Origin of the sequence: Actinoalloteichus fjordicus, assembly GCF_001941625.1 — a bacterium.
GTDB classification, from domain to species: Bacteria; Actinomycetota; Actinomycetes; order Mycobacteriales; family Pseudonocardiaceae; genus Actinoalloteichus_A; species Actinoalloteichus_A fjordicus.
In genome coordinates this window covers 4,090,807-5,013,552 of the sequence record NZ_CP016076.1, presented here as the reverse complement: position 1 = coordinate 5,013,552, position 922,746 = coordinate 4,090,807, and the positions used below count along the sequence as shown (strand labels likewise).

Sequence of the window (922,746 nt, the reverse complement as noted above, 5' to 3'; positions counted from 1 at the left end):
ACCACGGCGGTGATCCATCATGATCTTCGGCTGATCACCCAGGGTGTGGTGCGGCGCAGGCTTCGCGCCTTCGGCGCCGATGTCACCACCGCCGTGGAACTGGCGCACGGCTGTGTGTCGTGCACCCTGCGCGAGGACCTGCTGCCGCTGGTGCGCAGGCTGATCGACGGCGGCGGGCTCTCCCGCATCGTGCTGCACCTGGACCCCGCGCTGGAGCCGGAGGCGGTGTGCTGGGCGTTGCACCACGTCCTCGTCGACGACCGGCCGATCCTCGCCGATGTCGAGGTGGCGGGTGTCCTCACTGTTCTCGACGAACGGAGCTGGCTGGACGACGCGGGAGGCGACGAGCCGATCGCCGAGCGCGGCATGGCAGCGAGCGTCGATGACGAGCGGACCGTGGCTCAGGTGCTCGTCGGGCAGGTGGAGTTCGCCGACGCGCTCGTCCGGGCACACCAGGCCGAGGAGCCCTGGGCCGCCGCGCGGACCGCCGCAGTGCTCGACCGACTGGCTCCGACAGCGCCCCGAGCGGCGCTGTCCGGGCTCGACGTCGAGAGCCTGCTGGCCAGGGTGCCGTCGGGGGCCCGGCGCGGGATGGTCGACGACGCGCACGGCCCGCTGCTGCGCGGGCAGCCGCCGCTGGACTCCGACTGCGGAGTCGCGACGGTGCTCTTCCAGGACCGCAGGCCCTTTCACCCGGACCGGTTGCACGAGGCGATCGACGTCCTGCTCGACGGGGTGATTCGCACCAGGGGCAGGCTGTGGCTGGCGACGCGGCCGGGCGAGATGCTCTGGCTGGAGTCGGCGGGCGGCGGCCTGCGGGTGGCGCCCGCGGGCCCATGGCTGGCCGCCGTCGACGCTGAGGCCTGGGCGGCTGCCTCTGCCGAGCGACAGGCGGCGGCGGCACTGCGGTGGGACGCTGTCTACGGGGATCGGGTGCAGGAGTTCGTCGTCATCACCCATCGCGCGGACCCCGAGGAGATCTGCGCCGCGCTGCGCAACGCCCTGCTCACCGACGTGGAACTCGCCGAGGGCGCGGAGGCCTGGCAGCGCTACGAAGATCCGTTCGGAGCCTGGCACAGCGATCCGTGCGAGGACGACGACACCGGCCGCGACGGAATCGACGTCGTGGCCGTCGAGAGGAAGGACGAGAGGTGAAGAAGGATATTCATCCCGACTACCACCCGGTGGTCTTTCGGGACTCCTCCACGGGAGACGCGTTTCTCACCCGCTCCACGATCACCTCGGAGCGCACGGTGGAGTGGTCGGACGGCAACACCTACCCACTGGTGATCGTCGACGTCAGCTCCTCGTCGCATCCGTTCTGGACGGGAACGCAGCGGCTGGTCGACACGGCCGGTCGGGTCGAGAAGTTCCGTCGACGCTACGGCGAGCGGGCCAGGCCGAAGTCGGGGGACTCCTGATGGCGGTTCCGAAGCGGAAGACGTCCCGCAGCAACACCCGGCATCGCCGCTCGCAGTGGAAGGCGGCCGTGCCGGACCTGGTTCCCGTCGTGATCGAGGGAAAGCGGGTCCTGGTGCCGCGCAACCTGATGCGTCATCTCCACCGGCAGTCCTGAACTCCAGCGAGGACGCCGCCTGCGGGGTCCGGCCGAGACGGCCGGGCCCCGCAGACGTGTGACGGGGTCTGCCGTCGATCCCGTCGCCGGATCGCCGTCCGAACTCGTCTTCGGCCCTGCCGCTCTCGACCCTGCCTGCTCTCGAACCCCACCGCCGGTGACCCCAGCGTCGTCGTCGCCGCCGTGCCGGTCCGCAGGCCATCGGGGCTCGGAACTCGGCGGCACCGATGGATTCGGCGGTCGGTCCGACGTCGTCTGGCGTGGGACCGAGCCTGCTCGGCTCGGTCTCGCTCGGGAGACGAGGTCGGGGTGTTCCACCAGAATGGTAATGACTATCGTTGGCGCTAAAGCTTTCGTCGGGGCCAGGAGAGACGCAGGTGTCGAACATGAGCATGGGCGAGGTCTTCAGCGCCGGGCATGTCGAGTTCAGCCGCTGGTCGCCCCTGCTCTGGGAGCCGCTGGGCGAGCAGCTGGTGCGGGTGAGCGCGCCGCAGCCGGGCGAACACGTGCTCGACGCCTGCGCGGGTGCGGGCGCCTCGGCGATCCCGGCGGCCAGGGCCGTCGGCGAGCACGGCTCGATCGACGCGGTCGACCTCGCCGAGCGCCTGCTTGCCGAGGGGCGCGCTCGCGCGGCGGAGCTGGGGTTGTCGAACATCCGCTTCACGACCGCCGACGTGACCGCCTGGCCCGCTCCTGACGGCGGATACGACGTCGTGCAGTGCGCCTACGGGATCTTCTTCCTGCCGGACATGGACCGCGACGTGACGCGGCTCGTCGGCCTGCTCCGGCCCGGCGGCCGGATCGTCGTGAGCACCTGGGACGAGGGTGCGATCAGCCCGCTGCCCGAGGTGGCGATGGCGGCGGTGCGGCGGGAGCGGGACCTGTCCGCGCCCGTGACCTCGCCCGGGAATCCGGCGGGGCGGGTGAACAGCCCGGCGAAGCTGCGTGACTGGCTCACCGGGCTCGGCCTGCGGGACGTGGCCGTCGAACAGGTGCCCTTCCGGACCGCGTTGACGCCGGACCTCGCCTGGGCGATGGCCGCCGGATCGGCGCTGCGCGGCGTGTTCACGGGTCTCGACGAGGCCGCGCTGGCCAGGGTGAAGGCGGACTACCTCGCCGAGCTGGCCCGTCGGGAGCAGCACACCCTGTGCGGCGACTCGTTGATCGGAGTGGGCGTCCGAGGCTGAGCGGCCGCAGGTCCGCCCCTCGCGTGTCGTCGGCTCAGCTCCGGATCTTCGGCGGGAGCGGCGGAGCGGGTGGCGCGGCGTCCGGATCTGGCGTAGGTGCCGGTAGTCCGTCTCGGCGGCGCGAGAGCGCCACCCCGATCAGGCAGAGCGCGCCGCCGAGCAGCGCGAGGGGCGGCGGGACCTCGTCGAGCAGCAGCAGCCCGCCGAGGATCGTCAGCGGCGGCACCAGATAAGTCGTGACGCCGAGTCGCCCGGCGTTCATCCTGGCCAGGGCGTACGCCCAGGTGCTGAACGCCAGTGCGGTGGGCACCAGCCCCAGGTAGATCAGCCCGCCGATCTCGGCGGGTGTCCCGCCCGCCAACTCCCCGATCAGTCCGGGTGCGAAGGGCAGGCAGACCACGGCGCCGATCGTGCAGGCCAGCCACGTCACCTGGAGCGCGGGCAGCCTGCGCAGGACGGGCTTCTGGGCGAGCACCCCGATCGCATAGGTGATCGCGGCCACGACGCAGAGCAGCACCCCGCCGAGCTCGACCTCCCTGGCCCCGGCCGATCCGACGCCGATGATCACCGCCCCGCCCATCGCCACCGTCGCGCCGATCAGCAGCCACCGGGGGAAGCCCTCGCCGAGAATGCTGCCCGCCAGCAGCGCGATGAGGATCGGGCCTATGTTGACCAGCATCGAGGTGGTGCCTGCGTCCAGCGAACGTTCCGCCGCGTTCAGTGCGATGTTGTAGATCGCGAACCAGGACACGCCGCACAGCGCCAGCAACGTCCATTCCCGGCGGCTGGGCGTCACCCACGAGCGGCGGACGAGGAGGAGGACGCCGAGCGCCAAGGAGCCTGCGAGGAGCCTGCCCAGCGACAACGGGCCGGGAGAGAAGGTCTCGCCCACCCAGCGGATCGCCACGAAGGCCGAGGCCCAGGCGACGACGGTCACGGCTGCGGCGCCGAGCGCCCGTCCTGTCCGGTCGGGTCCGGCCGGGGATGCAGCGGAGGTCGTTGTGCTCACCGATGGACGGTAACGGCGTGAGACTTCGGGAACCGGCGAAATCCGGACGTGGTACCTGCCGCTACGGTGCTTCCCCGGAAGCGGTGCGGGGCCGATGGCACCGGGCCCGATGCGATCCCGCCAGGGCGTCTGATCCGAGGTGAACCCGGACGTGATCAGCGTTCCACGTGGTCCGCCCCGTCGAGCAGCCTGGCGACGGCCTCGGCGGTGGGGGCACTCTCCGCGTCGCCGGGAACGGTCACCGCGCAGGCGCCCGCCGCGTTGGCCGATTCGAGGCAGCGGCGCAGCGAACGGCCACCGAGCCTGCTGGCGAGGAAGCCCGCCGCGAAGGCGTCGCCCGCGCCGACCGGGTCGACCACGCGGACGCGATGTCCGTCGGCGAGCACCACGCCGCCCTCGTGCACCGCGTAGGCACCCGCCTCGGTGTGCACCACCACCACGGAGGCGCGGATCGTCGACCGGTACTCGGCGACGGCCTCCGGCACGCTCGACCCGGTGAGCACCTCGGCCTCGGCGTCGCTGAGGAACAGCACGTCGGCGCGGGCGGCCAGTGCGCCGAGCAGCTTCGAGGGATCGCGATCTCGCAGCAGCCGTCGACGGATGTTGACGTCGAAGGACAGCGGCACGCCCGCCTCCTCCGCCGCGTCGGCCATCGCCTCGACGGCGGCGGCCGAGGAGTCGGACAGGGCCACCGAGATGCCCGTGAGGTGCAGCAGCCGCGCGCGCCGGACCAGGTCCAGATCGACGTCCTCCGGCGTGAACCGGGAGCCCGCGCAGTCGTCGCGGTAGAACCGGACCGTCAGCTGCTCGGGTGCGCTCCACTCCTTGACGTACATTCCCGTGTTCGCGCCGGGGTCCCGGCGAAGCCCCGTGACGTCGACGCCCTCCCCGCGCAGAAACGACGACACCTGCTCGCCGAACTCGTCCTGACCGACCCGGCCGAGGAACCCGACTCGCAGGCCCAGCCTCGCCAGCCCGGTCGCCACGTTGACCTCGGCCCCGCCGACGCGCTTGGTGAAGGTGTGCACGTGACGCAGGGGCCCGGTATGGGCCGGGTCGAACACGATCAGGCCCTCGCCTGCGGTCACCACGTCGATCACGTGTGTCACGTCGTCGTCCTTCCGGTAGGCCGCTTCGTCGCCTTCATCGGGCGCGTGCGGACGGCCCGATCGACCACTTCCGTTCGAGTGATCATGATGTTAGCTCAGTTCCCACTGATCGGAAATATGTACCGACTATCGGTACATGAGGGGAGCGGTGGGGGTCATGAGGTCGATGGACGTCCGGTACGCCACCAACCCGGACGACGCACGGTCCTATGGAACAGCGGAGCTGCGGAGCCGATACCTGGTCGAGGACATGTTCGTTCCCGGCGAGCTGCGGCTCACCTACAGCCATCAGGATCGCGTAGTGCTCGGCGGGGCGATGCCCGCCGAACGGCCGCTTGCGCTGGGCGTCGACGACGCCGTGCGCACCGACTACTTCTGCGAGCGTCGGGAGCTCGCGGTGTTCTGCATCGCGGGCGAGGCGACGGTCACCGTCGACGGCGTCGTGCACGACCTGGCAGGCCGGGATCTGCTCTACATCGGCCGAGGCAGCAGGCAGATCTCGCTTGCCGCGCGGGCGGGCGGCGAGCCGCCGAGGCTCTATCTCTTCTCCACACCCGCGCACGAGACCCATCCGACCGTGCTGGTCCGTGCCGATCAGGTGACACCGGTCGACCTCGGCACCGCCGAGGAGGCCAACCGGCGACGCCTGCGCCGCTACGTCGACGGCACCCTCGTGACGAGCTGTCAGCTCATGATGGGCTTCACCGAGATCCTGCCCGGCAGCGTGTGGAACACCATGCCCTGCCACACCCACGTCCGCCGCACGGAGTGCTACCTCTACTTCGACCTGGACGAATCGGCCAGGATCGTGCACTTGATGGGCAGGCCGACGGAGACCCGACATCTCGTGGTCGCCAACGAGCAGGCCGTCATCTCGCCGTCCTGGTCCGTCCACTCGGGAGTCGGCACCGCGAGCTATTCGTTCGTCTGGGCCATGGCGGGGGAGAACTACCGCTTCGAGGACATGGATCACGTCGACATGGCAGAGCTGCGATGACGGCGGGCGAGCTGTTCTCGTTGCGCGGCCGGACCGCCCTGGTGACCGGGGCCCGCACCGGCCTCGGCCGCGCGATGGCGGTGGCACTCGCCGAGGCGGGCGCCGATCTGCTGCTGCTCGGACACGGCGGCGATCTGTCACCGGTCACCGACGAGGTGCGGGCCCTGGGCCGGACGGCAAACGTCGTCACCGTCGATTTGGCCGACCCGGACTCGGTCGTCCCGGCCGCCGAGGCACTGCTCGCCGATCATCGGATCGACGTCCTGGTGAACAACGCCGGCATCATCCGCCGGGCTCCCGCACTGGAACATCGGCGTCGCGACTGGGACGAGGTTTTGGCCGTCAACCTGGACTCGCTGTTCCTGCTCACCCAGGCGCTGGCGCGGCCGATGGTGTCCCGGCAGTCCGGGAAGATCGTCAACATCGCCTCGCTGCTGAGCTTCCAGGGCGGCATCACCGTGCCCGGCTACACGGCGAGCAAGCACGCGGTCGCGGGGCTGACCAAGGCACTCGCCAACGAGTGGGCGCCCTTCAACGTGCAGGTCAACGCGATCGCGCCGGGTTACTTCTCGACCGACAACACCGAGGCGCTGCGCGCCGACCCGCAGCGCCACGACGCGATCCTCGCCCGCATTCCCGCCGGTCGATGGGGCGAGGGCGCGGATCTCGCGGGCGCGGTGGTGTTCCTCGCCTCCGCCGCGTCGGACTACGTCACCGGGCAGGTGCTGGCGGTGGACGGTGGCTGGTTGGCCCGCTGAGGCGCCCTCGGCGCCGCCCGCCGCGCGGATGTCCCGCTCATCGGTACATTGTGGCCTTCCGGTTCGACGTCTCTGGGAGGACTCCATGCACGCGACGACGGGACAGCCGCGCAGGCCGGACCAGAGCGGGACCCTCGAACGGGGGCTCGCCGTGCTGGAACACGTCGGCGCCGCCGAGGAGATCTCCACCAACGCCATCGCGGCCCAGCTCGGGCTGAGCCGCAGTGCCGTGTACCGCATCGTCAACACCCTGAAGGAACTCGGCTACCTGGAGGCCGATCACGTCACCGGCCGGGTTCGGCTCGGCACCCGGCTCGTACAGCTCGGCGTGCAGGCGATGTCCTCGGTGGACCTGCATCAGAGCGCCCCGCAGTTCATGGCGCCGCTGGCGGAGGAGTCCACCGAGACCGTCTACCTCGCCGTGCCCGACGGCGACTCCATGGTCTACCTCGCCAAGGAACAGGGCGTCCGCGCCGTCACGCTGAACTGTCGGCTCGGCGGTCGTCGCGCTCAGCACGTCACCTCGTTGGGCAAGGCATGGCTGTCCGCCCTGCCCCCGGCGGAACGGGCCGAGCGGGTGGCGCGGATGGACCTGATCCGACTCACCCCGAACACCATCGTCGACCGGGATCGTCTCCTCGACGAGCTGGACCGGACCGCGCGTCGCGGCTGGGCGATCGACGACATCGAGAACGAACCGGAGGTCGGCTGCGTGGCGGCCCCCGTCCGGGATCGGACCGGGCGACCGGTGGCCGCGATCAGCATCGCGGGACCGGCGGATCGGGTGCTGCCCAGGGTCGAGGAGCTGGGTCGGGCGGTGGCACTGGCCGCCGCAGGCCTGTCTCGCAGGCTCGGCCATCACCTGCCCCCCGGAGCACGGTAGAGCCTGTCTTCGATCCTCCTTCTCTTCGGGATCGCCTGCCGCGCAGCGGTGCGAGGACAGGTCTCTAGGTGACGCCTCGGGGCACGCGACGAGTGCCTGTCCCGAGGGCGGCGACCCGCTGGCCGCCGCGACCTGCGAAGACGAAGGAGTTGACCGTGGGTTGGGTCCAAGACTACGAACCGGTCGGCGGGCTGTGGGTGTCCGCCCTGCTCGCAGCCGCACCGATCGTCGTGTTGTTGGCGGCATTGGGTGTGTTCCGCAGATCGGCGCACCTGTCCGCGGCGCTGGCGTTGCTGACCGCGCTGGGCATCGCCGTGTTCTCCTACGGGATGCCGGTCGGTCTGGCGGGCAACGCCGCGCTGTTAGGGCTGATCTTCGGCATCTGGCCCATCGCGTGGATCGCCTTCCATGCCGTGTTCTTCCACAACGTCACGGTGGCGACTGGGCGATTCGAGAGCATCAAGGCGGCGCTCGCGGGCTTCAGCCCGGACCGCCGCATCCAGGCCCTGCTGATCGCCTTCGGCTTCGGCGCCCTGTTGGAGGGCGTCGCGGGCGGCGGATCGCCGATCGCGATCACGGCGGCCATGATGGCAGCGCTGGGCTTCCCGCCGATCAAGGCCGTCGTGCTGGCACTGCTGGCCAACACCGCACCGGTCGCCTTCGGCGGGCTCGGTAATCCGATGATCGTGCTCGGCAGCGTCACGGCACCGCTGCTGGGCGTCGAGACGGAGGAGGCGACGCAGCTGTTCTCGGCGATGTCCGGCCGCCAGCTCCCGTTCCTCGCCCTGATCATCCCCGCGTTCATGGTGGTCGTGCTCGCAGGCTGGCGGCGGATGGTCGAGGTGTGGCCCGCGCTGCTGGTCACCGGCGGCAGCTTCGCCATCACCCAGTTCCTCATCTCCAACTACGTCAGCCCCAGCCTGGTCGACGTGGGCGCCGCGCTGGCCGCGATGGGTTCGCTGTGGGTGCTCACCCGATTCTGGCGGCCGAGGGAGGTCTGGCGCTTCGCCGCCGAAGACGCCGAGGCCGAGGGCGCCGACGCGGCCCGGCAGGCGGAGTCCACCGGCCCCGGCCCGCGAAGGACCCGCGCGGACGCGACGTCCGTGCCGGGCGCCACCGGAGCCGAGGCGGACGGCGGTTCGAAGGCCTCTGCTGCGGCGGCCTCGACGAGGTCGGGTTCGGTCGGCGGCGGACTCTACGCCTGGATGCCCTATCTGATCCTGATCGCGGTCATCGTCCTGTCTCGCATCGGGACGCTGTTCCCCGGCCTGCCCGGCTGGCTGGACGTCACGGCCCTCTTACAACGTGCCACGGTCGACATCCCGTGGCCCGGCCTGCACGAGGCGGTGGTCCGGGTGCCGCCCATCACTCCGGAGAACGCCGACTATCCGGCCGTGCTGACCCTGGACCTGCTCTTCTCGCCGGGCTCGGTGGCCCTGTTCGCCACGATCCTGGCCGGTCTGCTGATGGGCGCGCGGCCCGTCTCCCTGCTGCGGGTCTACGGGCAGACGATCGTGCAGATGCGCTGGGCGCTGGCGACGATCATGATGATCCTGTCGATCTCCTTCGTGATGAACTACTCCGGCGCGACGTCCACGCTCGGGCTGGCGTTCGCCACGACCGGGGTGCTCTTCCCGTTGTTCTCGGCGTTCATCGGCTGGCTCGGCGTCTTCCTCACCGGCTCCGACGCGTCCGCGAACAGTCTCTTCGGACCGATGCAGGTGATCTCGGCGCAGCAGCTCGGCATCGATCCCACGCTGGCGGGCGGCACCAACAGCTCCGGCGGCGTAATGGGCAAGATGATCTCGCCGCAGAACCTGGCCGTCGGCGCGACCGCGATCGGCCAGAGCGGCAAGGAGTCGCTCCTGTTGCGCAAGACCTTCCTCTGGTCCGTGCTGCTGACGCTCGCCGTCGGCGTGATCGCGCTGCTCCAGGCCACCGTCTTCACCGGCATGATTCCGCAGTGACGCCGGGAGCGTCCCGTTCGTCGAGCCGATCCGCAGGGCGCCCGGTTCTCGGTGGCGTCCGGCGGCCTGCCGACGGACGGGGCGCTCGCGAGCACCGGGGGTGATCCGTCGTGCGCCGGTCTCGGGTCGAGGCTTCGGCACGGCCTGCGCGGCCCCCGCTCACGCGGCTCGATGACGGCGGATGCTCGACCCGACCACGCCGGGGCCCACTCGATCAGCGATGTTCCGGGCGTTGCGCGTCGAGTTCGGCGGCCTCCTCCGGCGTCGGCGCCGAGCCGTCCAGATGGGCGGGCTGCCACCAGTTGTCCGTGGGGTCCGCCGGACGGTCGGGATAGGAGCGCTGCGCCGCGTCGAGCAGCGCGCTCAGCCGGGTGTGCAGGTCGGCGGTGACCTCCTCCGGCGAGTCCGCAGAGGAGGGGTGCATCGGCTCGCCGAGGCTGATCGAGACGGGCACGTGTCGTCGGGTGAGGGTGCGCGGCCTGCCCTTGGTCCACAGCCGCTGGGTCCCCCAGAGCGATACCGGGATCAGCGGGACACCCGCGGCGGCGGCCAGCCGGGCGGCGCCGGTCTTGAGGTCCTTCACCGTGAACGAACGGCTGATGGTCGCCTCCGGGAAGACGCCGACGACCTCTCCCGCTCGCAACGCCGTCAAGGCCTGGTCGTAGGACTCGGCCCCTGCCGCGCGATCCACCGCGATGTGCCGCATTCCGCGCATCAGCGGTCCGGCGATCCGATGGTCGAAGATGGCCTTCTTCGCCATGAACCGGACCAGCCTGCGCGACGGCTGTGCGCCGTAGCCGCAGAAGATGAAATCGAGATAGCTGACGTGGTTCGCCGCGAGCACGGCCCCGCCCGTCCTGGGCACGTGCTCGGCGCCGGTGACCGTCAGCCGCAGATCCAGGATGCGAAACATGGTCTTGCTGGCGAAGACGATCGGCGGATACACGAGTTCCGGCATGACCAGACAGTAACCCCCGCGCAGGACCCTTCTGACCAGCCATGGGGCTCGAACCTACGGTGGCGTAACCTGTTAGCCTGCGATCTGAGGCCTGCCCGAAATGCCTGACTTCGTCGGTAGTCGGCTCGCCGCCGCATCGGGCCGCCGAACACGGCTCCGCCGCTGCGACGTGATGTCGGGCAGGTCGTCGACGTCGAGTGATGCCGGCGGGATTGGCCAGAACCGGCCCCCACGAAGTCCTCGGATTCCATTCCCGGAGCCGCGTGTGCGGGTGTCGACGGGCGTGGCCCGTGCGATCTGCGTACGCCTGCCCGTTCGGGCAGAGATCACCTGCCTCGCGGGCATCATCGGCCCGTGTGGAACCCGCGCCGGGCCGTCGGATGGCACCGTCTGACGTCGGAGCCCGCCGAGGTGCCCTCCCGTGTCGCACGCGGGAGGGACCGGCGTGTCATGGCCGACATCGCCGACCGCTTCCGGACCCGGCCGCGACCATGCTCCGATGCAACGGCCTGCGAGAGGCGAGACTGTCGATGACAGAGGAGGCCGGTTGTCACGCCGACAGCGACTCAGGTCGAGCCGCGCAGCACCAGCTCCGTGGGCAGGATCAGCGGCGCGACCTTGCGGTCACCGCCCTCGATCATGGCGCGCAGCATTCGCGCCATCTCGCGGCCCATGAACTCCACGGGCTGGCGAACCGAGCTCAACGGCGGATCGGTGTGCCCGGCGACCTCGGAGTCGTCGAAGCCGATCACGGCCACGTCCTCCGGCACCCGGCGTCCCATCGCACGCAGGGCGATGAGCGCGCCTGCGGCCATGAGGTCGCTGGCCGCGAACACGGCGTCCAGGGCGGGCTCACGCTCCAGGAGCTGGCGCATCGCCCGCTCGCCGCTCTCCCGACCGAAGTCTCCGATGGCGTAGAGGTCTCTCGGCACGCCTCGGCGACCGCGCAGGGCCGAGCGGTAACCGGCCAGTCGGTCCACGCCGACCGACATGTCCTGCGGCCCGGTGATCGTCGCGATCCGGCGACGCCCCTGGTCGTAGAGGTAGTTGGTCGCGCTGCGCGCCCCGCCGACGTTGTCGGAGTCGACGTAGGGGATCTCGGGCGTGGTGACGTGCGGTCTGCCCGCCATCACGACGGGGATGCCGCCGGAGGAGAGCCTGGCGGGCAGCGGATCGTCGCCGTGCACCGAGACGAGCATCAGCCCGTCGACGTGCCCGTTGTGCACGTACTGCTCCACCTGAGCGTGCTCGCGGGCGGTCCAGGACATGACCAGGACGAGCTGGAGTCCGCTGTTGGACAGTTCGCGACTCGCGCCGCGCAGCAGGCTCGCGAAGAACGGTTCGCCGAAGACCCTCGTCTCCGGTTCGGAGACGACGAAGGCGACGGAGTCGGCCCGTCGGCTCGCGAGACTGCGGGCCGCGCGGTTCGGTACGTAGCCCAGCTCGTGCACCGCCTGGAGTACAGCGGCCCTGGCCGATTCGCTGACCTGGGGAGAGCCGTTCACCACCCGCGAGACGGTGCCGCGTGAGACGCCGGCGGCGGCGGCCACCTGCTCCAAGGTGGGCCTGCCCGCTCCGTTTCCGTGGTTGGCTTCGGCCACTGTCTGAACACCTCCGTACTGTGGCGAGGAGGGAGCTCGTGTCCGGACCTGGTCGAACCGCACACGATGCACACGCCTCCCCCAGTGTTGGGAGCGCTCCCGGCCCCTGATGGTAGGACATCGTCGGTTCTTTCCCCGCACTCGCGTCCAAAGTACCTGGTCGGGTTCCTGGTTTGACCGTCGGCGCTGTTCAGGGGGACGAGAAATCTCTGGGAGCGTTCCCATATGCGAGTGCGGGGCCGTCGTGGCGTGAGTCGGGCGTGCCGGGAGTTCGGCAACATGGCGACGGCATCGTCGCACCATCCTCGGAATCGAGTAAGTACAGGTCAGAAGCGAAAAATGCCCTCGATGTCCGCTGTGGGCCCCGATGTCTCAGGTAACACCATGGAAACGTCCCCTTGACTTCGCTACTGTGGCCTTCGACACTGTTGCCCAAGAATTTGGGAGCGCTCACAGGTTCTTTCGCTGTTCAGCGGGCTCGGTCCGAGCCCTTCCCGAGCCAGTACCACCGATGAGGAGTCGACGTGCGTCATCCGAGACGGAGAATGCTCGCCCTGCCGATAGGTCTCACCGCCGCCCTGACCCTGTCCGCCTGTGGTGGCGGCGGGGAGGACGGCGACATCGAGCTCGTGGTGGCGACGTTCAACGAGATGGGCTACGAGGAGCTGCTGGAGGAGTACGAGGAGGCCAATCCCGGCATCACCGTCACCCACCGCAAGACCGGCGCCGCCGAGTCCCACCATCAGAGCCTGTTCACCAGGATCAACGCGGGCTCCGGTCTGGCCGACGTCGAGGCCGTCGAAGAGGGCTACATGGCGCAGGCGATGGAGGCGTCCGGCCGGTTCAACGACCTGGCCGAGATCGGACCGGACGACGTGAGCCCGGACCGCTGGCTGGACTGGAAGTACGAGGCAGGCGTGACCCCCGATGGCAAGCTCATCGGCTACGGGACCGACATCGGTCCGCTGGCCATGTGCTACCGCGCCGACTTACTGGAGGACGCGGGCCTGCCCAGCGACCCCGCCGAGGTCGGCGAGCTGTTCGCGACGTGGGACTCCTACTTCGCCGCCGGTGACGAGTTCGTCGCGGCGAACCAGGACTCCGCCTGGTTCGACACCGGTGCCCAGGTCTTCAACGCCATGCACAACCAGTTGGAGACCGGCTACTACGACACCGACAGCAACGTGGTGATCGAGTCGAACACCGCTATCAAGGACAACTGGGATCAGGTCGTCGCGGCGGTCGAGGGGGGCCAGTCCGCGGGCCTGGAGGCCTTCAGCCCCGCGTGGGACACCAGTTTCGGCGACGACGCGTTCGCGACCAAGACCTGCCCGCCGTGGATGCTCGGCCAGATCGAGGGTCTCGCGGGCGAGGACAAGGTCTGGCGGGTCGCCGAGGGCTTCCCGGAGGGCGGCGGCAACTGGGGCGGCACCTGGCTGACCGTGCCCACCCAGAGCGATCACCCCGAGGAGGCCGCTGCGCTGGCCGCGTGGCTGACCGCGCCCGAGCAGCAGACCAGGGCCTTCGTCGCCTCCGGCCCCTTCCCGAGCCAGGTGGAGGCGTTGGAGTCCGATGAGCTGCTCGCGCTGACGAACGAGTACTTCGACGTCGAGACCGGCGCGTTGTACGCCGAGCAGGCGGCGGCCGTCGGACCCGCGCAGTTCAAGGGTCCGCGTGACGGTCAGATTCAGACCAACGTGCTCACGCCCGCGTTGACCTCGGTCGAGGAGGGCACCGCCAGTCCGGACGAGGCGTGGGACGCCGTCGTCAGCGGCGCGGAGAACCTCGCAGGCTGACCGAAGACGAACCCCATCAGGCCGGCCGCGGGCCTCGCCGAAGTGATCTTCGGCGAGCGTCCGCGGTCGTGCCGGAACCCCATGAAGGAGGGGGAGTGTCCAGCCTGACCGTCGGAACATCCGGGTCGACGGACTCGGAGGGCCGAGGTGCGGACGGCGACCCGGCAGCATCACCCGGTGGTGGCGGGCGGCAGAGCCTGCGGGATCGGCTCAACCGCTGGGACGTTCGCTACTCGCCGTACCTCTACATCGCGCCGTTCTTCGTCATCTTCGCCATCGTGGGCCTGTTCCCACTGCTCTACACGAGTTACGTCTCGCTGTTCGACTGGAGCCTGGTCGCCGACGACCCCGTCTTCATCGGGCTCGACAACTACGTCGCGTTGATGGGCGATGCCAGGTTCTGGCAGGCCATGGTCAACACGATCAGCATCTTCATCCTCTCCACCGCCCCGCAGCTGGCGATGGCCCTGCTGTTCGCCGTGCTGCTGGATGCGCACCTGCGGGCTCGAACCCTCTTCCGGGTCGGGCTCCTGCTGCCCTACGTGGCCAGCCTGGTGGCGCTCGGCATCATCTTCGGCAACCTGTTCAACAGCGAGTACGGCCTGATCAACGGGTTGCTGGGACTGGTCGGCATCGACCCGATCAACTGGCACTCCGACCGGTTCGCCAGTCACGTCGCCATTGCCAGCATGGTCAACTGGCGGTGGGCCGGATACAACGCGTTGATCATCCTCGCCGCGATGCAGGCCATTCCCCGCGACCTCTACGAGGCCGCCACGGTGGACGGGGCCGGTCGCTGGCGACGCTTCGTCAGCGTGACCCTGCCGATGCTGCGACCCACGATGATCTTCGTGGTGATCACCGCGACGGTCGGCGGTCTCCAGATCTTCACCGAGCCCAAGCTGTTCGCCGTCGTCCCCGGTTCCAACAACGGTGGTTCGACCGGCCAGTTCCAGACCGTCACGCTGTTCATGTATCAGCAGGGCTTCGAGAACTTCGATCTCGGCTACGCGTCGGCGACCGCCTGGGTGCTCTTCCTGGTGATCGTGATCTTCGCTTTGATCAACTTCTGGCTCACGCGCCGCATATCGAGTACGGAGGGTCCACGATGAGCGTCCTGAGTGCGCCGAAGCCGGCGCGCAGGCGACGAGGGCAGGACCCCGGGTCGATCATCGGCAAACCGGGATTCCTGACCTACGGGCTGCTCATCGCCTTCATCCTCGGCTCGGCCTTCCCGCTGTACTGGTCGTTCCTGGTGGCCAGCCGGGACAGCTCCTTCACCGCGGAGCAGCTCCCGCCGATGTGGCCGGGCGGGAACTTCTTCGCCAACGCGGCGCGGGTGTTCGACACCGCGCCGTTCTGGCTGGCGCTGGGCAACAGTTTCCTCGTGGGCGCCATCGTCACCGTGTCGGTCGTCTTCTTCGGCACGCTGGCGGGCTATGCGTTCGCCAAGCTGCAGTTCAGGGGCAACAACGCCCTGTTCGCCTTCGTCATCGCGACGCTGCTGGTGCCGACGCAGCTCGGCGTCATCCCGATGTTCATGGCGATGGCCGAACTCGAGATGGCCGGCGAACTGGTCGCGGTGATCCTGCCCAACCTGGTGACCGCGCTCGGCGTGTTCTGGATGCGGCAGTACCTGATCGCCGCCGTGCCGACCGAGCTGTTGGAGGCGGCCAGAGTGGACGGGTGCAGCATGATCCGCACCTTCTGGCACGTGGTGCTGCCCGCCGCCCGCCCTGCTGCGGCGATTCTGGCCCTGTTCACGTTCATGACCTCGTGGAACGACTTCCTCTGGCCGCTGGTGGTCCTCGACCCCTCGAACCCGACCATCCAGCTCGCCCTGGAACAGCTTCAGAGCGGCTACTCGGTCGACTACTCGCTGGTCCTGGCGGGTACCACGCTGGCGACTCTGCCGATCCTGTTCATCTTCATCGTTCTCGGGAAGCAGATCGTCTCCGGAATCATGCAGGGAGCTGTCAAGGGATGACGACATACGAGGTGAACGGGCAGGCCGAGGAGATCTCGGCGACACGGCAGCGGAGTTTTCCCGCCGACTTCCTGTGGGGCTCCTCCACGGCGGCCTTCCAGATCGAGGGCGCCACCACGGAGGACGGCCGCACCGACTCCATCTGGGACACGTTCAGTCGCACGCCCGGCCGGGTGCTCAACGGCGACACCGGAGACCCGGCCGTCGATCACTACCACCGGATGCCGCAGGACGTCGCGTTGATGCGGGACCTCGGCTTCAAGGCCTACCGGTTCTCGGTGGCCTGGCCTCGGGTCCGACCGGACGGCGGCGCGGTCAACGAGGCGGGCCTGGACTTCTACCGCAGGCTGGTCGACGAGCTGCTCGCCAACGACATCACGCCCTGGCTGACGCTCTATCACTGGGATCTGCCGCAGACCCTGGAGGACCGGGGCGGCTGGGCGGAGCGGTCGACGGCGTATCGGTTCGCCGAGTTCGCCGACACGGTGCACGCCGCACTCGGTGACCGGGTCGAGCACTGGACCACGCTCAACGAGCCGTACTGCACCTCGCTGCTGGGCTATTCGGCCGGGGTGCACGCGCCGGGCAGGCAGGAGCCCTCCGCTGCCGTGGCCGCCGTGCATCACCTGCTGCTGGGACACGGCCTCGCGGTCTCGGCGATCCGTGCCCGCGACCCCAAGGCTCAGCTGGGCATCACGCTGAACCTGTATCCGGTCGACCCGATCAATCCGGCCGACCCGGCCGACGTCGACGCGGCCCGCCGGGTGGACGGCCTCCAGAACCGCGTCTTCCTCGACCCGCTGCTGCGTGGTCAGTATCCGGACGACGTGGTGGCGGACCTGGCCCCGTTCGCGCTCGCCGAGCGGATTCAGGACGGCGACATGGCGACGATCGCGGCACCGTTGAACATGTTCGGGGTGAACTACTACACCCACCACCTGGTGGGGGCGGACACGGCGAACGCGGAGAACTCGGCGCCGCACACTCCTGCCGGTTCGGCCTGGGTCGGCGCGGGCGAGCTGCGCTTCGCCGACGCGGGCCTGCCGGTGACCGACATGGGCTGGGAGGTGATCCCGGACGGACTCACCAGGGTCCTGCGCAGGCTGCACGAGGAATACGCGGTCAGCGCGATCTATGTGAACGAGAACGGCGCGGCCTGCCCGGACGTGATCAACGACGCCGGTGAGATCGACGATCAGGATCGCATCGAATACCTGGACGGCCACCTGCGGGCGGCGCTGGCCGCCATCGACGCAGGCGTTGATCTACGGGGCTACTTCTGCTGGTCCCTGTTGGACAACTTCGAATGGGCGTGGGGTTATTCGAAGCGCTTCGGTCTGGTGCATGTGGATTACCAGACGCAGGTGCGAACGCCGAAGAACTCGGCCAAGTGGCTGTCCGCCGTGATGCAGGAGAACGCGGTGCCTGCCGTGCAGGCGACGGACGAGCAGTGAGTTCCCGGCCGCCGCTGCGGCGGCTCGCCTTCCGGCGCCTGCTCGAGCTCTGAGAGCCTGTCTTTGATCCTCCTCCGTCGCAACAGGAAAGTGGGGATTAAAGACAGGCTCTGAGAGGCGTCTGTGCAGTTCCGTGCCGGTGTGAGCGATCCGCTCACACCGGCACGCTCGTCGTCGGTCTGACGCGGGGATGGAACGACCTCCGGATGCACGGCCGCGCCGATACGGCAGGACCGCCGTGTGACGGGGAATGCGGGAGCGCTCCCATCGAGCTTTTCTCGGGAAATTTCAGGGCGGCGAATCATCGAATAGGATGGTCGAATTCGAGGGTCGAATGCGGCCTTCCCGTCGCGACTGGGCCGTTCGTCGGAGGTTTCTCGACGGCATTCGGTGGAATGGACACTGCTGAAGGTCGGGAAAAGCAGCCAAGTCTTTACTTTGTATTTCGCGCTGGCTACCCTTCATTTGGGAGCGCTCACAGGTAAGCGACATCACGTTGCGAGAACCGGTGAGAATCGACTCTGGTTCGTGCTTCGACGAGGAGGCAGCCGTGCGAGACGGCGTGTTACGAACCCCGACGTCACCGGCGGGTGTGCGGGTTACGACCGCCACCACCCTGGCGGGCGCGGCGGGTGGACAGGCGGGCGCCCGACCTGCACCCGCCCCCCGCCAGGCCCTCGGGAACGGCCCTGGGACGCCCTGGTGCGACGACCGGCCGTCTGAGACGGCGCTCCCCGTCGACGAGCGACTGAACCTGCGCAGACGCCCGGCGCCGTCCGACCGCGACTCGGCGACCAGGCAGGCGCGGCGCGACGGACCCCTGCTCCTCCTCGGCGGGCGGCGCCGAGTCGAGGCGACGCTCGGCCTGCTGATCGACGCCGAGATCGGCGTGGACGTCGGCGTCGACCTCGACGGTCTTCGTCGCCTCCGTCCCCGCCTGCTCGGTCTGCCCGGTGCCACCACCGGCAGACGACGGCTGGGGTCGACACCCGCCGACTGAACTCCTCGCTCGGCGAACCTCCCCTGCAAGACCCCGGTGCGGGACGCGACCGCGCTCCCAATGGCGTCCCGCACCGGCCCCTGCCGTGTCCACTCGAACGGAGGTGATGCCCCTTTTCAGCGAAGGAACACTGTCCGTCCCGGCTTCCAGACATGCGGACAGCGGCGGACCCGGTGAACGAGCCCCGGTTCGTTCACCGGGTCGCCTGCCGAACCCGATCGGTAGTGGGCGGACCACGGCTCGACCGCGGTGTCTCCCCACCAGGCCATGCGGAACTCTGTAGCGCAGAAACGAGGAGACCATGAGATCCGACAGGTTGACGCGGTGGTCGAAGAGACCACTGCCCGCGGCTGCGGCGGCGACGCTGCTGGCCGCCGTGATCGTGCCGATCACGGCGCCCGCCGGAGCCGCGCAGAACGTGCAGTGCAGCGTCGACTATCAGATCACCAACGAGTGGAACAGCGGCTTCGGCGCCGAGGTCTCGCTCACCAACGAGGGCAGCACCCCACTCAACGGCTGGTCGCTGACCTGGACCTACCCCGACGGCCAGCGGGTGACCCAGGGCTGGAACAGCCAGATCACCCAGTCCGGCGCGGTGGTGACCGCCCGCAACGTGTCCTGGAACGGCACCGTGGCGCCCGGCGCTTCGGCGACCTTCGGCTTCAACGCCTCGAAGGCGAGCACCAACACCGCGCCCGTCGACTTCGCCGTCAACGGCGCCACCTGTGGTGATCTCGGCGAGCCGCCCGTGGACGAGCGAACGATCGTCAGCAGCCGCTCCTCGCTGTCGGTCCGGCAGGGCGAGTCGGCGTCCTTCGCGCTGTCGCTGGCCGCAGCGCCGCAGAACAACGTGAACGTCCAGCTGACTCGGACCTCGGGCACGGCGAACCTGTCGCTGGGATCGTCCTCGCTGAGCTTCGGCCCCGGCAACTGGAACACCGGCAGGCCCGTCACCGTCACCTCGGCGGACTCCGACGCCGCCCCCGGCACCGCGACCTTCACCGCGACCGCCGACGGCTATGCCCCGGCCGTGATCGTCGTGCGCGAGATCGGCGCGGCACAGTCCGACTACGAGGCAGCCTTCCTTGAGCAGTACGAGAAGATCAAGGACCCGGCCAGCGGATACTTCCGCGACGTCGGCGGGCTGCTGGTGCCGTATCACTCGGTCGAGACGTTGATCGTCGAGGCTCCGGACCACGGGCATCAGACCACTTCGGAGGCCTACAGCTACTACCTGTGGCTGGAGGCGGCCTACGCGAGGATCACCGAGGACTGGGAGCCGTTCAATCGGGCCTGGGAGTCGTTGGAGACGTTCATCGTCCCCGGCTCCGAGGACCAGCCGACGAACGCGGCCTACGACCCGAGCTCCCCGGCGACCTACGCGGGCGAGTCGCCGACGCCCCGCGACTATCCCTCCCCGCTGGACGCGGACGTGCCCGTCGGCGAGGATCCGCTCGGTGCCGAGCTGACCTCCACCTACGGCGACTCCGACGTCTACGGGATGGCATGGCTGCTGGACGTCGACAACGTCTACGGCTTCGGCTTCTGTGGTGACGGCAGCAGTGACGAGCCGGTCTTCATGAACTCCTACCAGCGCGGCTCCAACGAGTCGGTCTGGGAGACGGTGCCGCACCCCTCCTGCGAGACGTTCGACTTCGGCGGGGAGAACGGCTACCTCGACCTGTTCACCGGCGACGAGCAGTACTCCGAGCAGTGGCGCTACACCGCCGCCCCGGACGCCGACGCCCGCGTGGTGCAGGTGGCCTACCTGGCGAAGTCCTGGGCCGAGGCGCAGGGCCAGGGCGACGCCGTCGCCGACACGGTCGCCGACGCGGTGAAGATGGGCGACTACCTCCGGTACTCGATGTACGACAAGTACTTCAAGGAGATCGGCGACTGCACCGACCCGATCACCTGCCCGGCGGGCAGCGGGAAGAACAGCTCCCACTACCTGCTGTCCTGGTACTACTCCTGGGGCGGCGCGCTGGCCAGTGCGGAGTACCCGTGGTCGTTCCGCATCGGCGGCTCCGGCGTGCACCAGGGCTACCAGAACCCCATGGCGGCCTGGGCGTTGTCCGAGGCCGACGGCATGGCCCCGCAGTCGCCGAGCGCTCAGCAGGACTGGGCCCAGAGCCTGGACCGGCAGCTGGAGTTCATCCAGTGGCTGCAGGCTCCCGAGGGCGGCATCGCGGGCGGCGCGACGAACAACTGGGAGGGCCGGTACGCCGAGCCGCCCGCGAACAGCGCCACCTTCTACGGGATGTACTACGACTGGCAGCCGGTCTGGAACGACCCGCCGAGCAACCGGTGGTTCGGCTTCCAGGCCTGGGGCATGGAGCGCATCGCCCAGCTCTACGACGTCACCGGTGACGAGCGCGCCGGTGAGATCGTCGCCAACTGGGTCGACTGGGCCATCGCGAACACCGAGGTGGGCACCGGCGGCGACTTCGCCGTCCCGTCCGATCTCGACTGGAGCGGTCAGCCCGACGACTGGAACCCCGACAACCCCGGCGACAACTCCGGGCTGAGCGTCGAGGTTCTCAACCACACCCAGGACGTCGGCGTCACCGCCTCCTACGTCAAGACCCTGCTGCACTACGCGGCGGAGTCCGGCGACGCCGAGGCACGGGCGACCGGCGAGGCACTGCTCGACGCGCTGCTGGCCAACGAGACCGACATCGGCATCTCGGTCCCGGAGACCCGCACCGACTACCAGCGTTTCGACGACGCCTACGACGCGGGCACCGACCAGGGCCTCTACGTCCCGGAGGGTTGGACGGGCGCCATGCCCAACGGCGACGTGATCGACTCGGACGCCACCTTCGGCTCGATCCGGTCCTTCTACGAGGACGACCCGGACTGGCCGCAGGTGCAGGCCTACCTGGACGGCGGCGACGCGCCGACCTTCACCTATCACCGATTCTGGGCGCAGGCCGAGATCGCCACGGCCTTCGCGCTGCACGCCGAGCTGTTCGGCGCCGCCGAATGAGGTGAGGTGAGCGACTTCGGTGCGGCCGACGGGTGACGGCCGAGCCGAGGGAAAGGACCGGCCCCGCACTCCGCGCCATGTGCGGGGCCGGTTTCCGTGCGCTGCGCGGTGTGGCCTGCTGTGCGGGGGCGGGCTCGTTCCACGCCCTCGCCTCGGTGCAGTCGAGGCCTGCCCGGCCGCGCCCTCCGCAGTCGGCCCGAGCCGCCGCTCCGCCGCTCAGCCTCGGCGCTCGGGTGCCCCGTCGGCCGGGTCCGGTGCGGTCTCCCCGGTGCGCCGCAGCGCCAACAGGGCGATGTCGTCGTCCTTGCCGGTGCCGAACTCCGTGATCAGATGTTCGCAGAGGTCGTCGAGGTCCTCGCTCTCGGCGGCGGAGGCGGCCGCCTCCGCCAACGCGGCCATCGCCTCGTCGAGATCGGTGACCCGGTCCTCGACCAGGCCGTCGGTCAGCAGGATCACCGTCGTGCCCACCGGGATGCGCACGCTCGTCGAGCCGGGGCGGTCCAGGGCGATTCCCAACAGCGGGCCGCTGACCGGCGCGAACCTGGCGCCGTCCGCGTCGACGAGCAGCGGCGGGATGTGTCCGGCGTTGGCGACCGCGGTCTCGCCGGTCTCCGTGTCGATGAGCAGCAGACACATGGTGACGCAGAAGTCGGGGTGGTACTTCAGCATCATCCGGTTGAGCAGCTCGAGGATCACATCCGGCGGATGACCCTCGACGGCGAAGGCCCGCAGGGCGTGGCGCACCTCGCCCATGATCGTGGCCGCCTTGATCGAGTGGCCGGTGACGTCGCCGATCGCGACGAGCAGCTCGGAGCCTCGCTCGGTGACCTCGTAGAAGTCGCCGCCGATCTCGGCGTTGCTGGTGGCGGGCACATAGCGCACCGCCATGTCGAAGTCAGGCCGCCGGGGCAGCAGCGTGGGCAGCAGACTGCGCTGCAGGGTCAGCGCGAGGCTGTGCTCCGCCGCGAAGGAGCGCAGCCCGCCGACGGCGAGGGCGAAGGTCCTGCCGAGCTGCCACAACAGCTCCTGCTCCTCGATGCCGTGACCCCGGACCGCCGTGATCGCCAGGCACACCGGGGGGCCGTCGGGCTGCCACTGGCAGAGCATCACCCGCGTGTCGTCCTCGGTGGGAGTGGAGGGCACCTCTGCCGACCACGTCGCGCCGTCCAGCACGACGGTCGCGATGTCCTCGGCAGCCTGCTCGGCGTGATCGCCGAGTCGTTCCAGGAGGTCCGACGGCACGATACGGGTGGTGACCGCGCCCCCGGCGCCGTCGACGACTGCCAGCCTGCACCAGCCGTCCGGCCGCAGCGCCAGTGCCGAGGCCCGACCGGGGAAGATCGCGGTCAGACCGAGCGCGGCCGCCGCCACCACGCCGTCGAAGTCGGTGGCCGAGTTGATCGCCGCCATCGCCTGGGTGAGGCCGCCGAGTCGGTCGACGCGCTCCTCGGCGAGGGCGAGTTCGCTGGAGTGTCGCCCTTCGGCGACGGCCATGGCGCCCGCCCGCCGCAGGGCCGCCTCCACGGTGGCGAGCAGCTCGTCGGGGTCGACGGGCTCGGCGAGATAGGCGTCTACGCCCCGGGTCATGCCCTGCGCGCGTTCGCCGCCGGTGGTGGCCTCCGAGGCCACGTGGATCACCACGGTGTCGCCGTGGGAGGGGTCGGTCTTGATCCGATTGAGGATGTCGGCGCTGTTCATGTCCGGCAGGTCGACGGCGAGGACGACCAGGCTGAAACGCCGCTGCTCCAACAGCCGCAGACAGTCCGCTCCGGTTCGTGCCTCGGCGACCCGGTGGCCCGCCTGCCCGAGTCTCCTCGCGATCGCCCGGTGCCTCGTCACCGACTCGCCGACCACCATGATCCCGGCCCGGGTGTCGTCCTCGACGGTCTGACGGGCCGCTGCGGCCATCGACGGGCCTTTCTCGGGACGCGGCGAGGCGGGTGGCAGCAGATCGGCCGATTCGCCGCGAATCGGATCGCCTTCGCGGGGGCGCGTGGCGAGCGGGGAGGGATTCTGTCGGCCCGGCCCGTCGGAGGTCATCCGTGTTCCTCCACGAGGGTCGAGTGCGCCGCGGCTGCCCGACGTGCAGGCTCGGTCCGTCGCGAACCGACACGATCAGGGCCTCCAAGCCTAGCAAGGGCGGCTCGACTCACCCACGCCCTGAAGTCTCGACGTCCTCGGTCTGCCTGCCGAGCCTGCCTGCGACCAGGGCCGGTGCGCAGAGATCCCGCTGAATCTCGACCGAGGTCGCCAGCTCCTCGGCGGTGACGTCGTCGACGAAGCACACCTCGCCGATCCCCAGCGGCAGCGGAAGCCGCTGTCTGCCGTCTCGATGGCGGACCGTGTCGGCCAGTGCGCGCACGAGGAGCTCCGAGTCGAGCAGCGGATGGAAGCAGGGCAGTTCCAGCGTCCGCATGATCGCGAGGACCCGGTCGCGCTCGGCGACGGTGACCAGGCCACGACGGCAGGCGAGCACCGTGGTCAGCGCCATGTCGACGCAGACGGCCTCGCCGTGCAGCAGGGCGGGCAGCGCACTCATCTCCAGGGTGGGACTGAACGTGTGGCCGTAGTCGACCCGACGTTCGAGGTCGTCCTCCCAAAGGTTCGGGGTGAGTTCCGCGAGCATGCCGTCGACGGCGCGGCGCAGCGCTGTTCGTGCGGCGTCGTCGCCTGCGGGAGTGAGTCCCTGGAACCTCTCGTCGAGCAGGGCCGCCCCGTGGCGCTCCAGCAGTTCGAACAGCGCGAGGTCCTTGATCAACGCGATCTTCAGGATCTCGCCGAGCCCGTTGCTGATCTGCCTGCGGTCGAGCGTGCCGAGGAAGGTCCGGTCGAGCAGCGTGAGGTCCGCCGGTGCATACGTGCCGAGCCGATTCTTGTGTCCGTTGAAGTTCACCCCGGTCTTGACGCCGATCCCGGCGTCCACCAGTCCGATGAGCGTCGTCGGCACCCGCAGGAACGGGGTGCCCCGCCGATAGAGGCTCGCGGCGAGCCCGGCGACGTCCAGCAGGACGCCGCCGCCGATGATGATCACCGGCTCCGAACGGCGCGCGATGGCGAAGGCGTCCAGTCGCTCCAGCACGCGGGCGGCGGTGTCGAACTCCTTGCTCGCCTCGCTCGCCGCGAGGACCGTCATCGCGTAGTCGACGCCGTGGTGATCGAGATAGCCGCGGATGCGTTCCCCGTGCACCCGGTCGACCTCGTCGTCCACCACGACGAAGCGGCGGGGACTGCCGCCGTCACCTCGGCCGCCCGCCTCCAGGACGTCGGTGTGGTCGAGGTCGAAGACCCGGTCTCGGATGCGCACCTCATAACGGACCGACCGGTGTGCGTGGACCAGCCACGAGTCGCGCTCGCCGTGCGCGACCGGCCCATCGGCCTCGATCCGGGGGAAGGGCACCGCGTCGTCGTGGTGGGTGCCGGTGGCGAGGCCCGGTCTGATGTGTTCGGGAGAGACGCTCATGGGGCTGTCGACCTCCAGTCGGAGCGAACGGGATGCCTGAGCCTCGGCCGGGGGCGCGGCCGCCGAGGCCGACTCGATGCGGTGGCGTGGACGTGCGGTGGCGGTGGACGGCGGCGGGGTGGACGCTCGGCAGCCGTGAACTCCGGCATCCCCGGCCCGCCGGGACCGTTCCGGTCGGTTGCGGTTCCCCACCACGCGGCAGCGAGGCGTCCGACGCCGGGTCCGCCGACGCGGGCATCGTGAGCGGCACGAGCCCCGCAGGCAGTGCCCGGCATCGCCGGGGAGAGTCGCGAGGCGATGTGGTCCGGGAGTCGATTCGACGAGGCCCAGGCCTGGCCCGCCTGCCCGTCCCGGCTCGAGCATCGGGCACCAGCCGGGCCGTTCATCGGACGGCGTCGGGCCCGAGATCGGCATCCGACCCCACGAGACGCCGGCCGACAGACCGGCCGCCGGTGCCGCGACGCGAGCCGAGGCGCACGCGCAGCAGCGCGCTGCCCGGCATCGGATCGACCCGCACGGCGCGCAGGTCGGGCACCCGATCCAGGCCTGCGGTCACCGGCGCGTCCAGCGCGCCGACCACGACCGTGCGGGCGCCTGCGGCGAGCGAGGCGGTGACACCCGCCTCGGCGTCCTCGAAGACGAGTGTCGAGTCTGCGGGCACCCCGAGCCGGTGCGCGCCGACGAGATACCCCTCCGGGCTGGGCTTTCCCGAGGCGACGTCCTCCGAGGTGATCACGATCGACGGCAGGCCGAGCCCGGCGGCGGCCATTCGGCGCTCGGCCAGCCGTCGGCCCGCCGAGGTCACCAGCGCCCAGCTCCCCTCGGGCAGCGAGGCGAGCAGTGCGCCCGCCCCCGGCACCTCGACGACATCCTCGGTGTCCTCCGTCTCCTCGATGTCGATCCACCGCGCCTCGGCCGCGACGTCGACGCCGTCGGGGGCGAACATCGCGACGGTCTCGATCGTGCGGCGGCCGTGGGAGACGGCGATGATCCGTTCGACGTCCAGGCCGTGTCGTTCGGCGAAGTCGCGCCAGGTCCGCTCCACGACGGCCGTCGAGTCGACCAGCGTCCCGTCCATGTCGATCAGGAGGGCGGACACGACATGGCCGAGGTCGGCGTCCGTCGCCGCCCGAGTCGTCGTCTCCTGCGGTTCTGACCGGTTCGTCATGTCGTCTCGATCGTGCTCGGGACGAACCAGGCTGCCCGCCGTCGCAGCTGATCGACCTCGCGGGCGAGACGGTCCGCGTCGCCGTCCCGGTAGTCGTTCTCCGACACCAGTACTCGGACGGGGACGTGCTGCTCCCGCAGGGCGACCAGCGTCTCGGTCACCATGGTCGAGTCGAGGTCCGCACCCGACGGGCCCGCATCGGGTGGGGGCTTGAGATGGACCTGGTCGGCGAGCAGCTCCGAGGTCGCACCGATCAGTTCGATCGGGTGCAGGCCCGCCGCGACGAGGTTCGCCGGGTCGAGCACCAGTCGCAGCGCGGGGGAGTCGACGGCCTCGGCGAGCCGCCGCGCCTGGTGCGCGCCGAGGACGTTCTCGCTGCCCAACAGGAGGCCCCGTTCCGCCGCCGCGCGCGCGGCCGCCCGCAGCACCGCCGCCGTGCGGGCGAAGGCCTCCGGACCGTCGATGACGCTGCGCCCGAAGCTCGGTGCGAAGGCCAGTGGCGCACCGAGGGCCTGTGCGGCGTCGAGCAGCCGTTCGAAGAACAGCCGTACTCGGGTGGCGTCGTGGCTGTCCGCCCGCGCGGTGAGCCCGATGTCGTTGAGGTGGTTTCCTGCCACGGCCAGCACCCGGACTCCCGTTGCCTCGACGGCATCCCGGACGGCATCGAGGCGCCCGGGGGCGTCCAGGCGCGGCCCGCGACCCGGCCCGCCGAGGTCGAGTTGCACGCCGTCGACCCCGACCTCGCCCGCGCGCCGCACCGCGTCGGGGCCGGCCTCCGGAAGCCGCCAGTCGACCAGGCCGACCGCGCAGCCGTCGCGGTGACGTCGCGCTGGACTCACGCCGAGACCGGCCTGCTCTGCGAGACCGGCAGCCGGTCGTAGGCCGACCACCAGTCGCCGTCGCCGTTCACCACGAGGCTGTCGCCGTGGTAGCCCGCGCCCGCGGTGACCGCGAGCTGCCGGGCCACGCCCGCGAAGTCCGAGGGCTGCATGTATCCGCTGTAGTCGAAGTCGGCAGGCCTGCGCCGTCGGATGCCGGGGCTGTCGACCATGCCCGCAGGCAGGACCTGCACGATGCGGACCCGCTCGGCGTCCTCCTCCCTGGCCACCGAGTCCAGCAGTGCCTTCGCCGCGGCCTTCGACGCGGTGTAACCGGAGCGGCCGGGGCCCGCGTTGAACACGACCTCGGAGGACACGCCCACGAAGAGCCCGGGGTCCGCCGCCCGCAGCGCAGGCAGGGTGGCCGCCAGCGTCAGCCACAACCCGGTGACGTTGACGTCGAGCTGCTCCCGCCATTCCCGTTCGCCGACGTCGCAGAACAGGGCACGGCGCTCGCCGTAGTAGATCGAGGAGAAGCACACCGCGTCGAGCGGACTCGCGCTCAGCGCGGCGAGGCGCTCGCGCGCGGCGCGGGTCTCGGTGAGATCGATCCGCTGCCAGGACAGCAGTTCCGATCCCGGCCCCATCGGTCGGGTGCGGCTGCCGACGATCACCTCGGCGCCTGCGGCGGCCCAGGCGTCGGCGATGCCGCGCCCGATGCCGGTGGAGCCGCCGATGACGACGGCACGCCGTCCGGCTAGCGGGTTCTCGTTCGGACTGATCATCTGGCTGTCCTTTCGTCTCACCGTGGGACGTCCGGATGACGTCCCGCTACCCGACCCGCCGTGAATCTGATGGCGAGCTTCACGAGCCGCCTGCCGTCGACGACGCGGTTCCGCGAGCGGGCCAGCAGCCGCAGCACGCCGACGGCGCCGTCGAGATCGGTCTCGTGCGTCACCAGCTCCCGATAGCGCTCCGGGTCGCGGGCGAGCTCTGCCGCGGCGTCGAGCAGGTGGCGGTTGGCGACGCCGCGATGTCCGAGGATGCGGACTCGTCGTCCCGCCGCGCTGGTCACCGACGCGATCGCGATCGGGTCCGGCAGGCCGCCGCAGTTGGCGGCCCGTAGCGCCACGAGGTCGACGCCGGGCAGCATGGCGCTCCGCGTGCCCGGCGGCAGACCGCCGACGACGTCGATGACGAGACCGCCGTCGAGCGGCATGGCGAGCACGGCGTCCAGCGCGCGGATCGTGGCATCGCGCGGGGTCGCCAACAGCACCGCGACGCCGCCTGGACCGGGCCGCAGATCGGTGAGCCGCCCGTGGTCGACCAGCACGTCGGCGCGATGCCTCCCCGCCTCGCTGAATCGCAGGCCCGCCGGTGTGTGGTGGACGAGCACCGTGCGCACCGCCGGGCCGAGCCTGCGGCGGGCCGCACGGACCGCGAGGTGGCCGACGGTCCCATCCCCGATGATCACCAGGGTGCGTACGTCGAACGGGGCGAACGCCTCCAACGCATAACCGGCCACCGCGAGCGGCTCGAGCAGGGGCGCCAGCCCGGGATCGGTGGTGGCGGGCAACGGCAGGACCAGCCCGCCGCGCACGGCCGTCGCGGGGACGAGGGTGCGTTCCTGCCACAGGCCGTCGATGTTGTGCCCGAGCAGGAAGGACGGCTCCGTCGGATGGGTGGGGTTGATCACGACCAGCGTTCCGGCGGTCAGTTCGGGATCCGTCCCGACGCCGACGGCCGCGATCCGGCCGATCCCCTCGTGGCCGATCACCGTCGCCGGGTCGGCACGGAGACCGCGAAGGAGCTGGATGTCGGTGCCGCACACGCCTGCCACCTCGGTCGCGATGCTGAGCTCGCCGGGGCCGGGGATGATCGTCGGTCGGTCGGCGACGGCGAGGGCGGTGGCGGTGGCGGTGCGGACGATCGCGCGATGGGTGCCCGTCCCGCTGATCGAGACGGCGGCGGGCTTCGTCGCGACGGGATCGATGCCTGCTGCCCGGTTCACGTCCGGACCATCTCGCCGTCTCGCAGCCGGTGCAGTGGTCGGCCCGACTCCGCTGCCAGCGCGGCGAGGCCCGCTCCGACGAGGCCGTCGGCCTCGGTCGGCAGGCAGACGTGGATGCGGTCGGCGATCCAGCGGGGGGCGCGTTCGCCGGTGATGTAGAGCCCTTCGGCGGCGAGATGGGCGAGCAACGCGGCCCGATAGTGCCTGCCGAGGCCCACCGCGACGCCGCCGGTGAAGGCCACCAGGTCGAGCTGCGGATCGAGGCACAGGGCGGTGCGCACCACGTCGGCGACGGGACGGGTGGCGGCCGCGAGCAGTTCCGAGGCGAGGGGGTCACCCGCGTCGAGTGCGGCTGACAGGGCGGTCTCGAATGCGGCTGCCTCCTGGTCCTGGGCTGGTGCGGTGTGGTCCGGTTCCGTGCGATCTGATCCGGTGGGGTTCGGTCCGCTGTGACCCGGACCCATGCGATCCGGCCCTCTGCGATCCGGCCGGGTGCGGGCGGCCTCGGCGAGTGGTGAGCCGGTGTGGTCCGCTGCCGCGAGGTGCGCCGCCGCCTCGACCGTCGCCGCGTCGAAGCCCGACGTCCCCTGAGCCGCTGTCGTGATCCCCGCCCGCCGGTCGCCGGTCGCCCAGGGGCCACCTGCGGCGAATCGTGCCGATCCGGGCACGAGATCCGCCCGGTGATCTCCTGGCGCCGCGACCACGCGCCCGGCCCTCGCCCCTCGGGTGTGCAGGAACTCCGCGAGCCTGCGCAGGCCGGGGCCGGAGGAGAAGGCTGCCAGGTGGCAGGCCACACCGCAGTCGCAGGTCAGCTCGACCGGCACGCCGTCGAGGAGCAGGGTCGAGGGCAGGTGCCCGATCTCGCCTTGAAGTCCGCAGCCGTCGACGGCGATCTCCCCGGTCCGCCGATCGAGGATGCGACAGGCGATCCCGGTGCTGACGGTCGTCAGCAGCACCTTGCGGCAGTCCCGGGCCGCCGGGCCCGAGGCGAGATGCAGCAGCGCGGCGGTGACGTCGTTCAGCACATGCCAGCGCACGTCCGGGCGCGCGGTGCGCAGCGCCGCCCGGAGGTCGAACGAGTCGGTGTGCGCACCCCACAACGGCGCCGAGGCGTAGACGGTGCCCGTGTGATGGTCCAGCGCCGCACCCAGGGAGACGCCTGCGACGCCGTCCGGCGGCACCTGATCGGCTATCGCCCGGATCAACCGTGTTCGAAGGTCGGCCGCTGCCACGCCGGGGTGCCGAGTACGGCTCGGCGACGGCGTCCGCCGGATCTCGGCCAGACCGTGCCGCTCGGTCCAGCTCGCCCGCCGCAGGTGCGTTCCGCCGACGTCGAAGACCGTGATCGGGCGTGCGGTCACGTTCGACACAGCAGGGACCCCCGTACGGTGACGATGTACACGCTCGATCACGCATGCTAATTCGGGTCGGCGGCTTCGGCAGGACCACGAAATGAGCCGACCGGGCACCGACGATCATTCCGCCGTCGTCGCCGAGAACGTGTCGGGATGCGGGCGTCTCCCGCGCCTCCGGTCAGGTCGACGGCGATGTTCCCGGTGGTGGCTGCGCGTTCGCGGCCGGTGGGATCGTGTCGATCCGTCGACTTCGGCCCTGGTCCGCGGCGGCGGAGGAACGGGAGAGCACAGCCCGGCGACTCCGCCGAGGGGATCGCCCGTCACGGCGAACGGAATCGCCGGATCGATATCCGTGGCGCGGCGAGACGCGGGATCGACGATCTTCGCGGGAAAGGGATCGCCCGCCGTCCGCCGTCGTTACTGGTCTGCGGCTCGATCGCCACCCGGCCCGGACGGGGCGCGTTCGCGGGAGCCGCCCGACGGCTGCCCGCGACCGCGCCGTGGTTCCGCCGCTGTCCGGCCCGGTCGCGAGTCTCCGCCGCCTGTGTCGCCGGGCTGCCGGGGGCCGCTCGGACTCTGGCGGAGAACCGACGACACGGGGACGGCGGCCGATGTGCCCGGGGGAGGTGATCGGCGTCGAGAGGCCGCTCGTGATCACCGGGACGGCGTCGCCGTCGTGGTCGCGGGGGCTCCGGTGTGGTCCCGGCGCGGCCTGCGCCGACGGGTCAGGCCGTCGCGCCGTCGAGGAGATCGCCCGCCGCATCGGCAAGGCCGGTGACCCCTCGGTAGTCCGCGACGAGTCTGCGCAGCGTGTAGTGGTCGAGCACCCGTTGCCGTGCGCTCTCGCCGAGCCGCACCCTCAGCTCCGGATCGGCGAGCAGCCGCAGCAGCGCCGCCGCGAAGGCCTGGTGATCGGTCGCGTCGACGAGCAGGCCGTCCCGCCCGTCGGTGATCTGCAGTCGTATCCCGCCGACCTCGGTGGCGAGCACCGCGCGGCCCTTGATCATCGCCTCGGTGACGGTGAGCCCGAAGCCCTCCGCCACACTCTTCTGCACCACCACGTCCGCCCGGCGTTGCAGGGCGTTGACCAGCAGCGCACTGACCTCGGCAGGCTGCTGCGCGATGCTGATCAGGTGGACCCTGGCGCGATCTTCCGGTGCCAGTCCGGCGAGGACGTCGAGCACCTCGGCCAGCACGGCGGCGCCCTCCGGGTCGTCCGGGATCTCCCGAGGGTCCGCCCCCGCCACCACGAGGTGCACATCCGGCGGCAGGCATTCGACGGCGCGCACCACGTCGGGGATGCCCTTCAGCGGGTCCCATCGCGAGACCTGGAGCACGACCCGTGCTTCGGCGGGCAGCACACCCTCCTGGACGATGTCGGCCCGTCCCCGGCGCCCCGACGGCGCGGTGAGCCCGATCCCGTCGAGCAGGCTGCTGATCTCGGCCTCGGTCAGTGCCCGGTTCTTCGGGGCGCTCGGGTCGATCGCGGGCGGGATGACGAATCGGTTCCCGGCGGGCACCGTCGGCGGGGCGAACGCGGGCAGGGTCGTCACCACCGCGTCGATCGCGGCGAGTTCGGGGGCCATCGCCTGCCAGACGGCGGCGGGGCCCCGTTCCGGGGGCACCTCCGCGCCGACGTGGCAGTGCCAGACGACTCGGGCGCCGGTGGCACGCAGCGCGGGAGCCAGGCCGAGCGTCTGCGGATCGTGCAGGACCACGACGTCGCCGATGCCGAGCGAACTCCGGAACCAGGCCGCCTGTGGAACCAGGACCTCCCGGTAGGTCCGCAGGGTCGCCGGATCGGCGATCCGGTTCGGGACGGCCCTGCCGTGCAGGAGATGATGCAAGTACTTGGTGATCGCGTAGAACTCGGCCGTGCCGCCGATCACCGCCCAACCGGCATTGATCCCCTCGCCGCGTTGCTCCTCGACGAGGCCCCGCAGCAGTTCCGCGACACCGCCGCCGGTCGCCGTCGCGTTGACGTGCAGCAGCCTCGGCGTATCGGCGCCGGGTCGGATCTCCCAGACTGGGGTCGGCATCGACTCTCCGATCTCCTGGCGGCCGGGGCCGCATGATGGCGTGGCCGACCGGCCCGCACCGCCCCAGGCCCACCCCGCCGCCGATCCGGCGCTTCGCGGGCGGCCGCGTCTGCGCCGGACGTGGCGAGTGTGCCCCGGCCGTCCGAGGCGAGTGCGTCGGTTCCGAATCCCAGGTCAGCCGCCCGCTGCCGATCCGGCGGCGCGCCGCGTCTGCGCCGGAGCCGTGGCCAATGCTGTGAGTGGTGGGAACGGACGTCAACCGGAGCCCCGGGCGACCACCCGAACGAACGAACTCGCAGGCCGCCCTCGTCGGGACACCACGGGGAGGCATGCAGACACGGTCGGTCGGATCTGACGTCTCGGCGTGCCCTGCTCACCCGGTGCGGCCGTCGGCTTCGTCGGCGGTGCGCAGGCAGGAGGCAGATCAGGAGCACGTGACCCGGCACCGCCCGTGGTTTGCGCTCGGGCGGCCGCGTCGCCGTGCTCGCAGGGGCTCCTCGGTCATCTGCCGGGGCCGCCTGTCGGGTGGGGAAGAGATCTCGCTGGTCAGGTGCTCGGACTCAGCTGCCGACGGAGGTCACCGTGATCTCCCCGCTGTCGGTCTCCACCGTGATCGAGTGCGGTCCGTTCGGGTCGGTCGGGACCTGGGTGGTCACGTTGCCGCTGCCCGTCGTGGTCGTGACCCGGTACGGGGCGAGGGGCACCACGATCGTCACCTCGCCGCTCTGTGCCGTCGTCGTCAGCTCCTCGGGTGCCTCGGCGAAGAACAGCTCGACCTCACCGCTCGCCGAGGTCACGTCCGCCTGGCTCGACCTGATTCCGGCGCCCCGCAGCTCGCCGCTCTCGGTCGACAGGGCGAGCGCCCCGCCGACGTCGTCGATGAGGATTCGGCCGCTGCTGGTGGTGATCGTCAGGTCTGTATCGAAGCCCGACGCGCTGACCTCCCCGCTGTCGCCCTCGATCGTCACGTTCACCCCACTGGGCACCCGGACCTCGTACCGGGCGTCACACCGGCCGATGACGAAGGGCGAGCAGTCGGTGGCCAGCGTGAGCCTGTCCTCGTCGAGTTCCCAGATCGCATCGGTGCTGCCCATGAACGACGATCCCGCGAACCAGCGCGTCACCTCGATCTCGTCGACGTCGGCGGACCGCACATCCAGGTGCTCGACGTCGGATACGGAGATGACGAGGTGCTCGGCGGCCGGGCCGAAGCCTCGGATCTCGGGGTCCGCCGCGTCCACGACGTCCGCGCAACCGGACAGGACGGTGATGCCCAGCAGCGCGCCGCCCGAGGCGAGCAGCGTGCGGAGCCTGCGGCGACGGGGCGTGATCACGAGGGTCCTCCGGGGCTGGGCGGGCCGGGTGTCGTCGGACGTGCAGCCGACCGGTTCGGCCGGGCGGACTCGGTCTTCGGTGACTCGGAGTCGCGGCGACGAGCCCGCCGCGCCGAGTCCCCGTCGAACAGGTGTCAGTCTAACGAGCGGAAAGATCGTCGAGGTTGATCGCCGACGGGCCCGGTGACCGGTCGACGACCGCGCCTCGGGTCCGAGCGGTGGGCCTTCGGAGCCGTCCGAATGGCGTCCGACATCCGGCATCGACGCCCCCGGCGTGGAGATCCGGCATCGAGGTCCGTGCACCCAAGGTGCTCGTGCGCCGAGGTGTTCGCACCTGGCCGGCCGGCAGGTCTGGCCTCTCGCCGCTGACCAGCCCCTGCCGCCCGGCCGTGACGCGGCCTGGTGGACCTGCTCCAGACATGACGACGGGCCCGCCCGCTGGTCGACGACTAGCAGACGGGCCCGGCTCGGCTCGGCTCAGTCCGCCGACGGGCTCGCCGCACTCTCGGCGGCGGTCCTGCTCCTGCGGGACCGGCCGCCGATCGCGGCCCTGGCCCGCTCGGTGAGCGAGTACAGCACCGGGACCAGCACCAGCGTCAGCAGCGTCGAGGAGAACAGACCACCGATGACGACGATCGCCAGCGGCTGCGAGATGAACACCCCGCCGCCGGTGATGCCCAGGGACATCGGCACCAGCGCGCAGATCGTCGCCAGCGCCGTCATCAGGATCGGCCGCAGTCGTTGCCGCGAGCCCTCGATGATCGACTCGGCGACGGATCGGCCCTGTTGACGGACCTGGTTGACCAGGTCGATCAACACGATGGCGTTGGTGACGACGATGCCGATCAGCATCAGCATCCCGATCAGCGCGGGGACGCCGAGCGGAGTGCCCGTGATCACCAGCAGGCCCAGCGCGCCGGTCGCGGCGAACGGGATGGACACCAGCAGCAGCAGCGGCTGGAGCAGGCTGCGGAACGTCGCGACCATCACCACGTAGACGATGGCGACGGCCAGCAGCAGCGCCAGGCCCAGATCGGCGAAGGCCTCGTCCTGATCGGCGCTCACACCACCGATCGCTACCTCGATGCCGGGTGGCACGTCGAGCTCGTCGATCCGGGTCTGCAACTCGGTGTTGACGCTGCCCAGGTCCTCCGCCGCGAGGCTCGCGGTCACCGTCGCACTCCGCTGTCCGTCCTGACGGGTGATGCTGGTGGCCTCGGAAACCTCCTCCACGGTGGCGATGTCGCCCAGCGTGATCGCTCCGGCGGGTCCGCCGCCCAGCGGGAACTCGCGCAGCGCCGCCACGTCGGCAGGCGCCGCCCCGCTGCGCACCACGATGTCCTGTCGGGTGCCGTCGAGTGTCAGGTTCCCCGCAGGCGTGCCGCGCATCGCGCCCGCCACCACCGGGCCCACCGTCGCCTCATCCATGCCGATGGCTGCGGCGGCCTCCCGGTCGACGGTCACCTCGACCGAGGGCGCCTCCACGGCGAGGTTGTTGCTGACGTCGGTGGCGCCGGGAGTGTCGGCGACCAGCTCCGTCACCCGGGTCGCGGTGTCGGCCAGGTCGGCCTCGTCGTCGCCGCTGACGATCACCGCCAGCCCGCTCGCTCCGCCGAAGCCCATGCCGCCCGCGTCGACGGTGATCTCGCCCGCGTCCGACAGCTCGGCCAGCCGCTCCCGCAGCTCGGACTGCACCGCCGCCTGATCGGCTTCGGAGTCGGTGGTCACGGAGAAGGTCGTGGTTCCCGAGGACCCGCCCATGCCGAAGGAGGCGGCCATGCCGCCCTGCGAGCCGATCGAGGCCTGATACCCCTCGACCGAGTCGGTGTCGGCCAGCACGTCCTCCACCTGCCGGGCCGCCGCGTCGGCGGTCTCCAGGCTCGCGCCGGGGGGCAGCTCCTGCCGGACCGACAGGGTGTTCTGACCGCTGTCGCCGAGGAAGTTGGTCTGGAGCTGCGGCACCAGGGCTAGCGTGCCACCGAGCAGTCCGACGGCGATGACGAGGGTGATGACCGGATGCGCCAGCGCACCACGCAGCACCGGTAGGTAGGTGCGCTGGAGCGGGCTGCGCTCCTCCTTCTCCCGGATGGCCGCCTCGTCGGGCTCGCCCTCGCCTGCCTCGCGGCGGTCCTTGAGGAACCAGTACGCCAGCACCGGCACGATCGTCAGCGAGACCAGCAGCGAGGCGAGCAGCGCGACGGACACGGTGACGGCGAAGGGCCGGAACAGCTCGCCGACCTGGCCGCCGACCACCGCGATCGGCAGGAACACCGCGACGGTGGCGATGGTCGACGCGGTGATGGCGCCTGCCACCTCACGGACTGCGGTGAGGATCGCCTGCCGTTTGGGCTCGCCGTAGCCGAGATGTCGTTTGATGTTCTCGATGACGACGATCGAGTCGTCCACCACCCGCCCGACGGCCGCCGTGAGCGCGCCGAGGGTGAGGATGTTCAGCGAGTAGTCGGTGACGTAGAGGCTGATCAGGGCGATGAGCACCGACATCGGGATGGACACCGCGGTGACCAGCGTCGAACGCAGGGAGAGCAGGAACAGCAGGATGATCACGATGGCGAAGACGAGGCCGAGGGCCCCTTCGACCGTGAGGTCATGGATCGACTGCTCGATGAACGGCGCCTGGTCGAAGACGACCGTGACCTGACCGGACTCGCCGAGCAGCCGCTCGATCTCGGGAAGCAGCTCGCGGACCTGCTCGGAGATCTCGACGGTGTTGCCCTCTGGCGTCTTGGTCACGCCGATGCCGATGCTGGGCAGCCCGTCGGTGCGCGAGTAGCCGGTGGCGTCCGCAGGGGCGCTGGTCACCTCGGCGATGTCGGCCAGCCGCGCGGAGCCGCCGTCCGTCAGCGGAAGTCGGATCTCCGGTAGATCGGCCACCGTGTCGACGGGTGCGCCCACGGACACCGAGAGGGTCTCGCCGTTCTGGGTGAGCGTCCCGGCGGGCACGCTCGCGCCCGCCGCCTGCAGGGCCTGGAGGACCGACGGCAGTGGGATGCCCTGTGCGGCCAGGGCGGCGGAGTCCACGTCGATGGTGACCACCTGATCGGCCACACCGGTGAGACTCACCTCGCGGACTCCGGCGACGCCCTCCAGCAGCGGGACGACCTCGTCGCGCAGCAGCGCGGCGGCGTCCTGCTCGTCGGCGGCCGAGGCGGCCGAGAGCTGGAGCACCGGCAGGTCGTCGACGCTGCCGGTCATGACGGTCGGCGTGACCGCGTCGGGAAGTCCGTTCGCGACCCGGTTCACCGCCTGCTGGAGATCGGTTTGGGCGCCGCTCAGGTCGGTGCCGAACTCCAGTTCGACGTTGACCACCGACATTCCGCCGCTGCTGGTCGCCGACGTGCCGACCACGCCTCGGACGCCGGTCGCCGCCGTCTCCAGCGGTTCGGTGACCTGGTCCTCCACCACCTGGGGTGCGGCGCCGGGGTACGGGGCGACCACGGCGGCGACCGGGATCTCCATCGAAGGGATGAGCTCTTGTCTGAGTGAGGTGGTCGCGAAGACGCCGAAGCCCAGGATGAGCACCGATGCCAGTGCGACCAGGGCTCGGTTGGCCAGGCTGAGGCGAGCAAGCCAGGTCACGGGTGGTTCCTCCGGTCGGGTGATGATCAGGAGGTGAACGGGTGAATAGTTAGCTTCACGCATAATATTTACCCGCACCCCGGAGTTCGTGGAGAACCGGGTCGATGGGGCAGGATCGCCCGGTGCGGATCGACGAGGAACGGCACCGGCTGATCGACGCCGTCGAACGGCATCACGACGACCTCATGCGGGGGGCCGTCCGAGTCAGATCGCATCCGCTGCTGGACAGCGGGATCACCATGCAGCAGTTTCGGGTGCTGCTCTGCCTGGCGATCGAGGGAGGCGTCGCCGGGCACGCCCTGGCGGATCAGCTCGGCGTCAGCCTGGCCACCGCGACGGGCATGATCGACCGGCTGCTCGACAGGGGACTGGTCAGCCGGGTCACCGACACTCGGGACCGACGGGTCCGACGTTTGTCACTCACACCGGCAGGTGTCACCCTTCTGGACGAGATCGCCACTGCGGGCCGTGACCATCGTCAGGTTCTCCTCGCCCAGCTCTCCGTCGAGGAACTCCGTGCCGTCGAGCGGGGCGCGGCCGCCCTGCTCGCCGCCGCGGGCCGGGTCCCGCCGGACGCCGACCTGCCTCGAACCGCCCCCGCGCACCGGGGTGGCGGTCTGATCCGAGGGCGGCCGGAGCCGAGTTCGCCTCGGCACGGCGCCGTCGGAGTCGGCGTGCCCGCCCCCGCCGACGGCGAGGTGCAGCTCTGGTGGGCGACGACCGCCGATGTCGGCGCCACGGCGACCGGTCTGCTCGACGTCGAGGAGACCGGCCGGTATCACGCCCTGCGAAGAGCGGAGGATCGGCGGCGCTATCTCCTGGGCCGGGCGCTGGTCCGGACGCTGCTCGCCGTGCACACCGGCCTGCCCGCCGGGGAACTGCGCTTCGCCCGACACTGCGGACACTGCGGCGGTCCGCACGGCAAGCCCCGCGCCGTCGGGCCCGGGAGCGGACTGGAGTTCTCGCTGGCCTATGCGGGGGAGTGGGCGGTGGTCGCCCTGTCGACCTCGGCTCCGATCGGGATCGACGCCGAGCCCCCGAGGAGCGGGCGGCAGTGGGGGCCGCTGATGGACTCGGCGCTGGCGCCCCGGGAACGGGCCAGGGTCGACGAGGCGAGTCCTGCGGAGCGGGCTGAGCTGGTCACCGGGTACTGGACCCGGAAGGAGGCCGTCCTCAAGGCGGTGGGTGTGGGGCTGACGATGCCGATGGACCAGGTCGTGGTGAGCGGCCCCGGCGCCCCGCCCGCCGTCCTGAGTCTGGGCCGGAGAACAGGCCCGCCGCACGCCGCCGCGCTCCCGACTCCGGAGTCCTTCACCGTGCTGGTCGCCGACGGGCCCGCCGGGATTCAGACGGCGGCAGCCTCCGCGACCGGGCAGCCCGCGACGCTGACCGTCCACTCGGCGGCCGCCCTGCTCGCGTCTCCCGCCTGCGGCTGACCGGCGCCGTCCCTCGGCCCGATCCCGTCGGCTCGGTGGAGGAGCCCGCCGTGTTCTGTGCGGATCGGCCTGCCGTGTCCTGCGGCGGCCTGCGGCCTGGCCGCCGGTGATCAGCCGGGATCACCGTCCACTCAGGACGTCAGCGCCTGGCCAGCGCCTGCCGGGCGAGACGTCCCAACGCCTGGGTGATCCGCTGCTGACTGATTCCCTGCTGGTGTCGTTGGTGTTGATAGACCTCGGGGGCGATCGGGGCGAGGAGGGAGTCCGTCGTGGCGTCCGGGTCTGCCGCGTCGGCGTCGACGAGCAGCCCGCGCACATGGGCCCGCCACGACTCGTAGGACCATGCCTCGAAGCGGGCCGTGCCCGCCTCCGCGCCCAACACCAGGTACAGATGACGTTCCAGGATGTCGATCATCGCCGCGTAGAAGGCGGCCAGCCGTTCGGCAGGCGGCGCACCCGGCCCCAACGGCGGCTCGCCGGTCGACAATCGGTCTCGTAGCGCCTGCTCGTGCTCGTCGAGCAGGGCGACCGCGATGGAGGCCGGATCGGGAAATCTGCGGTACAGCGTGGCGCGGCCGACACCCGCCTCCAACGCGATCTCGCCCATGGTCACGGGGTCGGCGCGGGAGGTCGAGAACAGTCGTTCGGCGGCGGCGAGCACCCGAGCACGGTTGCGTGCCGCGTCGGCTCGCTCGCGCGTCCGACGTCGTGGAGCCGGACGCCCCGCTTCACCCCGCCTCGTCTCGGCAAGGGAGTTCGCGGGAGTGGCATCGGGCCCGTCGAGGCCGTCCATGCCGTGCCCAGGGGTCGGTGTCGGCCGGGACATGCGCTTACCCTACGCCAGGTCTCGCTGCGGACCCGGTCTCGGCGATCGGAGGTCGCGACGGCTGCCGCCCCGCGCTCGTCCGCCGTCCATGGTGCGGGCGAGGCGGGCATCGAACGCAGGATCGAAGTCGTGACCAGCGAAGACGATCTCTCGGACCGCATCGACGGCGCGGATGCGACCCTGCTGCGACGGCGAGCGGGCCCGCGGGAACGAGCGGGTCCGGCCTGCCGTGTCGTGCGGGCAGCGGGCGGCGGGCGCGATCCACCGGACGTCGACGGACCCTCTTCTCCCGGTCGCGGTCGGGAGCCTCGGCGCACCCGAGACGGTCCGGAGGCGGCCGGGCCTCGGCGGCGTCGCGCGGTGGTCCGGGCCGCTTCGACGACCCGCCTGCGGCAGGCGACGCACTCTCCTGCCGCCCGCGACCTCGATCAGCGGGGCGGGTTTCGGGGCTGGGCGCCTGCGACTCCGGGACGCACTCGACCTCCGGTGCGCCGGCCCCCGGCGACGCGGGGAAGAGGCAGGGGAGAACGATTAATCCGTCGCGCGGTGCTGCCCGCCGTGGCACGATGCCCGCCATGCCAGGAGTCATGACGCCCGAGCAGCTTGCCGACCGCACGTCGAGGGCCGTCGCCGCCGCGGTCGCCGCAGGCCGGGACCTCGGACTCACGGTGACCGAACCGGTCGTGCTCCACGACATGTTCTCCGTCGTCGTGCACCTGGCGCCTGCTCCGGTGGTGGTCCGGGTGCCCGTCGTCCTGCCGCCCTCCGCCGATCTCGACATCCAGTCGGCGCGGCAGCAGATCGAACTCGACGTGGTGGCCTGGCTCGCGGAGCAGGGCACCCCGGTGATCCCGCCCAGCCCGCTCGTCCCGCGAGAGCCCGTGCGCCGGAACGGCTTCTCGATGACGTTCTGGCAGCTCGTCGCGATCGACGAGAGCGCAGTGCCCGACTATGTCGACAACGCGCGCCTGGTCCCCGACCTGCACGCGGCGCTGCGCGACTATCCGGGCGAGTTGCCCTTCCTGTCGGCGGCCGAACCGAGGATGGTGCGCGACGCGCTGACGGATCTGGCGACCCGGCCCGACCTCATCGACGCCGCCGATCTCGACCGCGCGCGGCGGGAGTGGGCGATCCTGGAACCACTGGTCAGCTCCCGTGCCGAGTTCGAGGCGGCCTTCCCCGGAATCGATCTTCAGCCGATCCACGGCGACGCACCCGCGTACAACATCGTCGCCACCACGGACGGCGTGCTGTACTCCGACTTCGAACTGGTCACCCTCGGGCCGGTCGAATGGGACCTGGCGGCCTTCGGGCCCGAGTCCGAGTCCGCGTACGACGAGGCCGCCCGGAGTCGGGGCCTGCGTCCGTTGGACGAGCGCATGCTGCGTTTCGTCAACGCCGTCGGCATGTCCAGGACGATCGCGTGCCTCGCGCTCTCGCCGGAGTTGCCCATGCTCGTCGATGCCGTGAAGGAGGGCGTTGACCAGTGGCGGGCCCTGCCGTTCGCAGGCGGCCTGACCGATCTGGTGGGCGAGGGCTGACCGTCCGCCGTCAGTGCGGCGCGACGACCTCGGGCGAGCTGCCTGGACTACAGCCGGACCCGCCGCCGTCGGCGCGGCGGCAGCCGGGCGAGCGTGACCGACGTCGAGTTCCGACAGACGGTACTCAGGATAATGCCCGCTTACCTGCGGGAATCGTGCGAGGTTGTGGGGCCTTCCCCGCCCGGTGGCGGGGAAGGGCTCCTCAAAGCGTGTTCAGCGAACAGCCCGGCCGCTCTTGAGCGTGTGTAGCAGCGCGTCGAAGGCCGCCTGGTGCACGACGAGTGTGCCGCCGTCGCGGTTCTTGGTGTCGCGGATGCCGACGAGGCCGGGAGCGTGGCCGATCTCGACGCACTGGCCGCCGTTGCCGCTGCGGCTGCTGGTTCGCCAGTGCTTCAAGCGTGCCAATGCCGTCTCCTTCCACTCTCAGCGGGATGCGTGTTCACCATGAATCGTAGTCACGAGCCGCAGTGAGTCCTGCGTCGGTAGAGCGAGACTCCGAAGCTCATCGAACATGATGTTCAGGGCCGCTACGTCGGCTGCCTCATCGATGACATGCCCGCCCAGCGGGTTGTCCGCGAAGCCGACGTCGGGGTCGGTCGGCTCAGCGAACGACAGCACGGTGAACCCGCCAGTCATGCTCGGATGGGTGCCTGCTTCATAGGTCAAGACCTGGACGATCACGTTCGGCAGCTTGCTCAGCGCGATCAGATGATCGAGCTGCTCCGCCATGACGTCGGCACTGCCGACGCGGCGGTGTAGTGCGGCCTCAGCGACGACGGCTCGGAGCTCTAGTGGCGGCTCCGCTGTCAGCCGTTGTTGTCGTGCCATCCGCGCCGCAACACGCTTGTCGATGTCGGCAGGGTCGGTGATGTGCCGACCGGTCGAGTGGATCTCCCGAGCGTAAGCCTCAGTTTGGAGCAGCCCTGGGACAAGTTCGATCTCGAAGTTCCGCACTTCTGACGCTGCCTGTTCGAGACCGACATAGGGCTTGAACCAATCAGGTAGGCGGTACGTCGACCACCATCCGCGCTTTGCGCCTTCGCGTCGGAGCTCTTCGAGCTGACCCCGGACATCCTCAGGCGCTCCGTAGTAGTCCAGTAGGGCGCTCAGCTCGACCTTCTTGATTCCGGAGCGGCCAGTCTCCCAGTTGCGGATCTTTCCTTCCGAACAGTCCAACTGGTCGGCAGCGTCTTGGACGCTGCGGTGCGCCGCAGTTCGCACCTCCGTGAGCAACGACCCGAGCCTTCGTCGGCGAGCTGTGGGACCAAGCGACATCTGCATCTCCTGCGCGGTTCCTGATGTGTCAGGTGACCCTATCGCCAACACCGACCACACAAGTCACCCAAAAGAGTCATCGTAAATCCTACATGTAACTTGTACGCTCACTTCCTACGGCTCGCGGAGGTTGGGTTGAGACTGGCACGCGGAAGACGGTGGAGATGCCCCTCGAACGATCACCACTCGGGCATCGCAGGGCACTGTTCCGCAGCCCGAGGCTCTGATGCATCTGCCACGGCTCTGCGGCGGTCGTCTAGGAAGCCACCGATCGTTGGCACTGGAGGCAAGCGGGAGTCATCACTGCCTGCGGCTCTTGGCGCGCGGTCGTAGTCAACACAACGAAAAGCACTGGGAGAAGAGGGAGCGCTGGGCCGACTGGCCGGTCGGCCCAGCCCCTCACAATGGAGAGGAGCGAAGGAATGGCCTTCGCATCACACTCCGTGGCGATCCTAGCCATGGAGTACCCGAGCAATCAGGGCAGCCAGGTCTTGCTCGTCCTGATGGGCGCCGGCTTGGCGCTTCTGGTAATCGCCGTGTGTGATATCGCCTCCCGGTGGCGTGTGCGGCATCCCCGGCGCCGCCCGCCGTCACGTCGAGATTGGGCGCGGATTCGCGAGGCGGAGTGCCGATCACGGGCTACCGGGTCGTGGACCGTGGACCGGTCGGTGCTGACCGGTGGGGTTCCGCAGCGCGCCGCCGCTGTCGCCTCCGAGGCGGTGGTCTTGTGACGGCGGTGGAGGCACCGGACTGGCCGGTGGACGAGTCGGAGCAGCCGGTTCCGACGGTTGTTCGGTGGGTGGGTCGGTTTCGGCGGATCGAGCATCGGCGTGATCCGGATTATCGGGATTCGGCGGTGTCGATATGCGGGTGTGCGGTCGAGCCCGCCGAGGAGTACAGCAGGTTCCCGTCGTGCCGCACGTGCTTCCCGACGGGAGCGGGGTCGTGAACGGGCTGGCGTGGTTCGTTCAGTCGGTGCGGATGGGGGATACCCACCTGGCCGATGCCGACTGGGACGGCGGTCGCGTCCGGCCGGTCTGTGCCCCTGCGGCGTTGTTCGTTCCGATGAACCGGAATCCGCTGGTCGACCTCTACTACGAGGATCAGCCGTGTACTGACTGTCTGGCGGATGTCGGCGTGCCTGGGCACCTCGCCCGCCCGCCGTTGGCGGTTGTCCGGTGAGCGGGTGGCCGTGGTTCACGCAGGACACCGTTCCGGAAGCGGGGTTGTGTCTGGATCGGCAGCTGATCGTCGGTCTGGTTCCGGTGTGCGGGGCGTGTCTGGGCGAGTCGCTGTCATCCGAGGAGATACCCGCACCAGGCGGTGCCGGTCTCTGAACTCCCGTCCCGCGCGGAGCACGCCGCGCGGGACGGGTGGCCCGATCCACTCCCGGCGCGGGATACCGCGTAGGTCGGGTCACGAGGTGGTGCGGGCGGTATACGACCGCCCGCACCACCGCCCCTCGGGTTCATCGAAGAAAGGAACGTTATGAGTGGTGTCGTCCGCATCGGTACGTTCAACTACGAGAACGGCGGGTTGCGGGAGGACGGCCGTATCGAGCTTGGTCCGTTGATCGAGACGATTGCTCGACATCCGGTGGATGTGTTGATGCTCGGGGAGTGTCCTCAGTACCGCCGTGACGGGGAGCGGCCTTTGTGGGAGGCGACCAACCGACTGTCGGAACTCCTCGGCGGCTCGGCTCGTTATCTGCCGTTCTATTCTCAGCGCGTCGGACGGAAGAACCACTCGATGCTGTTGGTGAGTTCGGATGTCGTGGAGCCCGTGCAGTGGCACGACCCGATGGTGGCCGACACCGGTTACTCGGTGGCCGGATTCCTCCGTGCTCGGGTGCTCGGCGTGCCGATGTGGTTGTCGTCGATCCACTGGCCCGGCGGCGCCGGCCGGGCCGAGTTCGACCGGCAGGCCGCGATCTTGACCGAGCGGTCGGTGAAGCCCACGATCATCGCCGGGGACTTCAACGCCACCAGCTCGTGGGAGAAGGACATCCGCCCGGCCGACTGGGGCGCCGCGCATCTCGAGCGCGGATCGTGGTGGAAGCCGCTGCAGAAGGGCCGTTACGACACCACGTCCGGGCGGTGGGTCGTCGACACCGCCCAGCTTGACTACTTGCGCCACGACCTGCAGTTCCGGGACTTCGGCGAGCTGGCCGACGATCCGACACCCACGACGCACGAGCAGAACTGTTCGATGCGCATCGACCGGATCATGGCCTCCTACGCCACTCCCGGCGCGCTCGTGCCCGGCTCGTATCAGGTGCACCGGCCGTCGGATGCCGAGGCCGTCTCCGACCACGACTACGTGACGGCGGCCTGGGACCTCGCCCCGACTCGCACCGCCCAACCCCGTACCGACGCCGATCAACTGACCGGCGCGGGCACCGGCTGATCCGACTCCCCGCAGACGGCACCGCGCGCGACACGGTGGTGTCTTCGGGGCGGCCGGTCGATCACCGACCCCCGACGGGATCGGCCGGTCATCAGGGGTGGCACGGGCGCGCGATACCAGCCCGCGCGTCCGTGCCACCTCGTACCGAACAGGTCCGTTTCACCATCGAGGAGTGACCATGGGCACGGCCAACCGACGACGCAGGCGGCAACGACGGTGGCGCACCACCGCCACCACCCCCCGAGGTGACGCCGAACGCCAGGTCAGGATCGCCCACGCCCTCACGCTGCCTGCGCAGCTCACCGGAACGACCCCCGCCCCGGTCGGTGCCAGCCCCACGAGCCTGACCCGACGACTCGATGACGCCACGAACTACCTCGATCGCCTGCTCGCCAGCACCAGGGCTGCGGCCGGTGAGCGGTGAACAGACTGACGGACGCCGATCGGATGTGGCGACTGCTGTTCCAACTCACCACCCTCCTCGAAGACGGCGTGGCGGCGACGCTGTCGGATGCCGACCTCTCCGTCACCGAGTACATGATCCTGTCCTCAGTGGACCGAGAGTTCGGCCGCTGCTCGCTGGGGCTCCTGCGCTTCTCCGTCCCCGTACCCGAGAACACCCTGACCGCCACAGTGCGCGCACTGCAGGACAAGGGCCTCCTCCTCACCGATCCCGACCACCAGGACTGCGCGCTCACCCTCAACGGCAGAGACCGCACCCGGTCCGTGCAACGCCCGATCCGCAGCTTCCTCGCCCAACGCATCGGACACCTTCCCGACGACGAACGCCGACTCTTCATCGCCCTCGCGACCCGCATCCGCGAGACACCGACCAGCAACCCCGGAGGACTCCCACCGTGACCCGCGTCGACCTCCCCTCTGCACTCCAGCACACTCAGAACACCGCCACCGCCACCGCCCGTGCCGCCGCCACCGAGATCATCAGCACACTGGCCCCCATCGCCGCCGGGATCGACGGACCGGTCTCCCTGGTCGGCACGCCGACGTTGCGCCGTTATGAACAGGCCACCGGAGCACTCGCAGTACTTCGCACGCTGTGCGGCGACGTCGCCACGGTCGGGGAGGTGCAGTAAAGAGAGAGGCAATCAAACCTGAGGAAACGGCGTTCCACCGAGAAACGGGGATCGCCGAATTGGCCACGCCTTTTTCTTTCAACTGCCTGATTCCTTGTCACTCGATTGGATAATTCTCCTGTCGGGTGTTCGCATGGCAAGGTGACCAGGGCGAGATTTCCCTTTCTCGCCTCGAATCTGATTTCGATCGACTGGAATGGAGAAATCATGTCACCCGATGTTCTTCCACTGGGCCTGGCGCGCGCGGCTTCGCCGAGTGGTGCGACTCCGGTGCTTCCTGTCCTCTCTTACGACCCGGTCCGGCAGATCAGCCTCACCGGGGAGGGGCTCGCGGCGATCGACGACCCGGCGGTCGTGCGCTCGTCCACCCCGTGCGACACCAAGCATGACAACCAGTGGTTCGTCGACCAGGACGACTGAGGATTCCGCCGAGATGCCTGACTCCGTACTCGTGATCACCAGGGTCGGCGACATCACCGCTGATCTTGTCATCCGACAGCTCGACGAACGGGGCGTTCCGGTACACCGCTTCGATCTCGCGGACCTGCGTGCGTGACCGCCGAGCTTGCCGGCACGGGCCGACGGTGGATCGGCAGTCTTCAGGATGGGCACCGCGATACCGATCTCTCTTCGGTGAGCGCGGCGTGGTGGCGCAAGCCGAGCGACTATGGCAGCCGCGACGGCACGGAGCAGGCATGGATGACCGCCGAGGCTGAATTCGGCCTCGGCGGTCTCCTCGCGGCGCTGCCTGACGTGAGGTGGATCAACCATCCACACCGCAACCGTCTGGCCGACGACAAGCCCCGCCAGTTGAGCCTTGCGGCTAAGGCCGGACTCGCCGTGCCCGCCGCGCTGATCACCAACGACCCTGTTGCGGCTCGAATCTTTGTTGCACGCCAGACGAACGGAGCCGTCTACAAGCCCTTGCGTGGAGGACCTCGCACTCCAGAAGGCGACCGCCTCCTGCTGCACACCGAACTCGTCACTGTGGACCAGATCAACGACGGGGTGCGGACGACCACCCACCTGTTCCAGGAACGGGTGCCCTGTGCCTTCTCGGTGCGGGTGACCTCCATCGGTGACCGCGTCTTCGCAGTGCGCATCGACACCCAGGATTCCGAGATCCTGGACTGGCGCGCTGACCACGATCGGCTGTCCTACTCGCCGATCGAGATACCCGCCGAGGCTGCCGCCGGCCTCGCGGCACTCAACCGCGAACTCGGCCTGGTCTACTCGGCTTCCGACTGGATCGTCACCCCCGACGGCACGTGGACGTTTCTGGAGAACAACCCCAACGGTCAGTGGGCCTGGCTCGAACAACACACCGGGTTGCCTCTCACGTCGGCACTGGTCGACGCACTCACCATTCGAAGGACGACTACGTGACCCACACCGATACCGACCTACGACAGAAACTCGTCGCCGATCTGACCGCCGCAGGGCACCTCATCGAGCCCGCGTGGCAGACCGCCTTCCGCAGCGTGCCACGCGATGCCTTCGTCACCGACTTCTCCGTGGCCCGTCCCGGCTCGGCCACCCTCACCCCGGTCGCGGCCGACGACCCCGACAGGCTTGCCCACATCTACAGCGACACCACACTGATCACCGAGTTCGACTCCGACGGCAGCCCGATCTCCAGCAGCACCGCCCCCGGACTGATGGCCCTCATGCTCCACGCTCTGGACATCCACGATGGCCACCGAGTCCTGGAGATCGGCACCGGAACCGGCTACAACGCCGCCCTCCTCAGCCACCGGCTCGGCGACCAACGGGTGTTCTCCGTCGACGTCGACCCCGGCCTGGTCGCCACGGCCCGACGTCGACTCGCCGCGCTCGGCCTCACCCCCGTGCTCGCCGCCGGAGACGGGGCTGCGGGCCTTCCCGACCATGCCCCATTCGACCGACTGATCACCACGTGCGGCCTCGACCACATCCCCACCGCCTGGCTGAACCAAGTCCGCCCCGGCGGGATGATCTTGATCAACCTCGGCTTCGTCCTGGCCCGCCTCACCGTGCACGCCGACGGCACCGCCGACGGACCGATCCTGCCGCAGCAGGCCGGGTTCATGTCCCGACGCCCGTCACCCGACGCGCCCGCCGTCCCGAAACAGAACGCCACCACGATCACCGCCGCGCCGACGTCGACGGCCACACTGCCGCCTGCCCTGGACCTCCCGGACGGACGGGCTCTGCTCTCCGTCTCGCGCCCAGGACTGCACCGCGCCTCACGGCGCGACCAGCAAGGACGCCTCGTCCACCTGCTCACCGACACCGCCGACGGAACGCAATGCCAGGCCGCCGAACGCGACGACGGCACGGTAGAGGTGACCGGCGATCAGGCGCTCTGGGCCGAGATCACCGCCTTCCTCGAACGCTGGGACTACCAAGGGCGCCCCGCACCGGAACGTCACCGAGTTCACGTGCGGTCTGACGGAACCCACTGCCTCCTCGAGCCCTCCTGACTCGGAGCAGACGCGACCACCGTGCCCCCGTGTTCTTCACGGGGCGCACCGATCTCTCCTGCGGCCAGCACCCTGACACCGGCGATACGGCACCATGGCGTCGAACACGAACAGTAAGGAGTCGAGCATTGTCGGTCGCCGAGGTGATCGCCCAACTCCGCCAGGCGTACGCCCTGATCACCGAAGCCCGCCAGGCCACCCGCCAGGCCGACGCCGCGATCACCGACGGCGCGGACGTGTTCGCCGCCGCCACCCTCGGCTCGACACAGCCCGAGGTCGAGCAGATCAACCACCTCGCCGCCCGGTCCGCCGAGGAGGTCCGCGCCGCACACGCTCTCCTCGGCGGCGCGCAGGAGATCGTCGACGGCTACTGCCACCACCTCGCCGGACACGGCATCGGCGAGGGCGGACCGCCGGTCTCGGTCTCACCGTCCACCGACGACACGACCACCCGACCGCCGCCGGCCACCGGACCACCGCCGACGGCCGACGAGCACACCGACCCGCAGATCCGCTACGCCGAGGAAATCGCCGAACTCCGACGGCGGGGGGCGGCGGTCAAGCCTCACGACGTCGTGCGAGCGGAACGCCTCGACGACGGACGGATCACCTGGATCGAAAGGGGTGACGAGGACGGCGGGCTAGACCACATCCTCTCGCCGAAACGTATCCGAGATTTCGAAGGGGTACGCATCCCGCGAGAGAAGATTCAGGACCTGCTCTTCGTCGCCATTCGGAACGGTACCGTGGTCGGGCACTGTGGAACGGACCGGCCGGTGTATGAGGTGGAGTACCTCGGCGAGCGACGCCGGGTGGCGGTCAGTACCACTTCAGAGTGGAAGATATACGGTGCGAACCCAGTCTCCCGTAAGCAAAAGATCCGCCGTGCTCTGCATCGAAAGTGAGCTGAGATGACCGTTGACGTCGCCATCCTCGTAGGATGGCAGGAAAATTACTTTTACTACGATAACGGGGACGAGGAGGACACGCTCAACCACACCACCGAAGATGCTACGGAATTTCTTGACCTCAACGCAGACCTGGTCCGGGACCTCGAAGCCTGGGATGCGGAGTACCAGGCGACCTATGACCCCGTGGAATATCATAATTCCGGTTTCGCCACCCCCGAGGCCAAGCGTGACTGGATCGAGCGGGGCAAGGAGTTGGCGGCGCGACTGAAGCGGGAGTCTCCGATGGTCGCCAGCGTGGACTACCTGGCAAACGGCAGCATCCCGGAGGGCACCTGTGTCTTCTAGAGCCATGTCCACGCGTGGACGGTTTCTAGGTCGTCCTGGTGCTCTCCGCCTTGGCACTGGCAGGATGCGCCCCGTCCTCGGCCGAAGGCTCGGGGATGCGGGTCAGCAGCACGCCCGACCTGGTGTCGACTGCGGTGATCGAGGGCGCCCGGCCCGAGCATTTGACGCGGACCGCCTACGCGGTGCTGCTCGCCTGCGGACGCGCCGAGCGACGCCTCACCGATCTCGCCGAGGAGGTCCGCAGCGACCCCGCCGACACCCTTGACGGCGCACTCGGCCTCGGAGCGCACGGTCTGATCACCCTCTCCCGATCGAGGCGACGACATGCGGCTGTCACTCCCACCGGCGATCGACTGCGCCGCGACTGCATCACCGCCATCGTCGCCACGATCTCCATCCCCTACGACATCCCGCCCTTCGCCCTGCCCGACGACCCCGCGAGCCCCTTCACCGGTCTCGACCGCGTGCTCACCGCGACGGCCCGGAACCCGCCGGAGAACCCGTGACGCCGCCGCTCACGACCCCCGTCCACGCCCAGGCCGCCGCCGGAGCACACGCCGCGCTCCGCACAGTGTGCGGCGACGTCGCCACGGTCAGGGAGGTCAACTAGTCACCTGGAACAGCGGTTCGATCCGGAATGTCGAATGTGTTCTGTCGTCTCCCGTATTCGAGTTCGTCAATGCTCGGTTGCCCTCACCTGAACAGACTCTTTGTGCGAATCGAGACCGTCCGCAATGATGGGGCGCTGACGACCCGGTATGGTCCTCGGTCTCGCCTACCTCGGAGGTAGCGCCATGCATTCCCTGATGGCCAGTCGATTTCTCAAGAATTACCGTCCTCGACGACCTGCCCGGCACGGACGATGAGGCCCCATGCAACAACGGATCGAGTGGCATGACATTCCCGCCGAGGTCCGGGCCGCGATCGAGGCTCGCACTGGGCCGATCACCTGCGTCCGCATCCCCTCCGGTGGCAGCAACTCCGCGATTGCCGCCCTGCTCGACAGCGACGGAGGGCGAGTCTTCGTCAAGGGCGTCCGCCACGCCCACCCCGGCATCACCGCTCACCGACGTGAAGCCGCCGTCACCCCGCACGTCGCGAAGGTCGCGCCCGCGCTGCGGTGGCGGCTGCCCGATACGGGAGGGTGGGACGTGCTGGGCCTGGACGCCCTCGACGCGCGGCACGCCGACTACCGACCGGACTCGACCGACCTGCCCGCCGTCGTGGAACTCCTTCAGACGGTCGGCGAGATCCCCTGCCCACCGCAGGAGACAGCCGTCACCGATGCCGTCCGGCGATGGGGGCCGTACCTCCCGGACGGTGCCGAGATCGCCCTGCTGGCCGGGGATGCGTTGCTGCACACCGACTACAACCCGGAGAACGTGCTGATCGGCGCGGACGGAACTGCACGGCTGATCGACTGGGCCTGGGCCGCGCGCGGGGCACCCTGGATCGACCCGTGCTGCCTGCTGCTCCGGATGATCACCACCGGTCACAGCCCCGCCTCGGCAGAACACTGGGTGGGCCGCGCTCCCGCCTGGCACACCGCCACACCACGTGACCTCGACGCCTTCGCCGTCGCCTCCACACGTCTGTGGCAGGAGATCGCCGACCAGGACCACCACCGGGCCTGGACGCGAGACATGGCCCGCGCTGCCCACACCTGGTCGCAAGCACGCACAGCACGCCGCCACGCCTGACAGCGTCCCGACGAACTGACGAGAACTCATTCGACCACGAGGCGCTGTTCCGTCACCATGGTCGAACACACACAGTGAGGAGTCGAGCATTGTCGGTCACCGAGGTGATCGCCCAGCTACGCCAGGCACACGCCCTGATCACCCAAGCACGCCAGGCCGCCCTCCAAGCTGACGCCGCGATCACCGACGGCGCGGACGTTTTCGCCGCCGCCACCCTCGGCTCGACACAGCCCGAGGTCGACCAGATCAACCATCTTGCAGCCCGGTCCGCCGAGGAGGTCCGCGCCGCACACGCTCTCCTCGGCGGAGCACAGGAGATCATCGACGGCTACTGCCACGACATCGCCGGACACGGGATCGGCGTCGCAGGCGGGCCGCTGCTGGCGGCACCGGCCACCGATGACACGGCTACTCGGCCGCCGCCGCCCACCGGACCGCCGACGACGGTCGACGAGCACACCGACCCACAGATCCGCTACGCCGACGAGATCGCCGAACTCCGACGACGGGGTGCAGCGGTCAAACCTCACGACGTCGTGCGAGCGGAACGCCTCGACGACGGACGGATCATCTGGATCGAGAACGGCGACGACGATAGCGGGCGAAATCACATCTTCTTGCCGGACCGTGTCCGGAACTTCGAAGAGGTGCACATCCCACGAGAGGAGATCGAGGGCTTGCTCTTTGCAGCCATCCGGAGCGGTACCGTGGTCGGGCACTGCGGAAGAGACCGGCCAGTGTATGAAGTGGAATACCTCGGCGAGCGACGCCGCGTCGCGATCAACACCACCGCAGAGGGGAAGATCTACGGTGCGAACCCCATCTCCCGTAGACGAAAGCTTCGCCGTGACCTGCATCGGAAGTGAGTTGAGATGACTGTGGACGTGACCATCCTCGTCGGATGGAAAGAGGACTACTTCTATTACCGAACCGGGTACGAGGGGGATACGCTCAGCCACGACATCGAGGAGGCCACGGAGTTCCTTGACCTCAATGCAGACCTCGTTCGGGACCTCGAAGCCTGGGACGCGGAATACCAGGCGACCTACAACCCCGTGAGATTCAATGAGTCTGGTTTCGCCACTCCCGACGCCAAGCGTGACTGGATCGAGCGAGGCAAGGAACTGTCGGCGCGGCTCAAGCGCGAGTCTCCGTTGGTTTCCAGCGTCAACTACCTCGCAAACGGCAGCATCCCGAGGGGCACGTGTGTGTTCTAGAGCCGTGTCCTCGCGTAGGCGATTACTGGTCGTCCTGGGGTTCTCCGCCTTGGCGCTGGCGGGATGCGCGCCGTCCTCGGCCGAAGGCTCGGGGATGCAGGTCAGCAGCACGCCCGACCTGGTGGCGACTGCGGCGCCGGAGGACCCGCCGGTGAGCGCGTGCTTCGTCTGGGGTCGTGGTCCTGAGGTGGTCGCGGTCGACGAGGCGTTGCAGTCGTGTGAGCCTGAGGTCGACGGGCGTGCCGGTCCGGTGGTGGATGCGGCCCTGCTGATGAGCGAGGTCGGCCAGGCGGTCACCGACCGAAAGATCCGTGATCTTCACCCGGACGTGGCCGAGATCGCGGACAGGTCCGCCGAGACGAGCGCAGCTCCATCGTGTACCCGAGGGCTGCGTCCTCGGGTACACGATGGACGTCGTGCTCCTCGGCAGGCGACCCCCGACGGGGTCGGAGGTCCTCATCGCTAGCGGCAACCAGGCGAGCAGTGTGGAACACCCCCACGGGCGCGGGTGGGGAGAACGGCCGAGCCAGCCGGCTCGCGCACACCTAGGTGGGTGAACCCCCACGAGTGTGGGGAGGCCCAGGGGTGACCGAGTTCCTCGGAGCCCGACGGCGGTGCACCCCCACGGGGATGTGAGGAGGACGCGGTCGGCCCTGCAACGAGCGCGTCAGCCCGGAGCACCTCCACTGTCGTGGGGAGAGCGGACTCGTCCGTATACCCCACGGGCGTGAGGCGGTGGCGACGGCGGCGACCTCGACCACCGCGATCGTCGCCGTCGAGTCTGGCAGAGCAGATCCTCGGCGTGTTCGGCCCCCCGCCGCACCACCGGATCCCTCTCGGCAGCCAGTCTCGGCAGCCCGGACGGCCTGCGTGTTCGGCGTGCGCAGCCCGGCGGTGATCAGCAGCAGACAGACCGATGCTGCCAGCGGATTCGGCGCCCGCAGCGCCCGTTCTCGTCCCGGGGGCGGCTCGATCAGCGGCACGACGCCGCTGCCCAGCGCGGTCCCGATTCGAACTCCACCAGCGCGCGCCGACAGGTGGGATGTCAGCGGGCGAGGGCCGCTTGGCGGTGCGGAACACAGTTACCTCGCCTGTCGCTCGCAGTCGCGCGCCTCGGCGGCACGCGGAGCCGGTCGAAGGCCGCAGGGATCAGGGTGTGGTGGGGAGCGGGCGTTCGGAGCTCACGGTGCTGATGCGCTGCCGGATTGCGACAAACAGTGCGGGAATCTGCCTGCGGGTGGAGTAATCGGTCCGGTCGTAGCGCAGTTTCCAGGGTGCCGGTGTGGTCCGGGCTCTTCATTCGCAGGATGCCCAGATTCGCAATGGCCTTTGCTGTCCAAGAATTTCGGTCCACAATACCGTGTGTCGGCCGTGTGCCCGGTGGGGGCCGGAAGGGCTGGGTTGATCGCATGGACGTCGTTCTCGTGCGTGTGCGCACAGATCTGGATTTTGACGCCGAGGAACTGGACTCGCTGACCCGCGAACTGCACACAGACCTGCTTGAACTGGACGAGGTAGTGGCAGTAGAGCAGTGGCTGCGTCGGAGTCGGCCGCAGGGGCAAAGGGGTTCGGGGGCATCGCCGGGATGCCGGCGGTGCGGGTGGCGGCCACCGCCGTGCTGCGCAAGCTGGTGGATGCCGTGCGCCGGTGGGCTGCCCGGGACACGGTGCGTTCGGTGGAAATCAGCTTCCGCGACCACGTTCTCCAGGTGTCGGGGATCTCAGCCGAACGGCAGGAGCAGCTGATCGATGTCTGGCTTCGACGCCACCATTCCGACTCCTGAACTGCCAAGCGGGCCACGCTCCGCACTGGTGGTGGGAACCACCGCCTACCAGGATCCCGCGCTGCCGCCGTTGCAGTCGCCGGCTGTCGACGTCCGGGAACTGACGTCGGTGCTGGCGGATCCGCGAATCGGCGGGTTCAGGGTGAAGAGTCTGGACGATCCCCCTGTGCAAGAACTGCGGGAGCGCCTCGAGAACTTTCTGCACGACCGTGAGCCTCAGGAGCTGGTACTGGTGTACCTGTCCGGCCACGGGGTGCGGGACCTGCGCGGGCGGCTGTTCTACGCCGCCAAGGACACGCGGAAGAACAGGCTGGCGTCAACCGGGGTCGAGGACGAGTGGTTGCGGCGCCTGCTCCAGGAGTGTCGATCCCGGCAGAAGGTGCTGATCTTGGACTGCTGCTTCTCCGGTGCCTTCATCAGTGGTGCGAAAGCAGGCGTGGACGAGTTACCGCTCGGGCTGGGAGCGGCGGACGCCGGGCGTGGGCTGGCGATCCTGACCGCCTCCCGGGCCGGGGAGTACGCCTTCGAAGGCGATTCCTCGGCGGCTGTCGACGACGGCAGCGCCTTGCCTTCGGTGTTCACCGCCGGGCTCGTCCACGGGCTGGCCACCGGGGCCGCCGACACCGATCACGACGGGCTGGTGTCGGTCGACGACGCCTACGAGCACGCCCGCGGCCATGTGCAGGACAGGAACGGGGAGCAGAACCCGCAGCGGTCGCTGATCAGCGGGGAGGGCCGCATCTGGCTGGCGCGCAACCCTTTCGGCGGCCGGGGCGCCTCCACGCTGCCACCGGAGCGGGCGCGGATCGGATTGCAGCCCTCGGGGCCCGGCACGTGGGTCCAGCCGCCTCCCGCCCCCGGGCCGGGTATCGCGGTGGCTGCTCGGGCCGATGGCCCGCAGTCACCGCTCGACCTGGCGGCCGATCGCCTGGCGGCGGCGATGTCACTACAGAGAACGAAGACCGCGACACAACGGTTGCTTTACTCTCCGGCGCCGATTCCGGTCCGGTGGCGCAGGTCGGTCGCCCGAGGGGTGGCCGTGCCGATCGCGGCGGCGCTCGGAGACGCCCGGCGGGCGACCCGATTCGAACCGCTGCCCGGCGTGACCGCGGCGGACGCCACCTCTTCCGCAGCGGGCGGCATACCCGAACTCTTCGCTGTCTACGCGGGGTTGCGATCGGGGCGGGTGATCGTCCTCGGCGGTCCGGGCAGGGGCAAGTCCGACACGGCGACCCTGACCGTGCTGGAAGCCCTGAAGCACCGGGCGGCACTCGACGTGGCCGACCGGGTCCGGGTTCCCGTGCCCGTGCTACTCAGCGTCGAAGGCTGGGACCCGGCGCGCCAGCGACTGAGCGACTGGCTGGCCGTCCGGCTCGCCGCAGACCACCGTTTCCTGCGGTCGAACGTCTACGGACGAGACGCCGCCGTCCGGCTGGTAGAGGAGGGGCGCATCGCCCTGTTCCTCGACGGCTTCGACGAGTTGACGCTCGGGTTACGCACCGCCGTCCTCCACCAGATCGACCAGTACGCCACCCACCGGGTAATGATCTTCTCCCGCACCGAGCACTACGAGGAGACGGTGCGTGCCTGCGGCCCCCTGAACGGGGCCGCCGCCCTGGAACTGCTGCCGGTGACCAGGGACGACGCGGCCGCGTTCCTCGCACACTGCCAGGTTGAACCAGCCCCCGAGCCCTGGCATCGGCTGATCGTTCACCTGGGTGCGGAGCCGGACGGGCCGCTCGCCAACGCCCTGGACTCACCGCTCACCCTGACGCTCGTCCGCGACGGCTTCCGGCAGGACCCCGCAGGCGTGCAAGAACTACTCGAACCGGGCCGATTCGCGACCCGCGATGAGATCGTTGCTCATCTCCTCGACCGGCTGGTGGACATCACCTATCGCGATGTCTCGGGGAAGGTACCGAGCACCGACCAGCCGGAGCCGGCCCGGCGGTGGCTGTGCTATCTGGCCGCCGGTCTCGACGATCGGCGCTCCTCCGCCCTGGACTGGCGGCTCCTGCACCAGTGGGCGCCTCGGCTACCCCGGATCGCCGCCTTCGGCGCCCTCGGCATGCTCGCCGCCGCCCTCTGCGGCGTGGCGCTCTTCAATCCTGCGGTCCACTACAGGGTGCATGGCCGGAACGATCTGGCCTTCGGGGTCCCCTACCTCGGCCTACTCGGCCTACTGTTCGGCCTCGCGGCGGGAGCCGTCAACGAGTTCCGCGCCTCCAGCGAGCGACGTTTCACGCCCTCCGGCGAGACACGGCCACGCCGGACCAACCCGACAATCGGACTCGTCGTCGGCCTCGCTGTCACCCCCACAGTCGCCAACCTGAGCAACTACTGGTTCGGCCTGCTCGCCGGGCTGGCGGCTGGTGGCACCGCCGCCGTCACTGCCGTCCCGGTCCGCGGGCTTCCGAACGGAACCGGCTGGTGGGCGTCCTTGCGGGTGCGGTTCGCGTTGGTCGCCGGTGGTGCCGCCGGGCTGCCCGTCGGACTGGCCTTCTGGTACGAGCGTTCCCTCGCCGACGGGCTGTGGGCGGGATGTGTGAGCACCCTCGCGATCGGGCTTCTAGTCGGCGCCACCCGTCCGTCGCCCCGCGCGAGAAGCCTCATCGACCCGGCGACGGCCTGGCGGGAGGACCTCCGGCGAGCGGCCGTCCTCGCAGTGGGGCCCGGCCTGTGCCTCGGACTGGCCTGGGGTTTCGACGGCAATCTGGACGGCCTGCGCCTTCCGGCGGTCGTCCTCGGCATCGCCCTGCTCGTCAGCCTTGCCTGCATGGCCGCCGTCTCCGACAGTTGTCGAACGACCCTGGTCTTCCTCCAGCTGAGCCGCCGCGGCCTGCTCCCGGCCCGAGGCATGCGCTTTCTCGCGAAGGCCTACCGCCACCGGCTTCTCCGGGCGGAAGGGCCCGTGTACCAGTTTCGTCATGCCCTGTTGCAGAAGAAGCTGGCACAGGAGTGGCGCGAATCCTTGCGGCTACTCCCACGTCAGTGAGGAGCCGGATGACCGCCGTCGAGGAGGCCAAGGCGCTGAGCCATCCGCTCCGGCTGCGCATCCTCCGGCTTGCGCTGGACACTCCGAAGACCAACCGGGAGCTGGCGGAGAGTCTGGACGTGAGTCCCGGCACCACCCTGCATCATGTCCGGCTGCTCACCGAACACGGCTTCCTGGAGTCCACCGGGGTTCGCCGAGGCACGCGCGGCTCGCGTGAGGTGCCCTATCTGTCGACGGGCAAGAGCTGGGTCCTCGATTTCAGCGACGGCGACGCGCACCTGCCGAGTCCGATGACGGCGGCCTCCTATGCCGAGTACCAGGAGGCCCCGGCGGCGGATCGGTTCGGCGAGGCGCGGCTCGCTCTCCGGCTGACCGAGCCCGACCTGGCCGAGATGCGCCTGCGCATCGCGGCGCTCGTGGACGAGTTTCGGACCCGGCGGGCCGGCCCGGAGGGTGCGCCGTACGCGTTGTCCTGGGCTGTCCATCGGCGGTCCGACTCCGGACCACCGACGCCCTGATCGCCCCGGGAACGGCGAGGGCGAGGGCGATCGTGGTGGGCCGCAGCCGGGGTCGTCGTCGGACGGGCCGAGCCCCGAGGACCGTCAGCCCGGCGGAGCCAGCGGACCGAGGCGAGCACACGCAACGGGACGTGGTCGGCGGACAGCGTTGCCGGGCCTCGGCCGGAGATCAGTTCGGCGGGAGACGGCAGCCCGCCACGGCAGGCGGACACCGGAGCCCTCGATCGGTTCGGCCGGGCCGTGACGCAGCGGTCACCTGCGGCGGCCTCGGTGCGCAGGGCGGTGGTCTGTCGGCCCGGCGGCCTGGGCAAACAGGGCGGGCTCAGGCCCGGTCCGGTGCCTCCGGCGGCCAGTCGATGCCGTCGGCTTCGTCGTGCTGGACGACGGGTGCTCGGCGCTGCCCGGTGTTCGGCGGCGGGCAGCCCGTGACCACGGTGTGCGGCCGCCAGCGGTGGACCACTTCGGTCAGCCTGCCGACATCGAAGGTCTCGGCGACCTCTTCCAGGGCGGCGCGGAACTCGTGCTCGAACAGGCTTCGGTCGTCGACCTCCAGCGCGGCCCAGACGGCGGGCCCTGTCCGAGGCCTGCGAGGTTGCCGGATGGTGGAGCGCGAAGTCATCGTGATGTCCGTTTCCTCGGCGGTGTGCCGGAACCCGAACCCGTGTCCGTCGTTCGGTGACCCGCCGATCGAGGTCGCGTCGGCTCCTCGGGCAGTCCGGTCGCCTGCACCGCGAGGACCGAAGTCGGATTCAGTGCATCTGCTCGTTCTTGACGGTGGTGAGGAAGGCGTGGAAGGCCGCCGTGCCCAGTACTAAGGTGCCGCCTCGGCGGTTCTTCGTGTCGCGGATCACGATGGCGTCGCACCCGTGTCGCACCTCGACGCAGTTGTGTTGGCCACTTCGCGTGGACGTGCGCCAGCTCGGTGAAACCTTGCTCACGGTGACCTCCTGATGATGTTCTGTCACGGAGGGTACTGATTGTGGTCCTTCCGGGCCAGTGCTCGTTCGGGGGAATGGCCTAGCCGGGTTTTCGTGACGCAGCGTCGATTGCGATGGGGGCGATCACGGGTGCGCCCCTCGCATTCGGTGCCGCGTGGCGGTGCGCCGGAAACCCGTGATCACCACGTCCGGAGAGCCCCGATTCGTTGTGTGTCCGGCGGTGATGTCCGGTTCTGTCGACGGCAGCCCGGTCAATCCGGCTCCTCGACCGGGTTAAGGGCGAACTTCGCCCGATGAGGGACGGTGGTGGCCGACTGCGCGCCGAGGCCGGTCGGCGAGCACCGGTGCCCGCGGCGAGACCCGTGCGGCGACGGCCGCCCGCGCTCGCGACCACCGCGAGGCAGGCCGCCGTGATCGACCGACGCTCGGCCGCCCTCGGCCGCGATCTCGTGAGGTGCGTCGGCGAAAGACGGCCCGGCTGCCCGGCGTCGTCGTGCCGACCGGCTCGGCGGGCGACGAACTCGTCGCCCGCCGAGCACCCTCACCGCCGTGAGGAGGGCAGTGTGGACGGATCCACGGTGCGCTCGGCGAGACCGGAGCACCCCCACGACAGTGGGGAGAGGGTCTGCGAGGAACGTCGAGGAGAGCCCCGACCCACCCTGGAACACCCCCACTGACGTGGGGAGGGCGACCGCCGTCCTGACGGTCTCGGCCTGCCGGGCGGAACCCGGCGTCGGCATGGCGCACCCGGCCCGGATCGGCCGGATGTGCGAGGAGGGTACTCGTCCTGGCTGCTCAGCGGGAATGCGCCTTCCCACCGAATGTCGAGCCGAGTCGGGCTGTGGAGCGGGATCGGCGCAGGCAGACCGGGACGAGGGCGACCCGGTGCCGGGAACCGATTCGGGTCGATCGCGGGCCCGGTGCGCGGCGCCGCGCAGTCGAGGACAGGCCCCGGCCTGGGAGACGCCCCAGCAGCGGGCCCGGTCCAGCGGCGCCAAGGAAGCGGACGTCGGCGGACTCGGGCACCGACCGTGCCAGGGTGTACGGCACGCACAGGCCTGCCGCCTCCGCAGCCGGTGCCTGCTCGCCGTGCCGTCAGCCCGGTCGCCCCGTAGTCAGCTCGCCGTCTCCTCGCCGGTCTCCACGTCGGCCGATTCGTGTGGTGCCGCCGCCTGCGTCCGATTCCCGGAGATCAGCGCGGTCAGCTCCGCAGCCGCCGCGCCGTCCAGCCCGTCGAGCAGGGCCAGCGTGTCCTGCCTCGCCGTCCAGCCGACGGGCGGGTCCGCCGTCTCGATCAGCGTGGCGAGACGACGCAGGACCTGGTTTCGGCTCGTGTCGTCGTTGGACGCGGCGAAGCCCGATGCGGCCACCACGAGATGACGGTGCGCGGCCGAGGGCTCGCCGAGTTCGGCGGCCGTCCGGCCGCAGCCGAATGCCGCCTCGGCCGCCCACAACGGGACGTCGAGTCGGGTCGACAATGCCTCGGCCTCCCGGAAGGCGTCATAGGCCTCGGAGAACTGCCCCGCGATCTCCAGCGTGTCGCCGAGCCGCATCAGGGAGACGGCCAGGGAGTTGTCCTGGGTCCCGTCGTCCGCCTCGCGGAAGTACTCGGTGACCTCGTGCAGGAGCCGGATCGCCTCGGGAAGCCGCTTGAGCCTGCGCAGGGCGAGTCCGAGGAAGGACGCGGTGATGTGCTCGCCGAGTCGATAGTTCACCTGGCGGAACAGGGCCATCGCGGACTCGAAGAACTCGACGGCCGCCATCGGCCGGTCGGCGGTGAGCCTGGTCCGCCCGCAGTACTGGAGCGACCAGGCCTCCTCCCGCTCGTCGCCGACGTCACGCGAGGCGCGTAACGCCTCCTGATGCACGGAGTAGGCCTGATTCTGCTTGCCGGGCACTCGATTGAGCGCCCAGCCCAGGTAGTTGAGCTGCACCGCCTCGTCCAGCCTGCTGCCCAGCGCACGGGCCGCCGTGACTCCTCGCGCGAACACCTCCTGCCACAGGCCGCTCTCCGAACGGACGTCGGAATACCAGTGCAGGGCGCGGCATAACGCCAGTACCTCGGCGTGCCTGCCCGTGTCGGTCGCGTGGCGGAGGGCGGCGAGCCAGTTGGGCTGTTCGGCGTCGAGCCAGTTCCGTGCCTGGTCCAGGCTGTGGATCACCGCCACCGGCTGCGGCGCCTTCGGGGCCGGATGGCCGTCGAAACCCTCCGGGACGAAGAATCCCCCCGCGAGCACCCCGCTGTGCAGGAACCAGCCGGTGACCAGCCCCGCCAGCCGTCCGACGGTGCCGGGCGCCTCCTCCTCGGCCAGCCGCTCGCCTGCGAAGAGCCGCAGCAGGTCGTGCAGCACGTAGCGGTCGCCGACCGGTGCCGTGCCGAGGAGGCTCGCGTCGACCAGTTCCTCCAGGACGACCTCGACGACATCCGGGTCGGTCTCGGCCACCACCGAGGCCTGATCGACGTCGAAGTCCGACCCCGACAGCAGGGACAGCCTGCGGAAGACCCGGCGAACCGAGTGATGACACTGCCGATAGGAGACCTCGAATGCCGCCCGCACCTGGAGATCCCCGGCCGTCAGCGCGGTCAGCCGCCGCCGTTGATCGGACAACGCCGACACCAGGTAGCCGACGCTCCATCGCGGCCTGCTGGCCAGTCGATTGCCCGCGATCCGCAGCGCCAGCGGCAGGCAGCCGCTCAGCTGCGCGACCCTGGTCGTCGCCGCGGGCTCCCGTGCGGCCCGCTCCGGTCCGATGATCGATTCGAGCAGTTCGACGGCGCCCGACGGCGAGAGGACGTCGAGGAGCAGCCGGTGCACCGACTCCAGCCCGGAGAGCACCCGACGGCTGGTGAGCAGCACCATGCAGCCGGGGCCGCTGGGCAGCAGCGGCCGGATCTGTGCCTCGTCGCCGACGTTGTCCAGCACGAGCAGCACTCGGCGGTCGTGCAGCAGAGATCGATAGAGACCCGCCCGATCGTCGGTGTCGTCGGGAATCCGGGCCTGCTCCACGCCGAGCGCCAGCAGAAGCCTGCCCAGTGCCTGCCCCGGCGTCAGCCGCTCGGCGTCCATGCCTCGCATGTTCACGAAGAAGCGGGCGTCGGGAAACTCCTCGGCCAGCTCGTGGCCCGCCCGCACGGCCAGGGTCGTCTTGCCCACGCCCGGTGCGCCGAACAGGACGACGATCGTGGCGCCCCGATGGGTCTCCGCGGCGGTGGCCGCCGCCAGCCGCCGCAGTCTGCGCAGTTCGGTGCCGCGTTCGGTCAGGTCGCCGACCTCGGGTGGCAGATCACAGCGGAACCTGCCTTCGGTCGTCTGCAGGGGGACTGTCGACTGCTGTCCCGCCGTGTCGTCCGCCGAGGCGCCGGACGTCCGGCGGGAACGCCCGGTCGGCGGAGCCGTCGTCGCCGGGCCCTCCGCACCTGCGGACACGGCGGCGCCTGCGGTCGCCGAGCCGGTGGTCGCGGCACCGGAGGACCGGTGTCTCCCGGCCTTGGCCGCCGCCTCCAACTCCCTGGCGGCCGCCGGATCGAGCTCGAGGGCGTCGGTCAGCGCCGCGACGGTGCGACGCTGCGGGCCCAGGGCCCGCCCGCGTTCCATGTCGCTGATCGCGCGGACACTCAGCCCCGAGCGTGCTGCCAGCTCCTCCTGGGTGAGCTGTGCGGCGCGGCGACGACTGATCAGCAGGTCGCCGAAGACGGCAGGACGACCTGCCGCGGACGCGCCCGCGTTCGGCATTCTTCGCTCACCATCCGGACGCCACGTACGGGCTGCTCGTGTCGGCTCGACTCTCGTGGACATCCCCGCGGACGGAGACTTCGGCGTTTTCCGACGCGAGGCCGCCGCCGATGATCCTGCCGGCAGCGGTGTCGGCAGCATGGTCGGTGTTCGGTCTCGCGCACTTCTGCGGCGTGGATCACCGGCAGAAGTGCCCTCGGAGTTCTGCCGGTCCTCCTTCCTGGTCATTCAGGGAGCCACCGAGTTGCATGGAACCCATTTTAGCGCCGCCATCGGGCTCATTCCGATGCGGCAGTCAGCGTAATGCGATGCAGTCACGTGATTGCGAGCGCAAGCAGACTTCGGCATTCGGCGGCCCTCGGCGTGCCGAGGGGTGAGTCCGAATGCACGGCGACGAGGGAGAGGAGAGCGGATGAAGCCGTCCTGGGGGGGACTCGGCCAGGCGATCGGCAGACAATCGCTGGTCGCATCGAGAACGGCGGGCGAACGGATGGTCGTCCTGTTGGGACGAACGTGGGTGGTGCAGGACGAGGTGTACTCGCCTGCCTGTTCACCGTCCACAGAGGTCAGTACGGCCGCGCTGCCGTATCCGACGGGCGGGACCCTGCTGGAGATCGGCAGCGGCTGCGGCATCACCGCCGTGCACGGACTGCTCCACGGCCTCGCCACCGCCGTCGCCGTCGACATCAGTCCGCAGGCCGTCGCCAACACGAGACTGAATGCCGAACTGCACGGGGTCACCGAGCAGCTGACGGTCCTGCGCGGCTCGGTCTTCGAGCCGCTGGGTGCCGACGATCGTTTCGACCTGGTGTTCTGGAACGCGCCCTTCATCGAGGTCGCCGACGACCATGTGCACGACGGCGCGCTCAGCGCGGCCTACTTCGACCCCGGCCTGCGGGGCGTGCGTGCCTTCGTCGGCGGGGTCCGCTCCCGGCTTGCCCAGGGCGGCCGGGCGTTCCTCGGGTTCGACGACATCGGCGGTCGGGCCGTGCTCGGCGATCTCGCCGCCGAACACGGCTGGCGCCTGCGGATCGCGGCGTCCGAGGCGGCACCGCGTCGCGCCCTGGTGAACGGCGCCGCGGTGGAGATCGAGGTCGACCATCTGCTGTTCGAACTTGTCTGCGACGCGCCTGCCGCGCTGGTGCGGCCGAAGTCGGGCTCGTGGGACGCCTGCCCGGCCGGGCTGGGCGGATCTCGGCTGAGCCACGACGAAGGGCGCGATCATGTGGGTTCCTGACCGACAGTCCGGCAGAACCGGCGGAAGTACACAGTTCCGCAGGTGGATCTTCATGGCCTGCGGGCGGTCGGGGCGGTTGGGTGGGGGGTGGGAGCCTCCGCCCCGCGACGGCGCGGAGACGGTGCCTTCGGACGGGAGCGAGGATGCGAGCGATTCACCTGGCAATCGGCTCGGCGTCGTCGCGGCGAGTCCGGTCAGTCGTCGAGGATCACGACGCTTCCGTTGACGTGCACCAGTTCGACACAGCCTGCTGCCTGCTCGCCGGAGGCGGGGGTGCCGGGCTGGTCGCACTCCACGCGTACCGCGATGTCGGCGCTCTCGGGGACGTCGATCGGCGTCACCCAGTGGTAGTCCTGATTGCGGAAGGTCTCCAGGGCGATCGTCGCGACCACCGTCTCGTCGAAAGTGATCGTCACGATCCCCTCGTCACCTTGGAAGTTCGACACCAGGACGTCGGTGACGCGGAACAATCGGTCCGCCGCGACGGTGTGGACGCCCGTCTCGACGTCGCCCTCGTCGGTCTCGACCTCGATCGTGACCGAGAGCTGTTCGCCCTCGCCGAGACCGGGCCCACGCCCGTCGTCGCCGTCCTCGGACCCGCCGGGCCGACCGTCGGTCTCCGACCCGCTGTCAGCCTCCGAGTCCGGATCGCCGCCCGTGCCAGGGCTCGATTCGTCACCCGCGTCGGGGCCGGGCGGCGCCTGCGGGATCTCGCCCGCCTCCGCCATCTCCTCGGTGCGTTCCCGGGCGGCTTCGCGAGCGGCCGACTGCACGGCGGGCCGGACCAGGCCGAACCACAGCAGCAGCAGGGCCAGGAGCGCGCCCAACAGCCACAACAGCCAGCGCGGCAGTACGGCGAGGTGCACGAACTGGCCGTCCATCGTGACCGACGTCGGTTGCGCATCGACCGGTTCAGCCGCGTCGGCGGTCTCGACGATCGTCTCGGCGGTGTCCGCTGCCTCCGTTGTGCTCGGGGGGTCCGATGCGGTCACCACGGCCTGAAACGGTCGGACGACCGGTCGGCCGAACCACCTCAGCCGCCGGGCCGAGACGCGCAGCGCGATCTCCGCGCTCGCTCCCGCGTCGAGGGTCGTCGGCGCCGACGTGGTGGCGAACCGGAGCTGTTCCTCGCCATCGACGAACCGCAGATCGTCCGGCGCGATCAGCAGCGGCGTGTTGCCCCGATTTCGGGCGACCACCAGGTGACGAGCGCGGCGACGGGCCCGCCGGACCTGCGGCACCAACTCGGCGGTCAGCTCCCGGAAGGCCCGGACGACCACCGTCGCCTCCGGGACGGCCCTCGTCTCCGGCCGCTCCGCCGGGGTCACCAGGACGGCGAGCGGAATCTCGCCGACCGGGACCTCCGAGGACCGGGGCGGACGCAGGACGATCCGCACGGTCTCCGACGTCCCCGGATAGAGCGACAGCCGGGCGGGCTCCACCGTCGTCCACGGCGCGCACGCTCCGACCACCTCGAACTCGTACGCCTCGACGATGTCGCCGCCGTTGCGCACGGTGAGCATCGCGGTCGCCTCCTCACCGGGGGTGACGACCACGATGAGTGGTTCGAACTCCGCTGAGGTGGTCACAGTGCCGACGCTAGGCCGCAGGTCGCGTGCTTGGCAGGGCAGATCGCGCTGCTTGCCGGGCATTCATGGTGCCCGTTCTGCCGCCCGGCCCTGCCCCCTGCGGCCGGGAAGGCCGCCTGCCGACGTCGATCAGCCCGGGCGACCCGTCGCGGCGCCGAAGGACCCTCATGAGGAGGAAGACCGATGAGCATCGAACGAGTCCCGGTGGCCCTGTACGCGGAGGACCCGATCTCCCAGGCGGGCGTGACCTCTCAGCTGCGGTCACGCCCCGAGGTGGAGGTGCTGCGACTGCCGGAGGAGGAGTCGCGGGCGGCGGTGTCCCTGGTGGTCGTCGACCGGTTGGACGACGGCGCCACCCGACTCCTGCGGCGGCTGCGGCAGTCCGGGACGAGCAGAACCGGCCTGGTGGTCGGTCAGGTCGAGCAGAACGCGTTGTCCCTGGCCATCGAGTGCGGAGTGGCGGGCGTGCTCCGGCGGGTCGACGCCAGCCAGGACCGACTGGTGGACATGATCACGGCGGCCTCCCGAGGCGAGGGTGTGCTGCCCGGCGACCTCCTCGGCAGGCTCCTCGAACAGATGGGTCAGCTGCAGCGCAAGGTCCTCGATCCGCGCGGACTGACCATGTCGGCGCTGACCGCTCGGGAGATCGACGTTCTGCAACTCATCTCGGAGGGTTTCGACACCGGCGAGATCGCCACCAAGCTCTGTTATTCGGAACGGACGGTCAAGAACGTCCTCTACGAGGTCACTACGCGACTCCAATTGCGCAATCGAACCCACGCCGTCGCCTATGTCATGCGGCACGGACTGATCTGATCTCGCGGTGCCCGAAAGTCTCGACATGACTACCCCGTGCCCTGCCTGCGGCGTCTCGGCGGCCGAGTGCCGCCGGGACGAGAATCGATCGTGACGAGAGCCTGCTCGAATCGGTAGAGGACGGCGACGGTGATCCGGAAATCCCGTGCACGCGACCGATCTCGCGGTCGAGTCGTGCCCGTGATCTGGCTGCTGCTGCTCGGCCTGGCCGTGGCCCCGCCGCAACGCCCGGCCCAGGCACAGCAACCGCCTGCGGACGACCTCGTCGACCGGATCGCATTCGCGGGCACCGACCACCGCAGCCTCGGCGCGGTCCTCGATCCGCAGCCCGGCGGCACAGCCGCCTCCGAACCTCTGTTCGGCCCCGGCCCGGCCCACTTCGATCAGGACCCGGCGGCGCGGGGCGAGTGGCTGGTGTTCACCAGCCGACGAGACGAGGCCCGGCCGCAGGTCTACCTGCGGGCACCGGACGGCGGCGTCCGGCGGCTGACCCAGGGTCGGGACGCCGCCGCGCCCGAGCTGTCGCCGGATCTCGGCCGGGTCGTCTTCGAGTCGGCCGAGCCGACCGGCGACGGGACGGGCGTCCAGCGTGACCTGTGGGTGGTCGGGACCGACGGCGGCGGCCTTCGTCGCCTCACCGACACGCCCGCCGACGAGACCGGCCCGACCTTCTCGCCGGACGGTGCGACGATCGCGTTCAGCGCCGACCTCGGGGACGGGCGCGGCCGGGAGATCCATCGCCTGCCCGCGACCGGCGGGGCGGTCCTGCCGGTCACCGACGAGCCGACCGGGGCCGCCGTCGAACCGAGCTGGCATCCCGTCGACGACGTGATCGCCTACACCCTGGACTCCCCGACCGAGGATCGAAGCGTCCGGCTCGTCGAGGTGACCCAGCGCGAGGTGATTCCGCTGCTGGGCGGCGACTACGCATCCTGGACGAGCCGGGAGCCCGCCTGGGACTCCGACGGCGGCGCCGTGCTGTTCGTCAGCCGCAACCGGGTGCCCGACACGCCGGGCGAACCGGAGCTCGACGACGTCGACCGCGTCTACCGGGTGCCCTTCGGCGGCTGCCTGCCCGTCTGCGAAGCGCCGGAGCTGCTGTTACAGGAGGACCGGGCCGCCGACTCGCCCGCCTGGCTCGGCGGGGCGGACGGACCCCGGCTGGTCGTCGCCCGCACCAGCGCCGTCGACCAGCACACCGCCACCCTCCAGGACGTCCGGCCGACCGGCGCCGACCCCCGTGACCTGGGCGTCGCCGTCCTGCGGGAGGACCCGGCGATCACCGAGGACGCTCGCCGCATGTGGTATCCCAACCCGGGCTTCGATCCGTGGACGCATCGGCAGGCCTACTCGCCGGACGGTCGACAGCTCGTCCTCACTCGATTCGAGGACGGCCCCGCCGGACGGGTCCAACGGTTCTGGCTCGTCGACGCCGAGGGCACGAACCTTCGGCCGCTCCCGGTGGCCGACCGCGCCGCGACGGACTGGGAGACCGACGCGACCTTCTCCCCGGACGGTCGGTTCGTCGCCTTCGCCCGGCGCAGCCCCGGCGGCCTCCGCCCCGATGCCGGACCTGCCAGGATCGTCGTCGTCGCGGTGGACACCGGCGCCGTGCGCTTCGTCGTGACACCGCCGCCGGAGCAGGCCGACCAGGACGACACCCAGCCGACGTGGTCCCCGGACGGCAGCACGCTAGCCTTCACCCGAGGCCTGGTGACGGGCGGTTTCGACGACGAGGAGCGGGACGGGCACATCTGGACCGCCTCGGTCGCCGATCCGGACGCACAGACCGATCTCTCGGCACTCGCCTGCGGATTCGACTGCGACGTCGCCGACGACAGCGCCGCGTTCTCGCCGGACGGCTCGCGGATCGTGTTCAACCGGGAGCATGACGCACTGCTCACCGTGGACGTCGACGGCACGGACTGCGCGGTGCTGCTGCCTGCGGCGGGCGCCACCTGTCAGACCGAGCTGGTCACCGGGCCGACGACCGGCCCCTTCCAGCCGAGGGACGCCTCCTTCTCGCCCGACGGCGGGGCGCTGGTGCTCACCAGCAGGCGGGACGGCGATCCGCAGACGCCGGAGGGCCTGCAGATCCTCAGCCTGACCACCGGCGAGCTGACCCCGCTCGCCTGGGATCTGCCGGGCAGACAGAAGGAGCCCGGCTGGCGGCGCAGCGTGAACCTCTCGACCAGTGCGCCGCCGCCGCCCGGACCCGTCGAGGCGGGCGGCGAGGTCGAGATCCTCGTCCCGGTGGTGAACGAGGGCCCGTCGCCGTCGCCGACGACCGAACTGATCGTGACGATCCCGCCCGGACTGCGCCCCGTCGGGCTGACCGCCCCGCGCGGGGAGTGCGTGCTCGTGACGGCTCGCTGCGATCTCGGGCTGCTCGGGCCGGGGGAGTCGGTGCCGGTCGTCGTCGAGGTGGCGGGGCTCGACGAGGGCACGCACCGCGTCGACTGGACGGTCGGCGGGAGCGTGCTCGACGCCGATCCCGCCGACGACACCGCAGGCGTCTGGGTCGTCGTCGAGCCGCCCGACACCTCGCCGCCGCCGGAGCCGCCTCCGGAGCCGCCGCCCGGCCCGCCGCCTGCACCGCCCCCTGGCCCGCCGTCGGGGCCGCCGTCGGGTGTCCCGCCGTCGGCGCCCGTGGCGGCCGGGCCTCGGGTGTCCGTCGCGATCGACCCCGATCCGTCCTATGTGGGCGGTACGGCCGTCGTCACCTACACCGTCGGCAACCGAGGTCCGATCCCCGCCACCGGGCTGCGGCTGGCGCTCGGCCTGCCCGCCTCGGTTCCGCTGGAGCGGGGCTGGCCCGGCTGCTCGGCTACGGAGTGCCTGCTCGGCGACCTGATGCCCGGCGTCACCATCATGGTCCGGGTGACCCTCGCGCCGACCGAGGCGATACGCACCCCCGTCGCGGCCGTGCTGACCACCACGGGCACCGACGACGACCCGACCGACAACCGAGACGACGCCCTGCTGCGAGTGCTGCAGCCGCGCATCGTCGCGGTGCCCGACGTCGGCGATCCCGGCTTCGTGACCTCGGTGCGCGGCGTCGACTTCCCACCGGGGACTCCGGTCGAGCTGACCTGGGACCCCGGACAGACCGCCCCTGCGGCGCCGACCGTCCCCGGCGGCGACGGCACGTTCGCCGCTCAGCTTCTCGTAGTGCCCAAGGACCTGCTCGGGCCGAGGGTCATCACCGCCGCCGGGGCGGGATTCGGCTCGGTGACCACGGACTTCCTGGTCGTGGCGAGCACGATGAGTCCGCCCGACCTCGGCAGGCGGCGGTGAGGAGTCCGATCACCGGGCGGCTGCCGGTCGGGCGCGGTGTGACCAGCTCGTCCGCCGACCTGCCCGGCGACTCGCCCGGCGGGGCGGGGTGGCGGGACCGAGGTGCCTGCCGGGCCGCGGTCGGGTCGGCGGCACTGCGAGTGCAGGCAGAACCGCCCGCCTCGCCGAGGGCAGGAGAGGCGCGACGGTGATCCACGAGGTCGACGAGGGACTGCGCAGGCTGCTGACCGCCGAGGTCTTCCCCGGTGGGGAGATCGACGTGGCCTTCGACGCGCCGACGCGGGACTGGGCGGCGCGCCGGACGTCGCCCACGATCAACGTCTTCCTCTACGACATCCGCGAAGACGCCACCCGCCGTCGATCGAACCCGACGGCGGAGTTCGCCGCCGACGGACTGACGATCACCCGCCGAGAACCGCCGCGCTGGTTCCAGCTCTCCTACCTGGTGAGCGCGTGGACCACCCGGCCGCAGGACGAGCACCGGCTGTTGTCGGCGGTGCTGGGCTGCCTGATCCGACACGACGTGCTCCCCGCCGCGCACCTCGGCGGGACGCTGGCCGAACTCGGGCTGGGAGTGTCGCTCGACGCGGCGGGACCGGTGGGGGAGAACCGATCGGCCGCCGACCTCTGGTCGGCACTGGGCGGTGAGCTCAAGGCCGCCGTCGACCTCCGCGTCCTGGCTCCGATGGCCGGGGAGCAGACCACGACGGCGCCGCCGGTGACCGACGGGCTGATCATCCGCACCCGCGACGTGCACGGCGACACCGACTCCGCGCGCATCCGCAGGCTGCGCTACCAGGACATGGCCGAACCCGACGTCGTCACGCCGGTCGAGCAGGGCGACGGCTTCGGGCCGACCCGACCCCGACCGGAAGGCTCCCGAAGCAGGCGACGCAGGGGCCGCCTCCGATGACCGTGCCGGAGATTCGCGGAGCCTGCACCGGGATCCCGCCCGGCGAGCCCGGCTGCCACGGCGATGCGGCCCGCAACCTGACCGGGCAGGCCCCGGACCGGACCGGGGCGGGCGGCGATCGGGCCTGCGCGTCCTGCTCGGCGGCGGCCCCGTGACCGGCCGGGGCGAGGCGGCTGGCCCGACGGTGCGGGCTCGCGAGCTGCCCGATGCGGCCGCGCCTGCGGTCGACGACGGAGCCTCGGCCGAGATCGGCCGCGACGCGGACGCGGGGACGCCGAGGTCCGCCGCCGCCGAGCCCGCACCGAACGACGGGGCAGGCTCGGCGGCGGCCGAGCAGCGGGGACTGCGCGACCTGCTGCGCAGACTCGCCGCCGTGGAGGAGCAGGTCCGAGGGCTGGTGGCAGCTCGACGCGCGGCCGACCCCGAGCCCGCCGACCCGTACCGAGGGCTGTATCTCTCGGAGGAGGCCGTGCTGCGCATCCTCGCCGACCGGCCTGCACCGCCCGCCGGGACGAACGGGGACGATCGGCCGTCGACTGTGGACGACGAACTTCCGGCGACGAGACTGGGAGTGCTGGCCCGGCGATTCGGCCTCTCCCGGCTCGACGTCGACCTGCTGCTGATCGCGCTCGCCCCCGATCTGGACGGTCGGTTCGAGCGGCTCTATGCCTACCTCAACGACGACGTCACCCGCAGGCGGGCCACCGTCGCGCTCGCGCTGGAGCTCGCCGACCTGCCGCAGGCGGGTCGCGGCCGGTTCCGGCTCGCCCCCGACGCGCCGTTGATCGCGGGCGGGCTGCTCCGTGTCGAGGAGACCGACCGGCCGATGCTCAGCCGATCGCTGCGGGTGCCGGACCGGGTGGTCGCCCACCTGCTCGGGCACGATGCCCTGGACGCCGACCTCGCCGGGCTGCTGCGGCTCGTCGCCACGGACTCGCGCCGGACCGGCGGCGGTGAACCCGATGCGCTGCCCGCCCGGCTGGCCGCCGTGCTCGCCACCGGAACGCGGCTGCTCTACCTGCATGCCCCCGACGGCGACGGTGCCGCATCGGCCGTCGCCACGCTCGCCGCAGCCCGCCGGGACGCGCTGGTGATCGATGCGACGCGATTGATCCAGGTCACCGAGTCCTCGGCGCTGCGAGACCTGCTGCTGCTCGTCGCCAGGGAGGCGCGGCTGCGGGGTGCGGGCCTGATCCTCGGCCCGGTCGAGACGCTGGACCCCGCCCGCCCGGAGCGCCGCCCGCTGCTGCCCGCGTTCGCCGCCCTCGCCGAGTGGATTCCGGTGCTGCTGCACGGTGTTCGAGGCTGGGACCCGCAGTGGACGGAGGATTCGCCGATCACCGTGGCCGTTCCGGTTCCGACCTCGGATGATCGGGCGGCACTGTGGCGCGACGCCGTCGCCGAGATCACGGGCGGCCGACTCACCGGAGCGGAGGTGCCCGGCGGCCTGCTCGCGGGTTACCGACTCGGCGCCGAGCAGGTGCGGCAGGCCGCGCGGACCGCCGCCGGGCTCGCCGTCGTCGACGGCGGCCCGCTGACCCCGGCGCACCTGCGGGCCGGGGTGCGCGCCCAGAACGCCGCCGGGCTGGAACGGCTGGCGCGGCGCATCACTCCCGACGTCGGCTGGGACGATCTGGTCCTGGCCGACTCGACCCGCAGCAGGCTGCACGAGCTGTCGCTGCGGGCCGCCCACCGCGAGACGGTGCTGGGTCGCTGGCGGATGCGCCCCGGCGGCGGGCGCGGGCGCGGCGTGCTCGCCCTGTTCGCGGGCGAGTCCGGCACCGGCAAGACGATGTCGGCGGAGGTGCTCGCCGCGCAGCTCGGCCTTGACCTCTACGTGGTGGACCTGGCGACGGTGGTGGACAAGTACGTGGGGGAGACCGAGAAGAACTTGGAGCGGATCTTCACCGAGGCGGCGGGGGTCAACGGCGTCCTGCTGTTCGACGAGGCCGACGCGATCTTCGGCAGGCGATCGGAGGTCAAGGACTCGCACGACAAGCACGCCAACATGGAATCGGCCTATCTGCTGCAACGCATGGAGTCCTTCGACGGCATCGCGGTGTTGACCACGAACCTGCGAGCGAACCTGGACGAGGCCTTCATCCGCAGACTCGACGTGGTCGCCGACTTCCCGATGCCCGCCGCGAGCGCCAGGCTCGCCCTGTGGGATCGCTGCCTCGGCACCCGACTGCCCAGGGCCGACGACATCGACCTGCCGTTCTGCGCGGAGTCCTTCGAACTGTCCGGCGGCTCGATTCGCGCCTGCGCGATCAGCGCCGCCTATCTGGCCGCCGAGGCCGACCGGCCGGTGCGCATGGCCGACCTGATCAACGCGGTCCGCCGGGAGTACCGCAAACTCGGCAGGCTGCTGCTGGACGCCGAGTTCGGGCCGTGGCTGTCGAGTTGAGGGCCGGTCCGTGATCCTGTTCCGTCGGGAGCGGGATCGGCGTGGCCGAACTGCACGGCGACCGGCGAGAGCCATGGCGGAGTGATGGTGACCGACGATGCCCCCGCAGATCGCCGCGCGGGCCCGCGCAACAGGAGGGCAGGGACCGAATCTCCGGGCCTGCGGACGAGCCGCCGTCGTGGATCAGTCCCGCCGCACGTCGGCTCCCGGCGCGGCGGGGCGGCCGGGAACCAGCGTGCGGGCGGCGGCGCGCACCACCGCGTCCGTCACGGCGGCCAGCGGCGGGGAGTCGAGCCGCCAGTGCTGCCAGTACAGGGCGACGTCCACCGGGTGTTCAGGCGCCAGCTCCACGAGCGCCGCAGGCCTGCGGAGTGCCGCGACCTGCATCGTCGGCAGCATCCCCCAGCCCATCCCGTTCACCACGGCCTGACAGAACACCGCCGACTCCGGGATCACGTGTCGCACCGGACCCCGCATCTCCTGTCCGGTGATCCTGCGCAGGAAACCGTCCTGGAGGTCGTCCTTCGTGTCGAACACGATCATCGGCGCTTCGGGGAGCACCTGCTCGAGCGGCCCGTGCGCCAGCCTGCGCGCGACGAACTCGGGGGACGCCATGGCCTGATACCGCATGTGCCCCAGCAGCCGGACCGTGCAGCCCTGTACGGGCCGGGCCGAGGAGGTGACCGCCGCCATCACCACCCCCTGCCGAAGCAGTTCGGCCGTGTGGTCCTGATCCTCGCGGCGGAGGTCGAACCGGATGCGCATCCCGGCGGGCTCGGGGTCGAGCGCGTCCAGGAACCAGGTGGCCAGCGAGTCGGCGTTGACCGCGACGGAGATCGTGGTCGGCTGACCGCTGCCCGCCGTGCCGAGACCGGCCAGTGCGTCGCCCGCGAGCAGCGTGAGCTGCCGGGCGTACCGGGCGACGATCGCGCCCGACTCGGTCAGCCGGACCGGCTTGGACCGGATGAGCAGGACTCGGCCGGTCTTCTGCTCCAGCAGCTTGATCCGCTGGCTGACCGCCGACGGCGTCAGATGCAGCACCCGCGCCGCCGCGTCGAAGGTGCCCTCGTCGACGGCCGTCACGAGCGTGTGCACCAGCTCGGCGGGCAGATCAGGCATCACGAACGCTGATGATACTGAAGAATCCTTAGCTGTACTGATGCGAGCCGTCGACCTAGCGTCGACCCATGCCCGTCGTGACTCCCGTCGTCGCCGGCCTGGGTGCCGGCCTGTCCCTCATCGTCGCCATCGGTGCGCAGAACGCCTTCGTGCTGCGCCAGGGCATTCTCCGCAGGCACGTCCTGCCGATCGTCGCGATCTGCATCGCCTCCGACCTCGTGCTCATCGCCCTCGGCGTGACCGGGGTGACCGCCGTGCTGGAACGGATCCCCGCCGCCGCGACCGTGGTCCGCTGGCTGGGCGCGGCCTTCCTCCTCGGCTACGGCCTGCTGGCCGCCCGCCGCGCCCTGCGCCCGGCGTCGCTCGATCCCGCGAACGCCGCCCCCGTCGAGTCCTGGCGGGTCGCGGTCCTGACCTGCCTCGCCGTGACCTGGCTGAACCCCCACACCTACCTGGACACGGTGCTGCTGCTCGGCACCGTCGGCAACAGCTGGCAGGACCAGCGCTGGTGGTTCGGCGCGGGCGCGATGGCGGGCAGCGTGCTGTGGTTCGTCGCCCTCGGCTTCGGTGCGGGCCTGCTGCGCGGCTTCTTCACCAGGCCTGCGTCGTGGCGGGTGCTCGACTCCCTGGTGGCGGCGACGATGCTGACGCTGGGCGTGCTGCTGATCGTGCGGGGCGGCTGAGCTGAATCCGGCGGCTCTCTGTTCGTCCGCTTGCGCGGTCGTGGGCGGACGACCGCGAGATCGATCTGCTGATCGCGGCCTAGACTGATCGCAAGTGAAGGAGAATTCAGTTACCGGCCAGTAGAATGCCTGGTCAGGAAGCGTCTGCCCCGCGTACGCGGGGGTGCTCCCTAGCACAGAGGGTGAGTAGATCCCAAACCTCAGTCTTCCCCGCGTACGCGGGGGTGCTCCCAGGCCGCCGTAGGCGATCTCCCTGCCGTCGTCGTCTTCCCCGCGTACGCGGGGGTGCTCCGTCGGCCTGGGTGGTCGAGGCGGTCAGCGTCTGGTCTTCCCCGCGTACGCGGGGGTGTTCCAGACACCAAGCTCTCGAACCTTGATCGAGGGCAGTCCTCCCCGCGTACGCGGGGCTGTTCCGGTTGTGCTGCTGCCGGGCTCGACAAAGCAGCGTCCGTGTTTTCGTTCTGTGCTGACTGCCCAGTCGATCCCGGCATGTTCCCGACCCGCTGACCTCGAGTCGCCGACGTCGAATTCGTGCCCCGGCCTCGCGCAGATGTCGGCGGGGACCGCGTCCGCGCGCCGTTCGGAGAACGTGTGGCAGGCCGTTCTCCCGAGAATCCCAGCCGGGAATCCCAGCCAGGCACCGCAAAGACCCCGCCAGCCTGTTCTGGGACTGCCACACCGTCGTCGATCCTCGCCCGGTCGCGTTCTGCCGAGAACGGACTCGGACGGGCACTGTGAATCCGGTGTATAACTCAGGTGTATAGTCAGCTCGACGCTAGTTCGGAACCGTCGGGGGCGGCGAAGGCATCCCCGGCGAAACACCGCGGTGGCCTGCGGTTCTCTCTGGCGGCCGAACGGCCGATGCCGTCCACGGTTCGATCACGGCGGCGGCATCGGCGAAAGATCGTCTTTCCGGCCTGTTCCTCGCGGTGTCATGCAACGTGCGATGTGAGACAGGCGTCTAGGTGAGCGATACCCATCCATGAATTTGGGGGCAGATGGTGCGCAAGCACAGCTTCTTCAGCGCTCTCGCGCTCGGAGTCGTGACGGTGACGGTGACGACGGCATGCTCGTCGTCCACACCGGACGCACAGAATCCCGATTTAGCCCAGCGCGGCACGATCATGACCACTGCGACGCCGAGTAGACAGGACCTCACCAGCCAGCTCAGCCTGAACGCTCAGGTCACGATGAATCCCGTCTTCGGTCTGGTCGCCCCCGTGGACGGCGAGGTGCGATTCTTCGATCTCGCCCCCGTGACGGGAACGCCCACCATCGCGACGCGGGTGGCCAACATCTGGAACGGCAACGGAGCCACGCCGGTCGACATCCCGGCGGGCGCGGCCTTCGCGGGCAGGCTCGTGGAGGAGAGCGCCGACGTCAGAGCGGACATGCCGATCGTGTCGGCGCGGCTGGGCGGCTACGGCATCGTCGCCGAGGTCACCGGTGAGCAGGCCTATCAGATCAGCGACGCGCTCGCCTCGGTGGAGGCACAGATCAAGAACGGCCCCGGCCCGTTTCCCTGCACGGTGCTGGGCACGATCGCCGCGCTGCCCGCCGGGACGATCCCGGAGCCGGAGTCGGACGACACCGGAGACACCGGAGACACCGGAGACGCCGGAGACGCCGAGGCGCCGGGGGACGACGCGGGTGCAGGTGCGGGAGCAGGCGCAGGTGCAGGCGCCCCGGAGCTGCGTCCCGGTCAGCAGCCGTCCGAGGCGACGCCGATGCAGGTCGTGTGCGCGGCCCCCGACGACGTGCAGCTGATCAACGGCGCCGCCGCGACGCTGGAGCTGATCAGCGAGCGAGTCACCGACGCCCTGGTGGTTCCGGTCGAGGCCGTCGCGGGTGCGCAGGGCCGGGGGCGCGTCGACGTGCTCGACGCGGACGGCGAACGACGGACCACCGACGTTGAGCTGGGGCTCAGCGACGGCGAGGTGATCGAGATCGTCTCCGGTCTCACCGGTGACGAGACGCTGGCCGTGCCCGGACCGAGCATCCCGCCCGGCGAGGACCTGCCCGGTGGCGAGGGTGCGAGCCCGGATGAGAGCGGGGCGCCGCAGCCGTGATCACGGACGACGTGACCCAGCAGCTGCCGCGAGTGGAACCGTTGACCGGGCAGCTCCACCCCCGACTGATCCACCTCGCCGGCCTCACGAAGACCTTGAAGGGGCAGGGCGAGCCGCGCAACATCCTCACGGACGTCGACCTCACGGTCCACGGCGGGGAGAGCGTGGCGATCCTCGGCCGCTCCGGCTCCGGCAAGAGCACGCTGCTCAGCCTCATCGGCCTGTTCGACCGGGCCGACGGCGGCACCTACCACCTGGGCGATCAGGACATCACCAGACTGCCCGAGCGAAGGGCCGCCGCGTTGCGCAGCGCCGAGTTCGGCTTCGTCTTCCAGCGCTTCTTCCTGCTCAAGCACCTGACTGCGGCCCAGAACGTCGCGATGGCGCTGGTCAACGGGCAGGGCTGGCTGCCGCGTCGCAAGCGGCGGGCGAAGGTGGAGGCCGCGCTCGAACAGGTCGGCATCGCGCATCTGGCCAAGCAGAAGCCGCCCCGGATGTCCGGCGGCGAGCAGCAGCGGGTGGCGATCGCGCGGGCCCTCGTGCGCGAGCCGAGGATCGTGCTGGCCGACGAACCGACCGGAGCCCTCGACACCGAGACGGGACGCATCGTCATCGACGCCCTGCTGGAGACGACCAACCGAGGCTGCGCCCTCGTCCTGGTCACCCACGACCACGCGCACGCCGCCCGGATGGGGCGCATCGTCCAGCTCGACTCGGGCAGGCTCGTCGAGTCGAGCGGGGAGGCCGTCGCGTGATCGGTACGTCGGGGCGGCTGCGGTCGTCGCTCATCATTGGCGGGCAGGGCATCCGGGCGCGCAAGCTGCGCACCTTCCTGTCCATGGTCAGCCTGTTCCTCGGCGTGCTCGCCGTCGTCGCCGTGCAGGCAGGCGCGGAGATCGCGCAGCGAGCCATGCTCGCCGACATCGAGTTGCTGGAGGGTGTGGACGGCACGACGCGGGTCTACCTGCCGCGGCACGAGAGCAGCACCGGGATCGCGCAGGACCTGCTGGCCGGGCGCGACGACGCCGTGGCCGTCAGCTCGGAGAGCGCGATCATCGGGGAGCCGGGCGTCGCGCCGATCAATCCGGGTGCCACCCCGCTCGACATGCCGGGTTCCTACGGCGGCATGACCTACTGCGACGCCTCCGGCTGTTACGACGAGCCCGATCCCAACGCAGGTCTGCCCACCGGCCAGGCCATCGAGCTGATGCTGACCTCGCTGTCCGGCGACCTCACCACGTTCCGGCCCTTCCGGCCGATCTCGGGCGACTGGCTGGACTTCGAGGGCGAGCCCTCCTTCGCGCCGCGCATCGTCCTCAACGAGCACGCCGCCGAGGGCTTCGAGATGCACGACATCCCCGGTGAGATGCGGGTGCCGAGCGCGACCGCCAACCTGACCCCGCAGATCGTCGGCGTCGTCGACGACGGCGGCTGGGGCCCCGCCGCCTACGTCCGGGCCGACGAGATGTTCAACTGGCAGCCGACCGGCGACGACGCGGCGGGCACCGAGCCCGGCAACGTCGAGGTGTACCTGTCGCCCGCGGCCGCCGACGTCGAGCAGCTGCTGCGCAGCAGGCTCTCGGCCGCCGGTGCGAACACCGACGAGATGGGCTCCTGGGTGATCACCTCGCGCGCCGACGCCGAGGATCAGCTGGCGATGATGCAGATGGTGTTCCTGGGACTCGCGGCGCTGGTCCTGCTCATCGGCATCGCAGGCATCCTCAACGTCGGACTGGCGACCGTCGGGGAGCGGATCGAGGAGTTCGCGCTCCGACGAGCAGTGGGCACCTCCCGCATGCTGCTTGCCGGGATCGTGCTCGCGGAGACCCTGTTGACCGGGCTCATCACCGCAGCTGCGGCGATCGGTGTGGGAGCCGTCGGCATCCAGGCCATCTCGATGATCATGGGCGGCAGCAATCCCGCGCTGGCCGATCTGGCCTTCCCCTGGCAGGCAGGAGTCTCCGGTGTCGTCGCGGGGCTGATCGCGGGCATTCTGGGCGGGCTGATCCCGGCGATCCGGGCCGCCCGCATCCCGATCGCCACGGTGATGCGCGCCTGACGGCAGCGCTCGTCGCACGATGCCCCGGCCGCCCTCGGCGCCGGGGCATCGTCCGCGTCTGAGCCGGTGTTCGCGGGTGCTGATGTCGAGGCGATGCCGGGATGCACCTGCCTCCGCGTCGACGAGCGCCGACGAGCAGGCCCGGGGCCGGGCGACGGCGAGTCGACGCCGTCTGGAGGCGGCCCGGGCCGGATCGGCGGCCGATGAGCGGGACCGCCGTCCACATCGGACACCGACCCGCTCGAACGCAGGACCGGACCACTCGTCCGGAGACCCGCCTCCGCCGCTTCCGGCTCGTCGATCGGGAGCGCCCGGTCTCGGCCCGCCTAGCCTGCTCGGTCCCGCCGTCGATCGGCGCCCGTGGCGTGGGCCGGGGATCGCCCGGAACACCGCCACAGCGACTCCCCGGCGCGGTTCGTCCCGCTCCCGGCGGCCGCTTGATGCCGACGCGATCACGGCGTCCGAGCCAGGCCCCGGCAGGGAGACGGCCACCGGTCGAGGAGCCGCGCCGGCACCCGACGTCGAGTCAGGTCCCGGCGCGATCCGATGTCGGCGCGAGGCCGATCACTCCTCGGCTTCGAGCGTCACCTCGATGCTCAGCTCGGCGCCCTCGGCCGGACCGATCTCCAGCACCCGCACCGTGCCCGCCGCCCGGACGTCGTCCTGGGCGGCGCGCAGCGCCGAGAGCGACAGCGCAGGTCCCTGCACCCGGACCAGCCGGACGGGCGTGCGCATGGACCGCTTCGCCGTGGACTTCGCCCGACGGATCGCGGTGATCACCGCGCTCGCCGAGGTGAGCAGTTCGTCGGCGGAGACCTCCTCGGCCGCGTCCGAGCCCTCCTGCCCGGCGGCGGGCGGGCCGAACCGGACGGCGGCGCCCGCCGCGTCCGCCGCAGGCCAGCCTGCGGCGTGGACCGAGTCGTCGTGCCACCACGACCAGGTCTCCTCCGCCGCATACGGCAGGAACGGCGCGAGCAGCCGCAGCAGCGTCGACAACGCCGTGCGCAGCGCAAGCCGGGCCGACTCCGCGCCGCCCGGCGCCCCGTCCTCCGCCAGATCGCCGTAGGCGCGCTGCTTGACCAGCTCCAGGTAGTCGTCGCAGAAGAACCAGAAGAAGCGCTCGGTCTTCTCCAGCGCCGTCGTGTACTCGAAGTCCTCCAGCGCCTCGGTGGCCGAGCGCACCACCTCGTCGAGCGCGGTGAGCATCGCCCGGTCCAACGGCCGGTCGACCACCGCGTCCGCCGCCGGGGCGGGGAAGCCGAGGATGAGCCTGCCCGCGTTGAGCAGCTTCATGGCGAGCCTGCGGCCGATCTTCATCTGGCCCTCGTCGAAGGCCGTGTCCGTCCCCGGCCTGCCGCTGGCCGCCCAGTACCGCACCGCGTCGGAGCCGAACTGCTCCAACAGTCCCATCGGCGTGACGACGTTGCCCTTGGACTTGCTCATCTTCTTGCGGTCCGGGTCGAGGATCCAGCCGGACAACGCGGTGTGCCGCCACGGCAGCGTGTGCGCGTCCAGCTCGGCGCGCAGCACGGTGGCGAACAGCCAGGTGCGGATGATGTCGTGACCCTGCGGCCGCAGGTCCATCGGGAACGTCTGGGCGTACAGCTCGGGATCGGACTCCCAGCCGCAGACCAGCTGCGGGCTCAGGGAGGACGTCGCCCAGGTGTCCATCACGTCGTTCTCGCCGACGAAGCCGCCGGGCACGCCGCGCTGGTCGGGGGTGTGGCCGGGCGGCGTGTCCGAGGAGGGGTCGACGGGCAGGGCGTTCTCGGCGGGCAGGATCGGCGCCGACAGGTCCGGCTCGCCGTGCTCGTCCAGCGGGTACCAGATCGGGAACGGCACGCCGAAGAAGCGCTGCCTGCTGATCAGCCAGTCGCTGGTGAGCCCGCGCACCCAGTCGTCGTACCTGGCCTTCATGTACGACGGGTGCCAGGTCAGCTCGGCGCCGCGTTCGAGCAGGCGCTCCTGGTGATCGACGGAGCGGATGAACCACTGCCTGCTGGAGACGATCTCCAGCGGCTTGTCGCCCTTCTCGTAGAACTTCACCGGCCGCACCGTGGGACGCGGCTCGCCGTCGAGATCGCCGCTGCCGCGCAGCATCGCGACGACCCGCTCCCGCGCGGTGTGCACGGTGGCGCCCGCCAGCTCGGCATAGGCCTTGCGGCCCTCGGGGTCGTCGAGACCTGCCGGCGGGTCCGGCAGGATGCGGCCGTCGCGGCCGACGACCGTGCGGGCGGACAGGTTCAGCTCCCGCCACCACAGGACGTCGGTGAGATCGCCGAAGGTGCAGCACATCGCGATGCCCGCGCCGCGATCCGGCTCAGCGGCCGGGTGGGCGAGCACCGGGACCGCCACCCCGAACACGGGCGTCGTCACGGTGCGGCCGAACAACGACTGGTACCGCTCGTCATCCGGGTGCGCGATCAGCGCGACACAGGCGGGCAGCAGCTCGGGCCGGGTGGTCTCGATGAACACCGGCTCGCCGTCCGGGCCCGTGAAGGCGATGCGATGCCAGGCGCCCGCGTGGTCCCGGTCCTCCAGCTCGGCCTGCGCCACCGCGGTGCGGAAACCGACGTCCCACAGCGTCGGCGCCTCCTTCTGGTACGCCTCGCCGTTCGTCAGCAGACGCAGGAAGGCGAGCTGCGAGATGCGCTGCGCGTCGCGGCCGATGGTCGTGTAGGTCATCGACCAGTCCACCGACAGACCCAGCCGTCGCCACAGCTGCTCGAAGACCTGCTCGTCCTCGGCGGTCAGCCGTTCGCACAGTTCGACGAAGTTGCGTCGCGAGACGTTCAGGATCGGCCGGGCGCCCTTCTTGACCACCGGTTCCGGCACCGGCAGCTCCGGGTCGTACGGCAGCGAGGGCTCACAGCGCACTCCGTAGTAGTTCTGCACGCGGCGTTCGGTGGGCAGGCCGTTGTCGTCCCAGCCCATCGGGTAGAAGACGTGCTTGCCGCGCATTCGCTGGAACCGCGCCACGATGTCGGTGTGGGTATAGGAGAAGACGTGGCCGACGTGCAGCGAGCCGCTGACCGTGGGCGGCGGGGTGTCGATCGAGAACACCGAGGCCCGATCGCCGGGCGCCTCGAACCGGTATACCCCGGTCTGCTCCCATCGGTCCGTCCACTTGGCCTCGAGACCGTCCAGAGACGGCCGTTCCGGCATGTTCGGCGTGTTCACAGGCACGCGGGTTGCACCTCGATCATTCGATGACTCTGGATGTGGCGACGGGCTCGACGTGACCGGCACGGCGGGCTGCCCGCTCGTCACTCGGCTGCCCAGGCGAGCACACATCGTACGCGCGGCGGGCTGCGGCGCCGGGACCACGCGAGGGCGGCCGTGGTGATCGTCGGCCGGGGACCGGGTCGGGGTGGGCGAGGCCTGCGCCGCCTGCCGTTCGGCCGATCGGCCACCCGTGCCGGGGTCGCCGGGGACCGACAGAACATCGACGCAGCCCGGAGTTTCGCCGGGCCGCGCGACGACGCGGCGGCCCCCGGCCTCGGCGAGGGCTTCCTCATCATCAGCACCAAGATGGCGGACGAGGTCACCTTCGACTTCTTCCCGTACCACGCGGCCGCCGTGGTGGGCGTGGACGGCAACGATCGCGTGACCCTCGAAGAGTGGGCGGCCACGGGTCTACACGGTCGGCAGCAGCACGGAGTCCTTCCACGCCACCTGGGGCGGTCCGGGCGCCGCGCTCAGCGACGTACAGCCGCTCACCATTCCTGCAGCCAGGCAGGCCGGAAGACCTCGTCGTGATGAAGACGGCGCGCAGGAGGAACCCGATGAATTGACCGACCGAGCCGGAGTCGCCGGGGCGGCGGCGGAACACGGCCGGCACCGGGCGGCGCGCTGCCCACTCGGGCACCCGTGCTGCCCCCGTGTCGGGTGTGTGCGGCCTGGCAGGGTCGGTCAGGCGAGAGAACGCTCATCAGTGATCACGCGGTCACGGACGGCGAAGGAGCGAGCATGCCGACGTACCTCTCCCCTGGCGTCTACGTCGAGGAGGTCCAGGGCGGATCTCGACCGATCGAGGGAGTGGGCACCGCCGTCGCCGCCTTCGTCGGTTTCGCCGAGAAGGGCGCCTTCCACACTCCCACGCTGGTGACCTCGTGGAACCAGTATGTTCAGCACTTCGGCGGCTTCGTCGACGGCGCCTATCTGGCGCACGCCGTCTACGGCTACTTCGCCAACGGCGGCGGCCTCGCCTACGTCGTGCGGGTCGGCGGGGTCCCGTCCAGGGACGCCGCACCGCCGCGCACCTCGGCCGCCGAGGTGGCGGGCCTGCGCATCGAGGCGTTGCCCGACGTGGCAGGCGACATCGAGGTCGAGATCGCCGACGCCGACGGGGAGAATCCGCCCGACGACCGGTTCAAGCTCGTGGTGCGCCAGGGCGGGCGCATCGCCGAGACCTTCGACGTCTCCACGAAGAAGAACACCAAGAACTACGTCGTCGCCCAGGTCAGGGAACGCTCCGCGTTGATCGGCGTCGTGGAGCCCGCCGGCACGCTGGCGCGTCCAGAGCGGACGAAGGCCGCACTGCTCCCGCCCGCCGAGGACCCGCCCACGACGGTGTCGCCGCAGGAGTACGTCGGAGACGCGGGCGATCGCACCGGCCTCGGCGGTCTGGAGGCGGTCGACGAGATCACCATGGTCGCCGTCCCCGACCTGATGAGCGCCTACCGCCGGGGCCTCGTCGACGCGGAGGGCGTGCGGACCGTGCAGCTCGCGGTGATCTCGCACTGCGAGCAGATGGGCGACCGGGTGGCCGTCCTGGACGCCCCGCCCGACCTGACCGCACAGCAGGTGCGGACCTGGCGACAGGACGAGGCGGGCTACGACTCCCGGCACGCCACGCTCTACCACCCGTGGATCCGGGTGTTCGATCCGGTGAGCGGGCGCAACATCCCCGTCCCGCCGGGCGGACACGTCGCCGGGGTGTGGGCTCGCAGCGACGTCGAGCGCGGCGTGCACAAGGCGCCCGCCAACGAGGTCGTCCGGGGTGCGGTGGATCTCCAGAACCCGCTGAGCAAGGGCGAGCAGGACCTGCTCAATCCGATCGGGGTGAACTGCATCCGCGCGTTCCCCGGCCGGGGCATCCGAATCTGGGGCGCCAGGACGTTGTCCTCCGACCCCGCCTGGCGTTATCTCAACGTGCGTCGGCTCTTCAACTACCTGGAGGAGTCGATCCTGCTCGGCACCCAGTGGGTGGTCTTCGAACCCAACGACGATCGGCTGTGGGCCAGCATCCGACGCAACGTCTCCGCCTTCCTCACCGAGGAGTGGCGGCGCGGCTCGCTGTTCGGCCGCACGGCGGAACAGGCCTTCTACGTCAAGTGCGACGCGGAGAACAACCCGCAGGAGTCCATCGACCTCGGCCAGGTGATCTGTGAGATCGGCGTGGCCCCGGTCAAGCCTGCCGAGTTCGTCGTCTTCCGGCTCGCCCAGTTCTCCGACAGCACCAGCGTGGTCGACGAATGACCGCCGCGACCCACCTCGGCGATGAGAAAGGCGGCTGAGTCCCGATGGCACAAGGCGATTCACTCTCCACCCACATCTTCGGCCTCGAGATGGGCGGCATCCAGGTCGAGTCGGTCCAGGAGGTCAGCGGGCTGTCCGTCGAAGAGGACGTCGTCGAGAGCAACTTCGTGACCACGCAGGGCATCCAGGTCATCCGCAAGCAGCCCGGCGCCCGCCGCAGCGGCGAGGTCGTCATCACGCGGGGCCTGGACAAGAGCGACGCCTTCACCAAGTGGATCGACCTCACCCTCAACGAGGGGCAGGTCGACGAGGCGCGCAAGGAGCTCACCATCGAGATCAAGGACACGAAGAAGGAGACGGTTCGCCGGATCAACCTCTTCGGCTGCTGGGCCAGCAAATGGGAGGGGCCCTCGTTCAAGGCGGGCGAGTCGGCGGCGGCCACCGAACGAGTGACCATCGTGTTCGAGGAGATCAAGGTCCAATGAGACGCCGAACCGTCGGCATCGGCGCCCTCGACGAGCTGATCGAGGACGCCGATCGACAACCGGAGCCCGCGCGGGCCGTCCCTCGGACCCCTGCGGGGGACGGCCTGCGCACCGAGTTCGAGTTCGAGCTGCCGCGCGGCTATCTCGACGGCGACGGCGTCCTGCACCGGCACGGCCGGATGCGGCTGGCCACCGCCCGCGACGAACTGCGCCCGCAGACCGACCTGCGGGTCAAGGAGAACCCCGCGTACCTCGGGGTGGTCCTGCTCAGCCTGGTGATCACCGAGCTGGGGACGGTCACCGACATCCACGCCGGGGTGGTGGAGCAGATGTACGCCACCGACGTCGCCTTCCTCCAGGACTTCTACCGCCGGATCAACAGCGAGGGACACACCAGGGCGGGCGTGACCTGTCCCGCCTGCTCGACGAGCTTCGAGGTCGACCTCGCGGGCGGCCGCCTGGGGGAATCGTGACGTACGCGGCCGACCGCCTGCATGAGGAGGTCGCGTACATCGCCTACCACTTCCACTGGTCGCGCGCTCAGATCCTCGATCTCGAACACCACGAGCGTCGGCGCTGGGTGCACGAGATCGCGCGGATCAACACCAGGATCAACGAGAGCGGGTGAGACCGGGTGGCGTGGTGGAGCAGGCTGCTGCGCAGCCGGGCGCGGGCCGACGGTGCCGGTCGGCGGTCGAGCGGGACCGCCGAGACCGGGGCGGCGTCGAACCGAACCTGGGAGCCCGCTCGGGGACTCGCGGCGGACGTCGGCTCCGTCGCCGATTCCGGCGCTGATTCGGGCGATCTCGCCTCGGCGGGCCCGGCCGGGGTGGAATCGGGTTCGGCGGCGGCCTGGGACGGCGGCTGGCGGGCGCTCGCCCCGTTGTCCGGCGTGATCCAGCGCTCCCCGGCGGGCGTCTCGGACGGGATTCGCTTCCGGACCGGTCTCGCGGCCTGGCAGAACCCCCGCCTCGGCGGCGAACTCGGTCATCTCGTCTCGCCTGCGGCGCCCGCCGGGCTGATCGGCGGACTGCTGCGTCCGGTGGACCGCGCCGAGGGCGGGGCCGAGCGAACCGCCGGGGGACCGCCGCTGGTGCGGCTTGCCACCGTGCCACGGGACGCGACCGAAGCCGCTCGCTCGGCGCCGCTCTTGTCGCGGGCGCCCACCTCGGGGGAGTCCGGTCCTTCGGCCGGGGCCGTCGTCCGGCGGCCGGCCGGGCCTGCGGTGTCCGACGCTGCGGTGTCCGACCCTGGGGTGTCCGGTCCTGCGGTGTCCGTAGGTTCACCGAGCGACGCTGCATCCGTTGCGCGGTACGACTCCGCGGTCGCGGCCGAACCGGTCCGGGCCCGGCCGGTCGGGCCGTCGTTGATCGTCGCGCGGGCGATCCGGCCCCTGCGCAGCCTGCCTGCCGTCGACGTCCCGGTCCGTTCGGCCTCGACCGCCGCGGCGGCTCGCGGGTCGGCGGAGCCGCCGGCGGTAGGCCGTCCCGACCGGGCGGCGGCCCCGACCCTCGGCCGCGATGGTGGTCCGAGGACCGCTGCCGACGCGAACGCCGGGTCGGCCCCCGTCCCACCGACCGACTCGGGCGGCGCCGGCGGTCGGCCCGATGACTCGGACCCGTTGCCCTCGACGCCTGTCGTGCGGGCGCGCTCGGCGAGCCCGGCGGACGGAACGCGCCGGGGGCTGGGTGCCCCGTTGTCGAATCCGCCGACGGCGGTGCAGCGTGCCGAGCGGACCTCGGGGCGCCTCGGACCGTCGGGGACGGCAGCGGACGCCGTGCGCGGGCGGTTCGCGGCTCCGTCGTCGCCTGCCCGTTCGCGGGTCGGTCTCGGGTCGCCGCTCACCGCGTTGCCGCCCTCGGCGCTGCCCGTCACGTCGAGCCCGACCTCGGCAGGCAGGCCGGCTGCCACGGCGGATCAGCGCGGGCCGCGACCGTCCGGAGTCGAGCACGCCGCCGAGCTGCCGCAGCCCGGCCGCACCGGTCCGACGTCATCGAGCGCCGGGCCGTCGGAACAGGCCGCCCCGCTCGGGTCGGGAGCCGACCGACGGCCGACCCGGCAGGAGACGTCGGGGACGGCTGCCCACGAGGCCGAGACCCAGGACTCGCCCCGGTCGCCTGCGCCGCGGATCGAGTCTGCCGCCGACGGGCCGACCGCAGCGCTGCTGGGCCGAGAGCCCGACCCACGACCGAGTGGCGAGGACCGGTCCGCCGCGAGCCCGCCGGACCGCGACGGCCCCGGCCCGATCGTGCAGCGTGCCGGGGCCGAGGCGGGCGGCTCGGCCTCGGACGGTGCTCGACACGGTCGAGGCCCGGCACGGGGCGCGCCGACCGGCAGCGAGGGTTCCGGGCTCGCGCCCGTCCCGGCCGACGGCGGATCATCGAAGGGCCCGACGCCGGAGCAGACTGCAGGCACGGATGCTTCCGCCCGGCTTGCGGGCTCCGATCCTCGGCGCTCGGACGGCCGCCGCGATGTGAGCGACCGTCTTCCCCTTGATCCGTCCACTGTCGACTCGGGATCCTCCGGAGCTTCGGGGGCCTTGCAGACAGACCGGTCGCTGCTCGGTGCCGACGTCGGCGCAGCGGGCGCCGGGCAGCCGATCGCCGAGCCTCTCGGCCGCGAGTCGGGAACCGAGCCCGCGTCGCTGCCGGTGGTCCAGCCCGTCCAGCGAAGCGAGATCGCCACCGGATCGGCCGTGCGCACCGCAGCAGGTCTGCCGCTCCACACCGCCGCAGGCCCCTCGACGTCGCACCCCGCGGCCGACCGCGCTGCGGGCGGGCAGGCGGGCGAGCCGAGGCCGACCGCCGTCAGCGAAGAATCGGGCGGTCGCCGCAGGCCCGGCGGGCCGAGTGCCGGCCAGGCCACGCTGCCGCCCGCGCCGCCCGACCACGGCGCGGCGCCGCCCTCCGCCGCCTCGGGAGAGGCTGCTCGACTCGGCAGGCCCGCCGTCTCCCGAACCCGGCGGGTCGGCCTCCTGGGCGATCGACCGTTGCGGCCCGCCGTTCCCTCGGCGGTGCAGCGCGCGGTGGCGGGCCCGACCGGCGACGGACGCGGGGACGAGACGGCGACGAGGCCGCCCGCCCCGGTGGTTCCGCTGCGGTGGACGCGATCGGCTCAGTCTGCGGTGCCTGCCGATCCGGTCGCGGACGCGACGGCAGACCCCGCACCCGCCCGCCCCTCGGGGCGTTCCTCGTCGTCAGCCGAGAGACGAAGGGCGGCTCGGCGCGGACGGGCCGGTGCTCGTGACCTCCGGCCCGGAGCGGAGGGCGCGGGGGCGACCACCGCGAGCGGTGCAGACTCTATTGCCGCGCGCGGAGCAGATGCGTTCGCCGCGAGCGGTGCAGACTCCAACGCCGCGAGCGGCGCAGGTTCTTCCACCGCAGGCGGTGCAGGTTTTTCCGCTGAGCGGGGCGCGAAACCGCCCGCCGTGAAGGGCACGAAGCCGCCCGACGCGAGCGGCGCTGCCGGGTCTGCGCGAGCAGGCACGCCGCCGCTCACTCGGCAGGCCCCGATCTCCCAGGCCCCGATCTCGCGGGTCTCGCCGGTCTCGCCGGGTCGACCGGGCTCGATCCTCCAGCGGCGTTCCGAGGCGTGGGCCCGGCCTTCGGCGCAGGCCGCCGCGACCGTCTCCGCCGCTCGCGCAGGCGCGGCGCCGCAGGCCCTCCGCACCGCACCGGTCGAGACTCGTGCCGTGGACGGCACGACCGTGTCTCGTCCTGCGGTGGTCCTCCCCGCCCCGCCTGCCGACCAGTCGGGCCCGGCGGCTCCGGTGGCGCGCGCCCGCGCCGTGCCTGCAGGCTTGCCGCCCCCGCAGCCAGTGCCGATCCCCGGCGTGCCGATCACCGTGTCGCGGAGCCCGCAGCTCGCGCGCCACGTCGGGCCCGACGTCGGGCCCGACGTCGCCGACGACCGGCGACCGGCGGCCCCGCCGGGCCTCGCGGGCACCGGAGCGGCGTCGGGCACCGGCGTGGCCTCGGGGCTCGGCATGGCCTCAGGTCCCGGTGGCGGCTCCGCCGCCCGCTCCGGCGCCGAACTCGACGACCTGGCGCGCCGACTGCTCGACCCGGTGAGCCGGCTGCTGCGTGCCGAACTCCGCCACGGCCGAGAACGCATCGGCCGCCTGCACGACCGCCGACGTTGACCACCCGCTGACCACCCGCCGACCGCCGACCCGCAGCCGCCGACCCGTGACGACCGCAACGCCCACCGCCGACCCCCACCACGGGCACCCCGACCTCGCCACCACCGACCTGCCACCACGGCACCCCGACCTCGCCACCGCCACCTCCGCCCCACGCCGACGGCGCCGCCCGCCCCGGCCACCGAGGCCGACATCGTCTCGGCCGCAGCCGAGCGCTCCGGCCGAGACGGTCGACACCGCAGAGAGGCATCCGATGACGGACCGCATCTTCGCCACCAGCGTCTTCTTCCGCCTCAGCATCGGCGGCAACGACCTCGGGGCCTTCCACACCTGCTCCGGGCTGGGCGCACAGGTCGAGGTGGAGCAGTTCGCCGAGGGCGGCAACAACGGCTACACCTGGCAGCTGCCGACCAGGATCACCTGGTCCAACATCACGCTGAGCAGGCCGGTCACCGCCGACACGACAAAGGTGACCCGCTGGATCACGGATCTGGTGCGCCGCGTGGTGCCCAAGAACGGCGAGATCGTCGCGCTGCGCCCGGATCGCACTCCCATCGCCCGCTGGCAGGTCCAGGGCGCGATCCCGGTCCGCTGGGCGGGGCCGTCGTTCGATCCGTCGACCTCGCAACCGGCCGTCGAGACCCTGGAGATCGCGCACCAGGGCCTGCTGGCGAGCTGATCGAGGGGAGGAGAGGACCCGCCATGTCGTCGACGCCAGGGGTGAACCTGGTGCACGCCGTCCTGCTGATCATGGAGCCGCCCGCCTCGGTGGGGGCCGGACCAGGCGGCACCATCGCCCGCGTTCCGTTCCAGTTCAACCCGAATCGGCTCTCGCTGACCAAGAGCACGGAATGGCGGCGGACGCCCTCGCGGATGGCGGGGGAGTCGGCGCTGCCCGAGTTCGTCGGCAGCGGCCCGCGCAGCCTCTCCGTGGCGGTGTTCATGGACGCCACCGCCACCCATGACAAGTCGGTGGAGGACCGGGTGGAGAAGCTGATGCTGGCCTGCGTCCCCACCCCCAAGAGCCTCGGCAGCAGGAAGCCCGCCAGCCCGTGGGTGCGCTTCGAGTGGGGCACCGCCCGCACCACCACCTTCGACGGGGTGCTCACCGGCTTCTCCGTCGAGTACTCGTTGTTCGACGTCGACGGCACTCCGCTGCGCGCCACCTGCTCGCTGAGCATCGAGGAGGCGGCAGGCGAGACTCCCGGCCAGAACCCCACCTCCGGCGGCGAGGCGGCCCGCCGGACCCACACCGTCGTCGCGGGCGACAGCCTTCCGCTGCTGGCCTGGCGCGAGTACGGCGACGCGACGATCTGGCGGGTCATCGCCGCCGCCAACGAGATCGACGATCCGATGGTCCTGCCGCCCGGCACCGAGCTGCTGCTGCCCGCCTACGACGAAGGCCCGCGCACGGGCGACGGGAGCGCGGCCTGATGGGGACGAGTGAGGAGACCTCCGGCCGCTCCTTCGCCGCCGACCCGATCATCGCGGCGCCCGACGAGCTGCCGCCCGCCTGGGCTGCTCAGCTGGTGCGCTGCGTGGTGGACGAGAGCGTCAATCTGCCCGACACCGCCGAACTGTCCTATCGCGACCCCGACCACGAACTGCTGGTCAAGACCGGCATCACCATCGGCACCCGGTTGACCGTCTCGGTCAGCACCGTGCGGGACCGGGGTCGCACGACCCTGTTCGCGGGCGAGGTCACCGCACTGGAACTGGACAGCGACGAGACGGGCTCGTTCACCGTCGTCCGCGCCACCAGCCGAGTGCACCGGCTGTTCCGAGGCCGCAAGGTCGTCGCCTTCCGCAACATGACCGCGAGCGACATCATCCGCAAGGTCGCCAGGGGCGCGGGCCTGCGAGTCGGCCGCATCCAGGCCGACTCGATCACCTATCCGCACCTCAGCCAGGCTGGCGTCTCCGACTGGGACTTCCTCCAGGATCTCGCGCGGGAGCACGGCGCGATGGTCACCATGGACGACGAGGAGCGGCTGGAGTTCGTCCGGCTCGATCCGGCTGCTCGCGCTCCGTCGCCCACCACGTCCTCGCTGCGGGACCCGCTGGTGCTGGAGTACGGCCGCAACCTCGTGGCGCTGCGTGCCGCCGTCACCAGCGCCGATCAGGTCACCGGGGTCGAGGTCCGAGGCTGGGACGTCAAGACCAAGACCGCGCTCGTCGGCCGTGCCGCCGCCGTCACCAGTGACACCGTCCTGCCGGGGCTGAGTCCGGCGACGGCGAGTGCGGCCTTCGGCGGGTCGCCCCGGCTGCTGGTCACCGACACCCCGTATCGCACCCAGGCCGAGACCGGCGCGGCGGCCCGCGCGCTGGCCGCCTCGGCGAGCGCGGGATTCGGCGAGCTGGAGGCGGTGGTGCTGGGCAACCCGAGGCTGCGCGCGGGCGTCCCGGTCGCCCTGGGCAACGTCGGCCCGGCGTTCTCCGGTCGGTTCACCGTCACCGCCGCTCAGCACGTCCTGGAACCCGGCGGGGGCTACCGCACCACCGTCGTCGTCAGCGCCTCCTCGGATCGCTCGCTCGCGGGCCTGGTCACCGGGGCCAACGCCCCGGCGCGCGGCGAGCGGATCAACGGCCTGGCCGTCGGCATCGTCACCGACACCAAGGAGCCCGGCGGCCGGGGGCGCGGCGAGGTCCGGCTGCGGCTTCCGTGGCTGTCCGACGACTACGTCACCGACTGGGTCCGCACCGCGCAGCTCGGCGGCGGCGGGGTGTGCAGTCCCGAGGTCGACGACGAGGTCCTGGTGGGCTTCGAGCAGGGCTGCCTGGACCGGCCCTACGTGCTGGGCACCCTCTACAACGGCGTCGACCTGCCCGCCCGCCACGACGTGCCCCTGGTCGACGGCACCCGAGGCACCGTCGATCGACGGTCCCTCGTGTCGCGCGGCGGCAACCGGCTGGAGCTGCTGGACAAGACCGGCGGCCCGCGCGGGGTCCGGCTGCGGACCGGCGACGGACGGCTGGAGGTGCATCTCGACCAGCAGCAGACCCAGATCACCGTGCACAGCAACGGAACGGTCAGCATCGAGGCCAAGGGCGAGGTCACCGTGTCCGGTCAGGGCATCACCCTCGACGCGGGCCGGGGCGACCTCGCCATGAAGGGACGCCGGGTCTCGATCGACGCCACCGCTGGCCTGCGGATGGACGGCGGCACCGAGGCCGTAATCAACGGACGGGTGGTGCGGCTCAATTGAGCGGATACGACCGGGAGTCCGAGGCGCCGTGTCGCCGGTCGGCCTCCACGCCGAGTCCTGCCGGGCGCCCCGTCGTCGCCGCGTTGCCCGGCCGTCTCCGACGGGGCGGTCGTCGCCGGGTCCGATCTCGCGTCGGCGGCCTGCTCAGCATCGGTCCCCTCGCCGCAGGCCCGGCGTCGCGTCCGGCCGTCCCCGCAGCAGCCCGCCACCGGCCTGCGGTCCGCCGTGCGCAGGCATCCGCCCACGTCCGCCCGTTCCGCCCGCCTCGACCCACCGGCCAAGGAGTCAGCGCGATGCCAGCAGCCGCTCGGATCGGCGATCCGACCTCGCATCTGCCCGTGCCGCCGTCGGTTCCCGGCGTGCCCGCGCCGCCCCCGGTGAAGACCGGGACGCTGGTGCCCGCGCCGAGGGCGGGCCTGCCGACGGTCCTGATCAACGGTCGACCCGCCGCCGTCGTGGGCAGCCTGAACGTCTGCACGACGCCGCCCCCGCACGCGGCGCTCGGGCCGGGCAACGTGGTGCTGCCCGCGCCGGGCGCGCTCCTCGGCCCGGTGCTGATCTCGGGAGTTCCCGCCGCGCGCGTCGGCGATCAGACGACCTGCAAGGCCTCGGTGGCGGGCGGCTCACCCGACGTCTTCTTCGGCGGTGCGCGATGAGTGACCGATTCATCGGACGGGGCTGGGGCTTCCCGCTGCGGATCGGGCCGACGGGCGGGATCGGCATGGTGGAGCGGGAACAGGAGATCGAGGAGGCCGTCCGGCTGATCCTGGGAACCGCGCCCGGCGAGCGGCCGATGCGCCCGGAGTTCGGCTGCGGCATCCACGACCACGTCTTCGCGCCCGCCGACGGTGCCACGGCGGGCCGGATCGCCTTCGACGTCCGCGCCGCGTTGGAGCGGTGGGAGCCGCGCATCGAGGTCGGCGAGGTCGTGGTGGCCTTCGACGCGGTGGAGGACGGCACCCTCTACATCGACATTCGCTATCGGATCCGGAGCACCAACGACCGCCGCAACCTGGTGTTCCCGTTCTACGTCATCCCCGCCGGGGAGGCGGGTGACGGCGACCCCGGCCGACTGACCGGCTCCGACCGAGCGGAAGGCGGCGACTGATGGCCCTGCCCGCACCGAACCTGGACGACCGGGGCTTCCAACAGCTCGTCGACGAGGCCAAGCGCTACGTCCAGCAGCGTTGTCCCGAGTGGACGGATCACAACGTCTCCGACCCCGGCGTGACCCTCATCGAGACCTTCGCCCACATGGTCGACCAGCTCGTCTACCGGCTCAACCGGGTGCCGGAGAAGAACTACCTGGCGTTCCTGGACCTGCTGGGCATCACGCTGTTCCCGCCCGCCGCGGCCCGCGCCGAGATCACCTTCTGGCTCTCGGCACCACAGCCGGACGTCGTCGCCTTGCGGGCGGGCACCGAGGTCGCCACCGTGCGCACCGAGACCGAGGAGGCGATGCTCTTCGCCACCGTCGCCGACCTCGCGATCGTGCCCTGCGTCCTGAACTGGTCACCCGCGCGATGGGGACGGAACCCGTCGACCACACCCCGGAGCTGACCGCCGGGCGGGACGTCCGCTGTTTCCAGCCCGCGCCTGCCGTCGGCGACACGATGCTGCTGGGGCTGTCCAACGCCGTGCCCGGCTGTGCGGTCGCGGTGGGTCTGGACAGCCGGGTGGAGGGCGTCGGCGTCGATCCCCGGCAGCCGCCGCTGATCTGGGAGGCGTGGGACGGCGCGGACTGGGCCGAGTGCGAGGTGGACCACGACACGACCGGCGGCCTGAACCGACCCGGCGAGGTGGTGCTGCACGTGCCGACGAGCCACCGCCGTTCGGTGGTGGCGGGCGTGCGGGCGGGGTGGCTGCGCTGTCGGGTCACCGAGCCCGCGCCGGGCCAGCCGTTCTACGCCGAGTCGCCCACGGTGCACTCGGCCGAGGCAGTCACCATCGGCGGCACCGGGACCGCCGAGCACGCCGACCTCGTCACCGACGTCCTCCTCGGTCGGTCGGAAGGCATTGCGGGCCAACGCTTCCGCCTCGATCAGGTGCCGGTACTGCTGGACGCTGATCCCGTGATCGTGCAGGTCCACGACGGTCAGGACTGGCAGGACTGGACGATCGTGGAGCACTTCGGCCGCTCCTCGCCGACGGACCGGCATGTCGTGCTCGACGCGACCACCGGCGAGTTCACCTTCCCGCCCGCCGTCCGGGAGCCCGATGGCAGCCTGCGTCAGTTCGGCGCCGTGCCGCTCAAGGGCGCTCCGATCCGGGTGCCGCGCTACCGCACGGGCGGCGGCCGGGCGGGCAACCTCGCGGCGGGCGCCTTGACGGTGCTGCGCAGCTCGGTGCCCTACATCGCCTCGGTGGTCAACCGGGCGGCCGCGGCGGGCGGCGTCGACGGTGAGACGGTCGCCGAGGCACGGCTGCGCGCCCCTGACCAGCTGCGCACCCAGGATCGGGCGGTGACCGCCGCCGACTTCGAGCAGATCGCCCGCCTCGCCGCCCCCACCGCGCGAGTGCGCTGCCTGTCCGCGAGCGATTCGGATCATGAGTCGGCGCCCGCGTCGGCCGCCGCCGACCTCGGCGGCGTTCGCGTCCTCGTGGTGCCCGACGCCGTCGCGGACGAGGACGACCGGCTGCGCTTCGAACAGCTCGTCCCCGCGCCCGCCCTGCTGGCCGTGATCACCCGGCGGCTCGACGAGCGCAGGCTGCTGGGCACCCGGCTGATCGTCGAACCGCCGAGGTACCAGGGTCTCACCGTCGTCGCCAGGCTGGTCAGCCTCGCCGAGGACGTCCAAGAGGTGAGTCGCGCCGCGCTGCGCGCCCTGCATCGGCATCTCGACCCGTTGCGCGGCGGCCCGGCCGGGACGGGCTGGCCCTTCGGCAGGCCGGTGCAGTTCGGGGAGGTCTTCTCGGTCCTGCAACGGGTGACCGGGGTGAACCTGGTGGAGGACGTGCGGCTGCTGCCCGCCGACCCGATCACCGGCCGTCGCGGCACGCCGGTGGACCGGATCGACCTCGACGAGGGTGCGCTGGTCTTCAGCTATGAGCATCAGGTCACGGTGGTCCATCGCAGTGGCGGTGCCCGGTGAGCCGCCGGGCCCTGCCCGGTCTCGCGTCCCGCCATCGACTCGGCGACCTGCTTCCCGCGATGTACGCCGACGACGATCTCGCGCAGCGACTCACGCAGGGGCTCGACTCGGTGCTCGCCCCGGTGCTCGCCGTGCTGGACAACCTGCCCGCCTACTTCGACCCCGAGCTGGCTCCGCCGGACTTCCTGGACTGGCTCGCCTCGTGGCTGGCGGTGGAGATCGAGCCGAGCTGGCCGGAGCCGCTGCGGCGTGCCGTGGTCGCCAGGGCGGTCGCGCTGCACGGCAGTCGCGGCACCGGTCGGGGACTGGCCGAGCGACTGTGGCTGCTGCTCGGCGTCCGCGCCGACATCGCCGACGGCGGCGGGGCCGCCTGGTCGACGACCACGGGCGCGGCACTGCCGGGTACCGGAGGACATCGCGTGCTGATCAGTGTGTGGCGGCCCGACGGGGGCGAGGTACCGGTGGACCGCGTGCGCTCGATGGTGGAGTCCGTCCGGCCCGCGCACCTGGTCTGCACCGTGCGGGTCGTTCCGCCGCCTACCGGTGGGGGCCCGGGCGGCGGGCCGAGTGATGGGCCGAGTGATGGTGCGGCCGTCGGGCCGGGCGGCGGTGCGGCCGTCGGGACGGTGCCCGCCGGTCCGGCCGGTGATCGAGGCGTCGAGCCGAGCGGGCGGCCGGGATCGCCGGATCGGGCAGGCCCGCCGGTCGGCGGACCGCGACCGGACGAGGGGTGATCGGGAGTGCGTGCCTGCCCGCAATGCGGGGTCCTCAACGGACCCGAGGAGACGTTCTGCGTCGCCTGCGGCGCCTACCTGGCCTGGGACACCCCGGCCGCAGCGGATCGGACCGCCGGGCAGCCCGAGCCCGGTGCCGCCTCGACGCCGACGGCGGCACCCGAGGTCCCGCCTTCCGATCCGGGGGCGGCGGGCTCGGCCCCAGCGGACCCGGCGCGACCCGGACTGTTCCGGCGGCTGGCGGCGGACCCGGCTCGATCCGATCGGCCGCCGTCCGTTTCCGGGCCGTCGGAGCCTGCACCGTCGGGGGCCGGGCTCGCCGACGTGCCGCCGTCCGATCCGACCGACACCACCGCCCGGCCCGGGACGCAGGCGCCGCCGATCGGAATGCCCGGCGGCGCACCGCCGGAACCCGGCGGGCCGGGGCCGGGGCCTGCTGTGCCGGACCCTGCTGTGCGGGAACGGGCTGTGCCGGAACGCGCCGCGCCGGAACGCGCCGCGCCGAAGTCCGGTGCAGCGAATCCCGCAGCACCGAATCCCATCGGGCAGGCCCCCGCAGCGCCGGGCCCGGTGGCGCCCGGCCTCCTGGCTCCGGACGCCACTGTCTCGGACGCCACGGCCTCGGACTCCACGGCGCCGAAGCCGACCAGGCGAGCGGCCGGGGCGTCCCGCCCGGCGCCGGAGTCGATCCAGCCCGCGCCGGTGCAGCCCGGCCGAGCGGTGCCGCGCCGACCGCTGCCCGCCGACACGCCACGAACGGAGGAGGAGTTCGACGGCGAGCCGTGCCCGCGCTGCGGCACGGCGAACCCGCCCACCAGAAGCTTCTGTCGGCGCTGCGCTCTGCCGCTGACCCCGGCGCCCGAGGCGCGGCGGGGCTCGCGGTGGTCCTGGCTGCGGCTGCCCTGGCGGGGCCGCCGTGCCGACGGCGCGCCGTTCGGCCGGATCGCCCTGTTGCTGCTGGTGGTCGCCGCCCTGATCATCGGCGGCGTCCTGCTGTATCCGCTCGGGCGGGCGGCGGTCGACGACGTCCGAGACCGGCTGGCCACCCCCTTCCCCGTGGTCGTGGTGAGCGTGGCCGGCTCGGCGGGGGCGGACGCCGAGCATCCCCCGTCCGCTGTCGCCGACGGGGTCAGCAACCAGTTCTGGTCGGCGCGGGTAGGCGACTCCGTCGAGCTGACGCTGGACGGTCCGGTCCGGCTGCTGGCCGTCATCGCGCACACCGGCTGCTCGGCCGAGCCTGCGGACTTCGCCTGCCAGGCCAGGGCGGCCGAACTGGAGATCACCGCGATCAGCTCGACCGGCGAGACCGAGACCGTCGACGTCACGCTCGCGGACCGGCCTGGTCCACAGGAGACCAGGACGGGGATCAGCGACGTCGAGCGCGTGCGCGTCACGGTGCGCGGCGCCCACGGCGCGACGGACGGTGACCCGGTCGCCCTCGGGGAGATCGAGCTGTTCGCCCGACGCTGATCGGCTCGGCTCGGCGGTGGCACGGGTTCGGGGTCGCCGAGGGTGTTCCCGGTTGTCTCGGGCCCGCTGCCTGCGGCGTTCGCCTCGTAGCCCAACGGCTCCGGCGCGGCAGGCCGTCGCGCGCTCGCGACGTCCCCCGCCGCGGTCGAGCGAGGCGAGTCCCCGACCGCCGGACGGCCCGGCCGTGATCGGCCCGAGGCCCGGACGATCCGCCCTGCCGTGCCTACCGGATCGGACCACCGAGCTCGAGCCGGATCGCCTGCGGCGCAGGGCATCGGTGATGCAGGCAACGGCGAACGGCCGTCCCGAACCCGCGCGACCGATGCCCCGCGCCGGTTGCGGCGACTGGCCGACGGCACGCGCCACGCCGGGGTCTCGTCGCGCCGGACGGCGTGTCGACGACCCGGCGAACGGTGGTGTCCGTCGGGCAGGGTGATCGTTACGGTACGTACCGGACTTGTCTCAAGTCGGACAACTTTCATTCCGGCCAAACAACCTTCTGGTCAAAGTGGGCGAAAGTCCATACAGTGACCTGAATTACATCGGCGTATCGGAGGGCAGCGTGGGGGACCAGTCGCCGTGCCTGTTGGAGATGAGAGGAATCTCGAAGAGCTTCGTCGGCGTCCCCGTGCTGACCGAAGTGGACCTGGAGCTCCGCGCGGGCGAGGTGCACGCCGTCGTCGGTGAGAACGGGGCGGGCAAGTCCACCCTGATGAAGGTGCTCGCCGGGGTGCACGAACCGGAGGCGGGCACCGTCCGCATCGACGGCGAACAGGTCTCCTTCGCCCACCCCGTCGAGGCGCAGGCCGCGGGCGTCGCCATCATCTACCAGGAGTTGACGCTCCTGGCGGATCGCACCGTCGCCGAGAACGTCTTCCTCGGCCGCGAACCGAGGCGCGGCGGCCTGCTCGGCAGGATCACGGGCGTCGTCGATCGCCGGGCGATGGCGGACCGGACCGCCGCGCTGCTCGCCGACATCGGCGAGATGTCCATCGACCCGCACACACCGGTGCGCAGGCTCTCCGTCGCCCAGCAGCAGGTCGTCGAGATCGTCAAGGCCCTGGCGGGTGACGCACGCATCGTGGTGATGGACGAGCCCACCGCCGCGCTGGCCGATCACGAGGTCGAACTGCTGTACTCGTTAGTTCGACGGTTGATCGAACGCGGCATCGGAATCCTCTACATCTCCCACCGGATGCGGGAGATCTTCGACCTCTCCGACCGCGTGACGGTGCTCAAGGACGGCCGACGAACCGCCTGCCGACCCACCGACGAGGTCACCGCCGACGACCTGATCCGGCTGATGGTCGGTCGCGAACTCGGCGACTACTACCCGGATCGGGCGGAGCCCGCCGACCTCGGCCCCGTGCGACTGCGACTGCGCGGCGCGGGCAACGCCCGGCTGCGCGACATCGACCTGGCGGTTCGTGCGGGCGAGATCGTCGGCGTCGCCGGACTGCAGGGCTCCGGCCGCAGCTCCCTGGCACACGCCGTCTTCGGGGCGGACCCCTTCACCAGGGGCGAGATGACCCTGGACGATGCGCCGCTGCGACCGGCCTCGCCACGCGCCGCGATCCGCGCGGGCATCGGCCTGGTCACCGAGGACCGCAAGGCCGAGGGCCTGGCCCTGCGCCAGTCCATTCGGGACAACGCGCTGCTGGTGGTGCGCGGAGTGTTCACCGGCCGCCGCCGGGCCGGGACCGTGGACGTCACCGAGCTGTTGGACGACCTGCGGATCGGCGCGCGCGGCAGCGGCCAGGAGGTCCGGCTGCTCTCCGGCGGGAACCAGCAGAAGGTGGTGCTCGCCAAGTGGCTCGCCGTCCGCCCGGGGGTCCTCGTGCTGGACGAGCCGACCCGAGGCGTGGACGTCGGCGCGAAGGCCGCCATTCACGAACTCGTCCGAGACCTGGCCCGACAGGGCATGGCGGTGTTGATGGTGTCCTCGGAACTGCCGGAACTCATCGGGATGAGCGATCGGATCGTGGTGCTCAGAGACGGCGCCGTCGCGGGCGAGCTGCCTCCGGGCGTCGGTGAGGAAGAGATCATGAGACTGAGCACCGGCGCGGAGAGCGCCGCATGACGCCCCTGAGCGGCACGACCGCTCCGCCGCCGTTATCGAGGGTCGCCCCGGCCAGATCGCGGGCGGGCCTCGCCGATCCGGTCGTGCTGGTCTACCTCGCACTCGTGGCGGTCTACCTGATCGGCTGGATCATCGTCGGCATGCGGGGCGGGGACTTCGTCACCGTCGCCAACACGGTGACCATCCTGCAGAACTCCGCCGCGCTGGGCCTGGTCGCGATCGGTCAGACCTACGCGATCCTCGCGGGTTCCCTCGATCTCTCGGTGGCCTACCTGATCAGCCTCGTCACCCTGATCACCGCGCAGGTGATGGAGGCGGCGGGCATCGTCGCGGGCGTCGCCGCCGCCCTGCTGCTGGCGGGCCTGGTCGGCCTGGGCAACGGGCTGATCGTCACGAAGCTCAAGGTCAACGCCTTCATCGCCACCCTGGGCGTGGCACTGATCCTGCGGGGCTATCTGGAGAACACCTACACCGGGCCCGCAGGCGACGTGCCCACCGAGTTCCAGCGGCTGGGCTACGACCGGATCGGGCCGCTGCCGGTGTCGGTCTTCCTCGTCGCCGCCGTCGCGACGCTCACCTGGTTCGTGCTGCGGCGTACCAGCCTCGGACATCACATCTACGCGGTCGGCGGCGACCGCGAGGTCGCCAGGCTCTCCGGCGTCCGCACCGATCGCACGGTGATCGCCGCGCACGTGCTGTGCTCCCTGTGCGCGGGCCTGGCCGGGGTCTTCCTGGCGAGCAGGCTCGGCGCGGGGGCGCCGCTGGCGGGCACCGACGGCCAGTACGACCTCGTGTCGATCGCCGCCGTGGTGCTCGGCGGCAGTCTGCTCGCGGGCGGGCGAGGCGGGGTGATCGGCACCATCGGCGGCGTCCTGATCCTCTCGGTCCTGGACAACGTCTTCGACCAGCTCGGCGTCGATCCCTTCTTCAAGAACGTCGTCCGGGGCGTGGTGATCATCGCTGCGGTGGCCCTCTACGCCAGGCAGAGCGTCGCCCGCCGCAGGCAGCAGGACCAACGGAGGTCGGGATGAGTGACACCGTCGCCCCCGAGGCGCGGCGGGCCGGACTCCGCCTGCCCGCCGCCCTGTCGGCGAGCACCCCGGTGTTCGTCCTGCTCGGCGTGCTGCTGATCGTGCTCGCCTTCGTCGACATCGGGTTCTACGAACCGGATCGACTGCTGGCCTTCATCCGCCGGGCCGCCCCGCTGATCATCCTGGCGGCCGGTCAGTACTTCGTCATGGTCTCCGGCGGCTTCGACCTCTCGGTGGGCTCGATCGTCACGGTGGGCGTGGTCGTCGCCGCCGAGCTGTTCAACATCGTCCCCGACATGCCGTGGCCGGTGGCGGTCCTGATCCTGCTCGTCGCGGGCATGGTCGTCGGACTCCTCAACGGCCTGGTGTCCACGGTGCTCGCGGTGCCCTCGTTCATCACCACGCTCGGGATGATGCTGATCCTCCAGGGCGCGGTGTTCTTCTGGACCCAGGGCGCCCCGCGCGGCTATCTGTCCGAGGGGTACCGCACCCTCGGCCGAGGGATGGTGCCCGGCCTGCCCTGGCTCCCGTGGGCGGTGGTCGTGCTGGTGGTCATCGCGGTGGCCGCCGTGCTGTTCATGCGCTCCGACACCGGCCGGACCCTGGTCGCCACCGGCGACAACGACGCCGCCGCCGCGCTGTCCGGCGTTCGGGTGCACCGGCTGCGGGTGTCGGCATTCGTCCTGTCCGGACTCGCGGCGGCGATGGCCGCCGTGCTCGTCGGCGGCTTCACCGGCATCTCGGCGCAGGCGGGCAACGGCATGGAGTTCGAGGCCATCACTGCCGTGGTCCTCGGCGGCGTCGCCCTCGGCGGCGGCCGAGGCTCCGTGGTGGCCGCGATGGCGGGGGCGCTGTCCCTCCAGACCCTCTTCACCCTGCTCACCATGCTCGGCGTCTCCGGTGCACTGGAGTCCACCGTGCAGGGCGTCATCGTCATCGCCGCCGTCGCCCTCGGGGCGGTCTCGTGGTCGCGGCGTCGACGCGTTCCCAACTCGACGAAGGAGAGGCGATGAGAGCCAGAATCCGGTCGACCCTGACGATCATGTCGGTGTCGACCCTGCTCGTGCTCGGCGCGTGCACCAGCGAGGTGCCCGCCGACACCGATCTGGGCACGGAGACCACGGGAGCCGACGCGGCCGGTGAGTCGGAGTTCTTCGTCCAGTCCGACTACGAGGCCCAGATGGCGCTGCGCGAGGCCACTCCCGAGGGCCCCGACGACCGGCCCTGGGAACAGATGATCGATCCGGAGATGATCGACACCAGCGAGTATCAGCAGGACGGCCCGCACAACCTGTGCTTCTCCAACGCCGGACTGTTCAACTCCTGGCGCGCGGTCGGCTGGCGCACCATGCAGGCCGAGGTCGCCCTGCACCCGGAGATCGAGAACTTCACCGCTCTCGACGGCCAGGGCCAGGATGACAAGCAGATCTCCGACATCGGCTCGCTGGCCGCCCAGGACTGCGACGCGCTCATCGTCTCGCCGAACACCACCGCCACGCTGACCCCTGCGGTGGAGGCCGCCTGCGGCGAGGTCCCGGTCATCGTCTTCGACCGGGGAGTGGAGACGGACTGCCCGGTCACCTTCATCAGCCCCATCGGCGGCTACGCCTACGGTGCGGCGGGCGCGGAGTTCCTGCGGGACGAGGTCGAGCCCGGCGGTTCGGTGCTGGCGTTGCGGATCGCACCCGGCGTGGACGTGCTGGAGCATCGGTGGGCCGCCGCCGAGCGCGTCTTCGAGGACAGCGACCTGGAGATCGTCGGCGTCCAGTTCACCGAGGACGACCCGGCCACGGCGAAGAACATCGTCTCCGACTACATCCAGCGCACGGGCGGCCTGGACGGGGTGTGGATGGACGCGGGCGCCACGTCGGTCGCCGTCACCGAGGCCTTCGAGGACGCCGGGATGGAGATCCCGCCGATCGTCGGCGAGGACCAGCAGGACTTCCTCCAGGCCTGGCAGGACAAGGACCTGACCGCGATCGCACCCGGCTACCCGACCTTCCAGTGGCGGACGCCCGTGATCGCCGCCCTGCGGATCTTGAACGGCGAGGAGGTTCCTCGGGAATGGCGGCTGCCGCAGCCGGTCGTGACCGAGGACAACCTGGACTCCTACCTGCAGGAGGGCATGCCGCCACAGCATTACGCCCTCTGCGGGTGCGAGGACCTGCCCGGCTTCCCCGAGGAGTGGGGAGGCTGACGTAGGGGCGCGGGAGCGGGAGTGGTCGCCCACCGCCGCCGTGGCGACCACTCCCGCTGTAGCGCCGACGCTCAGAGTCTGTTTTTGATCCCCCTGGCCCCGCGCAACAGGAAAGTGGGGATTAAAGACAGGCTCTCAGACCGCGTCGCCGGTTCGCCGATCGTCGTCACGCCGCCTGTGACCACGTGCGCACGCGAACCGCCCGAGTCCGACCGCTGTCGGCGTCGGCGGGCGACGCGCCGTGATCGCCGTCCTGGGGGTGAGGTGCTGCTGGGGGACGACCGCTGCCCGGACTGACCCGCTCGCTCGGGCCGATCCGGCGGCCGTCTTGGCCGTCGACGATCGCCGCTCGGCCGAGCAGGCCGGACCGGCTGAATTCCTTCGACCGACCAGCCGACCGCGGGCCTGCCCGGCCGGTGCGCTGCCGTAGGCGGTGCCCCGGCCCGGCTCCCGTGTGTCGGACCGCCGTGCGCCGATGAAAGGCCGGACGTGACCGCTGCCGCCATCACGTCCGGCCCGCTCGCCCCGAGGAAGACCATCCGCGGCCGTCCTGCCCGACCCCGTTCGTACCGCCCGCATCCCGCGCCCTCGTCGACGCCCGCGACAGCGGGTGGACGTCGCGGCGCCGAGGGCGGGCGCAGGGCTGCCGCGACCGACGTCGTGAGTGAAGGAGATCGATGTTCCCGATCGGAGTGAACACCTGGGTCTGGGAGTCGCCGCTGAGCGATGCGGCGCTCACGAGACTGGTGCCCCGGATCGCGGCCTGGGGATTCGACGCGGTGGAGCTGCCGGTCGAACAGCGTGACGACATCGACGTGGGTCGGACCGCCGAGCTGCTCGCCGAACACGGGCTGGCCGCAGCGAGCGTGTGCGTCGTGACCTCGGCGGGCCGCAACCTCGTCGCCGCGCCCGACGAGCAGATCGCCGCCACCCAGGACTATCTGCGGCACTGCGTCGACGTGGCGGTGCGGCTGGGCAGTCGGGTGGTGGGCGGGCCGATGTACGCCGAGGTCGGTCGCGCCTGGCGGATGGACTCCGCCGAGCGGGACTCGGTGTTCCGGCAGTTCCGCGAGAACCTCGCCCCCGTCGCCGACTATGCGGGCGAGCGCGGCGTGCGGCTGGCCGTGGAACCGCTCAACCGCTACGAGACCAGCGTGATCAACACCGTCGAGCAGGCCATGACCGCCGTGGACGGGCTGCCCTCGGCCTCGGTCGGGCTCATGCTGGACACCTACCACCTCAACATCGAGGAACACGACCTCGTCACGCCGATCCTGGCGGCGGGCGAACGCATCGCGCACGTCCAGGTGTGCGCGAACGACCGGGGCACGCCGGGGACCGATCACCTGGACTGGCAGGCCTTCCTCGGCGCGCTGCGGACGGCGGGATATCGCGGCACCCTGTGCATCGAGTCCTTCACCGCGCACAACGACGCCATCGCGGTGGCCGCCTCGGTCTGGCGTCCGCTGGCCGAGACACAGGACGCCATCGCCGTCGACGGGCTCGCCTTCCTGCGGTCGGCCCAGTCGAGCTGACCGGGGCCTGCCTGCCTCTCGGCGGCCTGCCTGCGTTCCCGGCGGACACCGAACCCGGTCCGCCGGGTCCGTCCGCCGCCGGACCGACTTCGCGGCAGGGCCGGGTCTCCGTCCCGGACGACCGGTCGTTGCCGCGGAACCGCGCAGACGCCGACGGCGGCCGCCTGGTGGCGACCGCCGTCGGCGGCGAGGCCTCTCGCGTCGCGCGTGCCGGATCGGTGCAGCGCGCGACCGCCGCCCTACGAGTGCGGACAGGTGTCCCGGTATTCCGAGATCTCCCGGTCGTCGGGTGCGGGGCAGAGGAACTGCTCGTAGCGGGTGTCGTCGTCGATGAAGCGCTTGAGCCACGAGATGCTGTACTTCGCGATCGTCGTGTTGGAGACGTTCGGGGCGAAGTGCGACGCGCCGTCCAACTCCAGGTAGGCCTTGTCCAATGAGGACGGCAGGCTCTCGTAGAACGGGATCGAGTGCGTCCGCACCGAGGCGACGGAGTCGTTCTCGGCGCCGACGATCAGCGTCGGCACCGTGACCCGCGACCAGTTCTTCGAGAGATGCCAGCCGGTCAGCGGGATGGCGGCCTGCAACGCGGGCCGGTTCTGCGCCGCAGAAAGACTTCCGCCGCCGCCCATCGAGTGGCCCATCACGCCGAGCCGGTTCGGGTCGATCCTGCTTCGGACGCTGCTGTCCTCGACGAGATAGTCCAGCGCGGCCAGGAGCTGTCTGCCCCGGCTGTCGGGCTGGTCGAGGGTCGTGATCGTGTCGATGGTGAAGACCACGAAGCCCTGCGAGGCGATCCTCGGGCCGAGCCAGGCCATCGTGGACTGCGTCCCGGTGTAGCCGGGCGAGATCGCGATGGCGCCGAAGGTGCCCTGGCTGGTGTCGGTCGGGTAGTAGATGGTGCCGCCGCCGAAGCCGGACACCAGCGAGGAAACGCGGGTGTCGGCGACCGCGAACGGGCCGCGCACCGCCTCGATGCTGCTCTCGGTGGGGGCGGGACCCCGCTCGTGCGGATTCTGCTGGGCCGAGGCGGCGGGCGCGACCGCCAGGCCGGTGGCGACCATGGTCAGCGCCGTGACCAGTCCGGCCAGCCGCGATCGGGTCGTGCGGCGGGCGGACCGGCCGCTGCGGGAGGTGATGCTCGATGACTGCACGTCGTTGTACTCCTGTTCATCGAAAGCGGAACCGCCGGGAGTGCGCACGGTCGACGTCGGCGTCCTGGTGAACGCCCGCGTCGAGAGGGGAGGGCCGGTGCACTCCGGCGATGCCATCGATCACGTTCCGCGGCCATCATCGCCGCGGCTCGGTACGCACCGCATCGGCGAAATCACCGGTCTCGGCGGCGGGGTTCTCGGGCCCCGTGCGCTGTAGGCGGCCGAGCGCTGGGCACCTGCCGACCCGGCTGCGGGGCCGAACGGATGACGGTGTCGGTCTCAGCGACGGTGACCGTCTGGACGGACCCGACCGCCCGCGCAGGACCGGTCGGCCTGCACCGGCACGAACAGACCTCGCGGTTCAGCGGCTCGGACCGCACCGACCGCACCGACCACGCCGTCTCGCCCAGGACTTCCGCTGTCGTCGTCGAGGTGGGCAGCCATCGACGTCCGCCACATCCCAGCGAACGTCGTCGGCGGTGGCGATCCGGGTCCGGCCCGTCGGTCACGACCCGGCTGCGACAAGACTCGGAAGGCGCCCGGACACGGGCTCGACACAGTCGGCGCCATGACGGAAGTTCAACCGATCAAGGCCGCCGAGTCGGCCACGGGACGCACGTCCCACGTGCCTGCCTTGGACGGCGTGCGGGGTGTCGCGATCCTGGGGGTACTGCTGTTCCACACCGGCCACCTGTCCGGCGGTTTCCTCGGCGTGGACCTGTTCTTCGCACTGTCCGGCTACCTCATCACCGACCTGCTGCTGCGGGAGATCGAGGCGACCGGCGCAGTGTCGCTGGTCCCGTTCTGGGGACGGCGGCTCCGGAGACTGCTGCCGGCGCTGGCCGTCATGCTCGCCTGTGTCACCGTGCTGGTCTGGGCGGCGGGGCCGCCGGACCTGCTCCGGACGACGCTCGCGGACGGCCCATGGGTGCTGCTGAACCTGGTCAACTGGCATCTGCTCGCCGAGTCGGCGAGCTACTGGGACCGATTCGGGGCGGCCCGGGTGTTCGAGCACCTGTGGAGCGTCGCGGTCGAGGAGCAGTTCTACCTCGTCTGGCCGATGTTCCTGCTGATCATCGCCAGGTGTACACGGCGGGCGGACCACCGGGTCGCGGTGGCCGCAGCGCTGGCCTCGCTCCTGTCACTGGTAGTGATGATCACACTGGTCGACCCGGCGGACCCGACGCGGGTCTACACCGGCACCGACACCCGGGCGTTCTCCCTGCTGCTCGGCGCCGTGGTCGCCGCGCGACCGGTACGGGCCCTGCTGACCAGGGTGGTCGGCCGATGGGGCGGTTTCCTCTCGGCATCGCTGGCGGTCGGGCTCGGCACGGCGTGGCTGCTGGTCGACGGGGTCGGCTCCTCGTGGCTGTTCACCGGCGGGCTCTTCGTGCATTCGGCGGCCTCCGCACTGCTGATCGTGCTGTGTGCGCAGACGCCGCGCTCCTGGGTGGCCACGGCGCTCGCCTGGCAGCCGCTCCGCTGGCTGGGACTGATCTCCTACAGCCTGTACCTGTGGCACTGGCCCGTCATCGTGCTGCTCTCCCCGGAGCGGACGGGACTTGACGGGTGGGCCGGGACTGCGGTGGTGTTCGCCGTGTCGATCGGCATGGCGGTGCTGTCGAAATACCTGGTCGAGGATCCGATTCGGTTCCACGCCAGGTGGGCGAAGGGACAAAGCGGGCTGCTCGCGCTCGTGGCGCTCGTGATCGGTATGACCGCCCTGTGGCTGGCGCTGCCCGCCCCGGCCCCGCCCGCCATCGACATCACGAAGCTGATCTGATCAGTTGATCAGCGGGCAGGTCCGCCGCTCAGCCGACTCCGGGGTCGGCTGGACGAAGCGGACCTGCACCTGGGTGGTCTTCGACCCGCCGCCCTGCACGTGGACGCCCAGCGCCGTGCACACGATCTGGTCGAGGCCCACCGGGGTGACATCGTCGATGGTGAACGGCACCGTGAGTTCGATCAGCTCCGTCGTGGTGGTCACCACGACGCGGGGTGTCGAGATCGGCGCGATCCCCGTGTACACCGCCGAATGTCCGGGCCCCAACAGCAGCAGGGACATCGCCTCGGCGATCGTCCCGAGGCGGCCCGTGTCCCGCTGCTGCGGCTGGAGCTCATCGTTCGCGTCGACGAAGTACAGCGTCACACCGGGTGCCAGGCCGGTCGGGGCCTCGACTCCATCGACCACCCCCGAAGGCTGGACTCCACAGCCCGCCAGTAGCAGAACCGCTGCCGCCGACCAGATCCGCTTCACGACGTCCCTTCGAATGCCTCGGCGGCGCCGTTCCCGGTTGCCTGGTGTTCTCGGTCGGCGCACGCTGGTCGCTCGGCTCGGTGCGCCCTGCGCCTGTCTTCGATGCGCGAATCCGCTCAGCTGGTCACGGTGTCCGCAGTGTTCGCGCTGGTTGGTTCGGCGACCCCGAGCGTGGTGCTGTGGGCTGGTTCGGCGCACAGGTGTCGTTCGGTGGTGTCGGTTCGCTGTGCAGGTGTCGTTCGGTGGTGTCGGTTCGCTGTGCAGGTGTCGCTCGGTGGTGTCGGTTCGCTCCGCAAGCGTCGCTCACGGCGCCGAAATGGAGACCGGCAGTCGCAGCACGAACCGCGCACCGCCACCGTCGATGTTGTCCGCAGTGAGCTCGCCGCCGTGCAGACGGGCGTTCTCCAGCGCGATCGCCAGCCCCAGTCCGCTGCCTGGAGTACGGGTGCGAGCGGCATCGGCCTTGTAGAAGCGGTCGAAGACATACGGCAGCACCCGCTGGGGTATGCCTGGCCCGCTGTCGGTGACCTCGATCCACACCTGCTCGTGGGAGGTCAGCACCCGCACCCGCACCGGTGGTGTGCCGTGCCGGAGCGCATTGCCGACGAGGTTCGCCACGATGACGTCCAGCCTGCGTCGATCGAGGCGGAGCCGGATCTCCTCCGGCGCCACCAGTTCGACCCGGTTCAGCCAGTCACGGACGCGCAGGCAGTCCCGAACGGCACCGACGACGTCGACCTCCTCGCTGTGCAGTCGGGCGCTGCCCGCGTCGAATCGCGAGACCTCCATCAGGTCCTCGACGAGCCGAACCAGCCGGTGCGTCTCGGTGATCGCCAGCTGCGCGGACTCCCTGGAATCCGCCGCCATCTCGTCGGCCGTGGCCGCCAGCACCTCCACCACCGCCGTCAGCGTGCTCAGGGGCGTGCGCAGCTCGTGCGAGACGTCGGCGGCGAACCTCCTGGCGTCGGCCTGCATTCGCTGCATCGCCGCCATCGACGTCTGCACCGACTCGGCCATCTCGTTGATAGTGACGGTCAGTTCCGCCAACTCGTCGGCGCCCCTGGGCGGCGACCGCGCGTCGAGGTCGCCTGCAGCCAGGCGCCGCGCGGTGTCCCGGACTTCGCGGACCGGGCGCAGCACGCTGCGCGCGGCCACCAGCGCCAGGAGCACCGCAGGCGGCAGTGCCAGCGCGGCGGTGCCTGCCGCGGATCTGGTGAAGCCCTCGATCTGCTGCTCGACATCGGTGAGGTCGTGCACGGCGTACACCTCGATGCCGGAAGGCGCACTGTCCCCGTCCGGCTGCGTGATCACGACCGGGGTGCCGACCAGCAGCCATGGCGTGCCCTCGGCGACGATCCGCTGTGTGACGAGTCGGTTCCCGCCGCGCACCTCGGTGCGCACTGCGTCGGTGATCAGCTCGGTGCCGTCGCCGCTCACCGATCGGAGGTTCTGATACGTCACCAGCGTGTTCGGTCCGACGGCCGCGCGCAGCCTGTCGAGCGACTCCTGGTCCGGTGGATAGGTGAGCTCCGGGGTGATCGCACCGATCTGGCCCGCGATGGTCTCGGCGAGCCGCGCCTGAGTCGAGGTGACCAGCGCCGTGCTCGCCGAGCCTGCGCTCGACCAGGCCGCCGCAGCGGCACCGAGCACCGTGACCAGTACGAAGGCGACCAGCAATCGCGCACGAAGCCCACGCGGCCACAGCGTCCGCCGCAGTTCCCTCGTTCGCTGCCTGCTCGGCACTGCCCGCGCCCTCTTCGTCATACCGGCCCGAACCGGTACCCGAACCCGCGCACGGTCTGGATGTACTCCGGGGCGGCCGGAACGTCCTCGATCTTCGCCCGCAGCCGCTGCACACAGTTGTCGACCAGGCGGGAGTCGCCGAGGTAGTCGTGCTCCCAGACCTCCTCCAGCAGCAGTTGTCTGCTGAACACCCGCCCAGGGGCGCGCGACAGGGTCAGCAGCAGTCGCAGCTCCGTCGGTGAGAGCGGCACCGGCCTGCCATGCAGCGACACCGTCAACGCCGTGGTGTCGATGTGCAGGTCGCGATGGACTCGCACGCCGTCGTGACCCGCGCTGCGGCGCAGCACGGCACGAATCCGCGCGTCGAGCACGGAGGGCTGGGCGGGCTTCACGACGTAGTCGTCCGCGCCTGCCGCCAGACCACCGACGACGTCGAAGTCGTCGCCCATCGCGGTCAGCATGATCACTGGTACATCACCGACGGCCCGGATACGGCGGCACACCTGGAATCCGTCGATGCCCGGCAGCATCAGGTCGAGCACCACGAGGTCCGGCCTGGCCGAGTGGAACTCTCGCAACCCTTCCTCGCCGGAGTCCGCCGTGCGGACGTCATGCCCGTGTCTGCTCAGCGCCAGCTGGAACCCGCGTCGGACCAGGGGATCATCCTCGATGAGCAGAAGCGTGGCCACCCGCCCAGTATCGACCCGGCAGCGACGGCCCCGCGCCTGCGACGGGTCCCCTGCGACGCAACTGGGACACAGCGGGGGCGGCGGCAGGACACGGCCTCGGCACAGTCGACGCCATGACCAAGACACCGAGCCTCGTCCTCGGCCTGAGCGGCCTGCTCCTGCTGGCTGCCGGCTGCTCCGGCGAGTCCACTGCGAATGACGCAACGGCGGCGACCGACGCAACGGCGGCGGACGCCGCCACCGAGCCCGGACTGTCCAAGGTGCTGTTCATCGGCGACTCCATCGCGGTCGGCGAGGCGCTGCCGTTGGCCGCCGCGTTCGAGGCCAGCGGCGTCGAGTTCGAATCCCTGGCCTCCGAGGGCGGCGGGAATGTCGTCGGGCCGTTCGCCGAGGAGCACTGGACGGAGCTTCCCGAGCAGATCGCCACTGCTGAGGCAGACGCGGTCGTCTACCAGATCACCACCTACGACTGGGGCACCCAGGCGGAGCAGGAGGCAGGCTACGACCGGTTGTCGACCACGGTCACCGAGGCAGGCGCGGAACTGGTCTTCGTCACCGTGCCGCCGATCAGGCCCGACGACTTCTACGAACCGCACATGGCAGATCTCGATCGCACCGCCGACGCCGCCAGGGCGGTCGCGGCGGAGTCGTCCGGTCAGGCAAGGGTGCTCGACGCGGGCGAAGTATGGGGCACCGCCTATACGGAGATCCGGGACGGCACGGCCGACCGCAACGCCGACGGCATCCATACCTGCCCGCAGGGCGCCGCTCGCTTCACCGCCTGGCTGCTTGCCGAACTGGCGGATCAGTTCCCCGGCTTCACACCGGCAGCCGCCGAGGACTGGGCCAACGCAGGCTGGTCCGCGGACGGGCACTTCGGGGCCTGTTGACCAGCTGCCTTGCCCGTCGGGTTGTGAAACGGGCGATGCCGACGCTGATCGACGGTGGAGTGCTGGACCGCCGTGGCGACGCCGACGGCGAGGTGCGCGCCGACCGGCCTCGCGTCTGAGCGCTCATGCCGACGGCCACTGTTTCGGGCCACCGGTCCCACGGCAACCACTCGACGTCGTCTGTGCACCACGAGAGCTGTCGATTCCGGGGCTGTCCTTCAGACGCCTCGGGGTCGACGGCCCGGTCTGCGCGGCCGCCGACCCCGAGGTCGTGATGGGTCCGAAGATCAACGGATCAACGGATCAATGCGTACTCACCCTCCCTCGATCGCGTCGATCACGGCCTGAATGTCGCGGTCCAGGGTGCTGCGGACGTCGCCTGCGGTGACGAGGCTGGTGTCGCCGACGAGGGTCTGGAGCGTCTGGAGTTCCGCGATGGTCGCGAAGTCGTCGCCTCCTGCCTCGGCCAGCCGCGCGGTGGTGAGTTGGGTGCGGAGTTGGGTGGTGGCGGTGAGGGAGAGTCGGTTGGTGGCGCGGAATCGGTCGATGAGCTGGCTGATGTCGCGGGTGGAGGTGGTGGTGGCGAAGGAGACCGACTGTTCGGTGGTGTTGCCCGCGCGGTCGGTGGCGGTCACCGACAGCTCCTGGATGCCCAGCGACAGCCGGTGCAGCGGCACGTATTCCCCGGAGGCCAGCTCCGTCGAGTTCAGCGTGCCCACCACGGAGTCGATCCCCGAGGTCGCGTCCTCCGCGTGCCAGCTCAGGACGAGGTCGGTGGCGTCGCCGTAGACCCGTCCGTCGGCCACCCCGGCCACCAGCAGCGTGGGTGCGGTGGGGTCGATGAGGATGGTGGCGGCCTTCTCGTCCTCCACGTTGCCCGCCACGTCGACGGTCCGGTAGAGGACCGAGTGCGGGCCCTCGCCGGTCACGGTGACCGGCTCGGTGTAGGCGGTCCAGTCGCCGCCGTCCAGGCTCCACTCCGTTCTCGCGACCCCGGAGCCCTCATCGGACGCGGTCAGCTCCACGGTCACCTCCCCGTCATGCCAACCCTGCCCCCCGCTCTCGGGCAGCACGACCTCGGTGGTGGGTGCGGTGGTGTCGAGGGCGATGTCGAGGGTCTGGGTGTCTTCGGTGTTGCCTGCGGTGTCGGTGGAGCGGTAGTCGACGGTGTGGGTGCCGTCGTCGGTGAGGGTGATCGGTTCTTCGTAGGTGGTCCAGTCGCCGTCGCCGATGCGGTATTCGGTGGTGGCGACGTCGCCGGCGTCGTCGGTGGCCTCGAGGGTGATCTGGACGGGGCTGGTGGTGTACCAGCCTTCCTGGCCGTCGGGCTCGCTCGGCGTGGTGCTCGCCGTGGTCACCGGAGCCGTCGTGTCCTCACCGCCGCCGGGCGGCGTGCTGAAGCCAGCACCCTCGAAGCGGACCGAGTCCAGATCCAGCGAGTTGTTCGCGGGCGAACGGAACACCAGATAGACGGTGTGGCTCCCCGCCAGTTCGACGTCGACGGACTCCGTCTGCTCGTAGTTCGACCAGCCGCCCGTGTTCTGCACCGACGTGGTCGCGACCAGCTCACCCTCCGGCGATCCCGCCCGCAGCTCGATGGAGGCGCCCTCGATGATCGAGGACACCCGGTAGCTCACCGAGTCGATGTTCTCCAGGCTGATCGGATCGAAGGCGATCCAGTCGCCGTCGCTGACGTCCCCGACCCTGGCGCCGCTCTCCGCGCCCGCGTCGTTGACGACCCGCACCCCGGAGGAGTCGGTGAAGTACTCCGCCTGCTTGTTCTTCGGCTGCAACACCCGGCGGTCGTAGCCGGTCAGCGAGCCGACACCCTCGCCGCCGCCGTCGGTGTAGCGCCCGTTGAGGACGTAGTAGAGGTTCGCGCCCTCCGGGTGTCCGCCGAGGTCGGCGGTGTCGACCGTCCCCGAACAGCCCGCGATGTCGCTCGTGTCGTGCTCGTGGTCGTCATGGCCCAGTGCGGGCCGCACGAGCACCTCGGCGCAGTCGACCTCGCCGTCCTCGGGATCGGTGACGGTCAGCTCGTAAGAGACGTCCTCGCCGAACTCGATCAGTCCGCCGTTGGGCGGGGCGTCGAACACCACGGTGGGCGCGGTGTTGCCCACGGTGATCTCGATGTTCGCGTACCCCGTCTGCTCCGCGACGTTGGTGACCCGCAGCTGAGCGGTGAAGACCCCCGGCTCGGTGTAGACGTGCGTCGGGTTCGCCTCGGTGGAGTCCACCGTGCCGTCGCCGTCGAAGTCCCAGCCCAGCGTGATGTCACCACCGGCGGGGTCGTTGCTGCCCTCACTGGAGAAGGTCACCTCCAGCGGCGTCGGCCCGTTGGTCGCGCTCGCGGTCGCCACGGCGACCGGTCGGCTCTGCCCCTGGTTGTAATCGATCCGGTAGAGGCCGGAGTTGCTGTTGCCGCCGCCGAACCCGCTGCCCCACTCCAGCAGGTAGAGCGAGCCGTCCGAGCCGAACTCCATGTCCATCGGCTTGTTGAACGTCTCGTTGGCGAGGAAGTCGTTGCTCTTGAGGAACTGGTTGTCCTCGTCGAGGTGGAACTCCTTGATGTAGTCCCTGGTCCACTCGTAGAAGAAGTGCACCCCGTCGAAGTACTCCGGGAACTTCGTCTCCGACTCGCTGTCGGGGTCGAAGCGGTAGACCGGCCCGCTCATCGGCCCGCTGCCGCCGGAACCCAGTTCCGGGAACTCCGGCGAGATGGCGTAGTCGTACCAGACCTGCGGCATCTCGGCGGGCGGCAGCTCGGTCAGGCCGGTGTTGTTCGGCGACTCGTTGACCAGGTTGTCGCAGTCGAACTTCTCGCCGACCTCGCCGGTGTCCGGGTTGTACGGCGCGTAAGGCTCGTTGTTTCCGTGACAGAACGGCCAGCCGGAGTTCACCGGCTCGGTCAGCACGTCGTATTCCACGAAGCCCTGTGGTCCCCGCTCGTCGGGCTGGCCGTGCCGGTCGGGCCCGTAGTCGGAGACGTGCAGGTGACCGGTCTCCGGGTCGACGCGGAATCGGAACGGGTTGCGGAAGCCCATGCCGTAGATCTCCGGTCGGGTCAGTTCGGTGCCCTCTTCGAAGAGGTTGCCCTCGGGGATGGCGTAGCCGCCTTCGTCCAGCGGGGTGATCCGCAGGATCTTGCCGCGCAGGTCGTTGGTGTTGCCCGAGGTGCGCGCCGCGTCCAGCATCTCCTGGCCGGGCCGCCAGTCGATCGGCGCATAGCCCTGCCAGTGCGACGACAGGTTCGGCGGGACGTCGTCGCCGACGCCGAGGAACAGGGAGCCGTCGATGCCGAAGTCCAGCGCGCCGCCGGTGTGGCCCGGCTCCGGGTAGGTCCGGCTGCGGTAGGCGGGCACGTCGAGCACGACCGACTCCGACGCGAGGTCGAGCGTGTCACCCTCGATGGTGAAGCGGGACAGTCTGTTGATGTCCTCGTCGGCATCGGCGGGGGAGTAGTACAGGTACACCCACCCGTTCTCGGCGAAGTCCGGGTCGAGCGTCATGCCGACCAGACCGTCTTCGCCGCCGGTGTAGACGTCCAGCGAGCCCGCGGTGACGGTGGTGTTGGTGTCCGGCTTGAAGACGGTCAGGTCGCCGCCCCGCTCGGCCACGAAGACCCGGCCGTCGTCGGCGACGTCGAGCTGCATCGGGTCGTCGGTGTCGCCGTCCAGGGTGATCTTCTCGAAGTTGTTCCACACGGTGCCGCCGCAGTCGCCCTCCGCGACGCCCGCCGCCCACTTCAGACCGCCGAGCACGTGCTGCTGGAACAGCGGCTCGTTGTCGTAGGAGTCGGGCTCGTGGCCCATCGCGGTGGCCCACACGCGCCCGCCCTCGGGCCGGTGACACCAGGAGATCGGGTGGTCCGGCCCCATCGCGTCGTTACCCGGGTTGTAGGTCCGCTCGTCGGCGGCGACCAAGACGTGGACGTTGCCCCTCGGGTTGGGGTCGAAGTTGTACCACTCCTCGGCCCGGTCCCACACCTGCGGCAGATGCTCGGTGGAGGGGTGCACCCGGTCCAGGGTCCACGCGGTGCCGTCCAGGGTCCCCGGCGAGTGCGTCGGCATGTGCGCCCCGCCGTTGATGGTGTCGTCCCACCAGGGGAAGTCGTTCTCGATGCCCATGTCCAGGGAGTTGTGCACGGCCGTGATGCCGCCGCCGTTGCGCAGGTAGGTCTGAATCGCCTCCCGCTCCTCCTCGGTCTCCCAGACCATGCCCGAGTTCTGGAGCATGATCACCGCGTCGAAGGTGGCGAGGTCCTCGTCATTGAAGACGCTGGAGTCGTCGGTCTCGACCAGCTCGAAGCCCTCTTCGGCGGCCTGCCGTTCGAACATCGCGATCCCGTTCGGGATCGAGTTGTGCACGTATCCGACGGCCTTGGTGAACAGCAGGGCACGGAACTCGGGCTGCTCGGACTCCTGGGCGAGGGCCTGGGGCACCGGCCCGGTCAGCAGAACGGCGAGAGCGGATGCGATCAGTAATCCCATCGCGCGTCTGATGCGATGCAATTTGTTGCTCCTTGTTCAGCGGGTGGCAAAATGCGTCGGTCGGCACACTGCGACCGGTTCTTTCGGCAGGCTCCTTCCCGCGTTCTCGCGAACACGATTCGAGGTGCTGGCAGGAACTCGTCAGGGCAGGGTCGATGGCCGGCCGCCGGATTTCCCGTCGGTCGGGCGTCAGGGGCCGACCGCCGGGACGGTCGGTTGCGGGATCGGTGCTCGACGACCGTCGCAGTCGCGATCCTCGGCCGTCTCCGCGAGCGACCTCACCCTGCCGGGCTAGAACGATTCAGGCAGGGGTGCTGGTCGATCGGTGCAGGTCAGGATTCGGATCGGCCGCGAAGGGTCCCAGCCGGAGGAGTCGGGGGACGAGCGGTCGTGGAAGGCGGTCAGCCTGCGTCGGGCCTGGTGGTCCGCTGCCTCGGGCTGCCGGATCGATGCACTGACAAATCGGCCAACCTCTCCCGATGATCAACCCGCGTCGAATCGAATGATTCGACGCCGACGGGCGTCATCGTGCTGTTGCGACGTGGTGCGTCGTCGGTCATTAATCAAACGACCGCTAACACCCAGGCGCCGCCTGCCCGGGAAGATGGCGGATAGCATAATCAGTTAAGTACAGCCGGTCCTTCATGTCAATACTGTGTGAACGTACACCGCACGCGGTCGGCGGACCTGGCCCGCGGTCGGCATTCGCCGCAGGCGGCGCCGTGGTCCGGACGCCCGAGGAGACCTGCCCACGGCGGACCGGTTGCCGGGGCTGAGGTGCCGGCGCTCTGCCTGATGGAACGATCCGAAAGACCGGCGGCCGGGCGACCAGAGTCGTCAGTGGACACCGAATCGACAGACGGGTGCGGACGGCCCGTGTGGTCGGGTGGAGGAGCGACTCATCCAGTCCGTTGACGTTCCGCGCTGGCAGTTGTGCGAGGGAACCGCGCGCGCTTCGCCCCATCGGGACGCGAGGGCCCGGTGGGCAGTGCTGGAGGTTTCGCGGCATCCGATGACAATGGGGGTGGACTGTTTCTTCAGCCAGGGAGATCATCGTGACGTCATCGGTGGTGCCGATCGTGCGGCGGTCGGCTCGTGCTGTGCTGATCGATCATGAAGGTCAGCTGGTGGCGATCAAGCGCACCAAGGCTGGGGTAGCTCCGTACTGGACGACGCCGGGCGGTGGTATCGAACCCGGGGATCCCAGCCGTGAGGCCGCGTTGGAGCGCGAGTTGCTCGAGGAACTCGGCGCGAAGGCAGTTATCGGGCAGCAGCTGACCCTAATCACTTCCGTTGCCGAGGGCGGGCAGAGCGTCCAGTACTTCTTCGCCGCCACCCTTGTCAGCCTTGATGAGTCGGCGCGGACCGGCGACGAGCACACCGACGTCAGCCGTGGCGGCTACGAGATGGAGCGGATCCCGCTGGAGCAGTTGGCCGAGTATGACCTCAAGCCCACCGTTCTGCGTGACTTCGTGCTGGAGAACCGCTCCGCGGTGCTGGCAGATCTTCCTCCGGTCGTTTAACGACTCGCCCAGATCCCTGCGGGGGCGGGATCTACCCGCCCGTGACGATGACGACTTCGAGCGTGCGGGGGCCGTGCACGCCCTCGACGCGGTTCAGCTCGATGTCGCTGGTCGCCGACGGGCCGCTCACGAAGGTCAGCGGTCTGGTGCCGTCGAGCCGGGCCAGCGCCTCGGGCAGCGAGACCGCCACCTGATCGGCCCGCACCACGCACAGGTGATAGTCGGGCAGCAGGGTGAGCACTCGCCTGCCCTGCGCCTCGCCCGCGTCCAGCACCAGCGTGCCGGTCTCGGCCACGGCCACCGCGCAGCCGGTGAGCACGCCGTCGATGCCGTCCAGCTCGTCGATGGTCAACGACTGATCCGTGTCGGGCCGCCAGGTCACCTCGGGTGCCAGCCAGCTCGTGGGCAGGTCGACGGGGGCGGCCATCCGGCGGGCGCCGCGTGCCGCCAACGACGTCGCGATCCGGCCGGGCAGTCCGGCGGCGTCGACCCGGTGCACCACCGCGCGGTAGTCCTCGATCCGCTCGGCGAGCAGCGCGAGCGGATCGGCCGCCTCGCGGGTGCGGTCGTAGTCCCTGGGCACCGTGACCGGGCCGGGCCGGTCGGCCAGTGCGGCCCGGATGCGGCCCAGCACGGCCTCGCGTGCCGAGCCCGCCTGCCCGGTCCCCGCGCGCTCGGCCGCCGCCTGCCCGGTCCCCGCGTGCCCTGTCGCCGCGCGCTCGGATTTAGCCACGGGTCCTCCTCCACCACGCGCGGAACGTCTCCTTGGGCGGCGCGGGCAGGTCCCGCGAGGAGGTCCACTTCGATCCCGGCCACGGCAGGCTGGTGATCCGCCCGCCCCGACTGAGCAGCCTGCCGATCCCGGCGGCCTTCTGGGCTGCGGCCCAGCGGCGGGCGTCGCCCATCGCCCAGGCGAGCGCGGCCATCGCCACCGCCTCCGGAGAGGTCTTGTTCTTGGCCTGAACCGCCTCGGCCCGCAGGTGCACCAGCACCTCGGGGATGTCGATCCGCACCGGACAGACCTCGAAGCACGCGCCGCACAGCGAGGAGGCATAGGGCAGCGACCTCGCCTGCTTGTCGACGTCCTCCCCGAGCAGCTGCGGGGTGAGGATCGCGCCGATCGGACCCGGATACACCGAGCCGTAGGCCGCGCCGCCGGTGCGCTCGTAGACCGGGCACACGTTCAGGCAGGCCGAACACCGGATGCAGCGCAGCGCCTGCCTGCCCACCGTGTCGGCCAGCGTGTCGGTGCGACCGTTGTCCAGCAGGATCAGGTGGAAGTTCTTCGGCCCGTCACCGGGCGTCACCCCGGTCCACACCGACGTGTAGGGGTTCATCCGCTCCGCAGTGGACGACCGGGGCAGGAGTTGGAGGAAGACCTCCAGATCGGACCACGTCGGCACCACCTTCTCGATGCCCATCACGGTGATCAGCGTCTCCGGCAGGGTGAGGCACATCCGACCGTTGCCCTCGGACTCGACCACCACCACCGATCCGCTGTCGGCCACCGCGAAGTTCGCCCCCGACACGGCCACCTTCGCCGTGAGGAACTTCTGCCGAAGGTGCCTGCGGGCCGCCTCGGCCAGCTCCCTGGGCTCGTCGGTGATGTCCTCGGGCACGTCGGGCATCTCCCGCCGGAAGATCTCCCGGATCTCCGAGCGGTTGCGGTGGATCGCGGGGACCAGGATGTGGGAGGGACGGTCCTCGCCCAGCTGCACGATCAGCTCCGCGAGGTCGGTCTCCACCGCCTGCACGCCGCCCTCGGCCAGCGCCTCGTTCAACCCGATCTCGGCGGTCGCCATCGACTTGATCTTGACGACCTCGTCGGCGCCCGCCTCGCGGGTGAGGCGCAGGACGATCTCGTTGGCCTCCACGGCGTCGCGGGCCCAGTGCACGACCCCGCCGCGCGCGGTGACCGCGGCCTCCAGTCGCTCCAGGTAGGTGCCGAGGTCGGCGAGCACCTCGTCCTTGATCGCCTCGCCTGCCAGCCGCAGCGGCTCCCAGTCGGGCAGCTCGGCCACGGCGCCTGCCCGCTTGCCTCGGATCGTGGTCGTCGCGTTGCGCAGATTGGTGCGCAGCTGAGTGTCCGCCAGGGCCGTGCGCGCCGCCTTGGGGAAGGTCGGCGTGCCCAGCCAGGTCACGCCACGGCCTGCCATGGCTCCTCCTCCGTGCTGCTCAGGATCTCCGCGAGGTGAACAGGACTGACGCCTGCCCGGAGCCGGGACAGCCCGCCGCCGATGTGCATCAGGCAGGAGTTGTCCCCGGCGGTGAGCACCTCGGCGCGGGTCTCGGTGATGCCCTTGATCTTGTCCGTCAGCATCGCGCTGGAGGTGTCGGCGTTCTTGATGGCGAAGGTGCCGCCGAAGCCGCAGCAGGACTCGGCCTCGGGCAGCTCCACCAGCTCCAGGCCCCGCACCGCGCGCAACAGCCGCATCGGTCGGTCGCCGACCTTCAGCATCCGCAGCGAGTGACAGGTGGGGTGATAGGTGACCCGATGGGGGAAGTAGGCGCCGACGTCGGTGACGCCCAGGACGTCCACCAGGAACTCCGACAGCTCATGGCTGCGGATGGCGGCCTGCGTCGAGTCGAGCAGCTTCGGGTAGATCTCCCGGACCATGCCGACGCACGAGCCCGACGGCGCCACCACCGCGTCGTACTCGGTGAAGATGCGCTCGTAGTCGGCGGCCAGCGCCGCCGCGTGCTTCGGATATCCCGTGTTGTAGTGCATCTGCCCGCAGCAGGTCTGGGCCGCCGGGAAGTCGACCTCGCAGCCGAGCCGCTCCAGCAGCCGCACCACGGCCTGCCCGGTGCGCGGGTACAACGTGTCGGTCACGCACGTCGCGAACAGCGCCACCCGCACTACCACCAGCCCCCTTGTTCCTCCGCCGCCATGCCGGTGCTTCCGAGCTTGTCAGACCGGGCGGGGCGATGCGTGCACCCCGAGCCGGAAATCGACGGCTGAAACCGGCCGGCAGGCCCGGCGGTGTCCTCGCCGACCAGCGCCGTGCCTGCTCCGGCGGCGTCGCCCGCGCCCGATTCCGCCGTTTCCGCGCTCGGCCGGTCTCGTCGCAATCAGGATCGTCTCAGCGCACCACGGGCCGTTCGTGGGCAGGCTCCCTCCCTCCCACGCCGAGCAGACCCGCGCGAGTCGAGCGAGTCGGATGGTGGCAGTGGGACGGGTGTGGGTGGCACGGCAGCGGGGCGAGGGCCGTTCGTGTCATGGTCTTGTCTGATCAGGGTTCGAAACGAGCCGTGGCAGCGGGAGGGGACCGGACATGCGTGCGTTGACGGTGACGCCGGGCGAGCAGGACTCGCTGCGAGTCGACGAGGTGGACGACCCGACACCCGGACCGGGCGAGCTGCTCGTGGACGGCCTCGCGGTGGGGGTGTGCGGAACGGACCGGGAGATCGTGGACGCCCAGTTCGGGGAGGCCGTGCCGGGCCGCAGGAGGCTGATCATCGGGCACGAGTCCCTCGGCCGGGTTCGGCAGGCGCCCGCGGACTCCGACTTCGCCGAAGGCGACCTCGTCGTGGGCGTCGTCAGAAGACCGGACCCCGAGCCCTGCGGCGCCTGTGCGCGCGGGTACTTCGACATGTGTCGCAACGGCCGCTACACCGAGCGCGGCATCAAGGGCCTGGACGGCTACGCGAGCGAGGCCTGGACGGTGGAGTCCGAGTACGCGGTCCGGCTCGACCCCCGGCTCTCCGACGTCGGCATGCTGCTGGAGCCGACCAGCGTGGTCGCCAAGGCCTGGGATCAGATCGAGCGGATCGGGCAGCGCTCCTGGTACGAGCCGAAGAGCGTCCTCATCACCGGCGCCGGGCCGATCGGCCTGCTCGCCGCGCTCATCGGCGTCCAACGCGGCCTCGACGTCCACGTGCTGGACCGGGTCGTCGACGGACCCAAGGTCGCCCTGGTCCGGGACCTCGGGGCCACCTATCACCACGACGGCGTGTCGGCATTCGGCACGCGACTGCGCCCGGACATCGTCATCGAGGCCACGGGCGTCGATCAGCTCGTGTGCGAGGCGATGGCGGTGACCGCCGCCTACGGGATCGTCTGTCTCACCGGCGTCTCCTCGCCGGGTCGGGTGCTGCCCACCGACCTCGGCAGCCTCAACCGGAGCATCGTCCTGGAGAACGACGCCGTCTTCGGCTCGGTCAACGCCAACCTGGGGCACTACACGCTTGCCGCCGACGCCCTGGCGGCGGCGAACCGGGACTGGCTCGCCCGACTGGTGACCAGGCGCGTCCCGCTGGCGCGATTCCACGAGGCCTTCGAACACCACGAGGACGACGTGAAGGTGATCATCGACCTGACGACCACCGGCGGCTGACCGCAGGCCCGTCGGCGGCCCGCTCGCCCGGCTCGTCGTGCCGAGGTCGCAGGCAGGCTCGGCCCGCGCTCCGTGCTGCGAGCCGATGCCGCCTGCTCAGCGCCTGTCCTCGGCCCTGCTCCGCCGTGAGCGGGGATCGGCGTGGACGAGTCGCACGGCGAGCGGAGGGCGCCTGCACGGAGTCATGGTGACCGACGCCGCCGCCTGCCCCGCGCAACTCCGACGGCAGGGAGCACCGACCGGCTCTCATAGCTGCCGAGAGTCGACGTTCGCCGCGACGACGCCCCAGAACGCGGACCGCACGTCGCGGCGGATCTGCTCCTGTTCCTGGAGGTCGATGCCGAGGGCCTGCTCGACATGGGCGCGCAGCCCCTGGTCCAACGCGTGCGGAATGCTGGGTCGACGAGCCAGCAGGTCGGCCAGTTCGGAGCTGGAGCTGTTGGCGAGCCAGCGCGCGGTGAACTCGGCCGAGGCGGCCCTCGGCGTCAGCATCGCCTGAATCGGGCTGGGCGTCGCCTGCTCACCGTCGGCGTCCTCCCCCGACTCGATCTGCACGGGAATCGGAAGCACCGTGGGCGGCGGCAACGGCGGCCGGAGGTCGAACACCGGGGTCAGCTCGTCCTTGGAGAGGCTGTGCAGCCGATCCGACTCGAACACCAGCTCCTCGGACTGGTTGTACTTGCCGCTCTCGGCCTCGATGCCCACCAGCACGACGCGCACGCCGTGATCCTGCGCCGTGCGCACGCCCTCCCGCAGATCCTCGTCCCCGCTCACCAGCAGCACGTCGCTCACCGCGCCCAACTGGGCCAGCATGATCATGTCGCGGTAGATGAGGGCGTCGACGCCCTTCTGCTGGCCGCTGCCGTTGAGCCTGCCCAGCCGCAGCTTCACGTCCGGCAGCACGGCGATGGCCCGCTGTTCGCTCGTCCGATGGCCGCCCCGCGCCGCGTCGTACCAGTAGGTCCGCAGTACCGGCATGCCGGTCAGCTCCTCGGCGACCGAGGTCATCAGGCTGAGGAACGGCTCGGGTTTGAGCAGCAGGGCCGAGCGCGACGTGGTCTGTCGGCAGAGTCTGCCCCCCTCCGCGTAGAGATAGCCTGCGTCGACGAAGATCGCACATCGATCCATCAGCAGCCCTCTCTACGGGAAAAGGGGCCGCCGGAAGAGAAGGCGACCCCCGGCCACTCAACGGAGCAGCCAACGCAACACTGCGCCCGTGGACGCGTCGTCATTATCGGTCATCCCCCCGACTTTCTCGTCGCCACCCCCGGTTTCTCGTCATTCCCGCCGCGATGCCAGGGATTTCACCCCGTCGACCGACCCCACCTACCCGATCGAAGGAGCCGCCGCGCCGCGTGGTCGGATCGACGCCGGGCGGCGTCGGCCGGGCCCGCCGCGCGCGGCCCGGGTCCCTGTCCGGCCCCGCCGGGCCGAGACCCCGGCTCACGGGACCGCCGTGATCGACCAGAGCACGCAGCCGTGCGCGGGCAGGGACACCGTGCGCGTCGTGCCGAACCGGGCAGGCTCGGCGACGGACCACAGGTCGACGACCAGTTCGTCGGGCTCGATGTCGAACTCGGCCGCCGTCACGCGGGACTCGGCGGCCTCGTCGCCCAGGTTGAACTGCGCGACATAGCGGAGCAGGCCGTCCGTGCTCTGCGCCGTCCAGACGACGAGGTCGCCGTCCTGTCGGTGCCTGCGGTTGCCGACGCTGTCTCTGGTGATGCGCAGGACGGCGTCGTTGGTGAGCAGGCCGAGCGTCCACTCGTCGGTGGAGGGCAGGTCGCCGCCGAACATCAGCGGCGAGCGGGCCATCGCCCAGAGCGTCATCAGGGTCCGCTGCTCGTCGCGGGTGAGCCGCGAGGCGCGGTCGTCGCCGCCGTGGGCCCGGATGCCGATCCGGCCCAGCGGCAGCATGTCGGCGTCGGGCCAGTGACCCGGGCCTGCGTGCGCGACCCAGCGCGCCGTGCGGTCGAACTGGGCGTGGACGTCGGGCCACCGATCCCACAGGTCGTCGGAGATCCGCCAGAGCCTGCTGTGCCGGGTGAGGTGATCGACGTGCTCCACGGCCAGGTCGGTGCCGGGGGAGAGACTGAGCGTCATCGGCCTGCCGCTGGCCTCGATCGCCCGAGAGAAGGCCTCGATCTCGGATCGGTGGTACGGGACGAGCATGTCGTCCGCCTTGACGTAGTCCACGCCCCACTCGGCGAAGCGGGCCAGCAGCGAGTCGTAGTAGGCCTGCGCGCCGGGATGCTCGTGGTTCAGCCCGAGGTTGTCGGGGTTCCACGGGCAGACGTTCTCGTGATCGGCGACGTCGGCGGCCGTCCACTCGGTGCCCAGGATCGGCAGCCGCAGCGCGACGGCCTGCCGGGGGATGCCGCGAAGGATGTGCAGACCGAAGCGCAGCCCCATCGCATGGATTCGTGCGCCCAGGGGTGCGAAGCCCGCACCGCCCGCCGAGGAGGGGAACCGGTTCGGGGAGGGCATCGGCCTGCCGTGCTCGTCGAGGTCCAGCATCGCGCCCTCGTGGTATCCGCTGGTGTCGGCGGTCGGCTCGTACCACTGGATGTCGACCACCACGTGGTCCCAGCCGTGCGGCAGCAGGTGATCGCGGAGGTACTCGGCGTTGGCGAGCACCTCGTGTTCCCGGACCGAGCCGCCGTAGCAGTCCCAGCTGTTCCAGCCCATCGGCGGGGTGCGGGCGAGTGCGGGCGGCGGCTGCCCGCCTGCCGCCTTGCCCGGAGATCCTGCCACTGGATCGGCCATGCCAAGCCCCTGCCCGCAGTCGTCGAGACGAAGATCGTCGAGTCCTCATCGAGTGGAGCGGACCGGGCCATGGGCAGGCAACCGCCGGGCGAGTGGCAAGGGGGCGAAAGACGGTGCGATCACACGGCCGGGGGAGAGCCGGTCCGGGCCCGAGGCGACCAGGGACCGACCGTTCGTGTGGCGGGACGGCCGACGGCGCGCTGGCCGCCTGCGGCCGTGGCCTTCGCACGTGATGCGGCCGGGCGCCGACGGAGCAGATGATCAACGGCCGTGGGTGCCCCGACCGAGGCAGACTCTCGCGGGATCTGCGGGTATGCGGAGATCCGGGGCGTGGCCGTCCGTCGGCGGCCACGCGTCGGCGAGGGAGCGGTGGAGCGGTCGGACGATCCTCGTCGATCGACCGACCGCCCCGGCCTGCGCGGCGAGGAGCTGCTCAGGCGGCGTCGGCCAGGATCTGCTCGGCCTCGGTCATGAAGCGGGCGGCCGTGTCGGCCACGGTGGCCCGGTCGTAGGCGACCTCCTCGTTGAGCCGCTGCATCAACCGCTCGACGCCTGCGCCGCCGGGCGGCGGCGGGGCGGGGGTCTCGCCCAGCAAGCCCTCCATGCTGTTCTCGTATTCCTCGATCCGGGCGTTCACGCCTTCGAATTCGGCGGTCTCCCGTTGGGTGGTGGTGGCGGGGAGACCCCGGTTGGCGCCGAAGATCCGCCCGGCGTCGGGATCGTTGATCATGAAGTCGATGAGCCGCGCCGACTCCTCAGGATGATCAGTGCGGGTCGTCACGCTCATCAGCATGGACGGCTTGGCGTAGAGGCCGAGTTCGTCGGTGTCGCTGGGAAAGGGCGCCAGGGCCAGTTCGCTGCCGTAGGTGTTCTCGGTGCTGGGCAGGAAGTTGTCCCAGGCGAACTCCGAGGCGGTGGCGCCGACGGCCAGCGACGTGTCGGCGATGGCCTGGTCCACGGCGGAGAGCGGGATGACGCTCTCCGCGTCGCGCCACCGCTCGTTGAGCTCCCAGAACTCGATCAGGTCAGCCTCGGTGAAGCCGAGCTCGCCGGAGTCCGTGTACACCTGGCCGCCGTTCTGCCGCAGCCACACGTCGAGCATGTGCAGATGCTCGCCGATGTCCATGCCGCCCCACGGGTCGCCCCCGTTGGCCTCGGTGACGGCGGCCGCCGCGGCGGCGTAGTCGTCCCAGGTCCAGCCCGTCTCGGGCCGGACGGCGCCTGCGGCGTCCCAGACGGCGGCGTCGTACTGGAAGGACATCATGTTGCTGCCGATGGGGATCGCGTAGTAGCCGTCGTCCACCCGGCCCGCCTCGCTCAGCCCGCCCACGAGGTCGTCGGTGTCGATCTGTTCGCCCACTAACGGGGCCAGATCCAGCAGGACGCCGCGATCGGCGTATTCGCGGAGGTACGTGTAGTCCATCTGCACGACGTCGGGCGGGTTGCCGCCCGCCGCCTCGGTCGCCAGCTTCTGCCAATAGCTCTCGAAGTCGGCGAACGTGATGTCCACGGTGATGTCCGGGTTCTTCTCCTCGAAGATCGCAATCGCCTCGGTGGTCAGGTCACCACGATCGGTGTTGCCCCAGAAGGTGTAGGTGAGATTCACCGGGCCGTCATCGCCCGCGGCGCCTCCGCAACCCGCCGCCACCAGCGCCACGCTCATCAGCCCGGCTGTCAGGCCTGCGGACCTCCGGCGTCTCGGTCCTTGCGAAGTCGACGTCACTGTCGTTCCTCCCCGTCGTGGATGTCGCCCGGCCCCCGACGACCGGCCTCGATGGTCGGTCTGCAGCCGGAAGCGTTCGCCCATTATTGAGAGACCCGGGTCACAGTCAAGATTCATCGACGTCGATCTGTGTCGGAATGGCTGATTCCGGCCCGTGACGTCCGATATGTCGGACGAATAGCTCCGAAGGGGTGATTCGGGTTCGATGAGGGAGTGCTGATCGGGGGCCTGTTCGCGGCTGTCTCCCGTCTTTCCATCGTGCGTGGCGGCGAATTGGATCTGATATGCCAGACGGCAAATGAGGCCGATCCGTTGTAGACGATCAAGGGCTGCCCGCCGTCGACCCGCTGGATCGGTGCGGGCGACCGACCGTCGTCTCGCCTCGAGTCACCCGCATGCCGAGGGGTGCCGAGCGTGGCGGCACCGCGCGGGTACTGAGGTCGACCCCGTCGCGGCGACTCGACGGCGACACGACTCCGCTCCGCCCGCACGGCGTCGAACGGGCAGGCTCGTGGGTCGGCCGCCGCGTGCGGTGGTGATCGACGATCTCTCCGCTTGGGACGGATCTCGTGATCGTCTACCCGCGATCGGGGGCCGTCTGATCGGGTGACCGACTCCCGGCGAGTCGTCCGGCCCTCGCATACGGTGCTGGAAAGCCGCTGGTCGGCGGCTGATCACAGCACCGTCGTGTCGATCTCGGCTGCGGTGGTGGGGGACCGAGGGAGTCGGGGATGAGTGGTGGTCGATCACGCTGGATTCGTCGGGCGGGCCTTGCGGTCTGCACCATGGTCGCGTTGCTGCTCGGCGGCGTGCCCGCCTTCGGCGCGGACGGGACGTTCCGCAATCCGCTGTACGCCCAGGACGGCGCCGACCCGTGGCTGACCTACCACGACGGCAACTACTACCTGACCGGCACCTATCACTCCTCCGAGATCGTGATGCGTCGATCCCCGACGCTGGCGGGCCTGGCTGAGGCCGAACCCGTGGTCGTGTGGCGTGGTGACGATCCCTCCCGATGCTGCTATTTCTGGGCGCCCGAGTTCCGGCTGCTGAACGGGCCGAACGGGCGCCGCTGGTACCTGCACTACAGCGCCGGGGTCAGCGGCTCGGCCGACCACCAGCGGATGCACGTCCTGGAGAGCGCGGGCACCGACCCGATGGGCCCCTACACCTACAAGGCGCAGCTCAACCCGCCCGGCGAAGACCAGTGGTCCATCGACGGGAGCTACCTGGAGATCCCCGGCCGAGGCCTGTACTTCCTCTGGTCGCAGTGGAGTGACGTCGCCCAGGAGAACTGGATCGCCCCGATGCGTGATCCCTGGACCATCAGCGGCGCCAAGCGGCTGCTGTCCACCCCGGAGCACCCCTGGGAGACGAGCGGCCTGCGGGTGAACGAGGCACCGGTGGCCCTGCAGCGCAACGGTCAGACCCACATCGTCTACTCGGCCAGCTACTGCGGCACGCCCGACTACAAGCTGGGCCTGCTGACCCTGCGCGGCAGCGACCCGATGCTGCCCGGCGCCTGGACCAAGCATCGGGACCCGGTGTTCGAGCGATCGGACTCCGCAGGCGTGTTCGGCCCCGGCCACAACGGCTTCTTCACCTCTCCCGACGGCAGGGAGGACTGGATCGTCTATCACGCTCAGGGTTCCGCGTCGGGCGGGTGCGGCCAGGGCCGTACGATCCGGGCTCAGCCCTTCGAGTGGAACCGGGACGGCACCCCCGACTTCGGCAGCCCCGTCGCCGCAGGCGTGGAGCTGCCCGCCCCGTCCGGCGAGGGACGGCGGCTGGCGAGCCCGGCCGACACGTCGACCACGCCGTGGATCACCTCGCCGGTGAAGGTCACCGTCGCGGGCCGGTCCCGCCGAGTGAGCGAGCCGGAGCGCGCCGACCATCTGGGGTGAGTCTGGGCGCAGCGGCCGCCCGCTGCGCGCTCTCGCCGCCGGGCGAGCCGATCGGCCTCCCCGGCCGACGTCACGGGTGCCGCCCGCCCGGCGGTGTCTCCTTCGATCACCTGCGCCTCGGCGGACTTGACCTTGACTGTTGTTGAGCTTCTAGCGTCCCGGTCATCGACGATGACGTCCCACCACGATGGGACAGACGAAGGAGCTCACGATGACTGCGCAGCATCCGATCCTCGTGATCGGCGCCACCGGCAAGGTCGGCAGGAACGTCGTCGCCCAGCTGTATCAGGAGGGCGTCGCCGTGCGGGCGATGACGCGGGCTCCCGAGGCGGCGGGACTGCCCGACGGCGTCGACGTCGTTCGTGGCGATCTCGCCGACCCGACGAGCCTCACGGCCGCGCTGGCCGGGGTGCGATCGGTGTTCCTGGTCTGGCCGCTTCTCACGGCCGAGCTGGCGCCCGCCGTGATCTCGTCGATCGACGCCGAGGCCGATCGAATCGTCTATCTCTCGTCGAGCGGTGTTCGCGAGGACGCCGAACGGCAGTCCGATCCCATCAACCAGTTCCACGCCGACGTCGAACAGGAGATCCAGCGCACCGATCTGGCGTGGACCTTCATCCGTGCGGGCGGCTTCGCAGGCAACGATCTCGAATGGGCGGCGGAGATCCGGGCGGACGGAGTCGTCCGGGCGCCCTTCGCCGAGGCCGCCGGGGCCATGCTCCACGAGGCCGACATCGCAGCGGTGGGAGTCCGGGCGCTCCTTGACGACGGACACGTGGGGACCAAGCCGGTCCTGACCGGTCCCGAGGTGCTCAGCAACGCGGAGCGGGTCGCGATCATCGGCGAGGTGCTCGGCAGGCCGACCCGGTTCGAGGAGCTTGCCGTTGCCCAGGCGCGCGAGCAGATGGTCGCGCAGGGCTGGCCGGTCGACGTCGTCGACGGAATCTTCGCCGCCCATGCCGAGACGATCACCTCGGTCGAGAAGATCGAGTCCACCGTGTCCGACATCGTCGGTCGTCCCGCGCGTACCTATCGCGAGTGGGTCGCCGATCACGTCGCCGACTTCCGCTGAGCCGAGGCGTCCGGCGTCGCCCAGGGGCCGGGAGACGGCTGGCGCCCCGTGTCGCAGGCAGGGGCGGGCTCTCCGCCGCCCGCAAGGGACGGCGCGAGCGCCACGGCGGGCAGGGACCTGCCGGTCTCGCGCGGGCTCCGCCGATCCGGTGCCGGGCGTCGAGTTCGCGCCGTAGAGTATTTTCGATCACAGTCTGCGAGGGCGAGCGGAGGCGGAGTCGGCGATGGGCGGAGCCTGGTCGGACCGATCGGGACGAGACCCTGCGGTCGGCAACCACGCGGCCGACGTGGGCGGCTCGGTGGTGCAGGTGGGCACCGTGCACGGCGACGTGACGTGGTTGCTTCCCACCGAGCAGCGCCCGGTGCCGCATCAGATCCCCGCCGGGCCGGGCCGGTTCGTCAATCGAGTCGCCGAGCTGTCCGCCGTGGACGAGCTGCTGCGCGATGCGGGCGCAGACTCGACATGGATCATCGTCCTGACCGGGCTGGCCGGTGTCGGCAAGAGCGCGCTGGCGCGTCGCTGGGCGCGCGATGCCGGGGACCGGTATCCCGGCGGGCAGCTCTACATCGACTACTCGACACGACGCACCGAGGCAGGCACCGCCGTCGGCGACGCGCTGGCCGAATGCCTGCGGGGACTGGGCGTGCACCGCGAGCACATCCCGGCGGAGCTGGCCGAGCGCACGGCCCTGTTCCGGACCCGGACCGCGACGCAGCCGGTGCTGGTGCTGCTCGACGACGTCACCGAGGCGGCTCACGTCGAACCGCTCGTGCCCAACAGTCCGGGCAGTGCCGTGGTCGTGACCAGCAACGCCAGGCTCACCGAGGCCGATTTCGAGACCGACGCCCGGATGGTGGTCCTCGATCCGCTCGACGACGCGGGCGGTGCGGAGCTGCTGACGCGCTTCTGCGGCGAGGAGCGCATCGGCCGGGAGCCCTCGGCCTCGACCGCGCTGGTCCGGCTGTGCGGCGGCCTGCCGATCGCGCTGCGGGTCGCCGCCGCTCGGCTGACGGCCCGGCCGCACGCCACCGTCGCCTCGCTGGTGGCGGAGCTGGCCGACGAGCGTCGTCGGCTGCGCGCCCTGTCGTCGAGAGGAGAGCGCACGGTGTCCACCGTGTTCGACCACGCCTACCGGAGCCTGCCCGCCGAGGCGGCCCTGGTGTATCGCAGGCTGGGGCTGCTGCCCGGCCCGGACGCCTCCGTCGACACCGCCGCCCTGGCCGCCGACGTCGACGAGTCGACGGCCCGATCGGCGCTGGCCGTCCTGGTCGACGCGAACCTGGTGACCGAGGAGCCCGGCGAGCGATACCGCCTCCACGACCTCGTCCGACTCCATGCCAGGGAGCGCGCGGCGGGGGAGGAGCCCGCCTCGGCGCGTGCGGAGCTGCTGGACAGGCTGGTCGGGCAGCGGCTCGGGCTGGTCGCGGCGGCCGACCGCGCCGTGATGGGCGCCAGGACCCGGATCGCGGATCACGAGGCACTGCTCACCGACGTCGACGACCCCTTCACCGGACCGCGCGGCGCCGCGCTCGCGCTGGACTGGCTGACCGGCGAACGCGCCTGCCTGCTCGCCCTGCTGCGTGCCGTCGCGGAACAGGGCTGGGATGAGCGAACGTGGCAGCTCGCCGAGGCGATGGTCCCGCTCTACCTGCACCGTCGCTACCTCGCGGACTGGATCGAGGCCAGTGATCTCGGCGCCACCGCCGCGCGGCGGGCCGGCCACCCCGCCGCCGAGGCGCGACTGCGCAGCCTGGTGTCTCGGGCCTACACCGAGCTCAGTGAGCACGACCGGGCGGGGGCAGAGCTGGACACGGCGTTGCGGCTGGCAGAGCAGGCGGGCCGACCGGCGCTGCTCGCCTCGGTCTGGGAATTCATCGGCCGACATCGCGACGTCGTCGACCCGCCCGGCGCGCTGACGGCCTACCGCCGCTCGATCGAGCTGAACGAGCAGGCAGGCGAGTCCCGAGGCGCCGCGCTGGGCGCCTACTTCCTCGGCTGCGCCCTCGCGGCGGCCGACCGGCCTGCCGACGCGCTCGCCGAGCTGCGTCGGGCCGCCGACCAGCTGGCTGCGCTGGGCGATCGGCGGATGGTCGGGCGGGTGCTCATCGCCCTCGGCTCGCTGCACCGCCTGCTCGGCGAGCACGACACGGCGGCCGAGGAGCTCGGCGAGGCGGTCGAGCTGTTCGAGGAGCGCGGCGCGATCCACTACGAGGCCCAGGCGCGGCGGGCGCTCGCGGACCTCGCCGAGACGCGCGGCGATCGGCAGGGTGCACGGGCTCAGCTGAGCCGGGTGCTGGCCGTCGAGGTCGAGACCGGCGGGCCTGCCGTGGCCGAGTTGCGGGAGCGGCTGGCGGCGCTCGAGGACTGATCGAGCCGATCCTCGGCAGGCGGGGCCTCGCCCGCGTCGCGCGATCGTCGGGCCGTCCTGCCGCCGCTGGGCCGGCCGGGCGGCCCGCCGCCGATCAGGCGGGCTCGACCAGCGTCATCGTGAGGACCCGTTCGGCCGCGCCGACGCGCACGAACAGCCTGCCTGCACCGAGAACGCCCGCGAGCAATGCGGCATAGGCGGCCGAGGCCGCGAGCATCGTGTCCGGCTTGCCACCGTCGTCGGCGGCGATCCGCAGGCGGCGTCCGTCGCGCAGCCCCAGCAGCGTGCCCCCGGCGACGGCCGTCGCGGCGAGTCGGGCGCCGGGATTGCGCCGCAGTGCCTCGGCGAGCCAGGCCGCCGCCGCCGCCTCGACCGCCGCCTCCGCCCCACCGCTCGGGTGCGCAGCCGTCGGCTCGGCCGCCTCGGGCGCCCGCGAGCGGGTCAGGACGGCCGCATCGCCGAAGAGCCGCAGGTTCGGCTCCTCCGCATCGACCAGCAGGTGTCGCGATCCGCTGTGGGGCACGTCGATTCGGCGACCCCGCACCGCTGCGGGGACGCGGTGCAGGACCACGGTGGACGGCGCGACGAAGGTCGAGGCCACTTCCAGGGAATGAACCGGGCGACGAGCGGGGAGCGGGTCCGGCGCCGCGTCCAGGACGGGTTCGGCTGCGGGTTCGGCCAGGGACAACAGCTCGTGACACAGCGTCCGCAGCAGGTCGACGGCGCGACCCGGCGCGGCGAAGGCGGCGTCGGCGAGCGGGCGGAACCGCAGCGGATCATGCACGGCCATCGCCTTGTCCACCTGTTCCCGCAGCCCCGTCGCGGGATCGAGCCGGTCTGCGGTCCGCCCGAACTCGGCGAGCGGAGTCCCCGGCACGACCTCGGTGCCGAAGGCCGCGAGCAGCACCGGCCTGCCCACGGTGGCGCCGTAGAGACTGACCGAGCCGTGATCGCCGATCAGCAGGTCGGCGGCCACCAGCGCGGCGTGCCAGCCGCGCGTCGGCGGCAGGAGCAGCAGCCCGGCCCGCATCGCGGAGTCCAGCCACTGGTCGAGCTGCCAGCCGCCATGCCAGGTCCAGGCGTTGGGATGCACGACGGCGGCCACCCGGTACTCGTCCACCGGCAGTTCGGCCAGCAGGCGATCGAGCAGCTCGGGGCGGGTGCCCAGCAACGACTGCTCGCCCCACGTCGACGACACCACCAGCAGCCGCCGCGCGGGCGACACGCCCAACAGCTCCCGATACCGGTCCCGCCGTCCCACACTGCCGAGGACCGCGTCATGGCTGGTGTCCCCGATCAGCGCCGTTCGCCCTACCGTCGCGGGCGAGGCCGCCGCCAACTGTTCGGCCTGGTCGGGGTGGGTGATCGCCAGCGTGACCCGACCGGAGTCCAGCAGGTCGGCAGGCACCAGACCCGACAGCCTGCTGGTCGGCGCGTCGACCTCGGGGACGTACTTGTGAAAGCCGATCCCGTGCGGCAGCACCAGGACCGGGGCGTCGCCGACCTGCGCCAGGTCGACCTTCTCGCTGGCCGTGATCACCAGGTCGCACCGCAGTTCGGGGACGGCGTCCCAGGGCACCACCGCAACCGGCAGCGCGCGGAGCAGCTCGGCGACCCCGGTGGAGAAGCGGGAGCCCGCGTGCACGGTGAAGACCACCTGGACGCGGGGGTCGCCGAGGAAGACGGTCGTGGCCTCCAACAGCCGGATGGCCGAGGTCAGCGTGCGGGCCACCGCGAGGACGGTGCGGCAGGGGCGATACGTCTGCCAGCGCGCGCCGTCCGCCGCCGCAGGGCCGTGCCGGGGATCAACGCGCGGCACGGTCCCGCCTGAGGCCGTGGGCGGGCGGTGCGGTGGTGGCGAGGCGGTCCGCCGGGCGCGGGACGTGCCTGCGCGCGGTCCTCGTGCCGGCAGGCGGGTCGGTTCGGGGCGGCACAACCCTGCCGAGTGCGTCGGAACCCGGCGAGCCGCACTCGCCGCGCCGAGACCCTGCGTCGCGGCGACCGGGCTGCCGCCGACCCGTCGCCCGCCGTCCTGCCTCGAGGTGATCGACTGCGGGGCGCAGGGGGCAGGCCGGGGGAGACTCCGCCGGTCGTCCCGATCTCGCCGAGCGCGGCGGTGGTGCGGTGCCGAGACCGATTCCGCCGATGGTCACCAGAATCACCGCCTCACCGGCTCGTGCGATCGACGTTTCGCACTCTAATCAAGGCGATCGACGCTCCTCCCGGCTGCGGCGGTTCCGCGACCGTGCGATCAACGCCCGTCGGCGGCCCGCACCGCGTCGAGCACGTCGAGATACCCGGCGCCCACCCGCCACAACGCGTCGGAGACCGGTTCGAGCTTTCCCGGCTTCCACCGCCGATCCGCATAGGCCTCGCTCCGATCCCGCAGGGCGCGCAGACTCAGCGCCAGCTCCGCGTCGAGCCGGGCGCGCACCGCCTCGGCGGACTCCGCCGCCGTACGCACCGACTCGCCCCGCCCCTCGCGCAGCGCGGCCAGGGTCTCCTCGGCGATTCCGTTCGCGGAGTCCCAGAGCAGCGCGGGCCGGTCGATGCGGTGATTCCACACCGGGGCGTGCACCGAGCGCCAGCGCGCCACGATCGGGCTCTTGGGCAGCCGCACGGCCCCGCCCCAGTGCTGGGAACCGGACGGCTCGTCCAGCCACGGCACCGCCTCGACGGGCAGGTCGACCGCCAGCGCGACGGAGACGTCGTCGAGATCCCGCTCCGCGCCGAGGACCTCCCCGAACACCCACAGCTGCTCGACCCGCAGCGGGAAGATCGACGCGGGGCGCGTCGCCATGTCGGCGCAGCTCTGGGCGAGGCTCTCGAGATGCCAGACGGCACGGGTCCACTTCACCGGGGCCATCCTGCCGGACGGGGGTGGCGGGGCGGCACCGTCGTCGGGGTCGGCCGGGGTCGGCGGCGGCGGATCGGGGGTCGGTGCTGATGCCGCAGGCCTCGATCGGAAGAGGCGTGCCTGGCGCCTGTGTGAGTGTGTCGTGGCGGGGGTCCGACTGCGCGGTGGTCACCCGAACTCCCCGGCCTCCGGCGTGGTGGTCGCCCGTCGGTGCCGGTGTCGGCGCAGGTGTGCGTCAGCATTCTCGGTGGCTGAACGAGCGCCTGATCAGGGTTTCGACTCCCCGTCCCCGTCGGCCTGCCTGGTGATCGTGGAGCCTGCGTCGCTCGGTTTCTCCGCGACGAGCAGCGTTCCCCAGATCCCGCCCCGTTCATCGGCCCCTGTCAGGGGACTCGTCGGGTACGTCTTCCAACCAGACGGCGTGCCTCCGTCCGTCGAGCCGCACCGAGGCGTCGAGGAACTCGACCGGTTCGACGGGCTGCACCGTCCTGGGGAACGACCTGCTGACTTCTTCGTGTGTGGGAAACACGGTGCTGGAGAACGAGGCCGCACCCTGAAATGTCGGGCTCAGGAACGAGACAGGTTTGTGGAACGAGGCGCCTGCGAACCCCGCACTGCCGGTGAATCGCGTTCGGACGAACTGAGTGTCGCCACGGAAGGATGCCGTGTCGAAGGAAGCGAAGCCGGCGAACACGACATCGGGAAAAGCCGCATCGCTGGTGAACTCGGCCTTGGTGAACCAGGCATCGCCGGTGAAGACGGCCCGGCCGAATCGGGCCTGCCCGAGGAACCGGGCCGTGGAGAAGTTCGCCCGGCCGAAGACGCAGCCTTCGAAGTCCAGATTGATCAGGTTCGCCCGACTGAGGTCGATGTCGAACTCTCCCGGCCAGTGCCGAGGATTTGCTGGCCCCGCGGCGTTTGAACGGTCGCGCCCGCGAAGCCGATCCGCCAGCAGCCGCTGGGCGGTGAGCCGGACCACGCGCTCCTGCGCCCGTTCCTGATCCTCGGCGATCTGTTCGGCGGTGGGGTCCGGCGGCAGCAGGCCCGGTTCGAGGAACGGCATCCGAAGGTAGGCACACAGCAGGTCGATGACGGTCTGGCGGTGTTCGGGACTGCCGTCGCCGAGCCGGTCGAGCGCATGCAGCCCGCCCAGCCGGACCGGCGCCTGGTCCGACCCCAGCTGTTCGACGGCCTTGAGCTGCAACTCGGTGACCCGGCGCTCGGCGGCGTCGTAGCGCGTCTCCTCGGCCGCCGCCTCGGTGGCGCGTTGCCGCCGGAACGCCAGCAGCAGGGCCAGCGCCGCCCCGACACCGCCCGCCGCCGTGAGTCCGGTGCGGACGGCCTCGTTCTGCGCGGCGACCCGATCATTGCCGGTCAACTGTGCCGCTCGCTGCCAGCCCCAGCCGCCCAGCCCGAACCCGGCCGCCAGCACCAGCGCGGCACAGCAGGCCACCACCCACCAGCGCAGCGGGCGTAGGTGGGTCTCAGCTGGGTGTTTCGGCGACGGCCGGGTCCGAGGTCGTCGACGCGGGGCGGCTTCCGATGTCACCACGTCATTGTTCCCGACCCAGTGCACTGATCGATGGGATCAGCGCCGCCGTCATCCGTCCCCGCGGGCGAGCAGCGAGCAGACGGTGGCGCCGGTGTGGCAGGCGACGGCGTCCGATCATGGTGCACGGTCGTCAGAACTCCCATTCCCAGCCGCCGTTTCCGACGATCAGACCCGCCGGGCGATAGGTGATGATCCCGGACTCATGGGCGGTGTCGAGCGCGATGCGGCCGTGGTACTGGGTGTCGGGGAGCAGCGGGCCGCTGGGGAACTGCTCGGCAGAGGTCAGGCAGCTGTACGCCGCGACCGTGCTCGGGCTGGGCGCCGCGACGCCGTCCGGGCTGATGACCCCGAAGTCATGCGTGCTGATCGCCCAGTAGTCGGAGGCGGTCAACTCCGCCGTCGTGGCGATCGTCATGTCCAGGATGACGAAGCGGCCGTGTTCCGCAGCGGTCGCCCACTCGTCGGTGCAGCCTGCGTCGACGGTGATCGCGTCGACGGTGATCGCGTCGACGGTGAAGGTCGCCTTGAGTCGGTCCGGCTCGCCGAAACCTGCTGCTTCGCCGATCTCTTTCACGCCCAGGCCCCGTTCGGAGACCGTGAGTTCCGAGGAGGAGTCGTCCTCGGCGGACCGGTCGTCCTCCTCCGTGTCTGACGTCGGTGCGGCGGTGGTGCCGGTCGTCGTCGGCGCCACCAGGTTGGCGGAGTGTGCGGCGGCGACGTCGGCTGCGCGGTCTTCGGCGGCACAGCCGGCGAGGAGAGCGGCGACGGCGAGCGCGCCGAGGAGTCGGGGACGGCGGGAGGTCATGGTGGGCCTTTCGGTGGAGGTGGGGCCGTCGCACGGATATCGGAACGGGGACCGTCGACGGCGGGCCGGGATGTTTCAACGAGCACGGCGGCTGCGCTCGCGTCGGTGTCTTGGCAGGCAGCAGAGGGCAGGCGGTTCGTCCGTCGTTGCCGACGGCGCGGCCGATTGCCGGGTCAACATGAAGTGCACGAGGCCCCGGCTCGGGGGCCGTACCGAGCGGCGGCCCCCGAGCCACGCCAAGCGAGTGAATCCCCATGACCTGGGAGCTGGTTCACATACTCGCCAGGCACTGCGAGCATCAAAACACATGTGAACCGGGTACACAACTACGATCCCGGAAGTGATACCGTTCCCGTCGTTGCTTACGGTCCGGTTGCGTAGCCCCGAACAACGTGATGAACCGCCCGTAGCCGACGATGCACACCGGGGAATCACGCACCACGGAACAACGCACAACCGGGGAACACGGAGAAGGGGGAGCTCGCGGTGTCGAGTTCGACGACGGACCAGCCGGTCCTCAACGCGCTGGTGTCGGTGCGAGGCCAGAAATGGGTGGTCAGCGCGATCGAGCCCGGCGGACGACACACGCTGACGACCTTGCAGAGCGTGGAGGACGGCCGCTTCGGCGACACGCTCGAGGTGATCTGGGAGATCGAGCCCGGCCGCCGCACCCTGCCCAGCGGGGTCTTGCCCGAGGTCGCCCGGCACGGCTTCGACGAACCCGGACGACTGGCCGCCTTCCTCGACGCCGTGCGCTGGTCGGCGATCACCTCGGCGGAGGTCAAGACCCTCCAGGCGCCCTTCCGGTCCGGGGTGGCGATCGAGGACTACCAGCTGGAGCCGGTCGCCAGGGCCATCGGGGCGCCGAGGGTGAACCTGCTGCTCGCCGACGACGTCGGCCTCGGCAAGACGGTCGAGGCCGGGCTGGTCGTTCAGGAACTCCTGTTGCGACACCGAGGACACCGCGTCCTCATCGTCTGCCCGGCGGGGCTGACGCTGAAATGGCAGGACGAGATGGCCGCCAAGTTCGGTCTCGACTTCACCATCATCGACTCGGAACGCTGTGCCGAGGTCCGCCGCACCTACGGCTCCTCGGCCAACCCCTTCGAGGTCTTCCCCAAGGCGATCGTCAGCCTGCCCTGGCTGCGCACCGCCAAGGCACAGCGGCTGCTCGACGAGATCCTGCCGCCGGACGGCCCCACCTACCCGAGGACCTTCGACCTGCTGATCCTGGACGAGGCGCACCACGTCGCCCCGGCCGCGCCCAAACAGGTCTACGCCGTGGACTCGCAGCAGACGAAGCTGATCCGGCGGCTCGCCCCGCACTTCACCCACCGGCTGTTCCTGTCGGCCACCCCGCACAACGGGTATCAGGCCTCGTTCACCGCGTTGTTGGAGATCCTGGACGACCAGCGCTTTCTTCGAGGGTTCGAGCCGGACCGGGCCGCGGTGAAGGACACGGTCATCCGCAGGCTCAAGCGGCAGATCCGCAATCCCGACGGGACTCCGCGATTCCCGGAGCGGCATACCGGGGCGATCCCGGTGCACTACCCGGACGACGAGCGGGAGATTCACGCGCTGCTCGTCGAGTTCGCCACGCTGCGGAAGAAGAAGCTGGTCACTCGGCGGGGGAAGCGCGCCACCGACCTGGTGACCCTGCTGCTGAAGAAGCGGCTCTTCTCCAGCCCGTCCGCCTTCGCCCACACCGTCGGCGTCTACCTGAACACCCTGCGCTCCCGATCGGCGCCCGTCGACGTCGACCTCGACCTCGACGAGCCGGAGTGGCTGGACGACTATGAGGACTCGATCGACGCCTACGACGACGAGCAGCTCGCCCAGGCCGAGGACGACATCCTGGACCGGACTCGCCCGCTCCAGCCCGACCCGAGTACGCAGGAGACAGACCTGCTGGAGCGGATGCACCGCTGGGCGCGGGAACACGAGGCCAGCCCCGATGCCAAGGCCCGCGAGCTCGTCAACTACCTGCGGTCGGTCTGCCGTCCGGACGAGCACTGGACGAACGAGCGGGTCGTGGTGTTCACCGAGTACCGCGACACCCAGCTCTGGCTGGCGGCACTGCTGCGGCAGGAGGGCCTGGGCGATGACCGCCTGGAACTGCTGCACGGCGGGATGGCCACCGCCGACCGCGAGCGGCTGCGCGAGGCGTTCCAGAAGGCGCCCACGGAGTACCCGGTGCGCATCCTGCTGGCCACCGACGCGGCCAGCGAAGGGATCGACCTGCATCGACACTGTCACCGGCTGGTCAACTACGACATCCCGTTCAACCCGAACAAACTGGAACAGCGGATCGGGCGCATCGACCGATACGGGCAGACCGAGACCCCCGACGTCCGGCACTTCGTCGGCACCGGCTTCGGCCGGGAGGTCGACGCCTTCGAGGCGGACCTGGAGTTCCTGTCCAGGGTGGCGACCAAGGTCTCGGCGATGCAGGCCGACCTCGGGACGGTCAACGCCGTACTCGCCGACGCCGTCCAGAACAAGATGCTGGGCAGGCACGTCGTGATCGACGTCGATCACGCCGGGGAGGGCACCGCCCGAGGTCAGGAGCGACTCTCGGCGACGGAGACCGACCTCGGGGAGCAGATCGCCCGGCTGCGGTCGAACCTGGACGCCACCGTCGAGTCGATGGGCATCACTCCGGCCTCGGTGCGTCGCGTGGTGGACACCGCGCTGGAACTGTCCCGCGAGCGCCCGCTTCGGCCCGTTCGCGACGAGCTGCACCACGCCGACGGCCTGTTCGAGGTGCCGGTGCTCGGCGGGTCGTGGTCGCGCGCGACCGCCGGACTGACCGAGCGGTTCCCTAAACCGGACAGTGAACCCCGGCAGCTGCCGATCACCTTCGACCAGGCGGTGGCCAAGGGCCGCGACGACGTGGTGCTCGCCCATCTGAATCATCCGCTGGTGTCGATGTCCACCGAACTGCTGCGGGCCGCAGTGTCCAATGAGGACATCGGGCTGAGTCGGGTCACCGCCGTGGTGAGCGACGACCCCGCGATGGAGGAGGTGCTGGTCGGTGCGTACTCCCGATTCGTCCTGGTCGGCGGCGACGGCGTCCGGCTGCACGAGGAGGTGCTGTTCGCGGGCGGTTGGCTGCCCGCAGGCGGCCGGTTCCGCCGCGTCGAGAGCCTCAGCAGGCTGCGCAACCACCTGAGCACCGCGCTCGACGGCGGGCGGCGGGCCTCCGGGGTGGTGGAGGACCGACTACGGCTTCGGTGGGATGCCAAGGCACGGGACGCGCTGCTGGCCTCGGTGGATGCCCGCGCCGCGACCCGACGCGAGTCGCTGGAACGCATCCTGGGCGAACGGCGGGAGGCCGAGCAGCGGCGGATCGTCACCAACCTCGATCAGTTCGCCCACTCCCTGCGTAAGGCGCTGTCCGCCGAGGATGAACCCGAGGACGGCACCTTGTTCAGCGAAGCCGACATCAAGAGCCCCGACGAGCTGGCCCAGTATCGGCGCGACCGACAGGCGGGAGAGGACCGCCTGCAGCGGCTCACCGACGAGCGCGACCGGGAGCTCGCACTCGTCGCACAGCGCTACCGTGACCCCCGTCCGCAGCTGTTCCCCGTCGCCGTCGTCTTCGTCGTGCCCAAGCGAGAGGCCACCCGATGAACACCCGATTCCGCGGCCCTCGCCCCGTCGACGGCGCCGCCCAGCACCGCGACTGGCTCAGCCTCGTCGAGGTCAACGGCCCCTTCCTGAGCCTGCCGGTGCTCATCGACACCTGGCCGACCCTGGACGCCCTGGACAAGACCGAGCTCCCCGTCCTGCGGCAGCGGCACACACGCTGGCAGGCCGACGGCGCGTCGGGCGCCGGGGACTGGATCGACTACGTACTGCGGGACCTGCTCGGCTGGGGCGACGCCCTGCACACCGAGGAACTCGACGCGCTGCGGATGGAGGTCGGCGAGCACGACACGACCCTGACCCCCGACTTCGTGCTCGCCGAACCCGGTGCCGAGCCGCGCGGCGAGCAGGTGCGGCTGATCGGGCTGCGATGCGCGCCCGGCCAGGTGCCGACCTCGCGGATCGCGGGCTCGCCGTGGGCCGCGACGCCGGTGGACCGGGTGTCGACGCTGTGCCGCAAGCACGGCGTCGAACTGGGCCTGGTCACCGACGGCCGCTGGTGGGCGCTGGTGTGGGCGCCGCGCGGTGGGGCCACCGGCACCGCCGTCTTCGACGCCGTGCCCTGGGCGGAGGCCGCCGAGCGCCAGGTGGTGCGGGCCTTCCGCTCGCTGCTGTGTCGACGCCGGTTCTTCGGCGTCCCCGACGGCGAGCAGCTGATCCCCCTGCTGGTGCGGAGCAAGGACAACCAGGAGGACATCACCGACCGGCTCGGCGTCCAGGTCCGCCAGGCCGTGGAACTGCTGGTGGCCGCCGTCGGCCGTGCCGAGCTGGAGGAACGCCGGACCGGCGAGGTCGAGCCGCGCTCGGCGCAGGAGGTCTATCGGGCCTCGGTGATGGTGATGATGCGGATCGTGTTCCTGCTCTTCGCCGAGGAGCGCGGCCTGCTGCCCGCCGACAACGACCTGTACATGAAGTCGTACTCGGCCGGGGGCCTGCGGGCCGAACTGGCCGAGCGGGCCAGGGACAGCGGCGAGAACGTCCTGGAGCACGGCTATGCGGCCTGGCATCGGCTGCTCGCGTTGTTCGAAGCCGTCTACTCCGGGGTGGAGCACCCCCGGCTGACGATGCACGCCCACGACGGCTCGATCTTCGACCCGGCGGGTTACGCCACCCTGCCGAGGCGCATCGACGACCGCACCGTGCTGCACATGCTCTCGGCGGTGCAGGAGGTGACGATCGGACGCGGGCGCAAGGCCGAGACCCGCTCGGTCAGCTTCCGCTCGCTCGACGTCGAGCAGATCGGCTACGTCTACGAGGGCCTGCTGTCCTTCGAGGGCCTGCGCGCCGACGAGGTCGTCATCGGCCTGATCGGCAAGGAGGGCATGGAGGAGGAGGTCGCCCTCACCGATCTGGAGGAGCTGGCCGCCCAGAGCGAGGACGTGCCTGCCTTGGCAGCCATGCTCGCCGAGCTGTTCAAGGCCTCCAAGATCGGCTCGGCGGCGGCGCTGGCGAAGAAGCTGGCGCCCGTGACCGGGGTGGCGCGAGAGGAACAACGCAAGCGGCTACTCGCGGTGAACGGCAAGGATCACGAACTCGCCGAGCGGCTGCTGCCTTTCGCCGAGCTGATCCGGCCCGACCTGCGGGGCCTGCCGACGGTGATCCTGCCCGGCGCGCTGTTCGTCACCGAGTCCTCGCTGCGCAAGAACACCGGCACCCACTACACCCCGCGGTTCCTCGCCGAGGAGGTCGTGGAGGGCGCGTTGCAGCCGTTGGTCTACACCCACGGGCCCTTGCAGACCGCCGACGAGAGCACCTGGCAGCCCAAGACCAGCGCGGAGCTGCTGCGCCTGCGGGTCGCCGACATCGCGATGGGCTCGGCGGCCTTCCTGGTCGCCGCCGCCCGCTACCTCGGCGACCGACTGGTGGAGGCCTGGACGCGCGAGGGCCACGAACTGGTGCGGGACTACCGCGCCGAGGACCACGTCACCGACCCGGACTCCGACCCGGTGCGCATCACGGCCCGGCGGCTGGTCATCGAGCACTGTCTCTACGGGGCGGACATCAACGAGATGGCCGTGGAGATGGCCAAGCTGTCGCTGTGGCTGGTCTCGATGGACGCCACCCGGCCGTTCACCTTCCTCGACGACCGGCTGGTGGCGGGCGATTCGCTGCTCGGCATCACCAGCCTGGACCAGCTGGAATACCTGCACCTGGACCCGGAGAAGGGCCGGGAGATCCACGAGGACGACGTCTTCGGCTGGACGGCGGGCGTGCGGGAACTGGTCGCCGAGATCGCGGCGGCCCGGCGCCGACTCACCGAGATCGAACTCGGCTCGGATCCGCTCGCCGCGCTGGCGGAGAAGCGGCGTTTACTGGCCGAGGCCGCCCGGCGGACCGAGCAGGTCCGGCTGTTCGCGGATCTGACGGTGGGTGCCGCGCTGTCGCGGGCGGGCAAGGGCGACCGGGCAGTGGCCGCCGCCTCGGTGGCGGCGGCCCAGCTGGCGGCGGGCGTCGCGGCGGGGGAGCCGGGCGCGCTGGAGAAGGCCGAGCAGCAGCGAACCGACTGGCTGGCGACGGATCAGGTTCCGGGGTCGTTTGATCGCGAGCCGATTCACTGGCCGCTGGTGTTTCCGGAGGTGTTCGAGGGGGGCGGGTTCGACGCGGTGGTGGGGAATCCGCCGTTTTTGGGTGGGAAGAAGGTTAGTGGTGCAACTGGCTCCTCCTATCGAGAGTACCTAACTTTGTTTATCGCGAAAGAAAGGAAAGGAAACGCCGACCTGGTTGCATTCTTCGTGCTGCGCTTTGGTGATTTGTCCGGTCCTGCTGGTCAATTTGGACTTGTCGCTACCAGCACTCTGGCGCAAGGCGATACGCGAGAGGTTGGACTAGATCAACTGATTGAGGGCGGAGCAATGATACGCCGTGCCGTCAAGAGTGCGCGGTGGCCATCGAGATCTGCGGCGTTGGAGTACTGTGCGGTGTGGGCCAGCTTCCAGAATCTTTCGGGGGCTGCTGAAAGGGTTCTTGATGGCGCCCTGGTTCAGGGCGTTACATCGTCACTTCTCGCTGAATCTCGGGCGATGGGAAACCCGAAGAGACTGGTCGCAAATTCCGGGTTGGCGTTTCAAGGCGCAGTCGTGCTGGGTCTTGGATTCACGCTGGATGTTGACCGCGTGGGAAAGTTGATTGATGGAGACCGTCGGAATCTCGATATCCTATTCCCTTACCTTAATGGCAAGGACATAAACTCTCGGTCGGATCTATCGGCGAGTCGCTGGGTGATCAATTTCCATGACTGGGATCAGGCTCGCGCTAGAGAGTACTCGGAATGTTTCGAGAAGGTGAATTCCGAGGTTAGGCCTGAGCGCGAAAAAAGCAATCGAAATGTTTATCGGGTCAAGTGGTGGCAGTTTGCCGAGAAGCAGTTTGCAATGCAGGACGCGATTGCGGGGCTCGATCGAGTTATTCTCATTGCGCTGGTAAGTAATACTGTTATGCCGGTAATGGTGAAGACAGGGCAGGTCTTCTCGCATGCACTCGAGGTGTTCGCCACTGATGATGCGGCCCTGCTGAGTCTCCTGAGCTGTGCGCCCCATTATTGGTGGGTGTTGGCGCGGGCATCGACTCTAGGGGTTGGCGCTGGGGTTCGTTACACGCCATCCGACGTCTTCGAGACTTTCCCCTTTCCCACCCTCACGCAAGAAATGCGTGACCTCGGCGACCGCCTCGACACCTTCCGGCGGGAGGTCATGCTCGGCAGGCAGCTCGGGCTCACCAAGCTGTACAACCAGGTCTTCAGCGCCGACTACGTCGACGACGACCTGACAGAGCTGCGACGCATCCACCGGGCCATCGACGAGGCCACCGTCCGCGCGTACGGCTGGGACGACCTGCTCGATCAGCTCGACCACGGCTTCCACCCGGCGGGCAAGGACACCCGCTACACCATCGGCCCGGCCGCGCAGCGGGAGATCCTGGATCGGTTGCTGGAGCTGAATCACGAGCGGTACGCCCAGGAAGTCGCCGAAGGGTTGCACGACAAGAAGTCGGCCAAGCAGAAGCAGACGGCCAAGGCGAAGAAGCAGGCACCGCCGCAGGAAGAGGGGCTGTTCTGATGCCCGACCAGGACGGCTTGTTCTCCGATCCGAACGGCGAGCAGCTCCGGCTGCCCGGCGGTGCGGCACAAGCGGGCGGGACCGCGAACACCCCCGACGCAGATCACCAGGCCGAATCGCCGATCCACCCGCTGGACATCCCCCAACAGTTCATCCCGGCCACCTCCTATGAGGTGCGGGACGAGCTGGAGCGGATCGTGCGGGACGACCTGCTCGGCCCGTGGGAGGGCGAGACGGAGCAGTTCCGGCCCGGCGCGGCGGGGCCCCGGGAGCGGTATCTGGTCGGGATGCTCGGCCCGACGCGCCTGCCTCGGTCGGTGGCCGCCGCCGCGAGCGAGCTGCCGGACACCGAGGCGGGCATCAACGACGGCGGTGACGGCGAGCTGCCCGAGGTGTCGACCCCCCAGAACCTCGGCCGGATCTGGGCCTCCTCGATGGGGCTGTCCTTCGCGGTGCCGCTCGACGTTGACGTCCTGGCCGTCACCGCCTGCTGGGGCGCCTACCGGCCTGCGGAGGTGGAGGCCGAGGACGGCCGGAAGCGCCGGGCCTGGACCAGGGAGCCCGCCCGACACCAACCCGAGATCCGGCTGGACGGCGGGCGCACCACCCGGCTGGTGCTGGCAGGCACCCCCGAGGCGGGGGTGCTGCTGGCCGTCGACGTCCGTGAGCGCGCCGGTCATCGGATCGTCGAACTGACGCTGATCAACGCCCAGCCGGAGCCCGCCAGCCAACGCGACACCGCCTGGCTGTTCCAGACCGCACTCGAGGTCACCGCCGCCGACGGCGCCGCCGAGGTCTTCCTGCCGATCGACGATCCGCTCGACGACCGCGAGGGCCGCGACCACGACGACGTGGAGGAACTGCACCTGCGGCTGCTCTACCGCAACGAACGCCGCTACGCCGCGGGCCGCAACGTGGCCGTGCACGCCGAGCGCCGCGAGGACAGCAGGCACGCCCACCGGCTGGCCACCACCTGGCTGCCCGTCCACGACGTGCCCGCCACCGTCGCTCCCGTCGGCGCGGGCACCCCGCTCGCCGAAGCGATGCTGGCCATGGACGCCCTCGCCGTCGCCGAGCCTGCGGAGCTGGCGGCCGGGTTGTCCCCGCTGGTCGAGGGATACGCCGCGTGGCTCGACGGTCGGGACGCCGAGGCCGCCGACCCGACGCTGGTACCCGAGTCGCTGCGGCCGATCGCCGAACATGCCCTGCACACCGCCCGCCGCGCCGCCGAGCGGCTGCGGTCAGGCATCGCGCTGCTGGCCGACTCGGCGAGCCCCGGCCATGACACCGCCCTGCGGGCCTTCCGGTTCGCCAACCGGGCCATGGCCCTCCAGCGCCGCAACACCACCGCCGCCGCGCTCCGCGAGGAGCACGGGCTCTCCGCCGCGCAGGCCGCCGACGCCGTGCGCGATCGTGGTGCCGCCGCCGCATCCTGGCGGCCGTTCCAACTGGCCTTCGTGCTGCTGAATCTGCCTGCGATCACCGACCCGCTGCACCCGGAACGGGCCGCCGACGACACCGCGACTGTCGACCTGCTGTTCTTCCCCACCGGCGGCGGCAAGACCGAGGCCTATCTCGGCCTGACCGCCTACACCTTCGCGATCCGCCGCCTCCAGGGCATCCTCGGCGACGGCGACCAGACCCGCAGCGGCGCGGGCGGCGTCGCCGTGTTGATGCGCTACACGCTCCGGCTGTTGACCGCGCAGCAGTTCCAACGCGCCGCCGCGCTGGTCTGCGCCGCCGAGGTGCTGCGGACCGAAGACGAGACCGTCTGGGGTCGGGAGCGGTTTCGCATCGGTCTCTGGGTGGGCAGCGGCGTGTCGCCGAACTGGTTCGAGGACGCCGACAAGCAGATCGGCGAGGCACGGGACAACGGCGACGGCACACGCACCAACGTCTTGCAGACGCTGAGCTGCCCGTGGTGCGGAGCGACACTGCGACCACAACGAGATCTGCGCTCCCGGGCGGCGGATCGGCGGGTGCTGTTGTTCTGCCCGGAGGGCGAAGGGCCGGACGCCTGCCCGTTCTCCGAGCGCCGGTGCGCCGAGGGGCTGCCGATCCACACCGTGGACGAGGAGATCTACCGGTACACGCCCAGCCTGGTCATCGCCACCGTCGACAAGCTCGCGCAACTGCCCTGGCGCGGCTTCGCCGGACTGCTGTTCGGCCGCACCACCCGCTGGTGTCCCCGGCACGGCTTCCGGCACCCCGACATGGACGCCAAGACGCAGTGCGCCGATCGACACAACGCCAAGGGCCCGCTGCCCGCCGCAGCCACCACGGTCGTCGGCAGGCTTCGGCCGCCGGACCTGATCATTCAGGACGAGCTGCACCTGATCTCCGGCGCACTGGGCACCACCGTCGGCGTCTTCGAGGCGGCCGTCGACGAGCTGTGCACCTGGCAGCCCGCCCTCGATCGCGACACCGGCCCCAAGATCGTCGCCTCCACCGCCACCACCAAGCGGGCCCGCCAGCAGGTGCTGGGGGTGTTCGGCAGGCGCCTCGAGGTGTTCCCGCCCCAGGTGGTCGACGTCGCCGACACGTTCTTCTCCCGGCAGGTGCCCGTGACACCGCAGACGCCGGGCAGGCGCTACCTCGGCGTGTGCGCGCACGGCACCCGGTTCAAGTCCGCCGAGATCCGGCTGGCCGAGATCCTCCTGATCGCCGCGCAGACCCTCCTGGACCGACACGGCGAAGCCGCCGATCCGTACCTCACCCTCGTCGGCTACTTCAACGCCACCCGCGAACTCGCCGGGATGCGGCGCTACCTGGACGACGACGTCGCCACCAGGGTCAAGCGCAACGGCAGGCTCAAGGGCCTGTCCGACCGGGTGCTGCGCAACGCACGGCTGCTGACCGTTCAGGAGCTGACCTCGCGCATCTCCTCCGGCGACATCAGCGAGGTCCTTAAGCGACTGGAGCTGGGCTTCGACCCCGAGATCGACACCTCGAGCAGGCACGACGCCGTCGGCAAGGACAACAAGGCGGCGGCCAAGGCCCGCGACGCCTCCCGATCGGGCAGGAAGCCGGGACATCCGCTGGCCGAGCGGGCGGCGGAGCGGGCGCGGCAGGGGCGGATGCCGGTGGACGCGGTGCTGGCGACCTCGATGCTTCAGGTCGGCGTCGACGTCTCCCGATTCGGGCTGATGGTGATGACCGGCCAGCCGAAGAACACCGCCGAGTACATCCAGGCCTCCTCCCGAGTCGGCCGCTCCGCCGATCGCCCAGGCCTGGTCGTCACCCTCTACAACTGGTCCCGGCCCCGCGACCTGGCCCATTTCGAGGACTTCGAGCACTACCACGCGACCTTCTATCGGCAGGTGGAGGCGCTCTCGGTCACGCCGTACGCGCGTCGATCGCTGGACCGTTCCACGGCCGCGATGTACGTGGCGGCCGTCCGACACGCCGTGGACGCCCACTCCCGCAACGTCGACGCCCACGACGTCGCCCTGGGCGGCGAGGCGGTGCGTCGGATCGACGAGCGGCTGCTGCGGCGGGCGGAGGCGATCGGCGGCGAGCGCGCCCGCGACTATCTGGCCGAACGCATCCGGCGACTCAAGGACGAGTGGGCCCGGCACACCACCGGCGCCGCGCGGCTGGCCTATGAGGAGAAGAAGGACCGCACCCAGAACCTGGTCGGCCTGTTGGAACGGCCGGGCAACGGGCGGTGGACCGATCGCACCGTCGGCATGTCCATGCGCGAGACGGAGCACGAGATCAACCTGCTGCTGCCCAGGGAGGACCGGCTCTTCCGCCAGTCCTTGGAGGAGCCCGCCTGGTCTTTCGCCCCGACGCAGGCAGGCGGCGAGGACCCCGATGACCTGGACGGCGCAGACAGCGGATCCGGCTTCGCCACGGGCGCGGAGTCCGCAGGCCGAGGCGGCGACCGATGACGGCGCCGACGAGCAGCACCGTGTCCACTGTCGACACCGCGTCGAGCCGAGCCGATGGCGACCCGCAAGCCGAGACGCCCTTCGCGCCCGCATCTCTCGTGACAATCAGATCGGCCGCAGCGCCGAGCCCGCTCCGATACCCGCCCCCACTGGAGAAGGTGACCGGATGAGTCAGTCGTATCGGCCGCGGGTGGGATCGGTGCGACCGAGCCACCTGATGTTCACCAGCGGTGTCGGCTCACTGGTCGACCTGCCCAACTTCTCCGTGCTCGTCAGCGGCCTCGACGACTGGGACCACCGGCAGGTGGTCGCCGACGACATCACCGAGCCTCGGCTGCTGCGGGCCGTCTCGACACTGTTGCGCGGGGTGGAGCGGCTGCGGCCTGCGCCGTGGCTGGCGGAGGACAACAGCGACCCCGGTGGGTTCGCCTCCACGGTCGGCGTACCCACCGCACCGTTTCCCAGCTGGCTGCGCTGCACCGCCTGTGACGAGCTTGCGTCGATCCACGGCGGCTCCGCCTTCGGCTTCGAGAACAACGCGGTCCGCAGGCCCCAGGACGCCCGGTTCTTCCACCGGGACTGCGGTGTCAAGAAGTCGGGCCGCAAACCGCTCGCGGTGGCCGCCCGCTTTGTGTTGTCCTGCACCAACGGTCACCTCGACGAGTTTCCGTACACGCTCTTCGTCCATCGCGGCGGACCGTGCCCCAAGGCCACCCATCCCCGACTTCAGATGCAGGATCGCGGCGGTAACCTCGGGGCGGACGTGCAGATCATCTGCCAGGTGTGTCGGGCTCGTCGCAACATCCGGGAGGCACAGGGCGAGCGGGGCGAACAGCTCCTGCCCGCCTGCCGGGGGCGGAACCCGCATCTGGGGACCTTCACCGCAGGCTGCGATCGACGGCACAAGCTGCTGGTGGTCGGCGCCTCCAATCAGTGGTTCGCCCAGACCCTCTCGGCGCTCCACATCCCGCCCGGCGCGGCCCGAGGCGAGCTGGACGAGAAGGTCGATCGGAACTGGGTCGTCCTGGAGAAGATCCCCGGCAAGGCGATGCTGGGTTTCACCCGCGAGGTCGCGCCGTCGCTCGCCGAGTTCGTGAGCTACTCCGACGACGTCCTCTGGGCCGCGATCGAACGGCACCGGACCGCTGAGACCGAGGTGGACGACGACGACGGCTACCCCGATCTCCGCACCCCGGAGTGGGAGGCGTTCTCGGCCGTCGAACTCCCCGAACCGAGTACCGACTTCACCCTGCGCCGCGACCCGGCGGGCGTGCCGCAGGCCCTGCGCGGCTGCTATTCCGACGTGGTGCAGGCGGAGCGGCTGCGCGAGGTGCGGGCGCTGATCGGCTTCACCAGACTCGACGCGCCCGATCCGGACGATCCAGATCTGGTCACCAGGGCTGCGCTGTCCCGCTCCGACCCCACCTGGGTGCCCGCCAGCGAGGTGCGCGGGGAGGGGATCTTCCTGCGGGTTCCCGAGGAGGCGCTCGTCGACTGGGAACGGCGGGTCGCCGGCTCGGCGGCGGTCGCCGAGCATCGCGAGGCCTACGGCCGGTTCCGGGAGAACCGTTACTCGGATCGGATCGCGGGACCGTTCGACCGGATGCAGAACTGGCCCGGCGTGCGATACCTCGCCCTGCACACGCTGTCGCACCTGCTGATCCGCACGATCGCGCTGGAATGCGGGTACAACTCGGCGAGCCTGTCGGAACGGATCTACGCCAGTTCGGGGGGTGACGACCCGCGTGCGGGCATCCTGATCTACACCGCCGTCCCCGACGCCGAGGGCACCCTCGGCGGGCTGTCCGCACTGGCCGAGCCGGATCAGCTCGTCCGGCTGACCCGGCGGGCGCTGGCCGAGGCCGTGCACTGCTCCTCCGATCCGTTGTGCGCGGAGCGGCTGCCGCACGCCCCGGCCGACTTCCTGCACGGCGCCGCCTGCCACGTCTGCCTGTTCGTCTCCGAGACGACGTGTGAGCGGGGCAATCGATTCCTCGACCGCCGCTTCGTCGTGCCGATCGACGATCCGAGGCTCGCGCTGTTCACCGAGCTGCCGTGACCGCCGAACGCTTCGAACGCGCCGTGGCCGCCGCCGCGAGCGAACTCGGCGCGGTCCGGCTGCGGTCGCTGGCGGCCGGAATTCGCGAGGGCGGCCCCCGGGCGGCGTTGCCGGGGCTCGTCCCGGTGCCGGGTTTCGCCGAGGCGGCCCGCGCGGTGCTGGCCGCGCAGACCGCCGACGCGGTGCCGGACGTCGAGGCCGCCGCCTATCTGCGTGGCGTGGCGGCAGGCTGTGTGCAGCAGGCTGATCTGATGCGAGTCGAGTCGGTGTGGAGCGGGCCCACCACGCACTCCGTCCCGGTCCGGGCCACCGCGCAGGCTCTCGTCGAGGTGATCGACGAGGCGGAGGCCGAACTCGTGCTGGTCACCTACTCGGCCAAGGCCTATCCGCCCGCGATCGCCGCGTTGACCGCAGCCGCCGGGCGCGGGGTGCGGATCGCCGTCGTCGTCGAGACTCTGCGGGGGGCGGGCGGCGCCCTCGGCGGGGACGAGCCTGCGGCGGCCTTCGCCGCCGTGCCCACCGCGCGACTCTGGCACTGGCCGAGCGGCCTGCGACCAGATCGACGGGCGAAGATGCACGCCAAGATCGTCATCGCCGATCGGCGGATACTGCTGCTCTCCAGTGCCAACCTCACCCACTCCGGGGCGGCCGGGAACATCGAAGCAGGTTTAGTCGTCCGGGGTGGCACCCCGCCGAGAAGGGCCGCAGAGCACATCGCCGAGTTGCAGGCCAACGGGGTCTTGACCCGGTTGGAGACCGGAGTGAGCACATGACCGAGGACATCTCGCCCAGGCGCCGACATCCGGCGGGCGACTCGTCGGAACCCGCTGTCGGGCCCGGCGATGCGGGGGCCCCGCCGCCGGAGGCCGCCACCGTCGCCGCAGGCGACATCGCCCGGCTGGCAGGGGTGGGCAAGGCTGCGGTGAGCAACTGGCGACGGCGGTTCGACGACTTCCCCGATGCGGTCGGCGGCAGCGCGGCGAGCCCGTTGTACGCGCTGGCCGACGTCGAGAACTGGTTGAGACGACACGGGAAGAACTTCGAGGTCCCGTTGCGGGAACAGCTCTGGCCTCGAGTGCGCGGCGCCGCCGACGATCTTCGGCTCGGGGCGTTCGTGGCCTCGCTCGGTGCCTTCCTGGTTTTTCACCAACGAGCCGGTCACACCTGGCGACCGACGGACGAAGTCGGTCTGCTCGACGCGGTGTTGGCCGATGCACCCGAGCTGTCGGAGACGGTGCGAGCGCTCTGGCAGGGACCGCAGGAGGATGTGCTGCGGACTCTCGTCGAACTGGTCGAGAGCGAAGGCCATGTCGCTGCCTTCGACTTCCTCTACGAACGACATCGCGACGCGCACGCCCGCCGTGCCGTCTACACCAGTCCCGAACTGGCAGAGCTGATGGTCCGAGTGGCCGGAATCGACGGCGGCACCGTGCTGGACCCCTCCTGCGGAACCGGCACCCTGTTGCTCACCGCGTATGACTGTGGGGCGCGTGAGATTCTCGGTCAGGAGCCGGACGACGTCGTGGCGACGCTCGCTCGCATCCGGCTTCTGCTGCGGGGCGCGGCACCAGACATCGTCGTCGGCGACGCACTTCGCGCCGACGCCCACGGTGACCGACGGGCGGACGCGGTGGTCGTCAACCCGCCGTTCAACGAACGCAGCTGGGGATACGACGAACTCGTCGGCGATCTGCGCTGGGAGTACGGTCAACCTCCCCGAGGTGAGTCGGAGCTCGCCTGGGTGCAGCACTGCCTCGCACACGTCGATTCAGCCGGGATCGTGGTCGCCGCCATGCCAGGCGCGGTGGCGGATCGTCGATCGGGCAGGCGGATTCGAGGAAACCTGCTTCGCGCCGGAGTGCTCCGCGCGGTGATCAGCTCTGCCGAACTCGGAATGTCGGCCGACGGAACTGCCACGGAACCGGACCTGTGGGTGTTCCGGAAGGGGACGGAGTCGACCACGCCGTCCCATGTGCTGATGGTCGGCCGGTCCCAGGACGCGGAACAGGCCTGGCAGGCCTTCGCCGAAGATCCGGCGGCGGATCTGCCGGAGTCCTGTCGGGCCGTCCGGATCATCGACCTGCTCGACGACGTGGTGGATCTGACCCCGACCCGGTGGCTGCCCGTCGAACCGGACACCGCCGTCGCCGCGAGCTTCACTCCGGTGGTCGCAGAGTTGCGCGCCGCCCTCGGCCGACTCACCGATGCTCTTCCCGATCTCGACGTCCACTCGGATACCGCGGAGCGCGCGATGACCACGGTCGGCGAGCTCGTGAGATCGGGGCTGATCACGATGTTCCAAGCCCCGACGAGAATGCCGACCGACACAGGCAGCCTGCCCGTCCTGACTCTCGACGACCTCAACAGGGGGACGGCACCGTCGGGGCACTGCGAACAGACGGGCGACACCGTCCTCATCCAGCCCGGCGACGTGATCGTCCCGATGATCCCCAGGGAACCGCTCGTTCGGCTGGCAGTCGAGGCCGGAGCCGCTCTCGGCCCGCGACTACTGCTGTTCCGGGCGAATCAGGATCGAATCGTTCCGGGTTTTCTCGCTGCCCACCTGCGGTTCGCTGCTAACACCGTAGGAGGCCGGGCCGGGACGACGGGAAGCAGGCCGGAGGTCCGGCGCACGCCGATTCCCCGGATATCGTTGCAGGAACAGCAACAGTATGGAAAAGCATTCGATCGGATGACGGCATTCGAGGATGCCTTGCGTCAGACTGCAAGGCTGGGCGAGTCATTGGTGCGACGGGGGTTCACCGGACTTGCCGACGGCACTCTCCGGTCCGCCCGGTGAGGCTCACGGACGACAGGAACAGGGGAGGCCGTGGCAGGGCGGCGAGTGATCGGCGACGGCCGATATGTGCTGGACCGGCACCCGATAGGCAAAGGGGGCATGGGGGAGGTCTATTTCGGGCGTGACACTCGACTGGAACGGGACGTCGCGGTCAAGTTCATCCGGTTCCCCGATGGGGAGCCGGACGAGGAGCTGATCCGGCGGTTCACCCGCGAGTCGCGGATGGCGGCTCGGCTGGAGCATCCGGGCGTCCCCGCCGTCTACGACGTGGGTACGGACGGTGCGCGTCCGTACCTGGTCATGCAGCGCGTGCGCGGCGTGACGGTGGCCGATCTGATCGTCGAACACGAGCCGCTTCCCATCGGCTGGGCCGCCGCCGTCGCAGCGCAGACCTGTGCGGTGTTGTCGGCCGCGCACCAGACCTCCTTGGTGCACCGCGATCTCAAGCCCGGCAATCTCATGCTCACCCCGGACGGGACCGTCCTGGTGCTCGACTTCGGACTCGCGGTGGCGATGGACCTACCCGAGCAGTCCAGGATCACTCGCACGGGCCAGCCGTTGGGCACCCCGGCGTACATGGCTCCCGAGCAGGTGCAGGACAACAAGAGCAGCCCGCGCAGCGATCTGTACTCCTTAGGCTGCACGCTGCACGAAATGCTCACCGGGCGGCAGGTCTTCGCGGGCGGCTCCAACTTCAGCGTGATGGAGCGACACCTGCGTGAGGAACCCATGCCCACCGGGGAACTCCGTGCCGATGTTCCCCCGGAACTCGATCAGCTGGTGCGTCATCTCCTGGCCAAGTCTCCCGCGGATCGGCCGCCGGATGCCGAGGCGGTCTTCGGTCGGCTCCTGCCGTTCGTCACCGATCTCACCGAGCTCCCCGGCATGGTGAATCCCCCGGTCCTGCCCAACCACGTCCGAATGTACGCCAGGGTTCTCAGCCGGGTTTTTCCGCCGAAGGAGTCGTCAGATTCCACTTCGGTGCACCGCGCCGAGAAGCAGGAGGACGCGTCAACGGCGTCGCCGGTCCGAAAAACCGATGTCGGGCGGGCGATGCGGGCGTCGGAGGTGTCGGACCCCTCGGGCACGCGCGGCCGGGACACGTCGGGTGCCTACCCGCGCTCCTGGATCGAGAACCCTCATCTTGCGGGGGATACCTCGTGGGGCTCGACGGAGAGCGACCCGCCGCGACCGGAGCGCCCGACGCCGGTCGTCGAATCGAGAGAGAATCTCGACGACAAGCTGGCCGCCGTCACCGAGTTGTTCGCGAGCAGCGACTATCGGGGAGCCGCTCCCGGATACCGCGAGCTGGCGGAGCAGTTCGATCGGGTGGGCGGCAGGCTCGACGACGCCCTGGAGTGTCTGCGCCGCGAGGCAGTCTGCCTCGGCCTCGTCGGCGAGTTGGACGCCGCGATGCATCGCCTGACGGAACTGCTCGTCCGAGAGAGAGCCGAACTCCAGCCGGACGACCCCCGGCCGCTGGATCTCCGCCGACAGCTCGGACTCCTCCAGCGCGGCGCGGGCCGGGAGGAGGCGGCACGGGCCACCTTCCGAACGCTGCTCTCCGACCTCGTCCGTATTCACGGGGCGGGTCACCCCGAGGTCGCGCGGGCCCGCAGGCTGCTGATGCCGCAGCCGGACGCCGACGACACCACCTCACGAAGGGACTCTTGATGGCACGGCTGGCCATCCACGCCGACTTCATGCAGGAATACGCCCGGTTGGAACGCTCGGTGCAGACCAAGGTGATCGAGGTCCTCGATCGGTTCCGGCAGGCGACGCACACCGGCAGGCATCTGGAGCGGGTGGGCAACGCTCGGGATCGTCGAATGCACACCATCAGGATCGACCTGTTCTGGCGCGGTGTGGTGCTCGCTCCGGAACGGGGTGACCTCTACACGTTGCTCCGGGTGCTCCCGCACGATGACGCGTACACGTGGGCCGTCCGGCACCGGGCGAGCGTCAACTCGGCGACCGGTTCGATCGAGCTGCGCGACGTCGCTGCCATCGACGCCACCTATCCCGAGTTGAGCAGGATGGCGGAGCGCCGTCCCGAGCGGCTCTTTGCCCAGGTCAACGACGCGGATCTCGGCAGGCTCGGCATCGACGACCAGACACTGGCCTTCGCCAGGACCCTCACCGACGTGCTGACTCTGGAGGCCTCGAAGGCCTTCCTGCCCGAGCGGCAGTGGGAGGTCCTCTACGGACTGGCCGCCGGGATGACGGTGGAGAGCGTCTGGACCGAACTCGGCGCCGTCGCGACGGCGGAGCCTTACGACACCGACGATGTCGTGGCTGCCGTGGAACGCGGCGGGGACCGGCTGGTCCTCGTCAACGGCCCCGATGAACTGATGAAGGTCTTCCAGGAGTCGCTCGCGCACTGGCGGATCTACCTGCACCCCACGCAGCATCGGATGGCCTACGGCTCTTTCAGCGGATCGGCGCGGGTGACCGGCGGGCCTGGCACCGGCAAGACCGTCGTCGCCCTGCACCGCGCTCACCACCTGGCCGCAGGCGGCGTCGGGCGCGTGCTGGTCACCACCTTCACCTCGACGCTGACCGACTCGCTTCAGGAGGGACTTCGGCAGCTGCCGGATCTGGGACCGCGCGAGAGTCACGTCGACGTGCAGACCATCGACAGCCTGGCCCATCGGATCTTCGCCGAGACCCATGGCAGGCCGACGATGATCGACGCGCAGGAGCAGCAGAACCTGTGGCGAGACGTGATCACCACGCTGTCGTTGCCGTTCTCCGAGGCCTTCCTCGCCGAGGAGTGGCGACAGGTCGTCCTGGGCCAACAGGTGCTCGACGCGCAGGGCTACCTCCGCGCCAAGCGAGACGGCAGGGGGCGCAAGCTGGGGAACATCCAGAAGGCGCTGGTCTGGCAGGCGATGCACGAGTTCACCGAGGAGCTCCGCCGCCGCCGGGTGCACACCTACGAGACGGTGTGCGCGGCGGCGGCCGCGATCCTCGCCGGGCGCGCCGACAAGCCCTACCGTCACGTGATCGTCGACGAGGCCCAAGACCTGAACCCGATGCAGTGGCGACTGCTGCGCGCGGCGGTGCCGGTCGCCTCGAACGACCTGTTCATCGCCGGTGACACCCATCAGCGGATCTATCAACACCGGGTCACCCTGCGCGAGCTCGGCGTGCAGATCACGGGACGCTCCACGCGGCTGACGGTGAACTACCGGACGACTGCCGAGATCCTCGCCTGGAGCCTGGGGATGCTGCGTGGCGAGCGCATCGACGACATGGACGACGGCCTGGAGACGATCGCAGGCTATCGCTCGCAGGTGCACGGCGCTATGCCGGTTCTCGCGGGCCACTCCTCTCGCACCGTCGAGCTGGCCGAGCTCTGCTCGGTCATCGAGGAGTGGCACGCGGCGGGTGTGAAACCCGAGGAGATCGGCATCGCCACCAGGTCGAAGCTTGCAGGCGAGGGCGTTCGTGACTCGCTCGCGACGGCGGGCGTCCCGGTCCGACTGCTCGACAGGAAGACACCGCCCGCCCCGGACGCGGTCTCCGTGGGAACGATGCACCGGATGAAGGGCCTGGAGTTTCGCTGCGTCGCGGTCGTCGGCGTTCGTGATCAACAGATGCCTCTCCAGCCCGCCGTCACTCCCGAGTCCGAAGACGAGGTCGCGCACCGGCATGACCTTCAGCGCGAACGATGCCTGTTGTTCGTGGCCTGTACCCGAGCACGCGAACAGCTTTACGTCTCCTGGACCGGGACACCCAGCCGATTCCTGACCGCAGTGCAGTGATGATGACTCGCAGAAAGAGGTCGTCGTGACCAAGCTCTCCACCCTGCTCGACCAGATCGACACGGGCGCGCTACTGCTCCCGGAGTTCCAGCGCGGCTATGTCTGGAACCGAGATCAGGTGCGGGGCTTGATGCTGTCGCTGTACCGGGGCTACCCCGTCGGCGGCTTGTTGGTCTGGGAGACCGAAGGCGAGGGCACCGATGTGCGTGGATCGACGGCAGGCGGCGGCGCCCGACTGTTGCTACTCGACGGCCAGCAACGCATCACCTCGCTCTACGGGGTCATCCGAGGCCGGGCCCCACAGTTCTTCGAGGGCAACGCACAGGCGTTCACCGACCTGTGTTTCCACGTCGAGGACGAGGTGTTCGAGTTCCATGCACCGAGCACGAAGGCAGGCGACCCCCTCTGGATTCGGGTGACCGAACTGTTCCAGAAGGGCCTTGTTCCCTACCTGCGTCGGTTCGCCGATGACCAGGCCGACGCCTATCTGGACCGGCTGAACCGGGTTCACCAGATCACCGGTCGGGAGTTCCACGAGGAGAAGATCACCGGGCGGGACAAGACCATCGATGTCGTGGTGGACATCTTCAACCGGGTGAACTCGGGTGGAACGGTGCTGTCCAAGGGCGACCTGGCGTTGGCGAAGATCTGTGCCCAGTGGCCTGCGGCTCGCCAGGTCATGCGGCAGAAGCTCGACCAGTGGGAGAAGGCAGGCTTCAAGTTCAGTCTCGACTGGATGCTGCGCAATGCCACGGCCGTCGCCTCGGGTCGTTCGGTGTTCACCGCCTTGGACAAGGTCGACCCGGACGTGTTTCGAGACGGCGTCGAGGCGGCGGGGAATCATGTGTCGACGTTCCTCGACGCGGTGTCCGCGCGGCTCGGTCTCGATCACGATCGAGTGTTGATGGGGCGCGGCGGTATTCCGGTGATCACTCGACTCCTCCACCTGATGGGTGGGAGCTTCGCCGACACGGCTCAACGAGACAAGGTTCTCTTCTGGTACGTGCACTGTGCGTTATGGGGACGTTTCGCCGGCTCGACGGAGACCGTCCTGCAACAGGATTACGAGGTCGTCGAACGAGCCGGGATCGACGGTCTCATCGCGAACCTGGAACGCTGGCGTGGCGGGCGGTTGGACGTCGCATCCCACGACTTCGAGGGAGCGACGACGGGATCTCGGTTCTATCCGTTGTTGTACCTGCTCACCAGGGCGAAGGGGGCCCGCGATCTGGGCAGCGGTCTGGAGCTGAAGTCAGAGATGCTGGGCAGGCTCACCTCGCTTCAAGTGCACCACATCTTCCCCAAGGCACTGTTGTACAAGGCTGGTCGTGATCGTGGGATCGTCAATGCCATCGCCAACTTCTGCTTCCTCACTCAGGAGACGAACCTGGCGATCGGTAAGCGACAGCCGTCGGACTACTTCGCCGAGGCGGAGCAACGTCATCCCGGTGTGCTCGCCTCTCAGTGGATTCCGGAGGATCCGGCCCTGTGGGAGGTCGACAGATACGAGGACTTCCTGGCCGCCCGGCGGGAGCTCCTCGCGGAATCGGCACAATCCTTCCTGACCGGCCTGCGGACGGGAGCTCGAGACGTCGAGCACGACCTTGCCCCGATCCAGGTCGTCGCAGCGGAGGAGAACGATCCCCGCGCGATCCAGGTTCGATCCTTGATCGACGAGCTTCTCACGGCGGGTTGCGTCGAGCCCGACCTCGACGCCGCGATCTCAGACCCGGACACCGGGCGAGAGCTGGCCGTCGCCGAGGCTTACTGGCCTGCGGGCCTGCAACCCGGTCAGGGCAGGCCGGTGGTCCTCGAACTGGACCACGAGGCGGCGGACATCCCCAGACTGGAAGAACTGGGCATGGAGGTGTTCACCTCCGTCGACGCCCTGCGTGGCTTCGTGACCCGTCGCAATGAGAGCGCATCGGGGGTGGATCACATCGTCTCCGGACCGGCGGATGCCGCCATGGACGGCGTCGAGGACGCCGCCGATTTCGACGCCGCGATCCGCAGGTTGTACGAACGCGCCCGCAGCGAAGCCGGCTACCACGCGTCCCATCTCCTGCGCATGATCTCGGAGTACGGGGGCGTCGCCACGGCGCGAAAGATCCTGCGGGCTCCCGCCGTCTCCGACGGTTTCGCCGCGATGTGGGAGCGCGGCAGGCTGGACCTGACGGTGGAGGCGTTGATCATCGAGCCGGGTCATCGCAGGTGGTTCCCCGACGTCGAGGTGGAGACGGCTCGACGTCGCCTGGAGCAGTTCGGCTATTTCTGACGAAAGAGGCGGTGCGGCCGATCGCCCTGCCCGGTCGGCCATCGCAATTCCACCGGAGACGTGCCCCCGCTTCCCCCAGTGGATCTCGGAAATTCACCATCCGCTTCTACACTCCCTCCGTTGAGGTTTCGCCGGTTCGGCGACGGCTGAACAACGGAGGTCGCCGGGCCACGGAGATCACGGAGGCGACGTGTCTTCTCATCCGGTATCAGCGGTCGGTCGGTTATCGGCGGCCGTGGCGACGAGGGCCCGGCGAACAGCCGGGCGGCGAACGGCGGGGCAGCGAGCGGCTGCCCTGACCACGGCGGCGGTGACGGCGGCGGCGCTGATGACGGGGGCCACTGCGGGTTCGGCGGTCGCCGAAGCCGATCCCGATGCGCCGCAGGCGTTCACGAGTTCGACGAGCGTCGGCCTGCACAATGCCTACGAGAAGGGCGGGTTCCCCTATCTCGCCGACGTGCTGGACTCCGGCGCGGGCCTGGTCGAACTCGACGTGTGGACGGACGAGCTGATCGGGCGGTGGCGGGTCAGCCACGACCTGTTCGGTGCGAGCAGCAACTGCGTGGGAGCGACCGACCCGGCGAACCTGCGCACCGGGAACCGTGATCAGGATCTTCTCGGGTGTCTCACCGACCTGCGGACCTGGCATGAGGTGAATCCCGGCCACCGGCCCATCGTGCTCAAGGTCGAGATGAAGGACGGCTTCTACGACCGGGGCGGCATGGGCCCCGCCGCCTTCGACGCGCTGGTGGCCGGTCGCCTGGGCGACGCCGTGTTCACGCCCTCGGACCTGCTCGCCCATGCGGGTGGTGCCGCCGACCTCGACGAGGCCGTCACCTCGGCGGGCTGGCCCAGCCGGGACGCGCTGGCGGGCCGAATCCTGATCGAACTCATTCCCGGCACCTTCGAGCAGGGCAATCCCTTCGACACCCTGTGGACCGACGAGGAGTACTCGCGGCACCTTCGCGACCTCGCCGCCGCCGGTGAGATCGCCGCCGCACAGGCCTTCCCGTCGGTGCTCGGCGCCGAGTCGGGCGACCCCCGCGACCGGTACGAGGACGAGAGCCTGCGTCCGTGGTTCGTCGTCTACGACGGCAGCGCCAACGCCTATGTGACGGGCGGCATCGACACGGACTGGTACCGCGAACGGAACTACCTGCTGATCATGACGGCGGCGCACGAGGTGGCCCCGGCCATCGACGCCGTGGCCCCGGACGAGCAGGCCGCGCTGGATCGGGTGGCGCAGCTCGCGGCGGCGAACGCGAGCATCGTCACCAGCGACTGGCGCTCATCGACGCTGCTGTCCACCGTGGTCTCCCGCTGATCTCGGACGTCTCCTGCCCGACGGCGTCTCCTTCCGGGACGTCTCCTGCCGGGGATCTCGGCGGATTTCCCGGAACCCTGGTCGGCCGCTCTTCACGCGATGTCGGGCACGGGGAGCGGAGGACATTCTCCGCTCCCCGCGTCGAACTCCGCAGTCACCGACGGTCGGGCAGTGCGCCCGGCTCGTCGGCGACGATCGCAGGCACCGTGATCGACGGCCGCGCCCGCAGGCCCGGCGACGGCAGCCCCCCGCCCTGATCGCCGATGCGGAATCCCGGCGGAGGCCGTCAGCTCAGCAGGCCTCCGCCCGCCCGCCACGCGCGAGTGACTCCGGTGGCGCCCGGAATCCGGACGCGCGCGGCGAGCAGACCTGCCCCTGCCTGCTGCCTCCGGTCAGGGCTTCTCGAAGTGCTGGTAGTCGAGCGGGGTCGTCCAGAAGCCGCCCCACTCCCAGCCGTTCTCGGTGAAGCTCTGCTCGACGAGGTCGCCCGCGTAAATCATGCCGGGAGCATCCTGATCCCGGTCCACATACGGTGCCCCGGTGGGCGGCAGTACGAGCCCGCTGGAGCTGACGTACGGGTTCTGCACCGGGTTGATGTCGATGGCCTTGCCGTAGGAGTGGTTCGACCAGCCGCCGCCGCCGGTGATCGGCCGACAGTTGAACGCCGAGGTGTTGTTCGCCGCCATCGACAGGTCGTCGTCCGCGTCGTACTTCTCGACGGTCTCGACTCGTTCGATCGGGAAGCCGCCTCGATACAGGTCGATGAAGATGCCAAGCACCTCTTCGGCGACGTCGGCGTGGACGATCAGCTCGCCCCGATGAGTCCGGTCGTCGAAGCCGAGGTGCGGGAACGAGACCAGCCGGAGATCCTCCGGGCCGACCGGACAGCCCTCGCGGTAGCTCGCCCCGAGGCGCTCCTCGGAGACGGGCTTGATGCTGACGACGACGGACTCGCCGACCCAGTTGGTCGTCTCGGCCGGCTCGGCAGCCGACGCGGGCAGAGCGGTGGCGGCTGCCATGCCGAGCGCCGCCAGGGCCAGGGTGACGCGATGCGTTGTCTTCTTCACATCAGGTAAAACGCCGTTGACACCCGATACGTTGTCTTTCCTTGACCATCCGGTGATGACGTGAAGATCATGTTGCCGGACCTGGGCGTCCTTGCTAAAGGCCTGCCATGGGCGGGCGTTCACACTGGTCACGCGATCGGATTCCCCGCGCGGCGTCGTCGTGATCTCTCGCCGGGTCCGGCGGCCACTCGGTCGAACGACCGGGTCGGATGACGTCCTCGTGACCGGGTCGGGTGACCGTCCCTCGGGGGCGAACAGCGGAGCCCGTCGGGCCGGAGTGACCCGCCGACCGGTTCTCGTCGGGAACCGGTCGGCGGGTCGCCGAGCCTGCGCGGTTGAGCGGCGGGACTACCGGTGCAAGGCAGCCCCGCCGCTTCGATGCGCCGGGTCAGTCCAGGACGATCTCGAAGGCCCGGATCATGGTCTGCTCCACGCTGTTGCCGTCCGCGTCCACGGCGGCGGCCCGGAGCGACACGAAGCCGTCTTCGGCCGGGTGGTCCAGCGCGACACGCCGCCCGCCGTCGACGTCGTCGACCGACACCGGCTCCCAGGTGGCCCCGTCGTCGTAGGACGCCTCGACGGACAACTCGCTGATCTCGGCCTCGTGAAGCCGGTCCACCCGAAGTTCCAACTCCTGCTCGATGCCTGCCTGCGTCCGGCCCAGCTCGTCGAACTCGCCGTCGAATCGGACGGCCAGGAGCGGCAGCGCCTCCTCGCCCCCCTGCGGGGTGTCGGTGGAGAAGGACCAGCTCGCGTCGACTCGACGGCCCAGCGTCGACCAGGGCACCTCTCGGGTCCCGGTGACCTCGAGGGTGTAATCGCCCTCCGCCTGCGGCACGTCGAACTGTGCGGACCCGACCTCCGGGGAGGTGCCGAGCACGGTGCCGTCGCGCGACAGCATCGTGCTGCCCGTGATCAGCGACGTGCTGAGGTGGACGTAGTCGGATTCCTCGTCGGCGGGCGCGAACGCCCCGATCTGGATGAAGATCATGTCGTCCACGCGAACCGCGCCCGGCAGCGCGGCCGACCCGATCGACACCCCCAACGGAGCACGATTCCAGCTCGTCTCGGACCGACCCGGCTCGTGACGGGTCGTCCGGATGTAGTCCTCGTCGGTGTCGATCCGGTCGCCGAGGTTCAGGTTCTCCCGCCACTCGACTCCGGCGGCGGTGAACAGCTCCAGGCGGGTGCCGGGCACCGCCAGCGGTCGCAAGATGCCTCCGGGCACGAGGTCGCTCGGCAGGATGCCCGTGGCCTCCTTGTACGCCGATGCCGCCACTCCCTGACCGCGATACTCGGCCCGAACCTGTGCCAGATCCGCATCGGACACGGGGAACACGAGCGAGTCCGGGATGCCCCGGTCGTGGTCGAACACGAGGTGGTAGCGGTAGTCCTCCTCGGTGCCCTCCGGGGCTCGAAGCGTCGGTTTGACCGCGAAGCCGAGGCCGTCGACCTCGCCGGTGGGCACTGCATACACTGCGGTCTCGGGGCCTGCGCCTGCGGACAACTCGAAGGTGTCGGTGGAGATCCGCATGATGGCCGAGTCGAAGACGGTCTCCCGCTCGGTCTGAGCCCGCAGCGGCTCGCCGAGGGTTCCGTCCAAGGTGATGTGGGCATCGGCGGTCACCAGTACGTCCGGTGCTGCGGCCGTGGTCAGGTTCTCGCTGGTGATCTCCCCGTCCTCGATCGTGTACTCCGACAGGTGGCTCAGGACGTGATAGCGCCCGACGGGAACCCGCGCGACGGCTGATCCGTCGGGGCCGGTGCTCGCCTGCACCGGCTCGCCGGTATCCTTGTTGATCACGAACACCAGCGGGTCGTCGTCGACGGTGCCTGAGTGCGTGACCGCCTCGATCGACAGGTCGTAGCTCTCCGGCTCGACGAACGCGCCGACGGCGGTGGTCACGGTGGTGTCGCCGTCGCCGTCGCCGTCGCCGTCGCCGATCGCGGTAGCGGTGATCGAGCCGCTGAGGAAGCCCGTCTGATCACCTGCCGAGGGGTCGATGGCGACCTCGACCCCGGCCGCACCGCCTGCGGGCACGGTGATCTGGTCGGCGTCCAGCGTGAACACGTCCGCAGGCAGCGGCTGTCCGGTCTCGTCGACCGCGTCCAGCACCAGGTCGAGAACCAGTTCCTGCTCGCCGTCGTTGCGATAGGTGAGGGTCTGAGCGACCGGGTCGGGCTCCGCTGGAAAGGCGAGCCTGCCCAGGTCGACCGAGGCAGGGTGCGCCCGCACCTGTGATCGCACGGCTGCGGCCACGTCGAGCCTGCCGCCGCCCTGCTCGGCGACGCTCAGGCCCGTGATCGTCTTTGCCGAGCCGAGGAGGGCCGAGGTCAGGTCTGCCTGCGTCCAGTCAGGATGCCGTGCGGCGAGCAGCGCGGCGGCGCCCGCGACGTGTGGCGCGGCCATCGAGGTGCCGCTCATCGTCGTGTAAGGCTCGCCCCCGTGCCCTGCACGGGCGCCGACGATGTCCGAGCCCGGCGCGGCGAGATCCGGCTTGATCGCCTGGTCACCGGCGCGGGGACCCCGGCTGGAGAAGTAGCTGAGCTCGTCGTCCTTCGTGACGCTCGCGACGGCGAGGGCGGCATCGGCGGCGGCGGGTGCGGACACCGTCTCGGGACCGCCGAAATTTCCCGCCGCCACCACGAACAGCGTGCCGGTGCTCTCGGTGAGACGGTTCACCGCTGTCGACAACGGATCGGTGCCGTCGGTCGGCTCGCTGCCCAGACTGAGGTTCACCACGGCCACGCCCTGCTCGGCCGCCCATTCCATTCCCGCGATGATCGCATCGTCCGGACAGGCTCCGGTGTCGTCGCAGACCTTCCCGGCGAGGATCTTCGCCGAGGGCGCGACACCGCGCTGTGCCCCGTCGGATGCAGCTCCGGAGCCTGCCACCGTGGACGCGACGTGGGTGCCGTGGCCGTTGACGTCCCGGACGCCGCCGGCGCTGTCGGTGAAGTCCTGCGCGCCCACCACGACCTCGGCTAGGTCCGGATGGTCGGGGTCATAGCCGGAGTCCAGCACCGCGACGGTGGCGCCCTCGCCGGTGAACCCGGCCGCCCAGGCAGTGGGAGCACCGATCTGGTCGTTGCTCTCGGCGTCGAGCATCCTGGCGCGGCCGTTGAGCCAGATCCGGTCCACCCCGGCGTCGAGCGTGGTGTTCGGGTTGGTCAGCGTCGACCAGAATTCGACGGCATCGTCCGGGGGCTCCACGACGACGCCGTTGACGCTGGGCAGCTCTCGGCCGATCTGTGCCGTCGAGGCAGGGAATGCCGCCTCGAGTGGGCGTTCGACGTCGTCCCGATAGGAGACGATCAGGGACGGCGGGCCCGCGTCGCCGAAGCCCTGCTCGATCAGGCCGGGAATGTCGAACAGACGCGCGTCCAATCGGCCCTGTCGGACCAGCGGCCACGCATCGGTCGGAATGACGGAGAGTTCGCCGTCGTCGGCGATCTGGTGAAACGACAGGTCCTCCCTGCCGGGAGCGGGCAGGACGGTGACGCCGGATCGGCCGTCCGGCGTCTCCTGCACCCGCACGCGATCCCCGGTGATCAGGGTGATCGTCGATGTGGCGCCGAAGTATCCTGCCGTCGGCGCGGCTGTCGCGGGCTCGGCGTGACCGGCCCCCCGACGGCGAGGCTTGCGCACAGGGTCATGCCCAGCGCGACCCCGACGGCCTTTCTTGTGCTTGTCTGCATCTTTCTCCCCACCGCGAGCGGGCGACCACGAGCGCGCGGGCTCGCCATTCGATGAATGCCGCCCGAGGTACGCGATAATGACGATCTGGCGTTTCTTTATCGCCGGTGAAGATAGTCGGATGATCGCGGTAAAAGACAATGGTCGTGATCCATGTCTCTATCCTGTAACGCTTTCCGGGGAACGTCACCGAAATACCGTGCTGCCGCAGTGGGTGAGAGCTTTCCAGGGATCGATTCACCGGGTCTTCGCTGCTCGATCCGGGGCCCCTGGTTCTCTGAGCAGCGGTTTCGCCGCCGTCGTCTCGATGAATCGGGGCGCCCGGCTCGAGCGCGGCCTTCCCGGCGGGCCTGCCGAGGCACGCCCGCCGGGATGGTGCGTCGAATGACCGGCACCGGGGCCGTCGAATTCGTGGCCTCGGCTCGGCTCTCGAATATCGCGGTAGTCCCACGATGCACCGCGAAAAAGCCGGATCGCCGGTGTCGTCGCCACCGCGACGCCCGGCGGCATCCTGGGGTGGGAACCGGCGGTCGCGAACAGGCCTTACCGGCGGCAGGGCCGTCGATGCCGTTCGACGGCAGACATCGGGCGACGCGGAGCGAGCGCGTCGGTCAGGGTGTTCGTGTTCGTGACTTCTCGCGGCAGGCCGCCTAACTCCCCAGCAGCGAAGGCAGCCAGGTCGACAGGCCGGGCAGCATGATCACCAGCGCGAGCAGGCCGAGCGTGGCGACCAGGAAGGGGGTGTTGGCGCGGAAGACGTCCCAGGCGTCGACCTTGCCGATCTTGCCCGCGACGACCAGGGACATCGCCACCGGCGGGGTCACCTGACCGATGACGACGGTCAGCACCGCGATGACGCCGAACTGGATCAGGTCGATCTCCGCGATCAGCAGGGTGGGCAGCAGGACCGGCATGATCACCGGGATCAGCGGGTCGAGGAGCATCCCGGCGATCAGACAGATCGCGGCGAGCATCAGCAGCACCACGATCTGCGAGCCGTCCGGCGCCATCGAGGTGATCAGCCGGCTCAGGGCCTGGGGGACTCCGGCGCGGGACAGCGCAGCGCCCAGTGCGACTGAGACGCCAACGATGAGCATCACCTCGCCGGTCAGGACCGCCGAGGACACCAGGGCTCGATAGAGCCTGCGCAGGCTCAGTGAGCGGTAGACGAACATCGCGACGACGACCGCGTAGATCACCGCGAAGGCCCCGGACTCGGTCGGCGTGAAGACGCCGAGGGTCAGCCCGCCCACGATGATCAGCGGCGTGCCGAAGGCGAGGATCGAGCCGCGCAGGGTGCGCAGCACCTCGCGGAGGCGGAAGTGCTGTACCGAACCCCAGCCGTGCCGCTTCGACTGGACGGCCACCAGGATCATCAGCACGACGGCCAGCAGCACGCCGGGAATGATCCCGGCCAGGAACAACGCGCCGAGCGAGGTCCCGGTGACCGCCGAGTAGAGGATCATCGGCGAGGACGGCGGCAGGAGCGGGCCGATGCCGGAGGACGAGGCGGTGACCGCCGCCGAGAAGCTCGCCGGATAGCCGTTGCGCTTCATCTGCGGGATGACCACCGAGCCGGTGCCTGCCAGATCCGCGACCGAGGTGCCCACCATGCCGCCGAAGAAGACGCTGGTCAGCACGTTGACCTGGGCGAGGCCGCCGGGCAGCGGGCCGACCAGTGCGCGGGCGAACTCGAAGATCCTGGTGGAGATCCCGCCCGAGTTCATCACCACCCCGGCGAGGATGAACAGCGGCATCGCCAACAGGATGAACCCGTCCATTCCGGCGATCACCTGCTGCGGATAGGACAGCATCCACTCGCCTTCGAGCGCGATGTAGACCGCGACGCTGCCCGCGACCGACACGATCAGCGGCACCCCGAGCGCCGCCAGCCCGAGCAGCAGCAGAATCACCATGAGGACCGTCATTCGGGGTCACCTGCCGATCCGGTGGATGACGCAGGGGGCGAGGTCTGCGGCGGGTCGGCCGCCTGCCGGGCGGTCGATCCCGCGCCGTCCGAAACCGGGTTCGGCGCAGGGCCGGCGGCCGGGTCGGAACGGGCGGCGGGACCTGCCGGGCTCGACGAGGCGCGCGCGTCGGGCTGTACCCCGTCGCCGGGGTCGGAGCCGCTCCCGGTTCCTGCGCGGCGGCCTGTCCTCCGGTCGATCCCGGCGCCGTCGCGCGGTTCCGATGCCGACTCGGAGGTCCATCGCTCGACGGCCTCGTGTGCCGAGCGGAGTTGCAGCAGCAGCACGATCGCGACCGCGAGCGCGCCGATCGGCAGCGCGGCGACGAAGAATCCCCTCGGCAGCCGCAGGTAGGCGCTGCGATCGGAGCCGAAGACCAGCAGGTACTGCCAGCCAACCCAGGCGAGATGGGTGAACACCACGGCGGACACCGTGTCCGCCGCGAGCTTCAGCCAGACCTGCACCGAGGTGCTGAAGCGACGCACGACCACGCGGACGATGATGAGATCGTTGCGGCGGGCGGCGATGACCAGGCCCAGCATGGTGAGCCACAGCAGCATCCCGGTGACGATCTCCTCCGCCCAGCCGATCGGGCTGTCGAACAGGTACCTGCTGGTGGCGTTCCAGAAGAGGATCAGGGTGATCACCACCAGGCAGGCCGCCGCGAGCGCCTCCACGGTGTGGTCGATGATCCGCACCGTGCGGAACCGGCTGGGCCGGGTGACCGCGTCCGCCTCGGTCTCGACGAGTTCGGGCGACCCGGCGCGGTCGCCGCTCACGGCGCGCCGTCCGCGCCGTGAGCGAGTCTGCCGTCGAACAGGCTGCCGTAGCCGGGTGCGGCCCCGTCGACGTCGACGAGTTCGAGACAGTGCCAGAACGACGCCTGCACGGCGCTGATCACCGGTTTGCCCAACTCCGCCTCCAGCGCGGCGATCACGCCGACGCTGTGCAGGTTCGTGCAGCTGATGAACACGGCGCTCGCCTCGGGGACGTCGACCTCCACGGCGAGTTCGAAGACCTGCTCCAAGGGGATCTCGGCGAGGGCGTGATCGTCGGTGACGCTCAGGCCTCGGCTGGCGAGCACCGGATGGCCGTTCTCGCCGAAGAAGCGCTCCGCGCGGGCGATGACCTCGGGCACGTACGGCGTGACCAGCGTGATCGGGCCCGCGCCGACGGCCTTGAGCGCCGCGAGGCTCGCCGTGGAGGTGGTGGTCGTTCGGCCGGGCAGCCCGCTCCACTCCGTCATCCGGTCCACCAGGGCGCGATCCCAGGCGGTGCCGTGCAGGAACGACGCGCTGGTGCCGCCGAAGACGAGTGCGTCCAGCGGAGCCTGTGCCACCAGTCGCGCGGCGGTCTCGAGTTCCGGCGATCGCATCATCGCGTCGATGCCCTCGACGGTGACGGCGGGCAGGGTCAGCCTGCTGGTGTGGATCGAGACGCCCCGCGCGGCCATGGCGTACATCTCGGGCTCCATCACCGTGCTCGACGCCATGTAGACGAGTCCGACCCGATGGTGCGCCGGGATCGCGTCCGGCGCGAAGACTGGTCTCACGCGTTCTCTCCTGACATCGATTGACGTGAAAGTGGCGGACGTGCTCACTCGGCGGCGTAGGCGTCGAGGACCCGGCCCGCGTAGTCGCCGGGAATGCCCGCCTGCAACTCGGTCCAGATCTCCTCGGCCGCTGATCGGAAGGCCGCCGTGTCGATCTCGTTGACCGTCATTCCCCCCGCCTCGAACTGCGTGATCAGTTCCGCGTCGGCCGCCTCGCCGAGGTCCCGGCTCTCCTGTGCGGCCTCGTCGGCGGCGGTCTGCACGACCGCGCGGACGTCCTCGGGCAGCGCGGTGAAGAGTTCGGCATTCATCGTCAGATAGGCGGGGCTGTAGATGTGTCCGGTCAGCGAGAGGTATTGCTGCTTCTCATCGAAGGAGAAGCCGTCGATGACCTTCAAGGGATTCTCCTGCCCGTCCAGCACCCCTTGATCGAGCGAGATGTAGATCTCATTGATGCTCATCGGGGTGGGCACCGCGCCCAGTCTCGTGAACGTGGTCACCCTGGCGGGCACCTCCGGCACCCGGAGTTTCAAGCCTGCCAGATCGGCGGGCGTCTCGATCGGACGCCGATTATTCGTGACGTGTCGGAATCCGTTCTCACCGAATGAGAGCACTCGGAGGCCGGTGCTCTCGGTGAGTGATTCACTCAGTTCGGTGCCGAACTCGCCGTCCAGGAATTCGCCGACGGTCGCCCGATCGGAGAACAGGAACGGGATCTCCATGATCTCGAAGGTCGGATCGAGGTTGCTGATGTCTGAACCGACCACGACGACGTCGAGAGTGCCTGCCCGCAGCGCCTCGAGGGTGGCCGTCTCGTTGCCGACCGCGCCGCCGAGATGCCGAGTGACCTCGACCTGGTCCCCGAGTTCCGCCTCCAGCTTGTCGGCGAAGAGGTTCAGCATGTCGGCCAGCGGATCGCCTGCGGTGGTCTCGACCGCCAGCACGATCTCCAGCGGACTCTCGGCGCTGACCTCCAGCGGTCCGCTCGGCGCTGCGGTCGCGCAGGCACTCAGGGCAAGCATTCCGACGCTCATGGGCACGACGGCGCGGATCAACCGGGCGGAGACGACAGTCACGTTCAACTCTCTTTCGTTCGGTCGGATCGCGGGTGATCCGGGCTCGCCGGGCGGCGACGGCACGGGTCAACCCGCTGTCCTCGGCGTATTCGACCGGCTACTTTCCGAATTTGATCGACGAATTCATTCGGCTGCGCGAGTGGTCGAGGCGTCGTGGTGTGTGTCCGGTATTGCCGGGCCGATCGCGGCTGGTGACTTCATCTTTTCCGGACCTGGTCGCGCCTGTCAAACAGAGATTTCCGGGCTAGTCCATCGCGATAGGCGATCCATGGGAAACATTGCCGTAATTCATTGTCCGGTCATTCTTGGAAACACGACGGAAACCCGTTTTCGGGTTGATTCGGATGGACTGTGTCGTCTGCCCTGCGTCCGCCGAGCCGCCCGTCGATCCCGGTCACGGGCGGCTCGGCGCCGGGCCGTGGACCATCGCGACGGCGGCCCGGCCCCGGACCGTCGTCCTGCTGCCCTACGGTCCCGGTCGCGCCTCAGCGGTCGCCCGGCACGCCATAGGAGGGTGCCGCACCGGGGTTCAACGCCCGCAGACGGTAGTCGTCCCGCTGGTGCCGCCACCGGTCCCACAGCGTCGTCAGGTTGGTCACGGGGTCGTCGGCGTAGTCCACCCGCAGGTCGGTGACCGGCCACGCCACGTCCGTGACCACGGCCAACCCGGCCGCGTGCACCGGGCCCTCCTCGCCGCCTGCGGCCATGGCGGCGCGCAGGCCCGACAACAGCCGGTCCTCGAGCCCGGCCCCCTCGGACTCCAGGTAGCCGTGCAGCAGTTCGGTGACGGTCGCCGGACTCGCCAGCATGTTTCCTGCGGCGACGGCACCCGGGCCGACGGCATGCTGGTGGCTGCCCAGCGATCGTGCCCCCGAGTAGGCCGCCGCGTGACCGGTCCGATCCAGGACGGTGAGCTGCCGATACTCGATGTCGACGCGTCCGGTGGTCACCGCGTCGATCGCCTCGGACGCGGAGCGTCCCGCCTCAAGCTGGTCCAGCAGCTCGCGGCCGAGCCGGGGATCGGTGACGTTCTGCGAGGCCGCCGCGCCCACCCCGACTCGAAGGTTCAGGCAGCGGGCGGCGACGGCGGGGGAGGACGAGCAGATCACCATGCCGAAGGCGCCGGTGTCGGCGTCGAACGCCGCGAGGGAGAAGGTCATGCGCGATCCTCTCTGGGGATGACGGCCGTGACGTCGAGTTCCACCAGCCACTCCGGCCGGGCCAGCGCGTGCACCACGATTCCGGTGGAGACCGGGAAGACGCCCGTCAGCCACCGTCCGACGGTGCGGTACACCGACTCCCGATAACGCACGTCCACGAGGTACACGGTGATCTTGACGATGTGGCTCAGTTCCGAGCCTGCCTCTCGCAGCAGCAGGTTGATGTTGTGCATCGCCTGCTCGGTCTGCGCGGTGACGTCGCCGATTCCGACGGTGGCCGAGGTGTCGAGGTCCTGGCCGATCTGGCCGCGCACGTAGACCGTGTCGCCCGCCACCACCGCCTGGCACAGATCGTTGTCGAGATCCTGCTCCGGATAGGTGTCGCGGGTGTTGAACGGGCGGATTCGTCGATGCACGCTCATCGGGCGGCCCCCGACCCCAGCACGTTGTCTGACAGCTCGGCGGCCTTCTTGACCAGGTCCAGCGGCCCGTCGAAGTCGAAGTTCCGGTAGACGGCCTGGTAGTGGGCGAAGGGCGGCGCCTGGGCGAAGAGCTGGAACGTCAGCCGATGTCCGGCGTAGTCGCTGTTCAGCAGGTCACGGGCGAAGGCGAGCAGACTGCGACGGTCGTCGGAGTTCCAGTCGTCGTTGATCGAGTAGTACTTGTCCAGCCACTCACCGGGACCCGGCTCGGCGAAGGACGCGGCGTCGGGGGTGATGCAGATCTGGCCGCCGCACAGCTCTCGGGCGTGGTGCATCATCTGCGGGAGCTGGGTCTGCGCCCAGACCCGACCGGCGTAGAGCAGCGACTGGTTGGGCATCAGCAGGCCGCCGGGGCTGTCCTCGGCGTTGGCGATCGCCGCCGTCAGGTGAGCGTTGATCCCCTCCCGGTAGCAGGCGAGCTGTGCGAGCTTCTCCTGCACGGCGGGGTTCCGCTCCAGTCCGGTCTGCCGCACGTTCCACAGCGCCGCGCCGATCATCAGATCGGCCATGCGGACGCTGCGCTGCACGTAGGGAAAGGCGCTGTAGCGGTGCAGGGTGCTGCGGATGAAGGTCGCGGCGGCGGTGTGCCGGTAGAACAGGATGTTCTCCCACGGCACCTCGACGTCGTCGAAGATCACCAGCGCCTCGACCTCGTCGACCCGGTTGGCCAGCGGGTAGTCGACGGCGGGTCGGCGGCCCGCGAATCCGGTCCGGCAGATGTACCGCAGGCCGGGCGAGTTCATGTCCATCACGAACCCGACGGCGTAGTCCGACAGCGCGCTGTCACCCCAGTTGGCGATGGTCGGCTTGGTGAAGGCCTGATTGGCATACGGCGCCGCCGTCTCGTACTTGGCCCCCCGCACCACGATGCCGTTGTCGGTCTCCCGGACCACGTGCAGCAGCATGTCCGGGTCCTGGTCCTGCGGTCGCTTGGAGCGGTCGCCCTTGGGATCGGTGTTCGCCGAGATGTGGAACGGGTCGTCGGTCACCGCGCGACGGATGTGCCTTCGGATGTTCTCCGAGAAGTCGGGGTTGACCTCGTTGAGGACGTCCTGTCCGTCGTAGAGCGACCACATCTCGCCGATGGTCTCGTCACCGACGCGTGTGATCACGCCGCGCGCCTCGTCGAGCACCCGGTCCACGGCCTGTCGCTTGTCCTGCCAGTCCTGCCGGGTGAACGGCAGCTTGTTGGCGATGCAGTTGCGGTCGCCGGTCTCGGGGTCGACATAGGACATGACGTCCTGCGTCGCCTCCTCGTGCGCCATGTCGTAGATGCGGGCGCGCAGGTCCACGATCGGCTTGAACGCGGGGTGCACGGTCACGTCGTCGACACGCTCCCCGTCCATCCAGATCTCGCGACCCTGCCGGATCGAGTCCCGGTATTCGTCGCCGGTGCGGATCATCGAAGTTCTCCTCATCAGGTGGGGCGGCAGGTCGGGTGGCCGACCTTGCTCGGTCGTGGGCCGGGGCGGCGGGGCGCGGGCGGGCCCTCTCGGGGCTGCGGTCGGCCCTGCCAGGGGTCAGTGCGACGTCGGCCCGGAGCGCGGCTCGCCGATCGCGGTGTCCAGTTCGGCGACTCGGTGATAGCCGCGCCGGAGGTAGACCAGCGGGTCGGCCTGAGCACGGGCGACGTCGACCACCTCGCCGAAGAAGACTCGGTGTGAGCCGATCTCCGTGACGCGGTGGACCGTGCAGTGCAGCGCGGACAGCGCGCCGACGAGCCGGGGGCCGCCCTGCGGACTCGACGCCCACTCGGCGCAGTCGAAGTCCCAGCGTCCCGCGCCCGCCCGGGGTCTGCCCGCGAAGCTGTCGGCGACGGCATCCTGGTCGTCGGCGAGCACGTTCACGCAGAAGGTGCCGTTGCGCAGGATCGCGTCGACGGCGGGGCTCCTGCGGTGCAGGCAGATCATCGCGATCGGCGGGGCCTCCGACACCTTGGTCATCGCACTGACGGTCTGGCCGAAGCGGCCTGCGGGTCCGTCGGTGGTCACGATCGTCACGGGCGTCGCGGAGCACCCCATCGCGCGGGAGAACGCCGCCGCGATCGTCTCCGCTGGTGCATCGGTCGTCAGCATCTCGGTCAACCGGCTCACTCCTCAGCTGGGACTGGCCCGCGATGGGCTGCTCGCGGTGTCGAAACGACTGTGTGCGGCCTCGCTGGATAAAGCAAAGAGGTCTTTCAGTATTGGTAGATCTGAAATTCAGATTCAATGGGTCGCGGGGGTTCGGCTCGGCGGGTGCTGTGCGTTGCCGCCCGCCGTGCCTGCCCCGGCCCGCGCCGCCGTGGGCGTCGGTGCGGATCACCGCATGCGCAGCACGACCTTGCCGACGCGATCCCGGCGCTCGAAGTGCTCGTGCGCGGCCCGGACGGCCGTCATCGGATACTCGGCGGCTACCACCGGGCGCACCTCGGCCGACGCCACCAGCGGGATCACCTCGTCTTCGACCCGTGCGCAGATGTCGGCGCGCTGCCGCGAGGAGAGCCTGCCGAGGCTGCTCGAGGAGACCTCGGCGCCTCGGGCCATCAGCGCACCGAGGTCGAGTTCGCCGATCCCGCCCCCTTGAACTCCGAGCACCACCAGCCTGCCGCCCGAGGCCAGCAGCTCCACATTGGTACGCAGCGTCGGTCCGCCGACGTTGTCCAGGATCACGTCCACCCCGCCACCCGGTGCCGCAGCCCTGATCTGGGCGGCCAGCTCGGGGTCTTCGGGGTCGAAGGCGGCCTGGGCGCCCAGCCGCAGACAGTGCGCACGTCGCGTCGCACCCCGCGCCGTCGCGAGGACGCGGGCTCCGACGGAGCAGGCCAGCGGCACGGCGAGGCTTGCCACGCCGCCCGCCGCACCGTGGATCAACACCGACTCGCCTGCCCGCAGCCGCCCCCGCGCGATCAGGTTCCACCAGGCTGCGGCGGCGGCCTCCGGCAGCGCCGAGGCGACCGTGTCCTCGAGGGACGCGGGCAGCCGCAGGCAGGCGCCCGAGGGGACGCTGACGAACTCGGCATAGGACCCGGACGCGGTCAGCGCGCCGACCCGGTCCCCGATCCGCAGCCGACCCTCGCGGGCCGCCTCGGCGCCGAGCGCCCGGACGACGCCCGCGCATTCCAACCCCGGCACGGCGTTCGGGCCCGTCAACGGCATGACGCCGGAGCGCTGCAGGATCTCCGCCCGATTGATCCCCGCCCCGATCACCTCGATCAGGGCGTCCGTCGGTCCGGGGGTGGGGCGGGGCAGTTCCCGGATCTCCAGGACCTCCGGGCCGCCCGCCCCGGTGGCCACGACCGCGCGCATCATGCTCATGAGACGCCCGCCGAGCCGTACGCGGCTCTCGCCTGCGCCGACCGTGGGACCTCGGGCCGAGTAGCGTCTCCCGGCTCCGCTCCCGTCCCTTGTCGACGGTCGGGCGCCGTGTCGCGGAGGGGTGCCGTGTCGCCGAGGGGCACCGCGTCGTCGGCAGCCGTCGGGTCCCCGACAGGCAGCGCCTCCCCCTGGGACGCCGGGTCGCCGTCGAAGGCCGACTCGGCCAGGAAGGGCAGGACCACGTCGGCGACCTCGGCGGGGAGCTGCTCCATCACCGAGACGGTGCCGCTCGGGAAGATCACCTCCCGTGCCTGGGGGAAGGCGGCCAGGATGCGGTCGTGCCGGGGGAAGGCCAACGGGTCGGCGGCCGAGGCCAGACACAGCACCGGGCCTCGGAAGCGGCCGAGAAGGTCCTCGGAGTGGTAGGCGGTGACGGCGTGATGCCCGACCTCGGCGCGGTCGCCGTGCTCGACCGCCTCGCGGACGTAGGCGGTCAGGATGTCCGGTCGGTCGGCGGGGGAGTAGGCGGCACGTCGGCGCCACATGTCGGCGAGGTGTCCCCCGTCCTCGCGGGGCGGCACGTAGTTCACCGCAGGCCTGCTCGCGCGTCGCTCGCGCTCCGGCGCGTCGAGGTAGGGCGTGGAGGACAGCACGAGACGGCGCACGCGATCCGGGTGCGTGCCCGCGAGGTGGTAGGCGACGAGTCCGCCGAGATGGTGTCCCAGCAGGTCGAATCGCTCGATTCCCAGGGAGTCGAGCACCCCGAGGACGCCTGCGGCATAGCGGGCGATCGAGTGCTCGCCTGCGGGAGCGGACTGGCCGAACCCGATCAGGTCCGGCGCGATCAGCGTGTGTCCGGTCAGTTCCGGGATGAGAAGGCCGAACTCCGTCCACGACCTCGGGGTCTGGTGGATGAGCACCAGCGGCGGACCCTCGCCGTAGGCGACGTGGTGCACCCGCCCGACCGGGGTCTGCGTATAGGCGGGGCGGAACGCTTCCGGGATCACGAGTGCGGGTGTCCTCTCTGCCGCAGCGGCGTGGCCGAGGGAATCGGCCCGGCGCGGGAATTCGGGGACGTCGTCGTCCCGGTGGTCGTCGGACCCGATCCGGCCGCCATTCCCGGCTGTTTTCGTGGGCGGGGTCGGCGAAGACGGCGGTTACGCGCCGGAGCGGCGCCGCCCACCGACCAACGCGATGTCGGCCTGCCGACCTGCATCGACGTCTCGGATCTCGGTGTCAGGGTCAAGGCGGTCTCGCGTCGATCGGCTGTCGGCTGGGTCCGGCGGCGGTGTTCTCTTCTCATCCTTGATTCAGCGAGGATTCGATGCAAGAACAGGAATGCGAATCATTGAATCTGCGAGCCAGATGCATTGTTCATCGCGATGTCACGTCTTGGCCGTGTTCGCCGAGCCAGCGCAGTCACGATGGTGGCCCGGCTCGATGAGCCTGCGGGACGCGGACGCGCTCCGGGGTCCTTCCGGCGCGGGCCTGCGCCACGACCTCGCCTGCCTGCCGGTCACCTCCCGTGGGGACGGGTGATCACCGGGTGGTGCCGTCGCGATCGGCCAGTGCGGCGACGACCGCGCGGGCGCGTTCGGCGAAGGCCGCCGCTCGCCGAGTCTGCCGAAGCGAGCCGAGGGAGGCGAGCACGATGTGCAGCGCGGGAACGTCGTCGGCCACCGGGACGCACAGCACCCGTTCGCCGTCGTAGGACAGGTCGGACTGTGGACGCTGATTGAGCAGGGCGAAGCCGTGCCGTCGAGCCACCAGCGCGCGCACCGTCTCGAAACTCTGCGAGCGGTAGCGGATCGTCGGGCTCAGACCGAGCGAGGAGAACATCGACAGGAAGTAGTCGCGGCTGTGCGGCAGGTCCAGCAGGACCATCGGCTCCTCGGCCAGATCCGCGAGGGCGACGCTCGCACCGGTCGCCAGCGGATGATCGATCGGCAGGGCGACATACGGGGCGATCGTCGTGAGCACCTCCTTCGCCACGTCGTCGCCCAGCGCCAGGTCGTAGGTGAAGGCGATCTCCACGGCACCGGACCGCAGCGACTCCTCCACCTTGTCGGCGACGATCTCGTGCACGCTGACGTCGAGCCGGGGGTAGGCGTCGCTCAGATCGCTGAGCAGCGAGGGAAGGTAGAACGGCGAGAGGGTGCTGAAGCAGGCCACGGCGAGCGGACCTGCCACGGCGGCCGCCTCCCCGCTGACCTCCTCGAACGCCTCGGCGAGCCCGCCGAGCAGCAGCCTGCTGTGTCGGAGCATCAGCGTGCCCGCGCGGGTCAGGATCAGTCCCTTCGCATGCTGGCGGATGAAGAGCTGGACACCGAGTTCTCGTTCGAGCGCGGCGACGGCGGTGGAGACGGCCGACTGCGCGACGATGAGGTCCTGGGCGGCGCGCGTCATGCTGCCCCGCTCGGCCGCCCGCACGAAGTATCGGAGCTGGGTCAGCGAGACGTCGGGGACGGCCCTCATACGGCTCCCTCCTCGTTGGGACCCCTCGGCCGCGATGGAGACGACGGCCCAGGCGCAGGTGGGAAGCCTACTGTTCGCGGTGGTCGCCGTCCGCAGCCGGCAGCGTCCGCCGCAGGCTGCGGGGTGGACGATCGGGGCGGCCGAAAGGATCGGACGCCGGGAGAGCCGCTACCGGGGAGCAGCCGCCGCAGGCGGATACGGCGGCCCTGCGTGCCGCCGAAGGCCGGTGATCGGCTTCACATGCCTGCGGACTTGACCTCCACAACGGTAGAGGTTCGAGGCTGAGAGGTGAATCGACACCACGAGACTGGAGCTTCTCCATGGCCCGCTACGTACTGCCCGAACTCGACTATGACTATGCGGCCCTCGAACCCGCCGTGGCGGGCGAGATCAACGAGCTGCACCACAGCAAGCACCACGCCGCCTATGTCACGGGCGCCAACGACACGATCGACAAGATCGCCGAGGCCAGGGACAAGGGCGACTTCAGCTCGATCGTCGGCCTGCAGACCACGCTGGCCTTCCACCTCGCGGGCCACTCGCTGCACCTGATCTGGTGGAAGGTGTTGGGCCCGGACGGCGGCGACAAGCCCACCGGCGAGCTGGCCGCCGCGATCGACGAGGACTTCGGCTCCTTCGACGGCCTGCGCGCCCAGCTCAGCGCCGTCTCCATCCAGGGCAACGGCTGGGGCGTGCTGGCCTGGGACCCGGTGGGCGAGCGGCTGATCACCCAGCAGCTCAAGGACCACCACTCCAACCTGGCGATCACCACCACACCGCTGCTGGTGTTCGACATCTGGGAGCACGCCTATTACCTGCAGTACCGCAACGTCAAGGCCGACTACATCGCCAAGCTGTGGAACGTCGTGAACTGGGCAGAGGTCGAGCGCCGGTTCGTCGACGCTCGTGCGGGCCGCAACGGCCTGCTGCTGCCCGCCTCCTGAGTCGTCGCGCCTGCGGCGGGCCGGTGCAAATTCTGGGGGTGCACCGGCCCGCAGCCCCGCTGCCACGTCCGCATCCGGCGCGGTGTTGCCGGGGCGTGTCGACGACTGTCCGATGTCGACTCGCCCGGCGGGCGACGATCAGAGTCGTCGAGCGGCGGCGATGCTCGCCTCGGCCTGCGCCGCGTTCTCGCGGACGCCGTAGGACGGGGTGCCCGGCTCGATCCGCCAGCTCTCCGCCAGCGTCCCGACGTCGACCACGTCGAAGCCGAGCCGGTCGATCAACTCGGTGACCTCGGCCTTGGCCGCCGCGTCGTCGCCCGCGATGGGGATCGCCCGGCGATTCGGCGTGCCTGTCGGACTCGCGTCGGTCGCGATCTCCGCCGCCGGAATCGCGTTGAAGGCCTTGACCACCCTGGCGGCGGGCCAGTGTCTGGCGTGCAGCTCGGAGCTGGTCAGCTCCCGCGCCTCCAGCTCGGCGATCCGGCCGTCGCGCTGCGGGTAGTAGTTGTTCGTCTCGATCACGATCCTGCCTGCCACGGCGGCGGGCGGCACCGCCACGTAGGCCTTCAGGGGAATGCTCACCACGACGATCGGTGCCTCCGCAGCCTCCGCCGTCGTGCCTGCCGTGGCCTGCTCGCCCAGTTCCGCGACGAGGTCGCGCAGTGTCTCGGGGCCCCGCGAGTTGCTGATCACCACGTCATAGCCCGTTGCCACCGCGCGTCGCGCCAGGCCGCCGCCGATGTGGCCCGCTCCGATGAAGCCGATGTCCGTCATGGGTACGGCAACCCCGAGGTCCCGTGCGGTATTCCGTTCGACGAGCCCCAGGCGGGTGAATCGGTGGACGACGTCGAACCGCGTTCCCGTGCGTCGGCTCGGCTGACGACGCGCCACCGCACCCGCGCACCGCTCCGCCCTCGCACGCGTTTCCCTGCCCGCGCTGTGCCCTTCCGCGCGGCGGCGGTGCGCACGTCGTCGCGATGTGCCACTCGGCGCCCCGGCTAGAAAGGTTAGGCTAGCCTCACTTCTTTAGTCTTGGTTCGGGAGGTCCGGTGTCCAGCCCTTCGAGGTTCGAGCGAATCCAGCACACCGTGCTCACCAAGGCGGTGTCGCTGGTGATGGCCCCGCCCAACGAGCGCCGCGAGTTCCACCAGTTCCCGATGACGGTCGACCGGGTGGTGGATCTCGCGCCGAACCTGCGTCGGATCACCTTCCATGCGCCCGGGTTCCACACCTTCGGCCTCACCGGCCCTGACGAGTACTTCGGCCTGCTGATCCCACCCCGGCACGGCGCCGCGCTCGCCATGCCCGACGCGGATCGGCTCAACGTGCGGCAGGCGATCCGAGGGATCTCGCCGGACGAACGCCCCGAACTTCGCTGGTACACGGTGCGAGCCCTGCGCGCCGACGTGGGCGAGATCGACGTGGACTTCGTGCTGCACGGGGACACCGGACCGGCGTCCCGCTGGGCGGGCGCCGCGCTGCCCGGCGCGGTCGCAGGCTTCCGGGCCGGTACGTCGACCTACCGGCCGAGGACCGGTGCGGGACTTCGACTGCTGGCCGCCGATGAGACGGCACTGCCCGCGCTGTCCTCGATCCTCGAATCCCTTCCGCATGATGACGTCGATGTCCGGGCCTTCGTCGAGCTGCCTGCTGCCGACTATCGGCAGCCCGTCGACTCGCCGATCCCGGTGACCTGGCTGTACCGGGGGAGCGACGCGCCGGGGTCCCGACTGCTCGACGCCGTGCGGGACATTCCGCTCGACGGCCTCGGCTACGCCTGGGCCTGTGGCGAGTCGGCACTGGCCACCGGACTGCGCCGACACCTCGTGAAGGAACGCGGGGTCGATCGCCGTCGGATCATGTTCTCCGGCTACTGGCGGCTCGGACGCAGCCGGGAATGAGCGAGACGACATTGCCGCCCGCCGCCGCTTCGTCGCCCGGCCCGTCGGGACGCGCCGCTTCTCGGGTGTTGCCGGTGGGACCCGTCCGCCGCCGGGACGCCACGGCCGCCGGGAACGAGAGCCTCCCCGTCCCGGCGGCGTAAGCGGTCTCGGATCGACGCAGGTCGCGCCGCCCTCACCGTTGCGCGCGACGGGCTTTCCCGGCCTCGTCGAACCCCGGCCGTCGACAGCTCGGCGTGGTACGCGAGTTCGCGTACCACGCCGAGCCTGGTGGGTGGGTCCGGACCGCCCGCGCCGTCGCCGCGCGGACGCGGTGACGAGCACGGGACGTCGGTCAGTCCCGACCGATCAGACCCTGAGCCAACGGGCGGCCGTGATCAGCTCGGCCGCCTGCCGCCGAGACACCTCACCGCACCGCGTAGGCGCGGATGATCGTCTCGGTCACGGCGTGGCCGCTCTCGTCCTCGGCCGCCACGCGGAGCGAGACATGCTCGCCCTCGGCTGCGGCCGGGATCTCCACCGTCCATGCCTCGCCCTCCTGCTGCGTCGCGGCCTCGTGCCAGGTGGCCCCGTCGTCGAGTGAGTAGGACAGTGCCAGCTCGGTGACCGGCGAGTCGCCCTCGGCAGCCCCGACCGTCACCGAACCGCCCACCGGTGTTCCGGCGGCGGCGGAGTTCGTCTGGTCCAGCTCGAGGCCGTAGCGGACGTCGAGCAGTCGAGGGGCCGCGATCGTGCCCGCCTCGGCCGGACTCGACTGGAAACGCCAGTCCGCCTGTACCTCGGTGGAGATCGGCCACCAGTCGGCGTCCCGGACGCCGGTCGCCGACAGCTCGAACCAGCCGTCCGAGGAGGCGGGCAGCCGGAAGGAGCCCCGGCCGGCCGAGTCGCTGCGACCGATCTCGGCGCCGTCCTGTTCGAGCACCGTGCTGCCGGTGTCGACCTCGTGCGGGTAGGCGATGTTGCGCGGCTCGCTGTCGCCGAACATCGGCACCTCGACGGTCAGCACGTCGTCCCGCCGGAACACCGGGGGCACCAGGCCCTCGGCCGAGTACCGGACGGTCGGCAGGGACGGGCCCAGCGGGCCGACCCAGATGCCGTGCGCCGGATTCGGCCCGGCGGGCCGGGCCTCGAAGACGGTCTCGAGCTCCGCATAGCCCTCGCCGGTCTCCTCGTCGTGACCGAGCGAGGTGACGGTGGCCCATTCGACGTCGGCGGAGAAGTAGTCGGTCCGCCGATGCGGCGTACGACGCGGCGACTCCACGGCGAACGAGATCCCGCCGTCGATGGTGTAAGCCACGGGCGTCCACTCCCGTCCGCTGCCCAGCGGATGGTTTTGGACGGATTCGACCTCGGCGAGTTCCGCCGGGTCGAACCGCCAGTCCGTCGCCTCGGCGCTCAGCCCGTCGAAGACCGAGTCGGCGAGGTGATAACCGACCGGACTTTGGGAGGTCAGCGTCACCGAGACGTCCCTCAGGCCGGTCTCCAGCCGGGACAGCAGGCGTTCGATGTCGTTGGGGTGGAAGACCTGCACCACGGGCAGCACCGAGAGGTCCTCGATGTAATTGTGGGACAGCACCAGCTCGGCGCCGTGTCGCTTCGACGACTCCACCAGCGCGGCATGGTGGGCATCGTCGAAGACGTACTCGGTGTCGGCGATGAGCGGGATCATCCCCGTCAGGTCGGGGAAGTCCTCCGGCGCCAGCTGGGTGACGTCGACCACGGTGCCCGTCGTGCTGAGGTCAAAGCCCTCGATGGACTGCTCCAGTGCCCAGCCGAGGGTGAACCCGTCGTCACCGAGGACGGTCGCCGAGGCCCACGGCACTCCCCAGAAGCCGGAGTAGTGGTATTCCAGGTCCGGCACCGCCCCCGACGGGATGACGAGGTTCTCCCGCACGGCATCCGCCTGGATTCCGGTGGCCAGCTCCGGGACCACTGTGGACTCCAGGATCACCGACCCCAGGTTCTGGGCGAGGTCGTCGGTTCCCTCGATGCCGATCTCGACGGGCTGGCCGTCCTGTCCGGAGAGCCGCAGCGCGGCACCCGGCTCCACGGTGAACGAGTCGAGGGCCATCGCGGTGGTCTCCGCCTCCTGCTCGCCGTCCTGGAAGCGGATTCCGAAGCCGATCACTCGGTACTCGCCCGCGTAGAGCCGGGCACTCGGACCATCGGAGGCATACACGATGTTCGAGGCGCCCGTTGCGCGGTCCTGCACGATGAGCAGACCGTCGCTGGGTTCGCCCGCGCTGTCGGTGACCTCGACCGAGACGTCATAGGCCGCCGGCTCGACGTGGACCGACAGCGGCGTGACCAGTCGGTCCTCACCCGCCTCGGCGATCACCCGTCCGGTGTACTCCCCGGTTACCTCGCTGCTCGGTGTGATCCGGACGTCGACGTCGGCGCTGCCGTGGGCGGGCACCACGACGGTCTCCGCCTCCAGCGCGACGATGTCGTGCGGTCCGTCGACCGCCACGGACAGCGTCAGTTCGACGTCGTCCTGCGTCGGATTGTGGTAGGTCACCGTTCGAATGGTCGGCTCGGCCGGGTCGTGCGGCCAGGCCAGCCTGCCGATGCCCAGCGCAGCGGGCTCGGCGCGGAGCTGCTGGGCTGCCGCGCGGGCGACGTCCAGCCTGCCCGCGCCCTGAGCGTGCACGCTGATGTCGGCCAACGGCTGCGCGCTGCCGACGAGCCGGGACTTCAGCTCCTCGCCTGCCGCCTCCGGGTGTGCCTGCGCGACGATGGCGGCGGCACCAGCGACGTGCGGGGCGGCCATCGAGGTGCCCGACATCGTCAGATAGTCGGAACCGGCGCCTGCGGCACCCGCCGCGGTGATGTCGGTGCCCGGTGCGGCGATCTCCGGCTTCAGCCCGAAGTCCCACGGGCGGGGACCCTGGCTGGAGAAGTCGCTGCGCTCGTCCTGTTTGGTGGTGCTGCCGACCGCGAGCGAGGCATCTGCGACGGCGGGGCTGCCCACCGACCCGCGCGCGCCGTAGTTGCCCGCCGCCGTGACGAACAGTGTCCCGTGCGTCTCGGACAGGCTGTTCAGCGTCACGACCATCGGATCGTCGTCACCGTAGGCGCCGCCGCCCAGGCTCATGTTGACCACCTGTGCGCCTTCTTCGGCGGCCCACTCCATGCCTGCGATGATCTCGCTCTCGAAACCGCCGCCGCCGTCGTCGAGGACCCTGCCGATCATCAGCTCCGCGTCGGGCGCGACGCCCCGGTAGCTCCCGTCGGACGCGGCACCCGTGCCTGCGATGGTGCCTGCCACGTGGGTGCCGTGGCCGTTACCGTCCTGGACCGGCAGGCCTTCGACGAAGCTCTCCTCGGCGACGACTCTGCCCGCCAGATCCGGGTGTTCGGCGTCATAGCCGGTGTCGAGCACCGCCACGCGAACCCCGGCGCCGGTGTAGCCCGCCTCCCAGGCCTCGGGGGCGCCGACCAGCGGCACGCTGACGTCCAGGCTGGCCTGCACACGCCCGTCCAGCCACAGCTTCTCCGCAGAGTCGGCGAACGTGGTGGGCTGGGCGGTCAGCTCCGACCAGAACTCTGGGGTGTCCGACCGAGGAACCGACACGCTTTGCATCCCGAGATCGGGCAGCGAGGTCTCGATCTCGGCCACCTCGGGCAGCGTGGCGGTGCCGAAGATCCCGACGCCCTCGGCGTCGTCGGCCCCGTCGGTGACGATCAGCCGGAGGTCGTCCTGCTCGTCGTCGGTGAGGCCCTGGTCCACCAGCGTCGTGATGTGGAAGAGCCGTTCGTCCAGCCTGCCCGCCGCCACCAGCGGCAGGGCGTCGGACGGCAGTACCGAGACGCCGGAGTCGTCCCAGGTGCGCATCCAGCTGATGCCGCGCCGCTCCACCGGCTGCTGCACCGAGACCACACTGACCTCGTCGCCGTCCTCGGTGAACAGCACCCGGTCCCCGGTGATCAGGGTGACCGAACGCACCGGCCCGGTCTGTCCCGGCGCGCCGCTCGGCCCGCCCGCCGGGGGCGGGCCGTCGGGCGGACCGGCTCCCAGCGCGGCGGCGGGCACCGCCACCGCGAACACGGCGGCCAGGGCGGCCGCCGACCGTAAGGCACGTAATCGCATTCAAGCCTCCATAGTCGACCGTCGGCCGTCACTGTCGGGCCGACGAAGTCGCTGCTGCCTGTACGCGGGAAGGCCGATTAAGGTTGCCTGAAGATCTACTCTGCTGGAGATCGGCTGTCTGAACGACCGTCATCGAGCCCGGTCCGGACGGAATCCGGCCTTGGCGGTGCGATCGCGGGTGCGGAGTTTTCGTTGGTGCACCGAGCCTGGTCGTCGAGGCTCGACCGGTGCCCGCCGCCCGGGTCTCCTCGGGGATCGACGGTCGCTGCGTTCCACGTCTGCGCACACATCAAGTGCGCCTACCGGCCGCATCCGGCGTGGCCCCCCGAGAAGGTGCACTTTTCGGCGACAAGGAGGACGACCAGACCGGTGCGACAGCGCACCTGGGCCGGGCGGACGAGGTGTCCCGCTGCGGTGCACGGGGAACGGAATCGCGTGCTAACCAGGCGGCGAGCCCGGCTCATCAGCCTGACGACTCGGCACGGCTCGCCGGGAGCCGACGGCCCAGGCACGATCGGGCCTGCCCGGCGTCAGGCGAAGAGTCCGCTGTAGGCGTTGAGCGCGGGCTGGCCGCCCAGATGCGCGTAGAGCACGGTGGCATCGGCGGGGATGTCGCCCTCCTGCACGAGGTCGATCAGTCCGGCCATCGACTTCCCCTCGTAGACGGGATCGATGATCATGCCCTCCAGGCTGCCGGTGAGTCGCATCGCCGCGAGCGTCGAGTCGACCGGGATGCCGTACTTCTCGCCCGCCCAGCCCGCCCGCACCTCGATCTCCTCGTCGCGCAGCTCGCGGCCGAGCCCGATCAGCTCTGCGGTGGCGCGGGCGATCTTCTCGACCTGGGCCCGCGTCGCGTCGATCTCGGCCGAGGCGTCGATGCCGATCACTCGACGTGGGCGGTCCTGCCCGGCGAACCCGGCGATCATGCCCGCCTGCGTCGAGCCGGTCACGCTGCACACGACGACGGTGTCGAAGAAGACCCCGAGTTCCCGCTCCTGCTGCTGCACCTCGGCGGCCCAGTTCGCGAAACCCAGCCCGCCGAGCCGGTGATCCGAGGCCCCGGCCGGGATCGCGTACGGCGTGCCGCCCTGGTCGCGGATGTCCGCCAGCGCCTGTTCCCAGCTCTCCTTGAACCCGATGCCGAACCCGGCGGTCACGAGTTCGACCTGGGCGCCCATCACCCGCGACAGCAGGATGTTGCCCACCTTGTCGTTCACCGGGTCCGGCCAGTCCACCCAGCTCTCCTGCACCAACCGCGCCTTGAGCCCGAGCCGCGCCGCGACCGCCGCGACCTGGCGGGTGTGGTTGGACTGGATGCCGCCGATCGAGACCAGTGTGTCCGCGCCCTGCGCCAGCGCGTCGGGCACCAGGTACTCGAGTTTGCGGGTCTTGTTGCCGCCGAAGGCCAGCCCGCTGTTGCAGTCCTCGCGCTTGGCCCAGATCCTCGGCCCGCCCAGCCGCTCGGTCAGTCGTTCCAGCGGGTGCACCGGGCTGGGGCCGAACAGCAGCGGATACCGGGGGAAGTCCTCGATGGACATGGCTGACGCTCCTCGGGTCGATGACGGTCTCGTGGGGAACGGGACGGGGACAGGGGAGGGTGCGAGCGGGCTGGCGGCGCCGGGGCTGTTCCCGATGGGAGTTCCTGCGGCGTCGAGGACGAGTGGCGGGTGCTGCCGCCGGACCGCCGTCCGATCGATCGCCGGAGCGGGCAGCAGGCGGCGGCCCGGCTGCGAAGGCGTCGGCTGCGGCGCATCGTGGGCGGCCAGGGCCGTCGTGCCGATCACGACATCGCCGCGTCCTCGCCGTCCTCGTGGGCCGCGAGCAGCGGTTCGAGGGTCTCCCAGTTGTGGCGGGTGGCGGCGGCCGCGCCCTCGACGTCGCCCGAGGCACACAGCTCGATGATCCTGGCGTGCTGGGCGACCGAGCCCCGGCCCGCCAACGAGGAGAACCGCACCCGCTCCACCCGGCGCAGTAGCGGGGTGACCTGGTCGAGCATCGAGCGCAGCGTCTCGTTGGCCGCCGCGATCACCGGGACGGCATGGAACTCGTCGTCGGCGGTCAGTGCGCCGTCGACGTCCTCGGCGCGCAGGGCGTCGGCGAGTCGCTGATTCGCCGCACGCATCAGCGACAGCTCGACGTCGGTCAGCGCGGCCGCCGACTCGCGGACGGCCAGTTCGTGCAGGGCCGCGGCGACCGACTGAGCCTCGCGGGTGGCCCGGACGTCCAGCGGGGCGACGATCGTGTAGCGGCCCGGCTTGGATCGCACGAGTCCGGCCTGCTCCAGCCGGGCCAGCGCCTCCCGGATGGGCGTGCGGCTCACCCCGAGCCAGTCGATCAGCTCGGTGTCCAGCAGACGCTCGCCGGGGGCGAGGGTGCCGTCGACGATCGCGTCGCGGATCGCCCGGTACGCCTCGTCGCGCAGCAGCGATCTCGCCATGACGTGGTGAACCTGGGGTACCGGCATGCGGTATATCGCACACTGCATTTAACTCGGCGTCAAGGAGCCGGGGTCGATGGGCTGCCCGGCGGATGCGCCGCCTGCGGGTGTCTCATCGCGCGTCTCGGGCGTCGGCGACAGACAGCAGGCGGCGCATGCGGTGAGCCCGACGGCATGGCTAGGCCGATCCGACGGCGGTCCGGCAGGGAGCTCCACCGGCGCCGACGGTGCCCGTGACCTCGCGGCAGGCCGCTCACCCGCCGAAGAGCGCCTCGACGGCGTTCAGGGCGATCAGGACCCCGGCGATCCCGACGATCCAGCTCATGGTCTCGTTCCCGTTCTTGGTCATCCAGGCGTTCATCCGTTGCAACAGCGGATCGATCCGCTCGTGGGCGAGGAGCCTGGCGACGACGAGCACGACGGCCGGAAGCACCATGACCAGGCAGTACACGGCGAGGCTGATCGTGATGCCGCCCCAGCCGATACCGGAGGTGACGATCAGCCCGATGGCCGCGAGGTAGGGCAGCATGGTCGCCAGTTCCATGCCTGCGGCGGCAAGGGCGAGCGAGATCAGCGACGGGGCGTGGCCTTCCTCGGTGAGCGCGCGCTCCCGCCAGCGGGTGATACGGCCGGGACCCTTCTCCTGACGGCGCTTGGAGGTCATGCGGAAGCTGAGGATCAGCAGGATGATGCCCGCCGCAAGCTGGACACTGCGCAGGACCGTCTGATCGATGCCCGCGAGGAGCGTGTCGAGCAGGGACAGGGCGGCATCGGCGCCCAGCATGATGAACAGCCCGGCGGCGAAGTAGAAGAGGACGACGGTCCCGAGATAGACGGCGAAGCGGCCGAGCCGGACCCGGCCGGGCGCGAGCAGCAGCCAGATGGGGATGAACAGCGTGCCGATACTGGTGCTGTCGACGAGGGCGAGGCCGATCAGCCCTAAGGCGAGTGCGGTGGTCATGGCGTGCGGGTTCCTTCGGAGAAGACGCGGTCGAGGTGGTTGGTGAGCAGCCGCTGGATGCGGTCGCGGTCGAAGTCGTCACCGGTGGCGAGGTGGTGCACGGCGAGGCCGTCGGTGAACGCCGCCAGCGCGGCGGCCTCGTCGTGCGGATCGCGTCGCTCGTCGAGTTCGCCGATCTCCTGGGCGTGGGCGAAGCCCGCGGCGAGCGCGTCGAGCAACTGCCTGCTGTTGGCCTGGTGGATACGGCGCATCTCGGGATCGATCAGCGTGGTCGGGAGGAAGGCGAGCCAGACCGCCAGCTCGTGCCTGCGGTCCTCGTCCAGCGGCAGCAGCGTGTCCATGACCGAGAGGAGCGTCTCGCGGACCGTCTGCCCGTGGGGCGTCTCTGCGATGCGTTCGAGGGCCCGCGTGCACATGTGCTCGATCCCGAAACGCAGCAGCTCGTCCTTGGACCGGAAGTAGCTCTGCACCAACCCGATCGACACTCCAGCCTCGGCGGCGACGCTCGCCAGCTTCGCCCCGGCGAGCCCGTCTCGGGCGATGACGCGCAGGAGGGCCTCGGCCACCTGCCTGCGTCGAGCTTCGGTGTCTGCGGTTCGTGCCATGGGGTAAAAATAACACGGTATTATTTTTTTGTGCTGGGCGGTTCCCCAGCGCGCGGGTCGTTCCTCCTGCTCATGGGGCGCAGGTCAGGAGGCGACCATGGGGCTGCGCACTGGAGGCGTCGGCAAGGTCCGTCAGATCGGCACTGCCGATCACCGACGGGCGGGTCGTCATGTCCGGCCGACCGGCGCGGCCGGTCTGATGAGACGAAGAGGGCGAAAGCGGCGGGTTAGAGCACGCCCGTTCGGCGGCGGGTCTCGCGCCATGCGCCGGTAGTCGTGATGGCAGACGTCGTCCGGTGCACCGCCCGGCGACCAACGCCGCGCACCCGGCCCCAGGAAACGCCGATGCCCCCGACCCAGCCGGGTCGGGGGCATCGGCACTTCGAAGTCCGCGTCAGCGAAACCGCTGGTCGGAGCTAAGAAGGAAGTTCTCAGACCGCGCGGACCGCGACAGCCTGCGGGCCCTTCGGGCCCTGGTTGATGTCGAACTCGACGCGCTGGTTCTCCTCGAGCGAGCGGTAGCCGTCACCGCTGATCTCCGAGTAGTGCACGAACACGTCAGGGCCGCTCTCCTGAGCGATGAAGCCGAAGCCCTTTTCCGAGTTGAACCATTTGACGGTTCCCTGTGCCATGTCTGCTCCTTCGCAGGGCCAGAACGGGTCCGCACCGTGCGGTTCCCGGGTCGGGTCTCAGACGGCGACTTCTCCAGCTTGGCCTGCAAGAACAGAGACGGCGCGCCCGCAACATCGTTTCCGCGAGCGTGGTGAAACACGAACACAAAGCTGACGACCACCCTGTCCAACCCGATCGACAGCCTATTAGTTCCCCACGACGCCGTAGAGTGTCGCACGTCACGATCATCTCGGCAGCGGCGCGGGCGAAGAACTCGTGAGCCAGCCCCGGCCGGATGCGGGGCGAGGGGGTGACGGCGCAGCTCAGCCGGGGTGTTCGGCCCGGGGCGGATCGATTCCCCTGATCGGGACGGCGACTTCTCCTCGAGCGTGTTCCCCCGGGTGCCTGCGCGGCCACGGCGGGCTCCGGGGTTTCTCGGCGGCAGGCCCTAGACGTCGCCTCGACGCCCAGGGCAGCGCGTCCGCAGGGGCGGTCCGTGCCCTCGGACCCGAGGCCGATCGCCGCGTCCGAACTCGGCGCCGGGCGGCTCGCTCCCTGCCCCCTGCCGCCGCGAACCTGCCGCCGCCCCGAGGCTCAGCCGCGCGCGTGCGGATGAGTCCACGGGTCTGCGGTCGGCTCGGCGCGCGGCTCGCCTACTCAGCTGCGCGCGTGCGGGTAGTCCGGCGACCGTCCTTGGAAGGACAGGATGCCGGGGTTGCGGATGACGCCGTCCCGGATCTCCACCGCCCGCCGCACGGTCTCGTCGGCCTCCCAGGCCGCAGGCCCGGCCAGGATCGTCCGCAGATAGGGCAGGACCGCGTCGCTGATCTCCCAGGTGGCGGAGTTCCACAGATACGAGGGACTGTGGTCCACGCCGTAGTACCGGATGCCGTCGCCCACGGTGAACATCGGCTCGGTGAAGCTCGTCGGCCGCGCGAAGTCGAAGCCCATCCCCTCGTCGCACGAGACGTCGACGATCAGACTCCCCGGCGCGAAGGCGCTCAGATCCTCCCCGACGAGGAAGGTCAGCGGCGAGTCGGTCTGCTGGAGCACGCAGTTGACGATGATGTCGTGCTCGGCCAGGAAGTCCGCCAGCGGCACCCGGACCCCGTCGGTCGCCGCCTGGCTGCCGCGCGGGTCGTCGCCGTCGTGCTCGACGTGCACGATCCGTGCCGAGTGGATCGGCGAGCCGACGGCGGTGACACCGCGATTGGTGAGGACGTCCACGTCGTGCACGCCGTGGGCGTTCAGGGCGGTCACCGCGCCCCTGGCGGTCGCCCCGAAGCCGATGACGACGGCCCGGAGCCTGCGACCGTAGTCGCCGGTGCTGCCGATGATCTCCAGCGCGTGCAGCACCGAGCAGTAGCCCGCCAGTTCGTTGTTCTTGTGGAACACGTGCAGGCCGAACCCGCCGTCGGCCTGCCAGTGGTGCATCGCCTCGAAGGCGATCAGGGTCAGTCCGCCGTCCACCGCGAGCTGCGTGATCTCCTCGTTCTGGACGCAGTGCGGCCAGCCCCAGAGCACCTGGCCGCGTCGCAGCTCGGCGAAGTCGGCGGGCAGCGGCTTGATCTGGAGGATGACGTCGCACTCCGCGAGCAGCTGATCACGGGGCCGAACTCCACCGATGTGCGCGGCCAGCTGCTCGTCGGACACGCCGAACCGGCTGCCGTAGCCCTGTTCCAGGAAGATCCGGTCCCGCAGGCCCGCCTCGATCCGGTCTACGTGCAGTGGATGGATCGGCAGTCTGCGCTCGTTCTCCTTGCGCGACCCCGACATGACTCCGAGACTGAGTTGACTCACGGTGCTCCCTGCTGGTCGATCCCTGGTCTGTGGGGCGGCAGGCCCGACGAACGGTCCGCTGCCTTCGCTCCGCCGCGAGGCGTTGGAAGTCGACGCCTGTCGGCGGGCGCGGGCACCGCTGTCGGCGCCCGTGGGCCCGCCGTGCGTCCCGCACGTCATCTCGGTCGGGATGCTCATCCGAACCGTTCGGTGCCGATCTGATTCCCGGCTCCGCGTGCGGGCGCGTCGAGGCCGGCCTGCCGTCAGGCCCGAAGACGACGGATCGTGCCGTCGAACGGCTCGCCGAGGCCCGCGTACTCGAGTGCATCGTTCGCTCGGCCGCGCTCGACTCGGCGCTCACACACCGGCCTTCCGGCCGTGTCGTGCGTGCTGATCGCGCGTCCGGCGCCTCTCCGACGGGAGGAGCGCCCGGCGGTGCAGGCATGGTGACCGATGGTGTCTCAGGCGCGGGCTCGACGGCCCCGCACACCCGACGGCGACGAGAGCGAGACCGTCTCCGGTGCCCCGTCGATCGATCCGTGATCGGTCTGACCGGCGGGCCGTGAGACGGCGTCGGACCGAATGCCGACGCACGAGATGTCTCGGTGCACTGACCCTACGTCATGCGGGCTGCGGGTTGCGGCCGCCGATGCCGTCGGGTCCGGCGGCGAACGTCCAGGATGCCGTCGCTGTCCGTGCGGACGGGGAGGAACGGGCCCTGCTTGACCGGTGCCGCGAAGCCGAACACGGATCTCAGCATGTCGGCCGAGGCCCGTCGGTCCGGGGCCCAGACGATGGTGTGGTCGAGCACGACGGTCCTGCGACCTTCCTCCATCGGAGATCGATCTCTGCTCGGCCGGACCGGATCGGCTCAACCAGTCCCTGAGGTCAACGGCCCGTCTCGTCCGACGCACGTGATGGAATCCGCGCATGAGTCGTGCCGTGGAGGAGTCCAACCGCCGGATGCTGCGGGTCCGCGACCGGATGGACCTCGCTTACGCACAGCCGTTGGACATCCCCGCGCTGGCTCGGATCGCACACGTCTCCGAGACCCACCTCATCCGCACCTTCCGGGCGACCTTCGGCGAGACGCCGCACCGCTATCTGCAACGCAGGCGGGTCGAGCGCGCCATGGCCCTGTTGCGGGAGAGCGACCGCAGCGTGACCGACGTCTGCCTCGACGTGGGCTTCACCAGTCTCGGCACCTTCAGCCGGACCTTTCGGGACATCGTCGGCGAGTCGCCCACCTTCTACCGGCGTCGGGTCGCCCTGCTCCCGGTGCCGACGTGCTTCGCGAGGTCCTGGCTGCGACCGAGTTCTTTCGGAGAAGCGACCGCCACGCCCGCTGATTAACGTCCTTCTCATGTTCACCGCGATCACTCAGTCCCAGATCTACGTCCTCGACCAGGACGAGGCCCGTACGTTCTACGTGGACGTCCTCGGCCTCGACCTGCACACCGACACCGACCTCGGCTTCATGCGCTGGCTCACCGTCACGGTGCCGAACGAGCCCGGCAGGCAGATCCTGCTGGAGAAGCCCGGTCCGCCGTCGATGGACGAGGCGACCGCCGAGCAGGTGCGGGAGCTGGTCGCCAAGGGCGCGATGGGCGGCTGGCTCATGTTCACCACCGACGACTGCCACGCGACCTACGAGAAGCTGCTCGCCAAGGGCGTCGAGTTCACCGACGAGCCGACCGAACGGCCCTACGGCATCGACTGCGGGCTACGGGACCCGTTCGGCAACCGCATCCGGTTCGGGCAGCTCTTCAGCCAGGGCGGGTGAGGTCCCGAGCGTGGCGGACGGATCAGGGCTGACAGCAGACTGATCCCGCCCTCGCCCGCCGCGCTCAGCCTGCGGAGATCGAGACCTCGGCCTGCATCGCGGTCGGGCGCAACGGCCAGTGGTCGGCCGTGGTGCGGACCTCCTTCGCCCGACCGCGAAGCTGCTCGGCCTCGGCGGGGTCCGCCTCCCGATCGGCCAGCCTGTCCAGATAGTCGGCGAAGCCGGTCGTCTGCGTCCGGTACCAGCCTGCCTGGCGGTCGTGCAGCTCGGCGAGGTCGACGGTGCCGACCTGCTCGGGATGACTCCTGGCGAGTCGCCACGCCAGCCGAGCACACGCCAGGGCGTCGCCGGTGGAGCTGTGGGCGTCCTCCAACCGCACCTGATGATGCTCGCAGAGGGCGCCCAACGTCCGCTTGCCCCTGCGGTAGCGGTCCAGGTGCTTGTCGATGCACATCGGATCGACGACCGGACCGGCGAGCACCAGATCCCGGCCGTGGTGGCGGCGCAGCTCGGCATGCAGCAGCGAGAGATCGAAGCTCGCGTTGAAGACACACAGCGGCGTGGTGGGAGACCAGGCACGGGCCAGGGTCTCGGCGACCTCGGCCACGACCGTCGCGGCGTCCCGACCGTGGGTGCGGGCGTGTTCGGTGCTGATCCCGTGAACCTCGGCGGCCGAGGCCGGGATCTCCACGCCGGGATCGGCCAGCCAGGTCGACACGACCGGTTCAGCGCCGGGAACGATGGCGACGACGGTGGCGGTCACGAGTCTGTCGGTCGCCGTGTCCACCCCCGTCGTCTCCAGATCGAAGGCCGTCAACGGACCGTCGGACCAGGACATGCCGGATCGGATCATGCACCGAAGGTAGCGGATCATCCCGACGGTCCACACAGGGCGGAGCGCAGGCAGTCGGGTGATTCTCGACGGTGTCGCAGCGTGATCAGCGGCTCGACGTGCCGGCGTCTCGATCCCCTGGGCCGGAATCCTCCGGTTCGGACGCGGGGCTGGAGTCGCCGCGCGAAAGGCGAACGGATTGGACTCCCGGCAGCTGCGATCCCGTCGGTGACCGGGCACCGGCGGCAGGGCGTTCGTCGGCGGGATCACCGCCGAGCCGATGGGTGTCCCGCCCGATCTCGCCGCGCAGGCCTGAATCGACGGCGGGGCGGCCGCCCGATCCCGAGGGCCGCGCTCGGCGCACCGGACGGCCACCGCCCGATCACCGTGTCGAGGTACCCGCCCCGCCCGCCGTGGGCTCCGTCGAACCGGGGATCAGGCAGGCGTCGCCCTCGCAGGCCATCGCATCGGAGTCGCCCAGCAGCCGCAGCGGCCCCGGCGCGGCTGAGATGGTCGTCAGGCCGGTCGGGGCCGTTTCGGCCGAGCCCGTGTCCTCCCGCGTCAACTCGACGTCCATGCCCTCACTCACCGCCCGCTCGCACCGTGCGCAGGACCTGGACGAAGGAGTCGGCCTCCTGTGCCCCGGAGACGCCGTACTTGCCGTCGATCACGAAGAACGGCACACCCTGGATGCCGTACTGCCGCGCCAGCTGCACGTCCCGCTCCACGGCGTCCTCGTAGTCGTCACCGGAGAGCACCGCCAGCACCCGATCGCGATCGAGGCCGACCTCGACGGCCAACTCGGCCAGCTCCTCGTCGCGTCCGACGTTGCGGCCCTGCTCGAAGTGGGCACGCAACAGCCGTTCCTTGAGCTCGGACTGTCGTCCCTCCGCCTTGGCATGGTGCAGGAGCCGGTGTGCCTTGCGGGTGTTCGAGTGCCGGACGGCCGCCATGTCCCAGGCGAGTCCCTCGGCTGCGGCGATGTCGGTCACCTGCTGCAACCGCTGCTCGACCTGCGCTGCGGACGTCCCCATCCTGCGCTGGAGGAACTCGACGGTGCTGCCGTCGAAGTCGACCGGGGTGTCCGGGGCGAGTTCGAAGCTGTGGTACTCGACCACCACGTTCTCGCCCGCCTTCGCCACGCCCGTCTCGAAGCGGCGCTTGCCGATGTAGCACCAGGGACAGGCGATGTCGGACCAGATGTCGACCTTGATGGGCTCACTCGGGGGGATGGGCTCACTCATGGACGGTGCGACTCCATTCACGGTGCGCGCGGCTGCGGTTCTGGCCGCGATCGGTCCCGGCGCTGGACCGATCGCGGGCACCCGGCGGGAAGAGCGAGCCTGCCGACGCCTGCATCGCCTCGGTGCACGGGGCGACGCGGCGACCGGCGCCGAACTCGTCGTTCCTCGGGCGGCGGACGCCTGTCACAACGCGGCCGGGCCCGGATTGCTTCCCCGCGCCGGTCGGCGGCCCGACGCGGGGACGGGCGGATCATTCGGCGGGCACGGTGCTCGCCCGACCTCGGCGGACCGGCCTCGAGACGGCGCGCCGTCCTGTCGTGCAGACGTCTCGAGTCCCGGGCTCTCGGCCAGGCCGGGCCGGCCCGCCGCGATCTCCTCCGATCCGGCGGCCCGACCAGCCCGGCCGAGCCGTTCGCGCCCGACGTTGCGACGGACCCGATTCAGCCGACGCGGCTGGTGAACTCCCAGTCGCCGTGATCGACGCGCAGCACCGCGTGGCCCGCCTCCATGCGGAGGAACTCGGCCTCGGGCGTGCTGACGACGTCATCGGCGGACTCGGCGGGCACGTGCACCTCGGCGACGGACCCGACCGGGACGCCGACGCTCAGGCGTAGCCCGGAGCCCGCCCGTTCCCAGGCCACGGCGGCCGTCCCGCGCACCGTGTCGAGCGAGACGCGCGCCCAGTCCACCCCGACTCGCGCGTCCGGCCGCACCACGAAGTCCCGATACCCCGCGTCGCCGGGTCGCAGCCCCGCGACGTTCTCGTAGAGCCACTGCGCCACGGTGCCCTGGAAGTAGTGGTCGCGGGATCGCGAGTCCGCCTCCCACATCTCCCACATCGTGTCGGCGCCGTTGTCGAACCAGTAGCCCCAGCTCGGATAGCTGCGCTGGGTGGCGAGGGCGTGGGCGAGGTCGGCATGCCCGTGCGCGCTGAGCACCGGCAGCAGCACGCTCGTCCCCAGACAGCCGGTGTTGAGGTGGTCGCCTCGGTCGCGGATGTCGGCCGCCAGCGAGGCGACCACCGACGCCTCGGACTCGGGCGGGACCAGCCCGAAGGCCAGCGGCACGGCATTGGAGGCCTGCCGGTATTCGGGGTCGCGGTCGGAGCGGTAGTGGCCCTCGGGGCCGAGGAACGTCGCGTTCAGCGCGGTCCGGCATCGCTCGGCCGTCGCTCGATACCGCGCGGCGGTCTCGTGGTGTCCGAGCAGCTCGCCCAGCTCGGCCGTGTTCAGCAGTGCTCGGCACAGGTACGCCGTCGCGGTCAGCCTGGTGTCCTCCGGCGGGATGCCCGCCTGGTATCCGGGCGGCAGCCAGTCGCCGAGCGCGGTGATCGCCAGGTCGTCGACCAGCCGACCGATCTCCCAGTCCAGGTACCGGACCAGCGGCGCCCAGTGCTGCGCGGCGAGCCGGTCGTCCGCGTACACCCGGTACATCTCCCGCAGCAGGAACGGATAGACCGTCGTCCACTCCGGCGTGGGCGCCAGGTCGGTGAAGCCCCAGCCGCTGCTGGGCACGATCACCGGCACCTGGCCCGCCGCGTCCTGGCTGTCGGCGATGTCGTCGATCCACTTGCCGAGAAAGCGGGACAGGTCGAAGGCGAACAGCATCGTCGGGGCGGCCACCTGGACGTCGCCGGTCCAGCCGTTCTTCTCGAACATGGGCGTGTCGGTGGGCAGGCCGTGGAAGTTGTTCAGCAGCGTTCGGCGCATCGCCCGGTCCAACTGTTCGTAGAACCCTTCGGAGCAGGCGAACCGACTGGTCTCGGGCACGGCACTGTGTACGAGCCTGCCGAGCACCTGCTCGGGGTGGGGCGCCTCGGGCAGCCCGGTCACCTCGACGTAGCGGAAGCCCTTGTAGGAGAACCTCGGCTCCCAGACCTCGGTGCCCGCACCCGCGCAGACGTACTCGTCGAACTGATGCCTGCCCGGCACGAGTCCGTTCGAGCCGATCACCCGCCCGGCATCGTCGAGCTGTTCGCCGTGTTCCAGCCCGATACGGGTGCCCTCGGGCGCGCGGACCGACAGCCGCGTCCAGCCTGCCATCGTGCGACCCATGTCCACGACGTGGACGCCGGGACTCGGCTCGGTGATCGCGGTGGGACGGATGGTCGCGAGCACCTCGATCGGCTCGTGCTGTTGGGCCGACAGCGTGCCCGCTGGTGCCGCCACCACCGCCGGGGCCTGCCAGTCGCCGTCGTCGAAGCCGGGTGACGACCAGTCCCGCTGCGCCAGCCTGGCGTCATAGGTCTCGCCCGCGAACTGGGAGTTCGACACCGTGGGGCCGTCGGTGATCCGCCAGTCGGCGTCGGAGACGACGGTGGTCTGCGTGCCGTCGGCGTGGTCGACGTCGATCCGCACGAGTAGTCGCGGCTCCCCGTGCCACGGCGGGTCGTTCCAGTTCCAGGCGTTGCCCGTGGTCATCCCGAAGAAGCCTCGGCCGAGGGTGACGCCGATGGCGTTGTCACCGGCCCGAAGCAGGTCGGTGACGTCGTGGACCGCGTAGAGCACGGTCTCGGCGTAGTCGGTGAAGCCGGGATCGAGCACCTGGGTGCCGACGCGGCGACCGTTGATCTCGGCCTCGTAGTAGGCGAGGCCGCTGAGGTAGAGCCGGGCGCGGGTGACCGGACTCGGCAGGGCGAACTCGCGGCGCAGCAGCGGCGCGGGCTGTTCGGGACCGCTGACGTCGACCCCGTTGCCCCACGGCCCCGCCCCGTACGCCGCGAGCACCGCCGCGTCGGTCCAGGTTCCGTCGTCGACGTCCGGATCGGGGAAGCCCTCGGGCTCGGTATCGGTGACCCGCCATCCCGGGCCGCTGGTCAGCTCGGCGGTCTGGCCGTCCGCCAGCTCCACCAGCAGCCGCAGCAGCAGGCCCGCCGGATTGACCGACGGCCCCGGCCGGTTGTGGGCGACGACGGCGAGCACCACGCGCCCGCCTGCGGCGCGGACCTCCGCCGTGCAGTCGGCGAGCTGCGCCCGCCGCCAGGTGTCCACCTCCTCCGGGGCGTGCAGCACCTGATCCCCGCTCAGATACAGGGTGAAGTCGTCGTCGGCGGTGGCGACGATCCGGGCGCGCGTGACCTCGGCATCGGCGGGCAGGCGCAGCTCGCCGTGGAACCAGCGTGATCCGGGGGGTGCGGTCTCCTGAGAGGCGTCGGCCGACCAGATCCACGAGGCGCCGTCGAGTTCCAGCGGAGCCTCCGGCGTCGCCGCCCCGACCCACTGCGCCTGCCAGTCCTCGCCGAGCATCGCGGTCTCCCACCAGCGCTCGGCGCTCCAGTCCGATCGGCGGCCCCGGCCGTCCCAGACCCGGACCCGCCAGTGGTACCTGGTGCGGGGGCGCAACGGCTCCCCGGCGTAGTCGACGCCGACCGAGCGATCGGATTCGACGCGGCCGGAGTCCCAGGCGTCGGCGCTCGCCCAGTTCGCCGGGTCGGTGGTGACCTGGACCTGGTAGGCGGACTGCCGCGCGCCGTGGCCGTCGGCTGCGGACACCCAGGACAGTCGTGGCGTCGTGACGTCGGTGCCCAGCAGGGTCTCGGCGTACTCGACGGTCGTGCGCTCGACCCGCAGGCTCCCCGGCCTGCCCCCGGCCGAGCGCCGCTCGTCGTCGTGGTGGCCGTCCTGCGCTTCGGCGGGCACCGAGGAGAGCGACAACGCCGCCACCCCCGCCCCGGTCCCCAGCGCGGACGTGTGCAGGAATCCCCGCCGATTCATGCCTTTGCCCATCGACTTCCTCCAAGATCGTCATTGATTGAGGAGAGAAGGAAGACGGGCCGCGATGACCCGGCTGGCCATGTCCCAGCGCGCCCGTCGATGCAGAGTCCATTTCGGACCGTAACCAGGTCGTCGCTGGATCGGGTGTTTCACGATGTCCGATTCCGGCCGGCCGGAGTCGGCGACTCGACTGGTCGGCGGGCTTCCGGCGTCAGCCTCGAGAGGGTCTGGCTGCGATCTGGGTCGCGGGCGACCGTGCTCTGGTCGGGGGTGGACCCTCGTCGCCCGAACCCGATCGAGATTCGGCGGACTCGAACGCGTGCGGACTCGCAGTCGTGCGGATCTCCGCTGCCGGGCGAGCCGACGCCGACCGCTCGATGCGGCCGCAGCCGCGCGACACCGGCACGCGGACCCACCGCACGGACGAGTGGGCGAGCGGAATCAGGTTGCGCCGAGCGCGGTCGGCCACGAAGATCGCCAGACCGCGACCGTGGACCGTCTCGCGGCGCGTCGGACGACGGGAGCCGCCGCCGGTCCCACGCGGTGCGGCGGGCGAGCAGAAGAGCGGGGTCGGCTCAGTGGACCAGGGTGCCGAGCGGCGCGAGGGCGCTGCGGAAGAACGGACCGAGATCGATCTCCCTCGACTGCGCGCCTGGGTCCGCGAGGACTTCGCCGTCGACCTCACGGTGATCGACCCCGTCACGGCAGGCGCGGACGCGGCTGCGCAGGTGTGGCACGCCGTGGCCTCGGACGGCGCACGGTATGCGGTCAAATGGAGCGGCGGCGGCAGCCCGGCGGGGTTGATCCTCTCGGCGCGGCTCGCGGAGCAGGGGATCGCCGGGGTGGTCGGGCCGGTGCCGACCCGCGCGGGGCGGTGGTGGAGTGACCGCGCGGGGCGCAGGCTGTCCCTGGTCCCGTGGATCTCCCACGAGCCTGCGCTCGGCGGGATGACCCGACGGCAGTGGGTCGTCTATGGGGAACTGCTCGGGCGGACCCACGCCATCGAGGTGGACGAGACCCTGACCGAGGTGCTGCGGCAGGAGGACCATCGGACCCATGAGCAGTATGCGGCCGTGACGCGGGCCGTCGGCCGCAGGCTGGGCGTCGTGGCGGGTGATCACGCGGAGCCGGTGGCGAGGACCGTCGAATCGCCTGCCGCGTCCGGCGGGCCTGATTCCGGCGAGCCTGCGGCCGAGTACGCGGACACCGACTCGGGTCGGGTCCGTCCCGTACCCGAGGCGGGCATCGCCGCCGACCACCGCCGAGACGACCCGCTCGTCCGCGCGCTGGCCGCAGGCTGGCGTGCCTCGGCCGGACTGATCTCGACCCTGCTCGACCAGGCCGACGCCCTGGCTGCGGAGCTGCGCACGCGGTCGACGCCCCGCGTCGTCTGTCACGGCGATCCGCATCTGGGCAACATGCTGGTGGCGGGCGAGGACGAGGTCTGGCTGCTCGACTGGGACGACGCGGTCCTGGCACCCCGCGAGCTGGACCTGCTCTTCGTGCTCGGCGGGGTGCTGCCCTTCGCACAGGTCACGCCGGAGGAGCAGTCCTGGTTCTTCGACGGGTACGGTCCGGTCGAGATCGACCCCGTCCGGCTGGCCTACCACCGCTGCACCAGAGCGCTGGAGGATCTCGCCGTCCCCGCCGCCGAGGTCCTCGACCCCGCCACCAAATTCGACGACGAGCAGCGAGCCGAGGCCGTGGACATCGCGCTGAGCGTGGTGTCGCCGACAGGCCTGGCGACCCTCACCTGTGCCGCGCTGCGCGAACTCGGCCGGGTTGGAGAGAAGGCCCCGGCGCAGGCACCCGACTGAAGCGGAGTGCCCGCCGCGATTCGACCCGGCGGACGGCGGTGATCGCGGAGGGTCTGCCGATGATCGGGGCGGGGGAGTACGGCATCGACGGCTGCGCCCACCGGGCCTACCGCTCGGCCGGAGGTGTCCGCCTCGGCTCGACGATGCCGATACCGGCAGCCCTCGCCCTTCCGGGTTTCCGAGCAGACCGTGACGACCCGGCCCGTCTGCCCGGCCGCCCCGAGCCCGACGACGCGGCGAGCGGCTCGGCTCGTCGCGCCGTGCGGAGGCTCGGCGCCCGCCGTCACAGCTCGTCGGCGGGCGCCGCCGTGGGCTTGAGGCCGGGGTCGGTGGTGGTCTTCGTCGAGAAGTGCGCGGTCTCGCCGGGGCCGAGCAGGACGCTCTCCGGTCCGCACACGCACCGGATCGCAGGCCTGCGCGGGCCGGGCGCGGTGCGGACCGTGACGGTACGGCCGCTCACTCGGATCAGGACCGGCTGATGGTGGTAGCGGATGGTCAGCTCCAGGACGCCCAGCTCGGCGGGCCAGTGCGGATCGAGCCGCAGCATCCCCTCCCGGACCTCGATCCCCGCGAAACACCGTTGCAGCAGGTCGACGCCGCCGACCATCCCCGCGAGGTGGATGCCCTCCTGCGTCGTCCCCTTCTGGGCGTCGTGCAGGTCCGACACGACGGCTCGGTCGAAGAACTCGACGGCCCGTGCCCGGTGACTGCGTGCCAGAACCCAGGCGTGGACCACGGAGCTGAGGGTGGAGCCGTGCGAAGTGCGACGAAGGTAGTAGTCGATGTTCTTCGGTATCTGCTCGCCGGTGAAGTCGTAGCCCAGATCCCCCAAGATGGTGGTCAGCTCCTCGGCCGACAGCAGGTAGAAGAGCATCAGCACGTCGGCCTGTTTGGACGCCTGGAAGTCGTTGGGATTCTTGCCCTCCGCCTCCAGGATTCGGTCCAGCCTGCGAATGTCGGGGTAGCGGCGGCGGTAGCCGTCCCAGTCCAGTTCGGCGAGGTGTTCGTAGCCTTCGAACTGGCTGATCACGCCGTCGTCGTGAAACGGCACGAACAGCTTGCGGGACATGGAGCGCCACTGGTCGATCTCCTGATGCCCCAGCCGCAGCGCCTCGGTCAGCTCCGTGCTGCGCTCGGCGGGCAGCGCAGCGGTGACGACCTCGACCGCGATGCGACACAGCCAGGCCGTCATGATGTTGGTGTAGGCGTGGTTGTCGATCCCCGGACGATCGGTGCCCGGATAGCCGGTGTGGTATTCGTCCGGTCCGACCACGCCGTGGATGACGTACCGGTCCCGTCCGTGGTCGTACTCGGCGAGCGCGGCGAAGAACCGGGTGATCTCCAGGATCATCTCCGCGCCGTAGGAACTGAGGAACTCCTCGTCGCCGGTCGCCTGGTAGTAGTGCCACACGTTGTAGGCGATCGCGATGCCGATGTGGCGTTGCAGATGGGTGTTGTCGCGCAGCCAGTGACCCGACTCCGGGTTCAGATGCACGAACTGGCTCTCCTCCCGGCCGTTGCTGCCGCTCTGCCAGGGATACATCGCGCCGGTCAGCCCGGCGTGCCGGGCGGCGAGGCGCGCCTGGGGAAGCCGTCGGTGGCGATAGAGCAGCAGCGAACGCGTCAGGTTGGGCGTGCGCAACGTGATCGTGGGCAGCACGAAGAGCTCGTCCCAGAAGACGTGTCCCCGGTAGGCCTCGCCGTGCAGTCCGCGTGCCGGGACGCCCACGTCGAGATCGGCGGTGTGCGTCGACAGCGTCTGCGCCAGGTGGAACAGGTTGAGGTTCACCGCCTGTCGGGCGTCGACGTCGGGCGACAGCCCGAAGCGGTAACGCGACCACACCTGATCCCAGGCCATGATGTGCGCGGTCAGCAGTTCCTCGAAGTCCGCGGCGTTCTCAAGGTCGCCGAGGGCCTCCTCCCTCGGTTCGGTGGCGGCGAGGTCGCGTGAGGTGTGCAGCGAGACGATCTTCTCCAGCCGCGTCTGGCCGCCCGGCGTGAGGTCGACGCCCACGTCCTGGGCGATCAGGTCGTCGTGCCGGACCAGCGAGCGCGTCGGTTCGAGGACGTCGCCGTCGCGCCACACGGTGGCGCGGCATGCCTCGGCGACGAGGATGCCGGACTGGCTGGTCCTGGCGTGCAGCAGCACCGTGTCGGGACGCACCTCCTCGGTGTGGTGCTCGACCAGGTGGCGGCCGTTCAACGCCTGATAGCGGGCCACGCCGGAGTTGGTGACCCGGCCGTCGATGCCGCTGCGGAAGGTCAGCCGTCCGGACCAGTCCTCGGCGACGATCGTCGTCTCCAGGGCGGCCAGATGTGGCGAGCCGAGGTGGGCGAAGCGGCGCTGGACCAGCCGGGTCGTCCGGTGCCGCGAGTCCCGGAAGCGGAGTCGGCGCAGCAGCAGGCCGCGTTCCATGTCCAGCTCCTGCTCGTGGTCCAGCAGGTCGACCGAGTCCAGGGCGAACCATGGCCCGTCGTCGATCCGGAAGGTCAGCATCAGCCAGTTCGGCAGGTTGACCATCGACTCGTTCTCGATGTCCCGGCCTTCGATCCGGCTGGTCACGCGGTTGAAACAGCCTGCGATGTAGGTTCCCGGATAGTGCACGTCGTCCGCGACGGCCTCCGGCGCCGCGCCGCGCGTCGCGAAGTACCCGTTCCCGACGACGCACAATGCCTCTCGCCTGCCCTCGTCGGCCGGGTCGAATCCCTCGAAGAGCAGTTCCCACGCCGTCATGGCCGCCGCCTGCCGGTCGCGCTGCCGAGACGGGCCCGGCCCGGGCCTGCCCCCGCCGCCGTCGCCGTCGATCCGTCGACGCCGGATCGGCCCGGTCGCTCTCGGCTGCCGAGGCCGCCCGGCGGCTGGGGCTCGGTGGGCCCGCCTTGCCGATCTTCGGGCCCGGATGCGGCCCGGTCGGCCGCTGGACAGCCGGTGACGGCGAGCCCGTCCAGGTCGGTCACGACGACGTGGGCGCCCGCCTCGCGAAGCCGGGAGCCGTCTCCGGTCCGGTCGACGCCCACCACCAGTGCGAACTCGCCGCGCCTTCCCGCGATCACACCGGTTTCGGCGTCTTCGAGCACGACGGCCCTGGCGGGTGCGACCCCGAGCAGTTCGGCGGCGGCGAGGAAGGTGGCGGGCGCCGGTTTGCCGGGCAGCCCGCGCCGCGCGGCCAGGACGCCGTCGACCCTGGTGTCGAAGAGCCCGCCGATCCCGGCCCTGGCGAGGACCGCCGCGCAGTTGCGACTCGCGGAGACGACGGCGGTGCGAAGACCGCAACCGCGCAGGGTCGTCAGCAGGCGACGGGCATCGGGATAGACGTGCACGCCCTGGGACAGTGCGGCCTGGAAGTGGGCGTCCTTGCGGCGGGCCAGGCCGCGCAGCGTCTCGGGCTCGTCGGCACGGCCGTCCTCGGTCGCACGGCTGCCTTCGCTCTCCGGGCGGTCTTCTGGCAGCCGAATCCCTCGGGACCGCAGGAAGGCCCGGGCCCCGTCCTCTCGCGGCCTGCCGTCCACCTCGCGGAGATAGTCCTGCGTGCTGAACGGCCGGTGGTCCTCACCGGGAGCAGCGGGACGGGCCGTGAGGAAGTCGTCGAACAGTCGTTGCCAGGCGGCGGCGTGCACCCGCGCGGTGTCGGTCACGACGCCGTCCAGGTCGAACAGCGCCGCGTCCACCCGCCGCACGTCGATGCCAGTCATCCGCCGACTCCCCCTCTGCCATGTGGCCGTCCGGCCGACGTCCGTGCCGACCGTCGGGCCGACGTCGGTGGCGGGACCCGGTCGGTTACCCGCCGGGAGAGGAGTTCCCCGTTCGACCTCGGGTAGTCCGACGAGGGCGATCGAGCCGACGGGAAGGCGCACTGTGCGTGCCAAGGTGCCGGGCGAGCAGGGTGAGCAGCGACATCGGCGCTGGTGGCGGCGGGTGGCGTGGTCGAGAGTCGTGACCCTGGGACAGCCCGGTGTGCCCACTCGGCAGGCGTCGGGCCGAGCAGGGAGAGGGCTCCCGAGGGCAGAGACCCTGCCGCGCGGGGCCGTGCCCGCGTCGCCACTGTCCGGTGCCCCGCCGGGCCCGGCGAGACCCGGCGGGGCGAGGGCTTCCCGTGCCGAGCTCGGGCCGCCGTCCGGCCGGGAAAGACCGGCATGGTCGCGGGCGACAATGTCTGATCGGCAGTTGCCGGAAATCGAAACACCTTTTCTGCCGGAAACTTGCTATCGAGATGTTCTCGGAATTCCTGCTCGAGTCCGTGCCGCGCTCGTCATCGGGCGGCAGCTGCCGGTTTCTCGGCGATCGTCGAGTCCGGTCGCGGCCTGCGATCTCGCCGTTCGCGACGCTGTGACCAGGCAGGAAGTGGCCCTGCTGATCGGGTTCCCCGGGCCTGTCTCTGTGTTACCTTCCCACCGCAAGATCATCAAAACTCCTGCGAACCACCGGGCGAGCGAATTCATGACGAACAGACCGGCGCGGTCCTCCACGGCGCTTCGGAGCGATCGAGGCTTCATTCTTCTCATGCTTTCCACTGCGATATCGGCATTGGGCTCTGGCATGTATCTTCCCGCGATCCAGCTTCTTGCCACCGAGATCGCGCAGCACGATCGGGTCGTCGCGGGCGTCCGGGTGGCGATGACTCTGCCTCCGGTGCTGTTCATCCTCCTGGCAGGCGTGGCGGCCGACCGGATGCGCCGTCGCAGGCTGATGATCCTTGCCGACGCGGTCCGGGCGGCGGCCGTCCTGGCCTTCGCCCTCGTGGTCGGCGCCGAGGTCCAGTCGATGTGGTTCGTCCTGCTCGTGGTGATCGTCCTGGGCTCCAGCCAGACCTTCTTCGATAGCTCGGCGCAGGCCCTGCTGCCGCAGCTGGTGCCCAAGGGCGCCCTCGTGCAGGCCAACGGCTGGCTGACGACGGCGCTGACCTTGGGATTCTCGTTCGTCGGGCCCGCGCTGGGCGGGGTGTTGTTCTCCTGGAACCACAGCCTGCCGTTCTTCGTCAACGCGCTGACCTTCGTCGTCTCCGGCTTGTTGATCCTCTGGATTCGATCCTCGACGACCCGGCTCGACGAGCCGCCGGACCGGCGGACACCCCGGTCCGGCGTCGTGGCCGACATTCGAGCAGGCCTCGCCTACACCGCCGGGCACCCGGTGCTGCGCTCGGTGACGCTGCTGGGCATCACCGTGTCGTTCTCGATCGGGATGGTCACCGGGATCTTCGTCCTCTTCGCGACCCGGCACCTGGCGCTCGGGCCGGTGGGCTACGGAGTGCTGCTGGTCAGCGAGTCCCTCGGTGCGCTGCTCGGGAGCCTGGTCGCCCTGCGGCTGCGGGATCGGGTGGGGCGGCGGTCGGTGTTCCGGATCCTGCCGGTCGTCATGGCGCTGACCTACCTGTTGGAGATCTCCACCCGCAGCGTGCCGTTCATCTTCCTCATCATCGTGGTGGGCAATGCGGCGTTCCTGGTCTGGGTGATCACGTCGACCTCCGTTCGTCAGGAGGTCGGGCCGCCGGAGCTGCTGGGCAGGATCACCAGCGTCTATCGGCTCGGCACGCTGGCGGCCACCGGACTGGGGGCGATCATCGGAGGCCTGATCTCGGAGTCCTTCGGTGTCCGGGCGCCGTTCCTGGCCGCCGCCATGCTGCTGCTCGCCATCCCCTGGTTCGTTCCGCTGCGCGTGCCCGCCGCGCCGCCGCCGGGGCCGGGGCCGTCGGAACAGCCGCTGCCGGAACAGTCGCCGGGGCAGCTGCTCTACCCAGGGCCGCCGCTGTCCGGGCCGCCGGTCCCCGAGCAGTCGTTCCCCGGGCAGCCGCCGTCGAAGCACGGTGCGGAGGCGAGCCGGGACATGCTGCCCGGCTGATCGACCCGGTCCGTCCGGTGGCCGACCGATGCGCCGGGTGGGTGGCCGCCGGTCACGCGGTCGCGGACGGGGCCGGTGCGACCGGCCAGGCGCGCAGGGCCACGTCCACGGCTCGATCCAGCTCCTCGCGGGTGGCGCCGCCGGTGGCCTGAACGGAGATGCCGTAGGAGATGATCGCGATGTAGCGGGCGAGGTCGGCGGCATCGATCTCCGCAGGCAACTCGCCGTCGGCCTTGGCTTGCTCGAACCGGGCCCGGAGGCTGAGTTCCCCTGCGCGGCGTCGGGAGATCAGCTCCAGCCGGGCGCTCTCGGAGTTCGCGCCGGTGGCCAGCGCGCCCTGCACGACCAGACAGCCTCGGCCGGGGATCGTGGTCGCGACCGTGGCGCCGCCGCGCAGCAGGCACTCCGCGGCAGCCAGCGCGGTGGGGGCCTCGACCGCGTCCCTGATGTGGCGGGCGGGTCCGTCGAGGTAGCGGTCCACCGCCTTGTGGAACAGCGACTCCTTGTTGCCGTACGCGGCGTACAGGCTCGGCCTGCTGATGCCCATCGCCTCGGTCAGGTCCGTGATCGCCGTGCCTTCGTAGCCCTGGTGCCAGAACACCTCGAGTGCGCGGTCCAGCCGCTCGTCCACGTCGAACTCGCGGGGGCGTCCGGTGGCCATGGCCGACCTCCTTACTTCTGTACTGCTCGATAGGCTACCGTCGCAGTTGTATACCGAGCGGTATTTAAGTCGAGAGGGAGAACTCATGACGACGCAGCAGGCAGCCAGGGTCGCGTTGGTGACCGGGGGCTCGCGCGGCATCGGGGCGGCCACCGCCCGTGCCTTGGCCGATGCGGGCCTGGATGTGGTGATCAGCTACGCCGCCTCGGCAGACAAGGCGCAGGAGGTCGTCCGCGACCTCCAGAGCAGGGGAGTCCGCGCCGCCGCGCACCGTGCGGACCAGTCCGACTCCCGTCAGGTCGCCGAGCTGGTCGACACCGTGGCGGCCACGTTCGGCAGGCTGGACGTCCTGGTCAACAACGCGGGAGTGGCGGTCAACGGCGCCGTCGACGATCCCGAGCCCGACACGGCCGCCTTCGATCGCCAGGTCGTCGTCAACCTCGGCGGGGTGGTCACCGCCATCCGCGCGGCGACCAGGGTGCTCGGTCGAGGCGGACGGATCATCACCGTCGGCTCGACGCTCGCCGCCCGCGCCGGGTTCCCGAACCTGGCCGACTATGCGGCCACCAAGGCGGCGGTCACCGGTTACAGCCGAGGCGCCGCACGAGATCTCGCCGCGCGCGAGATCACCGTCAACGTCGTGCAGGTCGGCCCGGTCGCCACCGACATGAACCCACCGCAGGGCGGGTGGGCCGACCAGCAGCGGGCCACCGTCGCGCTGGGACGGTTCGGCACCCCGGAGGAGATCGCGGCGGGCATCGTCTTCCTCGCGAGCCCCGGCGCCTCTTTTATTACCGGCAGCGTGCTCACCATCGACGGCGGCGTCCTGGCCTGACCGCCCGCGCGGCGGAGGGCAGGGCCGGGGCAGGGGAGACGTCCGCCGATCACACCGGTCGCTGAAAGCGCGACGAGGTTCGGGGGAGTCCGTCCCGGCGGTCGCGGCGCTCGGCGCTGCCCTGGGCGAGGCCGGTTCGAGTACGTCGGCTCCCGGTCACGCCGTCGACCTGTTCCCGCAGGATGTCGGCGTGACCGGCGTGCCGGGCGGCCTTCTCGATCATGTGCTCCGCGATGACCCGCAGCGGGTCGCACCGGTCCTTGCCGGAATGCCCGCCACCGCCGAGCACCCGATCTCCTCTGGTGGTCCGGCCCTGGTCGGCCTGCGGACGCGCATGCATCGGGCGAGCCCAGCTGCCCGCTCGCCCCGGCCGGAACGCCGAGCCGACGGCGTCCCGACCGGGAGCGTGCCCGAGAGTGCCCCGGTCACAACCCGCCGGAGCAGCCCGGTTCGTCTACACCGCCCTGAATCCACGGCAGGTTCACCTTGCGGAAGGCGATCGAGCGGTTCGAGGTCGAGTTGCTCCCGGTGTTCTCGTTCACCTCGATCAGCGCGCCGACGTGATAGTCGGCGGTCTTGGCGATGCTGGAGTAACCGCCCTCGCGGTAGGTGGAGCTCTCACCGGACAGTGGGGCGTCGGAGAACGGTCGGCTGTAGCTCCAGGTGCGTCCCTCGTCCTCGCTCATCCGGATGCGCATCCTGGTGCGCGTCTCGGTGCTGGCCGAGTTCACGAAGGCCAGCCGGGCGGGTGCATCGGAGTTGTAGCGCATGGTCGACGCCTCGTTGATCGGGTCCAGCAGGCAGCTCGCGGGGGCGAAGGGACTGAAACCGGACTCGATCGACCCGCGCGAGACCCAGCGGCGCTTCCCTCGCTCCGCAGTCGCCGTCGTCGGCCGGTCGTTGCGGTAGAGACTGCCGTCGGCCAGTTCCAGGATCGTGGACTCGCCGGTCTGCTCCATGGCGGCGCCGCCGGTGGTGCGCATGACCTCGACCTGCCAGGTCGCGCCGTGGTCGTCGCTGTAGATGTTGCGATGCTGGGCCGGGATGACGAGCCTGCCGGGATTGCGCACCGTGGTCTGGATGCCGACGCCGGGGCCGACGGCATCCCAGTTCCAGCTGGAGCCGTTGGCCCGCGTTCGGGGCTTCAGCGTGTCGGACATGTTCACGGGGGCGGTCCAGCTCACCCCGTCGTCGCTGCTGGAGGACACCCACACCTGTCGGTCGTCCCAGGAGTTCACGGTGCCGCTGCCCTCGGGCTGGTGGTTCATGAACAGCCAGATCCGATTGTTCGTACGGTCCACCACGGGCGTCGGGTTTCCCCAGGTGCCCTGTCCTCGGCCGACGACCTCGCTCAGTCCGGACCACGACGATCCGTTGTTCGTCGATCGCTTGTACAACAGATTGATGTTGCCGAAGTCGCGATTGTTCGCCGCGCGTCCTTCGGCGAAGGCGATCAGGGTGTTGCGATTCGTCCGGATCAGCGCCGGAATGCGGAACGAGTGGTAGGTGAGTCCGTTGAAGGACTCATTGCCGCCGTTGAAGAGGATTCGTGCGGACTGGGAGGGCGCGGCGGCGATCTCCGCCTCGGCGACGGCTGCCGCCTCTGCCACGATCGGCTGTGGGGGTACGTCGGCCGGGCCGTCGGCGGCGATGGCCGCGCCAGAGGTGGAGACGGCGGCGACCAGCGCGCCCGCCAATGCCAGCACGACCCCGCGTGAGTGTCGTCGTCGTCCCGTTCTGAACAGAAGTGTCCGTGCCACCGGGTTCTCCTTCGCGGCCGTTCTCTCTGCGGAGAAGAAATCTATTCGATCATTCGCGCGTCCGACCAGAGCCGAAGGTCAGTTCCTCGGCTGTTCACCCGATGATCACTCGGCCCGCGCGCGGCCGAACTTCGCCGACCAATAGGCCCTTACGCGGTGGACGGACCCGGCCTCCGGCACCTTCTCGACCGATCGGCCGAGGGCACCGGAGTCGGGCGGTCGTCGATCAGGATCGGCCGTCGTCCACGCCGAAGGCGGCGGCCAGCTCGTCCAGCATCTGCTCGGCGCCCTGAAGACTCACCGAGGTGACCCAGACCTCGTCGTCGACCGTGGTGATCTCGCCTTCCAGCCTGCCCCACAGCGGGTTCGACTCGAACTGCTCCTGCGGGTTCTCGGCCTCCGCTGCGGGATCGGTGTAGGTGGACACGAAGATGGTGTCCGCGTCCAGCTCGGTGATGTCCTCTTGGCTGAGGTTCACCATGATCTCGTCCTCGGAGTCCGCCTGGCCCGCAGGCCGGGCTAGTCCCGCGTCGGCCAGGATGATGCCGGGGAAGGACGCGCTGGTGTAGAGCCGGACCGTCGGCTCGCCCTCGACGAAGCGGGCCATCGTGACGGTGGCGTCCCGGCCCAACTCCTCGCGGATCGACTCGCCGATGCTCGCCGCCCGCTTCTCATAAGCGTTGATGCGCTCCTCGGCGAGCTCCTCACGCCCGGTGGCCTCGCCGAGGAGCCGGATGTTGTCCTTCCAGGTCGCCCCGGTGGTCTCGCTGAAGACAGTGGGCGCGACCTCGTTCAGCTCCGAGTAGATCTCCTCGTGCCGCACCCGCGCCGAGACGATCAGATCGGGCTCGACGTCCCACAACATCTCGACGTCGGGGGCGGTGATCTCGCCGATCACGGTAGCCGCCTCGGCCTGGGCCTGCTCGTCCTCCGACAGGTATCCGGGAAGCGCGCCGTCGGCGGTGTGGTAGTTGATCCGCGCCACCACGTCCAGGTCTAACGCCATCGCGGCGTCGATGTAACTGGTGTCGAGTGCCGCGACGCGCACCGGCTGGGTCTCCAGGGTCGTCTCGCCCATGGCATGGGTGACCGTCCGGGGAAACCCGTCCTGGCTCGCGCCCTCCGGCGCGGAACCGGCGGGCTCCTCCCCGCCCCCGCAGGCGCTGACCAACAGGCAGATCGCGAGTGGAACGGCGATGGCCGCCCCCCTGGAGCGATGACGTACGGTACTCGGCATCTCACTCGTCCTTTGTTCGGTTAGCCTTGCCTCAGCATGGTACGAGGCGGGCGGGACGGCGTCGGCGTCGCCTGTGGCGAGCGAGCGAAGCCGCCCTGGTCGCGCGACGCGGGCGGTGAACGGCGGTGACGGCTGATCGGCCGGGGCTCTGGGGCGGCAGGAGCCCGGCGAGCCTGCCGGAATCGGCACCGCGATCGACGGACCCGGCAGGAATGCGACGGCTGCGCCGAGGCATCGCGGTGCTGGCCTCGCCGCAGGAATCGGTAAGGCTAGCCTCAGAGCCTGTCTGTGATCCCTCTGGAGTCGTGAGCGGGGATCAGCGTGGCTGAGCTGTGAGGCGGAGGAAGGAGGCATAACGGAGTTGTGTCGACTGACGACAACGCCGCAGATCGCCGCTGCCTGCCCCGCGCAACAGGAAAGTGGGGATCAAAGACAGGCTCTAAGATCCCTCCGCGCGGGCGGACAGCCTGGGCGGCCGGGGGACGTCTGGGGGGACGGACCGGCGCGGCGGGGCAGGCCGGACCGGAGATGCCGAGTCGACCTCGCCCGCGGGCCGTGACACGAGACGATCATCGACGGTCCGCCTGCGATCGGACGATCCCGACGGATGTCGTGAGGAGACCAAGGTGACCGCGACCAGCAATGCCGTTCGGCGCCGTGCGCCCGACGGGTGGGCCCGCCGCAGGGCGGCGGGTTTGACGCTGCTCTGCGTCGCGCTGGTACTGGCCGTCGCCGCGAGCGTCTCGATCGGGTCGCGAACCATCCCGCTCGATCTGGTGTGGGCGGCACTGGTCGACCCGCAGGGCACCGAGTTCGACGACATCATCCGGTCGTTACGCCTCCCGCGCACCGTGCTCGGCCTGCTGGCCGGGGCAGGCCTCGGCGCGGCGGGTGCGCTGATGCAGGGTCACACCCGGAATCCGCTGGCCGACCCCGGCATCCTCGGCGTGACGCAGGGCGCCGCCTTCGCGACCGTGCTGGCCGTGGTCGTCTTCGGGATTCGTGACCTCCAGGGCTTCATCTGGTTCGGCTTCGCGGGCGCGTTGATCGCCAGCGTGGTCGTGTTCGTCCTCGGCTCGCTCGGCGGCTCCACGCCGGTGACGCTGGCGATGGCGGGCGCGGCCGTCACCGCGCTCCTCAGCGGCCTCGTCGCCGCCGTGGTGCTGGGCAGCCGGGCCGGGATGGAGATCTACCGCTTCTGGCAGGTCGGCTCGATCGCCGCCCGCGAGTACTCCGTCTCCGGGCAGGTCGCGCCCTTCCTGCTGGTCGGGATAGTGCTCGCCCTGCTCAACGCGCGGGGCCTGAACGTGCTCGCGCTGGGCGAGGACATGGCGCGGGCGTTGGGACAGAACATCCGGCTCACCCGGATTCTCGGCGTCACGGCGATCACGCTGCTCACGGGCGCGGTCGTCGCGGCCTGCGGCCCGATCGCCTTCCTCGGCCTGGTCGTGCCGCACCTGGCCCGGTTCATCACCGGTCCGGACTACCGCTGGATCGTGCCCGTCTCGGCGTTGACCGGCGCGGTCCTGCTGCTTGCCGCCGACGTGCTGTGTCGCGTCGTGTCCTCCGACAGCTTCGAGGTGGGCATCATGCTCGCCGTCCTCGGCGCGCCGGTCTTCATCTGGCTCGTCCGGCGGAAGGGACTGATCCGGCTGTGACCGTCCACGATCGACACCTCGACACGGCCGACAAGACCGCCGGGGCGGGCGAATCCGCTCAGCAGCCCGGGCAGCCTCAGCAGGCGCCCGGCGGCCCCGGCGCCCCCGACGGCGGCGCGGCGGGCAGCGAGCACTCGGCCGAGCCCGATCAGCCGATCATCCGCTCACTGCGCGTCGGACCGGTCTCGATGATCCTGCGGCCGCGCGTCGTCATCGTCACGGTCGTCGCACTCGCCCTGCTCGTCCTGGTCGCCGCGCTGAACATCGGCCGGGGCACCTCGCAGATCGAGGTGTTCGACGTGCTGCGCACTCTCGCGGGCGGCGGTGATCGTCGGGAGAACGGCATCATCTTCGGCCTGCGGATGCCCAGGACCCTCACCGGCATCCTCGTCGGCGCCGCCCTCGGCCTGTCCGGGGCGATCTTCCAGTCCCTGGCCCGCAATCCGCTCGCCAGTCCCGACATCCTCGGCGTCACCTGGGGAGCGGGCGTCGGCGCCGTCGCCGTCATCGTGCTCGGCGGGTCGCGCGGCACGATCAGCGGTGTCGCCGCCCTCGGCGTCCCCGCCGCCGGGCTCGTCGGAGGTCTCACCGCGGGCTTCCTGCTGTATCTGCTGTCCTGGCGGCAGGGCATCGACGGGTACCGGATGGTCCTGGTGGGCATCGGGCTGTCGGCGATCGGCGGCAACATCGTCTACTGGCTGCTCACCGTGGGAGACGTGGACGACGCGAGCCGGGCGACCGTCTGGCTGGTCGGCAGCCTCACCAACGCAGGCTGGGACGCCGTCGGACCGCTCGCGATCGCCGTCGCGATCCTGATCCCGGCCGCGCTGGTGTGCTCTCGGGTACTCGGCGGACTCCAGTTCGGCGACGACACCTCCCGGGCACTGGGCATCCGGGTCGACGCCGCGCGCGGCACGCTGTTGCTGCTCGCCGCCGCCCTGGCCGCCGTGGCCGCCGCGACGGCGGGCCCGATCTCCTTCGTCGCACTGGCGACTCCACAGATCGCGATGCGGCTCGTCGGGACCGCACAGCCTCCGCTGGTGGCGTCGATGGTGCTCGGCGCGCTGCTCACCGTGAGCGCCGACCTGGCCGTGCGGATCACCCCGGGCCTGTCCCACCTGCCGGTCGGGGTCCTCACCGCCATCCTCGGCGCGCCCTACCTGATCTACCTGTTCGTCAAGACCCGGCGTAGGCAGCAGACCTGAGCAGTCACCGAGATCCGATCCCACCAGCCGCCGCCGGATCGGGCCGGGTCCGCCAGGTGACGGACCCGGCCCGAGGCCGTGCGCTGCTGTTCGGACGCCGTCGCGGCGATCAGCCCGCCGAGCCGGGGTTCAGGATCACCGGCAGCTCGTGGTGTCCATTGGAGATGAACGAGGACATCGGCACCAGCTCGTCCGCAGGCACCGCGAGCCTCATGTTCGGGAACCGGGCGAACAGGGCGGGCAGGGCGGTCTTGACCTCCATGCGAGCCAGCGGCGCCCCCAGGCAGTAGTGCACGCCGTGGCCGAAGGCCAGGTGGTCCTTGGCCGCGCGGGTCAGGTCGAACTGGTCCGCGTCGGCCCCGTGCCGCTCCGGGTCCCGGCCGGTGGCCGCGTACGCGGCCAGGATCCGGTCCCCCTTGCGGATGAGGATGTCGCCGATCTGGATGTCCTCCACCGCGTACCGCAGCGGCAGGTTCGCCACCGGGGCCTGCCAGCGCATCGTCTCGTCGATCACGTCGTCCCAGGACCGTTCGCCGGATCGGACGAGTTCGAACTGGTCGGGATACGTGAGCAGCGCGGTGATCGCCTGGTCCAGCAGATTGACCGTCGTCTCGTGACCGGCGGACAGCACCAGGGCCAGGGTGTCGAGCAGTTCGATCTCGTCCAGCCGCGAACCGTCCTCGTCGCGCGCGTTGATCAGCGCGGAAGCGAGGTCGTCACCGGGATTCGCCCGCTTGTCGGCGACGAAGGCGCCCATGAGCTTGTAGAGGTCCTCTCCCAGCGCCATGGCCTCCTCCGGGGTCGCGGCGGTGTCGAACACGCCGTCGACCACCCGACGCAGCTCCGGCCGGTGCTCCTCCGGAACACCGAACAGCGCGCAGATGACCTCGATCGGCACCGGGAAGCAGAAGCCCTCGCGCAGATCGACCGGCGTGTCCTGGGGGCCGGCCGCCAGCTCGGCGATGAGTCGCTCGGTGATCGACTCGATCCACGGTTGGAGGGCGTTGACCCGCCGGGCGGTGAACGCCTTGGAGACCAGCGAGCGCAACCGCTTGTGATCGTCACCGTAGGCGTTGAACATGTTCTTGACGCCCACCCAGGTCGCCAGGACCGAGCTGAGCACCACCTTGCCCTCGGCGTAACCGGGCCAGTGCTGGTTGGGGTCCTTGGACACCCGAGGATCGGACAGCAGCTTCCGAAGGTGGTCGTGGCTGTTCACAGACCACGCCACCACCGGACCAGGGAGTTCAACCAGCGTCGCGGCTCCCCGCTCCCTGAGGAGCCGGGCCTCTCCTTGGATGTCGGCGCCTGCGGGGTCGATGACGTAGGGGCTGGACTGACGTTCCATCTGTTGTCTCCAGGGTTCTCGTCGGTCTGGGCGGAGGGACGAACTGCGGGAAAACGGACGGGCAGCGCGTTGAGCGCCCGGTGGAACGGCCCCGGCCGCCACGTCAGGTCATCGACGGGGACGGCGAGTTCCAGATCCGGCAGGCGGTCGAGAAGCGTCTCGACCGCCACCGCGGCGATGGTCATCGCCTGGGACTGGGCGGGGCAGACATGGGGGCCCGCGCTCCACGCCAGGTGCGCCCGGTTTCCCGAGGCACGGGCGGAGGACAGCGCGGGGTCGGCGTTCGCGGCGGCCAGGCTGATCAGGACGGGCCGATCACCGGGAATGCGCACGCCGCCAGCGAGGTAGACGTCGTGGATCGGGTGCGTGGTCGCGTAGTTGGCCATCGGCGGGTCGGTCCAGAGGATCTCCACCAGCGCGTCGTCGACCGAGACACTGCCCCCGGTCAGCCCGCCCGCGAACCGGTCGTCGGAGAGCAGCAGCCGCAGCACGTTCGCGATGAGGTTCTGCGTCGGCTCGATGCCCGCCGCCACGAGCAGCATGATCGTGCTGAGCAGCTCCTCCTGTGTCAGTTCGGCGGGATGGGCGATCAGCCAGGAGACGATGTCTCTGCCTGGCTCGGCACGACGCATCTCGACCAGCTCGACGGTGCAGAGCACGAGTTCGGTGTTGGCCTGCTCGGCGTCCGCCGCGACCCCCTCGAAGATCGTCCCCAGCGCCTTGGTCAGTCGTTCGCTGAGATGAGGAGGGGTGTTGAACATCTGGTCGAAGACCAGAATCGGCAGGAGCCTGCCGTACTGGGTGAGCAGGTCCGCCTCGCCGACCGGAGCGAACTCGTCGATCAGCGTGGCGGCACCGCGCTCGACATAGCCCCGCAGGGTCCCGGAGTCGACCCCGCTCAGACCGTCGTTCAGCGCGCTCCGCAGCCTGCGGTGCAGCTCGCCGTCGGTGAACAGACAGTTCTCCCGGTACATCAGCATCGGCAGCACCGGGGAGTCCGCCGGGATGGTCTGCTGCCAGCGTCGCGGGTCCTTCGGGAAGTTCCTCGGATCGCGCAGCACCTCCAACGCCGTGGCGTAGCTCGTCACGAGCGTGGCGGGCACGCCGGGGGCGATCTCGACCGGTGCGACGGGCCCTTGGGCCCGCAGCGACTCATAGACCGCGTTCGGATCGGCCGCGAACTCCGGCACGTACAACCGAGTCACGCCGTCGTGCGCCGGGCAGCCGGGTGGCGGCATCGGCTGCTGCCGACCTTCCGGCGGGTGTACGTGGTCCTGGCCGAGGGGATCGGTGGGAGTCACACGTTCTCCTGGAGCGTCGTCGGTGTGGGACGGGACGAGAATCAGGCGGGAAGTGTTCGTGTGCAGGCAGCGGGCCTGCCGACTCCGACGTCGGTGCCGGTCCGCCGGGTCGATCTGGTTCCGGTCGACCGGGCGTCGGGAGTCGGAAGGAGCCGAGACCGACGCGGCGGGTCGGCGGTCACTGGCCGCGCCACCACCGGACGAGCGCGCTCATCCAGCGCGGCCCGGTGGTGCGGGCGCGGCCGCCAGGCGCCCCCGCCTGCGGTGCGGTCGCCGTCGGCCTGCCCGACGGCGGGTCTGCCGCCTGCCTGCTGCTGCCGCCGACGGCGCGCGCCTCGATGGGCGCGGTGGGCACCGGTCCGCCCGGGTCCTCTGGAACCGCCACCGGGGGAAACCGCACGGGCAGCGCCGTCAGCGCTCGCTGGAAGGGACCGAGCCGCCACCGCAGGTCCTCCTCGGGCAGCGCCAGCTCCACGTCGGGGAGCCGGTCCAGCACCTTCTCGATCGCCAGCGAGGCGATGATCCGGGCCTGGGACTGACCGGGACAGGTGTGCGGGCCCGCACTCCAGGCGAGATGCGCCCGATTGCCGGTGCCTCGATCCCCAGCCAGATTCGGATCGATGTTGGCGGCGGCGTAGCTGACCACCACGGGCCTGCCCGCAGGCAGCACCGTCCCGTCCGGCAGCCGGACGTCCTCGGTGGGATAGGCGGGTCCGAAGTTGGCCAGCGGCGGGTCGGTCCAGAGGATCTCGACGAGTGCGTCGTCCACCGGCAGGCTGCCGCCGGAGAGGTCACCGGCGAACCGCGCGTCCGACAACAGCAGGCGCAGGGCGTTTGCGATGAGGTTCTGCACCGGCTCGATACCGCCCGCGAGCAGCATCGTGAGCTGGTCCATCAGCTCCTGGGTGTCGAGTCGGTGAGGATGGGAGATCAGCCAGGAGAGCAGGTCGTTGCCGGGATTCTGCTGTCGCAGGGTGATCAGCTCCAGCATGCAGCGGCCCAGTTCCTGATTGGCCTCGGCTGCCTCCGCACCCCCCTCGAAGATCGCCGCGAGACAGCGCACGAGGGAGGCGCTCAGGTGTGGCGGGCAGTCGAGCAGCTGGTTGAACACCAGGATCGGCAGCAGCCGCGCGTACTCGGCGAGTAGATCTGCCTCCCCCTTGTCGGCGAAGTCGTCGATGAGGGTGTCCGCACTGCGCTCCACATACTTGCGCAGCGTGGTCGGATCGATCCGGTCCAGGCTGTCGGTCACCGAGGACCGCAGCCTGCGGTGAACCTCACCGTCGTTGAACACCGCGCTCTGCCGGTGCTGCATCATCGGCAGCACAGGACAGTCCGGCGCCATCGTCTGCTGCCATCGGCGGGGATCCCTCGGGAAGTTCTCCGGATCACGCAGCACCGCCAAGGCGGCCTCATAGCCGATCACCAGACTCGCGGTGACCCCGGGACTCAGTTCGACGAGGCCTGCCGTGCCCTGTCTGCGCAGCTCGGTGTAGATCGCGGCGGGGTCCTCGGCGAACGCGGCCGAGTAGAGCGCGGTGGCTGCGACGGTGTCGGTCCGGATGCGCGCGGGCATCGCAATCGGCCCGGTGGGCGCGGACGGCGCGTGCGCCGGGCAGCCGGGCGGGGGACCGCCGTCGCGGCTCGCGGGATCGGTGGTGGTCACAGGGTGCTCCTATGGTGCTGTCGGGACAGGCCCTCGACGCCGAGACCTGCCGGGGTCATCGGTGGCGAGGGCATCTGGTCGTCGGACTCGTGACGGCGAAGGCAGGCCCGGCGGACCCGGTGCGCCGTCGGGTGAGACACGCCCGGCGCAGCTGAGTGCCTGCTCGGCCGACGATCGCGTGGCTGGGTCTCGACTGGGACGGCCCGGCGGTGTCCGCCCGGCGCTCGGGCCGACGGTGCACTACGAGACGGGCTCGACACCGCCGCCTGCGTCGACGAACGCCGAAGCGGCACCGGGACACGCCGACCCTGGCCGAGAGCGGGTTCCACCCCCGTCCCGCCAGCACTCAGCGCAGGGTCGAGCCCGAACCGTCGTCGTCCGAAGCAGGACAAGGGACGATCCGCGACCCCGGTGGAGAGAGATGACGTCACCGGGCGGAGATCCTCCGGCGGGCAGGTGACGGCGAGGCCGCTCGAGATCGCGGCAGACGGGGTGATTCCGGCTCCCGCCTCGGAGTGCAGGGTCACGCCGTGGCAGCCGCCGAGACCGTGCCGTCCGCCGCAGCGGTCGCCGTGCGGGCTCCGGGCTCCGCTGCCGACGTCGATTGGCCCCGGGGCCCCGCGTCGACGACGGGCGTCTCCCGGCGAGACACCCGGATCCGCGGTGGCGAGTCCGGGCCTGCCGCTGACTCGGGTGAGATCACGATTCGGTGCTCCTACTGCGTTGCATCCAGCCGGATGCCTGCGGTGTCCGACGAGGGTGGCCGCTGCCGTGGCGACGACACCGGATCACGGTGTCGTCGCCGCACGACCTGCCATGGCGGCGGCGGCGTTCTCGTGCACCGCAGACGCAGTCCCTGGTGGGGCGACCGGGCGGTCGCGCCAGGGTCTCTCTCGTCGCGCGCGGAAGCCGCGCGCGCAAACCTCCAAGTGCGGGTCGGATCAGCCCTTCGCGGCGACGAGCGTCGCGGGAAGGCCGAGGTGACCGTTGGAGACGAAGGACCGCACCGGCCTGAGCTCGTCAGGCCGGCCGGCCAGGGCGATGTCGGGGAACCGGTCGAACAGGGCGGGCAGCGCGATCCTGGCCTCGAGCCGGGCCAGGGGAGCGCCGAGGCAGTAGTGCACCCCGTGCCCGAAGGAGAGATGATCCTTGACGGCTCTGGTGGCATCGAACCGATCGGCGTCCTCGCCGTAGTGCGCCGGGTCCCGCCCGGCGCCTGCGAAGAACGCCAGGATCGCGTCACCCTTGCGGATCGTCACGCCCGCGATCTCGAGGTCCTCCACCGCGTAGCGCAGCGGAAGACTCGCGATCGGCGCGTTCCACCGCAAGGCCTCCTCGATGACGTCGTCCCAGGTGATCGCGCCGGAGCGCACCATGGCCAGCTGATCGGGATTGGTCAGCATCGCGGTCATGGCCTGGTCGAGGAGATTGGTGGTCGTCTCGTGGCCCGCCCCGAGCATCAGCAGCAGGGTGTCGACCAGCTCGTGCTCCTGGAGCCGGGTTCCGTCCTGCTCGTGAGCGTCGATCAGGGCGCTGGTCATGTCCTCGCCCGGCGTGCCCTGCTTCAGCTCGACCAGCTTGTTGAGCAGCGTGTAGAGCTGCATCTGGTTGGCCCGTGCCTCGTCGGGGCCCAGCGTGGTGTCGAAGATGCCGTCGACGATGTGATGCAGTTCGTCACGCCAGTCCGCAGGCACGCCGAACATGGTGCTGATCACCGCGATGGGCAGCGGGTAGGCGAGCCCGGCACGGAGGTCGACCGTGGCACCGTTCCCGCCCTCGGCGCCCAGGTCGTCGATCAGCCCGGAGACGAGCTTCTCGATGCTGGGCGCGAGCGCGGCCACCCGTCTAGGCGTGAACGCCTTGGAGATCAACGAGCGTAACCTGGTGTGATCGGCACCGTACGCGGAGATCATGTTCTGCACCGCGACGAACGTGTACAGATGCCAGTCCGGCGTGATCTCCCCGTCCGCCCACGCCTGCCAGTGCGCCCTGGCGTTGCGGGAGACCCGAGAGTCGGTGGTCAGATCCCGGATCTGCTCATGCCCCGCTACTGCCCACGCCACCACCCCACCAGGGAGTTCAACCAGCGAGGGCGCCCCGACCGCCCGGAGTGCTGCTGCTTCGGACTGGATGTCGGTTCCGGTGGGGTCGATGACGGTGGAACCGGCTTGTCGTTCCATCTGCTGTCTCCAGTGGTCTCGTCGGATCGGACGGGTACCGAGGGGAAGCGAAGCGGGAGCGCGGTCAGCGCTCGGAGGAACGGTCCCGGCCGCCACGCCAACTGATCGGCCGGGACGGCCAGTTCGAGGTCGGGCAGCCGGTCGAGCAGCTTCTCGATGGCCACCGAGGTGATCAGTCGCGCCGGGGACTGTGCCGGGCAGACGTGGGCGCCGCCGCCGAAGGCCAGATGGGCGCGGTTCCCGGAGCGTGTCTCGGAGGCCAGCGCCGGATCGGTGTTGGCCGCGGTGAGGCTGATCAGCACCGGCTTGTCCTGCTCCAGGACGATTCCGTTGAACTCGACGTTCCGGGTCGGGTAGGTCATGCAGAAGTTCGAGAACGGCGGGGTCGTCCACAGGACCTCGATCAGGGCGTCCTCCACCGGCATGCTGCCGCCCGCGAGGTCGCCCGCGAACCGATCGTCGGACAACAGCAGGAGCAGCGCGTTGGCGATCCAGTTCTGGGTGGGCTCGACGCCCGCACCCAGCAACAGGACCAGCTCATGGATCATCTCCTCGTCGGTGAGCTGTGCGCTGTGCTGCAACAGCCACGAGGTCACGTCCTGGCCGGGCTCCGCCCGCTTGGCGGCGATCAGCTCGAGGAGGATGCCCAGCAGTTCCTCATTGGACTTCTCCGGCTCGATGCCGTCGAAGACGTTGGTCATCGCGATGATCATCCTGCTGCCGGGCTCCTCGGGGACGCCCATGAGGAGCTGGATGACCATCAGCGGCAGGATCTTGGCGTACTGATTGAGCAGATCCGCCTCACCTTCGCCGGCGAAGGTGTCGATGAGCCGGTCGGCACTGCGCTCGATGTGGTTGCGCAGGGTGTTCGGCTCGATCCGGTCCAGGCTGTCGGTGATCGCGCCGCGCAGCCTGGCGTGGCGAGGCCCGTCCGCGTGATAGCAGTTGGGCCGGTACATCATCATGCCGATGATCGGGCTGTCCTGGGGCGCCGTCGCCTGCCACGTCCGGCCGTCCTTGCGGAACGTGTCGGAGTCGCGCAGCACTTCCAGCGCGATGCGGTAGTCGGTGACCAACGACGCCGACACGCCGGGAGCCAGCTCCACCTGCGAGATCGGCCCGCTGCGGCGCAGTGCTTCGAGGGTGCGCATGGGGTTCGCGGCGTAATCCGCGCCGTACAGCGGCATTCCCGGTTGAGTCCGGCCGTGTGCGGGGCAGCCCGGCGGCGGCTGGAGGTCGGTCGTGTCCGGTGTGGTCACTCTTGCTCCTGGGCAGTACTGGCGAGGAGATACTCGACGAGGGTGATCAGTGCTCTGGTGGAGGACGCCGGATCGCGGGCGTCGCACATGACGAGGGGAGTGGACGGCAGCAGGTCCAGCGCCTCACGCAGTTCCTCCTCCGAATGGGAGGACGCGTCGTCGAAGTGGTTGACGGCGACCGCGTAGCGCAGACCCTGCTCCTCCAGCAGGCCCATGACCTCGAAGGAGTGTTCGAGTCGGCGGGTGTCGACGAGGACGAGCGCGCCGAGCGCACCGGAGGCGAGGTCCTCCCACATCGGGGTGAAACGCTGCTGGCCGGGCGCGCCGAACAGGTACAACACAAGCTGTTCGTTGAGCGTCAGCCTGCCGAAGTCCATCGCGACCGTGGTGGTCTTCTTCTGCTGCACCCCGGCGAGGTCGTCGACCAGCGCGCCCGCCTGCGTCATCGTCTCCTCGGTCCGCAGCGGGCGGATCTCGGACAACGTGCCGACGAACGTCGTCTTGCCGACTGCGAAGTGGCCCACGATCAGCAGCTTGACCGCGGTCCGCACGGTCTCGCGCAGATAGACGCGATCAGAGGCGAGCGCGGAGTCCATCAAGCACCTCCTGAAGGAGCTTCATGCTGGGCAGATCGGTCGTCGGGACGGGCGCCGTCGTCTGGATGTGGCCGCTGTCGACCAGATCGCTGAGCAGGACCTTCGTGACGCTGACGGGGAGCTCGAGGTGACCGGCGATCTCGGCGACCGACAGCGAGCCGCCCCGACACAGCTCCATCAGGCGGCGCTTCTCGGGGCTGAGTCCGGTCAACTGGTCCCGAGCCGCGCTCACCAGCGTGATCAGTCCGAACGTGTTTCGAGTCGGGTGCGCTCGACCACCGGTCACCACATGGGGCCGGACCAGCGCCCGCTCGTTGCGGGGCGGGTTCACACCGGACTTCCTGAATCGGACCGCTGCGGGCTGGTCAACTCCTTGCCCAGCCGCTGCACCAGCTCCTGAAGGCGGAAGGACACCGTCTCCATGTCGACCTTCTCGGTGGTCGACACCGCGAGGTAGGCCCTCGGGCCCGCGGCGACGAGGAACACGTAGCCGTGTTGGAACTCGTTCACCGTCTGCTGCCACGGCGTGTTCGGGTCGCCGCAGAACTCCGCGGTGCTGCGGGCCAGCGCCTGCAGACCGGACATCCCGGCCGCGTGACGCTCGGCATCGTCGCGATCGATGCGCTCCGAGTGGGCCATGAGCAGGCCGTCCGCCGAGAGGAGGATCGCGTGACGGGTCTCCGGGACTCTCAGCGCATCGTCGAGCATCCAGCCCAGCTTGTTCTGCACGGGGTCGGTCATGCCTGGGGGTTCCCTTCACTGTCAGACGATTCGGTGTCACGGCCGGACCGGGTGCCGCGTTGCCACGCGCCCATGCCCGCCGCGGTCTCGCTCGCCGGGCGAGCCGACGGTGCGGACGGCGGCAGGGTCTGCTCGGTGGCGGGCGGACGGACGCCGGTGCGTGGTGCGTGCCGACGGCGCTTGGGCAGTCCGCCCGCGGTCGACGCGGGGGTGTGCGACGGGGTGGTGAGCGAGGGAGCCTGTGTCACGACGGGTGTCGGCGCAGGCTCCTGCCGTGCGGGAGCGGGCGGTGCGATCCGGGTGAGCAGCGCGGTGGGGAGGAAGACGACGGCGCGAACGCCGCCGAAGGGGGAGGTCGTGTCGACCGAGACGGTGAATCCGTACCGGGCGGCGAGTACGCCGATCACGGCGAAGCCGATCTGCGGCGGGTCGCCGAGTCGGTTGATGTCGGCCACCTCTCGGCCCGCCAGCAGGCCTGCGGCCCGCCGGATCTCCTCGGCGTTCATGCCGACGCCCGCGTCGTCGATCACGATCGCGGTGCCGTTGTGGGCGTGTCGGAAGTTGACCTCGACGGAGGTGTTGGGCTGCGAGTGTCGAGCGGCGTTGTCCAGGATCTCCGCCAGCGTGAGGACCACCGGCTCCACGGCGCGGCTGATGACCGCGTTGTCGATCTGGGCGTGCACGTCGACCCGGCGGTAGTCCCTGATCCGCGACGTCGCACCGCGCACGATGTCGGTCAGGGAGGACGCGGAGCGCTGCTGTCCCGGCCAGGAGCCGCACAGCACGGCGGTGGCCTGGACCCGGCGGCCCAGCTGGGAGTTCGCGTGGTCGATCCGCAGCAGGTCCTCGAGGACGTCGGGGTCGTCGTGGCGGTCCTGCATGGTGGAGATCGCGAGCTGCTGCTCGTTGGCCAGGCTCTGGACCGTGCGCATCATGGCCTTCAGCGTGGTCCTGGCCGACTGGTCGACCCGGCTCATCGCCTTCTCGACGGACTCGGTGACCAGGGCCACCACGAGCTGAAGGTTCTGTCCGTACGGCGTGTTCGCGAGGTGCGGGTGCAGGGGGCCCGGCACGTCGGCGGCCATGTGGCTCAGCGCGTCCACCAGCGCGGGCAGCCGAGCGGAGACGAGGTGTCGGGCCTCCTCGTCGCGCGCCCGCAGATCGTCCTCCAGAGCGGTGTTGCGTGCGCGCAGTTGCGTGGAGATCTGCTGCTGGCGGACCAGCAGGATCACCAGCGCGAGCGCGCCGACGACTAAGCACCACAACGCGATGGTCAACAGCACTTGTTGTTCCATGAGATCCTCGTGAACGGGGCGGATGGGAACGGACCGCGCCATCGAGCCCGCCGGATATTCACCCGGCTGCACGATTGCGCTTCGATCGATGACGACTTATGGGATTGGTGCGCCTCCCTGCGTCATGCCGGCGGCATCCGCGAGTTCTTGCTGGTCTTCTCCTGTTTCATGATCAGCTCCTCTGGGACCCTACACAGCCGCACATTGGTGTCAATGCCCAGGGGGTGCGCCCGTTGATTGTTGCACGTATCACAGGTCGGGCAAGGCTGCGGTGTGGCAGCACCTTCCGAGGCCGCTGATCGGAGCCCGTCGAATGTACGCCCGCGAGGTTTGCCACTCGTTGTGGCAGTCGACCGAGTCGTCGCCGCACTGAAGTGGAAGCGCCGAGACTCGGGGCCCGAGTATTCGATCGCTCCACCCCGGATATCGCTCCCGGGACGGGGCAGCCGGGACCGGTGCCGCAGACCGTGCGGAGTTCGCGCGTCGGCCGCGCGGGTCGCTGTGCCGTCGTCGCCGACTGCATCGACGCGCGGCCGGGCCGTTGTCCTGCGACGACGCCGAGATCGATCACTAGTTCCGCCGGTTGTAGGCGTCGGCGTGCGGCCTGATTCCGGCCGTCGTCCTCGGTCGGAGAATTGGCAGGCTCGGTGCCGTCGAGCTTCCGGGTCATCGGCCGTGTTCCATTCTCGGTCGAGTGTTCTCTCGGATCTCACCAGCATCACGGCGGCGGTCGATGCGAAGTGCCGCGCAGGTCGGGGGCGATAGGGAGCGGGCAGGATCGGCATTGCCGTGCCGCCGGTTCGGTCAATGATCGGCGGATCTCCCTCCCGCGTCGACAACGCCGCTCCTACCATGCTGACCAGCGGCGATCGCCCAGTGCCGTGCACTGCCCTCGGGTCAGCCGCGTCGAGCGCGCTTGATACTGCCACAGATATCTCCGACTGCCCACGGAGTGTTCGTCTTCGGTCCTCGACGTGTCCTCGGCGTCGATTTGATCACCGCCAGGCCGGGCTCGGATCGAAGTCCCGCGTCCGGTCGACGCTGTCGTATCGAGGTGAATGGCGTCGGAGGTGAGTCGATTCAGTACGCGCAGGCGATCGACGTCACATTCATGTGGTGCCACCGGGTGCGAGACGCCCGAGACTATTGCGGAGCGTGACAACCAACTTCACCCATTCGGCTGAATCGGATTGCGCGAGCCTCACGGGGCTTGCGCCGAACGGCGGTGTCGGGTCCAGTGCGTGGCGGCTGGCGACGGGTGGTCGATGTCGTCACCGTGCGTGTTCCGGCTGCGTGCGGATATCGGGGCCGGGTGGTCACTCGGGCTGGCGGCATAACCGATTCGGTCCCCGCCGAAAAAGTAGATACACGGCCCCGCTGGACCGGGGGTGATCCGGGGAAATAGCGGATCGGGCGACGGGAATGGAGATACCCGGTTCGGTGCTTGGGGAACGCGACGGAGGCGCCCGGTCACCGAAGGTCCGGTCACCGGAATTGCACGGTGCGTATGCATTTCCAGGGTGCAGGCGGAGTGGAGCGAAAGGTCGCTCCGACTGCCGACGGGAATCTCGGCGAGCCACTGTTCACTGTCGGTTCGCCGCGTCGATTTCGCGCCTCGGTCATTCGTGTCGTCGGCAGGCTCGAATCAACCCGGCGTCGTCGACGCGGACGCCCGCTGCCGGTCGTTCAGCCGTCGTCCTGCGATGCCTCGGCGGCGATACCAGGCGCCGGCGTGGCAGACGAAGGAGGAGGTGGGCCGAACCCGCCCGAGATCCGCGTCGGTGCCGTCCGCCTGCCAACTCGGCGGTGACGTGCTCAGGCGATCAGGCCGCCGCAGGTCTCGCCGCAGTGTGCTCGCCGCAGGCCGCCCTGCCGGGCCGCAACGACGGATGACGCTCCGGTCGGCGGTCCGGCCGACGGACGAGCGCGCGACTGCGATCCCCCGCCCAGGCGGGGTCTGCCCGCATCCCGGCCCGAGCGTCGCGACGGACGTCCGGGACGGATCGGCGCCTGCCCCGATCGGCCTGCCTCAGCCGCTGGTCTCCTCGTCCGGCGGCGGGTCCTGGCCGTCGTCGCCACCACCGTCGTCTCCGCCGCCTGGTGGGGTGTCGTCAGTCGGAGCGGGGGCCTCGGTGGGCGACGGGGTCGGGGCGGCGGGCGTGGTGGTCTCCGGCGGCTCGGTGGGCTCAGACGGGGGCGGCTCCGGGACGGTCGTGGCGTCACTCCCGTCGGGCCGGCCGTTCTGCGGCGGTGGGGCGGGCTGATACCCCGGATCAGCACCGCCCGGATCGGCGCCCTCGTCGATCGGGGTGCTGGACTCGGTGGTGTTGGTGGGTGTGTGCTGCTCCGTGGTCTGATCCGGATCTGAACCCGACGGCACCCGGGCATCGTCGGCGTCGTTCCCGGAGAGCAGCGTGCTGATGACGAGCACGACCGCCGCGACCGCGAGCACGCCGCCGCCTGCCAGCACGGCGGGCTTGCGCCAGAAGGGCTCCGGCGGCGGGGGCGGGGTACGCCTCGACGGCCGGGCCGCTCCCGGTCGGACCTCGCCGGGCTCTGCGTAGCCGGGGTGGGTGTGGCCGGGCGGAGACTGACCGGCGTGGGTGCGGGCGGGGCGGGCGTCGAGCCGTGTCGCGCCTGCCTGGGCACCTGCGGCGGACCCGGCGGCGATGGTGGTCGCCTGCGCTCCGGGCGGGGTGGTCGGCCCGGTGGGGGCCAAGACGGTGTGCCCACCGTCGCCGGAGTCGTGCAGCGGCGTCAGCCCGGTCGCGGTGCCGCCGCCCGCCACCTCGGCGAGGACACGCTGCGTCTCGGGCATGGTGATCCGCTGTTCGGGATCGGCCGCCAGCATGTGCATCAGCACCGGGGTCAGTTCGCCTGCCCGCTCCGGCGGCTTGAAGTCGCCCGCCGCGACGGCGTGCAGGATGGCCAGGCCGTTGTCACTGGTGCCGAAGGGCGGCAACCCCTCGATCGCCGCGTAGAGCGTGGAGCCGAGCGAGAAGACGTCGGAGGCGGGCAGCGACGGACGTCCCTTGGCCACTTCGGGCGCCAGATACGCGGGGGTGCCCGCGAGCATCCCCGTCTTGGTGACGGTGACGTCACCGGCCGCGCGCGAGATCCCGAAGTCGACGATCTTCACGATGCCGTCCTCGCCCAGCAGCACGTTCCCCGGCTTGACGTCCCGGTGCACGACGCCCGCGACGTGTGCGGCGTGCAGCGCCGAGGCGACCTGGGTGCCGATCCTGGCGACCTCCCGGATGTCCATCGGGCCTTCGGCGGCCATGGTGGCCGAGAGGTTGCGCGAGGCCATGTACTCCATGACGAGGCACGGCTGCTCGTCGTGCTCGACGACGTCGTAGACCGAGATCGCATGGGGATGCTGGAGCCGAGCGGCGATCCGCCCCTCGCGGAAGGCCCGTTCCCGAGCCTCCTCGGCAGCGGACTCCTCCAGGCCGGGCGACAGGAGAAGCTGCTTGACCGCCACGACGCGACCGAGCCGCTCGTCCTGTGCCTTCCAGACGACGCCCATCGCACCGCTGCCGATACGGTCCAGCAGGCGGTAGCGTCCCGCGACCAGCCGCCCTTCCTGATCCACCCGTTCCTCCGTACGTCGCTCCGTGACCACGAAAGCGCATTGGTTCTCGCCGTGTCCCGACTCGCACCCGAGGGGGTCGCCCTGGGTCGATCGGCTCGAAGAGTCTGACAGGAGGCGATCCGGCGTCGATCACTGGTGTGGCCTGTCCGTGATCTTCCGGCCGAGCCCCGTGCGTGCCCCGACCCCGTTGATCTCGACCGGTCGTCGGAGGAGCCGTGCCTGCGTCGGGCTGTCGTCGTCCTGGCCCGGCCGCAGTCCGCGTCGCACGTGCCGCCCTGGGCATTCCGGCGACTCGCGCGCCGGACGAGGACGGTCGCACCGCATCGTCGGCCCCGGTACTACGGTACGTGGCCGGCGGCGGCCTGCTGCCGCGCGAAGCCGTCGAGCATCGCCCGCAGTCCCGCCTCGTACTGTTCGTCTGGTCGGTAGCCCTCGGCCATCGCCTCGACGAGATGAGGATAGTCGGCCGGGCTGATCGCCTCGCGCGGTGCCCGGGTTGGCCCGCCCAGCGGCGCCCCCACCTCGGCGAGGACGAAGCCGATGGTGAACGCGCGGCAGGCGTGGGTGATCTCCATGGCGGACCTGGCGGTGAGGCCTTCCTCCCGCAGCCTGCCGACGGCCCGATCGGCGGGCCCGAGCACCGAGGCCGTGTAGGCGGGCCTTGTCGCGATCACCGCAACGGCATGGGGATGCCGCCGCAGCACCTCGCGCAGTCGTCGCAGGTAGACGGCCAGCATCTCGGGCCACGGGCCGGGGAGGGCGGCCGCGTCGACGTCGACCTCGGAGTACACCGCCTCCACGACGCCGTCGAAGAGGGCGGCCTTGTCCGGCAGGTGGTAGTAGACGGCCATCGCGTCGACGCCGAGTTCGGCGCCGAGCCTGCGCATGGACAGCGCGTCCAGTCCGTCTCGGTCGATCACGGCGAGGGCGGTGTGGATGATGCGCTCGCGGCTCAGCACGGGCCTGCGGGTGGCCATGGCCCGCCAGATTACCGACCAGAGTCCGGCCTGCTCCCGGTGCCCCGAGGAGGCAGCGCTGCCACGGCGTGGCGCAGCGCGCGGGCGAAGGAGTCGGGATGGGTGCGGAACGACGTGTGATGACCGGGGAAGTCGACGAACTCGACGCCGAGGAGTCCCGCCAGGACCTCGCCCGCGCGGTGGTAGTAGAAGGATCTGCTCTCCCGGCCGCCCGCGAACAGGATCGGCACGCCGCAGGCGCGGAGCGCGGCGACGTCGGGGACGTGGGAGACCAGCGGCGCGACCTCCCTGGCCATCAGGAACTCGACGTTGCCGAGCAGCCGTGCCCGATGCCTGCCCTCCGGCGTCTCGGCGGCGGGGGCGGACCGCCTGCGTGACCACCGGTCCGCGAGTCGAAGGGCGACGGGCAGCGCGGCGGCGGCCGTCCGACGTCCGGCCGGATGTCGGAGCAGCGTGGGCGGCCGGTGCCTGCCGATCGTCGAGCTGAACAACAGGAACGCGGGCAGGGCCCCCTCCTCGCGGGTCACGCGATCGATCTCGACGAAGAACGCCGCCTGTTCCTCGGCGTCCGGCAGCACGGTGATGATCGGCGGCTCGTGGGCCACGAGACCGCTGACCGACGCCGGATGCCGAAGCGCCAGTTCGAGGCCGATGGTCGCGCCGGAGCTGTTGCCGAACACCAGACCTGCGTCGGCGCCTGCGGCGGTCAGTGCGGCTCTGGCGTCGCCGCACTGCTGGGGCAGGCTCAGGGGCGCCCCGTCGTCCCGGTCGAGCCTGCTGCGGGAGTTGCCGCGCCGGTCGTAGGTCAGCACCGTGTGGGTCTCGGCGAGACGATCGCCGACCGCGGAGTAAGAGCCTGTCCTTGATCCCCACTGTCCTGTTGCGCGGGGCCAGCGCGGCGATCTGCGGCGTTGTCGTCAGTCGACATAACTCCGTTATGTCTTTTTCCTCCGCCTGGCAGCTCATCCACGCTGATCCCCGCTCACGACTCCAGGGGGATCAAAGACAGGCTCTAAGAGCCTGCGTCGCCGCCCCCGCCCGCGATCAGCGGCAGCGCGGGCCCGCTGCCGCGTCGTTCGACGTGAAGTACACCGCCGTCCACCTCGATGACGTCGATGTCCGGTCTGTTCGCCATGTCCGAGTCCCCTGCGCGTCCTGAGTTGCCATGCGGGCCCGCCGCCGTCGCGCTGTCGGAGCGGCGGGCCGCCTGCTCTCGGCCGGTCCGTCCTGCGGCGTCTGCCGTGTTCTACGATGTAGAAAATTACTCTACGGCGTAGAAATCAACGAGAGGGCTCGGATGGGGACGCGGGACAGGCCGGAACGATCCTCGGCGCACCGGGACGGAGGTGCCGGGGTGCGGGGCGCGCTGCGCCGCTGGATGTATCTGCCCTACGGCCTGTTGACGAGCGCGGTCGCCGTGGCCGTCTTCCTCCAGGCGGTGCTGGCCGGACAGTTCCTCTCCGGGACGTTCGGCTCCCTGCAACGACATCAGGACGGCGCTGCGCTGACCGACATGCTGCTGATCACCGCGATCCTGGTCGCGATCCCGCTGCGGTGGCCGGGACGTGGCCCCCGCTGGCCGATCTTCGCGCCGCTCGGTCTGCTCAGTCTCACCATCGCCCAGAACGTGGCGGGCTTCGAACGGGTGCTCACCGTGCACATCCCGCTCGGGGTGACGATCATCCTGCTCGCCGCGCTGCTGGCGGTGCGGTCCTGGCGGCTCGTCCCGCATCAGGGGCCTGCCCCGGAGACGGGCGCGTCTGCCGAGACCCCGGCCGACGCCGACCGGCCCCGTACCACGGCGCAGACCGCCCCGGCCCCGACCACGGCGAGGAGCAGCGCATGACCTCGCTGACCAGACGGAATCTGCTGCGCGGTCTGGGACTCGGGGCGGTCGGCGCGGCGATCGGCGTGCCGCTCGTCGCCGGGATCGCCGGGTCCGACTCGACGGGCCTGCTGCTGACCAGCCGCCTCCCGCTGCCCACGCCCTTCACCCTGCCCGCCGTGATCCCGCCCGTGCTCGCTCCGACTCGGGTCGACGCGGCGGCCGATCACTACGAGCTGACCCAGCGCGCCGCCCGGGTGGAGATCATTCCGGGCGTCTCGACCGAGATCTGGGGCTACGACGGCCGATTCCCCGGCCCCACGATCGTCTCCCGGCGGGGCAGGCGGACCGTGGTCCGGCATCGCAACGAGCTGCCGGTGCCCGCCGTGGTGCACCTGCACGGCGGCCACACCCCGCCGGAGCACGACGGTTACCCCACCGACCTGATCCTGCCGGTCGGGACGTCCGCCGAGCCGCATCGCGGCGGCGGCGTGCTCGCCGAGGGGGAACGGAGCTACGACTATCCGCTGGACCAGCGCGCCGCGACCCTCTGGTACCACGACCATCGGATGGACTTCACCGCGCCGAGCGTCTGGCGTGGCCTGGCGGGCTTCCACCTGGTGACCGACGACGAGGAGGACGCCCTCCCGCTGCCCCGTGGCGAGCGCGATCTGCCGTTGATGATCGCCGACCGGTCCTTCGCGGCCGACGGGACGCTGCACTATCCGAGCCTCGACCCGACGCTGTCCGGCCGGCCGGGCGTCCAGGAGCCCTATGCGGGCGGCGTGCTCGGGGACGTGATCCTGGTGAACGGCGTGCCGTGGCCGCTGGCGGAGGTGCGCGGGGCCCGGTATCGGCTCCGCCTGCTCAACGCCTCCAACGCCCGCCGCTATCGGCTGGCCCTGGACCCGCCCCCGCCGGGCGGCGGCGGCCTCGTCCAGATCGGCACCGATGCGGGCCTGCTCGCCGCGCCGGTCCGGCACGACGCCGTCGAGCTGGCCTCGGCCCAACGCTGCGACGTGATCGTCGACTTCGGACGGTATCGACCGGGCACCGAGGTGACGCTGATCAACGAGTTCGGCGCCGGGTCGACGGCGTCGGTGCTGCGGTTCCGCGTCGGCGAGCGCATTGCCGACGACACCGCGATTCCGGAGCGGCTCAGCGAGATCGTTCCATTGGACCCGGCCGAGGCGGTCGTCACCCGCACCCTGCGCTTCCAGTCGACGCGACTGCACGGGATGTCGGGCTGGACGGTCAACGGCAGGCCGTTCCACCCCGACGAGGTCCACGCCGAACCCCGGCTGGGCACTGTGGAGATCTGGCGGCTGATCTCCGACTTCCATCACCCCGTGCACCTGCACCTGAGCCCGTTCCAGGTGCTCTCACGCGGCACCGGCGGCCCCGGCCCGTACGACCACGGCTGGCAGGACACCATCGACGTGCGCCCGGCGGAGGAGGCCGCGATCATCGTGCGCTTCGAGCGGTATGCGGGGCGATACGTGTTCCACTGCCACAACCTGGAGCACGAGGACATGATGATGATGGCGAACCTGGTCACCGTGGAGTGAGCGTGCCGCTGCCGATGCCGTCCGGTCGGCGAGGTGCGGACGGCATCGGCAGCGGTGTTCTGGGCCGATCAATCGCGGCGGGTGCCTGCTCGACGTCCTCAGTCGCCGTTCTCGAAGGCCGCGCGATGCTCGCGGACCCACGCGGCGAAACTCAGCGCAGGCCGCCCCAGGACCCGCTGCACGTCGTCGGTCACGAAGTCGGCGTCTCCCCGGCGGAACTGATCCAGGCCGTACTCGGTCACCTTGACGATAGATTCGTCCATCCCGGCGGCGAGCATCTGCTGCCGAACGGTCGCCAGGTCGACCTCGACGACGGGCACCGGCCGGTCGAGTTCCGCCGCGAGCACCGCAGTCTGGTCGGGAACGCTCAGCGTCTCGGGGCCGGTGAGGGTGTAGACCGTGCCGTCGTGCTCGGGCGACAGCAGCGCCGCCGTCGCGACCTCGGCCACGTCGCGGGGATCGACCACCCCCTGGGCGCCGGTGCCCGACGTGTTCGGCACCGGCAGTCCCGCGCGAACGGACTCGGCCCACTGCAGGGCGTTGGAGGCGAAGCCCGCCGGGCGCAGCACCGTCCAGGCCAGCCCGCTGCCCCGCACCGCCTGCTCGCCGGGAAGATGCCAGTCGGCGGGGCGGGTCCCGGTGGGGTCCTCGCCGGTGCTGATCGCGGAGAGCTTGACGATGCGCTGCACCCCCGCCGTGGTCGCCGCCGCGACGAGGTTCTGCTCCTGTTCCGGCAGCCGAGGGCCGAAGGCGGTGAGCAGGAAGACCGTGTCCACGCCTGCCAGCGCCGCGGGCAGTGACTCGGGCTGGTCGAGATCGCCGCGCACGATCTGTTCGGCGGACAGGGCGGACGTCGCCGCGAGCCGCTCGGGGTCGCGGGTCATCGTACGGACCTCGGCGCCGTGCTGGCGGAGAGCGGACAGGACCAGGCTGCCGATGGTGCCGGTGGCACCGGTGATCAGGATCATGGCGACGAGCATGTCGGGCAGGAGCGAGGAACTATAGGAAGATTCGGCGGTCGGCTGCGGTGCCGCGTCCGGGCCGGGGCGGTTAACGTGCCGGTATGAGCGCGATGCCAGCGCCGCCGGTGGATGAGGCGGCTCCGGTGCAGGCGGGTCGCCGGGAGACACTGCCCGTGCACTCGGCGCTGCGCCCGTGGATCGAGTCGGTCAGCCTCGACGACGTCGGCGGCGTGACGGGCCCGCGACGCCGCACCCATCCGCCGGACCCGGCCACCGCCCTGGTGTGGCGCATCACGGCCGAAGGTGACAGCGACCTGCTCGTGCTGGGCCCGCGTACCCACGCGGCCTACCGCGCAGGGAAGGAGCTGCCGCTGTGCGTGCAGCTTCGCATTCGGCCCGGCCACGCTCAGACGCTCCTCGGCGTGGCCGTCGACGAGATCGCCGACCGCACCGTGCCGTTGCGCACGCTGTGGGGCAGGCAGGCCGCGCTGCTGGCCGAGGAGTTGACCGAACTCGGCGTCGACCCGCCCGGCGTGCTGCATCGACTGGAGACGACGCTGCTCGGCCGCCTGACGAGCCGGGCCGGGCCGGGGCTCGATCGGGCGGGTCTCCTGCGGGAGGCCACCGCCCGACTGGCAGGCGGGCTGCGCCGGACCCCTGAGCGACTCGGCGACGCCGCCCGCGATCTGGGACTCAGCGAGCGGCAGTTGCGCACCGTCTTCACCAGGGCCGTCGGCCTCTCCCCGCGTCGCTTCGCCCGCGTCACCCGGGTGCGGACGGTCCTGGCCGCCACCGGCGCGGGCGTGGGCTCCTGGTCCCGGCTGGCCGCCGACGCGGGCTACTACGACCAGTCGCACCTGACGGCGGAGTTCCGCGAGGTCATGCAGGTGACGCCGGGCCGCTTCGCGGCGGGCAGTCTGCCGGAGGCTGTGCCGTGCCGGAGCTGAGGACTTCGCTGCCTCGCCTCGGCGGGTTGCGGGCGGTCGTCTCGTCGTCGGTGTGACCGGCGGAGTGCGGTGCGGGGGCGGCAGGTCAACCCCGTGACGGACTTCGCCGCTCCGGCCGAGGGCGGGCTGGAGACCCTCCACTCTGGAGTGACCTGGATCACGTGGTCGAAAGCGGGGTTCCGACGCCCTAAACTCCCTGGTCAACAAGTATCGGCCCCGCGCATGCGGGGATGTCTCGTAGTCGACCGCAGCACCCATCGCCGCACCGACATCGGCCCGCGTACGTGGACCCGACTCGTTGGTCAGCGGCGTAGTCGGTTGAGGAGGGTGACGAGGATGGTGCGGTCTCGGGGTGCCAGTGCGGTGGCGGGAAGGCTGTCGGCCGTCGCGGTCCGGAGGGTGTCGATGACCTCTTCGAGGAAGGCGATGCCGGGGTCGGTGAGTGCCAGTCGTTTCTCGTTGCCTCGGCCGGTGACGGTGAGGTAGCCGCGGTCGGCGAGGCGGGTGACGCTGTGGTCGAGGCTGCGGGGTGGGAGGTCGAGTGCGGTGTTGGTGATGGCCTTGCGCATCGGTCGGGGTGCGCGGGCGAGCAGGCGCAGGAGTCGGTAGTCGTAGACGGTGATGCCGTGGTTGTTGCGCAGGGCGTCGGCGGGTTGCACGGTCCAGCGTTGGACGGCGGCGATCAGCGTCTCCCACATCACCCAGGGCTCGGCCGCCACGGTGCCCGCGCCGACGGCGACATCCAGGGGAACCGGCGGAACGGGCGGGCCTGCGGGCTTCGCCGTACCGGGCGCGATCGGCGGCGGCGAGGCTGCTCCCGCCCGCGTGATCGCCGCCGGTGTCGAGCGCGTCCCGTCGGATGTCGAGCCGTGGGCCGGAGGGCCGGACAGCACTGGAACATCGGTCGGCCTGGTGACGGACATTCGCCGTTCTCTCCTTCGGATAGCCGTGGTGGGTTCGGGTGTCGTGCCGTCCTCGGTCGCATCGGCGGAGCAGACAGCCGACCTGCCGAACGGGCTCGATGACGTGCGGAGCAGGCAGAGGGTGCAGGGAGCGCCGTCGCCGGGCCGGAGGTGGTCGACGGGGTCACCGACGTGGAACACCTGCCCGCACCGGGCGATGAGCGCGGCGGGCGGCTCGGCGGCGGGGCCGAGTTCGATGACGTGCACCGGGACGGTGCCGGGCCGGCGGACGTAGGCCCGCGCAACGGGTTCGGCGTCGTCCTCCGTCATCGGAGCGGTGTCGACGCCGATGATCACGGCCCGACAGTCGAGACAGTCGGCGGTGTGGGTGGCGGGGATGCCCAGCAGGACCTCGGCGGGCGGTGGCCCGATGACCACCAGCGCGCCGCAGAGGGCGGCGACCTGCTCGCCGTCGACCGGCATCGGATCGCCCGCCGGAACCGGGACCTGATGGCGGTCGAGGAACAGCCCCGCTGCGGGAAGGACGTCCTGCTCGACGAGCATCGGTTCGGCGGCGATCTCGCGCTCGCCGCTCATGTCCTGCCGCCGGTGATCACCAGGACATAAGGCCGAATTCTGGCTGCCTGCAACCGGTGTACGACCCGGACGACCTTGCGCGTGGTCAGGGTGTTCATCGCACGAGCACCAGGTGTCGCGGGCGTGGTGCGGCGGGGTCGAGCGCGTCGGCGAGGCAGCGCGGGCAGCGGTGTTCGTCGAAGTAGGGCACCGCGATCGGCTCCCGGTTGATCGCGGTGAACTCGGCGGTGGGCTCGCAGATCGGACGGATGCGAGCGCGCCCGTCGGCCGTCCAGTGCTCATGGTCGGCGCGGTGGGTGCCGCCGTCGTCGACGGTGCGGACGAACCACGGGCCGAGCCCGGTCATCGGCGGCCGCCGGGGATGACCTGGAGGGCGGCGGCGAGAGCGGAACTCCCGGCGCGAACGTCGGTACCGAGGTCGGCAGCGCTTCCGACGTCGTCGCGGCTGACCTCGGCGACCGAGCCGCCCATCGCGGTGTCGGTGGCCGCGCGGGCGGCGGCCAGCGCCCGGCGAAGTGCGTCGCCGAGCTCGGGGACGCGATCGGCATGCACGAGCCAGCGGCCCCGTGTCGAGGTGCGGCTGCGGATGGAGACTTCCACGCCGTCCGGCCGGGGACGGAACTGGAGCCGTCGAATGCCGGTGATGCCGTCGATCGCGGGCAGGTCGATCGCGCGCCCGGCCCAGAGCGCGTCGAGGACGTCGACCGCGTCGGTCGGGCTGATGGCGGCCCGGATCGGATCGTGACCGGGTCGGACGCCCTCGACGAGCACACCGTGCGCGCCCGAGGTGACGAACATGATGCCGCTCCTGACGTCGGTGTCGGGGTCGGTATGGGTATGGGTGTCGAGGAACAACGCGGCGAGAGTCGTCATGGCCGCACCGCCACGGCGTCGAGTCGTTCCTCGGCCAGCCGGGCCAGGATCGAGGAGAGCGCGACCGTGCGGAGGTGCGCGTGTTCGCGGGTCGGGGGAGTGCGGTAACCCCAGACGGTCAGCGGGAACCCGGTGGCCAACAGGAACATGCCGAGCGCGACGAGGCCGATCACACGACACCACCTCCCTGCGTTTGGCGGTGATGACCGAGTGCCCGCGTCCGGTCGAAAGCGGCCGCATGCTGCTTGTTCTCGCCGCAGCCCGTGACTGTCGCAATGTGGAGCCGAACCGGCGACCTCCCTGACGCGCTCTTCTCGCGCCGGGAGTCGGGCGTGGTCGCCCAGACCGCCACGAGGACAGCAGTGGGGGTCGGCAGATCGATGATCAGGGACTTAAGGGACATGAGTAGCCTCCCTAGCGGGAAGAAGGACTAGTGGTGCAAAGTTGTGCCGGTTGAGTATCAGCATGGCGCACCGTTCGGCACAATGCCCTGATCGGGTGGACACTCAGGCGTGCAGTCCCGGCTACCCTCTGGCACATGGTCGGTGCCACACCACGTGCAGCCGCGATTGGGCGAGAACTCCGCCGTGCCCGTGAAGATGCCGGGCTTACGGCCCGACAGCTTGCGCTTCGCCTCGGCAAAGCGCATACGACGGTCGGACGTTGGGAATCCGGCGAGCGTGCGCCGAAGCCCGTCGATCTAGCTGCTGCTTTGGCGATCCTCGATGTTGAGAGCGCACTGCGAGACGAACTAGTCGAACTAGCACGCGACACCGACGGCACGAAATGGGTCGCCGTCGGGCTGCCTGAGCAGACGAGGCAGATGGCCGCGATCTTGGAGACCGAGGAGCAGGCCACCCGAATCACGAGCCTGGCGCTCACCCTCATTCCTGGACTCATCCAGACGCGCGAGTATGCCCAGGCCATCATCGGTGGGGGTGGGCTTGGTGCCGACGAAGTTCGTGCCAGAGTTGCAACGAGGGTCAGCCGCCGAGACGTCCTCACGCGTCGCCGACATCCAGCCGCTTACCTCGCGCTCATTGACGAGAGTGCCCTACACAGAGGCATCGGGGACCGCGAGGTGATGGCTGACCAGCTACGGGTGATCCTCGACATGGCCAAGCGGCCCAACATTGAGATCCGCATCATTCCGCTCGGGTCTGGGTGGCACCCTGGGCTGGAGGGACCATTCGAGCTTTATGAACGTCCGGACGGGCAGGCCCTCATACACGTCGAGAACCGACGAAGCGGCCTGTTCTTCCACGAGGTTGATGACGTCGCGGCTTATCAAAACGCCGCAGACGTCGTCGCCGACGTGGCGATGAGCCCGGCCGAGTCCGTCACGCTCATCGCCGAGATCGCCACTGCACTGGAAAGGACGTCATGACGCGACCGCAGCAGCCAACCATTTGGCGGAAGTCGAGCCGATCGCAGAACACAACCAACTGCGTCGAGATCGGCCGCACCCCCGGCCGAGTCGGCATCCGCGACACTAAGAACCGCGACGGCGGCACCCTCATCGTCGGTCGCGCCGACTTCAGCAGCTTCCTCCGCGCGGTCAAGGCCGACAGGCTCGGCTGACCATCGTGCCCACGGGCGGTGTCGAGTGACCCCTTCGCTCGACACCGCCCGTTCGCTGCTTCGCGCAGAACATGCACCGCCCCGGCTGTCGGGGGCGTCGTGCGGTCCGACACCATAGGCAATGTCACCGATGGTGAGGAGTCGGATCGTGTCCGTGATCGAGGTCGTCGCGGAGCTGCGCCGTGCTTATGCCTTACTCGTCGATGCCCTCGCCGCCACCGCCCATGCCGAACAGGCGATCGACGACGGCTCCACCACCTTCGACGCCGCAACCACCGGCTCGGCTCAACCCGCAGTCGATTCGGCCCGACACTGTGCCCTCGCCGCAGCCGACGACATCCGCGCCGCGCGAGCAGCCCTCGTCGCCGCGCAAGACGTCATCGACGCCTACTGCCAAGAGATCGCCGGACACGGCATCATCGACGGCACGACGATCACCGGCCCAACCGGCACGAAACCCACACCGCCCCCCGCGACATCCCCGCCGAACCAGCCGAGCGCCCCCGCACCCCCGCAGAGCGCTACGTCGCCGAGATCGCCGAACTCCAACGCGGCGGCGTCAAGATCAGCCCCGACCGAGTCCTCCGAGTAGCCCGGCACCAACGCGGCCACCTGGTGTGGCTGGAACTCGGACACGAGGATTTTTCGGGACAAGCGCACATCTTGAAGCCAAGTCGAGTTGAGCAATTTGAGAAAGGTGGGATAAGTCGTGAAGATATCACCGATCTTGTCTTCAGCTGTCTCGAACGGGAAAAATGCGTCGGGCACCATAAGGATGCTGAAGTGTACGAGTTTGAACGCGATGGTGAAATTCGACGTATCGCCATCTTAGTGGGTAGTAATGGGTATCTTGTAACTGCCTACTTCTTCGGAAGAAAAAGGAAGCTGTCGCGTGAATTCTGAAAAAGTTGATCTGGAAATACTTGTGGGATACAGTCAAGATCCGCTCCTGTTCGATGCGCAGGATGATGACGTCTGGTACCATGCCCCGGAAGAAGCGGGGGATTTTTTCCACCTCAGCGAAGGCCTGGTTCGTGAACTTGAAGCATGGGACCGTGAATATCAGGGTACGCTGAATATCGACGACCCCAGGGAATCAGGGTTCCCCTCGGAAAATGCCTATCATACTTGGCTGAATAAGGGGAGAGAGCTCGCTTCGCGTATCAAGCGCGAATCCCCTAACGTCGGCCGTGTCGGCTACCAGGCCCGAGGCGAGTACCAGCGTGGCGAATGTGTCTTCTAATTCCCGAGCGGATCACCGTCTCCTGGTTGCCGACACGACCTCTCGTCGTCGGCTGATCAAAACATGCAGGTGCCGTCTTCGTAGTAGCCGTTGGCCTGGTAGCCGATGCTGACGGCGATCGTGGACTCCTGTTTGATGCGGGCGGCGAGTTTCTTGCCGCGTTCGATCCAGGCGTGTTCTTCATCCTTGTCGTCGAAGCCGGAGTTCTGGCCTTCGACGAGGTCGATTTGGGCCTGCCAGTGGTCGTCCCATGCGGTGAGGTCGCGGACGAGACCCTCGCTGAGCCCGAGGTATTCTCCCGTCTCCTCGATAGACCAGTTGTATCCCTCGCTGTCGTCGCGCTTGTAGTAAAAGGGTCCCTGGAACCATCCAGTGAGTATCCCGATTCTGATCGTCATGTTGTCTTCCTCTGGTGTTTGTGCGGGCGGATCTTGTTCTCATCGCCGCCGTCGTGTGGCAGCTAGAACACGCAGGTGCCGTCTTCGTAGTAGCCGTTGGCCTGGTAGTCCACGCTGGCGACAAGTGGTGATTCCTGTTTAATGCGGATGGCCAGGGCCTTGCCCCGTTCGATCCATTCGTGTTTCTCCTCATCGGTGTCGAAGCCGGAGTTCCGGCCGTCGGCGAGGTCGAGTGTGTTCTGCCATTCGTCGTCCCAGACGGTGAGGTCGCGAACGAGACCAGCGCTGAGTCCGAGATGCTCTCCCGCTGCCTCCGCCGACCAGTTCTCCATGGCACCCTCGTATGTGTAGAAGAAGGGGCCCTGTTCATAGCCTGCGAGAATCGCGATATCGAGCGTCATGGTGTCTGCCTCCGGTGCTTGTGTGAGCGGATCTTCCTCTGATCCTCGATACTGAGGGGATGGGCGGTGACGATGTAGCCATTGGAGGAGATCAAAACGCCGAACCGTCGCCGTTCACCGTCGAACTCCACCTCGTAGACCTCACGATCTACTCCGACGTAGCCGACGTGCTCACCGTGCTCGATGCCCGTGAAGATCAGGTCCACCACGCGATGCTGGGGCACACCCTTATCGGCGAACTGCCGCGCCCGTTTCGGCCGCAGAATGTGGGCGTTTCCGCGGGAGTCGATGTCGCCGGTTTCCAGCCATACCAGGTGGCCTTGCTAGTGGCGGCCCATGCGAATGACCTTCTCGGGGCTGATCTTCGTTCCCTTGCGGCGAAGCTCGGCGATCTCCTCGGCATAGCGGACTTCCGGTGCGGGTTGCCGGTCGGTGTCCGTCGGGGGACTGGTGGACGGCGGCCGAGTCGTCGTCTCCTCGGTGGAGGATGACACCGAGGGCAGTACGCCGGCGTCGCCGATGCCGTGTCCGGCGATTTCGTGGCAGTAGCCGTCGATGAGGTCCTGCGCCTGGCCGAACAGGGCGTGGGCCGCGCGGACCTCCTCACCGGACGCGCGGGCCAGGTGGTTGACCTGCTCGACCTCGGGTTGCGCCGAACCGAGGGTGGCGGTGGCGAAGACGGTCGCGCCGTCGGTGATCGCCGCGTCGGCTTCGGCCGTCGCCCGCCGGGCCTCGGTCAGCAGGGCATGGGCTTGACGCAGTTGCTCGACCACGTCCGTGACCGACACGGCTCGACTCCTCACTGCTGGTAACCGGTGATGGGTGTGATGATGCCGGACGCCCCCATGCCCCGGTCGCACGGGTGCGCGGCCGGGGCACGGGGGCGGAACGTCAGACTGCGGAAACGCCGATCCCACAACGGGTGAGATCGCGGTGGGTGATGGTCAGCGTGCAGCGCGGGTGCGCGGCGCCGAGGAGATCGGCCAGCAGCAGGACCACTGCGGGCGATCGGTGCCACCCGCCCGTGCACCCGACCGCGATGTGAACCGCCCGGCTGTCGCGCGCCTGCGCGGCCATGATCCGGGCGCCGAAGGCGAACCGCCGACCCGACTGGACGATGCCCGGCCCAGTGTAGAACTGGCAGTCACGACACCCCATGCTCACGGCGACCTTCTCTCGGACCCGGTGTTCACCGGCACCGGCATATCTCGCGGGTGGCTCGCCGTACCTGGCTGTGATCAACTAGCGTCAAGGAGTAGCGCGCCTACATAGCGCCTTGGAGGTGTCGACCAAGAAATCTGCCAGAAGAAGAGTGAAATCCAGCAGGCAGACGGTCTGCATCGCCCTCGTCAGACCCGGCACCACGCGAGGGAGACCCGTCTCACTCGCTGATCAGTGTCGACGCTCGCACCGGCACCCCGCTCCGCACCGGGCGGTTCCGCCGAAGGGGGCGGGTCGATCACCATCCCGGTCGGGGCGCATGTCGTAGTCCTGGTAGCGCTCACGCTGGCATCGGGGCCGTTGTACCTCGACGCCGCGCCGGTACGCCCGCAATTCTGCGCGGGCGCGATCACCGACTGGGCGAGCCGCCTGCTGCCGACCACGCTCGACGCGACCGCCCTCACTGCTACCCACAACGCCGGGTACCTCGTATGGGTCACCCTCGCCTGATCACAGTCTTCTCGTCGTCCAGGGGTGTCAGAACACGCATTCACCGTCGAGGATCGCGCCGTTGGCCTGGTAGTCCACGCTGGCAACGTTCGGGCACTCGCGCTTGAGCCGGGCGGCCAGGTTCTTACCGCGCTCGATCCATGCCTGCTTGGCCTCGGGGGTCGGGAATCCGGAGTCCTGCGGGACGGCAAGGTTCAAGGTCGCCTGGTATTCGTCGTCCCATGCGGTCAGCTCGCGGGCGAGGTCGGCGCTGAACCCGAGGTGCTCGGCGGCTTCCTCGATCGTCCAGTTCGTACCGCGTCCCTTCTGGACGTGGTAATAGAACGGGCCCTCATCGAATCCGGCAAGGATGCCCACCTGTACGGGTTTCATCGTGTGTCTCACTTCCTGCGGAGGTGCGGGCGGACGCGGCCGGGCTCGTCCCGGTTCATGGGGTGCGAGGTGACGATGTAGCCGTTGCTGCCGAACAGGACCGAGAATCGGCGCATCGACCCGTCGAACTCGACGTCGTAGACCTCTCGATCCCTGCCGGTATAGCCGATCAGGTCGCCGCGCTCGATACCGGCGAAGATCAGATCCGGCACGCGGTGTGGTGGCGTGCCGAGGTCTTCGAAGTTCCCCTTCCGGAAGGGCCGATTGATGTGGCCGAGGCCGGACCCCTCATCGCCCAGTTCCAACCAGACGATACGGCCGTCACGATGCCGGGTCATGCGCACGATACGTTCCACGCTGATCTTGACGCCGTTGCGGCGGAGTTCGGCGATCTGCTCGGCGTAGCGGACTTCGGGCGCGACCCGGTCGGGAGGCGGCGAGCTTGTCGACGGCGACCGAACCGTCTCGTCTGCGGACGGCGACACCACCACCGGTGGCCCGGCGTCGCCGACGCCGTGTCCGGCGATTTCGTGGCAGTAGCCGTCGATGAGGTCCTGCGCCTGGCCGAACAGGGCGTGGGCCGCGCGGACCTCCTCACCGGACGCGCGGGCCAGGTGGTTGACCTGCTCGACCTCGGGTTGCGCCGAACCGAGGGTGGCGGTGGCGAAGACGGTCGCGCCGTCGGTGATCGCCGCGTCGGCTTCGGCCGTCGCCCGCCGGGCCTCGGTCAGCAGGGCATGGGCTTGACGCAGTTGCTCGACCACGTCCGTGACCGACACGGCTCGACTCCTCACTATCGGTGATCGTCCGATCATGCCGGACACAGAGTTTCGCCGGTCGAGTGGGTGCGAGGCCAGAGCGCGACAGACGTCAGGACTCAGGACGCGGTCGGCGCCGCGTCCGCGTCCGCCACGCGCTCAGTCAGCCCGTCGTCACCGGGGCAGCGTTAATCCGTTCACCCGCGACCGGCCGGGCACGTACCCGCCGCGAGCCACTTCTCCTTCAGCTCGGCGGGGATGTTCAGCGTGGTGGGCTGCCCGTCGCACAGGACACGGGCGCTGCCACTGAGCAGCAGGCTGCCCGCCTTGTCCAGGACGGTCGTGGCGAGCCTGCTGCGGTCCTCCGCCCGTTCCAGGACACGCATCAACCGGGCTCCGGCGCGGACGGCACGGCGCCAGCCTCGGGAATGCGGCACGCCCATCCAGTCGGCCACGTGCGGATGAACCGTCTGGCGGACCATCGCCGCGACGACGCCGTCGAACACCTTGCCGGGCACCATCTTCTCGTAGAGGTCGAGCAGATTCCGCGTGAGCTCCACGCCTTCGGCCGATGGCGCGTACGAGGCTTCGACGAGCGTCGCGTTGAGTTCTTGTGCCTCGGCCAGGGTCTCCGGCATCGCATCGGCGGGAATTCCGAGTAAGGCGCCGGTCACCCGCCAGACGTAGTAGTAGTCCTCGGCTTCCTGCTCGGTCACGGAGACCCCGATCCGCCGCATGCCGTCGATCACCTGTACCGAGAAGATGAGCAGCGCGCCGAGCAGATCCTGCTGGCAGATGGGCACCCCGTCGGCCTCGACGTCCCAGGTACCGGAGCGAGTGATGAAGTACCGCACGGCGGCATGGATCAACCGGGTCTTCTGGATGGTGGGCATGAAGGCTCCACCGGCCCCGAACGGTGCAGGCCCCATCATGTTGAGCACGAACTGCGAAGTCTCCGACAGCCGTCGATGCGGTTGATTCAATCTGTGGGTCAGCGCCAGCACCCGGGACGGTCTCGGCTGCGCGTAGCAGTTGACCATCGCACCGAACGACAGGACCGAGGCGACGTGCACGCCGTCGTCGATGAAGAAGTCATACGCGCCCGCCACGCGATCGAGGTCGGTCCAGTCGGGCACGGTGTCGGTGGCGAGGAGATACGCCCGCACCGACGGCGGTAACTCCTCGGGGACGGGCTGGTCGTTGGCGCGGAACTGAGCGAGGACCTCGTTCACCGCGCCCACCTGGTCGGTGGCCACGAGGTCGGTGATCACGTCGTCCGCGAGCGGGTCGCCGTGGAATTTCAACGCCTCGATGCCGGCTTGGTCGATCACTGGGCTGCCACCTCTTGCCGCTGCGGTGCGCCTCTCGCGCCCGATCAGCTAAGGCCCTTCCGGGCGCGATGACCAGACCTGCCGACCTCGATCCCCCGATTTCCCCTTATCTACCGCCCGAACGGCCTAGAAGACTGCGCCGTGAGTTCGTCGCCATCCGGTGCCCAGGACGTCGCGCCGCCGGCCGATGTGTGCACATCGGCCGGACGGACGTCGGACGAGCCGGTTCGCCGACCGGGCGTCGGGCAGCATCGGACGGAGCAGCATCGATCCGCCCCGGAGCGACATCGAGCCCCGCCGTAACCGGCGGCGGCCCGCGCTGCCCAGCGTCCGGTCGCCCAGCCCGAAACTCGGGGCCGCCCTCAGCCGAAGAACCCCGCCCCCGGAATCGCGTCGAGCAGATTGCGCGTGTAGTCGGTCTCCGGGTTCTCGAAGACCCGATCGACGGTGTCCCGCTCGACGACCTGGCCCGCGCGCATCACCAGGACGTCGTCGGCGATGAGCCGCACCACGGCGAGGTCGTGGGTGATGAACAGGTAGGTCAGCCCCAGATCCCGCTGCAACCCGGCGAGCAGCCGCAATACCTGGTCCTGGACCAGGACGTCCAATGCGGACACCGCCTCGTCGCAGATGACCACCGAGGGCTCCAGCGCCAGCGCCCTGGCCAGCGCGACTCGCTGCCGCTGTCCGCCGGAGAGCTCGTTGGGGTGGCGCTGCGCGACGCTACGCGGCAGCGCGACGTGATCGAGCAGCTCGGCGACCCGCTTCCTGCGGCTTTGCCGGTCACCGGTGCGGAACACCCGCAGCGGCTCGTCCACGATGCGCTCGATGGTGAACATCGGGTTGAGCGAGCCGTAGGGGTCCTGGAACACCGGCTGCATCGCGCGGCGGATCGCCCGCCGCTCCGCGCCACGCGCGGTCTGCACCGTGCGGCCGTCGAGCCGCACCGTACCGGCCGTGGGCGTCTCCAGGCCCAGCACCATCTTGGCGATGGTGGACTTCCCGGAGCCGGACTCGCCGACGATCGCGGTGGTGGAGCCCCGACGCACGCCGAAGCTGACGTCGTCGACCGCGCGCAGCGTCCCCGAGAGCCGTCCCCGGAGGCGATAGTCCTTCACCAGCCCGTCGACGACGAGAACGTCATCGTCCTTCCGCGCAGCCGGGTCGGTCGGTGCGGCCGAGCGGTCCGCCGCGCCGAGTTCGGCCGGTGTCTCCCGCTCGGCGACGGTGGTCGCGGTCGACGTCGTGCCGCCGAGGAATCGCCGGGCGGTCACCACCGACGGCGCGGCGGCCACCAGCCGCCGGGTGTACTCGTGCTGCGGGTCCTCCAGCAGCCCGCGCGCCGAGCCGGACTCCACCACCCGGCCCTGCGACATGACGAACACCGTGTCCGCCCGGTCGGCGGCCAGGCCGAGATCGTGGGTGATGAACAGCAGCGAGGTGCCTAGGGACGACACGAGCGTCTCCAGGTGGTCCAGGATCTGCCGCTGCACGGTGACGTCGAGTGCGGAGGTCGGCTCGTCGGCGATGAGCAGCTGCGGCTGGCAGGCCAGCCCGATCGCGATGAGCACCCGCTGCCGCATCCCGCCGGAGAACTCGTGCGGATACTGCCGCGACCGCCGCGCCGCGTCCGGGATGCCCGCGTCGCCCATCAGCTCGATCGCCCGGCTGCGCGCCGCCGCGCCCGTGGCGAGTCCGTGGGCACGCAGCGTCTCGGCCACCTGATCCCCGACCCGGCGCACCGGGTTCAGGTTGGACATCGGATCCTGCGGCACCAGCCCGACCTCGCGGCCGCGCAGCCTGCGCAGCCGAGGCTCGCCCGCCGTGGTGATGTCCTCGCCTCGGAACAGGACGTTGCCCGAGGTGATCCGGCCCCGGCCCGCCAACAGGCCCAGGACCGCCATCGCGGCGGTGGACTTCCCGGAGCCGGACTCGCCGACGACGGCGACCCGCTCGCCAGGGCGCACCATGAGGTCGACCCCGCGCACGGCGGGCGTCGCGCCCGGTGCGGTGGAGAAGGACACCTCGAGGTCGCGTAGTTCGAGAAGCGGTGCGGCGGTGTCGGTCTCGGTCATCGTCCTCAAGCTCCTGGAGTCTTCTGGTGCGCCGTCTTCTGGGTCGACTGCCTTCTTGCATCGCGTTCCGCGGGGCGCCGCTGCCCGGTGGGCTGCCGTCGTGCGGGGCTCTCGGTGTTCGCGCCACGGCCTCGGTCTGCCGTAGTGCCGTCGGACCGGTGCGCGCGGGCGGAGCCCCTCGTCCGCCCGCGCGCCGTCGATCAGCGTCCGACGGCGTAGCCCTGCATGCCGCGGGGGTTCGCCGCTGCCGTCAGCACTCCGGTGGCCGGGTCTCTGGACACCGAGGACAGCCTGCCCAGCGCCCAGTCGCCGGCCCTGGTGACGAGATGCCCGAGGCGGGTCAGTTCCGCGATGACCTCCTCGCCGATGCGGTCCTCGACGACGATCTCGCCGGGGGTCCAGGTGCGCGGCCAGAAGGAGCCGGGCATCGAGGTGGTGTGGAAGGCCGGGGCGTCGATCGCCTGCTGCGGCGTGTACCCGCCGACGATGGTCCGCAGCAGGTAGAGCAGCTGCCACTGGTCCTGCTGGTCGCCGCCGGGCGAGCCGAGCGCGGTCACCGGCACGCCGTCGCGCAGCACGAGGGTCGGCGTCAGCGTGGTGCGCGGCCGCTGCCCCGGGCGCAGGCCTGAGGGCGAGTCCTCATCCAACCAGGTCATCTGCAGCCGCGTGCCCAGGCAGAAGCCGAGCTCGGGGATGGTGGGGGAGGACTGGAGCCAGCCGCCCGACGGCGTCACCGAGACCAGGTTGCCCCACTTGTCGACGACGTCGACATGACACGTGTCGCCCTTCGTCTCGCCCGCGCGGCTGACGGTCGGCTCGCCTGCGGCGGCGCCCGCGCCGGAGACGTCGTAGGTCACGCGCAGCGGCGGCTGGTAGGCCGTCCGACCGGGCAGTACGCCCGGTCGCAGCTCGGCCGAGGCGGTCTCGCCGATCAGCGCCCGACGCTCGGCGGCGTACTCCGCAGACAGCAGCGTCTCGGCAGGCGGGGCGAGCGCACCCTCGCCGTCGCCGTAGTAGGCGTCCCGGTCGGCGAGCGCCAGCTTCAACGCCTCGACGATCCGGTGGGCGCCCGCTGCGGTGCTCGGATCGATCTCGGCGTCGGTGAAGCCCTCCAGGATGGCCAGCGTCTGCAACAACGCAGGCCCCTGGCCCCAGAAGCCGGTCTTGGCGATCGTGTGACCTCGGAACTCCACCGTCACGGCGGGCTCGTAGCCCGCCGAGAACCCGGCGAAGTCCGCCGCCGTGATCACGCCTGCGTGGTCGGTGCCCGAGGCGTGCCGGTGGGGGGTGCGCACGAACTCCTCGACGGCCTCGGCGACGAAGCCCTCTCGCCATGCCGACCGGGCGGCCTCGATGCGCCCCACTCGATCCGTCGCGTCGGCACCGGCCTCGACCAGCCGTTGCAGCACGCGGGCATAGGCGGGCAGCCGCACCAGCTCACCGGGCTCGGGAGCCCGGCCCTCGGGCGCCCACAGCTCGGCGGAGGTCGGCCAGTGCTCGGCGAACAGCTCCGAGACCCCGGCGATCGTCGCGCACACCCGCGCCAGCACGGGGTGGCCGTCGCGGGCGTAGCCGATCGCGAACTCCAGGACGTCGGCGAGTTCCCACGTCCCGTGGTCGCGCAGCAGCACGAACCAGGCGTCGACGGCGGCGGGCACCGCAGCGCCCAACGCCCCGGCGCCGGGGACGAGATCGAGCCCCTCCGCGCGGTAGTGCTCGATCGTCGCGCCCTGCGGTGCAGGTCCCTGACCCACCAGCACCTGCGGACTCGGGTCCGCCGCCGTGGTGAACACCCCGGTGAGGTCGCCGCCGGGACCGTTGAGGTGCGGCTCCACCACGTGCAGGACGAAGCCTGCGGCCACGGCGGCGTCGAAGGCGTTGCCGCCCCGCTCCAGCACGGCCTGCGCGGTGGCGGAGGCGGTCCAGTGGGTCGTCGCCGCCATGCCGAACGTGCCCTGGAGAGTGGGGCGGCTGGTCATCGCGGGCGGGGGGACGAAGGTCACGAGTAGGTCCTCAGCGTCGAGTGGTCGGGTCGAGTGCGTCGCGCAGGGCGTCGCCGAACAGGTTGAAGCCAAGACAGATCAGCAGGATCACCAGGCCCGGGAAGATCGCCGCCGTGGGGGCGCGCACCAGGTACTGCTGGGCGTCGGCGAGCATCACGCCCAAGCTCGGGGTGGGCGGCTGGATGCCCAGGCCGAGGAAGGACAGCGTCGCCTCGCCGATGACCGCCACGGGCATGATCACGGTGGCCTGGACGATGATCGCCGAGGTCGCGTTGGGCAGGATGTGCTGGGCGAGGATGCGGGGCCCCGAGGCGTCCAGGCCTCGGGCCGCGAGCACGAAGTCCTTGCCCTTGAACCGCAGCGTCTCGGCCCGGACCACTCGGATCATGGTGGGGATCTGCGCGACGCCCAGCGCGATCGCCGCGTTGGTCAGGCTCGGGCCGTTGATGGCGGCCAGGCCGACGGCCAGCACGAGGAACGGGAAGGCCAGCATCAGGTCGGTCAGCCGCGACACGATCGCATCGAGCACGGGCCAGAAGCCCGCCAGCAGCCCCAGCGGGGTCCCGATCATGATTGCCAGCAGCACCGACAGCCCGCCGACCTGCAACGACGTCCGCGCCCCGTGCAGGAGCCTGGAGAGGATGTCGCGGCCGAGATCGTCGGTGCCCAGCGCGTAGCCGATCGTCAGCGGCTGCTGGAACGGTGCGTCGAAGTGCACCTCGGCGGGCGAGTAGGGCGCGATCCACGGGGCCAGCAGCGCCGCCGCGATCACCACGAGCAGCAGCACACCGCCGGTGACGCCCAGCGGGTTGCGCAGGATGTCGCGCAGCACGCGCCCTCGCACCTGGGCGAGGTCGACCTGCACGGGCTCGGGGACGGTGGACATCAGGCCTTGCCTCCCACTCGGATTCGCGGGTCGATCAGCGTGTAGAGGACGTCCACGGCGAGGTTGATCAGGATGTAGGCCGCCGTCACCACCAGGACCACGGCCTGGATCACCGGGTAGTCCCGGCTGAAGACGGAGTCCAGGGTGAGCTTGCCGAAGCCGGGCAGTCCGAAGATCCGCTCGGTGACCACGGCGCCCGAGATCAGCCCGCCGAGCTGAAGCCCGACGATCGTGACCACGGTGATGAGGCTGTTCCGCAGCGCATACCGCATCAGCACGGTGCCCCGGCCGAGGCCCTTGGCCCTGGCGGTGCGGACGTAGTCGGCGGTGAGCGTCTCCAGCATCGAGGCGCGGGTCTGCCGCATCACCACCCCCGCGATGCCGGTGCCCAGGATGATGGCGGGCAGCGTCAGGTGCAGCAGGCCGCGCAGCGGGTCCTCCCACGGCGAGACGTAGCCGGAGGCCGGGAACCAGCCCAGGCCCACCGCCAGGTACAGGATCGCGAGGATGCCCAGCCAGAAGTTCGGCACCGACAGCGAGACCAGGGCGAAGCCGTTGGCGGTCCACTCCGGCCAGCGACCACGGAACACCGCCGCGACGACCCCGGCGCCGATGCCGAACAGCATCGCCACGATGAGGGCGTAGACCGACAGCTCGATGGTCACCGGCAGGGTGGTGGCGATCAGCTCGGTGACGGGTGTACCGGTGCGGACCGACTCGCCGAGGTCGCCGCTCAGGGTGTTGGTGAGGAACCGCCAGTACTGCACGAGCAGCGAGTCGTCCAGCCCGAGGTTCGCCCGGATGGCGGCCAGCTGCTCGGGGTTCGCCTCCTCACCTGCCATGGCCAGCGCGGGGTCGCCGGGCAGGGCGCGGACGCCGAGGAAGACGACCATCGAGGCCAACAGCAGGGTGACCAGTGACTGCCAGGTTCTGGTGAGCAGATAGCGGCCCACGTCAGTCCTCCTCGGCTCGGAAGGCGGCGTGGCCCAGGCGGATGACGCCGTCGGCGTAGACCTCCACGCCGACGAGGTCTTCGCTGTGCGCAGTGAGGTTGCGTTCGCGATACAGGTAGACGATCGGGTTGTCCTGCTGGAGGATCGTCACGATCTCCCCGTACAGCTCGGCTCGGCGCTCCACGTCGTCGACCTCGGCCGCCTCGGCCAGCAACTCGTCGACCTCGGGCGTGCTGTAGCCGGCGTAGTTGCTGCCCGCGCCGGTCTCCATGAACGTCCTGATGTTGTTGTTCGGGTCGATCCGCCCGGACCAGCCGAGCTGGACGGCGTCGAAGGTGCCGTTGGCCTGGACGTCGAGCAGGGTGGAGTACTCCACCGGCACGATCTCGATCTCGAAGCCGCCCTCGCCGACCGAGGCCTGCAAGGCCTGGGAGAACCGCAGCGTGTCCGGGTTGTTGGCGGCCTGGAGTCTGATCCGGTACGGCGTCTCGACGCCCGCCTCGGCGAGCAGCCTGCGCGACTCCTCGGGATCGTGCTCCGGGCAGGCCTCGCTCGCCTCGCTGGTGAACGGGCTCGCCGGGGAGATCGGGGAGCAGGCGGGCTCGAACCAGTTGTTGAACACCGAGTTGACCAGCGCGTCCCGGTCGACGGCGTGGGAGAACGCCTGCCGCACCCGAGGGTCGGCGGCCAGTGGCGTGTCGATCTCGCCGGTCTCGGCGCCCACACCCGCGACGTTGCCGACGTTGAACGTGACGCCCTGATAGCCCAGCGAGCCGATCTGAAGCACGTCGATGCCGTCTTCCAGCGCGAGCGCATCCACCTCGGTGGTGGAGACCCGGTCGATCACCTGCACGTCGCCGGAGCGCAGGTTCGCCGCCCTGATCGAGGCGTCGGACATGATCCGGTAGGTGATCGTGTCGAGGTGGACCTGGTCGGCGTCGTAGTACAGCGGATCGCGTTCCACACTGATCGAGGTCTGCGGGATGCGGTCGACGAAGCGGAACGGGCCGACGCACACCGGGTGGGAGCCGAAGTCGTCAGGGTGCTCGGCGAGCGCGTCAGGAGAGAGGATCATGCCCGCCCGGTCGGCCAGGGCGCCGGTGATCGGCGCGAAGGGTTCGGCGTAGTGCAGCACCACCTGCTCCTCGTCGAGCACCTCGATGGACTCGATCGGCCCCAGCTCCGCGCGCCGGGCCGAGTCCTCCTTCTCCAGGTGGCGGAGCAGTGTCGTGCGGACCGCCTCGGCGTCGAAGGGTGCGCCGTCGGCGAAGACGGCGCCCGTGCGCAGCGGGATGGTGACGCTGAGTCCGTCGCCGGAGACCGTCGGCAGCTCGCTGGCCAGCTGGGGGACCAGTTCGCCCTCGGCGTCGAGGTCGTAGAGCTTCTCGCAGACGCTGCTCATGACATACCGGGTGTAGAGCGAGGTCGACGTCGTCGGGTCGAGCTGGTCCGGCTCGGCCGAGAGGCCCATCACCAGATCGCCGCCCTCGCGCACCGGGGTGTCGCCCACCGGCGACCCGGTGACGTCCGAACGCTCGCCTGCTGGCGGCGGCGGCTGAACCGGGACGCAGGCGCTCGCGACCAGGGTCGCCAGCGCCGCGCCGACCGCCGCGCAGACGCGGCCTCGACGCCGGGCACGCCTGCCGGCACGCCACGAAGGCGCGGCGGGGCGCAGATCCGGGTGGGTCATGTGGGACCTCGCTACAACATCAGGAATGTATACGATCCTAGACCTTAGGTGGACGATGTTTCCATGATGTTTCCGCAGGTGCAATGGGTTCGGTTGCACCATTTGGACGGCGACTTCCCGATTGAGTCATCTTTGTATACGATTCGTCGCGCTACGGGAGCGCCCGCTTCGTGCCGGTCTCGTCATCGCCTGGGCGGCGCGGCCGAGCGGGTGTCGTGGCAGACCGGTCGGTGCCGGGTTACGTCACAGCACGGCGACTCGCCTCGCCGGGTCGACCGCGTCGGGGTCAGCCGTGGCGGAGCAGGTATCCGTGCCGGGAGTTCTCGACATGACGGCGCATGAGGAGGGCCGCACCATCGACGTCGCCCGTCTCGATCGCCGAGGCGATCAGCCGATGCTCGATCCACGAGCTCTCCGCCCGCACCGCCACGTCGGCAGCGTAGATCCACTCGATCTTGCCCGCGAGTTGTCGCAGCATCCCCGTCAGGCTCGGATTCGCCGCGATCTCGGCGATGGCGAGGTGGAACGCCGTGTTCAGATCGGTCAGATCCTGCCGCCTGCCCGCCGCCAGCGCGGAGTCTCCCGCGTCGACGACGGCCATCAGTCGAGCCACGGCCGCCGAGTCGGCCCGGCCCGCCGCCCGGCGCGCCGTGCGCTCCTCGACCGTCGCGCGCACCGCGAAGAGGTCGTCGGCGTCCGCGGTGTCCAGGGCCGCGACGGTCGAGCCCGCATAGGGGCGGGACACGACGAACCCCTCGGTCTCCAGGACCCGGAACGCCTCTCGGATCGGGACCCGCGAGACGCCGTAGGCCTCGCTCAGCGCGGCCTCGGTGACCCGCGTTCCGGGCGCGAGGGTGCCCCGGATGATGTCGCGCCGGATTCGGCCTGCGACCCGCTCGCTGAGGCTGGTCACGGTGCGCTCCTGACCCTTGATGCGGCATTCCCCTACTACGGCGGCCGTCGGAAACGACAGCTCCCTCATGCGGGCAGACGCCTGGAACGGCGGACGTCCGGCACGGCAGACGACAAGCATATCCATGCCTCCCGCGACGTCGGGAGCAGACGAGAACAGGGACGACCGAGTTGACGAGTCGCACGCCTGACAGTCGGGCACGCACCCACCTGATGCTGATGCTGGTGCTCACCTTCTCCACCGGGGTGGTCGACGCCGTCGGATACCTCGGCCTCGACCGGGTCTTCGTCGGCAACATGACCGGCAACGTCGTGCTGCTCGGCATGGGCGTGGTCGACGGCGTCGCGGGGGAGGGCGGCGTCACCGTCGGCGGCGAACCGCTGCCCGTACTGCGGCCCGCGCTGGCGCTGGTCGGCTACCTCGTCGGCGCCGTCATCGCGGGCCGAGTGCTGCGCAGGGCCGCACCCGGCTGGACGACGCACACCACCGCCCTGCTCGGGGTCGTCGCGGGAGTCCTGCTGGTGCTCAGCGGCGCCCTGCTGTTCACGGGGGCCCACCCGGCAGACCCGCTCGGCGCCGTGATCACCACCGGCACGGCCGTGGTGATGGGCATCCAGGCCGCAGCGGCCCGACGCCTCGCCGTCAAGGACGTCACCACGGTCGTGGTGACCTCGACACTGACCGGCCTCGCGGCGGACTCCCGCCTCGCGGGCGGCGACGGGCGACTGTGGGCCCGCCGGGTGGGCGCCGTCGGCCTCATCCTGCTCGGTGCGCTGGTCGGCGCGGCCCTGCTGCTGTGGCACATCGCCGCCGCCCTGCTGCTGTCCGTCGTGGCCACCGTCGTGGTCGCGGTGATCGGCCACCGGACCCGCGAGGTCGTCGCGGAGCGGGAGCCCGTGGTGCGCACCGAGGCTTCGCTGGGCTGAGCCGCCCGGCCTCGGGCGCCTGCCCGTGCGCTCGTCCGTGCCTGCCGTCGTCGATCCGCCGTCGTCGGGCCGTGTTCGGTGCCCGACCGGCGCTGGGGCGTCCGGTCGGTCGTTCGGCCGCCTCGGTGGCGGGTCGTCGACATGTTCGATCGGTTCGTCGGGAACTAACCGGCTCCGTTCGACGACCTGTGCGGTGACGGTCTCCGCCGTTCGAGATCGAGTCCGCCCGGCGACGAGGGTCCGTGCGGTCTGACGACGGCGGTCGGCGTCGCGAAGTGGACGGAGCGTAGATGAGCACGAGTTCAGCGGGGATCGGGCGTGGCGGGTCTGCGTCGGAGGGCGGCGGGCCGGAGCGGGCCGCCGCCGATGTCGCGCCGCCGGGGGAACCGCCAGGGACACCCGATGCGGGCTCGGGCCCGCCGGCGGCGAGCGGCGGCGACTCCACGACGTCGGCCTGGTCGCACCTGCGGCCCCTGGTGCTGCGGCTGCACTTCTACGCGGGCGTCTTCGTCGCGCCGCTGCTGATCATCGCCTCGCTCACCGGGCTGCTCTATGTCTTCAGCCCGCAGATCGAGCAGGCCGTCTATGACCGAGAACTGCACGTGTCCCCCACCGGAACCGCGCAGCCGCTCGCGGACCAGGTCGAGGCCGCCCGCCTCGTCCGCCCCGACGACGAGATGAGATCCGTCCGGCCGGGCCCGACGGCGACCGACACTACGCAGGTGATCTTCCACGCCCCCGACCTGCCGGAGAGCTATCACCGCACGGTCTTCGTCGACCCCTACACGACCGAGGTCCGGGGCGTCCTGGAGACCTACGGCAGCGGGCAGGCCCTGCCGGTGCGCGGCTGGATCGACTGGCTGCACCGAGGACTGCACCTCGGCGACGTCGGCAGGCTCTACAGCGAACTCGCCGCGAGCTGGCTGTGGCTGATCGTCTCGGTGGGAGCCGTGCTGTGGGTGCTGCGCAGGCGGTCCGACCGGCGGGCCCGCGCCGTCCTCGCGCCCTCGGGTGGTCCGGCGGGCCGCCGCCGCACCATGTCCTGGCACGGCTCGGTGGGCATCTGGGCGGCGGGCGGGCTCGTCCTGCTCTCGGCCACCGGACTGACCTGGTCGACCTTCGCGGGCGAGAACGTCAATCAGCTCCGTGCGGCGCTGTCCTGGGACACGCCCGCCGTGTCGACCGAACTGCCCGCCTCGGGTGCCGACACGTCTGCCCCGCCGGGTGGCGGCGCCGACGTGGGCGTGGACCAGGTCTGGGCGGCCGTCGTCGCGGCGGGGCTCACCGGCCCCGTGGAGATCACCCCGCCCGAGGAGCCCGGCACGGCCTACCGAGTGGCGGAACAGGGCCGCGTCTGGCCCACCGAGCAGGACTCGGCCGCCGTCGACCCGGCGACCGGCGAGGTCCTCGAGGTGCTGCGCTTCGACGACTATCCGCTGGCGGCCAAACTGGCCCGCTGGGGGATCGACGCCCACATGGGCTTCCTCTTCGGCTGGGTGAACCAGGCCGTGCTGGTGCTGCTGGCCGGGTCGCTGCTCGGCGTGATCTTCTGGGGCTACCGGATGTGGTGGCTGCGCAGGCCGACGCGGGCCGCCGCTTCCTCCTTCGGCAGGCCGCCCGCCCGAGGCGCCTGGCGGCGGATTCCCGGCCGAGTGCTGGCGCCGGTGATCCTCCTCGGTGTCCTCATCGCCTATTTCCTGCCGCTGCTCGGCGCCTCGCTGCTGGTGTTCCTGCTGATCGACATCCTGCTCGGCCGCCGAGACCGCCGTCGCGCCGCGCCGATCGAGGCGCCGCCGGATCCTGACGACGGCACGGAGATCGGCGCGCTCTCGGATGCCGACGCGGCCTCGGCCGTGGTCGGAGCGCCGAGTGGGGGCGCCGCCGACCCCGCCACCACGGGGGCCGGCCGCACCGACACCGACACCGCCGGAGGTGCCTGATGGTCGACGGACCCCTGCTGCGCTGGCTGTTCACCATCGGGTTCGCCGTCGCGCTGCTCGGCTTCCTGCGGCAGCTCGTGGGACGCCCGGCGGACGGCCCGAGTCTGCCCGCGCGGATCTCGGCCCTGGCCCACGTGCTGATGTGCGCGGCGATGGTCGCCATGACCTGGCCGTGGGGGATGAGCATCCCTCTCACTCCACAGCTCGTCGTGTTCTCGCTCGCCACCGCGTGGTTCCTCGCGCTGACCGTGGGGCGGCTGCGGGCGGGCCGTGAGCAGGCCGCCGGGCCGTCGGCGCACGTCCATCACACGCTGATGGCGGCGGCGATGGTGTGGATGCTGGCGATCATGCCCGCCGCGATGACGGCACCCTCGAGCAGCGGCGGCCACGTGCACGCGCTCGCCGCCCTGGGTTCGCCCGCCGAGGGCATCACGACCCTCGGCGCGGTGTCGGTCGCCCCCGAGCGGCTGGGCCTGTCCGCCCTCGTCGCCGTGCTCACCGGACTGATCGGGCTGTACCTCATCCTGTCGTCGCTGCGCTGGATCGCCGGAGCGGTCGACGCCGCGCAGGGCGTCCTCGCCGTGGAATCCGGGACCCGGCCCGCCGCAGGGTGGGTCCGTGCCGAGTGGGCAGGCCGGGCGACGGCCGAGGTCGACGGCGGGAGCGGGACGACCGGGGCCGGTGCGGTCGGGCTCGCTGCGGCCGTCCGGGAGAAGTCCGGCGGTACGGGCGCGGCGGCAGGCTCGGCGAGTGCGCTGCGCGGCGAAGCCTTCGAAGCGGCCTGTCACGCGGTGATGAGCATCGGGATGGGGGCCATGCTGCTGGTGATGCTCTGATCGGTGCGGCGGTGCGGCGGTGCGGCGGTGCGGCGGTGCGGCGGTGCGGCGGTGCGGCGGCAGGTCGCCGGAGGTCGCGGTAGGTCGCGGTAGGTCGCCGTCAGGTCGTGGCAGCTCGTTGCCAGTCATGGTAGGTCGCTGCCAGGTCGTCTTCGGGCCGCTGTGAATCGTTGCGGGACGGGTAGTTCACCTCCAGATCGCGGCAGGGCGGCAGCGGCCGCGGGCCGGTCGTCGTCCGGTCGCCGAGGTGGCGGCCGGGCTGCCGCCTCGCCCGCGTCGGCCGCCTTCTCAGCCGAGATCCGGCGGCGGCCCGCTCCGACGGTGTGGGCGGGCCGGGCCGGCCCGCGGTGTCACGGCCCTGGCCCGCCCGGCGCCGATCTCCGTTGGCAGGCCTCAGGCCTCAGCGGACTCAGGCCCCACCAGCCCCACCAGCCCCACCAGCCTCAGCGGCCTCAGCGGCCTCAGCGATCCGCGAGCAGCGCCGCGAAGCCGTCCAACACCCGCTGAAGACCGAAGTCGTAGGCGTGGTCGGGATCGGCGGCGGCCTGATGTTCCTCACCCGCTGCGGTGCCGACCCGCGCCGCCGTCGGGAAGCGGCTCGGGTCGAGGACCTTCGCCAGCAGCGGCTCGTTGGCCGCCCACCACTGCTCGTCGTTCATGGCGGTGTCGCGGGCCGCGAGTTCTCGATCGATGGCCAGCCGCGCCACGTTGTGCACGAAGCCCAGCAGATAGGTCAGGGCGGCGTCCATCTCGACGTCGGTCAAACCGATGCCCTCGAAGGCCAGCAGCTCATGCTCGTACTTGGCCATCTGACCCGGCCCCAGCACCGGCCGGGTCGTGGAGGCGGCGGCGACCCAGGGATGCCGGGCGAGCAGGGCGCGATTGCCCTCGGCGACCGCCGTCACCCGCTCCCGCCACGGCCGGTCCACGTGGTCGGGCCTCGGCATCGCCAGGTAGACGGCGTCGAGCATCAGATCCAGCAGCTCGGCCTTGCTGCGGACATAGGTGTAGAGCGACATCGGCGCCACGCCGAGGGACTGGGCGACGCGGCGCATGGTCAGCGCGTCGAGCCCGGCGCCGTCGGCGAGGGTGATCCCGGTGTCGACCACGGCGTCGACGGTGAGCCCCTGCCGCGGTCCCCGCGCGGGCCGCCCGGTGCCGGGCTCCCGCCACAGCAGTGCCAGCGTCCGGGCCGGATCGGTCGTGCCGCTGCGATCTTCGGCCATGGCGCGATCCTCTCACGGCATACTCCGTACAAGGTATAGTGTACTTTGTACGTAGTCATGGTGCCACGCTGCTGAGGCTGCGGCGTCGCCCCTCGCGATCAGCGAACGACATCGGGAGCAGCCGTGCAGATCTCATCCACCGCCATCTCCTTCACCGTCGAGGACGTCGACGCGTCCCGCGACTTCTTCCGCCGCCACCTCGGGTTCACCGAGGCGATGGCCGCCGACGGCTTCGTGTCCCTGACCCGCGAGGACGCCGCCGTCAACCTGGTGTTCCTGCGCCGAGGCATCGAGGTGCTGCCCGCACATTTGCGGGCGCAGCGGGCCGCCGGGACGATCGTCGCCTTCGTCGTCGACGACCTCGCGGGCGAGCAGGACCGCCTGCGCGCCGAGGGCGTCGAGATCACCCTCCCGCTGCGGCAGGAGCCCTGGGGCGAGCGCCTCTTCATGATCACCGACCCCAACGGAGTCTCCGTCGAACTCGTCGAGTGGGCGACCGGGGACGAGGCGGGCTGAGCGCGCGTCGAGTCCGCACCCCGCGTGGCAGGCGAAGCACCCGAGCCGCCGAACCCTCGGCGACTCGGGGAGACCCTGGCCAATCCCATCCGAAAGACGGCAGCCGTTCGTCCGCAATGGACGTGATCAAGAACGCGGACTGGTCGTCGACCTCGGACGCGAGGGCGGCAGCGGCCGGCGGGCATCGGCGGAGCGGAGCCGGGGACGCGCGCTCGCGATGCGCTCTCGGCTGATCGGGGACCGGACCGGTCCGCCGGTCGCGAGCTGTCGGATTCCCGGTAGCGCGCGGCAGGCGACGTCGCCTAGCGAGCGGCGCCCCGGTCCTCGTCGGTGATGCGGGAGCGGAAGAACCTCCGGACGTCCTCGGCGAGCAGCTCCGGCACCTCCATTGCGGCGAAGTGGCCGCCGCGCTCGAACTCCGACCAGTGCCGGATGTCGTACAGCCGCTCGGCCAGCGGTCGCACCGACTGCGTGATGTCGTGCGCGAACACCGCGACGCCGAGCGGCACCGGGCACGGCTCGACCCGCCGAGGAGTCTCGCGGTGCAGCCGCGCCGAGGAGGCCGCCGTGGCCGTCAGCCAGTACAGCGAGACGTCGGTGAGCATCCGCTCGTCGTCGATCGGGGTGCGGGGATCCGTCCACTGGGCGAAGCGCTCGGCGATCCAGGCCAGCTGGCCGACCGGCGAGTCGGTTAGCGCGTAGCCGATGGTCTGCGGGGTGCGGGCCTGGAGCGCCTGGTACGGGGGACGGTTCGCCATCAGCTGCCGGACCTTGTCCAGCCGGGCCTCGTCCGTCTCGGACAGCGCGATGTCGGCGTCGGCGACCGGCCTGGTCGGCAGGTAGTTGACGTGCACCCCGACGACCTGCTCGGGGGCCACCGCGCCGAGCGCCGTGGAGATGCCCGAGCCGAAGTCGCCGCCCTGCGCGCCGTAGCGCTCATACCCGAGGCGGCGCATCAGCTCGGCCCAGGCCCGCGCGACGCGGACGGCGTCCCACCCGCGCTCGTGCGTAGGCCCGGAGAAGCCGAAGCCGGGGATGGACGGGATCACCAGGTGGAAGTCGCGGGACAGCGGCTCGATCACGTCGAGGAACTCCAGGAACGAGCCGGGCCAGCCGTGGGTGAGGATCAGCGCGAGCGCGTCCGGCCGCGCCGAGGAGACATGGACGAAGTGGACGTTCTGGCTGTCGATCTCGGTGGTGAAGTGCGGAAGCTCGTTGAGTTCCGCCTCGTGCTTCCGCCAGTCGTAGCCGGTGCGCCAGTACTCGGCCAGCTCCTTGAGTCGCGCCAGCGGGAAGCCGTAGTCCCAGCCTGCGTCGGCGATCTCGTTCGGCCAGCGGGTGCGGGAGAGCCGATCGGTCAGGTCGTCGAGGTCGGCCTGGGGGATGGCGATGCGGAACGGCGTGATCATGGTCTGCCCTCCGGGACTGATTCGGCGACTGAACGTTCGTCCGTCTAACGTTTATGCTCCAAACGATAGCAGAATCGTTAGTGGTCCCAACGGTTCGATAGGCTTCCCGCATGACGAGCCCGGCAGAGGAGCCGCCCGCCAGGTGGACGGGCCTGCCCAGTTGGCTGCTCACCCAGACCGCGGGCCACGCGCACCGCCTGGTGTCCGACGGGTTCTCCTCAGCGGGCGCTCGCGGCTACCACTACCGACTGCTGGCGACGCTGGACGAGTTCGGCCCGGCCAGTCAGGCCGCGCTGGGGCGGCGTAGCGGCATCCACCTCAGCGACATGGTCGCGACGATCAACGAGCTGGCCGACCGTGAGCAGGTCGAGCGCGCGCCGGACCCCGCCGATCGACGGCGCAACATCATCTCGCTGACCGCCGAGGGCGGCAGGCAGCTGCGGCGACTGGAGAAGCGGCTCGCCGAGACCCAGGACGAACTGTTGGAACCGCTGTCCGCCGAGGAGCGACGGCGGCTGACCGAGCTGCTGGCCAGGCTGCTGGACCACCACGATCGGCGCACCGGCGCCGCAGAAGCGGAGTGACGACTGCCGGGGGACCGGCTCGGGAACGCCTCGACGGATCACCGGGCACCGGGTTCCCATCGTCCTTCGGCGGGCCGAGGGGATGGCGCCCGCCGCCTGCGCGGGCGAGCCGCAGGCCCGCACACCCGCCGGGTCCCCGCGCCGGGACTCGGCGGGCGGCCCGGCAGGCGGTGCCGAGTCGCCCGGCTGCGGCGACGGGAGCGGGCCGGTGGGAGCGGCGCAGGCGAGCGGACGCGGCTTCGACGCCGGACACCTCGGCCCCGTCCGTCCTATCAGGATGACGGAGGTCGAGCCAGCCGGGCGGGGAGTCGTCCCGGCCCCCACCCGCGCGAATCCGCGTGGGTGGGGGCCGGCTCGGCGCGGCAGGCCCCGCCCGCGCCGAGCCGAACACCGGACCGGCGACCACCGAGGCGAGAGCGCGCTGACCTCGTCGGGTGTGGCGGGGTCGGAGGTGCGGGCATCCCGTCTCCCCGCACGACCTGTCCCGATGCCGACGGGTCACCGGGTCCTGCGTGCTCGGCGGTCCGCCCCGCCCCGCACGTGCGTGGCCCGGCTCAACACGGCGCGAGCAGACCTGCCCTCCCGCTGGCGTGTTCGTAGTGAGATCTGGGCTGTTCTGGGCGCAGTCTTCCATGATTTCGAGTGCGCAGTTTATGGTTTGGGTTGTTGCTCTGGTGAAGTTTGACAGGCTCGAACCATTGGGCCGTAGGTCGGACCGATCAGGTTCCCCGTGCTCGACTTTCGCGCCCTTGCGAGGGTGGCGTTCAGAGGTTGTCGAATACCGCCTCGGCGAGATGTCGGGCTGCCTCCTCCGCTTCCTGCTGCGGCATCGGCACTTCTTCGCCTGTCGAATTTCGGTCGTTCCCCCACACAGTCACCTTTACCGTGAGATTGTGCTGGCGAAACGACACGTGTGCCCCGGTCGGAACCTCTTCCTGATGCCAGTAATGCGCTTCGTCGCCCAACCCCGGGATGGGCAGCAAGGTCGCGCTGTTCGGTGCCCGATCTAGTGTTCTGAGGTACCTGTCTGTGGCTTCTTCTTCCGGGTCGCCGGTGCCCTGTTCTTCCGTGACGATGTTGTAGTCAAACCCGGCATGCCGTCCGATGGGAACTTCTGTGCTGTCGAAGTCTTCGGAGGTGAAACTGACACTGCAATTCATGAGTCCGAGAGACTGATTACCGACATCCTCTGAGGCGTCTTCTTCGCTGTCGAATCGCCGTTGGTCGTACAGTTCGCCTGCGAAATTTTTGAGGGCGTCCTCAAGGTGGTGGGAGCAGGTGTCAGGAAGCCTATCCTGATAGTCTGGATCGGCTGCAGGCGAAATCGTGGAGCAGGAAGCTGTCCAGAGTACTGCGGCCCCGAGGAATCCGCTAATCATTGCCCTTTTGATTTGATGGCGAGGTTGACTTGCCTGTGGGTTCATGCGGGGTTCACGTGCCAATTTCCTGGTTCCGATGCATTCGATGGTAGTGGGTCGGGAACATGCAGATCCGTGGCCTTTTCGCCGATCTGGCGTCCAGTGGTTGCATACCGTCGCATCACATCGATCGCATCTTGCAGCAACGTGATGACTGATTCTGCGAATGTGGAGAGTATCTCCAATATGGCACCGCAGACCGCGCCCCAGAGCGTGTACCAGCTCTGCGCCGCAGAGCCTGCGGCATCCAGAATTCCGGTCGCACATTCCTTAATGAAATCCAGCCCTCTGCTGTATGTCTCATCCACGGTACCTCGCAGCTCGTCTGTGAGGGTTGCCATATCCTGCATGATGCTATGAGTGTTGTTGATTGTGTCGATCAGGTGGTCCACGTAGGAACTGAAGGATTCGGCTGCCCTGCCTCCCCAGTATGCATTGAGATCGAGTCTGGCCGAGAATAGACCTTCCTTAGCATCGATGATGAGTTTCGCGGCCTCTGGGCTCCACTGGTGTGAACTCTCCGAGATTTTCGCCGAATCTCCGAGGCAGCGGCGAACCTGGTCGAGGGCTAGTGACACGGCCAGATTTCCGGCAAGGTGTGCCCAGTTGTTTACGACGGCGGCCGACTCGTAGGGGAAATCGCCTGTGTCGGCTCCTGCGGCGCTACCGTAGCCGGGTAATTTCGTCTCGATCAGGCTCATGCTCGGTCTCCTATCTGTCGATCTGATCGTTGATGTAGCCGAACTCGGCGTAGAACTCGGCATCTCGGCTCTCGTATTCGTCTGCGATCCCCCGGAGTGCGTCGGTGGCGTTGTTCAGAGATTCGAATCCGCTCTGTAGTCGCTCGAGGACGGCGTTGAGGGCATCGTTGTACAGCGAGACGATGTTCTCTTGATCGCCTAGGTACCCTAGATCACCTGTTGCCAGATGTCGGTCTTCGAGTTTGCTTTTGGCCCCCGCCCATGCCTCAGCGACTTCATGAAGTTCTCTGACGTTGGCGCGTAATGCCTCAGGGACTACGTGAAAATCAATCATCAGGCTTCTGTGCTCTCTCTGGCTCGTCGTTCGGCGCGTTGGACGGCGGTCTTCACCGCGTCGGCCAGGGCCGATTCGTTCGTGTAGCGGAGCGACCGGGTGTCGAGGTCGACCGCTCGCAGCTCGCCCTGTCCGCCGACGGTGACGGTGCCCAGTTCGGAGCCGATCGGTTCCGAGTAGGTGGCGTTCTGCCGCTCGACGGCTCGGGCCTGGGCGGCCGCCGTGGCCGCCTCGATCTCGGCGACCAGGGCGCGAATCTCGGCGCTCGCGGCCATCAGGATTCTCCTTCTGCGGGGAACATCGCGGGCATCAGATCGTGGAAGGCCTTCCGGTTCTCCTCCGAGGCTGCGGCGCGTGCCCGGCTGACGGCCTGCACGATCTCGCCCCCGAGTCGTCCGGGATGTGACGAGCGCAGTGCTCCCGGCTCGATCCGCAGATCCTGAAGCAGGCCTTCACCATCGACGACCGCGTGTACGCGGCGTGCGTCGGAAGTGCCCTCCAATCGTCGAGTCCGCAGCAGTTCGGTTCGGGAGCGGACCTCGGCGAGCTGGGCGTCGATCGTCTCCTGCATCCGGGTCAGGTCGCCGACGGTGTCTTCCAGGGAACGTCGGAGCCCGGCGATCGGGTCACCTGCGCGGAAGGGCGGAGAAGTCATGATCGGCAAGCTAACAGTGGGCTCACGCGGTGTCGCCTTCGCGTGACTCCTTGCGATCATGTTCACATTTCGGATCGCGAGGTATCTGACGCTGCGGTCGTGTCTCCGCGCGCGGGCGCGCGATTATGCCGGAGCGGCGAATCAACACGGCGGCGCGCTCGCAGTGCAGGCCTGCCCACGTCGTCGGCGCCGGACCGGGCCGCTCGCGATCCTGGTCCACTCCGACCGGCACACCACTCGCGACGAGCCCGCCCCGAGAGCGATGCGGCACGACTTTCCTGCGGCGTGACCGGTCGCCGCCGACCCCGCGTCCCTCGGTCAGACCTTTCGTCCCGCAAGCACACCCGCGTAGGGTCAACGAACCATTTTCGGTCCTGATCCCCCGACGATCTCTTCTCTGGTGGCGGCATGAGCGTGGTCCTCGGTCTGATCGTGCACGTCAAGCGGCGTGCCGTGTTCGAGCAGGCGACTCGGATGCTCACCGGCGTGTCCTGGGAATGGGTGATCTACGACGAGGAGGCCGAGATCCGCGGTCTGGTCGCCGCGTTGATCGCCACCCGGCACCTCGACGGCGTGCTGCTCGGGCCGGTGCCCTACGACGCCAGCCATGACGTGCTGCCCGAGTCGTTGCCCGTGGTCGTCATCCGGCCCTCGGCGCTGGATCTGGCCCTGGCGTTCTCCGCCGCCCGGTCCCGATTTCCCGGAATGGGCCGAGTCAGCGTCGACACGTTCGATCTCGATGCCGTGATCGAGGTGCGCACGGCGCTGGGCCTGACCGCCGACGACGTGACCGCGCTGTCCTACGCCCCCGGCCAGCGCACCTCGGACATCGTCGAGCACCACCGCCGCGTCCTCGACGACGACGCGAACGGGGTGGTCATCACCATGCGGATGGAGGTCCGGCGACGACTCGACGGCGAGATCAAGGTGCTGAGCAGTCAACCCGTCCCGTCGACGATTCGCGCGGAGCTGCACGAGCTGGCCCTGCGCATCCAGTCTCACCGGGCCAACGCCTCCCGGTTCGCCGCCGGGGTGTTCGTGGTGGCCGAACAGTCCAGGGAGGTCGACGTCGATCGGGCCAGGGTCGGCCTGATGAACCTGCTGCTCAACACCCCGGAGCTGGCGGAGGCCTGGGTGGAGAACCGGGGACGGCGCGGGCTGGTCGTCTTCGCGCACAAGGCTTTATTCGAACGGATCACGAACAACTGGATCGGCGTGCCGGTGCTGAGCCAGGCCGAGGAACTGCTGGGGGTCCGCGTCGCGGCGGGCTTCGGGATCGGCGGATCGGCGCGGACCAGCGTCTCCCTGGCCGAGCGGGCCGCCTCGCGCGCGGAGGCGGAGGGCAGGCCCTGCGGATACCTCATCGAGGACACCGGGGTGATCATCGGCCCGATGGGGCAGGAGGGCAGCCCGGTGGCCTTCACCTATCGCGATCACGGCGTGCACATCGAGCGGCTGGCGCGCAGCGTCGGGCTGAGCCCGGCGACGATCTCCCGGCTGGCCGCCGTGGAGCGGACGCTGCACGGACAGGCGGTCTCGCCGGGCGAGCTGGCCAACGTCCTGGGCATCACCGATCCGAGCGGCCGCAGGCTGATCCGTCGGCTCAGCGAGCGCGGACTGGTCACCGCCGACGGCACCGCGCAGACCCACCGCAAGGGCAGGCCGACCCGGCTCTATCGGCTGGGCATCGACGCGGCACTCGCCGCCGCGGCACACGGCGCGAATGCCGACATCGATGCCGAGGAGCCAGCGCCTGCCGAGACGTCCGAGACGTCCGACCAGCCCGGACCACCCGCCCCGGCCGAGGCGCTGCCGTCTGCGCCAGCGGCCCGGCCGAGCTGAAACGCCCGGCGACTCCGGGGCCCCGCCTGCTGCGGTCATCGAGGGCACGGCCGCGCTCACCGCGCCAGAGAGCGTCGCCTCGCCTCTGGCGGCCCGGGGCGTTGCGCAGGCATCGTCCATTCCCGAGGAACAGGCCGACAGCGGCGCGGGCAGCTCCGGCGTCGTCGATCCTCGCCACGACCTCGACTGAGGTCGACGAGGTCCGGCCCGCCCACGAGTGTGGGCGCCCGCAGCGAGCCCGGCACCCGTGCGCCAGCGGCGGTACGGACAGCCCGGGCGCTCCCGGACTCCCGCATACCGGATTCGCGACTCGTCATTGGCGGACGATACGAACCGGGTGACATAAATGCTCGATCCGCCCCGAATGGTCTAGTGAATGAACGGTCCGGTTGCCCGGGAGTGACCGTCCCGTTTCGGCTGAATCGTGGCAGCTCGCCCTGCCCCGACTTTATCGGACATATTCGCCCTGCCCCGTTGACTTGTCTCGAACCATCGGGCATCGTCACTCGCAACCCACAAACGGACCATTAACGAACCTCGGTCGTTATCGATGAGTCGGTCACCTCCCTCGGCCGGACTCTCGTAGGAGGAGCGGTGGCATGGACCGAAGAAGTCTGCTGAAAACAGCTGTTCTGGGGCTCGCGCTGCCCGCGATGGTGCCGCTGGCGGGCTGCGCGGGGCCGACCCGGCGCGGTGCCGTCCGATTCGAGGGCTGGGACTACGAGGCGCAGCTCGTGCAGCAGAACGTTGATCGATTCATCCGCTTGAACCCGGATGTCGAAGTGGACTATGCCCCCATCACCAGTGCCCAGTTCATTCAGAAGCTCACCGCCGAGTTCATGGGCGGCGGCGGTCCGGATGTGCTCTACATGTACGACGACTCGTTGGCCAGTTCGGTGGAAGCGCGATATCTCCAGCCATTAGACGAACTCGCCGGAATCGACGAGGTATATCAGGCGATCTACCCGTCGGTCGCCCAGGCCATGACGTATCAGGGCAGGCGGTACGGACTGCCCTACTACACCGACTCCCAGGCGTTGATCTACAACGCCGACATCCTCGCCGAGGCAGGCTACGACACCCCGCCCACCACGCTCGACGAGCTGGAGGAGCAGGCGCTGGCCGTCAAACGGGCCGGGCTGCTCGAACATCCGATCGGCCTGCCTGCGCAGCTCTCCGACACCGCGTTGATGTGGATCTGGGCGCTGGTCTACGCCAACGAGGCCGACCTGTTCGACGAGGACTTCCAGCCGGTGATGAACCTGCCCGGTTCGGCGACGACGGCGGTACTCGACTGGCTGCTGCGGGTGAGTGCCGACTCCCAGGTGCTCGACCCGGCCTCCGTGCAGACGCTCCCGGTGCCGATGGACAACGCGATGATGGCGGGCCAGTACGCCTTCACCATCCAGCCCCGGTACTCGCTGCGCAACTACAACGATCCGGCGGTGTCGAACACGGCCGGGGCGATGCGACTCGCCCCGATCCCCAGCATCGACGGCCGCACCGAGGGCACGGTCAGCAACTCCCGGATGTACTGCCTCAACCTGGAGACCGACGTCCAGGAGAAGGCGGAGCGCCTGCTGCACTACATGGGCGGGCTCGACGACGACGGATCGCCCTATACGGCGCGATTCTGGTTCCTGGAGCGCGGCCTCGGGTTCGCCTTCACCGATCTGGCCGACGATCCCGAGATCGTCGAGTCCCTGAGCACCTTCGCCGATCCCGAGATCTACGCCTACCTGGCGAGCGTCGCGCGGGCGCGCAGCGTCGTCGCGGTGCCCTGGTACGCGGAGTTCGAGGCGACGTTGCAGCGCACCGTGCAGCAGGTGTTCACCGGGGACCGCACCCCCGCCCAGGGCTCTGCCGAGCTGGAGCGAGCCGCCCGATCTCTCGCCCGCCGCTACGAGTAGGAGCCGATGATGGCCAGCCCCGCGCCACCGGCAGCGCCACCGGCCCCCGCAGACAGGCGACGACGCCGCCGATTCGGGAACGCCGCCAGCGACACGCTGCGTGCCTACGCGATGAACGGCCCCGCGCTGATCGTCCTGTTCTCCCTGGTCGCCTACCCGATCGGCTACTCGTTCTGGGTGAGCCTGCACCAGCAGAACCTCAAGCGGCCCGACGACACGAGGTTCATCGGGCTGGAGAACTACTTCGCGCTGTGGCGGGACCCGACGTTCCTGAGCTCCCTGCGCACCACCGGACTGTTCGTGGTGCTGGTGGTCTCGATGACCGTCGTCCTGGCGATGATCCTCGCGCTGGTGCTCAACGAGAGCTTCCTCGGGCGGGGTGTGCTGCGCAGTCTGGCGCTGCTGCCGTGGGCGATGCCGGGCGTGGTCAACGGCCTGATGTGGCGGACCATCTTCGATGCCAACACCGGGGCGCTCAACGGCCTGCTCACCGACCTCGGCCTGATCGACAGCTATCAGGCGTGGCTGTCCTCGCCGTCGGGGGCGTTCTTCCTGACCGCCTTCGCGCAGGTCTGGAACACGCTGCCGTTCGCGGTGATCCTGCTCCTCGCCGGGCTGTCCACCATCCCGTCGGATCTCTACGACGCGGCGAAGGTCGACCGCGCCGGGGTGTTCCAGCGCTTCCGCCAGATCACCCTGCCGTGGCTGCTGCATCCGCTGCTGATCGTCCTGATCCTGGAGACGATGAACGCCTTCCGGGCCTTCGACACGATCTACGTGCTCACCGGCGGCGGGCCGGGCGACGCCACCAGCATCATCGCCGTGCTCAACGTGCGCACCGCCCTCACCTACACCGACTTCGGCCTCGGCAGCGCCTACTCCTGGGTGATCACCGCCTTCACGCTGATCATCTCCGTGGGATACGTCGCGGCCCTCTATCGGAAGGGGAGCTTCGAGGTATGACCACGCCGAACGTGCCGCCGCCGGACGTGCGGCCGCCGCGCCCGCGGCCGTCCCGACCGCGCCGGGCCGTCCCGCTCCGATATCGGGTCCCCTGGAAGAAGATCGTCGTCTACACGCTGGCCGCGTTCTTAGTCCTGTATCTGGTGCTGCCGTTCTACTGGATCTTCGCGATGAGCTTCATGCGCGAGGTCGACGCGATCTCGGTGCCGCCGAACTGGATTCCGCCGCACCCCACTCTGGACAACTACCTGAGCTTCCTGCGACCGGACGAGAGTCAGGCGCTGGTCGGCGGTCGGGCCATCAGGGAGACGCCGTTCGCGCTGGGCAACAGCATGATCGTGGCCTCCGCGACGGCACTGCTCAACCTGGTGCTCGCGGTGCCCGCCGCCTACTCGTTCTCCCGGCTGCGCTTCACCGGCGGGCGGCTGCTGCTCATCGGCTACCTGATCACCAGGATGGTGCCGAGCATCGCGATCATCATCCCGTTCTACCTGATGATCCGCTCGATGGGCCTGCTGGACACCTACTGGGCCTTGATCCTGTCCTACCTGACGTTCTCGCTCCCGGTGACGATCTGGGTGCTCAAGGACTTCTTCCGGGCGGTGCCGCGTGAGCTGGAGGACGCCGCCAGGGTCGATCGCTGCGGCTGGTTCCGCACCATGTGGTCGGTGTTCCTCCCGGTGGCGGCGCCGGGGTTGGTCGCGGCGGCGGTGTTCTCGTTCATGACCGCCTGGAGCGAGTTCATGTTCGCCCTGTTCATGACGTCCACCGAGGCGGCCAAGACGATCCCGGTGGTCGCCGCCAACTTCGCCACGGACATGAACACCCAGTTCACCCTGATGGCGGCGGCGGGCGTGGTGGCCGTGGTGCCCCCGCTGATCCTGGTGCTGATCTTCCAGCGGCTGATCGTGCAGGGCATGGCGGCGGGCTCCGTCAAGGGATGACCGGCCAGGCGGCCTCCGGGCCCGCCGACGCGACGCCGACGAGACGAGGAGACGAGAGATGGCTCAGGTCCGATTGGAGAGCCTGCACAAGGCCTTCGGCGACAACGTCGTCGTCGACGACCTCGACCTGACGATCGAGGATCGGGAGTTCCTGACCCTGGTCGGCCCGTCGGGCTGCGGCAAGTCCACCACGCTGCGGATGATCTGCGGCCTGGAGAAGGTCGGCGCGGGCGAGGTCTACTTCGACGACGAGCCGGTGGGCTACCTGCCCGCCAACAAACGGGACGTCTCGATGGTCTTCCAGAGCTACGCGCTCTATCCGCACAAGACCGTCGAGCAGAACATCGGCTTCGCCCTGCAGATGATGCGGGTGCCCAGGGCCGAGATCGGCGAACGGGTCGCCCGCACCGCCGCCTCGCTGGGCATCTCCGAGCTGCTCGGCCGCAAGCCGAGGGAGTTGTCCGGCGGTCAACGACAACGGGTCGCGCTGGGCCGGGCCATCGTCCGCGACGCGGGCGCCTATCTCCTCGACGAGCCGCTGTCCAATCTGGACGCGCAACTGCGGGGCGACATGCGCGTCGAGTTGAAGCGCCTGCACGCCGATCTCTCGCGCACCTTCATCTACGTCACCCACGACCAGGTCGAGGCGATGACGATGTCGGACCGGATCGCCGTGATGAAGGGCGGGGTGCTCCAGCAGTGCGCCCCGCCGGAGGACATCTACGGCCGGCCGGCGAACATGTTCGTCGCCTCCTTCATGGGCTCGCCGCCGATGAACTTCGTCACCGGCGAGCTGCGCGACGTCGACGGGCACCGGGTCTTCCACAGCGCCGGAGCGGCCGTCGTCCTCACCGAGGAGGCGGCGCGGGCCGCGTCGGACTTCCCCGCCGGTCGGGTGGTGCTGGGCATCCGGCCGGAGGACGTGCTGCTTCGCCCCGCCTCGGCCGCCGAGAACGAACCGGAGGATGCGGGCCTGCGCGGCACGGTGTTCGTCGCCGAGCCGTTGGGCGCCGACGTGCTGGTCACCGTCGATCTCGGCGGTGAGCTGCTCAAGGCCCGGGTGCCCGCGCCGTTCCGCGTCGGCATCGACAACGCCGTCTCGGTGGTCCTGCGGTCCGAGCGGGCGCACTTCTTCGCAGCCGACACCGGCACCTCGCTGTACGCACCGCACGTGTCGGCGCCGATCCCCGCCTGCTGATCGACCCCACGAACCGCTCGACCCCACGAGGCGGCCGATCCGCGAACCGACCGCCACGCGTGCGGACCGACTACAGGAAGGCGATCCTGACCATGACTGGGAACAGCCGATCGAGAGGTCTCGAGGCGGCGAGTGTCGACGTGCCACGCCCCGCCGACTTCGAGGACTTCTGGACCGAGACGCTGCGCCTGCTCGACGACGTCCCGGCCCGACCGGCCTTGACGCACCTGCCGGAGCGCTCCACCGACCGCGTCGACGTCTACGAACTGCACTACACCGGCTTCCAGGACGTGCGCGTCGCGGCCTGGTGCACCATGCCCGTCGACGCGGCCCGAACCGGCCCGCTGCCCGCCGTCGTGCACATTCCCGGCTACATCTCCGAGCCCTCGATCCTCAAGTCGTGGTCCGAACGCGGCTACCTCACCCTCGGCCTGGCGCCCCGAGGCAAGCTGCGGTCGAACGAGGTCGTCAATCCCGGCTATCCGGGACTGCTGACCGCCGACATCACCGATCGATTCGCCTACGCCTACCGGGGCTTCTACCTCGACGTGGTGCGAGCCCTCGACGTGGTCGCCGCGCTTCCGCAGGTGGACACCGAGCGCATCGGCATCTGGGGGTCCAGCCAGGGCGGCGGCCTCGGCATCATCGCCGCCGCACTGCGGCCGGGAGTCGTCAAGGCCTTCGCCGCCGGTGCTCCCTACCTCTGCGGGATCATGGACGCCACCCGGTTGACGCACTCCTATCCCTACGAGGAGATCACCGAGTTCCTGCGCGTCCACCCCGACCTGACGGACGCCGTCACCGAGACGGTGGCCTACTACGACGGAATGAACTTCGCCCCCGCCGTGCAGGCGCCCTCGCTGGTGTATCTGGGGCTGGAAGACGACGTCTGCCCGCCGGAGACCGGCTTCGCGGTCTACCGCGCCCTCGGCGGCGTCAAGGAGCTGCACACCTTCCCGCGCTGCGGACACGACGCGGGACTGCGCTGGGTGATCCCCGAGGTGGAGAGGTTCCTCGACGGACACCTGAATCCGGCAGGCACGAGGGACGGAGCCCACGCGTGAGCGAGTTCGACACCTTCTGGACGGAACTGGACGCCGACCTCGCGGGCTTTCCCGCCCGACCAGTGCTCGACCCGGTCCCGGCGAGGTCCACCGAGCACTTCACCGGATACGAGATCCGGTTCAGCAGCCTGGACTCCCATCGGCTCTTCGGCTACCTCAGCGTGCCGACGGGACCGGGCCCGTTCCCGGGCCTGCTGGAACTGCCGCGTCATGGCAGCGTCAACCACGCCCCGCACTACAACGACCGACTGCGCTATGTGGTGCTCACCCCCATGCATCGGGGACAGCGCCGGGCCGACAGTCCCTTCCGCGCCCGGTATCCGGGGCTGTTCACCCTCGGCATCGAGGACCCGATCACGTTCGTCTACCGCGCGATCCTGGCCGACTGCCTGCGGGCCGCCGAGGTGCTCGCCGCCCGGCCGGAGGTCGATCCGGCGCGCATCGGCATCACCGGGGACGACCTGGTGCTCACCACCGCCGCACGCAGGCCGGTCTTCACCGCCGCGCGGGTCACCGGCGCCCTGCTGCACGCCGCGCAGGTCCGGCGGCACACCACCGGCGAATACCCGCTGGAGGAGCTCAACGACCTGCTCCGCCTGCGTCCGCAGGACGAGCCGCTGGTGACCAGGACGCTGGCGTTGTTCGATCCCGCCCGGCACGCCGAGTCCGTGCGGGCGGCGACGCTGCTGAGTGTGCCCAGCGGTGCGGCACCCTGGACGGCGGAGCTGGTGCGGGCACTCGGGGCTGACGTGGAGACCTACCGACTCACTGATGAGGACGCCGCCGACGCGGTCGCCATGGACGGCTGGCTGGCCGACCGGCTGGGGGTCGAGACGCTGGCCCGCTTCGTCTCGGAGCTGCCGTGAGCGGGCGAGCGGGCAGCGTGCCGGGCGGCGCCGGGCCGGGCGGGCTCCCGGCGGTCGATGCCCCGGCCTGCACCGGTGTCGACTCGCCGGGGCAGGCCGCCTCGGTCTACCGGGCACTCGGGCTGCGGCCGGTGATCAATGCCGCGGCCACCCTCACCCGGCTCGGCGGCTCACTACCGGCGCCGCCGGTGATCGACGCGATGGCCCAGGCGTCTCGACAGTTCGTCGACGTGACGGAATTGCAGCGCAGGGTGGGCGAGCGGCTGGCGATGCTCACCGGGAACGAGGCGGCCTACGTCACCTCCGGCGCCGCCTCGGGCCTGACCCTGAGCGTCGCGGGCTGCGTGACCGGGCCGGAGCCGACGGCCCGCGAGTCGTTCCCGCCCATCGGCCCGTCGCGCCCACGGGTCGCGATCTGTGCGAGTCAGCGCAACCCGTACGACTACGCCGTCCGGCAGCTCGGTGTGGCGGTCGTCGAGTTCGGCGCGGACTCGGGCTCGCTTCGGCGGGCGCTCGGGCCGGACACCGCCTGCCTGCTGTGGTTCGCGGGCGAGCACTACGCCTCGGGCGCCCCGCCGCTCACCGAGGTCATCGCGGCGGCGCAGACGGCGGAGGTGCCGGTGATCGTGGACGCGGCGGCCCAGCTTCCGCCGGTCGCCTCGCTGTGGCACTACACGACGGAACTCGGTGCCGACGCGGTGATCCTCAGCGGTGGCAAGGGACTACGCGGCCCGCAGTCGGCGGGCCTGGTGCTGGGGCGCCGCGAGATCGTCGAGGGGGCTCGCCTGCACGGCAGTCCGCACCACGCGTTCGGCCGGGGCATGAAGGTCGGCAAGGAGGAGCTGCTCGGGGTGCTCGCCGCCCTGGAGTGGACGCTGGCCCAGGACGAGACGGCGCTGCTGGCGGCGTATGAGGAGTCGGTGCGGCGCTGGATCGACGGTCTGGCCGGGATCACGGGTGTGCGGGTGGCGCGGGGCTATCCCAGTGAGGCGGGCCAGCCGCACGGCCGGGCCCTGCTCTGGCTGGAACCGGCATCGGGCTGGACCAGGGACTCGCTCGTCGACGCGCTCTGGGATCGCGATCCGCACATCGCCGTCGGCGTGGCGGGTGAGGCCGTCGCACTGAATCCGCAGACCCTGGAACCGGGGGAGGACCGGCTGGTGCTCGACGCGGTGCGGGAGGTGCTCGCGGCGGGGGATCGCCGGACTCGGTCGCCGAGCCCCGGTCGATAGGCAGCATGGGAACAGGTCGACATCCGGGGCGTGGCCTGCTGAACTGCCCGATGACCGCGCCGAAGAACCGACCATCGAGAGAGTGGAGTGCCTGCATGACCTGGACCGCCATCACCAGCCCCGACCTGCCCAAGCCCGCCGGGGCCTACAGTCACGTGATCGACACCGGGACGCTCGTCTTCACGGCGGGCTTCGGCCCACAGGACCCCGCCACCGGGGCGATCCCCGACGGCGTCGAGGCCCAGACCGAGCAGGTGATCGACAACGTCGAGTGGGCGTTGGCCGCCGTGGGCCTCGGCCTGTCCGACGTGGTGAAGACGACCGTTCATCTGCAACACCTGGACCGTGACTTCGCCGCGTACGACCTCGCCTACGGTCGGCGCTTCACCGCACCGCATCCGGTGCGGACCACGGTGGGCAGCACGCTGGCGGGAATCCTGGTCGAGATCGACGCCGTTGCGGTGCGCCGGAGCTGACCCGCAGCCTCCGGCCGTCGCCGACCTCGTCTGGAGACCTCGTCAGGCGAACTCGCGCGGGGAGCGAACGGAGCGGCGTCCGAACACGGACGGCCCTCCGTTCGCCCCACAGACGATCGGCCGGCATGCGGGATCAGCCGAGGAAGGCCACCACGCAGACGCCCGGCACCTCGGCGAGCGTCTCGGCGGGCGACAGGAGCCCGGTCACCGCATCGCGCGGCAGCCGGGTGAGCGTGCCGGAGTTCTGGTTCGCCACGAAGAGCCCGTCCTCTCCGGGGTCCAGCGCGAAGTGTCGGGGCCAGGCGCCGCCGGTGGCGACGGTGTCGAGCAGCCGCAGCGACGCGCCGTTCTCGGCGACCGCGAAGACGGCGATGTCGTCGTCCCCTCTATTGGAGGCGTAGACGAAGCGGCCGTCGGCGGAGACGGCGATCTCGGCCGGGAAGTTCTCTCCGGTCGCGTCCGCCGCGCGGCTGCTGATCGTCGGCCCCTCGGTGAAGCGCCCCGTGGTCGCATCCCAGTGGAGGACGGTGATCGTGGAGGCCAGCTCGGCGAGGACGTAGGCGTGTCCGCCGTCGGGATGGAAGGCGAGGTGACGCGGCCCGCTGCCCGAGGTGAGGATGAGCTGCTGCTCCTCGGCGAAGGTGCCTGCCTGAAGGTCCAGCGAGTACACGTACACGGAGTCCGCCCCGAGGTCCACCGCGATCACATGCTCGCCGGACGGGTCGACGAGAACCTGGTGGGCGTGCGGGTCCCGCTCGGCGCCGACGTGCTGGGCCAGATCGGTGGCCTCGCCGATCGACCCGTCCTCGGCCAGCGGATGCACCACGACGGAGCCCGCCGTGTAGTTCGCCGTGAGCAGGAAGCGCCCGCTGGGATGCACGCTCAGGTGCGTGGGTCCGGCGCCCAGCGTGGATCTGCTGTTGATGATCGTGGGCGAGAACGGGTCGGCCAGGCTCAGTGCGGTGACCCGACCGGTGGGGACGAGTTCGTTCACGGTGTAGAGGAACCGGCGGTCGGCCGAGAACGCCAGCGAGGAGGCGTCCGGCACGTCCGCCACGGTCCCGACCAGCGTGATCCGCCCGTCGATGTCCCGGCTCGCGACGTCGAGGCCGCGCCCCGGCGGATCGGTCCACCCGAAGCTGCCCAGGTACACCGGCTGCGGCTGCCTGCCCGTCGCGCCTGCGGACGCTGCGGCCGCGGACGCCGCGCCGCCCGGGCCGCCCGCGGGGTGCCCGCCGCCTGCGGTCGTCGCGGCAGCGGCACCCGCCCCCGTCGCGGCGGCCAGCACCGCCGTGGTCCCGGTGATGCCCAGCGCCGCGAGAAACCGGCGTCGCGTCGTGTCGCTGTCTCGCATGATCGTGATCCACCGCCATCGTCGTCGTTGTCAGTGCCCGGTCAGTGTGTCCAGCGGAGACCGCAGTGGTATAGACCATATCGGGGTAATCCTCGGCATCGGGCTCGGTCCGCTCGGACGGTCGGGGTGCCGGACCCCGCTGCCGGTCGCGTCCTCGCGCGGTGTCTCGGTGCCGCACCCGTGGCCGAGGAATCCTTTGTGGGCAGCTGCTTCCCGCGCAGTCGACGTCCCGGGAGAACGGCGGTCCACAGTGGAGACGACCGCGGCGTGAGCAGCTCGACCTGCGAACGCCATCACATGCGGCTGGACCATCAGACCGCCACTTATCTCTCCTATGACGGCCCGCACGGTGGTGCCGCCATCCCGATCGCCCTCCAGGCCTTCGCGCACTACCGCAGCCCGGCCTTCGCCGACCAGATCAACAGTCCGGCCGCCCGGCAGCTGTTGTGGCGCCACATCGGCTCGGAAGACGAGGTGCCCGCCACAGGCGCCCTCCGGAGGGAACTCCTCGCTGATCTGAATCGCCTCGGCGCCTGGCCCGCCCGCCCCCGCAAGCTCGTCGTCGCCAACGGCGCGGGCAACGGCGCAGGCAACGGGGTCCCGCCGGGCGAGGTGGCGCTGAAGGTCACCGGTCCGCTGTTCAAGGGCACGAATCTCCTGACCCAGGCGGAAGGCAGCGACGTCCTCGTAGCGGAGCTGCGTGCGGCGCTCGGCAAGCCGAAGGACATCGTCACCAGCGACCTCCCCGCCATCGACGGCGCGCCCGGCGGCACCCTGGAGTCCTTCGGCATCCTTGCCGACGTCCTCAACCGATACGGCGCAGCGGAGGTCTTCCACCGCTCGGTCAACTTCGTGCCCACCCTGAGCGCCCTCGGCTTCGGGGACCTCGACGGCGCCGGTGATCTGTTCGTCGACGTCTCCGGTCTCCCCATGGAGGAGAGCGCGTTCGACGACTTCGTCTACTCGAGCATGAACACCCCGCACTGCGTGATCACCGAGGAACTCGCGACCTGGGTCCTCGATCGGCTGTGAAGCCGGCAGCCTGAGGCCGTACCTGCGCCCGGCTCCGGGTCACGGGGCCGGGCGCTGCGGGGGCTCGTGCCCTGCTGTTCGCCGATCGGCGTCGCGGTGGCGGGTACTGCCGCTCGCAGGCACTTGTCGTTCTCGGGCACTGCCCTTTCTCAGCGCAGCGCCGTTCTTGCCGCAGCGCGTCACCAGGCCGTTTCCCGACCACGGCGGCCTTCCCGGCTGCCTGCATATTCCGATCGGCGCCCGGTCCCGACCCCCGTCGCGAACGGACGGACGCGAAACGGTCGGTCACGGCCGTCCCGATTTCGTCGCCAGCAGATACGCCTGCGGAACCCGATCCCACCGCTCGTCGGGTTCGCGGACCATCCGAGCGGTGACCGTGTTCCCGGCCCTGCTCAACAGATCGGCGACACCGCAGGACGTCGACGCCCGCACCACGCGGGTCGCCGACGATTCGAACACGCCAGCCGCCCGGCGGACCCACGGCCCGCCGGGCGCCTGCACATCCGACGATCAGCCCTTGTCGTTCAGATGCAGCATCCTGGCGATCACGGTGTCGAGCTGCTCGTCGTTGAAGATCTTCTTCCAGTCGCCCTTGATGATCGTCTCGCGGCCGTAGTCCATCGCGATGAGACACGCGTCGGAGAACGGGTTGTCGCCCTTGAGCGTGTTGGCCAGCGCGACCTGGGTGTGGCCGAGCAGCATCGCGCGGGCGGCGGCCTCCGGGACCCCGACGGTGTGCACGGTCTCCTTGAGCGCCTCGTTGAGGAGGTCGCCCACCATGCACGCCACCGTCTCGACCAGCGTCGGCTCCAGGTAGGCGAGCTGCTTGACCGTCACCCAGTGCACGTCCAGCACCGGGGCGTACATCACTCGCACGACCGACTCGGCGAGCGCCCGCTTAGCCTCGTCGCCGGATTCGATGGCCGCCACCACGTCCTGCGGGGCCGCGATGCCGCCGAAGGTGTCCGCATACTCCTCGGGCGTCGTGCGCTCCAGGAACACCGAGGGATGGCACGGGTGGGCGACGACGTACTCCAGGTCCGACCGCTTGGTCAGCAGCCCGGCGTAGGCGGCGGCCGGGTCGAGGGTGAGCACCACGGCGCCCGCCTTGAGCTGCGGGACCAGGTCCGCCGACACCGGACCCAGCGCGATGTCGGGCACCGCGAGGATCACCACGTCGGCGTCCGGGACGGCGGTCACCGCGTCGGTGACCTCCCGGCCCGCCTGCTGCACGCGCTGCCTGCCCGCCTCCGAGGTCTCGCAGTAGCGGACGAGGTGATCGGTCCTGACGAGATTGTCCGAGACGCGCATCCCCATCTTGCCGCCCGCGCCGATGACGGCGATGGTCAAGGGTCCTGCTGGTGCTGCCGTCATGATGTCCGCTCCTTGAGGAACTCGATGTTGTGTCTGGTCCACTGCTCTTCCAGCAGTCGGGTCGTCGCCGGGTCGCCCTGCCAGGGCAGCCAGTGCTCGATCACCTGGTTGACGCCCCGTGCCTCCGGGTCGACCGTCCTGATCAGGTGGTCGTAGTCCAGGAGGCCGGTGCCGAGCGGGGCACCCGCGAGCGTGAAGCCGACCCAGCCGTCCTTCCGGCTGAAGGCGAAGTCCTTGACGTGCACGTTGACCACGCGGGACGCGGTGGTCTCGACGACGCTCACCGGGTGTTCGAGGGCGGCGACGACATTGCCGGGATCGAGGCAGACGCCCAGGTTCGGGCTGTCGATGCGTTCGATCAGCCGCAGCAGGGTGGCGGTGGGCACCTGCTCGTAGGTCTCCAACGCCAGCGTCACGCCCTGCGCCGCGAACTCGGGCAGGACCGTGCGAAGCCGGTCCTCCGCCGTCTCGGGGGACGGTCGGTCCTCGCCGGAGTTCATCATCGAGCGCAGCAGCCGGACGTCGAGGATGCGGGCGATCTCCAGGTATCGGCGGAGGTGATCCGGATGCAGACCCCTGGTGCCGAGTTCGAGCGTCAGTCCCAGTCCGTCGGCCACCGTCCGCAGTTCGCGCAGCTCGGCCGTCGACATCCGCTCCAGCTCCGGATGGTCGCAGATCTGGAAGAGCGAGACTCCGAGCGCGCGGGTCTCCGCCAGCGCCTCGGTCAAGGACAGCGGTCGCGGCATCCGATCGGACAGCCGCCAGAAGAACGCGTAGGTGCTCAGGCCGATCGTCATGCCCGCACCCCTCGCCCGGCTCCCAGCGCCGCCGCCTCGTCGAGGATCGACTCCACCGCCGCCGGGTCGTGAGCGAACCGTCCGAGGAACAGCCCGTCCACCCCGTCGGCCAGCTCGGTCAGCAGGCCGGGGCCCGCGCTGCCGCCGTAGACGACCCGGCTCCCGGTCAGCATCGGGTCGGCGGCCAGATGGCGGCGCAGGGCCGTGCCGACCTCTCGGACGTGCGCGGGCTCGGCGGGCTCGGCGGCGCCGATCGCCCACTGCGGCTCGTAGGCCACCGTGATCGGGCCGAGGATCTCGGCGCGGCGGGCCGCGCTCAACGCCGACTCCACCTGCGCCACCGAGGTGGACGCGGCGACCCGCGCCGAACCTCGCTCGGCCTCCCCGACACACAGCAGCGGCACGAGCCCGTTGCGCAGCGCCGCGGCGGTCTTGGCGGCGATCATCTCCTCGTCCTCGCCGAGCAGCCTGCGTCGTTCGGCATGGCCGACCTCGGCATGGGTGCAGCCGATCTCGCGCAGCTGCGTCCCGCTGACCTCGCCGGTGAAGGCACCCGCATCAGCCCAGGACAGGTCCTGCGCGCCGACCTGGACGCCGGAGTCCCGGCACTCGTCCAGTACCGACGTCAGCGCGGGGAACGAGGGCAGCAGCACCAGGGTCGCGAGCCCGTCCCGCACCGCCCGATGACGGCGGGCGATGGCCACCACCTCGCGACTCCAGGCCAGCGTCTGCCGGTGGCCGAAGTACATCTTGAGGCTGATGCCGATGGTGAGCGGTGCGGCCTCGTCCGCCGTGGTCATGACGCCCGACTCCCGGCGGCCGACCCGCCCTGGTCGTAGTCGGAGATCAGCCGGACCTTCGCCGCCGAGGCGGAGTCCTCGTCGAAGCGGTAGGTCAGCCACTCCCTGGCCAGCCTGCGTGCGAGTTCCAGGCCGATCACGCGCTGCCCGAAGGTCAACACCTGGGCGTTGTTGCTGAGCACCGACCGCTCGACCGAGAAGCTGTCATGAGCGGTGACCGCGCGAATGCCGGGAACCTTGTTCGCGGCGATGGCGACGCCGAGACCGGTGCCGCAGATCAGCAGCGCCCGATCCGCCGCACCGGACGCGACGAGTTCCGCTGCCGCGACGGCGACGTGCGGATACGCCGTCCGACTCTCGGCGTCCACGCCGACGTCCTGGACGGACTCGACGAGGTCGCTGGCCGCGAGATCCTGCTTCAGGGCCTCCTTGTACTCGAAACCCGCGTCGTCCGATCCCACGATGATGCGGAGCCTGTCGGCCATGATCGTTTCCTCCTTCGCGATGAGACGGTGTGGGGGTCAGCGGTCGGTCAGCACGCCGTGCACCGCCCGGACGATCAGTGCGAGCGACACCGCTCCCGCGTCAGGCGTCCCGAGGCTCTTCTCGGCCAGCGGCCGGGCACGGCCCCGTCTGGGGAGCAGAGCCGAGGTGTCGGCGGCGGCCCGGTCTGCGACGACGGCCGCGCTTCCCCAGGCATCCGGCAGAGCCGTTCCGGCGGTGATCTGGCTGCTCAGGGCCGAGGCGAAGGGCGTGAGGACGTCGATCATGGTCTTGTCGCCGACCTCGGCGCCGCCCAACCGGCGCACGGCCGTCTCGGCTGCCGTCACCCCGGTGACGACGGCGGGTCCGTCGGGCCGGGACTGGTCGCCGAGTGCGGCGCCGAGCGCCGTCAGGGCCGCCCCCCACAGGGCGCCGGAGGTGCCGCCCGCACGGTCCGCCCAGGCCTCGGCCCCCCGACCCAGCGTGGTGCCCGCGCCTGCGCCAGAGTCGACGGCGGCCTCGGCGGCGTCGACGCAGGCTCGCGCTCCTCGGGTCATCCCGATGCCGTGATCGCCGTCGCCCGCCACCGCGTCGATCCGCCCCAGCTCCTCGGCGGCGTCCTCGATCGCGTCGCGGACGGCGGTGAGCGCGGCGAGCACCCGGACGGCGGCGGCGCGCGACTCCTCGGTGGCGGGCACCGAGGAGCCTGCCTGCTCGGCGGCCGTGGCCCCGACCTGCTCGCCCGGCGTGGTTCCGGCCGAGCCTGCGGAGTCGGTCGTCCCCGCCTGCGCGGCCGAGCCGGTGACGTGCACCGCCGTCCCGGCGGCCGGGCCGGTCGGCGCCGTCCCGCCCGCCTGCGTCGCGCCGCCCTTGCGATAGGCGGGCGCGTCGGCGGGTGCCTGCCAGAAACGCGCCAGCTCGTCGTCCAACCAGGTCAGCGTGAGGGAGACCCCGGCCATGTCGAAGCTGGTCACCAGCTCGCCGACTTCGGGTTCGATGATCTCCACCCCCGCCTCGGCCAGCAGCGCGGCCACCCGCCGATACACGACGAACAGCTCCTCGTACTTGACCGAGCCCAGGCCGTTGAGCAGGACCGCCGCCCGTCGATCACCGGTCTCGGTGACGTCGGCGGGGATCTCCGCGAGCAGGGTGGTGACGAAGAGCTCGGCTAACTCGTCCGCCGTCGGGACGTCCTGTTCGCCGATGCCCGGCTCCCCGTGGATGCCCATCCCCACCGCCATCCGGCCGGGCGGAACGGTGAACAGCGGCTCGGCGGCGCCGGGCAGGGTGCAGCCGGTGAAGGCCACGCCGAAGGAGCGGGTGCGGTCGTTGGCGTGGGCGGCGACGCGGGCGACCGCGTCGAGGTCGTAGCCCGCCTCGGCGGCGGCCGATGCCGCCTTGAACACCACCAGGTCGCCCGCGATGCCGCGCCGATCGGCCCGTCGCGCCTCGTCGGCGCTGGCGACGTCGTCGGTCACGGCCACCGATCGACACGGGATGCCCGCGGCGTGGAGCTGCTCCTGAGCCAGGCCGAAATGCAGGACGTCGCCCGCGTAGTTGCCGTAGGAGAGCAGCACGCCGCCGCCCGCGTCGACGGCCTCGGCGACCGAGCGGATCTGGCGTGCGGACGGCGAGGCGAAGAGATCGCCCATCGCCGCGCCGTGGGCGAGCCCGGCGCCGACCAGCCCGCCGAACGCGGGATGGTGCCCGGAGCCGCCGCCGATGACGACGGCCACCGTGCCCGGCGCCGCGCGGTCAGTGCGCACCACGCCGCCGGGTACGCGGCGGATTCGGTTCTGGTGCGCCGCGACCAGGCCGTCGACGAGTTCCTCGGCGAAGTCGGTCGGGTCGTTGAAGAGACGGGTCATGACGATGATCTCCTGACGGCGGCGTCGGGACAGCGAGACGTCGGATGGGCGGTCGCGCGGCTACCGGTCGGCCGTCGGCCCGTCTGCGTGCGACGCGGCGACGCTCGGGGGCTCGTCGACCTGGCCTCGACGGGCCAGGACCACCATCAGGACGCCGGAGAGGAGCATGAATCCGCCGACGACGAACATCGGCAGGACGTAGCCGCCGGTCCAGTCGAAGAGCGCTCCGGTGATGTAGGGCGCGGCGAAGCCCGCGAGGTTGCCCATCGTGTTGATCAGCGCGATGCCTGCGGCTGCGGCCACCCCGGTGAGGAACCGGGTCGGCAGCGTCCAGAAGTTGGGCAGTGCCGCGAAGATGGCGCAGGCGGTGACCGTGATGATCGCGATCGTCAGTACCGGGGAGCCCGCGAACAACGCGAGCGGGATGCTCACCGCGCCTGCGAAGGCGGGCACCGCGATGTGCCAGGTCCGCAGGCCGCGTCGGGTCGCGTCCCTCGACCACAGGTAGAGGACGACCGCGGCAGGCAGGTACGGGATCGCTGTGATCAGGCCTTCCTGCAGGACGTTGAACGTCGTGCCGAACCGTGCCTCGAACTCGGCGATGATCGCGGGCAGGAAGAAGGCCAGCGTGTAGAGGCCGTAGATGAAGCCGAAGTAGATCAGGGAGAGCAGCCAGACCCGGCCGTTGCCGAACACGGACCGAATGCCGGGATGCCTGCCGTCGGAGGGCGCCTTGCTCTTGTGCTCGGCCTCGAGCTCCCTGGTCAGCCAGGTCTGTTCCGCCTTGGTGAGCCACTTCGCGTCGGCGGGGCGGTCGGCCAGGTAGAACCAGGCGATGACGCCGACGATGATCGCGGGCAGGGCGACGGCGAAGAACATGAACCGCCAGCCCTCGAGGCCGAAGAACGTCCCGTCCTGCTGGATCAGCACGCCGGCGAGCGGGGCGCCGATGACCGTGGTCAGCGGCTGGGCCAGGTAGAACAGCGCCAGGATGCGGCTGCGATAGCGGGCGGGGACCCAGAGGCTGAGGAACAGGATCGCGCCGGGGAAGAAGCCCGCCTCGGCGACGCCGAGCAGGAACCGGAGGACGGCGAGCTGGGTGAAGTCCTGCACCCAGGTGAAGAGCAGCGCGACGATGCCCCAGGTGACCATGATCCTGGCGAGCCATCGGCGGGCGCCGAAGCGGTGCAGGGCGAGATTGCTCGGCACTTCCAAGATGATGTAGCCGATGAAGAACACGCCGGAGGCGAAGCCGAACTGAGCCGCCGAGAGGGCGAGATCGTCATTCATGCCGTTCGGCGCCGCGAACCCGATCGCCGTGCGATCCAGGTAGTTGATGAAGAACATCAGGGCGACGAACGGAACAAGTCGAACGGCGACCTTGCGGATCGCCGATCTCGCCACGTCGCTCTCGCCGTGACGCGCGGTGCTCATGGTGTCCACACTGACTCCTTTTGCGCGCTTCTCGCCGGGTGAGTCCCGAGGCGAACCCGATCGAGATCGGGCCCGGCGACGAGATGCCTCGGGCGAGGAGGAAGCGCGCGTGAGTTCCGACAACGCTGTCTGCTCTCGCGTGCCGCCGTGCTCCCGTTCACCCGTGCCTGCGGCCGGGGGAGACGGTTCGGGGCGTGCTGGGAGCCAGTATTGGAGCGCTCCGGTCAACCTGTCAACCGGTTGACCAATTTTTCTCGACGGGTGCGGTGTCTGCGCGCCGTCGCCGCCCACGGAGTCCACGGAGGCGCAGCCGAGCGGATCGATCTTGGTAGCATCGTTGCTCGTGCCCTCGTACCCTGACGATTCCGCCGCGCACCTGAGCACCACGCTCGGCGCCATGCCCACGGGATCGGTCGTCTCCGAGGTCGCCAAGCGGCTGCTCGACTTCTTCACCAGCGGCCAGATCGAGCCGGGGACGCGACTGCCCCCGGAACGCTCGCTGGCCACCTCGCTCGGGGTGGGGCGCTCCGCCGTCCGCGAGGCACTGGCCGCCCTGGAGATCCTCGGGATCGTGATCGTCCGCCCCGGGTCGGGCACCTACCTGCGGGGCAGTGTGTCCGAACTGCTGCCGCGCACGCTGAGCTGGGGCCTGATGCTCGGCGAACCGCGCACCCGTGAGCTGATCGAGGTGCGGCACGGCCTGGAGGTCTACTGCGCCCGCCTGGCGGCGGAACGGATCGACGACGCGGGCGTCGGACGGCTGCGTGGCAGGCTGACGGTGATGCGCGACAACCAGGACGATGATGGCGACCTCAAGGCCTTCGTCGAGGCCGACATGCTCTTCCACCTGGAGATCGCCGAGGCGGCGGGCAACCTGGTGTTGCAGGAGCTGCTCCAGAGCACCCGGTCGCTGCTGCGGGTGTGGGTCGAACGGGCGCTGCGGGACGGGCGGCACGCTCGCCTCGCCGTCGCCGAGCACGAGCGGGTCTTCGCGGCGATGGCCGCCCGCGACCCCGACGGCGCAGCGGCGGCGATGGGGGAGCACATGCGGACGGCGGGTCGCCGCGTCGCGAACGCCATCACGCCCGCAGGCACGGCCCCCGGAGTCGGCGCCGGAGGCGCTGCGGCGACCGGAGATCAGCCGGGCTAGGACGGGCCTTCCATCCCGGTGAGCCACGCGGAGTCCCGTTCCGTCGGCGGCCGCCCGGCATCCCGCGACATGCCGTGACCGGATGCGACCCGGGTCGAGTGCATCGCCGACTCATCGCGCGGGAGCCCCTGCCCCGATGATCACCGAGGATCGGTCTCGGTGACCAGCAGGCGTCCCTAGGATGGCCCGATGGCGGCGGTCCGACAGTTCCAGGTCACCTTCGACTGCGCAGAAGCCGAGCGCCTCGCTCGCTTCTGGTGCGACGTGCTCGGGTACGTCGTACCGCCGACGGAGGAGCCTGCTGCCGGGGACGATCTCGACCGCTCGTCGCCGCCGGAACAGCAGGGCGCGTCGTTCGCCTGCATCGATCCCACCGGTGTGGGGCCGAGGCTGTACTTCCAGCGCGTTCCCGAAGGCAAAGTTGTCAAGAATCGGGTGCACCTCGATGTGCGGGCAGGCGCCGGACTCGTGGGTGCAGAGCGACTCGCCACCCTCGATGCCGAATGCGCCCGGCTGGTCGCGCTCGGCGCGGTACACGTGCGCACGCTGCTTGCCGACGGCGAGAACGAGTCCTGCATCGTGATGCAGGACATCGAGGGCAACGAGTTCTGTCTCGACTGAGGGCCGCGAGCGTGTCCTCGTCCGGTCCTCAGACCGAGGTGAAGTCGCCCCCGATCTGTCCGGGCACGGTGGCGCGATTGTTCGGATCAGACGTGCGCCGACCGGCGAGCCGTCGGGCCGGTTCGATGTGCCTCGTCGACGCGACGGGCGACGAGTCCTGCCTCCTCGCCCCGGCTGCGGCAGAGCCGGGACCCGCCCGCCCGCGTCCGCGCGATGCAGGCGGGTAGTGGTCCATACTCGGTTCCCGGCCACCATGTTGCTGCTATCTTCGTTCGATGTTGACCGAGTTCGATCTTGCTCGGCGCTCGCAGGTCTACGCGGCACTGCCGGAGTACCGCAGACGGCTTCGCGAGCTGGACACTGGTCCCGGCGTCGTCGAGGGCTCGGCGGACCTGAGTGAACACGAGTTCCAGCTGCTCTCCCAGAATGGCGAGGACGGCGTCATCCTGGAGATCCTGCGCCGCATCGGCGTCACCGACGGCTTCTTCGTCGAGTTCGGGGTCGAGACCGGCCGCGAGGGCAACTGCATCGCGCTCGCCGACGTCCTGGGCTGGCGCGGCCTGTTCATGGAGGCCGACGGGGCGCACAATCACCACCTGCACCAGAAATACCGCTGGAACGACCGCGTCCGAACCCTGCACGCCATGGTCACCCCGGAGCGGATCGAGGAGCTGTTCCGCGAGGGCGAGGTTCCGGCCGAACCCGACGTCGTGTCGATCGACATCGACGGTGGGGACTACTGGGTGTGGGACGCCATGGCGGACTATCGGCCGCGCGTCGTGGTGATCGAGTACAACTCCGCGCTCGACCCGGATCGCGCGCTCGTGCAGCCGCGCGACGCACCCGGCTGGGACGGCACGGACTACTTCGGCGCCTCGCTCGGGGCGCTTGTGGAGTTGGCCGAGCGCAAGGGATATCGCCTCGTGCACTGCGAGCTTGCCGGCGTGAACGCCTTCTTCGTCCGGGCGGATCAGGCCGGGCGGTTCCCGGCACCGGCCGAGGTGCGGCGTCGAGGACCGAACTACTTCCTCACCTCCCACGGGCACCCGGCGGACCAGACAGGCCGCGTCTACGTGGAGCTGTGATCGAGCGTCGAACCCGCGTGCGGCTGAGGTGATCGCGCACCGTACGGGCTCCGACGGCGTCGGACGTTCGGGGTAACGGAATGGTCGAAATGGGTTACCGTGACGGTCGTTCGTGCAGGCCCACCCGCCGAGAAGACCGAAATGGCTGAGATGGCTGACAGACCCCTGCCGGGATCGGCGCGCAGGCAGACGGCGGACCGTGGTCGACCAGACGGGCCTGAACCGGACGTCGTAGGCGGACCGGACACCTCGGCGGCATCGGGCGGCAGACCCCGTCGGGACGGGCAGCCCGCCCCGCGCGGATTCGTTCCGCCCGGTGAGTTCGTTCCGCCCGGCGAGCCCGTGGGTCCGTCGGGAGGCTCGGCGGGGCTGGACGGGTTCGTCGAGCCCGGCGACCCGCTGCTGCCCGGCGGGGCCGTACTGCCGAATCCGGTCCCGGCAGGGGAGACGGGGGGACGGCGACGACGGGCACCGGCGCCGGACTCCGGTGGCAACGGCCGGGTCGGACGGCGGGAGATCGACCGGCAGGCCTGGCCGAGCGAGGCTGCCTCGCGTGGGCCGGAGTCGTCGGGACGACAGGAGACCGCAGGCGGTCCGGGCGAACCGGACGGAGCCGCGCCTGCCAGGACTCGGCGACGGGCCGCGCCTCGCGAACCGGGCCGACCGGACTCCGTGCCCGAGAGCGCTCATCGTCCTCCGGCGGTTCGCGAATTCGGTGCGGTGCGCGAGTTCGACGGGGTGCCCTGGCCCGCCGAATCCGAGGCCGGGCCGGGCGGCGCCGCCTCCCGTCGTGGCGACGGGCCGGAGCGGGTCGAGACGATTCGGCCGGACGGCCTGCTTCCCGATCGAGGACCGGCACCGGGCGGGGGCGACGCGCGAACCGGCGCGAGCAGATCACCCGCTGGCCCCCGGGCGGCGACCGGCCCGCCGCAGACCGAGGCGTTACGGCAGCCCGGTGCGGCTCCGCCGCCGGGGCCGTCCCGAGGTCCCGACCTGCCCCGGAATCCCGCCGCTGCCCGGACTCCGAACACGCCCGACACGCCCAGAAGCCTCGGCGATTCTCGATCACCCGGCCTGGCGCGGGAGCCAGGTGTGGTGCCGCCGTCGTCGCCCGGCGCGGGCCGACAACCGCTGCCGCCCCGGCCTGCGCCGGTCGAGGAGACCGTGCAGTTCGACCAGACCCAGGAGATCACCGGGGGCCCGAAGGCGCCGCCGCAGTCGAGGAATCCGCCGCCCGCGCCGCCGCCGAAGCCTGCCCCGCCCGAGCCCGCCCCGCCCGAGCCCGCCGACGAGACGGTCCAGCTCAAGGCGGTCCGGGAGCCGCCGGAGACCGGCACCGCGCAGGGCGCCGAACCGCCCCCGGCACCGAAGCGTCCCCGGCGGATCGTGTTCATCGACATCGTCCGCGCCATCGCGGCCCTCTGGGTGTTCTACGGACACGTCGACATCCTCTTTCTCCAGGAGGAGGTCGGGCCGACGTGGTTCACCACGGCGTTCAACTACTTCATCGGTCCGCCGCTGCACCTGGGGGAGGAAGGGATCGGCGCTGCGGCGGTCCCACTGTTCTTCCTGGTCAGCGGCTTCGTGATCACGCCGATCGCGCTGAAGATGGGCACCGGTCGGTTCACGTTGAACCGGCTGATGCGGCTCTATCCGCCGCTGATCGTCGCGGTGCTGATCGGCGCTGCGGCCGTGGCGGTCGGCCTGCATCCGCTGGTCCTGCGCAGCGAGCCCGACGTGACGCTGGGGAACATCCTCACCAACATCACCCTCGTCAACTTCTTCCAACGGCCGCTCGGCGCCTTCGTCGGAGTGGGGTGGACGCTGGCGGTGGAGCTGTTGTTCTGCCTGCTCCTCGCGGCGATGCTCCCGTTGCTGCGTCGTTGGATCTGGGTCGCCATCGCGGTCGAGATCGAGATCCTGCTCGTGCTGATCCTGCTCGGCAACCACTTCGGCGGCACCTTCGGCGTGGTGGCCTCCGAGCTGCCGTATCTGCTGATCCCGGTCATGGGACAGGCCATCTGGGCCGGGTGGAACGAGAAGATCCACGGGTGGCTCGCCGGGTTCTTCCTGGCGATCTGCTGGGGGCTCTACGTCTGGTCCTCGCACCTCGACCTCGCCGACGACTTCGTGCTGCGACCAGCCCCGCTGGCCTTCGGTCTGCTGATCATGCTGGTCGGGCTGGGGATGGAGAATCGACTCCGGCAGCGGGCGGTGTGGACCTGGCTGTCCGAACGCAGTTTCTCGCTGTACCTGATGCACGCGGTGGTGGCGTTCCCGGTGCTGCGCGCACTGGTGGACGTGACGCCGCTGTGGGTGACCCTGCTCGCGGGCGTCGCCGCCACCGCGGTGGCGGTGGAGCTGTGCTACCGCTTCGTGGAGCGACCCAGCCACAATCTGGCCCGCCGCTTCTCCGGACGACCCACTCGGCGCTGACCGCACCCGTCTCGTCCCGCGCATACGCGTCCTCCGTCGTCGGGCGGCCGCTGTACGGCCGACCGGTCGGCGCGGGAGACCTCGTGCGGTGGCCGCCCGTCGAGGGCCCGGCAGGCGGCATCGCCACTTCCGAGGAGACCGTGCGCGCCGGGTCCGAGAGTTGGCGTGGCGTACGCGGTACCGGCTCGCGACGCGTGCCGGGCGCTCGCCTCGTCAGCGTGACTCATGGCTGCGATCAGTGACACTTGTCATCCGAAATCCATGACAGTTGTCAGAAGAAGTCATGACAGTTGTGACTACCGCCGATGATCAGCGCTGGCGCAGGATCTACGACATGACCACGCAGACGCAGACTTCCCGTTCGCCCGGCCTCGGCGCGATCCGACACCGGCCCGCCGACAACGGCTCGGCGGTCGTCGCCGCCGAGTGCCGCCGCCCGGCGACGCCGTCGAGTCGGGCGCTGCGCATCATTCGCGGCCTGGTCCGACTGCTGCGTCGATGGCGCCCTCGGCCGCCGCCCGGTCTGGGCCGCCGCAGGGCGAACCCGACGTGCGGGCGGAACGCGAGCGCGCCGATGCCTGCGCCCGGCCTGCCGAGCGGGGCGGCGGTCCGACCATGGCCGCCGACCGAGGCGCGGTCAGCGAGGGCCCTCACGTGTCGAGGCCGTACGGTCGGCCAGGAATCGATCGAAGGTGATCTCTCCGACGGCATGTCTCGGCGTCAGCTGCCTGCCCGCGCGAAGGCTGCGCCCGAGCGCGCCGGGCACCGGCAGTGTCACCACCCGGGCAGCCCTGCCCTCGGCGGCCAGGGTGCGTCGAGCGAACTCGGCCAGACCGAGCACCTCCGGACCGCCCAGTTCCGGCACTCGCCCGGCGGGCCCGGTCTCGACCAGCTCGACCAGTCTGCGTGCGACGTCGCGGACGTCGATCGGCTGACATGCGACGTCGGCGGGAGCCAGGACGACCGGCGACCGTTCCTGCACGGCGGCCAGTCGGGCCACCAGATCGTGGAACTGGGTGGCCCGCAGGATCGTCCACGGCACCCCCGCGCCTGCCACGATGCCCTCGCAGGACAGCTTGATCCGGTAGTACGGCAGCGGCACGGTCTCGATGCCGACGATGGACACGTAGATCAGATGCGGGGGATGCTCGGAGTCCCGCGCGATCTCGGTCAGCCGCCGGGTCGCCTGTACGTCGCCTCGGCCCGAGGTGGTCGCACAGTGGACGATCGTGTCGACCCCCGCCACGGCCTCGGCGATGCCACTACCGGTCGCGAGATCCCCGACCACCCGGTCGTGGGCAGGCTGATCGGGGGACTGCGGTCGCCTGCTGAGCACCCGCACCGCGTGGCCTCGGGCCTGCAGCCGTCGCACCACGGCGCGTCCCAGTGTGCCGGTCCCGCCGGTCACCAGAGTCGGTCTGCTCACGATTCCTCCTGGTCTCTCGGATGCGCTCGTCGTCGCCGCGACAGGCTGCCTGCGAAGCGCAGTCTGTCGTGTCTCGGGGCGATGCGCAGCGCGATGATCAGCAGCAGCCGCGCCCCGGCCACCGGGCTGACGGCCGTGCGCATGCTGCACGATGAGGTGTGGGCCGTTCGGCCGTTCGGCTTCCCCCGTTCGCCTACTTTCGTGACGGCGTTCTCCTACCCTCACGGCATGAGCCAGCTCGTCAGGACCGCAGTGGAGCTGCTGCGTCGCGCCGACGTGGCGCGAGCAGGTCCGTTGTCGTCTCTCGGACTGACCGAACTGGCCGTGCTGCTCGGCGTGTCGAGGTCGACGCTGCTTCGCCGGATCGGCAGTAGACGTGAACTGGATGCCGCGTTGATGGAACTGGGGGCACGCTCGGTGCTGCGGCCTCCGGTGGCCGACCGCGTCGTGGACGCCGTCGCCGTGCTGATCAGTGAACGGGGCGTCGGCGCGGTGACGCTCGACGATGTGGCAGCCAGGGCACAGTGCAGTGTCCAGTCCATTCACGTGCAGGTCGGCGGACGCGACGCGGTGCTCATCGAGACGTTCGCCCGCTACAGCCCGCTCGCCGGGATCTCCGTCGCACTCGTGGAACCGCCTGCCGACCTCGGCGGGGCCGTTCTGCGCGTCTACTCGGCCGTGGTCGATGCGGTGCTGGGAATGCCGGTGATTCCGGCGCTGCTCACCGAGGCGCTCGCCCGGCCGGACAGCGGGCTGGCCCGCTACGTGCGCACCGGCTGCGTCCGCGCCGTCAGCCTGCTCCTCGCCCGGTGGCTCGCGGGGCATCGGCTGGCAGGCGCCATTCGGCCGATGCGGTTGCGGCAGGCGATCGTCTTATTCATCGGGCCGATCGCCGTGCAGGTGCTTGCCGAGGCTGCGGCAGGCGGGCGCCCCGATGAGGCTGCCCGGCTGCGCACCGCGACCGAGCTTGCGGACTCGTTCTGTCGCGCGGTCCGCCCCGATCCCGTGATCTGACCGCACGGCAGATCCGTTGCCGGTGGGGAGCAATTTCGGAGGCGGACGACGGGGACGGCGGTCCTGGCCGGCTGTCGTGTGCCCGATGCGACCGGCCGATTGTCGGTGGCCTCGGGTTGGATGACGGCGCCGCGTCGGGCGGCTGCCGCTCTGCGCCGCCGACCGATCCCGGCGGCGGTCGGTGTCGTGTCGGGCTGCGACGTCGACGGTCGGCGCCGATCATCGGGTGTCTGCCCGCCGGGGCAGCCCTGTTCGGCTGCGGTGTCTGTCGAGTCGGTGCCCCGAACCGGCGCGACGTCAGCCCGCACCCCCCACGACGAGAGGATCGCCGACGACATGGCGGAGTACAGCGAGATCGACGGCGTGCGCACCTGGTACGACGAGCACGGCAGTGGTGAGCCGGTGGTTCTGCTGCACGGCGGGTTCAGCGACTCACGGGACTTCCACGGCAACCTCGACGCGCTCGCCGACGGTTTCCGGGTCCTGAGCCCGGATCGGCGGGGTCACGGACACACCCCCGACGTCGAGGGGCCCATCACCCTGGAGCTGATGGCCGAGGACACGATCGGCTTCCTGTCGACCGTCGTCGGCGGTCCCGCGCACCTGGTCGGCTACAGCGACGGCGCCGCCGTCGCACTGCTGGTCGCGTTGCGTCGTCCCGACCTGGTGCGCAGGCTGGTCCTCGTCAGTGGTGTGTTCCACCGCGACGGCTTCGCCGTGTCGTTCGACGGTGACGGCGAGATGCCGCAGGACGTGGTCGACTCCTACGGCGAGGTGTCGCCCGACGGCATCGAGCACTTTCCCGTGGTGGCCGAGAAGATGGCGCGCTGCTCGGCGGCCGGCCCGACGCTCACGGCGGCCGACCTCGGCGGCGTCGGCAGCCGGACCCTGGTGATGACCGGCGACGACGACCTGGTGGCACTGGAGCACACGCTTGCGCTGTACCGGGGTGTCGCCGAGTCCGAACTGGCCGTCGTCCCCGGCACCTCGCACCTCTTGTTGGTCGAGAAGCCTGCGGTGGGCACCGGCATCGTGCGTGACTTCCTCACCTGCGATCCGGTGCCCACCATGCTGCCGCTGCGTCGATCGTCCTGAGCCGGGTTTGGTCCGGCGATGCGGCGGATACCGGCTGTCGGCCAGCGTCCGCCGCGCCTAGTGGACAGCGGGCGGCATCACGTCGTCGGCGACTCCGACAGGTCGACGGCGGGCTCGCCGCAGATCTCGAGATTGACGATGTTGACTGAGCCGATCGCGATCAGCGCCGCGTCGGGACTCACATCCTGCTGGTTGAACAGCACGCTCACCTGCCGTGCGCCGTCGTCGGTCGCGAAGGACATCGTCGTGTAGCCGGGGATGCTGCCGGTGTGCCCCCACAGCCGAACGCCGCAGGTGGTGGTCATCTCCTCGATGCCGAGCCCGTAACCGGGCCACAGCTCGTGGCCGGTGGGCACGGTCTCGCGCAGCAGTGCGGTCAGCTCGGGGGAGAGCAGCCCGCCGGTCAGCAGGCTTGCGAACAACCGTTGGAGATCCTCGGCGGTGGACACCGCTCCGTAGGCGGCCCAGGCGAAGGACGGATTGATCTCGGTGACCTCGTGCCGCTGCCCGTCGAGCACGACGTAGCCGGTCGGATGAGGCTGGGGCAGTCCGGGCTCGGTGCTGGGCAGGAAGGTGTCGGCCATCCCCGCCGGTGTGAAGACCTCGTCCCGCAGGACCTCGGGCAGCGGCTGTCCGGTGGTCGCCTCCACGATCATGCCGAGCAGCACGTATCCGGTGTTGGAGTAATGGAACGCCTCGCCGGGGCGGCCGACCGCACCGAGTGCGACGCCCATCTCGACGAGGTCGGCAGGCGCGAAGGTGCGACTCCCGTACTCGGCGGGCGTCTCCTGTTCCAGCGTGACCGTGTAGTCGGCGAGTCCTGAGGTGTGCCGCACCAGGTGTTCGACCGTGATGACGTCCTCTTCTGGCACCAGGCCGGGCACGAGTTCGTCGAGGGTGTCGTCCAGCGACAGCCTGCCCTGGTCCACGAGCCGGAGTACTGCGGCCGCGACCATGCTCTTGGTGAGGCTGGCCGCGCGGAACGTCGACTCCGCAGGCATCGGCGTGCCCGAGGTGAGGTCGGCGAGGCCGTCGGAGGCCTGCCATCGTCGCGCGCCGTCGGCGATGGTGACCGCGACGCCGGGTGCGCCCGCCTCGACCATGCGGGCCAGCTCTGCCTCGATGGTCGCGCGGTCGGCAGGCGCCCCTGCCTCGGTCGTGGCGCTCGCGGTGGCGTGGGGAGCGCAGAGGATCAGCCCGGCGGTCAACGCCGCGAGGCGGCGACGTCGGCGATCGGGGTGAAGACGGGTGTTCGACAAGGGGATTCCTCTCGGCGGCGCGGTCGATCTCGACCGGCGGACGGACAGCCCGTTCAGTGCAGCGCAGGCCGGGCGTCCGCCGCACCGGGCGATCGGTCACCGCCGTCCCGACGATCGGATGATGGACGGCGGCAGGCCGCGACCTTCGTCCGGGTGTTCGGGACCGTTCGGCGGCTGTCGGATCGGGCGAGGCGTCTGTGATGCTCGTGTCTCGGTTGGCGGATTCTGGCGGCCGCACCACGGACTGTCGCGGGGAGCAGCCGTTCCGGACCTGCGGAGCGGCCGGGTGACGAGGTGTGCTCGGCTGGTCGGCGGGGTGTCGGGCGAGGGTGACGGCGTGCGAGGAACCCCGGCGTCGATCGCGGGTGGTCGCCCAGTGTCCGGCAGTCGCACGTCCGGATCACGACGTCCGAGTGCGGCCCGCCGCCTGCGGGTCTGCCACGGTGAGCCGGCTCGTCGGCCGCCGAACGTCGGCCGGGTCGCGGTGATCAGCCGGTGAACCAGCCGCCTGCGGGCTCATCGGGGAGGATCGGCTTCTCCGCCAGCCGTCCCAAGTGGACAAGAATGTCCTTAGTGGACTGCTGTCGGTGGACCGGACGCCTGCCGGCTCGCTGGAGGTGGGCCTGCGGGCTATGGGTTCGCTTGGGGTGGGCCTGCTGCGGGTAGACCTGCCGGCTATGGGGTCGCTGGGAGTGGGCCTGCCGTAGGTGGACCTGCCGCGAGTGGGCCGCCGGGTGACAGCCTGTTCGGCGCGACGATCGACGACGGCCGGGCCACCGATCGGCCGACCGACACCGATGAGGAGGAACCGGAAGTGACGGGTCTGCCCGCCCGGCGGCGACCGACCGGGCTCGGGGGCTGGCTCGACCGCTCCCGGACGCGGGTCGTCGCCGCGTTGATCCTGGTCGCCGCCGCTGCTCCGGCCGTTCCGCTCGCCGCGGCGGCGGGCGCGGCAGAGAGCACCGAGGCGTTGGTGTGCTGGTACTCGGCGGCGGTCCAGCTGGCGGGCAGCCTGGCCGTGCTGCTGCGACCTCGGGCGGTCGCGGCCGCGACCCTGGCGGCCGCGGTCGCCGTGCTGCTCCCGATCTGGACCGGCGAGATGGGTGAGACGGCGGGCTACTTCGGCGGAATCAACCCATGGCCGCCCCTGGCGATCCTCATCGCGTCGGGGATGGCGACCAGGCAGGGCGGCCGGGGTACGGACGTCCTGGTGGCCTGGGGTGTGATCGGTGTCGCGGTGCTGGCGGCGGTCCGGGTCTGGGAGCCGTCGACGAGCACCGTGGTCTCCGGGGTGCTGCGGACCGTGCTGCCCGGACTGTTGGGAGCGTTCCTCGCGACGCGGGAGCGGCTGGTGGCCGCGCTGCGTGAGCAGGCCCGTCGAGTCGAGAGCGACCACCGTCGTGCGCTGGCCTCGGCCCGGCAGGCCGAACGGACGCGCCTGGCCGATGAGATGCACGACCTCGTCACGCATCGCGTCAGCCTGATGGTCCTGGCCGCCGACGCGCTGCGGCGAGCTCCGGACCAGGAGCGGAGCCGCGCAACGGCTCGGGTGGTCCGGGAACACGGGGTGGCCGCCCTCGACGAGCTGCGGGAACTCCTCGGTCTGCTGCATGCCGATCAAGTCCGGCATTCCGGCCCCGACACGGCTTTCGACCACAGTGGACATCCGGCGGCCGACGACGTCGTTGCCCGGTCGGCCGTCGAGCCTCGACCGAGGGCGGGCGGCGTCGCACCGGACCCGGACGTCGAGGACCTGATCGCGGCTGCCGAGTCGGCGGGGACGTCGGTGCGGTTCGACCGAGACGGTGAGCCGAGGGCGGTCCCGCTGGCCGTGCGACGGGCCGTGGCGCGCGTCGTGCAGGAGGCGTTGACCAACACGCGCAAGCACGCGGCGGGCGCGGCGGTCCGGGTCGAACTCCGGTACGACTCCGATCGCGTGCGGGTCGAGATCCGCACCGCCGCGCCGGGGCGGACCGCTGTCGCCACTGCGCCGGATCACCTCGCCGCCGCAGGCACGCCGAGGCTCGCCGAGCCGGATCGTCGCGGGCCGGGCGATGCCGAGGCGGCAGGCGCGGCGGAGCGCGGTGCCGGGGAGCACTCCGCCTGCGAGAGCCTCGGCGCGGCGGCCGCAGGCAGGGACACCGCAGTCGGGTCGAGCGACGCCGAGTGGGCTGAGGTCGGGTGCTCCGGCGTCGAGCAGACCCGCGTTGAGGGCGGGGTCCGGCCCGGCGTCGAGGAGGCCGATGCGAGCCCGGCAGGCACCGGCCGGGCGGAGGTCGAGCCGGGTGACGCCGGGCGGGCAGGCGTCGGGTCGAGCGGTGCCGAACCCGGCGCTGTCGAGGTGAGTAGCGGTGGATCGGCAGGGGCGGACCACAACGGCGCCGGGCGAGCCTGCGCCGGGCAGGCCGTTGCGGAGCCGACCGGCGCCCAGCACGCCGAGGCGAGGCTGGCCGGTACCGGGTCGGGCCGGGGCCTGGCCGCGTTGCGGCACCGGGTCGGGCTCCTCGGCGGCACGCTCCGCGCGGGCAGGCTGCCCGACGGCGGTTTCCGGGTGTCGGCAACCCTGCCGACAGCCGGATCGGCCACACCCGGCGGGTCGGAACCGCCGGCTGAGAGTCGGTCGTCGATCCCGCTCCGTCCTGAGCGGGGATCGCCGTGGACGAGCTGCACGGCGCCCGGAGGGAGCCAGGACGAAGTCCTGGTGACCGACGACAACGCCGCAGATCGCCGCCTGCCCCACGCAACAGGACAACAGGGAGCACCGACAGGCTCTAGGGTGGTCGGGTGATCCGGGTCCTCGTCGTCGACGACGAGCCGATGGTGTGTGGTTATCTCGGCGCGATCCTTGCCGACGGCGCCGATGTGGAGGTCCTCGCGCCAGCGCACGACGGGGCCGAGGCCGTGGAGGCCTCGGTACGGGGACGGCCCCACGTCGTCCTGCTCGACCTGCGGATGCCCGGTGTCGACGGGCTCACCGCGCTCCCGCACCTGCGCGCCCTCCCCGAGCCGCCCGCCGTGATCGTCCTGACCACCTTCGACTCGGACGCCCATGTCCTCGACGCGCTGCGTGCGGGCGCGGCGGGCTTCCTGGCCAAGACCACTCCGCCGGAGGACCTGCTCAACCTGGTCCGCGTCGCCGCCGACGGACACGCGGTGCTCTCCTCGCAGGCGATGCATGGTCTGCTCCGGCCGACCGCCGCCGCCGACGAGCGCAGACGGGCCGCCGTGCGGCTGCTCGACGGACTCACCGAACGAGAACGGGAGATCCTCACCCTCATGGGCGAGGGGCTCACCAACGCCGCCATCGGGCGGAGACTGCACCTCTCGGAGCCGACGATCAAGGGCTACGTCTCGCGCATCCTGCTCGTACTCGACTGCGCCAATCGAACCCAGGCGGTGCTGGTCGATCAGCGGGCGCGGATCACCTGAGTGGGCGGTCCGCACTGACAGCGCTGATCTTCACGTCGACCTCGCCTGCCGGTGTCGCCTTCATCCTCGTCTACGCGGCCCTCGCAGCCGGTGGCTGTGCAGCGGTCCTCGTCGCCGCGCTCGCTCGACGTGCCCGGGATCGCTCAGTTCGCCTGTCGTGACCCGACATCGCCTCGGGACAGGGTGGAGCACGAGCCCGGTGTCGCGCATTCCGTCCTCGGCGGTGCCGATCAAGCGCGGGAGGAGCTGGTGCCACAGCCGGCGCGCGTCGCCTGGCGGGAGGTCGGCCGGGGAACCACGGCCGCCGCGAAACCGAGCACGCGGTCGGGTCCTCCTGCCCCGCGCAGGCGGCCCGGCCGGCTGCGCGATTCGTCCGAGTCCCGGTCCGCCACCAGAGAGCCCCGCCCGGCGACGACCAGAAGAGGCTCGGCGAGGAACCCGCACCGGGCACGATCCGGCCCGTCGTCACCGGATCTCGGTCGTCACCAGCAGGCGAAGGTGAGCGGCCAGCCAGGACTCGGCCCTGGCGACAAGATCCTCGGCCGCCAGCGAGGTCGCGAACTCGGCCGTCAACGCCCCTCCGGTACGCAGGCCGACCCGGTTCAGACCGGTCGCCGCATCCTCGATCCGGCGGCGCAGGCCCGGCGTGGGATGCCGTAGACCACGATGGGCGGCCTCGGCGAGCACCAGGAGCGCCGTCTCCAATGCCGAGTCCAGTGGTGCGGGCCGCGTGTGGATCGCCGTCGCCAGCGCGGACCCGCCGTCGCCCGGCGCGAAATCGGGCAGCACCACGTCCGGCCCGACCAGCACGGCGATCGGTTCCAGGACGAGCCCGCCCCGCACCCTGGTCAGCAGGCCGCTGATCGACAGGTCGTCGCCGTCCTGCCTGCGCAGCGCCTCGGCCAGCGCGTCCAGCGCACCGGGGGCCGAGGTGCGGTAGGCCGCCGAGACGGTCATCGGGGTGCCTGCCGCATCGGCGATCACCGCATCCAGCCGCTGGTCGCCGGGGTGGTAGCCGATCTCGACCACTCGAGCCACCCTAACGACGTGCACGTCCTCGGCCTCGACGCGCGGCCGGATCAGCCGGGGCGGCAGGTCCTCGCGCGCTCGTGCCGCCGCCGCGAAGTCGTCGATGACCAGCGGATCGGGCAGGCGGTTCCACGCGGTGCCCAGCGGCAGCACGGTCGTCCTGGCCACCCGGCCGTCCGCGATGTGCAGGAGCCTGCCCGCGGTTCGCGATGCCGTCTCCGACACGATCTCGGCGGCGGCCAGCGCCCGTAGCGACGCCCGCGCGACCCGTCGCGGCGCCAGATCGTGTCCGGTCAGCTCTTCGCCCTCCGCGACCTCGTACCGGCGGCGCAGGACCAGGACCGTCCCGGTGTCGACGTGGGCGAGGAACACCTCCACGGTGCGGTCGGCGGCCGTACCGGTGACCCTGGCGCCGAGGCTCGTCAGGCGGACTCGCCGCAACGGAGTCTTGGCGGGCTCGTCGGTGCCCAGCACGCGCGAGCGCGGACTGGCGCCGCCGTTGACGACGGCCCGATGCCGGGCATGCAGCTCGACGAGGAGTTCGGCGACCCGCAGGCTCCGATGGTGAGCGCTGCGATCGGCATAGGCGGTGAGCTGTTCCACCAGCTCGCTCAGCGTGGCGGCGGGCCAGTGCAGATTCCTGCTCTGCAGGGTCGCGGCGGCGCGACGCAGTTCGGCGATGGAGGCAGGCCCCGCATGCATGGCACCGTCGAGGAGCAGTCGGTCCGCCAGTGCGAGGGCGGGTTCGATCCCGGAGGTCGTGGTGTCGGCCCGGTCGCCGACGTCCAGCCGGACGTCGTCCTCGGTCAGCCCTCGCTCGTCGGCCGCCCGGAAGGCCCACACGGCCAGCGCGATGAACTCGCCTCGGTCTGCCCCGGCCGCGTCGGTGTGCACATAGGCAGGTTCGCCGGGAACCAGGAACCGCACGGTGCAGGAGGCCAGCTCGACCCGAGCCACCGGATCGGATTCGGTGGACCGGCGGACTCTGGCCGAATAGCCCGCCCGGTGCAGGCGGCGGGCGGTGGTCATCGCCCGCGAGCCGATCAGCTCGCGCACCGCCTCGTCCTCGAAGTCGCCGGGGGACCACTGGGCGCGCCTGGGCGCGGTGGTCGCCGACACCGAGCCCGCCGGGTCGGCGTCCCCGGCCACCGGATCTCCCGGGTCCTCCCGAGCCCTCGGGTCTCCGGATGTCGTCGACCCTGGAGACGCAGGCTGCTCTCGTGCGTCTCCGCCAGCTGTCGGGCCTTCCGTGGCGGTCGGAGCGTCGGGAACCGCCTGCGCTGTCAGGACGCCCACCTCGCTCGCCACGTCGGTCGTCGCGCCGCCGTGGCCGGCCGAACCAGCCGCCGCCACCCCGGCCCCGGTCGGCTCGGCCCCCGTCGCCCCGTCGTCGCCCGCCCCCGCCTGCCGCTGATACGCCAGCACCAACCCGATCCGATGTCGGCAGATCGAGATCGAGGCACAGTCGCAGCGCGCGCCGTCCAGCCCGACGCCACCGGGCAGCGCCGTCCCGACGCCGTCGGGAAAGCGACCGTGCACGGTGCCGTCGGCGTCGAGCGTCACCGCCGGGACGACGCCCGCGTCCAAGTCCTTGGCCGCGCGCTTGACCAGGCCTCGGTTGGCCAGCGCCGCCAGTGCTTCGGTGGACAGCGCCAGCAGGTCGGAGCGGGTCATCGGCCGATCCTCTCCGCGACGAAGTTCGCCAGCTGACTGGGTGTCATCGCGCCGACCTGGGCTCCGACGTCCGCCAGCCGGCCGGCCGTCGTCCGGTCGTAGTTCGGGTTCGCGTCCTCGTCGAGCGCGGCCAGGCCCAGCACCACGGTGCCCTGCTCCACCAGGGCGCGCACCGTGCGGATCAGCTGATGCGCGTCCCCGCCCTCGTAGAAGTCGGTGATGACCGCGACGATCGAGCGACGCGGGTTGTCCACCAGGCCCGCCCCGTAGCGCACCGCCTTGGCGATGTCGGTTCCGCCGCCGAGCTGCACCTTCATCAGCAGCTCCACGGGATCGGTCACGTCGTCGGTCAGGTCGACCACCGAGGTGTCGAAGGCGACGAGGTGCGTCCTGAGCCCCGGCAGGCCCCACAGACAGGCTGCCGTCACGGCGGTGTGGATGACCGATCCGGCCATCGAGCCGGACTGATCGACGAGCAGGACCAACTGCCACTGATCGATCGCGCGGCGGGTGCGAGAGTAGAACCGAGGCTCCTCGATGGAGACCCTCCGCTGTTCCGGCTGGTAGTTCCCCAGATTCGCGCGGATCGTGCTCCGGAAGTCGAAGTTCCGAGCCTGTTTGAAGCGGCTGGGCCTGCGAGCCCTGGTCCCCGTGAAGGACTGCCGCACCTCGGTGGCCAGCTTCGCCATCAGCTCCCGGATCACCTGCTCGACGAGCTTCCTGGCCAGGGCCAGGACGTCGGGATTCATCAGGTGCTTGGTGCGCAGCACCGCGCGAAGCAGGCTCTGACTCGGTTCGATCCGTGCCAGCACCTCGGGGTCGGTGACGACGTCGAGGATTTCGAAGCGTTCCACGGCGTCCCGCTGTAGTCGTTCGACGGTCTCCCGGGGAAAGAGTCGGTGCACCGCGTCCAGCCAGTCCACTGTCGTCAGCACGGACGGTCCGTCGCCGCCCTCCCGGCTCCCTGGCGAGCCGCCGCGCCGGACACCGCGCCGGGCCAGTTCGGGGTCGCGGCCGTACAGCCAGTTCAGTGCTTCGTCGCGGCCTGCACCGTCGCCGACGGGCGGCCCGGTGTGCTTCTCGGCCGGGGCGCCCAGGATCAGCCGCCAGCGCTGGAGATCCGGGTTCTCCTCGGTCATCGTCGCCCCTCCGCCGAGACGAGGCCCTCGCGGGCACACAGCCGGGACACGCGCGCCTCCAAGGCCGAGGCCTCCGCGATCACCAGCGGGTCCGCCGTCGTACGCAGCAGCCCCCGTGCCGAACCGCGCATTCCCCGCCGGGCCAGCAGACCCTCGGCGATCGTCTCCCGTTCCCTCGGCGGGAAGAACTCGAAGGCACCGCGCAGTGCGGGCAGTGCCACGAGGAAGTCGTCCTCGGTCATCGCGGCGACGATCTCGTCCAGGACGCTCAGCACATCGGAGCGGCCTGCACCGTCGGCTCCGGCGGAATCGACCTCGGATCCTCGATCCGCCTCGCCGTCGGTCAGCACCTCGTCGCGCGCGAGGACGAACAGCCCGGCCAGCCAGTCGCCGAGCGTGTGCGGCCGGGCCGCCGCTCTGGCCGCGCCGCCCGCATCGCGGACGCCGCCGTCCACCGACCAGCAGAAGCCGACGGCGGCGCCGCGCAGGTCCGGTGGCGCCGCGTCGTCCACGCTGATCCGGCGCATCACCGCCACGGCGGAGGCACGGTCCAGGTCGAGTTCGACCTCGGCGTGCCGCAGGGCGTCCCTGGCGGCGGCCACGGCCGCGATCCGGGGGAGGTCGGCGGGCGCCGGACCGGCCTGGATTCCCTCGGCGAGCCACAACACCCGCGTGAGGGCGCCATGGACGACCGCGCCGAACAAGGGATTGCGCACCGAGCCCAACAGCCGGTCATGGCGCCACAGCCCGAGCACCGTGGCCAGCACCCGGCCCAGCGCACCGAGATCCGTCGCCCCCGCCACCCCGGCCTCGACCGAGGAGATGACGCTCTCGGTCAACTCCGCCAGCCCGCACAGCGCCGCGTCGAACAGCACGGCGGCCAGCTCGTCCACATCGGACCCGGCGGAGCCCGCCCGCTCCGTCAGCAGCGCGGTCCCGGCGTCGACGAGCGTGGCACCGTAGGCGCCCGCCTCGATCAACGCGGTCAGCCGCTGCTCGCCGTCCGTCAGCTCCCAGCGCTCCTCGGCGACCGGATCGGCCCCGGTCGCAGGCCCGGCGGTCCGTTCGATGCCGGGAATTCCCAGCACCCGCAGGCGATGCAGTACCCGACTGCGTTCCCGGTCACCGTCCTCGACCAGGTTCAGGGTGACCATGCCGTCGACGAGGACGTGCCGTTCCAGCTCGGCCAACACGGCGGCCACCAGCGGCGGCGCCGGGGTGTCGGGGTGCAGGACGCCGACGCGGTCGCCGCGCAACGCGGCCACCATCTCCACCACCGCCGGATGCGTTCCCGGTGCGATCAGGCCACGGGTCGTCCAGGGCAGCGGATGCGCCAGGTCCTCCGACACCAGCGCCGTGACCAGCCCGTCGAGCATGTCGGTCCGCGTGGGGGAGCGGTGTCCGCGCAGCCGGGCCAGCCCGTCCGCCCCCGCCCTGGCCGCGATCAGGTCCGCGGTGGACACCGGCTGCCTGCGCTTCCGCAGCCGCTCGATCACCGCCGCCATCGCCGTCTCGGCCGCCCGATCCAGGCCGTCTTCCCAGAGCCGCTGGTAGTACTCCGGTGACGGCATCCCCGCCTCGTAGCCCACGAAGGAGTCCAGCCGGGTGAAGGAGTACGGCACCAGGTAGCTGCCGCTCACCGCGTCGCAGGCCGGGCGGGGGATCTCCGGCGGCTCGGTGCTCGTGCCCGGCGTCGCGGCGGCGGCGACCAGCGCGGGCCGATGGAAGCCGCCGGTGATCACCAGCACCGGTCGGTCGCCCGCCTCGGCGACCGCCGCCCGCACCCACTCGGCCATGTACGCCTCGCGGGCGGTGTCCGATTCGCCCGCCTCGGCGATGCGGGCGGCATCCACTCCGCCCGCCTCGGCAGCACCGCTGCCCGAGTCGGCGGCCGCGCCGAGGGCGGGCTCTCCGCGCAGCAGGTCGAAGTAGGCCGCCAGCCGGTCTGCCAGCCCGTCGTCGGCCTCGGCCTCGAAGAGGTGGTCCCAGAGCGTGTCGACGTTGTCGACGGCGAACCGGCGGCACAGCTCGTCGACGACGGCGGAGTAGCGGGTCTCGGCGTCGGCATAGCGGTTGCGGCGGTCGGACAGCGCCGAGTGCCATGCGGGCAGGTCGATGAACCGGACCTCGGCGCCCTGTGCGCGACCGGCGGTGAGCGCCACCCATTCCGGCGAGTACTCGCAGAACGGCGTCCACGAGGACTGCGCTCGGTGGGCGTCCCGGTAGTAGCTGAAGATCGCGATCGGCAGCTGATGGCCGAGGAGCAGCTCGTCGAGCCGGTCGTTGACGTCGGCAGGCCCCTCCACCAGCACGATCGCCGGCCGCAGCGATGCGATGGTCGACGCGACCAGCCGGGCGCAGGCCGGGCTGTGGTGGCGGACCCCGAGGAAGGTGGCGGGCATCAGCCGGGCAGCAGGTGCCGGGCGTCGTGCAACGCCTGCCACTGCGGGCCGCCGGACTTCTTCGGCACCTGCTGCTCCAGGTACCGTCGCAGCCGAGCCAGATCCTCGCCGCCGTCCTTCGCGGCGGTGCCCGCCAGGCACTCGACGACGTCGGCGGCGTTGCCCTCCTCGCCTCGGAGGAACCAGCCGCGCAGGCCGACGGCGTGCGCGACCGACACCGCCTCTGCCGTGCTCATCACGGTGGAGAGCCGGTCCATCGACTGGCCCTGCGCGGTCTTGCCGTTGCGCAGCTCGCGGAAGGTGGTCACCAGCACTTCGAGGACGTCCCGGCTGGGCACGATCTCGACACCGGATCGGCGCAGCAGGTTCGTGGCCTCGCGTTCGACGAGGTCCAGTTCGGTGCGCAGGTCAGCGATCGGGAACACGGTCTCGAAGTTGAATCGACGCTTGAGCGCCGCGCTCATCTCGTTGACGCCCCGGTCGCGGGTGTTCGCGGTGGCGATCACATTGAAACCCTCCCGCGCGAAGACCATCGAGTCCGCCCCCGGCAGCTCGGGGACGGCCACCACCCGCTCCGACAGCAGCGACAACATCGAGTCCTGCACTTCGAGCGGGCAGCGGGTGATCTCCTCGAAGCGGACGATCTTCCCCTCCGCCATGCCGCGCAGCATCGGCGCGGGCACCAGCGACCGGGGCGACGGGCCGTCGGAGACCAGCATCGCGTAGTTCCACGAGTACTTGATCTGGTCTTCGGTGGTGGCCGCGCCGCCCTGGATGGTCAGCGTGGACTCGCCGCAGACCGCGGCCGCGATCAGTTCCGAGAGCAGCGACTTCGCCGTGCCCGGCTCGCCGACCAGCATCAGGCCTCGGCTGGTGGCCAGTGTGACCAGGGCGCGATCGATCAGCGAGGGGTCACCGACGAACTTGCGGCTGATGCGGGCGCGCTCGTCGCCCACGATGAACCGGCGGGCGGCCGACAGGCTCAGCGCCCAGCCGGGCGGCCGATGCCTGGTGTCCTCGGCGCGCAGCCGAGTCAGTTCGTCGGCGTGCCGGATCTCGGCGGGCGGTCGTTGCAGGCTGTCCTGGGACATCGGTGTCGGGGGTCTCTCTCGGGTCGGTCGATGTGGTCGGGCGAATCGGCGGTGAGTGACCTTGCCTGCCGGCCGCAGCCGCCGATCGGCGGTGGACCGCTGCGGCCGGCGCGGCGCCGCCGAGGTCAGCCTGCGACTGCGGTCAGGTCGGTGAGCGCACCCAGCAGCTCCGAGGCCTCGATCGGGTCGAGATCGCCCAGGGTCGGCTTCCCCGCCGTGCCCAGTCCGGATCCTGCCCAGGCGAAGACTCTGCTGAGCTCCTGCACCGGCTCCGGGGTGTCGAACATGGGGAAGCCCGGATCGAGCCGGAGACTCACGCCGACCCGACCGATCGTCGAGGAGATGATCGTTCGAGAGCCGCGAGTCCCCGCCTCGGGCTTCTCCAAGGTCCAACCGCGCCGCTCCAAGGCCCGCACTCGGCCGGTCGGCACCTGCCTGCCCTCGAACCGCGACAGGTCCCAGCCCGCCCGCTCCTCCTCGGCCAGCTCGTACACCGGCCTGCCGAGCTGCTGGAACGACTGCGTGATCTCGTAGTCGGCGAAGACGGCGGCCCAGTCGGCAGCCGCCGCACCGAGGTGCAGGGGATGGGCGATCGCGAAGCATACGTCGGCGGGCACGGCGATCAGGCTCGGTTCGCCGTCGGAGTCAGTCCCGACGGACGCGACGCCGTCGGCTTCGGCGGGCGTCGCCGTGATCGCCACGACGTCGTCGTGGACGTCGGCCAGCGTGCGATCCTCGGCGACCCGTACGGTCGCCACCACCCGGCCGTCTCGCTCGACGAGCCACACCAGCCTGCGGACCAGGTGCACGAGCACCGGATGCCGTATCAGCGCCTCGAAGTCCGACCGTCGCCACCGGCGCCCGCCGATCATCGCCGACTCCAGCCGTCGCACCTGCTCGGCGGCGATCTTGCGCACCGACTTCTTCAGCTCGGTGAACCGCCGCCGGGCGGCGGCCGCCAGCTCGGCATCGTCCTGCACGCCCGGTGTGGGCAGGGACTTGCGAGCGGTGCCGTCGGCGTTGGTGACGAACGGCGTGAGCGCCTCGTCGAAGCCGACCAGGAACCGGCGGGAGCCGTAGTCCAGCTCCAGGGTGCCCTGCTCGGAGAGCCCGAGGTCCGGCACCAGCCGATCGGCGAGCTGTTCGGTGTCCAGACCTCGATCGCGTGCCGCCGCCGACAACGTGAACCCGGCCGACCTCTTGAGCGAGGCGGGCTTCGGTGCTTCTGCGATCTCTCGGACCAGCCGCAACGCGGTGTCACTTCCCATTCGGAACAGCACGCTCAATCCGCCCTCGGCCAGGGTGGGCTCGCCGTAGCTCGCCCAGTGCGGGAGCCTGCGGGCGAGCATCCGCGCCGCCTCGTCGTCGCCGAAGTACCGGAGCATGGCGAACACCCAGCCGGAGTCGGACGATCGGCGGGACGGGAGCCAGTCCTGGAACAACGCGAGAGTGAACCGCGTCAGCGAGGCCGGATCGCAGGTCTCCTCGATCACCTTCAGGCCCGCGTACTCCCGGCGGAGACCGGCGGAACCGACACAGGCGAGCAGCGCGGGAACGAGATCGACAGGCAGGGCGTGGTCTCCGCCGCGCAGTAGAATCTGGGGTAGCAGCGCGGCGTCCACCCAGCCGCCGATCACCGGCACGGGACGGGGAAGCACGTCGTGGGGGTGCAGGGCCAGCAGCTCGCCGATCGCCGCCGCCGCCTGATCACCGCACGCCTGCGCCTGGGTCACGACCTCGGCCGTCGACGTGCGCGCGGCGAGGCGGCGCAGCCACTCGATGGCGGTAGGTCGAGCTGGATGCCCTTCCGAGTGCCACTGGGTGGTCACCAGGTACGTCAGGAACGGGACGAGAACCGTGCCGTGCCGATCCAGGTAGGCCTCGGCCAGCGCAGGACCACTCGCCGCGATCTTCGTGAAATGACCCACCGTGCGGACATCGACATACGGCAGCAGGGCGGGCGAGTGGGTGTGCGGTGCGGCTTCGGCCCCTCTGTGCACTGCTGTGGCCACGAGGCCCCCGTGTCGGGCTGCCAGTCGCCGCAGCCACCCCGGGTCGACCCCGGCCGGTTGGGGGCGGAACCACCGCAATTGTGGGCTCAGTAACTCGATCGGACCTTCCGTGAACAGCGCGACGGCCGAGCCGGGCTCGAGCTTATAGCTGCGGAAGGACGTGATGAGGGCCTCCCAGTCCGGGTCCGGCCCCAGCGGGGAGGGCCCCGTCTCCGTCGCGGCCCATTCCTCGCGTTCGCCCGGCCGCCAGATCGGGCCGCGATCGGCAGGCGCATGGACTGGCAGCCAGGCAGGCTCGACGGCCGTTCCCCCCGGACGCCACGGCGGCTCGGCGAGGAGAGCGGGCAGTTCGGCGTCGGTGGCAGACGGTCGATGGTCCGCAGGCCGAGGCACGGCGGTGAGCGCGGCGCGGCGAGCCTCGTGGAGGGACGGGTCCGCCGAGCCCGTCGCCGTGTCCTCGGCCGAGGTGTGCTCGGCCGGTGCGAGATCCCACAGCAGGCGGGCCGCGCCTGCCGCCGGGTCGTGTTCCTCGCCGTCGATGACGATCGGGCCGCCTGCGGCGATCACGGGCAGCCGCCGCCAGGTCCGTTCGGGGTCTCGGCGCGTCGCGGCCAGCGCGGCCGCGTAGGCGTGCCTGCGGCCGAGCCGGGCGGCCACCGCGTCGAACGCCGCGTCGCCGGGCAGCCCGGCGAGGAGGTCGAGGAGGGCGTGCTCGTCGGGACCCGTGCTGTCCGGGACGTCCAACAGCGTCGTCGCCAGGGGCACCACGCCCGGCCCGAGCTGCTCCGCCAGCGTGGTGAGGTCCTCGGCACTGATCGGCAGGACGCTCACTTCCCCCGGGTCCGTCAGCGGCAGCGCCGCGAGCTGCTCCGCCGTGCTCACCGAGCGCAGCACCAGCCCGCACTGCGTGGGCAGCGCCACCGCGATCCACGGTGCGGCGCACAGTGCCGTGACGCGATCCACCTCGCTCGGAAGCAGATAGGCCGCGACCAGGCTTCGCATCCAGTCCGCCGGCCGAACCTCCGCAGGCGCGGCGGCGTCGGAACACTCCCCGGCGAGGGCTGCGTCGGACTTCGTTCCGAGCTGTGTCGCCAGTGCGTCTCGAGCCGCCGCGTAGTCGGCGTCGGAGGCCGCGGACAGCAGCGCCCGCACCCGGCGTGCCACTGGCTCGCCCCGCCAGGCAGCCGCGAGCGCGAAGTCAGCACAGCGGCGGCGGAGGTCCCACGACGACGAGGAACCGCGACCTTGGTCACGTGATGCCACCCGGATGCCTGCGAGTTCAACGACCGCCTCGGCGGCGAAGGCGGCCCCGTGATCCTTCGTCCAGACGTCGGCGAACGCGGTCAGACTCGCGATGCGTTTGTACTCCACAGTGGTCGCGACGATCGCCAGCACGGCCGCCGCGCCCAGCGGGGTCGGCTCGCCCGCCCGCTGCCCGACGGCCGCCGCCACCAGCTCGGCGTCACCCTGCCCCGCCGCGTCGAGTGTCGTGGTCAGGGCGTTCTCCGCCTTCGTGAGCAGCCGCTTGACCTTCGCCCGTGCGCCCCGATCCAGTGCCACCGACGGCCGAAGTCTGCCGTCTCGACGCGGGTCGATCCGCGTCGCCCATTCCTCGGGGACGAGGAAGGCCTCGTCGTCTCGTGTGGGCGTCTCAGCGGTGCTCACGGGTCCTCCTTGGTCAACGATGTCGAGACGTTAACCCAGACGGGTGACGTCCGATTCGGGTTCATCACCGGGCTGTCGCGGGCTGAGATGGTCACGCCGAGACGAACGAGATCACACGATTACGGTGCCGAACCGGCCGGAAGGCCGGCGTGGACCAGGGGGTCTACGGCACCATGGGGGCAGCGCGAGCAGTGAGGAGTGCTGACTTGGGGGTCGCCGATGTCGTCGAGCAGCTTCGGCGGGCACACGCCCGATTGACCGAGGCCCTCCAGGCGACGACCGAGGCCGATGCCGCGATCGTCGCGGGTGCCACGCTGTTCGGCTCCGCCACCATCGGCTCCACGCAACCTCAGGTCGAGCAGGTCGCGCAGCACGCCGACGCGGCCAGAGACGACCTCCGAGCCGCCCACCTGCTGTTAGACCAGGTGCGGGAGCTGATCGACGGTTACTGCCAGGCCGTCGCGGGCCACGGCATCGGCGAGGCGGGTGTGTCGTCCGCCGCCGTCGCGGGCCTGTCCACGGAGCCCGCACCGTCCCCGCCCGCCGTGCCTGCCGGGACGACGATCGATCCGGAGACCAGATATCCCGGCTGGATCGCGGAGGTGCGTCGCAACGGCACGCCGATCGACCCCGAGCGCGTGCTCCGGATGACTCGACTGCGCAACGGGAGAATCGTCTGGCTGCGGACCAGGGACGGTGAATCCCGCTCGGGGAACGGCTTCGACGCCGACCAGATCCGTGAGTTCGAGCAGGCAGGTGTCGGTGCCGATCGGATCGTCGACCTGGTCTTCCGCGCGCTCGACGTAGGAGATACCGTCGCCGATCCCGACGCCGATAGGTCCGATGTGGACGGTTTCGGTGCCGCAGGTTTCGGGATGGTCGCGCCTCGGCCGGGCGACGGCGCCCCGGGCAGGCTGGTTCTCGAGGTCGACTTCGAGCAGACGCGCCGTCGAGTGGCGGTCACGGTGGACTCCGACGGCGCGATCCGCGACGCACACCCGGTGCGCCCGCCCCCGGCGGCCTGACCGCCGGACGCGGACGATGCCGACATCAGGCTGATCGAGGCCCCCGTCAGGCCGACCCGCTCCCTTTACTCGGGCACCTCGGTGAGGCCCGTCAACTCCGTGACCAGCTCGGAGGCCGTGATCGGGTCGAGTTCCCCGAACGGCAGGCTGCCCTCCCGACCGTGGAACCAGTGCTGGGGCGAGCCCTCGGTCAACCAGATCCGTTCGAGGGTCTGATCGCCCATCGCGCCCGGGTCTCCGGCGGAGAGCCCCGGTTCGAGTTCGATCACCACCCGCCTGCCGCCCGGCACCGGTCGCGAGATCCAGGGCATCTCCCCGTTGCCCTGCGGCTCGGCGCGCTCCCAGCCGCGCGAGGCCATGCCGAGGATCGTGGCGGGCGGCACGGCACGCCCCCGCTGGAATCGACTCAGCTCCCGAGCCGACCGTTCCGCCTCGGTCAGCCGATGCACCGGCCTGCCCAGCTGCGGGAACGGCTGGGTGATCTCGTAGTCGGCGAACACCTCGGCCCAGGCCTCGGTCGTGGCCAGGTGCAGCGGATGGGCGACGCCGACGGTCGCGCCCGCCGGCAGGAGGACCGCCTCGTCGTCGACGTCGGCCAGGCTCCGGTCCTCCGCGACGCGGAAGAATCCGGTGACCGCTCCGCCCTCTTCGATCAGCCACAGCAGCCTGCGCACCAGGTGCCAGACCAGCGGGTGGGTCAGCAGGTGGTCGTGGAACTCTGCCGTGCTCCACCGCCGCCCCGCGACCATCGCGCGCTCCAGCCTGCGGAGCTGGTCCACGGCCAGGGTCCGGACGTCCTTCTTCATCGCCGCGAACCGGGCGTACGCGGCGGGGGCAAGCTCGGCATCGTCGCGGGCACCGGGCTTGGGCAAAGACTTGCGCCGCTTCCCGCTCTCGTCGAGGACGAACGGGGTGAGCGACTCGTCGAAGCCGACGGTGAACCGCCGGGGGCCGTAGTCGAGGACCAGGCTGCCGTCGGCGGACAGCCCGCAGTCGGGGACGAGCCGATCGGCGAGCTGCTCGATGCCGAGCCCACGTGCCGCCGCGACCTCGGCGATCTTCAGCTCCGCCTTGGCACGCAGCCCCTTGAACTTCACCTTCTGCGCGAGGGCGTGCAGGTGCGTCAGTGCCAGGTCGGTGCCGATGCCCGCCAACACATCCAGGCCGTCCACCGCCCGGTGATGGAGCGACTCGCCGGGCCACACCCGGATCAGCGGGGTGAGCCGCCGCACCGTCTCGTCGGTCCCGATCCCGCCGAGTGCGGTGAGCACCCAGCCGTCCGCCGCCTGCATCCCGTCTCGTCGCCACTCCCGGAAGAGCTGCCAGCCGAACTCCGCGAGCGACTCCGGATCACAGGCCTGCCGGACCACCTCGACGCCTGCGTACGGCCTGCCCGGCGGGGACAGCGCCAGCATGGTCACCACATGCTCGACCGCCGAGGTCGGCAGTGCGCCTGCCTGCCCGCGCAACAGGATCGGAGGCAGCAGCGCGGGCTCCAGCCAGTCGGGGAGCACGGGCAGCCGGTCGGGCAGTTCGTCCAGCGGACTGGTCTCCAGGAGCCCGCGTACCGCCGAGGCCGCCCGCCCGCCGAACTCGGCCTCGACCGCCGTGACGGCCTCCTCGATCCGTGCTGCGGCGGCGACCCGCAGCGCCTCCTGCGCATGGGAGCGTCTCGTCCCCGCCTTGCCGAAAGCGGCGGGAACCAGGGCACGAACGGCGTCCAGGCCGTGCCGGTCCAGCCAGGTCAGGGCGAACGCGCGCATCGAGGTGCGGGGCGGCAGCCAGCCTGCCACCACTTCGGCGACTCGCACGTCGACGAAGGGCAGCAGCAGCGTCGAGTCGAACTCCGAGCGCCCACGCATCTCGTCGACGACGTGCCCGACGGCGGCCTGCCCGAATCTGGCCGCGAGCAGCCGCACCATGTCGATTGGCAGCCGTCTGGAGAAGTGCCAGCGCGGCAGCAGCGGGGCCGCCAGTTCCAGGGGCGCCTGAACGAAGAAGGCCGCCTCCTGATCGGAACGGAGTCGCCCGGTCCGCAGCTGCCTGACCTCGTGGGGCCAGTCGGTGTCGGGGTCCCAGCGTCGTTCTCCTGGCGGCAACGGGGTCGCCGCCCACGCCTGCTGCTCGCCGTCGGCCCAGGACACGACGGGGTCGGGCGGTGTCAGATTCTTCAGCACCACCGGTGCATCGGTGGTGCGTCGTCGGTGCCACGGGGGGTCGACGAGCAGGGTGGGCAGCGCCGAGTCGGGTGCGACCGCCGGTCGGGGCGCGGTCGTCGCGAGGATGGACTCGACAAGGGCGCGGCTCGCGGCGGGCAGCTCGGGGAGCATCGCGTCGACGACGGACCCCGTCGTCACGACATGTCGTCGCAGCAGCTCTTCGGCGATGTCCGCCTTCGGCGACTCGCTCGTCGTCGCCATCGCAGCGAGCCTGCGCAGCGCGCGGGCAGGCGCTCGGCGGATCATCGGGCGCAGCCGGGGATGCGGCTTGTGCCGCTCGCCCAGCAGCGCCACCAGATCGAAGGCCTGATCCGTGGGCAGGAGTGCCACCGCCTCGACGAGGCGCTCCCGTTCCTTCTCGGTCTGCCTGCTGTCACTCGCCAGGGCTGCCGCGAGCACCGGGGTCGCCGTTGACCCGACCGTGGCGACGACGGTCGTGAGGTCGACCTCGTCTCTCAGCAGCATGGCCGGGGCGTAGCGGGCGGCCAGCGTGGTCAGCTGCTGCTCGGTGGAGACCGATCGGATCAGCAGCTTCCATTCCGACCGGGTGGTCGCCGCGCAGGCCTCGTCGACCCAGTCGGTTCGGGTCGGCAGAAGATAGGCGGTGGTGTCGCGGCCGGGGAAGTCGCGGCGCAGTGTGGACAGCGTCTCGGTCGCCGTCTCGTAGTCCCGCTCATCGGCACTGGCGAGTAACGCGCGCACCCGCGCCAGGACGGGTAGGGCGGATGACACGCTCCGCCACACGCTGTGCTCCGCCTCCTCCGCCGTCATCGAGAAGGAGATCCCCTTGAGGTAGAGGGGTTCCCGCCGCGGACCGCCGCCCCCGACCACGATGCAGGCCAGCAGGCACGCCGCCTCGGCGGCGAAGACGATGCCGTGCTCGTGGGTCCAGGCATCGGCGAACGCGGCGTCGGCGGTGGTGCCCAGAATGTAGGTCTCGGGCTTGCTCACCACGGCCGCGACGGTGGCGACGCCCAACGGGGTCGGCTCTCCCGCCAGCGCCGCGCGGGCCGCCGCAACGAGGTCGGCAGGGCTTCTCGGATCGTCGAGCGTGGTCGCCAGTTTGCTGCTCGCTCGTTCGATCAGCCCGCGGGCCTGCTCGGCACTGCGCGGATCGACCTCGGCGGCACGATGCACGGCGCCGCGACGCGGATCGATCGACGCGTGCCAGGAATCGGGTACGACGAACGTGTCGTCGTCCGGCTGCGCGAGAGCCGTCTCGGGCATTGCCGCTCCTTAGTGGTCTACGGAGCCCGTCTTCGGTCCCTGCTGTCGGAGCTGCGCGGGGCAGGCGCGGCGATCTGCGGCGTCGTCGTCGGTCGCCATGACGGGAGTCATGGCTCGCTCCTGTCGCCTGGCAGCTCAGCCACGCCGATCCCCGCTCACGACTCCAGCGGGACCAACGACAGACTCTTGGGGGCATTCGCCGTCATACGGGGCATGTCGGTGGTCGCCGAAGCCGGTGAGTCGTCGTGAAGGTTAGAAGAGTGCTGTGACACGAACCGGTGACGGTCGAGTCTCCGTCATCGCGGCCATGCGTCCGGGCGTGGGCGACGGGCTCGATCGAGTCGAGCCGGAGCGGCTGCTCGGGCGCGGCAGGCCGAGGCGACGGATCCGTCGTGAGCACCGGACTCACGCGGTGACGTGTCGGGCAGTCTGTCCGGCGGGGACGAACGCCGACGAGCGCCCCGTTGACGCCGACGGTGGCAGCGAGAGCCGTGGCCGGGGCCGAACCCGTTGCCGGGGTGCGCAGCCAGTGCGTGATCGGCCGAGCACCGGGCGCTGATCGCTGCTCCGTCCTGGCGCCCGCACGCTGTCCACGCTCGTCAGTCCGTTCCGCCGCGTGGCTTCGCGAACAGCAGCCGTTGCGACAGCGAGTGCAGGTGCAGCAGCGCCAGGTCGGTGCCGATGCCCGCCAGCACGTTCACGCCGTCCACCGCCCTGAGGTGCCAGCCGTCGCCGGGCCACTCGCGGATCAGCGGCGCGAGCTGCCGCACCGTCTCGTCATCGCCGATCGCACCCAGCGCGGGGAGCACCCAGCTCCCCTCCCCTGGCTGCGTAGTGCGCTGCCACTCCAGGAAGACCGCCCAGCCGAACTCGGCGAGCGAGACGGGATCGCAGGTTCGGCGGATCTCCTCCACACCGGGATAGATCCAGCCGAAGTGCGACATCGCCAGCATGGTCAGCACGTGCTCGACCGCCGACGCGGGGAGGGCATCGGCCCGCCCGCGCAGCAGGATCGGGGGCAGCAACGGCAGGTGCAGCCAGCCGGGGAGAGCAGGCAGCCAGTCGGGCAGGTCGTCTAGGGGGCTGATCTCCATGAGCGTGCGCACCGCCGAGGCCGCCTGCGCGCCGAACTCGGCCTCGACCATCGTGACGGACTCCTCGATCCGTCCGGCGGCGGCGATGCGCAACGCCTGCTCGGCTTGGCGGCGTGGGGTGCCTGCCGGGCCGAGTGCGGCGGGCACCAGCGCGAGGACGGCGGCCGCTCCGTGCCGATCAAGCCAGGTCAGGGCATGGGGGCGCATCTCGGTGCGGGACAGCCAGGCCGCCACCAGCTCGGCCGCCTGCCCGCTGACGAAGGGCAGGAGGAGCAGACCGGAGTCGAAGTCCGGCCGCCCTCGGGCGTGGTGGACGACATGCGTGGTGGCGGCCGGGCCGTATGCGGCGGCGAGCAGACGCAGCGTGCCGATTCGTATCCGCCACCGAAAGTCCCAGCGCGGCAGGAGCGGCGCCACCTGTTCCCGTGGCGCCTGGACGAAGAAGGCTGCCACCTCGCTGCGGTCGAGTCTCCCGGCCCGTAGCGTCTCGATCTCGCGAGCCCAGTCGGTGTCGGGCGGCCACCGTCGCTCGTCCGCAGGCAGGGGTGTGGCCGCCCACTCCTGCTGCTCGCCGTCGGCCCAGGAGACGGCGGGCGCAGGAGATGTCAGGCTCACCTGCACCACCGGTGCCACGGCGTCGCGCTGTCGGCGCCACGGCGGATCAATGAGCAGATCGGGCAGCGCAGAGTCCGGCGCGGCCGCCGGACGGGCGGCTTCCGCCGCCGCGACGGCCGCGATGACGGACTCGACCAGAGCACGGCCGGCGGCAGGCAGTTCCGGCAGCACCGACTCGACGACGGACCGCGCCGTCACGACATGTCGTCGGAGGAGCCTCGTGGCGTCGCCCGCCCTCGTCGACTCGCCCGTCGCCGCAGCGGCGAGACGCCGCACCGCGCGTGCCGGGAACCGCCGCATCATCGCGGACAGCGCAGGGTGCGTCCGGCGCTGGTCTCCGCGCGCGAAGATCAGATCGAATGCCTCGTCGGAGGGCAGGAGCGCCAGCGTGTCGACGAGCCGCTGTCGGTCGGGCTGGTCCAGTCGGCGGCCGCTGTCGAATGCCGCCGCGATCACCGAGGCCGCGGCAGGCCCGACGGCGGAGACGACGGTGAAGAGGCTGCTCCTGTCACTCAACAGCATGGCGGGGTCGACGCGGGCTGCCAGCGTGGTGAGCTGCTCCTTGGTCGAGACCGCGCGAATCAGCAGCGGCCACCACGAGGTCGCGCTCGCCGCGCAGTCTGCGTCGACCCAGTCGAGCAGGGTCGGCACGAGAAAGGAGACGAGGACGCGGGCCGCCTCCTCCTGCCGGAGCACGGACAGCGTCTCGACGACCTTCGCATAGTCCCCGTCCTCGGCACCGGCCAGCAGTGCACGCATCCGCACCAGGACAGGCAGGACCGACCGCGCGTCGTCCACGGCTGCCTCCACTTCGGCAGGCTCCGAGGAGGCCGTGCGGAGCCGGAGCGGCACACCCTCGTCGCTGACGGCGATGCGGGCCAGCAGACAGGCGGCCTCGGCGGCGAAGACGATCCCGTGTTCCTGGGTCCAGGCATCGGCGATCTCGGCGTAGGCGCCCCGTGTTCCGTGGATGCTGAACCTGGTCACCACAGCGGCCACGACCGCAGCGCCCAGCGGCGTGGCCCGTCCCGCGAGCGTCGCGCGGGCTGCTTCGACGAGTTCGCCGGGGCTTCCCGGCTCGCTCAGCGCCACATCCAGGAGCCTCCCCGCCCTCGTGATGCGCAGGCTGAGGTCGGCCGACGCGTCGGCGTCGACCGTGACGGCACGCGGCTCGCCGCCCCGGCGAGGAGTGATCGGCGGTTGCCAGCCACGGGGGATCGAATACCAGCTACGGGGGATGACGAACTCGTCCTCGTCGGTTCGTCGGGGTGGCGTCGTGTCGGCCATGGCGACTCCTCGGCTGTCGGGCGGGGAGGGCCCGGCGCTGCCGCGGGGCGGCCGAGGCGGTCGACCGGCGCCCGTTCTCGCTCGGGCGGGCCGACCGGCGGGAGGGCGTTCATGATCCCCGGCTCGTCGATCAATGTGCCCGGCAGGTTAACGGGTCGAGCCGACACCAGACCGGCGCCGGTCGACCGTCCGCCCAGATCGTCACGCTGTCGGCATGGATGCCGAGTGCGACCGGGTGAAGGCTGCCCCTCCGACGCCCGGCCGCTCGCCCGCGCCAGGCGCAGACTCCTGCGGTCGCAGGCCGGGCGACGGCTCCTCGCCGTCCGGCACAGCGCGGGACGCCGAGTTCGCCGGATCCGTCGTCTGCTGATCACGATGTCGTGAACCGACCGTGGGCGAGACGGCCGACCTTCACTCTCGGAACGGAGTCCACTGTTGCTTCAGTGTCGAACAAAATCAACCCTGGCTCTGCCCGATGTGCCGCGGCGCATGGCCCGTGGCCGAACCGGAACTCCGGGCCGTCGACGTGGGGGGACACGTCAATCAGCGTCCGCGCTGATGCCGGATGCCCGGGAGCGATCGGTCTGCCCGTGGGTGCGTGGCGGGTCGTCGAGGCGTCCGGCGCGCAGCGGCTCGGCTGGATCACCACTCCCGCGCCCACTTCGGTGAACTCGGAAGCCCGTCGAGAACTCGTCTGCCTGCCGCGCTGCCGGAACGTGGCGGTGAGCCTGCCGGTGCCGGCCCACGATGATCACCGTCGCCGTCCAGTCTGCTGTGTGACCGTGGCGGACCTGCTCAATGCAGCCCTCGCTTCCCCGGCGCCCAGAAGGGCTTGACCTTGATGGCGGTCCTCGGCCAGCCGCGCTCGCGGACGAGGAGGTTCCGCACCAGCTGACAGGTCTTCGCCTCGCCTGCCAGGTAGACCGCCCCGGTGGTGCCCGGCAGATCGAGTTCGGCCACCGCCGCCAGCAGAACCTGTGAGGAGACGGCAGGAGCGCCACGGCGGTGAACGCGGCGCAGGGCGTGGTCTCCCGGCACGGGGACGTCGTGTTCGGGGCTTTCGCTCTCCAGGACCCCGTACACCTCGGTGGCGGGGGCCAAGGCCCGGATCATCGGTGCGAAGGCGGCGCAGGCGGTCTCCTCGCCGATGAACACCTGATAGGGAGCCTCGCGGGTGAAGAAGTCGCCCTGCGGCCACCAGAAGGTCACCGCGTCGCCTACACGCGCCTCGCGTGCCCACGTCAGTCCGATGCCGTCGCCCGCATACAGATGGACGTACACGTCGAGAGTTCGTCGATCGGGACGGAGTTCCCAGATCGTGTAAGTACGCAGTGTCTCGGCGGGGCGCAGGATGCCCGACACCGACAGGGGGTCCCTCAGCTGGATTCGGATGTGCTGGCCGGGGGTGTAGGGGAAGGCGATGGGCTCGTCCGTCGCCAGTCTGATCCGTCGCATCGTCGGCGTGACCGGTTCGACAAGCGTGATCTCCGCGTCCATCGCGTACCTGCCGAAGATCCGGGCGAGCGGATTGCGTGTCGTGGACGGCATGTCAGGCCTGCCCTTGTTCGCCGTCCGGCGAGCGCATTCCGCGCTGCACGTGAGCGGACCTGGACAGCCCCCACCAGACGGCCGTGACGGGCAGCGCTGCCGCGAAGAAGATCCACCAGCGAGACCTCATGCTAACTCCTATTGCCTCTCGGTTTACTTAGAGCTATTAAGTAATCATAGTTGGTCTAGGATGTCAACGGTGTCCAAGTCGAGAACCGAGTGAGGAGCTGACGATGGCTGCACGGGTCCCGAGCAGGCGGGAGAGGCTGCGTCAGTCCACCCTGGAGGAGATCCACGCGGCGGTGCGAAACCTGCTGGTCACGCAGGGATCGGCGGCGGTGACCATCAACGCGGTGGCTCGGGAGATCGGCATGAGCGGCCCGGCGCTGTACCACTACTACGCCAGTCATGACGCCCTGGTCGGGGCGGTGACGGCGGGCTTCTTTCGTGAGCTGGCCGCTTCGATGGAGCAGGCAGGCGAGGCCGACGCGCCGGTCGGCGATCGGCTGCTGGCCGCCTGCCGTGCCATGCGCGCCTGGGCAGTCGCTCATCCCGCCGAGTTCGGCTGGATCTTCGCCAGCCCGATCGCGCCGCCGAACAGGCAGCAGGACTCGGAACGTCATCAGGCGGCGGTCCGTTTCGAACAGGTCCTGCTGGACCTGACCGTCGAGTTGTGGCAGACCCGACCGTTTCCGGTGCCGGAGCCTGCCTGCCTGCCCGAGTCATTGCGAGCGCAGCTGACCACGTATTCCGCCGCCATCGACGGACGGCTACCGCCTGCTGCCGTCCATGTCTTCCTGGCCGCCTGGGTCAGGCTGTACGGCCTGCTGTGTATGGAGGTCCTGCACCAGTTGGACTTCGCCTACTCCGACCTGGAGCCCGTCTTCGAGGAATGCCTGCGCGACCTGTCCGCCATGTTCGCGCTGGACTACTCCGGTCCGCCGACCGCTTAGTTCCCTGCCTGCGATGACCTCGTGCTCAGGCGAAGGGACCCCGCGTGCCTCGCGGGTGAACGGCCTTCGGCAGCGCGGATGGGATTCAACGGATGGCTGATGCCTCGCACACCGCCCGCGCCGTCGCGGAGGCCTTCGACCTGGGTACGGTGCTCGACGAAATGGACACCGGTCCACGGTGGTCGGTCGCATCGGTCGTGGCGGCTCTCGACGTCCGACGGCGAATGGATCGTCAAACAGCTGAACCGCTCGCGGGAGTCGTGGTGGCTGAATGATCATCGGATCGCGGCCGAGATCGAGCAGGCTGCGTTCCGGCAGGGCATCTCGATGCCGCGTCCGGTGCCGCCCCGAAGTCCCGCCGCGCCGCTGCTCGCGGACCTGCCGATCGAGGGCGGGTCCGTCAGCTTCCTCGTGCACGAGTGGTGTGCGGGCAGCGCCCTCACCGCCGCCGACATCACGCCCGAACTGGCGGAGTGGGTGGGGCGGACCCTGGCGGCCCTGCACTCGCTGCCGCTCGACGTCCGCCCCGCCGAGGCACCCTCGGACGCGGTCCACTCGGTCGACGAGTGGCGTGACTGGCTTGACGATGCGGCTGGGGACACCGCGCCGGACTTCGTCGACTCGGTCCGGGTACACCTGCCCGATGTCGCGCGGGCCACGGAGATCGTGGCTGCCGCACTGGTGCGGGTGGGCGACGGACCGACCCCGGTTCTCACCCACCGCGACCTCAAACCCGACAACGTCCTGCGGACCTCGGGCACCCCGATCCTGGTCGACTGGGACGGCGCGGGCCTGGACGTCGCCGAATGGGAGGCGGTCCGGGCCGCCTCGGCCTTCAGGCGCGCCGCCGCAGGCGCGGGCCCGGCTCTCCTGCCTTCGGCGGGGCCGGACTCCGGCGGCTCCGCCATCGGGCTGGATTCCGCCGGGCTGGATTCCACTGGGCTGGACTCCACCGGGTCGGACTCGGCGGGCTCGCATCTCGCCGGATCGGCCGCCATGAGATCGGCCGCCGCCGGGAACGTCGATGTCTTCAGCCGAGTGCTGCGGTCGTACACCGCAGCTGGCGGGCGGCGGATCGCGCCGACGGCCGAGGCCTTCGCCGGACTGCTCCGCACCCAGCTCGGCGGTGCGGCGTGGATGCTCTTCCGTGCGCTCGGCCACCGCCCGGTCACGCCGCCCGAGCGCGCCGCCGCCCACGAGCACGCCCTGGAACTCCTCGCCGACCTGCACACCTCGCTCACCGAGATCCCGACGTGGACGCGGTGGCTCGCCGAGACGCACGACCCGGCCTGATCCCGTTGCCGGGCCGGGCCGGTGGCCAGTGCCCGGCGATGCCGGCGGCCGGTCCCGTCCCGTCCCGATGGGCCGATGCCGCCGAGGAGCAGCCCGCGGCGGGACAGACTGCCGCGCGACCCCACCGCGCCTGCTACCCCGAAGAGCCTGGCCCAGCAGACCTCGACGCCGATCCAGCCGACCCGTCCAGTCGACGCCGATCCAGCCGGCCCGATCCCGGCGAGAACGCCCGCCCCGCACCCGAGCGGCCCCGCCCGCCGCACCACACCCCCGCAGGCAGACCGACGCCCCGAGGAGACCGAAGTCCCCGTCCCCTCGGGGCGCCCGAGTGTCCCGCGCGCGTCGAGCCGCCTACGTCGGGGCTACGGCCGGACCCGGAGCACGTCGAGTTCGTTGACCGCCGACTTCGCCGAGGGCACCGGACCGTGCCCGCTGAGGATCTCCAGGCCGAGATGCCGCGTCACGACGGGATCGAAGCGCACCACGGTCTCCACCGCCGTGTCGTCGAAGCGTCCCCTGGCCACCGGCTCCCAGTTCGTGCCGTCGTCCGAGGCCAGCACCCGATAGTCCCGCACCGGGTTGCCCTCGCCCTCCGGCGGCGGGAGATAGCGGATGCCCGCCACGTCGAGTTCCCGGCCGAGGTCGATCTCCAACAGCGGCTCGCTCTCGGGGAACGCCTCCCATCCGGTGTACGGGTCGCCGTCGACGGCTCGCTGTCCGCTGTTGCGGCCCTGCACCGCCCGCCAGCCGACGTGGCTGTGCATTCCGGTGTTCTCGCCGAACCCGATCGCCCCGGGATCGGAGTCGCCGACCTGGTCGTACCGGTCCAGGAACGCCACGACGTTGTCACCGGGGGCACCCCAGGTCCGGTCGCCCAGGGTCGCCAGCGGCCGCCGCGCGTAGAAGTCGAACCAGCTCTCGGTGTGCTCGTGGGCGCGGTCGGCCCAGCGGGAGACCTTGTAGCCCAGGAATCCGGGGTCGTTCTTGAACTCGTAGTGGTAGACCTCGCGGGGATCGAAGTAGGCGTACTGGCCGGGTCGGGTGCCGAAGCCCGGGCTGACGTACAGGTCGGCCTCCTCGGTGCCGACCGTGGGATAGCCCTGTGCCACGCGGCCGTCGGGGGCGTTGAGCCATTCGTCGACGATGACGTCCCGCGAGGGCGAGATGCTGGTCTCGCGGTTGAAGTCCCACCACTGCCACACCTCGGTGGTCTTGCCGTGCGCGCGGATCACCTCGTTCAGGGTGTCGATGAACTCGACGAACACGTCCGTGGTGTAGGCGTAACCCTGCTCGTGCTGGTAGGCCACCAGCTCGGGACACTGTTCCTGGTCGGACACGTCGGGGATCTCGTCGCCGCCGATGTGGAAGATCGGCGCGTCGAACAGCGGAATCATCTCTTCCAGCAGTTCGGTGGCGAATTCGATGGTCTCTGGCTTGGTGACGTCCATCGTCCAGTTCCCGGTGCCGGAGCCCTCCCACGGCATGTTCGCGGGATAGGACATCGAGCGGCAGGCGAAGGCGACGTCGGGCCGGTAGGAGCCGATGTGCGAGGCGTGACCCGGCATGTCGATCTCCGGGATGATCGTGACGTGGTATCGCGCCGCGTAGTCCTGCAACTCGCGGAGTTCGGCCTGACTGTAGGACTGCGGCGATGCCAGACCGGGGAACCGCTTGCTCTCGATGCGGAAGGAGTTCCAGTCGGTCAGGTGCAGATGGAAGGTGTTTAGCTTGTACCAGGCCATCTGTCGGATCTGCTGTTTCAGATAGGACAGCGAGAAGAACTTGCGGATGTCGAGCATCTGGCCGCGCTGACCGCTGATGAGCGGCCAGTCCAGCGCCCGCCCCCGAGGGAGCGTGCCGAACTCCGCCGAGCTGCGCAATGCCTGGAGCAGCGTGCGCGTCCCGTAGAAGACGCCTCGCTCGTGGCCTGCGGAGATCCAGACCCGGTCGCTGATCTCCATCCGATAGGAGTCCTCCTGGATGCCCCAGCCCGGCTCCACGTGCAGCGCGATGTCTCCTGCCGTCGCCGGACCGTCGGTCACCTCCATCGAGGGGAGTCCGTCGTCGGCCAGCTCCTCGGCCAGCTGGTCGCCGAGGGCGCGCAGCTCGGGGCTCTCGATCACGATCGAGGAGCCTTCGGTGAGATGCAGCCTGCCTCGATTGCCAGCCCACTGCTGAATCGCCGGGACGGTGAGCGGCGCGGGATTCACCGCGTCCTGGGCAGATCCGCCGTCCGCCGAGGCCGTCCGGCCGTCGAGCCCGAGCGGCAGCAGGCTCGCCACCAGCACGACAGCTATCGATCTATGCATGTCCATGGGGCTCCTTCTTCGTCCATTGCGCGCCGTTCTCCCAGTAGTGCCGGATGCTCTCCAGCGGCCTCCCCTTGGTCTCGGGGGCGAGGCGGAACACGAACACGAAGGCGAAGGCGGACAGGGCCAGGAAGATGCCGAAGGTCCCCGTACCGCCGATGCCGTCCATCACCGGCAGGAAGAACTGCGCCACGATCATGTTGGCGACGAGGTCGGCGCTGAGCATGAGCGAGGCGCCCTGTGCTCGCAGCCGGGCGGGGAAGCTCTCCGAGGCATAGACCCAGACCAGCGAGCCGAAGCCGAAGTTGAAGGCCGCGGTGAAGATGAGGATGCCGAGGAAGCCCCACAGCGAGCCGTCCTCGGACAACGACCCCGAGGCGAAGACGATCATCATCAGCACGCAGGAGGCCACCATCGCGCCGATGCCGCCGAGCAGGATCGGCCGTCTACCCATCCGGTCGACGGCGAACACCGCGCCGATCGTGGCGATCAACGCGGCCAGTTGCACCACCGAGGGCAGTCCGAGCAGCGCGCCGTAGCCGGTGAAGCCCATGTCTTGGAAGATCATCGGGCTGTAGTAGGTGATCGCATTGATGCCGGTGATCTGCACCAGGAAGCCCAGGATGAGCACGAACGCGGTGGCCGTCGAATACGGTTTGCGGAACATCTCCCGGATCACGCCGCCCCGCTGCGAGGCGATGTCGGCGTCGATCTCGGCCAGCTCCCGGTCGACGTCGACCGTGGGATCGGTGAGGGCGAGCGTGGCCCTGGCCTCCTCGCGGCGTCCCTTCATCAGGTACCAGCGCGCGGTGTCGGGCAGTCGAATCAGCAACAGCAGCACCAGCACCGAGGGCAGCGCCGACATCGCGAGCATCAGCCGCCAGTTCCCCGAGCCCGCCAGTGACCAGTCGACCAGATAGCCGAGCAGGATGCCGGTGACCGTGGCCACCTGGTAGCAGACCACCAGCGCGCCTCGGATGGCGGCGGGCGCCGACTCGGCGACGAACACCGGGGCCACCACCAGGGAGAGTCCGATGGTGACGCCGAGGAAGAACCGCACGATGTCGAGACTGACCACGTCGGACACCAGGCCGGACGCCGCCGCGAACACCGCGTAGCCGATCGCGACGAGCACCATCGACTTCTGCCGGCCGATGGCGCCTGCCAGCTTGCCCGCGACCAGCGCGCCGACGATGTTCCCGGCGACCAGCACCGTGGTGATGCTGCTCAGCTCCGCGGTGGACAGGTCCATCTCGTCACCGATGAACAGCAGCGCGCCCGCGATGTTGCCGATGTCGTAGCCGTAGATCACTCCGATCGCGGCGGCGGCGATGGCGATCTTGCGGCCGACGGCCGAGGTTCTCGGGGGTGCAGGGGATGGAGACATGGCACTCTCTCCTCATCGTGTGCCGCGTCTCGCACTGCCAGGCAGGCTGGGCGCGGATGCCCGTGGACGAATCGGGACGTCAGGGGATCTTCGTCGACGTTCAGGGCCGGAACTCGGCCCGCCACGGCGTGCGCCGAGGCCGGACGCGGGAGGAACGCGGTGGACCGGGGGCGTCCGTTCCTCGGCGTCGATGCGGGGACCTGCCTCGAACCCTCGGATCGGCCTTCGAGCCGGTGGGTCGTCGCGGGCTGGGAATCGATGGGCGGGGGATCGGCGGGCGGGGAATCGACGGGCCGGGGGTCGACGGCTCAGCCATCGCCGGGTCCGCATCCGTCGTTCGCGCCGACGGCAGGACGGGGCCGAGGTGTCCTGCGGGGGGTGGGGAGAGCGGCGTCCGCGAAACCGGCTTCGGCCGACGGCCCGCCCGGTCGTCCCGTCCCGGCGGCGACGCCTGCCTGCTCGGTGCCTCGCCCCATCGGCGTCGCGCCGGTCGAGAGGGTCGTGGACCGCTCGTCGAATGGGGCGACCGAGTTCGGCCGGGCAGCCGTCCGCCGCGCCCGAGGACGGGATGTCGAGTGCGGACTGATCACGGCCGGGCTGTCGGCTGCCGACCATCGTCCGGAATGTCGCCTGTCCTCGACAGACCGACCATTGATCCGCGCCGGGACGAACGACTGAGTCATCAACACTCCTGCCCACCGCGGAGTACTTTGATCGTCACTTGACGTTAAGTGATCAATCATGCGCTGTCAACGCGAGTTATGTGCATGAATGATCAGTGCGGCTCGTGGATGTTCCCCGGTGTTCGGCGGATTCCGGGTCCTGTTCGGCCGGAGGCACCACGGCGCTCGGCTGATCGAGGCAGCGGCAGGCGGTCCTTCTGGTCGGTCCGCCTCGGTCTCCCGTGTGGACGGTTCCGTCGGGCACGTCGAGCGGGCGACGCCGCAGCCGATCGCCGGTCCGGCCACCGCAGACGGATCTACCTGCTGCTCTTGTGGACCTGGATCGATTCGTCCGACTGGTCGGTGGGTATCGACCGCATTCGGCTGTTCGGGTGGACATCCTTGCTGCCTGCTGTCGAGGCGCCCGTGTTCGGCCGGTCTCCTGCCCGTCTCGGCGTCGCATCGAGACGTGGCGGCGGCCTGCGACGGGACCTCGCGGCGGCTCGCCGGTCGATCATCCGATGTGATCGGTATTGCGCAGAACTGATCGAGAATGACTAGTATCGATCAGGATCACTCGCCAGATGGTCTGGTGGTCACGTCGCGTGATCACGCTGCGGACGTCAACACCACGCGGGAGATGGGGAGTCGCGCATGTCGCCGTCGATGATGGATGCGGAGATCGCGAGTCAGCCCGAGCACTGGCGACAGGCGGCGGAACTCGTGCCCGCCTTCGCCGATCGGCTGCCGGAGCACGGCAGCACGGTCGCGGTCGTCGGCTGCGGCACGTCCTGGTTCATCGCGCAGGCCTACGCGGCGCTGCGGGAGGCGGAGGGGCTCGGCCATACCGATGCGTTCGCCGCCTCCGAGTTCCCGACGCGCCGTCGCTACGACCGGGTGCTGGCGATCACTCGCTCCGGCACCACCACCGAGATCCACCGGCTGTTGACGCAGCTCGTCGACACGCCCAGCGTCGTCGTCACCGGGGTGCCCGCCGCGATCCGGGACACCGCCGACGCCGTGGTGGATCTGTCCTTCTGCGACGAGCTGTCCGTCGTGCAGACCCGGTTCGCGACATCGGCCCTGGCCCTGCTGCGGGCTCATCTCGGCCATGATCTGACGCCGGTCGCCGCCGAGGCCGAACGTGCGCTCGCGGCCCCGGTGCCCGACGAGGTCCGCGCGGCAGGCCAGTTCACCTTCCTCGGCACCGGCTGGACCGTGGGCATCGCCTCCGAGGCCGCCCTGAAGCTGCGCGAGTCCGCGGTGTGCTGGTCCGAGTCCTATCCGGCGCTGGAGTACCGGCATGGGCCGATCAGCATCGCCGAGCCCGGCCGCGTGACCTGGGTGTTCGGCTCCGCGCCCGCAGGCCTGGTCGAGGAGGTGCGCCGGACCGGGGCGGTCGTGGTGGACGACGACCTTGATCCGATGGCCGATCTGGTGCGGGTGCATCGGCTGGCGAGCGCGCTGGCCGCCGATCGCGGGCTGAACCCGGACGCCCCGCGTCACCTCAGTCGATCCGTCGTGCTGGCCTAGCGACCCGCGATGACGCCGCGCACGGAGGGATCGGACGTCGTGGGACCGGCGAGGCAGGGGCCTGCGGCGGGTCAGGTTCGGCCGGGTGTCGCGCTCGGACACCGTCCGGTCGAGTCCGGTCCGATGAGGCTCGGTTCGACGAGGGCGAGGTTGCGGCGACCGAGCGGCCTCCTGCGGGATCGGACGAGATCCGACGTGGTCCGCTCCGCGCCGGGGCAGGAGAGCCCGGCGAAACACGGCTTGCTGGAGTCCGGGCGCACCGGCTCGGTCGCGGTGCACGCGGCCGTGCTGACGAGTGCCGTGGCCGAACGCGCACCGGCTCGCCGCGCGCCGTCCGAATCGGATCGATCGGCGCTTCTCCTGCCCGGCCCCTCGGGGCGGACCGCAGTCGCGACGGCGCAGGCCCACCCGGCCGTCGGCGTGGCGTCGGCCGCCGCGAACCCCTCCACTGGAGGTCTGCCGTGATCCTGGTCGTCACCGCGAACCCGGCCCTCGACGTCACCTACACCGTGCCCGCGCTGATTCCCGGCGCGATGTCACGCGTCTCGTCCGTACACCGCCGCGCGGGCGGCAAGGGCATCAACGTGGCCCGGGTCCTGCACGCCCTCGGCGCGCCGACGTTGGCGCTGGCCCCCTGCGGCGGCGCCGACGGCAGACTCGTCGGCGCCGATCTGGCCGCCGCCGGGCTGCCCCATGAACTGTCGACGATCGCGGGACCGACCCGCCGCACCGTGACGATCCTGTCCGCCGCCGACGGCACGGTGACCCTGGTGAACGAACCGGGACCCGTCGTCTCCGCCTGCGAGTGGGATGCGGTGGTCTCGGCGGTGCGGCGGCGGGTGAGCCGGTCCTCGGTGCTGGTCTGCGCGGGCAGCCTGCCGCCCGGCGTCCCGGCGGACGGCTACGCCGAGCTGATCGACCTCGCCCGGCGCGCCGGGGTGCCTGCCGTGCTGGACACCTCCGGTGCGGCCCTGCTGGCAGGCATCGCGGCTGGTCCTGCGCTGGTCAAGCCGAATGCGGAGGAGTTGCGGGCCGTCACCGGAACGGCCGACCCGCTGACCGGCGCGCTGGCGATGCGGGCGCTGGGCGCCCGCACGGTGTTCGTGTCCCTGGGCGCCGAGGGGATGCTCGCGGTGACTGACGGCGCGGCGTGGCGGGCAGGCGTCCCGCGCAGGCTGCGAGGCAACACCACCGGAGCCGGGGACGCGGCCGTCGCGGGGGCCGCCCTGGAACTGGCCGCCAGAAGTCCCTGGCCGGAAGTGCTGCGCAGTGCCGTCTCGGTGTCCTCGGCCTCGGTGCTGGGCGCCTACGCCGGTGACGTCGACCTCGATCACCATCGGCGCGAGCACGGCGCCGTCATCGTGGAGGAGATCCATGCCGCTCGTGTCGACGTGTGACATCGTCATCCCGGCCGCAGGCGAGGGCACCGGCTGCGGGGCGTTCAACGCCGTCGCGCTCGAGCACGTGAGCGCGATCATCGCGGGTGCGGAGGCGGTGCGGACCCCCGTCATCCTCCAGGTGAGCCACAACGCGGTCCGCTATCACGGGGCCCTCGGTCCGATCGGCAGCGCGCTGGTCGCCGCCGCCCGCGCGGCCCGCGTTCCGGTGGCGGTGCACCTGGATCACGCCGAGTCCGCCGAGCTGGTGCGGGAGGCCGTCGCGCTCGGGTTCACCTCGGTGATGTTCGACGCCTCGACGCTGGACTACGCCGACAACGTGCGGGCCACCCGAGCGGTGGTCGAGCACTGCCATTCGAACCGGGTGTGGGTGGAGGCCGAACTGGGCGAGGTGGGTGGGAAGGACGGCGTGCACGCTCCCGGGGTGCGCACCGACCCCGAGGAGGCCAAGACGTTCGTGGCCGAGACGGGCGTCGACTGTCTCGCCGTGGCCGTCGGCACCTCCCACGCGATGACCACCCGTGATGCGCGGCTGGACTTCGACCTGATCACCGCGCTGCGGGCGCGGGTCGGCGTGCCGCTGGTGCTGCACGGCTCGTCCGGGGTGTCCGACGAGCACCTCACCGAGGCCGTCCGCCACGGCATGACGAAGATCAATATCGCGACGCAGTTGAACCGGGTCTTCACCGAGGGGGTTCGCGGGTACCTTGCCGAGCGGCCCGAGGCGATCGACCCGCGCAGGTACCTCGGCGCCGGTCGGGAGCGCGTGGCCGCCGAGGTCTCCCGGCTGCTGGGGCTGCTCTCGATCCGGGTGTGACGGGGCGGTCGGCAGCCGGGACGGCGGCGCACGCTGAGCCGAGTCGCGCTGTCTCCGCACCACGACCCGACGTCGTCGGTCCGCTGTGGACCGGTCGAGCCCCATGGGCCGGGCGAGCGGTTCGGTAGGGGAGTCCGGGGAGGCGGGCGCGCTCCTCGATGCGCCACCGCCCGCAGCCCGCCGCCATCGTCCTGCATCGATCACCCTGGCCGCCGAGCCGACTCCCGCCGGGCCCGAGCGGACTCGCATCGACGCGCGGCGGCTCCGCGCGCCGTGGGGATCGCCGAGCCGGACGCGCGGCCTCAGGCGGTGATGACCCGCAGCCCCTCCGCCTCGAAGGCGTCGAGCACGGACTGGTCGGCCTCGGCGTCGGTGACCAGGGTGTGCACCTCACCGGTCGCGCAGATCCTGGCGAAGGCGTAGCCGCCGAGCTTGGAGCTGTCGGCGACCACCGCGACATGCCGCGCGCGGGAGACCATCAGTCGATTGATGCTGGCCTCGCCCTCGTGATGGGCGTAGGCGCCCCGGACCGGGTCGACGGCGTCCACACCGAGCAGCACCAGGTCCAGGGTGATCTCCTCCAGGATCGGGACGGCCAGCGGACCGGTCAGCTCGAAGGACTGCTGGCGGGCGACGCCGCCGGTGACCACGGTCTTGATGTTGTGCCGGACGACGAGTTCGCCCGCGATGTTGAGTGCGTTGGTGACCACGGTCAACGCAGGGGAGTCGCTGCGGTCGGCGAGATCCTGTCGGGTGGCGATGGCCCGGCCCACCTCGGTGATCGTGGTGCCGCCGTTGAGACCGGCCACCATGCCGCGCTCGACGAGGTCGGCCGCCGCGGCGGCGATGCGCTGCTTCTGCGGCGCATTGCGGGCGGCCTTGTGGCGTAAGGGAAGGTCGTAGGCGACGTTGCTGGCCACCGCGCCGCCGCGCGTCCTGGTGAGCAGGCGGCGTTCGGCGAGATGGTGCAGGTCGCGCCGCACCGTCGCGGGGGAGACGTCGAGTTCGGCGGCCGTGGCGTCCACGTCGATCTTGTCGCGCTGTCCCACCATGTCCAGCAGCGCGTTCAGCCGCTCGTGCCGATCCACCAGCGTCCACCCCTCGCCGCACCCGCGTCAGTCCCGGCAATGTACCGCGCGGCCGAGACCCGGCGGGGGCACTCCGAGGAGAGCGGGACCGGCGGGCGGCGCCGCCGTGGCGAGGTGTGCCGGTCCTGTCGGGGGTGCTCGATCAGTGCCCGAATGCGGAAGGCGGCGTCGCGCCGGTCGGTCTCGGTGGCGAGCCGGCCGTCGACGAAGCTCCGGTCGTACAGGCAGTGCGTCCCGGCGTGGGTGTCGAGGACGTCGAAGCCCGGGCCGAAGAACAGCTCTGGTCTGCGGCAGGCGGCCTGCGGTGCACGTGCCCGCAGGCCGCCCGAGTCGGAGGGGCGAATCAGGAGGTCGGCTCGCCCGACGGCGCGGGCAGCGTCGTGCCCAGCCGCACGGGGACGCCGAATTTCGGGGTGCCGTCGGCGTTCCAGGTGAACCGCTGCGCGCGGGTGGAGCGGTTCATGTCGCAACCGCCGCTCGCGGAGTCGTTGGCGTGGTAGACGATCCAGTCCTCGGTCCCGTCGGGCGAGGTGAAGAATCCGTTGTGGCCGGGGGCGAACACGCCGTTGCCGTCGTGTCGTTGGAACACCGGGTTCGGCGACTTCGTCCAGTGCGACCGGTTGAGCGGGTCGGAACCGGTGAGGGTGAGCAGCCCGAGCTTGTAGTCCGGACCCCAGCAGGCGCTGGCGGAGTAGACGATCATGGTGCGGCCGTCGTGGTACAGCGGTTCCGCGCCCTCGTTGACCGGATGGGTCTGCCGTTCCCAGGACAGCGTGGGCTGCGAGATGGTGCGCCGGGCGCCGCTGATCGTCCACGGGTTGCTCAGCGGGGTGATGGTCAGGCTCTGCGTACCGTCGGTCGCGCTGCCCATCAGGTACAGCCTGCCGCCGTGCCGAAGGATGCTGGGATCGAGTTCCCAGGTGTTCCCGAGGTCGGCCTTGAAGGTATAGGGCCCGAGGGGATCGGAGCCTGCGCTCTCCAGGACGTGCAGGCGTTGGGTGGGGTTGAAGTCCTCGACGTCCTGCCCGGCCACGTAGTACAGGTACCAACGGCCGTCGATCAGATGGAACTCCGGCGCCCACATGTTGCAGCAGCCGTCGGGACGGCCCGCCAGGTTGAACACCACCTGGTCGGCGGCGCTCGACAGCCCGGCGAGCGTGCGCGACCGGCGCATGGTGATGGTGGAGTTCCAGGTCGTGGTGGCCAGGTAGTAGTAGCCGTCGTGGTACTGCAACCAGGGGTCCGGGCCGTTGCGCTTGATCGGGTTGCTGACCGTGCCGGGTGGGGTCGCTCCCACGCTGACCAGCTGCCACTGCTGATTCGCGCCGCCGGTGTCGGGCCACTGCACCACGCGCGCGCCGTCCTCGGCGGACCATTCCCACACGTCGGCGGCCTTGCCGCTGGCCCGGTTGACGAGCCGCACGAACCCGTCGGGGGAGTCGGCCAATCGGAACTGCTGACTCGCCCGATTCGCGTCGGTGTACTGCACCAGGTCCACCGCGTCGGCGGTGGAGGTGAACTCCACGACCTTGTCGCTGTGGCGCGACTTCAGCCGGTACCAGCCGCCGCCGGAGTCTACGAACTGCCACTGCTGCCAGGCCCCGTCGTTGCGGGTGTACTGCGCGATGCGGGCGCCGTCGCCGGTGGCCAGGTCGTAGACGTCCAGTGCCTTGCCGCTGTGGCGGTTGACCAGGACGTAGGACGCGGCCGGATCGACGACGGCCGCCGTCGCGGCAGGCGGCAAGGTCGAGGTGGTGCTGCCTGCCAGGAGCGTGGCGGCGAGGAGGATCGCGGCCCGCCGTCGTCCTCTCGGAAGGTTCCTGAGTGATGTCACGGTCTTCTCCCTGCGACGCTGCACGGGCTGTCGATCCGGCTGTCGTTCCCGCCGAGGAACACAAAACGACAGTGGTGCCTTCTCACGATGCTGGCGGGGTGGATCGCCGGCGGCCGACCGCGCGATTCAGCGCGAGCCGAAGAGTGATCCGTGAAAGACTATTCATAGCGAATTACCGGCAGCCGGACAAGAACCCAATCAGCCCCGTTCTCGGCGGTGCAGTCGAATCAATCGACAATTCTGTTCACGATTGTCGTCGAGTTGATCGAACAGGCGACCGAGACGCCGAATGCGATGACTACCGGCCGTGTCGCAGCGGTCCTGGTCAGATCGTCAGGTTCCACGTGTGTTCGCTGTCCGGACTGTCCAGCCACACCCGCTGGGTGGTCGGCGTGGCCGTGAGCCCGAACCGGTGCCACGCGGGGGCACCCATCGTCGCCCATTCGTCGTGTGCGTGTTCCACATCGGCCCACAGATCACGCGATCCGGCGTGATGCACCCGATACCGTCCCGACTCGCTGCCTGTGCGGTCCACCGAACACCAGGAGCCGTCACGGTGGGTCAGGCACGTTGCAGTCGGCGCGCCGTCGTCCACCGTGAGGGTGTGTCGCGTGCCCGCAGGCAGCCGGAACTGAGCCAGGAAACGGAACTCGCCGTCCAACTCCGCAGGATTCACGGCCGTGGTGCGTTCGTCGCCGCCGGACCGGTCCACCGTGGGCCACGGCTGTCCGACACCTGTCGCGTCGTGCCGTAGCGGCATGAACCGCCCGTACCAGTCGAGGAATCTTCCTTCCGCCATCAGCTCGTCGCCCCGGCGCAGGAGAACGAGGTTGCCCGCGCTCAGCTGCCCTTCCACGTCGACCAGGATGAGACCACCAGGTACGGCCTGTTCGATCCACGCGCCGGGAATGGCGGCCACCGAACACGTGGCCATGATCCGGTCATACGGTGCGTGCTCGGCTAGGCCGCCGCTTCCGTCTACGGCGCGGAGCACGGGCCGATAGCCGATCGTGGCGAGCCGGTCGGCCGCTGCGTCCACCAGTTCAGGGCGAAGGTCGATCGAGAACACCCGATCCGCCCCTAGCCGGTGGGACAGCAAGGCCGCGTTGTATCCGGTGCCGGTGCCGACTTCCAACACCGTGTGTCCATCGTGCACGTCCAGCGCTTCCAGCATCCGCACCATGAGGTCCGGTTTCGTGCTGGACGACACCGGAACCTGACGGCCGAACGAGTCGGCCACGACGGCGGTAGTCAACGTGGTGTCTGAGTACACCAGGTCGAGCCACGCCCGGCGCGATGCATCGTCGTCGGGCGTGACCAGTCGATATGTCGGGCCTTCCTGTTCGTAGTACCGGGGGACCAGTTCGTGCCTCGGCACCGCACAGACGGCCGCCCGCCACTCGTCGTAGTGCAGGTCGCCGTCTGCGGCCAGCTTGTCGGCCAACCTCTCCGCGCGGGTCTGCCATTCCTCGATCACGTCGGCACACCGTGCATGAGAAGGTCCACCAGCGTGTCCGTGAGCGGAACACCAGTCCGGGCCTCCAACCACCCGTACTGCCCGCCGGGGTTGGACTCCAGCAGAACCCATTGCCCGGACGGCGTGATGACGAAATCGAACGCGGAATACGTGATGCGAAACTCGGCCATGAACGCCTGGAGTCCTCTTCTCACTCCTGGCGGCAGGTCGAGAACCTTGTAGGTCAGCGCATCGTGGTCGGACCGCCAATCGGTATGACTGGCCTCGCTGCCCGCGTAGATACCGACGGCGTTCATCGTGTCACCGATGACCACTACACGTGCTTCATGGTCTTTCTCCACCCAATCCTGCATCTGGTGAAGGGTCACATCGATTCCGCGAAGGTCGGAGAAATCCTCGTCGGTCAGCCGACGAGTGAATCCGATCTTCCGAACACCCTCTTCCAAAACTCGGCTAGTGCCCAATGCCTTGTTGACGACTCCGGTCCTGCTGTCCCTGGCGAATCTACGAACGGCGTGGGGATCGTTGGAGATCAACGTGCGCGATACGGTGAGTCCACATCGGGCGGCTACCGCAAGTTGCAACGGCTTGTACACCGCATCAGCCGCCCGGTTTGGGTGGTTGACCCAGCACAACGGCAGGGAGGAGAGCACACCCCCCAATCCCAGTTTCGCTTCCCGGTTGGCATGTTCGCGCTCGGCCCGGCTCAAGCCCGCCGGGAACTCGAACGCCGTAGGGCTCCGATACCACGCCGACCGCAGCGATTCCAGTGCTATCGACCGGTGTGGAGTCCGAAGTTCCCCCACCCATCGGCCGCCGTCAAACTCGGCGTCCATGGTGAGCTGTTGCGGGAACCAACTGGTGTCAATCCGCAATACCGGAACCTCGCGCTCATTGAGTTTGAGCACAACCTGATCCGCGCTTCGGTCGAAGTCTTGAGCGAAGATGAGGACCGTCATACCTGCACCGGGTAGTCCGGAGCGAAGTCGTTTCCCCAGTCCTCGGATGGACCCTCGTCGCCGTCGTTGTCGCTGATGGACGACCACTCCATGTTCGGTGACAGTGTGACCATCGGGATTTCGCTGCCGTCGTCGGCCACCGACACTTGCTGTTCGTGGCTGTATGCGTATGCCGGAACCACCTGTTCCGGCATGGCACGGATGTGCCTCAGTCCGAACGGCCGCGTGGCCGGTCCGGATGCTGCCTCCGGGTTGTCCACCGCCGCTAATCCTGGCCTGGTCAGCGGAAACTGCGCGCTCACCGGGGCGAGTGGGTCGTCATAGAAACGCATCGTTTTCATTGTCCATCACCTTCACCATCGTTCGGCATCGAACGCCCTTCGTGTTCGATCAGACACGCTCAGTGTTGAGCGTAGTAGGGTCAGGACAGGACTTCAACGCCTCGCCCCGGCCGTTCGTACCGCCCGAACGGCAGCCGACGGCCGGGGATTTCCCCCGTTCGGCACGGGCTGTCTCGACCCCCGCTGCGGAACTCGCGGGCATGGTCATTCACGCGGCGAGCGGCTCGGATCGACGTCGCCGAACCGCGTGGTGCTCGCGCGAAAGCTGCCGGTAATCCTGGAAAGACGATGAGCAGAGCTGTCCCAAGCCTCCCAGCGCTGCCCGCAGGGGTGCGGCCTTCGAGGCGTGATCGGTCGTCGAGCTTGATCCAGGAGAGGAGGAGCAGACGGCTGTGGCGGCCCTCGAACGGTGGATGCCTTCGCGCCGACGGCGGCAGCCCCGGCGCCGGTTCCGTCCTCGCGCATCTCGGCAGCGCCCGTGGACCTGGACTACTGTCTGGAGAACATGTTCAGCCATGACGAGCTGCCCGGGGCCGCGCGAGTTGCTCGCCCCCGTCGCGTTGCGCCGGCCGGCAGGGCGGGCCGGTGAGCGAGGCCCGACAGGATCGGACCCGGGCGACCGACCTCGCGGCCCGACTGCGTCGCGCGGTGACGTGCGAGGTCGACGACGGCAGCCGTCGTCGCGCCGAGTACTCCACCGACGCCTCCAACTACCGGGTCGTCCCCGAGGTCGTCGTGTTCCCGGCCGAGGTCGACGACGTGCTCGCCACACTGGAGATCGCCAGGGCCGAGGGCGTGCCGCTGACCCCGCGCGGCGGCGGCACCTCGATCGCGGGCAACGCGATCGGTCCCGGCATCGTGCTCGACTTCTCCCGCCACCTCGGGCGGGTCCTCTCGCTCGACCCGGACGCCAGGACCGCGACCGTGCAGCCCGGTCTCGTCCTGGCCGATCTCCAACGGGCCGCCGCCCCGCACGGCCTGCGGTTCGGCCCCGACCCCTCCACCCACACCCGCGCCACCCTGGCGGGCATGATCGGCAACAACGCCTGCGGCCCGCACGCGGTGGCCTATGGGCGCACGGCCGACAACGTGCGCTCGCTGGACGTCGTCGACGGAGCGGGGCGACACTTCACCGCCGCCGACGACCTCGACGTGGTCCCCGGCCTGCGCGGGCTGGTCGGCGCCCGACTGGACGTGCTGCGGACCGAACTGGGTCGCTTCCCCCGCCAGGTCTCGGGTTATTCGCTGGAACATCTGCTCCCCGAACGCGGACACAGCCTGGCCAAGGCGCTCGTCGGCACCGAGGGCACCGTCACCCTCACCCTGGCCGCCACCGTCGACCTGGTTCCGATCGCCCCGGCCCGCATCCTGCTCGTCCTCGGCTATCCGACCATGCCCGACGCGGCCGACGCCGTGCCGCGTCTGCTCGCCCATCGGCCGCTGGCCGTGGAGGGGCTGGACGCGCGACTGGTCGACGTCGTGCGTCGACACCGGGGCGAGGCCTACGTGCCCGAACTCCCGCGCGGCGGCGGCTGGCTGATGGTCGAGGTCGGCGGCGCGGACCACGCCGCCGCCGAGGCCTCGGCCCGCGCGCTGCTCGCCGATGCCGACGCGGTGGACGCCGTCGTGCTGCCCTCCGGGGCACAGGCGACGGCGATGTGGCGGATCAGGGAGGACGGCGCGGGGCTGGCGGGCCGGACCCCGAACGGTAAGCAGGCCTGGCCCGGCTGGGAGGACTCGGCAGTGCCGCCGGCGCGGCTCGGCGCCTACCTGCGCGAGTTCGAGTCCTTGATGGACTCCTACGGCGTCGAGGGCCTGCCCTACGGGCATTTCGGCGACGGCTGCGTGCACGTACGGATCGGCCTGCCGTTGGAACGGGACGGTGCGGTGCTGCGTGCCTTCGTCACCGACGCGGCCCGGCTCGTCGCAGCGCATGGCGGGTCGTTCTCCGGCGAGCACGGGGACGGCCGGGCCCGAGGCGAGCTGCTGCCGCTGATGTACTCCGAGCGCGCCATCGACGCCTTCGCCGCGTTCAAGGGGTTGCTCGACCCCGAGGACGTCCTCAATCCGGGCGTGCTCGTCCGACCCCGTGCGCTCGACGCCGACCTGCGTCGGCCCCGGGCGATGCCGCTGCTCGCCGCCGACGGCTTCGCCTTCACCCACGACGACGGCGACCTGACCCGCGCCGTGCACCGCTGCGTCGGGGTGGGCAAGTGTCGGGCGGACAACGGCGCGGCGGGCGGGTTCATGTGCCCGTCGTTCCTGGCCACCCGGGACGAGAAGGACTCCACGCGCGGCCGGGCCAGGGTCTTGCAGGACCTGGCGAACGGCTCGCTCGTCACCGGCGGCTGGGCCGCGCCGGAGGTCCACGAGTCGCTGGACCTCTGTCTGTCGTGCAAGGCCTGCGCGAGCGACTGCCCGGCCGGGGTGGACATGGCCCAGTACAAGGCCGAGGTGCTGCACCGCAGGTATGCCGGGCGGCTGCGGCCGATCAGTCACTACAGCCTCGGCAGGCTGCCACTCTGGATGTCGTTGCTGCGCAGGCTGGGTCGGATCGGCCCCGCGCTGGCGAATGCGGTGTTCCAGGCGAGGCCGCTGCGGCGCCCGCTGCTGGCGCTGGCCGGTGTCGACGGCCGTCGGCGGGTTCCCCGATTCGCCGCCATGCCGTTCACTCGGTGGTGGCGGCGGAAGGCCGGGGATGCCCTGCGGTTCGGTGCGGCGGCGGGCTCGACGGCGGCCGGGGCGGCGAATTCGGGCGGTGCGCCCGGCTCGGCTGTCGGGTCTGGTCCTGCCGGGGCAGGCCTTGCCGAATCGCGCACCAGGGAAGGCGGCCCTGGCGAATCCCGTTCTGGCGAACCGAGTTCTGTCGAATCGGGCCCGGTCGAATCGAGCCCCGTCCGGTCCGCTTCGGCACGCGAGTCGGTCGAGTCGCGCGGCGAGCAGCGTCGGCAGGGCGGCCGCCGGGGATCGGTCGACTCGACCGAGCACGACGCCCGGCCGCCGGTGGTGTTGTGGGCCGACTCCTTCACCGACGGATTCAGCCCCGAGGCGGCGAAGGCGGCCGTCGAGGTCCTCGGCAGCGCGGGCTATCGGGTGATCGTGCCCGCGCGGCAGGCCTGCTGCGGGCTCACCTGGATCAGCACCGGCCAGCTCACCGGCGCCCGGCGCCGACTCCGGGAGCTGCTGTCGGTGTTCGGTCCCTACGCGGCCCAGGGCGTCCCGATCGTCGGGCTGGAGCCGTCCTGCCTGGCCGTGCTGCGATCGGACCTCGTCGAGCTGCTCCCCACCGACCCGCGCGCCCGGCAGGTCGCCGAGGCCGCGATCAGCCTTGCCGAGCTGCTCACCCACCGACCGGCGGGCGGGCAGCCGTGGCAGCCGCCGGACCTGACCGGCGTCACCGTCCTCGCGCAGCCGCACTGCCACCAACACGCGGTCTACGGCTATGAGACGGATCTGGCCCTGCTGGCGAAGGCGGGCGCCCAGACCACGAGGCTCGCGGGCTGCTGCGGGCTGGCCGGGAACTTCGGCATGGAACGCGGGCATTACGACGTGTCGGTGGCGGTCGCCGAGAACGCCCTGCTGCCCGCGCTGCGCGAGCGCGCCGAGGACACGGTGTTCCTGGCGGACGGGTTCTCCTGCCGGACCCAGGCCGAGCAGCTCGCCGGGGTGCGCGGCGTCCACCTGGCCCAACTGCTCGCGCGCGGAGTCGATGTTCTGGGGGAGTGAACGACCGCATGCCGCGCGTGGGCCGCAGGATCAGGGACTCCCCTGCCGCACGGGCGTCGGCCAGCGGGGATGGTCCTCGTCGATGACGAAGGCATGGGCGTGGCGGTGGGTGCCGGTCGACGTCTCGACGGCGTCGGTGAGGTGGTCGGGATCGGCGGTTGCGCTGGTGTGGACGTGTTCGAGCAGCTCGGGATCGTGCCGTGGCCAGCACCGCAGCGCGATGCCGAAGCCCGCGAGCGCGGGTCCGGCCAGCACGGCCCAGGTCGCGGTGAAGCCCGCATCGGCCACCAGCCAGCCCGCCACCGGGTAGGAGATCAGCCAGCAGGCGTGCGAGAGGGAGAACTGCGCGGCGAAAACCGCCGGTCGGCCCTCAGGACGGCTGGACCGCCGCAGCACGCGGCCGACCGGGGTGAGGACCAGCGCGGTGCCGACGCCGATGATCGCCCACACGCCCAGCGTCGCCGCCCAGTGTCCGGCGCCGCCTCCGTCGGAGGGCAGCGCGATCGCGCACGCGACCCCGGACAGCAGGACTCCGCCGCCTGCGAGCATCACCGTGCGTTCCCCGAGTCGCGCCAGCACCCGAGGCAGCAGCAGCGCGACCAGGATGGTGCCGGTTCCGTTGGCGGCCAGCAGCCACGCCACGTCGGCCTGCGGGCGTGCGAGGGCGTCCTGGACGTAGTTGACGGTGTGCACCATGACGATCGCGCCGACGGCGGCGACCGTCAGGTTGAGGCCCAGCAGGCCGCGCAGTCTCGGCGTGGCCGCGTAGATGCGCATGCCTGCGAAGGTCCGACGCCACACCCCGCCCCGGTCGCTACGTGCGGCGCGGGGGATGCGGGCGGTCACGACCAGGAGCGCCGAGAGCAGGAAGCCGATCGAGGTGCCGGTGAACAGCCAGTGGAAGCTCAGCAGGCCGAGCAGCGCGGCGGCCAGCAGCGGGCTGAGCAGGCTCTCCATCGTGGAGGCGAGCTGTGAGGCGGACAGGGCACGGGTGTAGTCGCGTTTGTCGGGCAGGATGTCGGGCAGCACCGCCTGGAACGTCGGGGTGAACGCGGCCGAAGCGGACTGCAACACCACGATCAGCACATAGATCTGCCACACCTGATCCACGAACGGCAGGACCAGGACCACCGAGGCCCGGACGACGTCCAGCGTCACGAGCATTCCCCGCCGAGGCAGCCGCCCGGCATAGGCGCCCGCGACGGGGGCGACCACCACGTAGGCGATCATCTTGATCGCCAGAGCCGTGCCCAGGACGGCGGCCGCATCGGCCCCGGCGAGTTCGTAGGCCAGCAGTCCCAGCGCCACCGTCGTCAGGCCGGTGCCGAAGAGCGCCACGAGCTGCGCGCCGAACAGATGTCGGTAGTCCCGCTGCGCGAACAACGACGTCATGCCGCACCACTTCCCCCGTCTCGAGTACCCGTGCGGCACTATAGGTGCTTGTGTACGCACATGAGAACTCTACGGGGCAGTGGGACCGGCTTCCCTCGCCCGACCACGTCGACGTCGCGGTCACCGCCTTCAGCATGTTGTCCGATCCGACCCGGATGCGGCTGCTCTGGCTGCTCTGCGGCGGTGAGTTCGACGTCGCGAGCCTCGCGGGCCTGGTCGACGCCGCGCGTCCTGCGGTGTCCCAACACCTGGCGAAGCTCCGGCTCGCGGGCCTGGTCACCCATCGGCGAGAAGGCCGCCGTGTCCTCTACCAGGCCCGAGGCGGCCATGTTGGACGGTTGTTGGCCGAGGCGGCCAACGCGGCGGACCACCATCTTCACGGCCTGCCGGATCACGATTGAGGTGGCGTGAAACCGGTTGTCGACGGCAGCGGCCCTGCCTGGTGGGTCGACGGCTGTCCACCTCGTCGCAGGGCGTGATCGAAGTGCCCCTACTGCTCGGCCGTACTGTCGTTGTGCGTCCGGTCGGCGGAGAACGCCGTCTCGGGTCCGGTGTCCGGGTCGAATCTCCGCCTGATTCGACTGCTTCCCGGCCGAGCCGCGTGCGCGGGCAGCTACCGCAGCTTCGAGTTTTCGCCGGATTCGAATCACGAGTCGGCGGTGCCTGACCCCGCCGAGTCGCTGTCTCGCAGCGCCGAGCCCGTTGCGCCGCCCGCCACGCACGTGACCCCGGACCCCGGCCTCAGCCGCGTGCCGTCTACCGCCGTCAACCCGAGAGATAGCCCTCGCGCAGCGCCCGGCGCGCTCGCCAAGCGCGCGCCGAGACGGAGGTGGGTGTCAGGCCGAGATCGGTCGCCACCTCCTTGGGCCGGTGTCCTTCGACGTGGACGCGGTGCAGGACGTCCTGCCAACCTGGCAGCAGGCCGTGGAATGCGCGGGCGAGATTCGCGTACTCCTCGTCCCGGACGACGCGATCGAGCAGGGAGGTGTCTGCGGCGACCGCACGCGGATGCGTCGCGTCGCTCAATTCCGCCACCCAGGTGATGTGCTGTTCGCGGCGGTGGTGATCGATGCCGATGGCGCGGACCACCGTGCAGAGGTAGGCCCGCAGGTGGCGGATGGGCGGCCCCTCGTTCAGGCAGCGCCGCAGGGTGCGGGCCACCGCCTCGGCGGCCAGGTCCTCGGCGGTGGCGGTGTCGGCGACCAGGCTTCTGGCCGTCCGCAGCATGGTGGGCCAGTGCGTCATGATCTCCGCGCCGAGGGTCGTCGCGTCATCGCATCGGGACATCGATGCTCCTCTCGGCGTCGGGGCGGTCGCGGCCAGCGTGCTGCGGGATCGGCAGCCGCCCCGGTGCGGCGGCGCTGCCGTGGGCCGGGTCGGGTTCTCGGTCGTCGAGGTCGGGTCGCGGAACCTGATGTCGATACGACATGCGGATGTCCTGAGGTGTCGGGGAATGAAAAGGTTCCGGTGGCCCGGCGGCGGGTGCGGGCAGCGTGATCCCGCAGCCGAGCGGCCGCCGGGTGTCCACTGGGGTTGATGACGGTGCGGATTCGGTGCGGAATGACCGGTAGGTGCTGCTGTCGAGCAGATCAGGCTTCCGGGTGGTGATCCGTCTTCTGATTGCGGGGCGTCTCGTGTTCCTTCTCGTGTTCGAGACTTTCCGCGACGGTCTTGTCTTCTCGCGGGCAGAAATAGCAGGTTCGTGATCGGCGATTGAAGGCTTCTTGTTCGGTCTCGTCCGGGCGCTTCTTCATCCAGGGTTTCAACATGGCGGGTCTCCAGCGGCGACGTGTCGGGTTGCGGGGTGGAACACGGGGCGGTCGTGCGGTGCGACACCGCGATCGACAGCGTTGCGACGGCGCGGGCAGCACTCCGAGGTGACGGACGCGAGGTCGTCAGCGGATGTCGGGTCCGGTCAGGTGGGCGACGGCGCGGGCGGCAGCGGTGGCGAGGGCGCTGCGGGGCACCACGGTGAGGCGGTGCAGGACGAGGCGATCGGCGGTGAGGGTCACGGTGGCCTGCGGGCCGAGGACCCTCACCCGCAGCACGCAGGTGCGCAGCGACCGGCCGACCACGCCGAACTCGATGGCCGCCGCCGGGCGTTCGGTGGTCACCGTGCTCAGCAGCAGGCCCGTCGATCGGGCGCTCAGCGCGGCGAATCCGCGACCCTGACAGGCCAACGACACCGAGCGGCTCGCCCGGTCGGCGACCAGGACCAGCGTCATCGGTTGTCCGGATGCCGCCCGTGCGGGCACGCCCGCGACGCAGGAGGCCGTCATGACTTGCCGCCGACCGGCCACAATGGACGGCCGAGATACGGCCGGACCCGCGCGGCGTGCAGGTGGCGCACGGCGCCGATCGGCCACCACTGCATCGGCGGCGCCGACGTCCGAAGCGGTGACGACGTCCGGGTCGGACTCGATGCCGTCCCGATGACACGAAGGCGAGGTGCCTGCGCGACCACCCGCAGTCGCGGGGCACGGCCCGACACCAGCCGCAGCCACGGGCGTCGCCTGCCGCCGATCACCGGGTCACCACCAGCGACCGGATGGCGCGGGGGTGGTGCACGGGGGCGAGGCAGTCGGGACAGGTCTGCCAGTCGAAGAAGCAGGACTCCAAGGGCCGCCGGTTCAGCGGGTGGAAGACGGCGTCGGGGGCGCAGCGAGGCGCGACCTGCGGCGCGGGCAGGTTCGCCGCGCTGCACAGGTGGGTGTCGCCGACGGAGACCGACCGGACGAACCACGGGCCCGACGGCGAGCGCGGCTCGGTCATGACGCCTCCATTCCGGCCAAGGCCTCCCGCGTGTCCAGCTCGGTGAATGCCCGGCGCAGCGCCGCGATCAGCGTCGGCACGTCGGCCGAGGCGATCCACCACCGGGCCACCAGGTCGACGCCCCGGAGCCGCAGCACGGCGAGTTCGATGCCCGTGGCCTGCCGCTCCAGCCGCATCCGGCGCGGTTCGCCGTCCTGTATGGCGGGCACCTCCAGGAACCGGCCCCGCCCCAGCGTGTCGAGCAGATCCGTCATGTCGGTCCTGGCCGACTCGACCCGTACCGCCTCGGCGGAGCCGGTACGGCCGCCCACCACCGCGATCCGTTCCCCGGCGACCTCGATGGACAGCGCGACGACGTGCCGCCCGAGGTAACTGAGCCACTCCGCCGACACGGAGTCCGCCGCGTTCACGGCGAGACCCGCAGATGCCGAGGAAGCGTGCCGATCAGCGGCGGGCAGGGCGGCGCCGGCCGATAGGGGACGGGCGCGCGCCGGGCCGGGGCCGAAGTGGACGGTGTCGAGTCGGCGGCCTGCCGGATCGCCTCGGCGGTGATGGCCTGCATCTCGGCCATGCGACGGCGAGAGGGCGGGCGGCGGCGGTTCGTCCAGGTGCGGTTGCACCAGCGATGGAGCGCCACGCCTCCTGCGCAGAGCGCGGCCCCAGCAATGATCAACGGGTGGTCCACAGTGACCTCCTCAGATGGCGGGATAGTGTTAGGCCTAACGGTAGGGTGCAGTGTTAGGCCTAACAAGCAACATCCGCCAATCGAGTGATCGAGCTGTGGTTATGCTCTGGTCATGGCTAGACCACGCAGCGGACGACTTCGCACGCCGGGTGCCCGATCGCTGGGCAATGCGCTTCGCTCGGCGAGGAAGGCTGCGGGTCTGTCCACCCGAGAACTCGGTCGGAGACTCGACCGGAGTGCGCCGTGGGTCCTGACGCTGGAGCGCGGAGAACTCCTGATCACGCCGGATGTGGTCTCAGCGGCCGCTGTCGCGATTGGACTGCCGCATGCCGAACGCGAGCGCTTGGTCGAGCGGGCGCGAGATCTGGGCGCTTCACCGTTCACTCCCGGAACAGATCTACCAGATCAGCTTTCGACGCTGATCGGGTACGAGCGTGAGGCCACAGCGATCACCGAGCTGTCTCGGGTGGTCCCTGGTTTGCTCCAGACCCGCGACTACGCCCGAGCCATGGTCGAATCATCGGGCCCCGGTCGATACGATGTGGAAGAGCTTGTCGAGGCTCGGTTGGCCCGGCAGGGCGTACTCGGTTCTTCGACGTCGGACGTGCCCGCTTACACGGCCTTCATGGATGAATCGGCACTGCAACGGCCAGTGGGTTCACCCGATGTGATGGCGGCTCAACTTCGTCGACTTTCTGAGACCCGTCCGAGAGTCACGATTCGGGTGATTCCAGTCTCCGCAGGTCCCTACGTCAGCATGGTGTCGAGTTTCAGCCATTTCTCGTTTCCCGATGCAGACCCAGTCGTCTATCTGGAGCACTTCGCTACTGGAACCTACCTCGACAAGCCTAGGGACACCGACCCCTACGGGCCTGTACTAGCTAGTCTTCACGATGTGGCGCTGCCTTCGGACAAGTCCGCAGAGGTCATCGCACACCACCAACAGCAGCACGAGAGGCAGGCGGGATGACCATGTTCACCGGATGGCGGAAGGCGACGGCCAGCGGCGGGCAGGGCGGCTGCGTCGAGATCGGTGCTGCCCCCGGCTTAGTCGGCATCCGGGACACCAAGAACCGCGACGGCGGCACGCTCGTCGTCGGGCGGACGGCGTTCAATGCGTTCCTGGGCCGAGTGAAGGAAGATCGACTCGGCTGAGCTGGTCGCCCCTATCGTGGTGTGTGTTCCGAGCACGCACCAGGTGTCCCGGCTCTTCTGCGGTCGGGACGCCGGGTCCGTGATCGCGCTCCGTGGTCTAGGCCGGATGGCGCTGTGCCATCATGGATCGAGCACGGAGGGTGAGGAGGTGGATCTTGTCAGTGACCGATGTGGTCGAGCGCCTCAGGATCGCCAATGCAAAACTGGACGAGGCGCGGGCAGCGGCAGCGCGGGCGATAGTGGCGCTTTCCGATGGAGCCGAGATTTTCGATGCCGTGACCAGAACGTCGGTCTGGCCTCAAGTGGCGGCTGCCCGTCAGTGCGCGGCCGACGCTGCTGAGGACGTGCGACTCGGGGTTGAGTCGATGAACGGTGCTCAGGGCTTCATCAATACTTACTGTATCGGCATTGCCGGATACGGACTCGGTGACTCGATGGCACTAGACGCCGAAGATGCGATCACGCCTGGTGCGGCTGAGCGTCTCGCACACGACGACATCGACAGGGAATCCTTCTCCGATGAAGAATGGATAGCCAGGGTACGTCGAAGCTATCCCGATGTGGACCCATCCGCCGTGGTGCGAATCAGTCGCGACCGTGATGGCCGACCTGTCCGATTGGAAGACAAGACTGATCGAGAGGGCGTCGGTCACATACTGGGAAAGTCGCGGATCGGCGACTTTGAAGCGATGGGAGTACCTGCCGAGCGGGTCGTCGATCTGATCTTCGCTGCGCTCGCCTATGGAAAAATCGTCGGGTATGTCGCTACCGATCGGCCCGTGTATGAGTTGGAATTCGATGGTCGAATCCATAGGGTGGCTATCACGGTGATTAACGGTGCTATCGTGGGAGCCAACCCGGTTCCCGTGAGGCGAAAGATTCGCCCGAACCGGTATCGTTTCGACTCGCCAAGGAGGCGACATGGCCGTTGATGTGTCCATCGTAGTCGGGTGGGAAGAGGACTTTCTTTTCTACGACAGTGGAGTGGAGGACGAAGCCTACTGTCACCCTTTGGACGAGGCGCGGGATTTCCTAGGGATCAGTGGTGACCTGCTGCGAGAGCTGGAAACTTGGGATGCGACGTTTCAATCCATCCTGGACCGTACGGACCTGGATGCTTCGGGATTCTCCACTCCAGAAGCCGAGCACGCCTGGTTTGAGCGAGGAAAGGAGCTGGCTGCCCGGATGAAACGAGAGTGCCCGAGCGTTGCGAGCGTCGATTACCAGGCAGACGGCAGTATTCCGGCGGGCACGTGTGTTTTCTGAACGTGTCCATAGCTCAATCGGCCGGGCAAGAATCCGGAGCTGTGATCGGTCAGTCGGGATCGACTCTGTGGTTGAGGGATAAGTTTACCCGAGTCGGTGCAATGGTTCGAGGGAAAATTGATCGTGATGGGGTGCTCTCTTCAAGGAAGGCGTTCATGGGTCAGGGAGGCGAACCTGTGAACCTCGCCATCCTTACGGGGTACACGATGCCGCCGATGTACTTCGACGCCAGGGATGGTGAGTACTACAATCGAACCGTCGATGAGGCGGCTGATTTTTTCGGCCTCAGTAGGGAGCTGGCCCGAGAGCTTAATGATTGGAATAGGGAGTACCAGAAAACCTTCAATATCGATGTTCCGCAGGATTCAAAATTCGAATCCGAAGAATTGTTTGTCGACTGCATGTTCTTCTGACCTCCCGGCGGCCACCTTGGACCTCGGGCCGTAGCGCGGTCGGTGGTTCCCGGGAGCCGAAGGATTTGCCGGAACCGCTATCGTTTCGACTTGCTGGGGAGGCGACATGGCAGTTGATGTTTCTATCGTAGTCGGGTGGGAAGAGGATTTCCTCTTCTATGACAGCGGTGTGGAGGGCGAATCGTACTGTCATCCGTTGGAGGAGGCGCGGGAATTCCTGGGAATCAGTGGTGACCTGGTGGCGAGAGCTGGCAGCGTGGGACTCGATGGTTCAGGACATTCTCCGACCGTACGGACGTGCGTGCCTCGGGGTTTTCCACTCCGGAGGCCGAACGCATCTGGTTCGAGCGCGGGAAGGAACCGGCTGCCCGGATGAAGCGAGAGTGTTCGAGCATTGCGAGCGTCGATTATCAGGCGGACGGCAGCATTTCGGTTGGCACGTGTGTTCTCTGAAACAGATCCAGATTTCACGGCTGAAATGCCCCCTATCCTGCCGGCTGGGCTGCTGCTCTCTAGGACTTACTGAAGTCTTCCGGACCCGGCTTGGATATTACTGAGGCTTCTGAGTCATGCTCGATGGAAAACGGATGCGGTCGAACAGTGTCCAGCGGTCATATATGACGCTATCTGTTATGCTTAATGCAACGTATGGAAGTGAAACTGGCGGCGTTGTGAATTCCGTGACAGTGCAGGGCGGAGTCTGGTGGGTTTTCCGGGAATCTCCCTGCGGGGTCGCAGCCATTGCTATCGTTACGGCAGGGGCTGCTTCCTGGATTTTTCCGGAGAAATCTTTCGTTTTAAGCGTGGCGTCCAAGGAGGATGCTAGTGTCTTCCTCAGGTTGGTTATCGCTAAGGGGTCTTTCAGGATTGCCGCCACCGATCGTGTCGTATGTCGCAATTCTTTGAATTGAACAATCGGGTGCTCCGTGTAGTTTTCCGATATTACGAATCGGACCGTGTCCATGATTCTGATAAGATTGTGATGGCAAAGTCCGGAATTGTCTGATATCTCAAGTAGGGGAAGGTGCAAGTGGGCGGGATCGAATAAATCCAGGTCAGCTGAGTTTCGAATATCGTGAAGGTGCTTCGCTATTGAAGGATAAAAATTTTCACTGTCCGATAGCGGAAAATGGAGGATGTAAGAACGACTTGTCATGTGTTACCTCGGTGGGTCGATGGTGGTAGTCGGCGCAGCTTCCATGATACACGCCTTGGTGGCAGAGGTGATCTCCTGCCACCAAGGCGACGATGCTCAATCGCAGCAGGGCGAGGCTTATCTCGCCTCAATCGGGTCCAAGATGTAGAGGCCGACGGACGTTCCCCAGGAGACACATTCCCAGCGATCCCGACTCCGTTTGCCTCACCAACAGCCCCGTGCGTTGCGCAGGCCTCAATCGATGGCCAGATGGAGTGTAGTGTCCTTAAGGGTACTACTAAATCGGATTCATCCGTTGCGTATTCAGCCTGGACTGTGGCTGTGGATTCTGTGATGACAGGGGTCGGCTGAGATCCCAGAACCGTTGGCTGGGGGCTGGCTGACGCGCTGGTGATCCCTAAACCAAGCAGTGAGGCAAGGAGCAGTGTCAGGATGGTAATGGTCCTGCCGATGGTTGAACGAATTCTCGGTTCCAATGTCTCTCCTCGTCGGATTGATATATGACGATACGGCGACTTGCTTGCTTCGGCGCCGCATCCAGGGTCTATTGAGACAATATCTTCAGCGACGATGAGCTCGACAGCCATATGGGTGACAAGAGGGAATAGTGACGGGAGTCACGTTGATTATCTGTCGCATGGAGTAGAGGTTTAGGCCATTTGCCCCAATGGCAGAATCTGGAAGTGTCTGCTAGCTTAACTGGGTTGACGAACCATCTATACCCCTGCGGGAAGTGCTGCGCCGTGCAACCGCTCGAAACTCCCCGCACCGCACTCAGCACGAAGTCTTCAACAGTCCGTGCAGCTTCCCTATTCGGCACCTCGCACTGCAGAATCAGAACTCCGCCAAGTTCCAAGCCATCTACAACGCAGCCGACCCCATGGGGTCGGAGTTCCCGTCCCGTGAGGAAGCGCAGGCATGGGTGGATCGCGGCAAGGAGTTGGCCGCTCGGATGAGTCGGGAGTGTCCGAGGGTTGCCAGTGTCGACTATCAGGCCGACGGCAGTATCCCGCAGGGCACCCGCGTGTTCTGACCAGGGCTCATCGTGCGGACTACGACAGATCCTGCCTCCGGTAGGTCGCGAAGACGCCCTTGACCGCTTCGGTGACCGGCAGGTCGCCATCGATGAGTACCCACCGATGATCGTCGTGTTCGGTCAGCTCCACCGGCGTGGTTGCCTTGACCGTGACGGCGAAGTTGAACTGGCGGCTCGGCTTGCCGCTGCCTGAGGTGTAGTCGAAGTGGCCGAGGTATCGGTCGATGCTGGTGACGTCGAGCCCGGTCTCTTCCTGCACCTCGCGGGTGAGCGCGTCGTCGAGTGCTTCGCCGGGATCGACCTTGCCGCCGGGCAGCTCGTAGATGCCGCCCATGAAGTCGTCCTGCGGCCTGCGCAGCACCAGTGCCTTCTTACCGTCGACGACGGCGCCGACCACGAGTTGGAGGATGCCATCGGCTGCGGCCTGATCGGTCAGCTCGGTGACGAGTGCGGTATCGATCACTGAATTATTCCTTCAGTTCGTGGTGACGAGCGACCACCTTACGGACGCCGTCGATGTACTGCTTGACGAGTGTGCCACCTCAACCTGGCGCCATACCGGCATGGTGAGGGCGGGATCGCCAACCGTCTTGTAAAGCCGATAAGCGGGCGGTCGATCGGCGGAGAAATGCCGGTAATCCCGTTGTGTGCATCCGTCCGGGGAATCCCGACAGCAGCTGACCACAGTGGCCTGCAAGGTTCCAAAAGTCCGACCTCTCCGGCGTTTCCACTGGTCAGGGCCACCGGTCATCAATGACCGCCCGATGACCGCTCAATGATCTCCTCGGTGAACGGCGTCGTCGATACCGTGGCCTGACCGAATTGATCATTCATCAGGAGGCGAAGAGCGTGACGACGAATCGACGGGCACTCATCGGAGTCGCGGGCGCGTTGACGCTCGTGCTCAGTGCGACCGGGTTATCGCCCGCAGCCGTGGCGCAGGACGAGCACGCGGCGACTCAGGAGGCGCTCAACCAGTACCAGGCGGTGGGCGGGCCGGGCGCGGCCGTCTATGCGGGCGATGCCGACTCGGCGTGGACGCTGACCGCAGGAACGGCGAGGTTCGGGCAGCAGCAGCCGATCACGGCGAACGACCACTTCCGGCACGGGAGCCAGACGAAGACGTTCACGGCGGCGGTGATCATGCAGCTGGTCGACGAGGGGCTGATCGCGCTGGACACGCCGATCGAGACCTACCTGCCCGGCGTGGTGACCGGCAATTACGACGGCAACGTCATCACGACGCGGCAGCTTCTCCTGCACACGAGTGGCATGGTGCGGGATGTCCGCGACGCGCAGCAGGCCCCGGACGGCACGTACGAGCTGGCGGAGCTGGTCCGCTCCGCGATGGACGAGCCTCCGCAGGGCGCAACCGGCGAAGGGGTGCACTACTCCAACGTCAACTACCTGGTGCTCGCTCTGCTGATTGAGCAGGTCACCGGCGATTCCATCGGCGATGCGGTCACCGAACGGATCATCGAACCGCTCGGGCTCGAGGGTACGTCGTTCCCGGCTTGGGGAGACCGTGCGCTGCGGGCACCGTTCGTGCCCGGGTACGCCATCGTTCGGATTCCGCCGCTCGTGTTCTGGACGGAGACCACGACATCGGTCGAGCTGTCGATCTGGGCCGGTTCAGCCGGGATGGAGTCCACGCTCGAGGATTCGGCGACGTTCTTCCGGGCGCTGCTCGACGGGGACGTGGTCTCGGAGAGCGCCCTGGCGGAGATGCGGGACAGCGTGCCGTACCTGAACGGCTACGGCATGGGCCTCGGTCTCAACGAACGGGAGCTCTCCTGCGGTGGCACTGCCTGGTTCAAGCACGGCGCCCTGGGGACCGGGCACACGTCCGTGACGGCGGCGACCGACGACGGCCGGTTCGCCTCGCTGGTCACGAACACCTTCGTGACCAGCGAGGTTGCGACGACGAGGGCCGACGCGGTCTTGGACGCGGCGCTCTGCGACTGATCGGCACGGGCAGGCGCGGATCGCGCCTGTCCCCGGTTCCCACTCGGCCGGGTGGGACCAGCGCACCGTCGCGGTAGACGGGTCGGTGCGCGGCTCGGCAGGCGGGCCGAGGCTCGCGGCGGTTCAGGGGGTGTGCCGCGAGCCTCGGCCCGTCGGCGGGATCTCCGTCCACGACGTCGGTGCAGCGCCTGCCCGGCATCGACATCGGACGGGACACGGTCCGGGGGGATCCGTCAGCGTCGTCCGCCCGCCTGCTCGGTCGTCTGCTGGTCCTGTCGCGCCTCGTCGAGCATGGTCAGGTAGCCGTCGAGCCTGCCTGCGCCTGCGAGCAGGGTGCGGCTGCGCCTGGTCAGCCGGTCCGCCCAGGAGCGCAGGAACGCCGCGAACGCCTCTGCTCCGCCCGCCTCGCGGAGCGAATCGAGGAACTGCGCGACCTGTTCCAGCCGGTAGCCGCCCCGGCGCAGCTGCCGGGCGATCTCGGCGTCGCGCACGCAGTCGGGGCCGTACCGACGGTAGCCCGTCGCCCGGTCGCGTTCGGGGTGCAGGATGCCCTCGGTCTCCCAGGTGCGCAGCGTCGCCGGGTGCAGGTCGAGCCTGCGGGCGAGTTCGCCCACGGTCAGCGATCGGCCGTTGATCGGCCGGGGTGTCGTGGTGGCCAGGCTGTCCAGGGACGCCGCGACCTCGGCGCGGGTGTCGCGTTCCGCGAGGAGTGCGACGTGCGCGGCGTCGATGAGGCGATAGGCGGACTCGGTGTCGCCTCGGTGGATCGCCCGCATGATCTCCAGCGCCTGCTGATGCCCGTGGCCGCTGCGCAACGCGAGGAAGGCGCGCAGCGCCTGCGCATGCCGGGGCGTGTAGCGCCGGTAGCCGGTCTTGCTGCGCTCGGTCGGCGGGAGTGCGCCCGCGTCGTCGTAGTTGCGGATCGCCTGCGCGGACAATCCGTGCTCCCTGGCGAGGTCGATCGGTCGCAAGCGTTCCCTCCGATTGAGGCTTCAGCCCTGCCCGACAGGAAGAACTTTAGGAAAGCCTCATGGGACTGTTCAACGATACTGTCGAGTCCGGCTCATTCGGGAAGGGCTGACCTTGACCACTGCCGCATCCCGGCGCACCCTCGCCCGGCCCGACGCCTCGCCACGATCGATGACTGGTCATGCCCCAGGCCGCGTCTACCGCGCCCCGAAGGGCGGCGCCGTCAGCGAGAGGCCGAGCTGGGCTCGTTCCCGCACCCACCGCGTCGGCCGGTAACGCGGATCGCCGGTGCTCGCCAGCAGCGCCTCCTGCAAGGCGAGCAGCCTGCCTGCACCGATGCGGTCGCCCCAGGCCAGCGGGCCGTGCGGATAGCCGAGCGCGGTGGTGACCGCCAGGTCGACGTCGTCCGGGGCGGCGAGGCCGCGTTCGGCGATGGAGGCCCCGACGCCGATGATCGAGGTGAGCAGACGTTGCGGGACCGAACCTGCGGTGTCGCGCACCACCGACACCGCTCGTGGTTCGCCGCCCTCCCGGCCGCCCGCCAGCACGGCACGGGCGTCGGCGACCGCAGCCGGTGACACGGCGGGCGTCGCGGCGAGCACGACGCGCCGGGTGTCGAGTGAGAGAGGGCAGACGCCGACGGTCCGATCGGCGGGCAGGCCCTGCTCGTGGACGGCGGCGGCGACGGCCGTCCCCCAGGTGGGGACGAGGAGCACCGGACTCGCATCACCCTCGACGTCGTCCTCGCCGAGCATCCCGCCCGCCGCGAGCACCGCCCGCCGCACCGCATCCACATCGGATGGACCAGCATCGACGACCCACATCGGGCGGCCGGGATCGCCGGTGATCGGCGGTTCGGCGGCGGGCGGCGCAGCGTCGGGGGAGTGGTCGTAGTAGCCGCGGCCGGTCTTCCGGCCGAGCAGGCCCGCTGCCACCCGGTTGGGCGTGAGGAACGACGGCCGCAGCCGATCGGAGTGTCGGAACCCCGTCCACACCGAGTCGATCACCGCAGCGGAGACGTCCAGGCCGGTCAGGTCGGTCAGCTCGAACGGGCCCATGCGCAGGCCCAGCACGTCGCGGGCGATGCGGTCGAGGTCGGGCACCTCGACCACCGACTCCTCCAACAGTGCCAGCGCCTCGGTGATCAGCCCGCGGCCGGCGTGGTTCACCAGGAATCCGGGGGTGTCGGCGACGACGACCGCTCGGTGACCCGTGGTGCGCACCAGGTCGACGAGCAGCGCGGGGATCTCGGGCCGGGTCAGCCTGCCCGGCACGATCTCGACGATCCGCATCAGCGGCACGGGATTGAAGAAGTGCAGACCGGCCAGCCGGGTCGGATCGGCCAGGGTGGCGGCGAGCTGGGTGATCGGGATCGAGGAGGTGTTCGTGGCGAAGACCGTCGAGGCGGGCAGCACCTCGGCCAGCCTGGTGAAGACCTCGGACTTGACGGCGAGATCCTCCCGGACCGCCTCGACGACCAGCTCCACGTCGCGGCCCGCCGCCCACGGCGAGTCCAGCGGGAACAGCCGGGACCGCGCCGCCGCAGCCTCGTCAGCGGTGAGTCTGCCCTTGTCCTCGGCCCGCCGCAGCATCGATTCGACGAACGCCACGGCCTCGTCGACCGACTCCGGCCGGGCGTCGGCCAGCTCGACGGTGTGTCCTGCGGTGACGGCCCACTGCGCGATGCCTCGGCCCATCACGCCTGCCCCGACGATCCTGATGTACACGGCGGTCTGATCCTCTCCGGCGGGCGATGGTGCTCGAAGGACACTCTGACGGGGTCGCGGCCTGCTGACCAGTCCGAGCCGGAATCCGCGGCGACGATGCCGCAATCGGCCGCCGACCGGTGTCGGTCGCAGCGGCCGGAAGCGGCCGGTAGGGCCGAGGTCTGAGAAGGCGACGGGCGCGTGGGTCTCGGCCGGGCACTGTCGTGGAGTGCAGGGCGAGGCTCGGCGGGTGCGGCCCCGGGGCGGCGGTCGGCAGTCCGGCACGGACCTCGATCCCGCTGCCTGCGGCTCCCGGCAGGCGGCTCGCGGGCGCCACGCGGAGGAGATACTTAGGCAGGATGGGGACTGTCGAGGGGTGCGGCCTATGGTTAAGCACATGCTTCACGGTTCCGGCTCGCTGGACAGGGTGTTCCAGGCGCTGTCGGACCCGACCCGGCGCAGCATCGTCGAGCGGCTGCGGCGCGGGCCTGCGTCGGTCGGGGATCTCGCCCGGCCGTTCGAGCTGTCGCTGCCCGCCGTGATGCAGCATCTTCAGGTGCTCGTGGACAGCGGGCTGGTCAGCACCGAGAAGATCGGCCGCGTTCGCACCTGCCGCATCGAGGCCGCCGGCCTTCGGCTGGCGGAGGACTGGCTCGGGCAGCAGCGTACGGGGTGGGAACGTCGTCTCGATCGCCTCGACGAGAGCCTGCGCGACGAGGGCGACCATGCCACCGAGGGAGGCCAGCCATGACTGATCGATCGGTCATCCATGCCAGCTTCAGCATCGAGCGCGACTATCCGGTGTCGCCTGCTCGGGTGTTCGCCGCGTGGGCCGATCCGGCCGCCAAGGCGCGCTGGTTCGCAGGCGCCGAGGCCGAGCACCACGAACTCGACTTCCGACACGGCGGGTCGGAGATCAACCGAGGCCGCCGGGCAGGCGGCCCCCTGCTGACCTTCGAATCTCGCTATCACGACATCGTCGAGGGGGAGCGGATCGTCTACAGCTCCGTGCTGTCCGTCGAGGAGAACCCGGTGACGGCCTCCCTGACCACCGTGCAGTTCCGGCCCGAAGGCCGGGGGACCCGGCTGCTGCTCACCGAACAGGGCACCTTTCTGGACGGTCACGAGGACCCGGCCTGGCGCGAGGAGGGCACCGGAAGCTGGCTCGCCGCGCTGGCGGTCGAACTCGGAGTGCCCGCCGCGCGGTGACCGCGACGCGGACCGGTGCGGGTCCGAACCGGCTGCGGCGGTACCGCAGCCCGCTTCCCTCAGCCAGTCGACTCGGCGTCATCGCGGATGGACAGGCAGCGGGATCATGGATCGTCGAGTGCGGAGAACGGGCAGCCGCCACGGAGGATGACGGTCATTGGGGCTGCCCAGATCACGTGTGTCGGTTCTGTTCGATCCTTGGCCGACGCCGTAAGAGCCTGTCTTTAATCCCCACTTTCGGAGTTGCGCGGGGCCAGCGCGGCGATCTGCGGCGTTGTCGCCAGTCAACATCACTTTCGTTATGCCTCCTTCCTCCGCCTGGCAGCTCAGCCACGCTGACCCCCGCTCACGACTCCAGGGGGTCAACGACAGGCTCTAAGGCCCGTCAGGCGGCGCTCGCCGCGTAGACCGCCTCGACCAGGGCGGCGGTGCGCGGGTCCATGCCGGGCGGGCCGGGCACGAGGCGGGTGGTCGCGTAGCCGAAGGCCAGCCGCCGGTCCGGATCGGCGAACGCGGCCGTCCCGCCCGCACCGCCGTGTCCGAAGGCCCGGACGCCGTCCGGCGTCCCCATCGGCGGGGAGACCTCGAAGCCTCGGCCGAAGACCTGACTGATCGTCATGGCGGGGCTGGACAGGACCAGATCGGCGCCGTCGGTCTCCGGCCGGAGAACGTCGGCGATCGTGGCGGGCGTGAAGATGTCGAGCAGGAGGCGGTAGAGGCGCGACAGGCCGCGCCCGTTCGCGACCCCGCCCGAGGCGCCCAGTTCGGCGGCGCGGTAGCGGCGGTCGGCCGAGGCCTGCACGACGTCGTCCGGCACGGCGCCGCCGAGGGTGAACGCGTCGAGGTGGTGCGGGCCGAAGAAGGACGACAGGTCGATCGAGGCCGGGTCCGTTCCCGGCGGAAGCGGCGGCTCCTCGGCCACCACCCCGGCGACTCTCGGCTCCTCGTCCTGGGGAAGGCCGATCCAGAAGTCGGCGCCCGCGGGTCCGGCGAGCTCCTCGCGGAAGAACGTCCCCAGCGGGCGGCCGTCCACCCGGCGCACCAGCTCGCCGACCAGCCAGCCGAAGCTCTGCGCGTGGTATCCGTAGGCGGTGCCCGGCTCCCAGGCAGGCGTCTGCGCCGCCAGCGCGGCGGCCACGGTGTCCCACTCGGCGAGGTCGTCCATCGTCAGGCGCTCCCTCGGCGCGAGCACCCCCGCCTGATGGCTGAGGACCCAGCGGACCAGCGTCGACTCCTTGCCCCGGACGCCGTACGCGGGCCAGTAGTCGGCCACGCGGGCGTCAAGGTCGAGCAGGCCGCGCTGGACGAGGAGGTTCGCACAGGCGGCGGTGGCGCCCTTGGTGGCCGAGAAGACGACCTCGATCGCCGTCGCCGCGCCGCTCCACAGATCCACCACCGGTTCGCCTGCCACGTGGACGCACACCTGCGCGGTCTCCGGGCCGTCGGCCGACAGCGACTGCTCGAATACCTCGGCCACGCGTTCGTACCCGGCCGCGACGGTTCCCTCGACAGAAGACGTCATCGGACCACTCTGGCAGGCAGGGCCGATGATCGTGCCGCGACGCGGCGGGCGAACCACCTGATGGTGCCGGTGTCGCCTCGCCCGGCTGCCGCGTCGCCTCGGGAACGATGACTTTCAAGGCCGCCCCCGGCGGCCCCGGCAGGCCTCCCGGTGCGAGCACCGCCGGGCGGGTGCGGACGGCAGACCACCGCTGGAGGACCCGTGCTGCGGCCCGGTCCTCGGGCGGCGCCGTCGATCGCATCTCCCGGACCGGGCCCGGTCGTGCCGGACGAGCGGAAGGGGACGGACACCGTGACACAGGCGGAGATCATCATCGCGCCGGGACGGCAGGACATCATCATGACCCGCTTCTTCGACGCCCCGCCCGAGGCGGTGTTCCGGGGGGTCACCGATCCGACGCTCGTGCCCCGCTGGTGGAGCGGTGGTCGGTTCGCCACCGAGGTCGAGACGCTGGAGATCCGGCCCGGTGGACTCTGGCGTTACATCGTGCGTGACCCGGACAGCGCGGGCGAGTTCGTCTTCCGGGGTGTCTGCCACGCCGTCGACGCCCCGAGACGCCTGGTGCAGACCTGCGAGATGGAGGGGATGCCCGCAGCCGTGCAACTCGGCGTCTTCACCTTCGACGCTGCCGACGGCGGCACCGCCTACCGCGAGGTCTCGGTCTTCTCCTCCGTCGAGCAACGGGACGCCTGGGTGCAGCCCGGGATGGCGGAGACGATGAGCGCGGGCATGGACCTGCTCGCCGAGATCGCCCGCGAGGCCCGCTGAGCCCGAAGCGCGCGAGAAGGGCGGGCCTGCCCGGCGGACGTCGTCGGGCAGGCCCGGCCGGGGAGTCAGTCGAAGTCCGCCTTGCGGATCAGGCCGTGGACGCCGGTGGTGCGGTCCACCACCTGGGAGATCGCGAAGTCCGACGCCGCACTGAGATAGGCGTACGCCACCGGGCCCGCCATGCCGAGATCCTCGGTGAGGAACTGCATCGCATGGCGGACGGCGGTGCGCATCGCGGCGTCGAGCCCGCCGTCCGCACCGCCCTCGGCGTCGCTGAGGCCGAGGGGAATCCAGTGGTCCGCCGTCTCCGCGAACGGGTACCCGAACGCGGCCTTCGGGGCCGGTCCGCCCGGCGACACGGCCGTCAGGCGCAGCGTCGCGCGCAGTGAACCCTCCATCGCGGTGAGCGCCACCTCGCCGTCGCCCTGCGCCATGTGCGGGTCGCCGGTGAAGAACATCCCGCCCGCCACCTGCACCGGGAGGTAGAGGGTGCTGCCGACGCCGAGCAGGCTGACGTCGATGTTGCCGCCCGCATCGGTCGGCGGCACCGAGTCGACGACGTCCCCGGTGTCCCGAGCCACCCCCATCACCCCGAGGAACGGACGCAGCGGGAACCGGGCAGACACCGGTCCGGGCAGCGCGCCGACCAGGCCCTTCCCTCGGCGCTCCGCGCGCACGAAGATGCTGATCTCGCCGCCCTGATTGAAATAGCGGCGCAGGGCAGGGTCGCCGACCCAGGCCTCCGGGTACTCGCCGGGCAGCGCGCCGCGACCATGGCGATTGGAGATCACCCCGTAGGGCACCCGCAGTCGCAGGTCCAGCACCTCCACCTTCAACACCTGGCCGGGTTCCGCGCCGCGCACGGCGACGGGTCCGGTGATCACGTGCGGCCCCGGACCGTCCTGCGGGGTCCGGCGGGCGATCTCCACCGCGTCCCGCAGCACCTCCCGCGACGACACACCGAACTCGCCGAAGTAGCCGCGCGGGTCCCGGCCCTGGTCCGCCAGGATGCCCTCGTGGGAGATGGTGTCCACCGTGACCACGGAACCGGAGTCGATCGTGGCGACCGGTGCGGTCGCGCGGTTGGGCAGTCGTCCCCAGAGGACGGAGTCCGCGTCGGCGGGGACGTAGGTGCCCTGGTGGCGTCCGCCGGGCTGGAGGATCGTCAGATCCGACCGGGCGGCGTCGGGCCCGGCGGGGTCGCCGGGCGTGGCGAGTGCCGCCGGGCTCGCCAGCGACGCACCCGCGCCCGCCGCCAGACCAGCGGTGGCCAGGAAGAAGGTCCGCCGTCCCAGGCCGTCGCGCAGTGTTCGGTCCGCCCGCGCACCCTCGATCCGCGACATGAGTACACCTGCCCTCTCGTCGACTTGCGACGGAGGTGCCCGCCGCGACGGCATGGCATCACTCGCTCGTGTCGACCGTGTTGCCGCCGGAAGACCTCCCGATGGCTTCTGCGCCGATCGGGAGACCTCCGGGTGCCGCACGGTGGGCTGGACCTGTTCTTCGGCGCGAATCGGCGCCTGACCCGCCCACGGTGCGACGGGATACCACGGGATGATCTCGCGACGGGCGGGGAAAATGTCCGTTGACTAGTGTCGAGGTGGCCGCCGCCTTCGGGGGAGGGCGATCGTGGGACGTTCCGAACTGCGCCATCCTTGTCTCCTCGGGAGGAATCGGATCGGTCCAGGTCGGCGCCGTCGACGATGTGCGGGCAGCAGCGGACAGACCGATGTGGAGAATGCCTGCTCGCCCGGTGGAGAACAGTGACCGGTGTTCTTCGTCGGACGCGGTTTCGCCGAAGACCGGCCATTCGGCGAACCCACGTTAACCGGGATGCGAACGAATCGGATCGTTCGTGCGCGGAGGTCCGCAATCGCGAAGAAGCCGTTCCTACCAAGGGGCCAGCGGCCGCGCGAATCCCTTCGATACTCGACCGGACCGGCGTGCTGTCCGGTGCGGCGCCCGGCCTACGCGACGCCGTGGGAAAGGCGCATCGGGAAGGGCCGTTCGGCGGTGCCTCACCGTCTTGTCGCGTTTTACGTTCGATTCCAACGAATCGGCCTGCCGTCGGGACGCGGGCCGAGGGCCGCTCTCGTCGAGAAGGAGACCAGCAGTGGGTCGAACGAGCACACGACGGCAGGCCGGACTGATCGCGGCGCTGTGCGCCGGGGTCATGATGGCGGCGAGCGCGGCGACGGCCTGGGCGGGGCCGACGACGGCCGCCCCGAGCCCGGCGAGCCCGCCGCCCGCCGAGACGTTGATCGTCGGGGGCGAGGACGCCGACCAGGTCTACTCGTTCATGGTCTCGCCGACGGCGGGCGGCAGCCCCTACTGCGGCGGCACGTTGATCGCGCCGACGTGGGTCGTCACCGCCGAGCACTGCCTCGGACCCATCGACGGGGTGCGGGTCGGCTCGCTGAGCAACACCAGCGGCGGCGAGACGGCGGCGGTCGTTCGCAAGATCCCCAATCCGCAGGCCGACATCGCGCTGTTGGAACTCGACCGGGCCGTCTCGGCCGCGCCGATCGCCCCCGCCACCTCCGCAGGCCCCGTGGGCACGCCGCTGCGGCTGCTGGGCTGGGGCGCGACCTGTTCCCCGGAGAGCTGCCCGCCGCCGCCCGTCCTCCAGCAGCTCGACACTTCCATCGTCGGCTTCAACGGGTACTACCTCAGAATCGACAATCCCGGCGGGAACAGCGGCGCCTGCTTCGGCGACTCGGGCGGACCCGCGATCCGTGCCGTGGGCGGCGGTTGGGAACTGGTCGGCGTGACCAGCAGCGGCCCCGGCGTGTGCGGCACCGCGCCCTCCAATTACACCGACGTCGCGCAGTTCCGCGACTGGATCGCGGGCCATGTCGGAGGCTGACTCCCGCCTGCCGACAGCCGTCGCCTTCGTCGGCGTGATTGCATGACCCGGTGCGACACGCGAACGGAGTCGACGGCTGTCGGATCGCCTTCCAGGTCCAGGGCGACGGGCCGCCGCTGGTCCTGCTGACCGGGCAGGCCAACAATCACCACTGGTGGGACGGCGTCCGAGACGACTTCCACACCGCCAGACAGACGATCACTTTGGACTACCGGGGAACCGGTGACAGCGACGCGCCCGACCACCGCTACAGCACCCAGGGCTTCGCCGAGGACGTGATCGCCGTGCTCGACGCGCTGGCGGTCGAGCGCGCCGACGTCTACGGCACCTCGATGGGCGGCCGGGTCGCCCAGTGGGTCGCGGCCCGGCATCCCGACCGGGTGCGACGGCTCGTCCTGGGCTGCACCTCGCCGGGCGGGGCGCACAGCCTCGAACGGGACGCGGCCGTCCACGCGGGCCTGACCGACCCCGACCCGGCGAAGGCCCGCCGTTTCCTGCTGGAGCTGATGTACACCCCGGCGTGGCTGGCGGCGCATCCCGGCCCGTACACGGTGCTCGGCGATCCGGACATGTCCGCGCGGGCGAAGAAGCGGCATTTCGTGGCCAGCGCCGATCATGACGCCTGGGACGCGCTGACCGAGATCGTCGCGCCGACGCTGGTCGTGCACGGGGATCAGGACGTCTTCAACCCGGCGGCCAACGCGCCGCTGCTCGCCGAGCGCATCCCGGGCGCCGAGCTGCGGATGATCGAGAGTGCTCGGCACGCCTACTTCGACGAGTTCCGGGCCGTGGCGAGCCCGCTGGTGCTCGAGTTCCTCCAGCGCTGAGGCGTGCGGGGGCGGCGTCGGGGGGGGGGCTCGAACTCGGCCTGAGCGCACCGCCGCCGAGGGATCGGCGTGCTGGTCGACCTGTACCGCTGTCGGGGGACGGGGCGCGTCCTGCCAGTACCAAGGCGGGAGCGCCAAGGCGGCAACCGCCTACGCGAGGACACGGCCCTAGAAGACGCAGGTGCCCTCCGGGATGTTGCCCCAGGCCAGGTAGTCCACGCTGGCGACCATCGGAGACTCCCGCTTCAGTCGCGCCGACAACTCCTTGCCTCGCTCGATCCAGTCGCGCTCGGCCTCGGCCGTGGCGAAGCCGGACTTTCGATCGTCTATCGGGTTATAGGTGGCCTGGTATTCCGCGTCCCAGGCTTCGAGGTCTCGAACGAGGTCTGCATTGAGATCAAGGAATTCTGTGGCCTCCTCGACGTCGTGGTTGAGTGTGTCGTCCTCGTACCCGCTTTCGTAGTAGAAATAATTCTCCTGCCATCCTACGAGGATGGCGACGTCAACGGTCATCTCAGCTCACTTTCGATGCAGAGCACGGCGGATCTTCTGTTTACGGGAGACGGGGTTGGCGCCGTATATCTTCCCCTCTGACGTGGTGCTGATTGCGACTCGACGCCGCTCGCCGAGGTACTCCACCTCATATACCGGGCGGTCGGTTCCGCAGTGACCGACCACGGTACCGCGTCGGATGGCCGCGAAGAGCAGGTTCTCGATCTCCTCCCGCGGGATGTGCACCCCTTCGAAGTCTCGGACACGCTTCGGCAGGAGAATATGTCTCATCCCGGTCTTGTCGTTGCCGTTCTCGATCCAGGTGATCCGTCCGTCGTCGAGGCGTTCCGCTCGCACGACGTCGTCAGGATTGACCGCTGACCCTCGCCGTCGGAGTTCGGCGATTTCCTCGGCGTAGCGGATCTGCGGGTCGGTGTGCTCGTCGGCCGTCGGCGGCGGTCCAGTGGACGGCGGTGGTCGGGTGGTCGTGTCGTCGGTGGACGGTGCCACCAGCGGCGGCCCGCCGGCGTCGCCGATGCCGGGTCCGGCGAGGTGGTGGCAGTAGCCGTCGATGATCTCCTGTGCTCCGCCGAGGAGATCATGTGCGGTGCGGACGTCCTCGCCGGAGGCACGGGCCAGGTGGTTGATCTGTTCGACCTCGGGCTGTGTCGAGCCGAGGGTGGCGGCGGCGAACACGTCTGCGCCGTCGGTGATCGCGGCGTCGGCCGAGCGGGCGGCTTGGCGGGCTTGGGTGAGCAGGGCGTGTGCCTGGCGGAGCTGGGCGATCACCTCGGTGACCGACAATGCTCGACTCCTTACTGTTCGTGTTCGATGCATGGTGCCGCAGGGCGGTGTGGAGCGTGCGGACGCCCCCGCGCGCGAGCACGGGCAGCCACGCTGGATCGGCTCCGCCCCGCCGTGGCCCTCCCCGAGCGCACCGCAAGCGGTCTCCGGCTCGCCGTCACCGGCCGGTGATCTCCCGGCGGGACAGACCGAAGGAGAACGCGCCGAGCAGCAGCACTCCGGTGATCACGAAGATGCTCGTGGTGCCGAAACGCTCGACGACGAACCCGGACACCGCCACCGACACCGGGAACAGGCCGAGCCCGCAGAACAGCACCGCCGCCATCACCCGGCCCAGCAACGGGGCCGGCGTGCCGTGCTGGATCACGGTCACGATCATGACGTTGGTGACGGTGCTCGCCGCCCCCGCGACGAACAGCACCGCGAGCGCGCCGAACAGCCCGACGAAGGGCACCGCGAACACCGAGACGGCCAGCACCAGCCCCGAGATCATCGCCACCCGGCCGCGACGACGCAGGCCGGTGACGCCCGCCGCGAGCAGCCCGCCCGCCAGACAGCCGCCGGTGAAGGACGCCAGCAGCCCGCCGAGGCCGACGGCGCCCGCGCCGAGTTCCCCCTCCGCCAGGGACGGCAGCCCCACCCGGGACATGCCGCCCATGGTCAGATTCGCGGCGGCGGTCACCACCAGGACGTCGCGGAGCAGCCGCGACTCCCGCAGCAGCCCAAGGAATCCGCCGTCCGTCGAGGATCGCGCGGTGGCGGGGGCGGCGCCGCGCAGGGCGCTGCCGACGGCCGCGAGGAACGCCGCCGACACCGCGAAGGTCGCCGCGTCCACGGCCAGCGCCGAGGCCGGATCGAGCACCAGGACCACCAGCCCGGCGATGCCGGGACCGGCGAGCCCGGCCGCGAAGGTGGCGGTGCTGAGCAGCGCCATGCCCGACTGCAACTGCTCCGGCGGTAGCAGCCGAGGGGTGATCGCCCAGGCCGCGGGCTGGAACAGCCCGGCGAACAGGCCGGTCGCCGCCGCCAGCGCGCTGATGAGGCCGAAGCCGCCGACGTCCAGCGCGGCGATCACGGCCAGCGCCGCAGTCAGGGTCGTCCGCCCGAGATCCGACACCATCATGACGCGCCAGGCACCGAACCGGTCGGTGCACACCCCGCCCAGCGGCGTGGTGATCAGCCGGCAGAGCCCGTAGGCGGCGACGATGAGGCCCAGCTCGGCCGCGTCGCCGCCCCGTTGATACACCAGCCAGGGCAGCGCGACGAAGTGGAACGCGTTGCCGAACTCCGAGGCGGCCTGGGCGACGAACAGCAGGCGATAGCCCCGGACCCGCAGCGGCGCGACGCTCATCCGCAGCCGGAAGCCCCGGCGGGTGCCCTCCTGTTCGGCGACCGGCGGCTGCTCAGCCATGCAGGGCCGCCCGCAGCGTCTCCAGGCCCCGCAGCATGATCGTGTTCCGCCAGGTCAGCTCGCGCTCGTCGGCGGCGAGAGCCAGCTTGGGGAACCGGGTCAGCAGACCGGTCATCGCCACCTCGGCCTCCAGCTTGCCGAGGAAGGAGCCGAGACAGCGATGGATGCCGTGGCCGAACGCCAGGTGTCCCGCGTCCCCCCGGTTCAGGATCAGCCGGTCGGGCTCGGGGAAGCGCTCCGGATCGCGGTTGGCGCTGCCGAGGGAGAGGAGTACCAGCTCGTCCGGCGGGATGCGCACGCCGTCGACGTCGACCTCCTCGGTGGTGAAGCGCAGCGTCGCCATTCGCACCGGCGAGTCGAAGCGCAGGAACTCCTCCACGGCCGTGGGCATCTCGGCGGGGTTCGCTCGCAGCCAGGCCGCCTGATCGGGATTGCGCAACAGCGCCAGCGCCGCCGTGCTGATCAGGTTCACTGTGGTCTCATGGCCGCCGATGAGCAGCAGGAAGACCATCGACACGACCTCGGTGACGGTGAGTCGGTCCGCCTCGCTGGCGTGCAGCAGGTCGGTCAGCATGTCCTCGCCGGGCTCGACGCGCCGCCGGTCCAGCTGCTCGGTCAGGTACGCGGTCATCTCCGCCATGGCTCTGGCGAAGTCGCCGTCGGAGCCGTGGGTCAGGATCGCCGTCGACCACTCGCGATAGACGTAGCGGTCCTCGGTGGGGAAGCCGAGCAGCTCGCAGATGATCCCGATCGGCAGCGGGAACGCGAAGTCGTGCACCAGGTCCACCGTGTCGCGGTCGGCCAGGTCGTCGAGGATGCCGGTGGCGATGCGTTCGACGGTGGGGCGCATCGCCGCCTGCCTGCGCGGGGTGAAGGCGCCCTGGATGAGCCCGCGCAGCCGGGTGTGGTCGGGCGGGTCGCTGTTGAGCATGTGCACGACGTCTGTGCCGAGTTCGAGGCCTGCGACCCGGCTGTCGGCCAGCCGCTGCGCCCGCCGCACGTCCTGGCCGAAACGCCGATCGACCAGCGCGGCTCGCACGTCTCGGTAGCGCGGGATCAGCCACAGCGGCACGCCGCCCTCGCTGTTGAGGATCGACACCGGAGACGCCGCCCGCAGCCGGGCGAGCGTCGGATACGGGTCGGTGACGAACGAAGGCGTGGCCTGTTCCGTGCTCGACATGGGCCTCTTCTCCCGAATTCCTCGCTCGGCGGTGGCTCGGCTGCGGCGCTGCGGGCTCAGACGATCAACGGCGGGAACGGCCAGCGATGGACCCGCACGGGCAGCCACCACAGATGCCCGGCCTGCGCGGCGACCAGGCCCGCCTCGGACAGGTCACGCCGGACGTGGGCGGGCACCGCCGCGACGGGCGTCCCCTCGGCCATCGCCTCGATGGCGGTCAGCTGCTCGGGATCGTCGATGGTGAACATCTCCAGCGTGCCGAACCGGCGGTCGCGCACCTCGGTGAAGCCGGGGCCTCGGCGACACACGCACTTGCACGGGAAGAACGTCCGCCGCCAGTCCGTCGCGACCGACGCCGGGGCGCCCCGGACCGCCACGGGCGGGAAGAGGTGCGCCCAACGACGAGCGGCCGCGCACCCGTCGTCGCAGCTGGCCGTCCAGTCGACCGCGACACCCCGAGCGGTCAGCTCCCTGATCAGCACCAACGCCCGCGCGGACCGCGCGCGGGCACCCGCGCACAGCTCGATCGGCTCGGCGATCCGCACGGCGCGGACGCCGTCGGCGTCGAGACGGCGGGCCAGGTCCCGCCGGTCGCCCTCGATGCGCAGCCTGCCCAGGGCCATGCCCGGCACTGCGCGGGTCACGGGGGAGTAGTCCCGCCAGGACTCGATCTCGATGGTCGCGGCGGCCCAGTCGTCGGCCGCGCGCCCAACCTGCGCATCGGGAACGGCCTCGCCTGCCGCGCCCGACCGCCGATCCCGAGCGGCCGTCCGCTCAGTCGCCGACGAGGACATGCGACACCTCCTCGGCGGCGGCGGAATGCCGATGGTGCACCCGCATCAACACCTGATTCCGGGCCTCCACGGCGACCTGCACGAACATCCCCGCGTCGGTGAAGACGACGCCCAGCGCCGCCCACCGCGCCAGCACCTCGGCGACGACGTCGGCGCCGCCGTCCACCCGCTCGGCCAGCGTGCGCGCCGACCGAGGCTGGTCGAGCAGGCGGAACAGCCGCAGCTCTGTCGGATCGGCCAACTCCAGCACCGACCAGTCGTACCCGGCCCGCTCGCTGACCAGCACGATCCGATCGCCGAGGTCGACCCAGCTCAACCTGCTCACCGGGAACGCCCGCACCCACTCGTCCACCGCCGCCGACAGCTCGCCCGCCAGGTCCCGGCCGATGCCCCTCGGCGGCGCCGCGAACACGTACGCCAGGTCCGCCAGCTCGGCCTCGGGGAGCCGATAGATGTCGCGGTACTGCGGTGCGGGCGCCCGCTCGGCGAAGCCCAGCTCCGGTCGGTCGAAGTACGGGCTGAACCTCTCCAGGACGATGCGGGAGGTGCCGATCGGCGGGTCGAGATGATGCAGCATCGGCAGTTGGCGGATCACCGAGTGGTAGTCCTCGTCGGTCTCCTCGGGGAAGCCGTAGAGATAGTTCCAACTCGCCGTCACGCCCGCGCTCTGCGCGTCCCGCAACGCCCGCACGTTCTGGCAGCCGGTCACGCCCTTGTCCATCACCTTGAGGACATGGGTGCTGAGACTCTCGATGCCCGGCTGGACCTGCACGGCCCCCGAGTCGGCGAGCAGCTGGAACTGATGACGGCGCAGGTTGGACTTGACCTCGAAGTGCAGCCGCAGATCCACCTCGGTCTCGGTCAGCTCGCGGAGCACCGAGTCGAAATAACCCATGTCCAGGATGTTGTCCACGACGTAGAAGTCGAGCAGCTGGTGGCGGCGGGCCAGCCCGAGCACCTCGGCGAGGAACGCCTGCGGCGGCTTGCTGCGGAACTCCATGAACGAGCCGTTGAGCCCGCAGAACGTGCAGTGGTGCTTCTCGCCCCACCAACAGCCTCGGGAGCCCTCGACCACGAGCTTGGGCTCCACCCAGCCCGCCGCCCGCGAGTCCTCGATCCGATCGAAGAACCCGTCGTAGGTGGGTGGCAGGATCGCCGAGGGCGGCAGCGGATGCCGCGAGATCGGGTTGGCCTGGGAGACGAGCGAGCCCTCCCGCCAGCACAGGCCGGGCACCGAGGACAGGTCGATCTCGTCGGCCGCGAGCGCGCGCAGCAGCAGCGGAAACGCCGCCTCGCCCTCGCCGCGCACCACGAAATCGAGGAACGGGAAGTTGCGGTGCAGCGCGGCGCCCTGCGCGCCGTCGCAGTTCGCGCCGCCGAGCACCAGGCGAACCCCGGGCAGGAGCCTGCGCAGGGCCCGCGCCGCGGCGAGACTCGCGGTGTTCTGCTGGAAGGTGCTGGTGAAGCCGACGAGATCGGGTCGCAGCCTCGCGATGTCGGCCGCCAGCCACTCGATGAACTCCGGGGCGAGCGTGTGCAGCGCGCGGGTGGTGGCGATCTCGGCCTGGCTCGCGCCGCTGTCGGTGAGGAACCGCAGATAGTCGGCGGCGCCGCCCTCCCGGATCTCGCCGTCGTAGAGGGCGCTGGAGAACACCCAGTCGCCCGCGCCCTGAAAATACGATTCCTCGGAGTAGTACTGGTACTGAGTCACGCCGAATTCGGCGCGATCGACGACCCAGTCCACGAAGTCGAGATTGGCGTACCGCACCTCGACGTCATGCCCGTCTCGTTCTGCGGCGGTGCGCATGATGCCCAACGCGAGGGAGGGCACGTCGATCGCGCCCCAGGGCATGTGCACCAGGACTATTCGCATGGTCGCCTCGCCTCGGTTCTCGATGGTCGATCCGGTGCCTGCTCTGGTGATCCCGGCGCGGTTGCGGACAACGGTCGTCGCCGAGTCCACCGGGTCCGGTCGGTTCGCCGCTGAAGCTGCCGGGGTGGTCCGCCGCTGTGTCTTCTGAGTGGCCCGCCGTCGTATCTTCTGGGCGGCTCGCCGCGGGGTCGTCTGGGCGGCCCGCCGCCGCAGCGCCGTTCTAGGGCGGATGTGTGACGACCGCCCCGGAACGACGCGCGTCGAGCGGGAGCGGTCACTTCTCGGCGGCGGGCGTGGTGCTGGTGCCGGTGCTGCCGGGCGGCGTGGACTGGGCGGCGGGAACCGCCGTGTCCATGTTCACGGCGAAGTTGACCACCACCGCGCCGCGATCGCGCTCTGGCGTGTTGATCGGGTCGTTTCGCACACTGCGTCTCTTCATGACGTACACCTCCTCTCTGCTGCTCGACTCGGTCAAGGACTCGATCGGTCCCCGCTGTCCTCGGGGAGCGACGGAACTCGGGGGGTGAGCACCTCGGTGGCGAACCGGAGCATCGTGGCCATCACGGAGGCGTGGTCGGCGGAGTCGCGGCTGTGATGACCGCCGCCGACCCACACCAGTTCGTGCGGGACTCGACGTCGCCGCAGGGCCGTCGCGTAGCGCTCCACCTGCTCGGCGGGGCACTTCTCGTCGGTGGGCGAGGACACCAGCAGCACCGAGCCGCGCACCTGGTTCACATAGGTCATCGGCGAGGCCGCCCGATAGCGCTCCGGGAACTCCTCGGGGGTGCCGCCGAACAGCTCCTCGTCGACCTCGCGCAGCGCGGGCGTGGTGCCCTGGTGCGCGGCCGGATAGTCGGCCACCGGAAACGCGGCCATGGCCACCGCCCATTCCGATGGCTGCACGCCCATCGCCAACAGCGCGAGGTAGGCGCCCCACGAATACCCGGCCAACCCGATGCGGTCGGGATCGGCGACGCCGAGTTCGATCACGTGCGCCCGCGCCGCCGCCAGGTCGTCGAGTTGGGCCAGCCCGACGCGATGGCCGAAGTCGCGCCGCCAGGCCGGTCCGTACCCGGTCGAGCCCCGATAGTTGGTGCGCACCACCGCGAACCCGGCCTCGGTGAAGACCCGCACCCTGGGGTCGTGGCAGTCGCGGTCGTGGGTGGCCGGGCCGCCGTGCACCAGGAACACGGTCGGCCACGGGCCTGCTCCGGTCGGGGTGGCGAGGAAGCTGTGAATCGAGCCGGTCCAGATCTCCCGTTGCCGGCCGGCAGGTTCCGGGACCGTCGCCGGACTGTCCGGATCGGACACGAGCAGGCGCGGGGCCAGGTCGGTGCGGCTCCACAGATAGTGCAGTCGCCCGTCCGGCGAGCTGGTCAGATCGAGGATGGTGCCCTCGGGGGTGGGGACCGGGCAGATCTTCCTCGTGTCCAGGTCCACCGTGCAGACCGTGCTCCGGCCCGCCCGGTCCTGCTGCACGAGCACCGTGCGGGGACCATGCCAGCGGGCGGTGATCTCGGTGTCGAAGGTGAGCCAGTCGTGACGACGGACGCCCGTGTCGGGCTGCCAGGTCGCGACCGTGTAGCCCGCTGCCGATTCGACGGCCAGCAGCAGTTCCGGCTCGACGTCGGGATTCGGCTGGAACTCCAGCGGCCACAACGCGCGGCCGCGCTCGCCCGGCAGCTGGACCAGCGCCTCCGGCGTGCGCAGACACACGGCGTTCGGTCCGTCCGGCCGCCCCGCCATTGCCAGCGTTCCGCCCGACGGCGTCATGTCGACCAGCCCCAGGAAGCCGGTGGCGGCGATCGCCAGCCGGGCCTGCCTGCCGGGGACGCCCAGGTAACACTGGGACTGCTCGCCGTTGCCGATGGTCACCGCGCTGGTGGCGCCCGTATGGTCGAAGGCGATGCCGTACATCCGCCCCTCGGGCACGTCCGACATCGCGGGCGTCGTCCGCCCGCCGCCGAACGGCTGCCGCAGCCACCGGCCGACGCCGCGTTCCGCCGCGTCGAACCACCACAGATGGCTGCCGTCGGGCTCGATCTCGCACAGGTCGACGCCCTGCGGGGCGGCGGTGACGATGCGATGCCGATCGGAACGCACGTCCCAGGCCACGGCCTGCGGTCTGCCGTCGACCTCCCGGATCTGTGCGGCGCGACCGGAGTCGTGCGCGGCGAATGCGGGAACCCCGATCACGGGCGAACTGCGATGGGAAAGCCGCGCCCATCCGACGGTATTCACGGAAGTGCGCTTCGACGTCTTTCGCGGCCCGGCAATGAACATCCGATCACCTTCTGGTCGGATCGACGAGATCATTACACCAGCACGGATCAGCGCCACGTTGCAACGGCGTGAATACGATTTCCCCAGTCGTATCAGAACTCTGATCTCCTGGAAAACCTAAGTCGACGCAGTGGTCTCCACCAACGGTCGAGGGCTGATTCCACCTGATCGGCCTAGCCGCGCCGACGCCTCGCGAATGGCGTCCGGCGCGGCCGTGTCGGCGCCGGCCGCGCCGGGATCAGCCCGTTGTCGGTGGACGGCGAATGACGAATCGTGGATTGTGTTCGATATTTTCCCGCCGGTCGCCTGCGGCCGCTAGGAGTCGACAGTGGACGGCGGAAGCCGGATTATCGGGCCTGCTGACCTCCTCGCCCCGCGTCGTCGCCGAAGACGGTCTCGCCGTGGCAGGCCGGAATACGGTGCGGAAACGGACCTCGCGCCTGCTGTCGGAGGAGACGCCGACCACCGCCGCCGGTGCGGGGCTCGCTCGGCGGGTCGAGGCCTGCACGACCCGACCCTAGGGGCGATCTCGCGATCGGCCGGACCTCGTCGGCGAAGGTGAGCGCACAGTCTCTCGGCGTCCGACACCTGGTGCAGGCGCTGCGGGCGACTCGGGACCGCCAGACCGCGACCTGAGCAGGGTGTCGTCGCCTACGACACTCGGGATCGGGGACAGCACCGGTCGGCGCCTGCGACCCCGGCGGCGGGCGTGGCGTCGTCACTCCGGCCACGTCCGCCCGGCACACCGGGGGAGGCCGTCGTGGCGGCGGCGAAGGCGGGAACACCGGGCGGTGTCCGCGCAGGCAGCCGGGCCGCCGAGGCCGACGGCCGAGGATCGAACACCCCGCCCGCGAAGCCCGACGCCGGTCGCTCGTCCTGCCCGCCGTCGCCCCGTCTGTCATCGTCATGATCAGGTCGCCCCGCTCGACCCCGGGCGGGGCCTGCCTGCTGACGACGCAGACCGGAAGGGACGTCCCGATGACCATTCCCGAGCTGACCGCCGCCTCCGGCGCACCACTGCCTGCCGTGGGTTTCGGCACCTATCGCCTGAACGGCGCGGCAGGCGTCGACACGATCGCCGCCGCGATCCGGCACGGGTATCGGCTCATCGACTCGGCGGTGAACTACGAGAACGAAGGCGCGGTCGGAGCGGCGGCCCGCAGCGCAGGCGTCCCCCGGGACGAGCTGATCATCACCTCGAAACTGCCGGGCAGGCATCACGCCGCCGAGAAGGCCAAGACCACGATCGAGGAGAGTGTGTTCCGCACCGGCCTCGACCACCTCGATCTCTACCTCATCCACTGGCCGAACCCCCGCGAGGACCGCTTTGTGGAGGCCTGGGGGGCGCTCATCGACGCGCGGCGCCGAGGGCTGGTGCGGCACATCGGCGTCAGCAACTTCCTGCCAGAGCACATCGAGCGGCTGAAGACGGAGACGGGAGTGGCCCCGGTCGTCAACCAGATCGAACTGCACCCCTACTTCCCGCAGCAGGACGCGCTGGCCTACCACCGCGATCAGGACATCCGCACCGAGGCATGGAGTCCGATCGGCAGGGGAAACGACCTCCTGGGGAATCCGACCATCACCGGCATCGCCGAGGCGCACCAGGTGACCCCGGGTCAGGTGGTGCTCGCCTGGCACGTGGCGGTCGGGGCGATCCCGCTGCCGAAGGCGGCCGCACCGCAACGTCAACGCGAGAATCTCGACATCGCCGGAGTGGGCCTCACCGAGGACGAGATCGCCGCGATCACGGGGCTGGGCCGTCCCGACGGCAGGCTGGCCGATCAGGACCCGGCCGTCTACCAGGAGTTCTGAAGAACGCGGGAGTGCTCGGACCGCAGGTCGGCCGTGGAGCCTCCGGCGGACCTGCGATAGCCGCAGACCGGGTCGCGTCGCTCACGGATACGGCCACCGTGGCCTGCGGCTGCTGATCGCAGCGAGACACGCCTGCCTCGGCGGGTTCCGATCCCGGGTCTGCCGGGCACTCCCCCTCTGCACGGTGCAGACCGAGGGCGGGCTGCCCGGAGGCAGGCGGGAACCGGCCGTTCGCCGCCCGAGAGCCGTCGAAACACGCAGGAGGGAACTGAAGATGCCGACCATCGCGGACCGCGTCGTCGAGATCATGCACGAATCGGGGGTCGAGCGGGTCTACGGACTCGCAGGCGACTCGCTGAACGGACTCACCGACGCGATCAGACGGGCGGGCACCCTCTCCTGGCAGCCCGTGCGGCACGAGGAGGCGGCGGCCTTCGCCGCAGCAGGCGAGGCGGCGGTCACCGGGGAGCTCGCGGTGTGCGCGGGCAGCTGCGGACCGGGCAACCTGCACCTGATCAACGGTCTCTTCGACGCCAACCGCAGCCGCGTCCCGGTGCTCGCCATCGCCGCACAGATCCCGGCGGCCGAGATCGGGAGCAACTACTTCCAGGAGACGCACCCGCAGGACCTGTTCCGCGAATGCAGCGTCTACACCGAGCTGGTCAGCGGCGTCGATCAGCTTCCCCGGCTGCTGGAGATCGCCATGCGGACGGCCGTCGAACGACACGGCGTCGCCGTGCTGGTGATCCCCGGCGAGGTCTTCCTCCGGAACGCCCCCGATCGACGCAGCTCGGCACCCATCCGGGCCGTTCCGAGGATCACGCGCCCGACCGATCGCGAGCTGCACGCCGCCGCCGAGGTGCTGAACGCCGCCCGCAAGGTCACCATCCTGGCCGGCGCGGGCGTGCAGGGCGCCCACCCGGAGCTGCTGGCCATCGCGAAACGGCTCCAGGCCCCGATCGTGCACGCGCTGCGGGGCAAGGAGTTCATCGAGTACGACAACCCCTATGACGTCGGAATGACCGGACTGCTCGGCTTCAGCTCCGGCTACAAGGCCATGGAGAACTGCGACACCCTGCTCATGCTCGGCACCGACTTCCCCTACCAGCAGTTCTTCCCACCGCAGGCGAAGATCGTGCAGGTCGACATCCGAGGTGAGCAGCTGGGCCGCCGCACCCCGATCGACGTCGGGCTCGTCGGCAACATCCGAGACACGGTCGACGGTCTGCTGCCCCTGCTCGCCGACGGACGCAGCTCACGACACCTGGACTCCTCGCTGGCGGACTACGCGAAGGCGCGCAGGGAACTCGACGCGCTCGCCGACAACGACCGCAACCGCACCCCGATCCACCCGCAGTACGTCGCGAGGCTCGTCAGCGAACTCGCCTCGGAAGACGCCGTGGTCATCCCGGATGTCGGGTCGCCCGTCGTCTGGGCCTGCCGCTATCTGAAGATGAACGGCTCCCGCAGGCTGATCGGCTCGTTCGCGCACGGGACGATGGCTGCGGCGGTGCCCCTGGCGATCGGCGTGCAGTCGGCGTTCCCCCGACGACAGGTCATCGCGCTGGCCGGGGACGGCGGGCTGGCCATGCTGCTCGGCGAACTGCTGACGATCCGTCAGCATCGGCTGCCGGTGAAGATCGTCCTCTTCAACAACTCCTCGCTGAACTTCGTCGAGCTGGAGATGAAGGCGGCCGGGCTGGTGAACTTCGGCACCGAGCTGGAGCAGACGGACTTCGCCGCCCTCGCCACGGCGCTCGGCATCCACGGGCAGCGGGTCGAGCAGCCCGACGACGTGGCGGACGCCCTGCGGACCGCCTTCGCGCATGACGGGCCCGCGTTGGTCGACCTGGTCACCGCGCGCCAGGAGATCTCGGTCCCGCCCGCGATCACGGCGGCCCAGGTCAAGGGCTTCACCCTCTACGCGCTGCGCACGATCATGTCGGGACGCGGGGACGAACTCGTCGACCTGGCGGGCACGAACGTGTTCCGGCGGCTGTTCGACTGATTCGGCGGCCGGCAGCCGAGCGGACTGCGGTCCGGCGACCTACCGGTTCGCTCGCCCTCGGGGGCGGCGGGTCGGTGCAGGCGGGGCGGGTCGCCCGAGCCCGGTCCGGCCGGACCGGGCCGCCTCGCCGATCGCGCCCGAGGCGTCGGGCCACGCGTGCCCGGCTCGACGGCACCTCGCGCCGCGACGTCCGCCAGAGCCGAGGCGCAACCCGTCGTCAGGACCCGTAGGCAGGCTCAAGCCAGGTCGGGCACGCCCCACGCTGCCCGCACGCGCTCCGGCGTGAGCACCGCCTCGGGCAGGCCTTCCGCGACAAGCCGTCCGTCGCGGAGCAGCAGACAGTGGTCGGCACGCCTGGCGACGTCGAGATCGTGGGTGACCCGGAGCACCGTCACTCCGTCTCGACACGCCTGCGCCAGCGCGTCCTCGATACGGGTCTGCGCCGCGAGGTCCAGGCCCGCGCCCGGCTCGTCGAGCAGGAGCAGCTCCGCCTCCTGCGCCAGGCCCTGCGCGACGAGCGCGCGTTGCCGCTGCCCCCCGGACAGCGCGCCCAGCTGCCGCTCGGCGAGGTCCCGGATGTCCAGCCTGGCGAGGCAGTCCGCGACGACCGCGTGATCCCGCGCCGTCAGCCTCCGCCACGGACCACGGTGTGCCCAGCGCCCCATCTCGACCGTGCCCCGCACGGTGATGGGCAGGGCATCGGAGACGTCGCTGCGCTGCACCACGTAGGCCGGGCGACGTGAACCGGTCCGCCGAAGGGTCCCGGACGTCGGCGGCAGCGTCCCGGCGATCACGTTGAGTAACGACGACTTGCCTGCCCCGTTCGCGCCGACCACGGCCGTGACCTGCGATCGCGGTACTCGGGCGGTGACGTCGACGAGGACCCGGCGGCTGCCGTAGCTCGCGGAGACGTCGCGCATGGTGACCTCAGACACTGAATCGAACAACCTTCCACTGGTGTCGACAATGAGAATCGTTGTCACTATAGAGTCCCCGGCGTGGACTGGTTGCTGCTTCCCTTCGAGGTGTCCTTCGTGCAGCGCGCGCTGGCGGCGGGCGTCCTCGTCTCGCTGATCTGTGCGCTCGCGGGCACCTGGGTGGTGCTGCGTGGGATGGCCTTCCTGGGCGACGCGATGTCGCACGGGATGCTCCCCGGCGTCGCGCTCGCCTCGCTGTTGGGCGGCAACCTGCTCATCGGCGCCGCGCTCAGCGCGGGCCTCATGGCGTTCGGGGTCACGGCGCTCGGGCGGTCCCGCAGGCTCTCGCAGGACACCACCATCGGACTGCTCTTCGTGGGAATGCTCGCGGCCGGCGTGATCATCGTGTCGCATTCCCAGTCCTTCGCGGTCGACCTGACCGGCTTCCTGTTCGGCGACGTCCTCGGGGTGCGCGAGGGTGATCTCCTCGGCCTGCTGGTCGCCCTGGCGATCACCGTCGTCGTCTCGTGGCTGGGGTACCGCTCCTTCGTCGCGCTGACCTTCGATCGGCGCAAGGCGCACACCCTCGGCCTGCGGCCCGGCCTCGCGGACGGCCTGCTGCTGGGCCTCGTGACCCTGGCGATCGTCGCCTCGTTCCACGTGGTCGGGACGCTGCTCGTCTTCGGTCTGCTCATCGCCCCTGCGGCGACCGCCACGCTCTGGGCCAGGCGAATCCCGATGATCATGCTCGGCGCGGCGCTGCTCGGCAGCGCGTCGACCGCGATCGGGCTGCTCGTCTCCTGGCACTGGGGCACGGCGGCAGGCGCGACCATCGCCGCCGTCGCCGTCGCACTGTTCTTCGTCTCGGCGCTCGCCGTCCGCCTCCTCCGGCGCGGCCGCCCGGACCCCTCGCTGCCCACCGTCCGCCACGACGACGAGATCGAGTACGCATCGTGAAATCGAGAATCAACCGGGTCATCGGCCGGGCCGCAGCCCTGGTCGCCTCGGCCGCCCTCATCGCCTCCTGCGGCGGCGGCCCGGCCGACGACGTCACCACCGCCACCGACGCAGCCGAGGAGGAGGTCCCGCACGGCTACGTCGAAGGCGCGGAGGAGACGGCCGAGGCCCAGTCCCGCCTGATCGTCGCCGACGAGGAGACCGGCGCGGTCCGCGTCGTCGACCTCATCACCGAGGAGGTGTTCGACGTCGGCCGCGTCGAGGGCGTGCGCGGCATCCTCGGCGACGGCCGATTCGGCTATCTGACCGGCGAGGAGTCCGTCCACGTGGTGGACGGCGGCTCCTGGATGGTCGACCACGGCGACCACGTGCACTACTACCGCGCCGAGGCGCGCGACGTCGGCCCGATCGCAGGCGAGGAGCCGACGAACGTGTCCAGCGATCCGGTCGTCTCGGCCGTCTCGTTCGCCGACGGCACCGCCGAGCTGCTCGACCGGGCCCGGCTCGACGAGGGTGCCGTCGACCGGCTCGAGACGATCACCGGCGAGCCCCACTCCGCCGCGACGGTGGCCTACCGAGAACACCTCCTGACCTCGAAGGCCGAGGCGGGCTCCGGCGTCGCCGACGGCGTCGAGGTTCGCAGCCGCGACGGCGAGCCGGTCGCCAGGATCGAGGAGCCCTGCCCGGACCTCCGGGGGCAGGCGACGACCCGCCGGGGCGTGGTCTTCGGCTGCGCGGACGGCGCGCTGCTGGTGACGGAGGACGACGGCGCCTTCGCAGGGGAGAAGATCCCGTATCCCCAGTCGGAGTCGGCGGCCGAGCGGGCCGTCGAGTTCCACCATCGGCCCCTGAGCACGACGCTCGTGGGGGCGGCTGGCGACGAGGGCGTGTGGGTCCTGGACGTCACGGAGCGGGAGTGGCGTCACCTGGCGACCGGCCCGGTCGTCGCGGTGAACGCGGTCGGCGAGGGCGCTCCGGTGCTGACGCTGACCAACGACGGCGTCCTGCACGCGCTCGACCCGGAGACGGGGGAGGAGACCGCCCAGAGCGCGCTGCTGTCGGCCGAGGCCGCAACGGCCGAGCCCGCTCCCGTGATCCAGGTCGACACCACACGTGCTTACGTCAATGACCCGTCCGCAGGCGAGATTCACGAGATCGACTATGGCGACGACCTACGGCTCGCCAGGACCTTCGCCGTCGACGGCAGGGCCGACCACATGGTGGAGACCGGACGATGACCGACATCCGTGCAGGCCGGGTATCAACCCGACGCTGGTTCCACACCGCACTGACCGCCTCCCTCGCCTTCGTCCTGCTGCTCGCCACCGCCTGTGCCGGCGCGGACCGCCCCCGCGCGGCGATCGTGGTGACCACGAACATCCTCGGCGACGTCACCAGGAACATCGTCGGCGACGAGGCCGAGGTGACCGTGCTGATGAAGCCGGATGCCGACCCGCACTCCTTCGGGATCTCCGCCCAGCAGGCCGCCGAGATCGAGCAGGCAGGGCTGGTCGTCTACAACGGGCTCGGCCTGGAGGAGGGTGTGCTGCGCAACGTCGAGGCGGCCGAGGAGGCGAGCGTCCCGACGCTGGCGGTCGGCGAGCAGGCCGACCCGCTGAACTACACCTCGGACGAGTCGGCCGGTCAGCCCGACCCGCATTTCTGGACGGACCCGCGTCGCGTCGGCGATGCCGTCGAGACGATCGCCGACGCGGTGATCGCGCACGTCGACGGCGTGGACGAGGCGGCCGTCCGGCAGAACGCCGAGAACTACCGTGCCGAGATCGACGAACTCGACGCGGCGATGAACGCGGCCTTCGAGCGCATTCCGGCCGAGGACCGCAAACTGGTGACGAATCACCACGTCTTCGGTTATCTGGCCGAACGGTTCGATTTCGAGGTGGTCGGTGCGGTGATTCCCAGCGGCACCACCCTGGCCTCGCCCAGTGCCTCGGATCTGGCGTCGCTCGCCGACACGATCCACGCCGCAGGCGTTCCCGCGATCTTCGCGGACTCCTCGCAACCGGACCGCCTGGCCCAGGTCCTCGCTGATCAGGCGGGAGTCGACGTCGCGGTCATCCCGTTGTTCTCCGAGTCCCTGAGTGCCGTCGACCAGGGCGCGGCCACCTATCTGGAGATGATGCGCAGCAATACCGAGGCCATCAGCGACGGTCTGCTCGGCGAGTACTGAGGACCGCGAATCCGACCTGAATGATCACCCGCGATCAGCGAGATGCCTGTGATGTCTCGCTGATCAATCGAGAAGAACAGAAGGTACCGTCCATGGCGAAATCGCCATTCCTGTCCCGGCGCGTGGGCCGGGGCGTCGCGATGTCAGCCGCCGCCGTCGCCGCGTTCGCGCTGAGCGGCTGTGGCACGGCCGCAGAGGACACCGCCGCCGAGAACGCGCCAGAGTCGGCTTCGTCCGGCTCCTCGGAGCAGCCGCCCGCCACCGTGACCGACCCGATCGCCGCCACCTACGACGGCGGGATCTACGTGCTCGACGGGCAGACCCTCGACGTCGTCGAGGACATCCCGCTGGAGGGCTTCAACCGCCTCAACCCCGCTGGGGACGACCGGCATCTCTTCGTCTCCACGTCAACCGGCTTCCGCGTCCTCGACGCGGCGGGCCCGGCCCTGACCGACCTGGAGTTCCCCGCCGAGAAGGCAGGCCACGTCGTGCGGCACGACGGCAAGACCGTGCTGTTCGCCGACGGAACCGGCGAGGTGACCATCTTCGACTCGAACGCGCTGGGCACCGAGCTGCCGGCGACCGAGCAGTACACGACGCCCGAGGCGCACCACGGCGTGGCCGTCGAGCTGTCCAACGGTGAGCTCGTCACGACGATCGGCAACGAGGACGAGCGTCCCGGCATGATCGTGCTCGACGCCGACCGCGAGGAGATTGCCCGCAACGAGGACTGCCCCGGCGTGCACGGCGAGGCTACGGCTCAGGGCGAGGCGGTGGTCATCGGCTGTGAGACCGGCGTGCTCATCTACCGGGACGGGGCCATCACCAAGGTCGACAGCCCCACCGAGTACGGGCGGATCGGCAACCAGGCAGGCTCCGAGGCCTCGCCGATCACCCTCGGCGACTACAAGCAGGACGCCGAGGCCGAGCTGGAGCGGCCCACCCAGGTGTCGTTGATCGACACCGAGGCCGAGACGATCACGCTGCTCGACATCGGCACCAGCTACACGTTCCGCTCGCTGGCCAGGGGTCCTGCGGGGGAGGCGCTGGTGCTGGGCACCGACGGCCAGATCCACGTGATCGACCCGGCGGCGGCCGAGGTCACCGAGACCATCCCGGTGATCGACTCCTGGGAGGAGCCGCTGGAGTGGCAGGAGGCTCGCCCGTCGATCTTCGTCCGGGACGACGTCGCCTATGTCAGCGACCCGAGCGGCAATGAGATCCACGCCGTCGATCTCGCCACCGGGACGACGACCGCCACCGGCTCGCTGGACGCCGCACCGAACGAGCTGAGCGGCGTGCTGGGCTGACGACGCCGCATCGCGGCGGGTGACATCGGGGGTCCGCACCGTCCTCTTCGGGCCGAGGAGGACGGTGCGGACCGCTTCGGCGCCGGTGATCTGAGGACGGCGCGGCTGCGGCGTGGGCGGGGGCGTCGGAGCCGCGACGGCGGCCGAGCATCGCTCGTCTCGCGAGGACGCCCGTGAGCGAAGCCCAGAACTGTGCCTGCCGGATGATCATCGCGGCGACCGCCGTCTCCGCGCGCGTCGAGCCTGTCCCCCGGTGTTCGGCCGGCTTCGGCACGGACGAGACAGCCGCCCACCGCCGACCTCGGCGGCCGGGCCGCGGCGCCGAGCCGTCGGTACGCGGGCCGCCGGGCTCGGCGACCGCGTCCTGTCGTCGATCTCTACTAGGGTCGCGCCATGAGTAGCCGAATCACCGTGCTCACCATCGATGCCCGCGACCCGAGTGGCCTCGCGGACTTCTGGTGCCGCGTGTTGGACTGGCAGATCATGGACGACGTCGACGAGGGCGTGGGCATCGCCCCGAAGGGCGAGTCCGAGTCGCGGATCGCCATCTTCGCCGTCCCCGAGGCCAAGACGCAGAAGAACCGACTGCACCTGGATCTGTCTGCCGACGGCATCACCGCCCAGGCCGAGTTGGCGAGGCTGCTGGAACTCGGCGCCCGTCGGGTGGACGTGGGACAGCCGTCGGATGCCTCCTGGACCGTGCTCGCGGACCCGGAGGGCAACGAGTTCTGCCTGCTGGGGATGGTCGACTGACGTCGGTGCGATCCGGCCCGTCGGCCGACCGTCGTCCCGCCTGCCCCTGCCGCCGTGACCGGTCCATGCCGAAGGCTGTCTGCTGTCCGCATGCATGGGGCCCACACCGCCGGTTTGTGCTTGGTGGTGTGGGCGACTGCTGCATCGTGAGGTCTGGGTGTCGGAATACGGAGAGACCGGCAGTCTGAGTGCAGGCCCTGCCGAGCCGGGGCGCGCTGCTTTCTCGGGGGCCACCGGATACGGAGCGGGCTGCGGCGATCGAGCGCCGTTCTCGTCGACACCCGCCCATTGACCTCCGGTCAGCCGCCGAGGCGCAGGGGGGTACGGCTCGGCGAATAACGGCACGCCGTCGGCATCGATCTCGTTTAGAGTCGCGCCATGACCAGCAGAATCGCGGTGATCTCGATCGACGCCGCCGACCCCGGAGTCGTCGCGGACTTCTGGTGCCGCGTGCTGGACTGGCAGATCGTGGAGGACGTCGAGGAGGGCATCGGCATCGCCCCGAAGGGCGAGTCCGAATCGCGGATCGACATCTTCGCGGTCCCCGAGGCCAAGACGCAGAAGAACCGGCTGCACCTGGACCTGCGTGCCGAGGGCGTCCCCGCTCAGGTCGAGTTGGCGAGGTTGCTGGATCTCGGCGCCCGTCGGGTGGACGTGGGGCAGCCGTCGGGCGTGTCTTGGACCGTCCTCGCCGACCCAGAGGGCAACGAGTTCTGTCTGTTGGGGACGGCAGGCTGACAGCGGTGATCCCGGTCCGCCGTCTCGGGGTCTCCGTCTTCTCCGCCGCCGTGAGCGGCCCGAGGCCTCCCGCGAGATTGAGAGAGCGGGCAGTGATTCAGGCGCGGGCCTTCGCGGGTCGGGCCTGGACGGCCCAACCGGAGAGGGAGAACGGGTTGCCGCTGCGGTAACCGTCGATGCCTGCGGCCGTCTGGCACCCGTCGAGACAGCGCCGATCGCGACACAGCCGACGGCCCGGCAGGAGACCGCCTCCGGAGAGATGTCGCGGCGGGCTGTCCGAGGTAAGCCGTCAGCAAGGCGTGCAGCCACGCCTTGCTGATCTGGTCTGCACGGACGTCGGGAGCAGCATGGTGCTGTCGGCTGCGACGAACCGCCGCGCGCCGGCCCGCCGCCTCGCTCGTTCAGTCTCCCGGCAGCAGCATGAAGTCGGCCCGGCCGCTGCGGACTCCGTTGATCTGGAGCTCGATCGCATGCGCGCCGGGGTGGTACCGCCGGGTGGTGATCTCCCGGAACGAGTGGTCACGAGCGATGTCGACGGACTCGCCGGACTCCAGGGTCTTGGTCGTGAGCTTGAAGGTCTTCCCGGTCTGACGGCCGTCGGCCTTCGTGTGGTGCACGATGTAGTCGATCACGAGGCGGGCCTGTTCCGGCCCCGTGTTGCGGATCGTCGCCGCGAAGCTCACCGTGCCGCCGAAGGGGACGTCCACCTCGGTGAGGTCGGGGCCGGTGACGTCGACGGTGGCGGGGCCGAACCCGAGTAACCGCAGCGCGTCGGCATCCCCCTTCTTGACCAGGGTGCGCAGGCCGTGCCGGACGACGTACTCGGTGTTCTCGTCCGGATCGGCCAGCCACTCGGCGGCGGTCGCCACGACGAGTTCCGGCTGCTCCCTGCTGAGGTCGTTGAGGTGGTTGGCCACGGAGCGGCGCACGTAGTCGCTCTCGTCGCGGTACAGCGCAGTGAGGATCGGCAGCGTGGCATGCGGTGCCTCGAGGATGCCCGCCACCCTGGTCGCCCAGGGCAGGAACGGGCGGGTGCCCTCCGAGGCCAGCCGCCGCACGTCGACGTCCTCGGCCGCCGTCCAGCCCTGGATCGTGGTCAGTGCCCGGTCCAGGTCGTGGTCCAGCAGGGCGCGGATGGCGAATTCGGAGCTGAGCCGCGAGGTGAGATCGGCCAGCAGCGCGAGCGCGTCGTCGAAGGCCTCTTCGGTGCCCTCGGCGATGGCCTTGGCGGCGACGGCACTGGTCACCGGCCAGATCATCCAGCCGCGCAGCAGGGGCGATGCGTCCCGGGCGGCCCGGACGACGCCCGCGAAGTGGTCGTAGTCGCCCGGCAGGTCCGTGATCAGGGCATCGCGCAGGAGATCGCTGCGCTCCCGCAGCGGCAGCGGCGTCAGGGCGTGCTGCGCGGCGTCGAGTGCGGACAGCGGTGCCGCAGGCGCGGCGGCCCGCACCGCCTGCACCAGGTCGGCGGCGACCTCGGGGCCGATGAGCTGGTCGGCGAAGGGCATGACATCTCCTGACGGGGACAGGGCGGACGGTCGGTTGCGCTTGATCTTTCCCTGACCGGGTCGCGGTGCGGCGGCGGGACGGCCAGCGAGGGGCCGCCCCGCCGGGGCATTCTCGTGGTGCATCCCGACGGGATGCCCAGCAGCTCCCGCTGCAACGGATCAGCCGGGGGCCGCCTGCTCCCACAGCTCGGCGCGTCGGCTCGTCACCAGCGCGTTGATCCGGCGCACTGCCTCGACGACGGGGAGGGCGTCCAGCCGCCGCCCGTCCCGCAGTCGCAGGGCCACGTTCTCGACCTCGGCCTCCCGCGCGCCGATCACCGCCTGGTAGGGCACGAGCCGAGCGGCTCGGATGCGTGCGCCGAGGCTGCCCTGCTCCGGACCGGCGACCCGAGCGCGCAGCCCGTCCTCGGTGCAGCGTCGTGCCAGGTCATCGGCCTGGGGAAGCTCCGAGTCGGAGATCGGCAGGACGACGACCTGGATGGGGGCGAGCCAACTCGGGAAGGCGCCGCCGTGCAGTTCGATGAGGTGGGCCACCGCGCGCTCGACGCTGCCGATGACACTGCGGTGGATCATGACCGGGCGGTGCCGGGCGCCGTCGGGACCGGTGTAGTGCAGGTCGAACTGCGCAGGCTGGTGGAAGTCGACCTGCACGGTGGACAGGGTGGCCTCCCGGCCCGCGCCGTCGGCGATCTGCACGTCGATCTTGGGCCCGTAGAACGCCGCCTCGCCCTCGGCCCTCTCGTAGTCGAGGCCGGAGCGGTCCAGCACCTCGGTCAGCATGGCGGCGGCGCGGCGCCACATCTCCGGCGCGGCGACGTACTTGCCGCCGGGTCCCGGCAGCGAGAGCCGGTAGCGGGCCGGGCGGATGCCGAGGACCTCATACGCCCGGACGATCATCGCCAGGGCCGCCCGCGCCTCCTCGGCGACCTGATCGGGGGTGCAGAAGACGTGTGCGTCGTTCAGCTGGATCGCCCGCACTCGGGTCAGCCCGCCGAGGACGCCGGACAGCTCGGCGCGGTACATGCCGCCCAGCTCGGCGATCCGCAGCGGCAGCTCACGATGGCTGTGCGCCCGTGATCGGTAGATCACGGCGTGATGCGGGCACAGACTGGGGCGCAGGACGACCTGCTCGCCGCCCAGATCCATCGGCGGGAACATGTCCTCGCGGTAGTGCGACCAGTGGCCGGAGATCTCGTACAGCTCGCGTTTGCCCAGCACCGGCGAGTACACGTGCTGATAGCCCGCCCGGCGCTCCGCGTCGCGGACGTACTCCTCCAGGGCTTGCCGGACGACGGCGCCGTCGGGCAGCCAGTACGGCAGACCGGCGCCGATCAGGGGGTCGGTGTCGAAGAGCCGCAGTTCGCGGCCGAGCCTGCGGTGATCGTGCATCGTGGTCTCCTCACGAGTGGTGAGGCGAGTGACCACAGAGAGAAGCCCCGGGGCACTCGCCCCGGGGCTTCTCGACCAAGTCGACTTTCAGCGCGCCGGGAGAGTCTCCGGCGTCGTCGTCAGACCAGCGCGCTTCATGAGGGCCACGGTAGCAGAGCCTGCCGAGCGCGAGACGATCACTCGATCGCGTGCGTCGTGGGGACGACGAACGGCACGCGGGGGCATTTCGTGGGCAGCCGTTCGTCGGCTTGACTATCACGGCCGGTTGCGTGCGCAGGCCGGTGCTGCTTTTTCTCGGGATCGGGCGGATTCGCTGTTCTCGGTTCTCGGCTCCGAGGCTGCCCGGCCGATCGAGGAGAATTCTGCGGGTGCCAGTGGGACCGCCGATCACGACGATGCGTCTGCTACGCCGGTAATCAGTCGATGCGGACCAGCCGGGTGCGGCGGGCGACTCGAACCGAGGAACGGCTCAGGTGCGCGCGTCGGAATCGATTCGACCGGCCGGTCGATCGGATTCGATGCCGTTCTCATTCGAGCGCGAGCCGAGGTGGAAGCACCCGCTCCCGCGTCGGGGGATCTCGCATCGCAGGATCGAAGATCCGACCGCAGATGGGAATTCCGGATCCGATTGCGATCGGTGCGTCCCGGTCCGCCGGCGCGGGCATGCCGATCCGGGATGATGCGCCGATTCGTCGGCGGGCTCGCCGAACAACACGTTGTCGACACAGGAAGACGCCGCCGACGGTGTGCACGTCGGCGGCGCTCCCCGATCGTCCGGCGGGTCGGACGATCCGATGGCGGCTACTGACGCCAGGCGAGCGAGGCGTTGTCGTTCAGCGTGTTCACGAGGTTCCGGCAGCTGGACGCGTTGCCGGGGAGCACGTCGTCGTAGACGCTCCCGTAGTTCTCGTTGTAGTGAATCCTGGCGATCCAGACGGCATCCCGGTTACGCGCCGACGCCGCATTGTTCTTCACTGCCTGGCCCTGACCAGAACCCGGCGAGAGGAACCGGTATCCGGCGAAGTCCGGGATGAAGGAGCTGAAGTCCGCCAACGAGCCGGAGCAGCCCGCGTTGTAGAACAGGCAGACCTCGCCCACCTCGCAGAGACCGTTCTGTGCGACGGCGAGCACGCCGACGTCCTGTTTCGATACTTCCTGCACGACGGCCTGCTCGACGGACCCCGTGGTGTGCCGATCCGATCCGGCGTGGGCGACCCCCGCCCCCGCGAGACCCGAAGCCATGATCGTCGCCGCGATCACCATGATGATTCGTCGCATGACGGCTGCTCCTCGTGTGAAACTCGGACCTCCATTGGTCGAGTAGCGCCGATTCTGCCGGTCCGGCGTGGAGAATCGCTGTAGTGCCACGGAACATGATCTGCATTTCAACATCGGCACTGCGGTTCGTTTTCCGCGCCCCGGCTCCGGAATCGATGAAGTGCGCCGAATCGCCGACGAAGAACGGTACCGTGCTCCGCCGAAAAGCGAACAATCCGATTTCGCCGAATCGTCCGGCTCGGCTCAGTCGGCACGCGATCGGCCGACGCCGAAGGGAGCCGCGACCCCGGCCCCTGCGGAGTCGGCCACTGCCGCCGCGAGCAGTCGGACGCCCTCCGCGCGGCGCGGCAGCCCGGTGGTGTCGCCGACGTCGGCCAGCACGCCCGCCGCCAGCCGAGAGCCCAGCGCGGCGGCCTGTCGGGTGTCCGCGCCCGCGAGCCGGGCGGTGAGATAGCCGCCGGTGAAGGCGTCCCCGGCGCCGACCGGATCGACGACGCGGGCCGCGAGACTCCGCATCGGCCTGCTCTCGCCGTCGGCGTCGGTCCACCAGCAGCCCTGCTCGCCCGCCTTGACCACGACCTCCCGGACGCCGGCCTGGCGTGCCCGGCGGACGATCTCGGCGGGGTCCGAGGTGCCGAACAGCGGTTCGGACTCGTCCGTGCCCAGGACCAGCAGGTCGACGCGGGACAGCATCGCCAGCAGGAGACGCACGGTCGAGTCGAGACGGCCGAGGGCCGGGCGCAGGTTGACGTCCAGGACCAGCGCCGATCCGTGGTCGGCGGCGTGCCGACCGATGTGCTCGACCAGCCGGGCAGGCCCCGGTCCCAGCGCGGCGGTGAGTCCGGAGACGAGGACGGCGCGCGGCCGGAGCAGTAGTCCCCGCTCCGCGTCGCCCTCGTCCATCGCCGACGCCGCCGAACCCGCCCGGTAGTAGCTCACTCGCCGGGCGCCGTCCGGCCGCACGTCCTTCACGAAGACGCCGGTCGGCCTGGTCGGGTCGGTCTCGCAGGCCAGCCCGACTCCCCGGTGCCCGGCCGCCCGCCGAATCCGGCGGCCGAACGCGTCGTCGCCCAGCCGGGTCACCAGCGTGGCTCGGCGGCCGAGGGCGGTGATGGCGGCACAGGCGTTCAGCTCGGCTCCCGCCGAGTGCACCTCCAGCGCAGCGGCCTCATCGAGCGTCTCGGCGGCGGGCGGCTGGAGGAGCACCATCGCCTCGCCGAAACCGACGACGTCGGGTCGGGCCTCGGCTGCGGCGACGAGACGCGGCGGCTCGGTCATCGGCGTCGTCCCGTCGCCGCAGCCGTGTCCATCAGCGCGCCCCGACCGCGACCGACGGCAGCGCCAGCTCGTCGAGGATCGCGTGCAGGCTCTCGCGGCTGGCCTCATCGAGCACGGCGGCGGGGGAGCGCACGGTGGTGTGCTCGATGATCCCGCGCCGCACCAGGACCTCCTTGTGTACCGCCCAGGCGATGCCCGGCTGCAGTCCGAAGAGGATCAGCGGCGTGAGCCGCGCGAACGCGGCCCGCGCCTCGGCGCGTCGGCCCGCCGTGAAGTCGGCCAGCACCGGACGCAGCAGGTCGGGGAACTCGCAGGCGGGCATCGTGCCCACCGCGCCACGGGCGTACTCCTCGATGACGAACTGGGCGTTCTGGCCGCCCAGCACCGCGAACTCGGCGGGCACCAGGTCCGCGATCGCCTTCGTCTTCGGCGCGGTCGGCGGAGCCTCCACCTTGACCGAGGTGACGCGGTCCAGCGCGCTGAGCTGGGCGACCAGTGCGGGGGCCATCGCCACGCCGGTCACCCCCGGCGCGTCCTGCACCATGATCTCGGTCGACACGGCCGAGGCGAGGTCGCCGTAGAAGTCGACCAGCTGCGCGGGGCTCGGCTTCACCATGAAGGGCGGCAGGACCATCAGGGCCTGCGCGCCGAGCGCCTCGGCGGCGCGGGCCTGCTCCAGGGCGGTCACGGTCGAGGTGCCGTTCACCCCCGCCACGACCGGCACGGCCCCGGCGACGACGTCGACGATGGTGGTCATGATCTGCTCGCGCTCCTCGGCGGTCAGCGCGAAGCCCTCGCTGGCCATGCCGAAGGTCGCCACCCCGTCCACCCCGGAGTCGAGCTGGAAGCGGGTCAGACGCGCGAGACCCGCGAGGTCCAGCGAGCCGTCCGCGTGGAAGGGCGTGGCGAGGATCGGCACGAGGCCCGCAACGGTGTGCTGCATCAGGTCAGGACTCCTTGGCGAGTGCGGCGACCGCCTCGGCGTCGATCTCGACGCCGAGGCCGGGGCCGGTGGGCAGGGACATCGAGTGCGGTTCGACCGCCAGCGGGCCTGCGAGGATTCGCTCGCCGACGGCGACCGAGGTGGGCTGGTACTCGAAGGCGGTCAGGTCGGCGATCGAGGCGCTCAGGTGCAGGCCCGCCGCCAGCGAGATGCCGAGGCCGACGGAGTGGTGCGGGGCGACGGGCACGTGCTGCGCCGAGCAGAGTTCGCCGACCGTGACCGCCTCGGTGATGCCGGTGCGCGCGACGTCCGGCTGGGCGATGCGCAGGCCGCGAGCGGCGAGCCACTGGGCGAACTCGAAGCGGCTGCGCAGCGTCTCGCCGACGGCCACCGGCAGCCGGGCGCGGGAGACCAGCTCGGCGTGTCCGGTCAGGTCCTCCGGGGCCAGCGGTGCCTCGAGGAACCAGCAGCCGCGCTCGGCCAGGCCGTCGGCGAGCCGTAGGGCGTCGTCGACGGAGTAGGCCCAGTGGGCGTCCACCGCGAGGCGCAGCCCCGGTGCGGCGGACCGGACGGCGTCGATCGTGGCGAGGTCGGCCGCGACGCCGTTCCCGAGATGCAGCTTCACCGAGGTGGCGCCGTCGGCGGCCCAGCGTTCGGCCAGCTCGGCCCGGCCTGCGTCGTCGGGTCGAGGCAGCCCGGAGACGTAGGTGGGCACCTGCTCGCGGAACGCGCCGCCCAGCAGGTCCACGACGCGCCGCCCGGTCAGCCTGCCCGCGAGGTCCCACAGGGCGATGTCCACGGCCGCGAGCGCGTCGGCCTGATGCCCGACGAGATGACCGCGTTCCCGCATCAGCTCCCGCAGCATCGTCCAGTTCGGCCTGGGCGACAGGGCGTCCGAGCCGATCAGCACCGGAGCCAGCAGCAGGTCGATCACCTGCGCGGGCACCTCCGGTGCCACCGGCGCCAGTGCCTCGCCCCAGCCTGCGGTGCCGTCCTCGGCCACGACCCGGACCAGCAGCGTCTCGTAGCGGTCGGAGTACAGGCTGCGGTAGGGCGGCCGGACGGCGTAACCGCGCGCGGGCGGGCTCCCGTCGGCGAGCGCGCCCAGGTAGGCCGCCTCGGCGGGCAGCTTCAGCACGTAGGTCTCCACGGCCGAGATTCTCATGTGGCATTCACCATGTGGTTGACGTCATGCGACATGTGGGTGAGACTTCCACATGCTGCATGACGATTGCAATATTTCAAGATCCGTGGGGTGGTAATGGCGTCCGAGCAGGGCACGAACCAGAGCGTCGAGCGGGCGATGGCGGTGCTGGCCACCTTCCTGGACGGCCGAGGCGACCTACGGGTCTCCGACGTCGCGCAGCGTGCGGGGCTGGGGCAGTCGACGGCCTCGCGGCTGCTGGCGACCTTGGAACAGCTCGACTACGTCGAACGCGACGAGGTCAGCTCGCTGTATCGACTCGGCCCGGCGGTCATCTCCCTGGCGGGCGTCGCGGTCAACCAGCACCCCGTGCATCGCGAGGCGCGGCAGCGAGCCCAGGACCTCGCGGGCTCGCTGGGGCTCGGTGCCAACGTCGCCGTGCGCCGAGGCGCGTCGCTGTTCTACCTGTGCAACTTCGAGGGCAGCCTCGCCCCCAAGTCGTTCACGCTGCTCGGACAGCGCAACCCGCTGCACGCCACCGGGCTGGGCAAGTGCCTGCTGCTCGGGATGTCCGCCGAGCAGCGCCGGGAACTCGTGCCGAGGCTCTCCCGGTTCACCCAGCACACGATCACCGAGCACGACGAACTCGACACCGCGTTGGAGGCCGTCGCCGCGCGGGGCTACGCCACCGAGCACGAGGAGTTGGCGCTCGGCCGGGCCTGCGTCGCCGCCCCGGTGCTCGATCACACCGGCTCGGTCGTCGCCGCGCTCTCCATCTCCGGCCCGTTGTCGGCGATCGATCTCGCCTCCCGCGAGGGCGAACTGGGGCGGCGGGTCATCGAGGCGGCCGACTCGATCAGCAACGGCCTCGGCTACATCGGCCCGAGCCATCGAACCGACCCTGGCGAGGAGACGCCGTGACGCCCGCGAGCGCCACCCGGCCGAGCGCCGCCGGACTGGCCGAGGCGCTGGCGGCGGTTCCGGTGATCGCCATCATCCGGCTGCCGGACGCGACGACGGTCCGTCCGGTCGCGACCGCCCTGCGCGCGGGCGGCGTCCGCGCCATGGAGATCACCCTGACCACCGACGGCGCGCTCGACGCGATCCGGGCCCTGCGCGACGACGAGGCCGACGGCCGCGTGGTCGGCGCGGGCTCCGTGCGCACCCCGGCGGACGCGACGGCGGCCGTGCGGGCGGGCGCCCGCTTCCTGGTCACCCCGACGTTCCGACCCGCCGTGCTGGACGTCGCCCGCAGCGCAGGCGTGCCCGTCGTCTGCGGAGCCATGACGCCCACCGAACTCGACTCCGCCGCCGAGGCGGGTGCCGACTACCTCAAGCTCTTCCCCGCCTCGGCCGTCGGGCCCCGATACCTGCGGGAGGTGCTCGCCCCGATGCCCGAACTCCGGATCGTGCCCACGGGCGGCGTCCGGCCGCAGGACGTGGCGGAGTGGGCGGCGGCCGGGGCCCACGCGGTGGCGGCGGGCGGGGCCCTGGTCTCCGCCGACCTGGCGGCCGCCCGCGACTGGGCCGCCCTCACCGAGCGGGCCGACCGTTTCGTCCGTGCCTGGCCGTCGCCTAAGCCCGCCGCCCCCTGACCCCACGTTCCACAACGGAGTGAATGTGTTCGCAGACAGAGCAACGAAGCAGCGCAGCAGGCGAGCCGCCCGGCGTCGGCCTGCGGCCCCGATGGAGGTGAGACCCTGATGCGGCCACACCGAGGATTCGCCGTGGCCGCCGCGGCGGCCTTCGCCATGGCCGCGGGCTCGGCGTGCGGACCCCAGCAGCTCGACGGGACGCTGGTGTTGGAGTTCCCGTCCTGGCAGGCGGCCGACGAGTCGTTCTCCGCGTGGTGGCTGGAGTTGATCGACGCCTACGAGCAGGAGAATCCCGGCGTCGAGATCGACTTCTACCAGGTGCCCTTCGACAGCTTCGTCGCCCAGCAGACGACGCGGTTCGCCGCCGGGGACCCGCCCGACGTCGTGCACCTGCCGTCGAGCAACGCGGTCGCCTTCGCCACGCGCGGCTGGCTCGAACCGCTCGACGAGCGGCTCGCCGAGACCGACATCCTCCAGGAGTGGACGCCGCTGCAGGAGCAGATGAAGTGGGGCGAGGACTACTACGGCGTCCTGCTGCTCGGCTACGGCTATGCGCTCTTCTACAACGAGGCGCTGCTGGCCGAGGCGGGCGTGGACGTGCCGACGAGCCCTGACGAGCTGCTCGCCGCCGCCGAGGCCGTCTCGGCGAGTTCCGACGACGTGTTCGGCTTCGGCGCCACCACCGTGCAGAACCCGGACAACTACACGGAGCTGACGTCGTTCGTCGTCGGCGGCGGGGGTTCCTGGTCCGACCCGGACGGTGCGATCACCGCCGACGAGCCCGTCGCCCGCGAGGCCCTCCAGCAGTATCGGGACGTGCTGGCCACCGCGCCGCCGGGCATCCAGTCTCAGCAGCGCAACGAGCTGTTCTTCAACGGTCAGATCGCGATGCTCATCGACGGCCCCTTCCTGCTGTCAGAGGTCAGGGGCGCCCCGGCGGAGGTCCGGGACGACCTGAAGGTGGCCGCGCCGCCGTTCGACGTGGTGCCGGGCGGGGTCAGCAACGGCCTGCACGTCCCCGCCGACGCGGACCCCGAGACGGCCGACGCCGTCTGGAACCTCATCGAGCTGGCCGCCAGACCGGAATGGCAGGAGCGCTACACCGAGCTGGCCGCCGTGCCCGCGCCGCGACAGGGCTCGGTCACCGAGGAGGCGCTCGCGGAGGTCCCGGAGCTGGATCTGTTCGGCACGCTCGCCGACGACGCGGTGGACATCTTCCCGACGGCACCGGGGCTGCGCCAGGAGTACGGCCGCGTCGGCGACACGGTCGCCTCGGCCGCCGTCCGCCTCTTCGCCACCGACACGACGGTCGACGACGTGGCCCGGAACCTGCAACGGGAACTCGAAGGAGTCGGCCATGGCCGGTGACACGGAGGTGCGCCCGAGCGACGCCGCCACCCGGACCCCGGGGCGGGGCGGCGATCGCAGCCCCCGCACCCGCGCGCGCCGCGAGAAGATCTTCGCCTACGGGATGCTCACGCCGACGCTCGCCGTCGTCGGACTCCTGACGGCCTATCCCATCTACGTCGCGATCAACCTGAGCTTCCGGGGCGGCGAGATCGCCGACCTCCAGAACCTCGGCCGGTACCCGCTGACGCTGGCCAACTACGTCGAGGTCATCACCGACCCCGAGCTGCTCGCCGACATCTGGCGATCCCTGGTCTACACGGTCGGGGTACTTGCGCCCGCCTTCGCCATCGGGCTCGGGCTGGCGCTGCTGTTGAACCGGACGTTCCCCGGCAGGCGCATCGTGCGACCGCTGGCCCTGCTGCCGTGGGCGGTGCCCGGCGTCGTGGTCAGCGCGGCGTTCAGCTGGATGCTCGACGGGTCGTTCGGCGTGATCAACTACCTGCTGCGATCGGTCGGGCTCATCGAGCAGAACGTGGCCTGGCTGGCGAACAGCAGCACCGCCATGACGGCGGTGATCATCCCGACGGTGTGGAAGTTCTACCCGTTCTTCACGATCGTGCTGGTCGCCGCGCTCCAGGCGATTCCCCACGACCTCTACGAGGCGGCGCGCATCGACGGCGCGCGGAGCTGGCAGCAGTTCCGGCACGTCACCTGGCCCGCGCTGCGGGCGCCTGCGGCGCTGGCGATCGTCATCACCGGCGTCGGGGTGTTCCGCGAGTTCGACTTCATCTTCCCGCTGACCGGCGGCGGCCCGGACAACGCGACGCGCACGCTCGCGGTCCGCATCTACAACGAGGCCTTCGAGTTCTTCAGCTTCGGAGTCTCGGCGGCACTGGGGGTCGTCACGATGTTCATCGCAGGCGCGCTGCTGTTGGCGGCCAACCGCGCCATCGGACAGGGAGTGCGCTGATGGTCACCGTCCCCACCGCCGTTCCGCCCACCCGAGGCCGACGCGCCCCCCGAGAACGCCGCAGGCGGCCACCCGTGACGAGGGGGCAGTGGTGGCTGCTCGCCCTGAGCGGGGCCGTGCTCCTCGTCCTGCTGTTCCCCGTCTACTGGATGATCATGACCTCCCTGGTGCCCTCCCGGGAGCTGCTCACCTCCTCGCCGCCGCTGGTGCCGCCGCTGGACACGGCGAACGTCGACGCCTACGGCGCCGTGCTGGAGAGCAGGCCGGTGGGTCGGTGGATGTGGAACTCCACACTGGTCACCCTTGGCACGGCGATCATCTCGCTAGTGGTCAGCACCCTCGGCGGCTACAGCCTGTCCCGGTTCCGCACCCGCGCCCAGCAGGTCATGGGCTTCACCCTGTTGTTCAGCCGGATGCTGCCCGGCACGCTGCTGATCATCCCGGTGTTCGTCATCTTCGCCTCGGTCGGGATGATCAACAACCTCTGGTCGGTGATCCTGGTCAACGTCGCGGCGACGGTGCCCTTCACGACCTGGCTGATGAAGAGCTTCGTCGACGGGGTGCCCTTCGAGATCGAGGAGGCCGCGATGATCGACGGCTGCGGCAGACTCCGTGCCCTCGGTCAGGTGGTGCTGCCGCTGCTGCGGCCCGGCCTGGCGACGACGTTCACCTACGCGTGCATCCTCGCCTGGGGCGACTTCCTGTTCGCCAGGACGTTGATGCCCAACCCGAACGACTGGACGATCACCGTCGGCATCGCGTCCTTCATCGGCGAGTTCAGCGTCGACTGGGGCGGACTGATGGCGGCGGGCATCATGTCGATGGTGCCCATGCTGGTGTTGTTCTTCTTCCTGGAGCCCTTCCTGGTCAAGGGCATGGCCTCGGGCTCGGTCAAGGGATGAGTCCCCACGGCGGCGGGTCGATGTGGGCGGGCTGCCTGGTCGCGCCCGGCGTCATCGAGGTGGCGGAGGTCGCCGCGCCCGACCCGGCGGACCTGCGGGCAGGCGAGGTCATCCTCGCGATGCGACACGGCGGCGTCTGCGGCAGCGACCTCCCGTACTTCCGGGCGGGTGGCAGGCCCGGCGCGGCCGGACCCGCGCGGCCGGGCTTCCCGCTGCACGAGATCGTCGGCCGGGTGCTGGTGTCCCGAAGTGGGAGCCTGCAACCGGGAGACGAGGTCGTCGGCTGGGCGGCGGCCTCCGACGGACTGGCCGAACAGGTCGTCGCCTCGGACACCGCGCTGCACCCGCTGCCCCGGCCCCGCCACGGCGGTGCCCCCGAGGCCGGGTTCGTGGTGGCCCAGCCGCTCGCCTGCGTCCTCTACGCCGTCGATCAGCTCGGCGACCTGCGCGGCCGGAGCGTGGCCGTGCTCGGGCTGGGTCCGATCGGACTGCTCTTCGGGTGGGAGCTGCGCAGACGCGGTGCTGCGCGGGTCGTCGGCGTCGATCCGGTGGACCGGCGGGCGGCGGCCACCGACTTCGGCCTCGACGAGATCGTGGTGGCCGACAGCGGGACCTGGGCAGACTCGCTGACCGGCGATCGGCCCGACGTGGTCGTGGAGGCGGTGGGACATCAGGCCGCGACGACGGCCGACGCCGTGCGGGCGGTGGCCGACGAGGGCACCGTCTACTGCTTCGGCATCCCGCTCACCGAGGCCTACCCGGTGGACGTGCACGCCCTGGTGCGCCGCAACCTTCGGATCACCGGCGGGATGACCCTGCGGCGGCGGGAGGTGCTCGGCCGGGCACTCACGCTGCTCAGCGAGTTCCCCCGCCTGGCAGCGGACCTCGTGACCCACGTGCTGCCCGCCGCCGACGCCCAGCGCGCCTTCGACGCCGCCTGCACGCCCACGCCGGGCCAGGGCAAGATCCTGGTGACGATGGCGGGGTGAGGGGTTGGGGCAGAGACAGGGTGCAAGGCCGGTTGACCTCCGGGCCTGCCTGGTGTCCGTCGCACCCCCGAGACAGCTCACCGGCCAGATGATTTGGTGGGCCTAGCGCCGTTTGCCAGCGGGCCAGACTGGTTGAAACGGCCAATGAGCGGCTCGCGGCATCGGCACACAGCCCTCGCAATGATCGCGGCCTTCCCGGATCAGATAGATCTCCTTACCGCACTGTCGGCAGCGAGGCCATCGACCGGGGGGCGGGTCGCCGACATGGGACGGATTGCGACAGTCCCGTACACCTGATCGAGACGGAGGGACAGATCGTCGTCCGCTGCCGGGACGATATTCGCCTTCGTCTCCGGTGAGTTCCCGAAACAGCTCGACGCTGGGTGGCGGAACGAGATAGACGGACCCGCCACGCATCGTCAAGGGAACGGCTTCTTCGGCGGGCACCAGGGTGGCGACGTCATCGACGGTCAGACCTCGCCAGGGGACCGGCTTCGGGTGATACCGCCCGCAGGGGCGCCGTCTGCGGTCGTAGCAGCCTGTCGAGGTGTCTGCGGTGCACCGTTCGGCCTCCAGTGTGCGCAGACCGGTGGCCGTCGCCGCGCGTCGCGGCGGTAGATCACGCCATGGGATGGTGACGCACCCGACGGACGGCACCCGATGAAACCACTGCGGCGTCCGGTCGGAGTCGGCGAACCAGACCGGTAACCAGCCTGCCCGAAACGATCGTGTCGTGCGCGTCGCCGCCGCTCGCCCGGTCAGATGCGACCGCTGTACCTCCACACCGGTCCTTCGTGGGCCGTGGATGGCGACGTCGAGAACGGTGCCGGAATCCGTGGCGAATTCCTGCTGCACGGGATAGCCTGCGTCCTCGGCGGCGCGCTGCCAGTACTCTTTCTGTCGCCGATGCTCGTCGCTCTCCCGCATGATCTCGTGGCTGCCGTGCCCGCCGCCGGGAAAGTGCACCGCGAAATACCGTCCTCGGATCTCCCGGACGAACATCTCGTCCTCGCCCGGAACGGCAGGCTCCAAGCACAGCAGAACGCGATCTCGGCGCTGAATTTTCGAATGCAGCGAACTGATGACCTGATAATCGTCGGCGGTCAGTCTCGACAGGTCCAGCACGCGATCTTGTGGTGTGTACATCACCCGAGTCGTCATGACGCAGCCCCCACGTTCGGTGGTGTCAGGCCTTTGTGGTGAGTCCCTCGCCAGGCTAATGGGACACCCTGACATTTTCGATGCCGATTTCGGCGGCCGTCCGATGGTGACGACGATCGAGACGTCTGTGGATGCGGCGACGACTCGGTTCGCGCCCGCCGACCTGCACGGTCGTGCTGTGCGACGCTGCTGACTGCTGCTCTGAGCAGGAACGCGGACCGTCGTATCATCGAGCCGAGGAGAGCGCCGAAAGGTCGCGGAGAATGAGAATGAGGTACGACGTCCGTCGAAGCCCGATCGCCGGAACTCCGTGTTCCGATGCCGCAGCCGCACCCCGGCACGGCGTCGCGGAAAGGCCAGGGGCATCGCCCCCGACGATCATCGCGTAGGGCGTAGGGCGTAGGGCGTAGGGCGTAGGGCGTAGGGCGTAGGGCGTCGCCGCCGGGTGCGGCGTCGAGGCGCCCCCGTCCGGGCGCGGTATGCGGGGGCGGATCGCCGCGCGCGTGACGTCTCACCGGGCGGTGAGGCTTGCCTTGACGTCAAGGTCAAGCTTTACGGTCGGTGGTATGAGAATCGGCGAACTGGCCAGGCGGGCCGGAACGACGACACGTGCCCTGCGTTTCTACGAGTCGCAGGGGCTGCTCGCCGCGCCCCGCGCGGCCAACGGCTACCGGGAGTACGGCGAGGATGACGTGCGCCTGCTCGAGGAGATCCGCACCCTCCAGGCGGTCGGACTGACGCTGGACGACACCAGGCCGTTCGTCGAATGCCTGCGGGCCGGTCACGAGGCCGGGGATGCCTGCGCCGATTCGATCGAGGTCTATCAACGCAAGCTCGCCGAGGTGGACGCCTGCCTGGCGCGGCTGGGCGCGGTGCGGTCGAGCCTGCTGGCCAAGTTGGACACGGCCCTGGCCCGACAGCCCGATCCCTGCCGGGTGGCGGATCGGCCCGCCGTCGAGGCGACCGAGACGAAGGAGACGTGATGTCGTCGACAGAACTGAGTGGTGCGGTGTCGGTGGTCACCGACGCGACGTTCGAACAGGAGGTCCTCCGGCATGACAAGCCCGTCCTGGTGGACTTCTGGGCGACCTGGTGCCCGCCCTGCCGCATGATCGCCCCGGTGCTGGCGGAGATCGCGCGGGAGCGTGCCGACTCGCTGACCATCCGCAAGATCGACCACGACGAGAATCCCGTGGTCGGCCGCACGTATCAGGTGATGTCGCTGCCCACGCTGCTGCTCTTCGTCGACGGCACGCCCGTGCGGGCTCTCGTCGGCGCACGGCCGAAGGCGAAGCTACTGGCGGAGCTGGATGCCGCGTTGCGCGGCTGAGACGACGGCGGCTGTCGGCAGCGGCTGTCGACGTCGGCAACGGGCGGCTGCTCGCTCTTCGGGGGCTGGGCAGCCGCCACCCTGCTCGTCACGGATCTCTGCGTTCGGGCGGCAACAGGCGTCTCCGTCGCGGGACGGACCCTGACCGGCCGTCGCTGCACGACGGTCGTCCGCTCGGCCGTCGCGGCGGGTCGGTCCGGCGACCACCGTTCCCGTCCTCGTGCGCTGCCGCGCCGGCTCGCCGATGGGGGATCTCGCCCGGAACCATCCCTGTTCGTCCGGCCCGCCGTGGGCGACCACGATGCCGACCGGAGGCGCGGCGGCGTGGCCGCCCGGCGATAATCGATAGAAATCGATGGTTGCCTTCATCGTTGTCCGTCGATAGAGTCCTGCCCGTTGATCGATGTAAATCGATGAAAGGTGTGGGTATGGACGAGTCTCCCGTCGTCGTGGTCGGCGCGGGCCCGGTCGGTCTGGCCGCGGCGGTCCGGCTCTTGGAGCGCGGTCTTGAACCGCTCGTACTGGAGCGTGGTTCGACGGCAGGTGCGAGCGTGGCGCAGTGGGGCCACGTCCGGCTGTTCTCCCCCTGGTCGGAGCTGGTCGATCCGGCGGCCCGCCTGCTGCTGTCGACGATGGGCTGGTCTCCGCCTGAGGACGACGCGTTTCCGGCCGGACGGGACTGGGTCGAGCGCTACCTGCGCCCGCTGGCGGCGGCCATGGGCTCGCGGGTGCGGTTCGGCGCCGAGGTCGTCGGCGTGGCCCGGCGGGGCCGGGACCGGGTGGTCGACGCAGGCCGCGACGTAGAGCCGTTCACCGTGCATGTCCGCACGGCCGAGGGTGACGAGGAGCGCATCACGGCCCGTGCGGTGATCGATGCATCCGGGACCTGGTCCAGCCCGAATCCGCTGGGCGGCGAAGGTCTGCCCGCGATGGGCGAGCGGGCGGCGGCAGATCGAATCGTCTATCGGCTCCCTGACCTGACCGACGAGGCAGTGCGGGCCCGCTATCGGGGGCGGCACGTCGTCGTGGCGGGCAGTGGACACTCGGCGTTGACGGCCTTGGCGACGCTGGCCCGCCTCGCCGCCGACCACTCCGGCGACCCCGACGCCGGTCCGACTCGGATCACCTGGGCGCTCCGTCGCGCTGCCGTCGGGACGACCTTCGGCGGCGGCGCGGCCGACCAACTGCCCGCCCGAGGTGCACTCGGACTGCGGGCGCAGGAGGCGGTGGACGCGGGGCTGGTCCGGATCGTGACCGGTTTCCGGACCGAGGCGGTCGAGCGCGACCCGCAGGGTCGACTCACGCTGGTCTCGGCGGCGGGCGACCGGGTGGCGGCCGTCGACGAGGTCGTGGCGCTCACCGGCTTCCGCCCCGATCTGAGCCCGCTCTCCGAACTGCGGATCGCGCTGGATCCGAGGCTGGAGGCACCGCTCGCCCTTGCCCCGCTGATCGATCCGAACGTGCACTCCTGCGGCACGGTCTACCCGCACGGCGCCGCCGAACTCGCGCATCCGGAGTCGGGCGTCTACCTCGCGGGGATGAAGAGTTACGGGCGGGCGCCGACCTTCCTCGCGATGACCGGCTACGAACAGGTCCGCAGCGTCGTCGCCGCCCTCGCCGGCGATCACGCCGCCGCCGCGCGCGTCGAGATGACGACCGTCGAGACCGGGGTGTGCGGCGGCGCCGGGCTGTTCGACGAACCCGAGACGGTCTCCGAGGCGATTCCCGAGGCGGAGCAGGGATGTTGCGGGCCGCCGACGTCGGAGCAGGATGCTGCGGTGCCGCTCACGACGTCGTGCTGACGGCGTGGTCACCGCATACGACGGACGGGCCGCCTGCGGTGTGTCGACTCAGACCGAGGCCTTGACACCATCCGGCCTGCGCCGCGTGCTCATCACTCTGTGCGTCACCGAGACCACCAGCTGGGGAGTGTTGTACTACGCGTTCCCGGTCATGAGCGCCGAGATCGCTCGGTCCACCGGGTGGTCGATGCCTGCGGTGACGGCGGCCTTCTCCGTGGGGCAGCTTGTCGCCGCGTTCATCGGGATTCCCGTCGGCCGTCGTCTTGATCGGCACGGCCCCCGTGCCGTGATGACAGCGGGATCGATCTTGGCGACCGTGGCGGTGGCGGGGATCGCCACGGCCCAGAGCCTGTCGTGGTTCGTCGTGGCGTGGCTCGCCGCCGGTGTCGCGATGGGGGCTGTCCTGTACCCGCCTGCCTTCGCGGCGCTCACGCGGTGGCACGGGCGGGATCGTGTCCGGGCACTGATGATCCTCACCCTGGCCGCAGGATGTGCCAGCACCGTGTTCGCACCGCTGACTGCCGTGTTGGCCGAGGAGTTCGGTTGGCGGCGGGCCTATCTAATGCTCGGGCTGATTCTCGCCGTCGTGACGGTCCCCGGCCACTGGGCCGGACTACGCGGCCGGTGGCCCGACGTGGCCGATCCCCGACCCGACGGCCAGGTGCGATCGTCGGTTCCGCGTAGCCCGGCGTTCCTCGCGCTGACGACCTCGCTGGCTCTCGCGACCTTCGGGTCTTTCGCGGTGGTGGTTCACCTGGTGCCGTTGCTGGTGGAACGGGGAGTGGACACGACTCTCGCGGCACTGGCACTCGGCTTGGGCGGTGTCGGGCAGGTGGCGGGCCGCCTCGGATACTCGGTGCTCAGTCGGCATGTCGGCGTGCGGATGCGGACCGCGTTGATTCTGCTGGCCTGCGGGGTCACGACTGCTCTGTTCGGCGTGTTCACCACTGCAGCCGCGCTGATCGCAGCGTCGGTGGCAGCCGGGGTGACCCGCGGCGTTCTGACTCTCGTGCAGGCCTCCGCCGTCAGTGATCGATGGGGGCACGCTCAGTACGGCAGGCTGACCGGCCTGTTATCCGCTCCACTGACCATTGCCGCCGCCCTGGCACCGTGGGCGGGCGCGGCGATGGCGGAGCTGCTCGGCGGCTACGCACCGATGTTCCTTCTGCTCGCCGTCATGAGCATCATCGCCTCGGCACTCAGCCTGGCGAGCACACCACGAATCAGCACACCACTACTCGCCGAGGAGAACCGATGACCACCACCGTCGTCGTGATCGGCGCAGGCCAGTCTGGTCTGTCCGCCGCCGCCGCCCTGCGAGACCTCGGCGTCACGCCGCTGGTCCTCGAGGCAGGAACCGAACCCGTCGGGTCCTGGCCGCACTACTACGACAGCCTCACGTTGTTCTCCCCCGCCCGGCACAGCGGCCTGTCGGGTCTGCCCTTCTTCGGTGACGGCGACCGCTATCCGCACCGAGACGAGGTCGTCGAACAGTTGCGTCGGTTCGCCGCTCGGCTCGACGTGGAGATCCGCACCCAGACGCGGGTCGAGGCGGTCCACCCCGACGGACACGGCGGATTCGTCCTGCACACGACGGCGGGAGAGACGATCAGTGCCGCAGGCGTCGTGGCCGCCAGCGGCTCCTTCGGCAACCCGCATCGCCCCGAACTGCCCGGTCAGGAGACCTTCACCGGAGAGCTGAGCCACGTCGCCGACTATCGGGACCCCGCAGGGTATGCGGGCAAGCGGGTCGTCATCGTCGGCGCCGGAAACTCGGCGGTCCAGATCGCCTTCGAGCTCTCCGCCTCGGCCGCAGTCACCCTCGCTACCCGCGCACCGCTCGCCTTCCTGCCACAGATTCGCGACGGCCGCGACTTCCACGACTGGATCGCCGCCAGCGGCTTCGACCTGCTTCCTGCGCACTGGCTCGCTCCCGTCGTCGGCGGCACGCTGGTCGTGGACATCGGTGATTACCGGGCCGCGCTGGAGTCGGGTCGGATCGCGAGGAAGGAGATGTTTCAGGCCCTGGACGGGGACCACGTCAGGTGGTCGGACGGCACCGCCGAACAGATCGACGCCGTGTTGCTCGCCACCGGGTACCGGCCCGACCTCCGATATCTCGAACCGATCGGCGCCCTGGACGCATCAGGGTCACCGCTCCACATCGGCGGAATCTCCACCGCCTGCCCAGGCCTCGTCTACGTGGGGCTGGAGCTCCAACGCTCGTTCTCCTCCAACACCCTGCGGGGAGTTCGTCACGATGTCGACCACGTCGTCCCCGTTCTCGCGGCGCACGTCCGCCAAGCACATAAGACGGTGGGTTTCTAGGCGGCCCGGGCCGAGAGCGGCAGCCGACCACCAGGTGTCGGCGACCATGGCTGGAGAAGGGCGCCGACGCTCACCAGACTCGAAGGCTCGGCGCTTCACCGGGGGGCAGCGCGGCGGCCACGCCTTGTCGCGACGTCCGCTGCTCCTGTCGCTCGCCGACACGGGGCTGGGCAGGCACCGGCTGCGGCATCCGGTGAGCACCGGCCCCGCAGGCAGCGCGCATCACCATGGGTGGCACATCGACGACGCTACGTGGGATGCAGGTACGGCGGACCTTCGGCTCCTCCAGTGCGGCTGGGGGAGTGGGGGGACGCCGTGATCGGCGGGCCCGTCCGGCGCTGCGCCGAGATCGGCCCTTAGGGCCTGTCTTTGATCCCCCTGGAGTCGCGGGGATCGGCGTGGATGAGCTGCCCGGCGGAGGAAGGAGGCATAACGAAAGTGATGTCGACTGACGACAACGCCGCAGATCGCCGCGCTGGCCCGGCGCAACAGGAAATTGGGGATCAAAGACAGGCTCTCTAGGGCGTGGCGTGCTGCCTCCTCCGGTGAGGACACGGTGCTTGCCAGCTTGGATTCATGTCTGTAAAGATAGATGCATGTCAAACCAAGAGCTGTCGGGACGGCTGCTCGATGTGTTGCCGACCTGCGAGTCGGCCGTCATCGGGCAGCCGTTGTCGGCCGAACAGGCGTCGGAACTGGCCAAGGTCTTCAAGGCCGTCGGCGATCCGATCCGGCTGCGGCTGCTGTCCCTGATCGCCTCCCATGCCGGGGGCGAGGCCTGTGTCTGTGACCTCACCGGCGCCTTTGATCTGACCGGGCCGACGATCTCGCATCATCTGAAGGTGTTGCGGGAGGCCGGGCTGATCACCGGCGAGCGGCGCGCGACGTGGGTGTACTACCGCGTTCGCCCCGAGATGTTGACGCGACTCTCCGAGGTCCTGGCTCCTACGAATCTGTCGGAGGCCGGCGTATGAGCGCCGCCCAGGACACCTTCGACGGAGGCGTGGCGTCCCGGCTCTCCACGCTCGACCGGCTGCTGCCGGTGTGGATCGGGGCGGCCATGCTGCTCGGGCTGCTGGCCGGGCGGTGGATTCCCGGCCTGGACGTCGCGCTGGAGTCGATCCAGCTCGACGGGATCTCACTGCCGATCGCGCTCGGCCTGCTGATCATGATGTATCCGGTGCTGGCGAAGGTCCGCTACGACCGGCTGGACACCGTGACCGGCGACCGTCGGCTGCTGGTCTCGTCGCTGGTGCTCAACTGGGTGCTCGGCCCGGCGTTGATGTTCGCGCTGGCCTGGCTGATGCTGCCCGACCTGCCCGAGTACCGGACGGGGCTGATCATCGTCGGGCTGGCCCGCTGCATCGCGATGGTCGTCATCTGGAACGACCTCGCCTGCGGCGATCGGGAGGCCGCCGCCGTCCTGGTGGCGCTGAACTCGGTGTTCCAGGTGATCGCCTTCGCCGGGCTGGGCTGGTTCTATCTCGACGTCCTGCCGGGCTGGCTGGGACTGTCCCAGGACGGCCTGGACGTCTCGCCATGGCAGATCGCGCGCTCGGTACTGATCTTCCTGGGCGTGCCGCTGGTGGCGGGCTACCTCACGCGCAGGCTGGGGGAGCGCGCCAGGGGGCGGCAGTGGTACGAGTCCCGGTTCCTGCCCCGCATCGGACCGTGGGCCCTTTACGGGCTGCTGTTCACCATCGTGATGCTCTTCGCCCTGCAGGGTGAGCAGATCACCTCGCGCCCGTGGGACGTGGTCCGCATCGCCCTGCCGCTGTTGGTCTACTTCGCGGTGATGTGGGCGGGATCGTTCCTGACGGGCAAGGCCGTCGGCCTCGGCTATGCGCGGGCGACGACCCTGGCGTTCACCGCAGCGGGCAACAACTTCGAGCTGGCCATCGCGGTGGCGGTGGCGACCTACGGAGTCACGTCCGGACAAGCCCTGGCCGGTGTGGTGGGGCCGCTCATCGAGGTTCCCGTCCTGGTGGGCCTGGTCTACGTCTCGCTCTGGGCCCGTCGGTTCTTCCCAGCAGCAGGCGATCCGACCGAACCTGACGACTCCGCCACGAAGGACGCGCATGACTCCGCGACCCGAACCACGTGACCAGCGTTCCTGCCAGGACTGGGAAGACTGTCGGCTCGACAGGCCACCAGTCGACCGGCTTCTCCGCGACGCCGCGAGCAGACTGACCCAGACCTTTCCCGGCGTCTTCTCGCCTGAATCCGTACTGGCCTGTGTGCGGGAGTCCTACGACCTGCTCGCCGCGCACGCCACCGTCCGCACCCACCTGCCGATACTGTCCGCTCGCTTCGCCCACGACAGGCTGCGCGCCGTCGCACTCACCCGAGGAGCCATCGTGTCCAGCATCCCCGAGGTTCTCTTCGTCTGCGTCCACAACGCAGGCCGCTCGCAGATGGCCGCCGCCCTGCTCCACCACCACGCCCAAGGCCGCGTGACCGTCCGCTCCGCAGGGTCCGCCCCGGCCGACACCATCAACCCGGCCGTCATCGAGGTCATGGCCGAGCTCGGCATGGACCTCACGCAGGAGTTCCCCAAGCCGTTGACCACCGAGGCGGTCGAGGCCGCCGACGTCGTCATCACGATGGGCTGCGGCGACGCCTGCCCGATCTTCCCCGGCAAGCGCTACCTCGACTGGGAGCTGCCTGATCCGGCCGGTCGGGGCATCGAGGCCGTCCGGCCCATCCGGGACGACATCGATGCCCGCGTCCGTGCGCTGCTCGCCGAACTGGTGGCCACGGGGAGCTGAGCGGGGCGCGGTCGTCTCGGTGAGCTGCTCCGACGATGCGGGAGTCCGCCGAGATCAGCTCGGCAGGCTGGGATGTTCGATGGGCCGGGCGCGCGGCGGGCGTCCCGCCGTCGGGCAGCCCCGGCCCGCCTGCCGCGCCGTCGGCCTCAGCCCCCGGCGGTATCGCCGCCGGGGGCGTCGTCGGTCCCACCCTGCGCCACGGGCGGATCGACGTCGCGGCGGCGTTCCAGGAACACGGTGTCGCGCCAGACTCCGTGGTGTCGGGCGATGCGCTCCCGGACGCCGAGCGTGCGAAAGCCTGCTGAGCGGTGCAGACCGAGGCTTGCCCGGTTCTCCGGGAAGATCGAGGTCTGCAAGGTCCACAGTCCGTCGTCATCGGCCGCGATCACCTGATGGCGGATCAACGCCTTGCCGACGCCCCGGCCTCGGTGATCTGCGGCGACGTACACGGAGGTCTCGGCGACGCCTGCATAACAGGGCCGGGACGAGACCGGCTTCGCCGCCGCCCAGCCGACGACGGCGCCGTCGATCACCGCGACCCAGCGGTGGCCCGCGAGCCACTGGGCGTCCAGCGCCGCCGCCGTGGGGAGTTCGGTCTCGAAGGTCGCGTCACCGGAATCGATGCCCTCGCCGAGGATGCGCAGCACGGCGGGCCAGTCCTCGTCTCGCAGCGGCCGTACGTCGACGTCGGCAGGCACGTCTTCCGGGCAGCACGGGCGCGGGGCGAGCAGGCCCATGACGGCGTCGGCGGCATGGGGCAGTCCCGTGCAGCAGGCCTGGTTGACCGCCACACGCGTCGCGGTGCCCTCCTTCACGAGCGTCACGAAGCCCGTCTCGGCCAGTTTGCGCACGTGGTGCGAGCAGGTCGACTGGCTGATGCCCAGCGTCGTGGTCAGCTCGCCCACGGTCATCGGACGCGGGGCGATCGCGACGGTGTGCAGCAGCCGGACCCTGGTCGGCTCGGCAAGGCAGGCGAACCAGTCGGCATAAGTGGCGGCGTCCGCTGCGGGCAGCGTGGCCGGTGATGCGGCGGGAGCGGTCACGACACTCACTATCGACCGACATCGATGATCATGTCAATCGACGCTGGCGGCTCGTTCCGGGACGGTCTGTCGGCAGGCCGCCCCGGCCGAGGCTTGCGGGAACCGGATCGGCGGGCTGCGCGGTCCGGTCGATCTCGCGGACGCACGGCGTCGTACCGATGCCTGCGGCGACGTGAGCAGCCGCAGGCACCGAGGACCGGGTTCGCCCCGGTGCGGATCTCCGCTGGCCGCAGGGGCGCCGCAGGCCAGGGAGCCGATCGGCCGCTCGGGCCGACGGGCTCCCCGTGCACGCGGCGGTCTCAGCCTGCCGCCCGCTCCGGCGGCTCGACCTCCGCGTATCCGGCGCTGCCGATCGTTCCGACGTGGCGCAGTACCGTGGCGGCGACGATCGCCAGCGCCAGGATGCAGACGCCGGCGATGAGCGCGGCCACGTTCATGCCACGGGTGAACGCCGCCGTTGCCTCGTGCAGCACCGCCTCGGGCAGGTCGGGTGCCACCGCGACGGCCCCGGCGAGGCTGTCGCCCGCGGTCGCCGCGACCTCGCCTGCCAGGTCGGCAGGCAGGTGATCGGCGATCCGATCGCGATAGATCACGGCGGTGAGGCTGCCCAGGATCGCGACGCCCGCCGCGACCCCGAGTTCCTGCACGGTCTCCGACATCGCGGCGGCCGAACCCGACTTGGCGGGCGGGGCGGACCCGACGACCAGGTCGGTGCCCAGCGCGGCGATGGCGCCCAGTCCGAGGTACACCAGCGCGAACCCGGTCACGACCAGACCGCGATCTCCGGTGGCATCCACCTGGGTGAGCAGCAGGTATCCCACCGTCGCGGCCGCCAGGGTGGCGGCGACGATAAGTCCCGGCCGAATCCGCCGTGCGAGCAGCGGGGACGCGATCGCCGCGATGAACATCGCGAGCGCGGGCGGCCCCATCCACAGCCCGGCCTCGAAGGGGGTGAGGCCCTCGACGAACTGGAGGTACTGGGTGACCAGGTACATCACGCCGCCCACGCCCATCAGCCCGACGAGCAGGAGGCTCAGCGCCGCGCCGACACCTCGATTCGCGAACAGGGTCAGGTCCAACAGCGGGTCGGCCAGCCTGCGCTGACGTCGGACGAATAGCACGCCGAAGGCGATGCCCACCGCAGGAGAGAGGATCGTGACGAGGTCGACGCCGTAGGCCGAGGCGTGCTTGACGCCGTAGATCACGGGCAGGATCGCGGCCAGCGAGAGCGCCCCGCTGAGCAGGTCGAACCGGCCCGCCTGCGGATCGCGGGCCTCCGGCAGCAGCAGCGGTCCGAGCACCAGCAGCACGGCGACGATCGGCACGGCCACCAGGAACGCCGAGCCCCACCAGAAATGGTCCAACAGGATGCCGCCGACCACGGGGCCCGCCGCCATGCCCAGCGCGAACATGGTCGCCCAGACGCCGATCGCCACCGCGCGCTGTCTCGCGTCGAGGAACAGGGCACTGAGCAGGGACAGTGTCGACGGCATCAGCGTGGCGCCTGCGATCCCCAGCGCGGCCCGCGCGGCGATCAGCATCAACGGACTGGTGGCATACGCGGCGAGGATCGAGACGAGTCCGAAGGCGACGGCCCCGATCATCAGCAGTCTGCGCCTGCCGATCCGGTCGCCCAGGGTGCCCATGCTGATCAGGAAGCCCGCGATGAGGAAGCCGTAGGAATCCATGATCCACAGCGTCTCGATGCCGTCGGGGCGCAGGTCGGCGGCCAACGCGGGCAGCGCCAGGTACAACACCGTGACGTCCAGGCCGAGCAGCATGGTGGGCAGTGTCAGGATCGCGAGGCCAGCCCATTCTCGCGGGCCTGCTCGGTGCGCGATCGGGGTGCTCATGGGGCTCCATTCACTTCGGGCGAGAGGCGTTCGCCCGCGAACAGGTCGCGGACGGTTCGGGGTCAGCCTGTCCCTCGGCACGCACGAGTCGTTGACGGTTCGCTGTGGTTACGCTGACGGCATGCGGTTCGGCGTGCTCGGCCCGATGGCCGTCTGGGCCGCCGACGGGCGGGAGATCAGGGTTCCCGAGGCGAAGGTGCGGGCGCTGCTGGCGAACCTGCTGGCGCACCGGGGTGGCCCGGTGTCGGTCGATCGCCTCGTCGAGGACCTCTGGGCAGGCGACCCGCCCGGCAGGCCGCTCAACGCGCTACAGACCAAGGTCTCCCAGCTCCGGCGCGTCCTGGGCCGGGACGCCGTCGTCCACCAGCCCGCCGGCTACCGCCTGGTGGCCGCCGACGAGGCCGTGGACGCGCGGGACTTCGAACGACTCCTCGACCGGGCCAGGCAGGCCGAGGACGCCGGAGCGCGGGCTGCGCTGCTGGCCGAGGCGGCGGCGCTGTGGCGGGGCCCGGCCTACGCCGACGTCGCCGACGCCCCGTTCGCGCAGGGGGAGATCACCAGGCTGACGGAACTGCGGCTGACGATGTTGGAGGATCTGGCCGAGGCACGGCTGGAACTCGGGGAGCACGACGCGCTCGCGGCGGAACTGGCCGACCTGGTCGCCCGGCATCCGCTGCGGGAACGGCTGCGGACGGCGCGGATGCGGGCCCTGTACCGGGCAGGCCGCCAGACCGAGGCGATGGACAGCTTCCACGAACTGCGGCGGCTGCTGGCCGAGGAGCTGGGGACGACACCAGGGCCGGGGACGGTCGCGACCTACGAGGCGATGCTGCGCCAGGAACCCGCCCTGGCGGCGCCCGTGTCGACGTCGCGCGCGCCCGCTCGTCCCCCTCTGCCGACCCCGGCGACGCCGTTGATCGGTCGCGACGCGCTGGTCCGCGAGGTGCGCGAGGCGCTGAGCACCGCCGCCGACCCCCGGGTCATGACGCTGACCGGGCCCGGCGGAGTGGGCAAGACCCGGCTGGCGGTGGCGGCGGCGAGTGGGCTCGACGGGTCGTTCCCCGACGGCGTGTGGTGGGTCGAGCTGGCGGGCCTGAGCTGCCGGAGCACGGTGGACGACGTCGTCGACCGGGTCATGGCCGCCCTGGGACTCTGCGATACGGTGGCGTCGGAGGCCTGCGCGGTCGACCTGCTCGGCTGGCTCTGCCAGGCGGTGGCGAGCAGAAGACTGTTGCTGCTGTTGGACAACTGCGAGCACGTGATCGAGCCCGTCGCCGAGCTGGTCGACACGCTGTCGGCCGCCGCCCCCGAGGCGCGAGTGCTCGTGACCAGTCAGGAGATACTCGACATCCCCGGCGAGGTGGTGTTGGCGGTGCCGCCGTTGGCGCTGCCCACGCACGCCGACGCCTCGGACGCCCCGGACGCGGCGACGGCGGCCCGCTCCAGCGCGGTCGAGCTGTTCGTGAGCCGCGCCGCCGCCGCAGTTCCCGGGTTCGTGCTCGACGTCGAGAACCTGGCGGCCGTCGCGGCGATCTGTCGTCGGCTCGACGGCATCCCGTTGGCGCTGGAGCTCATCGCACCCCGACTGCGGGTGCTGGCTCCGGAGCAGCTTCTCGAGTGCCTGGACGATCGATTCGGCCTGCCCACGGGATCGGGACGCGGCCGATCGGCCCGCCAGGCGACGCTGCGCGCGATGATCGACTGGAGTTGGGAGCTGCTCACCGAGGCCGAGCAGATCGTGCTGCGACGGCTGTCGGTGCTTGCCGACGGCGGCACGCTGACGACCGCCGAGGCGGTGTGCTCCGACGAGGAACTCCCCGGCGAACGGGTGTTGGACCTGTTGGCGCGCCTGGTGAATCGGTCGCTGGTGGTCCGAGAGGGCGACCGGTTCCGGCTGTTGGAGACGGTCTCGGCCTACGCAGCGGAACGCCTCGCCGAAGCGGGCGAGCAGCAGGCCGTGGCGGCACGGTTCGTGCATTCCCACGTCGCGCTGGCCGAGGCGGCCGACGGCGGACTACGCGGTCCGCAGCAGCGGCGCCACCTCGATCGGCTCGACGCCGAGACGGTGAGCCTGCGGCGAGCGTTGGAGACGGCCGGGCGCATCGGCGAGGCGGGCCTGGCGTTGCGCCTGGTCACCGCCCTGGCCTGGTACTGGGTCCTGCGCGGTCGGCTGGTCGAGGCGGACCGTTCCCTCCGGCGTGCCCTCGCCGTCGAGGGCGGCCTGGCGGACCTGTCGGCCACGGCGCGGGCCTGGCTCGCCGGGATCGAGCTTCGTACGCCACCGGTCGGACCGGGTCGCGCCGGGGCAGGCCGCGACAGGGTCGGCCGAGCCGGGACCTCGTCGGCGGCGGGCTGCAGGGCCGGGACGCCCTCCTACCGGACCGACCGCGAGGAGCGCGGCGAGGCCGGGACCACCGATCACGATCAGGCCGGCTACGACGACCCCACGGCCGCCGTCGACGATCCTGCGCTGCGCGCCCGGCTCCGCTGGTTCCTCGGCGCCGCCCTCATCGCCGACGGCCGGGGCCTTGCGGGACGACGGCTGTTGGCCCGGAGCCTCGCCGGTGCCCGTGCGGAAGGGGATCGCTGGACGGAGGCCGCGGTGCTCGTCGAGCAGGCGGGAGATCGGCAGACTGGGGACGATCTCGGCGGCGCGCGGTCTGATGCGGAACGGGGCGCCGCACTGTTCGAGGACCTCGGGGACCGCTGGGGCCTGCTGCGCGCCTTCCGCGCCCTCGCGTCGGCGGCCGAGCGCGACGGAGACCGCCCCCGGTCGACGCGCCTGCACCGGGAGGCCGTGCGGACGGCCGAGGACCTGGGGTTGTGGACCGAGGTCGTCGACACGTCGTGCAGACTCGGCGCGACCTGCCTCGCAGGCGGCGACGCGGACCAGGCAGGTCTGCTGTATCGGCGGGCCCTGCGAGTGGCGATCGAGCGTTGCTACCCCCGTGGCCGGGCGGAGGCAGAGCTCGGGCTGGCTCGCCTCGCCCACCACGACGGCGACCGGGCGGCGGCGCGGACGCATCTGCGGCGTGCCCTCGCCGACACCCGTGCCCCGGATCTCCGCGCCGAGATCGCCGAGGTGGCCGACGACATCGGAGCGGCCGAGATCGCCGAGATCGCGGACCTCGCCGGGGCATTCGGGGCCGCCGACCTCGCCGAGGCGGCGGGACCCGTCGGGGAAGGGATCGAACCGGTCGCGATGGCAGGCAGGCTCGCCGAGCGCCCGGCCGGTGATGCGAGCGCCTCGGGTGTCGTGGAGCTGTCGGGCGCCACGGCGCCGCGTTCGTGACCCTCGACCCCGTTCCCGTGCCGCGCCGAACGCCGCCGCCGGACGACCGGGGGCGGAGCGGGCCCGACAGCAGATGGTGATCCGCTGCACGCTGCTCGAGTTTGACCTTCACCTTGGTGTGAGTTTCTGAGCATTCCGGAGCTGGCGCTGCATCCCTTCGTCGTCAACCAGCCGTTCCGGCACCGATACCTGGACGAGGCGCTGGGCTGGCTGGCAGCTCAGCCGGACTTCTGGCTGACCACCAGCCACGAGATCGCCGAGCATCACCGACACCTCGATCGTCGAGCCGCGTGATCGGCCCTGCCGAGGCAGGCTCGAGTGACCTGACCGGCGTGGGATGCCGACTCCGCCGCGAACCCGATGACGCGGGCGGACCTCGACTGCCGAGGTCGAGGCGGCAGGACCGTCTTGTGCGCAGCGGAAGCTCCGATGGCACGGGGGCGGTCGGACTGTCAGTCGACTCGATGGTCGATGCGGTGCGCAGTCGCTTCGGCCGCGGCCGGAACCGGGTGTGGCCCGCAAATTCGCCGCCGGAGGTCGTGGCCCCGGACCTGTCGGATGCCGCTGCTTGGTCAGCTCGCCGTCCGCCGATACCGTCGGGTCGACAGCGGCACGAAGATCAGCAGGATGATGCCGATCCAGATCAGCGTGTACAGCGCCGGATGCTGGAGCGGCCATGCATCGGATGCCGGGATGGCGGAGTTGGTGTTGCCGAACAGCTCGCGGACGGCCAGCGTCAGCGCCGACACCGGATTCCACTCCGCGACATGCCGCAGCCCGGCCGGGAAGGACTCCAGCGGAACGAAGGCGTTGGAGACGAAGGTCAGCGGCATGATGACGATGAACGAGGCGTTGTTGATGACCTCGACGCTGGGCACGATCAGACCGACGTAGGCCATCACCCAGCTGAAGGCATAGGCGAAGAGCAGCAGCAGGAGGAAGGCGGCGACGGCCTCCAGGACGGAGCCTCGGATGCGCCAGCCCACGAGCAGGCCGGTCAGCGCCATGATCAGCACCGACAGGACGTTGTAGATCACGTCGGACGCGGTCCGCCCCACCAGGACCGCCGAGTGAGACATGGGCAGCGATCGGAAGCGGTCGATGATGCCCTTCTGCATGTCCTCCGCGAGGCCCGCCCCCGTGAAGGTGGAGCCGAAGACCACCGTCTGGGCGAAGATGCCGCCGATCAGGAACTCCCGATAGTTCACTCCGCTGCCGGGGTCGATGGCTCCGCCGAAGACGAAGGCGAACAGCAGGACGAACATGATCGGCGAGATGAGGACGGTGACCAGTACCTCCGGCACCCGCTTGATCTTGATCGTGTTGCGCTTGGCGATGACCCAGCCGTCACTCAGCGCACGCGGGATCGCGCTCATGGGGATGCCTCCGAACCGGCCGAGGACGCGTCGTCGGGTGGTCGTTCCTCGGCGGAGTACCCGGTGAGCGCGAGGAACACGTCGTCCAGGGTGGGGCGGCGGAGTCCGATGTCGACCACGTCCACCTGCTCTCGATCCAGGCAGCGCAGGGCGGCCATCAACGACTGCGAGCCGCCGTCGACGGCGGCCGTCAGCTCCCGGCCGTCCTCGCTGCGCTGGACCTGCGCGGAGGCGACCTCCGCCAGGCACGCCGCCGCGTCGTCGCTCTGAGTCACCTCGGCCAGCGAGAGTTCGATCCGCTCGCCGCCGATCTGCCGTTTGAGTTCGCCCGAGGTGCCTCTGGCAATGGCCCGTCCGTGATCGATCACCACGATGCTGTCGGCGAGCTGATCGGCCTCGTCGAGATACTGCGTGGTCAGCAGCAGCGTCGTGCCGCCCGCGACGAGTTCGCGGATCACGTCCCACATCTGGAGGCGACTCCGGGGATCGAGTCCGGAGGTCGGCTCGTCGAGGACGAGGACCGGCGGGGATGCCACCAGCGCCCCAGCGAGGTCCAGGCGGCGACGCATCCCGCCGGAGTACGTCTTGGACGGCCGGTTGCCCGCGTCGGCCAGGTCGAAGCGCGCCAGCAGCTCCCGCGCCCGAACCCGGGCGGCCCGTCGGTCCATCCCGTACAGCCTGGCCACCATCTCCAGGTTCTCGAAGCCGGTGAGGTGTTCGTCGACGGCCGCGTACTGCCCCGACAGGCCGATGCGCCGTCGGACGCCCTGCGGGTCGGTCTGCACGTCGACGCCCGCCACTCGAGCCCGACCGCCGTCCGGCCGCAGCAGCGTGGTGATGATGCGCACCGCCGTGGTCTTGCCCGCGCCGTTGGGTCCGAGCAGCCCGAGGACCGTGCCGGTCGGGACGACGAGGTCGAGCCCGTCCAGTGCGCGGACGCTGCCGTACACCTTCACCAGGCCGTCGGCTCGGATCGCCTCGGTCATGTCTGCCTCCGCTTTCCCTCGCGAGGCGGGCACGGCGGGGCGCGTGCGCCGATCTCGCGTCTGAGCGCGACTGTGACCAGCCCAAACTGCGGCCTGTCCGGCGAAAGGGCAACTCTGACCACGGCGGGCGGGCTCATTCGTGCTTGGGGCCGAGCACGGGCGTGTACCGCCCGGCCTGCCTGCCGCCCTGGCCGGACACGCTGCGTCGGTCTCGCGGTATGGGCTCTGAAGAGTGCGCCGCTCGCGTGCAGCGCGGCTCAGCGGGCCCGGCCGGACGCCGGGCTCCGGCGCCCTAGCCGGTCGAGCTGGGGTGCTCGGGCACTGGGTGCTCGGGTGTGGGGCTGGATACAGGAGCCCGGCGGCCGGTCGATCGGGCGCAGGCTGGACCGCCCGCCGCAGAAGCTCGGGCCGGCAAGCACACCCCCGTCGGAAGATCGCATCCCGACCGCGATTGAGCGGCGGTGCGGGGTCAGTGCGTGTCCGGCGGCTGGAGCCATGCCCGGCGGGCCGAGGCGTGGACGAACTCGCGGACGTAGACGCCCGCCCGCAGCCAGGCCAGCGGAAAGTCGTCGCCCGCCTCGCGCACCACCCGGCCGAAGGCGTCTCGCTCCCGATCCCGCGAGGCGGCGGCGAGGTCGGCGAGCAGGCCTGCGGCGGTGGCGAGACCGGTCCTACGCAGCGAGGCCGCCGCGCGGTCCGTGGCGGCGACGGCGCCGACGGCCCGCCCGCCCAGCGTCACCCGGTGCAGCGTGGACTCCACGGCGTGCATCGGGCTCGGCGTCCGATCGCCCCCGCCCGCTCTCGGCGGCAGCCGCACCGGCCGGCCGCCGACGACATGGGAGTGTTGGAGCCGATCCAGGCCGAGATCGACATGGTGGGCGTACGCGGCGGGCAGCGTCAGCTCCTCGGGCTCCCCGGCCACGGCCAGCGCCACCGCCGTGCCCGCGCGGTCGGGCAGCAGCCGGGCGACGACCCGCAGCCGCAGGCCTGCGGCGTCGCTCAGCACCCGGAGATTCTCCCGCGCCCGATCCCCCTCGCCGACGAGGTCGATCTGGACGTCCGGCCCGTCCGGCTGAGCCGAGGAGACGCGCAGTGCGTCGCCCGCAGCGCCCAGCGTCACGCAGTCGAGGAAGAGCAGGTCGCCGCCCGCCGGTCGGTGCGTCTCCGGCCGGGTGATGGCGGAGAACGCGCGCGCCGTCTGGTCCGCCAGCGGCGTCGCCCACAACCCGGACAGGGGTGCGTCGGTCCACGCACCGCCCGCCGAGGCCACCGCCCGCACGGCCTGGCCCGCGCCCAGCCGATGGTCGGGCGAGGCCGTGCCGCCGGACAGCAGCAGCCCGGCCCTGCCCAGCTCGCGGTGCGAGAGACCGGACTCGCCGACGGCGACCGGCCCGTTCGCGGCGGCCGTGACCCGCTCGACGCCGCCGGGCAGGATCGCCGGGACCGTCCACAGCACCCCCGTCTCGTCGACGAGATGGGTGACGACCCCGGCGTACCCGGAGGCGGCCACCACCGCTTCGGTGCACAGACCGAACAACCGCAGCGTGCCGACCGGGCGATACTCGCGGCGAGCCGTGCCCCGCAGCTCGGCCGCATCTGCGACGGCGGTCCCGGACCGCAGGTCGTGACACAGCAGCAGCAGGTCCACCAGCTCGGCGGTGAGCTGCGCGCGATCGAACGAGGAGTCGCCGGTCCGGGCCCAGACCAGCGCGGCGGCGATGCGCAGGCCGGTGGCGGCCGCGCGATGCAGACCCGCGAGTCGCGCGGTGTGCACCGCCCGGAGGAGCTCCGCCCGCACTACCGTGCCGCTGCCGGTGGCACCCGACCGCAGCACCGTCACACCGGCATCCCACAGCGCGGTCACGGCGGCGTGTTCCTGATCGCGCGTCCGCAGCGAGGCGGCCGACGGCGGCGCTGGCGTGCTCGACGTGTCCACGGCGGACCGTGCGGCCGAGGCCGTCTCGGCGGCGACGCCGCTCGTTTCGATGCTCCCGGCCGCGATGCCGGCCGGCATGCCGGGCTCGGCCGTCCCAGCGGCGCCGTCCGCCGAGGCCTCCACGGCGCTCACGCCGTCGGGGATCTCGGCGTCGCCGGATTCCCCCGTGCCGTCGAGAACCTCGGCGACCTCGACGACCTCGGCTGCCGCGACGGCGATGCCGCGATGCAGACATCTCGGAGCGAGCAGACAACTGCACGTCAGGTCGTCGGCCGTCGCCAGCACGCCGCCGCGCAGCGTCCAGCCGAGCGCGGTGTCCTCGTCCAGTTCGGCACGGGCGGTGTCCCCGTCGCGGGTCACCGCCCACTCGGCGGCGCGGCTCAGTGCCGTGTCGACCCGCCTGCGTAGCCTCGGCGGGAGCGCGTCGAGCACGTCCGCAGGCACGGCGGGCGCGACGGCGGGCAGTCCGGTCATCCGCGCACCTTCTCTCCGACCCAGCGGGCCAGCTCACCAGGACTGAGCGCGGCCACGTCCATGCCCGCGCCGACCAGCGCCCCCGCGATCGAGGCCGAGTACCGGGCGACGCCGCTGTCGTCCAGGCTCGCGCAGCCCAGCACCGTGACGCCGGCGGCGACGAGTTCGGTCACCTCGCCGACCAGCGGCGCAACGGGGCCGCCCTCCTCGAAGTCGCTGATCACGACCACCATCGTCCGTTCCGGCACCGTCACGAGGGAGCGCGCGTGCCGCAGTGCGCCCGCGATGTGCGTGCCGCCGCCGACCCGCACCTCCAACAGCAGCGAGAGCGGATCGGCGACCCGCTCAGTGAGATCGACGACCTCCGTGGAGAACGCCAGGAAGTGCGTCGACAGCGACGGCACGCCCGCGAACACCGAGGCGATGAGCGCCGACCACACGGTGGAGGCCTCCATGGACCCGGATACGTCCACGACGAGCACCAGCCGCCAGTCGGATCGGCGGCGGCCTCGGGTGTGGAACACCGGTCGCTCCGGCAGGACGAGCACCCGGCCCGCCGCGTCGCGTCGTGCCGTGGCGAGGTTGGCCCGCAGGGTGCGCGGCAGGTCCAGCCGACCGCCGGGCCGTCGCGTCGGGACCGGAAGCGTGAGGCCGGTCAACGCGGGCCGCACCCGATCGGCCAGTTGCGCGGTCAGCTCGCGCACCAGCCGGGCCACCAGGGGCCGCAGCCGGGCCAGTGCGCTCTCCGACAGCCCGCCCGCCAGGGACAGCACCGTGCGCAGCAGCTCCACCGAGGGCCGCACCGAGGCGGGGTCGATCTCCAGGGCGGCCTCCAGTCTGCCGCCCTCGGCCGCAGCGGCCAGGACCTCCTCGCGGACCCGCTCGCCGAACAGCTCGGCGAGTTCCGTCGACCACTCCCGCACATCGGGGAACGGGGCCGAGCGGTCGGCGCCGAGGTCCCCGCGCAGCGCACCCTCGCCGTGATCGAGTCCGTACAGCTCGTCCAGCGCGGCGGAGTAGCGGGCCGCGCCTGCGGGCCGCTCACCCCGCGCCCCCAGCACGAGTCGCCACCGCACGGCGGCCGACAGGCTCCCATTGCCTGCGGACGTCACCGGCACGGCGTCCTCCGACTCCTGACCCGCGTCCACAGTGGATCGACGTGAGCCGTCTCCGGCGGCCGAGTCTTCCGTCGAGGCGATGCCCGGGCCCGTGGCCGGGTCCTCGGCACCGTCGTGCCGTGCCGCCGCGCCCGCAGGCCCGAGGCCGTGGGCGGCCAGCACCGCAGACCCCGCGCGGTCGGCGGCCAGCCATGCCGCAAGCAGTTCGGGATCGGGTGCGCCGACCGCGTCGACCCGATCACCTGTCCGCTCCTCGACCACCGCCAGGATGCGAGACCGCGCGGCGGGCCCGATCGAGGTGAACGCGCCGCGCAGCGCGGGCAGCCGGTCCAGGAACCGTTGATCGTCCAGCGCCTCCACCCGTTCCAACAGCGGATTCAACGCCTCCGGCGTCTCCACCAGCGCCCCGGCCGCCGCGAGTACGCCGACGAGCCCGCGCCGCAGCACCTCCCGTCGCTCGCGGGTGCCTGCATCGTCGATCCACCAGGCGATCCGCTCCCCGAGGCTCGCAGGCGAGTCGAGCCCGAGCAGGACCCGGGCGGCCCCCGAGGCGCCCGCGATCATCGGGGCGCCGTCGTCGACCAGCCTCCGCAGGATCGCGGCGAGTCGAAGCCCGGTGCCCTGGGTGTCCTGCCGCAGTCCGAGCTCGACGAGCGACCGGGCGTCGGCCGGGTCGTCGGAACCGCCCAGCCCGTCGAGCTGTGCGATCGCGGCGTCCGTCAGCTCGCGCACCAGCAGCGGATGGGCGTCCATGACGTCGCCGGGCGTGCCGGGCAGGTGCCCGGCCCGCAGACGGTCGAGCAGTTCCAGTGCCGTGAGCAGCTCGTGCAGCGTCGCGGCGGCGGGCAGCACCGTCCCGGCGTCGCTCAACACCTCGCCGAGGAGTTCCGGAAGTCCGCACTCCGCAGCGTCGACCAGGTCGGCCGACAGGTCCGCCGGGGTGGGGCCGCCCCGCTGATCGCGCTCGGCGCGGCGGGCCCGTAGGCGGCCGTGGACGGCCAGAGACAGCGTCGCGCCCCACCGCCCCGCGACCGGCAGCGTCGCCGCCGTCGACGGAGTCCACGCCGCCCGCCAGCGGGTGGTGAGCGCCTCACCGGCGCCGACGCCTGCGGTGTCGGTCGCCTCGGCGTAGGCGACGCCGAGGACGCACAGCCGTCGCAGCGTGATCTCCCGCCTGCCGTCGAGCGCCGAGCGCAGCGGGTCCAGCCGCAGCGTCACCGGCTCGCGGGCGTCCGGGCCGGGCAGCCGAAGCTCGGCCAGCAGACCCTCCACCGCCGGAGCCAGCCCCGACCGAGGAGTTCCCGGCGCGAGCAGCCCGATGCGATGCCCCACCAGGACTTCCCCGGCGGCACGGGCCACGATCCGGCCGCGTCCCAGCGGTTCGGCATGGGTGAGCACGGTCTGCACCGCCTCCACGATCTCGCCTCGGCCGGGTGCGGGCAGGCCACGCAGGCGGGCGAGGTCGACGGCCAGCCGCAGCGCCTCGCGGGCCTCGCCGGGGCCGGCCGGATGACCGAGTTCTCTGATCCGGCCGCAGATCCGCACGATCACCGAGGCGGCGGCGGCCTCCACGGCGACCGGATCGCCCGCCGCCGCCAGCACGGCCTGCTGCCACTCCGGGTCGCGGATGCCCGCCGGATAACCCGAGCGTTCGTCCAGCAGCGCGAAGCCGTAGGGCACCAGTGAGGTGACGACCTCCCGGCCGGTCTCCGCAGGCCCGACCGGGTCGGCGGCGTCCTGTCGGGTGCCGCGCAGCAGGGCCGAGGCGTGGAACGAGCCGACGACGGCGACGCAGCGGCGCTCGCCCGCCTCGGCGATGGTCCGTCGCATCCAGGCCTCCCGCCGCAGATCGACGGGGTCGATCCCGAGGTCGAGGCCCTCGGCCGGATCGCCGGGCCGGTCCGTCGACGCCCGGCAGGCCGCCGGGTCCCCGGCCGCGTCCCGCTCGGCTCCGGAGACAGGCCGTGCCGAGCCGTCCCGTTCGGAGCCGTCGCCTGCCGGGCCGGTCGCGTCCCGCCGCATCGCCCAGCCGACGAGCAGACCGGCGCGGCGAACGGCCTCCGCGCTCTGGCCCGGCGCGGCGGCCTCCACCAGCCGATCCCAGAGGTCGTCGCCGTCCCGCCCGGTGGCGGCGCGGCGCAGCGCGTCGGTCAGCGGGGAACCGCCCCGGTCGCCCGCCGCGTGCTCGCGCTCGGCGCGCCGGGCCAGCGGCAGGTCGCACGGCCGGACCTCCACGCCGTGGCGGAACGCCCATCGGACGGCGGCCAGCTCGGGCGAGAAGTCCGCGAACGGGTAGAACGCGAGACCGCCGCCGTCGCGGGCGGCGCCGGACAGGGCCACCGGGGCGGTGAGACCGGGATCGGCCAGGTGCCCCAGCCAGTCGCCGAACTCCTCGGGCAGCTCCACCAGCACCACCTCGGGGTCGGCGGCGGCCAGCAGGGCGGGCATCGCGGCGGCCAGCGCGGGGGAGTGATGCCGCACCCCGATCAGGTAAGGCTCGCGGTGGTCGGCCAGGCGGCGGACCACCGCGAGATCGCCGTCATCCATCGAGGCCGTCCCGAAGCTCCCACAGCCGCCGCCAGGTGTGTGCGCCGGACTCCGCCCGCCTGCGGACCGGACCGTCCCAGTACCCCAGCAGCCGGGCCGCATCGCCGGGATCGTCCTTGCGGACCACGCCCAACAGGTGGCCGGGCAGCAGCGACAACGGATCGCGGTCGCCGGGGAAGTAGGCATCGGCCAGACCGAGTGCTGCGGCGACCGACACGGCCTCGGCGGTGCTCATCACGGTGGACGGCCGCTCGACGGCCCAGCCCTCCGCCGAGACACCGTTACGCAGGTCGCGGAACGCGGTGACCAGCACCTCCAGCACGACGTCGTCGATGCCGAACGGCGCGTTCACCCGGTCCAGGACGGCACGGGCCTGCCTGCGCACCAGCGCGGTCTCGGTGTCGAGGTCGCCGATCGGCCCGACCGCCTCGAAGTTGAAGCGTCGCTTGAGCGCGGCGGACATCTCCGACACGCCCCGGTCCCGCAGGTTCGCGGTGGCGATCACGGTGAATCCCGGCGCGGCGGGGACGGTCGCGCCCTCGGTGCCCGAGAGCTCCGGTACCGCGATCCGCCGATCGGACAGGATCGACACGAGCGCGTCCTGCACCTCCGGCAGACAGCGGGTGACCTCCTCGACCCGCACCACGCCGCCGGTGCGCATCGCGGTGAGCACGGGGGAGGGGACCAACGCCCTCGGGCTGGGGCCCTCGGCCAGCAGCAGCGCGTAGTTCCAGCCGTACCGGAGCTGATCCTCGGTGGTGCCCGCCGTGCCCTGCACCACCAGTTCGCTGCTGCCGGACACCGCCGCGGCCAGCAGTTCCGACAGCATCGACTTGGCGGTGCCTGGCTCGCCGACGAGCAGCAGGCCGCGCTCGCCCGCGAGGGTGACCACCGCCCGCTCGACCAGGGCCCGCTCGCCGACGAATTTCGGGCTGATCACCATGCGCGCGGGCACGCCGTCCGCCGACACGCCCTTCGGCAGGGCGAGGCTCTCGCCGCCGCTGCCGATCACGAACGTGACCACGGCGCGCGGGGTGAGCCGCCAGCCCGGCGGCCGGGCCCCGGCGTCCTGGAGGGCGAGGAAGGCGAGTTCTTCGCGGTGGGCATCCTCGGCAGGCTCGACCTGCCTGCGCACGGTGGCGGTCACCGACGTCCTCCGGTCTTGAGTTCCTCGTAAGCGGGCGCGTCGCCGTCGAGCACCCGGCGCCAGGCGCGGGCGAACAGCTCGGCGACGGGCTCGCGGGGGGCGATCACCACGTCGGGCGTGGTGCTGAAGCCGAACATGGGCGCCTTCCACGACTCCAGCGGCAGATGCGGGGCCTTCAGCGTCAGCCAGCCGCCGGGCAGGAACAGCGAACGCCCGGCCCTGGCCCGCTTCGCGGTCAGCACCAGGTCGGTCTCGGCCAGCGCCGCCCGCGCCCTGCGCAGCCGGGCGGGCTTCCAACCGGTCCACCGCGTGACGTTGGCATCGGTGGGGTCCGGCAGCGCGAGCAGTTGCAGGTACAGCGTCGCGGCGTCCGCGTCGAGGCCGAGGCGCTCGGCGACCTCGGCCACCAGGGCGGGCACGGACACCGTCGGGTCCTGGAACCAGGCCGCCGGGTCGGTGTCCTCGGGCGCCCTCACCGCGCACGCCGAGGTGAGTCCGTCCTCGGCCAGCAGGGCCAAGGCGGGGAGCAGCCGCCGATCGTGGCCTTCCGCGAGGACCGCGTGCAGCAGATCACGATCCTGCGGGCCGACGAGTCCCGGCCGCACGATCAGGCGGGCCCAGCCCTCGTGGTCGCTCAGCAGCGTCAGCCACCCTTGGTGTTTGACCGCCGTCCCCTTCGGAGGAATCTCGACGCCGAGCAGCGCCCGCAGCTGGTCGGCAGACATCATGCCGCCGATCGCCACGGCGAAGCCGGGATGACTCGCCCGGTTGCGGACGGCCGACAGCGCCTCCGGAAGACGGGCCCGCAGCGGCGAGGCGGCAGGCAGCCGGTGGGCCAGCCACAGCAGCGCCTGAGGCACCGCCACGAGCGCGGTCTGGTCGAATCCCTCGCTGCGCCGAGTCTCCAACGTGGTGCCGTTGAGCCGCATGTCGGCGTCCGTGGTGAGCCACGAGGTGCCCGGCGTGACGACACCGGTGACGACGTCGCTCGCCTGCCGCACGGGCAGCTGCGCCGAGGCGTCGAGCAGGACGTCGTCGGGGACGGGCGTGCGCTGCCCGTGCTCGGCGATCCACACCTCGGCGACGGCGGCCACGTCGGCCCCGCGCGTCCACAGCTCGGCGGGGTCGGCAGGCAGCGCCGCCGCGAGCAGCCGACGGCGGAAGGGGGCGGGCAGCGGCCGGAGACGTTCCCGCGCGGCCTTGGCTCCCGCGCCGGACAGACCGAGCAACTGCCGCTCGGATGCGCCGAGGTAGTTCGCCCCCCAGTTCTGCACGCCGGGCATCCCGGCGAGCAGCACGGTCGCCTCGGCGGTGCCCAGGCCGGTGCGCTGCACCAGCTCGGACACCGCGTCGGGGAACCATGGCGCGGGACCTTCCTTGGCGAGCGTGTCGAGGAACCGGGTGATGCGCTCCGGACCGAACGACGAGCGGATCTCCGTCGACTTTCGGAGCCGCCAGCCGTCGGGGACGGCGAACCTGCCCGGGTTTCGGGTGAACTGAAGCCCTTCGTACTGATCGCCGACGCGGTGGTTCCGGTAATGCTCGAACAGGGCGAGGAAGCCGTCTCCCACGGGCAGGACTCGATGCCTCGGATGCGGGGTGCCGTCGGGTACCAGCAGGTCGACCACTCGCCAGTGCCCGCCGCCGTCGGTGAGGCCCGCTCCGGCGATCGATCGCAGCAGCAGAAGCAGTGCGGCGCGCTGGTCGTCCGGAATCAGCGGGGACGCGGCGCGGTGTGCCAACGCGGCGACCGACGGCAGCGACTCGAACCAGTCCGGGCAGTTCGACTCGGGCAGTGCCCGACCCGAGGGGTCCGCCTCGACGGCGGCCACACCGAGCGCGGCTACCAGCGCAGGCAGCCTGGTCTGGCGAGCACCCTCCGCCGCAGCGCGACGCGAGCGATAGCCCCCGAACCAGTCGAGCGCCAGGTTGAGGACCCCCTCGCTCACGACAGGACCGGTGGCGGTCAGCGCGTCGATGTCGACGGTGCGCGCGCTCGCGGCGATCTCGGCATAGCCGCGGAACTCGCGCAGCAGATCGGCGGCGCGGTAGACCAGACTCAGCACGCCCGCGAGCAGGCCGGGATGGCTGAGGCCGGGGAGCGCGGCGAGGACGGCACGCACGAGGCCGTCCTGTTCACCGGTGCGCACCCCCCGAGCCACGGCGATCAGCCGTTCGCTTCGGGTCTTCTCGGCCGCCGCGGGCTCGGCTGCTGCGGCGGCGAGCAGGTCCTCGACCGTCTGCCTGGTCACGCCGCGCAGTGCGGCGGACCCGGCTTCGTCCCGAGGTCGCAGCAGGTGCCACCAGTGTGTCGGCGCGACCATCGGCGTGCCTGCGGCGTACTCGGGGTGACGTGCCGTGGTGGACAACCTGCCGAGGTCGGCGCCGTTCTCGTCGAGCAGCGCGAGAAGGTACCCGCCATCGGCGAGCACGAGTTCCGCCCCGCCGGGCAGCCGCAGCACACCGGTCGGGCGCCGACCTCCCTGCGCCAGCAGCACCCGACGACCGTCGACGCCCTCCCCGAGCCACGAGCCGTCGGCCTCCTGCCGCACTCGCCAGCCGTGCAGTCCGTCGGCAGTGCCCAACGGACTCGCCGAGGTCGCGAGCACGGCCGGTCGCAGGTCGCAGTTCTTCAACGCGAGGGAGGTGCCGTCGGCGGCGAAGTCGTCGAGGAACCTCGGCAGGCTGACCCGGCCCTGTTCACCGGTCGCCGGATCGACCTCGACCCATCGGGTAGCCCCGCGCCAGTACGTCCTGGACCACACCGTCGTGCCGTCGCCGAGCGCCGAGGTCGGCGGCGGCACGTCCGAGTCGCCGGGCCGCAGCGCACGGACTCCCTCGAACCGAGATCCGTCGGACAGCGCGATGGACGGCGAGATCGGGTGGTGTCGGTAGTGCCGCAGACTGCTGCCGGGCGCGAAGATCCGCTCCGGCGCGTCACTCCAGTAGGCCAGCCCTCCGTCGGGTCCGTCCCAGCGGATCAGCAACACCCCGTCGAACCAGGACGCGGTCGGCTCGAGGCGCCAGCGTGGTCGGGCATCGGCCGGTATCCGGGCGACGTGCTCGGCGAGCACGCCGTCCGGGCCGACCACCACGAACGTCTCGCCCCTGCGCAGGACCAGCGCGGGCCAGCCCTCCCCGCATACCACCACGTCGTCGTCCTTCGCGCCGCCCGCCGAGTACAGGCGGGTGACGGCCTCGTCCAACGCGGGCCAGCCCAGCTCGTCCAGCAGACCGGCCCGCAGCGTCCCGTGCAGGGCGGCGGCCACGTCGACGTCGGCGAGCGCCTCGGCCGACTCGGGGACGTCGGTGAAGGCCTCGGGCAGCCGCACGACCGACAGCGTCTTGAGGCTGTCGGTGAGACCGGGCAGCCCGATGGCGGTGACGGCGGACGCCCGATCGGTGACCCAACGGCGCAGCGCGTCGCGCAGACCGGGCACGCTCATCCCGGTCAGCAGGACGTCGGCCTCGGCGACCGCGCCGCGCGTGTGCCTTCGGAGATGTTGCGCGAACCCTTGGCCCAGGGCCGGACCGAACTGTTCGGATTCGGCGAGAGCGGTGAGATCGCGTCGACCCGGTGCCTCGTCGGACATCCAGTCGGTGACGTCGAACTGCTCGGGGAGCCTGCCGTCGACGACGATCGGCACGTCGTGCGACACGAGCAGATCGACGAGATCCACCTCACCCTGGCTGCTGCCCCGCAGTGCGGCCACCGGCTCGCCGTCGGCGCGAAGCCGGGCCGCCATCGCCTCCACCAGGTCCAGCAGGGCCTCGGAGCGGTCGACGGAGCGCCAGCCGCCGAACCGGACCGAGAGCACCGCCGACAGCCACGCGGCGGCCGACCGCGTCCCCTCGGGAATCGTCTCGGCCGGATCGACGAGGAGACGGGTCGACCCGCAGTCGTGCAGGATCTCCAGCCAGACGTCGAGCGCACCGGTCGAACCGGGCACGAAGGACAGCAGCAGCCCGCGCACGGCGGCGTCCCGCCGCGCCAGCGTGGTCAACGCGACCCGATAGGACTTCCAGAAGGAGATGCTCGCCCGGCTGATCGCCGAAGTGCCCAGGACGTCGAGCAGCAGCCGCTCGTCCTCGGTCGGCAGGTCCCGCTTCGCGGCCCTGGCCAGCCGCCGCAGATCCTCGGGCATCCCGGTGTACGGCGGCAGACCGCCTCGGGTGCGTTCGACGCACAGGGTGCGGAACAGTTCATAGGCGCCGTCGGGGTCCGTCCGGCGGGCCAGGGCCTTGGCCTGGGCGGACAGTGCCTTGGCCGTCAACGCGCCCGCGAAGGCGAACTCCAGGAACACCTCCCGGGTGCGGTCGGGGTCGACGGCGAGATCATGGACCTCTTCGGCCTCGCGGGCCTTGCCGAACATGGTGGCGGCATAGGCGGTGTTGCCGTGCTGAAGGAAGATCCGGGCGGCCTGTTCGTAGAAGGTCGGTAAGAAGTGCGGAGCGGAGCGGCCCAGCATCGCGCCTAGTTCGGTGAATCCGTCCTTGGCCGCACCCGCGCGGGATTTCGCGGTGCGGGCGAGCCGTTCGACCTGCTTGACCAGGTTGAGCGCGTGATGGCCGTTGGCGGGGTCGTTCACCAGTGCCCAGGCGGGAAAGCCGAGGGCGCTGCGGCGCGCGGTGCCGACTTCTGACGTGCGCTCTGGCTCGTCGAATCCCAGATACTCGCAGGTGAGGTCCTCCGCGCGGCCGAGGACGGCGGGCACCAGTCGGACCACGGCGCGATCGCCGAGCGCGGGATGGGTGTAGCGCCGGGCGGTGAGGACGTCGCGATCCGCGCCGAGGTCGGCCCTGCCGGGCAGCACCGCGCCTGCGGTCAGCAGCGCGGTGGTCCGGTCGCGTTCGGTACTGGACGTGCTCATGCCGACACCTGTGCTTCCTCGACGACGCGGGCGGAGTAGATCGCGGCGGCCATCCGGAGGCCCTCCGACCAGGCGACCGGGCCGACCTCGGCGAGCGGCACCTCGGCTCCGTCGGCGATCCAGCGCAGATCCCCGGTCCAGGCCTCGCCCTCGGGGTACTCCACACCGATCCAGTAGCGGGCTTCCAGAGTGCGGCCGCCCTCGAACGCCGAGTACACCGCGTCGCCGCCCCGCACCGGGTACCCGAGCGTGCGACAACGGCTGAGCACGTGGTTGACCTGCTCGAACTTCCCACCGGAATAGTCGTCGACGGACGTCCGGCCCGTCGGGAACGCGGCGGGGCGTTCGAAGGTCTGCCGGAACAGTTGTTGTACCCGCTGCTCGACGCCGAGTTCGGCGCCGAACTCCCGCAGCTCCGCGAGGTCGTCGAGCAGGACGGGATGCGGGATCGACACCGTCTCGGGGCGGAGCCGCACGGTGTCACCGTCGAGGGTGACCAGGCCGAGTCCGCGTTCGGGATCGGCGTCCCGGAGGAAGCCCGTCTCGGCATCGCCGCCGTCGGGGACGGTCACGACCAGGTCGCGCAGTGCGTCCGACCAGGCCGGGTCCGCCCACACCTCGGTGAGCACCGCCGTCGGCACCGGCAGCGAACGGACCATCCATTCATCCACTGTGGACAGACACTCCGCGGCGTGGCGAGTCAGCCACTCGGACAGCTGGCGCAGCTGCACCACCTGGGGATCGTCCTTGATGGCGGCGGGAACCGAGGAGAGCTGCTTTCCCTTGCCGTTGCGGCAATGGACACGCCCGTTCTCCCCGAGCCGCACCTGGTACCCGGACGCGGCGTCGAGCCAGCCCACGGTTCCTCCTGCGATGAGTTCTCGATGTGATGGGAGCGGACGCTAGCGACGCGGACCGACACGTTGATCGTTTCGGTTCCGTCGGGACCACATCGTGACCGGCGAACGCGCAGGCAGCCGGTTCGTCGAACGACCGTCTCGAGTCCGCGTGCCGGTATGCGAGACATGCGGGCGGACACCCCGCACCTCGGCGCAGGCCGCGTGTCGATCGGCGATGCCGCCGAGGAAGGCGCGATCGGTCGGTTCCGGTGCTGCCGCAGCGGTGTCCCGGCCCGATCCGCAGACGCCGGAGCGATCGGCCGCCTGCCGCCGAGTGAGTGACGTCCGGCGCGACAGGGGCGTCGTGATCGGCGAGGCCAGGTCGAGCGCATTAGATTGGCTCACAAGACGACAGCGCACCACTTCAGGAGGACGACGTGATCGGTTTCATCGTCGCAGGCTTGATCATCGGCGCGCTCGCCCGACTGATCAAGCCCGGCAAGCAGCGGCTGGGTCTTCTCGCGACCCTGCTGCTGGGTCTGGTCGGTTCGGTCATCGGCGGCACCATCGCCAACCTGCTCGGCACGGGCGACATCTTCGAACTCAACGTCCTCGGCTTCATCATCGCCGTCATCGCCTCGGTGCTGTTGATCGGCGTGGCCGAGGGCATCGCCCAGAACCGAAGCAAGAGCGTGCGCTAGCGGCGGCGTCGCCGGGCGGGTCGGGGCGGCTCGTCGAAGCACTCGAGGACGCGGCTCGGCCCGTGGTCGCCGTGCGGCGGCTCTTGGTCGAGGCCCAGACCGGGAAACCGGGACCTGCCGAGACGGATCTCCGGGGCGACGGGGCGGGGACGACGGCGAGGTCGCCGCAGCCGACTTGTCGGTGGGGCCGCCTACCGTCGGCCCGTCCTCGCCCCTCGTCCTGCCTTCGTCGCCGGTTCGGGGCGGGCCTGACCCCGTCGTCGAACCAGGAAGCAGCCGCCTCGATGCTGATCATCTCCGGAAAGCTCTACGTCGAACCAGCGGACCGGGACACCTACCTGGCGAGAACCCCCGATTTCCTCGTCCGCTCCAGGGCCAGGCCGGGCTGCGTGGACTTCGTCATGGCCGCTGACCCGATCGAGCCAGGGCGCATCAATCTGCTCGAGGTCTGGGAGTCCGAGGAACACCTCGCCGCTCACCAGGCGACCGCGAATCCGCCGGAGCCGATGCCGACGGTGCTTCAGGACGACGTGAAGAAGTATCAGATCAGCGCGGTGGGGTCCGTCTTCGGCTGACCGGGGCCGTCCCTCGACCGGTCGAACCGGTCGATCGTCCTCAGCAGACATCCGCGCCGAGCGGGCGGCAGCAGCGGCGCGACCGGCACCGGTCGACAGGGCCGGGGCGGCCCGGCCCGCGCCGCAGTGATCGCGGGCTCGTCTGGGGCGGGCCGAAGCACCGGCCGAGGCCGGGTCAGCGCCGAATTCGCGGTCAGGCCTTGCGGCCCCCGGCTGTCCCCTGCGATCATCTCCGCCATGTCTGAAGGAAAGGGCGTGTCCGCCCTGTCGCAGTGAGCGCGCGGCGCGGGAGAGCATCCCGCCGTGCCCCTGTCCGTGACCACCTGTTGCGCGATCTCGACCATTGGCAGCAGGCGGTCGACCTCCGAACACAGTGGCTGAACCACGCCCTGTGCACCGACCCCGCCGATCGGCGGAACGCCGAGGACGCCGTCACGGGGCTTTATGCCCTGCTTGGCAGGCCCCGGCCCGCGTTCGTGTGGGTGGACTCGCCCGCCGCCGCCGTGCCGTCGGTCGCCTCGCAGCACACCGTGTCGCCGCACGGTGCCCAACCCTGGGAGAGCGGGCTGGCGAGTCTCGTCTCCACGTTGCGCCATCGCATCGACGCGCGCATCGGTGCTGTCGATCCGGACGACTGGCCGCGCCCGCCCGCGCTGCCTGATCCGGTGGCGGCGCTGCGATCCGGGACGGGGCTGTCTCCCGTGCTGGACCAGGGGGTGCTGGGCGCCCTGCGCAGGGGCGTGCGGCAGTCCGTCGCGAACGTCATCCGCAGCGCGATCCCTGAGCGTTTCGGGCTTGCCTGGTACGGCCAGCACGAGGTCGACTGGGTGGCCCGGCACGATGTGCACCAACGGATTCATGGTCGCCCCTTCGACGCGACGGACGGCGCACAGTGGGAGCTGTGGGCCACGCTCGTCCGGTCCTGCGGCTGGTGGTGGCCGCGCGAGGACGTCTGCGTCCTCGCCGAGCGGCCGTCTGCGGTGCATACCGAGCCCGCGCCCGACGACGTCTACGGCGAGATTCGGCTGCATGCGGCCGACGGTCCCGCCGTCGTCTACCCGGACGGCTGGGGCGTCTATTCCTGGCACGGGACGCGAGTCCCGGCCTGGGTGATCGAGGACCCGACCGTGGAGGCGATCTCCGCTGAGTCCAATGTGGAGGTACGGCGGTGCGCGATCGAGCGCATCGGCTGGGCCGCCTTCATCGAACGGGCGGGCCTGACGCTCGTCGGGCGATCGGTCGATCCGGGCAACTCCGCCAACGAACTGCGCCTCTACGACCTGCCGTATCGGCATCGAGGCTCGACCACCCGACTTCTGCTCGCGGTCAACGGCTCGGTTGAACGCGACGGCACGCGCAGGCAGTACGGCCTGCACGTGCCGCCCTGGTTCGACGACCCGATCGACGCCGCAGGCTGGACGTACGGGCTCTCCGGAGCCCAGTACGCGGGCCTGCAGCGCCGAACCTGACCCTTCTCTCCACGACAGGTGATGACGATGGATCTGATGGAACTTCTCGACCGGACCGGCCTCGACGTCCTGGATCACCTGGAGCGCCAGGTCGCGATCCCGGTGATCGACGGTCTCCAGGCACAGGGCGATCTGATCGTCATTCCGATGGCGATGCTGGGGCCGGTGACCGTGCAGCCCTGGGCGCAGTGGCGCCTCGTGCCGTCGGAGGGCGTGGAGCTGGTGCGCGGCGTGGCGGGCAACAATCCGCACACCCTCGTCGCCGACGCGGGCGTCTGCCGATGGACGAACGGCGTGCGGGACCCGCTGAGACTCGGGATCGCACTCTTCGAGAACACCGCGCCCGCGTACCTGGTGCATCCGGAGCACGGCGGCAGCGGCGTGGCGCCCGGCCGCTGGCTGGTGCGCCGACAGCAGGAGCGCGGGACGGGCCCGAGGGGTGGCCGGGTGCTGGTCGCCGACTGAGCGGGTCCTGACGGGGCGGGCGGGCGCCGAGTCGTCTCGGCGCCCGGCTGTGCCCGGGGCACGTCAGGTAAGGGCCGTCGCCGGTCTCCCGATGCAGTCGAATGCCGGTGACCCGGCCAGATCGGGTGATCAGCAGTGCAGGCGTCGTCGAGCTGATCACCGGTTCACCGGAAGGCTCTATGTGCGGAGCAGCACGCGGAACAGGGCGGTCCTCTGCCCGTCGTCGCCAACGGCGTCATCCGGCGGCTGGGAGCGGCGCGGGCTGTACGACGTGGCCACCAGAGGAGCGAGCCGACGAACGGAGAACCCCTGCCGACGGAGGACCACCGGTCGAACGACCCGACAGGGGAGTGTTGTTAGGCTTACCAAACTTGTCGTCCGTCGCGTGAGACGAATGCGCTGATCAGGACGGGACAACCAGCGTCGCGGCAGGCCCGGCGTGCCCGTGCGGGGACCGGCGGGAACCCGGACCCGCCGGACCGACGAGCACGAGGAGCCACCGTTGCCCCCCGACCAGGCCGCGAACCGGGCCGACGACCCGACGTCCGCCCGGTCGTCGATCACCGGGCGTGACTCCCGACCGGCGGGCGACGGGGCAGGCGTCCGCCCGCCGGACGTGGCGACCTCGGCACTGAATCGACTGCTCCTCCCACTCGCCGCCGTGGCGGTGCTGGCCGTCGCCGCCCTGCTCAGCCTGCTCGTCGGCTCTGAACAGGTGCCCGTCGGCGAGGTCCTGCGAGTGCTCTGGCACGACGACGACTCCCAGACGGCGGTCATCGTTCACGAGCTGCGGGTGCCACGCACCCTGCTCGGGCTGGCCGTGGGGCTGGCGCTGGGCCTGGCCGGTGCGCTCATGCAGTCGCTGACCCGCAACCCCTTGGCCGACCCCGGCATCCTCGGCGTCAACGCGGGCGCCGCCGCCGGGATGATGTTCGCCGTCGCCGTGCTCGGACTGCGCAGCTTCCTCTCCTATGTCTGGCTTGCCTTCCTCGGCGCGGGCCTGGCTGCGGTCCTGGTGTACCTGGTCGCGGCGCGTGGCGGCGGTGGCGCGACTCCGGTCCGGCTCGCGCTGGTGGGCACCGCGCTGGGCACGGCGCTCGGCTCGGCCACCCAGCTCGTGGTCTTCCTCGACCCGGCGTCCTTCGACGAGTACCGGTTCTGGGTGGTCGGCGACATCGCGGGCCGGGACCCGGCGGTGATCCGGCTCCTGCTGCCGTTCCTGATCCTCGGCGTGGTGGTGACCTTCGCGCTCGCCCCGACGCTGAACGTGCTCGCCCTCGGGGAGGACACCGGCCGTGCGCTGGGTGCCCGGGTCGGCCGGACCAGGCTGCTCGCCGCCCTGGCCGTCCTGCTGCTGGCCGGGGCCGCCACGGCCGCCGCCGGGCCCATCGGATTCGTGGGCCTGGCCGTGCCGCATCTGGCCCGACGATTCGCCGGGACGGATCAGCGGCGACTCTTCGCCTATGCGGCGGTCATCGGCCCCGTCCTGGTCCTGCTCGCCGACGTCGTCGGGCGGGTGGTGATCGCGCCCGCCGAACTTCAGGTGAGCGTCGTCGCGGCGATCCTGGGCGCCCCGTTCCTGATCGCCCTGGTCCGACGAAGGAGACTGCCCGGCCTATGACGACCAGCAGCAGACCCCGTCGCCCGGCGGACGTCGATGTCGCGGCCGAACCCGTCGACGGCGGCCGGGCCGTGGCCGTGCCGACCTCGCGGCGGACCCTGCGTCCCGCCGACGATCGTTGGTCGATCCGCTTCGACCCGAGGACCGTCGTGGTCGGTCTCGGACTGTCGGCCCTGCTCCTGATGCTCACGGCGGCGCTGATCGCCACCGGTGACCGGGCCTTCACCCTCGCCGAGGTCGCCTCGCTGGTGACCGGACAGGGCGGCCCGCCGGGCGGCGAGTTCGTCGTGCGGATCCTGCGGCTGCCCCGCGCACTCACCGCCGTGCTGGTCGGCGTGGCACTCGGCGTCGCGGGCGCCGTCCTGCAGAGCGTGTCCCGCAACGCACTCGGCAGCCCGGACGTGGTCGGGTTCAGCAGCGGGGCGGCCACCGGAGCCGTCGTGCAGATCGTGCTCTTCGGCGGGAGCGCGGCGGCCATCGCGGGCGGTGCGCTGCTCGGCGCCCTCGTCGCCTCGGCGATCGTCTACGCGGCGGCCTATCGCAACGGAATGCTCGGCGGGAGGCTCGTGGTGGTCGGGGTGGCGGTCTCGGCGCTGCTGGCGGCGTGCAACCAGTATCTCGTCGTGCGGGCCGAGATCACCGAGGCGCATCGGGCGATGGTGTGGCTGGCGGGCAGCCTCACCGCCCGCACCTGGGATCACGTCTGGCTGGTGCTGCCCGCCGTGGCACTGCTGGTCCCGGCGGCGATCCTGCTGGGCAGGCGGCTCGCGCTGCTGGAGATGGGCGAGGACCTCGCCGTCGCACTCGGCGTCCCCTCGGCCAGGACCCGGCTGCTGCTCCTCGTCATCGCCGTGGGACTGACCGCCACGGCCACGGCGGCGGCGGGGCCCATCGCGTTCGTCGCACTCGCCGCGCCGCATCTGGCCAGGGCGCTCACCAGGTCGGCGGACGGCGTGCTGCTCACCTCGGGCCTGACCGGTGCCGTGCTGCTGGTCTGCGCCGACCTGCTCGGCCAGCGACTCTTCGCCCCGGCACCGGTCCCGGTCGGCCTGATCACGGGTGTGCTCGGGGGCGGCTATCTCGTCGTGTTGCTGATGCGCGCCCGAGGCGGGGCCTCGAGATAGTTGTGGGGCGGGGCCTCGAGATAGTTGTGGGGCGGGGCCTCGAGATAGTTGTGGGGCGGGGCTCCGCAGTAGATGCCGGGCCTGGCCGCACAGTGGATATCGGGCGGAGCGTCGCGGTGGACGTCGAGAAGAGCCCGCGCACCGGACTTCCCGACCAGGCCCGCGCCCCGGATGCCTGGGCAGGGTCCGAAGGCCGGATGCCGAGGCGGGTATCGCCTGCGGCGTCGTGCCGAGCCGCCGAGCACGATCCTCCGGTCGCGGTCGCGGTCGCGGTCGCGGTCCGAGACCGGGCCGTGCCGAGGCTCGGCGGCATTCCGATCACCGCGACCCGGTCATCGCGGCGAGCCTCGGAGAACGAGACCGGGCGGGACCGCACGACGACGATCCCGCCCGACCCCCAGCCCTCCCGCGCCCGCCTGCGGCGATGACTCAGCCGAGCTGTCCGACGATGTCCTCGAGGTCGTCCAGCGCCGCGTGCGCGGCCGACGTCGAATAACCGTCCCACCAGGTCGTCTGCGGAACCTCGAACACCCGACCGGCCTGCACCGCAGGCAGCCTGCCCCACAGCGTCCCCTCGGTGTAGGTGGTGAAGGCGCTGGTCACGTTGCCCTCCTCGTAGGCGCCGCCGCCGCCGAAGTAGAGGACGACGTCGGCGTCCTCCAGCCGGGAGACCTGCTCCGGCGTCACGGACACGTACGTCTCCTCCGGCCCGCTCGTCGCGCTGGACTCGGTGAGCTGGACGCCCGCGCGCGTCAGGACCCGCGAGCCGAAGATCACCGAGTCGGTGACGATGCGCAGCTCGTCGGTGGTGAAGCGCAGCAGCACCACGCGCAGCCCGTTCAGCGTCTCCGCATGGGTCTGCGCGAAGGCATCCGCACGCTCGTGGAACTCGTCGATGCGCTGCTGCTGTTCGTCCCGGACGCCGTAGTAGTCGGCGACGGTCAGGCAGGCGTCCTCCCATTCCGTGCCGCCCGCCGAGTTCGTGTAGGAGACGGTCGTGGTGATCTCCGAGTACAGCGCGTAGTCCTCTTGCAGGCTCGGGACGTGTCCGACGATCAGATCCGGCTCGAAGCCCGAGACGCGTTCGGGGTCGGCCTGATTGAAGCCGAGCTGTTCGAAGGGTGCCGCAGGGCTCGGCAGGTATGCGGGCACCGAGGGCTCGCTCGCCAGCGTCGCCGAGGCCACCAGCGGCACGCCGTGCTCCAGCGCGACCTGAAGCCCCGCTCCCGGGTCCAGCGAGACGATGCGACGCGGCTCGGCGGGCAGGTCGCTGCGGCCAAGCGGGTGCTGGAACGGACGCGTCTCGCCCGCGGCGTCGCCGCCGCCTTCGGCGTCCCCGGATGCGCAGCCCGCCACACCGAGTGCGAGGACCCCGATGCCGAGACCGGACAGGAACCGGCGTCTGTCCAGCGGCCGGACGGCCGTCGCTGCGCCGAGGCGGGCGATCGGCAGGCGGTGAGGTCGCGTCACTGTGTCTCCTGAATTCGTGTCTGTGGTTCGGTTGTCAGCGGCTGAACGAGCGGTCGAACTGGGCCGCGCGAACGGTGTCTTCCTGCAGCGGACAGGTGCCGCAGTAGCCGTGCTCGGCGTCGACCTTGTAGTCGAAGCAGCACGTGCTGCGCACCGCCCAGACGCCTTGATTGCCCTCCGGACGGAACCGGAACAGCCGGGGACGCGCCTTCACCGGCGCGCCTGCCGCGATCACCGCCGCCACGAGCCGATCGGCGCGGGCGAACGCCGCAGGCACGTTCCGGTCCAGCCGTCGTGCCGGATTGATCATGTAGAAGTGCAGGATGTCGACGAGATAGCCCCACAACGTGCGGGCCCCGACCCTGGAGTGGCGCCGGACCTGCTCGACCAGCGGTCCGAAGACCTCGACCAGCCGGGCGGCGGCCCAGACGTCGAGTGCATCCCGGTCGGCCACGACCACGGTGTCCGGCAGCCGTGCGTCGGGATCGCCGCGCAGCACGGCGGCCCGGCGGCTGGTGATCCGGGGCGTGCCGATGTCGCCGTCGGGGGCGAAGGGGAACCAGAGCGTCTCGGGCGAGAGTTCGGGGGCGCGATCGGTGAGGTAGATGCTCGCCGAGACGAGGAAGACCGTCTCGCGGAGCAGTCCTTTGAGGTAGCGGATCGCGGCGGCGCCGGGATGGCCTGCCCCTTCGCGGGCGCGCAGCGCGTCGAAGGTCTCGGCCAGCCGACCGTCGTCGAGCAGTTCGACGAGCGAGAGCCAGCGTGTCTCGCCCTCCATCGGTGCCGGGCGGTCGGGACGCAGTTCCGGCAACGGGGCGAAGGTGAGATCACGACACGCCAGGACCACCGCGTCCAACGGCGCCTGCTGGTCCTCATGCGTCGTCATGTGCTCGCCTCACTTGCTCGTCGTCGGGCCGTTCACCATCAATATTAGGTGAGGCTATCTTCAGTCGACGAGCTCGGGTGCGGTTGAAGGAACGGTCCAGACCCAGGTGGCGGCCGGTCGGCCGTCGTCGAAGGCGGTGCCGCCCGGGCATCGGATTCGGCGGTGCCCCGGCGGCTCAGCCCTGCGACGACGCAGGCTCCGGCGGGGCGACGAGGACCAGCGAATCCCAGGCCGCCATCGCCGAGTCGACCACGGTGAGCATCTCTCGGGTCGTCGCCCCGTCCCTGGCCTGAATCGACAGTCCATATAGGACGGTGTGGTAGAACATCGCGATCGCGGCGGTGTCGGCGCCTGCCGGGACGTCGCCGTCGCGCACGCCGCGTTCCACGCGGGCCTGGAGATCGGCCTGATCCGCGTGCCTGCGCTCGGTCGCGACGGCGGCGGCGCCCGCGCTCTCGGCGGTGCAGTTGATCGCGGACAGGACCACCAGGCAGCCCGGCGGTGTCGCGGGGTCGCCGTAGGCGATCGCGTTGGACCGCAGCAGCCCGTCGACCCCCTCGCGTGCGGACGAGGCGCCGTGCAGGATCTCGCCCGCCGCTGCGCCCAGCGTGCGGTCGTAGAGGTCGACCGCCTCGCGGAACAGCGCCTCCTTGGAGCCGAAGGCCGCGTACAGGCTGGGGGAGCCGATCTTCATCGCGGCGGTGAGGTCCGTCATCGACGTCGCCTGATAGCCCCGCTCCCAGAAGGTCCGCATCGCGGCGGCCAGTGCCGCCTCCCGGTCGAAGCTCCTCGGCCTTCCGCGCGCCGGCATGTCGCCCCTTTCTGTGTTGATTGATGCAGAAAACCTTGACCCTCGAATGCTACCGATGCTCTAATTCTGTGCCAATTGACACAGAAATGGAGGCTCGTCATGTCGACGACAAGGGTCGCCCTGGTGACCGGGGGCAGCCGAGGCATCGGTGCCGCCATCGCCGAGCAGCTGGCCGCAGACGGGATCGACGTCGCCGTGACCTACGCGCGCGCCTCGGAGCAGGCTGCCGAGACGGTGCGGCGGATCACGGCGGCGGGGCGGCGAGGACTGGCGGTTCAGGCGGACAGTGCGGATGCCGAGGCGGTCGTCGCCGCCGTCGAGCGCACGGTGGCCGAGCTGGGCAGGCTCGACATCCTGGTGAACAACGCCGGGATCTTCCCGATGGCGCCGCTGGACGAGGTGACCGTCGAGGAGATCGACCAGACGTTGGCGATCCACGTCCGGGCCGTCCTGGTGGCCGCGCAGGCGGCGGCGCGACACATGACCGCAGGCGGGCGGATCATCACCATCGGCAGCAACCTCGCCGAGCGCGTCCCGTCGCCGGGCCTCAGCCTCTATGCGGCGAGCAAGGCCGCCGTGCTGGGCCTCACCAGAGGACTCGCCCGCGACCTGGGGGAGCGGGGCATCACGGCGGTGGTGGTCAGCCCAGGCTCCACCGACACCGAGATGAATCCCGCCGACGGACCCCACGCTGACGGCGAGCGGGCGGCCATCGCACTGGGTCGCTACAACGACCCCTCGGACATCGCCGCGACGGTGTCCCACCTGGCGGGCCCGGGCGGCAGACACATCACGGGCACCGCGATCACGGTCGACGGCGGGGCGTCGGCGTGAGCCCGCAGGCGGCCGCCTGGGCGATCCTGTTCGTCGCGGCGCTGTTGGAGATCGTCTGGGCGCTGGCGTTGAAGCAGGCGGAGGGTTTCAGCAGGCTGTGGCCCAGCGTCCTGGGCAGCACGGTCGCGATGGCGAGCTTCGCCCTGCTCACCGTCGCACTGCGTCAGTTACCCGTGGGCACTGCCTACGCGGTCTGGGTCGGGATCGGCGCGGTCGGCGTGGCCGGCACCGGGATGCTGTTCCTCGGCGAGTCGGTCACGCCCCAGCGGCTGGCCTTCCTCGGGCTGATCGTGATCGGCGTGGTCGGGCTGCGAGCGGTCGAGTCGTAGCGAGGTCGGGTGTCGCCGACGAGGCGACCAGGTGTTCGGGGGGACGGAGCCGCAGTGCCGGGCAGGGGGCTCTTCACGGTTGTCCGGGAGGGCCGTCTGTCGTTCTCCGAAGGCTTTGGCGGTGGTCAGATCGGGGGACGGCCACGGCTGCCGTCGGCCGCCCTGCCGGTCGACGGGCCTGCCGGGCCGAGACGCGGTCGCCGTCTCGGCCCGATGCCTGCGGCCGGTGCTGCGGTGTCGTGATCGGGTGTTCGACCCGCGGGCGGGCGTCAGCCGAGGTCGTCGTACTTTCCGGTGACCCAGTCGATGTAGCGCTGCGCCGATCGGTGCACCGCGTTCTTGGCGTCGGCGGCGACCCGGCCGCCGGTCAGCGCGTAGAGCCGCTCGAAGGGATAGGGCTCCAGGCGGTCGACGATGCGCCGGACCAGCATGGGGGAGAGCGGAATGCGGTTCGGATAACTGCGTTCGAAGGTCACCCAGCCCGAATCGAGCACCGGCATGATCGTGTCACCGACCAGCAGCGTGCCGCGCCCCTCGGCGCCGTGCGCGACGTGCGCGACGGCCGAGCCGGGGAAGTGCCCGCCCGCCGTCACCAGCGTCACGCCGGGGAGGATCTCCTCGGTGCCGCTCCATTCGCGGATCACCGGCGACTCGCGCTGCACCCAGCTCCGGTCGGCCGAGTGCACGAGGATCGGCGCGTCGTCGAACTGCTCGCTCCAGCTCACCTGCGAGCCGAACATGTGCGGATGGCTCGCGACGATCACCGCGATCCCGCCGAGCGCCGCTACCTTTTCCACGGTCGGCAGGTCGAGGTGGTTCGGCGGGTCCCACATCAGGTTGCCCTGCGGGGTCTGCACGAGGTAGGTCCGCTGTCCGATGCCGAGGCCCGGTTCCCGGTTGATCCGGTGCAGGCCGCGCTCCAGCTCCTCGTGCACCAGCCGATGGTCCTGGGCGGCCAGTTCGGCCTGCGTGGTCCAGGACTGCCCGCTCTCGGGCACCCACTGTCGCTCGTCCTCGCAGATGAGGCAGTCCGCCGCCTGCGGCGCGTCGGTGTCGGGGTGCTCGACCCCGCAGGTCGCACAGATCCAGATCGTCACCCGCACAGTCTGGCCCGGCGCCCGGGTCGGGTCCACCGCACGCGGCCTGCGGAGGACGCCACCCGGCTGACGCGTCAGCCTGATCCGACGTCCGCTGCCACCCGCTCGCCGGTCCGCTGCGCGTGCATGCGAGCGAAGTGACGATGAAACCGAGCATGGCGGAACTGATAGACGACGCCCGTGCGACGCAGTATCCCCCGTCGGTGAGCGTCGGCGAGGAAGGTCATGACGGGCCAGGGCACTCGACCGGTCAGCGGCAGCCAGATGCGGGTGAGCGCCAGCCACTGGCCCCATGCCGTGAAGCCGAGGCAGTAACAGGCCGCGCCCATGACCCCGCCGCCGCCTCCGGTGATGAGAATGCTGTCCATGCCCCACTTGAGCGGGCCCAGCGACGATTCGAACAGTCCGGCCATCGCCGCGCCGACGGACCCGATCGCCAGCGTCAGCAACGGCGTGACGATCAGCGCCTGGCGGAGGGCGATCCGGCGATTGCTCGCGAGCATGCTGGCCGGACCGGTCACGGTGGCGAGGTCGAGCGGCGTCTCCAACGCCGCCATCACCCCGAGTACCGCCCCCACCGCCACGCCGAAGATGATCGCGTACAGCAACGAGTTGATCAGCGTCATGCTGATCACCTGCTCGGTCGTCGGCGGGAGTCCGCTGACGAGTCCGCGACCCAGCGTGCCGACGGGTCCGAATCCGAGTCCGATGATGAAGCCGCCGAGCAGTCCGTTGCCGACCCGGGGGACGACGACGGGCAGTGCACGGGCCAGGCCTGCCCAGGTGTGGCCGGACAGTCGCATGCGGACTCGCGACGGCCCGACGGGGTTGCCGAGCAGCACGACCAGAAGGCCGTAGATGATGCCTGCGCCGAGTCCGACCAGCGGTCCGAGGAGCGCCGCGTCCAGCAGACTCACGAGAATCGACTGCCAGAGGCCTCGGTCGCTGAAGATCAGCGTGAGACTCAGGACGAGGAGGAACTCGAGCGCCCCCGCGACGAGCGTCGTCGCCACGACGACGCCGAGGATCCGGGTGGAGGGGCTCAACGCATCGGCGAGCCGCCACCAGGCCAGGTCGGGCGTGGCGAGCCGATCGAGATGGCAGGCGAGGTGACCGAACCAGCGCTGGACCCGAGCGGTGGTCCAGTTCGGGTTCCGCCTCACCCCCGGTTTCGGGCCGTAGACGACGGGAACCAGGCCGCTGACCAGATCCTCCTCGATGTCCTCCGAGGTCGGGAAGCGGGTGACGTCCAGAAGGAGACCGGGGTCCCGGCCGGGAGAGCCGTCGTAGACCCGGCGGGCGAGGTCGGCCATGAGCGGCGTGTTCAGCGCTGCGGCCAGGTTCGCGCATTCCGCATCCTGCGGGCGGCTCCGCAGTGCGGTGAGGACGGGCTCCCAGGCGGCGGCGACCCGCGCAGGCCGGTGACTGTGCTGGAGATAGTCGACGAAGTCGCTGGTGGCGAGATCGGCGAGCCGGACGACCACCGGGCTGAGCGCGCCGTCGGCCGCGACGGCCTGGTGGTACGCCTCCGGACGACTGGTCACCAGCATCGGCAGCTTCGTGCTGCGCAACGCCGCCATCGCGATGCTGTGCATCCCCTCCGTGATCTCGTCGAATCCGTCGAGCACCGGCAGGATGCGGCCTGCTTCGACCAGCGCGGCGGCCAGGGTCGAGCCTGCACCCGAGTCGGCGCTCAGACCTGGGTCGTCGCGGAGCAGCTGCTCGCTCATCCAGTCTCGCAGCGTGCTCGTCGTCGGGTCCCAGGACCCCAGACTGAAGATCACCGGAACCGGACCGGTGTTCGTCGTGTCGCGCAGGCGGTCCAGGACGAAACGAATGGAGAGGATCGTCTTCCCCGATCCCGCGCGTCCCAGCACCACGAGTCTGCCGGGCGGCTCACGACGGAAGATCTCCGCGAAGGTGCTCAGGTCGTCGATGAGGTCCGTCTCCGGCGTGATCGGACCGGGACGCGGCTCGGGATCGAGCGGGTCCTCGGCGGACGCCGCCACCGGGCGCCACCGGATGGGCAGTGGCCCCGGGTCGTCGACGCGCAGTTCCTCTTCTCGCTGCCATCGGCTGTGGACGTGGTGGGCGAGCCGGTCTGCGGCGTCGTCGAGGTTCGCCCGAAGCGTCGACCGGCCCCGCGGCCGGGTGGGTGGCGACCGGTCCGGGAGCGCAGCAGGCAGGTCGGCACCAGTCGGCGGAGTCGGGGACCGCAGCGTCGTCGGGGCCGAGCCGGGCGGCGGGTGGTCCGCCTGCGCGAGACTCGCCGATGCCGACGTCTCCTGCGGTTCAGGCTCGTCGCGCAGCGGCTCGTCCTGGGGCGGCTCGACACCGCCGTGGTCTGCCACCGCCAGCAGGCTGCGGCGCTGGGGACCGGTGACGTCCAAGGCGTCGGCGAGCAGCCGGACCGTGCCGACTCGAGGATCACCGGCCCTGCCGTTCTCCAACCGGCGAATCGTGCTCACGCTGACGCCGGACCGCTCCGCCAGGTCTTCCTGCGTGATCGCCGTCTGTGCACGCAGCCTGCGTAACAGCGCGCCGAACTCGTGCACCACCTAGCCGTCTCCCCTTCTGTCGAGGCACCGGATCGGTGCGGGCCGCGACCGGTCACTCGATGACCGGTCATCGATGACCGGTGGATGGTCTGGTCCGCTGACCAGTCGGAACACACCCTTTCAGGTAGATCGACTCACCTGAGGAGAAATTATGAACGCTCACCTGAAAGGACGCCGGTCGGTCCTGATCTCCAGTGTGACGGCCTGCCTCGTCATCACCGCCGCCTCGGTGGCGGTCGCCGAGACCACGGTGCCGGACACGACGGTGCCCGACACGACGGTGCCCGACACGGCGGCACCGGAGACGGCGGCACCGGCACCGGCACCGGCGGCGACGGCCGCACCGGCGACGACACCGCCGCAGTTCGCGGACGGATTCGGCCTGACCGTCGTCAGCCAGCCCGAGTGGGTCGGCGACGCGGGACGCACCTTCCGCTTCTCCGTCGCGGCCGAACAGGTGCCGACGCCCACCCTGCTGGCAGAGCAGGAACCGGGCACGCACGTGATCATGGTGACGCTGCCCGAGGACTACGAGGCGACGAGCACCACGCGCCATCCGGTGCTGTACTCGCTGCACGGGGGCGTCGACCGGCCCGACACCGTGACGAACCTCCGCATCGCGGAACAGTCCACGCAGGACACCGATCTCATCGTGGTCCATCCCAACGGCAGCGGACGCGGCTGGTACACGAACTGGCTGAACCCGGGCTCCCTCGGACCGCAGAACTGGGCGGACTTCCACCTCGATGGCGTGATCCCGTTCATCGACGCCAACCTGCGGACCATCCCCACGCGGGAGGGACGCTCCGTCATCGGCCACTCGATGGGCGGCTTCGGCGCCTTCCGCTACGCCCAGCGCCGTCCGGATCTCTTCTCCTACGTCGGCAGCATGTCCGGCGGTCTGGATCTGCGCAGCGCGGAGCAGCGGGCTGTCGTCGTGGGCAGTCTGGTCACCCAGGTGGGGGGCCTGCCGACGGCAGGCGGCGACGCGATCTTCGGAGCACCGTTCTGGCCGTACGACGCGATGTGGAACGCGGAGAGCCCGGCCCACGACGTGGCCGCGCTGCGCGGGATGGGCGTCGCCATGTACGTCGGGAACGGCGGCAACCTCCTCGACAACCCGGTGCAGGCCCTCATCGAGCACCGGGCCAGGGAGACCAACCTGCTCGCCGCAGCAGAGCTGACGGCCGCGGGCATCCCCTTCGACTTCGTCGACTACGGGGACGGCGCCGACTGGGCGCCGGGCTGCACCGGCAAGCACGCCCAAGAGCCCTGCCTCCAAGCCGACCTCGACCATTTCGTCGAGCTGGTCACGCAACGCTGAACAGGGGGAGACCGACATGGCGGGCTACCGATACCACTGTGGCGAGTGTGATCACCGTACTGCCTGGCTCACCGAGTCCCAGGGTGAGGAGCAGCATCTGCAGCACTACCTCAGCCGACACGCGGGAATCCTGCCCGGCGGCTGGAAGGAGTCGGCCCCGCCGAGCGCGTCGAAGGGCGGCGGCGGGGGCTGTGTCGGCGTGCTCGTCGGATTGTTCCTGATCATGATGCTCGCGAGCACCTGCGAGGCGGGAGCGGCCACGTCCCCGGTCGGTGACTCGACCGGGACGGTGATCGTCGAGGAGTACCAGCGGGATCTCCGGCGATGAGGAGACCGGCAGGCCTGCGACATGCCGTGTCGGGCCTGCGGAGGACGACGGGCCGCACGGCCGGTCGCGGAGCGGAAGCCCCGCGATGAGGGCGGATGCCCGCATCGCCTGCGGAGCAGCGCGTCGGCGGCCCACGACGTCGAGGGCCCCGGACGGCCGGAGCCTGCGGCGAAGTCCGCGCTTCGACCGAGGCGCCACGCCCGGTGAGAACGGGGTTGCCCCGGCTCACCGGGCCTGCCCGCCTCCACACCGCCGACGGCGCGCCTGCCCGCCGCGTCGTGCGGTGTCAGGCGTGCGCGGTCAGCGCCGCCAACGCGATCGACGACGCCTCGGCGATCACCGCCTCGTCGTACTCGGCGTAGCGCACGCCCATCGTGGTGTAGACGGTGAGCAGGATCGGCTCCCGATCCGGCGGCCACAGCACGGCGGTGTCGTTGACGGTGCCGTAGCCGCCGCTGCCGGTCTTGTTGCCCAACCGCCATCCCTCGGGCGTGCCTGCTCGGATGCGGCCCTCGCCCGTGGTGTTGCCGACCAGCCAGTCCGTCAGCATCACCCGCCGCTCCGACGCGAGTGCGTCGCCGAGCACCAGCGACCGCAGGTCCCCGGCGAAGGCGGCGGGCGTCGTCGTGTCGCGTTCGTCGCCCGGTTCGCCGGTGCTGAGGTCCGGCTCGATCCGGTCGAGCCGGGTGACGTCGTCGCCGAGCGTGCGGACGAAGGCGGTGAAGCCCGCCGGACCGCCGATCTCGGTGAGCAGCAGGTTCGCGGCGGTGTTGTCGCTGTAGCGGATCGCGGCGTCACACAACTGCTCCGCCGACATCCCCGAGGCCACGTTCCCCTCGGTGATCGGCGAGTGATAGAGCAGGTCGGCCTCGGACCAGGTGAAGTGCCGGTCCAACTCCACGGTGCTGCTCTCGTGGAGGATCGCCGCCCCCAACAGGGCCTTGAAGGTGGAGCACATCGGGAAGCGCTCGTCGGCGCGGTGGGCCACCACGGTGCCGCTGCCGGTGTCGTGGGCGTAGACGCCCAGCCGAACCCCGAACCGGCTCTCCAGATCGGCCAGCTCGGCGGGCTCCAGGACGACCGGCGTGGGGGGCGGGCTCGGCGATGGCTGCGGAGCCGCCGAACTCGGCGAGGACGTCGCCTGCTGTCCGGCAGACGAGCAGGCGCCTACCCCCAGGATCACCAGCGACGACGCTGCGGCGCCGAGGACGGTCCGACGGGTCAGGGGCCGGGAACGACGGACCACTACGGCACATCCTTCTGCTCGGTGGACAGGCGGTCTGATCGCAAGAGCCGAAGCTCCATCCACTGTGTCTGATCGTCATCCTGCCTGCGCCACAGGCCCGGACACGGTCCGATCGGTCCCGAGGACCGTGCAGGCCTCGGAGCGCGGTTCGAACTGGACGGTCGCTGCCCGCGCAGGCGGGGCCGCCCGCTGATCCGCGGGGCCCGGTCAGAAGACGTCCGCCGCGCCGGTCGGTTGCCTGCCAAGTCCGGCATCCGCTCGGCGGGCGGCGCGATGCGGCGCGGCGCGGCCACGGCGCCGAACGGCGGAGCGAGGTCCCGCGCCGAGGAGGGCCGGAGCGACCTCCCCCGACCCGGCGACCCGAGATCGTCTCACGCTGCGCGGCGGCGGACCGCCTGCCACATTGAGGGTCCCGACCGGATCTTCGTCAGCGAGTGGCCCGGTCTCGGTCCGCCAGCACGTCCGCGTCACAGAGGAAGGTGTGTCCATGCCCCGTCTCACCGTCGGCCGAGAGAACGAGACCGACATCGAGCTGTACTACGAGGATCACGGCAGCGGCAGTCCGGTCGTGCTGATTCACGGCTTCCCGTTGGACGGCCACTCCTGGGAGCGACAGGCCGCGGTGCTGCTGGCGGCGGGCTTCCGCGTCATCACCTACGACCGGCGTGGCTTCGGGCAGTCCAGCCAGCCGACGACCGGCTACGACTATGACACCTTCGCGGCTGACCTGAACGTGCTGCTGGAGCGGCTGAACCTGACGGCGGCCGCGCTGGTCGGCTTCTCGATGGGTACCGGCGAGGTCGCCAGGTACATCGCCACCTACGGGTCGGATCGGGTGTCGAAGGCGGCCTTCATCGCCTCGCTGGAGCCGTATCTGCTCAAGACCGACGACAATCCCGACGGCGCCGCGCCGCTGGAGTTCTTCGAGGACGTCTCCCGACAGGTCGCCGCCGATCGCTATGCCTACTACACGAGCTTCTTTCAGGACTTCTACAACCTCGACGAGAACCTCGGGTCCCGCATCAGCGAGGAGACCGTGCGGCACGATCACGCCGTGGCCGCCTCGGGCGGCTGGTTCGCGGCATCGGCCGCCCCGCTGACCTGGCCGACCGACTTCCGCCACGACATTCCCCGGATCACCGTCCCCACCCTGATCCTCCACGGCACGAAGGACCGGATCCTTCCGATCGACGCGGCGGGCCGTCCGTTCCACGCCGCTCTTCCGCAGGCGCGCTATGTGGAGATCGAGGGCGCCCCGCACGGGATGCTCTGGACCCACGCCGAGGACGTCAATCGGGAACTGCTCGCCTTCCTCCAGGACTGAAGCCGTCGGGTGTGCGGGGTGTGGCGGCAGCCGAGGCCCCGCACACCCGAGCGGTCCGGCCCCTGCCGGTGTTCCCGCCCGGCGGCGGACGGTGCCCGACGATGCGATCGGCAGGGCCGATCCGGCGCGGCCGGCGTCCGAGGAGGACCTGCGCTGCGGGGGCGGGCCGAGCCCGCGTCGACACGGGGCGAACGGTCGACCGCGGCGCGGAATCCGGAGGCCCCGCAGGACGACTGACCCCCTCGGCTCCGCGCGTTTCTTGCGCTATGTTCCGAAGAGGAGACCGCCCCGAGAGGGAGGAACGTCCATGGCAGAGCAGCGCAGCTCGCAGTGGTACGCCGGAGAAGACCGGAACGCCTACATCCACCGGGCGTGGATGCGACGCGGCCTTCCCCGGCACGCCTTCGACGGCCGCCCGCACATCGCGATCGCCAACACCGCATCCGACCTGACGCCGTGCAACTCCCACTTCGACGAGGTGGCGGCGAGCGTGAAGCAGGGGGTGTTCGAGGCGGGCGGCATCCCGGTCAACATGCCGGTGGTCTCGCTGGGGGAGACGCTGGTCCGGCCTACCGCCATGCTCTGGCGCAACATGGCCGCGATGGCGACCGAGGAGATGCTGCGCGGCAACCCGATCGACGGCGTGGTGCTCCTCGGCGGCTGCGACAAGACCATTCCCGCGCTGCTCATGGCCGCCGCGTCAGTGGACCTGCCCGCCCTGGTGATCCCCGGCGGGCCGATGCTCACCGGCACCTTCCGGGGCACGCCGTTGGGCTGCGGGACCGACGTGTGGCGGCTCAGCGAGGAGATGCGCGCCGGAACCCTCTCGCAGGAGCAGTTCACCCGCTCCGAGTCCTCGATGATCCGCAGCAGGGGCCACTGCAACACCATGGGCACGGCGTCCACGATGGGACTGCTCGCCGAGGCGCTCGGCATGGTGATCCCCGGACTTGCGGGCACCCCTGCCCCCGACAGCAGACTCCTGGAGGCCTCGCACGAGTCGGGGCGGCTGGCCGTCGACCTCGTCCGGCGGGACCGGCGGCCCAGCGGACTCCTCACCAGGGCGTCCTTCCACAATGCGATCGTCGCGCTGTCGGCGATCGGCGGTTCGACGAACGCCGTCGTGCACCTGCTGGCCATCGCGGGCCGGTTGGGCGTCCCGTTGAGCCTCGAAGACATCGACCGCATCGGCGCTCGGGTGCCGCTGCTGGTCGACCTGCAACCCGCAGGGCGGTTCCTGATGGAGGACCTGCACCGGGCGGGCGGCCTGCGAGCGGTGCTGCGGGAGGTCCGCGACCTGCTCGACCCCACCGCCCGCACCGTCACCGGAGCGCTGCTCGTCGACGATCTCGACGAGGCCGAGATCTGGGACGCCGAGGTGATCCGGCCCCGCTCCGCCCCGATCCGGGAGCACGCCGGGATCGCCGTGCTCACCGGGAATCTCGCCCCCTCCGGGGCGGTCATCAAGCCTGCGGCTGCCTCGCCCGAGCTGCTGCGGCATCGGGGTCGCGCGGTGGTGTTCGACTCCATCGAGGACATGCACGCCAGGATCGACTCGCCGGACCTCGACGTCGACGCCGACTCGGTGCTCGTGCTGCGCGGCTGCGGGCCGCGCGGCTATCCGGGGATGCCCGAGGTGGCGAACATGCCGCTGCCCCGGAAGCTGCTCGAACGCGGGGTCCGCGACATGGTCCGCGTGTGCGACGGACGGATGAGCGGCACGGCCTACGGAACGGTGGTGCTGCACGTCGCGCCGGAGGCGGCGGCAGGCGGTCCGCTGGCGGTGGTGCGCACCGGCGACCCGATCGTGCTGGACGTCGAGGCCCGCACGCTCGACGTGGACATCCCGCAGGCCGAACTGGATCGTCGCAGGCCCTCCTCGGCGCTGCTCGGAGGCCTCGCCGATCCGCGTCGGGGCTGGGAGCGGCTCTACGTCGACCATGTCATGCAGGCCGACACCGGAGTGGACCTGGACTTCCTCATCGGCTCCAGCGGCGATCAGGTCGCGCGCGAGTCGCACTGAGTCGGGCCGAGATCGTTCAGCCGAGGAGTCCGACGGCGCGGGATGCGGTCTCGGTCGTGGCGTCGCCGATCGCGGGATCACGGTGTCTGCGGTGGACCTGCCACGACCGCGTCACCGCACCGGGTGGCGCGGTCCAGGAGGGGGTTACAAGAGTCCTGGACGGACCGCAGGCCGACGGCTGAGATGTTGCGGACCGGAGGGTGTGGGCGGAGGTCCGTCCCGGTGCCGGGCTTCCGGTCGGCTGCGGCTGTCTGCCGTCGGTGTCGGAACCGGCTCGCCACGGGTGTCGGAACCGGCTCGCCACGTCCGAGAGCACAGGTTTCATTCGTCGCTGGCTACCGAACCGCCTGCGGGTGCCAGGTCGCGGTGAGCCGAGTCGTCGGGTGCGCCCGAGCCACCTGGCGAGTCCGCGCATGACGGCTCCCCGGCGATGCCGGCCTGCCCGAACCTGAGACAGGGCCCGTGCCCTGCCCGGTGGACGGCGCTGCCCGACGGGTCGAGGCCCGTCGTCGCCGTCCACCGGCGGCCTGCCGAAGAGGCGCGTCGCTCTAGTCGAGCGCGGCGTCGAGGGTGATCGTCGTGCCGGTCAGCGCCTTGCTCACCGGACAGCCTTCCTTCGCGTCGTTGGCCGCCTTCTCGAACCCGGCCGCGTCCAGACCCTCCACCTCGCCCCGGACCGTGAGCGCGATGCCCGAGATCAGGAAGCCGCCCGCCGGGTCAGGACCCAGCGTCACATCGGCCTTGACCTCCAACGACTGGGGCGTGCCGCCTGCCGCCGCGATGAGCGCGGAGAGCTGCATCGCATAGCAGGACGAGTGCGCCGCCGCGATCAGCTCCTCCGGACTGGTGGTGCCCTCGGCCTTCTCCGCAGCGCGCTTCGGGAAGCTGACGTCGAAGGTGGCGACTCCGCTGCTGGTGAGTTCGACCTGGCCTGCGCCCTTCTCCAGCGTTCCGTTCCAGGCTGTCCTTGCGGTGCGAACGGGCATTCCCGAGCCTCCCAGACTCTTCGTGATCTTGTCACCATCGAGTATCCCACCGGCCGCCACGGGGAGCAGGTCGCGCTGATCACAACAGCTCGGCTCGGTCGCGGTGGACCCGGCGGATTGCGGGGCATCCGACGGGTCCTTCGTCGGTGTGCGGGCGGCGGCGCACTGGGCGAGGCGCGGGGACGGCCGCTGCCGACCGGCCGCCGCGCGCGATCTGCGGTGCGCTAGTCCCGCCATCCGTTGCGGCGTTTCGCACGGCGCGGTGGCGCCGACCTCGGCTGTGCGGCCTTCGCCTGCGATGCGGCGACCGCAGGCGGCGCGGGGACAGCGTCGGATCGTGGGCTCCCACGACCGCGCGACCGAGGCATGGCGATCGACGAGCCCGGGCACCGACGGCCTGCACTGTTCCGCCGGGACGGTGCGCGCCGGAGGGCTGCCCTCAGGTCTTCCTCGGCAGGCTTCTCACCGGACCGAGAAGACCACCGTTGCCCCGACATCGACGAGCCCTGCGATCCCGTCCGCAAGCCGTCGCGCTCACCACCGTCCGGAGGGACTCAGGCCTGCTGTCCGGCGGAGACGTCGCAGGTCGTGATCCTCGCCGCGCCCGCCTGCGCTCCGCCAGGCCGTCGCGGCGGGTGCCGATCGCTCGCCGAGCAGCTCCCGGTGGGTCTCCCGGAGCCGGTGACACGGTTCGATGCCTGCTTCGGTGGTGAGCACTCGATAGGCCTGGGAGTAGACCGCGAGTGCATCAGCCCGTCGATCGGCCTGGCACAACGCCAGCATGAGCTGGTGATAACCGCGTTCCCGCATCGGATGGCTCGTGCACAGCTCCTCCAGCGGGCATACCGCCTGCGTGCCCTTGCCCTGCCCGAGCAGCGCGTCCGCCCAGTCGTGCGTCAGCTGCACCCGCTCCTCGGCGAGCCGGGCCGCGTGGGCGTTCAGCACGCCGGTCTGCTGGAGGTCCGCCAGCGGCGTGCCGGTCCACAACCGCAGCGCGGCACCGAACCGCTGCTCGGCGAGGGCATGCTCTCCGGCGGCGAGTGCGGCCCGCCCCAGCCGAGCGTGCTCTCGGAACGCGAGCAGATCCAGTTCCTCGGCGGCCAGCCGCAGCAGGTAACCCGACGGCTGGGTGATGAGCACCGAGTCGCCGCTGAACCTCGTCAGCGGCCGCTCGGCGGCTCGCCGGGGCACCAGCGCGCGGCGGACCGCCGTCACATAACCGTGCAGCGCAGCACGGGCCGACCTCGGCGGCGCGTGGTCCCATAACGTGTCGACGATGCGATCGGTGGACACGAATGTATTCGCGTGCACGGCAAGCAGGGCCAGCAGTACCCGCTGCTTGGTCGCCGTCGGAGTGAGATCGCTGTCGTCGATGCTGACCGCCAGCGGCCCCAGCACGCTGACACGTAACGAATAACGTCCCTCGGATGAAATCACATGTACCACGTCCCCAGGCATGGAACAGCCGAGATGCTGTTCGATGTGATCTAGCGAGAGTGCTCCTCGAAAATGAACGGCGATGATCCCGAGATCGTCGTGAATAATCGTCGGAAAAGGCGATCGGATTCCCCAGAGATCCATATCGTCAACCAGGAAAGCATCGGGCGGACGCGACGGTCATCCCCCAAACGGTGCAAAACCGTGGTCGAGGGAGTCGAGCGCGGCCGACTCCGCCAGCGCCTGCGTCCCGCCGTCGAGCCTGCACCGGGGCGCGCTGCCTGCCGCACCGTCCAGTGTCGATGGATCGGCGCCGGTGCATCGGCACCGCAGTGAGTGCACCCCGTCCCTCGAGCCCGGCGCGGGCGGAGGTCACGGCCTGCGCAGCCGCCAGTCGTAGGCTCGGCGGTAGTAGACGAGGGGGTCCGTCTCGGCGCAACGGCCGCCGCCGACGTCGCCGATGACCACGGTGTGATCCCCGTGATCGAACCGGGCCGCCACCGTGCAGCGCAGGTAGACCGGGCTGTGTCGCAGCCGGGGGACGCCGTCGTCCCAGTCCCAGTCGAGACGGGCGAACTTGTCCGCGCTCCGACCGGCGAACACCCGTGCCGTGTCCTCGTCCCCCCGGGCCAACAGGTGCGTCCCGAACGGGGCGCCCTCCACGAGCCACTGCCACGAGCGCGAGCTGCGGGCGATCGACACCAGCACCGACGGCGGACGGGTGCTGTACGACGCCAACGACGAGACGAGCAGCCCGCAGGGCGTCCCGGACCCGCTGCGCACGGTCAGCACGGCCAGGCCTGCGGCGAGCCTGCTCATCACGTCCGTGAACTGCGTCGCGGACATCGACGTCGCCTCCGCCGCCGGGGAGTGACCCGCCGCCGGGACATGGACGGTCACGGCCGCCGCCCGTCGCCTGCGGCGACCAGACACCGCCGCCTGCCCTCGCGGGCATCCTCGTCGTCCACCGAGGCGAGCACCGCGTCATAGTCGGCCAGCGCCTCGTGCAGCAGTCCGGACTCCTCGTAGGCGACGGCCCGGTTGAATCGGGTCTCGGGCCGGTCGTCCAGTTCGATCGCCCTGCTGAGATAGCTGCCCGCCTCGGAGAGTTCGCCGACCTCCACGGCGATCGATCCCCGGATCGCCCAGGCCTCGGCAGACCGGGGATCGAGTTCGGCCACCTTCGTCAGCGTCTCAACGGCGGCCGCGTGTTCGCCGCGCTCGGCGAGCAGCCTGCCGCGCAGACACAGCAGCAGCACGTCGTCGGGGGCCAGGGCCAGCCCGGCGTCGACGTCGCGCATCGCCTCCGCAGGCCGATCCAGATCGGCCAGCAGGGCGGCGCGGTTGACCAGGGCGTCGAGATGTCCGGTGTCGAGTTCCAGGACGTGGTCGAAGGCCTCGAGAGCACCCTCGTCGTCGCCCGTGGTCAGCAGGGTGTCGGCGATGTTGTACCAGGCCTCCGGGTACGGCGGCGAGAGCTCCAGCGAGCGTCGATAGCAGGTCAGCGCCTCCTCGTCGCGCCCGAGCCTGCGGAGGATGTTGCCGATGTTGAAGTGATGTTCCGGGAATCGCGGATCTCGGTCCGTCACGAAGGTGTAGTCGGCCAGTGCCTCTTCCCACCGGCCCATCCCGCCGTAGACCTGCGCGCGGTTGTATCGCAGCACCAGCCGATGCAGGGCGTGCTCTTCGGGCTCCAGCTCTCGGTCCAGCCGGGCCATTCCTGCGTTGAGCATCGCCAGCGCCGTCTGCGGGTGCTTCTCTCGGACCTCGACCAGGGCGAGTCCGTTGTGCGCGAAGACCGACTGGAAGGCGCGCTGCTTCGGCTCCGGGAGCAGTTCGGCGATGGTGATCGTCTGGTTCATCCACGCGCGGGCGGCGGTGTAGTCGCGCTGCGCCTCCGGATAGTGCCGGGCGTGCAGCATCGCCGTGGAGTAGGACATGCCCAGGTGGGTCAGTGCGTCGGTCGTCGCCGCCCTGCCTCGGACGTACAGTGCCTCTGCCTCGGCGGCCCGGCCCACCGAGGCGAGCACGATGCCGGTGGTCAGGAGAAAGTGCCACCACGCCTCGGGGGAGGACTCCGGATCGGTGACCGCGATTCCCCGGTACCCCAGATCGGCCGCGGCCTGGTACAGCCCGATGTTGCGGCAGTGGTCCAGTGCCCTGCGCAGCGCCGTCACGCCCGCGCCTGCCGCATCGGAGCCGCGCTCCAGATGAAAGGGGACGGCGCCCAGATGCAGGGAGAAGTCCGGCAGGGCGGCGAGTTCCTCGGACCGGGCGTCGTGCAGTTCCCGCCGGGTCGTCTCCGGACAGGCCTCGTACGCGCCGACGAGGGCGGGATCGTCTGAGGTGCAGTCGCCATCCACGTAGGACTTCGCAAGGATCGTGCGGTCGGCCTCCGCCGCGGCCGGGATCGACGGCGACGCGTCGCAGGGCACGTCCACTCGGCGGGTGTGGTGTTCGAGGCAGGACGCGAGCGACACGTCGATCTCGCCGGGCGGGTCCTCGACCCCGTCGACTCCGGTGCCGACGACCACCGTCAACAGCGGCAGGTCGCCCCGCCGCAACAACACGCTGAGGAACTCGTGATCGGTGGCGTCGGCGAGATGCGCGTTCTCCACCACCAGGGTCCGAGGCCCGTCGCCGAGCGCGGCGAGATAGTCGCGGAGCAGCTCGGCCAGTCCGTTGGCGAGGTTGCGCGTGTGCAGACGGGAGTAGTAGCGGGTCCGCTCGGCGGCCTCGACCGCCCACTCCAGGGTGTGCCAGGCCACCGGCACTCGCCCGGCCGTCTCGGGAGTACTGGTGAGCAGCTCGATGTTGTGCCGCTCGCCGAGCTCCGGACATCGGGCCAGCAGGTCGTCGACGATCTCGCGGATCACGGTGCCCGCTGCGGTGTAAGGCCCTCGGAGCCTGCGGTGCGCGTCGACGACGGCCAGGCTCGGCGGGAGCGCCAGGCCGGACCTGGCGCGCTCGCGGTCTCGCTTCCGTTCTGCCCTGATCCAGATGTGCCGATGCATGTGGTGCCCCCTCGAATGATCGTCAAGGACTGGTTGACACGGCGCCACGGTCACGCGATGACGTGGCGAGTCGGACGGGCGGCGCGTGCCTGTCGGCGGTCGCGGAGCATGAGCCAGCCGAGCAGGACGGCCTGGATGAGCACGAGGCAGGCGAACACGAACGAGTCGAGCAGTTCGGCAGAGGGGGCGTCGCCGCCGAACCTGCCGAGGACTCCCGTGGCGATCCGATACAGCACGGGGGCGCCTGCCAGGACGAAGGTCGTGAGGCTCACGGTGTAGCCGCCCACGACCAGCCACGCGTACCAGCGGGCTGCGTGTCGATCGACTGGATGCAGCGTCGACTCGTCGAGAATCCGGTCCCGCCTGCCGAGGAGGCGGTTCACCCGATTGCCGAGCATCCGCCGGGCGGCTCCGTGCAGATCAACGCAGCCGAGCACGGTGCAGATCAGCACGTACCCGTCCGTGCGCAGATAGAAGAAGAACTGCCAGACGACCCGCAGCAGGGCCGCGAACGCCACCGCGAGCAGGAATCGTCCGAGGCCGGAGAGTCCGCCGTCGGACTCGCGGGTCAGGTCGGCGACGATCATGCACACGGCGATGCCGACGACGTCGGCGAGCATTCCGGCGAGGATCGGCAGGTAACGCTTCGTCCTCGGCACCGCCACCAGCCCGTCGAGCGAGGTCTCCATCACGACGAAGTAGAGGCGCCGACCGATCCGAAGCCGGGAGCGCAGCCCCAGCCTCCGCCCGGCGAGCGCATGGAAGGACTCGTGCACCAGCACGAGCGGAATCGCCACGAGGAACAGCGTCACCTGGACTACCGAGAAGTACTCGGTGAAGAAGATGTTCTCGTAGTGCGGTGCGAGTTCCGGGCGGGCCACCGCGATCGCCGTCGCCCAGACGATCAGACAGGCATAGGTGACCAGCGCCGGGAGGGAGAACAGCGCACGGCCGAGCCAGACGAACCGCACCGGAGGGGGTTCGGTGTCGGATTCGCCATCGCCTGCCTTGAGCAGTTCCAACTCGCCGAGCGTGCCGATCAGGTCGGCCATGTCGATGCCTGTGTCATGGGTGCGTTCGAACCACTCTTGCACCGCCTGAGGGGTCTGTCCGTCGGCGAGCCTGCGGACGACGTCGGCGCCCTCGGCCGGGAAGATGCCGTAGGAGTCGATGTCCGAACGTCCGATGGTCACCTCGTCGCCGTCGACGAGGAACACCAGCGGATGCAGTCCCACCGGACTGTCCATGTCGATCGCCAGATCGACGTCGCCGTTCGCCACCGACATTCCTCTCCTCGGCCGAGATGATCTGCCAGACCGGGGTGCGCACGACGTGGCCGTCTCCGGCCCGGCCTGCGCACCCCGCTCACCATCAGCTGATGACGCTGTTGTAATTGGCGCATGCCGCAGCGGTGAGCCGGACCGTACCGGCCTTGCGCACCTTGATCTTCTTGGTCTTCTTCATGACGAGACACCTCCTCGCGAGAATCGGGGACGACTCGAGTCTTGCCTGCCATTCCAATGCCGAACCAAGACGTCACCAAAATCCAGGCGGGTGTCGGCGGGAGCCTCGATACCGCCGTTCCCCACGGCTTCTCGAGCGGGCGGACACCGCGGTGGAGGGGCGGACACCGCGGTGGCGGAGAAACGGCCGATGCGACGAAGAGTCGGCGGCACCGTCGAGAATCTCGACAATTCGGGTCGGAGTCGGGCGCACGATTCGAGTGAGCACGCGAAGGCATCGCCGCCGCCGCCGCTGTCGGCGCCGATCGAGGCGCCGACAGTTCCCACCGATTGCACCCGGCGGGCAGCCCGACGCGGCCTGCCCGTGACAGCGCCTCGATCGGTCGCGATGCCGACCCGAAGGTCGACGTACTGAGGTTAGCCTGGCCGAACTCTCGGGCTGCCGCGAGGGCTCGTCCGCCGACTCGCCTGCGATCACGTGATGGTGACACAGCGCCGCCGCGCAGCCTGCGCGGGAGCCGGCACGTCGTCTCGGCGGCGAACGTGGTGAGGCCCCAGACCATGCCACGCTCCGTGCTGCCTGCCACGCTCTGGCTCGCCCACGAGCGATCCATGACCCGGCGTACGGGCCGCCGAGGCCGACTTCGCTCGGCGCGCGGGCCCGTCTGCACGACCGCAGGTGCCCGCGCCCCAGCGGAGGGCGCGGGCACCGTGGCCGCCGCTGGGACGCCTGCGGGCAGCTGCCGAGGATCAAGTCACGGCGAGTACACGCCCATCTCGTAGAGGGCGTAGCCCCAGCCGGTGCCCCGGCCCGTGCCCGTCAGCCGGACGTAGCGCCCGGAGCCGTCGACGTCGATGCCGTCCACGCCGCCGTCACCCGTGGTCGTGGAGTGCAGGGTGGTCCACGACGTCCCGTCCTCGGAGACCTCGATCCGGTACTCCCGGCCGTAGGCCGTCTCCCACACCAGCTGGACGTGCCGGATCTCGCGGGACTCGCCGAGGTCGACCTGTATCCACTGCGGATCGCTCCAGTCGCTCGCCCACCGCGTCCCGAGATCGCCGTCGGTGGCCAGCCACGGGAAGTACGGTGCGCCGTCACCGACCTCCTGGAAGGTGGACGCCGTCGTGGGCCTGCCCAGCGCGACGTTCTCACCGGGCACGGTCGGCGGCACGACCCGGAACGACCTGGTCTCGATGCCGACGTTGCCCTGCCCGTCCTCGGCGACGACGTAGACCTTCCACACGCCGAGCTGCTGTGGCGCGGTCACCGTGAACGGCCCGGACCCGGTGAAGTCGGCGGGCACCAGCGCGCCGGAGCCGTCGATGTACTTGGCGTTGAAGCGGATGTCGTAGGCGATCGGATCGCCGTCGGGGTCGCTGACGTCGACGGCGACCGTGAAGGTACCGCCCGCAGGGACGTCCTGGGTCCGGCTCAGCCGCAGGTCGGTGATCACCGGCGGCGTGTTGGCCCGAGGGGTGCCGCCGTAGGCCTCGACGACCGCGTCGTAGGAGAGGCGCTTCTGCCCGCCCGGCAGCAGGTTGAACCACACGCCGCCGAAGTCCTCCTCGAGTCCGTAATGGAAGAGCGTGCCGCCGAGCGCGACGCCCTCGTGTCCGGTGAGGCAGTCCCATGCCTCGGTGTATCCCGCCCGCTTCTCCAGGTCCGTCGGCTCCTGCGGAACTCCGTTGGCGTCGTCGACGACCTCCCATTCGCCTGCGGGCCCGCCCTCGGTGAGGATGTAGGGCTTCGTGTGGCCGCCGTCGAGCCAGGCCTGCTCGATCCCGCACACGGCGTCGTAGGCGTTGACCGCGAACAGGTCCAGGGCGGGGGCGTGCTCCTCCAGGTAGGCCCAGGCTCCCGTCCAGGCGTCCGTCGAGGTGACGGGATGGTCCGGATCGACGGCCTGGATCGCCAGGGTCGCTTCGTTGACGTACTGCGCGTAGGCCACGCGCTGTCGTTCCAGCTCGGCACCGGAGAAGCAGTTCTGCAGGCCGAGCAGCGACTCGTTGCCGACGTTCCACATCAGCACGCCGGGGTGCTCGCGATAGGCCGTCACCCAACGGACCATCTCGGCGAGCATGTCGGACTTGTAGCCGGTGTCGGTGACGTAGTCGACGCAGCCGCCGCTGCCGGGGCCGCCGCCGGGCTGGAGCCAGAACCCGTTGATCACGGTGACGTCCTCGGCCGCCGCCGCGTCGAGCAGCGGCAGCGTGCTCCCGTCGGTGCCCCAGGTGCGGATGGTGTTGACGCCCATGGAACGCAGGTCCGGCAGATAGGTCGACGCGTCCGCGATGGACGGTCCCCAGGTGAGTCCCCTGACCTGGTAGGGCGATCCGTCCACGGTCAACTGCCAGTCGCCGTGGGTGCCGGTCACCTCGACGCGGCGGGGGTCCTCGGGCGGCTGTGCGGTGTCGGCCGTGCCGTAGACCTGGAACTCCCAGAGCGAATAGCCGTAGCCGCCCGCCCGCTGGGTGCCGAGCATTCGGACGTGTCGGCCCGTCCCGGCGACGTCCAGGGTCTGACGGCCGCCCGAGCCGGTGGTGGTCTCGTAGATCGTGGTCCAGGCCGCCCCGTCGGGGGACACCTGGAGCTGGAAGGCGGTCGCGTGCGCGGTCTCCCAGTCCAGCACGACCTGATCGAGGGTGGCGCTCGTCCCGAGGTCGACCTGGAGCCACTGCGGGTCGCTGAACGTGCTCGACCAGCGGGTGCCGGGGTCGCCGTCGACGGCGGCCGAGGCGGCCATGCCCTCGCTCTCGGCGGAGGAGGCGGTGGCAGGCTGTCCTTGGGAGAGCAGGACGGGCGCGGCCTCGGCCGAGCCGGGCGAGATCGCGACCATGGCGTGGCCGACGAGCAGTGTGAGCGCGGCGAGGCTCGCGGTCAGACCGTGCGCCGTTCTCCGCCGCCGCACTCCGGTGGACGGGACGAAGGTCATGGGTTCCTCCTGCTGGTGTTCGTCGCTGCCGTGAACGCACGGGACGGACCCGGATCGGGCCGGGTGGCCGGAGCTGCGGCTCCTCGCGGGCGTGGGATCGGTCGGGCGGGTGCAGGCGCTGAAGAAGCGGCGCAGGACAGCCCCGTGTCGCGATTCGTCTGTCGAGACGATCGCCGTGGACGACAATGTATGAGAGCGCTCTCTCAGAGACGATTCTGGGTCCGAGTGCGGTCGATGTCAAGCGTCCGAATAGCGTCTCGAGGTAGTCCGACTCGTTCTTCTGGAGTAGCGAGAGAAGTGTGACCAGTCAATTTTCCAGAGCCGGAATCAAGGGCATTCGTTTATCTGATGACTTATTCATCCGCCCTTGACGGGGTGCGTTCTCAGGGGCATGCTGAGCCCCGGACCGCCCGCCCTGCGCGGGTCGAATTCTGTTCCGATGGACCTGGACGGTCCTCTCGTCACGGCATTCTCAGGCTTTCGCGATCGCCGTGGTGGCCTCCCGGCGATCTATGCCTGCTCGCCCGCGCCTGCTCGGAATCGAAAAGGAGGATTCATGGCACGCGGACTCTCGCTTCTCGCCAGTTCTCTGGCCGTGGTGCTCACCGCGTCGGCCTTCGTCACGTCGTCCGGTGTCGAACCGGCCGCTGCTCAGGAGGCGCCGACTCATCACGAATTCCAGGCCAACTGCTCGGTGACCCACCACGCGGCCGACGACCCGATCATGTTCCCCGGGATGCCCGGCGCCTCGCACAACCACACGTTCATCGGCAACACCACGACCGATGCCTACAGCACGCACGAATCGCTGCTCGCGGGCGACACGTCCTGTCGGGCGCCCGACGACAAGTCCGCCTATTGGTTCCCGACCCTGTACAACGGTGACGAGATCGTCGCGCCGATCGGGCCGCAGGTCGTCTACTACAAGTCCGGGGTCCTGGACTACACGAGTGTCCAGCCCTTCCCGCCGGGGCTGCGGCTCATCGTCGGTAGTCCGATGGCGACTCAGGAGGAGTTCCGCAGCGCACCGGGCACGGTCGAAGGCTTCGAATGCGGGGACAGCTATCACAATTACGATTTCCCGGAGAACTGCCCGGCAGGCAGCCAGGTGAACATTCGTTACCAGGCCCCGAGCTGCTGGGACGGGGTCAACCTCGACTCCGCCGACCACCAGAGTCATCTGGCCTATCCGGTGGCGGGCGAGTGCACCGCCTCGCATCCCGTTCCGGTGCCGATGCTCGAGTACAAGATCGCCTTCCCGGTGGACGGTGACCTGTCCGATGTGCGGCTGGCCAGCGGCCGTGGCTACTCGTGGCACTACGACTTCTTCAATGCCTGGGACCCGGCGACGTTGGAGGCACTGGTCACCCACTGCATCAACGGCGGTCTCCAGTGCGACACGCGAGGATTCGACCAGTACAAGCCCGATCGCGGTGCTGCCCTCGACGAGGACCATCGGCTGCCCGACCGGGCCTGACCGTCTCCGTGCGGCTGCGGAGGCCCCTCGCGGGCTCAGCAGGCTGACCCTGGCCCGCCCGCGGGCGGCGTCGCGGTCGGGCAGAGGCGGCGGCCGCGTTCGATCGACGCAGGCTGCAACGCCCATGCCGACCCGACCAGCCCGACCGTCGGTTCACCCGATCCGGCTCCGGCGAACCGACGGTCGCTGAGAACACGCCGACCCGCCGGCCTGGGCACTCGCCCAGGCCGGCGGGGGTCGGTGGTCCGCCCGCCGGATCATCTCCGGATCATGGTCCGGACGGTGGTCGTCCGCGCCGGATCGGCTCAGGCCCTGCGGAGTCGCGCGATCATGCCGTCGAGGTCGCGGATGAACATGTCGGGGCGGAAGAAGTGACCGCCCGGCACCTCGTGTGACTCATGCGGAATGCCCGCGCGGTCCAGGGCACCTCGGAACTCCCGTTGGGTGTTGAGCACCTGGACCTCGTTGATCGTGTCGAACCAGTTGACCGGGTCGGGGCTGGTGCCCGCGACCAGGAAGACCCGCTTGTTGCGGTAGCTCTCGACCCGCTCGACGGGGTTGTCGGCGCTGACCCTGGCCTGGTCCCACGGCACGCCGTAGACCGTGCCGCCGCCGAGTTCCACCGCCGCCGAGGACAGATTCGCCCAGTGCACGACGAGATCGCCCGTGCCACGGAGGCTGGCCGGGCCGGAGTGGGCGCTGACGGAGGCGAAGTGGCCGAAGTACTTGGCCGCGTACTTCAGCGCACCGAAGCCGCCCATCGAGAAGCCCGCGAGGGCGCGGCCGTCGTACTCCGCGTACGTCCGGAAGTTCGCCTCGATCCACGGCCGCAGCTGCTCGAAGTGGAAGTGCTCCCAGTTGCGAGGGCCGGTGTTGGAGCTGACCGGGTTCGAGTACCAGCCTGCCGCTCCGCCGTCGGGCATGACGATGATGATCGGCCTGCCCGCCGTGAGCTCGCGGATGTTCTTCCGGTCGAAGCTGATGAAGTCCTCGGCGCCGCCGTGGAGCAGATAGAGGACGGGGTAGGTGCGCCCGCTGGTGTGGTAGTCGTCGGGGAGCAGGACGTTGACGCCCGGGTCCCAGTCGATCGCCTCGGTCGCGAAGCGGTAGTACTGCATGCGCCCGGGATTGACGCTGCTGTCCACGACGCGCAGCCCGAAGCCGTCCTGTGCGGCGGCGGCCGGAGCCGTCGCCGCGAGCGTGACGCCGCTCAGCGCCATCGCCGCGGTCATTCCCCCCACGGCCTTGAAGACCGTCCGACGGCTCAGATGGTGCTCGCTCAAGTCTTCCTCCCAGTTCCGAAACGACATGTAGCCGAGTGGCTACCGTCCGATTGCGTATGACTACCAGAACGAGGCGGTGGTCGAGGTGGGAATGAACGAACAGGGCGAACTGATCGACAGCGGGTAACCGTCGGTCCGCTTCCGTGCGATCCCGACGGCGGTTCGTCCTCGGCGGGGTCGACGGCGCACGACGGCGTCGTGCGGCCCGCCCCGCTCCCCTGGCGGCTCACTGGTTCGAGGAGCCCTGAGCCGCGCCGACCGGTGATCGATCCGCCCGGTGCAACGGCGGACACCCGAGTCTCACGACAGGTGCCGCTCGGACCGGACACCTACCGGGAGGTCCGCGCGTTCCTGGTGGCGCGGCTGGCCGAACACGACGAGCACCGCGAGAGCGCTGTCGGTCGCACGTGCGGAGTTCATCTCGGGCTGACGAGAAAGAGAGGACGGCGGGATGTCCGACGGCTGACCTGCCGGGCCGCTCCGCGAGTCACCGCGCTCGACGACGCTGTGCGGTGGACACCCGGGTGGTCATCCGTCCTGAATAGATTCGCCGCCGTCGTGCCGCCGGATCACGAATTCTGTGCGCGAGAGCAGGATTCACGACGTGATCACGGCTGAATCGGTGTGGCGGGTTTCGCCGAACGCATTCGCTCGGGCGTCCAGTAGCCGGGAGTCGAATTCAGGAAAGGGCCGCTCTCGACTTTCTCGACGCCCGATCGATCGGGCGGATTCGAGGACGGCGAATCGACGGCCCGGCCGGGCGAGGAGGCGATCACCACGACCGACCACACCACGGCGGCCGCGCCCACGGCGATCAGCGCCGCGATGCCGCCGCGAATCCTCGTGGACATGACGATCACCACCTGGTCTCGCTGCACCCCGAGACCCGGCGTAGTGGCTGCGGACCGGCTTGCGTGCCGGTCGCGCAGAATCGAAACCGGGGGCGGGGCTGCTCTCCTGGCCGGGACAGCGGGGCGGACCTGCTCCGACGGGCCTCCTGCCGGGCGGTGCGCGGTCCTCGTTCGGCAGTGTCGGCGGTGTCGTCGGTGCGGAGTACGGCCTGAGGATCGGGCCGCGCCGAGGTTCGTGAGCCGGCCGCCCGACGCCGACGGTTCGGCGCCGGGCGGCCTGCCGGGATCAGGAGACGGGCTGCCAGGCGACGTTGTCGCCGTTGGCGGTGCTCAGCCGCGTGGCGTTGCCGCCGTCGGCGTCCATGGTCCACAGGCCGTCGTAGCGGGAGAACGCGATCGCCGTGCCGTCCGGGGACCAGGCACTGCTGGTGGTCTGATTGCCCGCCTCGTTCTCGGTCAGGTTGACCAGGTTGGTGCCGTCGATGTCGACGCGCACCAGGTCGTAGACGGAACCGGTCTCCGGGTCGACGCTGGTCTGGCTGGTCAGCAGCACGGTCGTGCCGTCGGGGGAGACCCGGGCGTGGTCGAAGAAGTACTCCTGTCCGCCGGGCAGGTCGACGCAGTCGGTGCCGTCGGTGGCCACGGTGGTGGTGCACAGCTCGTAGTCGCCGACGCCGGGAGACCTGGTGTAGACGACGCCGGAGGAGTCCGGCAGCCAGGACACGCTGAAAATGTCCAGGTGGCTCGGCACGGTGAGCATGGTCAGGTCGGTGCCGTCCGGCTTGATCAGGCCGATGTCCCGCGAGCCGTCGGTGGCGAAGGAACGGAAGGCGATCCACTCGCCGTCCGGCGACCAGGCCGAGGTGCTGACGTAGGACACGCCCAGTTCGGCACTGTCGACGAGCGTGCGGGGCGCGGTGTACTGCGCGTTGTCGATGACCAGCGTGGTCGGCGCGTTCGGCTCGGTGCTCTCCTGGCTGCGGTAGAGGGTGTTCATTCCGTCCGGGGAGAAGGAGAGGAAGTCGGAGTAGAGGCCCCGGCTCGGAATGCTTCCCTCGCCGGTGCCGTCCGGGTTGATGACGGAGGAGTAGCCGAAGTGGATCGGGCCGTTGGTCGCGGCCGAGGCCGTGGCGGGCAACGCCAGGGTGAGGATGGTGGCTGCGGTCGCGGTGACGACCGCGGGTAGTGCTCGGCGCATCGGATCTCCCCAGTGAGTGGTCGATGTTCATCACCTCGACGGGGCAGGCGGCCTGTCGGTTCCCCCGCGAAGGCAAATGATTGACGGCTCACTGACCGGCGTCTGCGATCGGCGGCCCCGGTTCGGTACACGTCGCAGGCGAGTTGGTCTGCCCACCCGTGCTCCACCGCTCGAACAGAGTCCGGTGGGGAGGCGCTGGTGCGGTCGGCGGAGCAGGGTCCTGCGACCGCCTCGGCCCGAGGAATCTCGCCGCCCGGCGCCGCATCATCGGCACCGGGCGACGAGGCGGGAGGTCAGAAGACGGGCTGCCAGGCGATGTTGTTGCCGTACGAGGTGCTCAGCTGGGTGTCGTTGCCGCCGTCGGCGTCCATCGTCCACAGCGAGTTCGAGCGGACGAAGGCGATCGCCGTGCCGTCCGGGGACCACACGGCGTCGGTGGTCTGGTCGCCCGTCTCGTTCTCGGTGAGGTTGACCATGCCGGTTCCGTCGATGTTCAGGTGCATCAGGTCGTACGTGGACCCGAGCTCAGGATCGACATCGATCTGGCTGGTCAGCAGCACGGTCGTGCCGTCAGGAGAGACCTGTGCCCGGTCGAAGAACCACTCCTGGCCGCCCGGCAGGTCGACGCAGTCGCTGCTGTCGGTGGTGATGGTGATCGTGCAGAGATAGTTCTCCGCGAACGCGGGAGACCTGGTGTAGACGATGCCGGAGGAGTCCGGCAGCCAGGACACGCTGTGGCTGTCCAGGTGGCTCGGCACGGTGAGCACGGTCAGGTCGGTGCCGTCCGGCCTGATCATGCCCATCTCATGTGAGCCGCTCGAGTCGGCGAAGCGGAAGGCGATCCACTCGCCGTCCGGCGACCAGGAGGCGTTGCCGATGTAGGACGCGTCCAGTTCGCCGCTGGTGACGAGTGTCGTAGGCGCGGTGTACTCCGGATTGTCGATGGCCAGCATGGTCATCGAGTCCGGCTCGGGCGTCTCGTAGGTGACGTAGAGGGTGTTCTCCCCGTCCGGTGAGAAGGACAGGAAGTCGGAGTAGTAGGTGTGGGTGTCCCGCTCCGGAATCCTTCGCTCATCGGTGCCGTCCGGGTTGATGACGGAGGAGGAGCCGAAGTGGATCGGGCCGTTGATCGCCTCCGCAGCCGCCGCCGTGGCGGGGAACGCCAAGGTGACGAGGGCGGCGGCGGTCGCGGTGACGACCGAGGGTAGTGCTGGGCGCACGTGATCTCCTGAACGAGTGGTGGGATGTCCCATCACTCGACGCTCCTGCCTGCCCGTCGGTTCCCCCGCGACGACAAGACGATCGACGAATCACGGACCTGTGGTTGGCCGGTGACCTCGTCGGCGTCGTCGACGGCCCCCGCTCCCCGCCCACGCGCCGAGCGGGGCGGGCCGGTGTTCGGCCTGGTCAGTCCGGCTGCCGCCAGGCGCCGATCCCCAGCAGCATGCGCCACAGCCAGTCCGCCGCGACGTCCGGCGGCGGCAGTGGATCGCGCGCGATCCAGGCGGTGATCACCCCCAGGGCGCTGCCCGCGATCCCCGAGGCGACGACGTCGACGGGCAGGTCCGTGTGTGCAGGCGAGTGGGCGGCGCCCACCGCGTCGCGCACGATCAGCTCGACTCGTTGCCGCAGCCGGGCGGTGACCACCGTCGATCCGTGCTCGCCGAGGACCCGGCGATAGACGGCCGCGTTGGCCGCGATGTGCTCGAGGTAGGTGATGAGCTCGCTGGGCATGGTCGGCGTCCCCGAGGCGATCGGTACCTCCGGCAGCTGCGTGGAGACGTCGTGGAGGGCGTTCTCCAGCGCCTCGGCCAGCAGCGTCTCCTTGTCCGCGTAGTGCTGGTAGAAGCTGCTGCGGTTCACGCCTGCCCGCGCCGTGACGTCGCCGACCGCGACCTCGTCGAGCGGTCGCTCGCGGGCGAGGTCCAGGAGGGCCTTCTGGAGGCTCGCGCGGGTGCGGGCGACTCGGGGGTCCATGACGGCGATCCTCTCACGTGTCCGAGGACACTCCGACAGTTATCCGACACGAGTCGGATAACCGACAGGCGTTGGATAGGGTGGCGTCCGCAAGAAATGTCCGATTCAACGAAAGGCGCCTGGTGGCCAACCTCCTGTACCGACTAGGACGGTTCTCCGCGCGACGCGCGTGGGCCGTCATCGCCGCGTGGATACTCGTGCTCGCGGCGGCGGGCGGTGCCTTCCTCGCACTCGGAGGCTCTCTGGCCTCCAGCTTCTCGATCCCCGGCACCGAGACCGAGCGGGTCAACGACCGGTTGACCGAGCAGTTCCCCGAGCTGACCGGCGCCACGGCCTCCGTGGTCTTCGCGACCGAGGGGAACGAGTTCGACACCGCACAGCGGGCGGAGATCGACGCGCTGCTCGGTCAGGTCGACGATGTCGACGGCGTGACGGCTGTGACCAGTCCCTTCGAGGTCGAGGCGCAGCGCGCCGAGGCCGAGGAGCAGGTCACCGGCGGTCGACAGCTGATCGAGGAGGCGCGCGCCGAACTCGACGCGGGCTCGGAGCAGTTGGCGGGCGGCCAGGCGCAGCTCGACGCCGCGATCGCGCAGGCGCAGGACGCAGGCGTCTACGAGCAGGCCGCCGCGAGTTTCGAGCAGCAGCAGGCCGAGCTGGACGCGGGCCGTGCGCAGCTGGAGGCGGGCCTGGCGGAGATCGAGACGCAGGAGGCCGAACTCGAGCACGGCGGCGCGCTCGTCGACTTCGCCTCCTCCATCGGCACGGTGTCGGCGGACGGGCGCACCGCCATCGCCACCATCGCCTTCGAGGAGACGCTGTTCGAGCTGCCCGACAGTGTGAAGGCCGCAGTGGCCGACGTGCTGTCGGCAGGCGACATCGCCGGGGTCGACATCGACTGGTCGGCCACCATCACCGCCTCCACCGAGGGCATCCTCGGCCCCGGCGAGGTCATCGGCGTCATCGTGGCAGGCCTGGTGCTGCTGATCATGATGCGGGCCTTCCTCCCGGCGGTCACGCCGCTGCTCAGCTCGCTCGTCGGTGTCGGCGTAGGCGTCGCGGCCTCCCTCTCCTTCTCCGGTCTCGTCCCGATGGCCTCCGTCACCCCGGTACTCGGCGTGATGCTGGGTCTGGCGGTCGGGATCGACTACTCGCTCTTCATCCTCAACCGGCATCGCAAGCAGCTGCTGGCGGGCATGGACGTGGACGAGTCGATCGGCCTGGCCAACGGCACCGCGGGCAACGCGGTCGTGTTCGCGGGCAGCACCGTGATCGTGGCGCTGGTCGCGCTCGGCGTGACCGGGATTCCCTTCCTCGCCACGATGGGCATCGTCGGCGCGGCCTGTGTCCTGGTCGCCGTCCTGGTCTCGATCACCCTGACGCCCGCGCTGCTCGGTCTGCTCGGCACCAGGGCGCTGGGGCGTCGCGCTCGCGCGACCATCGGCGACGCACGGCACACCGAGACCGAGGTCAAGCCGATGCGCACTCCCCGCGCGCTCGGCGCCGTCGCACTGGCCACCCTGGGACTGCTCGTGCTCGCGGTCCCCGCGCTCTCGATGCGACTCGGCCTGCCCGAGGGCTCCTCGGAATCGCCCGACACGACGCAGTACCAGGCCTACGCGGCCATCGAGTCGGAGTTCGGGCCCGGGATGAACGGTCCGCTGCTGGTCGTCGCCGAGCTGTCGGACGCGGTGGGCGAGACCGAGGTGACCGCGACGCAGGCGGGGGTCGCCGCAGAGCTGATGGAGCACGACGACGTCTCCGCCGTGGCGCCCATCGTCGTCTCCGACGATCGCGACGTCTTCCTCTTCCAGGTGGTGCCGGCGGAGGGTCCCTCGAGCGTCTCGACCGAGGGCCTCGTCCGGGATCTGCGGTCGCTGACGCCGCTGTCGGGTGACGCGACCCTGGGCGTCGCGGGCCAGGCCTCGGGCAACATCGACGTCTCGGAGAAGCTCGCGGAGGCGCTGCCGGTCTACCTGGTGGTCGTCGTCGGCCTCTCCCTGCTGATCATGGTGCTGGTGTTCCGTTCGCTGCTGGTGCCGTTGATCGCCACGGCCGGATACGTCCTGTCGCTGTTCGCCGCGTTGGGCGCGGTCACGGCCATCTACCAGTGGGGCTGGCTGTCGGACGTCTTCGGCGTGCACGAGCCCGGCCCGGTGCTGAGCTTCGGCCCGATCATCATCATGGGCGTCCTGTTCGGCCTCGCGATGGACTACCAGCTCTTCCTGGTCTCTGGCATGCGGGAGGCGCACGTCCACGGCATGCCCGCCAGGGCGGCGGTGGTGCAGGGCCTGCGGCAGGGGCGGGCGGTCGTCACGGCTGCCGCGATCATCATGATCTCGGTCTTCGGCGGCTTCGTCTTCAGCCACCTCGGCATGGTCCGGCCGCTCGGGTTCGGGCTGGCGATCGGTGTGCTCTTCGACGCCTTCGTGGTCCGGATGGTGCTGGTGCCCGCGTTGATGCACCTGCTCGGCGAGAAGGCGTGGTGGCTGCCGAAGTGGCTCGACAAGGCCATGCCGGACGTCGACGTCGAGGGTGCCTCGCTGGAGCACGCGCATCCGGCGAACCGGGCGGCGTCAACCGGGGCGGTGTCGAACGAGGCGGTGTCGACCGCGAGCGCGTCGACCGGGAGCACGTCGAAGTCCTGAGTCGGCCTGCTCACTGTGCCCGCCCGGCGTCGGGGCCGGGCGGGCACAGCGCTGGCCGAGCTGCTCGCGTCGGCATTCGGGCTCTCGGCGCTCCCATACCCGGTGACCGAGGCGAGGACACGGCGACAGCTCGGCCGCAGTCCTGCCGCTCGCCGTCCTCCCCGGTACGGTCGGCGGTTGTTCCGGGACCCGGCGAGCGGGCGAACGCGCGGCATACCGGGGCTGGGGGAGAGGCGGATGGACCACGTCATCCGCACGGCGGGTCCGTCCGGTCGGCGATGCCCGCCGCCTGCGCGGTGCCGAGTTGACGCCGACCCGGTAGTGAGTGTTAACTATCAACCATGGCGGGGGAACGCAGGCCTCGGGTCAGCATCGAGCTGCGTCGTGAGCAGATCCTCGCGGCGGCGTTGAAGGAGTTCAGTCACAAGGGGCTGCACGGCGGCTCGACCGTGACCATCGCCAAGGATGTGGAGATCTCCCATCCGAACCTGTTCCGCATCTTCTCGACCAAGAAGGAACTCTTCATCGCAGTACTGAAACAGACGTTTGCCACGATCGAGCGGGTGGTGCTCATTCCCGGCGAGAAGGAGGCAGTCAATCCGCTGCAGACGATGGCGGACGGCTGGGGCGATCTCATGGAACGGCGCGAGATCATGCTCATCCTGCTTCAGGGCTACGCGGCGTGTGAGGACCCGGACATCCGCGATGTGATGCAGGGCTGGACGCAGGATGCCTTCGAGCGAATGGAGGTCTTGCCGCAGGTCGGAACCGACACGGCGCACTCCTTTCTTGCCGAAGGCATGTTGTACATGGTTGCGGCGTCTATGGACCTGTCCGTTCGTGCCGAAACCGACGAATGGGCCGAGCGGTTCCTGGACTCCGGCGCCTGACCGCAGGCGGAGTGTTGTTTTTGCCCTAATGATAGTGACCGCTCACGTTCTTTTGGGTGGCTGTGATCACCGCAACGGACGGACGCCGGGGCCTGCTCGTTGATCACCGTGCCCTGGAACCGGGTCTCGCCCGGTCCGCATGGGCCGCACCGCCTGCCGGATGCGGAAGCACGCACTCGCTGACCAAGGAAGAACCGATGACGACGAAGACCGCATCGATCGTGATGCGAACCCCTCAGCGGGTGTCCCGCAGCCTGCTGCTGGTCGACCTGCCGCCGCCGTCCTGCTCGGCGCGATCAGCGGGTGGCGCACAGCGCAGGCGATTCCGGGTCGGTCCGGCCCCGTCGACGTGCCTGGCAGCAATCTCGTCCCGGTCGGGACCGGCGCCGTCGCGCCACCGCCCTGGCCGCCTTCCTTCCGTTGTGGCAGCTCGACGGTCTCGTCGAGGACTACGCCCACTACGCGAGAGGTGAGGCCGCCGACGTGCACACCGCCGTCGCCGATCTCACCGGAAGGCCCGCTCGCGACATCACCGACTTCGCCCACGACCACGCGGGCGTCTTCCCCTCCGCCTGACCGTCTCGACGAACGACATCGAAAGGAACACCAGATGATCTGGCACTGCATTCGTTTCACCCTCAAGCCGGACATCTCGGTGGCGGAGGTGGAGACCGCACTGGAGCGCATGCGCGGCGCGAGCGGCCGTCTCCCGGCGGTCAGATCGTGGGTCATCGGTCGCGAATTCGGCGGGGAGTACGAGTACGGTGCCGTCTCCACGATCACGGACGTCGAAGGCTACGAGAAGATGATGAACCATCCGGCGCACCGCGAGATCGACCGGATCGGGCTGCCGATGGTCGACAAATTCGTGTCGTTGGACATCACCGACGACCCCGACCCGGAGACGGGCGCGAAGATCGCCGCCATCCATCGGCGCCGGTACGACGAGATGCCGGACATCACCGGACTGCTCGCCGACATCAGTGAGGACCCCGGCAGCGCCGCACCCTTCTGGCGCGCGAGCTGACGACGTGCGGCGACGGCGTCGCACGGTGTCCTCCCTGGTCGAGAAGGCGGCGAGAACTCCGGCCGTCGCAGGCCGTCGCCGGACGTGGGCGCCCGATCCGACGTCCGCGCCCTCTTCTCGGCAGGCGCCGTCGGCTGCGACGCGGGTCACCGCCGCATCACCCCAGAAAACTCGAAGTGGAGGAATGCCGTGATTGATCCATGGGAAGCCGAGGCCGCAGGCTCCGCGTCCACCGCCGAGGTGTCTGCCTCGACCAGGGGCGGCGGTGTGGCCTTCCGGGAACGAATGGCGACCCGCCGGGGAGACCGACCGAGGATGGTCGTGACCTTGAAGGCGGACATTCCCGGCATCGACCCGTTCCTGGCCGATGCGGCACACCCGGTGTCGATGCGCGGGGTGGTCAGCGTCGAGGGCATCGTCTCGCGGGCCCGCGTCAGCGGAACGCTCTCCCTGTTCGCCGAGGGGGAACGGGAGGCGATGTCGTACGCGATGCACTTCGTCGACGACGACGGCCGCCGGTGGCAGCTGTCGGGAGTGAAGACGGTGCGGTCTCGCAATCCGCTGGAGCTGCTGATCGGGCTGACCACCCTCCGTGCCGAACTCTCCCTCGCCGATGCCGCAGCCGGTCCGAAGGAGACGCAGCGCTTCGTGCTGTCGATCGGTGCACGCGACCTCGTGCGGCTGGGAGCATCGCTGCGCGGATCGGGGCCGACCTCGGCCCGCAGGCTGCGCGCGGTCGCCCGTTTCGGCTCCTTCTTCACGGCTGCGACGCTGCGTCGGCGATGAACTGCCCGCCCGGCGACCGGATCGGCCGTGTCGGCTCGACGTTCGGCCGGAGTCCCGCCGCACTTCGGCCGCACCCGCCGTGACGACGTGGTGCGCGGATAGGCACGTCCTTCGCGGAGCCGAGTTGTCCCGGTCGACGTGCCGCCGGTGCAGGCCGCCGAGGCCGGTGATCGGTGAGCAGCGTGCGGAGGTCTGCCAGGGAACCGGCGGTTCCCGAGTTCCCTGACGGCTTCCGCATCGGATCATCGGTGTGGCGGCGTCAGATCATCCAAGGAACGGCGGCCCCGTCTGGATCGCTCGGTCGCCGGTCCCGCTCTCGTCGGCGAGGAGCCTCTCGTGCGTCTGCCGTGAGGTGTGTCGACAGTGCGCAGCGCCGGATCGCCCGAGCCGAGCGTCGCGACGTCTCGGGAATGTCGGATCGGCGCGCCGACAGCCCGGTCCGCTTCGATGCGGCGCACGGCGACGCGGTCAACTCGGCAGGCCGAACCGCCGGACGGGGGAGAACCACAGGACGAGCGCCGCGAGGGCGATCGGGATGATCGCCAGCAGTTGCGTCTCCCGGACTCCGACGGACTCGGCCAGCACACCGCCGAGCACCGCGCCGACGGGGGTGCCGCCGAGCGCGATCATCCGTGCCGAGGTGTTGACCCGTCCTTGTAACTCGTCCGGGGTGAGCTGCTGTCGAAGAGTGACCCCGTTGATCACCGCGAGCGTGTTGGTGCAGTACCAGATCGCCCAGCAGCCCAGGGCGGGCAGCCAGTGCTCCGTCGCCAGGACGGCGACGAGGGCCGGGATGTACAGGGTGAAGGCCACGGCCGACAGCCGGCCCGACCCGATCAGCCTCGTCGACCACGGCAGCAGGATCGTCGCCGACAGCGCGCCGATCGCACCGGCGGCGAAGAACAGGCCGACCCGCCAGTCGTCCGCGGCGATGCCGAGATTTCGATCGAGATGCACCACGAGAATCCCGATGACGGCACCGCTGGACAACGTGAGACCCACCGAGGCCAGGGCGACCAGACGGATCTCCACCGTTCGCCAGATGAACTCCAGTCCGGCCCGGATCGTGCGCAGCAGGGACGTCCTGGGCTGGGTGGCTCCCTCGATCCGGGGGTTGAGGTTCGTGCGAATCCGGAGGATCAGGATCGCCGAGACGGCGTAGGTCACGCTGCTGACGGCAAGCATCATGCTCGGGTGAGTGGCGCTCCCGACCACGCCCGCCACCGCAGGCATCGCGATCCCGGCCGTGATGCCGAACGACCAGATCACCGAGTTGGCGCGGACCAGCTGGTCTCGGCCGACGACGCTGATCAGCGCTCCCCATGCTGCGGCGTCGAACCAGACGAACGCCGTCCAGGCGACGAACGCCACAACGAGGATGTGCGCCGCGCCGACCGACCCGGTCAGGTAGACGACGGGAACGGACGCGACGACAGCGGCGGCCGTGAGGTCGGCGGCGACCATGAGACGCCTGCGGCTGAGTCGGTCGGCCAGTGCGCCTGCGAACAGACCGAAGAGCAGATACGGCAGCGACATCAGTGCCGACGTCGCTCCCGTGAGCGCGGCGGAGCCGGTCTGCTGATAGACGAGGACAGGAATGACGACGGTGAGCGCCTCGGTGCCCGCCGACGAGATGGTCCGACTGCCGAGCCAGCGACGGAAGTCGCGCTGCCACAACGAGCGACCGTCGTCCGCTGAAGCAGGATTCTCGCCCGGCTGCCCGCTCACCTGTGCCCCAAGATCAATGCGATCTGGAGCGTCGGGGATTCGTGGGCGGCCGGTCGAAGCAGGCTCACGATCCTCCAGTGGAGAAGCGCCATCGTCACGAAGGAGGGCGGCGCGGTGCTGCCCGCCATGCTCAGGTGAACGACACGTGCTCCTGCCGTGTGCACCGGTCCAGGATATTCCGGGGGCCGCCGTCGCAGGAAGGCACGTCCCGGTGCCGACGGCCGTCCGTCGTGGCGACGTCGAATCCCACGACGCAGCCGAACGACCGAGACCACCCCTCGAACAGGGTGGCGCGGCTATCGTTCGACGGGTGTCGTGGCCTCCCCGTCCTGCGCCGGGCGTCGCGACACGGCGGCGGAATCAGGCCTCGGCGTCGACCGGCGCGACACGGCGGCGATCTGCCAGGCTGCGGAGTACAGCAGCAGCACGGCCGCGAACGCGGTGCCCGCCCGCTTGGCGGCCCCGGTGACCATGCCCTCGACGAGGGTGCCGAACGGGGCCTCGACCGTCGTGGCGGGGTAGGTGGTCTCGCTCCGGCCGTCCCCCAGGTCGACGGTGACCGGGCGGTCGAAGTCCACCACCTCCACGGAGCGGAAGCCGTGATAGTCCCCGGGGACTCCCACGGCGACGGCCGTCAGGGGCGTCAGGACCAACAGCGCCGCCACGCTCCACCGCAGCGCGGGACTCAGGCGGGCGTCCCCCTCGTCCCGGCTGCGCATTCGGCGTCGGTGGCGCCACAGATACCACCCGATCGCCACTGCCCCGACGACCGTGCTCGCGTTCTGCAGCAGCCGGGAGACGGTCACGGCGTCCCACACCAGATGAGAGGCGATCCCGATCACGGCGGAGAGGATCAGCCACAGGGCGTGCCGGGCCTTCGCTCGCCAGCCTGCCGTCGGCTCCCGCCCCGGCAGTCGGACCCCGGCCGGGAGCAGCGCGGTGATCGGCGCCCGCACCATCCCGTAGAGGGCGACCAGCGCGAGGGCGAACGGCAGGTTGAGCACCAGGCCCGCGAGCGAGTGCGTCTGCGTGGCGTTGGGCAGCAGCACCCCGTACCAGTCCTGGGCGCTTGCCCTGGCCAGACCGAGGCTGCTCAGGTAGTACGGGAGGTCGGGCGCCACGGCACCCGCGACCAGCGCTGCCGCGACGAACGGCCGACGGAGCAGCGGCAGCACCGCGGCGGGATGGGCCAGGGTGAATGGCAACTCGACGCTCCAACACGGCCGTGTTCCCGCTGCGCACGTTCACCGGCCGGGCCCGCGCACGCCAGAACGGGATTCCATGGTCGGGTCCGCCTGCCGGGTCGGCCCGCCTTCTACATCTGCGGCTGCATCGTCCCAGCCACCGACCGTCGTCGAGACGGCGGCGTCGAGTCGGCGGCGTCGGGACGGCGATCCCCGGACACATCGGCCGCCGGATCTGCGCGGCCTCCCACCCTGCTGCTCGGGCTCAGCTCTTGTCCTTCCCGGCGCTGCGCCGGAACCGGCGAGCCACGACCAGCGGATCGAACAGCACGCCGAGACCGAGTCGGTTCAGTACGCGGTGTGCGCCGAGGCAGCCGATGACGACCACCGTCGTCAGCAGGAGCGGTCCGATGATCGACAGCACCGGAGTCGCCAGGGCCGCGCTCGCCGCCGTGCCGCGCAGGGCCTGGTGGACGAGGGCGAGCGGGATCATGTGGATGACGTACACCGGGAGGGTCTGCTGACCGAGCAGGCGCAGCGGTGTTGCCAGCCACGGCACCCGGGAGTCGAGCAGCGCACACGCCGTGACCCCGAAGAGCACGGCCACGATGGAGAGCAGCGGCCAGACGCCGAACCACTCGCGCGCGTCCAGCATCGAGACGAGGACGACGGCTGCCGCGAAGCCCGCCCCGAACCCCAGCATCGACGGCAGGGTGGCCGAGGCGGCGACGTTCGCCACCCGACCACGCAGCCGCAGTCCGAGGAGGAAGAAGAACAGGTTCTGGACCAGCTGCCAGAGGTTCCCCCAGTCCGGCAGCAGTCCTGCCGAGGCGATGCAGGCGAGGAAGAACGCCGACCCCAGCACGAGAGGTGTCGACAGGGTACGGGTGAGGCGGGCGACGACCAGGTAGACGGCGAGCGCGAGCAGGTACCAGAGGTTGGTGGGGCTCACGGTGAGCTGCGCGAGGTACTCGCCGAGGCCGGTCGCGCGGGCCGTGTCGAAATCGGGCGCCGCCGCCAACGCGAAGGTCTGGATCGTGAGCCAGAGGACGTACAGGCTGATCAGCCCCGTGGTGCGCCGCACCGCCGTCGCAGCATGGGGCGAACACACCGCGCGGGCGGCGAACAGTCCGGAGACGAGGAAGAAGAGCGGCATCCGCAGCGGTGACAGCGCGCTGAGCAGCGTCCACACCGCAGGCATCCCGGCGGTCGCCGGCCAGTCGAGGTGCGCGACGTGCTTGGTGACGACGTGCCAGAGGACGACGAGGATGATGCAGACGCCCTTGGCGACGTCGGGCCAGCCTTCTCTGCGCTGCGCGGTCACCTCGCTGCGCGTGCGTGGATCGGCAGCCCGACGCCCGGCACCGACGCCCCGTCGACCAGGCGGCTCATCAGCTCCTCGTAGGTCAGGCCCGCCGCCGCGAACATCCTCGGCACCTGGGAGGCCGCCGTCATCCCCGGCATGGTGTTGACCTCGTTGAGCACGGGCCCGTCGTCGGTGAGGAAGAAGTCGATGCGGGCGACCCCTGCGCAGCCGAGCGCGTCGAACATGGTCAGCGCTGCCCTCGTCAGGGCTGCGTGGTCTGCCGTGTCGAGCGCGGCGGGCACGGTGAATCGGGCCGAGCCGTCGTATTTCATCGTGGTGTCGAACAATCCGTGCGCGTGGATCTCCAGCGGCGGCGCCGCCCAGCGGGTGCCGTCGGCCTCGCCCAGCACGGCGACGTCGATCTCCCGGCCGTGGACGACCTCCTCGATCAGAATCCGCCGGTCGAACTCGGCGGCGGTGCGGAGCGCGGCGTGCAGTCGGGCGGGATCGCGGGCCAGGGTGACGCCGAAGCTCGAGCCTCCCGCCACCGGTTTCACGACCACTTCGCCCTCGAACTCGACGTCGCCGATCTCGTTCGCCGCCACCAACCGCCCCGGCGCGGTGCGGATTCCGACGGCCTGGGCGACGAGTTTGGTCGCCCATTTGTCCATCCCGATCGCGCCTGCCCGAAGGTCCGAGCCGACCACGCGCGTCTGCGCGAGAGCGCACAGGGCGGCCAGGGTCCCGTCCTCGCCGAGCGCGCCGTGCACCGCGGGGAAGACGACGTCGGCGTGTCCGATGATCCGCATCGCCGCCGCCAGCGAGTCGATCGCGCGGACCCCGAGCGACTGCTGCGCGTGCGTCCAGATCCCGTCCGGGCCGATGGTCAGCGCGTCGACCTCGAAGCCTCTCTCGCGCAGTGCCGTCTCGACGGCCGAGGCGGTGGCCGTCGAGACGTCGTGCTCCGCGTTCTGTCCACCGCCGATCACCAGGATCCGCTGTCTCATCCGATGCTCCTTCTCACTCGTGGTCCGATGCCGGTGACGATGGTGTGCGGAATGGTTCGGGCCCATCGGGCCCAGTCGTGGATGCTCGGTGTCGCGCCGCCGTCCGGGCCGAACACCGTCGCGGTCGTGCCGCGCGGGACGGGGTCCGGACCGGTGTCGACGACGATCTGATCCATCGAGACCCGTCCGACGATGCGACAGCGCCGCCCGTGGATCTCCACCGCCGCATCCCGTGCGAGGTCGCGGGGGATCCCATCCGCATAGCCGACGCCGAGGACGCCGAGGCGGGTGGGCCGATCGGTGACGTGATCACCGCCGTAACCCACCGAGGTGCGCGCCTCGACGGTGGTGCTGTGCACGATCGACGCCGTCAGCCGGGACGCCCCGTGCAACATGACCGTCTCGGAGGGGTCGATGCCGACGAGTCCAGCGCCGATGCGCACCATCCCGAAGTGCGTCGCCGGATCGGTCAGTGCGCCTGCCGTGGCGGAGAGATGGACGATCAGCGGACCGAGACCCGCCTTCGCCGCCGCCCGCCGTGCCTCGTGCATCCGAGCGACGGCAGGCCGGTTCGTCGGGGGATCGGCCTGATCCGCCAGCGGGAGATGTCCCATCAGACCGACGACGTCGATCCGCCGCGACAGCTGCCCCCGTCGGGCGAGACCCAGCAGCTCGTCCCACTCATGACGCGGACAGCCGCCGCGGGCCATGCCGGTGTCCAGCTGGAGGTGCACCCGCACGGTGGCCTCGGCCCCGGCGAGGAGGTCACGCAGCTCGTCGGCGGACCCGACGGCGACGTCGATCCGCTCGGCGGCGGCCAGGCAGGCGTCGACACCGGCGGGGTTCAGCCACGAGAGGATCGGCACCGTGAGTCCGGCCGCACGCAGCGTCGCGGCCTCGGCCAGGTCCGTCACCCCGAGCCACTCGGCGCCCGCGTCGACGGCGGCCGTCGCGATCGGGACCGCTCCGTGGCCGTACCCGTCGGCCTTGACCACGGCCATGATCGCGCTGCGCGTCCGCGCCCGTGCGCTCGCCAGGTTCGCGGCGACCGCGAGGGGGAGCGTCTCCAACGTTGGTGGCCTCACCGGGGTGACCGGAAAGGCCCGCTCGGTGACCTGCGTCGACGTCACTGCTGCATCCTCGGGTCTTCGGTGGGGTCCGCATACATCTGCGGGCAGCCCTCGACGGCCGCCTCCGGTCGCAGCTCGTAGTGCCACGGCTCGTTCCCGTAGATCTGACACAGGCCGTAATCGGAGCCGTACCGGACCAGCCAGTCGATGGCCGCATACGGGCCGATGTCGACCGCGTCGCCCGACACGTGCTCGGAGGTCGCCGAGGTCGCCACCCAGCGGGCGGCCTCCTCTCGCGAGCCGTATTCGGCGACGGCGTCCCGGAACAGCCGATCCTGATACCTCGGTGAGCGCCAGCCGCTGGTGACCTCGAGCGTGACGCCGTCGCCCTCGGCGTCCGTCGCGGCGCGTCGAAGGGCGGCGAGCAGGTCGGCGTCGAGCCTCACCACTGCCGGCGCCTCCTCGTCGAAGGCCGAGAGCCGCTGACCGTCGACCACCTTGCCGTCGGCCGCAGTGGGTTCGCCGCGTATCGCCGCCCACAGCGCGTCGATCGAGGTGCCTGCGGAGGCAGCGGAGCCTGTCTGCCGCGACTGCAGCACGGCGAACCCGGCGATCATCGTGACGGCGAGCGTCAGCCCGACCACGACGATCCGACGTCGGCGAGGCGCACTCGGAGCCTGCTCAGCCACGCCGATCCCCGCTCACGACGGAGAGGGACCGAAGACAGGCCGAGAGCCTGTCTTCGGCCCCTCTTTCCTGTTGCGCGGGGCCGGCGTGGCGATCTGCGGCGTTGTCGTCGGTCACCATGGCTCCGCCATGGCTCTCTCCTCCGCCTGGCAGCTCATCCACGCCGGTCCCGCTCACGACGGAGAGGGACCGAAGACAGGCTCTAAGCAGGGCGGGTGTGCTGTCGTTCATGCCATTCAGCGAACTTCGCCCACTGTTGCCAGGAGGTATCCGATTCTGGATATGCCCGCGATATGCGGTGCTGCGTAGCCTGCACGCATGCGTGTGCTGATCGTCGAGGACGAGCCCTACCTGGCCGAGGCGGTCCGGGACGGGCTCCGGCTCGAGGCGATCGCCGCCGACATCGCGGGCGACGGCGACACGGCGCTGGAACTGCTCGGCGTGAACTCCTACGACATCGCCGTGCTGGATCGCGACATCCCCGGCCCCTCCGGCGACGAGGTCGCCCGGTGGATCGTCGGCTCCGGAAGCGGCATCCCGATCCTCATGCTCACCGCGGCCGATCGTCTCGACGACAAGGCATCCGGATTCGGGCTCGGCGCCGACGACTATCTCACGAAGCCGTTCGCGCTCCGGGAACTCGTGCTCCGGCTGCGCGCCCTCGATCGTCGGCGGGCACACACCCGGCCGCCGGTGCTGGAGGTCGGCGGACTCCGCCTGGACCCGTTCCGCCGGGAGGTCTTCCGCGACGGTCGGTACGTCGCGCTCACCAGGAAGCAGTTCGCCGTGCTCGAAGTGCTCCTCGCGGCGGAAGGCGGAGTCGTCAGCGCGGAAGAGCTGCTGGAGCGTGCCTGGGACGAGAACGCCGACCCCTTCACAAACGCCGTCCGCATCACGGTCTCATCGCTGCGGAAGCGACTCGGCGAGCCGTGGTTGATCGCCACCGTCCCCGGAGTGGGTTATCGCATGGACACCGACGTCGACCCGGGGGCGGCGGACGGTTCCCGTGCCTAGACGCCCTGGGCTCAGCGTCCGCCTGAAGCTGACGCTGAGCTACGCGGCCTTCCTGGTCGTCGCAGGCGTCCTGCTGCTCGCCGTCGTGTGGGTGTTCCTGCTGCGCTACGTGCCCGACCGCGCGATCAACACGCGGGGCGGCTTCGTGCCCAACCAGTCGGATCTGCTGCGAGCCTTCGCCCCGGCGGCGACCGCAGCACTGTTGTTCCTGCTCGTGCTCGGTCTGATCGGCGGATGGTTCCTTGCGGGGCGGATGCTCGCTCCCCTCACCCGCATCGGCGACGCCGCGCGGCTGGCCACCAACGGATCACTCTCGCATCGCATCCGGATGGAGGGCCCGCAGGACGAACTCAGCGAACTCGCCGACGTCTTCGACACGATGCTCGAGCGGCTCGAGGCGCACGTCGCGGAACAGCAGCGGTTCGCGGCGAACGCCTCCCACGAGTTGCGCACGCCGTTGGCGATCTCGCAGACGCTTCTCGACGTGGCGCGCAACGATCCGGACCGAGACGTCGAGGAGCTCATCGCCCGGCTCCAGACCGTCAACACCAGGGCGATCGAGTTGACCGAGGCGCTGCTGCTGCTCAGCAGAGTCGACGGAAGATCGTTCCTGCGGGAGATCGTCGATCTCTCCCTCGTCGCGGAGGAGGCGGTCGAGACGCTGTTCCCGCTCGCCGAGCGGCGCGGTGTCCGGATCGACGTCGGCGGGGAGAAGACGCAGACCGTCGGCTCGGCGGCGCTGCTGCTCCAGATGACGATGAACCTCGTGCACAACGCGATCGTTCACAACCTGCCCGCAGGCGGCATGATCTCGGTGCACACCGCGATGCAGCGGTCGATGACCGTGCTCCGCGTCGAGAACACGGGCAGCGCGCTGTCCCCGGAGCGGGTGTCGACCCTGACCGAGCCGTTCCAGCGCGGCACCGAACGCCTGCGCGACGACGACCATGCAGGCGTCGGCCTCGGACTGGCGATCGTGCAGAGCATCATCCGCGCGCACGCCGGGACGTCGACGATCATGCCCCGCCCCGGCGGCGGACTCGTCGTCACGGTGCGGCTTCCCGCCGCCCGACGCACCGCCTCGCGCGCCACCCGCGCCTAGCGCGGCAGCCCGCGGGGGAGGCCTGCGAGCCCCAGCCGTCGGCCCCGCGACGAGCCCGTCCCCGCTCCTCCGCATCTCCGCAGGCACCGAGCGGTACGCATGCGGTGCTGACCTGTACCGGCCGCCCCCATGGTTGAGCCGATCGATGGTGCGCGAGGCAACTTCGCTGCCCAGCGGTGAGGGGCTAGGCTGCTCGGCCGGGGATCGAGCAGCCACCTCCTGCTCGGCGGCAGCGCGAGACTCTCGCGGGGAGGCGTAGGGATGCGATGAGTCGGAGCGGCCCGCACGAGTCTGCGGACGCACGACCACGGTCATGGCGACGTCGCCTGCGGCGCCTCCTTCCCCCTGCTGGCAGGCCCGCCCGCGCGGTGGTCGCCGGGTTCGCGGTGGCCATCGGTATCGGCACGACGTTGCTCACCCTGCCGATCGCGGCCGCCAGTCGGGAGCCCACCGACGTCGTTCATGCCTTGTTCACCGCGACGTCGGCGGTCTCGATCACCGGCCTGGCAGTGGTGGACACGGGATCGCACTGGTCCACCTTCGGACAGGTCGTCATCCTGGTGCTCATTCAGGCAGGCGGGCTCGGCATCATGACCCTGGCCTCAATCCTCGGGCTGCTGGTGTCCCGCAGGCTCGGGCTCGGCATGGAGTTGACCGCCCAGCGCGAGACGCGGAGCCTTCAGCTCGGGGACGTGCGCAAAGTCGTCATCGGCGTGATCAGGCTCAGCCTCCTCTTCGAGGTGGTCATCGCCGTGGTCCTCGCCGCGAGGTTGCTGATCGCATATGACTATTCACCCGGTGACGCGGTGTACTCGGGGATCTTTCATTCGGTCGCGTCATTCAACAATGCCGGGTTCTCGCTCTACAGCGATAGCATGACGCGCTTCGTCGCCGACCCGTGGATCTCCCTGACGATCTCCCTCGCGGTGATCGCAGGCGGGTTGGGCTTCCCGGTTCTCTTCGAAGTGGGTCGCAGGCTCCGAGGCCCGCACCGATGGTCCATGCACGCCAAGATCACGTTGGGGGCGACGGCGCTGTTGCTGCTGATCGGCTTCGTGTTCATCACGGCTAGCGAGTGGCGTAACGCGAGCACGATGGGCGGGTTCGGCGTGCCCACCAAGCTGCTTGCGGGCTTCTTCGCAGCGGTGATGCCCCGATCCGGGGGCTTGAACAGTGTCGACGTCGGCGAGATGACGTCGGCGAGCCTGCTCGTGCAAGACGTGCTGATGTTCATCGGTGGCGGGAGCGCGAGTACGGCAGGGGGGATCAAGGTCACGACCTTCGCGTTGCTGGCCTTCGTGATCGCGGCCGAGATCAGGGGCGAACCCACGGTGCACCTGATGGGACGCAGGCTGGCGTCCAGCGTTCAGCGGCAGGCATTGACGATCGCGCTGTTGAGCGTGGCCCTGGTCATGGTCACCACCATCACGCTGTTGTCGATCACGCCGTTCAGCCTCGACGAGGTGCTGTTCGAATCGATCTCGGCAGTGGCGACGGTGGGCCTGTCCACCGGGATCACCGCGGATCTGCCACCCGTCGCACAGGTGCTGATGTCGGCACTGATGTTCATCGGCAGGCTCGGCCCCGTCACACTCGCGGCAGCGCTCGCGCTGCGGGATCGGCCGCGGCGCTACGAACTACCGGAGGAGCGACCCATCGTTGGCTAAGAAGGACAATGCGACCAATCGCGCAGTCGTCATCGGTCTCGGCAGGTTCGGGGGCTCCGTCGCCATGGAGTTGATGCGGCAGCGGACGGAGGTGCTCGCCATCGATTCGAATCCGAAGATCGTGGATCGATATGCCGATCGTGTCACCCATGCTGCTGTCGCCGACTCCACCGATGACGATGCGCTGCGCCAACTCGGTGTCCACCGGTTCCATCGAGCGGTCGTGGCGATCGGGACCGATCTCGAGGCGAGCATCCTCACGACGTCGCTGCTCGGGGACTTCGCCATTCCGAGCATCTGGGCCAAGGGGCTCTCCCGACAGCATGCCAGCATCTTGGAACGGGTGGGCGCGCACCATGTCGTGTTGCCGGAACATGACATGGGGGAGCGGGTCGCGCACCTGGTGATGGGTCGCATGCTGGACTACATCGAGTTCGAGGACGACTACGCGATGGTCAAGACGACCGCACCGGCCGAGGCGGTCGGTCGTACGCTCGGCGAGGCTCAGCTCCGTTCCAAGCACAAGATCACCGTGGTGAGCATCAAGCGTCGGGGCGAGGGCTTCAGCTACGCCACAGCAGAGACCGTGGTGCGTGCCGGTGATCTGCTCATCGTGGCGGGGAAGGCCGTCGACACCGAGCGGTTCGCCGAGCTGACGTGAGAGAGCTCGGTGGCTATGACACAGGCGGCTACCGCCGGGTCGTCGGCGGTGCGAGACGCTGCCGTTTCGGCGTTCTCCCCTGGTCTGGGTCGACGTCCCCGGGGACGCGGCGGGGCGCCGAGGCCGCGAACCGACAGGACGCCTCAGCCGATGGAACCGTCGCGAAACCGCTCACCCGGCGTGACAGTGGTCGGCCGTCGGTGTGTAGGGAGATGGGCTCCGTCCGCCGAGGACGTGCTCGAGGGCGGGATGGCCGGTGTCATCGCAGCCTCAACGATCATTCCTGTGGCGCGAGTCTCGGTCCACGAGGTGGGCTGTCTGCGGTTGACCATAGGGTCTGTCCAGGTCGGGGTGGACTGCCTGAAGATCAGGGGAGTACCGTTCCGCCTGGTGCGCCGGGAAGTCTGGTCGGCAACGTCTGAGCGTTGTCGTCGAGAGGAACCTCATGGCTGCTTCCCACGGTCCTGCCTGCTCTTCGGAGCCGCTCGCGATCGATGCACGGGGGCTGACCAAGCGTTTCGGGCGGACGACGGCGGTGGAGGACCTCTCGCTGACCGTCCGGCGCGGTGAGGTCTTCGGCTTTCTCGGGCCCAACGGCGCGGGCAAGTCGACGACGATCCGCCTCCTGCTCGGCCTGGTGCGTGCCTCGGCAGGCAGTGCGTCGTTGTTCGGTGACGACGTCCGGGATGTTCGTCGGGCCCATCGGCATGTGGCCTATGTGCCTGCCGACGTGGCGTTGTGGCCCTCGCTGACGGGTGCTGAGATCCTCCACCTGCTCGCACGGACCGGCCCCGAGGCAGACCTCGCCTATCGAGAGGTCCTGGTCGACCGGTTCGCTCTGGACCTGGACCGGGCGGCGGCGACGTACTCGACGGGCAACCGGCAGAAGGTCGCGCTCGTGGCCGCCTTCGCCACTCGGGCACCGCTGTTGATCCTCGACGAACCCACCAGCGGTCTCGATCCGCTGATGGACCGCGAGTTCCGTCGATGCGTGGTTGAGGCCAGAGACCGAGGCCAGACAGTGTTCCTGAGTTCCCATCTGCTCGACGAGGTCGAGGCACTCTGTGATCGGGTGGCGATTCTGCGGTCCGGTCGCCTGGCGGAGGTGGCTCGGATCGCGGAGCTGCGCAGGCTCCGACGTACGGAGGTCGAAGTCTCCTTCACGGGCGATCCGCCCGATTTGACACGGACGCCCGGTGTGCTCGAAACCCAGGTTCTCGGCGGCTCCCGACTGCGCTTCACCCTGTCCGGCGCCGCCGGTCCGGCGCTGCGCGCACTGGCATCGGCGGAGATCGAGACGATCGAGGTCCGAGAACCGACGCTGGAGGAGATCTTCCTCGACTACTACGGCGAGCGGGATCGATGACCTCGGCGGAGCGGACCGCACTGCGATCGACGTCGCGCCCGGTCCGGCGGCGGGCTCTTTGCGCCATCGCCGCGCTGCATCTCAAGCAGATTCGCCGCAGCGCGCTCGTGGTGCTGGGCGTCGTGGCAGGGCTCTCGGGGCTGGTGGCGGGCCAGTTCCATACCATGTTCGCCGGGGTGCTGGACGCCCAGGCGTTGGCAGCTTTGACGGAGAATCCGGCGATTCGAATCCTCTTCGGCGACCCGGTGGCACTGGATGATCCGGGCGGTTTCACCGTCTGGCGCACGGGCACGGTGTTCGCCGTGCTGGTCGGGGTCTGGGCGTGTGTGACTGCGACACATCTCACGCGGGGCGAGGAGGAGGCCGGGCATTCGGACCTGCTCCTGGCAGGGCAGACGACCCGGGTCGACCAAGTGGTCCTGTCGCTCACGGTACTTGTCGGGTGCCTTGCCGTCATCGGAACGGTCCTCGCGGGCACGCTCGTGTTCTCGGGCACGGCGGTGGTCGGCTCGGTGTTGTACGCGGCAGGCCTCGTCGGGGTCGGCGTCGGGTTCGCCTCAGCGGGCGCGCTGTGTGCGCAGATCCTTCCCACTCGTGTCGCCGCCTCCGGGCTGGGAGTCGGTCTGCTGACTGCGTCGATGATGGCCCGGATGGTCGCCGACGGAGCGGAGGAGCTGGATTGGCTGCGGTGGTTCACGCCGTTCGGCCTCGTCGGTGAACTCGGTCCCTACGCGCATGATCGACCCGCTCCGCTCCTCGTGTTGTTCCTGATGCCGGTGTTGCTCGCGGCGAGTGCGGTCGTCATTGCACGCATGCGCGACGCCGGTACGGGCCTGCTCCGGCTGACAGCCCGACGATCCCCCCGGATGATGTTCCTCGGGTCGCTCGCCGGGTTCGCGATCCGGCGGGTACTGCCCCCGATGACGGGCTGGACGGTCGGCTTGGCCGCCTTCGCCGGACTGATCGGGCTGCTTGCCGTCTCGATCACCGACTTCCTTGCAGGCAGTCCCCGCTTCACCGAGCTGGCCGCCGCAGCAGGCTTTGGTCTCCTGGATGCGACCACCGGCTATGCCGCGACGATGTTCACCCTGTTCGCGATTCCGGTGGGGTGTTTCGCCGCGACGCGCATCGCTGCCATGCGGCAGGACGAGCGCAGTGGACGTGCGGTTCCCCTGTTCGCCACCTCGACATCCCGAGAGCGACTCGTGGCCGTCGAGCTCGCCGTCACCCTGGCGTGCGTTCTGCTGCTGCTCGCCGTGGTGGGTCTCGCGATGTGGGCGGGCACCCGCATCGTCCAGGCACCGTTGGGAGTGGGTGAGGCGCTTGCCGGCGCACTCAACCTGGTGCCCGTCGCCCTGCTCTGCATCGGCGCGGCGACGGCGGCACTCGGGTGGCTTCCACGGGCGGTCCTCGTGGTCGGTTGTCTGCCTGCCGTCGGCGGCTTTCTGCTCGACGTCCTGGCGCAGAGCACGGGTGCCCCGGCGTGGGTGGGGGACCTCTCGCCGTTCGCGCACCTTGCCGCGGTACCCCACACTCCGCCGGATTGGACGGGCCTCGCCGTCTCCTCGGTGATCGCGCTCGTCCTCGCGGCCATCGGTACCGTCGGCCATGCGCGACGAGATCTCGGCGTCTGACTTCTCCTGTCCCGATGGCATCACCAGCACCGACGGTCTCTCGGCCGCCTGGAAGGGGCAGCCGGGACGTCCGGCCCCGGACCTGCATCGCCCACCTGTCGAGGAGAGTCGATGATCGATCCACGGCGCACACGAGGGCAGCGCACCGGGGCTTGACGTTCTCGCGAGCAGTGATACCGGTCTCACAGGTGCAGCGGTGTCGTCGTCGGTGCCGGTGACCTCGGACTCGGTCGAACGCTTCTCACCCGTGCGAGCGACCATCAGGTCATCCAGAAGGGGAGATCGTGCCAGCCAGGACTCCGGATGTCGTCTGATACGTTCTTGACGACTTCTACACTTCGTGAGGGGAGGGGCAGTGATCGAGAGCGTCGGTCGTCGGTGCGATGGCACCGGCCTGCCGGGCAGCCGCAGCACCCACCCTCTGGGGGGCGCGCTCGGGATGCCTGCTTTTCGGTCCTCGAGTCTGCGGCGGAGCCGCTTCGCCGAACCCCACAAACTGCCGGTCGACCACGGTCTTCCGCCGGGCACCAACGGCTACACCACGTCGTGGGGCACCAACGCCCACGGCGAACTGAGCGCGTGCCCGCCGGGATCTCGCTGATCTCAGTCCCGCAGTCGTCTTCCCCCTCCTCGTCTGGTTGATCGCGCGAGCGTCACCTGCTGCCAGGTATGTCTGCCGTGCGGTCCCTTCTCCCTCGTCGGTTCTCGGCGCCGTAGGCGCTGATACTCACGGCGGTGGGCCGTCGTCACCCGCACCCCCATGACGAAGACGTGGCGATGAATCGTGAAAGGACCATGGCGTGTTGCTGGTCGTGTTGGTGGTTGCGCTCGCTCTCACCACCCTGAGCACACCCTTGCTCAACCGCCTGCTCGGCCGTGCGGCAGGCTGGCCGATCGCGGCCGTCTTCGCGGCCCTGACAGTCGTCGTCGCAGTTCAGGGACGGCACGTCCTCGTCGAGGGCGGCACGCTCGAGTTCTCGCGCCCCTGGATGCCCGCGATCGGCGTGAACCTCGAACTGCGGATGGACGGCCTCGGCTGGCTTTTCTGCATGCTGGTGCTCGCGGTGGGCGCTCTGATCATCGCCTACTCGACGCGGTATTTCCCGCCCGGCAGGCGGGGTGGCTTCTACTTCCTGATGACGGCCTTCGCCACGGCGATGACCGGTCTGGTGCTGGCTGACGACCTGGTGCTGCTCTTCGTGTTCTGGGAGCTCACCACGATCTGCTCGTTCTACCTGATCGGCCTGTCCGGGCCGTCGGCGAATCGTCCTGCGGTGCGCACCTTCCTCGTCACCGCGCTGGGCGGGCTGGCGCTGCTGACCGCAGTCGTCCTGCTCATCGTCCGGACCGGGACCAGCAGCCTGAGCGCCGTCCTGGCCGACACGTCCTGGATGCAGGACACCGGCTTCGCGACCGTGGTCGCGTTGCTGGTGATGCTGGCGGTCTTCACCAAGTCGGCTCAGTTCCCCTTTCACTACTGGCTGCCCGACGCGATGGCGGCCAGCACCCCGGTCAGCGCCTATCTCCATGCCGCGACGATGGTCAAGGCCGGGGTGTATGTCGCGATGCGTTTCTCCGCGGCGTTCGGCGAATTCGGTGTGTGGAACCTCGGACTCATCTCGGTGGGTCTGGTCACCGCACTGATCGGTGCCGTCTTCGCGCTGCAGCGCCACGACCTCAAGGAGCTGGCGGCGTACTCGACCGTCAGCCAGCTCGGCTTCCTCATCATGGTGATCGGCATCGGTACTCCTGCGGCGCTGATCGCAGCGGCCGTGCACACCGTGGCACATGCCTTGTTCAAGTCGGCGCTGTTCATGACGGTCGGCATCATCGACCGTCAAGCCGGTACCCGAGACATCCGAAGACTCAGCGGTCTGCGTGCCGCCATGCCCGTCACCGCGACTGTGGCAGGCCTGGCCGCGTTGTCGATGGCGGGGATACCGCCCTTCCTCGGCTTCGTGAGCAAGGAGAGCCTGTTCGACGCGCTGCTGGAAGCACCGGGGCCTGCCTGGGCGGGCCCGGCCGTGGGCGTCGGAGCGGTGATCGCGGCGGCGTTCACCTTCGCCTACGCGTTCCGCTTCGTCGTCGGAGTGTTTGGCGGCCCGCCGAACGAGCCATCGCCTCGCGAGGCCGGTGTCTGGTTTCTCGCCGCGCCTGCCGTGGCCGTCGTCGGCGGTCTACTCCTCGGTCTGGGCGCTCCGTGGCTTAATCCGCTGGCGGACCGGGTAGCGGTCGACGCCGCACCCGGAAGCGGGTACGCCGACCTGAGTCTGTGGCATGGCTTCAACGCGGCGTTGTGGATGTCGGCCGCCGCCATCGGCCTGGGCGCGCTCCTCACCTGGCGGTCGGCCTCCGGTGAAGCCCTGGCGGGCCGCCGGTTCTTCCCCGCCTCGGGCACGGCGGTCTTCGAGCTGCTGTACCGAGGCGTGATCGCGCTGGGCGTCCGGGTGGGAGATCTCACCCGCAGCGACTCGCCAGCGCGACACCTGGCGGTGCCGATCGTGCTGATCGGTGGTCTCACCGCCGTCGTCGCCGCCGCGAACCTCGACTTCGGATCTTTCACCGCACCCACGTCACGGACGCTGGACTGGTTCCTGGTGGTGCTGGTGGTCGCCGCAGTCCTCTCCGCGACCATCACCCGTTCGCGGCTGGCGGGCCTGGTCCTGGTGGGCGTGGCCGGTTTCACGGTGGCACTGTGGTTCCTGTTCCTCGGGGCGTTCGACGTCGCGCTGACGCAGGTGCTGGTGGAGATCCTCACCGTCGTCGTCGCGGTGCTCGTCCTGCGGCGGCTGCCCCGGAGATTCCATCGCGCGACCCGGCGAAGGACGGTGCTGACCGCCGGAATCGCCATCGGGGCCGGACTCAGCGCGGGCCTGGCCGCCTATCTGATGACCGGTCGCCGGGAGCTCTCACAGGCTGCGGAGTACTTCCTCTCCCAGGTCGAAGACGACACCGGCGGCACCAACGTCGTCAACACGATCCTGGTCGACTACCGGGCGATGGACACGATGGGCGAGCTCACGGTCCTCGGCGTCGCAGGCCTGGTGATCATCTCAGTGCTGAACTCCAGCGGTCTGATCTCCGGCGGCGGAGAACGACAAGCGAAGGTCCCTCCGAGCAGTGCGGTCTGGAACGCCGACGACAACACCGTCATCGTGCGGACCGTGGCGCGGTGGCTGATGCCGCTGCTGGTGCTCTGGTCGCTCTACCTGCTCCTGCGGGGGCATCACGAGCCCGGCGGCGGCTTCATCGCCGGGCTGGTCGGAGGGGCGGGGTTCGCGCTGGTCTATCTGACGGCTGCGAGTGAATCGGCCGCCCGTATCCGACTCTCGTCGCCGGGGCTCATCGCAGGCGGGATCGTCGTGGCGGCAGGCTCCGGGCTGCTGGGCTACTTCGACGGCTCCTTCCTGCGGCCACTGCATGCCGACATCGGGATGCCCTGGGGCGACTTCCACTTCACCACCGCCCTGGTCTTCGACGTCGGCGTCTATCTCGCGGTCATCGGTGTGCTGCTCACGGCGCTGAACCATCTGGGACTGCGGCAGCCGCAGACGGCGGGAGTCCGCTCCGGCTCGCGGGGCCGCACCGGTTCCCGAGGGCGGCGCGCCGCGACAGGTCGGCCGTCGAACGGTCCCGCGACTGGAGGTTCCCGATGACGCTCGCGATCACGATCGGCGCCTTGATCGCCGGTGCGGTCTTCCTGATGCTGCAACGCGGCATGGTCCGCATCGTGCTGGGCTTCGTGCTTCTCGGACACGGGGTGAACCTGTTGCTGATGTCGGCAGGCGGCACGTCTCGGCGTGACCAGCCGCTGCTGTCCTTCGGCTCGCCGGAGGCTGCGGCGGATCCGCTCCCACAGGCATTCGTGTTGACCGCGATCGTGATCGCCTTCTCGATCACGATCTACATGCTGACTCTCGCCGCCACCGGCAGCGACGACGACACCGAGGACGCCTCATGAACGCCGCGCTGCTGCCGCTCGTCGTGATGGTGCCGCTGATCAGCGCCGCCCTGCTCGCCGTCGTGTCCGGCCCTCGGTGGCTGCGCAGGGTCCTGCTGCTTGCACCCAACCTCGGCGCGCTGGTGGCCGGTGCCCTGCTGATCCAGGCCACGGGCGACGGCTCGGTCTACGCGCACAACATCGGGCTCTGGCAGGACGGGATCGCGATCCCGTTCGTCGTCGACGTGTTCAGCGCCCTGATGGTGACGACCACCGCGCTGCTCACCGTGACCTGTTCCGCGTTCGCCGTCGCCACCGGTGAGGACCGGGCCCGATTCTTCGGACCGCTCGTCCTGGTGCTCTCGGCGGGGGTGTACGGGGCGCTGATGACCGGTGACCTGTTCAACCTGTTCGTCTTCATCGAGGTCATGCTGCTGCCCTCCTACGGCCTGCTGGCGATGGCCGGAGCGCTGCGCAGCCTGCGGGGTGGACGGATCTACGTCACGGTCAATCTGCTCACCTCCACGATCTTCCTGGCAGGCGTCGCCCTGGTGTACGGCGTGGCGGGCACGGTGCACCTGGGCGAACTCATCGGGGCGGCCCGAGAGTCGCCGCTGGTGGCGTCGGCGATGGCGGTGGTCCTGCTCGCCCTGTCGATCAAGGCGGCGGTGGTGCCGGTGCACGGCTGGCTGGCCCGCACCTATCCCGCGACCTCGCCTGCGGTGACCGCCTTGTTCTCCGGGCTGCACACCAAGGTCGCGATCTACGCGATCTACCGTCTGTACGCCCTGCTCTTCGAAGGCGATGCCACTTACCTGTGGATCGGCCTGGTCGCCTTCACCGCGACCATGCTCATCGGCGTGCTGGGCGCGGTGGGCGAGAACACCACCCGATCCATCCTGGTCTTCCACATGATCAGCCAGATCGGCTACATCCTGCTCGGCGTCGCGCTGTTCACTCCGCTGGGACTGATGGCCGGAATCTTCTACCTGATCCATCACATGATCGTGAAGGCGTCGTTGTTCCTGTCCACTGGAGCGATCGAGGACGCCTACGGGACGAACCGGTTGGACCGTCTGGGCGGTATCGCGCGCCGTGAGCCGCTGCTGGCACTGGTGTTCATGGGAGCCGCGCTGTCCCTGGCAGGACTGCCGCCGTTCTCCGGGTTCGTCGCCAAGCTCACCCTGGTCAGCGCCACGATCGAGGACGGACAGTGGATCGTCGCCGCCGTCGCGGTGGCGGTCAGCCTGATCACCCTGATGTCGATGCTCAAGATCTGGGGCGGGCCGTTCTGGGGCGCGGAGCCCGACTCGGACGGCGGGTCGGGTCGAGAAGTCCAGAGCAGTCCGTCGACGGGAGGGGTGTCGGCCCCGGCTCGACCGACCCTCCGGCCGAAGGTGCGGCCCGCGGTTCTACTCCCGGCGCTGGTACTCACCACCGCCACGCTCTGCATCGGGCTGGGTGGTCAGGTCCTGCTCGATCTCAGTGCTCAGGCGGCGTCCGGACTGCTGGACCCCGCCGCCTATCTCGAGGCGGTGACGAACCGATGACCTCACAGCTGCGATGGCTGACCCGCCTGCTGCGGTTTCCCTTCTACTACGCGCTCGAGGTCGTCAAGTCCTCGACCACCGTCGCACTCGACATCCTCACACCGGGCAGCCGGGCGACGCCCGCCTTCGTGGAAGTCCGACTGCGATGTACCACTGATCTGGAGATCACGATGCTGGCCAACATGATCTCCCTGACACCGGGGACCGTGACGGTCGCCACCCGCAGGCGTCCCGCGACACTCTGGGTGCACGGGATGTACGTCGACGACCGCGAGTCCTTCCGGGAGGAGCTGTACGCGATGGAGGACCGTCTCCTGGCGGTGACCCGCCGCAACGGTGCGCCCGACCGCCTTCCCGCGTCCCGGCGAACCACGAGCGGGGGACCGGCATGACCGTCATCGACATCGGCCTCGGCGCAGTCGTCCTGGCCATGATCATCGCCACCTACCGCATCCTCCGTGGTCCTTCGAGCGCCGACCGCGCGGCAGGCGCCGACGTCATCTTCTTCGGTTTCGTCGGCCTGGTCGCTCTCCTCGGTCTGCGGTTGGAGACCGAACTGGTGATCGACATCGTCCTGGCCTGCACACTCGTCGGATTCCTCGCCGCCTTGTCACTGGCGCGTCTGATCGCGGGAGGCAAACGATGAGCCCGATCCTGGACGTTCTCGGTGTCATCTCCATGGTTCTCGGCGGGGTCGTCTTCGCCGTGGGCGCCTTCGGGCTGCTGCGCCTCCCCGACTTCTACTCTCGCCTGAGCGGGGTCAGCATCGCGGCCGGTCTCGGCACCGCCCTGCTTCTGCTAGGACTACTCCTGCACTTCCCGACTCTGGAGAACGCGCTGAAACTCGGGCTCGCCCTGCTCATCCAGCTCGCCACCGCAGCCGTGGGCGGCAACGCGATGGCCAGGGCCGGGTATCTCGCCGGCACCCCGGCGACCCCGAGAACCAGATACGACGACCTGGCGGTCGGTACGACGGATGGTCCGAAGCCTGCGCCCGACGATTCCCGAGGAGCTGACTGAGAACGGGACTTCGGCACCGTGGTCAGCGTTGATCGAAGGCCGGGCAGACAGAAGACAGGGGAAGGAGGAGCCGCGACATGGCGGGGGCTCCTTTTACGGTTCAGGCCTGCTGTTCCAGCCACTCCCACAGTGTCTGTTCTCGGTCGGAGTCGTATGATTCGCCGGACGATTTCATGGGTCGGGTGCGGTGGATGTAGGAGCCGGTAGGGGCTTTGATGGCTCCGAGGATCACGTCGGCGAGCTTGTGGCCTGCGACCTGTGGGGTGTCCACGAGTGGGGTGGCTGCCAGTGGCGGGATCAGCCGGCTCATCACCCATGGGAAAGCGCCGCCTGCTTCTCGCGCCAGCCCGGTTCCCATGACGAGGCTGGGGTTGTAAGAGAGGATCTCCACTTCCGGCGGGAGTCGGCGGGCCCATTCGTGGACGAGGTAGATGCCGCCGAGCTTGCTCGTGGTGTAGGCGCGGCGGCCGGCTCGGACGCGTGCGGGGTTCTTGAACGCGCCGGGCTTGGAGACCGTCTCGGGGCCTGGCCAGTGTGGTCGCGGCATGATGCCGCCAGTGTGTCGGATGTCGCCGAAGTGGGCGTCGCTGACGGTGACGACGATGCGGGCGGGAGCGTGGAGGTGTGGGTGCAGCCGACGCAGCAGCAAGTGGGTCGCCAGCACGTTGACGGCAAAGGTCCTCTCGTACCCGTCCACGGTTGAGTGCAACGCATTGTCGAGGTGGACGCCTGCGTTGCAGGCGATTCCACTCAGCGGTGGGAGTTCGCCCGCGTCGAGCATGTCCTCGACCTGCGCGGACGCCGCGGCGATACTCGCCTTGCTCGCGAGATTCGTGTCGATCACGGTGACATGTGGGGATATCGCACGCAGGCCGGGGAGCACCTCGGCGCCTGAACCTGCCCGTGTAAGGACCACCAACCGTGTCTCGGGACTGCGCCGAAGAATGTCGCGGGCGGCTTCCAATCCGATTCCTCGGGTCGCACCGGTCATGACCAGGGTTCGAGTCGCTGTGTCCATTCGTGCGCTCCTTGAGCTGAGGGTGATCAGGCCGGTGTATGGCGACGGGGCGCGTGGTTCCTCCGTCGTCACCGACTGTGCGGGAGCCTTCGCGGGCGAGGGAGATCCCGTCGAGCCTGGTACCGGCAGGACCACGCACGCGACCCGGCGTCACCGTCAGGGCAAGGGACAATAGACACCATGGTGAAGGGTGAGGGGTCGGATCTGGGCGAGTATCTGCGTCATCGCCGCGCCGAGATGACGCCCCCCAACCGTCCAGGCATCACCGCCATGTCTCACCGGCGCGTCCCTGGCCTACGGCGACAAGAACTCGCCGACATCGCAGGATTGTCCGTTGACTACTACACCCGTCTGGAGCAAGGGCGTGCGACGCGGCCCTCACGCGAAGTCCTCACCGCCTTGGCACGGGCCTTCCACCTCTCGAACGCTGAACGGGATCACCTCTTCCGCCTCGCAGGTGAGCTGGCGCCGCTCCCGAAGGCACCTGATCGTGAAATCCGTCCCGGTATTCTTCGTCTGCTGCGCAGCCTTGAAGGTGTCATGCCCGCCACCGTTCACGACGGGCGTCTTGACGTGCTCGCACACAATGCTGATGCGGCACAACTGCTGGGACCATTGTGGGGTGATGGGCCGTACGGTCGAAACATCGTCTATCAAGGCTTCACCGCTCCGGAACTGGGCGAGTTGCTCGATGAAGAGGGTGCTGATCAGTTCGCCCGGGTGGCGGTCGCCGAACTTCGCATAGCGATCAGCCGATACCCGGGGGATGAGTACCTGCATTCTCTGTTCCAGGAACTCTTTGCCTGCAGTGCTGCTTTTCGCACCCGATGGGAGCATGGCGAGATCGGAGCATGGCGATCCGCCTTCAAGCGACTACGGCACCCCTCCCACGGGTGGATGAGCCTCGACACCGAGATGCTCCACGACCCCGAACCCGACCACTGGCTCATGCTCTACACGCCTCGTGATCCTTCGTAACCTCGCCACAACACGCCGCTGGGCCGGTACTTTCGATGACGTCGTCGACCATCGTGATCTCACCGAGGCCCTGCCTGTCTCGCCGACCGCCGAGCATCGTGCGGCCTGGGTCGCCGACTGGTGGGGCCGACACCTCGAACCGGGCCAGGGCTGGCGGCCGGAGTCGGTGCTCGTCGATGAGGGGGACTCGCAGTGCCGTGAGGTGCCCTGCTTCCTCGTCGAGCTGTTCGGTGAATCGGCGGGCCTGTGTGACCTCGCGTCTTCACCGTCAGCGGTCGGCGGTGTTCCGTTCCTGTCCGTTCGGCCGAAGCTGTCACAGCGTAGCCGGCTTGCTGAGCCGTAGCGGCCAACTGCCGAGCGGCGGCCCTGAAGCGGGGCCGCCTGCGCCGCTGGGGCCGCGTAGGGGGCCGTTCCGCAGTCTGCCCGACCGGCGACCGGATGCCAGCTCCTCAGCGCCACCTTGCACGAAGTTCCTCGCTTCCCGGCGCGAAAGGCCGGTTCGGTGGACAGTTCCTCGCGAACTAGTCACAAGACCGCATTGATCCTTGAACTGGCAGAACGGGCCAGCAGAAGTGGCTTTCACCGACGACGAACTCCCGTCACAGGATGACCGGGCCGGGTGGCCGCTGTTGCGGAAACGGTTCGCCGCCGCGTTCGCGACGTGGACCCGCGACGAGTGGGGGCCGTGTTCGCGGATGCCGATGCGTGCATCACCCCGGTACTGACCTTCGCCGAGGCGCCCGCCCACCCGCATGCGGTCGCACGTGGCGGGTTCGTCGAGGTGGACGGCGTGGTGCATCCTGCTCCCGCGCCTCGGTTCTCGCGCAGCAGGGTCGACGTCGCGGCCTCGCCGACTCCGGCGGAGTCGCAGGCGCACGGGATCCTCGCCGACTGGTGGGTCGGCCCAGAGCCTCGGTGATCGTCCCGACGGTCGCCGAGGCCTGCGCTCCTACTGCTTGCGCGGTGTCGATGCCCCATCGCGAACGAAGGTGCCGCTGCTGGCCCGTGGCCGGATCGGCGGCTTCGTGCGGCCGCACTTTGCTCACCCGGCGGGCATCGCTTCGCGTGGCGGCCACCACGGTGAAAGCGTCTGGCACGTCAACGCGAAACACCGGCGCGCCCGCTGGGCCCGGTCGCTGCACAACGTTACGGAGGTGCTGCCGGAGCAGTTGGTCGGGCACCGTGTCCGTCGTGCGGACGTCCATGTGGTGCTGGCCGATGGTGCTTGTGTGGTGCTGGAGGTGCAGCGAGGGCTGATCACTAATGGGCTACGGCTGGCCCGGCACCGGGACTATGCTGCCGCTGGCGTGCGAGACGTGTGGTGCATGCGCTCGGGCACTCGGATTCCGCACGTCTTGGTTGCCGAGGGCATCCCGGTTCGGACGCTCTATCGCGAGGGTGCGGCCGGAACCAGGCTCGGAGCAGCCCACGTGCGCAGCCGCCAGTGGCGGACGAAGGAGCTGCGCCTGTTCGAGCTGCATCATCCGCCCTACGCTGGCGACCCGCTGATCGACGAAGGCTTCCCTCTCTCCGGCCTCGGTCTCGATGCCGTCGGCGTGACGTTTCCATCCACAAGCACTGTGCACAACGACAGCGTCGTCTGCCGTCGTAGTCCCTACGACGGTTCGCTCCAGTTGGGTATCCAGCGGCTGGCGGGCGGTGGGTCTACCGCGTCGGCCGGAGTGCCCGTCTGAACGGGCGTCGGGCGGTGAGCGGCGGAGGTTGTCTGACCGGGGACGGGCTGGCCGAATGTCCGGTCACGGCGCTCCCCCAGGCCCCGATCTGACCACGTGCTGAAGGCGTCTCCTGCCACTTTTCCGCCCCAACCGCACCGGATACCGGGGCAGGAGTGAACACAGGATCGTTACCTTCTAGCGACCTAGTGGGCATCGCTGGTGCGACCCCGTATCGCATCCGTCAGGCGGATCCTCCCACAATCCTCCCAAAACCGGTCGCAAGCCGCCGAGCGGACCACAGTGGACGGAGCGGAAAGAGCGACATCAGAATGCAAAAAACCCCGCTGACCTCGCTTTTTCCTGATTCGGCTGGGCGTCGCGACCGTCGGGACGACAGGATCTGAAACTGCGACCCCTTGACCCCCAGTGGCGTCGAATTGCGCCGGTGACCTGCGGAAATGGAGATATCGCAGGTCCGGTGGGTGCAGTTGGCGACGGTTGAGGGCGTTCGATTGTGGTCGTGGTCGATCCGATCCTCCCGGAATCCTCCCGCTTGTGGGCATTCTGGCTGTTCAACGGCCTTCGGGCCCATGCCGTTCGCCATCCCGCGTGTGCGTTCTCGCTGGGCAGTGCAGCTTCCGCCTGATGAACCGAACGTGGACAAGGCCTTCGATATCGACCATCTTCGCCGCTGAGCACGTCGTCGGAGCACGATTGGCGGCATCGCCCGCTCGCGGTGCCGAACTCTTCGGCTGGCTCAGCCGTCACCGCAGGTCATCGAATGCTCATTGTCCTGGCGGACGGTTACCGCCTGCTTGTTGTCTGCCACGAACGTCACTCCTCGACCACTGTGTTTTCGTCGCCCTTGCCACCGCACTGTCCTGCTTCACGAGGATTGCCAAAATCCCTATGTAGGACGTGGTCCAGTGCCCCTTCACCGAGTAAGGTGTAGTCCTCGGAGCTAGAGTGCGGGCAATAACGCGTGGATTTGAGGGGCGACAGGTCGGCCATGAGTGGTACTCCCGCGCTGATTGGCCGCTATGTGGTGGAGCGCGAGCTTGGCTCCGGTGGCATGGGCGAGGTGTACCTCGCTTACTCGCCTGCCGGCGATCCCGTTGCGGTGAAGCTCATCCGCAGGGACCGGTTGGATCCGGTCACGCGCGCGCGGTTCGAGAAGGAAGCCCTGATCGCTCGGACCGTGGTCGGGACGAACCGGGTGGCGAGGTTCCTCGATGCGGATCCCTACGCGGATCGACCCTGGCTGGCGATGGAGTACGTGCCGGGAAGCACCTTGTTCGTTCATGTCGAAGCTCACGGCCCACTGCCTGCGCCGCTTGTCCTCAGTCTCGGTGCGTTACTCGCCGAGGGCCTGGCGGCCGTACATGCCACCGGACTTCTGCATCGGGACGTCAAGCCACAGAACGTGATCATGGGTGACTACGGTCCGACGCTGATCGACTTTGGTCTCGGTGCCTTCCTCGATGCGGCGAAGGACACCTTGTCACACAGTGGAATGATCATCGGCACAGTGCGTTGTATGCCGCCGGAGCAGGCGATGGGGCGTCCGCAGGTCACACCGGCCGCAGACGTGTACGGGCTGGGGACCGTTCTGCTGCACGCGGCGACAGGACACTATCCCTACGAGGGTGGACGATGGGAGGCGATCGTCGGACAGGTCGCCGACCCTCGTCAGCTTCCCGACCTGGGCGGCCTCCCAGACGCTCTGCTCCCCTTGGTCTCGTCGATGCTCGCGCACGATCCCGTCGATCGTCCGTCTCTCACGGCGGTGACAGCCGCGTGCACGACGCTGATGTACGACGGCGATCTGTCGCCTGTGGAAGCCCGTCGAGCGTTGATCGACCGTACGGTCGCCCACTCGTCGGTGACAGCGGCACCGGCTGCTCCACCGTCCTCGTTGCTGGATCGGCTCGAAGCACAGGTCGTGCCCCTCAACGGTGAGACAGGGCTGGACAGTCCTCTCGACAGCCCGCCCGAGGCATCCGAAGAAGGTGCGCGGCACGAGGTTTCCAGCGAGGTCGAACAGGCCGCCGTACCGGCCCCCGCAGGTGCGCGGGGCGGGCGGGTGCCCGCTTCACAGCGAGTTGCCGAGGAGCTGCGGAAGCACTATACGACGCAACCTGGCTTATAGCCGATTCTGCACAGCGGGACGAATGAGTTCATGAATGGAGTGCGCTTGACCGGGATCGCCGGGCAGGAAGACGCCCAGGAGATGTACGAGTCCACGGCGAGGTATGCACCGGGCGCTCAGGTGCGGATCCGGGATGAGCAGTGGTTGGTGAAGAAGGTCGGCAACACCCGATATGACGGCTGGATGCTCGAGGTCACCGGCGTCTCCCCGTTTGTTCGCGGAACCGACGCGGTCTTCTATGAGAAGCTCGAGAAGCCCTCCGGGATCGAGGTGCTCGACCCGAGGAAGACCCGGTTGGTGGCTGACGATTCTCCGAATCACCGCCGGGCGCGTCTCTATCTGGAGGCGGCGATCCGCAAGACCGCCTTGCCGCAGACGGAGCACGGACTTGCGCTCGCTGACAGCTTCCTCATGGATAAGCAGACCCATCAGTTGCGCCCCGTCGAGCTTGCGCTCTCGGCACAGAACCCACAGCCGCGCATTCTCATCGCGGATGTGGTAGGCCTTGGCAAGACCTTGGAGATCGGTCTCCTGCTTGCTGAGCTCATGCGCCGTGGACGTGGTGAGCGGATCCTTGTGGTGACTCCTGCCCACGTCTTGGAGCAGTTTCAGCGTGAGCTGTGGACTCGCTTCTCCATCCCGCTGGTCCGGCTGGATTCGACCGGGATCCAGCGTATCCAGCAGGACATACCGGCGGGGCGTAATCCCTTTGTCTATTTCAAACGCGCCATCATCTCCGTGGACACGCTCAAGAGCGACGTCTATACGCACCACCTCGGCAGTACCGACTGGGATGCGGTCGTCATCGACGAGTCTCACAACCTGGTCACCCGTGGTACTCGCAATAATGCGCTTGCCCAGCTGCTCGCCCGCCGTACGGATGCCTTGATCCTCGCCTCCGCGACCCCGCACAACGGCAACGCCGAGTCTTTCGCTGAGCTGATCAAGCTGCTTGACGAGGCCGCGATCGCCGACCCCTCGAACTACGACGTGAAGAACCTTGAGCACCTCTATATTCGGAGGACGAAGATCTCACGCGAAGTGCGTGACTCGCTCAAGGGAGCCTGGGCCGACAGAGGGCCGTCCTTACCAGTGGAAGTCAGGGTGACGAACAGGGAACGTACGGTCTTCGAAGAGCTCGCCTCCCGATGGATTCCGCGCGACCGCACGGCGCGCTCGGTCAGCGATCACCAGCTCTTCCCGTACACGTTGTTCAAGTCGTTCCTCTCCTCCCACAAGGCGTTACGGGCGACCATCGAGGCGCGACTACGCACGCTGGACAGGTCTGCGGCTCCGAGCGAGACCGAGCGGTCGGCGCTGGTGGATCTCGATCAGCTCGCCTCTCGTATCGAGGATGCCGACTCGGCGAAGCTCGCGAAGCTGGTCGAGGTACTGAAGGAACTCGACGTCGGGCCTCAGTCGGCTACCCGAGTCGTGGTCTTCTCCGAGCGTATCGCGACGTTGACATGGCTCGCCGAGGTCGTACCGGCGCAGCTGGGCTTCCCCACGGGCAGGAGCGACGACAAGAACAAGCCCTGGCTGTCTTACGGCGGTGTCGTGCAGGTGATGCACGGCGAGGCCACCGGCGACGACGAACAGAAGAAGATCGTCGAAAAGTTCGGTCTGCGGGACGACCCGGTCCGGATTTTGTTCACCGGCGATGTCGCCTCGGAAGGCGTCAATCTGCACCAGCAGTGCAATCAGCTCATTCACTATGACCTGCCGTGGTCGTTGATCCGGATCGAGCAGCGCAACGGCCGCATCGACCGCTACGGGCAGGAGAATCCGCCCGAGTTCCGTGCTCTCATCCTCACCAGCGACGTCCAGTGGCGTGCGGACGAGGCGACCGGCGAGGTCCTCTTCCTCGATGACCGGCTGGTCGGCGCCAAGCTCCTTCGGCGGGAGGAGGAGGCGCATAAGATCGAGGGATCGGCTGAGGCGGTCACCGGTCTGTACCGGGCGCAGGAAGAGGACAACCGCCTCACCAAGGATCTGATTGCGGGCCGCACCGTCGAGACGTCTCTCAGGCAGTCACGGCAGGGCAGCGCAGGCCTCCTCGCCAAGATACTGGGAAACGTGGGCGCGAATCCTGATCACACTGAGGTCCCCATCGCCACGGTCCCGTCAGTGTTCGAGTCCACCGCCGCGTACTTCGACGAGGCGTTGCGCCAGATCTGCCCGACCCGCCCGGAGGATGACCTGTCGTTGCGCCGTGACGAGGACGGCACCATCGCCTTCGAGCCGCCGGCGGACCTGCAGTATCGATTCAAGGCGTTACCCAAGTCGTATTTGGATGAACAGGGCATCCTGCCTACCACGAAACGGCCCGGCCGGTTACGCATGACCTTCTCCAAGAAGCTGGCAGAACAGCGACTGAAGGCGGCACGTGACTCGTCGAAGACATTGTGGCCCAACGTCGGCTACGTGTCCGATGTTCACCCGGTGCTGGACTGGGTGACGGACAAGGCCCTCGCCTCGATCCGCTACGACGAGGCGTTCGTCTTGGCCTACGTACCCCACGCGCGCCTGGCAGGACCGGTGTTCCTCGTCCAGGGGATCTACTCCAATGCGCTCGGAAGGCCGACCGTTGTCGAGTGGATGGCGGTCCTCGGCCTGCCGGACACACCGAGGGTAGTACCCATGGATGCGGACTTCCTGGCACTCTGCGGGGTGGGGCCGAGGATGCCCGGCCGTGCAGTAGCGCAGGACGCAGAAGGCCTGCAACGTCTTGTCCCGCTGGCGATCGACGAAGCAGAACGGCATCTCGTGCTCAGGGAGAACGAATACGCCCGGCGCATCGACCGGGTTCTCGAGCCCTACAGCAGGCGCGTGCAGGAATGGCGGCAGGAAGCGCTCTTCGCGGCGGGCAGAATCGACGAACAGGGCGTGAAACTCACCGCGAGCCGCCGTGAATCCCTCATCGCCTCGTTGCAGACGTCCGGAGCGCCGATGCTGCGCTTGCTCGCCGTCCTCGAACCGCTGTCCGCAGTGGGAGACAACGCCTGATGAGTACCGACTTCGACTCCTTCACCAATCGGGGCGAGTACTTCGCCGCGCACTACTTCGCTGATCAGCTGGGCGTGGATCTCAAGAAGGGGCTCCTGTCCACCTGGTCACGGCGTGAGAGCGATGAGCACGACCAGCGCAAGACGCCTCGGCAGAGGCTGCGGGATCTCCGCGGCGACTACCTGTCGGACACAGTGCGCACCTACTTCGCCGAGTGCGCAGAGCAGGATGCGGCGGACAGCGGCGAGGTCGCCGCTCGGCTACGCACCCACAACAATCCGGAGTGGGTGAGGCGGCTCGGCTGCTGGCACCGGGACGTTCTCGGCGCCCTCGGCTTGTCCGAAGGCCCTACCCGGCTGACGGTCCACCGGGCCGGACGCGAACACGTCGTCGAGGTCGCGTGGCACGGCGACGGGATCGTGGCGGTCGAATGCGGCTGGACCGCGGTCAACGACTCGGCGCTCGACGCGGACGGCCCTGGCCGACTGCTCCATCCGTTGCGGCTGGGCGCAACGGAGGCGTACGAGACGGGACCGGCTCTCGCGACCTGGTTGTTCCAAGGTGAGCTGAACGAGGCAGGCGGGGCACCACCGCGCTTCGTGATCCTCCTGTGCGGCGGAGTCCTGGTGCTCGCAGACCGGCAGGCATGGGCCGAGGGACGGTTCCTCGCCGTGAATCTGGACGCGGCGCTGGAGCGCAACGACCGCAGACAACTCGGTGAACTCGCTACCGTCGCCGCGCTGTTCAGCCACGAGATACTGGCTCCTGGAGACGACGGCAAGGGGCCGCAGATCGACGCATTGCTCAAGGCGTCGACCGACAATGCGGTCGGAGTGTCCGGGGAGCTCCGCGAAGGGCTCCGGCGTTCGGTGGAGATCATCGCCAACGAGGTGCTCGTACGGCTGGACGCTGCCGGTGTCGAGCCTCGGCAGGTCGAGGACGTCAGGATCCCGTTCGCCGGCGAGCTCGCACGTGAGTCACTGCGCTACCTCTACCGCATCCTGTTCCTGCTGTACGCCGAAGCCCGGCCTGAACTGGGCATCCTTCCGGCGGATGATGGTTCGTACGAGGCAGGCTACTCGGTCGCCCGGCTGCGGGAACTCGTCGAACGTGACGAGCAGCTCGTCGAGGAGGAAGCCAGCAATGGTTTTCACCTCTTCGAGTCGCTGCACGTCCTTTTCGACAAGGTCAACAACGGGCACCGGCCCTATGGCACCGAGTCCGATGACGACCTCCCCGGCGAGGACGAGGCGACCCGCAAGTCGAAGGCCGAACGTCGAAGCGAAGATCGAGGCCTTCGCTTCGAGCCGCTGCGCAGCGAACTGTTCGAGCCGAAGGCGATCCGGCTGATCGGCCGCAGCGTCCTCGATCCGCGCGCTGCCGAGGACAGCAGTACGTTCCTGGACCTGCGGCTGCGCAATTCCGCGCTGCACGAGGTGCTGCGGCTGCTGACGATGAAGAAGGCCACCCGGCGCGGCGATCGCGGCGGGTTCATCTCGTACCGCAACCTGGGCATCAACCAGCTCGGCGCCGTCTACGAGGGCCTGATGTCCTACACCGGGAACATCGCCGAGGAGGAGTTGTGCGAGGTCGCCAAAGACGGTGATCCGGACAAGGGATCGTGGCTGATCCCCTCTCACCGGCAGACGGACTATCCGGAGGGCACGCTCGTCGAATACGACGACCACGACGTCCGCAAGGGACTGCGCGGGCCGAAGCGTTACCAGGCAGGCACGTTCGTCTACCGACTGGCCGGGCGGGACCGCGAGACCTCCGCTTCGTACTACACGCCCGAGTCGCTCACCAAGGTCACGGTTGAGCTTGCGCTGAAGCACCGGCTCGATCAGGAACGCGACGCCCAGGGAAAGACGATCACGACGCGGGCCGCGGAGCTGTTGACGTACAAGATCTGCGAGCCCGCTCTCGGATCCGGCGCTTTCCTCAACGAGGCGATCAACCAGGTCGCCGAGGAATACCTGCGGCGGCGTCAGGACGAGCTCGGAGTCTCGATTCCGACGGCGGATGCCCTGACCGAGAAGCAGAAAGCCAAGGCGTACATCGCATTGCACAACGCCTACGGAGTGGACCTGAATGCGACCGGCGTCGAGCTGGCCGAGGTGTCGTTATGGCTCAACACCATGCACCCCGGCATGCGGGCACCCTGGTTCGGCCTGCACCTGCGGCAGGGCAACTCGCTCATCGGCGGGCGACGAGCGGTCTACGCGGGGGAGGACGTCGCCTCGGCGGCGAAGGCGTGGCTGAAGACGAAGGGCGGATTGGCTCCGACCCCGTTGCCGTTTCGAAAGGACGGCGTGGAGCAGCCGCTGCCACCGGACGCGGTGCACCAGTTCCTCCTGCCGAGCCCGGGATGGGCGGCGGTCACCGGGGCAAGCGAGGCCAAAGACCTGGCGGGCAGCGAGGTGGCTCAGCTTGCTGCCTGGCGGCGGGGTGTCCTCCAGCGGCCGAAGCGCAGTACGGCGCATCTGAACAAGAACACCGGCGAGCCCAAGATGAAGAACGGCCGGCCCCAATCAGAGGCGCCGTCCCAGTTCACCCGGCTGCGCGACGCCGCCAGGCGGGTGGAGTTCCTGTGGGCGCTGGTCGTCAAGCGGATGGAGATCTCGGAGCAGGCGATCGCCCGCCGGATCGACGTCTGGGGTGCCGACCCGGCCGATCCCGAATTCGGCTTCCTGCGGCGGCCGGAGCACGCGGTGCAGAAGGAGCAGGTCTTCGAGGACCTCTTCCACGCCGTCGACACGCCTTACTGGCGGTTGAAGACCGTCATGGACGCTTGGTGTGCGCTGTGGTTCTGGCCGGTCGACAAGGCTGCGTTGCTTGACGGTACGGATGGGGTGTACGGGGAAACGGTCGCCGTGGACACCGTGGCAGTCAGTGCATTGCTGGGTGAATCGCCCGCTGCGGCGGCGACCTGGCCTCGGGTCGAGGAGCGCTTCGCGCTGTTCGCCGTGGGTCCCGAACAGACGTCGCTCGGTGATTTAGAACCGCAGTCCGATGATGACGTGATCATCGAGACCCGTGAGATCAAGCGGAAGGATACGCCTAAGGAGAAGCCGAAGCCTGTGCCGCGGCGGGCCGCCATCCCGTTGCAGGACCTCGGCGACTGGCTGGACTTCCTGGAGGCGATGCTCGGCACCGGGGACGTGTATGAGGACGAGATCATCAGCCAGTTCAACAACCTGGAGGACCTGAAGGACTTCGAGGCGGTCCTGCCGACGTACATGGGCATGGATCTGGCGAATCCGGAGCAGCGCTTCCCGTGGCTGCATACGGTGCGGGACATCGCGACACAGCAGAACTTTCTGCACTGGGAACTGGATTTCGCACTCGTCTTCGCGGAGGGCGGCGGCTTCGACCTCCAGGTGGGTAATCCGCCGTGGGTGCGTCCCCGCTGGAACGAGTCAGCGGTTCTGGCCGAGCACGAGCCGTGGTTCGAACTGCAACAGAAGGCGTCGACGGCGGATAAGGCGTACCGACGTGCAAAGCTTCTTCAGACGCCGAGGACGCTCGAGTATTTCCTCGGCGAACTGACCAACACGGCCGCGCAGGTCGCCCTGTTCGGCTCCTCGCAGGTCTACCCGCTTCTAGTAGGGACTCAGCCCGACCTGTACCGGGCGTTCATGGCTCAGGTCTGGGCGCATGCCTCATCGACGGGGACAACAGGTCTTGTCCATCCGGACACCCATTTCACCGGAGACAAGGAAGGAGATCTTCGGGAGGCTGCCTACCGGCGACTGCGCATCCATGGCGACTTCGTCAACTCGGGACAGCGCTTCTTCCCTGAACCTGTCGGCCACACTGCTCACTTCGGTGTGCATATCTACGGGCAGCCGGGCGAGATCAGGTTCGACCACCTGTCGTGGCTGGTGTCGGCGGATGCCCTGCGGCACTCGGCCCAGCATGACGGATCAGGCGAGGTGCCGGGAATCCGCTATCACAACGGTGAGTTCGATGAGCGTCCGCACCGGAGCCGAGTGGTTTCCGTCGATCTTGACCAGCTCTCTGTTTGGCGGCGTCTGCTCGACCAAGAGGATGCGCCGGTGGAACAGGCTCGTCTGCTGTTCCCGGTGAGCAAGGCAGAAGCTGCGGCCATCGAAGCCCTTGCTGACTACCCGCTACGGTTGGGGGCTCTCTCGCCCCAGGTAACGCGCGGGTACGACGAGAGCAGCGCCAAGAAGGACAACCTGATCGACTACAACCGCCGAGATGCTGTCACCGGTCGGGAGTACCAGCCTGATCGATGGCGCAGGGTGATCCTCAAGGGAACGCAGCTGAGCGTCGCCACACCAGTGTTCAAGCGGCACGACGCCAACAGTAACGACCCGTATGGAGCCGACCTCGTCAGCCTCTCCTCGGATTTCGTGCCTGACACCGAGTACGTCCGGGCAGAGGGCAGAACGCAGGCCTACCTCGCGGCGCAGGACCGCTGGATTGACCACCGCGCGCTCGCGCGTCTTCGCGCCGACGAGAAGGCGATCGCACGCGCGCGAAACCGAATCTCATCGGCCGAAGGTTTCAGCGAGAACGAGGTTGATCCGGAGAAGATCGAGGCTCTTCTCGTGGGCAGGGCGCGACGGAGGTACGCCGTCTTTTATCGCCTGGCGTGGCGTCGCCAGGTTGCTCCCGACACCGAGCGTGCTCTGTATCCAGCGTTGATCCCGCCTGGCGCCACCCACGTGGACGCCGTACACAGTCTCGTTATGCCCACGACGAACCTCGTGGTGTTGGCCGCGGGTTTCTGGGCCGCGCTTCCGCTGGACTACTTCTTGCGAGCCACCGGCCGAGGTGATCTCCGGGTAGCTGGGGCGAAGGCGATGCCAGCCCCTGTGCAGGATCATCCTCTTGCCTCCGGCCTCCTGCTTCGTACTCTGCGCCTCAACTGCCTAACCGATGCGTACAGGAAGCTCTGGACAGAGTTGTACGACCCTGCTTGGCACGACAACGAGCGCTGGGCATACGACTGGCCCGACCTCCAACCCCTCCACGACGTCACGCCGGAGTGGCGGCCGGAGACACCGTTGCGGTCCGAACGGGCCCGCCGCTCCGCGTTGGTCGAGATCGACGCCTTGGTCGCCGTGTGGCTGGGCATGAGCGCGGACGCCCTGATCGCCGCGTACCGAGGCCGCTTCCCGGTGCTGCAGAAGTACGAGGCGGTCACGTGGTTCGACGCCGACGGCTGGAAGCTGGCAGGCAACGCACGCACGATCGGTCAGCGGCAGTCGAAGGAGAGTTGGGCTCAGTTCGAGGCATATCGGAAGGCGCCGACCGCTGCCCCGGTGCCGGAGGGCTACACCGCGCCGTTCTATCAGGCCCATCGCGAAACAGAGATGCGGGCAGCACACGCCGTGTTCCAGGCTCGTCTCGACGCCGCCGTCGCGCGCGGTGAGTGGGACCCGGTCAAACAGGAGGTGCCGCAGCCGTGAGGCCGACGCTCGAAGCACGGGGGCTCAAGGAAAGCCTGCTGCAGTACCTGTCGACCACCTACGCCCTCACCGATGAAGGCGCACGCGAGTCGCTGCACCGGTTTCTCGGGGACGAGACCTCGGGCATGTTCCGTGGTCCGTTTCTCCGCATCCGCACCCCTTTCACGGCGGCGGACTCCAGCTGGCGCGAGCTGCTGGACTGGAAGCGTGAGGACGGCTGGACGCCGTACGCCCACCAGGCCGAGGCCTTCGCCCGACTCAGCTCCGCAGCTGGTCGAACCCCGCAGCCGACCGTCATCACCACGGGCACGGGCTCCGGGAAGACCGAGGCGTTCCTCTACCCGATTCTTGATCACTGCGCGCGGGAGAAGGCCGCAGGCCGCGAGGGGATCAAGGCGGTCTTCCTGTACCCGATGAACGCTCTCGCGACAGACCAGGCGCAACGTCTCAACACACTGCTCGTCGAGCACACGGCGTTGAGCAGACTGCACGCAGGCCTGTACATCGGCGACCGGGCGGCAACCAGGTACGAGAAGGTCCACACCCGGCGCTCGGACATGTGGCTCTCGCCGCCCGACATCCTCATCACCAACTACAAGATGCTCGACCTCCTGCTGCAACGCTCCTCAGACGCTCCACTGTGGGCTGACGTGGACCTTCGTTACGTCGTCGTGGACGAGTTCCACACCTACGACGGCGCGCAGGGCACGGACGTGGCGATGCTGCTGCGTCGCCTCGCCGCCGCGGTAGGGACGCCCGAGCCTGCCCGGCCGCTCGGCCGCATCTGTCCGGTGGCCACGTCCGCGACCTTGGGCTCCGGTGTCGGTGCTGACGCGAGCGCCCTGCTCGACGTCGTCACGCAGGTCTTCGGCACCGAGTTCACCGCGGATGCGGTGATCGGCGAGAACCGACAGTCGGTCGACGAGTTCATCCCCGTCCAGGACTTCGATCCGATCCTCCCGTTCCCGCTGCCCGAGCAGCTCGCCGCATTGCCCGACCCGGCCACCGGCGAGGAGGCGTCGGCTGATCTGATCGAGGCGGTCACCGGCACGCGCGACCTGGACCCGTTCGTGCTCGGGGCGAACCTGAAGAAGCACATGCTCACTTCGGCCGTCCTGCGGTCGCTGGACGGCGTGGTCCGGATGGGCGCCGAGATCCTGGACATGATGTGGCGTACTGGCGCGCAATCGTGGGTGCAGGCGATCACTCGTCATCCCGAGGTCGCGGCCGCTGCTCTCGCCCGGTTCGTGGCGCTGCTCTCGATCGCGCGTGACCCCGAGTCCACTCCTGACCGGCCGCGTCCGTTCGTGCAAGTCGAGGTACACCAATGGGCTCGCTCGGTGTCCCGGCTCGTACGCGGTGTGTTGCCATGGCCGAAGGCGGAGTTTCGCTGGGACACGGCCGGAACCAACGATGCACAGGGCGCGAACCACGGCCGTACGGCTCCGGTGACGGTGGCGACGTCCGGGCAGTCGGCGAACCTGTTCCTGCCTGCGGTCTACTGCCGCGACTGCGGGCGTTCTGGATGGGCGGTGTTCTCCCCGGAGAGCGACGACCAGGACGTGGAGTTCGACACTCACAGGATCCGGCGAGCCTCCACCAGCCAGGACAAGATCAGGGTCCGTAACCTGATCGCGGCGACCGATCGTGAGGCGCGGGAAGGCTCCGGCGCTGCACCGATGGCGATGTCGGCTCGTTCCAGCAGAGACAAGGGCGCACTGGCCCACGGCACCGGTGGGATCCTGCTGGTGCTGGACGGGCTCGAGCGTCGGCTGAAATTGCCCGACCCGCAGAAGGACTACGACCAGGCGACCGGTGAACCGCGTCTGACCGCACGCGATTCGGCCTTCGTCCTCGCCAACATCGGCGATACCGCGAACACCGCAGCCGGCGAGGACTGGTGCCCCGCATGCGGGGAGCGCAACGCGATCCGGTACCTGGGAACCGGTGCTGCGGCGCTCGCGGCGGCCTCGGTGACCCAGCTCTTCACCGGGGGAGAGCTCGACGAGGAGCTGGCCGAGGACAAGACGCTGATGTTCAACGACTCGGTGCAGGACGCCGCGCATCGGGCCGGGTTCGTTGCGAGCCGCTCGTTCACCTTCTCCCTGCGTGCGCTGCTGAAGAAGCATCTGTCCGAGGATCGGTCGACTGCCCTGAACGACCTCATCGCCGACGTCGTCGCAGCGACCACCGATTCGAAGACCTTGAGTGCGGTCGTCCCGACCGACCTGCACGACCACAAGGGAGTGAATCGGCTGCTCTCCGGCCAGGGGCGCGGCGGCGATCTGAAGACCTGGCGCTTGATCGGCGAGCGGCTCGCTTTCGAAGCGTTGATGGAGTTCGGCTTCCGGTCGCGCAATGGCCGCACCTTGGAGCTGACCCGCACCGCGGCCGCACAGGTTCGAGTCTCCGATCCGGCGGCCGCGGTGGAACTCGTCAAGGCCGTCCACCTCGGGCTCCAACGGGGCGGGGTGGCTCCCGACGCGCAGGATGCGCCGAGATATCTGGCGTTTCTACGCATCTTTCTGGAGCGGCTGCGGACTCGTGGTGCGATCAAGCACCGATGGCTGAAGGGATATCTACAGGAGGCAGGCACCAGTCGGTACCACGTCTGGGGTGGTCGGCCGCCGGGCATGCGGGCGTTCCCCAAGGGCATCGGCGCCCCGAGGTTTCTGCTCGCCCAGCCCAAGGCGGCCAGTGAGTTCGACTTCGCCACGGGGCGGCTGTCCTGGTACGAGCGCTGGGCGCAGCGGTGCCTGGAGCTGCCGCGCGAGCAGGTCCCGGAGTTCTGGAGCCTGCTGCTGCCCGAGCTCGCCGCCGCAGGCCTGCTGTCGGTCGGCACACCCAACGACAGCTCGGCGCGGATCTACGGTCTCCAGCCGGGCCACATCGACATCCGGTTGTTGACCGACGACGAGGTGAACACCGCGTTCGTGCGCTGCCCGGTGTGTTTCTGGGAGCAGACGGTGCACCCGTCACTGCTGGGGCAGTGGCACGGTCAGCCCTGTCCTTCCTACCGCTGCCGCACCGGCCGTCTTGTTGCCGGAGACCGGCCTGAGGAGCTGGGCACTCACCAGCGGGATCGCGACTACCGTGGCGACTACTACCGGCGCCTGTACCGGCGGGCTGGCACATATCAGGTGATCACCGCCGAGCACACCGGCATGCTCAGCCGTCCCGAGCGCGAGCGGGTCGAGGCGGCGTTCAAGCACGGCACCGGGTTCAAGGATCCCAACGTGCTGTCGTGCACGCCGACACTGGAGATGGGCATCGATATCGGCGAGCTGTCGGCCGTCGTGCTGGCGGCGTTGCCGCGCCGCCCGGCCAACTATGCACAGCAGGTCGGCCGCGCGGGACGCCGCACCGGCAATGCCTTCCTGCTGACCATCCCCGACCGCAGCCGTAGGGACCTGTACTTCCTCGACCAGCCAAGGGAGATGATCGACGGCCAGATCCTGCCACCCGGATGTCACCTCTCCGCAGTCGAGATCCTGCGCCGTCAGTACTTGGCGCACCTGCTGGACCTTGCGGCTCGAGGTCGTCTGCTCCGTGGCGACGGCATTCCGCTGCGTGCGCTGCCGCCGCAGGCACCTGCACTGTTCGGCCCGTCCGGATATCTCGCTGACCTGGTAGAGGTGGTTCTCGCTCAAGGTGATCAGCTGGTCGAGGGTTTTCTGGCGCTCTTTCCCACCGGGGTGAACGACGAGGCCAAGACCGACCTGCGGGCCTATGCGACCCGCGGGCTGCGGAGCGCGGTCGAGGAGGCTGAACGTGATTGGCGGCGCAGCGAGGACATTCTGCGCTCGCGCCTGAGGATGATCGACGAAGCGCACGGTGAGCTGCACGAGTCCGATCCGGAACAGGCAGGCCAGCGGGCCGAACTCGACGCGGAGCGGCGGGCGGTCGGCAGGCGTCTGCTCCAGCACGGCATGACACCCGCGCAGAATGCGATGTGCGATCTCGGGCTGCTGCCGAACTACGCCCTGATCGACACCGTCACCACGCTGAACTCCACGCTGTACTGGTCTGAGGGCGCGGACCCGGCCACGGGGAAGCAGCGGTTCACGTCCAGACTTCGTTCGTACGACCGGCCCCGGCGGTATGCGCTGTCCGAGCTTGCGCCCGGCAACACCTTCTACGTCAACGGGTACCGACACCAGATCACCGGTATGGAGATCGGCACGACGGCCCACCGGCAGTGGCAGCACTGGAGGTTCTGCCAGGACTGCGGTTTCGTGCGCACGGAGAATGCCGCCGAGGACCGCTCACCCTGCCCACGTTGCCGCAGCCCACGCATCGCCGATGACGGCTCGTGCCTGCACCGGGTGGTGGAACCGGCCGTCGTCACCTCGCGGGACAAGCGTGAGGATGCGCGGATCGGCGATGACAAGGACGATCGCGATCGGCGATTCTACACCGTCATCGACGCGGTGGACATCCCGATCGAGGCGATCGAACCAGACACGTCATGGCGCCACGGCACGCAGACCTTCGGTGTCGACTTCTGCCGAAGTGCCACGGTTCGGCGCGTCAACGTCGGCCTCGCCCGCTTCGACAGGAACCTGGAGGACGACCTGGCCGGGCAGTCCGTCCGGTTGAGTCCCTTCCACGTCTGCACCGGCTGCGGCGCGGCGACGGCCGACGGCAAACCGGTCTTCGACCACGACACGGATGCCTTGAACTCGTCTGCCGCCCGCAACCCGAAGGTCAAGCACCACCAGCCCTGGTGTCCGCTGCGCCGGGGACGACGTTCGGAGACCGTACCTCAGGTGCCGGTGTTGCTGGCGCACCAGCTGCGTACCGAGGCACTGCGGGTGCTGCTACCTGCGGCAACCGTGCTCATCGAAGAGAAGGTCCACTCGTTCCGCGCGGCTCTACGACTGGGCGTCGACAGGCATTTCGGTGGCGACCCACAACATCTGGACACCACCGTGGCGTCAATGCCGGACCCGGCGACCGGGGAGCGGCGCCACTTCCTCGTTCTCTTCGACCGGCTCCCCGGCGGCACGGGTTATCTGCACAGGCTCACCGATGCAGCCGCGTTCAGGGCCACGCTGGCCGACGCGCGTCGGACACTGCTCGGCTGCCCGTGCAAAGACGAAGGCCGCCTGGCCTGTCACCGTTGCCTGCACCGTTACACCGACGAGCGCTATCAGGACATCGTCTCCCGCCGGGAGGCCTTGGAGATTCTCGGTGACCTCTTAGGCACCGTGGACGACGACGGTGAGACGCTCGTCGACGCGTGGACGGTCGACAAGGTTCCGCACACTGGGCGGATCGGCCTGGACAAGCAGGTGGAGTCCGATCTCGAGGCGCGTTTCCTGGCCGCATTGCGTGGATGGGTCACCACCGACGAGAACGCCACGCTGGATGAGGATGGCCGGGCCAGCGGCTACCTCCGGTTCGCTGACACCAACGGCGTCATCAACTGGCGATTGACCGCCCAGCAGGATCTGCACCACACCCGCACGGATTTCACGTTCGAACGGGTCGACGGACCGAAGCAGATCGTGACCGTCTACCTGGACGGCTATCGCTACCACGCGACCCGGCGTCACAACCGGCTCGGGGACGACTGCGACAAACGTAACCAGCTACGCAGCGACGGACGAGTGGTCTTCCAGATCACCTGGGACGATCTCGACCTGTTCGAACAGCGGAACACGCGCGCCGAACCGGTCTGGCCCCCGTATCAGGGGATCGCCCAAGATCGGGCCAAGGACGTTTACGAAGGCTTGGGCGAACACCGCTCTCGGCTTGCCGACGCCGTGTTCGTCGACCCGATCCGCTCCCTGCTCGCGTACCTACGTCGCCCCGACTTCACACTGTGGGCACGGCGTGCCAAAGCCCTGGTCGCAGGACTGACGACCTTAGCGGTTCCGATCTCTTCAGGGGTCGATCGCGAGGGTGCGAGGGCGTCGCTGCGGGCCGAGCTCGCTACACGTGAGAGCGCTCCTGCCGGGAACGACGGGCCGGTTCACGTTCTGCGCGGCACCGACCTGCATGGGCTTCCCATCATCCTTGCCATCGACTTCACCGACGAGGCTTCTGCTGACGCGGTGCGCTGGAGCGCCGTCGCCGTCCTCGACGACAGCGACGAGGCGCTGGAGACCGACGAACACAAGCTGCGCTGGCGTTCCTGGCTCTACTGGTCGAACCTGCTGCAATTCCTCTCCCACGCTGGGGGAGACGGGGTGCAGCTGGCCGCCAGCCGAGCTGCTGCGTTTCCGGTCGAGATCCTCGCCGTCTGCGGCGGCAGGGGAGAGCTGGATTCCCTCGCCGAGCTCCCGAAGCCGCGAAAGGTCGCGGAGCCGGAGGACTCGTTGTCAGTCGCCGAGCAAGACGTGACGCGGCTGCTGCGGGATGCGTCCTGGGACGAGGAGATCCTGCCGATCCTCGAAGAGGACGAACCGGAGTCAGCGCTGACCAGGCTTGCCAGACTGCTTGCCGCACAGGGCAAGAGGGCGCCCGTCTTCGGACACGAACTCGGCGAGCCGCGTTGGCAGGCGGACTTCGCCTGGGCGGAATCCGCGGTCCGCGTCGCTGTCGTCGCCGAGTCCGAGGACGATCACGACGTGGAGGCGATGAATCGCGATCGCGCGTATGCCGAGGCCGGTTGGACGGCGCGCACCGCAGACGACTGGCTCGACCACCTCGACTCGCTTCTCGACCTGCTCCCCGACGCGGAAGGTACCGCCGCCTGATGACCGCACGGCTCAGCCTGTACCAGAAGGCCGAACAGGAGCTGTACAAGCTCGACCGCTCGGTGAAGGCGAAGTTCTACGACTTCTGCCACCTCTTCCGAGACAACCCCGACCACCCCGGGCTCGACCTCAAACCGCTCATGGGTGATCGTCGGGTCTTCCGAGCGAAGATCGACCAGTCATACCGGGCGCTGCTCGCCAAGACGGGCATCGACGACAGAGGGCAGGAGAACTGGCTCGTCATCGCTGTCCGGCACCGCAAGCACGTGTACGAGGAGCTTTCCGTCGCGGTCAACCGGATCACCGGAGAGATCGAGTTCGTGGATCTGTCGGTGGTCGGTGCCAGCGTGCTGCAGCGGGCGGGAGTGACGCTCACGCCCGCCGAACCGGAATCCGAGACTCCTCGGATCACCCCGAGCAGGCCGAGCACGTCCGTTGCTCCGCTCCTCACCGGCATCACTGCGCAGGACCTTCGCGGCCTCGGAGTCACCGAACAACTGATCGATCTCGCCCTCGCTGTCACCGACAGCGGTGAACTCGACCAGTTGGTCTCCGGGGCACCGCTGTTGTCCAAGGACATCCTTTACGGGCTTGCGGCCGGTATGAGCATGGGCGAAGTGCGCAGGGAGATCACTTCTCAGGTCGAGGTCGAGCTAGGCGATGACTACGCCGAGAACCTCAGCGCAGCTCTTGCGCGCACCACGGTCACCACCTTCGACGAGGATCTCAAGGCTGCGATCGAGGAGGGCGACTTCCGCGCCTGGAAGATCTTCCTGCACCCGAGCCAGGCAAAGCTCGTCAGGCGCCACTACAACGGACCGGCCCGGGTCTCCGGCGGGCCGGGCACCGGCAAGACCATCGTCGCTCTGCACCGAGTGAAGCACCTCGCCGAACAGCTGTCGCCAGGCTCAGACAAGCCGATCCTGCTGACCACCTTCACGAAGAATCTCACCACGGATCTGCGTGCCCGCCTTGCCTCGCTGCTGGAGCCCGAATTGCTGGCCCGCGTTGAAATCACTCACATCGACCAGCTCGCCGCACGAGTTCTCAGCGAGAACGTCGGCGTCGGCGTCGGTAGGCAGCGGGTATTCGACACCGTGGCGCTCGGCGTCCTCCGTCAGGTGCTCGCTGAGGTCGACGACCAACGCTGGGACGCCGAGTTCCTTCTGGAGGAGTGGGATCAGGTCGTTCTCGGCCAGTCACTGAACACCCGCAAGGCATACTTCGATGCCCGTCGCGCAGGTCGCGGCCGATCGCTCACCCGCCCGGAACGCAACCAGATCTGGAAGTTGCTGGAACAGTTCACCGTACGTCTGGACAAGGAAGGCATCGAAACCTGGGGCCAGGCCGCGGAGCGGGCGGCTCGCTTCGCAATGGAGCGGGCTGCGAAAATCGAGGCACGACGGGACAACGAGGCGGTTGGTGGCGCGGAAGCGGCCCAGCCCGACGACAGTTCGGGCAGGTGCTATCGCAGTCACCGCTATCGGCATGTGGTCGTCGACGAGGCCCAAGATCTCCGCGCCGCCCACTGGACGATGTTGCGTGCCATGGTCCCGAAGAGTCCCAATGACCTGTTCATCGCCGGCGACACCCACCAGCGCATCTACGACCATCAGGTCACCCTCGGCACGGTGGGTATCAACATCCGTGGTCGTTCCTCACGGCTGACCCTCAGCTACCGCACCACGCGGGAGATCCTCGCCCGCGCGATCGGAGTCGTCGATCCGCAGAAGGTCTCCTACGACAACCTCGACGACGGTGCCGACACCCTCGAGGGCTATCGCTCGGTGCTCCATGGTCCGGCCCCCGAACTCGTGGCCTGCTCATCATGGGAGGACGAACTGACCCAGCTCGCCGCAGCCTTGACGAGCTGGCGCACCGAGATCTCCACTGGAGACAACGGGATACGGCGCGACCCCCGTGGCAATGTGGCCGTCTGTGTCGCAGATCGGGACATGGTCGGCCAGGTCATGCGCTACCTTGCGACACAGGCGGAGATTAGCTGCGCCGAACTCACCAAGGACGGCCCCAAGGGCGATGGTGAGGTTCACGTCGGCACCATGCACCGGTTCAAGGGACTCGAGTACCAGAAGCTGGCGATCGTCGGCGTGTGCGATGGCGTCATTCCCCGCACCGCCGTGATCGAGCGCTACCGGAAGGAGGATCAACAGCGCTCCGCTCGCGAGGAACGTAAGGCACGCTCGCTGCTTTTCGTTGCCGCGACCCGTGCCCGTGACACTCTGAGGATCAGCTGGCATGGCACACCCAGCCCGTACCTGTCGGTGTAGACGACGCGACGGTTAGCGTCGCTTCGTCAGTCCCTCGGTAGGTCACGGCTCCGCGAGGAGTCGGGAAAGCACTGGTTCATTGGCTGTAGCGGGATGATCCACGCAGAGGAACCATGGGGACCGTTGCGGCGTGTGATGACACCACATCAGGTCGACGGTTCCGGTTCTGGAGGAGAATTCCCGGCTTACCGGTACTCACGAATACAGACTGCGGTCTCGTCGGTACCCTTGGTAGGGGCGGGGTGGGGAAGGATGACGGGGTTCGAGGTCGATCCTGCAGCGCTGAGCGCTTCGGCTGACGCCGCGCAGCAGGCGGCGGATGTCGTGCGCACACTTGACTTGGGTCGGGTGACGGAGCTCGCCACCGCGCTGCCGGGGACGGAGTCGGCTGGGACCGCCGGTCAGCTCGGCCCGCATTGGGAGGACAGCTGCGCGAGCTGGGCCGAGGGCATGGACTCCTACGCGGCAGAGCTGCACTCGGCTGCCGATGATTATCAGGAGCGAGACGATGCGAATGCGCATGGTTTCGGCCGGACGGTAGGCGGTTGATGGCCACATGGGATGAGATCAGGCAGTGGCGGCCGGACATGATCGGTCAGGTCAGTGACCATCTCTCCGCACAGAACAAGTTGGTCGTCGGTCTGCAAGACGAGCTCGATGGTGCCAAGCCGGCTGAGTGGAGCGGGGATGCGGCAGAGGCTGCGGAGAGTGATCTCCGGGCCCGTTGTCAGGCGCTCGAGGACCTCGCTGCTCGATTGTCCGCTGCAGTGACGATCATCGATGACACCGAGCGAGCTGTGCGGGATCTGGTCCGCAGCATCGAGGCGACCGAGGACCACGCTGCGAGGAACGGCTACCGGATCGAGAACGGCGAGGTCGTCGACATTGCGGATTCCGGGGGATTCGCCATGCTCATGACCCTGCACGTGGAGGTGCAGGGCATCCTGGGCCAAGCGGCCATGATCGACACCGAGTTGGACTCCGTGCTCAGACACATCCTGTCCGGTGAGATCGACGACGCGGGAGCGACGACGCTGGCGGAGGCGGCGGAGACGGGCGAGGACCGTATCGTCGATGAGCAGTGGCATCGCGATCTGCTAGCCAGGTACCAGGTCAGGACCGACGATACGACCATGTGGCCAACCGGTCTGGCTGGCTGGATCGCGGAACTGAGAGACATCCCGCAGGAACGGCTTACCCAGACCGAGGTGAGGATGCTCGACGACCTGCAGATGCGCAAGGGACTGCTCGGACTCCAGGAGTTCGGCGACATTCGACAGGATGCGCTGCATGTCTCGGAGAGCATGTTCGAGGGAAAGGGCAAGACCGATGGGCATTCGGACGCGTTCCGGCACGCCTACTGGAATGCTCTGATGACACAGCGTTATGGCGAGCAATGGGCGGGCGAGTTCGCCACCGCACATGAGCGGAACCCGGCCGGCCACCACATCCCGGTGGGTATGGATCTGCACAACAACGAGGTGGGCCGCGAGATCGCGCGAGCCAATCCCGAGGCCGGTCCCGAGGAGTTGGCCGCATTGGTCGAGCAGGCGGTCACGGATGGCAGAATGGTGGTCATCGACAACAACGACACCCTGGTGCCGTCCAACGAGGTGAACCCCGGGGAGACCCGCGACACCCCTAACAACCGCTGGCCGACGGACAACCCTGGACGCGGCGACGACCACGACCCCGGCGAACCGTCGGCGACTCCGGACCAGTATTGATATGCGCTTGATATTGCCACTGCTCGCATTGCTCGCCCTGGTGGCGGGATGCGGCGCGAACACCTCGGGAGTGCAGGTGGAGTTCGACGTGGACCTCGAGACCGCGATCGTCGAGCTGGGCCGGTCCGGCGGCTCGAGGCCGTTCAAGGAACTGGCCCCCGGCGACTGGACCTCCGTGCAGGTCCTCATCGGACCCGCAACCGGTGCGTCGATCGAGGAAGAACTGGGTCGACCCGTCGAGATCACCGGTGACGGTACCTACGACGGTGACTACATCCAAGACGGCGACCTCCTCGTTTTTCAACGCGACAACGAGATCGTACGGATGGTCAGCCTGGGCCAAGTTGGCGCGCTCGGTGTGGGTGAGTACCGGGATGACGTGGTTCTGCAAGAGCAGGACGGTGTCATCAGGATGGTCGACCCGGATGGACGTCCCGCAGGTCGCTGACCGGGCTTCCGCTGGGAGCGGTCGCTGCGCTTGGAGCTTCGACAAGTTCGGGCGTGGGCGCTCGATCGGGTGATCGGGCCTTGGTGGTCTGCGTGAAACGGGGTGATAGGCCAAGGCGTGTGTGCTGCTCGGTCCCGTGGGTGAGCCGATCGAGTCGGTGGTGAGGTTTCTGTGGGGCTTGCGGGCGGAGGGCGGTCGAACGTAGTTGTGGTCGACACGATTCTCCCGAAATCCTCCCTCTTGCGGACATTCCGTCTGGTCAATGGAGCGTTACGTGGTCACGGCTACGGTCAACCGTGAGGCCTGAGCGGTCCGTCGTGCTGTCGTCTCCGGACGAGCAGCTGTGGTGCAGCGTGGCGACGTGGTCGAGTGCATCATCGAGAACATCTCGATAGCGGGCTGCGGCATTCCGGCGTGGCGGGGCGAGCTTCGACTCGGCGACTCGAACGAGAGAGTGGCCTTGGGGATGAGCGCGATCGGCGTGCCCCAGCGCCGGACTCACGGCGTGGTTGGAGCGTTCGCTGGACGTCCTTCTGCGCGGCGAGCTTCGGGAAGGGAAGCGTCTACCGACACGCCGGATCAGTCTTAAGCGGATCTCGGGCGAGTCGTCCATGATGTCCGGATATCGGCGAGCCCGCTAGACTGTGCCAGCCGATCAGCCCTGATCGGGCAGGTTGCACCCGGCCTTCACGGCCGGGCCTTATTGCGACATCTTGGTGGCCCATCGGCCTGGGTCTCGTAGCGAGCTGTGCCGGACTGTGCGGACCGGGCCGTGCTGCAGGTCTACCGCCCGGTACCTCTGGATGTCTTTGATCATCGCCAGGTGGGATGTTCCCAGGCGGGGGAAGTGTAAAATCGTGGTTCTGCTGTCGAATTTGGGCGTTCTCGGTGGAGTTCAGGGGTGTCAGTTCTGACTCGCCTGTGGAGGTCCTCGTGAACCTGATCGACAGCAGCACTGCCTACCGCCACTTCCGCAGTCACGAGGGGTGTCGGCTGCCGTGCCTGGGCCTGAGATGGGTATCTCGACTGTCGCCGAGATCGATGAGACGGCGATCGGTTCTCGGGACAGGTCGGTGCTGCTGTACAGCCCGGCAGAGGCGGCGCGGTTGTTGGCGGTCCGGGAGTCGTGGCTGCGTCGTGCGGCCGGGCGTCGGCTGATTCCGTGCACGTTTCTCGGTAAGCACTGCGGTTCTCTGAGGCTGACCTGACGGCGGTGATCGCTGCCGGAGCTCGTCCTGCCCGCGACGTCCGGCAGCGTCGGTCGCGTTCGGCGCTCTGAGCTGCCCGGCTGTGGGTTGGGCGGGTAGCTGGCTCTCTGTGGTGATTGGAGCGTCCATGGTGTCGTGGCGCGTCCGCGGCACGGCGGGTGAAGGGAGAAATGCGGTGGCATGGGTGGAGAAGCGTGGCACGAGGTCATGGCGTGTGCGGTACGTGCGTGACGACGGCACCCTCGGATCGTTGCCGGGCTTCGCGACGAAGCGAGCCGCTGCCGATCACGCCGAGGACATGGAGAGCGATCAACGACGAGGCAACTGGATCGACCCCGCCGCCGGCCGACTCACTCTGGCGGAGTGGAGCGTTCCCTGGATGGACGCGCTGGATCTCGCCGCCAACACGGAGAATCAGTACCGCAGCCTGCTACGCAATCACCTGCTTCCCCGGTGGGGCGACGTCGCCATCGGGGACATCACCGGCATCGCGGTGGCCGCCTGGTCGAAGAAGGTCCGTGCCGCCGGTTACGCCCCCGCGAGTGTCGCCACCATGGTCAAGCTCCTGTCGATGCTGTTGGCCGACGCCGCCTACGAACGCCTGATCCCCGCCAACCCGATCCGCCCCCGCCGCCGAGGACGCCGCCGACGTACGCGCGCCCCCGAACGGCAGTGGGCCACCCACGAGCAGGTCCTCACCACCACCGATCAGGCCACCGCCCTGGGCGGCGCCTGGGCGGGGACTCTCATCCACACCGCCGCCTGGACCGGCGCCCGCTGGGGCGAACTCCTAGGCCTGCAACGACACAACACCCACCTCGACGACGCCCGCATCGTCATCGACCCCGATCACGGGGCACTCCACGAGATCAACGGCAAATTCAGTCTCGGGCGCGGACGAGCAGCGCTGCGGGCGCGTCGACCTCACCGATGACGGGGACGGGCCAGTAGTCGTGCTCACTGCGTGCCTCGACGACGTCGACACGAACCGTCCACCCCGCCGTCGTCACCTCGGTGTTGCCGCTCAGGTTGAGCAGGACCGGGCGAGCGGCGTGCAGAAGCTCGTGGACGCGGGTGGCGCCGCGCACGGTCTTCAGCGTGGCGTCGGGGACCCGGCGACCGGCTAGTGGGTGGTCGTCCGCCGGGTACCGCACGTCCAGGCCGGTGATCATCTCTCGCAGGTGCCTGTTGACGTCGTCGACCACCATGAGCGAGCCGAACACTTCGCGCAGCGCGTTCATCTCGGCGCCGAGCCTGGCCAGCGCCGACTGCGCGCGGGTGTTGTGCAGCACGCGTTCTGCGACGGGATGGCGTTCGGCGTGGTAGCTGTCGAGCAGCGCGTCCGGCGCATCGCCGCGCACCACCGCGGCGAGCTTCCAGCCGAGGTTGACGGCGTCCTGCACGCCGATGTTCAACCCCTGCCCGCCCGCCGGGTAGTGGATGTGCGCCGCGTCGCCCGCGAGCAGCACCCGTCCGTCGCGGTACCTGTCCGCCTGCCGCGCCGCATCACCGAACCTCGAGATCCACTTCGGACTGTGCATGCCGTAGTCGGTCCCCGCGAGCCGAAGCAGCGCCTCCCGCAGCATGGCGAACGTCGTGGGTTCATCACGGCCGGGAACGTGGTCGTACTCGAAGGTGATCACCCGAAACCAGCCGGGTTCCAGCGAGATGGCGGAGAAGTGACCGGTCGGGCACCGCCGCATGAAGATGAAGTCCCCGGGCAGGTCGGGCAGCCGGACGTCTCCGAGTAGGGCGGTCATCGTCGCCGGGGTGCCGGGAAAGCCGATTCCCGCGAACTTGCGTACCGCGCTGCGCCCACCGTCGCACCCGACGAGGTACCGGGCGTTCAGCGTCGTTCCCGTGGCCAGGGCGACCTCCACGCCGTTCTCGTTCTGGCGCAGGCCGGTCACCTCGGACGACCAGCGTACCTCCACGTCGAGCTCTGCCGCCCACGGCTCAGCAGCCGTTCGATGACGGACTGCAAGAGCATCAGTGGGTGCGGGTGGCGGGACTCGAGTCCCTCGAAGTCCAGCCACAGCCCGGAGAAGTGGCCCACCGGCGTCAGATCGCCCGCTTCGAGGAACCGGTCGAGCACGCCGCGCTGGTCCAGCACTTCCAAGGTGCGGGAATGTATTCGACCCGCCCGGAACTCACCCGTTCGTTCGGGCAGTGCGTCGGCCACGGTGACGGCGACGTTCGCCAGACGACGACCTTGCGCCGGGGGTGGTACCTAGTGCTACTTTGTAGTAGTACTCAGCAACACCAAGTAGTTCGGAGGAGTCCTTGCGCAGGCAGGCGACGGAAATGCTCAAGGGCACGCTCGAGGGCATCGTCCTGGCGATTCTCGCCAGCAGGCCCGCGTACGGGTACGAGATCACGGCGTGGCTTCGAGACAGGGGGTTCACCGAGATCGCAGAGGGAACGGTCTACGCGCTGCTGGTCCGGATCGAGCAGCGCGGTCTCGTGGACGTGGAGAAGGTCCCTTCGGAGAAGGGGCCTCCGCGCAAGGTGTATTCCCTGAACGACGAGGGGCGGGGGTATCTCGAAGAGTTCTGGAAGACCTGGAGTTTTCTCAGCGAACAACTCGAAGAGCTCAGGGAAGAGGGGAACGGCAGTGGGCACTGAACCGGGCGAGCAGAAGAACCGTTACCTGCGGTATCTGGAGGTCGTGACCGGATCGCTCGAGGAGAAGCGGCGCTACCGGCAGTGCAAGGAGCGGATCGAACGGCTCCCGCACGACTACCGCACGGCGGTCGAGGCGCTGCAGCGGTACATGCAGCACTTCGGCCCGGACCAGTCGGAGAGCCTGGTGGCGATGCTGGCGGACTTGACAGACCTGTTCGAGCAGAGCGCGGCGGACGGAATCCCGTTGCGCCAGGTCGTCGGTGAGGACCCGGTGGAGTTCGCGGAGGCGTTCCTGCGCAACTACCCCGGCGGCTCGTGGATTCGTAGGGAGCGAGACCGGTTGACCAAGACGATCGACCGCGTGGCGGACGGCATGCAGTGACCGACCAGAGGATGGAAACCCGGATGGCAGTTGACCAGAACCAGGAGTTCGCGATCCGCGTCGCGGGTCTGGAGAAGTCCTTCAAGGATCTGCCCGTGCTGCGCGGGGTGGATTTCGAGGTGGCGCGAGGCAGCATCGTCGCGCTGCTCGGCTCCAACGGAGCAGGCAAGACCACGGTCGTGAGGATCCTGTCCACGTTACTCAAGACCGACGCGGGATCGGCCGACGTCAACGGTTACGACGTCGCCACGCAGTCCGCGGGCGTGCGGGAGTCCATCAGTCTCACCGGGCAGTTCGCCGCGGTGGACGAGATCCTCACGGGGCGGGAGAACCTCGTGCTCGTCGCCCGCCTGCGGCACTTGAAGGATCCCGGCCGGATCGCGGACGGACTGCTCGAGCGGTTCTCCCTGACCGACGCGGCGAACCGGCGGGTGTCGGAGTACTCCGGTGGTATGCGCCGCCGCCTCGACATCGCGATGAGCCTGACCGGCAACCCGCCGGTGATCTTCCTCGACGAACCGACGACGGGCCTCGACCCGCAGTCGCGCCTCGAGGTGTGGCAGGCGGTCAAGGAACTCGCGGGACGCGGTACCACGGTGTTGCTCACGACGCAGTATCTGGACGAGGCGGAACAGCTCGCCGACCGGATCGCGATCCTCCACAAAGGAAGGATCATCGTCAACGGCACGCTCGCCGAGCTACAGCGGCTGCTGCCCGCCAAGGTCGAGTACGTGGAGAAGAAGCCGACACTGGAGGACGTCTTCCTCGCGCTCGTCAGCGACGACGGTAACGAACGTTTCTCGGAACCCACGAGTCAGGAAAGCAGATGATCACTAGATTTCTGGCTGACATCACCATCCTGCTGGGACGATCGCTGCGGCACACCCTGCGCAGCGTCGACACGATCATCACGACCGCGTTGATGCCGGTCGCGATGATGCTTCTGTTCGTCTACGTGTTCGGCGGCGCCATCGACACCGGTTCCGACTCGTACGTGAACTACCTGCTGCCCGGCATCCTGCTCATCACCGTCGCATCCGGGATCGCCTACACCGCAGTCCGTCTCTTCACGGACATGAAGAGCGGTGTCTTCGAACGTTTCCAGTCCATGCCGATCGTGCGCTCGTCGGTGCTGTGGGCGCACGTGCTCACCTCCCTGGTCGCCAACCTGATCTCGCTCGTCGTCGTGCTGACGGTCGCTCTGCTGATCGGCTTCAGTTCGGGAGCGGGGGTTCTGGCGTGGCTCGCTATCGCCGGAATGCTGTTCCTCTTCACACTGGCGCTCACGTGGATCGCCGTCATCCCCGGCCTGTCCGCCAAATCCGCAGAGGGCGCGAGCGCGTTCTCCTACCCCCTCATCTTCCTGCCGTTCCTCAGCTCCGCCTTCGTCCCCACCGCCACGATGCCCGGCCCGGTACGCGCGTTCGCCGAGAACCAGCCGGTCACGCCGATCGTGAGCGCCATCCGCGCGCTGATGACCGAACAGCCGGTCGGCGACGACATCTGGGTCGCTCTCGGCTGGTGCGCCGGCATTCTCGTCGTCGCGTACCTCTTCGCGACCTCCGCCTACCGCCGCAAGATCTCCTAGTGCCACAGCGCCAGCGCGCATCACGCGCTGGAGGCCGTCGACCCGAGCACCTCTAGCGGCGGCATCGAGGTGGACCGCGCCGACGGAGACGTCGTCGCCAAGGCCGCCGACTGTCCTATTCGGAACAGCGGGCCGACGCGGGGCATGGCGAAACTTGAGAACAGCTCCGACGGCATCGAGGTCGGTGTCAGCGAGCACACCTCCGCCGTCGTGGACGCGGAGAGCACGAACGGCACTGTTCGCAATTCTCTGTCCGTGCAGGATGCGGGCCGGTCCGGTGACAGCGTCGAGATCCACGCCCGCAACCGCCGCGACGGCATCGTCCTGCGGCGCGCGCTCGACTGACCGTCAACGCCGAAACTCCGCCGCAAGGACGGTGTCCTCGGCGATGTCGGTGAATTCCTGTCCCCGGAGCCATACGGCGATTCCGGGACGCCATCGAGCATCGCCGTCATCCGCTTGCCCACCGGCCTCTTCTGCAATGCGGAGTCGGTGAGCACAGAACCTTCGGTACTGCATGACAAAGGACCTGATGATCACCATGGCACGGAGAAGGTCGCCGGACCTTCACGCCGGCGAGCCGCGTGGGCTGCAGACTCCGACTGGTTCCCTTGGCAGCATGATCGACCCCTGAAGGTTGGATCGGTGTCTTCGCAGGTCAACATCAATGTCGGGGGGTCGCGCGAGGCGCTCTGCGGATGTTGTACTCTTACGAGGCACCGATGAGGTGTGGCCGGGACGTGGCGCAGCTTGGTAGCGCACTTGACTGGGGGTCAAGGGGTCGCAGGTTCAAATCCTGTCGTCCCGACGGTCGCGAAGCCCCGCTGAACTAGGCGAAAGCCCAGGTCAGCGGGGCTTTCTGCATTTCGGGGTAGATCTTCTCGGATCGCCCGCTGTCGCCAGCGCAGGTCTTGCGCTGGTGTTGGGAGGTTCGCTTGACGGACACAGACGAGGGGTCGAAGGTCTGGCGCTGTACTCACGAGGTGATCTTGTGGAGCGATGGCGCCGAAGTGAGCCGACGGGTTTGAGCATCCCGACTCGAGCTGTGATTCTCCTCTCCGCAGGTCAAGGAGAGATCCTTGGTAGCTGGCGCGCGTGGTGACGAGCCAGGTCCGAGGCTGGCTGGGAGCAGGCGTGCCCCCGTAGGTCGAGGCCGTAGGCGAGGTCCGTCGGCGGGCTCTGCTCGGGGGTCACTAACAGTGGGCGCCCATTTGGGTGAATAATTCCTGTGTTGATCGTCTAGATGTCACGCATATCGGATTATGCGGCCTCGAGGTCCCTCGCCGGGGACCTCTTTCGTATCCGTTGGAACAAGGAGTCCGGTGAAGGCAAGCGAGACCACGCTGCGCAGTCTGCTCCAGGGGGAGCGCCAGTATGTCGTACCTCTCTAGCGCCCTTACAGTTGGGAGCGGAAAGACCTCGATCAGCTCTGGCAGGACGTCATCAGTGTCGTGGACACCGGAGCCCATGGGTCCCATTTCCTCGGCTCGGTGGTTCTCGCCCCGAGCCCGGCGAACACACCGGCAGGCGTGCAGGTCTGGCTGGTGGTCGATGGTCAGCAGCGACTGACCACGCTGTCGATCCTGCTGTGTGCTATTCGTGACCACGTCACCGGGCAGGACCAACGGCTTGCCGAGAGGATCGACGACCTCTACCTGGTCAACCGATTCGCGGATGCACAGGGAGCGTCCGAAGCAGGACTTGGCCAGCGTGTGCGGATTCAATGTGAACTATGTGTTCCCAGGACAGCGCTTCCTGCCGGATGAGGTCGTCCCTGCGGTCCTCCAGGAGATCGGCATCGGTACCAGCGTCGTGGAGACCAGGCTCGGAGAGTTGCAGGAGAAGGCCAGGGAAGGCAGGGGTCTCGCGTGACGCCGGTCGAGAAGATGCACACCTGGGCGATAGAACGCAAGACCACGGCATCCGTCACCGTGAGCCATCGTGCAGAGGCGATTCTTGTGGAGTTGTATGTGCAGCGCCATGCCTTGGACGGCCTCTCCGCCTTTCGAACCCAGCACGATTTACGCCCCGATCTCTACCGCCATGACGAGTCCGAGACGGAGATCTTCGAGGCGAAGAGCACGGCCACTCACGACAAGGTGCGCGAAGCGATCGCGCAGTTGTGCGACTACGCCGTGCACAGTCCCCATCCCGTCACGCGGTTGACCGCACTCTTTCCCGAGCGACCGCAACCTGCCGGAATGGCTTACCTGCATCGAATGGGGATCGACTGCGTGTTCCTAGACGAGGCCGATCTGTTCCAGCGAACCCCGGCTCCTGCTGTAAGACGTGCACACATGCAGCCGGTGTGGAGGGGTGAGTGAACGTCCGGATGACCGGAGGCCTGCCTTGCGGGTCGTCGATTACTCCTACCGTGCACGGTCGCCGCCGTTGTCGTGAGAGACGATCCCCGTGTCACTCCCCCTACTCTCCGAGAACCCGCCGGAGATTGACCACCACGGTCTCGTCCGATTCTGTCGCGAGCATTCGGCGGAGGAGCGGAAGCAGCGCTCTGTCGTCCCGGCGGGAGGCCGTCTGCACCGCCAGAAGCCGGACACCGGGGTGTTCGTCGGCGAGGGCGTGGGCGAGCGCCTCGGTTGCGGAGTCTCGGGCGTCGCCGAGGTGAAACGCGGCCGAGGTGCGGATGCGGTGATCCTCGCGGTTCAGCAGCGGAGCGATGTCGGCCGAGGTGAGGTCGGCGCTGTCACCCAGTGCCTGTAGCGCGCGGCGGATGAGTTCGGGGTCGTCGGTGGTGAGCTGTGCGCGGGCCTGTTCGGCCAGGTCGGCTGTGCGGCGGACGCGGAGGACGCTGATGGCCTCGGCCCGCACTGCGGCCTCGGGGTCGGACAACGCCGCTCGTGCGGCGTTCTCGATCTCGATGTCACAGCGCCAGGCGACGCCGAGGACTGCGGTTCGGACCGCTGCGGCGGGGTCGGTGGTCGCCGTTTCCAGGGCGCGCACGGCCGTCGGGGACAACCGGGCCAGCTGGGCGAGCGAGGTCGCGGCGCGGGAGCGGCGGCTCGGTGCCGGGTCGGTGGCGAGGATGTCGATCAATATGCCTTCGTCGCCGGGAAGCTTGTCGCCGAACCCGGCGACCCGGTGACCGGCGAGCAGCTCGTCGAGCCAGCGTTCGTACCAGCTGAGGAAGTCGAGATCCTCTAACACGTACGGCGGCACCGCCCCGTCCCAGTTGACGTTCACCAACCGTCCCCGGCCCGGCCCGGTCACCACGAGCTGAGTGAAGTCGGAGCAGCCGTGGTGGACGACGGAGAGCGTGCCCTGCAAGGGGTCGGGGCGGCGGTCGTCCGGTCCGGGGAAGTCGTCCCACCAGCCGGTGCTGTACTCGGTCCCCGGCACGAAGGCGCTCGGCTCCGTGAGGGCGCCTGGGTAGTCGAAGGGTTCGGTGTAGGCGGCGGACAGGCGGAGCAGTCCGTAACTCGGCCCCGCCCCGCCGTCGCCGAGTTCGAGGAGGAACCGCCGGTAGTCCGCAGGCAGCGTGACGCCGTGCTCGGCCTCGAAACCGACGATCGCCGACTCCGGTAAGGGCGGGTTCAGCGTGAACTCGTGTTTGGCGGCGCCGAAGGACTTCAGCAGGCTCGGGTCGGCCTTCGCTCGTGCCAGTTTCTCGAGGATGCGCGACGAACGGGTGTCCAAGGCTGCCTCATCTTCGCTCGAACCTCGGACGTCCCGTCGTGGAACTCCGTCGGCTGCACTGTCGATTGTGGAGGAACAGGGTTCTCGGGCGGGCTCTGCTTCGATGTCGGTACGCGGAGTGGTGTGGTGCTCGTACTCGACAGCCGAGTCCGGCGTGGCTGGGTGTCGAGTCATGGCCGGTGTCGCAGTCGGCTGTGTTCAAGCCTCGCCCGGTCGAATCGTGCCGCGGTGAATCGCCGAGTCGAATTGGCCGCCGTGCAGGAGGTCGCCCGTCGCATTCCGGCCGTGTCAATCCTCGCCATGCCGATGGCCGCTTGCGCAGGATGCCGGCTTCCGCCGGAATCGGCATCTGCAATTTCGTAGCCAGCACAGAGGGTTCTCACCGAGCGACATGGTCTTGGGCGCCGAATCCCCGGCCGGTTGCTGCCCATCCGAGATCGGCAGCGGCAGCGCGGCCTTCCTCGCGAAACCCCCTGAGGGCGACGCCCGGCTGGGTACTGTCTGGCCGTGCGTGAACTCGCCGTCGACTTCGGGACGTCCAACACCGTCGCAGCCCTGCGCATCGACGGCGGTCCGGCCCGGCTGCTGCTGTTCGACGGCTGGCCCGTGCTGCCCTCCGCCGTGCTGAGCGGGCGGGACGGCACGCTGGTGGTGGGCCGCGAGGCGCTGCGTGGCGCCCGGCTCGATCCGGCGCGGTTCGAGCCGCATCCCAAGGAGCGGATCGACGAGGGCGAGGTGCTGCTCGGCGACGCGGTGGTGCCGGTCGTCTCGCTGATCGCCTCGGTCCTTCGTCGGGTCGCCGCCGAGGCGGCCAGGGTCGATCGGGTGGTCCTCACCCATCCTGCCGACTGGCACGCCACGCGGCGCGGAGTGCTGCTGGCGGCCGCCAGGGAGGCCGGGTGGCTCGGCGATGTCCGGCTGGTCGCCGAGCCGGTCGCGGCGGCGGGGCTGGCGCCGGACGTCGCGCCGGGGCAGGCGATCGCGGTGTTCGACATGGGCGGCGGCACCACGGACGTCGCGGTGCTGCGCCGGGGTGCGACGGGCTGGGAAGTGCTGGCCGAGGCGGGGCTGTCGGACCTCGGCGGTCGTGATCTCGATCAGCTCCTGCTGGAGCACCTCGGCGTCGCACACCTGGTGCGGCTCGGTGACGTCGCGAGCAGACGGCGGGCCCGTGCCGTCGCCGAGGACGTGCAGGCGGGCAGGGAGGCCTTGTCGCAGTACCCGCAGACCGACATCCCGCTGCCTCCGCCGCTGCCCGACGCACACCTCACCCGCGACGAGCTGGAGGGGATTCTCGCTTCCGCTCTGGACCGGGCCGTCGGCCTGCTTGCCGACACCGTCCTGGCGACCCCGGTCGTGGCGGTCCACCTGGTCGGCGGCGCCACGCGGATGCCGTTGGTGGCACGGTTGATCGGCCGCCGACTCGGCCTGGTGCCGACGATCGTCGACTCGCCGGAGACCGCCGTGGTCCTCGGCGCCCTCGCCCCGACGGCCGCGCCCACGCCCCCTGCGTCAGCTCCCGCATCGTCGGCGCAGTCGCCGGTGCCTAGGCAGACCGCACCCCTGCGCCTGCCGCAGCCCGGCGGGACGCCGTCCACACCGCAGACCTCGGTCGCTGTGCGGCGCTGGTCGATGCCGGTGATCGTCGGCTTGGCCGTCCTGGTGCTCGCGGCGGTCGGCTTGGTGATGGCGGCGGCACTGCGGTGGACCAGCAGCGGCACGCCCCTCGGCGACGCCACGCCGAGCATCGACTCGTCGGCGGGCCCGGACCGGGACACGAACACGGGTTCGAATGCGGGGGCCGACACCGAGCAGGCTCGGGACACCGAGACCGACGGCGTCGACTCGGCGGCCTTCGGCGCGGACGATCAGCTGCTCGCCTTCGCCGGGCCGTCCGCCGTCGACTGCGTCAACGCGATGGGCACGCACAGCCAGGGGGACATGTACGAGGCACGTAACCACGTGCGCTGCCGATTCGAGCACGAGGGCATCGTCTACTTCGCCAACTACCTGTCCTCGGACGACGCCGAGACCTGCCTCCTGCTGAACCAGGCGTTCACGGACACCCCGGAATCCGACTGGCGCAGCGATCAGCCCTGGGCGGGCGGCGGATTCTCCGGCCGGTCCCACGACGTCACGACGATCGCCGGGAACACGGTGCTCTGGTACGCCGACACGAACTCCTTGTGCGGGTTCTTCGGGCCTGCCACCGACTACAACCCGGTGATGCCCGACGTCCGCGCCGCCTGGGAGGCGGTCGTCCGGCTGCGGGACTGAGCGCCTGCGACACCGAGACTGCGACACCGACCCTGCGTCGCCGCAGGCGTTGCCGGGCGCGGTGTCACCCGCGAGTGTCTGCATCGGCTCACCACGTCGAACTCGGGCAGCGTGCACGGTTCGCAAGGCGTCGACCAGCGCCAGCTCCCGATCGTGAGCAGGCGTTCTGACCTGCGCAACCCGGTGAGTCAGCTGGTCACGTCTGCCGTCGCGGTCACGACCGGCATGCCGAGGACGCCTGCACCCGCCCACCGGCCTTCTTCGCCACCCCGGCCGCCCCGTCGCCACACTGCGCCGCGCCCCGACTCGACCGCAGAATGGGCTGTGCGAATCCTCGTGACGGGTGCGACTGGGTACATCGGCGGCCGGGTGGTGCCCGCGCTGCTGGACGCCGGACATCAGGTCCGCTGCCTGGTGCGCGATCCGGCCAAGCTGCGTGACGTCCCGTGGGCCCCGGCGGTGGACATCGTGCGGGGCGACCTCACGGCCGAGGAGGACGTGCGATCGGCCGTCGACGGATGCGACGCGCTCTACTACCTCGTGCACTCCCTGCAGTCGCGGGGCTTCGCCGCCAGGGATCGCCGGGCGGCGCTGCTCACCGCGCAGGCGGCGCGGGAGGCGGGGCTCCGCCGGATCGTCTATCTCGGCGGGCTGCATCCGGACTCGGCCGAGCTGTCCGAACACCTCGCGTCGCGGGCGGAGGTGGGGGAGATCCTGTTGCGGTCCGGGGTGCCGACCGCTGTCCTGCAGGCCGCCGTGATCATCGGCTCCGGCTCGGCCAGCTTCGAGATGCTGCGGTACCTGACGGAACGGCTGCCCGTCATGGTCACCCCGAAGTGGGTGCACAACCGGGTGCAGCCGATCGCGATCAGCGACGTCCTGCACTACCTGGTCGGCTGCGTGACACTGCCCGCCGAGGTCAGCCGGACCTTCGACATCGGCGGCCCCGACGTGCTCACCTATCTGGCGATGATGCGCCGCTACGCCGAGGTGACCGGCCTGCGCCCCCGGCTGGTCGTGCCGGTGCCGCTGCTCACCCCGCGATTGTCCTCCCACTGGGTCAACCTGGTCACTCCGGTGCCGAGGAGCCTGGCCACGCCGCTGATCGAGTCACTCGTCCACGAGGTCGTGTGTGCGGAGGACGACATCAGGCGGGTCGTCGGCGACCCGCCTGATGGGCTACGGGACTACCCGACGTCGGTCTCGCTCGCCCTGGCCAGGGTGCGGGCCGCGAACGTCGAGACGCGCTGGTCGGGCGCCTCGCCGCCGGGCGCCCCGGCCGATCCGTTGCCCTCGGACCCGTCCTGGTCGGGCGGCTCGGTGTTCCAGGATCGGCGGGAACAGGACACCGAGGCACCGCCCGAGGAGGTCTGGCGGGTGGTGGAGGGCATCGGCGGCGAACGGGGCTGGTATTCCTTTCCCCTGGCCTGGGCCGTCCGGGGCTGGGTGGATCGACTCGTGGGCGGCGTCGGGCTCCGGCGCGGTCGTCGCGATCCGGCCCGCTTGCACGTCGGTGACGCCCTGGACTGGTGGCGGGTCGAGGAGATCGAGCGCGGCACGCTGCTGCGGCTGCGGGCGGAGATGCGAGTGCCCGGCCGGGCGTGGCTGGAGCTGCGGGTCGATCCGCACGGTTCGGGAACCCGGTATCGACAGCGGGCCGTCTTCCTGCCGCACGGCCTGCCCGGGCATCTCTACTGGTGGCTGGTGTGGCCGTTCCACGGGGTGGTCTTCGGCGGCATGGTGCACAACATCGTCCGGGCCGCCGAGCGAGGGGCCGGTCGCGGGCCGAGGTGAGCCTGTCTCGCTGCGCGGCGGCCCTCGTTCGCCTGATGTCGCCGGTCCCTGGGACCTGCCGGACCGCTCGACATCACCGACCGAGGGAGCCCGACCCGCGCACCGAGCAGCTCCGAACACGACCTGGCCGAAGGACGACGTCGACGAGCCCCGAGCAGCGTTCTCCGCCACCGCCCGACCGGAGGCGGGAACCCGGACCGGTCACCGACGACGACCGAGACCGGGCCGCCTGCTGCTGCCGAGACCCGGTCCCCTGCCGCTGAGCCCGCAGCCCGGCACCCGCTCAGTCCGTGGCCTGCTTCTTCCGGCGCGGCGACTTGGTCGTCGAGCCGCCGATCATGGCCCGCACGCCTCGCATCGCCCGATCAGCCTCGGAGCCGAAGGGGTTGTCGTTGATCAGGTAGGTCCAGGTCGCGCTGGGCCTGCGCAGCCCCTCGGCGTCGAGGTCGACCCCGTCCGAGGTGATCGTCGCGGTCTCGAAGGTCTCGGCGGCCTTGTCCGCCGCCTCGGTGAGGATCTCCCGGAACGCCGGTATCGCGGCCCGGTGGAACTCGTCGAGTGGATTCTCCCTGGCCAGCGACCGGAGGTGGATGCTCTCCCGCAGGTCGGCCAGGTAGGCGAGATGGTCGGCCCAGCGGTCGTCGAGGTGGTAGAGCGCGATCAGTCGGGCCGCGTGCTCGACCGCGTCTTCGCCGATCTCCTCGACCAGGTCGGCGTGCCGCTCGGGATGCCGCTCGGCGGCCTGCTGGCTCGCCAGGTCGGTGCGGAGCAGCTCGTCGCGTCGCTCGCTCACCAGTCCGCGCTGGTGGGAGACCAGGCTCGTGTAGCGCCAGGTGTTGCGGTGGATCTCCAGGCCGACGCCCTCGGCGACGCGCTGGGCGTGGTCGAAGACCTGCTGGGCGTCGCGGCCGGTGAGCCTGCCGTCCTCGTCCGAGGCCAGCCGCTCGGCGGCCTCCGGGGCGTGCTGCCCGATCAGGTCGTCCTCCGCGCTCGCGAAGAACACCGAGTCGCCGGGATCGCCCTGCCTACCCGCTCGGCCGCGCAACTGCTGGTCGAGCCGCCTGCTGGGGTGTCGGGCGGTGCCCACCACGCAGAGCCCGCCCAGTTCGACGATCCGGTCGCGTCCCTCGCCATCGCGGCCGCCGAGCTTGATGTCGGTGCCTCGGCCTGCCATCTGGGTCGACACGGTGACCCGCTCGTGGGCGCCTGCGTCGGCGATGATCGCGGCCTCCTCGGCGTCGTTCTTCGCGTTGAGCACCACACAGGGGACCTCGGCCTCGGCGAGCAGTGCGGCGAGTCGCTCCGACTCGGCGACGTCCTGGGTGCCGACGAGCACCGGCCTGCCCTCGGCGTGCCGGGCGGAGATCTCCGCGACGATCGCGGACTCCTTGGCCTGTCTGGTCTGGAACAGCTGGTCGGGCCGGTCGACCCGGATGCACGGCTCGTTCGGTGGGATCACCGCGATGGACGCCCGATAGAACTCGTAGAGCTGCTCGGCGGCGGGCATCGCGGTGCCGGTCATCCCGCACAGCGTCGGATAGCGGCTGATCAGCGCCTGGACGGTGATCTCGTCGAGTACGTCGCCGCTCTCGCTGACGGCGAGACCCTCCTTGGCCTCCACCGCGGCCTGGAGCCCGTCGGGCCAGCGTTGGAGCAGGGCCACCCGGCCCCGGGAGGCGTTGATGAGCTGCACCCGGCCGTCCCTGACGATGTAGTCGACGTCGCGGTGCAGTAGCGCGTGCGCGTGCAGGGCGATGTTGACCCTGGTCAGGGTGCTGCCGACGTGTTCCTCGGAGTACAGGTCGACGCCGCCGAGCGCACGTTCGACCTCGGCGGTCCCGGCGTCGGTGAGGAAGACGTTGCGCTCGTCCTGATCCACCTCGTAGTGCCTACCGAGGCGGAGTCTGCGCACCACCTTGGTCATCTCCTGGTCGGCGACGCCCGCGCCTCGGGCCCCGGCCAGCACGAGCGGCACCTTCGCCTCGTCCACCAGCACGGAGTCGGCCTCGTCGACGATGACCACGTCCGGCGCGCGCACGACGACGTCGTCGGCCTCGGTGCACAGCCGGTCGCGAAGCACGTCGAAGCCGAGTTCGCTGACGGCCGCGTAGGTGATGTCGGCCTCGTAGGCGGCGCGGCGCTCCTCGGGCGTGGAGCCTTCGTTGACCCAGCCCACCGTCACGCCGAGGAGTCGGCAGGCGGGGGCCATCCACTCGGCGTCGCGGCGCGCGAGATAGTCGTTCACCGACAGCACGTGCACCCGGCGGCCCTGCAGCGCATAACCTGCGGCCGCCAGTGCCCCGGCGAGGGTCTTGCCCTCGCCGGTGGACATCTCCACCACGTGACCGGAGAGCAGCGCCAGCGTTCCGACGAGCTGCACGTCGAAGGGTCGCAGGCCCAGCGCGCGGTCGGCGGCCTCGCGTCCGATCGCGCAGAACTCCGAGGCCTGGGCGTCGGTGAACTCGGGGTGCGTCGCGCCCTTCCGCTTCTTCCCGCCCTTGGCCCGGCCCGCCTCCTGCTGCTCGACCGCCTCCCGCACGGCGGTGCGCAGGCCGTCGGCGGCCTCGGTGAGCCTGGTGTCGGACCAGCCCGCCACGGCATCGGCGTCGCCGCCCGCCGTCGCGACGATGCGTCGGAACGGCTTGAGGTCCACCGACCCGTGCCGTTGGAACAGCCGTCTCAGGCGGTCGCGCAGCCCGTCGACGAATCCGGTCACGAGGTGTCCTCTCCTGGCGTGGACGCCGCAGCGCGCGGCGTCCGGGGATGCTGTCCCGTCGAGCCCGCCGATCCGAGCTCGTCCGCAGAGCGGGCTCGACGGGTGTCGGGGCCTGCGGCGTGCCTGCTCGCGGGAGTCGGAACCGGGTGTGGCGTAGTGACGCGGTCCACCTGGGCAGCGTCCGAGACGGCGGGGCGGCGGACCGACCCGGCGGCGCGGCGCTCGCCCGCAGCCGCCCTCGACGCCAGGCGCATGCCCCGGCGCGGGGCGTCACCGAGTGCGGCCGCGTCGGCGCGTGGTGAGACCATGAGCCCGCCCGTCCTGTGTTCGATCTCCTCGTTCCTCATCTATTTCTACCCGGCTCGTCCTCGATCTCGACGGTCGCGCCCGCTTCGGAGTCTCGCCTCGGCTGTGCGGCCGCCTCCCGCGCGGTCCGAGGGTCGGCTTGGGCGGATCAGGCGCGACGCGTGGGCGGGCGGTGGCAGGATCGACGATCTGGGCGGGGCGTCGGATCATCGACGGCGGGACGGCCACGAGGGCGGTCTCGCGGCGGCTGTCGCGACGATCTCACCGGACTCGTCGAATTCGTCCGCGGATGCGGGATGGAACCGAGGTCGCGCCGCGTTGCACCTGAGCAACGACAGGCAGGCCGAACGGCTGGAGGTTACAGGTGGTGCTCGATCCACGGGATCTGTACGAGGTGGACTCCGACGTCCCCGACCTGAACGGTGCGGTTCTCCTGCATCACTTCGAGGGGTTCATGGACGCCGGTTCGGCGGGGCGGCTGCTGGCCGAGCACCTCACCGAGGGCGGGGAGGGGCGCGTCGTCGCCCGCTTCGACATCGACGGACTCGTCGACTATCGGTCTCGGCGTCCGACGATGACCTACGCCGTCGACCACTGGGAGGCCTACGAGAAGCCCGAACTGGTGGTCTGGCAGCTCTTCGACGAGGAGGGCACCCCGTTCCTGCTCATGACGGGGCCCGAACCCGATCATCAGTGGGAGCTGTTCATCGCCGCGGTGCGCAGCCTGATGGAGCGGTGGGGCGTCCGGCTCGCGGTCGGCTTCCACGGCATCCCGATGGGCGTGCCGCACACCCGGCCGCTCGGCGTGGTGGCGCATGCCACCCGGTCGGAACTGCTGGACAAGTGGACCGGCGGCGGTCACCCGGCGTTGGGGGAGCGGTTCCAGGTGCCCGGCAGCGTGGCGGCCCTGCTGGAGCTGCGGCTGGGCGAGGCGGGGCTGGACGCCATGGGATTCGCGGCGCACGTGCCGCACTACCTCGCGCAGTCCAGCTACCCCACGGCCGCCGTGACGCTCCTGGAGTCGGTGAGCCGGGCCGCGGGGCTGTCGCTCTCCTCGAAGGAGCTGCGTGCCGCCGCGGAGCGGGTGGACGTCGAGATCGACCGCCAGGTGGTCGAGTCGACCGAGGTCTCGGACGTGGTGCGGGCGCTGGAGCGCCAGTACGACTCCTTCGCCCTGGCGCCCGGCAAGCGCAGCCTGCTGGTCGAGGAGGGCGAGGCCCTGCCGACCGCCGAGGAGATCGGCTCGGAGTTCGAGCGCTTCCTCGCCGAGCAGGGGCCGATGGGCCAGCCCGAGCAGTGAGGCGCACGGACCGAGGGCGGCGGGCGGGGGCGGCTCGCACGCGGGCGGCATCCGCCTAGGACGACACGGCAGGACGCCGCCCGCCTGTCGACGACTGCTCACTCCCGGCCCGGCGCAGGCCCGAGGTCCGTGCCGCCGGGGCGAGGCCCGCCGAGGGAGAGCAGCGCGACGAGCTCGCCTCTGCTGTGCACGCCCACCTTGGCGAAGATCGACTTCAGGTGGTCCTGCACGGTGACCTGAGCGAGCGACAGTGCCTTGGCGATCTCCCTGGTGCTGCCGCCGTGCAGCACCTCGCCCGTCACGAGCTGTTCGCGTCGGGTCAGGCCGTGGGAGCTGAGCACCACGGGCATGATCTCGGCGGGAGTCGGGGTCGAGGCCGTCACCACGACCTGCGCGGTGCCGACGCCGTGCAGGACCGAACCGCGCAGGATGATCCACTGACCGTCTCGGGTCTGTACCCGCATCGCCGCCGGGATGCCTGCCGGATCGGCCTCCGTGAGCCTGGCCAGCCGGGCGGTCACCAGGAACGCGGCGGGCACCGCCAGCACGTCGAACGCCGAGTCGGCCAGCTCGAGCAGGAGTGCCTGTCCCGGCTGGTCGGCCGCGATCAGCTCGTCGCTCGAGCCGAGGATCACGACGGCGGGAACGGGCGGCGGCTCGGTCGGCGCGGTCCTGGGCAGGTGGGCGCGGCGTAGTGCGCCGGTGATCAGCCGGTTCGCCTGGCCGACGAAGCGCAGCTCCTCGTCGGAGTACGGGCCGCGCGCCTTCTCCCGCATGAAGGCCGCGAATCCCCAGCTTCCCTCGCCGAGGTCGCAGCGCAGCCGCAGCTCGTCGCCGAATCCGTACCCGGACAGATGCTCCCGCATGCGGACACTGCGTTCCGGGCGTCCCTGGGTGGTCTGACTGATCGCGGCGACCAGGCTGCCCTGCGCCTGCATCTGAGCCATCGTGCCGACGTCCTCGTTGCCGAACTCCAGGTCCATCGCGTGCGTCATGCCGCGCGGATCGAGGGTGGTGCTGACCATGGAGGTCGGCAGCCCGGTCAGCGGGTCGGTGTGATGCCAGCAGACGGCGTCGAAGCCCACCACCGAGGGCAGCAGGCCGTCCAGCTCGCGGAAGAGTTCCCTGGTGGTCACGCCCGACTTCGCCAGATCGCGAAGGTCGCCTAGTGCCTGCCGCTCACGTTCTCGACGATTCGCCACGGATGTGGTTCCCACTCTCCCTTGGCGTCCTGGCGACGTGCCGAGCCTGGGAGTCCGGAGGGGCCCGAGGAGTCCGGTGCAGGGGCCGCCCGGCAGGACGCACGTCACCGTGATCAACACGACGATACTGCGCGCATCCGTCTGGTGGCAGACCGTACTCCCAGATTTCTGGGATACCACTCGTCACCCCGGCGGCCCATGATGATTCCGGGCACGAGATCCACTCCTGGGGCCCGAGGCGACGGAGACGATCAACCTGACGCGGCGACCGGAGGGGGCTTCGGGTCGTGGTGGCGACGCGACAGGTGATTGTCTCCGCTTCGCCGGACCCGGAGGGTGACTCGCGGCCGTGATCGGGCCCGGCCGGCTTGGGGGCGGCCGGGCCCGAACCCCGTGGTCCTCGACGATCGCCGCCGTTGTTCGTTCCGAGGAGGACCGCAGGCAGGCCGAACCGTCGAGCCCGGCGCGAGTTCGCGGTCTGCGGTCGTCCGATGTGGATGGTGCCCTGCTTCCGTGTCCCCGATCGACCGCGTGTCCCGCCCCGGTCCGGTGTGCCGCCGCGGTCGCCGACGGGTACCGGATCGCGTCCGCGAGGCGATGCCAGGACACCGCAGGATCCCGGTTCTCGGCTGCTCCCCGCTCTTCGGCGGCTCGGCAGGCGCGGGAAGGCGCCGGCGCATCCTCGCGAATCCCGTCGCTATCGGTCGCCCGAAGCCTGCCCGACCCGGCTGTCCGTCGCGGGCCGTCGCACCTGCATCGGCTGAGACCGTCCGACGATCAACTCATGCACGATGATGCATTCCTGTTGACAATGATTTCCATTCAGTGTGAGGCTGGGGCACGACAGCTCATCCCCAGCAGGCCGTGTCGGCCGGACGGTCTCGCGGGTGCAGAAGCCCCTGAACGCGACCGCCGCCGACGACACAGACAGCGCGGTGGGAGCGCACCGCGCCGCGGTCGTTCCGACGTCTCCCGCGTGACGGCGTGCGTGACTCGGAGGTAGGACAATGCCGGTCGCCGACTCCTGGCGGCGGAACTCGCCTCGGGCGGACTTCCCCCGGCGGGCACCGGGCCGCGACCACGAGGTCGGCCGCCGGTGAGGCCACTCGGTCACCGGGTCCGACGAGGGCCCGAGAGAAAGCCCGCTGGAACGAAGTCCGCTGAAGAGAGGCATCCCGAGACGAAGCCCGCCACGACAGCCCGGGTCATGCCGGAGACTGATCGAGCCGGGGTCGACCAGGGCGGCTCGGCCCCCTCCGACGCTGACCCGACGTCGAAGGCCCTGCGGCGCGGCGGCCGTGTGCAATCTCGCCACGGACTCGTGCTCACCGTGCTCGGCCTCTCGATCGCCATCGCGGTGTCGGTGGTGGTCGCGATCAGCCTCGGCCCGACCACGGTGCCGCTGAGCGACACCTTGCGCTACCTCGGTGCGGCGCTCACGGGCGGGACGATCGACGCCGTCGAGGTCTCGCAGTACACGATCATCTGGGAGGTGCGCACCCCGAGGGTGCTGCTCGCGGTGGTGGTCGGGGCGGGCCTGAGCGTGATCGGCGTCGCCGTGCAGGCGATGGTGCGCAACGCCCTGGCCGATCCGTTCGTGCTGGGGATCTCCTCCGGGGCCTCGGTGGGCGCCAGCGCGGTGGTCGTCTTCGGCGCCTTCGCCGCACTGGGCGTCTACGCGTTGTCGGCGGCGGCCTTCCTCAGCGCGCTGGCCGCCTCGGCGCTCGTCTACGCCGCCGCGCACAGCCGGGCAGGGCTGAGCCCGCTTCGACTGGTGCTCACGGGCGTGGTGCTGGCCTACGGTTTCCAGGCGATCATGACGGTGATGATCTTCCTCTCGCCCAACGGCGAGGCGGCGCGGACCGTGTTGTTCTGGCTGCTCGGCAGCCTCGGCGCGGCGACCTGGACGTCGCTGCCGATCGCGACCGTGGCGGTCCTGATCGCCTTGATCGTCCTGCACCGCCGGAGCCGTTCGCTCGACGTGATGGCGATGGGGGACGAGACGGCGGGCAGTCTCGGGGTGGACAGCACCTCGTTACGTCGGGGCCTTTTCCTGCTCACCGCCGTCGTGACCGGGGCGATCGTCGCGGTCAGCGGCGCGATTGGCTTCGTCGGACTGGTGATGCCGCACCTGGTCCGGCTCCTGTTCGGCTCGAGCCACGCCAAGGTGTTGATCATTACGCCGCTGGCCGGGGCGTTGTTCCTCGTCTGGGTGGACCTGGTCTCTCGCACGCTCGTCGCGCCCCGCGAGTTGCCGCTGGGCGTGATCACCGCCCTGGTCGGGGTCCCGGTGTTCATCACGCTGATGCGTCGGCGCGGCTACGTGTTCGGAGGTCGGTGAATGCGGCTCACCCTGGACGGCGTCTCCGTGGAGATCGCCGGGAGAGCGCTCGTGCGCGAGCTGCGGCTCGCGGTCGACAGCGGGGAGATCCTCGGGCTCATCGGTCCCAACGGCAGCGGCAAGTCCACTGCGCTGCGCTGCGTCTACCGGGCGCTGCGCCCCACCTCGGGCGCGGTGCTGCTCGACGACGTCGACCTCGGGGAGTTGTCGCTGCGGCAGAGCGCCCGCTCGGTGGCCGCACTGACCCAGGAGGCGAGCACCGACCTGGACTTCACCGTGCGGGAGGTGGTCGCACTCGGTCGCTCCCCGCACCTGCGGGACAACCAGGCGCTCGGGGCGCGCGAGGAGGAGCTGTGCGCAGCCGTGATGCGCCGGGCCGACGTCGCGCACCTGGCCGATCGCAGCATCCTTACCCTGTCCGGCGGCGAGCGGCAGCGGGTCTACATCGCCAGGGCACTGGCTCAGGAGCCGCAGGTGCTCGTGCTCGACGAGCCGACCAACCATCTCGACGTCCGACATCAGATCGAGCTGTTGTCCTTCCTGCGCACCGCCGGGCTGACGGTCCTGATCGCGCTGCACGACATGAACCTGGCGGCGGCGGCCTGCGATCGGATCGGCGTGCTCTCCGGCGGCGAACTGGTCGCCGTCGGGAAGCCCGGCGAGGTGCTCACCCCGGAGTTGATGCACGACGTGTTCGGGGTGGCGGCGACCGTCGTCAGCCATCCCGGCACCGGAACACCACAGCTCCTCTACGAGCTGACCACCGAACAACAGCCGGAAGGAACAAGGACATGACCCTGCGCCTCCCACGTCGAGCGTGGCCGATCCTGGCGATCGGCGTGCTCGCCGCGAGCGCCTGCGGGGCCGAGGTGGCACCACAGACGCGCGACGACGCCGACCTGGTCACCATCGACAACTGCGGACGCGAGACCACGTACCCGCGTCCGGAGCGCCCCGTCGTCTATGAGGGCGGTGGTGCCGAGAAGCTGTTCGTGCTCGGCGTGACCGACGAGATCCGTGGCTGGATCGCGACGCCCACCAACGATCCGGCGATCGAGCGCTCCCCGTACCGGGCGGAGTTCGAGCAGATCGAACGACTGAGCAACGACCTGCTCAACCGGGAGATCGTCGTGGATGCCGGTGCGGACTGGGTGTTCGCGGGCTGGAACTCCGGTTTCAGCGAGGAGCGCGGCATCACACCGCAACTGTTGGACGACCTCGGCATCAACAGCTACATGCACACCGAGAGCTGCTACAACTACGGCGACGGCGCGGTGAACGTCACGCCGTTGGAGGGCCTCTACATCGACCTCGTCGACCTCGGCGAGATCTTCGGCGTCCAGGACCGAGCGGCCGAGGTCGTCGAGGAGCTGCGCGGCCGGGTCGCCGCCGTGGAGGAGACCCATCCCGACGGCGAGCCCGCCGAAGTGTTCGTCTACGACTCCGGTACCGATCAGCCGTTCACCGCGGCAGCCCACGCCCCGCCGAACGACATCATCTCGGTGGCGGGCGGCCGCAACATCCTGGCCGACCTGGACGAACGGTGGACGTCGGTCGGCTGGGAGGCCGTGATCGAGGCGCAGCCCGAGGTCATCGTCATCATCGACTACGGCGACCTGCCCGCCGAGGACAAGATCGACTTCCTGCGCTCCCACCCCGCGCTGGAGTCCGTCCCGGCCGTGCGGGACGAGCACTTCTACGTCCTGGACTACGGCGAGGCGATCAGCGGTCCCCGCATCGTCGACGGCGCCGAGAAGTTCGCCGAGTACCTGCGCTCGATCGGGCACTGAGGACGGGAGCCGACAGCTGCGCCCCGGCGCCCCGAGAAGCCATCGGCTCCGGGGCGCCGTGGCCGGACCGGAGGGCGGCGTGGGAGACGATCAGACTCGGACGCGCCCAGGCCTGGCCGCTCGCCGGGTCTGCCACTGGTCGGCGGCCCGCAACGCCCAGCTGCCGCCGATGCACCCGCCGAGGACGGCGACCGCGTCGAGCGTGACGCCGCCGTCGATGACGATGCCGAGCCAGCCGTAGCGGCTGCTGAGCAGCCCGACCAGGAAGCCGGTCAGCGCGCCGAGGACCCAGACGACGACCGTCACCGTGCCGTGTCGGTCCTTCGGGACCGGGAACGTCCCCAGCACCACCGAGACGGCGGCGCTGCCGATGGTCAGGCCGAGTACGCAGCCGACGGCGATGGCGGGTTCGATGTCCGCGATGCCCGTGCCGACGCCGAGGATGTCGATGCGCAGGCCGTCGCGTTCGGCCAGCCTGCCGAGGACGAAGCCGCCGACGGGTGCTCCCACGAGGAGGCAGCGGCGGAGGAACGCGGTGCGCGGCTCGGTCGCTCGACCGCCGACGGCACTGATCAGCGTGCAGACGAGCACGCCGATGACGGCGCCTGCCAGTGTCCCGAACACACTGGCGCTGTCCACCAGCCACTCGGCAGGCCCGAGGAACCGGCGTACCTCCCGGTCCCCGCCGTCCCCGCCGTCCCCGGTGAGGACGGTGGTGTCGACCGCGAAGTTCGCGGCGTACACGCCGACGAGGACCCCCGCGAAAACCAGGATCAGCAGGCTCGCCGTCGCGCCGATCCGACGAAGGCCGGGGCCGCGCAGGCCGGTGCGCAGCCTTCCCCCGGTGCTCGTCAGCGCATGCCGGGCTCGGGTGCGCAGACCGCTCCACCGGCTCGGGCGGGGCGGCTGTTCGGCACCTGCCTGCGCGGTGCCCGGCTGCGCGCCGTCGACCTGCCCGGCAGCCGCCTGGCCTGCGTTCGCGTCCCATTCGTCGAGCCGATGGACCTGTAACCGGGTGCGATACGGCGTGCTCTGCGGGGCCTCGACCCTCGTCGCGCCCGCAGGCTCGGCCGCGCAGTCCGACGGCCGTTCCACGAGCCGCTCGACCGCCGCGTGCTGCGTCATGGTCAGGGCGTGCACTTCGGCGGGCCAGGGCCGGGCGTACGGCGCGATTCGGCCGATCATCTCCAGCAGCCGCGCCGCGTCGGGTCGGGCCGCCGGGTCTTTCGCCAGGCATGCCGCGACGATCGGGCGGATGCCGACGGGCACGGCATCGAGGTCGGCTTCGGCGTACACGATGTCGTACAGCACCTGGAAGTCGGACGGCCCGGCGAAGAGACTCGTCCCGGTGCCCGCCATCACCAGTACCGCACCGAGCGAGAACATGTCGCTGGCCGGGGTGATCGCCCCGGCCTGCGCCTGCTCCGGCGACATGAACTCCGGGGAGCCCACCACGAGGCCGGTACGGGTCAGATCACGTCCGTCTCGCCGGTCCAGCGCCCGCGCGATGCCGAAGTCGATCAGCCTCGGGCCCTCGTCGGCGAGCAGGATGTTGGACGGCTTCAGGTCCCGATGCACCAGGCCCGCCTCGTGGATTCGCACCAGCGCGGCGGCCAGACCGGCGGCCAGGCGCGGCAGCGACTCCGCAGGCAGCCGCCCGGTGGCCTCGACCGCCTCCCGAAGGGAGGGACCGAAGATGAACTCCGAGGCCAGCCAGGGTGTCGGTGCCTGCGCGTCGGCATCGATCACCGTCGCGGTGTAGACGCCGTGTACCGCGCGCGTGACACGGACCTCGCGTTCGAACCGCGCGCGGAAGCCGTCCTCCTCGACGAGATGCGGGTGAATCTGTTTGATCGCGACCAGCCTGCCGTCGGGTCCGCCGCCCAGCAGCACCCGACCCATCCCGCCCCGGCCCAGCTCGGCGAGCAGTCGATACCCGCCCGTCTCCTGCGGCTCCGACGCCCTCAGCGGCCTCATGACCCCCCCGGTCGGTCGAGCAGCCCCGAACGGACTCCCGGGCATGCGGAGAGATCATGTTAGGGGACCGACGCGCACCGCATACCGGTCTTGGGGATCATCCGCTGCACGAGGGGATCGCGTCGCGGCCGAGGCCTGCCGTCGGGGAGTTGATCCACGGCCCGGGTGCTCGCCCCGCCCACGCCAGGCACCACGGCAGCCCGCCGGCGTGGGCGGTGGAGAAGAGGCCCGAGACGCACTCGGGCGGCACACCGTGTCGGCGTGCCGCCCGAGACTCCGTCCGGCCGAAGGTGGATCTCCCGGCTCAGTCCTTGGCCAACGCCGTTCCCAACGCCCGCCAGTCCAGCACGGGTGCGGCGGCGTCGCGGATCGAGGCCAGCAGTCCCAGCCGGGCCGCCCGCACCTGGGCGTCCTCGGCCATGACCAGCACGTCGTCGAAGAAGACGCCGATCGGCGCGACGATCGGCCGGGCCTCCTCCGCGAAGCGGGCGAGATCCGGTGTGGTGCCCGCCAACGCGGCGCCGACCTGCTCCCACACGGTGCGCAGCGCGACCTCGGCGGGCTCGGTGATGTGCGCGGCGTCGTAGGTCGCGGGGGTGTCGTCGGGGACGATTCGGCGAACCCGCTGGAGCGCGGCGGCCAGCTCGACGAAGGTCGGATCGCCGGTGCGGCGGTTGACCTCGGCGAGCGTCTCGTCGGCGGTGATCGGCGAGTCGGCCAACGGCAGCACGGCGGCGACCACGGCGTGGTGGTGACCCGCGTCGAGCAGTTGCTGCTCGTACCGCCGGATGACGAACTCGTGCGCCTCGGCCAGCGCCGAGTCGGCGACCTCGATGCCCTGCGCGGCAAGGACGTCGGCCGCCACCCGCAGCGCCCGACTCACCGTGACCTGCCGAAGCTGCGGGAAGGCCCGCAGCACGCTGATCAGGCCCAACGCCGCCCGCCGCAGACCGAACGGGTCGGAGCTGCCCGTGGGGGACGCACCGATGCCGAACAGCCCCACCAGCAGGTCGAGCCGGTCGGCCAGCGACAGCAGCGCGCCGGGGACGGTGGTGGGCAGGACGCCGCCTGCCGACCGAGGCTGCTCCATGTCGTAGAGGGCGCCTGCGACGCTCGGCGACTCGCCTGCCCGCAGCGCGTACTCCCGCGCCATCGTGCCTGCCAGGCTGGTCAGCTCGACGACCATCTGCGAACCGAGGTCGAACTTCACGAGCTGCGCGGCCCGGTCCAGGGTCTGGCGCTCCTCGCCGGTCAGCGGCACCAGCCGGTCGCCGCTCGCCTGCACGCCCTCGGGGGTCGCCACGGTGGCGTCGCCGAGTTCCCTGGCCACGGCGGCGATCCGCTCGGTGCGGTCGGCCATCGAGCCGAGCCGCTCCTCGAAGGCGAGCCGGTCCAGACCGAGCTTCATCGTCTCCGGCTTGACCGCCAGATCGGCCCGCCAGAAGAACGCCGCGTCCTCATACCGGGCCCGCAGCACTCCTTCGTTGCCCGCCCGCACCGCGTCGTGGTCGCAGGCACCGTTGGCGACGGCGACGAAGTAGGGCATCAACGCGCCCGCGCCGTCACGGACCGGCAGGTAGCGCTGGTGCTTGCGCATCACGGTCGTGAGGATCTCGTCGGGCAGTTCCAGGTAGTGCTCGGAGAAGGAGCCCAGGATCGGGGTCGGCTGCTCGACGAGGTTGACGACCTCCTCCAGCAGCACGGCCTCGCCGTCGAAGTCGACCGTGCCGCCGACCTCCGAGACCAGCCGCTGCGTCGCCCCGACGATCTGGCCGCGCCGGACGTCGATGTCGACGACGATGCCGTGCGCGGCGAGGAAGTCGACGTAGCCGTCCGCATGGGGCACGGCCACCGTCGGCGTCGCGGCGGTCCGGTGCACTCGGGTGGTCACCCCGCTGGCCAGCGACGAGGCCGCCACCGGCACGCCGACGTCGCCGAGCATCGCCAGCAGCCAGCGCACCGGGCGGCTGTAGGACAACGTCGAGTCGCTCCACCGCATGTTCTTGTCGGCCCGCAGCTCCAGCACGACGCTGGAGAGCAGCTCGCTCAGCACGGTGACCGCCCCCCGGCCGACGTCGGTCTTGACCGCGACGACGAACTCGACGCCGTCGATCACGGCCCGGCCCAGGTCGGCGACGTCCACGCCCTGCCCGCGCGCGAAGCCCGCGACGGCCTTGGTGGGGGCGCCCGTCGCGTCGAAGGCGTTGGCGACCCGAGGTCCGCGCACGGTCCGCTCGGCGTCGGGCTCACCGGGCTCCACTGCCTCGACCACCGCGACGATCCGGCGGGGCGTGGCATAGGTGCTGATCTCGCCGTGGCCCAGTCGGGTGGCGGCGAGCTTCTCGGTGAGGGCGGTGCGCATCGCCTCGGCGGCACGCCGGACCTCGGCGGCGGGCAGTTCCTCGGTGCCCACCTCGAACAGCAGCGTCGCGGGCTCGGTCACCGAGGGCAGCTCGGCGGGCACCGTGGCGGCGGGGAGTGCCTCGGCGACCCCGAGCGGGTGGCCCAGCTCCTCGCGACGCTCGGCCCACAGCCGCACGACGTCCCTGGTCAGCGCCCTGGTGCGGCCGAAGGCCTTGGCCCGTTCCGTGGTGGACACCGCGCCTCGGGCGTCGAGCACGTTGAAGGTGTGCGAGCACTTGAGCACGAAGTAGTGGGCGGGCATCGGCAGCCGGGCGTCCAGCAGCCTGCGGGCCTCCGCCGCGTACTCGTCGAACAGCCGACGGTTCATCGCCACGTCGGCGTCGTCGAGGTAGTAACGGCTCATCTCGTACTCGGCCTGCCCGAAGGCCTCGCCGTAGGAGATGCCGGGCGCGAAGGCGATGTCCTTGAAGTGGCTGACGTTCTGCAGCGCCATGAGGATGCGCTCCAGCCCGTAGGTGATCTCCACCGAGACGGGGTCGAGCGTGGCGCCGCCCGCCTGCTGGAAGTAGGTGAACTGGGTGATCTCCAGGCCGTCTAGCCACACCTCCCAGCCGAGGCCCCAGGCGCCGAGCGCGGGGAAGTCCCAGTTGTCCTCGACGAAGCGGACGTCGTGCGCCTCGACGTCGATGCCGATGGCCGCCAGGCTGCCGAGGTACAGCTCCTGCGGGTTGCCGGGATCGGGCTTGAGGATCACCTGGAACTGGGTGTGGGTCTGGAGCCGGTTCGGGTTCTCGCCGTATCGGGAGTCGTCCGGCCGCACGCTCGGCTCGACGTAGGCGGTCCGCCACGGCTCGGGACCCAGCACGCGCAGCACGGTGGCCGGGTTGAGCGTTCCCGCACCGACCTCGGTGTTCAGGGGCTGCACGACCATGCATCCCTGATCGGTCCAGTACTTGGTCAACGCGAGAATCGCGTCCTGCATGGTCAACACGGAGGACAACCTTCAGACGAGTCATGGCGGGCCTCATCGACTGCCCGCTGTACGGACGGGTCGGACGACTGCGGGCGCCGGCCGGGTGGCACAGGAGATCGACCGAGTCTAGTGGACCTGCCTTCCGGTGAGGCCGGCGGTGGTGCGGCCCTCGCCGGTCGCCGCCGCACAACGCCGGGGGACTGATCGGACGAGCCCACCCGGTGGTGACCAGGCCTGTTCGGCGGGCGCGCTGCCGTGGGCGGGTCAGCCGCCGCCGACGAGGTCGCGGGGCCGCCGCAGCCGGTGAGCCTCGGCGACCAGTTCGACGCTGAGCGGGACGGCGTGATGCGTGGCCGGGTCGAGCCGGATCTGCGTCCTGCTGCCCTCGGCGTGCAGTATCGATCGATCGGCGGAGTGCACGTGGAAGCCGTAGGTCAGGCTGCTGGTGGCCACCTGTTCGATCCAGAAGTGCACGCCGACGACGCCCATGCCCGTGATCGGCGTGTGGTAGGTGATCGCGAAGTGTCGGACCACCTGGAGCACGTCGGCGAACCGGGACAGCGGGGGATCGAAGTGCCAGCCTCGGTCGAGCCAGTAGTCCATGACGGCGCGTTCCACCAGCAGCAGGTAACGCGAGTCGTGGACCGTGCCGGTCGCGTCGAAATCCTCGAAGTTGATGCGGACGGACCCGACGTGGCCGAAGCGCGCCGGGATGTCCGTCGGCGTGCTCTCCGGGCTGGTCATCGCTGCTGCCACCTGTTCCAGGGTCGTGGGGATCTGTTCGGATGTGCTGTTGTTCTGGACGGTTCTGCACCCGGGGTGGGATTTGAGCCGGGCCGCGGACGACGTCACGGAGCGGTCCATGCGCCGTCGCTTCGCCGGGCGGGCAGGCCGGGAGGATCGATCTTGCCGGATCGATCTCGACGTTGTCACCTGGTCGGGTGAGACGTTGCGAGCGCCGTCGAGCAGGCTTGCCTGCGCGCGGTCCGGACCGTGGTGCTGAGGAACGGGCCGGGCCCGCCGATCGCGGGGGGAACGGCGGCTCCGGCAGCCGAGAGCGACCGAGAGCGACCGAGATCGACCGAGCAGGAGGACCTGACATGCGAGTGGCCGAGGCGCGAGCCGCCGCCGTCGACTGGGTGCGGCGCCGGGCGCGGGGCGAGGCAGGCTTCGTGGGCGCCTACTTCAGCGGTTCGACGATCGGCCTGCCCGGCGACGCCGAGCTGTCACCGACCTCGGACGTCGACGTCGTGGTGGTGACCAGCGGCCCGGTGCCGCCCGTGGGACTGGGCAAGTTCCGTCACCAGGGCGCTCTGCTGGAGATCACCCACCTGAGCCGGGAGCTGTTCGCCACCGCCGAGCAGGTTCTCAGCTCTTATCATCTGGCGGGCGGGCTCCGCGCCGACACGATCATCGCCGACCCCTCGGGGATGCTGCGGCGACTCCACCAGGAGGTGGCGCGGGACTTCGCCGAGCCGAAGTGGGTTCGTCGGCGCTGCGCGGACGCGCTGCGACGTATCGAAAGCGGTCTGCGCGTCGTCGACGCCGCCGCGCCCTGGCACCAGCAGGTGACGTCCTGGCTGTTCCCGACCGGCGTGACGACGCACGTGCTGCTGGTGGCCGCCTTGCGCAATCCCACGGTGCGGCTGCGGTATCCGGCCGTTCGAGCCGTGCTGACCGAGCACGGGCTCGCCGATCGATACCCCGAACTGCTGACTCTGCTGGGGGCTCGCGAGCTGACCGCCGCCCGGGTGACGGAGCATCTGGCGGCGCTCGCCACGACCTTCGACGCCGCTGCGCAGGTGTCGGGGACGCCCTTCTTCTTCCGGGGCGACATCACCGCCGAGGCCAGGCCGATCGCCGTCGACGGCAGCCGGGACCTCATCGCGGCGGGCCTGCACCGCGAGGCATTCTTCTGGATCGTGGCGACCTTCGCCCGCTGCCATGCCGTGTTCGCCGCCGACGCCCCGGCGCTCGGCGCGATGCACGAGCCCGCGTTTCGCGCCGCCGTCGCCGATCTCGGGATCGCCTCCACCTCGGACCTGCGTCGACGCGCCGACGACGTCCGGCGCTTTTTGCCCCGACTCGTCGAGACCGCCGAGATCGTGCTGCGTGCCGAGGCCGTGGCCCGGCCGACGGTCGATCGGCTTCCCTAGGTCGCTCACCTGATGTGGCGATCGACTTCGTCGGCTTGAGTGGCCTCGACAGGCCGGTCGGATCATGCGGTGCCCGCCCGGCCGGCACCAGACAAGGAGGCCAACTGATGTACCCACGTGTTCGACGACGAACACGCCGAACCTCGGCGGCGCTCGCGCTGACCGTCGCCGTCTGCGGCCTGACCGCGACCGCCTCGGCCGCCGAGGACTCCCCGGCGGTGACCGGGCCTGCGGTGCTCGGGACCAACGGCGCCCCGGTGCCCGAGTTGGACTGGGGTCCCTGCCCGGATGATGCGGGACCTGCGGAGTACCAGTGTGCGACCGCCTCGGTTCCGCTGTCCTATCAGGACCCGCATGGCGAGCAGATCGAGATCGCGGTGGGCAGACTGCCCGCCGCCGATCAGCAGAACAGGATCGGCTCGCTGTTCTTCAACCCCGGCGGCCCCGGCGGTTCCGGCCGCATCCCGCCGGTGTTGTCGGCCGAGCTGCACGAGCGGTTCGACCTCGTCGGCTTCGATCCCCGGGGAGTGCAGGACAGCACGCCGCTGCGCTGTTTCGACGACGCAGGAGAGGCCGCCGACAGTTTCGGCCTGCTCTTCCCGACCACGGAAGAGGAGGAGCGACGGGTCATCGAGGCCACCCGGACCGGCACCGACGCCTGCGCCGCGAAGGCGGGACCCGTCCTAAACCACATGTCGACGGCGAACGTCGCCCGCGACCTGGACCTGCTGCGGGCCGCCGTCGGCGATGAGCAGCTCACCTTTCACGGCTTCTCCTATGGCACGCATCTCGGCGCGGTCTACGCCAACCTCTTCCCGGACCGGGTGCGGGCCATGACACTGGACGGTGGTCTCGACCCGGTCCAGTGGACGACGGGGGAGACCCCGGCGGACGCCGACGTGCCGTACACGACGCGCATCGGCAGCGCCGCCGGATCGCAGCGCGCGTTGGAGAGCTTCCTCGGCTTCTGCGCGCAGGACGAGCGTTGTGCGTTCCGGGAGCCCGGCGTCGATCTCGGCGAGAAGTACGACCGCGTGCTCGACGCGGCTCGCTCGGCGCCGATCGAGGTTCCCGATCAGGACGGATCGGTCATGGAATGGTCGTATCCGCTGGTCGTCGGGGTGGTCGGCTCGGCCCTCTACGACGCCCGCAGTTCGATGTTCCTCGGTGAGTACCTCCAGTCGTTGGCCGAGGCGATCGACGGGACGGGTCCGCGCGGCGAGGCTGTCCTCACGACCGTGGACGCCGTGGCGGCGATGCGTGATCAGCAGGGTTACCAGGGGCCGGAGCAGAACTTCGGGGTGGCCTGTCTCGACTCCGACAACCCCGCCGATCCGGCGCGGTGGGCCGAGGCGGCAGCCCAGGCCGACCGGGAAACGCCGAGTTTCGGCTCGATGTGGACGTATGAGTCCCTGCCCTGCGCCACCTGGCCCGGCGTCGACGAAGACCGGTACCACGGGCCGTGGGATCGCCCGACCGCGAACCCGGTGCTCGTCCTGGGCAATCGCCTCGGCGACCCGGCCACCCCGTATGACGGCGGGCGAAACCTGGCGGACCTGCTCGGAGACGGTCACCTGCTGTCCTTGGACAGCTTCGGCCATGGCGCGTTCGGCCTCCAGCTGAGCGCCTGCGTGGACGCGGCGGTGCACGCGTACTACCTCGACGGCGAGCTGCCCGCCGACGGCACCGTCTGCGAGCCGGACCGGACGCCGTTCGATCCGATCGACGGCGCACTCGGTGCTGCGGTCGCCGAGCACACCGGTCTGCCGGTCGCGGCGCTCGTCGGCTGAAGCGCGATCTGAGGACGACGGCGGTGACGTGACGGCCGGTCCGTCGCGTCACCGCCTCGTCGGTCCGGTGCAGGCGCGTGATCCGGTGCCGACGTCCTCGTCGTCGGACCGGAGTCCGTCGGGTCCGGTCCGACGCAGGCCGAGCGGGCCGAGGGGCGAGCGGGACGAGCACCGACTGTCGGAGCCCGCCGGGCTGCCGAAGCCGGGGAGCCTGTCCCGCAGCGGAGGCGTCTCGGCGGTAGTCCGGGCTCGGGACGACGGCGAGGTAAGGGCGACACGCTCAGTGGTTGTTCACGCTCGAGTGTCCCCCGACGTCCAATCCGATCTCCCCCTGCTGGCGGTGGTCGTCGTCCGCGAAGCGGTGTTCGCTTCGCAGGTGCTCGCGAGGCACCTCGGCACCGGTCTGCCACACCCTGCTCGCGGGTCGGTCTCCGATGGCCGACCCGTCCGTGTCCCGGTCGTCTCCGGCGCCGTCGTCCTCGCGGAGCACCCGTCCCCGACCGAGCCGGGGGTGATCCGGCCACCGGGTCGCGGCGCAGCGCGCCGAATAGTGGTTCCCCGCAGGTGCGGGGGTGGTCGGCGGCGCGACCCGGTGCGCCGTCCGATGCTCGACGGGTGAGGAATATCAGAACAACACTCACGATTAGGTTCTGATATTGCGAGTTCGGCACGCGGTACGATCACAGGAGTCGTGTTCCCGAGAGCCGAGAGGGTCGCCGTGGGCGAGGTCGCCAGAACGACTGTGGGCGAGGACGCCGGAACGACCATGGGCGAGGTCGCCGAGGAGTCGGTGGGCGGGATCGCCGAGGACCGAGCGCAACAGGTGCTCGTCGAGTACGAACGGGCCCTCGCGGACTCTCCCCTGGCCCCGCAGACCCGCCGCGCCTATCGCTCCCGCATCGCCGGTTTCCTCGCCTGGCTCGCCGATCACGACGGCGGCCGCGCCGATCCGCTCACCGAGCCGCCCGCCAGGGACGCGGCCGTGCGCGCCTACCGGTCGCGGCTGAAGTCTGCGCGGCGCAGCCGTCCCGCCACGATCAACGCGGTGCTGACGGCGCTCGATCACTTCTACGACCACCTGCGGATCGGACCTGCCCTGATCGTGCGGGAGGAACAGGTCGCGCCGCAGCCGAGGGCACTGCACGAGGACGAGACCCGCCGACTGCTGGCGGCCGTGCGGTCGGGCGGCTCGCTCCGGGACGCCGCCATCGTGCACACGCTGCTGCACACCGGGGTCCGGGTGGCCGAACTGGTCGCACTCGACGTCGAGGATGCCCGGCTCGGCGCCCGGCAGGCCAGGCTCGTCGTCACGACCAGGGGCGTCGAGGCGCGTGAGATCCCTTTACCCGACGAATCCCGTCTCGTGCTGCGCGAGTGGGTCTCGATTCGCCGTGGCTGGCCGGGCATCGAGCGGACGGCGGCGTTGTTCCTCAACCGGCGGGGCGGTCGACTGTCCACCCGATCGGTCGACGCTCTGGTGGTCCGCCTCGGTAGCGTCGCAGGTCTGGAGGCCGACTCCGGACAGCGGATAACCCCGTACGTCCTGCGGCAGACCTTCGGCCATCGCCTGCTCGCGTCGGGTGCCGATCCCGATCGGGTCGCCGAGCTGATGGGACATCGCCGGAGTGAGACGGCCCGACGATACGGAGCGGTCCGGGCCGCCCGCCCGCCCGACGACGTCCCCGGCTGAGTCCGCACCGCCGAGTCCGCCCGGTTCGGCGACTCGACGTCTGCGCCGTCCCCACCGCGTTCGCTGTCCGCTTTCCGCCCCACACCCGCCGCGCCGTGACGAAGGATTGAAAGAGCGATGACCGACTCCGTCGAGATCGTGGACCACGACCCACGCTGGTCGTCGGTGTTCGAAGAACTCCGCACCCGGATCAGCCGTGTCCTGGGATTCCACAGCCAGCGCATCGAGCACGTCGGCAGCACCGCCGTCCCTGGTCTCGCCGCCAGGCCCGTCATCGATCTCGACGTGGTGATCGCCGACGAGCGAGCCCTCGGCCCGGTGATCGGCAGGCTCCGGCCGCTCGGGTACAGCCACCAGGGCGATCTGGGCGTTCCCGGCCGGGAGGCCTTCAGCAGGCCGCCGCACCGCCCGCCGCCGCACCACCTCTACGTCTGCACCGAGAGCAGCCTCGCGCTCGCCAGGCACCTGGCGTTCCGCGATCAGCTGCGGCGCAGCGCCGACACCGCGGCGGCCTACGCGGAGTTGAAGCGGACGCTGGCGGCTCGGCATCCCGACGACGTCACGGCCTACGTCGAGGGCAAGACCGCCTTCGTGAGTCAGGTCCTCGACCAGGTCGCCGACGCCGCCCGCTCGGAGTACCCGGCGCCGGACGCCCCGCAGGGGGCCTGATGCCGAGGCCGGGGAATCCGGCGTGCCCGCGTGGTGTTGAGAGGGGCATGCGGCCGGGCGGACCACCGTCCGGCGGACCGGCCCCACGAAGGAGGATGATGTCTCCGATCTCGCTCACCGCCGACACGTTCGCCGACACGATCAAGGACAACGAGATCGTCGTCGTCGACTTCTGGGCCGACTGGTGCGGACCCTGCCACCGCTTCGCCCCGACCTTCGACGCCTCGGCGGCGGACAACCCCGACGTGGTGCACGCCAAGGTCGACACCGAGGCCGAGGCGGGCCTGGCGGGTGCTGCTCAGATCCGGTCCATCCCTACGCTGATGGTCTTCAAGAAGGGCACCCTGGTCTTCCGCGAGTCCGGTGCGCTGCCTGCGAAGGCACTGGCCCAGGTGCTCGACGCCGCCCGCGCGCACGAGGTCGCCGACCCGGCGCAGTGAGCGCGACGTCCCGCCCGCCGCCGTGCGCGGCCCGGCTCACCCGTCGTGGTGGGCTGGCTGCTCGGCTGGGCAGTGCCCGGTGAGTGCCGCGACGAGCAGCCGACCGGGCTCGGACCGGGTCTTTCGCCGTCGTCGCGAAGGGCGGGACGCCGATCGGCCCGGTTCATCCGAAACCACCACACTGAGCGTCGCCGACGGCTAACCTGGAGTGGCGATCGAGCGAGCCGGTGGCGGGCACGGAGGATCTGTCCGAGGATCCGTGCGGGCCTCGATCGCCTTGGGGTGATCGGGGGCTGCGGATGACCGAGCGACTCGTCGACCGGGGGTCTCGATCGCCGGACCCGGCCGATTCCATCCCCACTGTGGACGTACACGGCCTCGCAGAGGCGCACGTCAGCCGACTCCGGGCTCGATACGACTGGCGCGCCCGGTGGCATCGCCGATTCTTTCGGCTCGGGGGCCTGCTGATCATCCTGGCCAGTGCCGCCCTGCCGCTGCTCACGACCCTGGATTACGAGAACAAGGACTTCGTGCTCTCGGCGACGGGGGTGGTGATCGCCGTGCTCACCGGGTTGCAGACCTTCTATCGCTGGGACAAGTCGTGGGCGACGTTGCGGGCCGCCGAGTCCTCCCTGACCGAGCTGCGCTGGGAATGGCGCCTGCGCCAGGAGGAGGCGAAGGGCCTGACCGGTGACGACGCCGATCGACACCGCCGGGAGGCCACCGAACGCATGCTGGCGGGCGTGCGTGAGGTGCGTCTTCGCGAGTCGGAAGACTATTTCGCCGAACTGCGCTTCCCCTCGGCGCGGGCCCGCTGATCGGGCCCGCTGATCGGGTGCGGGACGGGCTCTACGGGGCGGTGCTGCTCACCCGATGATCGCCTGCCGCGCCTGCTGCTCGGCGGTTTCGTTCCGCGTCCGGGCGCCCGAGACGACGCCCTGCCGCGATGCGGGGCTTGACCGGCCGCCCCGGTCCGATGCGGGCTCAGCGGGCGGACTAATCCGGTGGCGGAGTGGGATCGGCGGCCGAGGCGGCGCGGCGTTCTCGCCTGCCCCTGGCCAGCTCGGTGGCCAGCGCGTCCAGCGGCTGGTTCCAGAAGCGGCGGTAACGCTCCAGCCACCCGTCGATCTCCCGTAGCGGCTCCGGGTCCACCGAGTACAGCCTGCGGGCGCCGACCGCCCGGACGGTGGTGAAGCCGTTCTCCCGCAGGACCCGCAGATGTTGGGAGACGCCGGGCTGCGAGATGCCGAACTCCTCCTGCACGATCGAGGTGACCTCGCCTGCCGCTCGTTCGCCGTCGGCGAGGAGTTCCAGGATGCGACGACGGACCGGGTCTCCCAGTACGTCGAACGCATGCATGATCGAACAGCCTTCCAAGCTCGCTCCGGGTAAGTCAAGCGGTGCATCCTCGGCCCGCCGAGGTCGCCCGCTCACTGGTCGCCGACGTGTCCCGGCCGGTTCGCGCTCGAGGCGCCGGAACCTGCGGCCGGGACGTCGGCTCCAGGTCAGGAGGCGTCGATCGGCTGGGCGATGCCGATGAGGTTGCCGCAGGTGTCGTCCAGCACGGCCACCGTCGCGTTGCCCGCCGCGACCGGCGGCGACGGGAACTCGACGCCCAGGCCACGCAGCCGCTCGTACTCCGCCATGACGTCGTCGACGCCGAACAGCGTGGCGGGGATGCCTGCCTCCCGCAGCGCCTGCTGATAGGTGGTCGCGATCGGGCTCCCGTTCGGTTCGAGCAGCAGTTCGACCCCGTCGGGGTCCGAAGGGGAGACGACGGTCAGCCATCGGGCGCCGCCTGCGGGCTCGTCGGTCTTGGGGAGGAAGCCGAGAACGCGGGTGTAGAAGTCCAGCGCCTTGGCCTGATCGGTGACGAAGACGCTGGTGACGGTGATCTTGATCATGAGGTCTCGTTCCCTGCCTGCCTGTCGAGGTTGTTTCGGCGGTCCGCGTGCGGGAGCCGATGTGCGACCTCAAGCTAACTGCTGGTGCTTATATAAGCAATAGCCTATATTGCTGGGGTGTGCGGCGTCGTGGACGCGACGTCGCCCGGCCGTCCGCGCCCCTCCTGTCGCGTCGTCCGCGGGTGGACAGTCATTCGAATATATGTTCGAATCTCCGTCATGAAGTGGGACGCGCAACGCTTGGACGAGGGCGGCGATCAGGCGCTGCCGCTGGAGGTGACCGGTCGGGGCGGGGTCGTGCGCGGCGGCGGGCGCGGCGGGCTCCGGCTGCCGCCCCCGGTGCCGATCGAGGCGGGCACCGACGACGAGGCGATGGCCATCGAGATCACCGCGAAGACCATCATCAACCGGGTGCCGGGCCAGTCGGGCATGCCCTTCGAATGGACGGTGAATCCTTATCGGGGCTGCAGCCATGCCTGTCGTTACTGCTTCGCGCGCAACACGCACACCTATCTCGACCTCGACTCGGGCCGTGACTTCGACACCAGGATCATCGTGAAGGTGAACGCGGGGGCGCTACTGCGTCGCGAGCTGGCGGGCCCCCGATGGCGCGGCGAGTCGATCGCGATGGGCACCAACACCGACCCCTATCAGCGGGCCGAGGGCCGTTACGGGTTGATGCGGGAGATCATCACGGCATTGCGAGACCGGGCCAACCCGTTCTCCATCCTGACCAAGGGAACCCTGATCCTGCGTGATCTCGACCTGATCACCGAGGCCGCGGGCCAGGCCCCGGTGTCGATCGCCGTCTCGGTCGGGTCCGTCGACGAGCCGCTGTGGCGGTCGGTGGAGCCGGGCACCCCCTCGCCGAACCGGAGGCTGGACGTGGTCCGTCGCTTCGCCGAGCGTGGCATCGACGTCACCGTCCTGATGGCGCCGATCCTGCCAGGACTGAGCGATTCGCCGGCGGAACTGGCCCGCACGGTCTCCGCCGTAGTCGACGCGGGCGCCTCGTCGGTGGTGCCGGTGGTCCTGCATCTGCGTCCCGGCGCCAGGGAGTGGTACCACCGCTGGCTCAGCAGTGACTTCCCCGAACTGCTTCCGCAGTACGAGCAGCTCTACCGGGCCAGCCACTATGCGCCGAAGGCCTACCAGCGCCGGATCACCGAGCAGGTGCGGGAGCTGGCCGCCGCGCGAGGCCTCCGGCGTCGCCCGAGACATCGTGCGGCCGAGTCTGAATCCGCCGCGGGGCCCGAGACGGCCGCAGGTCAGCTCTCGCTGCTCTGAGCGGCCGCTCCCCGGGGTTCGGGGATTCGGTGTCCACGGATGCGGCGTCCTCGATCTCGGCGCCGTCGGGCGCTGCGGTCTCGGACGCGGCGGCGCAGGTCTCTGCGGCCAGGCTCGGCATCCGAGGTCTCGTCGCCACGGCCGAGGAGAACGGCGGCCTGCCGAGGCGGCGCCGAGAGCGCAGACGTCGCGCGGGAGCCCGCACGGGCCCGACGTCGCCTCGGCGGGTCGGGTCCGTGCGAACAGCCGTGCTCAGCCGCCCGTGCAGGCGATCCGCGTCGGGATGCTGTCCGGCCCAGAGCCGCTGCCGTTGAAGCCGACGGTCACCGCGCCGCCCGGTGCGATGACGCCGTTGTAGCCCGCGTTGCGGACCGTCACCTCCCGGCCTGCCTGGGTCGCCTCGCCGTTCCAGGCCTGGCTCACGGTCTGCGTGCCGGGGAAGGTCCAGGACGCCGACCAGCCGTCGAACGCGGTCGAACCGGTGTTGCGAACGGTCACCGCGCCCTGGAAGCCGCCGGGCCAGGAGTTCGCGACCGCGTAGGTGGCCGAACAGCCGTCGCCGGTCGGCGGCGGGGTCGTCGTGGGCGGCGGCGTGGTGGTGGGCGGCGTGGTGTCGCCGGACTCGCCGATCTGGATGCCTCGTCCGTTGGTGCCCAGGTAGACGCGGCCGTAGACCCGAGGATCGCCGCTGAGCGCCTCGCCCATGTTGCCCCACTGGTGCTGGTCGTCGTTGATCCGAACCCAGGCCGCGCCCGCGTCGTCGGACCGGAACACGCCCTGGACCCCGCCGACCGTGCCCACCAGGTAGAGCGCGGGGTGATTCGCGCCGGGCGCCGCCGCCCCGTGGGCGACATTGCGTGCACTGTCCACCCCGGAGACGGCGGTGAACGTCGTCCCGCCGTCGGTGGAGCGCACCAGGCCGCCGTCGCCTGCCAACCAGATCTCGCCCTCGCGGTCCGGCAGCGCCGTGAACTTCACGTTCCCGGTCGGCAGCCCGGTGGCCGGGCTGGCGGTGAAGCTCGCTCCGCCGTCGGTGCTGACGTAGAACCGGCCGCCGCTCGCCCCGTAGAACACCGCCGGGTTCACCCGGTCGGCCTCCACGACCGCGCCTGCCGGGATGCCGGTGGACGCCGTCCAGGAGCTGCCGCTGCTGCCCGCGTGGTGCACGCCGGTGCCCGCCGGGCTCCACAGCACGGAGTCGCCGTCGGCCGCCGAGGCAATGGTGCCGCCCCCGGTCACACCGCTCGGCTCGCTGCTCGCCGGGTACCAGTTCGCTCCGCCGTCCTGGGAGAACGCCGCCCGGCTGACGCCGTCGGCATTGCCCGCGCGGACCACGAAGTTCGGGTTCGTCTCGGCGAAGTCGATGCTGGTGGTGCTGGTGAAGTTCGGGGCGGAGAACATCCGCTCCGGCACGGAGTCCAGGTCGTCGTGGCGGAAGCCGCCGATGTCGCCCAGCGCGCTGAGCAACGGGGCGCCGCTGGGCGGGCTGGCGAGGTCGAGGACGGCGGTCTCCTCCAGCCCGCCCACCATCGGCTCGATGGTGATCCGGCCGCCCGCGTCCCAGGCGGAGAGGTTCTCGGTGCCGTAGATCGTCGCCCCGGTGCCGTACATCATCCGGTCGGAGTCGAAGGGGTCGATCTCCAGCGCCTCGGTCATCCAGCCGAGCTTCGGGGTGATCTCGGGGGGCGTGGGGTTCGTCGCGAAGTCCAGCCACGGGACCTCGGAGATGTCGATCTCATAGCGGAAGGAGCGCTCGGGGTAATTGGCCCAGTCCCAGGCCCGCGTCCACGTCTCGCCCGCGTCGGTGCTGCGGAAGATCACGATGTCCGGCCACCAGAGCAGCTGGCTGGCCACCATCAGGGTGCCCGGATTCTGCCGGTCGATCGTCAGTCCGCTGTAGCCGAAGTCGGAGCCCTCCGCACCGGAGGGGACGGGGCTGATCTGCGTCCACTCACCGGTGTCGGTCGCGTACTTCCAGACGTCGCCCTCGGCGCCGTCATACGGTCCGCCGGTGTCGCTGGTCGCGATGTAGAGGAAGCCGTTGACGTGGTCGACGACGCCCTTGTGCGCCAGGAAGCCGGTCGGCTGGCCCGCCACCCGTTCCCAGCTCGCTCCCGCGTCGGTGCTGCGGTAGACGGTGTTCTCCTTGTCCGCCACGCCGATGTAGAGGTCCTGCGTCGGCTCGCCTGCGCTGCCGGTGGACTCGTCGAAGGTCACCCAGGTGACGCCCTGGTTGTCGTCCAGGTAGCCGTTCGGATCGTCCGGGTCCTGCGCGTAGTTCCCCGGATTCGGGAAGTTCGACACCTCCGACCAGGTCACGCCGAAGTCGGTGCTGCGCCACAGCCCGTTTCCGCTGGGAGCGCCCAGGTACACGATGCTGTTGTCGTTGGGGTCGACGGTCAGCCGCTCGCCCATGCCACGGCCCGGCATGTTCCCGCCGAGCTTGAACGGCAGCTCCGTCACCTCCCAGGTCTCGCCCCGGTCCGCCGAGCGCAGGATGGCGCCGTTGTTCGGGTCCCAGTCGTTGGTGTACATGCCCGCCGCGACGTACACCCGGTCGGTGTCCACCGGGTCGGTGGCCAGGCTGACGACGCCGTTGTATCCCCACTCGTCCCAGCCGACCCAGTCCAGCAACGGGGTCCACCGGCCGCTGTCCTGCTCCCAGCGGTAGGCCCCGCCGATGTCGGTGCGTGCGTAGATCAGGTTCGGCTCGCTCTGATTGAAGATGATGCCGGGGACGAACCCGCCGCCCGCGATCTCGGCGTTGCGCCAGGAATAGGACTGATTGACGGTCTGCGCCGCCGCCTCGGACTGGCCGCTGGGCAACTGGGTGAGCGCCAGTGCGCCCGCGGCCAGCGCGGCTGCGAGCGCGGCCGACAGGAATCTGCGCTTGGTCACGTCGAACCTCTTCCTTGAGTTGACGCCAGTCGGTCGGACGGATTGCGGACACGGCGGCGAAAAGAGAACCGGGAATCCGGTATCGGCAGGTCATCCTTGGATCGAGTCCGGGATGGTCCTGAATTCCGTCCGGGGCCGACGCGCCCCGGCCCGGTGCGAGATTCACATATCGAGACAGGCCTGTCAACGGTGGTGAGCGGCCGAATCGGGGGCTGGTGAGAACTGTGATACGTCGATTTGCGCGGCCGTTATGTATCGAAATGTGATTCGACACCAATGCGCGGAATTCGTCGAAATCGAGTTCGATGACCCGGCCTTGTCGAGTGAGTCACTCGGCGGGCTCGGGGCTCGGGCGGCGGGCGACGGGCGGGAGGGGCGCGGCGGCGGGATTCGGGACGCCGTCGGCGGTCGGCCTCGGCGCGTCTCCCGACGACGGTGGCGCGGGGGGCTGCCCACCGGGACGCCGGGACCGCGCCGTCCCGGCGTCGCCCCGCGACGGCCGACGGCCGGGCGCGGGCGAGTACGCACCCGGCGGCGGCTCGTCTCACCGGATCTGTCGGACTCGCCGGACCGCAGGCGCGGCTCCGCTGCTCGCGGAGTCGGCTGATCGGCGGGCCCGGCGACCGGTATCGGAGCAGGCTCTCGGCCCGTCCGACGTCGAGGCGACCGACCTGCCACCGGCCCGTCGCCTCGACGCAGGCGGCCCGCTCAGTGGTGTTCGGTCCTGGCGAACTCGCAGCCCTCGACGTCCGCCGGGATGCGATGTGCGTCCTCGATGTCGACCGGCGCGCACCACAGGTAGTGCAGACCCAGCTCGTCGTTGCCCGCGGGCCCGGCCGTGATCGCGAAGCCGTTGCCGAACGCCCAGTCCGGGTTGTCCGTCAACCGCCCGTCGGCCTGGGCCTGCTGCCAGGACTCCTGGAACTCGATCAGTCGGGCGGGCTCGAAGCGCACCAGACCGAGCCGGTCGTACGGCGGAATCGAGCAGGTCGCCCACTCGGAGACGAAGGGCTCGTAGTGCTCGGCCAGCTGCGGACCGAGATAGTCGACGAGATCATCGCGGTCGGCGGGCGCGACCTCGGCGCACTCGCCCGTCTCGTCCTGGACCCAGGCCGCGAGCTCGTCCATCGAGTCGAAGGACTCGCCGAGTGCGGCGATGCCCTCGCCCTCGGCGTGGCCTTCGTGCTGTCCCTCGTCGCCGGTCGACTCCGGCGCGGGATCGGCACCGGCACTGGTCTCGACGTCGGAAGCCGGGCCCGCGCGTTCGGTGCCCGAGTCCTGGCTCGCGCAACCCGTTGCCACGACGATGGCGAGCAGCACCGCCGCAGTCCGAAGCCTCCTGGTGCTCAGCACGGTGTCCACAGACGTGACCTCCTCGTCGGCCCCGTCCCGGCACTGCGGGCGGGGACTCGATGCTCACGATGCGGTGACATCCGGCGGGCGGTGTCGTCGCGCGGCGGCCCGGTGCGGCGGTGCGCATCGAGCCGAGCCGGGTGCCGCAGGTTTCGCGCAGGCGTCCCGGCGTCGATCACCGGTCGCGACGCCACGCTGCGTCGGCTGGTCATCGGATCGCTCCTCTCCGGCGGGGCTGGAGGGGGTGAGCTCTGTCTCCTTCGGACGGTAGGAGGCCCGGCCTTCATCGGTACAGGCCCGGATGGCCGTATCCGCGCAGGCACCCGGTGGGCAGCGCCGTCGGCGCCCTCGATCAGCACGTCGATCCGAAGCGGTCCCGATGGGCGCGCAGCGCCGCAGCGGTCTCGTCGTCGGCGGGCAGGAACGCCTCGACGGCCAGCTCGTCCATCGTGACGTCCAGCGGCGCCCCGAAGGTGGTGACGGTGCTGATGAAGGAGAGCACGCCGTCGTCGTGGCGGAGCCGAAGCGGCACGGCGAGGTCGCCGAGTTCGATGTCCGGATCGGACTCTGCGGGCCGCGGCGGCGCCGGATACCCGGTGAGCTCCGTGTGCAGCGCGCGGAGCTCGGGATCGCCGCCGTTGGCGACCTGGCGACTCACTCGGTCCAGCAGGTGCCTGCGCCACTGTCCGAGGTTGACGATCCGGGGCGCCATTCCGTCCGGGTGCAGGCTGATGCGCAGTGCGTTGGCCGGGGCGGCGAGCAGTTCGGGTGCCGCGCCTGCGGTGAGCAGGCTGACGCCTGCATTGCCGTCGACGATGTTCCACGATCGGTCGACCAGCACGGCCGGATAGGGCTCGTAGGCGGCGAGCACCTTTGCCACGGCGGCCCGCACCGTCTCCAGCCGAGTCGAGCCGAGCTCGGATTCGGTGTAGACGGGGGCGTGGCCCGCCGCGAGGAGCAGCCCATTGCGGTCGCGGAGCGGGACGTCGAGATGCTCGGCCAGCCGCAGCACCATCTCCCGGCTCGGGTTGGCGCGGCCGGTCTCCATGAAGCTCAGGTGGCGGGTGGAGACCTCGGCCTGGTTGGAGAGTTCGAGCTGGCTCCAGCGCCTGCGCTCCCGCCAGGAACGCAGCAGGGGTCCCACCGGCCTGGCCGGAGCGTCGTTCGTCATCGGACCTCGATTCGAGGGACATTACCTGACAGGTAATCGACCACATTACCTGTGATTCGGCATGCTCTGAAGCGTCCGGCCGACGAGGCCGACCGGCGGCCGAGATCGGAACCGCCGCTCCGCACCACGAGGGGACCGACATGAGCACCGTGACCGCACTGCTTGCCCGCTACATCGCGACCTGGAACGAGACCGACCCCGCCGCCCGCCGTCGTGCGATCACCGAGCTGTGGACCGAGGACGGCGTCTACACCGACCCGCTGGCCTCGGTCACCGGGCATGAGTCGATCTCGGCGGTGATCGGCGCCGCGCAGGAGATGTTCGCCGGGCATGTCTTCCGGCTGCTTGACGGCGCCGAGGCACACCACGACGTGGTCCGGTTCCGCTGGGAGCTGGTCCCGGCGGGCGGTGGCGAGTCGGTGGCGATCGGTCTCGACGTGGCCGCCCTGGCGGCGGACGGCCGAATCCGGCTGATCCACGGCTTCCTCGACAAGGCGCCCGCGGCCTGAACCGTCGGGTCGGCGTCGGCGCCCCGACGGCCGGCCTGCGGTGGCGGGCGGCCAGCGGCGGCCGCCGACCGACCGGTCGGCTCGCCGCAGGACCGACCGCCGCGTCGCGCTCGGCTCGCGGACGACCCCCGCGAGCCGGGCCCGACCTCAGGACCCCGGCCGCCAGGCGGGCCCGGTCTCGATCGCCAGGGCTCGGCAGCCCCGGCGGGAGCCCGTCCGCAGCCGCCCGGCCTGCGGTCGGGCCCGCGCAGGCCCGACCGCTCCCCAGCCGGCTCAGTCCCGCAGGTCGACGCCCACCGTGCCATCCGAGGGCGACCAGCCGTAGGCGCGCTCTGGTCGCAGGCGCAGCAGCCGTCGCCGGTCGGCCACCATGGCGGCCCGGTACTCGGTCCAGTCGGGATGCTCGCCCGCGATCTCGCGGTAGACCTGGACCAGTTCCGCCACCGTCGCGTCCTGCGGATCGGTCGCCACGGGGGAGAGCACCGCCGTGGCGTCCAGGACAAGGTAGGCGCCAAGGTCGGGCGTGCTCACCTGGAAGGAGGCCCTCGGATCGCGCCGAAGATTGCGCGTCTTGGCCCGTCCGTCGGTCAGTGACACCAGGATCTCGCCCGTCGCCGGGCGGAAGGTGTAGGAGACCACCGACGCCTGCGGACGACCGTTCCCGCGCAGTGTCATGAGGATGCCGCGCCGCTGCTCGTTCAGCAGGTCGAGCAGCACGCCGAGTCCGGGACGGCCGGACTGCGCGATCACGACGGGACCCGCTCGCTGCGCAGCGGGGCCAGTGCGGCGGACAGTCGCCCCAGTTCGTCGAGCATCCGGGTGCAGGCGGCGGTCCTGGCCGGATCGTCGAGCAGTACGCCGTCCTGGATCTGCTCGCTGACGAAGGGGATCGAGACGGCCTCGGTGACCGGAGACATCTTCAGCGTCGTCACCACCTGCTTGAGCATCTGCACCGCGCGGAGCCCGCCGGAGGTCATGCCGTAGCTGACGAAGCCGACGGGCTTGTAGTGCCACTCCGAGTACAGGAAGTCGACGGCGTTCTTCACGACCGCGTTGAACCCGAAGTTGTATTCGGGCATGACGAACACGAAGGCGTCGGCGGAGTCGACCAGCGCGCTCCAGTCCTTCGTGTGCTGATGGCGGTAGCGGCCTGCGGCCGGGTGCTCCGGCTCGTCGAGGAAGGGCAGCGCGAGTTCGCCGAGATCGACCGTGCGCACCTCGAATCCGCCGTGGTCGACGGCGACGTCGGTGCACCACCGGGCGACGGCCGGCCCGAGCCTGCCCGGCCGGGTACTCGCGACGATGACATGCAGGACTGGCATGGGGACTTCTCCTGAGTGCAGTGGGGTGGGACTGGGGACGGGTGGAGCGAGGGGGGCGGGGCGCCGCTGCTGCGGGGCGGCGGTGATCGGGGCTCCCCGTCGATCGCGACGATCGGGCGGCGGGTCGAGCGCCCCGCCGAGTGCGGCGGCTGCGGGCTCGTGGTCGCGGGGGTGCGGCGGGCCGGACAGCCGGGGAAGCAGCACCTGGAGTAGCGGGCCGATCCCGACCGCGTACAGCACGGTGCCGATGCCGACGGTGCCGCCGAGCAGCCAGCCGATCGCCAGGACGCCGACCTCGACGCCCGTGCGGGCGCGGCGGATCGTCCAGCCGCGTGCCGCGAGTCCGGTCATCAGGCCGTCCCTCGGCCCCGGCCCGAGGCCCGCGCCGAGGTACAGGCCCAGCCCGATCGCGTTGATCAGCAGGCCCGCGAGCAGGAACGCCGCCCGGGCCGCCGGGTGAGCGGGTTCGGGCAGGACGGTGAGCGCGGCCTCGGTGAGCACGCCGACGCTCGCGATGTTGAGGACGGTGCCGATGCCTGGTCGCTGCCGTAACGGAATCCACAGCGCCAGCACGACGACGCCCGCGCCGATCACGACGACGCCGAACGGCAGCCCGGTGCGCAGTGCCAGGCCCTGATGGAACACGTCCCAGGGCGAGAGGCCCAGACCGGCGTTGAGCATCATCGCCAGCCCGAGGCTGAACAGCGGAAGGCCGACGGCGAGTCTGGCTAGGCGACGCGGCAGGTCGACTCTCGCTCGCCGGGCAGGCGGGCGCGGCGCCGCGCCCTCGACCCGCGAGCCCGGCCTCCCCGATTCGTCCTGCACCGCGACCCCTTTCGTTGACATGTCAACGAGAAGGTAGGCGCAGATGGGTGACATGTCAACAAGACGCTAGAGTGTGCCGGGTGACCGACCCGAACTGGCTCGACGACGACCAACAGCGGGCCTGGCTGGGCTACCGCCGCATGCGGCTGCTGCTCGATGCCCGAATCGCCAGAGAGCTGAGCGTCGACTCGGGTCTCTCGATGCCGGACTACGACGTCTTGTCCACGCTGTCCGAGTCGCCCGGGCATCGGCGCAGGATCAGCGAGCTGGCCGACCGGATGCTGTGGTCCAAGAGCAGGCTGTCGCACCACCTCACCCGCATGGAGCAGCGCGACCTCGTCGGCCGGGAGGAATGCGCCGACGACGGCCGCGCCGCCGTCGTGGCCCTCACCGATGCGGGGCTGCGCACGCTGGCGGCCGCCGCCCCCGGCCACGTCGACACGGTGCGCGAGTACTTCATCGACCTGCTGACCCCGGCGCAGCTCGCCGTGTTCGTCGAGATCGCCACCACCGTCGTCGAAAACCTGGGCGAGCCGCCGACGGGTCGGGACGGCCCGGCGGCGGTGGCGTCCGCTGCTGTGAGGTCTTCGGCGGGGACGTCCGCTGCCGCGACGTCCCCTGCCGCGACGTCCTCGGGGGCGACGGACCCTGCTGCGATGAATCAGGAGGCGACGAATCAGGAGGCGACGGACCAGGAGGCGACGACGTCTGCCGCGTCGATGAGGGCCCGGCGGGGCAGGGCGCGCAGCTGATCAATCCTCGGACGGCGGCGTACAGCGGATGCGTTTGCGGCGGTGCCGGTGCGTGCCCTCCGCAGCTCGGCACCCCCGCCGCCGAGCCCGCCTGCGGCCCGGCGCCGAATGTCCGGACACCGGAACGTTCGGAGACACCTGATCGCAGCCTGCGAGTATCACGGCCACGTCCTCGGCGAGGTCATCCGGTGCGCCACTGGATTTACCCCGGCGTGGGCGTCATCGCTGAAACCGTACTGGCCGCCTGCCCTGTCATCGTCCGGACACCTGACCGGCCGGACAGGCCGGGCGACCTGTCGGCCGAGGGGGCGGGCGCGAAGGTCGGGTGGCGGTCGGGTCCCGGCCGCATTTCGGCGGCGGAGGCATTCCACCCGATCGATATCTTGCGGATATCGAACAGGTGTTCGATCATTTCATCATGACTTCTCGTCGCCTGAGCAGCCGGACATCCGACCGCAGCGACACCGCCCCCGTCGTCGAGGCGGCGGCTTCGGACGGCATGCCGCCTGAAGCCGCGCCGCCGGTCACGCCCGTCGTGCCCGTCACGCGCCGCGCCGCCCGTCATGCGCGGCGCGGCCGATGCCTTCGGCTCAGCTGTCCGTCACGGGCCGGTCCGCCCCGAGCGTGACGGGCGTGTCGAGCACCCGATCCTCACCGACCCCTCGCGGGGAGCCGGTGAGGACGAACTCGCCGTGCAGCCGAAGATCGGCACTCGACGCCCCGACGTGCACCTCCACGAGCCCTGGCTCGACGAGGCGATGCCCTGCGCGCCCGGTGAAGGACGTCCGGTCGGCGTGCAGCCGGAAGCGCACCTCCCGCTCGGTCCCGGCCCGCAGCGGGACCCGGACGAAGCCCGCGAGCTGCCGCACCGGCCGGGTCACCTGCGCCACCGGATCACGCAGGTAGAGCTGCACGACCTCCACTCCGTCGCGGTCGCCGACGTTGGCCACGACGCAGGACACCTCGACCGTGCCGTCCGTCGCGATCCGCGCGTTCGCGGCGGCCTCGTCCCCGTCCGCGGTCTGGGCCTCGGCCGCTCCGCCTGCACCGGCCTCGGCCTGCTGATCGATCGCCCGCACCCGCAGCGCCGAGTACCGGTACGTCGTGTACGAGAGTCCGTGACCGAAGGGGAATAGTGGTGTGGGGTCGGCCGAACTGACCTCCGAGCGCAGGCCCAGCGGCGGCGTCAGATAGGTGAAGGGCTGCCCGTGCGGCGTGGCGGGCAGGTTCACTGGCAGCCGTCCCGAGGGATTGACCCGACCGGTGAGCACGTCGACCACCGCCGCCGCCCCCTCCTCGCCGGGCAGGAAGGCCTGCACCACCGCCGCGAGGCGATCGGCGACCGTTCCGAGCGCGTACGGCCTGCCACTGATCACCACGGCGACCGTCGGCACCCCGGTGTCGACCACTGCGGCGAGCAGGTCGCCCTGCACACCGGGCAGCGACAGGTCCGTCGCGTCACAGCCCTCACCGGAGGTGCCCCGGCCGAACAACCCGGAGTGGTCGCCGACGACCACCAGCGCCAGGTCGGCGGCGCGGGCCGTGTCCACCGCGTCGGCGATCCCGGAGCGGTCCTCGCCGGTGACGGCGCAGCCCGGCTCGGGGAGGATCGCGCTCGCGTCGAGCCCGGTGCGCAAGGCGTCGAGCACCGTGGGAATCTCCACGCCCACCGGCAGTTCCGGGTAGGAGACGCCGACGTGGGCGGGGAACGAGTAGCAGCCGAGCATCGCGTGGACGTCGTCGGCGAGCGGGCCCAGCACCGCCACCCGACCGGGACTCCGCAGCGGCAGCACCCCCTGCCGATCGGCCAGCAGCACCACCGACTCCTCGGCGAGCCTGCGGGCCACCCGGCGGTTCGCGGGGGAGTCGAGGTCGACGGCGGGAGCCGCTGTGGACGAGGCGGATGCGGGCGGGCGGCCCCTCAGCGCGGGCGGCTCCGGCGACCAGTCCGGGTCGAGGAGTCCCAGCTCGCACTTCTGACGGAGCACCCTGGTCACGGCGCGGTCGACGAGCGACTCCGGGACGAGCCCGGCCCGAATCCGTTCGGCGAGCGGCTCGCCGAAGCACCGCACCGTCGGCAGCTCGACGTCGACACCCGCCGTGAGGGCCTGCTGAGCGGCCTCGCCCTCATCGGCCGCCGTTCCGTGCAGGCGCTGTAGGAACGCGATGCCGAAGTAGTCGGCGACCACGACGCCGGTGAAGCCCCACTGATCGCGTAGCAGACCGGTGAGCAGCTTCTCGTCGGCCGCGACCGGCACGCCGTCGATCTCGGCGTAGGAGTGCATCACCGACCGGGCGCCGCCGTGCCGCAAGGCCGTCTCGAAGGGCGGGAGGATCACGTCGGCGAGTTCGCGCGGTCCGACGGCCACCGGAGCGAGGTTGCGACCCGCCCGTGAGGCGGAGTAGCCGGCGAAGTGCTTCAGCGTGGCCACCACCCCGGCGCCCTCGATGCCGCGGACGTAGGCGGCCCCGATCGTGCCGACCAGGAACGGGTCCTCGCCGATCGTCTCCTCGACCCGGCCCCATCGGGAGTCCCGGACGACGTCGAGCACCGGGGCCAGTCCCTGGTGCACGCCGACCGAGCGCAGGTCCGCGCCGATTGCCGCCGCCATCGTCTCCACCAGCTCGGGGTTGAAGGACGCGCCCCAGGCGATGGGCACCGGAAACACCGTCGCCCGCCAGGCGGCGAAGCCTGCCAGGCACTCCTCGTGGGCCATGGCGGGAATGCCGAACCTGCTCGCCGCGACGATCTCGCGCTGCGCGTCGGCCAGCATCCTCGCCCCGGTCGTCGGGTCGACGGGGGTGGTGCCGAAGGTCCTGGTGAGCTGGCCGAGACCGGACCGGATCGCCTCGGACCAGACCGGGGGCTCCTCGGTCTGCTCGTGTTGATGCGGTGCGACGCCGTCGGCGCCGTCGGTCGCGCTGACCCAGACGCCGACGAGCTGGGCGAGCTTCTCCGCCAGCGTCATCCTGGGCAGCAGATCCGCCACGCGCGCCTCGACCGACAGCTCTGGCCGACGCCACGGCTCGACGGCTCGCGGTGTCGCCGCGTCGCCGATGATCGAGTGCTCGCTGATCGAGTCGTCCGCCCCGGAACCGCCCGAGCCTGCGCCGTCGGCGGGTGCGTCGCGCGGTGCGGAGCGCTGCGCCGTGGTCGCCCCGGAAGTCGTCGAGCCTGCCGCCGTCGGATCGGGAGCGGTCGAGGCGGCGCGGCCGGGGTGCTGCTGGTCCATGTCGAAGCTCTCCACTCTGGACGGCCGACCGCGCGGCGTCGGCGGGCGGGGCGGGCATGCGGGTGCTGCGGACCTGCGGACGCCGACGTCTGTCGGCCGGTACACGTCGAGCCGTCGTCCGGTGTGACGGCCCGACCCTCGACACTATCGGAAAAAATCGAGAACGGTCCAGGGGGCAATCCTGATCGCCAGTTCCTCGAATCTCCCACCGACATCGCAGGTGAAGGGTCAGATATTAGCGAAGAGGCCGGTGAATCTGCTTTCGTGGCGCGAGGTCTTGACGTGAGCAATCCCACCTCCGTACGCTGCGCGTCACCGAAACTATCGGTTACTTTTTCGATCGCCTGGGCGTGTCAGCTCCCTGGTAGCCACCGGATCGACTCGACGATGACGTCCGCCCGGATTCGCGGACGACTCGATCCGGCGGCTCGCGTCAGCGGATGCTCTCGTGCCCTCGATGTGCTTCCAGGAGCGGCGATGACTGAATTCATGCTCGGACGTCGGCGATTCATGACCGCCTCGGCGGCGGGGCTGGCCGTCCTCGGCCTGGCCGCGTGCGGTGGCGGCAGCGATCCGACCCGAGACGGCGCCACCGTGTGGTCCCTTGAGGACCCGGTGCACAATCCGATCCAAGAGGCCGCGATCGAGGCGTTCAACCAGGGGGCGAGCAGCCGATTCCGGCTGGAGACCTTCGCCAACACCGCCTACGCGCAGCGGCTCCGGGTGTCGATGGGCACGCCCAATGCACCCTCGGTGTTCTTCAACTGGGGAGGCGCCAGCATCCGGTCCTATGTGGAGGTCGACCAGGTCGCCGACCTCACCGACCGACTCGCGGCCGACGCCGCCTGGCGGGACTCCTTCTTACCCGCGGTGCTGGACGCCGGGCGGATCGACGACCGGAATTACGGCATCCCCCTGCGCGGAATGCAGCCGGTCGTCCTCTTCTACCACACCGAGTTGTTCGCCGAGAACGATCTGCGTCCGCCCGCGAACTGGGCGGAGCTGCTCGATCTGGTCGATCGCTTCCAGGCCATCGGCGTCACGCCGTTCGCCCTGGCGGGATCGGAGAGCTGGACCCAGCTGATGTGGCTGGAGTATCTCGTGGATCGTCTCGGCGGCGAGCAGGTCTTCGAGCGCATCTCGGCGGGGGAGGAGGGTGCCTGGGGCGACCCCGCGATGATCGGCGCGCTGGACCGGATCGGCGAGCTCGTCGAACGCGGAGCGTTCGGCACGAACTTCTCCTCCGTCAACTACGGCGCGGGCGGCGCCTCCACGCTCTTCGCCATGGGCGACGCCGCCATGCATCTGATGGGCACCTGGGAGTACCCCAACCAGCTCGATCAGCAGCCCGCCTTCGCCAGGGACGCCCTCGGCTGGACGACCTTCCCGGTCTTGGAGGACGGCGACGGCGATCCGAGCGCGGTGGTCGGCAACCCCACCAACTACTTCTCCGTCAACAGTGCGGCCGCCGATGTGGAGGCGGCGGTGGAGTTCCTGCGGGAGCACATGAACTCCGACGCCTATGTCGACGCCCTGATCGCCGCAGGCGACGTGCCCGCCATCACCGGCCTCGAGGACCGGCTCAGCACCTCGCCCAACGCGGAGTACGCCCTGTTCATCTACGAGATGGTGCAGAGCGCCGCCGCCTTCACACCGTCCTGGGACCAGGCGCTTCCGCCCGAGGTCGCCCGGATCATGCTGACCACTCTGCAAGAGGTCTTCCTCGGCGAGCGGGACGCCGCGGGCTTCGTCGAGGTGTTGGAGTCGGGTACGTGAGCGAGGGCGCACTCGATCGCACCACCCGACCAGGGCTCTGGTACGCGGTGCCCGCGATGGTCTTCTTCGGACTGTTCGCCCTGGTGCCCCTGGTGTTCGTCGTCGTGCTGTCCTTCACCCACTGGAATGGTCTCGGCGATCCGCAGGCCGCCGGGCTCGACAACTGGCAGCGGATCGCGGCCGATCCGACGGTGCTGGACTCCCTGCGCATCACCGTGGTGCTCGGCGTCGTCTGCTGGCTCGTGCAGACGCCCCTCAGCCTGCTGCTGGGCGTCTGGGCGGCGGGGCATCAGCGCAACCGGGCCGTGCTGTCGGCGGTGTTCTTCCTGCCGCTGCTGCTCTCCGGCGCGGCCGTCGCCATCGCATGGCGGTCACTGCTGGACCCGAACTTCGGGCTCGCCTCGGTGCTCGGTCCGCTGGTGGGGATTCCCGACGGCAACCTGCTCGGCAGCGGCACCAGCGCGCTGATGGTCATCGTCGTCATCGTGGCCTGGCAGTTCGTCCCCTTCCACACCCTGCTCTATCAGGCCGCGGCACGACGCATTCCCCAGCAGCTCTACGAGGCGGCGCGGATGGACGGCGCGAACCGGCTGCACCAGTTCCGGCACATCACGCTTCCGCAGCTCCGCAACACCATCATCACCTCGTCGCTGCTGATGGTGGTCGGCTCGCTGACCTACTTCGAGACGATTCTCATCGTCACCGACGGCGGTCCCGGCCGGGCCACCGAGGTCCTGCCCTTCCGCATGTACGAGGCGGGCTTCCGCAGCTACGAGATGGGTTATGGCGCCGCCATCGCCTCCGCGCTCGTGCTGATCGGCACGCTGCTCTCCCTGGTCATGGTCCGTTTCAGCGGCTTCAGCAAGATGCGCTCGACCTTGGAGGGCCTGTAGCCATGAGCCTCACGACCGCGACGGCCCCGCCTCCGGCAGGTCCCGAAAGCAGGCACCGACCCGCTCGGCGCAGTCGGCTCGAGCCGCCGAACCGATGGGCGGGCCTGCTGACCCTCGGGTGGCTGGTGGTCGTCGCCGTGCCGTTGCTGGTGATGATCAGCTGGGCGCTGCAGAGTCGAGACGCCTACCTCGCAGAGGGTCCGCTCGCCCCGCCAAGAGCGATCACGGCCGACAACCTCGTGACGGTCTTCGACTCCGGCTTCCTCCAGTTCTTCGTCAACACCGCCGTCGTCACCGTCGCCTGCGTCGGCCTCACCCTCATCGTGTCGGTGCCCGCCGCCTACGCCATCGTGCGGTCGCCGAGTCGGATCGTCGCCCTCGGGTTTCGGGGCTTCCTGCTGGGGCTGGCGATCCCGGCGCAGGCCACGATCATCCCGATCTACCTGATGATCGTCCGGATGGGCCTGTACGACACCCTGGGCGCGATCATCCTGCCCACCACGGCGTTCAGCCTGCCGCTGGCGGTGCTGGTGCTGGCCTCGGCACTGCGGGACGTGCCACGCGAGCAGTACGAGGCGATGACCCTCGACGGCGCGAGCGCATGGCGGATGATGTTCTCGCTCGTCGTCCCGATGTCCCTGGGCAGCGTGATCACCGTGGGCGTCTACACCGCACTGACCGCCTGGAACGGCTTCCTGTTCCCGCTGATCCTGACGCAGTCCGAGGATCAACGGGTGCTGACGCTGGGGCTGTGGAGCTTCCAGAGCGAGTTCGGCGTCAATGTGCCCGGCCTGATGACGGCGGTGCTCCTCTCGGCGCTGCCGGTCTTCGTCGCCTATCTCTTCGCCCGGCGGTGGCTCATCGCGGGGCTGGCCGGGATGGGCGGAAAATGAGGCCCGCCGCATCGTCTGGTCGGCTCGCCGCCGCTCGCGGCCGGGGGTGGTGGATCATGGCGAGATGAACAACTCGCCAGCGAGGCGTCTCCCGGTCGGCCTCGTGGGCGCGTGGGCGCTGCTCACGGGGCCGACCGGCAACCCGGTCCACTCGATGGTCGTCGCGGGCTGTGCCCTCGGCGGCGGTGTCGGCGCGCTCCTGCTCGCACCGCCGGACTGGACGTCATGGCAGCTCATGCTCGCCGTCGTGCTCGCCGTCGATTTGATCGGCGGGCTGGCGGCGGGCGCTCTGGCCTCGGGCGGATCAGACCGGCGGTGGGGACGCACGACGTCGGCTCGACTGCTCGTCATCGGCGCGCACGTCGTGCATCCCGCGCTGGCGGTGCTGCTGTTCAGCGCCCGCTGGGAATGGGGCCTGCTGCTCTTCCTCACCATGGCCGGTGCCGTCCTCCTGCTGCCGCGCGTGCCCGCCGACCTCGCCGTCGCCGTCGCCCTGGCGGCGACCACGATCGCCCTGACCCTGGCGTCGACGGCGTTCGGCGGGCCGCCCGACGGCCTGACCTGGGTGGCCGTGGCCTACCTGCTCAAGCTCGTCGTCGCTGGGGTCGTCGGCCGCGGGGCCGCCGACGCGGGGCCGGGGCCCTCGGCGGGCAGCAGGCGGAAGTCCGCCGTCGGGTGACCAGCGGGCGGTCCGGCGACTGTGATCGACACCCGGTGTGGCGGACCGCAGGCGGTGGGGCGATGCTTGACCGCCTCGTCCGAGGCCGACGCGACGCAGATCGCCGTCCTTCGCCGGAGCCGGCCTGCTGCACCGGCGGGAGCGAAATCGTTCGCTCCGGGCGTTCGCGTCGACCACGATGAGCGGCGACGACCTCGATGGTCGGCGACGACCTCGGCAGAGTAGGAGATCACCATGGCCAGGAAGCGCAACGGCCTTCTCGGGGTGGGCGGGCAGCGGACCAAGTCGCCGCGTACCGCGCATCACCCCGACGGCATCGGCGTCGGTCCGAGTCAAGATGCGGTGGACCGAAAGCAGGAGATCCTGGCGAAGATGCGCAGGCTGTCCGAACAGCCCGCCGAATCGGAGACGGACAAGGCGGCGGACAAGGACTGATTCACGCCGTCCCCGGTGGGCTCGGCCGCCGCTCGGTCCGGCGGCCTGCTGCCGGGCCCGTCTCGACGCGGGCGGCGGCCGGGGCTCACGGCAGGCCGCCGGACGCGCTCCCCGGAGAGCCCGGCGATGAAGTCCGGCGAAGACCAGGCGAGGAGCCCGGCGACCGAGTCTCAGCCCGGGGGGCGTGGCTGCGCCGCCGCCCCGCCGTGCTCGGTGACGCTCGGATGGCAGACGGGGCACCTCGGAAGCGCGGCGTCGTCCTCGGCCGGTTCGCAGATCGCCCCGCACAGTCCGACGTCCACCTGACGGTAGGTCGGGTCACGACGATGCTCGAGCCTGCGGAAGACGCCTGCCCAGCGCGGTCCCGGCGGACGTGGGCCTGCGTCGGCGGGGCGCCGGGCACCGTCACCCGTGGACGCCGGGGGACTCTCGTTGATTAGCGACATGTCGCCTCCGCAGGGGCGCACAGCAGGCGAATGCCCTCGCGCAGGGAGGCGGCGAGCTGCCGCGCCTGGGCGGGACGCAGCCGCCAGGCGTCGGTGAGTGCGCCGCGCCCGGACAGCGATAGCTCGACCGCCTCGGCGGAGGTCCGCACCCAGAGCACCCGGATGGTCAAGCCCGGTCCGAGCGCGGGCAGGAGCCGGGAGATCGCCTGGGGAGCGTTGAGCACCCGTCGCAGCGTCTCGGCCTGCTGTGGTTCCAGCGCGGCCAGCCCGCGTGCCGTTCGACCCCCGAGTTGCAGCAGGACGCGGCCCTGCACGCGGTCGATCGTCACGATCAACGCCTGCGACCTGGCGCTCGGCCCGACCAGGGTCGCGGAGATCGGCACCGCATAGGACGCGTCGTGATAGATCATCACGCGTCCGCTCTCGCCCTGCGGCGCTGCGGTGCCTCGGCCGCGTCGACCGGTGCCGGTGCGCTCGTCGCCTGAGCTGCTGACGGTAGTCGTTCTGGGGTCATGTGATCACCTCCGGTGAGGAGGCCGACGTTAGGAGCGCGGGAGCCTGCGCAGCTAGGACAGGGTGTACTACTGCCCGGACGTGTCAGTCGGAGACACCCAGACGATGGGCCAGTTCCCGCAGGGGTGTGGATCGTTCGGCACCGAGCAGTTCCGACACCACTCGTCGCGGCAGTGTCTGGTACTCCATCCAGTCCGGTGCCATCCGCTCCGCAACCAGCAGCGCCTGCACCGCCCGCTCCCGACGGCCCAGCCGGGCATAGGCGAAGGCCTGATCGGCGAGATGTCGGGCGCGGGAGGCCAGCGGCAGTGTCGAATCCCGAGGCATCCGGGTGGCGGCGCTGAGCGCGCCCGTGTAGTCCTCGGTGACCACCGCGATGTCCACCGTCTGCATCGCGACCTGAGACGGACCGAAGTACGTCTCGTAGTCGGCGCGGTCGCCGGTGTGCACGGCGACCTCGGCTGCCTGCGCCATGAGGTGCCGCGCCTCCGCCGTCCTGCCGTCCCTCGCGGCGGCGGTGGCGGCCGTGATGATCAGCGATCCGTAGTTGGACAGCCGCTCGGGGTCGGCGTCGGCGCCGGGCTGGATCGACGTGGCCGCATGCGTCGCGAGTCGATGAGCCTCGACATACCGACCCTGCACGAGAAGCTGCCAGGCGGCGGAGCCCCGCAGCACCCCGCAGAGCAGATCGTCTCCGCCCTGCTCGGCGGCGGTGATGGCCTGCCGGATCGCCAGCCACGCCGGATCGGGATGACCGAGATGCACCAGCGTGCAGCCCGCCAGCCACAGGCAGCGACTCAGCAGTTCGTGGGCCGACTGCCGTGACGCCTGCTCGACGGCGGCCGACGCGCGAAGCTGCACGATCATCTGCGGCAGGAGTCCGACGAGCTGCGCGTAACGACCGTGCCAGTAGGCGGCCCAGCCGTAGGCGACCGTGCGCCGGGCCTGCCCGATCGACGTCGGCGCGTCCTGCTCCACCTCGTCCAGCAGATCGTCCACGGTGGTCAGCGCGCGGCGCACCGCGACGACGCCCGCCCCCGGCTCGGTCGAGAGCGGTCCGACCCGCCTGCCCAGCAGATCGGCGATGTCGACGTCCAGCGCGCGTGCGATGGCGTGCAGACTGCCGATGGAGGCGGTCCGCCTGGCACCCTGCTCCAGCTTGCGGATCAGGTCGACGGAGACGCCTGCCGCCTCGGCCAGTTCGCGTTGGGTGAGGATTCTGCCGCGCAGTCCGCGGATGCGTGAGCCTATGTGGGATTCCGCCGACACCGCTGCTCCCAGCGTTGATGAGTGAGGGGCCGGGCCGATTCGAAGCCGAAGGGCTGCGTTCGCTCCTCGCCGCCCTGCCCTGGCAGGGGGAGGACCGAAGACGGGCGCCACCATGTGGACCCCGACCCGAAGATCAAGTCGGAGTCTAGTGTGGAGATCGTCTTCTCGGGATCACCAGATGAGGTGGTGACTCACCCCGTGCTTCGCAGGCAGTCGGCGGCGGTGTCCCTCGGCCGATCGGGCGCAGGGCACGGGGCGGCACGGAACCCGGGGTGCCCCCGGACCGGCGCGGCACCGGTCTCGACGGTGGCCGCCGCCGCTCTCGGCCTAGCCCGCGCGCTTGCCTCGGCGGGGGACGGGCCGATCCCTCGCCTGCATCGAGAGCCGTGTCGGCCGTCGCACCGCCGCCGCCCACGCCGCCCGCCTTCGCGGGCCGAGTCCGCCCGACCCGCGCCGTGCCCTGGCCTCGTTCGCCGGCCTGCCGAGTGCGGGGGCGCGCACTGCGTCGAGCGTGCGTCATCCCTCGCACGGGGGCGCCCAGCCGGGGGTGTCGCCGTGCAGCCGGTGATAGAAGGGATCGTCGGGGGTGAGCTGATCACGTCGCACCGTGGCCCCGGTGAGCGCCGAACGGTATAAGGCGGTGATCAGCTCCAGCGTCTCGCGGCCCTGCCTGCCGCTCACCGGGGGCCGCTCGCCCCGTTCCATCGCGTCGAGCACCAGGGCGAGCTGGGCCCCGTGCGAACTCGGCACGTCGGCGGCCGGGGAGGCCCAGGCGAGCGGTCGACTCGCGTCGACGACCGAGGGCGCCGGGGTGTATCGCCAGTCGGTGTTGCGGTGGCCGTAGAGGTGGGTCACCTCCACGGTCGCCCTGGTGAGGTCCACCCGGATCCTGCTCACCTCGTCCGGCGACAGCACGCTGTTGACGATCGAGGCCAGCGCGCCGTGGGCGAAACGCACCGAGGCCACCGAGACGTCCTCGGTCTCCACCGCGCGATCCAGCCTGCCGACCATCGCGCTGACCTCGGTCCAGTCGCCGAGCAGGGCGAGCAGCAGATCCATCTGGTGAATCCCGTGGCCGAGGGTGGGCCCGCCGCCCTCGGTCGACCAGCGTCCGCGCCAGGGCACGTCGAAGTACTCCGGGCCGCGAAACCAGGTCGTCTGGCAGAGCGCCACCAGCGGCCTGCCCAGCTCACCCGCCGTGATCAGCTCGATCGCGTGCCGGGCACCGGAGCCGAAGCGATGCTGATACACCACCGACGCATAGGGGCCGCCCGGCCGCTCGGCGGCCTCGATGCGGTCGAACTCCGCCAGCGACCGGCAGGGCGGCTTCTCGACCAGGACCCACGCGCCTGCCTCCAACGACTCGACGACCGCATCGACGTGTGCGGCGGGCGGCGTGCAGACGTGCACCAGGTCCGGTCGTTCCCGCGCCAGCATCTCCGCAGTCGTGGAATAGCCGTGTCGGACGCCGGTCCTGGCCTGGAAGTCGGCCAGTCTGCCCGCGTCAACGTCCACCGCCGCGACCAGTTCGACCCGGTCGGCCTCGGCGCGCAGCGCGGGGAGGTGGCAGACCTCGGCGATTCCACCGGTACCGACGACGGCGGCGCGCAGGGGGCGTGCGATGGCCATGAGGCTCCTCAGGTGTCGACGACGCCGGGCGGGATGGTCGGCGGGTGGATGACGGTCGAGCGCGCCGGTCGGCTCGGCACGGGAGGTGCACCGACGGCGCCGGCCAGGACGGTGCAGGGCCGGGCTCGCTCTGAAAACTATCCGAAACTTTCAGTGCAGCTGACGGTATGGCACCCTTCGACGGATCGTCAAGGGCTCGCCGCAGTTCTCGGCGCGGCGCCATTCGCCCCTGGTGTTCCCCGATATTTCGGTGTCGACCAGGCCGGTCGTCGGGAAAGCCGGTAGCCGAAACGATCGGAGTCGAGCCGTCAGGAATTGTCGGTCTGCCCGCCGCGCGAGACCATGAGTCCCATGATCGGACGCTGGCACGCCTTGGTGATCGACTGTCCGGAGCCCGCTGAGCTGGCAGGCTTCTATCAGGAGGTGCTCGGCATGGTCCGGGTGCAGGACGAGGCGGACTGGGTGGTCATCGGCGACGCCCCCGACCGGCCCGGCATCGCCTTCCAGCGCGCTCCCGAGCAGCAGGCACCGCGCTGGCCCGATCCGCACTCCTCGCAGCAGATGCACGTGGACGTGCGGGTGGACGACCTCGACGAGGGCGAGCGCGCGGTGCTGGCACTGGGCGCCCGCAGGCTGCCGAGCGACTCGTCCAGCTTCCGGGTCTTCGCCGACCCGAGCGGACACCCGTTCTGCCTGGTCCGCTGGTGAGCCGGTGCGCTTCCGGGCCGGGGGCGTCACCGGGGCCGGAATCCGCTGCGCCGCGTCTCGTGCGACGTCACTCGGCCTGTCTCGGCGCCGCCGTGCTGCCCCGCACCACCAGGCTGGTGGCCAGCTCGATCCTGGTGTGCGCCGGTTCGTCGCCCACCGCGAGGGACAGCGCGAGCCGGGCGCCTGCCGCCGCCATCTCCTCCAACGGCTGGCGGATCGTCGTCAACGGCGGTCCGATCCACTGGGCCACGGGCAGGTCGTCGAAGCCGATCACGCTGAGGTCCTCCGGCACGCGCAGGCCTGCCTCGCGTGCCGCCTGGTAGACGCCCATCGCCTGGAGGTCGCTGCCTGCGAACACCGCCGTGGGCGGGTCTGGCCTGCCGAGCAGGGCGGCGGCCTGCTGGTAGCCCGCCTCCACGTGGAAGTCGCCGTGTCGCACGAGTGCCGGGTCCACCGAGAGCCCTGCGGTCTCCATCGCCGAGCGGTATCCGTCCACTCGCGCTCGGCTGCACAGGGTGCGTTCCGGCCCGCCGATGACGGCGATCCGCTGATGGCCGAGCCCGATCAGATACCGGGTGGCGGTGAGCCCGCCGCTCCAGTTCGTCGCGCCGATGGAGGGGACGTCGGGATCCGGCTCACCCGCCGGGTCCACCACCACCAGGGGGATGCCGCCGGAGCGAAGTCGCGCCTGCTGCTCGACGCTGAGATCGGAGAACACCGAGATCACGGCGGCGGGCCTGCGCCGAAGCACGTCCTCGACCCAGCCCCGGCCGGGGGTGCGTCTGCCCTGGAACTCCGAGAGGACGACGGCCATCTCGTTGTCCCTGGCGACCTGTTCCACTCCTCGGATGATCTCGATCGCCCAGGCGCTCTCCAACTCGTGGAAGACGAGGTCGAGCAGGTTGGCCTTGATCGTTCGCTGGTCGCTGCGCCGTTGGTAGTCGTACTTGCGAATGATCTCCTCGACCCGCCTGCGGGTCTCCCGAGCCACGTCGGCGCGGCCGTTGACCACCTTCGAAACAGTCGGAACCGAGACGCCCGCCTCTTCGGCGATGTGCGCGATGGTGATCTTGCCGGTCGGGGTCTTCGCCGAGTCGGCCGAGTCCGTTGTCGCGCGCATGCCCGGAGTCTACCCAGGTCTCTAGGCCGGACGTCGCCACCGGATGACGACGGACTGCGCCGATCGGACCTTGTGCCCGGCCTATGTCGGTTCTACCGTGTCGGAAACAATCGGAAATTATGTCGAAACATTCATTCGATCCTGGTGCGTCGAGTGCAGACAGCAACGCCAACATCAACGCGACGTACGACCTTGATGCGCGATGTGTCGAACCAGGACGTCCCGATCGAGGGCGTCGGTCGCCGGACCCGTCTGGCCACCAGTTCGGCCTGGCGTCGGACCACCAGCAGAGTGCGTGAAGATCACCTTCTGGGGGCTTCGCCGACCCGCACTCCTGGGTGCCCGGCGCCTTCCTCGGCGAAGGCGCGGCGTGGCTGCTCGACTCCTCGCTGAACGCCGAGCCCGCCCATCGCGCGATCAACCCGAGCTGATCGGCCCGAGCCGAGCAGTCCTGGTCGATCGGGCCCGACCGACGGCTCGCAGGCCCCGACCGCCGCCACAGTCGGGCCCGGCGGGCCGTCGGTTCGGGTCGGGCGAGGAGGCAGGGCGACGCAGGCCGGATCAGCGGGTCGGATCGTCGCCTCGGGCAGGCCCGGTCTCGCCGGGCGCCTCGGAGCGGGCGGCGAGGACGGCGTCGCAGGCCGGGGTCGCGTCGGGCGGCGTCTCGTCGGGCGGTGTCGGGCCGGGCCGCCCCGAGACATCGGCAGGCGGCGGCAGATCGGCGGGCGCCGCCGGGATCGGGCTCCCCGGCAGCGGGTGCACCGCAGGATCGCCCGGCTCGGGCGTCGGAACGGAGAGCTGCGCGATGAACGCGCCGAGCACCACGACGACCGCGCCCACGGTCTGCGCCGGACTCAGGGTCTCGCCGAGCAACAGCCAGGCCAACGCGATGGAGGTGACGACCTCCAGATAGGCCACCGCCCCGGCGATCGGCGCGGAGAGCCGCCGGACGGCGGCCACCCCGGTCAGGTAGGCGACGGCAGTGGACACCACGGCCAGCCAGGCCACCGGAGCCAGCGCGGGCATCGCGATGCCGCCCACGTCGACCGTGCCGCCCACCAGGTCCCAGCGCAGCGACCAGGGCTGGACGATCGGCACCAGCACGAGGCTGCCGACGATCGCTCCGTAGGCGATCACGGCGGGTGGGTCGACGTCGTCGCCCCCGGCATCGGACAACAGGAAGAACGCGGCCTGACAGGCGGCTGCGGCGAGGGCCAGCGCGATGCCGATCGGGTCGGGCCCGCCGCCGGAGAACGCCTCGACCAGCAGCGTCAGCCCGGTGACGGCGAGGATGACTCCGATCACCGCCTGCCGGGACACCCGTCGGCGATGCACCACCCGCAGCCAGAGCAGCACCAGTACCGGGCCGAGGAACTCCACCAGCAGCGCCACGCCGACCGGGATGCGGGCGAGAGCGGCGAAGTAGAAGGCCTGAATGCCCGCCATCGGGAAGACGCCGTAGGCCAGCAGCAGCCATGGTCTGCTCCGCAGCATCCGACGGCGCCGCAGGGCCACGGGCAGCAGGAAGAGGGCGGCTCCGGTGACGCGCAGCCAGGCGACGTGCAGGGGGTCCAGGCCGGCGTCGATCAGCGGCCGGGCCAGCGGGCCGGAGGCGCCGAAGGCCAGGGCGGCCGCGATTGCGAACCCGAGCCCGGCGGACCTGTTGCGACGGTGCTCGATCACGTCGTCGCCGCCGAACCGCGCCTGCGCCCGCAGCCTGCCGGGGATGCCTCGACGCGCGGACGCCGCAGGAGCGGCAGCGCGCGGCGGGTCGAGACGCCGCGAGGGGCTTCCGCGTGGGGCGGATTCGGACGTCGTTCGGTGCTCGGCGCGGGGTGCGGAGCCGGTGGCGGCGGTCGTCGCTGGTCTGACACGGCGTCCACGCTGCCGGCGAGCCGATCGTCAGTAAAGTGAATGATATTTAGGCTTCGTCGTCAGCCTGACTTACCAATCCACCTGGTGGGAGAAGGGGCGTCATGCTCGATCTTCATCGACTCCGGCTGCTGCGTGAACTCAGCCATCGGGGGACCCTCGCGGCGGTGGCCAAGGCGCTGTCCTACACCCCGTCGGCGATCTCCCAGCAGCTCACGCAGCTGGAGGCGGAGGTCGGCGTGCCGCTGCGCGAGCCGGTGGGCAGGCGGGTCCGGCTGACCGCCCAGGGCGAGATCCTCGTCGCACACGCCGAGGCGGTGCTGGAGCGACTGGAGCGGGCCGAGGCGGATCTGGCCGCGTCCATGGGGGAGGTGGTGGGCACGCTGCGGATCGCGGCGTTCCAGACCACGATGCTCACCCTGGTGCCCCAGGCGTTGACGACCCTTCGCGACGCGCATCCCCGGCTGCGGGTCGAGGTGACCCAGTCCGAGCCGGAGGAGGCGCTGGTCGCCCTGCTGGCCAGGGACTTCGATCTGGTGCTCGCCGAGGAGTACCCGCACGATCCGGAGCCTCGGCCGATCGAGGTCGAGCAGGAGGACCTGTGCGACGACGTCATCCGGCTGGCCTGCACGCTCCCGATCGAGGGAGCCGACCCCGCCGCGAGGCTGCGGTCGGCCGCCGCCCATCCGTGGATCATGGAGCCCGGGGACAACGCGGCCCGCCGCTGGGCGATGGCGCTGTGTCGTGCCGCCGGGTTCGAGCCGGACGTCCGCTTCGTGACGGCCGACGCGCTGACCTGCCTCCGCTTCGTCGAGCAGGGCCACGGCGCCGCTCTTCTCTCCGACCTGGTGTGGGCCAGCCGGCCGCCGACGGTGCCGTTGTCGCTGCTTCCCGAGCCCTGGGGCAGCCGCCGGCTGTTCACCGCCGTCCGGCGGGGCAGCGGGGCGCATCCGGCCGTGCGTGCCTGCCGGGACGCGCTGCGCGGTGCGGCCACCTGAGCGGGTGCCCCGGCCGGGGAGGGCGACGGGAGGTCACCGGTGGCGAGGCGGCCGGCCCGCGCAGGATCTCCCCTGCGGCGTCGGCATAGCGGAGCACACGGACTCCTTCGGCGTCGAACCGCGTGGTGTCGTAGTGGATCGTGACGCCGTCGGCGACGGTGGTCCCGGTGGCGTCGGTGAACGTGCGGACTCCCGGCTCCGACGCGGCGTAGGCGGACGGCAAGGGCACCGGCCGATCCGGCGCAGTGAAGACCGGCAGGCCTCGCCGAAAGACGCGGTCGATGTCGCCGACGTTCTCGATCTGCTCGAGCGGATTCGCGTTGAGCAGGACCAGATCCGCCACCGTGCCCTCGGCGACGACGCCCCGATCGCGGGTCTCTCTCCTCGGCCGGGTGCTCGCGGCGCCGCACGTCCCGCGCCGCCCGACTCCCGACGGCGTGTCGCGGCTCGACGCCCCCGACGGGTTCGCCGACGGACGGCGCCGCCCGCACGCCGCATCGGGTGTTCTGCGATCATCGGGGCTCGGTCCGGTTCGTACTCCGTCCTGCCCTGAGCGAACAGGGCGACCTCGCGGCGGAGCCGGGCCTAGGGTCGAGGTGCGGTGCCATCGACTTCGATGCGGGGAAGAGGAAACAGGCGACTATGACGGAGAATTCGACGCCCGAGATGCATGCCGGGTCCGGGCTCAACCTGAGCGACTCGGTGTTCGAACGACTTCTCCAGGAGAGGATCGTCTTCCTCGGGTCCGAGGTCAACGACGAGATCGCCAACCGGATCACCGCCCAGTTGCTCCTGCTGGCGGCCGAGGACGGCGAGAAGGACATCACGCTCTACATCAACTCGCCCGGCGGCTCCGTCTCGGCCGGAATGGCGATCTACGACACGATGCAGCTGATCGAGCCCGACGTGGCCACCTTCGCGATGGGCTTCGCGGCGTCGATGGGACAGTTCCTGCTGTCCTCCGGCACGCCGGGCAAGCGGCACGTGCTCGCCCACGCGCGGGTGCTGATGCACCAGCCGTCGGCGGGCCTGGGCGGTTCCGCGTCCGACGTGGCGATCCGCGCCGAGGTCTACTCGAAGATGAAGCGGCGGATGGCCGAGCTGATCGCCGAGCAGACCGGTCAGACGGTGGAGCGCATCACCAAGGACTCCGACCGGGACCGCTGGTTCACCGCCCAGGAGGCCCTGGAGTACGGCTTCGTCGACCACGTGGTCTCGCGGCCCCAGCGTCCCCGACACGCAGGCTGACCGCCCTTCTTCGCGCGGAGATCCGTCGGGGCAGGCAGGTGTGCTCGCCCCGACGGCCTTCCTGACCGGCGAGTGCGATCCCCGCTGGTCTAGCCTGTGCGCGGCGAGATTCCTCGGTCGAACAGGGAGACGATGTCGGCGACGCGACTGCTGGTCCTCGGCGTGGTGCGGGGGTTCGGGAAGGCGCACGGCTATCTGCTCCACACCGAGTTGTCCTCGTGGGCGGCCGAGGGCTGGATCAACGTCAAGTGGGGTTCGATCTACCACGGGCTGCGCCAGCTCGCGAAGCTCGGGCTCCTCAAGGCCACCGAGATCGAGGAGTGGCCGGGGCGCGTCGACTACGAGCTGACCCAGGACGGCGAGGCCGAGTTCTTCCGACTGCTGCGGGACGCGCTGCGGCAGGCCGAGCACCGTCCCGACGTGCTCGCCGCCGGGCTGGCACTGATGCCCGCACTGCCCCGCGACGAGGTGATCGCGCTGCTCGGGGAGCGGCTCGCCGCGCTGGACGTCAAAGTCGCCGAGCTGCCGCTCGACCCGGAGTCGCGCGATCCCGGCGACCGTCAGGCTCATCTGGAAGAGCTGGCCGCCCTCCGAGGACATACGGCGCGCAGCGATGCCGAGTGGACCCGGCGACTGATCGCTCGACTGGCCGACGGCGCCTACCGGCTCGTCGATGACGGCCCGTCCTCCGCCGGGTCGCCGGGGACTTGGACCCTGTCCGGCAACGCGCGCGGTGGTCAGTGCCTGTGACCGAGTAGTGCCGATGCGGGCTGGGTGTCCGATTTAGTCTCGGTGCTGTGCAGTCCCGGCGCCCGAGGGTGACTCGACGCCACCGAGGTCGGCAGGCCGGGCCGCCCCGGCCAGGACGTCGGTGTCGCCGAACCCGCCGTTCCCGAGTTCCGGTGTCGCCCGCCCCGCGTGCCGTCGGCTCTCACCCGCGTCGGTGCTCCTGCACGGTCCACACCCGAGCACCCCGGCATCCCTGCGGTGTGCGGACGGCGGCCTGAGCGCCGGTCGGCCGTCGGCGTGTCGCGGTTTCGGTCGGCAGTGCCCGCTGGGGTCGCCGGGTGCGGGCGTCGATCTCCGGGGGTCTTACTCAAGTTTGTGTGATCGGGCCCGATGCTCTAGTTTGAGGAGCCCCCTGATCCGTGCTCACAGCGGAGTCGGGCTGTCAACTCAAGGTTGAGCAGCCCTCGGAGTCAGGGTTTCAGTCCGAATCGATCTCCCGACGAGCGGCCAGGGTCTCGTCCGAAACTCAAACTTGAGCAATAGGCGCGTGCGTCGCGCCGGGGATCAGTCCTCGACGTCCGAGACCACCGTGATCCCCGCGTGGCTCGGGACGCCGAACCACACCGCGGCCCCTTGCATGTGGGGCTCGACACCCCGCGGTGGATCGATCCCGCCTCCCGTTCCGCCCAGGAAGGATCGTCATGACCACAGTCGACTCCGAGGCACCCGCCGCCCTCGTCTCGGCGCCCGCACTCCCGGACCGTCTCTCGGTACGCGGCGCCCGAGTGCACAACCTGCGCGGGGTGGACCTGGACCTCCCGCACCGCAGCCTGATCGTCTTCACCGGCGTCTCCGGCTCGGGGAAGTCCTCACTGGCCTTCGACACGATCTACGCCGAGGCGCAGCGCCGTCAGGTGCAGTCGATGTCGAGCTTCGCGCGGCAGTTCATGAACGAGATGGACAAGCCCGACGTCGACCGGCTCGACGGACTCTGCTCCGTCGTCGCCGTGGACCAGCGGTCCTCGGCATCCAGGAACCCCCGGTCGACGGTCGGCACGGTGACCGAGGTCTACGACCTGATGCGCGTGCTGTGGGCCAGGGTCGGCCGAGGCCACTGCACCGACTGCGCCGCCGAACTCGTCGACCAGGCCTGCCCGGCGGGCCACGACACGCCGCTGCCGGACCTGTCGGGGCCCGCGTTCTCCTTCAACCTTCCGTTCGGCCAGTGCCCGGCGTGTCTCGGCCTGGGCAGCACCCGCGAGGTCGATCCGGCGCTGGTGGTCCCCGACGAGGCTCGCTCCCTCGACGAGGGCGCGCTGGCGCCGTGGCGCACCGTGCCCGCCGAACGGTCGGCCGCCGCCGACCTGGTGGCACGGGCAGGTCGCAGCACGGCCTCGCCGTGGCGGACCCTGCCTGCGGAACTCCGCAGCGCCCTGCTGCACGGGGTGGACGGCTCGGGGACGACGGGAGCGGGCCCGATCTCCGGGGCGCGCTTCCTCGGCGTGCTCCCGTGGCTGGAGCGGCGTCGCGCCTCGGCGGGGGAGGGCACTCCCGACCCGGCCGAGCCGTATCTGCGCACCGTGGCCTGCCCTGGCTGCGGCGGAAGCCGGCTCGCTCCGGCGCAGGCCTCGGTGCGGGTCGGCGGCCGGGGCATCGCCGAGGCCTGCGCGTTGCCGGTCACCTCGGCCTTACGGTTCTTCGCGCGGCTGGAGGTCGCCGACCGCGATCGACGGGTGATCGAGCAGGCCGTCATCGAGATCACCGACCGGCTGACCTTCCTGACCGAGGTCGGTCTCGGCTATCTCACGTTGGACCGGCCCGCCAGGACGCTGTCCGGCGGCGAGGCCCAGCGCATCCGGCTCGCCGGACAGCTCGGCACCCGACTCTTCGGCCTGCTGTACGTGCTCGACGAGCCGACCGTGGGGCTGCATCCGGAGGACACCGCCGCGTTGATCGCCACCCTGCGCGCGCTGCGCGACGTCGGCAACACCCTGGTGGTGGTGGAGCACGACCATCAGGTGATTCGTGCTGCCGACCGGGTGGTGGAGCTGGGGCCCGCCGCGGGCGAGCTGGGCGGCAGGCTGATGTTCACCGGCACCGCCGAGGAGCTGCTCGACGACTCCGACTCCCTGACCGGCCGCTTCCTGCGCGATCCCGGCGGCTCCACGGCGCGCCCCGGCGGCGTGCCGAGGGTGCGCCGGACGCCGCGACCCGGCCGGGAGATCGTCGTCCGAGGCGCCAGGGCGAACAACCTGCGGGACGTCGACGTCACGCTGCCGCTGGACATGCTGGTCGCCGTCAGCGGAGTCTCCGGCGCGGGCAAGTCGACGCTGGTCGACGAGATCCTGTGCCGTGCGGCCGAACGCGCGCTCGGCGGCGACGCCCCGCCGCCGGGCGATCACGACGAGGTGCTGGGGCTGGGAGCGATCGACCGGGTGATCCGGGTCGACCAGTCGCCGATCGGTCGCTCGGCGCGGTCCACCCCCGCGACCTATACCGGCATCCTCGACAGCGTCCGCAAGGTCTTCGCCCAGACCGACGAGGCACGGCGGCGCGGCTTCAAACCCGGGCGCTTCTCCTTCAACTCGCCCGGCGGCCGCTGCGAGGACTGTTCCGGCGACGGCACCGTGCGCGTGGAGATGGGCTTCCTGCCGGACGTCTTCCTGCCCTGCGACGTCTGCCACGGGGCCCGCTTCGACGCCGAGACGCTGGCCGTCCGTCATCGGGGCCGCTCGATCGCCGACGTCCTGGCGATGTCGGTCGACGACGCCGCCGAGTTCTTCGCCGACCTCGGCCCCGTCGCCCGTCCGCTGCGCGTGCTGGCCGAGGTCGGCCTGGGATACCTGCGGCTCGGGCAGCCGGGGAACACCCTCTCCGGTGGGGAGGCGCAGCGGATCAAGCTCGCCAACGAACTTCAGCGCAGGCCCGGCAGACACACCCTCTACCTGCTGGACGAGCCGACCACCGGACTGCACTCGCTGGACGTGGCGCGGCTGACCGGGGTGCTGCACGACCTGGTCGCGGCGGGGCACAGCGTGGTGGCCGTCTCGCACAGCATGGAGGTGGTGGCCGCGGCCGACTGGGTGGTGGACCTCGGCCCCGGCGGCGGCGCCGACGGCGGCCTGGTCGTCGCCGAGGGCTCGCCGGAGCACGTCGCGACGGGGGAGGGCGCCACGGCGCGTCATCTGCGGGGGTTGCTCAGGGTCTGAGCGGCGCGGGCGCGACCACGCAGCCGCGCGCGGCGGGGCTTGCGTGGTCGCAGGGCCGCGGTGGCCGGGCGCCGGGCAGGCCCGGTGGCTCGGAACCGCCGGGTGCGGCCTGCGCAGCGGGCCGGCGTCGTTGAGACGTGGGACGGCGGATCGGGCATCCCTCGTCTGCTCTGGACGGCGAGGCCCGCACCGCCTCGCAGAAGGCAGGTCCCAGACCACGACACGCTGATCACGTCGCCGAGGTTGTCTGCCTGTGATCGAGATCGCGAGTATGCAGCGTTCCTCGGGCTGTCGGAGTCTTGAGGAGTATGAGCGGTGACAACCTGAAGAGACGGACGTCCAGCGGTCGAGGCTCTCGACGCGGGCGGATCGGCGTGGTGCCGATCGGCGTCGTGCTGGTCGGCGGACTTCTCGCCGGGGGGTTCGGCGGCGTCCTGCCGGGTCTGCCGTCGGACTCCGGAATCGGCGGGACGACGACGGGCGAACTCGCCCCGGTTCGCGCCGCCGACACGTCGACGGCCGCGGCCGAGCGGGCGTCGGACGCCGTCGATGCCTGCCTGCCAGGGCAGGTCGATGCCGAGGTGATCGAGCTGCCGTCGCCGGTCGTGGCGGAGGAGCGCTTCCGCATCGTCTTCACCTCGGTCGACGGCGTGGCCTGCACGCTCGTCGGCGCGCCTACGGACCTGGTGTTCCACGACGCAGCAGGCACGGCACTGGACGTGGCGTCCACTGTGGAGGCCGGTCGGGAGACCGCCGTCGTGCGACTCGACGAGCTGCGGACGGCCGACGTCCTGGTGAGCGTGGCCGAGCCCGACGGGCCCGGTCACGCTGCGACCGGGATTACCTTCACCCTGCCCGACGGCGGTGAGGGCCTCGACTTTGAGGTGCCCTGGGCGATCGATCTCACCGGTCCGGTCCAGCTCTCCCCGGTCGGCTGAGCAGCCCCGGGCCGGGCCTCGTGCGAGATGCCCTCGTGCCATGGTCTGCACTGGTCGCGCGGCGACCTTCCCCGCCGGGCGCCGCGCCATCACCGCCCCGGACGAGACGCAGGCCGGAGAGTCGACGTCGGCTCCGCCCGACAGGATCGCCCCGGCGGCGTCCGACCCGGCTCGCCGTCGCACGTGTCGGCCGAGGCGAGCCGGCGGCCGACTGGTCCGGCGCCCATCTCGCCGAGTGGTGCGGGCCCGGTCAGCCGAGCAGGGCCCGCCGCCGCGTTCCCTCACTCCCTCCGCCCCCGCGAAGAAGCGTGGTGAACGTGGCGACGTGCCCCGGCGATGCGAGAGGAGCCCACGCCACGGTGGCAGGCATCGGCCGGCCCGAGTCGGCCCGCGCCGCCTGCGTCGGGTGGCGCCGCAGGAGCGCCGTGACCTCGATGCCCGCTCCGGATGCCTGACGCGGGCTCACCAGTCGTGCATCGTCCCGTCCCGCAGGCGGTTCACCGGCAGGTAGGCGGGCTCGTACGGGAAGGCCGCCGCCGCCTCGCGGTCCAGTGTCACCCCGAGACCAGGTGTCTCGCCCGGGTGCAGGTAGCCGTCGGTGAACGTGTACGCGTGCGGGAAGACCTGGTAGGTCTCCGCGCTGTGCGGCATGAACTCCTGGATGCCGAAGTTGTGGATCGCCAGGTCGAGATGCAACCCGGCCGCCATGCCCACCGGGGAGATGTCGGTGGGGCCGTGGATGCCGGACTTCACCTGGTAGAGCGCCGCGTAGTCGAAGAGCTTGCGCATCGGGCTGATTCCGCCGGTGTGGGTGACCGCCGAGCGGACGTAGTCGATGAGCTGCTCGCGGATCAGCGTCTGGTAGTCGACGACGGAGTTGAAGACCTCGCCGATCGCCAGCGGCGTCGTAGTGTGGTGCCGCACGAGGCGCAGCGACTCCTGGTTCTCGGCCGGGGTGCAGTCCTCCATCCAGAACAGGTCGTAGGGCTCCAGCGACCTGCCCAGCTTCGCCGCCTGGATCGGCGTCAGCCGGTGGTGGACGTCGTGCAGCAGCGGCAGCTCGGGACCGAACTCGTTGCGCACCGCCTCGAACACCGTCGGCAGGTGCCGCAGGTAGGCGCGGGTGTCCCAGACCTCCTCGGTGGGGACCGGGTGACGGCGAGCGGGCTCGTAGTCGTAGCGGCCCGTCCCGCCGGTCGTGGTGCCCGCGCCGATGCCGTAGATGGTGCCCAGTCCCGGCACGGCCGACTGGATGCGGATCGACTTGTAGCCCTCGTCGAGATGGGCGCGGATCGAGTCGAACAGCTCCGGCAGATCCCGGCCGCTGGCGTGTCCGTAGGCGCGGATGCCGGTGCGGCTCGCCCCGCCGAGGAGCTGGTAGAGGGGCAGCCCGGCCACCTGGGCCTTGATGTCCCACAACGCCACGTCGACGGCGGCGATCGCCGCCATCGTCACCGGGCCGCGCCGCCAGTAGGCGCCGCGATGCAGGTACTGCCAGGTGTCTTCGATCTGGTGCGCGTCCCGGCCGACCAGCAGCGGGACGACGTGGTCGGTCAGATAGCTCGCGACGGCGAGTTCCCGGCCGTTGAGCGTTCCGTCGCCGTACCCGTGCACTCCGTCCTCGGTGGTGATCTCCAGCGTGACGAAGTTGCGGCCGGGGCTGGTGACGACGACCTCGGCGTTGACGATCCGCATGTGCTTCCTTTCGTGGGAGTTGCCGACGGGTCGGTTTCTGATGCGGGCAGGCGATCTCAGCCCTTGGTCGCCCCTGCGGTGAGACCGGCGACGAGATAGCGCTGGCCGAAGACGGCGGCGAGGATGACGGGCACGCTCATCAGCGTGGAGGCCGCCATCAGCCCGCCCCAGTCGACGCTGGCGTAGGACATGAAGTTGAACAACGCCACCGGCAGCGTCTTGGTCGACTCGTCGGACAGGATCAGGGCGAACATGAAGTTGTTCCAGCTGAAGACGAGGGCCAGCACGCAGGCGGTCGCGGTGCCGGGCGCGGCCAGCGGCAGCGAGATCCGCCGGAAGGCGCCGAACGCCGAGAGGCCGTCCACCCGGCCCGCCTCCTCCAGCTCGGGGGGCATCGAGGAGAAGAAGCCGATCATGATCCAGGTGATCAGCGGCACCGAGACGAACATGTGGCTGAGCACCAGCACGGTATAGCCGCCGACCAGTTCGAGCCGGGCGAACAGGTAGTACCACGGCACGAGCAGCGACACGGCCGGGATGATGCGTGCGATCAGCACCCAGTTTCCGGCCCGCTGCATGGCGAATCGCCCGATGGCCCATGCGGCGGGCACCGCGATGATCGCGGAGAGCGCCGTCGAGACGATGCCGACGATCGCCGAGTTCAGCATCGCGGGCAGGAATACGCCCTCGCTGAAGACGTTGCGGAAGTTCTGCGTGGTCGGCGTGAACACCACCGCGTTCGCGGGATTGCCGATCTGCACGTTGGTCTTGAAGGCGGCGAGCACCATCCAGATCAACGGCGCGGCGAACACGGCGCTGACCAGGGCGATCCCACCGATCCGCAGGCCGTTGAGGGTGCGCCGTCGTCGGACGTGCCGTTGGACGCCGGGCGACGGGGCGGAGACGGGCGTGGGGTTCGGCAGCGTGGCGGTCATCAGGATGCCTTCGCGGAACGGCGCCGGAGCGCGAGGACGATCAGGACGATGATCACGGTGAAGACGACCAGGACCGCTGCGGCCAGCCCGTACTCCTGGTAGTCGAAGGTCAGCCCGTAGGCGTAGATGTTGAGCGTCTCGGCCTCGTGGCTAGACCCGCCGCCCGGCCCCTTGGTCGCGTAGATGAGGTCGAAGGTCTTGAGCGCGTCGACGCTGCGCAGGACCAGCGCGGTGATGATCGTGGTGGTGAGCATCGGCAGCGTGACGTGGCGGAACCGCTGCCAGGGCGACGCGCCGTCGACGAGCGCGGCCTCGTCGGGCTCGTTCGGCAGGGTGCTCAGCCCGGCCAGCAGCAGCAGCGTCATCATCGGCGTCCACTGCCAGACGTCGATGAGCACCAGCGTCGGCAGGGACTGGGCGATCGAGCCGAGGAACGGCTGCGGCGGGATGCCGACGAAGCCGAGCAGCGTGTTCGCGATGCCGGTGGTCGGGTCGAGGATGAGCAGCCAGAGCACGCCGACGGCGACGGGCGTGGCCAGCAGCGGCACCATCATGATGGTGCGGACCCAGCGCATTCCCCGGAACGGGCGGCGCAGCAGCATCGCCAGGGCCAGGCCGAGGGTCAGCTCCAGCGCGACGGCGGCGATGGTGAAGACGACCGTGCGGCCGACGGCGGGCCAGAACCGGCGCATGTCGCTCAGCGCGTCGCTGAAGTTCAGCAGTCCGATGAAGGAGCTGTCGGCGTTCACCGCGCCGAAGGCATCGGTCAGGCTGAGATAGACGGTATAGATGATCGGGAAGACGATCATCACGCCGATGAAGATCAGCGCCGGGGCCAGCATCGTCCACTTGAGACGACGGTTCTCCTGTTCGAGCGTTCGAATGGCCATGTCAGAGCTGCCTCTGCCGTGCGTCGCGGACCAGGAAGTCGTCGAACTCCTCGGAGGCGTCCCGCGCGGAGGCGGCCACGTCGTCGCCGAGGATGCTCGCCACGATCGGCCGCCCGACGATGTCGCGGGCCCGGCCGACCTGGACGACGTCGGGGCGGTCGGCTCCCACTCCGGTCGCGATGCCCGCGGCCATCGACTCTGCGAGATCCGGCGGGAAGGAGGCGAGACTCTCCTGGTCCGCCCAGGCCGAGTCCCTGGCGCTGGGCACGCCCTCGTTCTGCAGCCGCAGGGTCATCTCGGGGCCGCTGGCCCAACGGATGAACTCCCAGGCGGCGTCTCTGCGTTCGGAGAACACGTTGATGGTCAACCCCCAGGACGGGATGTTGAAGGGACGGGAACCCGCAGGCCCCGCCGGGAAGGCGGCGAAACCGGTCCGGTCACCGACCAGTGAGGTCGCCGGGTCGATGAAGTTCTGATAGACCGCGTCGGCGTCGATCGCGAAGACGGCCTTGCCCTGGGCGAAGATCGGCGTGATCTGCTCCAGGGTCATGTTGGTCGAGCCGATCGGTCCGGTCTCGCGCAGCAGCCGTCCGTAGTACTCGTAGGCGGCCAGCGCCTCCGGCGTGCCGACACCGGAGCGGCCGTCGACGATGAAGTCGCCGCCGAAGGAGTACAGGTAGCTGGAGAACATGCTCACCGCGCCCGCCCGCTGACCGCGACCGGTGAAGCCGTGCAGGCCCGCGCCGGGGTCGTGCAGCCTGCGGGCCGTCTCCAGCATCTCGGTGAGCGTGGTCGGCGGCGCGTCGACGAGGTCGCGGCGGTAGTACAGCGTCGGTCGTTCGGTGACCACCGGGACGCCGAAGACCCGGCCGTCGATCGTCACCCGGTCCTTCGCCGCGTCCTGGACGTCGGCCCAGTCGTAGTCGTCGTCCTCGGCCAGGAGGTCGTCGAGTTCGGCGAGCCAGCCGTTGCGGGCGAACAGGAGCTGTTCCTGAAGCGGCCGGTACATCATGACGTCGAGGTCCGGGGCGCTGGCGTTCAACTTGACGTTGTAGGTGTTCGACAGCTGGTCGGAGGTCATCGTCGAGACCAGCACCCGGCGCCCGGCCAGATCCTCGAACTCGCCGATCTTCGAGCGAACGGCGTCGGTCCACACATGATTGACCATGGCCACCCGCAGCGGTCCGTTCGCTCCGCCGCTCGACCGGCCGCAGCCTGCGAGCCCGAGTGCGCTCGAACTCAGCACCGCGCTCAGACCCAGTATTCGCAGGGCGTCGCGTCGCTTCAGCATCATTGCCTCCAGCTCAGTTCACTGCCGATCGCGCTCCGGCCGCGGGCCCGCGAGCGTCGTCGCTCCGGCCCGGTGCGGGCCGGGTGAAGCGGGTGGTCGTCCTCGGCGGGCCGTCGACTCGTGGTCCTGGTCGTCGGCGGCTCGTCGGGCCGGGCGGTCGTCGTGGCAGGCGCGTCATCGCGCCGGTTCGTTGCGTCGTGTCTGCGTCGTGTCACCGCGTCGAGCGGTACGGGAGCGGTGCAGGCTCGGCGGGATGTCGGGGCCTGCTCCTCGGAGAGGTGGGGGGAACGTCGACGGCGGCCCCGTCAGTACGGTCGGACGTCGCGTCCGCTGCGGGATCCTCGGTCGGTGTCGTCGTCCGGCGGGGCAGGACGGGGTCGCCGCCTGCCCGCCGGTCACGGCGTCGGTTGCACCGGTTCGGCGCCGAGCCCGCCGAGTGCCTCGCAGCCGGTCGATCGTGCGGACGGAGTTCGCGGCGCCGCCCGGTGCGAACGCGGCATCGGGTGTGTGCGGGGGATCGGGTTCGAGCCAGGGAGTCGACGGCGACCGCGCGGCTGCCTGCGCCGACCGGTCCTCGGTTCGAGGATGACGTCGGACATGTGTCCTCCATTCGCCGCTGCCGCCGACATTGACCACATATGTGAACCATGGTCAGATTTCTGGAAGATACGGCATCGATCGGTGCGGCGAAAGAGTCTCGCGGTCCGGTCGGGACCGGCGACATCGCGAGACGAGGAGCACCTCTCATGGCACTGGAGTCCGGCGGCGGGCCGCACCATCCGGTCAAGTCCGCGGATCGTGCCCTGGAGATCCTGGAATGCCTCGCCGAGCACGGCGAACTGACGCTCGGCGAGCTGCGCGGGCGCCTCGGCTTCCCGAAGTCCAGTCTGCATGCCCTGCTGCACACCCTGCTTGACCGGCGGTGGGTCGCCCAGGACGGTTCCCGCACCCGCTTCTCCCTCGGCGTCCGCGCCCTGCAGATCGGCACCGCCTACGTCGACGCCGATCCGGTGACCTCCCGGTGTCAGGGGGCGCTCGACGAGATCGCGCAGCTGACCGGGGAGGCCGTTCATCTGGGCAGGCTGGACGGCGCCGACGTCGTCTATCTCGCCAAGCGGGAGTCGGTGCATCCACTTCGGCTGTATTCGGCCATCGGCCGCCGACTGCCCGCCCATGCGACGGCGCTGGGCAAGGCGATGCTGGCCTGCCTGGCGCCTGCGGAGGTCCGACGCATCGTCGGCCCCAGCCCCGAGGCACTCACCGCCGACACGCAGACCGACGTCGACGCGCTGCTCGCCGAGCTGGCGCTGGCCGCCGAGCGCGGCTGGGCGAGCGAGCACGAGGAGAACGAGCCGGGCGTGTCGTGCATCGCGGTTCCGCTGCGCTTAGGCCAGGAGACGCAGGACGCGCTGAGCGTGACCGCGCCGCTGGCCCGGTGGGACGACACCACCACCCCGCAGATCATCGCCGCGTTGACCAGGGCAAGAGACGAGCTGGAGCGCTTCGCGTCGCCGCATCGGCGCGGAGCCTCGTAGTCGGGGCGTCGTAGTGGAGACGTCGTAGCTGGGACGTCGTAGTCATCGAGCCGCACTCGGGGAGGCGTCGAGCGTCCGGACCCGAGGTCGGCGACGGCGTCCGCTCCGCCCTGCCGGTCGACGGCCGTCCCGCCGCAGGCGAGCGAGCACACTTCGACCGACGTCGTCAGCTCAGGCTTCTGCTGATGCCGTGGGCGGCTACCTTGAGGGCCGCGACTAGTCGATTCCTGTCGCGGCGGAGGCTGCGGACCACGATTCCCAGCGCGGCGATGACGTGGGTGCCCTGGTGGAGGGGCACGGCTACGGAGCAGGCGCCGAGCGCCATCTCTTCGACGGTGGTCGCGTAGCCGTTGGTCACGATGTCTTTCAGCTGGGTGCGCAGTCTGCCGGGCTGGGTGATGGTGTGGACGGTGACCGGGGTGAGGGAGCCGAGTACCGCAGACTGGACCTCGTCCGGTGCATGCGCAAGCAGCACCTTGCCGACGCCGGTGGAGTGCAGGGGCAGCCGCGAGCCGATCGTGCTGACCACGGGTACGGAGCGGCGGCCTGCCAGTCGGTCTACGTAGAGGACCTGGGTGCCGTCCCGGACGGCCAGGTGGACGGTGTCCAGGGTCGCGGCGTAGAGATCGTGCAGGAAGGGCGATGCCACCTCGCGCAGGTCGGTCGGCATCGGCGCCAGTATTGAGACCAAGGTCCACCAGCCGCCGCAGTCGGTCTCGCCATTGCGCGGGATGCACCCGGAGTGCAGTGACCCGGACAGAATGCGCTCCGGCCGCCCATCCCGGATGAGGCGCCCGTCTCGCCAGGTCAGTGCGGAACCACCGTCGTGGTGCGGGCCATCGAGCGCGGTGCCCAGGACTCCGGGCCTGATCGTATCGGTCGCAACTGGCCAATCTGACGAGGTCGGGCGTCCGTATGTCATGCGGATGGCATCGATGCCATCCGCCTCCGGCTGCCTGGCTGGCTGCCTGGCACGGACCTTGGCGAAGCCGGTCGGCTCGTCCCGCCACGGCGCTCGCGGACTCCGAGTCCCCCGGCGCCGCCGATCGATGCGGACGCCGTTGAAGCGACTGCCGACGACGCTCCTTCCCACCGGCCCGCCCGGCTAGGGGGTGATCATGAGTACGCGGCGCGCGAGCATCGGGATGTGCTTCGATCGGACCTTCGCACCCTCGAAGGTCACCGAGTTCGCCCGCAGGCTGGAGGCGGGCGGGGCCGCGTGCCTATTCCGCGCTGCCACCCGCCACGTTGTCCGGTGACGTCTCGACACCCTGATCACACCGCACGGCCTCGTGCGCAGCCCGAGCGGCGCGAGGCCGCGAGCCTGCCCTGCGGCTCGGACCGAGCCCCGCCCGGCGAGAGCGGCCGTTCCCGCCGGGTTCCCCGAGTCCGGCGCAGTGTCCTCGCGGACTTCCGATCCGACGGCGGCCGGGGTCGGTGGCATGGTCGAGGGCGCGCAGCCTGCGTTGCTGACCATCGTCGGCACCAGGAGCGCCCGCAGCGGCGGGCCCGCGCGGCTCACGTGCTGGTGAGGTCGCGCCAGCGGTGCGCCAGGGTCACGTCGCCGCTGATCCGCACCGTCTCCAGCGGGAGCCGGTTCCACAACACCAGGTACAGCTCGGCCGCCGGGCCCTCGTAGGTGCAGTCGACGACGGGCGACTCCTCGGCGGTGCGCTCGGTGCGGGGCGGTTCGTCGGAGAGACGCACGATCCAGTCCGCGTCGGCGACGTCGGTGGCCCGCACCCGCAGCGTTCTCGGCGAATCGGTGCGCACTGGGCTCCGTCGTCGCCCGTGGAATCCCGCGAGCAGCTCCTCGATACCGCCCGCCGCGAAGCGGGGTCGCATCGGGGAGATCGGGCGGCCGAGGGCGGTCTCGACGTCCACGCGGTGCACGGCGGTCTCGTAGGCCTGGCGAGTCGCCCAGAACACCAGCGGGGAGGGCGCGGGAAGGAAAGTCCAGCAGGTCAGGTCGGGCGGTGCGGCGGCCAGCGTCATCAGCAGCCGATCATGGCCCTCGGTCAGCCAGGGGACGAGTGCGTCGTCAGCCAGCGCCGGCGGCTCCGGCAGCGCCACCGGATGCTCCCGCCGCTCGGCCACGAATCCGGTGGCCCAGCGGTGAACGACGCCCAGGTGCCGGACGAGGTCACGCACCAGCCACCGAGGGCAGCCGGGCACGGGCGCGTTCGGGTCGGTATGGCGGGCGACCTCGGCGAACAGCCTGCCCTCGTGCCGCAGCGTCTCGAGGTAGTCGGTGATCTCCACCGGTCCGACTATGCCTGCGCCGTGGCTGCGATGACAGTGGCCGAGCGGCAGGCGATCACCCTGCGGCGCGGCGTGAGGTCTCGGACCGATGAAACGGCTGCTCCCGATGCGGGCACGGGGGGCGAACGCGGTGATCGGCCTGGGTGTCCCGAGCCGGGGACACACCGGAGACGCGGCCGGGCGCGCGCGGCGGGCGGGCCGGCCGCGCGGCGCCCGTGCCTGCTCACCCGATCCGGTGCCAGTCCGCCGCCGTCACCTCGTGCCGCAGCGTCTCGCCGCGAAGGAACCGCGCGACCTCCGAGACGACGAGGTCGCCCTGGCGTCGTCGGGCCTCGACGGTGCCCGCCGCCTCGTGCGGGGTGAGCAGCACGTTCGGCAGGTCTCGCAACGGATCGTCCTCGGCGAGCGGCTCGTCGTCGAAGACGTCCACGGCGGCGTCGATCCGGCCGGTGCGCAGCTGGTCCAGCAGCGCGACCGGGTCCACCAGCCAGGACCGGGCGGTGTTGACCAGGCCTGCGCCGTCGGGCAGCAGCGCCAGCTCTCGCGCGCCCATCAGGTGTCTGGTCTCCGGCAGCACCGGAGCGTGCAGGGCGACGATCCTGTTCTCGGTGAGCACCTCGTCCAGCGATGCGGCCCGCACGCCCAGCTCCTCGGCGTCGGCCTCGGTCAGGTACGGGTCGGCGACGGTCACCGTCGCCCCGAGCAGCCGCACCAGTCGGATGTACTCCCGTCCGGTGCGGGACGCCCCGACCACGCCGATCCGGCTGGCCGCCAGCTCGTGCCGGGGCGGTGCGTCCTTCGCCCTCGCCCACCCGACGCCCGCGTGCAGCGCGTGGTCGAAGCGTGGCAGCCGATGCAGCAGCGCGAGGGTGAAGGCCAGGGCGACCTCGCCGACCGGGTAGGCCATCGCCGCCCCGGCCTGCGTCACGCGGACGCCGCGCCGCCACACCGCGTCGGTCACGAAGGGCTTCACCGTGCCGCCGGTATGGGCCACGAGTTCGAGCTGCGGCGCCCGCGCCAGCGTCTCCTCGGTGAGGACGGGCGCGCCCCAGCCGGTGATCAGCACCCGCGCGTCCGCAGGCAGCGGATCGGACTGGGCCACGATGCGCAGCGTGCCGAGCCCGGCCAGCGTGGCAAGCGTGCCGAGGTCGTCCGCTGTGCCGACGTCCTCCGCGCCGGTTCCCGACCTGCCGAAGACCGGCGACCGTTCCTCGGGCTCGCCGGAGCCTCGGGCTCGGTCTTCGCGGGGATTCTCCTCGGCGTCCCTGCCCGTGCCGCCTCGCGTCCGGGCTCCGATCTCGCCTGCGTCGGACGCCCGCTCGTCGCCGAGGCCCGGCCCGGGTCCGTCCGCTCCGTCCACACCGGACTGCGCGGTCTCGCCCTCGACCCGGCCGCGCCCGCCCGCCGCTCCCGCGCCGAAGAACGCCTCGCGCCACCGCCGAGGCACCGCCACCACGATGCTCATCGCAGCCACCGATCCCGGTTCTCGGCGACGAAGTCGTCGTCGAGCAGCCACGGGTACGCCGTGCGGACCCGGTCGATCTCGGCCGCCTGACCGGGGGAGAGGTCCTCCGCCGGATCGAGACACCAGGTGCCCGCCAGCAGACCCTGCCCGCGCAGCACCTCGTGCACCCCGGCGATGCAGCCGTGGAACGCGTTGTGCACGTCGAAGACCGCGCCGTTGGCGTCGGTGAGCTGCGGGGCACGCTCGACGGCCAGCCGCAGGGCAGCGCCGTCGCCCTGTCTGGCCCGGCGGGCCAGCTCCCAGGTGTGCACCGCGCCCGCCGTCCACACCGCCCACTGACCCAGCAGGCCGCCCACCACCCGGCCCCCGGCGCCGCCGAGGAGATCGAGCAGGATGCTGTCGTCATTGCCGGTGTACAGCGCCACCTCGCCGCCCCGATCGGAGGCGGCCAGCCCCCTGGCGACGTCCAGGGTGCGGTAGCGGTCGAATGGCGCCGCCTTGATCGCCACCACCTGCGGCAGGTCGGCGAGCCGTCGCCAGAAGTCCACCGACAGCCTGCGCCCGCCCACCGCCTCCTGGAGATAGAAGCCGATCACCGGGAGCACCTGTCCGACGGCGGCGGCCCGGTCGATCAGCGCCGCCTCGTCGAGCCGATCGAGCCCGCCGGGGGAGAGCAGCACCGCGTGATAGCCCAGGTCGGCGGCCAGCTCCGCCTCGGCAACGGCCTGCTCCACCGGCCCGCAGGCGCCTGCGATCCGCAGGAACGGGCGGTCGCCGACGTGGGCGTCCATCGTCTCGGCGGCCAGCGCCAACACCGGGCGCAGCAGACCGATCGACGGCTCGCGGATCGCGAACTGGGTGGTGTGCACGGCCACGGCGAGCCCGCCCGCACCCGCATCGACGTAATAGCGGGTCAGCGCGCGTTGGCGACGCTCGTCCAGTCGGCGGTCGGCGGTCAGCGCCAGCGGATGCGCGGGGATCACCGTCCCCTCGGCCAGCAGGGCGGCCTCGGCGGCGGGCAGGGTGGTCGTCGTCATCAGAACCGCCCGTCGCGACGCTGGAACTTCGTCGGCTTGTCCCAGAGCGTTCCGCCTGCGGCGATCCACCCGGCCTGCCAGTCGAGCAGCGTGCCCAACGCCACGTCGGGATAGCCGAACAGGGCGTGGCAGCGGCCCGCGTCGTTGAGCAGCGCGCTGGGTGCTTCCATACCGGTGAACTCGGCTGCGACGCCGAGCCGTTCGGCGAGTCCGAGGGCGATCCGGCGGGTCGATGCGGTCTCCGGCCCGGTCAGGTTGAGGATCAACGGCGGGCTGCTCGCCCTGGTCAGCGCGCGCAGCGCGACCTCGTTGGCGTAGCGCTGCCAGACGACGTTCACGTGGGAGGTCGTGACGTCGACCGGCGCCCCGGCGGTCAGGGCTCTGGCGATGTCGGCGAGCACCCCGTAGCGGGGTTCGACGGCGTAGTTCAGCCGCAGCACCGCGATCCGGGTTCCTCTGGTGTCCGCCGCGTGCTCCAGGACGCGCTCCCGGCCGAGGCACGCCATCGCGTACTCGCCGACCGGGTCCGGTGCGTCGTCCTCGGTGCAGCCGCCGGTGGCCACCGGAACCAGCGGATAGACGTTGCCGGTGGAGAACGCCGTGATCGCGCTGTCGGCATAGCGGCGGGCGATGAGGGCGGGCAGTGCGGCGTTGACGGCCCAGGCGTGGTGCGGGGCGGCGGCGCTGCCGAACTTGGCGCCCACCATGAACACCACGTTCGCGGCCTCGGGCAGCGCGGTCAGGTCGGCGTCGAGCGTCAGGTCGGCGACGACCGGATCGACGCCCGCCGCCCGCAGTCGGTCGGCGACGGCGGCGTCCGACCAGCGGGACACGGCGTGCACCCGCAGGTCGCTGCGGCCTGCCTCGTCGGCGGCCCGCCGCGCCATCCGGCACAGCGTCGGTCCCATCTTGCCGCCCGCGCCCAGCACCACCAGGTCGCCCGGCCACTGGGCCGCCTCGGCGACCAGCGCGGCCGACGGCGCGGACAACGCCGTCTCCAGTGCGGTCTCGTCGGTGAACATGTCGCTCCTCTATCCCTTGATTCCCACGGCCACGGCGTTGTCGGTGATGTAGCGCTGGCCGACGAGGTAGGCCAGGAAGATCGGCACGAAGGCCACCACCGAGCCCGCGAACACTTGCGACAGCGGGATCTGTTCCGCCTGGAGGGAGGCGATGCCGGTGGTGAGGGTGCGCATCGCCGGGTCCTGGCCGACCAGCAGCGGCCACAGGAAGTCGTTCCAGTGCCACAGGAAGACGAAGATCCCCAGCGTCGCCAGGATCGGCTTGCACAGCGGCAGCACGATGCGGGCGAAGATCCGCCAGTCGCCGCACCCGTCGATGCGGGCCGCCTCGATCAGATCGTCCGGGATGCCCATGATGAACTGGCGCATCAGGAACACCGCCTGCACGTTGGCCAGTCCCGGCAGGATCAGCCCCCAGTAGGTGTCCACCCCGCCCGAGCGGGCGACGAGGATGAATAGCGGGATCAGGGTTACCTGGTAGGGCACCATCAGCATGGAGACCAGCGACCAGAACATCACCTCGCGGCCCTTGAACCGCCGCTTGGCGAAGGCGTAGCCCGCCATCGCCGAGATCAACAGGATCAACACCACCGACACCAGGGCGTAGACCAGCGTGTTGACCATCCACCGCCACACCTCGGGGGTGGCGAAGATGCGGGCGAACGACTCGCCGGAGAGGTCCCACGGCACCAGGCTCGCCGGGAACTCGATCGCGCCGGGCCTGCGCAGCGACAGGACGACCATCGCGTAGAGCGGGAACATCGTGACCAGCGCGCACACCGCCGCGATGAGGTGGGTGAGCACCTTGGCCAGGCCTCGGGGCGCGAACGGGTCGCCCGTGGCGGTGGGCGCGCGGGTGGCCGACGGCCTGGTCAGGCCGGTGATCGTGTCGACGACGGACATCAGGACTCCCTGCCCAGAGTGGCGCGCTGGATGAGGGCGATCACGAGCGTCAGCACGAACAGCACCACGCCGATCGCCCCGGCGTAGCCGAAGTCGAAGTTGACGAAGCTCTCCTGGTAGAGGTCGAACACCAGTGAGTAGGTGGCGTCCACCGGCCCGCCCGAGGTCATCACGTAGATGGTGTCGAAGGCCTGAAAGGAGAACGTCGTCTCGATGATGACCAGGAAGAACACCGCTGGCCGCAGCTGCGGGAGCACCACGTGGCGGAAGCGACGCCATGGCCCCGCGCCGTCGACGACGGCGGCCTCCTCCAGTTCGCGGGGCACCTCCTGGAGTCGGGCCAGGATGATCAGCACGCCGTAGCCGAACCGCGTCCACACCCCCACCAGCGCCACGGCGGGTAGGGCGAAGGTGCCGCTCTCCAGCCAGTCTGTGACCGGGAAGCCGAAGGCGCTCAGCACCGTCGACCACGGGCCACCGCTGGAGAAGATCCAGGTGAACACGACGCCGGCCAGGATGAGACTCGTGACCACCGGCAGGAAGAAGATCGACCGGTACAGCCGCGCGCCCCGGAAGGCCCGTCGGGTCAGCAGCGCCAGGCCGGTGGCGGCGGCGATGGTCAGCGGCACCGAGATCAGCGTGTAGACCAGCGTCACCCGTAAGGCGTTGAGGAAGCCGGGATCGGCGATGAGCCGCTGGTAGTTGAGCAGGCCCTTCCACTCCAGGTTCCCGCCGACGGTGTAGTTGGCGAAGCTCAGCAGCACGCCTGCGATGGCGGGCCCGAAGCGGAACATCAGGAACAGCAGGAAGCAGGGCAGGACGAAGCCGAGCCCGATCCAGCCGGGGGAGAGCGATCTGCCGCGTCGGGCGCGGCGCTCGATGGTCGTCATGGGGACGAAAGACTCCTCGTGGCGAGGCGACGGTGATCCGTCTCCGGACACCGGATGCGGGATTGAGCGACGAGGCCGGGCGGGTCAGCCGGCCAGCAGCGGCTCGGCGACCTGCGCCGCCTCGGCGAGCGCCTCCTGCGGGGACTGCTCGCCGAGCAGCGCGGACTGCACCAGCGGCGCCACGATCTGGAGCACCTCGCGGTAGCGGGAGTTGGGCTCCCCCGGCGTGGTCAGCTCCAGGTACTGCTCGGCCTCGGCGAGCACCGGATCGTCGGGGTAGAGGTCGGTCACCGACTCTCGCGGGGAGAAGTACCCGGCGGCCCGGTTGTAGTCGGACATGACCTCGGTGCTGGTGAGGTAGGCCATCCAGGTCCGGACCGCGTCGGGGTCCCGCGCCTCGTGGAAGACGGCGTAGCCGCCGACCGTCCCGTAGGCGGTCTGGACGGCCCCGGTCAGCGGCGGCGTGATGTGCAGGTGCTCGCTGCCGCCCATCGCCGCGGCCGCCTCGGTGGGGCCCATGTTGTAGACACAGGCGACCCGCCCCCGCGCCATCGGCGACTGGTCGGGCTGGTAGGCCTGGGTCAGCGCGGAGCGGTCGACATACTCCTCGTCCACCAGGGTCTTGAGGAACTCCAGCGCGGCCACGCCTTCCGGGCCGTCCAGGGCGAGATGCTCGCCGTCCTCGGTGAAGACCGTGCCGCCCGCCTGCCACAGGTACTGGTAGAAGTTCATGTTCAGCGCGGCCTGGAGATCGCCCTGGTAATGGGTGGCGTAATAGCCCGCCTCCCGTAGCACGGGCGCGATCTCCAGCAGCTCCTCCCAGGTGCGCGGCGGCTCGACGCCGGTCGCGTCCAGCACTCGCTGATCGCAGGAGCCGACCAGGGCGCTCATCAGGATCGGGGCGACATATGGGGTTCCGTCGATGCTCAACGCCGCCAGCGCGTTGTCCCGATAGTCCGTCATGGTGTCCTCGGGCAGGAAGTCCGAGATCGGGGCCAGGACGTCCTGGGCGTGGTAGCGGCCCACCTGGTCGGGGATGAGATAGCCGACGTCGGGCCCCTTGCCCGCCAGCAGGGCGGTGGTGAGGGTGGCGTCCCGGTTGGACCACGGCTGCGAGACGACCTCCACCCGGATCTCCGGATGCCGCTCGCGGAAGCCCGCCACGGTGCGAGCCCAGAACTCCCGGTCCGCCGCCGGGTCGGTGATGACCGGGTACGTCCACATCGTGACGGTGTCTCGGCCGTCTGCCTGCTGCCCGCAGCCGGTGAGCAGACCGCACACCGAGACCACCGCCGTCAGCACCGCCGCGAGTCGTGTCGCTCGCATGACCACCACCTCCCAATTACGGACAAGACCGTATATTCGAGGTGGTGAGGCGTCAAGAACGAGCCGTCTCGGCGGCCAGGATCGCCGTGTGCAGCACGGCGCGGCTGCGGGCCCACGCCACCTCGCTCGGGGCGCCGCCTGCCATCCGCAGCACCGCGCGCATCGTGCCGCGATAGCCCAGCGCCTCCAGTGGATCGGCGCCGTCGAGCACGGCCTCGACCCGGCCCGTCCTCGTATGCAGTGTGACGGCGTAGCGCTCCGCCGCCCCGACGCCCACCACCTCGACGGTCGCAGGCAGGTCGTCGGGCCCGCGCAGCAGCAGGACGCCGACATCCTCGGAGGCCGTGTCGTGCATCCTGGTCGCGCCCACGCCCGCGACGGGGGCGAGGCCCGTCGCGGGCCGGAGCACCGCGTCCAGCATCTCGATCCCGTGCAGCCCCACCGAGATCAACGTCCCGCCGCCGGTCGCGGGGACGTCCTGCCACCGTCGCTCCGGAGTCAGGAACGCGCCGATGTCGTGGGCCACCTCGGCGCGGGCCGTCAGGACGTCGGCAGGCTCGATCCGGGCGGACAGCGCGGCCACGGCCGGGGCGAAGCGCAGCACCGACGTGGTGAGGAACCGGTCCGGCGCCTGCGCCACGGCCGCGTCCAGTGCGTCGAGCCCGCGCTGGTCGGCGGTCAGCAGCTTGTTGCCGAAGCAGGGCACGCCCGCCGCCAGCACCCGGCCGACCGCGTCCGCCGCAGCGGCGGGCCGCACCGTCACCACGACGACGTCCGGACGGGCGGCCAGCAGCGCGGCGGGGGAGGCGGCCACCCGGCAGGCGTGCTCGGTGCGGAATCGGGCCAGCCGAGCGGGCTCGTCGGACCATACGACGACCTCGTCGACGCCGAGGGAACGCGCGACGCCTGCGTCGGTGAACGGGTGGGAGTGGGCCAGGCCGAGGAATCCGATGCGCATGGCGGCAGTATCACCGCGAGGCCCCGCGCCCGGGGAGTCCTGGCCGGGCCTCGGCCGTCGCATCCTGTCGCCGAGTCGGCCGGGCGGCCCCGAATGATGCGGTCCGCGCGGCTGCTATTTTCCGGTCGTGACCGCAACGGTGTCCGAGGGCGGGCAGGGCGACGGGCCCGCGTTGTTCGACTGCGACCTGCTGCTGGGCCGACATCCGAGCAGCGCGACGGAGTCCAGCCCGGCCTCGCTTCTCGCGCGGCTCGCCGACCTCGGCGCGATCGGCGGGCTCGTGTGCTCGCTGCGCGCCGCGACCCTGCAACTGCGCGCCGGGAACGACGAGGCGCTGGCCGCAGCGCGCGAGCAGCCGAGCCTGGTCGCGGCGGGCACGCTCGACCTGCGTGATCCTTACGCGTCCCTCGCCGAGATCGAGCGTCTCGCCGCCGTCGGGGTCCGCGCCTTCCGTCTGCTGCCGGATGCCCAGCACACGCCGCCGACCGCGCCCGGCCTGCGCCGAATCGCCCGTGAACTCGCCGCCCGAGGCCTCATCGCGCTGGTCGAGGGCGATCTCCGGGTGGTCTGGCCGCCCTTCGCGGGGCTCGATGCCCGGGTGGTGCTGCTCGACGCGCACGCCTACCACCTCGGCGACCTCCGACTGCTCTGCGAGGACGAACCCGGCTTCCATGCGAGCACCCGCCAACTCGTCGGCCCGGACTCCCTGGAGCGCCTCGCCGCGACGGTGGGGGCCGACCGCCTGCTCTTTGGTACCGCGAGCCCGGTCTTCGACGCCGAGCCGGTGGCGTTGCGGCTGCGACGATCCGGGCTGTCCAGGGCCGAGGCGGCGCTGATCGGCGCGGGCAACGCGGCGCGACTGTTCGGCCTGCCCGCGACGCCGGGAGCCGCACTCGGCACGGGCGAGGCCTCGTCGGGTGCGGCCTCGGTGGGCGTGGCATCCGAGGGCGCGGGCCCGTCGTCCGAGCAGCGACGGTCCGCAACGGACTACGGCCCGCCGAACCGGCCCGCGCCGCCCCTGCCCCAGCTCGGCCGGTCAAACCCGCCCGTGCAGCAGGCCGCCAAGCCCGTGCCTGCCTCGGAACCCGGCGGCGCGCGGTGATCGTCGACGTGCACGCCCACGTCGGCGACCAGCCCTTCGACTGCGAGGTGGGCGACCTCGCCGTCACCAGCGCGGTGCTGGACCGGCACGGCATCGACTGCCAGCTGGTCTCCCACACCGAGGCGATCTTCTACGACGCCGTGGCCGGAAATCGGGCACTGGCAGGCCTGCTGCCCCGCGAGCCTCGGCTGCGCGGCATGGTCGTCATCGACCCGCGACGCCTCGCCTCGGCCCGTCGCGACCTGCGTGACCTGCTCGGGGCGGGCTTCGTCGGCGTCAAGATCCATCCGCCGCTGGCGCACGTCCCCATCGCGGCGCCCGAGATGCGGGCGGCGCTGGAACTGGTCGCGGAGCACGACGTCCCCGTGCTGGTGCACACCTGGGGCGAGGACCTGCTCGACCTGGCCGGAGTGGTCGCGGAACTGCCGGGGCTACGGGCGATCGCCGGGCACATGGGCGGCCCGGCCTGGCGGCTCGTCCCGGAGGCCGCCGCGCGGTGCGACCGGCTGTGGTTCGAGCCCAGCCTGTCGCGCGCGCCCGGCGGTCGAGTGCGCTGGGTGCGGGATCGGATCGGCGTCGACCGGCTGTTGTTCGGCACCGACGCCACCCTCACCGATCCCGCCTCGGCTCTCGGTGCCGTCGAGGCCGCGCGGCTGCCCGCCGACGAGCTCGCGGCGGTCCTCGGCGGCAACGCTCGACGTCTCTTTCGGCTGTGACCCGGTGCGACGCGCGGCGGCGGCGATCACCGGCAGCGCGACCGGGCCGCCGCCTCGGCCCGGCGGGGCGAACGGACCGGACACCCGGAACAGGGTCGCCCGGTCCGTGCGCGCCTCTCGTGAACACCGGCCGACGTGTCGATCACGTCGGCCGAACGGCGGCCCTAGAGCCTGTCTTTAATCCCCGCTTCCTGTTGCGCGGGGCAGGCGTGGCGATCAGCGGCGTTGTCGTCGGTCACCATAACTCCGTTATGGCTCCCTCCCCCGCCGTGCACCTCATCCACGCCGATCCCCGCTCACGACGGAGGAGGATCAAAGACAGGCTCTTAGAAGGCGCTGATCTGGAACACCCCGATGTCGTCCGCCGAGGTGCCCTGATCCGGGACCGTCTCGTTCAGCGAGGCCTCCACCGCGACCCAGCCGTGGAATCCGCCGTCGCTGTCGATGATCTGCATCATCGGCTTGACGTGCGAATTGCCGGTGTAGCAGTGCTCCCCTCGGCCGTCGGCCAATGCGGTCCGCCAGTGCCAGAGGGTGTCCCGCCGATCCGTCGCGGTCGGGTTGGCGGTGGCCAGGTAGTACTCGGTGGCCGGCGTCCGCCCGCCCAGGCAGCGCGCGCTGTCACACCGCTGCCAGTCCCGCATCCAGAACGGGCTGCCCGATCCCTCGTCGAGGTAGGGCGTTCCCGCATCGGTCTTCCAGAGGTGGTAGTCGTGATCGAGCGCGGTGTGGTCGTAGGCGGCGATCTCCGCCATCGAGGCGCGGTCACTCCACGCCGCGTTGCTGCCGTACCCGTAGCCGTGCGTCGCGCCGAACGAGCTGCCTCGGAAGCCCAGCGCGGCCAGCCTGCCGTCGATCGGCTCGCTCACCGTCCACTCCTCCCACCCCGCGCCGACCCAGGTGATGCGCAGCACCGAACCGGTCACCGTGTAGGTGCCCTCCAGCCGCTGAGGCGGCGAGGAGGCCTGGAAGCCGTTGGCGGTGTGCACCTCGCACGCCCGCGCCACGCAGTCCACGCCGCGCACGCCGGTTCCGGTCCGCCGCACGCGATTGCGCTGACTCCAGTGGAAGTGCGACTCGAACACCTCGCCTGCCGCAGTGAGCGAGTAGTTGCCCAGCCGGACCCAGTTCTGTCGCGATCCGACGTCCAGGCCGCCGATCGCCACCACGAACCGGTGCATCCCCGCCGGGGCACCGGACTGGGCGACGGCCGAGGGCGCGAGCGTGAGCGCGGCGAGCGCCGTGGCCAGTGCGGTGGCGAGCAGTCCTCGCCAGAATCGGGATCTTCTCATCGATGACCTCCGGTGAGTGGGGTGAGACCCTGCCGAGGCGGCGGGGCCGGGTACGAGGTGGAATCGGCCGAGCCTGCGCCGAACGACGGTCAGTCGAAGGCGGCGGAGCCGAACGAGACCGGGCCGGAGCGGCCGGGCCGAGCCGAGTCGACGTGCCTGGCAGACGTCCGCCGTTCGTGTCGATCGCGCGCCGGTCGAGTGACCGTCGGCAGGCCGTAGAATCTCCCGACGTGATCGAGGGCGAGGGGGCGTCGTGGGTGGACTGACCATCGGGGTGGTCGGGCCGGGCGACCTGGTCGATCCGATCGCGGACGTCGCGGAGGACGGCCGACGAAATCGCGTGGTGCGGATCGCCTACCAGCATGAGGACGACGCCGTGCGGCTGGTCGCCGAGCATCACGACGAGGTCGACGCCTGGCTGTTCACCGGTGTGGTGCCCCACACCGTCGCCGAGGCCGCCGATGTCGTCGGACATCCGGCCGAGCACGTCTCCTACAGCGGCGTGACGCTGCTCAGCGACGTCATCCGGCTGCTGCGCGACGGCCGGGAGATCCGGGCGTTGAGCGTCGACACCCTGGAAGCCGCCGAGGTTCGCGAGACCCTGGCCGCCGCGGGCCTGGAGACGACGGCGACGGAGATCCTGGAGTATCGCTTCGGCCAGACCGGTCAGGACGTGGTGGCCTTCCACCGCAGGGCCGTCGAGCGGCTCGGCCCGGACACGGTGATCCTCACCTGCCTGGGCTCGGCCTTCACGGCGCTGCGCTCCGAACACCCGACGGTGCGGATGGTCCCCTCGCAGCGGGACACCCGCGAGGCGGTCGCGTCGCTGGTCCTCAAGACCCAGAGTCACCGCTACTCGGACGCACAGGTCGCCGTCGGCCTCGCCGAGATCGACGGCGACGACGCGCCGCTGACCGGGCTGTTCAGCCGCCTCGGTGCCAGCCGATTCCAGCTGGGCGAGGGACGGTCGGCCTTCGTCACCACCCGAGGCCCGCTGTGGACGGTGACACACCGGTTCACCCGGCTGCCGGTGCTCGCGGAGCTGGCCGAGCACGCCACCCGCGTGCACGTGGGCATCGGTATCGGACGGTCGGCGATGGCCGCCGAGTCGGCGGCCCGCACCGCGCTGGGCAAGGCCGTCGATGCGGGCCCCGTCGCCGCCTCCCTCGTCCTGCCCAACGAGGCGCCCAGAATGCTGTACGCCCAGGAGGCGGGACCCGCTCTCGTCGAACCGGCCGCAGATCTGCGGCAGCTCGCCGGTCGGGCGGGGGTGAGCACGCGGACGCTGCTGGTCATCCGCGATCTCCTCGAGCGCACTGAACGGGCCGAGGTCACCGCACACGACGTCGCCGAAGCCTTCGGCATCCACGAACGCAGCGCTCGGCGACTGGTCAAGCAGTTGGAGCGGGCGGGCATCGCGGTGCCGAGCGGCAGGCGGATCAGCGGACCGGGCCGACCGCTGGTCGTCTACGAACTGACCCTCTGAGAATCCGTCGGGCTCTGGTAGAGAGTCCAGATGGCGACACAGCAGACCCCGTCGACCCTGCGGAGCTCGACGATGCCACGGCAAGCGCGGCCGCTGCCTGCGACCGAGGCCCTGATCACGGCGTTGCGTCATCGCCTGCTGCCCGCCGTGCTGACCCCGATGTCCGCCGACGGCCGGGTCGATCTCGCCGAGCTGGAGCGCTATGCGACCCGGCTCCTCGGGGACGGCCGAGGCGGCGCAGCCTGCGGCGCGGCGCCGCAGCGGGCGTCGGAGATGCGCACGCGCCCGGCGGGCCGGGGTGCGCCGTCCGACGGCGTGGTCCGCGACGCCGGAGCAGGCGCAGGGGGGCCGCGCAGCTCGGATGCGGCTGCCCTCGGCGGTTCCGGCGCGGACGGCGGCGGAGGGCTGAGCCCGGCGGCGCGCGATCAGTCCGATGTGGACGGCGGCGAGCACGGCGAGCCCGATGCCGAGGGAGCCTCGCGAGGAGAAGGGGACGCCTGCGGCCTCGGCGACGCCGACATCCTGGGCGGCGTCGCCGTCTGGGCGCACACCGGGCGCGGTCTGCGCTTGGCCCGCCCCGACCGGCTGCGGGTGCTGGACACCTTCCGCCAGGCGACGGCCCTGCCGATCGTCGCGGGCGTCGGAGTGCCCGCCGAGGGCACCGGCACCTCGGCGGACGAGACCGTGCGGATGGCGGTGGACGCCGCCGAACACGGCGCCGACGCGGTGATGGTCTACCCCCCGTCCGCCCTGCGGGGATCGGTCCACCGGGACGCCGAGGTGCTGCGGCTGCACGAGCGCGTCGCCGAGGCCGTCGACCGGCCCGTGATCGGGTTCTACCTGCACGGCGAGGCAGGCGGCTACGAGTATCCGCCGTCGCTGCTCGCCGAACTGTCGGCGCTGCCCGCCGTCGCGGGCGTGAAGCTGGCCACCCTGGACCGGGCGATGGCCTGCCAGGACGCCATCGGCGAGATCCGGCGGCACGACCGGCTCGCGATCACCGGCGAGGACCGAATGTTCGGGCCGTCGCTGATGTGGGGCGCCGACACGGCCCTGGCGGGCATCGCCGCCGCGCGGCTGGACCTGACCGCCTCGGTGCTGCGGTCCTGGAACGACGGTGCGCATGCGGCCTTCCAGCGGGATTCGGCCGCGTTGGACCGGTTCGCCGCCGTGACGTTCCGCTCGCCCATCGAGGGATACGTACAGCGCATGTTCTGGGCGGCGGTCCATGAGGGTCTCCTCTCCGAGCACGCCGCGCACGATCCGTTCGGCCCACCACTGCCGCCGCACGAACGACACGCCGTGTCGGCCTGTCTCGATGTGCTCCCGGCTCGGAGCCGAGCGGCCGACTAGGCCCGGGCGGCCGGGCGAGTCGGCCGCCCGGCACCCGGGCGCGGTCTGCGGCGGAGGGCGTCCCGGCGTCCCGGCGTCCCGCGTCCGCCGCCGGGGCGAGAGCGCGCAGGACGCCGTTCGAGGCGGGGCATCCCCGTCGCTCCGGCGCCGCCCGGCCCGCGTCGACCGGTCAGCTCGGCCGGTACCGCAGCAGTTCCGCCCCGTCGTTGGCGAAGACGTCACCGTTGGAGTGCACGAACATCCGGTAGACGTCCCGATCGCTCAGGACTTCCAGACTCCCGTCCGCCGCGTCGATCCTGGCCAGTCCCACGCCGGGCATCGAGGCGTAGAGACTGCCGTCGACGGCGTTGAAGTCCAGGTCGGCCAAGGCGTAGCCGCCGTCGACCGGCCAGGAGTACTCGGCGTGTCGCTGCGAGCCGAGCAGCGTCCCGTCGGTCGGGTCCACCTGGAACACCAGCCCGGCGGTGACGCCCCACAGCCTGCCGTCGTCGTCGAAGGTCAGGTCGGACACGGTGCGCTCGGCGGACACCGGAACCGTCTCCCACAGCTTCTCGCCGCTTGCCACGTCCCAGGCCAGCAGTCGCGCGTCGGTCTCGGTCTCCACCGCGCCGTACCCGCCGTAGACGGAGGTGCCGAGGTAGAGCACGCCGTCGCGATAGGCCAGTGCCATCACGCTCTGGTCGGTCACCAGGTCGGAGTGCACCTCGCTCAGGCCGGCGGCGGTGTCTTGCAGCACCAGGGAGCCGCCGAGATAGCCGCTCTTGTTCACCGTGCCGATCGCGATGGTGTCCTCGCCCGCCTCGACGAGTGCGAAGGTCCGATCGCCGAAGGAGTCGTCGCCGTTGAGGACCTCGGCGGGGTTGATCTTCCCGCCGTCGTCGATGTTGGCCCACTCCCAGGGCTGGTCGCGGTCCCATTCGTAGACGCGGCCTCGTGGGTAGGCGCCGAGGTACACCCCGTCGTCGGTGGTGAGCATGCCCATGACCTCGGAGAAGCGCTCCGACTCCAGCACCTCGCCCGTCTCGGCGTCGACCATGGCGAAGGCGCCGGTCCCGGTGCCGCCGGTGAGTACCGAGCCGTCCGGTCCCTCGGCCAGCGACCGCATCCGGACCGGGTTCAGCTCGATGTCGGAGGCGAAGAGCCGATGGGCGCCGGTGGTCGGGTTGAACCAGAAGACCTCGCCGGTGAGCAGCAGGCCGATCACGGACTGGCCGGGGAACTCGGGGTCGGCCAGCTCGCCGAGTCCGAGCGAGCGGAGCTGCGCGGTGTAGGGGAAGACCAGCTCGGTCGGGGCGGCCTCGCCGGTGGCGATGTCATAGCCGGTGAGCACGCCGTCCTGGGAGAAGTACACCCGCCCGTCCTCGGCGGCGGGCGTGACGTCCAGACCGCTGACGCCGGGGAACTGCGCCAGCCATTCCCCGCTGGTCAGGTCGCGGACCAGCAGGGTGCCGTTGAGCCCGGTCTTGGTGACGCGGACGAAGAGCAGGTCGCCGACCACGTTGACGTCGTAGACGACCTGATCGAGATCGGTGCCCTCGGGCAGCGCGACCTCCTCGCGGTCCCCGCTGACGACGTCGATCGCCACCAGGTGCGCGTGCGGCTGCGTGCCGGTGAACAACGTGTCGCCGTACAGGCCGACGCTGCGGACATAACTCTGTCCCTCGGCGACGGTCCCGTAGTCGCGCAGCTCGGCGGTGGCCGGGTCGTAGCGGAAGGCCTTGCCGTTGGGGTAGGTGCCGCCGTAGACGACGCCCGCCTCGTCGAACGCCAGCTTGTAGAGGTGGCTCTCGGAGGGGAAGAGTCTGCCGTGGTCGTCCAGTTCGTCGGAGCCGGGCTCCCAGCGCAGCAGCCTGCCCGCGCTGGTGGTCGCGATCCAGACCCCGCCGTCGGGCGCCACCGCCACGCCGTAGGAGTGCGCGCCCCGGCCGAGGTCGATGCTGTGCTTGACCGCTCCGGTGTCCCCGTGCAGCACGGAGAACACGCCCATGTTGTCATCGCGGCTGGACACCGTGTAGATCTCCGGCGTGCCGTCCGCCGCGATGCCGACGGCTCCGCCGATCGTGGTGGTGGCCAGCATCGGCGTGCCGAGCGAGACCACCTCCGCGGCATCGGCGGACACGGCGGGGACCGACGGTGCACGATCGTCGCCCGGCGTCGGTGCGGACCGTGTCGGGCCTGCCGTCGCCGGATCGGGGACGGCCAGCGCGGGCTGCGCCGAGACGGCTGCCGTGGCGGACAGCGCGAGGATCGCCGCGAAGGCGGCGGCCGTGCGGCGCGGGCGCCGGGGCACGCCGAGGGCTCCTGGGCGTGAGGGGATCGGCATGGCTGGCTCTCCCTTGTGTGACGACGGCTGCGCGCCGACGGCCTTTAAGGACGGGACCGAAATTAGCCACGCTTCGGCGGGGAAGTCAAGGAATCGGGCTGTGCAGGAGGGGTCCGGGATCTGCGTCGAGCGCGGGTCGATCACGGTTCCTCGGCGCCGTCCGTTGTGGACGAACGCGGCCGATCGCATCCCGCATCGCTCTGCCGCAGATCGCGATTCCTCGGCACCCGGTCGACCATCACCCCGACGGCACCGAATCATGATCGATCGTGTGATGGCAGGTGGGGGAGTGCCTCGTTAACTTGGTCTTGTGGGGCCGGTACGGCAACCGGTCGTTCGGACTCGGACCCGGCCGAGTTCTCGTGTCGTACCAGGTGATCGGCCACCTGCCCGTGCCGTCGGGCCGATGGCACGGTGTCCTTCTCGGGGTTCCGCCGGGGGTTCCTCCCCGGGTCCCTCTCGACGTCCCGACAGTGGGTGCGGGTCGGCGGGCGGGTCCTTCGGTGCCCCGGCTGATCTCTGCCCGTCCTCCGACCCGGTCGTCGCCCTGCCCCCTCTCCTGCGCTGCTCCCTTCCAGCCCGCCGTACCGGGCCCACCGGCGGGCGCCCCGGCCTGCCTGGTGTTCGTCGCCCGCTCTGACGTGACCACGAGAGCCCGGCTCGGTCATCCCCGAACTCTGTGAGGTCACCGACGATGGCGGTGCACATGGCACCTGTGAGGAGCGTCGATCCGGCACTCCGCGAGTCCTATGCGTTGTGTCGGCGGGTTCATGCGACGCACCGCCCGACCTACCTGGCAACCCGACTGCTGCTGCCGCCGTCGATCCGGCCGCACGCGCACGCCCTGGTGGCCTTCGTCGCCGCCAGCGATCGGGTCGCCGACGTCGGCGAGCTCCGCGTGCGCGAGCGTGCCTTTCGACGCTGGTCCGCCGCCTCGATGGACGAGCTCAGACGGGGCGAGAGCCGTCATCCGCTGCGCCGTGCGCTGATCAACACCAGCCGAGTCCACGATCTGCGGCCCGAGTTGTTCCTCCGGTTCCTGGAGGCGACCCGCGCGGATCTGACGGGTACCACCGAGTTCCCGACCTTCGAGGACCTCCGCCGTTTCCTGCGCGGTGTCTGCGGGACGGCCGCCGTCGCGGGCACCCGCCTGATGGGCAGACCCGATCCCGAACTGGAACGGCTGGCCCTGCTGACTGGGGAGGTGCATCACCTCATCGACATCTTCTGCGACTATCCGGAGGATCTGCCCCAGGGCCGGGTGTACGTGGCCGTGGAGGACATGAACCGGGTGGGCGTCGACCGGGCGACCCTGCGGCGAGGGATACCGAGCCGTGCGCTGGATGCGCTGGTCCGGCAGCAGGTGTGGCGTGCGCGCAGCCTGCATCGTGAATCGGTCGGGCTCGTCAGTCTCCTGCCGGTTCACTATCGCTCGTTCGCCCTGGCCGCGATGGAGATCCATGTCGAGTACCTCGACCTCGTGGAGCGAATGGGGTCCCGAGTGCTGCGTGACCGGGCCGCGGTGAGTCGCCCGAGGCTCGCGCGGCTCGCCTTGCCCCACCTCCTGTTCGGCGGAGGCCGGGTCCGCGCGGACAGCGGTCGATTCCCGCTGCTCGGCCGCGACAGCGCACGCGGAGCCAGGCCTCGTCACCTCGCGCCGGTGCATGACGGCTGGACCGTCCCGCCGCGGGGCCCCCTGCGTAAGGAGGACACCCCGTGAGCCTGCCCGCCGTGCCTGCGCCCGGCCCAGGGCGGCACCTGCCGCCGCCTGCCCATTCCTCCGGAGCACGGGCGCCGAGGATTCCGCCACACCGGCTGCCGCGACACGTCGCGATCATCATGGACGGCAACGGACGCTGGGCCGCAGGGCTGGGCGCGGCCCGCACCCGGGGGCATCGCAGCGGATCGCGAGCGATGATCGACGTCGTCGACGGGGCGCTGGAGGTCGGCCTTGCGCAGCTCAGCCTGTATGCGTTCTCCACGGAGAACTGGGGACGGCCCGCCGCCGAGGTCGACGGGATCATGCTGTTGTTGCACGAGGTGCTGCGGTCCAACCTCCGACGATGGCATGAGCAGGGCATCCGGGTGCTCTGGTCGGGCCGTCGTACCCGCGCTGCCGCCGGAATTCGCACCGAACTCGAGGCCGCCGAGTACCTCACCCGAGACAACGAGCTGCTGACCGTCGCGGTCTGCTTCGACTACGGCAGTCGCGCCGAGCTGCTCGACGCGGTCCGGCTGTTGGCCGTCGACGTCGCGACGGGGCGCGTCGAGCCCGTTGCACTCCAGGAGGAGGATCTCGCGGGCTACCTGTACCAGCCGGACATGTCGGAGATCGACCTGTTGGTGCGCACCGGAGGCGAGCAGCGCATCAGCAACTTCCTGTTATGGCAGGCGGCCTACGCCGAATTGATCTTCGAACAGACGCTGTGGCCGGACTTCGACCGCCGCGATCTGTGGCGTGCGGTGCAGGCCTACACCCGTCGGCAGCGCCGGTTCGGCGGGTCCGGAGCGGGTGATCCCGGTGTGACGGCGGCGGGGTGAGTCGGCGGCACTTCGCGATCACTGACGGCGGCGTGGTTGCGTCGGCGCTGCCTCGGATGCCCGGCGCGCGAGCAGACCGGGGCGGGCTAGCGTTGATGTGTGAATGCACAACGAGTCCTGCAGTGGATCACCTCGGCGCATCAGACGGTCTATCAACGCACGGACGGTCGGCTGGGCCACCGGCTGCTGACCCGGCCGACCCTGCTGCTGACCACCACGGGACGTCGCAGCGGAATGCCCCGCACGGCGTGCCTGGTGTACGCGAAGGACGGCGAGGACCACCTCGTGGTGGCCTCCAACTGGGGGTCCGAGCGCGCCCCGGCCTGGCTCCACAACCTGCGGGCCGCACGGCGATCGGAGATCCAGGTGGCGCGGCGGCGGACGGCGGTCACCGCCGAGGAGTGCTCGCCGGACCACCCCGACCATCCGCGGCTGTGGGAGATCGTCAATCGAGTCAATCGGGACCTCTACCGGCAGTATGCGAAGAAGCTGCGTCGTCCGCTGTCGGTGATCCGGCTGACTCCCGTGACCGGTGCGGCGCACGACTGAGCCTGCCGACGCTGTCGACCGGCAGGCTGCATCAGACGTGACCTCGGCGTAGCCGGGCGGCTCGCGACGTCCTCGTTCACCAGGCGCGGCATCGTGCGTCGCGCCGGCCTGCTACGGATCGGCCCGCGCCGAGGTCCTGCGCACGGCGTCGGTCACCCTCGCCTGGCAGCAGGAGAGGGGCGTCGATCGGCGTCCAGGCGCGCGGACGCGGGCACTCCGACCGGAGCCCGCTCGGCGTTCGGTGTCCTGGGGCGAGATCCGGCGCGGGACGCCGTTGTCGTCGGCGCCATGGTTCAGCTGATCCGTGGGAGTACGCCCGCGGATCAGCCCAGCGCGCGACCGTCGCCGCACCTTGTCCACGACCACGTCGATCTCGCCGCTGGCCGGGCCGTCCGCCGGGGCCGCCGCCATGACCGGCAGCCGACCGGCAGGCCCGATCAGTCAGCCCGGTCTGCCCGTGCCGCTGCGTCCCTTCCGATCAGTCCAGCTCGGTCACGAACGCGGTGACGGCCCGGCGCAGCCCTGCTTCGTCGATCCCATGCACCGCGTCGTGCTCGGCCGGGGTCCCATACCGGCGCAGCTCGTCCCGGCCGACGCCGAGCCCCAGGACCCGGTGCCGCACGCCGCGCAGCGCCTCGGCGACCACTGCGGAGGATGTGCCGCGCAGATAGGGCTCGATGATCACGACGTCGGGAGTGTCGAGTGTCGCGCGCAGCGTCTCGGCGTCGAAGGGCCGGACCGTGGCCGCGTAGAGGACGGTGACGTCCAGGCCTGCCGTGGCCGCCAGGGTGCGGTCGGCAAGCGGTCCCACCGCGATCACCGTGGCTCGCGAGCCACGCCGCAGCACTCGCAGCCGCCCGTCGGCGCCGCCGAGCGGCCGGGCGTTGCCGTCCGATGCCAGCCGCAGATAGATCCGATCGTCGCCCGGCAGCGCCGCACGCAGCAGTGCCTCGGCCTCGTCCGGGTGGCCCGGCACGTGCACGGTCCAGCCTGCGAGCGTGTCGAGCAAGGCCACGTCGCGATGGCCGAAGTGCGTCTCGCCGCCCTTCGGCCAGTCGTAGGAGGCGCCCGCACTGACGAGCACGGCACCGACGTCTTGGTGCCCGAGGTCGAGCTTGACCTGCTCCCACGGACGTTCGATGAGGAAGGACGGGAAGGTGTGCACGATCGGCCGCATGCCCGCGAGCGCGAGCCCGCCCGCGACCCCGATCAGCAGCTGCTCGCGGATTCCGACGTTGACGATGCGGTCGGCGATCGGTGGCGGCGCCTCCGCCAGATAATTCACGCCGATCTCGGCGAGCACGGCCGCCAGCCGGTCGTCTTCGGCGAGCAGTCGGGGGAGCAGCCGAGAGAAGCGTTCCCGCTGATTCTCGGTGGGCGTGGCGGGGTCGGCAGCGGTCGTGGCCTGGGCACTCATCAGGACTCCTTGGACTCGACGTGGGCGACGACGACGTGCGGTCGGTCGCCGGGTGCGGCGGCGAAGGCGCGCTCCAGCGCGTCGTGGTCGTGCCCGTCGGCGTCGTGTGTCGACCAGCCTTCGACGGCGAACCGAGCGGCGATCCCGCCCGGCCAGCCCGCCGAGGCGGAGGCGTTGTCGATGACCACCGCCGTCAGGTTGCCGAGGTTCCGGCGACCCGCGACCTGGATCGCCTCCGCGTTGCTGCCCTCCTCCAGCTCGGCGTCACCGACGAGGACGACGACGGCGCACCGGGCCCGTCCGGTCATGCGCAGCCCGAGCGCCGTGCCGACGGCCAGCCCCATGCCGTGGCCCAGCGATCCGGAGCTGATCTCGACGCCGGGGACCAGGGTGCGATCCGGGTGATAGCCCAGCGGCGAGTCGAAGCCGCCGAAGCCGCGGAGGTCGTCGACGGCGAGGAAGCCCTTCGCGGCCAGCACCGCGTAGTACGCCATCGGGCCGTGTCCCTTGGACAGCAGGAAGCGATCGCGGTCGGGATCGTCGAGACGATCGGGTGCCACCCGCAGAATCCGGTCGTACAACACCCAGATGGCGTCCAGCGTCGAGGTGGCGCTGGCGTCGTGCTTCTCGTCTCCCGTCATCAGGGTCAGCAGGGCGGGCAGATCCTCGTAGTCGTGTGGAGATCCGTTCGGTGAACTCATGCGGCCAGCATTCAACCTCAAGAATGGTTCAGGTCAAGGGAACTCACCGGAAAGAGGGGCGGCGGAGTCTCGGCGAAGTCGACGGTGCCGGGCACGGCGATGTGTGCGTCGCGCGGGCCGGTCCCGCCGCCCGACTTCGGCCGACGTCGGAGCGTCAGCGGCCGCCGACGTGACCACGGCAGGCGGCGGCCGACGGTGGCGAGCCGGACACCGGAGGGACCACATCCCCGGCTCGGCCGCACCGCCGAACCACCGGAAGCCGCGTGCCGAAGAGATCACGTGCGGCCGCGAGTCCCGCCTGCCCCGGCGTCGCCGAACGCGACGCAGCCTCGGATCAGTCGCTCGACGGCGTGGCGAGGGCGATCAGCTCGTCCTCGGGGATCTCCGCGTAGCCGTCCTCGGTGATGGCGGCGACGACGGGATAGCGCCCGCCCGCCGCGTCCGGTCCGCCGGTGGCCGTGTCGTCGTCGGCGGCGTCCACCAGCGACTCCACCGCGATGCGCGCCGCCTCGTCGCGGGACAGACCCGGCCGGTACAGCTTCTTGAGCGAGCTGAGGGCGAACTGGCTGCCCGACCCCGCGCCGCCGAAGTCGCTCTTCTCCGATCTGGACCCGGTGATGTCGAAGGTGAAGATCCGGCCCGCCGCCTCATGATGGTCCCAGCCCGCGAACAGCGGCACCACGGCGAGCCCCTGCATGGCCTGCGCCAGGTTGCCGCGCATCATCACCGAGATGCGGTTGACCTTGGCGGGCAGGCTCAGCGCGACGCCTTCGATCTTCTCGTAGTGCTGGAGTTCCACCTGGAACAACGCCACCATCCGCGTGGCGACGCCGACCGTGCCTGCGAAGGCGATGCCGGAGTGGCTGTCGGCGGGCTCGATCTTGCGCAGGTCGCGCTGGGCGATGAGGTTGCCCATCGTGGCCCGGCGGTCGCCCGCCATGATCACGCCGTCGCGATAGTGCAGCGCGAGCACGGTCGTGCCGTGTCGATACGACTCGTCGACCGAGGCGGCCTGATGCTGCGGCAGCGACTGCGGGGCATGCTCCCGCACCAGCTGGTAGAACGACGTTCCGCCGATCGACATCAGCGCGGTCTGCGGGTCCGAGAACCCCTGCGGTGCCATCGGCGTCACGGCCTGTCCTCTCGTTCGAAGCTCGCAGGCACGACGTGCACTCGCGCGGGTGTGAGCAGTGTCGAAGACCGTGATCACCGTATCGTCACGGCCCGACGGACACCAGCGCGCAGGCAGGCATCGTGCGGGGCGCCGCAGGTCGCCCGCCGGGGATCATCCGGCGTCGCCTGCCCGCCTCGATCCACCTCGGGCAGGCGCGCGCAGCGGCCCCGGCCTGCCGGGCGGCGGAGGCGCCCAGCGCCGACCGGCGGCGTGGATTACCCGAGATGGTCCCTGCCGACGGCAGCCGATTCGCGGGAGTCTCATCCTGGGAGGTGGTACATGACACAGCCGCGCCCCGACGCGACGCGGGCCGAGGTGCCCGGCCTCGTCGGTCGCACCGTGCCCATGGCGATCGCGCTCGGCCACGACGCCGGGCTGGTGGTCACGGCCGCCGATCTCGACGGTCCGCCGCTGACCGTCCTGGCCTGGCCGGGCGTCTGGGTCGTCACCGCGCAGGAGCCAGGGCCGGGCACGCTGCTGCGCAGGGGATCGATCGTCGTGGTCGAGTTCCAGAAGGAGGCCGACGCGTAGGCCCTGCCTCGCCCGCGCGCTGCCGGGGACCCCGGCTGCCCGTACCGGTCCGGCCCTTCTCCGGCGGGCTCCGACGTCGGACTCGAGCCGATCAGGGCCGGACGCGCGCCCTGCGCGCCGGACGCCGGAGGGGCCCCGCGTGGGCAGGACCCCTCCGGTCGGTGTCGACGGACACCGTGCCGGGTCGTCGTCGCCCCGGCCGCGTCTCTCGGCTCGATCGCCTCAGTGGTGCAGGAAACGCCGATACTGCTGGGCGATCGTGGCGCCGGACGCCGCCGTGTCCAGGAACATCAGCGAGTCCATCCGACAGTCGCACGGATTGCGCTCCCGATCGTTCTGCGGGAAGCTGCCGCCGATCTTGAGCCCGCGCGGATTGGTTGCCGAGGTGCCCGTTCCGTCGACCTCCCACGGATCGCCCGGATTCGTGTAGAACCCGCGCAGCGGCTTTCCGTTGCGATAGAGCGCCATCGTGCCTCGGGTGTAGTCGAACGTCGCCGCCAGATGCACCCATTCGTCCTGCGGGAGCAGTTCACGCCAGTCCTGACTGGCGGCGAAGGTCTGCGAGGCCCCGCCGTCGATGCGCCTGCCCAGGGCGACCAGCCGCAGTTCGCCGTCCACGTCGATCAGCTCCAACAGGGCCCGGACCTCGTGACCGTCGGAGGTCCCGCTGAGAATGCCCGCCAGGCCGACGGCGTTGTAGTAGTCGTCCGGGTCGGTGGTGTTCGAGTCCGGCGCGGGGTTCTCGCCGGTCATCTTGAACCAGCCCATCACCGTCGCGCCCTCGGTGCCGTTGAACGCGTCGAAGGACGCCACGCCTTCGGGGCCGTCGTCCCAGATCCCGGCCTTCCAGTCGTCGTTGCCCGCGTTCTCCGGGTCGATCTGTCCGACCTGGATCGCATTGTTGCTGCCGGGGAACGCACCGTCGGCCACCCGCATGTCTTCCCCGCCGTTGATGAGCGTCAGCAGGGTGTTCGAGGAGCCGAGGTCGCTCTCCCGCGCGCCGTCGACCGCGAAGGGGTACTCGAAGTCGTAATGGGCCACGAGGTTCTGCTGGACGCGGCCGGTGACCTCCGAACCGGGGCCCTGCCTGGTGTCGACGACCCGCCAGATCGTGCCGTTGGACTTGGCGAGCAGATAGAGGTCGCGGTTCGAGTCGATGCCGAAGCGCAGGTCCACCCGGCCGTCCCCGACGAAGTCGGTCATCCGCAGCCGGTTTCCGTCGGTGTCGAACAGCCGCAACTCGTGCAGGGGTGCCCGTTCCTCGCCGCGACGCATCTCGTCGACCTCGGTGTAGAAGACCTTGCCGTCGACCAGGTCGCCGAAGATGTACTTGCCGCGCAGGCGGGGCAGGTCCGTTCCGCGATACACCTGACCGCCGGAGATCGCGTGTCCGCTGTCGGAGTCACAGGGCCAGTTCGCGGGCGGATCGTGGTCGTAGGCGGCCACGGGATAGACGTAACCGAACTCCGCGTCGTTCTCGGGCAGCGGGTAGAGGTAGCACTGGTCCTCGCGGCGGTACTCGTAGTTCCCCTCGCGCCTGCTCCAGCCGAAGTCGTCGCCCGCCTGCACCTCGTACACCGCCTCGATGGCGTGCTGGCCGATGTGGCCGAGGTACATCGCGTGGTCGCCCTCGGGGTCCCAGGTGAAGCGGTGCGGGTCGCGCATCCCGATGGCGTAGATCTCGCCGAGCGCGTCGGCGGTGTCGACGAAGGGGTTGGCGGCGGGGATGCCGTACTGTCCGTTCGGGCCGTCGGTGCCCGCCGGGTCGATGCGCAGGATCTTGCCTGCGGGATTGTCCATCTCCTGCGCGACGTCGGAGCGCACGCCGAGGCCGCCGTCACCGACCGCGAGGTACAACAGGCCGTAGTCCTCGTCGCCCGGCTTCGCGGTGGTGTTGAAATCGATCTGCTGAACGGCGTGGATATAGGTGGCGAAGCCGAAGCGGAAGATCTCCCGCTGCGTTCCGGTGAACTCGTTCGAGGTCGGATCGTCGGCGGTCCACTCGGTGACGACGCTCTGCACGACCGAGTTCGGCTGGTTCGGGTAGGTCGGTTCCTCGTTCTCGATCGCCTCCTCGTTCTCGCTGTGCACCGTGTAGAAGACGCCGTTGTCGGCGAACTCGGGGTGGAAGGTGACGAAGCCGAAGCCGCTGCCCATGCCGCGACCCGAGAAGAAGTGCTCGAATCGCTCGGCGAAGTCCAGATAGACGTGCTGGTCCGCATCGTCGACGAGGTAGAGCGGCCCGTTGAGATCGGGCACGTACATTCGTCCCGACTCGTCGGGCACCTCGCCGATGAAGTTGATCCGGTTGTGCCGGATCAGTCGGGGGTCGGTCGCGGGCGGCGTCGCCTCCGACTCCGGGAGCTGCACGTACTCCTCGAGGACCAGACCGAGCCGGGACCGGATCGGGTCCTCGGGAATCGGGTCCGTGATCGCTTCGTCGGTCGAGGCGGCGGTGGTCGACGTCGGGCTGACGCCCGTCGCCGTCGCCGGCGCGGGCAGGGTCGCCGTGACCGCCATCGCGGTCAGCACGGGGACCCACCATCTGCGCTTGCCCACTGTTGAACTCCATCCCTGCCGTTGGTGTTGGTCGACGCCGGTGGCGGTCAACACGGTCCGAGCCTTCGAGAACCGGCACCCGCCTACGCGATCCGGTGCGGAGCGCGATCGACGGACCCCTCTGGTCTGGACGAAGGCATGTCAGGACGTCCGCGGTCCACCGCCGATGTTCGGGTCTGGGTGAACCTCGGTCGGTGCCGCGGAGGTGATCGGGAATCTCCTTGTTCGGGGTGCTGTCACGATTCCAGTAAGCGCTTTCCCGGGGGGCGCATTTCCACCATAGGGAATGCTCCTTGCCGTGGCAAGCATGGCGGAACAGTCGGTCGTACCGGCCTCGTGAGCGGCACCTCTGCCGCCTCGGAATTCGATGGATCCCGCTGCGGAATTATCTCAGGCGCTGAACGAACAGCGTGCCGACGAAGCCGATCGTCCGATATCACCGAGACCATTCACGATGGCCGTATTCGCAATTCTCCGGCCGGGCCCTTCGACGATGCGCGGCCCCACCTCGTCGGATCGGGCGGGACGGCGCTCCGCCTGGCAGGCCCGACCCGCAGGCCGACCGATCGCGGTCCTACCGAGGCGTGGGCTGCGAGTCCGAGCCTGCGTCCGGGTCCGGGTCGGAGACGACGGCCACGACGGTCGGGTGCAGCCACCCCGGCTGATCGGGGCCGGGCACACCCGATGTGTCGCTCATCCGGTACCGCTCGTTCGTCGGCGTGGCCGGATGTCTGACCGCGGTGAGCCATCGATCCAACCCGACGGCGGTGGGCGCGGCCGGGCGGAAGTCACGGGGCAGGGCCAGCAGATGGCGGTGGAACACCGGGTCCTCCGGCCGGTACCGGAGCGGGAAGATCTGCTCGACCTCGGTCGAGAGCAGCTCCCAGGTCACCAGCCACGGGGCGAGGTGTCGCAGGCGGGTCGGTTCGGGCTCCATCGCCCGCAGCGTCGCAGCGGCCCGAGCCCATCCCGCCACGACCACGACGTCGGTGACCGAGGACGTGAGTTCGTCGTGGACCGCCACCCCGTGCCGGGCGGCCTGCTCGCGCACGACCCGCTCGGCCTCCTCGGCGCGGGGAGAGTCGTCGGAGACGATGCTCACTGCGCGACCCGCCAGGGCGGCCGTGAGTCCGCGTAGCACCGCCGCGTCCTGGGTCGACAACGCAGATGCAGGCCAGGGCACCTCGACTCGGGGATCGATCAGCGCCTGTCCGAGCACTGCGCTCACGTACTCCGGCGCATCGGGGTCGCGTAGGTCGGCACCGTCCCACTGCTGATCGCCCGGGTCGATCGACACCGCCCCGACTCGCTCGCCGACCTGCACGCGAAGTCGGTCCCGCCCCTCGCCGAGTTCGAGCAGGGCCCAACCGCCCGGCGCCCCCGGCCGCGCCGTGGCACGGACCATCGTGGACGGTGACGTCCCGACCGAGACGTCGGCCGACCCCACGTGCACGAGGTTCCGCCCCGGTCGGTGCGGCACGATCAGCAGGTCTACTCCTCGGCCGTCGACCGAGGCGGTGGCGAGCAGCGGCTCGCCGGTCAGGGGAGCGTCGAGCCGACCGAGCACGACCACCTGCGCCGTCCCCGCGAGCAACGCGATCGCCGCCACGATGCCCGTGACTCGGACGAGCGCCGCCGACCTGCGGCCGGTGGGCGTGCAGACCACCAGCCAGGCGACGGCGGCGAACGCCGCGAGCACCGCCGTGTCGGTCGTGGCATCGGGCGGGTCGACGGCGGCGAACAGGCCTGCGGCATGGGCCGCCACGGCTGCCGAGGTCGTGACCAGCAGCGCGGCCGACGTGAGCCGGGGCAGCCCCGGCCGGGTTCGGGAGAAGGCCAGGGACACCGGCGCGCCGAGGCAGACCAGGACGAGGAACGCCATCGGGTCGGGAATCCACGAGGCATCGGTGAACAACAGCGAGAGAATCCCGCCGAGCGCCGCCGTCGTGGCCAGCGCCGTCGTGCCTCGTCGGTCCAGCCGCGAGGCGGGCCGGAGCAGCGCCGCTGCCGCGGCGACGATCGTCGTCGCCAGCAGTGCGATGGTCAGCCCCAGCTGGCCTGCGGGCGTCTGCGCACCGACGCCGTGGCCGTGTCCGCCGACCGCTGCCGCCAGGTGTGCGGCTGCGGCAGGCAGCGGCGCGCCGGTCACGCCGAGGTCCGCCCCGCCGACGTGCGGTCTCGTCCGGCGGGCGGATGGGCGCAGCTGCACTGCATCGCCGACCGCTCCGACTCCGTCGCCCGTCGGTGCAGCACCATCGCCACCACCATCGGCGCGAACACGATGGCGTTGTAGAGCAGATGCAGCTCCACCCTCGGTATCAACAGCTGGATCATGCTGGTCGGAACCGGCTTGCCGAGCAGGTAGGTGCCGCTCCAGGCCTGGAGCAGCAGCAGGAGATGTTCGATGTGATGCCAGAACTGAATGCCGAGTGCGATTGCCCACCACGTGCGTGCTCGCCCGGTGAAACCATGTCGCAGCATGAAGAATGCGACGATCATGACCAAGGCGAATCCATAGTGGAGCAGCTCGGACTGCACCAGCCAGGGAAACACCAGGCCTAACGCGCCGCCTGCCTCCGGTATCGGCCAGTCCCACAGATAGATCTGCGCGGCCTGCGTGATGTGCTCCACCCAGTGCAGGAGGACCACGAGGCCGTAGGCCGCCAGCGCGGCACCGTGCCATCTCGTGTTGAGGGATTCCAGCAGGCTTCCCGGTTCGGGAATCCGCCTACGCATCGTCGACGTCGACACCCTGTTCCTCCTGACTCGTCGGTACGGGCAGCGGATTCTCTCCCGGTTGCGACTTTGCCTCACCGCCGACCATGTTCGCACCGCATCGAAGCCGATTCGGATGGCGGCCTTCGATCGGCTGTGTTCGGTCGATCGAGCGCTTTCGACGAATAGGCCGACGTTCTCATCGGCTCGTCTCACCGTAGTCTCGTCGGACTGCGGAAATGAAGTACTCGGCCACTTTTCGGACCGCAGTGCGCATTCTGCGAGAGGCCTCTTCTTTGAGAGTGCGCACTGTGTCCGCCGCGTTGCGATGTTCGTGCGTCAGTGTGCATCGCGGTCGTTCGTGCTCCCCGCCCGGCCTTGCCGCTGCGTGCGGGCACCCGATCGATCGGCGGGGTCCCGCGAGACGTCGATGCCGTCGTTCATCCAGGAGCCGACCCGCCGGGCGGCGGCGAAACTCGCCCAGGCGACGACGTCGACGATCGTGGCGTCGTCGGCGCCGTGTCGCCGCAGGCCTGCCACCACCGACGTGTCCACCTGGTAGGAGGAGAAGGCGACGAGCAGCGCCAGCAGCCCGGCGGGTCGGGCCGTTCTCGGCAGGTCCGCGACGCGGTCGAGCGCCCAGGCGCGGCTCAGCCCGCGCGGCTCGCCGCGCCAGGCGGTCAGCTCGGCGACGACGAGTGCCCGCACGGGCTCGGGCACGGATCTGACGCCCGCCCGGTCCATCTCGGCGGCGGCGCGGGCCAGTGCGTCGGCCGTCGACCGGGCGCCTGCGGCCCACGACAGGTCCGGTGCCAGCGGTGCCCTGGGCAGCAGCGGGAGCGACCGGCCCGGCTCGCATCGCCCGCCCGCGGTGGCGCCGAGGTACCGGCTGAGCATCCTGCCCAGCCCGGCACGCAGGCCGGGACTCGTCCCGGGCAGGGCGGACTCGTCGAGGAACACGTTGACGACCCGATTGACGTAGTGGAACGCCACCGCGACGCCGATCAGCTCGGGTCCGTGGGAGGCGGGGAACGGGACGGGGTGCCCAGGAGGCTCCGGCGCGGTCCCGGCCGTGCGGGCCCATTCGGCGATGCGTCCTAGACGATCGTCGTCGACCTCGGCCAGTCGATCGGCGGCGATGGCCTCTCCCGTCGTGCCTGCCCCCAGCCCGCGCAGGGTCGTGCTGTGCACCTCCACGCAGTACGGACAGGTGTTGCTCAGTGACACCGCCGCCGCGACCGCCTCCTTGGCGGTCCGGTCGACGAGTCCCGCGGCCAGCAGCGTCTCGCGGAGCAGCACCCAGGACGCGGCCAGGACGGTCGGGGAGGGGGAGTGCAGCGCGATCGGCGGTGCCAGCAGCCCGAAGTCTCGCTCCACCTCCCGGTAGACGTCGGCGACCAGGCCGACGGCGGCGGACGGCCGAACCGGACTGACGTGTCTCGTCCGGCTCAATGATCTGCGTAAGGCCGATCGGATGAGTGCTCCGGCCATCGTCGCCTCCTTAGTTTCGTCAAGCAACTCACTTGGTGCGACAGCGAGAGATCCTCGACCATTGTTAGCATCGATCTAGTGCTGCGACGGACGTACGACCAGCGTTGCTCGGTAGCCCGCACTCTGGAGGTGGTGGGCGAACGCTGGACCCTGCTCGTCGTCCGAGAGGCACTGCACGGGGTGACCCGGTTCGATCGATTCCTCGATCACCTCGCGATCGCCAGGAACGTCCTGACCGATCGCCTCAATCGCCTGGTGGCTCACGGTGTGCTGAATCGGGTCCAGTATCAGGATCGGCCGGTGCGGCACGAGTACCGCATCACGGCCAAGGGACGGGAACTCGCCACTCTGCTCACGGCGTTGATGGAATGGGGCGATCGACATCTCTCCGACGAGTCGGGCCCGCCTCGCGTCACCGAGCACGTCGTGTGCGGCGGCCACGTGGTGACCATGCTGAACTGTGAGACCTGCGGTCGCCCGGTCTCACCCGGCGACGTGACCACCCGGCCGCGCTGAGCCGGTCTCGCCGAGCAGCAGGGCGGCCGAGGACGCCGTCGCGGTCCGCCCGCTCGTCGCCCCGTCCGGCGACGGAGCGCCGTAGGTCACCGGAACGCCGCGTTCGCGGGCCGCGCGGACGATGCCGGGGACGGCGCGCTCGGCCAGCGCCGCGATGGTCAGCGCCGGGTTGACCGTCAACGCGCCGGGCACCGCGGAGCCGTCGGTGACGAAGATGCCCGGATGCCCGCGCAGCTCGTGTCGGTCGTCCAGTGCCGAGGTCGCCGGATCGTCACCGAGGCGACACGATGCCAGCGGGTGGACGGTGTAGGCCCCGACGACGTCGTTGGTCCAGGGCATCACGGTCGACAGGCCGTCCTTCTCCATGATCCGCTTGATCTCCGCGTCCGACTGCGCCCAGCCGCGCAGGGTGTTCGCCGTCGGCCGGTAGCTGATGGTGCCCCGGCCCAGCATCTGCTGGGAGATCCGGTAAGCGTTGCCGGTGGGCGGTGGCGCCCCGAAGACACCCTCGTTGTCGTCCTCGGTCATCGCGAAGATCGTGAGCCACGACGGCCAGCGGCGCAGCAGCTCCTTCTTCTTCGGACCGAACCAGGTGGCACCCGTCGGGTCCGGCGTCTGCGCCAGGATCGTGCCGAGGCCGGGCGGGAAGTAGAGCTGCTCCAGGGAGAAACGGGAATACTCGGGCCGGGTGCCGTCGAGGTCGTCCCAGCTCGCCACCGCAGGTCCTCGGCCGATCTGGTTCGCCGCGTAGACCCGGCCGTCCGGCCGGGAGAGGTCGAACAGCTCCCCCGCGCGATCCTCGTCGATGACGGCGGTGTTGAGCCGCTCCCCGTTGCCGGAGAAGTAGCGTCCGACCGCGTGCGGCATCGGGCCGAGCGTCGCCTCGGAGCGTTGCAGGATCGTCGGCGTCGCGCCCGCACCCGCCGCGAGCACGACGATCGCGGCGTCGATCGTGCCGCTGCCGGTGGTGATCCGGTAGTCCTCGGCGTCGATCGTGTCGTAGTGCACGCGGTAGCCGCCGTCCTCGTTCCTGGCGAGACGCTGGACCTCGTGCAGCGGTCGGATCTCGGCGCCGTGGGCGACGGCGGCGGGCAGATAGTTCAGCAGCAGAGACCGTTTGGCGTCGAAACGGCAGCCTGCCATCATCCAGTTGCAGTTGGTGCACAGCGTCGTGTCGATGGCGATCGGCACGGGATTGGCGGTGCGGCCCGCATGCGAACAGGCCGCACCGAAGAGCCCGCCTGCGTAGCTGACGTCGTCCCAGGTCTGCCTGGTCACCGGCAGCGCCTCGCAGACCCGGTCGTACCACGGGTCGAGGCTGTCTCGGGTGATCGCGGCGGGCCACATGCGGCGTCCGATGCCGCCGTGGCGTTCGAAGGCGAAGCGGGGGGCTCTCGGCATCGCCGCGAAGTACACGACGCTGCCGCCCCCGACACAGTTGCCGCTCAGCAGGCTCATTCCGTCACCGACGACGAAGTCGAACACCCTGGTGTAGGAGGAGCCGAGCTTGAAGTCGTGGTCGAAGTCGGTGCCCTGCAACCAGGGCCCGCGTTCGAGCACCACCACCTTCGCCCCGCCCGCCGCCAGGTGATACGCGGTGACGGCGCCGCCGAATCCACTGCCGATCACGAGGACGTCGGTGCGCTCCATGCTGGTCATGCCGGACTCCCTGAGGGGCTCGTGTCGGGGTGGGTGGCGGCGGGCGTGCCGCCGTAGCTGTGGTCCCGGAAACGCCAGAGGCCGTCGGTGTCGGGGCGGGCGTAGCCGATGATCGACAGTCCGGGGTGTTCACGGGCGAAGGCGTCGGCGGTGTGCAGGTGCGCTGCGGTGTCGAAGGCCATGTTGCTGAGCATCGCGAGCGCGACCCAACCGTCTCGCTCGCCGTTGTCCGGCGCGGTCAGCCGCAGCATGAGGGCGGCCCGGTCGGCATAGGGCAGCGCGACGAAGGCGGGCACCGCGTCGTCGAGCTCCCGACCGTGTTCCAGGGCGAAGCGGCCCGCGTGGTCGTTCAGCAGGCCCGCCAGCGCCTCCAGCGCCGTCGCGAATCCGCTTGCCGGGTCGCTCAGGAGCTCGAGTGCGCCCGAGGCGACCGCGCCGCCGCCGCTGGCGACTCCCGCCACGGCCAGGTCGTCGGGCGACCGTTTCTCGCCGGGGACGATCGTGTCCGCGAACGCCTCCATGGTCGTCGTCGTGATCTGTTCCACAGTCCACTTCTCGGGCGTCACACCATCTCCTCCTCCGTGGTCCGCGAGAGCCGAGGAGAGCGCGATCCAGCTCGGTACTACGCGGCGGCGAATCGCCTTTCACTGGTCCGTTCGTTCATGCAATCGACTGGTCGACAGCGGACGTCGGAGCTATTCCGGGTAGCAGCGTCACGGCCGCCTCCGCCCGGCTGTCGACTCGTGATCACCCGTTGTCACGGCCCCGGCCTCGGAATAGGACTCATCGTCCGTCGGCCACCGCCACCGCGCATCTTCTCCAATGCGCATCGATTAGGCGAAAACTGCGGCTCCCCTTCGGATGCGATGCCTGCGCACGAAAGGAGTAGCCGGGATCTGCGGATGCTGTGATGGTCGGATCAACCGGCGCTGGCAGGTGTACGCCGACTCATCCGGTTGAAGGAGAGCACGTTGAGCACAGTATTTCGGAGAATCAGGCGCCGGGTTCTGACACCGAACGTGTCGGAGACGGAACTCGGCACCCGTGGCTTTCACGAGAAGTCTCCTGAGGCACGCGAGTTGATCGAGACGGTGGGCCGGATGTTCCTCACCGGTTATGCCCACGCCGTGGAGTCCCGTTCCGTCCCCGAGGTCGAGGCCCGGCTGGAGACGCTGCCGACGTTCTTCCGGGGCTTCGCCTATGAGGGCGCCGCGATGGGCTGCGCCATGCTCGACGCGCTGCCGCTGGGCGGCGGCCGACATGTCGAGCGCCTCCTCGCGGGCCGGGGCGGCGAGCACGTCTACATGGCCTACATCGGGGTGGGCTGGGCGATGGCCAGGGTCCCGAGGTTCCGGTGGGCCCGGCTGATCCCGCCCGATCCGCTGTTGAGCTGGCTGGTGCTCGACGGCTACGGGTTCCACCAGGCGTACTTCCACACCCGGCGCTACGTCCACGAGCAGTTCAGGGAGCCCCGTCTCCCCTGGCCGGTGGGCGCGCCGCTGCCCTATGCCGACAACGTCGTCGATCAGGGCATCGGCCGGGCGCTCTGGTTCGTCGGCGGCACCGACGCCGCTCGCGTCGCCGACCTGATCGACGCCTTCCCGGCCGATCGCCGGTCCGATCTGTACAGCGGCGCGGGGCTGGCCGCCACGTATCTCGGCGGGGCAGACGAGGACGAGCTTCGGGTGTTCGCCGATCGCTCGGGCGAGTACCGGCCGCAGGTCGCGCAGGGCTCGGCGTTCGCGGCGGAGGCCAGGGTCCGGGCGGGACTGGTGGTCGAGCACACGGGGCTCGCCACCCGGATGTTCTGCGCCGCCGATCCCGAGGGCGCCGCCGCCGTCTCGCGCACGGCGCGTCCAGAACAACCGGTGTCCGGTGCCCTGCCCGCCTTCGAGGTGTGGCGGCGACGCATCGCCGACGAGTTCGTCTCGCTGGGAAGGTCGTGAACACATGTCGTCCATCGTCAAGATGATGCGCAGGCAGCTTGCAGGCGTGGTCGCACTGGCACTCATCGCGGCGACGTTCGTCGTCGTCCGCCTCCCCACCTCCTCGGCCGCCGAACTCGAGGAGCTGGCATCGAGCTACGGGTTCGAGCCCAAGTCCATCGCGCTGCCCAGCGGGCTGCCGCAGCAGACCATCCGCCGAGTGAATCAGGACTACCGCCACATCGACGCCTGGATCTCGTCGGTGGGCGCGTCGGTCGCCATGAACGACCTCGACGGCGACGGCCTGGCCAACGACCTGTGCCTCACCGATCCTCGGGTCGACGAGGTGATCGTGACGCCCGTCCCTGACGAGCGATCCGATCGCTACGAGCCCTTCGTCCTCGATCCAGGCGACCTGCCGATGAACGACGTGATGGCCCCGATGGGCTGCGTTCCCGGCGACTTCAACGAGGACGGCAGGCTGGATCTACTCGTCTATCTGTGGGGTCGCACGCCGATCCTCTACCTGGCCGATCCGGACGCCACCGTGCTGGGGCCCGAGGCCTACCGCGCGACCGAGATGGTCCCCGGCAGACAGGGCGAGGTGTACGACGGCCCGCAGTGGAACACCAACACGGTGGCGGTCGACGACTTCGACGGCGACGGTCACCTGGACGTCTTCGTCGGGAACTACTTCCCGCACGGGCCGGTGCTCGACGACTCGATCAGCGGCGGCGTGCAGATGAACCACTCCATGTCGCAGGCCTTCAATGGCGGCGAGGACTACTTCCTTCGCTGGACCGGCGTCACCGGGGGCGACGAGCCCGAGGTCACGTTCGAACTGCTCGAGGACGTGCTGCCCGACGACGTCTCCAAGGGCTGGGCGCTGGCCGCGGGCGCCAACGACGTGGACGGCGACCTGCTCCCGGAGCTGTACGTGGGCAACGACTTCGGTCCGGACCGCCTGCTCTACAACCGGTCCACGCCGGGCGACATCAGGTTCGCCGTCGTCGAGGGCGCCAGGAAGCCGATGGTGCCCAAGTCGAAACACGTGGGTCTGGACTCCTTCAAGGGCATGGGCATCGACTTCGGCGATCTCGACGGCGACGGCATGTACGACATGTTCGTCAGCAACATCACCACCTCCTTCGGCATCGAGGAGAGCCACTTCGCCTTCGTCAGCGACGCCGACGACCCGGCCGAGCTGCGGGCCCGCCTCCAGTCCGGCGAGGCACCGTGGACCGACGAGAGCGCGCCGCTGGGCCTGGCCTGGTCCGGCTGGGGCTGGGACGCCAAGATCGCCGACTTCGACAACAGCGGCGACCTCGTCGTCGCGCAGGCGACCGGCTTCGTGAAGGGCCGGACCAACCGCTGGCCGCAGCTCCAAGAGCTCGCCACCGCCAACGACCAGCTGCTGAGCAATCCGATGGCCTGGCCCCGGATCACCGAGGGCGACGACCTCGCCGGGGATCAGCACATGGCCTTCTTCGTGAAGAACGACGACGGGCGCTATGTCGATCTGTCGCACGAGCTCGGCCTGGCGATCCCGGTACCGACCAGGGGAATCGCCACCGGCGACTCGGACGGCGACGGACTGCTCGACTTCGCCATCGGCCGGCAGTGGGACGAGCCGCTGTTCTATCAGAACACCAGCCCGTCCGAGGACGCCTTCCTCGGGCTGCGGCTGACCCACGACGCGGAGCCGTCGCCGGGCGACCTCGCCGCGCCGGGATCGCCCGTGGTCGGCGCACAGATCGCCGTGACGAGAGAGGACGGCAGGCGGTTCATCACCAGGGTCGACGGCGGCAGCGGCCACTCCGGCAAGCGCAGCCACGAGGCCCACATCGGGCTCGGCTCGGGCGTGACCGGCCCGCTGGACGTGAACCTGAAATGGCGGGACCGCACCGGCCAGGTGCGGGAGGAGAACCTCAGGCTCGAACCCGGCTGGCACTCGCTCCAGCTCGGCACGACCACGCAGGAGAGGTGACGGACATGGCAACGCGGCAGAAGGCGGCCTCCCCGCCACGACACGACACGAAGGTGATCACGGCGCTGCGCCGGTTCGCCATCTCGATCACGATCTTCAACCTGCTCGGATACACGGTTCTGGGCTTCGAGCAACCCTGGCTGTGGCCGTTCATCGCGCTTGCCACCGGCTACACGGTCGAGATCGGTCTGGAATGGATCGCCGCGAGGTCGGAGAACCGAGTACCCCGGTACGCGGGCAACGGCCTGCGTGGCCTGGTGGAGTTCCTCTATCCGGCGCACATCACGAGCCTGGCGCTCAACATGCTGATCTACGTCAACGATCAGGTGTTCGTGATGATGTTCGGCGTGCTCGTCGCGGTGGGCGCCAAATGGATCCTGCGGGCCCCGGTGCGCGGCAGGCTGCGGCACTTCATGAACCCGTCGAACTTCGGCATCGCCGTCATCCTGCTGTTGTTCCCGTGGGGCAGCATCGCACCGCCGTACCACTTCAGTGAACACGTGGACGGCTGGATCGACTGGCTGATCCCGGCGGTGATCATCCTCGGCGGCACCATGATCAACGGAAAACTCACCGGGCGGATGTGGCTCATCGCAGGCTGGGTCGGCGGCTTCGCGTTGCAGGCCGTCGTCCGAGGCATCCTGGAAGGCACCTCGATCCCCGGTGCGTTGGCGACCATGACGGGCATCGCGTTCATCCTGTTCACCAACTACATGATCACCGATCCCGGCACCACGCCGTCTCGACCCGGTGCACAGATCGCGTTCGGCGGGGGAGTGGCGGTCGCCTACGGCGTCCTGACCGCGATGCACATCGCCTACGGGATCTTCTTCGCCACGGCGATCGTGTGCCTGGTCCGAGGCTGCTTCCTCTGGGCACTGCACTACACGGACCAGGCGCGGGAGCAGTTCGAGGCGCAACAACGTCGCGCGGCCGCGCAGGAGGAGCAGCGCGAGATCGTCGAGCCGGGCGCAGGCGATTCTGCCGAGGGCGCACGGGCCGCTGTGCCGTCGACCTCCGCCGAGGCAGTTGTTCCGCAGCACGAGAACGAGGTCGTGCGCAGATGAAACCCTCTCGTTCCGCCCCGATCGGCCGCACCCCGCCGGGTCCGCCGCGTTCGGCGACCCTGGCCATGCTCAGGAGCCTGGCGGGGGACCGACTGGGGCTGATGTCCTCGGCCGCCGCCAGGTACGGCGACGCATCGAAACTGTCGATCGGCCCGAAGTCGCTGTACTTCTTCAACCATCCCGATCACGCCAAGCACGTCCTCGCGGACAACAGCGCGAACTACCACAAGGGAATCGGGCTCGTCCAGGCTCGTCGGGCGCTCGGCGACGGCCTGCTGACCAGCGACGGCGAACTGTGGCGCACGCAGCGCAAGGTGATCCAGCCTGCGTTCCAGCATCGGCGGATCACCGGTCAGACGGGGATCGTCGTGGACGAGGCGGCCAAGCTCGTCGCCCGCCTGCGGTCCAGGGCGGGCGGCGAACCGGTCGAGGTCCTGGACGAGATGACCGTGTTCACCCTCGGGGTGCTCGGCCGCGCACTGCTCGACTCGGACCTCGGCGCCTTCGACGCGGTCGGCCACTCGTTCGAGGCGGTGCAGGACCAGGCCATGTTCGAGATGGTGTCGATGAGCATGGTGCCGACCTGGGTTCCGCTGCCTCGGCAACGCCGCTTCCGCCGGGCCCGTGCCGAGCTGCATCGAGTGGTCGACCGGCTCGTCACCGATCGCATCGCGACCCGGCAGGTGGACGGTGACGACGTGCTCACGCGGTTGATCGAGTCGACCCGACGGGAGGCGGACCCCGAGGTCGGGCGCAGGCGGATGCAGGACGAGGTGGTGACCCTGCTGCTCGCCGGGCACGAGACCACCGCGAGCACCCTCGGCTGGACCCTGCACCTGATCGACCGCCATCCGGAGGTCGGCGCGCGACTGCGAGCCGAGGCGGTGGACGTGCTCGGCGACCGGCCGCCGGTGCACGAGGACCTCCGGCGGCTGGTCTACACGACGATGGTCATCGAGGAGGCGATGCGCCTGTATCCGCCGGTGTGGATCCTGCCGCGCGCGGCACAGCAGGACGACGAGGTGGGCGGCTATCACGTGCCCGCAGGCGCCGACGTGCTGATCTGTCCGTACACGCTGCACCGGCACCCCGAGTTCTGGGCGGACTCGGAGACGTTCCGCCCGGAGCGCTTCGCACCAGAGCAGAAGGCGAATCGGTCCCGGTACTCCTACCTGCCGTTCGGGGCAGGCCCGAGGTTCTGCGTCGGCAGCAGCCTCGGGATGATGGAGGCGGTCCTGGTGATCGCGATGATCACGCGGGAGCTGCGACTGACCGGGGTCCCCGGCAGGCCGGTGGTGCCGGAGCCGATGTTGTCGCTGCGGGTCCGGGGCGGTCTCGAGATGGCGGTCCGCTCCGAGGGCTGAAGGGGCGGCCCTCGCTCGACGGGTGAGGCACTTCGGCGAGTAGACCATCGGTGATTCGCGAGCGAACCGGACGCCGTGACCCAGCGGACGCCGACGCGGCGCCGGTGCCTGCGACTGTCCAGTGTGGCGATCTCGCGTCCAGCAGGGCCGTCCGGACCGGCGGATGGCGAACGGCGAACGGCGATGACCGCCGACCAGTGCGGTCTGGGGCGACTGCTTTCGGTATTCAGTTCACTCGGCCCCAGGATTGAAACGTACCGGTGAGAGTGCGTCGGCGCGAAGGTGTTGGTTCCTGTCGGATGTGTTCAGAGACGAAGAAGATGTCCGGCCGGAGTCGGCTGGTTTGAACTGGCGATTAAGTGGTTGATGTGGCGAATGACCGAGTCGGTGGAGCGACTCCTTTCCGGGCAGCTCGCGTGGAGTCGACGAGCCCGTGGCGGCGACATCGTCTGCGCTCATCCTCGGCTCAGTCGCGCGTGGTGTTTGCAGGGGGCGTAGCGGCCAGCCGGGTGCGGATACGCTGCCGCCACCGTTCGTAGGCGGGAACGTCCGACGACGCCCCGGCGTCGGGCGACACGACCTCAGCCGAGGTCATGTCCCCCTGAGTCGTGTCTCGCTCGGCGGTGTCGTCCACGATGCTCAGCGCCTCGGGCACGGTCCTGCCGGTGAGGGCGGCGAGCACTGGCTGAGTGTGCTGCGGCAGCATGCCCGCCGTCGCCCTGGCCTTGACGGCGAAGACTGCGCCGAGACCGAGTTCGGTCCAGTGGTGTGCCGCGTGTGCGCGGAGGTCTGCCAGCGCGCTCGGCGTGCCGCCGCCCGCGAAGGTGGCGGCGAGGCCGACCCCGCTCCACAGGTCGGCGTGTCGCTGCTCGGCGAAGCGGGCGACGGCGGCGGCGACCTCGGTCGTCCGCCCGCCATGGATGAACCACAGGGCCCGACCGATGCCCTGGTCCACTGCCCGAGGGAAGTAGGCGGGTGTTCCCTGCCACGGATACGCGGCAGGCACCCGCTGCCGTTCGACCCAGCGCTCGTGGCGGAAGTAGGCCAGATCGAACCCGTAGCCGTCGATCACGAGCCAGCTCATGGTCGGGTGATAGGGGGAGGCGTCGGTCAGATCGGGCAGTACCCGCTTCCAGAGCGGCCGGGGGAGTCGGGTCATCGCGAATCCGATGCCGATATAGGCGAGGAAGAGGTGGGGCGCTCCCGGTCCGGCCAACAGGTCCCGAGTGCGGTGACCGCCCGAGGTGGCGTCGAGGACGGTGAGCGCCATCGCGGCGCCCTCGTAGGCGAAGCCGCGCATCTCGGATTCCACCAGATCGATCCTGCGTTCGATCTCCCACATTCTCGGCGTCTCCATCGCCCACTCGAATCCGCAGACCACGGCCTGCGGGATCGCCTCTAGTCGGTCGGTGACCTCCGTTCGCGGCCCGGGAAAACCTCGGCGGGCAAAGGTGACATCCGCTAACGACGGTGCCAGGACGAGTCTGCGCAGGGAACCGAGAATCGCGGGCATGACGCCTCCTCAATACCACGGTGTGCGGTGCTCGACCGCATCGTCGGTGGATGTGATCTCCGACTCGGACGAGCCGAGTTCGCCGTCTCGATCCGCACGCTTCTGCGTTGCGTCTCCTGCCTGCTTGCCTCGGCGCAGCGCAGGCTCCGGTACTGCGACGAGGCAGGCTGACGGAGTCGGGTGCGAGCCGCGAGACATGGGCGAAACCGGTCGGACGGCCGGGTCACCCGAGCGGGAGCCTGATCGGTGAACGACATCAGCGGGCCTCCCACCGAACTTGCCGGGCTCTCCATCGCATCGGATCTGCGGCTCGTTCCAGCATGTTGCGCTTTCGGCCGCGTCATCCACTTCGAACATGCGCTCTGGCTCGCCCTGCTCTGTCAGCCGAATGATCGAGGGGTCTGTAGAGCAGCGGGCGCGGAGTGACCCGTGTGGGATCGGGGCCGCTTCGCGGTCAAGGGGCGGTCGTCACGGCGGCCGCCGAACGCATCGGTGGAATCGAGGTGTGGCCGTCCTATCATGCCGTTACGAGGATCTAAGTAGATATTACGGTGTTATAAAATAACGTTCTCTGGGTGCCGCACAATCGGAGAAGACAGCGGCGGCGCGTCTGCTGCACGATCGGATCACTAAGCGGAGTTCAGGGCGGCAAGGTGAAGTCCTGAAATGCAGTTGCACCCGTGATGCACTACTGGGTTCGGTTGCCGGATCGCGCTGTTCGATGCTGTCTTCACGCGGGTCCGGAAGCTGGGCGTCAGTTCCAGAGACGGTGGGAAGTATGAGCAGCGAACGAATCGCAATCGTCGGAATCGGGCTCCGCTATCCCGATGCCGCGACGCCCGGTGAACTGTGGGAGAACGTCCTCGCCGGTCGTCGCGCCTTTCGGCGGCTGCCGAATGAGCGGATGAACCGCGACGACTACTGGTCGCCCGATCCGGAGGCACCCGACCGCTTCTACTCCACCATGGCGGCCGTGCTGCGCGACTTCGAGTTCGACCGCGTCGCCTATCAGGTGGCGGGCAGCACTTACCGCGCCACCGACCTCACGCATTGGCTGGCGTTGGACGTGGCCGCCGCCGCCCTGGCGGACGCGGGCTTCCCCCGAGGCGAGGGACTGCCCGGCCCCACCACCGGGGTGGTGCTCGGCAATAGCCTGACCGGAGAGTTCTCGCGCGCGAACACCCTGCGGCTGCGGTGGCCCTATGTCCGGCGCACCGTCGCCGCCGCCCTCACGGACAAGGGCTGGTCCGAATCGGACACCGCCGCGTTCCTGCGCGATCTCGAAGGGCAGTACAAGGCGCCGTTCCCTGCCGTCGACGAGGACTCCCTCGCAGGCGGACTGGCCAACACCATCGCAGGCCGCATCTGCAACCACTTCGACCTCGGCGGCGGCGGGTACATCGTCGACGGGGCCTGCTCCTCCTCGCTGCTCTCGGTGGTCACCGCCGCGAGGGCGCTGGTCGACGAGGACCTCGACGTGGCACTGGCAGGCGGCGTGGACCTGTCGATCGATCCGTTCGAGGTCATCGGATTCGCCAAGACCGGCGCGTTGGCGACCAGGGAGATGGTGGTCTACGACCGGGACTCCAACGGCTTCTGGCCCGGTGAGGGCGCGGGCGTGCTCGTGCTGATGCGGGAGCGGGACGCCGTCGCGCAGGGCCGACGGATCTATGCCTGCATCGCGGGCTGGGGCGTCTCCTCCGACGGCAAGGGCGGCATCACCCGCCCGGAGGCGAGCGGACACCGCCTGGCCCTGTCCCGGGCCTACGGCCGTGCGGGCTACGGCGTGGAGACGGTCTCCTACTTCGAGGGACACGGCACCGGCACGGCGCTCGGCGACGCGACGGAGATCGAGGCGCTGTCCTCCGCCCGGCGCGCCGCGTCGCCCGGTGCACAGCCCGCGGCGGTGAGCAGCATCAAGGGCAACATCGGGCACACCAAGGCCGCGGCGGGGGTCGTCGGGTTGATCAAGGCGGCCCTCGCCGTGCACCACCAGGTGATCCCGCCCGCGACGGGACATCGCCACCCGCATCCGAGCCTGCTGGCGGCGGACGCCGCCGTCTACGTGCCGAGGGAGGCCGAGACCTGGCCCGGCGACCTGCCGATCAGGGCGGGCGTCTCGGCCATGGGTTTCGGCGGGATCAACACCCACATCGCGGTCGAGCAGCCGAGGGCCGTCCCTCGGCGTCCCGGCGTCGATCAGGACACCCTGGCGACGGTCGCGGCCAGACAGGACACAGAGCTGCTGCTGGTGGACGGCGCCGATCTGGCCGCCGTGCGGGATCGGCTCGTCCGGCTCCGCGACCTGACGGCCAGGCTGGCCTTCGCGGAGCTGGCCGATCTGGCAGGCGCCCTCGCCGCCGAGTCCGAGGGGCTGCGAGTCCGGGCGGCCGTGGTGGCCGACTCGCCCTCGGACGCCGAGCAGCGGATCTCCCTGCTCCTCGCGGCGATCGACGAGGGGCACACCCGCGTCCACTCGGTCGCCGACCGCATCTTCCTCGGCGCGTCCGCCGCCGAGCCCAGGATTACCTTCCTGTTCCCCGGCCAGGGCTCCGGCCGAGGCGGCGCGGGCGCGCTGCGCCGTCGATTCGCCTCGGCGGACGAGGCCTTCGCCGCCGCCGGACCGGATGAGGACGGTGACCCGGTTGCGACTCAGGTCGCGCAGCCGCGCATCGTCGCGGGCTCGCTGGCCGGGCTGCGCGTCCTGCGCGATCTGGGCATCGAGGCGACCACCGCCGTCGGGCACAGCCTCGGCGAGCTGACCGCGCTGCACTGGGGCGGTGCCGTCGACGCGCCCGGCCTCGGCGCGCTGGCCGCCGCCCGAGGCCGCGCCATGGCGACGGCGAGCCACACGGGCGGCGGCATGGCAGGCCTGACGGCGACCGAGGAGGAGGCGGCCCGGCTCGTCGCGGACGAGGCGGAGGTGGTCATCGCCGGCTACAACGGTCCACGTCAGACGGTCGTCTCCGGCCCGGCGACGGCGGTGGACCGGGTCTGTGCCAAGGCTCGGGCCGAGGGCCGCGACGCCACCCGGCTGGCGGTCTCCCACGCCTTCCACTCGCCGCTGGTCGCGCCCGCCTCGGCGGCGCTGGCGAGGTACCTGACCGGTGTCGACCTCCGGTCCGTACGGCGCCCCGTGGCCTCCTCCGTCACGGGAACACTCCTGACGCCGGAGACCGACCTGTCCGCACTCCTACGTGACCAGGTCGTGCGCCCGGTGCTGTTCCGGCAGGCCGCGGCGGAGGCCTCGGCCGGCGCGGACCTGCTGATCGAGGTGGGACCGGGTCGGGTCCTGACCGGACTGGTCCAGGAGATCACGCCTGCGGTGCCCTCGGTCGCCCTCGACGTCGAGGCCGACTCGCTGCGCCCGCTGCTGTCCGTGGTGGCCGCCGCGTTCGTGCTCGGTGCGTCGGTGCGCACCGAGGTGTTGTTCGAGCACCGGGTGATCCGCCCGCTGCCGCCGGACGGGACCATGACGTTCCTGGCCAGCCCCTGCGAGGACGCCCCCGCACTGGACGTCGGCGCGATCGAGTCCGCCGCAGCCCCGGCAGGCGAGGTGGATGCCCCGTCGCTGATCGCAGCGGGCGCGGCGGACTACTTTGCCGAGGCGGACACGCCTCCCTCGACCCTCGAGCTGCTGCGGAGTCTGGCTGCGGCGCGTGCCGAGCTGCCACCCTCGACGATCACCGCCGACACCCACCCGCTGGACGATCTCCATCTGAGCTCGATCACGGTCGGCCAGATCGTGAATCAGGCCGTGCGAGACCTGGGCAGGCCGCCGCTGACCTCGGCGCCCAGCTTCGCCACCGTGCGGCTCGGCGAACTGGCCGCCCTCATCGACGACCTCGCCGAGACGGCGCACGAGGTCGAGGCCGTCGTCGACGAGGTCGCGGGCGTGGGCCCGTGGGTGCGGTCCTTCTCCGTCGACCATGTCGCAGAGCAGGCTCCCGTCGCGCGCCCGCCCGACCCGGGCTCGGCGAGCCCGGGCGACTGGACCCTCCACGCTCCGGCGGATCATCCGCTCGCTGCGCCGACGCGCGACGCACTGGCGCAGGCCGGCCTGGGCGACGGCGTCCTGCTGTGTCTGCCCCCAGAATGCGACGATCGTCATCTCGGGCTGCTGCTGGCCGCGAGCCGCGACGTCCTGGCAGGCCCGCCGGGCACCCGCTTCGTCGTGGTGCAGCACCGGCTCGGCGCCTCGGGCCTGGCCAAGACGCTGCACCTGGAGGCGCCGTCGGTGCCCACGACGATCGTGGAGCTTCCCGACGTCGCATCCGAGGAACCGGCGGATCTCGATCGGGCGACGGCCCGGATTCTCGCCGAGGTCGCGGCGACGACCGGCTTCACCGAGGTGCGTTACGACGAGGACGGCATGCGCCGGGTGCCGGTGCTGCGAGCCCGTCCGATCCGGCCTCGCACCGCCCGGCCGAACCCGCCACCCGCCGACGCGGTACCGCCCGAGGTGCTCGACGCCGCCGACGTCCTGCTGGTCACCGGCGGCGGCAAGGGCATCACCGCCGAATGCGCGCTCGCCATGGCCGAGGACTCCTCGGCCGCCCTGATCCTGCTCGGCCGCTCCGACCCCGACAGCGATCCCGAACTCGCCGCGAACCTCGCACGGCTGCGGGCCAAGGGCGTCCGGCACCGCTACGAACGCGCCGACGTGACCTCCGCCGAACAGGTGGCCGCCGCCGTTCGCCGGGCCGAGCACGCCTTCGGTCCGGTGACGGCGGTCCTGCACGGCGCGGGCCGCAACGAGCCCTCGTCGCTGACCGGCCTCACCGAGGAGGAGTTCCGCGCGACGGTCGCCCCGAAGGTGACGGGCCTGCGGGCCGTCCTGGCTGCGGTGGACGCCGACCGCCTCCGGCTGCTGCTCACCTTCGGCAGCGTCATCGGCCGGGCGGGCCTGCGCGGCGAGGCGCACTACGCCACCGCCAACGACTGGCTGACCGAGTTGACCGCGCGGTTCCAGCAGGAGCATCCGGACACTCGGGTGCTCGCTCTGGAATGGTCGGTGTGGTCCGGGGCGGGGATGGGCGAGCGACTCGGGGTGGTGGAGGCCCTGCACCGGGAGGGTGTCACCGCCGTCCCTGCCGAGCGCGGCATCGCGATGCTGCGCCAGGTCCTCGCCGATCCCGACGCTGGGCCGGTGCTGGTGATCGGCGGTCGGATGTCGGGTCTGCCCACGCTCGCCCTGAGCCGCCGCGAGCCGCCGCTGCTCCGCTTCGTCGACCGGGTACTCGTGCACTACGAGGGCGTCGAGCTGGTCACCGAGACCACGCTGTCCTCTGGCAGCGACCCCTACCTCACCGATCACCTCCTGGCGGGCGACCTGCTGCTGCCCGCCGTGATCGGGATGGAGGCCATGGCGCAGGTGGCCGCCGCCCTCATCGGCGACGGAGCGACACCGGTGCTGGAGGACGCGGAGTTCCTCCGGCCGGTGGTCGTCCGTCCCGACGGAGCGACGACCGTGCGGCTGGCCGCGCTGGCCGTCGACGCCGAGACCGTCGACGTGGTGCTGCGCAGCGCGGAGACCGGTTTCGGCGCGGACCATTTCCGCGCCAGGCTGCGGGTTCCTCGGGGCGACCGTCCGGTCGGCGGTGCGCCCAGGACGGCCGAGCTTCCGCCGGTGCCGATCGATCCCGTCACCGAGCTGTACGGCGACGTGCTGTTCCAGGGCAAGCGATTCCAACGGCTGCTGCGCTATCGGCGGGCCGCCGCCCGGCACGCGGTCGCGGAGCTGTCCACCCGGCCGACCGCCGCGTGGTTCGCCGAGTTCCTCCCGCAGCGACTCCTGCTCGCCGATCCGGGCACCAGGGACGCCGCGATGCACGCCCTCCAGTGCTGCGTTCCCGACGCCACCCTCCTGCCGCAACGGATCGAGCGACTGCACCTGGCCGACCGGAACACCGAGGCCCCCGAGTACGTGGTGCTCGACGCCCGCGAGCGGTCGCAGGACGGCGACAGCCATACCTACGACCTCGACCTGCGCGACCCGGACGGGATCCTTCTGGAGCGCTGGGAGGGACTGGTCCTGCGTGCGGTCGCCCGACGCGACGGCGCGGGCCCGTGGGCGCCCGCACTGCTCGGCTCCCATCTGGAGCGGTCCCTGGAGCGGGTCCTCGGCTCGGCCCCCTCGGTGGTCGTCGAGCCGGACCCGCTGGGCGGCGGTCACGGCGGAGCGGCCGGTCCCGGTGCCGAACGGGTGGTCGGGCGACGGGAGCTGACCGAGATCGCCGCGAGTCGGGCGCTGGACCGACGGGTGCGGGTTCACCACCGACCCGACGGGCGGCCGGAGATCGAGGACGGGCTGGATGCCGCTCAGGATCTGGTGGTCGAGGATGGCCCCGGCCTGCCCGAGACCGCGCGGGGTTCGGCCGGGACGACGATCGAGATGTCGGCCTCTCACGGTGCAGGCCTGACCATGGTCGTCGCCGGGGCCGGACCGCTGGGCTGTGACGTCGAGCCCGCCGTCGAACGTTCCGAAGCGGACTGGGCAGGGCTGCTCGGACCGGCCCTGCTGGCGGTTCGCGACCTCGTGGGCGCCGAGGCGGACGAGAACCGGTCCGTCGCGGGCACCAGGGTGTGGGCCGCGCTGGAGTGCGCCCGCAAGGCCGGGTCGACGTCGATCACCCTCACCGTCGACCGGAGCCGTCCCGACGGCTGGACGGTGTTCTCGTCGGGACGCAGCAGGATCGCGACCTGGGTCACCACCGTCGACGACCGACCGGACCCGGTGGTCTTCGCCGTGCTCGTGGGAGAGGGGAGATGAACATGGCCGGGTACTACGAGATCCGTCACGTCGTGGGCTTCGAGGAGACCAATCTCGTCGGCAACGTCTACTACGTGAACTATCTGCGCTGGCAGGGACGCTGTCGAGAGCTGTTCCTCATGGAGAAGGCCCCCGGTGTGCTGGCCGAGCTGCGGGACGATCTCAAGCTGTTCACGCTCAAGGCCGAGTGCGAGTTCTTCGCCGAGATCACCGCGTTCGACGAGCTCGCGGTGCGCATGCGACTGGAGGAGCTCACTCAGACCCAGATCCAATTCGCCTTCGACTACGTGCACCTGATCGATCGGCAGGAGCACCTGGTGGCGCGCGGTCGACAGCGCATCGCCTGCATGCGAGGACCGAACACCGCGACGGCGCCTGCCCGGGTCCCGAGCGAGCTGCGCGCGGCGCTCGCCGAGTATGCGACACCGGCGCTGCGCCCGGCCGCCGTCGGACCGACCGCGTACCCGGCGGGAGGCTGACGTGTCCGACGACAGGCGCACGACCGGCCTGATGCTGCCCGCGACCGCAGACGAGACGCCGCCAGGAGACTCCCGACTGGTCTCCGGTGCGGCACTGCGGGAGGCGATGTCCTGGTTCGCCACCGGCGTCGTGGTCCTCACCGTGGGCGGCGACCACGTCCACGGGATGACGGCCAACGCCTTCAGCTCGGTGTCGTTGCACCCGCCACTCGCGCTGTGCTGCGTGGCGCACGACGCCACGATGCACGCCGCCATCACCGCGACCGGCAGTTTCGGCGTGTCGGTGCTGGCGGCGGAACAGAAGGACACCGCCCGCCACTTCGCCGACCGCCGCCGACCGCGAGGCCTCGCTCAGTTCGACGCCGTCGACTGGCTGCCGGGACCCTGCACGGGTGCGCCCCTGCTCGCCGGGGCGCTCGCCTGGCTGGAGTGCGAGCTGACGGAGTCCTTCCCCGGCGGCGACCACTCGATCTTCGTGGGCGCCGTGCTGGCCGCCACCCGAGGATCGGGCGACAGCGGACTGCTGTTCTTCGGCGGCGGATACCGCTGACCGGTGCCCGTGCATCCCGCAGGCGACGACGGTGCGGCGGGCGGTGCCGAGGCGGTCGCCCCGACAGCACCGCAGCGACAGGCCGACGGCGACTGGATCTGCTCCGGACGGAGGACTCCGTCCTGGTCCTGGCGAGCGTCCACCGGCCGACGGCGACAGCCGTCCTCGGACGTGAGCAACCCGGCCCGAACATCGACGGCCTCGTCAGCTGCTCCGGGACCGTCGATGGTCACCCGGCAGACCTGGACGAGCGTGCACCGCCGGTGCTCGGTGTCGGCAACCACGGAGATGCACGGCCGCCCGGCCTCCGATGACGATGAAGATGCCTACCGGTGCGGTGTGAGACCCGGTCGGCTCCGACCGAACATCCCTGATAGGAAGGATTCTGGTATGACGACCACCGATTCCACGACCTTGGACGACGACACGGCGGCGGTGCGCAGGCTGCCGCAGCGCATCATGGACGCGTGGGCCGCGCACGACGGCGCGGCCTTCGCCGACGTCTTCACCGAGGACGGCAGCCTGATCCTGCCCGGGGACGTGTTCCTCCAGAGCCGGGCGCAGATCGGCGCGTTCATGAGCGCCGCGTTCGCCGGTCCTTTCCAGGGGACCAGGGTCGTCGGGGAGCCCGTCGCGGTGAAGTTCCTCGGACCCACGACCTGCCTCGTGCTCACCAGGGGCGGGATCAGGGCACCGGGGGAGCCCGAGGTCGCGCCAGAGCGCGCGGTCCGTGCCTCCTGGCTGTTGGTCAAGCAGGACGACGAATGGCGCATCACCGCCTATCAGAACACCCCCATCGCCGCGCACTGAGCCATGCCGGTGACGCCGAACGGTGACGTTCCAGTCACGCGTGACGCGGTTCGATCGACCCGACTTCAGACGAAGGCCTCCAACCGCCTCCATGGTTGTGCGGCGCCGTCGTCGACGGCGTGCGTTTCAGGAGACGCCGTCGGCGGCGACGGCAGTCGGCGGCGACGGCATGGCTGACCATGGATGCCGTCGTTCGCCGCGCTGGAGTCCCTGGCACGCCCGGAGTCGTCCGTCGCCACGCCCTAGCCGCATAGACTGATCCCGTCGCGGTGTGTGCGGCGCGTGTCCTGAATGCGGGCACTCGGTCGATCGGGTGCCCGTCCGGCAGGACGGGTCATCGCCGCCCGGACTGCGCGTAGCTCCTGTCGGACGGCGCGGACGGGTCCTGGTCCGGATGAACCGCGCCGGTCCTCTGCTGCCCGCCTGTTTCGGGCCTCGACTCTTCCTCGGAGCCGTTGCGCGGTCGAGGCGTCCGGGTTGTCCCTGGTGTGATCGCGGTGGATCAGGCCGCCTGCCTCGCCGGGTGGGGATCGACGAGCTGTCTCGCAAGCCCGGCTGGGGGTGGAGGCGTTCCTGGCGGATGTTCGCCGGGAATTGCGGGCAGGTCTGTTCGTCCCGTTGCCTGTGCGGGAACGGCTGATACCCAGCTGCTCGGTGATATCCCGGACCAAGCTGCTCGACGGCGCGCAGTCCGCCGGAGATCCCGCCGTTGACACGGTCCTCAGACGCGTGGTCCATTCCGTGTCCGGCCTGCCGGCCTGCCGCCGCCGGGACCCGCGATGCTCGGCTGTCGTGCCTCCTGTCTGTGCAGCGGTCGGTCTCGGAACGTGTCGGCCTGGCCACCGACCGATCTCGGCGGGAACCTGCACAGCGGGGGCGAGCGAGACCAGGCCGGGCCACGCAGGGACGCAGGCGGCCCGGCCGGGTACGCCGCCGCAGCCTGCGACGGCGACGTCGCGTCAGTGCCGGGTCGTAGCGAACTGCCCCGGCCTGCGTCCCTCGCCCGCGGGCCCGCGATAGGCCTGGGCGATGTCGAGCCACTGCTCGGCCTCGGCCCCCTGCGCGACCAGCGAGAGATCGTCGCGGTGCCGACGACGGCTGACCAGCAGACAGAAGTCGACGGCGGGACCACTGATCACCTGCGCCGCGTCGGCGTCGCCGACCGTCCACAGTGCACCGGAAGGAGCGGTCAGGTCGAAGCGGAACTGCTCCGACGGCGGCGTGAGACCTCGGGCCAGGTAACCGAAGTCCCTGGTACGGGCGCCGAAGACGACGAGCGGCCTGATTCGGTCGGTGTGCTCACGATGCACCCCGAGCGTGTCGGCGATGTCCTGGCCGTGACCGAAGAGTTCCATCATCCCCGCCGACGCGAGGACCTCGGCGGGCAGCGGGTTGACCAGCCAGGGCACGGTCTGCCCCGGTGGCACGGCCGCGAGCGCGGCGGTGGCGGCGTCGCGCTGTGCCTGCCACCGGCAGAACAACTCGCCTCGCGGGAGCGCCAGGTAGGGTGCCAGGGCTTTCGAGACGGCCGCGTCGAAGTCGTCCCCCATCGTCGAGGTGGTTCGTCGGAAGGCCGCCTGATCGGCGGCTGCGTCTGCCGCCATCCGGAAGGTCGCGGTGAGATGGGCGATCTGATGAGCGATCGTCCAATCGGGAGCCGGGGTCTGCCGGTCCCAGCCCGCCTCGTCGAGATCGACCAGCAACCGATCGACGTCGTCCGCCTCTGCCCTCAGCGCGGAGATCACGTCCTGAAGCTGTGTCACGCTCGTGTCCTCTCGTCGTGCGGTGCGACGCACCGCAGGGGACGCGGTCCGGTCGCCCGAGATGTGCCCTTGTCGAGCTGATGCGGCGTCGCCGCGGCCACCGCGTCACGACGCCGTCGGCCGAGCGTGCCTGGCAGACGGACCCGCTGTCCCCTCCTGACGTGCCCTCCAGGGGGCCCGGCCCGTATCGCGCCACGACGAGGCAATGCGGAAGAAGTCGATCGACCTCGGATCGGTTGCGGGTACCCTGCTGCTGCGTAGCGCGGCGTGGCGGAGACCATCCCGAGCCGCCGGAGAATGCTCTCCGGTCTCCGGCTCCGGCTGCGGTCGTCGCCTGCCTGCCGCTACCCCCGTGAGCACGCCAGAGTCGACCCGCAGGCTGCGCTGTCCGAACTCGGACCCTGTCGCTCCTGACACGGCCGTCTGTTCGACGAGGAGAAGATGATGCCGCCGTTCGATGGCGAGGACCTACATACCCGGCCCGGCTCTGTCGGTCCGACCACGCCGAGCCCGCCTGCGAGCAGCGTCGCCGCCCGGCAGCACGCTCACCTCGTGCGGTGTGGGAGAGCATCGCGGCCGAGCGGGTCGCTATGACACGAGTGGTCGCCCTACCTGGACGCGGGGCCGTGGGCAGGGTGAGCGAAGTGGCATCGACGCGGGTCGGGCCGCCGGTCGCTCCTCCCGCGCTGCCGTCGGGGGCGCCGGACGCCGAGCAGGTCGACGCGTTGCTGCGGCGGCTGACGCCACAGGTGCTCGGCACCCTGATCCGCCGACACGGCGGGTTCGACGCCTGCGAGGACGCCCTCCAGGAGGCGTTGCTCGATGCGGCGCTCACCTGGCCCGAGCAGGGAACGCCGGAGCAGCCGTCGGCCTGGCTGATCACGGTCGCCTCGCGCAGGCTTGTCGATCAGCACCGTAGTGAGCGGGCACGCCGGAGACGGGAGATCGCCGTCGCCGCGATGACTCCGGCCGATGAGGTGTTCGCGCCGGGTCCCGACCAGGACCCCTCGGGCGACCGCGACGACACGCTGGTGCTGCTGTTCCTGTGCTGCCATCCCGCCTTGACGCCGCCTTCGCAGCTGGCACTGACGCTGCGTGCCGTCGGTGGACTCACCACGGCCCAGATCGCCCGTGGCTTTCTGGTCCCCGAGGCGACGATGGCACAGCGCATCAGCCGGGCCAGGCAGCGGATCAAGAACTCCGCGACCCCGTTTCGTCTGCCTGCGGCGGCGCAGCAGGCGGAGCGGCTTCCGATCGTGCTGCACGTGCTCTACCTGATCTTCAACGAGGGCTATGCGGCCTCGTCGGGAGCCGATCTGCATCGTGCCGAACTGACCGGGGAGGCGATCCGACTCGCCCGGACCCTGCGGGACCTGAGACCCGAGGACGGGGAGGTGGCGGGTCTGCTGGCGTTGATGCTGCTCACTGAGTCACGACGCCCGGCCCGCACCAGGCCCGACGGTGCCCTCGTCCTGTTGAAAGACCAGGATCGACGCCTCTGGGATCAGGCGGCGATCGCGGAGGGCGTCACACTGATCACCGACGCCCTCGCCCGCCCGCCCCTGGGCCCCTATCAGGTTCAGGCCGCCATCGCCGCCGTTCATGCCGAAGCGGCGTGTGCCGAGGACACCGACTGGCCGCAGATCCTCGCGCTCTACGGACTGTTGGAGCGGCTGGCGCCCAACCCCATGGTGACCCTGAACCACGCCATCGCAGCGGCGATGGTGCGTGGTCCGCAGGCCGGTCTTGATCTCCTCGCACACCTGGACTCCGACGATCGGATCGCGAGGCACCACCGGCTGGCTGCGGTTCGAGGGCATCTGCTGGAGACGGCGGGCGATCGTGCGGCGGCCCGCGCGGCCTACCGGCTCGCGGCAGAACGCACCACGAGCGCTCCGGAGCGACGCTATCTGACGGGCTGCGCCGAACGGTTGGCCGACGACGGAATCCGGTAGGCCACGCACCTCTGATGCGGTGGTGACCGAGTGACCGCACTGGACCGCCGGTGTTGTGATCCCGGCCGAGCACGACGGTCGACGTCGATGCCCACATGACATCCGGCGCCGAGCAGGCCGTCGGACGCCGCCCTGTTCCGCCGTCTCGCCGTCTCGGCGGCCGGCCGGTGCACCTCGGGCGCCCCACCGACCGCACGGACGCGCCGGAGGACTTCCGAGCCCATTCGCAGTTCCAGTCCGGACGCGCGGCACGGATCTCTCCGGGACCAAAGAGATCCGTGCCGTGGGACCAGGACTGCCCCGTTCGGCTGCGCGGCGGGACGGGGGAACGGACGTCGGCGAATCGTCACCCAGGCGAACTGAGGAGAGGAACACGGCCGCCTCCGATCCCGTTCCGGGCTCGGGCGCTCTCGGTCGGCGGCGTCATCGCCGTCTTGGCGGTGCACGGTCGGCGATCGAGATTCGTGCCGGCCGCACCGGCGCAGCGTGGTCCCGGCGCTGGGTGCAAACTGCTGACCAGCCCTCGACATCGCCTCGGCGAGCTGCCGACCGACCGCAGGCGTTATGCCGACGGCCGGACGTTCGGGTTGCGCCGGAACGCGTTCTCCGGATCGTGCACCGCCTTCAACGCCGCCAGCCGCGCGCGGGTCGCGCTCGGATAGATCGCTGCCACGTCGTCCTCGGTCACCTCGCTCAGGAAGCCGCTGTAGGCACCCGTGCTGAACGGGGCCAGTGTCCGCCAGAACTCGTCGAACTCGGGGCGGATCGCGTCGTGGTCGGCCGGGCCACCGAGGTGGGTGGTGAAGAACATGACGTCCTCGTCCCGGTGGGCGAATGCGGTGGTGCCCTCGGCGACCCGACGGACCGCCCCGCCCATGCTCCGGAACTCCACGTACAGCATGGGGAACTGCCGGGCGCCGTTCAGGACGGTCTCGACGAACGCTCGGTCGGCAACCGGGGCGAAGGCGCTTCGGACCATCGGCTGCCAGCCCGCAGGCAGCCGGGAGGGCTCGCCGAGCACCTCCGCGTAGGGCATCGGCCTGACGTCCGTCGACTGCACGGTGCCGAGTTCGCACAGCGGGGCGATGGCCTTCCTCGCCTCTGTGGTGTCCGACCCGGCGTAGCAGACGGTGATGGTCACCGGCGGCGGAACACCGTCGAACGGCGGGAACACCCCGACCGTCGCGGTGAGCTCGTCCGCCGCCGTGCGCAGGTATGCCGCCCACCCCGTCACGACGTCCGCAGCCTCCTCGGCGGGGTAGCTGATGGTGCCGAAGTGCACGCCCGCCGACTCCTGCGCGAGGACGTCGAAGGAGATGACGACGCCGAAGTTCCCGCCGCCGCCCCGGATGCCGTAGAACAGCTCGGGATTCTCCGTCGCGGACGCCCGCAGCACGTGGCCTGCGGCCGTCACGACCTCGGCGGCGACCACGTTGTCCAGCGCGAGGCCGAACCGTCGCACCAGCCAGCCGATGCCGCCGCCGAGCAGCAGCCCGCCGACGCCGACGGTGGAGGTATCGCCGGCGGAGATCACCAGGCCGTGCTCGCCGAGGACCTTCGCGACCCTGCCCCAGCGGGCTCCGCTGCCTAACCGGACCACGTTGCGCTGCGAGTCGAGAAGCCGGACCTCGTCGACGGGGGACAGATCGATCACCAGCCCGCCGTGGTCGGTGCTGAAGCCCGCGTTGCTGTGGCCGCCGCTGCGCACGGAGATCGGCAGCTCATGGGCCCGCGCGAATCCGATCGCCGCGCGAACGTCGTCGGCGCCGGTGCAGCGCACGATCACCTCGGGGCTGCCCTGATGGGCGAAGACGTTGCGCAGCTCCTCGTATGCGTCGTCGCCTTGGACGACGACCTCGCCTGCGACGGCCGACGCCAACGCACTGATCTGGTCGGATTCCATGATGTTCCTCCTGAGTGGACTATCGAGGGGAAGGCCGATGCGGGGAGTGCCGATCGGTGGCGGGTCGCCGGCCGCTTGCGGCGTCCCGGGCTCGACGTTCCGTTGCTGGTCGGACGACCCGGGCACGAGTCCGCTGCTCATCGATCCGGCCGTGGTGAGCCGAGGTCCTCCCCACCGGGCGTGCGGACCGCATCGGGCCGGGCGCATTGTCGGCGCAGGACGACCGTGGCCGCGGTCCGAGCAGGCCTCCGCCGGACACGGCACACGGGCTCGGCTGACGGGGCAGGCCGGAGACGGCCTGCCCACGCAGCACAGACGGGTCGCGGTGCGCCGGGACCGGCGGCGCAGCCGGTCCCGACGCAAGCGCATCACGCCTCGGTGCCGCCCTGTTCGAGCAGCGGCCACACCTCGACGCCGTTCACCCCGGCGGCCGGGTATCGCGCGGCGAGTTCGACGGCCCGCTCGCCGTTCTCGACATCGACGACGAAATAGCTGGCCAGATGTTCCTTCGACTCCAGATAGGGCCCGTCGGTGACGACCGGGACGCCGTCGCGGACCCGGACGACCTTGGCATTGGTCGTCTCGGCCATGCCCTCGACGCTCACCAGTTCACCGGACTCACGGATCTCCTGCTGAAAGTCGGCGTCCTGCTCGATCAGCGCCGCGAATTCCGCCGGGGAGTACCGCGCCCACTGCTCGTCGCTGCCGTAGATCAGAAGCATGTACTTCACGGTGCTCTCCTCATACCAGGACGTCCCTCGTGGACACCTCTCCTAGATCAGTCGGAGCGGGCGACGGATTCTCGACATCGCGGCAAAATCTGCTTCCCGGCCGCTTCGTCCCGCTCCGGCGGCGGTCCCGTGCGCACCGTGCGGGGCACCGATGAGTTCCCCGCGTTCGACCCGTCATACGACCGTGAACCCGAGACGTGTGGACGCGCAGGCGGAGACCGGGCGGACGCAGACCGGGCGGACGCGGCCAGCCGGGCGGCTGGGCGCCGGAGCAGACAGAGGAGTACGCCATGGGACGAACGGATGCCGAGACGGACGATGTTTTCGTGGTGGACACAGACGATTCCGTGACCGACGGCGAACCAGCAGCCCCGTCGGCGCAGTCGACCTGGACCGACGACGGATCGACTGCCGCCGCCGCGCGGGAGGGCGACGAGGCCGCCTTCGCCCGGCTGGTGCGACGACACGAGCGTGAGCTGCGGGTGCACTGCTACCGGATGCTCGCCTCGGTCGAGGACGCCGAGGACCTCACTCAGGAGACCTTCCTGCGGGCCTGGCAGCGGCGCGAGACGTTCCAGGGACGTGCGACGTTCCGGGCGTGGCTGTATCGGATCGCGACGAATGCGTGCCTGGACTTCCTGGAACGCCGTCCGTCCCGTCGGATGGTGGTCGGACGCGGCACGGAGCCGAGCCGGGCGGTGGCGATCCCCTGGTTGCAGCCCTGGCCGGATCGCCCGGGCGTGCAGGCCGACTCGGCCGAGGCAGGACCGGATGCGGTGGCGGAGTCGCGAGAGACCATCGAGCTGGCCTTCCTCGCCGCCATCCAGCATCTGCCGCCGAGGCAGCGGGCGGTGCTGATCCTGCGCGACGTCCTCGGCACGCCCGCCGCCGAAACGGCGATCCTGCTGTCGGACAGCGTCGCCTCGGTCAACAGCGCGGTGCAGCGCGCACGGGCGACCCTCCGGAGGCAGCTGCCACCCCGCAGGCTGGCCTGGGCCGCCACTGCCGATGCCACCCGGGAGGAGCGCGTCGTGCTTCGGCGGTACATGGCGGCCACCGAACGCGGTGACATGACGGCGCTCGCGTCCCTGCTCCGCGAGGACGCCCGGTGCGGACAGCAGCCCGGAGCGGGCGGTCACTCCGGCACCGATGCGGTCGGCTACCAGGGCCGGGACGTGATCATCTCGTCCTGGGCGCCCGCCATGGACGGAGCGGATGCCGTCGAGTTCCGGCTGGTGGAGACCACGGCGAACGGCCTGCCTGCGGCGGCGGTGTACATCCGGCCGCCCGGCACGACGTGCTATCACGCCTTCGGGCTGGACGTGCTGCGCATCGAGGGCGGTGAGATCGCCGAGGTGGACGCCTTCGCCCCGGACGTCTTCCCGCTGTTCGGGCTGCCCGCGGTGGTGTGCCGGGAGGGGCGGGGCGGCGGTGCGTCGCGCCGCCCGGCCGACGCTGTCGCGCCGCCTGGTCGGTGATGTCGATGGAGACGCTCCGTGCCCACGACCGTCGCAGGGGAGTGCGCCGCCCGACTAAGTGCGGGAGGACGGTGATCGTGGCCTACCCGCCTACCCGCCTACCCGCCTACCCGCCTACCCGCCTACCCGCCTACCCGCCTACCCGCCTACCCGCCTACCCGCCTACCCGCCTACCCGCCTACCCGCCTACCCGCCTACCCGCCTACCCGCCTACCCGCCGGTCCTACCGGGCGGGGCAGGCAAGCAGGTCGACCCCTGGGGCGGGAGACTCGCGTGCCCGCTTCGGAGTCCGGCCGGCACCCAGGCGAGCTGGAGACGAGTGTCCGCGAGCAAGTTGCGGGTCGGTCGTCGGCCATCGGCCCGTACCGGACACCCGCGCAGGCGTCCGGTGATCTCGGGCCGCCCGCTCAGATCCGACGGGATGCCCCAGGTTTCGCCCGGCCGTTCACGGGTCCAAGGTGCTCGCCAATCCGTCGAGAAGGCGGGCGAGCCCGAACTCGAAGGCGGCCTCGAGGTCGGGTGGTTCCACCGTCCCGAACAGCAGCGGAAAGCGACCGGTCGCCTCCAGTTCGGACAGCTCGGAATCACGGTCGTCCCACCACTGGCAGTTGCTGACACCGGTCTCCTGCTCCTCGTCGAGCTCGGAGCCGAGCCAGTTCGCCATGCCGACGACGAAGGCCGTCAACACGACGATCGCCTGCATGGCCACCCGGCGCCGGTCCGGTCGACCGGCATCCAGGACCTGCATCAGCCATTCGGTGTGAGCCAGGCCGCCCGGCGTCAGCAACGGCCTCGGCACCGAGACGCTTCCCGCCGCCCACGGGTGCCGTTGGTACATCCGCCAGTCGCGCCGCGCGGAGATCTCCAGCCCCCGCCGCCAGTCCGAGGGCGGCTCGGGCAGCGGCACCTCGGTGAACGCGCGGTCGGTGATCAGACGGATCAGATCGTCCTTGCCCTCGACGTGTCGGTACAGCGCCATCGTGCTGACGCCGAGTTCGGTGGCCACCCGTCGCATCGACAGCGCAGTCAGGCCTTCGGCGTCGGCGACGCCCATCGCGGTCGCGATGATCGTCTCCCGGCTCAAGACGGCGTCCGGGTCACGCGGTGCGGAGTCGGCGGCGGGGGTGCGCGGCGGCCTGCCGAGGACCACGGTGCCCGCGCCCGGCACGGCCTGCACCAGCCCCTCGTGGCGCAGGGCGGCCAGGGCCTTGGTCGCCGTGGCCATCGCCACGCCCCATTCTCGGATGATCTGTCGCGTCGAGGGGACTCGGTCGCCCGGCCGCAGCTCGCCGGACTCGATGCGCGCGCGGATCGCGCCGACGATCCGCGCGTAGGGCGGGCCGTCTCCGTCGCTCGCTCTGGCAGTCATCCTCGGCTCTCCTTCCGGTAAGTGTCGGTGATCGTACTAGTGCGGTTGCTTGATTCGATCGATGTTCCGGCGTGCGGACGACTCGGTGCCCTCGTGTCGCCCCTGGCCGTCTAATGCCTAGTGCACTACAGGTGGTGCACTAGTGCAAGTCAGGTGGACTGCCCGCTTTTATACGTGGTTTTATGTCTTCCATCGGAGTGTGATTATCATGTACGCACCAGCTCGGTTCGGGTGTGAGGCCGAGCCGAGAAGACAGTGCAAAACTGGGGGCAGCCACATGAACGATCACCGGGACGCACTGGTTTCGGGAGTACGCAGATCAGGTCCGAAGGACGTGGATCAGGCGGTCGGCATCCTGACCGAGGCGTTCATGACGGAGGAGACCACTCGGTGGCTCTTCCCCGTCGATGCCGACCGTCGAGAGTGCCAGGCGCACTACTACCTCCCGTTGGCACACCAGGCCGCGGCCGAGGGCGGCCTCTTCACGGCCGAGGACACCGCCGCCGCGTTGTGGCTGCCGGTCGCCGAGGACGGCGTGTCGGCACCAGACTTCGGCGCCGACGAACTGCCGCCGCCGCTCGCCGCGCACGGCGAGCGACTGATCACGCTCCTCGGCGTGCTCGCCGAGCGGCATCCGCGTGGCCTGCGCCATCTGCACCTGTCGTTCATGGGTGTGCTGCCCGCCGCCCAGGGGCGCGGGCTCGGCTCGGCGCTGCTGCGTCGAGGACTGGCCGAGGCCGACGCTGCGGGTCTGGGCGTCTATCTGGAGACGGCGTCGGCAGGCGCGCGCGCCCTGTACGAGCGGCACGGCTTTCAGGCCACGGGGGAGGCGATGCGACTGCCTGATGGTCCCGAGATCACCGGCATGTGGCGGCCCGCCGCCCGGTGACTCGATCGGCTTCGGCCCGCCGTTCTTCTGCGGGGTCCGCTGTCCCCGCACCGCACCGGCACCCCCCGCGTCGCACTCCCACATCCCGCGTCGTCGCCGTCCGGGTCCGCCATCACGGGCGAGACGGTCAGCCGGCCCGGATCTGGCGGCCCGGATTCGACGGCCCGGTCCACGACGACCCCCGGCCCGACAGCCGGTCCAGACGACCGGACCGACGACCCCAAGCCCGACAACACCCGGCCCGACGGACCGGATCTGAGCGCCGAGGCCGCTGACGGCCGTGGGCCGACGGCTCGGATGCGGCCCGAGAACCCGACGGCGGCCGGCCGTCGCGGGGCTGACCCGGTGCCGTCTCGGAGACCCGACGGCTGAGGTCTGCCGTTCTCGTGCGCCGAGGCGAGGCCGGACGGCCGAGGCGCCACGACCGAGGCGCGCCCTCCGACGACATGACCGGTGGCAGCCGAGGCCGCCACTCTGTTCCTCCTTCCCGAATCTCGTGAAACCGGCTGACAGAACCGACGACAGGAGCACCCCCATGACCCAGACGACGACCGGTCGGACCGAGGCCGAGGTAGTGGCGGGCGGCGGGCCCGACGACATCCTGACCACTCGACGCCTCTCCCTACGAGGCAGCCAGACCGACATCGGCCGCGCCCTCGCGACGGAGGCACGGACCCGCTTCGGCTGGGCCCCGTATCCGGCAGCCGACCCCCTGCGGAACCGGGCTCGCCGCCGCTGGTTCGCCCGCGAATGGCCTGCGCACCACGCCCGCATGCTGGGCGTCGCCGAGGCCCTCGGCCTCGATCCGGAACGAGACGACATCGACTTCTCCGCGATCGCCTCCGGCGCGGTCGACTTCGGCTGCTCCGCAGTCTGGTACCCGCCGCAGACGGCCTCGGACGGACACGGCCGCATCGTGCGGAACTTCGACTTCTTCACCGGCGGCTGGCAGGACATGATCGCCGTGATCGACGGCGGCAGGCCCGCCGACGTGCCCGCAGGCCCGAGAATCTGCGAGACGCCGTACGTCATCGACCTGATGCCCGACGAGGGGCCCGCCTCCACCGCGATCAGCATCTTCGGCTTCGACGGCGCCACCGACGGGGTCAACGAGCACGGCCTCGCGGTCGTGCTGCTGATGGCCGACGTCGAGACCGCCAGGGCAGACGGCGGCGCTCTGCCCACGGTCGGTCTCAACCCGACGCAGGTGCCTCGCTTCCTCCTGGACACCTGCGCCGACGTCGACGAGGCGAAGGAGGCGCTGTTGAGCACCAAGCAGTACGACGAGAGCGCCCCCTGTCACTACCTGATCGCCGACGCCGCCGGACGCGGCTTCGTCTGGGAGCGCTCGCCAGGCGGGGACGAACACATCATCGAGGTCGACGACGGGCCGCTGTGCGTCACCAATCACCTGCTGCACCGCCACCCCGACGTGGAGAACCTGCCCGCCGACAACGCCGACAGCCACGAGACCTACGAGCGGATGCGGACGCTCACCAGGAAGACGCGACAGGACCGGCAGAGCGTGTCCTCTCCGGAAATGATGCGGGCCGACCTCGACGGGGTCGCTCCCAGGGAGGACCCGTCCTGGCGGACGATCTGGCGCACGGTGACCGACGTCCAGGACCGGAGCATGAGCGCGGGCTTCTACCTCGGCGAATCGCAGGCAGGCGACATCCGCAACAGCGAGGAGGTCCTGCTCACCGTCGGCCGCCGTTGAATAAGCGTGCCCGATCCGGCGGCACCGCATCGGCAGCGCAGCTCCGACTCGGTCGAGTCCGGCAGGTCCGATAGGACGTCGTCGGGATCAAGGCGGCGGCGTGGCCTGCTCGCCTGCGCATCGCGGCGAGCAGGCTGTCGGCGTGCACCGAAGCCTTGCGTGACAGTCGAATGCGAGCCCCGCGCGGGTCGGCGGTTCGGCTCCCGGTTCCCCGCAGTTCCATATCGGACACGGGACGGTCGGGCTCGACGCCGCGCAGCCACGACGGCGCGTAGGGCTGGGTTCTGGTCATGCACTCACGGTAGCGACGGGTCGACGGGGGTGCGGCCCGGCGAGTGCGATTCATGACAGATGTCATGAACAGTGCTGACAAGTGTCATAGGAAACTCATGACAGTTGACACTACCTGCGGCGACGTCCGTTCGTCATGATCGGCGGCATGACCTCCCACTCGAGTCTCGTCGTCCTTGTCGTCACCGTCGTCGTCGCGGTCGCCGCTGCCTTCGCCTTCCCCACCGGTCTGGACGCCGTCCTCGCCCTCGGACATCGACACGTTCCGTGTCCGCTCAGGCATCGGCCGCTCAGACATCGGCCGCTCGGGCGTCGGCGCCGTGCCGCGTATCGGCCTGTGGAGGGGTGCGATGGCCGCGCTCCCGTGCGAGAACCTCGGGCCGGGCCCCAGCGCGGGCCTCCGACCACGAGTGAGTCGAGCCGTGATCACCCGTCGTGCGCTGACCCGGGTAGAGAGGTGACGGGGGTGCGACAGCCGAGAAAGCGGCGAAGGTGACGTGAGCCGATGCACGGTGGATGCGGCGAGCCGGAACGAGGTGACGGCAGGGAAGGCGACAATTCGGTTGACGGGCCGCGTGAACGGCCGGTCCGCAGCCGTCGCCGCTGTCTAACATGAGCCCGTGTCATCCCCATCTGACGAGGCATTTCTCGTTCTCCAGCCGTCCCGACAGCGACGACGGTGGTCGATGATCATCGGATCGGTGGTCTCGCTCCTCTTCATCACGCCCGCCACGATTCAAGGCGGTGTGGTGGGGTTCCTCGTCACTGCGGGATTCATGGGCATCGTGCTGAGCCTCGTCTTCCTGTCCTTATATCGGTCGAGGGTCTTGCTGACTCCTCGCCGGGTGGGCAGCCGAGGGATGTTCGGCGGCATCCGCTGGGTGCCGCGCTCCATGGTGGCCGTTGCGGTGCAGGGCCTGTTGTCCATGGGCCGGGAATCGCCGCACAACGTCTTCCTGCTCGATGCGCAAGGCAGGCGGGTGCTGCGCCTGATGGACTCGGTCTACGACCGGACGGCCCTGGATCGGCTGGTGTGGGAGTTGCGGGTCCCCGTCCAGACCTTTCCGCCGGGGACCACGGCGAACAAGCTCGCCCGGGTCTACCCGGGCATCGTGCCCTGGGCGGAGCGCAGGCCGTTCATGATGGCGTTCGCCATCCTGGGCGGGGTGATCATCCTCGTGGTGGTCATCGTGGGATTACTCCAGGCGGAGCGGCTCGCCTCCTGACTTGATCGCAGGCGACGGCACCGAGTGTCTGTGGGGACGCATCGTCGGCGTGGCAGGCAAGGACACCGCTCAGGGCCATCGCGATGCAGCGGACGACTCGCCCGACCGGAACTCGGCCGGTGTGCCGCCGGAAGCACCGGCGGTCGGTCCCGTGGCGGTCGCACCGAACCCCCTCGGCTGAGACCTCGAACGCCTACGATCGAGCGGTGTCGCCTCCGTCCGATGAGGAGCTTCTGGTCATCCGGCCGTCGGCGGCCAGGCGCAGTGGCATCCTGGTCCTCACCGTGATCATGGCGGCGCTCGTCATCCCGACCCCGTCGATCTACTTCGGCTGGGCGGGATTCCTCTGGTCCACCGGGATCGGCGGCGGTGCCCTGGCCTGGACGCTCCTGTCGCTGTATCGGCCCCGGATCATCCTCACCTCGCGTCGCATCGGCCTTCGCGGCCGGATCGGCGGTGTCCGGTGGGTGCCGCGATCCATGGTGGCGCTGGCCGTGCAGGGCTGGCTGCGGATGCCGACCAAGGCACCGCACAACGTCTTCCTCCTCGACGCGGACGGCAGACGAGTGATGCGTCTCCTGGACTCGATCTTCGACCGGACGGACCTGGAAGAGCTGGTCGCCGCGCTGGACGTCCCGGTAGCGGCGTTTCCCGGCGGCACGTCGGCGAAGACGCTCGCGCGGTCGTATCCGGACATCGTGTCGTGGCCCGAGCGCAGGCCGTTCGTGGTGGCCCTCCTGATCGCGAGCGGCCTGCTGGGATCGTTGATCGTCCTCGGCCTGCGGTAGAGCCTGTCTTCGGTCCCTCTGGAGTCGTGAGCAGGGATCGGCGTGGATGAGCTGCCAGGCGGAGGAGGGAGCCATAGCGGAGTCATGGTGACTGACGACAACGCCGCAGATCGCCGCGCCTGCCCCGCGTAACTCCGACGGCAGGGATCAAGATGGCTCCCCAGGCCGTCGGGCGCCGCAACCCGGTACCGGGCCCGCCCGACCCCGGAACAGACCGCCGAGATCGTGCGGCAGACCGGCTCACCTAGCCGATCCGCGTTCGGTGGCGGTTCGATCGCCGCTCGGCCCGGCCTTCTCGTCCGACAGCACCGGTCCGGCGGCGGGCTCGGTGTCGCCAGCTCGGGTGAGCCTGCGTGTTCGCCCCTCCACGGGTACGCAGACCGACCAGCCTGCCTCGGCGCCTGTCGACGGATCGCCGTCGCGGGTCCGCTTCTCTCGCACTGAACTGTCGGCGGCTCATTCGGCTGTGATGAGCTGCGGACTCCGGACTGTTGACCTGCCGATGGTTGTGCCATAGAACTTGAGTGCCCTCGACGGTGAGGGCCGTCGCCGCCGAGGGCGATCGTCGTACCGCAGTCGTCTGGCCGTGCCGAGGCCGAGTGCCCGGTGGTCCGACGCTGGTGGTCCTGCGGCTCCCGTCTCGGTGGACGGCCGATGCGGGCGCGCATCGGCCCTCGACGTCTCGGTGCCTGACATTAGCCCTTCCGCAGGCTCACGACGCCCCCGCCGACGCGACCGCTGGAGTCTCCAATGCCGCTGCCGCCCGCCGATTCTGCTCCCCTGGTTCCTGCGGACGGCTCGGGACCCGAGACCGCCGGGACCACCGAAGCCGCCGTCGCCGACGCCCCGGAGACCTCCGAGATCGTCGTCTCCTCGGAATTCGACGAGAGCCCGGCCTCCGGACCCGGACCCGTGGCATCCAGCCCTACCTCCGATGCCGCCGATGCCGCCGTGTCCGCCGGGACTGTTGCGCCCGCGAGCCCTGCCGCACTCACCGAAGCAGCCGAAGCCACCGAGCGCGCGGGGGCAGTCCTCGGCGCCTCGTCGCCCATCGCACCGTTGGTTCATCTGCGGGCGGCCGGGGTCAGCCTCGTACTCGACATCGCCGATCGACGACTGCCCTCGGTGCTGCACTGGGGCGCGGATCTCGGCACCGTGTCCGCCGAGATGCTCGCCGAGCTGTGTCGGGCCTCGACTCCGGCGCCTGCGCTCAACGATCTCGACGAGATCCAGGTGATCGGCGTCGACGTGCTTCCCGAACACGCCGCCGGCTGGCGGGGCAGGCCGGGACTGACCGGGCAGCGCGACGGCCGAGGCTGGTCACCGCTGTTCGAGCGGACCGCGCTCGACGTCGAGACGCGACCGGCGAACGGCGGTCGGGTGGTGGCCGACGGGCTCGATGCCGAGAACGGCCTGACCATTCGCGTCGAGATCGAGCTGTTGCCCACCGGCCTGCTCCGGCAGCGGGCAGGCGTCACGGCGATCGCGAGCCCGTCTCTGCCCGCCCAGCCGCTCGGCACTCCCTACGCCGTCGACGGTCTCGCGCTCGCGCTCCCCGTCCCCCCGGTGGCCACGGAACTGTTCGACCTGGCGGGCCGCTGGGGTCGGGAACGCGCCCCGCAGCGCGCCCCCTTCGTGGTCGGCTCGCACACCAGAGAGAACCGGCGCGGGCGGACCGGCGCGGATGCCCCGCTGATCCTCGCGGCGGGCACCGAGGGCTTCGACTTCCGGTCCGGCGAGGTGTGGGCGGTGCACGTCGCCTGGAGCGGCAACCACCTGACCTACGCCGAGCGCCTCGCCGACGGCACGGCCGTGTTGGGCGGCGGCGAGCTGTTGGCGGCGGGCGAGGTCCGGCTGGCGGCGGGGGAGAGCTACCTCGGCCCGTGGTTGTACGCGGCCTACGGCGTCGGGTTCGACGGGGTCGCCGCCCGCTTCCACGAGCACCTGCGGTCTCGACCCCATCACCCGCACAGCCCTCGTCCGGTGGTGCTCAACACCTGGGAGGCCGTCTACTTCGATCACGATCTGGATCGGCTGGTCGAGCTGGCCCGGCGTGGCGCCGAGGCGGGCGTCGAGCGTTATGTGCTGGACGACGGCTGGTTCCGGCATCGCCGCAACTCCCGGGCGGGCCTCGGTGACTGGTATGTCGATCCCGACGTCTGGCCGGACGGACTCAACCCCTTGATCGAGCAGGTCCGGGCGCTGGGTATGGAGTTCGGGCTGTGGTTCGAACCCGAGATGGTCAACCCCGACTCGGATCTGGCCCGCGCGCATCCCGACTGGATTCTCGGGATCGGCGACCGCCCGCCGCTGCTGTCCCGCAATCAGCTCGTCCTCGACCTCGGCAATCCCGAGGTGTTCGACTATCTGCTGGAACGCCTGGACTCGCTGCTCAGCGAGTACGACATCAGCTACGTGAAGTGGGACCACAACCGCGACCTGGTCGACGCGGGTCGGCCGCCGACGGGCCGCGCGGGGGTGCATCAGCAGACGTTGGCGGTCTACCGGCTGTTGGACGAGCTGCGTTCGCGGCATCCCGACGTCGAGATCGAGTCGTGCTCCTCCGGCGGGCTTCGGATCGACCTCGGCATCCTGGAACGCACCGACCGGGTGTGGGGCAGCGACGTCATCGACCCCTTGGAACGACAGCAGATCCAGCGCTGGACCAGCCAGCTTCTTCCGCCGGAGCTGGTCGGCTCCCACGTCGGCGCACCCCGCTCACACACCACCGCACGGACGCACTCGCTGTCGTTCCGGGCGGGCACCGCGCTGTTCGGGTCCTTCGGGATCGAGTGGAACCTGACCTCGGCGTCCGCGCAGGAGCTGGCCGAGCTGGCGGAGTGGGTCGCGCTGTACAAGCGGGTCCGGCAGCTGTTGCACACCGGGACGCTGGTGCGCGCCGAGCAGCACGATCCCTCCTTCGCCGTGCACGGTGTGGTCGCCCGCGACGGCGGCGACGCGCTGTTCGCCCTCGTTCAGCTCGCCACGCCGCTGACCTCGATTCCCGGCTCGATCCGGCTGCCAGGACTCGATCCGGAGCGCGACTATGACGTCAGCGTGCAGCCGCCGGGGGACCGACCCTCGCTCCGGCAGTCCAGCACCACGCCCTGGATCGAGGGTGGGGTGCGCCTCACCGGCCGCGTACTGGACCACGTCGGGCTCCGGGCCCCCGCCCTGCATCCGGAGCAGCTCCTGCTGATCCGCGTGCGGGCCGTGACGTCGTGATCGGTCGGCGCCGGGATCGCCGGACGGCGTGACGTCGGCAGCCGACGGCGTCGAACCCGGTGCCGGTTGGGACGTTGCGGCCGGGTGATGTCGTGGCGCTGCGGCCGCCCGCCCGCTCGACCCGGTGCCGCCGAACCGACCCCCGCCGTGCCTGCAAACGTCTCGACTCCAACCCGTGCGAGGCCGTCGAACCCGTCACCGCGACCCGGTGCCGCTCCGCCACCGAACTCGGCTGCCTCGTCTGCGAAGGGGAGTCGAGGACTGCGGCGCTGCATTCTCGGGGCCCAGTCCTGCGCACCGGACCGGCCGAGGTCGGTCCGGACGAGGTGAGTACGACCGTCCGCTTCTCACATCACTTCTGCGGGCTCGGGCGGCATGAGCCCGCGACCCGACGTCGTCCGCCTCGCTTCGGTGCCCCGTGCCCAGGAAGCCGCGCCTCGGAACCGGGAAGCCGGAGCCCGAAATCTCGACAGCTCGCGAACCTCGGCCATCGACATCCCCGAACAGATCGAGGAGGACACCGCGCCAGACGCATCAACGCCGAACGGTGCGCCGCGTCGCCGCCACGGCCCCCTCCGCCGCCGAGGTGCCGCCGCCTCGTCGGGCGTGACTACACTGCCCCGCGTGACGGACACAGTGGACTCGCCCGCCCCGGACTCCCTGCGCGCACGGATCGGTTCCGCAGCGGCGCTCGGCAAGGCGGACGAGCTGGCCGACCTGCTGCGCGATCCCGGTGCGGCGGCCGTGCTGGCCGACACCTCGGGCACCGTCCCGCTGTACTCCGCCGCCGTCAACGGTCACACGGACGCGGTGCGTCTGCTGCTGGCGGCGGGCGCCGTCCCCGACGTCGAGAGCCACGGCGGTCCCGACGAGGGCACCCCCCTCTGCGCCGCCGCCTCCTGGGGACATCTCGACGTGGTGCGGCTGCTGCTGGAACACGGCGCCGACGCCAACCTCAGCGAGGCCACCCACCCGGAGGCCGACGTCGATGCGGCGGGCATGACCCCGCTGGAGTGGGCCGTGCTCGGCGGCCATGACGAGGTCGTCGCCGCGCTGGTCGAGGCGGGCGCGATGGTGCCCGACTTCATGACACCCGAGTCGTAGATCGGTTCGACGGAGCACTGAATTCCCGCCCCGAGGATCTTCTCGCGAGGCCGGACAGTCGGATCTCGCCTGCCCGCGACGACGACAGCAGCCGGTGTCGTCGATCGTGCCTCGGGCTGCGCGGAGACGGGTGACTCTTGTTTGCTGCGTGCCGCAAGCACCTTCCCTCGCTCGCACCACGCTGTCTCTGCCTCGAGTGAGGCGAAGCCAGATTCCTGCCCGCGTGATCCGGTCGGGTCGTACGTCGCCTGGTATTCGTTGTCCCAGGCGGTGATGTCGGCGACAAGGTCAGCGGGGAGCTGGAGTTCTTCGGCGGCTTCTTCGATAGAGTGACTGTATTGTTCGGGGTCGTCCCAGTTTTAGTAAAATGGCGCCTCCTGTCGGCCCACTAACAATGAAACCGCAACTGAACGGGACAACTCAACTCCTATGAAGACGGGTACGTAGTTTTCGTTTCAATGAGATCGGATGGGCTCCGACGACTACCCCATCTGGCGCGCCTGTGATGGCCACGCGCCGCCTCTCGCCCTCGAATACCACCTCGTAAACTGGTCGATCTTGGCCACTGTAGCCGACCACGGCTCCCCGCTCGAGCGCGGCGAACGCAAGGTCCATAATGGGGTCCTCTGGCACGCCCATCCGGCGGAACTCGTCAATGCGGTTCCGGGAGAGGATGTGATCTTGCCCGCCTCGTCGATTGTTCCGTCCTGCCCAGACGATCCGCCCGTTCGGCATCCTGGCCATGCGGGTGACGTCTTTGGGTCTGATGACCACGCCTGCGCGTTCTCGGTCGGCGATCCACTCCGCGTAGTGCGCGCGGTGGTCGGTGGCGTCCGATTCCTTGCCTTTCGTGTCGACTGTGGACGATAGGGCTGCCTCGATAGGTCGTCCTGTCGGTCCGATGGTTGTTCCTGGTGTGGTCTCGGGTCCGGCTGCGCGGTGGCCTGAGATGGTATGCCAGTAGTCGTCGATGATCTGTTGGGCTTGGATCATGGCGTTGTGTGCTAGTCGGACGTCGTCGCGGCCTTCGCTGATCGCGGCTTTTGCCACGATCGTTGCCTCGCGCGCTACCGTCAGCAAGGCGTGCGTTTGTCGTAGCTGTTCCACCACTTCCGTGACGGACAATGCACGACTCCTCACCCTGTGTTGATCTCAGTCCATGATGCCGCATTCCGAGCCCGCGCCGACAGGCACTCCACGTTGGCGAGGTCTACCTGTCGGTCGGCGGTGGTCAAGGGTTGGGGTGGTGGTTCTCGCGCCGTGATGTGGCGGGTTCGGACGGCGTGAGCGGGGTGCGGTGGGGAGTCGGACGGTGGTGTTCTTGGGGGCCGTGTTCAGGGGAGTTGGTCGCTCTTGATCCTTGTCAGGAAGACGGCGAAGGCGATCGGGGTGATGAGGAGCGTCCCGCCGTCGCGGTTCTGTATGACGTTTGCGCGCGCAGTTGACTCGGCCTCAGGTAACAAGCGCAGGAGCCTCGCCCAGGCTCTGGCGGTATTCGAACGCCTCGGGTTCGTCCCGGTAGTCGAGGAGGTTCCCGGCGAGATCGTGCAGCAGGATCTTGACCTCCGCCGGGGTACACCTGAAGTACTCCCGCCGCCGGTTGACCAGGTTCAGCCTGCGAGCTTCCAATGCGGTGTGCAGCTGACGCTCGATGTTCACCGCGTCGTGCGAGAAGAACAGTGCGTGCACATCGAACCGGAAGGGCACCGACGCGTCGCCGAGTTCGCGCACCCGGTCCATCGGCTCAAGACGGCGGGTCATCCCGATCTTGACGACATCAGGACCGAACGAGCCGATGTTGCTGATCACGTAGACGTAGCCTGCGCGGATGTTGGCCTGTCGTTCCTCGATGCCACCGAGTGCAGCTTCGATCTCGGCGAGCTTGTGTTCGAGTTCGGCCGCGCCGTCCGCATCTCCCTTCGCCCGCAGAGCTGCGACGGCGTTGCGGTAGTGTCCCTGCTCCTTGAGTAGCCGTTCCTGCTCGCGGCGGTATTCTTGCAACGCCCTCTGTTCTTCCCGGAGAGCGGCCCGCCGGTCCCGTTCTTCTTCCTTCTCCTGCTGCTTCTTCGCCAGGTAATCGGCGGTGAGTTCGAGTTCTCGAACCCGCATCGCATGGTAAGTGGGATTGACTCGGATTGCCGCCATGATTCCGAGCTTCTCGATCGTCCGGACAGCGGTCTCTAAGCGCTTGACGGCCGACGCGAGGTTGCCCGCCTTCAACACGCGGACACAGTTCTCGGCTTCCGCATTATAGGCGCGAAGCATGAGTTTCGACAGGTCTCCAACGAACTTGCGTCCTTGGGCGAGCGAATTATTGTAGTGGAAGCTGCTCGATGCGTTGACGGCGGACTTCGATCGGGTCATGTCTTTCATGGCGGCTTTCAGTCGTTCGATCTCGGCCTTATACGCCTCGGCGTCCGAAAGCACGTGCCGGTACTGATAAACCCCCACCTCTTGCATCAGTCGAGCATCATCGGTTTCGACCACCTCGGCCCGCAGGGCCGTGAGCTGATTCTTCAGCTGGCCGATCGCGGTGTTCATCGCCGAGGTCTCGTGGTGGTAGCGGGTCTGCTCGGCGTGGTGTCGCTGGGTCAGGGCGGCGATCTCCTTCCGGAGGCCGATCGGCCCGAGCGCGCCCAGCCGCTGGAGCTCGCCGCGCAGGTACAGGTTCTCGCGTTGCGCCGCTTCGAGCTCTTCCTGCCGCTTCCGTCCACCGAACATCGACGCCTCCCAGAAGATCACCTTGTGTAAGACGAAATCGTTTTCAACGGCTGGCTTGTTACGTCCTGCGTGAATACTAGTCAGGCGAACGGTGAAGGAGGATGGGTGACTCTTGTTCGATTCGTGCGGCGAGCATCTTCCGTCGTGCGCACCATGCTGTCTCTGCCTCGGTTGGCGGGAAGCCGGGTTCCAGTCCTGCTGGTAGCGACACTACGACTGGACGGCTCAACATGTCCTCCACTTTGATGAGCACGTGGCGGGGAGATTTTCGGTTGGCATCGATCAGAACATGCAGGTGCCCCAGGGAATCGCGCCGTTAGCCTGGTAGTTCACGCTCGTGACGATGGGCGACTCTTGCTTGATTCGAGCGGCGAGCATCTTTCCTCGCTCCCGCCATTCCTCCTCGGTCTCCGGCGACGAGAATCCGGAACTATGAAAGCAGTTGGGATTGTAGGTGGCTTGATATTCCGCGTCCCACTTCTTCAATTGTTCAATCAGGTCGGCGGGCAGCTTGAGGAAGGCGCCGGCCTGCTCGATCGAGTGGTTATACTCATCGGGGTCCGACTCAAGGTCGCAATAAAATGGCGCCTCCTGCCAGCCTGTCAGTATCGATATCGCAACCGATCGGTTCAGTGGTCCTCCATTGAGGGTTGGGCGGCGAAAGGGTTTATCCTGCTGCTTAGAACATGCACGTGCCGGGCGGTATTATCCCATTTGCACGGTAGCTGACGCTTGCGACGACGGGTGACTCCTGTTTGATTCTTGCGGCGAGAATTTTTCCTCGTTCTCGCCATTCTTCCTCTGCCTCGGGTGAGGCGAATCCGGACTCTAGTCCGCGTGATCCGGTTGGGTCGTAGGTTGCCTGGTATTCGTCGTCCCAGGCGGTGATGTCGGCGACGAGGTCGGCGGAGAGTTGGAGTTCTTCGGCGGCTTCTTCGATGGAGTGACTGTATTGTTCGGGGTCATACCAGTCATAGTAGAACGGATCTTCCTGCCAACCGACAAGTAGCGATATCGTAATAGAACGAGACAATTCAACTCCTATGAAGACGGGTGCGTAGTTTTCGCTTCCGGGAAATAGGATGTGCGCCAATGATTATGCCAGTCCACATTACGGTGATGGCCACGCGCCGCCTCTCGCCTTTGAACACGACCTCGTATACTGGCCGATCCTTCCCACTATATCCGACCACCGTTCCCCGGTCGAGCGCGGTGAACACGAGATCCATGATGTCTTCTTCTGGCACACCCATCCTGCGGAACTCGTCGATGCGATCGTCATCCAGGATGTGATCCTGGCCGCCGTCTGGGTTCTTCTCTTCTATCCAGACGATCCGCCCGTTCGGCATCCTGGTCATGCGGGTGACGTTTTTAGGTCTGATGACCACGCCTGCGCGTTCTCGTTCGCCGATCCACTCCGCGTAGTGCGTGCGGTGGTCGGTGGCGTCCGATTCCTTGCTCGTCATGTCAACTGTGGACGATGGGGCTGTCTCGGCAGGTCGTGCTGTCGGTCCGGTGGTTGTTCCTGGTGTGGTCTCGGGTCCGGCTGCGCTGTGGCCTGCGATGGTGTGGCAGTAGTCGTCGATGATCTGTTGGGCTTGGATCATGGCGTTGTGTGCTAGTCGGACGTCGTCGCCTGCTTCTTGGCCGAGGCGGCGGATTTCGGGTACTTGGGGCCAGACTGAGCCTGTGGTGGCGTGGTCGAAGATCTCCCTTCCTTCGCTGATCGCGGCTTCCGCCACGATCGTTGCCTCGCGTGCCACCGTCAGCAAGGCGTGCGCTTGTCGTAGCTGCTCCACCACTTCCGTGACGGACAATGCACGACTCCTCACCCTGAGTTGACTTCAGCCCATGATGCCGCATCCCGAGCCCGCGCCGACAGGCACTCCACGTTGGCGGGGTCTACCTGTCGGTCGGCGGTGGTCAAGGGGTGGGGTGGTGGTTCTCGCGCCGTGATGTGGCGGGTTCGGACGGCGTGGGCGGGTGCGGTGGGGAGTCGGGCGGCGGTGTTCGCGGGGGCCGTGTTCAGTGGAGTCGCTCGGTCTTGATCCTTGTCAGGAAGGCGGCGAAGTCGGCCGGGGTGACGCGCAGCGTCCCGCCGTCGCGGTTCTTGGTGTCGCGGATGCCGACGATGTCGGGAGCGGTGCCGATCTCGACGCAGTTCGTTTCGGTCGCGGATCGTGACGACTTGCGCCAGTACTGCAAGACAGCCATGGAGGATCTCCTCGATGAAGGTGATCAGCGGTGACCAGTGCCGATGTGGCTGGGGCGGTGTGTTCCCGCCGCTGTGCTCGCGGCGGGACCACACTGCTGGGCCGTGCTCAGCGGAGCCGGTCGGCCTTCAGCTGTGCCAGGAACGTGTTGAAGGCCGTTCGGTCTACGACGAGTGTGCCGCCGGTTCGGTTCTTGGTGTCGCGAATGCCGACGATGCCCGGCGCATCCGCAACCTCGACACAGTCGGTCTGAGCTGCGGAACGTGAGGATTTCCGCCAGTGGTCTACTGCGGTCATAGAGGGTCCCTTCGACGATGGCGATTTGCGATGGGTAGTCCTTGGCGGACAGCCGCGCCGTGTGTTCCCGCCGCTGTGCTGGCGGCGGGACCACACGAGTCACCTCGTCCTCAGCGAAGTTGGTCGGCCTTCACCTGTGTCAGGAAGGTGCTGAAGGTGGCGCTGTCGACGATGAGGGTTCCGCCGTTGCGGTTTTTGGTGTCGCGGATGCCGACGATGCCGGGGGCTGTGCCGACCTCGATGCAGCCTCCGTTCTTCCCGCTGTAGCTGGCCTTATGCCAGCCTGTCAGGTGTAGCGTCATGCGTTTGCTCGCTCTCTGCGTGACGGTGTGCATGGGATGCGATGAGGGCCGCCGTGTCGGCCGTGCTCATTGCGATCTCAAGTACGTTACTTCGCGCTTCGATGAACTCTCCGACTTCTTCGGGCTCGTCGATGAACTCACCTCGGCCCAGGCTTTCTACGTAAACGATCGGTGGTGCGTCGGCGAACTCGAGCAGATCGAACGGCCCGGAGAGCGCATCGTGAGCGCCTGCGGTGAACGGCAGGACCTTCACATCCACGATCCCTGACTCTACGAGGCGTAGCAGGTGGCGTAGTTGCCCGGCCATCACGGCCGGGCCGCCGACGGCCCTCGTCAGTACCGACTCATCGAGAATCGCTGTCATCTGGGTCGGGTCCTCACGGCGAAGGAGTTCCTGTCGTCCCATGCGTGTCATCAGTCGATCACCGTCGCCCGGTCGGTCACCGACGATGATCGCTTGCGCGTATTCCCTCGTCTGCAACAGCCCAGGGACGAGGGCTAGCGACACCGCCGTGATCGTTTCAGCTTCTTGCTCGTACATGACCAGGGTTTGGATCTGCGCTGGTACATGTGAAGCCGACCCGTGCCAGTTCGGACGCCCGAGGTCCTGTGCGAGGCGGAGTACATGCTTCCTCTGTTCGGGTGAAGCTTCGATCGCCCCGAGCAGTGCCGAGATGTCTTGAAGTGAGAGCACTTTCGTCGCGCCCTCGATGCGCCCCACGAGCGTCGGGTGGATGCCGATCCGGCGCCCGACCTCCCGTGCTGACAGGCCGTTCTTCTCGCGGACTGTGCGCAAGGCGTAGCCGACAGCTCGGGCCCTCGGCGTTCTAGTCATGCGGCTCATGTGACACAAGGTACGCGATTGATTGCAGCTCGTCATGGATGACACGGCTTGCCTTATGTGTCACAGCTACACACCATTCCTGGCAGGACGCTCACGCTGAGCTAACCAGCCGATACCGGAGGTGTAGCGCATGTCTGTCGCTCTGGGAGATCCCTCGCTGGATCAGCTGATGACCGATCACCTGTGGCATTCGCAGGATGGTGGTCGCGAATGTGCCCTCGCCGGTTCCCTACCTGTCCCGCCGCCTGCTCGTCGCTATGTCGGCGTGTTCCGGCGGCTGGAGCACCGGCTCGACTCGACCTATCACCTGGTCGCCGTGGCGGTGTGCGGGGCGATGGTCACGCGCGTCGACCTCGGCGTCGGCGCCGCTGAGAAGAACGTCCGTCCCTGTCCCTCCTGCTTTCCGGAGTCGCCATGTCCGCCTGGTTCGTCCGCTCCCTCGACCACGGAGACACCCACCTCGGTGATCCCGAGGACTCCGCCGTCGTCCGGCCCGCACCGGCCGTCGCACCCCGCTGTGCTCCCGACGCCCCGTTTCATCCGATGAACCGGCGGCCGATGGACTTCTGCTTCTTCGAGTGGCAGATGTGCCGCGACTGCCTCGCCGTCGTCGGTCGTCCCCGCGATCTTCGTCCCCTGCTGGCGGTGGCCGGATGAGCACCCGCCTGAAGCGTCGGCGGCGCTGGGTCGCCGGGCTGCCCTCCCGTTGGGGGTCCGTCGGCGCGCTGCGTCGCCTGCCCGCCCTGCGCATCCGGTCGTATCTCGGCGTCGTCCTCTGGCCGGTGGACGGTGATCACTCGTGACCGGCTCCGCCGTCTCTCGATCCACACCGCTGCACCCTGATCCGTCTCGTTGCCCGGCCCGCACTGCCCAATCGACTCGGCCGCCGTCGCCTGCGGGCCCGGCCTCCTGGCTCTCGGCCCGACTGCCTGCCCGGCTCTCGGCGGTGCCGAGCGGCTCGGCTGCTTCGCTCCTCGCGGCCTTGCCCGCAGGCTCGGCCGGGCGAGCGACCGCAGCCCGGACTCGATCGAAGTCCGTCGCCGCCCCCGGCGAGTCGTGTGCGGTGGCGGTACCGGTGGACTCGCGCTCGGGTCGCCCGGAGTCGCTGGTCCTGGTCGCCGATCGGCGGTCCCGCTCGGTCACCCTGGCGATTCGGGGCCACGGGCTGGCCTCGGTCACCGTGGACTCGCTCGGGGTCCTGCTCGGCGCGGTGGCCACCGAACGCCCGTCCGCCGCCATCGCGATCACCGTGGTCGGCCGCGATCACCGGGCCTGGCGGCTGCACGTCGCCGTCCTCGGCCCGCAGGCCGTCCTCACCCTCGCCTCGGGCGCCGCGCGGCTGCCCTGGCGCATTCCGCGCCGCGCCGAGTTGGCCTCGGCGCTGACCCGCACCGTCCACCACCTCACCGGAGAGCCACGATGAGCACCGAGACGACCGTGTGGTGGCAGGACGTCCCCACCACGATGCGCGAGATCGCCGACCGGCACGCCGTCGACGTCCGCACCACCGGCACGCCCCGAGTCGGCGCCGAGGTCCCCACCCTCTGCGGCACGACGATGGCCGTCCGCCTCATCCGGCGCTGCCTCGGCCGCATCACCACCTGCGCCGACTGCCAGGACCGGGCCCGCGAACTCTGCGGACTCCCGCCGCTGGACACCGAGCGGGGGCACGACGATGACTGATCATCCCGACCGTGTCGGACTCCTCGATTGCGCGTCTGCGCCTGCCGAATCCCTGCCCGCCGCATCCGTCGCCGCCGATCTCCCCGCCGTCGGCCGCAGTGCCGTCGAGGCTTCGCCGCCGACCGGCGTCATCGAGCCGAGCCGACCGGCCCGGCCTGCTCGGCGGTTCCGGCCGGGCGTGCGTGTCTGGTCTGCGCCGTCGTCCCGGCGACGCCGGTCCTGCCGTCGCTGTGGGGGATCGCGGACCGTCCTGACCCCCGGCGATCGGATGCCCTTCGCCGCGATCTGCTGCCCGGACTGCCGATGACGAATCAGCACGTCCCCGAATCGAACGGCAGCCCCGCCGGGCCGAGCAGCGCCGAACCGAACCCCGTCCCCGAACCGGCCGACGGCCGCCGCGTCCATTGCTGTCCCGGCACCGAGAATCGACCGTTGCTGCACGTCTGGCTGCTGCCCGCTGTCGAAGGCGGCGTGTTCTGGGGAACCTGGTGTCCCCGCTGTCGCGAGTCGTGGCACGGGATCGTGCCCGGCACCGTGGACGACGCCCTGCACGCCGCCACCGCCGAGGCCGTCCCGGACTGCGGCATCCGACGGCATCACGCGATCAGCACCAGCAACCGCCAACACCACTGGATCACCCGCAGCACCGGCATTCCGAAGCTGCTGCGCCGGCTCGTCGACCACGACCCCGATCCGGCCCTGATCGTCGGCGACGGATTCGTCGTGGCCGCCGACGCCAGCTTCCGGCCCGCCAACCGCTCCGCAGGCTGGGGCGTGGTCACCGGTCGCGGCTGGCACGACTCCGGGCGGCTCGACCCGCGACATTCCTGGGACTCCCACTCCGCCGAGGTGATGGCCGCCGTGCACGCCGCCTCCCTCTACCAGCGCGGCGACCCGGTCACCGTCGTCACCGACAGCAGGATGGCGGCGGAACACCTCAATCTGCTGATCAACTCCACCGGCGCGCAGCGCAGACGCGGTTACCGGCGGCTCGGGATCTCCCTGTCCCTCCTCGGTCTCAACATGGTCGAGGACCTCGTCAAGGCCGCCGCCGAGGAAGGCGTGCCGAAGCGGTTCGTGTGGCGACCCCGCAACACGCATCCCATCCAGACGAAGGCCGACGCACTCGCCTCGGCCGCCGTCGCGGCGACCGAGGTCACCCACCCCGACGTGCTCCGCGAGCTGGAACGGGCGAAATCGGCCGTCTACAACGGAATTCGACGCGCCGTGTCCGTCATGACCTCGGCCGTGCTCGACGACCGGCAGCGGACCGACGCCTTCGACTCCCTGGACGAGGCCGTCGCCGCTGCGATGGAGCAGGCCCGCAGACGCCTGGCCGACACCGGGCCGGACGACGACGCCGCCGAGTGGGAACGGAGACCCTGACCGGGTTCGCCTACGGTCGCGCGGCTCATCGAGCGTGGCGCCGGGCCTGCCGCCCTGCGGATGTCGGTTTCGGACAGCCGTCCATCGTCGTCGCGGATTCCGGCCGGACACCGGTCTGTTCTCGTCTGCTTGCACCGGTCGCATTCGACGGTGTGGCGGGGCGGGTGCGGGCCGCAGGGCTCGGCTGCCTGCGGGGCCGCACCCGCACCGCCGGAGCTGTGCTCGGACCCTCCGCTGCGGCCGTCCCCGGAGCGGCAGCCGATCGGCGGTCTCACTGCTGCGGACTGATCCCCGCCACTGTCAGCCGCAGCAGCCGGTCCGCCTCGGCGGCGGGGTCCGAGTGATGTTCGGTGGTCAACGCGATGCCGGTGATCAGCGCGATCAGGTCGACCATGGCCACGCCCGGTGCCACCGCGCCGTCCTGCACGGCGCGACGCAGCAGCGGCTCGCCCGCCTCGGCCACCGCCCAGCAGGCGCTCTCGGGTGTCGGGTCGGAGCCTGCCGTCGGGTCGGGGCTCAGTGCGACGGCCATCCCGCGCGCGGAGGAGGCATAGGCGGTGACGGCGCTCAGCCACGTCAGCAGGGCGGTCCGGGCATCGTGGTCGTCGACCAGGTCGCGGGCCAGGGTGCACAGGGCCTCGACCCGGTTGCGGAACACCGCCTCCAGCAGTGCGCGCCGTCCGGGGAAGTGCCGACGCACGGTGGCCGAGCCGACGCCGGCCGTGCGGGCGATCTGTTCCAGGGACGCCTCGGCACCGTGCGCGGCGACCTCCTCTTCGGCGATGACGAGCAGGCGCGCGTAGTTGCGCCGGGCGTCCGCACGCTGGGCAGGCATGGCGTTCACCTCACGGTTTGCTTAAATGGCGGGGGCCTCCGTATGGTAGCGTAACGAGAAACGGCGGGCCCCGCCGTTTAATGCGATCTTGTGTCAAGAGAGGCCGTCATGCCCATCGATTCAGCCCCCGTCCTGGTCACCGGCGCCACCGGCAGGCAGGGCGGCGCCACCGCCCGCGCCCTGCTCGCGGCGGACGTTCCCGTCCGGGCACTGGTCCGCGACCCCTCGACCGACCGCGCGAAGGCGGTCGAGGCGCTCGGTGTCGAGCTGGTGACCGGTGACCTCCACGACCGGGACTCCGTGGTCCGCGCCGCCGAGGGCACCCGCGCCGTCTTCTCGGTGCAGCTGCCCGAGATGTCCGACGCCGGGATCGACTTCGACGGCGAGGTGCGTCAGGCCGTCAACCTCATCGAGGGCGCCAGGGCTGCCGGCGTGCCGCAGTTCGTGCACACCTCGGTCTCCGGGGCCGGGCAGCACACCGAGATCGAAGGCTGGGCCGAAGGCCGCTGGGCGGCGGTGGAGCCCTATTACACCGCCAAGACCGCGATTCAGGACCGAGTGCGGGAGGCGGGCTTCACCCACTTCACGATCCTCAAGCCCGCCTTCTTCACGGACAACCTCCTGCCCGCCATGGCATTCCTGTTCCCGCGCGGCGTCGAGGGCGGCCTGGTCAGCATTCTCAAGCCCACGACCATGATCTCGCTGGTCGCGGTCGACGACATCGGCCGGGCGGCCGCGGCGGCGATCGCCGATCCGGATCGGTTCCACGGCGTCGAACTGGAACTGGCCAGCGACTACATGTCGATGACCGACATCGCCGAAGTCCTCTCGCGTGCGCTGGGCGTCGAGTTGACCGCGCCGGACATGACCATGGCGGAGGCCACGGCCGCCGGGATGCCGGGGATGGGTGCCGCACACGAGCTCGTCAACGTCGCGGGTCAGCCCGCCCGCCCCGAGTTCGCGCGGGCCCTCGACATCCCGCTGACCAGCTTCGAGGACTGGGCGCAGGAACACCTGCGGGCGGCGGACTGAGCCGGGGCGTCGGCTGCCGTCGCGCCCGCAGTCTCGTCGACTCGCACCTGATCGTGCGCCGTCGACCCGTGCGTCGGTGTCGATCCGGATGCCCCGGCGAACCGCGTGCGCGGTCCTGCGGCAGGTCGTCCTCGGTCGGCGTCGCACCACCCGGTCCCCGGCATGGCTGACCGCTCCGCGCGCAGGCCACCCGCCCCGCTGCCGTTCCCGGACGGAACACGCCGAACGCGGCGCCCTGCGCATCCAGGCAGGGCGCCGCGCCGCAGGGGACCCCCGCCGCCTTCTCCGGTCGCCGCCGCAGACCGATTCCTGGCGCTCGGCGGGAAGTGATGCACGGTGCCGAGAATCTTCGCAGGCACTCGGACTACCTGATGCCCGACCGGCCCTACGCAGGGCAGCCGTCGCGTCCAGCCCAGCTCATCGCAGTGACGGTGCAGGCAACGTGCTTCATCCGGGTAGTCACCTGATCTCGAATTCCGGTGCGGTCCGAGGGGCGGGACGAACGTGGAGAACGCAGTGGCCGATGACGTGGGATGAACTCGGAGAATCGGCAGGCCGTTCCAGGGAGACGAGCTCGGTTCTTCGGGAGCACACCGGAGCAGACGGGGCGTCTCCGGCGGGCCACGCCGGCCGCGCCCGCGCGGAAAGGCGGCGCCGCGCGGGTCTGAGCCACGACCCGGGTGCGGCAGACCGATCGCTCGGGCCGTGGGGCCCGCCTGCACAGCGCTCGTCGATCGGTCGGCCGCGTCAGACTCGGCGCTCGGCTGCCCGCGTGTTCAGGTCCGCGAGGACGAACGCGCCGGTCACCGCGATCACTGTGCCGGTGAGCAGCTGGATCAGGTCGACGAACGGCACCAGGCCGGTCTGTGTCGCGGTCGTCCCCGAACCCGCGACGCCCGCGAGGAGCAGCGCCGTCGGGTACAGCCCGCTGCCGAAGACGGCACCGCCGCCGATCCAGCCGAGCGCGACCGGCAGCACGGTGCGCTGTCCTGGCGGGCGGCGGAACGCCAGGATGAGCAGTCCGGCGGCTGCGGCGACGGCGAACAAGGCCGTACCCGCGTCCGAGAGCCGCTCTGCGATGCCTCTGCTCTCGATGAGGCGAGGCGACAGCCCCGCCGTCGAGCCGAGGGCCCACGACAGACGTGCGACGGCCACCACGGCGAGAAGTGCGGTGCTCAGCCGGGCGAACAGCATCACCACCGTCTGGTCAGGACCCGCCGGGTGGTCTCCGACGCATCCCTTCGTCACGTGCGGCCACCGATCGCGGGCATACAGCACGAACGACGCGACGATGCCGATCGCCTGGGCGCCGAAACTGACGTAGACCAACGGGCCGACCCACGGCGCGAGCGAGCCGTCACCCACGCTCGACGAGCTGGTCAGGGCGGACGCCGCGACGACCGGGCCGGTGATGACGAAGGGCGCCAACAGACCGGTTCCCACCCAGGTGGGTGCGAGCACCAGGAACGCGGGCACCCGCGAGCCCCAGGCATGGGTGAACACGATGATGATCGCGACCGCGATGATCTCCAGCGCCGCCGTGGCGATGTTCCCGCCCTGGAGGACTGCCGGATCGACGGACGAGGTCCGGATGATCCCGATGTCGGACCCGGAGATCCAGATCAGCTTGAGGATGAAGTACGGCAGAACGGCCGCAACAGCCGTGTATCCCACGATCAGCCGAACGCGAGAATTCGATGGTGGGGGCGGAGCCTGTCTCATGATGGTCTCGTCGGGTCCTTTCCATCGCCGATGGGGAACTCAGGAGAGATCCGGCGAGCGTGCAACGTCGTGTGTCGGATCTGCCCGTGCCGTCGTGTCCTGCGGGAAGCGGCGATCTCAGCCGACTACGGGCCCCGTTGTCTCCGTCGACCCGCGGAGTTCTCTCACGGTGCGAGCGAAGGGCTCGCGTGCGACCGGGGCGACGGCAGCGACCTGGTGTTCGGTCTCGTGCGGCCGGGGCAGTGTGAACCAGTCGGTGCAGGGTCGCGCCCCACGCCACCGCATTGCGTTCTGCGTCTGCGGTCCGTAGGTCCCGTCGATGCGGATTCCGACGCTGCGCCGACGGGTCTCCACGGCAGCGCGGGCCGCCGGACCGGCTACGCCGTCTACCGCCGATGACCCTGCCGTCGCAGACCCGCAGACGGTGCGGTGCGGCGCGTACCGTCGAGCCCGGGTTGCCGACTCCGAGGATGCAGTCGACTCCGGTGCCTGCGGGAACCACGCCCGCGATGCCGCCGCAATCGGTCGAGTCACGGTGCAGCTCGCCTGCGCCGCCGACCCCGAGTCCGCTGCCGCCCCCGCCACGGCCCCGGATGAGATCATCAGGACCGGTATCGCGTCGAGCGAGACCCCTGCCGTCCCCCACATGCCCAAGTGCACCCCCGGTGTTCTGTCGCCGCCGACGAGCCGTCATCGGCTTGACCCATTCCCCGGCGAGTCAGCGTAGGCGGCTTCCCGTCGGCCTCGCAGGTTTTCCGGGACTATCGGCGACGGCATCACGGCGTTCGGCCTGAGCACCCTCCGGCGACCTCTGGTGCTGTTCGCGGCGCGAATCGTCTTCCGGAGCAAGGGCGAGACGACGACGGGCGAGGGTGCCGCTCGACATCGACCGGCCCACGCCGGGCCGACGGCTCCGGCCGGGCGGGCCCCGTCGTGCGCTGACCGCCCGTGCCCATCGGGCATTCCTCGCCTGCGCGGCGTCGCGTCAGCGTCCGGGCCCCGGACGCTCTGCGGGCAGCGCCCATCGTCGGGCGTCCTCCGGGATGTCGATCCACACCTCGTGGTCGCCTGCGGGGGTGACGGTCAGCCCGTAGCGGTCCGGCGTCGGGCGGCCCGCCGCACACCACCACGCATACGCGGCGTCGACCTCGTCCCACAGCCGACGCGGCCCGAGCTGGTGCACCGTCCACGGGTCCGCACCTCGCACGAGTCCGACCCGGGCCCAGGACGCGGACCGCACGTCGTGCAGCTCGATCCGGCGGTGGTCGGCGTCGAGATCCTCCACCGTGAGGTAGCAGGACGGCACTCGCAGCCCGATCGTGAAGGCGGCCTCGGCGAAGGCGACCATCTCGAACAACTCCCGGCCGCGGCGCGTGGTCTGCGACGTTGCAGCCGTCGCCATCGCCGATCGGCTCGGTTCGAGGAAGTCCCGGCGCTGCTGTCGTATCCGCATGAAGGACAGGCCTCGCCCGCACCGACCGGACGCCCCGCCCGCCTCGTCGACCACCAGGCGGGTGAGGGCGTCCGAGCCGTAGTCGGTGCCCCACGGCGCGAGGATCACGCCGCCGGGCCGGGTCTGCTCGAGCCAGGCTCGCGGGATCGCGCGTACCGACGCGGTGCAGACGACCCGGTCATAGGGCGCGTCGGGCGCGTAACCCCTGGTGCCGTCACCGGTCACCACCGACGGCGTGGCGCCGATCTCGGCCAGCGCCCGGCGGGCGCCCTCGGCGACGGCCGGGTCCACCTCCACCGACACGACGTGCCCGGCCGCGCCTGTCCGCGCGGACAACAGGGCGGCATTCCAGCCGGTGCCCGCCCCGATCTCCAGCACGCGATGCCCGGCGTGCACGTCCAGCGTGGTGAGCATGGCCGCGACCAACGACGGCTGACTGCACGAGCTGGACGGCTGCCGCCCGGCGTCTCCCGGCGCCGTCGCGCCGTCGTCGACCTGGGTGACGATCGGCTCGTCGACGTCGACCAGCGCCTGCCAACGCGGTTCGTCGTCGTTCCTCGACACCGCACGGAAGTCGCCTGTCGCCGGGTCGTCGACCCACACCACCTGCGGGATGAACGGGGCACGCGGCACGGTCAGCTGTGCACGCCAGTCGGTCACGTCCCTTTCCGCCTTACTTGTCGTCGCTCTCATGCTTGTTCTGGTCGTCCTTGCTTCCCCAGTTCTCCCACTTCTCCGGCTGCGCGTCGCCCTGGCCGTCACGGTCGGAGTCCTTCTTTCCCATGACTTTCACTCCCGTCTCGTCGCATGGTTGGGCGAAACCCATTCCATCGAGCCCGTGAATCCGAAACATACTTGGGGAATCACCGGTCTGATCAGGTTAGACCACCTGACGCTCGTCCTGTTCCTGCGCGGCAGAGCATTACCCGATCGGTATCCGGATACGCTGTGCAGCCGGATATCCGGTGTCGGCTCACCGGATCTTCCGAAGGGATGAGGAATTGCGCCGATCGGCTCTCATCGGCACCTGCCGACTGATTGCCGAGTGCGGATTTCCCGCCGCCCGCCTGGCATCTTCCGGCCGGATCGTCCCGGACACGCACGGTCATCGCCGACCCGCACCGGGTGGTGCGAACCCGCGCCCGTCTCGGCGGCGAGGAGGCGAACGGCGTGGTCTTCGCTGCTCACCAGGGTTTACTCGAACCGGTCGGATCAGGCGGTTGTCACGAGGCGGATACGCGCCGTTGATGAGATCACCCCCTCAGTCGCGCGCGTCCGCCGCGCAGGTGTCGGCCGACGATGGGAAGGTTCCTCGGTTCAGCAGACGAATCCACCGATAGGGGAGCGACAAGACTATGGGCACAGTGACATCGCACGACGGCACCGCAATCGCCGTCGACCGCTCGGGGGAGGGGCCTGCGGTGATCCTGGTCGGCGGCGCCTTCAACACCCGAGCCTCGGCGGCGCCGCTCGCCGAGGTGCTGTCGGCGCGCTTCACCGTGTTCGCCTACGACCGACGCGGCCGGGGGAACAGCGGCGACACCGCGCCCTACGCCGTGGCACGAGAGGTCGAGGACCTCGACGCCGTCATCCAGGCGGCAGGCGGCTCGGCTCTCGTCTACGGCCACTCCTCCGGGGCGGCGCTCGCGCTCGATGCCGCCGCGACCGGGCTGTCGATCAGCAGACTGGCGCTTTACGAACCGCCGTTCATCGTCACCGACGGGCCCCGCGAGGGCTCGACCGAGTACACGACCCGACTCGGCGAACTGGTGTCCACCGGGCGGCGTGGCGAGGCCGTCGCGTTGTTCCTCACCTCCACCGGGATGTCCGCCGAGGCCATCGCCCGGCTGCGCGCGACGCCGAACTGGGCCGGTCTCGAAGAACTCGCGCACACGCTCCTCTACGACAACGCCGTGATGGGCGACGGATCGCTGCCCACCGATTCCGCCGCCGCCGTGACCATTTCCACGCTGGTCCTGGCAGGCGGAAAGAGCCCCGCAGGCATGCAGGAGACCTCGCGGGCACTCGCCGACGCCGTGCCCAGCGGCCGACAGCGCATCCTGGACGGCCAGGACCACGACGTGGCCCCGGCCGCGCTGGCGCCGGTGCTGACGGAGTTCTTCACCGGCTGAGCCGAGACGTGCGGGGGCGGGGCACGGCAGAGCGTCCCCGCCTGCCGCGGGCCCGGCCGCGCCCCGGTGCGCCCGGCGGGCACCCCGCGTGTTTACCCGCGACCCGCCGTCGGGTATGGCTTCTGACATGGCTACCGCGCCCGAAGTCTTCCTTGACCGACCGGCGGCGGGTCGGCTGCTCGCCGCCCGCCTGCGGGGACGTGCCTGGCACGACCCCGTGGTGCTGGGCCTCGCCCGGGGCGGGGTGCCGGTGGCCGCTCAGGTCGCCTGGGAACTGGGCGCCTCGCTGGACGTGGCGGTGTCCCGGAAGATCGGCGTCCCCGGCCAGCCGGAGTTCGGCGTCGGGGCGGTCACCGCGGACGGTCCGCCCTACTACGCCGAGCAGACGCTGACCATGCTCGGGCTCGACGTGCGCGACCTCAGCCGGGCGTGCGCCGAGGAACGTGAGGAGGCCCGGCGACGGGTCCTCCGGTATCAGGGCGACCGGCCGCCGACACCGACCCGAGGACGCGACGTCCTGGTGATCGACGACGGCCTGGCCACCGGGGTCACCGCCACGGCGGCCCTGCGGGCCCTGCGACGCACCGAGCCGCGCCTGTTGGTCTTCGCCGCGCCTGCCTGCGCGCCGGACGCGGCGCAGGCCCTCGCTGCCGAGGCGGACGAGGTGGTGTGTCTCTCGCTGCCGTCGTCTTTCGTCGCGGTGGGCCAGTGGTACCAGGACTTCGACCAGACCTCCGACGACGAGGTCCTCGCCCTGCTGACCGCCGAGCCGGACGGGCCCGCCTCGATGTAGCTCGCCCGCCCCGGATGCCCGCCGGGTTGGCCTGCGGTGAGTACGAGAGGCAGGGCAGGCCGTCGGGCCGGATAGGCTGGGCGGGATGAGACGGAAGCTCGCCTCGCCGCTGCCGCAGCGCAACGGCCTCGATCCGGCGCGGCTCAAACTGCCCGCCGAGGGTCCCTGGGCGACCATCCGAGACCACCTCGTGGAGCGGCTGCCGATGGTCGCCCCCGCCCGGATCGACGCGATGCTGGCGGGACGGGAGATCGTCGGGCTCGACGGCCCGGTGGCCCCCGACGCTCCGTATCGGCCCGACTCCTTCGTCTGGTTCCACCGCGACCTGCCCGACGAGGTGCCGGTGCCCTTCGATATCCGGGTCCTGCACCGGGATGACGACCTCGTGGTGGTGGACAAGCCGCACTTCCTGGCGACGATCCCCCGGGGCAGACACGTCCTGGAGACCGCACTCGTGCGGCTGCGCCGAGAGCTGGACCTGCCCGCGCTCAGCCCCGCCCACCGCTTGGACCGGGTGACCGCGGGCCTGGTCATGTTCGTCGTCCGCCGCGAGCGGCGCGGGGCATATCAGACGATGTTCCGGGATCGGCGCGTGCACAAGGAATACGAGGCGATCGCCCCCGTCGATCCCGCCCTCGACCTGCCCCGGACGGTCCGCAGTCGCATCGTCAAAGAGCGGGGGATCATCACCGCGCAGGAGGTCGACGGCCCGCCCAACAGTGAGAGCCGCGTCGAGCTGCTCGAGGAGCGTGACGGACTGGGCCGATACCGGCTGCAACCCCGCACGGGGCGCACGCATCAGCTCCGCCTGCATATGAGCGGGCTGGGCGTGCCGATCCTGGGCGACGACTTCTACCCGACCCTCGTCGAGACCGCGCTGGACGACTTCCGCCGTCCGCTGCAACTGCTGGCCACGACACTGGAGTTCACCGACCCGATCAGCGGCGAGCCCCGGCGGTTCGAGAGTCGGGCGAGCCTGCTGGCCTGGACGTCCTACGCCGAGTGGGCCGGTCGGGTCTGAGACCTCTTCGGAGAACTCGTGATCGAGGTCGGCTCTCCCTCGTGGGTCGCACCGCGTGAGCGCCCGGTCCGCCTCGCTTCGCGTGCACGACATCGGCCTGCTCACTCGAATGAACTCACCCGCACGGGAGACACTCTGATGGCACAGCCGTACGAATTCCTTCCTGACCTCACCGGCCGCACCATCGTCGTCACCGGAACGACGTCCGGCCTCGGTCTCGCCCTGTCGGGGGCGCTGGCCGGGGCCGGTGCCCGCGTGCTGATGACCGTTCGCGACGCCGACCGAGGCGCGGCGGCCGTCGCGCAGGTGCGGGCCGGACTCGAGGACCGAGGCAGCGCCGAGGCTGTCCTGCTCGACCTGGCCGATCTCGCCTCCGTCCGCACCGCCGCCGCCGACATCCGGGACCGCACCGAAGACCGGATCGACGTGCTGATCAACAACGCCGCCGTGTCGCTGGGCCCGCATCTGCTGACCCGCGACGGGTTCGAGTTACAGATTGGGACCAACCACTTCGGCCCGGCCGCGCTGACCTGGCTCCTGATGCCCGCGCTGCGGGCGGCAGGCAGCACCGGGCTGCCCTCGCGGGTCGTGACGACGTCGAGCCTCGGACACCGCACCGGGCGACTCGACCTCACCGACCTGCACTGGGATCGTCGGCGCTACGCACCCACGCGCGCCTACGGGGCCTCGAAACTCGCGAACCTGCTGTTCGCCGCAGAGCTCGATCGACGACTGCGACGGACCGGGGACCCGGTGCTCTCGGTCGCCGCCCACCCGGGAATGACGACGTCGGAACTGCTGAGCAACGGCCTCGCCCGGGGCGGCAACTGGAGCGCCCGCCTGTTCGTGCTCCCCGAGCGACTCCTCTCGCAGCCGGTCGCCGCCGGGATCGCCGCCCAGCTCCTCGCGGCCACCGGGAAGGTGCACGGCGGGGACTACCTTGGCCCGACCGGGCTGTTCGAGATCCGCGGCCCCGCCGGGCCCGCCCGCCGCTCGGCGGCCGCACGGGATTCGGTGCTCGCAGGCAGGCTGTGGCAGGTCACGGCCGACGTCACCGGAGTCACCCCGGACCCCGAGCCGACGACCGGCGCCTGACGCACCCGCCCCGGCCCGTCTCGATCCGGTCGGCGGTGCGGTCCGAACCGGCGACGACCACCACCGGCACCCGCCACGAATCGCCCTGTCGTACCTGGCCCACGCCGAGACCTGATCTCGGCGCTCGGCGATCGAGAGCAGGCTGCGGATGGTCGATGATCGAGACGGCGAGGCGCGGAAGTGGCCGCACGCCCCGCAAACGGCCTTCGGCGGCCGCCTGCTCGGATCTCGGCAGCGGTGCCCGAAGCCCCGGTCGCCCCGGAGCCCGCAGCGGCGTCGCGCGTGCAGGCATGCCGGGTGCGTCGGGGCGGTCCCCGACGTCGCGGCGCCGCGCATCGCAGGCGGCGCCGCGTGGTCAGGCATTGGCGGGGGTGGACAGGACGATCTCCTTCTCGTCGTGGGGCAGGTAGTGCACCCCGAGGACCTTGCCGATCTTCAGCTGTGCCACGACGCCGGGCATCAGGAACCGGTCGGCCTCGGTGCTGAAGGTGGTGCCGTCCGGGCGGGTCACGGTGACGCCGATGATCATGCGCGGGTTGCCGTCGCGCACCTCGCCGTGGGCGACGATCGACTGCACGACGGCCCTGGCGCTGACGCCGCGCCGGACGATGTCCAACCGGGCCGGGGTGGTGAGGCCCTTGCGGATCATCACCTGGTTCATGACCTCCTGCGCCGAGGCGGCGTCGCCGGAGCGGTCGATCTCGACGCGGTCGGTGCGGCCGGGCAGGTACCGCACGGGCAGCAGCACGCCGGGCCGCACCAGCCCGAGTTCGGTCACGGCGACGACCATCCTGGCCTCGGAGGCGAACATCCGGCCGTCGGCGGACTCGACGGTCAGCTCGATCCGCACCTCGGGCTGGTCGTTGAGCTGCATCCCGGTGGGCGTCACGGAGGTCACCGTGCCGACGCCGATCGCGCCGTCGCGGAAGGCCGCGCTGTTCTTCCCGGACATCGCGCTCAGCACGCTCGCGGCCGTGAAGGCGAACACCATCGGCACCAGGCTCACGGCGATGATCGGCGCGATCATCTGCGGGCCGACCCAGCTCAGCCCGTACTCGCTGCCCGCCTGATCGGTGAGGCCGTACCAGAGGTAGTAGCCGACCGATCCCGCGAGGAACAGCAGGGCGATCACGCGAAGAATCCTGCTCATGGCTCGTCCTTCTCGACGGCGGGGCGTTCGACGCCCCGCGAGGGAGACTCGGCGGCTCGGTGATTCGGTGGTGTCGAGCCGATGCGAGCGACGTTAGGAATCCCTGCCGCGCTACCGATCCCAGGTTTGCCGCCCCGACTCCGGCGCGCATAGCCTTCGCGGCATGTCGACCAGCCCCGACGCCCGGCCTCGCGTAAGTTCGGCGCCCGCCGGGTCGGCCGTCGTGCGGCCGCGAGCGATGGTGCTCGACGAGGTGTGGCGCGGGCTCGACGACGTCGGCGCGCTCAGCAACGCGCAGGGCGGGCCGCTCAGTCGCACGGTCAAACTGATCCTCGATCCGCTGGTGATCCGGCCGGTGCTCCATCCGAGCTGCGCGGGTCCGCTCGTCACCGGAGCAGGCGCCGCGCTGCTCGTCGAGCTGGTGAGCGGCGCCGCCGAGGTGCTCGCCCATACTGCGGCGTGGTTCACCCTGCTCAAGCAGGTGCGGCGGCAGCTGCGGATCACCGAGGGAAACCCGCAGGACCTCTACTTCCCACGCTGCTACGAACTCGCGGTGACCGACGGCGCACCCGAGCAGGCCACGGGCAGGCGCCTCGCGGCGGAGGAACTGCGCGAGCTGCACGGCGCGGCGGGCGGCCGCACCACGCAGGCGTTGCGCGATCACGTCGTCGGCCGTCTGGTGGAACTGACCGCGCTGGTGGAGACGAGTTGGGCCGCCCGGCGGGCCGGGGTCGGCGGTGACGGGGCGGCTGCCGGTTCCCGCGCGTCGATCGAGCTGATCGACGTCGTCCTGAACGCGGGCCCGCAGGCGCGCACCGGCTCGCCCTCGAGGGCCGCCGCCGGGACGTCGGCCCTGGCGGAGCTGGCCGTCGCGCGGGCGGGCACGGCGGCGGGCGTGCGGCTGTGGGGTCCGCGCGCGGCGGTCGATTCCGGGGCGGCGGCGCCGATCGGGTTCGGCGAGCCACCTGCGTCCGCAGTGGACGGCTGGTCCGCTCGTGACCTCGGGCTGACCGAGCACCACGCGCCTCGGATGCCGCAGATCGGCACGTCCGCGTCGAAGGCCGCACTGGGCCTGCCGCTGGATCGCACCGTCCACGAACGGGTCTTCACTTCCTTGCAGACCGCCCCGGACCGCGCCGACCTGCCGCCGATCGCGGAGCTGGTGACCGAGGAGATCGGCCGGGCCTGCGCGCCGTGGGGCCTCACCGAGGAGTCGCTGCGGGTCGCGGTGACCGTCGGCGTCCGGCTGGCGATCGGCCTGCGGCCGCTCGGCGAGACCGCGCGCACCGAGGGGGCACCCGGGGCGGCGGACGCCGAGACGGAGGCCGCCGCCGGGACCGCGCCCGCTGCCGCCGCCGGTCCGGAGACCGCCGCTCATCGCGTGGTCAACGGCCGGTGGCGGCGGGAGGCCTATGTGCTCCAGGCACGTCGGCTGGCGCTGACGCCGAGGCCGCGCCGGGGCGACGTCGCCGAGCCGGTGAACCCGCTGGATCGGCTCGCCGCCGACCTGCGCACGCCGTGGCAGTCCTACCTGCGTCGACTGTGGGTGCGGCTGCACGGCCGCGATGTGCGGGACGCCCCGGCCGACCGGGTCGAGGACCTGTGGGACGTCCTCGACGGCGTCGCCCGCTCCGTGATCCTGGACCACCGGACCCGCGTCCGGCACGCCCTCAGCCTCCGCTCGCCGCGTGCGGCGAACCAGGCGGGCGCCGGGGCGGGGAGCAACCGGTGACCGCGATGGATGACGCGGTTCTCTTACGCCGCACCGCCGACGGGCTGTACGTGCTCAGCCCGGTCGCCGCGCGGGCCGACCCCGCCGGGACCACGGCCCCTGGCGCTCCGACTCAAGACGACGGGGCGGGTGATCCGGCGGCGGCCCGCCCGGCGGTGAACGACGCCGCTGCGCCCTCGGGCGCTGAGGGGACGCCCGGTCCTCGCGACGTTTTCGCCGTCCCGAGCGTCCTGGATGCCGAGCCGGGCGTGGACGTCGCCGTGCTGACGGTGGCGGGCGGGCAGCTGACCTGGAGCGTGCTCGGGACCACGCCCGTCGCCTGCGCCGTCCTCGATGACGTCGACCTCGCGCAGCACTGGGTCTGGGCGCTCTACGGCGAGCAGGTGGCGGTGGCCCTCGGCCGGTTCGCCGCCGAGTCGGGCTCCGGCGCGGGCGCCGAGGTGGATGCTGGCGCGGGCGTCGCATCGGATGTCGGCGGGGGCGCGGGATCGGGCTCCGGCGTGGGCGCCGAGCTGGATTCCGTTGCGGGTGCCGAGGTGGATGCCGGCGGGGCCGTCGGCCCGGCGGGTTCCGCCGATCCGGGCGGCGGGTCGGACGTCCTCCTCGCCGCCGTTCCCGCACAACCCGGTCTCGCGGCACGAGCCCGCCGCCTCGCCTTCGCACAGTGGGCGAGCCGTTGGTGGCCCGCCTCGACCATCGACGACATCCCCGCCCTCGATCAGACGCTGCTCGCGCGCGAGATCGGCGACCTGATCGAGGAGTGCGACCTGCTGTTCGCCTCGGCGGACACGGGCGAGGCGGCGGAGCTGATCGAGGACGTCCTGCATCCGGACGATCTCGGAGACTGGGCGCATCTCGACGACCTGAACCTGACCGGGTTCGGCGACGTCGACGGCCCGGTGGATCTCGGCGACTCCGGCGACGTCGTGACCGCGCCCGCGCGCGCCGAGGACTACGCGTTGGCGGCGGGCCCGGTCGCCGCCGAGCCTGCGGGCGGGCTGGTGCTGGCCAGGGGAAGCGGCGGCTCCGACTGGCGGCATTGTCCGCCCGGTCTGCTCGACGCGGCCGAGTCGGCGGTGTCCTGGGAGCTGGTGCGGGTCGACGCCCGCACGGTGGTCGTCGTCAGCGTCGTCGCCGCGCCGGGCCTGACCGAGTCGCAGCGTGCCGAGGTTCCCGAGCATCTGACGCCGCACGCGGTGGTGATGATGGCCGCCACCGCCCGCGACCGGCCCGATACGGACTCGCTCGACGTCACGCTGCGGCTGGTGTCGGACACCTGGGTCGGCCAGGCCGTCGCGCAGACGACCTCGACGGCGCCGCTCGCGGTCGAGGTGTGTCTGCCCGGCTTCGGAGCGGCGAAGTCCACTTCGGACGATGTCGTCGAGCCCGGTGCGGGGGGAGTGGTCGAGCCCGGCGCGGGCGGTGTCGAGCCCCGCTTGGGCAGTCTCGCCGAGCCCGGTGCTGGTGAAGAATCAGCCCGTGCCGTGCGGGATCGGGTGCGTGCCCTCGTGCGGCATCGCCTGGCCCGCGCCGACCCGGCCGACGCCGCCGGAACGGCAGGCGAGGACGTCGACGCGCCGCTGCTCGCCGAACTCGCCGTCGCAGAACAGGACTTCTGACATGCCCGAAGACCCGTTCCTCGGCGAGGACCCGACCCGGCGCCGAGAACCGGAGCTGCTCACCGACTTCGACGTTGATCCCGACCTCCACGCCCCGACGTACTCGACCACGGCGCCGCCCGCCCCAGCGGCCTCGCCCGCCGCAGCGCTCCCGGACTCCGTGGCCGCCGCCCGACCCGCCGACGCCGAGGTCGACCCCGACCGGGCCGCCGAGATCGCCGAGCTGCTCCGGGTCGGTGCCACCGCGTTCGGCGGCGGGGAACTCGCCTCGGCCCTGGACTCCTTCGACCGCGCGGCCCGGCTGGCCTCCCGCGCCCCCGTGCTCGCGGACCTGCGGGCCCGCGCCCGCTGCAACGCCGCGAGCGTGTCCGACGAACTGGGCGACCACGCCGCCGCCATCGCGGGCTTCGGCGAGGCGATCACCTGGTGGGCGGGCATGGCGGACGGCTCGACTGACCTGTTACGCGCGGGCGCGCTGGTCAACCTGTCCCAGGCGTTGCAGCACGTCGGCGAGCCTGCCGAGGCACAGGGTGCCCTGGAGCAGGCCCGGGATCTCCTCATGGCCGCCACGAGCCCGACGCCGGGTGTCGATCACGGCGCGCTGCTGCTGAGCTGTCTGCTGTCGCTCACCGCCGTCGCGATGCACCAGCGGCGCTATGCCGACGCGGGCCGCCTCGCGCGCGAGGCTCTCGACGTCGCAGGGCGCGTCGCTCCGGATCGGACTGGCCACCCGCTGGCGACGCTGGCCGCCGTGCATCACGAGACCGGTCGGGTCGCACTGGCCGAGGACTTTGCCCGCCAGGCCCTCACCGCGTTCGAGGCGGCGGACAACCCGATCGCCGCCGCCGAGAGCAGACAGAACCTGGCGATCATGTATCTCCAACGTGGCCTGCTCGACGAGGCGGCGGTGCTGCTGGCCGACGCGGAGCGCTTCTTCGCCCGCGCGGGCATGGCCCATCACCTGGCGATGGGACTCAAGCTGTCGGGCTTCCTGGCAGGCCTCCGGGACGACCGGGCGCGGTCGACGAGTCTGTTCCTGCGCAGCCTCCGACTCTTCGAGGACCACGGTGCCGTGGTCGAGGCGGCGGAGGTGCGGCTGCCGTTGGCGACCGCCGCCGTCGCCGAAGGCCGCTACGCCGAGGGCGAGGCGTATCTGACTCAGGCGTACGCCGTCTACGCGGCCCGCGGGCTGACGGCGGCCTGCGCGCAACTCGACGTCCGGCACGCGCTCCTGCTCGAACACCAGATGGCACGGGAACCGCACTCGATCCCCGCCCTGCTGCCGCGTGCGCTGACCCTGGCCGTGCCCGCCGCCCTGGCCGTCGACGCGGTGCGCTTCACCCTCGTCGACGGACACCAGCGTGCGCAGTGGCGCCGTCAGGTCGCCGAGCCCGCACTGAGCCTGGCGTTCCGGCTGGCCGAGGCGGCGGGCGACGGGCACCTGGTCGCCGAACTCGTCGAGTCGCAGTGCGCGGGCAGTCCGCTGGCCGACACCGAGCCTCGGGGCGAGGCCGGGCCGGTGCTGCCGTCCACGCTGCTGGACGTGCCCTCGGCGACGGCCGCCGATCCTGCTGCGGACGCGGCAGGCCCGTTGCAGCTCGGTGCGGCGCTTGCGGGCGTCGCGGCGGGGGCGGGCATCCGCGTCGCCCCGCCGCCCCGGCTGGCCGTGACCGAGGACGGCGTCGTCGCGCTGGCCGCCCACCTCGCCCGCGCCACGGCGCGCTACGGCGGCGTGATCCGCGCGACGAGGGTGATTCCGGCATGGTGACCATGACGGGCCGCCCTGATCGGGACCGGCCGACGGTGCTGCTCCGGATGGCCGACGCGGGGGACCTCTACCTCTCGTGGCGCTGGACGCACGACCTCGATCGGCCCGGCGCGTCCCGCGTTCCCGAGGAACAGCTCCGCGTCGCGCTCGACGCGCTGACCGCCGCACTGCCGGGCGGCACGTCGTCCACATCGGACGGAAGTGGCGCGCGAGCCCTCGGCGACGCCGGTCCGCCGGGGCTCGCCGCAGCGTTGACGTCCGGGGCGTTCGCCGCCTACGAGGCCGAGCTGGCCCTCGCCGAGCTGTTGTCGCGGACGTTCCTGCCGTACGGGCTGGCCGTCGTGCTGCACGAGCTGATGGTGCGCGGCATCCGGCCGCACGTGCGGATTCAGCCCTCGCCGCGCCTCGCGCAGGTGCCGTGGGAGCTGTTGGCACCCGACCGGGACATCCGATTCGTTGACATCGCCGACGTCAGCGTGCTCGCTCCCGCGAGCATCGTGCACGCGCCCGCGCGGCCGGTTCGCACCTGGGCCGGGTCACGGGACCTGCCGGTCGCGGCGATCCTCGATCCTCGGGTGCCCGGCTTCCGCGCCGACTCCGTCCTCGGCTCGGTGCTGGGGCGGATGTCCGCCGACGCCCCGCTGACCAGGCGCATCGCCGAGCACGCACGGCGAGGCAGGCTTCGGCCGGTGCTGCCGGACTCCCCGCAGCCGGGTTCCGCGCGCGGCGTCGAGGCGTTCCGCCGGACCGATCTCGACCGGGAGTGGCTCGGCGAGACCCTCCGTGCGGGTGCGAGCAGGCTGCTCTACGTCGGGCACGTGACGGCCTCGGTGCCGGAGACCGGGCTCAGCGAGGACGCGCGACTGCACCTGGCCTGCACCGCCGACACCCTCGGCTTTGCCCCGCCGATCCGAGGTCACCGGCCGCTGTCGGCGAAGGACCTGCTGCTGGGCACGCACACCCTGACCGAGGTGCCGCAGTCGGGCGCCGAGCGCTGGCCGATCCCCAGCCGCGTCGCGTTGATCGCCTGCGAGAGCGGCGGCGACCTGCGCTTCGGCGAGGCCCTCGGGCTGGCCACGGCGATGATCCACGGCGGCGCCGAACTCGTCACGGCCACCCGGTGGACGCTGCCGACCGATCTGGCCTTCCAGCGACTCGCGGGCGTGGACCCGGCGGTGCGCCCGCTCCAGGACGCGATCCTGGCGATCGACTCGGCACACGAGAGCGACGACCCGGTGCGGGCCGTGGCCCGCTGGCAGCGCGAGCGGCTCGCCGCCTGGCGGGAACTGCGCGGCGTCGAGCACTCCCCGCTGTTGTGGGGCGCGTTCACCACGATCGACACCGCAGGCTCGGTGCCCGGCTGAGCGCGGCCCGTCGCCGGGTCGACGAGTCCTGGGCGGCTTCCCCGGTAGTGCCGCCGTCGACGGGAATCCCGCGACCTATGAGGAGAACGTGAACGGCTACTTCCCACCGTCGCTGACCGTCCAGCTGCGGGAGTCGTCGTCTGTCGGGCGGGTGGTGCGGCGGCTGCCCCCGTCCACGGCTTGGGGAACTAGGACGCAGACCCGCACCGTGCAGGGCAGCACGAACGGCTCGACCTTCACGACGCTGGCGGCGTCGCAGGGACATTCCTTCGACCCGGCGACCGGGAACTCCGTGACCATCGAGTTCCCGGCGACCGCCGTGCGACACCTGCGGGTCGTGATCAGCGCGAACACCGGCCGGCCTGCGGGCCAGCTCGCGGAACTGGAGGCCTGTCGGGCCTGACGAATCGTGGGGCGGGTGGCGGCCCGTCTCACGGGTCCGGGGCGGCGTCCAGGTGGACGTCGCCCCGGCTCGGCGTCTCGAGCTCTGCCGGATCTGGGGGTGGCGCAGGGCGATGCGAGCCCGAAGCCCGCCTTTCTCGGCACGGGCTGCCTGGCGGCGGGGAGTGGCCGAGGAGGAAACCAGCCTGCTCCGCAGGCCGCGCCGTGCCCGCACGCCGACAACCGCCGGGCGGCGTAGGACGCGATGGACGATGCCCGATCGGGCACCGCCGCTGCGGCGTTCCCGCTCGGACCCTGGCGATCATCCTCCTGCGGACGGCTCCGCGAGCCGCCGGATCAGGACGGGCTCGACCTCATCGGCGAGCCGGGTGATCGGGTCGGCGTCCTCGTCGACGTCCAGGGCGAGGCCGTCACGGTGCAGCGCCGAGACGATCCGATCGGCGGCGTTGCGCCTGCCGTTCTGACTGGCCCGCAGGACCAGCGTGACGGCGACGCCGCCCGCCGTGGGCGCGACCCGGTAGGTGGCTGCCCGGATGCTGCGCAGGGCGCGCAACACCTCGGCGATCGTCGCGGCCGTCATGGGGCGTCCTCTCCACCTCGCGGGCGAGGGTGGCTCACGGGGTGGTCATTCATCAGTGGGCGGACCGGGTTGCAGCGCCTTCCGGCGCCTGGTCACACGCCTGCGCAAGCCGCGTCGTCAGGACACCGCGCGCAGCAGCACGGCGAACTCGGCGTCGTCGAGTTCGATGGTCGCCGAATCCACGTTGTCCTCCAGATGCCCCACGCTGGAGGTGCCGGGGATCGGCAGCATCACCGGCGACCGCTTCAGCAGCCAGGCCAGCGCGAGCTGTGAGGGGCTGGCCTGGTGCTCCTTCGCCGCCGCCGCGAGCGGGCCGCCGGGCCTGGCGAGTTCGCCGGTGGCCAGCGGGAACCACGGGATGAAGGCCAGATCCGCCGCCGTCGCATACTCCAGCAGCGGCTCGGCGTCGCGCCGGGCCAGGTTGTACATGTTCTGCACCGAGGCGATGGTGGCCGTCTTACCCGCCTCCTCGACCTGGGCCACGGTGACCTCGCTGAGGCCGATGTGCCGGATCTTGCCCTCCTGCTGGAGCGCGGCCAGCTCGCCGACCTGATCGGCCAGCGGGACCTTCGGGTCGATGCGATGCAGTTGCAGCAGGTCGATGCGGTCCAGGCCGAGATGCCGCAGGCTCAGCTCCACCTGCTGGCGCAGGTACTCGGGCCGCCCGATCGGCACCCACTGACCGGGCCCGGTGCGGGCGAAGCCCGCCTTCGTCGCGATGACGAGATCGGCCGGATAGGGGTGCAGCGCCTTCTTCAGCAGGTGGTCGGCGACGAACGGCCCGTAGGCGTCGGCGGTGTCGATGAAGGTGACGCCCAGCTCCACCGCGCGGCGCAGCACCCGCACCGCCTCGTCCGGGTCCTTCGGCTCGCCCCACACGCCCGGACCGGTCAGCTGCATGGCGCCGTAGCCGAGGCGATTCACCGGCAGATCGCCGCCGATGCTGAACGTGCCGGACGCGGCGGCCGGTCGCTCTGAGCTGGTCATCGAGACTCCCCTCGTGAAGTGGGCACCGAGCACGCCCGGCGGGCGCTACCGAGTGCGCCGCCGATCTTAGGGTGCCCGAAACGGTCGCGGCCTACGCAGGGCGGGCGGTGGGCCTCGTGCGGGTGGAGCAGGCTGCACCCGCTGCCTTCTGGGGTCGGGCCAGGCGTCGTCCCTCGGTCTGTTCCGCCGACGTGGTGCGGTCGACGGGAGTCCGGCTGTCCGTCTCCGCCGTCTCGGCAGGCAGCACTGGATCGCCCTGTTCGGTGACCTGACGGCGGCGGCCAGACCGCCACCCCGCCTCTGCTCTCCGGCGGGACCGGGACGTCGACCTCCTCAGCGAGCAGGTGGACTCGATCTTGTGGCCGGGTTGAGAAGACCGTTGTGCCTGCTCGCGGTCCTCGCGAGGTCTACGGTGACTCGCCTGTCCGGCTCGGCTCCGGCTGGATGACGGCGCGGGCTGCCGTGGGATGCCGGCTCACACCATGGAGTGGATCAGCTGTGGATTCCTTGTCGGGCTCAGCGCGGGCCGGGCATTATTCGAACATGAGTTCGAGTGAGATCGCCTTCGAAGAGACCACGCATCGCCTGAATGACGGCCCCTCTCGTGCCTGGCGGCCGCTGCGCGGACACCCCCTCCGCCGGAGCCGCCCGGTGAGGCGGCAGGTGTTTCGTCTGGCTGGGTGGTTGGCCGGTCTGGCCAGACGGTTCCGCTGGCGACGCCATCATGACCTTCGTCCGCTCCGGTCGGCGGCACCGACGGGGGCCGGGGCGGGCAGCCGCCTCGGCGGAGCGGTGTCCGACGATCGGTCACGTCGGACGACGGTCGGTGAGGCGGGCCGCCGCGTTCCGCGATGCTCCGCACCGACGGGATCCCACCGCGGGCGAATTCTCGGCCCAACGCGCCGGGACCGCTCCCCGACTACGTCCGTCGGCGGCGCCTCACCCGCAGTCGGGGCCGACCGGGGCGTCCTCGGCGAGGCCGCCGTCGCGCCGGGCGAGGTCCAGAGCGGCGGCCGCGACCGGACAGGTGCGGACAAGGGTCGTCTCGATGTCCAGCGGCCAGATGCCCACGGTGGTGTCGCCCCCTGCACTGGCCAGCGTCCGTCCGTCCGAGCTGACCGCGACAGAGTAAATCGTGTGGACAGGCCGCCCCGCGCTGCCTGCGCCGTGCCCGATGAGCGGCGCACCCAGCGCGGCGGCCTGCCTAGGGTCGGACACGTCCCAGAGCCGGATGGTGTTGCCGTCACTGCCGCTGACCAGGGTCTTTCCGTCGGGGGTGAAGGCGACCGTCGTGACGGGTGCGTCATGACCCGTCAATGGCGGGCCGACCGCGACGGGGCTTGTGGGGTCGGAATGGTCCCACAGCCGTACGGTTCCGTCCTCGCCCGCACTCGCGAGCAGGGACCCGTCGGGGCTGAAAGCCGTCGACCAGATCTCCGGCAGGCCTTCTGTGTTGGTGGCGCCGAGCAGACCAAGGCCGTCCCCGGTCGACCAGAGCCGAATCACGCCGTCCGAATGGCTGGTGGCCAGTGTGTCGCCGTCCTGGCTGACTGCGATATGCAGGGCAGAGGCCGGGGTGGCCTCGTCGTCGGCGTCCGACTGGTCGAGCAGGACCGGCTCGGCCGGGTCGCCGACGTCCCACCGGGTCAGCACCTGCTCGTCGCCGCCGGAGGCGAGCAGGGTCCCGTCGGGGGCGAAGGCGATCCTGCCTGCGTCAAGGGGAATCGAGCCGATCAGCGTGGGAGCGGCGGCGTCGGTCACGCCCCAGAGCCGCAGCTGGTCCGCATTCGGGTCCCGGCCCGATCGAGAGCCGGTGTCCGCGCCTGCCCCCGCCAGGATCGTGCCGTCCGGGCTGAACGCGATCGAGGCCAGCGACACGTCGTGGATCGTGCTCAGCGGCGCGGGATGCGCAGGCTCGGCGGTATCCCAGAAGCGGAGCGTGTCGTCGAAGCCCATGCTGGCCAGCACCCGGCCGTCCGGGCGGAACGAGACTGCCTCGACGTGGGCGGCGTGCCCGAGCAGCATGGTCTCGGGCAGGTTCCAGAGGTGTGTCCGACGATCGCCGCTGCCGGAGGCGAGCAGCCTGCCGTTCGGGCTGAAGGCCAGCGTGCCCGCAGTGTGGGTGTGGCCGGTGAGCGCGTGGCCGCGTGGCACGACGGCGTTCGGGTCGATCACGTTCCAGAGCTGCACCGGACCCTCCATGCTGCCGGTGGCCACGAGCGCACCGTTCGGGCTGAACGCGACTGCGCGCAACCCCGTGGTGCTGGTGGCGACGGGCTCCCCGATGAGTGCCGCCGCCGCCGGATCGGCGACCGACCACAGCCGCAGGCCAGCATCGGCACCGGCGCTCGCGAGCATTCTGCCGTCCGGGCTGAACGCTACGGAGAACACCTCACCGAGATGCCCGGTGAGCGGTTCGCCGAGCGCGGTCAGCTCGCCGGGCTCGGCGGCGTCCCACAGCCGGATCGTGCCGTCGTAGCTTGCGGTGGCCAGGGTGTGTCCTTCCGGATGCAGGGCGAGTGAGGACAGCAATCCCTGTTCGGTGCCTTGCCCGCCGAGATAGGCGGGCGCGGTGGGATCGGCGACCGTCCACTGGTGCACCGTGCCTGCGTCGTCGCCGCCGAACACTCTCGATCCGTCGCTGCTGAAGACCAGCGAGCCGATCCAGCGGCCGTGCTCGGTCAACGGCTCGCCGATCGGAACGGGCTCCGTCGGATCGGCGACGTTCCAGAGCCGGACGGCCTGATCATCGCCTGCACTGGCGAGCGTGCGGCCGTCCGGTGCGACGGCGATCGACCAGACCGCGCCGACATGCGCGTCGGACACCACGGCCTGTTGCCTCGGCGCCTCGGGATCGGTCAGGTCCCATAATCGGAGTCCGCCCACCCGATCGGCGCTGATCAGCGTGGTCCCGTCGGGGGTGAAGGCGGTGGAGTACACCGAGTCCTCATGCCCGGCCAGCGGGGTGTAGAGCGCGGTGTTCGCCGCGTTCAGCAGATGCGTGTAGGTGTTAGGTGAAGGACGCAGGTCGAAGGCCGCCGCGTCGAGACCCGCTGCGATCGAGGGATCGGCGTCCCGGAGATGGTGGGCCGTCGCGTTGAGCTGACTGACGACGGCGTTGTCTCGTTCCGCTTCCGCCCGCGCCCGCTCCCCGTCGGCGACGCCGCGCTGATCCACGGCGACGATGGCTGCGCTCGCGGCGACCAGGGTCAGGACGGACAGGGCGGCGACCACGGTCGTGCGCAGTCGGCCGTCTCGAAGCTCCCGGCGTATCGAGGCGGCGAGAAAATCCGTCGCGACCGGACTCAGCTCCGCGTGGCGCCGGTCGGCCCAGCGGCGGGCAGTGTCCAGCCTGCCGCCCCGGAAGACCGAGCCGGCCTCGCGCTGGCCGCGATCCCAGGTTGAGGCGGCCTCTTCGATCTCTTGGCGGACGAGGCTGCCGTGCCGGTCGGCGTTGATCCAGTCGCGCAGGCGCGGCCAGGCGTGCAGTAGTGCCTCGTGGGTGATCTCGACGCTGTCTCGGTCCCAGGTGAGCAGCCGGCTTGCGGTGAACGCTGCCAGCACTGCGTCGAGCTCGGACGGGCTCGAATGCCCGGATTCGCCGGCCCCGCCCGCCGCCACGCCGTGCAGGTCGGCTGTCGCCACCCGCCGTCGGACGTCCTCCACACCCTCGCCGATCTTGACCAGCCGTAGAAAAAGGGTCCGTGCCGCCTGCTGTGCCGCGGGGCTCGGCAGGCCCGTGAACACCCGTTCCGCTGTCGTGGCCACGGCGTGAGCGATGCCGCCGGTCGCGCGATATCCCGCCACGGTCAGCACGCTGCCGTGTCGTTGCTGCCAGGTGGCGCGCAGGGCATGGGCGAGCAGCGGGAGCCTGCCCGAGGCATAGCCCGGCGCAGCGGAAGACCGCCCGTCGCCGCCGGCCTCGGACGGGCCGGCCCCGCCCAGGTCGCCCAGCAGCAGTTCGACGAGGCCCGGTTCCATGGTCAGCCCCACTGAGGCGGCGGGGAACAGGATCGTCTCGCGCAGCTCGGCGGTGGTCATCGGACCGACGATGACCGGGCCGTCGCGCAGTGCCGTCCGCAGACACGGGTGCTCGGCACAGGACCCGTAGAAGTCGGCGCGCAGGCCGCAGACGACCAGCGCGACGGGATCGCCGCCGTCGGCGTCCGGTGCGGCCAGGGTCGTCAGCGCGTCGACGAAGGCCCGGCCCTGCGACTCGTCCTCGCACAGGGTGAACAGCTCTTCGAGCTGGTCGACGATCAGGATCAGCCTGCCCCCGTGCGCGTCGTCGCGTCGTCGCAGCCCTGCCCGGACCACAGCGGCGAGGCGGGCGGGCCCTTGCGCGACCGCCGCGTCCAGCTCGAAGCGGTCAATGTCCAGGCCGCGAGCCAGGCTCGCTGTGAGGGAGAGCATCGGCTGGGCGGTGGGGGAGAACAGCACCCCAGGCCACCGCTGCGACCCGTCCAGCGCCCCGCCTTCGAGTGCCGGGATGAGGCCCGCCCGCAGCAGCGAGGACTTGCCCGCCCCCGACGGTGCGATCACCATCAGCGCCCCGCCACTGGAGCGTCGTTCGTCGAGCCGCTCGATCACCTCGGCGACGAGCCGGTTTCGACCGAAGAACCACGATGCATGATCCCGGTCGAATGCTGCCAGTCCCGGATACGGACACGGTCCCTGTCCGGCCTGCGACGTCGCCCGTCGCGCGGAGCGAACGCCGTCTTGAAGGGTCAGGTGCAGGTCTCGCTCGGCGATGTACTGGTCACCCAGCGACTGGTAGATCTCTGCTTCGCCGGATGCCTGGGCTTCCATCTGGACGCGGTCGGGTTCGGGCGACCGGTCCTCCCGGCCGCTCATCGCCGGTCTCCGTGGCCGAGACGGCACGGCATCAGGATCCTTGACGCTGATGCCTTCAGCGCCACCGTCATCGGCACCGAGGGCGTCGGGACCGAGAGATCACCTGCCGGAACGGCGTTCCCGACGTCTCTCGCGCCGTCTCGCCCGATTCGAACGGGCAGGGGCGGCGGGAGTCCGCACAACCGAGGTGCAGCGCGGCGACGGGCCGCACTGGTCGACACGAACAGCCTGGGAGACATGGCACCCTCGCGACTATGACGTGTGGTGTTCGAGACGACACTGTACGCAGTCGAACCCCGGCATGGTCGGAGAATCGGGGAACGGGTCAGCGTGCGGACGGGGTCATGGTGGTGAGGCGACGACCCGGCGCGCCACAGCGGACCGACCAGAGCACTGCGCGTTCGCCGACCGGAACCGCGCGGAGTACGAGGCGGCGGTGCGGGCTCATCCGGGTGGCATGACCGAGCTCGCGCGGAGCGGGTCCACACGCGTTGCGTCGTGGCGCCGCGCCGCGACGGCGGGCCATGCCATGGCGATCGGCAGGCGGGTCGTCGACGGGGCGACGGGCGTCGACTACGCGCGCCTCGCCGCACCCGGCACGGTCCTCCGACCACCGGCCGGCGGTGCTCGGCGCGCGCGGACGGAGCGGGTCCGCGTGCCTGCGGTGCGCTCAGCGCTCGTCCGGCGGGTCCGCGTAGTCGGGCTGTTCGGCAGGCGGCTCGGCCAGCAGCGGACGCAGGACCTCGGCCTGCGGGTCGCCGAGTTCGTCGAAGATGGCCAGGGCCCGCCGTCGATGATGCAGCGCCGCACCCCCGTCGCCCGCCGTCTCCAGCGCACGCGCCAGACCGATCAGCGCGCGGGCGACCATCCGTTGGTCACCCACGGACTCGCTGGCCGCGATGGCCTCGCGCTGGTGTCGCGCGGCCTCCGCGTGATCGCCGTCGTCGTGCAGGAGATCGCCGAGGGAGACCAGCGTGAAGCGCAGACTCGCCTGATCGGTCATGTCGTGCTGGATGTGCAGGGCCTCCTGAAGATGCGCGGTGGCCTCGGCGCGGAGGCCGAGCCTGCGCAGCGTGTCGCCGAGGTTGCCCAGGCAGATCCCCTCGCCCTGTCGGTCGCCGGTGTCCCGGAAGGCGGGCAGCGCCAGCGCGAAACAGCTGCGGGCGTCGTCGAGGCGTTCCAGGTCGATGTAGCCGATTCCGAGGTTGTTCAGGTTCCAGGCCTGCCCGTTGCGATCGCCGACCGCGTCGAGGATGCGCTGCGCCCGCTGGTAGCAGTCCACGGCCTCGGTGAAGCGCCGAAGGTCGTGGTAGGCGATCCCGAGGCCGCGCCAGATGAGGCCCTGGCCGTGCTGCTCGCCCAGGGCACGGGCGGCCTTCAACGCGATGCGGTGCGTCGCCAGCCAGTCCGCCCAGTGGCTGCGCCGGTAGTAGAAGTTGAGCAGGATCGACGGAAGCTGCCAGGCGATCGACAGCTGCTCGATCTCGATCGAGGCCTGCACGGCGGCGAGGAGTCCCGCCCGCTCCGCCTCGCACCAGGCGAGGGCCTGTTCGTGGTCGGCCAGGGGCGGCACCGGATGACGGGTCAGCAGCGGGTGCAGCCGGACGGGCTGACTGCGGTGCGGTTCCAGGAGTCTCCTGGCGCCTTCGGCGGCGTGCAGGTACCAGCTCAGCAGTCTGGTCACGGCCCCGGCGAGGTCCGAGGCGGACTCCTGGGCCTTGGCTCGCTCCCGCGCGAAGCTGCGCAGCAGATCGTGGAACCGGTAGCGGCCGGGCGTGGACTGGTGCAGCAGATGCTCGTCGAGCAGGTCCTCCAGCAGGGTCTCCGCATCGTCGGGATGCAGATCGCCCAGCGCGGCGGCGGTGTGCGCGGTGATGTCGTCGCCGGGGTGCATGCCGAGCAGCCGGAACAGCCTGCGATGGCGGGGCGGCAGCGCGCGGTAGGAGAGGTCGAAGACGACGTGCACGCCCAGGGCGCCCGCGGAGAGCCTGGCCAGCCGCCGCTCGGCGTCGCCGAGTCGCTCGACCAGGTCGGCGACGGTCCACAACGGCCGGTTGCGCAGCCTGCGCGCCGCCAGGACCACCGCCAGCGGCAGTCCGCCGCACAGCTCGACGACCCTTCTGGCGGCCGCGGGCTCCGCCTCGACTCTGCCGTCGCCCGCGATGTGGGCGAGCAGGCCGACGGCCTCCTCGGTGGTCAGCACGCCCAACGGCAGCGGCCGGGTGCCGTCCAGCCCGGACAGCCTGCGGCGCGTCGTGATCAACACGAGGCAGTCCGCCGTGCCGGGCAGCAGCGGCCGGACCTGCTCCTCGGTGGCCGCGTTGTCCAACAGCACGAGCACCCGCCTGCCGACCAGCCGGTCCCGGTACAGCGCCGCGCGCGCATCCAGGCCGTGCGGAATGTGCTGGCCGGGCACGCCGAGCAGCCGCAGGAAGCCCGCCAGCACCTCGGCCGGGTTCGCAGGTGCGTGTTCCGGGTCGAAGCCGTGCAGATCCGTCCAGAGCTGCATCTCGTCGAAGCGGCCCTGCCCGACGATCCGGTGGGCGGCGTGCACCGCGAGTCGGGTCTTGCCGACCCCGGCCATCCCTTCGATGGCGACGACGGGCACAGCCGTGGCCGCCGGATCGCCGTGCTCCTCGACGATGCGCAGCAGCCTGCTCAACTCGGCCGTCCGCCCGGTGAACTCGACGATGTCCATCGGCAGCTGTCGATAGGCCCGCGCCACCGAGACGGCGTCGTCGGTCCGGTCCGGTCCGGCGGCTCCGGTCGGCTCGGTAGACAGGATCTCCTGGTGGAGGCGTTGGAGACGCAAGCCCGGCTCGATGCCGAGATCGGTCACCAGCCGCCCTCGGACCTGCGCGAACGCGGCGAGCGCCTCGGCCTGCCGATCGCCGTGGTACAGCGCGAGCATGAGCTGCGCCCACAGCTCCTCGCGGTAGGGGTGCTCGGCGACGAGCACGCGCAGCCCGCCGACCACGAGGTCCGGCCTGCCCAACGCGATCCACGCCTGCGCGTGCTGTTCCATCACCGCCAGTCGTCGATCCTCGATTCGGTCCGCCTCGGTGGCCAGCAGCGTTCCCACCGCGCTGCCCTCCAACGGTCTGCCCCGCCACAGCGCCAGCGCCCGTTCGAGATGCTCGACGGCTCTGGTGAAGTCGCGGCGTCGCACCGCGTGCTCACCCTCGCGGGCGTGGTCCTCGAAGAGGAGGAGATCCAGCTCGCCGGGGTGCACCGAGAACAGATACCCGCCGGGGCGGGTGGTGATCCGTTCCGCCGGCTCGCCGACGCCGCGCAGGGCCCGTCGCAGGCCGGCGACGTAGGTGCGGATGTTGGACTCCGGAGCGGCGGGCGGCGTCTCCCAGATCGCCTCGGCGAGGTATCCGGTCCCGGCGGCCTCGTTCGCGCGGAGCAGCAGTGCCGCCAACACCGACCGTTGTCGATGGCCGCCCACCGAGACGGCCCTGCCGTCCCGTCGTGCCTCCAGCGGTCCCAAGACTCGAAACTCCACAGTCACCCCGTGTCCACAGTCGCCGAAGCCTCGTCGATCAGGAACCGTCGTGCAGCTGGATCCTCAAGCAGTCCTCGATTGATCTTCAGAATCTACCGCCAGCCTGACACGGCTGTGCATGATCTGTGCGTCGGATCGGGCACCATGTCGTTCCCACCTGGAGAACCGACGGACGTGACCTCTCTGCCGATCACGTCCGATCTCAGCTGCGCAGGGACGCACGGTGACTCACCCGTCTCGCGGCACAGGTCATCGGACGATCGGAGCAACGCCTGTGCGCGATCTGGGCGGACGCTGCGGCATGATTGACCCACGCGGGACAGAACGACCAGGGTCGGAACAGGAGTGCGTCCCTGGTCGGGACGCCCGCGTGGTCCAGTCGGCTGCCGGTCACCCAGGGACGCGGATTGATCCGATGTGTCGCGACGTCGCCCGAACGACGTCGTGCGCCGCGAATCTCGCATCCTGCGGTGCCCGAGAGCTGCCTGGAGGTCCGCAGGCGTCGAGAGCGCAGGGGAGGACAGTGCGGAACACACGGAGTCTTGGAATCACGCCGGGCAGGCCCGACGCGACGGCGCCCCCACCGCCGCGCGCGATCGGCCGCCGAACCCGGTGCGATGCCGCCGACGTCGTCCAGCCCGCACCCCCGAGGCTCACGGCGTCTCCCTGGCCGATGCGAGTCCCTCGGCGCCGAGGAGCACTCGATCTCGGTTCTCGACCCGAAGCGTCCCCTGAGCACGTCCGGAGTCCCACCACACCGACGGCATCCCCAGCCGTCGTCGGGTCCGGCGTGGCAGCCGCGGCAGGTCCGTTCCCGCGACCGCGAGCACGGGCCGACTCTCGCCGAGGCGTCCTCGGCTGCTCCCGGCCGTGGTTCTCGCGTCCGTCCCCCGCCCGCCGATCGTGGCGATCACCGCGCGCGGATCCCGCGCGCCGGGATCGGATCGTCTCGATCGGATCTGTCCCGGTCACCGTCTCGGCGGTGCGAACGGAAGTGATGCGCAGCTCGACAGCAGCTTCAATCTCGGTTTCACGTCGATGATTGTCATGTGACGGCCGGACCCCCTCCCCTCTTGTCATTCGATGTCCTCGGGTGGCGCAGGTTCCGGTGATCTCAAGCGATCGTCGATTGTCGAATCGCTCGGATATGCGTGATGGAAGTACGGAGCGGCGCGGTCTGCTCTCCTGCTTTTCTTCGTCGACGACTGGTCGCCGAACGATGAGCGGGCGGCTTGTGCCTCTCGGTGTGCGCGCCGCGTCCTGTCTCCCGAATTCTAGGGGTTTCGGGAGGCAGGACGTGGTGCCATGGCGGCGTGAACCCTGGTCGCGGCGGCAGTGGGGGAGCCGTCTCCTCGGCGACGCAGTCCACGAATCGGCACTCGTGGCGGTGCCGAGGAGACAGTTCGTGCTGCGAACCCTCCCTGTCGCACGAACTCCGGATCACCGGTTCTCGGCGCCACTGATCATCACGCACTGATTTCGCCGGGCCGAACAATGGCGTCATCGGCTGCTCGACTCGGATCGTCTTCGCCCCCGACGATCCCCGTCGTCACCGATGGCTGTCGTCCTTTTCCCATCGGATCTGCGTGCGATGTGAATCGTCGGATCGGCACCCCCTTCCCGAACGACGATTCGGATCGGACGTCATGTTCAGAGAGGTGCATTCTCATCATGCCGATGCAACAGTGTTCCGAGGTGTCCCTGGTCGGCGAGTTCTCGTGGACGGCCGTGGCGGCGGGCTGAGCCGCCCGCCGATCGCGGCGGGCGACTCTCCCTCCCCGAGTCGCCCGCCGCGAGCCGGGCGCCGCCCCGGTCGCCTCGACCCTGCGTCGCCTGTGTCCCGTCGCCCGTCCCGTCCGAGGACGATCAGTTCGAGGCGAGATCACCCGGCCGCCGCGCAGGCCGCCCCGCCGGAACCGCCGTGCATCGTCGCCCGCTCGACGATCCACCGATGCGATCTCGCCGGGTGATCTCGGGCCGGTCCGAGCGCTGGTCGCCACCGGCGCCGAGACCGGAGACCAGCCGCAGGCCCCGGCTCGTCGATCAGCCGTTCGTCGGCGCAGCCCTCGACCGCACACCGGGGGCGCCCGCCGAGTCCACATTGGGCCGGGCAGCGGTTGTCCCTCGGCCGACATATGCGTGATCGTGGTCACACGACGCGCGTGCCCGCCCTGGTGACGGAGGTTCGAGATGCGCATCAGAATCGGATTGCTCGCCCTTGCCCTGACCGCCGGGTTGACCAGCACCGCCGGTTCCGTCGCGGCCGAGGACGCGGCCTGGGAGCACGTGGTGAGCGGCTCCTTCGGCAGTTATGCCGCCCTGGAGTCCGAATGGAACTACGGCTACCCGTGGGGATCGGATCACAACGGCACCGCCCGGATGTACGGCAGCCCGACCGACCACAACCACGTGTGGCTCGACGGCGGCGTCCTGAACCTCAAGGCGACCCGCATCAACTGGGACGAGGGCAACAGCAGCGCCGATCCGTATCTGCCGATTCGGTACCACTCGGGCGCGGTGCACGCCAAGGACCACATCATCGTCAACGACCGGTACCCGTCCTACGAGGTACGCGGCGAGTTTCAGGCGCCGTCCACCAGAGGCACCTGGCCCGCCTTCTGGCTGACCGGCGTGAACAGCTGGCCGCCGGAGAGCGACATCCTCGAGTACAAGGGCAACGCCAGGAACTGGTTCAACACCTTCCGCAGCGCCTCCGACGTCTCCACCACCATCGTCGACGTCGCCTCGCCGGGGAGCTGGCACGAGTATCGGGCGTGGATCACCAAGGTCAACGCCACCGACGTCGACATCCACTACTACCTGGACGGTCAGTGGGTCGCCCAGCACCGCGCGGCAGGCTTCGTGAACCAGCCCCTCTGGGTGATCATCAATCTCCAGATGGAGGGCTCGGCGGGCTCGCCCGGCCCCGGCGGCGACACCCACTACCGCGCGCGCGACGTCTACATCGGCCGGAGCGCCGCCTGAACGGGGACGGGCCCTCGGATTCGGTCGGGGTCGAGGGCCCGTCCGGCCACTCCAAATCGTCGCCGTGCCGACCAAGGCGGACGGTGCCGTGCCGCCGCAGGCCTCGTGTCCGGGTCGGTCCGAACGAACAGGACCACACAGCGGGGCGTGGCCGGCCGCCGTCGTGACGACCCCGGCGCTGCGTGGAGCGTCCCGTGAGTCTGTCGCGGGCCGGGGGCTCGTCGTCGGGGCGGACCATCGCCACACCCGGCGTCGAACGCGGCGACCGCGAAGGCGTTCACCGCCTGGCCGCACGATCCGTCCGCGCGCTTCGGTCGGGTGGGCACACTCCATGTACGCCCTCCGCCGCCGAGGTCAGACCGCGTCCTCCTCCTCGTCGCCGGACCGCGACCGGGTCACGCGAAGCTCCCCGACCGCCTCCCGGAGGGACTGTTGCGCTCCGCTGCCCAGCTGGTCGTCGGTGATGAGCACGTCGGCCTGTTCCAGTCGGGCGATCGTGCTGATTCCCACGGTGCCCCACTTGGTGTGATCAGCCAGGACGACGAGCCTGCGACCGGCGGCGATCAATGCTCGATCGGTGTCGGCCTCCAGCAGGTTCGGGGTGGTGAAACCGGCTTGGGAGTCCATCCCGTGCACGCCGAGGAACACGACGTCCAGGTGCAGCATCTGCAGCGTCGACACCGCGACCGGGCCGACCAGGGCGTCCGAGGGCGTCCGCACGCCGCCGGTGAGGACGACGTTGGGCGCGGTGGGGCCGGAACCGTGCAGCACGCCCGCGATGCGCATCGAGTTCGTGACCACCGTCAGGTCGGGGATCTCCCACAACAGCCGTGCCAGCGTCCAGGTGGTCGTCCCGGCCGACAGGCCGATGGCCGATCCGGGGCTGATCAGACTGGCCGCCTCCGCCGCGATGGCCTGCTTCTCCGAGGTCTGCTGCACCCATTTCGCCTCGAAACCCGGCTCCTCGGTGCTGGGCGCACGACGAACCGTGGCGCCGCCGTGCACCTTGTCGAGCCGGTGGTGGGCGGCGAGGATGTCGAGATCGCGCCGGATCGTCATGTCGGAGACGTTGAGCAGCTGCGACAGCTCGCTCACGCGCACCGCGCCGCGTCGCTGGACCTCTTCGAGAATGTGTGCCTGCCTCTCGGCTGCGAGCACTGCGTGTCCTCTTTCGTTCGGAAGCGCCGAGTCGGGAGCCTCCGCTCGGTGTCGCTATCAGTCAAGCACGTCGGTGGGCATTCTTGATCGAGACTGTGTGTTTGCCCGCCTGTTCTGGGCATCGTCCTGTTGAAATCTGATCGAACTTGATGGTGATCGTTGACATACGATCGTCACATGTGTGAAATGGATCACGCGCCCGAGTGTGGTGGGCGTGAATTCGACGTCCCCAGCGTCACCATGCCTGCCCTGCATTGGTGTGGCGACCGGTCTAGAAGGGTGTTCGACCTTGACTCCTCCCGGACCGTCGAAACGACGGCACAGACGACGTAGCTCCGTTTCCGCAGGCGCACTGTTGTTGTCCGCACTGTTGGCGACGGCGGTGGTCTCCCCCGTCGCGTCGGCCCAGAACCCCGAGGACTGGCAGATGGGCGAGCCGAGACTGCCCACGCCCTGGACCGCCGAGGTCTCGCCGGACAACGCGCTGCCGGAGTACCCGAGACCACAGCTCACCAGGCGGAACTGGGAGAACCTCAACGGCATCTGGGAGTTCGCGGGCGCCGCCGAAGGCGAGGAACCGCCCTTCGGTCAGACGCTCGACGAGCGCATCCTGGTGCCCTATCCCACCGAGTCGGTCCTCTCCGGGATCGAACGCCACGAAGACCGCATGTGGTACCGGCGGACGTTCGAGGTCCCGCGCGGCTGGCGCGTCGGCTCGTCGAACGCCCTGAAGCTCCACTTCGGAGCGGTGGACTACGACGCAGTCGTCTACGTGAACGGCCAGGAGGTGGCCACCCACCGGGGCGGCTTCGGCGCGTTCTCCGCCGACGTCACCGACGCGCTGACCGGCCGAGGCCCGCAGGAGATCGTCGTCGGGGTCGAGGACCTCACCGACGCGACGTGGCAACCGGTCGGCAAGCAGCGGCTGGTGCCCGACGAGGGCATCTTCTACGAGGGCGCCTCCGGAATCTGGCAGACGGTGTGGATGGAGCCGGTGCCGGTCGGACACGTCGAGACGCTCGACATGGTCCCGGACCTGGAGTCGTCCACCCTGGGGCTGACGGTGAACACCGGCGGCGACGCCGAGGGCCTGACCGTCGAGGCGATCGTCAAGGACGGCCGCCGCACGGTGAGTCGCACGCAGGGCGCCGCGGACGAGCCCATCGCGCTTCCCGTCCCCGACACCAAGACCTGGTCGCCCGACTCGCCGTTCCTCTACGACCTCGAGGTGGTCCTCAAGGACGGCAGGCGGCCGGTGGACCGGGTGGACTCGTACTTCGGCATGCGGGAGATCGGCATGGCCGAGGGCGAGGACGGCCGACTGCGGATGACGCTCAACGGCGAGATCCTCTTCCACATGTCCACGCTGGACCAGGGCTACTGGCCGGACGGCATCTACACCGCGCCGACCGACGAGGCGCTGGCCTTCGACCTCGAGCAGCACAAGGTCCTCGGCTTCAACACGGTCCGCAAGCACATCAAGACCGAGCCCGACCGCTGGTACTACCACGCCGACCGGCTCGGCCTGCTGGTCTGGCAGGACATGCCGTCGATGCGGACCGGCGGCAGGCCGCCCGCCGAGGCGGGGGCGCAGTTCGAGGCCGAACTGCACGAACTGGTCGAGCAGAAGAAGAACTGGACCTCGGTCATCGGCTGGGTGCCGTTCAACGAGGGCTGGGGCGAGTGGTCGCAGGAGGCCACCGGCCGGATCGCAGAAGAGGTCAAGGCGCAGGACCCGACGCGGCTGGTCAACGCGCACAGCGGCGTGAACTGCTGTGCCTCCCTGGGCGACTCCGGCAAGGGCGACGTCATCGACTGGCACGCCTACGTCGGTCCCGCGCTGCCGACCCCGGACGAGACTCGGGTGTCGATGGACGGTGAGCACGGCGGCTTCGGCCTGGAGGTCGAGGGCCACATGTGGTTCGGCGACGGCCACGCCTACGAGATGACCCCCGACTCCGAGACACTGACCCGACGCTATGTCGAGAACCAGCAGGACGTCCTGGAGGGCGCGGCGAGCTGCGCGATCAGCGGGGCGATCTACACCCAGATCACCGACGTCGAGCACGAGGTCAACGGCTTCTTCACCTATGACCGGCAGGTGGAGAAGATGGACTTCGCCCAGGTCAGGGAGATCAACGAGGCGATCATCCGCTCGGCGGACGGGACCGGCGGCGGCGGGGGCGGCGAGCCGGACCCCGGCACGCCGGGCACCGACGGCGTCAACGCCTACAAGTTCGACGAGGGCACCGGCACCACGGCGGCCGACGCGGTCGGCGAGGCGCACGCGACGCTCACCGGGGCGGAGTGGACCGAGGGCGTCGAAGGCGGCGCGGTCGCGTTCGACGGGGCGGGCCAGGCCGACACCGGCGCCGCGTTGATCGACACGGCGGGCAGCTACAGCGTCGCGGCCTGGGCGAAGCTGAACGAGGCGGGCGACGGCTTCCAGACGGTGGTCAGCCAGGACACCGGCCGGGAGAGCGCCTTCTTCCTCCAGTACTCCGGGCAGGACCAGCGCTGGGCGATGAGCTTCATCGGACTGCGCGCCCTGTCGCCGGAGAAGCCGGAGCCGGGCCGCTGGTACCACCTGACCGGCGTCCGCGACGCACAGGCGGGCACCCTCGCCCTGTTCGTCGACGGTGAGAAGGTCGACAGCCAGAATGCCTGCACGGCTGCGGAGTCCACCGGAAACACGGTGATCGGGCGCGGCCAGTACGGCGGCCAGTCGGTCGACCGCCTGAACGGCGCCGTCGACGACGCACGGGTCTTCGACCGGGCACTGTCGGACGAGGAGGTGGCCGAGCTGGCCGCCACCTACCGGCACTGATCAGACAGCACCGCAGGTAGCACGCGACATCTCGGGCGGGGGCCGTTCTTCGGCTCCCGCCCGAGGCAGGTGTGCCCGGTCCTGACTCGGCCACGTCGTCGATCCCCGCCGTCCGGACACCGCCGCCGTCATCGCCCCGGTATTTCCGGAAAAGGGGCGAAATGTCCTAGTGATTACGGCCGAATGTCCGAGTCGTCCGGTCGAAGTCGATCATTCAGGACAGGACTGACCAGCCGTTGTTGTTTCGTGTCAAAGAATTGTTGCAGGAAGATGTTCGATCATGTTTGATCGTTGGGGAAATCGTGTGATTGGCATCACCGACGGACACGACGTGGTGGCCCCGGCAACAAGGAGTTCGGCATGACACGCACAGGAGTTCTGCGGTCGCGGCGGCTGTTCGCCGCGGTCGCGGCGGCAGGAATCGTGTTGACGGGCTGCACCAACACCGGGGAGGACGATGCCGCGTCGTCGGCCTCCACCGGGGGCGGCGACGGCCAGGTCGTCCGCGACACCGAGGACACCGGCGAGGGCTGCACGCTGGAGCAGTACGGCGCGGAGCCGCTCGAACTGGAGGGCGCCGTGGTCGGCTTCTCCCAGTCCGAACCGGACACGGCGGCCTTCCGCGCGGCGGAGACCGAGTCGATCCGCGCGGCCGCCGACGAGGTCGGGGTGGGCGAGCTGCTAGTCACCAACGCCGACAACGAGCTGCCCAAGCAGATCGCCGACATCCAGGACCTGCTCAACCGGGGCGTGGAACTGCTCCTGGTGGCTCCGGTCAACTCCGACGGACTCGATCCGGCGCTGGACGCGGCCAAGGCCGCGGGCGTTCCGGTGATCACCATCGACCGCAAGGTGACCAACACCCCCTGCGAGGACTATGTCGCCTTCCTCGGCTCGGACTTCTACGATCAGGGCGCCCGCGCGGCGGACGCGATGAGCGAGGCCGCAGGCGGCGAGGCACAGGTCGCGATCCTGCTCGGCTCCTCGGGCAACAACGTCACCGACGACCGCAACGCCGGGTTCAAGGACCAGGTCGAGGCCGAGCACCCCGGCCTGGAGATCGTCGCGGAGCAGACCGCCAACTTCGCCCGTGACGAGGGCCAGGCCGTGGCGGAGCAGCTGTTGCAGTCCAACCCGGACATCACCGCGATCTACGCCCACAACGACGAGATGGCGCTCGGCGCCGTCACCGCCGTGCAGTCGGCCGGGCTCCAGCCCGGCGTCGACGTCACGATCGTCTCGATCGACGGCACCCGCAACGCGGTGCAGGCCATCGTGGACGGCCAGATCAACGCGGTGATCGAGTCCAACCCCCGGTTCGGCCCGCTTGCCTTCGAGACCGCGCAGCGGTTCTACGACGGTGAGACGATCCCCGAGGACGTCATCATCGAGGACGACCAGTACGACAGCGAGAACGCCGAGGCCGACCTCGGCAACGCGTTCTGACCGAGTCCATCCCGCCTTCAGCCGCCGACGCGGTCTGCATCGCCAGACCGCGTCGGCGACGGCCCACGCGAGGAAGGACGTCGTCGTGAGCAGCTCCACCAGCACCGACCCGCCTCGGCAGCGCGTGGCGGCCGCCGTTCTGGAGACCGAGGGCGTCACCAAGTCGTTCGGCGGCGTGCGCGCCTTGCGCGGTGTCGACTTCCGGCTTGCCGCCGGTGAGATCCACGCCCTGGTCGGCGAGAACGGCGCGGGCAAGTCCACGCTGATCAAGGTGCTGACGGGCGTCCATCCGCCCGACGAAGGGGAGGTCCGATTCGCGGGCGCCCCCGTCGACTTCCACCGGCCCGCCGACGCCCAGCGGGCCGGGATCTCCACCATCTACCAAGAGGTCAACCTGGTGCCGCTGCTGTCGGTGGCCCGCAACATCTTCCTCGGTCGCGAGCCGAGGACCCGGCTCGGTCTCATCGACGTCGCGCGGATGAACCGCGAGGCCGCCGCCTTGGTCGAGTCCCTCGGCCTCGACGTCGACGTCCGCTCCGACCTCGGCAGGCTCGGCCTCGGCGTCCAGCAGATGGTGGCGCTGGCGCGGGCCATGTCGGTCTCGGCACGCGTGGTGATCATGGACGAGCCGACGTCGTCGCTGGAGGCCAAGGAGGTCGCCACCCTGTTCGGCGTCGCGCGCACCCTGCGCGACGCGGGCGTGGGTCTGGTCTTCGTCTCGCACCGGCTCGACGAACTCTGGGAGCTGTGCGACCGGGTCACCATCCTGCGCGACGGCAGGCAGGTGCACACCGGCCGGATGGCGGACCTGAGCAGGCTGGCGCTCATCTCGCACATGCTGGGCCGCGACCTGGAGGAGGTGCGCCGCACCGGAGCCACCGACTTCGGCGAGACCCACCGACAGGACCGGGAGCCGGTGCTCACGGCGTCCGGTGTCCAGGTCAGGGGCAGCCTGCACGACGTCGGCCTGACCGTCCGCCCCGGCGAGGTGGTCGGCCTCGGCGGACTGCTCGGCTCCGGTCGCACCGAGACGGTGCAGGCCGTCTACGGCGCGCTGCCGCGCGAGGCGGGCACCGTCCGGGTCGGCGGTGCGGAGGTGCGCACGAACTCGGTCGGCCATGCCCTGCGGGCGGGCATCGCCCTGTTGTCGGAGGACCGCAAGGCCGAGGGGATCATCCCGGACCTCTCGGTCCGAGAGAACATCGCGCTCGCCGTGCTGCCCCGGCTCTCCCGGCTGGGCCTGGTGTCGGAGTCGAGGGTCGACGCCCTGGTGGCGACCTTCATGGCCCGGCTGCACATCAAGGCGTCGAGCCCGGCCCAGCCCGTGCGGGAGCTGTCCGGCGGCAATCAGCAGAAGGTGCTGATCGCCCGGTGGCTGTGCACGGAGCCGAAGGTGTTCCTGCTGGACGAGCCGACCAGAGGCATCGACGTCGGCGCCAAGAGCGAGGTGCAGTCGCTCATCGACGAACTCGCCGAACAGGGCCTGGCGGTCGTGCTGATCTCCAGCGAGATGGAGGAGCTGGTCGAGGGCGCCGACCGGATCGTCGTGCTGCACGACGGCGGAGTGGTGCGGGAGCTGGTCGGCGAGCAGCGTACGACCGCCGAACTGCTCGCGGCGCTGGCCCACGATCCTGGCACGGCGGCCGAGAAGAACGAGGAGGACGCGGGTGACTGACTCCACCCAGGCGGGTCGGCGGCCGGACCCGGACGCGCCCCGATCCCCGGCCGAGGAGACCTCGTCCGGGACCGGACAGGTACGCGAGGCAGCGGCGGGTTCCGCCGACGCGGGCGGCGGGGAGTCCGGCGGGTCCGGCAGGCCGCCCTGGCTCCGGCGGCCCCGCATCGACGCGGACTGGATCCGCCGCAACGGCGTCTTCGTGGCACTGGCCCTGCTGATCCTGGTGAACGTCGCGATCACCCCGAACTTCGTCAGTGAGGGGACGCTGCGGCTGCAGCTCATCCAGGTGGCGCCCGTGCTGATCGTGGCGCTGGGGATGGCGCTGGTCATCGGCACTCAGGGCATCGACCTCTCGGTGGGCGCCGTGATGGCGCTGGCCGCCGCGCTGATCCCGCTGTACATCGGCTACGGGGCCGCCGTCGCGATCCTGATCGCGCTGCTCGCCGGGTGCATCACCGGGGCGGTGGCGGGCTCGCTGATCGCCAGGGTGGGTGTCCAGCCGATCGTCGCGACACTGGGTCTGATGGTCGCCGGTCGCGGCGTCGCCAATCTCATCGGCGGCGAGATCAAGAGCATCCGCGAGCCGGGCATCGTCATGCTGGGCTCCGGCAACGTCTTCGGCATCCCCTACGTGGTGCTCATCGCCGCCGTGGTGTCGCTGGTCGTGTGGTTCGCGGTCCGGCGCACGCTCTACGGTCGCAGGCTCGTCGCCATCGGCGGCAACCAGCGGGCCGCCGAACTGGCCGGACTGCCGGTGAAGCGGGTGCTGGTCACGACCTACGTCGTCTGCGGCCTGCTGGCCGCCCTGGCAGGCGTGCTGCTGGCGGCGCGTTCCCAAGCCAGCGACCCGACGCGGCTCGGCCTGCTCATCGAACTGTCGGCCATCACGGCGGTGGTGATCGGCGGGACCCCGCTGTCCGGTGGTCAGGTGCGCGTCGCGGGCACCATCGCAGGCGCCCTGCTGATGCAGCTCATCACGGCGACCCTGATCTTCCACAACATCCCGGACTCCACCGCGCAGGTGGTGCAGGCCGTCATCGTGATCGCCGCCGTCTACGTACAACTCGGTCGCCGGAGATCGGGGAGACCGGGACGATCGGGAAGAAAGGCGTCACCATGACAGGCTCCGTCGCCCCGACCGCGCCGCCCGCAGGCCAGGGCGTCCCGAGCACCGGGGCGCGGCTGGCCCGCGTGGCCCAGCGCCAGGGCGCGCTGGTGATCCTCGTCGTCGCGGTCCTCGCCGCCACGTTCGCCTTCGACTCCTTCGGCACCCGAGGCAACCTGACCAACATCGGGCTGCAGGCGTCGTTCCTCGCGGTGGTCGCGCTCGGCATGACGTTCGTGATCATGACCGGGGGCATCGATTTGTCGGTGGGCTCGGTGTTCGCGCTCGGCGGCGTCCTGGCCGCCTGGGGCGCTCAGTACGGGACCTGGGCGGCGCTGCTGGTGCCCCTGCTGGTGTGCGGCGCGATCGGACTGGCGCAGGGGCTGATCATCGCCAGGGGCGGGCTGCCGCCGTTCATCGTGACCCTCGCCGGACTGCTGTTCGCGCGCGGCGTTCTGCTGCTCATCAGCGACGAGGGCGCCACCACCTACAAGGTGCCCGTCGAGTCGGCGTTCCGGACGCTGTCGCAGGGCTCGCTGCTGGGGATCGGCTTCCCGATCTGGCTGGTCGTCATCGCCTTCGTCCTCGGCGGCATCGTCCTGCACCGCACGTCCTACGGTGCGACGGTGCTGGCCATCGGCGGCCAGGAGGACGCGGCGGACCTGATGGGTCTGCCGGTCGTCCGGACCAAGATCATCGCCTACGTCACCTCCGGACTGCTGGCGGGCTTCGGCGGGATGCTGATGGCCTCCTACACCTCTTCGGGGGTGACGGTGCTGGGCGTCGGGATGGAACTGGAGGCGATCGCGGCCGTCGTGCTGGGCGGCACCCTGCTCACCGGCGGTGCGGGCACCGTACTCGGGACCCTGGTCGGCGTGCTCCTGCTCCAGGTGATCATGAACGTGATCAACCAGGTCGGCTCGCTGAACTCCAACTGGCAGGCCGTCGTCAGCGGCACGATCCTGCTCGTCGTGGTCACCCTCCAGCAGTGGCTGGCCAAGGTGCAACGTCGCTGAGGCACTCGTCGTCGCGGCCGGGCCGGAACCGGTGCGGCGCGGTGCGGGGTTCGGTCTCGCCGAGTCCCGGCCCGCCGCGCCCGACCCGGTGCGCGCCTGCGGGCGTCACCGCCCCGGCCGCTCGGGCCGGGTTTAAGGGGCTGCGGCTGATCGATCTCGCCGGGGGAGTTCGTCCTCGCCGTTGATCGTGGCCGCCGACCTGTCCTCGGACGACGAGCCATGGGCGCGCACCCCGACCAGGCTGCGCGCCGTCCCGCCCATGCGACGGAGGGCGACTCGGGATGACCGGGCTGCACACCGTGCATCCCTCCGGTGTCCGCCGGGATCGTGCCCCGCGCCGGGGACCGGGGACTGATCGATCGTGCCGCCGACCGGCCGGTTCTTCGCGGCTCGGTGAAGCGGCTGAGGGCTCAGATGTCATTGTCGGACCGAGTCCGAGCAGCTGGCCGAGGACCGCAGCCTCCCGCCTCCCCGCTCGTGTGCGGGCGGAACCCGCTCATCCCGTTCCCCGAGAGGACATCCTTCGATGGCCGACCATCGCGACGCCGCCTCGGCCGCCCTCGTCCTGGCGCGGCGCCGCATCGTGATCCGCGCACCCTTGGCGACGATCTGGCGGCTGCACACCGACGTCACGGGCTGGCCGAGGCGGCATCCCGAAGTCCGCGAGGTCACCGGAGCGCCCGTCCTCGCCGAGGGCACGTCGTTCGGTCTGCGTCCGGCAGGCCTGGACATCACGTCCACCGTCCTCGACGTGAAGCCCATGCAGCAGACCCGGTGGGTGGGACGCGTCGGCGGCATCACCGGCACTCATCTGTGGGTGTTCCGGTCGCACGATCTCGGCGTCCTGGTCGACACGCTGGTGTCCTGGGACGGCGACCCGATACGGGCCGACGTCGACGGCATGCAGGAGCTGCTCGACACCACGCTGCTGACCTGGCTCAATCGACTCAAGGCCGCCGCCGAGGACTGTTCACTCGAGACGACGTGAATCCGGCGGCCGAGTCGGGCGGTGCGGTCTCGGCCGCCCGACTCCGCGCGGTCAGACCGGTGTCGACAGGTGCGCGGCCAGCCGTGCCCGCAGCTCGGGGTGCTCCCGGAGCCCCTCCCGCAGCGCGTACTCCGGCAGCGACGGCGCGAAGGCCGCCGTGTCGGCGGTCTCCCAGTCCAGCGGCCCCAGCGGCGGCTCCGGATCGTACTCGATGACGAGCTGGACGCGGCGGGCGGCCTCCGCACCCGCGAGGGTGGCCACCAGGTGCAGGGCCATGTCGATGCCTGCGGCGACGCCCGCGGCGGTGAGCACCGGGCCGTCCTCCACCCAGCGGCGGCGTACCGGGGTCGCGCCGAAGCCCGCCAGCAGCGGCAGGAACGCCCAGTGGCTCGTCGCCTCCCGGCCCGTCAACAGACCGGCCGCCCCGAGGACCAGCGACCCGGTGCACACCGAGCCCATCAGATGCGCGCCGGGCGCGGTGTCTCGCAGGTACTCCTGGAGCTTCTCATCGGTCATCGCCCGCATGGTCGGCGCCATTCCGCCGGGCACGATCACCGCGTAGGGGTCGGGCACCTGATCGAAGACGTGGTCGGCGCAGACCCGCAACAGGCTGTCGGTCGGCATCGGGTCGGTGTTCTCCGCGACCAGGGCGACCCGGAATCGCGAGTCCAGCGCGGCCAGTCCGCTCAACACCTGGAGGGGGCCGACCAGATCCAGCGGGGTCATCCCCGGATACACGATCAGAGCGATGGTGCGCTGCTGTTCAGTCATGATCGTCACGCTGCCCTCGGCGACCCCGCGTCGCCACGCCGATGTCCGAGATCCTGCGAAGCCGGTCCGATTCCCGGGGCGTGCCGGTGCATCCCGGCGGGACTGGTGCCGGTGCACCGTCGTGCGGGCCGATCCCTCCGGCGGGACGGGATGTCCCGGCAGGCGTCGCGTGCGGCAGGGGACCGGGTGGCTCTCGGGGAACGAACCGTGCGGCGCAAGGGCGGTCTTCGGTGCGGGAGGTTGGCGGGGGAGAGCCGGACGTAGACCGATCGCGCGGTCCTCGGGCACGGGACCGGGACCGACGGGAGGACCGGTGACGGCGGGAAACGATGCCCGGCGGCCGAGCCGGTGACGGCACCGTCGTGGGCCCACGAGACGACGGGGCGCGGCGCAGCGCCCAGGCCAGCGCCGCCGACGGGGAGCCGGATCGGCGCGTGTCCGCCGGCTAGACTCACCGGGTGTCCGAGAAGCCGCGTCGGGTCGTCATCGTCGGTTTCCCCGACGCGACGTTGCTGGACGTCGCCTGCCCTGCGGACGTGCTCGACGCCGTGAACCACCTCGGAGCCCAACCGGGCTACCAGGTCACCACGGCCACCCTCGGCGGTCGCGAGATCCGCACCACCTGCGGCATCGTCCTGGCTCCGCACTGTCCGCTCGAGCGCGTGGCGGGCCCGGTGGACACGCTGATCGTCGCGGGCGGCCACGGGCATCGTGCCGCTGCCGAGGACGTGCGCGTCACCGACCAGGTCCGCCGGATCGCCGCGATGAGCAGGCGGGTCGCCTCGGTGTGCACCGGGGCGAGCGTGCTGGCCGGTGCGGGCCTGCTCGATGGTCGGCGGGCGACCACCCACTGGATCTTCCTCGACGAGATCGCCCGGCGGTACCCGGCGGTGTCCTTCGATCCGGCCCCGCTGTTCGTCCAGGACGGCAACGTCTACACCTCGGCCGGGGTGACCAGCGGACTCGATCTGGCGCTGTCCTTCGTCGAGGACGATCACGGAACCGTGATCGCCCGGCAGGTCGCCAGGGGAATGGTCACCTATCTCCAGCGACCCGGCAATCAGGCGCAGGTGAGTCTCTTCCTGTCCGCGCGGCCGCCGGACGCGGGACCGGTCCGCGAGGCGGCCGCCTATGTGCTGACCCACCTCGACGGCGATCTGCGGGTCTCGGCCCTGGCCCGACACGTCGGGATCGGCGCCCGCCACCTGGCTCGGCTCTTCGCCGAGGAACTGGACACCACGCCCACGCGATACGTCCGATCGGTGCGGACCGAGGCGGCGGCTGTGCTGCTGAGTGACACGGCGCTGCCGATGGGCACCGTCGCCCGCCGATGCGGATTCGGCACCGGGGAGACCCTGCGGCAGGCATTCCTGGACGCCTACGACACGACGCCCTCGGCCTACCGCCGGATGCACCAGCGGCGAACGACTCCGGTCGCGTCGGCACGCTGACGACCGCGCGGCCAGGCGCCGTGGACCTCTGCTGCGCCTGCCGCCTGCGTGGTACGTCGGCTCCGCCGCTCGCGCCGGTGCGCGCCGCGACCCCCGTGGACGTCGCCTCCCGTCGCACGGCGCCCGCTCGTCGGATCAGTCGTCCCGCAGGATCAGACAGGTCGTGGTGCCGGTGGCGAGGAGCCTGCCCGCCGCGTCGTGCACGGTGCCCTCGGCCGTGCTGGTCCGCCTGCCCCGATGCACGACCCTGCCCTCCGCCAGCAGTTCGACGTCGTCGATCGAGCCGGGGCGCAGGAACTTCACCGCCAGGTCCACCGACGTGTAGCCGATGCCGCCGGGGAGCGTGGTGTGCACGGCGCAGCCCATCGCCGAGTCCAGCAGCGTGGCGAGGATGCCGCCGTGCAGCGTGCCCAGCGGATTGGCGAACTGTGAGCGAGTGCGGCAGCGGAGCGTCAGCCTGCCGTCCTCGATGTCCTCGAACCGCATGCCGAGCAGCAGACCGATGCCTGCCGAGGTCTCGTGGCCCCGTGCGGCTCGCAGCAGTTCCAGGCCGCTCGGGACGGCGTCCTCCCTGTGCATGCTCACTGTCTGCCGCCCGTCTCGCCGGTCAGAATGACGGTGTCAGGTTGACACGTTCTCGACTGCCCTGGCCCGCCGACCTCGACGCACTCGCCACCGACGTCGTCAGGATGGCAGCCTGGGTGCCGTCGCGATGACCCGCCTCGCCGCCGCAGGCCGCGACGTCGAATCGCAGATGTTCGCCGAGGAGTTCGACGCCATGGCCCGGCGGATCGAAGGCCGCCGTCGATCGCACCGAAGCGCGCCACCCACTGGCTGATCAGCGACTCCGCCTGGGCGGGGTCGGCCACCGAGCCGCCGTGGGCCGCTTCCGTCCCGCCCGCAGCCTGGATCTTGGCGACCACGGCATGTGCCGTCGCCACATCGACGTCGTTGACCAGTACCGAGGCACCCCTGCCTGCGGCATGCCGGGCGTAGGCCCTGCCCAGCCCCCGACCCGCCCCGGTGATCACCACTGCCTTGCCGTCCAGGATTCCCATCCGACCAGTCTTAGTCGATGATCAGCGCCGTCGGAGCGACAGACTGAAAGAGCCTGTCTTCGATCCCCACTTTCCTGTTGCGCGGGGCAGGCGGCGGCGATCTGCGGCGTTGTCGTCAGTCGACATCACTCCGTCATGTCTCCTTCCTCCGCCTGGCAGCTCATCCCACGCTGATCCCCGCTCACGACTCCAGGGGGACCAAGGACAGGCCCTGAGAGGTCGTCCTGCGGCGGTGAGTGGCGGGCGCCGACCGCCTCCCGTCGATCAGACGAACCGTGACCTCGTCGGCGGTCGGCGCCGTTCTCCTGCGACGGATGGTTCGGACGTGGCGTCGGGCTCCCCAGCCGGAATCCGAATCTCGTCGGCGAATCACCGCAGGTCACCAGGCTTGATGCCGAGTGGGGCCGGCGCCTCGTCCCATGGCACGGGGCGCGGGGGGCTTCTAGGATGGTTCGGTCCAGGTGACGCCGGTCACGGTGTCCGACGCCGCCGTGTGCACCGCAGAACCAGAAGCGAGGTGACAGATCGATGACGGGGAACAAGGCGATCGCCTATGTCGGCAAGGGCGCAGTCGAGGTTCGTGACATCGGCTATCCCAGTCTCACCCTCCGCGACGGTCCCGGCGTCAACCCGGCCAACGTGGGACGGCGCTGCGATCACGGCGTGATCCTGAAGAACGTCGCCACGAACATCTGCGGCTCGGATCAACACATGGTTCGCGGCAGGACCACGGCGCCGGAAGGTCTGGTGCTCGGCCACGAGATCACCGGTGAGGTCGTGGAGACGGGCCGGGACGTCGAGTTCGTCAAGCAGGGCGATCTCGTCTCGGTGCCGTTCAACATCGCCTGCGGCCGGTGCCGGAACTGTAAAGAGGGCCAGACCGGGATCTGTCTGAACGTCAACCCGGACCGCGCAGGCTCCGCCTACGGATACGTCGACATGGGTGGGTGGGTCGGCGGTCAGTCCGAGTACGTGATGGTGCCCTACGCCGACTGGAACCTGCTGCGCTTCCCTGATCGTGATCAGGCGATGGAGAAGATCCTGGACCTCACGATGTTGTCGGACATCTTCCCGACCGGCTTCCACGGCTGTGTCACGGCCGGGGTGGGCGTCGGATCGACGGTGTACATCGCCGGAGCCGGTCCCGTCGGGCTCGCCGCCGCCGCATCCGCGCAACTGCTCGGCGCGGCGGTGGTCATCGTCGGCGACCTCAACGCCGATCGGCTCGCGCAGGCCCGCAGCTTCGGGTGCGAGACCATCGACATCTCGCAGGGCGAGCCGAGGGATCAGATCGAGCAGCTGCTCGGCGTGCCGGAGGTCGACTCGGCGGTGGACGCCGTCGGGTTCGAGGCGCGCGGCCACGGGCGTGACGCGGGCACCGAGAAGCCCGCGACGGTGCTCAACTCGCTGATGGACCTCACCAGGGCGGGCGGCTCGCTCGGCATTCCCGGCCTGTACGTCACCGGCGATCCCGGTGCGGCCGACGCCGCGGCGCGGCAGGGATCGCTGTCGCTCAACTTCGGGCTCGGCTGGGCGAAGTCGCACTCCTTCGCCACCGGGCAGTGCCCCGTGATGCGGTATCACCGTCAGCTGATGATGGCGATCCTGCACGACCGGGTGCAGATCGCCAAGGCGGTCGATGCGAGGACCATCCCGCTCACCGAGGCGCCGCGCGGCTACCAGGAGTTCGATGAGGGCGCGGCCCGCAAGTACGTGCTCGACCCGCACGGCCTGCTTCCTCAGCGAGGCTGAGGCGATTCGGGCAGGCAGGACCCGGCAGGCCGCCGGAGACTCCTTCCCGTCGGGCACCGTCGCGCGCTGCTGCGCGGGGACCGGCTCGGTGCGCTTCGGCGCCGAGCCGGTCCCCGGGTGTACACCCGAGGGCACACCGAAGACGGCGGGCCCGCGACAGACAGTGGGAATCACCGGACACTCACGCGCGGTTGCCCCCGCACCGCGTCGACCGGTCGCGATGATCCGTCCTGCCGAGATTTCGAACGACCGTGGATCGAACGACCGTGGATCGAACGACCGTCCTACGGTCTTTCGTCTGCTGATTGAATCGTCGACGAGGCAGGCGGGAAGTGCGACCCCTCGGTGGATAAGACCGATCCTTCTGACGGCTTACCGGTCGAAGAGAACGGCCGGGATTCGCACCGCGTTCCCGCCGATTCTCGCCACGTCGCCGACGGTGATCCTACGGCGTACTGGGTGGTCAGCCGAGTCGATCGTGTTTGGCCGCGGACAGGAAAGCGCCGAATGTGCGAGGTGCCATGGTGAGCACGCCGCCCTGACGATTCTTCGTATCGCGGATGCCGACGACATCGGCGGTCTGCCCGATCTCGACGCACTGGCCGCCGTTGGCGCTGCGACTACTGGTACGCCACCGGACACTGGTCAATGGATGCACGCCGCGCCTCTTCCTTCTCAGGGAGTGAATTCCGCGACTATCCTAGCGATGAGCTGTGCGGTCTCTCGTTTGGACAGAGCAAGCCCGCGCAGCTCGTCGAACATGAATGTCAAGGCTGCGACGTCGTCGCGATCCTCGATCACATGACCGCCCAAGGGATTCTCCGACCATCCCACATCGGGGTCCGCCTGTTCAACGAAGCGGAGAAGGGTGAATCCGCCCGCCAGACTCGGATGAGTACCGACGCTGTTGGGAAGTACTTGAAGAATCACATTAGGAAGTCGGCCCAGCCGTCGCAGGTGGTGCAGCTGCTCCGTCATGATCGCCGGCCCGCCGATCTGTCGGTACAGCGCGGACTCGCTGACCACGGCACGCAGCTCAAGCGGTACGGGCGCGGTCAGCCGCTGCTGTCGTTCCATCCTGGCGGCGACGCGCTTCTCCACATCGGCCGGGTCCGTGATATGCCGACCCGCCGAGTGGATCTCGCGCGCGTAGGCCTCGGTCTGCAGCAGTCCGGGAATCAGCTCGATCTCGAAGTTGTGCACTTCCGAGGCGGCCTGTTCGAGTCCGACATAGGGTTTGAACCACTCGGGCAGCCGATAAGTCGACCACCATCCGCGTTGTGCGCCCTCTCTGCGCAGTTCTTCCAGCAGGGACCGTACTCTCTCGGGTGTCTCGTAGTAGTCGAGCAGTGCCGTCAGCTCGAACTTCTTGATGCCGGACCGCCCGGCCTCCCAGTTTCGGATCTTCCCGGCACTGCAGCCGATGTGCTCTGCCGCCTCGGCCAGGCTTCTCCGGGCACTCGCCCGAAGTTCGGTGAGCGAGGTACCGAGTCTGCGCCGCCGCGCGGTGGGTCCGAGGGACATCTCAGCCTTGCCTTCCTGCGCGGGCAGCGGTTCGCGGCCACCCACCGTACCCAAAGATCATCATCGTGTCGTCGGCCTCACTCGGAAGGCTGAATTTCAATCTTGAATTCAGGTTTTGCGAACAGGGTTCGATACCTTGCCTGCCGAGGGCGTGTCGCTGATCCTCTTCGATCGCAGAACGGGATCGACCGGGACGACCGGGGCGGCGACCGCCTCGGATCGCCGTCCTGCCCGCGCGACGTCCGCACGCGGATCGGCGACGGGCTCGCCTGCCGAGACATTCATGGAGGAGATGATGGGAAATCAGTTCCTGAGCGGTGTGCTGGACACCGCCGGAGACCATCTGTTCCCGGTGGTGGCCACGACGGGCATCGTGCTGCTGGGCTTCGGCGCGCTCGACTGCGCCTGGCGTTGCTGGCGCGAGTCCCATCCCCGGCGCAGAAGCCCGAGCAGGCGCGACTGGGCGCGGATACGTGCTGCGGAGACGCGGGTGGCGGCGAACCGATGACCGATGACCGTGACGCCTGGTTCGCCGAGGACACCACGTCCGAGGCAGGCCTGCGTCGCGACCGGCATCTCGTCGCCGGACTGCGACCGGAGATCGGGACCGTGGTGGTCACCCTCTGCTGCCGCTCGCTGATCGTCGGCGGTGCACCCGAGATCGCCTGCGGTGAGCCCGGCGACTGGGGCGTCGGAACCGGGGAGGGTGCCGAAGGCGGCGCCGACGCACCGGGATACCGGCTGTGCTGGGAGTGCGCGGAGGTCGCCGCCGGGCGGAGGCCGCCGCCGCCGAACGTCCTGGAGTTCGATCCCGTGCGGCTGGTCCGGCTCCGCAGCGGCCTCGCTCCTGAGCCGGGCAGACTGGTGCACGTCTGTCCGCCGCCGGACCCGGCCCCCGCCGTGCTGCGGGCGCGATGCGGGGCGGAGCTGCCGGTCGTCGACCTCGACATCCTGGACGTCATCGACGCGGCGACGGGGATGCCCTGCGGGGTCTGTCTCGCCGCCTCCCTGATGGTGATGGGCGCGGAGGGCGCGGCCGGGACGGCGGCGGGTGCCGCGGTGAGTCGCAGACTGGGCGGCATGCTGCCACGCCGATGTCGAGTCTTCGCAGGTGGTCCGGCGTGCTGTGGGCGCCCGCGCACCCGAGGCGGTTCGGCACGCAGACGCGACGGCCGCCCGCCGACGGGCGAGGACTGAGGCAGCGCCTCGCCGATCACACCGCGATCCGCAGGCGACCTCGTCGATCCGCGGGCGGCTCGGCGGCGGGTCGGGAATGCGGATCGGCGAGGCGCGTTCGGCTGAAGTGGATGGACGCGGTCGCGGGAGGCGCGCTCCCGCCCGCCGGGCGCGCCATGGCTCACGTGGACCCGTCGACCACCATGGGACCGGGACAGCGGCCCGCATGCCGGGACCTCGCCCGGCACCGGGACCCGACGGTCACCGGCCGACCCGATGGTTCTGTCTCGCGGTGTTCGGCACGCCGTCGTCACGACCACACTCGGGGTAGTCGACCAGCCTGCTGCCGTCGGTGGAGCGGAGGCGAATCCCGGCCTACCCGCTCCTCGGCGGAGCACGTCGGACTCGCCGCCCCGCCGGACTTGAGCACCGGCGGCCGCTCACCTCATGGCGAGGGTGAGTGCTCCGGTGACCGTCTCCCGGTGCGCCTCGTGGAACGTGCGTCCGGGACCGTACAGGGCGAAATACCACATCCTGTTCGCATTCGGCTTCCCTCGGCGGTTGTAGTTCTCCAGGGTGACTTTGTCCTCGCCGTCGGTGAGCACGACGCCCGCGAAGTGGTACGCCCACGGCGGTCTGGCGCCGGACTCCTGGTCCGCCACCTGTTCGGCCCTCGACCGGCCCCGCGTGGAGTAGATCGCGAGCGCCTCGCCGACGCGGGCGTCGGCCGACTCGTTGATCCCCAGCCGCCCGTCCCGTTCCGGATCGGGCCGGTCGTACGGCCGGTAGCGCGACTTGGCGAGCCGGGCCACGTTCCCCGTGGTGGTCTGGATGCTGTTCTTGGTGTCGTCCGTGGGCTCCCGGTCAAACACCCCGGCGTCCTCCAGGCGGTCGACCAGGATCTGTTGCAGGGCCGGGTACGTCTCCAGCACCTGGGATCTCATCGCGTTCAGCAGCGTGCTGGCGTGCCCCAGCGGCATGCCAGCATCGGTGAGTGCGGTGCGGACTGCCTTCATGGCAGGCACGACCTCCCCCTCGTGTTCCTCCTCGATGTCGACGTCGACGTCGACGTTCCGCCAGCTGAACAGCAGGTATCCGTCGTCGCTGGGGAGGCGGCGGGCGAGGCCGCCGGGCGTCATGCCCGGTCGGGTGACCAGGCGAGGGTACGAGGTCAGACCGATCACGTCGTCCGGCCGCTGGTCATGCTCCACCCGCTCCGTCGTGCCCTCGTCCGGGGCGAGCAGCACCTTGTTCAGCGACTTGCCCGTGACGTCGCGAGCGACCTCGATGCACTGGTCCGGACTCAGCATGTCCTCGTCGCCGCGCTCCTGACCGCCCGCCACGATCACCGGCCGCCACTTCGTGAGTCCGCGCTCGGCCAACTCGCCGGGCACCTCCCCGTCCGCCTTCCTGAGCCGCACGGCCGCGCCGGAGGCCTCGAGCTCCGCGTTCGCCGTGGCGATGACGGACTCCGCCGCGTAGAGGTCCTTGGTCTGGGAGCGTCTGCCGATCGCCACGTTCCCGCTCGTGGAGTAGATCCACGGGTCGCCTTCGGCGCCGCTGTCGGAATCACTCTCGCTCAGGGTGACGTTCTCCTCGATGTCCTGGTCACTGAAGAACTCCTCCTCGCTCTTCTCGCCGTCCCCCGGCGACGGGGACCGCCCGGACGGGGCGTGCTTCGACGGCACCCGTTCCGAGGGCGCGCGCTCCTCTTCCGCCAGGTCGCCGCCGCCGGGTGCCTCCACCACCGGAAGCACCTCGGAGTCCTCCTCCTCGACGCCCTCCGTGGGACTGCCTGTCGAGGGTGCGGGCCCCTCACCGAGGACGAGGGCAACCCGCCGCGCCAGGCTGTTGACGTGCACGCCTCGGAAGCTCGTGCCGCCGCCTGCCTTGGCGGCCCGCCAGTCCCGGACGGCCTGTTGGACGGCGCGCAGCAGATCCGGGTGGTTCGAGGACGGGTCCTCGGCCTCTGCCCGCCGCCACGCGTCGACGGCGGCGTCCACCCGTTGCAGCTCACCAGACCGCCCCGTGGTGAGCGAGAAGAAGGACTGGGTCTTCCATCGACGCGCCAGACTGCGCAGGGAGAGCTGCGCGCCCGGCGGATCGCCCGCCGCCCGTTGGACCTCCGTTCCCGGTGCGCGCTGAACCGTGCCGGACGGCCCCGCCGCCGCGAGCCGAGCCGGTGCCGACGGCCGTCGGGACATCACCCGGTGCGCGGTCTGCTCCGCCTCGCGCTCGAATCGGTCCGACGGGTCCGACACGCTCAGACCCGATCCGTCGTCGGTACCCGACACCGGACCCGAACGCTGCTGCATCACGTGCACAAGCTCGTGGGCGAGCGTGTGCCGGTCACCACCGCCATCCCCGATCACTACGTGGTTGCCCGAGGTGTAGGCCCGTGAGCCGATCTCGGCCGCCGAGCGCCGGGCCGCCGTGCCGGTGTGCACCCGCACGTCCGAGAAGTCCGCGCCCAGCCTGGACTCCATGTCGTCGCGGGTCGCCTCGTCCAGCGGCCGTCCCGACGAGCGCAGCACGTCCGGCACCGATGTGTGCTGTCCGGCAGGCCCGTCCGCCGGGGCCTCGGGACGACCGGCCAACAGCCGGGCGACGGCGGCGTTGCCGACGCTGCGTTGCAACGCGTACACCCCGGCGGGCGTCAGACGATCCGGCACCGAGGGCACGTCGGTGTCGACGGTCGGTTCCCGCCTCCGGCGCGGCGGTTCGGTCTGATCCTGCTTCTCCTGGGCGCGCATGATCTCTCCACAGGGTCGGGGCGGACACTCCACCTGGATACCTGCACCAGGCCCGCCGTGCCAGGACCAGGAGGGCAACACGTGGGCACACCGCTTGCCCCCGGGCCGGTCAGGAAGGCGCGACGGCTCGGCGATCAGGGCCGTCGAGCCTCGCATCGGCGCGGGCGGAAGGGCGTGCTGCGGGGACGCCGTGCTAGTCCGGCCATCGCGTGGCGAGCAGGCGGACACGCCGTTCGGCCTGCTCGCCAGGACGGATCAGCTCATCCGTCGTGCGCGGCGGGGCGCCTTCGGGTATATCCCGGACCCATGAGCGACTCCATCAGCATGCCCACCCCGCTCGCCCCGTTGCCCTCGGACGGTACGGCCGGGGACCGCGTCGCCGTGGTCACCGGCTCGGAGTCCGGCATCGGCCGGGCGGTCGCCATCGAATTGGCCCGGCAGGGCGTCCACGTGGGCATCACCTTCCGCACCGAGGACCGGGCCGCACGGGCCGTCGCCGAGCAGGTTCGCGCCCTGGGGGTGCGGGCCGCGATCCGGCAGGTGGAGCTGACCGAGCTGCCCGAGGCCGCCGACGTGATCGACGAACTGGCCGAGGATCTGGGCGGCCTCGACATCCTGGTGAACAACGCCGGGATCACCACCGACGAGAACTTCCTCGACACCTCCTACGAGACCTGGCGCCTGACGCAGCGCGTCGACCTGGACGCGGTGTTCCTCTGTTCCCAGCGGGCCGCCCGGCGGATGATCACCGCTGGCCGGGGCGGTCGGATCATCACGATCACCAGCGTGCACGAGCACCTGCCCCGCGCAGGCTTCGCGGCCTACTCGGCGGCCAAGGCGGGCGCGGGCGCACTGTGCAAGGTGATGGCTCTCGAACTCGGCCGCTACGGGATCACCGTCAACGCGGTCGCTCCCGGCGAGATCAACACCGCGATGACCCGGCGCGAGGACGTCGATCCCCGCGACCTGCCCCGGCCGGGCGTTCCGCTGGGCAGACCTGGTGGCGTCTCGGAGGTCGCGGCGCTGACGGCCTTCCTCGCCTCGCCTGCCGCGTCCTATGTCACCGGTGCCTCGATGCGGGTGGACGGGGGCGTGTCACTGATGGGCGTCGAGGCAGGGTTGGGGCTGCCCACCGACGACTGGCGGCCCTGAACTCGGACGGCGGCGGTCAGCGTCCGGTGAGGTTGGCGGCGAGCCAGTTCTCCACCTCCAAGACGTGGGCCGCCGCCGCAGCCCGGGCCGCATCGGGATCGCGGGCGGCCAGGGCGAGGTAGATCCGTTCGTGCTCCTGCCACAGCCTGCCGACCGCCGCCGCGTCCTCGTGGCCCCGCCACACCCTGGCCCGGAAGGTGCGGGAGGACAGGCCGTCGAGCATCGCGGTCAGCAGATCATTGCCCGCCGCGTGCACGATCGTCTGGTGGAAGTCGCGGTCGGCGGCGACGATCTCCTCCACGCTGCCGCCGCGCCCGATGCGATCCAGGTGTTCGGCGACGTCGGCCAGTTGCGCCTCGGTGATGCGGGCGGCGGCGGTCGCGGTGGCCGCCGATTCGAGCACCCGCCGCACCTGTAACAGCTCGACGAGCGTCTGGCCTCGGGAGATCTCGGCGACCACGCCGAAGGTCTCCAGCAGATCACCCGGGCGCAGCCCCGTCACGTAGACGCCCGCGCCGTGGCGGGTCTCCAGGATGCCGAGGATCGTCAGCGCGCGGATCGCCTCGCGCACCGAGCCTCGGGAGATCCCCAGCAGCGCGGCGAAGTCCCGTTCGGTCGGCAGTTGTTGGCCAGCGACCAGCTCGCCCTCGGCGATCATCGTCTTCACCTGCTCGATCGTCCGCTGGGTGACGGACGTCCGGCCCGCCTCGGCGGCCGCACCGCTCGCCGAGGCTGCGGGCGCCGTGCGAGCCGGAGCCCGCCCGGCGGAGTCGACGCTCGTGGACGAGCGATCCGGGAATCGGCCGGGGAACTCGTCTCGCACGGTGTCCATTCCGTCCGTCCTCTCGGTCTAGCCGACTCGGCCGATCGGCGGTGATCGACGCCGACTGTGGTGAGGAGCGGCCTGCGGTGCGGCTCTTGACACGCTTTCGCCCCCGCGAGTAGAAGTGATCCTACCAATTCCGCGTAATAGTGGAGAAATCTCCGAGAAACACGGCGTAGTCGGCTGTTCGGACATTGTCGCGGTCCGGAATGGTCGGACAATGAGGCGATTCGTCTCGGGCGCCGGTCGACAGCCGAGGAGACGGACATGGGCACGGGCGGACGGCGACGGCGACTCTCGACGACGGCACTGGCGGTGTTCCTGATCGCAGGCTGCGGGACCACCGCCGACATCCTCGGACCCGTCGGGGACGGCGGTCACGTCGGCGTGGTGCTCCCGATGCTCACCTCGCCGTTCTGGCAGTCCTACAACGACTACGTCCCGGAGCTGGCCGCCGAACAGGACGTCGACGTGCTGCCGACGGTGAACTCGGCGGGCGACCCGGCGCAGCAGATCACCGACATCAACAACCTGCTGAACCAGGGGGTGGCCGGTCTGGTGGTCGCCCCGTTGGACAGTGCGGCCATCGTCGCGGGGCTCAACCAGGCGCAGCGGCGCGGCGTCCCCGTCGTCGCCGTGGACGTCGCCCCGGAGGACGGCGAGGTCGTCATGGTGGTGCGCGCCGACAACCGCGCCTACGGCGACCAGGCCTGCCGCTATCTGGGGGAGGAGATCGGCGCCGGGAAGGTGGTCCAGATCCAGGGCGATCTGTCCTCGGTGAACGGTCGAGAGCGGTCCGAGGCCTTCCACGACTGCATGGCCCGGCGGCACCCCGACATCGAGGTGTTCGACATCCCGGCGAACTGGGACGGCGAGACGGCCGCCGCGCAGCTCGACGGCCTCCTCACCGCCGAACCCGACATCGCGGGCGTCTACCTCCAGGCGGGCGGGGTGTACCTGGCGCCCGCGCTCCAGACCCTGCGCGGCCGGGGAATGCTGCACGAACGCGGCCACGCCGACCACATCGTCATCGTCTCCAACGACGGCATCCCGCAGGAACTCGACGCGATCCGCCGAGGCGAGATCGACGCAACGCTCTCCCAGCCCGCCGACGGCTACGCAGGCACGGCCCTGTCCTACCTCAAGGCCGCGATGGCAGGCGAGACCTTCGCGCCGGGACCGACCGCGCACGGCAGCGAGATCGTCGAACTGCCCAACGGCCTACTGGAGGACCAACTGCCGACACCACTGGTCGACATCGACAACGTCGAAGATCCCGCGCTGTGGGGCAACACCGTGGGCTGAACCGGCGCCGCAGCCTGCACGGCGGAATCGGTCGAGCAGGCGGGCCGGCGAAGACCGGGCGGACAACCCGCCCGCGCAGAACGAGAACGAGACGGAGTAGCCGACGCGGGCACCGATTCCGGCAGGCCGCAGACCTTTGTGACGAAGGGACCGGGGGACCGCCCACGAACTCGACGAATTCGCACGACGGCACGGAACCGCAAGGTCCGCCGAGTCGATGAACGGCTCATACCGAGTCGTTCTCGGTCGGATGTCCCAGCACGGCAGGGGATCGGCCGGTTCCGGCTCGACCGCCGCACGGCGCGCGACGAACCCCGGCCCCGGCCGTCGCCCTGCGGCCTCGACGACGCGGTCTCGGGCCTGCGGCGGCACCGGCCGCCCGCGCATCCAGGCGTGAGCCCCTCCGACGCCGGATGCGCGCCCGTCCGCCCCGACTGCGCAATCCCCGCCGCACCGCGACACAGGAAGGCCCGGCGTCATGACGCATCCGAAGTCGACTCCTCCACCCGGCGTCGAGCCGCCGCTCGTCGAGGCCGTCGCCGTGCACCGCCGCTACGGCTCCACCGTCGCCCTCGACGACGTCGGTCTCCGTGTGGTCGCAGGCCGATCGCACGCCCTGGTGGGTCGCAACGGAGCCGGGAAGTCCACCCTGGTCCGACTGCTCACCGGGCTGGAACGGCCCGATACGGGCGAGGTCCGTCTCGGCGGGCGCCCCGCCCCGCCGCCCGCCGACCGCGACGCGTGGCGGAGGGCCGTGGCCTGCGTCTACCAGCGACCGACCGTGGTGCCGGGCCTGACCGTCGCCGAGAACCTGTTCCTCAACCGGCAGCCGACGGGTCGGCTCGGGCTGGTGGACTGGCGACGACTGCGCCGCGCGGCACGGGAGCTGCTCGACGAATGGAACGTCGAGGTCGACGTGGACCGGCAGGTGCGGGAGCTGTCGATCGAGGACCGGCAGCTGGTCGAGATCGCCAGGGCCCTCTCCTTCGGTGCCCGGTTCATCGTGCTGGACGAGCCGACCGCGCAGCTCGACAGCGCCGAGATCGAGCAGCTCTTCACTAGGATGCGGCGCCTCCAGGAGGGCGGCGTCACCTTCCTGTTCATCTCGCACCACCTGCGCGAGGTCTACGAGGTGTGTCAGGACGTCACCGTCCTGCGCGACGCCCGCCACGTGCTTACCGCACCGGTCGATCAGCTGGGTCGGGCCGACCTGGTCGCGGCGATGACCGGGGAGGCGGCGGAGCTGGGCACCGGCCTGACCGCGCCGAGGGGCGGGACGGAGGAGCCGGAGGTCCTGCGCCTGACCGGCTTCCACGGTGATCGCTTCGCCGGAGTCGACCTCGTCGTGCGCGCGGGCGAGGTCGTCGGCCTGGCGGGCAGCAGCGCCAGCGGGAAGGTCGAGCTGGCCGAGTCGCTCGCGGGTCTGCGCGTCGCCGAGGGCTACCTGCGGCTGGGCGGTCGAATCTGTCCCACCGGCGACGTTCCCGCCGCGCTGGCGGCAGGCGTCGGCTGCGTGCCCCGCGACCGCCACGAACAGGGCCTGGTCCCCGAGCTGTCGGTGGCGGAGAACGCCACCATGACCGTCACCGGCCGACTCGGCCGGGCCGGGTTCGTCTCGTCGCGCTCCCGCGCCGCCGTCGCCGCGCGGTCGACCGAGGAGCTGGACGTGCATGCCGACGGCCTCGATCAGCCGGTGGCGTCGCTCTCCGGCGGCAATCAGCAGAAGGTGGTCACCGCCCGCGCACTAGCCACCGATCCCCGCCTGCTGGTGTTGATCAACCCCACCGCAGGCGTGGACGTGAAGTCCAAGGAGTCGCTGCTCGACGCACTCGACCGGGTGCGCGCCGAGGGGACGGCCGTGGTCCTCGTCTCCGACGAACTCGACGACCTCCGGCGCTGTGATCGCGTCCTGGTCCTGCTCCGAGGCGTGATCGTCGCGGAGCATCCGGCGGGCTGGCGAGACGCGGACCTGGTGTCCTCGATCGAAGGGATCTCGACGTGACCGACACCGTGGAGTCGACCGGCGCCCGGCCGCAGGCAGTCCGGCGCGGGCCGTTGGCAGGCAGGCTGCGGGAACTGGCCCTGCTACCCGCGATCGTCGCCCTGCTCGTCGCGGGCGCCTTCGTCCACCCCAACTTCCTGTCCTACGCCAACCTGATCAGCATCCTCGGCGCCTCGGCCGCCCTGGCGATGCTGGTGCTCGCCGAGTCGCTGGTGTTGATCTCCGGGAAGTTCGACCTCTCCGTGGAGTCCACCGCAGGCCTGGCACCCGCGCTGGGCGCGCTCCTAGTGCTGCCGGTCGCCTCATCGGGACTCGGTGCCGAGCTGCCCGCCGCCGTCGGCCTGCTCGCCGCCGTCGTCGCGGGGGCGCTGGTCGGGCTGCTCAACGCCGTGTTGATCGTCCGCTTCCAGCTCAACGCCTTCATCGTGACGCTGGCGATGCTCATCGTGCTGCGCGGCCTGCACGTCGGCCTCACCGAGGGCCAGACCCTCTTCGACATGCCGGAGGTTTTCTTCGCCGTCGCGACCACGACCTTCCTCGGCATTCCGATGTCGGTGTGGCTGGCCGCCGCCGCGTTCGCGGTGGCCGGGCTGCTGCTGCGCCGACACCGCCTCGGCCGCGCGCTGTACGCCATCGGCGGCAACCGGGAGGCGGCCAGGACGGCGGGCATCCGCGTCGACCGGGTGCTGCTGGGCGTGTATGTCATCGCGGGCGCCTTAGCCGCCGTGGGCGGCCTGATCCTGACCGGCTATGTCGGCGCGATCAGCGCCAACCAGGGGGAGAACCTCGTCTTCACCGTGTTCGCGGCGGCGGTGATCGGCGGCATCAGCCTGGACGGCGGGCGGGGGACGATGCTCGGCGCGCTGACCGGCGTGCTGCTGCTGGGGGTCGTGAACAACCTGCTGACTCTCGCCCAGGTGTCCTCGTTCTGGATTCAGGCCATCCAGGGCGGACTGATCCTCCTCGCGCTGATGGTCGCCCGACTCGCCAGCGGCCGAGGGCAGACCTGAGCTGGCCTCGGCTACCGGGACCCCAGGGCGGTGAGCTGACATCAGACCAGACCCGGCAGGCCGCCCGCAGGACGAGCTGACATCGAGAGCACTTCGTGGTTAAGGAGAGTCAGATGAGACGGAGCTTCCGTTCGACGCCACGCGGTTCGATCCCGACCGGCCCGACCACAACCCGTTCCCGCCGCGCGGGCTGGGGCGTGCTGGGCCTGTCGACGCTGCTGATCATCGGCCTGGCGTCGCCCGCCATGACACTGGACCGTCCATCCTCGACGGAGGTCGCCGACGGAATGACCCTCTGGTATGACGAACCCGCCGAGTCCTGGGAGTCCGAGTCACTGCCCATCGGCAACGGAGCCCTCGGTGCCGCCGTCTTCGGCGGCGTGGCAGGCGAGCGCCTCCAGTTCAATGAGAAGAGCCTGTGGACCGGCGGGCCCGGCTCGGTCCAGGGCTACGACCACGGCGACTGGGTCGAGCCGCGTCCCGGCGCGATCGAGGAGGTTCAGGCGGAACTCGACGCCGAGCTGCGGGCCACGCCGGAGTCGGTCGCCGACCGCCTGGGCCTGCCCAAACGCGGCTTCGGTGCCTATCAGACCTTCGGCGATGTCCTGTTGGACTTCCCCGACGCACCGGCCGAACCCACCGACTATCGACGCGAACTCGACCTGACCGAGGCCGTCGCGCGGGTCTCCTATCGCGACGGCGAGGTCCGTCACGAGCGCGAATACCTCGCCAGCCACCCGCACGGCGTCATCGCGGGCCGACTGGGCGCGGACCGGCCGGGCTCGGTGTCGTTCATCCTGCGCACGGAGTCGCCGCACGCGGGCCACACCGTCTCCGTCGCCGACGGCCGACTGACCCTGCGGGGCGCCCTGCCCGACAACGGACTGCGCTACGAGACGCAGATCCAGGTGCTCGCCGACGGAGGCAGCATCACCTCCGGCGGCGACTCGATCACCGTCAGCGGCGCCGACACGGTGACCCTGCTGCTGGCGGCCGGCACCGACTACGCCGACTCCTACCCGGATTACCGGGGCGTCGACCCGCACGGCCGGGTCGCCGAGACGCTCGATCAGGCCGTGACGGCGGGATTCTCGACCGTGCGCGCCGACCACGTCGCCGACCACACCGCCCTGTTCGACCGCGTGCGGCTGGACATCGGCCAGCAGCCGCCGACGAAGACCACCGACGCCCTGCTCGCCGACTACACGGGCGGTGCGTCCACCGACGACCGGGCGTTGGAGGCGTTGTTCTTCGCCTACGGGCGCTACCTGCTCATCGCCTCCTCGCGGGACGGCTCGCTGCCCGCGAACCTTCAGGGCGTCTGGAACGACTCCACCGCGCCGCCGTGGAGTTCGGACTATCACGTCAACATCAACCTGCAGATGAACTACTGGCCCGCGATGACCACCAACCTGGCCGAGACCACCGGCCCCTACGACGAGTTCGTCGATGCCTTGCGCGCACCCGGCAGGCGCACCGCCGAGACGATGCACGGCGCGGCCGGGTGGCTGGTCAATAACGAGACCAACCCCTTCGGCTTCACCGGGGTCCATGACTGGGCGACGTCATTCTGGTTCCCGGAGGCCGCAGGCTGGCTGACCCAGCAGCTCTACGACCAGTACCTGTTCACCCGCGACGAGGCCTACCTGCGCGACGTCGTGTATCCGGTGATGCGGGAGGCGAGCGAGTTCTGGCTGGACACCCTGCACACCGACCCTCGGGACGGTTCGCTGGTGGTCTCGCCGAGCTACTCCCCCGAACAGGGCGACTTCTCCGCAGGCGCGGCGATGTCTCAGCAGATCGTGACGCACCTGCTCACCACCACCCTGGCCGCCGCGGAACAGCTCGGCGAGGACGAGGAGTTCCGCGCCAGGCTCGGTGCCGCGCTCGCCGAGCTGGACCCCGGCATCCGGATCGGGTCGTGGGGACAGCTTCAGGAGTGGAAGGAGGACTGGGACGACCCCGGCAACGACCACCGGCACGTCTCGCACCTGTTCGCCCTGCATCCCGGCGCGGCGATCGAGCCGGGCACACCGGAGGCGGTGGCCGCCGAGGTCTCGTTGACCGCACGCGGCGACGGCGGCACCGGCTGGAGCAAGGCCTGGAAGATTAACTTCTGGGCGCGGCTGTGGGACGGCGACCACGCCCACACGATGCTGGCCGAACAGCTCATGCACTCGACGCTGCCGAACCTCTGGGACACCCACCCGCCGTTCCAGATCGACGGCAACTTCGGCGCCACAGCCGGGGTTGCCGAGATGCTGGTGCAGAGCCACCTGGACGTCGTCGAGCTGCTGCCCGCCCTGCCGTCGGCCTGGGACACCGGCTCGGTGGCCGGACTCCGGGCCCGAGGCGACGTAACGGTGGACGTCGAGTGGGCGGCGGGCGTGCCGACCAGGGCGGAGCTGCACACGGGCCGGGACGGTCCGCTGCGTATCGCCGTCGGACGCTTCGCGGCCGGCGCGGACGCCGTGGCGGTCACCGACTCCGCAGGCGCCGCCGTCGAGGCCGACCGGGACGGCGCGACGCTGCTGATCGAGGCGACGGCGGGGGAGACGTACACGGTGACGGGCTGACCGTTGCGGCTCCGCGCCTCGCGGGGAGAGGACGGTGCGCCGGGAGCCGGGCTGTCGAGTGGGGACGGCTACTGACCCTCTGGCCGTAGCGGGTCAGGACCCGCCCCGCAGCGGGGTCGACGCGTGCGCTGGGATGTCCTGGGTCTGCTGCGCGGGACCATCCCCGCGTGCGCGGGGCCGACACCTGCTGACCTGGGTTTCTCCTGCGTCGGGACCCGATTCTCTACTACGTGATGTACGTGATGTACGTGATGCGGGCCATATTCGACGGGCTGTCCGGCGCGGCGCTGTCGGCCGCACGGACACGGGACTGACCCGCTCGCCGAACTCGGAATCGGGCCTGCGTCGGCGGTTCGGTCCGGTCCGGACGCACCGGGCCTTCCGCGACGGCCCGGTCGCCGGGGCGACGGCATCCGAAGTCGACGGTGTGCCGCCGACCCGGACGCCCGCCGCCCCCACCGCTCAGGCGGTGAGCCCCAGCCAGTCCGCGTAGTGCGACAGCTCGGGGTGCGACCTGCGATACAGGCTGATCAGCACCGAGGTGGTCTCCCGCACCATCGGATGCAACCTCGTCTGCTGGGGTGCGATGTGCTTCGCGTGCTGGAGCGCGTTGAGACAGCTGTGTCGGTCGCCGAGGATCAGGTGCGCCCGCGCCAGGTCGAGATGGTGATGTCCCCGGCGGGTCCTGGGCATCGTGCGTGGCGGCGCCCAGCCCGTCGCGGCGGTGAGCGCCGCCGCGCCGTCGCCCAGTTCGACGTGCGCGGCCACCTCGTGGGTGGTGATGTTCGCCGGGCCGAAGGTCAGCCCATAGTGGACGTGGTCGGTGTTCAGATCCCTGGCCAGGTCACGCGCGGCGGCCAGGTGCGATCGTGCCGTGTCCGCGTCGCCCGCCCGCGAGGCGAGGGTGACCGAGCGCAGATGCAGGCTCCCGTAGACGGTGATGGCCGCCTCGTCGGGCGCCCGCAGCGTGTCGTCGAGCTCGGCGCGGGCGGCGTCCATCAGGCGAAGCCCGTGGGCGTAGTCGCCCGCCGACTGGAAGCTCTGCACTCGTGCCCAGTGCGCGAGTCCGCCCGCCAGCGGATCGCTCGCCCGGTGGGCGGCGTGGGCGAGATGGTGTTCGACGGACTCGGCGAGGTCGGCGTAGCCGAGGCGGTGCAGCAGGGTGTGCGTGGCGTGATAGACGGTGACCAGCAGCCCGAAGACGTGGTGTGCGTTGGTGGTTCCCGCCAGCTGGCTCGCGGCGGTCAGCTCCTCCACCAGTGAGGGCAGCCGCGCGGCTAGCGCGCCGTACTGGGCGTTGCGTCGCATCCGGGCGATCGACTCGACGTCGGCGGTCAGCGCGGCCAGCGGGCGCGGCGTGACGTCGCCGGGCAGGTCGTAGTGCCGCAGTACCGTGCGTAACGCCTCCACGGCGCGGTGGGTCTGTTCGTCACGGTGATTGTCGGCATAGGGCTGGCCGGTGAGTCGCTCGACCGGAATCTTCAACGCCCGCGACACGGCGGCGAGCAGAGCGTGTGTCGCGACCCGATCGCCGCATTCGACCTTGCCGAGAAGACTGAGTGAGACGGCGGCCTGCCTGGCAAGCCGGGGTTGGGTGAGGTTGGCGGCCAGTCGTGCGCGACGAATGGCGGCGCCGACATGGGATGCGTCCTCGACCATGACTTCGTCTCTTCTCTTCTGGTCGCGCCCCCGTACCGGGGACTCGTGGCGTGGCAGGCCCGTGCGGTTGACTTCACAGCGTAGGCGGTTGTGCATGGACTGTGAATGTTCGCGAGCCCACCAGGATGGACACTCTGAGTGTCCGCACGAGCACTGTGCGTGTCAATCAAGGGGGAGTCCATGACCCGTCTCATCGACCGAGATTCGCTCGTCCAGAGTGGATCCGCCGTCGTCCTCGGTGTGCGTGCGCCATGACCTCGGGTGTGCCGCAGACTCGTGACTGCGTCCGGCTTCGCCGGGAGCGCGCCGTCGTTCCCGTGGCGGTGGCCCCGCCGGACGACACCGACGGCGGAGCCCCGGCGCCGATCCCGTCCCAACGCCCGGCGCCGAACCCCTCGACGCTTCCTGCGTCGCCGCCCGCCGAGGAGCCCGGACCGGCGGAGCCCCCGGCGCCGCGCCGTCCGTCGGCCGCATCGGGGCCTGCCGCCTCGGCCGCAGCCGCCGGGTCGAGTGACCCGGCCCGGCCCGCCTGCGCCGCTCGCCGGTCACGGTCGAGAACGAGGCCTCGGCGCCGCTGAGGCGCCCGGCCTCGATCCCGCACCGCCGAGCCCTTCGCCCTGCGGGCGCTCGGCCGCCCCTGGAAGCCACCACGCCGACGGCAGGCCCGACGGGACGTCTCCTTCTCTCCCGCCACATCGCCGCCACCGGCCGAGGAAACTCATCGGAGCGTGCACATGATCACCACCGTCGACAGTTACCGCCTGCGCCACCGGCTGGCCGATTCGCTGCGATCGGGCGGCTACCTCCAGAGCCGCCGCTGGCTGGAGGCGTTCCGCACGGTGCCGCGCGAGGCATTCGTCGACCGATTCATCGTCAGCAGTCCCACCGGGGAGCAGACCCTCTTCGATCTCACCGTCGACCGGCCGCTCGCGCTGGAGGCCGTCTACCGCGACACCAACCTGCTGACCCAGCGCGATGCGGGCGGCACCGCCACCAGCTCCTCCACCACGCCCAGCCTGATGGCCTTGATGCTGGAGCGGCTGGACGTCCGAGAAGGACACTCGGTGCTGGAGATCGGCACCGGAACCGGTTACAACACCGCCCTGCTCTGCCATGTTCTCGGCGACCACACGGTGACCAGCATCGACATTGATCCCGGACTGGTGGTGCGGGCTCGCGACGCGCTCGACGGGCTCGGCCAGCACCCGCACCTGATCATCGGCGACGGCACACAGGGCGTCGTCGAATACGCGCCGTACGACCGGCTGATCGCCACCTGCGGCGTGGCCAGGGTGCCCGTGTCCTGGCTGCGCCAGGTCGTGCCGGGCGGGGTGATCCTGGTGAACCTCGGCTACGCCCTGGCGCGGCTCACGGTCGACGACGAGGGGCGGGCGCTCGGCCCGTTCACCGACTACGCCGCGTTCATGCGGCTGCGGCCGCATCCGGCCTATCGGACGCCGACCGGCCGCGAGATCGTCGAGATGACCACAGAGGACGGTGCGCAGAGTGCCGTCCGCACCGACGGATTCCCCGACTTCCTCGGCGCCCGACCGTTGGAGTGCCTGCGGGCGCTGGTCCATCCCGACGTGCACAAGGTGATCCGGCACGACGGGGGCGGGGAGGCGCATGTGCTCGGCGATCCCGCGACCGGTTCCTGGGCCCGTGCGAGGTTCATCGGCTCCTCCCGGGCCGCCGTCGTGCACGGCGGCATCCGGGACCTCTGGGACGACTACATGCGGATCGCCCGGCTCTGGAATGAGCACGGCAGGCCGGAGCCCGCCAGGTACGGGCTCACCATCACACCCGACGGCACGCACACGTTGTGGTTGGACTGTCCGGAGCAGCCGGTGCTGGTGCTGGACTGAGCGGACGGGACGGGTGGTGGGGCGTCGCGGGCATTGACGGCGGCACCCGAGGTGTCTCGCGGCGGTGCGTCGTCGGTTGTCGTCGCTTGTCGTCGGTTCGTTCTCGGGCGACTGGACGAGAACGACCGGTTGACCCGGCGCGGCGGCCGTGGTGATCAGCATCGTTCGCCGGCTCTTCGAGGGGCAGAGCCGGAGCGACTGCTGCGGTGCGCAAGGCCCGCACCGTCGAGGCGACCATCGGCCGGGCCGGTCCTGGGCAGCGCGCGGTGCCGAGCCGCGTGCTGCCGAGTCCGGCGGTGCCGAATCGTGCGGCGCCGAGGCCGGGTGAGGTGAGTCCTGGGGAAGCCGAGTCGTGCCGCGAGCAGCCCTCAGGACTCGACGAACTTCAGCACGCAGAGCATGTCCTGCTCGGTCACCTCGGCCGATCGTGGTTCGACGCAGGCCGCCAGCGCCGCGCGGACGGCCTCGGCGTCGATCCCCGAGCCGATCAGCACCAGCCGGGTGGTGCGGTCCTCGCCTGCCGACCATCGGGAGCGTCGGAAGCGCAGGAACGCGCCGACGGTGTGCAGGCCGAACTTCTGCCGGTAGCCGGTGACCCCGAAGTAGACGAAGCCCTTCATCCGGTACAGCCCCGGCGGCCGGTCGTCGAGGAAGGCCATCAGCCGTCGGGGGTGCAGCGGCGTGTCGGAGGTGAAGGAGACGGTCTCGTAGGCGTGGTGCAGATGGGCGGTGTCCGCGCAGCCGTCGTCGTGTTGCCCGCCTTCGCGTCGTCCCGAGTCGGGCCCGGCCTCGCAAGCACCGGAGCGCCCGGCGTCGCCGTCCTCGAAGGTGAGCTGATCGAAGGAGAGCTGGCCAAACCGCTCGGTGGGGCGAGGCCGATCCGGCGGCTCGAAGAGGAGTTCTGGATCGACCCGGCCGTGGGAGGTCGTGATCACGGGCGTGCCGGGGCTCGACGCCCGCACCGTCGCGAGCAGCGCGGGCCGCGCCTCGACGGGCATTCGGTCGGCCTTGTTCACCACGATGAGATCGGCCAACGACAGTCTGGTGCCCAGCTCGGGATGCCGAGACCGCGTGCTCTCGAACTCGGCGGCGTCGACCACCTCGACGAGCCCGCCGTACTCGACGCGCGGGTTCTCGCTGGCCAGCACGAGTCTGATCATGTCGCGCGGCTCGGCCAGCCCGCTCGCCTCGATCACGATGACGTCGATCCCGGCCGAGGGCCGGGCCAGCCGGTCGAGCAGCTCGTCCATCGTGCTGGTGTCCACCGCGCAGCAGAGACAACCGTTGCCGAGCGAGATCATCGAGTCGACCTGGCCCGCCACTGTCATCGCGTCGATCTCGATACTGCCGAAGTCGTTGACCACGACGCCGATCCGCACCCCGGCCCGATTGGTCAACAGATGGTTCAGCAGCGTCGTCTTCCCCGCGCCGAGGAACCCCGCGACGATGACGACGGGGATACGCGCCCCTGCTCTGCCTGCCACAGCCCGCCTCTCCTGCTCCCGAGTCGCGCACTCCGGTCGGTGCGTCGGATGCTCACGAGATCATCCCGCGCGGCGCGGTCGGGACACGGGTCGCCGCTGATCGCTCGACCGTGGGCCCCGGCGGCGTGCTGTCGCAGCATGACGCGGGCCCAGAGCGGTCACGCACCGTGTCCGGGCGGGCGGGTCGCCCGGCAGGCGATCCCCGAACCTCCGGGCGACCGCACGCCACGTCGGCCCTGTTCCGACACCACCGTGCTTCGCCCACAAGCGTCTGTCCCGCCGATCCGAGCGTGCTCACGACTGCCCCGCGCCGAGAACCCATGGATGATGAAGGTCGACGGTTCACCTTTCACCTCGTCGGTGGGCGGCGCTCGGCGTGTCGATGCCGGTCCGTCGCCGTTGGCGGAGGACGGGTGCGCGGTACCGGGACACGATCGGGTGCCCATCGCACCGGAAGGCCGCATCGGATCTCGATCCGGTGGGGATCGGCGACGCGAGCGGGAAGGATGTCGATGTCTCAGGTCACGGGGACGCGCCGCAGTCAGGACGAGGATCGGGGGCGAGGAGCCGACGCGCTGCGGACGGCCCCGCCGCCTCGGATCGCGTCGGCCGCCACGGCCCTGCCCGAGCACGTCTACCGCCAGGAGGAGATCCTGGCGGCCTTCGTCGACGAGTTCCTCCCGGTCGGGAGCCCGAGGCGCCGGGCTGCGGAGCGGATCTCCGACAACGCCGGGGTGGACACCCGGCACTTCGCGGTTCCACTCGAACAACTGCGCGCACTCGCGAGCTTCACCGAGGCCAACGAGGCCTATCTGACGGCCGCGCTCGAACTCGGCGAGCGGGCCGTCCGCCGGGCGCTGGCGGAGGCGGGGATCAGCCCGGACGAGGTCGACCTCGTGGTGTCCACGACGGTGACGGGGCTCGCCGTCCCCTCGCTGGAGGCTCGGCTGGCCCGGCGGCTGGGCCTCCGCGAGGACGTGAAACGGATTCCGATGTTCGGCCTCGGCTGCGTCGCGGGCGCGGCGGGCATCGCGCGGGTGGCCGACTACCTGCGGGCCTGGCCGGATCAGGTGGCCGTGCTGCTCGCCGTGGAGCTGTGCTCGCTGACCCTGCAGCGCGACGACGTCTCCGTTGCCAACGTCGTCGGCAGCAGCCTGTTCGGCGACGGCGCGGCCGCCGTCGTGCTCCTCGGGGGGAATCGTCGAGGCGCTGCCGGGTTCGACGACCGTCCCGAGGCCGGGCCCGCAGCCACGGGCCGCACCCGATCGGGGGTGACCGCATCGGGGGTGATGCGGGCGGCGCCCGGCGAGGACGTGGGGAACACGTCCGGGTCCGGCGTGCCGGGTGGCATTCGGATGAGCGGCAGCGGCAGCCGACCGGGGAGCGCCGAGCGGGACGGCGCCGAGGCGGGGCACGCAGCCCTACCGGGCACTGCCGGGCCTGCCGTGTCCAACGCGGCGCCCGCAGAGGCGGCCGACGGCGGCGGGTCCGACGTCGGCGCCGCGCGTCTCGTCCCGCAGCGACGATCCGTCGAAGGCCTTCGTCCCGCCGACGGCGTCGGTGCGCTGCCCGAGATCATCGCGACCCGCAGCAGGCTCTACCCCGACACCGAGGACGTCATGGGCTGGGACATCGGCGCCAGCGGCTTCCGTCTGGTGCTCTCCGCCGACGTCCCGACCATCGCGCGCGAGTTCCTCAGCAAGGACGTCGTCGGCTTCCTCGCCGATCACGGCCTGGTCGCCGAGGACGTCGGGACGTGGATCTGCCATCCGGGCGGGCCGAAGGTCATCGACGCCGTCACCGATTCGCTCGCACTGCCCGCCACCGCGCTGGCGCACACCCGGGAGTCGCTGTCGGCCCTGGGCAACCTCTCCTCGGCCTCGGTCCTCGACGTGCTGCGAAGAACCCTCGCCCAACCCCGCCCGCCCGCCGGGACACCGGGCCTGCTGCTCGCGATGGGCCCCGGCTTCTGCGCGGAACTCGTGCTGCTGCGCTGGTGAACGCCGAACCGCCGGGGCAGGCTGGCCGGGCAGAGAAGCCCGACGCCGTCCGTTGGTGGTCCGGCCCATCTCGGCCGCGTGCCGGAGACCTGCTTCGCCGGGGCGCCGACGGGCGGGCGGGGCGTTCCGGCTTGCGAAGGCTCTTGACCTTGCCGGAGTGAGTTGGTCGAAGTCCTCTGCCTCCTGGTGCGGCCCACCCCGACGAACTGCCCACCATCCCGGCTGACATCGGGCCATCCCCGCTTGCGCGGGGCTTACGCAACTCTGCTGTCGGAGATCAGCCTCGGCGGTGGACCACCCCCGCTTGCGCGGGGCTTACGCACGGTTGCACGACAGCTGCGCGTCCTTGCCCGGACCACCCCCGCTTGCGCGGGGCTTACACCCGGACCTGCGACGACCGCTCCGCGATGGTCGGACCACCCCCGCCTGCGCGGGGCTTGCCCTTCGCCACCTGCGGCGCAGCTCGGGCGTTATTCATCTGTGATGCTCCATGGTAGGCGGACTCGCGACCTGACTTCTGTGCAGGGAACGCACCGATCGATTCGTCCTCTGTGGACAACACTGCGGTCACGTTCCGCTCGACCCTGCGCCTACGGCCCGCCACCTCGCTCACGCCAGTGCGTTGACGACGGCGCCGAACACCGAGGGCAGGCGCTCGGCGGCCGGGACGATCCGGCCTGCGGTGAGCGGGTTCGCCCTGGCCAGCACCAGACACTCCGTCAGCAGCCGGTGGCGTCGGGTCGCGCGCAGCCAGGCGCGTTCGTACTCCTGCGGCCGATCCCGGCGCAGGCTGTCCACCAGTGCCGCCGCGCCCGCCATGGCCAAGGTGATGCCCTCACCGGTCAGCGCGTCCACATAGCCTGCCGCGTCGCCGACGAACAGCACCCGGCCGCCGCCCGCGACCCGCCGTCGCATCCGTTGTCGCAGCGGTCCCGCGCCGCGCACGGCGGTGACGGCCGACGCCGCCGGGAATCGTGCGAGCAGCGCGGGATACTCGGCCAGCTGCTCACCGAACGGCGCTCGGCGGCTGGTCAGCAGGGCGACTCCGGTGAGTTCGGGCCCGAGCGGAGTCAGATAGGCCTCGCCAAACGGTCCATAGTGGACCTCGACGGCCGAGGAGGGCGGGGCGACGGCATAGTGCCTGCGCAGTCCGAATCGGGCCGGGCGGGTGTCCTCGGTCCGGAGGCCGAGCGCGCGGGCCGTCGGCGAGTGCAGCCCGTCGGCGGCTGCCAGCCAGCGGCCGCGCAGGTCCGGGCCGAGCGCGGTCACCCCCGTCGCGTCCACCCGCACCTCGTCGACTCGGGTGGGCAGGATCGGCACGCCCGCGTCCAGCACCGCCTGATGCAAGGCCGCGTGGAGCACGGTCCGCCGCACCCCGAGACCGGGGCCCGCGCGGAAGGCCGCCCGCACCTGCCGATCGCCCTGGATGTAGCTGATGCCGTCGATCCGATGGCCGGGCACCGGCACGCCCAGCGCGGTCAGCGCCCGCACCGCACCGGGCAGCAGCCCCTCGCCGCAGGCCTTGTCCGTCGGGGCCGCGCGCGGCTCGATCACCACCGGCCGCAGGCCTGCCCGCACGGCGTACAGGGCGGTGGCCAGTCCGGCGGGCCCGCCGCCCGCGATCAGCAGATCGTGGTCGAGACTCATGCGGTCGCGAGCTGCGCCAGCGCCCTGTCCTCACAGCGGATGCGGACCGTGAGCAGCGCGGCGTTGGCCACGGTGAAGGTCAGCGCCGTCAACCAGGCCGAGTGCACCAGCGGCAGCGCGATGATCTCCACGACCACCGCGACGTAGTTGGGATGCCGAAGGAAGCGGTACGGGCCGCTGCGGACGGGCTCGGCGCCGGGCACGACCAGGACGCGGGTGTTCCAGGCGTCGCCGAGCGAGACGATGCACCACCAGCGCAGGGCCTGGGCCAGCACCACCAGCGCGAGCATCGGGACGCCCAGGGCGGGGATGAACGGCCGGTCGAGCAGGACGGCCTCGGCCAGGCACGCGACGAGCAGCCCGGTGTGCAGGACGACCATCACCGGATAGTGGCCTCGACCCGACTCCACCGCGCCCCGTGCCAGACTTCGTCGACCGTTGCGCTGTGCCACGACGAGTTCGGCGAGCCGTTCCAGCGCGACGGCCAGGACGAGCAGGATGTACCACAGCATTCGGACTACCCGTCGTCGATGGTCAGGGGTCGATCTCTCGAGGATCTTCCTCCGAAGATAACGGGCATCGGCCGGAACCCGCCTGCCGTCGGCGTGCCGATCTCGCCGGTCTCCTCGGCTGGGCCGGGTCGGATCTGGCCGCCAGCTCGGCGAAACTCGCTGCCCGGTCGGCGTGGGACCGCCCGGGCCGAGGCGTTTCGCGTGTATCACTGGGCTGGTGGACCTGCGACCTCGTTCCGCCCCGTCGACGTCCCCGGCCTCTCCGACGTCTCCGGCCTCCCCGATGTCCCCGATCTCTCGGCCGTCTCCGGCCGCCCGCCTCGGCGCGTTGCTCGGCAGTGCGCATCCCGAGCCCGCCGTGGCGGTGACCCTGTTCACCACGGTGCTGGCCGTGGCGACCGGTCGGGGAGCGGGTGGGTCGGCGTTGGTCGCCGCGTCGGTGTTGGCCGGACAGCTCTCGATCGGCTGGTCCAACGACGCGCTGGACGCCCGGCGGGACGTGCTCACCGGTCGTCGCGACAAGCCGGTGGCCGCCGGGGCGCTCTCGCCGCGCGTCGTCGGAGTGGCCGCGGCGATGGCCCTGCTGGTGTGCGTCCCGCTGTCGCTGGCCAACGGACTCCTTGCTGGCTCGGTGCACCTGCTCGGCATGGTGGCGGCGGGCTGGGCCTACAACCTCGGTCTCAAGCGCACCGTCGCCTCCCCGTTGACCTACGCCGTGGGCTTCGGGACGCTGCCCGCGTTCGTGACGCTCGGGCTGCCCGGCGCGCCCTGGCCCGCGTGGTGGGCGGTCGTCACGGCCGCCCTGCTCGGCGTGGGCGCCCATCTGGTCAACGCACTGCCCGACATCGAGGGCGATCTGGCGACAGGGGTGCGGGGATTCCCACAGCGCATCGGGCGGGCCGCCTGTCGGACCTTGACGCCGCTGGTGATGCTCGCCGCGGTGGGCGTGCTGCTGGTGGGGACGCCGGGGCGGATCGATCTGCCCAGTCTGATCGTCGCCGGGGTGGCGGTGGCGGTGGCGATCGCCGGGACGGCGGTGCCCGCTGCGCCGGACAGCCGACGACCCTTCCGGGCCGCCGTGCTGACGGCCGCCCTGGCGATCGTGCTGTTCCTCTTCAACGGGTCGGCCGTCGTGTGAGGGCCGGTCCGTCGAGTGCGGGCCGCCGGTCGGCGCCTGCGGCTCGGGCTGTGACTCCCGGTCATGGCGACAACCCACGGGTGAACTCGGGCCGCTCCACGGCCGCCGCAGCGTCCCGGCGCCCCTGCCTTGACTCCGCCCCGCCGCCGCTCACTCGGCCGCGCGACGGCGGCGTCGGGCGATGATCCCGGCGCCGATGCCCAGCACCCAGATCGCGGCGAACGCGATGATCGTCGCCCATGGCACCCCGCCGGCCCCGGTGGCGTCCTGGGCGGTCTGCTCGGTGCCGTCCGCCGCGACGGACGGGTCCTGACCCGCCGACCCGTCGAGCGCGGGCGCCTCGGTGTCGCTCTCGGTCTGCTCGTCGCCGTCCTGCTCGGTGGGATCGGCCGGGTTCTCGGGATCGGTGGCGGCCCCGTCCGTGGGCGCCGTACCGCCCTCGGCGGGCTGCGCAGGCTGATGCGGCCGGTCGGCCGAACCGCCGGGCGCGGGATCCCCCGGCGCGGCGGGCGGGGCCGGATCGCCGGGATTCGGTGCGTCGCCTGGTCCGCTCGGAGCGAACCGTGCCCTGGCCGCCGAACCCGTCATCCCCGGTGGATCGCCCGCGCCGAAGGACCAGCCCTCGACGCGGTCGGCCTCGGGATAGGACGCCATCGCGCCCCGTGTGCTGTACGACCAGCTGCCGCCGCCCTCGTCGATCCAGTACGACCAGTAGGCGTCCCCGGAGGGCGTGTCGTCGCACGGTTCCTGATCGGGGCCGGGCCGATCGTCGATGCGGCAGACGAACCCGGCACCGTCGTGCGCGGTGCCCGCGAGTCGGAAGCCTGCCTCCTGCAACGCCGCGTATCCCGTCTCGGGCGTGCCGGGGACGCAGCGGGACACGGTGCCCCCGAGCGAACCGAAGTCCACGACCACCACGACGCCGGTCTCCGCCGTGCAGGCCTGCGCGGCGGCCGGGGCGGGCGTCGGGGCGGCCAGGGTGACGGCGGCGGCGAACAGCGCCGTGCCCAGCAGACGCGTCAGTCTCATCGCGGCACTCCGCCCCGTCGACGTGGCCTGCTGATCAGCAGGTAGCTGATCGCCGCCAGCAGCAGCGCCACGCCCGCCGAGGACGCCAGCCCGACGGGACTGCGCAGGAAGTCGCCGACCAATGCCAACGAGGTCGCAGGCGCGGCCGTCTGCTCGGCCGGCCTGTCCACCGCCCGAGGCTCCTGGGCGACCGCCAAGGGAGGATCGACCCGAGGGGTCTGATCGACGGCGTCGGGATTCTCGCCCGCCTCGCCCTGCGCGCCGTCGAGACCGGGACTGCCCGGATCACCGCCGAGCCCCGACTGGCCGGGATACCCCGGCTCGCCAGGTAACCCGGGCTGCCCGGGAAGCCCCGGTTGTCCCGGCTGACCGGGAAGGCCGGGCTGACCGGGCTGACCCGGTTGTCCCGGCTCGCCGGGACTGCCGTCGGGCGGCTCGGGCGGCGGCGTGGTCGTCGGCGGCTCGGGCGGCTCGACGGGTGGTGTCGCCGACAGCCCGAGCAGCGCCTGCGCGGTCGCCCGCCGCAGCCGGTCCTGGTTGCCCGCGCGGCTCCAGTACAGCGGCCCGTCGGTCTGGACGTCCAGGTAGTCGCGCGCCGAGTAGGAGACCGCGCCGGTCATGGCGCCGGGGTCGACACCGGCACGGAGCTGGATCGAGGTCAGCCAGCCGCCCGCGCGTCCGGCGGGCCCCGTCTGGTCCGCGACGGTGAGCGCGAGGGCGGCGAGACCGGTGCTGTTGGCGTTGCGGGTCTGCTCGATCAGCTCCGGCGTGGAGGAGTCGAAGCCGAAGGCGCCGTCGTGGTACTGCCGGTCGAGCAGCCAGCGCACGCCCCGATCCAGGGCGCCCGCGTTACCGCCGACCTCGGCCAGCGCCCAGACGGCCATCGCCGTGTTGTCGACGCTGACCAGCGCGTCGTCGCTGCCCGCGCAGGTCGAGCCGACGTTCTCGGGCGGGGGGTTCGCGCGGAAGCCGCCGCTGGGGCACTGTTGCCGCACCAGGTAGTCGATGCTCGCTCGCTGATCGATCGGCGTGCCGGTGTGCCGGGCGTGCTCGTCCATGGCGATCAACGCCAGCGCCTGGGAGAAGGTGTTCGACAGGTCTCGTCGCGGGTCGTAATCACCCGCGTTCAGGTTGCGGTACCGACCGTCGACGTCGAGCGTCGCGGTGAGCCGGTCCACCAGGTCGATCGGGACACCGTTGGAGTCGACGCCCCAGTCCGCCGGGTCGACCCCGGCCCGCAGGGCGACCATCAGTCGTTTCGCGAGAACACCGGAGTTGGCGAGGTTGCCGTTGTAGAACATCTCGCGCAGCGCGCGGACGCCGAGATCGAAGGTCGTCCCGGTGCGGCCCGCCGCATGCAGGCCGAGCAGCGCATCCGCCTGCAGGCCCGCGTCGGGGGAACCAGGGGTGGCGCTGGGATAGACGTAGTCGAGTCGGACGAACTCCCGTTCCAGGAACTCGGCCGCCGTGCCCGCCTCGGCCGACGCGGCGATGATCGCCGGGTCTGCCGAGGCGGCAGAGGGAACGACCGTCGAGGCGAGGAGCAGCGCTCCCGCCGTCAGGCCGAGGAGAGGCTTGAGCATCAGCTGGTCGGCGTCCAGTTCGGGTCGAGTGCCTCGTCCAGCGTCAGGCTCATCTCGTTCGGGTCGGCCACGGTGCCCGCCCCGAAGGAGAAGCCGAGGACGTCGCCCAACGGCGGGTCGTAGGTGTCCACGCCCTCATCCGCATAACCCCACGCGTCGCCGGCCACGTCGGGCACCCAGAACGCCCAGTACGGCGCGTTGGGCAGGAAACCGTCGCACGCGTCGGCGGTGGCCGAGGGCAGGCCGTCGATCCGGCACAGGTACTGGTAGGGGCCGGTCTCGCCCTGTCCGATGCCGTGCTCCGGCGCGACGTCCACATCGGTCAGCGCGGCGAACGCGGTCGCCGGGTCGCCGTCGGTGCACCGCCGGACGACGTCGCCGCCCGCGTGTCCGGTGAAGTCGACGACCACCGTGACGCCGGTCGTCCCGGTGCAGGGACCGTCGGTCCAGGCGACGGTGACCGAGTCGTCGGCGGTGGGCGCGGCGGCCGGGACGGCCGCGACGGCCGTGCCGCCGAACAGAAGCAGAGAACCTGCGAAGAGGCCGGTTAAGAGACGACGCCGGACGGAGAGGCTCAAGGACATGGCCTGTGAGTTCCCTTCGGTTCGGGCAGACCGCAGTCCGGAGCCGCGCAGGCTCCGAAGCTCCGCGCTGCACACCACGACAGAGGAGCCGAGCAGTACCGCACGACGGGCATTCCGACTGACACCCGAGGAACACGGGTGCTCACGGCTGCGGGACAGTGCCGGACTCACACCGGCTTCCCCCATCGAACGGCAGGACGCATTCGTCTCTTGTGGAGAGACGACCTCTCGACGGTAGCTCATCGGGCAGCGTGGAGGAAGACGCCTTCTTCACCACAGGTTCACATCGGGTGGCGGCGGGCGGGGCGCGCGAGGGGGCGTGTCCTGCGGGCTGCGGTGCACGGGACCCCGGCGCATGCGCCAGGGCGGAGCCCCGAACACGGCGGCAGGGCACCCGCGGGCCTGTCTGCCTCGGCGTCTTCCTTCGCCGACGCGGCTCGGCAGTGTGGCTGTCAGCGACTCGCGCCTTCCGTGCCGACGGCGGCTCGCCGAGATGGACTTCGGTTGCGGCGGGCCGCCGTGGCTCTGTGGCGGCTCGCCGCCGTTGGCCCTCTGTCGGCTTGCCGCCGTGCCCAGCCGGGGCCCGGACCGATCCGCCCGCGACATCCGGTCCGCCCGCGGCCCCGGCCCGCGTCACCCTCGGAGCGCCCCGGCCCGCATGGCCGTCACGTGGTGACGGTGATCGCCATGCCGGGGCACACCGCCGCCGCCTCCCGGACCGGGCCGTGCTGGCCCTCGGGAGGATCGGCGTCGAGCAGCAGGACGATGCCGTCGTCCTCCCGTTGATCGAACACCGCCGGGGCGAGCAGCACACACTGGCCCGCTCCACAGCACTTCTGGGTGTCCACGTCCACGTGCATCGGGTGGCTCCTCTCATCGGGGACGGCCCGCTAAGGCCGATGGAAGTCCGCGCAGCCTGGTCGGCATCGCGGTCGAGGTGCCCCGGGTGGGGCGTCCGGCGGACACGTCCAACGCGTGCCCGCCGACCGCCGACCGCCGCGCGCCGACGGCGAGGCCTGCTCGCCCCAGCCGGCGGGCACCGCAGATCGCCTGCGGCACGGCCGATCGGACGCTGGTCGGCCCGGCCCGGCGGGCGCCGGATGAGGGCCGCATCACGCCGGAATGATCAGCGCAGCACGGATCTCGGGCGTCCGGTCACCACCGGACCGGCAGTCGATCGAGCCCGCCGACGAGCAGCCCCTGCCGGAGAGGCAGCTCCTCGACACCGACGGCGAGTTCCAGTCCCGGCAGCCTGCGCACCAGCACGCTCAGCACGGCCTGGAGTTCGGTGCGGGCCAAAGCCTGCCCGAGACACGAGTGCGGGCCGATCCCGAAGGCGAGATGCGGATTCGGCGCCCGTCGCAGGTCCATGGCGTCGGCGTCGGCGAAGGCCTGCTCGTCGCGATTGGCCGAGGCGAGACTGGTGACGACCGTGGTTCCCCTGGTCACGGTCCGGCCGCCCACCTCGATGTCCTCGGTGAGGTAGCGGGGCAGGCCGAAGCCTGCGTTGGCGTCGAAGCGCAGCGCCTCCTCGGCGGCCGTGCGCACCAACGAGGGGTCGGCGACCAGCGCCGTCCACCGCTCGCGCTCGCCGAGCAGCAGCACCACCATCTTCGAGATCATGTTCGCGGTGGTCTCGTGTCCCGCGACCAGCAGGCCCTGCCCGGTGAGCATGAGCAGCTCCTCCGGCAGCCTGCCGTCTGCGGAGTCCGCGACGGCGATCAGCTCGCTCAGCAGGTCCTCGCCGGGATCGGCCCGGCGGGTCGCGATGTGGGCCGCGAAGTACTCGCCGAACTCCTGCTGTGCGGCGTCGATCTCCGCCTGCTCGTACCGATCGAGGCTGAGCATGGTGTCCGACCAGTAGGAGAAGCGGTCCCGGTCGGAGTCCGGCACGCCCAACAGGTCGCAGATCACCCACACCGGCAACGGGAAGGCGAAGGAGGAGACGAGGTCGGCGGGCGCGCCCCGCTCGCACATCTCGTCGAGGAGCCGATCGGCCATCGCCTCGATGGCGGGCCGCATCTGGGACATCCGCTTGGCGGTGAACGCCTTGCCGACCAGCCTGCGCCACTGCTGGTGCGCGTCCGTGGAGGAGTCGATCTGACTCTCGGACGCGAAGATCCCGCCGGATTCGTTGGCCGTGACCCGAGCGGCGTCGTCGGCGCTGAGCGAGCGGGTGAACCGGGGGTCGGCGAGGACCTGCTTCACGTCCTCATAGCGCGTGAGCAGCAGCGCCTCGTCGCCGCTGGCCAGCCGGACGGCGGCGACCGGACACTCCTGCCGGAGGCGTGCCCACTCCGGCGGCGGCTCGTTGGGCGTGGGCAGGGCGAAGGGGTAGTCGAGCGGCTGTCGGTCCTCGGTGGTCACTGAGTTCCTCCTGGGACGGCGACGGCGCCGCCGGGACGGTTCCGCCGCGCCTGGTCTCGTCTGCTGGTCGATTGCGGGGGAGTGCTGGGCGACGACGCGCCGGAGCCTGCACCTCGACCCGACACCCGGCCGTCTCCGGCAGAGACGGGTGGCGACGAGCCGGGCCCGCGAGGCAGGCTGCTGTGGTGGTGGGTGCCCTGACCGGTCGAACGGCCTGCGGGCCGGATCGGGCCGGGCGTCTCGGGCGGTTCCTGTCGGAGGTCGGTCGGGATCACGGCAGTGCGGTCGGTGATCCGAAGCTAGCACGTGCTAGTAGTGGCAGGCAGCTGAGAGCCTGTCTTTGATCCCCACTTTCCTGTTGTGCGGGGCAGGCAGCGGCGATCTGCGGCGTGTTGTCGTCAGTCGACATGACTTCGTCATGTCTCCTTCCTCCGCCTGGCAGCTCATCCACGCTGGTCCCCGCTCACGACTCCAGGGGGATCAAGGACAGGCTCTAAGATTGCCCGATCGGAGCAGCGGCGGGATCGGTGCGGCGGCGAATGAGGTGCACACCGGGATGACGACGGGCAGACGGGTCACGGCCACCGACGTGGCCGCTGAGGCGGGGGTGTCCAGGGCGACCGTCGGCTTCGTGCTCAATCGCACGTCATCGCAGTCGATCTCGGCGGCCACCGCGAAACGGGTTCTCGCCGCGGCGGAACGGCTCGGCTACCAGCCGCACAACGGGGCTCGCGCGCTGCGCAGCGGTCACAGCCGGATCGTGTTGATCGTGCTGCCGAACCTGCCGGTCGGCCATGCGCTCCGGGAACTCCTCGAGGCCGCTACGGTGCGGCTGGCCGACGCCGGGTACCAGCTCGTCGTCCACCATCGGCCGCCGGAGTCTGCCGCGCCCCTCTGGTCGGTGCTGATGCCCGAGATGGTGGTGGGCTTCGAACCGTTCTCGGCCGCCGAGATGCTGTCGATGCGACGCGCCGGGGTCGAGCGCATCCTCCCTGCGGAGGGCGACCGGCCGGTGGCGACCTTCTGGCCTGCGGCGCAGGGCGTCGCGCTCCAGATCAGACACCTCACGGCCCTGGGCCACCGACGCGTCGGCTGCGCGCTGCCTGCCGAGCCCAGGCTAGCTGCGCGGGCCGCACAGCGGGAGACGGTCCTGCGGCAGGCCTGTGTGGTCAACGGACTCCCGGAGCCGAGGATCGCTCTGATTGATCCCGACCTCGAGAGCGCCACGACCGCCATGCGGAGCTGGCTTTGCGAGGATCGCGTGACGGCGGTCTGCGGCTATGACGACGAACTCGCCGCCGCCGTCGTGTCCGCCGCGCTGCGACAGGGCCTGCGGGTGCCCGCCGATCTCTCGGTCGTCGGCTTCGACGACACGCCCGTCGCCCGCCTGTTGGTGCCCTCGCTGACCACGGTGGCGATCGACAACCAGGCGTTCGGCCGCTACGTCGCCGAGATCGCCCTCGGCGCGCTCAACGGCCTGCCTGCCGACTCCTTCCCGCTGCCCGACGCGGTGCGTCTCACCGTGCGCGAGTCCAGCGGACCCCCCGAGACCGGTCGCTGAACAGGGCGACCCGCGACGGACCGCCGTCGGCTCGGCACGTGCCTGCGGCCGGGTGCCGGGCGGGACTCGGCGACTGGGGCTCAGGCGGTGCCGCCGACCCGATCGCCGCCGTGGAGCCGTCGATCCGATGTCTCCCGCGCCGAGTACCTTCGCCGCATGGCGACGATGGTGACGTTTCACGCTCATCCCGACGACGAGTGCATCGCGTGCGGCGGGGTGATGCGCAAGGCCTTCGAGGAGGGCCACCGAGTGGTCCTGGTGGTCGCCACTCGCGGGGAGCACGGCGAGGTGCCCGAGGGATTTCTGGCCGAGGGCGAGGAACTGTGGCAGCGACGGGTCGTCGAGACCGAGGCCGCCGCCGAGATCCTCGGCGTGGCGCGGACGGAGTTCCTGGGCTACGTCGATTCCGGGATGATGGGCGAGGCCACCAACGACGCGCCGGGATCGTTCTGGACGGCGTCGGTCGAGGAGGCGGCCGAGAAGCTCGCCGCTATTCTTCGTGAGGAGAACGCGGACGTGCTGACCTGCTACGACGACAACGGCGGCTACGGGCATCCCGATCACATCCAGGTGCACCGGGTGGGGATGCGGGCGGCGGAGCTGGCCGGGACGCCGCGCGTGTACCAGAACACGATGAATCGCGATCACCTTCAGCGGGGCATGGCCGCCTTCGCCGCACAGGCCGAGGCCGCCGGTCTCGAGGTGCCGGACATGAACGGGGGCGACGAGGTCGGCAAGCCGGAGTCGGTCCTGACCGCCAGAGTCGACGTCACCGCCTACAACGACCACAAGCGGCGGGCCATGCGGGCGCACGCGAGCCAGATCAGCGAGGAGTCGTTCTTCCTGTCGATGTCCGAGGAGCCCTTCTCGGTCGCCTTCGGCATCGAGTGGTTCATCCGCGAGGGCCAGGGACCCGGTATCACCGAGACCGACCTGTTCGCCGGGCTCTGACGGATTCGTAGGGCTCTGACGGATTCGTAGGGCTCTGACGGGTTCGGCGGCGCGACGCCGAGGTGCCGAGCGGGCGTGCCGTGCGCGACGGCGGCGCGGCACGAGCGCCGCGCCGCCCCGGCGTCGGGCGGGGTCGCGTCTCGCCCTGCGGGCCTGCCCGGACGCACCGCGATACGGGCAGGCTGAGGCGGCGGATGCGGGCGGCCCGGTCCGTCGCCGGGTGAGCGAGCGCCCGCCGACCCGGACGGACTCCGGCGTCGCGCATCGCCTTCTCGCCGTCCGTCCGGTCCTGCCGCCCTGAGATCGCCTCCCTGCACCACCCGCCCCGCCTGGCCGCCGCCGGGCCGCGCCGACCGAGGTGATCAGGACTTGACGCTGCCCGCCGTGAGGCCGCTGACGATGAAGCGCTGGAAGGCCGCGAAGATCAGGACTATCGGCACGCTGATCAAGGTGGCCACGGCCATCAGCGAGCCCCACGCCGTGCCGTAGCGGCCGACGAAGGAGTTCAGCAGCACCGTCACCGGCTGCACGGACTCCGAGCTGGCCAGGGTGATGCCGAAGACGAACTCGCCCCAGGCCAGGAGGAACGCGAACGCGCCCGCCGCGATCAGTCCCGGTCGCAGCACCGGGAGCACGATGCGGCGCAACAGGGCGACCACCGAGGCGCCGTCCATGCGGGCGGCCTCCTCCAGCTCGGCGGGCAGCGCCGCCATCAGCGGTCGCAGCACGATGACGGCGAAGGGCAGCGTCAGGGTCGTGTCGGCCAGGATCAGCCCCAGATGGGTGTCGGTGAGTCCGACGATCCGCATGAGCAGCAGCAGCGGTGCGGCCAGCACGATGCTCGGCAACAACTGCGCGACCATCATCGCCAGCAGCATCAGCCGGGAGCCGGGCACCCGGGTGCGGGCGATCGCATAGGTCACCGGGGCGGCGAGCAGCAGTGTCAGGATCGTGGTACCCGACGCGATGATCGCGCTGCTCAGCAGGGCCTGGAACAGCAGCGGGTCCGAGACCGCCGAGGAGAATCCGGCGCCGGACGGCGGGATCGGCAGCCACTGCGGCGGGGTGGCCAGGACGTCCTCCGGACGCTTCAGCGCGGTGGCGGCCATCCAGTACAGCGGCAGCAGGAAGACCGCCACGATCGCCGTCGCGATCCCGGTGAGCAGCCACGGCCGTCGCGTCGACGTCATCGGTCGGTCTCCTTGCCGAGCTGGCGGACGTACCAGAGCGACACCACCAGCGGGATCACCAGCAGCAGGACGGTGATCGCGGCGCCCTCGCCGAACCGGAAGAACTCGAAGAACCGTTCATAGGCGAGCAGCGGAAGCACCCTGGTGGCGTCCACCGGCCCGCCGCCGGTCATCACGAAGATCAGGTCGAAGGCTTTGAACGTGTAGATCAGCCCGAGCAGCAGCACGGCCGCCGCCACCGGCCGCATCAGCGGGACGGTCAGGTACCGGAACCGCTGCCAGACACTCGCCCCGTCCAACGCGGCAGAGGAGTAGAGATCACGATCCAGCGAGGTGAGGCCGACCAGCAGCAGGATCATGTTGAACGGCACGCCGATCCAGACGTTCGCGAAGATCACCCCCGCCAGCGCGGTGCCGGTGTCGGTGAGCCAGGCGTTGGTCAGCGCCTCCAGCCCCAGCGAGCGCAGGATCGCGTTATAGGCGCCCGCGTCGGCGTCGAGCATCCAGCGGAACAACGAGCCGCTGACCACCGGCGGCAGCAGCCAGGCCACGAGCATCAGCGACCGCAGCAGGCCGTTCAGCGGGAACGGGCGCGCGAACAGCAGCGCCAGGGCGAACCCGATGCCGAACTGGAGGACGAGCGAGCTGACGGTGAACACGACGGTCAGTCCCACGGCCGACCAGAACTCGGCCTCCGAGACCGCCGCCCGGTAGTTCTCGGCGCCGACGAACGGGGTTCCCTCGCCGAGCAGGCCGGCCAAATCGACGTCCAGGACGGAGGTCACCAGGTTGTAGAGCAGCGGAAAGGCCAGGAGCGCCAGGAGGAAGAGCAGCGCGGGCGCCGCGAGCAGCAGACCCTCCCTCCTGCGGGCCGTCGACACCGCCCCGCGCCCGCCTGCCCGGCGACCTCGGTGCCGCCCCGGCGGCTCGGCTCTACCGCGCGTCTGCGATAGGCGAGTCGGCGTCCCGCCGCCGCGCGTCACGGCAGGTCTCCCGCGATGCGCTGGAAGGCCGCCGATGCGACCTCGAGCGGATCGGCCGCCGGGTCCGAGAGCACCGTCTGATGCGCCCGCGAGACCTCCTGGGATATCTCCGGATAGCCCGCGCCGTAGGCCCTCGGCCGGGCATGGTGCAGCTCGGCGAGGAAGACCTGGAGCTCGGGGTCCTGCGCCCAGGGTCCTGCGTCGGTCAGGTCGGTCCTGGCGGGCAGCAGGCCCATCGTGTCCAGATACGGGACGAGCACCTCACTGCGCTGGCTGTGCTCGATCACCCGCCAGGCGGCCTCGACCTTCGTCGACCCCGCGATGACCGTCCAGCCCTCGCCGCCGAGACACGACGCCCGAGTCCGGCCGGCGGGCAGCGGGTCGACCCGGAACCGCAGTCCCTCGGCGGCCCGCAGGGTGGGCAGCTGCCACGGGCCGTTGAGCATCATCGACACGGCTCCCGAGGTGAACTGTCCCGCGACGTCCTGCTGCGTCCAGCCCACGGCCTGCGCCGACAGGGCGCCGTCGGCGACCAGCCGCCGATGCAGGTCCAGTGCCTCGGCGCCCGCCGTCTCGAAGTCGGCGAGGTCGCCGCCGGTCTGCCAGAGGAAGGGCAGGAACTGGAAGACCCCCTCCTCCGATGCGGTGGCGGCCACGGCGAGCCCGCGATGGTCCGAGGTGGTCAGGGCGCGCCCGGCGGCCGCCAGCTCGGGCCAGTCGGCGGGGACGTCCACGCCTGCCTCGTCGAGGTGGTCGACGTTGGAGATCAGGGCGAGACAGTTGCTGTTGTTGGGGACCGACAGCACCCGGTCGCCGATCACTCCGGCATCCCAGGCCGCCGGGACGTACTGATCGGCCATGCCCCAGCGGCGCACGTGCTCGCTGAGATCGACCAGCAGGCCGTAGCCGCCGAGCACGCCGACCTGCACGGTGTCGACGACGGCGATGTCCGGCAGCTCGCCGGAGACGGCGCCCCGCAGCAGCGCGGGCTGCAGATCGGCATAGGGGAACACCCGCCGCTCGATGCGGATGTCGGGATTCGCCCGTTCGATCTCGGCGATCAGCGCCGCCACCCCGGCCTGCCGCTCCGGCTCGATGATGTAATCCCACCATTGCAGCGCGGGTCCGTCCCGAGTCGCCGTTCCACAACCCGCCACTGCGGAGAGCGCACCCGCCGCGAGTAGTCCGTGTCCCGCCGCCCGCAGAATCGTTCGGCGGGGAATCGAATGGTGGGGAGATGCGGGGAGGCCCCCGGAATAGCGGGAATTCCGCACGCATGAACCTCCGTCGACGTCCGAGCTGTTCCTTCGACGCCGGCCCTGGTTCCCCGACTGTCGCAGCGTGGTCGAGTCGTCGGGTTCGACGGCGACTCCGTGTCGTGGAGATTAGCGCATGGTTGACGGCGAAAGAAGAACCTTCGAGCGGGGATCAGGCGTTCGGCGGCCGGTATTCCCGCGCTCGACGCAGCACTGTGCCGCCGATTGCGAGAATTCGTGGGACGAGACCCGGAGATTCCGTCCCGTCGCAATCGATGTCGAGTCGAATCGGTGATTTCTCGTCGAATGAATTCGACCGATCGGCGAATCGGGTCGTCGAATCATTCGGTGCCACGATCGGCGCCCACCGTCGGTGGTTCGGTCGCGGTCGGGGCTCGCGCGCGCGGGCTCGTGCCGCCGGAGCCGGCCGGCAGACGGGGCCGGTTCAGCCCCGCCACGGAAATGCCGTGACGGGGCCGATCGGGGGCGTGCTGCGCCTGCGGCCGATCACGGGGCGGTGTCGGGCTCCGGGGCGTAGAACGCGGTGGTGTTCTCGGCCGCGATGGCGGCCTCCTCTGCGGTGGCGCCCGAGGCCTGGAGCGCCGCGCCCCACGCGAGGCTGCTCGTGACGGCCAGCTCCCGAGCCTCCGGCGAGGACTCCCAGGCCGCCGGGTCCTCGATGACCTGTCCGCTCAGGTGCAGGTGAAGGCCGATCACGGTGAGATCCCAGCCCACGCCGACCGCGCCGGGACCGTACTGCGCCCATCGCTGTTCGTCGACGACGGCGGTGTGCACCAGCTCGAACAGCGTGCCGCCCTCCGGGGCCGGGGCCAGTCGCACCTCCACCTCGGTGACGTCCTCCTCCGTCGGAGCGTCCCCGAACACCCAGGTCACCGCCAGCAGGCTCGGCGGCTCGCAGCGCAGGATCTCCCCGCCCGCATTGCCCTGGAGCTGGTAGCGGCCGCCGAGGCGCAGATCTCCGGTGATCGGCAGGAACCAGCGGCTGATGCGGTCCGGGTCGGTGCAGGCGTCCCAGACGTCCTCGACGTCGGCCGCGTAATGCCTGCGCAGCAGGACGGTGCGGCCCTCGCCTGCGGGGATGCGACCCGTGCCGACCTCGCGGTGCGTCTGGTTGACCTGGTCGACGATGTCGCTCATGCCTTCTCCCTCTCCTCGTCCTGGTGAGGCGACACGACATCAGTGCCGGCTTATATTCCCTGATGTCGTGGGCGTTCGGTCTGCAGGCGGCGATGGCCGGTGCAGGCGGCCGACGCGCACCCTGCCGCAGCATGGCGCCGGAGCCGTCGTCTCGCCACCGCGCGGCCGCAGCCGGTCCGGAGGAGCGGTTGTTCGATGGCGCGGGCGGTGACCCGGCAGCCGAACCGGGAGCGGCGGGGCGGCCGCTCCGATCAGTCGCGCGTCCAGCGAGCTTGCCAGGCAGGGCAGGCGGGCGCGGCGGACGGGCGCGGACACGTCGCCGGGCGTTCGGCCCGCAGGCGGTGCGCGCGAGATCCCGCGTGGCAGCGGGCATTCCGCACGCAGCCAGCCGGCGTCCGGCCACCCGCACGCAAGGAGCAGGGCAGGGCTTGCCACAGCAGGGCTCGCCACAGCGCAGGACGCAAGCCGGGCGCCCGGCCCCGTCCGAGACGAGGGCCGGGCGCGGCGGAGAAGGTCGCAACGTCGGCGCGGGCGGTGTCAGACGATCAACCGCGCCAGGCGTCCGTCATCCGGACCACCCCGCTGGCGGGCACGGTGGCGCTGCGATTGGCGCCGCTCTCCCAGGTGACCGAGCCGTTCGCGCCCTTGCGCAGGTACTTGTACTGCACCACGGTGCCTGCGGGCAGCGAGACGTCCCCGGTCCAGGTCGGGTAGCTCGCCGAGGACAGCGGCACCGCAGCCGCCGGGTTCCACGCCCCGAGGCCCGCGTGGTCGCCCACGACGAGGATGTTCTCGCCCCAGGACGTCGTCGCGGTCACGCTGAACGCCGCACCGGTCCGGCCGGGGTCCGGTCCAGGGCCTGGGCCGGGTCCGGGGCTGCCGGTGGCGCCGACGTGGAGGGCCACGGCGTCGTGGGCGCCGATGGTCGCGGTGAACCGGCCGCCGCCGTCGACGGTGTAGGTGGTGCCGGTGCAGCCGCCGCCCGAGGTCGGATCGCCGTGCTGGACGTCGCAGTAGGTTCCCGCAGGCAGCGAGGTCTGGAAGGTCTGGGTGATGCTCGATCCCTCGTGGTTGATCGCCACGAAGGCCCGGTCGCCTCGACCGAAGGCGATGGCGTCGTTGCCGTTGTCCCACCAGTTCGTGATGCCCGCGTCGCCTGCGGCGTTGCGGAAGCCGACCATGTTGGCGATCTGCGGCCAGGCGTGCTGACAACGCCAGCCGCCGCTGTAGCAGGCGCCGACGTTCCCGCCGCCGGGCGCGCCCGCGTCGTGGTCGGAGAAGTCGTAGCCGGAGTGCACCGAGGGCGTGCCGTAGGGGTGCGCCAGCATGAACACGTGGGCCAGGGTGTAGGCCGCGCCGTCCCGGTAGTTCATGGTCGAGCCGTTGCGCTCGGTGTCGTGATTGGCGATGAACACCCCGGACTGCCCGGCGGGCATGAATCCCCAGGCCTCGCCGTAGTTCGCCAGATACGCCAGGCTCTCATCGGTGAAGACCCGCTTGAGTCCGGTGGCGTAGCGGAACTCCTGCACGTCCCCGTTCTGGAGGTACTCAGCGGGACTCACGGCCTCGCCCGCGCCGAAGATGGCCTCCTGAACCCAGTAGACGTTCGGATTCGACAGCCTGCTCTTGATGGCGCGGAGATCGTCGGTGGCCATGTGCTTGACCGCGTCGACGCGGAACCCGTCGACGCCCATCGAGATCAGGTCGTTCAGATACTCGGCGATCTCGGAGCGCACGTACTCGCTGCCGGTGTTCAGGTCCGAGAGGCCGACCAGTTCGCACTGCTGGACGTTGTAGCGGTCGTTGTAGTTGTTGATCGGCTGCCGACAGCCGTGGAAGTCCTGATCCTGGTAGTGGCCGGGATAGTTGTACTTGGAGTACTGAGTGCCGCCCGTCCCGGTCCCGGAACCGGCGGACATGTGGTTGACGACGGCGTCCACGATCACGTCGACACCGGCGTTGTTGCAGGTGGAGATCATCGACTGGAACGCGGCCCTGTCGCCGAGCGGGCCTGCGATCCGGTAGCTGACGGGCTGGTAGGCGGTCCACCACTGCGGGCCCTGGATGCGTTCCTGCGGCGGGGAGACCTGCACGTAGCCGTAGCCCTTCGGCCCGAGGACCTCGGTGCAGGCGCGGGCCACCGACGAGAAGGTCTGCTCGAAGAGCACAGCGGTGACGTCCTTGTCGCCGGGCGGCGCCGCCTCGGCCTCCGGTGCGGCCAGCACTCCGGTGGCCGTGGACGTCGCGAGCACGCCCGCGAGCAGGCCTGCGAGTAATCGGCCGAGTCTGGGCCGGGTGGTGGAACGGGATCTCGATCTCACGGTTGCCTCCTTGGAACGCGTGAAACAGCCCGGCGCGGCGGAGTGGGCGGCCGCGACACCTCAAGCGGAGCAGGGCATGTCGACGGCACGCCGCTCGGGCGTGACAATGCCTTGCAAGAGTAGGGAAGAATTTGCAGGGTTTCCGGGATGTGTTCTGAAGGTAAAGACTCAGGGAGTCGTCGTCAAGGCCTGACGACCCTGAGTTCGATTCGCCCGTCAGCCCGTGTCGAGTGCCGGAGCGCGCCATGTCGATTCGCCGTCGGAGCAGTGTGTTCGTTGGGATAGGGCGATTCGGCCGTCGAGATCGGCGGAGGAGCACGGGCTGCTCGATCGGCGATTGCCGTCGTACCTGCGACGGATTGAGAGCACTACCGGCGGCGAGCCGACTGAAAATTCTTGCAGAAATCGTTTGATCAGTGTGTGAAACAGTGGACCTGACTCGCGACGTCGGGGCGGTCCGCGGCGCATCGCGCGCGGATTTCGCGGCCGAGGGGACGGGTCCATGGCGACGGTAGTCTCCGGTTGCATGAAGGGTGCGACGCGACCGGTGATGCGACAGCCCGTCGGTGCGTCCGTGAGCCCGACGACGGCGAGTAACTGGTCTTCACGGCACTCCCGACTGATCGACGGGATCACCATCGCCGTGATCTTCGCGTACAGCGGTTCGCACATCACGACGTTCCTCGAGCACGCCGAGCAGGCGGTGGTCTTCGGACTGCTGGGTGTCTCGGTGTTCCTGTGCGTGCCGTATCTGTTCCGCCGCGCGCACCCGGTCGCGGCGTTCGGGGTCATGTTCGCCGCCGCCTGCGTGCAGGTGCTGTTCGATGCGGGACTCCTCGTTGCGGACGTGACGCTGGTGTTCGCGGTGTTCTCGCTCGCCGCACGCTTTCCCTGGACACAGAGCGGATGGTCCGTGGTGGCGGTGCTGCTGTGGCTGCCCGTCGCCGCCATGCCGTACGTCGACGACGGCTACCTCGGCGTCGGCGCCATGGTGCAGTTCATGATCGGCGTTCTGCTGGTGTGGCTGGCGGGCACACTGCAGCGAGCCCGCCGGGAGCTGGTGGCGAGTCTGCGCGATCGTGCGCGGGAACTGGAGCGGCAGCGGGACGCTCAGGCGCGGATCTCCGCCGCCGAGGAACGGGCCCGGATCGCCAGGGAGATCCACGACATCGTCTCGCACAGCCTCGGCACCATGGTGGTGATGGCCGACGCTGCGTCGCGGACCGTCGAGACGGCGCCCGTGGAGGCCGGTCGTGCGATGGCACGGGTCCGGGACACCGGCCGGGCCGCGATGACGGAGATGCGACGCATGCTCGACGTGCTTCGCGATGACGACACCGCCTCGCGCGTCCCACAGCCGGGCCTGGCCGGACTGGATCGGCTGGTCGACGAGCTGCGTGCGACGGGGCTTCGCGTCGATGTGGCGGTGGTCGGCGATCCGGTGGCGCTGCCCGCCGGGATGGACCTCGCCGCCTACCGCATCATCCAGGAAGCACTCACGAACGCACGGCGACACGGCGGTACGCTGCTGAGCATCGTCGACGTGGCCGTGCACTACCACGAGGATGCCGTCGAACTGCGCGTCCGTGACGACGGGCAGAATCCGCCCGAGGATCCCTGGACGGGTGGGAAGGGCGGACACGGGTTGATCGGAATGCGCGAGCGGATCACCGCCTACGGCGGCACCCTGCATGCAGGCCCTCGCCTGCGCGGCGGCTTCGACGTCCGCGCGGTGCTGCCGATCGAGGGTGACCGGTGACGATCCGCATCATGCTGGTCGACGACCAGGAGATGTATCGGGCGGGCTTCCGGATGCTGTTGAGCACCCGACCCGAGTTCGCCGTGGTCGGCGAGGCCGATGACGGCGACACCGCCCTCGAGCTGCTCCGCACGGTCGAGGCCGACGTGGTGCTCATGGATGTCCGGATGCCGCGCATGGACGGCGTGGCGGCGACCCGCCGCATCCGGGTCGGGGGCGGCCCGCAGGTGCTGGTGCTGACCACCTTCGATCTGGACGAGTATGCCTACGACGCCATCCAGGCGGGCGCGAGCGGATTCCTGCTCAAGGACGCGACGCTGGACGAGCTGGCCGCCGCGATCGTCCACGTGCACCGGGGCGACGCCGTCGTCGCGCCGAGCACCACGAGGCGGCTGCTCGACCACTTCGCCGCCGGGCGGCCGCCGCGCCGAGACGACGGCGAACCCTGGACCGGTTCTCGGCTGTCGGGACTGACCGCGCGGGAACGCGAGGTGCTGGCGCGGATGGCCGAGGGACTGTCGAACGCGGAGATCGCCGATGCGCTGGTGATCGCGGAGAACACCGTCCGCGTCCACGTCGGCCGCATCGTGACCAAATTGGGCCTCCGTGACCGGGTGCAGGCCGTCGTTCTCGCCTACAAGATCGGTCTCGTCGCAGGCGGCAGGAACTGAGCAGGCACCGCCGCACGCTCGTCCGCACAGGACGGCAGGTAAACAGGCCGACTACGCTCCGGCGACTCGTCAACGACACGACTAGCGAAAGATAGTCGTTCCAGCAGACGAGCCGAGCCGGTGATCTTGACACCGTTGCAGGCATGTCCTGCATTGTCGCCACGGATCACCTCACCAAGAAGTACGGTGCACGCACCGTCGTGGAGGATCTGAACCTGCGCGTCCCGGAAGGGTGCGTGTACGGGTTCCTCGGCCCGAACGGGTCGGGCAAGTCCACCACGATGAAGATGCTGCTCTCCCTCGTCCGCCCGTCTGAGGGTGAAGTCCGGATCATGGGTCGACCCATGACTCGTGCCACCCGCAGGCAGCAGCTCGGCAGCATCGGTTCGCTCATCGAAGCCCCGCCGGGATATGCGCATCTGACCGGCCGGGAGAACCTGCGCATCGTCGCGCGTCTCCTTGATCTGCACGACAAGCAGATCGAGTTCGCGGTGCAGACGGTGCGGATGCAGGGGCAGCTGGACAAGAAGGTCCGCGACTACTCCCTCGGCATGAAGCAGCGCCTGGGCATCGCCATGGCGCTCGCGCGGCAGCCGAGGCTGCTCATCCTCGACGAACCCACCAACGGGCTCGACCCCGCCGGGATCGAGGAGATTCGCGATCTCCTTCGACGGCTGGCCGACGACGGCGTCACCGTCCTGGTCTCCAGCCATCTCCTCGGCGAGATCGACAAGACCGCCACGATGCTCGGCATCCTCTCCGGCGGGCGGATGATCTTCCAGGGCACCCGAGACGAGCTCTCCACGGCCTCGACGCCGGATGTCCTCATCGAATGCTCCGATCCGCGCAGGGCGCAGGCACTCCTGAAGCCCGGCCTGGACGTCACGGTGGCGGACGGCATCCTCCGAGTCCCCGGGCTCAAGAACCAAGGCGCCGCCGGTGTGGTGGCTGCCCTCGTCGGGGAACGCATCGGCGTCTACGGCGTCCGCCGCGACGAGCAGACCCTCGAGGACGTCTTCCTGTCCCTCACCGAGGGCGGCGGGCTGTGACGGCGCGGATGCTCGCCGGGAAGACGATGAGCACGAAGGCCGTCGCGAACGAGTTCGCCAAGATGCGAGGTCTCAAGGCCGGTCTCGTCGTCGCGCTGCTGGTGGTCGGTGCGGTGGGGATGGCGGCGTTCACCGCCTTCGGGTCGGGTGTGCTCGGCAGGCTCGACGACCCCGACGGGTACGGATGGAAGGTGCTGTTCGCCGGTCTCGGCATGGGAGTCTCATTGGTCTCCCCGGTGGTGCTGGCCGTGCTCGCCAGTCGTCAGGTGGAGATCGAGCATTCCGGAAACGGGTGGCTGGCCTCCGCGACGTCCGGCCTGACGCCGGGACGGCTCTGCCGGGCGAAGTTCGTCGCACTCGGGCTCCTGGTCACCTCGGCGACCGTGGCGTGGGGAGCGCTGCTGATCGGTCTCGGGGCGGCGATCGGCGTCTCGGCGCCGGTGCCGATCGGGCGGTGGGCGGAGTACATCGCCTCGCTGACCGTGATCAACCTTGCCGTCCTGGCCTGCCAGATCCTGCTCGCCGCCCGGATCGAGAACCAGCTCGTCAGTCTCGGTGTCGGCGTCGTCGGGATCTTCCTCGCCGTCTTCAGTTCCATCCTGCCGCCGTGGGCAGCACACCTGACCCCCTGGGGCTACTACTCGCTCACCGCCCCGGCGGATTACGTCGGCGAGGAATTGGTGTACTTCGACCTTCCCCGGCTCAGCGTCCTCGGTCTCGCCGTCGTCGGCGGTGGCCTGTTCGTGCTCGTCACCGGGCGCTTCGACCGTCAGGAGGCATGACCATGGGTCCCGTCACGTCCGAGTTCCTGAAACTCAAGCGTTCCACCAGCTGGGCGGTCGTCGTCCTCCTCCCGGTCATCATGGTGATCGCGGGCTCGGTGAGCACCCTCGCCGGTGACGGCGGATTCGCCGACGGCTGGCACACCCTCTGGATCAGATCGATCGGGTTCTACGGCATGGTGATCCTCTCGGTGGGGATCGCGATCCTCGCCTCGCTCGTCTGGCGCGTCGAACACCGCAACAGCAACTGGAACGCCCTCATGAGCGGCCCGGTCCCCACCGCACACGTCGTGCTCGGCAAGCTCGCGGCGATCGCCGTCCTCGCCGCCGCGATGCAGCTCGTCTTCGTCGCGACCGTGATCGTGCTCGGCAGGGTCGCATTCGGACTTCCGGGGATGCTGCCCGCCGAGTACTACGTCAGCAGCGTCCTGGTGATCGTCGCGTGTGTTCCCGTGGCCGCACTGCAGTCGGCGCTCTCGACGTTCTTCCGCTCCTTCGCGGCGCCGGTCGCGATCGCGCTCGTCTGCACCGGAGCCTGCACGATGGCGCTGCTCCTGGGAGTCGACGTCGTCGCCGTGCTGCCCTATGCGCTGCTCACCCAGGCCACGCAGATCGGCACGGCCCTCGTCTCCGGGGAGGCCACGAGCTTCGAGGCCTCCGCGCTGACCCTGCAGAGTGCGGCGTTCGTGGTCCTCGTCGCCGTCGTGCTGACCGCAGTGATCGTCGCGGTCACGTCGATGCTGCTCGACCGCAGCGACACTCGCGTCTGAGTCTGAAACGCGGTCGCCCTCGGCCGGGTGGTGATCCAGAGCGGCTGGATCACCACCCGGCAGGCTTAATGACTGTGGTCGTGATCCTGCTGCTCGCTTGCGGGCACCCGCTCGTAGTCGTCGCGGTCGCGTCCGCCGATGGAGCCGGTGACGACCACGACGAGGAGCGCGACGGCGGCGAGGGCGGCGATCAGCCTGCCGCCGAGCCGGGCGAGGGTGCCTGCGGTGAGGTTGCCGCGCAGCTCGGCGGGGCGCAGCCCGAGTCGCTCACGTCGTCGAGCGGGTTCCACCAGCCGCAGGACGAGCAGGACCGCGACGGGAATCTGCAGGGCCCACAGCACGAGCCGCGCGGTTCCGTCGAACCACACGTTCGTCCCCCACAGCAGGGTATGCCACACACCCAGGATGTAGACGACGATCACGAAACGATGCGTGATCCGCCAGAGCCGGGGACCGATGCGCCTGCGCAGATAGAACGACAGCCCCAGCGGAATGGCCAGCCAGAAGGCGATGACGCCGAGCGCGACGCCGAATCGGCCGGGCGGATGCGAGTACATCCACGGGATGAAGCTGCCCGCCAGGTTGGGGTCGGCGGGGTCCCACGCCAGCACGAGCGCGTGCGCGAAGATCAACACGATCGTGGTGAGGCTCGTCGACCGGTGCAGCCGCTCCAGTCGCGCCGGGGAGAGCGGCAGCCAGCCGGGCGACCTGCCAGAGACGGCCAGCCCGAGCAGCACCGTCACCCAGGACCACAGCAGCGCCGTCCAGCCGAACGCCTGGCTGAGCCAGTACGGCCAGTGCGTCGCCGCGTCGCTCATGAACGGCATGACCAGGGTGGTGTCCGAGGTCTCCGCCTCGATCCGCTGATACAGCAGGGCGTACACCGCGGCGGTCAGCAGCGCGGCGACCACCAGCTCGACCGCCGTCGAACCCAGGTCGGTCCGCAGGTCGCCGCGCGAGGATCTCGGGCTGTCGTCGGTACGTTCCACCGTCATCTCCTTGTTGTAACCGGCGGCCTGCGCCGCCGCCATCGCCCGTCAGGACGCCCGCGTGCCGCCTGCTGCGCGTCGTGCCTCGGCAGCTGAGTCGTGGGCGTCGCCTGCGGGCCGCTCGATGGACCGGGACGCCGGGTCGCTCGACGTCTCGACCGTCCGGGACGAGTCGATCATGGCCGCTCGCGGTGGCACCGTGCCGGGGGTCCGGTGCTCGCGCGAGCACCGGACGGCCGACGACGTCGTGTGACCGCGCCGCACGCGCCCGCCGATGTCGGGCCCCGGCGCCGAAGCGGGATCAGCCACCGGGGCCTGCGACCTGCCGAGGCGACGGCTCACGCCTGGTCGCCGCCTGAGGTCGGATGCCGGGCGATGAGCGCGGTCGGATCGACGAGTCCGGCGCGGGAGATCCCGGCGGGCATCCCGTCCGCCGCGTACACCGGATGGCCCGCGCCGAACATGTACAACACGCCTTCGGCGAAGCCGTCCACGCCGAGCGCGGCATCGAGTTCGTCATCCCGGAACGCGGCCGTCTGCCAGGCGCCGAGGCCCAGCGCCGTGCTGGTGAGCACGAAGGTCTGCCCCAGGTGGCCTGCGCTCAGCAGCGTCACCCGGTAGGCGCGCGGATGCCGGTACTTGTACATGGTGCGCTCGAAGACGGCGGTGACGAAGCAGACGAAGGCCGACGGCGTGCACATCTCCGACTCGTAGGTGAGCCGGTGCAGCCGATCACGATCGAAGTCGGCGTCGATCAGCTCCAGCGCGTGACTCTCGGCGTTGTAGTGGTAGAGCCCCGGCGCCACACCCTGCACGTCGAACACCCCGACATAGCCCTCCAGCTCGTGTCGGGCGCCGCCGCACGGGCTCGTCCGCAGCATGAGCGTGCCGAGGTCGCCCGCGTCGTAGAGCTGCATGGGCGCGAAGGTGTAGTACAGCGCGGTCGCGAAGTCGGCCAGGCTCACCTGCTCGCCGGTGAACACGCGGTGGGTGCGGCGGCGGGTGAGGACGTCGACGAAGTCGTCGTCGATGCGGCGGGGCAGCCGGGGCAGGTACACGCGCGGCGCGTCGGGGTAGCTCTTGAAGATCGCGGGCGGTTCGCCGCCGGTCTCCCTGATCCACCGGGCGTCGGAGCGACGCTGTTCCAGGCTGTCGCCGGAGTAGATCGCGTTGCGGGTGCCGAAGTGGAAGTAGCGGGCCTCTTCGCCCCAGGCGCCCCAGGTCGCCAGCAGTCGGTCCTCCCGCTCGGTCTCGTCGCGGGTCAGCAGCAGCCCGTCCTCGGCCAGCCCCAGGACGGCCTTGCGGACGGAGTCGGGGTCGTGCTCGGGGAAGGACGCGACCACCTCGTCGACGTCGGAGAACTCCTCGAAGCGGCTGAGCAGCGTCACGGTCTCCTCGTCGATGGCGAGCGCGTTGTCCTGCTCCTCGTCCGTCGAGCGGGTCTCCAGATAGTTCTCCACGGTCAGTTCACCGTCGTGCCAGTACAGTGCCAGGCTGCGGGAACGTCGGTACTCCACCTGAACCTCGCCTTCCGCGTCCGCGTCGTCGTCGACCGACCGGTCGGCGTCGCAGGCGCGACGTCTCCACGCCCGCGACGCCGACCGGGTACTGCTGCCGATCTGTTCGATCACCGTCTTCCGACGCCGTCTCGGCGACGTCGGCGGTGATGCGTCGTCAGGATCAGCCGTGGTTGGTGAGGGTGCGAGTACGGGTCTTCTTCCGGCGGATCTTCGCCGTCATCACCTTCTTGCGCATCTGCGGTCACCTCCTCGGGCGTCGCCGAACGACGACGTCGGCACCGTGCGCGTGCGTCGGCAGGCGTCCTTCGACTCCTGCCGGCCCTCGCGGTCCCCGACCTGTCGCTCGTGCCATCCGTGCACCGACTAGTCGTCGCAGACCGGTCGCTGGTTCCGAAACGATCTCGGATTCTGAGTGACCTGAGTCACATCGGTCGACTGTGGACGGCCGAAGTGGATCGCACCGCCGCAGTCGTGCGCCGCCGTCGCGGGGGCAGGCCCGCCGATCGAGGCAAGCGACCTGTCCGGTTCCCTGGCGGCAGAGCGGGCGACGAATCGGGGAATCTCCCACCGAAGGCGTCGTAGGGTGAGGACCGTCCGCAAGATCATGACGCGCGGCGACGGGCCGAACTCGAAGCAGCCGGGCCCGTGGGTGCGCGCCTCCGCAGATCGATCGAGAAGGATGCCGTCATGATTCGTCGCGTCTCGGTTCTGGCCCTCGCGATCCCCCTGGCGGCGAGCTGCGCCGTCGCGGCCCCCGAACTCACCTCCGGGGTGACCGCGTTACCCGAGCAGGCCTGGAGCGCTCCGCCGATCGACGCGACCTTCGACTACCAGATCGGCGGGGACTACCCGCTGCCCGACGGAGTCGACGTCGTGTCCCGGGACTGGTACGCAGGCGAGTCGCCCGACGGCGCCTACGGGATCTGCTACGTCAACGCCTTCCAGACCCAGAGCGACGACGGCGGCCTCGACCGGCCGGATGCACAGTCCAACTGGCCCGCGCACCTGGTGCTCAGCGAACTCGGTGACGACCCGAACTGGGGCGGGGAGTACCTGGTCGACATCTCCACGCCGGAGAAGCAGGCGGATGCGATCGAATACCTGCGACCCATGATTGAGACGTGCGCGACCAAGGGCTTCTCGGCAGTGGAGTACGACAACCTGGACTCCTGGATCAGGTTCGACGGAACACCGCTGGAGGGCCAGGTGCCCTTCGGCGAGGAGGAGGCGGTCGAGTTCGCCACCCTGCTGACCGAGGTCGCCCACTCGCTCGAGCTCGCCTCGGCACAGAAGAACACCGTCGAGCTGCCCGCCGAGGTCTCCCGAGAGCAGATCGGCTTCGACTTCGCCATCGCCGAGTCCTGCGGCCGTTGGCAGGAGTGCCAGGACTACCGCGCGGTCTACGGCGATCACCTGATCGCGATCGAGTACGAGCGCCAGTACTTCGACGCCACCTGTGCCGAGGTGGGGGACTCGGTCTCCGTGGTGCTGCGCAACGTCGCCGTCAGCAGGCCCGGCACGCCCGGTTACCAGTACGACGCCTGCTGATCCGCGTCGGCGGCGGCAGCAGGCCGGTGCCGCCCCACTGTCCGCCGCGTGCTCGGCGGGTCGTCAGACGGCCTGCCGAAATCGGTGCGGCCCGAGGCGATCGGTGCGGACGGCGAGTAAGCCCGAGACCAGGGGAGACCGTCATCGAGCGGGCACCGGCCCGCCCGGGACTCCGGGGTGGGGAACGGCTCGTCGAGCGGGCAGCGGGCTCAGCCACGCCCGCTCGGCGTGTGCGAAGCTGTCGGCGTGTCGTCTCCCCACGTCGCCGCCTCTGCGCCCGAACACCGACCGGCCGTCATCGGGCTGTCGTACCGCGCCTGGGCGCCCGTGTTCGGCGAGCTTCGCGGGGCCGTGCCGAGCCACATACTCGACGTCGAGACACAGCTGGACGGGACGGTCGATGAGCACGGGTGAGAGTGGTGCGGAGCCGGGCAGACCCCGGCCGCGCCCCACCGCCAAGGACGTCGCCGCGGCGGCGAACGTCTCCCGGTCCGCCGTGTCCTTCGCCTTCAACGACCCGGCGCGGATCTCGGTCGCGACCAGGGACCGCATCCTGGCGGCGGCCCGCAGCCTGGACTACGCCCCCAACACCGTTGCGCGGATGCTGCAACGCGGCCGGACCCAGTCGCTCGGGGTGCTGTTCCCCCAGGAGCTGGCGAAGATCATGGAGAACCCGTACCACTCCCGCTTCCTCGTCGGGGTGGGCCAGGTGTGCGATCGGGAGAGCCTCACCGCCCTGCTCGTCCCACCGGTGGCCGACTCGATGCTCAAGGCGATCCCGTACGCCGCCGTCGACGGCTTCATCGTGTGCGGGCTGGAGACCGACCGAGGCGAGGTCGCCGAGCTGCAACGGCGTGGTATCCCGTTCGTCCTGGTCGACAGCGATCCGCCCGAGGGAGTGCCCAGCGTCGACATCGACGATCAGCGCGGCGCCTACGAGGTCGTGGCCCACCTCCTCGCCCTCGGCCATCGCCGGATCGCGATCCTGTCGATGGAGTCCGGCCCCTCGGTGACGAGCCGGGGCTATCACGGCCCGCTCGCCCGCCGCAGGGCAGGCGTCGCCGAGGCACTGGCCGGGGCCGAGTTGACCCTCGACGACGTCGCCGTCCTCGAGGTGCCGTGCACCAGGATGGACGGCTATCGCGCGACCAAGACGTTGATGGCGGGTGACCGGCCCACCGCGATCGTCACGTTCTCCGACGTCCTCGCCATCGGCGCGCTCGACGCCCTGCACGACCTCGGCCTGGCCGTCCCCGGCGAGGTCTCGGTGTCGGGATTCGACGACCTGCCGGAGTCGGCCTGGCTGCGTCCCCGGCTGACGACCGTCAATCAGCCGATCCTGGCCAAGGGGCGGCTGGCCGCGGACTTCCTGGTCTCGGCCGTCCACGGCGAGGACCAGCATCCGCACCAGACGCTGAGCACCGCGCTGATCGTCCGAGAGTCCACGGCCCGGCCGCCCGCGCGGCGCGGCTGAGACGCGGCCTGCCGACCCCGTTGCGGGGCTTCTCGGAGCCTGCCTCTCGATCCCTGCTGTCGGAGTTGCGCGGGGCAGGCGCGGCGATCTGCGGCGTCGCCGGTCACCATGACTCCGCCCTGGCTCCCACCGGTCGCCGTGCAGTTCGTCCACGTCGAGCCCCGCCCACGACGGAGCGGAACCGAAGACAGGCTCTCAGCACTCCCACCACACGGTCGTGTCGGGCGGGAGCAGGAGGTCGTCGCCGTCGACTCCGTAGCGTCCCGAGGCGAGCAGCACGGTGTGCAGACCGGGCAGCCGCACGCTGTGGTCGCCGAGATTGGCCACGACCGTCACCGCCCGGCCGGTGGCGGCGTCCCGGCGGAGCAGCCGTAGGACGTCGGCGGGAGCCGCCGCCCACTCCACCGCCTCGCCCGCGCCGAGGGCGGGGTGTTCGCGGCGTACCCGTAGCGCCTGTCGATACAGCTCCAGGGTCGAATGCGGATCGGTCTCCTGCGCCGCCACGCTCAACTCCGCCCAGCCCGCAGGCTGCGGAAGCCAGGACACCGCCGAGTCCGCCGGGCTGAAGCCGAGCGAGTCGCCCTCGGTGCTCCATGGCAGCGGGACTCGACAGCCGTCGCGGCCCCGATCGGTGTGTCCGGAGCGTTCCCAGGTCGGGTCCTGCAGGGACTCCTCTGGCAGGTCGAGCACCTCGGGAAGGCCGAGTTCCTCGCCCTGGTACACGTAGGCGGAGCCGGGCAGGGCCAGCATGAGCATCGCGGCGGCACGGGCGCGGCGCAGGCCTTCCGGACCGTCGCCGAGCCTGGTCGCGGTCCGCGTCACGTCGTGATTGGCCAGCACCCAGGTCGCCGAGGCGCCCAGCGGTGCCATCGAGGTCAGGGTGTCGTCGATGACCGTCCGCAGGGCCTGCGCCGACCAGCCCGCGAGCAGATAGTGGAAGTTGAAGGCCTGATGCAGTTCGTCGGGCTCCAGATAGCGGGCGGTGCGCTCTGCACTGGGCGTCCACGCCTCGGCGACGGCGATGCGCGGGCCGTCATAGGAGTCCAGCACCTCCCGCCAGCCGCGATAGACCTCGTGCACGCCGTCCTGGTCGAAGAAGGGCAGCGGTGCCGCGCCGAGCAGCCGGACGTGGTCGTCGTGTCCGACGTCGGGCAGGCCGTCGGCCTTGATCAGGCCGTGGGCGACGTCGACCCGGAAGCCGTCCACCCCGAGGTCCAGCCAGAACCGCAGGATGTCCAGGAACTCCTCGCGTACCTCGGGCAGATCCCAGTTGAGGTCGGGCTGTTCCGGCGCGAACAGGTGCAGGTACCAGTCGCCGTCGGGCAGCCGCGTCCACGCCGGTCCGCCGAACACCGACTCCCAGTCGTTCGGCGGTTGCTCGCCGCCCGCGCCTCGGCCGGGCCGGAAGTGATAGCGAGCGCGGGCGGGGGAGTTCGGCGGCGCGGCCAGCGCCTCGACGAACCAACGATGCGCATCGGAGGTGTGGTTGGGGACGATGTCGACGATCACGCGCAGGTCCAGCCGGTGCGCCTCGCGGATCAGCTCCGCCGCGTCGTCGAGCGTGCCCGCCGTCGGATCGACGGCGCGGTAGTCCGCCACGTCGTAGCCGCCGTCGGCCATCGGCGAGGCGTAGAACGGCGTGATCCACAGCGCGTCCACGCCGAGGTCGACCAGATAGGGCAGTCGGGAGCGGATGCCGGGGAGGTCGCCGATGCCGTCGCCGTCGGAGTCGGCGAAGCTGCGGAAGTAGACCTGGTAGACCACGGCGTCGTGCCACCACTGTCGGGTGCCGACCGGGGTGGTGCTGGGCTCGGTCACGGCGAGGTCGTTGGCCATCGGAGTCCTTTCGAGCGGTGGTCTCGCTCCGGAGTCAACCGGCGGGGTGCGGGCGGCGGAAGGCCTCGTGAAACACCTTTTAGTAAATGTTACCCAGCGGCCGGGAGCGGCCGGACCTGCCTGCCCGCACCGGATGTTGCGGCGGTCGGCCGCATCCGGGCGCTGCCGCGCCGCACTGGCCACTGTGCACTCGTCCGGTGTGGACCGCGTCCGCCGACGTGGCACGGCGGCGCCGAAGCGGACCGGTCAGCCCGTCGACTCGACGGGCGGTCCGGCTCGGCGGTCCCGGGCGGGGATCACCGCTCGGGCGGGATCGCAGGCCGGACCCGAGGTGTACACGGGTCTGACGTCGACCGTGTGAGCATGGCCCGACCCGAGGAGGGAGGCGCTCATGGCGATCGTCCGAGCACACGACGGTGAGGACGTCTACTACGAGGTGCACGGTGACGGCCCAGTGGTGCTGCTGGGCAGCGCCGACCCCCGGCCGCCGGACCATCCACTGCGCGAGGAGGTCCTGAGATCCTGCCGCACGCTGATCGACGGGCTCGCCGATCGATACCGCGTCGTGGTGATGAGCTATCCGGGCAGACCCAAACCGCAGACGCTCACGCCGGACAACGTGACCGAGGATCTGCTGACGATCGCCGATGCCGTCGACGCCGAGGAATTCGCCTGGTGGGGCTATTCCTGGGGCGGCGTCGCAGGCCTGCAGCTCGCCGTGCGGACCGACCGGCTGACCGCCCTGGCGATGACCGGATTCCCGCCGCTGGGCGGACCCTATGCGGCGATGCTGCGCTATGCCGGTCTGCTGGCGGAGGTCGACGTCGACGCAATGGGTGCGCCGATCCCGCCCGCCGCCCGTGAGCAGCTGCCCCAGTTCGTCACCTATTACGAGGCCTTGCAGGGCTTCGACGATCGGGCGGCGCAGCCGATCCTCACCTGTCCCCGGATGTGTTTCGTCGGCGGGGCGGACGAGATCACCGCGGGCAGCGAACCCATCGCGCATCTCGGGACGACCGTCGCCGAGCGGCGAGAGGAACTGATCGACTTCGGCTGGGAGGTCGAGGTCATCGCCGGACTGGACCACTTCGGCGCCGCCGAGCCCGAGGTCGTCCTACCGCGTCTCGGCGCGTTCCTCGATCGTCACCTGCTCGGGGCGACCTCGCCTCGGTGACGCTGCTGCTCCGGCCGCCCGAGCTCCCGGCGGTCTCCTGGCGGAGCGGCAGGCTCGGGCCCCGGCGCGGCCGAATCGCGGGCGGAGCGGCACGGGGCGACCCGGGAGACGAACGCTCACGGCCCGGAGGCAGTGTCGATCACCTCGTCCAGGACCTCGCGGGAGCGGACGAGCTCGTCGATCGTGCGGGTGATCCGGTCGCGCTCGACGGTGAGCTGGTCGACCAGGAACGGGGTGGCCGTCTCGGCGGGTCCGCCGTCGGCGTCCCGGATGCAGGGCAGGATATGGACGATCTTCGCGCTGCACAACCCGGCGGCGAAGAGCTCCTGGATGCGGATGACCCGATCCACCGAGTCGGCGGGGTAGATCCGGTGGCCGCCCGTCGTGCGCTCGGCCGCCAGCAGACCCTGCTTCTCGTAGTAGCGCAGGGAGCGCTCGCTCACGGCCGTCCGTCGGGCCAGTTCACCGATGCGCATCGGGCCTCCGCCTTCCCACCGAATCGAATCTGACCTCGGACTTGAATCTGACATCAATGTCAAGTTCTACCGTACCGGCATGACGACCTCGCCTCTGCTCCGATCGTATTCCTCGGCGTCGCTGCGACTGCCCAATCGCCTGGTCATGGCGCCGATGACGCGACACCGCGCCGCCGAGGACGGCACCCCGCTGCCGATCGTCGCCGAGCACTACGCCCAGCGTGCAGGCGCCGGGCTCATCGTCACCGAGGGGATCTGGCCGAGCAGCCGAGGCCAGAGCGAGTGGCGGCTGCCAGGTCTGGAGACCGCCGAGCACGTTCGGGGCTGGCGCGGCGTCACGGACGCCGTCCATGCGGCGGGCGGGCGGATCTTCGCGCAGCTGATGCACGGCGGACGCAAGGGCCATCCGCTGGCCCGCCTGACCGGAGACCTGCCTGCGGGTCCGTCGGCGGTGGCCGCGCCGGGGCCGGTGCACGTCCGCGACGGGAGGAAGGCCGCCGCGATCGTGCCGCGAGCGATGACCACGGACGAGATCCGCCAGGCCGTGGCGGACCACGTCCAGGCGGCGCGCAACGCGATGGACGCGGGCTTCGACGGCATCGAGCTGCACGGCGCCAACAGCTACCTGATCCACCAGTTCCTCGCCGACAACACCAATCTCCGGGCGGACGAGTACGGGCGCGGCTCGATCGCCGACCGCATCCGATTCCCGGTGGAGGTCGTCAGTGCGGTCGCCTCGGCCGTCGGCGCGCACCGCACCGGCTTGCGGCTCTCGCCGGGGAATCCGCAGTTCGGCATGAGCGAGGCCGACCCGGCACCGGTCTACCGGGCGCTGCTGAGCGAGGTGGACCTGCTCGGGCTGGCGTATCTGCATCTGACCGACGACGAGCGTTATCCGGCGTTGGCCGACCTGCGGCCTCGCTGGCACGGCACCCTCGTCGCCAACGTCGGCGAGAACGGCGACCCGACGACCAGGGAGCGCGGCGAGGCCGTCCTGGCCGCCGGACTGGCCGACCTGGTCTCCTACGGCCGGGCGTTCATCGCCAATCCGGACCTGCCGGAACGCTTCGCGCGCGACGCTGCGCTCAACGCGGTCGACGAGACCACTCTGCACACCCACGACGCCGTCGGCTACACCGACTACCCGACGCTCGCGGCCGCCGAGGTGCACTGACGACGTGCGGTTCACACAGTCGGCGAGCGATTCCGCCCGCTCCGGGCGAGGCAGAGCGCGCGATGCCGCCGACGCCGAGGTTCTCCCGGCGTCGGCGGCATGATCGCCCCGCGGTCCCTAGCGCGCCGGAGCGGTGTCGGTCGGCCGGGACTCCTGCGCGGCCCGTTCCGCGTCGCCCGGCTCGTCGGGAATGTCCTCCCGGAGACCGATGCGGTCGTGCAGACGACGCAACGGGCCGGGTGCCCACCAGTTCGCCCCGCCCGCCAGGCGCATGAAGGCCGGAACCAGGACGCCCCGGATGAGGGTCGCGTCCACGATGACGGCCAGCGCCATGCCGATGCCCAACTGCTGGAGGAAGGTGATCTCGCTGGTGGCGTAGACGGCGAAGGAGACCGCCAGCAGTGCGGCGGCGGCGGTGACCAGCGGTGCGGAACGGGCGATGCCGCGCGGCACCGACCCGTTGAGGTCGCCGGTCCGGTCGTAGTCCTCCTTGATCCTGGCGAGCAGGAAGACCTCGTAGTCCATCGACAGGCCGTACGCGATGCAGAACATCAGCAGCACGATGCTCGGTTCGATCGAGCCGGTGGTGGTGAAGCCGAGCAGCCCGGACAGGGCGCCCTCCTGGAAGCCCCACACCAGCACGCCGAACATGACCGACAGCGACAGCAGGTTCAACACCGAGGCCTTGAGCGGCGCGATCACGCTGCCCGTCATCAGGAAGAGCACGACGAAGGTGACGACGAGGATGAGCGCCAGGACCAGCGGCAGCCGTTCCACGACCCCGTCGCGGTAGTCGGTCAGCTCGGCGGGGTAGCCGCCGACCTGGACGTCGAACGGCGCCTCGGTGGATCGCACGTCGGCGACCAGCCCGATCGGGTCGTCCGCCAGCCGCTCGCCGGTGGGCAGCACCGCCAGCCAGGTGCCGGTGCCGTCGCTGAAGCGCTCGGCGCCGTCGGGCCCCGGCTCGCCGATGCGGTCGCCCTCGGCGAAGCTGCCCGCGGCGGAGTCGACGCGCAGCACGCCGGGGATCTCGGAGAGCGTGGCGGCGTAGGCGGGCAGCGCCTGCTCGTCGGCGTTCGCCGCGACGACCTGGACGGCGTCGGCATCCTCGGTCGCGAAGTCCGTGCGGATCGTGTCGTACATGGTCCGGACGGGCTGGTCGGCCGACATGATCCGGTCGTCGGGCGAGCCGAAGTTGATGCCGAGCGCGGGTGCGCCCAACGCGAGCAGGACCACCAGGCCGATGCCGCCCGCGATGACCGGACGACGCATCACCCTGGTCGCGGTGCGGTGCCAGAAGCCCTCTTCCCCGGTGCGTTGCGGGCCCTTGCGGACGACGCGGTGTCCGAGCAGGGCGAGCGCGGCGGGCAGCACGACGACGGCGCCGAGGATCGCCGTGGCGACCACGGCGATGCCCGCATAGGCGAAGGAGGAGAGGAACGGGAAGGGGAACACGAACAGCACGGCCAGCGAGGCCGCGACGGTGAGTCCGCTGAAGATGACGGTGCGGCCTGCGCCTGCTGCGGTGCGGCGCACGGCGACCTCGACGGACCGGCCTGCCGCGAGTTCCTCGCGGAACCGGTAGATGACGAAGAGGCCGTAGTCGACGCCGAGACCGATGCCCAGTACCAGCGCGATGTTGGAGGCGAAGGTCGAGACCTCGGTGAAGTTCGTGACCACCCGCAGGATCCCCAGGGTGCCCACGACGGAGAACAGGCCGATGCCCAGGGTGACCAGGGCCGGGGCGATGCGTCGGTACACGGCCCACAGCAGCAGCGCGACCAGGGGCAGGATGATCATCTCGGCGCGGAGGAAGTCCTCGCGGGCCTGCCCCGCGACCACGCGGAAGATCTCGTCGCCGCCGCCGAGCACGACCTCCGCCGCCGGGCTGTCGACCGACTGCACGACTGTCTCGTCGATCTCGGGCAGGACCTCGCCGCGCACGTGGTCGGCATCGCCGGGCACCCAGGCCAGGACGAGGGCATGCTCGCGGTCCGTGCTCGCGAGGGTCTCCGGCGCGTTCGGACTCCAGTAGGACCAGGCGTCGCCGACGTCGGGGTTCGCGGCGAGCGCCTCGGTGATCCCGCGCCCGATCTCGGCGACCTCGGCGTCGTCGACCGTTCCTTCGGTGGCGTCCACCAGGATCGCCACGTTCGGGCTGCCGGTGCCGAACTGATCGCCGAGTACCTCGCGGGCGGCGACCGACTCCGAGTTCAACGCCTCGTAGCGGTTCAGCGCGAGCGCGTCCATCGTGCCTGCCGCCAGCACCGCGAAGAGCACGAATAACAGCCCGGCGCCTGCGAGCACCCACTTGGGGAAGCGCGTTGTCAATCGACCGACCATGGAAGTTCGGGCTCCCTGTACGATAGGCGAGTAAGTACTCGTGTTTGCGACGGCGCTGAGAATACGAGTAATTGCTCGTGTTGTCTAGTTCGTCCGATGAATCCCGAAACAGGGGGCACTGATGACCGACGATGCGAGGCAGGGAGAGCCCCGTCGACAGGCCAGGGGGCAGCGGCGGATCGAGCAGATCCTGCACGCGTCGGCGACGGTGTTCGCCGAACACGGCTACGAGGGTGCGACCACCAACGCGATCGCCGGGGCGGCCGGGATCTCACCCGGATCGCTCTACCAGTACTTCAAGAACAAGGACGACATCGCGCGGGCGCTGGCCGACCACTACGCCGAGCGGCTCCAGGCGTTCCGGTCCGAGGTGCTCGCCACCGAGTCGGCGGCCGGGGTCACGCTGTCCGCCGCCGTCGAGCGCGTCGTCGGTCCGCTGGTCGCCTTCAACCTCGCGCATCCCGGTTTCAAGTCCCTGTTCGCCAGGACCGACATGCCCGCGCCGCTGCGGGCCGCCGTCGCCCCCGTGCAGCAGGCCATCCACGGTCGGGTCGCCGCGCTCATCGGGGCACTGGTGCCCGGACTGGACCCGGCCGTTCTGAGCCGGACCGTGACCGTCGTCATCCAGATCGTGCGCGGCATGATCCCGCTGATCGCCGAGGCGAGCCCGTCGGAACAGGCGGCCATGACGGCGGAGTTGCAGACCGTGCTCGTGTCCTATCTGGAGACCGCGGGCCGAGCCAGGTGAGCGACGGCCGTCCTCGGGCCGCAGGCTCGGCCGGAACGGGAATGGCGGGGATCCGTCGTCGGGTCGGCTCCGCTCAGGGCCGGTCGTCGCGGTGCTGTGCGATGAGATCGGGCGCGACGTCGGCGATGCGCTGTCGCATCGGCCTGCGACGGACGGCGGCGATGGCCTCGTCGACCAGTGCGCTCAACGGTGCGGAGAGTTCGGCGTCCAGGGCACGGGCCGCCGTCGTGGTCGCCTGCCATTCCGTCCGGAGCCGGGGCAGCAGTCGTTCCGCCTTGGGCGTCAGTCCGACGATGCGTGTCCTGGCGTCGGAGCCGGGCGTCAACACGACCAGTCCGTCCTCGGCCATCTGCGCGACGGTCTGGCTGGCCGCCGAATGCGTGACGCCCACGGCGGCGGCGAGATCGCGAATGGAACTCCCGCCCGAGGCGGCGACGGCCCAGACGATCGGGGTGTATCGCGGGCGGAAGTCGGCCAGTCCGAGATCGGCGTACACCGCCGCCACGTCACCCTCCATCAGCTCCAGCAGGTGGCGCAGCCGCGTGCCGAGCAACTCGGGTCCGGTGGTGTCGGTGCCTTCCGTCATGCGGCTAATGTAACAGCACTAATGTATTGGCGCAGGCTGGAGGAACCGAGCATGACCGAGCACTCCCCGCCCATCGAGCCCTACGACGAGGGGCTGCTGGACGTCGGCGACGGCAACCACCTCGCCTGGGCGGTCGGCGGCAACCCGGACGGCAAGCCGCTCCTGATCGTGCACGGCGGTCCGGGATCGGGCCGCAGCCGGGGACTGAGCCGGTACTGCGATCCGGCACGCTATCGGGTCGTGCTGTTCGACCAGCGGGGATGCGGACAGAGCACTCCGCACGCGAGTGACCCGGCCACCGACATGAGCGTCAACACCACCGACCACCTGGTGGCCGACATGGAGCGGCTTCGCGAGCACCTCGGCATCGATCGATGGCTGCTCTTCGGCGGCTCCTGGGGATCGACCCTGATCCTCGCCTACGCCGAACGTCATCCGAGCCGGGTGTCCGAGATCGTCATCACCGGCGTCACCACGACGCGACGATCGGAGATCGACTGGCTGTACCGAGGCGTCGGGAGGCTGTTCCCCCAGGAGTGGGAACGGTTCCGCGACGGCGTTCCCGAGGCCGCCCGAGGTGGCGGGGTCCCCGAGCTGCTCGCGGCCTATGCCCGCCTGACGGCTGATCCGGACCCGACGGTGCGGTCCCGCGCGGCGCACGACTGGATCACGTGGGAGGACACCGTCATCTCGCGAGAGCCCAACGGCACCCCCAACGCCTACAGCAACCGAGCTTCGGACGACCTGCTCGCCTTCGTCCGGATCTGTGCGCACTACTTCTCCCACGGAGCCTGGCTGGCCGAGGGGGTGCTCCTGCGCGAGGCAGGGCGACTGGCAGGCATCCCCGGCGTGTTGATCCACGGCAGGCATGACCTCGGGTCGCCCCTGGACACCGCGTGGGAACTCGCCCGCAACTGGCCGGACGCCGAGTTGATCGTCGTCGAGGACTCCGGACACACCGGCAGCGCCACGATGCGCACGGACCTCCACCGCGCACTGGACCGGTTCGCGGCGCGCGAGTCGTGACCGGGCCGCATCGCGTCCGGACCGCCTGACGAGTTGGCCGGGCCTGCCGCGATCGGCCGTGCGGCCGTGGCGAGGGCCTGCCGGTCCCTGCCGGGGACGCCGCGTCGCGTCGCCGAGTTGCGTTGCGGGGGACAGCGGGGGCGACCGGTCGCGGCGCCAAGTGGCGGCGGGTCGCGGGGATCACAGTGGACGCCGAGTGTCGGGCTGGTCGTGGGGGGCGGCGGGCTTCGGCGTCGATCGGGGACACGGTCGCGCCGACGCCCCGTCGGTTGCGCAACGGCTGGGATCGCGGCACCGAGCCTCCGGCGGCCCGGCAGGATGTCGACGGGGCGATGCGGCCCGACGCGTTCTCAGCCGAGACGACGGAACTCGGTGACGATCGCATGGTCCTTTCGCGGCCCGGTCACCGTCCACCTCTGCCGCCAGCGGTCCTCGTCCACGACGTGGTAGCAGCCCTGGTAGTCGTCGTCGCGGCACGGGTGTCGAGTACTCCAGCGGCCGTCTCGCAGATCCACCTCGTGGAAGAACCCGCCGTGGTCGAAGTGGACCTCGGCCCGGCCTGGACCGGTGAGGCGGTAGTCCAGCCGTCGACTGACCGGGCCTCGGTACGTGGCGAGCACCAGTTCGCCCTGTTCGGTGTAGCCGAGCCGATCATCGTGGTCCAGGACCTCGGCGATGCCGGTCACGCTGCCCAGCCGAGAGCCCGTGACGTCGAGGATCTCCCGCTCCAGCCGCCACCGGCCGAGGAGATAGGCAGGCAGGTCGGCCACCGGAAGCGCCTGTCCCACCGCCGTCATGACCGCCGCCTTCTTCCGTCTGGGCGACCCCGCGCTGCCGTCCGGCGGCACGGCGGCAGTCCACCGAGTTCGCTCCACCGAGCGTATTCTCTCCTCCCGCCGGGGCGGTGTGCTGGTGCGGCCGGCTGTGGCTCGGCGCCGGGCGGGCGGCTCCCCGTCCCGAGGAGCCAGGGGCAGCCGACCGGCCTGCCTGCCTCGGTCCGGCGAAGTCGGTCGTCTGGTCGCCTGGACCGGCACCGCCCGGCGCGTGGTCGGCGCGGGCGGTGCCGGTGCTGAGTCCGAATCGTGGCGAACGAGCACCACGAGTCCTCGAACTCCCAGGACCTGCGTTGCCCCGCGGGGCGCCGCCTGTGCTGTCGGCGAGCGAACGATCAGCCGGTGAACCGCACGTCACTGCAGATGTAGTACGACTGGTCCATGTGGCTGGCCTGCCAGATCGTGTAGACGATGTGGCGCCCGGTGCGACCCGGCGCGCTGACGTCGAAGGTGATGTCCGTGGCGGGCGGGTAGGAACCGGTCTCCTCGACCAGCTCCAGATCGCCCCAGCCGAGGCTCTCGGTCAGCGGGTCGAAGCCCTGCCTGGTGACGTAGACCTGGAAGTAGTCGGCGCCGTGGGAGGCCTGGTCGTACAGGTGCACCGAGAAGTCGTTGGAGATGTCGGCGGCTGCCCAGTCGCCCACGGCGTCCATCGAGTTGTACCGCCCGCCCTCGGCGCGGCCGCCGCTGCAGAGCTGCCCGTCCGGGATGGCCGCCTGGTGATTGCCGCCGACGTTCTCCCGGTAGAGGCCGTTCCAGTTCCACATCGCGTTCGGATTGTCCTGCCAGGCCTGCCAGCACATCGGGTCTTCGGTGGCCATGTCGGGGTTGAGGTGGTCGGTACCCCAGCGGTCGTGACAGCCGAAGTTCCGCGACGGCGGGTCGATCACCGAACCGTGGGCCGAGGAGGTCCCGGTGAACACGCCCGCAAGCAGCAGCAGTACTGCCGATGCGATGGCGACCGCCCGAGCGGCCAGCGGATTTCGGGCACGCGTGAGAGAAGACATCCCGTTCTCCATGTCTCGTGGAGGATTAACCTTGATACCGCGCACCCGGTACGACGGTAACCGCCCGGAATCGTCGATCGCATCCCCCGGACAGCGCATTCGGCGAGCAGGTCTCGCCGACGATCGGCCGAATCCGGCGCTGGAGCGGCCACCCGGCCCTTGCGGCAGCCGGCCAACCGGCCTCGGTCGGCGGCGCGGCGGCCCGCTGGGACCGTGTGGACCATGACGGACGACATCGCCGCCGGCTGCCGCTACGGCCGGGCGCCCGCGCTGGTCGGAGGTGCACGTGCAGTCGAACAGCGGCAGCGCGCGAGGGCGGGACACCAGGGGCGAGGCCGAGGCCCGGTTGCCGGCTGCGTCGTCGTCACACCGCTGCGCCCGGTGACCCCTGAACGGGCTGTTGCGACTGGTTCACGGGGACGCCTCTGTCGAAGTCTCCTAGCGTGAGGTGGGTGACCTCGGAGAGAAGCGCCCGTCTGTTGACCGATGCCTTCGACCGGATCCGCGATCTGGTCGCGGAGAACGTAGCCGGGCTGAGCGCCGATCAGCTCTCGGCTCGGCTGGACAGTGAATCGAACTCGATCTCCTGGCTGTTGTGGCACCTGACGCGCGTGCAGGACGACCACGTGGCGGAACTCGCGGGCGTCGAACAGGTCTGGACGGACGAGGGCTGGTTCGACCGGTTCGGCCTGCCGTTCGGCCCGACGGACACCGGATACGGACAGACCGGACGAGAGGTCGGGGTCGTCTGCGTCGATTCGCCGGATCTGTTGACCGGGTACCACGACGCGGTCCATGCGATGACCACGCGGTACCTGGCAGGCCTTGCCGATGAGGACTTCGACCGGATCGTCGATGACACCTGGGACCCGCCGGTGACGCTGTGCACCAGGCTGGTGAGCGTGGTGGCCGACGATCTGCAACATGCCGGCCAGGCCTCCTTCCTTCGCGGTGTGCTGGAACGGCAGGCCGAGGAGACCGGCGAGGACGCCTGACAGCCGCCCCACCCGGCGTCGTGGATCGGGCGGATGCCGGAGACGCCCTCGGCGGAGCAGCCGCAGAAGGCTGCGGGCGATTCGGCGCCCCCGATTCGGGGACGCGGCCGCGCCGACGTGCCTGGGACGGTGTGGTAGCGGACGGTAGTCGACGGACCGGTGCCGGGCCTGCCTGGAGGCGGACGGGAACGTGGTCTGCGAAGGCATGCCGTCGATCCTGTCCGGCACGGGTCGTGCGTGGTAGTGGCAAGTGTCATGACTTCTTCATGACAGCTGTCATCAATCCGTCTGACAGGTGTCATGAACATCGACGACCAGGCCGGGCGAATCCGGAATCGTCGCTACGCTCAGTTCATGATCCGAGCTGCGCGCCTCGACACGTCCCCTGGCATCGACGCTCGACCGGGCACGCCGTCGTGGCGGCGGCAGGGCCCCTGAGTCGGTCCTCGACGATGCCCGAGCCCTGCGCCGGATCATGGTGGGCGAGCATCCGAGCCGGCGCGGTGGCTCACTCGGCGGGCGGGCGATGCACGCCGTCGGACACCGCCGGACTCCTCCTGCCTGCCTGCGGAGCCGGTGTCTCGGGGCGGTTCGGCGGCGAACAGCCTGAGAGCCTGTTTTTGATCCCCACTTTCCAGTTGCGCGGGGCAGACAGCGGCGATCTGCGGCGTTGTCGTCAGTCGACATGACTCCGTCATGTCTTTTTCCTCCGCCTGGCAGCTCAGCCACGCTGATCCCCGCTCACGACTCCAGGGGGATCAAGAACAGGCTCTGAGATACGGGCGGCCTGCCACGGGATCGGGCCGCGCATCGCCGCCCGATCGAGCGGCCACGTCGCGGGCAGGTGATCGCGTAGGCACGTTTGCCCTCGGCGGCAGGCGGAAACCCAACAGGCACGGGGAGGGCCGCACCCGGCTCGGTCCACCGGTCCGGCGTCGGGACGAGGCGGCAGCTCGTTCGATGAGGAGAGGAGGCGAGGTCGATGGCGGTATCGGTGCCGGTGTCCATCTCCACATCCGCAGGCACCCTGGCAGGCGATCTGACCGTCGGAGAGGGCGCGCAGGGGATCGTCGTGTTCGCCCACGGTTCAGGCAGCTCGCGGCACAGTCCGCGTAATCGTGCGGTGGCCGGCGTGCTGCACGATCGGCGGCTGGCCACCCTGCGCCTCGATCTGCTGACGGAGGAGGAGGCACTGCGCGACGAGCGGACCGGCGAGCTGCGCTTCGACATCCCGTTGTTGGCCGAGCGGGTCGCCGACGCGGCGGCCTGGATTCGCGCCGACTCGACGAACAGGCTGCCCCTCGGGCTCTTCGGTGCGAGCACGGGAGCGGCTGCGGCGCTGGTGGCTGCCGCCGGGCTCTCCGAGGTCCGGGCCGTGGTGTCCAGGGGCGGCCGTCCCGACCTCGCAGGCCTGGCGGCCTTGCGCGAGGTGCGCGCCCCCACGTTGCTGATCGTCGGCGGTCGCGACGAACAGGTGCTCACGCTCAACCGGCAGGCCTCGGCGGAACTCTCCGCCCCCCATCGCATCGAGGTCGTCGCCGACGCCGGTCATCTGTTCGAGGAGGACGGCGCCATGGACGAGGTGGCGCGGTTGGCGGCCGACTGGTTCCGCAGGCACCTGGCGGGCTGAGGCTGATCGCGGTCACCGCCGTCGAACGGGTGCCTGCGGCTCGCCTCACGGGCCCGATACGGCGTCGATCAGTCCGCTGCCGAGCCCGACTCGGGGCGTCGGTCCGAGCCGAGACGGCGGAGCGCCTGATCCGGTCCTGGACTCCGCCGAGACGCCGGGACCGAAGAGGGCGGGCCGATCCTGACGAACTCCGCAGGTCGAGTGTTTCAGCGCCTCGGACCCGCCGCGCCGTGAGCGCCGACGTGCGTGCGGGAGATCGCCGTCCACCTCGGACCAGACGGACGTGCCCCGCGTCAATCCGACCAGGAACCGGGTCCTTCCACCACAGACGTCCGGACCGGCAGGCACTCCGCGCCGGACGACTGCGGCAACCGCGACCGGCCTCGACGGCGAGGCGGCGCGGCGAGGAAGACGGCGGCTGCCTCCTCCCGACTCAGGGGCGTCTGTCCCGGCGCGGCTCGACCGACTCCGGGCGCCGTCTGGAACGGGCCCGGAGTCCACCGAGCCGAGCGAGGAGATGCGGACCGCATCAGGTGCGGGCTGACACCCGTCGTCGGTCAGGTCATGTCGTCGCGGAGGTCCCCGTCCAGGCACAGGAGTCGCTCGTGATCGCGATACTGCGCTCCGTCCACGTGCTTCGGGAGACGATCCTCGACTCGATCGTGTCATCCGAGTACGGGAGGAAGCGCTGCCAGTGCAACTGCCCGCTCTCGGTGTCGACGGCGTAGAGGACGTCACCGCCGGGCGAGGCCGCCTGGGCGAACCGCTCCCAGCCGTCCGCCATCCAGGTGCCCTGGTCGGTCCACTGCTCCGTCGCCGCGTCGTACTGGTAGCGGTACAGCGTTCCGTCCGACTCGCGTGCGTAGAGCACGCCCGGCCCGGCGGCGGTGATCAGGTCGAACCGGCTCCAGTCGGCGTCGATCGATTGCTGCCGCAGTTCGCGGGTCTCGTCATCGAGGGTCGCGCGGTACAGCTGATTGTTTCCGCGAATGAAGTAGAAGTCGCCGGTCGAGTCGACGGTGATTCGATTTCGCCAGGCCGTGCTGGTGTAGCCGCCCAAGGTGGTCTGGAAATCGCGCGAAAAACCGCCGTCCTCCCACTGTTCCCAACCGGAGTCGCCGCGCCGGTACATCTGCAGTAGTCCGTCGCTCTTGATCTCGTAGAGCAGGCCCGCCGGGCCGGCGAGCATTCGGCCGTCGACGCTGTTTCCGATCGCCCCCACGGCGACATTCCAACGAGTCGCGCCGCCGATCGGGTCGCTGTGCGCACTGTGGTAGACGTCGCCGTTCGGATCAGCGGTGTAGAACCGTGCGAACGTGTGGCACTCCAGGATCGGCTCCTCCTCCGTGGCGGGCGACGCTGCCAGGGCAGGCAGCCCTGCCAGCAGGGACATCGCCAGAATGCCGACGGCCAGCACCGACATTCTCGAACTGCGACGTTCTCGCACGTGATCTCCTTCTGCCTGGTCCGCCGCCCCGGTGCCGGGCTGCTGCACGGGGGCGGGGCGGCGGACGGTTTCGGTTCGCAATGATCGAATCCTACGGAGTAGGGGCGACATTCTTCATCCGGTTTGTTTCTTTCGAAGTCGCTGGGGGAGTCGGATATCCATTCCCTCGCCAGCCCTTCGGTCTCGCGGTCGAGAGCGCGGTGGAAGTCGCGCTCATCGGTCCTCCCGGATTGTCGGCGGCGGACTTCTCGCGGCCCGTAACCACCGCGATGGCAGCTCGCCGCACGTATTCAGAGAGAGCCGGGCCGCGGCGCTGTCAAGCGAATAGAACGCTATTTATGAAAGCAAAGTTCTATAGGCGCGGGGATCGGTCCGGCCCGTAGCGTCGCGCGGGTCGAGCCGGACGGGGCGGGAGATCACGGTGACGCGGTCATCGGTTCTCGGCCCGCTCCGGAGGAATCCAGGACAGGGGAGTATGCGTGCGGATCGTGGTGACCGGTGCGACCGGGACCGTCGGCAGGCGGGTTGTCGCGAGGCTGTTGGCGGCAGGCGTCGAGGTGCGGGCGGTGACCAGGCAGCCCGAGGCGGCGGCGCTGCCCGCAGGCGTCGAGGTCGTGGCGGGCGACCTGGAACGACCGGAGACCTTGGATCAGGTGTTCGTCGGCGCCGACCGGGTGTACCTGTTCCCGGCTGCGGCTCCGGTGGCGGACGAGGTGGTGCAGCGGATTCGGCTGGCGGGGGTGCGGCGGATCGTCGTGCTCTCCGGCACGACCGCCGACGACCCCGATGAGGCGGGCGGCGAGGACTATCGCCTGGTCGAGCGAGCGGTGGAGCGGTCCGGCCTGGAGTGGACCCACGTGCGGCCGGGCATGTTCGCGGGTAACGCCAGGGACTGGGCCGAGTCCATTCGAGCGGAGGGGGTGGTGCGGCTCGTCTACGGCGACGTGGCACAGGCACCGGTTCATGAGGACGACATCGCCGAGGTCGCCGTGGCGGCCCTGCTCACCGACGGCCACGTCGGCGCGAGGTACCCGCTGTCCGGACCGGAGTCGTTGACCAAATTCGAGCAGGTGCAGGCCATCGGCAGGGCTCTCGGCCGGGAGCTGACGGTGGAGGAGCTGACCCCGGAGCAGTGGCGGGAGGCGATGGCCGAGGAACTGCCCGAGGAGGTGACCGAGTGGCTGCTCGATCTCTGGGCCAAGCGGGTGGGCAGGCCCGAGCCGGTGCTGTCGACCGTCGAGCAGGTCACCGGCAGACCCGCCCGCACCCTCGAAGAGTGGGCGATCGACCACGCGGAGGACTTCCGATGAGCGATGCCGTCGTGGAAGACGACCGGTTCGTCACCGCCGGAGACGTCGAGCTGTGGACTCGCAGCTCGGGCGATCCGGCGCACCCCACCATCCTGTTGATCGCGGGGGACTGCCAGTCGGGCCTGGAATGGCCGGACGAGTTCGTCGAGCTGTTGACCTCGGCGGGGCTGCGGGTTCTGCGGTATGACCACCGGGACACCGGACTGTCCACCGTCCGCGACTTCGCCGAGCATCCCTACGACTTCGACGACCTGGCCTCCGATGCCGTCGCTGTTCTCGACGGCTGGGGCGTCGATGCCGCCTACGTCGTCGGCTTCGGCATGGGGGCTGTCCTCGGGCAGTTGCTCGCCGTGGACCACCGACGTCGACTGGCCGGGATGACGCTCGTCGGCGCCTTCTCGCTGGGGGTCGACTTCTTCGGCAACTGGGATCGGGCCTTGACGGGCGAGCCCACCCTGGACGGACTGCCCACACCGCATCGCTGGTTCGTCGAGTCGGTGCTCGATCCGCAGCCCGGCGCGCCGGGCCGGGCTGCGGAACTGGACGGGATCGTCGACCACTGGAAGGCCTTGGCGGGTACGGAGCTGCCGTTCGACGAGGTCGCGTTTCGTCGTGCGCAGGCCAGAGTGCTCGATCACGTCGGGCCGACTCGGCCGCCGGAGGTGCACCCGCACGGCTTGATCGAGCAGCCGCTCACCGAACGGGGCGCGGAACTGGCGGGGATCACCACGCCCACGCTGGTGATCCAGGGGCCGCTGGACCCGATCAGCCCGCCGCCGCACGGCAGGCACCTGGCGGAGGTGATCCCCGATGCGCGGTTCGCGGAGATCCCCGGCATGGGCCATGCGCTGCCCGCGGCGGTGCATCAGCCGTTGGCGAGCGCGATCATCGCGCATGTCGTCGATCGAACGAATCGATCGGTCGGAGCGGAACCGGGGTCGACACGGTGACACGGTGACACGACAGGGCACTTTGGATACCTCGCTCGGGTGACGGGACGGGCCGCAGACGGGTGTTCGCCGCCGGGCGGCGCACGCCTGCGGCACTCCGGCGGCGAACGCGGGCCGCCTGATGGCACGACATCGCCGCGCGTCCGCGTCGTCGCACACGGCCGCCCGCCGCGCGGCATGTCCCGTTCCTCGACGCGTCGGCTCGTCCGATTCGGACCGGTGAACCGGGGCGGAGTCGGGTCCGAGGCCGGGACGGATTCAGGCCCCCGGGGAAGCGGCGCGCAAGTCGGGTCGATGCGGCGAGTCGCCCGTGCGGAAGGCGGCGGACGCGGCCTACGCAGGAAATGTCGATGAGTCACGAGCGGCCGATCGGAAAAATCGTTGAACAGCGGCCGAGTAATCATTTTCAGGTTCACGGATTTCGGTCCGTGCCGACGTTGGCCCGGACCGCCCGGAGCGGTTGTCGGGCCGGTCGACGGGGCACGGCTGCACTGTGTCGCACTCGTACGCAGCTGGCTCGGGCTGCGGGCCGTCGGCCCCAGACATACCGCCGCCGACAGCCATCGGGGCAGATCAGGTCAGCCGTGATGTCCCGGACCTCGCGATCCGCCTGCCGAGGGGGCCGCCGGGAGCGACCGAATACGGCGGATGGCGGGCGGGGCGTCCAGCCGGGCCCGGCGCGGGCGCGAGCCCGGCGCAATCGTCCCGGCTGGACGCTCCACTGCGGGCCTGCGATTGCGGTCTCGATGAGGTCGGATCGGTCGTCGACAATATCGAAGAACCTCGCTGTTCTCGAATCGAAATTCGCGACAAGGGAAAAAGCTGGAATCAATTCGCGGAATGAACGACCGGTCGTCGCGGGCCCGTTCGACGGGGGCGGTTCGCCGACCGCGCCAAGGGCTGTCGTGCTCTGGCCGAGGTCGCGGGTGAACGGTGTAGAACGGGATCGACAGGGTCGTCACCGTCGATGCGGCGCCTCGCGCGGTATTGCGGTCACGTCGTGACGATCACTGTTGCTCTACGGTGCGGGGCGGTCGCGAACCTATGACCGATCGGGTGATCCCTGAACGCTTCCCACTACCGATAGCATCTACTCGAACACTTTCGGTGATGATCCGGTGGGGAGGGAATCATGTCCCAGGGGGCCCGTGGGGAGCGTCGGCAGACCCGTCATGGGGACGTCGGCGGGCAGTCGGTTCGGGGCATTGGAGGCGGGGCGGATGACGATCGACGTTTTCCGGGGCTCCGTCTTCCGCGCCGTCGGCCGGCGAACGATGGGCGCTTGAGGGCCTCGGCGTCTCGGCTGTTCGTCGGACTCGCGGCGACGGCAAGGGGGAATCGGCGGGGACGATCGCGCCCCGAGGGAGGAACGCCAGCCGTCGACGATGACGGCTCCTTCGGCTTGGCCGTCGGCTCCGGCCACCGCAGCCGACGGCGCGCGGCGGGGGCGTTGCCGGTTCGCGACGGATCGAGGCATCACGCCGTTCGACGTGACTGACGAGTTCGGGTACTCGTCAGCCGATCAGCCTGCTTCGCTGCGCCGGGTGCCTGCCTGACCGGACCTTCCCGACAGGCACGGCTATCCGCGCCCGTTGGAGTCGGCGAAGTCCATGGTGCAGTGCGACCTGCTGCACGTGATCGCGTCTCACACTGTTGTCGGACGCGAGGAACGCCGCTGCTCCGGATCCTGTCTGGCCGCCCGCCGGTCCGCCGTCCGAGTGATCCGACGGCCGCCGGCCGGTGAATACTGTCTGAATATCAAGGATTGAGATTGTGAGTACTGCATAGGGGTCTCCCCGGAATAGAGTCTTGCGCGCCAACGGTGGGAAGTGCACTGTCGTTACTGCGCTCCCGAATCGAGTCCAGCGTGGGTCTCGGCTCGCTGGCGATTCCCGTGTCGCGTTCGCACCAGTTGTGCTCACAATCGTCCTGGCAGGCGCCGGCCTGGCCGGGTTTCTCCGGTGGCTCGAAGTGGATGGACAATGCCATGAATATTCGTCCCTACGTCGGAAGACAGGCCTCGAAGACCAGTAGAGAAACGGCCGCAGAGGCGGCCCCTCCGCGGCCTTTTCTTTGCTATGTCACGTATCCGATGCTGCTCCTCGCAATGGTGCTCACCGGTGCGGCGGCGCTGCATAACGGGTGGGATTTCGGCCTGGTCAACTTCGGTTTCCTGGTCGGCACGATCGCTGTGCTCGCGTTGCTGGAGCGGCTGATCCCGTACGAGGTGGACTGGCATCCCAGCCGCAGCGAATGGGCGTGGTACGGCGTCTACCTGGTGCTCACCATGCTGGGTGCAGGCCTCGCGCAGCTCCCCGTCGCCGCCATCGTCGGTGCCGTCGCGGTTCCAGAGTCGAGCCTGCCGATCTGGTTGGAGATTCCGTTCGCGCTGCTCCTGGGCTCGTTGGTGAGCTACTGGGTGCACCGCATCTCCCACAACCACCCATGGCTGTGGCGCCTGCACGGCGTGCACCACGTCCCTGACAAGGTCAACGTCGCCAACAACGGCGTGAACCACGTCGTGGACATCGCGCTGACCCAGGGCCTGGTACAACTAGGGCTCGCACTCGTGGGATTCTCCCATCCGGCGGTGTTCCTGGTCGGTCTGTTCATCGTCGCCCAGGGCTATTTCGTGCATGCCAACATCGACGTTCGAATCGGCTGGCTGAATCACGTGGTGGCCAGCCCCGAGCAACACCGGCTGCATCACAGCATCGATCTGGATGAGGCAGGCCACTTCAGTTCCGACGTGTCGGTCTGGGACCGGGTGTTCGGCAGCTTCACCTGGTATCCCGGTCGAGTGCCGGTCGCGGTCGGCCTGCACGATCCGGATTCCTTCCCCAAGACGTCCTCGCTGATCGCCACCCTGCTGCATCCCTGGCGGAAGCAGCGGGAATCCGCCGCCGAAGGCAGTGCCGCAGACGCGGCCACCGCATCGGCTGAATCTCCAAAGAAGACCGACTCGGCCTGAGCGGCCGACCCGTTGGTCCCTGTTTCGTGACGCAGTGCCTCGATCGAAGGATTTCACGGTGACGGAATCACAGTATCCTGCCGCCCGCGACAAGGTCGCGATCATCGGTATCGGCTGCCGACTGCCGGGCAGCGCGTCGGACTACCGAACGTTCTGGCAGAACCTGCTCGACGGGAAAGACTGCATCACACCGACCCCGGCGGACAGATATGACGTCGGGACGCTCGGCAGCAGGGACAAGACCAAACCCGGCCGCCTGGTCGGGGGCAGAGGCGGCTACATCGACGGCTTCGACGAGTTCGACCCGGCCTTCTTCGGCATCAGCCCACGCGAGGCCGACCACATGGATCCGCAGCAGCGCAAGCTGCTCGAGGTGGCCTGGGAGGCGCTGGAGGACGGCGGGCAGAAGCCCGGCGAACTCGCCGGAACCGACGTCGGCGTGTTCGTCGGCGCCTTCACCCTCGACTACAAGATCGTGCAGTTCGCCGACCTCTCGTTCGACACGCTGGCGGCCCACACGGCCACCGGAACGATGATGACGATGGTGTCGAATCGCATCTCCTACTGCTTCGACTTCCGGGGCCCCAGCCTCTCGATCGACACCGCGTGCAGCTCCTCGCTGGTGGCGGTCGACCTGGCCTGCCGAAGCCTGCGCCGAGGCGAGACGAACCTGGCGTTGGCGGGCGGAACGCTCCTGCACATGACGCCGCAGTACACCATCGCCGAGACCAAGGGCGGCTTCCTCTCGCCCGACGGCCGATCCCGCACCTTCGACGCCTCCGCGAACGGCTACGTCCGCGCCGAGGGGGTAGGTGTGATCGCACTCAAACGTCTGGACGACGCGGTGCGTGACGGCGACCCGATCCACGCGGTGATCATCGGGAGCGGCGTCAACCAGGACGGCCGCACCAGCGGCATCACCGTGCCCAATCCCGAGGCGCAGATCAGCCTCATCGACCGGGTGTGTGCCGAGGCGGGCATCGCGCCCGGCGACCTGCAGTACGTGGAGGCACACGGCACGTCCACGCCGGTGGGCGATCCGCTGGAGGCCAACGCGCTCGGGCAGGCGCTGGCGATCGGCCGCAAGCCCGACTCGCAGTGCTACGTCGGCTCGGTCAAGACCAACATCGGGCACACCGAATCGGCTGCGGGCATCGCCGGGCTGATCAAGGTCGCGCTGTCCCTGAAACACCAGAAGATCCCGCCGCACATCAATCTGGACCACGTCAACCCGGCCATCGACCTCGCGGCGCTGCCGTATGAGATCCCCACCGAGGTCACCGACTGGCCCGCGCACGACGGACCCGCGCGCGCAGGTGTGAACGCGTTCGGCTTCGGCGGCACGAACGCCCACGTCCTGCTGGAGGAGGCGCCTCGGCCGGTCGCCGAGGAGTCGACTCATCGGGATCCTCGGCCGGGCTACAACATCCTGCCGCTGACTGCGCGCGACCCGGCGGTCCTTCCCGACCTCGTCCGGGGCATCCAGCGCGAACTGGCGGGCGTCAACGGTGCGCCTGCCTCGCTCGCGGCCGTGGGCGGCACGCTGGCGCATCGTCGGCAGCACCTCGAGTCACGGTTGTCGGTCGTGTACTCCTCGCGGGAGTCCCTGGATGAACGACTCGCCGCGTTCCTGGCGGGCGAGGCACATCCGCACGTCCTGCTCGACCAGGTGTGGGAGCAGAAGGGACGACGGCTGGTCTGGGCCTTCACCGGCATGGGGCCGCAGTGGTGGGCGATGGGCCGCCTGCTGTACGAGAGCGAGCCCGTCTATCGGGAGGCCGTGGACCGGTGCGATCGCGAGATCGCCGCGCTCGCAGGCTGGTCGCTGGTCGCCGAGATGAACGCGGACGAGGCCGATTCCCATATGGCCGAGACGTGGCTGGCTCAGCCCGCGAACTTCGCCGTCCAGGTCGGACTCGCGGCCCTGTGGCGGTCCTACGGCGTGCGACCCGACGCCGTCGTCGGACACAGCACCGGCGAGGTCGCCGCGTTCTATGAGGCGGGCGTGTACTCGCTGCGCGACGCCGTCACCGTCGTCGTGCATCGGAGCCGCCTGCAGCAGAAGCTGGTCGGCACCGGCACCATGCTGGCGGTCAGCCTGTCGGAGGACGACGCCGCCCGACGGATCGAGTCCTACGGGGACCGCGTGTCCATCGCCGCGATCAACAGCCCGACGGCCATGACGCTGGCGGGCGACGAAGACGCGCTCGCCGAGATCGCCGACGTCCTGCGCTCCGAACAGGTCTTCGCCAGGTTCCTCACGGTCCGGGTGCCATATCACAGCGCGCGGATGGACCTCGTCAAGGACGAGCTGCTGTCCTCGCTGGCCGAGATCACGCCGCAGGAGGCGAAGGTCCCGCTGTACCTGACCGCCCGGGAGGGTCTGGCACACGGCACCGAGCTGGACGCGAGCTACTGGTGGCACAACGTCCGGGACAGCGTCCGCTTCCAGTCGGCGATCGACCGGCTGGTGGACGACGGGCACGGGCTCTTCCTGGAGATCGGCCCGCATCCGGTGCTCGGCCACTCGATCCGCGAATGCCTCGACGCCCGTGCCGCCGAGGGCCGTGCCCTGCCCTCCATCCGACGGAACGAGGACGAGGCGGCTCGGATCGCGATGTCGCTGGCGAGCCTGCACAACCTGGGCGTCGACATCGACTGGACGGCCCTGCACCGCGAGGGACCGTCGATCACGCTGCCCCGGTACCCCTTCAAACGCGACCGGTACTGGGTGGAGCCCAAGCCGGTGGAGCAGATCCGCCTCGGCAGGCTCGACCACCCGTTACTCGGCCGCCGGATGGCCAACGTCGAGCCGACCTGGGAGGCGCGGCTGGACGTCGAGAAGCTGCCGTATCTCGCCGATCACCGCATTCAGGGCAACGTCGTGTTCCCGGCGGCGGGCTATCTGGAGATGGCGGTGCAGGCGGTGCGGGCGATGACCGGCGGCGCCGAGGCGACCATCGCCGACGTCGAACTGCGCAAGGCCCTGTTCCTGCCGGACGACGAGGTGAAGACGGTCCAGCTCGCCTTCTCCTCGGAGGACGCGGGATTCACCATCGCCACGGTCGGCGCCGAGGAGCAGGAGCCGAGTGTGCACGCCTGCGGGGTGCTGCGGACCGGACAGCGACGGCGACTGAACGAGCGACTGGACCTCGACGCGATCCGGGCGCGCACCGCGCGACGCCTCGACTCGCCGGACTGCTACGCGGGACTGGCCCGGCTCGGCTATGAGTACGGCCCGGCGTTCCAGTGCATCGAGGAGGTCTGGGTCGGCGCCGACGAGGCACTGGCCCGCATCCGCCCCGCCGAGGTCCTCGGCGACGACGCCGCCGGGCACCACTTCCATCCGGCGCTGCTCGACGCCTGCTTCCAGTCCCTGCTGACCCCGCAGCTCCTCGACGACCACGGCGCCGACGATCCCTCGTCCACCGGCATCCGGCTGCCGCTGTCGATCGACGAGGTCCGGTTCGCGCCGGTCGGCGATCAACCCCTGTGGGTGCATGCCGTCGTCACCCGTCGCGAGGGCGACGAACTGCGCGGCGACATCGTGGTCTTCTCCGACACGGGTGTGGCGCTGGGACGGATCGGCGGCTTCCGCGCCGCCGACGTCGAGAAGGCGGCCACGACGGTCGGGCTGGCCACGATCGACCGATGGCTGACCGAGGTGAACTGGATCGACGCGCCCCTGCCGCCGGAGGCGGTCGACGACGGGCGGGACGCACTGGGCGCCGCCGATCCGGTCTCGGCGGACTGGCTGATCTTTGCCGACGGCGGGGGAGTGGCCGACGAGCTCGCTGAGCTGGTCATGACGCGGGGCGGACGCTGCCACCTGGTGCGGCCGGGCCTCGAGTACGCGATGGCGTCGGATCGGCGGGAGTCCACCGTCGAGCCGGGGTCGGCCGAGCAGCTCGCCCGGCTGTTCGCCGAGCTGGCGGACGGCGGCGTGCCCTCCTTCGGCACCATCGTGCACCTCTGGAACCTGGATCTGCCGTCCCTCGAGGACACCGATCGGTCGGCCTTAGCCGCGCAGGAGAGCCTCGGCACCTACTCGCTCATCGCGCTCGCACAGACGCTGTCCGCGAGTGCGGCGGACGACTCCCCGGCGGCGGGCAGGCTGCACATCGTCACTCGAGGTACGCAGGCGGTGTCCTCGGATGACCAGGTCGAGCCGCTCGGCGCACCTGCCTGGGGCGTCGGTCGGGTGCTCTGGAACCAGGAGCTGATCCCATACCGGGGCAAGCTGATCGACCTCGACGCGGCAGCCGGCCGCGCGGCGGACTCGCGACTCGCCGAGGCACGGGCGCTGCTGCGTGAGGCCTCGATCGTCGACGAGGACGAGATCGCGCTGCGAGCGGACGGGCGCCGGACCAGCAGACTCACGACGGCGGAGGACCTGACCCGTCCGCTGCCCCTGCGCCTGCGCCCCGACGGCAGCTACCTGGTGACCGGCGCCTTCGGCGCGCTGGGCAGGCTGCTGTGCCGCACTCTCGTCGCCAGGGGCGCCCGTCGACTGATCCTCGTCGGTCGCACGCGGCTCCCGGCGCGCGATCGGTGGCACGAGGTCGATCCGGACACTCCGGCGGGACGCGGGGTGCGGCTGCTGACGGAACTGGCCTCGGCGGGTGCCGAGACGATCCTCGCGCCGCTGGACATCACCGACGAGGACGGCCTCACGTCCTGGCTGGCCGAGTATCGGGCGAACGCCTCCTCGCCGATCCGAGGGGTGTTCCACCTCGCGGGCCACGTTCGCGACACCCTGGTCCCGGACATGGACCGCACGATCTTCGACGCCGTCCACGATCCGAAGGTGGTCGGCGCCTACCTGCTGCACCACCACCTGCGCGACGAGCCCCTCGACCACTTCGTGCTCTTCGCCTCGGTCGCCTCGCTGCTGACCACGGCGGGCCAGACCAACTACGCGGCGGGCAACGCGTTCCTGGACGCCCTGGCCCATCACCGGCGGGCCCGTGGGCTGCCTGCGCTGAGCATCGACTGGGGCCCGTGGGCCACCGGCATGATCGAGGAACTCGGGCTGATCGACCACTACCGCAACAGCCGGGGGATGAGCTCCCTGTCGCCGGACGCGGGCATGGCCGTCCTCGAACGTGTCATCGGCCAGGATCGGGCGCAGCTCCTGGTCGCCACGGTGGTGGACTGGCCGGTCTTCCTCGCCTGGTATCCCTCGCCGCCGTCGCTGGTGGCCGAACTCGCCGCCTCGGCCACCGAGGCCACGGCCGACGGCAGCAGCTTCCTGGACGCCTTCCGCGACGCGGACGAGGAGAAGCGGCGGCTGCTGCTGACCGAGCACTTCACGGCGGTGGTCGCCACGGTGCTCCGAGTGAAGACCGAACAGGTCGACCCCTCGATCAGCCTCGGCGCCCTCGGACTCGACTCGCTGCTGGCGATGGAGCTGCGGGCCAGGATTCACACCGAGCTGAAGGTGGCGTTGCCGGTGGTGGCGCTGTTGAGCAGCGCACCGATCAGCGAGGCCGTCGCCCAGCTCCATGACGGACTCGTCGAGCTGGTCGCCGCAGGCGACGACGACGCGGCGGCCGACGCGGTCGAGCTCTACGACGACGAGCGAGCGCATCCCCTCACCCAGAACCAGACGGCGCTGTGGTTCCTCAAGCAGCTCAGTCCCGACGGCTTCGCCTACAACATCGGCGGCGCCGTGGAGGTGCGCGTCGAACTCGAACCCGAACTGATGTTCCAGGCCGTGCGCACGCTGATCGCCCGGCATCCCAGCCTGCGAGCCAACTTCACGCTGCACGAGGGCAGGCCGGTGCAGCAGCTTCGCGACGTCGCGGACATCCCCGACGACATCGCGCTGTTCGACGTCGTCGGCCGCGACTGGGACGACATCTACCAGATGATCATCCAGGAGTACCGCAAGCCCTACGACCTCGAACGCGATCCCCTGATCCGGTTCCGGCTGTTCAAACGCGCCGACGACCGCTGGGTGATCATGAAGGCCGTTCACCACATCATCTCCGACGCGATCTCGACGTTCACCTTCATCGAGGAGCTCCTCGCGGTCTACGAGGGCCTGCGCGAGGGTCGCAGCGTCGAGCTGGCACCGCCGTCGGCGAGCTACCTGGACTTCCTCAACTGGCAGAACCGATTCCTGGCCGGGCGCGATGCGCAGCGGATGCTCGACTACTGGCAGGATCACCTGCCCGCCGAGGTCCCGATCCTCAACCTGCCGACGGACCGGCCCCGGCCGGTCGTGCAGACCTACAACGGGGCCTCGGAGTTCTTCGCCCTCGACGCCGAGTTGAGCGCACGGGTGCACGCCCTGGCCCGGGAACACGACGTCACGGTGTTCATGGTCCTGATGAGCGCCTACTACGTCCTGCTGCACCGCTACACCGGTCAGGACGACGTCATCGTGGGCAGCCCGGTGACCGGCAGGACGCAGAAGGAGTTCTCGTCGGTCTACGGCTACTTCGTCAACCCGCTGCCGCTGTACGTCGACCTCGGGGGCGCCCCGTCGGTCGCCGCGCTGCTGGAACAGGTGCGGGCCACCGTGCTCAACGGGCTCGACAACCAGGAGTACCCGTTCGTGCTGCTGGTCGAGAAGCTGGGGCTGCAACACGACCCGAGCCGCTCCGCGGTGTTCCAGGCGATGTTCATCCTGCTCGTCCACAAGGTCGCCACCGAGAAGTACGGCTATCGGCTGGACTACATCGAGCTGCCGGAGGAGGAGGGCCAGTTCGACCTCACCCTCTCGGTGTACGAGGAGGAGGCGGACCAGCGGTTCCACTGTGTCTTCAAGTACAACACCGACCTGTTCCTGTCCGAGACGATGCGGCGGATGGCGTCGCATTACGTCACGGTGCTGGAGTCGTTGACGCAGGCGTCCGCGTCGACGCCGATCAGCAGGCTCGACCTGCTCGGCGTCGAGGAGCGCAGCCGCATCCTCGGCGAGTTCAGCGGCGTCGGTCGCGTCGTCGAGCACGAGGTGCCGGTGCACGAGCTGATCAGCAGGCAAGCCGCCGAGCAGCCCGACGCCCTCGCCGTGTCGTCGCCGCCCGCCGCGGCGGCCGACGCCGGGGGCGAGGCGCAACCCGCGCGACTGACCTACGGCGAACTCGACGGCCGGGCCGCGCGCCTGGCGGGCAGGCTGCGTGCCCTGGGCGTCGGACCGGGCTCGGTGGTGGCGCTGTGCCTGGAGAAGTCGCCCGAGCTGATCGTCACGGTGCTGGCGGTGCTCAAGACCGGCGGCGCCTACCTGCCGCTGGACCCCGACCACCCGACCGACCGGCTGGCCTTCATGGTCCGCAACGTCGACGCCGCGTTCGCCGTCGTCGACGCCGCCCGCCGTGATCGCCTGTCCGGACTCGTCGTCCAGGACGTGCTGACCCTGGAGGACCTGCATCGCGAGGCCGAGACCGCACAGCCCCTCGACCCCGAGCCGGTCGATGCGGCGTCCCCTGCCTACGTCATCTACACCTCAGGCTCGACCGGCAGGCCGAAGGCGGTGCAGGTCAGCCATCGCAGTCTCGCCTCGGCCTACGACTCCTGGCGCGGCGAGTACCGCCTGGACACCGACGTCCGGGTGCACCTGCAGATGGCGAGCTTCTCCTTCGACGTCTTCACCGGGGACCTGGTCCGCGCGCTGTGCTCCGGGGGGACGCTGGTCCTGGTCACCCGTGAGCTGCTGTTCGACACCGCGCGACTGCATCGGACGATGCTGGCCGAGCGGGTCGACTGCGGCGAGTTCGTCCCGGCGGTCGTCCGGGCGCTGATGAACACCTGCGACCACGAGGGGCTGCGACTGGACTTCCTGCGCCTGCTGATCGTCGGCTCCGACGCATGGAAGGTCGAGGAGTACCAGCGGCTGCGCGACCTGTGCGGGCCGCAGACCAGGGTGGTCAACTCCTACGGGCTCAGCGAGGCGACCATCGACAGCGCCTACTTCGAAGGCTCGGCCGACGGCCTGGAACCGAGCCAGATGGTGCCGATCGGCAGGCCGCTGCCCAACAGCACGCTCTACATCCTCGACGAGCACGCCCAGCCGGTTCCGGTCGGCGTCCCCGGCGAGCTGTGGGTAGGCGGCGACGGCGTGGCCATCGGCTATGCGGGCGACGCGGAGCAGACGGCGCGGCGGTTCGTCGACTGGGCGCCGACGCCGAGCGGCCTCGCACTCGACCCGGCGTCGACGAACGGGTCCGGCCCCAGCAACGGGCACGTGTCGGACACGGCAGCGGTGCCGGGCGCCGAGGCGATGCGGCTGTACCGCACCGGTGACCTGGCGCGCTGGGACGCCGAGGGACGAGTGCAGCTCCTCGGACGGGTCGACGGACAGGTCAAGGTGCGCGGCCATCGCATCGAGATCGGCGAGATCGAATCGCAGCTGGCCGACTGGCCGCAGCTGGCGGAGGCCGTCGTGACCTTGCGACCGGACGCACGCGGCGAGCAGACCTTGTGCGCCTACTGCATCGCGTCGCCCGGCGCGGAGCTGGACCTGCGCGACCTGCGCAGTCACCTGGCCGAGCGGCTGCCGACCTTCATGATCCCCTCGCACTTCGTGGCGCTGACCGCGCTGCCGCTCTCGCCCAACGGCAAGGTCGACCTCGCCGCCCTGCCCGCACCGAGCGGCGAACACGACGAACAGGAGTACGAGCCGCCGGTGACCCTCTACGAGGTGCGGATGGCCGAGCACTGGAAGTCGCTGCTCGGACTCGACCAGGTGGGCCTGCGGCACGACTTCTTCGAGTCGGGCGGCAGCTCGATCAGGCTGATCGAGCTGATCTACCACCTCCAGGCGGAGTTCGGCATCAGCATCCCTGTCAGCCAGCTCTTCACCGTCACCACCCTGCACGGCATGGCCAGGACCGTGGAGCACATCGTCACCGGTCGGCTGGCGGGCGCCCGCCCCTACCTGCGGTTCAACATCGGCCAGGGGCCGAGGGTGTTCTGCTTCCCACCTGCGGGCGGCCACGGCCTGATCTACCGCAGGTTCGCCGCCCACCTGCCAGAACACGAGTTCGTCGCGTTCAACTACCTCGCCGGGGACGACAAGGTGACGCAGTACGCGGACCTGATCGAGGAGCTCGCGCCGGAAGGCCCGTGTCCGCTGTTCGGCTACTCGCTGGGCGGCAACCTCGCCTTCGACGTCGCCAAGGTCCTGGAGTCCAGAGGACGGGTGGTCCCGAACGTGGTGATCATGGACTCCTATCGGATTCCGGAGGCCTTCGAACTGGGCAGCGAGCGCTTCGAGGCCTTCGAACAGGAACTCGGCGAGCACCTGCGCAAGCACACCGGCTCGGAGATCCTCACCCAGGAGACCCTGGAACAGGCCAGGGACTACATCCGCTTCTGCAGCCGCACGCCGAACCTCGGGATGGTCGGCGCCTCGGTCAGCGTGATCTCCGACGAGCAGAAGGTGGAGTTCTACGGCGCCGCGCAGCGCGGCACCTGGCACGGCACCTCGACCACGAGCACCTCGGTGTTCCGCGGCTTCGGCAGCCACGCCGAGATGCTCGACGAGGACTTCCTCGCGGGCAACGCCGGTCTGACCAGGGAGATCCTCACGGGAGGTGGCGTCGGTGGTGCGTGACCTCGTCGCCGGGTGGGGCAGCCGCGAGCGCCCACCCGGCACCAGGCCGAGGGTGCTGGTCATCGGGGCGGGGGTCGCCGGGATGTCCACCGGCTGCTACGCCCAGATGAGCGGGATGGAGACCCGAATCCTGGAGAAGCACGTGCTGCCGGGCGGCTGCTGCACCGCCTGGTCTCGCGACGGCTACATCTTCGACTACTGCATCGAATGGCTGATCGGCACCGCCGAGGGCAACGACGCCAACCAGGTGTGGCGGGAGCTGGGCGCGCTCGACGGCAAGACGATGCGGAACTTCCCGGTCTTCAACAAGGTCGTCGACTCCGACGGCCGATCGGTGACGTTCTACAACGATCCCGATCGGCTGGAGGCACACCTGCTGGCGATCTCGCCTGCAGACCGGAAGCTGATCCAGCAGTTCTGCCGCGACCTGCGGCGCTTCATCGCGATCGACCTGTATCCCTTCCTGACGCCGCCGCCGTTGGAGAGCGTCGGCCAGAAGCTCAAGAAGCTGCGCACCGTCCTGCCCGCCTTCCGACTGTTCTGGCGGACGGCCGCCACGCAGATGCACACCTTCGCGGACCGGTTCACCGATCCGCTGCTGCGCAAGGCGTTCCGCAACATCTTCTTCCAGGACCCGGAGGACTTCCCGCTCCTGCCGTTCCTGTTCAACATGGCCAGCGCCCACAACGACAACGCGGGCTTCCCGCAGGGCGGCTCGCTGGGCCTGGCCCGTTCGATCGAGGAGCGCTACACCTCCCTCGGCGGGGACATCACCTATCGGGCTCGGGTCGGGCGAATCCTGGTGGAGGACGACCGGGCGATCGGCGTCGAACTCAAGGGCGGGCAGCGGCTCTACGCCGACCACATCGTCGCGGCGTGCGACGGCCGCACCACGATCTACGACCTGTTGGAGGGGCACTACACGGGTCCGACCATCGACCGCCTCTACGACGAGCTGCTGACCAGGCCGGGAACCCTGTTCCCCGCCGTGGTCTCGGCCTTCGTCGGCATCGAGGGCGACTTCCATCCGGACCAGATGCACAGCACGACGTATCTGCTGTCCGACGAGGAGGCCGCCGAGCTGCCTGGCGCGCTGCAGAACAGCGTCGTCGTGCAGCTGCGCTCCCAGTACTCCGACGGCTTCGCGCCGGAGGGCAAGTCGGTGATCCACTGCACCTACTTCAGCGACTACTCCTACTGGAAGACGCTGCGCACCTCGAATCGCCGCGAGTACTGGGCGCAGAAGCGCAGGCTCGCCGACTTCGTCCGGAACCTGCTGGCCCGGCGGATGCCCGACCTGGCCGATCGGATCGAGCTCGTGGACGTGGCCACGCCTGCGACGACCAATCGCTACACCGGCAACTACGACGGCAGCATCCTCGCCTGGAAGGCCTTCTCCGATGCCGACGACCTCGCCGCCAAGCTGATCAACAAGGAGCACATGCGGCTGCCCGGGCTGCACGGCTTCTCCATGGCGGGCCAGTGGGTCGGCCTGGGCGGCCTGATCCGCGCCGCGTCCACCGGGCGATTCGTCACGCAGTTCCTGTGCGAGGAGCTGGGCCTGGAGTTCCAGGCCTGGGAGAGCCCCGCAGGCGAGCCGTGGCATCCCGACAAGCTCGGCCACCTTCCCCAACTCGACTCCCGGCCCGTGCAGTAACCGATCGAGGCGTCAACTCCGAGGAGCAGATCACATGGCACGCACCACCACCCCGACACGCCCGAGGAAGACGATGATCATCATCGGCGCGGGCCTCGGCGGACTGTCCACCGGCTGCTATGCACAGATGAACGGCTACGAGAGCCGGATCTTCGAGATGCATGAGTTCCCCGGCGGGTGCTGCACGTCCTGGGATCGGGGGAACTTCACGTTCGACTGCTGCATCAGCTGGCTGTTGGGCAACGGGCCCGGCAACGAGATGCACCAGATCTGGCTCGAGCTCGGTGCCCTGCAGGGCAAGGAGATGCGGCACTTCGACGTCTTCAACATCGTGCGCGGCCGGGACGGCCAGGCGGTCTACTTCTACTCCGACCCCGATCGACTCCAGGCGCACCTGACCGACATCTCACCCGAGGACGCCCGGCACATCCGCGACTTCTGCGACGGCCTGCGCAAGTTCAAGAAGGCTCTTGCGGTGTACCCGTTCCTCAAACCCGTCGGTCTGATGAAGACGACCGAGCGCTGGCGGATGCTGTCCCGCTACCTCCCGTACTTCAACGTCGTCCGCAAGTCCATCAGCGTGCTGATGTCGGACTACTCGGCGAAGTTCCGTCATCCCCTGTTGCGCGAGGCCTTCAACTTCATCCTGTACGAGCGGCATCCGGCCTTCCCGGTGCTCCCGAACTACTTCCAACTCGCCTCGCACGCGAACCTGTCCGCAGGCGTGCCGGAGGGCGGGTCGATGGGCCTGGCCCGGTCGATCGAGGAGCGCTACCAGCGGCTCGGCGGCGAGGTCACCTACAACGCCAAGGTGGAGGAGGTGATCGTCGAGGACGACACGGCGGTCGGCGTCCGCCTCAGCGACGGCCGTGAGGTCCGTGCCGACATCGTGGTCTCGGCCGCCGACGGGCACACCACCACGATGAAGTTCCTCCAGGGCCGGTACCTCAACGACGAGTACCGCAAGCTCTATACCCAGACCATCGAGGAGCCGGGCATGGTGTTCCCCGGCTACTTCATCCTGTTCCTCGGGCTGCGCCGTCCGTTCCCCGAGGGCGAGCCGTGCACCACGTATCTGCTCACCGAGGACGAGGCGGCCGACATGATCGGCATCCGCCACTCGAGTATGAACGTCCAGTTCCGCAGCATGCACTATCCGGAGTTGTCTCCCGAGGCGACGACCGTCGTCTACGCCACCTACTTCTGCGACATCGCACCGTGGCGGGAGCTGAACGACGGGCCGGAGCAGGCCAGCCGGATCCGTAAGGGCGAGGAGCTGCACACCCTGCCGGTGCGGCACGGGCGCGACTACCACCAGGCCAAACGGCAGGTGCGCAACGCCATCCTCTCGTTCCTGGAGAAGCGGTTTCCCGGCCTGACCGACGCCGTCGCGGTGCGCGACATGTCGAGCCCGCTCACCCAGGTCCGGTACACCGGCAACTACGACGGCACGGTGCTGGGCTGGCAGCCGTTCGTGGAGAGCGGCGAGACCCTGGAGGTCCTGGTCCGCAAGTACGGGCCGGGGCTGCCCGGCCTGAAGAACTTCTACTTCTCCGGGGTGTGGGCCACCACGGGCGGCCTCATCCGGGCGGCGGCGGCGGGCCGACACGTCATGCAGTTCGTCTGCCGGGACGACGGCCGCGAGTTCACCGCCTCGATCGACGAGACGAAGCCGCTGCCGACGCACGTCGTCATCCCGGTCGGACCGTCCCGGCGGCCCGCAGCGGAGCCCGCCCCCGAACCCGTCGCCGCAGGATCGCGGTCAGCAGAGCGAGGAGCACAGTGAAGATCGACAAATGGGTCGTTGCCGAACACCAGGCGGGCGTCCCCGACGTACGCCGGATCTACGAGAAGGTGACGGAGGATGTGGACGTCGTCCTGAAGGACGACGAGATGCTGCTCAGGACGCTGTACGTGTCGGTCGATCCCTACCTCCAGGGCATCGCGCTGGACACGCCGATCGGGGACCACATGGGGGCGGACTCGATCATGGAGGTGATCGAGGCCGGCCCTGCGGCCGCCCATCAGCCGGGCGACCTGGTGCAGGGCTTCGGCGGTTGGCGCAGCCATGTCGTGAGCAACGGCACCCCCGCTCTGTGGCAGACCGGGACCTTCCCGATGGTGTTCCCGTCCTATCGTCGGCTTGACCCGGCCGACTACGACGAGCGGCTGCCGATCTCCACGGCACTGAGCATCATGGGCGGGCCGGGCATGACCGCCTGGGGCACGTTGACCAAGTTCATGACGATCCGAGACGGCGACACGGTCCTCATCAGCGGGGCCTCCGGCGCGCTCGGGTCGCTGGTGGGCCAGCTCGCGATGCGGGCCGGGGCGCGGGTGATCGGCACGACCGGTTCGGCGGCGAAGGCGGAGTACCTCATCGGACTCGGCTTCGACACGGTGGTGGACTACCGCCAGGGCGACGACGCGGACACCGTGCGGGCTGCGTTGTCGGCGGCGGCGCCAGACGGCATCGACAGGTACTTCGACAGCCTGGGCGGCACGATCACCGACGTGGCGTTCACGATGCTGAACATCGACAGTCAGGTGGCGGTGTGCTGGCAGTGGGCGACCCAGGTCGGCGCCGAGTACGTCGGACCGAGGCTGCTGCCCTACATCATGTTCCCGCGCACGACGATCCGAGGGATCTTCTCGCTGGAGTGGTTCACCGAGCAGAACTGGGCAGCGCTGCACGAGGAGGTGGGCGGCCTGGTCCGCCGAGGCGAGATCGCCTACGACCAGACCATCCGAGAGGGCTTCGACGACATCCCCGACGCCTATCGGAGCCTGTATGTGGACCGGGACGCCAATCGCGGCAAGGTGCTGGTGAAGCTGTGAGCGATCCGGGTGTGGGCTGCCTGCTGGACTGAACAGGCGGTCCGGGTCGGTGCCCGACGCACGGGGCCGATAGGGAGGGTAAGAGCGGGGGCCGGGGCGGCCGGGCGGTCGTCCCGGCCCGATGGGGCAACTACACGGAGCCCCCGGTGCGGCGGTGCGGTGGCCGTCGCCGGTCGGGTCGAGTGCGCCGCACCGTGTCCGGTCGACCCGTCGAGGACACGGCGATGCGCAGTACACCCACCGGCGCTGTGATCAGCCGTGTCCTCGGTCCCTGCATTGCGGACTCGCCGCTGTTCGCGCTCTTCTCACTGGTCACGGCCACGCCGCCCGGCCGTGTCCTGGCGAGGCCGGTCAGCCGCTCGCGGCCCCGCCGTCGGTCGCCGATCGCTCTCTGGCCTCGCGGAGGCTGCTGATCAGCTCGCCGACGCCGGGCACGGTGTTGCGATCAGGCCAGTCGGCCGGTTCCCACAGGCCTGCCTTGGTGAGCGAGCGTCCGCAGTGCAGGAACAACTCGTCGATCTCGACCAGGACGGCCAGCTTCGGGGTCCTGCCCCGCCAGCGCCAGCCGGGGCAGGAACGGGGCGTCCCTGACGAGGGTCGCGCGCTCGTTCACCCGCAGCGTCTCGCGCATGCCGGGGACGAGGAAGAGCATGCCGACCCGCGCGTGCGACAGGATGTTCCGAAGGCTGTCGAGCCTGCGGTTTCCCTCCCGATCGGCGAACACCACCGAGCGGCCGTCCGCCGTCACCGCCGACGCTGCCGGGCGGGTCTCCCCTCGGGGAGACGTCGAGACTGCCGTCCGCGCCGGTCGTGGCGAGCAGGAAGAAACGGCGAGGCCCCGATGAACCGCCGAGACTCGGCGTCGACGAACGGGATGGCCTTCTCGGCGATCCTCGGCAGGGGCTCGTCGACGATCTCGCGAAGCTCGGCCTCGGTGGTCACCGCCCGAACGTCCTCGGTCGGGTCGAGTCGTGCTGTCATGTCGCCTCTCGTCGGTGTGCTCGTCCCCGGCGACGGCCGCGGCCCGCCTGCCCTCGGATCGCCGCCTGCCCGCGCACCACCGGTCTGCGGGGGCGCGGGCGGCGGCGTCGAGCATCAGTCGTCGGAATCCGTCGGCTCCGGGGTGCTGTCGGCCCGCCAGTAACCGCCGAAGTAGCCCTGACCGCGATCCCAGCCGAGTTCGGTGAGCAGGTGCCTGCGCAGCTCGCGGATCATGCCGGACTCGCCTGCCGTCCACGCGTAGGCGGTGCCCGAGGGCAGATCGGCGTTCCGGACGGCCTCGACGAGCCGGGATACAGGCGTGGTCTGGCTTCCCGTCCTGGCGAGCCAGGTGATCTCCACGTCTCCGCCGGTGTCGAACTCCTGGACGTCGGCGTCGCTGGCGACCTCGACGAAGGCGCGGACGCGGGTGCCCGCCTGCAGCGTCTCGATGATCGCGCCGATGGCAGGCAGCGCCGTGTCGTCGCCGACGATGAGCTGCCATTCCGACGGACTCGGGTGGTACTCCACGCCGCTGCCCGCCGGATGACGCACGTCGGGGCCGAGCAGTCCGAGGACGTCCCCGGGCCGGGCCCGGATCGCCCATCGCGATGCCGGGCCGACATCGCCGTGCACCGCGAAGTCGATGTCGATCTCCTGGACGTCCGGGCGGTGGGTCCGGATGGTGAAGGTCCGCATGATCGGCCGGACCTCGTCGGACATGTCCTGGTAGGCCTGGTACCAGTCGTCCGGCGGGGGCAGCGCGGGCACGTCCTGGCCCGGCAGCGGAAAGAAGAGCTTCACCCGCTGATCAAGGCCGCCGCTGGTGAACCCGGCCAGGTCCGGACCGCCGAAGGTGACCCGCACCATGTTCGGGGTGAGGGAACGGACGGCGGTCGCGGTGATGTAGAAGAGGGAGAACGGCCGCACCACGGCGGAGCGTGCGGCGCGGATCTCGGTGTTGACGGACATCGGCTGCTCCTGCACCGACGGTCGCGGGGGACCGTCTCATGTCGACGTGATTCGTTCTCGGCGACCACGGTGCTGCGTGCGTCGACACCGGATCGTGCCCGCCCGGAAGGCCGAGCAGGGCCGCCGCGAGTGGGCCCCGGAGGCGCGGCGGGGTGGAACTCATCAGGAGACTCTCCGGGTGTTGCTTAGCCTTGGCTGCCCTAAAGTTCGGTAAGCCTAAGTTATCTGACGTTCGGCTGGATCGTCCCCGCCCATGAACACGGTCACATCTCGGATCGGGGCCGTGGCCGGGCCGGCTGAGCCGGGCCGAGTCGGTGGCAGGGTCGGGCTGGAACGTGGCCGAGCCGGGCGAGGGCCTGCCGGTCCGTTCGGTCCGGACAACGGCACGCCGTACAGCTGGGTCGCCGTCGGTGCTTTATCGGTCGCCGGTCGGTCGCCGCCCCGCACCGCGAATCGTGCACCGGTCTGCGGTGCCCACCGCGCCTCCGACGGCGCCGAGGCGCCACGTCGCCGCCCAGCCTGCACCGGGCCTGCCTCGCAGCCACCGAGCGAGGCCGCCTGTGACCTCGGAACTCGGGATCACGGGCCGCCTCGGCCCTGGTCCCTCGATGGGGTGAGTGCGGTGTGCGGGTCGAGATGCAGCGGGCAGGCTCGGGAGATGAGCGGACGTCGAGCGAAGCGTCAACGCCGGGAGGCTGCCACGGCGGCCGAGCGGCGGGTTCCGACTGGTCGGCTGCCCACGCTCTCCCGCCCGGTCACCGCGCAGGGATCGGAGCCGACCGAGGCGCAGCGCATCGCCGCCGACACCGAGGTCGTCGGCCGGGCGCTGCCTGCCGGGCATCCGGCGCTCACCGCCGAAGACGACGCGACGCCCCGGCAGGCCGAGGGCGAGCCGACCGCGGAGGCTGCGCGGGACGCCGACGAGGTGACCGGGCCGGGACACCCGGTGCGACCGGCCCCCGTGCTGCTCTGTGAGCCCCGCCGGACGCTGATGGTCACCGACGGGGACGGCGCCGCCACCGAACTGCAGATCGAGATAATCGTGCAGGCCGGTTTCGGCGGCCGCGTCGCCACGCCTGCCTCGGCGGTCGACGACGCGCCCGGCTGGACCCTGAGCCGGGCCGACGGCGGCCTGGAACTGCGCGACGACGAGGACGGATTGTGGGCTCGCGCCGAGATCACGGCCGCCCCGGAGTGGCTCGCCGCCGCCTCGTCCTCGGGGCAGGTGGTGGTCCTCTACGGCTTCCGGCTCGGCGTGGTGCCTCCGGACGTCCACCTCGCGAATCCCGGACAGACCTACACCGACGCCCTGCGGGCCGCCGAGTTGCGGGAGTCCTGTGCGGGCGGCTGGGTCGCGGGCGCCCGCGTCGCCTGGCGGTCCTGACGGCGGATGTGGGGACGAACGTCGTCGTCGTCCGTCTCGGCGCAGGTGCGGGCGACGGCTGGGGTTCGGGCGCAGGCAACGGCCGGGTCGTCTGCTTCGACGCCCGGCCTCGGCGGTCCCTCGAACTCCGTTGCCCGCCTGCATCCCCAGAATTGACGAGCCCGTCGCTCGGATGGTTCCGCCTGTGCCGGTCGAACCGGCCTTCCGGTTCTGCCGATGAACCACACTCGGCCGCTACCGGTCAGCGCCCCGATTCCGATCTGCCGTGTGACTCGCGCAGGGTCGCCCGTCGACTCTCGTACTCGTCCCTGTCGATCTCGCCTCGGGCGAACCTGTCGTCGAGGACGTGGTACGCGCCGCCGCCCTGGTCGCCGCCTGCCCAACCGCCGTGCCGAGGTGACGCGTGTGCGAACCGGCGAAGCACGAGCACCACCACGGTGATCAGCCCGGCCCAGAAGATGAGCATTCCGAGGAGCATGAGCCAGCCCCCGCCTGCCTGACCGTGATCCCAGTACGGCATGACGCCTGCCTCCCGTCCTTGCCGCCGGTCCGCTCGCGCACCTCGGCGCGGCTGTCGTGCTTCGCCCGGCGAGTTCGGCTGAGCCTGGTCGAGTTCCTGGGCCGTCGAGGGACGTGGTGGGCTCGGAGTGCTCCGAGCCCACGATGTTCCTCACCCCGTCCCGGCGAGCCGCGCGATGCCGGCGTCCGCGTCTGTAGCGACCGCCGACCTGCCTGCCCGCCGGACTGAGGTCGCGGGCCGTGCCCGGTCGGGACGACGATGTACGCGCCCGGCCGGGCACCGGGTGTGCTCACCCGACTGCTGCCTGGCGGCTCTGGACCAGGCCACACCCCTGCCCGCATCCGAGTCGGACCCCGAATCGCTCTCCGAATCGGACGTCCTCCACCCTGCCGCGCACGGCGGGGCCGTCGCCAGGGTCGAAAAGCCCTGATGGCGGGACCCTTCGGTCCTGTCGGGCGGGGCACCGACGCCCGTGCAGCAGGCCGACGACGTCGCCGCCGACGGGCCTGCGGGTCCGCTGTCCGTATAGGCGGTGCGGCCGGTCGACGGAGTCGACGGACCTGAGGCCGGTCAGCCGTCCCGTGCGGTGCGGACCGGCCCGCGCCATCGAGGAAGACGGCGGCGACGACGGCGCCCGCCTGTTCTGCACCGAGACGATTCAGCAGCACCAGGCGCAACACGTTGCCCAACAGCCCGGTGAAGATCTCGAACAGCACCTCGGCGGCCACGTCATCGCGCAGGATGTCCTCGGCCACCCCCCGGTCGATCAGGTCGCGCGCCGGCCGGGCGATCCGACGTTCCACCTCGTCGAGCTCCGCCGGCCGTTTCATCCCGCTGTCGAGCAGTCCTCGCGGGCCTGCGGGGCCCGCTGACCGGTTCGATCCGTCGTCGGGCCGGGTGGGGCGGATCGGCGGCCGTCGCCCTCGAGACCGGGCCCAGCGCCATGAGCACGGCGCAGACGATCATCATGATCCCCTTGTGCATGTCAGCCTCCTGCGTCATCAGCCGAAGACCCCAGGCTCGGCCGGCCGGAACCCTGTCATCGGTCGGGGCAGAACCGCTGCACCGCTGCGGAACATCGATGAGACGTAAGAGCTTCCAGTTTCGTCGGGAACGGATCGGCGATCGGGTGCAGGGCGGGCATCCGGCGAGTGAATTACCGATCATTGCTCGTCGTCGCCGAGTAGATTTGGCATGGGGGACACCACATCGTCGTGAACGAGGCAACGGTGCGGCGGTGCAGTCGGGCCGACGACGCCGAACAGAAGACAACACCGCCCAGTCGAATTGCGGCAGGCGGCGGTCCCTCGAAAAAGCACGGTGGAATCGAGGCCGCCTACGCGAAAATGGTGCGAACAGAGGAGCGCCTCCGCCGGGAAAACGGACGCACGGGCGATGCGAGTCCAGCCCGGAACGGACACTGGGGGGAGCGGAGCCTGCGGCATGTCAGAACTGCTCTTCGGGGTACTCGGGCCCGTCGTGGCATGTCGGGGCTCGGTGGCGGTGCGACTGCCGTCGGGAAAGCGACGGCTGGTCCTGGCGGTCCTGCTGCTGCACGCCGACGATCGGGTCGATCGAGAACAGATCATCGACGTCGTCTGGGGCGACAGACCGCCACCGAGTGCGGTCAACCTCGTGCAGAAGTACGTCGGGGAGGTTCGCCGAGCGCTGGGCCTGGACAGTCGCACGCTGGAGTCGGTCGGCCACGGCTATCTGCTCCGGGTGAGCCCGGAACAGCTCGACAGTGGACGGTTCGTCCGGCTCCTCGCCGAGGCTGTGCAGCGTCGGGTCGTCGGTGATCAGGCAGGCGCGCGGCTCGGGCTGGGCGAGGCGTCGGCGTTGTGGCGCGGCCCGGCCTTCAGCGGCATCGAGACCGCCGACGCCGTGACCGAGCGAGCGCGCCTCGACGAGTATCGGGTCCGCGCATGGGAGGAGCTGGCCGAACTCGATCTGTCGCGCGGCGAGAACGTGCCTGCGATCGCCGAGCTGTCCAGGCTGGCCGCCGAACACCCGTTTCGAGAACGAGTGCGCGAGCTGCACATGATCGCGCTCTATCGAGGGGGCAGGCACGCCGAGGCGCTGGCGGTGTTCCAGGACGTCCGAAGACTGCTGGCCGAGGAACTCGGCGCCGATCCGGGGCCTCGGCTGCGCATGGTGCACGAGCAGATCCTGCGGGCTGATCCCGCACTCGACTCGGCGGGCGAGCTGCCGCAGCCGGTGCTATCGCCGGTCTGTCAGCTTCCCTCAGACATCCCGACCTCACCGGCCGCGTCGCCGAGTTCGACAGCCTGCTCGCGACCTTGACCGGTCGTGGTGGTCTCGCCGCAGGCGCGCCGCCCGCCGTCGGTCGCATTCCGGTGGTCGTGGGCCCGCCGGGAACGGGCAAGTCGACGTTGGCCGTGCACGCCGCTCACCAGGTGCGTGGGCTGTTTCCCGACGGGCAGCTCCACCTCGATCTCGCGGCACCTCGGATCTGCCGAGGGAACCGGTCGTGATGCTGGCGGAGCTGCTGCGCGCGCTCGGCGTCACCGACGCGGTCATGCCGGACGGCCTGGCCGAGCGGGCGGCGCTGTACCGTTCCCGCCTTGCCGATCGTCGGATCCTCGTGCTGCTCGGCGACTGAGGCGTCGACGCGCGTGGGCCGCTTGAGACGCTCCCCCTCGGGACGGTCGCCCGTCGGGTCCGCAGTCCCGAGACTCCAGCGGAGGTCCTCCCCCAGGCGAGACGTGCAGGCTGCTCGGCTCGGTCCTCGCCGGCGTCCCCCTTCCCCTGGGACGGTGGAGACTGCGGCTGTCGGTGAATGGCCGAATCCGGCTGTTTCCTCGCTACCGTTCCACCGGCTGCCTAGGGTGCCGGTGAGTGACCGACCAACCTCTGGGAGCGACGATGCGCCAGCGACGTGCCGTGATCGGGACCGCCTTACTGTCCGCCGTCGGCCTGGCCGTCGGCATCGGACTCCCCGCCGGATCGGCGGCAGGCGACGCCCGCAACCGTGCCCCGCAGGCCCCGTCGTCCCTGACCGTCGACGACGGCGCGGCGCCGCTGAACGTCGAGGGACCGCCCTCGTTCGGCTGGCTGCCGCAGGATCGCGACCCGAACGAGACGCAGACCGCCTACCAGATCAGAGTCCACCGCGCGGCCGACGGCGCCGAGGTCTGGGACAGCCGCCGACAGCCCTCCGCCGAGCAGTCCTCGGTGTCCTACACCGGCCCGGACCTCGTCGCGGGCCGGGAATACCGGTGGACCGTCCGCACCTGGGACCGCGCGGGCAGCGTCTCGCCGTGGGCCGAGCCCGCGAGATTCGAGACCGGCCTCGGCGATGCGGACTGGGACGGCGCCGAGTGGATCCGCCGGGACGTCACCGAGGCCGACGACTACACCCTGGCGCGCACCGAGATCGTCGTCGCCGACAGCCCCGTGATCCGAGCCCGCGCCTACACGGCGGCCGACCACACTTACGAGCTGTTCCTCAACGGGGAGCGCGCCGATCGAGGCACCTCCTTCGCCCATTCCGACGAGGGCTACTACCAGGCCGCCGACGTCACCGACCTCGTCGAGCCGGGCGAGCCGCTGGCCGTCGGGGCACGCTACCACTGGTACGGCAGCGGACAGGGCAGACCGTCCTCGGCGCCCGGCCTGCTGCACAAGCTGGTCATCGAGCACGAGGACGGCAGCAGGCAGGTGGTCGTCACCGACGACACCTGGCGGGTCGCCCGCGACACCCGGTTCGTCGCCGACGCGCCGAGGCGCAACGGCGAGGGCGACCGGGTCGACGCGCAGGACGCCCGCGGCATCGTCGCCGACTGGGCGCGACCGGGCTTCAACGACACCGACTGGCTCGCCGCGACCAGCCTTGGCGCCCGTCCCGCCGAGCCCTTCACCCGGCTGATCGGCCAGGAGACACGACTGGCCGAGACCGAGATCCCGGCCGTCGAACTGCTGAGGGCCGAAGACGGGACGCCGGTCGCCGACTTCGGCGTGATCATCCCGGCGCGGCCCGTCGTGCGCTTCGACGAGGGCGAGACCGGGCGGACCGTGCCGATCCTCGCGGGCTACGAACTCACCGAGGACGGGCGGGTGTCGGCGGACCGGCTGTCCACTCAGGACACCGTGATGACCTTCCCCTACACCCAGGTCGACGGCGCCCAGGAATACCAGGCCTTCACCCATCTGGGCTTCCGTTACCTGGAGATCCCCGACGCGGGCGAGGACATCGACGTCGAGGACGTCTCCGCCGTCCTCGTGCACACCGCCGTGCCCGCCGACGAGGAGGCGAGCTTCCACAGCTCAGACGAGACCCTCACCGAGGTCTGGGACATGATGCAGCGGTCGGCGCTGTACTCCGTGCAGGAGCAGTTCGTCGACACCCCCACCAGGGAGAAGGGGCAGTTCCTCGGCGATGCCGTGACCATCTCCTACGCGACGATGCAGGGCTTCGGCGAGCGCGAGGCCACCCGGCAGGCGATCCGCGAGTTCCTCGCCTCCCAGGCCAGGCACTGGGCCGACGGCGAGGACGCGGGCCGATACAACGCGGTCTACCCGAACGGCGACGGCAAGCGCGACATCCCCGACTACACCGAGATGTTCGTCGACTGGGTGTGGCGGTACTACGAGGTCACCGGCGACCGCCAGCTGCTCGCCGAGGCCTACCCGGCGATCCGCGAGACCGCCGAGTACGTGCTGCGCCACATCCCCGAGGACGGGCCGACGGCGGGCCTGGTCACCGAGCTGTCCGGCGGCAGCGGCGCCTACGAGTACGGCATCGTCGACTGGCCCGCGCCCGGCCGCTTCGGCTACGACATGGACGCCGCCGCCCGCACCACCATCAACGCCCAGGCCGTCGAGGTGCTGCGCCGCACGGCCGACATGGCCGAGGTGCTGGAGCGGCCGGCGTCGGAGTTCGCGGACTATCGCCAGGCGGAGCTGGCGCTGGCGGACACGATGAACGAGCGCCTGCGGGACGCCGAGGGCGTCTACGTCGACGGCCTGCACGCCGACGGGACGCAGAGCACGCACCGAGGCCAGCACTCGACCTCCTATGCGATCGCGTTCGGCATCGCCCCGCAGGAGGACTACTCGGCGCTGGCCGACCACCTCACCTCGATGGGGATGCGGCAGGGACCGATGACGGCGCACTGGCTGTTGCAGGCCCTCTCCGACGCCGACCGGCCGGACGCGGTGCTGGAACTGCTCACCGACCGCGAGGATCTCGGGTGGGCGAACATCCTGGAGCAGGGCGGAACCTTCACCTGGGAGGCCTGGACCCTGGACGAGGGCACCAACCACAGCCAGTCGCACGGCTGGGGCGCGCAGGCCGCCGTCGACGTCGTCGAGACCATGCTCGGCATCCGCCTCGGCGAGCCGGGCGGGGCGACCGTGCTGATCGTGCCGCCCGCCGCCGGACCGGCGGACGCCGAGGGAACCGTGCACACTCAGCGCGGACCGGTGTCGCTGGACTGGGAGCGGACGAAACGCGGAGTCCGTGCCGACATGGACATTCCGGTCAACGTGACCGCCAGGGTGGAGCTGCCGAGGATCGAGGGCATGACCTACCGGTCCGCGGGCCGGACCCCGGCGCGCCACGTCGAGACCACCGAGGACCGGGTGATCTTCGAGGTCGGCTCGGGGAGTGCGAAGTTCATCCCGGTGCGGGGGACCGGGCCGCGCTGATCCACCTGGAATATCGACGACCTGGGGCGGACTTCGATCTCGAGCCCTAGGTCGTCGAGTCTTCCTGTCCGGATCGACCCTTCGAGATCTCAGATTACCAGTATCATTTCCTCCTCGGTTTCACCGGTCCGAGTCGTGGCTGTGTTGTCGGCTCGACGGCTAGTTGAAACTCGGTTTGTGGTCCGGGTCGCTTGGCATCAACAACTCTACCTGTATTCCTTTGTCGGTGTTCCTGATGCTAGCCTGGCATGTGGCGGTAGATCCGCGGTCGATGATTTCTTGGACAATACCCCGGTATCGTAACGTTGTGGCGTAGGTCAGCTGCCCGATGCGTCGTCCACGTAATCGGACCTCGATTGCCTGCTTTCCTCTGTATTTTCCTGATCCGATCACGCAGAAGTGTAGTGAGGCTGTCACTGACTGGCGGCCTTGTCGGTCAGCGGGAGCGTAGCGCTGAAGGACGTCCTGGTGCTTTCCTCCTTGTGTCACTGCACAAGTCCGTTCACCATGGAGTATCGCCACGCCATCCTGCTCCTGCGCTATTGCGGGATGTTCTGATCCGTTCGCGATGCGCAATGATCGGGGGTCGGATAAGTGTAGGTATATTCCGTAGTACTTTCGTCCGCCCCCAGTGATGCGGCCGGGGCAGGTGCCCATTCTTCCGCTGTGGAGGATCTTGATGAGTTCGGCATGGTAGAGGCGGGCCAATTCCCGGCTGAGATATCCTACTTTGACTGATTGTTGTCCGAGTACGACGTCAATTCGTACGGCGGTCTTGTCCCATGGGTTATACGGTTCCGGAACCAGTGCTGCGGTGACTGGAATGTGATCGTCGAAGGTGTTGCCAGACGTCGCCCCTCTCGTCACAAAGCGCAACGCCTGCTGATAGTAAGACTCCCCGACGACTGGAACTCGTCCCTCGGCAGGAAGTTGCAGCAAAGACAGTGTGATCGGTGAGAATCTTGCGGGTTCCGCGCCTTCGGGTTCGGTGTTGGCAGGTTTGCCCCATTGAATCGAGATGGGTGGCTGGCGGGCCTGCCTGCTCATTGGTCTCAGTGCACTCGGCTCAGGGACGCGTGCTGAGGGCGCCGATTTTTCGCTTCGAGGCTTCCTGGAGAAGGGCCACATTTGACGCAACCTCCCGTGATGTGTATCACTCTCGACCAAACTGGTTGATCGAGGAAGCGCGCGATGCTGTTACGAATAATCGCAAGATCGTGACCAAGCCGTTGAATAGCGGCCGGTGTGGGGCTAGGAAGGAGGCGAGTTGCCATGATCGACAGTTCCGCTGGGGGTTGGAGCGACGGCTGTTGTCGATCGATTCTCTCCGGAACTGCCCCTCAGGAAGATTTCTGCCTCAGCACACGCTGTCGCTGGGCTTCGGGGTGGCGAGCCCGAACAGCGGGCGCAGTCGGAGGCCGATCCAGGTGCCGCCGAGCGCGAACGCGCCCCACAGCCAGCCGTGCAGGCTGCCGGTGGAGATGCCGCCGAGGTAGGCGCCGATGTTGCAGCCGCCCGCCAGCCGCGCCCCGATACCCATCAACACGCCGCCCAGCACGGCCGCCAACGCGGTCCGCCACGGGATCTCGGCCCGGAAACGCCAGGCGCCCGCCGCCGCTGCGGCGACCGCCGCGCCGAGGATGATACCGAGGTTGGTGAGGCTGGTCTTGTCCGTCAGCAGCGGAGCGGCCAGGGCCTGGGCGTTGCTGCTGCTCTGCCAGAACTCCCATGCCTCGGGCTGAAACCCGATGACCTGGAGGAGTTTCGCTCCCCAGAGGGCGAAAGCGAAGGTGACTCCCCAGGTGCCGCCGGACACCAGGACCACCGAGGCGGCGAGCACCGCGAGAACCACGGCGCCGACCAGCAGCGGCCACGAGCCCCGGAACACCCTGGCGATCCCGCGCGCCGTGGGCACTGCGCCGACCGGCGGGGGCGTGCGATGAGCCTGCACGACCCTGGTCAGCAGCACGATGCCGAGCAGCACGACGATGGTGATCGCCCAGGAACCGAACCAGCCGACGTGATCGGACAACAGGATGCCCGGCACCTGCGGCCAGCCGTCGAAGACGGGGAAGGCCCAGGTGTAGAACACCGAGCCCAGGATGAAGCCGCCCAGCGTCAGCACGATCGTCGACTGCCCGGCGCCGACGGCGAACAGCGTGCCCGAGGCGCAGGCCCCGCCGAGCTGCATGCCGACGGCGAAGAGGGCCGCGCCCGCGAACAACGCCAGGCCGATCGGACCCGCCGACACCTCGGGAACAGCCCCGAACAGACCCGCGCCGGAGACCACGATGAGCGAGATCAACGTGGCCGCCGTGCCGAGCAGCAGCGCATGCGCCCGCAGCCCCCGGCCGTTGCCGACGGCGACGAGCTGCCGCCAGGCCGAGGTGAAGCCGAACCGCGAGTGGAAGAGCGCCACGCCGAGGCCTAAGCCGATCATCAGCAGCGTGCCGGGACGAGGCCCGTGCGTGATCCACACGTACCAGCTCAGCGCGACCGCCAGGACTGCCGCGATGGTGAGCGGGACCACCCGGACCGGCTCCTCCGGGGCGGGCGTCGGTGCGGCGCACGACGTCGGCGACCTCAGGAGCAGATCGGCGGTTCTCCCGGCGTTTCCGCCGGTGGGCTGGTCGGTGGTGGCGGACACGGGGCACTCCAGGACGAGAGTCGGCTGCGCGGACTATCCCGGGAGGCTAGGTCGTCACCGGTCGGCCGGGCAGGGTGTCTCACTGGATGGACGTCGCCGTGCCTGCCTGCTCGACGGGCAGACACATTCGTCCCGGCCGTCGTGAGCATGTGTCGGACCGGCCGTCTCGTAGAGTGGGCGGTCGGGCTTGTACCGCTCCGGCTGATCCGGTGACGCCAACCGTCGCCGAATCGCTTGGGGAGGGCAAGCGTCATGCGACACGCCTGGCGACTCCGAACTCAAATTCGGGCGTGTTGGTCACTGCTCGGTAACCTTGGCGCGTTGAGGAAGGCAATACCCCTGCTGCGGCAGGGTGGCACCGGCCCTCCGGGGCCGGTGAGGATCGCAACTGTCGTCGGCGGGGGTTGCCAACACGCCGGGGCTGGCGTGGCACCGGCCCTCCGGGGCCGGTGAGGATCGCAACCGGGATCTCCACGCCGTCGCCGGCGACGACCAGGCGGGTGGCACCGGCCCTCCGGGGCCGGTGAGGATCGCAACGAGGCGCACCGCGATCACCGCCAGCAGTTCGGCGGCGGTGGCACCGGCCCTCCGGGGCCGGTGAGGATCGCAACTGATCTGATCTGATCGCAGGCTGACGAAGCCCCGCCGGGTGGCACCGGCCCTCCGGGGCCGGTGAGGATCGCAACTGCCCAGACCGGCCCGCCTGGCGGCCGACGGGCTCGAGTGGCACCGGCCCTTCGGGGCCGGTGAGGATCGCAACGTCCACAGCCGTCACCAGGGCGAGCTGTCCGCACTGGTGGCACCGGCCCTTCGGGGCCGGTGAGGATCGCAACAAGGCCAGTCGGTCGCGCAGCCGTTGACGAGTGGCGGTGGCACCGGCCCTTCGGGGCCGGTGAGGATCGCAACCTTCTCGTGACCTCCTCCAGACCGACCGCGAGCTGCGTGGCACCGGCCCTTCGGGGCCGGTGAGGATCGCAACGACCGCGTGCCGACGGCTCGCGATCTGCGCGGGGAGTGGCACTGGCCCTTCGGGGCCGGTGAGGATCGCAACCCCCACCGACACCGCCGACAACATCCCCGCGTGGGTGGCACCGGCCCTTCGGGTCCGGTGAGGATCGCAACACCGAACAGCAGCTGCGGGTGCTGGGCGGCCGAGACAGGTGGCACCGGCCCTCCGGGGCCGGTGAGGATCGCAACTGGCCGATCCACGAGGCGAAGCCCCTCGATCCAGGGCGGTGGCACCGGCCCTTCGGAGCCGGTGAGGATCGCAACTCCATCTTCGACAGCGTCGAATTACGTAGACGGATGAAGTGCCACCGGCCCTTCGGGGCCGGTGGATCACAAGGCCGCTCATCAACCGCGACCCGTCGCGTTCAGGCGAGCACGGTCCACTGGCCTCTGGTGCGGTGGGTGAGCGTCCAGGCTCGCGTCTCGGCGACGGCGGCGGTCGCGGAGACGACGTGGTCACCGATCTGTCGGGCGATCTGCTGGTCGCCTGCCGTGAAGCGGACCGTGACTCGGGCTTCGCCCGCCACGACGTCCACTGCCGAGGCCTCGACGGTGGCGAACTCGGCTGCGGCCTCGGCGGCGGTCGGCACGACTCGCTCCGGTGCGACACCGGGTCGCAGCATCCCGATCGTCATCGTCACGCGGAAAGATGGCATGGCCCGGCAGAGTACGGCAGCCTCGCTCCCGTCCTGCCGCACGAGGTCTTCTCCGGCCGGGCGGCTTGGGCTCACCTTGTATTGCGCGGTGTGGTGACTCGATTCCTGGTCTGAGATCGGCAGCGCACCCGGCTCGCGGTGACCAGCCCGGTCATCGGCCGCACCTCGGAGCGTCCTCGTCGCGGGTCGCTCCCGCAGTACTCGGCCCAGACCGAGCGTGCCGAGGTGACGATGAGGAAGATCAGCCCGGTCATCGGCGATCCGATGCTGTCGACCCTCCGGTGTGTGGTGCTTGGATATCAGCAGGCGTCAGCTTCGCGTTGCTGGAAGGTCAAAGGGAGCAGCCGAAGCGCGACCACGGTTCCGAGCTGACCCGCTGTCGACCGGGGGCAAGCTCGATGTCGGGAGCGCTCTGTCCGCTGTGGACCCGAGAATCGTCGGCGGTCCCGGCTACCGTTCCCGTGCTGTCGAGGTGTCCGGTGACCCCACGAGCGGCGTACCGGACGTGGTCGAAACGGGGGAATGTCGTGGCGGGTGTCTCATCGACGGGCTGGGCGAAACCCACACCGCCCTGGACCGACCTTGCCGAGGTCCGGGCTCGATTCGACGCGGGTGCCGATCCGAACGTCGGCGGGTATCTGGGTGATCCGCCCCTGCACCAGGCGGCCTCCGAAGGCTCGCCCGAGGTGGTCGCCGAGTTGGCCGGGCGAGTTCGCGACGTCGATGCTCGATCCAGTGGTCACACCGCGCTCTGGACGGCCGTCTACGAGGGCCGGCCGGAGAATGCCCGTGTACTCCTCGCCGCCGGGGCGGACCCGTGGCAGCCGATGATGTCGGGCTGGTCGCCGGGCAGGCTCAGCCTGGCGGGTGCCGATGCCGGATTGTTCGGCAGCCCGCCCGACGGGGTGTGCCTGTCGGCTGCGGAGAAGGCCGCTTCGGCGGAGGGCCGCAGGCTGATCGCGGCACTGGGCGATGACTACTTCGACGGCTTCGGGCTGCTGTGCGTCGCCGACGTCACGGCAGCCGAGACGGCCCGACGCCTGGACGCCGTGCCGATGACCGACACCGGACCCGGCTCGTTCGTCGACGATCCCTGGGACCGCGAACTGGACAACGAGACGCTGCGCATCTTCGGCGTCACCGACGTGCCGGGCGGCGTCATCCTCACGCAGCCGTGGGGATACGGGCCGTCGATGCCCGGCGTCGCGACCCGCGTCTCGGTCGGCACACATGCCTACGGGCTCTACGTCAACCCGAAGAGCGGCGGTCAGGGCAGTATCGTGCGGGACGGGGTGATCGAAGGCTCGGACCTGATCTGCGGCCACTGGCACGGCGCCACGTCGTCCGAAGAAGTCCTCGCCGCGTACCTCTATCGGTACTCGGGGGTGGCCTACGCGTGTGCTTATGCCGGGCTTCGGCCGACAGACACCCGTCCGGTCGCCGGGCCGCCCGATCGCTGGCTCCGCCTGCCAGACCGGGACTATTGGCAATGATCGGCCGCGCTACGACGGCGAAGGTGTCAGGGCGAGCCCGTCATTCTGCTCCCACAGCCTCGGCGGCCTGCCGGGTGCGGTGCCTCGGTCTGTCGCCTTCCCTTCGGCGATGAGATCTCGGACCAGGCGCGGAGCGGGTCCGAGGCGCCGGCAGCGTCCTCGACATCGTGGTCGGGGCCGTCGCCCGGCTCGGCAAGATAGGAGAACGGGCCTGCCGCGTAGCCCGTCGACAGGGTGACGTCACGGCTCATCGTGACGCACTACCGATCGACGCTGTCGTCCACGGAGGCCTGCCGACATCGAGCCCCCGCCGCGAGCTGCATCCCCCGGACCCCGCCGAGGCCTGGTCACCGTCGGCCTGCACGGTGAGATCGTCGGGCGCGGCCGAGTCCCGCCTGTCTCCGTGCGGCCATCAGGGAATTCAACGAATGCCGACCGAACAACCGCCTGGAGTCGTTCGACTGTCTTCTGCCGCCGCGCTCCGGATCTATTCCGTTCAGTGACATACCCGACTGGGTGGGTATCTCCCTGGAGCGACAGGGGATTTCCGTGCAGCCGCTTGTTAGCCTCGGTTCGTGTCGATCGAACTGGAGCCGTCCCCGCTAGAACCAGCCCCGGCCGCGTCGGCTATGCGGCGGGCCTTGCGTCGCGCCAGGGACGGGGTGACGCTCGACGCCACCGAGGCCTCCGTGCTGCTGCACGCCCGTGACGCCGATCTCGACGAACTCCTCGCGGTCGCGGGTCGGGCGCGTGATGCGCACCTGACGGCGGAGGGCCGCGCAGGCCTGGTCACCTACAGCCGCAAGGTGTTCATCCCCCTGACCCGGTTGTGCCGCGACCGCTGCCACTACTGCACCTTCGCGACCGTGCCGCACAAGGTCGAGTCCGCCTATCTCGAGCGCGAGGAGGTCGTGGCAATCGCGCGCCAGGGCGCCGAGGCGGGCTGCAAAGAGGCCCTGTTCACCCTGGGCGACCGGCCGGAGCTGCGCTGGGACGCCGCCTCCGAGTGGCTCGAGGCACGCGGCTACTCGTCCACAGTGGACTACCTGCGGTCCTGTGCCGTCGCGGTCCTGGAGGAGACCGGCCTGCTCCCGCATCTCAACCCCGGCGTGCTGAGCTGGTCCGAGATGACCAGGCTCAAGCCCGTCGCTCCCAGCATGGGCATGATGCTGGAGACCACGTCCGAGCGGCTGTGGAGCGAGAAGGGCATGCCGCACTACGCCAGCCCGGACAAGGAGCCCGCCGTCCGGCTCAAGGTGCTCGCCGAGGCCGGTCGCATCGGCATCCCCTTCACCAGCGGCATCCTCATCGGCATCGGCGAGACGCGCCTCGAACGCGCCGAGGCGTTGCTCGCCCTGCGTGCCTCCGCCCGCCAGTACGGGCATCTCCAAGAGGTGATCGTCCAGAACTTCCGCGCCAAGCCGGACACCGCGATGCGCGGAATGCCCGACGCCGACCTGAACGAACTCGCGGCCACGATCGCGGTGGCCCGGCTGCTGATGCCCTCGGGCGTCAGCGTGCAGGCGCCGCCGAACCTCGTCGGGGCCGAACACGGCCTGATGCTGCGGGCAGGCATCGACGACTGGGGCGGGGTGTCCCCGGTGACGCCCGACCACGTCAACCCCGAACGCCCCTGGCCCGCGATCGACGCGCTGCGCGAGGTCACCGCCGAGAACGGCTTCGCCCTGCGTGAGCGGCTCACCATCTACCCGCGTCATCTGCGGCAGGGCCTAGCCGGGGACAGCACCCAGTGGCTCGACACCAGGGTCGCGGCCCACGTCGCGGCGCTGGCCACCCCGGACGGTCTCGCCGACGAGGCCGCCGTCCTCGCGGGCCGCCCCTGGCAGGAGCCCGACGGCGGGATCGAGTCGGTCGGCCGCACCGACCTGCACGTCGGCATCGACACCGTCGGCCGCAGCGAGGACCGGCGCGGCGACTTCGACACCGTCTACGGCGACTGGGACTCGCTCAAGGCGAGCCTGCCGGACACCGCCGCACCCGAACGCCTGGACACCGACGTCCGCGCGGGCCTGCGCATCGCCGCCGCCGACCCGGCCGCCCTGCTCGACGAGGCCAACACCGCCGCCGCCATGGCCTTGATGACCTGCGACGGCGTGGCGCTGGACGCGCTCGCGGGCCTCGCGGACGACCTGCGTCGCAGCGTCGTCGGCGACGACGTCACCTACGTCGTCAACCGCAACATCAACTTCTCCAACATCTGCTACGTGGGCTGCCGATTCTGCGCCTTCGCCCAGCGGGAACGCGACGCAGACGCCTACCGCCTGTCTCCGGCGGAGGTCGCCGACCGGGCCGAGGAGGCCTGGCGGGCGGGCGCCACCGAGGTCTGCATGCAGGGCGGCATCGACCCGAAGCTGCCGGTCACCGGCTACGTCGACCTGGTGCGCGCGGTGCGGGCCCGCGTGCCGGAGATGCACGTGCACGCCTTCAGTCCGATGGAGATCGTCAGCGTCGCGGCCAAGGCGGGCATCAGCATCGAGGAGTGCCTCACCGAGCTGCGCGACGCCGGGCTGGGCAGCATCCCCGGCACCGCCGCCGAGATCCTCGACGACGACGTCCGCTGGGTGCTGACCAAGGGGAAGCTGCCCGCCGCCCAGTGGATCGAGGTCGTCAGCACCGCGCACCGGCTGGGCATCCCGTCCTCCTCGACGATGATGTACGGCCACGTCGACACCCCGGAACACTGGCTGGGCCACCTGCGCACCCTCGCCGGAGTGCAGGACACGGCGAAGGCGAACGGGGTCGGTGGCTTCACCGAGTTCGTGCCGCTGCCCTTCGTCCACCGCAACGCGCCGCTCTACCTGGCGGGCCTGGCCCGGCCGGGGCCGACGCGGCGGGACAACCGCGCGGTGCACGCCATGGCGCGGCTCCTGCTGCACGGCCGGATCGACAACGTGCAGTGCTCCTGGGTGAAGCTCGGCGAGGAGGGCTCCACCGAGGTGCTCACCGGCGGCGCCAACGACGTCGGCGGCACGCTCATGGAGGAGACCATCAGCCGGATGGCGGGCTCCGAACACGGCTCCGCGCGCACCGTCGAGCAGCTCCGTGCCCTGGCCGACCGCATCGGCCGCCCGGCCCGGCAGCGCGGCACCACCTACGGCCGGGTTGGCCGGGTGCAGCTCGGGTTGTCGCCGGTCGGCGGGGCGGTCGCCGAGGGCGCGACCTGCGCGGCGCATCAGGGGTGAGGGCGGGCTGAGTATCGGCGACGTGCGTGGTGGCAGATTCGCGGTCGCCGGGCTGTCGGCCGTGCTCGCCCTCGGTGCTCTGCGCGATCCGGAACCGAAGGAGCGGACGACCGTTGCTCAGCAGTGAACTCGCCGAACTGGCCGGTGTCACCGTCCGCACGCTGCGCCATTACCACCAGATCGGGTTGCTGGCCGAGCCGCCGCGTTCGGCCGGTGGCTATCGGCGCTACGACGTGGGCCACCTGGTTCGGCTCCTGCGCATCACTCGGTTGACGGCCCTCGGCGTCCCGCTGTCCGCGCTGCCCCCGGTGCTGGACGATCCGGGGGCCGCCGAGCAGCTGCTCGAGGAGTTCGACCGGCAGGCCGCCGCGGAGATCGAACGGTTCACCGCTCGCCGGGCCAGTATCGCCGTGCTGCGCCGCACGGGCTCCCCACCGGATCTGCCCCCGGAGCTGGCGGCGTTCCGGTCGGCCCCCGAACCGGCCGTACCGGCCACGATGGCCCGTTACGAGCACGAGCAGCTGCTGCTGGTCGGGCACCTGCTCGGCGAGGCGGGCCACGCCGAGCTCATCGCGCTGCTCAGCGCCGGTACGGCGACCGTCGCTCCGCTCACGGCGCGGTTCTACGCCCTCGATTCCGACACCCCCGACGACGAGGTCGCGGCGCTCATCGACGACCTGGTCGCGCATCTGGAACCGATGGTGGCGCGCCTGACCGCGCTGCCCGCCATCGACCGGCGGGCGTCGGCGCTGGTGGACGAACTGGGCGAGCACAACCTGCGGCCCGTGCAGCACCGCGTCCTGCGTCGGGTCGAGCAGCGGTTGATCCGGTCCGACGGGTCCTGACCGGGGCCGCCCCGGCCCTTGCCTGCCGATATGGCGTGAATCACGCAGACCGGGCTTGAGTCCGACGCGACGTCAGGGATTGGACTCGGGGGTGTCCGCGATGCCGACCCTGGAGGACCCGCCATGAGGACCCTGCCGCAACTGATCGCCGTCGAGGAGTTCTTCGGCCCGCCTGCCCGCAGCCGCGCCCGGCTCTCCCCGGACGGCACGAAGGTCGCCTACTTCGCCCCGTGGCGGGACCGGCTCAACGTGTTCGTCCGTGACCTGGCCGGGGACTGGCCCGAGACCGACGCGGTGGACGACCCGGCCTCCCGACGCGTCACCTCCGACGACCACCGCAGCATCGACGCGTTCTTCTGGACCGCCGATTCCCGTTATCTGCTGTTCACCCAGGACACCGACGGCGACGAGAACGCCCATCTGCATCGGGTCGATCCGACCCGTCCGGAGGAGCCCGCGATCGACCTCACCCCGATCGACGGGGTGCGCCTGTTGGGCACCCAGTTCTCCTCGGACCGGCCGGGGACGGTTTTCGTGCAGCTCAACGCGCGTCGACCCGACCTGATCGATCTCTACGAGCTCGACCTCGACACCGCCCGGCTGACCCTGCTCGCCGAGAACCCCGGCGACGTCCTCGGCTGGCAGTGCACGCCGCAGGAGCGGATCCTCGCCTTCAGCATGGCGGACGACGGCGATCACCTGCTGTCGGACTGGAACGACGGTGCCCAGCGCCTGATCACGCGGTTCCCCGGCGACGACCACATCTTCGGCGTCCTGCCCTGCGTGCCCACCCCGGACGGGACGGGGCTGTGGATCGGCTCGTCCCGAGGCTCGGACCGCACCCGACTGGTGCGGGTGGATCTGGACAGCGGTGAGCAGGTCGGGGTGGACAGCCACCCCGTGTTCGACCTGGACACCCCCCGCCCGGAGGCCGATCCCCGGTTCCCGTCCGCCCTGATCGTTCATCCGACGACCGGAAAGCTGCTCGGGGCCCGCTACCTCGGCGACCGCCAGGTGATCCACGCCCTCGACCCGCAGTTCGCCGAGGTCCTGCCGAGGCTGGCCGAGCTGTCCGACGGCGACCCGGCTCACCTCTCCTGCGATGCAGGCGGACAGCGTTGGGTGGTCGACTTCACCCACGACCGCGACCCCGGCGTCACCTGGTTCTACGACCACACCACCGGGGCGGCCCGGCGGCTGTTCCGCCCCTACCCGCACCTGGACCCCGCCCGGCTCGCCCCGGTCAGCCCGGTCACCGTCCCCGCTCGCGACGGCCTGAACCTGCCCTGCCACCTCACCCTGCCGACCGGGGTGGAGCCCCGCGGCCTTCCGACGGTGCTGTTGCTGCACGGCGGGCCGTGGTATCGCGACAGCTGGTGCTACGACCCGGAGGTACAGCTGCTGGCCAACCGAGGTTACGCGGTGCTGCAGGTGAACTTCCGTGGCTCGACCGGCTACGGCAAGGCCCACACCCAGGCCGCGATCGGCGAGTTCGCCGGGCGCATCCACGACGACGTGATCGACGCCCTGGACTGGGCGATCGCACAGGGCCACACCGATCCCGACCGGGTCGCGATCTACGGCTGTTCCTACGGCGGTTACGCCGCCCTGGTCGGGGCCGCGTTCACCCCCGACCGTTTCGCCGCCGCCGTCAGCTACACCGGCATGTCCGACCTGCCCGACCTCATCCGGTCGGTGATCCCCGTCGTCAGGCGCGGCATCCAGAACAGCTACCTCCGCTACATGGGCGACCCGGACGACCCGGACCAGGAAGCCGACCTGCTCGCCCGCTCGCCGATCAGCAGGGTCGGGGACATCACCGCCCCGATGCTGCTCATCCACGGTGCCAACGACGTCCGCGTAGCCCGCCGCCACTCCGACCGGATAGTAGAGGCGTTGCGCGCTCGAGGCGCGGAGGTGGAATACCTGCTCAACGAGACCGAGGGCCATTGGTTCATCAATCCCGACAGCAACATCGAGCTCTACCGCACCCTGGAGCGATTCCTGGCCCGCCACCTCGGCGGACGCGCCACCGACCCGGCCGCGTCCTGACCGTCGCGAGCAGCAACGTCGGGAAATCCGAGAATCGTGCCGCACCGCCTGCTCGCCGCAGCGAACGAGGCAGGTAGCCGAGCATCACCAGGATCGAGGGGGACGAGTCGACTGAAGCCGTCGGAGGCGCAGGTCGATCTTCGCCATGACCTCGAGCGGGCGCGCTGGGCGACGAGGGAGATGTCCTTCAGCGTCGAGGTCGCCGCCGTAGGCATCGCGGACGAGGGCGAGACCGCCGTCTCGCCCTCGACCTCCGTCACCGCAGTCTCGGGTCCCGCGACACCTGCCGAGGCCGCAGCCTGCCGAACACCGTCCCCAACGCCCGCAGCTCCGGTTCCGAGAGCCGGTCGGCGAAGGCCCGCTCCACGACGGCGGCGTTGGTGCGGATCGCCGCCAGCATCAGCCTGCGCCCAGCCGAGGTGAGGCGGACGTAGACGGCACGGGAGTCGTCCGGCAGCACCGAGCGTTCGACGAGTCCGCGTCGCTCCAGTCGGTCGACGAGCCTGCTCACCGCGCTCTGGCTCAGCACGACGCGGTCGGTCAGCTCGCGCAGCCGCACCCCGCCGGTCGGGATGTTGGACAGCGCGTCGAATTCGCTCACCGACAGGCTGTGTCGGGTGGCGAACTCGTCTTCCAGCTCGGCGAGCACCGTCGCGTGGACCTCCATCAGCGAGCGCCACACGTCGACCTTGGCCCGGCGGGCGTCCCGCTCGGCCATCCGGGCCGAGGACCGCGCCCGCTGGTCCTCGGCATCGCCGGACTCGGCCCCGGCAGGCCGCGCCGTCCGCTCTCCCCTGCTCACGGCTCCTCCGTCCGGCCGAGGAGCTGGGAGAAGGGCACCGGGTCGTCGAAGGGATCGGTGGCGGTGCGGGCGGCCGGTCGGCCCGCTATCAGCCCGGCCAGCTCGCCCGCGGCCCGATCGATCCTGCTCACCAGGCCGTTGTCGCCGCCGCCGGTGCCCCAGTCCTCGGATGCGGCGTAGACGCCGGTGGGGACGACGACCGCCCGCAGGTAGCCGAACATCGGCCGCAGCGCGTGATCCAGGGCGAGCGAATGCCGGGCCGTGCCGCCCGTCGCGCCGACGAGGACGGGCAGGCCCGCCAGCGCGTCGGCGTCGAGCACGTCGAAGAACATCTTGAACAGCCCGCTGTAGGAGGCGGTGAAGATCGGTGTCACGGCGATCAGCCCGTCGGAGTTCGTGACGCGGTCGATCGCCGTGCGCAGACCGCCGGCAGGGAAGCCGGTCAGCAGATGGTCGGCCAGCTCCTTGGCGTGGGACCGGAGTTCGATCACCTCGGTGTCGACGTGGACGTCCTGCTCACCGAGGGCTCGCGCCGAGGCCTCGGCCAGCCGGTCGGCCAGCAGCCTGGTCGACGACGGCTGGCTGAGGCCGGCGGTCACCACGGTGAGCGTGCGGGTGATCATCGCTGCCCCCCGGCGTCGGTCGTGACGGCGTCGGTCTCGGCGGCGCCTGCGTGTTCCCGGGCCTGCTCCCGCGCGGCCCGCAGGCTCGCGTGGGTCGGGGCCGCCGGGACGTGGGCGGGCCGCAGCGCGTCGAACTCCTTGCGCAGCACGGGCAGCACCTCCTCGCCGATGATGTCGAGCTGTTCCAGGACGGTCTTCAACGGCAGGCCCGCGTGGTCGACCAGGAACAGCTGCCGCTGGTAGTCGCCGAAGTACTCCCGGAACCGCAGCGTCTTGTCGATCGCCTCCTGCGGGCTGCCGACGGTCAGCGGCGTCTGCTCCATGAAGTCCTCCAACGACGGCCCGTGCCCGTAGACCGGCGCGTTGTCGAAGTACGGCCGGAACTCCCGGACCGCGTCCTGCGACTTCGGCCGCAGGAACAGCTGCCCGCCGAGTCCGACGATCGCCTGATCGGCCGCGCCGTGCCCGTAGTGCTCGAAGCGGGTGCGGTACAGGTTGATCAGCCGGATGAAGTGCTCCTTCGGCCAGAAGATGTGGTTGGCGAAGAAGCCGTCGCCGTAGTAGGCGGCCTGCTCGGCGATCTCGGGGCTGCGGATCGAACCGTGCCAGACGAACGGCGGCACGCCGTCCAGCGGGCGGGGCGTCGAGGTGAAGGACTGCAGGGGCGTGCGGAAGCGGCCTTCCCAGTCCACCACGTCCTCGCGCCACAACTGGTGCAGCAGCGCGTAGTTCTCCACCGCCAGCGGGATGCCCTGCCGGATGTCCTGGCCGAACCACGGGTAGACCGGCCCGGTGTTGCCCCGGCCGAGCATCAGATCCACCCGTCCGTCGGCGAGGTGCTGAAGCATGGCGTAGTCCTCGGCGATCTTCACCGGGTCGTTCGTCGTGATCAGCGTCGTCGCGGTGGACAGCAGCAGCCGCTCGGTGCGGGCCGCGATGTAGCCGAGCATGGTCGTGGGGGAGGAGGGGACGAACGGCGGGTTGTGGTGCTCGCCGGTCGCGAAGACGTCGAGCCCGATCTCCTCGGCCTTCATCGCGATGGCGACCATCGCCTTGATCCGCTCCGCCTCGGTGGGCGTGGTGCCGTCGGTCGGGTCTGGTGTGACGTCTCCGACGGTGAAGATCCCGAACTGCATCTCGTCAGCCTCCTGGAAAGTGTATGCGCATGCATAACACGGCCGAGGCTGTGAATGTTCCTGTCTTCGGTTCTGCCTGGTCTGTTCTTGCGATGTAAAACCTGAGGATTCCGGCGGAGCGGCACCGCCGGAGCCGTCGGTCGCCCGATCGGCGGGGCGGGGGAGTCGCTCGTGCAGCGGCGCGGCCTGCCGGTCACCGGGCGTCAGGCCGGGCCGCTCTGATTCGTCTTCGTCTGGATGAACGCCTCGATCCCGTCGAGGACGCGGTTGAGGCCGAACTCGACGACGTCGGTGGGCTGCTCGAAGGTTCCCGATGCCACGACTGAGCTCAGGGTCGGGAAGCGTTCGCTGCTGATCAGCCGCAGCATCGGACCGGAGACCGGCGAGTCGCTCACCTCCTCGTCCGGGGTGCCGAGCCGCATGTCGGCGGCGACCTGTGCCGCCCCGCGCACGTACATGGTGAGCAGGGAGATCACCTCGACGCGCTCGACGTCGGCGAGCCCGGTGTTCGAGGTCGCGGCGAGGGCGGACTCCAGCCAGCTGGTCTCGTTCGGCCCCGGAACGCCTTTCCTGGTGGTCAGCAGCGGCAGTATCCAGGTGCGACGCCGGAAGACGTCGAGCGAGAAGCGCGCCCACTCCGCGAGGCGACTCCGCCAGTCGGTGCCCTCGGTGACCGACGGCGGCGGACTCCCGAGCACCGCGTCGACGACGAGGGCGACGAGTTCGGCCTTGCCCGGGACGTAGCGGTACAACGAGGCGACTCCGGTGCCGAGCTGTTCGGCTACCCGCCCCATCGAGAGTGCGGGCAGCCCGTCGGCGTCGGCCACTTCGATGGCGGCCCGCACGATCTCGTCGACGCTCAGGCTCGGCTTCGGCCCACGTCGCGGGCGCTGCCGCTCACCCCAGAGCAGCTCCAGGCTGCGTGCGGCGGCTCGCTTCGCGTCGTCGTCCGTCATGTCCGCCCTCTGCGTCGTCGGTTCTCGATCGAGCTTGACAGTACCGCAAAACTGCGAAACCCTTTCGCAGAACCGCGAACGTGGTTCGCAGTTTTGATGGGGGACACGGCGCAGTTCGGTCGACCAGCAGCACGGAGGGCGAGACACCCGCCTCGGGCTGCGGCGATCACGCACGCCGTGACGACGCCACCGCCGTGCCGCCGCGCCTGTCTTCGGTGACCAGTCGGCGGCCTTCAAGGCCTGCTGCCCGACGCGCGGCCAAGACGGATCGAGGAGTCGATCGGCGCCCCCGGACGAAGCTGCCCATGATCAGTCCGAAGGAGACGACCGATGACCACGTCGACCGGCTCGCCTGCGCTGCAACCCGACAGCGCGGAGCAGGCACCCCGACGTCCCGACAGACCGAAGTCGTGGTGGCGGCGGCCCTGGGTGGTGCCGCTGGCCCTCGTGGCCGTGGCCTTCGTCGGCTTCTCGCTGCCGCCGTACCTGACCGGCGACCCCGGCCTCGCTCGGGTGCCCTTACCCGAGGGCGTCGCCTACTACTACCCGCTGCTGGTGGCGCACGTCCTGCTCGCCTCGGTGGCGATGATCACCGGCGTGTTCCAGGTGTGGCCGTGGTTCCGGACGCGCTTCCGGCGAGCACACCGGATGCTCGGCCGCGCCTACGTCATCGCCTGCATCCCCGGCGCGCTCACCGGCATGGTGATCGCGGTGCACACCCCGACCGGCCCGGTGGCACAGACCAGCAGCGTCATCCTCTCGATCCTCTGGCTGGTCTTCACCATCACCGCATTCCGCCGCGTCCGCGCCCGCCGGTTCGCCGAGCATCGCCGCTGGATGATTCGCAGCTTCGCGCTGACGATGTCGATCATCACCAATCGGGTGTGGGGTGCGCTGGCCTGGATGATCCTGGAACCGCAGCTGGACACGACGTTCGGCGGCAGCCAGCTCGCCTTCGACTACGCGATCTCGGGGCTGGCCACCTGGCTGGGCTGGACGGTGGTCCTGTTCCTGACCGAGGCCTGGCTCCAATACGGCCAGTCCCGCGAGCGTCGGGCCCGGGCGGACCGCCGAGCAGGCCGCGGGGCTGCGGCACCGACGGCCTGAGCCGAGTCCTCGGCGGAACCGCCGGGCGGCAGGGGGCGCTAGAACCCGGTCTCGTCCCCGTCGTCGCCCTGCGGCGGCGGGACGGGCCTCGCCCGGCCCAGGCGGTGACGCGGTGTCCTGAAACTGACTGGAAAGTCTTGTCCGGCTCTCGCGGCGCCGACCAGACTCGATGTCGTCGATCACCTCGGGTGGCCGGGAAGTGCGCGACGGTCGCGGGATCGCCGCCGTCCTCCCTGCCGCCGACCGGCACGCCTGCCCGATCACCTGGAGGTTCTCGTGTCTCCTCGACGTGTCGCCGGACTCGGCGCCGCCCGTGCCGAGCGCCGCCGATCCGGGCCCGTCCGCTCGGCGGCGTCCCGGGCCCGGCCCCGCATCCTGACGCTGGCCGCCGCCGGAGCCCTGCTCGCCGCCTCGGCCATGAACCCGGCCGCCGTCGGGCAGGACTCCGGCGAGACGCCCCTCGCTGTGGAGTTCGCCAACGAGACCATCGGCTACCCGAGCTTCAGCGGTGATGACGAGCCGGTGCCGCCGCTGCCCGAGCCCTTTCGCGTCGGCGGCACGCTGGCGGCGGGCTTCGAGGCCGACCTCGCGGCGGGCGACGGCACCGACTTCTGGATGGATCGGATGCTCGCCCGCCACGGCCGCGACCCCTCGGGCGACTGGCTCTTCACCCGGGGCCGCGCGGCGTTCATGAAGACCCATCAACCCGGCGTGCTCGGGTTCGGCGGGCAGCTCGCCTACTGGGAGAGCATCGACGACCGACCCGGTTACCGGGTCGAGTTGTCCGCCGACGGCACGGCGATCGACCTCCGCGAGGACGTTCCGGCCCGGATGCAGGCGCCGAGCCACTGGCGCAGCGAGTTCGACGCGGGCGCGGGCCTGACGGTGGTGCAGCGCAAGTTCATCACCGAGGCCAACGTGCTGGTCACCGACCTTGAATTCCGCAATGCGGGCGCGTCATCGCGAGCACTGGACGTCGCGGCGGTCTCGCCGTACGCCGCCGAGGGCACGGGAGACGAGCTGACCGGCGCCGCCTCGGTCCGCAACGACCTCACCACCCTCTACCCGCGCTTCTCCGGCGCGGGCCTGACCGCGCAGGACGGCGCACTGCGGGGAACACTGGAGATCCCCGCAGGCGGCACCGCCCACACCAGCGTCCGGCTCGGCCTGGTCACCGAGGAGATCCCGGCGTCGAGCACGGAGTACGAGGCCGTCCGCGCCGCCGAGCCCGGCGAGGCCTTCCGCACCCACGTCCAGGAGTACAACCGCTGGTGGGGCGAGAACCTGCCCTATCTGGACGTGCCCTCGGCCGACCTCGGCAAGACGCTCTACTACCGCTGGTGGCTGCTGCGCTACAACTTCCTCGACGCCGACATCCCCGGTGACGACTACCAGTTCCCCACCGCGATCGAGGGCGTGCTGGGCTACAACAACTCCATCGCCCTGACCACCGGGATGTTCGTCGACGACCTGAAATACCTCCGCGACCCCGCCTGGGCCTACGGCACCTGGGTCTCGACAGGGGAGACCTCGCGCGGCGGCCGCTTCCGCGACAACCCCGGCGACCCGGAGAACTGGAGCAACAGCTACACCCAGTACCTCGCCGAGGCGGCCTGGCAGTCCTATCTGGTGCACGGCGGCCCCGACGGCGTCGTCCGCAACCTCGCCCGCTACGCCGAGGACGACGTGCGCGATCAGCTCGACACCTACGACCACGACGACAACGGCCTCATCGAGTACGACTGGGGCGCGATGACCGGCAACGACGCCGACGCCGTCTCCTTCCACTGGCGGGCCGGACAGCTCGACCGCGCCGAGTCCGGCTACGTCTTCGCGGGCGCGCAGGCTGCCTCCGCCGCCTACGAGCTGCTGGGCGAGGACGAGAAGGCCGCCGAACTCGACGCGATCGCCGAACGCATCCGCGCGGCGACCCTGGAACACCTGTGGGACCCGACGGATCGGATGATCAAGCACCGGCACGTCGCCACCGACGCCCTGGTGCCGTGGAAGGAGGGGAACAACTACATCCCCTTCGCCGTCGGCCTGATGCCGAACGAACCGGAGTACGTCGACGCGCTGCGGCTGCTCGCCGACCGACGCGAGTACCCGGTGTTCCCCTTCTTCACCGCCAACCAGGCGGATAAGACCGAGGCCGCCCAGCAGGGCCATCCCGGCACCAACAACTTCTCCGTCATCAACGCCCAGCGCTACTTCGACGTCTACAGCTCCGCGCTGCGGAACTACCCGTCCGAGCACGTCACACCGGAGCTGTACGAGAAGCTGCTGATGTGGAACGCCTGGTCCCACTACGTCGGCGGCGACAACCGCTGGCCCGACCAGAACGAGTTCTGGGCCGACGGCGACCCCGAGGCGCAGCGCATCGGCTACCGCTCCTGGATTCATCACACGATGCTCGGCACCACCAACTACACGATCATCGAGGACGTCGCGGGCCTGCGACCCCGCACCGACACCAGGGTGGAGCTGTCCCCGATCGACCTCGGCTGGGATCACTTCGCCGTGGAGAACCTGCGCTATCGAGGCGGCGACCTGGCGATCGTCTGGGACGAACCCGGCGACGGCGTCCGCCACTACGGCCAGGACGTGCCGGAGGGGTATTCCCTGTACCTGGACGGCGAACGCGTCCTCACCCTCGACGCGCTCACCCCGGTGATCTACGACCCGGCCACCGGCGAGGCGGAGTTCCCCGGCGAACCCGCCGAGGTGCTGCACCAGGCGGCGGCCTCGGTCACCGAGGCACAGGACGTCACCTATGCCGACGACAGCCGCGTGGTCGACGTCTTCGCCAAGGCCGGCCGCGACATCGGCAGCACCCGCGACGCGGCCAACGTCGCCGAGGGCGCCTCGGCGCCGGCCTCCTACTCCGCGCCGAATCGCGGACCGGCAGGCGCGGTGGACGGCGCCACGATCAACGAGCCGTTCTGGAGCACCGAGGGATCATCGGAGAACCGCCACTCCCTCGACGTGGAGCTGGGCGCGACCCAGACCGTCGACGAGGTCCGGCTGTTCTTTCGCAATGACAAGCAGCCGCGCGGCCACCGGGAGCCCGCGCTCTACACCGTCTCCTACCGCGACGGCGACCAATGGCGGGAGGTGGCGCAACCGGTGCGCACCCCCGCCTACCCTCGGGCCAATCACAACGAGATCCGCTTCGCCCCGGTCGAGACCTCGGCGCTGCGGGTGGACCTGACGGGACAGCCCGGCCATCCGATCGGCCTCAAGGAGTTCCAGGCCTTCGCCACCGGCGAGCCGCCCGCCGAGTCCCAGGACGCGGCGCCGCAGGTGCAGGCCAGAGTGGACGCAGGCCACCGGGTGCCCGGCCAGGCGCGACTGATCGGTGTCGTCAAGGACGACGGCCTGCCCGCAGGCGAGCTGAGCAGTACCTGGTCCGTGGTGGCCGGACCGGAGGCGGCCACGGTGATCTTCGAGGACGTCTCGGCGCCCACGACGGTGGCCCGATTCGGCGCCGAGGGCGTCTACACCCTGGCGTTGACCGCCACCGACGGCGCGCAGGAGACGAGCAGACAGCTCGTGGTGGAGGTCGACGCGGTGCCCGAGCGGCGCAACGTCGCCCCGGCCGCGACCGCGTCGGCGTCCTTCAGTGCCAACGGCACCCCGGTCACGGCGGTGAACGACGGCCGCGATCCCGGTTCCTCCACCGAACGGCCCTTCTGGGGGACCTGGCCGCAGCGCACCGGCCAGTGGGTCGAGTACAGCTGGGAGTCGCCGGTCCGGGTCGACGGCTCGGAGCTGTACTTCTTCCGCGACGTGCAGCCCGGCGCCCCCGACGGCATCGCGGTCCCACGGTCCTGGCGGCTGGAGTACTGGGACACGGAAGCGGAGGAGTTCGTGCCGGTCGCCGACGCCGACGAGTACGGCGTGGCCGCCGATCGCTACAACGCCACCGAGTTCGCCCCGGTGACCACCACCCGGCTGCGCGCCGCGCTGACCAACAGCCCGGGGCTGTCGCTGGGGATCGTGCAGTGGAAGGTCTACGCCCAGCAGCCGAGCGAGATCCGGCCGGTGCACGTCCCGACCACCGTCGGCGCACTCCCGGAGCTGCCCGTCACCGCCACGCTGGTCTATCCCGGCGGCGCCACTGCCGAGGCCGAGGTCGCCTGGCCCGCCGTCGATCCCGGTCAGGTGGCCGACGGCGGCAGCTCGTTCACCCTGACCGGGATCACCGACGTCGCGACGCTGCCCGCGCAGGCCACCGTGTGGGTCCGCGCCTCCGACGCCGTGCAGATCACCAGCATCGACCCGTGGGAGATCGACACACTCGTCGGCGTCGCGCCGAACCTGCCCCCGACGGTGGTGGCGACCTACAACGACGGCTCCAAGGACAGCTCGATCCCGGTCGTCTGGGACGAGGCCGATCCGGACGACTACGCCGAGGCGGGGGAGTTCGAGGTGGCCGGAGTCGTGGAGGGCGCGGGGCAGGCGGCGGTGGCGCGGGTGATCGTGGGGTAGGCGGTGTGGGCAGCGCGGATCATGGCCTGCGGAGGCGGGCCGGTGAGCACGGGCGTCGGGACGAACCCCGGCCCGCTTCCGAGGGGCGCGGCCCGCCGGAGTACGACGTCCGCCGTCACGGCCTGCCCGAAGAGCCCTTCGCGGCCCGGTGGCCGAGACTGCCGACACCGCTGCGCCCGTTCGGATTGGATTCACCGATCAGCTCGGCGCCGGGCGCGGAGCCAAGCGCGGAGCCGGTCGCGGTGTCCGCGCGGCCGAATCACCCGGTGAGGCTCCGCACCCGGTCGCTGCGGTCAGCCGCCCCAGACCGCATCGGAACTCATCACGTCCCCGGCTCCACCGTCGTCTCCCGGACCACCAGCCGAACCGGCAGCGTCACGATCCCGCCCTGGCGTTCGCCGTCGATGGCGTGGAAGAGATGCCGCGCCGCCGTGCGTCCCAGCTCCTCCAGGTTCATGTCCACACTGGTCAGCGGCGGCCGGGAGCTGGTGGTCAGCACCTCCCAGTTGTCGAAGCCCGCCACCGAGACGTCCTCGGGCACCCGGCGCCCCCGCTCCCGCAGGGTGTCCAGCGCCCCTCTGGCGACCTGATCGTTGCCGCACAGCACCGCGTCCACGTCCGGGTTCGCCGCCAGCAGCTCGGCGGCGGCCTGCCTGCCCCAGGCCTCGGACCACTCCCCGTAGGACTCGGTGCCGCCGACCAACTCGAGCCCTGCCGCGTGCAGCGCCTCGGTCACCCCGGCCACCCGGTCGCGGGCGGCGGCATAGTCGGCGTCGCCCGCCAGCAGCGCGATCCGCCGTCGGCCACCCGCCACCAGGTGCTCCACGGCCAGCGCGCCGCCTCGGACGTTGTCCGGCACGAAGGAGACGTCGGCCTCGTCCTCGGACGGGGCGTAGGCATAGACCACCGGCACGGGCAGCTCCTGCCCGAGGCTGGGCCGAGGATCGGTGCGCGATCCCACCACGATCAGGCCGTCGACCCGTCGGGCCAGCAGCGCCGCCACGTGCGTGCGCTCGCGCTCGGCGTCGCCGCGCGCGTCGCACAGCAGCACCGAGGTCGCCCCGGAGCCGAAGGCGTCCTCGGCGCCCATCAGGATCGGCAGCGCGAACCGGCCCTCGAGGTCACTGGTGAGCATGCCGACGGTGCCCGACCTCGGCATGTTCAGCGCCTGGGCGAAGGGATTGGGGGTGAACGACAGGGATTCGGCCGCCGCCAGGACGCGCTGCCGGGTCTCGGCGCGCACCTGTCGGCGTCCGTTCAAGGCCTTCGACGCGGTGGCCACCGAGACGCCTGCGAGCCGGGCGACGTCGGTGAGGGTGATCGAGCGCTTCTGCTCGCCCCGGGTGACACGGTCCATCGCCTCATGCTCCTCGGCCTGACGAGTTCGCGGTGCCGTCGCATTCTCTCGCTGTCGCGGTCTTGACGTCGGAACCAGCCCGAACCTACGATACCGAAAGTAGTTTCGGTTTGTGTCGCCGGTCACGGAGACCGTTGCCGTCGATCGATCTCGACCGGGGAAAGGTACTGGTCGGAGACTCGGTCAGCGTCGTCTTCCGCTCTCCACAGTGGGCGACGGTGTCGTCGTCATGCCGCTCGACTTCGCTCAACGACGAGCACAAGGAGAACGTGACGTGCGGAAGAAAAGAGTGCGCCGTCGAGTCGGCACGGTGCTCGTCGCCGCGATGCTGACGGCGGCCTGCGGCGGGGGCGAGGTGGGGGACCCCGACGCCGCGACGGGCCAGACCCTCACGATCTGGACTCGCGCGGCCACCGAGGCCCAGACCCGAGGCTTCGTCGAGGCCTACAACGAGCTGGGCCGCAACCAGGTCGAGCTGACGGTGGTCCCCAACGACACTTACCTGCAACAGGTCGCCACGGCCGCAGGCGGCCGGAGCCTGCCCGACCTGCTCGGCGCCGACGTGGTCTACGCCAGGAACTTCATCCGACACGGCTTCTACACCGACATCAGCGAACGGCTCGCCGAGACGGGTCTGGTCGAGCACCTGGCCCCGGCCCACCTGGACGCGGGCACCGCCGACGGCGCCCACCACGCCGTGCCGCACACCCTCGACCTCTCGCTGATCTTCTACAACAAGGTGCTCTACCGCGAGGCGGGCCTCGATCCGGAGCAGCCGCCGACGAGCCTGCCCGAGATGATGGCGCACGCCGAGGCGATCTCGGCACTGGGCGGCGAGGTCTCGGGCACCTACTTCGGCGGCAACTGCCCCGGCTGCCTGCTCTTCACCCTGTGGCCGATGGTCTGGGCCGACGGGGGAGAGATCCTCACCGCCGACGGCACCGCCTCCGCCATGGACTCGCAGACCATGGGCCCGGTCTTCCAGGCCTACCGCGACGCCTTCGCTGACGGACTCGCGCCCGCCTCGGCGGCGCAGGAGAACGGGATCAGCTGGTTGCAGCCCTTCGCCGAAGGGCGGATCGGCGTCGCCCCGCTGGGCTCGACGATGCTGCGGCTGATGCCGGAGCACGAGGGCCTGGAGATCGGCGTCGCCCCGATCCGGGGCATGGCCGGCGGCGAGTCGACCTTCGTCGGCGGCGACGTCCTCGGCATCACCTCCACTTCCACGAAGACGGCGGCGGCCTGGGACTTCCTGTCCTGGACACTGTCGGCGGACGTCCAGCGCGAGGTGCTCACCTCGGGCGGCGACGTCAGCGTCCGCACCGATCTCGAACCGACCGGTCCCGACGGCGTCGGTCTGCCGGATGAGCGGCTGCGGACCTTCCACGAGGTCGTCGAGGTCGGCCGGGTGCCCACCGCGATCAACTTCGGCGCGACCTTCAACGACCCGCAGGGCCCGTGGCTGCAGTTCGCCCGTTCGGCGATCTTCGGCCCGGAGTCGGTGGAGGAGGCCGTCGCCTCGTTCCGTCCTCGGCTCGACTCCTCATTGGACGTCGCCGGCTAGCCGAGCCGTCCCGCCGCCGTGCCCGACCAGCCCACGCGCCCGACCAGCCGCCGTGCCCGACCAGCCGCCGGTTCGCCCGCCGCCTCGCCGACGGACCTGCACCGATCGATCGGCCGCCGCCGAGGCACCGCAGGCGAGGCTCGAGACGCCCCGATCAAGGGAGCCCCCGTGAGAAGCACCGGCACCGCCGCCCCGCCCCGGCGCAGACGTGGCAACCGAGGCACCGATCGGCCCGCCCAGGCACTCGTGTTGTCGCTGCCCGCGTCGCTGATCGTCGGGCTGTTGTTCGTCGTCCCGCTGGGGCTGCTGGTGTGGATGTCGATGACGGACTGGCCGCTGCTGGGCGAGCCGAGCTTCGTGGGCCTGGCCCAGTACGGCGCGATCCTCGACGGTCCGCTCTTCCTGGATGCCGTCTGGTTCACCGTGCGCTACACCGTCATCACCACGGTGATCCTCACCGTCGTCGCCCTCGGCCTGGCACTGCTGGTGCAGCAGACCAGGCTCGGCACCGGCCTGCTGCGCACCGCGTTCTTCCTGCCCGCCTCGATGGGCCTGGCGGTCGCCAGCCTGCTGTGGTTCGCCCTGTACTCCGACGAGGTCGGCCCGCTGTCGGATCTGCTGATGGCGGTGGGACTGGTCGACGAGCCGGTGAACTGGCTCGGCACCCCCGGCGGCGCCCTCTGGTCCACGGTGCTGATGGTGCTGTGGCGGTTCGCGGGCTTCTACATGATCATCCTGCTCACCGGGCTCCAGTCGATCCCGACCCAGGTCTACGAGGCGGCCCGGATCGACGGCGCAGGCTGGTGGCGCACGTTCACCGGGGTGACGCTGCCCCTGCTGCGGCCCACTCTCGCGCTGGTGCTGGTCCTGTCGGTCACCGGATCACTGCTGGCCTTCGAGCAGTTCTACGTCCTTACCGGCGGCGGCCCCGACAACTCCACCGTCACCGTCGTCGCCACGATCTTCCGCCAGGCCTTCACCCTGTTCGACCTCAGCCGAGCCGCCGCGATGTCGGTGGTCGTGCTGATCGCGCTGGTGCTGGCCAACATCGTCCAGTTGAGCCTGATCAGGAAGGGAGGCGACTCCTGATGGCGGCCGCACGGCGCACCCGGATTCGCATCGTGATCGCCGACACGGGCGCGCTCACCACCGGCATCGCGCTGGCGATCCTCTTCCTGCTGCCGCTGCTCTGGGCCGGCTACTCCTCGCTGAGCGGGCCGAGGGCGACGGGCGACGGCGCGGGCCTGGGCACCGAGAACTATCAGCGGCTGTTCTCCTACGGGGAAGGCCTGTTCGTCTACGTCGCCAACAGCGTGGCCGTCTCGCTGATGACGGTGGTGGGCACCGTGGTGGTGTCGGTGCTCGCGGGCTACGCGATCGCCCGCTTCCGCTTCCCCGGCCGCAATCTGCTCTTCCTCGGCACCCTGGCGATCATGATGGTGCCCTACCCGACCATCCTCATCCCGCTCTACGTCCTGCTGAGCCGGGCCGGATTACAGAACTCGCTGGTCGGGCTGGCTCTCGTGCTGATCATGTTCCAGCTGCCGTTCTCGCTGTTCATGATGCGCAACTCCTTCGAGGCCGTGCCGAGGGAGTTCGACGAGGCCGCCCTCGTGGACGGCGCCGGGGTGCCCCGCACGCTCTGGTCGGTCCTGCTGCCCGCCGTGACGCCCGGCGTGATCACCGTGGCGCTGTTCGCCTTCCTCAACTCCTGGAACGAGTTCATCGCCCCGTTGATGCTGGTCACCGACGGCTCCCGCTACACCCTGCCGGTGGCGCTGGCCGCGATGCGCTCCGGGAACTTCGGCGCGGTCGACTTCGGCGCCCTCCAATCCGGCGTCGTGGTCAGCGCGGTGCCCTGCATGATCCTGTTCGTCCTCCTGCAACGGAACTACGTCCGAGGGTTCGCCTCCGGCGCGCTCAAAGGGTGAGTCCACCCCGCCGCCCGCCTCCTGTTCTGCAACTCGGTTCCCTGTCGACCACGGTGAAGGAGACACCTTCGATGCACACCCCCGCCGCCTCCACCGCCACCGAGCAGACCACGCCGCGATCCGGCATGGACCTCGGACCGCCTGTCGCGCCCCGCCACGGCGCACTGACCCCGCTACGGCTCGACGAGGTGCGGCTCACGAGCGGCTTCTGGGCCGATCGGCAACGGATCAATCGGGAGAACACCCTCGGCCACTGTCAACAGTGGATGGAGCGCCTCGGCTGGATCGACAACTTCGACGCCACCGCCGACGCCCTCGCCCGGAGCACCGACGGCGAGCATCACGGTGCGAACTTCGCCGACTCCGAGGTCTACAAGCTGCTGGAGGCACTGGCCTGGGAGGCGCACCGCAGCGACGACGCCGAACTGGACGGCCGGTTCACCGCCCTGGTCGAGCGGGTGGCCGCCGCCCAGCATCCCGACGGCTATCTCAACACCTGCTACGGCAGGCCCGGCAGGCCTGCGCGGTATTCGGACCTCGCCTGGGGACACGAGCTGTACTGCGCCGGACACCTGATTCAGGCCGCCGTGGCGCGCGCCAAGACCCGGGGCGTCGAGGAACCGCTGGTCACGGTCGCGCGTCGTGTCGCCGACCACATTTACACCGAGTTCGGGCCCGCCGGACGCGAGGCGGTGTGCGGACATCCCGAGATCGAGACCGCGCTCGTGGAGCTGTACCGGGTGACTGGCGAGGAGCGACACCTCGAACTCGCCAGGCTGTTCATCGACCGCCGAGGCACCGGCACCCTGCCACCGATCCACTTCGGCGCCGCCTACTTCCAGGACGACCTGCCCGTCCGGGAGGCGACCGTCCTGCGCGGACACGCCGTGCGGGCGCTCTACCTGGCGGCAGGCGCCGTCGACGTCGGCGTGGAGACGGGCGATCAGTCGTTGATCGACGCCGTCGGCACCCAGTGGGACACCACGATCGCCCGCCGCACCTACCTCACCGGCGGCATGGGCTCGCACCACCTGGACGAGTCCTTCGGCGCGGACTACGTGCTCCCGCCGGACCGCGCCTACTCCGAGACCTGCGCGGGCATCGCCTCGGTGATGCTGTCCTGGCGGCTGCTGCTGGCCACCGGCGACCCGCGCTACGCGGACCTGGTGGAACGCACCCTGTTCAACGTGGTGGCCGCCTCGCCGCGCGCCGACGGTCGCGCCTTCTTCTACGCCAACACCCTGCACCAGCGCACGGCAGGGGCGGTGCCCGCCGAGGACGAGGTCAGCAAGGCGGCGGGCGCGAGCCTGCGGCCGCCCTGGTACGGCGTCTCCTGCTGCCCGACGAACGTGGCCCGCACCCTCGCCTCCGTGGCGGGCTATGTCGCGACCCGCGACGCGGAGGGCGTGCAGATCCACCAGTACGCCGCCTGCGACATCCGCACGCGGCTCGACGACGGCACCGAGATCGCCCTGGAGATCACCACGTCGTACCCGCGCGATCGCGGTATCGCGATCCGAGTCCTGACGGCCGGGCGCTTCGCCCTCACCCTGCGCGTGCCGCACTGGGCGCAGGGCACGGCGGTCCTGGCCGAGGGCGGTAGGCATCGTCAGTTGCGCGAGCCGACCTTCACCGTGCGACGCGAGTTCGCCGAGGGCGAGACGCTCCGGCTCGACCTCGACCTCACCCCGAGGTTCACCCGGGTCGACGACCGGGTGGACGCGGTGCGCGGCTGCGTCGCGGTGGAGCGCGGCCCACTGGTGCTGTGCGCCGAGTCCGTCGACCTCCCCGCAGACCTCGACCTCGAAGACCTGCGCGCAGACCTCTCCGTGGCTCCCCATCCCCACCCCGAGGGCGCGACGGTGCGGGTGCGGCGACGACCGGAGCCCGTGGCCTGGCTCGGCCAGTGGGGGCCCTACGGCTACCCGATCCACGAAGACGATCGCGCGCCCGCCGACGGGGGGAAGTCGGCAGGGTTCTCGACGACGTCCCCCGCAGGGGAAGACCGCGGCGACCAGGCGGCCGAAGCGTCTGTCGAATCGACCTCGGCAAGCCAGCGCACACAACAGGTCCTGCTGCGGCCCTACCACCAGTGGGCCAATCGCGGCCCGTCGACGATGCGCGTGTGGCTGCCCGCCCGGTAGCCGGGCGGCGAGACTGACGACGGAGCGGTCATGGACAGGACTGGGCAGGCCACCGTGCATTCGGTGGCGGTGCGGGCAGGCGTGTCGGCGGCCACGGTGTCGCGGGCGCTCAACGGCCGGGCGGACGTGCACGAGGAGACCCGACGTCGGGTGCTCCGCGCGGCGGAGAGCCTCGGCTACCGGCGGCCCAAGGGCAGCGGTCGCCGGCGGGAGCGGGTCGGGGAGCGCGTGATCGGGCTCCTCACCGGGGACTCCGTCGCAGGCCGCGACCCGAGGACGGCGCGCGCTCCCGATCTGTCAGACGGCAGGGACCGGGCCGTCACGGCAGGCCGGAACGGCGCCGCCGTGGCAGGCCGGGGCGGCGACGGTGCGACCGGCGGTGCGACGACGGGCTGCGACGTCGGCACCGCAGGCCGGTTCAGTCTCCCCGTCCTGCGCGGCGCGGAGGCGGCCTTCGGCGGCACCCACGTCGTCGCGATGCTGTGCTGGGCGCCGAGCGACCGGGTTCGCGAGCGTCACCACGCCGAGACCCTGGTGCGACGCGGGGTGGACGGCCTGCTGATCCTCGGCCCGCGCCGGGAGGCACGGTTCCCGATCCCGCTGCACGGCGTGGGGTCCGTCCCGGTCGTCTACGCCGTCGCACCCTCGACGGGTGTGCAGGATCTGTCGCTGATCACCGACGATCGGGCGGGCGGTGCACTGGCGGCCCGACATCTTCTCCAGCGCGGCTGTCGTCGGATCGCCCACGTGCCCGGCCCGCCCGCCGAGGCGTCCGCCGCCGAACGCTCCGCAGGCTTCGTCGCCGAGCTGGCCCGCTCGGGGCTGGCACCCCTGGCACCGGCAGGCCGACAGGGCCGGTGGAGCCAGAGCTGGGGGCGCCGCGCGGCGGGCCTGCTGCTCGACCGGCATCCCGATCTCGACGGCGTGTTCTGCGCCAGCGACCAGATCGCGGCGGGCGTGCTGGACGGGCTCCGGGAGCGAGGCCGATCGGTGCCGGCCGAGGTCGCGGTGGTCGGCTACGAGAACTGGGAGCTGTTCGCCGAGGAGACCAGACCCGGCCTGACCACCATCGACATGAACCTGGGCCTGCTCGGCCGCCTCGCCGCCGAACGCCTCATCATCGGCGGTGACGAGCCGATCGCCGGCGGCCTGCTCCGGGTGCCGCCGCGCCTGGTGGTGCGCGGCTCGGCCTGAGCCGGTTCATGCCGTCGCTCGCGACGGGCGGCCTGGCCGAATCCACGGCGGGTGAGCGAGGGCGGCACCGGGGCCGGGCGCGGTCGGCCCCGGATCATCGGACCTTGACTCGACACTGTCGAGCAGTGCGTCAACAGTCCCGGCCTGCGGCTCCGGCCACAGCATCCGGCACGGCGCCCGCGCCACCCGCAGACACCACCTCGGGACCGGCCGGACGACGCCCTTGAAGCTCCGCAGACCGCTGCCGCCGCTGGAGAATAGAAGGCCTCGGCGGCAGGTCGAGAGGCGAGACGGGGCCGACGTAGCCGGTACACCCCGGCCCGTGCCGCGGCGGTCACCGGTCTCGCCGGCGCCGACTTCTCGCGCGCTGACGACCTCGCTCGGCGTCCGCCTGCCCGCCCGACCCGGGCGAGCAGGCGACACCACTGCGCGAGGCGTCCGGCTCACGTCGGCGGGCCGTCGCGAACGGACCATCGAACTCAGGTCGTCCCGGCCACCGGCCTGCCGCCCTGCACCGTGACCTGGTACGGATAACCCGGGCTCGGGGTGCCCAGCTCGTAGTTCACATGCTGCGTCGGCGTGGCCGTCACCACCAGGATCAGATGCGTCTCACCGGACTGCAACGCGAACGATCCCGTCTGCCCGCTGCTGTACAACGGGCTGTACCGGGCGGAGAAGTCGGCGCCGACCGCGACGAAGCCGAAGCGCCAGTCGGGGCTCGGCGCCCCGCCTGCCTGCCCGTCGAGCCGGACCGAGACCGCGCCCGTGGAGTTCGGCTGCAACTGCACATGGTTGTAGCCGTACTGCTGGGGCGCCCGATTCGCCGGAATCCGATACGTCCCCCCACCCGCGTCCTGCAAGGACACCGTGTACAGCGGCCGATAGGTCGGATTCGAGCCCCGCCACAGGTCGCTGCGGATCGCCGCGCCGTCGGTGTAGTCGAAGGTGACGTTGCGGCGGGCGTGGTCGGCGATCAGCTCGGCGAAGGCGCCGTGGTTCAGTCCGAGCACCCGCTTGATCGTCGTGATCGGGTGCTCGCCCTGCCGCGCCTCGAACCACAGGTCGTCGACGAACGACGTGCCGTAGCGGTCCCGCAGCGTGTTGATCAGCGTCCAGTCGCCGTAGTAGGTCTGCTGGTCGAGCCAGCGATAGTGGTGTCGGCCGTAGTAGCCGGAGCCGGTGACGACCTCGGGCCTGCGCATCCGGGCCATGTAGTTGGCGTGGGCCTCCCAGAACGGGCCGGAGTACCGGTTGCCCTCGCCGAAGCCGCCGCCGTTGCCCGCCGCCCGGTTCTGCTGGCTGGCATAGACCTGGAGGACGTGGACGAACTCGTGCGACTCCACCCAGTCGTCCCAGATCTTGTCGTAGGGCAGACACATGTGTCCCGCTCCGACGTCGTCGGCGCCCGCCCAGTTCGCGGGCGGCAGGAAGCCGCCGGACCAGCTGCCGCACAGATACAGGTTGATCTTGAAGTCCCGTCCCGGCGACAACGCGTTCGGATCGGCGAAGCCGACCTGATGCACGTAGTAGTCGTAGGTCCGCTCCATCACGTCCAGCACGTAGGCGGGATAGTCGGCGATGCCCCGGTTCTCCTGCGCCCAGCGGACGACGTCGACCGAGTCGCCCCAGCGCACCACGAAGTTGGCCGACTCGCGGCTGTTGCCGGTGTAGGCGCCCGCATCGATCAGGAACCGGGGGACCCGAGCCTGCTTGCCCTGCGCAGGCTGCGCATCGGCAGGCTGGCCTGCCGACTGAGCCGGCGTGATCGGCGCGAGGGCGGGCACGGGGGCGACGGCGGCCGTCGCGCTGATGTCGGTCGAGCCGGGGCCTGCGGGCGGCGAATCGGCGGGCTCGGCGGCGACCGGTGTCGCGAAGGACAACGCGGCGGCGAGCGACAGGGCGAGCACTCGGGATGTTCGGGCGGTCCGCATGATCATCTCCTCTTCGTTGAGGCTACGAGTTCGGCGGCGGTGATCTCGCCGGCGGTGGAGCGTCGGCGAGAGGGCGTGATCGGGGTGGTCGAGATCAGAGCTGCCTGGTCTGCTGGACCGGCAGCATCAGCCCGGCGGCGTCGTACTCCACCCGGTCCAGACACACCGAACGACGGAACTGAGTGCCGCCGGGCAGGTCGGAGGTGTGATAGGCGATGTACCACCGACCCCGGAACTCGAAGAACGCCTGGTGATTCGTCGGACTGCTCACCCGACCGTTCACCGTGCCCCGGAACGTCCACGGCCCCGTCGGCGACGACGACGTCGCATAGTCGATCGTGGCCGGATTGCCGCCCGCCGCGTAGGACAGGTAGTACAGATCGTTCCGGCGATGCAGGAAGGGCGCCTCCCAGAAGCCCGGCAGCCCCGAGATCGTCTGGATCGGCCCGGCCAGCGAGATCATGTCGTCGGCCAGCGGGGCATACCGCAGCTCCCACCATGAACCCCAGTACAGATGTGCCCGCCCGCTCGGATCGACGTACACCGTGGGGTCGATGTTCAGCGTCGGGGCACTGGGATCGCTGCCGCTGACCAGCGGCGTGCCCCGAGCATCGCGGAACGGACCCAGCGGCGAGTCGCCGACCGCCACACCGATGGAGAACCAGGCCGGACCACGGTCGGCGATCGGCACATACCAGTAGAAGCGCCCGTCGCGCTCCACACACTGACTGGCATAGGCGGCACCGTCCGACCAGGAGAAGTCCCGCCAACTCAGCCGGGGGCCGTGATCGGTCCACGTGGTCAGGTCGTCGCTGGAGAACACGTGCCAGTCGTTGATCAGGAAGTCGGTGGCACCCGGCGCGGCGACGTCGCGACCGGCATACAGGTAGACGCGGTCCTGGTGCACCAGCACGGCGGGGTCGGCGGTGTGGATGTGCCGGATGATCGGATTGCTCCACTGCTGGTCGGCCTGCCGTGGTGCCGGGCGGGCTGAGACGGCGGCGTGGGCGGCAGGCCCGACGGTGAACGTGGTGGCGGCGACGGCCGCCCCCAGCCCCATCGCCTTGAGCACTCCCCGGCGCCCGGGAGTTCGGAGTTCGTCCATTGTGGACCTTTCGAGTCGAGACCGGCGCGGACCACCTGCCGTCCTGCGCGCGCCCGGCCGAGTCGACCACGGCGGACGCCGGAGGAGCCGAGGCGTCGTTCAGCAGGGGGCCGCGCGGGCAGGCGTGGCCCCCAAGGCCGACGGCGTCGGGTCCGAGGGATAGCTCTCACGTGCCGAAACAGCACCGAAAGCGGTTTCAACGCTAGGTGTGACCCCGGACACCGTCAAGCGGCCGTTCGGTCGCCGCAAACTCGCCCGCCCAACCCAATTCGCCCGCCCGCACCGTCGGCGCGACGCACCGCCGTCTGCCGTATCGCGTCGGGCGATGCCGGGGTTCGGGGGCGGCGACGGTGGCGAACTGCGCACCCTGATCTGTGGGTGACGGGTTGGACTTAGCGGTGATCAGCGCGCGTGGTCTGTGCTCGATCCGGTGCTCTGCGACCTCCTTGCGATCCCGAGGGCGTGGTCACCATAGGACTGCCCGTGCTGGCGTATGCAAGGATGTCATCGTCAGCCGACCGCTTGTCCTGGGGAGTCGGGCTGTGGCTCTCTCGCTGGTATCGGTCATAGGCTCGGCCCGGTTAGGGAGGGCAAGCGTCGTGCGACACGCCTGATCCTTCCGAACCTGCCGACGGGCGTGTTGGTCTCTACCCGATAACCTTGCGATGCTGGGAGACATGACATCCCTGCTGAGGCAGGGTGGCACCGGCCCTTCGGGGCCGGTGAGGATCGCAACACCCTCATGGGCTAACGGGGGTGATGTCGGTCGCCTTGTGGCACCGGCCCTTCGGGGCCGGTGAGGATCGCAACCCCTCCTTGTCCTCCCACTGGTTGGTCTTGATCCGTGTGGCACCGGCCCTTCGGGGCCGGTGAGGATCGCAACCAGGCCACGTGGCCGACCGGGTCCTGCCACATCTCCGGGTGGCACCGGCCCTTCGGGGCCGGTGAGGATCGCAACGCGGTGCGGGCGGTGGCCCAGGGCAGGTCTGTTCGCGGTGGCACCGGCCCTTCGGGGCCGGTGAGGATCGCAACCCCACCGGACTGCTACTGCGACGCATCTCGGAGGCCTGACGGACGTACGCAGCGCCCCCGCACCAGCGCGGTGCGGGGGCGCTGTCATTCGCGGGGTCAGTACTCCCATTCCCAGCCGTTCCCCGCAGGCCGGATTCCGAACATCGGATCGAACGTCACAACCCCGCTGGCATGCGCCGTGTCGAGCGTGATCCGTGCGTGATAGGTCGTGCCCGACCGCATCCCGCCGATGGGGAACTGGTCTGCGTCGTCCATACACGAGTAGGACTCGATCGACGCAGAGTCACCCTCACCCACGCCGTCTGCGGAGATGATGCCGAAATCGAACGGGGTGATGTTCAACGTCCCGGCCGTCTGGTGGACCTCGACGGTGATGTCCACGACCACGAAATGCCCGCGCGACGGAGGGCTCGCCCACTGCGAGGTACATCCCGGATCGACGGCGGTGCCGGTGACGGTGGCCGTAGCCGTCCCCTGACCGAGGTCGATGGGTTCGCCGATCTCGACGATCTCCAGGTCGCGTTCGGAGAACTCCACTGCAGGCGCAGGCGCAGGTTCGGGGGCCGATTCCTCGTCCAGTTCCCCGGTCGTCACGGTCGGTGCCGCAGATTCGGGGCGGCCTGCCGGGTCGGCTGTCGCGGTGCCGGGGTCGGTGGTGGTGCACGCGGCGAGCAGCGCGACGGCGGCGAGCAGCAGGGCGGGACGTGCGGGCGTCATGGCGGGATCATCGCGCCGCGACGAGAGTTGGATACCGGTTGTGACCATGTCGAGACGTGACGGTGCCCCCGCGACCACGACGGTCGCGGGGGCACCGGTCGTTCAGCGGCGTCGTCCGCCCCGCTGGTGTCGGCGGCGGTCCGGACGCGGCAGGCGGGCCGGGCGGACGGTGCCGGGGCGGGCGGGGAGATGACATGCGGGCCTCCTGTTGGTGCTCGGGATGGTGGGCGGACCCGCCGTGGTCTGGTCACGGCAAAAAGAGGCGCCCGAACCACCTCGGTGCAGGCGCCTCTTGGGTTCATACGCAGGAGATCTGCGCTTTCGGGGAAGACTGCTCATCTCTGTCGCTGCGGCGGCTCCTCCTGCGCGTCGGCCACCCGCTCCATTGCGGAGGCGAGCCGCTCGATCGCCGCGGGAATTGCACCGGTCCTCCGGGCCGGTGTGGATGGCAACTCGCGCGAGCCGGTATCCCGTGTGGAAGCTTGTCGCCAGGCGGCACCGGTCTTCCGGAACCAGCACAGATCGAGACGGCGGGCGGCTGTAGTCGACGCACCGCTACGAAAATCGGGTGCATCTAGGCGGTTCTGCGTGCAGGCTGCCCAGGTGAACGTGGAAGACATCGGCGCACGGTTGAGCGACCGGTTCGGTTCTGCGGCCGAGGGTTGGCTCGCAGCGGTCCCGTCCGTCGCTGCGGATCTGGCCTCCCGGTGGGGCCTCGTGCTCGGTGAGCTGTTCGCGAGCGGCGCCTCATCGGTCGTCCTGCGCTGTCGATGGCCGGACGGAACGCCTGCGGTTCTCAAGCTCAGTCCGGATCGGGCGTTGTTGACCAGGCAGGTGGAGATGCTGCGCGTGTTCGCGCCGTCCGGTCGGGTGCCCGCCGTGTTGGCCGCCGATGCCGAGGCCGGGGCGATGGTGCTGGCGGAGGTCCTCCCCGGCACCGAGGCCGAGGACCTGCCACCGACGTCATTACCACCGCGATGGGCCGAGCTGCTGGCCGCCCTGCACGCCGTGACCCCGCCCGCGCACTGGCCGTGGGACCTGCGCGGTCGGTGTGACGAGGCCTTCGTCCGGATCGGCCGCAGGCTGGCCGAACCCGCTATCGGCGCGCGGATCGACGAGGCCACGTGGCAACGGACGATACGGCGTTGTGCGACGCTGCTGGACACCCAGGCCACGACCGTGTTGTTGCACGGCGATCTGCACCTCGGCAACGTTCTGGACGGCGGTCCGTCGCGGGGGCTGATCGCGATCGATCCGAAGGCGTGTCTCGGAGATCCGTGTTACGACGCCGTCGACTATGTGGTGGCCGGTGCCGGACACGAGGGTGTCGAGGCCCGCTGTCAGCGGGTGGCGGCGGCGTGCGGGCTCGATGGGGACAGGCTGTATTCGTGGAGTCAGGTGGTCGCACCGATGGCGGCCATCGCACACCTCACCTACGGCGGCCCAGAGCCGGTGATCGACGAACTGATCGCCCTGACCCGTTGATCTACCGCGCATATCCGCCTTGTCGCTGACCGTACAACCGGCCCCTGCGCGGTTCGGGAGGGCAAGCGTCGTGCGCCACGCCTGATGGTTCCGAACCGGTCGCCGGAGGTGTCGGTCACTGCTCGATAACCTTGCGGTGTTGAGAAGTTCAATGCCCCTGCTCCGGCAGGGTGGCACCGGCCCTTCGGAGCCGGTGAGGATCGCAACCACGGCCTCTACAGCGGCACCGCCGACGACCTCGGTGTGTGGCACCGGCCTTTCGGGGCCGATGAGGATCGCAACAGCGCCGGCGCCCACTCCGGACACCACGGCCCCTAGTGGCACCGGCCCTTCGGGCCGGTGTGGATCGCAACGTGATGGTCACGTCCGGTGCTGGCACTGGCTGAAACGTGGCACCGATCCTGCGGAGTCCCGCAACATCTCCGGCACGTCCTCAACCGGGTGAGACTTCGGGCGTAGTCGGGTGTGATCGCGATGTGCCCAGGCGGAGATGGCGCCGCGCCGTGATGATCAGTTCTGTCTCAACAGAGGATCAGCGGAAAGGCAGACTGATGGCGGCAGGGATCGTGCGCGTGGCGGCATTCGGTGGACGGTGCTGGATGTGCGGCGCGACTGCGGTCGCCGGGGAGAAGCTGGCCGGCCGCCGACACAAGGTCCGGCTGCTGTGCAAGCGGCATGATCAACTTGTTTTCGCTGGCGATGCGTCCGGCTCACCGCCGCCCGACCCACGGGTGCACAGCGCGGCGACATCCGGCGACGATCTTGATACCCCCGATCCCGTCGTCGCTGATCAGAACCCTTCTTGAGCTGCGAGGGCGTCTCGACGGGAGAGCTCAGCGCCGGGCTGCCGTCATCCGGAGGCTCATCGAATTCCACGGGGACGTACTAGATCCGGCAGTCGCGACCCAGCTCCCACCGCCGCAGCGCGCCTCAGCCCCGCCGCCCCCGCAGCCCGTCGAAGATCACCGACAACAGGTGTGCGCGCTGCGTCGGGTCGGGGCCGATGTGTTCGTGCGCGTGTGAGGCTCCGACCATGAGCGCGACGACGTCCGACGTGCTCAGGTCCGGTCGCAGGCTGCCATCTTGCTGGGCTCGGGCGAGCAGCCCGGCCACGGCCTGGTGAAGCTGCTGGACGACCCCCGGGTGTGTGCTGGTGATCTGCTGCACGTCGGTGCCGGAGTGCGCCAGCGCGGTGGCGAACTGGTGCTTCGTCGCTGAGAGTTCGATCCAGCGATGGAAGAACGTGCGGAAGGCGGCGTCGGCGTCCGCAGTGTCGCTGAGTCGCTCGGCCTCGGCGGTCAGCTGGGTGAGGCGGCCGATCGCGACTGCCTCGATCAGCGCCTCCTTGGTGGGGAAGTGGCGGAACACGGTGCCGATCGCGACGCCCGCCCGTCGCGCCACCTCCTCGGTGGAGGCGGCCGGGCCGACCTCGGAGAAGACGGCGTCGGCTGCTTCCAGGACTCGTTCTCGGTTGCGACGTGCGTCGGCGCGCAGCGGCGTCCGAGCCGAGTTGGTGGCCGCCTGGTCCCTCGTCGTCATCTGTCATCCCCATCGAGCGGCTGCCGCGAGTCCCACCGGAGAGGCCTGCGTTCGTCGGTTCACGTTACCGCGCAGTGGTCGTTGATAAGTCGAGTCGAAACTCACTATAGTAACCGGAGTCTCCACTCATTTTATGTGACAGCGAGGTGCGTCCTGATGAGAACGATCGTGATGACCGGCGGAACATCCGGCTTCGGCGAGCTGACCGCGCGACAGATCCTCGCCACCCCGGACACTCGCCTGCTGCTGGGCACCCGCGGCCACGCGCCGACCGGGGCGGAGCCCATCCCGCTCGACCTCACCCGGCTCGCGGACGTGCGCGCCTTCGCCGACGCCGTGCGAGAACGGCTCGGTCCCGACAAGATCGACGCCCTGGTCCTCAATGCAGGCATCAACCCGCCGGACGGCGACGGTCGCACGGACGACGGGTTCGAGACGGCCTTCGGCGTCAACCACCTGGCGCACTACCTGCTGCTCCGGCTGCTGCTGCCCCTCTTGGCCGAGAACGCCGTCGTGTCGCTGACCACCAGCGGCACCCACGACCCGGCGGAGGGCACGATGATTCCCCCGCCTCGTCACGCGAGCGCCGCCCTGCTGGCGCACCCGGATCGCGATCCGGCGCGGGACGCGCAGCCCCGCACCGCAGCCGGGCGGGCCTACTCCTCGTCGAAGCTCTGCAACATCCTGACCGCCCGGGCACTCGCGCTCCAGCCTGCGGCGAGGGCGAGGAACCTGACCGTCCTGGCCTACGACCCCGGCCCCACACCCGGCACCGGACTGCTGCGCAGCGCGCCGCCGATGGCTCGGTTCGTCTGGCGGACCTTCGGCGCCGTCTTACGCAGGCTGGTGCGACGGTTCAACAGCAAGGAAGCAGCAGGCGGTAACCTCGCCGCGATCGCCCTGGGAACGGTCCGCCCGCCCGCCGGACGCTATTACGCGGCCGTCCGACGCGACGCGCTCACGTGGCTCGAACCCTCGGAACTCGCCCGCGACGAGGAGGCCCGGGACGCCCTGTGGCGGGACAGCGCTCCCTTGGTCGGCCTGCCTGCCTGAGAGCGCCGCCGATACTGGTCGCGAGCGGATCGGCGCGGATCGCCAGCGCCGTCCTTCGCCCTTTCGGTTCGAGCGTGTTGACGTCGAAACGCCCTCGGAGCGCGATGATCCCGCACCACTGAGCTTCGGGAAGGCAAGCGTCGTGCGACACGCCTGACCATTCCGAACCGTTTGCCGGGCGTGTTGATCACCACCAGGTAACCTTGAGGCGTTGAGGAAGGCAATACCCCTGCTGCGGCAGGGTGTGGCATCGGCCCTCCGGGGCCGATGAGGATCGCAACCGCCCCGGTGCTCACCGCCGTGACGAGCGCGCACCTGGGGTGGCATCGGCCCTCCGGGGCCGATGAGGATCGCAACCTCCAAGCGGCGCGGGCCGCCGCGGCGGCCGAGGGTGGTGGCATCGGCCCTCCGGGGCCGATGAGGATCGCAACCTCGCGTCGGCGACGGCCCGCATCGGCGGCGTCGGGTGGCATCGGCCCTCCGGGGCCGATGAGGATCGCAACCGCTGCGGCACCTCGCGGTGGGTGCGGTGATCACTGGTGGCATCGGCCCTCCGGGGCCGATGAGGATCGCAACCCGGCCTGGAGGTCCAGCAGGTGTTGACGACCGGCAGTGGCATCGGCCCTCCGGGGCCGATGAGGATCGCAACCGCGCCGCCGCGCAACAACGCGACGGCGACCTCGAGTGGCATCGGCCCTTCGGGGCCGATGAGGATCGCAACGACGAACTGAGCCGGACGGCGTACCGCGACTATGTCTGTGGCATCGGCCCTTCGGGGCCGATGCGACGATGGACCTGCCTCGCTACCCCGCCGTAGCCAGCCCCGTCTGAAACGCGATCACGACGAGTTGTGCCCGGTCCCGCGCGTCCAGCTTCATCATCGCCCGGTTGACATGCGTCTTCGCCGTCAGCGGCGAGACGTGCAGGCGGGCGGCGATCTCGTCGTTGGACAGGCCCGTGGCCACCAGCCCCACGACCTCGCGCTCCCGATTCGTCAACGCCGACAGCCGCTCCGGCTGCGTCGGCTCCGCCACCTGCGGGCCGCTCAGGAACCGTTCGATCAGCCCTCGGGTGGCCTTCGGCGACAGCAGCGCCTCGCCTCGCGCCACCGTCCGGATCGCCGCCAGCAGCTCGCCAGGCCGCACGCCCTTGCCCAGAAACCCGCTCGCCCCGGCCCGCAGCGCCTCGAAGACGTACTCGTCGACCTCGAAGGTCGTCAGCACCAGCACTCGGACCCCGACAAGATCATCGTTCGCGATGATCTCCCGCGTCGCGGCGAGGCCGTCCAGCTCCGGCATCCGGATGTCCATCAACACCACGTCGGCCCTGGTCGAACGGACGAGGTCCACCGCCTCCCGGCCGGTCGACGCCTCGCCCACCACTTCGAGATCCGGCGCCGAGTCCACCAGCACCCGGAATCCCGCCCGGATCAACGCCTGATCGTCGGCCACCACGACCCGCACCGGCTCGCTGCTCACTTCGCCTCCCCGGCGCTTGCGGACGGGATCGGCAGCCGGGCGAGCACCCGGAAACCACCGCCGCTGATCGGCTCCGCACTCAGTGTCCCGCCCACCGTGACGGCCCGCTCCCGCATCCCCACGATGCCGTGACCGCTGGGCGCGGACTGCCGCGCCACCGGCTCGCCGGACTCCGCCCGTTCCGCAGGACCCGACGCGGCCGAGCCCGCAGGCGAATTCGACGCCGGTCCCGACCCTGCCGGACCCGTCGATCCCGAATCGACCGAGCCGGCACCCGCCGCCGAAGACCCCGATGCCGAAGACCCCGCCGCCGCAGCACCCCACACCGTGAGATCCGACCCGCCCGACACCGCCCCAGCACCCGCCGCCCCGGACCCCCGCGCCACCGCAGCCGCACCCGACTCCGGCGCCCCGTTCCGCACCTCCACGACCAACTCCGCCGGACCGTGCTCGATCCGCACCACCACCCCGGCCCCCCGACCGTGCTTGTGCGCGTTCGTCAACGACTCCTGCACGATCCGATACCCCGCCAGATCCACCGCAGGTGGCAGCGGACGATGCCTGCCCGAGGTCACCAGCTCGATCCGCAGCCCCGTCGCCGCGAACGCTTCCACCAGCTCGGAGACCCGATCCAGGCTCGGCGCGGGCTCGGTCGACGCCGCAGGCTCCTCCGCGCCGCGCAACACCCCCAACAGAGTCGTCATCTCCGTCAACACCGTGTGCCCCGCATCCCGGATGTGCCCCACCGCCGCCGCAGCAGCCGCGGGCTGGCTGGTCAGCAGATGCTCGGCCACCCCGGCCTGCACCGTGATCACCGCGATGTGATGCGCCACGACGTCATGCAGCTCGCGGGCGATCCGCATCCGTTCCGCCACCACCCGCCGCGCCGCCTCCTCCTCCCGACTCTGCTCGGCCCGCCGCGCCCGCTCCTCCACCTCGGCGATGTAGGCCCGCCGACTGGACAGCGCATCACCCACCGCCACGGCGATACCCAGCCACGCCACCACACCGGGATTCCCCAGGCCCGGCAGCAGAGTCGGCGCCGCGATCGCCGACACACCGGCCAGCACGAGCGCCGCCACGGCACCCGCAGCCCACGCCCGCCGACGCGGAACCAGCGTCGCCACCGTGTACGCCGCCACCAGCGCGGGCGCCAGATACGGGGAGGGCCCGCCGCCGATCACCAGCGTCGCAGCGCCGATCACGGTCGTCGCCGCCAACACCGGCAGCGGCCACCGCCTGCGCAGCACCAAGGCCGCACACCCCACCGCCCCCGCCAGGATCATCCCGAGATTCAGCTCGGCACGGGCGAACGGCGGTTCCCAGCCCGGCGGCCCCGGCGCCCACTCCGGATGCCGCCCCATCGCCTGCGACGCGATCAGCGGGCCGACGAAGAGCAGCACCGCCACCACCGCGTCGAACACCAGCGGATGCCGCCGCACCACCTGCCGCCACCGGGCCGAACGCCTCATGCTGCGCACCGTAGGCCCGCCCGGCCGCCGCCGCGTCCTCCCCACGCGGTCCGTCGACGTACTGCACCCGCAGTAGGGCGCCTCGGCGCTACCACCAGCGCCGCTGCCCCAGATGTCTGCGCGCAGACGACGCGCCGACCCCCTCCCGGCGACGAGGCTTGAGCCCATGATCGAGGCAGCGAACCTGACCAAGCGCTACGGCGAGAAGACCGCCGTCGAAGACCTGTCCTTCACCGTCCGCCCCGGCGCCGTCACCGGCTTCCTCGGCCCCAACGGCGCAGGCAAGTCCACCACCATGCGCATGATCGTCGGCCTGGACGCCCCCACCGCAGGCTCGGTCACCGTCAACGGCAGGCCCTACGCCGAACACGCCGCCCCGCAACGCGAGGTCGGCGCCCTGCTGGAGGCCAAGGCCGTCCACACCGGCCGCTCCGCCTACCACCACCTGCGGGCCATGGCCGCCCTCACCGGCATCTCCCGCCGCCGCGTCGACGAGGTCATCGAACTCGCCGGACTCGCCGACGTCGCCCGCAAACGCGCAGGCGGCTTCTCCCTCGGCATGGGTCAACGCCTCGGCATCGCCGCCGCCCTCCTCGGCGACCCGACGACCCTCATCCTCGACGAACCGGTCAACGGCCTCGACCCCGACGGCGTCCTGTGGATTCGCACCCTGCTCAAGGACGTCGCCGCCTCGGGGCGCGCCGTCCTCGTCTCCTCCCACCTGATGAGCGAGATGGCCCTGACCGCCGACCACCTGATCGTCATCGGCCGAGGCCGACTGATCGCCGACGTCTCCGTGGCTGAATTCGTCGCCCGCGCCGCCCGCGACAGCGTGCTGGTCCGCTCCCCGGACGCGGGCCGACTCCGCGAGGTCCTCGCCGAGGACGGCGTGGTGATCAGCGGCGTCGAACGCGGACTCCTCGACATCACCGGACTCACCGCAGGCCAGATCGGCGACCGCGCCCACGCCGAGGACATCCGCGTGCACGAACTGACCCCGCAACAGGCCTCCCTCGAAGAGGCCTTCATGGCCCTGACCAGGGACGCCGTCGAATACCACGGCGGAACAGCCGCCGGACCCGCCCACGCGGCCCGCCCGGACCCCGACGCCGCGAACCCGATCGACCTCGACGACGCGACGACGCGAGCGACCGGCAACGCCCCGGCGGCCACTGCGGCGCAGACAGCCGGGAACCAGCCGGGCGAGACCACGAACCAACCCGGCGAAAACACACCGGCAGCCGACGAGGCCGCCGACCAGGCGCGCGAGTTCACGACCCCCGGAAGGACCGACCGATGACCGCACCGGACACCGCCACCAGGCCCGGCCGCCACGCCGCTGCGGAATCCGTCGAGCCTCCGGGGGCAGGACGAGACACCGGCACGACAGGCCCAGCGGGCTCGACCGCCAAGGTCACGCTCCCGCGCGTCATCCACTCCGAGTGGATCAAGCTGTTCACGCTGCGCTCCACCGTGATCGCCTTCGCCGCCTCGATCATCGCCCTCGTCGGACTCGGCGTCCTGTTCGCCGCCACCAGCACCGGACAGGTCACTCCCGGCGGACCCGGCGGCGGCGGGCCTCCGGTGGCGGGGCTCGACCCCACGACGCTCTCGTTGAGCGGCGTGCTCCTGGTGCAGCTCATCGTCGGCTCGCTCGGCGTGCTGGCCATGGCGGGGGAGTACTCCACCGGGATGATCCGGTCCTCGCTGATCGGCGTGCCGAGACGCCTGCCCGTGCTGTGGGCCAAGACGCTCGTCTTCGGCGGGGTCGCCCTCGTCACGATGCTGGTGGCTGCCGTCGCGGCCTTCCTGGCCGGACAGGCTGTCCTGGACGCGGGCGACGCGGCGAGTATGACGCTGTCCGATGACGGGGTGGTGCGGGCCGTCGTCGGGGCCGCCGTGCAGGTCACCGGGGTGGGGCTGCTCGGCCTCGCTCTCGGCGGGCTGCTGCGCAACACCTCGGCTGCGATCTCCACCCTGGTCGGCGTGATCCTGGTGCTGCCGGGGTTGATCACCCTGCTCGGCCAGGACATCGCCGACACCGTCAGCCCGTACCTGCCCTCCAACGCCGCCGCCGCGTTCAACTCGATCGCCGAATCGCCCGCGCTGCTGTCACCGGGGCAGGGGCTCGCGGTGTTCGGCGGGTACGTCGTCGTGGCCCTGATCGGGGCAGCGGTGCTGCTGCGACGGCGGGATGCCTGACGCGGGACCGCCTGACGTTTGAGGACGTGACGAAGCCGGGGCGCGAGCGAACAACTCGCGCCCCGGCTCCGCGTCGTGGGTGGGCCGCGTCGCCTGCGCCCCGCCCGCGTCCGTCGTGATCTCGGAGCGTCCCTGCGGCCGGCGGAAGACTCGTGACCGCCGCTCCCACGTGTCCACCGTGCCCGCACGCACCGACTCGCACCTGTGCCTGAAGACATTCAATGGATTGTCACGCCCGAACATGTCGGCGGGAAAACCGCCCAGTTCGAGATGATGCGAGGCGCTGTCTCTCGTCGTGACTGAATGAGGACGAGTGCCCCACGGCACAATTCCACACCTGATGGCGCGATGACGACACCGTGCCCTTTGTGTCCCTCGCCTGCCCGTACCTCGATTACCGACCTGAACGAGCGAACCCAGACGAGCAGCGCGGCGGCTGGTTCGAGGGTGAAGGTTTCCCGCCCCGATGGGGGCAGACCCTCACGTACGAGAGGGGGATGCGTGTGGACGTACGGCGCAGGCCGTGAATGGCCCGGCATCCGCGCCAACCATCCGAGACTGACACGGGACCGAGCCCGGACCGCGCCATAGCGCACCGACCATTGCCGGCGCCGAGCCGTACACCGCGTTACCGGAACCGGTCCCGAACGGCTCAGAAGGCTCACTCTGGCGCGGCTTCCCGGCGCGGGTCGGGAGGTGTAAGGACTGAATGCGCAGCATCAGCCGCACAAACCCACGGAATGAGGGCAGACATGCTGACCCAGTTCACACAGCCGGACGAGGACCCGACGCAGCAGCCGAACGAGCACTCAACGGAGCAGGACCCGCCTGTGTTGCTGGTGTCGATGGGTGAGGCGTCGGCGGTGACGCTCGGCCAGGGCAAGGGCAGTTCAGAGGACAAGCGGCGGGCCTACAACTAGTCCGCACCGTGCTGGTGCCCGGTCCGGTCTTAGACCGGGTACCAGCCACGTTCGGCACAGAGAGAAGAGAGGCAACACATGCGTTGGTTCGGAGGATCCAGCAATCCCACGGCCCCCGTGCGCACCCCGAACGACGGGACGGCCTGGCTGCACTCGGCGGGCTGCTGGTCTGTCGGACACTGGCCGGGGTATGAGTTCCGCACGACACGCAGCCGCAGCCGCACCGTGGCCGTGATCGGTCCCTGCGGTGTCACGCGGGCGGACATGGCCCAGCTCGGACACACGGCGTCCCGGATGACGTGGCGTGGCGCTGGCAGGGGAGCTACACCACCGTGGAAGTGACCGACAAGGGAACCACCGTGTGGACCGACGTCGGCGGGGCCTGGCCGATCTATATAACGACGGCGGACGGCGGGGTCTACTGGTCGTCCAGCTCCCGCGCGCTGGCCGGGCTGACCGGGGCAGCGCCGGACCTGGACCGCTGGCCGGGTGGTTACTGGCCCCGTCCGTGCCCGTGGTGCTGGACGGGCTGTCCGCGTTCGAGGGCGTCTCCCTGGTGCAGGCCGGGCACCGGCTGACGGTGCCGACGAACGGCACGCCCATGGTGCGCCGGTTGTGGTGGCCCCGGCCGCGCTCAGGTTCCCCGGCCGAACGGTTGCGGGACGAGCTGGCGTCGGCGGTGGCCGTGCGGTTGGACGCGGCAACGATGCCGACCGTGGACCTGTCTGGCGGCTACGACTCCACGGCGCTTGCGTTGCTGTCGGCTCAGTCGGTCGGCCCCGATCGGACAGTGACCGGCGTGACGGTGTACCCGGTCGGCCACGCCGCTGGGGGTGACATGTTCTACGCCCGTCTTGCGGCCGAGCGGTCCAGCATCGTTCATCGGCTCATGCCCCTTGACGCCGAGCACGCGCCGTATTCGGCGCTGGACGCCGTGCCCGTGACCGACGAGCCCGCTCCGTCCACCATCGCAGACGCGCGGTTTTCCGGTCAGCTCCGATGGATGCGGGACACGCTCGGGTCCGACTGCCACCTGACCGGGGACGGCGGGGACAGCCTGTTGTGTTCCCCGCCGATCATGCTTGCCGATCTCATGGCAGCCGGGAACTACCGGCGTGCTCTGGTCGAGACAACCCGGTGGGCACGCCTGCGCCGACTGCCCGTGTGGCCGTTGCTGGCTACCGCCTACCGCACGGCGCGCACCGGCCGTAAGAATGCGGTGTGGGAGATGGCGTGCACTCTGTGGGCCGGTCTGCCAGACGGCCCGGACGGGGATATTCGTTGGTATGGAACCGAACCGGCCCCGCCGTGGGCGACGCCCGATGCACGAGGAAGGGCCACGGCCGTTGCGTCGAAAGCGGCCGATCGGGTGAGCGAGGCCCCGGCCACGTCGTTCGCCGTGACTGTTGCGGCGGAAGGTATAGCGGAAGTGGGCCGCACGGCGCGGGCAGACGTTCAGCTAGCCGAGTTCGTCGGGATACCCCTGCACAATCCGTTCACCGACTCCCGAGTGATCGACGCCTACCTGTCGGTGTCGCTGGACTGCCTGCCCGGCCCCGCCGACTACAAACCGGTACTGCGGGACGCGCTGGCCGACCTCTTCCCCGCCGAGCTTGCCGCGCGTACGACGAAAGGTGACTTCAACCCGGACCATTACAACGGGATGCGCGCCAACCTGGCCGAGCTTCATAGCTTGGCGGACGGCCGGTTGGCCGAGCTGGGACTAGTGGACCCGGTCGCGTTGCGGCGCATGTTGACCATGACTGCGGCCGGGTTGCCCGTGGCGTTCTCCACCGTGGAACCGGCCGTGGCCGCTGAGGTGTGGCTACGCGCCGTGGACCAGCCCCGCCCGTGGCATGGTCGGCGGCTCAGAACGTCCAGGGGGCCGCGTGAGCACTCAACACATCACGGTCCCCGATCACGTCCGAGCGGCCGACGTGGGGCCGGCAACGGTGATCGTGAACTACCGCACGGGCAATGTGGAAATCCTGATCGGCCCGGCCGCCCGCTGGTGGGCCGAGCTGGCGATTACCGGCAACCCGGACGCGCCGGGCGCGCTGGACGCGGCGTCAGCGCGAACCCTGCTCGGCCAGCTCGGCGCGGCCGGACTGATTGTGCCGACCCGGCGGCCCCGGCCGTGGTCACCCCCGGTGGCGGGGCCGCCGTGGGTGCCGAGCTGGGGCACTCACGAACTGGCGGCCGGACGCGCGGAGCCGGTCCGCGCCCCGCTCGGCGTGACCATGCGCGCGGGCCTGGCCTTGGCCGTGGTGTTCGGCGTGCTCGGTGGCGGCCGGGGACGGACGCGCATGGCTCGGCTCACCCGGCTACTGACGTGGGCCGCCCGATGCGCCACCGACCCCGCGTCCGCCGAACATGCGCGCCAGGCTGTCCACGCGGTACGGCGGGCCGGACTTCTGGCCCCGGGCCGCGTGGCTTGTCTGGAAGAGTCGGCCGCCGTCGCACTGCTGTTGGCCGTGTCCCGCCAACGGGTGACGTGGTGCCACGGCGTGGCGGCCGATCCCGTACGGCTTCACGCTTGGGTGGAGACTGACGACGGACACCCGGTGGCCGAACCGCCGTCCACCTTGCGGTTCACGGCGCTACGCACCATCCCGGTACGCAACCTCGGAGACGAGAACGATGAACGAGAAAAGGGAACCGATCGTGTGGATTCGCGGGGACGGTGCCGGACTCGGCCCGTTCTCCGGTGACCTGGTGGACCAGTATTGGCAGTGGGAGCAGGACCCGGCCGTGTTGGTCGGCTACGGCCGACAGACGCCGGACTCACTGGACAACCGGCGCGAGGGATACCAGCACCAGGCACGCGGTACCGATGACCAACTACGGTTCACCGTGTACGACATGTCCGGTGCTGAGCCCGCGCCAGTCGGCACCACGGCGGTTCTGATTGATCACCACGTGCGGACCGGTGAGTTCGTCATTCAGCTCAGCGCGGCCAGCCGGGGCAGAGGCATTGGCACGGAAGCAACCCGGTTGACGCTGGACTATGCCTTTCACATCACGAACCTACGGTGCGTCTACCTGGCGGTGTTGTCCCCGAACACGGCCGCTATCCGGGCCTATGAGAAGGCCGGTTTCCGCACGATCGGGGAGCGCCGACAGTCCGGGTACTGGCTCGGTGAACCGGCGAACGAAACGCTCATGGACGCGATCCCGGCCGACTTCCCCGGAACGTCCGCCGTGCGACATATCGTTGAGCCTGCCCTGTGACGCCATGCTCGGCGGGCCGAGGTCCGTGCCGGTGCCGGTAGTCGTCGGCTTGGCCGTGCTCGTGGTGCTGGCCTTGCTCGTCGGCACGCTGGCGGTTCGGCAACGGCGGACGCGAAATCAACCCGAGTTCGCGCCCCGCGCGGCCGAGACGGCTCGGCGGCAGAACAGCCGCGATGATCCCGAGCGCGGCACGGATGATCAGGACCAGCCGGACACGTTGTGGCGGCTGGTGGCCGCGTGGGGGAGTGCAGAGAGCGGCCGAATGAACCTTGCCTAGGCCGCTCTCGTTCGTCTGCGGGCCGCTCAGCGCGTATACGCGGCCTTGAGATCCTCTCGACCGGGGCCGTTCACCCACCTCGTCCGCGTCTTCAGCCAGGCGATGATCGTGCTGCTGTCCGGTTCGGTTCGACCATGACCCGCCAAGGGGAGATCGCCCGCCGGGGCGCCTTGGCCGCCGCGCTGACCGGCGCCGTAGAACACCTCGTCGACCCGAACCAGGGCGGGTTGCTGCGCAGTACCTCGGCTGCGATTCCATCTTCGTCGGCGTGATTCCGGTTCTGCCGGGGGCTGATCACCCTGCTGGGCCAGGACATCGCCGAGGCCGTGAGCCCGTATCTGCCCTCCAACACCGCCGCCGCGTTCAGTTCGATCGTCGAGTCGCCCGCGTTGCTGTCGCCGGGCCAGGGGCTCGCGGTGTTCGGCGGGTATGTGGTGGTGGGTCTGGTCGGGGCGGCGGGGCTGCTGCGGCGGCGGGATGTCGGAGGCGGGACCGTCTGACGCTGGAGGACGTGACGAAGCCGGGGCGCGAGCGGGCCGCTCGCGCCCCGGCTGCCGTCGTGGTCAGCTCTGCCGGGCGGACTTGACCGAGCTGAGGAATGAGTCGAAGGCGACCCGGCTGACGACGAGCGTGCCGCCCTCGCGGTCTTTGGTGTCGCGGATGGCTATTAACTCTGCTCCGTCGCCGATCTCGACACAGTTGCCATTCTGGGCGGTGCGGGTGGACGTACGCCACCGATCAGGGGGGAGATCAACCGTCATCGTGCCTCGTCTCGCGCGTGGCGTTCAGCAGCCGCCGCGATGAGATCAGCCGACTCGGCTGAGTCCAACGCAGCCGCAAGTAGATTACTGCGTGCCGTGAGGAACGGTTCCACGTCGGACGGCTCGTCGATGAACGACCCGTGAGCCAGATGTTCCAGATGGACGATCGGAGTCGCATCTGCGAACTCGCCGATCCAGAACGATCCGGACATCGCCGCGTGCACGCCGAGGCTCACCGGCAGTACACGGATGTCGATCGTGCCCTCACGCATCAGCTTCGTCAGATGGCCGAGTTGATGAGCCATCACGTCCGGCCCACCGACCTCCCGGCGGACAGCGCCCTCGTCCAAGATGCCGACGAAACGCGGACCGGACGGCTTGTTCAGTATTTCCTGCCTGCCGAGACGGGTGTAGACGAGTGTGTCGTCGCCACCCTCGCGTCCTGAGTGGATGACCGCGCGGGCGTAGTCCCCGGTCTGCAGCAGACCGGGGATGAGCATCAGCGACACCTCGGTGATCTGGGTTGCCTCACGTTCGTACATGATCAAAGTTTCGAGCTGGTCGGGAAGATTCGCGCCCGACAGATGCCAGTTCGGGCGGTCCAGATCACGGACGAGATCGAGAATTCGGTTGCGCTGTTCGGGTGAAGCTTCCAGCGCGCCGAGTAGGACTGACGCCTCGTCCACGGTGAGCAGTTTTGTTCCACTCTCGACCCGGCCGATGAACGGCGCATAGGTGCTGATTCGTCGGGCCACCTCGCGCGCAGGCAGGCTCTTCGACTCTCGCAGTGCCCTGATGGCATTGCCCAACGTTCGTGCCCGGGGTGACCTAGAAGCCTTCGCCATGTAACACAGGCTAGCCCAATGAATCTTTTTCATATGAATTTCCTGGTTTGCATCTGCTGTAACAGTTTCACATGATCTGGGAAGCGCGGCGCAATCGGCCGCGCATCGCACCGGAGGTGAGCATGATCGTCATCTGCCCGAGCGGAACCGGTCCTGTCGCATTTCTCTCGCGCCTGTTCCTGAAGCGGTGTCCCGATGAACGCCCTCGCTGGCCAGCTGCCCGCTACCCGCCGCTACGCCGGCGTCTTCCGCCGCCTCGAACATCGGCTCGATCCGACCTATGACGCCGTCGATGTCGCGGTGTGCGGCGCGATGGTGAAACGCATCGGTCCGGCCGAACCCGTTCCGCCCTGCCCGTCCTGTTTTCCGGAGGTGTCGTGCCCGCCTGGTTCGTCCGCTCGCTCGCCAGAGGAGACACCCACCTCGGTGCTCCCGAGGTCCGTCCCGCACCCCAGGTCGCACCGTGGTGCGACCCCGACACCGAGTTCACGCCGATGAACCGGCAACCGCTGGCCGTCTGCTACTTCGACTGGCAGCTCTGCCCGGACTGCCTCACCGCCGCCGCCCGCACCCGTCGTCGTCGCCGCCCGGTATCGGCGGTGGTCCGGTGATCACCGTCAACCGGCGTCCGCCCCGGCTCCTCGTCGTGGGGGCGCTGCGCCGCCTGCCCGCCGCCCGTATCCGCCGCTACCTCGGAGTGTCCCTATGGTCAGCGGACGAGTCATGATCGCCGCCCCGCTCGTGTCCGCCGTTCCCGCGCACGTGACGCCCGGCGGAGCGATGTCACTGGTGCTGGTGGCCGACCGCACGACCCGCTCGGTCGCGCTCGCCTCCGCAGGCCGAGGCCTCGCCGCGCTGAACTCCCGCGCGGCCCGGCTGGTGTGCGACACCGTCACCGACCCGCGTCCCGTCCTCGCCGTCGAGGTCGCCGCCACCGGACGGGATCACCAGGCGTGCAGGGTGCGCGTCGTGGTCCACCACGGCCAGGTGACGATCCTGCTGCTGTCCGGTGAGACCACCGTCCGCCAATGGCACATCGCCCGACGGGGAGCCCTGGCCGTCGCGCTGACCAGCGCCGTCGCCCACGTCGCCGACCCGATCCAGGTAGGAGCGCCGATCCCGGCGGAACCGCCGATCGCGCGGCAGTCCGTCTCCACCCCCTGACCACGAGGCGTTCACCGCCGCCGCCCGCGCCGCCCGCCGCCGGAGTGATCCTCCGCCGCCGACACCGTCCACCGACGACGCGGCGGTCACCGCCCAGTTCGGCGGTCGCCCGGCTTGTCGTCATCACCCCAGCAGACCACCAGGCCCCAGCGCAGACGTTCCGGCTCGCGGTTCGGCGGAGTGCGGTCGTCGAGTGACGACCGCCCCACTGGCGATCCCGGGCCGACCCGATCGGTCGATCCGACGACAGTGATGAAAAGACCGCCGATCCATTGTCCCGACCGGAATTCCGCCCGGAATTCTCTGCCGATTCCCTCGCATCAACCTGGGTTGCGCGCTCGATCAGCCGTGCCTGCCCGAAGTCCTGCCCGAGTTCTCGATGTCTCCTCTAGAGAGTGGTGTTCTCCTTGTTGAAACCCTGGATGCGCCGACGGCCCGACGAGACCGAACGGGAGGCGATGGCCCGCCGGTCCCGTACCTGCACTTCTGTCCCCGCGAGGACGCCACCGTCGCCGAGAGCCTGGAACACGAGTCGACCCATGAGAAGCCCCGCGCCAGGAAAGCCCCGCCTGACGCCGAAGCCTGATCGCCGAGCCGCCCGCGTTCGACGTCCCGCCGATCGCCATTCGCGGGCGGCCTGCGACCTCCGCCGACCCACGCCAGAACACGCAGAATCACGGTGGTGTGGGCGAATCATCCGCCATTCGTCCGGAAACGAGTGACCGCGAATGTCTGCCTCCCGTGAACACCATTCCCCGTTCTCCGACATTCTGACCGAGCCCGTCCTCCCGTCGCCCCGGCAGGCCGAGCCGTCGCCTGCGACTCGGCCCGAGCTGCCGTCGACCCCGGCGGCCCGAGCCGCACCGTCGAACCCCGCCGCGCCGAGAACCCGGCCGCCTGCGGCGGCACCGGAGGTCGTGCCGCCCTCGCCCTCGCCGCCTGCGCAGCACGCGCCCTCTTCAGCCGCCCGATCCCCCACGCCCGCGCCAGGGACCTCGGTGCCCACCCGTCGCAGCCGCCGTCGCACGAGCTGCGCCCGCTGTCTGGACACCCGCGTCATTGCCACACCGGGTGATCACCTGCCGTTCACCCACATCACCTGTCCCGACTGCCGCTGATCACGAGGAACGTTCCCATGCGACCAGCCGACCGCGCTGCCCTCGGCGCGGAGATCATGAGCCACTGGCCCGCCCTGCTCCGCGCCGCCCGCCGCGTCGTCAACGACCCCGCCACCGCCGAGGACCTCGCCGCCGAGGCCGTGGCCAGAGTCCTGCGGCTCTCGCTCGTCGAGGGGCAGCGGATCGAGCACCTGCGGGCGTATCTGTGCACGGCGGTGCGGACGATCGGCGCCGACCACCACCGCCGGGATCGACTCGTGTCGTTCGTCGGCGACGTCCGCGACGACCAACATCCGCTGGCCGCCGCCGCCGACACCGCGCTGTTCGAACGGATGGTGCGCGTGGAGGAACACGAGAACATCGCCCGCGCCTTCAGTGAGCTGCGCACCCGCTGGCAGGACATCCTGCACCGCATCGACATCGAGGGCGATCTGCTGATCGACGTCGCCACCGACCTCGGCATGCGCCCCAACTCGGTGGCCGCGCTGGCCTGGCGAGCCCGCAGGGCCCTGCGGGAGAACTACCTGGCGTCGTGAGGCGGGGCGGGGTCGACGAACCCGCCGGATCGACGCCGTCCGCAACCGCCACACCGTCGCCCGCCGAGCGGCTCGCGACGTGGTCACCCCGATCTAGGCCGGTCGACCCGGAGCCTCCGAAGACCGACCGAATCGGTGATCACCTGGAACTCGGTGATTCGATCGCCGTCGATGGTGAACACCAGGGCCAGCGTGAGCTCGCCGCGCTCGAACACCACGGCACCGGGAGCGCCGTCGATCAGGACAGCCTGCGCCCGACGAGCACGCACCGCGAAGAATCGAGCCTCCTCGACGACGTTCCGCGCGCCGTGCACGACGGCGGGAACCTGCGCGGGCACCATGCCGTCGACCCGCCGCACGACGTCGACGTGCAGCACCGTCAGCAGCCCGTCCAGGTCGCCGTTGCGGACGGCGGTCAGGAACTCGTCGACGACCTTGCGATGTCGAGCAAGGTCGGAGCTGGTGGCCTCCGTGCTGCCACGCACCTTCTGCCGCGCGCGACCCGCCAGTTTCTTGGCGGCGGCGGGGGAGCGGTCCAGCAGAGGGCCGATCTCGGCGAACGGCACGGCGAAGCTGTCATGCAGCACCAGCGCGATGCGCTCGGCAGGAGACAACGTCTCCAACACCACCAGCAGCGCGCGGCTCACCGAGTCGGCCAGCACAGCCTCGTGCTCCGGATCGGCCGCCTGCAAGCCGGACTCGGCCGCCGAGGCGGACCTCACGGACTCCGCAGGCGGCCACTCCACGGGCTGGTCCCGCCGCGCCCGTCGGGACCGCAGCATGTCCAGACACACCCGAGCGACGACCCTCGTCAGCCAGCCGCCGAGATTGTCCACGGCGTCGGTGTCGGAGCGGTCGAACCGCAACCAGGTCTCCTGCACGGCATCCTCGGCCTCGGTTCGCGAGCCCAGCATCCGATAGGCGACCGTCCGCAGGTGGCCCCGATGCTCCTCGAACCGCCGAGCCGCCCTGTCTCGCTCGTTCATCTGTCCCCTCGCCCCGCGCCGATCCGTCAGGTCTGTCGTCATGTCATTGACGAACCAGACCGAGCCGATGGGACGACCAGACCAGATGACTCTTCTCCGCGTCGACACGAGCATCCGCCGACAGGGCTCCCTCAGCCGCGAACTCGCCGACATCATGGCGGAAGCCTGGCCTGCCGATCAGGTCGTCCGCCGCGACCTCACCGCCTGCCCCGACCTGCACGCGACCTGGCGCGAAGCCGTCGCGGCCGGGTTCCTGTCCGAGGGGCACCGGACCCCGGCCATGCGCGAGGCCACGGCCTTCGCCGTCGACCTCGCCGACGAGGCTCTCGCTGCTACCGAGATCGCCGTGAGCGCACCGCTGTACAACTTCGGTGCTCCCGCGACGCTGAAATCCTGGATCGATCTGCTGATCACTGATCCGCGATTCGACCCGCGCCACACACCGGCTGGTCAGGCGTTGGCCGGTGTCCCGCTGACGCTGCTGATCGCGCGCGGCGGCGGTTACGGGCCCGGCACACCGCGCGAGGGCTGGGACCATGCGACGCCATACCTGCGACGTATCTTCGGCGACCTGTTCGGCGCCGAGGTCACCGTGATCGCCGTCGAGTTGACCGCAGTCGAGTTCGACCCGGCGATGGCCGATCTCCGCCCGCAGGCGGCGATCTCACGAGCTGAGGCGCGAACCCTGGCCGAGAACACCGCCGCGAGTCATGCCGCACGCCGAGGGCGGAACGGCGATCGGCAGAAGCGCGGCATGCCGGTGGTCCAAGAGGCGATCGTGCGGTGAGGACGGGGCGGGCTCGACGCCGCGCGGGTTCGAACGACTCAGTCGTCCTCGTCGTCGGCCTCTTCCTCGGCGAATTCCGCCGGGGTGAGAATGTCGACGCGCGCGAGCCCGCCGGTCACATTGACGACGACGTCCTCCGTGCCTGCATCGTTGGCGCAGGCCAGCTCACAGTCCGTTCGGCCGAACACCAACATGCCCGACGTCCGAGCCCGCATACCCTCCGGGACGACGATCTCCACCCGACCGAACAGCGCGCCGACGTCGACGGACTCCTGACCCTCCACGACGTGGACGGTCTGGCGACCGAAGACCGCAGCGCCGTCATCAGAGTCGATGACCTGCCAGCCGAGGAACGCCCCGGCCGCCACCAGGACGCCGGTGACCAGCCCGCCGACGACGCGCGAGACGATGCCGGGTTTCGCCTCGTCCTCGTCGTCCTCGTCTGATTTGGTGGGAGTCGTTCGCGGGGCAGTCTGCGGCGCCGTGGAGGTCGTGCCCTCGGCGCCGTTCTCGGCTGCGGGCTCCGGAAGGTCGCGCGTGAGCAGCCGCAGTTCCTCCCGGGTGCGCGCGGCCCAGCATTTCGCCGTCCGCTCGTCATACTCGGTCAACGTCAGAACACCGTCGTCCAGCGCCGCCCGCAAGCGGGCGTCCACACTCCGGCGCTCACGATCGCCGATGCGTACCTCGATCTGCTCGTCCTCCACGGGGGCATTCTCGCAGAGAGTTCACGTTTCCTCTGCCAGGATGCGGCGGCTGGCGGGGGCGGCGGGTGTTCGGCCGTCAGGTGGTGCGGGATGTGGTGCAGCGCTGGAAGGCCTCCACATGGGTGGAGGACGGCTGTCGACGTTCTCGGTCTCCCGGTCGCCACGAACCTCCACGTCTGCGGAGAGCACTGGCAATCAGTGTCAATCTTCTGCGCAACAGACGACCAACCTCCACGTCTGCGGAGAGCACGTGGTCACCGCGATGATCGGGCACCCGGTTTCGACCAACCTCCACGTCTGCGGAGAGCACAAATCCCGCTCGGACCACGCCCGCCGCCGCATCGACCAACCTCCACGTCCGTGGAGAGCACACCGCCAGTGCCCGAGGACCCGACGACCGTCACGACCAACCTCCACGTCCGTGGAGAGCACAGAAAGACTTCGTCGACGAGGACGGGAAGCAGCGACCAACCTCCACGTCCGTGGAGAGCACCTTGCTCCTCTGGTCAACGGGTCCGCAGCGACGACCAACCTCCACGTCCGTGGAGAGCACGCGGTGCTGGCGAAGATCCCGGCGACGATGTCCGACCAACCTCCACGTCCGTGGAGAGCACGCGAAGACCGGCTCGGGTGGGCGCGCGGGTTGCGACCAACCTCCACGTCCGTGGAGAGCACACCAACTGAGAACAGTTCGATCAATGATCGACCGACCAACCTCCACGTCCGTGGAGAGCACGCTACTCGTGTCCTGCCCGAGCCCGTCCCGCCGACCAACCTCCACGTCCGTGGAGAGCACGGACCGCGCCGGCCTGCCGCCGCCGCCAGGTCGGACCAACCTCCACGTCCGTGGAGAGCACGCCTGCCATCATGCCCGACGCCGCCATCTCCCCGACCAACCTCCACGTCCGTGGAGAGCACATCGGCCACGTCAACACCACTCTGGGGGAGGTCGACCAACCTCCACGTCCGTGGAGAGCACTCGCCGATGATGCAGACCGATTCCTTGCCGGGCGACCAACCTCCACGTCCGTGGAGAGCACCCCGCACCGTGAGCGAGAAAACGACGGCAGATCGACCAACCTCCACGTCCGTGGAGAGCACAGCGGTGCGTGTCGTCGGTGCGTGATCGGCGGCGACCAACCTCCACGTCCGTGGAGAGCACGCCGTAGTCACCCTCGACCTCGACAGCGACCTCGACCAACCTCCACGTCCGTGGAGAGCACCAGCACGACCACGCTGGGCGTGATCACCACGACGACCAACCTCCACGTCCGTGGAGAGCACTACGCCTCGGGGCAGGGGTCCTCGTAGGCGTGCGACCAACCTCCACGTCCGTGGAGAGCACGCTTATCTGGCCGAGCTTCATTCCGAGGACGCGACCAACCTCCACGTCCGTGGAGAGCACCCTTCGCGACCTGCGGTTTTAGAAGGCCGTTTGACCGTTTTCGCCGCAGCGGTGTGCGTTCATGACGCATATCCTCGCAGACCCTGCTGACACCGAACTCGGACTCCGGTAGGCCGTAAGAACTGTCGGCGGGTTCATCTAGGGTGCTCGCCGTGAGCACCGATGGTGACGGTTCGTGCGGTGCGGGCGCAGGCGGGAACGAGGCGGGCGCTCACCGGGAGCTGCTCGACCTGGTGCTGTGGGGGAAGGAGCACGGGCTCGGCACGCCGTACCCGCTGATCTGCCACCTGCTCGACACCGCCGCAGTGGCGCGGGCGCTCTGGGCCGACATGGTGGCACCGGGATTCCGCGAGCAGATCGCGGGGGAATTGGGTCTGTCCGTGGCCGATACCGGGCGGACGGTGGAGTTCTGGGCCGCGCTGCACGACATCGGGAAACTGACGGCTCATTTCCAGGCGCAGCTCGGACTGCCCGCCGGATATCCACCGCCGGGCCATGAGACGCCCGGACACGACCGCGTCGCGAACCTCTGGCTGGCCTCCGCGTTGGAAAGGCTCGGTTATCCCGGCGGGCGGCGTCCGTTGGCGCGGCTGATCGCGGAGCTGCTGGGCGGGCATCACGGCCGGTTCCATCGCATCGATCCGGGTGATCTGCGGCCTGCGAAGCTGCCATTCCTCGGACTCGGCTCCGGGAAATGGGACGAGCAGCGGGTCGCGACGATGAACGTGCTTGTGGAGATCCTCCGGCCTGCCGTTCCCGTGACCACCCTGAGCAGGCCGTCGGCGGTCGCTGTGGCGGGGCTGGTCATGCTGGCCGACTGGCTCGCCAGCCAAACCCCCTACATCAAGACCAGACTCGACGACGTCCCCCGCTCAGGCACGGTCGTCGAGTTGCGCCGATTCTTCGACGGCTGTGTTTCGGCGGCGCCCGGCCTGCTCGACAAGGCGGGGCTGACCCGCCTCCGGTTGCGGTCAGGCTCCTTCGCCGAGGAGTTTCCGGCGTTCCCACCCAATGTGCTGCAGGCGAGTCTGGCCGAGCAGTTGCCCTCGGCGGTGACCGGGCCGGGGCTGCTCATGATCGCCGCGCCCACCGGCTTCGGCAAGACCGAGGCCGCGCTGTTCTCGGCGCGTGTCCTGGGTGCGGCGGCGGGACGTGCGGGGCTCTACCTGGCGCTGCCCACCACGGCCACGGCGGATCAGATGTTCACCCGCGTCGCGCGGTATCTCGCCCGGCGCGGCGTCGGCGATGTCTCGCAGGCGCTCCTGCACGGTATGGCGTGGTTGAGCCCGGTGGACGAGATGATCGCGAAGGCGACCTCGGTTGAGGAGATCTCGGGCGACCGGGAGACCCGCGCCCGTTTCCCGGAATGGATGCGGGGGCGTAAGCGCGGCCTGCTCGCAGGCGTGGGCATCGGCACCATCGACCAGGCCCTGTTGGCCGTGCTGCCGACCCGACACAACGCGCTGCGGATGTTTGCGCTGGCGGGCAAGACGGTCGTGATCGACGAGGTTCATGCGTTCGGCCCGTATATGCGGAGTCTGTTGGTCACCCTGCTGGGCTGGCTGGGCGAACTGCGCGTCCCCGTCGTCCTGCTCTCGGCGACCCTGCCCGCCCACGTGGCAGCCGAACTGGCCGCCGCCTACCGGGGGAGCAGCGCGCCGGGAACGCTGCCGCAGCCGGTGGTGCCCTATCCGGGCTGGACCTACGTCCAACGCGGCACGCCCCCGGTCTCTCATGCGCTGCCGTTCCCGGCGGAGCAGCGACGCAGACTCCAGTTGGAACTGCGACTGGTCGAGTTCGGCGCGGACGGGCAGCCTGCTCGGCTCTCGGCGGTGACGCCGGAGTTCACCGCCCTGGCTGCTCAGGGTGGGTGCGCTGCCGTCATCTGCACCACCGTCGCGCAGGCGCAGCAGACCTGGGGTGCGCTGGTCGCGTGGCGCGAAGCCCTCCCGGAGCCGCAGCGGCCCAGAATCGTACTGCTGCACTCGCGTTTTCCGGCCTGGCAACGGGAGCAGATCACGGCCGAGGCCACCAGCGTCCTGGGTCGAGACGGCGCCCGGCCGGAGCGGCTGATCCTGGTGGCCACCCAGGTCATCGAGCAGAGCCTCGACCTCGACGTCGACTTCCTCGTCAGCGACCTCGCACCGATCGAACTCCTGCTCCAACGCGCAGGACGTCTGCACCGCCACCCCGTTCGGGACGCCGCCCGTCCGGCATGGGCGGCGGCCGTCGGGAACGAACCTCGACGCATGGTGGTGCTCACCGCTCCGGAGGCGGATCTGACGCGCATCCCTGATGCCTGGAGCTACGTCTATCCGGCGGCGGCGCTGATCCGCGCCGAGCGGCTGCTGCGGGAGCGGGAGACGGGCGGCATCACCATTCCCGACGACGTGCAGGAGATGGTCGACCGTGGCAACCCCGGCGATTTCCCGGCGTATGAAGATCCACTGCTCATCGGCTTCGAGAAGGCCGAGGTCGAGCGCGGCGCGGACGTGATGGTGGAACAACAGTTCGCCCACAACCGACGGATTCCGGAGCCCTCCCGCCTGCTGAGGCTGGCCGAACTGTCCGCAGGGGACATGCCGCCGGAGGACCACGCGGCCACCCGTTTCAATGCCGACTCGGTGCGAGTTCTGCCCTGCTATGAGGGAGTCGACGGTGCACTCCGACTCGGCGGACCCAACGGCGAGACGCTGCCGGTGCCGGATGCGCAGGGGCGACTCTCCCGCGCCGAACTGATCTCCGTCATGCGTCACACGATTCCGGTCTCCGGACATCTCGTCCTCGGGCGAGGCGAGGACCACGTCCTCCCGTCGCCGTGGCGGGACATCTGGCCGCTGGGCGACCTGGTGCTGCTGCGGCACTCGGTCGACGAGGCGGGGCAGATCGGGACTGCACGCATCGGGGATCGGGAGTTCGTGCTCGATGCGGATCGGGGGTTGGTGGAGGTCAAGGCGGAGTGAAGGGCTGAGCGCGGTGTGTCGACCAGCGTCCACAGGCGTGGAGAGCACCCCCACTGCGGCACGCCCGTCAGTCCGTACAGCGACCAACCTCCACACGGGTGGAGAGCACGCCGGAGCTGTGGCAGCAGTACATCGGCGGATCGACCAACCTCAACGGGTGGAGAGCACGACCAGCGGAAACGGACCCGTCCAGGGTTTCGCGACCAACCTCTACACGGGTGGAGAGCACGAGCGCCTGCGCGTGCGGGCCGTCGCCCGGTCTCGACCAACCTCCACACGGGTGGAGAGCACGGCGCGACGTCGGATCGGCCCTCTCCACAGGCGACCAACCTCCACACGGGTGGAGAGCACGAGTCACGATGATGATGATCGACCCGCGTGACGACCAACCTCCACACGGGTGGAGAGCACGATCGTGGCGGTTGTCCCATGCATAACGGCGCCGACCAACCTCCACACGGGTGGAGAGCACCGGATCAGGCAACCTCCCCCCCGGATACAGCCGCGACCAACCTCCACACGGGTGGAGAGCACATCACCGCATGGGACAGGCTCGGCATCCGAGACGACCAACCTCCACACGGGTGGAGAGCACGGCATACGTCCGCTGAAGCACGGGCGGCCGGACGACCAACCTCCACACGGGTGGAGAGCACGCTCCGAGCTGGGCGTGACCCGGCACAACGTCGACCAACCTCCACACGGGTGGAGAGCACACGTCGGCATCGACTGGACCGAGATCCACCGCGACCAACCTCCACACGGGTGGAGAGCACCCAGCGCGGCCAAGCAGACGGCCGGTCCACCCCGACCAACCTCCACACGGGTGGAGAGCACGTCCAGCGGGGGTTAGCGACGTGGTCAACGGACGACCAACCTCCACACGGGTGGAGAGCACTCCGGGGGCTGGAAGGGAGCCATCCCATGTCGCGACCAACCTCCACACGGGTGGAGAGCACCTCCCTACGGTCGTCACCAGAGAATGTCCCGGCGACCAACCTCCACACGGGTGGAGAGCACAGGCTCGGGTCGGGTCGGCGGCTGGACAGCACGACCAACCTCCACACGGGTGGAGAGCACGGGTGCGCCGCCTTGAGCAGCTCGGACGCCTGCGACCAACCTCCACACGGGTGGAGAGCACGTGAATTTCGATGACTGAGGAATCGGGTTTCCGCGACCAACCTCCACACGGGTGGAGAGCACGCCCTGCACCACGCCGCCAACAGGGCACGGCACGACCAACCTCCACACGGGTGGAGAGCACGTGGTCAGACCGGTGTCGTACTCCACGGCGGACGACCAACCTCCACACGGGTGGAGAGCACTGACCAGGCAGTGCGCGCGCGGTCGACCGCGCCGACCAACCTCCACACGGGTGGAGAGCACTGCACTTGGACCGCCGCGACGGCCACCGGTGACGACCAACCTCCACACGGGTGGAGAGCACCGCGTCGATCGCTGCCACGATGTCGGTCACGACGACCAACCTCCACACGGGTGGAGAGCACCGACCAGGGCCGTGATCAGCGAAAAGGGGCACCGACCAACCTCCACACGGGTGGAGAGCACCCTTCGCGACCTGGTGTTTTAGGAAGCCGTTTTACCGTTTTCGATGCGGTGGGGGAGGTTCATGGCCGAATCCTCTCAGATGGCACGGACAGAGATCAGTACGCAGGCCCGGACACCCGTCGATATGTCGGTGTCACCGGATACGTTGGCTGGGATGGCGCTCTCGGTGGCCGTCTGGTCGTGAAGGGTGTCGGTCAATGTCGCAGAAGCACCGCCTCAGCGGGTCGGGCAGGTGAGCGTCCGCCATCTCGTGTTCTGACCCCTGGTGTTCGATCCAGCACTGAGGGTGTAATCTCTACATGCGGTAAGCGAGTACGCAGCTAGCTTCATAGAGCTGGCTGAGGTGACGAAGGCCTTCGCCGTAACCCGGCTGCACACCTCACCTTCACGTCCGTGAAGAACTGTCGAGCGACCACGCCGCTAGCGACCCACCTCCACCTCCGTGGAGACGGCCCACACCCTAGCTCCGCACCACCAGCATTCGGCCTCACGACAGGATGTCGACGTCGATGTTCGATCTGCTCAGTGAAGAACTCTGCCCGGTTCGGTGGTCTCCCGACCGCGACCCGCCGCCGACGGTCGACGGCCCCGGTGAGGTGGTGAGCCTGCGCCAACTTCTGGTTTATGCCCACGAGATCACCGACGTGGACCTGTCGTCCCCGCCCGCCGTATCGGGGCTGCTGCGCATCCTCGCGGTGCTGACCGCGCGGGTGACGGGGCTCGACAAGATTGACGAGGTCGAATCGTGGTGTGATCGGCGAGACGAGGTGTTGCGCGCGGGGCGCCTTGATCCGGTGGAGATCGACCGCTATCTCGCGCGGTACCCGGGACGGTTCGATCTCTTCGGGGATCGGCCGTTCCTGCAGGACGCCCGGCTGTCGACGGAGTGCCGGAACACCAACGGTTCGCCGGCCTCCTCGGGGGTGAACAAGTTGATGGTGGGTCGCTCGGCGGGGCAGTCGTTCGTCTGGCAGAGCCACACCACCGATGACGAGCCGCCGCCCGCGCCCGCCGCCGAGGCCTTCGCCGCGCTGCTCACCTGGCTGTACTACGGGCCGGGCGGCCGATGCACGTCGCGGTGGACGCCAGGGCAGGCCAAGCCCGTCGCCGACACGCGGACCAGCCCGTTGCGGGGGACGACCTCGTTTCATCCCTGGGGCGCGACGCTGTTCGAGACGCTGTTGATCGGGCTGCCGTTCCTGCCCTCCGACGCCGATGACCACGCTCCGTGGGAACTGGACGAGTATCCCGATCCGCTCGGGGTGACGCCTGCGCCGCGCGGGATCGCCCGGATGCTCGTCGGCCGGGCTCGTCATGCCGTGCTGTTGACGCCGTCGGATGACGGGCGCGCGGTGGTCGATGCACGCATCACCTGGGCGTCCCGGCAGGAGCCGGTCCCGGCGCTCGATCCGTTCCTGATCCATCGGGCCAACTCCAAGGACCCGAACACGGTGTTCGCGGAGTACGCCTCGGCGGATCGCGCCGTCTGGCGGGATCTCGACGCTTTGGTGGGCAGGAGGTCCGACCCTGCCAGGGCGAAACGGCGGCGTCCGGCGGTCTTCGACACGCTCGCCGAGCTGGCCTACGACGGCAGCCCGGTCGATGTCGACTCGGTGCGGATTCGGGCTCTCGGGTTCGATCAGGAGCGGTCGCAGGCGAAGGATCGGCAGTATTTCAGCGGCACTACTCCGCCGGTTCTGCGCCTGCTCACAGCAGGCGACGACGAACGCGCGGTCCGGGTGACCACGGCGATCGACGCCGCCGAGTCGGTCGGGGCGAGCCTGCATGCCGCGTTCTCCGCAGCGTGGGCGGGGATCACGCGGAGCCCGCTGAAGACGAAGCCCCGTGATCAGGGCGTTCCGTGGCTGCATCCCGGCATGGCGCGGTACTGGGCCCAGGCCGAGTCGCGGTTCTGGGCGACGGTCACGGCGGCCGAGCCGCCTGAGGAGCATCCGAGGAACCTGTTCATCCGGATTGCGTTGCGGAGCTACTCCGAGTTGACCGAGGACTATGCCCGCTCGCCGGAAGACGTCAAGGCGATCGAGCTGGCCCGGCGGCTGCTGTTGCGCGGCTGGAAGGCTCGGAAGAAGGAGACGGCGGATGTCTGACGCTCTGGCGCGCGCGACTGCGGTTGCCGCCACGGATTCCAGGAACCTCCCGCGCGGAGGAGTCGAGATCGGCGACGCCGGACGTCGCATGGTGTGGTACCTGCGCAAACATGTCCTCAACTCGCCCGGCCGCCGCGCGGCGCTGCGGCGTTCGCTGGGCGGCGGTCCTGGCGAGGCACGGACCTTCGCGGCCTTCCGGGAGGTCAGTCGGTTCGTCCCCGAGTCGGCGAGCGAGGAGACGGAACTGGCCTTCCGCACGGTGGCGGCCTTGATCTGCGCTCAGCCCAGGCAGGCACGGGACGAGGACGTGTCGGCCGCCGAGCCTGCGCAGAACGGCGGCCAGGCCGAGGGTGACGACTCGGCAGCTCGGGACGAGGTCGCCTCCCAACGGAGGCCGCCGCGTTCGATCGGGGCGACGCTGGCCTTCGCCGTCAATCAGAAGGTTACGTCCTCCTCGCAGGCCGAGGCGCATCTGCACCGGCTCTGTCGCGGCGACGTCCAGGTCGTCTACCGACAGCTTCCCCGTCTGATGGCGCTGCTGCGCTCGTCGCGGATCTCCGTGGACTGGGTCGCGTTGATCTGCGATCTGGCGGCCTGGGATGACGACCAGCAGCGGATCGCCGCGTCTTGGCTGCGTGACTTCTATCGAGGCCTGACTCCGTCCGATGAGGACGACACCGACACCGACGACACCCCGAAGGACGACGCATGACCACGCCTGCCTACCTCGACGTGCACGCGATTCAGACGCTGCCGTACTCCAACGTCAACCGAGACGATCTCGGGGCGCCGAAATCGGTGATGTTCGGTGGTGTCGAGCGGACCAGGGTCTCCAGCCAGAGTTGGAAACGCGCCGTCCGGCTGCACGTGGACCGGGCCGTGGGTGAGGACACCGTCCGCACCCGTCGGGTGGTGCGGGGCGTTGCCGAGCGGCTGACCTCGTCGGCCTGGGGCTGGTCGCGGGTCGATGCCGAGGCTGCGGGTCTCCAGGTGGCGTTGTCCGCGGGCAGCGGAATCAGCTTGAAGGCGGAGAAGAACGAACGCGGCGAGCAGGTGCAGACCACCAGCGTGCTGCTGTTGCTGCCGGAGTCGGGCATCGACGATCTGGCCGCGCTGGCGGACCAGCATCGGCAGGAGATCCTCGCCGAGGAGGCCCGGCCGAAGAAGGGCAAGGACAACAAGATCAAGCCGGTGCTGCCGAGTAAGGACATCGCCGAGATCCTCGGGCGGCGCAGCGGCACGATCAACCTGTTCGGTCGGATGCTCGCCGAGCTGCCGGGGGCCAACGTCGACGGCGCCGTGCAGTTCGCGCATGCCTTCACCACGCACGGGACGTCGGTCGAGTACGACTTCTTCTCCGCCGTGGACGATGTCGAGGAGAAACTCAACATTCCCGGCAGCGGCCACATCAACACCGGATACTTCAGTGCGGGGACGTTCTATCGGTACGCCAATGTCGGCTTGGCGCGGCTGCGGGCCAATCTGGGCGACGACCTGGAGGTGACCCGGACCCTGGTGGACGCCTTCCTGGACGGTTTCGTCAATGCGGTGCCCTCCGGCAAGCAGACCGCGACCGGCGCGGTCACCGCCCCCGACCTCGTCTACGTGGCGGTGCGGGCGGATCGGCCGGTGTCGTTGTCCTCGGCGTTCGAGGCGCCGCTGGCGGGCAAGAACGGCTATCTGTTCGGGTCGGTCGAGAGGCTCGCCTCCCATGCCGCGTCGATGACGACGCTGTTGGAGAAGGAGAACGTGCTGTTCGCCGGTTACGCGGCTGCCGAGTTGACCGTGCAGGGGCAGGCCGAGGAGAGCCTCGCCGCGTTCGGTCCTCGACACGACTCGTTCCGGAGCCTGATCGCGGCGGCCGTGCAGGTGGCGTGCGCGGAGCGGGAGGCGTGAGCGGGCTGCTGCTGCGGCTGGCGGGGCCGTTGCAGAGCTGGGGCGAGCGCAGCGCCTTCGACGTGCGGGACACAGCCGCGTTCCCCACCCGGTCGGGGTTGATCGGGATCATCGCCGCCTCGATGGGTATCGGGCGCGACGAGCCGCTCTCGGCACTGAGCCCGCTGAGCTTCACCATTCGCGTCGATCGCCCCGGAACCCGGACCGTGGACTATCAGACCGTAGGCGGCGGTCTGCCGCCCGGCCGGAAGATTCCCACCGCAGACGGCAAGGGACGGCCGCCGGGTAAGGGAATCATGCAGACCTGGCGCGAGTACCTCGCCGACGCGGTGTTCGTCGTCGCGGTGCAGGGGCCGGACGATCTGCTCGCCGAGGTCGGGCGCGCGCTGGCCCGGCCGCACTGGCAGCCCTACCTCGGCAGGCGATCCTGTCCGCCCTCGCAGCCGTTCCTGCTCCGTACCGACGTCGAGGACCCGATCGCGGAACTGGAGAACGCCGTGCCGCTCGCTCGTCTGCGCCGAGGGGGGCGGCCCCTGCCCGTGGACTTCCTCTATGACACCGGGCTGCCCGAGGCAGTGCGCTCGGAGGTCCGCGATGCGCCGTCGACGTTCGCGACCATCGGCCGGGAACATCGCACGCGACCGATCTGGACGGTGACCCGTGAGCTGCCCAGTCACCTCGGGCTCGCCGATCTGGCCGTTTACCAGCAGAGGCTGGGTTCCTACCTCGTCGGACAGGAGGCCTGAGGTGGCCTGGCTCGTACGACTGACGCTGTCGCCCCGAAGCCTGCCGGTGACCACCGGCCTGCTCGATGGTGATCAACTACACCGCACGCTGATGCGCCTGCTGCCCGATGACCTCGGCGAACGGCCGAGGGAACGCGGCGGCCTGCTCTACCGCGTCGAACCGGGTCGAGCCGGGGTGGGGCTGTTGGCCCAGACCTTGGTGCCGCCTCGGCTGGCCGCGCTGCCCGCGGAGCTTGCCGCGACGGCGCGGGATCGAGACCTGCGTCCGCTGCTGGACTCGCTGCGGCCGGGCGTCCGAGTCCGGTATCGCATCGTCGCCAACGCCACCAAGCGGCACGGTAACTCGGCGGTGGAGGCGAAGCGCGGGAAGCTCAAGGTCCTGCGGGGCACCGAGGCCGACCTGTGGTGGCTGCGCAGGGCCACCGAGGCGGGGCTGCATCCCGTGCAGGTCGTCTCCAGCCCCGTCGACGACGTCCTCGGCGCTCGGGAGACTCGACATGGTCTCACCCGGTTCGACGGGGTCGGCATCGTGACCGACCCTGATCTGCTGCGCACCGCCGTCGCCGAGGGCATCGGCCGCGCGAAGACCTACGGCTGCGGACTGCTCAGTCTCGGCCCGGCGGAGGCGCCATGACCACGGTCCGAGACCCGCGACGGCTGCTCACCACGCCGACGGTGGCGATGCTGCCCCGCGTCGCCGATTCGCTGTCGTTCCTCTACCTGGAGAACGTGCGGGTCGTCCAGGACGACACCGGAGTCTGCGCCCAGGTGCAGAAGCGCGACGGGGCGACCAGCCGCGTCTACCTGCCGACAGCGGCGGTGTCCTGTGTCCTGCTCGGCACCGGCACGTCGGCCACCAATCCGGCGATGGCGACGTTCGCCCGGCACAACACGACCGTGGTGTGGACGGGGGCGGGCGGCGTGCGGATGTACTCCGGGAGCCAGCCCGGCGACCTGACCACGCGCTGGCTGGAACGGCAGGTCCGCCTCTGGGCCGACGACACCACCCGCCTCGCCGTCGCCGCCACGATGTACGAGACGCGGTTCGGGATGCCCGTGCCGCCGGGCACGAGCCTGGACAGCGTGCGCGGTCTCGAAGGCCAGCGGATGAAGGCGCTCTACCACGCGATGGCCGAACAACATCGCATCCGTGGGTTCCGCCGCAATTACAACCCCGAGAACTGGGACGCGCAGAACCCGGTCAACCAGGCCCTGTCCGCCGCCAACGCCGCGCTGTACGGCGTGGTCCACTCGGTCATGCTCGCGCTGGGCGTCAGCCCCGCACTCGGGTTCCTGCACAGTGGAAAGCAGAACTCCTTCATCTACGACATCGCCGATCTCTACAAGGCGCGCCACACCATTCCGCTGGCCTTCGCCCTGCACAAACACGGCAACCCCGATCGGGAGGCCCGCAGGCGTCTCCGGGAGGACTTCCGGCTCTACCGGTTGATGCCGAAGATGGTCTTGGACATCCAGCGGCTGCTCGCGCCGGAGGAGATCACCGAGGCCGAGGAACCCGAGGAGGTCGAGCTGGTGCACCTCTGGGACCCGGATCTCGGTGCGGTCGAGGCCGGGCGCAACCACGCCCACGACGTGGACTGGTGAGGCGATGGCGAATCTGATCGTGATCTCGACGACGGCCGTCCCCGACTACGTTCGTGGCTCGCTGAGCCGATTCCTCACCGAGCCCGCGCCGGGCCTCTACGTCGGCAGCGTCTCCGCCCGCGTGCGGGACCTCCTCTGGGAGGCCGTCAGCGCGGCCGTCGGGGACGGGGCTGCGGTCTGTGTCCACCCGGCGGAGAACGAACAGCGGTACATCATCAAGACGGCGGGCGAACGACGACGGCACATCGCGGACTTCGACGGCCTGCAACTCATCGAGTTCCGGGACGAAAACGGTAAATCCGCTTTGTAAAAGCCCAGGTCGCGAAGGGTGATCTCCACGCATGTGGAGGTAGGTCGGGCGACGCGGTCGCGTCGTTCACCATCGCCTCGTGATCTCCACGCATGTGGAGGTAGGTCGTCGTCGGCGCAGGGGTCGCGTTTCGGTCGATCGTGATCTCCACGCATGTGGAGGTAGGTCGGGACGGAACCCCCAGTGGTTCGAAAGCGTGTGGTGATCTCCACGCATGTGGAGGTAGGTCGGCGTCCGGGTCCACCCGTGCCCAGTCGGAGATGTGATCTCCACGCATGTGGAGGTAGGTCGTGCACTTGCCATCAGGGCGAGGCCGAGCGCGAGTGATCTCCACGCATGTGGAGGTAGGTCGTCGGCGAAGGGCGAGGACAAACCCATCAAACAGTGATCTCCACGCATGTGGAGGTAGGTCGTCCCCGCCGAACTGGTCTCCCGTGCCCCGCTGGTGATCTCCACGCACGTGGAGGGCGGAGTGGTCTCCACGTACGTGGAGTTGGTCGCCTGCGGAACTGGTGGAGATGATCGCGCAGGCGTGATCTCTACCCGTGTGGAAGTTGGTCGTAGTCTTGATCGCATGGGTGCGACGAGGGCCATCACCGACATCCCCGTCATCGCCGTGGTGAGTGGAAAGGGCGGGGTCGGCAAGACCAGCGTCGCCGTCGCCCTGGCCCGCAGGCTCGTCGCCGCCGGGCGGAAGGTCGGGCTGGTGGACGCCGATCTACACGGGCCGGATGTGCCTCGGATGCTCGGGTTGCGGCGGGACGTGCCTGCCAAGTCGTTGACCATCGCCAACTGGGTGGGCGGGCGGAACTCGGGGATCGAGGCGATGGAGGTCGACGGGTTCAAGGTCGCCTCGGTCGGGTTCCTGCTCGCGGGACAGCAGGGATTCGCGGTCGACGCCTCGATCGGCGACATGATGCTGGGCAGGCTGATCCGGGACACGCGCTGGGGTGACGTCGACACGCTCGTCGTCGACCTGCCGCCGGGCACCGGGGACGTGCAGCAGGCGCTGTTGGCGCTGGCGGGTCCGGTGGCGGCGGTGCTGGTGGTGACGCCCGCCGAGGTCGCCCACCTGGACACCAACCGGGCGCTCACCATCCTCAAGGATGCCAGGGTGACGATCATCGGCGGCGTCGAGAACATGGTGTATCTGGAGTGCGGGGGCTGCGGTGAGGCCACGGCTCTGCACGACCCTGCCCCGGAGGAGCGGACCATCTGGGCGCGCAACGTGCCGAAGCTGGCAAGCCTGCCCTACCGGGTGGGCGGGGCGATCGGCGATGCGGACATCGCGCCCGTGGTGTCGTCGGTGACCGGCTATCTCGGTCGGGCCCTCTGATTCTCGGGCGGGCCGGGCAGGCCGCAGCACCGGCCCGGTGATGCGGCGGCCGTGTTCGGCCGTCGGTGCCCCGTCACGAGCCATGGTGGCGGGGCATCCGCGCAGTACGGACCCGGTCCGCGCGGATGGTTGCAGCGGACTCCTCGCGCGCCCGGCACGGCCACACCACCGGAGCGCCCCGCGCCCGCGCCTCACCCGACACCGGCCCGGCCCGGGGGCGTCGACCTCGCCCGGGTCGCTCCGGGCCGGGCGCACTCAGTCGACGGGCCGGGGGTTCGCGGGGACTCCGACGGGCCGGAACGACGAGGACGGAGCCGATGTACGGCGCAGGGCGTGGCGTCTCGCCGCCGTCGTGCACTCGGCTCGCGTCGGCCTCGGTTCGTTGCCGAGAGGGCCGCCGACCCCGTGCATCCGGTCCCTCGGCGGCCGGTTCGAGCGGGCGCTCCCCGGTGTCCCACTGGGTCGATGGGCGGTGCGATCGTCGTGGTCGTCGAGGGGCCGGCACTCGTGGCCGTCGGCGTTCCTGGCAGCCGACACGAATCGATCAGTCGATGCGAGGTGGGCGGGCCACGAGCCGGTCTCGGCAGGGCGAGAGCATCCGATGACCCGATCTCGGGCGCCGAGGTCGAAGCCGGCCGGTGATCTGCTGTCGCCGTGCGCGGTGCGCCGTTCGTCTACTGTCGATGGTCGATGGAGAATTCTGCGGGCGTCCTTTCTTCTTGGTCGCGTCGAAGATGTACGTGATTCGTCGACTCCCGGTGGGTTAATGGCCGATGCTGATCCCGTCTTCTTTTCTCGAATGCGGCGCGCGGTGTGTCGCTGTCTCACCACAGTGCCGTCAGTCGTGCCGTTCGCCATGCCGTCGACGCCCGGGCCCGCTCTTCCGAGTCGTGTTCTCGGCGCCCTGTCCGGTCGATCCCGAAGCTGAATGTAGTCCGTTCGGCGGCTAGAAAAAGGGAAGTCTCTCTGCGATGCTCGGTCGACTGACCGGCACGGATAATGTGCTCGAGTGGGCTTCCTGGTCGACATGACCAGCCGCTCTGGCGAGTGATCAGGTTGTCGGCCATCGGTTCTGGGGTGTTCATGATGCTGGGTGTCTGAGTATTCAGGCGCTGCTTGTCTCGGGTTCTTCTGGCGCGGGATTCGCCGGTTCTCCGGATTTCTCGTGCTCGGGGTTCTTCGTATTCGGGGGTCGGCGTACTCGAGTTCTTCGCTCGGGCTCAAGGTGTTTCACCGGACGTCGGGGAAAGCATGATCGCATTCGGGGCGGGCGCTGATTCAGCCCGACGCAGGCATGATTTTCGGCTGTTCTGGATCGGCGGCGCGGCGAACCTGCTCGGTTCCCACGCGTCGGCGCTGGTCCTGCCGATCCTCGTGCTGGCGGTCGGCGGGACGCCGATGACGGCGGGCCTCGTCGGCACCGCGGGCGGGCTCGTCGAGGTCCTGTTCCGACCGATCGCGGGCGTCTACGCCGATCGCGGATCGCGACGCAGGCTCATGGCCGTCGCCGCCCTGGTGGCGGCCGCTGCGATGGGAGCGATCGCGATCGGCGCGGCCACCGGCACCGCCTCCCTGCCGCTGCTGCTGATCGCCGCCGTCGTCGAGGGACTGGCCGCCGCCTGCTACGCCGCCGCCGCCTCGGGAGGGATCAAGGCCGTCCTCCCGGCGGAGTCGCCGGAATCGGCACTCGGCGCGTTACAGGCCCGCGAGCAGGGGGCGCGGCTGGCCGGTCCCGGCATCGGCGGGGCCCTCTACCAGCTCGCCGCCTGGGTGCCGTTCCTCGTCGACGCCCTCTCGTACCTGGTCGCCGCGTTGTGTGCCAGGGGCATGCGATCCGAGCTGCGCGCGGACCGCGACCCCTCGACGCCGCCCGACGTCCGCCGCGGGTTCCGCCGCGAGTTCGGCAGTGGGCTGCGCTTCCTCTGGAGCAGGCCGTTCCTGCGGTTCGTCTCGCTCTGGGCCGCCGGACTGAATCTGATCGTGGGGGCCCTGTACTTCCAGGTGATCCTGCACGCGCGGATCGACGGCTGGTCCGCTGCGGTGCTCGGGCTCGTCCTGAGTGTGGCGGGCGCGGCCGGGTTGGCGGGGGCGTTGACGGCGCCCATGGTGCTGCGACGGTTCCGGCCGTCGCTGCTGGTGGTGGTGGTGTCGTGGGTGATCGCCGCCGTCGTGCTCGCCTTCGCCGTCGTCTCCTCGGCCGTGGGCGTCGGCGTGCTCCTCGCGCTGGTCTCCTTCCTGACTCCCGCGTTGAGCATCGTGTTCCAGTCCAAGGCGATCATGATGACGCCGGACCGGCTGCAGGGCCGGGTCGGCACCGCCATCGGCACCCTCGGCGAGGGGACCGCCGCGCTCGCCCCGCTGCTCGCCGGCGCGCTGGTGACCGTCCTGTCCCCGGCGCAGAACGCCGTCGTGCTCGCCGCCGGACTGGTGCTGTTGGCCCTCTACGCCACGGTCTCCGTGCGGGCCGCCACGGCAGCGGTCGAGCCGGAGTTCGTCGCCGAGCCCGGCTCGGGCCGGGCGGGCGAGCCCGCAGCGGGCGCCGAGCCCGTCGCAGGCCCTCCTGCCGGGCAGTCCCGGTCCACATCGGTCGAGGAGTGAGGTGACATGGACGTCGACGTGCGCATCCACTTTCCCGAGCCGCCCGCCTTCGCCGAGGCGGCGCCCACCAGGGCGGTCTACGTCGGTGATGCCGCAGGCCGGTGCGAGATCTTCGCCTGGGACACCCGTGCAGGCACCGCACGGCAGATCACCGACCGGCCGCAGGGCACCGTCACCTGCGCCATCGATCCCAGCGGCCACGACGTCTGGTGGTTCGACGACGACCTCGGCGGCGTCGGCTCGTGGCGGGTGCGGGCCTTCGACGGCGGCGCCGACCGGTCGGCCGACCTGCCTGCGGGGCGGGCGGCGGGACTGGCGATGGCAGCCGACGGCACCGTGGCCGCAGGCATCGAGGACGACGACGGCCTGACCGTCTACCTGCGGCGGCCGGGCGAACCGGCGCGGCCGGTCGAGCGGATCGCGGGCCATGCCTCGGTGGTGGACCTCGCCGACTCCGGGCGGCTGCTCGCGGTGGCGGGCGATCCCGAGTCGGTGACGGCGGTCCTGCTGCTCGACCTGGCGAACGGGGAGCGGACGGTGCTCTCCGGCGTCGGGAATCCGGTGTGGCCTGCCGGTTTCGCGCCGGGTGGGGAGCGGCTGCTGCTCACCGTCGGAGACGGTGACGGCTACAGGCTCGCCGTCTGGGATCGCGAGAGCGGGTCGACCTCGGCGGGCCGCGTAGGAGATACCGAGATCGGTCCCGCGTTCGACACCGAGATCGCCCCGAGCTGGTATCCCGACGGCGAGCGGATTCTGGTGCGCCAGGACCGCCATGCCCGCAGCATCCTGCACGAGGTGGACCCGGCCGCCGACGTCAGCACGGTCCTGGACACCCCCGACGGCACCATCCTCGCCGCGCGGGTCCAACCGGACGGCGACCTGCACTACGTCTGGACTGACAGCACCCGGCCACCGACGTTGCGCACCGCCTCCGGCACCCGCCCGCCTGGCCGCGAGCGGCGGGACGTGCAGCCGGGGGCGCGGGCCGAGGTCTGGGTGGACACGCAGGCCGGGCCCGTGCACACCCTGCTCACCGTCCCCGACGTCGCAGGCCCGTACCCGACGGTCGTGCTCGCCCACGGCGGTCCCCACGATGCCGCCCGCGACGCCTACGACGCGCTGGTGTCGGTGTTCGTCAGCATCGGATGCGCGGTGGCACGACCCAATTACCGGGGCTCCACCGGGTACGGCGCCGCCTGGCGGGACGCCGTCGCCGGAGACGAAGGGGTCGGGCTGACGCAGCTGCACGATCTGGCCGCCGTGCGGGCCCACCTCGTCGCGAGCGGACTGGCCGATGCGCAGCGGATCGCGGTGTGCGGCGAGTCCTGGGGCGGCTACCTCGCGCTGCTCGCGGCGGGCGTCCAACCGGACCTGTGGCAGGCGGTGGCCTCGGTCAACCCGATCGCCGACTACGCCGCCGCGTTCCGGGACACCACCGAGGCGGTCCGGGCCATGGACGTCCGCCTGTTCGGCGGTGACCCGGACGAGTGTCCGCAGGCCTATGCGGCGGCCTCGCCGTCGACCTATGTCGATGCGGTCCGCGCCCCGGTGCTGATCGTGGCGGCGACCGACGACGAACGATGCCCGCCTGGTCAGGTCGCCGACTACGCCGAGGCCCTGCGACTCAGGGGACTTCCGCCGGAGCTGCTGTGGACGCGCTCCGGACATGAGGGCCACGAGATCGACGTCCACGTCCAGATGCTCGCCACCGTCGTCCGCTTCGTCGGAACGGCGCTGGGGGGAAGACCTGCGTCCGCGCCTGCGGACGCGGGATGACGACAACACCGGAAGAGGGTGAGGACATGCGGAAGAGCGTCGTGAAGAACGACCCCATCAGGGGCAACCGGGATCAGAGCCGGGGAGTCACGGTCGTCGTCTCGGTCGGCGTGCGTTTCTGACGCCACCGGAGACACCCGGGTCGGGGGCGGCGCGGCTGCCTCCCCCGACCCACTTCGGAACCGGCGACCACTGGGGTCGCCGACAGCGAGAGGTTCCACGAGCCGGAAGGCGGGATCGCCGTGCGAGTTCTGCTGGTCAACATGCCCTGGGCCCTGATCGATGTGCCGTCGCTCGCGCTCGGCATCCTCCGCCGCGCCGCGATCAAGGCCGATCCAGCGGTCGAGGTGGACGTGCTCCACGCCAACCTGGACTACGTGGACTGGGTGACCCAGCGAAGCGAGTTCACCATCCAGGACTATCACTTCTATTCGCTGGCCACCTACTTCGCCGGGGTCGGCGACTGGGTCTTCTCCTCGGCGCTCTACGACGATCCCCAGTGGCGGAACGCCGAGTTCGTCGAGCAGGTCCCGATGACCGACGAGCATCGACGGATGTCGTTGGAGCTGCACGCCTCGGCGCCGGACTTCGTCGCCGAGCTGACCGAGCGCATCCTGGCCATGGAACCGGACCTCGTCGGCTTCACCTCCACGTTCCAACAGAACATGCCTACCCTGGCGGTGGCCAGGGCGATCAAACGCGCCGCCCCGCACGTGCTGACCGCGATGGGCGGCGCCAACTGCGACGGCGTTCAGGGCGAGGCCCTGCACCGCAACTACGAGTTCCTCGACTTCGTCATCCGGGGCGAGGGCGAGGTGACTTTCCCCAGGCTGCTGGCGGCGCTCCGACAGGACACCGCGCCCTCGGACGTGCTCGGCTTGTGCTGGCGCGGCCCGGACGGGATCTCGGTGTCCAACCGGATGAACACCCGGCCGTTGATGCCCGCCGAGATCGTCTCGCCCGACTACGACGGCTACTTCGAGCGGCTCGACGTCTCCACGGCCCGAGACTGGGTGGAGCCCAAGCTGGTGGTGGAGGGGGCCAGGGGCTGCTGGTGGGGGGAGAAGCACCACTGCAAGTTCTGTGGTCTCAACGGATCGTTCATGGAGTTCCGCAGCAAGAGCCCCACGGTGTTCTGGGCGGAGATCGTGGAGCTGGTGACCCGGCACCAGGTGCTGGACATGTTCGTCGTGGACAACATCCTGGACATGGGCTACGTCAAGACGCTGCTGCCCACGATCATCGACTCCGGCTACGACCTGCGCATGCAGTACGAGATCAAGTCCAACATGCGGCGCGGGCAGTTGGAGACGCTCTTCAAGGCCGGGCTGGTCAACGTGCAGCCGGGCATCGAGAGCCTGAACAGCCGCGTGCTCAAGCTGATGGACAAGGGCGTCACCGGCTGTCAGAACGTCCGGATGCTGCGGGACGCGGCCACGGTGGGCCTGTCGATCGCCTGGAACTATCTGTACGGGTTCCCCGGCGAGGACGAGGCGGACTACCTGCCCGTCATCGAGCAGATGCCCGCCCTGCACCACCTGCCGCCGTTGGACGGCGTGGCGCGCATCGTGATCGAGCGGTTCAGTCCGTACTTCAACCGACCGGAACTCGGCTTCGGCGAACTCACGCCCGGCGGGGCCTACACCCTCAGCTACGACCTGCCCGAGTCCGAACTGCTCGACCTGGCCTACCTGTTCTCCTCACCGGAGCGCGGCATCGACGAGTCGCTCGGCGACCGGCTGCGCGCCGCCGCCGACCGGTGGCAGCGCGAGTTCGCCGGCAGCAGGCTCTCGCACACCGATCTCGGCTCGGAGATCCTGCTGATCAGCAGGCGGCGCGACTTCGACTGGTCCACGCTGCGCCTCACCGACCCCTGGGACGTCGCGGTGTTCCGGCTGCTCGATCAGCCGCACACCCTCGCCGCGCTGGACCGCAAGCTGTCCGCCGACGGCGGGGCTTCGGACGTCGGGCGGCTGGAGCGGCTGACCCGTCGCTGGCTCGACCTGGGCATCCTGTTCACCGAGTCCGAGCACTACGTCCACGTCGCTCCACTGTCGACGAACCAGGACCTGATGCGCATCGACACCTCGGACCCCGTCGAGGAGACGAGCATGGCCGGAGCCTCCGCATGACCGCCGCCGAGATCACCACACCGGGCCTCGCCCCGCTGACGCTGCGGCTCTGGCGGGAGCACGACGCCGAGGTGCACCACCTGCCCGGTATCGGAATGGGCGAGCTGCCCGCCTCGGGCGATGCCACCGAGCTGGTGGCCCAGCTGTACGAGCAGGGGCTGCGGCGCGTCGGCCTGAGCCGCCCGGTGGACCTGACCGGCGGCATGGACGAGGAGTCGCTGGTCTGGGTCATGGTGCTCCTGCGCGAGCTGACCAGTCGAAGCATCGCCGTGGACTGGGAACTCCGGCTCGGCCCGCACATCGACATCTGGCACCGGCTCAACCACCTCTGCCCGCCGAGGGACCTGCCGGGCGAGCCGAACGCCGAGGAGATCCTCCAGCTGTGGCGGGAGACGTTCTACCTGTGCAAGTGCGCCTACCGGCGAGGTCCGGGGTTCGTGGAGGTCCGGGACCGGCGGGCGGGCTCGCTGTCCCGGTTCATCGTCGACGATCCCGAGTACCTCGCCGCGATCGATCTGCTGCTCGACGGGACGCCGGTGTCGGCGGTGCCGGAGCACGTGCTGGCCGCGTTCGTGGCGGAAGGGTTGGCGGGGACGGCGGGCAACCTGGCCTGGTGGCTGCCCTATCGCATCCGTCGTTGGCCGTGGCCGTCGATGATCGTGTGACCGGACGCGGCTTTCAGAGCGGACCGTGCGCAGCGCCGAGGTGACCGGGCGGTGCCCGGGCGGGCAGAGGCGCCGCCGTCCGCTGCCCCGGCGTCTTGATCCTGCCTGCGTCGAGCTGTCCTGGCCTGGCCGTGGTCGTCCTCATCGAGAGTCCTCCGCCGTCCGACGCGGTGCCCGCGACGGCTGCCGAGCACGGGATCTGTCGCGGAGGCGGGAGCCGGGCCCGGGTGCGCGGGCCCGACTCCGCCTCTCACCGGGCGCCGTCGTTCACTCGGCACCGTCGAGGACGAGGTGGTCCGTTGGGTTCGTGGGCGGCTCCGGATCGAGGCGCGCGCTCTGCGTCGTTTCCGCTGAGGCCGACGCCGCCGCGTCTCGGGCCCGGTCGGCGAACACCCACCGGTTGGTGCCCACCGCGTCGTGCTGCTCGGGCAGCGGTCCGCGTCCGTACTGCGCCGTGAAGTCGAACGGCGTGCGGACCGTCGTCGACCAGCCTCGCCCGGTCAACTCGGCGGCCGAGGAGGGCCGAGGCTCGGTGTCGAACAGTGCGAGCAGGTCGACGCCGATCTGTTCGAGGGCGGTGGAGTAGAGCGGATTGGCGCGGACGGCCGGTGACTCGGCGCCGATTTTGATCTCGTACGCCAGGCTGCCGCCGCCCGCCGCCGTCAACAGGTCCACCGTGTCGACGAGCCGCCGCTCCGCCGCAGCGGGCAGATAGAGCAGCAGGCCCTCGGCCAGCCAGACGCTCGGCTCGGTGGCGTCGTAGCCCGCCGCGACCAGCGCGCCCGCCCAGTCCTCGCGGAGATCGGCGGCGATCGAGTGCAGCGACGCCGTCGGTCTGGCACCCAGCCGGTCGAGCACCGAGTGCTTGAAGGACAACACCTGCTCCTGGTCGATCTCGAAGATCGTGGTGCCGTCCGGCCAGCCGAGGCGGAACGGCCGGGCATCGAGGCCTGCGCCGAGCAGGACGACCTGACTGGTCCCGCGACCGGTCGCCGAAAGCAGGAAGTCGTCGAGGACCCGCGTGCGCAGACCGAAGTAGCGTGCCAGCCTGCCCCAGAGCGGACACGCGTCGCCCCCGGGTGCGTCCTCGATGCGGACCGGCCAGTCCGCCGAGGCGCGGGCGGCGCGGACGAAGTGCTCCGCGTAGACGTCCTGGGCGAGCGAGTCGGCGCGGTGGGTCTCGATCGCGCGTCCGGCGGCGACCAGCAGGGCGGTCCGGCCGACGCCCTCGATCACCCCGGCGTCGTGCGGTGAACCTGTCACGTGTCCTCCTCTGCTGCCGGAGTCGACGTCCATCGCTCCGGACGATCGTGGGTGGTGATCTCCGCGCCGTACACCACGGTCATGAATCGCAGGATCTCCTCGTCGGGCAGGTGCAGGCTCGTCGTGCAGTCCGACAGCACGGTCACGTGCCTGCCCTTCTGGAACGCGGTCCGCGCCGTGGAGTCGACGCAGACGTCGGTGTAGAGGCCTGCGAACACCAGATGTGCGATGTCCTGCCGCAGGAGGTGTGCCTCGAAGCCGTCGGCGAGGAACGCGTCGAAGCAGGCTCGTTTGGTGAAGACGTGTTCCTCCGGTGCGGGGGAGACCCGGTGGAACTCCGCTCCCCACGAGCCGCCGCGGCACTTGGGCTCCTTGCCCAGCGCGAGGTCTCGACGTCGCCAACTGGGGCCCTGGAGTTCGCGATCGCCGAGGAAGCGGACGAAGAGGACCTCGACGCCGTGGGCGCGCGCCGTGTCCACGGCGCGGCAGGCGTTCGTCGTCACGGCGTCCAGCGTCGCCGGGTCGCCTCGGTAGCGCGCCGTGGCTCGCGGCCCGGTGCAGAAGTCGTTCTGCAGGTCGACGACCACCAGCGCCGATCTCGGGCGAGCGGTCACGGCGCCGCAGAGGGGTCGGCCGGGCCGGTGTCGGCCGCCGGGGCGACATGCGGCTCCAACACGTCCAGCAGCGCGTCCACCACGGCCGTCGTCGAGTGGCTCCCGCCGAGATCCGAGGTGAGGATCTCCCGACTCCGCAGCGAGTCGAGAGCCAGTTCCATCGCCTTCGTCGCACCCGTGCAGTGGACATGTCGTTCCATCACCGCCGCCGCGGCCCGGACCGTCGCCATCGGATTGACCCGGTTCGTGCCTGCCAGGTCGTCGGCCGAACCGTGCACGGTCTGGTACTCGACGAGGCCGGACACCTCGGGATGCAGGTGGATGTTCTCGGTGAAGCGGCTCTCCTGTCGCTCGGCGGCGAACCGGTCGAGCAGCACGGCGTGCATGATGTCGGCCCATTCGTTGCCGCTGATGATCACCGTGCGAGGGGACAGGCCGCGCTCGATCAGATTTCGGTTGACCGTGTCCGGCTGGCACAGCGCGATGTCGACTCCGTGGCGGGCAGCGGCGTCTGCCACCCACTCGGCGAAGGCGCCGTCGAGCAGGTGGAACTTGTAGGCCATGATGATCTCGCGGACCTCGCCGTCCGGCCATTCGTCACGGGCCCGACGTAAGGCGAAGGAGATCACCTGATCGGTGATCTCCCGGCTGAATGTCATCGTGCGGGTCACCACGCCGGGCACATGGCTGTTCTCGCCGGTGTAGAAGCCCTGGGCCGCATCGCGGATGAGCAGTAACGAGGCCTTCTGTGCTTGGATGACGTCGACCTTGACCGCCCGGAGTCGTTGCCGCACCAGATACAGCGACTGGGCGTTCATCGCGGTGCGGAAGATCGCCGACGTGCCCGAGACCGCCTGGTCACGACAGAACTGCTCGTAGTGTGCGGCGTCTTCTTCGGTGAGCTGGCGAATACGTTCCAGGTCGCCTTCCGGTAACAGTGAGAAATAGGAGTGGTAAATCCTCGGCGAACGCGTGATCACAGCCGTCGTCGAGTACAGCTGGCCGATGTTCTGGACGGTCCTCTCGAAGACGTCCGCCAACTCCGGTCCCGTTCCTCGGCCGACGGCAAGTCCGATGTTCCGTTGCACCGTGCTCCTTCGTCCTGGCGGTCGGGTCGTCGATGTCCGGCCGGTGTGGCCGGGCGCCGAGGTGCGCTCGTCTGCGCCTCGGGGCTGCTCTGGCGGGGGACGACTGCGGCCCGCTGCGGCTGATCCGCTCCTAGACACCCGCAGGGACGGGCGAGTACACCGACCACCCCACCGCGAGCCGTGCGGAAGCCAGGACAGTCGACGCGAGCCGACCGCCCCGGCGTGTTCTCGGCTCGGTCAGGCGTTCGTGACCAGGCGATCTCCGGCGATTCCCGCCTTGTCCGGCGAGTAGTAGTCCTTGATCTCGGCCACCCAGGTCGCCACCGAGATCTCGTCTGCCTCTGTCGGCTCGAACGCGTCGAAGAGTGCGTTGACGCCGGCGAGATCGAACCCGATGGCGGTCATGAGTGCGACGAAGAGGGGGCGCTCGATGAGTCCGTCGCCGTCCGGATCGCCGAGTGCGGCCAGCGACTCGGCGAAGTCGTTGATCGTCTCCTCGAAGCGCTCGGGCGACAAGACGCAGGCCGTGTACTCCTCGAAGCTGACGACCCCGTCGCCGTCGGCGTCCAGCTCCGAGGCCAACGTGGACCAGTACCGACGAAACGCCGCCAGCGCGGCGGACTTCGCGTCCTCACCGGCGCCGGTCGCGGCTGCGGACACCCGAGCGGCCATGAGTTCGAAATCGTCCGCCGCGAGATTTTCCGAGCCGTCGGCGTCGAGAAGGTTGAAGATGAGCTTAATTCGATCGAGGGCTTCCGCCTGCATTGACCTCTCGCTTTTCATCAGGCTTCGGACAGGGAATGGAGATTCCTCGCCATGGCAGGCAGGAGTCGCCGAAGTCCGCTGTCGTCGAGCGGGCTTTCGGGCTGTCGATTCGAGCGGCGGCTGCCGACTTCCTGCTTCCGGCGGGGCGGAGATGATCTCCATCGCCTACTATGCCAGGCGGTGTCTGGTGCGTCCCTGAAATAATTCGCGGCCACCAGAAAGAGTGAGGCATGTCAGCGCCGATCGAGGAAGCTGGTCACGCTGGGTAGCGAAGGGCGGCGGTCGGTCCCCGACCGTACGCTCCTGGCTGGGCCGATCACGATGACGGCTCGTCGATCCGGCGCGATCTCGGGCGCAGCGCGGTTTTCAATGCCGCCGACCGAGCATCCGCAACGAAGGAGACAGCTCATGAGCCGCCTGCAGTACCAGTGCACGATGTCGTTGGACGGCTTCATCGCGGGAGCGGCGGGCGACATGTCCTGGCTGACCGAATACGCGAGCTCCGCGGCCGTCCAGTCCGACACGGCCTCCGACCTCGACTCCGCCGCCGATCTGACGGACGACCTCGTCCCCGCCATCGGCGCCGTCCTCGTGGGCAATCGGACCTTTCGAGGCGACGACCCGAACAAGGGCACCGACAGCGAGGGCGCCTACGGCGGCCAGTGGAGCGGGCCGACCTTCGTGCTGACCCACCACGTCCCCGCCGAACCGGAAGTCGACGTCACCTTCTCGGACGATCTTCACGGCGCCGTGGCCGCCGCGAGAGCGGCCGCGGGCGACAAGATCGTGGGCGTGCTCGGCGCCGACGTCGCCCGCCAGTGCATCGAGGCGGGTCTGCTCGACGAGCTGCTCGTGTCCATCGCGCCGGTCCTGCTCGGCGACGGCGTCCGACTGTTCGACCGGCCGGGCGGCTCGCCGGTCCGGCTCCAGGTCCTGGACGTGTCCGGGCTGACGATCGTGCTGCGCGTCGTCCGGTAGACCGGAGTCGGTGGGCTGTCGTCGATCGGGGGCCCTCGACACGGCTCGGAACTGGCGAGGGAGGGGCGTCGGGACCGGCGATCCGGGAGTGACGGAAACAGTCCGGCGCTGCTCGGCCGTACCTTCGCGGCGCTCGCCGATCCTGTTCGGCGCGCACAGACGTCCGGTCGTGAGAAGGGTGAGCCGGGGATGGCGGGGCTCGCTGCGGCCGTCGACATCAGTCGGCCGAGATCGCCCGTCAGCCGAAGGCGGTGGAGCACGCCTGCCTGGTCACGCGGGGCGCGTAGTGCAGGCCGTCCCGATGGAACGCCGCTCCGCGGACGGTGTTCGATCCCGGTTCGACGACAGTCATCACGCGGATCGTGTGACGACTGCCGTCGGTATGCCGGGACGCGACGCCTGCGGCGCCCGTCACTCCGATTCGGCCGGTGACGTGCGCGGTGACTCGGGCTGCGGCGCGGCCGATCGGGACTCGCCCGGCGGCGGCCTGCGTACCGCGTGTCGCAGGACCCGCAGGACCGTCTTCGGGCGTAGCAGGGCCTGCGGAGGATCCACGAGTCCGGCGACACGCATGAAGGCGTCGGTGATCCCCGCGTCCTTGCTCGCCGCATACTGCAACCGTGCCATGTACGCGTTGACGACCTTGGTCTTCACCGACCTGGGACCCTCCGCATCGGGGAAGTCCAGATCCCCGCCCGCCGAGACGTCCCACGGCGCGTCGACAACCCTGGCGACGTCGGCGAAGAACCGCTGCGGGACGGGCGGCGTGCCCAGTCGAAGGTGATCGAGAAGCGTCAACGTCTCGATGGCCGCGACGCTCATACCCTGACCGTAGACGGGATTGAAGCTGCACACGGCGTCACCCAGCACCAACAGCCGCTCCGGGAACCGTGCCAGCCGCTCGTAACGACGTCGGACGCTGGTGGGGAAGCGGAACGACACCGGGTCGTCGAGCGGCTCGCCTTCCCGGACCGCCGTGTAGATCTCCGGGATCGGCAGCGATCGGACGAACTCCAGGAACGCCTCGGGTTCGGTCGGCGGATGGTCGCCGAGCAGACCCGTCAGCGACAGGACGCACACGTCGCGGCCGACCTGGCCGAAGAACGCGCCTCGGGGGTGCGCGGGGGACGCCACCGGGTTGATCGACTGCACCCCGTCGAACCACTCCGGGCGAGTCCGATAGTGCCTGGTCGTGTAGGCGAGGTCGATCTTCACCCTGTCTTCGTCCGGCCGAGAGTAGCCCAACTCCTGTAACCAGACCGGGGTGCGCGAGCCCCGGCCGGTCGCATCGACGACCAGGTCTGCATCGAGCAGCTCCTCGGCCGTCGCCTCGTCTGACTGCACCCGAACGCCCACGATCCGGCTCCGGGAGGTCGCTGCCCGGAGCCCGAGGATGCGATGCCGTTCGAGGAACGTCACGTTCGGCAGTTCCGCGACCCTGGCCCGGACGTGGTGTTCGAGTACCGGTCTCGGCGCGGTGACCGAGGTGAGTCCGGTTCGAGCCGGGCTCAGCCGTCGAGCATTGAAGTACCAGCGCATCTCGCCGAGATCGCCCGTCGGAACACCCGTTGCCACCAGCTCGTCGGTGAGGCCGGGGAACAGCTCCTCCAACGCGAGATGGCCTCGGGCGTGCAGTCCGTGTGCGTGTCGGGTGTGCGGTGCACCTCGGCGTGGTCCGTCCACCCCGAGTATGGTGTCCCGTTCCACGACCACGACCTCGGCGTAGTGCTCGGCGAGGGCGCGGGCGGCGAGACACCCCGCCATGCTTCCGCCCAGCACCACGGCGCGTCTCCCGACCTGACCGGCCATCGGTTCGACCTCCTGATCCCGCGCGTGCCTGTGCCGCGCCCGTACTGGAAACTGACGACTTGTTCAGTAGGCGACGACGGCGCGGAAGCGGACGGAGCCCGTCGCCACCGCGGCTGCGGCCTGCGCGATCTGCTCGGGAGCGAACACCTCGATCCGGGGCGTCACCTCGCCTGCTGCGGCCGAGGCGAGCGCCAGTGCCAGGTGCTCCATCCCACCGTGTGTTGCACCGAGGATCTGTTGTCCGTGCGCGAAGAACGGCCGAGCCAGGTCCGGCGGGATGCTGAAGGGCTCCCGGCCGTCGATGCCCGCCAGCACCATGCGACCGCCCGGCCGCAGTCCGCGCATCGCTTCGCCTGCACTGGAGTAGGACGGTGCGGTCGCCAGGATCACGTCGGCGCCGCCTGCCGCGTCGAGTTCCGTGCCGCTGCCGAGAACGAGCGTGGCACCGAGATCCGCTGCGATCGCGTGTTTGTCGGATGACCGGGTGATGGCGACGGTCTCGAACCCGGCGGCAGCGGCGAACTGAACCGCGAGATGCCCGATGCCTCCGATGCCGAGCACCGCGACGCGCTCGCCGGGCCGAGGCGCCCCGACGCTCAGTGCGCTCCAGGCGGTGTACCCGGAGCACAGCATCGGCGCGGCCAGCTCGTAGCTCAGGTCGGCGGGCAGGAGGACCGTGCCCGCCGCCGGAGCGAGGAGCCATTCCGCCTGTCCGCCTGGCGCGGTGAAGCCCGTCGTCGCCGGTGCGGCGCAGGAGAACGCCGCGCGGCCGGACAGTCGGCTGTCGCGCCTGCACTGCGCACATCGTCCGCAGACGCCTTGAATCCAGGTGACGCCGACCCGGTCGCCCACCTGCCGGGACGTGACTCCGGCGCCGACTTCGACCACGTCGCCTGCCGGTTCGTGACCGGGGATGGCGGGCGATGTCGACGGGAACGGGAGGATGCCCAGCCCGGCCAGCACGTCGTTGTGACAGATCGCCGAAGCACGGACCCGAATCAGCACCTCGCCCGGTCCGGGGCTCGGCCTCGGTGTCTGGCGAAGTTCCCAGTCGGCGCCAGCCGCCGGAATGACCACGGTTCTCATCGTCAGCCGCCTCACGTCCGGTTTGCGGGTCAGATGTAGAGGGTGTTGGGTTCGAGGTCGCACAGGACTCGCCCGTACAGCTCCAGGTTCGTGTCCGGATTGATGAGCGCGTGCAGGCTGATCGCCTGGATGTCGCGTTGGATGTGTTGAATCGGAACCGAGCTGTACACCGAGGAGCCGCCGCTCGCCGACGCGAGGATGTCGACGGCCTCCTTCGCGAGCTGGCACGACCGCCCCAGGTCTGCGCGGGCGCCCACCCGTTCCCGTGTCGTCCACACCTCATCGGCCTCGCCCTTGGCATCGATCAACTCGGCGAGCCTGCGGGCGTGAAACTCCGCCGCGTCGATGCGCAGCGCGGCGTCGGCCAGCAGCCGATGAGTCAGCGGCGCCTCGGCCTGACTCGGATAGTCGGTGTACGTGATCTTGCGATCGGGCAGCCGCTCAAGGAAGGCGGTACGGGCGGCGTGGGCGAGGCCGATGGCGGTGCCGACCGACGACACGGCGGCAGTGGGGATCAGCGGGGCGCGGAAGATCGAGGAGGCGGCGTTCCGCTGGGACCCGTACTGCTCGCGGAGTACGGCGGGCAGCGGCAGGACCCGGTCTCGCGGGATGAAGACCTCCTCGGCGACCGTGGTGACACTGCCGGTTCCCCGTAGTCCGGAGGTGAACCAGTCGTCGACGATCGTGAGGTCGGTCATCGGCACGATCGCCATGATCGGCAGCGGCGGGCCCTCCTGCTGCGGGTTCATCGCGATGACGACCTGCCAGTGACTGTGCGGCGCGCCGCTGATGAAGCCCCATCGTCCAGTGACGACGAACCCGTCGGTCGCGGTGACGGCCGTCGCACTGGGACTCAGGGTTCCGCAGGTCCGGACGTCGGGTGACGCGAAGATCTCGTCCTGCACCTTGTCGGGGAACAGCCCGGCCATCCACGTCGTGATCCAGCTGACCGAGGTGACCCAGGACGCGGCGCCGTCGCCCCGCCCCAACGCACCCGCGACCTCGACGAGGGTCCCGGCGTCGCTCTCGTATCCGCCGTAGCGAGCAGGCACCCGCATTCGGAAGACACCTGCGGCGGTGAGCGCTTCTATGGTCTCGTCGTGGAGGCGACGTTCGTCCTCATGGGAGGTGCTGTTCCGTTGCAGGGTCGGCACCAGATCCGAGGCTCGGCGAATCAGCTCGGCCCTCGATGGCGGGTGGCTGTGCGACACGCTGTTCTCCCTCGCGAAGATTTCGGAGATCTCGACGACGACGAATTCGACGGCGTCGTCCTGGTAATCGAGGAATTCGATGACGGGGCTGGCGAGGACACATCGTCTCGCCTACGGGGAATCCGCCGCATCTCTTCGATTGCGATCTCGCGGAGTCGATGAAGCGGGGAAGCCCGCCGCTGCTGCGAACCTGGTGAATGGGCACGTCAAGAGGTGTGGTCGACGTCGTCGGACTGTGACGATGCGACGGTGTCGCTGGGGTGACGTCGGGCGCGATCGCCCGCCGCCGTGCCTCATCATTCGAGGTCGACCAGCGCGCGGAAGTCCGACGAGCACGCCCCGGTTCCGCCGTCGCCGCAATCCCGAGATGAGTCTGCGGTCCGATTGCGGGTTGCTGGTCGCGTTCTCGCCGGTCATGACCGAACGGCCGACTCGGGTCGGCGCCGAAGGAGATGACTGCTTTGAGTAGCGTGATCGCAGGCCGTGCCGTCGTGCTCGGCGGAAGCATCACCGGACTATTCGCCGCCGCCGCTCTCGCCCCTTCTTATCGCGAGGTGGTCCTGGTGGATCGTGATCGGCTGATCGGAGTGCGGGAATGGCGGCGTGGCGCTCCGCAGACTCGCCACATCAACGGACTGCTCGCGAGGGGACATCAGGCGCTGGAGGAGTTGTTCCCCGGCATCACCCAGGAGATGGCCGACGACGGCGTCCCCTTCTCCGACCTGGCAGGCACCGTGCGGTGGTACTTCCACGGAAGGCGACTCAAGCAGGTCCGGGCCGGTCTGAGCTGTGTCGCCGCGACACGACCGGTGTTGGAATACCACGTCCGGCGGCGAGTGGAGGCCATGCCCAACGTTACGTTCCTCGAAGAGTGCGACGTGGTGGGACTGTCCGCCACCCCGGACGGATCACGCGTCACGGGTGCACGGATTCACCGGCGCAACGAGGGCACCGGGGAGGAGACCCTCGACGCCGACCTCGTGGTCGACACGACCGGTCGTGGCTCCCGGTCGCCGAAATGGCTGGTCGAACTCGGTTATCAGCAGGTCGACGAGCAGCGCACCAAGGTCGACATCGGTTACGCGAGCAGGCACTACCGGCTCCGGTCGGATCCGTTCGGTGACGATCATTCGATCAATCCGGTGGCATCGCCGGTGCTGCCACGCGGCGCGATCTTCACCAAGACCGACGGAGGTCGAGTGGAGCTGACCACCTACGGCATCCTCGGTGACCATCCTCCGACCGACGAGGCCGGTTTCAATGACTTCGTCAAGACGCTCGCCGCCCCCGAGATCCACGAGGCGATCGTCGATGCCGAGCCGCTCGACGACATCGCGTTGTTCCGGTTCCCGACCACGATGTGGCGTCGTTTCGACCTGCTGACCGCCGCGCCCGATCGGTTTCTGGTGATGGGCGACGCCGTGTGCACTCCCAACCCGGTCTACGCCCAGGCGCAGTCGCTCTCCGCGTTGGAGGCTCTCGCCTTACGCGCGCGGCTTCGTCGCGGCTTCGCGCCCGATCCGCTCGCCTTCCAACAGGAGGTCGCGGCCATCATCCGACCTGCTTGGGAGATGACCACCAGCGTCGACCTCGGCTTCCCCGGCGTCGAGGGCCGTCGGACGCTCGCGACGCGGCTGATGCACGTGTTCTCGCGCCGTCTGCACGACGCGGCAACCCGCGACGCACGTTTCACCGCCGCGTTCATGCGGGTCGCAGGTCTGGTCGATCCGCCGGCGGCGTTGATGCGTCCGGGACTCGTCCTCGGCGTGCTGCGCACTGCGTGGCGTACGCCGCCGCGCCAGGGTGCACCATTGCGGACCGCGCCGTCCGTCGGCAGACGGGCCAGGGGCAGGCGACCGAGGTGAGTGCGGTCCGACCGGTGTCGACGAGCGTTCCGACGAGGTGAGAGACGGCATCGTCGCGGGGAAGCCCGCGACGATGCGTCGTCGGCTCGTCGAGCTGCCTGACAGGCCACCGGCAATCGGACGGGCCCCTCGCTCCACTGGAGCGAGGGGCCCGTCGTCTCATCGGATCATTCAGCGGGACTGCCGTCAGGGCTGGGCGGCCCCGACGCTGATCGTCGCCGCGGCATCCGCCTCGCCGACGAGCGTGCACTGCGATCCATCATCGACGGAGTGGATGATTCCGGGAGTCAGGCTGACCTCGCCCGCCTGATCGAGGGTGAGCGCAACCTCGCCGCCGGAGAAGGGAATCGGCGTGTTCGCCGGGGTCTCCTCATTGGAGAGGCCCGTCGCGGTGATCGTCCCCGACGCGCTGCCGCCGAGCGTGATGTCGAGTTCGGTGTGGAAGGAACCGGCCGGGCTGTCGAAGGGCACGCCTTCGAGAATAAGCGTGCCCGCTTCGACGGTGACGGTGTCACCGACTGCGGCGCTGGCAGGCGCCGTGATGGTGACGTTGATGTCCTCGACCCGCGGCGCACTCGGGTCGCCACAGCTGTAGGTCACCCGCGAGGTGCCTGCCGTGGAATTGTCCGGGCTCGCGGCCGAGACCCCGAAAGTGGTCGCGATTCCCGCAGCCATCACCGCGCCAGCGGCAAGAGCTGCGACCCGCTTACTACGTAACTGCATCAGTGACTCCTCACTAGTGCGGAGGAACGCTTCCCCGCGTTCCTCCCTAGCTGGCCTTGCCCAGTCAGATTATCGACGCGTGAGTTCACCACCCACTTCGTCGTTGCTTCATTTCGAACTGGTGGTCGAATCGGGGAGATGATCACGGCCGGGTATCTTGGCTGGCCGAAGCGCGCGGTGTCGACGCTGGTCGGCGACGTCGTCATCCGCCGGTCGAGTCGGAGCCGATCCGGCCTGCTGCCCGCGCCGCCTCGATGACGGCGGCGACGAACGTCGGCAGGTCCGGGTCGTCGAAGAGGACGGCGAAGTCCATGGCGACGCCCAGTTCGTCCTCCACACGAGCCACGATCCGCATCGCCGAGATGGATTGTCCCTGGAGCTCGAAGAAGGTGCGGTCACAGTGTCCGTCCGGCATTTCGAGGACCGACTTCCAGATCTTCGTGACCTGGTCCTCGATCAACGACGGCAGTAGCATTCGGGCCTGGATATCCGACATCGTGATGGATTCCCTCCTGGACTCGACCGGCCTCGCCGCCGCTTTTCTCGGGCGGTGCCCGATGCCGCGAGAATCCCGGCGATACATCGTCGACACAGGCCGTGTCCAGTTGCATCTTCACAACTGCGGTCTTGAACCGTCCGGTGCGGGCAGATCACGCACCGCAATTCGCGAGAAGCATTGATCGATGGTCGCATGTGACTATTCCCCGGTGATCAGGGGAAAGACATGAGCGGGCCGAGCAGGCGGGTCCGGCGGCGCCGGGAGCCTGCGGCGGCGTCAGGCCGCCTGGGCGACGCGGCTGCGGTGGCGCGGCCCGTTCACGAGCTGGTGGACGGCGCGGCTCGCCGAGCGCCGCTCGACGATGCGATCGTCGAGGGCGCCGACGTCATGTCCTATCGCGACCTGAGTCGGGCGGCGGATGTCGTCGTCGCCCGGCTGCTGAGCCTCGGTGGCGCCGAGAACGCGCCGGTGGCGGTGCGGATGCCCGTCTGCGCCCGGCAGGTCGCCGCATCGCTCGGCATTCTGCGCGCGGGGGGCCTGCTGGTCTGGCTCGGCGACGGTGACCTCGGTGAACGGGGTAAGGCGGTGTTGGCTCAGACCCGGCCTGCCTTCCTGCTGACCGCAGGGCCTCTCGAGGACGAGCTGACCCGCTGGTACCGCGACGATCAGGGCGGCGCCGTGATCGACCTGGCCGCACCGGAGCCTGAGTCTGCGGCGGAGCCGCCCGGTGCGGTGCTGCCTGCGGTCGGTCCCGACTGGACGGCGTACGTCGCTCACACCTCGGGCTCGACCGGTCCGCCCAAGGGCGTCGCCCAGCGGCACGGGTCCTTCGCACAGTTCGTCACCTGGCTGGCCGAGGAGTTCGACCTCGGGCCGGGTTCGAAGGTGGCGCAATGGGTGGCGCCGGACCATGACCCCAGCCTGTGCGAGGTCTTCGCGACGCTGGCCTCGGGGGCGACGTTGTACCCGGTGCCCGGACGCCTTCGCGCGAACCCGGAGAAGCTGGTCGACTGGCTCGTCCGGGAGCGGATCACCTTCCTCCAGACCGTGCCCAGCATGGGACGAGAGATCCGACGGGTGATCAGCTCGTCGGACCCGCCGCTCACCGAGCTGCGGGCCTTGGTGTTGATGGGCGAGTCGCTGTCCGGTGCCCTCGCGAATGGACTGCGCGCCGTGCTGCCGAGGACACGACTGGCCAATGTGTACGGACCCACCGAGACGATCGCGGCCACCTGCCATGAGGTGACCGGTGTGGAGGGCGCGACGGTTCCGATCGGCCGCCCGATCCCCGGCCGCGAGGTGCTGGTGCTCGACGAGGCCGACCAGCCCTGCCCGACGGGAGACGTCGGCGAGATCGTGATCCGGGGCGCGTGTGTCGCCGATGGATATCTCGGCGGGGTGAGACCCGCGGCCTTTCGGCCGGTGGCCGTCGGAGACAGCCGGTCGTCACCGGCCGAACGGTGTTACCGAACCGGAGACCTGGGCAGGTTCCGTCCAGACGGACTGCTGGAGTTCCGGGGTAGACGCGACGATCAGGTCAAGGTCGCCGGAGTCCGGATGGGGATCACCGAGATCGAGGCGATCCTGGCTGAGCATGAGTCTGTTGCGGAATGCGCGGTCGTCGCGGTCGTCGGTGAAGACGGCCTGGTCACCAGGCTGACGGCGCACGTCGTGGCCCGAGGCGACGGAGTGGGCGTTCCGCAGGCGGGCGCCGTCACCTGGCGGGCATGGCTGCGCGAGCACTTCGGCGCGTCCATCGGTGCGGTGGCCTTCGTGACACGGCACGCACCGCTGCCGCGCACCGTCGCGGGGAAGGTGGACCGGCGGGCGCTGGCCGTCGCGGACGTGCGACGCGACGTCGTGCGGACGACGACGGCGCCGCAGGAGTCGGGCCCGTCGACGGCCGAGATCGTCGGCCGGGTGATCGAGGCCTGGCCCGCACTCGTCTCCGCAGCAGGCACGGACGACGTCGGCTCCGTCGACGGGGATGTCCCTCGGCTACTCGGCGTCCTCACCCGGATTCGGGAGAGGTTCCGCGTCGACGTCTCGGCATCCGACTGGCTTGCCGATCCGACCCCCACCGGGCTGGCCGCCCTGATCGAGGCCGCGATCCGTGACCGAGACCACCTGGACGAGTCGGTCGTCCGAGCCACACGAGGACGGAGCGAGAGTTGACGACGGAGCAGACCGCACGGTCGGTCCTATTCGATGGTGAGAGCCTGGACATCCCTGGTGTCGTGAACGTATCGGAGGGGCGGGCGTCCTGCCGGGTGCCACCCTCGGCGCTGCGGCGGGCGGCGAGATCGCGTGCCCAGTTCGAGGACATCGTCAAAGCCGACATCCCCGTGTACGGCGTCACCACGGGTTATGGCGAGATGATCTACATGCTCGTGGACCGGTCCAAGGAGACGGAGCTTCAGACCAACCTGGTGAGAAGCCACAGTGCGGGCGTCGGACCGCTGTTCGCCGAGAACGAGGCACGCGCCGTCCTGGCTGCGCGACTCAACGCCTTGGCGAAGGGACACTCGGCGGTTCGTCCGGAGGTCCTGGAGCGGTTGGCGCTCTATCTCAACCTCGGCATCACCCCGGCCATACCCGAGATCGGATCGCTCGGCGCGAGCGGTGATCTCGCGCCGCTCGCGCACATCGCGAGCAGCCTCATCGGTGAGGGCTACCTGTTGCGCGACGGCGTTCGCGTCGAGACCGGACCGGTCCTGCGTCAACTCGGCATCGAGCCGCTCAGCCTGCGTTTCAAGGAAGGGCTGGCACTGATCAACGGAACCTCGGCGATGACGGGGCTCGGCGCGCTGATCGTCGATCGCGCGGTGAACCAGGTCCGGCAGGCCGAGATCGTCTCGGCGATGGTGATCGAGACGCTGCGTGGATCGACCAGTCCGTTCCTGGCCGAGGGGCATGACGTGGCCAGGCCGCACCGGGGGCAGATCGACTCGGCTGCGAACATGCGCATGCTCATGCGGGGCAGCGGCCTGACCGTGGAGCACGCCGTGCTGCGCAGGTGGGTGCAGGACACCCGTGAGCAGGGCCGGGACGTTCAACGCACCGAGGTCTATCTCCAGAAGGCGTACTCCCTTCGTGCCGTGCCGCAGGTGCTCGGTGCCGTGCGCGACGCCCTCACACACGCTGCCGGGAAGCTGGACGTCGAGTTGAACTCGGCCAACGACAACCCGCTCTTCTTCGAGGACCGGGAGGTCTTCCACGGCGCCAACTTCCACGGTCAGCCGATCGCGATCGCGATGGACTACGTGACCATCGGGCTCACGCAGCTCGGTGTGCTGTCTGAACGACAGACCAATCGGCTGCTGAACCGGTACCTGAACGATGGGCTGCCTGAGTTCCTCGTCAGTGGTGATCCCGGTCTGAACAGCGGGTTCGCCGGCGCGCAGTATCCGGCAACGGCGTTGGTGGCGGAGAACCGGACCATCGGCCCGGCAAGCACTCAGAGCGTGCCGTCCAACGGAGACAACCAGGACATCGTCAGCATGGGACTCATCGCGGCGCGGAACGCTCGTCGGGTCCTGCGCAACAACGACACGATCCTGGCAGTGGAGTTCCTGGCCGCAGCGCAGGCGGTCGACCTCTCCGGCGGTCGCGACCGGTTGAGCCCGGCGGCCGAGGCGACGTACCTGCTGGTGCGGTCGCTCGCTCCGACGCTGGACGTCGATCGCTACATGGCCGATGACATCGAGCGGGTGGCCGAGGCCCTGGCAGCAGGCGCCTTCGCCGCCGCCGTCGATCAGGTGACGGAAGGACTGCGATGAACGGCGTGGAGGACGAGCGGACGGAGGAGGGGCGATGAGGGATCAGGACCATCCGGACTACGACGTCGTCGTGGTGGGCGGCGGCCCAGGCGGTTCGACCGTGGCAGCACTCGTGGCGATGCAGGGCCATCGGGTGCTGCTCGTGGAGAAGGAACGATTCCCGCGCTACCAGATCGGCGAGTCACTGCTGCCCGCGACGGTCCATGGGATCGGCAGGCTGCTGGGCATCACCGACGAGTTGACGCGGGCCGGGTTCGTCGTCAAGCGCGGCGGAACGTTCCGGTGGGGGAACAACCCCGACCCGTGGACGTTCTCCTTCGCCGCGTCGGCCAGGTTCGCCGGTGACACGTCGACCGCGTACCAGGTGGAGCGCATGCGGTTCGATCAGATCCTGCTGGACAACGCCCGCCGGGTCGGTGTCGAGGTCTGGGAGGAGTCGCCGGTCATCGACGTGATCGACGAGGGTGACCGGGTGGTCGGGGTGTCCGTCACGACGGACGACGGCACGACCCGCGACGTTCGGGCCAGGTACGTCGTCGACGCCTCCGGCAACAAGAGCCGCATCCACAGTCGGGTGGGCGGTCGCCGACGGTACTCCGAGTTCTTCCGCAACCTCGCGCTCTTCGGCTACTTCGAGGGCGGGCGGCGGCTCCCACCGCCGAACCAGGGCAACATCCTCGCCGCGGCCTTCGACGCGGGCTGGTTCTGGTACATCCCGCTCAGTGACGAGCTGACCAGCGTGGGCGCGGTGGTGCGGCCGGATGCGCTCGACCGGGTCCGAGGCGATCGAGAGGCGGCGTTGGCCGGCCTGATCCAGGACTGCCCGTTGATCGCCGAGAACCTCGCCGACGCCCGACGCGTCACGAGCGGACCATACGGCGAGATCAGGGTTCGCAAGGACTATTCCTACATCCAGGAGCGGTTCTGGCGCCCCGGCTTCGTGCTGGTGGGCGATGCGGCCTGCTTCATCGACCCCGTGTTCTCCTCCGGCGTCCACCTGGCCACCTACGGCGCTCTCCTGGCGGCTCGGTCCCTCAACACCATGCTCGCGGGCCGCCTTGACGAGGACGTCTGTCTGGCGGAGTTCGAGGCGCGTTACCGCATGGAGTACACGCGCTTCCACGACTTCCTGGTGGGCTTCTACGACATGCACCAGGACGAGGCGTCGTACTTCTGGAAGGCGAGGAAGGTCCTCGGGGGAGCCGGTGCCTCCGACCTGGAGTCCTTCGTCGAACTCGTCGGCGGCGGAGCGTCCGGTGAGGACGCGCTCGTCGGGGCGGGTTCCTACGCCGATCGCAACCAGGCGGCCTTCCAGGAACTCGCCGACATCGTCGGCAGGCCCGTCGGGCAGGAGGGCGAGGACCGCGACCTGTTAGGCGCCGCGCTGGTCAAGGCGGTGTCCCGGTCTGGGCTGCACATCCAGTTCCAGGCGGCGGCCGGCGGGAACGCCGATGAGCGCACTCCGGTACGGGCGGGCGGTCTGGTGCCGTCCGCCGACGGCCTGCACTGGTCGTCGCGACAGCCATCGACCGACGGGAGCCCACGCTCATGACGGACACGACGCCTCGACCGCAGCCCTCCGAACTGCGGCAGGACGGGGACCGGATCGCGCTGTCGTTGCAGCAGGAGTTCCTGCGTGCGATGGATCACGGGGACGGCAACGGGCCGTTCGGGCCGTACTACCACATCGTCGGCGGGTGGCGGCTGCACGGACCGCTCGATCTGCGCATCCTGCGCGGAGCCCTGAACGACGTCGTGGCACGACACGAGGGGCTGCGGACGGCGATCGTCCTCGACGAGACCGGTGTCTACCAGCGGGTGCGCCCACCCGCCGCGCCCGAGCTGGTGGTGCGTGATCTGCCTGCCGACGGAGATCGAGAGCGCATCGCCGAGCAGTTCGCCTGCGACATCGAGGCCGGTCCCTTCGGAACCGACGAGTACCCGTCGATGCGGATGGTCCTGGGCAGGTTCGATCGCCAGGACGCCGTGCTCGTCATGGTCGCCCACCATACGATGGTCGACGGATGGTCTGCCCAGGTGGTGATGCGTGATCTCGCCGAGCACTACGCGGCGCGAGCACAGCGGCGGCGACCGGTCCTGCCCCCGGCTCGTCAACCGAGGGAGTACACGGCATGGCAGCGCGCCGAGGCGGAACGTCCTGCTACGGCTGCCGCACGGGCGTTCTGGCGGACGAGCCTGCACGGCGCTCGGATGTTGACGATCCCCACGGACCGGCCGCGTCCGGCGGAGGGCGACTTCCGCACCGGCTGGCACCGCTTCCTGCTCGGTGAGGAGTTCGGTCGTGCCACCGCGACGGTCGCCGCGAGAACCCGGTCCTCGTCGTTCATGGTGCTCCTCGCGGCCTATCTGATGCACCTGCGTGACAGGACCGGCCAGACCGATCTGGTGCTGCCGACGTTCACCCCCGGCCGCTCGCCGGGATGGACCGAGGACGTCGTCGGCTCCTTCTACAACTTCCTGCCGCTGCGGGTCGACGTCGAGGGCTGCGCGGACCTCCTCGCCGTGGTCGCACGGGTCCGGTCCGCCTGTCTCGCCGCCTACGTTCACGAGATTCCGTTCGTCCAGCTCTCGGAGGAGGCGCCAGAGCTGATGTCGCCCCTGTCGGAGCCGGACGGCGCAGCCTCGGTGTTCCAGGTCGTCCAGTCGCCGTTCATGATGACCGACTGGCAGGCGGGTGATCTGAGGTTCACCGCGATGCGCCGTCGCCTGCTGTCCGCGTCGGTGGGCTCCCAGCTCCCAGACGGGCTGCTCTGGTCTCTGGAACCAAGGCCGGGCGGGCTCATCCTGGGCAAGATCGGCTACACCACCAACCTCTTCGATGAGGAGTCGGTGGTGCGGATGGCCGAGGAGTTCCGGGTGGTGCTGCGCGACACCGTGGTCACGCTCGCGGACACGCTGGTCGATCCCGTCTCCTGAGCGTTCGCCCATGGCCGCCTGCTGTGCCTGCGAACCGACGATCGGTCGGGCGTCGCCGATGCGCGCCCGACCGATGTCGCGACACCCCGGGGCCCGCCGGGATCAGGGGCCGAGGAGATCCGTCCCGGCGCGGCGCAGCTCGTCGTAGGACGCGAGATCGGGCACCCGCCAGCCGTCCAGGTCGTACTCCGCGAGACAGCTGTCGACGAACGCCTTGTACTCGTCCATCTCGCCGCCCGCGAGCTGGGCGGACAAGAGTTCGAGGCGGGTGTTCTCGTGGCTGCCCGCGTAATTGCGTTCATACAGCTCGTGACGTCCCGCGAACTCGGAGCCGACCGCGTCCCACAGCAGCTTCATCACCTTGACCCGCTGAACCGAGTCGGTGCCCCCGGAACCTCGGAGATACTGGTCCAGGTACCCGCGGACATCGGGATCGGCGAAGTCGTCGACGCTGGAGTTGACGTAGATCAGTCCGCTGGCGACGTCCTGAAGGATGATCTCGCGGATACGCGGGTAGCCGATCTGCATGAACCATCGATAAGCCATGCCGTACTGCGGGTTGGGCAGCACGGAGCCGTTCTTCCATGGCACCGGATTGCGGGCGGCGGCGTCGGAGAGCCCCCAGAACAGGTTGCGCCATGCCAGGACCTCGCCGAGCCGGGCGCGCACGCCGCGAAAGTCGGCGGTCCCGGTGATCTCCAATGCCTTGGCCAGCAGTCCCGCCAGGAACTCGAGTTTCACCGCGAGGCGGGTGCAGCCGTGGAACGTGAAACGTTCGGGAAATCCCGAGCGGCCGGTGAAGAGCTGCACCTTGCCGAGGTCACCGTAGATGAAGACGTTCTCCCAGGGGATGAGCACCTTGTCCAGCACCAGGATGGTGTCATTCTCGTCCAGCCGGGAGGACAGCGGATAGTCGAACGGGCTCCCGAGGACGGCGGCGGAGGCGGTGTAGGAGGGGCGGCAGATCAGCTTGACGCCGGGTGCGTTCGTCGCCACCGCCGCCACCAGGGCGAACTCGCGCTTTTTGACCGGGAGTCCGTAGTGGGCGATGAAGTTGTAGTGCGTGAGCACGGCCGCCGTGGCGACCACCTTCGCCCCGCTGACGATCAGGCCCTGATCGGTCTCCTTCTCCACGTGGATGAAGACGTCGGCGACCTCGTCGGGCGAGCGGTCTCGATCGACGGGCGGGTGCACGATCGCGTGGTTCCAGTACAGCACCTTCTCCTGAGACTCTCGATACCAGCGCCTGGCGTTGTCGGAGTACGGCGCGTAGTAGTCGGCGTTCGCGCCGAGGGTGCCCAGGAACGAGGCCTTGTAGTCCGGCCCTCGGCCCAGCCATCCGTAGCTCATCCGCGCCCACTCGGCGATGGCCCGCTGGTCGGCGACGAGATCGTCGGCGCTGTGCGGAGTCGTGAAGAACCGGTGGGTGCGGCCGTCCCCGCCGGAGTCCACCGGTGCGGTGAGCAGCTCGCGGCGGTCCGGATCGTGCAGGGAGTCGTAGAGACGGGCCGTCATCCGGATCGGGTTGCGGAATGCCGGATGTGCTGTGACGTCGGCGATCCGCTTGCCGTAGAGATAGACCTCGCGGTCGTCGCGCAGGCTCTCGACGTATTCGTCGCCCGTCATGGGGCGTGTCCCGGGTCGCGGCGGCGTGGATTCTGCGTGGGAATCGTGGCGGCTGGTCATCGACTGTGCTCCCCGATCTGATGGCCGGGGCGGAACGACCCGCTTGGTTGTCCGCGCAGGTTCGCCCGCCGGTTCCGGCTACACGATCTCCGTCATCCGACACCGCCGACAAGGAGAGCGGGATGATAGGGCACGGGTGGATAACGCGAGTCCGCATCGAGCACGTCCTGGTCCACGCCGTGCCGTCGTGGGGTGTCCGATCGCGTATTCCTCGCCGAGGTGAGGTACGACGGCACGATCGGCAGCCGTAAATCGTCCTGATCGTGCGGAATCACCGTGATCCGCACGTGCGGAGATGCGCGCGTTCTGCGCGCGGCCCGACGATATGTCGAGGATGGATCCGTCGGTCTCGACATTCGACCAGCACGCCGTCCTGATTTCGACACGTCGTATCCGAATTCCGACCGAGGGGTGTTCTATGCCCGGCTCGTCCGATGTCTCAGCCGAATTGCCGGAGTATCCGATCCAGCGCTCGTCGCAGTGCCCTTATCGGCCCGCCGAGAAACATGTCCGGCTCGGCGATGCGGGTCCGATGACCAAGGTTCGACTCTACAACGGCAGGCACGCCTGGCTCGTGACCGGCGCCGCGCAGGCGCGTGCGGTGCTCTCCGACTATCGACGGGTGTCCATCCGCCCGTACCACGGAAACTATCCCCTGCTCAACGTGGAGTTCGAGAAGGTCGTCGACAGCGGATACGCCGACGTCCTCTTCGGCGTCGACCCGCCGGAGCACACCAGGCAACGCCAGATGATCATGCCGAGTTTCACGTTACGCCGGACTGCGCGGCTCCGGGCGGACGTGCAGCGCATCGTGGACGCGAGCCTGGACGACCTGGAGCGTTCCGGGGCTCCCGCCGACCTGGTGACCAGGTTCGCTCAGCCGGTGCCCTCCATGGTGATGAGCCTGGTGCTCGGGGTTCCCTACGAGGACCATGAGGAGTTCGAGAGACCGGCGCGCAAGCTGTTCGTGCCGGAACTGGCCGATGAGGCGACCACCGAACTCGGCGAGTACCTCGATCGCCTGATTCAGCGGAAGGAACGCGAACCCGGCGCCGGACTGTCCGGCCTGATCGACGACCTGATCGTCGAGCACCTGCACCAGGACAGGATGACGCGCTCGGAGCTGGTGCACATCGCGATGGCGATGCTGGTGGCGGGCACCGACACCACCACCAACGTGATCTCGCTCGGCACGTTGGCGCTGCTGGACGATCCGGAGCAGTGGGCGGCGCTGCGTGCCGATCCCGGCCTGGTGCCTGCTGCGGTGGAGGAGATCCTGCGATACGTGTCCCTGGTGGAGGCGTTCGCCAGGGTCGCGGTGGAGGACATCGAACTGGACGGCGGAGTCATCAAGGCAGGGGAGGGCATCCTCGTGAGCTGCGCCGGGGTCAACTTCGACCCCCGCTCGGCCGCCGAACCCGACGTGTTCGACATCCGACGTCCGCCCAGGCCGTCGTTCAGCTTCAGCCATGGCATCCATCGCTGTCCCGGCGACAACCTCGCGCGTCTCGAACTGGAGATCGCCTTCCGTTCGCTCGTCGAGCGGTTCCCGAACCTGCGATCCGCGGTGCCCACCGAGGACCTGCCCAGCAACAACAATGACGGGACCCTGCAACGGCTCTACGAGCTTCCGGTGACCTGGTAACGGGTTCCTCGTCGGCATCGGCGGCCGGGGTCCGGGGACCGCACCTCCCGTGCGGACCAGTCCTGGACGGGACCGCCCGTCTCCCGGCGGCGCTCGTCAGAAGAAGTCCGCCCCGCGCACTGTGTGGACGCGGATCAGTCGAGGACATGGAGGAGAGCACACGATGACACGGCCACCCGGCGAACGGCATCGCCACACCGACACGCTGTCCCTGCGAGGCGTCGCCTACGACACGGGGACGAACTTCGCGACCGGCCAGGGTTCGCTGTCTCGTGCGGTCTGGAGCAGACGGCGAATGCTCGACGAGATCAGCCTCATCAGCGACCAGCTGAACTGCAACTCGGTCACCGTCTACGGCAGCGACCTCGGCCGCCTCGCCGACACGGCGAGCGAGGTCGCCGAACGCGGCCTGCACGTGCGGCTGCAGCCCCGGCTCGTCGACCGACCGCGCACGGAGATCCTGGAACACCTGGCCGAGGCCGCCCGGCTCGCCGAGTCGCTTCGTGCTCAGGGAGCGGACATCGACATGACGGTCGGCGCCGTCCATCTGCTGTTCACCCCTGGCCTCATCGAGGGCGAGCAGTATCACGAGCGGATGGCCGACATCTACGCCGACGCCGAGCACCACCTGCTCACCCCCACCGGCACCGTCGACTTCGCCGCCGCCGCGCCGCGCCTCGACGAGTTCCTCGCCGAGGCGCACGACGTGGTCGGCAGGGCCTTCGGCGGCGAAGTGGGCTACTCGGCGGCCCCGTTCGAAGACGTCGACTGGCGTCGATTCGACTTCATCGGCCTCATGTACCAGTACGTGCCGGTCTTCCGGACTCCTGAGCAGCACATTGCGGAGCTGCGCGAGTACCGGCGTTGGGGCAGGCCGGTGGACATCGCGGAGTTCGGCACGGCCACCTACCGGGGAGCGGAGCACAAGGCGTTCTTCTTCTGGGACGTGGTCGAGCGGTCCGGGCCCGTGCCCACCATCCTGGACGGCCACGTTCGCGACGAGGGTGCCCAGGCCGCCTACCACCTCAGGATGTTCGACGTCTTCGAGCAGGCGGGCATCAGGGCTGCGACCGTGTCGGAGTTCATCCACCCGACACACCCGCACTCTGCCGATCCGACGGTTGATCTGGACATGGCGAGCATGGCCTTGGTGAAGACGATTCGGACCGATCCCGCCGATCCCGCCTCCGACTACCAGGTGGAGCCGAAGGAGTCCTTCCACGCCATCGCCGACCACTACGCCCACCTGGGCTTCCAGACCTCCCTCCGCCGCTGATCGACCCGAGCAGCCGAGAAGGCCGCCACCGTCCCTCGGGACGGTGGCGGCCTTCGTCGGGCTGGAACGGCGGGCGGTCTCGGTGGCGGCTGTGTCGGTGGTGGTCGCCGTGGGGGCTTCTTCTCCTACGGGCCGGGGCGCGGGGAACCGACCTGATCGGCGGGTCCGGTCCGGCAGCGGAGCAGTCAGGAGGCCAGATCCGGCGGTGCGGGCAGTGGCTGTGTCGACCGGGGTTCCGTCGGCCTCGGTCGGCCTCGCGATCAGGCGGCGGTGCGACGATGCCGATCGGGCCCGATGCTCATCGGCGACGCGCGATGGTGAGGCCGTCAGCGATGGGAAGCATCACCGTCTCCAACCTGGCGTCGGCGGAGAGCTCGGCGTTGACCTCCCGCAGCGTCCGAGCACAGGCACGGGACAGGCCCTCCGCAGCCCGCTCGGGGTCGACCACGGTCCCGTCCAGCAGCACGTTGTCGATCACCAGCAGCCCGCCTTGGCGCAGCAGGGGGATCGCCGCCCGGCAGTAGCTCGGATAGTTCATCTTGTCCGCGTCGACGAACACCAGGTCGACCGGCGGCCCCGTCGCAAGCTCCCGCAGCACCCGACCCGCCGAGCTGACGTGAAACTCGATGCGATCGGCGACGCCCGCACGACTCCAGTGCTCCTGGGCGATTCCCGCCCACCGATCGGTCACATCACAGGTGATCACCCGGCCGCCTCGGCCGACGCCGAGCGCGAGCGCCAGCGCGGAGATCCCGGTGAAGGTGCCGATGTCGACCACTGTCCTGGCGGTGCACGTCCTGGCCAACAGGGTGAGCAGTGCGGCCTGCTCCAACGGCACCATCATCCCGGCGGACTCGCCCGTCGACGCCGTGCGTTCGGCCAGGGCCAGCAGCGCCGGCTCCGGCGGACTGCACGAACGGACCAGATAATCGCGGGTCCGGCCGTCGACCGGGACGTTCTTCACCTCGGCATCGGCGCCGTGCATGAGCGCCCCTTCCTGCTCGTCGAATGTGGGCTCGCCCGCCCTCAGGTCTGATCGGCGACCGGCACGGTGCCTGCCGGACCGTCTGCTGCGGCCGGTAGTCCGCCCACCCCCGGCAGCCCCGACCCGCCGCCGGGCGGCCGGGCGGGCGTGTCAGGCCGCGCCCGTGTCGGGCCGGCCCAGCCAGGCCGGGGTCCGCCGCGCCCACTCGACGGTCTTGGCGAGTCCCGCGTCCAACCCGGTGGTCGGCTCCCAGCCCAGCAGCCGCCGTGCCTTGGCATTGTCGGGAACCCGTCGTGGCAGGTCCTCGTACGCCGAGCCAAGGTGCGCCGCGGTGTCCACGGAGGTCCACGATGCCCCGGTGGCCGCCGCGATCAGCGTCACGACCTCGGCTACCGTCGCCTCGTCCATGCTGCCGATGTTGAACGCCTCACCCGTCGCCGCCGGGTTTCGCGCCGCGAGGATCGTGCCGTCGACGACGTCGTCGACGTAGGTGAAACACCGGGTCTGGTCTCCCCGGTCGTAGACGACCATGTCGTGCCCGTTGAGCGCGCGGTGAATCGAGCGGCTCACGACGTAAGCGGGTCGCTGCCCCGGCCCGTACACGTTGAAGTACCGGACGATCGAGGCATCGAGCCGGTGCTCGCGGATGTAGGCGAACGCCAGGTGTTCCATGAGCGCCTTGCTCGACGAATAGGCCCAGCGGTCGGCCGAGGTGGGGCCCAGCACGCGATCCCCGTCCTCGGCCCACGGCACCGCTGGGTTCTTCCCGAACACCTCGCTGGTACTGGCGACCACCACTCGCGCGCCCGACCGCCGGGCCAGGTCGAGCACATTTCGTGTCCCGTTGAGGTTGATGTCGATGACGTCGAGCGGGCGGGCGAGGTACTGGTCGACGCCGACGACCGCGGCAAGGTGATAGACGACGTCGACCTCCGAGGCTGAGACGGCCTCCTGGAGGGCGTCACGATCACGGATGTCGATGCGCAGGTGCCCGACCCGCCCCCCGTCGGCGCCCAGCGAGTCGGGCGGCGTCGCGATGTCGACGACCGTCACCTCGTCGCCGTCGGCGAGAAGGCGTCGCACAAGGTGGGTGCCGATGAATCCACAGCCGCCGGTCACCAGTGCTCGCACCATCGGAGGTCCGTCCAATCTGTTCGTGGGAAGCCGGGCCGACGCGGCCCGGCGGGTCGCTGTCCGTCCTCGCTGTCCGCGCTGGTGAAGGAATCCGGTGGGCGCGGACCCCGGGACCGGTGCTGCGGCCTGCCGAGCGCCTCCGCCTCGTGCGTCAGGAGGTGATCCGCTCGTACATGGCCTCGGCGATCGCGTCCGAGTTCGACCCTTCGCCACCCTCGTGAACCCAGATGAACACGTCGTCGGTCAGCACCATCGAGTCCTCGGACACGCAGGCGGTCTCCGGGCATTGCCAGCTCTGCCGGATCGTCTGCACGAGTTCGTGGTCCTGGTCGTTGAACACGATGGACTGGGTGATGCCGAGGGACTGCGCGTCCGGCAGTTCCGCCATCTCGCGTTCGGTGAACGACAGGGTGCTGCTGACGGTCTCCCCGCCTCCGGTGGCGCTCGGCGGCCAGCCCTGGATGGTCTGGTGGCCCTCGCCGCACCCCTCCACTCGCATCCGGATCAGATCGAGTGCGTCGCTGCCAGGAGCCTCCGCCACGAAGGCGATGAAGAGCGCTCCGTCGGCGCGGTTGCCGAAGTGATACCAGCCCTCCAACGACTCCAGGCCGTCGATCGCCGAGAAGTAACTGACGCATCGGGGCATCACGACCACACCAGAGGGCTCGCCGGTGCCGGGCATCGCTCGTGCCACGGCTTCCCGCAGCGGCATCTCCGGGTTGAGCTGGCTGCCCGCCGGGTGTTCCTCGACGGGCAACAGGATCGAGCGCAGGTCGTCGACCGGGCTGGTGGATGCGGCGACGTCGACCGGACTCGTCGAGGGCGGATCGGGCGGCTGCTGCGGGCTGCATCCCGCGACGGCGGCCGTCACGGCCACCGCCGCAGCCAGTACGGACATCCTCTGTCGACCTCGCATCGTGGGGCTCCATTCGTCATCGAGTCCGAACCTGCCGACGGCAGGCTCGGGTTGCTGTTCGCCTCGTGCTCCCGTGTCGTCACGGGGTCGTCGTTCCCGAGGCGCGGCGTGCGGGGCGGCTCCCCGCCGTGCGACCGGCCTGCTGCCCGGAGGCCTGCTGCCCGCGGCCTGCTGCGGGCAGTACTCGTCAGGCGGGGCGACGCCTGCGGGTGCGGCGTGGACGGCATCGCCGGGCGGACGTCGAGGGTCAGTCGGCTCGGCGGTTCGGGCCTGCGGGTGCGGGCCGAGCGGCGGTGACGGGGGTGAACTCCACCGGCAGCGCGGTCAGCCGGTGCAGGTTGTAGCTCGGCTTCCAGGCCAGCTCCGTCGGTGGAACTGCCAGTCGGAGGTCGTCGAGTCTGCGCAGTACGGTGGCGAAGGCGATCTCGCCCTCCATCCGGGCGAGCGGGGCACCGAGGCAGTAGTGGATGCCGTGGCTGAAGCCGAGAATCCGACCTCCGACCTCCCGCCGCAGGTCCAGGCGACCGGGTTCCTCGAAGACCTCCGGATCGTGGTTGGCGGCGGCGGCCGAGATCACGACGTGCTCGCCCGGTCGGATCTCGACACCGGCGATCTCCAGGGGTTCCCGCGCGAAGTGGTAGGTCACGCTCGACACCGGGCTGTCGAATCGGAGCAGTTCCTCGACGGCGCCGGGCATCATGGTCGGGTCCGCCCGCAACATCGCCGTCGACTCGGGATGCCGCAGCAGCGTGAGCAGGCCGTTGGCGATCAAGTTGACCGTCGTCTCGAATCCCGCGCTCAGCAGCAGCATCGCGTTCGACCGCACCTCGGCGTCGGTGAGGCGGTCGTCCTCCTCCTGCGCAAGCAGCATCGCCGACACGAGGTCGGCGCCGGGGGCGCGGCGCCGCGTGCTCACCAGCGCGGTGAGATAGACGTCCAGCCAGCGGCCTGCCGCGATGATCTCGTCGTAGCCGGAGGAGGTGTTGATTCCGGTGAGGACCTCGGCGTGTTCCTCGAACTCGGCACGGTCGCCGACCGGGATGCCCAGCATCTCGCAGATGACGGTGATCGGGAGCGGCAGCGCGAGCGCGGTCACGAGATCGGCGGAGCCGTCAGCGGCGACGGCGTCGATCAGTGCGTCGGTGATCTGCTGGACCCTCGGACGCATCTCCTCCACCCGCCGTCGGGTGAAGGCCTTCGAGACCAGCCGACGTAGTCTCCCGTGATTCGGTGGATCGGCGAAGAGCATATGTGCGGAAAGCGGGAAGTCGGCGCCGCCCATCGGATGATAGCGATGCAGTTCCGGTGCCGCCGCGTCGATTCCCCGGACCAGTCGGGAATCGGCGAGGGCGGCCCGCGCCGCGTCATTCCCGGTGACCAGTACGGTGGGCATCCCGTCCGGCAGGGTGACCCGATGAACCGGCCCGCGATCACCCAGCATCGCGAACAGCTTCTCGGGGTCGGCGAATGCCGAGACAGGAAGTCTGACGGCATCGTCGTATTCTGACATGGCGATCCCTCGGCTCTCAGCCCGACTGGTCGGTGACGGGGTCGGTCGGCAGCTGTCGCGTCGTGCCGCCTGCGCGGCAGGGAAACCCTGCCCTGTCGGCAGCTTCGATGCCGTGACCTCGACTATCTCGGCCAAGGTAGCAACCGGCGACCGTGCGTGGTTCTTCGTGATTGCGGGGTGCCTGCGGTCGTGGAACGACCGCATCACCGCCGGTGGCCGGGTCGTCCACACCGCCGTTCCCGGTGTCTCCTTACCGGAATCAACCCGCCAGGACCGCGTTTCACCCCGCTCGTCGCGATCTGTCGAGGCCCGGCCGGACATCGCGCGGAAGGAACGTCAATAGGGCATTTCCGAAGATGCGGGTCCGGTGCCGCATGCCAATCATGGGGAGGAGCATCGATCGGGACTGTCCGGGTTGGCCGAATCCCGAACTTTCGAACTTTCGGCGGGCCGGTCGAGAATCGCCGATTCGGTGCTGCCATGCGGGGCCGACATTCTCAAAGGAGATCTCATGCGAGTCCTGTTCGTCGTCTACCCGTCGCACGCGCACTTCTGGCCTGCGGTGCCCTGCGCCTGGGCCTTGCAGAGCGCAGGACACGAGGTGCGAGTCGCCTCGCATGCCCGCTTCGAAGGCTCTGTCACGGCGGCGGGACTGACCCCGGTCGGTCTAGGCGATGCTCGGGTCGACGAGGCAAGGACACGGCCCGACGCGCGCGCCCCCTCCCATCCCGAGGAGGTGCTCCGCTATGCCGATGCACTCGGGCTGGACGCGGCGGCGCGGGAACACTGGATCGCCTACTTCCAATGGTTGTTGAACCCGATCTCCGACTATGTGAGGACGGATCTGCCGTATGCCGATGAGCTGATCGACTTCGCACGGGACTGGCGGCCCGACCTGGTGATCTGGGATCCGACGTTCGCCTGCGGCCCTGTCGCCGCGAAGGTCAGTGGCGCCGCCCACGCCCGCATGCTCATCGGACCGGACTACCTGGCGTGGAGCCTGGACCGGCTGGCAGAGCGCCGGACCGAGCTGCTCGCTGCCGGGTTGTCGCCCAATCCGCAGGCCGAGCTCATGGCGCCCCTGGCGGAGAAGTACGGCATGGAGGTCGACGACGAGCTGCTGTACGGACAGTGGAGTATCGACCCGATGCCGCCCGGGCTGGTCCTCCCGACGAGCACGACGACCTTGTCGATGCGGTACGTGCCCTACAACGGCGCCGAGCCGTTCCCGCGATGGCTGCACCGTCGGCCGGAGCGGCCGAGGGTGGCGTTATCGCTGGGGGAGTCCACGCGCAGGTTCATCAAGGGCGACTGGGGACGAACTCCGAAGATCCTGGAGGCGGTCGACGGCCTGGACGTCGAGATGATCGCGACCGTCAACGCCCCGCAGTTGGAGGGAGTCGAGCGGATTCCGGACAACGTGCGCACGATCGAATGGGTCCCGTTGACCCAGCTGATGCCCACCTGCTCGGTCCTGATCCACCATGGGGGCCTCGGTACCTTCGGCGCGCCCGTCGCGGCCAAGGTGCCGCAGATCGTCTGCGACACGGGGGAGACGCTGATGATGCAGCCCGTCGAGGTCGACCCGAAGATGCCCGGCGACGGCACCTACCGGGTGGGGTTCGAGTTCGGCATCAGCGAGGACGTCGTCGAGAAGGTCACCTCGTGGGAGCTGCCCGCCAAGAAGCTGGAGGCGACCCCCACCGCTGACTACGTGGTCGGTCGGGGCGCGGGCCTTCGGCTGAATCATCGGACTCAGTCTGTCGAGGAGATCCGGGCGGTGATCCTGACGGCCGTCGAGGACCCGGCGATTCAGCGCGGTGCTCAGGACGTCTTCGACACGTGGCTCGCCATGCCGAGCCCCGCCGACGTCGTCCCGCTCCTGGAACGGATGACCCTCGAACACCGCCGCGGCTAGCGCTGTCGGCGTCCGCGCCGACACACGAGCGTGCCCGGCGAGCGGGCCAGCCGCCGCACAGCCGGTCGAACCGGGTCCGTTCTGCCCGCCCACCGCGTTGTGGGGCGGGCCGCTGTCCCGTCCCGGCCGTCTCGGGCGGTGTATCCGCTGTGCGGCCACGCGCACGGCACCGACGTCGATGAGGAGAAGCTGATGACCGTGCCCGGGGACGGCCCCCCACCGAAGGCGGGCCGCAGGGAATGGACCGCCCTGGCGGTCCTGATGTTGCCGACGATGCTCACGATGCTGGACATCGGCGTGCTGTTCTTGGCGTTGCCTGAGCTGACGGCGGCCCTGTCGGTGAGTGCCAGCGAGCAGTTGTGGATCACCGATGCCTACGGATTCCTCATCGCGGGCTTCCTCGTCACGATGGGGACGCTCGGCGATCGGATCGGCAGACGTCGCCTCCTGCTCATCGGCGCGGCGGCCTTCGGCGTGGTGTCCGTCATCGCTGCGTACTCGTCATCGGCCGAGATGCTGATCGCGTCGCGTGCCCTGCTGGGCATCGCGGGAGCCACGATCGTGCCCTCCACGTTGGCATTGGTGATGGGGATGTTCCGCGATCCTGCGCAGCGCGGGGTGGCGATCTCGGTGTGGTCGGCAGCCTTGACGGCTGGGGTGGCGCTGGGTCCCGTCCTCGGCGGCGTTCTGCTGCACTGGTTCTGGTGGGGCTCGGCCTTCCTCGTCGCGGTACCCGTGATGGTGGTGCTGCTGGTGACGGGGCGGCGGCTGCTCCCGGAGTTCGCCAACCCCGGCGCAGGCAGGCTCGACCCGCTGAGCGTGGTCCTGTCGCTGGCCGCCCTCCTGCCCTTCGTCTACGGCGTCAAGGAGATCGCCCGCGTCGGCTGGCAGTTCCTGCCGCTCGCCGCCGCCGCGATCGGCCTCCTCTTCGGCCTGGCGTTCGTCCTTCGGCAGCGTCGGCTGGCCGAACCACTGTTGGACCTGCGGCTGTTCGCCATCCGCGCGGTCAGTGCCGCCTTGGTCATCGGGCTGCTCGTCGCCGCCGTGCAGGCAGGCACCGGCTTCCTCGTGGCCCAGCATCTCCAACTCGTCGAGGGGCTCTCGCCGCTGAACGCCGGGCTGTGGGTGCTGGTCCCGACACTCGCCCTGATCATCGGCATCTTCCTGAGCCAGGCGGTGGGCCACCTCGTGCGGCCTGCCTATCTCATCGCCTCGGGAGCGGTGATCGCGGCGGTCGGCATGGTGGTGCTGACCCAGGTCGGGCCCGAGACGGGACTCGCCGTCCTGTTAATCGGCTTCACCGGCGTCTACTTCGGCGTCAGCCCGGTAGGCCCGCTCGTCGCTCAGGTCGTCGTGCCCTCGGCCCCGCCGGAGAAGGCGGGGTCCGCGTCCTCGTTGCAGTCGACCGGCGGGGAACTGGGGGTCGCGCTGGGCATCGCGCTGTTGGGCAGCGTCGGGGCCGCCGTCTACCGCGCGGGCGTGGACGTCCCGCCGGAGCTCGCGGGTACCGAGGCAGGGGAGGCCTCGGGGGAGACGCTCGCAGGCGCCCTCGCCTCGGCAGGCGAGCTGTCACCCCCGATCGCCGATGGCCTGGTCGACTCGGCCCGACAGGCCTTCGTCGCCGGTCTGAACACCACCGCGACGATCTGCGCGGTCGCCTTCCTCGGCCTGACGGTGCTCGCGCTCACCACTCTGCGCCACCTTCCGTCTCGTGCCGCCGCATCGAAGCGGTAGCCCCAGCGCGTCCGCCCCGTCCCGACGGCACTCGCCATCATCGGAGGACCTATGCGACACGAACCCAGAATCGACACGCTGATCGTGCCGGGGGCGCGTCTGCACCACGAGGTGCGAGGGTCGGGACCCGTGTTGTTGATCATTCCCACCGGCAACGGCGACGCGGAGCCCTTCGCGCCGTTGGCGGACGCGCTGGCCGACCGTTACACCGTCATCACGTACGACCGACGCGGCTTCTCCCGCAGCCCGATGCTGCGACCGGTCGACGACGAGCGCCGCCTGACCGAGGACGTGGACGATGCCCGCAGGCTGCTGGTCCACGTGGCCGACGGACCCGCCCACGTGCTGGGCAGCAGCTCCGGTGCCGTCATCGCGCTCGCACTGCTGGAGCGGCACCCGGATCGCCTACGGACGCTGATCGCGCATGAGCCGCCGCTGGCCTCGGTGCTGCCCGACTCGGCACACTGGCTCGGTTTCTATGCCGATCTGTACACCACTTTTCGGCAGTCCGGCGTCGAGGCGGCCCGGAAGATGTTCCGCGAGGGCATGGGGATGACCACGCCCACCAGGGCACCCGAAGGCTCCGCGCTGCCGCCGGACCGGCTCGCCGAGATGCTGACGAGACTGCGACGCAATCAACTCTTCTGGTTCGAGCACGAGATCCGCACCTACCCCGCCTTTCTGCCGGACATCGAGGCGTTGCGGACGTTCTCGGATCGTCTCATCCTGGCGGGCGGGACGACCGCACGAGAACACTTCCCCTACCTGCCCAATGTGGAACTCGCCGGACGTCTCGGCACTGAGATCATGCACTTCCCCGGTGGACACGTGGGCTACGTGACTCACCCGGACGAGTTCGCGGCGATGCTCGGCAGCGTGCTCGACGCTAGAACCGGCTGAGAGTCCATCTCCGCGCCGGGCACCGGGCAACTGGTCCCGACAGTGCGTGCGGGATCGGCCGCACCTCGGTCGCACGGGGCCGGCCGTCTGATCTTCCGCGAACGTCTCCTGCCTGCCGAGTTCCTCGGCCGTGTGACAGGCGACGAAAGCCCGACCTGTCGACGGCGGCCGCCTGCTCGGCGGCAGCGGGAGTCCGGCCGATGTCTCCTCGGCGACATCGGCCGGGACTCCCCGGCGTGCCCCGGTCCGGCCTCGCCGACCGCGACGCGGCTGCGCGGCAGGGCGGCGGCCTGTGTGGGTGGCGCGCGGCTCGCATGGGCCCGAGCCAGGGCCCGAGAGAAGGACGCCGTCCGGGCGGGACCCGAGTGGTGCGTGGTGCGGGTTCCTGGCGAGTTCGCCGGTCGCCGCCGTGTCCTGGTGCAGCCCCGGCGTTCACCCCTCGTCGTCGACAGCGTGGCCGACCGCCCGACCGCCGAGTGTCGGCCGGGCGGCGAGACCGTCGTCGACAGGCCCACTCGCGCCGTGCAGTCAGCGGGGACGCTCTGACCGAGGGGCCGGGCCGGGCTGCTCGGGAGGTCGTCGTCAGGTCTAGCCGGGGCGGGGCCTCGGAACCGGGATGCTCGTCAGGAGCGGGTGTCGGGCTTCGCCGCCAGCAGCCCGCGCAGCGCGGCCTTGTCCGGTTTGCCGACGGGCGTGTGCGGCAGGTCGTCGAGCAGCTCCAGCCGTTCCGGAATCTTGAACGCGGCAACGCCTCTGGCGGTGAGGGCCTCGGCGACGTCGTCCAAGGTGAGGGTCCGGCCTGGACGGGCACGGACGAACAGACACACTCGCTCGCCGACCTGGGGATCGGGCATCGCCACCGCGGCGGCCTCGATGATCGCGGGCATCTCCTGCACCAGCGTCTCGATCTCGCCTGCCGAGATCTTCTCGCCCGCCCGGTTGATCAAGTCCTTCACCCGACCGCAGACCACGATGTTGCCCTCGGGAGTGATCCGTACCAGGTCGCCGGTTCGGTACCAGCCGTCCTCTGTGTAGGAGAGCGCGTTCTGCTCGGGCACCCCGAAGTACCCGCGCGGGGTGTACGGCCCTCGGGTGAGCAGCTCGCCGATCCTGCCCCGGGGCACCGCTCGACCGTCGCGGTCGACGACCAGCAGCTCGTCGTACGGACTGATCGGAGCTCCCTGGGTTCGGTGCGTGACCTCGTCGGGTGCGTCGATCGGCGTGTAACAGAGGAGTCCTTCCGCCATTCCGTAGACCTGCTGCACACGACAGCCCAGGGCCGGGCCGATCCGGGCCGCGACCTCCGGTGACAGCACCGATCCGCCGACGTGAACGATGCGCAGACTGGAGAGGTCCGGCCCGGTCACACTCACCTCCTCCATCCAGCGCAGGACGATGGCCGGGACCGCCGAGGTGACGGTGACGCGCTCGGCCGCGATCGTGGCGAAGACCGTCTCCGATCGAGGACTCGGCAGCATCACGACCCGTCCGCCTGCCGACAGCGCACCGAGGATTCCCGGCGACGCCAACGGGAAGTTGTGTCCGGCGGGCAGGACCGCGAGATACACCGTGTCCGGTCCGAAGCCGCAGACGGCGGCGCTCCGGCGGATGTTGTAGTCGTAATCGTCATGTGTCCGGCCGATCACCTTCGGCACGCCGGTGGTGCCGCCGGAAAGCAGGAACACCGCGACGTCGGAGGCGTCGGGCGACACGGCGTCGAGTCTGCGGCGGCGGGCGTCGACCTGGCCGCTGCGGCTCATCAGCTCCCGAAGCCCGAGGCATTCGGACCGGACGTTCTCGCCTGCCACGATCACCTTGGCGGGGGAGGGCAGCGTGGCGGCCACTCGCAGCGCGAGTTCCTGGTGGTCGTACCCGCGCCAGTCGTCGGGCACGATCAGCGCCTTGGCGTCGACGTGGCGGCCGATCGAGGCCAGCTCGTACTCACGATGCGGGGGCAGCATCATCACCGGCACCACCCCGGCGCGGAGGCACGCGAGCGTGGTGACGACGAACTCCCACCCGTTCGGCAGCTGTACGAGGACGGTGTCTCCCCGGACCAGGCCGACAGCGCCGAACCCCTCGGCGAGCCGGTCCGTCAGCATCGCCAGTTCTCGGAAGGTCAATCGCCGATCTCCGCCGACCACGGCTACGCGGTCGCCCCACTGTTCGGCCCACTCCCAGGGACCGGAGCCCAACGACCTGCCCCGCCAGCAGCCCGCCACGCGGTAGGCGTGGGCGAGATCGGCGGGCCACGGAACCAGCGCCTCGGTGTTCATCGCGTCTCCCCGTCGTCGTGGCCTGCCTGCTCGACGTGCTCGGCCAACAGCGCGGCGACGGCGTCGATGCTCGGCCGATCCCAGAACAGGGTCGTGGGCAATGACAGGTCGAACCGCCGTTCGAGACCGCGCCGGATTCGGACGGTCATGACCGAGTCGACGCCCATCTCGACGAGCGGCCGGTGCCGGTCCACTTCGGACACGGCCAGTCGGGTCTCGGCCGCTACCTGCCGGGTGATCTCCTCCAGCAGCATGACCTGCGTGCCGCGTCCCTCCGGATCGGCCACCGGGGAGAGTCGCGGATGCTCGGGGACCTCGTCGCTCCGACGGTCGTCGTCGGGCAGATCCGCGAACAGCGCGGGTCTGCGATCCCCCGGGCCCAGCGGTACGGTCCGCAGCACTGCTGCGTAGGCGAGGCCGTGCCGATCGGCCAGGTCCCAGGCGTCGGATGCCTCGGCAGCCGTGATGTCCGCCGTGCCTCTGGCGGCGAGTTCGGCATCGATGACCTCCGTGGACGTCGACATGCCCAGTCCCCGCCATGAGGTCCAGGCCAGGCTCGTCGTCGCCGGATCGCCGCTGCGGCGTCGATGGGTCGCGAGCGTGTCGAGAAAGGCATTCCCCGCGCCGTAGGACGCCTGCCCCGGCAACCCGAGAAGCTGGCCTGCGGACGAGAAGAGCACGAAGAAATCGAGGGCTCCCGGGGGGAACATCTCATGCAGCACCAGCGCACCCGCCAGCTTCGGGCGCAGGACCCGGCGCAAGGACTCGGCGTCGAGATCGCGCAGCATCCGGTCGTCGAGGACTCCGGCGGCATGGACCACGCCTCGGATGGGCGGTAGACCCAGCGTGGCCGGATCGAGCAGCCGCCGGGCCTGCGTCGGGTCCGCGACGTCGACGGCGACGACGGCGACCGTGACCCCGGCCCGTTCCAGATCGCGGACGGCCTCGATCCGGGCGGTGTCGGCGGGATCGACGCACTCAGCCCAGCGGTCACGCGGCGGCAGGCCACGGCGGCCTGCCAGGACCAGCCTGCGTGCGCCCCGGTCGGCCAGTCGCCGGGCGACGTCGAGGCCGAGAGCACCGAGCCCCCCGGTGACGAGGTAGGTCCCTTCCGGTCTGCACCGCGTCGGGAGGCGCGGCGGATCGTTCGCAGGCCGCTGCAGCCGAGGGACGAACGGTGCACCGTCGATCACCGCGACGACGTCTTCGCCGCGCACGGTACCGATCACGTCGACGAGGGCGGCGACGTCGTCCGGCGGCTGTCCGACGTCGACGACGCCTCCCCATCGGTCGGGATGCTCGCCGCCGATGATCCGGCCGAGGCCCCAGAGCGGTCCATGAGCCAGCGATCGGGCGTCGACGGCGTCGCGGACCCCCTGGGTGACGCACCACAGCCGAGCCCCGCCGCGCACGCCGGTCGCCGCGACCTGCTGCGCCGTCCTGGCCAACAGCCATGACGCGTCGAACGCGGCCTCGCCGATTCCGCTCGCCGATCCGACGCCAGGCACCACGATCACGACGCGGTCCTCGGCCAGGTCGTCGTCCTGCAGTTCCTCGGGTTCGGCGACGGCCCTGGTGCGCAGGCCTGCGTGGCGAAGTCCTTCGCTCACCGCCTCGCGCAATGGGCCGAGGGGGCCGACGACGGCGACCGTGGCGGGTCTCGGGCAGGTGGATGCCGAGGACTCCGCCTGCGCCCGGCACTCCACCGGTCGCCACACGACCTCGTGCACCAGGGCTGCGGGGTCCGTCCGCTCGTCGGCCTCGCCGTCGAGCACCCCGTAGCGAAGTCCGGACAGCCTGCCCACCGGTGTCCCGTCGCCGTCGGTGATGAGCACGTCGACGACGTCCTTACCCGCCACGGACACGGTCACCTGTGCCTGAGCAGGCGGGCGCCCGGTCAGCCGGAGCCGCCGGATGCTCGCGGGCATCCGCAGCACGGGCGGGCCGGGGAATGCGACCGAGGCCGCGGACAGTGCTGCGTCGAGGACGGGCGCCCAGGTCGTGGGCTCGCGCTCGGGATCGTGGTCCGCGCGGACGGTGGCCGTCAGGACGCCCGTTCCACCGCGCAGCCGTTCGATCATCCAGGGGAATCCCATGGCGGTGACACCCAGCGCGGCCAGTCCGTCCACCACCCGATCGACCGGGAGCTCCTCCGTCGCGGCGGTGTCCTGCACGGTCGGGAGGGCCTCGGCGTCCTCGTCGGGGCAGGACGCGAGCGTGGCGGTGGTGTGGGTGATCCACCCCGTGCCCTGCTCGTCACCCACGATTTTGGCGGTCAGCCGGAGCGAGTCGTCCTGGCGCGTGACCTGCACGTCTCGTGCGGCGGAGAGACTGACCGGCACTCGCAGCACGATGTCGACCAGATCGTGCCCCCGGTCGGGACTCCCGGCGGCGATGAAGGTGTTCAGCAGTACCGCGGCCGGGACGATCTCGACGTCACGCACCGGGTGATCGCCGGGATAAGGCCGGTTCTCGCGATCGAGCCGGGTGACCCACACCGTCATGGGCGGCGGACCTGCCAGATCGAGCCTGCCGCCCAGCAGCGTGTGCCGTCCCGCGTCGTGTGCGGCGGCGAGCGGTGTGACCCGGGGCGGTTCGGCAACCCAGTGCGGCCGATGCTGCCAGGTCGTGACGGGCAGATCGACGGGGCGCCCGGTCTGCCAGGTCGCGCGCCAGTCCACCTCGGCACCCCGGCGGTACAGCAGGCCGAGACCCGTCAGCACCGACTCCAGCTCTGGTCTGTTCCGGCGTAGGGAGTGGGTCACCGCAGCGTCCTCGACGCCGAGCTCCGCGAACACCTCCTCCACCGAGTGCTCGACGACCGGATGCGGCGAGACCTCCAGGAACAGCCGGTGCCCGTCCTCGAGCGCGGCGACGACCGCCGAGGAGAATCGGACCGGCTGCCGGAGGTTGACCGCCCAGTATCGGCTGTCCCTCGGCGCGGTCGACCTCGGATTCGCCAAGGCGGTTCCGTACACCGGCAGTGTCGGCGGGCTCGGCACGAGGTCGGCCGTGCCCGCGACGAGTGCATCGAGCAGGGGCCCCATCTGCGGGCTGTGGAAGGCCACATCGGAGTCGACGGCGCGGGCGGCCACGCCGTCGGCCCGCCAGCGCGCGCTGAGCTGGGCGACGGCATCCACGTCCCCGGAGATCACCGTGGCGTGTGGAGCCGCCTCGACCGCCACCACGACGTCGACGCGATCGCCGAGCCGCCGCCGCACCTCCGCTGCGGCGAGACTCACCATCGCCATGGCGCCGTTCCCGGCAACCTGCCGCAACAGCGCCGACCGCCGACACACGAGTCGCGCGCCCTGTTCGAGAGTGAAGACGCCTGCTGTCACGGCGGCGGCGATCTCGCCGACGGAGTGGCCCAGCACCGCGCCGGGGCGCAGCCCCTGGGACCGCCACACCGCTGCGAGGCCGACCTGCATCGCGAAGATCATCGGTTGCACGACGTCCACCGACTGCGGCGCGTCGTCGAGCAGCGTCGCGCGGGGCGACAGCCCGATCTCCTCGCGGAACACCGGCTCGACGGCGTCGATCACCTCGGCGAAGGCCGGTGACTCCCGCAGCAGACCTCGGCCCATGCCGCGCCACTGGGAGCCGTGGCCGGAGAAGACCCAGACCGTGGCCCGTCCCGACTCCGAGGGTGGTTCGGCCTTCGTCGCGACGGCCTCGACCGACGCACGCAGGCCGAGGGCGAGCTGCTCCCGATCGCGGGCGACCACTGCGGTGCGATACGGCAGGTGGGTTCGACGCAGGGCCAGCGTGTGGCCGATGTCTCCCGTCGACGCGTCGCAGGCGGCAAGTTGATCGGCGAGGCGTTCGGCGTTCCGCCGAAGGGCCTCCGGACTGCCTGCGGACAGCGGGTACAGGGCGAGTCCGGCCTCCCGCCCCCCGGACTCCGACGCGTCCCCCTCTTCCAGCACGACGTGTGCGAGGGTGCCGCCGTAGCCGTAACCGGACACGGCCGCCAGCCGGGGCCGGTCGGACACCGGCCATCGCGTCGGTTCCGTCACCACCCGCAGCCCGGACTCCTCCCAGTCGACGGCGGGATTGGGCACGACGAGGTTCAGACTCGGGGGGATCATGCCGTGGCGTAGCGCGAGCACGGTCTTGATCACCCCGGCGACGCCCGCCGCCGCCTCCAGATGGCCGATGTTGGGCTTGACCGACCCGGTGAGCAGCGGTCTGCCGGGGGCACGGCCCGCGCCGAACACCGAGCCCATCGCGCGCGCCTCCATCGGGTCGCCCGCGGGCGTGCCGGTGCCATGAGCCTCCACGTAGTCGACGTCGGCCGGGTCGACCTGTGCGTTCTCGCAGGCCTGGTGCATGAGATGAGCCTGCGCCTCGCCGTTGGGCGCCATGATCCCGCTGGTCCGCCCGTCCTGGCGTACCGCACTGCCTCGGATCACCGCCAGCACCCGATCACCGTCCCGGCGCGCGTCGGTCAGTCGCTTGAGCACGAGCATTCCGCCGCCCTCCCCACGGCCGTAGCCGTCCGCATTCGCGTCGAAGGACTTGCAGCGCCCGTCGGCGGCCGTGGCGCCTGCGGCGTCGAGTACCAGCGACAGGCCGGGTGCGGCCATCACCAGCACGCCGCCCGCGAGGGCGACCGGACACTCCCGCGCCCGCAGTGCCTGTACGGCCAGATGAATCGACACCAGCGACGAGGAGCACGCCGTGTCCACCGCCATGCTCGGCCCGCGAAGGTCCAGCGCATGGGACACCCGGTTGGCGACTCCGCAGTAGGAGGCACCGATTCCCGTCCAGGCTTCGATCCGGGGCAGGTCCTCCAGGAGCCGCCTGCCGTAGTCGTCCGACCCGACACCGACGAACACGCCCGTGTCGGAGCCGCCCAGGTCGGAGGGCGGGATGCCCGCGTGTTCCAGCGCCTCCCAGGACAGCTCCAGCATGATCCGCTGCTGCGGGTCCATCAGTGCCGCCTCGCGCGGTGTGATGCCGAAGAAGTCGGCGTCGAATCCCCGTATGTCGTCGAGGAAGGCGCCGTTCCTGGTCACATCGCGCAGTGCCTCGGCGTATTCCCGATCCCGCCAGGAATAAGATTCCCAGCGGTCGTCGGAAACCTTGGAGATGGTGTCTCGTCCGTCGTGGAGCAGCTCCCAGAATGCTGCGGGCGAGTCGATGCCCTGGGCGAATCGACACGCCATCCCGAGGACGGCGATGGGCTCGGAGGAGTTCATCGTGCGGACAGCCTCCTTCCACCGTCACAGATCCACGGGGGCTCGACGGCAGTCGTGAGAAGACGAGTGGGCGAGTTCCTATTTGTGGCCGACGATCAGGGTGTGGCTGAATCCGAGGTTGTCGTGCCGCTCCACTCTGGAGAAACCGGCGGCCAGCACGGCGCGTTCGACGTCGGCCGGCGAATAGGTCATGCCCTCACCCGATGCCAGGGCCAGGAAATACGGTGACACGAGCCCGGCGCTCAGGGAGCCGGTGCCCTCGTCGTCGGAGACGAAGTTGTAGACGAGGCATACGCCGCCCGCAGGCAGTGCCGCATGGCACTTGCGGAGGAGCCGCGTGTTGCGTGCCGGGGAGAAGATCTCGAAGAGGTGGAAGTACAGGATCGCATCCGCGCCTTGCGGGAAGGGGTCGGCGAACAGGTCACCGGGGTGGTAGGCGATTCGTCGTCGCAGGTCCTGGTCGTCGACCCTGGCTTCGGCGAGTCTGGTGACGCTCTCCTGGTCGAAGACCGTCACCGTCAGGTCGGGGTGGTGCCTGACGAGTTCGAGGCTGTTGGTCCCGTCCCCGCCGCCGAGGTCGACGAGGTGGCGGATGTCCGAGAAGTCGTACAGCGTGCGCAGCTGTGTGAGTGCCTTGCTCGACGCGTCGCCCATGTTCGCGTAGAAGATCTCCTGAAGTCGAGGATGCGCGGTGAGGCGTTCATAGAGCGTGGTGCCGGGTCCGTCGAGGTGCCGTAGCCCCACATTGGTGTTGCGACGCATGGACTCGGCGAAGTCACCGATACCGGCATTGATGATCTCGGCCTGGATGTCCACGAGTGGGCCGAGGAATCGTGGACTGCCTCGGAGCATCTTGCGGCGCGTCACCGCGCTGTTGACATACGCGTCACCGCGTTTCTCCAGCAACCGAAGGGAGGCGAGGCCGAGCAGCAGTATTCGGGCCGGCTGCTGGTCGACCTCGATCGCCGAGGCGACGTCGTCGATCGTCATTCCGTCGGCCTGTTCCAACCGCTCGAAGAGGTCGAACTCCAACGCCGTCCTGAGTAATTCGAATGCGGTCACACCGTGGATGATCAGCCGGAGATAGTCGGAGTCCGTGACGGTGATGGCGTTGCTGTCTGCCATGACTCTCCTCTCAGTGGGAAGGGGCCCTGCGACGCTGCCTGCCGAACCGCGCCGGGGCAGTCGATCGGGCTCCGCCCGCCTCGGTCGAACGCGCCGCAGGCGTGCACCGGGCGGTGTCCTCGGGCGCCGCCGTGCTCGACCCCGTGAGCCTGAAGCCAGGATCAATCCTGATCGCGCGTGTTCTCGGGTGCACCTTCGTGGATGCGGTGTCGACGGCCGCGCTGTAGTCACTCGGTGGCGTGCGTGGCAGTCGGGTCGACTTGACACGCGGCAGGCTGAGCGGTACAAAACCGCAAGGTTATTAAACCTGGGGGTTATGAAGCATGAGTCCGGAGCTGCTCGACAGGACGTTCGCCGCGCTCGCCGACCCCACTCGTCGCGCGATCATCGCTCGGTTGGCCCTGGGGGACGCGACGGTGACGGAGCTGGCCGCGCCTTTCGATATCAGTCAGCCTGCGGTCTCGAAACATCTGAAGGTGTTGGAGCGAGCAGGCCTGGTCGTGCGGGGCCGCGACGCGCAGCGACGACCCTCCCGACTGAACCGGGTGCCCCTGGACGCAGCCGTCCTCTGGCTTGAGGAGTTCCGCCGCACCAGGGAGGAGAGCTTCCAACGACTCGACACGGTGCTAGAGCAGCTCAAGGCCGTGGAACGGCAGGACGGGAAGCCGGAGAACACCTGATGTCGTTCGGGAGAGACTCCTGCCGGCTGGTGGTCACCACCCCTACGGACCGGGAGATCAGGTTGACCAGGGCCTTCGACGCGCCTGCGCGGCTGGTCTTCGCGGCGTGGACCAGGCCCGAGCTGCTGATGCACTGGTTCGGAGCGCGCGGGTGGAGCCTGGTGACGTGTGAGGTCGACCTTCGGATCGGCGGGGCATGGCGCTTCGTCTCCCGGGGCCCCGGCGGTGTCGAGATGGTTCAACGCGGGGTGTACCGCGAGATCGTCGTGCCCCGTCGCCTGGTGCAGACCGAGTCCTATGGCGACTCGTGGCCCCCGGATGTCGAATCGTTGGTCACCACGGAGTTCACCGAGGACGGCGAGCGGACCACCGTCATCAGCACGGTGCTGCATCCCTCGCGAGAGACCCGTGACGCTGCTCTCCTGACCCCCATGGACCGCGGCTTCGGCGAAGGCTGTGACCGCCTCGCCGAGTTGCTCAAGTCGACCCGAGACAGCAGATCGACGGATCGTCGTCGAGGTTGTGACACGTCAACTCGGGCATGAAGGTATGCAGGCAGACGAGAGAGAAGGAACGGCACGTATGAACTGGACGCTGGAAGTGGTTGCCATGCCGGTCGCCGACCTGGACCGGGCGAAGAAGTTCTATGCCGAGAAGATGGGCTTCGTGGTGGACCACGACACCCGGGTCGATGGTGGACCGGGGATCATCCAGCTGACTCCGCCGGGTTCGGGCTGCTCGATCGTCCTCGGGTTGGGGATGGTGGAGATGGAGCCGGGGTCGCTCCAGGGGCTCCAACTCGTCGTCCCGGACATTCGCGCTGCCAGGGAGGAACTGGCAGGCCGCGGCGTCGAGATCAGCGAGGTCCAGGTGGCGGGACCGGAGGGGTTCCGGTCGAGCACGGAGGACGATGCACTGGACAACGTCGGGTTCGCCTTCTTCAGCGACCCGGACGGAAATCGCTGGGCGCTTCAGCAGATCTCGTCCCGCGCCTGACAGTCTCATAAGGTGTCCGCTTCCAGGGTCCGCTCCGCAGGTCTGCCTCCAGCGGCCGCTTCGGTACGGCCGGCAGGCAGGATCGATGCAGCCGGAGCGACCTGGTCGTCGGTCACTGGCTCGGATTCCCCGACCGAGGTCGGTCGGAGGCAGGCTGTGCGTGGCGAGGTCCCGCTGTCAGACGGCGAGAGGGGATGACAGGATGACGCTCGAATTGACGGCCGAGCGGTTCGTCCAGCGTCTGGAGAGCCACCGTTCGGACGAGGAACTGCGCAAGATTCAGCGCTACTTCAAGTCCGGCGAGGGCGAGTACGGCGAGGGCGATCAGTTCATCGGCGTGCGTATGGGGCAGGTCTTCGCCTTGGCGAAGGAGTTCATCGACCTGACACCGGCGGAGATCGATCGGCTGTTGGCGAGTCCGATCCACGAGGTGCGGGCAGGCGCGCTCAGCGTCATGGACAAGCAGGCCAGGCGGAAGAAGACGGGCCAGGAGCGGCGGAAAGAGCTGTACGAGCTGT

Annotated in this window: 727 protein-coding genes, 1 tRNA gene, 5 pseudogenes, 6 CRISPR repeat arrays and 1 riboswitch (2 of these 740 cut by a window edge); of the genes and pseudogenes, 393 read left to right on the top strand and 340 right to left on the bottom strand. The window is 70.4% G+C overall.

Annotated features, from left to right (window positions below; all coding sequences use genetic code 11):
* From mrf to UA74_RS21190, 4 genes are all read left to right on the top strand, one after another.
* On the top strand, nucleotides 1–1,155 hold the 3' portion of the coding sequence (gene mrf / locus UA74_RS21205) for a ribosome hibernation factor-recruiting GTPase MRF (protein ID WP_075741825.1). It extends 93 nt beyond the left edge of the window; only the last 1,155 of its 1,248 coding nucleotides appear in the window; its start codon lies beyond the left edge, outside the window; its stop codon occupies nucleotides 1,153–1,155.
* A complete protein-coding gene (locus UA74_RS21200) occupies nucleotides 1,152–1,421 on the top strand; it encodes a type B 50S ribosomal protein L31 (RefSeq protein ID WP_075741824.1) in 270 nt (89 codons plus the stop codon). The genes mrf and UA74_RS21200 overlap by 4 nt, the downstream gene beginning before the upstream one ends.
* Entirely contained in the window at nucleotides 1,421–1,576 is a 156-nt protein-coding gene (gene rpmF / locus UA74_RS21195) for a 50S ribosomal protein L32 (protein WP_075741823.1), read from the top strand. The genes UA74_RS21200 and rpmF overlap by 1 nt, the downstream gene beginning before the upstream one ends.
* Before the next feature lie 386 nt (nucleotides 1,577–1,962).
* On the top strand, nucleotides 1,963–2,763 hold the full coding sequence (locus tag UA74_RS21190; protein ID WP_075741822.1) for a class I SAM-dependent methyltransferase: 801 nt from the start codon (nucleotides 1,963–1,965) through the stop codon (nucleotides 2,761–2,763).
* Nucleotides 2,764–2,797: 34 nt separating this feature from the next.
* Here UA74_RS21190 and UA74_RS21185 read toward each other — a convergent pair whose 3' ends face one another.
* Complete coding sequence (locus UA74_RS21185) at nucleotides 2,798–3,772, bottom strand: DMT family transporter (RefSeq protein WP_083683448.1); 975 nt, start codon at nucleotides 3,770–3,772, stop codon at nucleotides 2,798–2,800.
* Between the two features lie 155 nt (nucleotides 3,773–3,927).
* Nucleotides 3,928–4,881 carry a sugar kinase gene (locus UA74_RS21180; RefSeq protein WP_083683446.1) on the bottom strand — a complete coding sequence of 318 codons (954 nt, stop codon included), beginning with the start codon at nucleotides 4,879–4,881 and terminating at the stop codon, nucleotides 3,928–3,930.
* Nucleotides 4,882–5,038: 157 nt separating this feature from the next.
* Between UA74_RS21180 and kduI the strand changes: the two genes are divergently transcribed.
* From kduI to UA74_RS33750, 4 genes are all read left to right on the top strand, one after another.
* Complete coding sequence (gene kduI / locus UA74_RS21175; protein WP_198042806.1) at nucleotides 5,039–5,878, top strand: 5-dehydro-4-deoxy-D-glucuronate isomerase; 840 nt, start codon at nucleotides 5,039–5,041, stop codon at nucleotides 5,876–5,878.
* On the top strand, nucleotides 5,875–6,636 hold the full coding sequence (kduD, locus tag UA74_RS21170; protein ID WP_075741819.1) for a 2-dehydro-3-deoxy-D-gluconate 5-dehydrogenase KduD: 762 nt from the start codon (nucleotides 5,875–5,877) through the stop codon (nucleotides 6,634–6,636). Before kduI ends, kduD begins: the two co-directional genes overlap by 4 nt.
* A gap of 85 nt (nucleotides 6,637–6,721) precedes the next feature.
* On the top strand, nucleotides 6,722–7,519 hold the full coding sequence (locus tag UA74_RS21165) for an IclR family transcriptional regulator (protein ID WP_075741818.1): 798 nt from the start codon (nucleotides 6,722–6,724) through the stop codon (nucleotides 7,517–7,519).
* 155 nt (nucleotides 7,520–7,674) lie between these two features.
* Nucleotides 7,675–9,486, top strand: a complete 1,812-nt coding sequence (locus tag UA74_RS33750; RefSeq protein ID WP_075741817.1) for an L-lactate permease — start codon at nucleotides 7,675–7,677, stop codon at nucleotides 9,484–9,486.
* A gap of 214 nt (nucleotides 9,487–9,700) precedes the next feature.
* Here UA74_RS33750 and UA74_RS21155 read toward each other — a convergent pair whose 3' ends face one another.
* Nucleotides 9,701–10,444 carry a lysophospholipid acyltransferase family protein gene (locus UA74_RS21155; RefSeq protein WP_075741816.1) on the bottom strand — a complete coding sequence of 248 codons (744 nt, stop codon included), beginning with the start codon at nucleotides 10,442–10,444 and terminating at the stop codon, nucleotides 9,701–9,703.
* Nucleotides 10,445–11,010: 566 nt separating this feature from the next.
* Nucleotides 11,011–12,045: a LacI family DNA-binding transcriptional regulator gene (locus UA74_RS21150; RefSeq protein ID WP_075741815.1), complete on the bottom strand. Its 1,035-nt coding sequence runs from the start codon at nucleotides 12,043–12,045 to the stop codon at nucleotides 11,011–11,013.
* A 545-nt stretch (nucleotides 12,046–12,590) separates the two neighbouring features.
* On the opposite strand from UA74_RS21150, the gene UA74_RS21145 reads away from it, so the two are divergent.
* From UA74_RS21145 to UA74_RS21120, 6 genes are all read left to right on the top strand, one after another.
* Complete coding sequence (locus UA74_RS21145) at nucleotides 12,591–13,841, top strand: ABC transporter substrate-binding protein (protein ID WP_075741814.1); 1,251 nt, start codon at nucleotides 12,591–12,593, stop codon at nucleotides 13,839–13,841.
* 104 nt (nucleotides 13,842–13,945) lie between these two features.
* The gene (locus UA74_RS21140) at nucleotides 13,946–14,953 is read left to right on the top strand and encodes a carbohydrate ABC transporter permease (RefSeq protein ID WP_075744056.1); all 1,008 of its coding nucleotides are present in this window, start codon (nucleotides 13,946–13,948) and stop codon (nucleotides 14,951–14,953) included.
* Nucleotides 14,950–15,828, top strand: a complete 879-nt coding sequence (locus tag UA74_RS21135) for a carbohydrate ABC transporter permease (protein WP_075741813.1) — start codon at nucleotides 14,950–14,952, stop codon at nucleotides 15,826–15,828. The genes UA74_RS21140 and UA74_RS21135 overlap by 4 nt, the downstream gene beginning before the upstream one ends.
* Nucleotides 15,825–17,282 carry a GH1 family beta-glucosidase gene (locus UA74_RS21130; RefSeq protein WP_075741812.1) on the top strand — a complete coding sequence of 486 codons (1,458 nt, stop codon included), beginning with the start codon at nucleotides 15,825–15,827 and terminating at the stop codon, nucleotides 17,280–17,282. Before UA74_RS21135 ends, UA74_RS21130 begins: the two co-directional genes overlap by 4 nt.
* 550 nt (nucleotides 17,283–17,832) lie before the next feature.
* Entirely contained in the window at nucleotides 17,833–18,282 is a 450-nt protein-coding gene (locus UA74_RS21125) for a hypothetical protein (protein ID WP_157434354.1), read from the top strand.
* A gap of 301 nt (nucleotides 18,283–18,583) precedes the next feature.
* Nucleotides 18,584–21,271 (top strand): glycoside hydrolase family 48 protein, encoded by a 2,688-nt coding sequence (locus UA74_RS21120; RefSeq protein ID WP_075741810.1) that lies wholly within the window; start codon nucleotides 18,584–18,586, stop codon nucleotides 21,269–21,271.
* Between the two features lie 216 nt (nucleotides 21,272–21,487).
* Here the strand turns inward: UA74_RS21120 and UA74_RS21115 are convergent, their stop codons facing one another.
* From UA74_RS21115 to UA74_RS21070, 10 genes are all read right to left on the bottom strand, one after another.
* A complete protein-coding gene (locus tag UA74_RS21115; RefSeq protein ID WP_157434353.1) occupies nucleotides 21,488–23,311 on the bottom strand; it encodes a fused response regulator/phosphatase in 1,824 nt (607 codons plus the stop codon).
* A 109-nt stretch (nucleotides 23,312–23,420) separates the two neighbouring features.
* Nucleotides 23,421–24,731 carry a sedoheptulose 7-phosphate cyclase gene (locus tag UA74_RS21110; protein WP_083683444.1) on the bottom strand — a complete coding sequence of 437 codons (1,311 nt, stop codon included), beginning with the start codon at nucleotides 24,729–24,731 and terminating at the stop codon, nucleotides 23,421–23,423.
* 382 nt (nucleotides 24,732–25,113) lie between these two features.
* Complete coding sequence (locus tag UA74_RS21105; protein WP_075765296.1) at nucleotides 25,114–25,899, bottom strand: HAD-IA family hydrolase; 786 nt, start codon at nucleotides 25,897–25,899, stop codon at nucleotides 25,114–25,116.
* Nucleotides 25,896–26,738: a sugar phosphate isomerase/epimerase family protein gene (locus UA74_RS21100; RefSeq protein ID WP_198042805.1), complete on the bottom strand. Its 843-nt coding sequence runs from the start codon at nucleotides 26,736–26,738 to the stop codon at nucleotides 25,896–25,898. Before UA74_RS21100 ends, UA74_RS21105 begins: the two co-directional genes overlap by 4 nt.
* The gene (locus UA74_RS21095) at nucleotides 26,735–27,502 is read right to left on the bottom strand and encodes an SDR family NAD(P)-dependent oxidoreductase (RefSeq protein WP_075741807.1); all 768 of its coding nucleotides are present in this window, start codon (nucleotides 27,500–27,502) and stop codon (nucleotides 26,735–26,737) included. Before UA74_RS21095 ends, UA74_RS21100 begins: the two co-directional genes overlap by 4 nt.
* Before the next feature lie 17 nt (nucleotides 27,503–27,519).
* Nucleotides 27,520–28,728 (bottom strand): alcohol dehydrogenase catalytic domain-containing protein, encoded by a 1,209-nt coding sequence (locus UA74_RS21090; RefSeq protein WP_198042804.1) that lies wholly within the window; start codon nucleotides 28,726–28,728, stop codon nucleotides 27,520–27,522.
* A complete protein-coding gene (locus UA74_RS34130; RefSeq protein ID WP_269466415.1) occupies nucleotides 28,725–30,089 on the bottom strand; it encodes an ROK family protein in 1,365 nt (454 codons plus the stop codon). Before UA74_RS34130 ends, UA74_RS21090 begins: the two co-directional genes overlap by 4 nt.
* A gap of 719 nt (nucleotides 30,090–30,808) precedes the next feature.
* On the bottom strand, nucleotides 30,809–32,122 hold the full coding sequence (locus UA74_RS21080; protein ID WP_075741805.1) for a glycosyltransferase: 1,314 nt from the start codon (nucleotides 32,120–32,122) through the stop codon (nucleotides 30,809–30,811).
* A 560-nt stretch (nucleotides 32,123–32,682) separates the two neighbouring features.
* Nucleotides 32,683–33,456 carry a DUF4097 family beta strand repeat-containing protein gene (locus UA74_RS21075; RefSeq protein WP_075765292.1) on the bottom strand — a complete coding sequence of 258 codons (774 nt, stop codon included), beginning with the start codon at nucleotides 33,454–33,456 and terminating at the stop codon, nucleotides 32,683–32,685.
* 477 nt (nucleotides 33,457–33,933) lie between these two features.
* The gene (locus tag UA74_RS21070; RefSeq protein WP_075765290.1) at nucleotides 33,934–37,053 is read right to left on the bottom strand and encodes an efflux RND transporter permease subunit; all 3,120 of its coding nucleotides are present in this window, start codon (nucleotides 37,051–37,053) and stop codon (nucleotides 33,934–33,936) included.
* 104 nt (nucleotides 37,054–37,157) lie between these two features.
* Between UA74_RS21070 and UA74_RS21065 the strand changes: the two genes are divergently transcribed.
* Nucleotides 37,158–38,489, top strand: coding sequence for a MarR family transcriptional regulator (locus UA74_RS21065; RefSeq protein WP_083683438.1), 1,332 nt, complete (start codon nucleotides 37,158–37,160; stop codon nucleotides 38,487–38,489).
* Between the two features lie 139 nt (nucleotides 38,490–38,628).
* Here UA74_RS21065 and UA74_RS21060 read toward each other — a convergent pair whose 3' ends face one another.
* A complete protein-coding gene (locus UA74_RS21060; RefSeq protein ID WP_232237356.1) occupies nucleotides 38,629–39,315 on the bottom strand; it encodes a TetR/AcrR family transcriptional regulator in 687 nt (228 codons plus the stop codon).
* Nucleotides 39,316–39,890: 575 nt separating this feature from the next.
* Between UA74_RS21060 and UA74_RS21050 the strand changes: the two genes are divergently transcribed.
* Nucleotides 39,891–40,856: a phosphotransferase family protein gene (locus UA74_RS21050; RefSeq protein WP_075766272.1), complete on the top strand. Its 966-nt coding sequence runs from the start codon at nucleotides 39,891–39,893 to the stop codon at nucleotides 40,854–40,856.
* Between the two features lie 213 nt (nucleotides 40,857–41,069).
* Here the strand turns inward: UA74_RS21050 and UA74_RS21045 are convergent, their stop codons facing one another.
* Both UA74_RS21045 and UA74_RS21040 read right to left on the bottom strand, forming a co-directional pair.
* Nucleotides 41,070–41,261 carry a DUF397 domain-containing protein gene (locus UA74_RS21045; protein ID WP_075741800.1) on the bottom strand — a complete coding sequence of 64 codons (192 nt, stop codon included), beginning with the start codon at nucleotides 41,259–41,261 and terminating at the stop codon, nucleotides 41,070–41,072.
* An 18-nt stretch (nucleotides 41,262–41,279) separates the two neighbouring features.
* A complete protein-coding gene (locus UA74_RS21040) occupies nucleotides 41,280–42,131 on the bottom strand; it encodes a helix-turn-helix domain-containing protein (RefSeq protein ID WP_198042803.1) in 852 nt (283 codons plus the stop codon).
* Between the two features lie 945 nt (nucleotides 42,132–43,076).
* On the opposite strand from UA74_RS21040, the gene UA74_RS21030 reads away from it, so the two are divergent.
* From UA74_RS21030 to UA74_RS32255, 19 genes are all read left to right on the top strand, one after another.
* Entirely contained in the window at nucleotides 43,077–43,313 is a 237-nt protein-coding gene (locus UA74_RS21030) for a hypothetical protein (protein ID WP_157434351.1), read from the top strand.
* Between the two features lie 306 nt (nucleotides 43,314–43,619).
* On the top strand, nucleotides 43,620–44,537 hold the full coding sequence (locus UA74_RS21025) for an endonuclease/exonuclease/phosphatase family protein (protein WP_075741796.1): 918 nt from the start codon (nucleotides 43,620–43,622) through the stop codon (nucleotides 44,535–44,537).
* A gap of 178 nt (nucleotides 44,538–44,715) precedes the next feature.
* On the top strand, nucleotides 44,716–44,961 hold the full coding sequence (locus UA74_RS21020; protein WP_075741795.1) for a hypothetical protein: 246 nt from the start codon (nucleotides 44,716–44,718) through the stop codon (nucleotides 44,959–44,961).
* Nucleotides 44,958–45,398 (top strand): MarR family winged helix-turn-helix transcriptional regulator, encoded by a 441-nt coding sequence (locus tag UA74_RS21015; RefSeq protein WP_075741794.1) that lies wholly within the window; start codon nucleotides 44,958–44,960, stop codon nucleotides 45,396–45,398. Before UA74_RS21020 ends, UA74_RS21015 begins: the two co-directional genes overlap by 4 nt.
* Complete coding sequence (locus UA74_RS21010) at nucleotides 45,395–45,631, top strand: hypothetical protein (protein ID WP_075741793.1); 237 nt, start codon at nucleotides 45,395–45,397, stop codon at nucleotides 45,629–45,631. The genes UA74_RS21015 and UA74_RS21010 overlap by 4 nt, the downstream gene beginning before the upstream one ends.
* A gap of 141 nt (nucleotides 45,632–45,772) precedes the next feature.
* The gene (locus tag UA74_RS32260; protein ID WP_157442304.1) at nucleotides 45,773–46,051 is read left to right on the top strand and encodes a hypothetical protein; all 279 of its coding nucleotides are present in this window, start codon (nucleotides 45,773–45,775) and stop codon (nucleotides 46,049–46,051) included.
* A gap of 13 nt (nucleotides 46,052–46,064) precedes the next feature.
* A complete protein-coding gene (locus UA74_RS34045; protein WP_257787482.1) occupies nucleotides 46,065–46,187 on the top strand; it encodes a hypothetical protein in 123 nt (40 codons plus the stop codon).
* Nucleotides 46,184–47,017 (top strand): hypothetical protein, encoded by an 834-nt coding sequence (locus UA74_RS21005; protein ID WP_198042802.1) that lies wholly within the window; start codon nucleotides 46,184–46,186, stop codon nucleotides 47,015–47,017. Before UA74_RS34045 ends, UA74_RS21005 begins: the two co-directional genes overlap by 4 nt.
* Nucleotides 47,014–48,093 carry a methyltransferase domain-containing protein gene (locus UA74_RS21000; RefSeq protein ID WP_075741790.1) on the top strand — a complete coding sequence of 360 codons (1,080 nt, stop codon included), beginning with the start codon at nucleotides 47,014–47,016 and terminating at the stop codon, nucleotides 48,091–48,093. The genes UA74_RS21005 and UA74_RS21000 overlap by 4 nt, the downstream gene beginning before the upstream one ends.
* 29 nt (nucleotides 48,094–48,122) lie before the next feature.
* Nucleotides 48,123–48,998 carry a hypothetical protein gene (locus UA74_RS31080; RefSeq protein WP_157442303.1) on the top strand — a complete coding sequence of 292 codons (876 nt, stop codon included), beginning with the start codon at nucleotides 48,123–48,125 and terminating at the stop codon, nucleotides 48,996–48,998.
* Nucleotides 48,999–49,004: 6 nt separating this feature from the next.
* Complete coding sequence (locus UA74_RS20990) at nucleotides 49,005–49,349, top strand: hypothetical protein (protein WP_075741789.1); 345 nt, start codon at nucleotides 49,005–49,007, stop codon at nucleotides 49,347–49,349.
* Nucleotides 49,350–49,387: 38 nt separating this feature from the next.
* Complete coding sequence (locus tag UA74_RS20985) at nucleotides 49,388–49,855, top strand: hypothetical protein (protein WP_157434349.1); 468 nt, start codon at nucleotides 49,388–49,390, stop codon at nucleotides 49,853–49,855.
* Between the two features lie 366 nt (nucleotides 49,856–50,221).
* Nucleotides 50,222–51,049 (top strand): hypothetical protein, encoded by an 828-nt coding sequence (locus tag UA74_RS20980; protein ID WP_075741787.1) that lies wholly within the window; start codon nucleotides 50,222–50,224, stop codon nucleotides 51,047–51,049.
* Between the two features lie 89 nt (nucleotides 51,050–51,138).
* A complete protein-coding gene (locus tag UA74_RS31075) occupies nucleotides 51,139–51,915 on the top strand; it encodes a hypothetical protein (protein WP_083683432.1) in 777 nt (258 codons plus the stop codon).
* A gap of 6 nt (nucleotides 51,916–51,921) precedes the next feature.
* The gene (locus UA74_RS20970) at nucleotides 51,922–52,266 is read left to right on the top strand and encodes a hypothetical protein (RefSeq protein ID WP_157434348.1); all 345 of its coding nucleotides are present in this window, start codon (nucleotides 51,922–51,924) and stop codon (nucleotides 52,264–52,266) included.
* 4 nt (nucleotides 52,267–52,270) lie between these two features.
* Nucleotides 52,271–52,732 carry a hypothetical protein gene (locus tag UA74_RS20965; RefSeq protein ID WP_157442302.1) on the top strand — a complete coding sequence of 154 codons (462 nt, stop codon included), beginning with the start codon at nucleotides 52,271–52,273 and terminating at the stop codon, nucleotides 52,730–52,732.
* A 1,065-nt stretch (nucleotides 52,733–53,797) separates the two neighbouring features.
* Nucleotides 53,798–54,049 carry a hypothetical protein gene (locus UA74_RS20960; RefSeq protein WP_075765278.1) on the top strand — a complete coding sequence of 84 codons (252 nt, stop codon included), beginning with the start codon at nucleotides 53,798–53,800 and terminating at the stop codon, nucleotides 54,047–54,049.
* Nucleotides 54,015–57,044 carry a caspase, EACC1-associated type gene (locus UA74_RS20955; RefSeq protein WP_075765276.1) on the top strand — a complete coding sequence of 1,010 codons (3,030 nt, stop codon included), beginning with the start codon at nucleotides 54,015–54,017 and terminating at the stop codon, nucleotides 57,042–57,044. Before UA74_RS20960 ends, UA74_RS20955 begins: the two co-directional genes overlap by 35 nt.
* Before the next feature lie 8 nt (nucleotides 57,045–57,052).
* The gene (locus tag UA74_RS32255) at nucleotides 57,053–57,562 is read left to right on the top strand and encodes a helix-turn-helix domain-containing protein (protein WP_075741784.1); all 510 of its coding nucleotides are present in this window, start codon (nucleotides 57,053–57,055) and stop codon (nucleotides 57,560–57,562) included.
* Between the two features lie 322 nt (nucleotides 57,563–57,884).
* Here the strand turns inward: UA74_RS32255 and UA74_RS20945 are convergent, their stop codons facing one another.
* The 3 genes from UA74_RS20945 to UA74_RS20935 form a co-directional block, all read right to left on the bottom strand.
* The gene (locus UA74_RS20945; RefSeq protein ID WP_075741783.1) at nucleotides 57,885–58,181 is read right to left on the bottom strand and encodes a DUF6247 family protein; all 297 of its coding nucleotides are present in this window, start codon (nucleotides 58,179–58,181) and stop codon (nucleotides 57,885–57,887) included.
* A 130-nt stretch (nucleotides 58,182–58,311) separates the two neighbouring features.
* Nucleotides 58,312–58,500 (bottom strand): DUF397 domain-containing protein, encoded by a 189-nt coding sequence (locus tag UA74_RS20940; protein WP_075744049.1) that lies wholly within the window; start codon nucleotides 58,498–58,500, stop codon nucleotides 58,312–58,314.
* 1,115 nt (nucleotides 58,501–59,615) lie between these two features.
* Nucleotides 59,616–62,234 carry a helix-turn-helix domain-containing protein gene (locus UA74_RS20935; protein WP_075741782.1) on the bottom strand — a complete coding sequence of 873 codons (2,619 nt, stop codon included), beginning with the start codon at nucleotides 62,232–62,234 and terminating at the stop codon, nucleotides 59,616–59,618.
* Between the two features lie 412 nt (nucleotides 62,235–62,646).
* On the opposite strand from UA74_RS20935, the gene UA74_RS20930 reads away from it, so the two are divergent.
* Nucleotides 62,647–63,471, top strand: coding sequence for a 50S ribosomal protein L11 methyltransferase (locus UA74_RS20930; protein WP_075741781.1), 825 nt, complete (start codon nucleotides 62,647–62,649; stop codon nucleotides 63,469–63,471).
* Nucleotides 63,472–63,665: 194 nt separating this feature from the next.
* Here UA74_RS20930 and UA74_RS20925 read toward each other — a convergent pair whose 3' ends face one another.
* Nucleotides 63,666–65,060, bottom strand: a complete 1,395-nt coding sequence (locus UA74_RS20925; RefSeq protein WP_198042801.1) for a COG1470 family protein — start codon at nucleotides 65,058–65,060, stop codon at nucleotides 63,666–63,668.
* Between the two features lie 183 nt (nucleotides 65,061–65,243).
* Between UA74_RS20925 and UA74_RS20920 the strand changes: the two genes are divergently transcribed.
* The 5 genes from UA74_RS20920 (at nucleotide 65,244) to UA74_RS20900 (ending at nucleotide 72,493) form a co-directional block, all read left to right on the top strand.
* Nucleotides 65,244–65,876 (top strand): helix-turn-helix transcriptional regulator, encoded by a 633-nt coding sequence (locus UA74_RS20920; RefSeq protein ID WP_083683427.1) that lies wholly within the window; start codon nucleotides 65,244–65,246, stop codon nucleotides 65,874–65,876.
* Nucleotides 65,877–66,056: 180 nt separating this feature from the next.
* The gene (locus UA74_RS20915; protein ID WP_232237355.1) at nucleotides 66,057–69,173 is read left to right on the top strand and encodes a hypothetical protein; all 3,117 of its coding nucleotides are present in this window, start codon (nucleotides 66,057–66,059) and stop codon (nucleotides 69,171–69,173) included.
* Between the two features lie 187 nt (nucleotides 69,174–69,360).
* Nucleotides 69,361–70,086, top strand: a complete 726-nt coding sequence (locus UA74_RS20905) for a DUF4255 domain-containing protein (protein WP_075741778.1) — start codon at nucleotides 69,361–69,363, stop codon at nucleotides 70,084–70,086.
* Nucleotides 70,083–70,241, top strand: a complete 159-nt coding sequence (locus tag UA74_RS32250) for a hypothetical protein (RefSeq protein WP_157434346.1) — start codon at nucleotides 70,083–70,085, stop codon at nucleotides 70,239–70,241. Before UA74_RS20905 ends, UA74_RS32250 begins: the two co-directional genes overlap by 4 nt.
* Nucleotides 70,242–70,429: 188 nt before the next feature.
* Nucleotides 70,430–72,493 carry an ATP-binding protein gene (locus UA74_RS20900; RefSeq protein ID WP_075744047.1) on the top strand — a complete coding sequence of 688 codons (2,064 nt, stop codon included), beginning with the start codon at nucleotides 70,430–70,432 and terminating at the stop codon, nucleotides 72,491–72,493.
* 183 nt (nucleotides 72,494–72,676) lie between these two features.
* Here the strand turns inward: UA74_RS20900 and UA74_RS20895 are convergent, their stop codons facing one another.
* Nucleotides 72,677–73,612, bottom strand: a complete 936-nt coding sequence (locus UA74_RS20895; protein ID WP_075741777.1) for a LysR family transcriptional regulator ArgP — start codon at nucleotides 73,610–73,612, stop codon at nucleotides 72,677–72,679.
* 68 nt (nucleotides 73,613–73,680) lie between these two features.
* Here UA74_RS20895 and UA74_RS20890 point away from each other — a divergent pair, with 68 nt between their 5' ends.
* The 4 genes from UA74_RS20890 (at nucleotide 73,681) to UA74_RS20875 (ending at nucleotide 78,423) form a co-directional block, all read left to right on the top strand.
* Nucleotides 73,681–74,295, top strand: coding sequence for a LysE/ArgO family amino acid transporter (locus UA74_RS20890; RefSeq protein WP_075741776.1), 615 nt, complete (start codon nucleotides 73,681–73,683; stop codon nucleotides 74,293–74,295).
* 142 nt (nucleotides 74,296–74,437) lie between these two features.
* Nucleotides 74,438–74,705: a CRISPR direct-repeat array (repeat unit 24 nt; unit sequence GTCTTCCCCGCGTACGCGGGGGTG).
* 588 nt (nucleotides 74,706–75,293) lie between these two features.
* A complete protein-coding gene (locus tag UA74_RS20885) occupies nucleotides 75,294–76,364 on the top strand; it encodes an efflux RND transporter periplasmic adaptor subunit (RefSeq protein ID WP_157442301.1) in 1,071 nt (356 codons plus the stop codon).
* Nucleotides 76,361–77,119: an ABC transporter ATP-binding protein gene (locus UA74_RS20880; protein ID WP_232237353.1), complete on the top strand. Its 759-nt coding sequence runs from the start codon at nucleotides 76,361–76,363 to the stop codon at nucleotides 77,117–77,119. Before UA74_RS20885 ends, UA74_RS20880 begins: the two co-directional genes overlap by 4 nt.
* Entirely contained in the window at nucleotides 77,116–78,423 is a 1,308-nt protein-coding gene (locus tag UA74_RS20875) for an ABC transporter permease (protein ID WP_075741775.1), read from the top strand. The genes UA74_RS20880 and UA74_RS20875 overlap by 4 nt, the downstream gene beginning before the upstream one ends.
* Nucleotides 78,424–78,987: 564 nt before the next feature.
* Here UA74_RS20875 and valS read toward each other — a convergent pair.
* The gene (valS, locus tag UA74_RS20870) at nucleotides 78,988–81,609 is read right to left on the bottom strand and encodes a valine--tRNA ligase (RefSeq protein WP_318533262.1); all 2,622 of its coding nucleotides are present in this window, start codon (nucleotides 81,607–81,609) and stop codon (nucleotides 78,988–78,990) included.
* A gap of 153 nt (nucleotides 81,610–81,762) precedes the next feature.
* Between valS and UA74_RS20865 the strand changes: the two genes are divergently transcribed.
* From UA74_RS20865 to UA74_RS20770, 20 genes are all read left to right on the top strand, one after another.
* Nucleotides 81,763–82,182: a hypothetical protein gene (locus UA74_RS20865; RefSeq protein WP_157434345.1), complete on the top strand. Its 420-nt coding sequence runs from the start codon at nucleotides 81,763–81,765 to the stop codon at nucleotides 82,180–82,182.
* Nucleotides 82,183–82,392: 210 nt separating this feature from the next.
* Entirely contained in the window at nucleotides 82,393–83,904 is a 1,512-nt protein-coding gene (locus tag UA74_RS20860) for a phage tail sheath family protein (RefSeq protein ID WP_075766266.1), read from the top strand.
* A 44-nt stretch (nucleotides 83,905–83,948) separates the two neighbouring features.
* Nucleotides 83,949–84,389 (top strand): phage tail protein, encoded by a 441-nt coding sequence (locus UA74_RS20855; RefSeq protein WP_075741772.1) that lies wholly within the window; start codon nucleotides 83,949–83,951, stop codon nucleotides 84,387–84,389.
* On the top strand, nucleotides 84,386–84,862 hold the full coding sequence (locus UA74_RS20850; protein ID WP_075741771.1) for a hypothetical protein: 477 nt from the start codon (nucleotides 84,386–84,388) through the stop codon (nucleotides 84,860–84,862). Before UA74_RS20855 ends, UA74_RS20850 begins: the two co-directional genes overlap by 4 nt.
* Nucleotides 84,859–85,017 carry a DUF6760 family protein gene (locus tag UA74_RS33035; protein ID WP_198042800.1) on the top strand — a complete coding sequence of 53 codons (159 nt, stop codon included), beginning with the start codon at nucleotides 84,859–84,861 and terminating at the stop codon, nucleotides 85,015–85,017. Before UA74_RS20850 ends, UA74_RS33035 begins: the two co-directional genes overlap by 4 nt.
* 6 nt (nucleotides 85,018–85,023) lie before the next feature.
* The gene (locus tag UA74_RS20845) at nucleotides 85,024–88,530 is read left to right on the top strand and encodes a hypothetical protein (RefSeq protein ID WP_075741770.1); all 3,507 of its coding nucleotides are present in this window, start codon (nucleotides 85,024–85,026) and stop codon (nucleotides 88,528–88,530) included.
* Nucleotides 88,531–88,783: 253 nt separating this feature from the next.
* Nucleotides 88,784–89,209 (top strand): phage tail protein, encoded by a 426-nt coding sequence (locus UA74_RS20840; protein WP_075744043.1) that lies wholly within the window; start codon nucleotides 88,784–88,786, stop codon nucleotides 89,207–89,209.
* Nucleotides 89,210–89,232: 23 nt separating this feature from the next.
* On the top strand, nucleotides 89,233–89,964 hold the full coding sequence (locus tag UA74_RS20835) for a CIS tube protein (RefSeq protein ID WP_075741769.1): 732 nt from the start codon (nucleotides 89,233–89,235) through the stop codon (nucleotides 89,962–89,964).
* Entirely contained in the window at nucleotides 89,964–91,736 is a 1,773-nt protein-coding gene (locus UA74_RS20830) for a VgrG-related protein (RefSeq protein WP_075765274.1), read from the top strand. The genes UA74_RS20835 and UA74_RS20830 overlap by 1 nt, the downstream gene beginning before the upstream one ends.
* A 293-nt stretch (nucleotides 91,737–92,029) precedes the next feature.
* Entirely contained in the window at nucleotides 92,030–92,392 is a 363-nt protein-coding gene (locus UA74_RS20825) for a PAAR domain-containing protein (RefSeq protein WP_075765271.1), read from the top strand.
* A complete protein-coding gene (locus UA74_RS20820) occupies nucleotides 92,389–92,844 on the top strand; it encodes a GPW/gp25 family protein (protein ID WP_075741766.1) in 456 nt (151 codons plus the stop codon). The genes UA74_RS20825 and UA74_RS20820 overlap by 4 nt, the downstream gene beginning before the upstream one ends.
* Complete coding sequence (locus UA74_RS34200) at nucleotides 92,844–93,296, top strand: putative baseplate assembly protein (RefSeq protein WP_318533261.1); 453 nt, start codon at nucleotides 92,844–92,846, stop codon at nucleotides 93,294–93,296. Before UA74_RS20820 ends, UA74_RS34200 begins: the two co-directional genes overlap by 1 nt.
* Complete coding sequence (locus UA74_RS20815) at nucleotides 93,260–94,828, top strand: putative baseplate assembly protein (protein ID WP_318533260.1); 1,569 nt, start codon at nucleotides 93,260–93,262, stop codon at nucleotides 94,826–94,828. Before UA74_RS34200 ends, UA74_RS20815 begins: the two co-directional genes overlap by 37 nt.
* Nucleotides 94,825–95,562 (top strand): phage tail protein, encoded by a 738-nt coding sequence (locus UA74_RS20810; RefSeq protein ID WP_075741764.1) that lies wholly within the window; start codon nucleotides 94,825–94,827, stop codon nucleotides 95,560–95,562. The genes UA74_RS20815 and UA74_RS20810 overlap by 4 nt, the downstream gene beginning before the upstream one ends.
* A 6-nt stretch (nucleotides 95,563–95,568) precedes the next feature.
* Nucleotides 95,569–97,032 (top strand): NADase-type glycan-binding domain-containing protein, encoded by a 1,464-nt coding sequence (locus UA74_RS32245; protein ID WP_157442300.1) that lies wholly within the window; start codon nucleotides 95,569–95,571, stop codon nucleotides 97,030–97,032.
* 592 nt (nucleotides 97,033–97,624) lie between these two features.
* Nucleotides 97,625–99,112 (top strand): sugar ABC transporter ATP-binding protein, encoded by a 1,488-nt coding sequence (locus UA74_RS20795; RefSeq protein ID WP_075741761.1) that lies wholly within the window; start codon nucleotides 97,625–97,627, stop codon nucleotides 99,110–99,112.
* Entirely contained in the window at nucleotides 99,109–100,143 is a 1,035-nt protein-coding gene (locus UA74_RS20790) for an ABC transporter permease (RefSeq protein WP_075741760.1), read from the top strand. Before UA74_RS20795 ends, UA74_RS20790 begins: the two co-directional genes overlap by 4 nt.
* Entirely contained in the window at nucleotides 100,140–101,156 is a 1,017-nt protein-coding gene (locus UA74_RS20785; RefSeq protein ID WP_075741759.1) for an ABC transporter permease, read from the top strand. Before UA74_RS20790 ends, UA74_RS20785 begins: the two co-directional genes overlap by 4 nt.
* Entirely contained in the window at nucleotides 101,153–102,340 is a 1,188-nt protein-coding gene (locus UA74_RS20780; protein WP_083683423.1) for a substrate-binding domain-containing protein, read from the top strand. Before UA74_RS20785 ends, UA74_RS20780 begins: the two co-directional genes overlap by 4 nt.
* 677 nt (nucleotides 102,341–103,017) lie before the next feature.
* A complete protein-coding gene (locus tag UA74_RS20770; protein ID WP_075741757.1) occupies nucleotides 103,018–103,875 on the top strand; it encodes a sugar phosphate isomerase/epimerase family protein in 858 nt (285 codons plus the stop codon).
* Nucleotides 103,876–104,114: 239 nt separating this feature from the next.
* Here the strand turns inward: UA74_RS20770 and bdeA are convergent, their stop codons facing one another.
* On the bottom strand, nucleotides 104,115–105,143 hold the full coding sequence (bdeA, locus tag UA74_RS20765; protein WP_157434343.1) for a bis(hydroxyethyl) terephthalate hydrolase: 1,029 nt from the start codon (nucleotides 105,141–105,143) through the stop codon (nucleotides 104,115–104,117).
* 451 nt (nucleotides 105,144–105,594) lie between these two features.
* Between bdeA and UA74_RS20755 the strand changes: the two genes are divergently transcribed.
* Nucleotides 105,595–106,809 carry an acyltransferase family protein gene (locus UA74_RS20755; protein ID WP_075765265.1) on the top strand — a complete coding sequence of 405 codons (1,215 nt, stop codon included), beginning with the start codon at nucleotides 105,595–105,597 and terminating at the stop codon, nucleotides 106,807–106,809.
* Here UA74_RS20755 and UA74_RS20750 read toward each other — a convergent pair whose 3' ends face one another.
* From UA74_RS20750 to UA74_RS20740, 3 genes are all read right to left on the bottom strand, one after another.
* Entirely contained in the window at nucleotides 106,810–107,217 is a 408-nt protein-coding gene (locus UA74_RS20750; RefSeq protein WP_232237352.1) for a hypothetical protein, read from the bottom strand. It abuts the gene before it with no gap.
* 369 nt (nucleotides 107,218–107,586) lie between these two features.
* Nucleotides 107,587–109,047, bottom strand: a complete 1,461-nt coding sequence (locus UA74_RS20745) for a sensor histidine kinase (RefSeq protein ID WP_075765261.1) — start codon at nucleotides 109,045–109,047, stop codon at nucleotides 107,587–107,589.
* Nucleotides 109,044–109,715: a response regulator transcription factor gene (locus UA74_RS20740; RefSeq protein ID WP_075741752.1), complete on the bottom strand. Its 672-nt coding sequence runs from the start codon at nucleotides 109,713–109,715 to the stop codon at nucleotides 109,044–109,046. The genes UA74_RS20745 and UA74_RS20740 overlap by 4 nt, the downstream gene beginning before the upstream one ends.
* A 113-nt stretch (nucleotides 109,716–109,828) precedes the next feature.
* Here UA74_RS20740 and UA74_RS20735 point away from each other — a divergent pair, with 113 nt between their 5' ends.
* A complete protein-coding gene (locus UA74_RS20735) occupies nucleotides 109,829–110,605 on the top strand; it encodes an SGNH/GDSL hydrolase family protein (RefSeq protein ID WP_157434342.1) in 777 nt (258 codons plus the stop codon).
* 314 nt (nucleotides 110,606–110,919) lie between these two features.
* Here UA74_RS20735 and UA74_RS20730 read toward each other — a convergent pair whose 3' ends face one another.
* On the bottom strand, nucleotides 110,920–115,116 hold the full coding sequence (locus UA74_RS20730) for a ThuA domain-containing protein (protein WP_232237351.1): 4,197 nt from the start codon (nucleotides 115,114–115,116) through the stop codon (nucleotides 110,920–110,922).
* A gap of 1,034 nt (nucleotides 115,117–116,150) precedes the next feature.
* On the opposite strand from UA74_RS20730, the gene UA74_RS20725 reads away from it, so the two are divergent.
* On the top strand, nucleotides 116,151–116,618 hold the full coding sequence (locus tag UA74_RS20725; RefSeq protein WP_075741750.1) for an NUDIX domain-containing protein: 468 nt from the start codon (nucleotides 116,151–116,153) through the stop codon (nucleotides 116,616–116,618).
* A 31-nt stretch (nucleotides 116,619–116,649) separates the two neighbouring features.
* On the opposite strand, the gene UA74_RS20720 is transcribed toward UA74_RS20725, so the two are convergent.
* The 3 genes from UA74_RS20720 to UA74_RS20710 form a co-directional block, all read right to left on the bottom strand.
* The gene (locus tag UA74_RS20720; RefSeq protein ID WP_075766264.1) at nucleotides 116,650–117,252 is read right to left on the bottom strand and encodes a LutC/YkgG family protein; all 603 of its coding nucleotides are present in this window, start codon (nucleotides 117,250–117,252) and stop codon (nucleotides 116,650–116,652) included.
* Between the two features lie 91 nt (nucleotides 117,253–117,343).
* Nucleotides 117,344–118,774 carry a LutB/LldF family L-lactate oxidation iron-sulfur protein gene (locus UA74_RS20715; RefSeq protein ID WP_075741749.1) on the bottom strand — a complete coding sequence of 477 codons (1,431 nt, stop codon included), beginning with the start codon at nucleotides 118,772–118,774 and terminating at the stop codon, nucleotides 117,344–117,346.
* Nucleotides 118,756–119,487, bottom strand: a complete 732-nt coding sequence (locus tag UA74_RS20710; RefSeq protein ID WP_232237860.1) for a (Fe-S)-binding protein — start codon at nucleotides 119,485–119,487, stop codon at nucleotides 118,756–118,758. The genes UA74_RS20715 and UA74_RS20710 overlap by 19 nt, the downstream gene beginning before the upstream one ends.
* Nucleotides 119,488–119,893: 406 nt before the next feature.
* On the opposite strand from UA74_RS20710, the gene UA74_RS20705 reads away from it, so the two are divergent.
* The gene (locus UA74_RS20705; RefSeq protein WP_075741748.1) at nucleotides 119,894–120,955 is read left to right on the top strand and encodes a glucose 1-dehydrogenase; all 1,062 of its coding nucleotides are present in this window, start codon (nucleotides 119,894–119,896) and stop codon (nucleotides 120,953–120,955) included.
* 246 nt (nucleotides 120,956–121,201) lie between these two features.
* On the opposite strand, the gene UA74_RS20700 is transcribed toward UA74_RS20705, so the two are convergent.
* From UA74_RS20700 to UA74_RS20690, 3 genes are all read right to left on the bottom strand, one after another.
* Nucleotides 121,202–122,083 carry an NYN domain-containing protein gene (locus UA74_RS20700; RefSeq protein ID WP_075765259.1) on the bottom strand — a complete coding sequence of 294 codons (882 nt, stop codon included), beginning with the start codon at nucleotides 122,081–122,083 and terminating at the stop codon, nucleotides 121,202–121,204.
* A 315-nt stretch (nucleotides 122,084–122,398) separates the two neighbouring features.
* Nucleotides 122,399–123,721, bottom strand: a complete 1,323-nt coding sequence (locus UA74_RS20695) for a hypothetical protein (RefSeq protein ID WP_198042799.1) — start codon at nucleotides 123,719–123,721, stop codon at nucleotides 122,399–122,401.
* Between the two features lie 433 nt (nucleotides 123,722–124,154).
* Nucleotides 124,155–125,384 carry an ABC transporter substrate-binding protein gene (locus tag UA74_RS20690; RefSeq protein ID WP_075741746.1) on the bottom strand — a complete coding sequence of 410 codons (1,230 nt, stop codon included), beginning with the start codon at nucleotides 125,382–125,384 and terminating at the stop codon, nucleotides 124,155–124,157.
* Between the two features lie 791 nt (nucleotides 125,385–126,175).
* Here UA74_RS20690 and UA74_RS20685 point away from each other — a divergent pair.
* The 3 genes from UA74_RS20685 (at nucleotide 126,176) to UA74_RS20675 (ending at nucleotide 130,788) form a co-directional block, all read left to right on the top strand.
* Entirely contained in the window at nucleotides 126,176–127,348 is a 1,173-nt protein-coding gene (locus UA74_RS20685) for a glycoside hydrolase family 43 protein (RefSeq protein WP_083683418.1), read from the top strand.
* A gap of 211 nt (nucleotides 127,349–127,559) precedes the next feature.
* On the top strand, nucleotides 127,560–128,420 hold the full coding sequence (locus UA74_RS20680) for an NmrA family NAD(P)-binding protein (protein ID WP_075744037.1): 861 nt from the start codon (nucleotides 127,560–127,562) through the stop codon (nucleotides 128,418–128,420).
* Between the two features lie 223 nt (nucleotides 128,421–128,643).
* Nucleotides 128,644–130,788, top strand: a complete 2,145-nt coding sequence (locus UA74_RS20675; RefSeq protein ID WP_075741744.1) for an ATP-binding protein — start codon at nucleotides 128,644–128,646, stop codon at nucleotides 130,786–130,788.
* Between the two features lie 94 nt (nucleotides 130,789–130,882).
* Here UA74_RS20675 and UA74_RS20670 read toward each other — a convergent pair whose 3' ends face one another.
* The 4 genes from UA74_RS20670 to UA74_RS20655 form a co-directional block, all read right to left on the bottom strand.
* Nucleotides 130,883–132,520 carry a hypothetical protein gene (locus UA74_RS20670; protein ID WP_075741743.1) on the bottom strand — a complete coding sequence of 546 codons (1,638 nt, stop codon included), beginning with the start codon at nucleotides 132,518–132,520 and terminating at the stop codon, nucleotides 130,883–130,885.
* A 519-nt stretch (nucleotides 132,521–133,039) separates the two neighbouring features.
* Nucleotides 133,040–133,645: a DUF7711 family protein gene (locus UA74_RS20665; RefSeq protein WP_157434340.1), complete on the bottom strand. Its 606-nt coding sequence runs from the start codon at nucleotides 133,643–133,645 to the stop codon at nucleotides 133,040–133,042.
* A gap of 370 nt (nucleotides 133,646–134,015) precedes the next feature.
* Nucleotides 134,016–135,194, bottom strand: a complete 1,179-nt coding sequence (locus tag UA74_RS20660) for a pentapeptide repeat-containing protein (RefSeq protein ID WP_157434339.1) — start codon at nucleotides 135,192–135,194, stop codon at nucleotides 134,016–134,018.
* Nucleotides 135,195–135,327: 133 nt separating this feature from the next.
* Nucleotides 135,328–136,002, bottom strand: coding sequence for a hypothetical protein (locus UA74_RS20655; RefSeq protein ID WP_075765257.1), 675 nt, complete (start codon nucleotides 136,000–136,002; stop codon nucleotides 135,328–135,330).
* A gap of 486 nt (nucleotides 136,003–136,488) precedes the next feature.
* Between UA74_RS20655 and drmD the strand changes: the two genes are divergently transcribed.
* The 10 genes from drmD (at nucleotide 136,489) to UA74_RS20605 (ending at nucleotide 159,823) form a co-directional block, all read left to right on the top strand.
* Nucleotides 136,489–139,635, top strand: coding sequence for a DISARM system SNF2-like helicase DrmD (drmD, locus tag UA74_RS20650; RefSeq protein WP_075765255.1), 3,147 nt, complete (start codon nucleotides 136,489–136,491; stop codon nucleotides 139,633–139,635).
* On the top strand, nucleotides 139,632–143,705 hold the full coding sequence (locus UA74_RS20645; protein ID WP_075765253.1) for an Eco57I restriction-modification methylase domain-containing protein: 4,074 nt from the start codon (nucleotides 139,632–139,634) through the stop codon (nucleotides 143,703–143,705). Before drmD ends, UA74_RS20645 begins: the two co-directional genes overlap by 4 nt.
* Nucleotides 143,705–147,598 carry a DISARM system helicase DrmA gene (gene drmA, locus UA74_RS20640; RefSeq protein WP_075765251.1) on the top strand — a complete coding sequence of 1,298 codons (3,894 nt, stop codon included), beginning with the start codon at nucleotides 143,705–143,707 and terminating at the stop codon, nucleotides 147,596–147,598. The genes UA74_RS20645 and drmA overlap by 1 nt, the downstream gene beginning before the upstream one ends.
* 166 nt (nucleotides 147,599–147,764) lie before the next feature.
* Entirely contained in the window at nucleotides 147,765–149,657 is a 1,893-nt protein-coding gene (gene drmB / locus UA74_RS20635; RefSeq protein ID WP_075741736.1) for a DUF1998 domain-containing protein, read from the top strand.
* On the top strand, nucleotides 149,654–150,430 hold the full coding sequence (gene drmC / locus UA74_RS20630; RefSeq protein ID WP_075741735.1) for a DISARM system phospholipase D-like protein DrmC: 777 nt from the start codon (nucleotides 149,654–149,656) through the stop codon (nucleotides 150,428–150,430). Before drmB ends, drmC begins: the two co-directional genes overlap by 4 nt.
* Nucleotides 150,427–152,457, top strand: a complete 2,031-nt coding sequence (locus UA74_RS20625; protein WP_083683416.1) for an N-6 DNA methylase — start codon at nucleotides 150,427–150,429, stop codon at nucleotides 152,455–152,457. The genes drmC and UA74_RS20625 overlap by 4 nt, the downstream gene beginning before the upstream one ends.
* A gap of 30 nt (nucleotides 152,458–152,487) precedes the next feature.
* Complete coding sequence (locus UA74_RS20620) at nucleotides 152,488–154,131, top strand: serine/threonine-protein kinase (protein ID WP_318533259.1); 1,644 nt, start codon at nucleotides 152,488–152,490, stop codon at nucleotides 154,129–154,131.
* On the top strand, nucleotides 154,131–156,224 hold the full coding sequence (locus UA74_RS20615; protein WP_075741734.1) for a UvrD-helicase domain-containing protein: 2,094 nt from the start codon (nucleotides 154,131–154,133) through the stop codon (nucleotides 156,222–156,224). The genes UA74_RS20620 and UA74_RS20615 overlap by 1 nt, the downstream gene beginning before the upstream one ends.
* 25 nt (nucleotides 156,225–156,249) lie before the next feature.
* Complete coding sequence (locus tag UA74_RS20610) at nucleotides 156,250–158,499, top strand: GmrSD restriction endonuclease domain-containing protein (protein WP_075765249.1); 2,250 nt, start codon at nucleotides 156,250–156,252, stop codon at nucleotides 158,497–158,499.
* Nucleotides 158,500–158,689: 190 nt separating this feature from the next.
* Nucleotides 158,690–159,823, top strand: a complete 1,134-nt coding sequence (locus UA74_RS20605; RefSeq protein WP_232237350.1) for a phosphatidylinositol-specific phospholipase C domain-containing protein — start codon at nucleotides 158,690–158,692, stop codon at nucleotides 159,821–159,823.
* A gap of 392 nt (nucleotides 159,824–160,215) precedes the next feature.
* Here the strand turns inward: UA74_RS20605 and UA74_RS20600 are convergent, their stop codons facing one another.
* The 13 genes from UA74_RS20600 to UA74_RS20540 form a co-directional block, all read right to left on the bottom strand.
* A complete protein-coding gene (locus UA74_RS20600; protein ID WP_232237349.1) occupies nucleotides 160,216–161,022 on the bottom strand; it encodes a M15 family metallopeptidase in 807 nt (268 codons plus the stop codon).
* 256 nt (nucleotides 161,023–161,278) lie between these two features.
* Nucleotides 161,279–164,428: a S8 family peptidase gene (locus UA74_RS20595; RefSeq protein ID WP_232237348.1), complete on the bottom strand. Its 3,150-nt coding sequence runs from the start codon at nucleotides 164,426–164,428 to the stop codon at nucleotides 161,279–161,281.
* An 809-nt stretch (nucleotides 164,429–165,237) separates the two neighbouring features.
* A complete protein-coding gene (locus UA74_RS20590; RefSeq protein WP_075741730.1) occupies nucleotides 165,238–166,515 on the bottom strand; it encodes a TRAP transporter large permease in 1,278 nt (425 codons plus the stop codon).
* Nucleotides 166,512–167,333 carry a TRAP transporter small permease gene (locus UA74_RS33030; protein WP_075765243.1) on the bottom strand — a complete coding sequence of 274 codons (822 nt, stop codon included), beginning with the start codon at nucleotides 167,331–167,333 and terminating at the stop codon, nucleotides 166,512–166,514. The genes UA74_RS20590 and UA74_RS33030 overlap by 4 nt, the downstream gene beginning before the upstream one ends.
* Nucleotides 167,330–168,106 (bottom strand): maleate cis-trans isomerase family protein, encoded by a 777-nt coding sequence (locus UA74_RS20580; protein ID WP_075741728.1) that lies wholly within the window; start codon nucleotides 168,104–168,106, stop codon nucleotides 167,330–167,332. The genes UA74_RS33030 and UA74_RS20580 overlap by 4 nt, the downstream gene beginning before the upstream one ends.
* Before the next feature lie 44 nt (nucleotides 168,107–168,150).
* Nucleotides 168,151–169,182 carry a TRAP transporter substrate-binding protein gene (locus UA74_RS20575; RefSeq protein ID WP_157434336.1) on the bottom strand — a complete coding sequence of 344 codons (1,032 nt, stop codon included), beginning with the start codon at nucleotides 169,180–169,182 and terminating at the stop codon, nucleotides 168,151–168,153.
* A 485-nt stretch (nucleotides 169,183–169,667) separates the two neighbouring features.
* Nucleotides 169,668–170,342 (bottom strand): DUF1028 domain-containing protein, encoded by a 675-nt coding sequence (locus tag UA74_RS20570; RefSeq protein WP_075741727.1) that lies wholly within the window; start codon nucleotides 170,340–170,342, stop codon nucleotides 169,668–169,670.
* Complete coding sequence (locus tag UA74_RS20565) at nucleotides 170,339–170,764, bottom strand: RidA family protein (RefSeq protein ID WP_075765241.1); 426 nt, start codon at nucleotides 170,762–170,764, stop codon at nucleotides 170,339–170,341. The genes UA74_RS20570 and UA74_RS20565 overlap by 4 nt, the downstream gene beginning before the upstream one ends.
* The gene (locus UA74_RS20560) at nucleotides 170,761–172,227 is read right to left on the bottom strand and encodes a 4-hydroxyphenylacetate 3-hydroxylase family protein (protein WP_075765239.1); all 1,467 of its coding nucleotides are present in this window, start codon (nucleotides 172,225–172,227) and stop codon (nucleotides 170,761–170,763) included. Before UA74_RS20560 ends, UA74_RS20565 begins: the two co-directional genes overlap by 4 nt.
* A gap of 117 nt (nucleotides 172,228–172,344) precedes the next feature.
* Entirely contained in the window at nucleotides 172,345–172,899 is a 555-nt protein-coding gene (locus UA74_RS20555) for a flavin reductase family protein (protein ID WP_075765237.1), read from the bottom strand.
* 225 nt (nucleotides 172,900–173,124) lie between these two features.
* On the bottom strand, nucleotides 173,125–174,120 hold the full coding sequence (locus UA74_RS20550) for a zinc-binding dehydrogenase (RefSeq protein WP_083683412.1): 996 nt from the start codon (nucleotides 174,118–174,120) through the stop codon (nucleotides 173,125–173,127).
* Nucleotides 174,117–175,127, bottom strand: coding sequence for an alpha/beta fold hydrolase (locus UA74_RS20545; protein ID WP_075741723.1), 1,011 nt, complete (start codon nucleotides 175,125–175,127; stop codon nucleotides 174,117–174,119). Before UA74_RS20545 ends, UA74_RS20550 begins: the two co-directional genes overlap by 4 nt.
* 532 nt (nucleotides 175,128–175,659) lie before the next feature.
* A complete protein-coding gene (locus tag UA74_RS20540) occupies nucleotides 175,660–176,595 on the bottom strand; it encodes a LysR family transcriptional regulator (protein WP_075741722.1) in 936 nt (311 codons plus the stop codon).
* A 320-nt stretch (nucleotides 176,596–176,915) separates the two neighbouring features.
* On the opposite strand from UA74_RS20540, the gene UA74_RS20535 reads away from it, so the two are divergent.
* A complete protein-coding gene (locus tag UA74_RS20535; RefSeq protein WP_075765235.1) occupies nucleotides 176,916–177,539 on the top strand; it encodes a superoxide dismutase in 624 nt (207 codons plus the stop codon).
* Nucleotides 177,540–177,677: 138 nt separating this feature from the next.
* On the opposite strand, the gene UA74_RS20530 is transcribed toward UA74_RS20535, so the two are convergent.
* Nucleotides 177,678–178,313 (bottom strand): NADPH-dependent F420 reductase, encoded by a 636-nt coding sequence (locus UA74_RS20530; RefSeq protein WP_075765234.1) that lies wholly within the window; start codon nucleotides 178,311–178,313, stop codon nucleotides 177,678–177,680.
* Nucleotides 178,314–178,588: 275 nt separating this feature from the next.
* Here UA74_RS20530 and UA74_RS20525 point away from each other — a divergent pair, with 275 nt between their 5' ends.
* On the top strand, nucleotides 178,589–179,440 hold the full coding sequence (locus UA74_RS20525) for a siderophore-interacting protein (RefSeq protein ID WP_157442298.1): 852 nt from the start codon (nucleotides 178,589–178,591) through the stop codon (nucleotides 179,438–179,440).
* Nucleotides 179,441–179,846: 406 nt separating this feature from the next.
* Here the strand turns inward: UA74_RS20525 and UA74_RS20520 are convergent, their stop codons facing one another.
* The 8 genes from UA74_RS20520 to UA74_RS20485 all read right to left on the bottom strand — a co-directional run bounded on the left by UA74_RS20520 (nucleotide 179,847) and on the right by UA74_RS20485 (nucleotide 190,759).
* Nucleotides 179,847–183,530 (bottom strand): S8 family peptidase, encoded by a 3,684-nt coding sequence (locus UA74_RS20520; RefSeq protein WP_075765232.1) that lies wholly within the window; start codon nucleotides 183,528–183,530, stop codon nucleotides 179,847–179,849.
* A gap of 530 nt (nucleotides 183,531–184,060) precedes the next feature.
* Nucleotides 184,061–185,068 (bottom strand): 1-aminocyclopropane-1-carboxylate deaminase, encoded by a 1,008-nt coding sequence (locus tag UA74_RS20515; protein ID WP_075765230.1) that lies wholly within the window; start codon nucleotides 185,066–185,068, stop codon nucleotides 184,061–184,063.
* A gap of 242 nt (nucleotides 185,069–185,310) precedes the next feature.
* Nucleotides 185,311–185,994, bottom strand: a complete 684-nt coding sequence (locus UA74_RS20510; RefSeq protein ID WP_075741718.1) for a GntR family transcriptional regulator — start codon at nucleotides 185,992–185,994, stop codon at nucleotides 185,311–185,313.
* Between the two features lie 226 nt (nucleotides 185,995–186,220).
* On the bottom strand, nucleotides 186,221–186,928 hold the full coding sequence (locus UA74_RS20505; RefSeq protein ID WP_075741717.1) for a GAP family protein: 708 nt from the start codon (nucleotides 186,926–186,928) through the stop codon (nucleotides 186,221–186,223).
* Nucleotides 186,925–187,533, bottom strand: coding sequence for a TetR/AcrR family transcriptional regulator (locus UA74_RS20500; protein WP_075741716.1), 609 nt, complete (start codon nucleotides 187,531–187,533; stop codon nucleotides 186,925–186,927). The genes UA74_RS20505 and UA74_RS20500 overlap by 4 nt, the downstream gene beginning before the upstream one ends.
* 431 nt (nucleotides 187,534–187,964) lie before the next feature.
* Nucleotides 187,965–188,165, bottom strand: coding sequence for a cold-shock protein (locus tag UA74_RS20495; RefSeq protein ID WP_075741715.1), 201 nt, complete (start codon nucleotides 188,163–188,165; stop codon nucleotides 187,965–187,967).
* A 637-nt stretch (nucleotides 188,166–188,802) separates the two neighbouring features.
* A complete protein-coding gene (locus UA74_RS20490) occupies nucleotides 188,803–189,945 on the bottom strand; it encodes a N(5)-(carboxyethyl)ornithine synthase (RefSeq protein WP_075741714.1) in 1,143 nt (380 codons plus the stop codon).
* Nucleotides 189,946–190,540: 595 nt separating this feature from the next.
* Nucleotides 190,541–190,759, bottom strand: coding sequence for a VOC family protein (locus UA74_RS20485; protein WP_075741713.1), 219 nt, complete (start codon nucleotides 190,757–190,759; stop codon nucleotides 190,541–190,543).
* 95 nt (nucleotides 190,760–190,854) lie between these two features.
* Between UA74_RS20485 and UA74_RS20480 the strand changes: the two genes are divergently transcribed.
* Nucleotides 190,855–191,277 carry a helix-turn-helix domain-containing protein gene (locus tag UA74_RS20480; protein WP_075741712.1) on the top strand — a complete coding sequence of 141 codons (423 nt, stop codon included), beginning with the start codon at nucleotides 190,855–190,857 and terminating at the stop codon, nucleotides 191,275–191,277.
* A 10-nt stretch (nucleotides 191,278–191,287) separates the two neighbouring features.
* Nucleotides 191,288–191,707, top strand: a complete 420-nt coding sequence (locus UA74_RS20475) for a VOC family protein (protein WP_075741711.1) — start codon at nucleotides 191,288–191,290, stop codon at nucleotides 191,705–191,707.
* 64 nt (nucleotides 191,708–191,771) lie between these two features.
* Here UA74_RS20475 and UA74_RS20470 read toward each other — a convergent pair whose 3' ends face one another.
* The 4 genes from UA74_RS20470 to UA74_RS20450 form a co-directional block, all read right to left on the bottom strand.
* Entirely contained in the window at nucleotides 191,772–192,560 is a 789-nt protein-coding gene (locus UA74_RS20470; protein ID WP_075744031.1) for an exonuclease domain-containing protein, read from the bottom strand.
* 361 nt (nucleotides 192,561–192,921) lie between these two features.
* Nucleotides 192,922–193,128: a hypothetical protein gene (locus UA74_RS20465; RefSeq protein WP_075765228.1), complete on the bottom strand. Its 207-nt coding sequence runs from the start codon at nucleotides 193,126–193,128 to the stop codon at nucleotides 192,922–192,924.
* The gene (locus tag UA74_RS20460; RefSeq protein WP_075741709.1) at nucleotides 193,121–193,783 is read right to left on the bottom strand and encodes a DsbA family oxidoreductase; all 663 of its coding nucleotides are present in this window, start codon (nucleotides 193,781–193,783) and stop codon (nucleotides 193,121–193,123) included. The genes UA74_RS20465 and UA74_RS20460 overlap by 8 nt, the downstream gene beginning before the upstream one ends.
* A gap of 440 nt (nucleotides 193,784–194,223) precedes the next feature.
* A complete protein-coding gene (locus UA74_RS20450; protein ID WP_075765226.1) occupies nucleotides 194,224–197,508 on the bottom strand; it encodes an alpha-L-rhamnosidase in 3,285 nt (1,094 codons plus the stop codon).
* A gap of 323 nt (nucleotides 197,509–197,831) precedes the next feature.
* Between UA74_RS20450 and UA74_RS20445 the strand changes: the two genes are divergently transcribed.
* Nucleotides 197,832–199,313, top strand: coding sequence for a phosphotransferase (locus tag UA74_RS20445; protein ID WP_075741706.1), 1,482 nt, complete (start codon nucleotides 197,832–197,834; stop codon nucleotides 199,311–199,313).
* Nucleotides 199,314–199,596: 283 nt separating this feature from the next.
* Here UA74_RS20445 and UA74_RS20440 read toward each other — a convergent pair whose 3' ends face one another.
* Together UA74_RS20440 and UA74_RS20435 are read right to left on the bottom strand one after the other, a co-directional pair.
* Entirely contained in the window at nucleotides 199,597–202,047 is a 2,451-nt protein-coding gene (locus UA74_RS20440; RefSeq protein ID WP_075741705.1) for a glycoside hydrolase family 65 protein, read from the bottom strand.
* Nucleotides 202,044–203,006, bottom strand: coding sequence for an HAD family hydrolase (locus tag UA74_RS20435; protein ID WP_075765224.1), 963 nt, complete (start codon nucleotides 203,004–203,006; stop codon nucleotides 202,044–202,046). Before UA74_RS20435 ends, UA74_RS20440 begins: the two co-directional genes overlap by 4 nt.
* Here UA74_RS20435 and UA74_RS34195 point away from each other — a divergent pair.
* Nucleotides 202,996–205,149 (top strand): MFS transporter, encoded by a 2,154-nt coding sequence (locus UA74_RS34195; RefSeq protein ID WP_083683407.1) that lies wholly within the window; start codon nucleotides 202,996–202,998, stop codon nucleotides 205,147–205,149. The genes UA74_RS20435 and UA74_RS34195 overlap by 11 nt on opposite strands.
* A gap of 52 nt (nucleotides 205,150–205,201) precedes the next feature.
* On the opposite strand, the gene UA74_RS20425 is transcribed toward UA74_RS34195, so the two are convergent.
* A complete protein-coding gene (locus UA74_RS20425; protein WP_075741702.1) occupies nucleotides 205,202–205,810 on the bottom strand; it encodes a TetR/AcrR family transcriptional regulator in 609 nt (202 codons plus the stop codon).
* Nucleotides 205,811–205,895: 85 nt separating this feature from the next.
* Here UA74_RS20425 and UA74_RS20420 point away from each other — a divergent pair, with 85 nt between their 5' ends.
* Complete coding sequence (locus UA74_RS20420) at nucleotides 205,896–206,645, top strand: SDR family NAD(P)-dependent oxidoreductase (protein WP_075765220.1); 750 nt, start codon at nucleotides 205,896–205,898, stop codon at nucleotides 206,643–206,645.
* A 49-nt stretch (nucleotides 206,646–206,694) separates the two neighbouring features.
* Here UA74_RS20420 and UA74_RS31050 read toward each other — a convergent pair whose 3' ends face one another.
* The 3 genes from UA74_RS31050 to UA74_RS20405 form a co-directional block, all read right to left on the bottom strand.
* A complete protein-coding gene (locus UA74_RS31050; RefSeq protein WP_083683406.1) occupies nucleotides 206,695–206,985 on the bottom strand; it encodes a mycothiol transferase in 291 nt (96 codons plus the stop codon).
* Between the two features lie 85 nt (nucleotides 206,986–207,070).
* Nucleotides 207,071–208,405, bottom strand: a complete 1,335-nt coding sequence (locus UA74_RS20410) for a sialidase family protein (protein ID WP_198042796.1) — start codon at nucleotides 208,403–208,405, stop codon at nucleotides 207,071–207,073.
* 226 nt (nucleotides 208,406–208,631) lie between these two features.
* Nucleotides 208,632–209,642 (bottom strand): ABC transporter substrate-binding protein, encoded by a 1,011-nt coding sequence (locus UA74_RS20405; RefSeq protein WP_083683403.1) that lies wholly within the window; start codon nucleotides 209,640–209,642, stop codon nucleotides 208,632–208,634.
* A 626-nt stretch (nucleotides 209,643–210,268) separates the two neighbouring features.
* Here UA74_RS20405 and UA74_RS20400 point away from each other — a divergent pair.
* Both UA74_RS20400 and UA74_RS20395 read left to right on the top strand, forming a co-directional pair.
* Nucleotides 210,269–211,300 carry a FecCD family ABC transporter permease gene (locus tag UA74_RS20400; protein ID WP_075741700.1) on the top strand — a complete coding sequence of 344 codons (1,032 nt, stop codon included), beginning with the start codon at nucleotides 210,269–210,271 and terminating at the stop codon, nucleotides 211,298–211,300.
* Between the two features lie 188 nt (nucleotides 211,301–211,488).
* A complete protein-coding gene (locus tag UA74_RS20395; RefSeq protein ID WP_083684105.1) occupies nucleotides 211,489–212,505 on the top strand; it encodes a FecCD family ABC transporter permease in 1,017 nt (338 codons plus the stop codon).
* A gap of 109 nt (nucleotides 212,506–212,614) precedes the next feature.
* Here the strand turns inward: UA74_RS20395 and UA74_RS20390 are convergent, their stop codons facing one another.
* The 13 genes and pseudogenes from UA74_RS20390 to UA74_RS34040 form a co-directional block, all read right to left on the bottom strand.
* Nucleotides 212,615–213,739 (bottom strand): cytochrome P450 family protein, encoded by a 1,125-nt coding sequence (locus UA74_RS20390; protein ID WP_075765218.1) that lies wholly within the window; start codon nucleotides 213,737–213,739, stop codon nucleotides 212,615–212,617.
* Complete coding sequence (locus UA74_RS33740) at nucleotides 213,721–215,154, bottom strand: cytochrome P450 (RefSeq protein WP_232237347.1); 1,434 nt, start codon at nucleotides 215,152–215,154, stop codon at nucleotides 213,721–213,723. The genes UA74_RS20390 and UA74_RS33740 overlap by 19 nt, the downstream gene beginning before the upstream one ends.
* Nucleotides 215,155–215,332: 178 nt before the next feature.
* Nucleotides 215,333–216,820 carry a cytochrome P450 family protein gene (locus UA74_RS20380; protein WP_083683399.1) on the bottom strand — a complete coding sequence of 496 codons (1,488 nt, stop codon included), beginning with the start codon at nucleotides 216,818–216,820 and terminating at the stop codon, nucleotides 215,333–215,335.
* 941 nt (nucleotides 216,821–217,761) lie between these two features.
* Nucleotides 217,762–218,883 (bottom strand): cytochrome P450 family protein, encoded by a 1,122-nt coding sequence (locus tag UA74_RS20375; RefSeq protein ID WP_318533258.1) that lies wholly within the window; start codon nucleotides 218,881–218,883, stop codon nucleotides 217,762–217,764.
* Nucleotides 218,868–220,259: a cytochrome P450 gene (locus UA74_RS33735; RefSeq protein ID WP_232237345.1), complete on the bottom strand. Its 1,392-nt coding sequence runs from the start codon at nucleotides 220,257–220,259 to the stop codon at nucleotides 218,868–218,870. The genes UA74_RS20375 and UA74_RS33735 overlap by 16 nt, the downstream gene beginning before the upstream one ends.
* Nucleotides 220,256–220,855: a GTP-binding protein gene (locus UA74_RS20370; RefSeq protein ID WP_075741697.1), complete on the bottom strand. Its 600-nt coding sequence runs from the start codon at nucleotides 220,853–220,855 to the stop codon at nucleotides 220,256–220,258. Before UA74_RS20370 ends, UA74_RS33735 begins: the two co-directional genes overlap by 4 nt.
* Nucleotides 220,833–221,186, bottom strand: a complete 354-nt coding sequence (locus UA74_RS20365) for a DUF742 domain-containing protein (RefSeq protein ID WP_075741696.1) — start codon at nucleotides 221,184–221,186, stop codon at nucleotides 220,833–220,835. The genes UA74_RS20370 and UA74_RS20365 overlap by 23 nt, the downstream gene beginning before the upstream one ends.
* On the bottom strand, nucleotides 221,183–221,596 hold the full coding sequence (locus UA74_RS20360) for a roadblock/LC7 domain-containing protein (protein WP_075741695.1): 414 nt from the start codon (nucleotides 221,594–221,596) through the stop codon (nucleotides 221,183–221,185). Before UA74_RS20360 ends, UA74_RS20365 begins: the two co-directional genes overlap by 4 nt.
* Nucleotides 221,593–222,891 carry an ATP-binding protein gene (locus UA74_RS20355; RefSeq protein WP_075744025.1) on the bottom strand — a complete coding sequence of 433 codons (1,299 nt, stop codon included), beginning with the start codon at nucleotides 222,889–222,891 and terminating at the stop codon, nucleotides 221,593–221,595. The genes UA74_RS20360 and UA74_RS20355 overlap by 4 nt, the downstream gene beginning before the upstream one ends.
* A gap of 2,029 nt (nucleotides 222,892–224,920) precedes the next feature.
* Nucleotides 224,921–226,486: a serine/threonine-protein kinase gene (locus tag UA74_RS20350; protein WP_075765216.1), complete on the bottom strand. Its 1,566-nt coding sequence runs from the start codon at nucleotides 226,484–226,486 to the stop codon at nucleotides 224,921–224,923.
* 338 nt (nucleotides 226,487–226,824) lie between these two features.
* Nucleotides 226,825–227,463, bottom strand: coding sequence for a TetR/AcrR family transcriptional regulator (locus UA74_RS20345; RefSeq protein ID WP_075741692.1), 639 nt, complete (start codon nucleotides 227,461–227,463; stop codon nucleotides 226,825–226,827).
* A gap of 11 nt (nucleotides 227,464–227,474) precedes the next feature.
* Nucleotides 227,475–228,296: pseudogene (locus UA74_RS20340) on the bottom strand (alpha/beta fold hydrolase); the annotation flags it as partial.
* A gap of 179 nt (nucleotides 228,297–228,475) precedes the next feature.
* On the bottom strand, nucleotides 228,476–228,598 hold the full coding sequence (locus UA74_RS34040) for a hypothetical protein (RefSeq protein ID WP_257787480.1): 123 nt from the start codon (nucleotides 228,596–228,598) through the stop codon (nucleotides 228,476–228,478).
* A gap of 162 nt (nucleotides 228,599–228,760) precedes the next feature.
* On the opposite strand from UA74_RS34040, the gene UA74_RS20335 reads away from it, so the two are divergent.
* Nucleotides 228,761–229,309, top strand: coding sequence for a hypothetical protein (locus UA74_RS20335; RefSeq protein WP_075741690.1), 549 nt, complete (start codon nucleotides 228,761–228,763; stop codon nucleotides 229,307–229,309).
* On the top strand, nucleotides 229,306–230,856 hold the full coding sequence (locus UA74_RS20330) for a multicopper oxidase family protein (protein ID WP_075741689.1): 1,551 nt from the start codon (nucleotides 229,306–229,308) through the stop codon (nucleotides 230,854–230,856). The genes UA74_RS20335 and UA74_RS20330 overlap by 4 nt, the downstream gene beginning before the upstream one ends.
* A gap of 98 nt (nucleotides 230,857–230,954) precedes the next feature.
* Here the strand turns inward: UA74_RS20330 and UA74_RS20325 are convergent, their stop codons facing one another.
* Nucleotides 230,955–231,824: an NAD(P)H-binding protein gene (locus UA74_RS20325; RefSeq protein WP_075766255.1), complete on the bottom strand. Its 870-nt coding sequence runs from the start codon at nucleotides 231,822–231,824 to the stop codon at nucleotides 230,955–230,957.
* 95 nt (nucleotides 231,825–231,919) lie between these two features.
* Between UA74_RS20325 and UA74_RS20320 the strand changes: the two genes are divergently transcribed.
* Nucleotides 231,920–232,765 (top strand): helix-turn-helix domain-containing protein, encoded by an 846-nt coding sequence (locus tag UA74_RS20320; protein WP_083683398.1) that lies wholly within the window; start codon nucleotides 231,920–231,922, stop codon nucleotides 232,763–232,765.
* Nucleotides 232,766–233,067: 302 nt separating this feature from the next.
* On the opposite strand, the gene UA74_RS20315 is transcribed toward UA74_RS20320, so the two are convergent.
* The 4 genes from UA74_RS20315 to UA74_RS32240 form a co-directional block, all read right to left on the bottom strand.
* Nucleotides 233,068–234,264, bottom strand: coding sequence for a MarR family winged helix-turn-helix transcriptional regulator (locus UA74_RS20315; protein ID WP_075741687.1), 1,197 nt, complete (start codon nucleotides 234,262–234,264; stop codon nucleotides 233,068–233,070).
* Nucleotides 234,265–234,358: 94 nt separating this feature from the next.
* Complete coding sequence (locus tag UA74_RS20310) at nucleotides 234,359–234,610, bottom strand: hypothetical protein (RefSeq protein ID WP_075741686.1); 252 nt, start codon at nucleotides 234,608–234,610, stop codon at nucleotides 234,359–234,361.
* Nucleotides 234,607–235,137 carry a hypothetical protein gene (locus UA74_RS20305; RefSeq protein WP_075741685.1) on the bottom strand — a complete coding sequence of 177 codons (531 nt, stop codon included), beginning with the start codon at nucleotides 235,135–235,137 and terminating at the stop codon, nucleotides 234,607–234,609. The genes UA74_RS20310 and UA74_RS20305 overlap by 4 nt, the downstream gene beginning before the upstream one ends.
* Complete coding sequence (locus UA74_RS32240; protein ID WP_157434335.1) at nucleotides 235,134–235,310, bottom strand: hypothetical protein; 177 nt, start codon at nucleotides 235,308–235,310, stop codon at nucleotides 235,134–235,136. The genes UA74_RS20305 and UA74_RS32240 overlap by 4 nt, the downstream gene beginning before the upstream one ends.
* A 365-nt stretch (nucleotides 235,311–235,675) precedes the next feature.
* On the opposite strand from UA74_RS32240, the gene UA74_RS20300 reads away from it, so the two are divergent.
* From UA74_RS20300 to UA74_RS32225, 5 genes are all read left to right on the top strand, one after another.
* Complete coding sequence (locus UA74_RS20300) at nucleotides 235,676–236,524, top strand: helix-turn-helix domain-containing protein (RefSeq protein ID WP_075741684.1); 849 nt, start codon at nucleotides 235,676–235,678, stop codon at nucleotides 236,522–236,524.
* Entirely contained in the window at nucleotides 236,521–236,718 is a 198-nt protein-coding gene (locus tag UA74_RS20295) for a DUF397 domain-containing protein (protein ID WP_075741683.1), read from the top strand. Before UA74_RS20300 ends, UA74_RS20295 begins: the two co-directional genes overlap by 4 nt.
* A 148-nt stretch (nucleotides 236,719–236,866) precedes the next feature.
* Nucleotides 236,867–237,310, top strand: coding sequence for a hypothetical protein (locus UA74_RS32235; protein ID WP_157442296.1), 444 nt, complete (start codon nucleotides 236,867–236,869; stop codon nucleotides 237,308–237,310).
* A gap of 23 nt (nucleotides 237,311–237,333) precedes the next feature.
* Nucleotides 237,334–237,621, top strand: a complete 288-nt coding sequence (locus tag UA74_RS32230; protein ID WP_157442295.1) for a hypothetical protein — start codon at nucleotides 237,334–237,336, stop codon at nucleotides 237,619–237,621.
* A complete protein-coding gene (locus UA74_RS32225) occupies nucleotides 237,611–237,961 on the top strand; it encodes a hypothetical protein (RefSeq protein ID WP_157442294.1) in 351 nt (116 codons plus the stop codon). The genes UA74_RS32230 and UA74_RS32225 overlap by 11 nt, the downstream gene beginning before the upstream one ends.
* A 56-nt stretch (nucleotides 237,962–238,017) precedes the next feature.
* Here the strand turns inward: UA74_RS32225 and UA74_RS20280 are convergent, their stop codons facing one another.
* The 5 genes from UA74_RS20280 to UA74_RS20260 form a co-directional block, all read right to left on the bottom strand.
* The gene (locus UA74_RS20280) at nucleotides 238,018–238,359 is read right to left on the bottom strand and encodes a hypothetical protein (protein WP_075765210.1); all 342 of its coding nucleotides are present in this window, start codon (nucleotides 238,357–238,359) and stop codon (nucleotides 238,018–238,020) included.
* A 62-nt stretch (nucleotides 238,360–238,421) separates the two neighbouring features.
* Nucleotides 238,422–238,760, bottom strand: a complete 339-nt coding sequence (locus tag UA74_RS20275; protein WP_075741679.1) for a hypothetical protein — start codon at nucleotides 238,758–238,760, stop codon at nucleotides 238,422–238,424.
* Entirely contained in the window at nucleotides 238,757–238,966 is a 210-nt protein-coding gene (locus UA74_RS20270; RefSeq protein ID WP_157442293.1) for a hypothetical protein, read from the bottom strand. Before UA74_RS20270 ends, UA74_RS20275 begins: the two co-directional genes overlap by 4 nt.
* A gap of 117 nt (nucleotides 238,967–239,083) precedes the next feature.
* Nucleotides 239,084–239,548: a hypothetical protein gene (locus UA74_RS20265; RefSeq protein WP_075765206.1), complete on the bottom strand. Its 465-nt coding sequence runs from the start codon at nucleotides 239,546–239,548 to the stop codon at nucleotides 239,084–239,086.
* 103 nt (nucleotides 239,549–239,651) lie between these two features.
* The gene (locus UA74_RS20260; RefSeq protein WP_157434642.1) at nucleotides 239,652–239,918 is read right to left on the bottom strand and encodes a RapZ C-terminal domain-containing protein; all 267 of its coding nucleotides are present in this window, start codon (nucleotides 239,916–239,918) and stop codon (nucleotides 239,652–239,654) included.
* 237 nt (nucleotides 239,919–240,155) lie between these two features.
* Between UA74_RS20260 and UA74_RS20255 the strand changes: the two genes are divergently transcribed.
* Nucleotides 240,156–240,431, top strand: coding sequence for a hypothetical protein (locus UA74_RS20255; RefSeq protein WP_075765204.1), 276 nt, complete (start codon nucleotides 240,156–240,158; stop codon nucleotides 240,429–240,431).
* Between the two features lie 27 nt (nucleotides 240,432–240,458).
* Here the strand turns inward: UA74_RS20255 and UA74_RS20250 are convergent, their stop codons facing one another.
* The 9 genes from UA74_RS20250 to UA74_RS20210 form a co-directional block, all read right to left on the bottom strand.
* On the bottom strand, nucleotides 240,459–240,803 hold the full coding sequence (locus tag UA74_RS20250; protein WP_157434330.1) for a hypothetical protein: 345 nt from the start codon (nucleotides 240,801–240,803) through the stop codon (nucleotides 240,459–240,461).
* An 8-nt stretch (nucleotides 240,804–240,811) separates the two neighbouring features.
* Entirely contained in the window at nucleotides 240,812–241,582 is a 771-nt protein-coding gene (locus tag UA74_RS20245; RefSeq protein ID WP_075765202.1) for a hypothetical protein, read from the bottom strand.
* A 176-nt stretch (nucleotides 241,583–241,758) separates the two neighbouring features.
* Nucleotides 241,759–242,892: an oxygenase MpaB family protein gene (locus UA74_RS20240; protein ID WP_075765200.1), complete on the bottom strand. Its 1,134-nt coding sequence runs from the start codon at nucleotides 242,890–242,892 to the stop codon at nucleotides 241,759–241,761.
* A gap of 362 nt (nucleotides 242,893–243,254) precedes the next feature.
* Nucleotides 243,255–244,967: a dipeptide ABC transporter ATP-binding protein gene (locus UA74_RS20235; protein WP_075765198.1), complete on the bottom strand. Its 1,713-nt coding sequence runs from the start codon at nucleotides 244,965–244,967 to the stop codon at nucleotides 243,255–243,257.
* A 200-nt stretch (nucleotides 244,968–245,167) separates the two neighbouring features.
* Nucleotides 245,168–246,946, bottom strand: a complete 1,779-nt coding sequence (locus tag UA74_RS20230; protein WP_232237859.1) for a gamma-glutamyltransferase family protein — start codon at nucleotides 246,944–246,946, stop codon at nucleotides 245,168–245,170.
* 34 nt (nucleotides 246,947–246,980) lie between these two features.
* Nucleotides 246,981–247,856, bottom strand: a complete 876-nt coding sequence (locus UA74_RS20225; protein WP_075765194.1) for an ABC transporter permease — start codon at nucleotides 247,854–247,856, stop codon at nucleotides 246,981–246,983.
* Entirely contained in the window at nucleotides 247,856–248,809 is a 954-nt protein-coding gene (locus UA74_RS20220; protein WP_075765192.1) for an ABC transporter permease, read from the bottom strand. The genes UA74_RS20225 and UA74_RS20220 overlap by 1 nt, the downstream gene beginning before the upstream one ends.
* 1 nt (nucleotide 248,810) lies before the next feature.
* Nucleotides 248,811–250,499 (bottom strand): ABC transporter substrate-binding protein, encoded by a 1,689-nt coding sequence (locus UA74_RS20215; protein ID WP_083683396.1) that lies wholly within the window; start codon nucleotides 250,497–250,499, stop codon nucleotides 248,811–248,813.
* Nucleotides 250,500–250,785: 286 nt separating this feature from the next.
* The gene (locus UA74_RS20210; RefSeq protein ID WP_075744021.1) at nucleotides 250,786–251,412 is read right to left on the bottom strand and encodes a GntR family transcriptional regulator; all 627 of its coding nucleotides are present in this window, start codon (nucleotides 251,410–251,412) and stop codon (nucleotides 250,786–250,788) included.
* Nucleotides 251,413–251,582: 170 nt separating this feature from the next.
* On the opposite strand from UA74_RS20210, the gene UA74_RS20205 reads away from it, so the two are divergent.
* From UA74_RS20205 to UA74_RS20195, 3 genes are all read left to right on the top strand, one after another.
* Complete coding sequence (locus UA74_RS20205; RefSeq protein ID WP_232237344.1) at nucleotides 251,583–252,338, top strand: YoaK family protein; 756 nt, start codon at nucleotides 251,583–251,585, stop codon at nucleotides 252,336–252,338.
* A gap of 290 nt (nucleotides 252,339–252,628) precedes the next feature.
* A complete protein-coding gene (locus UA74_RS20200; RefSeq protein ID WP_083683393.1) occupies nucleotides 252,629–254,278 on the top strand; it encodes a PepSY-associated TM helix domain-containing protein in 1,650 nt (549 codons plus the stop codon).
* Nucleotides 254,278–255,114 (top strand): DUF5134 domain-containing protein, encoded by an 837-nt coding sequence (locus UA74_RS20195; RefSeq protein WP_075765186.1) that lies wholly within the window; start codon nucleotides 254,278–254,280, stop codon nucleotides 255,112–255,114. Before UA74_RS20200 ends, UA74_RS20195 begins: the two co-directional genes overlap by 1 nt.
* A 461-nt stretch (nucleotides 255,115–255,575) precedes the next feature.
* On the opposite strand, the gene UA74_RS20190 is transcribed toward UA74_RS20195, so the two are convergent.
* Nucleotides 255,576–256,340, bottom strand: coding sequence for a TetR/AcrR family transcriptional regulator (locus tag UA74_RS20190; RefSeq protein WP_075741666.1), 765 nt, complete (start codon nucleotides 256,338–256,340; stop codon nucleotides 255,576–255,578).
* 123 nt (nucleotides 256,341–256,463) lie between these two features.
* Between UA74_RS20190 and UA74_RS20185 the strand changes: the two genes are divergently transcribed.
* The gene (locus UA74_RS20185) at nucleotides 256,464–256,856 is read left to right on the top strand and encodes a VOC family protein (protein WP_075741665.1); all 393 of its coding nucleotides are present in this window, start codon (nucleotides 256,464–256,466) and stop codon (nucleotides 256,854–256,856) included.
* A 302-nt stretch (nucleotides 256,857–257,158) separates the two neighbouring features.
* Here the strand turns inward: UA74_RS20185 and UA74_RS20180 are convergent, their stop codons facing one another.
* Complete coding sequence (locus UA74_RS20180) at nucleotides 257,159–258,265, bottom strand: epoxide hydrolase family protein (RefSeq protein ID WP_075741664.1); 1,107 nt, start codon at nucleotides 258,263–258,265, stop codon at nucleotides 257,159–257,161.
* Nucleotides 258,266–258,375: 110 nt separating this feature from the next.
* Between UA74_RS20180 and UA74_RS20175 the strand changes: the two genes are divergently transcribed.
* Nucleotides 258,376–258,849 (top strand): MarR family winged helix-turn-helix transcriptional regulator, encoded by a 474-nt coding sequence (locus tag UA74_RS20175; protein WP_075765184.1) that lies wholly within the window; start codon nucleotides 258,376–258,378, stop codon nucleotides 258,847–258,849.
* 764 nt (nucleotides 258,850–259,613) lie between these two features.
* Here the strand turns inward: UA74_RS20175 and UA74_RS32220 are convergent.
* Genes UA74_RS32220 through UA74_RS20160 form a run of 5 tightly spaced genes read right to left on the bottom strand, consistent with a single transcriptional unit; the run spans nucleotide 259,614 to nucleotide 261,957 of the window.
* Nucleotides 259,614–260,273 (bottom strand): hypothetical protein, encoded by a 660-nt coding sequence (locus UA74_RS32220; RefSeq protein ID WP_157442292.1) that lies wholly within the window; start codon nucleotides 260,271–260,273, stop codon nucleotides 259,614–259,616.
* Entirely contained in the window at nucleotides 260,270–260,968 is a 699-nt protein-coding gene (locus UA74_RS32215) for a hypothetical protein (RefSeq protein ID WP_157442291.1), read from the bottom strand. The genes UA74_RS32220 and UA74_RS32215 overlap by 4 nt, the downstream gene beginning before the upstream one ends.
* Before the next feature lie 10 nt (nucleotides 260,969–260,978).
* On the bottom strand, nucleotides 260,979–261,302 hold the full coding sequence (locus UA74_RS20170) for a hypothetical protein (RefSeq protein ID WP_075765182.1): 324 nt from the start codon (nucleotides 261,300–261,302) through the stop codon (nucleotides 260,979–260,981).
* A complete protein-coding gene (locus UA74_RS20165) occupies nucleotides 261,302–261,577 on the bottom strand; it encodes a YbaB/EbfC family nucleoid-associated protein (protein WP_075765180.1) in 276 nt (91 codons plus the stop codon). The genes UA74_RS20170 and UA74_RS20165 overlap by 1 nt, the downstream gene beginning before the upstream one ends.
* Nucleotides 261,577–261,957 (bottom strand): YbaB/EbfC family nucleoid-associated protein, encoded by a 381-nt coding sequence (locus UA74_RS20160; protein ID WP_075741658.1) that lies wholly within the window; start codon nucleotides 261,955–261,957, stop codon nucleotides 261,577–261,579. The genes UA74_RS20165 and UA74_RS20160 overlap by 1 nt, the downstream gene beginning before the upstream one ends.
* Before the next feature lie 408 nt (nucleotides 261,958–262,365).
* Between UA74_RS20160 and UA74_RS20155 the strand changes: the two genes are divergently transcribed.
* From UA74_RS20155 to UA74_RS20115, 9 genes are all read left to right on the top strand, one after another.
* Nucleotides 262,366–263,799 carry a MarR family transcriptional regulator gene (locus UA74_RS20155; RefSeq protein WP_075765178.1) on the top strand — a complete coding sequence of 478 codons (1,434 nt, stop codon included), beginning with the start codon at nucleotides 262,366–262,368 and terminating at the stop codon, nucleotides 263,797–263,799.
* Between the two features lie 599 nt (nucleotides 263,800–264,398).
* Nucleotides 264,399–265,709, top strand: a complete 1,311-nt coding sequence (locus UA74_RS20150; protein WP_083683390.1) for an extracellular solute-binding protein — start codon at nucleotides 264,399–264,401, stop codon at nucleotides 265,707–265,709.
* Between the two features lie 111 nt (nucleotides 265,710–265,820).
* Complete coding sequence (locus UA74_RS20145) at nucleotides 265,821–266,672, top strand: carbohydrate ABC transporter permease (RefSeq protein ID WP_198042795.1); 852 nt, start codon at nucleotides 265,821–265,823, stop codon at nucleotides 266,670–266,672.
* Complete coding sequence (locus UA74_RS20140; protein WP_083683387.1) at nucleotides 266,669–267,616, top strand: carbohydrate ABC transporter permease; 948 nt, start codon at nucleotides 266,669–266,671, stop codon at nucleotides 267,614–267,616. Before UA74_RS20145 ends, UA74_RS20140 begins: the two co-directional genes overlap by 4 nt.
* A gap of 58 nt (nucleotides 267,617–267,674) precedes the next feature.
* Nucleotides 267,675–268,814 carry an ABC transporter ATP-binding protein gene (locus UA74_RS20135; RefSeq protein WP_075744017.1) on the top strand — a complete coding sequence of 380 codons (1,140 nt, stop codon included), beginning with the start codon at nucleotides 267,675–267,677 and terminating at the stop codon, nucleotides 268,812–268,814.
* 140 nt (nucleotides 268,815–268,954) lie between these two features.
* Nucleotides 268,955–269,878, top strand: a complete 924-nt coding sequence (locus tag UA74_RS20130; RefSeq protein ID WP_198042794.1) for an acetylxylan esterase — start codon at nucleotides 268,955–268,957, stop codon at nucleotides 269,876–269,878.
* Nucleotides 269,875–270,744 carry an acetylxylan esterase gene (locus UA74_RS20125; protein WP_075765172.1) on the top strand — a complete coding sequence of 290 codons (870 nt, stop codon included), beginning with the start codon at nucleotides 269,875–269,877 and terminating at the stop codon, nucleotides 270,742–270,744. The genes UA74_RS20130 and UA74_RS20125 overlap by 4 nt, the downstream gene beginning before the upstream one ends.
* On the top strand, nucleotides 270,741–271,976 hold the full coding sequence (locus UA74_RS20120; protein ID WP_075765170.1) for an aminotransferase class V-fold PLP-dependent enzyme: 1,236 nt from the start codon (nucleotides 270,741–270,743) through the stop codon (nucleotides 271,974–271,976). The genes UA74_RS20125 and UA74_RS20120 overlap by 4 nt, the downstream gene beginning before the upstream one ends.
* Nucleotides 271,977–272,071: 95 nt before the next feature.
* Nucleotides 272,072–272,452, top strand: a complete 381-nt coding sequence (locus UA74_RS20115) for a RidA family protein (protein WP_075765168.1) — start codon at nucleotides 272,072–272,074, stop codon at nucleotides 272,450–272,452.
* Nucleotides 272,453–272,585: 133 nt separating this feature from the next.
* Here UA74_RS20115 and UA74_RS20110 read toward each other — a convergent pair whose 3' ends face one another.
* Nucleotides 272,586–273,806, bottom strand: coding sequence for a lactonase family protein (locus tag UA74_RS20110; RefSeq protein ID WP_083683386.1), 1,221 nt, complete (start codon nucleotides 273,804–273,806; stop codon nucleotides 272,586–272,588).
* A gap of 267 nt (nucleotides 273,807–274,073) precedes the next feature.
* Here UA74_RS20110 and UA74_RS20105 point away from each other — a divergent pair, with 267 nt between their 5' ends.
* Nucleotides 274,074–274,838 carry a hypothetical protein gene (locus UA74_RS20105; protein WP_075765166.1) on the top strand — a complete coding sequence of 255 codons (765 nt, stop codon included), beginning with the start codon at nucleotides 274,074–274,076 and terminating at the stop codon, nucleotides 274,836–274,838.
* Between the two features lie 285 nt (nucleotides 274,839–275,123).
* Here the strand turns inward: UA74_RS20105 and UA74_RS20100 are convergent, their stop codons facing one another.
* The 7 genes from UA74_RS20100 to UA74_RS20070 are packed head-to-tail and all read right to left on the bottom strand — an operon-like array spanning nucleotide 275,124 to nucleotide 281,594.
* Nucleotides 275,124–275,297 carry a hypothetical protein gene (locus tag UA74_RS20100; protein ID WP_157442290.1) on the bottom strand — a complete coding sequence of 58 codons (174 nt, stop codon included), beginning with the start codon at nucleotides 275,295–275,297 and terminating at the stop codon, nucleotides 275,124–275,126.
* 51 nt (nucleotides 275,298–275,348) lie between these two features.
* Nucleotides 275,349–276,212, bottom strand: a complete 864-nt coding sequence (locus UA74_RS20095) for a phosphogluconate dehydrogenase C-terminal domain-containing protein (RefSeq protein ID WP_075765162.1) — start codon at nucleotides 276,210–276,212, stop codon at nucleotides 275,349–275,351.
* Nucleotides 276,209–277,009: a sugar phosphate isomerase/epimerase family protein gene (locus UA74_RS20090; RefSeq protein ID WP_075765160.1), complete on the bottom strand. Its 801-nt coding sequence runs from the start codon at nucleotides 277,007–277,009 to the stop codon at nucleotides 276,209–276,211. The genes UA74_RS20095 and UA74_RS20090 overlap by 4 nt, the downstream gene beginning before the upstream one ends.
* Nucleotides 277,006–277,809, bottom strand: a complete 804-nt coding sequence (locus UA74_RS20085) for a triose-phosphate isomerase family protein (RefSeq protein WP_075765158.1) — start codon at nucleotides 277,807–277,809, stop codon at nucleotides 277,006–277,008. Before UA74_RS20085 ends, UA74_RS20090 begins: the two co-directional genes overlap by 4 nt.
* On the bottom strand, nucleotides 277,806–278,294 hold the full coding sequence (locus UA74_RS20080) for a ribose-5-phosphate isomerase (protein ID WP_075765156.1): 489 nt from the start codon (nucleotides 278,292–278,294) through the stop codon (nucleotides 277,806–277,808). The genes UA74_RS20085 and UA74_RS20080 overlap by 4 nt, the downstream gene beginning before the upstream one ends.
* Before the next feature lie 36 nt (nucleotides 278,295–278,330).
* Nucleotides 278,331–280,160 (bottom strand): dihydroxyacetone kinase family protein, encoded by a 1,830-nt coding sequence (locus UA74_RS20075; RefSeq protein WP_075765154.1) that lies wholly within the window; start codon nucleotides 280,158–280,160, stop codon nucleotides 278,331–278,333.
* 60 nt (nucleotides 280,161–280,220) lie between these two features.
* A complete protein-coding gene (locus tag UA74_RS20070; protein ID WP_075765152.1) occupies nucleotides 280,221–281,594 on the bottom strand; it encodes an MFS transporter in 1,374 nt (457 codons plus the stop codon).
* Between the two features lie 343 nt (nucleotides 281,595–281,937).
* Here UA74_RS20070 and UA74_RS20065 point away from each other — a divergent pair, with 343 nt between their 5' ends.
* The 4 genes from UA74_RS20065 (at nucleotide 281,938) to UA74_RS20045 (ending at nucleotide 286,886) form a co-directional block, all read left to right on the top strand.
* Nucleotides 281,938–282,744 carry a FadR/GntR family transcriptional regulator gene (locus tag UA74_RS20065; protein WP_075741643.1) on the top strand — a complete coding sequence of 269 codons (807 nt, stop codon included), beginning with the start codon at nucleotides 281,938–281,940 and terminating at the stop codon, nucleotides 282,742–282,744.
* 189 nt (nucleotides 282,745–282,933) lie between these two features.
* Nucleotides 282,934–283,365 (top strand): VOC family protein, encoded by a 432-nt coding sequence (locus UA74_RS20060; RefSeq protein ID WP_075741642.1) that lies wholly within the window; start codon nucleotides 282,934–282,936, stop codon nucleotides 283,363–283,365.
* Between the two features lie 275 nt (nucleotides 283,366–283,640).
* Entirely contained in the window at nucleotides 283,641–284,450 is an 810-nt protein-coding gene (locus UA74_RS20050) for a hypothetical protein (RefSeq protein ID WP_083683384.1), read from the top strand.
* Nucleotides 284,451–284,600: 150 nt separating this feature from the next.
* A complete protein-coding gene (locus UA74_RS20045) occupies nucleotides 284,601–286,886 on the top strand; it encodes an acyltransferase family protein (RefSeq protein WP_198042793.1) in 2,286 nt (761 codons plus the stop codon).
* Nucleotides 286,887–287,523: 637 nt separating this feature from the next.
* Here UA74_RS20045 and UA74_RS32210 read toward each other — a convergent pair.
* Together UA74_RS32210 and UA74_RS32205 are read right to left on the bottom strand one after the other, a co-directional pair.
* Nucleotides 287,524–288,312 carry an SDR family oxidoreductase gene (locus UA74_RS32210; RefSeq protein ID WP_075765146.1) on the bottom strand — a complete coding sequence of 263 codons (789 nt, stop codon included), beginning with the start codon at nucleotides 288,310–288,312 and terminating at the stop codon, nucleotides 287,524–287,526.
* Complete coding sequence (locus UA74_RS32205) at nucleotides 288,309–288,455, bottom strand: hypothetical protein (RefSeq protein ID WP_157434323.1); 147 nt, start codon at nucleotides 288,453–288,455, stop codon at nucleotides 288,309–288,311. Before UA74_RS32205 ends, UA74_RS32210 begins: the two co-directional genes overlap by 4 nt.
* Nucleotides 288,456–288,540: 85 nt before the next feature.
* Here UA74_RS32205 and UA74_RS32200 point away from each other — a divergent pair, with 85 nt between their 5' ends.
* Together UA74_RS32200 and UA74_RS20025 are read left to right on the top strand one after the other, a co-directional pair.
* On the top strand, nucleotides 288,541–289,326 hold the full coding sequence (locus UA74_RS32200) for a TetR/AcrR family transcriptional regulator (RefSeq protein WP_157434322.1): 786 nt from the start codon (nucleotides 288,541–288,543) through the stop codon (nucleotides 289,324–289,326).
* Between the two features lie 336 nt (nucleotides 289,327–289,662).
* Complete coding sequence (locus tag UA74_RS20025) at nucleotides 289,663–290,421, top strand: alpha/beta fold hydrolase (protein WP_075744015.1); 759 nt, start codon at nucleotides 289,663–289,665, stop codon at nucleotides 290,419–290,421.
* Nucleotides 290,422–290,498: 77 nt separating this feature from the next.
* On the opposite strand, the gene UA74_RS20020 is transcribed toward UA74_RS20025, so the two are convergent.
* Nucleotides 290,499–291,680 carry a serine hydrolase domain-containing protein gene (locus UA74_RS20020; RefSeq protein WP_157442288.1) on the bottom strand — a complete coding sequence of 394 codons (1,182 nt, stop codon included), beginning with the start codon at nucleotides 291,678–291,680 and terminating at the stop codon, nucleotides 290,499–290,501.
* A gap of 814 nt (nucleotides 291,681–292,494) precedes the next feature.
* Between UA74_RS20020 and UA74_RS34320 the strand changes: the two genes are divergently transcribed.
* Nucleotides 292,495–294,468, top strand: a complete 1,974-nt coding sequence (locus tag UA74_RS34320) for a histidine kinase (protein WP_075765140.1) — start codon at nucleotides 292,495–292,497, stop codon at nucleotides 294,466–294,468.
* Nucleotides 294,465–295,109 (top strand): response regulator, encoded by a 645-nt coding sequence (locus tag UA74_RS20005; RefSeq protein WP_075741633.1) that lies wholly within the window; start codon nucleotides 294,465–294,467, stop codon nucleotides 295,107–295,109. The genes UA74_RS34320 and UA74_RS20005 overlap by 4 nt, the downstream gene beginning before the upstream one ends.
* 465 nt (nucleotides 295,110–295,574) lie before the next feature.
* Here UA74_RS20005 and UA74_RS20000 read toward each other — a convergent pair whose 3' ends face one another.
* From UA74_RS20000 to UA74_RS19980, 5 genes are all read right to left on the bottom strand, one after another.
* Complete coding sequence (locus UA74_RS20000) at nucleotides 295,575–297,812, bottom strand: hypothetical protein (protein WP_075765138.1); 2,238 nt, start codon at nucleotides 297,810–297,812, stop codon at nucleotides 295,575–295,577.
* Nucleotides 297,809–298,951, bottom strand: coding sequence for a VWA domain-containing protein (locus UA74_RS19995; RefSeq protein WP_075765136.1), 1,143 nt, complete (start codon nucleotides 298,949–298,951; stop codon nucleotides 297,809–297,811). Before UA74_RS19995 ends, UA74_RS20000 begins: the two co-directional genes overlap by 4 nt.
* Complete coding sequence (locus UA74_RS19990; protein WP_075741630.1) at nucleotides 298,948–301,353, bottom strand: DUF5682 family protein; 2,406 nt, start codon at nucleotides 301,351–301,353, stop codon at nucleotides 298,948–298,950. The genes UA74_RS19995 and UA74_RS19990 overlap by 4 nt, the downstream gene beginning before the upstream one ends.
* Nucleotides 301,353–302,444, bottom strand: coding sequence for an ATP-binding protein (locus tag UA74_RS19985; RefSeq protein WP_075741629.1), 1,092 nt, complete (start codon nucleotides 302,442–302,444; stop codon nucleotides 301,353–301,355). Before UA74_RS19985 ends, UA74_RS19990 begins: the two co-directional genes overlap by 1 nt.
* Before the next feature lie 125 nt (nucleotides 302,445–302,569).
* Nucleotides 302,570–306,121: a DUF4132 domain-containing protein gene (locus UA74_RS19980; RefSeq protein ID WP_075741628.1), complete on the bottom strand. Its 3,552-nt coding sequence runs from the start codon at nucleotides 306,119–306,121 to the stop codon at nucleotides 302,570–302,572.
* A gap of 206 nt (nucleotides 306,122–306,327) precedes the next feature.
* Here UA74_RS19980 and UA74_RS19975 point away from each other — a divergent pair, with 206 nt between their 5' ends.
* Nucleotides 306,328–307,146, top strand: coding sequence for a hypothetical protein (locus UA74_RS19975; protein WP_157442287.1), 819 nt, complete (start codon nucleotides 306,328–306,330; stop codon nucleotides 307,144–307,146).
* Nucleotides 307,147–307,211: 65 nt separating this feature from the next.
* On the opposite strand, the gene UA74_RS19970 is transcribed toward UA74_RS19975, so the two are convergent.
* The 4 genes from UA74_RS19970 to UA74_RS34030 form a co-directional block, all read right to left on the bottom strand.
* Nucleotides 307,212–310,592 (bottom strand): DUF4132 domain-containing protein, encoded by a 3,381-nt coding sequence (locus UA74_RS19970; RefSeq protein WP_075765132.1) that lies wholly within the window; start codon nucleotides 310,590–310,592, stop codon nucleotides 307,212–307,214.
* 599 nt (nucleotides 310,593–311,191) lie between these two features.
* Nucleotides 311,192–313,588 (bottom strand): hypothetical protein, encoded by a 2,397-nt coding sequence (locus tag UA74_RS19960; protein WP_075741624.1) that lies wholly within the window; start codon nucleotides 313,586–313,588, stop codon nucleotides 311,192–311,194.
* Nucleotides 313,589–314,383: 795 nt separating this feature from the next.
* Nucleotides 314,384–315,136, bottom strand: coding sequence for a siderophore-interacting protein (locus UA74_RS19955; protein WP_075741623.1), 753 nt, complete (start codon nucleotides 315,134–315,136; stop codon nucleotides 314,384–314,386).
* Between the two features lies 1 nt (nucleotide 315,137).
* A complete protein-coding gene (locus UA74_RS34030) occupies nucleotides 315,138–315,266 on the bottom strand; it encodes a hypothetical protein (protein WP_257787479.1) in 129 nt (42 codons plus the stop codon).
* A gap of 103 nt (nucleotides 315,267–315,369) precedes the next feature.
* Here UA74_RS34030 and UA74_RS19950 point away from each other — a divergent pair, with 103 nt between their 5' ends.
* Nucleotides 315,370–316,089, top strand: a complete 720-nt coding sequence (locus tag UA74_RS19950; protein WP_075741622.1) for a TetR/AcrR family transcriptional regulator — start codon at nucleotides 315,370–315,372, stop codon at nucleotides 316,087–316,089.
* A 78-nt stretch (nucleotides 316,090–316,167) separates the two neighbouring features.
* On the top strand, nucleotides 316,168–317,382 hold the full coding sequence (locus UA74_RS19945) for an aminoglycoside phosphotransferase family protein (protein ID WP_075741621.1): 1,215 nt from the start codon (nucleotides 316,168–316,170) through the stop codon (nucleotides 317,380–317,382).
* A gap of 362 nt (nucleotides 317,383–317,744) precedes the next feature.
* Here UA74_RS19945 and UA74_RS19940 read toward each other — a convergent pair whose 3' ends face one another.
* Together UA74_RS19940 and UA74_RS19935 are read right to left on the bottom strand one after the other, a co-directional pair.
* Nucleotides 317,745–319,697 (bottom strand): family 20 glycosylhydrolase, encoded by a 1,953-nt coding sequence (locus UA74_RS19940; protein WP_198042791.1) that lies wholly within the window; start codon nucleotides 319,695–319,697, stop codon nucleotides 317,745–317,747.
* Nucleotides 319,684–321,078: a sugar porter family MFS transporter gene (locus tag UA74_RS19935; RefSeq protein WP_075741620.1), complete on the bottom strand. Its 1,395-nt coding sequence runs from the start codon at nucleotides 321,076–321,078 to the stop codon at nucleotides 319,684–319,686. The genes UA74_RS19940 and UA74_RS19935 overlap by 14 nt, the downstream gene beginning before the upstream one ends.
* A 1,316-nt stretch (nucleotides 321,079–322,394) precedes the next feature.
* Between UA74_RS19935 and UA74_RS19920 the strand changes: the two genes are divergently transcribed.
* The 3 genes from UA74_RS19920 (at nucleotide 322,395) to UA74_RS19905 (ending at nucleotide 325,487) form a co-directional block, all read left to right on the top strand.
* Entirely contained in the window at nucleotides 322,395–323,273 is an 879-nt protein-coding gene (locus UA74_RS19920) for an SIS domain-containing protein (RefSeq protein ID WP_075741617.1), read from the top strand.
* Nucleotides 323,274–323,734: 461 nt separating this feature from the next.
* Complete coding sequence (locus UA74_RS19910; protein ID WP_075741615.1) at nucleotides 323,735–324,670, top strand: 1-phosphofructokinase family hexose kinase; 936 nt, start codon at nucleotides 323,735–323,737, stop codon at nucleotides 324,668–324,670.
* A complete protein-coding gene (locus UA74_RS19905; protein WP_075741614.1) occupies nucleotides 324,648–325,487 on the top strand; it encodes a class II fructose-bisphosphate aldolase in 840 nt (279 codons plus the stop codon). The genes UA74_RS19910 and UA74_RS19905 overlap by 23 nt, the downstream gene beginning before the upstream one ends.
* Before the next feature lie 302 nt (nucleotides 325,488–325,789).
* Here the strand turns inward: UA74_RS19905 and UA74_RS19900 are convergent, their stop codons facing one another.
* The 5 genes from UA74_RS19900 to tgmA all read right to left on the bottom strand — a co-directional run bounded on the left by UA74_RS19900 (nucleotide 325,790) and on the right by tgmA (nucleotide 331,177).
* The gene (locus UA74_RS19900; protein WP_075741613.1) at nucleotides 325,790–326,575 is read right to left on the bottom strand and encodes a DeoR/GlpR family DNA-binding transcription regulator; all 786 of its coding nucleotides are present in this window, start codon (nucleotides 326,573–326,575) and stop codon (nucleotides 325,790–325,792) included.
* Between the two features lie 343 nt (nucleotides 326,576–326,918).
* A complete protein-coding gene (locus tag UA74_RS19895; RefSeq protein ID WP_075744013.1) occupies nucleotides 326,919–328,409 on the bottom strand; it encodes a family 43 glycosylhydrolase in 1,491 nt (496 codons plus the stop codon).
* A 325-nt stretch (nucleotides 328,410–328,734) separates the two neighbouring features.
* Nucleotides 328,735–329,886, bottom strand: coding sequence for a methyltransferase domain-containing protein (locus UA74_RS19890; protein ID WP_075741612.1), 1,152 nt, complete (start codon nucleotides 329,884–329,886; stop codon nucleotides 328,735–328,737).
* On the bottom strand, nucleotides 329,883–330,845 hold the full coding sequence (gene tgmB / locus UA74_RS19885; protein ID WP_075741611.1) for an ATP-grasp ribosomal peptide maturase: 963 nt from the start codon (nucleotides 330,843–330,845) through the stop codon (nucleotides 329,883–329,885). Before tgmB ends, UA74_RS19890 begins: the two co-directional genes overlap by 4 nt.
* The gene (tgmA, locus tag UA74_RS19880; protein ID WP_075741610.1) at nucleotides 330,842–331,177 is read right to left on the bottom strand and encodes a putative ATP-grasp-modified RiPP; all 336 of its coding nucleotides are present in this window, start codon (nucleotides 331,175–331,177) and stop codon (nucleotides 330,842–330,844) included. The genes tgmB and tgmA overlap by 4 nt, the downstream gene beginning before the upstream one ends.
* A 594-nt stretch (nucleotides 331,178–331,771) precedes the next feature.
* On the opposite strand from tgmA, the gene UA74_RS19875 reads away from it, so the two are divergent.
* On the top strand, nucleotides 331,772–334,912 hold the full coding sequence (locus tag UA74_RS19875; RefSeq protein WP_232237343.1) for an FAD-binding and (Fe-S)-binding domain-containing protein: 3,141 nt from the start codon (nucleotides 331,772–331,774) through the stop codon (nucleotides 334,910–334,912).
* Nucleotides 334,913–334,942: 30 nt separating this feature from the next.
* Here UA74_RS19875 and UA74_RS19870 read toward each other — a convergent pair whose 3' ends face one another.
* Nucleotides 334,943–336,304, bottom strand: coding sequence for an MFS transporter (locus UA74_RS19870; RefSeq protein ID WP_075765128.1), 1,362 nt, complete (start codon nucleotides 336,302–336,304; stop codon nucleotides 334,943–334,945).
* 50 nt (nucleotides 336,305–336,354) lie between these two features.
* Here UA74_RS19870 and UA74_RS19865 point away from each other — a divergent pair, with 50 nt between their 5' ends.
* Nucleotides 336,355–336,705 (top strand): ArsR/SmtB family transcription factor, encoded by a 351-nt coding sequence (locus UA74_RS19865; protein WP_075741608.1) that lies wholly within the window; start codon nucleotides 336,355–336,357, stop codon nucleotides 336,703–336,705.
* A 364-nt stretch (nucleotides 336,706–337,069) separates the two neighbouring features.
* Here UA74_RS19865 and UA74_RS19860 read toward each other — a convergent pair whose 3' ends face one another.
* The 6 genes from UA74_RS19860 to UA74_RS32185 all read right to left on the bottom strand — a co-directional run bounded on the left by UA74_RS19860 (nucleotide 337,070) and on the right by UA74_RS32185 (nucleotide 339,647).
* On the bottom strand, nucleotides 337,070–337,591 hold the full coding sequence (locus UA74_RS19860; RefSeq protein WP_075741607.1) for an RNA polymerase sigma factor: 522 nt from the start codon (nucleotides 337,589–337,591) through the stop codon (nucleotides 337,070–337,072).
* Between the two features lie 302 nt (nucleotides 337,592–337,893).
* Complete coding sequence (locus tag UA74_RS32190) at nucleotides 337,894–338,073, bottom strand: hypothetical protein (protein ID WP_157434317.1); 180 nt, start codon at nucleotides 338,071–338,073, stop codon at nucleotides 337,894–337,896.
* A gap of 126 nt (nucleotides 338,074–338,199) precedes the next feature.
* The gene (locus UA74_RS19855) at nucleotides 338,200–338,529 is read right to left on the bottom strand and encodes a hypothetical protein (RefSeq protein WP_157434316.1); all 330 of its coding nucleotides are present in this window, start codon (nucleotides 338,527–338,529) and stop codon (nucleotides 338,200–338,202) included.
* Between the two features lie 298 nt (nucleotides 338,530–338,827).
* A complete protein-coding gene (locus UA74_RS19850; protein WP_075741605.1) occupies nucleotides 338,828–339,076 on the bottom strand; it encodes a hypothetical protein in 249 nt (82 codons plus the stop codon).
* On the bottom strand, nucleotides 339,073–339,486 hold the full coding sequence (locus UA74_RS19845; protein WP_075741604.1) for a hypothetical protein: 414 nt from the start codon (nucleotides 339,484–339,486) through the stop codon (nucleotides 339,073–339,075). The genes UA74_RS19850 and UA74_RS19845 overlap by 4 nt, the downstream gene beginning before the upstream one ends.
* The gene (locus UA74_RS32185) at nucleotides 339,483–339,647 is read right to left on the bottom strand and encodes a hypothetical protein (protein ID WP_157442286.1); all 165 of its coding nucleotides are present in this window, start codon (nucleotides 339,645–339,647) and stop codon (nucleotides 339,483–339,485) included. The genes UA74_RS19845 and UA74_RS32185 overlap by 4 nt, the downstream gene beginning before the upstream one ends.
* 226 nt (nucleotides 339,648–339,873) lie before the next feature.
* Here UA74_RS32185 and UA74_RS19840 point away from each other — a divergent pair, with 226 nt between their 5' ends.
* The 6 genes from UA74_RS19840 (at nucleotide 339,874) to UA74_RS32175 (ending at nucleotide 344,784) form a co-directional block, all read left to right on the top strand.
* The gene (locus UA74_RS19840) at nucleotides 339,874–340,731 is read left to right on the top strand and encodes a helix-turn-helix domain-containing protein (RefSeq protein ID WP_075765126.1); all 858 of its coding nucleotides are present in this window, start codon (nucleotides 339,874–339,876) and stop codon (nucleotides 340,729–340,731) included.
* The gene (locus tag UA74_RS19835) at nucleotides 340,728–340,916 is read left to right on the top strand and encodes a DUF397 domain-containing protein (RefSeq protein ID WP_075741603.1); all 189 of its coding nucleotides are present in this window, start codon (nucleotides 340,728–340,730) and stop codon (nucleotides 340,914–340,916) included. Before UA74_RS19840 ends, UA74_RS19835 begins: the two co-directional genes overlap by 4 nt.
* Nucleotides 340,917–341,077: 161 nt before the next feature.
* On the top strand, nucleotides 341,078–341,848 hold the full coding sequence (locus tag UA74_RS32180; RefSeq protein WP_157442285.1) for a hypothetical protein: 771 nt from the start codon (nucleotides 341,078–341,080) through the stop codon (nucleotides 341,846–341,848).
* Nucleotides 341,838–342,182 (top strand): hypothetical protein, encoded by a 345-nt coding sequence (locus UA74_RS19825; protein WP_075741601.1) that lies wholly within the window; start codon nucleotides 341,838–341,840, stop codon nucleotides 342,180–342,182. The genes UA74_RS32180 and UA74_RS19825 overlap by 11 nt, the downstream gene beginning before the upstream one ends.
* Before the next feature lie 71 nt (nucleotides 342,183–342,253).
* Nucleotides 342,254–342,595, top strand: coding sequence for a hypothetical protein (locus UA74_RS19820; RefSeq protein WP_157442284.1), 342 nt, complete (start codon nucleotides 342,254–342,256; stop codon nucleotides 342,593–342,595).
* A gap of 2,036 nt (nucleotides 342,596–344,631) precedes the next feature.
* Complete coding sequence (locus tag UA74_RS32175; protein WP_157442283.1) at nucleotides 344,632–344,784, top strand: hypothetical protein; 153 nt, start codon at nucleotides 344,632–344,634, stop codon at nucleotides 344,782–344,784.
* Nucleotides 344,785–344,803: 19 nt separating this feature from the next.
* On the opposite strand, the gene UA74_RS19815 is transcribed toward UA74_RS32175, so the two are convergent.
* Nucleotides 344,804–345,250: an NUDIX domain-containing protein gene (locus UA74_RS19815; protein ID WP_075741599.1), complete on the bottom strand. Its 447-nt coding sequence runs from the start codon at nucleotides 345,248–345,250 to the stop codon at nucleotides 344,804–344,806.
* A 386-nt stretch (nucleotides 345,251–345,636) separates the two neighbouring features.
* Between UA74_RS19815 and UA74_RS19810 the strand changes: the two genes are divergently transcribed.
* The gene (locus tag UA74_RS19810; RefSeq protein ID WP_083684099.1) at nucleotides 345,637–346,752 is read left to right on the top strand and encodes a serine hydrolase domain-containing protein; all 1,116 of its coding nucleotides are present in this window, start codon (nucleotides 345,637–345,639) and stop codon (nucleotides 346,750–346,752) included.
* A gap of 233 nt (nucleotides 346,753–346,985) precedes the next feature.
* Here UA74_RS19810 and UA74_RS19805 read toward each other — a convergent pair whose 3' ends face one another.
* The gene (locus UA74_RS19805) at nucleotides 346,986–347,723 is read right to left on the bottom strand and encodes a MerR family transcriptional regulator (protein WP_075765122.1); all 738 of its coding nucleotides are present in this window, start codon (nucleotides 347,721–347,723) and stop codon (nucleotides 346,986–346,988) included.
* A gap of 195 nt (nucleotides 347,724–347,918) precedes the next feature.
* On the bottom strand, nucleotides 347,919–349,448 hold the full coding sequence (locus UA74_RS19800; RefSeq protein WP_075765120.1) for a 3-hydroxyacyl-CoA dehydrogenase NAD-binding domain-containing protein: 1,530 nt from the start codon (nucleotides 349,446–349,448) through the stop codon (nucleotides 347,919–347,921).
* A 376-nt stretch (nucleotides 349,449–349,824) separates the two neighbouring features.
* Between UA74_RS19800 and UA74_RS19795 the strand changes: the two genes are divergently transcribed.
* The gene (locus UA74_RS19795) at nucleotides 349,825–350,178 is read left to right on the top strand and encodes an ArsR/SmtB family transcription factor (protein ID WP_157442282.1); all 354 of its coding nucleotides are present in this window, start codon (nucleotides 349,825–349,827) and stop codon (nucleotides 350,176–350,178) included.
* On the top strand, nucleotides 350,175–350,636 hold the full coding sequence (locus UA74_RS19790; protein ID WP_075765118.1) for an SRPBCC family protein: 462 nt from the start codon (nucleotides 350,175–350,177) through the stop codon (nucleotides 350,634–350,636). The genes UA74_RS19795 and UA74_RS19790 overlap by 4 nt, the downstream gene beginning before the upstream one ends.
* Nucleotides 350,637–351,021: 385 nt before the next feature.
* Here UA74_RS19790 and UA74_RS19785 read toward each other — a convergent pair whose 3' ends face one another.
* On the bottom strand, nucleotides 351,022–352,158 hold the full coding sequence (locus UA74_RS19785; RefSeq protein ID WP_075741594.1) for a serine hydrolase domain-containing protein: 1,137 nt from the start codon (nucleotides 352,156–352,158) through the stop codon (nucleotides 351,022–351,024).
* Between the two features lie 291 nt (nucleotides 352,159–352,449).
* On the opposite strand from UA74_RS19785, the gene UA74_RS19780 reads away from it, so the two are divergent.
* Nucleotides 352,450–352,926 (top strand): SRPBCC domain-containing protein, encoded by a 477-nt coding sequence (locus UA74_RS19780; RefSeq protein ID WP_075744010.1) that lies wholly within the window; start codon nucleotides 352,450–352,452, stop codon nucleotides 352,924–352,926.
* Between the two features lie 65 nt (nucleotides 352,927–352,991).
* On the opposite strand, the gene UA74_RS19775 is transcribed toward UA74_RS19780, so the two are convergent.
* Nucleotides 352,992–354,269 (bottom strand): acetamidase/formamidase family protein, encoded by a 1,278-nt coding sequence (locus UA74_RS19775; protein ID WP_075765116.1) that lies wholly within the window; start codon nucleotides 354,267–354,269, stop codon nucleotides 352,992–352,994.
* 770 nt (nucleotides 354,270–355,039) lie between these two features.
* Between UA74_RS19775 and UA74_RS19770 the strand changes: the two genes are divergently transcribed.
* Both UA74_RS19770 and UA74_RS19765 read left to right on the top strand, forming a co-directional pair.
* Nucleotides 355,040–355,792: a S1 family peptidase gene (locus UA74_RS19770; protein ID WP_232237342.1), complete on the top strand. Its 753-nt coding sequence runs from the start codon at nucleotides 355,040–355,042 to the stop codon at nucleotides 355,790–355,792.
* 50 nt (nucleotides 355,793–355,842) lie between these two features.
* A complete protein-coding gene (locus UA74_RS19765) occupies nucleotides 355,843–356,619 on the top strand; it encodes an alpha/beta fold hydrolase (RefSeq protein ID WP_083683375.1) in 777 nt (258 codons plus the stop codon).
* Between the two features lie 168 nt (nucleotides 356,620–356,787).
* Here the strand turns inward: UA74_RS19765 and UA74_RS19760 are convergent, their stop codons facing one another.
* The 8 genes from UA74_RS19760 to UA74_RS19725 form a co-directional block, all read right to left on the bottom strand.
* On the bottom strand, nucleotides 356,788–357,132 hold the full coding sequence (locus tag UA74_RS19760) for a hypothetical protein (protein WP_075741591.1): 345 nt from the start codon (nucleotides 357,130–357,132) through the stop codon (nucleotides 356,788–356,790).
* 6 nt (nucleotides 357,133–357,138) lie between these two features.
* The gene (locus UA74_RS31030; RefSeq protein WP_083683374.1) at nucleotides 357,139–357,915 is read right to left on the bottom strand and encodes a hypothetical protein; all 777 of its coding nucleotides are present in this window, start codon (nucleotides 357,913–357,915) and stop codon (nucleotides 357,139–357,141) included.
* Nucleotides 357,916–358,072: 157 nt separating this feature from the next.
* Nucleotides 358,073–359,326 (bottom strand): MFS transporter, encoded by a 1,254-nt coding sequence (locus UA74_RS19750; RefSeq protein ID WP_075741590.1) that lies wholly within the window; start codon nucleotides 359,324–359,326, stop codon nucleotides 358,073–358,075.
* Complete coding sequence (locus UA74_RS19745; RefSeq protein ID WP_075741589.1) at nucleotides 359,319–360,506, bottom strand: cytochrome P450 family protein; 1,188 nt, start codon at nucleotides 360,504–360,506, stop codon at nucleotides 359,319–359,321. The genes UA74_RS19750 and UA74_RS19745 overlap by 8 nt, the downstream gene beginning before the upstream one ends.
* A 56-nt stretch (nucleotides 360,507–360,562) precedes the next feature.
* Nucleotides 360,563–361,300, bottom strand: a complete 738-nt coding sequence (locus UA74_RS19740) for a DUF5825 family protein (protein WP_198042789.1) — start codon at nucleotides 361,298–361,300, stop codon at nucleotides 360,563–360,565.
* Nucleotides 361,281–363,263 (bottom strand): RiPP maturation radical SAM C-methyltransferase, encoded by a 1,983-nt coding sequence (locus UA74_RS19735; protein WP_198042788.1) that lies wholly within the window; start codon nucleotides 363,261–363,263, stop codon nucleotides 361,281–361,283. Before UA74_RS19735 ends, UA74_RS19740 begins: the two co-directional genes overlap by 20 nt.
* Nucleotides 363,264–363,447: 184 nt before the next feature.
* Entirely contained in the window at nucleotides 363,448–363,612 is a 165-nt protein-coding gene (locus UA74_RS19730) for a hypothetical protein (RefSeq protein WP_157434310.1), read from the bottom strand.
* A 32-nt stretch (nucleotides 363,613–363,644) separates the two neighbouring features.
* Entirely contained in the window at nucleotides 363,645–365,369 is a 1,725-nt protein-coding gene (locus UA74_RS19725; protein ID WP_075765114.1) for an alpha/beta hydrolase family protein, read from the bottom strand.
* 1,065 nt (nucleotides 365,370–366,434) lie between these two features.
* Here UA74_RS19725 and UA74_RS19720 point away from each other — a divergent pair.
* The gene (locus UA74_RS19720) at nucleotides 366,435–367,271 is read left to right on the top strand and encodes an aldo/keto reductase (RefSeq protein WP_075744005.1); all 837 of its coding nucleotides are present in this window, start codon (nucleotides 366,435–366,437) and stop codon (nucleotides 367,269–367,271) included.
* Nucleotides 367,272–367,545: 274 nt separating this feature from the next.
* Nucleotides 367,546–369,279: a ubiquinone-dependent pyruvate dehydrogenase gene (gene poxB, locus UA74_RS19715; RefSeq protein WP_075741586.1), complete on the top strand. Its 1,734-nt coding sequence runs from the start codon at nucleotides 367,546–367,548 to the stop codon at nucleotides 369,277–369,279.
* Nucleotides 369,280–369,515: 236 nt separating this feature from the next.
* Here the strand turns inward: poxB and aztA are convergent, their stop codons facing one another.
* Nucleotides 369,516–370,214: a zinc ABC transporter ATP-binding protein AztA gene (aztA, locus tag UA74_RS19710; protein WP_404799946.1), complete on the bottom strand. Its 699-nt coding sequence runs from the start codon at nucleotides 370,212–370,214 to the stop codon at nucleotides 369,516–369,518.
* A 63-nt stretch (nucleotides 370,215–370,277) separates the two neighbouring features.
* On the opposite strand from aztA, the gene aztB reads away from it, so the two are divergent.
* The 6 genes from aztB to UA74_RS19680 all read left to right on the top strand — a co-directional run bounded on the left by aztB (nucleotide 370,278) and on the right by UA74_RS19680 (nucleotide 376,145).
* A complete protein-coding gene (gene aztB, locus UA74_RS19705) occupies nucleotides 370,278–371,153 on the top strand; it encodes a zinc ABC transporter permease AztB (protein ID WP_075741585.1) in 876 nt (291 codons plus the stop codon).
* Complete coding sequence (locus UA74_RS19700; RefSeq protein WP_232237341.1) at nucleotides 371,150–372,391, top strand: hypothetical protein; 1,242 nt, start codon at nucleotides 371,150–371,152, stop codon at nucleotides 372,389–372,391. The genes aztB and UA74_RS19700 overlap by 4 nt, the downstream gene beginning before the upstream one ends.
* Nucleotides 372,388–373,344, top strand: a complete 957-nt coding sequence (gene aztC, locus UA74_RS19695) for a zinc ABC transporter substrate-binding protein AztC (RefSeq protein ID WP_075741584.1) — start codon at nucleotides 372,388–372,390, stop codon at nucleotides 373,342–373,344. The genes UA74_RS19700 and aztC overlap by 4 nt, the downstream gene beginning before the upstream one ends.
* A gap of 92 nt (nucleotides 373,345–373,436) precedes the next feature.
* Nucleotides 373,437–374,654 (top strand): zinc metallochaperone AztD, encoded by a 1,218-nt coding sequence (gene aztD / locus UA74_RS19690; protein ID WP_075744002.1) that lies wholly within the window; start codon nucleotides 373,437–373,439, stop codon nucleotides 374,652–374,654.
* 393 nt (nucleotides 374,655–375,047) lie between these two features.
* Nucleotides 375,048–375,407 carry a VOC family protein gene (locus UA74_RS19685; protein ID WP_075765112.1) on the top strand — a complete coding sequence of 120 codons (360 nt, stop codon included), beginning with the start codon at nucleotides 375,048–375,050 and terminating at the stop codon, nucleotides 375,405–375,407.
* Between the two features lie 378 nt (nucleotides 375,408–375,785).
* Nucleotides 375,786–376,145, top strand: coding sequence for a VOC family protein (locus tag UA74_RS19680; RefSeq protein WP_075741582.1), 360 nt, complete (start codon nucleotides 375,786–375,788; stop codon nucleotides 376,143–376,145).
* 401 nt (nucleotides 376,146–376,546) lie between these two features.
* On the opposite strand, the gene UA74_RS19675 is transcribed toward UA74_RS19680, so the two are convergent.
* From UA74_RS19675 to UA74_RS19650, 6 genes are all read right to left on the bottom strand, one after another.
* Nucleotides 376,547–377,653 carry a DNA alkylation repair protein gene (locus tag UA74_RS19675; RefSeq protein ID WP_075765110.1) on the bottom strand — a complete coding sequence of 369 codons (1,107 nt, stop codon included), beginning with the start codon at nucleotides 377,651–377,653 and terminating at the stop codon, nucleotides 376,547–376,549.
* A 159-nt stretch (nucleotides 377,654–377,812) separates the two neighbouring features.
* Nucleotides 377,813–379,078, bottom strand: a complete 1,266-nt coding sequence (gene thrS, locus UA74_RS19670) for a threonine--tRNA ligase (RefSeq protein WP_257787478.1) — start codon at nucleotides 379,076–379,078, stop codon at nucleotides 377,813–377,815.
* Between the two features lie 765 nt (nucleotides 379,079–379,843).
* Nucleotides 379,844–380,320: a peptidase inhibitor family I36 protein gene (locus UA74_RS19665; RefSeq protein WP_075765108.1), complete on the bottom strand. Its 477-nt coding sequence runs from the start codon at nucleotides 380,318–380,320 to the stop codon at nucleotides 379,844–379,846.
* Nucleotides 380,321–380,563: 243 nt separating this feature from the next.
* Nucleotides 380,564–381,598 (bottom strand): sugar kinase, encoded by a 1,035-nt coding sequence (locus tag UA74_RS19660; protein ID WP_075741579.1) that lies wholly within the window; start codon nucleotides 381,596–381,598, stop codon nucleotides 380,564–380,566.
* A gap of 31 nt (nucleotides 381,599–381,629) precedes the next feature.
* Complete coding sequence (locus UA74_RS19655) at nucleotides 381,630–382,541, bottom strand: dihydrodipicolinate synthase family protein (protein WP_075741578.1); 912 nt, start codon at nucleotides 382,539–382,541, stop codon at nucleotides 381,630–381,632.
* Nucleotides 382,542–382,545: 4 nt separating this feature from the next.
* The gene (locus tag UA74_RS19650; RefSeq protein ID WP_075741577.1) at nucleotides 382,546–383,706 is read right to left on the bottom strand and encodes a mandelate racemase/muconate lactonizing enzyme family protein; all 1,161 of its coding nucleotides are present in this window, start codon (nucleotides 383,704–383,706) and stop codon (nucleotides 382,546–382,548) included.
* Nucleotides 383,707–383,802: 96 nt separating this feature from the next.
* Between UA74_RS19650 and UA74_RS19645 the strand changes: the two genes are divergently transcribed.
* The 16 genes from UA74_RS19645 (at nucleotide 383,803) to UA74_RS33720 (ending at nucleotide 398,880) form a co-directional block, all read left to right on the top strand.
* Nucleotides 383,803–384,606, top strand: a complete 804-nt coding sequence (locus tag UA74_RS19645) for an IclR family transcriptional regulator (RefSeq protein ID WP_075765106.1) — start codon at nucleotides 383,803–383,805, stop codon at nucleotides 384,604–384,606.
* Nucleotides 384,603–385,280: a bifunctional 4-hydroxy-2-oxoglutarate aldolase/2-dehydro-3-deoxy-phosphogluconate aldolase gene (locus UA74_RS19640; RefSeq protein WP_083683369.1), complete on the top strand. Its 678-nt coding sequence runs from the start codon at nucleotides 384,603–384,605 to the stop codon at nucleotides 385,278–385,280. The genes UA74_RS19645 and UA74_RS19640 overlap by 4 nt, the downstream gene beginning before the upstream one ends.
* 108 nt (nucleotides 385,281–385,388) lie before the next feature.
* On the top strand, nucleotides 385,389–386,648 hold the full coding sequence (locus UA74_RS19635; RefSeq protein WP_075765104.1) for an ABC transporter substrate-binding protein: 1,260 nt from the start codon (nucleotides 385,389–385,391) through the stop codon (nucleotides 386,646–386,648).
* On the top strand, nucleotides 386,638–387,600 hold the full coding sequence (locus tag UA74_RS19630; RefSeq protein ID WP_075741574.1) for a carbohydrate ABC transporter permease: 963 nt from the start codon (nucleotides 386,638–386,640) through the stop codon (nucleotides 387,598–387,600). Before UA74_RS19635 ends, UA74_RS19630 begins: the two co-directional genes overlap by 11 nt.
* Nucleotides 387,600–388,502 (top strand): carbohydrate ABC transporter permease, encoded by a 903-nt coding sequence (locus tag UA74_RS19625; RefSeq protein WP_083683367.1) that lies wholly within the window; start codon nucleotides 387,600–387,602, stop codon nucleotides 388,500–388,502. The genes UA74_RS19630 and UA74_RS19625 overlap by 1 nt, the downstream gene beginning before the upstream one ends.
* A complete protein-coding gene (locus UA74_RS19620; RefSeq protein ID WP_198042787.1) occupies nucleotides 388,499–389,491 on the top strand; it encodes a zinc-dependent alcohol dehydrogenase in 993 nt (330 codons plus the stop codon). The genes UA74_RS19625 and UA74_RS19620 overlap by 4 nt, the downstream gene beginning before the upstream one ends.
* Nucleotides 389,492–390,253: 762 nt before the next feature.
* On the top strand, nucleotides 390,254–390,694 hold the full coding sequence (locus UA74_RS32170) for a hypothetical protein (RefSeq protein WP_157434308.1): 441 nt from the start codon (nucleotides 390,254–390,256) through the stop codon (nucleotides 390,692–390,694).
* Between the two features lie 524 nt (nucleotides 390,695–391,218).
* Nucleotides 391,219–391,635 carry a MerR family transcriptional regulator gene (locus UA74_RS19610; protein WP_075741570.1) on the top strand — a complete coding sequence of 139 codons (417 nt, stop codon included), beginning with the start codon at nucleotides 391,219–391,221 and terminating at the stop codon, nucleotides 391,633–391,635.
* Nucleotides 391,635–391,982, top strand: a complete 348-nt coding sequence (gene trxA, locus UA74_RS19605; RefSeq protein ID WP_075765098.1) for a thioredoxin — start codon at nucleotides 391,635–391,637, stop codon at nucleotides 391,980–391,982. The genes UA74_RS19610 and trxA (UA74_RS19605) overlap by 1 nt, the downstream gene beginning before the upstream one ends.
* Before the next feature lie 428 nt (nucleotides 391,983–392,410).
* Entirely contained in the window at nucleotides 392,411–393,784 is a 1,374-nt protein-coding gene (locus tag UA74_RS19600; RefSeq protein ID WP_075765096.1) for an FAD-dependent oxidoreductase, read from the top strand.
* An 85-nt stretch (nucleotides 393,785–393,869) separates the two neighbouring features.
* Entirely contained in the window at nucleotides 393,870–395,042 is a 1,173-nt protein-coding gene (locus UA74_RS19595; protein ID WP_232237340.1) for an MFS transporter, read from the top strand.
* A complete protein-coding gene (locus UA74_RS19590) occupies nucleotides 395,039–396,112 on the top strand; it encodes a flavin-containing monooxygenase (protein ID WP_075741567.1) in 1,074 nt (357 codons plus the stop codon). Before UA74_RS19595 ends, UA74_RS19590 begins: the two co-directional genes overlap by 4 nt.
* Nucleotides 396,113–396,158: 46 nt before the next feature.
* The gene (locus UA74_RS32165; RefSeq protein WP_157442280.1) at nucleotides 396,159–396,431 is read left to right on the top strand and encodes a hypothetical protein; all 273 of its coding nucleotides are present in this window, start codon (nucleotides 396,159–396,161) and stop codon (nucleotides 396,429–396,431) included.
* A gap of 277 nt (nucleotides 396,432–396,708) precedes the next feature.
* Complete coding sequence (locus UA74_RS19585) at nucleotides 396,709–397,086, top strand: ArsR/SmtB family transcription factor (RefSeq protein ID WP_075741566.1); 378 nt, start codon at nucleotides 396,709–396,711, stop codon at nucleotides 397,084–397,086.
* Nucleotides 397,083–398,216, top strand: a complete 1,134-nt coding sequence (arsB, locus tag UA74_RS19580; protein ID WP_075765094.1) for an ACR3 family arsenite efflux transporter — start codon at nucleotides 397,083–397,085, stop codon at nucleotides 398,214–398,216. Before UA74_RS19585 ends, arsB begins: the two co-directional genes overlap by 4 nt.
* On the top strand, nucleotides 398,191–398,880 hold the full coding sequence (locus UA74_RS33720) for an arsenate reductase ArsC (RefSeq protein WP_075765092.1): 690 nt from the start codon (nucleotides 398,191–398,193) through the stop codon (nucleotides 398,878–398,880). Before arsB ends, UA74_RS33720 begins: the two co-directional genes overlap by 26 nt.
* 146 nt (nucleotides 398,881–399,026) lie before the next feature.
* On the opposite strand, the gene UA74_RS19570 is transcribed toward UA74_RS33720, so the two are convergent.
* On the bottom strand, nucleotides 399,027–399,932 hold the full coding sequence (locus tag UA74_RS19570; RefSeq protein ID WP_075741563.1) for a helix-turn-helix domain-containing GNAT family N-acetyltransferase: 906 nt from the start codon (nucleotides 399,930–399,932) through the stop codon (nucleotides 399,027–399,029).
* 290 nt (nucleotides 399,933–400,222) lie between these two features.
* Nucleotides 400,223–401,776: an MFS transporter gene (locus tag UA74_RS19565; protein ID WP_075765090.1), complete on the bottom strand. Its 1,554-nt coding sequence runs from the start codon at nucleotides 401,774–401,776 to the stop codon at nucleotides 400,223–400,225.
* A gap of 121 nt (nucleotides 401,777–401,897) precedes the next feature.
* On the opposite strand from UA74_RS19565, the gene UA74_RS19560 reads away from it, so the two are divergent.
* Entirely contained in the window at nucleotides 401,898–405,068 is a 3,171-nt protein-coding gene (locus UA74_RS19560) for a BTAD domain-containing putative transcriptional regulator (RefSeq protein WP_075765088.1), read from the top strand.
* A gap of 572 nt (nucleotides 405,069–405,640) precedes the next feature.
* Here the strand turns inward: UA74_RS19560 and UA74_RS19555 are convergent.
* From UA74_RS19555 to UA74_RS19525, 7 genes are all read right to left on the bottom strand, one after another.
* Complete coding sequence (locus UA74_RS19555) at nucleotides 405,641–406,444, bottom strand: ABC transporter permease (RefSeq protein WP_075741560.1); 804 nt, start codon at nucleotides 406,442–406,444, stop codon at nucleotides 405,641–405,643.
* Nucleotides 406,441–407,430 (bottom strand): ATP-binding cassette domain-containing protein, encoded by a 990-nt coding sequence (locus tag UA74_RS19550; RefSeq protein WP_075741559.1) that lies wholly within the window; start codon nucleotides 407,428–407,430, stop codon nucleotides 406,441–406,443. The genes UA74_RS19555 and UA74_RS19550 overlap by 4 nt, the downstream gene beginning before the upstream one ends.
* A 469-nt stretch (nucleotides 407,431–407,899) precedes the next feature.
* Nucleotides 407,900–409,840 carry a proline dehydrogenase family protein gene (locus tag UA74_RS19545; protein WP_075765086.1) on the bottom strand — a complete coding sequence of 647 codons (1,941 nt, stop codon included), beginning with the start codon at nucleotides 409,838–409,840 and terminating at the stop codon, nucleotides 407,900–407,902.
* The gene (locus UA74_RS19540; protein WP_075765084.1) at nucleotides 409,837–413,505 is read right to left on the bottom strand and encodes a DUF5682 family protein; all 3,669 of its coding nucleotides are present in this window, start codon (nucleotides 413,503–413,505) and stop codon (nucleotides 409,837–409,839) included. Before UA74_RS19540 ends, UA74_RS19545 begins: the two co-directional genes overlap by 4 nt.
* The gene (locus tag UA74_RS19535) at nucleotides 413,498–414,652 is read right to left on the bottom strand and encodes an ATP-binding protein (RefSeq protein WP_075741556.1); all 1,155 of its coding nucleotides are present in this window, start codon (nucleotides 414,650–414,652) and stop codon (nucleotides 413,498–413,500) included. The genes UA74_RS19540 and UA74_RS19535 overlap by 8 nt, the downstream gene beginning before the upstream one ends.
* Nucleotides 414,649–419,523, bottom strand: coding sequence for a hypothetical protein (locus tag UA74_RS19530; RefSeq protein WP_075765082.1), 4,875 nt, complete (start codon nucleotides 419,521–419,523; stop codon nucleotides 414,649–414,651). Before UA74_RS19530 ends, UA74_RS19535 begins: the two co-directional genes overlap by 4 nt.
* Nucleotides 419,520–420,383, bottom strand: coding sequence for a DUF4132 domain-containing protein (locus UA74_RS19525; RefSeq protein WP_075741554.1), 864 nt, complete (start codon nucleotides 420,381–420,383; stop codon nucleotides 419,520–419,522). Before UA74_RS19525 ends, UA74_RS19530 begins: the two co-directional genes overlap by 4 nt.
* A 416-nt stretch (nucleotides 420,384–420,799) precedes the next feature.
* On the opposite strand from UA74_RS19525, the gene UA74_RS19520 reads away from it, so the two are divergent.
* From UA74_RS19520 to UA74_RS19485, 7 genes are all read left to right on the top strand, one after another.
* Nucleotides 420,800–421,063 carry a GlsB/YeaQ/YmgE family stress response membrane protein gene (locus UA74_RS19520; RefSeq protein WP_075741553.1) on the top strand — a complete coding sequence of 88 codons (264 nt, stop codon included), beginning with the start codon at nucleotides 420,800–420,802 and terminating at the stop codon, nucleotides 421,061–421,063.
* 284 nt (nucleotides 421,064–421,347) lie between these two features.
* Complete coding sequence (locus UA74_RS19515) at nucleotides 421,348–421,638, top strand: putative quinol monooxygenase (RefSeq protein WP_075741552.1); 291 nt, start codon at nucleotides 421,348–421,350, stop codon at nucleotides 421,636–421,638.
* Between the two features lie 326 nt (nucleotides 421,639–421,964).
* Entirely contained in the window at nucleotides 421,965–423,107 is a 1,143-nt protein-coding gene (locus tag UA74_RS19505; protein WP_075741550.1) for a DUF6745 domain-containing protein, read from the top strand.
* A gap of 27 nt (nucleotides 423,108–423,134) precedes the next feature.
* The gene (locus UA74_RS19500; RefSeq protein ID WP_075743998.1) at nucleotides 423,135–423,572 is read left to right on the top strand and encodes a hypothetical protein; all 438 of its coding nucleotides are present in this window, start codon (nucleotides 423,135–423,137) and stop codon (nucleotides 423,570–423,572) included.
* Between the two features lie 502 nt (nucleotides 423,573–424,074).
* Complete coding sequence (locus tag UA74_RS19495) at nucleotides 424,075–425,193, top strand: FecCD family ABC transporter permease (protein WP_232237339.1); 1,119 nt, start codon at nucleotides 424,075–424,077, stop codon at nucleotides 425,191–425,193.
* A complete protein-coding gene (locus tag UA74_RS19490) occupies nucleotides 425,190–426,317 on the top strand; it encodes a FecCD family ABC transporter permease (protein WP_083683364.1) in 1,128 nt (375 codons plus the stop codon). Before UA74_RS19495 ends, UA74_RS19490 begins: the two co-directional genes overlap by 4 nt.
* Before the next feature lie 116 nt (nucleotides 426,318–426,433).
* The gene (locus UA74_RS19485; protein WP_075765080.1) at nucleotides 426,434–426,745 is read left to right on the top strand and encodes a hypothetical protein; all 312 of its coding nucleotides are present in this window, start codon (nucleotides 426,434–426,436) and stop codon (nucleotides 426,743–426,745) included.
* A 1-nt stretch (nucleotide 426,746) separates the two neighbouring features.
* Here the strand turns inward: UA74_RS19485 and UA74_RS19480 are convergent, their stop codons facing one another.
* The 3 genes from UA74_RS19480 to UA74_RS19470 all read right to left on the bottom strand — a co-directional run bounded on the left by UA74_RS19480 (nucleotide 426,747) and on the right by UA74_RS19470 (nucleotide 429,484).
* On the bottom strand, nucleotides 426,747–427,787 hold the full coding sequence (locus UA74_RS19480) for an ABC transporter substrate-binding protein (RefSeq protein WP_075741548.1): 1,041 nt from the start codon (nucleotides 427,785–427,787) through the stop codon (nucleotides 426,747–426,749).
* Nucleotides 427,788–427,821: 34 nt separating this feature from the next.
* Nucleotides 427,822–428,673, bottom strand: a complete 852-nt coding sequence (locus tag UA74_RS19475) for a (2Fe-2S)-binding protein (protein ID WP_075741547.1) — start codon at nucleotides 428,671–428,673, stop codon at nucleotides 427,822–427,824.
* Between the two features lie 175 nt (nucleotides 428,674–428,848).
* Nucleotides 428,849–429,484 carry a TetR/AcrR family transcriptional regulator gene (locus UA74_RS19470; RefSeq protein ID WP_075741546.1) on the bottom strand — a complete coding sequence of 212 codons (636 nt, stop codon included), beginning with the start codon at nucleotides 429,482–429,484 and terminating at the stop codon, nucleotides 428,849–428,851.
* A 99-nt stretch (nucleotides 429,485–429,583) separates the two neighbouring features.
* Between UA74_RS19470 and UA74_RS19465 the strand changes: the two genes are divergently transcribed.
* The gene (locus tag UA74_RS19465) at nucleotides 429,584–430,318 is read left to right on the top strand and encodes an SDR family NAD(P)-dependent oxidoreductase (protein WP_075765078.1); all 735 of its coding nucleotides are present in this window, start codon (nucleotides 429,584–429,586) and stop codon (nucleotides 430,316–430,318) included.
* Nucleotides 430,315–430,647, top strand: a complete 333-nt coding sequence (locus tag UA74_RS19460; protein ID WP_075741544.1) for a DMT family transporter — start codon at nucleotides 430,315–430,317, stop codon at nucleotides 430,645–430,647. The genes UA74_RS19465 and UA74_RS19460 overlap by 4 nt, the downstream gene beginning before the upstream one ends.
* Nucleotides 430,648–430,916: 269 nt before the next feature.
* Here UA74_RS19460 and UA74_RS19455 read toward each other — a convergent pair whose 3' ends face one another.
* Both UA74_RS19455 and UA74_RS33015 read right to left on the bottom strand, forming a co-directional pair.
* Entirely contained in the window at nucleotides 430,917–431,744 is an 828-nt protein-coding gene (locus UA74_RS19455) for an MBL fold metallo-hydrolase (protein WP_075741543.1), read from the bottom strand.
* Nucleotides 431,745–431,818: 74 nt separating this feature from the next.
* Nucleotides 431,819–434,302, bottom strand: coding sequence for a helix-turn-helix domain-containing protein (locus tag UA74_RS33015; protein ID WP_075741542.1), 2,484 nt, complete (start codon nucleotides 434,300–434,302; stop codon nucleotides 431,819–431,821).
* A gap of 151 nt (nucleotides 434,303–434,453) precedes the next feature.
* On the opposite strand from UA74_RS33015, the gene UA74_RS19445 reads away from it, so the two are divergent.
* Nucleotides 434,454–435,626, top strand: a complete 1,173-nt coding sequence (locus UA74_RS19445; RefSeq protein WP_083683361.1) for an alpha/beta hydrolase — start codon at nucleotides 434,454–434,456, stop codon at nucleotides 435,624–435,626.
* 16 nt (nucleotides 435,627–435,642) lie between these two features.
* A complete protein-coding gene (locus tag UA74_RS19440; RefSeq protein WP_075741541.1) occupies nucleotides 435,643–435,954 on the top strand; it encodes a hypothetical protein in 312 nt (103 codons plus the stop codon).
* A 286-nt stretch (nucleotides 435,955–436,240) separates the two neighbouring features.
* On the opposite strand, the gene bla is transcribed toward UA74_RS19440, so the two are convergent.
* The gene (gene bla, locus UA74_RS19435) at nucleotides 436,241–437,200 is read right to left on the bottom strand and encodes a class A beta-lactamase (protein ID WP_075741540.1); all 960 of its coding nucleotides are present in this window, start codon (nucleotides 437,198–437,200) and stop codon (nucleotides 436,241–436,243) included.
* Between the two features lie 487 nt (nucleotides 437,201–437,687).
* Between bla and UA74_RS19430 the strand changes: the two genes are divergently transcribed.
* Both UA74_RS19430 and UA74_RS19425 read left to right on the top strand, forming a co-directional pair.
* Complete coding sequence (locus tag UA74_RS19430) at nucleotides 437,688–438,524, top strand: alpha/beta fold hydrolase (RefSeq protein WP_075741539.1); 837 nt, start codon at nucleotides 437,688–437,690, stop codon at nucleotides 438,522–438,524.
* Nucleotides 438,525–438,831: 307 nt separating this feature from the next.
* Nucleotides 438,832–440,547, top strand: coding sequence for an IlvD/Edd family dehydratase (locus tag UA74_RS19425; RefSeq protein ID WP_075741538.1), 1,716 nt, complete (start codon nucleotides 438,832–438,834; stop codon nucleotides 440,545–440,547).
* Nucleotides 440,548–441,095: 548 nt separating this feature from the next.
* Here the strand turns inward: UA74_RS19425 and UA74_RS19420 are convergent.
* The 6 genes from UA74_RS19420 to UA74_RS19395 form a co-directional block, all read right to left on the bottom strand.
* Entirely contained in the window at nucleotides 441,096–441,533 is a 438-nt protein-coding gene (locus UA74_RS19420) for an OsmC family peroxiredoxin (protein ID WP_075741537.1), read from the bottom strand.
* 534 nt (nucleotides 441,534–442,067) lie between these two features.
* The gene (locus tag UA74_RS19415) at nucleotides 442,068–442,931 is read right to left on the bottom strand and encodes an AfsR/SARP family transcriptional regulator (protein WP_075741536.1); all 864 of its coding nucleotides are present in this window, start codon (nucleotides 442,929–442,931) and stop codon (nucleotides 442,068–442,070) included.
* A 411-nt stretch (nucleotides 442,932–443,342) separates the two neighbouring features.
* Nucleotides 443,343–443,816, bottom strand: coding sequence for a flavin reductase family protein (locus tag UA74_RS19410; protein ID WP_157434307.1), 474 nt, complete (start codon nucleotides 443,814–443,816; stop codon nucleotides 443,343–443,345).
* A 50-nt stretch (nucleotides 443,817–443,866) separates the two neighbouring features.
* Nucleotides 443,867–445,984 carry a tetratricopeptide repeat protein gene (locus UA74_RS19405; protein ID WP_075741534.1) on the bottom strand — a complete coding sequence of 706 codons (2,118 nt, stop codon included), beginning with the start codon at nucleotides 445,982–445,984 and terminating at the stop codon, nucleotides 443,867–443,869.
* A 50-nt stretch (nucleotides 445,985–446,034) separates the two neighbouring features.
* Nucleotides 446,035–447,270, bottom strand: coding sequence for a hypothetical protein (locus tag UA74_RS19400; RefSeq protein WP_075765076.1), 1,236 nt, complete (start codon nucleotides 447,268–447,270; stop codon nucleotides 446,035–446,037).
* 932 nt (nucleotides 447,271–448,202) lie between these two features.
* Nucleotides 448,203–450,380 carry a discoidin domain-containing protein gene (locus tag UA74_RS19395; RefSeq protein WP_075741532.1) on the bottom strand — a complete coding sequence of 726 codons (2,178 nt, stop codon included), beginning with the start codon at nucleotides 450,378–450,380 and terminating at the stop codon, nucleotides 448,203–448,205.
* 556 nt (nucleotides 450,381–450,936) lie between these two features.
* Here UA74_RS19395 and UA74_RS19390 point away from each other — a divergent pair.
* Nucleotides 450,937–451,857 carry a DUF1996 domain-containing protein gene (locus UA74_RS19390; RefSeq protein ID WP_075741531.1) on the top strand — a complete coding sequence of 307 codons (921 nt, stop codon included), beginning with the start codon at nucleotides 450,937–450,939 and terminating at the stop codon, nucleotides 451,855–451,857.
* A 305-nt stretch (nucleotides 451,858–452,162) separates the two neighbouring features.
* Here UA74_RS19390 and UA74_RS19385 read toward each other — a convergent pair whose 3' ends face one another.
* From UA74_RS19385 to UA74_RS19365, 5 genes are all read right to left on the bottom strand, one after another.
* Nucleotides 452,163–453,140 (bottom strand): alpha/beta hydrolase, encoded by a 978-nt coding sequence (locus UA74_RS19385; RefSeq protein ID WP_269466414.1) that lies wholly within the window; start codon nucleotides 453,138–453,140, stop codon nucleotides 452,163–452,165.
* Nucleotides 453,141–453,748: 608 nt separating this feature from the next.
* Nucleotides 453,749–453,991 carry a hypothetical protein gene (locus UA74_RS19380; RefSeq protein WP_157434306.1) on the bottom strand — a complete coding sequence of 81 codons (243 nt, stop codon included), beginning with the start codon at nucleotides 453,989–453,991 and terminating at the stop codon, nucleotides 453,749–453,751.
* 286 nt (nucleotides 453,992–454,277) lie between these two features.
* Nucleotides 454,278–455,189 (bottom strand): TolB family protein, encoded by a 912-nt coding sequence (locus tag UA74_RS19375; protein ID WP_075765072.1) that lies wholly within the window; start codon nucleotides 455,187–455,189, stop codon nucleotides 454,278–454,280.
* A 293-nt stretch (nucleotides 455,190–455,482) separates the two neighbouring features.
* Nucleotides 455,483–456,409 (bottom strand): TolB family protein, encoded by a 927-nt coding sequence (locus tag UA74_RS19370; protein ID WP_198042786.1) that lies wholly within the window; start codon nucleotides 456,407–456,409, stop codon nucleotides 455,483–455,485.
* A gap of 187 nt (nucleotides 456,410–456,596) precedes the next feature.
* Nucleotides 456,597–457,166, bottom strand: a complete 570-nt coding sequence (locus tag UA74_RS19365) for a TetR/AcrR family transcriptional regulator (protein ID WP_075741526.1) — start codon at nucleotides 457,164–457,166, stop codon at nucleotides 456,597–456,599.
* 122 nt (nucleotides 457,167–457,288) lie between these two features.
* Between UA74_RS19365 and UA74_RS19360 the strand changes: the two genes are divergently transcribed.
* From UA74_RS19360 to UA74_RS19340, 5 genes are all read left to right on the top strand, one after another.
* Entirely contained in the window at nucleotides 457,289–459,811 is a 2,523-nt protein-coding gene (locus UA74_RS19360) for an MMPL family transporter (RefSeq protein WP_075741525.1), read from the top strand.
* 341 nt (nucleotides 459,812–460,152) lie between these two features.
* Complete coding sequence (locus UA74_RS19355) at nucleotides 460,153–460,701, top strand: TetR/AcrR family transcriptional regulator (protein WP_075741524.1); 549 nt, start codon at nucleotides 460,153–460,155, stop codon at nucleotides 460,699–460,701.
* A gap of 303 nt (nucleotides 460,702–461,004) precedes the next feature.
* Nucleotides 461,005–461,277 (top strand): hypothetical protein, encoded by a 273-nt coding sequence (locus tag UA74_RS33715; RefSeq protein WP_075741523.1) that lies wholly within the window; start codon nucleotides 461,005–461,007, stop codon nucleotides 461,275–461,277.
* A 34-nt stretch (nucleotides 461,278–461,311) separates the two neighbouring features.
* Complete coding sequence (locus UA74_RS19345) at nucleotides 461,312–461,728, top strand: Dabb family protein (protein ID WP_075741522.1); 417 nt, start codon at nucleotides 461,312–461,314, stop codon at nucleotides 461,726–461,728.
* 189 nt (nucleotides 461,729–461,917) lie between these two features.
* On the top strand, nucleotides 461,918–462,514 hold the full coding sequence (locus UA74_RS19340) for a hypothetical protein (RefSeq protein ID WP_157434305.1): 597 nt from the start codon (nucleotides 461,918–461,920) through the stop codon (nucleotides 462,512–462,514).
* Between the two features lie 468 nt (nucleotides 462,515–462,982).
* On the opposite strand, the gene UA74_RS19335 is transcribed toward UA74_RS19340, so the two are convergent.
* From UA74_RS19335 to UA74_RS19310, 6 genes are all read right to left on the bottom strand, one after another.
* Nucleotides 462,983–464,242, bottom strand: a complete 1,260-nt coding sequence (locus tag UA74_RS19335) for an MFS transporter (RefSeq protein ID WP_232237338.1) — start codon at nucleotides 464,240–464,242, stop codon at nucleotides 462,983–462,985.
* Nucleotides 464,243–464,538: 296 nt separating this feature from the next.
* Complete coding sequence (locus UA74_RS19330) at nucleotides 464,539–465,447, bottom strand: DUF4184 family protein (RefSeq protein ID WP_232237337.1); 909 nt, start codon at nucleotides 465,445–465,447, stop codon at nucleotides 464,539–464,541.
* 244 nt (nucleotides 465,448–465,691) lie between these two features.
* Nucleotides 465,692–466,750 (bottom strand): acyltransferase family protein, encoded by a 1,059-nt coding sequence (locus UA74_RS19325; protein ID WP_075741520.1) that lies wholly within the window; start codon nucleotides 466,748–466,750, stop codon nucleotides 465,692–465,694.
* Nucleotides 466,747–467,739 (bottom strand): D-alanine--D-alanine ligase family protein, encoded by a 993-nt coding sequence (locus tag UA74_RS19320; protein WP_075741519.1) that lies wholly within the window; start codon nucleotides 467,737–467,739, stop codon nucleotides 466,747–466,749. Before UA74_RS19320 ends, UA74_RS19325 begins: the two co-directional genes overlap by 4 nt.
* Entirely contained in the window at nucleotides 467,736–468,869 is a 1,134-nt protein-coding gene (gene alr, locus UA74_RS19315; RefSeq protein WP_075741518.1) for an alanine racemase, read from the bottom strand. The genes UA74_RS19320 and alr overlap by 4 nt, the downstream gene beginning before the upstream one ends.
* Entirely contained in the window at nucleotides 468,866–469,498 is a 633-nt protein-coding gene (locus tag UA74_RS19310; RefSeq protein ID WP_232237336.1) for a M15 family metallopeptidase, read from the bottom strand. The genes alr and UA74_RS19310 overlap by 4 nt, the downstream gene beginning before the upstream one ends.
* Before the next feature lie 316 nt (nucleotides 469,499–469,814).
* Between UA74_RS19310 and UA74_RS19305 the strand changes: the two genes are divergently transcribed.
* The 12 genes from UA74_RS19305 (at nucleotide 469,815) to mnhG (ending at nucleotide 483,450) form a co-directional block, all read left to right on the top strand.
* Nucleotides 469,815–470,510, top strand: coding sequence for a response regulator transcription factor (locus UA74_RS19305; RefSeq protein WP_075741516.1), 696 nt, complete (start codon nucleotides 469,815–469,817; stop codon nucleotides 470,508–470,510).
* Complete coding sequence (locus tag UA74_RS19300; RefSeq protein WP_075741515.1) at nucleotides 470,503–471,612, top strand: sensor histidine kinase; 1,110 nt, start codon at nucleotides 470,503–470,505, stop codon at nucleotides 471,610–471,612. The genes UA74_RS19305 and UA74_RS19300 overlap by 8 nt, the downstream gene beginning before the upstream one ends.
* Before the next feature lie 386 nt (nucleotides 471,613–471,998).
* Entirely contained in the window at nucleotides 471,999–473,279 is a 1,281-nt protein-coding gene (locus UA74_RS19295) for a TrkH family potassium uptake protein (RefSeq protein ID WP_232237335.1), read from the top strand.
* A complete protein-coding gene (locus UA74_RS19290; protein WP_075741513.1) occupies nucleotides 473,272–473,940 on the top strand; it encodes a potassium channel family protein in 669 nt (222 codons plus the stop codon). Before UA74_RS19295 ends, UA74_RS19290 begins: the two co-directional genes overlap by 8 nt.
* Before the next feature lie 445 nt (nucleotides 473,941–474,385).
* The gene (locus tag UA74_RS19285; RefSeq protein WP_075741512.1) at nucleotides 474,386–475,306 is read left to right on the top strand and encodes an ABC transporter ATP-binding protein; all 921 of its coding nucleotides are present in this window, start codon (nucleotides 474,386–474,388) and stop codon (nucleotides 475,304–475,306) included.
* Complete coding sequence (locus tag UA74_RS19280) at nucleotides 475,303–476,940, top strand: ABC transporter permease (RefSeq protein WP_075741511.1); 1,638 nt, start codon at nucleotides 475,303–475,305, stop codon at nucleotides 476,938–476,940. Before UA74_RS19285 ends, UA74_RS19280 begins: the two co-directional genes overlap by 4 nt.
* A gap of 800 nt (nucleotides 476,941–477,740) precedes the next feature.
* Nucleotides 477,741–480,596 carry a DUF4040 family protein gene (locus tag UA74_RS19270; protein WP_083683356.1) on the top strand — a complete coding sequence of 952 codons (2,856 nt, stop codon included), beginning with the start codon at nucleotides 477,741–477,743 and terminating at the stop codon, nucleotides 480,594–480,596.
* The gene (locus UA74_RS19265; RefSeq protein ID WP_075741509.1) at nucleotides 480,593–480,901 is read left to right on the top strand and encodes a sodium:proton antiporter; all 309 of its coding nucleotides are present in this window, start codon (nucleotides 480,593–480,595) and stop codon (nucleotides 480,899–480,901) included. The genes UA74_RS19270 and UA74_RS19265 overlap by 4 nt, the downstream gene beginning before the upstream one ends.
* Nucleotides 480,898–482,430: a monovalent cation/H+ antiporter subunit D family protein gene (locus UA74_RS19260; protein ID WP_075741508.1), complete on the top strand. Its 1,533-nt coding sequence runs from the start codon at nucleotides 480,898–480,900 to the stop codon at nucleotides 482,428–482,430. Before UA74_RS19265 ends, UA74_RS19260 begins: the two co-directional genes overlap by 4 nt.
* Nucleotides 482,427–482,822 carry a Na+/H+ antiporter subunit E gene (locus UA74_RS19255; RefSeq protein WP_075741507.1) on the top strand — a complete coding sequence of 132 codons (396 nt, stop codon included), beginning with the start codon at nucleotides 482,427–482,429 and terminating at the stop codon, nucleotides 482,820–482,822. Before UA74_RS19260 ends, UA74_RS19255 begins: the two co-directional genes overlap by 4 nt.
* A complete protein-coding gene (locus tag UA74_RS19250) occupies nucleotides 482,819–483,076 on the top strand; it encodes a monovalent cation/H+ antiporter complex subunit F (RefSeq protein WP_075741506.1) in 258 nt (85 codons plus the stop codon). The genes UA74_RS19255 and UA74_RS19250 overlap by 4 nt, the downstream gene beginning before the upstream one ends.
* Nucleotides 483,073–483,450, top strand: coding sequence for a monovalent cation/H(+) antiporter subunit G (mnhG, locus tag UA74_RS19245; RefSeq protein ID WP_075741505.1), 378 nt, complete (start codon nucleotides 483,073–483,075; stop codon nucleotides 483,448–483,450). Before UA74_RS19250 ends, mnhG begins: the two co-directional genes overlap by 4 nt.
* Nucleotides 483,451–483,550: 100 nt before the next feature.
* Here mnhG and UA74_RS19240 read toward each other — a convergent pair whose 3' ends face one another.
* Nucleotides 483,551–484,468 carry an SDR family NAD(P)-dependent oxidoreductase gene (locus UA74_RS19240; RefSeq protein ID WP_075765068.1) on the bottom strand — a complete coding sequence of 306 codons (918 nt, stop codon included), beginning with the start codon at nucleotides 484,466–484,468 and terminating at the stop codon, nucleotides 483,551–483,553.
* Nucleotides 484,469–484,648: 180 nt separating this feature from the next.
* On the opposite strand from UA74_RS19240, the gene UA74_RS19235 reads away from it, so the two are divergent.
* The 12 genes from UA74_RS19235 to UA74_RS19170 all read left to right on the top strand — a co-directional run bounded on the left by UA74_RS19235 (nucleotide 484,649) and on the right by UA74_RS19170 (nucleotide 511,027).
* Complete coding sequence (locus UA74_RS19235) at nucleotides 484,649–485,446, top strand: helix-turn-helix transcriptional regulator (RefSeq protein WP_075741503.1); 798 nt, start codon at nucleotides 484,649–484,651, stop codon at nucleotides 485,444–485,446.
* Nucleotides 485,447–486,107: 661 nt separating this feature from the next.
* A complete protein-coding gene (locus UA74_RS33010) occupies nucleotides 486,108–486,365 on the top strand; it encodes a hypothetical protein (protein WP_198042785.1) in 258 nt (85 codons plus the stop codon).
* Between the two features lie 70 nt (nucleotides 486,366–486,435).
* Nucleotides 486,436–487,140 (top strand): competence protein CoiA family protein, encoded by a 705-nt coding sequence (locus UA74_RS19220; RefSeq protein ID WP_075741500.1) that lies wholly within the window; start codon nucleotides 486,436–486,438, stop codon nucleotides 487,138–487,140.
* Nucleotides 487,141–488,104: 964 nt separating this feature from the next.
* Nucleotides 488,105–489,271 carry a serine/threonine-protein kinase gene (locus UA74_RS19215; RefSeq protein WP_198042784.1) on the top strand — a complete coding sequence of 389 codons (1,167 nt, stop codon included), beginning with the start codon at nucleotides 488,105–488,107 and terminating at the stop codon, nucleotides 489,269–489,271.
* 45 nt (nucleotides 489,272–489,316) lie between these two features.
* Nucleotides 489,317–492,277 (top strand): DEAD/DEAH box helicase, encoded by a 2,961-nt coding sequence (locus tag UA74_RS19210; RefSeq protein ID WP_232237334.1) that lies wholly within the window; start codon nucleotides 489,317–489,319, stop codon nucleotides 492,275–492,277.
* Entirely contained in the window at nucleotides 492,277–497,718 is a 5,442-nt protein-coding gene (locus UA74_RS19205; RefSeq protein WP_075765060.1) for a hypothetical protein, read from the top strand. The genes UA74_RS19210 and UA74_RS19205 overlap by 1 nt, the downstream gene beginning before the upstream one ends.
* On the top strand, nucleotides 497,715–504,422 hold the full coding sequence (locus UA74_RS19200) for a DEAD/DEAH box helicase (RefSeq protein WP_075765058.1): 6,708 nt from the start codon (nucleotides 497,715–497,717) through the stop codon (nucleotides 504,420–504,422). Before UA74_RS19205 ends, UA74_RS19200 begins: the two co-directional genes overlap by 4 nt.
* Entirely contained in the window at nucleotides 504,422–506,710 is a 2,289-nt protein-coding gene (locus UA74_RS19195) for a UvrD-helicase domain-containing protein (RefSeq protein ID WP_075741496.1), read from the top strand. Before UA74_RS19200 ends, UA74_RS19195 begins: the two co-directional genes overlap by 1 nt.
* A gap of 324 nt (nucleotides 506,711–507,034) precedes the next feature.
* Nucleotides 507,035–507,259, top strand: coding sequence for a hypothetical protein (locus UA74_RS19190; protein WP_232237333.1), 225 nt, complete (start codon nucleotides 507,035–507,037; stop codon nucleotides 507,257–507,259).
* A gap of 38 nt (nucleotides 507,260–507,297) precedes the next feature.
* Entirely contained in the window at nucleotides 507,298–508,437 is a 1,140-nt protein-coding gene (locus UA74_RS19185; RefSeq protein ID WP_232237332.1) for a wnt family protein, read from the top strand.
* Between the two features lie 76 nt (nucleotides 508,438–508,513).
* Nucleotides 508,514–508,885, top strand: a complete 372-nt coding sequence (locus UA74_RS19180) for a hypothetical protein (RefSeq protein ID WP_075743990.1) — start codon at nucleotides 508,514–508,516, stop codon at nucleotides 508,883–508,885.
* 1,383 nt (nucleotides 508,886–510,268) lie between these two features.
* Nucleotides 510,269–511,027, top strand: coding sequence for a hypothetical protein (locus tag UA74_RS19170; protein ID WP_198042783.1), 759 nt, complete (start codon nucleotides 510,269–510,271; stop codon nucleotides 511,025–511,027).
* On the opposite strand, the gene UA74_RS34315 is transcribed toward UA74_RS19170, so the two are convergent.
* Nucleotides 510,975–511,265, bottom strand: coding sequence for an aromatic-ring hydroxylase C-terminal domain-containing protein (locus tag UA74_RS34315; RefSeq protein WP_404799997.1), 291 nt, complete (start codon nucleotides 511,263–511,265; stop codon nucleotides 510,975–510,977). The two genes, UA74_RS19170 and UA74_RS34315, sit on opposite strands and share 53 nt — an antisense overlap.
* Nucleotides 511,266–511,433: 168 nt before the next feature.
* Nucleotides 511,434–512,275, bottom strand: a pseudogene (locus tag UA74_RS34310) (FAD-dependent monooxygenase); the annotation flags it as partial.
* Nucleotides 512,276–512,397: 122 nt separating this feature from the next.
* Here UA74_RS34310 and UA74_RS19160 point away from each other — a divergent pair.
* The 9 genes and pseudogenes from UA74_RS19160 (at nucleotide 512,398) to UA74_RS19125 (ending at nucleotide 517,012) form a co-directional block, all read left to right on the top strand.
* The gene (locus UA74_RS19160; protein ID WP_198042780.1) at nucleotides 512,398–512,718 is read left to right on the top strand and encodes a PadR family transcriptional regulator; all 321 of its coding nucleotides are present in this window, start codon (nucleotides 512,398–512,400) and stop codon (nucleotides 512,716–512,718) included.
* Nucleotides 512,708–513,100 carry a DUF1048 domain-containing protein gene (locus UA74_RS19155; protein ID WP_075765052.1) on the top strand — a complete coding sequence of 131 codons (393 nt, stop codon included), beginning with the start codon at nucleotides 512,708–512,710 and terminating at the stop codon, nucleotides 513,098–513,100. The genes UA74_RS19160 and UA74_RS19155 overlap by 11 nt, the downstream gene beginning before the upstream one ends.
* Nucleotides 513,101–513,123: 23 nt before the next feature.
* The gene (locus tag UA74_RS19150) at nucleotides 513,124–513,930 is read left to right on the top strand and encodes an ABC transporter ATP-binding protein (protein ID WP_075766231.1); all 807 of its coding nucleotides are present in this window, start codon (nucleotides 513,124–513,126) and stop codon (nucleotides 513,928–513,930) included.
* Nucleotides 513,927–514,688: an ABC transporter permease gene (locus UA74_RS19145; protein ID WP_075741489.1), complete on the top strand. Its 762-nt coding sequence runs from the start codon at nucleotides 513,927–513,929 to the stop codon at nucleotides 514,686–514,688. Before UA74_RS19150 ends, UA74_RS19145 begins: the two co-directional genes overlap by 4 nt.
* A gap of 144 nt (nucleotides 514,689–514,832) precedes the next feature.
* The gene (locus tag UA74_RS19140; RefSeq protein WP_157434302.1) at nucleotides 514,833–515,033 is read left to right on the top strand and encodes a hypothetical protein; all 201 of its coding nucleotides are present in this window, start codon (nucleotides 514,833–514,835) and stop codon (nucleotides 515,031–515,033) included.
* A gap of 389 nt (nucleotides 515,034–515,422) precedes the next feature.
* Nucleotides 515,423–515,496, top strand: a tRNA-Pro gene (locus tag UA74_RS19135).
* Between the two features lie 595 nt (nucleotides 515,497–516,091).
* A pseudogene (locus UA74_RS34305) lies at nucleotides 516,092–516,454 on the top strand (DUF262 domain-containing protein); the annotation flags it as partial.
* Nucleotides 516,414–516,560 carry a hypothetical protein gene (locus UA74_RS32145; protein ID WP_157434301.1) on the top strand — a complete coding sequence of 49 codons (147 nt, stop codon included), beginning with the start codon at nucleotides 516,414–516,416 and terminating at the stop codon, nucleotides 516,558–516,560. The pseudogene UA74_RS34305 and the gene UA74_RS32145, both read left to right, overlap by 41 nt.
* Complete coding sequence (locus UA74_RS19125; RefSeq protein ID WP_075741486.1) at nucleotides 516,557–517,012, top strand: hypothetical protein; 456 nt, start codon at nucleotides 516,557–516,559, stop codon at nucleotides 517,010–517,012. The genes UA74_RS32145 and UA74_RS19125 overlap by 4 nt, the downstream gene beginning before the upstream one ends.
* Nucleotides 517,013–517,112: 100 nt before the next feature.
* Here UA74_RS19125 and UA74_RS19120 read toward each other — a convergent pair whose 3' ends face one another.
* Nucleotides 517,113–518,342, bottom strand: a complete 1,230-nt coding sequence (locus UA74_RS19120; protein ID WP_075741485.1) for an SMI1/KNR4 family protein — start codon at nucleotides 518,340–518,342, stop codon at nucleotides 517,113–517,115.
* A 507-nt stretch (nucleotides 518,343–518,849) separates the two neighbouring features.
* On the opposite strand from UA74_RS19120, the gene UA74_RS19115 reads away from it, so the two are divergent.
* Nucleotides 518,850–520,619, top strand: coding sequence for an Hsp70 family protein (locus UA74_RS19115; protein WP_075765048.1), 1,770 nt, complete (start codon nucleotides 518,850–518,852; stop codon nucleotides 520,617–520,619).
* Between the two features lie 324 nt (nucleotides 520,620–520,943).
* Nucleotides 520,944–522,413 (top strand): SDR family oxidoreductase, encoded by a 1,470-nt coding sequence (locus UA74_RS19110; RefSeq protein WP_075741483.1) that lies wholly within the window; start codon nucleotides 520,944–520,946, stop codon nucleotides 522,411–522,413.
* Nucleotides 522,414–522,696: 283 nt separating this feature from the next.
* On the opposite strand, the gene secA2 is transcribed toward UA74_RS19110, so the two are convergent.
* Both secA2 and UA74_RS32140 read right to left on the bottom strand, forming a co-directional pair.
* On the bottom strand, nucleotides 522,697–525,129 hold the full coding sequence (secA2, locus tag UA74_RS19105) for an accessory Sec system translocase SecA2 (protein WP_232237331.1): 2,433 nt from the start codon (nucleotides 525,127–525,129) through the stop codon (nucleotides 522,697–522,699).
* Nucleotides 525,126–525,476: a hypothetical protein gene (locus UA74_RS32140; protein ID WP_157434300.1), complete on the bottom strand. Its 351-nt coding sequence runs from the start codon at nucleotides 525,474–525,476 to the stop codon at nucleotides 525,126–525,128. The genes secA2 and UA74_RS32140 overlap by 4 nt, the downstream gene beginning before the upstream one ends.
* Nucleotides 525,477–525,799: 323 nt before the next feature.
* Here UA74_RS32140 and UA74_RS19100 point away from each other — a divergent pair, with 323 nt between their 5' ends.
* Nucleotides 525,800–526,735, top strand: a complete 936-nt coding sequence (locus UA74_RS19100; protein ID WP_075741482.1) for a proteasome assembly chaperone family protein — start codon at nucleotides 525,800–525,802, stop codon at nucleotides 526,733–526,735.
* 98 nt (nucleotides 526,736–526,833) lie between these two features.
* Here the strand turns inward: UA74_RS19100 and UA74_RS19095 are convergent, their stop codons facing one another.
* Nucleotides 526,834–527,937, bottom strand: a complete 1,104-nt coding sequence (locus UA74_RS19095; RefSeq protein ID WP_075741481.1) for a helix-turn-helix transcriptional regulator — start codon at nucleotides 527,935–527,937, stop codon at nucleotides 526,834–526,836.
* A 1,207-nt stretch (nucleotides 527,938–529,144) separates the two neighbouring features.
* On the opposite strand from UA74_RS19095, the gene UA74_RS19090 reads away from it, so the two are divergent.
* From UA74_RS19090 to UA74_RS19080, 3 genes are read left to right on the top strand one after another with little or no spacing between them, the layout of a single operon-like run.
* Complete coding sequence (locus tag UA74_RS19090) at nucleotides 529,145–530,278, top strand: FecCD family ABC transporter permease (RefSeq protein ID WP_083683352.1); 1,134 nt, start codon at nucleotides 529,145–529,147, stop codon at nucleotides 530,276–530,278.
* On the top strand, nucleotides 530,279–531,073 hold the full coding sequence (locus UA74_RS19085) for an ABC transporter ATP-binding protein (RefSeq protein ID WP_075741480.1): 795 nt from the start codon (nucleotides 530,279–530,281) through the stop codon (nucleotides 531,071–531,073).
* Complete coding sequence (locus tag UA74_RS19080) at nucleotides 531,070–532,068, top strand: ABC transporter substrate-binding protein (protein ID WP_075741479.1); 999 nt, start codon at nucleotides 531,070–531,072, stop codon at nucleotides 532,066–532,068. The genes UA74_RS19085 and UA74_RS19080 overlap by 4 nt, the downstream gene beginning before the upstream one ends.
* 90 nt (nucleotides 532,069–532,158) lie before the next feature.
* Here the strand turns inward: UA74_RS19080 and UA74_RS32135 are convergent, their stop codons facing one another.
* From UA74_RS32135 to UA74_RS19065, 3 genes are all read right to left on the bottom strand, one after another.
* Nucleotides 532,159–534,045, bottom strand: a complete 1,887-nt coding sequence (locus UA74_RS32135; protein WP_075765046.1) for a serine/threonine-protein kinase — start codon at nucleotides 534,043–534,045, stop codon at nucleotides 532,159–532,161.
* A gap of 304 nt (nucleotides 534,046–534,349) precedes the next feature.
* Nucleotides 534,350–537,391: a glycine--tRNA ligase gene (locus UA74_RS19070; protein WP_075766229.1), complete on the bottom strand. Its 3,042-nt coding sequence runs from the start codon at nucleotides 537,389–537,391 to the stop codon at nucleotides 534,350–534,352.
* Nucleotides 537,392–537,646: 255 nt separating this feature from the next.
* Nucleotides 537,647–538,138: an acyl-CoA thioesterase gene (locus UA74_RS19065; RefSeq protein WP_198042778.1), complete on the bottom strand. Its 492-nt coding sequence runs from the start codon at nucleotides 538,136–538,138 to the stop codon at nucleotides 537,647–537,649.
* Nucleotides 538,139–538,482: 344 nt separating this feature from the next.
* On the opposite strand from UA74_RS19065, the gene UA74_RS19060 reads away from it, so the two are divergent.
* The 6 genes from UA74_RS19060 (at nucleotide 538,483) to UA74_RS19030 (ending at nucleotide 544,945) form a co-directional block, all read left to right on the top strand.
* Nucleotides 538,483–539,538, top strand: a complete 1,056-nt coding sequence (locus UA74_RS19060) for a hypothetical protein (RefSeq protein ID WP_075741477.1) — start codon at nucleotides 538,483–538,485, stop codon at nucleotides 539,536–539,538.
* A gap of 107 nt (nucleotides 539,539–539,645) precedes the next feature.
* The gene (locus tag UA74_RS19055) at nucleotides 539,646–541,328 is read left to right on the top strand and encodes an alpha/beta hydrolase (RefSeq protein ID WP_157434299.1); all 1,683 of its coding nucleotides are present in this window, start codon (nucleotides 539,646–539,648) and stop codon (nucleotides 541,326–541,328) included.
* A gap of 691 nt (nucleotides 541,329–542,019) precedes the next feature.
* On the top strand, nucleotides 542,020–543,018 hold the full coding sequence (locus tag UA74_RS19045) for a tyrosine-type recombinase/integrase (protein WP_083683349.1): 999 nt from the start codon (nucleotides 542,020–542,022) through the stop codon (nucleotides 543,016–543,018).
* A gap of 117 nt (nucleotides 543,019–543,135) precedes the next feature.
* Entirely contained in the window at nucleotides 543,136–543,687 is a 552-nt protein-coding gene (locus tag UA74_RS19040; protein ID WP_075741475.1) for a GrpB family protein, read from the top strand.
* Between the two features lie 95 nt (nucleotides 543,688–543,782).
* Nucleotides 543,783–544,127, top strand: coding sequence for a thioredoxin (trxA, locus tag UA74_RS19035; protein WP_232237329.1), 345 nt, complete (start codon nucleotides 543,783–543,785; stop codon nucleotides 544,125–544,127).
* A gap of 299 nt (nucleotides 544,128–544,426) precedes the next feature.
* On the top strand, nucleotides 544,427–544,945 hold the full coding sequence (locus UA74_RS19030; RefSeq protein ID WP_075741474.1) for a DUF4231 domain-containing protein: 519 nt from the start codon (nucleotides 544,427–544,429) through the stop codon (nucleotides 544,943–544,945).
* Nucleotides 544,946–545,123: 178 nt separating this feature from the next.
* Here the strand turns inward: UA74_RS19030 and UA74_RS19025 are convergent, their stop codons facing one another.
* Both UA74_RS19025 and UA74_RS19020 read right to left on the bottom strand, forming a co-directional pair.
* Complete coding sequence (locus UA74_RS19025; RefSeq protein WP_075741473.1) at nucleotides 545,124–545,486, bottom strand: ArsR/SmtB family transcription factor; 363 nt, start codon at nucleotides 545,484–545,486, stop codon at nucleotides 545,124–545,126.
* Nucleotides 545,487–545,632: 146 nt separating this feature from the next.
* Nucleotides 545,633–546,031: a VOC family protein gene (locus UA74_RS19020; protein WP_075741472.1), complete on the bottom strand. Its 399-nt coding sequence runs from the start codon at nucleotides 546,029–546,031 to the stop codon at nucleotides 545,633–545,635.
* Between the two features lie 219 nt (nucleotides 546,032–546,250).
* On the opposite strand from UA74_RS19020, the gene UA74_RS19015 reads away from it, so the two are divergent.
* Entirely contained in the window at nucleotides 546,251–547,318 is a 1,068-nt protein-coding gene (locus UA74_RS19015; RefSeq protein WP_075741471.1) for an Rv2578c family radical SAM protein, read from the top strand.
* 252 nt (nucleotides 547,319–547,570) lie between these two features.
* Here the strand turns inward: UA74_RS19015 and UA74_RS19010 are convergent, their stop codons facing one another.
* The 3 genes from UA74_RS19010 to UA74_RS19000 all read right to left on the bottom strand — a co-directional run bounded on the left by UA74_RS19010 (nucleotide 547,571) and on the right by UA74_RS19000 (nucleotide 552,740).
* The gene (locus UA74_RS19010) at nucleotides 547,571–550,216 is read right to left on the bottom strand and encodes a cellulose binding domain-containing protein (protein WP_075741470.1); all 2,646 of its coding nucleotides are present in this window, start codon (nucleotides 550,214–550,216) and stop codon (nucleotides 547,571–547,573) included.
* A 708-nt stretch (nucleotides 550,217–550,924) separates the two neighbouring features.
* Nucleotides 550,925–551,578: a hypothetical protein gene (locus UA74_RS19005; protein WP_075741469.1), complete on the bottom strand. Its 654-nt coding sequence runs from the start codon at nucleotides 551,576–551,578 to the stop codon at nucleotides 550,925–550,927.
* Nucleotides 551,579–551,921: 343 nt separating this feature from the next.
* On the bottom strand, nucleotides 551,922–552,740 hold the full coding sequence (locus UA74_RS19000; protein WP_075741468.1) for a helix-turn-helix transcriptional regulator: 819 nt from the start codon (nucleotides 552,738–552,740) through the stop codon (nucleotides 551,922–551,924).
* Between the two features lie 140 nt (nucleotides 552,741–552,880).
* Here UA74_RS19000 and UA74_RS18995 point away from each other — a divergent pair, with 140 nt between their 5' ends.
* On the top strand, nucleotides 552,881–553,249 hold the full coding sequence (locus UA74_RS18995) for a nuclear transport factor 2 family protein (protein ID WP_075741467.1): 369 nt from the start codon (nucleotides 552,881–552,883) through the stop codon (nucleotides 553,247–553,249).
* A gap of 273 nt (nucleotides 553,250–553,522) precedes the next feature.
* On the opposite strand, the gene UA74_RS18990 is transcribed toward UA74_RS18995, so the two are convergent.
* Both UA74_RS18990 and yczE read right to left on the bottom strand, forming a co-directional pair.
* On the bottom strand, nucleotides 553,523–553,999 hold the full coding sequence (locus UA74_RS18990) for a PPOX class F420-dependent oxidoreductase (RefSeq protein ID WP_257787477.1): 477 nt from the start codon (nucleotides 553,997–553,999) through the stop codon (nucleotides 553,523–553,525).
* Nucleotides 553,996–555,417, bottom strand: a complete 1,422-nt coding sequence (gene yczE, locus UA74_RS33710) for a membrane protein YczE (protein WP_232237328.1) — start codon at nucleotides 555,415–555,417, stop codon at nucleotides 553,996–553,998. The genes UA74_RS18990 and yczE overlap by 4 nt, the downstream gene beginning before the upstream one ends.
* 59 nt (nucleotides 555,418–555,476) lie before the next feature.
* On the opposite strand from yczE, the gene UA74_RS18980 reads away from it, so the two are divergent.
* A complete protein-coding gene (locus UA74_RS18980) occupies nucleotides 555,477–556,148 on the top strand; it encodes a MarR family winged helix-turn-helix transcriptional regulator (RefSeq protein ID WP_075741466.1) in 672 nt (223 codons plus the stop codon).
* A gap of 590 nt (nucleotides 556,149–556,738) precedes the next feature.
* Here the strand turns inward: UA74_RS18980 and UA74_RS18970 are convergent.
* A complete protein-coding gene (locus UA74_RS18970; protein WP_083684092.1) occupies nucleotides 556,739–559,381 on the bottom strand; it encodes a glycoside hydrolase family 3 N-terminal domain-containing protein in 2,643 nt (880 codons plus the stop codon).
* Between the two features lie 477 nt (nucleotides 559,382–559,858).
* On the opposite strand from UA74_RS18970, the gene UA74_RS18965 reads away from it, so the two are divergent.
* From UA74_RS18965 to UA74_RS18945, 5 genes are all read left to right on the top strand, one after another.
* Nucleotides 559,859–561,157: an extracellular solute-binding protein gene (locus tag UA74_RS18965; RefSeq protein WP_198042777.1), complete on the top strand. Its 1,299-nt coding sequence runs from the start codon at nucleotides 559,859–559,861 to the stop codon at nucleotides 561,155–561,157.
* Nucleotides 561,154–562,050, top strand: coding sequence for a carbohydrate ABC transporter permease (locus UA74_RS18960; protein WP_075741464.1), 897 nt, complete (start codon nucleotides 561,154–561,156; stop codon nucleotides 562,048–562,050). The genes UA74_RS18965 and UA74_RS18960 overlap by 4 nt, the downstream gene beginning before the upstream one ends.
* 2 nt (nucleotides 562,051–562,052) lie before the next feature.
* On the top strand, nucleotides 562,053–562,943 hold the full coding sequence (locus UA74_RS18955) for a carbohydrate ABC transporter permease (RefSeq protein ID WP_075765044.1): 891 nt from the start codon (nucleotides 562,053–562,055) through the stop codon (nucleotides 562,941–562,943).
* A 64-nt stretch (nucleotides 562,944–563,007) separates the two neighbouring features.
* Nucleotides 563,008–563,622 carry a hypothetical protein gene (locus tag UA74_RS18950; RefSeq protein WP_157442277.1) on the top strand — a complete coding sequence of 205 codons (615 nt, stop codon included), beginning with the start codon at nucleotides 563,008–563,010 and terminating at the stop codon, nucleotides 563,620–563,622.
* Nucleotides 563,623–563,856: 234 nt separating this feature from the next.
* Entirely contained in the window at nucleotides 563,857–564,057 is a 201-nt protein-coding gene (locus UA74_RS18945) for a DUF6243 family protein (RefSeq protein WP_075741461.1), read from the top strand.
* A gap of 436 nt (nucleotides 564,058–564,493) precedes the next feature.
* Here the strand turns inward: UA74_RS18945 and UA74_RS18940 are convergent, their stop codons facing one another.
* From UA74_RS18940 to UA74_RS18930, 3 genes are all read right to left on the bottom strand, one after another.
* Nucleotides 564,494–564,913: a hypothetical protein gene (locus UA74_RS18940; RefSeq protein WP_157434297.1), complete on the bottom strand. Its 420-nt coding sequence runs from the start codon at nucleotides 564,911–564,913 to the stop codon at nucleotides 564,494–564,496.
* Between the two features lie 187 nt (nucleotides 564,914–565,100).
* Entirely contained in the window at nucleotides 565,101–566,285 is a 1,185-nt protein-coding gene (locus tag UA74_RS18935) for a helix-turn-helix domain-containing protein (protein ID WP_232237327.1), read from the bottom strand.
* 516 nt (nucleotides 566,286–566,801) lie between these two features.
* On the bottom strand, nucleotides 566,802–567,914 hold the full coding sequence (locus tag UA74_RS18930; protein WP_075741459.1) for a Gfo/Idh/MocA family protein: 1,113 nt from the start codon (nucleotides 567,912–567,914) through the stop codon (nucleotides 566,802–566,804).
* Nucleotides 567,915–568,265: 351 nt separating this feature from the next.
* Here UA74_RS18930 and UA74_RS18925 point away from each other — a divergent pair, with 351 nt between their 5' ends.
* Entirely contained in the window at nucleotides 568,266–568,622 is a 357-nt protein-coding gene (locus UA74_RS18925; RefSeq protein ID WP_198042776.1) for a VOC family protein, read from the top strand.
* Nucleotides 568,623–568,689: 67 nt separating this feature from the next.
* On the opposite strand, the gene UA74_RS18920 is transcribed toward UA74_RS18925, so the two are convergent.
* The gene (locus UA74_RS18920) at nucleotides 568,690–569,742 is read right to left on the bottom strand and encodes a LacI family DNA-binding transcriptional regulator (RefSeq protein ID WP_075765040.1); all 1,053 of its coding nucleotides are present in this window, start codon (nucleotides 569,740–569,742) and stop codon (nucleotides 568,690–568,692) included.
* Between the two features lie 561 nt (nucleotides 569,743–570,303).
* Nucleotides 570,304–571,425 carry an EamA family transporter gene (locus tag UA74_RS18915; RefSeq protein ID WP_075765038.1) on the bottom strand — a complete coding sequence of 374 codons (1,122 nt, stop codon included), beginning with the start codon at nucleotides 571,423–571,425 and terminating at the stop codon, nucleotides 570,304–570,306.
* A 293-nt stretch (nucleotides 571,426–571,718) separates the two neighbouring features.
* Between UA74_RS18915 and UA74_RS18910 the strand changes: the two genes are divergently transcribed.
* The 5 genes from UA74_RS18910 (at nucleotide 571,719) to UA74_RS18885 (ending at nucleotide 578,736) form a co-directional block, all read left to right on the top strand.
* Entirely contained in the window at nucleotides 571,719–572,612 is an 894-nt protein-coding gene (locus UA74_RS18910; protein ID WP_075765036.1) for a LysR substrate-binding domain-containing protein, read from the top strand.
* 642 nt (nucleotides 572,613–573,254) lie between these two features.
* Nucleotides 573,255–573,860 (top strand): ClpP family protease, encoded by a 606-nt coding sequence (locus UA74_RS18900; RefSeq protein WP_075741454.1) that lies wholly within the window; start codon nucleotides 573,255–573,257, stop codon nucleotides 573,858–573,860.
* 132 nt (nucleotides 573,861–573,992) lie between these two features.
* Complete coding sequence (locus UA74_RS18895) at nucleotides 573,993–574,610, top strand: PadR family transcriptional regulator (protein ID WP_075741453.1); 618 nt, start codon at nucleotides 573,993–573,995, stop codon at nucleotides 574,608–574,610.
* A 680-nt stretch (nucleotides 574,611–575,290) separates the two neighbouring features.
* On the top strand, nucleotides 575,291–577,798 hold the full coding sequence (gene uvrA / locus UA74_RS18890) for an excinuclease ABC subunit UvrA (protein WP_075765032.1): 2,508 nt from the start codon (nucleotides 575,291–575,293) through the stop codon (nucleotides 577,796–577,798).
* A gap of 308 nt (nucleotides 577,799–578,106) precedes the next feature.
* Nucleotides 578,107–578,736 (top strand): hypothetical protein, encoded by a 630-nt coding sequence (locus tag UA74_RS18885; protein WP_075741451.1) that lies wholly within the window; start codon nucleotides 578,107–578,109, stop codon nucleotides 578,734–578,736.
* Nucleotides 578,737–579,198: 462 nt separating this feature from the next.
* Here the strand turns inward: UA74_RS18885 and manD are convergent, their stop codons facing one another.
* Genes manD through UA74_RS18865 form a run of 4 tightly spaced genes read right to left on the bottom strand, consistent with a single transcriptional unit; the run spans nucleotide 579,199 to nucleotide 583,550 of the window.
* Entirely contained in the window at nucleotides 579,199–580,431 is a 1,233-nt protein-coding gene (manD, locus tag UA74_RS18880) for a D-mannonate dehydratase ManD (RefSeq protein WP_075765028.1), read from the bottom strand.
* A gap of 56 nt (nucleotides 580,432–580,487) precedes the next feature.
* Nucleotides 580,488–581,366 carry a carbohydrate ABC transporter permease gene (locus UA74_RS18875; protein WP_075765026.1) on the bottom strand — a complete coding sequence of 293 codons (879 nt, stop codon included), beginning with the start codon at nucleotides 581,364–581,366 and terminating at the stop codon, nucleotides 580,488–580,490.
* A complete protein-coding gene (locus UA74_RS18870; RefSeq protein ID WP_075741447.1) occupies nucleotides 581,366–582,256 on the bottom strand; it encodes a carbohydrate ABC transporter permease in 891 nt (296 codons plus the stop codon). The genes UA74_RS18875 and UA74_RS18870 overlap by 1 nt, the downstream gene beginning before the upstream one ends.
* Nucleotide 582,257: 1 nt before the next feature.
* Nucleotides 582,258–583,550, bottom strand: a complete 1,293-nt coding sequence (locus UA74_RS18865; RefSeq protein ID WP_075765024.1) for an ABC transporter substrate-binding protein — start codon at nucleotides 583,548–583,550, stop codon at nucleotides 582,258–582,260.
* Between the two features lie 743 nt (nucleotides 583,551–584,293).
* Between UA74_RS18865 and UA74_RS18860 the strand changes: the two genes are divergently transcribed.
* A complete protein-coding gene (locus UA74_RS18860) occupies nucleotides 584,294–585,082 on the top strand; it encodes an IclR family transcriptional regulator (protein ID WP_075741445.1) in 789 nt (262 codons plus the stop codon).
* A gap of 166 nt (nucleotides 585,083–585,248) precedes the next feature.
* Here UA74_RS18860 and UA74_RS18855 read toward each other — a convergent pair whose 3' ends face one another.
* The 9 genes from UA74_RS18855 to UA74_RS33000 all read right to left on the bottom strand — a co-directional run bounded on the left by UA74_RS18855 (nucleotide 585,249) and on the right by UA74_RS33000 (nucleotide 594,945).
* Entirely contained in the window at nucleotides 585,249–585,752 is a 504-nt protein-coding gene (locus tag UA74_RS18855; RefSeq protein WP_232237326.1) for an IclR family transcriptional regulator, read from the bottom strand.
* 848 nt (nucleotides 585,753–586,600) lie between these two features.
* The gene (locus UA74_RS18850) at nucleotides 586,601–587,344 is read right to left on the bottom strand and encodes a maleylpyruvate isomerase family mycothiol-dependent enzyme (protein WP_075741444.1); all 744 of its coding nucleotides are present in this window, start codon (nucleotides 587,342–587,344) and stop codon (nucleotides 586,601–586,603) included.
* A gap of 223 nt (nucleotides 587,345–587,567) precedes the next feature.
* The gene (locus tag UA74_RS18845; protein WP_083683345.1) at nucleotides 587,568–588,809 is read right to left on the bottom strand and encodes a hydroxyacid dehydrogenase; all 1,242 of its coding nucleotides are present in this window, start codon (nucleotides 588,807–588,809) and stop codon (nucleotides 587,568–587,570) included.
* A complete protein-coding gene (locus tag UA74_RS18840) occupies nucleotides 588,806–589,846 on the bottom strand; it encodes a dihydrodipicolinate synthase family protein (protein ID WP_075765022.1) in 1,041 nt (346 codons plus the stop codon). Before UA74_RS18840 ends, UA74_RS18845 begins: the two co-directional genes overlap by 4 nt.
* On the bottom strand, nucleotides 589,846–590,868 hold the full coding sequence (locus UA74_RS18835) for an NAD-dependent epimerase/dehydratase family protein (protein WP_075765019.1): 1,023 nt from the start codon (nucleotides 590,866–590,868) through the stop codon (nucleotides 589,846–589,848). Before UA74_RS18835 ends, UA74_RS18840 begins: the two co-directional genes overlap by 1 nt.
* 9 nt (nucleotides 590,869–590,877) lie before the next feature.
* On the bottom strand, nucleotides 590,878–591,771 hold the full coding sequence (locus UA74_RS18830) for a carbohydrate ABC transporter permease (RefSeq protein WP_083683343.1): 894 nt from the start codon (nucleotides 591,769–591,771) through the stop codon (nucleotides 590,878–590,880).
* A complete protein-coding gene (locus UA74_RS18825; RefSeq protein WP_075741441.1) occupies nucleotides 591,771–592,661 on the bottom strand; it encodes a carbohydrate ABC transporter permease in 891 nt (296 codons plus the stop codon). The genes UA74_RS18830 and UA74_RS18825 overlap by 1 nt, the downstream gene beginning before the upstream one ends.
* 84 nt (nucleotides 592,662–592,745) lie before the next feature.
* Entirely contained in the window at nucleotides 592,746–593,987 is a 1,242-nt protein-coding gene (locus UA74_RS18820) for an ABC transporter substrate-binding protein (RefSeq protein WP_075743972.1), read from the bottom strand.
* Between the two features lie 52 nt (nucleotides 593,988–594,039).
* A complete protein-coding gene (locus tag UA74_RS33000; protein WP_075741440.1) occupies nucleotides 594,040–594,945 on the bottom strand; it encodes a Gfo/Idh/MocA family oxidoreductase in 906 nt (301 codons plus the stop codon).
* A 127-nt stretch (nucleotides 594,946–595,072) separates the two neighbouring features.
* On the opposite strand from UA74_RS33000, the gene UA74_RS18810 reads away from it, so the two are divergent.
* The gene (locus UA74_RS18810; RefSeq protein WP_075741439.1) at nucleotides 595,073–596,047 is read left to right on the top strand and encodes an amidohydrolase family protein; all 975 of its coding nucleotides are present in this window, start codon (nucleotides 595,073–595,075) and stop codon (nucleotides 596,045–596,047) included.
* Nucleotides 596,044–596,763 carry an amidohydrolase family protein gene (locus UA74_RS18805; protein ID WP_075741438.1) on the top strand — a complete coding sequence of 240 codons (720 nt, stop codon included), beginning with the start codon at nucleotides 596,044–596,046 and terminating at the stop codon, nucleotides 596,761–596,763. The genes UA74_RS18810 and UA74_RS18805 overlap by 4 nt, the downstream gene beginning before the upstream one ends.
* 326 nt (nucleotides 596,764–597,089) lie before the next feature.
* Here the strand turns inward: UA74_RS18805 and UA74_RS18800 are convergent, their stop codons facing one another.
* Nucleotides 597,090–598,055: a hypothetical protein gene (locus UA74_RS18800; RefSeq protein WP_075741437.1), complete on the bottom strand. Its 966-nt coding sequence runs from the start codon at nucleotides 598,053–598,055 to the stop codon at nucleotides 597,090–597,092.
* Nucleotides 598,056–598,308: 253 nt separating this feature from the next.
* Between UA74_RS18800 and UA74_RS18790 the strand changes: the two genes are divergently transcribed.
* Together UA74_RS18790 and UA74_RS18785 are read left to right on the top strand one after the other, a co-directional pair.
* Nucleotides 598,309–599,541: a helix-turn-helix domain-containing protein gene (locus tag UA74_RS18790; protein ID WP_083683340.1), complete on the top strand. Its 1,233-nt coding sequence runs from the start codon at nucleotides 598,309–598,311 to the stop codon at nucleotides 599,539–599,541.
* Nucleotides 599,542–599,613: 72 nt separating this feature from the next.
* On the top strand, nucleotides 599,614–600,894 hold the full coding sequence (locus UA74_RS18785) for a dihydrodipicolinate synthase family protein (RefSeq protein ID WP_075741435.1): 1,281 nt from the start codon (nucleotides 599,614–599,616) through the stop codon (nucleotides 600,892–600,894).
* Between the two features lie 169 nt (nucleotides 600,895–601,063).
* On the opposite strand, the gene UA74_RS18780 is transcribed toward UA74_RS18785, so the two are convergent.
* Entirely contained in the window at nucleotides 601,064–603,217 is a 2,154-nt protein-coding gene (locus tag UA74_RS18780; RefSeq protein ID WP_157434296.1) for an outer membrane protein assembly factor BamB family protein, read from the bottom strand.
* Between the two features lie 706 nt (nucleotides 603,218–603,923).
* On the opposite strand from UA74_RS18780, the gene UA74_RS18775 reads away from it, so the two are divergent.
* The 3 genes from UA74_RS18775 to UA74_RS18765 all read left to right on the top strand — a co-directional run bounded on the left by UA74_RS18775 (nucleotide 603,924) and on the right by UA74_RS18765 (nucleotide 606,307).
* Nucleotides 603,924–604,937 carry a phytoene/squalene synthase family protein gene (locus tag UA74_RS18775; RefSeq protein WP_198042775.1) on the top strand — a complete coding sequence of 338 codons (1,014 nt, stop codon included), beginning with the start codon at nucleotides 603,924–603,926 and terminating at the stop codon, nucleotides 604,935–604,937.
* The gene (gene uppS, locus UA74_RS18770) at nucleotides 604,934–605,758 is read left to right on the top strand and encodes a polyprenyl diphosphate synthase (RefSeq protein ID WP_232237325.1); all 825 of its coding nucleotides are present in this window, start codon (nucleotides 604,934–604,936) and stop codon (nucleotides 605,756–605,758) included. Before UA74_RS18775 ends, uppS begins: the two co-directional genes overlap by 4 nt.
* 99 nt (nucleotides 605,759–605,857) lie before the next feature.
* Nucleotides 605,858–606,307: a nitroreductase/quinone reductase family protein gene (locus UA74_RS18765; RefSeq protein ID WP_075741432.1), complete on the top strand. Its 450-nt coding sequence runs from the start codon at nucleotides 605,858–605,860 to the stop codon at nucleotides 606,305–606,307.
* Nucleotides 606,308–606,785: 478 nt separating this feature from the next.
* Here the strand turns inward: UA74_RS18765 and UA74_RS18755 are convergent, their stop codons facing one another.
* From UA74_RS18755 to prcB, 3 genes are all read right to left on the bottom strand, one after another.
* Nucleotides 606,786–607,724 (bottom strand): transketolase family protein, encoded by a 939-nt coding sequence (locus UA74_RS18755; protein ID WP_075741430.1) that lies wholly within the window; start codon nucleotides 607,722–607,724, stop codon nucleotides 606,786–606,788.
* A complete protein-coding gene (locus UA74_RS18750) occupies nucleotides 607,724–608,425 on the bottom strand; it encodes a thiamine pyrophosphate-dependent enzyme (RefSeq protein ID WP_075765017.1) in 702 nt (233 codons plus the stop codon). The genes UA74_RS18755 and UA74_RS18750 overlap by 1 nt, the downstream gene beginning before the upstream one ends.
* Nucleotides 608,426–608,759: 334 nt before the next feature.
* Complete coding sequence (prcB, locus tag UA74_RS18745) at nucleotides 608,760–609,548, bottom strand: proteasome subunit beta (protein WP_075743969.1); 789 nt, start codon at nucleotides 609,546–609,548, stop codon at nucleotides 608,760–608,762.
* A 330-nt stretch (nucleotides 609,549–609,878) separates the two neighbouring features.
* Between prcB and UA74_RS18740 the strand changes: the two genes are divergently transcribed.
* A complete protein-coding gene (locus UA74_RS18740; protein WP_075741428.1) occupies nucleotides 609,879–610,130 on the top strand; it encodes a PASTA domain-containing protein in 252 nt (83 codons plus the stop codon).
* 222 nt (nucleotides 610,131–610,352) lie between these two features.
* On the opposite strand, the gene UA74_RS18735 is transcribed toward UA74_RS18740, so the two are convergent.
* The 4 genes from UA74_RS18735 to UA74_RS18720 all read right to left on the bottom strand — a co-directional run bounded on the left by UA74_RS18735 (nucleotide 610,353) and on the right by UA74_RS18720 (nucleotide 616,895).
* Entirely contained in the window at nucleotides 610,353–612,689 is a 2,337-nt protein-coding gene (locus UA74_RS18735) for a PQQ-dependent sugar dehydrogenase (protein WP_232237324.1), read from the bottom strand.
* A 574-nt stretch (nucleotides 612,690–613,263) separates the two neighbouring features.
* Entirely contained in the window at nucleotides 613,264–614,838 is a 1,575-nt protein-coding gene (locus UA74_RS18730) for a DUF6239 family natural product biosynthesis protein (protein ID WP_157434295.1), read from the bottom strand.
* A complete protein-coding gene (locus tag UA74_RS18725; protein ID WP_075741426.1) occupies nucleotides 614,835–615,440 on the bottom strand; it encodes a hypothetical protein in 606 nt (201 codons plus the stop codon). The genes UA74_RS18730 and UA74_RS18725 overlap by 4 nt, the downstream gene beginning before the upstream one ends.
* 303 nt (nucleotides 615,441–615,743) lie before the next feature.
* On the bottom strand, nucleotides 615,744–616,895 hold the full coding sequence (locus UA74_RS18720) for a carboxymuconolactone decarboxylase family protein (RefSeq protein WP_075741425.1): 1,152 nt from the start codon (nucleotides 616,893–616,895) through the stop codon (nucleotides 615,744–615,746).
* Nucleotides 616,896–616,973: 78 nt separating this feature from the next.
* Between UA74_RS18720 and UA74_RS18715 the strand changes: the two genes are divergently transcribed.
* Nucleotides 616,974–617,411: a winged helix-turn-helix transcriptional regulator gene (locus tag UA74_RS18715; RefSeq protein ID WP_075741424.1), complete on the top strand. Its 438-nt coding sequence runs from the start codon at nucleotides 616,974–616,976 to the stop codon at nucleotides 617,409–617,411.
* Here UA74_RS18715 and UA74_RS18710 read toward each other — a convergent pair.
* A complete protein-coding gene (locus UA74_RS18710) occupies nucleotides 617,379–619,070 on the bottom strand; it encodes an FAD-dependent oxidoreductase (RefSeq protein ID WP_075741423.1) in 1,692 nt (563 codons plus the stop codon). The two genes, UA74_RS18715 and UA74_RS18710, sit on opposite strands and share 33 nt — an antisense overlap.
* On the bottom strand, nucleotides 619,067–619,636 hold the full coding sequence (locus UA74_RS18705; RefSeq protein WP_404799945.1) for a DUF5987 family protein: 570 nt from the start codon (nucleotides 619,634–619,636) through the stop codon (nucleotides 619,067–619,069). Before UA74_RS18705 ends, UA74_RS18710 begins: the two co-directional genes overlap by 4 nt.
* A 405-nt stretch (nucleotides 619,637–620,041) precedes the next feature.
* Between UA74_RS18705 and UA74_RS18700 the strand changes: the two genes are divergently transcribed.
* The 4 genes from UA74_RS18700 to UA74_RS18685 are packed head-to-tail and all read left to right on the top strand — an operon-like array spanning nucleotide 620,042 to nucleotide 625,413.
* Nucleotides 620,042–621,016: a DUF1702 family protein gene (locus UA74_RS18700; protein ID WP_075743966.1), complete on the top strand. Its 975-nt coding sequence runs from the start codon at nucleotides 620,042–620,044 to the stop codon at nucleotides 621,014–621,016.
* 4 nt (nucleotides 621,017–621,020) lie between these two features.
* Entirely contained in the window at nucleotides 621,021–622,982 is a 1,962-nt protein-coding gene (locus tag UA74_RS18695) for a CRTAC1 family protein (RefSeq protein WP_075765015.1), read from the top strand.
* A 5-nt stretch (nucleotides 622,983–622,987) separates the two neighbouring features.
* A complete protein-coding gene (locus tag UA74_RS18690) occupies nucleotides 622,988–624,049 on the top strand; it encodes an enediyne biosynthesis protein (protein WP_075743965.1) in 1,062 nt (353 codons plus the stop codon).
* Nucleotides 624,046–625,413 carry a cytochrome P450 gene (locus UA74_RS18685; protein WP_075741421.1) on the top strand — a complete coding sequence of 456 codons (1,368 nt, stop codon included), beginning with the start codon at nucleotides 624,046–624,048 and terminating at the stop codon, nucleotides 625,411–625,413. The genes UA74_RS18690 and UA74_RS18685 overlap by 4 nt, the downstream gene beginning before the upstream one ends.
* A gap of 466 nt (nucleotides 625,414–625,879) precedes the next feature.
* Here the strand turns inward: UA74_RS18685 and UA74_RS18680 are convergent, their stop codons facing one another.
* Nucleotides 625,880–626,926: a DUF1702 family protein gene (locus UA74_RS18680; RefSeq protein ID WP_075741420.1), complete on the bottom strand. Its 1,047-nt coding sequence runs from the start codon at nucleotides 626,924–626,926 to the stop codon at nucleotides 625,880–625,882.
* 27 nt (nucleotides 626,927–626,953) lie between these two features.
* Here UA74_RS18680 and UA74_RS32130 point away from each other — a divergent pair, with 27 nt between their 5' ends.
* The 5 genes from UA74_RS32130 (at nucleotide 626,954) to UA74_RS18660 (ending at nucleotide 635,537) form a co-directional block, all read left to right on the top strand.
* The gene (locus tag UA74_RS32130) at nucleotides 626,954–627,097 is read left to right on the top strand and encodes a hypothetical protein (protein WP_157442276.1); all 144 of its coding nucleotides are present in this window, start codon (nucleotides 626,954–626,956) and stop codon (nucleotides 627,095–627,097) included.
* A 607-nt stretch (nucleotides 627,098–627,704) separates the two neighbouring features.
* Entirely contained in the window at nucleotides 627,705–633,698 is a 5,994-nt protein-coding gene (locus tag UA74_RS18675; RefSeq protein WP_075765013.1) for a type I polyketide synthase, read from the top strand.
* Nucleotides 633,699–633,700: 2 nt separating this feature from the next.
* The gene (locus UA74_RS18670; protein WP_075741418.1) at nucleotides 633,701–634,177 is read left to right on the top strand and encodes an acyl-CoA thioesterase; all 477 of its coding nucleotides are present in this window, start codon (nucleotides 633,701–633,703) and stop codon (nucleotides 634,175–634,177) included.
* Nucleotides 634,178–634,283: 106 nt separating this feature from the next.
* A complete protein-coding gene (locus tag UA74_RS18665) occupies nucleotides 634,284–634,727 on the top strand; it encodes a flavin reductase family protein (protein ID WP_232237856.1) in 444 nt (147 codons plus the stop codon).
* 390 nt (nucleotides 634,728–635,117) lie between these two features.
* The gene (locus UA74_RS18660) at nucleotides 635,118–635,537 is read left to right on the top strand and encodes an SgcJ/EcaC family oxidoreductase (protein ID WP_075741417.1); all 420 of its coding nucleotides are present in this window, start codon (nucleotides 635,118–635,120) and stop codon (nucleotides 635,535–635,537) included.
* Between the two features lie 959 nt (nucleotides 635,538–636,496).
* On the opposite strand, the gene UA74_RS18655 is transcribed toward UA74_RS18660, so the two are convergent.
* Nucleotides 636,497–637,300 (bottom strand): TIGR03084 family metal-binding protein, encoded by an 804-nt coding sequence (locus UA74_RS18655; RefSeq protein WP_075741416.1) that lies wholly within the window; start codon nucleotides 637,298–637,300, stop codon nucleotides 636,497–636,499.
* 686 nt (nucleotides 637,301–637,986) lie between these two features.
* Between UA74_RS18655 and UA74_RS18650 the strand changes: the two genes are divergently transcribed.
* The gene (locus tag UA74_RS18650) at nucleotides 637,987–639,255 is read left to right on the top strand and encodes an RNA polymerase sigma factor (RefSeq protein WP_075743963.1); all 1,269 of its coding nucleotides are present in this window, start codon (nucleotides 637,987–637,989) and stop codon (nucleotides 639,253–639,255) included.
* A 562-nt stretch (nucleotides 639,256–639,817) separates the two neighbouring features.
* Here UA74_RS18650 and UA74_RS18645 read toward each other — a convergent pair.
* Nucleotides 639,818–641,158 (bottom strand): FAD-binding oxidoreductase, encoded by a 1,341-nt coding sequence (locus UA74_RS18645; protein WP_075741415.1) that lies wholly within the window; start codon nucleotides 641,156–641,158, stop codon nucleotides 639,818–639,820.
* 368 nt (nucleotides 641,159–641,526) lie between these two features.
* On the bottom strand, nucleotides 641,527–641,880 hold the full coding sequence (locus tag UA74_RS18640; RefSeq protein WP_232237855.1) for a YciI family protein: 354 nt from the start codon (nucleotides 641,878–641,880) through the stop codon (nucleotides 641,527–641,529).
* Nucleotides 641,881–642,179: 299 nt separating this feature from the next.
* Here UA74_RS18640 and UA74_RS18635 point away from each other — a divergent pair, with 299 nt between their 5' ends.
* Nucleotides 642,180–643,367, top strand: coding sequence for an RNA polymerase subunit sigma-70 (locus UA74_RS18635; RefSeq protein ID WP_083683334.1), 1,188 nt, complete (start codon nucleotides 642,180–642,182; stop codon nucleotides 643,365–643,367).
* A 445-nt stretch (nucleotides 643,368–643,812) separates the two neighbouring features.
* Here UA74_RS18635 and UA74_RS18630 read toward each other — a convergent pair whose 3' ends face one another.
* Nucleotides 643,813–644,736: a TetR/AcrR family transcriptional regulator C-terminal domain-containing protein gene (locus UA74_RS18630; protein ID WP_075765011.1), complete on the bottom strand. Its 924-nt coding sequence runs from the start codon at nucleotides 644,734–644,736 to the stop codon at nucleotides 643,813–643,815.
* Nucleotides 644,737–645,070: 334 nt separating this feature from the next.
* Here UA74_RS18630 and UA74_RS18625 point away from each other — a divergent pair, with 334 nt between their 5' ends.
* Nucleotides 645,071–645,625: a GNAT family N-acetyltransferase gene (locus UA74_RS18625; protein ID WP_198042774.1), complete on the top strand. Its 555-nt coding sequence runs from the start codon at nucleotides 645,071–645,073 to the stop codon at nucleotides 645,623–645,625.
* Nucleotides 645,626–646,160: 535 nt separating this feature from the next.
* The gene (locus UA74_RS18620; RefSeq protein ID WP_075741412.1) at nucleotides 646,161–647,345 is read left to right on the top strand and encodes a C45 family peptidase; all 1,185 of its coding nucleotides are present in this window, start codon (nucleotides 646,161–646,163) and stop codon (nucleotides 647,343–647,345) included.
* On the opposite strand, the gene UA74_RS18615 is transcribed toward UA74_RS18620, so the two are convergent.
* Together UA74_RS18615 and UA74_RS18610 are read right to left on the bottom strand one after the other, a co-directional pair.
* A complete protein-coding gene (locus UA74_RS18615) occupies nucleotides 647,326–647,637 on the bottom strand; it encodes a hypothetical protein (protein WP_075741411.1) in 312 nt (103 codons plus the stop codon). The genes UA74_RS18620 and UA74_RS18615 overlap by 20 nt on opposite strands.
* 84 nt (nucleotides 647,638–647,721) lie before the next feature.
* Entirely contained in the window at nucleotides 647,722–647,892 is a 171-nt protein-coding gene (locus UA74_RS18610; RefSeq protein WP_157434294.1) for a hypothetical protein, read from the bottom strand.
* A 364-nt stretch (nucleotides 647,893–648,256) separates the two neighbouring features.
* On the opposite strand from UA74_RS18610, the gene UA74_RS18605 reads away from it, so the two are divergent.
* From UA74_RS18605 to UA74_RS31015, 4 genes are all read left to right on the top strand, one after another.
* A complete protein-coding gene (locus UA74_RS18605; protein ID WP_157434293.1) occupies nucleotides 648,257–648,862 on the top strand; it encodes a hypothetical protein in 606 nt (201 codons plus the stop codon).
* 206 nt (nucleotides 648,863–649,068) lie between these two features.
* A complete protein-coding gene (locus tag UA74_RS18595; RefSeq protein WP_075741407.1) occupies nucleotides 649,069–649,650 on the top strand; it encodes a hypothetical protein in 582 nt (193 codons plus the stop codon).
* A 750-nt stretch (nucleotides 649,651–650,400) separates the two neighbouring features.
* The gene (locus tag UA74_RS18585) at nucleotides 650,401–652,875 is read left to right on the top strand and encodes an alpha-galactosidase (protein WP_083683331.1); all 2,475 of its coding nucleotides are present in this window, start codon (nucleotides 650,401–650,403) and stop codon (nucleotides 652,873–652,875) included.
* 624 nt (nucleotides 652,876–653,499) lie between these two features.
* Nucleotides 653,500–653,979 (top strand): ankyrin repeat domain-containing protein, encoded by a 480-nt coding sequence (locus tag UA74_RS31015; protein ID WP_232237323.1) that lies wholly within the window; start codon nucleotides 653,500–653,502, stop codon nucleotides 653,977–653,979.
* A gap of 420 nt (nucleotides 653,980–654,399) precedes the next feature.
* On the opposite strand, the gene UA74_RS32125 is transcribed toward UA74_RS31015, so the two are convergent.
* From UA74_RS32125 to UA74_RS18545, 9 genes are all read right to left on the bottom strand, one after another.
* A complete protein-coding gene (locus UA74_RS32125) occupies nucleotides 654,400–655,104 on the bottom strand; it encodes a hypothetical protein (protein ID WP_157434292.1) in 705 nt (234 codons plus the stop codon).
* Between the two features lie 327 nt (nucleotides 655,105–655,431).
* Nucleotides 655,432–656,721: a DUF4041 domain-containing protein gene (locus UA74_RS18575; RefSeq protein WP_157434291.1), complete on the bottom strand. Its 1,290-nt coding sequence runs from the start codon at nucleotides 656,719–656,721 to the stop codon at nucleotides 655,432–655,434.
* A gap of 261 nt (nucleotides 656,722–656,982) precedes the next feature.
* Nucleotides 656,983–657,186, bottom strand: coding sequence for a hypothetical protein (locus UA74_RS32120; RefSeq protein WP_157434290.1), 204 nt, complete (start codon nucleotides 657,184–657,186; stop codon nucleotides 656,983–656,985).
* Nucleotides 657,187–657,379: 193 nt separating this feature from the next.
* On the bottom strand, nucleotides 657,380–657,733 hold the full coding sequence (locus UA74_RS32115; protein ID WP_075741404.1) for a hypothetical protein: 354 nt from the start codon (nucleotides 657,731–657,733) through the stop codon (nucleotides 657,380–657,382).
* Nucleotide 657,734: 1 nt separating this feature from the next.
* Nucleotides 657,735–658,517, bottom strand: a complete 783-nt coding sequence (locus UA74_RS32110; protein WP_157434289.1) for a hypothetical protein — start codon at nucleotides 658,515–658,517, stop codon at nucleotides 657,735–657,737.
* Nucleotides 658,518–658,725: 208 nt separating this feature from the next.
* Complete coding sequence (locus UA74_RS18560; RefSeq protein WP_075741403.1) at nucleotides 658,726–658,914, bottom strand: DUF397 domain-containing protein; 189 nt, start codon at nucleotides 658,912–658,914, stop codon at nucleotides 658,726–658,728.
* A gap of 107 nt (nucleotides 658,915–659,021) precedes the next feature.
* Entirely contained in the window at nucleotides 659,022–659,210 is a 189-nt protein-coding gene (locus UA74_RS18555) for a DUF397 domain-containing protein (protein ID WP_075741402.1), read from the bottom strand.
* A gap of 110 nt (nucleotides 659,211–659,320) precedes the next feature.
* A complete protein-coding gene (locus tag UA74_RS18550) occupies nucleotides 659,321–659,512 on the bottom strand; it encodes a DUF397 domain-containing protein (protein WP_075741401.1) in 192 nt (63 codons plus the stop codon).
* On the bottom strand, nucleotides 659,484–660,356 hold the full coding sequence (locus UA74_RS18545) for a helix-turn-helix domain-containing protein (RefSeq protein ID WP_075741400.1): 873 nt from the start codon (nucleotides 660,354–660,356) through the stop codon (nucleotides 659,484–659,486). Before UA74_RS18545 ends, UA74_RS18550 begins: the two co-directional genes overlap by 29 nt.
* Nucleotides 660,357–660,770: 414 nt before the next feature.
* Between UA74_RS18545 and UA74_RS18540 the strand changes: the two genes are divergently transcribed.
* The 5 genes from UA74_RS18540 (at nucleotide 660,771) to UA74_RS18520 (ending at nucleotide 663,425) form a co-directional block, all read left to right on the top strand.
* Nucleotides 660,771–661,013: a hypothetical protein gene (locus tag UA74_RS18540; protein WP_075741399.1), complete on the top strand. Its 243-nt coding sequence runs from the start codon at nucleotides 660,771–660,773 to the stop codon at nucleotides 661,011–661,013.
* The gene (locus UA74_RS32105; protein WP_157434288.1) at nucleotides 661,010–661,159 is read left to right on the top strand and encodes a hypothetical protein; all 150 of its coding nucleotides are present in this window, start codon (nucleotides 661,010–661,012) and stop codon (nucleotides 661,157–661,159) included. The genes UA74_RS18540 and UA74_RS32105 overlap by 4 nt, the downstream gene beginning before the upstream one ends.
* Nucleotides 661,160–661,431: 272 nt before the next feature.
* Nucleotides 661,432–661,779 (top strand): hypothetical protein, encoded by a 348-nt coding sequence (locus tag UA74_RS18535; protein ID WP_157434287.1) that lies wholly within the window; start codon nucleotides 661,432–661,434, stop codon nucleotides 661,777–661,779.
* The gene (locus UA74_RS18530; RefSeq protein WP_075741397.1) at nucleotides 661,776–662,039 is read left to right on the top strand and encodes a hypothetical protein; all 264 of its coding nucleotides are present in this window, start codon (nucleotides 661,776–661,778) and stop codon (nucleotides 662,037–662,039) included. Before UA74_RS18535 ends, UA74_RS18530 begins: the two co-directional genes overlap by 4 nt.
* Nucleotides 662,040–662,342: 303 nt before the next feature.
* On the top strand, nucleotides 662,343–663,425 hold the full coding sequence (locus UA74_RS18520) for a hypothetical protein (protein ID WP_157434286.1): 1,083 nt from the start codon (nucleotides 662,343–662,345) through the stop codon (nucleotides 663,423–663,425).
* A 271-nt stretch (nucleotides 663,426–663,696) separates the two neighbouring features.
* On the opposite strand, the gene UA74_RS18515 is transcribed toward UA74_RS18520, so the two are convergent.
* Nucleotides 663,697–664,260: a TetR/AcrR family transcriptional regulator gene (locus UA74_RS18515; protein ID WP_075743957.1), complete on the bottom strand. Its 564-nt coding sequence runs from the start codon at nucleotides 664,258–664,260 to the stop codon at nucleotides 663,697–663,699.
* Between the two features lie 108 nt (nucleotides 664,261–664,368).
* Between UA74_RS18515 and UA74_RS18510 the strand changes: the two genes are divergently transcribed.
* Nucleotides 664,369–665,292 (top strand): NmrA family NAD(P)-binding protein, encoded by a 924-nt coding sequence (locus tag UA74_RS18510; protein WP_075741394.1) that lies wholly within the window; start codon nucleotides 664,369–664,371, stop codon nucleotides 665,290–665,292.
* A 747-nt stretch (nucleotides 665,293–666,039) separates the two neighbouring features.
* Here the strand turns inward: UA74_RS18510 and UA74_RS18505 are convergent.
* Together UA74_RS18505 and UA74_RS18495 are read right to left on the bottom strand one after the other, a co-directional pair.
* Nucleotides 666,040–666,966 carry a hypothetical protein gene (locus UA74_RS18505; RefSeq protein ID WP_075741393.1) on the bottom strand — a complete coding sequence of 309 codons (927 nt, stop codon included), beginning with the start codon at nucleotides 666,964–666,966 and terminating at the stop codon, nucleotides 666,040–666,042.
* Between the two features lie 1,033 nt (nucleotides 666,967–667,999).
* Nucleotides 668,000–669,127: a methyltransferase domain-containing protein gene (locus UA74_RS18495; RefSeq protein ID WP_198042773.1), complete on the bottom strand. Its 1,128-nt coding sequence runs from the start codon at nucleotides 669,125–669,127 to the stop codon at nucleotides 668,000–668,002.
* 695 nt (nucleotides 669,128–669,822) lie between these two features.
* Between UA74_RS18495 and UA74_RS18490 the strand changes: the two genes are divergently transcribed.
* The 4 genes from UA74_RS18490 to UA74_RS18475 all read left to right on the top strand — a co-directional run bounded on the left by UA74_RS18490 (nucleotide 669,823) and on the right by UA74_RS18475 (nucleotide 673,508).
* The gene (locus UA74_RS18490; protein ID WP_075741390.1) at nucleotides 669,823–670,599 is read left to right on the top strand and encodes an alpha/beta fold hydrolase; all 777 of its coding nucleotides are present in this window, start codon (nucleotides 669,823–669,825) and stop codon (nucleotides 670,597–670,599) included.
* 127 nt (nucleotides 670,600–670,726) lie between these two features.
* Complete coding sequence (locus UA74_RS18485; protein WP_075741389.1) at nucleotides 670,727–671,392, top strand: phosphoribosyltransferase; 666 nt, start codon at nucleotides 670,727–670,729, stop codon at nucleotides 671,390–671,392.
* A gap of 85 nt (nucleotides 671,393–671,477) precedes the next feature.
* Entirely contained in the window at nucleotides 671,478–672,413 is a 936-nt protein-coding gene (locus UA74_RS18480; protein ID WP_075741388.1) for an RluA family pseudouridine synthase, read from the top strand.
* 138 nt (nucleotides 672,414–672,551) lie between these two features.
* Complete coding sequence (locus tag UA74_RS18475) at nucleotides 672,552–673,508, top strand: oxidoreductase (RefSeq protein ID WP_075741387.1); 957 nt, start codon at nucleotides 672,552–672,554, stop codon at nucleotides 673,506–673,508.
* A 355-nt stretch (nucleotides 673,509–673,863) separates the two neighbouring features.
* Here the strand turns inward: UA74_RS18475 and UA74_RS18465 are convergent, their stop codons facing one another.
* On the bottom strand, nucleotides 673,864–674,658 hold the full coding sequence (locus UA74_RS18465) for a hypothetical protein (protein WP_075741385.1): 795 nt from the start codon (nucleotides 674,656–674,658) through the stop codon (nucleotides 673,864–673,866).
* Nucleotides 674,659–674,821: 163 nt separating this feature from the next.
* Here UA74_RS18465 and UA74_RS18460 point away from each other — a divergent pair, with 163 nt between their 5' ends.
* From UA74_RS18460 to UA74_RS18440, 5 genes are read left to right on the top strand one after another with little or no spacing between them, the layout of a single operon-like run.
* On the top strand, nucleotides 674,822–676,390 hold the full coding sequence (locus UA74_RS18460) for a hypothetical protein (RefSeq protein ID WP_232237322.1): 1,569 nt from the start codon (nucleotides 674,822–674,824) through the stop codon (nucleotides 676,388–676,390).
* Nucleotides 676,387–678,009 carry a hypothetical protein gene (locus UA74_RS18455; RefSeq protein WP_075741383.1) on the top strand — a complete coding sequence of 541 codons (1,623 nt, stop codon included), beginning with the start codon at nucleotides 676,387–676,389 and terminating at the stop codon, nucleotides 678,007–678,009. The genes UA74_RS18460 and UA74_RS18455 overlap by 4 nt, the downstream gene beginning before the upstream one ends.
* Before the next feature lies 1 nt (nucleotide 678,010).
* Nucleotides 678,011–679,777, top strand: a complete 1,767-nt coding sequence (locus UA74_RS18450) for a tetratricopeptide repeat protein (protein WP_198042772.1) — start codon at nucleotides 678,011–678,013, stop codon at nucleotides 679,775–679,777.
* A complete protein-coding gene (locus tag UA74_RS18445; RefSeq protein ID WP_232237321.1) occupies nucleotides 679,771–681,141 on the top strand; it encodes a CHAT domain-containing protein in 1,371 nt (456 codons plus the stop codon). Before UA74_RS18450 ends, UA74_RS18445 begins: the two co-directional genes overlap by 7 nt.
* Nucleotides 681,142–681,169: 28 nt before the next feature.
* On the top strand, nucleotides 681,170–681,544 hold the full coding sequence (locus UA74_RS18440; protein WP_083683325.1) for a discoidin domain-containing protein: 375 nt from the start codon (nucleotides 681,170–681,172) through the stop codon (nucleotides 681,542–681,544).
* Between the two features lie 300 nt (nucleotides 681,545–681,844).
* Here UA74_RS18440 and UA74_RS18435 read toward each other — a convergent pair whose 3' ends face one another.
* The gene (locus UA74_RS18435) at nucleotides 681,845–682,123 is read right to left on the bottom strand and encodes a hypothetical protein (RefSeq protein ID WP_075741381.1); all 279 of its coding nucleotides are present in this window, start codon (nucleotides 682,121–682,123) and stop codon (nucleotides 681,845–681,847) included.
* A gap of 117 nt (nucleotides 682,124–682,240) precedes the next feature.
* Complete coding sequence (locus tag UA74_RS18430) at nucleotides 682,241–683,110, bottom strand: aldo/keto reductase (protein ID WP_075741380.1); 870 nt, start codon at nucleotides 683,108–683,110, stop codon at nucleotides 682,241–682,243.
* Nucleotides 683,111–683,181: 71 nt separating this feature from the next.
* Here UA74_RS18430 and UA74_RS18425 point away from each other — a divergent pair, with 71 nt between their 5' ends.
* Complete coding sequence (locus UA74_RS18425) at nucleotides 683,182–683,382, top strand: hypothetical protein (RefSeq protein WP_075741379.1); 201 nt, start codon at nucleotides 683,182–683,184, stop codon at nucleotides 683,380–683,382.
* A gap of 667 nt (nucleotides 683,383–684,049) precedes the next feature.
* Here the strand turns inward: UA74_RS18425 and UA74_RS18420 are convergent.
* On the bottom strand, nucleotides 684,050–687,964 hold the full coding sequence (locus UA74_RS18420; RefSeq protein WP_075741378.1) for an nSTAND1 domain-containing NTPase: 3,915 nt from the start codon (nucleotides 687,962–687,964) through the stop codon (nucleotides 684,050–684,052).
* A gap of 670 nt (nucleotides 687,965–688,634) precedes the next feature.
* Nucleotides 688,635–691,472, bottom strand: a complete 2,838-nt coding sequence (locus UA74_RS18415) for an AfsR/SARP family transcriptional regulator (RefSeq protein ID WP_075765009.1) — start codon at nucleotides 691,470–691,472, stop codon at nucleotides 688,635–688,637.
* A gap of 2,190 nt (nucleotides 691,473–693,662) precedes the next feature.
* On the opposite strand from UA74_RS18415, the gene UA74_RS18400 reads away from it, so the two are divergent.
* Nucleotides 693,663–694,457 (top strand): glycoside hydrolase family 16 protein, encoded by a 795-nt coding sequence (locus UA74_RS18400; protein ID WP_075741374.1) that lies wholly within the window; start codon nucleotides 693,663–693,665, stop codon nucleotides 694,455–694,457.
* A gap of 354 nt (nucleotides 694,458–694,811) precedes the next feature.
* On the opposite strand, the gene UA74_RS18395 is transcribed toward UA74_RS18400, so the two are convergent.
* The gene (locus UA74_RS18395) at nucleotides 694,812–695,615 is read right to left on the bottom strand and encodes a DeoR/GlpR family DNA-binding transcription regulator (protein WP_075741373.1); all 804 of its coding nucleotides are present in this window, start codon (nucleotides 695,613–695,615) and stop codon (nucleotides 694,812–694,814) included.
* A 355-nt stretch (nucleotides 695,616–695,970) separates the two neighbouring features.
* On the opposite strand from UA74_RS18395, the gene UA74_RS18390 reads away from it, so the two are divergent.
* The 6 genes from UA74_RS18390 (at nucleotide 695,971) to UA74_RS18365 (ending at nucleotide 704,675) form a co-directional block, all read left to right on the top strand.
* Complete coding sequence (locus tag UA74_RS18390; protein ID WP_404799944.1) at nucleotides 695,971–698,442, top strand: LamG-like jellyroll fold domain-containing protein; 2,472 nt, start codon at nucleotides 695,971–695,973, stop codon at nucleotides 698,440–698,442.
* A 360-nt stretch (nucleotides 698,443–698,802) separates the two neighbouring features.
* Nucleotides 698,803–699,888, top strand: a complete 1,086-nt coding sequence (locus UA74_RS18385; protein ID WP_075741371.1) for an ABC transporter substrate-binding protein — start codon at nucleotides 698,803–698,805, stop codon at nucleotides 699,886–699,888.
* Nucleotides 699,889–699,973: 85 nt separating this feature from the next.
* A complete protein-coding gene (locus tag UA74_RS18380; protein WP_232237320.1) occupies nucleotides 699,974–701,563 on the top strand; it encodes a sugar ABC transporter ATP-binding protein in 1,590 nt (529 codons plus the stop codon).
* A complete protein-coding gene (locus UA74_RS18375) occupies nucleotides 701,556–702,686 on the top strand; it encodes an ABC transporter permease (RefSeq protein WP_232237319.1) in 1,131 nt (376 codons plus the stop codon). Before UA74_RS18380 ends, UA74_RS18375 begins: the two co-directional genes overlap by 8 nt.
* Nucleotides 702,683–703,687: an ABC transporter permease gene (locus tag UA74_RS18370; protein WP_075765007.1), complete on the top strand. Its 1,005-nt coding sequence runs from the start codon at nucleotides 702,683–702,685 to the stop codon at nucleotides 703,685–703,687. The genes UA74_RS18375 and UA74_RS18370 overlap by 4 nt, the downstream gene beginning before the upstream one ends.
* Nucleotides 703,688–704,213: 526 nt before the next feature.
* Nucleotides 704,214–704,675, top strand: coding sequence for an SRPBCC family protein (locus UA74_RS18365; RefSeq protein WP_075765005.1), 462 nt, complete (start codon nucleotides 704,214–704,216; stop codon nucleotides 704,673–704,675).
* A gap of 51 nt (nucleotides 704,676–704,726) precedes the next feature.
* Here the strand turns inward: UA74_RS18365 and UA74_RS18360 are convergent, their stop codons facing one another.
* Nucleotides 704,727–705,446 (bottom strand): DJ-1/PfpI family protein, encoded by a 720-nt coding sequence (locus UA74_RS18360; RefSeq protein WP_075765003.1) that lies wholly within the window; start codon nucleotides 705,444–705,446, stop codon nucleotides 704,727–704,729.
* Nucleotides 705,447–705,904: 458 nt separating this feature from the next.
* On the opposite strand from UA74_RS18360, the gene UA74_RS18355 reads away from it, so the two are divergent.
* Nucleotides 705,905–706,897 carry a GlxA family transcriptional regulator gene (locus UA74_RS18355; protein ID WP_075741367.1) on the top strand — a complete coding sequence of 331 codons (993 nt, stop codon included), beginning with the start codon at nucleotides 705,905–705,907 and terminating at the stop codon, nucleotides 706,895–706,897.
* Nucleotides 706,898–707,032: 135 nt separating this feature from the next.
* Here UA74_RS18355 and UA74_RS18350 read toward each other — a convergent pair whose 3' ends face one another.
* Both UA74_RS18350 and UA74_RS18345 read right to left on the bottom strand, forming a co-directional pair.
* Complete coding sequence (locus tag UA74_RS18350; protein ID WP_075741366.1) at nucleotides 707,033–707,476, bottom strand: PaaI family thioesterase; 444 nt, start codon at nucleotides 707,474–707,476, stop codon at nucleotides 707,033–707,035.
* Between the two features lie 2 nt (nucleotides 707,477–707,478).
* Nucleotides 707,479–707,955, bottom strand: a complete 477-nt coding sequence (locus tag UA74_RS18345) for an SDR family NAD(P)-dependent oxidoreductase (RefSeq protein WP_075741365.1) — start codon at nucleotides 707,953–707,955, stop codon at nucleotides 707,479–707,481.
* Nucleotides 707,956–708,483: 528 nt separating this feature from the next.
* Here UA74_RS18345 and fdhA point away from each other — a divergent pair.
* A complete protein-coding gene (gene fdhA, locus UA74_RS18340) occupies nucleotides 708,484–709,707 on the top strand; it encodes a formaldehyde dehydrogenase, glutathione-independent (RefSeq protein ID WP_075741364.1) in 1,224 nt (407 codons plus the stop codon).
* A 463-nt stretch (nucleotides 709,708–710,170) separates the two neighbouring features.
* Here the strand turns inward: fdhA and UA74_RS18335 are convergent, their stop codons facing one another.
* Nucleotides 710,171–710,365 (bottom strand): DUF397 domain-containing protein, encoded by a 195-nt coding sequence (locus UA74_RS18335; RefSeq protein ID WP_075741363.1) that lies wholly within the window; start codon nucleotides 710,363–710,365, stop codon nucleotides 710,171–710,173.
* 17 nt (nucleotides 710,366–710,382) lie between these two features.
* Entirely contained in the window at nucleotides 710,383–711,276 is an 894-nt protein-coding gene (locus UA74_RS18330) for a helix-turn-helix domain-containing protein (protein WP_083683322.1), read from the bottom strand.
* A 247-nt stretch (nucleotides 711,277–711,523) separates the two neighbouring features.
* Here UA74_RS18330 and UA74_RS32100 point away from each other — a divergent pair, with 247 nt between their 5' ends.
* Together UA74_RS32100 and UA74_RS18320 are read left to right on the top strand one after the other, a co-directional pair.
* The gene (locus tag UA74_RS32100) at nucleotides 711,524–711,739 is read left to right on the top strand and encodes a hypothetical protein (protein ID WP_157442275.1); all 216 of its coding nucleotides are present in this window, start codon (nucleotides 711,524–711,526) and stop codon (nucleotides 711,737–711,739) included.
* Entirely contained in the window at nucleotides 711,736–712,428 is a 693-nt protein-coding gene (locus UA74_RS18320; protein ID WP_075764998.1) for a hypothetical protein, read from the top strand. Before UA74_RS32100 ends, UA74_RS18320 begins: the two co-directional genes overlap by 4 nt.
* Before the next feature lie 419 nt (nucleotides 712,429–712,847).
* Here the strand turns inward: UA74_RS18320 and UA74_RS32995 are convergent, their stop codons facing one another.
* Nucleotides 712,848–715,160 (bottom strand): eCIS core domain-containing protein, encoded by a 2,313-nt coding sequence (locus tag UA74_RS32995; RefSeq protein ID WP_198042770.1) that lies wholly within the window; start codon nucleotides 715,158–715,160, stop codon nucleotides 712,848–712,850.
* A gap of 306 nt (nucleotides 715,161–715,466) precedes the next feature.
* Here UA74_RS32995 and UA74_RS18305 point away from each other — a divergent pair, with 306 nt between their 5' ends.
* A complete protein-coding gene (locus UA74_RS18305; RefSeq protein WP_232237318.1) occupies nucleotides 715,467–716,312 on the top strand; it encodes an SDR family oxidoreductase in 846 nt (281 codons plus the stop codon).
* A 16-nt stretch (nucleotides 716,313–716,328) separates the two neighbouring features.
* Here UA74_RS18305 and UA74_RS18300 read toward each other — a convergent pair whose 3' ends face one another.
* Entirely contained in the window at nucleotides 716,329–717,144 is an 816-nt protein-coding gene (locus UA74_RS18300; protein ID WP_083683320.1) for a FadR/GntR family transcriptional regulator, read from the bottom strand.
* 258 nt (nucleotides 717,145–717,402) lie between these two features.
* Here UA74_RS18300 and UA74_RS18295 point away from each other — a divergent pair, with 258 nt between their 5' ends.
* From UA74_RS18295 to UA74_RS18280, 4 genes are all read left to right on the top strand, one after another.
* Nucleotides 717,403–718,440: a sugar ABC transporter substrate-binding protein gene (locus UA74_RS18295; RefSeq protein WP_075741359.1), complete on the top strand. Its 1,038-nt coding sequence runs from the start codon at nucleotides 717,403–717,405 to the stop codon at nucleotides 718,438–718,440.
* A gap of 478 nt (nucleotides 718,441–718,918) precedes the next feature.
* Nucleotides 718,919–720,442: a sugar ABC transporter ATP-binding protein gene (locus UA74_RS18290; protein ID WP_075741358.1), complete on the top strand. Its 1,524-nt coding sequence runs from the start codon at nucleotides 718,919–718,921 to the stop codon at nucleotides 720,440–720,442.
* Nucleotides 720,439–721,452 carry an ABC transporter permease gene (locus tag UA74_RS18285; protein WP_083683318.1) on the top strand — a complete coding sequence of 338 codons (1,014 nt, stop codon included), beginning with the start codon at nucleotides 720,439–720,441 and terminating at the stop codon, nucleotides 721,450–721,452. Before UA74_RS18290 ends, UA74_RS18285 begins: the two co-directional genes overlap by 4 nt.
* 113 nt (nucleotides 721,453–721,565) lie before the next feature.
* On the top strand, nucleotides 721,566–724,028 hold the full coding sequence (locus UA74_RS18280) for a glycoside hydrolase family 95 protein (RefSeq protein ID WP_232237317.1): 2,463 nt from the start codon (nucleotides 721,566–721,568) through the stop codon (nucleotides 724,026–724,028).
* A 462-nt stretch (nucleotides 724,029–724,490) separates the two neighbouring features.
* On the opposite strand, the gene UA74_RS18275 is transcribed toward UA74_RS18280, so the two are convergent.
* Complete coding sequence (locus UA74_RS18275) at nucleotides 724,491–725,687, bottom strand: helix-turn-helix domain-containing protein (RefSeq protein WP_075741357.1); 1,197 nt, start codon at nucleotides 725,685–725,687, stop codon at nucleotides 724,491–724,493.
* 734 nt (nucleotides 725,688–726,421) lie between these two features.
* Between UA74_RS18275 and UA74_RS18270 the strand changes: the two genes are divergently transcribed.
* Nucleotides 726,422–727,552, top strand: coding sequence for a methyltransferase domain-containing protein (locus tag UA74_RS18270; protein ID WP_075741356.1), 1,131 nt, complete (start codon nucleotides 726,422–726,424; stop codon nucleotides 727,550–727,552).
* A 368-nt stretch (nucleotides 727,553–727,920) separates the two neighbouring features.
* On the opposite strand, the gene UA74_RS18260 is transcribed toward UA74_RS18270, so the two are convergent.
* The gene (locus tag UA74_RS18260; RefSeq protein WP_075741354.1) at nucleotides 727,921–729,036 is read right to left on the bottom strand and encodes a CobW family GTP-binding protein; all 1,116 of its coding nucleotides are present in this window, start codon (nucleotides 729,034–729,036) and stop codon (nucleotides 727,921–727,923) included.
* A 512-nt stretch (nucleotides 729,037–729,548) separates the two neighbouring features.
* Between UA74_RS18260 and UA74_RS33705 the strand changes: the two genes are divergently transcribed.
* A complete protein-coding gene (locus UA74_RS33705; RefSeq protein ID WP_232237316.1) occupies nucleotides 729,549–731,036 on the top strand; it encodes a type III polyketide synthase in 1,488 nt (495 codons plus the stop codon).
* Between the two features lie 609 nt (nucleotides 731,037–731,645).
* Here the strand turns inward: UA74_RS33705 and UA74_RS18250 are convergent.
* Complete coding sequence (locus UA74_RS18250) at nucleotides 731,646–732,683, bottom strand: NAD(P)/FAD-dependent oxidoreductase (protein ID WP_075741352.1); 1,038 nt, start codon at nucleotides 732,681–732,683, stop codon at nucleotides 731,646–731,648.
* A complete protein-coding gene (locus UA74_RS18245) occupies nucleotides 732,680–733,195 on the bottom strand; it encodes an isoprenylcysteine carboxyl methyltransferase family protein (protein WP_075741351.1) in 516 nt (171 codons plus the stop codon). Before UA74_RS18245 ends, UA74_RS18250 begins: the two co-directional genes overlap by 4 nt.
* Before the next feature lie 283 nt (nucleotides 733,196–733,478).
* Here UA74_RS18245 and UA74_RS18240 point away from each other — a divergent pair, with 283 nt between their 5' ends.
* Complete coding sequence (locus tag UA74_RS18240) at nucleotides 733,479–734,333, top strand: UbiA family prenyltransferase (RefSeq protein WP_075741350.1); 855 nt, start codon at nucleotides 733,479–733,481, stop codon at nucleotides 734,331–734,333.
* A 150-nt stretch (nucleotides 734,334–734,483) separates the two neighbouring features.
* On the opposite strand, the gene UA74_RS18235 is transcribed toward UA74_RS18240, so the two are convergent.
* The 5 genes from UA74_RS18235 to UA74_RS18220 all read right to left on the bottom strand — a co-directional run bounded on the left by UA74_RS18235 (nucleotide 734,484) and on the right by UA74_RS18220 (nucleotide 739,896).
* Complete coding sequence (locus tag UA74_RS18235) at nucleotides 734,484–735,362, bottom strand: hypothetical protein (protein ID WP_075741349.1); 879 nt, start codon at nucleotides 735,360–735,362, stop codon at nucleotides 734,484–734,486.
* On the bottom strand, nucleotides 735,359–736,945 hold the full coding sequence (locus UA74_RS32090) for a prenyltransferase/squalene oxidase repeat-containing protein (RefSeq protein WP_075741348.1): 1,587 nt from the start codon (nucleotides 736,943–736,945) through the stop codon (nucleotides 735,359–735,361). Before UA74_RS32090 ends, UA74_RS18235 begins: the two co-directional genes overlap by 4 nt.
* Nucleotides 736,945–737,529: a hypothetical protein gene (locus UA74_RS32085; RefSeq protein ID WP_157434283.1), complete on the bottom strand. Its 585-nt coding sequence runs from the start codon at nucleotides 737,527–737,529 to the stop codon at nucleotides 736,945–736,947. Before UA74_RS32085 ends, UA74_RS32090 begins: the two co-directional genes overlap by 1 nt.
* A gap of 87 nt (nucleotides 737,530–737,616) precedes the next feature.
* A riboswitch (cobalamin riboswitch) is annotated at nucleotides 737,617–737,773 on the bottom strand.
* Between the two features lie 421 nt (nucleotides 737,774–738,194).
* Nucleotides 738,195–738,389, bottom strand: coding sequence for a ferredoxin (locus UA74_RS18225; protein ID WP_075741347.1), 195 nt, complete (start codon nucleotides 738,387–738,389; stop codon nucleotides 738,195–738,197).
* 295 nt (nucleotides 738,390–738,684) lie between these two features.
* Entirely contained in the window at nucleotides 738,685–739,896 is a 1,212-nt protein-coding gene (locus UA74_RS18220) for a cytochrome P450 (RefSeq protein WP_075764996.1), read from the bottom strand.
* A gap of 556 nt (nucleotides 739,897–740,452) precedes the next feature.
* Here UA74_RS18220 and UA74_RS18215 point away from each other — a divergent pair.
* Both UA74_RS18215 and UA74_RS18210 read left to right on the top strand, forming a co-directional pair.
* A complete protein-coding gene (locus tag UA74_RS18215) occupies nucleotides 740,453–741,457 on the top strand; it encodes a LacI family DNA-binding transcriptional regulator (RefSeq protein WP_075766213.1) in 1,005 nt (334 codons plus the stop codon).
* A gap of 156 nt (nucleotides 741,458–741,613) precedes the next feature.
* Complete coding sequence (locus tag UA74_RS18210) at nucleotides 741,614–742,408, top strand: PIG-L family deacetylase (RefSeq protein ID WP_075764994.1); 795 nt, start codon at nucleotides 741,614–741,616, stop codon at nucleotides 742,406–742,408.
* Between the two features lie 362 nt (nucleotides 742,409–742,770).
* On the opposite strand, the gene UA74_RS18205 is transcribed toward UA74_RS18210, so the two are convergent.
* The 5 genes from UA74_RS18205 to UA74_RS18185 all read right to left on the bottom strand — a co-directional run bounded on the left by UA74_RS18205 (nucleotide 742,771) and on the right by UA74_RS18185 (nucleotide 749,316).
* The gene (locus tag UA74_RS18205; RefSeq protein ID WP_075764992.1) at nucleotides 742,771–743,598 is read right to left on the bottom strand and encodes a carbohydrate ABC transporter permease; all 828 of its coding nucleotides are present in this window, start codon (nucleotides 743,596–743,598) and stop codon (nucleotides 742,771–742,773) included.
* Nucleotides 743,595–744,479 (bottom strand): carbohydrate ABC transporter permease, encoded by an 885-nt coding sequence (locus UA74_RS18200; protein WP_075764990.1) that lies wholly within the window; start codon nucleotides 744,477–744,479, stop codon nucleotides 743,595–743,597. Before UA74_RS18200 ends, UA74_RS18205 begins: the two co-directional genes overlap by 4 nt.
* Nucleotides 744,480–744,577: 98 nt before the next feature.
* On the bottom strand, nucleotides 744,578–745,855 hold the full coding sequence (locus UA74_RS18195) for an ABC transporter substrate-binding protein (RefSeq protein ID WP_075741342.1): 1,278 nt from the start codon (nucleotides 745,853–745,855) through the stop codon (nucleotides 744,578–744,580).
* Between the two features lie 489 nt (nucleotides 745,856–746,344).
* Nucleotides 746,345–746,995 (bottom strand): SRPBCC family protein, encoded by a 651-nt coding sequence (locus tag UA74_RS18190; protein ID WP_075741341.1) that lies wholly within the window; start codon nucleotides 746,993–746,995, stop codon nucleotides 746,345–746,347.
* A 545-nt stretch (nucleotides 746,996–747,540) separates the two neighbouring features.
* Nucleotides 747,541–749,316, bottom strand: coding sequence for a carbohydrate-binding module family 20 domain-containing protein (locus tag UA74_RS18185; protein WP_075741340.1), 1,776 nt, complete (start codon nucleotides 749,314–749,316; stop codon nucleotides 747,541–747,543).
* Nucleotides 749,317–749,890: 574 nt separating this feature from the next.
* Between UA74_RS18185 and UA74_RS18180 the strand changes: the two genes are divergently transcribed.
* The 5 genes from UA74_RS18180 to UA74_RS18160 all read left to right on the top strand — a co-directional run bounded on the left by UA74_RS18180 (nucleotide 749,891) and on the right by UA74_RS18160 (nucleotide 754,347).
* Nucleotides 749,891–751,075 carry a sensor histidine kinase gene (locus tag UA74_RS18180; protein WP_198042769.1) on the top strand — a complete coding sequence of 395 codons (1,185 nt, stop codon included), beginning with the start codon at nucleotides 749,891–749,893 and terminating at the stop codon, nucleotides 751,073–751,075.
* A gap of 11 nt (nucleotides 751,076–751,086) precedes the next feature.
* Nucleotides 751,087–751,746: a response regulator gene (locus UA74_RS18175; RefSeq protein WP_198043134.1), complete on the top strand. Its 660-nt coding sequence runs from the start codon at nucleotides 751,087–751,089 to the stop codon at nucleotides 751,744–751,746.
* 143 nt (nucleotides 751,747–751,889) lie between these two features.
* Nucleotides 751,890–752,795, top strand: a complete 906-nt coding sequence (locus UA74_RS18170) for an ABC transporter ATP-binding protein (RefSeq protein ID WP_075741338.1) — start codon at nucleotides 751,890–751,892, stop codon at nucleotides 752,793–752,795.
* A 26-nt stretch (nucleotides 752,796–752,821) separates the two neighbouring features.
* Nucleotides 752,822–753,577: an ABC transporter permease gene (locus UA74_RS18165; protein ID WP_075743946.1), complete on the top strand. Its 756-nt coding sequence runs from the start codon at nucleotides 752,822–752,824 to the stop codon at nucleotides 753,575–753,577.
* 2 nt (nucleotides 753,578–753,579) lie between these two features.
* Nucleotides 753,580–754,347: an ABC transporter permease gene (locus UA74_RS18160; protein ID WP_075741337.1), complete on the top strand. Its 768-nt coding sequence runs from the start codon at nucleotides 753,580–753,582 to the stop codon at nucleotides 754,345–754,347.
* Between the two features lie 65 nt (nucleotides 754,348–754,412).
* On the opposite strand, the gene UA74_RS18155 is transcribed toward UA74_RS18160, so the two are convergent.
* Nucleotides 754,413–755,342, bottom strand: coding sequence for a ferric reductase-like transmembrane domain-containing protein (locus UA74_RS18155; protein ID WP_157434629.1), 930 nt, complete (start codon nucleotides 755,340–755,342; stop codon nucleotides 754,413–754,415).
* A 332-nt stretch (nucleotides 755,343–755,674) separates the two neighbouring features.
* Nucleotides 755,675–756,853 carry a SagB/ThcOx family dehydrogenase gene (locus tag UA74_RS18150; RefSeq protein WP_198042768.1) on the bottom strand — a complete coding sequence of 393 codons (1,179 nt, stop codon included), beginning with the start codon at nucleotides 756,851–756,853 and terminating at the stop codon, nucleotides 755,675–755,677.
* A gap of 690 nt (nucleotides 756,854–757,543) precedes the next feature.
* Here UA74_RS18150 and UA74_RS18140 point away from each other — a divergent pair.
* From UA74_RS18140 to UA74_RS18130, 3 genes are all read left to right on the top strand, one after another.
* Nucleotides 757,544–758,404, top strand: coding sequence for an endo alpha-1,4 polygalactosaminidase (locus tag UA74_RS18140; RefSeq protein ID WP_075743945.1), 861 nt, complete (start codon nucleotides 757,544–757,546; stop codon nucleotides 758,402–758,404).
* 246 nt (nucleotides 758,405–758,650) lie between these two features.
* Nucleotides 758,651–758,818, top strand: a complete 168-nt coding sequence (locus UA74_RS32985) for a hypothetical protein (RefSeq protein WP_198042767.1) — start codon at nucleotides 758,651–758,653, stop codon at nucleotides 758,816–758,818.
* Nucleotides 758,805–759,878: a LacI family DNA-binding transcriptional regulator gene (locus UA74_RS18130; protein ID WP_075741332.1), complete on the top strand. Its 1,074-nt coding sequence runs from the start codon at nucleotides 758,805–758,807 to the stop codon at nucleotides 759,876–759,878. The genes UA74_RS32985 and UA74_RS18130 overlap by 14 nt, the downstream gene beginning before the upstream one ends.
* 195 nt (nucleotides 759,879–760,073) lie before the next feature.
* On the opposite strand, the gene UA74_RS18125 is transcribed toward UA74_RS18130, so the two are convergent.
* Nucleotides 760,074–761,714 (bottom strand): glycoside hydrolase family 13 protein, encoded by a 1,641-nt coding sequence (locus tag UA74_RS18125; protein WP_075741331.1) that lies wholly within the window; start codon nucleotides 761,712–761,714, stop codon nucleotides 760,074–760,076.
* Nucleotides 761,715–762,105: 391 nt separating this feature from the next.
* On the opposite strand from UA74_RS18125, the gene UA74_RS18120 reads away from it, so the two are divergent.
* A complete protein-coding gene (locus tag UA74_RS18120; protein ID WP_075741330.1) occupies nucleotides 762,106–762,888 on the top strand; it encodes an alpha/beta fold hydrolase in 783 nt (260 codons plus the stop codon).
* 116 nt (nucleotides 762,889–763,004) lie between these two features.
* Here the strand turns inward: UA74_RS18120 and UA74_RS18115 are convergent, their stop codons facing one another.
* The gene (locus tag UA74_RS18115) at nucleotides 763,005–763,364 is read right to left on the bottom strand and encodes a MerR family transcriptional regulator (protein WP_075741329.1); all 360 of its coding nucleotides are present in this window, start codon (nucleotides 763,362–763,364) and stop codon (nucleotides 763,005–763,007) included.
* A 79-nt stretch (nucleotides 763,365–763,443) separates the two neighbouring features.
* Here UA74_RS18115 and UA74_RS18110 point away from each other — a divergent pair, with 79 nt between their 5' ends.
* Nucleotides 763,444–764,538, top strand: coding sequence for an alkene reductase (locus UA74_RS18110; RefSeq protein ID WP_075741328.1), 1,095 nt, complete (start codon nucleotides 763,444–763,446; stop codon nucleotides 764,536–764,538).
* A gap of 117 nt (nucleotides 764,539–764,655) precedes the next feature.
* On the opposite strand, the gene UA74_RS18105 is transcribed toward UA74_RS18110, so the two are convergent.
* Nucleotides 764,656–766,869 carry an MMPL family transporter gene (locus tag UA74_RS18105; RefSeq protein ID WP_232237314.1) on the bottom strand — a complete coding sequence of 738 codons (2,214 nt, stop codon included), beginning with the start codon at nucleotides 766,867–766,869 and terminating at the stop codon, nucleotides 764,656–764,658.
* Nucleotides 766,870–767,002: 133 nt separating this feature from the next.
* Between UA74_RS18105 and UA74_RS18100 the strand changes: the two genes are divergently transcribed.
* The gene (locus UA74_RS18100) at nucleotides 767,003–767,629 is read left to right on the top strand and encodes a TetR/AcrR family transcriptional regulator (protein ID WP_075741327.1); all 627 of its coding nucleotides are present in this window, start codon (nucleotides 767,003–767,005) and stop codon (nucleotides 767,627–767,629) included.
* 73 nt (nucleotides 767,630–767,702) lie between these two features.
* On the opposite strand, the gene UA74_RS18095 is transcribed toward UA74_RS18100, so the two are convergent.
* A complete protein-coding gene (locus UA74_RS18095; RefSeq protein ID WP_075764986.1) occupies nucleotides 767,703–768,215 on the bottom strand; it encodes a MarR family winged helix-turn-helix transcriptional regulator in 513 nt (170 codons plus the stop codon).
* A 51-nt stretch (nucleotides 768,216–768,266) separates the two neighbouring features.
* On the opposite strand from UA74_RS18095, the gene pip reads away from it, so the two are divergent.
* A complete protein-coding gene (pip, locus tag UA74_RS18090) occupies nucleotides 768,267–769,241 on the top strand; it encodes a prolyl aminopeptidase (protein ID WP_075741325.1) in 975 nt (324 codons plus the stop codon).
* A 350-nt stretch (nucleotides 769,242–769,591) separates the two neighbouring features.
* Here the strand turns inward: pip and UA74_RS18085 are convergent, their stop codons facing one another.
* Both UA74_RS18085 and UA74_RS18080 read right to left on the bottom strand, forming a co-directional pair.
* The gene (locus UA74_RS18085) at nucleotides 769,592–770,116 is read right to left on the bottom strand and encodes a DUF6314 family protein (protein WP_232237313.1); all 525 of its coding nucleotides are present in this window, start codon (nucleotides 770,114–770,116) and stop codon (nucleotides 769,592–769,594) included.
* A 293-nt stretch (nucleotides 770,117–770,409) separates the two neighbouring features.
* Nucleotides 770,410–771,081, bottom strand: a complete 672-nt coding sequence (locus UA74_RS18080) for a lytic polysaccharide monooxygenase auxiliary activity family 9 protein (protein ID WP_075743943.1) — start codon at nucleotides 771,079–771,081, stop codon at nucleotides 770,410–770,412.
* A gap of 452 nt (nucleotides 771,082–771,533) precedes the next feature.
* Between UA74_RS18080 and UA74_RS18075 the strand changes: the two genes are divergently transcribed.
* Together UA74_RS18075 and UA74_RS18070 are read left to right on the top strand one after the other, a co-directional pair.
* Entirely contained in the window at nucleotides 771,534–772,076 is a 543-nt protein-coding gene (locus UA74_RS18075) for a mycothiol transferase (protein WP_075741324.1), read from the top strand.
* A 982-nt stretch (nucleotides 772,077–773,058) separates the two neighbouring features.
* Nucleotides 773,059–773,706 carry a dienelactone hydrolase family protein gene (locus UA74_RS18070; RefSeq protein ID WP_075741323.1) on the top strand — a complete coding sequence of 216 codons (648 nt, stop codon included), beginning with the start codon at nucleotides 773,059–773,061 and terminating at the stop codon, nucleotides 773,704–773,706.
* 562 nt (nucleotides 773,707–774,268) lie between these two features.
* On the opposite strand, the gene UA74_RS18060 is transcribed toward UA74_RS18070, so the two are convergent.
* The gene (locus UA74_RS18060; RefSeq protein WP_198042766.1) at nucleotides 774,269–775,153 is read right to left on the bottom strand and encodes a tachylectin-related carbohydrate-binding protein; all 885 of its coding nucleotides are present in this window, start codon (nucleotides 775,151–775,153) and stop codon (nucleotides 774,269–774,271) included.
* A 479-nt stretch (nucleotides 775,154–775,632) separates the two neighbouring features.
* On the opposite strand from UA74_RS18060, the gene UA74_RS18055 reads away from it, so the two are divergent.
* From UA74_RS18055 to UA74_RS18025, 7 genes are all read left to right on the top strand, one after another.
* Nucleotides 775,633–776,463, top strand: a complete 831-nt coding sequence (locus UA74_RS18055) for an NAD(P)H-binding protein (protein ID WP_075741320.1) — start codon at nucleotides 775,633–775,635, stop codon at nucleotides 776,461–776,463.
* On the top strand, nucleotides 776,460–777,413 hold the full coding sequence (locus UA74_RS18050; protein ID WP_075741319.1) for an alpha/beta fold hydrolase: 954 nt from the start codon (nucleotides 776,460–776,462) through the stop codon (nucleotides 777,411–777,413). The genes UA74_RS18055 and UA74_RS18050 overlap by 4 nt, the downstream gene beginning before the upstream one ends.
* Before the next feature lie 1,867 nt (nucleotides 777,414–779,280).
* On the top strand, nucleotides 779,281–780,384 hold the full coding sequence (locus tag UA74_RS18045) for a sterol desaturase family protein (protein ID WP_198042765.1): 1,104 nt from the start codon (nucleotides 779,281–779,283) through the stop codon (nucleotides 780,382–780,384).
* Between the two features lie 58 nt (nucleotides 780,385–780,442).
* Nucleotides 780,443–789,946: a non-ribosomal peptide synthetase/type I polyketide synthase gene (locus UA74_RS18040; protein WP_075741317.1), complete on the top strand. Its 9,504-nt coding sequence runs from the start codon at nucleotides 780,443–780,445 to the stop codon at nucleotides 789,944–789,946.
* The gene (locus tag UA74_RS18035) at nucleotides 789,936–791,603 is read left to right on the top strand and encodes a phytoene desaturase family protein (RefSeq protein ID WP_075743942.1); all 1,668 of its coding nucleotides are present in this window, start codon (nucleotides 789,936–789,938) and stop codon (nucleotides 791,601–791,603) included. The genes UA74_RS18040 and UA74_RS18035 overlap by 11 nt, the downstream gene beginning before the upstream one ends.
* Before the next feature lie 34 nt (nucleotides 791,604–791,637).
* Entirely contained in the window at nucleotides 791,638–793,389 is a 1,752-nt protein-coding gene (locus UA74_RS18030) for a phytoene desaturase family protein (RefSeq protein ID WP_075741316.1), read from the top strand.
* Nucleotides 793,386–794,441: an MDR family NADP-dependent oxidoreductase gene (locus UA74_RS18025; protein WP_075741315.1), complete on the top strand. Its 1,056-nt coding sequence runs from the start codon at nucleotides 793,386–793,388 to the stop codon at nucleotides 794,439–794,441. Before UA74_RS18030 ends, UA74_RS18025 begins: the two co-directional genes overlap by 4 nt.
* Nucleotides 794,442–794,886: 445 nt before the next feature.
* Here the strand turns inward: UA74_RS18025 and UA74_RS33700 are convergent, their stop codons facing one another.
* From UA74_RS33700 to UA74_RS18015, 3 genes are all read right to left on the bottom strand, one after another.
* Entirely contained in the window at nucleotides 794,887–795,189 is a 303-nt protein-coding gene (locus tag UA74_RS33700) for a PNPOx family protein (protein WP_232237312.1), read from the bottom strand.
* Complete coding sequence (locus tag UA74_RS33695) at nucleotides 795,186–795,422, bottom strand: hypothetical protein (protein WP_232237311.1); 237 nt, start codon at nucleotides 795,420–795,422, stop codon at nucleotides 795,186–795,188. Before UA74_RS33695 ends, UA74_RS33700 begins: the two co-directional genes overlap by 4 nt.
* Before the next feature lie 114 nt (nucleotides 795,423–795,536).
* The gene (locus UA74_RS18015; RefSeq protein ID WP_075743941.1) at nucleotides 795,537–796,391 is read right to left on the bottom strand and encodes a siderophore-interacting protein; all 855 of its coding nucleotides are present in this window, start codon (nucleotides 796,389–796,391) and stop codon (nucleotides 795,537–795,539) included.
* Between the two features lie 658 nt (nucleotides 796,392–797,049).
* Here UA74_RS18015 and UA74_RS18010 point away from each other — a divergent pair.
* Nucleotides 797,050–797,775: a hypothetical protein gene (locus UA74_RS18010; RefSeq protein ID WP_075741314.1), complete on the top strand. Its 726-nt coding sequence runs from the start codon at nucleotides 797,050–797,052 to the stop codon at nucleotides 797,773–797,775.
* 241 nt (nucleotides 797,776–798,016) lie between these two features.
* Here the strand turns inward: UA74_RS18010 and UA74_RS18005 are convergent, their stop codons facing one another.
* A complete protein-coding gene (locus UA74_RS18005) occupies nucleotides 798,017–798,295 on the bottom strand; it encodes an SHOCT domain-containing protein (protein ID WP_075741313.1) in 279 nt (92 codons plus the stop codon).
* 581 nt (nucleotides 798,296–798,876) lie between these two features.
* On the opposite strand from UA74_RS18005, the gene UA74_RS18000 reads away from it, so the two are divergent.
* The 5 genes from UA74_RS18000 to UA74_RS17990 all read left to right on the top strand — a co-directional run bounded on the left by UA74_RS18000 (nucleotide 798,877) and on the right by UA74_RS17990 (nucleotide 803,965).
* Nucleotides 798,877–799,167, top strand: coding sequence for a hypothetical protein (locus UA74_RS18000; protein ID WP_075741312.1), 291 nt, complete (start codon nucleotides 798,877–798,879; stop codon nucleotides 799,165–799,167).
* A gap of 571 nt (nucleotides 799,168–799,738) precedes the next feature.
* Nucleotides 799,739–800,599, top strand: coding sequence for an AfsR/SARP family transcriptional regulator (locus UA74_RS17995; protein ID WP_075741311.1), 861 nt, complete (start codon nucleotides 799,739–799,741; stop codon nucleotides 800,597–800,599).
* Nucleotides 800,596–800,790, top strand: a complete 195-nt coding sequence (locus tag UA74_RS32080) for a hypothetical protein (RefSeq protein WP_157434282.1) — start codon at nucleotides 800,596–800,598, stop codon at nucleotides 800,788–800,790. The genes UA74_RS17995 and UA74_RS32080 overlap by 4 nt, the downstream gene beginning before the upstream one ends.
* The gene (locus UA74_RS34025) at nucleotides 800,790–800,918 is read left to right on the top strand and encodes a hypothetical protein (protein WP_257787476.1); all 129 of its coding nucleotides are present in this window, start codon (nucleotides 800,790–800,792) and stop codon (nucleotides 800,916–800,918) included. The genes UA74_RS32080 and UA74_RS34025 overlap by 1 nt, the downstream gene beginning before the upstream one ends.
* A gap of 236 nt (nucleotides 800,919–801,154) precedes the next feature.
* On the top strand, nucleotides 801,155–803,965 hold the full coding sequence (locus UA74_RS17990; RefSeq protein ID WP_232237310.1) for a family 78 glycoside hydrolase catalytic domain: 2,811 nt from the start codon (nucleotides 801,155–801,157) through the stop codon (nucleotides 803,963–803,965).
* 159 nt (nucleotides 803,966–804,124) lie between these two features.
* Here UA74_RS17990 and UA74_RS34300 read toward each other — a convergent pair whose 3' ends face one another.
* The 4 genes from UA74_RS34300 to UA74_RS17975 form a co-directional block, all read right to left on the bottom strand.
* A complete protein-coding gene (locus UA74_RS34300; protein ID WP_404799943.1) occupies nucleotides 804,125–805,012 on the bottom strand; it encodes an HIRAN domain-containing protein in 888 nt (295 codons plus the stop codon).
* A gap of 310 nt (nucleotides 805,013–805,322) precedes the next feature.
* Nucleotides 805,323–806,612 (bottom strand): YeeE/YedE family protein, encoded by a 1,290-nt coding sequence (locus tag UA74_RS17985; RefSeq protein ID WP_075764984.1) that lies wholly within the window; start codon nucleotides 806,610–806,612, stop codon nucleotides 805,323–805,325.
* A gap of 352 nt (nucleotides 806,613–806,964) precedes the next feature.
* A CRISPR array of direct repeats spans nucleotides 806,965–807,884; the repeat unit is 37 nt; unit sequence GTGGCACCGGCCCTTCGGGGCCGGTGAGGATCGCAAC.
* A 101-nt stretch (nucleotides 807,885–807,985) separates the two neighbouring features.
* Entirely contained in the window at nucleotides 807,986–808,276 is a 291-nt protein-coding gene (locus tag UA74_RS17980) for a hypothetical protein (RefSeq protein WP_075741308.1), read from the bottom strand.
* Between the two features lie 71 nt (nucleotides 808,277–808,347).
* The gene (locus tag UA74_RS17975) at nucleotides 808,348–808,530 is read right to left on the bottom strand and encodes a hypothetical protein (protein ID WP_075741307.1); all 183 of its coding nucleotides are present in this window, start codon (nucleotides 808,528–808,530) and stop codon (nucleotides 808,348–808,350) included.
* Nucleotides 808,531–808,803: 273 nt separating this feature from the next.
* Between UA74_RS17975 and UA74_RS17970 the strand changes: the two genes are divergently transcribed.
* Entirely contained in the window at nucleotides 808,804–809,769 is a 966-nt protein-coding gene (locus UA74_RS17970; RefSeq protein ID WP_075764982.1) for an ankyrin repeat domain-containing protein, read from the top strand.
* 26 nt (nucleotides 809,770–809,795) lie between these two features.
* Here the strand turns inward: UA74_RS17970 and UA74_RS17965 are convergent, their stop codons facing one another.
* Entirely contained in the window at nucleotides 809,796–810,020 is a 225-nt protein-coding gene (locus UA74_RS17965) for a hypothetical protein (protein ID WP_075741305.1), read from the bottom strand.
* 378 nt (nucleotides 810,021–810,398) lie between these two features.
* Here UA74_RS17965 and UA74_RS17960 point away from each other — a divergent pair, with 378 nt between their 5' ends.
* The 3 genes from UA74_RS17960 to UA74_RS17950 all read left to right on the top strand — a co-directional run bounded on the left by UA74_RS17960 (nucleotide 810,399) and on the right by UA74_RS17950 (nucleotide 815,869).
* Nucleotides 810,399–812,972 carry a bifunctional FO biosynthesis protein CofGH gene (locus UA74_RS17960; protein WP_232237854.1) on the top strand — a complete coding sequence of 858 codons (2,574 nt, stop codon included), beginning with the start codon at nucleotides 810,399–810,401 and terminating at the stop codon, nucleotides 812,970–812,972.
* Nucleotides 812,973–813,085: 113 nt separating this feature from the next.
* A complete protein-coding gene (locus tag UA74_RS17955; RefSeq protein WP_075764980.1) occupies nucleotides 813,086–813,817 on the top strand; it encodes a MerR family transcriptional regulator in 732 nt (243 codons plus the stop codon).
* Nucleotides 813,818–813,940: 123 nt separating this feature from the next.
* A complete protein-coding gene (locus UA74_RS17950) occupies nucleotides 813,941–815,869 on the top strand; it encodes a S9 family peptidase (protein WP_075741302.1) in 1,929 nt (642 codons plus the stop codon).
* Nucleotides 815,870–816,125: 256 nt separating this feature from the next.
* Here UA74_RS17950 and UA74_RS17945 read toward each other — a convergent pair whose 3' ends face one another.
* The 4 genes from UA74_RS17945 to UA74_RS17930 form a co-directional block, all read right to left on the bottom strand.
* Nucleotides 816,126–816,671, bottom strand: a complete 546-nt coding sequence (locus UA74_RS17945; protein ID WP_232237309.1) for a MarR family winged helix-turn-helix transcriptional regulator — start codon at nucleotides 816,669–816,671, stop codon at nucleotides 816,126–816,128.
* Nucleotides 816,668–817,294, bottom strand: a complete 627-nt coding sequence (locus UA74_RS17940; RefSeq protein WP_075741301.1) for an FMN reductase — start codon at nucleotides 817,292–817,294, stop codon at nucleotides 816,668–816,670. The genes UA74_RS17945 and UA74_RS17940 overlap by 4 nt, the downstream gene beginning before the upstream one ends.
* Nucleotides 817,291–818,430, bottom strand: coding sequence for an LLM class flavin-dependent oxidoreductase (locus UA74_RS17935; RefSeq protein ID WP_075764978.1), 1,140 nt, complete (start codon nucleotides 818,428–818,430; stop codon nucleotides 817,291–817,293). Before UA74_RS17935 ends, UA74_RS17940 begins: the two co-directional genes overlap by 4 nt.
* Before the next feature lie 203 nt (nucleotides 818,431–818,633).
* On the bottom strand, nucleotides 818,634–819,386 hold the full coding sequence (locus UA74_RS17930; RefSeq protein WP_075741299.1) for a TetR/AcrR family transcriptional regulator: 753 nt from the start codon (nucleotides 819,384–819,386) through the stop codon (nucleotides 818,634–818,636).
* A gap of 330 nt (nucleotides 819,387–819,716) precedes the next feature.
* On the opposite strand from UA74_RS17930, the gene UA74_RS17925 reads away from it, so the two are divergent.
* Both UA74_RS17925 and UA74_RS17920 read left to right on the top strand, forming a co-directional pair.
* The gene (locus UA74_RS17925) at nucleotides 819,717–820,493 is read left to right on the top strand and encodes a DUF2306 domain-containing protein (RefSeq protein ID WP_083683304.1); all 777 of its coding nucleotides are present in this window, start codon (nucleotides 819,717–819,719) and stop codon (nucleotides 820,491–820,493) included.
* Between the two features lie 276 nt (nucleotides 820,494–820,769).
* The gene (locus UA74_RS17920) at nucleotides 820,770–824,984 is read left to right on the top strand and encodes a discoidin domain-containing protein (RefSeq protein WP_075764976.1); all 4,215 of its coding nucleotides are present in this window, start codon (nucleotides 820,770–820,772) and stop codon (nucleotides 824,982–824,984) included.
* Between the two features lie 322 nt (nucleotides 824,985–825,306).
* On the opposite strand, the gene UA74_RS17915 is transcribed toward UA74_RS17920, so the two are convergent.
* Complete coding sequence (locus tag UA74_RS17915; protein WP_075741297.1) at nucleotides 825,307–826,341, bottom strand: LacI family DNA-binding transcriptional regulator; 1,035 nt, start codon at nucleotides 826,339–826,341, stop codon at nucleotides 825,307–825,309.
* Nucleotides 826,342–826,615: 274 nt separating this feature from the next.
* Here UA74_RS17915 and UA74_RS17910 point away from each other — a divergent pair, with 274 nt between their 5' ends.
* From UA74_RS17910 to UA74_RS17890, 5 genes are all read left to right on the top strand, one after another.
* Nucleotides 826,616–827,905 carry an ABC transporter substrate-binding protein gene (locus UA74_RS17910; protein WP_198042764.1) on the top strand — a complete coding sequence of 430 codons (1,290 nt, stop codon included), beginning with the start codon at nucleotides 826,616–826,618 and terminating at the stop codon, nucleotides 827,903–827,905.
* A 168-nt stretch (nucleotides 827,906–828,073) separates the two neighbouring features.
* Complete coding sequence (locus UA74_RS17905; RefSeq protein WP_232237308.1) at nucleotides 828,074–828,994, top strand: carbohydrate ABC transporter permease; 921 nt, start codon at nucleotides 828,074–828,076, stop codon at nucleotides 828,992–828,994.
* On the top strand, nucleotides 828,994–829,836 hold the full coding sequence (locus UA74_RS17900; RefSeq protein ID WP_083683301.1) for a carbohydrate ABC transporter permease: 843 nt from the start codon (nucleotides 828,994–828,996) through the stop codon (nucleotides 829,834–829,836). Before UA74_RS17905 ends, UA74_RS17900 begins: the two co-directional genes overlap by 1 nt.
* 71 nt (nucleotides 829,837–829,907) lie before the next feature.
* The gene (locus tag UA74_RS17895) at nucleotides 829,908–831,980 is read left to right on the top strand and encodes a glycoside hydrolase family 127 protein (protein WP_075764974.1); all 2,073 of its coding nucleotides are present in this window, start codon (nucleotides 829,908–829,910) and stop codon (nucleotides 831,978–831,980) included.
* Between the two features lie 30 nt (nucleotides 831,981–832,010).
* Complete coding sequence (locus UA74_RS17890) at nucleotides 832,011–833,174, top strand: LacI family DNA-binding transcriptional regulator (protein ID WP_075741294.1); 1,164 nt, start codon at nucleotides 832,011–832,013, stop codon at nucleotides 833,172–833,174.
* Nucleotides 833,175–833,653: 479 nt separating this feature from the next.
* Here UA74_RS17890 and UA74_RS17885 read toward each other — a convergent pair whose 3' ends face one another.
* The 3 genes from UA74_RS17885 to UA74_RS17875 all read right to left on the bottom strand — a co-directional run bounded on the left by UA74_RS17885 (nucleotide 833,654) and on the right by UA74_RS17875 (nucleotide 837,959).
* Nucleotides 833,654–835,105, bottom strand: coding sequence for a DUF6055 domain-containing protein (locus UA74_RS17885; RefSeq protein WP_157434278.1), 1,452 nt, complete (start codon nucleotides 835,103–835,105; stop codon nucleotides 833,654–833,656).
* 94 nt (nucleotides 835,106–835,199) lie between these two features.
* On the bottom strand, nucleotides 835,200–836,210 hold the full coding sequence (locus tag UA74_RS17880) for a glycoside hydrolase family 43 protein (protein ID WP_083683300.1): 1,011 nt from the start codon (nucleotides 836,208–836,210) through the stop codon (nucleotides 835,200–835,202).
* A 1,128-nt stretch (nucleotides 836,211–837,338) separates the two neighbouring features.
* Nucleotides 837,339–837,959, bottom strand: coding sequence for a hypothetical protein (locus tag UA74_RS17875; RefSeq protein WP_075741291.1), 621 nt, complete (start codon nucleotides 837,957–837,959; stop codon nucleotides 837,339–837,341).
* Nucleotides 837,960–838,562: 603 nt separating this feature from the next.
* Between UA74_RS17875 and UA74_RS17870 the strand changes: the two genes are divergently transcribed.
* Nucleotides 838,563–839,444, top strand: a complete 882-nt coding sequence (locus tag UA74_RS17870; RefSeq protein WP_232237307.1) for an aminoglycoside phosphotransferase family protein — start codon at nucleotides 838,563–838,565, stop codon at nucleotides 839,442–839,444.
* A gap of 503 nt (nucleotides 839,445–839,947) precedes the next feature.
* On the top strand, nucleotides 839,948–840,250 hold the full coding sequence (locus tag UA74_RS32075; protein WP_157442272.1) for a hypothetical protein: 303 nt from the start codon (nucleotides 839,948–839,950) through the stop codon (nucleotides 840,248–840,250).
* Between the two features lie 124 nt (nucleotides 840,251–840,374).
* On the opposite strand, the gene UA74_RS17865 is transcribed toward UA74_RS32075, so the two are convergent.
* Nucleotides 840,375–840,983 carry a TetR/AcrR family transcriptional regulator gene (locus UA74_RS17865; protein ID WP_075764972.1) on the bottom strand — a complete coding sequence of 203 codons (609 nt, stop codon included), beginning with the start codon at nucleotides 840,981–840,983 and terminating at the stop codon, nucleotides 840,375–840,377.
* Between the two features lie 156 nt (nucleotides 840,984–841,139).
* Here UA74_RS17865 and UA74_RS17860 point away from each other — a divergent pair, with 156 nt between their 5' ends.
* Nucleotides 841,140–842,036, top strand: a complete 897-nt coding sequence (locus UA74_RS17860) for an SDR family NAD(P)-dependent oxidoreductase (RefSeq protein WP_075741289.1) — start codon at nucleotides 841,140–841,142, stop codon at nucleotides 842,034–842,036.
* Nucleotides 842,037–842,280: 244 nt separating this feature from the next.
* Nucleotides 842,281–842,758: a CRISPR direct-repeat array (repeat unit 38 nt; unit sequence GTGGCATCGGCCCTCCGGGGCCGATGAGGATCGCAACC).
* 81 nt (nucleotides 842,759–842,839) lie between these two features.
* Here UA74_RS17860 and UA74_RS17855 read toward each other — a convergent pair.
* Nucleotides 842,840–843,514 (bottom strand): response regulator transcription factor, encoded by a 675-nt coding sequence (locus UA74_RS17855; RefSeq protein WP_075741288.1) that lies wholly within the window; start codon nucleotides 843,512–843,514, stop codon nucleotides 842,840–842,842.
* Complete coding sequence (locus tag UA74_RS17850) at nucleotides 843,511–844,986, bottom strand: sensor histidine kinase (RefSeq protein WP_075741287.1); 1,476 nt, start codon at nucleotides 844,984–844,986, stop codon at nucleotides 843,511–843,513. Before UA74_RS17850 ends, UA74_RS17855 begins: the two co-directional genes overlap by 4 nt.
* Nucleotides 844,987–845,152: 166 nt before the next feature.
* Here UA74_RS17850 and UA74_RS17845 point away from each other — a divergent pair.
* The 9 genes and pseudogenes from UA74_RS17845 to UA74_RS32065 form a co-directional block, all read left to right on the top strand.
* A pseudogene (locus UA74_RS17845) lies at nucleotides 845,153–846,061 on the top strand (ATP-binding cassette domain-containing protein); the annotation flags it as partial.
* 221 nt (nucleotides 846,062–846,282) lie between these two features.
* A complete protein-coding gene (locus UA74_RS17840; protein ID WP_198042762.1) occupies nucleotides 846,283–847,188 on the top strand; it encodes an ABC transporter permease in 906 nt (301 codons plus the stop codon).
* 752 nt (nucleotides 847,189–847,940) lie between these two features.
* Nucleotides 847,941–848,108: an albusnodin family lasso peptide gene (locus tag UA74_RS33690; protein WP_157442271.1), complete on the top strand. Its 168-nt coding sequence runs from the start codon at nucleotides 847,941–847,943 to the stop codon at nucleotides 848,106–848,108.
* 304 nt (nucleotides 848,109–848,412) lie between these two features.
* Nucleotides 848,413–849,891 (top strand): annotated as a pseudogene (locus tag UA74_RS17830) (albusnodin/ikarugamycin family macrolactam cyclase); the annotation flags it as partial.
* Between the two features lie 106 nt (nucleotides 849,892–849,997).
* Complete coding sequence (locus tag UA74_RS17825; protein ID WP_083683295.1) at nucleotides 849,998–850,819, top strand: lasso peptide biosynthesis B2 protein; 822 nt, start codon at nucleotides 849,998–850,000, stop codon at nucleotides 850,817–850,819.
* Nucleotides 850,773–851,339 (top strand): GNAT family N-acetyltransferase, encoded by a 567-nt coding sequence (locus UA74_RS17820; protein WP_232237306.1) that lies wholly within the window; start codon nucleotides 850,773–850,775, stop codon nucleotides 851,337–851,339. The genes UA74_RS17825 and UA74_RS17820 overlap by 47 nt, the downstream gene beginning before the upstream one ends.
* A gap of 31 nt (nucleotides 851,340–851,370) precedes the next feature.
* Nucleotides 851,371–851,616 (top strand): hypothetical protein, encoded by a 246-nt coding sequence (locus UA74_RS17815; RefSeq protein ID WP_157442270.1) that lies wholly within the window; start codon nucleotides 851,371–851,373, stop codon nucleotides 851,614–851,616.
* 134 nt (nucleotides 851,617–851,750) lie between these two features.
* The gene (locus UA74_RS32070; RefSeq protein ID WP_157442269.1) at nucleotides 851,751–851,888 is read left to right on the top strand and encodes a hypothetical protein; all 138 of its coding nucleotides are present in this window, start codon (nucleotides 851,751–851,753) and stop codon (nucleotides 851,886–851,888) included.
* A gap of 54 nt (nucleotides 851,889–851,942) precedes the next feature.
* Complete coding sequence (locus UA74_RS32065; RefSeq protein ID WP_157434274.1) at nucleotides 851,943–852,116, top strand: hypothetical protein; 174 nt, start codon at nucleotides 851,943–851,945, stop codon at nucleotides 852,114–852,116.
* 63 nt (nucleotides 852,117–852,179) lie between these two features.
* Here UA74_RS32065 and UA74_RS17810 read toward each other — a convergent pair whose 3' ends face one another.
* Entirely contained in the window at nucleotides 852,180–852,377 is a 198-nt protein-coding gene (locus UA74_RS17810) for a DUF397 domain-containing protein (RefSeq protein WP_075741283.1), read from the bottom strand.
* Nucleotides 852,374–853,333 carry a helix-turn-helix domain-containing protein gene (locus UA74_RS17805; protein ID WP_157434273.1) on the bottom strand — a complete coding sequence of 320 codons (960 nt, stop codon included), beginning with the start codon at nucleotides 853,331–853,333 and terminating at the stop codon, nucleotides 852,374–852,376. Before UA74_RS17805 ends, UA74_RS17810 begins: the two co-directional genes overlap by 4 nt.
* Before the next feature lie 266 nt (nucleotides 853,334–853,599).
* Between UA74_RS17805 and UA74_RS17800 the strand changes: the two genes are divergently transcribed.
* Both UA74_RS17800 and UA74_RS17795 read left to right on the top strand, forming a co-directional pair.
* Nucleotides 853,600–853,833, top strand: a complete 234-nt coding sequence (locus UA74_RS17800; protein ID WP_157442268.1) for a hypothetical protein — start codon at nucleotides 853,600–853,602, stop codon at nucleotides 853,831–853,833.
* A gap of 94 nt (nucleotides 853,834–853,927) precedes the next feature.
* Nucleotides 853,928–854,386 (top strand): hypothetical protein, encoded by a 459-nt coding sequence (locus UA74_RS17795; protein ID WP_157442267.1) that lies wholly within the window; start codon nucleotides 853,928–853,930, stop codon nucleotides 854,384–854,386.
* 388 nt (nucleotides 854,387–854,774) lie between these two features.
* Here the strand turns inward: UA74_RS17795 and UA74_RS32060 are convergent, their stop codons facing one another.
* A complete protein-coding gene (locus UA74_RS32060) occupies nucleotides 854,775–854,927 on the bottom strand; it encodes a hypothetical protein (RefSeq protein ID WP_157442266.1) in 153 nt (50 codons plus the stop codon).
* Nucleotides 854,928–855,521: 594 nt separating this feature from the next.
* Between UA74_RS32060 and UA74_RS17790 the strand changes: the two genes are divergently transcribed.
* Entirely contained in the window at nucleotides 855,522–856,040 is a 519-nt protein-coding gene (locus UA74_RS17790) for an RNA polymerase sigma factor (protein WP_075764960.1), read from the top strand.
* Between the two features lie 83 nt (nucleotides 856,041–856,123).
* Here UA74_RS17790 and UA74_RS17785 read toward each other — a convergent pair whose 3' ends face one another.
* A complete protein-coding gene (locus UA74_RS17785; protein ID WP_075764958.1) occupies nucleotides 856,124–857,026 on the bottom strand; it encodes a sigma-70 family RNA polymerase sigma factor in 903 nt (300 codons plus the stop codon).
* A gap of 40 nt (nucleotides 857,027–857,066) precedes the next feature.
* Here UA74_RS17785 and UA74_RS17780 point away from each other — a divergent pair, with 40 nt between their 5' ends.
* Complete coding sequence (locus UA74_RS17780) at nucleotides 857,067–857,813, top strand: FMN-dependent NADH-azoreductase (RefSeq protein ID WP_075764956.1); 747 nt, start codon at nucleotides 857,067–857,069, stop codon at nucleotides 857,811–857,813.
* A 38-nt stretch (nucleotides 857,814–857,851) separates the two neighbouring features.
* Here the strand turns inward: UA74_RS17780 and UA74_RS17775 are convergent, their stop codons facing one another.
* Nucleotides 857,852–858,517, bottom strand: coding sequence for a DUF1707 SHOCT-like domain-containing protein (locus tag UA74_RS17775; RefSeq protein WP_075764954.1), 666 nt, complete (start codon nucleotides 858,515–858,517; stop codon nucleotides 857,852–857,854).
* A 160-nt stretch (nucleotides 858,518–858,677) separates the two neighbouring features.
* Nucleotides 858,678–859,922: a CRISPR direct-repeat array (repeat unit 29 nt; unit sequence CGACCAACCTCCACGTCCGTGGAGAGCAC).
* Between the two features lie 152 nt (nucleotides 859,923–860,074).
* Here UA74_RS17775 and cas3 point away from each other — a divergent pair.
* From cas3 to UA74_RS17710, 14 genes are all read left to right on the top strand, one after another.
* A complete protein-coding gene (gene cas3, locus UA74_RS17770) occupies nucleotides 860,075–862,885 on the top strand; it encodes a CRISPR-associated helicase Cas3' (protein ID WP_232237305.1) in 2,811 nt (936 codons plus the stop codon).
* A 199-nt stretch (nucleotides 862,886–863,084) separates the two neighbouring features.
* A CRISPR array of direct repeats spans nucleotides 863,085–864,454; the repeat unit is 29 nt; unit sequence CGACCAACCTCCACACGGGTGGAGAGCAC.
* A 509-nt stretch (nucleotides 864,455–864,963) separates the two neighbouring features.
* A complete protein-coding gene (gene casA, locus UA74_RS17765) occupies nucleotides 864,964–866,562 on the top strand; it encodes a type I-E CRISPR-associated protein Cse1/CasA (protein ID WP_232237304.1) in 1,599 nt (532 codons plus the stop codon).
* Nucleotides 866,555–867,274 carry a type I-E CRISPR-associated protein Cse2/CasB gene (gene casB / locus UA74_RS17760; RefSeq protein WP_083683293.1) on the top strand — a complete coding sequence of 240 codons (720 nt, stop codon included), beginning with the start codon at nucleotides 866,555–866,557 and terminating at the stop codon, nucleotides 867,272–867,274. The genes casA and casB overlap by 8 nt, the downstream gene beginning before the upstream one ends.
* The gene (gene cas7e, locus UA74_RS17755) at nucleotides 867,271–868,458 is read left to right on the top strand and encodes a type I-E CRISPR-associated protein Cas7/Cse4/CasC (protein WP_075764950.1); all 1,188 of its coding nucleotides are present in this window, start codon (nucleotides 867,271–867,273) and stop codon (nucleotides 868,456–868,458) included. Before casB ends, cas7e begins: the two co-directional genes overlap by 4 nt.
* Entirely contained in the window at nucleotides 868,455–869,204 is a 750-nt protein-coding gene (gene cas5e / locus UA74_RS17750; protein ID WP_075766203.1) for a type I-E CRISPR-associated protein Cas5/CasD, read from the top strand. The genes cas7e and cas5e overlap by 4 nt, the downstream gene beginning before the upstream one ends.
* A 1-nt stretch (nucleotide 869,205) precedes the next feature.
* Entirely contained in the window at nucleotides 869,206–869,838 is a 633-nt protein-coding gene (gene cas6e, locus UA74_RS17745) for a type I-E CRISPR-associated protein Cas6/Cse3/CasE (protein ID WP_075764948.1), read from the top strand.
* Nucleotides 869,835–870,809 carry a type I-E CRISPR-associated endonuclease Cas1e gene (gene cas1e / locus UA74_RS17740; protein WP_075764946.1) on the top strand — a complete coding sequence of 325 codons (975 nt, stop codon included), beginning with the start codon at nucleotides 869,835–869,837 and terminating at the stop codon, nucleotides 870,807–870,809. Before cas6e ends, cas1e begins: the two co-directional genes overlap by 4 nt.
* A gap of 4 nt (nucleotides 870,810–870,813) precedes the next feature.
* The gene (gene cas2e, locus UA74_RS17735; protein WP_075764944.1) at nucleotides 870,814–871,119 is read left to right on the top strand and encodes a type I-E CRISPR-associated endoribonuclease Cas2e; all 306 of its coding nucleotides are present in this window, start codon (nucleotides 870,814–870,816) and stop codon (nucleotides 871,117–871,119) included.
* Nucleotides 871,120–871,137: 18 nt separating this feature from the next.
* A CRISPR array of direct repeats spans nucleotides 871,138–871,532; the repeat unit is 29 nt; unit sequence GTGATCTCCACGCATGTGGAGGTAGGTCG.
* 161 nt (nucleotides 871,533–871,693) lie between these two features.
* On the top strand, nucleotides 871,694–872,455 hold the full coding sequence (locus UA74_RS17730; protein WP_075764942.1) for a P-loop NTPase: 762 nt from the start codon (nucleotides 871,694–871,696) through the stop codon (nucleotides 872,453–872,455).
* A 1,251-nt stretch (nucleotides 872,456–873,706) separates the two neighbouring features.
* The gene (locus UA74_RS17725) at nucleotides 873,707–875,053 is read left to right on the top strand and encodes an MFS transporter (protein WP_075741271.1); all 1,347 of its coding nucleotides are present in this window, start codon (nucleotides 873,707–873,709) and stop codon (nucleotides 875,051–875,053) included.
* A 6-nt stretch (nucleotides 875,054–875,059) separates the two neighbouring features.
* Nucleotides 875,060–876,829 (top strand): alpha/beta fold hydrolase, encoded by a 1,770-nt coding sequence (locus UA74_RS17720; protein ID WP_075741270.1) that lies wholly within the window; start codon nucleotides 875,060–875,062, stop codon nucleotides 876,827–876,829.
* Nucleotides 876,826–876,951 (top strand): hypothetical protein, encoded by a 126-nt coding sequence (locus UA74_RS34020; protein WP_257787475.1) that lies wholly within the window; start codon nucleotides 876,826–876,828, stop codon nucleotides 876,949–876,951. The genes UA74_RS17720 and UA74_RS34020 overlap by 4 nt, the downstream gene beginning before the upstream one ends.
* Nucleotides 876,952–877,071: 120 nt before the next feature.
* Nucleotides 877,072–878,961 (top strand): RiPP maturation radical SAM C-methyltransferase, encoded by a 1,890-nt coding sequence (locus tag UA74_RS17715; protein ID WP_075741269.1) that lies wholly within the window; start codon nucleotides 877,072–877,074, stop codon nucleotides 878,959–878,961.
* Entirely contained in the window at nucleotides 878,958–879,626 is a 669-nt protein-coding gene (locus UA74_RS17710; RefSeq protein WP_075741268.1) for a DUF5825 family protein, read from the top strand. The genes UA74_RS17715 and UA74_RS17710 overlap by 4 nt, the downstream gene beginning before the upstream one ends.
* Before the next feature lie 13 nt (nucleotides 879,627–879,639).
* Here the strand turns inward: UA74_RS17710 and UA74_RS34015 are convergent, their stop codons facing one another.
* The 5 genes from UA74_RS34015 to UA74_RS17690 form a co-directional block, all read right to left on the bottom strand.
* A complete protein-coding gene (locus UA74_RS34015; RefSeq protein WP_257787474.1) occupies nucleotides 879,640–879,771 on the bottom strand; it encodes a hypothetical protein in 132 nt (43 codons plus the stop codon).
* 122 nt (nucleotides 879,772–879,893) lie between these two features.
* The gene (locus tag UA74_RS17705) at nucleotides 879,894–880,889 is read right to left on the bottom strand and encodes an SAM-dependent methyltransferase (RefSeq protein WP_232237303.1); all 996 of its coding nucleotides are present in this window, start codon (nucleotides 880,887–880,889) and stop codon (nucleotides 879,894–879,896) included.
* Nucleotides 880,886–881,503 (bottom strand): cysteine hydrolase family protein, encoded by a 618-nt coding sequence (locus UA74_RS17700; RefSeq protein WP_075764940.1) that lies wholly within the window; start codon nucleotides 881,501–881,503, stop codon nucleotides 880,886–880,888. The genes UA74_RS17705 and UA74_RS17700 overlap by 4 nt, the downstream gene beginning before the upstream one ends.
* Nucleotides 881,500–882,591: an isocitrate/isopropylmalate family dehydrogenase gene (locus tag UA74_RS17695; RefSeq protein WP_075741266.1), complete on the bottom strand. Its 1,092-nt coding sequence runs from the start codon at nucleotides 882,589–882,591 to the stop codon at nucleotides 881,500–881,502. The genes UA74_RS17700 and UA74_RS17695 overlap by 4 nt, the downstream gene beginning before the upstream one ends.
* 237 nt (nucleotides 882,592–882,828) lie before the next feature.
* Nucleotides 882,829–883,356: an EF-hand domain-containing protein gene (locus UA74_RS17690; protein ID WP_075741265.1), complete on the bottom strand. Its 528-nt coding sequence runs from the start codon at nucleotides 883,354–883,356 to the stop codon at nucleotides 882,829–882,831.
* 408 nt (nucleotides 883,357–883,764) lie between these two features.
* Between UA74_RS17690 and UA74_RS17685 the strand changes: the two genes are divergently transcribed.
* Nucleotides 883,765–884,334, top strand: coding sequence for a dihydrofolate reductase family protein (locus tag UA74_RS17685; RefSeq protein WP_075743934.1), 570 nt, complete (start codon nucleotides 883,765–883,767; stop codon nucleotides 884,332–884,334).
* A 411-nt stretch (nucleotides 884,335–884,745) separates the two neighbouring features.
* On the opposite strand, the gene UA74_RS17680 is transcribed toward UA74_RS17685, so the two are convergent.
* From UA74_RS17680 to UA74_RS17670, 3 genes are all read right to left on the bottom strand, one after another.
* Nucleotides 884,746–886,143, bottom strand: coding sequence for an FAD-dependent oxidoreductase (locus UA74_RS17680; protein ID WP_075741264.1), 1,398 nt, complete (start codon nucleotides 886,141–886,143; stop codon nucleotides 884,746–884,748).
* Nucleotides 886,144–886,206: 63 nt separating this feature from the next.
* On the bottom strand, nucleotides 886,207–887,229 hold the full coding sequence (locus UA74_RS17675) for an alcohol dehydrogenase catalytic domain-containing protein (protein WP_075741263.1): 1,023 nt from the start codon (nucleotides 887,227–887,229) through the stop codon (nucleotides 886,207–886,209).
* Between the two features lie 29 nt (nucleotides 887,230–887,258).
* The gene (locus UA74_RS17670) at nucleotides 887,259–888,440 is read right to left on the bottom strand and encodes an acyl-CoA dehydrogenase family protein (RefSeq protein ID WP_075741262.1); all 1,182 of its coding nucleotides are present in this window, start codon (nucleotides 888,438–888,440) and stop codon (nucleotides 887,259–887,261) included.
* A 470-nt stretch (nucleotides 888,441–888,910) separates the two neighbouring features.
* Here UA74_RS17670 and UA74_RS17665 point away from each other — a divergent pair, with 470 nt between their 5' ends.
* Nucleotides 888,911–890,305: an FAD-dependent oxidoreductase gene (locus UA74_RS17665; protein WP_157434625.1), complete on the top strand. Its 1,395-nt coding sequence runs from the start codon at nucleotides 888,911–888,913 to the stop codon at nucleotides 890,303–890,305.
* 186 nt (nucleotides 890,306–890,491) lie between these two features.
* On the opposite strand, the gene UA74_RS17660 is transcribed toward UA74_RS17665, so the two are convergent.
* The gene (locus UA74_RS17660) at nucleotides 890,492–891,028 is read right to left on the bottom strand and encodes a hypothetical protein (RefSeq protein ID WP_157442265.1); all 537 of its coding nucleotides are present in this window, start codon (nucleotides 891,026–891,028) and stop codon (nucleotides 890,492–890,494) included.
* 202 nt (nucleotides 891,029–891,230) lie between these two features.
* Entirely contained in the window at nucleotides 891,231–891,503 is a 273-nt protein-coding gene (locus tag UA74_RS17655) for a phosphopantetheine-binding protein (protein ID WP_157434269.1), read from the bottom strand.
* 249 nt (nucleotides 891,504–891,752) lie between these two features.
* Here UA74_RS17655 and UA74_RS17650 point away from each other — a divergent pair, with 249 nt between their 5' ends.
* The 4 genes from UA74_RS17650 to UA74_RS17635 are packed head-to-tail and all read left to right on the top strand — an operon-like array spanning nucleotide 891,753 to nucleotide 898,243.
* Nucleotides 891,753–893,702, top strand: coding sequence for an AMP-binding protein (locus UA74_RS17650; protein ID WP_083683290.1), 1,950 nt, complete (start codon nucleotides 891,753–891,755; stop codon nucleotides 893,700–893,702).
* Nucleotides 893,699–895,306: a tyrosine 2,3-aminomutase gene (gene cmdF / locus UA74_RS17645; protein WP_075741257.1), complete on the top strand. Its 1,608-nt coding sequence runs from the start codon at nucleotides 893,699–893,701 to the stop codon at nucleotides 895,304–895,306. Before UA74_RS17650 ends, cmdF begins: the two co-directional genes overlap by 4 nt.
* A gap of 34 nt (nucleotides 895,307–895,340) precedes the next feature.
* Nucleotides 895,341–896,858: a tryptophan 7-halogenase gene (locus UA74_RS17640; RefSeq protein ID WP_075741256.1), complete on the top strand. Its 1,518-nt coding sequence runs from the start codon at nucleotides 895,341–895,343 to the stop codon at nucleotides 896,856–896,858.
* Entirely contained in the window at nucleotides 896,855–898,243 is a 1,389-nt protein-coding gene (locus tag UA74_RS17635; RefSeq protein ID WP_075741255.1) for a condensation domain-containing protein, read from the top strand. Before UA74_RS17640 ends, UA74_RS17635 begins: the two co-directional genes overlap by 4 nt.
* A 102-nt stretch (nucleotides 898,244–898,345) precedes the next feature.
* Here UA74_RS17635 and UA74_RS17630 read toward each other — a convergent pair whose 3' ends face one another.
* Nucleotides 898,346–899,869 carry a 4-hydroxyphenylacetate 3-hydroxylase family protein gene (locus UA74_RS17630; RefSeq protein ID WP_232237301.1) on the bottom strand — a complete coding sequence of 508 codons (1,524 nt, stop codon included), beginning with the start codon at nucleotides 899,867–899,869 and terminating at the stop codon, nucleotides 898,346–898,348.
* A 592-nt stretch (nucleotides 899,870–900,461) separates the two neighbouring features.
* Between UA74_RS17630 and UA74_RS17620 the strand changes: the two genes are divergently transcribed.
* Together UA74_RS17620 and UA74_RS17615 are read left to right on the top strand one after the other, a co-directional pair.
* Entirely contained in the window at nucleotides 900,462–901,574 is a 1,113-nt protein-coding gene (locus UA74_RS17620) for a cytochrome P450 (protein ID WP_198042760.1), read from the top strand.
* 163 nt (nucleotides 901,575–901,737) lie between these two features.
* Complete coding sequence (locus tag UA74_RS17615) at nucleotides 901,738–902,850, top strand: abortive infection protein (protein WP_075741251.1); 1,113 nt, start codon at nucleotides 901,738–901,740, stop codon at nucleotides 902,848–902,850.
* Nucleotides 902,851–903,148: 298 nt separating this feature from the next.
* Here UA74_RS17615 and UA74_RS17610 read toward each other — a convergent pair whose 3' ends face one another.
* From UA74_RS17610 to UA74_RS17595, 4 genes are all read right to left on the bottom strand, one after another.
* The gene (locus UA74_RS17610) at nucleotides 903,149–903,835 is read right to left on the bottom strand and encodes an O-methyltransferase (protein WP_075741250.1); all 687 of its coding nucleotides are present in this window, start codon (nucleotides 903,833–903,835) and stop codon (nucleotides 903,149–903,151) included.
* 150 nt (nucleotides 903,836–903,985) lie between these two features.
* Nucleotides 903,986–904,969, bottom strand: coding sequence for an NAD-dependent epimerase/dehydratase family protein (locus tag UA74_RS17605; RefSeq protein WP_075741249.1), 984 nt, complete (start codon nucleotides 904,967–904,969; stop codon nucleotides 903,986–903,988).
* Between the two features lie 151 nt (nucleotides 904,970–905,120).
* On the bottom strand, nucleotides 905,121–905,885 hold the full coding sequence (locus UA74_RS17600) for a hypothetical protein (protein WP_075741248.1): 765 nt from the start codon (nucleotides 905,883–905,885) through the stop codon (nucleotides 905,121–905,123).
* A 247-nt stretch (nucleotides 905,886–906,132) separates the two neighbouring features.
* Nucleotides 906,133–907,395 carry a cytochrome P450 family protein gene (locus UA74_RS17595; protein ID WP_075741247.1) on the bottom strand — a complete coding sequence of 421 codons (1,263 nt, stop codon included), beginning with the start codon at nucleotides 907,393–907,395 and terminating at the stop codon, nucleotides 906,133–906,135.
* Between the two features lie 511 nt (nucleotides 907,396–907,906).
* Here UA74_RS17595 and UA74_RS17590 point away from each other — a divergent pair.
* The 3 genes from UA74_RS17590 (at nucleotide 907,907) to UA74_RS17580 (ending at nucleotide 911,947) form a co-directional block, all read left to right on the top strand.
* Entirely contained in the window at nucleotides 907,907–909,313 is a 1,407-nt protein-coding gene (locus UA74_RS17590; protein WP_075741246.1) for a nucleotide disphospho-sugar-binding domain-containing protein, read from the top strand.
* A 192-nt stretch (nucleotides 909,314–909,505) separates the two neighbouring features.
* On the top strand, nucleotides 909,506–911,047 hold the full coding sequence (locus UA74_RS17585; protein WP_075743933.1) for an MFS transporter: 1,542 nt from the start codon (nucleotides 909,506–909,508) through the stop codon (nucleotides 911,045–911,047).
* A gap of 51 nt (nucleotides 911,048–911,098) precedes the next feature.
* A complete protein-coding gene (locus UA74_RS17580) occupies nucleotides 911,099–911,947 on the top strand; it encodes an alpha/beta fold hydrolase (protein ID WP_075741245.1) in 849 nt (282 codons plus the stop codon).
* A gap of 623 nt (nucleotides 911,948–912,570) precedes the next feature.
* Here UA74_RS17580 and UA74_RS17570 read toward each other — a convergent pair.
* From UA74_RS17570 to UA74_RS17560, 3 genes are all read right to left on the bottom strand, one after another.
* Nucleotides 912,571–914,223, bottom strand: coding sequence for a (2,3-dihydroxybenzoyl)adenylate synthase (locus UA74_RS17570; protein ID WP_075741243.1), 1,653 nt, complete (start codon nucleotides 914,221–914,223; stop codon nucleotides 912,571–912,573).
* Nucleotides 914,220–919,427: a type I polyketide synthase gene (locus UA74_RS17565; RefSeq protein ID WP_075741242.1), complete on the bottom strand. Its 5,208-nt coding sequence runs from the start codon at nucleotides 919,425–919,427 to the stop codon at nucleotides 914,220–914,222. Before UA74_RS17565 ends, UA74_RS17570 begins: the two co-directional genes overlap by 4 nt.
* Nucleotides 919,428–919,505: 78 nt before the next feature.
* Entirely contained in the window at nucleotides 919,506–920,552 is a 1,047-nt protein-coding gene (locus tag UA74_RS17560; protein ID WP_075741241.1) for a methyltransferase, read from the bottom strand.
* Between the two features lie 323 nt (nucleotides 920,553–920,875).
* Between UA74_RS17560 and UA74_RS17555 the strand changes: the two genes are divergently transcribed.
* The 4 genes from UA74_RS17555 to UA74_RS17540 all read left to right on the top strand — a co-directional run.
* The gene (locus tag UA74_RS17555; RefSeq protein WP_075741240.1) at nucleotides 920,876–921,232 is read left to right on the top strand and encodes an ArsR/SmtB family transcription factor; all 357 of its coding nucleotides are present in this window, start codon (nucleotides 920,876–920,878) and stop codon (nucleotides 921,230–921,232) included.
* Nucleotides 921,232–921,777: an SRPBCC family protein gene (locus tag UA74_RS17550; RefSeq protein WP_075741239.1), complete on the top strand. Its 546-nt coding sequence runs from the start codon at nucleotides 921,232–921,234 to the stop codon at nucleotides 921,775–921,777. Before UA74_RS17555 ends, UA74_RS17550 begins: the two co-directional genes overlap by 1 nt.
* A gap of 37 nt (nucleotides 921,778–921,814) precedes the next feature.
* The gene (locus tag UA74_RS17545) at nucleotides 921,815–922,228 is read left to right on the top strand and encodes a VOC family protein (protein WP_075741238.1); all 414 of its coding nucleotides are present in this window, start codon (nucleotides 921,815–921,817) and stop codon (nucleotides 922,226–922,228) included.
* Nucleotides 922,229–922,430: 202 nt separating this feature from the next.
* On the top strand, nucleotides 922,431–922,746 hold the 5' end (the start) of the coding sequence (locus tag UA74_RS17540) for a DNA alkylation repair protein (protein ID WP_075741237.1). 431 nt of this gene lie beyond the right edge of the window; the window shows 316 of its 747 coding nt (coding positions 1–316); the start codon lies at nucleotides 922,431–922,433; its stop codon lies off the right edge, out of view.

Bases quoted from the DNA above. Each gene is read 5' to 3' on its own strand.
- UA74_RS19040 (WP_075741475.1), top strand. From the start codon at position 543,136: ATGACCGACTCCGTCGAGATCGTGGACCACGACCCACGCTGGTCGTCG.
- UA74_RS20510 (WP_075741718.1), bottom strand. From the start codon at position 185,994: ATGCCGGTACCCCAGGTTCACCACGTCATGGCGAGATCGCTGCTGCGC.
- UA74_RS19410 (WP_157434307.1), bottom strand. From the start codon at position 443,816: ATGTCCGCGACGCAGTTCACGGACGTGATGAGCAGGCTCGCCGCAGGC.
- UA74_RS20770 (WP_075741757.1), top strand. From the start codon at position 103,018: ATGTTCCCGATCGGAGTGAACACCTGGGTCTGGGAGTCGCCGCTGAGC.
- UA74_RS18630 (WP_075765011.1), bottom strand. From the start codon at position 644,736: ATGACTGCCAGAGCGAGCGACGGAGACGGCCCGCCCTACGCGCGGATC.
- UA74_RS19470 (WP_075741546.1), bottom strand. From the start codon at position 429,484: ATGCCGGCGCGCGGAAGGCCGAGGAGCTTCGACCGGGAGGCGGCACTG.
- UA74_RS20570 (WP_075741727.1), bottom strand. From the start codon at position 170,342: ATGACCTTCTCCCTCGCGGCGTTCGACGCCGACACCGGCGCCTTCGGC.
- UA74_RS19160 (WP_198042780.1), top strand. From the start codon at position 512,398: ATGCTCAAGGGCACGCTCGAGGGCATCGTCCTGGCGATTCTCGCCAGC.
- UA74_RS20780 (WP_083683423.1), top strand. From the start codon at position 101,153: ATGAGAGCCAGAATCCGGTCGACCCTGACGATCATGTCGGTGTCGACC.
- UA74_RS20150 (WP_083683390.1), top strand. From the start codon at position 264,399: ATGGACCGAAGAAGTCTGCTGAAAACAGCTGTTCTGGGGCTCGCGCTG.
- UA74_RS18950 (WP_157442277.1), top strand. From the start codon at position 563,008: ATGAACAACTCGCCAGCGAGGCGTCTCCCGGTCGGCCTCGTGGGCGCG.
- UA74_RS20715 (WP_075741749.1), bottom strand. From the start codon at position 118,774: ATGGCAGGCCGTGGCGTGACCTGGCTGGGCACGCCGACCTTCCCCAAG.
- UA74_RS18360 (WP_075765003.1), bottom strand. From the start codon at position 705,446: ATGACTGAACAGCAGCGCACCATCGCTCTGATCGTGTATCCGGGGATG.
- UA74_RS18610 (WP_157434294.1), bottom strand. From the start codon at position 647,892: ATGTCCGAGGGCGAGGACGGCGTCCAGACCGGTGGGGAAGGCGAAGGC.
- UA74_RS20080 (WP_075765156.1), bottom strand. From the start codon at position 278,294: ATGGCCGACAGGCTCCGCATCATCGTGGGATCGGACGACGCGGGTTTC.
- UA74_RS18465 (WP_075741385.1), bottom strand. From the start codon at position 674,658: ATGAGCAGGATTCTTCGCGTGATCGCCCTGCTGTTCCTCGCGGGATCG.
- UA74_RS20540 (WP_075741722.1), bottom strand. From the start codon at position 176,595: ATGAGGGCCGTCCCCGACGTCTCGCTGACCCAGCTCCGATACTTCGTG.
- UA74_RS19345 (WP_075741522.1), top strand. From the start codon at position 461,312: ATGATCTGGCACTGCATTCGTTTCACCCTCAAGCCGGACATCTCGGTG.
- arsB (WP_075765094.1), top strand. From the start codon at position 397,083: ATGAGCGCCGCCCAGGACACCTTCGACGGAGGCGTGGCGTCCCGGCTC.
- UA74_RS19650 (WP_075741577.1), bottom strand. From the start codon at position 383,706: ATGAGAATCTCGGCCGTGGAGACCTACGTGCTGAAGCTGCCCGCCGAG.
- UA74_RS19730 (WP_157434310.1), bottom strand. From the start codon at position 363,612: ATGAAGAGACGCAGTGTGCGAAACGACCCGATCAACACGCCAGAGCGC.
- UA74_RS19660 (WP_075741579.1), bottom strand. From the start codon at position 381,598: ATGACCGAGCCGCCGCGTCTCGTCGCCGCAGCCGAGGCCCGACCCGAC.
- UA74_RS20935 (WP_075741782.1), bottom strand. From the start codon at position 62,234: ATGCCGAACGCGGGCGCGTCCGCGGCAGGTCGTCCTGCCGTCTTCGGC.
- UA74_RS18480 (WP_075741388.1), top strand. From the start codon at position 671,478: ATGAGACGGAAGCTCGCCTCGCCGCTGCCGCAGCGCAACGGCCTCGAT.
- UA74_RS17630 (WP_232237301.1), bottom strand. From the start codon at position 899,869: ATGACGGGCGACGAATACGTCGAGAGCCTGCGCGACGACCGCGAGGTC.
- kduD (WP_075741819.1), top strand. From the start codon at position 5,875: ATGACGGCGGGCGAGCTGTTCTCGTTGCGCGGCCGGACCGCCCTGGTG.
- UA74_RS20495 (WP_075741715.1), bottom strand. From the start codon at position 188,165: ATGGCACAGGGAACCGTCAAATGGTTCAACTCGGAAAAGGGCTTCGGC.
- drmA (WP_075765251.1), top strand. From the start codon at position 143,705: ATGCCCGACCAGGACGGCTTGTTCTCCGATCCGAACGGCGAGCAGCTC.
- UA74_RS17655 (WP_157434269.1), bottom strand. From the start codon at position 891,503: ATGCTACTGCCGTCGTTGATCGAGGACCAGGTCACGAAGATCTGGAAG.
- UA74_RS20835 (WP_075741769.1), top strand. From the start codon at position 89,233: ATGTCGTCGACGCCAGGGGTGAACCTGGTGCACGCCGTCCTGCTGATC.
- cas2e (WP_075764944.1), top strand. From the start codon at position 870,814: ATGGCGAATCTGATCGTGATCTCGACGACGGCCGTCCCCGACTACGTT.
- UA74_RS18420 (WP_075741378.1), bottom strand. From the start codon at position 687,964: ATGAGCGGCCGGGAGGACCGGTCGCCCGAACCCGACCGCGTCCAGATG.
- UA74_RS17865 (WP_075764972.1), bottom strand. From the start codon at position 840,983: ATGACGACGAGGGACCAGGCGGCCACCAACTCGGCTCGGACGCCGCTG.
- trxA (WP_075765098.1), top strand. From the start codon at position 391,635: ATGTCGTCGACAGAACTGAGTGGTGCGGTGTCGGTGGTCACCGACGCG.
- UA74_RS19795 (WP_157442282.1), top strand. From the start codon at position 349,825: ATGCTTCACGGTTCCGGCTCGCTGGACAGGGTGTTCCAGGCGCTGTCG.
- UA74_RS18115 (WP_075741329.1), bottom strand. From the start codon at position 763,364: ATGCGCATCGGTGAACTGGCCCGACGGACGGCCGTGAGCGAGCGCTCC.
- UA74_RS32995 (WP_198042770.1), bottom strand. From the start codon at position 715,160: ATGCGCGCCCAGGAGAAGCAGGATCAGACCGAACCGCCGCGCCGGAGG.
- UA74_RS20980 (WP_075741787.1), top strand. From the start codon at position 50,222: ATGCAACAACGGATCGAGTGGCATGACATTCCCGCCGAGGTCCGGGCC.
- UA74_RS18095 (WP_075764986.1), bottom strand. From the start codon at position 768,215: ATGACGGAAGGCACCGACACCACCGGACCCGAGTTGCTCGGCACGCGG.
- UA74_RS20440 (WP_075741705.1), bottom strand. From the start codon at position 202,047: ATGACGGCGTGGGAACTGCTCTTCGAGGGATTCGACCCGGCCGACGAG.
- UA74_RS18995 (WP_075741467.1), top strand. From the start codon at position 552,881: ATGAGCACCGTGACCGCACTGCTTGCCCGCTACATCGCGACCTGGAAC.
- UA74_RS20165 (WP_075765180.1), bottom strand. From the start codon at position 261,577: ATGGCCGCGAGCGCCGAGATTCGCGCCCTGGTCGCCGAGATCGAGGCG.
- UA74_RS17980 (WP_075741308.1), bottom strand. From the start codon at position 808,276: ATGCCATCTTTCCGCGTGACGATGACGATCGGGATGCTGCGACCCGGT.
- UA74_RS20115 (WP_075765168.1), top strand. From the start codon at position 272,072: ATGACCTGGACCGCCATCACCAGCCCCGACCTGCCCAAGCCCGCCGGG.
- UA74_RS18290 (WP_075741358.1), top strand. From the start codon at position 718,919: ATGACGCATCCGAAGTCGACTCCTCCACCCGGCGTCGAGCCGCCGCTC.
- UA74_RS19500 (WP_075743998.1), top strand. From the start codon at position 423,135: ATGGATCTGATGGAACTTCTCGACCGGACCGGCCTCGACGTCCTGGAT.
- UA74_RS20675 (WP_075741744.1), top strand. From the start codon at position 128,644: ATGGGCGGAGCCTGGTCGGACCGATCGGGACGAGACCCTGCGGTCGGC.
- UA74_RS20305 (WP_075741685.1), bottom strand. From the start codon at position 235,137: ATGACGACTCTCGCCGCGTTGTTCCTCGACACCCATACCCATACCGAC.
- UA74_RS34030 (WP_257787479.1), bottom strand. From the start codon at position 315,266: ATGAGGTCTCGCTGGTGGATCTTCTTCGCGGCAGCGCTGCCCGTCACG.
- UA74_RS20825 (WP_075765271.1), top strand. From the start codon at position 92,030: ATGCCAGCAGCCGCTCGGATCGGCGATCCGACCTCGCATCTGCCCGTG.
- UA74_RS33690 (WP_157442271.1), top strand. From the start codon at position 847,941: ATGCTGACCCAGTTCACACAGCCGGACGAGGACCCGACGCAGCAGCCG.
- UA74_RS18530 (WP_075741397.1), top strand. From the start codon at position 661,776: ATGAGCACCGAGACGACCGTGTGGTGGCAGGACGTCCCCACCACGATG.
- UA74_RS20480 (WP_075741712.1), top strand. From the start codon at position 190,855: ATGAGTCGTGCCGTGGAGGAGTCCAACCGCCGGATGCTGCGGGTCCGC.
- UA74_RS20990 (WP_075741789.1), top strand. From the start codon at position 49,005: ATGACCGTTGACGTCGCCATCCTCGTAGGATGGCAGGAAAATTACTTT.
- UA74_RS20930 (WP_075741781.1), top strand. From the start codon at position 62,647: ATGAAGCCGTCCTGGGGGGGACTCGGCCAGGCGATCGGCAGACAATCG.
- UA74_RS19870 (WP_075765128.1), bottom strand. From the start codon at position 336,304: ATGACGTCGTTGTTCGCGCAGCGGGACTACCGACATCTGTTCGGCGCG.
- UA74_RS34315 (WP_404799997.1), bottom strand. From the start codon at position 511,265: ATGATCACCGGCCTGGACGTGCGGTACCCGGCGGACGACCACCCACTA.
- UA74_RS20110 (WP_083683386.1), bottom strand. From the start codon at position 273,806: ATGCGAGACAGCGACACGACGCGACGCCGGTTTCTCGCGGCGCTGGGC.
- UA74_RS19655 (WP_075741578.1), bottom strand. From the start codon at position 382,541: ATGCAGCACACCGTTGCGGGCCTCGTGCCGATCCTCGCCACGCCCTTC.
- UA74_RS18160 (WP_075741337.1), top strand. From the start codon at position 753,580: ATGGGTCCCGTCACGTCCGAGTTCCTGAAACTCAAGCGTTCCACCAGC.
- UA74_RS20170 (WP_075765182.1), bottom strand. From the start codon at position 261,302: ATGATTGATTTTCACGTAGTCCCTGAGGCATTACGCGCCAACGTCAGA.
- UA74_RS32255 (WP_075741784.1), top strand. From the start codon at position 57,053: ATGACCGCCGTCGAGGAGGCCAAGGCGCTGAGCCATCCGCTCCGGCTG.
- UA74_RS18225 (WP_075741347.1), bottom strand. From the start codon at position 738,389: ATGCACGTGGACGTGGACACCCAGAAGTGCTGTGGAGCGGGCCAGTGT.
- UA74_RS18250 (WP_075741352.1), bottom strand. From the start codon at position 732,683: ATGAGTCTCGACCACGATCTGCTGATCGCGGGCGGCGGGCCCGCCGGA.
- UA74_RS18490 (WP_075741390.1), top strand. From the start codon at position 669,823: ATGGGCACAGTGACATCGCACGACGGCACCGCAATCGCCGTCGACCGC.
- UA74_RS33695 (WP_232237311.1), bottom strand. From the start codon at position 795,422: ATGACAGCACGACTCGACCCGACCGAGGACGTTCGGGCGGTGACCACC.
- UA74_RS21050 (WP_075766272.1), top strand. From the start codon at position 39,891: ATGCCAGGAGTCATGACGCCCGAGCAGCTTGCCGACCGCACGTCGAGG.
- UA74_RS20295 (WP_075741683.1), top strand. From the start codon at position 236,521: ATGACGCGACCGCAGCAGCCAACCATTTGGCGGAAGTCGAGCCGATCG.
- UA74_RS34200 (WP_318533261.1), top strand. From the start codon at position 92,844: ATGGCCCTGCCCGCACCGAACCTGGACGACCGGGGCTTCCAACAGCTC.
- UA74_RS17620 (WP_198042760.1), top strand. From the start codon at position 900,462: ATGACCAAGGTTCGACTCTACAACGGCAGGCACGCCTGGCTCGTGACC.
- UA74_RS17925 (WP_083683304.1), top strand. From the start codon at position 819,717: ATGACCACGTCGACCGGCTCGCCTGCGCTGCAACCCGACAGCGCGGAG.
- UA74_RS20500 (WP_075741716.1), bottom strand. From the start codon at position 187,533: ATGGCACGAACCGCAGACACCGAAGCTCGACGCAGGCAGGTGGCCGAG.
- UA74_RS17860 (WP_075741289.1), top strand. From the start codon at position 841,140: ATGAGAACGATCGTGATGACCGGCGGAACATCCGGCTTCGGCGAGCTG.
- UA74_RS20320 (WP_083683398.1), top strand. From the start codon at position 231,920: ATGAGCGCGATGCCAGCGCCGCCGGTGGATGAGGCGGCTCCGGTGCAG.
- mnhG (WP_075741505.1), top strand. From the start codon at position 483,073: ATGAGCCCGATCCTGGACGTTCTCGGTGTCATCTCCATGGTTCTCGGC.
- UA74_RS18550 (WP_075741401.1), bottom strand. From the start codon at position 659,512: ATGACGCTACACCTGACAGGCTGGCATAAGGCCAGCTACAGCGGGAAG.
- UA74_RS19775 (WP_075765116.1), bottom strand. From the start codon at position 354,269: ATGTCGCGGATCGAGGGTGCGCGGGCGGACCGAACACTGCGCGACGGC.
- UA74_RS20050 (WP_083683384.1), top strand. From the start codon at position 283,641: ATGTTGACCGAGTTCGATCTTGCTCGGCGCTCGCAGGTCTACGCGGCA.
- UA74_RS19555 (WP_075741560.1), bottom strand. From the start codon at position 406,444: ATGAGCGCGATCCCGCGTGCGCTGAGTGACGGCTGGGTCATCGCCAAG.
- UA74_RS19015 (WP_075741471.1), top strand. From the start codon at position 546,251: ATGAAGTGGGACGCGCAACGCTTGGACGAGGGCGGCGATCAGGCGCTG.
- UA74_RS17605 (WP_075741249.1), bottom strand. From the start codon at position 904,969: ATGGTGCGAGCACTGGTGACCGGCGGCTGTGGATTCATCGGCACCCAC.
- UA74_RS20830 (WP_075765274.1), top strand. From the start codon at position 89,964: ATGGGGACGAGTGAGGAGACCTCCGGCCGCTCCTTCGCCGCCGACCCG.
- UA74_RS20655 (WP_075765257.1), bottom strand. From the start codon at position 136,002: ATGACCTCCCGCCGTCCCCGACTCCTCGGCGCGCTCGCCGTCGCCGCT.
- UA74_RS20690 (WP_075741746.1), bottom strand. From the start codon at position 125,384: ATGAGCGTGGCGCTGGTGGCGGCGGGTTGCGGAGGCGCCGCGGGCGAT.
- bdeA (WP_157434343.1), bottom strand. From the start codon at position 105,143: ATGGCATCGCCGGAGTGCACCGGCCCTCCCCTCTCGACGCGGGCGTTC.
- UA74_RS17545 (WP_075741238.1), top strand. From the start codon at position 921,815: ATGAACTGGACGCTGGAAGTGGTTGCCATGCCGGTCGCCGACCTGGAC.
- casB (WP_083683293.1), top strand. From the start codon at position 866,555: ATGTCTGACGCTCTGGCGCGCGCGACTGCGGTTGCCGCCACGGATTCC.
- UA74_RS19355 (WP_075741524.1), top strand. From the start codon at position 460,153: ATGGCGGGGGAACGCAGGCCTCGGGTCAGCATCGAGCTGCGTCGTGAG.
- UA74_RS17590 (WP_075741246.1), top strand. From the start codon at position 907,907: ATGCGAGTCCTGTTCGTCGTCTACCCGTCGCACGCGCACTTCTGGCCT.
- UA74_RS33000 (WP_075741440.1), bottom strand. From the start codon at position 594,945: ATGCGCATCGGATTCCTCGGCCTGGCCCACTCCCACCCGTTCACCGAC.
- UA74_RS19860 (WP_075741607.1), bottom strand. From the start codon at position 337,591: ATGTCCCGATGCGATGACGCGACGACCCTCGGCGCGGAGATCATGACG.
- UA74_RS20855 (WP_075741772.1), top strand. From the start codon at position 83,949: ATGGCACAAGGCGATTCACTCTCCACCCACATCTTCGGCCTCGAGATG.
- UA74_RS34015 (WP_257787474.1), bottom strand. From the start codon at position 879,771: ATGAGGACGACCACGGCCAGGCCAGGACAGCTCGACGCAGGCAGGATC.
- UA74_RS19790 (WP_075765118.1), top strand. From the start codon at position 350,175: ATGACTGATCGATCGGTCATCCATGCCAGCTTCAGCATCGAGCGCGAC.
- UA74_RS19080 (WP_075741479.1), top strand. From the start codon at position 531,070: ATGACCCTGCGCCTCCCACGTCGAGCGTGGCCGATCCTGGCGATCGGC.
- UA74_RS18855 (WP_232237326.1), bottom strand. From the start codon at position 585,752: ATGCCGACCGACCTGCGCGAGGTGGCATCGCCCTTCCTGCACGATCTC.
- UA74_RS20755 (WP_075765265.1), top strand. From the start codon at position 105,595: ATGACGGAAGTTCAACCGATCAAGGCCGCCGAGTCGGCCACGGGACGC.
- UA74_RS17690 (WP_075741265.1), bottom strand. From the start codon at position 883,356: ATGCAGGCGGAAGCCCTCGATCGAATTAAGCTCATCTTCAACCTTCTC.
- UA74_RS20970 (WP_157434348.1), top strand. From the start codon at position 51,922: ATGACTGTGGACGTGACCATCCTCGTCGGATGGAAAGAGGACTACTTC.
- UA74_RS18210 (WP_075764994.1), top strand. From the start codon at position 741,614: ATGGCGACGATGGTGACGTTTCACGCTCATCCCGACGACGAGTGCATC.
- UA74_RS18100 (WP_075741327.1), top strand. From the start codon at position 767,003: ATGACCGACGATGCGAGGCAGGGAGAGCCCCGTCGACAGGCCAGGGGG.
- UA74_RS20470 (WP_075744031.1), bottom strand. From the start codon at position 192,560: ATGATCCGATCCGGCATGTCCTGGTCCGACGGTCCGTTGACGGCCTTC.
- UA74_RS17975 (WP_075741307.1), bottom strand. From the start codon at position 808,530: ATGACCGGGCTGATCTTCCTCATCGTCACCTCGGCACGCTCGGTCTGG.
- UA74_RS17935 (WP_075764978.1), bottom strand. From the start codon at position 818,430: ATGCAGTTCGGGATCTTCACCGTCGGAGACGTCACACCAGACCCGACC.
- UA74_RS20090 (WP_075765160.1), bottom strand. From the start codon at position 277,009: ATGACGATCGGCCTGAGCACCTACGCGTTCTTCTGGCGGCTGTCCGAT.
- UA74_RS20615 (WP_075741734.1), top strand. From the start codon at position 154,131: ATGGCACGGCTGGCCATCCACGCCGACTTCATGCAGGAATACGCCCGG.
- UA74_RS17720 (WP_075741270.1), top strand. From the start codon at position 875,060: ATGGACGTCGACGTGCGCATCCACTTTCCCGAGCCGCCCGCCTTCGCC.
- UA74_RS19590 (WP_075741567.1), top strand. From the start codon at position 395,039: ATGACCACCACCGTCGTCGTGATCGGCGCAGGCCAGTCTGGTCTGTCC.
- UA74_RS18240 (WP_075741350.1), top strand. From the start codon at position 733,479: ATGTCCCCGATCTCTCGGCCGTCTCCGGCCGCCCGCCTCGGCGCGTTG.
- UA74_RS18400 (WP_075741374.1), top strand. From the start codon at position 693,663: ATGCGCATCAGAATCGGATTGCTCGCCCTTGCCCTGACCGCCGGGTTG.
- UA74_RS20820 (WP_075741766.1), top strand. From the start codon at position 92,389: ATGAGTGACCGATTCATCGGACGGGGCTGGGGCTTCCCGCTGCGGATC.
- UA74_RS19320 (WP_075741519.1), bottom strand. From the start codon at position 467,739: ATGAGACAGCGGATCCTGGTGATCGGCGGTGGACAGAACGCGGAGCAC.
- uvrA (WP_075765032.1), top strand. From the start codon at position 575,291: ATGACCACAGTCGACTCCGAGGCACCCGCCGCCCTCGTCTCGGCGCCC.
- UA74_RS17965 (WP_075741305.1), bottom strand. From the start codon at position 810,020: ATGAGCCGTGACGTCACCCTGTCGACGGGCTACGCGGCAGGCCCGTTC.
- aztD (WP_075744002.1), top strand. From the start codon at position 373,437: ATGGCGAAATCGCCATTCCTGTCCCGGCGCGTGGGCCGGGGCGTCGCG.
- UA74_RS21135 (WP_075741813.1), top strand. From the start codon at position 14,950: ATGAGCGTCCTGAGTGCGCCGAAGCCGGCGCGCAGGCGACGAGGGCAG.
- UA74_RS20460 (WP_075741709.1), bottom strand. From the start codon at position 193,783: ATGAGTGAGCCCATCCCCCCGAGTGAGCCCATCAAGGTCGACATCTGG.
- UA74_RS18825 (WP_075741441.1), bottom strand. From the start codon at position 592,661: ATGACGACCATCGAGCGCCGCGCCCGACGCGGCAGATCGCTCTCCCCC.
- UA74_RS20140 (WP_083683387.1), top strand. From the start codon at position 266,669: ATGACCACGCCGAACGTGCCGCCGCCGGACGTGCGGCCGCCGCGCCCG.
- UA74_RS18690 (WP_075743965.1), top strand. From the start codon at position 622,988: ATGGCAACGCGGCAGAAGGCGGCCTCCCCGCCACGACACGACACGAAG.
- UA74_RS17680 (WP_075741264.1), bottom strand. From the start codon at position 886,143: ATGGCCGGTCAGGTCGGGAGACGCGCCGTGGTGCTGGGCGGAAGCATG.
- UA74_RS19565 (WP_075765090.1), bottom strand. From the start codon at position 401,776: ATGAGCACCCCGATCGCGCACCGAGCAGGCCCGCGAGAATGGGCTGGC.
- UA74_RS19060 (WP_075741477.1), top strand. From the start codon at position 538,483: ATGCGAGTGGCCGAGGCGCGAGCCGCCGCCGTCGACTGGGTGCGGCGC.
- UA74_RS19145 (WP_075741489.1), top strand. From the start codon at position 513,927: ATGATCACTAGATTTCTGGCTGACATCACCATCCTGCTGGGACGATCG.
- UA74_RS19675 (WP_075765110.1), bottom strand. From the start codon at position 377,653: ATGCCCTTCGCCGACCAGCTCATCGGCCCCGAGGTCGCCGCCGACCTG.
- UA74_RS20280 (WP_075765210.1), bottom strand. From the start codon at position 238,359: ATGACGATCAGAATCGGGATACTCACTGGATGGTTCCAGGGACCCTTT.
- UA74_RS19550 (WP_075741559.1), bottom strand. From the start codon at position 407,430: ATGACCGAGGCGATCCGAGCCGACGGCCTGGTGAAGGTGTACGGCAGC.
- UA74_RS18345 (WP_075741365.1), bottom strand. From the start codon at position 707,955: ATGGGAATCCTGGACGGCAAGGCAGTGGTGATCACCGGGGCGGGTCGG.
- UA74_RS18125 (WP_075741331.1), bottom strand. From the start codon at position 761,714: ATGGCCAACGACCTCGCCGTGACCGAGCCCAGCACCACCCCGGTCGGC.
- UA74_RS20085 (WP_075765158.1), bottom strand. From the start codon at position 277,809: ATGACCACGGCGGACGAGGCCGCACCGCTCACCATCGGCATCAGCCTC.
- UA74_RS18155 (WP_157434629.1), bottom strand. From the start codon at position 755,342: ATGACGGTGGAACGTACCGACGACAGCCCGAGATCCTCGCGCGGCGAC.
- casA (WP_232237304.1), top strand. From the start codon at position 864,964: ATGTTCGATCTGCTCAGTGAAGAACTCTGCCCGGTTCGGTGGTCTCCC.
- UA74_RS18320 (WP_075764998.1), top strand. From the start codon at position 711,736: ATGACCGATGACCGTGACGCCTGGTTCGCCGAGGACACCACGTCCGAG.
- UA74_RS18875 (WP_075765026.1), bottom strand. From the start codon at position 581,366: ATGACCGCCACGCTGCCGAACCCCACGCCCGTCTCCGCCCCGTCGCCC.
- UA74_RS20700 (WP_075765259.1), bottom strand. From the start codon at position 122,083: ATGGATCGATGTGCGATCTTCGTCGACGCAGGCTATCTCTACGCGGAG.
- UA74_RS18910 (WP_075765036.1), top strand. From the start codon at position 571,719: ATGCTCGATCTTCATCGACTCCGGCTGCTGCGTGAACTCAGCCATCGG.
- UA74_RS20200 (WP_083683393.1), top strand. From the start codon at position 252,629: ATGAGCACGAGTTCAGCGGGGATCGGGCGTGGCGGGTCTGCGTCGGAG.
- UA74_RS18870 (WP_075741447.1), bottom strand. From the start codon at position 582,256: ATGGCCATTCGAACGCTCGAACAGGAGAACCGTCGTCTCAAGTGGACG.
- UA74_RS17610 (WP_075741250.1), bottom strand. From the start codon at position 903,835: ATGCACGGCGCCGATGCCGAGGTGAAGAACGTCCCGGTCGACGGCCGG.
- UA74_RS18675 (WP_075765013.1), top strand. From the start codon at position 627,705: ATGAGCAGCGAACGAATCGCAATCGTCGGAATCGGGCTCCGCTATCCC.
- UA74_RS18755 (WP_075741430.1), bottom strand. From the start codon at position 607,724: ATGAGTGCCCAGGCCACGACCGCTGCCGACCCCGCCACGCCCACCGAG.
- UA74_RS19305 (WP_075741516.1), top strand. From the start codon at position 469,815: ATGCGTGTGCTGATCGTCGAGGACGAGCCCTACCTGGCCGAGGCGGTC.
- UA74_RS18620 (WP_075741412.1), top strand. From the start codon at position 646,161: ATGACCCAGACGACGACCGGTCGGACCGAGGCCGAGGTAGTGGCGGGC.
- UA74_RS19020 (WP_075741472.1), bottom strand. From the start codon at position 546,031: ATGATCAAGATCACCGTCACCAGCGTCTTCGTCACCGATCAGGCCAAG.
- UA74_RS20310 (WP_075741686.1), bottom strand. From the start codon at position 234,610: ATGACCGGGCTCGGCCCGTGGTTCGTCCGCACCGTCGACGACGGCGGC.
- UA74_RS18430 (WP_075741380.1), bottom strand. From the start codon at position 683,110: ATGACCAGCTCAGAGCGACCGGCCGCCGCGTCCGGCACGTTCAGCATC.
- UA74_RS20135 (WP_075744017.1), top strand. From the start codon at position 267,675: ATGGCTCAGGTCCGATTGGAGAGCCTGCACAAGGCCTTCGGCGACAAC.
- UA74_RS20300 (WP_075741684.1), top strand. From the start codon at position 235,676: ATGGTCGGTGCCACACCACGTGCAGCCGCGATTGGGCGAGAACTCCGC.
- UA74_RS17995 (WP_075741311.1), top strand. From the start codon at position 799,739: ATGTCAGAACTGCTCTTCGGGGTACTCGGGCCCGTCGTGGCATGTCGG.
- UA74_RS17900 (WP_083683301.1), top strand. From the start codon at position 828,994: ATGGCGGCCGCACGGCGCACCCGGATTCGCATCGTGATCGCCGACACG.
- UA74_RS20275 (WP_075741679.1), bottom strand. From the start codon at position 238,760: ATGACGCTCGATATCGCGATTCTCGCAGGCTATGAACAGGGCCCCTTC.
- UA74_RS17930 (WP_075741299.1), bottom strand. From the start codon at position 819,386: ATGACGGACGACGACGCGAAGCGAGCCGCCGCACGCAGCCTGGAGCTG.
- UA74_RS20190 (WP_075741666.1), bottom strand. From the start codon at position 256,340: ATGGCCGAAGATCGCAGCGGCACGACCGATCCGGCCCGGACGCTGGCA.
- UA74_RS20685 (WP_083683418.1), top strand. From the start codon at position 126,176: ATGAGTGGTGGTCGATCACGCTGGATTCGTCGGGCGGGCCTTGCGGTC.
- UA74_RS20890 (WP_075741776.1), top strand. From the start codon at position 73,681: ATGCCCGTCGTGACTCCCGTCGTCGCCGGCCTGGGTGCCGGCCTGTCC.
- UA74_RS20160 (WP_075741658.1), bottom strand. From the start codon at position 261,957: ATGACTTCTCCGCCCTTCCGCGCAGGTGACCCGATCGCCGGGCTCCGA.
- UA74_RS18710 (WP_075741423.1), bottom strand. From the start codon at position 619,070: ATGACCAGCATGGAGCGCACCGACGTCCTCGTGATCGGCAGTGGATTC.
- UA74_RS20345 (WP_075741692.1), bottom strand. From the start codon at position 227,463: ATGGCCACCCGCAGGCCCGTGCTGAGCCGCGAGCGCATCATCCACACC.
- UA74_RS20405 (WP_083683403.1), bottom strand. From the start codon at position 209,642: ATGCCGAGTACCGTACGTCATCGCTCCAGGGGGGCGGCCATCGCCGTT.
- UA74_RS20315 (WP_075741687.1), bottom strand. From the start codon at position 234,264: ATGAGCGGCGAGCGCGAGATCGCCGCCGAACCGATGCTCGTCGAGCAG.
- UA74_RS18510 (WP_075741394.1), top strand. From the start codon at position 664,369: ATGCCCATCGATTCAGCCCCCGTCCTGGTCACCGGCGCCACCGGCAGG.
- UA74_RS21080 (WP_075741805.1), bottom strand. From the start codon at position 32,122: ATGCCGACCCCAGTCTGGGAGATCCGACCCGGCGCCGATACGCCGAGG.
- UA74_RS34025 (WP_257787476.1), top strand. From the start codon at position 800,790: ATGCTGGCGGAGCTGCTGCGCGCGCTCGGCGTCACCGACGCGGTCATG.
- UA74_RS18050 (WP_075741319.1), top strand. From the start codon at position 776,460: ATGAGCGATGCCGTCGTGGAAGACGACCGGTTCGTCACCGCCGGAGAC.
- UA74_RS20590 (WP_075741730.1), bottom strand. From the start codon at position 166,515: ATGACGGTCCTCATGGTGATTCTGCTGCTGCTCGGGCTGGCGGCGCTC.
- UA74_RS32190 (WP_157434317.1), bottom strand. From the start codon at position 338,073: ATGTTGAAACCCTGGATGAAGAAGCGCCCGGACGAGACCGAACAAGAA.
- UA74_RS20420 (WP_075765220.1), top strand. From the start codon at position 205,896: ATGACGACGCAGCAGGCAGCCAGGGTCGCGTTGGTGACCGGGGGCTCG.
- UA74_RS18860 (WP_075741445.1), top strand. From the start codon at position 584,294: ATGGCACTGGAGTCCGGCGGCGGGCCGCACCATCCGGTCAAGTCCGCG.
- UA74_RS17550 (WP_075741239.1), top strand. From the start codon at position 921,232: ATGTCGTTCGGGAGAGACTCCTGCCGGCTGGTGGTCACCACCCCTACG.
- UA74_RS18680 (WP_075741420.1), bottom strand. From the start codon at position 626,926: ATGCCCGCGATTCTCGGTTCCCTGCGCAGACTCGTCCTGGCACCGTCG.
- UA74_RS34195 (WP_083683407.1), top strand. From the start codon at position 202,996: ATGCCAGTCATCCGCCGACTCCCCCTCTGCCATGTGGCCGTCCGGCCG.
- UA74_RS19610 (WP_075741570.1), top strand. From the start codon at position 391,219: ATGAGAATCGGCGAACTGGCCAGGCGGGCCGGAACGACGACACGTGCC.
- UA74_RS18295 (WP_075741359.1), top strand. From the start codon at position 717,403: ATGGGCACGGGCGGACGGCGACGGCGACTCTCGACGACGGCACTGGCG.
- UA74_RS34040 (WP_257787480.1), bottom strand. From the start codon at position 228,598: ATGGCGAACAGACCGGACATCGACGTCATCGAGGTGGACGGCGGTGTA.
- UA74_RS19280 (WP_075741511.1), top strand. From the start codon at position 475,303: ATGACCTCGGCGGAGCGGACCGCACTGCGATCGACGTCGCGCCCGGTC.
- UA74_RS19395 (WP_075741532.1), bottom strand. From the start codon at position 450,380: ATGACCTTCGTCCCGTCCACCGGAGTGCGGCGGCGGAGAACGGCGCAC.
- UA74_RS20325 (WP_075766255.1), bottom strand. From the start codon at position 231,824: ATGATCCTGATCACCGGTGCCACCGGCACCATCGGCAGCCTGGTCCTG.
- UA74_RS18970 (WP_083684092.1), bottom strand. From the start codon at position 559,381: ATGGACCAGCAGCACCCCGGCCGCGCCGCCTCGACCGCTCCCGATCCG.
- UA74_RS19090 (WP_083683352.1), top strand. From the start codon at position 529,145: ATGCCGGAGACTGATCGAGCCGGGGTCGACCAGGGCGGCTCGGCCCCC.
- UA74_RS18555 (WP_075741402.1), bottom strand. From the start codon at position 659,210: ATGACCGCAGTAGACCACTGGCGGAAATCCTCACGTTCCGCAGCTCAG.
- UA74_RS32135 (WP_075765046.1), bottom strand. From the start codon at position 534,045: ATGAGGCCGCTGAGGGCGTCGGAGCCGCAGGAGACGGGCGGGTATCGA.
- UA74_RS21065 (WP_083683438.1), top strand. From the start codon at position 37,158: ATGGGGCAGGATCGCCCGGTGCGGATCGACGAGGAACGGCACCGGCTG.
- UA74_RS20795 (WP_075741761.1), top strand. From the start codon at position 97,625: ATGAGAGGAATCTCGAAGAGCTTCGTCGGCGTCCCCGTGCTGACCGAA.
- UA74_RS19585 (WP_075741566.1), top strand. From the start codon at position 396,709: ATGTCAAACCAAGAGCTGTCGGGACGGCTGCTCGATGTGTTGCCGACC.
- UA74_RS19000 (WP_075741468.1), bottom strand. From the start codon at position 552,740: ATGACGAACGACGCTCCGGCCAGGCCGGTGGGACCCCTGCTGCGTTCC.
- UA74_RS18385 (WP_075741371.1), top strand. From the start codon at position 698,803: ATGACACGCACAGGAGTTCTGCGGTCGCGGCGGCTGTTCGCCGCGGTC.
- UA74_RS17785 (WP_075764958.1), bottom strand. From the start codon at position 857,026: ATGAACGAGCGAGACAGGGCGGCTCGGCGGTTCGAGGAGCATCGGGGC.
- UA74_RS20335 (WP_075741690.1), top strand. From the start codon at position 228,761: ATGGGGACGCGGGACAGGCCGGAACGATCCTCGGCGCACCGGGACGGA.
- UA74_RS19645 (WP_075765106.1), top strand. From the start codon at position 383,803: ATGGCGTCCGAGCAGGGCACGAACCAGAGCGTCGAGCGGGCGATGGCG.
- UA74_RS18515 (WP_075743957.1), bottom strand. From the start codon at position 664,260: ATGCCTGCCCAGCGTGCGGACGCCCGGCGCAACTACGCGCGCCTGCTC.
- UA74_RS32215 (WP_157442291.1), bottom strand. From the start codon at position 260,968: ATGAGCCTGATCGAGACGAAATTACCCGGCTACGGTAGCGCCGCAGGA.
- UA74_RS21105 (WP_075765296.1), bottom strand. From the start codon at position 25,899: ATGACGAACCGGTCAGAACCGCAGGAGACGACGACTCGGGCGGCGACG.
- UA74_RS20025 (WP_075744015.1), top strand. From the start codon at position 289,663: ATGGCGGAGTACAGCGAGATCGACGGCGTGCGCACCTGGTACGACGAG.
- UA74_RS19990 (WP_075741630.1), bottom strand. From the start codon at position 301,353: ATGCCCGCCACCTTCCTCGGGGTCCGCCACCACAGCCCGGCCTGCGCC.
- UA74_RS20565 (WP_075765241.1), bottom strand. From the start codon at position 170,764: ATGAGCGTGCATCGACGAATCCGCCCGTTCAACACCCGCGACACCTAT.
- UA74_RS19205 (WP_075765060.1), top strand. From the start codon at position 492,277: ATGAGTACCGACTTCGACTCCTTCACCAATCGGGGCGAGTACTTCGCC.
- UA74_RS19625 (WP_083683367.1), top strand. From the start codon at position 387,600: ATGGTCACCGTCCCCACCGCCGTTCCGCCCACCCGAGGCCGACGCGCC.
- UA74_RS18140 (WP_075743945.1), top strand. From the start codon at position 757,544: ATGATTCGTCGCGTCTCGGTTCTGGCCCTCGCGATCCCCCTGGCGGCG.
- UA74_RS20145 (WP_198042795.1), top strand. From the start codon at position 265,821: ATGAACGGCCCCGCGCTGATCGTCCTGTTCTCCCTGGTCGCCTACCCG.
- UA74_RS20625 (WP_083683416.1), top strand. From the start codon at position 150,427: ATGACCGAGGACATCTCGCCCAGGCGCCGACATCCGGCGGGCGACTCG.
- UA74_RS32205 (WP_157434323.1), bottom strand. From the start codon at position 288,455: ATGCGCACGGCCGTCAGCCCGGTGGCCGGGGCGCGGCTGCTGCTGATC.
- UA74_RS18845 (WP_083683345.1), bottom strand. From the start codon at position 588,809: ATGAGCATCGTGGTGGCGGTGCCTCGGCGGTGGCGCGAGGCGTTCTTC.
- UA74_RS19935 (WP_075741620.1), bottom strand. From the start codon at position 321,078: ATGTCTCCATCCCCTGCACCCCCGAGAACCTCGGCCGTCGGCCGCAAG.
- UA74_RS17790 (WP_075764960.1), top strand. From the start codon at position 855,522: ATGCGACCAGCCGACCGCGCTGCCCTCGGCGCGGAGATCATGAGCCAC.
- UA74_RS20920 (WP_083683427.1), top strand. From the start codon at position 65,244: ATGAGCATCGAACGAGTCCCGGTGGCCCTGTACGCGGAGGACCCGATC.
- UA74_RS32060 (WP_157442266.1), bottom strand. From the start codon at position 854,927: ATGGGTCGACTCGTGTTCCAGGCTCTCGGCGACGGTGGCGTCCTCGCG.
- UA74_RS19720 (WP_075744005.1), top strand. From the start codon at position 366,435: ATGACCATTCCCGAGCTGACCGCCGCCTCCGGCGCACCACTGCCTGCC.
- UA74_RS32100 (WP_157442275.1), top strand. From the start codon at position 711,524: ATGATGGGAAATCAGTTCCTGAGCGGTGTGCTGGACACCGCCGGAGAC.
- UA74_RS18965 (WP_198042777.1), top strand. From the start codon at position 559,859: ATGACTGAATTCATGCTCGGACGTCGGCGATTCATGACCGCCTCGGCG.
- UA74_RS18930 (WP_075741459.1), bottom strand. From the start codon at position 567,914: ATGGCCATCGCACGCCCCCTGCGCGCCGCCGTCGTCGGTACCGGTGGA.
- UA74_RS17960 (WP_232237854.1), top strand. From the start codon at position 810,399: ATGCGGCGGGCCTTGCGTCGCGCCAGGGACGGGGTGACGCTCGACGCC.
- UA74_RS18205 (WP_075764992.1), bottom strand. From the start codon at position 743,598: ATGACGTCGACGCGACGGCCGTGGCTGCTCACCGGGATCGCGACGGCG.
- UA74_RS21040 (WP_198042803.1), bottom strand. From the start codon at position 42,131: ATGTCGCTTGGTCCCACAGCTCGCCGACGAAGGCTCGGGTCGTTGCTC.
- UA74_RS19185 (WP_232237332.1), top strand. From the start codon at position 507,298: ATGATCGGTCAGGTCAGTGACCATCTCTCCGCACAGAACAAGTTGGTC.
- UA74_RS17710 (WP_075741268.1), top strand. From the start codon at position 878,958: ATGACCGCCGCCGAGATCACCACACCGGGCCTCGCCCCGCTGACGCTG.
- UA74_RS19985 (WP_075741629.1), bottom strand. From the start codon at position 302,444: ATGTCCCAGGACAGCCTGCAACGACCGCCCGCCGAGATCCGGCACGCC.
- prcB (WP_075743969.1), bottom strand. From the start codon at position 609,548: ATGGCACCGCAGGGGTTCTCGGACCCGCAGACCGCGCTGATGTCGATC.
- UA74_RS20790 (WP_075741760.1), top strand. From the start codon at position 99,109: ATGACGCCCCTGAGCGGCACGACCGCTCCGCCGCCGTTATCGAGGGTC.
- UA74_RS18445 (WP_232237321.1), top strand. From the start codon at position 679,771: ATGGTGACCATGACGGGCCGCCCTGATCGGGACCGGCCGACGGTGCTG.
- UA74_RS19515 (WP_075741552.1), top strand. From the start codon at position 421,348: ATGCTGATCATCTCCGGAAAGCTCTACGTCGAACCAGCGGACCGGGAC.
- UA74_RS19255 (WP_075741507.1), top strand. From the start codon at position 482,427: ATGACCTCACAGCTGCGATGGCTGACCCGCCTGCTGCGGTTTCCCTTC.
- UA74_RS17810 (WP_075741283.1), bottom strand. From the start codon at position 852,377: ATGACGGTTGATCTCCCCCCTGATCGGTGGCGTACGTCCACCCGCACC.
- UA74_RS18520 (WP_157434286.1), top strand. From the start codon at position 662,343: ATGACGAATCAGCACGTCCCCGAATCGAACGGCAGCCCCGCCGGGCCG.
- UA74_RS19465 (WP_075765078.1), top strand. From the start codon at position 429,584: ATGTCGACGACAAGGGTCGCCCTGGTGACCGGGGGCAGCCGAGGCATC.
- UA74_RS20425 (WP_075741702.1), bottom strand. From the start codon at position 205,810: ATGGCCACCGGACGCCCCCGCGAGTTCGACGTGGACGAGCGGCTGGAC.
- UA74_RS19365 (WP_075741526.1), bottom strand. From the start codon at position 457,166: ATGGACCCCCGAGTCGCCCGCACCCGCGCGAGCCTCCAGAAGGCCCTC.
- UA74_RS18925 (WP_198042776.1), top strand. From the start codon at position 568,266: ATGATCGGACGCTGGCACGCCTTGGTGATCGACTGTCCGGAGCCCGCT.
- UA74_RS33705 (WP_232237316.1), top strand. From the start codon at position 729,549: ATGTCTCAGGTCACGGGGACGCGCCGCAGTCAGGACGAGGATCGGGGG.
- UA74_RS17730 (WP_075764942.1), top strand. From the start codon at position 871,694: ATGGGTGCGACGAGGGCCATCACCGACATCCCCGTCATCGCCGTGGTG.
- fdhA (WP_075741364.1), top strand. From the start codon at position 708,484: ATGACGGGGAACAAGGCGATCGCCTATGTCGGCAAGGGCGCAGTCGAG.
- UA74_RS19665 (WP_075765108.1), bottom strand. From the start codon at position 380,320: ATGCGACGAATCATCATGGTGATCGCGGCGACGATCATGGCTTCGGGT.
- UA74_RS20230 (WP_232237859.1), bottom strand. From the start codon at position 246,946: ATGACCAGCCGCCCCACTCTCCAGGGCACGTTCGGCATGGCGGCGACG.
- UA74_RS18900 (WP_075741454.1), top strand. From the start codon at position 573,255: ATGACGGAGAATTCGACGCCCGAGATGCATGCCGGGTCCGGGCTCAAC.
- UA74_RS18545 (WP_075741400.1), bottom strand. From the start codon at position 660,356: ATGAGCCGCATGACTAGAACGCCGAGGGCCCGAGCTGTCGGCTACGCC.
- UA74_RS20505 (WP_075741717.1), bottom strand. From the start codon at position 186,928: ATGACCACCGCACTCGCCTTAGGGCTGATCGGCCTCGCCCTCGTCGAC.
- UA74_RS17585 (WP_075743933.1), top strand. From the start codon at position 909,506: ATGACCGTGCCCGGGGACGGCCCCCCACCGAAGGCGGGCCGCAGGGAA.
- UA74_RS18840 (WP_075765022.1), bottom strand. From the start codon at position 589,846: ATGACGACGACCACCCTGCCCGCCGCCGAGGCCGCCCTGCTGGCCGAG.
- UA74_RS18460 (WP_232237322.1), top strand. From the start codon at position 674,822: ATGTCGACCAGCCCCGACGCCCGGCCTCGCGTAAGTTCGGCGCCCGCC.
- UA74_RS20235 (WP_075765198.1), bottom strand. From the start codon at position 244,967: ATGACCGAGACCGACACCGCCGCACCGCTTCTCGAACTACGCGACCTC.
- UA74_RS17795 (WP_157442267.1), top strand. From the start codon at position 853,928: ATGGTCAGCGGACGAGTCATGATCGCCGCCCCGCTCGTGTCCGCCGTT.
- UA74_RS31050 (WP_083683406.1), bottom strand. From the start codon at position 206,985: ATGCATGCGCGTCCGCAGGCCGACCAGGGCCGGACCACCAGAGGAGAT.
- UA74_RS19560 (WP_075765088.1), top strand. From the start codon at position 401,898: ATGCGGTTCGGCGTGCTCGGCCCGATGGCCGTCTGGGCCGCCGACGGG.
- UA74_RS32220 (WP_157442292.1), bottom strand. From the start codon at position 260,273: ATGAACCCACAGGCAAGTCAACCTCGCCATCAAATCAAAAGGGCAATG.
- UA74_RS18830 (WP_083683343.1), bottom strand. From the start codon at position 591,771: ATGTCCGTCGTCGACACGATCACCGGCCTGACCAGGCCGTCGGCCACC.
- UA74_RS20485 (WP_075741713.1), bottom strand. From the start codon at position 190,759: ATGGAGGAAGGTCGCAGGACCGTCGTGCTCGACCACACCATCGTCTGG.
- UA74_RS18300 (WP_083683320.1), bottom strand. From the start codon at position 717,144: ATGGACACCGTGCGAGACGAGTTCCCCGGCCGATTCCCGGATCGCTCG.
- UA74_RS18640 (WP_232237855.1), bottom strand. From the start codon at position 641,880: ATGCTTCTGATCTACGGCAGCGACGAGCAGTGGGCGCGGTACTCCCCG.
- UA74_RS19070 (WP_075766229.1), bottom strand. From the start codon at position 537,391: ATGCAGGACGCGATTCTCGCGTTGACCAAGTACTGGACCGATCAGGGA.
- UA74_RS34020 (WP_257787475.1), top strand. From the start codon at position 876,826: ATGACGACAACACCGGAAGAGGGTGAGGACATGCGGAAGAGCGTCGTG.
- UA74_RS20520 (WP_075765232.1), bottom strand. From the start codon at position 183,530: ATGCGATTACGTGCCTTACGGTCGGCGGCCGCCCTGGCCGCCGTGTTC.
- UA74_RS19835 (WP_075741603.1), top strand. From the start codon at position 340,728: ATGACCATGTTCACCGGATGGCGGAAGGCGACGGCCAGCGGCGGGCAG.
- UA74_RS19405 (WP_075741534.1), bottom strand. From the start codon at position 445,984: ATGCATCGGCACATCTGGATCAGGGCAGAACGGAAGCGAGACCGCGAG.
- UA74_RS17650 (WP_083683290.1), top strand. From the start codon at position 891,753: ATGAGCGGGCCGAGCAGGCGGGTCCGGCGGCGCCGGGAGCCTGCGGCG.
- UA74_RS18070 (WP_075741323.1), top strand. From the start codon at position 773,059: ATGGCGGTATCGGTGCCGGTGTCCATCTCCACATCCGCAGGCACCCTG.
- UA74_RS18560 (WP_075741403.1), bottom strand. From the start codon at position 658,914: ATGGCTGTCTTGCAGTACTGGCGCAAGTCGTCACGATCCGCGACCGAA.
- UA74_RS20680 (WP_075744037.1), top strand. From the start codon at position 127,560: ATGACTGCGCAGCATCCGATCCTCGTGATCGGCGCCACCGGCAAGGTC.
- UA74_RS21060 (WP_232237356.1), bottom strand. From the start codon at position 39,315: ATGTCCCGGCCGACACCGACCCCTGGGCACGGCATGGACGGCCTCGAC.
- UA74_RS19635 (WP_075765104.1), top strand. From the start codon at position 385,389: ATGCGGCCACACCGAGGATTCGCCGTGGCCGCCGCGGCGGCCTTCGCC.
- UA74_RS32250 (WP_157434346.1), top strand. From the start codon at position 70,083: ATGACCGTGCCGGAGATTCGCGGAGCCTGCACCGGGATCCCGCCCGGC.
- UA74_RS18080 (WP_075743943.1), bottom strand. From the start codon at position 771,081: ATGTCTTCTCTCACGCGTGCCCGAAATCCGCTGGCCGCTCGGGCGGTC.
- UA74_RS32170 (WP_157434308.1), top strand. From the start codon at position 390,254: ATGCGACCGCTGTACCTCCACACCGGTCCTTCGTGGGCCGTGGATGGC.
- UA74_RS17660 (WP_157442265.1), bottom strand. From the start codon at position 891,028: ATGCAGTTACGTAGTAAGCGGGTCGCAGCTCTTGCCGCTGGCGCGGTG.
- UA74_RS20475 (WP_075741711.1), top strand. From the start codon at position 191,288: ATGTTCACCGCGATCACTCAGTCCCAGATCTACGTCCTCGACCAGGAC.
- UA74_RS17880 (WP_083683300.1), bottom strand. From the start codon at position 836,210: ATGGACGAACTCCGAACTCCCGGGCGCCGGGGAGTGCTCAAGGCGATG.
- UA74_RS18585 (WP_083683331.1), top strand. From the start codon at position 650,401: ATGCCGCTGCCGCCCGCCGATTCTGCTCCCCTGGTTCCTGCGGACGGC.
- UA74_RS21190 (WP_075741822.1), top strand. From the start codon at position 1,963: ATGAGCATGGGCGAGGTCTTCAGCGCCGGGCATGTCGAGTTCAGCCGC.
- UA74_RS17675 (WP_075741263.1), bottom strand. From the start codon at position 887,229: ATGAGAACCGTGGTCATTCCGGCGGCTGGCGCCGACTGGGAACTTCGC.
- UA74_RS20695 (WP_198042799.1), bottom strand. From the start codon at position 123,721: ATGGCCGATCCAGTGGCAGGATCTCCGGGCAAGGCGGCAGGCGGGCAG.
- UA74_RS20530 (WP_075765234.1), bottom strand. From the start codon at position 178,313: ATGACGGACATCGGCTTCATCGGAGCGGGCCACATCGGCGGCGGCCTG.
- UA74_RS18170 (WP_075741338.1), top strand. From the start codon at position 751,890: ATGTCCTGCATTGTCGCCACGGATCACCTCACCAAGAAGTACGGTGCA.
- UA74_RS34045 (WP_257787482.1), top strand. From the start codon at position 46,065: ATGCCTGACTCCGTACTCGTGATCACCAGGGTCGGCGACATCACCGCT.
- UA74_RS19620 (WP_198042787.1), top strand. From the start codon at position 388,499: ATGAGTCCCCACGGCGGCGGGTCGATGTGGGCGGGCTGCCTGGTCGCG.
- UA74_RS19685 (WP_075765112.1), top strand. From the start codon at position 375,048: ATGAGTAGCCGAATCACCGTGCTCACCATCGATGCCCGCGACCCGAGT.
- UA74_RS19745 (WP_075741589.1), bottom strand. From the start codon at position 360,506: ATGTCGAGCACGGAACAGGCCACGCCTTCGTTCGTCACCGACCCGTAT.
- manD (WP_075765028.1), bottom strand. From the start codon at position 580,431: ATGCGGATCGTCAACGCCGAGGTCGTCGTCACCAGCCCCGGCCGCAAC.
- UA74_RS19420 (WP_075741537.1), bottom strand. From the start codon at position 441,533: ATGCCCGTTCGCACCGCAAGGACAGCCTGGAACGGAACGCTGGAGAAG.
- UA74_RS20045 (WP_198042793.1), top strand. From the start codon at position 284,601: ATGGCTGACAGACCCCTGCCGGGATCGGCGCGCAGGCAGACGGCGGAC.
- UA74_RS18635 (WP_083683334.1), top strand. From the start codon at position 642,180: ATGGGACGAACGGATGCCGAGACGGACGATGTTTTCGTGGTGGACACA.
- UA74_RS21145 (WP_075741814.1), top strand. From the start codon at position 12,591: ATGCTCGCCCTGCCGATAGGTCTCACCGCCGCCCTGACCCTGTCCGCC.
- UA74_RS19445 (WP_083683361.1), top strand. From the start codon at position 434,454: ATGAACGCTCACCTGAAAGGACGCCGGTCGGTCCTGATCTCCAGTGTG.
- UA74_RS17780 (WP_075764956.1), top strand. From the start codon at position 857,067: ATGTCATTGACGAACCAGACCGAGCCGATGGGACGACCAGACCAGATG.
- UA74_RS19240 (WP_075765068.1), bottom strand. From the start codon at position 484,468: ATGGACACAGCGACTCGAACCCTGGTCATGACCGGTGCGACCCGAGGA.
- UA74_RS17940 (WP_075741301.1), bottom strand. From the start codon at position 817,294: ATGATCACCCGCACGCTCACCGTGGTGACCGCCGGCCTCAGCCAGCCG.
- UA74_RS21155 (WP_075741816.1), bottom strand. From the start codon at position 10,444: ATGCCGGAACTCGTGTATCCGCCGATCGTCTTCGCCAGCAAGACCATG.
- UA74_RS18165 (WP_075743946.1), top strand. From the start codon at position 752,822: ATGAGCACGAAGGCCGTCGCGAACGAGTTCGCCAAGATGCGAGGTCTC.
- UA74_RS19285 (WP_075741512.1), top strand. From the start codon at position 474,386: ATGGCTGCTTCCCACGGTCCTGCCTGCTCTTCGGAGCCGCTCGCGATC.
- UA74_RS21110 (WP_083683444.1), bottom strand. From the start codon at position 24,731: ATGAGCGTCTCTCCCGAACACATCAGACCGGGCCTCGCCACCGGCACC.
- UA74_RS20735 (WP_157434342.1), top strand. From the start codon at position 109,829: ATGACCAAGACACCGAGCCTCGTCCTCGGCCTGAGCGGCCTGCTCCTG.
- UA74_RS18955 (WP_075765044.1), top strand. From the start codon at position 562,053: ATGAGCCTCACGACCGCGACGGCCCCGCCTCCGGCAGGTCCCGAAAGC.
- UA74_RS20370 (WP_075741697.1), bottom strand. From the start codon at position 220,855: ATGGACTCCGCGCTCGCCTCTGATCGCGTCTATCTGCGCGAGACCGTG.
- UA74_RS32175 (WP_157442283.1), top strand. From the start codon at position 344,632: ATGGGGTCGGAGTTCCCGTCCCGTGAGGAAGCGCAGGCATGGGTGGAT.
- UA74_RS18775 (WP_198042775.1), top strand. From the start codon at position 603,924: ATGGCACCTGTGAGGAGCGTCGATCCGGCACTCCGCGAGTCCTATGCG.
- UA74_RS20815 (WP_318533260.1), top strand. From the start codon at position 93,260: ATGGGGACGGAACCCGTCGACCACACCCCGGAGCTGACCGCCGGGCGG.
- UA74_RS18450 (WP_198042772.1), top strand. From the start codon at position 678,011: ATGCCCGAAGACCCGTTCCTCGGCGAGGACCCGACCCGGCGCCGAGAA.
- UA74_RS20000 (WP_075765138.1), bottom strand. From the start codon at position 297,812: ATGACCCGCTCCGACCTGCTGGCGCTGTCCACCGAAGCACTGGCGGCG.
- UA74_RS20095 (WP_075765162.1), bottom strand. From the start codon at position 276,212: ATGACGGCAGCACCAGCAGGACCCTTGACCATCGCCGTCATCGGCGCG.
- UA74_RS17555 (WP_075741240.1), top strand. From the start codon at position 920,876: ATGAGTCCGGAGCTGCTCGACAGGACGTTCGCCGCGCTCGCCGACCCC.
- UA74_RS18190 (WP_075741341.1), bottom strand. From the start codon at position 746,995: ATGAGCGACATCGTCGACCAGGTCAACCAGACGCACCGCGAGGTCGGC.
- UA74_RS18695 (WP_075765015.1), top strand. From the start codon at position 621,021: ATGTCGTCCATCGTCAAGATGATGCGCAGGCAGCTTGCAGGCGTGGTC.
- UA74_RS20395 (WP_083684105.1), top strand. From the start codon at position 211,489: ATGATCCTGCGGCCGCGCGTCGTCATCGTCACGGTCGTCGCACTCGCC.
- UA74_RS17890 (WP_075741294.1), top strand. From the start codon at position 832,011: ATGGACAGGACTGGGCAGGCCACCGTGCATTCGGTGGCGGTGCGGGCA.
- UA74_RS32090 (WP_075741348.1), bottom strand. From the start codon at position 736,945: ATGCTCAAGCCTCTCCTCGGCCTGACGGCGGGAGCGCTGCTCCTCGCC.
- UA74_RS17560 (WP_075741241.1), bottom strand. From the start codon at position 920,552: ATGGCAGACAGCAACGCCATCACCGTCACGGACTCCGACTATCTCCGG.
- UA74_RS20645 (WP_075765253.1), top strand. From the start codon at position 139,632: ATGAACACCCGATTCCGCGGCCCTCGCCCCGTCGACGGCGCCGCCCAG.
- UA74_RS19825 (WP_075741601.1), top strand. From the start codon at position 341,838: ATGGCCGTTGATGTGTCCATCGTAGTCGGGTGGGAAGAGGACTTTCTT.
- UA74_RS20535 (WP_075765235.1), top strand. From the start codon at position 176,916: ATGGCCCGCTACGTACTGCCCGAACTCGACTATGACTATGCGGCCCTC.
- tgmB (WP_075741611.1), bottom strand. From the start codon at position 330,845: ATGACGGTCCTCATCTTCGCTCAAGACTTCGACCGAAGCGCGGATCAG.
- UA74_RS20355 (WP_075744025.1), bottom strand. From the start codon at position 222,891: ATGGAACAACAAGTGCTGTTGACCATCGCGTTGTGGTGCTTAGTCGTC.
- UA74_RS18365 (WP_075765005.1), top strand. From the start codon at position 704,214: ATGGCCGACCATCGCGACGCCGCCTCGGCCGCCCTCGTCCTGGCGCGG.
- UA74_RS18785 (WP_075741435.1), top strand. From the start codon at position 599,614: ATGCCACGGCAAGCGCGGCCGCTGCCTGCGACCGAGGCCCTGATCACG.
- UA74_RS19490 (WP_083683364.1), top strand. From the start codon at position 425,190: ATGACGACCAGCAGCAGACCCCGTCGCCCGGCGGACGTCGATGTCGCG.
- UA74_RS19250 (WP_075741506.1), top strand. From the start codon at position 482,819: ATGACCGTCATCGACATCGGCCTCGGCGCAGTCGTCCTGGCCATGATC.
- yczE (WP_232237328.1), bottom strand. From the start codon at position 555,417: ATGTCAACGAAAGGGGTCGCGGTGCAGGACGAATCGGGGAGGCCGGGC.
- UA74_RS17725 (WP_075741271.1), top strand. From the start codon at position 873,707: ATGATCGCATTCGGGGCGGGCGCTGATTCAGCCCGACGCAGGCATGAT.
- UA74_RS20250 (WP_157434330.1), bottom strand. From the start codon at position 240,803: ATGAAACCCGTACAGGTGGGCATCCTTGCCGGATTCGATGAGGGCCCG.
- UA74_RS19540 (WP_075765084.1), bottom strand. From the start codon at position 413,505: ATGGATGACGGCGATCTCGCGGTGGTCCGCCGCCTGGCCGACCACCGC.
- UA74_RS17595 (WP_075741247.1), bottom strand. From the start codon at position 907,395: ATGTCAGAATACGACGATGCCGTCAGACTTCCTGTCTCGGCATTCGCC.
- UA74_RS18435 (WP_075741381.1), bottom strand. From the start codon at position 682,123: ATGACGGCCGCGACGATCGCCGAGGTGTTGCGCGCCCTGCGCAGCATC.
- UA74_RS20180 (WP_075741664.1), bottom strand. From the start codon at position 258,265: ATGATCACGCCGTTCCGCATCGCCATCCCCCAGGCCGACCTCGACGAC.
- UA74_RS19995 (WP_075765136.1), bottom strand. From the start codon at position 298,951: ATGACCGAGGAGAACCCGGATCTCCAGCGCTGGCGGCTGATCCTGGGC.
- UA74_RS20070 (WP_075765152.1), bottom strand. From the start codon at position 281,594: ATGAGCACCGCGCGTCACGGCGAGAGCGACGTGGCGAGATCGGCGATC.
- UA74_RS19140 (WP_157434302.1), top strand. From the start codon at position 514,833: ATGGCGAAACTTGAGAACAGCTCCGACGGCATCGAGGTCGGTGTCAGC.
- UA74_RS19265 (WP_075741509.1), top strand. From the start codon at position 480,593: ATGACGCTCGCGATCACGATCGGCGCCTTGATCGCCGGTGCGGTCTTC.
- UA74_RS18945 (WP_075741461.1), top strand. From the start codon at position 563,857: ATGGCCAGGAAGCGCAACGGCCTTCTCGGGGTGGGCGGGCAGCGGACC.
- UA74_RS20850 (WP_075741771.1), top strand. From the start codon at position 84,386: ATGAGACGCCGAACCGTCGGCATCGGCGCCCTCGACGAGCTGATCGAG.
- UA74_RS19920 (WP_075741617.1), top strand. From the start codon at position 322,395: ATGTCGCCGTCGATGATGGATGCGGAGATCGCGAGTCAGCCCGAGCAC.
- UA74_RS19390 (WP_075741531.1), top strand. From the start codon at position 450,937: ATGGCACGCGGACTCTCGCTTCTCGCCAGTTCTCTGGCCGTGGTGCTC.
- UA74_RS20745 (WP_075765261.1), bottom strand. From the start codon at position 109,047: ATGACGAAGAGGGCGCGGGCAGTGCCGAGCAGGCAGCGAACGAGGGAA.
- UA74_RS18670 (WP_075741418.1), top strand. From the start codon at position 633,701: ATGGCCGGGTACTACGAGATCCGTCACGTCGTGGGCTTCGAGGAGACC.
- UA74_RS19400 (WP_075765076.1), bottom strand. From the start codon at position 447,270: ATGTCGGTGGCGAACGGCGACGTCGATCTGGCGATCGACATGGACAGT.
- UA74_RS17875 (WP_075741291.1), bottom strand. From the start codon at position 837,959: ATGACGCCCGCACGTCCCGCCCTGCTGCTCGCCGCCGTCGCGCTGCTC.
- UA74_RS19440 (WP_075741541.1), top strand. From the start codon at position 435,643: ATGGCGGGCTACCGATACCACTGTGGCGAGTGTGATCACCGTACTGCC.
- UA74_RS18175 (WP_198043134.1), top strand. From the start codon at position 751,087: ATGCTGGTCGACGACCAGGAGATGTATCGGGCGGGCTTCCGGATGCTG.
- UA74_RS19375 (WP_075765072.1), bottom strand. From the start codon at position 455,189: ATGCGCCGAGCACTACCCGCGGTCGTCACCGCGACCGCAGCCACCATC.
- UA74_RS32200 (WP_157434322.1), top strand. From the start codon at position 288,541: ATGAGCCAGCTCGTCAGGACCGCAGTGGAGCTGCTGCGTCGCGCCGAC.
- UA74_RS19740 (WP_198042789.1), bottom strand. From the start codon at position 361,300: ATGTCCTCGTCGGCGACTGAGCGGACGGCCGCTCGGGATCGGCGGTCG.
- aztC (WP_075741584.1), top strand. From the start codon at position 372,388: ATGACCGACATCCGTGCAGGCCGGGTATCAACCCGACGCTGGTTCCAC.
- UA74_RS18235 (WP_075741349.1), bottom strand. From the start codon at position 735,362: ATGAGACTGACGCGTCTGCTGGGCACGGCGCTGTTCGCCGCCGCCGTC.
- drmB (WP_075741736.1), top strand. From the start codon at position 147,765: ATGAGTCAGTCGTATCGGCCGCGGGTGGGATCGGTGCGACCGAGCCAC.
- UA74_RS19760 (WP_075741591.1), bottom strand. From the start codon at position 357,132: ATGACCGTTGACGTCGCCATCCTCGTAGGATGGCAGGAGAATTATTTC.
- UA74_RS21130 (WP_075741812.1), top strand. From the start codon at position 15,825: ATGACGACATACGAGGTGAACGGGCAGGCCGAGGAGATCTCGGCGACA.
- UA74_RS19530 (WP_075765082.1), bottom strand. From the start codon at position 419,523: ATGAGCACGTCCAGTACCGAACGCGACCGGACCACCGCGCTGCTGACC.
- UA74_RS18615 (WP_075741411.1), bottom strand. From the start codon at position 647,637: ATGACCAGAACCCAGCCCTACGCGCCGTCGTGGCTGCGCGGCGTCGAG.
- UA74_RS19085 (WP_075741480.1), top strand. From the start codon at position 530,279: ATGCGGCTCACCCTGGACGGCGTCTCCGTGGAGATCGCCGGGAGAGCG.
- UA74_RS18800 (WP_075741437.1), bottom strand. From the start codon at position 598,055: ATGAGAAGATCCCGATTCTGGCGAGGACTGCTCGCCACCGCACTGGCC.
- UA74_RS20435 (WP_075765224.1), bottom strand. From the start codon at position 203,006: ATGACTGGCATCGACGTGCGGCGGGTGGACGCGGCGCTGTTCGACCTG.
- UA74_RS18780 (WP_157434296.1), bottom strand. From the start codon at position 603,217: ATGCCGATCCCCTCACGCCCAGGAGCCCTCGGCGTGCCCCGGCGCCCG.
- pip (WP_075741325.1), top strand. From the start codon at position 768,267: ATGACCGAGCACTCCCCGCCCATCGAGCCCTACGACGAGGGGCTGCTG.
- UA74_RS17640 (WP_075741256.1), top strand. From the start codon at position 895,341: ATGAGGGATCAGGACCATCCGGACTACGACGTCGTCGTGGTGGGCGGC.
- UA74_RS18920 (WP_075765040.1), bottom strand. From the start codon at position 569,742: ATGCGCGCGACAACGGACTCGGCCGACTCGGCGAAGACCCCGACCGGC.
- UA74_RS18120 (WP_075741330.1), top strand. From the start codon at position 762,106: ATGGCGATCGTCCGAGCACACGACGGTGAGGACGTCTACTACGAGGTG.
- UA74_RS19850 (WP_075741605.1), bottom strand. From the start codon at position 339,076: ATGACCGAGCCGCGCTCGCCGTCGGGCCCGTGGTTCGTCCGGTCGGTC.
- UA74_RS18685 (WP_075741421.1), top strand. From the start codon at position 624,046: ATGAAACCCTCTCGTTCCGCCCCGATCGGCCGCACCCCGCCGGGTCCG.
- UA74_RS19950 (WP_075741622.1), top strand. From the start codon at position 315,370: ATGGCTGCACGGGTCCCGAGCAGGCGGGAGAGGCTGCGTCAGTCCACC.
- UA74_RS32185 (WP_157442286.1), bottom strand. From the start codon at position 339,647: ATGGCCGAGATGCAGGCCATCACCGCCGAGGCGATCCGGCAGGCCGCC.
- UA74_RS17840 (WP_198042762.1), top strand. From the start codon at position 846,283: ATGACCGCACCGGACACCGCCACCAGGCCCGGCCGCCACGCCGCTGCG.
- UA74_RS20195 (WP_075765186.1), top strand. From the start codon at position 254,278: ATGGTCGACGGACCCCTGCTGCGCTGGCTGTTCACCATCGGGTTCGCC.
- UA74_RS18865 (WP_075765024.1), bottom strand. From the start codon at position 583,550: ATGATGCTGAAGCGACGCGACGCCCTGCGAATACTGGGTCTGAGCGCG.
- UA74_RS20175 (WP_075765184.1), top strand. From the start codon at position 258,376: ATGACGAGCCCGGCAGAGGAGCCGCCCGCCAGGTGGACGGGCCTGCCC.
- UA74_RS18485 (WP_075741389.1), top strand. From the start codon at position 670,727: ATGGCTACCGCGCCCGAAGTCTTCCTTGACCGACCGGCGGCGGGTCGG.
- UA74_RS19960 (WP_075741624.1), bottom strand. From the start codon at position 313,588: ATGGCCGACACGACGCCACCCCGACGAACCGACGAGGACGAGTTCGTC.
- UA74_RS20555 (WP_075765237.1), bottom strand. From the start codon at position 172,899: ATGCTGACGACCGATGCACCAGCGGAGACGATCGCGGCGGCGTTCTCC.
- UA74_RS19195 (WP_075741496.1), top strand. From the start codon at position 504,422: ATGACCGCACGGCTCAGCCTGTACCAGAAGGCCGAACAGGAGCTGTAC.
- UA74_RS19970 (WP_075765132.1), bottom strand. From the start codon at position 310,592: ATGCCCGAGACGGCTCTCGCGCAGCCGGACGACGACACGTTCGTCGTA.
- UA74_RS20785 (WP_075741759.1), top strand. From the start codon at position 100,140: ATGAGTGACACCGTCGCCCCCGAGGCGCGGCGGGCCGGACTCCGCCTG.
- UA74_RS32165 (WP_157442280.1), top strand. From the start codon at position 396,159: ATGGCTGGAGAAGGGCGCCGACGCTCACCAGACTCGAAGGCTCGGCGC.
- UA74_RS19055 (WP_157434299.1), top strand. From the start codon at position 539,646: ATGTACCCACGTGTTCGACGACGAACACGCCGAACCTCGGCGGCGCTC.
- UA74_RS18280 (WP_232237317.1), top strand. From the start codon at position 721,566: ATGAGACGGAGCTTCCGTTCGACGCCACGCGGTTCGATCCCGACCGGC.
- UA74_RS19260 (WP_075741508.1), top strand. From the start codon at position 480,898: ATGAACGCCGCGCTGCTGCCGCTCGTCGTGATGGTGCCGCTGATCAGC.
- UA74_RS18835 (WP_075765019.1), bottom strand. From the start codon at position 590,868: ATGTTCACCGACGAGACCGCACTGGAGACGGCGTTGTCCGCGCCGTCG.
- UA74_RS18005 (WP_075741313.1), bottom strand. From the start codon at position 798,295: ATGCCGTACTGGGATCACGGTCAGGCAGGCGGGGGCTGGCTCATGCTC.
- UA74_RS21020 (WP_075741795.1), top strand. From the start codon at position 44,716: ATGGGCACGGCCAACCGACGACGCAGGCGGCAACGACGGTGGCGCACC.
- UA74_RS32070 (WP_157442269.1), top strand. From the start codon at position 851,751: ATGACCCGCCAAGGGGAGATCGCCCGCCGGGGCGCCTTGGCCGCCGCG.
- UA74_RS19750 (WP_075741590.1), bottom strand. From the start codon at position 359,326: ATGGCTGAGCAGCCGCCGGTCGCCGAACAGGAGGGCACCCGCCGGGGC.
- UA74_RS18740 (WP_075741428.1), top strand. From the start codon at position 609,879: ATGACACAGCCGCGCCCCGACGCGACGCGGGCCGAGGTGCCCGGCCTC.
- UA74_RS18275 (WP_075741357.1), bottom strand. From the start codon at position 725,687: ATGGTCGAGGACGCATCCCATGTCGGCGCCGCCATTCGTCGCGCACGA.
- UA74_RS21115 (WP_157434353.1), bottom strand. From the start codon at position 23,311: ATGACCTCCGACGGGCCGGGCCGACAGAATCCCTCCCCGCTCGCCACG.
- UA74_RS18350 (WP_075741366.1), bottom strand. From the start codon at position 707,476: ATGCACAGGGAGGACGCCGTCCCGAGCGGCCTGGAACTGCTGCGAGCC.
- UA74_RS32085 (WP_157434283.1), bottom strand. From the start codon at position 737,529: ATGTCCTTGAGCCTCTCCGTCCGGCGTCGTCTCTTAACCGGCCTCTTC.
- UA74_RS17685 (WP_075743934.1), top strand. From the start codon at position 883,765: ATGAGCCGCCTGCAGTACCAGTGCACGATGTCGTTGGACGGCTTCATC.
- UA74_RS18270 (WP_075741356.1), top strand. From the start codon at position 726,422: ATGATCACCACCGTCGACAGTTACCGCCTGCGCCACCGGCTGGCCGAT.
- UA74_RS17885 (WP_157434278.1), bottom strand. From the start codon at position 835,105: ATGCGGACCGCCCGAACATCCCGAGTGCTCGCCCTGTCGCTCGCCGCC.
- UA74_RS17895 (WP_075764974.1), top strand. From the start codon at position 829,908: ATGCACACCCCCGCCGCCTCCACCGCCACCGAGCAGACCACGCCGCGA.
- rpmF (WP_075741823.1), top strand. From the start codon at position 1,421: ATGGCGGTTCCGAAGCGGAAGACGTCCCGCAGCAACACCCGGCATCGC.
- UA74_RS21025 (WP_075741796.1), top strand. From the start codon at position 43,620: ATGAGTGGTGTCGTCCGCATCGGTACGTTCAACTACGAGAACGGCGGG.
- UA74_RS19030 (WP_075741474.1), top strand. From the start codon at position 544,427: ATGACCGAGCGACTCGTCGACCGGGGGTCTCGATCGCCGGACCCGGCC.
- UA74_RS34300 (WP_404799943.1), bottom strand. From the start codon at position 805,012: ATGAGCAGGCAGGCCCGCCAGCCACCCATCTCGATTCAATGGGGCAAA.
- UA74_RS21095 (WP_075741807.1), bottom strand. From the start codon at position 27,502: ATGATCAGTCCGAACGAGAACCCGCTAGCCGGACGGCGTGCCGTCGTC.
- UA74_RS33720 (WP_075765092.1), top strand. From the start codon at position 398,191: ATGACTCCGCGACCCGAACCACGTGACCAGCGTTCCTGCCAGGACTGG.
- UA74_RS20450 (WP_075765226.1), bottom strand. From the start codon at position 197,508: ATGGGCAAAGGCATGAATCGGCGGGGATTCCTGCACACGTCCGCGCTG.
- UA74_RS32105 (WP_157434288.1), top strand. From the start codon at position 661,010: ATGAGCACCCGCCTGAAGCGTCGGCGGCGCTGGGTCGCCGGGCTGCCC.
- UA74_RS20840 (WP_075744043.1), top strand. From the start codon at position 88,784: ATGACGGACCGCATCTTCGCCACCAGCGTCTTCTTCCGCCTCAGCATC.
- UA74_RS20550 (WP_083683412.1), bottom strand. From the start codon at position 174,120: ATGAGCATGATGCGCGCGGTCGTGGCCACCGGGGCGGGCGGCCCGGAG.
- UA74_RS18665 (WP_232237856.1), top strand. From the start codon at position 634,284: ATGTCCTGGTTCGCCACCGGCGTCGTGGTCCTCACCGTGGGCGGCGAC.
- UA74_RS18010 (WP_075741314.1), top strand. From the start codon at position 797,050: ATGAGCGGACGTCGAGCGAAGCGTCAACGCCGGGAGGCTGCCACGGCG.
- UA74_RS17580 (WP_075741245.1), top strand. From the start codon at position 911,099: ATGCGACACGAACCCAGAATCGACACGCTGATCGTGCCGGGGGCGCGT.
- UA74_RS18130 (WP_075741332.1), top strand. From the start codon at position 758,805: ATGAGCACGGGTGAGAGTGGTGCGGAGCCGGGCAGACCCCGGCCGCGC.
- UA74_RS17915 (WP_075741297.1), bottom strand. From the start codon at position 826,341: ATGGACCGTGTCACCCGGGGCGAGCAGAAGCGCTCGATCACCCTCACC.
- UA74_RS18895 (WP_075741453.1), top strand. From the start codon at position 573,993: ATGTCGGCGACGCGACTGCTGGTCCTCGGCGTGGTGCGGGGGTTCGGG.
- UA74_RS20705 (WP_075741748.1), top strand. From the start codon at position 119,894: ATGCGTGCGTTGACGGTGACGCCGGGCGAGCAGGACTCGCTGCGAGTC.
- trxA (WP_232237329.1), top strand. From the start codon at position 543,783: ATGATGTCTCCGATCTCGCTCACCGCCGACACGTTCGCCGACACGATC.
- UA74_RS18475 (WP_075741387.1), top strand. From the start codon at position 672,552: ATGGCACAGCCGTACGAATTCCTTCCTGACCTCACCGGCCGCACCATC.
- UA74_RS19380 (WP_157434306.1), bottom strand. From the start codon at position 453,991: ATGTCCACGAGGATTCGCGGCGGCATCGCGGCGCTGATCGCCGTGGGC.
- UA74_RS18305 (WP_232237318.1), top strand. From the start codon at position 715,467: ATGAGCGACTCCATCAGCATGCCCACCCCGCTCGCCCCGTTGCCCTCG.
- UA74_RS17565 (WP_075741242.1), bottom strand. From the start codon at position 919,427: ATGAACTCCTCCGAGCCCATCGCCGTCCTCGGGATGGCGTGTCGATTC.
- UA74_RS18215 (WP_075766213.1), top strand. From the start codon at position 740,453: ATGACGACGGGCAGACGGGTCACGGCCACCGACGTGGCCGCTGAGGCG.
- UA74_RS20560 (WP_075765239.1), bottom strand. From the start codon at position 172,227: ATGATCCGCACCGGCGACGAATACCGGGACTCGATCCGGCAGGGTCGC.
- UA74_RS18720 (WP_075741425.1), bottom strand. From the start codon at position 616,895: ATGGCCGGAGCACTCATCCGATCGGCCTTACGCAGATCATTGAGCCGG.
- UA74_RS19855 (WP_157434316.1), bottom strand. From the start codon at position 338,529: ATGACGCTGGTCCTGGTCGCCGACCGGGCGAGCCGCTCGGTGTCGTTG.
- UA74_RS18940 (WP_157434297.1), bottom strand. From the start codon at position 564,913: ATGATCTATCACGACGCGTCCTATGCGGTGCCGATCTCCGCGACCCTG.
- UA74_RS18660 (WP_075741417.1), top strand. From the start codon at position 635,118: ATGACGACCACCGATTCCACGACCTTGGACGACGACACGGCGGCGGTG.
- UA74_RS19785 (WP_075741594.1), bottom strand. From the start codon at position 352,158: ATGACGTCTTCTGTCGAGGGAACCGTCGCGGCCGGGTACGAACGCGTG.
- UA74_RS18245 (WP_075741351.1), bottom strand. From the start codon at position 733,195: ATGCTGTGGTACATCCTGCTCGTCCTGGCCGTCGCGCTGGAACGGCTC.
- UA74_RS18885 (WP_075741451.1), top strand. From the start codon at position 578,107: ATGAGCGGTGACAACCTGAAGAGACGGACGTCCAGCGGTCGAGGCTCT.
- UA74_RS20945 (WP_075741783.1), bottom strand. From the start codon at position 58,181: ATGACTTCGCGCTCCACCATCCGGCAACCTCGCAGGCCTCGGACAGGG.
- UA74_RS17615 (WP_075741251.1), top strand. From the start codon at position 901,738: ATGACACGGCCACCCGGCGAACGGCATCGCCACACCGACACGCTGTCC.
- cas1e (WP_075764946.1), top strand. From the start codon at position 869,835: ATGACCACGGTCCGAGACCCGCGACGGCTGCTCACCACGCCGACGGTG.
- UA74_RS19840 (WP_075765126.1), top strand. From the start codon at position 339,874: ATGGCTAGACCACGCAGCGGACGACTTCGCACGCCGGGTGCCCGATCG.
- UA74_RS19630 (WP_075741574.1), top strand. From the start codon at position 386,638: ATGGCCGGTGACACGGAGGTGCGCCCGAGCGACGCCGCCACCCGGACC.
- UA74_RS20215 (WP_083683396.1), bottom strand. From the start codon at position 250,499: ATGACCCACCCGGATCTGCGCCCCGCCGCGCCTTCGTGGCGTGCCGGC.
- UA74_RS17635 (WP_075741255.1), top strand. From the start codon at position 896,855: ATGACGGACACGACGCCTCGACCGCAGCCCTCCGAACTGCGGCAGGAC.
- UA74_RS20075 (WP_075765154.1), bottom strand. From the start codon at position 280,160: ATGACCCGTCTCTTCAACGACCCGACCGACTTCGCCGAGGAACTCGTC.
- UA74_RS32140 (WP_157434300.1), bottom strand. From the start codon at position 525,476: ATGAGGAACGAGGAGATCGAACACAGGACGGGCGGGCTCATGGTCTCA.
- UA74_RS21120 (WP_075741810.1), top strand. From the start codon at position 18,584: ATGAGATCCGACAGGTTGACGCGGTGGTCGAAGAGACCACTGCCCGCG.
- UA74_RS19430 (WP_075741539.1), top strand. From the start codon at position 437,688: ATGCCCCGTCTCACCGTCGGCCGAGAGAACGAGACCGACATCGAGCTG.
- UA74_RS19905 (WP_075741614.1), top strand. From the start codon at position 324,648: ATGCCGCTCGTGTCGACGTGTGACATCGTCATCCCGGCCGCAGGCGAG.
- UA74_RS18015 (WP_075743941.1), bottom strand. From the start codon at position 796,391: ATGTCCGTCAACACCGAGATCCGCGCCGCACGCTCCGCCGTGGTGCGG.
- UA74_RS19235 (WP_075741503.1), top strand. From the start codon at position 484,649: ATGGTGAAGGGTGAGGGGTCGGATCTGGGCGAGTATCTGCGTCATCGC.
- UA74_RS20360 (WP_075741695.1), bottom strand. From the start codon at position 221,596: ATGACCGACCCCGTGCAGAACAAGCTGGGCTGGATGCTCGACGATGCG.
- kduI (WP_198042806.1), top strand. From the start codon at position 5,039: ATGAGGTCGATGGACGTCCGGTACGCCACCAACCCGGACGACGCACGG.
- UA74_RS18645 (WP_075741415.1), bottom strand. From the start codon at position 641,158: ATGGAATCCGACCAGATCAGTGCGTTGGCGTCGGCCGTCGCAGGCGAG.
- tgmA (WP_075741610.1), bottom strand. From the start codon at position 331,177: ATGCGTTTCTATGACGACCCACTCGCCCCGGTGAGCGCGCAGTTTCCG.
- UA74_RS20895 (WP_075741777.1), bottom strand. From the start codon at position 73,612: ATGCCTGATCTGCCCGCCGAGCTGGTGCACACGCTCGTGACGGCCGTC.
- UA74_RS18110 (WP_075741328.1), top strand. From the start codon at position 763,444: ATGACGACCTCGCCTCTGCTCCGATCGTATTCCTCGGCGTCGCTGCGA.
- cas7e (WP_075764950.1), top strand. From the start codon at position 867,271: ATGACCACGCCTGCCTACCTCGACGTGCACGCGATTCAGACGCTGCCG.
- UA74_RS19600 (WP_075765096.1), top strand. From the start codon at position 392,411: ATGGACGAGTCTCCCGTCGTCGTGGTCGGCGCGGGCCCGGTCGGTCTG.
- UA74_RS18820 (WP_075743972.1), bottom strand. From the start codon at position 593,987: ATGCGAGCGACACGACTCGCGGCGGTGCTGACGGCGGTGGTCTCGGTG.
- UA74_RS20260 (WP_157434642.1), bottom strand. From the start codon at position 239,918: ATGGGGTGTCGTGACTGCCAGTTCTACACTGGGCCGGGCATCGTCCAG.
- UA74_RS18750 (WP_075765017.1), bottom strand. From the start codon at position 608,425: ATGAGTTCACCGAACGGATCTCCACACGACTACGAGGATCTGCCCGCC.
- UA74_RS19680 (WP_075741582.1), top strand. From the start codon at position 375,786: ATGACCAGCAGAATCGCGGTGATCTCGATCGACGCCGCCGACCCCGGA.
- UA74_RS19545 (WP_075765086.1), bottom strand. From the start codon at position 409,840: ATGACCGGACTGCCCGCCGTCGCGCCCGCCGTGCCTGCGGACGTGCTC.
- UA74_RS18370 (WP_075765007.1), top strand. From the start codon at position 702,683: ATGACAGGCTCCGTCGCCCCGACCGCGCCGCCCGCAGGCCAGGGCGTC.
- poxB (WP_075741586.1), top strand. From the start codon at position 367,546: ATGCCGACCATCGCGGACCGCGTCGTCGAGATCATGCACGAATCGGGG.
- UA74_RS20060 (WP_075741642.1), top strand. From the start codon at position 282,934: ATGGCGGCGGTCCGACAGTTCCAGGTCACCTTCGACTGCGCAGAAGCC.
- UA74_RS19955 (WP_075741623.1), bottom strand. From the start codon at position 315,136: ATGCCGTCCACGACACGCAATCCGCTCGCCCGGATCTTCGGCAGGTAC.
- UA74_RS20155 (WP_075765178.1), top strand. From the start codon at position 262,366: ATGAGCGTGGTCCTCGGTCTGATCGTGCACGTCAAGCGGCGTGCCGTG.
- UA74_RS17950 (WP_075741302.1), top strand. From the start codon at position 813,941: ATGAGGACCCTGCCGCAACTGATCGCCGTCGAGGAGTTCTTCGGCCCG.
- UA74_RS21165 (WP_075741818.1), top strand. From the start codon at position 6,722: ATGCACGCGACGACGGGACAGCCGCGCAGGCCGGACCAGAGCGGGACC.
- UA74_RS17600 (WP_075741248.1), bottom strand. From the start codon at position 905,885: ATGCGAGGTCGACAGAGGATGTCCGTACTGGCTGCGGCGGTGGCCGTG.
- UA74_RS19150 (WP_075766231.1), top strand. From the start codon at position 513,124: ATGGCAGTTGACCAGAACCAGGAGTTCGCGATCCGCGTCGCGGGTCTG.
- UA74_RS20515 (WP_075765230.1), bottom strand. From the start codon at position 185,068: ATGTCCATCGAGGACTTCCCCCGGTATCCGCTGCTGTTCGGCCCCAGC.
- UA74_RS19475 (WP_075741547.1), bottom strand. From the start codon at position 428,673: ATGACGACGCATGAGGACCAGCAGGCGCCGTTGGACGCGGTGGTCCTG.
- UA74_RS20860 (WP_075766266.1), top strand. From the start codon at position 82,393: ATGCCGACGTACCTCTCCCCTGGCGTCTACGTCGAGGAGGTCCAGGGC.
- UA74_RS18540 (WP_075741399.1), top strand. From the start codon at position 660,771: ATGTCCGCCTGGTTCGTCCGCTCCCTCGACCACGGAGACACCCACCTC.
- UA74_RS19025 (WP_075741473.1), bottom strand. From the start codon at position 545,486: ATGCATGCGTTCGACGTACTGGGAGACCCGGTCCGTCGTCGCATCCTG.
- UA74_RS17850 (WP_075741287.1), bottom strand. From the start codon at position 844,986: ATGAGGCGTTCGGCCCGGTGGCGGCAGGTGGTGCGGCGGCATCCGCTG.
- UA74_RS20955 (WP_075765276.1), top strand. From the start codon at position 54,015: ATGTCTGGCTTCGACGCCACCATTCCGACTCCTGAACTGCCAAGCGGG.
- UA74_RS20330 (WP_075741689.1), top strand. From the start codon at position 229,306: ATGACCTCGCTGACCAGACGGAATCTGCTGCGCGGTCTGGGACTCGGG.
- UA74_RS18030 (WP_075741316.1), top strand. From the start codon at position 791,638: ATGGCACGCACCACCACCCCGACACGCCCGAGGAAGACGATGATCATC.
- UA74_RS17570 (WP_075741243.1), bottom strand. From the start codon at position 914,223: ATGAACACCGAGGCGCTGGTTCCGTGGCCCGCCGATCTCGCCCACGCC.
- UA74_RS20225 (WP_075765194.1), bottom strand. From the start codon at position 247,856: ATGTCCACCGTCCCCGAGCCCGTGCAGGTCGACCTCGCCCAGGTGCGA.
- UA74_RS19425 (WP_075741538.1), top strand. From the start codon at position 438,832: ATGGCAGAGCAGCGCAGCTCGCAGTGGTACGCCGGAGAAGACCGGAAC.
- UA74_RS19940 (WP_198042791.1), bottom strand. From the start codon at position 319,697: ATGGACATGCATAGATCGATAGCTGTCGTGCTGGTGGCGAGCCTGCTG.
- UA74_RS20885 (WP_157442301.1), top strand. From the start codon at position 75,294: ATGGTGCGCAAGCACAGCTTCTTCAGCGCTCTCGCGCTCGGAGTCGTG.
- UA74_RS19945 (WP_075741621.1), top strand. From the start codon at position 316,168: ATGGGATTCAACGGATGGCTGATGCCTCGCACACCGCCCGCGCCGTCG.